Genomic DNA, 919,035 nt, shown 5'->3' with positions numbered 1-919,035 from the left:
GGTACGCGGAGCGGTGCACCGGCCGTCGGACGACGGGTACGAGACGATCGGATTCAACGTCGCCGTGTCACGCCGCCCCTGGGCGGTCGTCGACGCTGCCGACGCCGCGGACATCGCCGCGGTGATGACGTTCGCGGGAGACAACGGGATGACTGTCGCCGTCCACTCGACCGGGCATGGCGCGATTCCCATCGACGGGCGGTCGCTGCTTGTACGCACCGGCGGTCTCGACACCCTGGAGATCGATCCCGCAGGGCGTACCGCGCGCGTCGGCGCCGGGGTGCGGTGGCAGCGGGTCCTCGACGAGTCCGCACCGCACGGTCTGGCCCCGCTGTGCGGGTCGGCACCATCTGTCGGCGTGATCGGATTCCTGACGGGCGGCGGCATCGGTCCGCTGGTGCGAACTGTCGGATCCTCCAGCGACCACGTCCGTTCGTTCGAGGTCGTGACCGGTGCCGGACGGGTGGTCCGGGCCTCGCCCGATGAGAACGCCGAGTTGTTCTGGGGGCTGCGGGGCGGCAAAGCGACTCTCGGTCTGGTCACCGAGGCGGTGATCGATCTGCTGCCGATCCCGGAACTGTACGCCGGTGCGATGTACTTCGACGGCGCCGACGCACCCGCGGTTCTGCGCGAATGGCGGACATGGAGTGCCTCGCTGCCGGTCGAGGCGAACACTTCCGTGGCACTGCTGCGACTGCCAGAGCTGCCGACGGTGCCGCCGGTGCTCGCCGGCCGCATGACGGTCGCCGTCCGCTACGCCGCGTTGACTTCGCGCGATGAGGCGCAGCGGCTTTTCGCGCCCATACGTGCGGTCGCGCCCCCGCTGCTCGATGCGGTCGGCACGATGCCCTACGCGGCGATCGGCGCGATCCACGCCGATCCCGCAGACCCGATGCCGGTCGCTGAGGACGGCTGCCTGCTGCGAGAACTCCCCGAAGAAGCGGTCGACGCGATCCTGGCCTCCGCCGGACCGGACGTCGAATCGCCTCTCCTCATGGTGGAACTGCGACTGCTCGGCGGCCGGTTCGCGCGGACGCCGCAGGTCGACAGCGCACTCTGTCACCGATCGGCGCCCCTGCATCTGTACACGGTCGGGATTCTGGCGCCGCCGATCGCGGAACAGGTTCCGGTCGCGGTCGCGGGACTGGTGGAGACCATGTCGGCGTACTCCGACGGATACCGGCTGCCGAACTTCACGGCGACCTCCGACGCCGGCGTGACGGCGCGTTGTTATGACGAGCAGACACGCGCCTGGCTGCGTGCGCTCGCCGGCCAATACGATCCGCGCGGCGTGCTCCGAGTCGGACAACTGGCCCGGTGATTTCCGGGCAGTGCGACGTGCGACTATCGTGGAGCGCGTCATGTCGCTGCCCTACCCTCCCGTCTACCTCGACAACGCCGCGTCCACCGCGCTAGTACCCGAAGCCGCCGCGGCGATGGCGGCCGCGTGGGCACACCCGGGGAACGCCTCCTCACTGCACGGCTCCGGCCGGGCGGCCCGACGGATGCTGGAGGAATCGCGCGAGTCGATCGCCCGCGACCTGGGAGCCCGTCCGTCCGAGGTGATCTTCACCGGCGGCGGCACCGAATCCGACAATCTCGCGGTGAAGGGGATCTTCGAGGCGCGCCGCCGTGAAGACCCTCGGCGCCGCAAGATCGTCATCTCGGCGATCGAACACCACGCGGTTCTCGATCCGGCGCAGTGGCTCGCCGACGAGGCCGGCGCCGAACTCGTCGTGCTGCCGGTCGACGGTCACGGGTTCGTCAGTCCCGACTCGGTGCGTGCGGCACTCGAGGAGCACGCCGGCGAGGTGGCGCTGATCTCGGTGATGTGGGCCAACAACGAGGTCGGGACGGTGCAGCCGATCGCCGAGATCGCCCGGCTCGGCGCCGAGGCCGGGGTTCCGGTCCACTCGGACGCCGTAGCCGCCGTCGGCCACCTGCCGGTCGACTTCGCGGCGAGCGGGTTGTCGGCGATGACTTCCGCGGCACACAAGTTCGGCGGTCCGCAGGGGACCGGAGTGCTGGTGATCGGCCGTGACGTGGCCTGCGTGCCGCTGCTCCACGGCGGCGGTCACGAGCGTGACCTCCGGTCGGGGACCCCGGATGTCGCGTCGGCCGCGGGAATGGCGGCGGCCCTGCGGACGGCGGTCGCTGGATGCGACACCGATTCCCGGCGCGTCGCCGCCTTGCGCGACCGGCTCGCGGGAGTGCTGGGCGCCGTCGACGGTGTGCGGATCAACGGTGCGCTGCCCATCGAGCCCGACCTCGCGCTGCCGGGCGTGCTGCACGTGTCCATCGACGGGTGCGAGGGTGATTCGCTGCTCATGCTCCTCGACGCGAAGGGAGTGGAGTGCTCCACCGGATCGGCCTGCACCGCGGGTGTCGCGGCGGCCAGCCACGTGCTGCTGGCGATGGGTTTCGACACTGCGACCGCCCGCGGATCGCTCCGGTTCTCGCTGGGAACCGGCAATACGGAGGACGACGTCGACCTGGTCGGCGAGGTGATCGGCGAGGTGGTCGATCGTGCCCGGGCCGCCGGACTGCTGTCGGCGGTCGGAGCGCGGGCTGGAGGTGAGAGCTGATGCGGGTACTCGCAGCGATGAGCGGAGGGGTCGACTCGGCGGTCGCCGCTGCGCGTGCGGTGGACGCCGGTCATGAGGTGGTCGGAGTCCATCTGGCGTTGTCGACGGCGCCCGGTGCCCTGCGCACTGGTTCGCGCGGCTGCTGTTCGCGCGAGGACGCCGACGACGCCCGGCGCGCGGCCGACCTGCTCGGCATCCCGTTCTACGTGTGGGACTTCGCCGACCGTTTCAAAGAAGATGTGATCGACGAGTTCGTCGCCTCGTACGCGGCCGGTGAGACGCCGAACCCCTGCCTGTCGTGCAACGAGAAGATCAAGTTCGCGGCCTTGGCCGAACGCGCGGTCGCGCTGGGCTTCGACGCGCTCGCCACCGGGCACTACGCACGGTTGGCCGACGGCGAACTGCGCCGTGCCGTCGACGCCGACAAGGATCAGTCGTACGTGCTGGCCGTCCTGGACCACGAGCAGCTCTCGCGTGCCATGTTCCCGGTCGGTGACACCCCGAAGCCGCAGATCCGGGAGGAGGCCGAACGCCGCGGGCTCGCGGTCGCCGATAAGCCCGACTCCCACGACATCTGCTTCATTCCGAGTGGCGACACGCGAGCCTTCCTCGGCGCGCGGATCGGCGTGCGGCCCGGGGCCGTTGTCGACTCGGCGACGGGCGAGAGGCTGGCCGAGCACGACGGCGTCCACGGATTCACCATCGGTCAGCGCAAGGGCCTCGGGATCGAGACGCCCGCCGCCGACGGTCGTCCGCGCTACGTGACGGGGATCGATCCGGAGAGCGGGACGGTGACGGTGGGCGCCGCGGCCGATCTCGAGGTCACCGCGATCACCGCGGGTAAGACGGTGTGGACCTCCGGCCGCACCCCGGACGGCCCGGTGGAGTGCGTGGTGCAGGTGCGCGCGCACGGCGGACTCGCGCCCGCAGTCGCGACGCCGGTCGAGGGCCCCGACGGCCCCGGCATCCGGATCGATCTGCGCGAGCCGCTTCGCGGTGTGGCGCGTGGGCAGGCGGCCGTGCTCTACGCTCCGGACGAGGTCGAAGGCGACCTGGTGATCGGCTGCGGCCGGATCACCGGCTCGGAGTGACAGCGCAGGCGGCCGGGACGGGGCTGCCGGCCGGAGTCGGCACCGGCGTCGGCTCCATGCCCGGCACCGATCCGTCCGAGGCGGTGCGCATCGCGAGCGGCGAACTCGATCTGCCGTTCCTTCCCGAACTCCCCGCGCGAGGAGTGGGAGCCGACATGATCGGCCGGACCGGCGCGTTGCTCGTCGACCTGCCGCTCGACATGGTGCATCACGCCTACCGGCTCACCGATCACCCCAACACCACCACGCGGCGCGCGCGGGACTGGCTGCGCTGGGACCTCGATGCTCTCGAGGAGCATTGGGAAGCCTCCGGGCTCGTCGGCTCCGGACGAACCGTGAAGGTGCAGGCGTGCGGGCCGCTGACCTTCGCCGCGAACGCCGAGCTGCGCGGAGGCCACAAGATCGTCAAGGACCGCGGTGCGGTTCGTGACATCGCGGCGTCGCTGACCGAGGGACTGCGCGGGCACGTCGCCGAGGTGACGCGACGGCTCGGCGCGAAGGTGCTGGTGCAGCTCGACGAACCCGACGTGGGGCGGGTGATCGATGGCACCGTCACCCCGCTGACCCGCCTCGACCCGATTCGGCCGATCCCGGCGCCCGACGCCGCCGAGTTGATGCAGGGCGTCGTCGACGGCCTCGACGTGCCCGTTCTTCTGCATTCGTGTGGACGCCCGCGGTGGGACCTGACCGATCGACTCGAGCGGGTCGCGCTGTCGATCGATCTGACGAGACTGCGACCGGACGCCGACTACGACCGGCTCGGAGCCTTCGTCGACAGCGACGGAGTGCTCGCTGCGGGGCTGGTTCCGGCCACCGAGCCGGAGGCCCCGGTCGACGCCGAGACGCTCGCCGGTCGTCTCACCGAACTGATCGACCGGATCGGCCTGCCGCGTCGGGTCTTGCGCGACAACATCCTGGTCACACCCGTATGCGGCCTCGCGGGGGCCACGGGATCGTGGGCGACGCGGGCCCTGTCGCTGTCGTCGGAGATCGCCGCGGGACTGGCCGCGGATCCGGACTACCGCTCCTCGTAGCGTCGCCGCGGCCCCGGCCGATCGGCGCCCGTTCCGGACGTCTCAGACGTCGCTCTCCAACTGTGCGACCGCGCGCTTGGGCGCCACCTGCCGGAAGCTGGCGTCTAGCAGTTCGGCCACCTCGTCCCAGTCCGAGTCGGCGGTCAGGTCGATGCCGAGCCAACCGTAGGCGCCGACGTACGCGGGGACGAAGAAGCGGGCGTCCTGGATGAGAGCCTCTCGCTCGAGCGGGTCGGGGATGAACAGGAGCGCGGTGTCGCGGCGGATCTTGGAGCCCTTCTCACCGCCGCCGTACATGGCGAACATCTTGCCGCAGCGAAAGGTCGGACGGCCGTGCGCAACCTTCTCGGTGGCTTCCGGGAGTGCCAGCGCCACGGTCCGGAGGCGTCGCAGGATCGGATCGTCGTCGGAGAACATGATGGGGTGCGGCATGTCGGTAAGCGTAGTGTCGGCGTTCGTCGGGCGCGGGTATGTCGCAGGGCTCGGTTAACCTGAACGCGTGAGTGAGGGCGAGGGGACAGACACGGCGGGATCGGCCGCAGCGGAGGCGGGCGCCGATTGGGCGCGGGAGTGGGCGCTGCTCGCCGAGGAGGTTCGCGGGCATCAGTTCCGCTACTACGTCCAGGACGCGCCGGTGATCAGTGACGGAGAGTTCGATTCGCTGTTGCGCCGGCTGCAGGCACTCGAGGACGAGCATCCCGAACTGGCGGTGCCCGATTCGCCGACGAAGCTGGTCGGCGGCGGGTTCTCGACCGACTTCACCTCGGTCGACCATCTCGAACGGATGATGTCGCTCGACAACGTCTTCGATTACGACGAGATGCGCACCTGGGTCTCGCGTACCGAAGCCGAGATCGGCGCCGGGACCGAGTTCCTGTGCGAACTCAAGATCGACGGGGTCGCGCTCTCGCTGGTGTACGAGAAGGGCAGGCTCGTCCGGGGAGTGACCCGGGGCGACGGCCGCACCGGCGAGGACGTGACACTCAACGCGCGCACCATCACCGACGTTCCGCACGATCTCGACGATTCGGTGCGCCCGGTGCCCGAACTCCTGGAGGTCCGCGGTGAGGTGTTCTTCCGAGTCGAAGACTTCCAGAATCTGAACGCCTCCCTCGTCGAAGAGGGGAAGCCGCCGTTCGCGAATCCGCGCAACTCGGCCGCCGGCTCTCTGCGCCAGAAGAATCCGCAGGTCACCGCGCGGCGCCGACTCCGGATGATCTGTCACGGGATCGGGAAGGTGGAGGGCTGGAGGCCCGAGTCGCTGCACGAGGCCTACCTCGCGCTGGGCGAGTGGGGGCTGCCAGTCTCCGACCACACGAAGAAGGTGACCGGGGCCGACGAGATCATCGAGGCGATCGCGTACTGGGGCGAGAACCGGCACTCGGTGGAACACGAGATCGACGGCCTCGTCGTCAAGGTGGACGATGTGACGCGCCAGCGCCGGCTGGGTGCGACCTCACGCGCACCGCGCTGGGCGATCGCGTACAAGTACCCACCGGAAGAGGTCACGACCAAACTGCTCGACATCATGGTCGGCGTCGGACGGACGGGCCGCGTCACGCCGTGGGCGCTGATGGAACCGGTGCTGGTCGCGGGATCGACCGTCTCCCGCGCGACACTCCACAACGCCTTCGAGGTGAAGCGTAAAGGCGTCCTGATCGGCGACACCATCACCATTCGCAAGGCCGGCGACGTGATTCCCGAGGTGCTCGGTCCGGTCGTCGAACTGCGCGACGGTACCGAACGCGAGTTCGTGATGCCGACTCGATGCCCCGAGTGCGGAACCGAACTGGCCCCCGCGAAGGAGGGCGACAAGGACATCCGCTGTCCCAACCAGCGCTACTGCCCGGGACAACTGCGCGAACGCCTGTTCTATCTCGCGGGCCGCGGCGCGTTCGACATCGAAGCGCTCGGATACGAAGGGGCGCAAGCACTTCTGTCGAGCGGCGTGCTGACCGACGAAGGCGACCTGTTCTCGCTCACTGCCGACGATCTGGTCAAGACCGACCTGTACACCACGAAGTCGGGTGCGCTCTCGGCCAACGGTCGGCGATTCCTGGACAACCTCGACAAGGCCAAGCGGGTCCCGCTGTGGCGGGTGATCGTCGCGCTGTCGATCCGCCACGTCGGGCCCACCCCGGCGCGGGCTCTGGCCACCACTTTCGGCGACCTCGAGAGCATTCAGAACGCCTCCGTCGACGAGTTGGCGCAGGTGGACGGTCTCGGCCCCACGCGGGCGGCGAGCGTGCACGACTGGTTCGCCGTCGACTGGCACCGCGAGATCGTCGCCAAATGGCGGGCCGCGGGGGTGGCCATGGCCGACGAGCGGGACGAGTCGATCGAGCGGACGCTCGACGGCAAGACGATCGTGGTCACCGGTTCGCTCGTCGACTTCTCCCGCGACGGAGCCAAAGAGGCGATCATCGTGCGCGGCGGCAAGGCGTCGGGCTCGGTGTCGAAGAAGACCGACTACGTCGTGGTCGGCGACTCGCCCGGCAGCAAAGCCGCCAAGGCCGAAGAATTAGGCGTTCCGATCCTCGACGAGGACGGCTTCAAAGAATTGCTGGCGACCGGATCTGCGGGAGAGTCGGAGTCGGAGGACGAGTGATGCGTGCGCCGTTTCGACTCGCGGAAGACCCCAGGTCCGTCGAGTGAGCCGGTGAGCGTAGCGAGCAGGCGTATCGAGACTGCGCATGCTGTTTCGACTCGCTGCGCTCGCGGAAGTTTCTAGGTTCGTCGAGTGAGCGTGTGAGCGTAGCGAGCGCGCGTATCGAGACTGCGCGTGTTGTTTCGACTCGCTGCGCTCGCTCAACTGGCCTGGGGATTAGCCGAGGTCCGTCGAGTGAGCGTGTGAGCGTAGCGAGCAGGCGTATCGAGACTGCGCGTGCTGTTTCGACTCGCTGCGCTCGCTCAACTGGCCTGGGAGGTGCTCGCTCAACTGGCCTGAGGAGACCCAGGTTCGTCGAGTGAGCGTGTGAGCGTAGCGAGCGCGCGTATCGAGACTGCGCGTACTGTTTCGACTCGCTGCGCTCGCTCAACTGGCCTGGGAGGTGCTCGCTCAGCTGGCCGGGGAAGACCCAGGTTCGTCGAGTGAGCGTGTGAGCGTAGCGAGCGCGCGTATCGAGACTGCGCATGCTGTTTCGACTCGCTGCGCTCGCTCAACCAGCCTTGGAGCGCTCGCTCAACCGCCCTGAGTGTTCGGCTTTCTCTTCAGGACGGTGGCGATGATGCCGGTCAGGTAGCCCAGGCGCGCGACTTCCGCGGGGCGGAAGTCGGGACCGCCGATCCGGCCGAGGAGCAGGGCCTTGCCGTCGTCGCCCAAGGGGGCGGCGGCCAGCCTGGTCCCCATGTCACGCCATCCCTGAGGGATCCATTCGGCTTCGGAGTCGAACGCCACCGCACGGTCGAGGGGCAACCAGTCGGCCGTCTCCAGGGCCGTCTCGGGGGCTCCCGAACTGCCGTAGAGGCGCAGCACGTCCGGACCGGGGCGGGAGATCACCATCGCCCACGACACGCGGAGCACACGGGGCGCGTAGTCGGCCAGCACCTGCAGGCGGTCCTTGCCGCCCGCGGCGACGAGGTCGATCAACTCGAGTTCCTGATGCGTGTCGAGGACCCCGTCGTGCGGACGGAGAGAGTCGACGTGCACGCCCGCGACCTTCTCCGCGGCGGTGATGAGGGTGTCGGGCAGCGCACCCGAGGGCAGGTCGACCACCAGGTCGTCGACGGCGTAGCCCTCGCCTCGCTCGATCACCTCGAGCGAGCGGATGTCGGCACCGACGGCGCCGAGTTGAACGGCGAGCATGCCGAGACTGCCGGGACGGTCGTTCAGCAGAACGCGAAGCAGATACGACACCGGAGTCAGCGCGGCTGCTGCTCGAGCGGACGCACACCCACAGCCGTGCCGTACGCGCACACCTCGACGCCGCCGGATCCGGCGTACTCATTCGTCTCGAAGCGGAATGCGAGAACCGCGTTGGCCCCCTTGCTCTGAGCTTCGGCGGCCAAGCGACTCAACGCTTCATGACGCGCCTCGTGCAGCAACTGGGTGATGCCCTTGAGTTCGCCACCGGCGATCGACTTGAAGCTGGCGCCGATGTTGGAACCGATGTGTCGCGACCGCACCGTGAGGCCGAACACCTCGCCGAACACGTGCTCGATCCGGTAGCCCGGCAGTTCGTTGGTGGTGACGATGATCATGTGTCCAAGTTAACCGGTGCGGTGCACTCCGGCCACTCCGCGATCATTCACCCGGAGCACACCTCCCGCGCGGGCTCGGTCCGAAGCGGCCGCATATCCTGGTAGGCAAGTCCCACTGTCCTGAGCTCGTGCGGTGTTCCGTGACGAGTGCGTGTGTAGAGAGGTCGACGATGTCCACCGATTCCCAGCCGGCGATCAGCCGGGACGAGGTCGCGCATCTCGCGCGACTGTCCCGCTTGGCGCTCGACGACGACGAACTCGACCGATACGCGGCGCAGCTCGACTCGATCCTGAGCCACGTCGCGCAGATCTCCGAGGTGGCCGCCGACGACGTGCCGCCCACCGCACATCCCGCCGAGTTGCGCGACGTGCTGCGCGAGGACGTCGTCGTCCCGAGCCTGACCGCAGAACAGGCGTTGTCGGGGGCGCCCGCCGTCGAACAGGAGCGCTTCGCCGTTCCGCAGATTCTGGGAGAGGAATGAGCGTGAGCGACACCCGCAGCGCGAACGAGATCACAGGCCTGTCCGCAGCCGACCTCGCGGGCAAGATCGCCGCTCGCGAACTGTCGTCGGTCGAGGTAACCCGGGCACACCTCGACCGCATCGAGCAGATCGACGGACAGCTGGGCGCATTCCTGCACGTCGGCGGCGACGAAGCGCTCGCCGCGGCGGAGGCGGCCGACCAGGCGATCGCTTCGGGTGAGGCGCCGTCCGCTCTGGCCGGCGTCCCGATCGCGCTCAAGGACGTCTTCACCACCGTCGACGCCCCGACCACCTGTGGGTCCAAGATCCTCGAAGGATGGGTCTCGCCGTACGACGCGACCGTCACGGCCAAGCTCCGTGCCGCGGGCATCCCGATCCTCGGCAAGACGAACATGGACGAGTTCGCGATGGGCTCGTCGACCGAGAACTCGGCCTACCAGGTGACCCGGAATCCGTGGGACACCACGCGTATTCCGGGCGGTTCGGGCGGCGGCAGCGCCGCGGCACTCGCCTCGTACCAGGCGCCGCTGGCCATCGGCACCGACACCGGCGGCTCGATCCGACAGCCGGCCTCGGTCACCGCGACCGTCGGCGTCAAGCCGACCTACGGAACCGTGTCGCGCTACGGACTCGTGGCGTGCGCGTCGTCGCTCGATCAGGGCGGCCCCTGCGGACGCACCGTGCTCGACACGGCGCTGCTGCACGAGGTGATCGCCGGGCACGATCCGCGCGACTCCACCTCCATCGACGCGGCGATTCCCGATGTCGTCGGCGCCGCGCGCGCCGGCGCGTCCGGCGACCTGTCGGGTGTGCGCATAGGCGTGGTGAAGCAGTTGCAGGGCGAGGGCTACCAAGCCGGTGTGCTGGAGTCGTTCCAGGCGGCGTGCAAGCAGCTGACCGATCTCGGCGCGACGATCGTCGAGGTCGACTGCCCGCACTTCTCGTACGCGCTCGGCGCCTACTACCTGATCCTGCCGTCGGAGGTGTCGAGCAACCTGGCCCGCTTCGATGCGATGCGGTACGGGCTCCGGGTCGGCGACGACGGTTCGCACAGCGCCGACGAGGTCATGGCACTGACCCGCGAGGCCGGCTTCGGCCCGGAGGTCAAGCGCCGCATCATGATCGGGACGTACGCGCTGAGCTCCGGTTACTACGACGCGTTCTACGGTCAGGCGCAGAAGGTGCGCACGCTCATCGCTCGCGACTTCGCCGCAGCATACGAGGACGTCGACGTGCTGATCTCCCCGACCACCCCCACCACGCCGTTCAAGCTCGGAGAGAAGGTCAACGATCCGCTGTCGATGTATCTGTTCGACCTGTGCACGCTGCCGGTGAACCTGGCGGGCACCGCGGCGATGTCCGTTCCGTCGGGGGTCTCCTCCGACGACGGACTCCCGGTCGGCCTGCAGATCATGGCACCGGCACTGGCCGACGACCGGCTGTACCGGATCGGTGCGGCCTACGAGGCGGCCCGCGGGCCGGTCGGCTGACAGCCTGCCGGCATGATCCCGGCGGCGAGCCCCTGCTCGACGCCGTAACGGTGTCCGTGTCCCGCGGGAACCTTCAGTGAGCCCGCGAGGTCGAGGACGGTACCGACCATCGACACGACCGGCAGCCACGGCGGAGACTCGCTGTGGCGCCGGTCGTCGCCGTCTCCGGGAATGCGGTCGATCGGATGCCACAGCAGCGACGGAGCGAACCCGGGGACGGGATCGTCGGCGTTGGCCAGCACCACCCGCCGCTCGCACGATGCGACCCGGTCGACAGACCCCGCCGGCGGCCCGGCGAGCACTGTCCCGGCGAGTTCGACCCCGGAGTCGTTCGCCCAGCGGCGCGCGGCGTCGGCTCCCACCGCTCCCAGGCTCTGTCCGGCGAGGTACACGCGGGGCCGCCGCGCTTCGGGCAGGTTCGAGATTCGGGACCAGACGGCGTCGAGGACCGCGGACGCGGAGGTCCCCGCACGATCCGGGGAGGAGATGAACGCCCGCCACGACGCGACGTCGTCGTACTGCAGGGCGACGACCCGGACCGATCCGCCGAAGTACCCGGTGAAGCCGTCCACCGTTCCGGCGTCGATCCATCCCGAGCCGGTGGGCACGGCCACCACGACCGCGCGTGCCTCGCGACCGCCGTCGGCCACCCAGCGATCGGCCAGGCGCTCGGCGCGGTCCCGGACCGAGCCGGGTTCGCTCAGCGGGCTGTAGAGCATCACGGGGCGCTCGGGAACATCCGGTCCCGACGCCTGTGCGGGCGCGGGCAGCCCGATCGACGCCGCCGCGACCACCGCGACCATTCCGAAGCCGGCCCACACCCGTCCTGGGATCGCGACGACCGCGGCCGCGGCGGCGACCGGGATCGCGCACACGGCCAGCACCCACCCGGGGCCGATCGGCGGGGCACCCACCGCGGCCCGGACCGCCGACTCGTGACGAGCCGCGAGCCCGACGGCCGCACCGGCGACCACGAGCCCGGCGGCGAGGACGCCCCCGGAGACCGGGGCAGGTGGACGGTCACCGATCCGGTCTCGAAGCGCGCCGACGCCGGCACCGACGGCCATCCCGAGAAGAGTCAACGCGAGGCCGGCGACGGCGGCGACCAGCGCGGAGCGGGGGAGCATGCCGGGGGCGAGAGCCAGCAGGCGACCGGCGAGAGCGCCGGCGGCCACCGCGGGACGCACCCGCAGGCGGTTCACCGCAACCCCACTGTCTCTGCGGTTCGGGAGAGATAGCCGACGACGATCGTGCCGCCCGACTCGCGCACCGGCGGGCCCGAATGCTGCCGCCAGGTGTTCACTGCCAGGCCGGTCCGCGCGGTCTCGGCGGCGGCGTGGCACAGCGGATCGTCGCAGACGGCGTGCATGTCGTCGATCAGTCGGCCGTCGAGGGCGGTGCGAGCCCAGGCTCCCGCGGGCCGGCCGGTGGAATCGGAGTACCGGAGCAGGTCGTATCCGAGATCGTGCGCACGGCAGGCGTCGGTGAATCGGTCCGGCAACGGGACCGGCGAGGAACAGTCTCCGGCCGGGTTGAGGGGGCGGCCGTCGATCACCACCGGTCGATACCCGAGTCGTCGGGAGAAGTCGGCGGGCAGATCGCGCATGGCGTCGAGCGGACGGTCGCCGACCAGGTCCGCGATGGCGCGTTCGGCGGCTGTGGCCGGCCGGGCCGGGGGAGCGGCCCGATGCGAGTCCGCCAGCGCCGAGCTGATCGGCAGCAGCCCGAGGACTCCGACGGTCAACGCCGCGCCGGTCGAGAGCCGGACGACCCACCGGCGGATACCTTGTCGCCCAGGGGAATCGGCTGAGTCAGCGGAGGTGTTCGAGGTCATGTCCCGAACGCTATGGCCGGGTGGCACCACACCGGATCGCTCGCAACGGGGGTCTTGCACCCCGCGCGCGAGAGTGAGACCGCAGGGAACCCTGCGACTGGGGAACCGGTCGGATCTCACTCTCGCGGGGGAGGTGGCGACCCGGCTCGGGCTCCTATCGTCGAACTGTGAAGTCTCCCTCTGCCGTCCGTCGCCGGACCGCCGCCGCGGTCGGGCGGGTCCGTGACCGGATCGCGCTCGACCGCATCAGCGACCCGGCGCTGCACCGATACCTGTCGCACTGGCGCAACTGGCTCGCCGCCCTGGCCGCGGTCAGCATGATCTCGGTGTGCTGGCCGGTGCTCGGCGAGGTCACTCGCCTGCCCGCGTTCCTCCTGCCCGCCTTCGCGATCCTCGGCTGCGGCGGCATCGCGCTCGTGTTCGCCGGCGAGGAGGCGGTCAGGTACGGCTGGGCGTCAACGGTCATCACCTCGGCCGTCGCGTCGTTGGTTCCCAACGACGGACCGTGGCCGATGCCGATCCCGTTGTTCCTGGCGCTGCTGGCGATGACCGTCGCGGCGCTGTGGACCCAGCCGCTCAAGCGGCTGCCAGTGGTGCTGGCCGCCGTCGCGGGCGCCTTCGTCGTCGGCTTGCCCTTCGATGCGCTGGTGGGTTGGATCTTCGGGCTGGTCGTCGTCGGCATGGCCGTCGCGTTCCTGCGCTACCGTGCTCGCTCGCAGCGCGAGATCGCGGAGCAGACCGAGGAGACCGAGGTGCTGCGAGCCCGAGAGGCCGTACTCGCCGAACGCTCACGCATCGCGCGCGACCTGCACGATATCGTCGCGCACCGCATGTCGATGGTGGTGGTGATGGCGCAGACCGCACCCTACCGGCTGGCCGCGGCCGCCGATGCCGAGGAGGTGGGGCCCGGGGCCAAGGCGGAGTTCGACGCGATCGCCGACGCCGCCCGCGAATCGCTCGACGAGGTGCGCCAGCTGCTGGGCGTGCTTCGCCCGCACGGCGACGCCGCGGACACCGCGGCGCTCGCTCCGGTCCAGGGCCTCGGCGACGTCCCCGAACTCATCGAGGGCGTGCAGGCGGTGGGCGTGGATGTGGAACTGACCGACACCTCCGACCATTCGTCGGTGGCGCAGACGGTCGGCGCTGCCGTGTATCGGATCGTTCAGGAGGCGGTCACGAACGCCACCCGCCATGCGCCCGGGGCGGCGATCGCGGTCCGCATCGAGGAGGATCCCGTGCACGAGGGGAGACTCGACGTCGAGATCGTGAACGGGTTGGCGACGCAGCCGCTCGGCGCGACCGTCGGCGGCGGGCACGGCATCCTGGGAATGACCGAACGCGCCCACGCCGTCGGCGGGAGTCTCACCGCGGCGGCGCGGCCGGGCGGCGGTTTCGCCGTCCGCGCATCTCTGCCGATCGGTCCGTCGGTGAGGGCGGTCGCGTGAAGCGCCCGGGCGTGAGCGCCGCGCCGCGGCCCGGCGCACTAGGCTGACCCTCGTGCCGACCACTGTCCTCATCGCCGACGACCAAGCGATGGTCCGCGCCGGTTTCGCGGCACTGCTGGGCGCCGCCGACGACATCACCGTGCTCGGGGACGCCGAGGACGGGCAGGTCGCCGTCGACCAGGTGCGCCGCCTCAAACCCGATGTGGTCCTGATGGACGTCCGGATGCCGCGACGCGACGGCTTGTGGGCCGCGGAGCAGATCATCTCCAGCGGGTCGGCCACCAGAGTCCTGATGCTGACGACCTTCGACATCGACGATTACGTGTACGCCGCCCTGCGGATCGGTGCGTCGGGCTTCCTGCTCAAGGACGCGCCGGCAGACGAGCTCGTGCGCGCGGTCCGAGTGGTGGCCGCTGGCGACGCGCTGTTGGCGCCCTCGGTCACCAGACGCCTGATCGAGCAGGTCACCTCCCGGACCACGCGCAAGGCCACCGCGGCCGCCGACTCGCTCACCCCGCGGGAACTCGAGGTGCTCCTGACCGTCGCCGACGGCAAGTCGAACGGTGAGATCGCCGCCGAACTGTTCGTCTCCGAACAGACGGTGAAGACCCATGTGAGCAACATGCTGGCCAAGCTGGGTCTGCGCGACCGCGCGCAAGCGGTGGTCTTCGCCTACGAGAACGGCCTGAAGTAGGAGGTCGATGCCGCGCACCGGTCCGGAACTGGCCGACGTGCTGCCACCGGGCACGGATCGTGTTGTGATGGACGCGAACCCGGTTTCCTTTCAGAGAGGGGTCGCACCCGATGGCGCGCTTCGGCATTCTGACATCCGGCGGAGACTGCCCCGGTCTCAACGCGGTGATCCGCGGAACCGTCCTGCAGGGCAGCACGGTCCACGATCAGGAGTTCGTGGGATTCAGAGACGGGTTCTGGGGGCTGGTGTACGGCGAGGCGATCGACCTCGACCGATCCGTGGTGCGAGGCATCTCCCAGCAGGGCGGCACCATTCTGGGAACCAGCCGCTTCGGTCCGTACACCGAACCCGACGGCGGGCCGGAGAACATCAAGCGGGCACTCCAGCGGATCGGGGTGGACGGCGTCATCGCCGTCGGCGGCGACGGGACCATGGCGGCCGCCAACAGACTGCTCGGCGACGGCATTCCGATCGTCGGCGTGCCCAAGACGATCGACAACGACCTGCAGGCGACGGACTACACTTTCGGTTTCAACACCGCGGTCGAGATCGCGACCGAGGCCGTCGACCGGCTGCGCACCACCGGCAATTCGCACAAGCGGTGCATGGTTCTGGAGGTGATGGGCAGGCACGCCGGATGGATCGCGATGTACGCGGGTGTCGCGGCCGGCGCCCACGCGATCCTCATTCCGGAGCAGCAGGAGTCGCTCGAGCAGATCTGCGAGTGGGTGGTCAGCGTCCGCGACCGTGGTCGTTCGCCGATGGTCGTCGTCGCCGAGGGCTTCATGCTGCCGGAGATGGAGCAGGCGCACTCGTACAAGGGCATGGACGAGTTCAACCGGCCGCGGCTGGGCGGGATCGGCGAGATCCTCGCGCCGCTCATCGAGGAACGGACCGGGATCGCCACACGCGCCACGGTGCTCGGCTACATCCAGCGCGGCGGTGTGCCCAGCGCATGGGACCGGGTCCTCGGCACCCGCTTCGGCCAGGCGGTGAGCGACCTCGTCGCGGACGCGGGGTGGGGGTCCATGGTGGCACTGCGCGGCACCGACATCGTCCGGGTCCCCTTCGAGGAGGCCGTGGGCCACACCAAGACGGTGCCGCTCGAGTACTACCGCGGAGCGCGCGCGATCTTCGGCTGAGGGCTAGCGGTTCTTCGGGATGATCGCCCAGAGCAGCAGGTACAGAAGCACCTGCGGGCCCGGGAGGATGATCGACGCGACGAAGGCGACGCGGACCCAAGTGGAGTCGATTCCGAAGTACTCGGCGATGCCGCCCGCGACACCGCCGATCATCTTGTCGGTGGTCGAGCGGGTGAGTCGTTTGGCGGGGCGGACGGGCTCGGCGTCGTACGCGTCGCCGGCTCCCGGAAGGGCTGGATCGGTCATGGTGTTCTCCTCGGTTCGGATCGGTCTCGGTTCGGGCGTCCGCCCGATGACTCGAACGTAGGCCCCGGCGGCGCTATCGGGCATCGGGAAGCACCCTGACTTCGGCCCCCAGATACGATGGGACGCATGAGTGCCGCTATCGACGAACTGATGGACTTCGACGACGTCATCGAGACTTACGACCCGGTCATGGGCATGGAGGTCCACGTCGAGCTCGGCACGGCGACCAAGATGTTCTGCGGTTGCCCGACCACGTTCGGCGGCGAGCCGAACACCCAGGTGTGCCCCGCCTGCCTGGGTCTGCCGGGGGCGCTTCCGGTCGCCAACGCGAAGGCCGTCGAATCCGCCGCGCGCATCGGCTTGGCGCTGAACTGCTCGATCCGGGAGTCGAGCGTGTTCGCGCGGAAGAACTACTTCTACCCGGACCAGCCGAAGAACTATCAGATCAGTCAGTACGACGAGCCGATCGCCTACGACGGCTACCTCGACGTGCTGCTGAGCGACGGCACCACCTGGCGGGTGGAGATCGAGCGCGCCCACATGGAGGAGGACACCGGTAAGTCGCTGCACATCGGCGGCGCCACCGGGCGCATCCACGGTGCCAGTCACTCGTTGCTCGACTACAACCGCGCGGGCGTCCCGCTCGTCGAGATCGTGACCCGCCCCATCGAGGGTGCGGGCGAGCGCGCACCGGAGGTGGCCCGCGCGTACGTGACCGCCCTGCGCGATCTGCTCAAGTCGCTCGACGTGTCCGACGTCCGCATGGACCAGGGATCGATGCGCTGCGACGTGAACCTGTCGCTGATGCCCAAGGGCGCCGCCGAGTTCGGCACCCGCACCGAGACCAAGAACGTCAACTCGCTCAAGTCGGTCGAGGCCGCGGTCCGGTTCGAGATGAGCCGGCAGGCCGCGATCCTGTCGGCCGGCGGCGAGATCATCCAGGAGACCAGGCACTTCCACGAGTCGGACGGAACCACGTCGGCGGGCCGTCGCAAGGAGACCGCCGAGGACTACCGTTACTTCCCGGAGCCGGACCTGCCCCCGGTGCTCGCGAGCCCGGAGTGGGTGGATTCGCTGCGCGCCACTCTGCCGGAGTTGCCGTGGATCCGCCGCGCCCGCATCCAGGAGGAGTGGGGCGTGTCCGACGAGGTGATGCGCGATCTGGTGAACGTCGGCGCCGTCGACCTCATCATCGAGACGGCCGAAGCGGGTGCCTCACCCGACGCCGCCCGCAGCTGGTGGGTGTCGTTCCTGGCCCAGCAGGCCAACACCCGCGAGATGGAGCTGGCGGAACTCGCCATCACTCCCAAGCAGGTCGCCGAGGTGATCGGCATGGTCGACGAGGGCAAGCTGACCAACAAACTGGCCCAGCAGGTGGTCGTCGCCGTGCTCGACGGTGAGGGCGAGCCCGCGCAGATCGTCGCCGATCGCGGTCTCGAGGTGGTCCGGGACGATTCCGCGCTGCAGAAGGCGGTCGACGAGGCACTCGCCGCGAACCCCGATATCGCCGACAAGATTCGCAGCGGCAAGGTGCAGGCGGCAGGCAAGATCGTCGGCGATGTCATGAAGGCGACCCGCGGTCAGGCCGACCCGGCCCGCGTCAAGGAACTGGTCCTCGCCGCGTGCGAGTGATGATGCGCGCGCTCAGGTGAGGTCTTCGCCGGCCTTCGGGAGGTAGATCGCGACGCGATCGTCGTAGCTCTTCACGTCCGCACCTCGGGTGGCCTTGTTGACGGTGGCCATCTGCGCCGCCCCCGCGACACTGGTCATGCGGCCCACCGCTCCGTACGACTTGCGGAAGTCCTGCGGGCTCGGCTTGCCGACCGATGTGCTTCCGGCGGCCGGCCGCATGAACGTGTCGAGCCGCTGTGCCTTGGCGATCGACACCGCTATCCAGTCCTTGCCGACGGCGCAGCCGCTCACCCCCGGCCGATTGGGCCAGCTCCACAGCGTCTGCAGACCGCGAGGGCCGACCAGGGAGAGCCGATCGCCCGGCGCGCCGCTGTCGGCGACGTACAGCTGGCCGTCGGAGGCCGGTGACGGGCAGAGCGCGACGTTCGACCCGAGCCCCGACGCACGGATGTCGGGCTTCGGGTCCGCGACGTTCGGGTCGATCGAGAAGATCTTGCCCGCGAGCGAGGCCGGGTTCGACGCGGCGGCCGGATCGCCCGCATCGCCGGTCGCGACGATGAGCTCGGTCGGCGACGCGAACGAGATCGATCCCATGTTGCCGGTCGCGCCCTTCGGGATACCGGTGAGAATCGGCTTCACCGACCCGGTGGGGGCGATCCGGACCACGCGATTGTCGGACCCGGTGGTGATCAGCGCGTAGATCAGCTGATCCTCGGCGTACGTGGGCGACATCTCGAAGTCGACGAGCCCGCCGTCGCCGGAGGCGTCCACCTCCACGCCGGCGACCGCACGCTGCGGACCGTACCGCTTGGACAGAATGATCTTGCCGGTGGTCCGTTCGGCGACGTACGTACTGCGTCCCGACGAGTCCGCGGGCCGCACACCTCCGGTGGACGCCAGACACGTGGCGATCACCGCCGGATCCGGGTCGACGCAGGGCCCGGTCGGCGGGGGACCGCCGCCCTGATCGTCCGACGGAGGCGCCGGAGGCTGCTCGGGGGCCTGCTGCATGGTGGGCGGCGCAGTGAAGGAACCCTGGTCGGCGGCCTGGTCCTCTTCGCTGAAGTTCACACACGACGTCGACGCCAATACGACGGCCACCGCGGACGCCGCGGCGAGCAGCGCGCGGCCGGCAGTCCGGGAGTGTGATGGCATTCCACCACTCTAACGATCGTTACCAAATCGTCGGGTGCCGCTCGGCCCTCACGCGGGCGCACGGCCATAGAGTCGGTAACCGTGAGTAGTTCCGATGACAAGCCAGGGACCGGAGGGGATCCGTCGGCTGCGGGCAGTCCGTACGATGAACCGACCGACGCCATCGAGCGACCTCGGGTGCGTCGGCCGAAGCCCGACAACGACAGCTTCTTCGACAGGCACGGCCGCAGGCCGGAGCCCGCGGTTCAGGATGCGATCGACGAGAAGGCCGCACGCGAGGAGGCCGTCGAACTCGACGAGTCGCCCACTGAGACGCTGCCGGTCACCGAGCCGACCGAACCCGTAGCCACGCTGCCCGACGGTTCACCGCCGGACGATGACGCGAAGACCGCGGTGATCATCAGTTGGGGGGGTGCCGCAGCCACGGAGAGCCCGATCAAGAAGAGCTCGTCGGACGAGCCGGTGCACACCGAGCCCTTCGTCAACGACGAGGACGACGGTGAGGACCCCGGCGAGCGCAGGGGATACGCGGAGCATCTCACCGAACCGCCGCTGCCTTACATCGAGCCGCAGCCCACCGCACCGCTGCTCGAGCCCGAAGACGACTACGTGGGGGCACCGCAGCCGCGCGACGAAGAGGAGTACGTCGCCCAGGCTCCGGAGCCGGTGATCCGGCGCGGAACGCTCGATCTCGGCTTGCTCATTCTGCGCGTGGTGGTGGGCGTGACGTTCACCCTGCACGGTCTCCAGAAGCTCACCGGCTGGTTGAACGGACCCGGGCCGGACGGCTTCGCGCAGTTCCTCGCCAACAAGCCGAATCCCGGCATCGGGTTCCACGACAACGCCACGACGGCGCTCTCACTCGTCGCCGGAGTCAGTGAGACCGCGGGCGGCATCCTGCTGATCCTGGGGCTGCTGACGCCGATCGCCGGGGCGGCGGTGCTGAGCAGCATCCTGGTGGCAGGCACCTACAAGGCGACGCTCGCCGGCGGCCTCTGGTTCTTCTCGGCCGACGGCGGAGGCAACGGGCTCGAACTGGAGATCGTGCTGGCCGCCGCGGCGGCGGCGCTGATCCTCACCGGGCCCGGCACCTACTCCTTCGACCGTCGCTGGGGATGGTCGCGCAGGCCGGCCTGGGGTTCGGCCGCCTGGTTCATCGTCGGCGTCGGCGTCGCCGTGGCCGTCTGGATCGCTTTCAACGGCACCAATCCGCTCGATTCGCCGGGGAACCCGACGTCCTGACGCACTCCTGAACTCATATGCCGTATTCCGTGACCCGAATCGGGTCACGGAATACGGCATGAGTGCTTTCAGCCGACAGTGTTCAGTCGACGACGCGGACGGCGCCCTTGTCGGCGGAGGCCGCGAGCTTCGCGTACGCGCGAAGCGCCTTGGTGACCGGACGCTGGCGGTCGCGCGGCGTCCACGGGTGCTCGGAGGCTTCCATCTTGGCGCGACGCTCCGCCAGGGTCTCGTCGTCGACGAGGACCTTGAGGGTGCGGGATTTCACGTCGATGAGGATCTCGTCGCCGTTCTCCACCAGACCGATGTCGCCGCCGGCCGCGGCCTCCGGGGAGGCGTGGCCGATCACCAGGCCCGACGATCCGCCCGAGAAGCGGCCGTCGGTGACCAGACCGCACTTCTTCCCCATGCCGGTGCCCTTCATGAAGGCCGTCGGATGCAGCATCTCCTGCATGCCGGGCCCGCCGGCGGGCCCCTCGTAGCGGATCACCAGCACCTCGCCCGCCTGCAGTTCCTTCGACAGGATGGCGTGCACCGCGTCCTCCTGGCTCTCGACGACGCGCGCCGGGCCCTGGAAGTGCCACAGCGACTCGTCGACGCCGGCGGTCTTCAGGATGGCGCCGTCCCGGGCCAGGTTGCCGTGCAGCACGCACAGTCCGCCTTCGACGGTGTAGGCGTGCTCTTTGTCGCGGATGCAGCCGTCGGCGGCATCGGTGTCGAGCGACTCCCAGCGGTTGGAGGTGGAGAACGGTTCGGTGGTGCGGACGCCGCCCGGGGCCGCGTGGAACAGTTCGATCGCCTGATCGGTGGCCGTGCCGCCACGGATGTCCCAGTCGGCGAGGTAGCTCTCGAGCGACGGCGCGTGAACGGGATGGACGTCGGTGTTGAGCAGACCGGCGCGGTTCAGTTCACCGAGGATCGCGGGGATGCCGCCGGCGCGATGCACGTGCTCCATGTAGTACTTCGGTGAATTGGGCGCCACCTTGGCCAGGCACGGAACGTTACGTGAGATGCGGTCGATGTCCTTCAGATCGAAGTCCACCTCGCCCTCCTGGGCCGCGGCCAGGATGTGCAGAACGGTGTTGGTGGATCCGCCCATCGCCACGTCGAGCGCCATGGCGTTCTCGAAGGCCTGGCGGGTGGCGACGTTGCGCGGCAGCACCGACTCGTCGTCGTCCTGGTAGTAGCGCTTCGCGATGTCGACGATCAGCTCGCCGGCGCGCGTGAACAGGTCGCGGCGTGCGACCTGGGTGGCCAGCGTCGATCCGTTGCCGGGCAGCGACAGCCCGAGCGCTTCGGTGAGGCAGTTCATCGAGTTGGCGGTGAACATGCCGGAGCACGACCCGCACGTCGGACAGGCGGACCGCTCCACCTCCAGCAGTTCCTTGTCGTCGACGTTGCTGTCGGCGGACGCCGAGATCGCGTCGATCAGGTCGGTGCCCGGGCGCACGACGCCGTTGATGACGACCGATGTGCCCGCCTCCATCGGTCCGCCGGAGACGAACACGGTGGGGATGTTGAGACGCATCGCGGCGTTGAGCATGCCCGGCGTGATCTTGTCGCAGTTCGAGATGCAGACCAGGGCGTCGGCGGTGTGCGCGTTCACCATGTACTCGACGGAGTCGGCGATGATCTCGCGGCTCGGCAGCGAGTACAGCATGCCGCCGTGACCCATCGCGATGCCGTCGTCGACGGCGATGGTGTGGAACTCCTTGGCCACGCCGCCGGCCTCGCGCACGGCGTCGGCGACGATCTCGCCGACGTTCTTCAGATGCACGTGACCCGGGACGAACTGGGTGTACGAGTTGGCGATCGCGATGATCGGCTTCCCGAAATCGTCGTCGGTCATACCGGTGGCGCGCCAGAGGGCGCGGGCGCCGGCGGCTTCACGGCCGACGGTTGTGGTGCGAGACCGCAGGGCTGGCATGGAATTCCTCGCTAGAAATCGCTGAACTGGACCCGGACGGGCTGACGATCCGGGATGTCCTTCAACTTTACGCTCAGCTGTCCAGAGTTATTCCCGGCCTCGGTACCGGCGACGCCGACGGCGGAATCCGCCGGGGCGCGGGGGCTTCAGATCTGCAGGACCGCCTTGGCGATCGAGAAGTAGATGATCAGACCCGTCGCATCGCAGAAGGTGGAGATGAACGGGGTGGAGAACACCGCGGGATCGACGTGGATGGAGCGCGCCACCAGCGGCATGATGCCGCCGACGGTCGCCGCGACCGTGCAGACCGAGAGGATGGTCAGCCCGATGACGGTACCGATGCCGATGTCGTAGACCAGTCCTGCGACGAGGAATCCGACGACGCCGAGGGCGGCGCCCATGGTGACGCCGACGCTCATCTCCTTGCCCGCGACTCGGAGCACGTCGGAGGTGGTCACCTCGTCGGTGGCGAGCGCACGGGTCACCGTGGTCGCCGCCTGCGAGCCGGTGTTGCCGCCGATGCCGGTCAAGAGCGGAATGAACAGTGCGAGGGCCACCTTCTGCTCCAGTGTGCCCTCGAAGATCTCCAGGACGTTCACCGTGAGGATCGCCGAGATCGCCAGCACGAACAGCCACACCACTCGCGCGCGGGTGATCGCGAACGTCGAGGCCTGCAGGTACGGCGTCTTCAGCATCTCGCGGGCGCCGGCGCGCGCCTCGTCCTCGTCGCGGGCCGCTTCGACCACCTCGGCGGCGTCGTCGAGGGTCAGGACGCCGAGCAGTCGGTCCTCGTTGTCGACCACGGGCATCGCCATGATCGACCGGTCGATACAGCGCTGGGCGGCCGACTCGGCCGGTTCGGCGGCGTAGGCGAAGATCGGCGCCTTCGTGTGCTCGGCGACATCGGTGTCCGGATCCGAGAGCAGCAGATCGCGCAGGCTCGCCACGCCGATCAGGCGGCGCTGGTGGTCCACCACGGGCACCGTGTAGATGGTCTCGGCGTGCCGCCCGCGCGCCTTGATCCGCTCGATCGCCGTGCGGCAGTCGTCGTCGGGGAAGACGTGCACGAACTCCGGACTCATCCGGCGTCCCACCGACCCGCGCCGGAACCCCAGGACCACCGCCGTCGTCTCGCGCTCGGCGGGGGAGAGGGAGCGGATCAGCGCCTTGGCGACGTTCGCGGGGAGCTCGTCGAGCAGCTCCGCGCGGTCGTCGGGGTCCAGATGGTCGAAGGCGTCGGCCACCTCCGCGGTCCCGAGCGAACTGATCAACGCGGCTTGCGCGGTGGAGCTGAGGTCGTCGAAGACCTGCACGGCGTCGTCCTTGGCGAGCAGCCGGAAGGCGATGGTCCGGTCGCCCTCGTCCATCGCGTCGAGGATAGCGGCGGCGTCCTGCGGGGCCAGTTGCGAGAGTTCGCGGCCCACGAAGGCCAGCCGGCCGTCGTCGATGGCGCTCTGCAGGGCCTTGGCGGTGAGTGTCGTCATGGGCTCCGTGTCGGCGTCGTTGGCGGATGCGGGCGCGGCGAGCGCCCCGGTCAGCGAGCGGACAGTCGGGCGTCCCGCTCGGCGGCGAACGGATCGGGGATGCGGCCGCCGCTGGCGTTCGACAGCGCGGGCAGATCGGAGAAGCCGACCGCGGGCAGCCGCACGCTCGATCCGTCTCGGGCCACCAGGCGCACCGCGCCCCAGCGCGGGAACCGGATGCCGTCGACGTCGTGCCACGGGAGGCGGCTGGTGCCGAAGGTGCCGACGGCGGTGACGCCCTGCTCGTCGACGATGGTGCGGAGCCGGTGAATCCACCACGCCAGCGCGATCGGCACGATGACGGTCCAGGCGAAGCCGGCGACCGAGATCCCCATCAGCATGATGACGAGCAGAAACGCGACCGGCACCGCGAAGTAAGCGATGCGCGAGATGGAGAAGACCTTGGACGACTCACTCATATTCCCCATTGTCTCACGCACCGCGCCGGGCGCAGGTCACAGCTTCGGGCGAGAGGGAATGATTTGACGCGAGACCCGGAACTGGCCTACTTTGTCCACGTGATGAATCAGAAGCTTCTCGTAGTAATCGGTCGGCGCGTCGACGCCTGATCGGTCACTTCGTAGACCTTCAGATACCAATTACGACGCGCCCCTCGCACAGCCTCGCTGGCGGGGGTTTTTTCTTGTCGGGAGCCGGACGAGAAGTCCCTCCGGCCTGATCGGGAATCGCGTGGAAGAGCAGAACACAAGAGGATGAGGATCGTGCAGTGAGTACTCCAACAGCACGCGGGTCGTCGACCCGACCGCAGTCGCCGTCCACCGAGGGCATGCGCTCACCGGGCGCCGTCGTCGCACCCGAGCGGGTCACGGGCGCGCAGTCCGTGGTCCGGTCGCTCGAAGAGCTCGGCGTGGAGGTCGTGTTCGGCATTCCCGGCGGCGCCGTGCTCCCGGTCTACGACCCCCTGCTCGACTCGCAGCGGGTCCGGCACGTGCTCGTCCGTCACGAGCAGGGCGCCGGACACGCGGCCACCGGCTACGCACAGGTCGCCGGCCGTGCCGGCGTCATGATGGCGACGTCCGGCCCGGGCGCCACCAACCTGGTGACGCCGTTGGCCGACGCCCAGATGGACTCGGTCCCGGTGGTCGCGATCACCGGCCAGGTCGGGCGCTCGCTCATCGGCACCGACGGCTTCCAGGAAGCCGACATCTCCGGAATCACGATGCCGATCACCAAGCACAACTTCCTGGTCAGCAGCGCGGCGGAGATCCCCCGGATCATCGCCGAGGCCTTCTACATCGCGGAGTCGGGCCGGCCCGGCGCGGTGCTCGTCGACATCCCGAAGGACATCCTGCAGGCGCAGACCACGTTCTCGTGGCCGCCGCAGTTCGAACTGCCCGGCTACCGTCCGGTCACCAAGCCGCACGGTAAGCAGATCCGTGAGGCCGCGCGGATGATCGCGCAGTCGAAGCGTCCCGTGCTGTACGTCGGCGGCGGCGTCATCAAGGCCGAGGCCTCCGAGGAGCTGCGTGAACTCGCCGAACTGACCGGCATCCCCGTCGTCACGACGCTGATGGCGCGCGGCGCGTTCCCCGACAGCCACGATCTGCACATGGGCATGCCCGGCATGCACGGCGCGGTCGGCGCCGTCGCCGCCCTGCAGCGCAGCGATCTGCTGATCACCCTCGGCGCCCGCTTCGACGACCGGGTCACCGGACAGCTCTCGTCCTTCGCTCCGGAGGCCAAGGTGATCCACGCCGACGTCGATCCGGCGGAGATCGGCAAGAACCGCGAGGTCGACGTCCCGATCGTCGGTGACGCCAAGGCCGTCATCGCCGACTTGATCGAGGCCATCCGCGCCGACCTCGCCGCGGGCGGGGCCAAGCCGGACATGGTCGACTGGTGGGAGTACCTGCGGGACATCCGCAACACCTACCCGCTGAGCTACGACAAGCAGTCCGACGGCTCGTTGTCGCCGGAGTACGTCATCGAGCAGCTCGGCAAGGCCGCCGGCCCCGACGCCGTGTACGTCGCGGGCGTCGGCCAGCACCAGATGTGGGCCGCGCAGTTCGTCAAGTACGAGAAGCCGCGCACCTGGCTCAACTCGGGCGGCCTGGGAACGATGGGCTACTCGGTTCCGGCGGCGATGGGCGCCAAGGCCGCGGCTCCGGACAAGGAGGTCTGGGCGGTCGACGGCGACGGATGCTTCCAGATGACCAATCAGGAGCTGGCCACCTGCGCCATCGAGGGCTTCCCGATCAAGGTCGCACTGATCAACAACGGCAATCTCGGCATGGTCCGTCAGTGGCAGACGCTGTTCTACGACGAGCGGTACTCGAACACCGATCTGGCGACGCACTCGCGGATGATCCCGGACTTCCTCAAGCTCGCCGAGGCGCTGGGCTGTGTCGCCTTCCGCGTGGAGCGCGAAGAGGACGTCGCACCGACGATCGCGAAGGCCCAGGAGATCAACGACCGCCCGGTGGTCATCGACTTCATCGTCGGCAAGGATGCCCAGGTGTGGCCGATGGTCGCCGCAGGCACCGGCAACGACGAGATCATGGCCGCGCGCGACATCCGGCCGCTGTTCGACGACGAGGAGTCGGCCGCCGACCCGGCGGAGATCCACGACGCAATGATTCGTGAGCAGGCCACGAGCGAAGGGAACCAGCAGTGAGCACCCATACTCTGAGCGTTCTGGTCGAAGACCGTCCGGGCGTGCTCGCCCGCGTCTCGGGCCTGTTCTCCCGGCGCGGATTCAACATCGAGTCCCTCGCTGTCGGTCCCACCGAGCTGAAGGGCATCTCGCGGATGACCATCATGGTCTCGGTGGAGGACTTCCCGCTGGAGCAGGTCACCAAGCAGCTCAACAAGCTCGTCAACGTGATCAAGATCGTGGAGCAGGAGCCGGCGAACTCGGTCTCCCGCGAACTGATGCTGATCAAGGTCCGCGCCGACGCGTCCAACCGGAGCGAAGTGATCGACGTGGTGAATCTGTTCCGCGCCAAGGTCGTCGACGTCTCACCGGAGTCGGTGACCGTCGAGGCCACCGGAACCTCGGACAAGCTCGAGGCGCTCCTGCGGATGCTGGACCCGTACGGCATTCGGGAGATCGCGCAGTCGGGCGGTGTCACGCTCGGCCGCGGCCCCAAGAGCATGTCCGCCAACCGCTGACATCTCGAGCTCGGTTCGCCGAGTGAAGCGTCAGACCCCGGTCGCGGCCACCGTCACACCGACGGGTTGAATGGTCACGACACACAACACAAATATTTCGTATTGAAGGGATTCCACTGTGGCAGTCGAGATGTTCTACGACGATGACGCCGACCTGTCGATCATCCAGGGCCGCAAGGTGGCCGTGATCGGTTACGGCAGCCAGGGCCACGCACACTCGCTGTCGCTGCGCGACTCGGGTGTCGAGGTCGCCATCGGTCTGCGCGAGGGCTCCAAGTCCCGCGAGAAGGCGGCCGAGCAGGGGCTGAAGGTCATGACCGCGGCGGAGGCCGCCGCCTGGGCCGACGTCATCATGCTGCTGGCTCCGGACACCAGCCAGGCGCAGATCTTCACCGATGACATCGCACCGAACCTGAACGACGGCGACGCGCTGTTCTTCGGGCACGGCCTCAACATCCACTTCGACCTGATCAAGCCGCCGGCCAACGTGACCGTCGCGATGGTCGCGCCGAAGGGACCGGGCCACCTGGTCCGCCGTCAGTTCGTCGACGGCAAGGGCGTCCCGGCGCTCATCGCCGTCGATCAGGACCCGAAGGGCGAGGCCCAGGCGCTGGCGCTGAGCTACGCCAAGGGCATCGGCGGTACCCGCGCCGGCGTCATCAAGACCACCTTCAAGGAAGAGACCGAGACCGACCTCTTCGGTGAGCAGGCCGTGCTCTGCGGCGGCACCGAGGAGCTGGTCAAGACCGGTTTCGAGGTCATGGTGGAGGCCGGCTACGCACCGGAGATGGCCTACTTCGAGGTCCTGCACGAGCTCAAGCTGATCGTCGACCTCATGTACGAGGGCGGCATCGCCCGCATGAACTACTCGGTCTCGGACACCGCTGAGTTCGGCGGCTACCTGTCGGGCCCGCGCGTCATCGACGCCGACACCAAGGAGCGCATGCGCGCCATCCTGAAGGACATTCAGGACGGCACCTTCGTCAAGCGTCTCGTCGCCAACGTCGAGGGCGGCAACAAGGAACTCGAGGCGCTGCGCAAGCAGAACGCCGAGCACCCGATCGAGGTCACCGGCCAGAAGCTGCGCGACCTGATGAGCTGGGTCGACCGCCCCATCACCGAGACCGCCTGAGTCTCAGCGGCCACCGCCGGCGCACCTCTTCGACGACCCCGCACCCGATCCCGGGTGCGGGGTCGTCCGCGTTCGCCGGCGGGATGCCCTCGCTACCATGCTGCGCAGTGCTGCGGCGACCGCGCGCGGCGACGAGAAGGGGAGAACAGATGGGCGAAGTCCGGCATGAGGCAGTCATCGGGGCCCCACGCGAGGCGGTGTTCTCGTACGTGGACGACTACCGGAACGTGCCCGAGTACATGTTCGGGGTCGGTCGGTTCACGCCGACCACCGAGGTGACACACGGCCAGGACTCCGAGTTCGAGACGGCCATCCGGGTCGGCCCGAAGGAATTGACGTCGACGGTGCGCTGTACCGAATGGATCGACGGACAACTGATCAGGCTCGAGTCGGTGAAGGGCTTCGGCGCCGACACCGCGTGGACGTTCGCCGACGGTGACGAGCCGGGTACCACCGTCCTCCGGGTCGTGTTCGGGTACACGCTGCCCGGCGGGCTCGCGGGCAAGGTGCTCGGCGGACTGATCGGCCCCTTCGCCGAACAGGGCGTGAAGCATACGGAGGCGAAGATCAGGGCGGCCGTCGAGGACTGACCGGCGGCGATCCCGGGGGGCGGATCAACCTTGCCATCGGCGCATGGCATTGTGGTGTGCACAACATCGGGCACACCGCAATGCCCGTTCGACCGCAACCGATCGATCCCCAGGAGTCACCAATGCCGGGAGTTCGCCAGACCGTGACCACCGAGGCGTCGCGCGACCGCGTGTTCGCGTACGTCGACGATTACCGAAACGTTCCGAGCTGGATGTTCGGCGTCACCCGGTTCACACCCGTCACCGACCACACGTCCGGGCTCGGCGCCACGTACGAGGCCTGCATGAAGATCGGTCCGAAGAACCTCACATCCACCCTTCGGGTCACCGAGTGGGTGGAGAACGAGTGCGTCGTCCTCACCTCCATCGCCGGCTTCGACGTGCGGACCGGCTGGCGGTTCGCCGACGGCGCCGACGGGCAGACCGTGGTGGATGTGAACTTCGACTACGACCTGCCGGGCGGCCTGGCGGGCAGGGCGCTCGGTGCGATCATCGAGCCCGTCGTCGGCCAGGCGGTGAGGCAGACCGAGGCGGCGCTCCGGGCCGCGGTGGAGAGCAGCGACGCCGCCTGAGCGCGCGCACCGGCACAGACAGACGTCGGGCCCCGAGACGGAAGGTCTCGGGGCCCGGCGTCGTTTCGTCGGCCGCTTCGGCCTACACCGGCTTGAAGTTGTTGTAGCCGATCTTGTTGAGCCGGTTCAGGATCGTCTTGGCGTTGGTCCCGGTCTCCGGTCCCAGGCACGACAGGAAGTAGTAGGCGTTGACCATGCCGACCAGCTGATCTCCGACCACCACGGGGCTGCCCGAATCGCCCTCGATGACGCACATCTGGCTGAAGTGCGAGGTGCCGTCGGAGAACCAGGTGACGCCGCAGGTGTTGCCGGTGGTGCGACCTTCCTTGCACAGGATGGTCGGGAACTGGACCGGGGTGGTGTTGACCTTGCGGATCGTGACACCGCGCACGGTGCGCGTCGGAGCGACGTTCGAGTTGAGCGCGATCACCGCGACGTCGATGTCCGACGCCGAGTAGACGACCGTGCCGATCTGGCCGCGGCTCTGGAAGCTCTCCGAGATCACTCGCTGACCGGGCTTGCCGCAGTGGCCGGCGGTGACGGCGATGAGCTGTCCCTTTCGCGGCCCGGTGGTCGGACGGCCCACGGTGGTCACCGTGCACGCCGCCGCGCTGTTCCCTCCCTTGAGGACGAGGATCCCGGACCCGCCGCCGAGCGGAACCTTGGGTGCGGCATCGGCGGTACCGACTCCGACCAGTGACAACAGGCCGGCGGCGAGAACCGCGAGCAGCACCGTCAACTTCTTCATTGCATCTCCGCTCAGTACTTGTCGAGGCCGCGTATGTCTTCACGGGCGACGTGCCTACCTTAAGTGCCCTCCGGGGCAACGCCCAATGCCCGCCTCAGATACCGCTGCAGTTGTGACGGAAATGAGACGACGTCAGCAATGTACACGCGCCCAGGTGTCGGGCACCACATTCGCATCGGGGCGGATGTGCCCGCGCGGCGCCGGGGAATTACGATGGCGGGGCAAGTCTTGGGTGCCGGACCTGGCACTCTTCACCGGAAGAAACCTGGAGAATGCAGTGACCGAAAGCGGCCGTCCAGTTGTCCTCATCGCTGACAAGCTCGCCCCCTCGACGGTGGAAGCCCTCGGCTCCGACGTCGAGGTGCGCTGGGTAGACGGCCCTGATCGCCCGAAGCTGCTCGAAGCAGTGGTCGACGCCGACGCCATTCTGGTGCGTTCGGCGACCACCGTGGACGCCGAAGTCCTCGATGCGGGTAAGAATCTGAAGATCATCGCTCGCGCAGGCGTCGGCCTGGACAACGTCGACGTGCCGTCGGCCACTGAGCGCGGCGTCATGGTCGTCAACGCTCCCACGTCCAACATCCATTCGGCGGCCGAGCATGCGATCGCCCTGCTGATGTCGACTGCTCGTCAGGTCCCGGCCGCCGACGCCACGCTCAAGGAACACACCTGGAAGCGCTCGTCGTTCTCCGGCGTGGAGGTCTTCGACAAGACCGTCGGCGTCATCGGGCTCGGCCGCATCGGTCAGCTGGTCGCCCAGCGACTGGCCGCCTTCGAGGCCAAGATCATCGCGTACGACCCCTACGCCTCGGCGGCCCGTGCGGCACAGCTGGGCATCGAGCTGGTCGGCCTCGACGAACTCCTCGAACGCGCCGACTTCATCACCATCCACCTGCCCAAGACCAAGGAGACCGCCGGCCTCATCGGCGCCGAGCAGCTCGCCAAGGTCAAGGACGGCGTCATCATCGTCAATGCCGCTCGCGGCGGGCTGATCGACGAGCAGGCCCTGGCCGACGCCATCAAGGCCGGCAGGGTCCGCGGCGCGGGCCTGGACGTCTTCGACTCCGAGCCCTGCACCGACTCCCCGCTGTTCGACCTCGACCAGGTCGTCGTGACGCCGCATCTCGGCGCCTCCACCGCCGAGGCCCAGGACCGCGCGGGCACCGACGTCGCCGCCAGTGTGAAGCTGGCGCTGGCCGGACACTTCGTGCCGGACGCGGTGAACATCACGGGCGGTCCGGTCGACGACGAGGTGGCGCCGTGGCTGGAGCTGTCGCGCAAGCTCGGCGTCCTGGCCGGCGTCGTCGCGGGCGGCATGCCGACCAACCTGACTGTCGAGGTGCGCGGCGAACTCGCCGCCAGCCCGGTCGACGTGCTCGGCCTCTCGGCCCTGCGCGGACTGTTCTCGGCCGTCGTCGACGAGCCGGTCACCTTCGTGAACGCCCCGGCAGTCGCCGGTGAGCGCGGCGTGAGCCACGACGTCGTCACCGAGACCGAGAGCCCCAACCACCGCAGCCAGGTGGACGTGCGCGCGGTCTTCGCCGACGGCAGCATCGTCAACGTCGCCGGAACGCTGACCGGACCGCAGCAGGTTCAGAAGATCGTGAACATCAACGGCCGTAACTTCGACCTCCGTGCCGAGGGCCGCAACCTGCTCGTGAGCTACGCCGACCAGCCCGGTTCGCTCGGCAAGATCGGCACCGTGCTCGGTGACGCCGGTGTCGACATCATCGCCGCCGCCCTGGCCCAGGACGTGGAGGGCAACGGCGCGACCATGATCCTGCGGCTCGACCGCGAACTCGACGACGCGCTGGTCGCGGCGGTCGGCGACGCCGTCTCGGCCACCCTCATCAAGCAGGTGGACCTGTCGTGAGCCAGGGCAAGCCGATGAAACTCGCTGTCATCCCCGGTGACGGGATCGGACCCGAGGTGGTCGACCAGGCGCTTCGCGTGCTGCGCAAGCTGCACCCCGACGTCGAGACCACCGAATACGACTTCGGTGCGCGCCGCTACCACGCGACCGGTGAACTGCTCACCGACGAGGACATCGCCTCGCTGCGTGAGCACGATGCGATCCTGCTGGGCGCCATCGGTGACCCGTCGGTCCCGTCGGGCACGCTGGAACGCGGCTTCCTACTGAAGATGCGGTTCATTCTCGATCATCACGTCAACCTGCGGCCGTCGGTGCTCTACGAGGGCGTCGCCTCGCCGCTCGCAGGCGATCCGAAGATCGATTTCGTCGTGGTCCGCGAAGGCACCGAGGGGCCGTACACGGGCAACGGCGGCGCGATCCGGGTGGGCACACCGCAGGAGGTGGCGACCGAGGTGAGTGTCAACACCCGGTTCGGCATCGAGCGCGTGATCCGCGACGCCTTCGCTCGCGCGCAGTCCCGGCGCAAGAAGCTGACGCTGGTGCACAAGAACAACGTGCTCACCTTCGCCGGCGGCATGTGGACCCGTGCGGTCGAGGAGATCGGCAAGGAGTTCCCCGAGGTCGCGACGGACTACATTCACGTCGACGCGGCGACCATCTACATGGTCACCGACCCGGGTCGCTTCGACGTGATCGTCACCGACAACCTCTTCGGCGACATCATCACCGACCTGGCGGCGGCGGTGTCCGGCGGCATCGGCCTGGCGGCGTCGGGCAACATCGACGCCACTCGCGCCAACCCGTCGATGTTCGAGCCGGTGCACGGCAGCGCGCCCGACATCGCCGGACAGAACATCGCGGACCCCACCGCGGCCATTCTGTCCGTGGCACTGCTGCTCCGCCACCTGGGCGACGATGAGGGCGCGGCACGCGTGGAGAAGGCCGTCGCGGCCGATGTGGCGACCCGCGGATCCTCCCGCGGTTCCACCTCGGAGGTCGGCGACCGCATCCTCGCCGGCGTCTGACGACGATCCGTCTGCGAACGGCCTCGGCGCTTGCGCGTCGGGGCCGTTCCTCTCTCGCGGGCCAGGTACCGGGTTCCGGCGATCGCTCGGCTACCGTGACGAGTATGAGTGAATCTGCCCGGCGGACGATCGGACCGCTGGTTGTGCTGCTGGTGGGTGTCGTCGGGTGCGCACTGCTCGCGATCTGGTCCTCGGATCTGCCGGATCGGGTGGCCTCGCACTTCGGCGCCGACGGCGCCGACGGATTCTCGTCGATCACCGAGTTGATCGTGCTCACGGCGGCGACCGCCGTGGTCGGCGCCGTGATCGCGGGGGTCGGCGCCTTCGTGGTGAAGGAGCCGGTCACCTCGCGGATCGTGACCGGGATCGGAACCGGAACCGCGACCTTCGTGATCGCGGTGACGATCTGGATCACCGGCCGCCAGCGAGGGCTCGACGACGCATCGTCGGCGACGGCACCGGTCTGGCTGACGGCGGTCTGCGGCGTCGGTGCCTTGGTTCTCGCGGTCGCCGTCGCCTTCGCCACGCCGGTCCGGCCGGTCGGATACGGTCGCACGGCCCCCGTGGGCGAGGTGCCGGTCGCCCACGACGGGCAGCGCAGCTGGACGGGAACGGCGTCCGTGGGCGCGGGTGGCCTGGTGACCGTCGGAGCGGCCGTCGCCGTGCTGTGCGGGCTGGGTGTGGTGATGGCGAACTGGTATCTGCTCGGTGTGGCGGTGCTGGTCGCCGCCGTCGGGCTGGCATTGACCGGTTCGATACAGGTGAGCGTGTCCGAGGACGGCTTCAGGGCGGCGAGTCGGATCGGCTGGCCGGTGATCGCCATGCCGCTCTCGGAGATCCGGCGCGCCGAGGTCGTGGAGGTCAACGCGCTCCGTGACTTCGGCGGCTGGGGTTACCGGGTCTCGGGTCGGCGGAATCTGCGCGGCGCCAAGGGGTTCGTGCTGCGGTCAGGTCAGGCGCTGCTGGTGGTCGGTGACGACCGTCGCGAGGTGGTCGTGGTCGACGGCGCCGCCGACGCCGCGGGCGTCCTCAACGCACTGGTGTCTCGCTGATCCGGGGAGTGCGGTCGCGGGGCACGAGGGGGATCGCGATGACGGGTGCGATCGCTGCGACGGCGAAGGCGGCCGAGTAGCCCGCTGCCTCGATCAGCGCGCCGAGCACGGGCGTGCTCGCCGCGGTCGTGACGTACTGGGCGGTGTTCTGCACACCGAGGGCGCGGCCGCTCCACGACGGCCCGGCGAACTCGGCGATCGCCGTGAACGCCAGTCCGTTGTCGGCCACCGAACTCACCGTCGCGACCACCATCACCGCCGCGGCCAGCGGAGAACCGATCCAGTCGGTCAGCGCCAGCAGCGCGGTTCCGGCTCCCGCGGCCACGGCGATCACCCGGATCGGTCGCATCCTCGATCCCCAGACGTCGGATATCCGGCCGGCTGCGATGCGTCCCAGCGCGCCGACCACCTGTGTGGCGGTGACCAGGACACCGGCCCTCAGGGGCGACCACCCGTGCCCGACGATCAACCATGCCGGAACGAAGGTCCACAGCATCGACTGCGGGATCACCAGCAGGACGCTCACCGCGTGGACCCGCTGCAGAAATGTCGCCCCGCGATACGGATTCGCCGACGAGGCCGAGCCGGCGCCGCGTCCGATCGGGGGGTCGATGATCCCGAAGACCACGGCGATCAGCCCGAGCGCGGTGACGGCGACCGGCACCGCGAAGGCCGCCGTCAGTCCGGCCCGTGCGGCGAGCACCGGCATGGTGAGCGCGCAGACGGCGATGCCCAGTGGCTGCGCCATCTGCCGGATGCCCATCGCGGTGCCGCGCGAGGAGGCCGGGAACCATCCGACCACGATCCGTCCACTCGCACCGTTCGCCGCGCCCGCGCCCAGCCCGCCCACCAGCAGGGCCGCGGCCAGCGCGGTGAAGCCCGCGCCCGCCGCCGCGGCGGCCAGTGCGCCGATCGTTCCGGCCAGAGTGATCAGCAGGGAGACCGTCAGGACTCGGCGCTCGCCGAAGCGGTCCAGCGCCGCACCCCAGACGATGATCGTGAGGGTCAGGCCGATCGTCGGGATCGCCGCGAGCGTGGCCGCCGACGAGAGCGACATCCCCTGCGACCGATGCAGTTCCGGAATCACATAGGCCACTCCTGATGTGGCGCACGTCGTAGTCATCGCCGCCAGGAGCGAGCAGGCGAGCATCGTCCACGCTCTGACATCGGAGATGGATTCGGGGCGTCCCGGCATCATCGGCCTCCCGGTCGATCGGGTGAGACGCTGCGCCTTTGCGCTAGCGTCTCACATAGTGATATATCCGTTTCACATTCTAGAACCGTCCGACTCGTGCGTTAGCCTTGGGGCTATGAAATTGGGTCGTGTAGCCAGTCCTGACGGCGTCGCTTTCGTCGCCGTCGAAGGTGAGCCCGGGCAGGAGACGGCCCGGGAGATCGCTGAACATCCCTTCGGAACGCCCACGTTCACGGGGCGCTCATGGCAGTTGTCGCAGACGCGCATCCTCGCGCCGATCCTCGCGACCAAGATCATCGCCATCGGCAAGAACTACGCTGCGCACGCAGCCGAGATGGGCGGCGAGGCGCCGGCGGATCCGGTCATCTTCATGAAGCCGAACACCTCGATCATCGGTCCGGAGGCGCCCATCGTCCGCCCGCCGTCGTCCGAGCGCGTCGATTACGAGGGCGAACTCGCGATCGTGATCGGGCGCCCGTGCAAAGACGTCCCGGCGGCCAAGGCGGGCGAGGTGATCCTCGGTTACACGGTGGCGAACGATGTGACCGCCCGCGACCAGCAGCAGCACGACGGCCAGTGGACGAGGGGCAAGGGCTACGACACCTTCTGTCCGCTGGGGCCGTGGATCGTCACCGACTTCGACCCCTCCGACGTCCAGATCAAGACCGAGCTCGACGGTGAGGTGAAGCAGTCGAGCCGGACCTCGCTGATGCTGCACAGTGTCGGAGAGATCGTCGAATGGGTGTCGCGTGTGATGACGCTGCTGCCGGGCGACGTCATTCTCACGGGCACCCCGGAGGGGATCGGGCCGATGACCGCCGGTCAGCGCGTCTCGGTCTCCGTGGAGGGTATCGGGACGCTGAGCAACCCGGTGGTCGACAAGTGACCCGGCCCGCGCCGGCACGGCCTCAGACAGTGCGCGTCAACGGGATCAATGTGTCGTACACCGATGCCGGGTCGGGGCCTCTGGTGGTCATGGTGATGGGTACTGGGAGTCCCGGACGCGTGTGGCATGCGCACCAGCAGCCGGCACTCCTCAAGGCGGGCTACCGCGTCGTCACCTTCGACAACCGGGGTATCGCGCCCTCCAGCGAATGTGCCGAGGGCTTCTCGCTCGCCGACATGGTCGCCGACACCGCCGCCCTGATCGAGCATCTGGGCGGTCCCGCGCGGGTGGTCGGGACGTCGCTGGGCGCTCGGATCGCCCAGGAACTGGCGCTCGCCCGGCCGGATCTGGTGACTGCGGCGGTGATGCTCGCCACCTACGGGCGTCCGACCCCGATGCTCGAGGCCTTCTCGGCGGGGGAGCGGGAACTGTTCGACAAGAACATCACACTGCCCGATTCGTACCACGCCGCGCTCACGGCACATATGAATCTCTCGCCGCACACGCTCGCCGACGACCGCTCGGCGCGCGACTGGCTCGACATCATCGGCTTCAGCGGCCAGACGCGCGCGCCCGGCGTCCGCGCCCAGCTCGCGTTGCACGACCGCGAGCAGAACCGCCTTTCCGCGTACCGCGACATCGCGGCGCCGTGCCTCGTCGTGGGGTTCGCCGACGACCGGACGCTTCCGGCCTACCTGGCCAAAGAGGTATCCGAGGCGATTCCGGACGCCGAGTACCGTGAGGTGGCGCGAGCCGGTCACTACGGATACATCGAGCAGCCCGACGAGGTGAATTCGCTTATCCTCGAGTTCCTCAGCCGCCACAGATGATGGCGGGATCGGTGCGTGCACAGGGAGTCGCTCATGCCCCACAGTCAGCCGGGTGGGACCGGCCACCTTCTCCAGCGGACCTTCTTCGCGAGTGACACCGCTCGCGTCGACCCCGCCCTGTACGCCGATGCAGGCGGAACACCGGTCCGGGTGGAGCGTGACTGTGCGGTCCTGTCCGACGGTTCTCGGCTGAGCACCGACACCTACTTCGGTCGGTTCGCCGCCGCGTACTGGCAGCGGTACACCGACGTCGGGACGGTCGCCGTCGAGTTCGACTACTCATGCGACGACGGCGCCGAACTCACCGTCGCCACCCGTGCCTCCGACATCAGCGGGCGGATACGGCCGCTGACCGTGGTCGGTCTCACCGGTGCGGGCCGCGCCGTGGTGGAGGTACAGATCGATCGCTACCTCGACGGCGGTGCCGCGTGGTTCGACCTCGCGGTCGTCGGTGGCCGAGCGCGCGTGTGGAACGCCCGGTGGACTACGGCGGTCGAGCCGGTCCGCGACCGCCGGGTCAGTGTGGTGATCTGCACGTTCAACCGTCCCGACGACGCTGTCGCCACGGTCGGCGCCGTCGCTCGTGACGCCGATCTCGCCGAGCGCGTCGAGACGGTTCACCTCGTCGACCAGGGCACACGCCGGGTCGCCGACGCCGCGGGCTTCGACGATCTGAGGGCCGGACTCGGCAGCCGGCTCGACTATCTCAACCAGGCCAATCTCGGTGGCAGCGGCGGTTTCTCGCGGGGAATCTACGAGGCGACCGCGGCCGGCCGACCGCTGACCGACGTGCTGGTGATGGACGACGACATCCTCTGCGAGTCGGAGTCGATCCTGCGGATGACCTCGTTCGCGCGATTCGCGCGGGAACCGATGCTGGTCGGTGCGCAGATGCTGCTGCTGTCGGAGACGACGCGCATCCACATGACGGCGGAGACCGACGATCTCGATCACCTGACGTGTGCCGACCCGCCGCCCAACGCCCGCCGCGGTGTCGACGCGCTCGAGTTCCGGCAGGACGTGCGTGTGATCGCCGGGTACAACGCCTGGTGGTCGTGCCTGATCCCGCGGGAGGCGATCGACGCGGTGGGTCTGCCGATGCCGTACTTCATCAAGTGGGACGACATCGAGTACGGCGTACGGTGCCGTCGAGCGGGCTTTCCCACGGTCACGCTGCCCAACGCCGGCGTCTGGCACGCCGACTTCCATCTCAAAGACGTCGACGACTGGTCGTCGTACTTCGGTCAGCGCAATGTACTGATCTCGGCGGCCATCCATTCGCGGTTCGACGGCAAGACGATCTCCGCGACCGTCGCGGAGCACATCGGCGAGTTGATCGTCGGCCTCAAGTACGGGCAGGCGGCGATCGAACTGCGGGCGGTCCGTGACTTTCTCGCCGGGCCGTACGTGCTCGCCGACGGCGGCCGAGCCAAGCTCGCCGAGATCAACGCGCTGCGTAGCGAGTACGACGACACCAGGCTGCGGCCCGCGTCTGAGATCGCGGACCTGCCGGTGATCCCGCGGCCGCCGGCGCCCGCGAAGAAGTGGGAACGGCGGGTGCTGGTGAAGCGCGCCGCGCAGCAGTTGCTCGGTCGGCGGGCGCCCGGGCGGGTGGCGATAGGCGCCGACGACGGAGCCTGGTGGCACGTCGGACGGTTCACCTCAGCGGTGGTCACCGACGCCTCGCAGACCGGCGTGCGGGTTCGCACATACGATCGCGCGACCAGTGTGGCGCAGGGCAGGGAGCTCGCCACGCTGTGCTGGCGACTGCGGCGGCAGGCCCCGGAACTGCAGCGCGCCTGGCGCGAAGCAGTGCCGCAGCTCACGAGCAGGGAGAACTGGGAACGACTGTTCGCAACGGACTGACTACCATTACGGCCATGACCAGTGCCGAGAACGTCCGCGTCCGCTTCTGTCCCTCCCCAACCGGAACTCCGCACGTCGGACTCGCCCGGACCGCGCTGTTCAACTTCGCTCAGGCGCGTCACGGCGGCGGCACCTTCGTCTTCCGGATCGAGGACACCGACGCGGCGCGTGACAGCCAGGAGTCGTACGACGCCATCCTCGACGCCCTGCGCTGGCTCGGATTGGAGTGGGACGAGGGACCCGAGGTCGGCGGCCCCTACGGACCGTACCGGCAGTCGGAGCGTAAGCAGATTCACCGCGATGTGGTCGCCCGGCTGCTCGAGGCGGGGGAGGCGTACGAGGCCTACTCCACCAACGAGGAGGTGGAGGCGCGGCACAAGGCGGCCGGACGCGACCCCAAGCTCGGCTACGACAACTTCGACCGTGATCTCACCGACGCGCAGCGCGCGGAGTTCCGTGCGCAGGGCCGCAAGCCGGTGATCCGGCTGCGGATGCCCGACGAGGACCTGACGTGGGACGACCTGGTTCGCGGCACCACCACGATCAAGGCGGGGACGGTGCCCGACTTCGCGCTCACTCGCGCCGCCCGCGGGGACGACGAGATCGGCGATCCGCTGTACACGCTGGTGAACCCGGTGGACGACGCGATGATGAAGATCACGCACGTCCTGCGCGGCGAAGACCTCCTTCCGTCGACGCCCCGGCAGATCGCGCTGTACCGCGCACTGATGAGGCTCGGCGTGGCCGACCGCGTTCCCGAGTTCGGCCACCTGCCCTTCGTCATGGGTGAGGGCAACAAGAAGCTCTCCAAGCGCGACCCCGAGTCGAGTCTGTTCCACCACCGTGATCGGGGATTCATCCCCGAGGGTCTGCTCAACTACCTGGCCCTGCTGGGGTGGGGAATCTCCGCCGACCACGACATCTTCACGCTCGACGAGATGGTCGAGGCATTCGACGTCCGCAACGTGAATTCGAATCCCGCTCGCTTCGACCAGAAGAAGGCCGACTCCATCAATGCCGAGCACATCCGCCGGCTCGACTCCGCCGACTTCGCCGACCGACTGCAGAAGTTCCTGATCGACGGGGGCCGGTTGTCCGGGCCGGTCGACGCCGGCCGGTGGGCGGTGATCGCCGACCTCGTCCAGACGCGCATTCAAGTGCTCGGCGACGCGTGGGATCTCATCAAATTCCTGTTCGTGTCCGACGACGACTTCACCTACGACGAGAAATCTGTGAAGAAGAACCTCGGCGGGGAGGCCACCGGCGTGCTCGACGCGGCGATCGCGGCGTGCGAGGCGGTAGATCTCTGGGAGACCGCGGCCCTCGAGTCGGCTCTCAAGGAGGCTCTCGTCGACGGTCTGGAGCTCAAGCCGCGCAAGGCCTTCGGGCCCGTGCGCGTCGGTGTCACCGGTGCCGCGGTGAGCCCGCCGCTGTACGAATCGATGGAGTTGCTGGGGCGAGAGAAGTCGCTGGCTCGACTCCGCCAGGCGCGCGAACTGTCGGCTTCGCTCTGATCACCTCGGCTGGTCGGGCGCCCTGAACGGGCCCCTGACCAGCCGATTTGTGTTTAGGGTGGGTGGTGTTGGTATTGTTCTTCCCGGCCCGGAAAGCGGAACGGCAGCGCCAAGCCCAACGGATTCCGGTTCAAACCCTTGGGGTATGGTGTAATTGGCAACACAGCTGATTCTGGTTCAGCCATTCTAGGTTCGAGTCCTGGTACCCCAGCGAAGTACACGGATGTTATTCTGTGTGCCTCACAATTCAACAGAGTTGTTCTAGGGCCCCGTCGTCTAGCGGCCTAGGACGCCGCCCTCTCAAGGCGGTAGCGCGGGTTCGAATCCCGTCGGGGCTACAGAAGAAGACCCCCGGTCATGAAGTGGAATTCATGACCGGGGGTCTTCTCTTTCGGCGTCCTCGATACACCATCCTTCACTGTGCCATTGACAACTGGCGCAGTGGGTGATGTTGTTCAGAGATGGGAAGTTGCGCGAATCACTCAGGTCTGGATCCGGTGTCTGGAATCACCGCTCGGCGCTCGGGGAGCCTCGACAGCGCGACGGGGGCGCACTGATGTACGGCGTCGACCGGCTTCTTCATCGTCTGGTCCGCGACCCGCGCTCAGTCGGTGCCGACGCGGTCGTCACCGGTGCGGGCAGCGGGATCGGGAGGGCCTTCGCACTCGAACTCGCCCGCCGGGGCGGTGATGTGGTCTGTGCCGACATCGACGCCGAGCGCGCCGCCGAGACCGTCGCGCTCATCGCCGCCGAGACCGGCCGCAGCGCCCACGCGGTCCGATGCGATGTGGCCGATCGGGCCGATGTCGAGGCGCTGGTGACCATCGTCTGCGATGTCTTCTCCGGGGCGCCGACACTCGTCGTCAACAACGCCGGAGTCGGAATCGGCGGCGAACCGGTGGGGCAGGTGGGCCTCGACGACTGGGACTGGGCGCTGGGAATCAATCTCTGGGGCGTGATCCACGGATGCGAACTCTTCGCCCCCATACTCCGCGCGGCCGGCCGCGGCGGAATCATCAACGTCGCGTCCGCGGCGGGGTTCGCCGCGGCACCGTCGATGGGGCCGTACAACGTCTCCAAAGCCGGCGTCATGTCGCTGTCGGAGACCCTCGCAGCCGAGCTCGCGGGGTCGGGCGTCGGAGTCACGGTGCTCTGCCCGACGTTCGTCAAGACCAATGTCGCGCGGGACGGCCGGATCACCGAGGCCGGACAGAATCTGGCCGGCCGGCTGATGGAACTGACCGGAACCTCGCCGCAGTCCGTCGCCGCCATGACCCTGGACGCCCACGATCTCGGACGGCTGTACGTGCTCCCGCAACTCGACGCCAACGTGATCTGGCGTCTCAAGCGTTTTCTCCCCGTCCCGTACGCCCGCGGTCTCGGCGTGCTGGGCCGCTTCCTGCCGGCCGCCTGACCGACAGTCTCATCGCATCCAACGAAAGGACCGGCCATGGCCATGGACTTCGACAGCATGCTCCAGAAGATCAAAGACCGGCAGTGGGCGCTCGCCGACATCGACTGGGACGCACCGGGCGCCGAACTGATCGAGCCGGAACTGCATGCGAAGCTCAAGCCGTTCATCTCCGATCTGATGTGGATCGAGAACGTCGGTGCGCGCGGATTCGCGGCGATGGCGAAGAAGGCTCCCGACGCCACCCTCAAGAGCATCTACGAGCACTTCCACGCGGAGGAACAGAAGCACGCGAACGCCGAGCTGGCGCTGATGCGGCGCTGGGGGATGCTCGACGACGATGAGATCCCGTCGCCCAACGTGAACGTTCAGCTGGTGATCAACTGGCTCGATCGTTACTCCGACGGACTGTCGCTGTCGTTCCTGGGCACGGTGATTCCGATGCTGGAGGTGGCGCTCGACGGTGCGCTCATCAAGTTCATCACCGACGAGGTGAAGGACCCGGTGGCGCAGGAGGTGTTCAAGCGGATCAACTCCGACGAATCACGCCACCTGGCAGTGGATTTCGAGGTGATGGACATGTTGGGCCACGCCAGTCTGCGTCGGCGCACGATCGACTTCGTCGGCGGATGGGCGCAGCCCTCTCTGCTCATCGGACTGCTGACATACCTTCCGCTGCTGAACAAGATGCGCGACAACATCGTCGCGATGGGCGTCGACGAGCAACGTCTCTACAGCGCGATGAAGCGCTACCGCTCGGTCGGGCGGCGCAGCGATTACACCCGCAGACTGCCGATGTTCCGTTTCGTCGCCACACACGGCGCTCTGGTGACCAATCGTGACAACGTCGCCTATCACGCGGTCGCCGATTCGCTGGTGACGGTGACGAACTGGATTCCCGTGTCGCTGGTGAGGCGAACACCGACGTGGTCGCGGGAGTTGACCTACGAGCCCACGGCCTGACGGGAGACCACCATGACACTCTCAGTGGCCGTCATCGGAGCCGGATTCGCCGGTATCGGCGCCGCGATCAGACTCAAAGACAAGGGCATCGACGACTTCGTCGTGTTCGAACGGGACACCGCGATCGGCGGGACGTGGCGCGACAACACCTATCCCGGTGCCGCGTGCGATATTCCGTCCCAGCTGTACTCGTACAGCTTCGCTCCCAATCCGGAGTGGTCGCACACCTATTCCGGCAGCCGCGAGATCCTCGACTACATCGAAGAGATGGCCGACGCCGCCCGAGTGCGCGAACACATCCGGTTCGAGCACACCGTCTGCGGCCTGGACTATGACGCGGCCTCGGGTGAATGGACGATCTCCTTCGAGCACCGCGCACCTGTTCGGGCGCGGTCGGTGATCCTGGCGTCCGGCCCGCTCGCCAATCCCTCGTTCCCGGACATCCGCGGAATAGACGACTACGAAGGTCATCGGATCCACAGTGCCCGATGGGACCACGACTACGACTTCACCGGCAAACGGGTGGCGGTGGTGGGCACCGGGGCCAGCGCCGTCCAGATCGTGCCCGAGTTGGTGAAACAGGCGGCTTCGGTGAAGGTCTTCCAGCGGACCCCCGGCTGGGTTCTGCCGCGCGTCGACGTCAAGACCGGCAGGCTGACCAAGACCGCATACCGATCGATTCCCGGAGCCCAGAAGCTGGTCCGTTCGGCATGGTTCTGGGGACACGAATCCATCGCGCTCGGCGTGGTCTGGAACACTCCGCTCACCCGCGCGGTGGAAGCGGCGAGCAAGCTGTACCTGCGGTCGCAGGTGTCCGACCCGTGGCTCCGGCGCCAACTCACCCCGGACTTCGCAGCCGGCTGCAAGCGGCTGTTGATGACCACCGACTACTATTCGGCGCTTCAGCAGGACAATTGCAAGCTGGTCACCTGGCCGATCGCCCGGATCGCACCCCAGGGGATCCGGACGGTCGAGGGTATCGAGCACCAGGCCGACTGCATCGTCTTCGCGACCGGGTTCGACGTGGCGAAGGCGGGCACGCCGATACCGGTGACGGGTCTGGACGGACGGGTCCTCGCCGACGAATGGCGAGGCGGTGCGTACGCGTACCGGAGCGTCGCGGTGTCGGGGTACCCCAATCTGTTCTTCACGTTCGGACCCAACTCCGGCCCGGGCCACAACTCCGCGTTGGTGTACATGGAGGCCCAGATCGAATACATCACCGACGCCATCGGGCGACTGCTGGCGGCCGACTGGAAGGCACTCGACGTCCGGGCCGACGTCCAGCGGGCCTACAACGACGACATTCAGCGGCGGCTGGGCGCCACCACGTGGAACTCCGGTTGTCGGAGCTGGTATCTCACCGATGACGGCTTCAACGCGACGATGTATCCGGGATTCGCGACCCAGTACGTCCGTCAGCTCCGCAGGGTGGATCTACGCGACTACCGAATCCTGGTGCACGCGTCGGGGCGGGGCGCCGATGCCGAGATGGCGGGCGGCCGCGGGGGAGGCTCCGATGCCGCCCGTGCGGTCGATCCCGGTCTGCGGGGTCGGAGGCGACCCGTGGGTGCCGGATAACATCTGCGCATGACCGAGTACCGGATCGACGACCTCGCTCGCATATCCGGGGTCACCACCCGCAACATCCGCGGCTATCAAGAGCACGGCCTCCTGCCGCGCCCGGTGCGTCGAGGAAGGGTGGCGATCTACACGGAGAAGCACCTGAGCAGACTCCGCGCGATCGACAAACTGCTGCGCAACGGGTTCACGCTCAAGCACATCGCGACCTTCCTGACGAATCCGCGGGCACTCGTCGGCGAGGCTCTGGAGCTGACCGAGATCCTCGACGAGCCGTGGGCGAGTACGGAACGGACCGTGTTCGACCGCCCGGCGCTCGAGCGTCTGTTCGGAACCGTCGACGACGCAGACGTGCAGGCGTTGCTCGGCGCGGGCCTGCTGGAGGAGACCGCCGACGGCGCGGCGTATGAGACCGGCGATCCTCGGAGCCTCCGCAATCTCGCGCGGCTCGTCGAACAGGGAATGCGACTGACGGTGCTGGCCGACGTGCACCGTCGGTTCGCCGAGAAGGTCGCCGAGGCCGCCGAGATCCTGATGGTCTCCGCACGGGAAGAGGTGGACCGCAGGCGCGGCCCGGGATGGGTGCCTGCCGACCAGGACGAGGCGTCCTGGGCGGCCTCACTGCTGGGGACGATGCGTGCGGTCGGTACGCAGAATGCACACGCCACCCTCGACCGGTGCCTCGACGGAGCGCTCGACCACGAACTCAGAGTCCATCAGCACGCGGCCGGCGAACGCGAGTCTCAGTCGTCGAGCCACTGAGCCGTCGACCCCGCCACGGGCATCGACGGGAGGTTCAGCTTCCGGTGATCCCACGAGCGGATCCTTGATGGCACCAGGCGCACCGCGACCCTCTTGTTCATCATCGCTTCGACGGCGGGCTGGAGATCGTCGCTGTACGGCCCGGTGTACCGCTCCCACACGCTGATGCCGACCTTGAGGCAGCTCTCGGCGTCGTCGTAGACCTCGACGGTGCCTTCGATGCTGACGCCGCGCAGAGTGTCGTAGGTGTCGCCGTCCTCGATCAGGACCGTCGCGTGCGGGTCGCGGCGGAGATTGACCACCTTCTGCGACTTCGCCTTGGTCTCGAACCAGATCTCGCCGTCGATCACGCCGTACCACATGGCGGTGAGGTGGATCGCGTCCTTGCCGTGCGTTCCGAGAGTGGCGACCCGGTGGCGGTTGATGAATTCCTCGATCTCGTCGTCGCTCATGACGATCGCCGCGCGTTGGTTGATTCCCATGATCCGACGTTATCGTCTCGCCCGTCGGGCTGCCGCGGTCGACTCAGATCTGTGCCGGTGTCTTGAGTTTCGCGCTGATGGCGTCGGCGGCCGCCACCAGGTCGGTGGCCAGCCGGTCGCCGGGACGGCGGCCCATCCGGTCGACGGGTCCGGACACCGACACCGCGGCCACGACGGCGCCGGAGGCGTCCCGCACGGGTGCGGAGATGCTCGCCACGCCCGCAGCGCGTTCGGCGACGCTCTGCGCCCATCCTCGCCTGCGGATCTCGGCGAGCGTCCGCTCGGAGTAGACGGCGTCGGCGAGGAGACTGCGGAGAGTGTCGGGATCGGACCAGGCGGCGAGCACCTTGGCCGCCGAGCCCGCGGACATCGGCAGCCGCGTGCCCTCCGGAACGGTGTCGCGCAGACCGGTCGGCGGCTCCACGGCCGCGATGCAGACGCGATCGGCGCCCTCGCGGCGATAGAGCTGCACCGACTCGCCGGTGGACTCCTGCAGGCGGGGGAGCACCATCAGGGCGGCTTCGCGGACGGTATCGCGGGCGGTCGCGGCGAGCCTGCCGAGAGTGGGACCGGGAATCCACCGGCCGCTGTCGTCGCGCGCGACCAACTGGTGCACTTCGAGCCCGACGGCCAGCCGGTGGGCGGTGGCCCGGGGCAGCCCGGTCGCGTCGCACAGCTCGCCCAAGTTGCACGGCTGCTCCGACACCGTGTGCAGAATCATCACGGATTTGTCCAGCACGCCGATTCCGCTATCCTTTCCCATAGGACGATATTAACCGTCCAAATACTGAGATTGAAAGTCGAGGGGCGCAGGCCCGGCCGAGGTGGTCCACAGCCCGGACCTCTCGGTCGCGTCTCCCAACTCGAAGCGGAACTACTAGAAGATGCGAGTGAGCTCATGACGCAGAGCGCCGGAAATCCGCGCACGCTGGCCGAGAAGGTCTGGGACGACCACGTCGTCGTTCCGGGAGAGGCCGATGCGAGCGGCAACACCAACCCCGACCTGATCTACATCGACCTGCACCTCGTGCACGAGGTGACCAGTCCGCAGGCCTTCGACGGCCTCCGGATGGCCGGCCGGAAGCTGCGTCGACCGGACCTCACCATCGCCACCGAGGACCACAACGTCCCGACCGTCGACATCTTCAGCCCGATCGCCGATCAGGTCTCGGCCCTGCAGGTGGAGACGCTGCGTAAGAATTGCGAGGAGTTCGGCGTCCGCCTCTACCCGATGGGCGACGCGGAACAGGGCATCGTGCACGTCGTCGGTCCCCAGCTGGGACTGACCCAGCCCGGCATGACCGTCGTCTGCGGCGACAGCCACACCTCCACTCACGGCGCCTTCGGCGCGCTGGCGATGGGGATCGGCACCTCCGAGGTGGAGCATGTGATGGCCACCCAGACGCTGTCGCTGCGGCCGTTCAAGACGATGGCGATCACCGTCGACGGCGAACTGCCGCCCGGCGTCACGAGCAAGGATCTGATCCTGGCCGTGATCGCGGAGATCGGCACCGGCGGGGGACAGGGACACGTGCTGGAGTACCGCGGTCCGGCGATCGAGAAGCTCTCGATGGAGGCCCGGATGACGATCTGCAACATGTCGATCGAGGCGGGTGCCCGGGCCGGCATGATCGCGCCGGACGAGGTGACCTACGAGTTCCTCAAGGGCCGTCCGCATGCACCGACCGGCGACGACTGGGATGCGGCCGTGGAGTACTGGAACTCGCTGCGGACCGACGAGGGTGCGGTCTTCGACCGCGAGGTCCACATCGACGCCTCCGCCTTGACGCCCTTCGTCACCTGGGGTACCAACCCCGGCCAGGGTCTGCCGTTGGGTGCGAACGTGCCGGATCCGGCCGACATCACCGACGAGACCGAGGCGCAGGCGGCCGCTCGGGCGCTCGAGTACATGGACTTGACGCCCGGCATGCCGCTGCGCGAAGTCAAGGTCGACACCGTCTTCGTCGGCTCATGCACCAACGGACGCATCGAAGATCTGCGGGCGGTCGCGGAGGTTCTCAAGGGCCGCAAGGTGGCCGACGGAATGCGGATGCTGGTGGTGCCCGGTTCCATGAAGGTCCGTGCGCAGGCCGACGCGGAGGGACTCGGCGAGATCTTCGAGGCAGCCGGCGCCGAATGGCGGATGGCGGGTTGCTCGATGTGCCTGGGAATGAACCCGGACCAGCTCTCGCCGGGCGAACGCTGCGCGTCGACGTCGAACCGCAACTTCGAGGGTCGCCAGGGCAAGGGCGGCCGCACGCATCTGGTGTCGCCGGCCGTCGCCGCCGCGACCGCCGTGCGCGGCACGCTCGCCGCCCCCGCCGATCTGGACTGACCGAGCCTCTCCAAGGCCTGACTAGGAGTCAAACACGATGGAACCGTTCATCACCCACACCGGTGTCGGAGTTCCGTTGCAGCGCAGCAACGTCGACACCGATCAGATCATCCCCGCCGTCTACCTCAAGCGCGTCACACGCACCGGATTCGAGGACGGCCTGTTCGCCGGATGGCGCGGCGACCCCGACTTCATTCTCAACAACGAGCCCTGGAGCAAGGGGTCGGTGCTCGTCGCCGGACCGGATTTCGGCACCGGCTCCTCGCGTGAGCACGCCGTCTGGGCACTCATGGACTTCGGCTTCCGCGTCGTCATCTCGTCGCGCTTCGCCGATATCTTCCGCGGCAATTCCGGCAAGGCCGGGCTGGTGGCCGCACAGGTGGCCCAGTCCGACGTCGAGCTGCTGTGGAAGCGGCTCGAGGCCGAGCCGGGACTGGAGCTGACGGTCAGTCTGGAGGACAAGACCGTCACCGCGGGCGATCTCGTGGTGCCGCTGCAGATCGACGATTACACGCGCTGGCGCCTGATGGAGGGACTCGACGACATCGGGCTGACCCTCCGCCAGACGGATGCGATCGCTGAGTACGAGTCGCGGCGTCCGTCGTTCAAGCCGACCACCCTGCCCTGACCTGCGATCGCGGGCGCTGAAGCCTCACGGCGAGAATCGATTTCGACGCTCGCCGTGAGGCTTGCGTTCTGCGGCCGAACTTCTCATGTGAATTTGCGCTGGTTGGCTTATTTTGCGCCACGATCCGTTTACCGTGTGGATTAGCTGGCACGCCCGGCCAGTGTGAATCCTGCGGAGGTACGGATGAACAAGGCAGAACTCATCGAGGAACTCACCAAAAGACTCGATGCGGACAGGAAGACAGCCACCAACTTCGTCGAGCAGGCGATCGACACCATCGTTCGCGCCGTGAACAAGGGTGAGAGCGTCACGATCACCGGTTTCGGCGTCTTCGAGAAGCGCCGTCGTGCAGCACGCGTGGCACGCAATCCCCGCACCGGAGAAACGGTGAAGGTGAAGGCCACGTCGATCCCGGCCTTCCGGCCGGGTGCACAGTTCAAGGCGATCGTCTCCGGCAAGCAGAAGCTCAAGTCGGGGCAGCCCGCGGTGAAGCGCGCGTCGGCGACACCGGCCGCCGGTTCCGGAACCGCCAAGAAGGCCGCACCGGCTAAGTCCACCGCTGCGGCGAAGAAGACCACCGCGGCGAAGAAGACGACGGCCAAGAAGACGACGGCCACGAAGACCACGGCCGCGAAGAAGACGGCCGCCACGAAGGCGGCCGCGAAGAAGACGACGCCGGCGAAGAAGACCGCCGCCGCGAAGAAGGCGCCCGCGAAGAAGACCGCGGCCAAGAAGACGGCTCCGGCGAAGACCGCCGGCGCGGGTACGACGGCCACGAGCACCGCGGCCGAGAAGACGGCACCGGCGAAGAAGGCGACGGCCAAGAAGACCGCTGCTGCCAAGAAGACGACGGCGGCCAAGAAGTCCGCTCCGGCGAAGAAGGCCGCCGCCAAGAAGTCCGCACCGACGAAGGGCGCCGACGACTGACCGAATCCACCTGCCGCCAAAGGGTATTGCGCACTTCGGCCCCTGTCCGCACGATGTGGACGGGGGCCGAAGTGCGTCCGGTGTGTCAGTCGGCGAGCGGACTCGGGATGTGATCGGCGGCGACGAGATCGCCGTCGCGCGTGGTCAGCACCCATACGCTGCCCTTGCGGTTGTCCGCTTCGGGCAACTCAACACCGTCGGCCTCGGCCCACCGGTGCAGCAACGGTGCGATGACTCCGCCCTGACTGCACACCGCGTGCACCGACCCGGTCTTGCTCGCCAGTCGTCGAATCCTGCGGTAGGCCTCGTCCGGAGCCGCCTCGAAGGACTCCTCCGACAGTGCGGGTTCCAGCTTCACCTCGGTGCGCAGCGATTCGGCCAGCGGCGCGAGAGTGTCGACGCACCGTGTCCGGTCGGCGGCGTGCAGGCGGTGCGCGCCGAAGAGGGGGAGCAGCTCACGGATCGCCGCGGCCTGGGCCACCCCGCACGTGTCGAGCGGCCGCAGGCGATCGTCGCCGGTAAAGTCCCTGCGGCTCCCCGCCGACGCATGCCGGAGAACGATCAGTGTATGCAGCTCTCGCACCGGCCGGGAGGCGAAGGTGTGCAGCACATCGCGATCGGCGTCGTAGCTGACCGCGTCGATCGCGTCGGCCACCGGAAGCCACTTCAGATCGTCGCATTCGCGGTTGGCGTGGAACCCTCCGCCGACGGCCTCCACCGCCCAATAGGAGACCCGTTTCGGCACCCCCGAGGCCAGACGGTAGCCGACAGTGCGCAGCCGGTGTCCCAACCGCACCTCGTAGCCGGTCTCTTCGACGAGTTCCCGCGCGGCCGTCACCGGCAGGATCTCGCCGCGTTCGGCCTTTCCCTTGGGCAGCGACCAGTCGTCGTAGCGCCGCCGGTGAACCAGCGCCACCTTCACGCCGGCCGACTTGCTCGGCTTCCAGAGGACGCCGCCTCCGGCCCACACGGTACGGGTCGGCCGGCTCATCAGGATCCAGTCGGGTCGGCGTGGTGGCGTTGACGGGTCATCATCTGTCGCTGGTGGTCGCGGACCTGCTCACCGGCCGCCGGCTGGGCCCGCCAGGTGCCGTCCGGCTGCAGTTCCCAGCAGCGGGTCCGGGGATCGAGCGCCGACTCGAAGATGTCCTCCAGATCGGCGGCCAGCCTGCGGTCACGGACCTGCACCATCACCTCGACACGTCGATCGAGGTTGCGGTGCATCATGTCGGCGCTGCCGATCCAGTACTCGTTCTGGGCACCGAACTGCAGGATCCGTGAATGCTCCAGGAACTCGCCGAGAATCGACCGGACGACGATGTTCTCGCTGAGTCCCTCCACACCCGGTCGCAGCGCGCAGATGCCCCGCACCACCACGTCGACGCGAACGCCCGCCTGTGAGGCCCGGTACAGCGCGTCGATCACCTGCTCGTCGACCAGCGCGTTGGCCTTGAGCCGGATGAGTGCCCCCGGATCTCCGGACCGGTGGGCCGCGATCTCGCCCTCGATCCGCTCGATGATGCCGGTGCGGATGCCGTGGGGCGCCACCAGCAGATTCCGGTACTCCTGCTTGCGCGAGTAGCCGGTGAGCGTGTTGAACAGGTCGGTGAGGTCCGAGCCGATCTCCGGTGCGGCGGTGAACAGACCGACGTCTTCGTACAGCCGTGCCGTCTTCGGGTTGTAGTTGCCCGTGCCGATGTGGCAGTAGCGGCGAAGGGTCGAGCCCTCGCGACGGATCACCAGGCAGGTCTTGCAATGCGTCTTGAGACCGACGAGCCCGTAGACGACGTGCACCCCGGCCTGTTCCAGAGTGCGCGCCCAGCGGATGTTGGCCTGTTCGTCGAACCGTGCCTTGAGTTCCACCAGCGCCACCACCTGTTTGCCCGCGGCCGCGGCGTCGATCAGCGCGTTGACGATGGGCGAGTCGCCCGAGGTGCGGTAGAGGGTCTGCTTGATGGCCAGCACGTGCGGATCGGCGGCCGCCTGCTCGATGAATCGCTGGACGCTGGTGGAGAACGAGTCGTAGGGGTGATGCACCAGCACGTCGCCGTCGCGCAGGGTCGAGAAGATGCTCTTCGGCGTCTCCCGCTCACCGAACGCCGGGTGGGTGGCCGGCACGAACGGACGCTCCTTCAGCTGCGGCCGGTCGATCCCGTAGATCTGCCAGAGACAGGTCAGATCGAGCAGTCCAGGCACTTGGATGACGTCGCCCGGGTCGACGTCCAACTCGCGGAGCAGGAGTTCGAGCATGTGCTCGGTCATGTCGTCGCCGACCTCGAGCCGGACCGGTGAACCGAACCGCCTGCGCGCCAGTTCGCGTTCGAGCGCCTGGAGCAGGTCCTCGTCACGGTCCTCGTCGACCTCGAAGTCGGCGTTGCGCGTGACCCGGAAGACGTGGTGCTCCACGATCTCCATGCCGGGGAACAGTTCCGGCAGATTGGCCGCGATCAGATTCTCCACGGGCAGGAAGAGCGCGGTGCGCGGCCCGTCGTCGGGGCCCTGCGGCTGGACGAGACGGTCGACCCGGACGAACCGGTTGACGTTGTCGGGCACCTTCACACGCGCGAAGTGCTCGCCGCCCTCGGCGCGGTCCTTCACCGTCACCGCGAGGTTCAGGCTCAGACCCGAGATGTAGGGGAACGGATGCGCCGGATCGACGGCCAGCGGGGTCAGGATCGGGAACAGTTCGTTGTGGAAGTGCGTCTGCATCCGCACCCGCTCGGCGGCCGTGAGATCGTCCCAGCCGATGATCTTGATGTTCTCGCCGGAGAGTGCCGGGAGCACCGAGTCACGGAAGACGCGCGCATGCCGGTCGGCGATCTTCTGGGTGCGGACAGCGATCATATGCAGTTGCTCGCGCGGGGAACGGCCGTCCGCCGAGCGCACCGAGAGGCCGGTCTCGTCGCGGCGCTTGAGGCCCGCGACGCGCACCATGAAGAACTCGTCGAGATTCGACGCGAAGATGGCCAGGAACTTGGCGCGCTCCAGCAGCGGGCGGGAGACGTCCTCGGCCAGTGCGAGGACGCGAGAGTTGAAGTCGAGCCAGCTCAGCTCACGGTTGAAGTACCGGTCGGCGGGCAGGTCCGCCGCTTCGTCGGGATCCACGGTCTCGGCCGGCAGTGCGGCGGGCAGGGCGGTCTGGGACTCGTTCTCGATCTCTTCCGTGGCACTCACGCGTCAATTGTGGACTATCGGTCCGATGCTGTCCTGTCAGCCGGACGGTTTGGTTCACCGGAGTGTCGGGACGCCCGGAGTGCCGCGCCCGTGCGTCTCCCGACGCCGAGTTCGACCGCGGCGGCCAGATCCGCGGGCGTGTCGACGTCGGTGCGCAGCCGGGCCCACCGCAGCCGCCCGGGATCGAGCTCTACCGCTCCGGCCGCTCGGTGCGCCGACGCCGACCGGGCACCGAATCGCGGTTCGACGGGGTGCTGGGCGCGCACCACCAGCAGCGCCGTGCCCTCTCCGGAGCGGTCGGCGACGAAGGCGGCGGGGGCGCCTCCGGCGATGGCTGCGGCCGCCTCGTCCAGTACCTCGGCGAGCGTGAGCGCGTCGAGCGCGGCGAGGTCGGCCTGCAACGCGGCGATCAGCGCGGCGGTCGGGGAGACTGCCGCGATCGCATGCGCCAGCGCTGCGTTCAACGGTGATCGGTGCGGCGCGTCGCCGGCCTCCTCGGGCTCGTCGAGTACCCGGACACCGTGCTCGCGGACGGCGACGTGCACGGCGGGGTCGGGAGTGACGACAGCCGCCTGCGCGACGCCCGCCTCCCGGACCGCCTCGAGCGTGTCGCCGAGCATCGCGGTCACCAGGCTCCGGCGCTGCTCGTCGGAGGGCAGGGCCCCGGCCAGCCGTGACTTCGCGTGGTCCAGCCGTTTCACGGCCAGGACGACGGCTATCGGGAGCGGGTCGCGCATGTTCACCATGGTGCAGCACCGACGGGCCGGGCCGCCTGCCGGGCCGTCGAGCCGACCCCGGCGATCGGCGCTGAGCCGTGGCGAGGTGGCGCTAGGGTGGACCGCAGTTACCGGTCGTGGGTGGAGGAGTCGCGAGTGCGTGCAGTAGTGATGGGTGCTGGATCGTGGGGCACCGCGGTGGCGAAGGTGCTCGCCGATGCGGGCAACGAGGTGAAGATCTGGGCTCGCCGTCCGGAGCTGGTGGAGCAGATCAACACCGCCCACGAGAATCGCGATTACCTCTCGGGTATCGCGCTGCCCGAGAGTCTGCGGGCCGTCGGCTCCGTGGAGGAGGCGCTGGCCGGCGCCGAACTGGTGGTGTGTGCGGTGCCCTCGCAGTCGTTGCGTGCCAACCTCGAGATCTGGCGACCGCATCTGCCCGCCGATGCGATCCTGCTGTCCCTCGCCAAGGGCGTCGAGACGAGTTCCGGTAAGCGGATGAGCGAAGTGATCGCCGAGGTCACCGGGTTCCCGGCTCGGCAGATCGCGGTGCTGACCGGACCCAACCTCGCGAAAGAGGTGGCGCAGGGACAGCCCGCCGCCACCGTGATCGCATGCGTCGACGAGGCCCAGGCGGTTCGTGTGCAGGAGGCGTTCGCCACCGGATACTTCCGTCCGTACACCAACGTCGACGTCGTCGGCTGCGAGATCGGCGGAGCAGCGAAGAACGTGATCGCGCTCGCGTGCGGCATGGCGTCCGGGATGGGCTTCGGCGAGAACACGCTGGCGACGATCATCACGCGCGGTCTCGCCGAGACCATTCGGCTGGGAGTGGCACTGGGCGCCGACATCACCACCCTCGCCGGTCTCGCGGGCATCGGCGACCTCGTGGCGACGTGCTCCTCGCCGCTGTCGCGCAACCGAACCTTCGGTGCCCGCCTAGGCGAGGGCGCGAGCCTGGCCGAGGCTCAGGCGGCGACCAACGGGCAGGTGGCCGAGGGCGTCAAATCGTGCTCGTCGGTGCTGGCGCTGGCGAAGGCGCACGGGGTGGAGATGCCGCTGACCGAGGCCGTCCACCAGGTGTGCCACGAGGGCATGTCGGTGTCGGACATGGTCAGTTCCCTGCTCGGGCGCAGCACCAAACCGGAGGTGTACGGGCGGGCCTGAACCGCGTCAGCGGCCGAAGTCGAGCGGGGCTCGCTGCAGATTCTTCTCGATCAACGCCGAGACGTCGGTGATCGGCGCGTTGCCGGCACCCGCGGGCACCCACACGGCCACGTAGGGGCGGTGGTCGACGCTCACGTACGCCTGACCGCGGCCCTCGATCGTGTCGGTGATGAACCACTGGACCGGGTTGATCACCTGCAGTGAACTCGTCGGCGCGAGTTCGTCGGGCCGCTCGACACCGCAGCGCACCACAACCGGGTCGGAGTCGGCTTTGGTCCATCGGACGGTGGTCCCGTCGACCGACTTGCCCTCGAAGTCGCCGAGCTCATCGGGCAGTTTCTTGATGAACTCGGCGCAGCCGGCGGCGTCGGCGGCGGTGGTCGTGTACGACTCGACCGGTGACGGCGGGGTGTCGTCGGCGGAGAAGTGCAGCGCCGCGTACGTGATGAAGCCGGCGATCACCATGACCGGGACTGCCACCAGGGTGGCGATCATCGCCGGACTGAATCGCGGTCCCTCATCGGCCGCGGTCTGGCCGTCCTGAGCCTTCTCCGTTGGAGTGTTCCCGGTGCCGTCGCTCATGCTGCCAGTGTGATCGATGGACTGCGTCCGTGGAAATCGGTGCGACCGTTCGCGGTGCGCCGGCGGTAGCATCGGCCCGATGAAGACAGTGGGTGAAGTCGGAGAACGCGCGCTGGTCGCGATGTTCACCACTGCCGCGGCGTCGGGCGGTGACACCGACGATCTGGTGATCGGGTCGGGCGACGATGCAGCGGTGTTCGCGCCCACCGGACCGGTGGTGGTCAGCACCGACACAGCGGTCGCGGGCAGGCACTTCCGGTTCGACTGGTCGACTCCGCGGCAGATCGGGGCACGGGCGGTGGTCCAGAGCGCCGCCGACATCGCGGCGATGGGCGGGGTTCTCACCGGCGTCGTCGTGTCGATCGGCTGCCCGCCGCAGACGCCGGTGGAGCGCGTGCTCGAGCTCAACGCCGGCATCGTCGACCAGACCCACAGGTACCGGGCGCGGGTGCTCGGCGGCGACCTCGTGTCCTCGTCGGAGGTGGTGCTGACCGTTACCTCCCTCGGTGTTCTCGACGGCACGCAGGCGGTGGCGCTGTCGGGTGCGCGCGGCGGCGAGGTGCTCGCGCTCAGCGGTCCGCTCGGCGGTCCGGCAGGCGGTCTGGCGGCTCTGTCCGCCGTCGAGCACGGGGCGGATCCCCTTCTGCTGGAGCAGTTCTCCGATCTGGTCGAGGCCTACCGCCTCCCGCGGCCGGATCTGGGTCAGGGGCGCGTGGCGGCGCTGGCGGGCGCCCGGGCGATGACCGACGTCTCCGACGGCCTCGTGGAGGAGATCATCACGATGGCGGAGGCTTCGCAGGTACGGATCGACATCGATTCGGCGTCGGTTCCCCAGGTCCGCGGGCTCGCCGAACTCGGGGCTGCGCTCGGCGTCGACCCCGCGCGATGGGCCCTCGCGGGCGGCGAGGAACACGAACTGCTCGCGGCCTTCGAGCCCTCGGCTGTCCCCGCGGGCTGGACGGTGATCGGGACGGTGTCCGACGGCGAGCCCGATGCCCGCATCGACGGCGCGGCCGTCGGAGAGATCCGCGGGTGGCAATCGTTCACCGAGACCTGACCTGATTAGATCGACGTATGGCTGTCTACGCACTCGGCGATCGTGAGCCGGTTCTCGGCACAGACGTTTTCATTCATCCCGACGCGACCGTCATCGGTGCGGTGACGCTCGGCGACGGGGTCTCGATCTGGCCGGGAGCGGTGCTCCGCGGCGACTACGGGACCATCACCGTCGGCGACCGCACCAACATCCAGGACGGCACGGTGGTGCACTGCACCTTCACCGAGCCCACCGTGATCGGCGCCGGTTGCGTCGTCGGGCACAACGCGCATATCGAGGGATCGACGATCGGCGACGAATGCCTGATCGCGTCGGGTTCGGTGGTCCTGAACCGTTCGGTGATCGGCGCGGGCTCGGTGGTCGGCGCCGGTGCGGTGGTGTCGTACGGCTTCACGGTTCCCGAGCGGTCGATGGTGCTCGGCGTCCCGGCCCGCCTCCGCGAGGGCTATCAGGTTCCGGAGGGCCATCTGCAGCAGAACACCGAGCTCTACTACCAGAACGCCCAGTACTACCGGAAGAGCCTCCGGAGGCTCGACGCGTGAGCGCCAAGCCGTTGGCCGAGCTGATCGATCCCGGCTGGGCTCAGGCACTGGCGCCGGTCGAGGAGACGGTCGCACGGATGGGCCGATTCCTGCGCGAGGAGATCGCGGCCGGCCGTCGCTACCTGCCCGCCGGAGAGAACGTGCTGCGCGCGTTCGCGCAGCCCTTCGATGACGTCCGGGTTCTCATCGTCGGACAGGATCCCTATCCCACGCCGGGGCACGCTGTGGGACTGAGCTTCTCCGTGGCGCCGGACGTCCGACCGATTCCGCGATCGCTGCAGAACATCTACCAGGAATACTGCGAAGACCTCGGTTATCCCCGTCCGGCCAACGGCGATCTGACGCCGTGGGCGCGGCAGGGCGTTCTCCTTCTCAACAGAGTTCTGACGGTGCGCCCGGGCGAACCGGCGTCCCACCGCAACAAGGGGTGGGAAGAGGTGACCGAGTGCGCGATCAAGGCGCTGGCCGCGCGCGACGAGCCCATGGTGGCGATCCTGTGGGGCAACGACGCCCGGCAGCTGGTGAAGTGGTTGCCCGACGTCCCGGTCATCGAATCGCCCCACCCGTCGCCGCTCTCGGCGTCGCGCGGGTTCTTCGGTTCGCGACCCTTCTCCCGCGCCAACGAGGAACTGCTCGATCTCGGCGGCGATCCGGTGGACTGGCGTCTGCCCTGATCCGGTCGGACTACCGGCGGGCGGCGGCGTAGTCCGGCGCGCGCTTGGCGACGAAGGCGTCGACTCCCTCGACGCCCTCGGGCGTGGATCCGAGGGCTGCGATCGAGGCCGACTCCGCGGTGAGCTGATCGCCGAGGGTGCTGGTGGCGCTGTGGTGCAGCAGACGGCGGATCGCGCGGTAGGAGCCGCGCGGTCCGGAGGCGAGCCCGGCCGCGACGTCGTGGGCGGTCTGCTCGACGGAAGCGTCGTCGACGATCTCCGACAGGATGCCGAGGTCCAGCGCGCGGTCGGCGTCCAGGATCTGGTCGGTCATGATGATGTGCCGTGCGCGGGCCGCGCCCACGACGCGGGGGAGCAGCCATGACATGCCGCCGTCGGGCGACAGTCCGATTCCGGGATAGGCGGGACGCATCTTGGTGGCGCGACCGCCGATCGCGATGTCCGCGTGCAGAACGAGGCTCATACCTGCGCCGGCGGCCCAGCCCTTCACCGCGGCGACCACCGGAAGCTCCGTCTCGTAGAGGAACTCGATCGTCGAATGCAGATCGTCGGCCAGGCCCCGCAGGTAGTCGCTGCGGTCGTCGGCCGCCGCGAACGCCGCGACATTGCCACCCGCGCAGAAGTTCTTGCCCGCGCCGCGGAGCAGCACCGCACCCGCCTCGAGCTTTCCCCGGGTGACAGCGCGCAGCGCCTCGCGCGACTCCAGGACCAGAGCGTGATCGAGAGCGGTTCCCGCATCGCCGGTCGAGATGGTGAGGTTCAGAACGCCGTCGTCGTCGACGCGGATCAGATCAGAGGCCATGGCGAGTACTCTACGGAACGCTCGTCGCCGGCCGGTCCGGGTGGTTGCAGTCCGCGCCGGACAGGTGCACTCGGCGATTCCGGAGACGACGAAATCGCCGCCCGGCACTGCCGGGCGGCGATCTCCTCACGCGTGGTGCGCTCAGGCCTTGACGGTCTTGCCCGCCTTGAGGCACGAAGTGCACACGTTCTTGCGCTTCTTGTTGCCCGGGGCGACCTCGACGCGCACAGACTGGATGTTCGGGTTCCAGCGGCGGTTGGTGCGCCGATGCGAGTGCGAGACCGACTTGCCGAAGCCGGGGCCCTTGCCACAAACGTCACAAACGGCAGCCATGATCGAACTCCCTTGGTAGAAAACTTGGGTCAGTGGTCAGCCGATAGCGGGCGCTGCGGTGCGCGCCGCGACGATCGGCAACCCGAATAGAATAACCGCGCAGACCTCGGGTGTCCAAATCGGCGCCGGAACGCGAGAGTCCCGGCGACCTCGGCGAGGGGCCCGGATCAGACGCCGCGACAGTACCTGTCCGAGTGTCGGGGGCGGGCGGTAACCTCGGGGCACATTCGAGGTTCACCGGCGGTTCGGCGACCGCGCACGAGGATCGCGACGGGCCGGCGGAGAGCGACGGGAAGGCGGGGTGGTCGTGCGGTTGATGACCGGAGACAGCAGTACCGCGGTCAATCCTCAGCTCATCAGGGACTGGGCACGTGCCTGCGCCGACGGCCTCGAGGCGCTGCGTCCGGAGATCAACGACCTCAACGTCTTCCCGATCCCCGATTCGGACACCGGAAGCAACATGGCGCAGACGATGGCCGGCGCGCTCGCGGTCCTCGACGAACTCGACGGCGCGGCCGATCTGCCCGCGGTGACCCGCACTCTCGCGGAGGCGGCCGTCGGATGCGCTCGCGGCAACTCCGGCGTCATTCTCTCGCAGGTCCTGGTCGGGATCGCCGACGCGGTCGATCTCGCGATGGCCGAGAACGACCACAGTTTCAATCGACTGTGCAAGAACGGGCTGCGCCTCGGCGCCCTCGCGGCCCGGCGTGCCGTCAGCGAGCCGAGGGAGGGAACTGTTCTCACTCTGCTGCAGGTCGCGGCGGATTCGGCTGCGGCCAATGTCGCCGGATCACCGGCGGATCTGGCGCGCGCGGTGGCCGACGACTGCGCCGAAGCACTCGAGCACACGCCCGAGCAGATGCCCGAACTCGCGAGCGCGGGCGTGGTGGACGCCGGTGCACGAGGCTTCCTGGTGATGGCCGACGCGCTCGTGCTGGTCGTCACCGGCGTCGCCAACAAGCGCCGCGCCTACCGCGGCATCCTCACCTCGAGTGTGCACGGTACGGGCCACGAGACCGGAGAGTGCGGAGGTGCCGGCGACACCGACTTCGAGGTGATGTATCTGCTCGACGGCGCCGAAGGAGCGCAGATCGGCGCGCTCCGCGACCGGCTCGGACAACTCGGCGACTCGGTCGTGATCGTCGGCGACAGCTCCGCCGACGGCGAGCGGTTCTCCGTGCATGTGCACACCGACGACCCCGGGGCCGCGGTCGAAGCCGGGATCGAACTGGGTCGGCTCACCGAGATCCGGATCAGCTGCTTCGCGCTCGACGCCATCCGTGCCGCGCCGGGGGCCAACGAGCCGCCGCCGCGGTTCAAACGGGCCGTCGTCGTCCTGGTCACCGGCGACGGCGCCGAACAACTCTTCGCCGAGGCGGGAGCGGCAGTGGTCCGGGCCGATCACGGCGTCCATCCGGCGACGCTCTCGAAGGCGATCCGCGCGACCGACAGCGCCCACGTCATCGTGATGGGGAACGGGATGATGTCCTCGCAGGATCTGGTACAGGTGGGCGCGCAGGCGCGTTCGCCCCAACGGTCGGTGGTCTTCCTGCCGACGCTGTCGATGGTGCAGTGCCTGTCCGCCCTGGCCGTGCACGATCCGATCGAAGAGCCCGACGTGGACGCCTTCGCCATGGCCGAGGCGGCCGCGAACACGCGCTGGGGCTCATTGATGCACTCCAACACCAAGATGATGACTCTGGCAGGCACCTGCGAGATCGGCGACACCCTCGGACTCATCGGCTCCGATGTGCTGGTCATCGCACCCGAGCAGCGGCAGGCGGCCACCGCGCTGCTCGATCTGATGCTCGCGACCGGCGGCGAGCTGGTGACCGTGCTCGCGGGCCGGGACCTCGACGAACGGACGCGGGAGGCGATTGCCGAGCATCTGCACGCGCACTACCCGGGCATCGAACTGGCGCTGTACGAGACCGGACAGTCGTCGCACCTGTTGCAGGTCGGTGTCGAATGATGCTGACCGCCGCCTCGCCGCTGACCGACTCGTCGGTGGACCCGGCGCTGCTGAAGAAACTGGCCGGACTGGAACTGACCACGGTCGGTGAACTGCTCCGCTACGTGCCGCGCCGGTACCTGCGGCGCGGTCATCTGTCGGAGTCCGAGCGCCCGGAGGCGGGCGAGTGGATCACTGTGATCGGGCGCATCAAGAAGGCGCAGATGATCCAGATGAAGCGCAGGTACGGACAGTTTCTCAAGATCGTGGTCAACGACGGCCGCGCCGACTACGAGGCCAGCTTCTTCAACGCCCGATGGATCCAGAAGGTGCTGCGACCGGGTACCCGTGTCGCGCTCGCCGGCACCGTGAAGCTCTTCCGCGACCAGATCCAGCTGTCGCATCCGGACTGGATGGTGCTGCCCGAGGACGACGGCATCGACGTCGTGGGAAACGCCGCCATGATCGGCGAGTTGGCCGCCGAGGAAGCCGAGTCGGAGGGCAAGGGCTCGCATGGATCCACCGCGTCGCCCGACGACGTCGCGAACTTCTCGCGCGACATCATCCCGATGTATCCGGCCACCAAAGACGTTCAGACCTGGGAGATCTGGCGTGCGGTGAGGCAGGTGCTGGCGGACACGGTGCCCGCCGAGGACCCGCTCACGGAGGCGCAGCGCGCCGAACGCGGTCTGATCACGGCCGACGAGGCGATCAGCCGCATCCACCTGCCCGACAGCCTCGACGACATCGAGGCCGCACGCGCTCGGCTGAAGTTCGACGAAGCGCTGGCCGTGCAGACCGAGCTCGCCCGCAGGCGTTTGAGCGCGGTCTCGGAGTCGGCGCGCTCGTGCCCGCACGTTCCCGGCGGCCTGGAGGATCGGCTCCTGGAACGGTTGCCGTTCGAACTCACCGGCGGCCAGCGCGACGTTCTCGCGGAGATCGGCGAGGACCTCGCCGGCGAGCACCCGATGAGCAGGCTGCTGCAGGGCGAGGTCGGTTCCGGCAAGACCCTCGTCTCTCTGCTCGCGATGCTCCGAGTGGTCGACAACGGCCACCAGTGCGCGATCCTCGCACCCACCGAGGTCCTCGCCGCCCAGCACTACCGCACCGTGATGACGATGCTCGGAGACCTCGCGCGAGCGGGTGAACTGGGCGCCGCCGACGGTGCGACCCGCGTCGGACTGCTGACCGGATCGCTCGGGACCGCGGCCAAACGCCAGACGCTGCTCGACGCGGTCACCGGGGAGGCGGGCATCGTCATCGGCACGCACGCACTGCTGGAAGAACATGTGGAGTTCTTCGATCTCGGGATGGTCGTGGTCGACGAACAGCACCGCTTCGGTGTCGAACAGCGCGACGTCCTGCGGTCCAAGGGTCGCGACGAGACCCGGCCGCACTTCCTGGTGATGACGGCGACTCCGATTCCCCGCACCGTCGCGATGATCACCTTCGGTGATCTCGAGACGTCGGTGATGACCGAACTGCCGCGAGGCCGGCAGCCCATCGCCACCAGCGTGGTGCCGATGCGCAACCAGAAGTGGGTGGACCGGGTCTGGGCACGGGCCAATGAGGAGATCGACGCCGGCCGACAGGTGTATGTGGTGTGCACCAAGATCGGCGACGAACAGACCAACGTGAAGAAGTCGAAGAAGGCCGCCAAGGATCAGGAGCCCGACGACGACACCGTCTCCGTGCTGGACCTCGCCGAACAGTTGGAGGCGGGACCGCTCGCGGGCCGCCGCATCGGCATCCTGCACGGTCGGCTGCCCGCCGACGAGAAGAACGACGTCATGGACGGCTTCACCCGCGGAGACGTGGACGTGCTGGTCGCGACCACCGTGATCGAGGTCGGCGTCGACGTCCCGAACGCCACCATGATGGCGATCGTCAATGCCGAACGGTTCGGCGTGAGCCAGTTGCACCAGCTCCGCGGTCGCGTGGGACGCGGTCGTCATGCCGGGCTGTGCCTGCTGATGACGACGGCGAGCGACGTGGGGCCGTCGATGGAGCGTCTCCGTGCTGTCGAGGCCAGCAACGACGGCTTCGAGCTCGCCCGCGTCGACCTCGCACAGCGACGCGAGGGAGACATCCTCGGATCGTTGCAGTCGGGCGGCAAGAGTTCGTTGAGCTTCCTCTCGCTGCTCGACGACACCGAGGTCATCGCGGATGCCCGCGACCTCGCGGAGCAGATCGTGCTCGACGATCCGGATCTGGTGGCGCACCAACCACTCGCCGATCTCGTGCATTCAATCCTGCTGCCCTCCCGCGCCGAGTACCTCGACAAGTCGTGACCGTCTCGCCCGCTGGTCGAGCGGCTCCCGCCCGCGCTGGTTGAGCGGCTCCCGCCCGCGCTGGTCGAGCGGCTCCCCTCCCGCTGGTTGAGCGGCTCCCCTCCCGCGCTGGTTGAGCGGCTCCCCTCCCGCTGGTTGAGCGAGCGCAGCGAGTCGAAACCACCGCATCCCCGGGCTGGGAACCCCGTCGCGCCCGTACCCGCTCGTCAACCGGCGCGGGAGCGGTGCGACAGGGTCTGGTCTTTCGGCGAGTTTTGGCGGACCCTGGAGATGTCGAATTCAGCTCACCGAACGGGTGGAGGACGGCGAAATGCGGATTTCCCAGATCCTGAGCAAGAAGGGCAGCGGAGTGATCACCGTGGGCGCCGCATCCACGGTGCGCAGTCTGCTGGCGACGCTCGACGAGTGGAACATCGGGGCGGTGGTGGTGATCGACGAGGGCGGTGCACTCGCCGGCATCGTCTCCGAACGCGACGTGGTTCGCAGGCTGCATTCGGGCGGCGCGGACATCCTCGACGGTCCGGTGGGCCGGATCATGACTCCCATCGTGCACACCTGCTCTCCCGGCGACGAGATCGAGGGCCTGCGGGAGACGATGACCGAACACCGCGTCCGTCACCTCCCGGTCCTCGACGACGGGGCGCTGGTCGGGATCATCAGTATCGGGGACGTGGTCAAGAGCGCGATCGATGAGCTGGAGACCGAGCGTGAACATCTGGTGCGCTATATCCAGCACTGAGCGCGTGCGCTACATCCAGCGCTGAGCGCGTGTCGCGGAACCGCGACCGTCGCGGCTGCGTCTAAGGAGCATGGGGCGTCTTCTCGGCCTGCCGCGTGCGGCCGCTCAGCGATGGCGGTGGAGTCGGTCGCGGCGCAGACCCGGGCGGATTCGGCTCACCGTCCGGCAGTGGACGATCGTCGTGGTCTTCGCGGTCACGTCCGCAGTGGTCGCGGTCGGGGCAGGTCTTCCGCACACGCCTTCGAAGGTGCCGGCGGCTGCCGTTGTACGGGCGCGCGCCGCGTTGTCTGCGCTTCCCGTCCTCGGCCGACGGCCGCCTCACGACTCGTCGTACGACCGGGACGCCTTCGGTCCGGCGTGGACAGACGATGCGGCGGTGCGGGGCGGCGGCAATGCCTGCGACACCCGCAACGACATCCTCGCCCGCGACCTCGTGGTTTCGGCGCGAACCGGTACGTCGTCGTGCCCGAGTGCTGTCGCCTCAGGCACGCTGACCAGCCCGTACACCGGCCGGACGATCGGATTCCAGCGCGGTCGCGGTTCGGCGGCAGTGCAGATCGATCACATCGTTCCGCTCTCTTACGCCTGGGACCTGGGGGCGTCGAGGTGGCCGGCGCCGCGCCGATGGTCGTTCGCCAACGACCCGGCGAACCTCGTCGCGGTGGACGGTGCCAGCAACCAGGCGAAGTCGGATGCTGAACCGGCTCGCTGGATGCCGCCGCTGCGTGCCTTTCACTGCCAGTACGCGGTCCAGTTCGTGGCCGTCCTCACCGCGTACGGACTCCCGATCGACGTTCCGTCGAGAGATATCCTCGGTGCGGTCCTGAGGTCGTGCTGAGCGGGTGGGAGAACAGTGGATCGTCGAATCGTGGTGAGCGCCGTGGTGATGCGCGACCGGGTGGGCCGCGTGCTCGTAGTGCGCAAACGCGGGTCGTCGCTGTTCATGTTCCCCGGCGGAAAGCTCGATCCGGGGGAGAGTTTCGCGTCAGCCGCGGTACGCGAGGCGCGGGAGGAACTCGGAGTGCACCTGGATGAGAGTTCACTGCGTGCTCTCGGCACGTTCGAAGCCGACGCCGCGAACGAACCCGGTCACGTCGTCGTCGCGGAGGTCTTCGAGCACCCTGTGGTCGGCGTTCCCGCGGCGAGTGCGGAGATCGCCGAGATCGCGTGGGTCGAGCCCACCGACCGGAGCCGAGCCGACATCGCACCGCTGTTGCGCGACGCGGTGTTCCCCGTCTTGTCGCCCGTCGATTGAAGGGTCGAGCGACTCCTCTCGGCTTGGCTGTCGGTGTGGTGATTTCGACTCGCTGCGCTCGCTCAATAAGCCTGGGGAGGGCGCTCTGCGGTGGGCTGAACTCTCGTCCTCGCTCAATAAGCCTGGGGAGGGTGCGCTCGGCGGCGGGCTGAACTCTGGTGCTCGGTGGTTGAGCGAGCGGATGTTGTGCTCGCCTCATTAGGCCTGGGGGAGGGTGCGCTCTGCGGCGGGTCGAACTCTCGTGCTCGGTGGTTGAGCGAGCGCAGCGAGTCGAAACCGGGGGTGGGGGATTTCGACTCGCTGCGCTCGCTCGATGAGCCTGGGGGTGCTGCGCTCACTCAATGACCCTGGGGGTGACTCACAAGCCCTTCAGCATCGCCTTCATCTCATCGATCTCGGACTGCTGGGAGTCGGCGATGTCGCGGGCCATCTCGACCGCGTCGGTGTTCTTGCCGTCGGCGATCTCCTCCTTGGCCATGTCGACCGCGCCCTCGTGATGCTCGATCATCTGCGTGAGGAAGAGCCGGGCGGCGTCGGTGCCCTGTGCGGCGCGCAGCTGAGCGATCTGGTCCTCGGACAGCATGCCGTCCATCTCGTGGTCCATCGACGAATGCGTCGGCTCGTTCCATGCCGTGAGCCAGGACTTGAGCTTGTCGATCTCCGGCCCCTGCGCGTCCTTGATCCGCTTGGCCAGGGCCGTGACATTGCCCGGGACACCCGGCTTGGCGAGAATGATGTCGCTCATCACCAGTGCCTGTTCGTGGTGCGGGAGCATCATCTGAGCGAACATCACGTCGGCTTCGTTGTGTTCGGTGCCGGCGGACGCCTGCGACGAATGCGGAGCCTCGTGCGAGGCCGACATGCTCGACATGTCGTGGGTGGCGTCCGAGGCCTCCTCGTTCGGGCTGCACGCGGCGGCGCCGACGATGACAGCTGCGGCGGCGATCGTGGTGGCGGCGAGTCGGGTTCTCACGATGAGCGTTCCTTCCGTGGTGGTCTCGAGCCAGTCTGCCGCACGGACTCGCCTCGTTCGATGACCCTTCTGTGAAGGTTTGCTCAAGCTCCGGACCGTCGGCACCCGGGTAGATGAGATCCCGGCCGGATTCCGGTCAAGATGGAGGCCATGTCGGCACGGGCGATGGTGGTGGAGGACGAGGCGGCGATCGCGGCGCTGGTGGCGTCGTACCTGGAGCGGGATGGGTTCGAGGTCACAGTGACCGGCGACGGGGGCGAGGCGGTGGCCCGCGCGCGAAGTGTGGACCCCGACGTGGTGGTCCTCGATCTGGGGTTGCCCGGACTCGACGGTGTGGAGGTGTGCCGCCGGCTGCGCACCTTCTCCGACGCCTACGTGGTGATGCTGACCGCACGCGCCGACGAGGTCGACACGCTGGTGGGGCTGTCGATCGGGGCGGACGACTACGTGACCAAACCGTTCAGTCCGCGCGAGCTGTCGGCACGGATCCAGGCGCGGATGAGGCGTCCTCGCAACGGTTTCGCCGGAGCGGCGGCGGGCCGGTCGGGCACGGTCCGCGTGGTCGGTGACCTGTCCATCGACGTTCCCGGCCGAGAGGTGCGGGTGGCAGGCGCGCCGGTCCATCTGACCCGCACCGAGTTCGATGTTCTCGAGGTGCTCTCGTCGGCCCCCGGAACGGTGTTCTCGCGCAGTCGTCTCATCGACGCCGTATGGGGCCCGGAATGGGTCGGCGACGACCACCTCGTCGACGTCCACATCGGCCACGTGCGACGCAAGCTCGGCGACGACGCGGCCCACGGACGATATGTGCGCACCGTTCGCGGCGTCGGCTATCGAATGGGCACCGGGCGATGACCGCGACCGGTCGGCCGAGCCGGTTCGCGGTCGGCACCGGACTGATGCTCGTGATGGCGGCGGTGGTGGTCGCCACCACCGCGTGCGCACTGATGATCGCGTGGCTCGTCGCTCCGGGGATCTTCCGTGAGCATCTGCGTCAAGCGGGAATCGACCGCGATTCGAGCGAGGCGATGCACGTCGAACGCGCCTTCGCCGCTGCCGTGGGTGTGTCGTGGGGACTGGCCGCCGTGATCGCCACGGTGTCCGCGCTCGCGGTGAGCTGGTACCTCGCCGGACGCGCGCAACGGACCGTCACGGCGGTGGCGGCGTCGACCGCCCGGATCGCGGACGGCGGATACGACGTGCGGGTGCACGGCGGCGGAATGGGACGGGAGTTCGACGCGCTCGCCGCAGCGGTGAACCGGCTCGCCGCACGGCTGGCGGAGACCGAGGCGACGCGCCGCCGGATGCTCTCGGACCTCGCCCACGAGATGCGCACCCCGCTCGCCACCATCGACTCGTATCTCGAAGCCGTCGAGGACGGTGTCCGGCGGCCGGACGCCGACACGATGGACATCCTGCATGCGGCGACCGGCCGGCTGCGCCGTCTCGCCGAGGACGTGACCGCGGTGTCGCAGGCGCAGGAGGGCGTGCTGTCGGTGATGCCGGTGCGGACCACCGATCGTGAACTCGCGGAGTCGGCGGCCGCCGCGGCGGGGGAGGCGTATGCGGCGAAGGGAGTGACGCTGCGGGTGGAGGCGCATGCGGCGACAGCCGTCCGCGCCGACCCCGCACGGATCGGCCAAGTCCTGGGAAATCTGCTGGCCAACGCGTTGCGGCACACTCCTGACGGTGGCGCGGTGACGCTGCGGACGCGCTGTGCCGATCCGGACGCCGTCATCGAGGTCGCCGACACCGGCGACGGTATCGCCTCCGACCATCTCTCCCACGTCTTCGACCGGTTCTATCGTGCTGACACCGCCCGCGATCGGGACCACGGTGGCAGCGGGATCGGGCTCACCATCGCGCGGGCTCTGGTCGAACAGCACGGCGGCAGCCTGTCGGCGGCGAGCGACGGGCCCGGCAGGGGAGCGACGTTCACCGTGCGGCTGCCGCGGGTGTGACCGGCCGTCGCGGCTACCCTGGAGTCATGAGTGCACCCACCGCCGATTCGGTCGACGCGACCGCCGGCGTGACGGCAGACGTCACGGCCGCGGTCACCGAACTCGCCACCGCCGCCAAGAAGGCCGCCCGCACGCTCGGGCCATTGACGACCGCGCAGAAGAACGCCGTGCTGCTGGCGGCCGCCGATGCAATCGACTCGGCAGCCGAGGACGTTCTCGCAGCCAATGCCGACGATGTGCGTCGCGCCGAGGAAGCGGGCACCGAGGCGTCGCTGGTCGACCGACTGCGTCTGACCCCGGAGCGCGTGGCGGGCATCACCGGCGGCCTGCGCCAGGTGGCGGCGCTGCCCGATCCGATCGGCGAGGTGCTGGCCGGGAAGACCCTGCCCAACGGTCTCGAACTGCGTCAGGTGCGGGTGCCGCTGGGCGTGGTCGGATTCGTGTACGAGGCCCGGCCCAACGTCACGGTCGACGGCTTCGGCATCTCCTTCAAATCCGGAAACGCGGTCCTGCTGCGCGGGTCGTCGTCGGCCGCGGCGTCCAACGCGGCGCTGGTGGAGGTGCTGCGCGGAGTGCTGCGCGACCACCAGATCGACCCGAACGCGGTGTCGTTGCTGCCGAGCGAGAGCCGCGAGAGCGTCACCGCGCTGATCCAGGCGCGCGGATTGGTGGACGTGGTGATCCCGCGCGGCGGTGCCGGACTGATCAACGCGATCGTCGAGAACGCCAAGGTCCCGACCATCGAGACCGGAACCGGCAACTGCCACATCTTCGTCCACCGGGATGCCGATGTCGACGTCGCGACCCGGATCGTGCTCAACGCCAAGACCCGTCGGCCCAGCGTCTGCAACACGGTCGAGACCGTGTTGATCGACCGCGAGATCGCCGACCGAGCATTGGTTCCGATCACCTCTGCGCTGCAGGCTCAGGGAGTGGTGATCCACGGTGAGGAACCCGGAATGGAACCCGCCACGGAGGACGACTGGCACCGCGAATACCTCTCGCTCGACATCGCGCTCAAGGTGGTCGACGGCATCGACGCCGCGATCGAGCACATCGCGACGTACGGCACCGGTCACACCGAAGCGATCATCACCGGAAGTCTCTCGGCGGCCAACGAGTTCACCTCGCGTGTCGACGCGGCCGCTGTCATGGTCAACGCGTCCACGGCGTTCACCGACGGCGAGCAGTTCGGCTTCGGCGCCGAGATCGGCATCTCGACGCAGAAGCTCCATGCGCGTGGGCCGATGGGGCTTCCGGAACTCACCTCGACCAAATGGCTGGTGTGGGGCGACGGACAGATCCGTCCCGCATGAGCGCGGCGGAGAACCTCGGCGGTCCCGTCGTGCGTGACGATGTGCGGCCCGCGTTCACCGGGGTCGACGACGTCCGGTCACGGCTCAAGCAGACCGGCTATCTGGCCGACGACGCGACGTCCACCACGGCCTTCCTCGCCGACCGGCTCGGAAAGCCGCTGTTGGTGGAGGGCCCCGCGGGTGTCGGCAAGACGGAGCTGGCCCGTGCGCTGGCGCAGGCGACCGGCTCGGAGCTGGTCAGGCTGCAGTGCTATGAGGGCATCGACGAGGCCAGGGCGCTGTACGAGTGGAATCACGCCAAGCAGATCCTCGCGATCCAGGCGGCGGGCCATCGGGACTGGGATGCGACGAAGGGTGACATCTTCTCCGAGGAGTTCCTCCTCGCACGGCCGCTGCTGACGGCGATCTCGCGGACCGAGCCCACGGTGCTGCTGATCGATGAGATCGACAAGGCCGACGTGGACATCGAGGGTCTGCTGCTCGAGGTGCTCAGCGACTTCGCGATCACGATTCCGGAGATGGGGACGGTGACCGCGGTCCGCCGTCCGATCGTGCTCCTGACGTCGAATGCGAACCGCGAACTGTCGGAGGCGCTCAAGCGCCGCTGCCTGTACCTGTACATCGACTTCCCGGACGCACAACTCGAACGGGAGATCCTCGCCTCCCGCGTGCCGGAGCTGCCTGCCCGGTTGGCGGAGGAGATCGTGCGGATCGTCGGGGTGCTGCGGACCCTCGACATCAAGAAGAAGCCGTCGGTGGCGGAGACCATCGACTGGGGCAACACCCTCCTGGCGATGACCGCAGGCGCCGACGTCGCGTCGGGCCGGATCGACGACTCACTGGTGGCGCGGACCCTGGGAGTGGTGCTCAAACACCGCCCGGATGTGAAGACCGCACTGCGCGAACTCAAACTCGGTGACAGATGAGCGGTGGGATGTCACTGATGGGATCACGCAGTCGATGACGGAGCCGCTCGTCGACACCCTGACCGGTTTCGTGGACGACCTGCGCAGCCGCGGCATCACGGTGGGGCCGTCGAGTCTGATCGACGCGGGGCAGGCGATGAGCGTGCTCGATCTGCTCGACCGCGACTCGCTGCGGGAAGGGCTCGCTGCGACGCTGCTGGGCGACCACACTCACCGCGACACCTTCGATCTGTGTTTCGAGCTGTGGTTCCCGCTCGGCTCGGCGGCGCGGCGGTCGGCCATGGAGGTTCCGCGCGACGCGGACGGCAACGTCGACGTGCAGGCCCTGCGGGAGCTGACCGCGGATGTGCTCGCCGATGCCGAGGCGATGAGCGACGGCCGGTTCGACCAGCTGGTCGCGATGATCGTCGGCGAGGTGGGACAGTACGAGTCCGCGCGCGGTGAGGCGTACTCGACCTATCAGGCGATGACGGCGATCTCGCCGCAGACGTTGATCGCCCGTATCGCGGCGGCGATGGCCGGCGGGGAGCCGACGGAGTCGGGCGGGCGGCCTGGCACGGATCCGATGAGCCGTCGCGCGGCTCGGGACGCGACCGAACGGCTGCGGGACGCGGTGACGACTGAGACGCAGCGCCGCATGGCCGAGGTGCGCGGGCGCGACGCCGTCGGCCAGTACGCGGTGCCGAAGCTGCCGGAGATGATCGACTTCTTCTCGGCCAATCCGCAGGATCTGGCCAAGATGCGGCGCACGATCGCACCGATCGCGCGCTTGCTGGCGGCGAAGCTCGAGTTCCGGCGCAGGCGCAACCATCACGGCCAGGTGGACGTGCGGGCCACGCTGCGAGCCTCGATGTCGACCGGCGGCGTGCCGATCGAGCTGCGCCGCCGCAAGCCGCGGCCCGGCAAACCCGAACTGGTGGTGATCTGCGACGTCTCCGGTTCGGTCGCGGGGTTCAGTCAGTTCACGCTGCAACTGGTGTACGCCCTTCGCCAGCAGTTCTCCCATGTGCGGGTGTTCGCCTTCGTCGACACGGTCGACGAGGTCACCGAGTTCTTCGACCGCGGCAGCGGTGACGAGCAGTTCGGCGAGCGGATGCACCGCATGCTGACCGAGGCCTCGATCAGCACGCGCGACGGCCACTCCGACTACGGTCACATGCTCAAGGGGTTCAACGCCCGCTACGGTGATTCGCTCACGCACAAGAGCGCGCTGCTGATTCTGGGCGATGCGCGCAACAACTTCCGCCCGACGCACGCCGACGCCCTCGCCGCGATGCGCGACCGTGTCCGCAACGCCTACTGGCTCAACCCGGAACGCCGGTCGTCGTGGGACTCCGGCGACTCGGACGCCGGCAAGTATGCAGAGGTGATCGAGATGTTCGAGTGCCGCAACGCCGACCAACTGTCGAGAGTGATCGCCGACCTGCTCCCGGTCTGACACTCCCGCACGTCCTTCCCCAGGCCTGCTGAGCGCCCCTTCTCCACGCTAATTGAGCGACCGTTCCCCAGGCTTGTTTGAGCGACTCTTCCCAGGCCTGTTGAGCGAGCGGAGCGAGTCGAAACCCTCCCGACCCCGCACCCCGGCCCGCGACCGCCGCCCGAACCGCTCCCGGTAGACTCAACCGGCATGTCACAGGCCGCACGCGCGCCCCGCCGGATCGGCGTGATGGGCGGGACGTTCGATCCGATCCACAACGGGCACCTCGTCGCGGGCAGCGAAGTGGCCCACCGCTTCGGACTCGACGAGGTGGTCTTCGTCCCGACGGGCCGACCGTGGCAGAAGGAGGGCGACCACGCGCCCGACCCGTCGCGGCTGGTCTCGCCCGCCGAGCACCGGTACCTGATGACTGTCATCGCCACCGCCTCCAACCCGCGGTTCACGGTGAGTCGGGTGGACGTGGATCGCGAAGGCGTGACGTATACCGTCGACACCCTCCGCGACCTCCGGAAGACCTATCCGGACGACGAACTGTACTTCATCACCGGTGCGGACGCCTTGGAGACGATTCTCTCCTGGCATGATTGGGAAGACCTCTTCGAGCTCGCGAACTTCATCGGAGTCTCGCGACCCGGATACGAACTGAATGCCACACATCTGATGGAGCATCTGGCGGCCAAACCGGCCGATGCCCTGCAGATGCTGGAGATCCCCGCGCTGGCGATCTCCTCGACCGATTGCCGTGCACGCGCCGCCGCGGGACGCCCGGTCTGGTACCTGGTACCGGACGGAGTGGTCCAGTACATCGCCAAGCACGGTTTGTACCGAAAGGACCTCGCGTGACCGCTTCTCCCGAAGCCCGCCAGATGGTGACGATCGCGGCTCTGGCCGCCGCCGACAAGGTGGCGACCGACATCGTCGCCCTCGACGTCTCCGACACGCTCGTCATCACCGACGCCTTCTTCATCGCGTCTGCGGACAACGAACGGCAGGTTAACTCGATCGTCGAAGAGATCGAGGACAAGCTGCGCGAAGCCGGATACAAGGCGTTGCGCCGGGAGGGGACGCGTGAGGGCCGTTGGGCGCTGCTCGACTACGGCGATCTCGTCGTGCACGTCCAGCACGACGACGAGCGCGACTTCTACGGGCTCGAACGGCTCTGGAAGGACTGCCCGGCGATCGAGATCGACGGCATCGAGCCGCCGTCGCGCGATCGCGCCGCCGAGGACGACGGCGAACCCTCCGGCGCAGAATCCGCGACGGGCGAATGAGAAGTGAACCCGACGCCGGCGACACCAGTGTCGAACGGCTGACTCCGATCGTCCGCAGGCTGATCCTGCTGCGCCACGGACAGACCGAGTACAACGCGGGACGGCGGATGCAGGGTCAACTCGACACCGAGCTGTCGCCGGTCGGGGTGGCGCAGGCGGCTGTCGCCGGCCGGGCCCTCGCCACTCGTGGACCCCGGCTGATCCGCTCCTCCGACCTGCGCCGCGCCTACGACACGGCGCTCGCGCTGGCCGCGGTGACCGGCCAGGAGGTGGAGACCGACGTCCGGTTGCGGGAGACGCATCTGGGCGACTGGCAGGGTATGACCCACACCGAGGTGGACACCGTCGCGCCCGGTGCGCGCAGGCACTGGCGCGACGACGCCCACTGGGCGCCGCCGAACGGTGAGTCACGCGTCGAGGTGGCGGGCAGGTCGGTCCCGGTGGTCACCGAACTCGTCGACCGTCTCGACGACTGGGGGCAGGGCGAGAACGCCGAGGCGCCGGTGGTTCTGGTGGCGCACGGCGGGGTGATCGCCGCGCTGACCGCGGGTCTGCTCGGGCTGCCGGTGGAGAACTGGCCCATTTTCGGAGGCCTCGCCAACACCAGCTGGGTGCAGTTGTCCGGCCACGCCCTGCCGGGTGAGGAACCGGTGTGGCGTCTGGACGTCTGGAACGCCTCCGCGGAGTCGGCCGAGAGCACGGTGCAGTAGACCGCTATGGGTTCGATCATGGTGCTGGGCGACTCCCTGTCCTTCTACGGAGCCACTGGAGGGCTCGCCGCCGACGATCCGCGGATCTGGCCCAACCTGGTGGGTGCGGACACCGGCCGCGACGTCGAACTCTTCGCGCGTATCGGCTGGACCAGCCGCGACATCTGGTGGGCGATCACGCAGGACCCGCGGGTGTGGGCCGCGGTGCCGGAAGCCGAGGTCCTCGTGCTGGCGTTCGGCGGGATGGACTCGCTGCCGTCGCCGCTGCCGACCGCGCTGCGCGAGCAGATCCGATACGTGCGGCCGGCGAAGCTACGCCAGGCGGTGCGCGGCGCCTACGGCTGGCTGCAGCCCCGGTTGTCGCCGATCGGCTGGCCCATGGCCATTCCGCCGGCGGAGACCGCACGCTACTTCGAAAAGATCCGGGGTGCGCTCGCGCACCTGCGTCCGGATCTGCCGGTCGTCGTCGCGCTGCCTCCGACCCACGACAGCCCGTACTACGGAAACGTCCACCCGGGCCGGATCCCGACCACGGCCGCGATCAGCGAGTGGGCGCGACGCCACCGACTGCCGACCGTGGACTTCTATCCGGTGACGGCGGAGGCGTTCGCCGACCCGGCGGTCGAGATGAACCCGGACGGCATCCACTGGGGATTCGAGGCCCACCGACGGATCGCCGCGCTCATGACGCCCGCGGTCCGCGCCGTTCTCGGCTGACTCACCGTCGAATCACCCAAACCGACCGGCTACCGTGTAGGGGTGCCAGTCGTCGTCGTCACCGATTCGTCCTCGCGGTTGCCCGCGACACTCCTCGACGAGCACAGGATCGGCCAGGTGCCGCTGTACTTGCACACCGAGGACGGTGCCCAGTACGCCGAAGGCGTCGACGAGATCCCGCCCGACGTCATCGGCTCCCAGAAGGTCACCACGTCCGGTGCCAACCTCGGCGATCTCAAGCGCGCGTACGCGCAGGCGTGGGAGGCCAGCGAGGGCGACGGGGTGGTGGCCGTGCACATCTCGCGCAGGCTGTCGGGCACGTGGGGCGCCGCGCGTCTGGCGGCGGACCAGACCGACGGTGAGGTCCGCGTCGTCGACTCGCGCTCGGTCGGGATCTCGCTCGGCCTGACGACGATGGCCGCGGTTCAGGCGGCCGAGAACGGCGCGTCTCGGGACGAGGTGTACGAGGCCGCGGTCCGGGCGGCCGCGACGGCCGAATCACTGCTCTGCGTGCAGGGGCTGGACAATCTGCGGCGCAGCGGCCGGATCAGCGCCGCCGGACACCTGCTCGGTTCGGCGTTGGCGATCAAGCCGATCCTGCACATGTCCGACGGGCTCCTGACGCTGCGCGAACGGCATCGCACGTCCACCAAGGCGGTCGCGAAGATGCTCGACGCCGCAGTGGAACTCGCGGGCGACGACGCCGTGACAGTCGGGATCCAGCATTGTCAGAACCCCGACCTGGCGACCGAGGTGCTCGCGCAGATCAGCAGGCGGCTGGAGAACATCACCTCCACCATCGTCGTCGATCTCGGCGCCGTGCTCGGCAGCCACGTGGGGCCGGGGGCGGTCGGCATCAGCCTCGGACACGGACTGGGGCCCCTGCGCTGATCACGCGCCGTAGTCGGGCAGATCGATGCCGTCGGCCTTGGCGAACTGGCCGGCGAGCAACGACCGCATCGGCCACTTGTTCATCGACCAGTAGGAGAAGCGGCTCAGGGCGACGGCCGCACGGCTCGACGGCGCGTATCCTGATGCGCCGCCGGGCGGCAGCTGCTGAGTACGCGCGATGAACGGCCGCATCACCGCCTGGTACTCGGTGAGCGCGGGCGCGACCTCGCCGCCGGAACGCCCGAGCTCACCGGCCAGGACGTATGCCCCGACCAGAGCCAGGGTGGTGCCCAGACCCGTCAGCGGTGTCGGGCAGTAACCGGCGTCGCCGACCAGCGCCACCCGCCCGGAGGCGAAACGCTCCATCCGCACCTGAGCGAGATCGGCGTACGCCCAGTCGGTCGCCGAGCGCATCTGCTCGAGCAATCGGGGCGCCACCCATCCGACGCCGTCGAACGCTTCCTCGAGCATGCGCCACTGGCTCTCGCGGTCGTGCAGCGGCTCCGGGTCGCTTCCGCGGACGGCGAGCGAGGCCTTGACCGTCCCGTCGACGCGTGACGGGCGGGCCGACACCACTCGGCCGCCGCGGCTGTTGTGCATCAGATACCAGCCGTCGAGCGGCTGATCGATGGTCGCCGTGAACCAGGCGTACCGCAGCCCGATCGGCCGCAGATGGCGGTCGTCGGGGCCGAAGGCGGCGCGGCGCACCGCGGACCTCAGCCCGTCGGCACCGACGACCAGGTCGAACGAGCGGTCTGGGGCGCGCTCGAAGGAGACGGTCACCGAGCCGGTGTGCTGTTCGATGGCGCGTACCGAGTCGTCCCACAGGTACTCGACGGACTCCGGCACGGCCCCGACGAGCACCTCGGCGAGATCGCCGCGCAGGATCTCGTGAGTCGAGACGATGCCGTTGCCGCCGAAGGCTTCCACGGGCAGTTCGCTGCGTCGTCGGCCGCGGGCGTCGACCGTCGCGATCCCGCGCTGGTCGAGCAGGCGTGCGTCGGTGGCCGGCGTCAGTCCCATTCGGTCGATCACGGTCCGTCCGGCCCCGCGCAGATCGACGGTCTGGCCGCCGGGGCGGAGCCGGGGAGCCCGTTCGACCACGGTGACCCGGTGCCCCTGCCGGGCCAGGAGCAGAGCGGATGCGGGGCCGGCGATCGATGCGCCGCTGATGAGGATCTCCAACTTCTTCATGTTGCGACCGTACGCCGTATCGAGTGCACTGCGATACGGTGTTCACGTGTACTTTTCGTAAAAGTGCACTAGAGCACTGGGGGAGGGCGGTCAGATGAGCCGAGCGGAGCAGATCGCGGACGAGTTGCGAATGCGGATCGTCACCGGGCGATTGCGCCCGGGCGACGCCGTCCCATCCACCCGGGCGATCATGCGCGACCACAACGTGGCGATGGCGACGGCGAGCCGCGTGCTCTCGCTGCTGCAGGCGGACGGTCTGATCGAGTCGGTGCCCGGACGGGGCAGCGTGGTGCTCGCACCGGACGGCGGCGACCCCGCCGTGCTGACCGCGGACGGCGTGGTGAGCGCGGCCGTCGCGATCGCCGACGCCGAGTCGCTCGCCGCGGTGTCGATGCGACGGCTGGCCTCGGCGCTCGAGATTCCGACGATGGCCGTCTACCGGTACGTGCCGAGCCGGGAACAACTCGAGTTCGCGATGGTGGACCGGGTCCTCGGCGAAGTGCGGGCACCGAACGCGTCGGGACAGTGGCGCGCCGATCTGGAGGCGGCCGCGACGTCGATGTGGGCGACGATGGTCCGTCACCCGTGGCTGGCGGGCGCGCTCTCGATGACCCGGCCCGCGGCCATGCCCCAGGCGATGCCGCTCGCCGAATCGATGCTGTCCGCGCTTCACGCCACCGGACTCGATCCGGTGCAGGCGTTCACCGACTATCTCGGCCTGCTGAATCTGATCCGGGCGGTGGGTCTGACTCTCGAGCCGGAGCTGGCCGACGCCGCGGAGACGGGGATGAGCAACGACGAGTGGATGGACACCCAGGTGGCGGAGCTGCGCAGACTGACGCCACCGGATCGGTTCCCGAACATGCGCCGGATCATGGAGGTGGGGTACCCGTACGATCCCGAGGTGCTGTTGACGTCGGCGCTGCGGAGATTCCTCGACGGCATCGAGTCGTCCGTGAGCTGAGCGGGCTCGACGCGTGCGCCGCGTCTGTGGAGTTCGGCGAAGCGGTCCACAGATGACCGGGATCGCCGGATCGGCACCGCCGCGCGGCGGGCGCGCTGCCTACTCTTCCCGGCATGGGGAGGAACAAGCGGGTGGCCCGCGACCGCGCAACCGGGGCCGATCCACTGGCACGCCTGGCGGGGCCGGCCCCGCGGGCCGACACGCCGTGGGGTGTCACTGGCATGCCGAACTGGCTCGATACGCCCCAGGGCCGACGGGCGTGGTCGCAGCGGGCTGAATTCGACTGCCTCTCGGATGAACCGGAGGACGAGGACGGCGCCGACCGCCCCGACGACTACGAGCAGGAAGGCTATGAGCAGGAAGGTTATGAGCCGGAGCGCTACGAGCCGGCGGGCATCGAGTCGCTCGGTGACGGCGACCGATCCCGGCACGGTGACGATGAGGAGCCGTGGGACGACGAATGGGATGCGCCGCGTCGCCGGTTCACGATGCTGCCGCCGGCCGCGATCGGCCTGATCGTCGTCGGTCTGGTGGCGTGTGCGATCGCCGGGTACTCACTGCTGAAACAGAACGAGCCGACGGCGCCGCTGGTGGCCTTCGAGTCGAGCGCCGGCCCGCGCGCGCCGGCGGCCGCATCCGGCGGCGATTCCGCGTCGGTACCGCCGCCGTCGTCTCCGCGGATCGTGGTGAGCGTCGTGGGTCTGGTCAATCGGCCGGGTCTGGTGGAACTGACCGGTGCGGCGCGAGTGGCGGACGCGCTGAAGCGAGCAGGCGGGGCCCGGCCCGGCGCCGATCTGCTGAGCCTGAACATGGCACAGCCGCTGCACGACGGAGACCAGATCCTCATCGGCAGGGGCGGGGAGGAGGCGACGGTCCGCAGCGCGGTGGTGGCGGCGGGTTCGGCGCCGGCGGGGGAGTCGCCATCGGTTCCCGGCGGCAGTGCGCCGGCGGCGGGCACCGGCCTCGTCGATCTGAATACGGCCACCGCCGAGCAGTTGGACGCGCTGCCCGGAGTGGGCCCGGTGACGGCAGCCTCGATTCTGGCCTGGCGGCAGGCTCACGGCCGGTTCGACTCGGTTGACCGGCTCGCGGAGGTGGACGGCATCGGACCGGGCAGGCTGGCCAAGCTCAAGCCGCTGGTGACGGTCGGTTAGCGAGGTGCGCACGTCCGACCTGCGGCTCGCGGCACCGGCCGCGGGATGCTGGGCGGCCGCGGCGACGGCGCTCGCGGCGCCGGTCGCGGTGAGCGTGTCGATAAGCGCCGGATTCGGGGCTGCCGGAATCGCCACAGCGGTGTGGAGCAGGCGGAACGCGGGCCTGCGTCGCGCGATCGGCGTCTCGGCCGCAGCGGCGTGCGGATTGATCGCGGCGTCCGCGCTGGCCGTCGTCCTGCGAGTGATCGCCGTCGACTCCGCACCGATCCGAACCGCTGAGGGCAAGCCGACCGTCGAGGTGGAGACCACCGGCGACCCGGTGTTCCTCACCGGCGGACGCATGCGCGTTCCGGTCACCGTCCGTGCGCTGAGCGGCCTCCGCCAGCGACCGGTCGCGGCACAGCTGACCGCGCCGGTGGACGGCCCGGATGTGCTGCCCGGCGAGCGGTACCGCGTACGAGTCCGCGTCCGGCCACCGCGTGACCGTGCGGCCGACCGGTTGCAGGCCGCGCAGTTGACCGCGACCGGTCCGATGACCGGGCTGCGGGGACCGCCGTGGTGGCAGCGCGCTGCCGGTACCGTCCGGGAGCGGTTGCGAGATGTGTCGCTGCGGGCCTTGCCCGAGCGGTCGGCGGGATTGCTGCCGGGACTCGTCCTCGGCGATGTGAGCGGACTCGACGAACGCACGGCCGCCGACTTCCGGGCCGCCGGTCTGGCACATCTCATTGCTGTCTCCGGCAGCAATTTCGCGCTCGTGTGCGGCGCCGTGATTCTCGGCGTCCGGTCGTGCGGAGCGTCCGAGCGCACGGTGGCGATACTGGGCGGCCTCGCGATCATCGGTTTCGTGATCCTGGTCCGCCCCACCGACAGTGTGCTGCGAGCGGCGGTGATGGGGTCGGTGGGCCTGGCTGCGGGTCTGGGCTCGCGACGGGCTCAGGCGCTCCCCGCTCTCGGGACGGCGGTGATCGTGGTGACCCTGCTGTGGCCTCAGATGGCGCTCGCTCCCGGGTTCGCGCTGTCGGTGGTCGCGACGCTCGGGCTGGTGCTGTGGTCGGTGCCGATCCGCTCGGCGCTCGTGCGTCGCGGGGTCCCCGAAGCGCCGGCGACGCTGTTGTCGATGACCCTCGCCGCACAGGTGCTCACCACGCCGTTGCTGATCGCCGTCACCGACACGGTGAACCTCCTGTCGGTTCCGGCGAATCTGCTGGCGGTGCCGGTCGTGGGCATCGCCGGACTGCTGGGCACGGCGGCGGCGGTGATCGGCGGGCTCGGACCGCGCTACGGACCGACCACCGTTCTCGCCGAACTGCTGGTGCGCGCCGCGGGTCCGCCGACGAGGTGGTTGATCGCGGTCGCCGACTGGCTGGGAGGGCCGCGGTGGTCCACGCTGACCGTGCCGGGACCGACCGCGGTCACGGTGCTGGTCCTCGGCGCGGCCGGCGTGCTGGGGTGGCGCAGCCGCGGTCGTGTCCGGGGTGTCTGGCACCATGTTCGATGTGAGCGATCGGCTGTACTTGCTACTCGGAGACGACGACTTCCTGACCGGGCGCGTCATCTCGAAGGTCTCGGCCGAGCGCAGTCGCGAGGCGGGGGTCGACGTACCGGTCACCCGCGTCCGCGCCGGTGAAGTCACCGCGCCGGAGTTGGCTGAACTGTTGAGTCCGTCGCTGTTCGCCGAGGAACGCATCGTCGTGGTGCAGTCCGCCGCGGATGCGGGCAAGGAGCCCGCGGCGCTCATCACCGCGTCCGCCAAGGCGCTGCCCGAGGGCATCACGCTGATGGTGGTGCACACCGGCGGCGGCAGGCAGAAGTCGATGGTGGGTGAACTGAAGAAGGCCGGGGCCCAGGAGTTCGCGTGCGCGGCGCCCAAGTGGCCGTCGGAGCGGATGGACTTCGTGCGCGCGGAGTTCCGCGCGCTCGGCGCCCGGGTCAGCGCCGAGGTGGTGGAACTGGTCACCGAAATGGTGGGGTCGGATCTGCGGGAGCTCTCGGCCGCCTGCCACCAGTTGGTCGCCGACACCGGCAACAAGGTCGACGCCGCCGCCGTTCGGCTCTACTACACCGGGCGTCCCGAGGTGACGGGCTTCGAGGTCGCGGACAAGGCCGTGACCGGTGACCTCGCCGGCGCGCTCGAATCGCTCGCCTGGGCCGAACACCACGGCACCGCGCGTGTTCTGCTCGCGGACGCGCTCGCGGAGGCGGTGCACGCCATCGCGCGGGTCCGGTCGATGGGCGGCGGCGACAAGTACTCCCTCGCCTCGGAGCTCGGGATGTCGCCCGGCCGGGTCGGGAAGATCCAGACCCAGGCTCGAGCCTGGGATTCGGCGTCGATCGGCGAGGCGGTGCTCGTGGTCGCCGACCTCAACGGTGCCGTCAAGGGACAGGCCGCCGATCCCGATTACGCATTGGAGCACGCGGTCGCCACTGTGGCGCGTCTGCGTCCGCGCCGGCGATAGGCGGTGTGTCTCCGCGTCGGCCACCGTCGCGCGAGATCGGGACCCGGAAGCGTGCGACGACAAACACCTCGATGACTCCGTGGCCCGTCATCGAGGTGTTTGCGAAAGTGTGATTCTGTTGTGGCCTCGCTCAGCAGAACGAAGCGGAGCGGCCCGAAGGCCGCCCGGCGTCAGAGCTTGTTGACCGCGAGAGCCATGGCCGACTTCTTGTTGGCGGCCTGGTTCTTGTGGATGACGCCCTTCGACGCAGCCTTGTCCAGCTGACGGCTGGTCGTGACGAGCAGCTCGGCGGCCTTGTCCTTGTCGCCCGAGGCGACCGTCTCGCGGAAGTTGCGGATGGCGGTACGCAGGGCCGACTTGATCGACTGGTTGCGCTGACGTGCCTTCTCGTTGGTCTTGTTCCGCTTGATCTGAGACTTGATATTAGCCACGCGATGTCCTCTTCTGGCGTCCTGTGCGGCCCTCGGCCGACTGTCGTTTGTACCCATCGGCGACAGAGCGGTCCGGTCATCGGCCAGCGTCCATCGCAACAGCGGTCAACGATACCAGCGTCGCAGGAAGCGCCAAAATCGCCCGCACCCGAGGTGCGAGCGTCATCCGGCGGTCCGCACCGCTGCCTACAGTGGAAGCACTATGTCAGTCGTCTATGTCCACGTAGGTCTGCCGAAGACCGGAACCACGCACGTTCAGGATCGGCTGTGGCGCAACCGCGACCACGCCCTCGCCCGGGCCGGGCTGCTCTATCCGGGCAACCGGATCGACGACCACTTCCACGCCGCGGCCCACCTGCAGCCCGAGCGCTACCTCGACTGGGCCGATCCCGCACACGCCGGCGTGTGGCCGTCGATGGTCGCACAGATGCGGGCCTGGCGCGGCTCGTCCCTCGTCTCGCACGAGCTGTTCGCCAACGCCGGTCCGGAGCACATCCGGCGCCTGGTGGCCGACCTGAGCTTCGCAGACGAGGTGCACGCCGTGCTCACGGTGCGCGATCTGGCCAGACAGGTCCCATCGGTCTGGCAGGAGAACGTCAAGAATCAGCGACAGGCGACGCTCGACGAGTTCGTCGAGTCGATCTCCGACGACCACGCCGGCCCCGATCAGGAACCGTTCTGGGAGTTCCAGGACTACCGGCGGATCACTGCGGACTGGTCGGAGGTGGTCGGTCCCGAACGCGTTCACATCGTCACCGTTCCGGCGCCCGGAACCGCGAGCGACGGCGACGGTCTGTGGGAGCGCTTCGTCCGCGCGCTCGGCATGGATCCGGCCGACCTGCCCGCGGAGGTGCCCAGCAGCAACAAGTCACTGTCGGCGACGCAGACCGAACTGCTGCGCAGGCTCAACGGCCGGCTGCAGCCCGAGGACATCGAATGGCGCCGGTACGAGCGTCTCGTCAAAGGCGTTCTGATCGGCGACTACCTGTTCGCGACGCGCGACGGCCGGCCTGAGGGGCTGACCGGGCCGCAGGCGGCCTGGGCCGCGAGGAAGTCGGAGGAGATGGTCGCCGAACTCGTCCGGCGCGGACATCCGGTCGCCGGAACAGTTCAGGACCTTCGAGTGACCGCCACCGCGGGGGACGAGTCCGCCGCTGTCACCGACGGCGACATCGTCGAGGCCGCGCTCGATGTGATCGCACTGTGGGCGAAGACCGGTCCGGTGCCCGACCGCAGTCCCGCGTTGACCACGCGCGCGGCTGATCTCGTGCGGCGGGTGCGGCGCCGGCTGATGCGCTGACGGGTCAGGAAGCGGACTTCGCCGGCGCATTGGGAACGTCCGGTCGACGGCAGCGGGCCGGGTGCCGCGGTGCGCTGCTCATCGTCGTTCCGCGCGCTCGGCGGCCGCGGGCAGGAGCCATGCGTCGACCGCATCGGCCGTCAGGTCGGCGACGCCGCTCCGGTCGGGTTTGAGGCTGTGATCGGCCCGCTCCACTTCGAGCACTCGCACCGGACCGCCGAACAGGTCTATCGCCTCGGCGAACTCCTGCGACGTTCCGAAGGCGTCGCTGCGGCCGTGCACGATCAGCGTCGGCGCGGTGATCGCGGGGAGATGGTCGGTCCGCATGCGGTCGGGTTTCCCGGGCGGATGCAGTGGGTACGAAGTGAGCAACAGCCCGTCGAACAGATCCGGGTCCTCGGCCGCCACCATCGACGCCTGACGTCCGCCGTACGAGTGTCCGCCGACGATCAGCGGGCCGGGAGCCGCGGATCGCAGCTCGGCCACCGCCTCGCGGATGCCGTCGCGGTCTCGGGCCGCCTTCGACGGTGACGGCGGACCCTTGGGCCGGTCCTGCCGGTACGGCAGATCGATGCGCGCGACCGCCAGTCCTCGGGCGGCCAGGGCGCCGCCGACCGCCCGCAGGATCGCGGCCCGGCGGTCGGCGCCCGCTCCGTGCGCGAGGATCACCAGTCCGCGGGGTTCGTCCGGGCACGTCACGTCCGCCGCGACCGTCGCCGTCTCCACCGTGAACTCGTTGTCAGTCATCGCCTGTCCGTACCCATGATGCGTCGAGCCTAATCGGTGGTGCGGCCGCGCTGCGGGCCGTCGGGCCTGCGGCGGCCCGCCTCGCGCGGGGCGGCGGGGTGAACTGCCGGCCGGTGTCGTGCGAAACTGGAGGGTGATCTGCACCGGGCTTCACCCGGGCCCGCCGCGCAAGGAGTGAGTGAGATTCCCAGCTTCGCCGACAAGACGTTCACCGATCCCGCAAAGATCCGCAACTTCTGCATCATCGCGCACATCGACCACGGCAAGTCCACCCTCGCCGATCGGATGCTGCAGCTGACGGGCGTCGTCGAGGAACGGCAGATGCGCGCGCAGTACCTCGACCGCATGGACATCGAGCGCGAGCGCGGCATCACCATCAAGGCGCAGAACGTCCGGCTGCCGTGGAAGGTGGGCGACGAGGAGTACGTGCTGCACCTCATCGACACCCCCGGTCACGTCGACTTCACCTACGAGGTCTCCCGCGCGCTCGAAGCGTGCGAGGGTGCGATCCTGCTGGTGGACGCCGCCCAGGGGATCGAGGCGCAGACGCTGGCGAACCTGTACCTGGCGATGGAGAACGACCTCACCATCATCCCGGTGCTCAACAAGATCGACCTGCCCGCGGCCGACCCCGACCGCTACGCGGCGGAGATCGCACACATCGTCGGCTGCGAACCCGAGGAGGTGCTCCGCGTCTCCGGCAAGACCGGCGTGGGCGTGCCGGAACTGCTCGACGAGGCGGTCCGTCTGATCCCCGCCCCGGTCGGCGACCCCGATGCGCCGGCCCGGGCGATGATCTTCGACTCGGTGTACGACACCTACCGCGGTGTGGTCACGTACGTCCGCGTGGTGGACGGACGCATCGTCCCGCGCGAGAAGATCGCGATGATGTCGACCGGCGCGACGCACGAGCTGCTCGAAGTCGGCATCGTCTCGCCGGAGCCGAAGGCCAGCGCGGGTCTCGGCGTCGGCGAGGTGGGTTATCTGATCACCGGCGTCAAGGACGTCCGGCAGTCGAAGGTCGGTGACACCGTCACCACCGCTCGCAACGGCGCCGACGAGCCGCTCACCGGTTACCGCGAGCCGCGTCCGATGGTCTACTCGGGTCTGTATCCCGTCGACGGGTCCGACTACCCGGTCCTGCGCGAGGCACTCGAGAAGCTCCAGCTCAACGATGCGGCCCTGACGTACGAGCCCGAGACGTCGGTGGCGCTCGGCTTCGGTTTCCGCTGCGGCTTCCTCGGCCTGCTGCATATGGAGATCACCCGCGAGCGGCTGGAGCGGGAGTTCGACCTCAACCTGATCTCCACCGCGCCCAATGTGGTGTACCGCGTGGTGATGGACGACGGCACCGAGCACATCGTGACCAATCCGTCCGACTGGCCCACCGGCAAGACCAGCCAGATCTTCGAGCCGATGGTCAAGACCACGGTGATCGCGCCCAGTGAGTTCATCGGCGCGATCATGGAGCTGTGCCAGTCGCGCCGCGGCGAGCTCGGCGGCATGGACTACCTGTCGGAGACCCGCGTCGAACTGCGCTACACGATGCCGATGGCGGAGATCATCTTCGACTTCTTCGACTCGCTCAAGTCGCGCACCCGCGGTTACGCCAGCCTCGACTACGAGGAGTCGGGAGAGGCGCAGGCCGATCTGGTGAAGGTCGACATCCTGCTGCAGGGCGAAGCCGTCGACGCGTTCAGCGCGATCGTCCACAAGGACTCGGCGTACTCCTACGGCAACCGGATGGCGCTCAAGCTCAAGGACCTGATCCCGCGCCAGCAGTTCGAGGTGCCGATTCAGGCCGCCATCGGGTCGAAGGTCATCGCCCGCGAGAACATCCGCGCGATCCGCAAGGACGTGCTGGCCAAGTGCTACGGCGGCGACATCAGCCGCAAGCGCAAACTGCTCGAGAAGCAGAAGGAGGGCAAGAAGCGGATGAAGACGATCGGGCGGGTCGAGGTTCCGCAGGAGGCCTTCGTCGCCGCGCTGTCCACCGACGAACTCGGCGATAAGCCGAAGGGTAAGTAGTGGCGGCCACGACGTCGCCGGTTCTCGCCGACTCGCCGCTGCCGTATGGGCTTCCGGATTTCGCGTCGATCTCCGACGACGACTTCCTGCCCGCGTACGACATCGCGCTCGCCGAGCATCGCGCCGAGGTGGAGGCGATCGCGGACTCGACGCAGGCCCCGACCTTCGACAACACGGTGGCCGCGCTGGAGGCGTCGGGACGGTCGCTGGCCCGGGTGAACGGGATCTTCTTCAATCTCGAGGGGCCCGACAGCAATCCGCAGCGCGCGAAGATCGCGCAGGTCCTCGCGGTGCGCCTCACTGAGCACGCCAACGCGATCGCGCTGAACCCCGCGCTCTTCGCGCGCATCGCCGAGCTGTACGAGCGTCGCGCCGAACTCGACCTCGACGAGGCGCAGACGCGCCTGCTGGAGCAGCGGTATCGCGACGCGATCCGGTCCGGCGCGGCCCTCGACGAGGCGGGGCAGGAACAGATGCGGGAGATCTCCGCCCGACTGGCGACGCTGACCACCGACTTCGGCCAGCACCTGCTCGACGACACCAACGATTCGGCCGTGCACTTCGAGGACGCCGCGGACCTCGACGGGCTGTCGCCCTCGGAGATCGCCGCGGCTGCACGCGCTGCGGCCGACGCCGGTCGAGACGGCTACCTGGTGGCCCTCGAACTCCCGACCAGTCAGGCGACGGTCGCCAAGCTCACCGACCCCGCCGCGCGTCGCCGCGTCTTCGACGCCTCCGCGGTCCGGTGTGCCCGCGGCAACGCCCACGACACCCGGGAGTCGATCCTCGAGATCGTCTGGCTGCGCGCTCGGCGCGCGGCCCTGCTCGGCTACGCGAACCACGCCGAGTACGTGATCGCCGAAGAGACGGCACCGTCGCCGCAGTCTGTCGCCGATCTCCTGGCTCGGCTCGGCGCCGCGGCGATGAAGGCCGCCGACGATGAGCTCGCGCGCCTGGCCGCACTCGCCGGCGGTCCGCTCGGTGCGGCCGATGTGACCTACTGGCTCGCCGCCGATCAGCGGGCCCGTGCCGCCGGCTCTGCCGAGTCGATCGACATCGACGGCTTCGCGGACTACTGCGAGCTGGACACCGTCATCACCGACGGGGTCTTCGCCGCGGCCGGACGCCTCTACGGGTTGAGCTTCGCCGAGCGCGACGACCTCGCCGGCTACCATCCCGACGTCCGGGTGTGGGAGGTGAGCCGCAACGGCACCGGGATCGGGCTGTTCCTCGGCGACTACTTCGCCCGGCCGTCCAAGCGGGGCGGCGCCTGGATGAACAACATCGTCGACCAGTCCCGGCAACTCGGCACGGCGCCGATCGTGGTCAACGTCCTGAACCTCACCCGTCCCGAGCCGGGCCGTCCGTGTCTGCTCTCCCTCGACCAACTCACGACGCTGTTCCACGAGTTCGGACATGCGATCCACGGGTTGCTGTCGGCGGTCGACTACGTCTCGCAGTCCGGAACCAGCGTGCCGCGGGACTTCGTTGAATTCCCGTCGCAGGTCAATGAGATGTGGGCGCTGCACCCGGAGGTGGTGGCAGGCTACGCGCGGCACCACCTCACCGGTGAACCCGCGCCGGCCGAGCTCATCGACGCCGTCCGCGGCGCGACCGGAACCGAATCGGCGCACTCCACCGTCGAGTACCTCGCCGCCGCCGCGCTCGACCTCGCATGGCACCGGCTCGCCGAGGACGCGATCCCCGACGACGTGCTGGAGTTCGAACGCCGCGCACTCTCCGATGCCGGGCTGGCCGCCGACCTGATTCCGCCCCGGTACCGCAGCACGTACTTCAACCACGTCTTCGGCGGCGGTTACTCGTCGGCGTACTACTCGTACATCTGGTCGGAGATCCTCGACGCCGAGACCGAGCAGTGGTTCCTGGCGGGCGGCGGTCTCAGACCGGAACTGGGAGCGGCGTTCGCCGAGGCGGTGCTGTCGCGCGGCGACAGCGTCGATCCGGTCGCCGCGCATGCCGCCATGATCGGCCACAGCGCCCGGATCGAACCGCTGCTGCTCCGCCGTGGGCTCGCGTAGCGCGGCGGTGCCGGGGCAGTGGCGTGACCCCCGTCGCAGGCACCCGGCGAGTAGGGTTTCAAATCAGTGTGGGCGAAACCGCGCGAGTGCGAGTGCAGATGAGGTGATCGAGCGGTGAACGGCGTTCTGTCCTGGTGGGACGGGGTCGAGGAGTGGCTCACCGGTCTGCCCTTCGTCCCGCAGCTCATCGTCACCGCCGTGGTGCTGGTGCCGTTGGCCACGCTCGTCGCGTCCGGGGTGAACTACCTGGTCGGACGACTCTTCTCGAAGCTCGGCCGCGCGGAGGCCGACGACGATCACGGATTGGGTATCTGACGCGATGTTTCGTTCCAAGGTCACGATTGCTCTGGTGGCACTGCTCGTTCTCGTGTTGCTCGCCTGGCTGATCCTCCGCTAGCACAACCTCGACGCCGCGTCACCACCCTCGCGGAGACACGAATCGCGGCGTTGAGAGCGGCCCGGCGCGGTGGTTAGGTTCTTCGGGTGAGCACGGGAACTCTTCAGCGCGCAGCACTCAAGGCGGCATGCGTGACGGTCGCGCTGGCACTCGTCGCCGCGCTGGCCGGGTGCGGCGGCGGATCCACCGACCGTCCCGATGGCATCGACATCTCCTCGGGAAGCAGGCATCTCAACCTGGTGGCCTACGCGACCCCCAAGGTCGGCTTCGACATGGTGATTCCCGGTTTCCGCGCGACGCCGGAAGGTCACGACGTCGGCTTCTCCCAGTCGTACGGCGCGTCCGGCGATCAGTCGCGGAAGGTGGCCCGCGGTCTGCCGGCCGACGTGGTCAACTTCTCCGTGGAGCCCGACATCACCCGGCTGGTCGACGCCGGTGTCGTCGATGAGGACTGGCAGCAGCAGGCGCCGAACGATTCGATTCCCTTCGGGTCGGTGGTCGCGCTCGTCGTCCGCCAGGGCAACCCCAAGAACATCCATACGTGGGACGATCTCCTGCGGCCAGGCATCGAAGTGGTGACGCCGAACCCGGGCAGTTCCGGGTCCGCGAAGTGGAACCTGCTCGCTCCGTACGCGGCCAAGAGCGACGGCGGCCGGAACCCCCAGGCCGGGCTGGACTACGTCAGCGCCTTGGTCCGCGATCACGTGAAGGTGCTGCCGAAGTCCGGACGCGAGGCCACCTCGGCCTTCCAGCAGGGGCAGGGCGACGTCCTCATCAGCTATGAGAACGAGGCGATCATGCTGTCCCGCAAGAATGCGAGTTCGCCGCCGGCCGACCGCATCGACTACATCGTGCCCTCGGTCACCTTCAAGATCGAGAATCCGGTCGCGGTGGTCAACACGAGCACCGATCCGGCCGCCGCGCGGGCCTTCGTCAGGTACCTGTTCTCGACCCCGGGCCAGAAGCTGTGGGCCGAGGCGGGGTTCCGGCCGGTGGATCCGGACGTCGCGCGGCAGACCGCCCACCTGTTCCCCGGAGACATCCGCAAGGAGTGGACCGTCGCCGATCTCGGCGGCTGGAAGAAGGTCGACAAGCAGTTGTTCGGCAACGGCGGCGAGATCAGTGAGATCTACGCGCGGGAGGCCGGACGGTGACCACCGAGCGCGTCTCTCACGAGACCCAGGACTTCGCGCCGCGCCGCGGATGGCGGCCCGACGGACCGCTCTCGCTCGGGATAACCGGGCTGTGGCTCAGCATCATCGTGCTGCTTCCGCTCGCCGCGATCGCCGCTCAGGCCTTCGACGACGGCGCGGGCGGATTCTGGGACGGCATCACCGATCCGGCGGCGCTGCAGGCGCTGGGCATCACCGTTGTGGTGTCGCTGATCGTCGGCGTCGTCAACGTGCTGTTCGGCACCGTGATCGCCTGGGTGCTGGTGCGTGACGAGTTCCCGGGCAAGGGTGTCGTCAACGCCATCATCGACCTGCCCTTCGCGCTGCCCACCATCGTCGCCAGCCTGGTGCTGCTCGCCCTCTACGGGCCCAACAGTCCCTTCGACATCCACCTGGCGGCCACCCAGCCGGGCGTCGTCCTCGCGCTGACCTTCGTGACGCTGCCCTTCGTCGTCCGGCAGGTGCAGCCGGTCCTGATGGAACTCGACACCTCGGTGGAGGAGGCGGCCGCGGTCCTGGGCGCCGGCAATCGGGTGATCTGGTCGCGAATCGTGCTGCCCGCGCTGCTGCCCGCGATCCTCAGCGGTGCCGGACTGGCGTTCACCCGCGCGATCGGCGAGTTCGGTTCGGTGGTTCTGATCGGCGGCAACATCCCGGGCAAGACGCAGGTCGCTTCGCAGTACATCCAGCAGCAGATCGAGGTCGACGAGCCGGTGAACGCGGCCGCAGTGTCCGTGGCGTTGCTGGTCATCGCCTTCGTCGTCCTGTTCCTGCTGCGTGTCGTGGCCAAGATCCAGACCCGCCGGGAGGGCTCGGAATGATCGTCTCTCGTCTCACCAGATTGACGCTGCGATCCATCGCACTGCTGTACCTGACGGTGCTGCTCGTCGTACCCGTCGGACTGATCTTCTGGCGATCGTTCGAGCACGGGCTGGGGCAGTTCTGGGAGTGGATCACCACGCCGGCGGCCATCTCGGCGCTCCAGCTCACATTGCTCATCGTGGCGATCGTGGTGCCGCTCAACGTGATCTTCGGAGTCCTGACCGCTCTCGCCCTCGCGCGCGGCCGGTTCCGGGGCAAGGGAGTGCTGCAGGCGGTGGTCGATCTGCCGTTCGCGGTGTCGCCGGTGGTGGTCGGCGTGGCGCTGATCGCCCTGTGGGGCGCCGAGGGCTGGTTCGGCGGCATCGAGTCGCTCGGATTCCGCGTCATCTTCGGGATCCCGGGCATGGTGCTCGCCACGATCTTCGTCACCCTGCCCTTCGTCGTCCGCGAGGTGGAGCCGGTGCTGCGCGAGATCGGCACCGAGCAGGAGGAGGCCGCCGCGACGCTCGGCGCCACCGGCTGGCAGACGTTCAGCCGGATCACACTGCCCGCCGTCCGATGGGGTCTCACCTACGGTGTGGTCCTGACGATCGCCCGCGCGCTCGGCGAGTTCGGCGCGGTCACGATGGTGTCGTCGAACTTCCCGGGAGTCTCGCAGACGCTGACGCTGCTGGTGAACTCGAGGTACACCGACGACTACAACGAGTACGGGGCGTACGCCGCGGCGACCCTGCTCATGATGGTCGCCATTCTCGTCCTGGTCGTGATGACGCTCATCGAGCGCCGGGCCAAGGGCAAGCTCGCGGATGCGAGCGCGGAGACGATGAAGGCCGTGTCCGCGGACCGGAACGAACACGAGGCTGCCCACGCGCCGACGGCCGTCGGCGCGGGCGAGGAGAACAACTGACATGTCCATCTCGGTGATCGGCGCCAACAAGCGCTACGGCGACTTCGCGGCCCTCGACGACGTCTCCATCGACATCCCGGAGGGATCCCTGACCTCCCTGCTCGGCCCGTCGGGATCGGGCAAGTCGACGCTCCTGCGCGCCATCGCGGGTCTGGATCGGCTCGATTCGGGAACGGTACGGATCAACGGCGTCGACGTCTCGGGTGCGTCGCCGCAGCAGCGCGACATCGGGTTCGTCTTCCAGCACTACGCCGCGTTCAAGCACCTCACCGTCCGCGACAACATCGCCTTCGGCCTGAAGATCCGCAAGCGGCCCAAGCACGAGATCAAGGCGAAGGTCGACGAGCTGCTCGACATCGTCGGACTCACCGTCTTTCAGAAGCGCTATCCGGCTCAGCTCTCGGGCGGTCAGCGTCAGCGGATGGCGTTGGCCCGCGCTCTGGCCGTTGATCCGCAGGTGCTCCTGCTCGACGAGCCCTTCGGCGCCCTCGACGCCAAAGTGCGTGAGGACCTGCGCAAATGGCTGCGTCAGCTGCACGATGAAGTGCACGTGACGACGGTCCTCGTGACACACGACCAGCAGGAGGCGCTCGACGTCTCCGACCGGATCGCGGTGCTGAACAAGGGGCGCATCGAGCAGGTCGGCAAGCCCGACGATCTGTACGACCGGCCGGACAACGTCTTCGTCGCGTCGTTCCTCGGATCGATTTCGCGGTTGAACGGCGAACTGGTGCGTCCTCACGACATCCGGCTCGGCCGCTCGGCCGAGATGGTCTATCCGCCCGCCGAGACCGCGCTGGACACCGGCGTGATCAAGGCGCGGGTGAAGCGCGTGGTGAATCTCGGCTTCGAGACCCGCGTGGAACTGGTCTCGGCAGCGTCGGGCGAGGAGTTCGTCGCGCAGATCACGCGCGGTGACCAGAACGCCCTGCGTCTGGTGGCCGGCGAGGACATCTTCGCGCGCGCCACGAAAGTTCCGCAACTCTCGGCCGACTAGGGATTCGGTACGGCACGAAGTGCCGTAGATCGCAGGGGTTCGACCGTTCGGCGCAAAGACTTCGGACCTATGGTGGCACTGAGTGTCATTGGACTATGGTGGTCGGGTCACACTGCACCACCACTCCCCGAAGGGGTCACACCATGACGCTTCCCGCCCGATCCGGACTCGACAGCCCGCTGACGCCCCTGCGATTCCTCGACCGTGCCGTCGAGGTGCATCCGGACAAGGAGGCGGCCGTCGACGGCGGTCGGCGACGCACGTACCGCGAGCTGGCGGCTGAGGTGACCCGTCTGGCCCAAGCCCTGCGTGCCTCCGGGATCGGAGAGGGCGACCGAGTGGCGTATCTGGCGACCAATTCGCTGGAGATGCTGGTCGCGCACTTCGCAGTGCCGCTCGCCGGCGGCGTGCTGGTGGCGGTCAACACCCGTCTCGCGCCCGCCGAGGTCCGCTACATCTGCAATCACTCGGGAGCACGTCTGCTGGTCGGCGACGCGCCGTTCCTCGAGGCGCTCGCGGGCGTGGAATTCGAGACCGTGCGCGAGGTGGTCGAGACCCCGAGCGTCGACGGCGAGTACACCGGTGCGGGCGATCTGCGGTACGACGAGCTGACGGCACGCGGCTCCGACAGCCCGATCCCGTGGGAGGTCGACGACGAGAACTCGCTGATCAGCATCAACTACACCTCGGGCACCACCGGCGAGCCCAAGGGCGTGATGTACACCCATCGCGGTGCGTACCTGGCCTCGCTGGGCAACGTGCTCACCCAGGGATTCGGCATCGACACCCGCTACCTGTGGACCCTGCCGATGTTCCACTGCAACGGCTGGTGCGGCCCCTGGTCGGTGACGGCGGTCGCGGGCACGCACGTGTGCCTGCGTGCGGTTCGCGGCGACGACATGTGGCGTCTCATCGACACCGAACTGGTGACCCAGATGAGTGGCGCGCCGACGGTGCTGACCACGCTCGCCACCGCGGGCGAGGCCCACCGGATGGACCGGCCCCTGACCATTGCGACCGCGGGGGCGCCGCCGAGCCCCACGATCATTCGCGCGATCCGCAATCTGGGGATCGAGCTCGTGCACGTCTACGGTCTCACCGAGACCTACGGCCCGTACTCGGTGTGCGAGCCCAGCGCGAGCTGGTCGTCGCTGTCGGGCGAGGAACTGGCCGTGCGCATGGCACGGCAGGGCGTCGGGATGATCACCGCCGATCGGCTCCGCGTCGTTCTCTCGGAGCCCGCCGAGGACGGGACCCTGGTGGACGTGGAGCCCGACGGTGTGATGATGGGCGAGATCGTGATGCGCGGCAATGTGGTGATGAAGGGGTACTTCGAGGATCCGGAGCGTACCGCCGAGGCCTTCGCCGGAGGCTGGTTCCACTCGGGCGATCTCGGCGTGATGCATCCCGACGGCTACGTGCAGCTCCTCGACCGGGCCAAGGACGTCATCATCTCCGGCGGTGAGAACATCTCGACCATCGAGGTGGAGCAGGCGGTGGTGAGCCATCCCGCGATCGTCGACGTCGCGGTGGTCGGCGTGCCGGACGACAAGTGGGGCGAGCGACCGAAGGCCTACGCGGTGCGCAAGCCGGGCGAACAGCTCACCGAGGCCGAGGTGATCGCACACGTGAAGAGCCGGATCGCGGGCTACAAGGCTCCGCGCGAGGTGGAGTTCGTCGACGATCTGCCGAAGACGTCGACCGGCAAGATCCGCAAGAACGAACTCCGCGACGCCGCCTGGGGCGACTCGACCATGCGCATCCAAGGCTGACCGTTTGAGGGTTGTCTCGGGCTGGGTCTGCAGGTTTGTCGAGCAGCGCGCGAACGCAGTGAGTGTGCGTGTCGAGACGCGCGTATGTCTCGATTCGCTTCGTCACTTCGTTCCTCGCGACTCGACGGGCCTCGGGCTGGGTCTCGCAGGGTGGCCTCGGGCCTCGCAGGGTTGTCGAGCAGCGCGCGAACGTAGTGAGTGTGCGTGTCGAGATTCGTGCGTATGTCTCGATTCGCTTCGTCACTTCGTTCCTCGCGACTCGACGGGCCTCGGGCTGGGTCTGGCAGGGTTGTCTCGGGCTGGGTCTGCAGGGTTGTCGAGCAGCGCGCGAACGTAGTGAGTGTGCGTGTCGAGACGTGTGCGTATGTCTCGATACGCTCGTCACTTCGTTCCTCGCGACTCGACGGGCCTCGGGCTGGGCTTCGCAGGGTTGTCGAGCAGCGCGCGAACGTAGTGAGTGTGCGTGTCGAGACGTGCATATGTCTCGATTCGCTTCGTCACTTCGTTCCTCGCGACTCGACGGGCCTCGGGCTTCGCAGGGTTGTCGAGCAGCGCGCGAACGCAGTGAGTGTGCGTGTCGAGACTCCCGGGGCCCGGAGGAAGCGAACTCGGGAGTCAGCTCGCGACGACGACCGCGGCGGCTGTGTACAGGCGAGCGACTGCGTCCACCAGACACGGGTGGTCGGCGACAGGACCGGCCACGACCATCGGTACGTCCATCGCGTCGAGATACCGCTCCACCCGATCGGTCAACAGGCCCGCCGATAGGAACAACGGACTGACCGCGACGCGGTCGGCGCCGTCGGCCAGGAGTGCGTCGACCGTCTCCCGAACGGCGGCGCCGTCACGGCCCAGACGGGTGGCGAAGAGCGTGCGTACCGGCCGGCCGAGCGCTGCGGAGAGCTCGCGGCCGCGTCCGATCACCGAAGCGTCGCTGCCGGCGTCCGACGATCCGACGGCGAGCATCAGCACGCCGTCGCGAGGGCCGGCACCGGCCTCCGACAGCCGCTCGACCAGCGCCGGAACCGGGGAGTGCCGGCCCACGACCGGAGTCTGGACGATGGTCGCGGCGGGATTCGCGGCGTGGGCCGCGTCGATCAGCGCGGGCAGATCCACCTTGCTGTGGTAGCCGTCGCCGAACAGCAACGGAACGACCACCACTTCGCCGGACACGGACCCGAGAACATCGGTGAGCAGCGGAGCGGTCAGGTCGAGGTATGCCAGCTCCACCGTCACGCCGGGCAGCGCGATGCGCACCGCATCGGCCACCCGGCGCGCGGTGACGCTGAAGCGCGGATCACGACTGCCGTGCGCGGCGAGAACGAGCGTGGTCATCCGGACCGGGCGGTCACGCCAAGGCCGGCGACGGCAGCTCGAGCGCCGCCAGCGCGTCGCCGACCAGGCCGGCACCGAGGGTGTTGCCGCCCTGCGGATCGATCAACAGGAAGCTGCCCGACTCGCGGCTGCGCGAGTAGTCGTCGGCCGGGATCGGCTCGGCGGTCATCAGCGAGACCCGTCCGATCTGGTTCAACTCGATCGACTCCGGTGCCTCGACCAGGGCGAGGTTCTGCTCGTCGAAGAGCGCGTCGAGGCCGCCGACGATCACCTGCGTGGTCTTGGCGCCGTGCTTCAACAGCAGGCGGGCACCGGCACGCAGCGGCTTCTCCGACAGCCAGCACACCGTGGTGGTGAACTGCTGCGCGGGCTCCGGCGCATCGGCCGCCGAGGCGATCAGATCGCCGCGCGAGATGTCGATGTCGTCGGTCAACAGCAGCGTGACGCTCCGGCCGGCGTGCGCCGTGTCCAGCTCGCCGTCGGGGGTGTCGATCTTCGCGATCGTCGAGCGCAGACCGGACGGCTGGACGACGATCTCGTCGCCGACCGACACGCTTCCCGCGGCCACCAGACCGGCGTAGCCGCGGTAATCCGGGTACTCGGGGGTGCGCGGCCGGATCACGTACTGCACGGGGAACCGGAGTCCGACCTGCCCGCGGTCGAGCTCGTTCGGCACCGTCTCCAGATGCTCGATCAGAGTCGGACCGTCGTAGTACGGCGTGTTCTCCGAGCGGATCGCGACATTGTCGCCGTGGAGCGCCGAGACCGGGATCTCCTGGACCTGCTCGGGCGAGTAGCCGAGCGAAGCGGTGATCTGGTTGAACTCGGCCGAGATCTCGGCGAACACCTCGGCGGCGTTCTCCACGAGGTCGATCTTGTTGACTGCGAGCACCAGCCGCGGAACGCCGAGCAGGGCCATCACGGCGGCGTGCCGACGCGTCTGGGCGACGACGCCGCTGCGGGCGTCGACCAGCAGGATCACCAGCTGCGCGGTAGACGCTCCGGAGACGGTGTTGCGCGTGTACTGCACGTGGCCGGGGGTGTCGGCGAGGACGAACGACCGGGCGGGGGTCGCGAAGTAGCGGTACGCGACGTCGATGGTGATGCCCTGCTCGCGCTCGGCGCGCAGGCCGTCGACCAGGAGCGACAGGTCCGGGGTGTCCATGCCGCGGTCCACCGAGGCCTTGGTGACGGCGTCGATCTGGTCGGCGAGCACCGACTTGGTGTCGTACAGCAGGCGGCCGACGAGGGTCGACTTGCCGTCGTCCACGGAACCGGCCGTGGCGATGCGCAGAAGGTCGGGGGAGTGCTTCATCAGAAATATCCTTCGCGCTTGCGGTCTTCCATGGCGGCCGCGGAGACGCGGTCGTCGCCGCGGGTGGCTCCGCGTTCGGTCAGCCGCGATGCGGCGACCTCGGCCAGAACGGCTTCGTTGTCGGTGGCCTCGGACAGCACCGCACCGGTGGTGGAGCCGTCGCCGACGGTGCGGTAGCGCACCATCCGGGTCTCGACGGTCTCGTCCTCGCGCGGTCCTCCCCACGGCCCGGCGGTCATCCACATGCCGTCGCGCTGGTACACCTCGCGCTCATGCGCGTAGTACAGCGGCGCCAGCAGCACCTGCTCGCGGGCGATGTAACGCCACACGTCCAGCTCGGTCCAGTTGCTCAGCGGGAACACGCGCACGTGCTCGCCCGGAGCGTGCCTGCCGTTGTAGAGGTTCCACAGTTCGGGACGCTGACGCTTCGGGTCCCACTGGCCGAAGGCGTTGCGCAGCGAGAAGATGCGTTCCTTCGCGCGGGCCCGCTCTTCGTCGCGCCGGGCGCCGCCGAACACGGCGTCGAAGCGGTTCTCGCTGATGCCGTCCAGCAGCGGGATGGTCTGCAGCGGGTTGCGGATGCCGTCCGGCCGCTCGGTGAGACGGCCGTCGGCCAGATACTCCTCGACGCTCGCGACGTGCAGGCGCAGGCCGTGACGTTCGACGATCTCGTCGCGGAACTCGATGATCTCCGGCAGGTTGTGGCCGGTGTCCACGTGCAGCAGCGAGAACGGCAGCGGCGCGGGCCAGAAGGCCTTGAGCGCCAGGTGCAGCAGCAACGTCGAGTCCTTGCCGCCGGAGAACAGGATCACCGGCCGCTCGAACTCGCCCGCCACCTCGCGGAAGATGTGGATGGCCTCGGACTCGAGGGCGTCGAGCGTGGTGAATCCCTCGTCTCGCTGCGCTCGCTCAGGACGGTGTTCGTCACGGTCCGCGACGGCGGACTGGACGTCTGTCGATTCGATGATGCTCATGCGTGCAACCCGCATTCTGTCTTGGCGCTGCCGGCCCAACGGCCGCTGCGCGGATCGGCTCCGGCGGCTGGTTTGACGGTGCACGGTTCGCACCCGATCGAGGGATAGCCCTCGTCGACCAGCGGATTCACCAGGACGCCGTGGCTGTCGATGTAGTCCTGGAACTGCTCGTCGCTCCATGCGGCGAGCGGATTGATCTTGACCAGGCCGAAGCCCTCGTCGAAGGAGATCAACGGTGCGTTCGCGCGGGTGGGCGCCTCCACTCGGCGGATACCGGTGACCCATGCGCGGAAGGGTGCCAGGGCACCGCGCAGCGGGACCACCTTGCGCAGCCGGCAGCATTCGACCGCGTCGGTGGCGAACAGATTTCTGCCGACCAGCTCGTCCTGCTCCTGCACCGTCTGCTCGGGCGTAATGTTGAGCAGTTCGAGGTCGTAGACCTGCTCGACGGCGTCCCGGGTGCCGAGGGTCTCGGCGAAGTGGTAGCCGGTGTCGAGGAACAGCGCCTTGAGCCTGCCGCCGACGGCCTCCTTGTCCTCGATCGCCTTGTCGGCGACGTCGATCAGTACGGCGTCCTGCATGTTCGCCGCGATGACGAAGTGCGGGCCGAAGGTCTCGGCGGTCCAGCGCAGCAGTTCCTCGGCGGTGGCGTCGGGTCCGAGCTGCTCGGCACCGGCCTCCGCGATCGCCTTCAGTTCGTCCAGATCATCTGTGGTGACGGTCATCGTCTTTCCCTCACTGCAGTTCGGCGTCGTCGGCGCGGACCGCCCATTCGGCGAAGCGTTCGCCGGGGTTGCGGCCTGCGATGAAATTGCGGACGAGACGTTCGATGTACTCGGTGGCCTCACTGGCGTAGATCTTGTGCTGGCGCAGCTTTCGGCCGAAGCCGCTGTCGAAGCCCAGGCTTCCGCCGAGATGCACCTGGAAGCCCTCCACCGGGGTGCCGTCGGCGTCGATCAGCTGACCCTTGAGGCCGATGTCGGCGACCTGCACGCGGGCGCAGGAGTTGGGGCAGCCGTTGAAGTTGATGGTGATCGGCACGTCGAGCTGCTCGTTGAGTTCGGCCAGACGCTTCTCCAACTCCGGAACCAGAGCCTGCGACCGGCTGCGGGTCTCGGTGAACGAGAGCTTGCAGTACTCCAGACCGGTGCACGCGATCAGGTTCCGGCGCCACACCGACGGCTTCGACTGCAGGCCGACGGCGGTCAGGTCCGCGTCGAGTTGGGCGATCCGGTCCTCGGGGACGTTCACCACGACCAGCTTCTGGTACGGCGTGAAGCGGACGCTGTCGCTGCCTGCCTTCTCCGCGGCATCGGCGATCGCGTACAGCACGTCGTCCGACAGTCGGCCGGAGACGGCGGAGAACCCGACCGCGTACAGGCCGTTCTTCTGCTTGGTGACGCCGACGTGGTCGATCGGCTGCTTCGGCGGAGTCGGCGCCGGGCCGTCGATGAGCTTGCGGTGCAGGTACTCGTCTTCGAGGACCTGGCGGAACTTCTCCGGCCCCCAGTCCTTCATCAGGAACTTCAGCCGGGCCTTGGAACGCAGGCGCCGGTAGCCGTAGTCGCGGAAGATCGCGACCACGCCCTCCCAGACGTCGGGGACCTCGTCGAGCGGCACCCAGACACCGAGCCGCTTGGCCAGCATCGGGTTGGTCGAGAGCCCGCCGCCGACCCAGAGGTCCAGTCCGGGGCCGTGTTCGGGGTGCTCGACGCCGACGAACGAGACGTCGTTGATCTCGTGCACCACGTCCTGCAGACCCGAGACGGCGGTCTTGAACTTGCGCGGCAGGTTCGAGTACTCGGGGTTGCCGATGTAGCGGCGCTTGATCTCGGCGAGGGCCGGACTGGCGTCGAGGACCTCGTCGGTGGAGAGCCCTGCCAGGGGAGAGCCGAGCATGCCGCGCGGGCAGTCGCCGCAGGCCTCGGTGGTCTCCAGGCCGACCTCTTCGAGCCGGCGCCAGATCTCCGGGACGTTCTCGATCTCGATCCAGTGGTATTGCAGGTTCTGGCGGTCGGTGACGTCGGCGGTACCGCGGGCGAAGTCGCGGGAGATCGACGCCAGCGTGCGCACCTGCGCCAGGTTCAGCTGTCCGCCGTCGGTGCGGACCCGCATCATGAAGTACGGCGCCTCGATCTCGTCGATGTGGGCTTCGCCCGAGTACGTTCCGTCGAATCCTTCGGCCCGCTGGGTGTAGAGGCCCATCCAGCGGAAACGGCCCCGCAGGTCGGCCTTGTCGATGCCGTCGAAGCCGACGTACTGGTAGCTGTCGATGATGCGACGCCGCACATTGAGCGGGTTGTCGTCGCGCTTGCTCTGCTCGTTCGCGTTGAGCGGGGTGCGATAGCCGAGGGCCCACTGGCCTTCGGATCGGCGCTTGGTGGGACGCGCGCGCTTGCGGGGCGCCTCGGTGGGCGTCTCCGTCGGCTCCGCGGTGGTGGGGGACGTGAGCGTCATCAGTTCTCCTGAGCGTGCAGCGCACAGCACGGCACGACGATTGGGCTGAAATCAGAATGTGACGAAGATCGGCATCCTCAGAGACCCGCGATGGGCTGGCGGGTCGGGACTTCTCGAAAGGCCGAGACGTCGGCTAGTGCCGACAGAAAGCGCTGCAGACGCGCTTGAGATCGATGTGCCGCCGTTCGGCGAGCCACACTCCTGAGGAAGTCACGACTGCCATAGTGCCACGTCCGACGAGGTCAGTCTACTTGGGGTTATTTTTCCTCAGCGTGAGATTAATATCCTTGACACGGCGTGAGTCATGATGGATGGGTGATTGACCGACGTGCTCCGGAGGCACTCTCCGCACAGGCACGCACCAGAGTGGCGACCGCCGACCCCAGTCGGCCGCTGAGCCTCTACCTCCATGTGCCGTTCTGCGCCACGCGCTGCGGATACTGCGATTTCAACACGTATACGGCCGGTGAACTCGGTTCGTCGTCGTCCCCGCAGAGCTGGATGGAGGGGGTGCGCGCCGAACTCGATCAGGCTGCCGCGCTCCTGGCCCCGGGCCGGCGCGTCGGCACCGTGTTCGTCGGCGGCGGCACCCCGTCGCTGCTCGGCGCCGACGGGCTCGCCGACCTGCTGGGGGCCGTGCGCGACTCGTTCGTCCTCGCGCCCGGCGCCGAGGTGACGACGGAGTCGAATCCGGAGTCGACGTCGCCGGAGTTCTTCGAAGGGCTGCGGGCCGCGGGGTTCACCCGCGTCTCGCTCGGGATGCAGTCGGCCGCGCGGCACGTACTCGCGGTACTCGAACGCACGCACACGCCCGGCCGTGCCCTCGACGCCGCGCGCGAGGCCGCGGCGGCGGGCTTCGAGCACCTCAATCTGGATCTGATCTACGGGACACCGGGTGAGCGCGACGAGGATCTCGACGCCTCGCTCGACGCCGTCCTGTCAGTCCCCGTCGACCACGTCTCGGCCTACGCGCTGATCGTGGAGGACGGAACGCGGTTCGCCCGCAAGGTGCGCCGCGGGGAGATCCCCATGCCCGACGACGATGTGCTCGCGGCGCGCTACGAGATGATCGACTCGCGTCTGCGCGCCGCGGGAATGGCCTGGTACGAGGTGTCGAACTGGGCTCGCGCTCGCCCGGATGCGTCGCCCGACCCGGATTCGGTGTGCCGCCACAACGAGGCGTATTGGCGCAGCGACGACTGGTGGGGGATCGGCCCGGGTGCGCACTCGCATGTGGACGGGGTGCGCTGGTGGAACCAGAAGCATCCGGCCACCTATTCGGCGTCGCTGGCCTCCGGCTCGCTCCCGATCGGCGGCCACGAGATCCTCACCGCGGACGACCGGCACACCGAGGCGGTGATGCTGCGTCTGCGCATGCACCAGGGGCTCGACGTGAACGTGCTCTCGGGCGCGGAACGGATTCGAGCCGACGCCGCGGTGGCCGAGGGGCTGCTGCGGACGGTCGCGGGCGCCTATGTGCTGACCGATCGCGGACGCCTGCTCGCCGACGGCGTGGTCCGCGACATCCTCGTCGCGCAGTAGCGGACCTCGGCCGTGCGGTCGCGGCTGAGAAGGGCGGTCATCCCGTCTGGTAGACCCCGCTGCCCGTCGCGACGAGCCCGTCGTCGGCCCGGGTCCGGATCTCGACCGCGCAATGGTTGAGTCTCCGGCCCTTGCGAAGCCGGGTCGCGACGATCTCGATGTCGTCGTTCATGGCGGGTGCGATGAAGTTGACGGACATGCTGACGGTGACCCCGCGCAGCTTCTCGGGTACCGGGTCGTCACCCGCCCATGCGGCCGCCATGATGCCCAGATCCACGCATGCTCCGATGGCTCCGCCGTGGACCATCGGCCCGACTGTGGTGTTGGACTCGGCGAACGGGAGGCGCAGGTGTGCGGTGCCCTCGCCGATGTCGATCAACTCGACGCCGAGTGTGTCGATGAACGGTGATGTGGGGAAGAACGCGCGCATGGCGTCCGAGCCGGTGGCCGGCTGTCGGTCGGCGGTGGTCGTCATCTGAATGCTCCTTTTCGTAGTAATACTATGAAACCATAATTTGACTACGAAATCGTAGTGTTACTACGTTATTGATATGACAGTTCCCTTGACCCCGCCGTCCGACAAGCGACGCCGCCGCACACATGACGCGGTGCTCGACGCAGCCGCAGAACTCTTCGCCGACCAGGGGTTCCGCCGCACGTCCGTCGACCAGCTCGCCCACGCGGCCGACGTGGCGCTGAGTTCTATCTACTCGAACTTCCCGGGCGGCAAAGCCGACGTGTACGTGGCGCTGGCATGCCGAATCGCCCGCGACCACGTCGAGCGGATGGAGGCGGCGATCGCTTCCGCGGAAGAGGCCGTGGAACTCGCCGTCTTCGACGAGTACCTGCTCTTCCACGCCGACAACCCGCTGGCCTTCCGGGCGCTGGGACTGGTCGACGTCGGTCCGGACGATTCCGAGCTCGTCGACCAGGCGCGGGCGATGATCCGCGGGCTGCTCGGCGGGCTCGTCGAGCAGGTGGTCGGAGCGTCGGCCCTGCCGCCCCGCGCGGCGAGACTCGAGGCGCTGCGGCTGTGGGGTACGGCGAACGGCATGATCTCCCTGCGTGCACAGGGGTTCACCGACTCGGCCGAGTTCGACGACTTGCTCGCGTCGATCCGCGGTGAGCTGGCCGACCGCGTCGACGGCGCGCACCGGATCGGCGCGCGATGAGGGCGGGCGAACTCGACCGCCGATCCCGCCGGGCCGCGGCCGCCGCGGCGTTGGTGGCCGCATTCCGGGCGGTGCCCGCTCAGCTGCGCGACCGGCCCACCGGGGCGGTGGTGGCACTGACCCCGCCGCCTGACTCCCGGTTCGCTCGCGAGGTGGCTGAGCGTGCAGCCGACGAACTCTCCGGCCCGGTGCATCAGCACAGCCTCCGATGCTGGCAGTGGGCGAACGCGTTCGCCGAGGTCGACGGCCTGGACGTCGATGCCGAGCAGTTGTGGGCGGCGACGATGCTGCACGATCTGGCGCTCGGTGCGCCCGATCACCCCGACTACGGCTGTTTCGCCGCGCTCGGCGCCGATCATGCGGCCCGACTCGTCGCGGCACACCGAGGCCAGGCGCAGGCCGAGGTGGTGCGCGCGGCGATCGCCGGACACTTCCACCCGGCCGTTCCGGCGGAGCCGGTCGCGCGATGCCTGCACTCGGCGGTCGAACTCGACGTCGTCGGATACCGGCTGAGGGAGGTCGACGGAGGGCTCGTCACGGCCACCGAGAGCGCGCATCCGCGCGCCGGGTTCGGCGAGGTGTTCACGACTGCGATGAGAACCGAGGCGAGACTGCGACCGCACTCGAGCGCGGCAGTGCTGTGGCGCGCCGGCGCGCGCGTTCCGATGGCATTGAACCCGCTCGCGCGTTGATCGATCCGGTCGCCGGTGCGTCGGCCGGATCAGTCGGGCAGCCGATGCGCGCCGACCGAGCGGCGGCGCCTGCCGGTGACCGGGGCGATCGGCGCAGTGATCTCCAGCTCGCCGGACTCGGGTGCGACGCGGCCCGCGGCGATGCGCTCGTCCAGATCGAGCATCCGGGCGTGGATGATCGTGCGGTTCCGCAACGCCGAGCGCACGGCCCGGTGCAGCCCGTCCTCGAGATACAGGTTTCCTTCGAACAGCACCACGTGGGCGAACAGGTCGCCGTAGAAAGTCGAATCCTCCGACAGCAGCTTGTCGAGTGCGAGGACGGTGGTGACGGTGGTGAGCTGATCGAGCCGGAACTGGCGCGGCGGGATCTGCGCCCACTCGCGCGCGGTGAGACCGTGATCGACGTAGGGTCTGCCCTCGCGCACGCCCTTGAAGATCATCGGGTCCTGGTCTTTCCGTCGGTTACGTAGAATGGTCGTATCCACTGTAGGCAAAGTCGTGGCATCGGGAGGTACGGACTTGTCGTCGTCGACGGATGACCGGCGTTTCGAGATCTTGCGTGCGATCGTCACCGACTACGTCTCCACGCAGGAGCCGATCGGGTCGAAAGCGCTCGTGGAGCGCCACCACCTGGGAGTCTCCAGCGCGACCGTCCGCAACGACATGGCGGCGCTCGAAGCCGAGGGGTACATCGCCCAGCCGCACACCAGCTCGGGTCGGATCCCGACCGACAAGGGCTACCGGATGTTCGTCGACCGCATCAGCGAGATCAAACCGCTGTCGGCCGCCGAACGCCGCGCGATCCTGTCGGTGCTCGACAACGGGGTCGACCTCGACGACGTACTGCGCCGCTCGGTCCGCCTGCTCGCGCAACTCACTCGCCAGGTCGCCGTGATCCAGTATCCGGTGCTCTCCACCGCCCGCGTGCGGCACCTCGAAGTCGTCTCACTCTCGCCCACCCGATTGCTGCTGGTGGTCATCACCGACACCGGCCGGGTGGAGCAGCGGATGGTGACCCTCTCCGAGGAGATCGACGAGGACAACCTGGTGCGGGTGCGCGACATGTTCTCCACGGCCCTGGACGGCAAGCGGCTCGAAGACGCCTCGGTGGCGGTCGCCGAACTGGCGACCACCGCGCCCGCGGACCTGCGCGAGGCGGTCATCACCATCGCCACCGTGTTGGTCGAGACCCTCGTGGAACGCGGAGACGACCGGCTCGTCCTCGGCGGCACGTCGAACCTCGCGCGGTCGGCGGCCGACTTCTCCTCGAACATGGGCGGCATGGACATCGTGCTCGACGCGCTCGAAGAGCAGGTGGTGGTCCTCAAGCTGCTCGCGCACACGCAGCGGACCGGAAAGGTCACCGTCCAGATCGGCGAGGAGACCAACACCGAGAACCTCCGGAGCACCTCGGTGGTCTCGACCGGGTACGGTGCTTCGGGCACCGTCTTCGGCAGTGTCGGTGTGGTTGGACCCACCCGAATGGACTATCCGGGAACAATCGCATCGGTGGCGGCGGTTGCGAAATACGTCGGCGAAGTCCTCGCCGACCGTTAGTTGATGTCTTGATTGCGAAGGACCTAATTCACCGTGGCTCGTGACTACTACGGAATTCTGGGCGTGTCTGCAGGCGCGTCGGACCAGGAGATCAAGCGTGCGTACCGCACGCTGGCTCGCGAACTGCACCCCGACGTCAACCCCGACGCCGAGGACAAGTTCAAAGAGGTCACGACCGCCTACGAGGTGCTCTCCGATCCCGAGCGCCGGCGCATCGTCGACGCGGGCGGCGACCCCCTGGCGGGCCCGAGCGGCGGCTTCGGAGGCGATCCGTTCGGTGCGGGCGGGCTCGGCGACATCTTCCAGACTTTCTTCGGTGGGGCCACTGGCGGCTTCGGGGGCGGCCGCGGTCCCCGGGGACGGGTGCGCCCCGGTGAACCCGCACTGGTGGGCGTCAGTCTGACCCTGGAGGAGATCGCGGCGGGCGCACGCAAGGAGATCACGGTCGACACCGCGGTCCTGTGCGATACGTGCAAGGGATCGGGCACCCGCGACGATTCGAAGCCGGTGACCTGCGCGACGTGCAAGGGCGCCGGTGAGATCCAGGCCGTGCAGCGGTCCTTCCTCGGCCAGGTGATGACGGTGCGCGAATGCCCGGAGTGCCACGGCGTCGGAGAGACCATCCCCGATCCGTGCCTCAAGTGCGGCGGCGACGGCCGCGTCCGTTCGCGCCGCACGATGACCGTGAAGATCCCGGCCGGCGTCCAGGACGGGATGCGCGTGCGACTGGCCGGGCAGGGCGAGGTGGGACCCGGCGGAGGCCCGGCGGGCGATCTCTACGTGGAGGTCTCCGAGCAGGCCGACGACGTCTTCGTCCGTGACGGCGACGATCTGCACTGCACCGTCCGGGTGCCGATGGTCGACGCGGCGCTGGGCACCGAACTCACCGTCGACACCGTGCTCGGCGGCTCCGCGACCCTCACCGTCGAACCCGGCACCCAGCCCGGCACCGTCGTCCGGGTGCGCGGCCAGGGTCTGCCGCATCTGAACTCAGGTGTGCGCGGCGACCTGCACGCACATCTGGACGTGGTGGTGCCGAAGCGGATCGACGGACGCCAGAGCGACCTGCTCCGCGAACTCCGCGAGGTCTCCGGCGAGGAAGTGGAACTTGTGACCGCCACCTCCAAGGCCGCCGCCAACGGCGGACTCTTCTCCAAGCTGCGTAACGCCTTCGCCGGCCGATGACGCCGCCGCTCTTCTGGGTCGACGAGGTGCCGCGCGCCGGCGACACCACGGTGCTGTCCGGCCCGGAGGGCAGACATGCGGTGACCGTCACGCGGATCGGTGCCGGTGAGACGGTGACCCTCGGCGACGGACGCGGAACCACCGCCGAGTGCGAGGTGATCGAGGTCGGCGGAAAGGACCGGCTCACCGTCCGCGTCGGCCGGGTACAGGTCCACCCCCGTCCCAAGCCGCTGGTGACGGTCGTGCAGGCGCTGCCGAAGGCTGAACGCAGCGATCTCGCCGTCGACCTGATGACTGAGGCCGGGGTCGACGCGATCGTGCCGTGGCAGTCGGCGCGCACCATCGCCCGCTGGAGCGGCGTGAAGGCCGTCAAGGGTGTGGAGAAGTGGCGTGCCACCGCGGCCACCGCGGCCAAGCAAGCGCGCCGGACGTGGATCCCCGAGGTCGCCGATCTGGCCGGCACCACCGACGTGCGCGAGCTGGCGGCACGGGTGGCCGCCGACGGCGGGATCGTCGCGCTGCTTCATGAGGCCGGCGCGGTCGCGTTCCGTTCGCTGGATTTCGCCGAGGTGCCCGAGGTGCTTCTCGTGGTGGGGCCCGAAGGCGGACTGGCGGAGGCGGAGATTGCCGACCTCACCGCCCTGGGTGCGGTGCCGGTGGTGCTGGGTCCGGAGGTGCTGCGTACCGTCGCCGCCGGAGCGGTGGCGCTCGGCGCCCTCGGCGCGGTCACCGACCGCTGGACTCGATAAAAGGACGTCTGTTGCGTCGCAAGAAGATTCACTATGGCGATCAGCCAAGCCAGTTCGGCCACCTGTATCTTCCGGAACGGGGGCCGGCCGAGTGCGCGCCGCTCGTCGTCCTGGTGCACGGCGGATACTGGTCCACCGAGTACTCGCTGGTGATCAACACACCGGTCGCCCGCGACCTGGCGCAGCGCGGGGCGGCGGTCTGGAACATCGAGTACCGCAGGGTGGAAGAGACCGGCGGCGGCTGGCCGGGTACCGGGCGCGATGTGGTCGCGGCGATCCGTGCCCTCGAGGGTCCGGTCGCCGAACAACTGGCGATCGACGGCGTCAAGGTCGATCGCAAGAACGTCGCCGTCGTCGGACACTCGGCGGGCGGACAACTCGCGGTCTGGGCGGTCGCGCAGACCGACGCGAGAGCGGGCGGCTTCCGCATCGCGACGGTGGTGCCGCAGTCCGCGGTCCTCGACTTCACCGGCGGCGCCTCCGACCGCCCGTCGGTCCGTCGGTTGATGGGCGTCTCGTTCGAGGAGGCGCCGGACCGCTACGCGGCGGCGTCGCCCGCCTGCCAGCCGCCCTTCGACGCGCTGGTGGCCGCCGTGCACACGGCCGACGACGCCTCGGTGCCGATCGAGCTGAGCCGCCGCTACGTGGAGGGGGCCGCCGCGCGCGGTCAGCGGGCGGTGCTCTACGAGGTGCCGGGGGAGGGGCACGACGCCTTCGTCGATCCGCGCAGCGCGGCGCACCGGCAGACCCTGCGGGTGCTCGGCATCTGACCGGCGACGGCGGCCGCGGGCGTACTCGCTCGCACCCGGCGATCACCGGCGATAGACTTGAGCGAATCCACACAAGCGTGCGACCGCCCGCCGACCGACCTCGGGGAGACGAAACTCAGTGACTGACGACAACCGCGACGCCCCGACGGCCGCGGCGGTGACCAGTTCGAATATCGAGGTTCCCCAGGACCTGGCGGTGGGGCTGCTCGGCGCGGCCGACGTCAACCTCCGCACCCTGGAGGTGCAGCTGCCCGCCGACATCCACGTCCGCGGCAATCTGATCACGCTCACCGGCGTACCCGCCGACGTGGCCGCGTCCGAACGGGTGATCGCCGAACTGGTCCGCGTGGTGCGCGGAGGGACCACACTCACCCCCGACCTGGTGCGTCAGAGCCTGTCGATCCTGGCCACGAGCGATTCGGAGACCCCCGCCGATGTGCTGAGCCTCGACATCATCTCGCGGCGCGGCAAGGTGATCCGCCCCAAGACGCTGAACCAGAAGCGGTACGTCGACGCGATCGACGAGAACACGATCGTCTTCGGAATCGGACCCGCGGGCACGGGCAAGACCTACCTCGCGATGGCCAAGGCGGTGCAGGCACTGCAGACCAAGCAGGTCAGTCGCATCATCCTGACCCGTCCCGCGGTGGAGGCGGGAGAACGGCTCGGCTTCCTGCCCGGCACGCTCCATCAGAAGATCGACCCGTACCTGCGCCCGCTCTACGACGCGCTCCACGACATGATGGATCCGGAGGCCATCCCCAAGCTGATGGAGGCCGGTGTCATCGAGGTGGCGCCGCTGGCCTACATGCGCGGCCGGACGATCAACGACGCCTTCATCATTCTCGACGAGGCTCAGAACACCACGGGCGAGCAGATGAAGATGTTCCTCACCCGCCTGGGCTTCGGCGCCAAGATCGTCGTCACCGGCGATACGACGCAGATCGACCTCCCGGGCGGGGCCCAGTCGGGCCTGCGCGCTGCGGCCCGCATCCTCGACGGCATCGACGACATCCATTTCGCGAACCTGACCAGCGCGGACGTGGTGCGGCACCGGTTGGTGGCCGACATCGTCGACGCGTACGGCAGGGCCGAGGCTCACGAGGGCAATCGCGCGGCCCGACGCGAAGGGCTGCGCCACACGAGCGGAGGGCGTCGCCGGTGAGCGTCGAACTGTTCAACGAGTCGGGCGTCGACGTACCCGAGCAGCTGATCATCGAGGCGGCACGGTTCGCGATGCGCCGGATGGAGGTGCATCCGGGTGCTGAACTGTCGATTCAGCTGATCGACTCCGATTCGATGGCCGAACTGCACATGCAGTGGATGGATCTGCCGGGGCCTACCGACGTGATGAGCTTCCCGATGGATGAGCTGACGCCCGGCGGGCGACCCGACGCGGACGAGCCCGGCCCGGCGATGCTCGGCGACATCGTGCTGTGTCCGGAGTTCGCCGCCGAGCAGGCCAAGTCGCAGCACCACAGCTTCGAGCACGAACTCGCCGTACTCACCGTTCACGGCGTGCTGCACCTGCTCGGATTCGACCACGCCGAGCCGGACGAGGAGCGCGAGATGTTCGGGCTGCAGGGCCAGATCATCACCGATTGGTACTCGGCCCGCGACGACCGCGCGCGGCTGCTTCAGCAGGCGCAGCGCGACGCCCGGCTTCTCAACGACATCGGATTCGCCGGCCCGGAAGGGCGCTGACGGGTGTCTCCTCTGCTCAGCGACATCGTCTTTCTGTGCGTTGCCGCGCTCCTGACCGTGCTCGCGGGCGGCTTCGCCGCCACCGACGCCGCGCTGGCGACCGTCTCGGTCGCACGCGTAGACGACCTGGTGAAAGAGGGTCGGGCGGGGGCCCGGCGCCTGCACACCGTGGTGGAACAGCGCGGCACCTACGTGGGACTCGCGGTTCTGCTGCGCGTTCTCTGCGAGGTGGCCGCGACGACGATGGTCGCGGTGGTCGCGGTCGACGCGCTCGGCACCGGATGGGGCATCGCCGTCACCGTCGCCGCGATGACGGTCGTCTCGTACGTGGCCGTCGGCGTGGGCCCCCGCACCCTGGGCCGTCAGAACGCGTACTCCATCTCGCTCGTCGCCGGACCGATCCTGACGGCGGTCGGAGTCCTGCTGCGTCCGGTGACCCGGCTGCTGATCCTCATGGGCAACGCGCTGACCCCCGGCAAGGGCTACCGGAACGGGCCGTTCGCGACGGAGGTCGAGGTGCGCGAGGTGGTCGACATGGCTCAGCAGCGGGGCGTGGTCGACGCCGACGAGCGACGCATGATCCAGTCCGTGTTCGAGTTCGGCGACACCGACGCCCGCGAGGTGATGGTCCCCCGGCCCGAGATGGTGTGGATCGAGCACGACAAGTCGGCGGCTCAGGCGATGAGTCTCGCGGTCCGGTCGGGCCACTCGCGGATCCCGGTGATCGGTGAGAACCCCGACGACGTCCTCGGCGTGGTGTATCTCAAGGACGTCGTAGAACGCCTGCTGCCGCAGCTGTCGAGCGCGGCGCGCGGAGTCTCCGTCGAGGAGGTGATGCGCGACGCCGAGTTCGTGCCGGACTCCAAACCGCTCGACGACGTCCTCTCGGACATGCAGGCCAACCGGAATCACATGGCGCTGCTGGTGGACGAGTACGGCGGCATCGCCGGGCTCGTCACGATCGAGGACGTCCTGGAGGAGATCGTCGGCGAGATCACCGACGAGTACGACACGGACGAGGTCGCCCCCATCGAGAAGCTGGGCGACGACGTGTACCGAGTGTCCTCGCGGCTGCCGGTGGAGGATCTCGAAGAACTGTTCGGCACCGAGATCGACCTCGATCTCGACGACGTCGACACCGTGGGCGGGCTGCTGGCCCTGCGCCTGGGCCGGGTGCCGCTGCCCGGCGCCAAGGTGAAGGTCGACGGACTGCGGATGATCGCCGAAGGCGGTCCCAACCGGCTCGGCCGCCAGCGCATCACCTCCGTCGTCGTACGGCGGTCCAAGAAGTCAGCTCCCGCCGTCCCGGCGAGCGAGGGGTCCGGCGAGACGAACGACCTGAAGGAGAACTGACAGTGACCGAATTCCGATCCGGCTTCGTGTGTTTCGTCGGAAGGCCGAACACCGGCAAGTCGACGCTCACCAACGCGCTCGTCGGTGACAAGGTGGCGATCACCTCCAATCGTCCGCAGACCACGCGGCACACCATCCGCGGCATCGTGAACCGGCCCGATGCGCAGCTGATCCTGGTCGACACCCCCGGCCTGCACCGTCCTCGCACCCTGCTCGGCCAGCGGCTCAACGACCTCGTCCGGGAGACCTACGCCGACGTCGACATCATCTGCGTGTGCATCCCCGCCGACGAGGCGATCGGACCCGGCGACCGGCGCATCATCGACGAGATCAAGGCGACCTCGCCGCGTACGCGCAAGGTCGGCATCGTGACCAAGATCGACCGCGTGGGGCCCGAGAAGGTGGCCATGCAGTTGATGGAGCTGTCGAAGCTGATGGGCCCCGACGCCGAGGTGGTGCCGTGCTCGGCGAAGTCGGGCAAGCAACTCGACGTGCTGGGCGACGTCCTCGTCTCGCTCTGCGAGGAGGGCCCGGCGTTCTACCCGGACGGCGAGCTCACCGACGAACCGGAGCAGGTGCTGATGGCGGAGTTCATCCGCGAGGCCGCGCTGGAAGGAGTCCGGGACGAGCTTCCGCATTCGCTGGCGGTGGTCATCGAAGAGGTGATTCCCCGCGAGGACTCCGAGGTCGTCGACGTGCACGCCATCCTCTACGTCGAACGCGATTCCCAGAAGGGGATCGTGATCGGCCACAAGGGGTCCCGACTGAAGGAGGTCGGCATCACCGCGCGCGCCCAGATCGAGCGGCTCCTCGGCACCCGCATCTATCTCGACCTGCACGTCAAGGTCGCGAAGGACTGGCAGCGCGACCCGAAGCAGCTCGGACGCCTCGGCTTCTGAGCAGCGCACGGGCGGTTGATCGCGAGTCGGCCCGGCTCACCGCACCAGTGCCAGACCCGTGATCATCTGCCCCATGTCGGCCACGACGCGATCGCCCGTGCCGTCCAGGGCGACGGCCAGGATGGTGCCGCCCAGATCGGACACGTACGCCAGGCCGGCCCGCGTGTCGACGGCGATGCCGACCGCCTCGTGCAGTCCGCGGGCCAGGATCTCCGGAGGCGTTCCGGGCTCGCCGGGACCGGGCAGCGGCGCCCGGTTGAGCGTGTTGCCGTCGGGTTCGGCGCCGCGGTCGGTCCAGTACAGGACACCGTCGACCACCTCGAGATCGATGGGCTCGGGGAGTCCGCTCCACAGCGTCTCGACATCGGAGCGACGGTCGGCGGACTCGCCCTCGGGAACGGACAGTCCGGCCCGGAAGATCCGGCCGAGACCGCCTTTCGACGGCCCCTTCTGGGTCCAGTACAGGTGATCGCGGTCGACGGCGACGCCGACGCATTCGGCGGTGCCGTCCCCGGTCTGCGCGTTGACCACCAGGTCGATCCGGTCGGAGCCGTCGAGTCTGCACGAGGACACGCGCAGCCCCTCCCGATCACCCCAGTACAGCCGCTCGCGGCCGTCGGTCGCGAGTTGTTTCCCGGTGGTCAGCGCTCCGGGTGGCAGCAGATCGCGTCGGTCGGTCCCGTCGAGGCGCATGGCGTGCAGGCCGCCGGTCGGTGCCGTGTAGTCGAACGCCGCCTCGCCGTCGACGCCGGGGATCCGTTCGGGACGGCCCATCGTCGTCCAGTAGACGGTGTCGCCGACGACGACCACGCCGTCCGGTGAGTACGCGGTGTCCTTGTGGACGACGCTCGTCCGGCCGTCGGCGACGTCGACGCGGAAGATGGTGCGGGTGGCGAGTCCGAGTGCCAGCAGTGCGGTCATGAGTCTCCTTCTCGCCGGGTCGGTTCCGAGAGTAGACGCCGAATCCCGGCGCCGCTGGCGGCTGAGCCGTTGACATCCCGCGCGGGCTGCGGGACCGTCGAGGAATGGGGAGCATCGATCTGCCTGCCGGACCCATCGACTACCTCGACACCGGAGGTGACGGGCCGGTGCTGCTCTTCGGCCACGGGCTCCTGATGAACCGGACTCAGTGGCGCCGGGTGATCCCCCTTCTCGACGACTTCCGGTGCATCGCGCCGACGTGGCCGCTCGGCGCCCAGCGGCAGCCGATGAACGCTTCCGCCGATCTGACGCAGTCGGGGCAGGCGAACATCATCGCCGATTTCCTCGAAGCACTCGATCTGCGCGCGGTCACCCTCGTGCTGAACGACTGGGGCGGTGGGCAGTTCATCATCTCGGAGGGCCGCGACGAACGGCTGGCGCGGCTGGTCCTGGCCTCGTGCGAGGCGTACGACAACTTTCCGCCGCGGCCGGCCCGGCCGGCCGCCCAGCTGTGCCGCGTGCCCGGCGGGACGTGGCTGCTGACCCGGCTGACTCAGTTGTCGGTGTTCCGGCACGGGCGGGCGGGCTACGGCGGGCTGGCCAAGAACCGGATACCCGACGCGGTGATGGACGACTGGTTCGGCCATGCGCTGGCCGATCCCGGCGTCCGCCGTGACCTGCGCAAGTTCGTCACGGGTACACCGCCCAAGCAAGTACTGCTCGACTGGCACCGCAAGGTGGTGTCCTTCGATCGACCCGTGCTGCTGCTCTGGGCCACCGAAGATCGGATGATGCCGGTGGAGCACGCCCGCCGGATGGTCGACGAGTTCCCCGATGCGCGGCTGGTGGAAATCGCCGACTCCTGGACTCTGCTGCCCGAGGACCAGCCGGAGCAGGTCGCCGCGGCGCTGCGCGAATTCGTCGGTGCCCGGTGACACAATGGTCGGGTGAGGTTCTACCAGGATGAGGCCGTCGTGCTGCGCCAACACAAGCTGGGCGAAGCCGATCGCATCATCACCTTTCTCACCGCCGAGCATGGTCTGGTGCGCGCGGTCGCGAAGGGCGTGCGGCGCACGCGCTCGAAATTCGGTGCGCGGCTTGAGCCGTTCGCGCACGTCGACGTCCATTTCTATCCCGGTCGCAATCTCGACGTCATCACCCAGGTGCACAGCCTGAACGCTTTCAGCGATCTCATCGTCGCCGATTACGGCCGGTACACCACCGCGTGCGCGGTACTGGAGACCGCCGAGCGTCTGGCCGGTGAGGAGCGGGCGCCGGCACAGCATCTGCACCGGCTCACCGTCGGCGCCCTCGAAGCGCTCGCCGAGGACCGCCGAGACCGTCAGCTCATTCTGGACGCCTTCCTCCTGCGTGCGATGTCGTCGGCCGGCTGGATGCCCGCGCTGTCGGTGTGTGCACGGTGCGCTTCACCGGGACCGCACCGCGCGTTCCACGTCGCGGCCGGTGGCGCGGTGTGCGTGCATTGCCGCCCGGCCGGTGCGGCCACCCCGTCGGTCGGGGTGCTCGATCTGATGGAGGCGCTGGCGCGCGGAGAGTGGGATCACGTCCTGCTCGCGACGCCGTCGCAACGCCGTCAGGCGACCGGTCTCACCGCCGCGCATCTGCAGTGGCATCTGGAACGGCAACTGCGCACCTTGCCGCTCATCGAACGGCAGGCGCCGCATAGTCTGATCGAGCGACCCGCGAGCGAAGGCGCCGCCCGGACCGACGTCCCGGGCGCCGGCGTCGCAGTCACCGAAACCGCATGAAAGGCCGGAGCTGATGGCTCGTCTCACCCGCCGCGCCCAGGCGTCCGCACCCGTCGAGGTGCGCCCGCCCGATCCGCATCCGTCCGGAGCCACACCGCCGGAGATCCCCGCCGAGCTGATACCGAAACACATCGCGCTGGTGATGGACGGCAACGGCCGGTGGGCCAAGGAACGCGGCCTGCCGCGCACCGAGGGACACAAGCGCGGTGAGGCCGTGTTGATGGACAGTGTCTGCGGCTGCATCGAGCTGGGCGTCACGCATCTGTCCGCCTACGCGTTCTCCACAGAGAACTGGTCGCGCAGCCCGGAAGAGGTCAAGTTCCTCATGGGTTTCAACCGCGACGTGATCCGGCGCCGCCGCGACGAGATGAACGAGATGGGCGTCCGCGTGCGGTGGGCCGGGCGACGGCCGAAGCTGTGGCGCAGCGTGATCAAAGAACTCGAGGTCGCCGAGGAACTCACCCGGAACAACACCGTCATGACCTTGACCATGTGCGTCAATTACGGCGGCCGGGCCGAGATCGCCGATGCGGCGAGGGAGATCGCCCGCCGGGCGGCGCGGGGGGAGATCGATCCCGAACGGATCACCGAGGCGAGTTTCGCCAAGTACCTCGACGAGCCCGACATGCCCGACGTGGACCTGTTCCTCCGTCCGTCGGGGGAGCAGCGGCTGTCGAACTTCCTGCTGTGGCAGAGCGCGTACGCCGAGATGGTCTATCAGGAGAAGCTGTTTCCCGACTTCGACCGCCGGGACCTCTGGGCCGCCTGCCTGGAGTATGCCAAGCGCGACCGACGATTCGGGAGCGCCTGAGGCCGGGACGTCAGTCCGGCGTCGCCGATGTGAACTGCGCGAGCGCCTCCGTCAGCCGCTCTTCAAAGGCTTCGGGCGTCACACCGGCGTCGCTGAGCGGACCGCGACCGTCCTCCACCTCCAGCAGAGCGAGCACGATGTGCTCGGTGCCGATGTAGTTGTGCCCCAGACGCAGCGCATGGCGGAAAGTCAGTTCCAGCACCTTGCGTGCGGCGGCGTCGTACGGAATCACCTCCGGTGCCTCACCCGGTTCGGGCAGGGCCTCGGACGCCCCGGCGGCCAGCGCGTCGACGTCGACGCGCAGCGCGGCCAGCAGCGTCACCGCCAGCGACTCGCGGTCGTCGAGCAGCCCGAGCAGCAGATGCGCGGGGGATACCTCGCTGTTGCCCGCCGCTTCGGCGGCGTTGTGTGCGGCGGCCGCGACATTGCGCGCACGAGGGGTGAACTGATTGAACCCCTGAGCCGGGTTCAGATCGGCCGCCGTACCCGGGTCCTTCGGTGTGAACCGCTTCTGCACGGCCTGTTTGCTGACGCCCATGCTGGTCCCGATCTGGGTCCAGGACGCACCGCTGCGGCGTGCCTGATCGACGAAGTGGCCGATCAGGTGGTCGGCCACCTCGCCGAGGTGGTCGGCGGCCAGCACCGCGTCGGACAGTTGATCGAGCGGATCGTCGTGCACCTTCTTGATCGTGTCGATCAGGTCGTCGAGTCGGACGGTGGGAGTCAGGGAGGTCTTCTCAGCCATGAGTCAACCTTAAGTTGACGCAGGAGCTCTCGTCAACGGTTGGTTGACGCTGCTGTGCAGTCTCTGCACGTCCCGAAGATCTCGACGGTGTGCGAGATGTCGGCGAAGCCGTTCTCCGAGGCCACCGAGTCGGCCCATCGCTCCACCTTGTCGGCTTTGATCTCCACGGTGGTTCCGCACTCGCGGCATACCAGGTGATGGTGGTGTCCGGTGGAGCAGTGCCGATAGCGGGTCTCGCCTGATCCGTCCCAGATCGCGTCGATCTGCCTGGCCGCGGTGAGCGCCTGGAGGTTGCGGTACACCGTGGTCAGTCCGATCGACTCGCCCCGCTCACGCAGTTTGTCGTGGAGCTGTTGGGCCGACAGGAAGTCGTCGGTGTCCGACAGCACATCGGCGATCGCCGCCCGCTGCTTGGTGGACCGCTGGCCGGTGACCGGCTTGTTCGCCGTGTCGCTCATGCCTGCGCCTCCGTCCGATGCTCAGTGGCGTGCAGGACTGCGTCGACCACGATGTGTGCGACGTGATCGTCTGCCAGCGAGTACTCGACCTCCCGGCCGCGCCGGCTCCCGACCACCACTCCCGACTGCTTCAGGACGCGGAGGTGCTGGCTCACCTGCGGCTGGTTCAGTGCGAGGGCGTCGACCAGTTCGTGGACGCACATCGGCCGGTCGCGCAGTGTCATGACGATCGACACCCGGGCGGGCGAGGCCAGCGCCCGCAGCAACTCGCTGGCGGCGCCGTGCGCCCGGCGGTCGGCGGTCAGCGCCGGCGACATCACCGACTGACTCATGACTGCTCCTTCGAAAGGGATTCAACACCTCCATCCTAAAGGAACTGATTTTCATTTGCCTGTGGCCTCGGCCGGCGCAGCGTAGCGTGCCTGGGTATGACCAGCATCGGTGCGCGGGCGCTGCGGACCCGGTGGTTCGTGCGTTCACCGATACCGCTCTTCCGCGCGGGACTCGGGTTCCTCTTCGGCGGTCGGCTGCTGCTGTTGCAGCACACGGGCCGCAAGTCCGGTAAGCCCCGGTACGTCGCCCTGGAAAGGGTGGAACGGCCGGACCGGAACCGAGTGATCATCGCGTCGGGCTTCGGTCGTAGCTCCCAGTGGTTCCGCAACCTTCAGGCCGATCCGCGGTGCCGCGTCTGGATCGGTTTCGACCGCGATCGACCGGCGACCGCGCGAGTTCTCACCCCGCAGGAGTCGGCCGCGGTCCTGGACCGCTACCGCCGCGAGCACCCGAAGGCGTACGCGGAACTGGCGGGAGTGATAGAGGAGTCGACCGGTCTGCCGATCGACCAGATCCCCTATCTCGAACTGACCCTGGATCGCTGACGATCAGCAGAAGGCCACCGCGTATCGGCCGGTGCTGCTGTCCTCGGAGACGAGGACCCCGTTCACATAGGTGCGGCAGGCGGCGTAGTGGCCGCTGGTCTGGAAAGAACTGCCGGTGAACTGATACGTCGACCGCGACGTGACGGTGATGCTTCCGGACCACGTCTTCCGATCCTTGGAGCGGGTCGGGAGCGACGGGCGCGACATGGTCTGCATGTCGTCGTAGGCGTCGTACCAGGCCAGCGACTCATTCACCTGCGTGTCGCTGAAGAAGACGTACCTCACGGTGTCGCCGACGGTCGGATCCGCCGAATCGGCGGCGGCCGGGCCGGCAGCGATCGCACAGGCTGTGGCCGCGGCGGCCACGACGGCTCCGGCGACGGCGCTTCGCTTGGTGAGTTTCATGGTTGCTCCTCGTAGTCGGCGATGAGGCGCTGCGCCTCATCGGGTGCTGCGAACGTACGCGGCACCTACGACAATTCCGGCCAGTGCGACTGACCCGGCGATACCGCGGTGGTTCCGGCGCAGTCCCGCGCGGAGCCTCCCCGTGCGGGTGACCGGCGCACTCGTCCCGCCACCGACTACGCTGTACTGCGACGTGCACGACCACCGTCGAGCACCGTGACAGAAGTCCGAACCCCTACGTCGTGGAGATCAGAAAACCGTGGCTGTGCAGTCCAAAGTCGATGCCGTCGTCAACCTCGCCAAGCGGCGGGGTCTGGTGTATCCCTGCGGTGAGATCTACGGCGGAACACGCTCCGCATGGGACTACGGTCCGCTCGGCGTGGAGCTGAAGGACAACATCAAGCGGCAGTGGTGGCGGACGATGGTGACCTCGCGCGAGGACGTCGTCGGACTGGACTCGTCGGTGATCCTGCCGCGGCGGGTGTGGGAGGCCTCCGGGCACGTCGAGGTCTTCACCGATCCGCTGGTGGAGTGCACCAACTGCCACAAGCGTCAGCGCCAGGATCACCTGCAGGAGGCGTACGCGCTCAAGAAGGGGATCGACGATCCCGACTCGGTCCCGATGTCGGAGATCGCGTGCCCCGAGTGCGGCGCGAAGGGGCAGTGGACCGAGCCCAAGGCCTTCTCCGGGCTGCTCAAGACCTTCCTCGGGCCGGTCGACGACCAGGAGGGGCTGCACTACCTCCGTCCCGAGACCGCGCAGGGCATCTTCATCAACTTCAAGAACGTGATGACCACGGCGCGCCGCAAGCCCCCGTTCGGCATCGCGCAGATCGGCAAGAGCTTCCGCAACGAGATCACGCCCGGCAACTTCATCTTCCGCACCCGCGAGTTCGAGCAGATGGAGATGGAGTTCTTCGTCAAGCCCGGCGAGGACGAGCAGTGGCACAAGTACTGGATCGACGCGCGGCACAACTGGTACATCGACCTCGGGATCGATCCCGAGAACCTGCGGCTGTACGAGCACCCCAAGGAGAAGCTCTCGCACTACTCCAAGAGCACGGTGGACGTCGAGTACAAGTTCGGCTTCGGCGGCAACCCGTGGGGTGAGCTCGAGGGCGTCGCGAACCGCACGGACTACGATCTGTCGACCCACAGCAAGGCCTCGGGCGAGGACCTGTCGTTCTTCGACCAGGCCTCGGGTGAGCGATACACCCCGTACGTCATCGAGCCCGCGGCGGGACTGGGCCGGTCGATGATGGCCTTCCTGTGCGATGCCTACACCGAGGAGGAGGTGCCCAACGCGAAGGGCGGCACCGACACCCGAACCATGCTCAAGCTCGACCGTCGGCTCGCGCCGGTGAAGGCGGCGGTGCTCCCGCTGTCCCGCAACGAGAAGCTGTCCCCGAAGGCGCGCGACCTCGCCGCGGAGCTGCGCAAGCACTGGAACATCGAGTTCGACGACGCGCAGGGTATCGGCAAGCGCTACCGCCGACAGGACGAGATCGGCACGCCGTTCTGTGTCACGGTCGATTTCGACACCCTCGACGATCAGGCGGTCACCATCCGCGAGCGCGACAGCATGAGCCAGGAGCGGGTCGCGCTCGACAAGGTCGTGGAGTACCTCGGCGGCAAACTGATCGGCGTCTGACGGGCGCTGGCGGCGCTACCGCAGTGCCGCCACGACGCCGGCGCCCCCGTCCCATTCGGCGACGAGCCACGCCGCGCCCGACACCGGGGAGGCGAGGTCGTCGCTGAGGGCGAGCGCCGTCGCGTCGGCCGGTGCGCCTTCGAGGCGGATTCGCACCGGCGGTTCCTGGATCGTCACGGACCCGTCGCTGCTCTGGATCTCGAGACGTGCCTGTTCCTGTCGCCCGCGCAATGCCCGCACGAAGCAGTCGACGGCGACGGGATCGGCGGCGGCCTCGTAGATCCAGCGATCGCCGAGCACCGAGTGAGTCATCGTGGAGACGAGGAACTCGTCGGCCTCCGGCAGCGGAGCGCCACGGTAGGTCAGCGGGATGTGCAGGCTGCGGTCGTCGCGCGAGACCAGCAGAGCTTCGACACCGACCTCGCCCGCAGGATCGTCGAAGCGGTAGCCGCCGATCATCTCCACCTCTCCGGTCCCGCCCCACGGGACGCTGTCGAGGTAGGCGGTGACCAGTTCGAGCTTGGTGGGCGAGAGGGTCGCCTGGTGAACGAGTGCCATGTGACGACCCTAGTGCGCGATGTGGGGACTGTCTCGCGCCGTCGGCGATCGACGTGGGCGGGAAGTCCTGTTCCGGTGGGTCGCGTGATGGATGTCCGCGCCATCGGGTATCTGTAGTGCAACGCCGACGAGAGGACCGCAGTGAACCCGAGGCTCATCATGTTGTTCAGCGGTGTCCTGATGATCATCGCGTTGGGGTTGATGGTGGGTCAGAAGCAGTGGGTGATGCTTGCCGTGGTCCTGCCGATCTGGCTGATCATCCTCGGCGTGTGGTGGTATCGCCAGCGGAGTCGGTAGTGCCTCGATCCTCGTACCCCACACCGGGCTTCCGGCTCAGCGGTCTGTGAACTGATCCAGAACCGAACGCACGCGGGCGTCGGTGAGCTGTGCGAAATCGTCGTACGCGCCGCCGACTCCGATGAAGTCCTCCGGCGTGTACGGACAGACGACGGAGTCGGCCTCGGGAAACATGTCCGCGGTGCCGACCGGGCCGGCGGGCACTGCCACCACGATCCGTCCGGCCCCGCGGCTTCGGAGCGCGCGGACGGCCACGTTCATCGTCGCGCCGGTGGCGACACCGTCGTCGACGAGCACCACGGTGCGGCCGGCCACGACGGGTTGCGGGCGTCGGTCCCGATAGGCGGCGTCACGTCGCCGGAGTTCGGTGCGAGCCGCGTCGACGGCCTCGGCCAACCTCGCCGGGGTCAGGCCGGTGGCGCGCAGGACGTCGTCGTTCATCACCACCGCATCGTCGGCGCCGATGGCTCCGGCCGCCACTTCCGGCTCCCACGGCACGCCGATCTTGTGCACCAGGTAGACGTCCAACGGCGCCCGCAGGTCCTCGGCGATCGGTGCGGCCACGTCCACTCCGCCGCGGGGGAGTGCGAGCACGATCGTGTCGTCGCGCCCGCGGAGATCGGACGACAGCCTCTCGGCCAGGACCCGCCCGGCGTGCGCGCGGTCGCGGTACCGGCGAGTCGAGAACCTCCGCGATATCACCACAGTCGCCGTTCCAGTTCGTCGACCCGGTCCTGCAACTGGTGGATCTGATCGATATACGGCTGCACCCGTTCACGGACCTGTTCGGAGGTGTACAAGGGCACCATCGACCGCGCACAGTTCCAGTCGAAGGCCTCGACGTCGATGACGATGCTGCGCTCGCATCGTGCGGCGATCCGGCCGTCCGCGACCTGGGACAGGCGTTCGAGCAGTTCGGGATCGGCGTCGCCGTCGATCACAGTGGCACGCCCGAAGACCTTGAGCCGCATCTTCTTCGGATGATCGGCGACGAAGAGCGCGACACGACCGTCTGTCTCCAGGTTGCCGACCGACACGAACTGCTGATTGCCGCGGAAATCGGCGAATCCGAAGCGATTGCCGCCGAGGTGGTGGACGAATCCGGTCGGCCCGCTGCGGTACTGGACGTACGGCCACCCCGAGGGGGTCACCGTCGCCATGTGGAAGGCGAACACCCCGGTGAGATCCGAACCTCCCGCGGCGTCACCTGCTGCGGGCCCGAATCGGGTGTGTCGAGACCCGCGCCGTAGGCCACCACGCTGCCGGTGATGCGTTGCCGCGCAACGGCTGCGTCGCCGAACGCGATGTGCTGATACCGATCTCCCACGGTCTCCAGGCTAGGCGGGGCCACCGGAACCGCGTCATCCGATACTCGTCAGTAATTAGAACAGGTTCTAATTCTCCGCTATTCTCCATGGTCATGGAACGATTGAGCGGCCTGGATGCCAGCTTCCTCTACCTCGAGACACCCGAGCAGTTGATGCACGTCTGCTCGGTGATGGTCATGGACAAGTCCACGGTTCCCGGCGGGTATTCGTTCGCGACCTTCCGAGCCACACTCGACGAGCGTGTGCGCCGAGTTCCCCAGTTCACTCGGCGGGTGCGACGCGTTCCGCTCGATCTCGGCCACCCCGTGTGGGTCAAGGACGAGCACTTCGCTATCGACCACCACCTGCACCGGATGGCACTGCCGGCACCCGCCGGCCACGCCGAACTCATGGAGATGTGCGGTCATCTGGCCGGGCTCCCGATGGACCGCGGCCGCCCGCTGTGGGAGATGAACGTCATCGAGGGATACCGCGGCGAGGACGGCGAGGAGAAACTGGTCGTCTTCACGAAGATGCATCACGCCACGGTCGACGGCGCGTCGGGCGCCAATCTGATCTCATACCTGTGCAGTCTCGAACCGGACGCGCCACCGCTGGCCACCGATGAGATCCCCATGGACGGACGGTCGCCGGGGTCGCTCGAACTCTTCGGCCGCGGCATCGTGAGCACGCTGTCGCGACCGCTGTCGATCCCGAAGATGCTGAGTCCGACCCTGGGGCTGATCACCGAGACGGTGAGCCGCGCCCAGCACGGCACCGCGATGGCGCCTCCGCTCACCGCGCCGCGGACCTCGTTCAACGGCACCATCACCGGTCACCGCACCATCGCGGTGGGCGATATGGACCTCGAGGACGTCAAGGCGGTCCGGCGCGCGACCGGTGCGACGGTCAACGACATCGTGCTGAGCATCGCCGGCGGCGCTCTGCGCGACTATCTCCTGGAACGCGACGAGTTGCCCGACTCGTCGCTGCTGGCCACCGTGCCGGTCTCGGTGCGCGGAGAGTCCAAGCGTGACGACGGGGCGAACAAGGTCTCGGCGCTGTTCACCCGGCTCGGGACCGACATCGCCGACCCGCTCGAGCGGCTGACCGCGATGACCGAGGCGAACAAGCACGCGAAAGACCATCACAACGCGATCTCCGCGGACACCCTGCAGGACTGGGCCGAGTTCGCCGCGCCGCGCACGTTCGGGCTCGCCGTGCGCGCATATGCGGGACTGCGCCTGGCCGACCGGCATCCGGTGGTGCACAACCTGGTCATCTCGAACGTCCCCGGTCCGCCGATCCCGCTGTACTTCATGGGGGCACGGATGGACGGGATGTACCCGCTGGGCCCGGTCTTCCACGGAGCGGGCGTCAACATCACGGTGCTGTCGAACAACGGCGTCGTCCACGTGGGCGTCATCGCGTGTGAGGACAGCATGCGCAGCCCGGAGAAGCTCGTCGCCCACTTCCCGGAGGAACTCGGGCGGCTCAAAGAACAGGTCGCGCCCGCGGGGTAGGCGCGAAGTGGGCGAATGGCGCGGCGGGCATCACGACTCGGCGCGCTCGCGCCACCGCGCCCGCACCACGCTGCAGGCGTGCGCGAATACCGGCACGAATTTGTCGGCATCGATCACGCAGCACGAGTGACCGCCGTCCACCTCGTGCACCGTGGCGCCCGGGATGCGGCGGGCCATCGCGATCTGCCGGGCCGGCGGTATCGCGCGGTCGCGCAGGGGCACCACGACGGCGGTCGGCACATCGATCTGGCTGATCCACGGTCGCGTATGGTGCCTGCCGATGGCGCCGACCGCCTTGCCGACGGCGATCGGCGACGTGGAGCGGAACTCGTTGAGCGCCCACCGGTTGATGTCGACGGCCGGGTCGACCTGCGACGCCTGAACTCGGCCGGCGCGGCGCGGGGAACCGGATCCGGGAACGCGTGAGGTGATGCCCGCCATCCCGTTGTGGAAGACCCGTTCGGTCGCGGTCATCTGAAAGGCGTCGGTGGAGGCGCAGAGCACCAGCCCGCCCGCCCGGTCGGGATGCTGCCGCCAGACACGCTGAGCGACCAGCGATCCCATCGAGAAGCCGGCGAACATCGCTTCATCGATTCCGAGGACGTCCAGCAGTGCCACGGCGTCGTCGGCGCAGTCGCGGAGGCTGAACTCGGGTGATTTGATGCCCTGACCGTGCCAGCGCAGGTCGAGAGTGATCACCCGGAACCGCTTCGACAGTTCCGGGATGCTCGGAAACCAGGTCAGCAGGCCGGTGGTCGTCAGCGCGTGCAGAAGAACGATCGCCGGTGCGTCGGCGGTGGGACCGGCGGTGTCGGTGACGTAGGTGGAGCCCCGGCCGGGCAGTTCGATCAGACGGCCCGCGGGGATGTCGACTCTCGGCAGCCGGACTCGCGGTGCGCGCGCGGCGGTCAGGTCTCGTCGAGCAGGATTCATAGGTCGCCCCTTCGTTCCCGGAGCCCCAGGAACTAGAACATGTTGCATTTGCGATCACTATGCCATGAGGTGTCGGTGGCCGGTCATCCGAGCGCCGTCACTTCTCGGAAGTGGTGCGCAGATGACATCCAGATAACGCTTCATGTCATCGGAGCGACCGTTATCCCTTGTCTCGTAGCGTGGAGGCACAGCAGTCGAGACAAAGGATGGGCAAATGGACGCAATTGCAGTGAGTGAGATCCTGGCGCGCTCGAGTACGACCACCAATGTCGGATGGATCGGCTATCTGGTCATCGGCGCGATCGCGGGCTGGATCGCCGGAAAGATCGTCAAGGGCGGCGGTGCCGGGATCCTGATGAACATCGTCATCGGCGTCATCGGCGCGCTGATCGGCGGTTTTCTCTTGAGTTTCTTCCTGGACACCGCGTCCGGCGGCTGGTGGTTCACCCTCCTGACGGCAGTGCTCGGTTCGGTGATCCTGCTGTGGATCGTGGAGAAGGTGCGCGGCAGTTCGGGCAGTTGAACGCCAGTTCGCAACGGCGGCGGGTCCTCGGCTTCGGTCGGGGACCCGCCGCCGTTCTCGTGCGCTGATCTGCGGGTCTCAACTCGGTCTCAGGGCGCTGTTTCGGAGCGAAGTGGCCCCATACTCAGTCGAAACACCAGTCACTTCAGCCCCGGAGGTCACATTGTCCAGGTCATTTCGTTTCACGATCGCGTCGGTCGCCGCGTCGGCCGCACTCGTCGGAGGCGCGGTCGCCGCACCCGCCGCACACGCCGACACCTCCCGCGACGCGGCTGCCGCCCGTGCCGCACTCCACGAGGTCGCCGCTCAGCCGAACGACGCCGCATCGGTGATCGACTCGATCGACGAGGCCAACGCGGTCCTCAAGAAGCTCGGCATCACTCCGTTCACGCCGACCAAGGGACTGTGCACCGATCTGTCGATGCCGTCGGCGGTCGGCGGCGCGATGCCCGGATCGATCACTCCGCTCCTCGGTGACCTGAACAAGTCGCTTCGCGTCAAGGACAAGGACATCAACGCGATTCAGAAGGGCGAGGTGCTCTACGGCTTCGTGCCGGTCGACAAGTTCTCCGACACCAAGGACAAGAGCGGCATGCGTGTCGCGTGGTTCAACGTCAACACCCTCGACGGCGGGTTCGGCGAGCCCATGAAGGGGCTCGGCGACTCGATCGTCGACGCCGTGGACGCACGCCTGAAGGAAGCGGATGCCAGCGCCTTGGTGCGGACCCTCGCCCGGAAGACGCTCGGCTCGGTCGTCGCGGCGATTCCGGCCAACGGCGCTCGAGGCGGCATCGTCAAGACCGGCTCGGGCACGGTTCTCTCGGCGATCTACGGCACGATGCAGAAGGCCGGCGGCAGCGAGGACGCGCCGGTCACGTGCTACTTCTTCCCGTCGCTGGGAATCGCGACCGTGAAGTAGCCGGTCGGGAAAAGGTCTCCCGATCGCGTGCACACCCCTCCGCCGAAGCGAGACAATGGAGTCGACGATTCGAGGAGGCGGGCAATGACTGATCTCACCGGAAAAGTGGCCTGGGTGACCGGTGCGGCGCGCGGGCAGGGACGATCGCACGCACTGGCCCTGGCGGCGGCGGGCGCGCACGTCGTCGTCACCGACATCGCGGCGCCGGTCGACACGATCGCCTACCCGATGAGCGATCCGAACGACCTCGCGGAGACGGCGAGAGAGATCAAGTCGACCGGCGGCTCGGTGACATCGGCGCAGGTGGACGTTCGCGACCGGGCCGCGGTGAACGGGCTCGTCTCGCGGATCCGCGACGAACGCAGACGCCTCGACATCCTCGTGTGCAATGCCGGCGTCTGCTCGTTCGAACCGGTCGAGTCGCTGACCCACCAACAATGGGCCGACGTCATCGACACCAATCTCACCGGTACGTTCAACTGCGCGCAGGCCGTTCTCACGCTGATGAAGGAGAACCGGTTCGGTCGCATCGTCGGGATCTCCTCGGGAGCCGGCCGCGGCGGCATGCTGCATCTGAGTCATTACGCCGCGAGCAAGTGGGGGATCATCGGATTCATCAAGTCGTTGGCCCTGGAAGTGGGTGCGTACGGCATCACCGCGAACGTGGTGTGCCCGGCGTCGGTGGCGACGCCGATGGTGCTGAACACCGCGACGATGAAGAGATTCTGTCCGACGATCGAACATCCGACGCAGGACGATCTCGCTCAGGTCTTCGCCGGTTGGAGTCCGCTGGGCGTGCCGTGGCTGGCACCGGCCGACGTCACCCGCGCGGTGATGTATCTGGTCGACGACCCCGGCGTCATCACCGGCACGGTGGTCGAGGTGAGCCTCGGGACGAATGCGACGCGTCAGTAGGAGCCGCGGTGGTCGTCGACCGGTTGACATTCCGATCACTACCAGGCACTTCAGCTCGGTCGGCTGACGGTTTTGAGGCATAGTAGTAGGGGAGTGCGTCGCGCGGGCAAGGGGTTCGCGGTGTGGGCGTGCTTTGGAGAGAGAGTTTGTGGTGGCTGTCAACGGCAAGGTCGTGCATTTCGACACCAATCGTGGTTTTGGATTCCTGGCGCCCGCGGAGGGCGGAGACGACGTCTTCCTGCACATCAACGACGTGGGCATCGATGAGACCCTGCTGCGCCCCGGCGCCGAGGTCGAGTTCGACGTCGAGAGCACCGATCGTGGCGCGAAGGCACTGAACGTGAAGGTGACCAAGGAGGCTCCGGAGGGCGAGTCGCCCGCCGCCGAGCGCGCCCAGCGCCGTGACGAGGGCCGCGGCCGCTTCGGCGACCGGCACGATCGCGGCGACCGCCGTGACGACCGGCGCGGCGGCCGTGATGACCGCGGACCGCGACGCTTCGGCAATCGGGGCGGCGGCCGTCTGTTCAACGAGATCACCGAGCTGCTGCTCGACGCATCGCCGGACCTGACCGCTCGTCAGATCGTCGCGATCCGATCCGGTCTCCTGGACATGGCATCCCAGCGCGGCTGGTCGGAGTAGTTTGACCGACGCCGATCGGTCCGCGGGCGGCCCGCCCGTGGCGATGTACGACGCTCACGACCTGGAACGGATGGTCGTCGAGGCGCCCAAGATCGCCGCGGGCGCGAATCCCGCGACCGACCATCGCAGCGACTTCGCCCGCGACCGCGCCCGGGTGCTGCACAGCGCGGCCCTGCGGCGACTCGCGGACAAGACACAGGTGGTGGGTCCGCGGGAGGGCGACAACCCGCGGACTCGTCTGACCCATTCGCTGGAGGTCGGCCAGATCGGCCGCGGTATCGCGGTCGGTCTGGGCTGCGACCCGGATCTGGTCGAACTCGCCGGACTCGCCCACGACATCGGCCACCCGCCCTACGGGCACAACGGCGAGCGGGCTCTTGAAGAAGTGGCCCGCGACCGTGGCGGATTCGAAGGCAACGCGCAGAATCTACGCATCCTGACCGCGCTGGAACCGAAGATCGTCGGCCCGGACGGGGTCAGCGCCGGTCTCAACCTCACCCGGGCGGCGCTCGACGCAACGCTCAAGTACCCGTGGTCGCGCACGGCGCCCGGCACCAAGTACGGCGCATACGTCGAAGACCGCCTCGCGCTCGACTGGGTGCGAGACGGCGCGCCCGACGGCCGGCGCTGTCTGGAGGCCCAGGTGATGGACTGGTCCGACGACGTCGCGTACTCGGTGCACGACCTCGAAGACGGAGTGATCGGCGGGCGGATCGATCTGCGCCAGTTGAGTTCGCCCACCGATCAGCACGATCTGGCGCAGCTCGGCATGCAGTACTTCGACGGGCTCACCGCCGATCCGCTGGTCGGGGCGGCGCAGCGGTTGTCGGAGATGGAGATCTTCGCCTCGCTCGGCGAGTTCGACGGTTCGTTGGAGGCGTACACGCGGCTCAAGCGACTCACGAGCGAGCTCATCGGGCGTTTCGCTTCGGCCGCGATCACCCGGACGCGCAGGGTGGAGGGCGCACGTCCGCTGCGCCGGTACGACGCGGATCTCTCGGTGCCGGCCGATGTGGCGGCCGAGGTCGCCGTACTGAAGACGCTCGCCCTGCGGTTCATCTTCTCCGACCCGAGTCACCGCGCCAAGCAGGACCGTCAGCGCGAGCGCATCCACCGCGTCGCCGAGATGCTCCTGGTGACCGCCCCGGGCGGCCTCGACCCGATCTTCGCCGCCGCGTGGAATGCCGCGGCCGACGACGACGCCCGGATGCGCGTGGTGATCGACCAGATCGCCTCCATGACCGAGGGCCGCCTCGAGCGCCTCGACAAGTCCAGCGCCGAAGTCCAGGCACACCTGGGCTAGCCCGTCGAACTCCCGCCACGCTTCTCCTGTCAGGCTCGTCGAGTAAGCGGGGGAGCGCAGCGACCCCGCGCATCGAGACCGCAGTCTCGCACGTCTTCCCTGTCAGGCTCGTCGAGTGATCTCCACCCGGGCAGGCTCGTCGAGTAAGCGGGGGAGCGTAGCGACTCCGCGCATCGAGACCAAGCAAACCCCCACCCACCCCCGCATCACCGGCCGGCCAGCACCCCACTCCGCAACTGCATCCCGCGAATCCCCGCACAGCCGGCGGCCATCACCGCCAGCACGACGATCGGTGCGACGATCCCCACCGTGGGTGCGATCACCCGCAGCAAGACCGGCAACCCGAACCCGAGGTACGTGCCGACGTAGAAGATCCCGGTGGCCAGCCCGATCCGGTCGGCGGGAGCGAAGGTCTCGACGTCGAGCAGGCCTTCGCGGAGGCAGAGCCCGTAGCCGCTGCCGAGAACGATGGATGCGGCGACGAAGGCGACCGGCGCCGGGTCGGACCCGGACGCCGCGACGATCACGAATCCGACGGCCGACAGCAAGGCGCCGCACACTCCGGCGCGCGCACCCCAGTAGTTTCGGCGCGCGATCACCTGCACGGCCACGCCGGATCCCAGCGCGAGCACGGCGGCGACGCCCGGCACCCACGGACCGCTGAAGCTCGACATCCGCCCGGCCATCGTCACCACACTGATGGTGACCGATGCGAACACCCACAGCGACATCGGAAGGCTCGTGACCAGCGCGCGGGACAGGCTCCGCGGTCCGCGCACGGTGGAGTCGGTGACGTCGGTGCTCTCCATGACGGGGCTCTCCGAGACGGTGCGCCGCGAGTTCGGCACGGCGAGGCCCGCGACGACCGCCAGGAGCGAGCCGGTCACGGTGACCGCGAAGGGGGCGATCAGCGCGGCGCCGTCGGTGAACTGAGCGATGAGTCCCGACGCGAGTGGACCGACGGCGAAGCCGCTTGTGAGGACTGCGCCTGCGAACACCGTGCCGCGAGAACCGCCGACGTCGGCGCTCCACGCGGTCCCTGCGCTGACAGCCAGCCCGACGCCGAGTCCCACCGCGAACCGTCCGACGAAGACGCCGGGCTCGGTGTGCCACAGGAGCATCAGCAGATTGCCGAGTGCGGCTCCGGTCGCGCCGACGAGGACCACGGGTTTGCGTCCGACGCGGTCGGAGATCCCGCCGCCGGTCAGCAGCCCGGGGAGCAGGCCGATCGCGTAGACACCGAACGCCCCTTCGAGCGCCGCATCGCCGATTCCGTTGCGGTCGCGAAGGACCGGCATCATCGCGACGAAATGGTTGGTGGCCCAGCCGGTGGTGAACAGGAGCGCGAGCACGGTCCAGAGGTTTCGGCGGTCGGCTGTCGTCGTCATCGGCGATGCGGTTCCTCGTGGTCGGTGAGCGGTCGCTCACCAGTGTGGCATCGTGCCTATCCGAGCAGACCGCGGACGTCCTCGGCGGTGATCGCGCCGGAGAACGCGGCGCCGTCGTCGAGCAGCGCGTCGAACAGTTCGCGTTTGCGGTTCTGCAGGTCGATCACCTTCTCCTCGATAGTGCCGGTGGACACCATTCGGTAGACGGTCACCGCGCGGTGCTGGCCGATGCGGTGCGCGCGGTCGACGGCCTGATTCTCGGCGGCGGGATTCCACCAGGGATCGGTCATGAAGCAGTAGTCGGCAGCGGTGAGGTTCAGTCCGAAGCCGCCGGCCTTCAAGCTGATGAGGAACACTCGGGTGCGGCCGTGGGTGAACTGCTCGATCTGCTCGCCGCGCCGGGTGATCGCGGTGGAGCCGTCCAGATAGCTGTAGGCGATCCCGGCCGCGTCGAGCCGGGCGGCGATCAGTTTCAGGAAGCCGGTGAAGCTGCTGAAGACCAACGCACTGTGGCCCTCGTCGATGAGGATGGGCAGCTGCTCGGACAGGTACTCGATCTTCGCCGAGTTCACCGCGGCGTGCTCGTCGTCCACCAGCGCCGGATGCAGACTCAACTGCCGTAGCCGCGTGAGCGCACGCAGCACCTGGATGCGGTTGCCGTCGAAGTCCTCCAAGAGCCCGAGGAGTTGCTGGCGGTCGCGGGCCAGATAGGTGTCGTACACCTTTCGATGCTTGGGCTCGAGCTCGATCGGCAGCAACTGTTCCTGCTTCTCGGGCAGGTCGACGAGCACTTGATCCTTGGTGCGGCGCAACATGATCGGCCGCAGCCGGCGTCGGAGAATCGCCAGCCGCTCGGGAGCCTGCCCGCTTTCGATGGCGTCGGCGAAGTGCTCCTTGAACAGTTTCGGTGAACTGTAGAGTCCCGGCGCCACCACCGACACCAGCGACCACAGTTCCATCACGCGGTTCTCCATCGGGGTTCCGGTGATCGCGAGCTTGAACGGGGCCTGCAGCCGCCGTGCGGCCTGGTAGGTCTTGGAGTTGTGGTTCTTGAGGAACTGCGCCTCATCGAAGATCGCACCCGTCCACGGCACCCGGGCGAAGGCGTCGTAGTCGATCCGCAGCAACGCGTAGGAGGTGACGACGATCCGGGCGTCGGCGATCCGATCGGCCAGCGGCGTCCCGACCCGCTTCTCGGTGGCGGGAACGGTCAGCATCTCGAGGCCGGGTACGAACCGGTGGATCTCGGCGGCCCAGTTGGCGATCACGCTGGTGGGCGCGACCACCAGGAACCGGGCGTCGGGTCGCTCGTCCACTACGCGCTGGATCAGCGCGAGAGTCTGCACCGTCTTGCCGAGCCCCATGTCGTCGGCGAGCACGCCGCCGAGCTCGTTGTCCCAGAGGAACGTGAGCCAATCCAGGCCCTCCTGCTGGTACGGCCGCAGCCGGGCGTCGAGACCCGCGGGCGGCGGTACCGAGTGCGGCGGCCTGGCCGCGGCCAGACGGGCGATGCGTTCACGCCATCGGCGGAGCTGCTCGTCGACCACGCCGAGTTCGAGCAGTTCGTCCCACAGTGATGCGTTGAGGGTGTGCGTGCTGACGCGGTCGCCGTCGAGCTCGCCCATCTCCCGGGCCTCGTCGAGCCGGTCGCGCAGGGTCTGCAGCGCGGGGATGTCGAGGGCGAAGTACGTACCGTCGTCGAGCACCATGTGCGTCTCGCCGGACGCGAGGGCGGAGATGATCGTGGTGATCGGAATCTTGTGGCCGTCCACGTCGAGTGCCACGCGGAGGTCGAACCAGTCGCTGCGCGCGTCGCCGTCGCCGGAGAAGCTCAGGACCGGCGGCGCCTCGGCAGGACGGTAGTCGGGCGGTGCGCCGACCACGTCGACGCGCACCCGGCCGAGCTCGGTGATCTTCGGGACCGTCTCCGCGCACAGGATCGCCACTTCGAGCTGTGACAGCGGCACCGGAACGGTGCGGAAGTCGGGAAGAGAATCGAACGCCGCCGCGACCGTGCAGCCGCCGCGGAGCTGACGCAGGACGGCGTACATCCGATTGAAGCGACGATAGTCGGAGCGGTACTTCGGCAGCCGACGTTCGAGGAGATCGGCGGCGGCTGCCACCCAGTGGGCGCTGCTGCGGGCGACCATCTCCAGCTCGGGACGCACCTCGTCCCACATCGCGCGCTCGGCCGCCGCGTTGCGGAACCGGCCGGTCTCGGTGCCCTGCGTCGGGAACTCGTGGACCTCGCCGTCGGTCTCGTACGCCGTCGACCAGGTGGCGCACGGGTGCTCACCGGTCTCGATGCGCAGTACCGGGAACGGACCGGCGAGGTCGGCGGCCGGGAACGCTCCGGGTTCCACCACCACGGCGCGGTCGGCCTGCAGGGTCGGCAGCGCCTCGCGGAAGTCGCCGAGTTCGTCGTCGCTCACCTCCAGTGGGACCCGGCTCACCAGCAGCATCGATTCGGTGGTGGTCAGCCGGGGCAGCGGGCCGATGTACAGGACGTCGCCGACCTCCTGCGCGATGCCGTGCGCGCGGGGCCTGCCGATCGGGAACTGGAAGGCGTCCGGCGGAACGGGCCGACCGTCCACCAGCACCTCGAGCGCCACATGGACGCCGGCACGCTGAGCGGTGACGTGCAGTCGGGTGCTGAGGTGATCGCCGTACTCGACGGTCGTGCTCTTCGACGACCGCGCGTTGACGAACTCCACGCCCGCGTCGCGGGCCTCGTCGAGCAGGACCCAGATGCTCGGCGGAGCCATCAGCAGCGACATCTCGTCACCGATGGAGGCGCTCTGTCCGCTGATCGCCAGCGCCGAGGCCAATCGGGTCAGGACGTCGAGGGACTTCTCCGGATGGCGGTCGGCGGTCTTTCCGGACAGGATCGTCTTCCAGGTGACGCGCGTCTTGACCCACCGCCCCTGCTCGCTCATGGTGAGCGGCCGGAGACGGACGGAGTCGGCGCCGCGATAGCTGCGGTGTACGGAGAACTGAAGTGCCAGTGGCAGTTCCGGACCGTCCGGGGTGTGCTCGACGGACTGCGACGACTTCGAGATCTCGTCGATCAGAGTGCGCCATCGTGAAAGCGGGAGGGCCGAGTGCGCCGACGACGACCGCCGGGCGACGGCCGTGCCTTCGGCGGTCGCGGCCATGACCAGCGCCGCGCAGTGCTTGCAGCGGATCGCGACCGGGCAGGTGCAGCTCGCGGACACCCGCGGCTTCGGGCCATCCCAGGCGGCTGTGACCTTGCACCGGTAGCGCTGCTCACCGGAGCCGAGTGAGACGCCGGTGAGGACGCCGTCGGACCAGTCGATACCGGTGATCATGCCGTTGGTGGCGTACGACCGCGCACGCTGCAGCGTCCGAGTGTCGAAGGCGCCGAGGACGGCGTCGACCTGCTCGTCGGTCCAGTCGGGGGAGGTCATCGGATCCAGCGTAGTCGGGATCGGCGGCGTGCCGCGGCGACGGTGCTTCGACGTGTGTGACCAGCACATCCGCGAAAAACAGTCACGAACGATTGTTTTTGCGCTACGGTCGCCTCACGCCGACCGCGTGTCCCCGCGATCCACTGCAAGGAGTTCTTGATGTCCGGAATGCGCCCCGACCTGTCCGGTGTCGACCCGCTGACCGTCAACCTGACGCATCGCGTCTGCGTCGGCGACCTGTTGACTCGCAGCGCCGCCCACTACGGCACGCGCACAGCCCTGGTGGACGGCGACCTCGAACTCTCGTACGCCGAACTCGAGGCACGTGCCAACGCGCTGGCGCGGGGGCTGCTCGAACGCGGTTACGAGCGGGGTGACGCCATCGCGCTGCAGTTGCAGAACAGCTGGCAGTTCGTCACGTCGTTCTTCGCACTCGCCAAGATCGGCGTGGTGGCGATGCCGCTCAATCTGCTGCTCTCGCCGTCCGACATCGCCTACCAACTCGCCGACAGCGGCGTCCGCGCCATCGTCACCGAGGATGTGTTCCTCGGAGTGCTCGAGCCGGCGGTCGCGGAGGCCTCATCGGATCGCCTCGGTGAGGTGATCGTGGCCGGCACGGCACCCGACACGGTGGCCGGGTTGCGGTCGGTGGCCTTCGACGAGGTCTTCGCCGTCGACCGGTCCGTCGTCGAGACGATCGTCGACGACCGCGACATCCTGCACTGCCTCTACACCTCCGGCACCACGTCGCGGCCCAAGGGCGTGGTGACTTCGCATGTGGCCGTGCAGATCTCGGTGCTGAGTTCGGCACTGGGCCTCGGTCTGCGGCCGGACACCCGCCCCGCGGTGCAACCGATTGTGCTGCCGCTGTTCCACGTCACGGCCCTGGATGCGCTGCTGCTGCCGTCGTTGACCGTCGGCGCGACGGTGGTGCTGCTGCGCGGCTTCGACCCCGCCGCGCTCGCCGAGGTGTTCACCCGGCGTGCGGTGACGCACCTGACGATGCTCCCGATGATGTGGGCCGCTCTCCTGCAGCAGCCCGCGCTGGCGGAGGGGGACACCGACAGCCTCGTCACCGGGCTGTACGCGATGGCGCCGATGCCCGCCGAACTGCTCGCGGCGCTGCGGTCGAGGTTCCCCAACGCCGCGATCATCCTCGGCTCGGGGCAGACCGAGACCACGCCGGCCTCGGAGTTGCAGTGGTCGGGCCACCAGGGTGTCAAGGACGCCTCGTGGGGGCCGGCGACGGTCAGCACCGACATCGCCATCATGGGCGGCGACGGCGCCCTCCTGCCGACCGGTCAGGAGGGCGAGATCGTCTATCGCGCACCGCAACTCATGGAGGGTTACTGGAACAACCGCGACGCGAACACCGAAGCCTTCGCGCATGGCTGGTTCCACGGCGGCGACATCGGCTATCTCGACGACGAGGCCGTCGTGTGGTTCACCGACCGCGCCAAGGACATCATCAAATCGGGCGGCGAGAACGTCTCGTCGGTGGAAGTGGAACGGGTGCTGCTCGGACACGAGTCGGTCGCCGAAGTCGCGGTGGTCGGCGTGCCCGACGAACACTGGGGTGAGGCGGTGACCGCGTTCGTCGTGCTCAGTGAGCCTGCCGACTCCGGTGAGACGCGGTCGGAGGAGATTCAGTCGTGGGCGCGCGAGCGCCTCGCCGGATTCAAGGCGCCCAAGAGCGTGGTCGTGGTGGACGCTCTCCCGAAGACGGCGACCGGCAAGATTCAGAAGCACCTCATGCGCTCACGGTGAGCTGCCGGAATGTGGGTCAGCCGGCGTCGTACTCGTCCCAGAATCGTTGACGGAGGCGGAAGCGGACGGGCTCGTCGACGGTGTAGCGCTCCATCGCCTCCGAGGCGTCGAGCAGGAGGGCGCGATCGATGTCGCGCGGGATGGAGGGTCGTGCGCGCTCGAGCTCCGCGGTCTCCTGCGGGGTGGCGCTCTTGCGGAAGGCCGCCAGCACGCGGCCGACGACGTCGCCGATGATCTGCTCCTGCTCGGCGTCGTCGAACTCCGGCATCACGTGTGCCACCGATCCGGTGGTGGAGCTGTAGGCCAGCACGCCGGTCGGTGCGGGCGGGGGAGTAGCGCGTGCGGCCACCGACGCGGCGGCGGCGTCGAGCGGTGTGCGCGCGGCGGGTTTGGGTGCGACCGGCCCGGGTTTGGCGGTGACCGGCGCCGACGGCTTCGGGGCGGGCTGGCGATCCACGCTGAGAACGGAACGGTCGATCGCGGGTCCGTCGATCCGGTGCAGGTCGTCCGCGGCGCGGATCAGGTGCCTGCTGACGCCGTGCGACTTGCCGTCGGCGTTCGGCACCGCCAGCAGGATCACCTGCACGCCGTGTACCTGTGCTTCTTCGACGGCCTCGGTCAGGTCGTCGTCGCCGGACACGAGGAAGAAGACGTCGGAGGTGCTGTTGCGGGCGTGCGCGACGAGATCGAGGCCGATGCGGAGGTCGACGCCCTTCTGCTCGCCGTTGACGCCGAAGCGGCCGAGTCGGAGCTTCACCTTGGCCAGTTCGCCGATGCGTTGCTGTGTGGCATTGGGAACGCCGTTGTCGGCGGAGTCGTACCAGTGCACCCGCAGCGTCGGGAGGCCGGAGAGGTGTTCGGCGGTGTCGACCAGTGTGTCGATCAGACGCGAGTACTCGACGTTGATGCTGCCGCGCAACGATGTTCCGGCGACGCGGGTGGCGGCCGACGCGAGGAGGTATCCGGTGTCTATGTACAAGCTGCATGTCGGGCGCATGGTTCGACTATCGCAGGGCCGGAGACGGTCCACCGGCCGAAACGCCGCCCTTGTTACCTCGGAGTAATCACGGGGCCCTGCTGAAATCAGTCCGCTCAGTGCCGCGCGGGGTGAATCTTCCCTCGGCATCGGTTGTGCGAACTGATTTCAGCAGGGCTCCGCGGCGACTAGCGTCCCAGTCAGAGCGAAAGGACCAGCCATGCTCACCTCGGACCTCCGGCGCGTCCTCGACGGCGCCCCGATCGCCCACGTCGCCACCGTCTCTCCCGACGGCTCACCGCACGTCGTCCCGGTCTTCGTCGGGACCGACGGCGATCGCATCGTCGTCTTCACCGGTCCTGGCTCGGTGAAGGCGCGCAACTTGCGGCGCGATCCGCGCGTCGCGCTCTCGATCGCCACCGCCGACGATCCGTTCACGCCGGTGACGGTCCGCGGTCGAGTGGTGGACTGGATCGACGGCGACGCCGGCTGGGAGATCGTCGACCGCGTCGCGGCCAAGTACATCCCGGTACCCTACCCGCGCGAGGACCCGAGGGTGGTCGCGGTGATCGAACCGACGGTGCAGAAGGTCGGAATGGGTTGAGCGTTGTCGTCACAGCTCACGTTCGTCGAGTAGGCCGACGCCACCTCTAGGCCCGCCGAGCATCCCCGCTCCACTTTCTAGGCCCGCCGAGCAGGCCGACGTCACCCCCAAGGCCGGTCGAGTAGCCCAGCGAACGCAGTGAGCCGGGCGTATCGAGACGATCACCAACCCGCCACGCCCCTTCACTCCGACTCCGACTGCCCCTCCAGTGCCGCCAACGCTCGCCGAGCCGCTTCCAGCTCCCGGCTCAGCTCCTCGACCCGCCGCTGAGCCTCCTCCCGCGCCGCGTTCAGCACCGACGACGCCGCTCCCAACGCGGCGTCGTCACCGAGTTCGCGCATCGCAGACTCGACGGAGTCAGCAGCGACACTGCGCGACCGCGTGGGCTTGCGTCCGCCCCGGGTCACCGATACCGACCATTCGTTGTCGGCCGAACCGAAGACCGTCACCGTCACCGACGACGGTGCCTTCTTGCCCGCCGCGCGCTTCGCCGGCCTGGCCGCAGTCTTCAGCGCCGCCGCGGTAGCTCGTGTCTGAGCCGCCGCTGCGTCGGTCTTCGGTGCTGCGGCCGGTCTCGGCTGAGCGGCCTTCTTCGCTGCCGCGGGCTTCGCGACCTTCGCCGCCTTCGCCGGTTGAGGTGGTGCGTCCTTGGTCATCCGCAGTTCATCGGCTTCGTAGGGGAGTTCGTCGTCGACGCCGCGCGGTTTGATGGTCAGCGTCGTCCCGGCGATCGCGATCACGCGCGCCGAGGCGCCGGGCGCGAGGCCGAGGCTGGGTGTGCCCTCGCGCAGATACACCGTGGCGCGTCGCCCCTCGGCCAATGCCGAGTTCAGGGAGGCGAGGTCGTCAGCGGTCAGAGACTCCGATGCCAAGCGGCGGCGCGGGGGCATGGCGGGCCTTTCTCCTCGTTCAGATGCGGCTGTGAACACTGTGCCACAGCCGGACGACATGTTCGCACAGATGTGCGATCCGGTGCGTCGGTGGGCCCGCTGCTCAGTGACATGGACGGGGGATGCGGCGAGGTGTCGGCGATGCCACTGCGGATGGTGTCACCTCGTGTCCTGCAGGGTCGAAGGGGAGTGGGTACCGTCGGAAGTGTCGTCCAAACGAGTGGCGACGAAGTGTGGAAGATGCAGATCCATCCGCTATTCAAGGAGGACAGATGAGCTTTTCCGACGATGCACAGAACAAGGCTGAAGACCTGAAGGGCCGGGCGAAGGAAGCCGTCGGCGCTGCGACCGACGATGACCAGTTGCGTACCGAGGGGCAGACCGACCAGGGGAAGTCTGCCGCCAAGGAGAAGGTCACCGAGGTTGCGGACAAGGTCAAGGAAGGCGTCGACGCCGTGAAAGACAAGTTGACCGGCCGCTGACCGTACCGACCGGAGCGGCCCGCCACCCGAGAGTTCGGGTGGCGGGCCGCCGTCGTTCAGCAGGGAGATCAGTCCGTGTTCACCATTGCTGGTGCAGGTCCTGGTCGCGTCCGATGACGCGCGCCTGAGCCACCACGCCCGCGATGACGAGCACGATGTAGGCGGCGTACCACCACCAGTGATGGCCGATGGTGAATGTGACGCTCGCCCGCGAGAAGTCGTCGAGCGCGATCGTCGACGTCAGAAGCATGAGCCCGCCGACGATCGCCGTGGCGCCGCCGAGTGCGCTGAGCACCACGAGCAGTAGCGCCGGCAGATTCAGCGCGATGGCAGCGACCGCCAGGAGGATGCCGACGAGCACGCCGACCACGATGATGACCCAGTTCCAGGTCACTCCGATCGCGGCCATCAGTGCGGTGCCCAGGACGAAACCGATGGAGGCCATCGCCAGCGTCACCGCCACCGCGTAGTACAGGTACGCCAGGAGTGCGAAGAGGATCGCGACCGCGATGCCGACGATCCATCCGACCGCAGTTGAGAAGAAGCCGTCCCCGGTGACGGCGGAGACGAGCCCCGCACCGAGATTGAGGCCGACGAAGGCGCCCCACACTGCGATGACGACACGCATCGCCACCACGCCTCGGAAGCAGAACAGAATGCCGATGATGATGGCGATGAAGCCGATCAGGATGCTGGACATGGCGTAAGCGTAGTGCGCGCTTCATGTCCGAATGGGCGGCTTCGCCTGGCGAGGACGAAGTGCGTACGTTCGCAGCGCGCCGCGGCCGCCGGTTCTGGTCAGCCCTCGTCCGTTGTCTCCACGACCTGCGTCACCCTGGCAGTGACCTCGGTGTCGCTCGACGGTGTTTCGACCGATGTGCTCTGGTCGATGGTCACCTGTGTGCCCACCATCGTGAACTTGTCGAGGATCGGATCCTCGCCGCCGTCGATCTCGTAGAGGACTTTGAAACTACGGTCCGTGAGGACGCTGGAAGCACCTTTGAAGGTCGGCTCGAGAGAGACCGTGACGAGGCAGCCGGCGGAACCGAAACACTTCTTCTCCTCTGTCAGGACGGAGAGACTGAAGTCGGCTGCCGTGACCGGGACGGTCGAGACCCCAGTCGTCGGCGGGTAGCTGTATTCGGGCGATGCCGCGGTCTCGGTCCCGGAGGTCGCGGACTCGTCCGACCCGATCGCGTATCCCACTGCACCCGAGCCGACTGCGATGAACACCGCTGCGACGATCGCGAACAGAATCCGGCCACGCTTACGCGGGCGCTTCGGCGCGGCAGCGCTTTCGGGTGGTGCAAGGGTTCCCGGCGGTGTCGCGAATGGACTCGTGGGCGGGGGATACCCGGCGGCGGCGAAATGATGTTCGCCGGTCGGCGGGACTGGTCTGCCCGTGGGACCGTCGTTGCCCGCGTCGTGTTCGTTCATTTCCTCGTCCTTCGTTCTGTCTGTTTTGCGATGGTTCCGAGAACGTACGACTGAGCTACGACAAGAATCTGATCGCTGCACGTCCCGCGCGCCGACGTCTGCGGCGGTCGTATGACGATCAGCGCTGGTGACAGGCGGTCGGTGTGGTCCGTTCGGGTGGATCTCGATTGCGCGCTCTCGCGCCCCGATCGACTCAGGAGCGGGAACTCTGCGGCGTACCTGCGGCCGTACGCTGGACGAGTGCACGGCGAATACAAAGTTCCTGGTGGCAAGCTGGTGGTGATTGACGTCCACGTCGAGGATGGGAGGCTCTCGCGGGTATCGCTGTCGGGCGACTTCTTCCTCGAACCGGACGACGCTCTCGACGTCATCACCGAGGCCGTCACCGGTGCGCCCGTGACGGCCGATGCGTCCGATTTGGGCGCGCTCATTCAAGCGGCACTGACCGCTGACGTCTCGATGGTCGGCTTCACGCCCGACTCGGTCGGTATTGCGATCCGTCGTGCGCTCGGTCATGCCACGAGTTGGCACGACCACACCTTCGACGTCGTCGAACCGGTCGTCATGGCGCCCGCGATGAACGTCGCGCTCGACGAGGTGCTCCTGCGGGAGGTGGCGGCGGGGACTCGCCCGCCGACCTTGCGCTTCTGGGACTGGGACTCGCCGCTCGTCGTGATCGGCTCGTTCCAGTCGGTCCGCAACGAGGTCGACGAGGAGGCCGCCGCCCGCCACGGCATCGGGATCGTCCGTCGCATATCCGGTGGCGGCGCGATGTTCATGGAGCCGGGCAACTGCATCACGTACTCGCTCGTCGTGCCGACATCGCTGGTGGACGGACTCAGCTTCGAGCGGTCGTACGAGTTCCTCGACCAGTGGGTGATGGGCGCCCTCGCCGACGTCGGCGTCAACGCCCGCTACGTCCCGATCAACGACATCGTCTCCGACCACGGCAAGATCGGCGGCGCCGCGCAGAAGCGCATCGTCGCCGGCGCCGTGCTGCACCACGTCACGATGTCGTACGACATCGACGCCGACAAGATGACCGAGGTCCTGCGGATCGGGCGAGAGAAGATCTCCGACAAGGGGATCACCAGCTCCGGCAAGCGCGTGGATCCGATGCGGTCGCAGACGGGGATGACGCGTGCAGCGATCATCGAGGCGTTCTTAGATCACTTCCGCGGGCGGTACCGGACGCGGGAGGCCGGGTACACGGATACGGAACTGGCGGCCGCGCAGGAGTTGGTCGACGAGAAGTTCAGCAGTCAGGAGTGGACGTACCGGGTGCCGTAGTGGCTACGCCGCGCGGCGGTGCGGGCTCGTGCCGCCCAGTCGCAAACTCGGCCAATGGGACGACCCCGTGAATCGCCCCGGGTTTCGTGGAGGCTCGGTTAGTTGGATCCGACCTCGGTGAGGACCGGATTCTGACGGTAGTGCTTCGTGGGTTGTGATGCCCAGTGGTTGGCCTCGAATTCAGCTGGCGGGACGAGCCCGATCTCGCCGTGAAGCCGTCGGTGGTTGAACCAGTCGACGTATTCAGCGACCGCGATCTCGATGTCACCGACGTTCTTCCAGCCGCCCTTGGGCCGCATGACGGGGTTGCGGATGCACTCAGCCTTGAACAGCGAGTTGAGCGCCTCGGCCATGGCGTTGTCGTAGCTGTCGCCCTTCGACCCGACGGATGCGACGGCGTTGGCCTCGGCGAGCCGCTCGGTGTAGCGAATCGCTCGATACTGGACTCCTCTGTCGCTGTGGTGGATAAGGCCAGTGAGGTCCTGGTCGGCGCGCTGCCGGGCCCACAGCCCCATGTCGAGGGCGTCCAAAGCGAGGTCAGTGCGAAGCGAGGTCGACACCTGCCAGCCGACGATCATCCGGCTGAACACATCTAGGACGAACCCGACGTAGGCCCACCCGGCGTGTGTTCTGACGTAGGTCAGATCGGCCACCCACAGCTGGTTCGGTGCAGTGGCGACGAACTTCCTGTCGACGAGGTCTTCCGGACGTTCGGTCTCGGCGTCGGCGCCGATGGTGGTCTTGCGGGTCTTCTCCCGACCGATGCCACGTAGGCCCTCATCCTTCATCAGTCGCTCGACGGTGCACCTGGCGACCTTGAGGCCCTCGCGGTTGAGCTCGGCGTGAATCTTGCGGGCGCCATAGACGCCGAGGTTGGCCTTGTGAGCATGCCGGATATCGATGACCAGCTCAGCGTCTCGTACCGCACGTGCCGAGGGTGGCCGCTTCTTAGCGGCGTAGTAGGTGCTCGGGGCGATCTGCACGCCGGCGTCCTTCACCACAGCGCAGATCGGCTCGACCCCGAACCGGTCGCGGTGCTGATCGATATAGTCGACCAGCACCGCGGTGGGTACCTCTACTTGATCTTGCGGTCGAGCTCCGCTGCCGCGAAAAACGCCGCAGATGTCTTCAATATCTCGTTCGCCCGACGCAGTTCGCGGACCTCGCGCTCGAGCTCGGCCAGCCGCTGCGCGTCGTCGGTCGTGGTACCCGGCCGAACACCGCCGTCGATCTCGGCCTGACGGACCCAATTCCGAAGCGCTTCGGGATGAACCCCGAGCTGATCGGCGACCCGCTTGATCGCCCCACGAGCGGACTCGGGGTCCTTCCTGGCGTCCATCGCCATCCGCGTCGCCCGCTGCTGGAGCTCAACGCTGTACTTCCTCGGTGCTGCCATGACTCTCATCATCCTTCCCAGGATTGAGAGCCTCCATCAGACCCGGGGCGATTCAGTACGTCCTTCTCAGTTGTGCCAGGTCGCGGAGTCGGGGCCGGGCCAGATATCGGTGAGCCTGTCGACCAGCCACTGTCCGCGGTCGTCGATCGCTGCGGTGTCCCAGCTTTCCTGCTCGGCCAGCCAGGCGTTGAGCAGCAGCCGGCTGTGCCGGTTCAGGGCAGCACGCTTGGTGGCCCAGGGAGCGTTCGACATGGCCGAGTTCAGTGATCCGGCGACGATCGTGAGGTTCCCGAGCCGGTGGACGCGGGCGTCTCGGGCCGTGGTGATCGCCTCGTGGTCCGCGCTGCTCGTATCCGCGTCGACCGGCCAATGCTGGTCCCACTGCTGGGGCATCAGGTGTTCGAGGGAGAGGTCCGAAACCTGTGCCACGACATCGGTCTTGCGCGAGTCCAGGCTCGATTCGACTGCGGAGAACGCCATGATCAGACGCTTGCGGCTGATGTAGTCGTAGACGTCGCGGGTTCGCAGAAAGGTGGAGAACTCGCCGTCACCGGGCCAGCGGGTCGCGTATCCCTCGCCTGCTGCGAGGACGGCGAGGAGTGCGGTGTCGGCGTGGGCCGGGTCCGCCTTGATGGCCGCGATCATCCGGGGCACGATGCGGTTGTAGTTCTGGGTGGTCAACCGCATGAGTGCCCGCCGCGCGAGGAAGGACTCCAGGATGCGGAGCGCACGTCGACGAACATTCAGGGTGATCTCGGGGGTGCGAAACAGGAGCAGGACCACGGGTAACGCAGTTCCTGCTCCCAGCGGTTCGAGTCGCGCGATGAAGTCGCCTTCGACGGTTCCTGTTTGGAAGTCGTCGAAGGACCGCATGACGGCGGCGTCTTTGCAGAGCTCACGGAGCAGTGCCTCGGCGTCGATGCCGGGTTGCAAGATGCTCTGCCGGAACGTTGCGAAGAGTTCGGTGGCGGGGATGACGCGTTCGAGCTTCATCGCGAGCCAGTGCATCAGGAAGTGTTCTCCGACAGGGCGGTTCAAACGCCCCTGCCGGCGAACGGCACGCCAGTAGTCGTCCTCCAGGGCGGGCTTCCACAGGTTGTCGTACAGGTCGTCGGTGTCGCGGTGTTGACGCGACGCCTCCCGGAAGACGGCGTTCTTCACCAGGTCGAGGGCGAGGAGCGGCGTGCCGCGAGCATTGAGTGTCTCGAAGATGACCTGGGCGTTGTCGTTGGGCTCCAACGTGATCGAGACGACCTTGAGGAGGTCGCTCAAGGTGATCCGAAGACGTTCTGCGCGGTCGAACAGCGCGCCGTCCTCGGCCGGAGTGTCGTCGTCCGCGCCGGACAGATACTCGGCAACGCGGTCGACGAAGTAGTCGTACGCCTCGTCGATCCGATTGTTCGGATCGTCCTCGCGGTCGTCGGTGGGGCCCGCTGGCGCCATGACCGCGGCGAACGAGTCGCGATTGGCGTTGGTCGGCCAGACCTTGAAGCGTTCGATCCCCTTGGACTTGCGCTCGTTGTTGGAGATCAGGTCACGCAGGAGGGCGGCGTCGTCGTCGGCGCCGGCCATGCTCATCGCATTGGCCGCGGCAGCGATGAGCAGCTGCATGGTGGTCAGTCGCTGCTGTCCGTCGATCACTGTGTACTGCGGGATCTTTCCCGGTGCCGTCGGTTCCTGGTCGAGGACGATCGCACCGAGGAAGTGGGTGGGGAAAGACGCGTCGCCGGACTCCTGGTGCCCGAGGAGCGCGCTCACGTCATCCCACAGCGGTGCCAGTTGCTCGTCTTCAGTCCACACGTACGGGCGCTGGTAGAGCGGGACGATGTAGCGGACGTCGCGCTCGAACAACTGTTGAACGGTGTGGGTTTCGGGCTTCACTGGCTCAGGCCTCCGTATCGTGTGGTGCTTCAGGTGAGTTTGCAGGATGCGACACAGCGAACTCTCGGTTCGGACACGTTGGTCGCGGGCTTCCGGGACGATTGCCGGAGCCGGTGCCGGTGGTGACGAGCTCCGGCTGTGGACGCTGGTGGAACCTGCTGGAGAGGCGTTCGAACGCGGCGGCCTGGTGGCCGTAGGGGGTGAATCCCGTTGGCCACCAGTCCAGCTGCATCCTCCAGTTCCCACCCGCCGGGGCGAACGGCAGGCGCAGGCGCACGTAGGTGCCCTTGAGCATGCCAGTGTCGGGCTGGCCAACGAAGTCCGACAGGGCGCCCTGGGCGTCGGGGTCGGTGAGGGCGAACGTGGTCGCGAGGTAGTCGGTCAGGCCTTCTCGGATGTGGTTGGCCTGGATTGTTGGAAGTAGGACCCCCACAGCTGTTGCCGCCCTTCTCTACGATGTCCCGCAAGTCGAGCATGCCCTATAGGAAGTGTCCGTCCGGCATTGGGATCAGCCACAGTTCCGGGACAGGTGCCAACTCAGACATTATTATTGACGACGAACGCTGCTCCACTTGTTGGCCCTCTGAACGAGCGCGTTCCGCATGACGGTCTCGTCAACGGCTAGATAGCGCTGGGTAGTTGCCAGCGAAGCGTGTCCGAGGATTACCTGTACGAGCCGCACGTCGTGAGTCTCGTTGTGGAGCTCAGTTGCGCACAGGTGGCGGAGCTGATGCATGGTTGTTCCGTCTCCGAGTGCGCGTGAGACAAGAGTCCCGACCCAGTGCGCTGAAAGGTGGCTGCCTGACGGGCCCGGAAAGAGGAACCCTTTATCCGCGCTCCGGAGTGCGGACGCCAGATCATCGGGCACAGGCAGGACCCGTTGCCTCATGCCTTTGCCGTGGACGATGAGCGACCACCCGTTCGCGCCGTCAGTTACGACAAGGACTCCGAATCACATTGGCTGTCGGTTCTGTATGCCTTGCTCGAGGGGGCATCGGAAGCTCTTGAGATCAGTAGGGATGACATCGACGGCACTCTCTCGTGGAGCAAAGACGGCAAACGCAGCATCGTTTTGTTCGATACGGTGCCCGGGGGAGCGGGCGCGTCGAAGAAGATCGCCGAGAACCTGCAGCGGGTCGTCAGGTTCGCGGTGGATCGCGTGAGTCGGTGCGACTGTGGTGAGGAGACATCGTGTTACGGCTGTCTGCGGTCGTACCGCAACGACCGGCATCACGATCGTCTTTCGCGCGCCGGAGCTCTGGCGATATTCAACGAGCTGAGGATTGAAGGCGTCCGAGACGCGGTTGACGGACCGTGGGGACAGACTCTCACGCACACGTCGAGTTCCGTGATTGAGCTGTTTGCTGAGCTTGCCACGCTTGGCGTCGCCAAGCCTCAGATCGGAATCGACATCGGTGAGTACTACTGGCCTGCCGAGGCCTTGTGGACGGAGTCGCGGGTCGTCCTCGTCGAGGGTGAAGATGATGATCGTGACGCGGCGTTGGCCGCCGACGGATACAAGGTGTATCGCGTGGCGGATACCGTCGCCGACCAATTAGCCGAAGCGGTTGGAAACACGGTCTGATCGCACGGCATCGGCCGGGCACGATGAGTGACAACGGGCGAGCCACGTGATGCCTTTGCTGTACTTGGACTTCGTGGCCAGACATTCGTGGCCTTCTTCCGGAAGATGGTATCGCTTCCGGAAGAAGGCCACGAGGGGACGAGTACTACCCCTTCAACCGATCCAGCGCCGCACTCAACCGCTCGACCGTCCCGTCCACGTCTGTCAGCTTGTCGACGCCGAACAGTCCGATGCGAAGCGACGAGTAGTTCTCGCCCTCGCCGCACTGCAGCGGGACGCCGGCGGCGATCTGCAGACCGACCTCCTTGAACGCGGCGCCGGTCTTGCGGGTGGCGTCGTCGGTGAAGGCGACGACGACGGTCGCGGCGTCGAAGCCTTCGGCGGCGACAGACGGCATGCCGTTCGCGGCGAGCAGCTTGCGAACCCGGCTGCCCAGGTCGAGCTGACGGCTGCGCAGTTCCTCAGCGCCGAGGTCGACGGTCTCGCGCATGAGCTCGACGTTGTGCGCGAGCGAATCGGTCGGCATCGTCGCGTGGTACGGGGCCTGGCCGTCGACGTACGAGTCACTGATCGAGAGCCACTTGCGCAAGTCCATCGCGAAGCTGGTGGACGTCGAATTGAGGACGGCGTCGCGGCCGCGTTCGCGCAGCATGACGTAGCCGGCACACGGGGTGCCGCTCCAGCCCTTCTGCGGCGCGGTGAGGAGGACGTCGACGTCGATGGTGGCCATGTCGACCCACAGCGCACCGGAGGCGACGCAGTCGAGGACGAACAGTCCGCCCACCTCGTGAACCGCCGCGGCGAGAGTCGTCAGGTAGTCGTCGGGCAGCAGAATGCCGGACGCGGTCTCCACGTGGGGAGCGAAGACCACCTCGGGGCGCTGTTCGCGCACCGCGGCCACCACTTCGTCGATCGGCGCCGGAGCCCACGCGGCTTGGTGGGCGTCGCTGACCGGACGCGCCTGGCACACCGTGACCTGATCGGTGATGCCACCGGTCTCAAGGATCTGCGACCACCGGTACGAGAACAGGCCGTTGCGCACGACGAGCACGCGGCGCCCGGTCGCGAGCTGACGCGCCACCGCCTCCATGCCATAGGTGCCGCCGCCGGGAACGACAGCGACGCTGCCAGCGTGGTAGGTGGTGCGCAGGATGCCGAGGAGATCCTGCATGACGCCGATGAACCGCTTGGACATGTGGTTCAGGGAACGGTCGGTGAACACGACCGAGTACTCGAGCAGGCCGTCTGGATCGATGTCGTCATGAGGAAGAGTCACCTGACCAGGTTCTCATGACGTGGTCGGTTCGGTGTGCCGGGCCTGCGGATACAGTGACGCGGCCGACACCGACAGTCGTGCGGCCCGCAGAGAAGTGGGCGAGTACGCTATCCGCAGGCTCTGACACCTCTCGGCAATCCGAGGGCGGCTGCGGCGGAACCGAACCGGAGGTTCCGTCCGGGAAGTCGGTGCCACGATCCTCCAGTTCGAGTGAGATGCCTTACTTGCCTTACTTAAGGGCTTAACTATAGGACTGGGGTCTGACATTCGTCCGTTCGATCGACAGGTCTGGGGAGCTGTCGTCCTGGTGTACCGCGGGTGGTGACACCCGTGCCCCGATCACTTCGCCGATCGCTCGGCCCAGTCGCTCGACCGACTCCGGGTTGACCGCGAAGTGTCTGTCGAGCAGGACGTCGTTGCGGATCGCCACCGTGATCGCCTGGACACGCTGGTCGTTTCCGTACTGTGTCTGGGGCACGTACCGCCGCGGCTGCGGTATGTCGGGTCCGGCGGAGACCAACTCACCGAACGCGATGACCGCCGCATCGAGAAGCGCCGCCGGAGTGTGTGAAAAGTCGATGCCGCGACAGGCCTCGGGGTGTGGCTGCTGCTGGTCGTCGACCGGAGTCGACTCGTTCGGGTACGAACAGATGTCGACGATCACCGCGCAGCCGGTCGCGGTCAACCGCTCTTCGATCAGATCGGTCACCAGCCAGGCGTAGGGCTGGATGTGGTCGATCGGGTCCGCATCACCGGGCGGACGTGGTGCTTCTGGTAGCGGCGAGAGGTCGTTCACGATCAGGTGCGGACGAACCGCCGCGTGCGTCCGCGCGCACTTGGCCACCGATTCGGTTGCGGCGTCCAGGGACTCGAGTGGGATCGACGGTGCGATGGAGTGCGGCCGTGCGAGCTGAGCACGGCGGGCGACATGAAGCAGGACCGGCGAGTCGGGGTCGCCGTTGAGAATCGTTGCGCGAGGGGGCATGTTGGTCCTTCACACGTAGTGGCGCCGACGAACGGCACGTCCCCGCCCATGCGGCAACGTGACAGACAAGCACGGGCCTACGACAATCCGGATCCTCGATCTACACATGGCGGTCGGCTCAGGGTTGGCGGAAGTTCTCGCGATCATTCATGTCAGACCCTCCGGATAACATCGAATGCAAGTTCGATTCGAACGGAGGGGGATCAATGAACATCAAGGTCAGAGGTGATTCGGGATCCGCGTCGGCGGGCTCGTCGGTGGTGGTCGACGAGGGTGCGATCGTGATTCGGATCGGTCGTCCGGGAGCTACGGGAGAGTCGGCGGACTGCACCTCGCGGGCCGATCGTGCTGCTCTGCTCGGGTTCGCGGCGCGGGCGGACTGCTACCAGGGGCTGGTGTTGTGGCATCGCTACGAAGCGGTGCATGCACTGCTGCTAGCCAAGCAGGCTGAGTCCGATGGCCCGGCCGGCGGTGTCGAGTCGGGTGCCGACGCGTACACGCGGCTCTACGATCCGCTGTGCCAGGTCGCGGCGTCGTATGCGACGGTGGCGGGGGTGAGGCAGTGCACGGCCGAGCACTTCGTGGAGGCCGCAGTGGCGTGCATGGAGCGGATTCCGGCGGTGGGCCGGTTGATGCGTGACGGCCTGATCTGCCCGGCGTGGTTTCGTCGGGTGGTCGAGCAGACGGCGCTCGTCGACGATTCGGATCTGCTGGCGTTCATCGACGCCGAGATCGCGCACACGCTGTCCGTGGTGGGCAAGCTGTCGGCTGGCCGGGTGGAGGCTCTGGTGAGTTCGATTGTGGCTGAACATGATCCGGATGCGGTGACGCTGACCCGCGAGCAGGTGAAGCTCGCCAAGCAGGTGCGGGTGAACCCGCTCGGCGAGGGCGTGTCCGAGGTGATCGTGACGGCGTCGACCGAGGACGCGATGGTCGTGAAAGACGTGCTGGACGCGGTGATCGCCGGAGTGTGCTCGCACGATCCGCGGACTCGCGGTGAGCGTCGGTCGGCGGCAGCCGTCGCGCGTCTGGCGGGGACCGACTTCGTGTGCGAGTGCGGTCGGGACGATTGCACCGCCGAATTGTCGACGGAGGCGATTGCGTCGCGGTGCGCACGGGTGGTGCTGCACGTTGTGGTTCGCAAGGAGACTCTCGGAGGGGAGTCCGACACCCCGGCCTATCTTGACGGGTACGGTCCGATCTCCGCCGAGCACGCGCGGGAGCTGGCGGCTCGTCCGGACGCGGTTCGGCGAGAGGTGGATCTCGATGAGCTCGTCGGTCATCAGGCGCAGCCCGGCAACGCCTATCGGCCGACTGCGGCAGTGGATGCGGCGATGCGGGGTCTGTTCGGTACCTGCTCGTGGCCGGGATGTGAGCGGGCGGCGTGGAAGTCGGACCTGGACCACGTGTGCGAGTTCAACCACGCCGATCCGACTGCCGGCGGCCCGACGTGCGTGTGCAACCTGAATCCGAAGTGCCGCTTCCATCATGGTCTGAAGACGTTCGTCGGCGGATGGGTCGACGATCAGGTCGTGGACGCGAACGGTGTGATCTGGACTGAGGTCACCACGCCGGAGGGGTTCACGGTACGTCAGCGGGCGTTGAACATGTGGCTCCTGCCGGAGCTCGGCCACCTCACTTGCAGACACCCGGCGCCGACACGCCCAGGATCCGGACACGCCGGTGTTGCACCGGAACGACCGCGTACGCGAGTGGAGGCCAAGCATCAGTACCGGATGCGGCGGCGGGCGGCGAATCGTCGAGCTCGTGAGGTCGTGGAGGCTGTGGTGCCGACTGGGGCTTCGGTGACGGAGTGCGGGACTGCGTGGGGGACGGAGTGGGGTGAGCCCCAGTTCTGAGGGTGCGAGAACGCCGGCCGCGCCACCGAGCGGGCGGATGAACCGGTGTGTCATCGCGTTCGAGCTGATTGAGAATGCCGATCGTGGCGCCGGTCAGATCTGGGTGAGGGCACCGAGATGGCGGTCGACAGCCTCGATCGCGCCGGCCGCCGACAGCCCCCGCGGGTCGCTCAACAGATTCAGCAGGAGTCCGTCGATCAGGGCGACGGTGGTCCAGGCGGCTTGATCGGCGTCGAAGACCGTCACGTCCTGGCCGCGTTGCTGCGCGAGCCGGAAGGCGTCAGCGCAGAGCCGATGCTGTTCGGTGATGAGGTCGTGGCGGATGGCAGCGAGGGTCGGCTCCACCACCGCTCGCGTGCTGAACGCGAGGTACACCGAGGCCTCGCGGCGGCGCACGTCGTCGATAGGGAGGAACTCGAGGAGGGCGCGTCGCAACACGGCACCGACCGGCCCGTCGTACTCGATCGCGTCGACCCGGGCGGCGATCCGCCGGTTCACTTCGTCGAAGGCCATCGTCAGCATCTGTTCTTTGGAGTGGCAGTAGTACTGCACGGTGCCGATCGACACCGCGGCGGCGGAGGCGACTTCCCGCACGGTGACGCCCTCGGCGCCGCGTTCGGCGGCCAGCCGCAGCAGGGTGTCGAGGATGCGGTCGCGGACGGAGGCGTCGGACATGAGAACAGTGTAGCCGAGTATCTATACACTCGTATGATACGAGCGTATGATTCTAGTATGGCTGGCACGCGAGACCTGGTCCTCGACCGCCGCTCCGCATCACGGCGGAGGCGACGGCCCGGTCGCGCCGTCTGGCTCGCGGCTGCCGGATGGTTGGTGATCAACGCGGTGCTGATCGCGGTGGCCGGACGGCATCTGCCGCTGCACGCGAGCGAACTCGCCGAACCGCCCACCGCCCAGAAGGTGATCGGCACCGACCTGATGTATCTCGAGGTCTTCGCGCTGATGGTCGTCGTGCATCTGCTCACGCGCCATCGGAGGGTGCCCGACATCGCGACGCGGGCACCCGAGCGGACCAGGGCGCGCGCCGAGGTGGCCGCGACGCTCGGCTACGGCGTCGCGGGCATGGTCGGCGGCTTCCTGCTCGGGCGCGCCTTCGGCTGGCACGCCTTCAGCTTCCACCTCGACGGCATGGTGATCCGCACCGACCAGCCCGTGACGATTCCGGAGACGCTGAGCTGGGCGTTGTACAACCTCATCGTGTTCGCCGTGGTGCCGCTGATCGTCTTCCGGCGGCGGTACACCTCCGAGCAACTGAGTCTGACGTCGTCCGACCGCCGTGCCGACCTCCTGCTGATCGTCGTGGTCCTGCTCATCGAGTCGGCCGTGCAGTTGGCGGTGGCGGGATCGTCGTCGATCCTCGGACTGCCCGCGCATCAGGCACTGCTGGGCGCCCCGCTGACCCTCGTGCTGGGGTTGGCGGGCACAGCTCTGCCGACGATGGTCTTCATCTACTGCATCCTGACGCCGCGGTACCTGAAGCTGACCGGGTCGGTGCCCGCGACGGTGGTGCTCGGCGGTCTGACGTATGCGACCCTGCACTTCTTCGACGGATGGACCAACTTCGCCTCGCCGTCGGACGCACTCGTCTCAGTGCTGTACCTGTTCCTCTTCTACACCGGTCCGGGGATGTTCAAGACCTTCATCACCATCCGCAGCGCCAACGCGTGGACGCATCTGTGGGCCTACCACGCCATTGCACCGCACACCCTGCTCGATACGCCGATGTTCGTGAAGATCTTCGGGATCAGATGAGTTCGCGCTCGCGGCGATCGTTGCCGGTGGTACGGCAAGATGAACCCATGGACACTCGGCCGCCCCGGACAGCACCCGACGCCGGCCCGACCGGTCATCTCACGCTCGCCGGCGGGCCGGACGCCGTCGCGACGCTCGATGTGAAGCGCTCGAAGTTCCTCGCCGTGGTGCGCCGCGTGGACTCCGAAGCCGCGGCCCGCGAACTGATCGCCGAGCAGAGGCGCGCTCACCGCGACGCGCGGCACCACTGCTCGGCATTCGTGCTGGGAGCCAGAGGCGAGACGACCCGCACCAACGACGACGGCGAGCCGTCGGGCACCGCCGGCGGCCCGATGCTCGACGTGCTGGTGGGAGCCGGACTCAGCGATGTCTGCGCGGTGGTGGTGCGCTGGTTCGGCGGAACCCTCCTCGGCGCCGGCGGGCTCGTCCGCGCGTACGGCGACGCGGTGTCGCTGGCATTGCAGACGGCACCGCTGGTGCGCCGGGAGCCGCGCTCGCTGTGGCGGATCCGGCTGGCACACGCGGACGCGGGACGTGTCGAGGGGCTGCTCCGCTCGAAGGGCGCGCAGGTGATCGACACCGAGTACGGCGCCGACGTGACCCTGGTGGTCGCGGCCGAGGCCGACGACGTCGAGGCGGTGGTCGCGGCGGCGACCTCGGGTGCGGGGACGGCCGAGCCGGCGGGCCGGACATGGGTGGACGTGCCAGTTCCAGACGCCCAAACCCGCTGACGACCGAGCCGGAACTGATAGACAGGGGAGAGGCACCCCAATCGATAGGAGCGAGTCATGGGCGACAATGTCTACCGCGTGATCGAGGTCGTGGGTTCGTCGACCACCGGCACCGACGACGCCATCCGCAATGCGATCAGCCGGGCGGGTGAGACCGTCAAGAACCTCGACTGGTTCGAGGTGGTGTCGACCCGCGGCCACATCGAGGACGGCGCCATCGCGCACTTCCAGGTCACCGTCAAGATCGGGTTCGCACTGGAACCGCGCGATACCTGAGCAGGCTCCCGACTCAGGCCTCGTGCACCAACTCCCGCACCGCACGCTTCTCGCGGTACTGCTCGATGGTGAGGCACTGGAGCTGTGAGTAGCTGCCGCCGCGGTTCTCCACGTATCCGACCGCGGAGACGAAGGGTTCGATCGTGTAGATCTTCGTCAGCGGCGTGACGATCAGCAACTGCAGGCCGAGGCGCGCGAACAGCGACAGCGCGTAACGGGCCGAATCGTCCGAGCCCCGGCCGAAGGCCTCGTCGATCACCACGAAACGGAAATCGCGCGAGCGGGTGGCTCCCCACTTGAGGTCGAACTGATAGGCGAGCGATGCGGCCAGGATCGTGTACGCGAGCTTCTCCTTCTGGCCGCCGGACTTGCCGTCGGAGTCGGTGTAGTTCTCGTACTCCCCGTCGCCGTCGAGGTATCGCTCCGACGCCGCGAAGGTGACCCAGTTGCGCACGTCCGTGACCTGCTCGGTCCACTTGCGATCGAGGTCGGTGAAACCCTCGCGGCCGCGGAAGCGCTCCACCAGAGCCTTGACGAGGAGGAACTTCTCCTCGGCGTACTGATCGTCGCCGCCGGAATCGAAGGAACCGTCACTGCACTTGCGCAGATCGGCGCGGAACTCCCGAATGTCTTGCGCGGCCGTCGGATTCACGTCGAGCCGGATGCAGCGTCCCGGGTTGTACTCGATCCCGGCCAGCGACTCGTTGATCGTGTCGATCTTCGAGTGGATCTGGTGGACTTCTTTGTTGAGCTTGGCGGCGAAGATCGCGATGTCGCGGATCGCATTGGTGTTCAGATAGTTCTTGAACTCCGATTCGAAGCGGGGGAGATCGTCCTCCGCCAGCCGACGATGCAACTCGCGGTACTCGTCGGCCGATGCGATGTCCGCGTCGAACTCCGTGGTGAGAACCGGATGGTTGCGGTTGAACTCCGACATCCGGTTCACCACACGCGTCTCGTACGTTCCCGCACGGCTCGTGTGCTGCTCGGATTCGTCCGTGAGCTTCTCGGTCAGCGACGCCTCCAACTCTGCGCATTCGGCGACGGTGAGCACTTGGTCGGCACCGCCGTCGACCTTGGCTCGGTAGGCCTGGACCGCCTCGGCGATCGCTTCGAAGTAGGCTTCGGCCTCGGCGAACTCCGGTTCGGCGAGCACCGCCTGCGCCGCATTGCGCGCCTTCTCTCCTTGATCGCGCGCCATCTCCAGGCGGGAGACCTTGTCGCGCAATCCGTCTCGAGTCGCGTCGGCGGCCGACAGCTGTTCGCGCGTGGCGGCGACGGCGTCGGTGACTTCCGCGAGTTCGGTCGAGGAATGCTCGAGCTCGGTCTTGCGCTCGGTGATTTCGGCGATCCGGGCCGCCGAACTCATCCAGTCGATGACATCGAAGCTCGGGTAGGCGTCCAAACCGGTGAGCGCATTGCGGCGGTCCATCAGGGCTCGCCGCCGATCCTCGAGATCGGCGATCTCCTGATCGACCCGGTTGAGGTCGTCCTGCACCCGCTGGCCGGCGGTGAAGAGCGCGGTGATCTTCTGCTCGTTGCTCCAGCCGAGGACGAAGTTCCGACGGTCGTCGACCCGCTGGGAATCGTCCTTCTCGTGCCGCCCGCCGCCGGAGCGGACCTGCCCGTTGACCGTCACCGCGTAGTCCGCGGCGCGGAACTCCTCGAGCGTCTCGGCGCACACATGCCGGGCCCGCTCGAACAGCCGGCGTTCCAGCCAGGTCTCGAAGCGTCCCTCCTTGATGTCGATCTTGTGTGCGAGCGCGGTCGGCGGCGGCGTCGGCGCACCCTTCGACGAGACGTGATCGGACACCTTGAAGTAGACGACGCGCCCGCCCAGATGATTCGCGTCGATCCATGCCGAGACCTCGTCGTACAGGTCGGCGGCGACCAGCAGGGACAGGCCGAAGCCGCGCAGCACCCGTTCGGCGGCGCCCTCCCAGCGGCTCTCGTCCGCGCGGACGCCGATGAGTTCGCCGACGAACGGCAGCTCGTCGTGCGGAAGGCCGACGCCCTGGCAGATCAGCTCGCGGATCCGCAGATTGCGTTCGGGGATATTGCTGGTCCGCCCGCGCAGGCTGGCGATCTCGCCGGCGACGCGCCGCCCCTCGCCGTCCAACTGCCTGCGGCTGTACCGGACCTCGTTGAGCGCGTTGTCGACCTCCGCGGCCTCGGCGTCCAGCGCCTCGACGGCGTCCGCGACCTCGGTGCGGCGCTGTTCGAACTGTCCGCGGTCGGAGACCGGCGCCAGCCCGGCGTCCTCGATCATCCGGGTGTACCGCTCGTGTGCCGCGGCGCGTTCCTCGCGTTGGCGCGCAGCGTCGACGATCTGCTGTTCGAGCGCCGCGATGTCGGTGCCGCCGAGACCCGCCTGGCGCAGCTCCAGCTCCCGCAGGCCGATCCGCAGGTCGGCCAGATCACGGTCGACCGCTTCGAGCGCCGCGCGGGTGGCCGCGAGGTCACGGTTGTGGTTCTCCAGTTCACCGGCGAGAAGGTCGTGGCGCTGCTGGGCGAAGTAGTGGCGCAGGGCGCCGCGCCGGGCCTTGAGCTCGGCGGCCATCTCGACGTGACGGCGGTAGCGGTCGTCGTCGGCGAGCAGCGGTCCGAGTTCCTCGAGCTGAGTGCGTGCCAGGACCACCGCGTCGTGGGCGGCGGTCAGGTCCTCGAAATGCGAGACCATCGTGTCGACCCATCCGCTGGAGTCGAACGGCTCGAGCATGTGGTCGCGGACGAAGTCGTTGAGGTTGCCGACCGCCTTCATCGACACGGTCTGATGGAACAGTTCCATGGCCTGCTCGGAGCGGATGGCGAGCGCCCGCCGGTAATCGCGCCCGTACTCCGGGAAGTGCTCGTGGATGCGGGTGTCGCCGTCTTTGAGGCGCTTGCGGAGGGCGCGCAGGTCGGAGCCGAAGTCGGCGAAGTCGGTGGCGATGTCCAGGGCGCGGTCGGTGACGGTGAAGAACCGCTCGGGCTGGCCGCTGTCGTGCCGCATCGAGAACACCTGCGCCAGCGTGACCGTTTCGTCGTGGCCTTCGTTGTGGAAGACGCCGAGGATCACCGAATAGTTCGACATCCCGCGCAGTGCCACCGGACGCGACGCGCCGGTCACCTCGTTGCGCTCGGACTTGTAGTAGCCCAGAACGTATGAGCGCAGGTCGCGCTCGCGCGACTCGCCGCCCGCGGCCTTGTTGTAGGCCACCCGGTGGGCCGGCAGGAGCAGCGTGGTCAGGGCGTCGACCAGCGTCGACTTGCCGGACCCGATGTCGCCGGTGAGCAATCCGTTCTGGCCGTCGAGCACCAGCGTCCACACACGCTGGTCGAAGGTGCCCCAGTTGAGCACCTGGAAGCGCTGGAGCCGGAATCCCGACCGTGCCGAATCGGCGTTCTCGAGTTCGGTGGGCGCGAACAGTCCGGTCATCGTCGCTCCTCGGTGGCGATCTCGGCGTACTCGGCCAGGTGGGCGTCCAGATCCGACAGCCACTGGGCGTCGACGTAGGCCTTGATGACCCGCCGGACCTCGTACTCGCCGTCCTGGCCGGGCATGCGGCGCAGGAAGCCGAGTTCGACGACGCGCCGGATCGCGGTGTCCGCCTGGTCGGCGATCCGAGCTTCGTTGGTGGTGGCGGGGAAGAAGGGGCTGACCATTTCACGCAGCTGCGCACCGGTCACGATCAGACGGTTGCCCGCATCGGACGTGTCGTGCTCGGCGAGCTTCTTGCGCAACAGGGCCAGCAGCAACGACGGATGCAGCGGCAGTTGGTGGCGGGCGACCAGACGCCCGATCCCGAGGTCGGCCAGCTCGTCGTCGCTCTTGGACCGCAGGAAGGCATATCCCTCGGCCTCGTCGATCACGACGGTGAGACCGAGCGTGGCGACGTAATCGCTCACCTGCGCGGCCAGGCCGAGGACGTGGCGCCAGGCGGTCTCGGCGGTGTCGCGGTAGACGACGCCCTTCATCAGCGAGGTGACCGCGAGCGAGAGGTTCAGCTCGTCGCGGGGGACGGGGCGGCTCATCGAGTCTCCTGGTCGGGGGCGGTGGGGTCGGCGGTCGGATTCACGGTGGGGCCCGCGGTGGGGCTCGCGGTAGGGGACGGCCGGGTGTAGATCACGCGCGGGACGCGAGCGACACGGCGGCCACCGCTCTCGTCAGTCCACGAGACCGTCTCGTCGGCGCTTTCGTCGAAGACCTTCCCGAAGCCGTCGTCGGTGAGAGACAGATAGGTGACCAGTTCGGCGAGCCCCTGTTCGAGGGGACGTTCGGCGAGGACTTCGGCGAGCGTGACCTGGCCGGAGCGGCGCAGCGCCCGTCGGACGCCGTCGATCAGCGGCGCGGGGTCGACGTGGATCTGCTCGAACAGCGCTTCCGAGGCCCCCTGAGCCTCGCCCTCCTCGATGCCCTCGCTGGCGACCTCGACCGCCGCGGCGGGACGGTACAGCGGACGCTCGAGGGGCAGATTCACGCTCGGTGCCGGGGAGTCGATCTCCTGGGCGAAGTCGTCGACGCGGCGGTCGCGGATGGCGTAGGCCGACGACTCGATGCTCCGCAGCAGGTCCATGACGCGGCGGTTCTCGAGCCACGCCTGGTCGTCGAGGAAGCGGCGCAGCTGCTCCGACAGCCGGCGGACCGTGTCCTGCGCGCGGGTTCCGGCGTCGAGCCAGTCGTGGTGGATGTTGGTGAGCCGGATGTCGGAGTCGGCGACCTCGTCGAGGCCCTGCGCATGCCGGACCAGTTCGTCGAGCTCGTCGAGTCGGTCGGCGGAGAGCAGGAGGTCGTAGAAGGCCTGGAAGCTGCGGCCCTGGTCGGAGTCGCTGATGACGTTTCGGCTGCCGACGATCTCGTCGAGCAGTTCGCCCTTGGTGCCGCGCCAGGTGGCGATGCGCTCCCGCATCTGGCGGTCGAGGGTGCGGAAGTTGGTCTCCACCTCACGGAAGTCGGAGAGCAGCGCGCGGGCGATGTCGGCGAACTGCTGGTAGCGCTCCCGTCGGCTGGTGGCGTCGAGGACCTGGAACTCGCCCCGCTCGGCGGCCTCGATCTCCGCGTCGAGTTCGGCGCGACGGCGGCGCAGTTCGGCGAGCCGGACCTCGGCGTCGGTGGTGGTGCCGTAGACGATCTGCCGCAGTAGTTCCAGCACGGTCTTGAGACGTGACTCGGTGCCCACGAAGTCGCGGTCGCGCAGCGACCGGACCCAGGCCACGGCGCGCTCGACCGCCGGGGTCGCGTCGTAGTGCGGCTCGTCGCTCTCGATCACGTAGTACTTGCGCAGCCACGCAGTATCGGCGGCCGACCACTCGTCGAGGTAGGCCTTCGGCGATCGCGGATAGGTTCCCTCGCCGAGCCGCTCGTTCAACGAGTACAACTCCTCGTCGAGCAGGCTGACCAGTGCCGACTCCGAGATCTCGCGGACGTTGTCGTCGACGAAGACCCGTCCCAGGAACGACAGCAGCAGCGGCGCGTTGTCGGCCCTCAGCAGTCGCCAGGCCGCATTGCTCCTCCGGACGGCGACGATCTCGTCGAATTGCACTGGGCCAGGGTAGCGGGGTCCGGAGCGTGGGCGGGCTCACGGTGGCGGCGCCGCCGGACCGATGATCGCCGAGCCCTGTCCGGAGCGCGGTGCTCGGACTACCCTCGGCGACATGGCACGCACCATCGCAACCAATACCTCTGTGACCCTGCCCGAAGTCCTCGACTTCGCCCGATCGCGGCATCACATGATCCTCTCGACGACGCGGCGGGACGGCACCGCGCAGATGTCACCGGTCACCGCGGGAGTGGACGATCAGGGCCGGATCGTCATCGCGACGTATCCGGGCCGGGCGAAGACCGCCAACGCGCGCAGGAACCCGACCGTCAGCGTTCTGGTGCTCTCGGAGAGCTTCAACGATGCGTGGGTGCAGATCGACGGGACGGCCGAGGTCCTGGACATGCCCGAGGCCGAGGACGCCCTCGTGGACTACTTCCGCAGCATCGCCGGTGAGCACTCGGACTGGGACGAGTACCGGGCGGCGATGCGGCTGCAGAACAAGTCCCTGATCCGGATCACGCCGCAGCGGTGGGGGCCCATCGCGACCGGTGGCTTCCCCCAGGAGGTCGCGGACCGGCTGGACGCCGCGGAGAACTGAGGACACGGGAACTGAGGACACTGAGGAGACGGAGGAGACGATGGCGAGCATCGACGTGGTGCGCGCGGACATCACCACCCTCGACGTGGACGCGATCGTCAACGCGGCCAACAACGCGATGCGGGGCGGCGGGGGTGTGGACGGCGCGATACATCGCGCCGGCGGTCCGGCGATCCTGCGTGACTGCATCGCACGGTTTCCGGACGGCCTCGCGACCGGCGATGCCGGACACACCACCGCGGGCGATCTCCCGGCGCGATGGGTGATCCACACCGTGGGGCCGAATTACGCAGCGGGACAGAGGGATCGGTCGCTGCTGGAGTCGTGCTACCGCAGGTCGCTGGAAGTGGCCGACACGCTGGGGGCGGCGACCGTCGCATTTCCGCTGATCAGTGCCGGTGTGTACGGGTGGCCCAAGGACGACGCCGCCGCGGCGGCGGTGCAGACGGTCCGTGCGACGCCGACCGGCGTGTCGTCGGTGCTGCTCGTGGCGTTCGACGGCGCGCTCGAACAACTGCTGCGCGAGGCCGTCGCTCACTGAGCATCCGCGGTTGCGGCGCTTCCGGGGTCCCGGTTCAGTCACGGTGCTGAACTATGTTCAGCACGGTTCCGTCGGGTGCACGGACGAAGAACCGGCGGACACCCCATTCCTCGGTGGTCAGCGGGTAGACGATCTCGTATCCGGCCGCCTGTGCCTCGGCGTAGGCGGCGTCGACGTCGTCGGCGTGCACAGACAGTGCCGAATCGACCGGGGCGGTCTTGTCGCGTGAGACGAGTTGGACGTGCGCGCCGGAATCGGGGTCGGTGCAGCGGGCGACCCAGCCCATGTTGAACTCTTCCTCGCGCAAGCCGAGGAAGTCGGTGTAGAACGACTTGGCGCGGTCGACGTCATCGACCGGGATGTTGGTGCTGATCTTCATGGTGCGCACAGTCGGCTCCCTCGGTTCGGCGTCACCCTCGGCTTCGACGTTAGTACTCGCGCCCGCCGAGAAGGCGAGAGCGGACCGATCCGTGAGAATCGGTCCGCTCCGGCGGTGGGCTCCGGCGTCAGACTGTACGGAATCCCGCGCCGACGAGACCGCTGGCGTTGAGCGACCGCAGAATGTCGGTCATCTTCGTGGCCGCCATCGGCGTGTAGACCGGCAGTGCCGGATCGACGCACGCGATCGACGTGCCGGGGCCGGCCAGACGCAGCGAGCCGTTCAGCATCCCGACGACGCGTCCGCGTTCGATGATCGGCCCGCCCGAGTCGCCGGGTGCCGAACACACGTAGCTGTAGCTTCGCGAGCCGTTCACCAGCAGAGTGGGACCGCAGGTGAATCCGGTGGTGCGACCGGCCTTGCAGACATTGCTGAACGGCTGCGGATAGACGCCGACGCCGGTGATCCGGGCGTGCCCGACGGTGCGGACCGCGCGGACGCGTGCCGGATCGAGGCGGATGACGGCGACGTCCCAGCCCTTGCTCTTGGTGACGATCCGGCCGATGGTGCCGGCCCGGCGGTTGCGCTCGAGGCTGACCGCGTCGCCGACATCGCCGCAGTGGCCGGCGGTGAGGCCGACCAGCCTGCCGCCGCGGTCGTGACCGACCGCGGTCACCGTGCACAGCGACCGATTGTCGATGACGATGCCGCTCCCGCCTCCGACGGCGGCGGCCGGCGCGGCGTGCGCGACCGCGGCCGGGCTCAGCGCGACGGCAGCAGCGCCGATCGCGATCACCGCTGTACGAAGTCTCTTCATTCATCCTCCCCAGAATGTGCCGATCGGGTAGTCGACCGACGCCGCGACACGGCGCAGTGCCGGTACCGAAGGCCGACAGCCTTCCCCCGCAATGGAATTGCGACGATATGCCGAATCCGGAGTCAGTCCAGCACAGCAGCGGGCCGAACTCAAAACGCGGATCTGCCGGATTCGCCGAGAACAACGCCTCCGGCGCGCCGCTCGAGTTGCGGTGTCACGTGTAGCGACGCACAATGGTCGGGCAAGCACTTCGTTAGGCGAAGCTCCTGCACGAACACAGGCCACTGATCTCACGACGTCGAGAGACGCCCAAGGTTAGGACAGGTCCTCCCGGATTAAGGGTTGACCCGAAGTGGCTTCCGTCCGCTCCCGCGGACGGACACGTCGTGCAGTGCCGAAGCTCTTACGTGGAAGTCGTTCGTCGATCCATCTCCGTGGTTCCGGCCTCCTCGTGCGCGTCGTGCATGCCGAGCGTGAGGAGGTGATCGGCCGTGAGCGACGACGGAAGTAGTCGATTGCCGTACCCGCGCAGGCCGACCGGCCTCGGCTCTCGTAGCGACGGCCGCTGAGAACGGTCCTGCCCGGGTCACCGTCCCATTCCTTTCACCGCGCACTGGCGTGGAGAACCGCGCTGCCCCAGGCAGCGCGGGGCTCCGTCGTGCCCGAATCACCGGGGATTCCTCATGCAGAATTTCAGCACTCCATTGGACGTGCTCGGCCGACGCGCCGAGCACTCGCACGACAGCCGGCCATCCGGCGCCGACGTGCGCCGGCAGGCCACGACCAGCACCATCGACTCCACGCGCGTGCAAGCGTTGCTCGACGCCGCCACCGGCACCGCAGACGCGGTGCTTTCCGCGCAGTCGACCTCGCTCGACGGCCTCGTCGACGAGGCGGTCGGTGCACGCCGACTCCGCTACGGCGCCAATGAACTCGATCATGACAGGCCCGCGCCGGTGGTCGTGCAATTCGCTCGCGCCTTCGTCAACCCCTTCATTGCGATCCTCGTATTCCTGGCCGTCGTGATGGTGTTCACCGATGTAGTCTTCGCCGATCCGGCCGGCGGCCGTGACTACACCGGCGTCGTCACTGTCGGTGCGATGGTCCTGGTCAGCGCGATCTTGCGGTTCTGGCAGGAGTACCGGTCGGGGAGGGCGGCCGAGAACCTCAAGGCGATGGTCCGGACGACGGCGGCGGTCACCCGGAACCGGCGGGGAGTCGCGGTGACCGAGGAACTCCCGGTCGAGCACCTGGTGCCGGGAGACATCGTCCGGCTCGCGGCGGGCGACATGATCCCGGCCGACGTGCGGCTGATCGCGGTCAACGACCTCCAGATCAACCAGGCCATGCTCACCGGCGAGGCATTGCCCGCCGAGAAGACCGCCGAACAGGTCGTCGAGGTGACGGCAGCAGACCTGCTCGATGCCCCCAACCTGGCCTTCATGGGCACTTCCGTGGTGTCGGGATCGGGCACCGCCGTCGTCCTCGGAACGGGAAGGAACAGCTATTTCGGCTCGATGTCGAAGGCTATCGTCGGTGAGCGACCGGAGACCGCTTTCGACGTCGGGATCAAGAAGGTCAGCTACACGCTGATCCGGTTCATGTTGGTGATGGTGCCGGTGGTGTTCGTGATCAACGGACTGACCAAGGATTGGACCACCGCATTCCTGTTCGGCGTCACGACCGCCGTCGGACTCACGCCGGAGATGCTTCCGCTGATCGTGACCGCGAACCTCGCCAAGGGCGCGAACTTCATGGCGCGGAGGAAGGTGATCGTCAAGCGGCTCGGCAGCATCCAGAACGTCGGCGCGATGGATGTGCTGGCCACCGACAAGACCGGAACGCTCACTGAAGACCGCATCGTTCTGGAGCGGCACATCGACGTCACGGCGAACGACAGTGACGATCCGCTGTGGTACGCGGCGGTCAACGCACACTTTCAGACGGGGCTGCGGAATCTGCTGGACGATGCGGTGCTCGATTCGGCCGGCTCGCGGATCGTGCGCCGCATCGAACGCGAGTACACCCTCGTCGATGAGATTCCGTTCGATTTCGAGCGCCGGCGGCTGTCGGTGGTGGTGGACGACGGACTGTCGCACCTGATCGTCACCAAGGGGGCCGTGGAAGAACTGCTCGACAGGTGCGTCGCCGAACGTCGCGACGGGACCGAACTGCCGCTGACCGTCCAGCGCCGCACCGAACTCGACGATCTGGTAGCGGAACAGAATGCGCTCGGAATGCGCGTGCTCGCCGTCGCCGTCCGGTCGGTCGTCGCAGAACGCGGTGACCACCCCGAGGGCGGTCTCACCGAGAACGAGTACACCAAGGACGACGAGGCGAGCATGACGCTCGTCGGGTTCCTGCTGTTCCTCGACCCGCCGAAGGATTCGGCCGCGGCGGCGATCACCAGTCTGCGGCTACGCGGCGTGGCGGTGAAGGTGATCACCGGCGACAACCCGATGGTGGCCGCCACCGTCTGCCGGAAGGTCGGCGTCGACGCCCGGCGGGTGGTGAGCGGCGCCGAAATCGACGACCTGTCCCTGAAGGAGCTCGCCGAACTCGCCGAGCGCACCAGTGTGTTCGCGAAGGTGAACCCCACGCAGAAGGCGCGGATCGTCGAGGCGATGCGGACGCGGGGACACACCGTCGGGTTCCTGGGCGACGGCATCAACGATGCGCCCGCTCTGCGGACCGCGGATGTCGGAATCTCGGTGGACACGGCGGTCGACATCGCCAAGGAATCGGCCGACATCATTCTCTTGGAGAAGGACCTGACTGTTCTCGAATCGGGAGTGATCGAGGGCCGGCGGACCTTCGTGAACACCATGAAGTACATCAAGATGACGGCGTCGTCGAATTTCGGCAACATGTTCTCGGTGCTGGTCGCCAGCGCATTGCTCCCGTTCATCCCGATGATTCCGATCGTGGTGCTCGTGCAGAACCTGGCCTACGACCTCGCGATGCTCACTCTGCCGTGGGATCGCGCGGACTCGGAGGACCTGGCGCGTCCGCGCAAGTGGGAGAGCCGCGGACTGGGGAGGTTCATGGTGCGGATCGGTCCGTTGTCGTCGATCTTCGACATCACGACCTACGCGCTGATGTGGTTCGTCTTCGCGGCGAACTCACCGGTTCACGCGGCGCTGTTTCAGTCCGGCTGGTTCGTGGAGTCGATCATCTCGCAGACGCTCATCGTGCATCTGCTGCGGACCGGCCGGGTTCCGTTCGTCCAGTCCCGGGCCGGACTCCCGGTGGTGCTCGCCACTGCCGCAGTCTGCGTGTTCGGACTGGTCCTGCCTTTCACCGGCTTCGGTCAGGGCCTGGGTCTGGTGCCGCTGCCGTGGTCGTACTTCCCGTGGCTGATCGTCACGTTGGTCGGGTACTGCGTCGTGACGCAAGTGGCGAAGCGGATGTTCGTGCGCCGATACGGTGCGTGGATCTGACCGCGGCAGAAACTTTGGCTCCCGGAACGGTCTCTCACACCGTTCCGGGAGCCAAAGTTTTCACAGTTCTCAGTTCTCGATCCGGTCGAGGATGATCTCGGTCAGTTCGGCGGCGTTCTGTTCGGGGATCCAGTGGTTGGCGTGTTCGAGGATCCGGAGCCGGAAGTCGGCGTCGACGTAGTCTCCGGCCAGCTCGGCGCCGCGGCGCGCCAACGCGGTGTCGCCTGCGCCCCACACGTGAGTGGTCGGCACGGTGATGCGGCGCGCCAGAGCGCCGGGGCGGCCGAACGGAAGCGCGCGATACCAGTTCAGGCCGCCGGTCAGTGCCCCCGAGTCGATGATCTGCCGGTGGGTGTCGGCGATCATCTGATCGTCCATGCCGGTCGAGGCGAGCATGCGGTCGAAGAACTCGGGTTTCCGGGCGATCAGCAGCTCCGGCAGGCGGGGCGGTTGGAAGGCGGCCATGTACCAGGAGCGGCGGAGCTGGTCGCTCTGCAGCATCGATTTCAGGAAGGCCGCGGGATGCGGCACCGAGACGGTGGTGAGCGTGGCGACCAGGTCCGGTCGCGTGGCGGTCAGCATCCACGCCACCTGCGCTCCCCAGTCGTGGCCGACCAGATGCACCTGCCGCGCATCGGACTGGATGATGAGGGACTCGATGTCGGAGACGAGTTCGCCGATGCGGTACTCGACTCGCCTGCGCGGACGGGCGCGGGGAGAGTAGCCGCGCTGGTCCGGCGCGATGGTGCGGTAGCCCCGCTGATTCAATCGCTCCGATACTCCGGTCCACGACTGCGAGGTCTGCGGAAAGCCGTGCAGCAGAACGACTGTGCCGTTGTCGGCGGTGCCCGCGTCGGCGACGTCGAAGGTGAAGCCGGCTCGCGAAAAGGTCTCCATGACTGCTCCCGAGGCAAGCCGCGGAAATTTACGTAACCGCGGGTAACGGAAAAACTCTCTCTGCCGAACGCTATGTGGTGCCCGAGGCCCGGTCAAGGGTTCGTTCACCGGTCCGCACACTCCGGTGCTGCCTATCGTGGACCCATGACTGCACCGGACCTGACGTCGTTGATCGAGTCGCTGCCCCGCGGGATGGTGATCACCGACCCCGACGTGCTGAGCGCCTATCGATACGACCGCGCCAACGACCCGGACGCGGGGACACCGGCAGCGTTGGTGCGGCCGATGACGACCGAGCACGTGCAGACGGCGGTCAGATGGGCGGCGGCCCACGACGTGCCGATCATCACCCGGGGCGCTGGAACGAGCCTGTCGGGCGGATCGACCGCGGTCGACGGCGCGTTGACGATCTCGACCGAGAAGATGCGGCAGCTCACCGTCGACACCGCGACCCGCACCGCCGTCACCCAGCCGGGAATGCTGAATGCCGAGGTGAAGGCGGCCGCGGCCGAGAAGGGACTCTGGTATCCGCCGGATCCGTCGTCGTTCGAGATCTGCAGCATCGGCGGCAACGTCGCGACCAACGCCGGTGGGCTGTGCTGCGTGAAGTACGGGGTCACCACCGATTATGTGCTGGGCCTGGAAGTGGTCCTGGCCGACGGCCGGGCGCTCCGGCTCGGCGGCAAGCAGTTGAAGGACTCCGCGGGCCTGCCACTGACCAAGCTGTTCGTCGGCAGCGAGGGCCTGCTCGGCATCGTCACCGAGGTGACACTGCGACTGCTGCCGCCACAGGCTCCGGCCTGCACGGTCGTGGGCTCGTTCGGGTCGGTCCGGGCGGCCGTCGAGGCGGTGCTGGCGGTGACGTCCCAGATCCGGCCGGCGATGCTCGAGTTCATGGACGGCGTCTCGATCAACGCCGTCGAAGACATGCTGAAGATGGGCCTCGATCGTGACGCGGGCGCCCTGCTGGTGGCGCAGTCGGACGCGCCGGGACCCGCCGGTGCGGCGGAGGTGGCGCTGATCGAGGAGGCCTTCGGCGCCTGCGGGGCCGCCGAGGTCTTCGCCACGTCGGATCCGGTCGAGTCGGAGGCGTTCACGGCCGCGCGGCGTGCGGCGATCCCCGCGGTGGAGCGGATCGGCGCGCTGCTGCTCGAGGACGTCGGCGTGCCGCTGCCCGCCCTGCCGGATCTGATCGACGGCGTCGGCGCCATCGCAGCCGAGAACGACGTGCTGATCTCGGTGATCGCCCACGCGGGTGACGGGAACACCCATCCGCTGATCGTTCACGACCCCGCCGACGCCGAGGAGACCGCCCGCGCCAACCGCGCCTTCGGCCAGATCATGGACCTCGCCATCTCGCTCGGCGGCACCATCACCGGCGAACACGGTGTGGGCCGGCTCAAGAAGGGATGGCTTCGCGACCAGGTGGGCGACGACGTCATGGACCTGATGGAGATGATCAAGTCGGCCGTCGATCCGAAGGGGCTCTTGAACCCCGGCGTGATGCTCTCGTAGCGCCATCAGTCGACTTACGGTGAGCGTGTCCGGGAGGCGTTCGTCAAGCCCGCGTGAACATGGACACAGACCTCGAAGCGGGTTCGGGGAAAGCTCTCGGCACCGGGTAATGTCCGTCTGTCTCGGTGGCCTCCCCAATTGATCGCCACCCATTGGTGCGGCCCTGCCCCGGGGTCGGTAGACGTTGCGAAAAGGTGTGGTGAGAACGCTCGAATGACCACTTCGGTGACTGATCGTGCGACCGGATTCGAAGCCGAGCTGCGGAACGCTTTCACCGCCGACGGGCTGGTACTGGACGCGGACCTCGACGCGCGACAGTATCGATGCGCCCGCGGCCAGATCGGTGCCCTGATGGGGGAGATCCCGCCGGGGGCGTACATCGCCCTGCTGATGCGGTTCCCCGCTCTGACCCTCGCCGGGCTGGTGGGTCACGCGGCGCTGCGGACCGACCCGAAGAGCGACTACTGGCCGGACTTCTGGGACGCCATCGGCCGCGATCGGGATCCGGCGTTCGAGACAGTGGTCGGACAGCTGATCGGCGACCTGCTGCGCGAATGCGGGCTCCGCGACGTGCCGTCGCTGCGCGAGAGCTCGGTGGTGCCGCTGCTGAAGCTCCACGCGGGTCCGACCGTGCCGACGGTGGACGCGCTCGTGGGGGTGATCGAGGATCATGTGGCAGCCGGGCACGAGCCCACCGGCGTCGCCGTTCTCGAACGCCTCACCGAGCAGGGCTTCGAGCACCGGCGCCGCGCCCTGCCCGCCGACTATCGCGTGCTGCTGCAGCATGCCCCCGAGGTGGCCGTCGGTCTTCTCAATCGCCTGTGCGAACTTCTGCTCGCGACGGTCGTGCATCCGGACACCTGGACGCCGGACGCGATCACTCCGGGCACCGCGGATCTCCCGCGGGCGATGCTCGAATCGGTGCTCGACCGAGTGCGGCGCACTCCCTTCCTGAACGACGATGCCGCCGCGCGCGACCTGTGCCGCCACCGCGCGCCCGACCTCCGCTTCGACGCGATCGACGGCGAGGTGCGGATCGTGGTTCCCGCGCGGGACGACGCCGCGGTGTGGCGGGTGTGGACCGGCGACGCCCCGGAGGAACTCGCGGTTCCGGCCGGTGAGGCGATCGCACTTCCGATCGGCGTCGCGGTGCGCGAGAGCGTCCTGATCCGGCTCGACACCGGCGTGCGACGCTCGGTACCTCTGTTCGATCCCGCCGACCCGATCATCGTGTTCGCCGACGACGGCCGTCGCATCTCGCGGTTCGAGTCGCTGCCGGCGGGAGAGGTGCTCGTCCTGATGCCGCGCGACGCCGACCTGGTCTCGGGCACACGGAGGAAGATCGCCGTGACCGATACCGTGCCCGCCCCGTGGGAGGGCTGGGAACTGCGGACCGTCGACCTTGCCGGGCACACCGAACTGACCCTGAAACGCGATGGAAGAGCCGGGCGCACGCGCCGGATCCTGCCGGTGGAGTCGCCGGCCTACGCGCTCCCGGAGCCGATCGCGGGCGTCACCACGGCAGACGGCGATCCCGTCTACGGCGAACGCCCGCTGGTGGATCTGCCCGCGCACGACGGAGACGACACCAAGGAGTGGCGGGTGCGCGTGCGGCGAGCGGGCGACCTGGACTGGCTGATCGACTATCCGTGGGCCGCTGCCGATTACGTGACCTCGGCCGACCCGTTCGACGGTCTCGAGGAACCCCTGGTGGGACGGTTCGAGATCGCCGCCGGCGACTCGTACGGACTCGATCGGCGACTGACGGTGGTGCTCGCCGAAGGGCTCGAGGTGACCCACGATCCCGTCGTCCGACTGCCGCAGGCCGACGGACTCGCGGAATCGGTGAGCGAACTCGTCGCCGAGACCGGACTCAAGATCGACGAGGGCGAACTGGCGTTCGGTCCCGGTGACACCGAACGCGTCGCGACCGTCCATGCGGGCGACGACGATCTGCCGCTGCTGATCCGTCCGCCGCACGCCGAGATCCGCTTCGAGCATCCGGGCCACCCATCGGCCTGGCAGACCTCACTGCCGACGATCGGCGTCGACGACGCCGGTGCCGGTCGTCTCACCGTCCGGGTGCCCGGCGCCGTGGACGTGTCGTTCGCGCTGCTGGACGGGGACGGCGACATCGTCCGCGAATGGGCGGCCGACTCCCGCGCGGGCACTGAGTTCACCCTCGCGGCGAGGTCGGTCGTCGACGCCGCCAAACGGCTTCTGCGGGGCAGCCTCGTCACGTTGATCGAGGATGAGCACGGCGATTCCGAGGAGGCGGAGGTGGCCCGCGTGGCGCGCTCGGCGTCCACCTCTCAGGCGCCGGTGGCGGACTCCGCAGCCGGCGCCGACGCCCTCACCGCCGAATGGCTGCGTCTGGACACCGTCCGGGCCGCGGAGGTGGAGGCACCCGCCCCCGACGCGGCACCGATCGAGGCGGTCGGGGCTCCGGCCGATGAGTTGTTGACCGCGGACCCCACCGCCTCGCTCATCGCCCTCGGCGACAGCCCGGTGGCGCCCTCGCGCATCCCGGCGCTGCTGATCCGGTCGGGACTGGCCGAGCGCGTGTTCACCGCACCCGAGCCGTACGACGGCGCCCACCCGAACCCGTACGTCAGCTGCCTCCTCGCGACCTCGGCCATCGTCGACCCGGCCAGTCCGCAGCGCGACGAGTTGCAGTCCTACCTGGCCACACGCGGCGGCGACGATCTGCTCCGGGTGATCGCGACCGGCCGCATGGAGGACCCGCGGACCGGTGTCTTCGACCGGAACGTGCTGGCCGTCGACGCGATGGCACGGGCGCAGGTGGAGTCGCTGTTCGAACGTTTCCGCATCGTTCCCGGCCCGCTGGTCGATCTCGACATGCGGACCGCGGCGACCATCGAGGCCTTCCATCGCCGCGCCGAGTGGATGACCGATCCGGTCAGCCTGGAGGCGCCGCGGTACGTGAACAAGACGCTGCGCGATGTACGCCGCGCCTCGCCCGAACTGTACGACCTGATCGCCGCGCGCAACGAGGCGCTCGACGGCGTCGACACGATCAGCAATCCCTGGATGCTGCTCTCGATGCAATCGCTGGCGTTCGCGGCCATCGGGCGCCTGCAGGCGTACGGCCGGCTCAAGCAGCCGGTGCTGACCGACGAGGGTCGCGCGATGTGGGCCACGCTGGCCGACTACTGTCCGGCTATGGTGGCCGCCGACCTGCTGATCGCGAATGCGGTGGCGGTGCGTTCGGACGCGCTCGACCGGGTGCGCGCTAAGAATTGAGTCGTGTGCGGCGAACGGATCGAATCGATTCGGCGTCCACGCCGGCCTCACGCCGCAGCGCCTTCTGCAGGCCCGACGCGGTCTCGTAGCCGGCCGCGAGCGCTGCGCGGCGGACGGAGGAGCCCGCGCGCAGGCGGTCGATCGCCACGTTGAGCCGGGCGCGGACTCGCCACTGCCGGAACGGGATCCCGGTCTCTGACACGAACAGGCGTTGGACGTGCCGGACGCTCGTTCCGTGCCGGTCGGCGAGTTCGTCGAGCGGCCGTGCCGACAGCGGTGCCTCCACCGCGATCGCGGCCGCCACCGGATGTCGCGGCATCGGCAGGGCGAAGTACGGGCCGCTCAATCCGGCCAGGACCTCCTCGATCGCCTCGCGGAACACCGCGACCTGTTCTGCGGTCGAGGGCGCTGCCCCGAGCACACCGGTCATCACGGCGGTGAGAGCGGGCACCGAGCCGAGCCGATGCACCGGCTCGGGTGGGGTGGTCGTCGGCGACAGCAGCGGGCCCAGGACCAGACTGCCGGGGGAGTAGCGCGCCGAATGCGGAAGGTCGGCCGCCAGCCACACGGCCTCCTGGTCCGCGAGCAATACCTGCTCACCGGCGACGTCGAGTGTCGCCGAACCAGCCGCGACGTAGATGAGGTGCGGGAGGTGGTGGCTGTGCGTTCCGTGCCCCAGGAACTTCGGAGCGGCGTCGGGGACCAGGGTCGCGAGGCGGCTCGGTACGCGTTCGGCCATCGTTCACACCTCTCATCGTGTCGGCGACCGGCATGTCAGGTTGGTCGGCAGATCGTGTCACGTCCGGACCGAATCCGGTCGTTCGGTCCATTAGCTTAGTCTTGCCTAATAAGATGTGCGCGCTGGGCCGTCTGCCGTGCGCCGAACCGAGATGGTGGAAGTGATGCTCAGATCTCGTGCACTGCCTGCGACGATGCTGGCCGTGGTCGCCGTGCTGACCCTGGCGCTCGGGGGCTGTTCGACGTCCGGGGGCGATGCGTCTGGACAGACTCGTGCGGTCAAGACGTCCCAGGGGCGAGGTGGACGTCCCGGTGGCACCGAAGCGGGTGGTGCTGCTCAACTACGCCCTGGCCGGCTATCTCTTCGATATGGACGTCCCGGTGGTTGCGACGACCCCCGAGGTGACCGACGGCAAGCACGAGTTCAACGCCGCGTGGGCCGAGAAGGCGCAGAAGGCGGGCACGACCTTCCTCCCCTGGAGCAACGACGGATTCGACATGGAGTCGATCCTGGAGGCCGAACCCGATCTCATCGTCGCAGGTGGTCTCGGATTTCCGCTCAAGCACGCCACCGCGGCGTACCCGGAACTCAGCAAGATCGCGCCGACCGTCGTGGTGAGCGGAGATCTGACCGAGTGGCGCGACCAATACGAGTTCCTCGCCGACGACGTCTTCAACCGGCCGGAGAAGTTCGCCGAGGCCTCGGCGGCCTACGACAAGCGAGTCGCCGAAGTCCGCGACGAGATCACCGTCCCCGAGGGTGAGATCACCTTCCTGTCGCTCACCGCGGCGGGAGACGTGTACGTGCCCATCGAGACGCGCGGGCTGCCCGCCGAGTTCGCGAAGCTCGGCTTCCGTCCCGCACCGCTGTTCGCGACGGGCCGGTTCCAGCCGTACACCCCGGGCGGCGACAGCTTCGCGCTCTCGACCGAACAGGTGGGCCAGTGGATCAATCAGGACACGGTGTTCGTCCTGGGCTTCAACGCCGACGTCACCTCCGTCGCCGAACTCGCCAAGCAGCCGATCTACGCGGCACTGCCGGCCTTCCAGAAGAAGCAGGCACACGACCTTCCGTACTGGGTGCAACGCAGCGACTACCACGAGGCGATGGCGATGCTCGACATCGTCGAGGGCATGTTCGGCGGAGCGGGTCCGGGACAGGAGCACTGATGACTCAGTCGCGGCTCACACCGCTGCCGATCATCCTGCGACGGCTGGTCGTGGAGTCCAACGAGCTCGTCAACCCGCGGCTGCGGCGCGTGCGGCTCGGCGGCGAGGAACTGGGGGCCTTCGAGCGTGACGGTGTCCTCTTTCCGGCCTTCGCCAGCCCCGGGTTCGACGACCATGTGAAGCTGATCTTCGCACCGGGCGGCGACATCGCCGACGCGCTGCCGGTGCAGCGCGCGCACGGTATCGAGTGGACGGCGTCGCCGGTGCGCGAGTCGCGCGACTACACGCCGGTCGAGGTGGACGCGGACGCGGGCACCATCGCATTCGATTTCGTCGTTCACAGCGATTCGGGGGACCGATCGGCGGCGGGGCCCGCCGAGGCCTGGGCGGCCGCCGCGCGACCCGGTGACGACCTTGGATCGTGGGGCCCAAGTCGTCCACGGTGGTGCCGCCGAATGCGACATGGACGCTGATGGTCGCAGACGAGACCGGTTTGCCCGCAGTACGCCGATTCCTCACGGAACGACCGGTGCCGGGGCCGGTCCGAGCCGTCCTCGCCGTCGCCGACCCCGTCGCACAGCAGGTCCTTCCCGTCGGCCCGGACGACGAGATCACCTGGGTGTGCGCTGAACCGGGCGATGGCGCCGCCCTGGCCGATGCCGTCGCGGGGATCGTGCCGCTCGACGGTGCCCCCTACATCTGGGGTGCCGGGGAGAGCCGCAGCCTGCTGCCGATCCGCAAGTACGTCAAGCGAGAGCTCGCGGTGCCCAAACGGGACGTCGACATCACCGGATACTGGCATCTGCGCGAGCTCGTCCCGGAGCAGGCCGCCGCGGACGACGGCGCGCCGACCGCCGGACCGGCGGTTGTGGAATCGCCGGTGACCTGGTTCGCGATCCGAGCGGCCCTGCGACTGGGACTCATCGAGGCGGTGGACGCCGGTCGTATCGGTCGCGCAGGGCTCGCGCGACGTCTCGGCATTCCGGATGAGCGGCTCGCCCCGCTCGTCGACCTGCTCATCGCGTGCCGGGTGCTGAGCGCCGACGGGACGGCGCTGACAGTCGGGGAGAGAGGCGACGTTCTCCTCACCGACGATCATGCGCGTGAGCAGTTCGACGGCGTACGCGCCGAGCAGATCCTGGCGCTGACCGAGCTGGCTGAGTGTCTCCCGGCGGCTGAGCCGGCGTGGCGCCGCCGGACCGGCACGAGTTTCGCTCGGTTCGCCGCGTCGGACGCGGCTGTGTACGCCGAACTCATCGAGGACGCCGAGCGCCTGCAGTTCCTGATCCCCGCGCTTGCGGCGCTGTCCGCGCTGTGGACCGGATCGCCGGTCTTCTTCGGGCCCGGCGCCGTCACCCTCGCGCAGGGATTGCGGACGGCGGGCGCGATCGGACCCGGTGCGGTGCCCACCGTCGTCGCTCAGGGCGCGCCACGCGCCGTCCTCGAGGAGGCCGCGGGTGCCGGGGACATCCTGTTCGCCGACGACTGGCCGAGGGCTCAGACGGCGATTGCGGCGTGCGCGCTGGCGCACTGCGAGGACGAGGAGGCGGTGGCGCTGCTAGCGGCTCCGCGGCCCGCGGTGCGCAGGCTGGTGATCGTCGAATCCACTTCTCCGGACGCGCTGAGTCCGCGCGTCGCCGAGGACGCAGTTCTCTCGCTGGCTCTCGTCGGACGAGCACCGCGCGACCGCGAGCAACTCGGTCGTCTCGCGCGCGATGCGGGCTGGCGGGTCGTCGACGAGGCCGCGCTGGGGTGGGGAGTCTCGGCGCTCGTGTGTGAGCCCGCGGAGTGAACAGCGGCACCGAGACGGCCGTGCGGCCGGATCAGGGCCGGCGGCAACCCGCGGAGCGCCGGATCGGCGGACGCATGGCGGCGCTGATCGCAGTGGCCGCCGTGCTGGTCTTCATCTGCGGTCTCAGTCTCGCCGTCGGTTCAGCGGCACTGCCGCTCTCGACCGTGTGGGCAGCGCTGACCGACCGCGATCAGTCCATCGACCACATCACCGTCATGGACGTGCGCCTGCCGCGCACATTGCTCGGACTGCTCGTCGGAGCGGCGCTGGGAGTGGCGGGCGCATTGATGCAGGCAGTCGGCCGTAACCCGCTCGCCGATCCCGGGATTCTCGGCGTCAACGCCGGCGCGGGCCTCGCGGTCGCCGTCGGCGTGGCGTACCTCGGATTGACGACCATCTCCGAGTTCGTGTGGCTCGGCATGGTCGGCGCCGTGGTGGCGGCGGTTCTGGTGGTCGCGATCGCCGCGCGCGGTCCCGGCGGAGCCACGCCACTGCGGCTGACGCTCGTCGGGGTCGCGTTGACCGCGGTCCTCAACGGACTGAGTCTGAGCCTCTCGCTGGTGAATCCCAGCCGCTTCGAGCGCATGCGGTTCTGGGGTGTCGGCAGTATCACCGACCGGCCGCCGGGCACGGTGGAGTTCGTCGCGCCGTTCATCGTCGCCGGACTCGTCCTTGCCCTCGCTGCGTCGCGTTCGCTGAACGTGCTGGCTCTCGGCGATGACGTGGCGCGGTCGGTCGGCGCCCAGCTCGGGCTCACGCGGGCCGCGGCGGTGGTTTCGCTGGTCCTCCTGTGCGGCGCGGCCACGGCGGCGGCCGGACCGATCGCGTTCGTCGGACTCATGGTGCCGCATGCGGTCCGGATGCTGGTCGGTGCCGACCAACGGTGGGTGATCGCATTCTCTGCGCTGGCGGGCCCGGTGCTCGTGCTGGCGGCAGACCTGTTCGGCCGAGTGGTGGTGCGGCCTGAAGAGCTGGAGGTCGGGATCGTCACGCCCCTGTTCGGCGCACCGGTTCTGATCTGGCTAGTCCGACGGACGCGACGTCTATGAGCGCGCACCGGACGGTGGAGGTGCTCGCCGGGCCGATCGGTCTGCGCGTGACCCGGCGCGCCGTCGTGGTCAACTCGGCACTTCTGATCCTCATCGGGGCCCTGCTGGTCGGCGCCCTGGTTCTCGGGCGCAGCGGCCTCGGCTTCGACGACCTGCTCGCGCTCATGCGCGGCGAGGGGTCGAGGAAGCAGGAACTCGTGTTCTCCTGGCGGGCGCCGAGAGCTCTGGCGTCGGTTCTCTTCGGCGCCTGTCTGGGGATCAGCGGCGCGATGTTCCAGGCCATCACCCGCAACGCGCTCGGCAGTCCGGATGTGATCGGCATCAACTCAGGTGCCTACACCGGAGTGATCGTGGTGTTGATGGCCGGCGGCTCCGGATATGCGGCCACCGCGGCCGGGGCGGTCGTCGGATGCACACTGGCCGCACTGACAGTCTTCGTCCTCGCGTACAGGCAGGGAATGGCCGGATTCCGGTTGATCGTGGTCGGCATCGCCGTCAGTGCGGTGCTCACCTCGGTCAATCACTGGTTCAGCGTGCGCGCCGACCTCGACGAGGCGCTGCAGGCGGCGATCTGGGGTGCGGGAAGTCTGGGCGGGATCACGTGGACTCCGCTCGTCGCGACACTGTGCGCGGTCGCGCTCATGCTTCCGGTTCTGCCGGTGATCGCGCACCGCATGCGGGAACTGGAACTGGGTGACGACGTGGCCGCCGCGCAGGGAGTGGATGTCGAACGCACCAAGCTCCTGATGGTTCTGGTCGGGGTGTTCAGCACCGCGATCGTCACTGCGGTCGCCGGGCCGATCGCCTTCATCGCACTCGCCGCTCCGCAGATCGCGCGCCGGCTGTGCCGCGCACCGTCGCTCAGTCTGACCGGATCGGCGCTGGTCGGCGCCGTGGTGCTCGCGGCATCCGATCTGATCGCGCAGTATCTGCTCGCCGGCGCGCGTCCGCCGGTCGGCGTGGTCACCGTCACCGTCGGCGGCTTGTACCTCATCTGGCTGCTGCTGCGCGAGTCGGCGCGCTGAGACGGTGACTGCGCTGAGACGGTGAGTGCGATGATCGTGTCGAGGTCTTCTCGGTACGCTGACCGAGTGCCTGACGACGACCGCGCCGGGAGCGCGCCGACCGTGATCGGTGTGCTCGGACCGGTGACGATCGACGGCCGTGAGGTGCCCGGCCAACGTGCCCGGCGGTTGCTCGTGGCCCTGACGCTGGCCGAGGGCCGAGCGGTCCCGGCCTCCCGCCTGATCGACGAGGTGTGGGGCGATCAGCCGCCCAAATCGCCGGGTCCGGCTCTGCACACGCAGGGCTCCCGCCTGCGCGGGCTGCTCGGCGGCGCGAGTCTGGACGGCACCGGAAGCCGGTATCGGCTGACCGGCGTGGTCACCGATCTGGAGCGGGCCCGGCGACTGGCCGCGGCCGGTCGGCCGGATGCCGCGCTCGCTCTCTGGCGCGGCACGCCCGGCGACGACCTCGGCGGGGGCGACCTCGCGCGCGAACTCGCCGACCTGGCCGACGGGGTGCGCCGGCGGATCGACGAGGCGGCGGCGGAGGCCGCACTCGCGACCGGTGACTACGCCGTCGCCGAAGAACTCGCCAGAGAACGGGTGAACGCCGATCAGCTCGACGAACCCGGCTATCTGCTGCTGATGCGCGCGCTGGCCGGCCGCGGCCGCCGGAACGAGGCGCTCGCGGTGTTCGCCCGGCTCCGGCGCACCCTGGCCGAAGAACTGGGCGTCGACCCCGGACCGGAGGCGACGGCACTGAACGCGGACCTGCTGGCCGCGCAGCCGCCGACCGTGGCCGTGCCGCGGCGCAGGCCGACCGGCGCGCGGGTGGGACTGCGCGAGGACGGCAACGTGCTGATCGGGCGGGCCGACGACCTCGCCGCGCTGGAGAGCCTGCTGTCCGATCGGAGAGTGGTGACCGTGCAGGGGCCGGGCGGCGTCGGGAAGACGAGGATCGCCAATGCGGTCGGCCGTCGCCTGAGCGAGCGCGGGACCGCCGTGTACTTCGTCCCGCTCGCCGCCGTCCGCAACGGTGACGACGTGGTCGCGGCGGTGGCCGCGACCCTCGGCGTCGGTGAGTCGGAGCTCGGCAGCAATGCCCGGCCGCGCGTCGTGTCCGGCAGCTTGTCGGACCGGTTGACCGACGCGCTGCGCGGTGGTGAGTCGGTCCTGATCCTGGACAACTGTGAGCAGGTGATCGACGCGTGCGCGGCACTGGTCGACTCGCTGATCGCCGCGGAGCCGGGTGTGCGTGTGCTCATCACGAGCCGGTCTCCGCTGCTGATTCCGGCCGAGCAGGTGTATCAGCTCCCCGTGCTCGGCGTCGCCGGCGATCGTTCTCCGGCCGCCGAACTGTTCGCCCTGCGCGCTCGTGCGGTACGCCCCGACGTGGAGCTCGAACCGTCGACCGTCGCGGCCCTCTGCGAACATCTCGACGGGCTGCCGCTCGCGATCGAGCTCGCCGCGGCGCGTGTGCGGACCATGAGCGTGGAGGACATCGCCGAGCGCATCGCTGAACGGTTCGAGCTGCTCCGCTCCACCGACCGGACGGCACCGGACCGCCACCGCACGCTGTATGCCGTCATCGACTGGAGCTGGGAACTGCTGGACCCGAGCGCCCGTGCGGCTCTGGCGCGGCTGTGCCTGTTCCCCGGCGGATTCTCACGCGAGGCCGCGGCAGTGGTCACCGGGACCAGCGGCATCGCGCTCGACGACGCATTGGCCTCGCTCGCCGACCAGTCACTTCTGCAGGTGGACGACGCCGGCGGTCGTGCCCGGTTCCGGATGCTCGAGATGGTCCGTGAGTTCGGTGAGCAGCGACTCACCGAGACGGGAGCGACGGGCGAGGTGGTCGACGCGATGCAGCGGTGGGCCCGCGAGCTCTGCCGCGACATCCGCGCCCGATACGACGTCGAGGCCGATCGCGACCTGGCGGCCGAAGTGGACCGCGAGGCCGACAATCTCGTCTGGGTGCTGCGGCGGGCCGTGGAACTCGGCGCGCCCGCGTGGCCGACGATCGTCACGGTGTTCCCGGTGCTGAGCGCATTCTGGTCGAGCCGCGGGCTGCATCAGGAGGTGCAGTCGTGGGGTGAGCGGATCGTCGACGCATTGCCCGTGCCGCCGTCCGATCTCGACGACGCCGAGCGCGAAGCGTGGCAGGTGACGCTGATCGCCGCGGCCCTGCACTTCATTCCGCGCCGGCGTCAGCGGTCGACGGCCCGAGTCCGCACTCGGCTGCGTCGGCTGCATCGCCCGGAGCACACATTCGACGATCCCGCGGAGTTCCTCTCGGCGCTGCTGATGAGCCGCACCATGATCGAGGTGTACCGGACGATCGTGCGCGGCTCTGCTTCCGGCCACGCGGCGGTGGTGCGCGCCATCGCCCTGACCCTGCTGCTCAATATGAAGGAGAACGGCGGAGACCTGGTCGGTGCGCTGCGGATCAGCGCTCAGCTCACGGAGTTCCCCGCTCGGCCGGACTCGTTCGCCGCGGCGATGGTGGACATGAGCACTGCGAGTCTCTACAGCCAGCAGGGTCTGTGGCGCGAGGGTCTGCGCCTGTACGAAGGCAGTCTCAGACGCTTCCGCGAACTCGGAGCCCAGGACGACGCCCAGCAGGTGGGCGCGTACGTCGTCGCGGCGTTACTGCAGCTCGGGGAGTTCGATCGGGCGCGCGGGCAACTCGACGCCATCGCGCACGGCTGGGCGCCGGGCGCCCCGACGCCGCAGGGCGACCCCGAGGCCGTCGCGGTGATGATGCTCGCGACTGCCGAGTACCGGCGGATGACGGGCGACCGATCGCGGTCGGCATATGAGGAGGCGGGTGATGTGCTGCTCGCGGGGCACCCGCTGGCCACCCGCGATCCCGGTGCGGTGATGACGCTCAGCGCGGTGGCCGCGGGATTGATAGAGATCGGAGCCTGCGAGGCCGCAGAACGCTACGTCGCGCCCCTCGCGGACTCGCTCGGCGCCACCATCGCCGAACTCGGATGGTACGACCTTCCGCAGACAGGAAACGTGGCGCTGGTGAGCGGCGCACTGCGGTGCGCACTGCGGCCCGGCGACGAACGCGGGGTGGCACTGCTGGTGCTCGCCGAGCGGCTGCACGCGCGACGCGACTATCCCGCGATGCAGGAGTTGATGGAACGCCGGCGCGAGGTGTCGGGCGCCGCCGACGAGGTGTGGGATCGTGCCCGGGCGCGATTAGGCGGTCTGGGACGCCAAGCGGCCCTCGCCGAGACCGTGAAGATCCTCGGCGAGGGCCGCGACTGACGGCTGTTCGATCGGCTCAGCGCGCGTTGCGGATGTATGCCCGCACGGCCAGCGGGGCGAACACCGCGGTGATGACCGCGGCACCGATCAGGCTCCACAGCACATGCGAACCGACGTGCCCGTCGTTGCACATCTCGCGGACCGCCGTCACCAGGTGGCTCACTGGATTGACATTGACGAATCCCTGCAGCCAGCCCGGCATGGTCTCCACCGGCACGAACGCGTTCGACATGAAGGTCAGCGGGAACATGATCAGCATCGACACGCCCTGCACGGCCGACGCCTTCTTCACCAGGCAGCCCATCAAGGCGAAGATCCACGACACCGCGAAGCTGCACACCAGAACCAGCAGGGTGGAGCCGAGGACGCCGAGGGCGTCGGGTCGCCAGCCCATCGCGATGCCTACCGCGAACGTGATGACGGTGGCGATGAGATACCGGACGACGTCGGCGAGCAGTGCGCCGGCGAGGGGACTGATCCGCGCGATCGGCAGCGATCGGAAGCGGTCGAAGACGCCCTTGTTCATGTCTTCGCGGAGCTGCGTGCCGGTGACGATCGACGTCACGATCACAGTCTGCACCAGGATTCCCGGAATGATGACCGGGAGGTAGCTCTTGGTGTCGCCGCTGATCGCGCCGCCGAATATGTAGGTGAACATCAACGTGAAGATGATCGGTTGCAGCACCACGTCGAAGAACTGCTCCGGATTGCGGAGCATCTTGATGATGCTGCGGCGGGCCAGGGAGAACGACTGGCTCACGGTCTCGCCGAAGCCGATGGAGCGCTTCGCCTGCGTCCGGACCTGTTCGATGCTGATCGCGGTCCGGGGAGAGGGAGGGGTCAGGGTGGTGGTGGTCATCGGAGTGCCTCCTCGGCGTCGGTTTCGGTGCGCGGGTCGGACTCATCGGATTCGGAGTGCCCGGTGATCGTGAGGAAGACCTCGTCGAGGGTGGGCTTGGAGACGGTGATCTCGTCGATCTCGATCTGCTCGTCGCGCAGGGCGAGCAGGACATCGGGCACGCGGTCGGGATGGTGCAGTGCCACGGTGATGCGACCGGCCTCGGGGCTGAGGGTCGCGGACTCGCCGAGGACCCGCTCGGCGAGTCGGGCCACGTGCGCGGCGTCGTCACGATCGGCCGGCGTGAGCATCAGGGTGCTCGAGCCGATGGACTGCTTGAGTTCGTCCGCGGTTCCGTCGGCGATCACCAGACCGCGGTCGATGACGGCGATCCGATCGGCGAGCTGATCGGCCTCGTCGAGGTACTGCGTGGTGAGCAGGACCGTGGAACCCTGTGCGACGAGCTTGCGGATGGTCTCCCACATCTGCGCGCGCGTGCGCGGATCCAGTCCGGTGGTCGGCTCGTCCAGGAACAGCAGCGGTGGAGTGTCGATCAGGGACGCCGCGAGGTCCAGACGCCGGCGCATGCCGCCGGAGAAGTCGCTCAGCGGACGGTTCGCGGCCTCCTCCAGTGAGAAGTCGGCGAGCAGTTCCTCGGCACGGCTGCGCGCCTGAGCCTTCGACTTGCCGAGAAGCCGGGCGAACAGCGTGAGGTTCTGCGCTGCGGTCAGGTCTTCGTCGACCGACGCGTATTGACCGGTGACGCCGATCAGCGATCGCACCGCGACCGGATCCTCGACCACGTCGTAGCCGAAGATCCGGCCGTATCCGGCGTCGGGCTTCAGGAGGGTCGCCAGCATGCTGACGGTGGTGGTCTTGCCCGCACCGTTGGGACCGAGGACCCCGTAGACCGTGCCTGCGGGCACCGCGAGGTCGACGCCGTTGACGGCTTTCGTCGACCCGAAGTGCTTGACCAGACCTCGGGCGTCGATGGCGAGATCGGAGTCACGCCCGGTTGAAGCGCTCGACCGGGGGAGCGTTGAGGAGTATGTGTTCATGCCGGAAACCATGCGCCCGTGCGCTTTCACGGCGCTGTCGTCGGCTTACACCGATCGCGCGCCGCTTACGCGGCCTCCGATTCGGGCACGCCGAGCAGCGGTTGCACCCGTGCCGGGATGGAGTACCCGGACTGCCACGGGTACCGGCCGTCGTCGTCGGGCCAGACGAGTTGTATCGCATCGAACCGGGCGCCGTAGACGACCCGCGTGAGCCGCAGAGCTCCGGCGTCGATGACGTCGATCGCACGGAACCGGACCGGGCGGCGCAACCGCGCGGGTACGTCGGACCCCGGGCCGAAGCCAGGGTCGGCGACCACCGCCCGTGCCGCGTGGTCGAGCAGGATCCCGGCGAGATCCGGCGGGAGCCCGGTCATCACCAATTCCGGGCGTCCGTGCTCGGTCAGCCCGGTGGTGTAGGTCAGGGGCGGGTTGGCGGCGTCACCGAGCACGCCGGTCACCGACCAGCGTCCCTCCGCGATGAGCGCGAGGGCGTCGCCGACCAGATCGTCCGCGCCGTCGCACCGTGGGTCGAACTCACACATGACATCCTCCTGACCGATTCGATCATTTGTTCGATTGGTGGTGTCACTGTACGACGCGGGTCCGACAGAAGTCGGCTTCAAGAGAAAGCGGCGAGGTGCGCCGGGCGAGTCGCGCCCGGCCGACCCCGTTCGGGCGCGGCGCCTAGACTGGGTGCGTGCCAGGCCGAATCCCCGATCGCGACATCGCCGCGATCCGTGAGCAGACGCGCATCGAAGACGTGGTCGGAGACTATGTCACGCTGCGCAGGGCCGGCGCGGACCGCATGACCGGGTTGTGCCCGTTCCACGATGAGAAGACACCGTCGTTCCACGTCCGGCCTCATCACGGGCACTTCCACTGCTTCGGGTGCGGCGAGGGCGGCGACGTCTACACGTTCCTGCAGAAGCAGGAGCACGTCAGTTTCGTCGAAGCCGTCGAACAGCTGGCGGACCGGATCGGTTACACCATCAACTACGAGGGCGGCGGCACCGCGATCAAGCGCGACCGCGGCACGCGCGCCCGGCTCGTGGCCGCCAACGCGGCGGCGCAGCAGTTCTACGCCGAACAGCTCGCCACGCCCGAGGCGCAGGTGGCGCGCGACTTCCTCACCGAACGCGGCTTCGACGGCACTGCGGCGGCGCATTTCGGCTGCGGGTACGCCCCCGCCGGGTGGGACACGATGACGAAGGCCCTGCTGAAGCTCGGCTTCCAGTTCTCCGAGCTGGAAGCCGCCGGGCTGTCGAAGCAGGGCCGCAAGGGGCCCATCGACCGGTTCCATCGGCGTCTGCTGTGGCCCATCCGCAATCTCGGCGGCGATGTCATCGGGTTCGGCGCGCGCAAGCTCTTCGACGACGACAACCTCGGCAAGTACATGAACACGCCCGAGACCATGCTGTACAAGAAGTCGCAGGTGCTGTTCGGACTCGACCTGGCCAAGCGTGACATCGCCAAGGGCCACCAGGTCGTGATCGTCGAGGGCTACACCGACGTCATGGCGATGCACATGGCCGGTGTCACCACGGCCGTGGCCTCTTGCGGCACGGCGTTCGGAGAGGACCATCTGGCACTGATCCGCCGGCTGATGATGGACGACTCGTACTTCCGCGGCGAGGTGATCTACACCTTCGACGGCGACGACGCCGGTCAGGCCGCGGCGCTGAAGGCCTTCGAGGGGGAGCAGTCCATCGCCGGTCAGACCTTCGTGGCCGTCGCGCCCGACGGTATGGATCCGTGCGAGCTCCGACAATCTGCCGGCGATCCGGCGTTGCGTGATCTCATCGCCCGGCGCATCCCGATGTTCCAGTTCGCGATCAAGTCGTTGATCGCCCAGCAGAACCTCGACACCGCGGAGGGCCGCGTGGCGGCCCTGCGGGAGACGGTGCCGGTGGTGGCGAGGATCCGCGACGTCGCGCTGCGGGACGAATACGCGCGCCAGCTCGCCGGGTGGGTCGGCTGGGACGATGTGGCCCAGGTTCTCTCGCGCGTGCGCGCCGAGGCCAAGCGACACGGTGGCCGGCGCGGCGCGAACGCGCGGCAGCGGAACTCGCGCACCCGGCCCGAGGCGATGTCGCCGCCGCCGACCGCGCGACCGCTGCCGAACGACCCGCGGCTCTGGCACCAGCGCGAAGCGCTCAAGGCGGCGCTTCAGTATCCCGCCATCGCGGGCACGGTCTTCGATTCCCTGCCCGGCGAGTGCTTCACCGATCCCTCGTACCTGGCTGTCCGCGAGGCGATAGCGGCGGCCGGGGGAGCGGCGAGCGGTCTCGGCGGCGCCGCCTGGGTGGACGCCGTCCATCACGGCGTGATCGACGACCCCGCGGTGGCTCCGCTCGTCACCGAGCTGGCGGTGGAGCCGCTTCCGGTCGAGGACGACCGTGTGCCGCAGTACATCTCGAGCGTCCTGGCGCGGTCGCAGGAGATCTGGGTCGGCTCTCAGATCGCCGACATCAAATCGAAGCTGCGCCGGATGTCGCCCGCCGGGGACCCCGACGGCTACAACGCGCTCTTCGGCGACCTCGTGGCGCTCGAAGCGTATCGGCGCAGTCTGCTCGAGCAGGCCTTCGACGCCGGAGCGGACGCGGTCTGAGCGGTTCGGCCGCGGCGTCCATCGGCGGGTTCTCCCCAGCATCGTCTGCGGTGCGTCGTAAGGTGATTCTCTGCTGACGGACGCCCTCGTCCCGGCGGAAAGGGTAAGCGCATGACGCAGGTGATGAGGAGCTCGGTGCGCGAGCTGACGACTCGCGGCGTGATCCTCGGTGGTCTCATCACCCTGGTCTTCACCGCGGCCAACGTCTACCTCGGACTCAAGGTCGGTCTCACGTTCGCCACTGCGATTCCGGCGGCGGTCATCTCGATGTCGGTACTGCGCTATTTCCGCGATCACACGATCGTGGAGAACAACATCGTGCAGACCATCGCGTCGGCGGCGGGCACGCTCTCGGCCATCATCTTCGTCCTGCCCGGTCTCATCATGATCGGCTGGTGGACCGGCTTTCCGTACTGGATGACCGTCGCGGTCTGCGCGATCGGCGGCATCCTCGGCGTCATGTACTCGATCCCGCTGCGGCGCGCGCTCGTCACCGGCTCTGATCTGCCGTATCCCGAGGGAGTGGCGGCCGCGGAGGTCCTGAAGGTCGGCGACTCGTCCGGGCGCGACCCCGACGCCGTCGACCCCAACCGCGGCGGTATGCGAGCGATCGTTCTCGGTGCGGTGGGCGCCGCGTTCTTCTCCCTGCTCGGTTCGCTGAAGCTGATCGCCTCGGAGGTCGCGGTCGCGTTCCGTGTCGGCTCGGGCGCGACGATGGTGGGTGCCAGCCTGTCGATGGCGCTGATCGGCGTCGGCCACCTGGTCGGCATCGGGGTCGGTATCGCGATGCTCGTCGGCCTGGTGATCTCTTTCTTCGTCATCCTTCCGACGCGGACATGGGACGCCATTCCCTCCGGCGATCTGCTCGACGGTGTGAACAGCGTCTTCAGCGCCGATGTGCGGATGGTGGGCGCCGGCGCGATCGCGGTCGCGGCCGTGTGGACGCTGCTGACCGTCATCGGCCCGATCCTGCGCGGCATCGTGGCGGCCGCGGCCAGCGCACGCAAGCGCAGGTCGGGCGAGAGCGTCGACGTGACCGAACGCGACATCCCGATCCAGTACGTCGGCCTGACGATCATCGTCGCGCTCATCCCGATCGGATGGCTTCTCTGGGACTTCATGAAGGGGACCGCGCTGGTCGGGAGCGCCACCGGCATCCTGATCGTCACGATCATCTTCGTCTTCGTGATCGGCCTCGTCGTGGCCGCCGTGTGCGGATACATGGCGGGCCTGATCGGATCGTCGAACAGCCCGATCTCCGGTGTCGGCGTGCTGGTGGTCCTGTGCGCGGCACTGCTGATCAAGGTGACGCACGGCCCCGCCGACAGCACGAGTCAGACCGAGGCGCTCATCGCGTACACGCTGTTCACCTCGTCGGTGGTGTTCGGTGTCGCGACCATCTCCAACGACAACCTGCAGGATCTCAAGACCGGTCAACTCGTCGGCGCCACGCCGTGGAAGCAGCAGGTCGCGCTCATCATCGGCGTGCTCTTCGGATCCGCCGTGATCCCGCCGATCCTGGGACTGATGAACAACGCCTTCGGTTTCCAGGGCGCCCCGAACGCCACGGAGAACGCCCTGGCCGCCCCGCAGGCCGCACTGCTCTCGACACTGGCGAAGGGCGTCTTCGGCGGCGACCTCAACTGGGCCCTGATCGGCCTCGGCGCGGCGATCGGCGCCGGCGTCATCGTGGTCGACGAGGTGCTCAAGCGGACCACCTCGAACCTCAAGCTGCCACCGCTGGCCGTCGGTATGGGCATGTACCTGCCGATGTCGCTCACGCTCATCATTCCGATCGGTGCCTTCATCGGTCTGGCGTACGACAAGTGGGCGCTGCGCGACCCGATCGGCGGCGAACGGAAGAAGCGGCTCGGCGTGCTCCTCGCGACCGGCCTGATCGTCGGCGAGAGCCTCTACGGCGTCGTCTTCGCCGGCATCGTCGCCGGCACCGGAGACGACTCGCCGCTGGCGATCGTCGGCGACGGACTCGGCAACTGGATGCAGGTGATCGGCGTCGTGGTATTCGCCGTGATGCTCACGGCGATGTACAGCTACGTGAAGCGGATCGGTTCCGACGACGGGCCCGCCGCCACTGCGGTGCAGAGCAAGAAGTAGGCGGAGGGTAATCTCTGTCCTCGGGCCGATTCGGCTCAGGGGCGATAGCTCAGTCGGTTAGAGCCGCTGACTCATAATCAGCTGGTCGCGGGTTCGAGCCCCGCTCGCCCCACTGAATAAGTGCAGATAGAGGTATGTTTTTGGTTGGAATCTGTGTCCGTCGGTGTTCGAGCGAGTCACAGAAGGTCACATCTGCTCCGAAACTCGTGCAGTGAGCGTCACCCCGGCGGCCGCGAGCGCGTCGTCTTGAGAATGCGTGTAGGTCGCCATCGTGAACGCCGCCGACGAGTGCCCGAGCCACGCCGCGATGACCGTGATCGGCACGCCCCTCAGGTGCATCAGGGTCCCGCAGGTGTGCCGCGCATCGTGCAGGCGCACGCGGTCGACGCCGAGAGCTTTGATCATTTCTCGCCAGTCGCGCGAGAGCTTGTCAGGGTGGTACGGCTTCCCGAATTCGTCGCAGGCGAGATGCTCGCCACCTTGGTACATCGAGCCCGCCTTCAGTCGTTCGGCCCGCTGTGCGCGTCGTGCGGCCTTCAGCACATCGACGACGTCCTGAGGGAGCGGCAGCGTGCGACGGGACTGTTTCGATTTGGGCGTACTGGTGAGAACTTCCTTGCCGACGGCGACACGCGTCTCGGCGATGGTGATGGTCCTTGCATCGAGGTCGACGTTCTCCCAGCGGAGTCCGGCGATCTCGCCCCGCCGGAGGCCGTGCAGTGCCAAGGTCCATAGGTGCCGGTCGCGACACTCGTGGTCGAGCACCGTGAGCATTTGCTCGTGCGTGAGTGTCTTCGCAGTCCTCGCGTCACGCTCCATCGGCCGAATATCGGCTGCGACGTTCCGGACGACGCGTCCCTGCCGCTTCTCCGATTCGAGCACTGCCTTGGTGAGCGTCAGCAGCAAGTTGCAGCTCCGTGCGGTCCACTTCTTCCGCCCCGGCGACTTTCCGGACCGGAGCCGTCGGAGCATGCGCACCACGTCCGCCTCGCTGAGCTTCTGGACCTGAGTGTCGCCGTTTTCATCAACGAGCGCTTGGAGGACCACGGTGTACGACTGAAGTGTCGTCGGCTTGAGTTGTCTCGTGTCGAGCCAGTCCTGCACTGCTTGACGGACCGTTGTCGACGACGCAGCGACGTACGTGCCGCGCGCGACCTCCGCCTGCGTCGTCGCGAGGAAGGACCGGGCCTCCCTCTCAGTAGTGAACCGCTTCTTGACCTGCTTACGCGGCTCACCCGGTGGAGCGACGTCGACCGTCACGACGTATCGCCGGACGGGCTTGCCGGTACGCCTGTCAACGACGTCGCGAGTCTTGATCTGTGGAGGGAGCTGTTGTCGTGCCATGCGCCGATCATGACACCAAACGCGGACACAGCCCGTGTAGCGCAGACATGATGGGGTACGACCGAGTGAGCGATCGGAACAGTTTGGTAACGATTGGATAACGGATTCTGCGGCGATCTGGCCGCGCAGCCGACGCCTTTGGCGGTACAGCCGACGCGTCAGAGTTGCCAAAACCCTAGACCCAGAAACAACTATTGAGTGCTGGCGCATCGCGAAACACACTGTGTGTTAGGAGTTTTCGAGCGCTTGGCCTCCTCCGAACCGCTGCTTGACCAGGGGCGCGACCGCGCGCACAGTTGCGGCATGGCCGATTCACCCGAACCCGCCGCCCCGATCCTGCTCGGGGCCGCGACCGCTGCCGCAGCGCTCGGCGTCCACCATCAGACGCTCCGCGCGCTAGCGCGCAGCGGCGAGATCCCCGTCGTGCGCGTCGGTCGGCGTGTGTTGTTCCGTCGCGATGACCTGGAGCGATGGGCCGCAGCGGCCGCGACCGCCCTCTGAACAACAAGATGCCCCGGCGCGCCAACGCCGGGGCTGACGAAAATCGTTCCCACCACAGGAAGAAATTTCGATGAGCACCATCGTAGCCGCGACGCGGCCCGCAGACCACCCTGACCCGTAAGCCGGGGCCGGTCGTTCTGGCGGGCTGCCCGACCGTAACCAGCGGCCCCACCACGCACCCCCGCGATGCCCGTACAGCGTCGCGCGGTGGTTCCCACGATGCGCCCACGCGGACCGGTCCGGTGCCCGCGGCGATGACGCATGGGTCCGGACGGGCGAAATCCGGGGCGAATTCGCCGGGCCTTTGGGGGGATGGCCGACGGCCCCCAAACACATCACCACGACTGGTTAGGGCACTTCCCTATTATGAATTCTGATTTGAGCGTCCTCGCGCGATCGCGGGGACTCCACGACGACACGATCCGGTTCGTACAGCGCGTGCACCCGCGCACGCTCCGTGCGTGGGTGACTGGTCAGGTGATCGTTCCGGATGCCGAGCGGCGGGGCCGTCGCCATGTCGACGCCGCCCCGCCCGGTGGGTTTCGTGCGAAATTTTGGACCGACGGCCGGTGTGCGCTGTGCGGCGGGCCGACCGCGCCCCGGCAACGACTGGTTGTGGTCGCCGACCGTGGCCCGTCGTCGGACCGCTACGCCCACACCCTTTGCGCGCGGGCGCAGCGCGCCGCTGACGCCGAGCACCGTGACGCTGATGCTGAGGCGGCCCGCCGACGCCGAGCACGCCGCAAGGCCGGGCGGAGGCGGTCGTGACCGCCGTGCGGGTCCGACCTTCGGTCGGATGGTCGGCGCGGCGGCGCTCCCCATTCGGTCGGCCGCTGCGCGGCCTCCCTCACCCGACCGGGGTTATGCCGTGCGAGCGTCGGCGGCCGGCCACTCCGCTAGCGCTCCGTGGACAGGCCCCCGCCGCCGCACGGCATAACCGACCGGTCGGAAAACTCCCGCCCCGCAGCGGCACCACCCAGACCATCGTCAGGACTTCGTCAGACGCTCGGGCTGGGTCGGGACGGGAGAGCGAGCAATGCCCTACAGGCGCCTCTCACCACCCCGCTCCGCTCGTGGCTCGACGCGCCTTCCGGGCTGCTCGCCCTCCGGTCGCCTCCACTCGCTGCGCTCGCTTCGACTCCCTCCGGGTGGTGCGACGTGGACGCTAAGCGCGCCCACGCCAGGGCCGACGCTGCCGCGTCGGCGCGTCGGACGCGTCGCTTCCAGCTCCGCGTAACCGACGCAGAGCACGCAGCACTTCGTGCCGCGATGGCGGGCGCGGGCCGTGCTGAACTCGCGACGTGGGCGCGACTTGTACTGCTCCGCGAAGCACGATCGCCGCGTAATGCGCGCACCGAAGCCGCCACGCCCGCACACGCTACTGACTCAGTTGAGGTCTCCGAACTGCGTCGCGCGGTGCGTGAACTGGTCCGGATCGGCGTCAACTTGAACCAATGCGCGCGCGCACTGAACACGCCGGGCGGTGACGCTAACGGCGAGTGGGTGCGATGGCTTGAACGTCATGCTGACACGATTGACGCGCACGCGGACGCCGTTCGAAACGCCGTCGAGGCACTGACGAACGCGGAGCGAGAGTGATCGCTAAGGCCATCCGTGGCAGCAGTGCGCGAGGTCTCGCACGTTACCTTCACGGGCCCGGACGGCGAAACGAACACACCTACAAGCGGAGGGGTAAGACGCTCGCGGGTGGTGTCGTCATCGGGGGCTCAGTGTCCGTGGAGCGCAGTGAATCCGGCGAGTGGGGACGAGCGCTCGACCGCGTCATCAGGCAGCGAGACAAGGTGGGGAAGGGTGTCTACCATCTGCCGATTCGCGCCGACGCCAGTGACCGGACGCTCTCCGATGGAGAGTGGAGAGTCATCGCCGAACGCGTCATGGGTGCGCTCGGCATCGGCGACGAGTACCCGTGGGTCGCTGTTAGGCACGCCGACGACCACATCCACATCGCGCTGTCGCGGGTGAGTTTCGACGGCGCGCACGTCGCGAAACTGTCGTGGGACTACGCCAAGATCATGAAGGAGCTGCGGTCGATCGAGGTCGATCACGGACTCGCGGGCGTTGCGATGCCCGGCCACAACCCCGACCGGCCGTCGATGCACGAGCGCGTCACGACGGCGGATTCGGCGCGCGCAATGCGCACGGGGGACACCCCTCCGCGTACGAAGGTTGCCGCGCTCGTGCGGGCCGCGCGCGACGCGTCAGCAGGTCTCGGCCGCGCAGCATTCGAGGCCGAACTAGACAGTCTCGGCGTCCAATACCGAGCCAACGAAGCCAAGACCGGCCGGATGAACGGGTACAGCATCGCGGCTGGAGTCGACGCAGATGGCGAACCGATCTGGCACGCCGCATCCAAACTTGCGCGCGACCTGTCGTGGTCGAATCTCGGCAAGACCGTGGAGCAGGGCACAGCTATACCGGCTGAGCAAGCCCGTGCAGCAGCCTATGCCCACGTAGATGCGACCGCTGCGGCCTGGCGGGAAGCCGCCGCACACGCCACTGAAACCAAACGCCAACAAGCACTGCACGTCCACCCATCACCATCGACAACGGAGAAGGACACGACCATGACCGCACCCGACTCACACGACTTCCTCCAGGGCGTCCTCAATGAAATGACCAAGACCAAGGGTGAATCCCTCATGGGTGCCGTCACGGACGCATTCGCGCCGGACATCGAGGCGATCGACCAGACAGTCTCCGACGTACTCGGAGTCGAGTCGGCGAGAGAAGCGCGCGACCGCGAAGCCGCCGACCGCGTCGCCGACGCCGCAGCTGAAGGCCGCCATGTCGACGGACAGACCGTCGAAGCACTCGACACACCAGGCGAGTCCAATGAGCACAGCTGGTTGAACGACCTGCGACGCGAGCAGCACGCCGCCCGTGAGGACATCGTCGGACTCGAGTTGGACCAACCCGACGACGGTCTCAGCCTGTAGCCGTTAACACCTTCACTCTGGGGCTGCGCCCCAGACCCGCACCTCAAGGAAGTCCGCTGGGATCGGTCCACCGGTGCGGACCCAGCGTGGTCGGTGCGGTGGTGTGGTGGTCGCCTCCCATCGACAAACCCACGGCTACCACCTGCACGCGGGCGTCTACAAGGACGGCCAAGGCCGCCGCTACGCGGTCGCTCCGCGATCCCCTCCGGCACCCACGCCCAGGCGGTCGAGACGCCGCCGCCGACGGGAAGCGACCACCACACCACCACCCCTCATGAAGGCCAAGCATCCGACCCAGCCTGGCACCAAGCCAGCAACCAAGCCAGCAACCAAGCATCCAAACAAGGCGCGATGCCAGGAACGATCGGCGAGGAGGAACCGCAGATAAGGCCTCTGACCTGCAGTTATCCCTTGACGCAGTGAAGTTGAATAGTTACAATGAGTAACAAGAAAGAAACGCAAAACGTTACTTTAAGAACTGAGAGGTTGACGCCATGCCGAAGCCGCCTACCAACACCGCGTCGATCGCCTCGGCGTTCGCAGAGTTGTCCGCGGAGGGTGTCGCCATCAGCGTCCGCGCCCTCCGCGAGCGCGCCCACGTCAGCACCAAAGCAGCCAGCGACTGGCTCGCCGCCAACCGGCCGAGCCGCGAAACGCCCCCAGCCCCGACCGAGGTGTTCAGTGGCATGGTCGACACCCTATGGAGCGCCGCCCTCATCGCCGCTCGCGACGAAGACGCCGACGCCCGCAACACCGAGCGCACCGAACTCCTCGCCGCCGAACGTGTCGCCCTCGACGACGCCGACACGGCGACCACCGAACGCGACGCCGCCGTCGCCCGCGCCGACCACGCAGAAGCTGAAGTCGCGACCCTCCGCGCCCAAGTCGACGACCTCCGCCGCCAGCTCGACGCCGAGGCCGGCCGCGCGCGTGCTGCCCTCGACGAAGCCGCTGCCGCCCGCCAGGCCGCGCACGCCTCCGAGGTCGCCCTCGCCGAAGCCCAGGCCACCGCGAGAGCTTTCCGCGAGGTCATCGCCGACCGCGACAAGGCCACCGCTCAAGCCAAGGCAGATGCCGAGCCCGCCGACAAGTAGGAGAAACGCGTGTTTATCCACCCGACGCACCCGAATCTCGGCGATCGTCGCAAAGCTGGGGTGCAATTCCGTCGAGAGGCCAAGGCGCGCGGTGAAACTAAGAACACCCGCCTGCACGATTCGGCGACTGTCCGGTTCGGCCAGAAGCTGGGCGTTCTTCGGCAGCACCCAGCACGCTGGTGGGACAATAGTGATGTCCGCGGCCTGTCCCGTTTCGTTGACGTGCAGTTGCACGCGGAGACTGTTCACCGTGCTCTCGCCTCATGGGCCTTCGAATTCGCCGCCTACGCAATTGCCGATGACCACGACCACCCGGTCCCCGAATTCGTCCCCTTCGTTCTGGACCCGGCCGTTCTGCGGGTGACGTGGGAGATCGACGCAGTGACCGACAATGTGGTCCTGGTCGCTGCGACCGCCGGAGCGGGGGAGATCGCCCGCGTCCCGATCATCGGCACTCTTGCCGCCACCGAGGCACTGATGGCCGAGCAGATTGACCAGCCGTTCACCATCGACGAGCACGGAGGCAGCGAGTACGAACCTCAACGAAAACTGCGCAGCTCGACTGGGCCCTCGAACCTAACCAGGCACGGAGTTGCCGAAGCATGAAGGGCTGGAACCTGCGAGCAGTTTCAGCCCTTCTGTCTGGGCCCACATAGAAGGCAGGACCGAAGTATGTCGCACCGTGCCATTGGTGGTGCCGCCTGATCGCTTGAGTGTGGAATCGACCGATCAGGCGGCACGGTGCGTAGGGGAGCGGGTGTGTGTTGGGTGCCGTTCCGCGCCTACGCGATCCGGGTGTCAGCGATGCGGTCGACGACTGCTTCGCTCAGTGCAGGATCGGTTAGGAGCTGGGTATAGAGCGCCGTCGTGAGGTCTTGCGTCGATACTCGCGAGACACCGAGCGTTTCGGCGGCCTCGGCCGCCCAACGTTTCAGCGCGGCGTTCAGATGCTGATCGACGCGCACGGTGTACGCAGCGGGTCTGGTGGTCATGCGGCGATGATGTCACGGCGTCAGATCGCGGCCTGCGTCTCGGCAAGCCACGCAGCCGTGCGGCCCCATCCGTTCGGTCGGTCCGCCTCGCCTCCCACGAACCCGAAGAGATCGAAAGCCCACCGTGCACACACCGACTCAGCATCTTCACCGAGGTCATCCATGACGTGCGTGTCGCGAAGCAGATAGGCGACCACAACGACGTAGCCCGTCGACCAGGCGGCGATGAACGATCCCCATCCCCGTTCGCGGACGAGGTGGCACCGTGCGATCAAATCCTCCCGCAATTCGACGAGATCCCCTGGCGATTTCGCGGGGATTCGCTGAGCCATGAATTCATCGAAAGTCACACATCGATGGTGAATGATGTGACGTCATGACGTCAATGGAAGAAATTGGAAATAGTGTGAGTTGGGCCACAGTTGACACGTTAACTGCAAATTGCTTTCGATCGAAAGGGTGGAGTGGCGGCGAATTACGGCTGGCGGTGTCAACTCGTGGAAGCAACGTTGTCCTTCAGTAGGCGTTCGAAGACTTCCCGTGGAGTGTAGAAGCCCAGGCACTGCCGTGGCCGCTCGTTGAGCTCGCGGGCGATCGCTTCGAGGTACAGCTGATCGGATGGGATTTCGGTGCCCTTGGGCAGGTACTCGCGGATCAGGCCGTTGGTGTTCTCATTCGTCGGGCGTTCCCATGGCGAGCGGGGATGAGCGAAGTAGATCGGCAACTCGGCGGCCACGGTGACGCTGGCGTGCTCGGCCATCTCGGTGCCTTGATCCCACGTCAGGCCCTGTCGCATGAACTCCGGCAGTCCTCGCAGGTGATCGATCAGCACATCAGCAACGCCGGGTGCTTTCTTCCCGTCCGGCAGACCCAGGATCAGCGTGTACCGGCTGGTGCGCTCGACCAAGGTCACCGCCGCGGACTGGCCGGCCTTCCCGACGATCAGATCTCCTTCCCACCAGCCCGGCACCCGCCGATCGGCCGCGGTCTCGGGGCGGTCGTCGATGCTGACCATGCCCACGATCCGCGCCGACCGCTCACCGACTGACTTGCGGGGTTTACGCGCGGTGCGCTTGGACTGCAACAGGATGCCCTGAGCAGCCAACTCTCCCTTCGGAAGAGCATAAATCCACCGATAGATCGACTCGTGTGACACGCGGCGGCCCTGCGCGTTCGGTGAACCCGTCATGGGATCCACTGTGGGGTCTTGGGCCTCGAGCTTCAACCTCCCCGCGATCTGGCGCGGCGTCCGCGACCTGCGCAGGTCGGACCGTACCCGGTCGGCGAGCACCGAGTCAGCATCGATCGCCCTCGTCTGCGGACGGGCCCGCCGTGCGCGGGCGTGCTTGTCGGCGTGCACCACCTGATACGCGCCCGTCTTGGTGGCATTGCGTTTGATCTCGCGAGACACCACCGACTTGTCGCGCCCGATCTGCTCGGCGATCGCCGTGACCGTCATCCCCGCACGCCGTCCGACCGCGATCTCCGTCCGGTCCGCCACCGTCAACATCATCCGTCCCAGCCCCACCCAGGGTCTCCTACCGCGCTACCCGCAACCCCTCGTGGCCTGCAGTGTTGCTACGACGGTATGACACCGCCGCTGGTTCGATGACGACAAGGTTCACCTCACTCTTCGGATGTCGGCGGCGCTGCCTGCGTCTTCGCATTAGTTGATGCACGAAATTCGAGTGCTGTATTCATACCCACATATTAAATAGTGGATGATTGATCGATCGATGGAGCCGATTCACTGCTCCTTTACATGTGCCACCGTGGAACTTCTAATCGACCTTATGAAGGCGAATCACTTTGAACGCGAGCGTGCGGCAGCGCTCCGCGACACCACCAGCCGACACGACACGCTGCGCGGCCGATGGTCGGCGTGGGTGCGGTGGGCGCTCGAAGACCGTGTGCGTCGAGCGGACCTGGCTGCAGGCTTCGGCGGCTCGTCAGCGACACCGTCCAAGCCGCCGCCACGCCCGTGGCGGTCCAAGCCGCTCCGTGACGACCCCAAGCATCAGGACCGTCAAGCCGACCCGGACGGCATCGGCTGGGCTGCCGCTGCTGTGGCGCGGGGCGTCGGAAGAACTGTATTGACAGTGCTGCTGGTGCCAGGCCTGCTGATCGTCGGTTCCTGGTGGATTGTGGTGCCGCGTGTCGGTCCCGTGCGGCCCCGAATTCTCGCACTGGCAGGCATCGGACTCGCGATGGTTGCCGCTACCGCAGTAGCGCTCCTGAAGCCACTAGACGCGGTCGAGGCGGCCGCCACGCTGCCGTGGCTGTGGCTAGGCGTGTCGATGATCTCAGCGGCCTCGATCGCGCATGACGTCCTCGGTTGGCGGCCGCCGATCACCGGCAACACCGCGACGACGACGCCCGATAGCGCAGACGGCCCGCTGATCACCCTCGACGACCCTGACACTGACCACCCCGAGGCCGCATGAACAGCAGTGTGGGCGTGCGTCTCGACGACGCAGCTGCTGACCAGATCGACGCCCTGGCAACACGATTCGACCTCACGGCGGCGGCAACGGTCCGCGCCATCGTCGTCGGCGCACTCGCCGACCACACGCCGCCCGAATGGTTCACCAGCGAACGCGACCGCATCCGCCACACGCTCGCCGACCGTGGTCGCCGCGTCGCCGCGCACCGATGGAAGGACCGCACATGACCGCTGTCACAGACGCGCCGTACTGCGGGTTCCGGGCCGGCAAATACGCCGAAGCCGGGCCCCACGTGATCGTCAGCGGACCGACCGGCGTCGGCAAAACCTTTCGAGTGCTCGGACCGGCCGCCGGGCTCTGGCCCGGTCCCGCGATCGTCGTCAGTTCGAAGACCGATATAGCCGAGCTGACGATCCCGGCACGCCGGAAACGCGGTGCGCAACGCGTCCTCGACCTCGGCGGTCACGCTCGCCTGCCGGGTGACGTGCAGCGCGTCCGCTACGACCCGACGACTGCCCTGGAGACCGCCGACGACGCCCTCGACCTCGCCGCGCTCCTGCTCAAGGTAGGGGGCATCGGCGCAGGCAGTGGCGGTGCTGACGCGTTCTGGTCGACACTCGCGACCCCGCCTCTGGCGGGCCTGCTGTGGGCGTCCAACGGCGCGGGTGGCATCGCACGCGTCGCCGACGTCGTCGGCGACATCGCGGCCTGGGAACCCCTGGTGATGTCGCTTAAAGCCGATCCGGAGCCCGGCGCGAGCCGCCTCGGCGGGCAGCTCGTCGCGGTCGCCACGATGGAAGGCCGTATGCAATCGTCGGTGATCGCGACGATGACACCGGCGGTTGCGGCGTGGATGCGAACGAGCATCGCCCCCGACGACTGTGAGCCGACGATCGACCTTGATGCACTGACGACGGGGACGCTGCACGTCATCGCGCCCGGTGAAGGCGTCGCGGCACCCGCCGCGTGCGCCCTGCTGGCGCAGGTCGTGTGGAAGCACCGTCGCGCCGTCGAGAAGGGTAGCCCGCGCCCGGTCGTGCTCATCGTCGCCGACGAACTCGCCAACACGGCGCCACTCCCGCATCTTCCGACCTGGGTGACCGAGGCGCGGGGCCTCGGCGTCCGGATCATCGCCGCTGTGCAGGCGTTCTCACAGCTGACGGCCCGATGGGGTGACGCCGACGGCCGCGTCCTCCGCGACGTTTTCCCGACGGTCCTGGTTCTCACGGGGTCGCCCGACACCGATCTGCTGGAGCGGGCCGCAACGTACGCAGGCACGGTCGAGCGCGGTGAAGTCACGATCCACGACGGGGGCCGCCAGCGCTCGCACTCGGTGACCGAAGCTCAGGCGATCCGACCCGAAGCGCTCGCCGCCCCAGACGACACGAAAGGCCGCCTGCTCAACGGCGGTCGCGACGCCGGACTCGTGGACCTACCCACATGGACCCATCTCACTCAGAAAGGTACGTAGACCAACGATGAGTTGCCAGCGCTGCATCCAGTACCACATGGGAACGCCCTGCGGATTCTGCGGAAGCCGCCACGACGGCCCAGAACCACGATTCGACCGGGACTGCCAGCGCTCAGATGCCGTCGCAGCCTGGACCGACTGGCGTGGACCGGGCGAAACAATCGGTCGCCAGGACACCCCCATCCCGCGCGTAGCGCAAGTCCTACGTGACCGACACTTCGCGCAGGCGATTGATGCCGTGGACGAAGTCGAGGACGATGAAGCCCATCGCGTGCTGTGCGACCTGATCCGTGCAGCAGCACGGCCCCGCTGGTGGCAGTTCTACCGACGCACAATCCGCCCTCGCGGGGGCACGGACGCCAACGAGTGACCCCAAGCTAGCGACCCAGCATCGGACCCAGCCAGCGGCCAAGCATCGGACCCAGCCAGCGACACGGCATTCACCCCACCCAGCGGCCAGGCACTTGTGCGGAAGAGTTTCCGCCAGACCGGTGCAACATTCGCCGCTGCTGCCCAGTCGTCGCCGCTACTCGACTGCGCTCAATCGGTCTACGATCCGCATGGTTTCAACGGCGACCGTGGTGACGCGCTTGATGAGGTTGACGATGTACCGGGGGGCGTCGTGTTCGTCGCACCAGTCGTTGGGGTCGTTGACGATGCCCGAGGCTTTGTCGGTCTTGACCTGGTAGCGGTCGATGATCCAGGCGAGCGCAGACCGCGACCCGAGCATATAGCGCTCTGCGTCCTCTGGGATGCCAGTGATAGTGACGTTCTTGTTGTAGACGATGGTGGTGCGATCGTCGACGCGCTTGCCTGTATCGGGGTCCTTCTCCTTTCCCCAACTGAGTTTGGTGACTCGCCACGTCTCCCTGCCGTCGAGCGACGTACCCGCCTTCACTTGTACGTCGAGCGGGTACGGGTCGACAGTCTCGTATCCCGTGTGTAGATCGGCGAGCTGTCGCCCCGCAGTGGCGAGTTGGTCAAAGCGTTCGCGGCTGTCCGGCGTGGGGATGTGCGGCAGCATCTTGCGGAGATCTGCGGCGTACGTCTGTCGGTATGACGGGTCGTGGAGGATCCCGTAGACGTAGTAGAAGATGTCGTCCTTGGTCACAGTGCCGCCGAGTGCGTCGGCGTAGATAGCTTGTATGTCATCGGTGATGTTGTCGACGCGCCGGTAGCCCCACTCGTCAACTTCGTCAGCGTCCGCACCGAAGTCAAGTTCCCCGTCGCGTGCCGCGACCGTTTCGTAGGTCCACCGCGAGAAGAACTGAGCCGTGTACATGAAGAATGAAAGGTCCGGGAGGAAGTCCACTGCTAGTGCTGCGAACGCTGTGCCCTCCCGTGGTGCCATGACCAAGATTCCGGTGTTGGTGTGGTTCGGTGTTGGGAACATTGAGGCGAGTTGGGAGATTCTGTCGTTGACGCGGTCGTCAAAGTAAGCCCATTGTGGTGCAAACGGACGATACATGCTCTGGTAGACGTATTCGTCGCCCCAGGCGATCTCGGTGCTGCGTGCTACGTGCTGTTTGATCGATGTATTCCAGCTGATCTTCCCGACGCCGGTGTGTTCTGGGTGTTCGGCAAGGTACCGGGTGACATCCGGTTCCTTTGGCGTCGCAATGCCCTCTGTGGCGACGTAATCGGAAAATTCGCTCTGCAATGATTCGTATTGATCAAGCATTGCCTTGACATTGGTTGCGATACTTCCGCGGTCCCACGCGTAGCACCAAGCATCGCGGCCAGTTTTCAGTCCTGACGAGAATGTGCGGAACACGGTGGTCTGACCTGGTTGGGGTCGTTTGGCGCCGATGGTGGGCCAGGTGGAGAATTCTTCGTTGCGTTGGTTGGTCCAGTCGCCGTGTGTGTTGGGGGTGATGGGGGTCCAGTCGATAGTGTCGAGGTGGCCGTCGTTGATGATGGCGAGTTTCTCGTCGCGGTTGAGGTAGTCGCCGATGTCCCGGTACAGGAGCTCGAAGTCACCTGTGTGAGCGGGATCCTTGACGCCAATCCAGACTGAGATACCCACACGTACGTTGAAGACATTGCCGCCTTCTCGCTTGGCGGTTTCACCGGCGGTCCGAGAGTTGCCGCGGAGGTTGTATACGTAGATTTGTGAGTATTCGTCGGCGAGGCTGAGTCGGACTCCTGCTGCGGTGTTGCTGTCGATCCAGCCGGCGTTGGAGACGAACGCGACGATGCCGGTGTCGCCGATGCGGTCGGTGGCCCAGCGGAAGGCTCTCAGGTAGGAGTCGTAGAGACTGTTCTTGAGTTGCGCAGTGGACCGTTCGGCGTAGGTGTCTTTGATGCGCTGGTCGAGGGTCGGGTAGGCGATGTTGGCGTTGAGGTCGTTGGCACTGTTTTGGCCGACGGAGTAGGGCGGGTTGCCGATGATGACGTTGATGGGGACGGCGAGTTGTCGGGTAATGCGTTCGTTGTTTTGGGGGAAGATCACCTCGTCGAAGCTGTCGCCGTCTTCGGTGATTTGGAAGGTGTCGGCCAGGACGATGCCCTCGAACGGGTGGTAGTCGTCGGCTTCGGTGATCGCGTGGTAGGTGGTTTCGATGTTGACTGCGGCGATGTAGTAGGCCAGGAGCATGATCTCGTTGGCGTGCAGTTCGTTGGCGTACTTGCGGGCCAGGTCGGCGGGGTTGATGATCCCTGATTGCAGGAGTCGGGTCATGAAGGTGCCGGTGCCGGTGAAGGGGTCGAGGATGTGGACGCCTTCGTCGGTCAGGCCTCGTCCGAAGGCGGCGCGGGAGGCGTGGTCGGCGGCGCGGAGGATGAAGTCGACGATTTCGGTGGGGGTGTAGACGATGCCGAGGGCGTCGGCTTGTTTGGCGAAGCCGAGTTTGAAGAACTTCTCGTAGAGTTCGGCGATCACTTGCTGGGTGCCGGCGGCGGTGGTGACTTCGGAGGCGCGGGTGCGGACCGAGGCGTAGAAGCCTTCGAGTGTGGTGGTTTCGGCTTCCAGTCCGGCATCGCCGAGGGTCTCGATCATTTTTTGCATGGTGATCGAGACGGGGTTGGATTCGGCGAAGGCGTGTCCGGCGAACAGGGCGTCGAAGATGGGTTTGGTGATCAGGTGCTGGGCGAGCATGCTGATCGCGTCGTCGTTGGTGATGGAGTCGTTGAGGTTGTCGCGCAGGCCGGTGACGAACTGCTCGAACCCGTTGGTGATGGTGGGGTCGGCGTCGTCGACGATGGCGCGGATGCGGCTGATGAGGGCTGAGGCGATGTCGGCGACGTCTTTGGCCCAGTCCTCCCAGTAGGTGCGGGTGCCGACCTTGTCGACGATCCGCGCATAGATGGCTTCCTGCCACTCCGACAGGGAGAACAGGGCCATCTGTTTCGCTAGCTCACGGTCGGATTGTGCCGGGTCGGTGGCGTAGGGGTCGCCGGTGCTGTCGAGGCTTTCGGCCTCACCGGACTCGGGTTTGGGTGGGCTGACGGGGCCGACGTGACCGGCGAACAGGGTGTCCGAGCCCTTTCCGGCCTTCTCGGCGGTGGTGTTGAGGTTGATGGAGTTGACGAAGGCGTTGAAGCGGTCGTCGTGGGCGCGTAGGGCGTTGAGGACCTGCCAGACGGTCTTGAACCGTTGGTTGTCGTTGAGGGCCTTCGACGGTTCGACACCGGCAGGGACCGCGACCGGGAGGATGATGTAGCCGTAGTCCTTGCCGTCGGCCTTGCGCATCACGCGTCCGACAGACTGGACGACGTCGACGACACTGTTGCGGGGGTGTAGGAACAACACGGCATCGAGTGCGGGCACGTCGACGCCCTCGGACAAGCAGCGGGCGTTGGTGAGGATGCGGCACTCGTCCTCGGCGGCGGGCGCTTTGAGCCAGGCCAGTTCGCGGCCGCGTTCGAGGGCATTGAAGGTGCCGTCGACATGATGGACTTCGCACGCCAAGTCCAGGTTCGTCTCGTCGATACTGCGCCCGTCATCGCGTGCATCCTGCAACAGGGTGCGGTAGCCGTCGACGACGGCCGGGAACACGTCGGCGACCTGCTTGGAGGCTTTGATGTCCTTGGCGAAGGCCACCGCTCGGCGCATCGGCGTCTCTCCGGGCGCGAACCCGGTACCTGTCGGTGTGGTTCCGGCGCGCTTGGCGAGTCCGTTCCAGCAGCCGACGATCCGGGACGCATCATCAAGACGCAGCTCGCCGAAACCTTCCGACATGCCCTGCTGAACGGTGTCGGCGATCATCTCCTGATCAACAGTCAGCACGAGGACCTTGTAATCGGACAGCAAACCGCGCTCGACAGCGTGACCGAATGAGAGACGATGGAATTCGGGGCCGTAGACGTCCTCGTCGTCCATCGAGGTCACCTCAGCAGAGGCCTCGTCGGCCTTGGCTTTGACCTTGTCGTCATAGATGCGCGGTGTCGCTGTCATGTACAGGCGACGCGACGCGTGCAGGTAGTCGCCGTCATGGATGCGGACGAAGTTCGACTCACCAGCATCGAGCAAGGTCACGCCGGTGGTGCGGTGAGCCTCGTCCGCAATCACCAGATCAAACGAATCGACCCCCAGCTTCTGCGCCTCGGCGACCGTCGGCAACGACTGGTAGGTGGTGAACACGACCGTCAAACCGGCCGCACGCTTACGATGACCCATCTCAGTCATCAGCTGCGTCGCATCGGTCGTCACTGGGATCGCGACGTCGACGGTGGTGATGTCCTCGGCGGCGCGGGAGACCTTCTTGTCCGAGCACACCGCGAACGCACGCAGATCGAGCCGGGTCTGCCCCGACCACTCGCGCAGGGTCTGCGACAGCAGGGAGATCGACGGGACCGCGAACAAGATCGTGGCCTTACCGCCATTCTCGGCAGCGGTGCGTTCGGCGATCTTCAACGCGGTGAACGTCTTTCCCGTTCCGCACGCCATGATCAACTTGCCCCGGTCATGACCTGCAGCGAACCCACGGAACACCGCCTCGATCGCCTCACGCTGATGCTTGCGCGGCTCGTGCTTGACTGCCGGAGCCAAGCTGATCGACGGCGTCTCACCCGGCCAGGCGATATCCCACGCAATCGGAGACTCAGCGATCTCGGCCATCCCGATCCGCTGCACTGGAATCATCTGCCCCTCCAGCGCCTCCTCGGCGTGCTTGCCCCACCGGTCGGTCGTGGAGATGATGACTCGGTTGGTGAACGGCTGCTTACCTGACGCGGTGAAGAACGAGTCGATGTCCTCCTTGCGCAGGGTGTGGGTCGGCTCGTAGAACTTGCACTGGATCGCCGTGTACTCGCCCGTGTCGCGCTCACGAGCCACGAGGTCGATCCCCGTGTCAGGCTTACCTTGACGGCCGGGCCAATCCATCCACTGCCACACCGCGTCATACTGCTGCGACAGCACCGGATCGAGCTCGAAGTACCGCACCATCAGCTGTTCGAACTTGGTTCCCCGTTCGGCGTTCGAGGGTGCCTGGCGGAACGCTTCGATGACTTCGTGGATCGACCCCATGGAACTATGACTCCTGCCGTCGGTAGTGGACGCGATCAGCGTATCGAGCCCGGGCTACGGCCCGTCACGCAACCGAGAACTGCAGGTGAACGACCACGTTGCTTCCGCTACCCGGCGAGTCCTTGGGGCGCAGTTACCTATGATGAGGTGATGAGCGAGGACGATCATTCTCTAGATGCTGCGATTCGCGAGATCCTCATGCTTGATCGGGATCTGCTCGACCGGCTTGGGAACGACGCGGACGCTGACCAGGAGAATCGTCAACTTCTGGCAGAGCTTGCGGTCGCTCACAGGCGCTCGGAGCTGGACCTCACCCTGTCGCTCGACGAAGCTGCCCACATCGCAGGGATGACATCGGTGGACATCCAGAATCTCCTCGCGGAGGGCGCTCTCATCGCGTATTCGGTCGACGGTATCGATCGAATACCGCGCTGGCAGCTCACCGAGAGTGGCGTCCTACCTGGCGTGAGCATTATCGCCGCCGCAATACCCGTCGGCTGCCCGATCGAGTCGCTGGTCGCATTCCTAAACATCGGCAATGAAGACTGCGACGACCTGACCCCGCTTACCTTCATAGAGTCCGGAGGCGATCCCGCTGCTGTTGCTGACCTCGTCAGGGAACTCGATCAATGCTAGTGCCGCCGTCGACACGTCGATAACAGACTATTATCAGAAGCGACGGCGGTGTCAACTCGTGGAAGCAACGTTGTCCTTCAGTAGGCGTTCGAAGACTTCCCGTGGAGTGTAGAAGCCCAGGCACTGCCGTGGCCGCTCGTTGAGCTCGCGGGCGATCGCTTCGAGGTACAGCTGATCGGATGGGATTTCGGTGCCCTTGGGCAGGTACTCGCGGATCAGGCCGTTGGTGTTCTCATTCGTCGGGCGTTCCCATGGCGAGCGGGGATGAGCGAAGTAGATCGGCAACTCGGCGGCCACGGTGACGCTGGCGTGCTCGGCCATCTCGGTGCCTTGATCCCACGTCAGGCCCTGTCGCATGAACTCCGGCAGTCCTCGCAGGTGATCGATCAGCACATCAGCAACGCCGGGTGCTTTCTTCCCGTCCGGCAGACCCAGGATCAGCGTGTACCGGCTGGTGCGCTCGACCAAGGTCACCGCCGCGGACTGGCCGGCCTTCCCGACGATCAGATCTCCTTCCCACCAGCCCGGCACCCGCCGATCGGCCGCGGTCTCGGGGCGGTCGTCGATGCTGACCATGCCCACGATCCGCGCCGACCGCTCACCGACTGACTTGCGGGGTTTACGCGCGGTGCGCTTGGACTGCAACAGGATGCCCTGAGCAGCCAACTCTCCCTTCGGAAGAGCATAAATCCACCGATAGATCGACTCGTGTGACACGCGGCGGCCCTGCGCGTTCGGTGAACCCGTCATGGGATCCACTGTGGGGTCTTGGGCCTCGAGCTTCAACCTCCCCGCGATCTGGCGCGGCGTCCGCGACCTGCGCAGGTCGGACCGTACCCGGTCGGCGAGCACCGAGTCAGCATCGATCGCCCTCGTCTGCGGACGGGCCCGCCGTGCGCGGGCGTGCTTGTCGGCGTGCACCACCTGATACGCGCCCGTCTTGGTGGCATTGCGTTTGATCTCGCGAGACACCACCGACTTGTCGCGCCCGATCTGCTCGGCGATCGCCGTGACCGTCATCCCCGCACGCCGTCCGACCGCGATCTCCGTCCGGTCCGCCACCGTCAACATCATCCGTCCCAGCCCCACCCAGGGTCTCCTACCGCGCTACCCGCAACCCCTCGTGGCCTGCAGTGTTGCTACGACGGTATGACACCGCCGACCCCACAAGAATGAACAGGGGCTGTCGGCAGTGTTCTTGGGGTGGTCTCAGTATCGCGCTAATCGGGAGGAAAACCATGGATGACCAGCAGTTCAATCGTCTGCACCAGCTGCTGACGAAGATTTCGAATCAGCTTGACGACCTGATTGCGATCGAGAAGAAGAGCGAGGACGCGCTCGACACGATCAAGTGGAAGTAGCGAAATCTGCTTCGCTGCTGAAAAAGCTGTGGACTCTACCGATTCGGTAGAGGCCACAGTCATGTGCGGTCAGAACGGCACGTACGTGTAGAACTGGACGGCCGACAGGCTCGCACGGTGTCCAGCGGCGATGACCATCACGCCGGGGCCGGTGCGGTAGGTCCGGGTGACGGACTTGCCGCCGCGCGGGCCCGAGGTGACCGGGATTCGAATCTGATCGACGCCCATCATGCCCCAGCCGAACCACGGCCGGACAGTGCACTGCCGAGTGAAGCGATTCGGCGTGAACTTGACGGTGACACGGCCGGGACGACGGGCGTCGGTGTAGAGGTTCACGCGGATGTTGCCTCGGCACTTACCTGCCTTGACCCAGAAGTGATTGCCGCTGACGGCGATCGCCTGGGCGGGTGCGTTGCGGGCCTCCGCCGGAGCGGCGGGAGTCAGCGTGACCCCGGCGATGGCAGCGATGCCGACGGCGAGCGTAGCGATGAGCTTTCTCATGTGAAGCCCTTACTGTTTCGTCGCGGTGATCGGGAACTGATTACCGTTACCGTCGACGCCCATCAGAGTGAGTGTGCTGCTGCTGGAGTCCCACTTGGCAGGGACCTCGAACGACGTGCTGTCCCATTGCCAACTCAGGGAGGCGTCCCCCATCTTCTCAGGCACGTTGCTGGCCATGCCGGTGCCATCACCGGTGATCTGAACGAATCCGTTGCCGACCATCCAAGTTCCGGACTGGGGTAGGTCGGGGTCCCCGGAGATCGTGAACGTTGAGTCTTTGTTCACAGTGAGGTCGAACTCGACCGGAGGCTTCGGGTCGGCCGTGGCAGAACTTCCGGAGGTGAGCTGGTACTGGACTTTCCAGGTGCCGACCGCGAACTCCTCGACCACGGCGTCGGTCGGGCTCTTGTCGCCGCCGCACGCGGTCGCGATCGCGGCACCTGCGGCGAGCATGCCGAACTTCAGTACTTCGCGGCGCGTGAAGCCGATGCCGCGTGCACGGCGCGCGATGTCGCGTGTTTCGGAGATAGCCATCATTCCCCCTCTGCCGGTCTATGCAGGGCCAAGCCGATCAGCTCGACGACTACCTACAAATCCGACACATGACTTGTAGCACATCCGACCCCGCTACTGGACTAGCGGCCAATCCCGGTCCCGTGCCCACAGCATCGAGGTGGCAAGCGGCCCAGCGAAGCGGTCGCGCGGCAGCGCTTCGCAAGCCAGGTCGTGCGCGACCGCACGCGCTCGGAGTCACGGGAGAGTCACAAGTGTGGACTCACTCCAGCGCACACCAACTCACGTATGTCCTGATCAGACCGCATCAGACTCAGCGCAACGCATCTCAACTCACCAGGATCGCGAGACTCATAATCAGCTGGTCGCGGGTTCGAGCCCCGCTCGCCCCACTGAAACACCCCTGCGTCCGTCAACATCCCTGCTCCCGCCGACCGCCCCGCTCAGGCCCGGGTCACCCCGATCGACGGCAGGAAGAAGTACGAGGTCCGGCCGCGTCGCACGGTGCCGTAGACGGCGCACACCACGACGCCCTGGCCGGTGTCGACCAGACCTCCGCGAACGCCGTTCGACGGGATCACGCGCAGCGCTCGTTTGAGGCGAGAGACCGTGCCGGCGTACATCACCGGCGGAATCGGTGCGGACTTCACACGCTTGGAGACCGCGTCGATCACCGTGTCCGTGAGTCCGCCGAGCGGCGCGCCGAGCCCACCGCGCAGCGTGGTGACGTTGAACCAAGCGACGTGGACGCCGGACTTGTCGCCGAAGTCGGCGAACACGCCCACGGGCAGGAAACCGTAGAGGATCTCGCCGCCGCGCACCGCGTTCACGCTGACGTTCGCAATGGTGAGGTTGCCGATTCCCGGGGTGTACGGACCGGCCACGGCGCCGCCGACCGCGACCGGAAAGGTGAGGTCGGTGCTGAGCCCGACGGTCGGCGTGAACGTGGTGATGCCGAGTTGGCGCAGCAGCCGGTTGGCGGCTTCCACACCGTCCACCGGAACCGGGGCGGACTGTGCCTGAATCGGGCTGGTGAAGGTGCGCGCGGTCGCCAGCGCTCGGGCTCCCGGCACTGCGAGGGCGTCGGTGGCGGAGGCCGCGGCCCGGCCGACCAGTGCGGTCGACTGCTGTGCGATGCCCGTGACGCTCCGTCTCCCACGGTCTGCTAACGAAGTCACACGTGAACGGTACAACGCTCATTGGCACAATCGGCGGATCGAGCGTCGAATGCATCGCCGGTCACAGGGGATCGAGTCGGCCATGCGCTCCGGGCATGGCACGGTAGTGGCATGGTCATGATCGGCAGGTACCGCGTCGCCGACCCCCTCGCGTTCCCGAACCTCTCACGACGGTCGACGATCGCCGACGCCGTCATCGGTCTGATTCTGCTGGTGCTGATGCTGGCCTTCTCGTCAGGTCTCACCACGACGGTGCAGGTGGTCAGCCTGCTGATCGGGCTGGCACTGATGTGCCGCCGGTCCGCGCCGTCGGTGATGATGCTGCTGGCGGTCACGTCGGCGGTGATCCAGGTGGCGACCTACGACGTCGCGGTGGGACCGTGCCTGCTCTACTCGGTGCTCTACTACACGGCGGGCAATCATCCGGATCGTCGGGTCCGGGGCGCGTCGCTGGCCGTGGCAGTCGTGGGTTCGGCGATCGCGGCGTGGGTGTATCCGAGGTCGACGGCGTTCGGCACCGATGCCGAGGCGTCGACGATCGTCTCGCACACGATGACCTTCGTCGGCATCGCGGTGCTGCTGGTGGGCAGCTGGACCTTCGGATTCATCCGGTATCAGCGCCACAGCGTGGAACAGGCGAGGATCGCCGAGCAGATCTCCGAACTCGAACGACGGCGACTGCTCGACCTGTACGACGAGCAGGCCCAGCGGTCGAGTCTGGCCCGCGACATGCACGACGTGGTGGCGCACTCGCTCGCGGTGGTGGTGGCGCAGGCCGAAGGAGCACGCTTCGCCCTGGACGCCAGTCCTGAGGCGGCGAAGGAGGCGCTCGGCGTCATCGCCGACACGGCGCGGCAGGCGCTCGCCGACGTCCGGGGCGTGCTGGAGGAACTGCGCAGCACCGAGTCGACGGCCGAGCACGCGCGAACCGACCGCGACCAGCTCTACGCACGGATGCGCGCAGCCGGAATGACGTTGCAGTCCACCGAGATCGGTGACGAGGACGCGGCGTCGCCGCTGAGTGTGCGGGTCGCCTTCGCGGTCCTCACCGAGGCATTGACGAATGCGCTCAAGTACGGCGACCTGGGTGCGCCGGTGTACGTCCGGCAGGACTGGTCGGACGGATGCCGGCTCACGGTGGCGAACTCGCTGTCGGAGAAGCCGCTGGCTCCCGGTGGCGCGGGCCACGGCATCAGGGGCATGGCAGAGCGGGCCGAACTCGCCGGCGGTACGCTGACCAGCGCCGCCGTCGAAGGCGGCTGGCTCGTCGAACTCGTCATCCCTGCTCGTCCGGAAGGACCGTCATGATCCGCGTCGCCCTCATCGACGATCAGCCGCTGTTCCGTGGCGGGATCGCGATGATTCTCGACAGCCAACCCGATGTGGAGGTGGTGGCGCAGGAGTCGTCGGCGCTGAACCTCTCGTCGACGGTGCGCGCGTCCGCGCCCGATGTGATCCTCATGGATGTGCGCATGCCGGGCATCGACGGGATCACCGCGACCCGTCAACTCGTGGCCGACCTCGGCGACGAGGCGCCGAAGATCCTCGTGCTCACCACATTCGACGTCGACGAGGCCGCCGCACGGGCGATCGAAGCCGGTGCGAGCGGATTCGTCCTGAAAGACGCGCAACCGGAGTTCCTGCTGGCCTCGGTGCGCGCGGTGGCCGACGGCAGCCAGGTGGTCGCGGCATCGGCCACCCGAAGGCTCTTCGAGCGGCACGGAACCCGTACCGCCCGTCCCGGACCGGAGTACGACGCGCTCACGGTCCGCGAACGCGAAATCCTGGTGCGTGCCGCGTCCGGGCTGTCGAATGCCGAGATCGCGCAAGCCGAGTTCCTGTCGGAGGCGACGGTCAAGACGCACATCTCCCGGATTCTCGCGAAGCTGTCGCTGCGCGACCGCGTACAACTCGTGGTGTACGCGTACGAGCACGGCCTCGTCTGACGAGCCGGAGGACGCAGCGGCGTACATCTGCGGGATGACCCCGCACCCGCCCGTCGGAGGACGCGATTTGCGCCGGTAGGCGGACGCGAAGAGCCAGGTCAGAGCCATAACTTTGACGTATGAACGCCAACGAGATCAGTACCGGACCCGCCGTCGTCATGCGCCACGTGTCGCGCACCTACGGTGATCCGGCGAACCCAGTCCACGCGCTGCGCGACGTCTCGGTCGACATCCGCCGCAGCGAGTTCACCGCCGTCATGGGCCCGTCGGGGTCGGGCAAATCGACCCTGATGAACGTGATGGCCGGACTCGACGAGGCGACCTCCGGTCAGATCTGGCTCGGCCAGACGCCCATCGTCGGGCTCGACGACACCGCGCGGACGCTCCTGCGCCGCACCAACATCGGCTTCGTCTTCCAGTCGTTCAATCTGATCCCGACGCTGACCGCGGACGAGAACATCCGGCTGCCCTTCGTCCTGGCGGGACACAAGCCGGACGCCGTGCAGCAGGCGTGGATCGCTCACCTGGTCGGTTCGCTCGGACTCCGCGATCGCCTGGACCATCTGCCGTCCCAGCTGTCGGGCGGACAGCAGCAGAGGGTGGCGATCGTTCGGGCCCTGGCCGGCCGCCCGACCATCATTCTCGCCGATGAGCCGACCGGCGCCCTGGACACGCGCACCAGCCGCGAGGTGCTGACCTTGCTGACCACGGCCGCTCGCGAGTACGGGCAGGGGATCGCGATGGTCACGCACGACCCGGTGGCCGCGTCGTACGCCGATCGCATCCTGGTACTGGCAGACGGCCGGATCGTCGGAGAGTACCGGGGCCTCGACCCGCACCAGATCTCCGACCTCCTGATCAATCTCCAGGGGGCGGCGGCATGAGGGCCACGGACTACCGCCTGACGGCGGGTTCGCTGCGGGAACTGTCGACCGTGGGCGTGGTCTGCGGCCTGTCGGCGGCGTACGCCGGAATGGTGCTCACGGCCTCCGACTTCCTCGGCCGGGCCGGTGAGCACAACGGCGGCAACGTGGGAGTGGTGCTCGGCATCGTGTCGTCCGTGTTCATTCTCATCGCGCTGTTCGTGGCCGCGCTGGTGATCGGCAACGGTGTCGACACGGTGATCGCCGGCCGACGCAAGCAACTCGAGCTGCTGCGGTTGATCGGCGCCTCGTCGAGACAGCTGCGGTCGAGTCTGGTGCGCGGGGTCGCGAAGGTCGCGGCGATCGGTGCCGGGATCGGGCTGGTCGCCGGAGTGACGCTGGCCGACGCCGCACGGACCGTGATGGTGTCGCGGGACATCCTTCCGTCCATCCGGTACAGCTACCTTCCCCCGACCACCGTGCTCGCGGCGATCGTGGTGGTGGGTGTCGCGGTGGGCGCGACAATGGTGGGTTCGCGGAAGACGCTCTCCGGAGCCGCCGTCGTCGCGCCGAAGGGCTCGATGCGGTGGCTTCGCGGCACCGCGGCCGTCATCGCGACCGGTGTCGGCGCGCTCCTGCTCGGAGCCGCGTGTCTGTTGGGGGAGGAGGGGAGCATGAGCGGATTCGTCGTGGCCTTCCTCGGCACCGCGACGGCCGCGGTGGGACTGCTGGTCGGTGCGCCGATCCTCGTGCCCGCGATGGTCGCCGGTGTGGGACGGCTCCTGGGCGCGAGCCCGGCGGCGATCCTCGCGCGCAAGAACTCGGTCGCCGACCCGGGCCGCACCACACGCTCCACCGTCGGACTGTTCATCGGCGTCACCCTGATCACCACGATCGTCGCGGGTATGAGGTCGTTGCAGCAGTCCATCGACCGCTGGGATCTCACGCCCGAACAGGTGGAGGAGAACCGGCACGTGATGTCGATGATGACGTGGGTGCTGGTGGGACTGATTCTCATCTCGGTGCTCATCGCAGCGGTGGGCTTCGTGTCGACGATGTCGTTGACAGTGATCGGGAGGACTCGTGAGATCGGCATGCTGCGCGCGATGGGCTTCACCGCCAGGCAGGTCCGCGCCACGATCACTCTCGAATCGATCGCCTTGTCCGGGACGGCGATGGTGGCGGGTCTGGCGCTGGGCGTGATCTTCGGGGCGGTCGGCAGCCAGTCGCTCATCGGTGCGATCACGCCGGGATTCCCGATCGGACTGCCGCTGGGCGCGTTCGTGGGAATCGTCGCGGGAACGGTCGTGCTGGTGGCGATCGCCGCCCTGCCGCCCAGTCGTCGTGCGGTGTCGGTGACGCCGGTGGACGCGCTCGCCGTCGCCTGAGACGAAGGGTAGAGAAAGGGGTGGAGCGGGTGACGGGCTCGCGCCGACGACTACTCGCGGGAGCGGGTCGCCGCGGCCTTGTCGTTGCCGGCCTCCTCTGCGGCTTCGATGGTGATCATCTCGGCCTCGGTCAGCAATTCCTCCTCGGTGAGCAGTTCGGCTGCCTCTCGTTGGACGGTCGTCGCGAGCGGCTTCTCCTTCACGAACAGCAGGACCACGAGTGCGATCCCGGCCAGCGGAACGAAGAACAGGAAGATCGGCAGCAACGCCTCGTTGTACGACTCGATGATCGGGATGCGCACGGCGTCGGGCAGGGCGTTCACCGCTGCCGGCGTGAGACCGTTGCGACCCGCGTCGCCGCCGGCTCCCGCGCCGCTGCCCGCGAGCTTCTCGGTGAGCAGGGTGGCCAGGCGGGAGGCAAAGATCGATCCGACGACCGCCGATCCCAGGGTGGCGCCGACCTGACGGAAGTAGTTGTTCGCGGCGGTCGCGGTGCCGACCATGGTGACCGGGAACGAGTTCTGCACGATGAGGGTCAGGATCTGCATCGACAGGCCGATGCCGATGCCGAAGACGGCCAGATACACGCACATGAGCCAGGTGGGAGTGGTGATGTGCATCGACGCGATCAGCACCAGGCCGACGCCCATGACGATGGAGCCGATGATCGGGAAGATCTTGTAGCGGCCCGTGCGTGCCACGGCCTGACCGGAGGCGATCGAGGTGATGAGCAGTCCGCCCATCATCGGGATCATCAACAGGCCTGCGACGGTTGCGTCGACTCCGGTGACCATCTGGATGTAGGTCGGCATGTAGCCCAGAGCGCCGAACATGGCGACGCCGATCATCAGGTTCGCGACGGTCGTCAACGTGAAGTTGCGATCCGCGAACAGCTTCATCGGCATGACCGGGTTGTCGGCGCGCAGCTCGGCGACGACGAATCCCACAGCCAGGACGACGGTCGCGACCGCGAGGCCGAGGATCTGCGGGCTCAGCCAGTCGTAGGTGTGCCCGCCCCAGGTGCAGATCAGCACGAGGCTGGTGGTGGCGCCGGCGATCAGAGCCATACCCAGGTAGTCCAGTCGCGGTCGCACCTCGTGCTGCACCTTCGGCAGCTTCATGAAGGCCAGGGTGGCGGCGATCGCGAGAGCACCCAGCGGGAGGTTCAGCCAGAACGCCCAGCGCCAGCCCGGGCCCTCGGTGAGCCAGCCGCCGAGCAGCGGGCCGGCGACCGAGGAGACGGCGAAGACCGCGCCGAGGAAGCCCATGTAGCGGCCGCGTTCCCGGGCGGGAACCACGTCGGCGATGGCCGCCTGCGACAGGATCATCAATCCGCCGCCGCCGATGCCCTGGAGGATGCGGCCGAAGATCAGCCAGGTGATGTTCCCGGAGAGTGCGCCGACCACCGAACCGCTGAGGAAGATCAGGATCGCGGCGATCAGTACGGGCTTGCGGCCCAGCAAGTCGCTGATCTTGCCGTATACGGGCATCACGATGGTGGACGCGAGGATGTAGGCGGTGATGACCCAGGTCATCTGGTCGACGCCCTGGAGCTCACCGACGATGGTCGGCAGAGCTGTCGAGAGCACGGTCTGGTTCAGCGATGCCAGCAGCATCGTGATCATCAGTCCGATGAACAGCAGCATCACGCTGCGGCGCTCGGTATTCCCGGTAGTGCCGTCCGTTGGTTCGGCGAGGGAAGTGGTCATAGCAGGTCCTTGATGGTTCGGCGGAAGACTGCGCCGGCGTCGGCGAGGGCGGGCGAGTCGGGGTTGTCGAGGACTTCGGGGTCCTTCTTGTAGGCGAAGCGCAGGACGGCGCCGGCGAGCATGATGAGCGCGCGGGCGTCGTCCACCGATTCCGGGCCGGCTCGCTCACCGATCTGTTCGGTGATCACCGAACTCAGCAGTTCCTGCGCGGCGGTGCCGTGCTGCTGCATCCGTTCGACGAGCTCGGGAAACCGACGGATCAGCTCGCGGTGGTCGGAATGGGGGCCGCCGCCCTGTCGGATGCTCTTGGCGACCGCCATCACCAGATCGACGGCACGGTCGAGGCGGTCCGGGCCGGGACCGGCTTCGACGAAATCCTTGAGCGCCTGGTCGGGCACTGTCGGCGGCACGGCTCCGAGGACGGCGTCCTCTTTGCACGCGTAGTAGTTGAAGAACGTCCGTCGTGACACTCCGGCGCGGTCGGCGATCTCGGCGACCGTGGTGTCGTGGAGTCCGTTCTCACCCACCAGTTCGACGGCGGCCGTTCGCAGTGCACGCAGCGTCTCAAGACGCTGGCGTTCCCGAAGGCCTAGTTCAGAAACATTTTGCACTAGTGCAGTATTGCACGAGTGAAAAGTTTTGTGCACGCAACTGTGACTGACGCAACTGTCTCGGAACACCGAGGAGGTACGTGCGGTTGCCTCAGTCATGAGCCGAGACCCAGAAGTGCCGACGACGCTGACTGCGGCCGCAGTCGACCGCCGGATCGTGGTGATCGGCGCCGGCCAGGCCGGACTCTCGGCCGCCTACTTCCTCCAGCGCGGCGGATTGCGTGCGGGCAGCGACTTCGAGGTGCTCGACGCAAACCCGACTCCGGGCGGAGCGTGGAGCCATCGCTGGGACGCCCTGACCTTCAGCCTGGTGAACGGCGTCCACGACCTGCCCGGCACACGGCTCACCGGTGCCGATCCTGACGAGCCCGCGCGCGAGGTGATCAAGCGCTACTACGGGCGTTACGAGGCCGAGCACGGTCTCCGGGTGGCGCGACCGTGGCGAGTGGTCGCGGTCGAACCGACGGGCGAACCGGTGTGGCGCTTCCTCGTCCGTGCCGAGGGCCCCGGCGGAGCGACGCGGACCTACCGTGCGTCGGCGGTGATCAGTGGTACCGGCACGTGGGATCACCCGTATGTGCCGTGGTACCCGGGTCGTTTCGCGGGCCGTCAACTGACCACCCGGGACTTTCCGGAACCGGAGGACTTCGCCGGACAGCGGGTCCTGGTGGTCGGCGGAGGCATATCCGCTGTCGAGTTCGTCGTACTCCTGGACGAGGCCGGTGCCGTCCCGATCTGGTCGACGCGCACGCCGCCGCGCTGGCGCGACACCCCGTTCGACGCTCGATGGGGGCTCGCCGTCGAGAACGGTGTCGCGGCCCGGACCCGTGCGGGTCTGCGACCGCTGAGCGTGGTCGCGGCCACGGGGCTGCCGCGAACCCCGCGGTTCGCGCCGGCGATCGACAGCGGTGTCCTGTCCTCGCGCGGTCCGCTCGCGCGTCTGGTGCGCAACGGTGTCGAGTTCGCCGACGGCACGAGCGAACCGGTGGACGTGATCATCTGGGCCACTGGCTTTCGGCCGTCGCTCGCACACCTGGCCCCGCTCGGGATCCGGGAGCCCTCCGGCGGCGTGCTGATGGCCGACGACGACGTCAGCGTGGTCCGGGTCCCCGGTCTGTTCCTGGTGGGCTACGGCCGCAGTGCCTCGACGCTCGGCGCGACCCGCGCGGGCCGCCGTGCGGCCCGCGCCGCGCGTCAGTCCTCGGTCGAGAGCACCTCGGCGACGAACGATCCGACGCGGTTGCGCAGTCCGGCCACCTGCTCGGCCCGAATGGCGTCGAGGTCGGTGGCCTTGTGATAGGCGGGCGGCAGCTTACGGGCGTGCTTCGAGCAGTGGAACCCCGAGCACACCAGCGTGCCGATGGTGTCGCCACGCCTGCCCTGCGCACCGGTGCGCCTGGTGGTGTACAGCACCACCTCTTCGCTGAGGTCGACGTCCCGGCACCAGGTGCACATCGTGCGGCGCGACGGCGTCGCCTCGGCGCGGTTGAGGATCAACGACACGAGCCGGCCGTCGTGCTCCACCGCGATGTAGGCGCGGCGGGGCATCTTGCGGTCGCGCCAGCCGTAGTACTCGAGGCGCGAGAAGTCGACGTCGTCGAAGTCGAGGGGAAAGGTGACCTTCTTGATCTCGCTGCGGGTGGCGCCGCGGAACGAGTCGAGGATCTGCTGTTGGGTGTACTGCTTCATATCGATGACCGATCAGTCGAATGCGCGTGGTCGCGCGGGAGAGATGAGGTGAGGTCGGCCCGCGGGCGCGGGTGCGACGGCAGGATCCACTGGCCGATCCATTGGAATCGGCTGCGGAGCGCGGTCATCTGTTCGCGGCGCGGAACGCGCCGGACATCTCCTGAATGTGAGTGATCATGTCGACTCCACGCTAGCGCATCGCGCGGCGGGTGTGCGGACTCGGTGACGATGCCGTATCACCTGGGCCGATGTACCGGGACGGGGAAGGCCGTCCGCGCTAGTATCGTCCTGCTCCGATGAATCCGGACAGAGTTCGCCTCTCGCCCGGTTCCCGGAGACGGTCCACACCGATCGTCACCCATCGAAAGAGAAAGGCCGACGAGCACTTTGGCAATCAATGATCCGCTCAGCGCTGCGGCGCGCGACGCCGTCAAGGACATCGCGACCCGCACATGGCAGAGCCTCCTCGGAATCGGCATCGCCTCGCTGATCCTCGGCGTCATCGTCCTGATCTGGCCGGCGGCGACACTTCTGGTGGTCGCCATTCTTTTCGGCATCTATCTGCTGATCTCGGGCATCTTCCAGGTCGCCGCGACCTTCGGAGTGCAGCACACCCACGGTTGGTGGCGCGTTCTCTCGTTCCTCTCCGGCGCCATCTCGATTCTGCTGGCCTTCGTGGCCTTCCGGAACATCGAGACCGCGGTGATTCTCCTGGCACTGTGGGTCGGTATCGGCTGGATCTTCCGCGGAGTCACCGAACTGTCGGTCTTCATGGACTCGGCGAGCGGCCTGCCCGGCCGTGGCTGGGGCATCTTCCTGGGAATCGTGACCGTGATCGCCGGCGGAATCCTGATCATCTGGCCCATCTCGTCGGTCGCCACCCTCACCGTCGTCTCGGGCATCATGCTCGTGGTGGTCGGCGCAGTCGAGATCGTGCACGCGTTCATGCTGCGGTCGAAGGTCAAGTCCGTCTGACACCGAACTGCGCAGGCACTGCCGGAAAACCTATCGCCCCCGACCCGCAGGTCGGGGGCGATATGCGTCGGTGGGGCCGATTGCCTTCCGCGGGACGCTCGCAGCGGGTAGCGTCGAATCCACTCGGTTGAAACGGCAGCCGAACTCCTGCCCGGAAGGCGCACCGCGCCCGGGCGTTCACATCATCACCGCACAGCGGGCTCCGGTCACGTGTGGCCACGCCTGGGTGCGGTCGGCGTTGAAGGAGCTCTGCCATGACCGACGACGGGTACGACCACGTGCGGGACCTGCTCGCGCAGCGCGAAGCGCTTCCCGCGGGGGATCCCCGCAGAAAGTGCCTTCGAGACGAGGCGGTGGTGGCGAGCCTCCCGCTCGCTCAGCACATCGCGCAGAGGTTCGGCGGCCGAGGGGAGTTCCACGACGACCTCGTGCAAGTGGCACGACTGGGACTGGTCCAGGCCGTCGACAGGTACGCGCCGTCTCGCGGGTCCGATTTTCTGTCATTCGCCGTCCCGACAGTGATGGGCGAGGTGCGCAGGCACTTCCGGGACCGGACCGCGGTCCTTCGCACTCCTCGCAGCATCAAGGAACTGTCATCGAGGATCGGGACGGCTGAAGGACGCCTGACGCACCGACTCCATCGGCTACCGACGCGTGCCGAGCTGGCGGCCGAACTGGATGCCGACCTCGCCGACATCGACGAAGCGCGGATGGCGGCCGCCGCATCGGCTCCGGCCTCGCTCGATCAGCCGGCGGGCGCAGCCGACGACCGATCCGCGATCGACCGGATCGGCCGTCCCGACCCGGCTTACGATCTGGTCGACGTCGCGCAGTCTCTCCGGCCGGCGCTCGCGCGACTGCGGCCGCGGGAGCGCCGCATCCTCGGTCTCCGATTCTTCGAAGACCTCTCGCAGAGCGCGATCGCCCAACGCACGGGGATGTCGCAGATGCATGTCTCTCGGCTGTTGCGTCAGTCGATCGCCACCTTGCGGCAGGAGTTGACGGCGACGTGATCGGCCCCGTGGTGCGCCGCGGTCAGTCGTCCGAGCCCACCGTCGCGGTGATCTCCACGGTGTTGCCGTCGGGATCGATGACCACAGCGTGCCCGGGAGTCGACGGATAGGGGGTCCGGGGCGACGAGGCGCCGAACGCGATCAGCCGCTCGACAGCGGCGGCGACGTCCTGAGTATCGAAGGCCGACAATCGGATCCGAGACTGCGGCCGCGGCGGCATCACGCGTCGCACGATGAGCTGGACGCGCCGGCCGTCATCGACCAGTTCGGCGCGATCGGAGTCCGCGTCCCCGACGGCGAGGTGCAGCGCTTTCGACCAGAAGTCCGCCAGAGTGTCGACGTGATCGGTCAGCAGTACGCATGGTTCGTCCGAGTCCAGCGCCAGCATGAGCTTCTCCTCTCGTTGTCAAACCCGCGACGGGCGGCGCGGCGTCAGGGTTCGAGGACGACCTTGACGTATCCGTCCGACTTCTCCTGGAACTTCCGGTACGCGTCTGCGGCGTCGTCTAGTGGCAGCCGATGCGAGGCGAAGCGGTCCACCCCGAGGGGATCGTCGTCGGTCAGCAGCGGCATGATGGCGTCGGTCCAGCGCTTCACATTGGCCTGTCCCATCCGGAGTTGCACCTGTTTGTCGAAGAGCTTGAACATCGGCATCGGGTCGATCGCACCGCCGTACACACCGGAGACGGAGACCGTTCCGCCTCGCCGGACCACGTCGCACGCGGTGTGCAACGCCGACATCCGGTCGACGCCGAAGGCGGTGTCGATCCGCCGACCGACCGCGTCGGGGAGCAGGCCCACGGCGTGCTGCAGAGCCTTCGCGACCGGTGATCCGTGCGCTTCCATGCCCACCGCGTCGATCACGGAGTCGGTGCCCCGGCCCGACGTCAGGTCGCGCACCGCGATGGCGACGTCGTCGTCGGCGGAGACCGTCTCGACTCCGTTCGCGTCGGCTCGGGCGAGCCGCTCAGGCACTCTGTCGACGCCGATCACGCGGATCCCGCGGTGCGCGGCGATGCGTGCGGCCATATCGCCGATCGGCCCCAGGCCGATCACGGCGAGCGACCCGCCGTCGGGAACGTCCGCGTACTCCACCGCCTGCCACGCTGTCGGCAGCACGTCGGAGAGGTAGCCGAACCGGCTGTCGGGAGGTCCGTCCGGCACCTTGATATGGGTGAAGTGGGCTTGGGGCACGCGGAGATACTCCGCTTGACCGCCGGCGACCGAGCCGTACAGCTCCGAGTACCCGAACAACGCCGCGCCCGTCCCCTTTTCGCGGACCTGGGTGGTCTCGCATTGGGTGTAGAGCGATCTGTCGCACATGTAGCAACGACCGCAAGAGATCTGGAACGGGATGACGACGCGGTCACCGACTCGGAGGTCGCCGGTGTCGGCCCCCACCTCTTCCACGGTTCCCATCGCCTCGTGGCCGAGGACGTCCCCGGCCTTCATGAACGGCGCGAGGACCTCGTACAGGTGCAGGTCCGACCCGCAGATGTTGGTCGAACTGACGCGGATCACGGCGTCGGTCGGTTCTTCGATCCGCGGGTCGGGGACGGTCTCCACCCGGACGTCGCGTCGGCCCTGCCATGTGACGGCACGCATCGGGACTCCTCACTCGATAGACATGGTGTCCACGGTGTGGTTGCCCGGGTGCGCCCGGATCTAAACGTGCGCGCGGCGGTTCAGTCGTGCTCCGACCGGTCGCGACGGACGTGCTCGTGCGCGCTGAGCACGACTCGATCCAAGCTGGTTCGGGCGCGCGAGGGCATGTCGACGTCGACGAATCTCGACTCGATGGCGGCTGCGAGGGAGTACAGCTTCGTGTTCGACTCCTGCGAGCGCCAGACGAGTAAGTCGAAGGCCTGCTGGGCGTCGAGCCGGTAGACCAGCATCAGTGCGCCCTTGACCCGTTCGATCGTCGACCGCCGGCGGACCATTTCGTCGATGTCCATGTGGGCCCGCCCGGACGGCACCACCGCGCTGCCGCCTGCCGCAGTCCCGCTGTGCGATGCCGCGACGTAGAAGCCGAACGTGCCTTGTCGCCGACCGTCCGGATGTTGCAGTACGTCGGCGATGACGATAACCGGAATCACCGCGCCGCGGGTGTCGATGATGTGATGTTGACTGCTGAACGGCTCGCCGGCCCGCCGGACACGATCGATGAGGTCGGCCACTCGGTCTTTGTCGTCCGGGTGCTTGTGTCTGAGCAGCAGGTCGCTGGTCGGGACCACCGACTCGGCCGACTCGTAGCCGTGCAGGCGGGCCAACTGATCCGACCACTCCCAGCGGTCGTCATCGCGGTAATACCAGAACCGTCCGAACTGGAAGGTTTGGTCGACCGCGAGCCTGGGGTCGACGGGATCGGCGACGCCGTCGTGTCCTTGCACAGGAGTGTCCTCTTCGGAGTCGGTGCGGGCCGGGCCTGCACCTGTCGTCGGGCGGAGGGATTCGATCCGCCGTCGCGTCGACCGTAAGCGACTCGAGGGGTTAAAAGGCTCACCCCTAGGGGTGTACCGGAAATGGGTACGGTTGGGTATGGATCCGATTCGAGTAGCCCTCATCGACGACTACGACGTGGTGGTGCGGGGGCTGGCGACGATGCTCCGGCGGTACTCCGACCGCGTGCGCGTACAGGCGCTCTCGACCTCGGGCGAGGTCGCCGAGGACGTCGACATCGCGCTGTACGACTCCTTCGCCAATCCGCCGGCCGACCGTTCGATGATCTCCGACCTGGTCGCGAACCATCGGGTGCGCAAGGTGGTCGTGTACGCATGGGAGGTCTCGGAGCCGGCTGTCACTGCGGCCCTCGACAACGGTGCGGCCGCGCTCGTATCCAAGAAACTCCCCGCAGGGGAACTCGTGGACGCCTTGGAGCAGATCCACGCGGCGAAACCGTCCTCGACCGTCTTCGCGAGCCGGCAGGAGACCGCGGTGAGCAGTGCGGGCGACTGGCCTGGCCGGGAGGAGGGTCTCACCCAGCGGGAGGCCGAGGTACTGGCCCTCATCACGCAGGGGCTGAGCAATGCCGACATCGCCGACAGCACCGGGTTGTCGATCAATTCGGTGAAGACCTATATCCGCACGTGCTATCGCCGCATCGGTGTCACCACGCGTGCGCAGGCCGTTCTCTGGGGTGTGCACCACGGTTTCGTGCCCGACCGGCCGCGCCGAGGTCGAGGTGCTTAGTCTCCGTTTGCGGCCTCGGCGGTGCCGGTCGGCTTCCGCGGTCGCCGCCGACGATGGGAGGCGTCGCACAGCGGCGGCGTCGCGCTGAAGCCGCACGCGCAGACAGCCACCTGGAAACGGTCGCAGTGGAGCACCGATCCGTCCGGCCGCTGCACGTCGACCGGCCCCTCCACCAGAATCGGGCCTTTCGGCACCACTCGTACTCGGCGGCGTCCGTCGGTCATGCCGGCTCCGCTCGTCCCGGGCGGTCCCCGGTCCGCTGCGCCCGGATGACGACGATCGCTTCGTCGTCCGACTCAGGGTCGAGGAATCCCGACTCCACGAGGGCGTCGTGACGCGCCCTGACGACGGGCCCGAACGGAATCCGTCGTTCGGACGTGACTTCGGTCCGCAGACCCGCGGCGCGCAGTGCGGCCACCGTGGCGTCGACGCCGGACAGTTCGGATTGCACGATTAACACCGTTCCACCGTCGGCGAGCAGCCCGGGCACGATGGCACACACCACGTCGAGCACGGCGCGGCCATCAGGGCCACCGTTCCACGCGTGCCGGGGCCCGACCGCCGACATCTCCGTGCCGGGCGGGGTCGGCACATAGGGCGGGTTGCACGTGATGACGTCGAAGCCGGTCTCGCTCACGTCCGCGAGATCGGCACAGACGGTCCGTACCTCGACCCCGGCGTCCGCGGCTGACCGGCGCGTTCGGGCCACCGCATGGCGGCAGGAATCGACGGCGGTGACCTGGGCGCCGGCCAGAGCGGCGGCAACGGCGACCGCGCCTGAACCCGTGCACAGATCCAACACGCGGAGTCCTGAGAGGTCTGCCGAGGTCAGTTCGTCGACCAGCAGAGCGGTGTCCTCCTGAGGTCGATAGACGTCCTGGACACGGTGCAGCGCGGACACGTCCGACGTGATCAGGAGCGAGTCGGTGACGGCGCTTCGCACTCCGAGGGGTCGCTGCCTCGATACGGACTCAGCTCTCGACGCGGTCGTGCTCATGGACAAACCTCCGGCCATCTGGGTACGAGCACACGGGCTCGTCGGTCGAGTGAGGAGTACCCCGCCGTGCGGCCGATCAACCGTCGGATGCGTCGGCCCGGGAATCGCGGCCCGCCTCGAACATCTCCTCGTAGACCTCAGCCGCCTCCGACAGCACCTGCGGAGCGAGGCGGGCGATGACGTCGACCCGGCGGACCAGCGGCTCGTGGTCGGGCCCGCGGCCCACCACCTCGCCGGCCAGAAGCCAGGCGTAGCGGTCGGGGGCGTCGAGTTCGGCATACTTGCGAATGCGTCGCGCGATCCACGGCTTCGGGCTCCGTGTCCACCACGGTTCGGGAGTCAGCGATGCGACCGACAACCCGGGCAACGTGAATGCCGCCTCGTAGTCGAGGCTCGGTCCGGCCTCCGCGTCCGTCGCCGGACCGTGTGAGTATCTGATGTACACCGGCTCGCGGTCGGCGATCTCGTCGACGACGTCGTCCAATGTCTCGAGCGTGCGCAGCCGGGGTGTCGGCGGCGGTTGACGGGTGAAAAGGGGAGCGGTGCTCCGTTGCGGGGTGTTCTCGTCGGCCATCGATCTCGCTCCGTCTCGCGTGTTTCGTTCAGTGCCTGATGAAGCATCGGGTACCCGACCGGGCGTCGGTCACGTCCTGCGATGGTTTGCTTTCGTTCAGGGAGGGTACTTCTGCCGTGGCGATGAAAGGCAGGTGATGCCCGATGTCCCGACCGGGATCGATTCGGGAACGCGTGATTCCGCGAATGCCGGAACCGCGCGGACCGATGTCCGAAGTCCTCATCGATGCGATACGCGCGAAGGCCGACAGTCGTCCGTCCCGGATCGACGTGCCGGACGGGCTCGATCCGTGGGGCGACGATCTGCAGCTGTCGTTGACCGTGTGCCACGAGTTGCACTATCGCGGGTGGGCCGACGCCGGGAGGGATTGCGAGTGGGACCCGGCAGTCATCGACGCGCGCGTCCGTCTCGAGGACCGGTTTCTCGACGCCGTGGCGGATCGGCTGTCGCCGCTGAGCGACGAAGGCACCGCCGATGCCGAACTCGGCGCGCTTGCACGGGCCGTTCCCGAGGGAGCGACGGCGCATCTGCGCCGTCACGGCACCGAAGACGAGTTCGCCGACTATTTCAAGGCGCGCTCCATCTACCACTTGAAGGAGGCCGATCCCCACGCGTGGGCGATTCCCCGGCTGCGTCGAGATGTCAAGGCGGCCTTCGTGGCGGTGGAGTTCGACGAGTACGGCGGCGGACGCGGTGAGCGTGTTCACCAGGAGCTGTACGCCGATCTGCTGTCGGCCACAGGGCTCGACCACAGTTATCTCGGCTATCTCAACGACGCTCCCGCCGTGGTGCTGGCGACCGTGAACCTCATGTCGTGTCTCGCGCTGCGAGGCTCACGCCGCGGAGCGACGGTCGGACACTTCGCCGCCACGGAGATGACCTCGCCGGTGGGCTCGGCGTGGCTTCTCAAAGGACTCGAGCGGATCGACGCTCCGGAGGCGGCCCGGCATTTCTACCGTGAACACGTCGAGGCCGACGCCGTGCACGAGCTCGTGATGCGTGATCAAGTCGTCGCGCCGCTCATCGCCGACGAGCCGGATCTCGCCGACGACGTCGTGTTCGGGATCCGGGCCCTCCAGGCAGTGGAGAGCAGGCTGGACGATGCCTTCGTCGATGCATGGAACGCCGGGCGTTCGCTGATGCGGTGTTGACCGGCTTCGCCGTGTCGCCAGACCGGTGGGAAAACGAAGAGACCGCCTCGGTGAAGAGGCGGTCTCTCGTCGCTCCCCCAATTGGATTCGAACCAATAACCGCTCGATTAACAGTCGAGTGCTCTGCCGTTGAGCTATGGGGGATTGCTCTCGTTGCGAACGAGAACAGACTCTATCCCATGTCTCCGGGAGAGTGCAAAACAGCAGTTCAGGGGGCGTTCTGCCAAATCTGAGTCTGCGACAGATGGGCGATCAGCCGCGCGGCGCCGTCGGTGAACTCCCGGCGGATGCACTCGGCCGCAGCGTCCGGGTCACCGGATCGGTAGGCGACGATCAGCTCGTCGTGCAGATCCGCGGTCAGCTCTCCCCACTCAGGGTCCGACGCGTACAGCGCGTGGGGTGTGTAGCGGGTCGTGTTGAGCAGCACCCAGGCCAGCTTCGTATTGCCGCTGATCTGATTGTGCGTGCGGTGGAACTCGAATTCCGCATCGGTGAGGTCCTCGTGATCGCCTGACCTCACGGCGCTGCGGAACCGGGCGTTGGCCCAGGCGAGCTCGTCGATCTGCGCACTGGTCACCACCCGCGCCGTGCGTCGGGCGATCCGTGCCGCGGCCTCGCCCTGGAGCCAGAACAGATCGTCGACGTCGGTCCGAGTGAGCGGAGCGACCTCGTAGCCGCGGTGCGGGGCGAGGAGGACCATGCCCTCGCCCCGCAGGGTCAGCAGTGCCTCGCGGACCGGGGTGACGCTCACGCCCAGTTCCACGGCGGTCTCGTCGATGCGAATCCGCGCTCCCGGCAGCACCTCGGCGGTCATGATCTTGTGCCGGAGGATCGACGCGACCTCTTCGGACAGTTGCGGGCGTCGCCGCTGACGGACCGGGGTGGCGTCAGAGGCCATAGGTCTTTCCGATGATGTCGCGCTGGATCTCGTTGGTGCCGCCGAACACGGTCGAGATGATCGCCGACCGCATGAGACGCTCGGCGTCGAATTCGGTGGCGTAGCCGTACCCGCCCATCATCTGCATCCCGTCGATGGTCATCTTCTTGCTCGTCTCGGTTGCCTTCAGCTTCACCATCGACGCCTCGCGCGGCATCAGCCGGTCCGGATGAGCATCCGCGGCCCGGGCGACGCTGTAGACGAGCTCCCGGGTGCACGCGATCTCCGTAGCGTGGTCGGCCATCCGATGGCGCAGCGCTTGGAAGGAGCCGACCGGGCGACCGAACTGCTTGCGTTCGGTGATGAAGGCGAGAGTGTCGTCGAATGAGCGTCGCGCGAGTCCCAACTGCATCGCCGCCAGGATGAGGCGCTCGGAATTGAGCCCGGACATCAATTGGCGCCATCCGTTGCCGACCTCGCCGACGACTGCGGAATCGGGAACGAAGCAGTCGGTGAAGTAGAGGTCGTTCACCTCGCGGCCGCCGAGCGTGTCGATACCGCTGATCTTGAGTCCGGGGGTGTCGGCCGGGACGTGGAACTGGGTGAGACCCTCGTGCTTTCCGCCGGAGCGGTCGGTGCGGGCGATGAGAAGGATGCTCTTCGAGAAGTGTGCGTTGGAGCACCAGGTCTTCTGCCCGTTGATCTTCCAGCCGCCCTCGACCTTCTCCGCGCGACAGGTCAGGGCGCCGACGTCCGACCCCGCCTCGGGTTCGGACATCGAGATCGATAGTGAGTCGCCCGCGACCACGCCCGCGAGCACCTCGCGCCGCAGGTCGTCGTGCGCGAACTTGGCGTACGCGGCAGCGGTGATGAGGGTCGGGCCCACCGCGCCGATCGGAGCCTGGCCGCGGACGGCCTCCTCCAGGAAGATGCACATCTCGACGTTGCCCGCGCCGGCGCCGCCGAATTCCTCTGCCACGTTGATTCCGGCCCAGCCGAGGCCGGCCATCTTCCGATACAGCTCGTCGGAGTGGGCCTCGGTCCCGTTGTTGGTGAGTGCGTCTCGCCGCTGCCGGGTGCCGACCTCGCGCTCACAGAAGTCGGCGACCGCCTGTGCGAAAGCTGCCTGTTCGGGGGTGAATTCGACCACGGGGTGACTCCTTGACATCGGCTGAATGAAACAGATCTCTACAAGTCGTATCACATATATCTAGCGATCGGGGAAGTGGCATGTGTCACATACGACCATCCTTCGCGCATCATTACAGTGGGTGATCATGGCCGACAGCAGCTACGACGAACGAGCGACGAAGCCGGAAGCAACGGACCCGGACCGAGCGGAGTTGTTGGCGCAGAACCGCGAACGCCAGGCCCGGATCCGTGACGAAGAGCGCGTCGAGAAGGCCGACGGCGATCAGGATCTCATCGAGATCGGTGTCGGCGGACCGGCCGATTCGCCGCGCAAGCTCGCCATCGCGTTCGCCGCGACGACGGCGCTTCTGGTGGTGGTCGTCGGGATCCTCGCCTACTTGCTCGTCTCGGAGGACTCGGCGGGTTCGGGGCGCTCAGACGAGCAGGGGGCGATCGTCGCAGCGAAGCAGTACGCGACCACCGTGCTGACGTACTCGGCGGGCGACTACGCCGATCTCGACAAGCGGATCCGATCGATCTCGACGCCTGATTTCGCCGACCGGTACATCCGATCCTCACAGCAGGCGCGGGAGGGCAACGACGCCGCGCAGGCCACCGGAACGGCCGTGGCCAGGGAAGCCGGAGTCGTGTCGATCTCCGACGACGAGGCGGTGGTCCTGGTCGCGATCGACCAGAACGTCAAGACGCCGCTGGCGCCCGATGCGTCGAAGGAGGGCATCGACTACCAGTCGCGCATCAAGATCACGATGTCGCGCGACGGTGATTCGTGGAAGCTGTCGGATCTGTCGGTGGTGTGAGCGCCCCGACGGTCTGTGCCGAAGCGGTCTCGCCGGTGAGCACCGCCGTGACGACGACCGCGATGGTCGGTGCATCGAGGTCGCGGTCGGCGATCGTCAGGTCCGTGGCGACGTTCAGTGCCGCGTGCACCAGGAATCGGGCGACGCCGGGGGCCACCCCGGGCCGGGCGCGCTGCAGCCACGTCGCCCATTCGTCGACGTTGACGCGCTGCTGACGCCGCAGCGCGCGCTGGTCGGCAGGATCGAGCACTCCCGTGTCGCGCAGGTAGACCGTCATGATCCCGGGGTCGCCGACGCACAGTGCGCTGTACTCGGCGGCGAGCGCGACGAGTGCCTCGCGGGGAGTGTTCGCGTGTGCCAGACCTTCGGCGATCGCGGCGGTGGTGCGTTCCGAGCCGCGCCACAGGGCCGCGGCGAGAATCGCGTTCTTCGACGGGAAATGGCGGTACACACCGGACGGCGGAAGACCGGCGGCGGCGCCGATCTGCTCGAGGGTCACGTCATGGAACCCGCGGTCGGCGAACAGTCGGATCGATTCGGTGAGGATCGTCTCGCGCCGACCGGCCGGGGCGAGACCCCGAGTGCCGGCCGCGGGCTGCGGCTCTGGCAGGTCCAGATCGATGAGAGTCTCCACTGCCGCGCACAGGACGTCGAGGACGGTACGACGGGCGAGACCGATCCGGTGCGTCACCGGGCTGGCGACGACGGACAGGGTGGCGGTCACCAGAATCCGCGCGGTCCGGTCGTCGACTTCGGGGCGCATTCCGCGCAGGAGTGCGGTGAGCCGGTTCCGGGTCGTCGCCGACAGTTCCGCAAGGCGTCGGCGATCGTCTCCCCGCAACAGCCGGGGTTCGCGCCGGTAGACGTTCCCGGATTCGCGGTTGTCGAGCGCGTTGGCGGCAATCGACCGGACGACGGCGAGCAGTTCGCTGCGCGGGTCGTCCTCGGAGGGCACCGCGGCGACCGCGGCGGCCAGTTGTCCGGCCAGATGGATCAGCGAGGCAGCGAAGAGTTCGTACTTGCCCGAGAAGTGCTTGTACAGCGCGGGCGCTGAGATTCCGGCCTCGTCGGCGATCGCCCCGAGGCGGGTGGCGTGGAATCCGGACGAAGCGAAACTGCGCGCGGCGGCAGCAAGGATCACCTCCCGCCTGTCGGCCGGGCGTCTGCGTGTGCGTTCGGCGGTGCCGCAGTCGTCTCCGGTTTCCATGAGAAACGATGCTAGCGAACCTCCGTTGCGATGAATCTGGAAACCTAGAAGAGAGAACAAGCTGGTAGAGGACAATTATTAGGGTGGTAAGTTAATTTACATTCGCATGATGTAGATCACTTCCGGTGCTACGGTGGGGGCGATTGCCAGGGTTCACCGAGTCGAGGAGCGCGATGATCAGCGAGGCCGAGTGCCGTGACGGGGTCTGGGCGAGCATCGATGCGAACGGGATCGCGCGTCTGGAGATCGACCGGCCCCGGCAGATGAACGCACTCGACGGGCCCGCGTCCGCGCGCGTGATCGCCCTGTGTGACGAGTGGGCGGCGAGTCCCGACGTCCGCGTGGTGATCCTGTCCGGTCGAGGCGGATCGTTCAGCGCGGGAGCCGATGTGGCGGGGATGGCGCAGGACGCGCGGGGCTCGGGAGGCTTCGACGAGGCCGCCTCCCGGGCGATCATCGAGAACGGGTCGAATCTGGTCCGCGCGGTTCGGGGGCTGCCGATGCCGGTGATCGCCGCGCTCGACGGTGCCGCAGTCGGCATCGGCGCGTCGCTGGCTGTCGCGGCCGATCTCGTCTACGCCACCAGCCGCACCTACTTCATGCTCGCATTCGTCAATATCGGCCTGATGCCGGACGGAGGGGCGTCGGCCCTGTTCACCGCGGCGGTCGGCCGTGCTCGGGCCAACGCGATGGCGTTGCTCGGGGAGAAGCTGTCGGCCGCCGATGCGTACGACGCCGGGCTCATCACGGCGTTCTTCGATGACCCGGCCGGGCTCGCGGCGGCCGTCGACCGGGTTGCCGGACGACTGGCCCGCCGTTCCCCGCGCGCGCTCGCGCTGACCAAGTCGGCTCTCGACCGCCATTCGCTGAGCGGATTCGACGAGGCGCTCGAGCGTGAGATCTCCGGTCAGACCGAGCTCCTCCAGTCGCCGGAGTTCCAGTCCGCCTTGACGTCGTTCGTCGCCGGCCGCTGACCGACCGGCGTCACCCGTGCTTCTCGCCGCGCCCGCTATTTCCGCACCTCGACAGGAGATGACATGACCGAGACCCTGGGCTTCACGCTCACCGACGAACCGCTCCGTTCGCGCCGCAACCATTGGAACAACCAGGTCCGCCGACACGCCGAGACCCGCCCGGACGGGGTGGCCTTGCGTTTCCTGGGCAAGAGCACCACATGGCGGGAGCTCGACCACCGGACGCATTCGCTGGCGGCGGCGCTGCTGCGCCGCGGTGTGCGATTCGGCGATCGAATCATGGTCCTGATGCTCAACCGGACCGAGTACGTGGAACTCACGCTCGCCGCGAATCTGATCGGGGCGATCCCGGTCCCGGTCAACATCCGGATGGCACCCGCCGAGGTGGCCTTCCTCGTCTCCGACTCGGGTGCCCGGGTGATCGCGACCGAGACGATGCTGGCCCCGCTGGCCGACGCCGTCTCGCAGATCACCGGCTCCGTCGAGGAGATCATCACGGTCGGCGACGTCGCGAACCCCGCGCACCTGGCGTACGAGGATCTCGTGTCCGAGCAGGGTGAGCCGCTGCCCGATATCGACGTGCCGGAGGACACCGTCGCCCTGATCATGTACACGTCCGGCACCACCGGCAAGCCGAAGGGGTCGATGCTGACGCACCAGAATCTGCAGGCGCAGGCGGTCACGTGCATTCAGGCGCTGAACACCGCATCCGACGACATCGCGTCCTGCGTCGCCCCGATGTTCCACATCGCGGCGCTCGGTGCGATGACGCCGACCTTCTACATGGGTGCGACCACCGTGATTCATCCGCTCGGCAATTTCGATCCCGAGCAGATGCTCGACGTCCTGGAGGCGGAGGGCACGACCTCCATCTTCCTGGTGCCCGCGCAGTGGCAGGCGGTGTGCGCCGCGCAGCAGGCACGTCCCCGCGAGCTCAAGCTGCGCGTGGTCAGCTGGGGCGCTGCGCCGGCCTCGGACACGGTGCTGCGAGCCATGAACGAGACCTTCCCGGACGCGATGAACGTGGCCGTGTTCGGACAGACCGAGATGTCGCCGATCACGTGCGTGCTCGAGGGCAAGGACGCCTTGCGCAAACTCGGCTCCATCGGGAAGGTCGTCCCGTGCGTCACCGCGCGCGTGGTGGACGCCGCGATGAACGACGTGCCGCAGGGCGAGGTCGGCGAGATCGTGTACCGCGGCCCCAACCTGATGGCCGGCTACTGGCAGAACCCGCAGGGCACCGCGGACGCCTTCGCCGGAGGCTGGTTCCACTCCGGCGACCTGGTGCGTCAGGACGAGGAGGGTTTCCTCTACGTGGTCGACCGAGCGAAGGACATGATCATATCCGGGGGAGAGAACATCTACTGCGCCGAGGTGGAGAACGTGCTCTTCGGCCACCCGAAGGTCGCCGAGGCCGCGATCATCGGCCGCGCGCACGAGAAGTGGGGAGAGGTGCCGGTCGCGGTGGTCGTCCTCGCCGACGGGGTCGACTACCTGACGCTGGAGGAGATGGAACCGTTCCTGAACGAGAATCTGGCGCGGTTCAAGCACCCGAAGGATCTCGTCATCGTCGACGAACTGCCGCGCAATGCCGGCGGAAAGGTCGTCAAGCCGCAGTTGCGAGAGGCGTACGGCAGCAAAGACGCCGGACTCAAGAATTGAGAACTGTAACGTGTTTCATTTTTGTCGAGAAGTGACTACCCTCACTAGCAGATGCGGCTGAGGCCGTACGTCATCTGTGGGATGCGGCCTCGCCGCAACGGGATTCGAAATCGAGGTAAATGACTGTGAAGACCAAGGGCGCCATCCTCCGGGAGCTGAACACGCCGTGGAAGATCGAAGAGATCGAGATCGGTGATCCCAAGGCGCACGAGATCAAGATCCGCATGGAAGCAGCGGGCATGTGCCACTCGGACCATCACCTGATGACCGGCGGCATTCCGATGGGCGGGTTCCCGATCCTCGGCGGTCACGAGGGAGCGGGTGTGGTCGAGGAGATCGGTGAGGGCGTCACCGACTTCGAGGTCGGCGACCACGTGGTGCTGTCGTTCATCCCGTCGTGCGGCAAGTGCCGCTCCTGCAAGGCGGGCGTGGCCAACCTGTGCGACTTCGGTGCCATGCTGCTGCAGGGCGAAGCCGTCTCCGACCACACCTTCCGCATCCACACGGCCGCCGGTGAGCCGGTGTACCCGATGACCCTCCTCGGCACGTTCAGCCCGTACATGGTGGTGCACGAGGCGTCGGCGGTGAAGATCGACAAGGAGATCCCGTTCGAGGTCGCGGCACTGTGCGGCTGCGGCATCCCGACCGGCTACGGATCGTCCACCCGCAGCGGCGACGTCCGCCCGGGTGAGGATGTGGCGATCATCGGCGTCGGTGGCGTCGGAACAGCTGCCCTGCAGGGTGCGGTCATCGCCGGCGCGCGCAACGTCTTCGCCATCGATCCGGTGGAGTGGAAGCGTGAGCAGGCCCTGAAGTTCGGTGCGACTCATGCCTTCGCGTCCGTCGAGGAGGCCATGAACGAGATCGGTAACGCCACCGAGTGGGGGATGTGCCAGAAGGTGATCGTCACCGTCGGCGAGGTGCACGGCGAGGACGTCGACACCTGGCTGAGCATCACCGCCAAGAACGGCACGTGCGTGCTGACCGGCATGGGCAACATGATGGAGAACCAGGTCACGCTCAACCTGTCGATGCTGACGCTGCTGCAGAAGAACTTGCAGGGCAGCATCTTCGGCGGCGCCAACCCGAAGCTCGACATCCCGAATCTGCTGTCGATGTACAAGATCGGCAAGCTCAAGATCGAGGAGATGATCACCCGCCAGTACAGTCTGGACCAGATCAACGAGGGCTACCAGGACATGCTCGACGGCAAGAACATCCGCGGCGTCATCCGTTACACCGACGCCGATCGCTAGGCCCCGCTCGCGAGAGTCTGACATCCTGAAGATCCGCCGGCTCATCGGGCCGGCGGATCTTCATATGCAGTGGGCCCGGGCAGCGGCCGGAGGTCCGACTGCCGGCGGCGAAGGGGAGAGATGACCGAGAAGAGGAGCTCGCGTTCACGTGCCGAGCGGGGAGCGGAGATCGCCGAGCGCGAGACCGTCGAGGGCGGAGCCTGGGCGGCCTCGCCGGAGGCGAAGTCGACGGCTCTGACTCTGCGCATCGTCGCCGCAGTGCTGTGGACAGTTGCGATCGCGGGTGAACTCGTCACCATCTTCTGGGTGCTGCGTCAGGATCCGCTCCGGATGTGGCTGCTGATCGTGATGATCGTCGTCATCGGCGCGTTCGCGCTGGCCGGATCGCTGCTGTGGAAGAAGGCCAATCGCTACGATCCGGCGTCCGAGAAGGACCGGGTCCGATTCTTCGTTCAGAACCAGCTCGGCGTGATCGTCACGGTGATCGCCTTCCTCCCGCTGATCGTCCTGATCTTCCTGAACAAGGACATGGACGGGAAGCAGAAGGGGATCGCGGGCGCAGTGGCGATCGTCGTCGCGGCTCTGGTCGGATTGGCCGGCGCCGACTGGGATCCGCCCTCGGTGGAGCAGTACGGCGTCGAGACCAATGTGGTCGAGCAGCTGACGGGCGAGAACCGCGTGTACTACACCAAGGGCGGTTCGGTCTTCCACGTCTGCGCCGACGTACCCGATCTCCGGCGGTCGGCGACGATCCTCGACGGCACGGTGGACCAGGCGCATGCTGACGGCAAGGACCGGCTGACGAAGAAGTGGGTCTCCGAGGCGATCAACAACTGCGGGATCCCGGTGGAGCGGGTCGACGCCGTGCTCGGCGACGTCGACGACGTCACCTCCACGCTCGACGACGACCAGTTCACGACGGGCTCCGACGGAAAGCCCTCGGTCAACACCGATGTCGAGACGCCCGCTCCCGCAGGCACGCCGACGCCGGGCCGCTGACCGCACCGATCGGAGACGGGGAGTGTCGTGCGTGAGCTGACGAGTGACGATCTCGGGCTGCTGCTGTCATTGTTCGCGGTCCTGCTGTTGGCGTTCGCGGCCAACTTCCACTTCTCGCGTACGTCGGTGCGGCGTCACCGGCGGGCCGCGTTGCTGTTCGTGGTGGTGAGCTTTCTCGGCGAACTCTCGACGGTGGTGGCGTTGATGCTGACGTGGGTCGCGCTGTGGAGTCCGGCCGCATGGGACAGGATCGACGATCTGCTGGTCTTCGTACCGGGCACGATCGCGATCCTGTGCGCGGTGGTGCTGACAGTGGAGTCGGTCTACGCGCGGTCGGTCAACATCGTCAGGGTGGAGCGGGATCCCGCCACGCCGGGACACCGAACGCGCGATCGTGCCGGTGAGTAGGGTCGGTAGGCGTGAGATCACTCGAGACGCTTTCGGACTGGCCTGTCGACAACGTCTCCGCGGCCGTGCTCACCGCGGAGGGAACCGCCGGAACGTTCGGCGACCTCGCCCGCGTGTACGAGCTCGCGTCGGTCACCAAGCTCCTCGTCGCGCAGGCCGTGCTCGTCGCGGTGGAAGAGGGCGCGATCGATCTGCGGACTCCCGCCGGCCCGCCCGGAGCCACCGTCGCGCACCTGCTGGCGCATGCATCGGGCCTGGCCTTCGACAGCCGGCAGGTGGTCGCAGGCGTGGCCGAACAGCGGATCTACTCGAGCGCGGGATTCGAGGTGCTAGCCGAAGCGGTGGAAGCGGAGACCGGCATCGCCTTCGCCCACTATCTGCGCGAGGCCGTCTGCGATCCGCTCGGACTGACGGCGACGGAACTATACGGTCCGGCCGGGCACGGTGCACGGTCGACCGTCGCGGACCTCTCCCGGTTCGCCGCCGAGCGGCTCGCACCCCGGCTGATCTCCATTGGTCTCTCAGCGGAATCGGCGTCGGTGCAGTTTCCCGGGCTCGACGGATTCGTCCCCGGCTACGGTAAGCACCGGCCGAACGATTGGGGCCTCGGCTTCGAGATCCGGGGAACCAAGAGCCCGCACTGGACGGCTCCCGCTCATTCCCCGCGGACTCACGGGCACTTCGGCCAGGCCGGGACCTTCCTGTGGGTGGACCCCGACCGGCGGGCCGCCGCGGTGGTCCTCACCGACCGGCCTTTCGGGCCGTGGGCCAAGCCCCTCTGGAGTGAGTTCAACCAGGAAATACTCGACGAACTCGACGGCTCCGGCGGGTAGCCTCGGAACCAGGACGCGGTCTCGCCTCACATCCGGGTGGAGTCAGTCGGGTGCGGGGGCGCGTCGTCGCCGCGTTCGCACCCGAGAACCCGAAGGAGGCGTTTCGTGGCACGTTATGAACTCCCGACCACGACGGAGCTGCTCGAACTCGGGTCGCCGCGCGATCACGCGGTGACCGTCTATGCGCAGGCCAGTGCCGCGCAGTACGATCTCGCCCGAACCACGGTCAAGAGCGCGATGGACCGCGCCATCCGGTCGCTCCGCAACGGCGGCGGGAACCACGCGCTGGAGTCGGCCCTGCGCGAGAGGACCACGGCGATTCTCGCCGACGAGGGGTGGCGCAAGCTGTCGCACTCGCTGGCGGTGTTCATCACTCCGGAAGAGGCGGAGATGTTCGTCCTCCCGAACCAGTTGGAGAACCAGCTTCAGGTCGGCAGCTACTTCGACGTCGGACAGCTGGTGCGCGCGGCGGCGGCCCCGCAGGACGCCTACGCGCTGACGCTGTCGGCCGACGGGTGGAACCTGTGGCAGGCGTCCGGAACGGAGCTGGCGTCGGAGATGGAGGTGGAGGCAGACGGCATCGGCGATGTCGCGGAGGCCACCAATCGCGCGACGGTGCGCGGACGGATCCATGCCCGTCGGCTGCACGGCGACGAGGGCACCAAGCTGCTCCTCGAGACGTACGCCAAACGCGTGCACGAGGTGGTGGTGAAGGCGATCGACGCCGATGACCCGTCCGCCGAGCGCCCGCTGTTCGTGTTCGCCGCCGATCCGCTGCTGGACATGTACCGGAACCTCGACCGCGGCTTCCGCGAACTCGTCGCGGTGCCCGGAAGCCCCGACGAACTGACGGCGGTGCAGATCGATGCCAGGATCCGCCAGGAACTCGCGGACATCAACTCCCGCCGCGCCAACGCGACGGTTGAGAAGATCGCCGACGGCGTGGCCAAGGGCCTCGTCGCGACCGACCTCGTGGATGTGGCACGGGCGGCGGTCGCGGGCAACGTCGACACCCTGGTGTACGACTTCACCGTCGACGTCCTCGGGCGCCTGGACAACGAGACGGGCGACGTCACGTACGCCGACGACGGCTACGACCTGCTGTCACGCATCGCGGTGTGGGTGCTGCAGACGGGCGGCCGGGTGATTCCGGTTCGCGCGTCCGAGATCGTCTCCGACATCTGGAACGGCACCGTGACGGCTCGGCTGCGTTACCCGCTGAGTACCTAGGACAGAGCTCGCGACAGACGACGGCCGCTCGGAGCAGAACGCTCCGAGCGGCCGTCGTCTGTCGAAGAACCGGGGTGCGGCGGCTGTTCAGCCCACCCGCTGGCGCAGCCACGTGACCTCTGCGCCGACACCGCCCATGCGGTAGTTCTCCAGGCCCTCGTCCCACGCGGTGCCGAGGATGGCATCGAGCTCTCCGGCCAGGCCGGCACTGTCGGGCTGTGCGTCCATCAGCGCGCGCAACTGCATCTCTCCGACGATCACGTCACCGTTGGCTCCGGTGGACCCACGCCACAGACCCAGCCCCGGCAGATAGCAGAAGCGTTCGCCGTCGACACCCTCGCTGGGGTTCTCGGTCACCTCGAAGACCAGGCCGGACCATTCGCGCAGCGCATTGGTCAGCCGTGCGCCGGTACCGACCGGCCCCGTCCAGTCGACGGTCGCACGCATGCGGCCGGGCTCGGCGTCCTGTTCGGACCACTTCAGGTCGGCCCGCGCATTCAGAGTCGACGACAGCGCCCACTCCACGTGCGGGCACAGCGCGACGGGAGAGGCGTGGATGTAGACCACGCCGCTCGTCATGTCCGCAAACTGATTCAGATTGCGCACCTTTTCACCTCCGGTTCGACGAGGAACGTCTTCCCCAAGCGCACCTACGCCGGAACTCGGATATCACACTGCTGATACAAAGTATGCCTTGTGATGTGCGTGTTGCGCTAGTTCTTTTTGGTGCGGATGTGTTCCTCGACGGACGACGGACGACGGGCCGGCGCAGTCCGCCGGGAACGACGATGTCCCCGGCGCCGTACAGGCGTCCGGGGACATCGTCGAACTCATGCGCTCCAAGTGCGCGTCACAGCGGAATGTTCTTGTGCCGTCCGCGTCGGGCAGGCGCCGAAGCGAGGGCCTCGGCGATGATGCTGCGAGTCTTGGCCGGATCGATGATCTCGTCGACGACGCCGATCGACTGGGCACGGCCGACGCCGCCTGCGATCTGCTCGTGCTCCTGGGCGAGGCGCTCGTGAAGCTCCTCGCGCTCCTCCTCCGGGGCCGCGGCGAGGGTCTTCTTGTGCAGAATGCCGACGGCCGCCTTGGCGCCCATGACGGCGACCTCGGAGCCCGGCCAGGCGAAGACCGCGGTGGCGCCGAGGGCGCGCGAGTTCATGGCGATGTAGGCGCCGCCGTAGATCTTGCGTGTCACGAGCGTGACACGCGGCACCGAGCACTCGGCGAACGCGTGCAGCAGCTTGGCGCCGCGGCGCACGACGCCGTTCCACTCCTGGCCGACGCCCGGGAGGTAGCCGGGGACGTCGGTGATGACGATGATCGGCACACCGAAGGCATCGCACAGGCGCACGAAGCGGGAGGCCTTCTCGGCGGCCTCCGAGTTCAGGCAACCGCCCATCCGGAGCGGGTTGTTCGCGACGATGCCCACGCTGCGGCCCGACAAGCGGCCGAAGCCGACGGTGATGTTCGGGGCCCACTTGGCCTGGAACTCCTCGAAGGTGGTGACCTCCGACTCGCCGTCCGCCGCGAGCTGGGTGTCGAGGAGGGCCTCGACGATCGGGTGGACGTCGTAGGCGCGCCGATTCGACTCGGGCAGCAGTGCGCGCAGGTCGGTGTCGCCGGCCTCCGCCTTCTCCCGGTTGAAGTGACCCTGCTGCGAGAACGTGCCGACCAGACGGCGGGCGCGCCAGTACGCGTCGGCCTCCGAGTCGGCGGTGATGTGGCTGACGCCGGAGCGCTTGCCGTGGGTGTGCGGTCCGCCGAGCGATTCCATGTCGACCTGCTCGCCGGTGACGCTCTTGACCACGTCGGGCCCGGTCACGAAGACCCGGCCCTCCGGAGCCATGATCACGACGTCGGTCAGGGCCGGTCCGTACGCGGCACCGCCCGCGGCGAACCCGACCACCACGGAGATCTGCGGCACGTAACCCGATGCGCGCACCATGGCCTCGAACACGCCCCCCACAGCGTGCAGGGCCTCGACGCCCTCGGCCAGTCGAGCGCCGCCCGAGTGCCAGATGCCCACGACGGGCGCCTGCTCGGCGATCGCGGTGTCGATCGCGTTCACGATGTGAGCGCAGCCGACGATCCCCATGGCACCGCCCATCACGGTGCCATCGGTGCAATAGGAGACGGTGCGAACACCGTTGACGTCGCCGATCGCCGCCAGCACACCCGATTTGTCTCGGGGATGCAGCAGCTCGACGGTTCCGTCGTCGAAGAAGCTAGTCAACCGCAGCAACGGATCGCGCGGATCCGTCGCCTCCTCACGGCCGGGGATGGGTGCCAGTGTGGTCATCGGGTTCTCCTATGCGGGGGTTGGGGATCAGTATCGGCCGAATGCCAAGGCCACGTTGTGCCCACCGAATCCGAAGGAGTTGCTCAGCGCGAAGTCGATCTGTCCGCGGCGAGCCTCACCGTGTACGACGTCGATGTCGCCGCACTCCGGATCCAGGTTGTCCAGATTCAGCGTCGGGGGAATGACGGAGTCCTCCACCGACTTGATGGTCAGGACCGCTTCGAGAGCGCCGACGGCGCCGATCGAATGGCCCAGGGCTGACTTGGGCGCGTAGATGGCTGCGTGGTTGCCCACGGCGGCCTGGATGCCCAGCGATTCTGCGGTGTCTCCGATGGGGGTGGACGTCGCATGCGCGTTGACGTGCGTGATGTCCGATTTCTGCAGACCGGCGGTCTGCAGGGCTCGGGCCATCGCGCGGGTGTTGCCCTGCCCCGAGGGGTCGGGGGCGACGATGTGGAACCCGTCCGAGGTGATGCCGGTGCCCATCAGCCGAGCGTGGATGTGAGCACCGCGCGCCTTGGCGTGGTCCTCCCGCTCGAGGACGAGCATGGCCGCGGCCTCGCCGAAGACGAATCCGTCGCGGTCGGAGTCGAACGGGCGCGACGCGGACGCCGGATCGTCGTTCCGGGTGCTCATCGCGCGCATCATGCTGAAGGCTGCGATCGGCACCGCGTCGATGTGTCCTTCGACGCCGCCGCACACGATCATGTCGGCGTCGCCCATGACGATGTGACGCCATGCGTGTGCGATCGCCTCCGCACCCGACGAGCATGCCGAGACCGGGGTGATGACGCCGGCGCGTGCGCCGATGTTGAGACCTGCGACGGCCGCGGGCCCGTTGGGCATCGCCATCGAGACGGCCAGCGGCGACACCTTGCGGTAGTTGCCGGTGTCCTTCAGAGCTCGGTCGGCGTCGATCAGCGAGTCCGCGCCGCCGATGCCGGTGCCGAGAACCACGCCGAGCCGGTCGGGGTCGACCTCCGGCTCGCCGGCCTGCGCCCACAGGCGCTTGCTCATCACATGCGACATCCGCTCGACGTACGACATGCGTCGCGCCTCGATGCGAGTCACTTCGTTGGTCGGGTCGTCGACGAGACGACCACCGATGCTGACCGGCAATTTGTACTGCTCGACGAAATCGTCGGTCAGCTCCCGAATGCCGGTCTTACCGGCGACGAGATTTTCCCAGGTCGTGTCGAGATCAGCTCCCAGGGACGTGGTGGCGACCATGGAGGTCACCACCACGCTGGGGAACTCTCCACCGCGAGTGGAAAAGTCACGCAGCTCGGTCATGCTACGCCTGGCCGCCCTCGATCTGGGCGGCGATGGCTGCAGCGGTCTCGGGGTTCTCGGCCTCGAGCTTCTGGACGTAGGCGACGGTGTCGCCGACGGTGCGCAGGCTGGCGAGATCCTCGTCCGGAACCTTCACGCCGTACTTGTCCTCGACCTGGACGGCGATCTCCACCATCGACAGCGAGTCGATGTCCAGATCGTCGACGAACGACTTCTCCAGCGTCACCTCCGACGGCTCGATGCCGGTGACTTCCTCGATGATCTCGGCGATGCCTGCGACGAGCTGTTCCTGAGTGGCGGCCACGGTGTGGCTCCCTTCTTCGTTTCTGTACTGCTATGTGGTTTTCCGGAGTCAGCGTGTGCTGAGTGGACGGGCCGTGAGGCCTTCCGGGGGTCGGGTGCTGCCGACCGCTATCCAAGTCCTGGGAGGTCCTCCAGATCGGCGGGGACCTTGACGGCCCGCGAGGGCACGCCCTTCAGTTCACGTTTGGCGATGCCCACGAGCGTCCCGCCCGGCGCGAGTTCGACGATCGCGTCGGTGCCCGCCTCGCGGAGGTAGTCCGAACAGAGGTCCCAGCGTACGGGGCTGGTGACCTGGGTGACGAGTCGGCGCAGGGCTTCGGCGCCGGTGGGAACGGGGCGGCCGTCTGCGTTCGAGAGCAGGGTCCGGGTGGGGTCGGCGGGCGTGATCTGCGCTGCTGCCTCGGCGAACGCGTCCTGCGCCGGTGCCATGAACCGAGTGTGGAACGCTCCGGCGACCGCCAGTTTGCGCGTGCGCGCCTTGGCGGGCGGCGCCGAGATCAGCTTGTCGATGGCGACGACCGAACCCGCGGCGACGATCTGTCCCTTCGCATTGCGGTTGGCGGGCACGAGGTCGAGATCGTCGAGGAAGGCGAGCACCTCGGTCTCATCGCCGCCGAGGATCGCGGCCATGGTGGTCTCCTCCAGCGCGCAGGCCTTGGCCATCTCGGCGCCACGCACGCCGGCCAGGATCATCGCCTCATCGGCCGTCAGGACGCCCGCGACGGCGGCGGCGGCGACCTCGCCGATCGAGTGTCCGGCGATCACGACGTCCGCGGGCAACTCGCCGTGGCGGCGGCGGAACTCGTCGAACGAGAGCAGTGCGGCGGCGACCACGAGCGGCTGGGTGACCGCGGTATCGGTGATCTCCTCCGCCGTCGCTGTGGTTCCGAGGCGTTCGAGGTCGAGTCCGATGGCCTCGGACCACGCGGAGACGCGGTCACGAGCCCCGGGCAGCTCCAACCATTCGGTGAGCATGCCGGGTGTCTGGGAGCCCTGGCCGGGCGCAAGCAACGAAAGCACGTGACTAGGGAACACCTTTCAGCTGTGTCGTAGTGGTGTTGCTGGGTACGAACCTTGGCGGCGATATTTGTAGGGTTCCTACAAAAGTGACTCTGTCGGTGTTCCCATCGTCATCGGGTTGAGATCCGTTACGCGATCGAGTCTGACAAACACCGAACAGGGTCTATACGGCTACTTTGCCGTGACGAGTGTTACTCAGGGGGCTGAATGGGGCGTTCCTTGATGGTTTCGTGCCAATCTCCCGATGGTCAGTGCGACACGCAGAACGAAAGCGTCTCGGGGGTTAGATGCGTCACGTCCGGTGATGTCGGCCACCTTCTTTAGGCGATACCGCACAGTATTTGGATGGATATACAGTTCCCTGGCACAAGTTTCCACCTGGCCGCCGCTGTCGAGGTAGGCCTCGACGGTGTTGACGAGGGTCTCCGAACCGCTCAGGGGTTCCACGATCGTCTCGTCCATCGTCTCGATCGCTGAGCGGTCGCCGTTGAGCGCCCGCTCGGGAAGCAGATCCCAGCTGTAAGCCGGTCGCGGCGCGTTGGGCCATCCGACCACCGCCCGGAGTCCGGCCATGGCCTCGACAGCGCTCGCGTGGGCCGATCCCAGGTTGGGCGTGGTCGGGCCGATCACCACGGGACCCTCGGCGAAGTGCTCGAGGAGGTCGGTGAGAAAGCGGTCGGACGGCCGCAGCGGCCCCTCGACGATCGCGACGAGGGTGCTGCCCTGCACCACCGAGAGTGCGGCGCGGTCGTACTGTTTGGCGGTGTTGTGGAGCGTCAACGCGACCGACACGTTCTGTTCCGGGGGCGGAGATCCGACGATCACCGTCGCCGCGGCGTCGGTGGACCAGTTCAGTGCCGCCGCGCGCGAGAGCAACTGCGGGCCCTCGTCACCGCGCACCACGGCGTCGACCACGAGTGCCTCCATGCGCGAGTCCCACGCGCCGCGCGACTCGGCGGCCGAGGCGTAGATCGCGGCGGCGGCGAATCCGATCTCCCGGCCGTACCGCAGCACCGATTCGGTGAGTGCGCGAAGCTGGGCGTCGTTCCGGGCCAGGAGCGGAAGCCACTTCTCGAAGAACTCCATCGCCACGCGCACCATCTCGACCGTCTGCAGCAGTGAGATGCGCCGGGCCAGGTCCTGGGGGACCACTTGGAATGCCTGGACGGTGAACTTGACGTTCCCCTCCGGGTCCTGGATCCACTCCACGAAGTTGACGACCGCCGTCTGGACCACCAACTGCACGCTGGCCCGCTGCGCCGCGTCGAGGTCGCTGAAATAGGGTAGTTGCTCGGACATCGAGTGGATCGCTTCGGTGGCCAGTCGGCCGCTGTACTGCTTCACGCGGCGCAACAGGGTGTCGGGCAGCGCGTCGTGCACGGTGGCCGGCGCGGGCACGTGGGCGCCGCGCGCGCCGAAGACGTCGGTGGCGCGCGTCGTCTTCAGACGGGGGTCGGGTTCGGCATCAGGCACGGATTCAATGTAGACCGCTCGCGACCCGCTGTGGCCGGGTCGTATCGGCCGGCCGGACTGGGCCGATGGTCGCGGGCGCTGTCCGTCGAACGTCCCCCGCGCCGAGACGACCGAACGCCGGCGACGCGAGGTCGCCGGCGTTCGGGTGGTCGGACCGGTCAGGCGACGCCGGGGTCGCTGGTCTGCTCGGGAGCAGCCGAGACGTCGTCGATCTGGTACTTCCGGGCGGCGTCGGCCGCGACGGTGCGGTCGATCTTGCCGTCGCGGGCCAGCGCCACCAGCACTCCGACGACGATGGATTCGGCGTCGATGTTGAAGTAGCGGCGTGCGGCGGGGCGGGTGTCGGAGAATCCGAAGCCGTCGGCGCCGAGGGTGAGATACGTCCCCGGAACGTACGCGCGGATCTGTTCCTGGACGCCGCGCATGTAGTCCGAGACGCCGACGAACGGGCCCTTGGCGTACTGCAGCACCTCGGTGAGGTACGGCCGCGTCGAGGACCCCGGGCTGCGCAGTTCGGCCCGATCGGCGGCGATGCCGTCGCGGGCGAGTTCCGACCACGAGGTCACCGAGTACACGTCGGCGGCCACGTCCCACTCCTGCGCCAGCAGGTCCTGGGCGCGCAGGGCATCGCCCATCGTGACGCCCGAGACGAGGATGTTCGCGAAGTGCGCCGCGGGCTGCGGTGCCCTCCGGTACCGGTAGATGCCCTTGAGCAGCCCCGCGACGTCCAGATCCTCCGGCTCGGCCGGCTGGGTGATGGGCTCGTTGTAGACGGTCACGTAGTAGAAGACGTTCTCCGCATCCGGACCGTACATGCGCTCGAGACCGTCGACGACGATGTGCGAGAGCTCGTACGCGAACGCCGGGTCGTAGGAGACGGCGCCCGGGTTGGTCGCGGCGAGCAGCGGAGAGTGTCCGTCGGCGTGCTGCAGACCCTCACCGGTCAGCGTGGTGCGGCCCGCGGTGGCTCCGATGACGAATCCCCGGGCCATCTGGTCGGCCGCGGCCCAGAGACCGTCGCCGGACCGCTGGAAGCCGAACATCGAATAGAAGATGTACAGCGGGATCATCGGCTCGCCGTGCGTGGCGTACGACGTGCCGACCGCGGTGAAGCTGGCTGTGGAACCGGCCTCGTTGATGCCCTCGTGCAGGATCCGGCCGTTCTCCGCCTCCTTGTAGGCGAGCATCAGTTCGGCGTCGACGGACGTGTAGTTCTGGCCGTGCGGGTTGTAGATCTTCAAGGTGGGGAACCAGGAGTCCATGCCGAAGGTCCGGGCCTCGTCCGGGATGATCGGAACGATGCGCTTGCCGACCTCCTTGTCGCGCAGCAGCTCCTTGAAGATGCGGACCAGCGCCATGGTGGTCGCCACCTGCTGGTTGCCCGAGCCCGATGCCACGGCCTTGAGGGCGGGTGCCGGATCGGCCTGCAGCGGCTTGGCCGCCACCTTGCGGCTCGGGACGAATCCGCCGAGCTGCTTGCGCCGTTCCAGCATGTACTGGATCTCCGGAGAGTCCATACCCGGGTGGTAGTACGGCGGCAGGTACGGGTCGGCCTCGAGCTGCGCATCGGTGATCGGCACATGCGCGGTGTCGCGGAAGGCCTTCAGATCGTCGAGCGTCATCTTCTTCATCTGGTGGGTCGCGTTGCGGCCCTCGAAGTGCTTGCCGAGCGTGTAGCCCTTGATCGTCTTCGCCAGGATCACCGTGGGCTGTCCCTTGTGGGCCATGGCGGCGGCGTATGCGGCGTAGATCTTGCGGTAGTCGTGACCGCCGCGCTTGAGGTTCCAGATGTCCTCGTCCGAGAGATCGTTGACGAGTTCCTTGGTGCGCGGATCACGGCCGAAGAAGTGGTCGCGGATGAACGCGCCGTCGTTGGCCCGGTAGGTCTGGTAGTCGCCGTCGGTGGTGCGGTTCATCAGGTTGACCAGCGCACCCTCCTTGTCGGCGTGCAGCAGATCGTCCCACTCGCGGCCCCACACCACCTTGATGACGTTCCAGCCCGCGCCGCGGAAGAACGACTCCAGTTCCTGGATGATCTTTCCGTTGCCGCGGACCGGGCCGTCGAGCCGCTGCAGATTGCAGTTGATGACGAAGGTCAGGTTGTCGAGCCCGTCGATGGCGGCGACCTGCGCCAGACCGCGCGACTCGGGCTCGTCCATCTCACCGTCGCCGAGGAACGCCCAGACGTGCTGGTCGGAGGTGTCCTTGATGCCGTTCGCGTGCAGGTATTTGTTGAACCGGGCCTGGTAGATCGCGTTCATCGGGCCCAGGCCCATCGAGACGGTGGGGAACTGCCAGAACTCCGGCATCAACCGGGGATGCGGGTACGACGGCAGCCCGCCGCCTTCGCCGGCGTGGCTCTGCTCCTGACGGAAGCCGTCGAGCCGCGCCTGGTCGATGCGTCCTTCCAGGAAGGCGCGCGCGTAGATGCCGGGTGAGGCGTGGCCCTGGATGAAGACCTGGTCGCCGCCGCCGGGATGATCCTGGCCGCGGAAGAAGTAGTTGAAGCCGACTTCGTAGAGCGAGGCCGACGACGCGTACGTCGAGATGTGGCCGCCCACGCCGATGCCGGGCCGCTGCGCTCGGTGGACCATGATCGCGGCGTTCCACCGGATGAAGGCGCGGTAGCGGCGCTCCAGATCCTCGTCCCCGGGGAACTCGGGTTCCAGTTCGGTCGGGATCGTGTTGACGTAGTCGGTGTTCGTCAACGCGGGGATGCCCACACGCTTGTCCTCCGCGCGTTCCAGAATGCGCAGCATGAGGTACCGCGCGCGCTCGGGGCCCGCGTCGGCGAGCATGGCGTCGAAGGACTCGAGCCACTCGTCGGTCTCCGTGGGGTCGTTGTCGACCAGGTAGGACGCGACGCCGTCCCGAATGACCTGAACGCGGCTCCCGCTCGACGCCGGCGCGCCGGCCTTGTCGGTGCCGGCGATCTGATCAGTCACTGTCTGCCACCTATCTCGCAGTCCACCGAAGCGATTGCCGCCGCGAACTGCATGTCGGGGCCGCCGGGGTGGGGCGGCCGGATACGTGCCGCGGAACGATGGTGCGGCCTTGCCTATATCGTGCCGCAAATCACCGGCTCTGGCGCAAGATGTGTCCAGTCACATGCCGCTCGGGTGCGGTAGCGTCGGCGTATCCGCTGCTTCTCTCCCGAAAGGGGGACCTCGTGGGCCGGACGGCTCGGTCGATCGTGGTCGCGGCGACGGCGCTGACCGCTGTCGCCGCCGTCCCGGCGTGCTCATCGGACGACGATTCGCCGAGTCCGACGGTCTCCGTCGGCACGGTCACCAGGACCGTCGCCCGCGCGGGATCCTCCGAAGCGGAGAAGGTCGCCGTCGTCCGATTGTGCCAGCAGGTGATCACTTCGGCCGGTGTGATGGCACGCGATTACAACGCCTTCGTCAAACGCCTCAACGAGGTCCAGGATTACGCGAAGGTCGGATCCGAGGACCGCTGGGCGGTCGACACTCTCGACACGGGTGCCGAGGAGGTCCGCAAGGCCGTCTCGCCCGAGGTGCCGGAGAAGGTCGACGCGCAGGTGGAGGCGTTCGTCGCCAGTGCCGAACGCCTGGCCGAGCAGATTCAGGCGAAGCGGCGCCAAGCGCTCAACGGCGCCTCCGACAGATGGGACGCGGACCGTACCGCACTACTCGACACGTGCGCGGGGTATCTCCCCGCGGGATCGGCGTGAACCGTCCCGAATCCGTTGCAGAGAAGCACCAATCCCGTACTTCGGGCGGTTAGACACTGTGCTCGGGGGTAGTTTGCCTTTACGCTGTCACATAAGTTGCGCCGTCGTGGCGTGGCTCGGCACGTGCGGAATGCACGGCCCGCTACATCGAATGGAGGTCGTACGCGGTGGTAACCGCCCCAGAAGGCAGGGCTGTCAAGCTCGGTTTCACCAACGGCATGGTGGTGCAGGAGATCGGGTGGGACGAGGACACCGACGATGATCTCCGAATCGAGATCGAGGACGCGATCGATGCCGAGATGCTCGACGACGATGCGGACGACGTCATGGACGCCGTGGTGCTGTGGTGGCGCGACGACGACGGAGACCTCGTCGATGCGCTGATGGACGCGATCGGTCCGCTCGCCGAGGGCGGGTTCATCTGGGTGCTGTCGCCGAAGACCGGCCGCGACGGTTACGTCGATCCCAGCGAGATCGCGGAGGCCGCGCCGACCGCCGGACTCACGCAGACCTCCGTCGTCAATCTCGGAGACTGGTCCGGCGCCCGTCTGGTCACGCCGAAGGCGCGCGCGGGTAAGCGCTGATGGCCGCTCAGTCGGTGGCCGCACCCCTCGCGACGGGGACTCTCGCCCCGGATTTCGAGTTGCGGGACCAGAACAATCAGGTCGTCAAGCTCTCCGCGCTGCGCGACCGCAATGTGCTGATCGTCTTCTTCCCGCTGGCCTTCACCGGCACGTGCGAAGGCGAACTCGGCTTTCTGCGCGACAATCTGCCGCGTTTCGACAACGACGACGTCACCGTGGTCACGGTGTCGGTGGGCCCGCCCCCGACTCACAAGGTGTGGTCGTCGGCGCAGGGTTTCCTGTTCCCGATCCTCTCGGACTTCTGGCCGCACGGTGCGGTGGCGGAGGCGTACGGCGTCTTCGACGCCGAGCGCGGCTTCGCCAATCGCGGGACGTTCGTTGTCGGGCGCGACGGTGTCGTGGCGTACTCGGCGATGGTCGGTCCGGGCGAACAGCGCGGCGACGAGACCTGGGACGCGGCGTTGGCGGCTGTCGCGCAGTAGCGCCGTTCCACCGGTCGGGCCGCGTGACGGTGTGACCGAGGCGCCGGGCTCAGCGCCGGGGGAACGAGGTGGCCAGCGCGGTCGCGAGCAGGCGGTTGCGCTGAATCATCGCGTCCGGGGTGTAGTGCACCCCGTCGACGTACCAGGACCGGTCCGTATGCGCGGCGAAGTCGTAGACCCGCAGGTTCGGGTAGCGGTGCGCAGCACGGCGGAGCGCCGCGTTGAATGCGCGCATGTGTGCGTCGGCGTACTGGGGTAGGGCTCCGTCGCCCGTGCGCACCGTGGGCCAGAGAACCGGTCGGCCGGCCAGACGGTGCATCACCAGGTCGATGCGGCGGTCGGCGCTGATATGACTGCCCTCCGCGATGCGTGCCGCGTCGTTGGCTCCGAGTGCGATGACCCAGCAGCCGTCGTGGCCGCGGCGGCGTTGATCGTCGATCGCTTCGAGTCCGCTGGGGCGGCCGCCGGCCGGTTCGACGACCGCACGGCCGTTGGCCGCGTCGAGATAGACCTTCTTCGCGCCCACGCGCCGGTACTGGGGGGTCATGCGGTCGGTGGGGCTGGGCACGCGAAGCGAGTTGTCCAGACCCACCGACGTCGAATCGCCGATCTGAATCACGGTGTTGCACATCGTCTTCTGATTCGGGCGCGGCAGGTTCTGAGTGCCGGATCCGAGCGGATGAGTCAGCACCCAGAGGTACGACGGAACGTCGAACGGTGTGTCGGAGACTCCGCGCTGCGTGCTCAGATTCTGAGTGATGATCCGGGAGACGGCGTCGAGCGTTCCGGCGACGTCGGTCTTGGCCGACGCCGCGGGCGCGACGATCGTCGTTACGGCGGCCGCCGCGATGACAGCAGCAGTGAGTCGCCGCCCGCGGCGGAAGCGCGTGCGGCGGCGGTCGTCGGTAACAGGAGTCTCAGTAGTCACAACAATTACATTGCACCGGACGTGCGACACTCGCCGCAACGCCCGAGCGTGTCGGTTGAGTCACAGTTCCCGGTCGAGTCGAACGTGGTCCCGGCGTCGGCGGGCGGGGGACCGGGAGAGCTCAGATGAGGTAATGCAGGCTGCGGATGATCGCCGCGCCGAGTTCCGTATCGCCGGTGACCTCCACCTCCGCGTCGCCGGCGCTGGGCCGTCCGCCGACCGAACGGGCGAGGTCGAGCCCGTCGAGGCGGAGCGTGACGTCGGGCTCTCCGTCGACGGCCGGCACCACCGCGGCGCGGTCCTCGGTGACGACGAAGAAGGTGAACGGATACAGGCCGGTGATGTCGAAACGGACAGTGCTGCCGACCTCGGCGCGAGCCTTCTTGCCGACGACGTACGGCATCGAGCTCTCGATCTCGCGGAGCGCCCAGTGCGCCGGCTCCACGTTCTCGGGGACGCCGAGGCCGAGCGCGTCGCGGATGTCGATCTCGTGCACCCAGCAGTCGAAGTCGCGGACCCGCATGAATCGCCCGTAGGTGTCCGGACCGGCGGGCGTGGCCGTCTCGGCGTCCCACTGGCCTTCGGTCATGCCGCGCAGCGCCTTGCTGCGCTCAGCGGTCACCGTGCGGAGGTCGGTCATCAGCTCGTCGCGGGACCGCGATCGGTAGTGGTCGATCCACCGCTCGTTGAGTTCGCCGATCGGGTTCTTCACGTGGGCGATCTGCGAGGTGTCGATGGACGACGCGGGCTGCCTGCCGGCCAGCATCGACTCGGTGCCCGCGATGTGTGCGACGATGTCGCGGATCTGCCACCCGGGCAGGGGCGACGCGGCGGTCCATTGCGCGTCGGATAGTGGGGAGACGAGGTCGTCGATGGCCTTCCACTGCGTCTCGAGGGCGCTGATCAGCGGTTCCTGCGGCACGATGGTCGTCACTGGGCATCCTTCCGTGGAATGGGGGCTCCGCTTCACGCTAGCCGTAGCGGCCGCGCGTATCCCGGTTTGGGCCCGACGCCGCCGAGCCGATATCTTGGTGTGGGCCGCAGCACGTCTCGGCCGGGCGCGTATAGCTCAGCGGTAGAGCTCTGGTCTTACACACCAGCGGTCAGGGGTTCGAATCCCTTTGCGCGCACCACCCACCTGATGCTCGGTGACGGCTCGGCATCGCACCCCGGCATCACGCCACCGGACGCCGACCGTAGCTCTGCACGCGGCAGATCTCCGAGAATCCCAGCCGTCGGTACAGGCCTTCTCCTTCGGGCGAGGCGGTGAGCACGCACGTCTTCGCGCCGCCGAGCACGGCGCGGTCGAGCGCGGCTTCGGTGAGACGCGTTCCGATCCGACGGGAGCGCCACTCCGCAGCGACGATCACGTGTTCCACAGCCGCGGACACTCCGGCGACCACCGCCGCTGAACACCCGACGACTCTTCCACGGTGGAGCGCCAGAAAATGCGTCACGATCGGTGCGGCCGAACCGCTTTCGGGCAGGCCGAATCCGGTGAACGGTGCCAGCGCCGCAGTGATACCGGGAAGGTGCTCGGAAGCGGCATCCTCGGCAGCCCAGAAGCGCGCCCAGCGATCGAGATCCCTGAGCGACCTGCAGGCTTGGATCGTCACTTCGGAAGCGTCGCGGTCGGTCGTCACGTCGTCCGTCGGCAACGCCCACCGCGCGAGTGGCAGCGTCATGAGCGGCTCTTCCTCCACCGCAGCGAGGCCTGATTCGCGCATCGCTGCCTCCACGTCGGCGAGACCCTCGGTCCCCGGCCACAGCGACCAGAGCGCTGGCACGTCGTCCATCAGTTCGAGGCAGGCGGGGACATCGTCCGCGGTGAACCACAGCACCCGATTGAGCTCGGCGTGCCGGGCGCCTGTCCGTGCCCAGACGAGCGAGGGCGTCTCGCCCCACCGCTCCGCGCGGGCCAGATGTGTCCGCAGGTAGTGACCTCGTGCCGCCGCTGCCGTGGCTTCGGTTTCGTTGCACACAGTCTGTGACGCTAGCCCACCGCCGGTCCGGAATCATGACGAGGAACCGGGCCGCGGATCGGGGACGTCCGCTCGCGTTTGGCGACGATCGAGTCGGGTACCCGCGTCGGCGTGGGTGAATACGTCTCGAACGCAGCAGATGCACATGGAACCCGCGCCGACGCGGCCGAGCCGGACGATCTCCGGCTCTGGCCGCCGCCGACGGTCGGTCTGCTGGCGGACCCCGGCGCACCCCGGCAACTCGCGGAGGCGATCGGCGGCGGCCTCGCTGAAGATCTCGGTGACGACCTCGGCGGGCAGTGGTCGGTGGAAGTCAGCGAGGAGTCGTTGCCGATCGCTCCGAGCGGCGCGATTCCCCTCGCCGAACGCACGCCGGACCTCTTGCGGCGCCACCGATGGCGATACGTCGTCTATCTCACGGACCTGACTCACTATCGAGGGCGGTCGGCCCTCCGCTATCTGCTCGCCGCGGGTGAACCGGCGGTCGTCGTGTTCGTCCCGACTCTCGGCTGTACGCGACGGCGCACCAAGGTGCGCACGCTCGTTCGCGAGATACTCCGAGCGGACGCAGAGACCGACACCGGCGTGGACTACCGCCCGGGCGGCCACAGCCACGTCTGGCCACCCGCATCTCAGCTACCCGACGATGGTGTACGAGGTCCGCTCGGACATGCGCGAATGCTGACCGGGATGGTGCACAGCAATCGGCCGGCCGCCATGGGGCGGGCGCTGCGCGGCTGCACGGCCGTCGGTATGGCCTCGGGGGCCTTCGGCATCTTCTTCGGGAGCGTGTGGCCGATCGCCGACTCGATGTCGTTCGCACGTCTGGCGGCGGTCAGCGTCTGCGTGATCGCTGCGCTCAGCTCGTGGCTGATCCTGCGCAACGGGCTCTGGACCCGTCGACGTCGGAACCTGGCACCGCAGAGCGGCTCGCTGGACAATGCCTCCACCGTCGTGACCGTCTCGTCGGCGGTGACACTCATGCACGTGATTCTCTTCGTCGGACTGACCGTACTGGCCACGGCGGTCGTGGAGCCGGCGTATCTGGCGAGCCGACTGGGCCACGCCGTCTCGGTTGTCGATTACCTCGTCATCGGCTGGTTCGCGGCGTCGATGGGGACCATGGCCGGTGCACTCGGCTCCAACTTCGACAACGAAGAGGTGGTCCGAAAGGCCACCTACAGCCAGCGATGGCACCAGCGCCGTCTCATGTTCGAGGACTACGGCGGCTGAACGCGGATGAATGGAGCGGATGGCAGGATTCGAACCCGCGTCGCACGGTTTTGCAGACCGCTGCCTCGCCACTCAGCCACACCCGCAGGTCTTCGACGATGCCGGGCGAGGACGCCGTCGTCGACCGTTGTGCCCGCAGTGAATCAAACAATGCCGGGCCGGGTGGCGGGGCCGTCGCGCAGGACGGCGCCGGAACCGAACGCCCGCGCGGCGTCGCCGGTCATCAACCGGGCCGGTTCGGGATCGGAGCGCAGCCGCCGTTCCAGTTCGGGAGAGTCGGGGACCGGGCCGTCGGACGCCACGACGACCACGTTGCCGCTGCGCCGCCCTTTGAACATCGACGGGTCGGCGATCAGGGTGATGTTCGCGAACACCTCGGCGACGGTGGCGACCTCGCTCCGGACGGACTTGAGGTCGCGACGGTCGCCGCAGTTGGCGATGTAGAGGCCTCCGGGGGCGAGCACGCGACGCACCGCCTGGGTGAACTCAGCCGTCTTCAGATGGTCGGGTGTGAGGCTCTCGGCGAAGGCGTCGCGGATCACCACGTCGCGCGTCTGTTCGCGCAGACCGGTCACCACCTCCCGCGCATCGCCCACCCGGATTCGCAGACGGGGTGCGCGCGGGAGGTCGAACCATTCGCGGGCGAGCCGGGCGAGTTCGGCGTCGATCTCGACGGCGACATGGCGTGAGGCGGGATAGGTGTGCGCCAGAGCGCGGGGCAGCGCGCATGCCGCGGCGCCGAGGTGTAAGAATCGCAGTCCCGCGGACCGGTCGGGATAGCGGTCCTCGACGGCGGCGACCGCCTGCCGCATGTACTCGAACTCGAGCAGGTCCGGACGAGCGGGCGCGATGTGACTGCTCTGCACACCGTTGACGGTCAGCAGCCAGCCACCCTCGCGGTCGGAGGCGAGCTCGGCGACGCCGGTGGAGATCTCGAATGAGCCCGGCTCGGGCTCGGAACGTGCGGTGGCCATCGGGGACCGATTCTAGTCGCCGATACGATCACCGGATGCGCAGGAATCGGGCGGAGGCGGCGGGACTGGCGATCGGAGCGGTCGCGGATGCGGTCTTCGGCGACCCGCGGCGAGGACACCCGGTGGCGCTGTTCGGCAGCGCCGTGGCCTGGCTGGAGCGACGGGCGTACGCCGACGCCAGACCGGCCGGCGCGGTCTTCGCCGGAGGATGGATCGCAGTCGCGGTCGCGGTCGGTGCCCTGGCGCGGCGGACGGGCCCGGCGGGCACCGCGGCGGCGACCTTCACCGCGCTCGGCGGCACGTCGTTGTGCCGGATCGGCGACGATATCGCCGGAGCCCTCGAATCCGGTGACGTCGACCGGGCGCGCCGGCTGGTATCGGGACTGGTGGGACGGGACCCCGATCTGCTCGACGAGTCCGGGATCTGCCGCGCCGCCGTCGAATCCATCGCGGAGAACACGTCCGACGCCGCGGTCGCACCGCTGCTGTGGGGCGCGGTCGCCGGCGCGCCCGGCCTGCTCGGCTATCGGGCGGTCAACACCCTGGACGCGATGATCGGCTACCGCTCGGACCGGTACCGGAACTTCGGGTGGGCGGCGGCGCGGATCGACGACGCCGCGAATCTCGCGCCGGCTCGGATGACGGCGGTGGCCGCGGCGCTGGTGAGCGGCCGGCCCGTGACCGTGTGGCGTGCGGTGCGCAGAGACGCCGGAGCACACCCCAGCCCGAACGCCGGGGTGGTGGAAACCGCGTTCGCGGCGGCCCTCGGCATCGAACTCGGCGGTCGCACGGTGTACCCGCACGGGGTGGAGGACCGACCGCGGCTGGGCGACGGCCGGGCGCCGCTCGCATCCGATCTGCGCGCGGCGGTTGTGCTGTCGCGCCGGATTCAACGGCTCTCGGCCGTCGTCGCCGTGGCGGTGGCGGTGCGTCTGGCAGGCAGGCGCGGACGGTCAGGAACGACGCGCGGTGACTCGCATCGGTGGTGAACGAACAGGTGAACGGCGTCCGAGCGCGCGGTGGTGATTCGTCTGAATTGATATCGTTCGCGAACCATCCTCGAAGGGAGACCCGATGAAGCACGGTGCCAAACTCGCAGTACTCGGCGCAGCAGCAGGAACACTGACGGTGCTGGCTCCACCGGCGAATGCGGTGCCGGCCCCCGGTACGCCCGAAGGGGCCGTCACATTCTCGGCGAAGAACCTCGGCGGCTGCAAGGCCGAGTTCTCCATTGTGAACAAGACGAACGTGACGACATACACGATCGACTGGCGTATCGACGAAGAAGCCGGACGAATGGTCGAGGATATTCCGTTCGAGATCTACCGGACCGGTGGCATGTCATCGAAGGCTGCTTCGCCGACCTGGCCGGACGAGGTACCCGATAACACCGTCGACAACCGCACCATGGTCTCGGACCGGGCACCGGTGACGGCGACCTACGTGCAGGATCTGAAGAACCCGACCGGGACGTTCAACCCGGCGCTTCCGAACCCCGGTGCCTCCACCCATCGCGTCGACTACCGAATCGTGCTCGGCCCTCCCGGAAACAACGGCCAGACGCCGAACGAACAGCCGGAGTGGCTGGGCGACCGCCAATGGCGCAGCGTCACGGTCACCGGATGCGGGTCCGGCCCCGACATGGGCAGCAGCGGATCAGTCGGCAGCAGCGGGTCCGTAGCCGGCTCGCTCGGCGACCTGCTGAGCGGATTGTTCAGCTGACCGTGCGCATTCTCCGTCAGCTGCGGTAGCGCTGCGCGAGCTTGGCCTTCACCTCGTCGTCGGTGTCGGCGGGCGCCGCGCCGCCACCGATCTCGGCGGTCTTCTTGGCCGTCATGTCGTTGCCGGTGAAAGTTCCCGCTTCGCGCAGCTGGCTGCGGATGCGCTCGCGGTCTTTGCGCGGCGGGGGCGGCGGAGCGGCGGTGTCGTCGCCGGTCTTCTTCGCGGCGCGACGCGCCTTCACCTCGGAGTAGATGAAGTACGCGGCGCCCAACGGGGCCATGACACCGAAGGCCAGCCACTGCAGTCCGTACGAGAGGTACGGGCCCGACTCGAGTTGCGGCAGAGCGATCTCGCCGAGTGAGCCGGGCTGGTTCGGAGACAGCTGAAGATAGAGATTCTCGCTGGTCAGGCCGGTGGACTGCCCCAAGAGGCGGGTGTCGATGGTGTATGCGGTGCGCTGCCCGTTCTCGACGCGGGGTTCTTTGCCCGGGCTCGTCGACTCGGTCTTGCGCAGGCGCGCGGTGACGGTCACCTCGCCGGTCGGTGCGGGCGCGACGTCGACGCGGTTGTTGTCGCCGGGCCGCACGTAGCCGCGGTCGATGAACAGAACGCGATCACCGCCGGCCACCTGGAAGGGGGTCACGACCTCCACGGAGGGACGCTCGTCGGCACTGCGGAGGCGGATGAGGGTCTGTTCGTCGTCCAGGTACCGGCCGGTGACCTCGACCTCGCGCCACTCGGAATCCGGATTCAGCGGCCGGCCGGCCGGGGCGAGTTCGTCGATCGGGACCGGAGCGGTGGACTCGGCCGTACGGATCAGGTCGTTGCGGTGCTCGGTGTCGGAGTTCTTGCCCAGCTGCCACGGCGCGAGAACCGTGAAACAGGCGGCCGCGAATGTGACCACGAAGACGGCCAGGAGCAGCCAGCCCGGTCGCAGGAAGGTCTTGAGCACACGCACGACTCCAGGTTACTGGCTGCTGGAATCGGCTCGGTCAGTCGTCGTCGGCCAGGGTCGCGTGCACCCACGCCAGCAGCCCGGGAACGGCGGCCTCGACCTGCTCGCGAACCAAGGTGAAATCCGCCGGACTGCCATAGAACGGATCGGGGACATCAGCGCCGTCGGCGTCGGGATCGAAACTGCGCAGGAGCCGGACCCGATCCCCGAGTCGCTTGCGTTCCAACTCGGCGACGTGACCGCTGTCGGCGGCGACCAGCAGGTCGGCCGACAGGTGATCGGGCGTCAGCTGGGCGGCGACGTGCTGATCGGAGTAGCCGTGGGCGAGCAGTTCGGTCCGCGCGCGGTTGTCGGCGGGCTCGCCGATGTGCCAGCCGCCGGTTCCGGCGCTGCTCACCCGGACGCGGTCGGCCAGGCCGGCCTCCTCGATCGCCGAGGTGAAGATCGACTCCGCCATGGGCGAGCGGCAGATGTTGCCGGAACAGACGAAGCACACGTGCAGTGTGCGGGGCGAGTTGTCAGACACCGAGTTCCTCACACGATTTGGTGAACCGCGTCGCAGTCCAGTCGTTTGTTGTTCTTCCCATCACGGCTGCGTGCCCGGCGGCAGCCATCGCGGCCGTGACCTGTCCGGGGAACCGATCCTCACGCCGACCGTCCCGACTCGGGGCGTTGTCACATTCGACTGTAGTACGTCGCACACGTGACCGACGCCCTCGGACGAGGCCGGGCGTGTGGCCGCGGCAGTCCTTCGACGTGCCGGGCGCGGGGCCCGGGCCCGTGCCGTCGACCGTGCACGTAGTGTCAGAGGTCATGAAACCGGGCAACTCGCAGACGACGTCCGTCGTTGAGCAGACGCCGTCCGGATCGGCCGAGTTCTTCGATCCCGATCGGCACGGCGACGAGGACACCGCTCCGGGTGTGATCGACTTCGCCGTGAACGTGCGGCCGGGCCCGCCGGAATTCCTCGTCTCGGCGTTGCGCGATCGGATCGCCGATCTGGGCCGATATCCGAGTGCGGCGGACCTGACCGCGGCCACCAGCGCGGTGGCGCGCCTGCACGGCCGCGATCGGTCGGAGGTGCTGTTGCTGGGTGGTGCGGCCGAAGGGTTCGAACTGCTCGCCAAGCTCGCACCGAAACACGTCGCGCTGGTCCAGCCGTCGTTCACCGAGCCCGAGCGCGTGCTGCGTGCCGCCGGTGCGCGCATCAGTCAGGTGATCCTGACCGACCCCTGGTCGCTGGCGGACGTCCACGTTCCCGACGACGCAGACATGGTGGTGGTCGGCAACCCGACCAATCCGACGTCCGTGCTGCACACGCGCGCGCACATCGACTCGCTCCGGCGGCCGGGCCGGACCGTGGTGATCGACGAGGCCTTCGCCGATCTCACCCTCGACCCGGTCACCGGCGCCCACGAACCGCAGTCGCTGGCAGGAGAGCGCTCCGACGATCTGATCGTCGTCCGGTCGATCACGAAGACGTTCGCGCTCGCGGGGCTGCGCGCCGGCTACCTGCTGGCCTCGCCTGCGATCATCGCGCGGCTCTCGACGGGCCGCAGGCACTGGCCGCTGGGCACGCTCGCGCTCGTCGCGCTCGCGGTGTGCGCCGGCGACGAAGGGCAGGCGTACGCGCGGGCCCAGAGCGAGGCGGTGGCAGCGCATCGCGCGTATCTGAGCACCCGGCTCGCCGAGTGCGGGTGGCCGCCCGCGGCGGACGCGGCGGCATCCTATGTGCTGATCCGGGTGCCGAACGCGCTGCAGGTGAAGGAACGCCTGCGTCACCGCGGGATCGGCGTTCGCAGCTGCGCCAACTTCGTCGGGCTCGGACCGGACCATCTGCGCATCGCGGTCCGGAGCCCGGAACTCACCGACGTGCTCGTCGGCGCGTTGCAAGATGTGATGGCGGAGAACGCACCGCCCTTCACCCGACAGAGCCGAGAGAGTGAGGCCACATGAGTCCCCGTCTGCCGAGCCCGCGACTGGACGAGGTGATCGCGGAGCTGGAGCGCGTGTACCCGCCCCGGCTCGCCGAGAGCTGGGACGCCGTCGGCTTGGTCTGCGGCGACCCGGCCGAACCCGCGGACAGCGTGCTGGTCTGCGTCGACGTCACCGACGCCGTGGTCGACGCCGCGCTCGAAGCCGGTGCGACGCTCATCGTGGCCCACCACCCACTGCTGATGCGGGGCGTCACGTCGGTGGCCGCCGACACTCCCAAGGGCCGCATCGTGCATCGCCTCATCCGGGGCGGATGCGCGCTGTACGCCGCGCACACCAACGCGGACAAGGCACGCCGGGGCGTGTCGGATGCGCTCGCGGAGACGCTCGGTCTCCTCGACACCGTGCCGCTGGCTCCCGAGCCCGCGCCGGCATTGGACAAATGGGTGGTGATGGTCCCCGAGGGCAGCGCGGATCAGGTGAGTGAGGCGATGTTCAACGCCGGGGCGGGCGCTCTGGGCGAGTACCGCAATTGCCAATGGAGTGTGGTCGGTACCGGACAATTCCTGCCGGTGGACGGTGCCTCGCCCGCTGTGGGGGCCGTCGGAGCCCTGACCCGGGTGGATGAGGAACGGCTCGAGATGGTCGCGCCGCGGCATCTGCGCCGGTTGGTCCTCGGTGCGCTGCGCGAGGCGCACCCGTACGAGGAACCGGCCTTCGACGTGTTCGAGCAGGCCGTCACGGACGGTGACGTGGGTCTGGGCCGGGTGGGACGACTGCCCGAGCCGATGACCTTCGGCCAGTTCGTCGCCCACGCCGGACGCGTCCTGCCCGCCGCGGCGTGGCCGGTCCGCGGGGCGGGTGATCCGGCTGCGACGGTGGAGACCGTCGCGGTGTGCGGTGGTGCCGGTGACTCGCTCATCGGTGCGGCGAGCGCGGCCGGCGCCGACGTCTACCTGACCGGCGATCTGCGCCACCACGTGGTCGACGAATCGCTACGCGACCGATCGCCGGCCCTGGTCGACGCCGGCCATTGGGCCACCGAGTTCCCGTGGTGCGAGAGCGTCGCCGATATCCTGACCGAGATCGGTTGCCGGACGACCGTATTCCAAGACCCGACCGATCCCTTCACGGTGATCGCCGGCCCCAAGGAGCAGCAGTGAAGGTCCCGAACGCTCAGCAGCGCCGACTGCTCGACCTGGCCGAGATCGATGCCGATCTCGCGAAGGCTCGCCACGAACGCCGCAGCCTCCCGGAGGTCGCGGAGCTGGCCCGACTCACCGAGGAGATGGAGAAGATCCGTGAGGACCGCGCCCGTGCTCAGGTGGCGGTCGACGATCTGCAGAGCGAGTACGAGCGCATCGACGCGGAACTGTCGGGCACGACGGAGCACCTGCGGCGCGACCAGGCGCAGATCGAGTCGGGTGCGCTCAACCACAAGGCACTTGCCGAACTCCAGCACGAGGTGACCGGTCTGCAGCGCAGGTCGGAGAACCTGGAGACCGAACTCCTCGAGATCATGGAGCAGCAGGAGGCGACGACGGCGGAAGCCGAGCGCACCGAGGCCGCGCTGTTGCACGCCACCGAACGCGAACTCGACCTGATCGCACGGCGCGACGCCGCGGGCGTCGCGGTCGACGAACGCATCGACGACCTCGCCGTCAAACGGACGGCCGTGGTGGAGGGCGTCGACGAGTCGCTGCTGGCGGTCTATGAGAGGCTGCGGTCGCAGGGCAAGGTCGGCGCCGGACTGCTGCGCCAGCGTCGATGCGGCGCGTGCCGGATGGAACTCGATCCGCGGACGCTGTCGAGAATCGCCGCCGCCGACGAGGACGAGGTGGTGCGCTGCGAGGAGTGCGGGGCGATCATGGTGCGGACCGAGCAGTCGGGTCTGCCGCGACCCGGATCGGCTCAGTGACCGCCGACCGCCGGACCGGACCGCGGAAGTCGCCGAACTGGCAGGGACAGATGGAGGAGCCGACCCGGATCGTCCTGCTCCGGCACGGCCAGACGGCGCTCTCGGTGGACCGTCGGTACTCCGGCCGCGGCAATCCCGAACTGACCGCCCTCGGCCGCGCACAGGCCTCCGCGGCAGGCGAGCGGATCGGCGGGGGAGGCCTCGGTCGAATCGACGCGGTGCTGTCCTCTCCGCTGGTGCGGGCGATGGATACCGCGACCGCCGCCGCGGAACGGCTGGGCGCCGAGGTGGAAGTGTGCGACGGGCTGATCGAGACGGATTTCGGTGCGTGGGAGGGACTCACCTTCGGCGAAGCCGCCCGCCGCGACCCCGAGGTGCACGGCCGGTGGCTCGCCGACGCCGACGTCGCCCCGCCCGGCGGAGAGAGCTTCGCCCAGGTGCAGGAGCGGATCGCCGCGACCCGCGAGGACATCGTCGCCCGATTCCCCGGCCGGACCGTGCTCGCCGTCTCACACGTGACGCCGATCAAATCGATGCTGCGACAGGCGCTGACGGTGGGACCGGAACTGCTCTTCCGGCTGCATCTGGACCTCGCGTCGATCTCCGTGGTCGAGTTCTTCCCCGATGGCGGATCGGTGGTCCGGCTCGTGAACGACACCGCACACCTGCAGTAGCCCGCGGCATTCGGTGTCCGACCGCCCGCCGGGCTATCCTGAATCTCGCGAACGAGTCGGCCGGGCGGCCGCGGCGAGGGAACCGCACGAGCGATCGTGCAGGCCCGAGTCGAGGAAAGTCCGGACTCCACAGAAGCAGGGTGGTTGCTAACGGCAACCCGGGGTGACCCGCGGGACAGTGCCACAGAGAACAGACCGCCCGCACGCATGGCGTGCGGGTAAGGGTGAAACGGTGCGGTAAGAGCGCACCAGCGATGCGGGTGACCGTGTCGGCTCGGTAAACCCCACCCGGAGCAAGGCCGAAGCTCGCACCGCCGGCCGGCGTGTGCGAGTGCGCGAGTGACCGAGGACTGCTCGTCCGAGCTCGCGGGTTGGCCGCTCGAGGCACCCGGCGACGGTGTGTCCAGATGGATGGTCGCCACCGGCTCTCGGGCCGGTACAGGATCCGGCTTACACGCCGGCTCGTTCGCTCTCTCCTTCGCCCGCCTGCGCGGTGCGGGCACCGCACTTTTCTCACGGTTCGGTCGAGCGCACATCACGATTCCGGCTCGCGTATCACTCATACGCGGTGATCCGGCCATCGAACACCGCGCAAGCGGACGGCGCGACATAGCATCTCGCCCACGCACCGCCGCGGAGGACGGCGGGCGGCAACACGCACCGAACGAGGCAGGGGACTGTTCATGAATGTCGATTCCAGGAAAGTGGCCGCCGTCGTCGTGGCCGTCGGGGCCATCGGGCTGCTGGGTACCGCGTGCTCGTCCGACGACGACTCGGCGTCGAACACGTCGGCGGCGATGTCGAGCCCGATGTCGAACGCGAGCGGTGCGACCGCGTCGTCCGATGCGATGGAGCCGAACGGGATGGATTCGGGGGCGTCCAAACCCACGACGATCACCACCGACACCGAGCTGACCACCGTCGGCGGTCAGCAGATCACCATCGGCGACGAGGCGATCGCGAAGTCGTACGGCGAACGCGGCGGACCCGACGGCTACCTGGGCAAGCCGCTCGGTCCCGTCGTGAAGCTCAAGTCCGGCGGTTCGTTCATCACCTTCGAACACGGCTCGCTGTACCAGAATCCGGCCACCGGCGCGGTCTACGCCGTGCACGGCGAGATCGGCGACGAGTGGGGCCGGCTGAACCACGAGAACGGCCGCTTGGGCTACCCGACCAGCGATGAGACGAAGATCGAGGGCGGTCTCGAACAGACTTACGACAACGGCACGATCAAGTTCGTCGGCGGCAAGGTGACCGTGACACCGGCCGGCTGACCCGAGGCGGGCCCGGCGTCCGCCCGCCACGGCTCCTATGCTGTTCAGATATGCAGCGGAGAATGCGGGCGCCGGCAATCGATTTCGCTCAGTTGCGCCGTGACATGGGGATCGCAGGCGAGTTCTCCGCGGAGGCTCAGCAGCAGGCGGCCGCGGCCGTGGACCGCTTCGCGGACGCGCGCGTCGATCGCACCGACCTCGAGCTGGTGACGATCGACCCACCGGGATCGATGGACCTCGATCAGGCGCTGCGGGTGATCCGGGCCGACGACGGAGGCTTCCTGGTCCACTATGCGATCGCCGACGTCGCGGCACTGGTGGAGCCCGGCAGCGCCCTCGATCTGGAGACCCGGCGGCGGGGACAGACCGTCTACTTCCCCGACGGGAGCGTTCCGCTGCATCCGCGGGCGCTCTCGGAGGGGGCCGGCTCGCTCTTGCCGGATCAACGACGACCGGCCGTTCTGTGGACGGCCGATGTGGCGGTCGACGGCCAGTGCCGGGGCGTCGAGGTCTCGCGGGCACTCGTCCGGTCCCGGGCTCGCCTCGATTACGCCGGGGTGATGGCCGACCTGTCCGCAGACCGGCTCCATCCGGCGATCGCGGCGCTGCCGGACTTCGGCCGCACGCGCCTGGCATGGTCGCTCGCCCGCGGTGCGGTGCAACTCGACCTCCCCGACCAGGAGATCGTGCCCCACACCGAACCCGGACGAGCATGGACGCTGCGGATGGCGCCGCGCACGCCGGCCGACCAATGGAATGCGCAGGTGTCGCTGTTGATCGGGATGTGTGCGGGCCGGATCCAGAATGACGCGGGGATCGGTCTGCTCAGAACCCTGCCGCCGGCCTCGACGGAGGCGGTGGAGGATCTGCGCCGGGCTGCCGCACACCTCGGGATCGAGTGGCGCGACGGACTCTCTCCGGGAGAGTTCCTCGCGACGCTCGAACCCGATGCGCCGACCACCCTCGCGCTGATGACGGTCGGGGCGCGACTGATGCGCGGCGCCGGCTACCTGTCCCTCGCCGGTGAGTCCTCGGCACTGCCCGCGGAGCGCCGCGAGCACGCCGGGGTCGGCGGACTCTACGCACACGTGACCGCACCCCTGCGTCGTCTGGGCGACCGATACGCCACCGAGGTCGCGCTGGCCGTCACGGCGGGGGCGGAGGTGCCGACGTGGGTGCGCGAAGTGCTGCCGGAACTGCCGAAGACCATGAGCGGCTCGGACTCGGTGGCCGCGACCGCCGAGCGCAAGAGTATCGACCTCACCGAGGCAGTCGTGCTGTCCGACCAGGTCGGCCGTCGGTTCGACGCCGTCGTGATGCGCGGAGCCGACGGCCGGCGGCCGCCGGAGATCTTCATCGAATCCCCGGCGATCGTCGCCCGCTGCGAGAACGCACCCGCGGCGGGGACTCCCTGCACGGTGGAGGTGGTCACGGCCGATCCGGCGGTGCCGGAGGTGTCCTTCCGCGCGGTGTGAGTCCGCGCGATCACCTCGTGCGGCGGTACTTCTTCACCGCGCGACGTCCCCGGGCTTCCTCGTGCGCGTCGAGCCGGCCCAGGACGAACAGGGCTTCGCGGCTCAGATCCGGATTCGCCGCGACCCCGGCCAGGTGCCGCCGATTGACCACCGTGTCGTGAAAGACGCCGAGGTGGTTCTGCACGCGCTTGGCCTCCTTGCCGGCCCGGTGGAAGGCGCGCTTGCCGAGCGGATCGGCCGACTCGGCGGTGTACCGGACCGCCTTGGCGCGCTTGCGGATCGTGTGCAACTGCTCCACCCACTCCGCGGACCAGGGGCTGTACTTCTTGAGCCGCTTCTCGGCCGAGACCATCCGTGAGTAGGCGCGGCCGATGGCGTCGGCGGCCACGTCGCGGGCGTCCCGGGCGGCCGCGGGGCCCGGGATGGGCGCCTCGATCAACGCGTCGAGATCGTCGAGCAGTCGGAGATAGCGGGGCGTCGTGAGTGCGAAACGCATCGACTTGAGTGCGCGCTCGTGGTGGAGCCGCTCGTCGTCGATCAGTGCCCGGACCAGATCGTCGGGCGCCTGCTCGCGGTGCAGCAACTGGGCGTTGGCGGCGAGACGGACCTCGCGATCGCGTGCGTCGCCGAGAACTTCGCCGAGCAGGCGCAATTCCTCGGCCACCGGTGCCGCGGCCTCGGGTGCGATGACGCCCGGGTACGACGCGAGAATCGACCGGATCTTTCGTGCCGCCACTCGCATCTGATGGACCGCGTCTTCGCCGTTCTCCCGCGCGATAGGGTCCCAGGCGACGAGGGCGTCGCGGTGTGCCGCGAGGTCGTACTGCACCAGGCCGAGCGCAGTCGCTTTCTTCGGGAGTGCCCGGACGAGGTCGTCGTGCGGCCGGCTGCCGATGGCCCGCGCCAGTTTGGAGACGCTCGACGCCTCACGCGCGCCCGCTGAGCGGAGGACGCCCTTGGCCCGCTTGAGCAGTTTCGCATCGCCGCCGGTGAGCTCGAACTCCCACTCGGCCCAGCGGTGTACGGAGCCGCCGGGCAGCAGGGACTCGGCCGAGACCAGATCCTCGCAGAACTCGGCGAGCGAGCGGCCGTCGGCGTCGAGGACGCGTGTGACGGTCCGGTCGGTGGTGATCGTCGCGACCGGCACCAGCGGCGCCGACCGGACGATGGTCAGCACCTGCTCGCGCAGGTGCGCTGGCACCTGGGCGTCGCCGGCCTCGTCGAAGCCGACCGCGGTCTCCTTGCGTCCGCCGGGCACGGACGACGGTCGCTTCAGATGCCAGCCCGCATCGGTGCCGCCGGTCCGGCGACGCAGGGTGATCCGGTTCCTGGCGAGCGCGGTGTCGGCGGTGTCGAAGTAGGTCGCCTCGAGCAGGTAGGTGGTGGGCTCGCCGACGGTGCCGCCGTCGACGAGACCGGTGAGGTCGGGGGCGGGGAGTCCGGCGTCGACGTCGAACTTCAGCTCGATCTCGATCGAATCGGAGGGGCTCATGTCATACGCTCCTGCTGCGGGAGAAACTGTCGGTTGCCTCGACGAGATGGTGGACGATGCCCGGCTCGAACGATGCGTGACCGGCGTCGTCGACGATCTCCAACTGCGCGGCGGGCCAGGCGCGGTGCAGATCCCAGGCGCTGCGCATCGGGCAGACCACATCGTAACGGCCCTGGACGATGACCGCCGGGATGTGCGCGATGCGGTCGATGTTCGCCAGCAGTTGTCCATCCGCGAGGAATCCGCGGTTCATGAAGTAGTGGTTCTCGATGGTGGCGAAGGCCAGGTCGAATCGATCAGTCTGATCCGAGTTATCTTGTGGCAGAAGATAACTCGTCTTGTTCTCCCACGTGCTCCATGCAGTCGCGGCCCGCTGTGCCCGTTCGCGGTCGGCGCCGGTGAGAATCCGGTGGTACGCCTCCACCAGATCGCCGCCGCGCTGATCCTCCGGGATCGGATCGAGGTAGGTCTCCCAGAGATCGGGGAAGATGTTCGCCGCGCCGCCGTTGTAGTACCAGTCGATCTCGCTGCGGCGCAGCAGGAAGATCCCGCGCAGCACCAGTTCGGTGACGCGCTCGGGATGGGCCTGGGCGTAGGCCAGGCCGAGGGTCGATCCCCACGAGCCTCCGAAGACCTGCCAGGCGTCGATACCCAGATGGACGCGCAGCGCCTCCATGTCGGCGATCAGATGGTCGGTGGTGTTGACCGAGAGGTCGCCGCCGTCGGCGATGTGCGGCCGCGACTGTCCGCAGCCGCGCTGATCGAACAGGACGATCCGGTAGCGGGCCGGATCGAAGAACCGGCGCTGTCTGGGCGCCGTTCCTCCGCCCGGCCCGCCGTGGACGAAGACGACGGGCTTGCCTTCGGGGTCACCCGAAGTCTCCCAATAGATCTCTTGTCCGTCACCGACGTTCAGATGTCCGGATTCGTAGGCCTCGATCGGTGGGTACAGGGTGCGCATACCCTCAGCCTAAGTCACGCGCCGACGGCGCTCATGCCCGTGCGAGACCGGTGATCGGCGCTGGCTGATGTGACCGCGGCTCGGATCAGTACGAGTGCTCCGGGCCGGGGAAGGCGGCGGTGGCGACCTCGGCGGCGTAGGTGCGGGCGGCCTCGCGGAGCTGGTCGCCGACCGCGGCGTAGCGCTTCACGAACTTGGCGGTCTTGCCGTGCGTGTATCCGGCCATGTCCTGCCAGACCAGCACCTGGGCGTCGGTCTCATTGCCCGCGCCGATACCGACGGTCGGGATGGTCAGCTTGCGGGTGATCTGCCCGGCGACGTCGGCCGGGACCATCTCCATGACGACCGAGAACGCGCCCGCCTCCTGCACCGCGATGGCGTCGGCGACCAACTGATCGGCGGCGTCGCCGCGCCCCTGAACGCGGAATCCGCCGAGTCCGTTGACGCTCTGCGGGGTGAACCCGACATGGCCCATGACCGGGATGCCCGCAGCCGTGAGCGCCGCGATCTGCGGTGCGACGCGCTCGCCTCCCTCGAGCTTGACCGCGTGCGCGCCGCCCTCCTTGAAGAAGCGCACGGCGGTCTCGAGCGCCTGCTGGGGACCGGCCTCGTAGGTGCCGAACGGCAGGTCTGCGACGACGAGGGCGTGCGGTGCTCCGCGGACGACCGCGCGGACCAGCGGAATCAACTCGTCGATCGAGATCGGGATGGTGGTGTCGTAGCCGTAGACGACGTTGGCGGCCGAGTCGCCGACGAGCAGGACCGGGATCTCGGCCTCGTCGAAGATGCGGGCGGTGGAGTAGTCGTACACGGTCAGCATGGGCCACTTGTGACCCTCGGCCTTCCACTGCGCGAGATGGTGGACGCGGGTCGCGCGGCGAGGTGCCTGCGTGCCGGTGTCCGGAGTGGAGCCGTAGACGGGTGCATCCGACATGATCTGCCTCATTTCTGCCTCGAGTCCCGCTCGTGCGGGTACCCGGGTTGGTGTGGACGCCCTCGATTGTTCCACCGGGCCGAGGAGGGGAGAACCCGCGGTTCGGTGGGATTGGTCACACGGCGGGCCCGTCGTGACAAGCCCTGGCGCGCGGGCGCGGTTACGCGCGTGTGTAACACGCGCGTAACCGCGGCCCTCTAAGGTTCGGGTATGGACCGCCAACAGGAATTCGTGCTGCGCACCCTCGAAGAGCGGGACATCCGCTTCGTCCGACTGTGGTTCACCGACATCCTCGGCTATCTGAAATCGGTGGCGATCGCGCCGGCCGAACTGGAAGGCGCGTTCGCCGAGGGCATCGGTTTCGACGGGTCGGCGATCGAAGGCTTCTCTCGCGTGTCCGAAGCCGACATGGTGGCCAAGCCCGACCCGTCGACCTTCCAGATCCTGCCGTGGCGCGACGAGGGCGACCTGTACTCGGCGCGCATCTTCTGCGACATCACGATGCCCGACGGTTCGCCGTCCTGGGCCGACCCTCGCAACGTGCTGCGCAGGCAGCTCAACCGTGCGGCCGATCAGGGGTTCACCTGCTACGTCCATCCGGAGATCGAGTTCTTCCTGTTGAAGGACAAGCCGATCGACGGCACGCCGCCGATTCCGGCCGACCGCGGCGGCTACTTCGATCAGGCGTTCCATGCCCTGGCACCGAACTTCCGCCGCCACGCGATCGACGCGCTGGAGGCGATGGGCATCTCGGTGGAGTTCTCGCATCACGAGGGCGCGCCGGGGCAGCAGGAGATCGACCTGCGTTACGCCGATGCACTGTCAATGGCCGACAACGTCATGACCTTCCGCTACCTGGTGAAGCAGGTGGCCTTCAGCGACGGGGTCCGCGCCACTTTCATGCCCAAGCCCTTCAGCGAGTACCCGGGCTCGGCGATGCACACGCATATGAGTCTGTTCGAGGGCGACACCAACGCCTTCCACAATCCCGACGACCCGATGCAGCTGTCGACGGTCGGCAAGCAGTTCATCGCGGGGATTCTGAAGCATTCCGGTGAGATCAGCGCCGTCACCAACCAGTGGGTGAACAGCTACAAGCGCCTCATCTACGGCGACGAGGCCCCCACCGCCGCCACATGGGGCGGCGCCAACCGCTCGGCGATGATCCGGCTGCCGCTCTACACACCGAACAAGGCGTCGTCGCGCCGCGTGGAGATCCGGACACCCGACTCCGCGTGCAATCCCTACCTGACGTTCGCGGTGCTCCTGGCCGCGGGCATGAAGGGGATCGAGAACGAGTACGAGCTGCCGGACGAGGCCGAGGACAACGTCTGGGCGCTCACCGAGGCCGAACGTCGCGCGATGGGCTACCGCGAGCTCCCGGGCTCACTCGCCGATGCGCTCGTCGAGATGGAGAAGTCGGAACTGGTGGCCGAGACGCTGGGTGAGCATGTCTTCGACTACTTCCTGCGCAACAAGCGCGCGGAGTGGAACGCGTACCGCGGCCGGGTGACGCCGTACGAGCTCGAGAACTACCTGCCGCTGTAAGGGAGGCACGTGTGACTGTTTCCCGTGGCCGTTCCACCGTCCCCAGCCCCGGCCGCCTCGGTCTGCTGCAGCCCGAGGCGCGCGCGCGTCTGGCCTCACTCGGCTGGACCGAACCGGAGCACATCGACCTGTTGTGGTCGCTCTCGCGGGCGGCCGACGCCGATCTAGCCCTCGCCGCGCTGATCCGGCTCCGCGACGCCGACCCCGACGCCTGGCCGGAGATCAGCCGGCTGATGGCCCGGAACAAGCATTTCCGGGGGCGTCTGCTCTCCGTGCTCGGCGGGTCGGACGCGCTGGGCGACCACGTGGTCGCCGAGCCCGGCACGTGGCGGCTGCTTCTCGACGAGCTGCCGGACGAGATCGCGGTCCGCGAGTCGCTGCTGAGCGCGGTGGCCGCGACCCCCGAGCCGGGCGCGGACGAACGCGGAGATCTCCTGTACCGCGCCGGGGTCACCGGTCCGGACGCGGTGGCCGCGCTGCGCTGCGCCTACCGGGACCAGTTACTCGTCCTGGCGGCACACGATCTGGCGGCGACGGTCGAAGACGAGCCCGTCCTGTATCTGCCCGAGGTGGGGGCACGCCTCTCCGATCTCGCCGACGCCGCACTGACCGCGGCCCTGGCGGTGGCGATCGCGACGGTGCTCGACGAGGATCCCCTCGAGATCGATCTCGCGGTGATCGCGATGGGCAAATGCGGGGCGCGCGAACTGAACTACGTCAGCGATGTCGACGTGGTCTTCGTCGCCGAGCCGGCGGACTCGGTGTCGGCGCGCATCGCGGGGGAGATGATGCGCATCGGCTCGTCGGCGTTCTTCGACGTCGATGCGGGACTGCGGCCGGAGGGAAAGCGCGGCGCCCTCACGCGGACGCTGGAATCGCATGTGGCGTACTACCGTCGGTGGGCCAAGACCTGGGAGTTCCAGGCGTTGCTGAAGGCCCGCCCGATGACGGGATCGATGAAGCTCGGCGCCGCCTACATCGATGCCACTTCGCCGATGGTCTGGGACGCGTCCGAACGAGACGACTTCGTACCGGAGGTGCAGGCGATGCGCCGCCGGGTCGAGGCACTGGTGCCACCGGAGGAGAAGGCTCGCAATCTCAAGCTCGGGCGCGGCGGACTGCGCGATGTGGAGTTCGCGGTGCAGCTGCTCCAGATGGTTCACGGCCGCGTGGATCCGGAATTGCACGTCCAGTCGACCGTCGACGCTCTCGCCGCGCTCACCGACGGCGGGTACATCGGGCGTGACGACGGCGCGAACTTCTCGGCGTCGTACCAGTTCCTGCGGATGCTGGAGCATCGCCTGCAACTGCAGCGCCTGCAGCGCACTCATCTGCTGCCCGATCCCGACGACACCGCGGCCATGCGGTGGTTGGCGCGGGCGGCGCACGTGCGGCCCGAGGGCGACAAGGACGCGACCCAGGTCCTCGGCCGCGAGCTGCGCAAACAGCGGACCCGGGTCCGGCAGCTGCATGAGAAGCTCTTCTACCGTCCGCTGCTGGAGTCGGTCGCCCGACTCGACAAGGGGGCGCTGCGGCTGTCGGACGAGTCGGCCAAGCGTCAGCTCGCCGTGCTGGGCTGGGCGTTCCCCGATCGCGCGCTCGCGCATATCCGGGTGCTCGGATCGGAGCCGGGGCGCAGCGGCCAGATCCAGATGCTGATCCTGCCGAGTCTGCTCGAGCACATCAGCGACACCCCCGATCCCGACGCCGGCCTGCTGAACTACCGCAGGCTGTGCGACGAGGTGGTGGGCGTCGACTGGTTCCTGCGCCTGCTGCGCGACGACGCGGTGGTCGCCGAACGGCTGATGCACGTTCTCGGCACCAGCGAGTACATCGCCGACCTGCTGATGCGCTCGCCCGACGTGATCCAGCTGTATTCGACGGGGGCGACCGGACCCAAGCTCACCGAGGTCGATTCGGCCGACGTGGTGAAAGGTCTGGTCGCCTCCACCATGCGGGCCACCGACCTCGACCGGGCGATCGCCGTGGCGCGGTCGCATCGACGCGCCGAACTCGCGCGGATCGCCTCGGCCGATCTGCTCGGGCTGATGTCGGTGCAGGAGGTGTGCCGGGCGCTGTCGACCGTCTGGGCGGCGGTGCTCGGCGCGGCGCTCGACAAGGTGATCGCGTCGACGCTGGACCGCGGGGCGCGGGCGCCGGCCCGGATCGCCGTCATCGGGATGGGCAGGCTCGGCGGTGGCGAACTCGGCTACGGGTCGGACGCCGACGTGCTGTTCGTGTGCGAGCCGGCCGACGGCGTCGACGAATCGGAGGCGCTGCGCTGGGCGCAGACGGTGGCCGACCAGGTCCGCAGTCTGCTGGGGACGCCGAGCGCCGATCCGCCGCTCGAGGTGGACGTCGGTCTGCGGCCCGAGGGGAAGAACGGGCCAATCGTCCGGACCCTCGGATCGTACGAGGCCTACTACCGCCAATGGGCCCAGCCGTGGGAGGTGCAGGCGCTGTTGCGCGCCCACTCGGTGGCCGGCGATTCCGACCTGGGGCTGCGCTTCCTCCACATGATCGACGTGACGCGGTACCCCGAGGGCGGGGTGTCCGCGGAGGCTGTTCGGGAGATCCGGCGCATCAAGGCCCGCGTCGACTCCGAACGACTGCCGCGCGGCGCCGATCCGGCCACTCACACCAAACTCGGCCGCGGCGGGCTCGCCGACGTCGAGTGGACGGTGCAGTTGATGCAGTTGCGCTACGCGCACAAGTACCCGCAACTGCACAACACGTCCACGCTCGAGACACTCGAGGCGATCCGGGAGCTGGAGCTGCTCACCGAGGACCAGGTGGACATGCTGGCGGACGCCTGGCTGACCGCGACCAAGGCGCGCAACGCGCTCGTGCTGGTGCGCGGCAAGCCGGTCGATCAACTGCCGGGGCCGGGGCGCGCTCTGCGATCGGTCGCGTACGCTGCGGGATGGCCGCAGGACGAGGCGCAGGAGTTCCTGGAGCACTACATGCGGGTGACGCGGCGAGCGAAGGCCGTCGTGGTGGAGGTATTCGAGAGCTGATCGACCCGGCCCACGGAGTCGCGGCCGGACGAGAGGCGTGCTGCGAGACGTGAGCATTCTGCACCGAGCGTGGGGCCGACCGGTCGCCGATGCGATCACCGCGGGTATCCGCGCCGGCCAGAAGGCGGCCGCGCCGGCGTTGCGTGCGGCGCAGACGCTCGCGCAGGCTCTGCCTCTCGACCTGCTCGTGGAGGTCGGCAGCGAACGGCAGCGCGCGTCCAACCGGGTGGTCTACGACTTCTTCTCCGGAATCGGTCCCGAACTGGCGCATCCCGGCGGATCGCTGCCGGGCGCGAATCGGTGGGACGTTCCGTGTGATCCGGAGCATCCGGTTCCGGTGATCCTCGTGCACGGCACGGCGGGCGGTGCGCAGACCAACTGGGGCACGTACGTTCCGCTCCTGGTGGGTGCGGGATTCTCGGTGTTCACGCTCACCTACGGAGCCACGGAGGGCGCCAGGTGGCCCATCTCCGCGCTCGGCGGCATGCGCCGGATCGAGGACAGCGCCGCCGAGTTCGGCCGATTCGCCGAGAAGGTGATGGCATCGACGGGAACCGACCGCATCGACGTGGTGGGGCATTCGCAGGGCACGCTCGTCCCGGCGTACTGGGCCAAGTTCCTGGGCGGGGAGGACCGGATCCGACGATACGTCTCCCTCGCCCCCTTGTGGCAGGGGACCTCGACTTTCGCCCGCGCACGCCCCGTGGCCGCGCAACTCGAGCGCCGGCTGGGGATCGATCCGAGCGCGGTGATCCCATGTCATGCCTTGCCGCAGATGATGCAGGGGTCGACGTTCCTGCGCCGCCTGAACTCCGGCGGCAGTCCGTACGTGCGCGGGACCGCGTACACCAACATCTCCACGGTTCACGACGAACTGGTGCGCCCGTACACCTCGGGGCAGGTGGAGGGCGGACCCGGTCACGACGTCACCAACATCGTCCTGCAGGACGGGTGCGGCAAGGACTTCTCCGACCACCTGGGCATCTGCGGCTCGCCGCGCGCCGCGGCGATGGTCGTCAACGCTCTCGAGGGCCGCGACGTGCGCGTGGTGCCCTGCCGGCTGGTGGCGCCGTTCTTCGGCTCGCCGCTGCTGCGCCGAACCGGTGGGGCCCCGGAGTTCATCACACCGTTCGCTCCGTCGCGACGGGATCGCTGACGTCGGCTTTCACGCGATTCCGCGGCGAAGCCTTGACATCTGGAAGAAGAGGGGTGAGTGTAGTCACACCTGAACAAACCGAACGCTCGGTAGTGAGTGTTCAATTCTGGAAGGTGTGACTCCCATGACCGATGCTCCCGACCTTACCGATCTGCTGGCCGACGCACCGTCCAACTGGGGCAAGTGGGGCCCCGACGACGAGGTCGGATCGTTGAACTACCTGACCCCGGACCAGGTTCTCGCGGGGGCGTCGGAGATCCGGAAGGGCGAACTGTTCACGCTGCAGCGGCTCATCGGAGACCCCGCCGGCGATCCGGTGTGGCCGGGCCGCAGTCCGGCCACCCGCGAGATGATCTTGGACGAGTCGCACTGGGACGAGGGCGGCGACGGGCCGGCGTTCCCGGGCGGATTGCACTACGCCGACGACAAGCTGAACGCATTCCTGCAGGGGTCCACGCAATACGACGCGCTCGGCCACGTCTGGTACGACGGCAAGATCTGGAACGGCTTCGACGCCCGCACCACCATCGGTGGCCTCGACAAGGCGAGCGTGGAGCCGATCGCCCAGCGCGGTGTCGCGGGGCGGGCGAATCTGCTAGACATGGCCCGATTCCGCGGGAAGGACTATCTCGACCCGGGGGAGACGTTCACGCACGAGGATCTGATCGCCTGCGCCGAAGCGCAGGGCACGCCGATCGCCGAGCGCGACATCCTCATGATCCGGACCAACCACCTGCAGTTGTTCTTCGAGAAGGGAGACGCCTTCTACGAGGACTTCTGCGAGTCGGGACTGGTGTACTCGCCGGAGCTCGTCGAGTGGTTCCAGGAGATGGAGATCCCGAACCTGGTCACCGACACCATCGCCAACGAGGTGACCTTCGACCCCGACAGCGGAGTCGCGCTGGTGCTGCACAACGCGCTGATGCGCAATCTCGGTATCGCGTTCACCGAGATCTGCGACTTGGAGCGACTCGCCGAGGACTCCGCGGCGGACGGTCGTTACACGTCGTTCTACGTCGCGGCCCCGCTCAAGATCCACCGCGCCACCGGTGCCCCGGTGAACCCGGTGGCGATCAAGTGAGCGCGTACACCGACCGTCCCTGGCTCGCGCGGTATCGGGCCGGTACGCCGACGGACATCACCGCGGAGAACGCGTCCGCACTCCAGATCTTCATGAGCGCCGCCGCCCACGCTCCTGACGCTCCGGCGATCAAGTACTTCGACGGAGTGCTGACCTACGGCGAACTCGACGCGGCCGCGGACGCGCTCGCCGGTGCACTGCGCGCCGACGGCTTCACGGCCGGGGATCGCTTGGCGGTCTACGTGCAGAACAACCCGGCGTTCGTGATCGGACTCCTCGCGGCGTGGAAGGCCGGCGGATCCGCCGTGGCCGTCAACCCGATGAATCGACAGCGAGAACTCGCCTACCTCCTCGAGGATTCGGGGGCGACGGCGCTGCTGACGCTGAACACTCTGTACGACGAGGTGGCCGCGGAGGTCATCGCGGGCGGCACGACCGCCGTCCGCACGGTGATCTCGGTGTCGGCGCTCGACGGTCAGTCGCGCGACGACGACCGGGTGCTCGGCGACCAGAGCGCCGACGTGCCGGTCGGCACCCGTGCCCTGTCGGCGATCATCGCCGAGCACGACGGCACTCCCGTGACGCCGACGGCGCCGTCTGCGGACGATCTGGCGGTCTTGACCTACACGTCCGGTACCACTGGAAAACCCAAGGGTGCGTTGAATACTCACGGCAACCTGGCGTTCAATGCGCAGACCTACCGGGACTGGATCGGGCTCACCGGTGAGGACGTGGTGCTCGGCGTCGCGCCGCTGTTCCACATCACCGGTCTCGTGGGCCACGTGATGCTCGCTCCGCTGCTCCGGATTCCGCTGGTCCTCACGCACCGGTTCGCGCCCGCGGTGATGGTGGACGCCGTGCGCGAACACCGTCCGACGTTCACCGTCGGTGCGATCACCGCCTACATCGCCCTCGCCGACTCCGGCGGCGCGCGGCCGGGTGACTTCGACTCGCTGCGGGCCCTGTACTCGGGCGGCGCGCCGATCGCGCCCGCGGTGGCCGATCGTCTCGAATCGGTGTTCGGTGCGTACATCCACAACATCTACGGCCTCACGGAGACCAACTCACCGTCGCATGCGGTGCCCTTCGGAGTGCGGGCGCCGGTGGACGGCGAGTCCGGGGCCCTGTCGGTCGGGGTGCCGGTGTTCAACACCGTGGTCCGGGTCGTCGACGACGACGGTGAAGACCTGCCGGTGGGTGCGATCGGCGAGTTCGCGACCTCGGGGCCCCAGGTGGTGCCGGGATACTGGAACCGTCCGGACGCCACCGCCGAGTCGATTCCCGGCGGTGAACTGCGCACCGGCGACGTCGGCTTCATGGACTCCGACGGCTGGTTCTACCTGGTCGATCGCAAGAAGGACATGATCAACGCATCCGGTTACAAGGTGTGGCCCCGTGAAGTGGAAGACGTCTTGTACGGTCATCCGGCCGTCGCCGAGGCAGCGGTGGTCGGCGTGCCCGACGAGTACCGGGGGGAGACGGTGAAGGCCTTCGTCTCCCTGCAACCGGGCAAGGCCGCCACCGGCGAGGAGATCGTCGAGTTCTGCAAGTCGCAGATGGCGGCCTACAAGTACCCGAGATCGGTGGAGATCCTCGACGAACTGCCGAAGACCGCGACCGGCAAGGTGTTGCGCCGCACGCTGCGCGACCAGGCGGCCGCGCGCGCCTGAACGGCGTCGCCCCGCGCCTGTCGGCGGTCGGGTCCCGACCGGCTCAGCCCGGCCGGGACCCGACGCCGTCTAGTCCCGCGAGACGGAGACCGAAACGGCGGTAGCGGACCGCGATGTCGGCGGGATCGTCGATGCGCTCCAGCCGGCAGACGCCGGTGCAGAGGTCGAGGACGGCGCGCGCGGTCGCCGTGGAGTCCTCGTCGTCGCCGTCGGGCAACTGCGCGCGGACCACCTCGAGCAGCCGCCCCGACACCGCCTCTATTCGCGGCCGGTCCGCGGGGTCGAGGTTGGCACGGTCGGTCACGACGATCCGCATCACGTCGCGCCGAACCGCGGCGAACAGCGCGACCGCCTCGCAGACGTTGCCGAGTGCGAGCACCCGGTCGTCGACGTCCGCGGCGGCCTCGACGTGTGCCGCGAGCTCGGTGTACGCGAGGTCGAAGACGGCGGTGAGCAACGACTGCTTGCTCGGATAGTGGTGATACACGCCGGCTGCGCTGAGTCCGGCCGCGGCCGCGACGGTCCTCATGGTCGCGCCGTGATATCCGGTCTCCACGAAGCAACCGATGGCCGCGGCGAGGGCGGGGTCGATCTCGCGGTCGGGATAGTCGCGCCAGTCGAACTCCTTGGCCGCGTCGGCCGGCTGTGGTGACTGGAGCTCGGTGAGCGCGGTGATCGTCGTGTCGAGTTCGGCGGCGATGGCCGCGAGCCGTTCCGGTGAGGCCGCGGTCTTGCCGGTCTCGATCCCGCTCATCGTCCCGACGCTGACTCCCACGCGACGGGCGAGCTCTCGCATCGAGATCCCGGCGAGCTCGCGAGCCGGCCGGATCATCAGCTGCGCGCGGGCGCATGGATCGGGCATGGGGTCAACGGTAATAGGCCGCAACGGTTCCGGGGCGCGACCGGGCCGCGAAAGCGACCTTGTCCCGGTTGCCGCCGCTTACAATCGCGGGTGCGGGCAACCAGCGACGAATGAGGGCGCGAACTGATGATCGACGACGGATCCGACCTGCCGAGGCCGACATCCGGGCTCACGATGTTCCACGAGGCGGTCGCCGCCGGCTCCGGCCGTCCGCTGATCCGCTACTTCGACGGCGTGCTCACGATGCGCGACGTCGACAGGCATTCGGATGCGCTCGCGCACCACTTGATCGGACAGGGATTCTCCTCGGGCGACCGGCTGGCGATCCTCACGCAGAACAGCCCCGCATTCGTCATCGCCCTCGTCGCCGCGTGGAAGGCCGGCGGGATCGCGGTACCGCTCAACCCGATGAACACCCGGCGGGAGACGGCGTTCGCGTTGGTCGACACCGGTGCGCGGGCGCTCGTGTGTCTCGACGAGTTGTACGCCGCGGGTGCGCAAGCGGTGATCGCCGACGGCGACACCGATGTGCGGACGGTGGTGCTGACCTCGATCGGCGACTGGGCGGCGAAGACCGACCCGGCGCCGGGATCGCTGCCCGCGCTGCCGTGGTCCGGCCCGGTACGCGGCGCCGATCCGGGCCGCGACGACCCCGCTCTGCTGCTGTACACGTCGGGCACCACCGGAGTGCCGAAGGCCGCCGTGGTGACCCACGGCAACCTCACCGCGGGCGCAGAGCTGTTCCGCCGGTGGACGACGATCGGCTCCGATGACGAGATCCTCGGGATCACTCCGCTGTTCCACGTCACCGGAATCGTCGGCCACGTGGCGCTCGCGCTGCGTGTGGGGGCGCCGCTGATCCTCGCGCACCGGTTCGATCCGCCGGTGCTGGTGCGCGCGCTGCGCGAGCATCGGCCGGCATTCGTGATCGGCGTCATCAGTGCGATCGTCGCGCTCGCCGAGGAAGCCGACGGTCCCGACGACTTCCGGTCCGTGAAATGGCTCGCGACCGGCGGTGCGCCGGTGTCGGCGGACACCGCCGCACGGGTGGCCGAACGCACGGGCACCGAGCTCAGCATCGTCTACGGGCTCACCGAGACCACCTCGCCCGCGATAGCGACGCCCGTGGGGCGGCTCGGGCCGATCGACCGCGAGTCCGGCGCACTGTCGATCGGGATGCCGGTCGCGGCCACGCGCTGCCGAATCCTCGATGACTCCGGCGAGCCGGTCGCCCCAGGTGTCATCGGCGAGGTGGAGATCGCCGGACCGCAGGTGAGCCCCGGGTACTGGCAGGACGGTTCGATCGTCGGCGGCCCGGGCGACGGCGCGCTGCGGACCGGCGACATCGGCTTCCGCGATACGGACGGGTGGGTGTTCCTGATCGACCGGCGTAAGGACATGATCACCACCGCCGGCTACAAGGTCTGGCCGCGCGAGGTGGAGGAGGTGCTCTACCGCCATCCGGCGATCGCCGAGGCCGCCGTCGTCGGAGTGCCCGACGACACACGAGGCGAAGTGGTCAGCGCCTTCATCGCCTTCGAATCCGGGGCCACCGCCACCGTCACCGACATCGAGGAGTTCGCGGCGGCTCAGCTCGCGGCGTACAAACGTCCCCGCAGCATCACCGTGCTCCCTGCCCTGCCGAAGACGGCCACCGGCAAGGTGCTGCGCAGACGCCTGCGCGGATGAGCCGACCGAGGCCGGTTCAGCCCTGTGCCTCCAGGATCTTGAGCCCGAAGACGATGGTGTCGCCCTTGTTGATGGAAGCGCCCGGATTGCCGTCGGGATAGCCGTCGGCGGAGGGGATCACCACGCCGACGGTGGAGCCGACCTTCTGGCCGACGAGGGCCTGACGGAAGCCGGGAACCACGCCGGAGGCCGGGAACTGGGCCGGCTCGCCTCGCTGGTAAGCGCTGTCGAAGACCTGACCCGTGGTGCCGTTGACCCCCTCGTAGCAGACGGAGACGGTGGTCGCGTCGGTCACCTCGGAGCCATTTCCCGCGATGAGCGTCTTCACCTGAGTCTTGTCGACCTTGAACGGTGTGGTCAGGGTGATCGCCGGCGCAGCGTTCTTCGCGTCGTCGGTGACGGTGAAAGCGGCCTTGCCCTGCACGCCGTCGACGGTCCACGAGGGCGCTCCGGAGACGTTCTGCGGCGTCGGCGCGCAGCTCGTGGTGTCGGCGGCCGAGCTGTCGCCGTCGTCGGACGAGCACGCGGTCAGGGCGAGCGCGGAGGCGGCGAGGGGAAGGAGGACCAGTGCCTTGAGCTTCATGGTCGATCAGCCTATCCGTCGGTCGCCGAGGCCGGTTCCGCAGCCATGATCTTGAGGACGAACACGATGCTGTCTCCGGGCTTGATGGTTCCGTCGGGACTGCCGTCGGGGTATCCGTCGGCGGAGGTCATCACCACTGCCACCGAGGCGCCGACGCGCTGTCCGACGAGCGCTTTGCGGAAACCCGGAACCACGCCGTCGGCGTGCAGGCGGGTGGGCGTGCCCTTCTGGTAGGAGCTGTCGAAGGTCTGGCCGTCGCGGCCGTCGACGCCCTCGTAGCAGACGTTGACGATGGAGGCGTCCGTGATCTCGTCGCCGGTTCCCGGTGCCAGTGTCTTGACCTGGGTCTCATCGACGCTGAACGGCGGGGTGATCTTGATGAGCGGCCCGGCGGTATCGGTGGAGGCGGCGATCTCCGCGCTGCCCGTCGCACCCATCACCTGCCACTGCGGTCTGGTGTCGGCCGGCGGATCGGCCTCCGGGCACATCCCGCCGTCCATTGTCGGACTGGGCGTGGTCACGTCGAGGCTGGTCTGCGCGCTGCCCGCGGTGTCGTCGGAGGAGCATCCGGCCACGGCCAGCAGGGCCGCCGCCGCGGGGACCAGGAGGAGAGACTTGCGCTTCATGGGCGACGACACTAGCAGCCCGGACTGATAGGTTCCTGGGCCCGGACGTGGCACGAAAACGTCGGTGGCACACCTCACGCAGAGCGGCGGCTCGGAGTCCCCCGACAGGACTCCGAGCCGCCGCCCGCACGTGTGGTGCCCGGTTCCGGTCAGGCTCCGATGGCCTTGGCGATCATCGGCCAGGACGAGTGCAGTTCGCGCTCCCAGTAGCCCCACGAGTGGGTGCCCTGCGGATGCAGTTCCACGCGGGCGGGGATCTTCAGCTGCGCCAGGCGTTGCGCCATCTGTTGGGTGCAGACGTTGGTGGCGGCTTCGATGGCGCCGCCGAGAACCACCCGGTCGGCCAGCGAGACGCCCTGCGCCGCGGTGCTTCCGGGCTCGATCGACTCGTCCTGCCCGGGGAGCCCGGAGTTGGAGGAGAGATAGATCTGGGTGCCGCGGAGCTTCTCGGCGTTGAGGTACGGATCGTTCTTGCGCCAGCCGGGGCCGTCGTACGGTCCCCACATATTGCGGGTGTCGGCCTTGCCTCGGCTCTCCACCACCGTGCGGATGTACTGCTGGCCGACCTTGTCGCTGGTGCGAGCGCAGCCGCTGTACGAGGCAGTGATCTTGTACAGCGCCGACGCGGCGATGGCGAGGTTCAGTACCGATGTGCCCGCCATCGAGATGCCCGCGATGCCGTTCTTTCCGCTGGTCTTGAACCTCTTGTCGAGCAGGGGAGGAAGCTCCTTCGTCAGGAAGGTCTGCCACTTCTGCTTGCCGAGGACCTCGTCGTCGCGCTCCCAGTCGGTGTAGTAGGAGAACATGCCCTTGAGCGGGGTCACCACGTTGACGTGCTTGGTGCGGAAGAACTCGACGTAGTTGGTGCGCAGGGCCCAGCTCGCGGAGTCCTCGCCGCCGCCGGCGCCGTTGAGCAGGTACAGCACCGGAGCCGGCTTGCGGGTGTCGGCGGGCCGCAGGACGTCGAGCGGGATGTCGCGCTGCATCGACTGCGAGTAGACGGTGACCACTTTGTGCTGCGGGGTGGCACCGTCGGCCACCGACACGATGTGGGAGGGAGCCGTGGCGGACGCGGACGCGGCCATGACCGTCGTACCGGTCGCAGCGGCCGTCAGGGTGAGCAGGCCGGCGAACAGACCTGCCAGGGAACGGATCTTCATACGAGTTCTTTTCACTTCCGTGAGCGACGCGAGCCGCTGCGGTGTCGGGGGGCCGGGAGGGCGCCGGAAGGAGACGCCGATCGGGACCGGCGGACTCGCAGTAAGTTGTAGCACCGCGGACGGCGGTGGTTGCGCGCAGAGCGCGCCGGAAGGCACAGAAACAGCGCTGGTGTCGCGGGACCGGTCACGACCCGTTCAGTCGGGCACACGCGCGAACAATCGGACGCGACAAGGCTGGGGAACCGACTTGCCGGTGGCCTCGGATCAGGTGGTGCGGTCGGACTGTTCGGCGGCGGCCTTGATCGCCTCGAGCGTCTGACGCATTCCGGCGCGCAAGACCTGAGTGAAGGCTTGCTGTCCGCCGAGGTACTTCTCGGTGAGTTCCCGTGAGTAGTCGGAGATGCCGGCCGGTGTCTCGCGCCGCTGGCTCAGGCGCGTCTGGCCCTTGGGCAGGGGAGTGGTCTGGAACGACCAGACGACCCAGTTCTCCTCGATCCGGAAGGCGATCTCCTGCTCAGGCTCGAACCGCACGATCGTGCTGTGGGTTGTCCACTTGAGGTCGCCTTCATGGTTGAGATGTGTGAACTCGGCACCGAGCTCGATCCGGTCGAAGCCTTCGCGCAGCCGCACGGAGTCGACCTGGGGACTCCACTGCGGCATGCGGCGCAGGTCGCTGATCAGTTCCCAGACCTGTTCCGGGGTGGCGTCGATGTCGATGGTGTCGTGCAGGAGCTCTGCGGAGGGGACGGGCACGGAGGGTCTCCAAACTATACGTTCGATCGGACGTGTTGTTGTGGAGCGTAGGTAGCGCCGATGGTTCGCGTCAAGTCGGTCGCATATTCTCGGACCATGACGTCGGACTCGAAGGTCGACGGGCGCCGTGCGCGTGGAGATCTCACGCGTCGCACCGTCGCGCGGAAGGCGGCGGAGATCGCCACCACCCATGGGCTCGACTCGATCAGCGTCGGGTCGCTCGCGGCGGCGACCGGGTTGAGTAAGAGCGGGATCCTGACGGTGTTCGGTACCAGGGAGGCGATCCAGGTGGCTGCTGTCGCCGAGGCGCGCGCGATCTATCTGGAGGCGGTTGTGGCTCCGGCATGGGGACATGAGCCGGGCAGGCCGCGGTTGCGGGCATTGTTGGACTGCTGGGTCGCCTACCTGCGGGCAGCGGTCTTCCCCGGCGGCTGCTTCATCGTCGCGAGTACGGCCGAGTACGGGCGCCGTGAGGGTGACGTAGCGGACGCGGTGCGTGCGTTGAAGCGTGAGTGGCTCGATCTGCTGGAGTCCGAGTTGCGAGAGGCGGGGGTCGCTGACCCGGCCGGGGACGCGTTCCGCATCGACGCCTACCTGTGTGCGGCGAACGTCCACCGCGAACTCTTCGGAAGCGAGGAGCAACTCGACCGAGCGCGAGACCTGGCGCTCGATCTCATCGGGTAGGCCGGCGCGGGCACCTGCGCACGTCTGTCTCGGCACTGTTCATGCGCGGCGACATCGAGCCCGGTCGACGGTTCGTCGAGCAGAGGGAACGGGGCTCGTCACGGATGGACGTGAGCCCGAGCGGCTGGATCGGCTCTGTCATCGCCGGACTCAGACGAGCCGACCCGCTCGGCGATCGGGAAGGTGATCGCGGAGCGGGTCGACTCTACTGCGGACGCACTGCGGACGGGAGACCCGTCTTAGCAGGTCAGACGTCAGCAGTCGTAGTACAGGTTGAACTCGTACGGGTGCGGGCGGATCTGGATCGGCTCGATCTCGTTCTCGCGCTTGAGTGCGATCCAGGTCTCGATGAGGTCCTCGGTGAAGACGCCGCCGTTGGTCAGGTAGTCGTGGTCCTGCTCGAGGCGATCGATCACGGCAGACAGCGAGGTCGGTGCCTGCGGGATGCCCTTGGCCTCCTCCGGCGGGAGCTCGTAGAGGTCCTTGTCGACCGGCTCGTGCGGCTCGATGCGGTTCTTGATGCCGTCCAGGCCGGCCATCATCATCGCCGCGAATGCCAGGTACGGGTTGCCCGAGCTGTCGGGGCAGCGGAACTCGATGCGCTTGGCCTTCGGGTTGTTGCCGGTGATCGGGATGCGCACACAGGCGCTGCGGTTGCGCTGGCTGTAGACGAGGTTGATCGGAGCCTCGTAGCCCGGAACCAGGCGCTTGTAGGAGTTGATGGTCGGGTTGGTGAAGGCCAGCAGCGACGGAGCGTGGTGCAGGATGCCGCCGATGTAGTAGCGCGCGATGTCCGACAGTCCGGCGTAGCCCGACTCGTCGTGGAACAGCGGCTTGCCGTCCTTCCAGAGCGACTGGTGAGCGTGCATGCCCGAACCGTTGTCGCCGAAGAGCGGCTTCGGCATGAAGGTGACCGACTTGTTGTTCTGCCACGCGGTGTTCTTGATGATGTACTTGAACAGCTGAACGTCGTCCGCGGCGTGCAGCAGCGTGTTGAAGCGGTAGTTGATCTCCGCCTGGCCGCCGGTGCCGACCTCGTGGTGGCCGCGCTCGAGGGTGAAGCCCGAGTTGGTCAGGTTGGTCGACATCTCGTCGCGCAGGTCGACGTAGTGGTCGTACGGGGCGACGGGGAAGTAGCCGCCCTTCTGGCGGACCTTGTAGCCCTTGTTCGGGGTGCCGTCGGGGTTGGTCGGCGACGCGGCGTTCCACCAACCTGACTCCGACTCGACCTCGTAGTGGGTCGAGTTCATCTCGGAGCTGAACGAGACCGAGTCGAAGATGTAGAACTCGGCCTCCGCGCCGAAGAAGCAGGCGTCGGCGATGCCGGTGGAGGCGAGGTACTCCTCGGCCTTGCGCGCGACGTTGCGGGGATCGCGGCTGTAGGCCTCGCGGGTGAACGGGTCGTGAACGAAGAAGCTGATGTTCATCGTCTTCGCCTTGCGGAACGGGTCGATCCGCGCGGTGGCCGGGTCGGGGAGGAGCATCATGTCCGACTCGTCGATCGACTGGAAGCCGCGAACCGACGAACCGTCGAATGCCAGGCCCTCTTCGAAGACGTCCTCGGTGAATGCTGCTGCGGGGATGGAGAAGTGCTGCATCGTTCCCGGCAGGTCACAGAAGCGGATGTCGACGTACTCGACACCTTCGGCCTTGATCCCCTCGAGCAGTTCCTCGTTCGTGTTGTACACGGTTCGCCTGACTCCTTCTTGGTGAAGATCCGGTCAGAAACTCTCTGACACAGAACCCGTGCCACCCTCGCGAGGGCAGCACGAATCTCGGCAACCAGAGTACGGAGATGACGTTGCTCGTGCGCTAAACCAATGTTTCCCCCGTGTTACACCGATGGCCGGCGCGTTACGAAAGACCGCGTCGCGCGCGCGGCGGTGTGGTCGGAGTCACGTTATTGGGGTGCACGGGGAAGCTGGCTACCATGGCATTCATGACCGTGGTATTCATGACCGTTTCCCGAGGGGCCCAGTAGTGGCGCGCGCGACGAGTACGTGGCTGTCGGGGCCGCAGTTCCCGGGTGCCACGGAGAACGAGTACCGCGGGCAGGATCTCGGGTTGCCGCAGGACGGACCGGGCGCTCTCGCCGGCGGGTGGCTGCGCGTGGTGGGGTTGCTGTTCGACTGGCTGATCGCCGGCGGCCTCGCGATCGTGATCGTCGGCGTGCGGCCGGCTCAGGAGATGGCGTCGAGTCTGGAGATGACCATGCGTGCGGCGGCGACGCCGCAGTTGATCATCTGGTTCGTGATCGGTGTGCTGGCGGTGGCCTTCTTCGGCTTCACCCCGGGGCAGTTCATCGCGGGCACGCGGGTGGTAAGGGTGGATCTGGGCAGTGATCGCGGCGCCGCGGAGGCTCGCGGGGAGACGCCGAGGGCCGCGGTCGGGCCGATTCGGGCCCTCGGCCGCCAAGCGATTCTGATCTTCGTGGTGCCGGCACTCATCAACGACTACAACGGTCGCGCGATGCACGACCGCGCGACCGGAACGGCCATCGTCCGCACGCGCTGAGTCGACTCACCGGCCGAACGCCGACCGGATCAACGCGATGCCGGGTTCGACGGACACGGCCGGGTCGATGGCTCGTTGGATCCCGAGCCCGATTCCGGTGCTGAGAATCAGGTCGGCGATCTCGTCCCGCGTGGGCACCGGATTCGAGGTGTCCGCCGCCGCCTGGTCGATGAGCGGCGAGAAGTCTCCGAGAACGGTTTCGAGAAGCCCGGCCAGGGCGTCGCGCGCATCCTCACGCAGGGAGACGATCATCGCCTTCTGTTCCGGATGATGCCGTGAGAGCACCGCGAACTCCATTTCGAGCATCGTCCACTCCACGTCGCCGATGGTGCGGCGCACCCACGCTGCGAAAGCGTCGAGCATCCCGTGCAGGTCGGTGCTCTGTTCGACGATGCCGCGCAGCTCGTTCAGCTTCTCCCCGTGGATGTCCTCGAGCACGGCCCGGCAGAGCGTCGGCTTGTCCTTGAAGTTGGAGTACACCGCGCCCTTCGAGAAGCCCGCCGCCTCGGCGATCGCATCGAGGCTGGTCGCCGCGTAGCCGGCGTCGAGGAACTGGGTGCGTGCGGTGGCGAGAAGAGCCGCTCGGTTCCGCTCCTTCTGGTCGGCGCGGCTGATCCTGGCCATATCGGACCTCCTCATTTCAGATACCGAAGGTATTGACATACCGATGGTATCTGAACGATCATCGGTGCCATCATCCAATGGCAAGATCCGAGAGAAGGTGGGCCGTGAGGCTGTCCGAGATGCTGAGCGAGTTGGTTCCGGGGTCGTACGCGCGGTCGAATCCGCGGATCGAGCCGCCCGGCGCCGTCGTCGTAGTCACCGGTGGGGCGCGGGGGATCGGCGCCGAGATCGCCCGACAGTTCGCGGAGGCGGAGGCGACGGTCTGGATCGGGGACGTGGACGCCGACGTCGCCGCTGACACGGCTGGCGTCATCGACGGTGCGCGGTCGGCGGTGCTGGACGTGACCGACGCCGTCTCCTGGCGTGAGTTCGTCTCGAAGGTCCTCGACGAGTGCGGGCGCATCGACATCCTGGTCAACAACGCGGGTGTGATGCCGGTGGGCGCGTTCCTCGAGGAGTCGGAGGCCACCGCCGATCTGATCCTCGACGTCAACGTCCGGGGCATGCTGAACGGGATGCGCGCCGTCCTGCCTTCGATGCTCGGCGAGGGGAGAGGCCACATCGTCAACATTGCGTCGATGGCCGGAATGCTGCCACTGCCGGGAATGGTCTCGTACAACGCCAGCAAGTTCGCCGCCTACGGCGCCTCGCTGGCCGCCCGCCGCGAATACGACGGCACGGGCGTCACCGTGTCCGCGATTCTGCCCGCAGCGGTCCGCACCGAGCTGGCTTCCGGAGCGGACCTCGGAGGCGTGCTTCCCACCGTCGACCCGCAGGATGTCGCCCGTGCCGTGGTCCGCACGGTTCGCACGCGAGCGGCCCGCACGTCGGTCCCCGGATGGGTGCTGCCCGGATGGTCGATCGCCGACCTGTTCGTCCCGGAGTCGGTGGAACGCGTCGCGCGCACTCTGGCCGGACACGGTCAGGCGCTGGCCCTGGACGCCGCGGAGCGATCGGCGTACCTCGCACGGATCGCGAGGCAGGCGAGCGATCACGCGGCGGGCGGCCACTCCGGCGGCACGGTGGTCGACGGCGCGGTAGTGGACTCTGCGGGCACGAGCGAGGTGCGGGCGCGATGACGAAGACGGCCCTGGTGATCGGATGCGGCGGGACCATCGGCGGAGCGTGGGCGATCGCCGCCCTCGACGAGCTGACTCGGCAGACCGGTTGGGACCCGGCGGAGGCGACGGTGCTGCAGGGCACCTCCGCCGGTGCGGAGATGGTGACGATGCTCGCCGGCGGATTCACTGCCGCCGACCTCGCAGACATGCAGGCCGGTCGGGCCACCAGCCCGATTCTCCGGGCGCACTCGGCTGCCACGCCCCCGAGCCTGCCTCCGCTGCCGCGTCCGGCGCGACCTCGACCCTCGACGCTGTGGACCAGGCGCGGCGGTCACGCCGCGCTGACCGGCATCGCTCCCCGCGGGCGCGGTGATGCCTCCTGGCTTCAGCGACTCGCGGACGCGGTGACCGCGGACTACGGCCGACTGCCGCATCCCGGCGCGCGCATGGTCGCGTACCGCGTGGACGACGGCGCGCGCGTCGCGTTCGGTGCTCCGGGTGCACCGAAGGCCGGCGCAGGCGAGGCGCTGCGCGCCTCGTGGGCGATTCCCGGATGGATGCCCCCGGTGGCGATCGAGGGCCGCGAGTACGTCGACGGCGGGGCCGCGTCCACCGCCTCGGTGGATCTGGTCGCGCGAGACGAAGCGGATCTGATCTACCTGATCACCCCGATGGCGTCGGCGCCGTCCGTGCGGGCCCCCGGAATCGGCGGACTCGCCGAACGAGCTCTTCTCCGGCGGCCGATGTCGGCCGTGCTCGACGCCGAGATCGCAACCGTCCGTCGACGCGGGACCGAGGTGGTCCACATCGCCCCCGGTGCGGCAGACATGGCCGGTCTCGGATGGAACTTCATGAACCGGGATCACCGGGAGCGCGCATTCGACGCCGCGCGATCGACCGTGGCCGAGGCCGTCGCCCGGGCTCTTGAGACTCGGGCCGCGCTGTGACGGCCCGCCGATCGCCGCGGATCGTCGTCATCGGTGCGGGGATAGCCGGCATCACCACGGCACATGTCCTGCAGGAGGCCGGGTTCACCGACTTCACCGTCTACGAGAAGGGCGACGACGTCGGCGGGGTATGGCATTGGAACCACTACCCGGGTCTCACGTGCGACGTGCCCTCGCAGCTCTACCAGTTCGGATTCGCACCCAAACCCGATTGGCCCAAGATCTGGGCCAGTGGTCCGGAGATCCAGCGGTATCACCGGGACGTCGTCGAACGCCTGGGCTTGAGCGACCGGATCCGGCTGAACGCCGAGGTCGTCAGCAGCGTCTTCGACGACGCCACCGGTCGGTGGACGGTCACTCTCGCTGACGGGGAGACGGTGGACGCCGACTTCGTCGTCTGCGCCACCGGGGTGCTGCACAACCCGTCGATCCCCGACATCCCCGGGCTCCACAGCTTCGCGGGACCGGTGGTGCACACCGCGCGTTGGGACGACGACGTGCGCACCTCAGGACAGCGGATCGCGGTGATCGGCACCGGCTCCACCGGCGTGCAGGTGGTCTCCGCGCTACAGCCGGAAGCCCGGGAACTGCTCCACTTCACCCGGACCCCGCAGTGGATCCTCTGGGCGCCGATGTCGTTGCCGCAGTTGCCCTTCGCGGACACCGTCCTGGCCGCGTCGCCGCGCCTGCATCACGCGCTGTACCGAGGCCTGCTGTGGGGGTCGGGAATTCTGGCCGACATCGTCCGCAAAGACACGTGGCGCCGCCGAGCCGTTCAGGCCTACGCGCGGCTGTCGCTGCGCGCGCAAGTCCGCGACAGCGACTTGCGGGCCGACCTGACGCCCGACTACCAGCCGCTGTGCAAGCGGCAGGTGGTGTCGGGCACCTACTACCGTGCGATCACCGCCGGCAACGCCGACCTCGTGACCGAGTCCATCACCGAGGTCCGGCCGGAGGGGATCGTGACCGCCGACGGGCGGCTCCACGAGGTGGACGTGATCATTCTGGCGACCGGCTTCCGCGCGCACGACTACATGCGCCCGATGACGGTGGTCGGCCGCGGCGGACTCACGATCGACGAGGCGTGGCGGGACGGTCCGCGGGCGTACCGGATGACGGCGATCCCGGGCTTCCCCAACCTGTTCACCGTCCTCGGACCCAACTCACCGACCGGCTCGATCTCCCTGCAGTACACGGCCGAGAAGACCGCACGGTACCTGGCGCAGTGGTTCGACCTGTTCCGGAACGGAGAGGTGGACCGGATAGAGGTCACCGAGGAGGCGACGGCCGAGTTCAACGCCCAGGTGGCGGCGGCGTCGGAGACCACGGTGTGGAAGACAGGCGGATGCGATTCCTGGTACCTCACCGAGTCCGGTGCGGTGGACCTGTGGCCGTTCGACCGCGCGACGCTGTCGAGGATGCTCGCCCGGCCCGACCGGTCGCACTTCCGGCTCGGTGCGGATGAGCCGCTCGGCGACTCAGCTGCTCTCTGACGTCCGGTCGAGGCCGTGGGAGGCGAGCAGCGCGCGCACCTCGTCGGATCCGTCGACCTTGCGTGCGGTGCGCTGGGCCACCCGCCACCCGTCGGGGGTGCGGGTGAGCGCCCAGTGATTGACCGTCGCACGCAGCACGGTGAAGGTGTCCCTGGCGGGGTCGCGCAGGAGCAGCTGCGAGTAGCTGACGACGCTCGCACGGTCGCCGTCGATCCGGATCTGCGGCGCGCTCATCACGTGACTGCAGCCGCGGTGGATGAGCCCCTGGTGCGGATCGCCGGTCACCATGTCCGCGATCTCCTGCGCACCGGAGAGCCTGCCGGTGTCGACGTCGTACACGCCGTCCTCGGTGAAGAGAGCGAGCACGTCGTCGACCGACCCGGTGTCGATCGCGGGACCGTAGCGGTAGACGAGATCGGTGATCGCGAGCCTGTCCTCCACGAGGCGCAGCCGGGTCTCGAGAGCCTCGAGCCGCTCGTCGACATTCATCGGGGGCCCTCCGCCGCGGGGCTGAACACGGCGCCCTGCGCACGGGCGAGGGAGTGGAGTGCGTCGAGCTGGTCGGTGTAGTGATCCAGACCGGTGGCGGCGATGGATGCTGTCACGATCGTCGCGCCGGCCGCCTGCAGTGAGTCGAGACGGCTCCGGACCCCGTCCGGATCGCCGAGCGGGTCCACCGGACCGCTGGGCAGCACCACGTCGAATCCCTCCGGGGTCTCGACGCGCGACAGCATGGTGGCGACCTCGTCGGGCGACAGGGCGAACGGGCTGAACCCGTCGCCGAGTTCCACGGCGCGGCGCAGGGCGCGACCGCTCCGGCCGCCGACCCACACGGGCACCCGGTCCTGCACTGCGTGCGGCTCCACCGTCACGCCGCCGTAGGAGTAGTACGGGCCGGTGTGCGACGGCGTGCCGGTCGGGAACGCCGACCGGATCGCGGCCAGCGCGTCGTCGGCGCGGGCGCCGCGGCCGTCGAACTCGGCGCCCAGCAGCTCGAACTCCTCCTGCAGACTCCCGACGCCGACGCCGAGGACGAGTCGTCCGCCGGAGACCTGGTCGAGGGTGCCGTAGCGCTTGGCGACTTCGAGCGGATGGTGATAGCCGAGAACCAGCACGCTGGTCGCGAAGCGGATCTGGCGGGTGATGGCCGCGAGGTACCCGAAGGTCGCGAGCGGATCCCAGTACACGCCGCCCCGGACCGCGGCCACCTCGTCCGGCACCGCGACGTGTTCGCTGCAGGTGAGGTGGTGGAAGCCGAGGGCGTCGGCCACACGGGCGGCCGTCGCGATCTCAGCGATGCCCGCACCCTTCTCCCAGTCCTGAGTGGTCGGCGGGTAGGCGGTGACGACGGGCAGACCGAGTCCGATGCGCATCACCGCTGACCGACCACCTTCGCGATCACGTCGGCGGACGCCTGAACGATCGCGGCGCGATCGGGCCCCGACTGCCGCTGAACCGACCTCACATTGTTTTCGGTGATCCAGACCGGGCCGTCGGCCAGATGGGCCAGACCCTCGGCGGCGACATCGTCGGGCTCGGACACCGGGATGCCGGGGTTGTCGAAGTTCAGGCCGCGGCGCTCCATCGCGGGGGTCCGGGTGAGTCCGAGCACCAGGTGCACCACGTCCACGTTCTTCGGCTTGCACTCCACCCAGAGACCTTCGGTGAAGACCCGGAGGAAGGCCTTCGACGCGGCGTAGGCGCCTTCGCGCGGTGAGCCCGTGTAGCCGGCGACCGATCCGGTGGTGATGACTCCGCCCCGGCCGCGCTCCACCATCGCCCGCGTGTAGTGGTGCAGGAGCGGCAGCTGGCGCAGGACGTTGAGCGTGACCACCTCGTTGTGGCGCGCGAGGTCGCCGTCGACGAACGAGTGCCCGTACGTGTTGGCGCCGGCGTTCATCACCAGGAGCCCGATCTCGAGGTCGGCGGTCGCGTCGATCAGCCGTTCGGCGGCGTCCTCGTCGAGGATGTCCAGAGCGACCGTGCGCGAAGGTGCGCCGAGCGCCTGCACCTCGCCGGCCACCGCCTCCAGACGCTCGGCGTTGCGGGCGGCGAGCACGACTCCGAACCCGTCGGCGGCCAGGCGCCGGGCGAACGCGGAACCGACTCCCTCGGAGGCTCCGACGATCAATGCCCAGGGGCCGTAACGGTTCAGATCGGTCATGTCAAAGCTCCTCGTTCGAGTCGGAATCGCCCGACATTCGCACGAGCGCGATGCGGGCGGTGGGGCGGTGTTCCACCGGCCGGGAGGTTCAGGCCCCGCGGCGACGGGTGGTGCGGCTGACGCTGCGCATCTTGGCGCCCTGCGGCATCGGGCCCTTGGGCATGGCGGCGCCGGCGCCGCCCTTCGCCTTGAGCGCGGACAGTCGGCCCTCGAGCGCGTCCATCCGCTTGCGGTCGATGTTGCTCGGGAGTTTGCGGATGTGGCGTTCCAGCTTCGACAGCGGCACCTGGCCGTCGCCGTCGCCGACGAGGATCTCGTAGATCGGGGTGTCGCCGACCACGCGGGCGGCCTTCTTCTTCTCCTGCGCCAGCAGCGGCTTGACGCGAGTGGGGGAGCCCTCACCGACCAGGATGACGCCGGGCTTGCCGATGACGCGGTGCACCGCGTCGAGATGCGAGGTGCCGGTGACGGCCTGCTGTACCCGCCACTGCCCACGGATGTTGCTCAGAGCCCAGCCCGCGGCGCCCGGCTGGCCCTCGGCCTTCTTGTAGACGCTCCGCTGAACGCGCCGGCCGAACAGAACGAAGGCGAGCAGCGCGCCGAGGATGACGCCGAGCGGCAGGGTGATCCAGAGATTGTGGAAGACGAACTGGCCGAGCAGGCCGAAGACCAGCGTGGTGCCCAGGACGGTGGCGACCATCAGCGGGATGAGGGCCTTGTCCTCTTTCCGCTGCATCTGGAACGCCTGCCAGATCTGCTGCCGCCGTTCCCTGCTCGCCGCTTTGCGAGCTGCCTTAGCAGCCTGCTTCGCCTCTTTGCTCGACTTGTCTTGCGCCTTAGCCATGAGTGCCAGTCTACGGTGCACACCGAGCGCGCCGACGCAGTGTCGACGGCGCTCGGGTAGCGCGGCCCGCACAACGGAATCGACCGGCCGGAACACATGTTCCGGCCGGTCGATTCGGCAGTGGGCGGGCCTCAGCGCACGGTGCGGGCGAGGACCGAAGAGGCCTCCTGAGCGGCGCTGCCCTCCTTGGCCAGATGGGCCAGTTCCGGCGGCAGCTCACGGCCGTGACGGGCCATCGCCTGGGCGTACAGCCGGCCTGCGCGATACGACGACCGCACCAGCGGACCGGCCATCACCCCGGCGAATCCGATCTCCTCGGCGTACTGCGAGTGCTCCACGAACTCCTCGGGCTTGACCCACCGTTCGACGGGATGATGCCGCACCGACGGTCGCAGGTACTGGGTGATGGTGACGATGTCGCAGCCGGCGTCGTGGAGGTCGCGCAGAGCCTCTCGCACCTCGTCCGGTGTCTCTCCCATGCCGAGGATGAGGTTCGACTTGGTCACGAGGCCGTAGTCGCGGGCACGGGTCAGCACCTCCAGGGAGCGTTCGTACCGGAAGGCGGGCCTGATGCTCTTGAAGATGCGGGGAACGGTCTCGAGATTGTGAGCCAGCACCTCGGGACGGGAGGCGAAGACCTCGTCGAGCAGGTCGGGCTTCGCGTGGAAGTCGGGGATCAGATTCTCGACGCCGGTGCCGGGATTGAGTTCGTGGATCTTGCGAACGGTCTCGGCGTACAGCCACGCTCCCTCGTCGGGGAGATCGTCGCGGGCCACACCGGTGATGGTGGAGTAGCGCAGCCCCATCGACCGGACGGACTCGGCCACGCGGCGCGGTTCGTCGCGGTCGAGTGCGGCGGGCTTGCCGGTGTCGATCTGGCAGAAGTCGCAGCGACGGGTGCACTGCTCTCCGCCGATCAGGAAGGTGGCCTCGCGGTCCTCCCAGCACTCGTAGATGTTCGGGCAGCCGGCCTCCTCACACACCGTGTGGAGCCCCTCGCTGCGCACCAGTCCCTTGAGCTCGGTGTACTCCGGTCCCATCGTGGCACGCGTCTTGATCCACTTCGGCTTGCGCTCGATGGGAGTCTGCGCGTTGCGCACCTCCAGACGCAGGAGCTTGCGCCCGGCGGGAGCGTCGGCGGGACTCGGTGAGGCGGGTTGGGCGGGGGTGGTGGTCACTGTGCCGATCCTACGCTCGTGGGTGCGGTGGGCCGACCGGCCTCAGCCGGGGCGCCTGCCGTATCCGAGCCGGGTCCGGCCGGGTCGTCCAGGCACTTCTGGACCAGTTCGACGACGTCGTCGAGCACGTCGTCGACGGTCACGGCGGTGCCGGTCTCCTGGCTCAGCGAGGTCACCCCCGCGTCCGCGATGCCGCACGGGACGATCGCGTCGAACACGGACATGTCGGGGTTCACGTTGAGGGCGAACCCGTGAAGGGTGACGCCCTTGGCGACGCGGATGCCGATCTGGGCGAGCTTGCGCTCCCCGGCGGCGTCGCGCAGCCACACGCCGGAGCGCCCGTCCACGCGGCCGGTGGCCAGACCCTGCCGTGCCGCCACGCCGATCAGCGCCTCTTCGAGACGGCGGACGTAGTCGACCACATCGAGGGGTTCGGCGAGCTTGACGATGGGATACCCGACGAGCTGGCCGGGACCGTGCCAGGTGATGCGGCCGCCGCGGTCGACGTCGATCACCCGGGCGCCGTTGACCGGACGGTCGGAGTCCTCGGTCCGTTTGCCCGCCGTGTAGACCGACGGATGTTCGAGCAACAGCAGCAGGTCGTGGTCGAGCTCGCCGGTGGCGCGTTGCTCGGCCAGGCGGTGTTGCAGCTCGTAGGCCTCGGTGTAGTCGACGACGCCGAGGCGGCGGACTTCGATCGGTGCTCCGTCGGCTCGCGACGATGCGTTACGCACAGCAGTACTCCAGTGCAGATGTCAGATGAGGGTGGGTGAAGGTGAAGCCGCGGTCGGTGAGCAGCGCGGGAACCACGCGCGAGGACGTCAGGACCATCTCCTCGACCATCTCTCCGCCCGCCTTGCGCGCGAGCGCGGCGGGCACGCGCAGCACCGCGGGGCGGTGGACGGCTCGTGCGAGCTCGGCGGAGAAATCGGCGAAGCGTACCGGTCCGGGCGCGGTCAGATTGACCGGACCGACGATCGAATCGTCGCCGAGCACGTGCGTGATCGCGGCGATCTCGTCGGGCAGGCTGATCCACGAGAACCACTGCCTGCCGTCGCCGATACGGGCGCCGAGGCCGAAACGGTAGAGCGGTCGGAGCCGCGCGAGGATGCCGCCGCGCCGGGAGAGCACGGGCGCCGTGCGGAGCGTGACCACGCGCGCCGAGGCCTGTGCGGGCTCGGTGGCCTTCTCCCAGTCGACCACCAGGTCGGCCAGGAAGCCGGAGCCGTGCGGCGACGTCTCGTCCGCCGCGGTCTCACCGGTGTCTCCGTAGAAACCGGAGGCACTGGCGTTGAGGAACACTCCGACGCCGGACTCGGCGACGGCGTCGGCCAGGACGGTGGTCGGGATGATCCGCGAATTGCGGAGCCGCTGCTTCACCTGGCCGCTCCACCGGTGGGCTCCGATGTTCTCGCCGCCGAGGGCGATGACCGCGTCGAAGCCGCGCAGGGCGTCGGCCGGAAGCTCGGACCGCTCGGGCTCCCAACCGATCTCCCGCGGACCGGTCGGGGCACGACGCACCAGAGTGTGGACGTCGTGCCCCGCCTGCGTCAGCGCGGGAACGAGGGCCGAACCGATCAGCCCGTGACTTCCCGCGACCGCGATTCGCATACCGGGTGCTTACAGCCCCAGGTCGGCGGCGAACTCCGCGGCCTCGAGACGGTGACGGACCGTGGTGAGGAACCGGCCGGCGTCCGCACCGTCGATGAGCCGGTGGTCGTAGGTCAGCGGCAGGTAGGCCATCGACCGTGCGGCGATCGACTCGGTGCCGTCGTCGCCGGTGAGAACCACGGGGCGCTTGACGATCGCGCCGGTGCCGAGCATGGCCGCCTGCGGCGGGACCAGGATCGGGGTGTCGAACAGAGCGCCCTGGCTGCCGATGTTCGTGATCGTGAACGTGCCGCCGGCCAGCTCGTCGGGCTTGAGCCCGCCGGAACGGGCCCGTGCGGCGATGTCGGCGATCGCGCGAGCGAGGCCGGCCAGCGAGAGGTCGTCGGCGTTGTGGATCACCGGCGACAGGAGGCCCTGCTCGGTGTCGACGGCGATGCCCAGATGCACGTCGGCGTGGTACGTGATCTCCTTGGCCTCTTCGTTGATCGAGGCGTTGACGTTCGGGTGCACCTTCAGTGCCTCGACGACGGCCTTGGCGAAGAACGGCAGGAAGGTCAGGTTGACGCCCTCGGCTGCCTTGAACGAGGACTTCGCCGCGGTGCGCAGTGCCGCGATGCGGGTCATGTCGACCTCGTGGACCTGCGTGAGCTGCGCGCTGGTCTGCAGCGACTCGCGCGTCTTGGCCGCGGTGATCTGCCGGATGCGGTTGATCTTCTGCGTCGTTCCGCGCAGTGCAGCCAGTTCGGGGCTCGCCGCGGCGGGTGCGGCGGCCGGTGTCGGCGCCGACGGTGTTGCGGCCGGAGCCGCGGCGGGGGCGGCAGGCGCCTTCTTGGCCTCGGCCGCGGCCAGCACGTCCTGCTTGCGGATGCGTCCGCCGACGCCGGTGCCCTTGACGGTCGCCAGGTCGATTCCGTTCTCCGCGGCCAGCTTCCGCACGAGCGGCGTCACGTACGGAGTGGACTGCAGATCTCCGTCGGCGGCAGCGGGAGTCGGAGCGGGTGCGGTGGCCGCGGGTGCGGGTTCAGGTGCCGGAGCGGCGGGCTCGGGCGTCGGGGGAGCGGCCGGCGCGGGAGCCGCAGCCGCGGGAGCGGGAGCCGGAGCCGCGGGGGCCGCCGATGCGGCACTCGGGTCGCCGATGACGGCCAGCTTGCCGCCGACCTCGACGATCTCGTCGGTGTCGGCGACGATCTCGAGAAGCACACCAGCCGTCGGCGACGGGATCTCGGTGTCGACCTTGTCGGTGGACACCTCGACCAGCGGTTCGTCGACCGCGACCGTGTCGCCGACCTGCTTGAGCCAGTTGGTCACCGTGCCCTCGGTGACGCTCTCGCCCAGTTCGGGCATGAGGACGTCGACGCCGGATGCCGAGGCCGCGGGAGTCGACGCGGCCGGCGCCTCGGTCGCGGGGCTCTCGGCGGCCGGAGCGGAGGCAGCGGGTGCGGCGGGCTCGGGTTCGGGTTCCGGCTCGGGAGCGGCGGCGGGTTCGGGCGCGGCCGCGTCATCGGACGCCGACTCGCCGGCCTCTCCGATCAGCGCCAGCTGTCCGCCCACCTCGACGACGTCGTCCTCAGCGGCGACGATCTTGACCAGCACACCCGCGACGGGCGACGGGATCTCGGTGTCGACCTTGTCGGTGGAGACTTCGAGCAGGGGCTCGTCGACCGCTACGGTGTCGCCTTCCTGCTTCAGCCATTGGGTGACGGTTCCCTCGGTGACGCTCTCGCCCAGTGCGGGCATCTCGACAGAGAAGGCCATTTGCGTGTGACTCCCTAACAATTTCGTGAACTGTGCTGTTCGGTCGATCGGTCGATGCGGGTCGGCGCGCTCCAGCGGCGTGTGCAGGTTCGCGTGATGTCGGCCGGATGGGTCGACGCCCGTGACTCAGCCTACTCCCAAACGATCTCGGCTCCGCGTGAGTCCGCTGAACGCCGGAGTGCGGTGCGCGTCACTGTCCGCCGGCGATGTCCTCGATGACCGCGATGATGGTCCGGACGGGTACGCCGGTGCCGCCCTTACCGGTGTAGCCCCACGGGCCACCGGTGTTGAACGCCGGGCCGGCGACGTCGATATGCGCCCAGTCGAGCCCCTCGGCGACGAACTCCCGCAGGAACATCGCGGCCGACAGCATGCCTCCCCAGCGGTGGTTGGTGACGTTGGCGAGATCGGCGATCCGTGAATTCAGGTCGCTGCGGAGTTCCGCAGGCATCGGCATCGGCCAGCCGTGCTCGCCGACCGACTGGGAGATGGCGGCGACGCGGTCCCGGAAGTCGTCCGTGCCGAGCACACCGGGAGTCCGGGTGCCCAGCGCCACCATCTGTGCGCCGGTCAGGGTGGCCGTGTCGATGAGGAAGTCCGGCTCGTCCTCGCAGGCGCGGACGATGGCGTCCGCCAGGATCAGCCGGCCCTCCGCGTCGGTGTTGAGGACCTCGACCGTGGTGCCGCCGTACTGGGTGAGGACGTCGCCGGGACGCTGCGCGGTCGACGAGGGCATGTTCTCGGCCATCGGCACCGTCGCGATGACCGTGACCGGCACGTCCAGGCGTGCAGCGGCGATCGTGGAGGCGATGACCGCCGCCGCACCGCCCATGTCCGAGGTCATGTGGTCCATCCCGGCGGCGGGTTTGATGGAGATGCCGCCGGTGTCGAAGGTGATGCCCTTGCCGACGAGCGCGACGGTGCGCTCGGCGCCCTTGGCCTCGTGGGTCAGGCGCACCAGGCGGGGCTTGCGCGAGGATCCCTGTCCCACGCCGACGATGCCGCCGTAGCCGGCCTTGGCCAGTTCCACGTCGTCGAGGATCTCCACCCGGAGGCCGGCCTTGCTGCCGAGGATGCGCGCGCGCTCGGCGAACTCGGCGGGGTAGAGGACGTTCGGCGGGGTGTTGACGAAGTCGCGGGCGATCGCGACGGAATCGGCGACGATCAGCGCGTGGTCGAGTTCGACCTTGGCCTGCTTGCTCTTCGCGGGTACCGCGAGTGACACGGCGGAGGGCGGCTGCTCGGAGGGGCGTGACTTCTCGCTGCGCAGTTCGTCGAAGCGATACGCGCCCAGGTACGAACCCTCCGCCGCCGCACCGAGGTCGGCGGCCGAGAGGGTGCTCACGACGCGGTCGAATCCGTCCAGTGCGCGTACGGCGTTCCCTGCGGCCTGTCGGATGGTCTCCGGATCGTCCACCTCTGTTCCCAGCCCGACCGCGACCACCACGCCGACCGGCAGCGATTGCGGTGCCGGGATCCGCGTGATCTCGCCGACCGACCCCTTGGCGCCCAGAGCCGACAGCGCCGCGCTGATCTGGTCGGCGGGCTCGTCGTCGAGGAAGTCCTCGACGAGCAGCAGTGTCGGCTCCTCGGTGCCGCCGTCGCCGGAACCGGCGACGAGGCCGACGACGAGCACGTCGTCGTCGGAGGAAAGGGCAGTGGTCAGGTCGATGCGGGGACCGCGGACACGGTCGGAGAAGTGGTTGGCGCTCACGCCTTTCAACTCTGCCACACCGGCACCGCCGAGCGGCTGAACCTCGGGTGGGAACCGCCCGGGTCGGGGCGATACCGTTAGCGCCATGACTGAACTGCTCGCAGGCCCGATCGCCGATCGTCACACCGCCCTGGGCGCCTCCTTCGCCGAGTTCGGCGGATGGAACATGCCCGTCTCGTATGCAGGCACCGTCGCCGAGCACAACGCCGTCCGCAGCACCGTCGGCATCTTCGACGTCAGTCACCTCGGCAAGGCGCTCGTGGCGGGCCCGGGAGCCGCCGGATTCGTGAACACGACCCTGACCAACGATCTCGGCAAGATCGAGCCCGGGAAGGCCCAGTACACACTGTGCTGCAACGAGCGCGGCGGCGTGATCGACGATCTGATCGCCTACCTGGCCGGCGACGACGAGGTGTTCCTGGTGCCGAATGCAGCCAATACGGCAGCCGTCGTGGAGGCACTGCGAGCGGTCGCCCCCGAAGGGATCGAGATCACCGATCAGCATCGCGACTACGCGGTCTTCGCAGTCCAGGGCCCGCAGTCGGCCGACGTGCTCGCCGCGCTCGACCTGCCGACCGACATGGAGTACATGGCCTACCGAGACGCTCGGATCGTGCTGGGCGGAGCCGAACTGGAGATCCGGGTGTGCCGGTCGGGCTACACCGGCGAGCACGGGTACGAGGTGCTGCCCCGGTGGGACGACGCGGGTGCGGTCTTCGACGCTCTGCTCGCCGAGGTGACTGCGCGCGGCGGTCAGCCCGCGGGGCTCGGTGCGCGTGACACGCTCCGCACCGAGATGGGGTACGCGCTGCACGGACACGAACTGACCGTCGACATCACCCCGGTGCAGGCGCGGTCGTCGTGGGCCGTCGGCTGGGACAAGCCGTCGTTCTTCGGCCGCGAGGCGCTGGTGGCCGAACGCGCCGCGGGCCCGGCCCGACGCCTGTACGGGCTGAAGGCCACCGGCCGCGGGGTGCCGCGCGCGGACTGCACGGTGCATGTCGAGGCCGGCGGTGAGCAGATCGGTGTGTGCACGTCGGGCACGTTCTCTCCGACCCTCAAGCAGGGCATCGCCCTGGCGTTCATCGACACCGCCTCCGGCGTCAAGAAGGGCGATGAAGTGGTGGTCGATGTCCGCGGGCGGGCCCTGACCTGCGAGGTCGTTCTGCCGCCGTTCGTGGAGAGTCACGTCTGACCGGCGCATCCCGCCGGTGCCGGGAAACTCCCTTGCGGGTCGGCGGTACCATGACCGCATGACCTTGGAGTTCACCCGCACCGAGCATCCGCATCCGGTGTCGGAGAATCGACGCGCCGAGATCCTCGCCGCGCCGGGCTTCGGCAACTACTTCACCGACAACATGGTGACCGTAGACTTCGACCGCGATCGTGGATGGCACGGCGCACGGGTGACCCCGTACGGGCCGCTCGCTCTGGACCCGGCTGCGATGGTCCTGCACTACGCGCAGGAGATCTTCGAGGGGCTGAAGGCGTACCGCCAGCCCGACGGCTCCATCGCCGCCTTCCGGCCGGAGGCCAATGCCGAACGGTTCAACCGGTCGGCACGGCGCCTCGCGATGCCGGAGCTGCCGGTGGAGGACTTCGTCGGATCGCTGCGGGCGTTGCTGGCCGCCGACCACGCGTGGGTTCCCGGCGCGGGCGGCGAGGAGTCCCTCTATCTGCGCCCGTTCATGATCGCGACCGAGGCGAGCCTCGGCGTCCGGCCGGCCGACAAGTACAGCTACTCGCTGATCGCATCGCCCGCCGGCGCTTACTTCAAGGGCGGCGTGAAGCCGGTCAGCGTCTATCTGTGCACCGAGTACGTGCGGGCCTCCCCGGGAGGTACCGGTGATGCGAAGTTCGGCGGCAACTACGCCGCGTCGCTGCTGGCGCAGGCGCAGGCCGCCGACAAGGGCTGCGACCAGGTGGTGTGGCTCGACGCCATCGAGCACCGCTTCATCGAGGAGATGGGCGGCATGAACCTGTTCTTCGTCTTCGGCTCGGGGTCGGACGCACAGCTGGTGACGCCGGAGCTCAGCGGCTCGCTGCTTCCGGGCATCACCCGCGACTCACTGCTCACCCTCGCCGCCGACGCGGGTTACAAGGTGGACGAGCGCCGCATCTCGACCGAGGAACTGCGCGAGGGGGTCAAGAACGGCGACATCACCGAGGTCTTCGCCTGCGGTACCGCTGCCGTGATCACTCCCGTCGGTCGGGTTCAGAGCGACACCGACGACTACCTGATCGGCGACGGCACCACGGGAGAGGTGACGCAGGCTCTCCGTGACACCCTCACCGGTCTGCAGCGCGGCACCTTCGCCGACACACACGGCTGGATGACCACGCTCTACCCGGCTCCGTGAACCGGCCGCTCCGGCCCTGAATGAGCGCTCATGCCGCAGCCGCACCCGTCCGGGGTCCGGCTGCGGCATGATCCGTTTTCGGCGACCTCTACAGGAGCAGGCCGACGGCTGTCAGCACGGTCGCCACTTCGATCGTCGCGCCGATGACATCGCCAGTCAGCCCGCCGGCGCGACGGGCGCAATGCCCGGTGAAGGCCCAGGCGAACGCCCAGACGACGGCCACGGTCGCCGCCGCACGGACCGCATCCGCCGCGTGGAAGGTACCCGCGTTCCAGCCTCCCGCGGCCACCGCGACCGCGAGCAGGAGCACCGCCCACACCGCGATGGACGCGCGTTGAGTTCCGGCGACCAGCGCCCCGAACCCGTCGGTGTTCGCGGCGCTCAGACCGGCCCGGCACGCGACGGTCGCGGTGGTCCTTCCGGCGACCACCGCCAGCGCCAACGACCACCATCGTGAGTCGGCGGTCAGGGCGCCGAACGCCAGGGACTGGCCCAACAGCACCAGAACGAGCGTGGCCGCACCGAACGGCCCCACGTCGCCGCTGCGCATCACCGCCCGCACGCGATCCGGATCTCCGTAGCAGCCGAGACCGTCGGCCGTGTCGGCGAGACCGTCCAAGTGCATGCCGCGGGTAGTCGCCGCCAGCACCGCCACCACGGTGACGCCGGCCAGCGCGCTGGGGAGATCGGTGTGCGATAGCCCGAAGGCGACGGCGGCGGCGAGCAGTCCGACCACCGCTCCGACGACGGGTACCGCGGCGATCACGGTCGCGCCCCGGGCGCGGTCGAATTCGCCGCGGGGCTGCGGGAGCGGGAGTACCGTCAGCCAGCTGAAGGCGTCGTGCACGCCGCGGAGGCCACGGGCGATCATCCCGGTGTGCCTATTCTCCGCCGCTGACGCCGGCCTCGTCGAAGGTCGCCATGTCGGTCAGAATGTCGATCGACGACGCGACCAGCGGCAGCGCCGACACGGCACCGGTGCCCTCGCCCAACCGCATCGACAGGTCGAGGATCGCGGTCAGGCCGAGTGAATCGAGTGCGAACGCGTGCGCCGGTTCGGTGGACCGGTGACCGGCCTGCCACCAGGAGGCGGCACCCGGCGCCAACTGCTGCGCGACCAGGGCGGCCGAGGTCGTGATCAGCCCGTCCAGGAGTGCCGGAGTCTTCCGGACGGCCGCCTGGGCGAGGAATCCCGCCATCGCCGCGATGTCGGCGCCCGCCACCGCGGCGAGCAGCGCGAGCGGCTCGTTGCGGTGCCGCCGTGCATGACGCATGCCGTCGCGGATGGCCGCTGTCTTGCGGATCCAGGTGGCGTCGTCGATCCCGGTGCCCCGTCCCACCACGACCACCGGCTCGCGATCGGTGAGAGTCCCGACCAGCACGGCCGCCGGGGTGGTGTTGCCGATGCCCATGTCGCCGGCGATGAGCAGGTCGGCGCCGGCGTCGACGAGCTGGTCGGCCACGGCCCGTCCGGCGGCGACCGCCCGTCGGGCTTCGGCGATGGTCAGCGAACTGCCGGTTCGCAGATCGCCGCTTCCCGCGCGCACCTTGTACCGGGAGACGTGCGGGTCGGTATCGGCTCGCACCGCCATATCGAGGACCTGCACCGTGGCTCCGGCGCGGCGCGCCAGCACGTTGATCGCGGCGCCGCCGGTCGCGATGTTCGCGACCATCTGCGCTGTCACCTCGGGCGGATAGGCGGAGACGCCGTCGGCGGCCACAGCGTGATCGCCCGCGAACACCACCACTGCGGGCGACTGCAGGGTCCGCGGCGGGCAGACGCCCTGGCACGACGACATCCAGACGCCGAGCTCTTCGAGTCTGCCGAGGGATCGCGCCGGTTTGGTCAGCCGCAACTGTCGTGCCCGGGCCTGCTCGGCGACGTCGTGATCGGGGAGTTCGACGATCGGGAAGATCTCGGCGTCGGTGCCGTCGATCTGGGCCGGTTCGGAGACGGTCGCCCGCCGGGGCGCCGGCGCGTCGGCGGGCCGGGCGGGCTCTTCCGCGGGGACGGGTGAGGACGGTGCCGTGGACGCGGAAACCGGTACCGGGGCCGCGGGCACGGCGCCGGTACCGGCGGGCAGGTCCAGTGCACGTCCGGCGACGACGAGAGTGACCGTCTCGCAGACAGCCGCCACCGCCGCATTCAGGCGGCCCAGTTCGTCCGCGAAGCGCCGTCCAGACGGTGTCGGCGAGACGAGCGAGAGCCCCACTTCGGGGCTCACCAGCACTAGATCGCCGGAGTAGCCGGCGATGGCGGCGCACAGGTCCTCGATCTGCGCGGATACGTCGGCGGCCTCGTCCTCCCAGGCTCCGGCCTCGTCGAGCAGTGCGGTGAGCCAGTTGCCGAGGTCGTCGACGAGTGTCGGCTCATCGGGAAAGTCGCGCAGGAGCGACGCGAGATCGCACGATTCGACGGTGCGATAGCGGTCGCCGCGACGTTCGCGGTGGGCATCGATCCGCGCGCGCCAGGCCCGGTCGCCGTCGGCGGAACCGGTCGCGACGTAGCGGACCGCGGGTGCGTCGGCGAGGAGATGCTCGGCGTGCGCCGATTTGCCCGAGCGGATGCCGCCGAGGATCAGCGTGCGCACGCGATCAGACCTTGTCGCCCGGCTTGACCTGCGGGCGCGGCGCGCGCATCATCCGCAGCTGCATGGCACGGGTGAAGCAGTACCACCCGAGCCGGAATCCGGTGTCGGTGGTGTCCGGGTAGCGCTCACGCACCCGCTTGTTGACCATCCGGCCCAGGTACAGCGAATCGATGATCACCAGCAGGACGAAGGCCAGCAGCACCAGGTTCCCGATGACCGCGAGGTTCGGCAGCATCAGAACCACCAGCAGGAAGATCGCGAAGGGCAGGAACAGTCCGGCGAAGTTGCGTCGCGAGTCGACGATGTCACGCGCCATCTTCCGGACCGGCCCCTGATCGCGGGCCATCATGAACTTCTCGTCGCCGGACATCATCTTCTCGCGCTGCTCGAGGCGGACGCGGCGGCGTTCGGCGGCCACCTCCTTGCGCTCCACCTTGGTCATCGACGCCCGCAGTGCCTTCTTCCGGGCCCGCGCTTCAGCGCGGGTGGTCGGGGGCGGCGCGACGGGACCGCGGCGGCGTTCGGCTTCGCGGCGCTTCGGCGTGGGGCGGCCCTTGCCGGGCGTCGTCGAACCAGAGGTCGGCCTCGCGTCGTCGGCCGGCACGTCGGTGGTCTCCTCCGACTCGGCGGCTGAGCTCTTGGCGGCGTCGGATTTCCAGGGCAACTTCACGACTACGAGACTATTCGATGCGGCGGCGACGGCGGGCATCGGGCAAGCGCCTCCCGGCTACTCTGACCGGTGATGGACACGACGGCGATGCGGGTGGTGATCGCCCCCGACGAGTTCGGCGGGACGCTGACGGCGGCGCAGGCCGCGTCCGCGATCGCCGAGGGCTGGGCCCGCGCGCGGCCGGGTGATGTGCTCGAGCAGCTGCCGCAGTCCGACGGCGGTCCCGGATTCGTCGACGTGCTCGCGGCTGCCGGCGTCGGGCGGCGTCTCGGCGTCTCGGCGTCCGGACCGCTCGGAGGTGCGGTGGCCGCCGAGGTGCTGCTCGACGGCCGCACGGCGTTCGTGGAGTCGGCTCAGGCATGCGGACTGCATCTGATCGGCTCGCCCGGTCCGGAGACGGCCTGGTGTGCGGGGACGGCCGGGGTCGGTGACCTGCTGCGGGCTGCGGTGGAGGCCGGTGCGACCCGGATCGTGGTCGGACTCGGCGGAAGTGGAACCACCGACGGAGGCCGCGGCGCCTGTACGGCACTCGGCGGACTGACCGCCGCGCACCACCTCCTGCGGGGGACCGAACTCGTGGCGGCCACCGACGTGACCAACCCGCTGCTCGGTCCGTCCGGGGCGGCCGCTGTCTTCGCTCCGCAGAAGGGCGCCGACCCCGAGACGGTCGCGCGGTTGGAGTCGCGACTGCAGCGGTGGGCGGACGAGTTGGAGGACCACCGCGTCGGCACCGACAACGGTCAGCGGCTCCGTGACGCTGCCGGTGCGGGTGCTGCGGGCGGGCTCGGTGCCTTTCTCCTGGCACTCGGTGCGACCCGAGAGGCGGGCGCCGACGTGGTGGCGGGTGTCACCGGTCGTCCGCGGCGCATCGCCGGCGCCGATCTCGTGCTGACCGGGGAGGGCCGCTTCGACGAGCAGACTCCCTTCGGCAAGGTGGTGGCCTCCGTCGCAGCCGACGCACGGCGTGCCGGAGTGCCTGCGGTGGTTCTGGCCGGGCAGGTGCGCGGCAGGCCCCGCGTCGACGGCGTCACCGTCGCGTATTCGATGGCCGACTGGGCCGGCTCGTCCGCGCGCGCACTCGCCGACCCGGCGCCGATCCTGGCCGGACTCGCGCAGACGGTCGCGGCCGGATTCGCCGGGACGGTCGAGCGGACCGGAATCTGACTCGGCCGAAACCCGGGCGCGGGATGCGGGAATAGCGGGTCGGCGAGTACCGTTGATGCTGTTGGCCGTGTCTGCCGGGCCGCTGTACCGGTAACTGAGCCACCGACAACGTATCCGGCCGTCGAGATTCTTCGCGGTCGGCGACATGAGGAGCGCCCATGACCGTTCAGAACGAAACCGCAACCGGTGTCCTGCTGACCGACGCCGCCGCCTCCAAGGCGAAGGCACTGCTGGACCAGGAAGGACGCGACGACCTGGCCCTGCGCATCGCGGTGCAGCCCGGTGGCTGCGCCGGTCTGCGCTACCAGCTGTTCTTCGACGACCGCAGCCTGGACGGCGACGTGGTCTCGGACTTCGGCGGCGTGAAGCTGGCCGTCGACCGGATGAGCGCACCCTACGTGCAGGGTGCCACCATCGACTTCGTCGACAGCATCGAGAAGCAGGGCTTCACCATCGACAACCCGAATGCGACCGGCAGCTGCGCCTGCGGCGATTCGTTCAACTGAGTCCATTCGGCAGCTGACACGGAGCTGTCGACGGCCGTGACCTCAACTGACGCTCGCGTCGGGGGTGGGGTCACGGCCGTCGTCGTTTCCGGACGAAGTACCGTTGGACAGATGTTCATTGCCGTCTGCGGGTCGCTTGCGACCGACCATCTGATGAAGTTCCCCGGAAAGTTCTCCGATCAGCTCGTAGCCGATCAGCTCGAGCACATCTCGCTCAGCTTTCTCGTCGAAGACCTCGTCGTCCATCGGGGCGGCGTCGGCGGCAACATCGCGTACGCGATCGGTTCGCTAGGGGAGAAGCCCCTGCTCGTCGCGGCGGCCGGTCCCGACTTCGACGACTACGAGAACTGGCTGTCCGGACACGGCGTCGACTGCCGCGGCGTCACGAGGTCCCAGTCCAAGCACACCGCGCGATTCATGTGCACCACCGACGAGACCATGGCTCAGCTCGCCACGTTCTACGCCGGAGCCATGAGCGAGGCCCGCGACATCGACCTCACCGCGCTGTTCGCCACCACCGGCCGCCCCGACCTCGTGCTCGTCGGAGCCGATGACCCCGACGCGATGGTCAGCCACACGCGGACGTGCCGTGAGCAGGGGATCCCGTTCGCCGCGGACCCGTCGCAGCAGTTGGCGCGGCTCGACGGCACCGCCGCCCGCGACCTGATCGACGGCGCGGCGTACCTGTTCACCAACGAGTACGAGTGGGGCCTGCTGCAGCAGAAGACCGGACTCGACGCCGCGCAGGTGGCAGATCTCGTCGGGACCCGTATCACCACGCTCGGTGCCGGTGGTGTCGACATCGTGGAGCGAGACGGCACCACGACCCACGTCGGCGTGGTGCCGGTCCGCGAGCAGGTGGACCCGACCGGTGTCGGCGACGGCTTCCGCGCAGGCTTCCTGACCGGCATCGCCCGCGGCCTCGGCTACGAACGGGCCGCACAGCTCGGTGCGATGGTCGCCACTCTGGTGCTCGAATCGGAATCGACCCAGGGCTGGACCTGGAACGTCGACGTGGCCGTCGAGCGACTCACCGAGGCCTACGGCGCCGACGCCGCTGCGGAGATCAAGACCGTTCTGTAGGCGGCTGGCGCGCCACTCAGGCTGGTTGAGCGAGCGAAGCGAGTCGAAACCAACGCGACATCCGACGGCAGCAGATGGTTCTGCTACCGGCCGATTGTCACCGGGGTTTCGACTCGCTTCGCTCGCTCAACCAGCGGGAACAGGGACGGGCCGCTCGCTCAACCAGCGGGAACAGGGACGGGCCGCTCGCTCAACCAGCGGAGGCGGGACGGGCCGCTCGCTCAACCAGCGGAGGCGGGACGGGCCGCCTGCTCGACCACCGGGCGGTCAGCTACAGGCGGACCGGGTAATCGTGATCTTCGATCGCCGGGACGATGGTTCCGTCGACGAAGATGCCGTACCAGAGCATGAAGCAGAGGACGGTCCAGATCCGCCGGCTGTTGTCGACCTCGCCGCGCCGGTGCTCTTCGAGCATCTGCATCACGAAACGCTTGTCGAAGACGTGGTCGGTGTCGGACGTGGAGATGAGCTCGCGCGCCCAGTCGTACATCTCGGTGCCGGCGAGCCAGTGGCGCAGCGGGACCGGGAAACCGAGCTTACGACGATGCAGCACGTGCGGCGGAACGATCTGTTCGAGCGCCTTGCGCAGCGCGTACTTGGTGGTGCCGTGGCTGATCTTCTCCTCGAACGGGAGGCGTTCGGCGACGGCGAACACCTCCTTGTCGAGGAACGGAACGCGCAGTTCCAGCGAGTGCGCCATGTTGATCTTGTCGGCCTTGACGAGGATGTCGCCGCGCAGCCAGGTGAACAGGTCGAGGTGCTGCATGCGCGTCACCGGGTCCATTCCCTCGCTCATCCGGTAAATGGGTGCGGTGACGTCCTGATGTGTCCACTCGGGCCGGAAGTTCCGCAGCACCGCACGCAGCCGGGCGTCGTCGAAGCTGCGTGCATTGCCGTAGTACCGCTCCTCGAGGGTCAGCGAGCCGCGGTGCAGGAGGCTCTTGCCCCGGGTGCCCTCGGGGATTCTGTCCGACACCTTGCCCGCCAGCCGCCGCAGTCCGCCGGGCAGCTTGTCGAACGACTTGAGCGACAGCGGCTCCTTGTAGATGGTGTAGCCGCCGAACAACTCGTCGGCGCCCTCACCGGAGAGCACCACCTTCACGTGCTTTCGGGCCTCGGCCGCGACGAAGTACAGCGGTACCAGCGCGGGGTCGGCGACCGGGTCGTCGAGGTACCAGATGATCTGGGGGAGCGCCTCGATGAACTCCCGCGGCGAGACCACCTTCACGATGTGGCGGGCGCCGATCGCCTCCGCCGACTCCGCGGCGACGTCGACCTCGGAGTAGCCCTCCCGTTCGAATCCGGTGGTGAAGGTGATGAGGTCGGGATTGTGCTGGATCGCCAGCGCCGCGATCGCCGTCGAGTCGATGCCGCCGGACAGGAACGACCCGACGGTGACATCCGCGCGCATGTGCTTGGCCACCGAGTCGCGCAGCACGTCGGCGATCTCGTCGTAGCGCTTCTGCTCGCCACCCGGAGCGAAGGGGCGCACCGGGAATCGAGGTGCGAAATAGCGAGTCGTCTGCGGGGCGGCACCCGGCTTGAGTGTCGCGTAACAGCCGGACTCCAGCCGGGTGATGTTGCGGTGCAGAGTCTCCGGCTCGGGGACGTACTGGAGAACGGTGTAGTGCTCGATCGCGCGATCGTCGAGTTCGCGGTCGAGGTCGAGCCGGTCGAGCAGTTCCAGGAGGCTCTTCTTCTCCGATCCGAAGGCGGTACCCCGCGGGCTGGTCGCCAGGAACAGCGGCTTGATGCCGAACGAGTCACGGGCGATGAACAACTCGCGGTTCTGGGTGTCCCAGATCGCGAAGGCGAACATGCCGCGCAGTTTGCGGACCACCTCCGGTCCCCAGTAATGGAAGCCCGCGACGATCGACTCGCCGTCCCCTTCGGTGCGGAACGGCGCGTCGTGGTCGCGCGCCAGCTCGTCACGGATCTCCAGGTAGTTGTAGATCTCTCCGTTGAACACCAGTGCATAGCGTTCGGGGTTCTCCGCCGGCCCCCATCGCAGCGGCTGGTGCGAGTGTTCGATGTCGATGATCGAGAGCCTGTTGAAACCGAAGACGAGGTCGCCGTCGTTCCACGTGCCCATGTCGTCGGGCCCGCGATGCCGCATGCACCTCGCTGCCGAGGCGACGAGGTCGATGGTGGACGACGCCGAACCGTCGCTGGTGAGCATTCCGAGCAAGCCACACACGGTGTCAGGGCCTCTTTCGCAGATACTGTCAGGTCAGACGGGCGGCGATCCGCGCCCGTGAGCGCGTTCCACTATGCCGCAGATGCGCTGGCCGCCGCGACTCCGGCGCACCGTGGCGAGGGCGGAATCACCCCCGGTCGAAGCCGTATCCGCAGGTCGCGAAAAATGATCGGCGAAACGGCGAACCCCAATCACGACGACTTCGTCGGGTTGGTCTACGCTGCGTAGTACTAGGTGCAAGAATTGCGTCGAGGAGTGTCTGCTCGTCGCCGCAGGCCTTGGAAGAACAGCTCCCTGCCAGCAGGAAGGCGTGAAATTGACGAACGGTGTACGGCCGTCGACGCGACGGAAGGGATCTCCGTCGCGCACGATCAAGAGACTGAGTGGCCTCGCAGTACTCGGCGTCGGTGTGCTGATGACATCGGGCTGCAGTGCTGAAGAGGCCCTGCGTTTCGGTTGGCCGGAGGGAGTCACTCCCGAGGCACATGATATGCGCACCTTCTGGACCTGGTCGGTCATCGCCGCCCTGGCCATGGGTGTGCTGGTGTGGGGTCTGATCTTCTGGACCATCACCTTCCACCGCCGCAAGAAGAACGGCACCGCCGAGGACGAGATTCCGCGTCAGACCGGATACAACGTTCCGCTGGAACTCGCGTACACCGCGATCCCGTTCGTGCTGATCGCCGTGATGTTCTACTTCACCGTCGTCGTTCAGAACTCGGTGGAGAAGAAGGAAGAGAACCCGGCTGTCGCCGTGGACGTCACCGCCTTCCAGTGGAACTGGAAGTTCGGCTACAAGTCGGTCACCATCGACGGCAAGCAGCTGGTGAACCCAAAGACGGACTCCAAGCAGGGCGTTCCCTTCCAGGACCAGATCGCCAAGTACCGCGAAGAGGACGGCAAGCAGGAGGAGATCCTCGGTGCCGCCGGCGGCCGTTCGGCCGAGATCCGGGACTACCTGAGCTACGACAAGATCGAGACCCTCGGTAGCTCGTCGGAGATTCCGATCCTGGTGCTGCCGACCAATACGCGCATCCAGTTCGATCTCGCAGCAGCGGATGTCGTGCACTCCTTCTGGGTTCCCGAGTTCCTCTTCAAGCGCGACGTGATGCCCTTCCCGAAGCAGAACCACCAGGACTCGAGCTTCCAGATCTCCGAGATCGACCGCGAGGGCGCCTTCGTCGGACGCTGTGCGGAGATGTGCGGAACGTTCCACGCGATGATGAACTTCGAGGTCCGCGCCGTGAGCCCGACGACCTTCGCGAACTACATCAAGTACCGCCAGGCCCACCCGGAGGCGACCAACGCTCAGGCGCTCAAGGCCGTGTGCCAGGTTCCCGAGTCGGTCACCACGGTTCCGTTCGACACCCGCCGTGTCTCCAACGGAACCACTCCGAAGAACCTCGGCGATGCCAACAACACCACGATCGCCCAGTGCACCCCGGAGGTTTAAGGAACTATGAAGGTCGAAGCACGGGTCTTTGAGGCCCTCGCCCTCTTCTTCATCCTGATGGGCGTGATCTACGCCGTCGCGACGTTCTACTACCGGACCGGTGTGGAATGGGCGGGTGCGACCGCCATGTTCTTCTCCGGCGGTCTGGCGCTCATCGCGGGCACCTACTTCCGGTTCGTGGCCCGTCGCGTGGAGATCCGTCCGGAGGATTACGAAGAGGCGGAGATCGAGGACGGCGCCGGTGAGCTCGGCTTCTTCTCGCCGCACAGCTACTGGCCGATCATGATCGCCGGCGGCGCAGCGCTCTTCGCCATCGGTTTCGCGAGTTCCAACTGGTGGTTCGCCATCGGTCTGGTGCCGATCATCGTCGGCACGGTCGCCGGACTGGTCTTCGAGTACCACGTCGGACCCGAGAAGCACTGATCGTCTCCACTCAGACGCACGAAGCCGCACCCGAGAACCGGGTGCGGCTTCGTCATTCTCACGAGCTGTCCGCGGCGTTCCGCGGGCAGCTGTTCGCATTCCTGGCCGATGCCTTCGACGGGGACTTCGGCGCCGACGACTTCGACCATGCGCTCGGCGGCGTCCACGTGATCGCGTTCGGTACCGAGGACGCGGTGGTGGGACACGCGTCCGTCGTTCAACGGCAGCTGATCGTCCAAGGGGAGAATGTGCCCGGCGGCAGGGTTCTGCGGACGGGCTATGTGGAGGCGGTGGCGGTCGATGCCGCATACCGCCGCCGCGGCATCGGCGATGCGCTGATGCACCAGGTGGACGGAATCGTCGCCCGTGCGTACGACTTCGGCGCACTCGGTGCCTCCGACGACGGTCGCCGGCTGTATCTTCGACACTGCTGGGAACGGTGGTCCGGCCCGCTCGGCGTCCTCACACAGTCGGGGGTACAGTCCACCCCGGACGATGAGGGCGCAGTCCTGGTCCTCCGGACACCTGAGACCGCGGAGATCGACACGGACGGTCGGCTGATCTGCGAATTCCGCCGCGGGGACGTGTGGTGAACTCGACGTCCACGGCCTCGTAGGCCCGTTCCGGGGCGCCCGGGGCTGACGATCGAGGACGTTCTTCCGGAGCAGGCCCTCTGCCGGGGTTCTCCAGCCCAGGCTCTTGCGGGCCGGTTGTTGAGCGCGAGAGCTTGCCGTCGTCGGCCGCTTCGCCGCCTGCGGCGCTTTCCACTGCGCCACCAATGCCCGATACTCCTGCTTCCCTGCGCGCGTGGCCGCGTTGCGGCGTAACTCACGCGAGATCGTCCCCGGAGTCCCGGCCAATCCTGCGTACGATCTCACGAACCCCGACCTGTCTAGCGCGCAAGAGCGCGATCTCCTCACGTCCGGCGAAAGACAGGTAGCGGCCGGTAGGTGCGGCCAATGAGATCGGTGGCATACCGCCAGCGTGACGGAACCAATGAGCGCCAACCGGCACGGACACGCCAACCGTCAACGACGCCTCGGCCTAGTTGATGCCCTTCGCGATCAGAGGCAGAACTGCCGCTGCACCGCCCGAGAGGGCTCGGGCCGCCCGGGCGAGCGTATCGGCGGGCGCAACGCACGATCTGGACGCCACTGCCGCCGAGCCCTTTCAGGAACGTCGCTCGTCTTAGCAGACCAGTCCTTCGTCGCCACTGCGGAAACACCTCCACAGTCAAGGTGTTGCGGCGACCAGTTGAATCCGCCCTGCGATCCGCGGTCGTTGTGAACCACGCAGCCGGCCACCAGATCTCCGGGCGCGGCCGGGCGGGCGACGGTAGAGCCGAGGGCGTCGACTCCGAGTCGTGCCTTCATTCTCGGCCGGCGTCGGCGACCTCGTCGAGTTCGGCGGCGGTCACCGGGACCGCGAGCGACGCTTGCGCAGTTCCCGTTCGGCTGCCGCCAGCTCGGCCGTGGTCCGTCGCTTGGCGACCGATCGAGGGCGCGCACCGTCGCCGGTGGGGGAGGGGAGCGCAGATACGACGAAGGCCGTCTCGCTGGTGCGAGACGGCCTTCGTCGTGGTGACTGCGCGGATCAGTCGAGGGCCTTGCCGCCCTTCTCCTGCAGGGCGATGAGCGCCTGCTTCTCCGCTTCGTGCTGCTCGTGAGCGATGCGCTCGTTGAGCGCCTGCTCCTCGGCGCTGTCCGGAACCAGCACGGTGCCGGAACCCGGCGACCCCGCTGCGCCGAGCTTGTTCATCCGCTTCGGCAGCGGTGCACCCTCGTAGGGGAGCGGGATCGGGTGACCGTGGTCGTCGACCGGTCCGAGCGGCTGGTGGATCTCGATGTACTCGCCCTTGGGCTCGCGGCGGATGATGCCCGTCTCGATGCCGTGTGCGAGGACGTCGCGGTCGCTGCGCTGCAACGACAATGCCCAGCGGTACGCGATGAAGTACACCAGCGGCGGGATCACCAGCAGACCGATGCGGCCCATCCAGGTGGTCGCGTTGAGCGAGATGTGGAACTTCAGCGCGATGATGTCGTTCATACAGCTCACCGTGAGGATGATGTAGAACGCCAGGGCCATCGCTCCGACCGCCGTGCGCACCGGGGTGTCACGCGGACGCTGCAGCAGGTTGTGGTGCGCGGTGTCGCCGGTCAGCTTCTTCTCGATCCAGGGGTACGTGAAGAGCAGGCCGAAGATCACGCCGATGACCACAACGACCCAGAAGATCGCGGGGATCGTGTAGTTGCCGAGGTAGAGCTCCCACGGCGGCATCAGTCGGGCGAAGCCGTCGGTCCACATCATGTAGATGTCGGGCTGCGAGCCCGCCGAGACCTGCGCCGGGTTGTACGGACCGATGTTCCACACCGCATTGATCTGGAAGACGCCGGCCATCAGGGCGAGAACGCCGGTGATGATGGCGAAGAAGGCACCGCCCTTGGCGGCGAACACCGGGAGGATGCGAACGCCGACGACGTTCTTCTCGGTGCGGCCGGGGCCGGGGAACTGCGTGTGCTTCTGGTACCAGACCAGAGCCAGGTGAGCACCGATCAGACCCAGGATGATGGCCGGGAAGATCAGGATGTGCAGGACGTACAGGCGCGGGATGATGATGTCGCCCGGGAAGTCGCCGCTGAACAGGGCCCACTGGACCCAGGTACCGATCAGCGGAATGCCCAGGACGATGCCCGACATCGCGGCGCGAACGCCGGTGCCCGAGAGCAGGTCGTCCGGCAGCGAGTACCCGAAGAATCCCTCGAACATCGCCAGCAGCAGCAGGAAGCAGCCGATGACCCAGTTCGCCTCACGCGGGCGGCGGAACGCGCCGGTGAAGAAGATTCGCATCATGTGGATGATGATCGACGCGGCGAACAGCAGGGCCGCCCAGTGGTGGATCTGGCGAACGAAGAGTCCGCCGCGGACCTCGAAGGAGAGGTTCAGCGTGGTCTCGTACGCGCGACTCATGGTGACGCCGTTGAGCGGCTGGTAGGCGCCGTCGTAGATGACGTGAGCCATCGACGGGTCGAAGAACAGAGTCAGGTACGTACCGGACAGCAACAGGATGATGAAGCTGTACAGCGCGATCTCGCCCAGCAGGAACGACCAGTGGGTGGGGAAGACCTTGTTGATCTGTCGACGCATACCGGCCGCGAGGTGGTACCGCGAGTCGACCTCTTCTGCCTGCGTGGCGAGGCGGTCAGCGATCGTCATGACTTACGCTCCCAGAATGCCGGTCCGACGGGCTCGATGAAGTCGCCGTTGGCGACCATGTAGCCCTGGTTGTTAACACTGATGGGCAGCTGCGCCAGCGCACGTGCGGCCGGTCCGAAGACCGCCTTGCCGTACTCGAGGGCGTTGAACTGCGACTGGTGGCACGGGCAGAGGATCCGGTTGGTCTGCTGCTCGTACAGCGAGGTCGGGCAACCCAGGTGACTGCAGACCTTCGTGTAGGCGTAGTAGTCGCCGTAGTTGAAGCTCTCCTGGCCCTTGCGCTTGATGACGCGCTCGGCGTCGGCCGGACGCAGGCGGATCAGCATGACGGGGTTGCGGACCGCGCGAAGACCCTCGAGCAGCTTGTGGCGGGACTCCTCGGTCTCGCCGTAGCCGTCGGAGACGCGCCACGGGAAGACGGTCTCCATGGCGCCGGCGTCGAGGTCCTCCGGTCGGACCAGGGCCACCTGGTAGGGGTTGCCGGTGTCGCGGCGCAGGAAGACGGTCTCGCCCTTGGTCTCGTTGTAGATCGGCGACCAACCGGTGTGCCACAGGGGAGCGTCGTCGCCCTTGGCCCACGGGTTCTTGATGAAGCCGCCGATCGCGGCGACGCCGCCGGCCACCGACAATGCGCCGAGGCCGAAGACCGCCGAACCGATGATCATCTTGCGGCGGGGGAGGGTGGAGGTCTCCAGCGTGTCGTCGAGTTCAGCGACGATGGTCTGCTTGTCGACGTCCGCCGAACCTCCGTCGTGACGATCCTGCACCGAGATCTCGGCCGGGATGAACCGCTTGGTCAGCTGAACGACGCCGAATCCGAACGACAGGATCGAGAGACCGAAGGTAACGCCGAGCAGAGGCGTGTACAGGGTGTAAGCCCAGTAGCCCGACTCGTCCGGCATGCGGAACTGCCATTCATTCCAGATGAACAGCGCGAAGCCGGCGATGGCGAAGAGGCCTGCCAGCACGAACCAGATCGCGACAGCGAACTCGGCGCGCTTCTCGGCCTTCGTGCCCGGCTCGGGGAAACGCTCGGCGCGGTGGATGATCTCCACTCCGTCGAGGTTGGTACCGAGACGGACCTTCTCGTCGCGAGACATTGCGGCGAGTTCGTCGTCGGACGGGACGTCCTTACTCGTGTCGCTCAATTTCGTGATCCAATCCACATTGCGCCGGCGACGACCGCCGTCACGCCGACAACCCACATGACGATGCCCTCAGAGACCGGACCGAAACCGCCCAGTCCGTAACCGCCGCTGGGGTTGGCGGTGTCCACGTAACGGACGTAGCCGATGATGTTCTTCTTCTCGTCCACCGACAGCTGACGGTTCGAGAACTTGGGCATGTTCTGCGGTCCGGTGAGCATCGCGGTGTAGAGCTGCTGCGGGTTGACGTCCGTCAGCGGGGGAGCGAACTTACCGCCCGAGAGAGCGCCGCCACGACCGGTGAAGTTGTGGCAGGAGGCGCAGTTGAGACGGAACAGCTCCGAACCGCGGCCGATGTCGGTGCCGCGCAGCGAGTCCATCGCGAGGACGGGGAAGCCGTCCTTGTACTTGATGTTGCCGTCGGCGTCCTTCTCGTACATGACCGACGGACCGCCGCCCATCGCCTGGATGTAGGCGCCGAGCTGGTCGATCTGAGCCTCAGTGAACTTGGCGGGCTTGCGCTGCGCCTGAGCCTCGTTGCGCGAGGCCGGCATGCGGCCGCTGGAGACCTGGAAGTACACCGCGGCGTCACCGACGCCGATGAGCGACGGACCGCGGTCCCGGACGCCCTCGAGGTTGGCGCCGTGGCAGGTGATGCAGGAGGTGTCGTACAGCTGCTTGCCTGCGGCGACGGAGCTCGCGCTCTTGTCGTCGGCGGTCGCGACCTGCGGCTTGGGCGAGATCAATGCGGCGATGATGCCGGTGGCGATCAGGCCAAGCAGAAGGAAGATGGTGCCGCTGGCTCGGCGACGGAGCTTGCGACGCCGCTTAGCGCGCGCGGCGTCGTTGTTTTCATCGGACGGGTCGCGGTCTTCCGGCGAACTCGGTGGAGATGATCTCATCTGTGACTCTCTACTAAGCGGTTTGGACTGAATGTATGTGAACCGGTCCGGCGGGCCGGCCGGTTCTTCGGCCGCCGGGGGCTACCGGATGAAGTAAATGACGACGAACAGCGCGATCCACACCACGTCGACGAAGTGCCAGTAGTACGAGACGACGATCGCAGCTGTCGCCTGCGCCGGAGTGAACTTCGACAGGCGTGTGCGGATGAGGAGGAAGACGAAAGCGAGGAGACCGCCGATGACGTGCATGCCGTGGAAACCGGTCGCCATGTAGAAGACCGACCCGTATGCGCTCGACGAGAGCGTGGTGCCCTCGTTGATGAGCGAGTAGTACTCGTAGGCCTGGCCGCACACGAAGAAGGTGCCCATCAGCAGGGTCAGCGTGTACCAGCGACGAAGGCCGTACACGTCGCCGCGCTCGGCGGCGAAGACACCTGCCTGGCAGGTGAACGAACTGAGAATCAGAACCGTGGTCACCGGCACGGCGAGCCAGAGGTTCAGATGTGTCGGGGGCTGCGGCCAGCCGTCCGATGCATTGGCCCGAGCGACGAAATACATCGCGAAGAGGCCAGCGAAGAACATCAATTCGCTCGACAGCCACACGATGGTGCCGACGCTGACCATGTTCGGACGGTTCAGCGAGTGCACGCGTGAGGTGATGGCGGTTTCTGAGTTACCCACAGCGCTAGTCACAAGAGAAGTATGACGGTTCGTAGTAACCGTTGACCACCCGGGTCGGAAAATTGCTCGAAGTCGCCTGCTTTCCGCAGGTAGAGCCGATGACGACGAGTCTACCGGCGTGTCCTGAGACCAGGATGAGGGTTTACGGTGGACGCCATGACGATATGGCGTGAGGTGGCGTGATGGTCTCGTGGAAGCTGCCCTGGCGCAGTGACGCCGCGCGCGCACCCGAGCCCGTGGTGGGCGATCCGGATCTGCGGGTGGTCGTCTCCGGCACCGACGAGACGGTCGCGAGTTCGGTGGCATTGGCGCAGGCGGGGTTCGCCTCGACCGAGGCGGTGGTTCTGCGGCATGTGGTGCGACTGCCCGCCTCGGCGGTCGGCGGGGTCCTCGAGCGTGTCGGTGCGGACGGTTACGCGGTCGACGAGAGTCCGGTGGATGAGCGTGTGGTGGCTGCGGGGCCCGACGCAGCGGACGACGCGCTGACGACCCTCGCGCTTGCTCGGGTGATGCCGGTGGATGCGGTGGCGCTCTCTCGGGAGCGGGCCCGCATCGCGAGCATGGTCTCGCGCGCGGAGGGGGCCGTCGTCGGTTGGGCGGTGCTGCGGCCGGCGGGTGCCGGGGAAGCCGGTGCGCCCCGTCGCTGAACTGCGGCGGATACTCCGCTGACGCGTCCGGGAGGCTGCCGTTAGGGTGGTTCGCGTGACTGCTGACGACGTGACTGCCGCCGAGAACGCTTACACCTGGCCGTATGTACTCGGCAAAGTGACCGATCGGGTCGATCTGACGGTGGACGAGGCGGCGTGGGCGATGCGCGAGATCATGTCCGACGCGGCGACCGGCGCACAGATCGCCGCGTTCGGTGTCGGCGTCAAAATGAAGGGCGCCTCGTCGTCGGAGTTGCGAGGGCTGTCGGAGGCGATGCTCGCACTCGCGAACCGCATCGAGGTGTCGGGGTCGGCGGTCGACATCGTCGGGACCGGGGGCGACCGCTCCCACACCGTCAACATCTCCACGATGACATCGGTGGTCGTGGCCGCTCTCGGTGTTCCAGTGGTGAAGCACGGGAACCGTGCGGCCTCGTCGAAGAGCGGCGGAGCCGACGTGCTCGAGGCGCTCGGCGTCGCGATCACGCTGCCGCCCGCCGCGGTCCAGCAGTGCGTCGAGGAACTCGGTATCGGCTTCTGCTTCGCGCCGGTCTTTCATCCGGCCTTCCGCTTCACAGGACCGCCGCGCAGCCAGATCGGCATTCCGACGGTCTTCAACGTGCTCGGGCCGCTGACGAATCCGGCGTCGCCGGAAGCCGGACTCATCGGCTGCGCCTTCTCCGACCTCGCGCCGGTGCTGGCGCAGGCCTTCGCAGAGCGCGGCAACCGGGTGCTTCTGGTTCGAGGCGACGACGGTCTCGACGAGTTGACGACCACCACCACCTCCACCGTGTGGCAGATCATCGGCGGCCGTTCCCGCGAACTGACCCTCGATCCCCGAGATCTCGGAATCGATCTCGTCGAGCTGTCAGCCCTGCAGGGCGGAGACGCTTCGGTCAACGCGCAGATCGCCCGTGAGATGTTCGCCGGTGCCCGCGGTGCGGTGCGTGACGCGGTGGTCCTCAACGCCGCGGCCGCTGTGGTCGCCTTCGAACAGGACGAGATGTTCACTCAGGAGGAGTTCATCGCGGCGATGCGCGATGCTCTCGCGAGGGTCGAGGCGGTGATCGACTCGGGCGGGGCGGCGGACCTGCTGTCGCGCTGGGCGCAGGTCAGCAACCGCCTCGCCGCCGAGCACGGCTGATCTCACCCTCCCGCGCGGTAGCGGCTCGGGGTGAACCCGAGCACCGAGGCGAAGTCGCGTGTCATATGGGCGTGATCGGTGTAGCCGAGCTCGGCGGCGATCTCGGCGAGGGATTCGTCCGGCCGTGTCCGGACGCGGTGCGCCGCCTCCTGCAGTCGACGGCGGCGGATCAACGCCGCCGGTGACAGGCCGACGTACTTGGCGGTGAGGCGCTGCAGGGTCCGTTCGCTGATCCCGAAGAGTTCGGCCGATTGATCGACCCGGATCAGAGCGGGGTCGGACTCGAGCGCGGTCACCGCGCGGTTCGCGAGCAGCGCCTCGTCGGTGAGCGACGCGCGAGCCCGCAGCCACCGTCCCACCGTCTCGGCAGCGGCCGCGGGGTCGGGCGGGGAGCCCATTCCAGTGGTCATCTCGGTGCTCACCGCGGCGTGCAGGTCCGGTGCGGACACCACGGTGACGGTGTCGAGATGTTCGGCGGGACGGATGGGGAGTGCTCCTGCGGCCGCGGGCCGCAGGAGTGCTCCCACGGCCCATCCTGTTCCTGCCAGGTCCCGATGACTGATCCGGGTGGTCGCACCGGCCACCACGACGTGATCGTGCTGAACCACCAGATTCAGGGCGCCGAAGCCGATGACCTCCTGGCGGCTGACACGGCCGGTCGGCAGCTGCCAGCGGCAGATCCAGAACCACCGGACCAGGTCGGCCGTCGCGCCGATGGCGGGAAGTCGATGGAACTCGGGAAGCGACTCGGGGCGCAGGACGCCTCGGTCGGACGGGATATCGGGGCGCGTCACGCCTCGCCGATCGAGAACCCGCCCTCCACCTCGGCGCTGGCGTAACTGCGGAACGCGATGTGCGTGGCACTCGTGCGGACACCGGGAAGACGGTTGATGGCGCCGGTCACCACCGAGGCGATCTCCTCGTGATTGCGCACCCGGACCTTGGCGATCAGGTCCACGTCGCCGGCGCACGAGTACACCTCGGTGACGCCCGGGATCTCGGCGACGGCCTGGGCCGTCTCGGGGATCTGATGGATGTCGGCTCCGATGAGAACGATGGCGGTGATCATGGGCTCGACTCTAGTGGCTTGCCGCCAGGCCGTTAGCGACTCGTCGCCTCGCGCGCCGATCGCGCGATGCGTGCGAAGTCGCGCCAGCGCTCGGCTGCGCCGATCGGCAGTGAGAGCTGGTCGCTCACGTCGACCAACCGCGTACCGGACTCGTACAGCCATCGCTCGATCAGCGCCGTCTCCTCGGCAGGCGCACCGGCGAGCGGTCCGCTGTCGTCGGCAGGGGGCAACACGGTCGTGGACGCGGCTCTGAGTCGTTCGACGACCGCCATCGGGGCCACGCCGCGAGCCGCGTGCGCGGAGCCGGCCAGGCGCCCGTATCTGACGACGCTCAGCTCCCAGCCGCCGGCACCGTCGGGCCGTGCGCCCACGACCTCCGGCCGCTGCGCCACCGCCGCGAGCCGCTGCGTCCGGGCGAGGGTCTCGATGGTCGCCGACAGTCGGTCGCGCGCCCGGGCCGCCGACTCGAACCGGCGCTGCTGGGCCAGGTACTCGACGCGTTCGCGCAGAACCGCGAGAAGCGAGTCGGACCGTCCCGAGATCAGGTCGCGTACGGCCTCGACTCGGCAGAGGTAGTCCGGCAGCGTCTGCGGGCGGTCACTGGCGGCGCGGCACGTTCCCGGCAGCGTCGCGACGAGCGGATCCGGCAGTCGTCCCGCCTCCGTCGGCCCCTCACACCAGTGGTGGCTCGCCTTCTTCAGGTCGGCGCCGCACGTCCGCAGCCCCGCCGCCCCGGAGAGGACGTCCGCCACCTCCAGCGCGACCGCCCGGCTCGTCACCGGCCCGAGCGATTCGGTCCCCGGCGTGCGCGACACCTTGAGGCGCGGGAAGCGCTCGGCGGTCAGGGTGATCCACCAGCCCCGCTGCGGATTGCGGGAGCGGCGATTGTAGGACGGCTTGTGGACCCCGAGAAGTCGCAGTTCGGCGACCCCGGCCTCCAGCGCGTGAGCGCACTCGACGTGATCGACGCGGGTCGCGAGTGAGACCATCTCGGCGATCCGGGTGCGGGTGTCGCTTCCGTTGAAGTACCCGGAGACGCGACGGTGGAGGTCGACGGCGGCACCTATATATAGGACCTCCTCCGACGGACCGCGGAAGAGGTAGACGCCCGGCCGATGGGGGAGCCCGGACGCCATCGTGCGTTTGGCGCGCATCGCCGGCGTCGCCCGGGGCAGATACGTGGTCAGATCGCCCACCGTTCGCACCCCCTGGTCGCCGACGCGCTCCAGAAGTCGATGGAAGACGTCGACCGTGGCACGGGCGTCGTCCAGCGCACGGTGGGTCGGCCGGACCGAGACGTCGAACAGATCGGCCAGCGCGGAGAGTTTGACGCTCGGCGCCTCCTGCCTGCTCAGAATCCGTCGGGCCATCACCACAGTGCACAGGGACGCGGAGAACGGCCACGGCAGGCCCGCTCGGGCAGCGCTCCTCCGCAGGAACCCCATGTCGAAGCGGGCGTTGTGCGCCACCAGGACGCACCCGCGGGCGAACTCGACGAAGGACGGCAGCACCGCCTCGACGGCTGGCGCGTCGTAGAGCATGGCGGTGGTGATTCCGGTGAGGGCGACGATCTGCGGCGGGATCGCGCGCCCGGGGTCGACCAGCGTCGCGAACTCGCCGAGCACTTCGCCTCCACGGATCTTGACCGCACCGATCTCCGTGATGCGGTCGTTCTCCGGACTCCCGCCCGTGGTCTCGAGGTCGACCACCACGAAGGTGGTCTCCCGCAACGGAGCGGAGGTGAACTCGTCGGCCTCGGGAAGGTCGGCGAACGACAGCTGTTCGACGGTCATGGCCGAACCGTACGGCGGGGCTCTGACAGCCCCGGCCCGACGCGCTTCGGCGGACGGAGATGTCGTAGGGGCGTCGTAGTCTCCACCCGAGGTCGACGGCGACGAGACGTCTTCGGGTCGCGGACAACGTGATTGCCCGGTTTCGCCGTCTCCACCGAGATGATGAGAGGCAGATCACATGAAAATTGACTGTGCGCGGTGTCCGATGCGAGCGCGAGCCTGCGGCGACTGCATGATGCAGGTCTTCTTCGGTCCGCCCACCAGCGGTTATGGGGTCATGGAGAACACTGACCCCGCCGGTGCCGAACTCGCCGACGCGATCGATGTGTTCGCTGACACAGAATTGATCTCCCCTGAGGTCGCGGGTGCGGCCAAACGGGGTGTCGTCGCAGGTGATGACACTTTCCGGGAGTCGTGGCCGGGTGGCCTCCGCGCCGTGTGAGCCGGTAGCGGACGGCGCGCCTACGGCGGGCCGGTGGACATCGCTGTCAGGGTTTCGTAATCTTTCCGAGACCTTCCAGTCAGGGATGTCCCGGAGCAGTCCGGGTGCCCGGTGGGTCATCGCCTAATCGCCCTCACCAACGGGGGCGAACCGGGGAACCACTTCCTCCGTGCGACCGATGCGAATCGTGCGTGCGGATTGGGGTGAATCGCACAAGGATTGAAGCTTCGGGCTTCTTTCTGCCTGCGTAGGGTCCATCTCTTCCGGCCCGAACCCGACAGCTAACCCGGTCGGCGATAAGGGAGAACAACAAGGAGTACGTGTTTTCGTGGGCAAACATAGTTTGGAGCAGACCAGTGCCGGCCGTAAGGCCGCCAAGTCCGCAGTGCTCGCCGGCTCGATCGCCATCGGCGGATCGCTGGCGTTCGCCGCAGCTCCCGCACATGCCACTCCGGTGACCGTTCCGAACGTCGGCACCTTCGACGTTCCGGGACTGCCGCAGAACCTGGTGCCGAAGGCCCCGCAGGCCCCGAGCCTGGACATCGGCACCCCGCAGCAGGTGCGCGCCAAGAAGGCGCTGCGCTACGCGGAGTCCAAGATCGGCGCGCCGTACGTCTACGGTGCGGCCGGCCCCAACGCCTTCGACTGCTCGGGTCTGACCTCGTGGGCCTACAAGCAGGCCGGGAAGATCATCCCGCGCGACAGCTACGGTCAGCTCGGCGGCGGCACCCCCGTCGCATCGCTGGCACAGGCCCAGCCCGGCGACATCCTGATCTTCAACGGCGGCGGCCACGCAGGCATCTACGCCGGCAATGGAATCTTCGTCCACTCGTCCACCGAGGGCGTTCCGGTGAAGCGCGACAAGGTGAACGCGTGGAACCTGACGGGTATTCGCCGCTACTGAGCAGCGACTGCCGTTTGAACTTCGGTGAAGGGCGGGACGGCGTGATGTGCGCCGGCCCGCCCTCACGGGTATGAAGGATCGAGTGCGAGTGGTGTTGAAGAGTCGAACGTCCCGGACGCTCAGACGGGCGGCCGCCTTCGGGCTGGCAGCCGTGTCCGCGTCGACGATCATGGTCGGGGCCCCCGTGTCAGCCGACCCGGCGCGCACCCCCGACCAACTGCTCTCGAAGTACCGCTCGCTCTCGGTGAACGCCGAGAAGACCTCCGAGGCGATGAACGCCGCGCAGGTCGAGTACGACAAGCAGCGCCGCATCGTCGCCGTCGAACGACGCAAGGCCGACAAGGCGGCCCATCAGCTCACCGCGATGCAGGGCCAGATGGACGCGGCCCAGAAGAAGGTGGACGCCCTCGCGCGCGTCAGCTACCGCGGAGCTCGCATCAACCGCCTCTACGCGATGCTGGTGAGCGATTCGCCCCAGAATCTCCTCGACAACATGTCGGGTCTGGAAGTGATGTCCCGCCAGTCGGCTGCCGACCTGCGGTCGGTGGTGAAGACCGCACGCGAGGCCAAGGCCGCCAAATCGGAGGCCGAGAAGACCGCCGCAGCCGCGACCCAGGCCATTGCCGCCTCGGAGAAGCAGCGCGGTGAACTGCAGGCCAAGCAGGCGAATCTGCAGATCGAAGCCGTTCAGATCCGCGCCATCTACCAGTCGATGACCGGCAAGCAGCTCGCCGCGCTGCGCGGGCCGAAGTACAACTTCGACCCCCGGGCCGTGCCGAAGGGGACCTCTCCGGAACTCGTGGCCGTCCAGGCCGCGATCTCGCGTATCGGTGATCCGTACGTCTGGGGCGCCACCGGGCCGAACCAGTTCGATTGCTCCGGCCTGATGCTGTGGGCCTATAAGCAGGCCGGACGTTCGATTCCGCGGACCAGTGAGGCTCAGCTCGCAGGCGGCACCCCGGTCGATCGCAACGACCTCGAGCCGGGAGATCTGATCATCTACTACCCGGATGCCACGCACGTCGGGATGTATGTGGGCGACGGTTACGTGGTGCACGCATCGACCTTCGGTGTGCCGGTCGCGGTGGTGCCGATCGACAAGGCCGGCCCGTACAACTCCGCGCGACGGTACTGAGTGCGCCCCCAGCGTGCCGCGATCGCGGCCACTGTCTTGGCGGCCGTGACTGCCGCGTCGCTCACCGCCTGTGGCTCCGTTGCCGATCACCCATCGGCCTCTTCGTCTCCGACGGTCGCGACGACGCCGCTGAACCCGTTCGAACAGCAGCGCTACGACGGCGTCACCGCCCTGCTCGACCAACTGTCGTCGACGCTGCGCAACGGCGACCGCAGAGGTCTGTCCGAACTCATCGATCCGGCCGCCACCGTCGAGTTCCGGCATCGGCTCGACGCCGTGGCTGCCGATTTCGCATCGGCGCCGGTGGGAAAGCCGCTCAAACTCAAGGAATTCCGCTATCGAGTGGCGCCTCAGACCGGTCCGGAGCACCTTCTCGAACCGGATTTCGAGGCGAAGCTCGAGGCGGCCGGCGCCTCCGACAGTTGGGTGACGCCCGTCGATCTCGACTACGCGCTGGGCGGCGCGTCGTCGCCTGGACTCGACGAACCGACGGTGACCCTCCACCAGAGCCTGACCTTCGCGCGATACGGCGACGACTGGAAAGTCGTCGGCGACGGTGGCCTGGCGCCCGACCCGTCGCAGGCTTCACGCGAGAATCCGAAGGCACCCGAGGTGGGACCGTGGGCGTTTCCGGGGCTGTCGGCGAACGACGTGCGCACCTCCGGGGGGACCTCGACGGTTCTGTGCTACCGGGGCGCGGAGAAGACCGCGGCTCAGGTCGCCGAAATCCTGCCCGCTGCGGTGGATGAGGTATCGAAGTTCTGGGGCGACGACTGGGTTCGGCGGATCGCGGTGATCTCCACCGCCGACGGCGCTCAGTTCTCCGGACTCACGAGGACCGTTCCGGTCGACACCTCAGCTGCCGCGGCCGCCACCGTGTACACCATGATCGATCGTCAGAATCAGCAGGTGGTGGGACAGCGGATCGTGCTCACGCCCGCCGCCCGTGCCCTGTCGAAGCCGGCGCTCGCCGTCGTGATCCGCCATGAGCTCACGCACGTCGCCTCGCGGCTCAACACCGCCGAGAACGCGCCGCTGTGGCTCACCGAGGGCGTTCCGGAGTACGTGGGCCGCAAGGGCACTTACCGGGACTTCGTCGACGCCGCACCGGAATTGGCCGCTGCCGTGGCCGCCGGCGACGTTCCGAAGGCGCTGCCCTCGGACGGGTCGTTCTCCGTCGACTCGGACGCGGCCCGGATCGCCTATCAGGAGGCGTGGTCGTTCGCGGCCTTCGTCGGCCAGAAGTTCGGCGAGGAGAAGCTCAAGAAGATGTACATCGGTGTCGGCAAGGGCGGAGACACCTCCACCACCGACGACGCGATGAAGGACGCGCTGGGTGCCGACAAGTCGACGGTGGTCGCCGACTGGCGGGCGTGGCTGCGCACCCAGGTGCGCCGGTGAGACGAACGCTGCTTGTCACCAACGACTTCCCGCCTCGGCCGGGCGGCATCCAGTCGTACCTGGAGAACCTGATCGCCTTCCTCCCGCCGGAGGACGTCATCGTCTACGCGCCGACGTGGCGGGGCTGCGAGGAGTACGACTGCGCGGCTCCGTACCGGATCGTCCGCCATCCCACGAGCCTGATGCTGCCGACTCCCGGAGTGCTGCGAAGGGCCGCGAATCTCGTGCGCGACAACGATGTTCACACAGTCTGGTTTGGCGCGGCGGCTCCGCTCGCGGTCCTCGGGCCCAAGCTCCGGAAGGCCGGGGCTCGGCGGATCGTCGCGAGCACACACGGTCACGAGGTCGGGTGGTCGATGCTGCCCGGCGCCCGCCAGGTACTCCGGTACATCGGCGACCACACCGACGCGATCACCTACGTCAGCCGCTACACCCGCGGCCGGTTCGCGGCGGCCTTCGGCCCGCGGGCATCGCTCGAGTACGTCTCCTGCGGAGTGGACGTCGACCGGTTCGCGCCGGACTCCACGGCGCGGCGCGTGCTGCGGGAGCGCTACGGACTGGGCGACGCACCCACAGTGCTCTGCCTGTCGCGGCTCGTGCCGCGCAAGGGCCAGGACATGCTGATCAGGGCGTGGCCCGCGATCCGTGACGCAATTCCCGACGCGCGGCTGATGATCGTCGGCGGCGGTCCCTACGCCGATGCGCTGCACCGGCTCGCCGAGGAGAACGGCGTGATGGATTCGGTGACCTTCACCGGCGGCGTCCCCGCCGCGGAACTGCCGATGCACCACGCGATGGCCGACGTATTCGCCATGCCGACCCGCACCCGGGGCGGCGGCCTCGACGTGGAAGGCCTCGGCATCGTCTTTCTCGAGGCCTCGGCCAGCGGTGTGCCGGTGGTGGCGGGCGACTCGGGCGGGGCGCCCGAGACGGTGCGCGAGAGCCTGACGGGCACCGTCGTCGACGGCCGTGACCGGGCCGCCGTCGCCGGGGCGATCGTCGAGATCCTCTCCTCACCGCGGCTCGCTGCGGCGATGGGGGAGGCCGGACGCGAATGGGCAGTGGAGAACTGGCAGTGGAAGATGCAGGCCGCGCGCCTCATGCGGCTGCTGTGACGAGCGCCGTCCGGTCCGGCCGACCACGCCGCCCCACGCGCTTGAACTGACGATCCCCGCGAACCCCGTCGGAAGGGGTTCGCGGGGATCGTCATACCGCGTCTCGGTGCCCGCAGGCACGCACCGGCGGCTACTTGCGGTAGATCGCCGCGATCTCCTCGGCCCACTTGTCGGCCACCACGTTGCGCTTCACCTTCAGCGTGGGGGTCAGTTCGCCCGAGTCCTCGCTGAAGTCGGTCGGGAGGATGCGGAACTTCTTGATGGTCTCGGCGTGGGAGACGGTCTCGTTGGCGGCGTCGACGGCCTCCTGGACCTCGGCCAGCAGGTCGGGGTCCTGCGCCAGATCGGCGACGCTGAGGTCGGCGGACTTGCCGTGGCGCTCCTTCCACGCCGGGAAGGCCTCGAGATCGATCGTGATGAGTGCGCCGATGAACGGTTTCTGATCGCCGACCACCACGGCCTGCGACACCAGTGCGCTCGCGCGGATGATGTCCTCCATCGGCGCGGGCGAGACGTTCTTGCCGCCGGCGGTGACGATGATCTCCTTCTTGCGGCCGGTGATGCTCAGGTAGCCGTCCTGGTCGAGCGCTCCGATGTCGCCGGTGTGGAACCAGCCGTCGGTGATCGCGGTAGCGGTGGCCTCGTCGTTGCGCCAATAGCCGGTGAAGACCACCTCGCCGGAGAGCAGGATCTCGCCGTCGTCGGCGATCCGGACGGCGTTGCCCGGGATGGGCCGGCCGACGGTGCCGACCTTCACCTGGCCGGGGGTGTTCACCGTGATCGCGGCGGTGGTCTCGGTGAGGCCGTAGCCCTCGTAGACGGGGATGCCGACGCCGCTGAAGAAGTGTCCGAGGCGCGAACCGAGGGGTGCGCCGCCGGAGATCGCGAGTTCGCAGACCCCGCCGAGCGCGGCGCGCAGCTTGGCGTACACCAGCTTGTCGAACACCGCGTGCTTCGCGCGCAGCAGCAGGCCCACGTCACCGTTCTGGGCGGCCGTCGAATACTGCACGGCGACGTCGGCCGCGAGATCGAAGATCTTGCCCTTCCCGCCGTCGTGCGCACTCTGGCGTGCCGAGTTGAACACCTTCTCGAAGACGCGGGGGACCGACAGGATCAGCGACGGCTTGAAGACGGAGAAAGTCGGCAGCAGATTGGGGATGTCGCTGGTGTACCCGACCTCCATGCCCGCCTCGAGCGCGACCAGGTTGATCGCGCGGGCGAGTACGTGTGCCATCGGCAGGAACAGCAGCAGGCGCTTGCCGTCGCCGAGCAGAGCATTCAGCGGGGTCTCCATCACGCCGGCGATCTCGCCGAGCAGGTTGGAGTGGGTCAGCATGCAGCCCTTGGGGCGGCCCGTGGTCCCCGAGGTGTAGATGAGGGTGGCCGGACTGGAGGCCTTGAGCGTCCGACGACGCGCGTGGACCTCCTCGTCTGCCACATCCTTGCCGCGCTCGGTGAGGAGTTCGACGACTCCCGGGCCGTCGGCGACGTCGATCTGGAACACCTGGACCGAGTCGTCCACCGATTCCACCGTGTCGATGACGGCGCGGTGCCCGGCGGTCTCGGCGATGATCGCCGTAGCGCCGGAATCGCGCATGATCCAATCGATCTGGGGACCGGAGGAGGAGTCGTAGACCGGGACGGTGATCGCGCCGGCCGACCAGATGGCGAAGTCCAGGAGAGTCCATTCCAGGCGCGTGGCCGAGACCAACGCGACGCGGTCGCCCGGTTCGATGCCCGAGGCGATCAATCCTTTGGCGATCGCCGTGACCTGCGCTCCGGCCTCGGCCGCGGTGACCGGGAGCCACTGCGAGCCGGACTGACGACGGAACACGGTCTTGCCGCTCTGCTTCTCGACGATGTCGAAGAGCACGTCGGACGCGTTCCGCTCCTCGGGGATCTGAAACTTCGCGGGCACGCGGCACTCGGCCATGAAATACACCTTCCGGAACGGAAATTTCTCAGAACGACCTGAATCTCTGAGTGATCTTAGACCCACTCGGAGTGCCGGTTACGCACGAGTCGGGTTTCACCCACGGGGCCGGGTGTGTGAAGCTAGGACGGTGACGAGCATTCAGGTTGCCGACGAGGTCTTCGTCGCTGCGGCGCCGTCGCTCGCCGGTGCGGTGGTGGGCGATCGGGCGCGCTGGCGGCAGTGGTGGCCGGACCTACGGCTGACCGTGGTCGAGGACCGCGGAGACCAGGGCGTGCGGTGGACGGTGGCCGGACCGGTCGAGGGCACCATGGAGATCTGGTGCGAGCCGTGCATGGACGGTTTCATCCTGCACTACTACCTGCACGCCGAGCCGTCGCGCCCACTGCCGGACGGGGCGCGCGAGCGGATGGACGCGGTCGCGGAGCTGAACCGCCGCAGGCGCATCGCGGGCAAGGAGATGTCCTTCCATGTCAAGGCGCTGCTCGAGGGTGACCGCGAGGCCGGGGCGCCCGCGGCGTCTGCCGTCGCGGGGGCGTAGCGATGGCCGACCACACCGAGCAGTCGATCGTCATCAACGCCGACGTGGCGGACGTGATGGCAGTGATCGCCGACTTCGACAACTATCCGCAGTGGGTCACCGCGGCCCGCGAGGTGACCGTTCTGGAACGGGACGAGGAGGGACGGGGCGTTCGGGTGCGATTCGTCCTCGACGCGGGAGTCCTCGCCGACACCTACGAACTCCGATACACGTGGGACGAGGACGGCGACGGTGTCTGCTGGACGCTCGTCTCGAGTGAGCTGCAGCGCGCTCAGGAGGGCAGTTACCGTCTGGCGCAGCAGGTTCCGGGTTCGACCAAGGTGACCTACGCTCTCATGGTGGACCTTCACATCCCGATGATCAGCCAGTTGAAGCGACGCGCGGAGAAGGCGATCACCGAGGCCGCGCTCGGCGACCTGAAGAAGAGGGTCGAAGGCTGATCGATCTAGCGCCCATCGATCTGGTGCTCGGGCCGGGTGGCTCGGGCGTCTCCGTCGTCGCCGCGGCCGCGGCACTGCGGCACACCACGCACCCGCCCGCGGGCGTGCGGCTGGGCGCCGAGCGGGGCACACTGCTCGTCTCTCTCGACTCGCGGTCGTATCTGCCGGAACGTCTCGGCGTTCTTCGGCTCCCCGGGGAACCCGTCGCGGTGACCGCCGACGTCGACCTTCTGCAACTCGACCCGTTGTCCGTGCTGGAGCAGGCGTGGAGCGAGTTCACCGGCGCGCTCACGGCGGTGAGCTCGGGCAAGGCGCTCCTGCCGATAGTCGGTTCGGTGGCGTCGATGGCGCCGGGCGAGCTGTCGGCGCTGCCCGGCGTACAGGAGTTCCTGCTGCTCAGGCGGATTCGCGAAGCCGCGACCGCTGGACGGTGGCGACGCATCGTCGTAGACCTGTCCGGCTGCGGTGATCCGTTCGCCCTGTTGCGGTCGCCGACGGTGCTGTCCGCGGCACTCGAACGGCTGTGGCCGCGGCACGCGCGGCTCGCCGAGGCGGCGGAGAAGCCCGCGGTGGCGCAGTTGTCCGCGGCGGTGGAGGGCATCGACCGCGACTGCCAGGATCTGGCGGATCTGTTCACCGATCCGCACGGGGTGGCGGTCCACGTGGTGGTCGACGCGGGGGACCGCGGAGCGCGTGCGCTCGCAGACCAGATCGCGATCAGCGACCTGATGGCGCTGCCGTTGCGATCGGTGCTGGTCAATGAGGGCGCGGGCGGCGCGGCACAGGTCTGCGCGATCGATACCGCGCGGGCGGTGCTCGGCGGCGACGACACGGTGCAGGTGACGGCCGTGGCCGCCGCGCCGGAGGCGGTCGACCGGCTGTCCCGGATCCGCCGGGTGGTGGTCGATCTGCCGACACCGGGCGGGCGGCCGCGCGGGTCGGGCGCGCTGACCGTCGCGCACGTCTCCGGGGAGGGCCTGGACAGCGTCTTCGAACTGGCGTGGGACCAAGGGCTACCCGACCCCGACCGGCTGGCGCTGGGCAGGTCGGGCGACGATCTGCTGGTGACGGTGTCGGGTTTCCGTTTCCCGGTCCGGCTGCCCTCGGTGCTGCGGCGGTGCCTGGTGACGGGGGCCGACTGGCATGCGGGACGGCTGGTTCTGCGCTTCCGCCCGGACCCGGCCGTCTGGCCGCAGCGACGCACCCGAACCACTCCGGACGGGGACGGATGACCGGACGAACGATCCCGGCGACGGGCACGACGAGAAGCCGGTGAACGTACACTCGTCGTTGTGAGCGAGGGCATCGACCGGGTGGGATGTGCGGTCTGTCACCACTCCGGTGCCCGGCGCTGGGGATCGGCCGCCGCGCCCGGTAGCGTCAGGTGTCCGCGATGCGCACCCACGTGCCGTCCGACCCCCGCTTGCTGCCCGACCCCCGCTTGCTGCCCGACCCCCGTTTGCCCGACCACCGATGTCGGCCCGACCACCGAGGACTCCACCCACGATGACCGACGACCACGACGCCACCGGTTCCGGAGCCGCCGACGCCGGCGACTCCGTGCAGGCGTTGCTGCTCGGTTTCGCGAATCAGATCGAGCAGCTCGCCGGTCTGATCGCCGGCACATCCGGGTCGCGAGTCCCGGGTTCCGGGGTTGCGGGATCGGGCATTCCGGAGCTGCTCGGAGACGTCGGCACGATGGTCCGGGAACTCGGCGACCTGCTCGCCCGCATCCTCGCCGCACTGATCGCGGTGCTCGAGGCCGTCGCCGACATGCTGCGCTCGGATCGGTCCGAGCGCGCAGGCACGTCGTCGCGGTTCGAGACGATCTCGGTCAACGTCACGCCGATGGGCAGGTGACGTGACCGCGCGCGCAGGCGACGGGGCGTCGCCCGGTTCGGAACTGACCATCGGCATCGACATCGGCGGCACCAGCGTGAGAGCTTCGGTGGTGGACGCGCGCGGTCGCCAACTCGACACGCTTCGCACGGCCACCCCGCCGACCGCCGAGTCACTCGAGCACTGCCTGCACCGGCTCGTCACCGAACTGCGGGACCGGTGGGCGGTGGCAGCGGTGGGACTGGCGATCGCGGGTTTCCTGACACCCGATCGCCGGACGGTGCGCTTCTCCCCGCATCTGGCCTGGCGCGAGGCTCCGGTACCGGAGACGATGACGCGCAGGCTGGGGTTGCCGGTATTCGCCGAGCACGACGCCAATTCGGCCGCACTCGCCGAGCTGCACTTCGGTGCGGCGGCAGGTGGACACAACACGCTCGTCCTGTCCATCGGCACCGGGATCGGCGCGGGGATGATCATGGACGGGCGGCTCTATCGCGGCAGCTTCGGCGTGGCGCCGGAGTTCGGGCACCTCACCGTGGTTCCGGACGGCCGCTCGTGCAGTTGCGGCAAACGCGGTTGCTGGGAGCGCTACTGCAGCGGGACGGCACTGGTCGACACCGTGCTGGAACTGCTCGCCTCGCACGACTATCCGCGCAGCGTGCTGGCCGCCGAGTCGGAGGCGGACCCGGGCTCGCTCACGGGCAGGCGAGTGGCGGCGGCCGCGGCGGACGGCGACCCCGCGGCACTGGCCGCGTACGAGGACATGGCGCGCTGGCTCGGCTACGGTCTCGGCATGATCGCCGACGTCTTCGATCCGGATCTCATCGTCCTCGCCGGCGGCGTCGGTGCCGCGTCGAGTCTGTTCCTCGACGACGCGCGCGAGCACTATGCGGCGGCGGTCACCGGTAGCGGGCACCGCCGGCTGGCCCGGATCCGCGGTACCCAGCTCGGCGAGGCGGCGGGAACGATCGGTGCGGCCGAGGTGGCACGGCAGGGACTGGCGATGCAGGTGGCGGGCAGTCAGTAGAGTTTCTTCCGATGCGTTCGGGCGCCGGTGCGCCGGTGCAGGTCGGGAATCGAGCAGGAGGGGCAGCAACGTCCATGTGGTACTACCTTTTCAAATACATCTTCATGGGTCCGGCGCTCCGCTTGATGGGACGTCCGCGGATCGAGGGGCTGGAGAACATCCCCAAGGACGGTGCCGCGTTGATCGCGTCCAACCACATGGCGGTGGTCGACAGCTTCTACCTGCCGCTCATGGTGCCGCGGAGGATCTTCTTCCTCGCCAAGAGTGAGTACTTCACGGAGAAGGGCCTCAAGGGGCGCTTCAAGAAGTGGTTCTTCAGCACTTCGGGACAGATCCCGATCGACCGGTCCGGCGCCAGCGCGGCCGCGGACGCGCTTCTGGCGGGCAAGAAGGTGCTCGAGGACGGACGGCTGCTGTGCCTGTACCCGGAGGGCACCCGGTCGCCGGACGGCCGGCTGTACAAGGGAAAGACCGGGCTCGCACGGATCGCTCTGGAGACGGGCACACCGGTGATCCCGATCGCGATGGTCGGGACCGATCGGATCAACCCGCCCGGCACGGTGCTGCCGCGGCCGACCCGCATCGTCGTCCGAGTGGGCGAACCGCTCGACTTCTCGCGGTACGAGGGCATGGCAGGCAACCGCTTCATCGAGCGCGCGGTCACCGACGAGATCATGTACGCGCTGATGCGTCTCGGCGGCCAGCAGTACGTCGACGTGTACGCCGCCAGCCTCAAGAACGCCGACGGCGGCGCCAAGACGGCGGCACCGACGGCGCCGGCCGCGAAACCGGGCGACGCGGCCTGATCCGATTCCGGACCCCATGACGGTGTCCGCGCCGGCCGTCAAGCGGCCGTGGCGGACACCGTCGTCGTCTCGGGGGCACGGTACGGCAGCCGCCACAGTGCCACCAGGAGCGCCACGCCCCAGAGCGTGAAGGCGTTGCCGACCAGGTGCTGCCATGCAGCCCAGCCGTGCTCGATGGGCGGCAGGAGCTGGAAAGGCCCCACCGCGAAGATCACGACCCCGGTTCCGGCGAGGCCGAAGTACGTGGCACGGTAGCGGCGCTCATCGACGCGCCAGCCGATCGTCAGGCACAGGAGCAGCGCCGGGACGCACCAGACCCAGTGGTGGGCCCAGGTGGTCGGCGAGACGAGCAGTCCCCACACGGCCACGGCGCACGTGATCGCGAGGGCGTCGACGCGGCCGGTCATCGGTCCGCGCGCGAACGCCTCGGCGGGTCGTGCCGCCAGCACCGCCGCCAGCGCGAGGACCGTGGCCGCGACGCTGGTCAGGATCCAGGCGACCTCCGCGGCACTGCCCGCGTCACCGAACACGCGGAGCCACGCGGCGTTCAGATTCTGGTTGATCCGCCCCTCGGGTTGGCCGATCCGGGCGGTGTGGAACAGCGTGTCGGTCCAATACGTGCGGGAGTCGGCCGGCATCCAGATCCAGCCGATCGCCGCCGCGCCGACGAACGCGGCCAGTCCGGTGGCGACGGCGCGGAACCGGCGGGCCACCAGGAACACGCCGAGGAAGACCAGCGGGGTGAGTTTGACCGCCGACGCGATGCCGATCAGGACACCCTGTGCGCGGCGGCCCCCGGCGCGGTGCAGGACGAAGACGTCGATCATGATCATCGCCATCAGCACCACGTTGATCTGACCGAATCCGAGGGTCATCCAGAACGGGTTGAACCAGATGGTCGCGACCGATGCAGCGATCGCGAGCCACCACCGGTTGCCGGGCGAGCCGATGTCGAGCACGGCGAGCGAGAGCTTGGTGACGTAGACCAGCAGCGCGGCGGTGACCAGTGAGATCCCGATGCTCGCGACGGCGAGCGGGATCGCACCCAACGGGGTGAACAGCAGCGCCGCGAACGGCGGGTACGTGAACGGCAGCCAGATGCCGTCGGCGGTGAAGGGCATCGAACCGTCGGCGTACAGACTCAGGCCCTGATGCCAGATCTGGCCGCCGATGCGGTACACGTCCATGTCGAACCGGGTTCGGGTGCCGAAACTGGATGTGAAGGGCACGCCCAGGATCTGCAGGGCGGCCGAGAGTGCGAATGCGGCGACGATCGCCGCCCTCGCGGCTGGTCCGGGCGACCGCCGGGTGAGCCGCTCGGCGAGCCGTTGACCCCGGAGCGCTCCGCCCTCGTCGCGGGGCTGCGTCTGACCGCTTGCAGTGGGCATGAAAGCCAGTATTCCTGTCCGGCATGGATAATCAGAAGTCGTGCGCTACTTCTACGACACCGAGTTCATCGAAGACGGAACCACCATCGAGCTGGTGTCGATCGGGGTGGTCGGCGAGGACGGCCGCGAGTTCTACGCCGTCTCGACCGAATTCGATCCGGCGCGGGCGGGTGACTGGGTACGCACCAACGTCCTCGACAAGCTGCCGTCCCCGGCCGACAAGGCGTGGCGGAGTCGCCGAGCGATCCGCGAGAGCCTCTACGAGTTCCTCACCGCCCCTGGCGACGGCGTCGAACTGTGGGCGTGGGTCGGCGCGTACGACCACGTGGTGGTGTGTCAGCTGTGGGGGTCGATGACCGAGCTGCCGCGGGAGATGCCGCGCTTCACCCGGGAACTCCGACAGCACTGGGAGGCCGCGGGCCGTCCGGAACTGCCTCCGGCTCCGCGCAACGCACACGATGCGCTCGCCGACGCGCGGCACAACCTCGTCAAGTGGCGCGCCATCGAAGCGGCCGTCGGCGGCGGCGCCGGCGTGCACTGACGGCCGAGAACCGACGGCACTGTCGGAGGTGACCGACGCGACGTCCGGTTCGTCACGATAGGCTGGAGCGGTGGTGAACTGGACCGTAGACGTGCCCATCGACGAGCTTCCCGAACTGCCGCCCCTGCCGGGACGTCTCGCCGAGCAATTCGACGACATGCTGGCGCGCCCGGCTCTGCAGCAGCCGAGCTGGCCCGAAGAGGAGGCGCACAAGATGCGCACCGTCCTCGAGAGCGTCCCGCCGATCTGCATGCCGTCCGAGGTGGAGGTGCTCGCCGACCAACTCGCCGAGGTGGCCCACGGTCGCGCGTTCATGCTCCAGGGCGGAGACTGCGCCGAGACCTTCGCGGCCAACACCGAGCCGCACATCAAGGGCAACATCCGCACCCTGCTTCAGATGGCCGTGGTGCTCACCTACGGCGCGAGCATGCCGGTGGTGAAGGTCGCCCGCATCGCGGGGCAGTACGCGAAGCCGCGTTCGTCCGACACCGATGCGCTCGGGCTGCTCTCGTACCGAGGCGACATGGTCAACGCGCTGGAGGCCGACGAGGCCGCGCGCGTGCACGATCCCTCGCGTCTGGTGCGCGCGTACGCGAACGCCGCCGCGGCGATGAACCTGGTGCGGTCGCTGACCGGGTCGGAGGCCCGCCTGGCGCACGTTCACAACTGGAACCGCGAGTTCGTCCGCACATCGCCGGCCGGTGCGCGGTACGAGGCGCTCGCCGCGGAGATCGATCGCGGGCTGCGATTCATGGACGCCTGCGGCGTCACCGACTCGAGCCTCGAGTCGGCGTCGATCTTCGCCTCGCACGAAGCTCTGGTGATGGACTACGAGCGCGCCATGCTGCGGCTCGCCGACAACCCGCGCGGCGGCGACGAGCAGACTCTGTACGACCTGTCGGCGCACTTCCTGTGGATCGGCGAACGCACCCGGCAGCTCGACGGCGCTCACATCGCGCTGGCCAAGCTGATCAGCAATCCGATAGGCGTCAAGATCGGCCCCACCACGACGCCCGAGCTGGCGGTCGAATACGTGGAGGCACTCGACCCCGACAACCGTCCCGGCCGGCTGACGCTGGTGTCGCGGATGGGTAACGGCAAGGTCCGCGAGGTCCTGCCCGCGATCGTGCAGGCCGTCGAGGCGACCGGACACAAGGTGATCTGGCAGTGCGATCCGATGCACGGCAACACCCACACCGCGTCCACCGGTTTCAAGACCCGCCACTTCGACCGCGTGGTCGACGAGGTGCAGGGCTTCTTCGAGGTGCATCGTGCGCTGGGCAGTCACCCCGGGGGCATTCACATCGAGCTGACCGGTGAGGATGTGACCGAGTGCCTCGGTGGCGCACAGGACATCTCCGACCTCGATCTCGAAGGCCGTTACGAGACGGCGTGCGATCCGCGCCTCAACACCCAGCAGTCGCTGGAACTGGCTTTCCTCGTGGCGGAGATGCTGCGCGGCTGAGGGGAGCCTGCGCGGCTGAGGAGACCGACGGCGCCCGGTTCAGGCGAGCGAGGCGCCCACGGCCCACCCCGCAGCTGCGAGCACGACGGCGACGATCGTGATGATCGTCAACCACACGGCCGCCAGTGCGCGTCCGCGCGAGGTGGCCGCGGGATCGGCTTCGTCGATCACGTCGACCTCGTCGGAGTCCGGCTCCCAGTCGGCCCGGTCGGCCCACTCCGGCTCGTCGTCCGCCCAGCGTCGCTCGTCGGGTCCGTCCCAGGCGTCGTCGTCCCACCGATCAGACGGGGGGAGCGGCTCGGGATCGTATGCGGTGACCGGTCGCGGATCGGGCGCCTGCGCCGACACGGCCCGCACCGGGCGGGCGATGGCGGAGGTGACCCGCGCCGAGGCCCGGCTCGGAGCCGGGACGGTGAAGGCGGGCAGGTCGAGTTCATCGGCGGCGTCGAGCAACGCGTGCTGCATGGCGAATCCGTTGCGGAAGCGATCGGCGCGGTCACGCTCGGTGGCTCGCAGGACGATCTCGTCGATCTGCGGCGGGACGCCTTCGATCAGGTCGCCGGGGGCGGGGACGTCGTAGGTGAGCCGCTGATAGGCCAGCGCGAGCGGAGTGCTGCCGCTGAAGGGCTGCCGTCCGGTCAGTAGTTCGAACAGCATCACTCCGGCCGAGTACACGTCGCTGCGCGCGTCGACGTCGGTGGAGTTGACCTGCTCGGGGGACAGGTACGCGGCGGTCCCCAGAATCACGCTCGCCGACGTGACGCCGGCTTCGGCGACCGCGCGGACCAGACCGAAGTCGGCCACTTTGATGTCGCCGTTGTCGGAGACGAGGACGTTCTCGGGCTTCACGTCCCGGTGCACCAGCCCCGCGCGGTGCGCGGTGCCCAGGCCGCCGAGCATCGGGATCGCGACGGACGCCACCGCGTGCGGCGGCATCGGCCCGCGTTCGCGGAGCAGTTCGCGGACGCTGCCCCCGCGCACGAGCTCCATGACGAGGAACGCGACCTCACCGTCGATGCTCTGGTCGTAGACCGCGACGAGGCCGGGGTGGCTCAGACCGGCGACGGCGCGGGCCTCGAACTCGAACCGGCGCAGGAACTGGGGGTCGCCCACGTAACGCGCATCCATCACCTTCACTGCGACGCGCCGACCCAGACGCAGGTCGGTTCCCACATACACCGAGGACATCCCGCCGCGAGCGATCGGCGCGTCGATCCGGTATCTGCGCTCCAGCACTCGGCCGATGAGCGGGTCGCCAGGGGTGGTCACGGTGTTCGAATCTACCCGCCGCGCCGACGACCTCGTATGTGCCGCGCAGGACACCGGTAGGCTTTGCCCCGTGGGTTCTCTTCCGCTTTCGATCGACATCCTTCCCGACGACGTTCCAGTTCTCGACCTGGACCAGGCCGCCAAGCGGCTGGGGGTCTCGTCCAACCGGCTCCGCACACTCATCCGCGACCACAACCTGCTCGCGGCCTCGCGCGGAGGGGTACCCGTGATTCCGGAGGCCTTCTTCGGGTCCGACGGCCTCGCGAAGCACTTCGAGGGGCTGGTCCGGATCCTGCTCGACGGCGGTTACACGCGCGACGAGGCGATGCGCTGGCTGTTCACCGAGCAGGACGACCTGGGGCTGCGCCCGGCCGATGCGCTGCACACTCATTCGGCGCGCGAGGTGATCCGGCGCGCACAGGCTCAGGCCTTCTGACGGCGCAGCCGGTCAGCCGAGAGCCGGGCGGCCGGCCACGGCGGTGACGGCATGGCCGAGCCTGCGGTGGACCGGTACGACGGCCCGCGCGGCGAACACGTCGTGACCGCGGTCTTCGATGGCGGTGAGAATCGCGCTGTACGACCGCGCGGCCGCGCAGATCGCGGGGCGCGACCGTCGGGGCAGTGAGGCGATGGCGGGCAGCGTCCGCCGGTACTGGTCGCGATTGACGGCGATCAGATGCGCCGTCGCCCGCCGCATCCGGGGGCCGGCCGTGCCCGCGGTGGCGTCGTGACGCAGCTCCTGCTCGTCGACCCCGAAGGCGCCGAGGTGGTCGAGGGGCAGGTAGATCCGATTCCGGTTCAGATCTTCGCCGACGTCACGGAGGAAGTTCGTGAGCTGGAACGCTTCGCCCAGCAGGGCTGCACCCCGGGCGGTGTCCGGATCGGGAGCCGCGCCCAGGATCGGCAGCAGTTGCAGGCCGATCACCGCGGCCGAGCCGTAGGTGTACTCGGCCAGGGCGTCGAGCGTCGCGTAGCGGTTCCGGAACAGGGGGTCGCCGGGCAGGTCCATTCGCATCGATCGGCCGAACGCCTCGAAGGTTTCGGCAGGGATCGCGAACCGGTCGACCGACTCGGCGAGCGCAGCGAGCATGTCGGCCTCGTCCCGGCTCAGACCAGCCGGCACCGGCGCCCCCGCGAGTGCGGCGGCCAGGCCGTTCTCGAGGGCGTCGAGCCGCGCCGATCGCGGCTGCGACCCACCGGCACCGTCGACGACGTCGTCGACGGTGCGTGCATAGCCGTACAACGCGAACACCGCGCGCCGGCCGTCCACCGGCAGCAGACGCGAGGCCAGGAAGTAGGTGCGGCCGGCCGCGCGCGTGAGCGACTCGGCGAGGCGGTACCCGCGGTCGGCGTCAGCCATGGATCAGCAGGGACCCGAGCCCCCGCAGTCTGAGCGGGTCGCGGCGGCGCAGCGAGACGGCCGCGAGAACGGCGAAGGCCAGCGCCATCAAAGTTTCGAGCGGCTTGTAGAACAGGATCGAGTCGTCCGGCTGGAAGACGATGAGATAGAAGGTGCTGACTCCGACGACCACCTGCCGCACCCACATCGGGAGGGTGAATGCGACGGCCAGGCAGGCGACCCACGTGTAGTACCAGGGCAGGGTCGACGGTTCGAGCAGTAGCAGAGCGAGCATCGCCCATGCCATGCCGGCCATCGCGGACCGCTCGTCGCGACGCGACCGCCACCAGAGGTACACGAGGATCAGCGCGAGTGCGACGCTGCCGATGGCCCGCGTCACCACCAGGACCGCCTGGAGGTTGAGCGTCGCGAAGGGAGCCGCGGCGTAGGTGACGATGTGCCCGACGAAGATCGGGACGGTGAACGGGTTGATGATCCGAGAGGCGTACGACAGGCCGTTCATCCATCCGAGGCCGAGGCCGAGGATCACCGTGAAGGCACCGAACACCGCGGCGGGGATCGCGCCCGTCGCGACGAAGATCGCGACACGGTCGCGCCAGGCGATGAGCGGAGTCGGTGCCGCGGGATCGGCCGCGCGCCGCTTGCGCAGGTGGTCGAGCCAGATCCACATGACGAACGGAATCGCGATTCCCGCGGTGACCTTCACCGAGATCGCCAGGCCCAGGACCGCGAGACCCGCGACGTGCCTGCCCTCCAGCGCCAGGGCCACGCCTGCGGCCAGGAAGCCCATCATCAGCAGTTCGAGGTGTGGGCCCCCGACCAGATGGATCAGCAGCATCGGGTTCACCAGGACCAGCCAGAGCCCGAGTCGCCGGCTCGCACCGAAGTGCGCGGCGATCCGGGGCACCGCCCACATCGTCAGGAGCAGTCCGGGCAGCAGGGCGACGCGGATGGCGAACACGCCGGCGAAGACGTTGTCGCCGGTGATCCCGACGATGCCGCGCAGCAGGAGCATGAACCCGGGACTGTAGGGCGAGGTCGTGGGAGCCCAGATCTGCGCCATCGAATCGACGATCGGTCCGGGACGGTGTGCGGGTCCGTCGGTGTAGGGATCGAATCCGTGCATCAGCACCGACGCCTGACCGAGGTAGGCGTACACGTCGCGGCTGAAGGTGGGTACCGCGAACATCAGCGGCGCGGTCCAGGCGCCGACGGTGGCCATCGTGGCGCGCAGGCTCATCCGCTCGGGGCTCCGGCCGATTCGCACCCAGGCGATGACCATCAGCGCGATCCCCGTCCAGAACGCGAAGCCGGACAGCGTCTTCCCGTGGCCGTACGTCATCGGCGCCAGGCCGAGATCGGCGAGCGTCGCGTCGTTGCGAGGAACGTCGGAGAGACCGTAGCTTCCCGCGACCACCAGCAGCACACCGAGGAACCCGAGACAGGCGTCGGGATAGCGCTTCAGGAGATTCACGACCGCCCCCCGTGTCCGTTCCGGCCACGCAGGTAGTCGTCGATCCGCGCCGCGGCGAGCCCGCCGGACACGAGCACGGGCGGGATGCCGACTCCGGGCACGGTCGCGCTGCCGCCCAGAGCCAGGTTCGGCACACCCCGCCAGCGGTTGGGCGTGCGCAGCGGGCCGGTCTGCGCGACGGTGTGAGCCGCGGAGAACGGCGTCCCCGCGGGCAGACCCGATCGCAGCCAGGTCAGCGGGTGGTCGATCCGGAGCACGGTCATCGAGGACAGACCCGGGTAGCCGCGGGACTCCAGGACGCCGAGGAACTCGGCGGTGTACGGCTCGGCGAGCACATCCCACGGCAGATCGGCCGAGACCAGATTCGGTGTCGGCGCGAGAACCGACACCGACTCGGATCCGTCGGCCACGAATGTCTCCGGATCGGTGGCCGCAGACCGGGTGATCAGGAACGATCCGTCGCCCATCAGTCGGCCCGGGCGAGCGGTGAGGTCGGCGAAGGTGTCGGTCCACGCGGCGCCGAAGTCGAGAGTGTGATGGCCGGACCGCCAGCCCGCGGTGGTCCCGGCCGGCAGCACGCCGTGCACCACCACGGCGCTCGGCGAGTAGCGCAGAGTCCGCAGGCGGCGCTCGTCGTGCAACAGTTCGGCGACCGCGTCGCGTTCGAGTGTCGCGACCACCGCGTCGGCGGCGAGCCGCTGGTCGCCGACGAGCACACCCGAGGCGGAGCCGTCGGTCCGGCGCAGAATCCGGTCGACGCGTGCTCCGTACTCGATCCGCACGCCGGCGTCGGCCAGTGCGCGCTCGAGGACCCGGCCGATGCGGCCCATGCCGCCCGCGGGAGCACAGAGGCCGCGGCCGATGTCCATATCCGCAATGATGGCGTAGATCGCCCGCGCGCGGTGGGGCGGAACGCCGGCGTAGAGCGCCTGGAAGGTGAACGCCCGCTGAACCCTGGGGTCGGAGACGAAGCGACCCACGGCGGCGGTGAGGCCGCCGAGCGCGCCGAGCCGGACCAGGTTCGCGGCGGCGGCGCGCGTGCGCGGTCCGGTCAGGTCGGCCAGGCCGTCGTAGTTGCGGTCGATGAAGACGTCGAACTCGGCATCGTAGACGCGGCGCAGCCAGGTCAGCAGGTCGCGAGTACCGTCGGCGGCCTCGGTCCCGAACACCTGCTCGACGGCGGCGGGGATGGCCGCGGGCTCGCGCGGTATCGCCAGCGACGAGCCGTCGGCGTAGTTCATGACGTAACTCGGGTCCACCGGGCGCAGGGCCAGCCGCTCCAGGGCCTGCTCGCGGTCGACGCCGACGGCGGTGAGTGCGTCGACGATCAACTCGGGCATGGTGAGAACCGTTGCACCCGTGTCGAATCGGTGACCCGAGATGGTCTCGGTGCGCACCAGGCCGCCGGGGGAGTCGGTGGCCTCCAAGACTGTCACCTCGTGTCCGCGGGCGCGCAGGTGGGCCGCGGCGGTCAATCCTGACAGCCCCGCTCCGATGACGACGACGTGCGAATCAGCGGTCATGGCCGTCACCGCCGTCGATGGGTGATTCGGCGGGCCATCCAGGTCAGGTCGGCGCGCGCGGACTCTCCGGCATCCAGTCCGTCGATGCCGGCCAGGGCCGCGTCGAGGCGTTCGTCGATCTGTCTCTCGATCTCGGTGAGTGCGCCGGATTCGGTCAGGACGTCGCGCGCCGCGGTCAGCTCCGCCTCCGACAGCGAACGGCCGAGGCTGTCGCGCAGCAGATCTCGGCCGGCCGCCGACGCGCGCTGCAGACCCTCGGCCAGGAGTGCGGTGCGCTTGCCTTCGACGAGGTCGTCACCGGACGGCTTCCCGGTCTCCGCGGGGTCTCCGAAGACACCGAGGACGTCGTCGCGCAGTTGGAAGGCGACGCCGAGATCGAGCCCGATGCGATGCAGTGAGCGTGACAACTCGTCCTCGGCCCCGGACAGCGCCGCACCGAGCTGGAGCGGCCGGGCCACCGTGTACGCGGCCGTCTTGTACTCCATCACCCGGTACGCGGCGGTCACGGACTCGTCGCCGGACGACTCGTTGGTGATGTCGAGGAGCTGACCGCCGAGCACCTCGGTCCGCATCTGAGACCACAGAACGGCCACCGGCCGCGGCAGCGGATGCGGATCGGCGGGACCGCCGTCGGCGGGAGTGATGCCGTGCACGAGGTCGTCGGCCCAGGCCAGTGCCAGATCGCCCAGCAGGATGGCCGCCGAGACGCCGTAGTGCGCGGGGTCGCCGGCGAACCCCCGGTCGCCGTGCAGGGCCTCGAACCGGCGGTGGACGGTCGGGCGGCCGCGCCGCGTGTCGGAGCGGTCGAGGATGTCGTCGTGGATGAGGGCGCAGGCCTGGATCAACTCGATCGCGGCGCCGACCCGCAATGCCGTCGACTCCCCGGGGCCGGTGTCGGCGGCCGCTTCGGGGCCGCATCGCCAGCCGGCGTAGACGAACAGCGGCCGCACCCGTTTGCCGCCCGACAGCACGAAGTCGGCGAGCACGTCGCCGGCCTCCGCGACCGCGGGGTAGATGTCGTCGAGCGCAGGCCGGCCGGAGTCGAAGAACGCCGTCAGGATCTCGTCGACCGCGGCGGGCACGTGCGCAATGTTGACCACGACTGGCAAGGTTACCGGTCCTCGTCGACAGCCCGGCCACGCGCCGCAGCGGCGGTGATCGCGGGCACAGCCGCGGCATCGGCGGCCGCGGGCCGCTCGCCGGGTGTCCGTATGATGACTGGGGTGACCGATCCGATCAGTACCGACTCCGACGTCCGCGCCCGCCCGGGGCAGTCGGTCGTGGAGCGTCTGGCCGACCCGCACTCCGGGCCGGTGCCGTTCTCCGTCGAGTTCTTCCCACCGCGCGACGCCGCCGAGGAGGCGCGACTGTGGCGTGCGGTCCGGATCTTCGAACGAATGAACCCGGCCTTCGTGTCGATGACCTACGGTGCGGGCGGATCGACACGCGACCGGACCGTGCGCATCGCGGGCGAACTCGCGACCGAGACCACGCTGCTGACCGTCGCGCATCTGACCGCGGTCAACCACAGCGTCGACGAACTCCGCGGCCTGGTGGGCGCGTACGCCGACAAGGGCATCGTCAACCTGCTCGCCCTGCGCGGTGATCCGCCCGGTGATCCGCTCGGTGAGTGGGTCAAGCACCCGGAAGGCGTGGCGTACGCCGAAGAACTGGTGCGCCTGATCGGAGAACTCGGCGACTTCCACGTGGGCGTCGCGTCGTTCCCCGAAGGCCACCACCGCGCGCCCAACCTCGCCGCCGACACCGGAAATCTGGTGCGGAAACTGCGGGCGGGCGCGGAGTACTCGGTGACGCAGATGTTCTTCGACGTCGACGACTTCCTCCGCCTGCGCGACCGTATCGTCGCCGCCGATCCCGAGCAGGGCGCCAAACCGCTGATCCCGGGGATGATGCCGATCACCTCGCTGGCCTCGGCGCGCAGGATGACCGAACTGTCCGGCAGCAAGATCCCCCCGGCGGTCGAGGAACGGCTCGCGAAGGCGGCGGGCGACGGACCGGAGGAGAATCGGGCCGACGTGCGTGCGGTCGGCATCGACCTGTGCACGGAGGCCTCGTTGCGGCTCATCTCCGAAGGGGTGCCGTGCCTGCACTTCTGCAGCCTCAACTTCGCGAAGGCGACCAGCGAGGTGCTCGAGCGCATCGGCATCGACACGCGCGGGGCGCTGGCCGGCGTCTGAGACGTGCGGTCCGCCGGAGAGGGCGACCGCACGCGGACGGCGTCAGTCGGCGCCGCGCCCGGATGTCTCGCGCTCGGGCTTCGGGGACTCCTCGTCGGACTGCGGCGCCTCGGGCTTGCGCTTCGGGCGTCCCGGACGGGGTGAGCGGTCCCGATTCTGGTAGGCCGCGTAGACGACCATCGCGACGATGATCGCGCACAGCAGGAACATGAACCAGGTCCAGCTGGGCACGGCGGCGGTCGCCGGATCCGCGTACTCCGAATCGGCCTGCAGGTCGACGTTCTGTCCCGGGCTGGGCGTCCAGACCACCGTGTCGTCGCCCGCCTGATGACCGTTGGTCGCGACCACCTCACCGCCGAACGTGATCGACAGGGAGAAGTACACGCTGCCGGGATCGGCGTCCGTCAGCGACGCCGAGCCGCGGAAACGGACGATGTCGCCGCTGCGGGACGATTTGAGATGGACCGTCGCAGACGGGTCGGGGAGGGCGGCGGCGATGATGTCGCCGAGCTGGCTGAACTGACCCGCCGAGAGTCTGTCGAAGGTGAGCTCGGACCCGACCTTGCCGTCGGGCGACGGCGCGGCCTGTCCGCCGGGGCGCGAACTCTGCGTCGACGGGGCGGGTACGGCACTGCTCTCATCCGACTTCTCCGGGAAGTCGGTGGTCCAGACCTGGCCGCTGAGCGAGGCCGGGATGTCGAAGGACGGCTTCTGCGGATGCTGATCCGGTGACGTGGCGATGATGACCGTGCCGGAGAACTGGTCTCCGACCGTGGTCGACTTGGTGAGACAACCGGTGAGCACGGGGATCAGTGCCAACAGTCCGGCTAGGGCGAGCGCGGTGCGGCGGAACGAGGTCACCGACTCATCGTGCCAGAAGAGATGCGCCAACCTGCGCAGTGTCGTCATCGGTGCGTCGGACGGACCGCGGGCGGCCGGTCATCGCGGCGGGGGACCGGCGTCCGGAAGAGGGAGCGGGCGTCCGAGGAAGGCGAACGGCCGGGCGTCTCCGGCGAAGGTGAAGTGCCGCAGGACATCCTCGAAGCCGAGGCGGCGGTAGAGGCCCCAGGCGCGATTGGCCTCACCCTGGACTTCGGGCGTCGAGAGGAGGACCTTGCTCTCCGGTCTGCCCGAGAGCAGCGATGTCAGGAGCCGTTGGCCGACGCCGCGGCCCTGACCGGCCGGATGCACATGCAGTTCGGTGAGTTCGAAGTAGTCGCGCATGAACTCGCGCGCGTCGGCGGGCCGGGTTCCGGCCTGTAGCAGTCCCGAATACAGCTGGCGGTTCCACCACTGGTCCGGTGCACCGCGGTAGCCGTACGCCACCCCGACGAGGATCTCGCGATCCGAGAGCGCCAGCGGTGCGCGCACGCGCAGCCGGGAGTACGTGGGCCGGAGCGAGTCGAGCGCGGACAGCGTCGCGAACGCGCCGAAAGCCGACCACCCGGGGCGCGCGATGTGATCGCGCCACAGCGGCAACCGGTGGGCTTCGCTTCCGCGGGGGTAGTGCATGGCGGTGATGTAGGTGTGCACCGCGGGATCGAGCCACAGGTGTGCCAGATCGGCCGGGAGGCGCGCGACGCGGATCGGGGAGGCGTCCAGTGACATGCCCGTTCCCTTCGTCGTCGGCTCGATTCGTCTGCGGCTGCCAGACTCTGGGAGCGTAGCGGCACTTGCCCATCGGCGTTCACACCGGCTACGGTTGACGCCTGTCGAACTGATGTTCGTATCGGTTGGGCGGTCCAGTGGCCCGGCGATGGGGAAGACATCGCCGGGCCACCGATCATCGGTGACGGGGTCCGCTGTCGAAGTCTTCGCGGGAGTGCCGGCGCCGTGCGACGGCCGGCCGTCGGGCCCGTCGTCGCAACGCCCTCTTTGTCGTACCCCTCTGTCATGGTTTCGTCACGAGCCCGACAGAGCCGGGCGCCGACACGGAGGAGTTGGGATGGAGCGGTCAGCAGAACGGTCCGGGCGGCAGTTCGCCGGGTTGCATCTCGCACCCGCCCCGTCGGTGTCCGGTGCACAAGCCGATCACGGAGTCGACCCGCACGTGGTGCACCGCAGCCGCGATCTCCTGGATCGGGCAGAGGACCTGTTCGAGCAGGCGGCGTCGGTGGACGACGACGGGGCCGAGCGATTCCGGCTGTTCTATCTCGCGGCGATCCGAGCCGCCGGCGCGGTGCTGGAGATCTATGAGCCCTCGGGCCGCGTCCGCCGACGCCGCGGTGCGGCGGACGCGTGGAGTCGGATCAAGGAGCGTGCTCCCCAGTGCCGGGAACTCGCCGACTATTTCGGCGAACTCTCGACCATGCGCTCGCACGTCGAGGCGGGGCTGGTGCGCACCGTCGATTCCACGTTCTGCGCGCGCGTGGAGCGCCGTGCGGTCGAGTTCCTGGACGTGGCCGACGCGACGCTGCTGGCGTACGAGCAGGGGAAGCTCACCTCGAAGCGTCCGGCGGCGCGCGGAACCGTCGCTTGAGTGCGCGGGATGATCGGCGTGATTGTGAACGCATCGTCGGCCAATGGTGGTCGAAGGGCGCTCGGGCTCGTACTATTGACATAGAGAGGCGAGAAGACGAAATCCTCGCCACGATCCAGTAAGGGAGGAGCGGTGCCGCTTTCAGAGCACGAGCAGCGCATGCTCGATGAGATAGAGAGCGCTCTCTACGCCGAAGACCCGAAGTTCGCGTCGAGCGTCACCCGCCACAAGGTGCGCTTGCCGAACGCACGTCGTCGGATCGTGGTCGCTCTCGGGTTCCTCGCTGGACTCGCATTGCTGGTCGGCGGAATGATGGTCGACGTCGAGGTCGGCGGACTGAAGATCCTCAGCTTCGTCGGATTCCTGCTGATGTTCGGGGCCGCGGTCTTCGGCCTGATGGCTGGCCGCGGGCGGATCTCGGGTCCCGACGGCGCCTCCTCGTCGAAGAAGTCCGGAAAGGCCGCGAGCGGTCACGGCTCGTTGAGCCGACGGATGGAGGATCGCTTCAACCGTCGCTTCGAGCGGGACGACCGCGATCTGTAGAACCGGCCGTCGGCACCGGCGGCTGACGGCCTGACGTGCCCTGCGTCGACAACGATCTCCCTGGCGGGGTCGCAACTTCCGAAAGGAAGATGCGGCCCCGTTTTTCGTATCTCGGGAACGTCTGTCTCCGAGGTGTCCCCACAGCGTCCCACCCCGTCTCCCCACAGTGCCCCACCCCCTCTCCCCACAATGCCCCACCTACCGCTCTTGGTTGGTCTCACCAGTCACTTCGTTACCTTTTGACCCCTTTCGTAACGACACTAGTGAGCTGCGACACGTCGATGATTGCTGAGAATCCAGTGAAGCTCAGGCACTCTGACCTGCTCATATAGTTGATGGTGGGGAAACGGTGGGGCCTGCGGGGTGGAATGTGGTGGGAAGTGGGGTAGTGTGGGCATCACTGGGCGAGGGGGAACCGGAACCGCCGAACCCGGGAGGGTGAGGAGGTGTCGACGTGGCTCGTTTCGTCGGCACCTACACGCCCAAGCTCGATGACAAGGGGCGACTGACGTTGCCCGCGAAGTTCCGCGACGCGCTGGCAGGAGGAGTCATGGTCACACGCAGCCAGGACCGCAGCCTGTCGGTGTACCGGGCAGAGGAGTTCGACGCGATCGCCGAGAAGGCGGTCACCGCGTCGCGCAACGACCCGGAGGCCCGCGCTTTTCTGCGGTACTTCTTCGCCGGCGCCGACGAGCAGCGGCTCGACGGGCAGGGCCGCGTCAACCTCTCGGCCGAGCACCGCGACTACGCGGGGCTCACCAAGGAGTGCGTCGTCATCGGCTCGTACGACCACCTGGAGATCTGGGACGCGCAGAGCTGGCGCGACTACCAGGCCCAGCACGAGGAGGCGTTCTCCAACGCGGGATCGTCCGCCCTCGACTCGATCCTGTAACGGGATCGCGTCGACACACGTGAATTGAACATTCGGAGATCACGACTGCTGCGGTGAGTCGAGGCCTCGGCCCGATCGACCCTGACGTACTTCCCCAACGCCAGGTGCGCTCGGGCGGGGACCCCGTCTCATCGCAGGCCCACACCGCCGCAGTTCCACGGCATCGATGCCGGTGGTCTCCGGAGCGTCGCAGGGGGCGACGCCCAGAAATTATCGGCACGGTTCTCACGGCAGCAGGGAGGGAGCGGGGTGAACGCACCGCGGCAAGGCGAACACGGACACGTTCCGGTGATGGCTGATCGCATGTTCGCGCTGCTGGAACCGGCTCTCACCCGTCGGTCGCCCGACGGCGGCGGCGCGGTCCTGGTGGACGGCACGCTGGGCGCCGGCGGCCACACAGAGTACTTCCTCGAACGCCTGGCGGGTCTGCACGTCGTCGGCATCGACCGCGACACATCGGCGATCGGCATCGCCTCCGAGCGTCTGCAACGCTTCGGAGACCGCGTGGAGTTCCACCACAATCGTTACGACGAGATCGAGTCGGTGGTCGCCGCCACCGGACGCGACGAGGTCGACGGGGTGCTCCTCGACCTCGGGGTCTCGTCGATGCAGCTGGACCGGGCCGAACGCGGGTTCGCGTACGCCGTCGACGCACCGCTGGACATGCGGATGAATCCCGACGACGAGCTGACGGCGGCTGACGTCCTCAACACCTACGACCACGGCTCTCTCGCCCGAGTGCTCAGCGAGTACGGCGAGGAGCGGTTCGCGGGGAAGATCGCCTCGGCAGTGATCCGGGAACGCGCCAAGGAGCCGTTCACCACCAGCGGACGTCTCGTGGAGCTCCTGTACGCCACCATCCCGGCGGCGACCCGGCGGACCGGTGGCCATCCGGCCAAGCGGACCTTTCAAGCGCTCCGGATCGAGGTGAACCACGAACTCGACTCATTGCGCGGGGTGATCCCGGCGGCGCTCGAAGTACTCGCGGTCGGCGGCCGGCTCGCCGTGATGAGCTACCAGTCGCTCGAGGACCGAATCGTCAAGCGCGACTTCGCCCGTGCGGTGGAGAACACCACCCCGGCCGGTCTGCCGGTCGATCTGCCGGGGACCGCCCCGCGGTTCTCGCTCGTCACTCGCGGAGCCGAACAGGCAGACGCGGCCGAACGTGCGGCCAACCCGCGTTCGGCCCCTGTCCGGATCCGGGCCATCGAACGTATCGCACCGAACCACCCCGCGGGTCGCGGCGGCGGGACCGCAGACGGAAGGGGAGCACAGTGACGCTTGTGGACACTCGCACCGCCACCGGACCACGCGAGGGTTCCGACCGTCAGCGTCGACGGCGCACCGGCGCCGCGGCGAGCGAGCGTCCGTCGCGATCCAAGGCGGCCCAGCGGGCTCTCGATCGGCGCACTCGCCGTGAGCGCACCGGAGCCCGGCTGCCGATGACCGGGCGCCGCATCGCCGGAGTCCCGCTCGTGGTGCCGATCCTGGTCCTGGTGATGGGCGCCCTCGCGCTGACTCTGTTCCTGACCACCAAATCGGCGCAGGACTCGTACTCGATCGACGCGCTCCGCAAGGAGAACCAGGAGCTGCAGGCCCGTGCCGCCGAGTTGAAGGCGGCAGCCGACGCAGGCGACCAGGCGCCCGCGATCGCGCGGGCGGCCGCTCGCCAGGGGATGGTTCCGGCGTCGAACGCCGCCGAGATCATCGTCGGAGCAGACGGCAAGCCACGGCTCCGCGGCACTCCCACACCGGCGACCGGCAGCCCGCTTCCGGACCTGAACCCGGCGCCGGACCCCGTCGAGAAGATCGACAAGAACAAGGTCGACGATTCCGAGGGACTCGGTGGCGAACAATCGCAGAGTGCACCGCCGCGTACGGCGACCACTCCCGCTCCGGCGCCGTCGACGCCTGCGCCGAACCCGCGGCCGGCGCCGAACCCCCGCCCGTCCTCGGTCCCGACATCGCAGTCTCGGACGAATCCGGCACCCCAGACCTCGGTGCGCCCGGATGTCCGGAATCGGGTGAGTCGGCCCACCGATGTGGCGTCTCCGACGACCGCCACGCCGCCCGCCAATACCGCGCCCGCGCGTTGATGCGCGCGACAATCGGAAGATCATGACCCGCACCCGTACACCGCGCGCAGCCGAGGCGAGGGCGGGAGGCCGCCCGTCCGGCGCGTCGTCGAACGGCACCGGAACGCCTCCGCCCAGGCCTCCCCGTCCCCCCGAACGTTCCGGTTCGGGGCCGTCGGGGTTCGTCGTCCGCCAGCGGATCCTGACCGTGCTCGTCGCGGTGGTCGCTCTCGTGATCGCGGGCCGGATGCTGTACGTGCACGTGATCGCGGCCGACTCCATCTCGGCGCAGGCCTCGCAGCAACGATCGATCACCCAGGAACTGCCTGCGGTGCGGGGGAGCATCGTCGACCGCAACGGACGCCTGCTGGCACACACCGACGACGCACGGGCACTGACCTTTCAACCGAAGGCCGTACGCAAGCAGATCGCCGAGGAACACAAGAAGGATTCGACCGTCCCGGACGTTGACGTGCGCCTCAAGCAGATCGCCGACGGCGTCTCGTCGGCCCTCGGCGGCAGCATCGCGTCCGACGATCTGCTGGCACAGATGAAGTCGGACAAGGACTTCGTCTACCTCGCCCGCCTGGTGTCGCTGGACGTCACGAAGAAGATCCAGGACGAGTTCCCCGAGGTCGGCGCCGAGCGGCAGAGCAACCGCCTGTACCCGGGCGGTTCACTCGCCGCCAACCTGGTCGGCGATGTGAACTTCGACGGCAACGGTCTGATCGGCCTCGAATCGTCGCTCGACTCCGTGCTCGCAGGCACCAACGGCACCGAGACCTTCGACCGCGGTCGCGACGGCGCGGTGATCCCGGGCAGCAAGCGCAACGTCCATCCGGCCGTCGACGGAGAGACCGTGCACCTCACGATCGACTCCGACCTCCAGTGGTTCGTGCAGAGCCAGGTGAACCTGGCGAAGGACAAGTCGGGCGCGCACAACGTCTCCGCCGTGGTGCTCGACTCGCACACCGGCGAAGTGCTGGCGATGGCCAACGACAGCACCTTCGACGCCTCGCGGCCGCTCTCGGAGCAGCAGAAGGCCGATCTCGGCAACCGGTCGGTGACCTCGCCCTTCGAGCCCGGGTCGGTGAACAAGATCGTGACCGCTTCCGCGGCCATCGAATACGGGGTCACCACCCCGGACGAGGTGCACCAGGTGCCGGGGTCGATTCGGATGTCGGGTATCACCGTCAACGACGCGTGGGTGCACGGCACCGCGCCCTACACCACCACCGGCATCTTCGGGAAGTCGTCCAACGTCGGCACACTGATGCTGGCGCAGAAGGTCGGTGAGCGGCGGTTCGCCGACATGCTCGACCGCTTCGGGCTCGGTCAGCGCACCGGAGTCGGCCTCCCCGGCGAGAGCCCCGGCGCGGTGCCCGCGCTGAGTCAGTGGTCGGGCGGCTCGTTCGCCAACCTGCCGATCGGTCAGGGTCTGTCGACCACGCTGCTGCAGATGACGTCGATGTACCAGGCGATCGCCAACGACGGGGTTCGGATCCAGCCGCGGATCATCGCTCCCGAGGACGAGGACGAGGCCGGCGTGAGCAAGCCGGAGTCGGTGCGGGTGGTCAGTCCGCAGACGGCCAAGACCGTTCGCGACATGTTCCGTGCCGTCATGCAGAAGGACCCGGAGGGTGTGCAGAACGGCACCGGCTACACCGGCGCCATCCCGGGCTACCAGACCTCGGGCAAGACCGGTACCGCACAGCAGGTCGACCCGTCCTGCAACTGCTACTCGCGGTCGAGCTACAACATCACCTTCGCGGGTATCGCGCCCGCCGACGCGCCGCGGTTCGTCATCGGCATCATGATGGACAATCCGGTGCGCAGCTCGGACGGCAGCGGCGGTCAGTCCGCGGCGCCGTTGTTCGGAACCATCGGTTCGTGGCTTCTGCGTCACGACCAGGTGCCGTTCTCCGCGCAGCCGGCTCCGCGCCTGCGCTTGGAGGCGTGAGGGCGCGCCGCATCGCACGGTAGATTCATTGCGTCATCACCGCGTGCGCTCCGGCGGACGAGGGGGAGACGTCGGCGAGACGAGTACGTCTCAACGGGACGAGAAGGTCAAGGCGGAGGTCTGAGGTAGTGGTGGAGCCGGGAGCCGGTGCGACGAACAGCAGTGGGCCGATCCGCCCGGAGCACCTCCGGCCGGTGGCCCTGAGCGCACTGGCGGACGAGTTCGGTCTGGTTCTCGACGGCGCCGACGCCGAGGTCACGGGCGCGACCTTGCGTGCGCAGGACGCGGGTGCCGGATACCTGTTCGCCGCGCTGCCCGGCGACCGCACCCACGGTGCTCGATACGCCGGCCAGGCGTCGACCGCCGGTGCCGTCGCGGTGCTCACCGATGCGGCGGGACTGGACCTGATTCGCGCCGCGCCCGGCCTGGAGTCGGTGCCGGTGCTGGTGCACGACCGCCCGCGGTCGGTGCTGGGGGAGGTCTCGGCGCGCATCTACGGCGACCCGTCGTCGAAGTTCACCCTCATCGGTATCACCGGGACGTCGGGCAAGACCACGACCGCCTACCTGACCGAGGCCGCGCTGCGGGCCGCGGGACGGGTGGTCGGACTGCTGGGGACCGTCGAGATCCGCGTGGACGGAACCGTGGTCCCGAGCTCGCTGACCACCCCGGAGGCCCCCGACCTCCAGCGGATGTTCGCCGTGATGCTCGAGCGCGGAGTCGACACCGTCGTCATGGAGGTCTCCAGCCACGCCCTCGAACTCGGCCGCGTGGACGGCTGCCGGTTCGCCGTCGGGGGCTTCACGAATCTCTCGCAGGACCACCTCGACTACCACCACACGATGGACGCCTACTTCGCGGCCAAGGCCCGGCTGTTCCGGGCGGATTCGTCGACCCGGGCGCAACGCGCCGTGGTCTGCGTCGACGATGCGTGGGGCGTGAAGATGGCCGCGGTCGCCGGTACGTCCGTGACCACCGTGTCGACCACCGGTGCGGCTGATTGGTCGGTGGTCGGAACGGTACGGACCGAGCCGGGGTCGCAGACGGTTCTGGCGGCCACGCCGGAGGGCTCGGAGGTGGAGCTGACGGTTCCCCTGCCGGGTGCGTACAACGTCGCGAACGCTCTCCTCGCGGTAGCGCTGAGTGCGGCGGCCGGAGTGAACGTGGGGACGGCGGTCACCGGTCTGGCCCGCGTGGCGGTGCCGGGCCGGCTCGAGAAGGTCGAGCGCGGACAGGATTTCCTGGCCGTGGTCGACTACGCGCACAAGCCGGCCGCGGTCGAGGCGGTTCTCGCGACCCTTGCGGCCCAGACGCCGGGACGGATCGCCGTCGTCCTCGGGGCGGGTGGCGATCGCGACACCGAGAAGCGGCCCCTGATGGGCGCGGCCGCGGCACGCGGCGCCGACCTGGTGATCGTCACCGACGACAATCCGCGGTCCGAGCGGCCCGAGGACATCCGGACGGCGGTGCTCGCGGGAGCGCGGGCGGTGGCGGACGCGCGCGGGGAGATCCGGGAGATCGGCGACCGGCGCGAGGCGATCGCCGCGGCGGTCGACTGGGCGCAGGCGGGCGACGTGGTGCTGGTCGCGGGTAAGGGCCATGAGAAGGGGCAGGAGATCGACGGCGTGAAATATCCGTTCGACGATCGGTCTGTGCTGGGCGAGCTGCTCGACGCCCGCGTGGTCGATGACGCCGTCGACGCGCGGCCGGCGCTGCGGGTGCTGCTGGTGGACCCGCAGGCGGGCATCGACGAGGCACGCCGGGCGGTCCGCGAACTCGTGGCGCTGGCCGCCGACACCGGAGTCGGCAGTGCCCACCGAGGAGGGGAGTCGGCCCGCCGGACCTGGGTGATCGCCGGTGAGTTCGCCGATGCGGACGGACGCGACGAGAACGCGCGGTGCGTCGACCACGACGGCCTGGGCCGGCAGATCGTCCGGCTGGCCGTCGATCAGGTGATCGCCGTCGGCGAAGATCTCCGTACCGTACGGGCGCTGCATCAGGGCGCGGTGATGGAGGGGTCGTGGGGTGACGAGGCCGTGCTGGTGGCCTCGCCCGCCGCAGCCGTCGACCATCTGCGTACACGGCCCGCCGAGTCTCCGAAGCCCGGAGACCTGGTGCTGCTGGCCGGGGGAGAACTCGGCGAGACGCTGCTCGCGTACTGGCGTGAGGACGCCGGACTCCCGGTCGAGGTGCTCACCCGCTGACCTGCCGGAGCGGCGGCTCGCGCTAGATTCTTAGTTCACAGATTCCGACAAGTAAGGACATGCAGTGACCCAGATACTGATCGCGGGCGCGATCTCGCTGGCAGTGTCGATTCTGCTGACGCCCGTCCTGATCAAGGTCTTCTCCCGGCAGGGCTTCGGCCAGGAGATCCGGGTCGAGGGGCCGCAGAGCCACCAGTCCAAGCGGGGGACGCCGTCGATGGGCGGTGTCGCGATCGTCGCGGCGCTGTGGCTGGGCTACCTGGGCGCGCATCTGTTCGGGCTGCTCGACGACGGTGGCGGCCCCACCGCCTCGGGTCTGCTGGTGCTCGGCCTGGCGACCGCGCTGGCCGCCGTCGGATTCCTGGACGACTTCATCAAGATCTACAAATCGCGCAACCTCGGTTTGAACAAGACCGCCAAGTCGGTCGGGCAGATGATCGCGGCGGTCATCTTCGGCGTCCTGCTGCTGCAGTTCCCGAACGCCGAGGGCCAGACACCGGCCAGCGAGTACCTCTCGTACACGCGCGACATCAACGTGATCTCGCTGACCGCGGTGGGCTTCGTGCTGTTCTGCTGGCTGGTGGTCGCGGCATGGTCGAACGCCGTGAACTTCACCGACGGTCTCGACGGTCTGGCCGCGGGTTCGGCGGCGATGGTGATGGGTGCATACGTTCTGATCACGTTCTGGCAGTACCGCAATCCCTGCGCGCCGCTCCCGGCCAACGCCGAGAACGCCAGCGCCTGCTACGACGTGCGCGATCCGCTCGACCTCGCGATCGTCGCGGTGGCGGCGGGCGGCGCCTGCCTCGGCTTCCTCTGGTGGAACGCCGCGCCGGCGAAGATCTTCATGGGCGACACCGGTTCGCTCGCGCTCGGCGGTCTGGTGGCGGGTCTGTCGCTGACGACGCGCACCGAACTGCTCATGGTCGTCATCGGCGCGCTGTTCGTCGCCGAGATGGTCTCGGTGGTGGTGCAGATCGCCTTCTTCCGCACCACCGGCAAGCGGGTCTTCCGCATGGCGCCCTTCCATCACCATTTCGAGCTCGGCGGCTGGGCCGAGACCACGGTGATCATCCGGTTCTGGCTGCTCACGGCCATCTCCTGTGCGCTGGGACTGACCCTGTTCTACGGCGAGTTCATCTCGCATGCGGGCTGACATGGGGCTTTCGCTGGAACAGGCCCGCGTTCTGGTGGCCGGCGGTCGTGCCACCGGAGTGGCCGTCGTCGACCTGCTGCTGGAACTCGGTGCGAAGCCCGAGGTGATGGATCAGACGTTCGCGGACCCGCAGGCGGGCGCCGATTTCGTACGCCGGGGCGTGCCGGTGCACACGCCGGAGGAGTTCGTCGCCGATGACGGCACCGCGGAGTTGCCCGAGGGCATCGAGCTGATCGTCGTCTCACCCGGCTTCCGCCCGGACACGCCGCTGCTGGTGGCGGCCGCGGCAGCGGGTACGCCGGTGTGGGGTGATGTGGAACTCGCGTGGCGCGCCGATCGCGCCGGGTTGTTCGGACCCGCGCGCACCTGGCTGGTGATCACCGGAACCAACGGCAAGACCACCACGACGGGAATGATCGAGTCGATCGTCACGGCCGCCGGACAGAGCGGTCTGGCCTGCGGGAACATCGGTCTCACGGTGGCCGATGCGCTCCGCGCCGAGCCGCGCGCCGACGTCCTGTGCGTCGAGATGTCGTCGTTCCAACTGCACTGGGCGCCGTCGGTCCGGCCGGACGCCGGCGTGGTGCTGAACGTGGCGGACGATCACCTCGACTGGCACGGCTCACGCGAGGCGTACGCCGAGGCCAAGGCCGGAGCGCTGACCGGCCGGGTGGCCGTGGTCGGTGAGGACGATGCGGGCGCGGCGGCGCTGCCGGTCGGGCCCGACTCCCGGCGGGTCGGATTCACCCTCGGCGTACCGCGACCGGGAATGCTGGGCATCGTCGACGGCACGCTGGTCGACTGCGCCTTCGGGGACGGCACCCTCGCGATGATCCCCGCCGCCGATGTGCGGCCGGCGGGACCGTCGGGACTGTCGGACGCCCTCGCCGCGGCTGCGCTCGCTCGCGCCGTGGGAATCGATCCCGAGGCGGTGGCGCGCGGACTGCGGGCCTACCGGCCGGCCGCGCATCGCGGTCAGGTGGTCGCGCGCATCGACGGCGTCGCCTTCGTGGACGACTCGAAGGCCACGAATCCGCACGCTGCCCACGCTGCGGTGGTCGCACACGAGCGTGTCGTGCTGATCGCGGGCGGATTGCTCAAGGGCGCACCCGTCGACGACCTGATCGCCGGAACAGTGTCGCGGTTGGCCGGAGTCGTCGCGATCGGCCGGGATCGGCAGATCATTCTCGACGCGATTGCGCGACACGCCCCAGAAGTCCCAGCCGTCACAGTATTCACAGGGGACGATGGCTCTGTGATGACTCAGCGGACTGGTGAACGGGCACGTGCCGTCTCCGCGACCGGATCGTCGGACGCGGTGATGAGCCAGGCGGTCGGTGCCGCCTGGGAGTTGGCGCAGGCGGACTCGCCAGGGGTGGACGCGGTGCTCCTCGCACCGGCGGCCGCCTCCCTGGACATGTTCGCCGGGTATCCGCAGCGCGGCGAGTCGTTCGCCGCCGCCGCGACCGCCCTCGCCGACTCCCGCGCGAACCGATGAGTTCCGGCGACGAGAACACCGGCGTCGCGGAGGACGTCGAGGATTCGGCGCCGCGCTCCGCCGCCGAGGGCGAGGACGCCGCCGAGGCGCCCGGCGACACCTCCGACCGTCCTGACGCCCCCGAAAGCGCTGATGGAGAGTCGGAGGCGAGAGTCGCAGACCGGTCGGCTCGGCGCCGGAATCGCCGGACCGCGTCCACTCGGAGCGCCCGGCGTGGCGGCACCGCGGACGCGGACCCGCTTCGCAGGCTTCGCCTGATGCGCGGATCGGATCTCAAAGCGGGTGCGGTGTTCCTCGCCGGGGGAGTCCGGAATCTGCTCGCGCGGCCCCTGACCTCGTTCCACCTGATCGTCTCGATCACCGTCATCCTCATCGCGCTCGGCCTGATGATGGTGCTCTCGGCGTCCGCTGTGGAGGGCTACGCGAAGGACGGCTCGGCCTACGGGATGTTCACCACGCAGGTGATGTTCGTGGCCCTGGGTCTGGTGCTGTTCTACATCGCGCTGCGGATGCCCGTGCGGACGCTGCAGAAGGCCTCCCTGCCCATTCTGCTGATCTCGATCGTCCTGCTGATCCTGGTGATGATCCCGGGCTTCGGCGTCGCCGGCGGCGGTGCGCGCCGCTGGCTCTCGTTCGGCGGGCTCACGCTGCAGCCGTCGGAACTGGCGAAGGCGGCGCTGTGCATGTGGGGAGCCGCGGTCCTCTCGACTCGCGATCCGCGCACGTCCACGGCCCGCGATCTGATCTTCCCGCTGATCCCGGTCGCCTTCGGCGTCGCCTTCCTGGTCATCATCGAGCCGAATCAGTCCACGACGATGATCCTGGGGATGATCGTCGCGACGCTGTTGTGGTTCGGCGGGCTGCCGGGGCGGTTCTTCGCCGCCTTCGGCGTGGTCTTCGCGGTGGCCGGCGTCGCGCTGGCCTTCGCCGAGTCTTACCGTGCCGCGCGCATCTTCAGCTTCCTCGGCCGTGACTCCGATCCGCTCGGCGCCGATTATCAGCCGAACCAGGCGAAGTTCGCGCTGGCCGACGGTGGACTGTTCGGCAAGGGGCTCGGCCAGAGCACCGCCAAATGGAACTATCTGCCCAATGCGCACAACGACTTCATCTTCGCGATCATCGGCGAGGAACTCGGACTGGTCGGCGGGATCATCGTCCTGGGGCTGTACCTGCTGCTCGGGTACGTCGGGATGCGGATCGCCCGCCGTTCGGTGGACCCATTCCTGCGTCTGATGTCGGCGACGATCACCGTGCTCTTCCTGGTGCAGGCCTTCATCAACATCGGATACGTCGTCGGCATCCTGCCGGTCACCGGCATCCAGTTGCCGATCCTGTCGTACGGCGGTACCTCGGCACTGACGATGCTGGCGATGCTCGGTTTGCTGGCGAACGCCGCACGGCACGAACCGCAGGCGGTCGCGGCGCTGGCCGGGCCGGCGCCGAAGGGGTTGTCGCGGTTGCTCCGTCTCCCGCGGCCCGAAACGTACCGGGCTGCGGGCTCGTCGCCGCGGCGCCGGCCGACCGCCGCGCCCATCCGGCGACCGGCACCCGTCCGCGGTTCGTCCGGGACCGGCCGTCGCGAGGCGCCCCGCACATGGGCGGGCCGCCCGCGGACGCCCGAGGCATCCGGGCCGCGAATGCGACGCCGGTCGGGCGAATCGAGCTCGGGGGAGATCCACTATCCTCCTAGGGGTGCGCGACCGTCCCGGTCGTGGCAGGAGTCCAGGTCGCCGGCTCCGCGCGATCGTGCGCGGCGGACCGGCAGAGGCGGATGGGAGAACGGTCGCCGGTGAGCAAGCGGAAGCGGTCGCACGAGGGGGGATCGGCACTTTCGGTGGTGGTCGCAGGCGGTGGAACCGCAGGCCACATCGAGCCCGCGCTCGCGGTGGCCGACGCCGTGCGGGAACTGGAGCCGGACGCGCGGATCACGGCCCTCGGGACGAGTCGCGGCCTGGAGACCACGATCGTGCCCGCGCGCGGATACGACCTGCGTCTGATCCCGCCGGTTCCCCTGCCTCGGAAGGTGGGTGTGGAACTGGCCAAGACTCCGTGGCGAGTGGCACATTCGGTGGCCGCCACGCGCAAGGTCTTCGCCGAGGTCGACGCCGATGTGGTGGTGGGCTTCGGCGGTTACGTCGCACTGCCCGCGTATCTCGCGGCGCGCAGTCGACTCCGCGGTGCCCGGCGGATCCCCGTGGTGCTCCACGAGGCGAACGCCAGCGCAGGTGTCGCGAACAAGGTGGGCGCCCGGCTCGCCGACCGCGTCCTCGCGGCAGTCCCCGACTGCGGGCTGGCCGGCGCCACGGTCGTCGGAATCCCGGTGCGCGGAGCGATCACCCGACTCGACCGTGCTTCGGCCCGTGCCGAGGCGCGCCGATTCTTCGGTCTGGACCCGGATGCGCCGACCCTGCTCGTCTTCGGCGGCTCGCAGGGGGCGCAGCGGCTCAACGAGGCGGTCGCGCCGGCCGCTACGGCGCTGGGCGCGGCCGGTATCGGTGTTCTCCACGCCTACGGCCCCAAGAACACGATCGACCCGGTCTCGCCGCCGGGCGCCCCGCCCTACGTCGGGGTCAGCTACCTCGACCGGATGGACCTCGCGTACGCGGCCGCCGACCTGGTGATGTGCCGGTCCGGAGCGATGACCGTCGCCGAGATCTCCGCCACCGGACTCCCGGCGGTGTACGTCCCGCTGCCGCACGGCAACGGCGAACAGCGACTCAACGCACTGCCCGCGGAACGGGCCGGGGGCGCCGTCATCGTCGACGACGCGGACGTGACGCCCGAGTGGGTCGAGCGAGAGATCCCCGCACTGCTGGGCGACACCGAACGCCTGCGCGCGATGAGTGCCGCCACCGCGGGGCTCGGCCACCGCGACGCCGCCGTCGAAGTGGCGACGGCGGCACTGGAACTGGCTGCCGCTCGACGCGGCGACCGTGCGACGACGCAGGACGGACCCCGATGAGCGACCCGGCGATCGAGAACACGCTTCCGGCGCAGCTGCAGCGGGTGCACATGGTCGGCATCGGCGGCGCGGGCATGTCGGGCCTGGCCCGGATCCTGCTCGCTCGCGGCGGTCAGGTGTCCGGTTCGGACGCCAAGGATTCGCGCGGGGTGCTGGCGCTGCGGACCCGCGGCGCGCAGGTCCGGATCGGCCACGCACCCGACGCCCTCGATCTGCTCGACGGCGGTCCGACCGTCGTCGTCACCACCCGGGCCGCCGTGCCCGACGACAATCCGGAACTCGTCGAGGCACGCCGCCGCGGTATCCCGGTGCTCTACCGGCCCGAGGTGCTCGCCCTGCTGATGCGCGGACACCGGACCGTGTTGATCTCGGGCACCCATGGCAAGACCTCCACCACGTCGATGTCGGTGGTGGCACTGCAGCACTGCGGTGTCGACCCGTCGTTCGCCGTCGGCGGTGAGTTGAACGAGTCGGGCACCAACGCGCATCACGGCAGCGGCGAGGTCTTCGTCGCCGAGGCCGACGAGAGCGACGGCTCCCTGCTTCAATACGTGCCGGACATCGTCGTGGTCACCAACATCGAGGCCGACCATCTGGACTTCTTCGGTACCGAGGCGGCCTACGTGCAGGTCTTCGACGAATTCGTCGCACTGATCCGCCCCGGCGGAACGCTGGTGGTCTGTCTCGACGATCCGGGAGCCGCGGCGCTGGCGCAGCGATGCGTTGCGAGCTGCGCCGAGCGCGGGGTCGCGGTCCTGGGATACGGCAGTGCCGCGCGGATCACGGTGGAGGGTGTGCCGGTGGTCGCCGAACTCGTCGAGCTCGCGGCGCACGGGACCGGGGGGCTGGCCACGGTCCGACTCTCCGAGCCGCTGGTCGACACTCCGCGCGTACGGGAACTGGCCGTCACTCTGCCCGGCAGGCATATGGCGCTCAATGCGCTGGGAGCCCTGATCGCATGCGCACGGACGGGGCAGGACGTCGACACCGTGGCGGAGGGCATCGAGAGCTTCGGCGGGGTGCACCGGCGGTTCGAATCGCGGGGCCGTGCCGCCGACGTCGACGTGTACGACGACTACGCGCACCATCCGACCGAGGTCCGCGCCGTGCTCACCGCCGCCCGGGACGTCGTCGGCGCGCGGTCGGGGCGTGTGCTGGCCGTGTTCCAGCCGCATCTGTATTCGCGGACGGCGGAGTTCGCCGCCGAGTTCGCCGCGGCGCTGAGCTTGGCCGACGAGGTGATCGTGGCCGACGTCTACGGTGCCCGTGAACAGCCGCAGCCCGGGGTCACCGGCAGGCTGATCTCCGATGCGGTGACCGCTCCCGCGGTGTTCGTCCCGGATCTGTCGGAGATCGCGAACGCCGTGGCTCACCGTGCCCGGCGCGGTGATCTGGTGCTCACCATCGGCGCCGGCGACATCACCATGCAGGCTCCGGCCATTCTGGAAGCGCTGGAGAGGGCCGCGGCCGAATGAGCCGGCGGCGTACGGCGGAACCGGACCGGGCGCGGCGCACGCGTCCGAGCGCCGCCTCGTCGCCGCGGCGGTGGCCGCTCATCGGCTCGGTGATCGCCCTCGTCGTCGTGGTCGGCGGGCTGGTGGCGATCGCCTATTTCACGCCGCTGATGTCGGTGCGGTCGGTGGAAGTGACCGGAGCGACCGCGATCGATGCGGGGGAGGTGCTGCGCACCGCGCAGGTACCTGAGGGCTCACCGCTGCTGCAGGTCGACACGGCGGAGATCGCGAATCGGGTGTCCGCGCTGCCGGAGATCGAGTCGGTGAACGTCAGCCGGAAGTACCCCTCGACCCTGACGATCGCGGTCACCGAACGGACGCCGGTGGTGACCGTCGAGCAGTCCGGACGGATCGGCGTGATGGATCGCCTGGGCATGGTCTATCTCACCTTCGGGTCGGCCAAGGATCTGCCCAAGGCCCTGCAGGGGCTGCCCGCACTGCAGATGACCGACCCGTCCGCGGCCAATCCGACGACGCGGGCGGCGCTGACCGTGGTGCAGGATCTCCCGGACTGGCTGGCCTCTCGGGTCGTGGCAGTCGCGGCCGACTCGCCGTCGGACATCACGCTCCGTCTCAAGAGCGGCAAGAAGGCCGTGTGGGGAGACGCGGGGCGGACGGCCGACAAAGCCGAAGCCCTGCGGAGTCTGCTGATCGTCGACGGACAGCAGTACAACGTCTCGAGTCCCGAGTACGCGTCGGTCAGCTGAGTCGGCGTGTCCGCGGACGGGGACTCGGGAGGAAATCCGACACTGATTTCGCGACACGCCGCGAGCCTCCTGGCACCACGGCGCCGCGATCAATACCGTCGTCCTCAACACCAGTACTTGACATAACTATAACCCTATGGTTGAGCTTTAGGGTTTGTTCGAAGTAGGAAGGCATCATGACGCCACCGCACAATTATCTGGCCGTCATCAAAGTCGTCGGCATCGGCGGCGGTGGCGTCAACGCTGTCAACCGCATGATCGAGCAGGGGCTCAAGGGCGTCGAGTTCATCGCCATCAACACCGACGCGCAGGCCCTGCTCATCTCTGATGCCGACGTGAAGCTGGACATCGGCCGCGAGTCGACCCGAGGCCTCGGCGCCGGCGCCAATCCGGATGTCGGCCGCATGGCCGCGGAGGACGCCAAGGACGAGATCGAGGAACTCCTCAAGGGCGCCGACATGGTCTTCGTGACCGCGGGTGAGGGCGGCGGCACCGGCACCGGCGGTGCGCCGGTGGTCGCATCGATCGCCCGCAAGCTCGGCGCGCTGACCGTCGGTGTCGTGACCCGCCCGTTCTCGTTCGAGGGCAAGCGACGTGGCAACCAGGCCGAGGCGGGCATCGCGGCGCTGCGCGAGTCGTGCGACACGCTCATCGTGATCCCCAACGACCGCCTGCTGCACCTGGGCGACGCGCAGGTGAGTCTGATGGACGCCTTCCGCAGTGCCGATGAGGTCCTCCTCAACGGCGTGCAGGGCATCACCGATCTCATCACCACGCCGGGCCTGATCAACGTCGACTTCGCGGATGTGAAGGGCGTGATGAGCGACGCGGGAAGTGCGCTGATGGGCATCGGGGCCTCGCGCGGCGAGGACCGGGCGCGCAAGGCGGCCGAGTCGGCGATCAACTCGCCGCTGCTCGAAGCGTCGATGGAGGGTGCACGCGGTGTGCTGATCTCGATCGCCGGCGGGAGCGACCTCGGTCTGTTCGAGATCAACGATGCGGCTTCGCAGGTGCAGGAAGCGGCACACGAGGACGCCAACATCATCTTCGGCACGGTCATCGACGACAACCTCGGCGACGAGGTTCGAGTGACGGTGATCGCCGCGGGCTTCGACGCCGGCGCACCGTCCAAGCGCCAGCAGGGCGCCCACGCCGCCACGGCGAGCAATGCCGGCGTCGCGCAGGCGCAGGCGGGGGAGACCGCCAAGCCCGATGCGAAGGACCCGCTGTTCGGCACCTCCCGGGAGCGCTCGGGCAACCCGTTCGGCGAGCCGACGCCCCGCCGCAACTCGGTGCGGCTCGACGACGATGACGTCGACGTCCCCGATTTCATGAAGTGATGGCGGCTGACGATTCCTTCGTCGTCCGGCGCGCGGTCACCACGCGCGCCGGCGGCGTCTCCGCGGCACCGTACGACTCTTTCAATCTCGGCGATCACGTGGGCGACGACCCCGCCGCGGTGGCGGCCAACCGGGAGCGGCTGGCCCGGGATCTCGGCGTGGAGCCCGCCCGGGTGGTGTGGATGGAACAACTGCACACGAGGAACGTGACCGTCGTCGACGGACCGGTCGCCGAACCGGTGCGCGCTACCGACGGACTGGTCACCGACCAGCGCGACCTGGTGCTCGCGGTGCTGACCGCGGACTGCGTTCCGGTGCTGCTGAGCGACGACGAGGCGGGGGTGATCGCCGCCGTGCACGCCGGTCGCGTCGGTGCCCGGATCGGTATCGTGCCGGAGGCATTGCGCGCGATGATCCGGCTGGGAGCGCGGCCGGAACGGATCGGGGCCTTCCTCGGCCCGGCCGCGAGCGGCGAACGGTATGAGGTGCCCGCGGCGATGCAGGCCGATGTGGAACGGCATCTGCCGGGCAGTTCGTGCCGAACCTCCACTGGGACGCCCGGGCTCGACCTGCGTGCGGGCATCCGGCGTCAACTGCTCGAGGCCGGTGTGTCGGCGGTGGCCGTCGACCCGCGCTGCACGATCAGCGACACGTCGCTGTTCAGCCATCGGCGCGGCGCGCCGACCGGCCGCCTGGCTTCAGTGATCTGGATGGACAGCGCCGGAGCGCGGCGGTGACCGACGAGCGGGATCCCCGCTCATCCGAGCTCGCCGACGGACTGGCCGCCACCGCGCGTCGCATCGCGGCCGCCGCGACCGCGGCCGGACGCGATCCGGCCGAGATCGGCCTGCTCGTCGTCACGAAGTACTTCCCGGCCGACGACGTGGTGCGGCTTCTGCGCCTGGGTGTGCGGGAGTTCGGCGAGTCCCGTGAGCCGGAGGCCGGGCGCAAGACGGCGGCGGTCCGTGCGCGGGTGGACGTCGATTTCGCCGTCGACATGATCGGACGGGTGCAGCGCAAGAAGGCAGGCGGTATCGCCCGCTGGGCGCGCCGCGTGCATTCGGTGGACTCCCTCCCACTGATCGAGGCCTTCGACGGCGCATCGGCGCGCGCTCTGGAGGCGGGTGACCGGGACCGGACGCTGGGCCTGTTGCTGCAGGTGAGCCTCGACGGCGATCCGGAGCGCGGCGGTCTGGCCCCGGCGGAACTGGCTCCGGCCGCCGAACGGGTGCTCGCCTCGCCGGACACGCTCAGCCTGGACGGACTGATGGCCATGGCCCCGCTCGGAGCGGACCCCGACGAGGCCATGGAGCGGCTGGCCCGGATCCGCGCGGACTTCCTGCGACGGTTCCCACACGCAGTCGAGCTGTCGGCGGGGATGTCCGGAGATCTCGAAGCGGCGATCGCGCACGGATCGACGTGTGTGCGTGTCGGAACCGCAATTATGGGGACGCGGCCGATAGTCTCGCTTTAGTCACACTGGTCACAACAGAACCACTAGCGATCAGGTGTAGCGCCCATCCACCCGCAATGACTTCACCGTTCAGGAAGGCTCGTAATGACGACGATGCAGAAGTTCAAGGCATATTTCGGCATGGTGCCCCCGAGCGAGTTCGAGGACGACTACCTGGCCGACCCCGAGGAGCAGCCGGCCATGTCGGCACGTGAGCGTGCGTACATGGAGAAGTACCGCAGCAACGGGACCCGCGAGGACGCCTTCTACGGCGACGAGCAGTTCCGCGAGCGGGACTACCGGGGCGAATCCCGCTACCGCGAGGCCGACTACCGGGAGCCGGAGTACCGCGAACCGTTCGGAGAGGCCGAGCCGCGCTACCGCGAACCGGCCTACCGCGAGGCGGAGTTCGCCCGTTCGGCCGACGACCGCGCTTTCGCGGTACGCGCCGAGTCGGATCGCCCGTTTGTGGGCGCCCGCCGCTCGCCCGACGTGGAGTCGGTCCGCAGGCTCGAGCCGCTGAATCGTTCGTCCAACGTCACGGTGCGCGGCGCCAACGCCGTCGCGCTCGACCCCCAGGTCGACAACGATCCGCTGTCGGAGAGTGCCATGAAGAAGATCTCGACGCTGCGGCCGGCCGACTACTCGGAGGCCCGCACGATCGGCGAACGGTTCCGCGACGGCAGCCCGGTCATCATGGATCTGGCGGATATGAGCAACGACGAGGCCAAGCGTCTGGTCGACTTCGCCGCCGGCCTCGTCTTCGCGCTTCGCGGTTCGTTCGACAAGGTCGCCACCAAGGTCTTCCTGCTCTCGCCCAACGGTGTGGACGTCAGCCCGGAGGAGCGTCGCCGCATCGCCGAGAGCGGCTTCTACAGTCAGTCCTGAGCCGCAGCTCGTCGTCGTCCGCCGCGCCGCCCCGGTCGTTTCCGGGGCGGCGCGGCGTTCTGCACGGTTATCAGGCACCCTTGAGGGGTGAGCACCTTCCTCTGGATCCTGTACTTCGTACTGTTCTGTTACGTTCTGCTGCTCCTCGGCCGCTTCGTCGTCGAGCTGGTGCAGTCCTTCGCGCGCCGGTGGCGTCCGTCCGGGCCCGGCGTGGTCGTCATCGAATTCGTCTTCACACTGACCGATCCGCCGGTGAAGTTGCTGCGGAGACTGATCCCGCCGCTGTCTCTGGGTCCGGTGCGGCTCGACCTCTCGCTGATGATCGTGCTGATCGTGTTGTCGATCCTGATGCGGGTGGTTCTGGGCTTCGCGATCCACACCACGTGACTTCCACGAATGTGATTAATCGAATAGTCGCTGGTGGTCGGTGTGCAACGCCAATTCTGCTGCCTCAGCGTGTCATTTACGAAGTCCACGGTGACCCGATGATTCGGCCTAGATTCGATTGCGAACGGGTCGCGGGCAGACAACACGCCTTGGTCCTGGTGTGACGAGATGACACGCTAGTTGCGTAGTGGTACTGGTATTAATAGAAACGCGATCAAGATTGGGGCAGTTCGTGTTCGCCTGTGCGGACCTACGTTCCGGCTGACCGTGCCAGAAGACGGCGTGTACGAAATCAACACGCGAAATGACCTAAGGGGAGAGGCAGAAATGCGGCTCACACCAGCTGATGTGCACAACGTCGCGTTCAGCAAACCGCCGATCGGCAAGCGCGGTTACAACGAGGACGAGGTCGATCAATTCCTCGACTTCGTGGAGGCTGAACTCGCACGGCTGATCGACGAGAACAACGACCTGAAGCAGCGCGTCGGCGAACTCGAGACCGAACTCGACGAGGCGCGTTCCGGTGCCCCGGATCGCACTCAGGCGTTCGCGGCCGTCGCGGAGCCTGCTCCCGCGCCCGCACCGGAGCCCGCCGCGGCGCCGGCTCCCGCCGCTGACGAAGAGGCCAGCATGCGTGCGGCACGTGTGCTGGCGCTGGCCCAGGACACCGCAGACCGAGTCACGGGCAGCGCCCGGAGCGAGGCCGAGAGCCTGATGGCCGACGCTCGCCAGCGCTCGGACGCGATGGTGGCCGAGGCGAAGTCGAACGCCGACGCCACGCTCGCCGACGCTCGCCAGCGCAGCGAGGCACTCCTCGCCGATGCACAGACCCGGGCTGAGACCCAGGTGCGCCAGGCGCAGGAACGCGCGGACTTCCTGCAGCGCGACGCGGAGCAGAAGCACACCGAGATCATGACGACCATCAACCAGCAGCGCACGGTGCTGGAAGGCCGCATCGAGCAGCTCAAGACGTTCGAGCGCGAGTACCGCACTCGACTCAAGACGTACTTGGAGTCGCAGCTCGAGGAACTCCAGCAGCGCGGCAGTGCCGCCCCGGTGGAGAACGGACAGGCGAGTTATGCCGCTGAGGGCGGATACTCGCAGAGCTGATCTGGGGCTGACACCGACGTGTACACGCACATCTTCCCCGAACCGACGAGGGTGACATGCTGAGCCTTGCGCTGGCCGCCACCCTCGTCGGTTTCGGCCTTCTGGTGGTCGCACTGGTGACCAGTAATCTCCCGCTCGCGATCGCCTGCGTGGCGGTCTGCGTCGTCGGCCTGATCCTTCTGGTCATCGACACACTGCGGGCCACCCGGCGCGGTGGCGCCGGCGCCGAGGACGAGCCCTTGTTCACGATCCGCGGGCGTGAATCCGCGGCGCGCGAGGAGCCCCTCGACGCCGAGGACGAGGGTCCGGCTCGTGAGCACGTGCCCGTCGACTCGGGCGATGTCGGCGGCGGCGAGTCGGCGGGTCTCGGTTCGATCGTCTCGGCCACACCCGAACCCGTCTCGGAAGTGCCCACCGATCCGGGCAACGGCGAACTGTCCGCTCTGTCGGGCGGATTCTCCGCTCCGCAGCCGGGTGCGGAGCGCGCTCCCGAGGGCGCCGGAGACGTCAACGACTACCTCCGCTCGACGGGGTCGTTCCCCGTGCAGTCGGCGAGCGGGCCGCGCACGGGACCGCAGCCGGTTCCGCAGGGGCCTGCGCAGACTCCGCAGCAGCCGGCGCCGTCGGCAGCAGCGGAGAGCGGCGCACCGGAGACGAGTGCACCGCAGGCGGACGCGCTGCCGGAGACATATGTCGGGCGGCGGCGTCTGGCCGGCGATCCGACGGACGACATCGTGGTGCGGTCGTCGGACCCCGAGTTGCCGGCCATGCAGTTCGTCTGGGACGACACCGAGGACGATGGCGGGCGGTCACCGAAGAGCGACCCTTCCGACGACTGAGCCACCGCCCGAGCAGACCTCCCGGCCCGGTGCGGTCGGGCCCCGTGCAGTAGACTGATTGTTCGCAGCGACGACCCGGCAATCACCGGTGAGCTCCCGGAAGAACGGACCCGCTGGGTCTCAGTAGAACCGGGCGGGTGCGGCCCGACACAGCCGTCACGATGAGAGGCACGCCCCTCGGGCGTGCAAGCGGGGTGGTACCGCGCGCAGACCGTGAACTCAGGCGAGTCCACACAGTCGCGTCCCCGTGCCCACAGGGCCGACGAGAGCGTCGGCGAAGACCAGGCACGAGGAGCAGCGCGTGAGCGACACGACCCCCGAATCACAGCAGAGCACCACGGCGCGCGCCTACCCGATCGTCGATCTGACCGACGGAACCGGGCGGGGAGCGCCGTCGTTTCCCCAGGTCGAGGAGACCGTCCTGCAGTACTGGGCGGAGGACGACACCTTCAAGGCGTCGATCGCCAATCGCGAGGACGCACCGGAGTTCGTGTTCTACGACGGTCCGCCCTTCGCCAACGGACTTCCGCACTACGGCCACCTGCTCACCGGTTACGTCAAAGACGTGATCCCGCGGTACCAGACGATGCGCGGTAAGAAGGTCGACCGCCGATTCGGCTGGGACACCCACGGTCTGCCCGCCGAACTCGAGGCCGAGCGGCAACTCGGGATCACCGATAAATCGGAGATCGAGACGATGGGCGTCGACAAGTTCAACGAATACTGCCGCGACTCGGTTCTCCGCTACACGGGCGAGTGGCGCGACTACGTCACCCGGCAGGCCCGCTGGGTCGACTTCGAGAACGACTACAAGACGCTCGATCTGGACTTCATGGAGTCGGTCATGTGGGCCTTCAAGCGCCTGCACGACAAGGGCCTGGTGTACCAGGGATACCGCGTGCTCCCGTACTCCTGGTACGAGCAGACGCCGCTGAGCAACCAGGAGTCCAAGCTCGACGACGCCTACCGCATGCGCCAGGATCCGGCGGTCACCGTGACGATGCCGCTCTCCGCGCCGGGATCACCGCTCGACGGCGTCAACGCGCTGATCTGGACGACGACGCCGTGGACCCTTCCGTCGAACCTGGCGATCGCGGTACATCCCGAGACCGAGTACTCGCATGTGCGGACCGCCGACGGCGACGAGTACCTGCTGGCCTCGGCTCTTGTCGGTGCGTACGCGAAGGAACTCGGCGAACCGGAGACGGTCGGGGTGTACCTCGGCAAGGAACTGGCGGGGCTGAGTTACCGACCGCCGTTCGACTTCTTCCTCGGCCACCCCGCCTCGCACGTGGTGCTGCTGGCCGACTACGTCACCACCGACAGCGGCACCGGCGTCGTCCATCTCGCGCCGGCCTTCGGTGAGGAGGACATGGACGTCGCGACCGCCAACGGCATCGAGGTGGTGCAGCCGCTCGATCCGGGCGGCCGTTTCACCGATCTGGTGCCGCCGTACCAGGGCCAGATGGTCTTCGACGCCAACCCGAACATCATCAGAGATCTCAAGGCGGCGGGCCGCATCCTTCGGCACGAGACCATCGAGCACTCCTACCCGCACTCGTGGCGGTCGGGCCAGCCGCTGATCTACATGGCCGTGCCGTCGTGGTTCGTCGCCGTCACCGAGATCAAGGACCGGATGCTGGAGTTGAACCAGCAGATCACCTGGTCGCCGGCCCACATCCGGGACGGGCAGTTCGGCAAGTGGCTCGCCGGAGCCAAGGACTGGAACATCAGCCGCAACCGCTTCTGGGGAGCGCCGATCCCGGTATGGGTCTCCGACGATCCGGCGTACCCGCGGGTTGACGTCTACGGCAGTCTCGACGAGCTCGAGCGCGACTTCGGGGTGCGGCCGGAGAACCTGCACCGGCCCCACATCGACGAACTGACCCGGCCGAATCCCGACGATCCGACCGGGCGTTCGACGATGCGACGCGTGCCGGAGGTCCTGGACTGCTGGTTCGAGTCCGGGTCGATGCCGTACGCGCAGGTGCATTACCCGTTCGAGAACACCGAGTGGTTCGACGGCGGCGGCGATCAGCTGGCGCACAATCCGGGCGACTTCATCGTCGAGTACAACGGACAGACCCGCGGCTGGTTCTACAACCTGCACGTGCTGGCCACCGCCCTCTTCGACCGCCCCGCGTTCAAAACGGTGGCCGCACACGGCATCGTGCTCGGCGATGACGGTCAGAAGATGAGCAAGTCCAAGCGCAACTACCCCGACGTCAACGAGGTATTCGACCGCGACGGCTCCGATGCGATGCGCTGGTTCCTGATGGCCTCGCCGATCCTGCGCGGCGGCAACCTGGTGGTCACCGAGCGCGGCATCCGCGAGGGAGTGCGCCAGGCTCTGCTGCCGATGTGGAACGCATACAGCTTCCTGCAGCTGTACGCGGAGCGCCCGGCCACGTGGCGCACCGATTCGCAGCACGTCCTCGACCGCTACATCCTCGCCAAACTGGCCCAGACGCGCGACGAGATGACCGCGGCGCTCGACGTCTACGACATCGCCGGCGCCTGCGAGAGTTTCCGCGAGTTCTGCCAGTCGCTGACCAACTGGTACGTGCGGCGGTCGCGGGCCCGGTTCTGGGCGGGCCAGGACACCGACCCCGACGCCTTCGACACGCTGTACACGGTGCTGGAGGTGGCGGGCCGGCTCGCCGCACCGCTGCTTCCGCTGGCCACCGAGGCGATGTGGCGGGGATTGACCGGTGAACGGTCGGTGCACCTGACCGACTGGCCGGCCGAGGACGAGCTGCCCTCCGATACGGAACTGGTGGCGGCCATGGATCAGGTGCAGACCGTGTGCTCGGTCGCGTCGAGTGTCCGCAAGGCCAACAAGCTGCGCGTCCGTCTCCCGCTTCCGGCGCTGACCGTCGCCGCGCCCGCGGCCGAACGGATGGCGCCGTACACCGATCTGATCGCCGACGAGATGAACGTCAAGCAGGTCGTGCTCTCGACCGACGTCGACGCCGTCGGCCGCGTGGAGGTGGCCGTGAACGCACGAGCGGCCGGGCCGCGGATCGGCAAGGACGTCCAGCGCGCGATCAAGGCGGTGAAGTCGGGCGACTGGGAGTTCGGCACCGATCCGGAGACCGGCGAACAGACCGTCGTCGCCGACGGGATCGTCCTGAAGGGCGAGGAGTTCTCACGGAAGCTGGTCGCCGTCGCACCCGATTCGACCGCCGAGATGCCGGGCGGGGCGGGTCTGGTGGTCCTCGACACGGCGGTGACGCCCGCACTCGAAGCCGAGGGCTGGGCGAAGGACCGGGTCCGCGAACTGCAGGACGCGCGCCGCAACCTCGGGCTGGAGATCTCCGACCGCATCTCGGTGCGCCTGGCGGTGCCCGAGGAGCGGGTGGAGACCGCGAGGCGTCATTCGGACATGATCGCCGGCGAGGTGTTGGCGACCGCGTTCGACGTGACCTCGGACCGACCGGGGGCGATCGAACTCGGAGACGGCGTCACCGCCGACATCGAGAAGGCGTAGTCGCCGCTCGGCTCACGCGCCGAGCGCGGTCATCTCCGGGAACCTGGGCGAGAGGTCGTCGCCGCTGGAGGTGCCGCGCAGGCGTCTGCCGATCCACGGCACGGCGAACTCCCTGATCCAACGCCGGTTCTCGGCGCGCCGGCGGGCGGGCGACAGGTCGGGGAGCGGGGCCTGCTCCAGCGGCCGGAGGCCGTGCTCGACGCCGAGCGCGTCGAGCACGGCGATCGCCATGCGCTGATGGCCCGCGGCCGACATGTGCAGCCGATCGAAGTCCCAGAGGCGGACGTCGCGGTAGTCGTCGATCCGCCAGAAGTCGACGATGGTGGCGCCGTGGCGGTCGGCGATCTCGCGGACGCCCTCGTTGTAGATCGCGAAGCGCCCGCGAAGGGCGCTGAAGAGGGGCCAGCCGCCCGGATCGTGCGCGGTGAACAGCACGAGTCGCGCACCGGACTCGGTCAGTCGCGCCACGGCGGCGTCGTACGTCGAGAGCAGGGCGTCGATGTCGACCTTGGGCCGGAGGATGTCGTTGCCGCCGGCGTAGAGGGTGATCAGATCCGGGTCGAGTGCGAGCGCCGGCTCCACCTGTTCGGCCACGATCGGCTCGAGCTTGCGACCGCGGATGGCGAGGTTGGCGTACTCGGCGCCGGGCTCGAGCCGCGCCAACTCGGCCGCCACCCGGTCCGCCCAGCCGCGGACTCCGTTCGGCCGCTGCGGGTCGTGGTCCCCGACTCCTTCGGTGAAGGAGTCGCCCAATGCTGCATATCGAAGGAAAGGCACGTCTGCCGAGAGTACGCCCGCGGGGCCGGCGATAGAATCGGGCCATGAGCGGCGACGATCTCGAGCGACTCCAGCGCTGGGAGGACAACGGCGCGCAGTGGGAGGTCGTGTCGCTGCGGCCGGACTCGGCGACCATCGCGCTGCTGCGCTGCGACGCGGGTGAAGAGGTCGACCGCTTCGTCACCACCGATCCCCGAGTGCTGGCCCTGTGCCGCCGTCCCCGTGACTGACTCCGCACCCGGCACCGCCGGCGGGGAGCGCAGCGCGCGCTGGGTGCTGCACATCGACATGGATGCCTTCTTCGCGTCGGTGGAGCAGCTCACGCGGCCGACCCTGGCCGGGCGTCCGGTGCTCGTCGGCGGCACCGGTGGCCGCGGCGTGGTGGCCGGAGCCAGCTACGAGTCGCGGACGTTTGGTGCCCGTTCGGCGATGCCGATGCATCAGGCGCGGCGGCTGGTCGGCGGCTCCGCGGTGGTGGTTCCGCCGCGCGGATCGGTGTACTCGGTGGTGAGCCGCCGCGTCTTCGGACTCGTGAGAACCTTCGTCCCGGTCATCGAGACGCTCTCGTTCGACGAGGCGTTCGGCGAACCGCAGGAGCTCGCGGGCGCCACCGCCGCCGACGCGCTCGACTTCGCCCACCGGCTGCGCGCCGCGATCCGGGAGGAGACGGGGCTGCCCGCTTCGGTGGGCTTCGGCTCGGGCAAACAGATCGCCAAGATCGCCTCCGGAATGGCCAAACCCGATGGGGCCAAGGTGATTCCGCCGTCCACGGAATTGGACTTCCTGCAAGCGCTGCCGGTGCGCAAGCTGTGGGGGATCGGCCCGGTGACCGGAGACCGACTGGCTCGGCTGGGAGTGGAGACCATCGGCGACCTGGCAGCGCTCTCGGATGTCGAGGTCGCCTCGGTCCTCGGCGCCACCGCGGGACCGTCGCTGCACCGGCTCGCGCGCGGGATCGACGATCGCCCGGTGACCGAGCGGGCGGAGGCGAAGCAGATCAGCGCCGAATCGACCTTCGCGGTCGACATCGTGCGCGCGGCCGAACTCCGGGCGGCCGTCTCGGGCGCGGCGTCGCATGCGCATCGACGGCTGCTGGCGGACGGCCGCGGCGCGCGGACCGTGGTGGTGAAGTTGCGCCGCTCCGACATGTCGATCCTGACCCGCTCGACCACTCTGCCCGCGCCGACGACCGACCTCGATGCGCTGACCGCGGCGGCGCACCGGGTGATGCTCGATCCCTTGGAGGTGGGGCCGATCCGCCTGGTCGGCGTCGGATACTCCGGGTTGTCGGACACTCACCAGGAGACGCTGTTTCCCGATCTCGGTGACCTCGGTGACTCCGCGTCGCCCTCCGGCACGGGGGCTGCGGCCACTGGTGCGCCCGGCGTCCCGGACGAGGACACCGCCGCCGAACCCGTCGTCGACTGGCCCACCGGTACCGACGTCTCGCATCCCGATCACGGCCACGGATGGGTGCAGGGCGGGGGTCACGGCTTCGTGACCGTCCGGTTCGAGACGCGCGCGACCGGTCCGGGCCGCGCGCAGACCTTCCGACTGCCCGAGCCGAGACTGACGCGGGCGGACCCGCTCGACAGCCTCGCCTGGGACGAGGTCGCCGAATCGGGGGATCCGGACTAGACAGTACAGCTGGGGCTGTGCGGTCAGGGGGACGACGCCGCGAAGAAGGCGGCGATCGCGTCGGCGTCGGCGCCGCGGGAGAGCAGGGCGATGAGGGCCATCCGCGCCTGCGGCGCCCGCAGCCACGGGGAGAAGATCGCGCCGGCCCGGACGAGATCGACGCCGCCGCCACCACCACCGTAGGTCGGCTCCACCGGGCCGTACGGGACCCGGGTCGACACGACCACCGCCACGTCGCGCTGCACCGCGAGATTCACCTCGGCGGTGATGTCGGGATGGGTGTTGCCAGAGCCGGTCGCCGACAGCACGATGCCCGCCGCCCGCTGGGCGACCGCCGACGCGATGGTGCCGGGTGAGACGCCGGGGTAGAGCGCGAGCAGGTCGACACGGGCCGGCCTGCCCTCGGGAAGAGTGTCCGAGACCAGCGGTCGCGGCAGGTCGGGATGGACGGTGTCGAATGCGGTGACCTCGGTGGTCGAGGTCTTGAACACGCCGCGCGCGCCGAGAACCCGGCCGCCGATCGCCACCAGCACACCGCGTCCGCGCGAGTCCGCGTCGGCCGCCAGCGCCACCGCGGCGGCGATGTTGGCCGGACCGTCGGAGAGCGGGTGATCGGCCGGGAACTGCGCGCCGGTGAACACCACCGGGCGGGGGTCGGCGGCGAAGACGTCCGCCAAGTAGGCGGTCTCCTCGAGAGTGTCGGTTCCATGCGTCACCACCACTCCGGCGACCGCGGGATCGGCGAAGGCCTCGGCGATCGCTGCGACGATTGCGAACTGGTCGCGGACGGTCATCGCCGACGAGTCCTTGGCCATCAGCTCGACGGGTGCGACCCGGACGTCGTCGGCGGTCGCCGGGACGAGGTCGGCCGCGTGCAGGACCGGCACGGCCCCGTCGTCGGTGGTCTGCGAGGCGGCGGTGCCGCCAGTGGTGATCATCACGACCTGACGTGTGCTCATGGTCTCGATTCTTGCATCCCGCGTCGATCGTGTCTGCAGCTCGCGGTGGGGCTGGCGAGACAGATGAGACCAAGCTGAGAAGTCACCCGATACCGGCCTGAGCGAGTGTGCGGATCGCGGGCTCTTTGGCATAGTGGTCTGAGTTCGGGTCTGGGAGGGCCCGCTGGAATCCGACCCCAATGTGAGGACTACTTCGGTGAACATTCGCAGAATCGTGACCGGTGCCGTGCTTGCCGGCGCCATCGCCGCGACCGCGGCGTGCGGCGGCAACGACAACTCCGACGCTCCGCCCGTGCCCAGTGCCACCACGTCCAGCGCCGCGGCCACGAGCAGTGCGGCCACCGGCACCGAGGCCGAGATGACGAACCCGAACAAGGTTCCCGGCGTCGCCGCACTCAACGACATGCTTCAGAAGGCGCTCGATCCGAATATCAAGCCGGCGGCCAAGACCGACCTGGTCGAGGGCTCCGAGGTGGACCCGAACCTCTTCACGCAGCTGGTGAAGGCCAAGAAGGAGAACCCGGACGTCACCTACGAGATCAAGAAGCCGATCCTGAAGGCCGGGCCCAACCGAGCCAAGGTGAAGGTCGAGGTGAAGCTGCCGAACAACCCGCCGACCAAGATCGACGCGTCGATCGTCTTCGACAACGGCCGCTGGAAGCTCTCCAAGGAGACCGTCTGCCCGCTGCTGAGCCAGACCGACGTGCAGTCGCCGCTGTGCGTTTCGCCGTCGAGCAAGGCCAAGAGCGCGACCTCGAGCAAGAAGGCCGCGGGCTGATTCCGGTCAGCCGCTGACCGGAGCACATCCATTCGCCCTCGCCAGGCGCGGAGTCATTCCGACTTCCGCCAGGTGAGGGTGAATTCGTTCTGCTGCAGGATGGGCCGGTTGGGGTCGTCGCCGGTCAGTTCGCGGCCGCCCTTCATCGTGAGGTCGCCCGAGACCGGCAGCAGCGAGCGGAGATCGACCGTCAACGAGCCCGAGCCGCTCATCGAGAACTTCGCGATGTGCAGCTTCGCGTCGGACCCCGGGATAGAGAAGACCGAGTCGACCGGTGTCTCGTCGACCCGCACGTCGAGTTTGAGGATGTCGCCTTCGCGAGCGGTCAGTGTCACGGTCATGGTCTGGGTGACCGTCGCGGCCGCGGACACCGTCCGCAGCGACTGCCATCGGGCACCCGGGGCCACCGGGGTGGTCGGCACCGGCACCGCGTAGTCGAACGCCCCGACGAGCGACTGCTCCAGCGCGCTGCGTGCGGGTGACTCGGACGATTCGTCGGGCTTGAGGCGCAGCCGGGTGGGCACCAGGCCCGGGGCGTACGAGATGCCGCCCGTGGATCCGTCGAGCGCGCCGAGCAGGCCGTCGAGAGCGGTGTCCTTGCTGGTGGGCGTTCCGATGGAGAACTCGAGACTGCTCGGATCGTCGCACACGGCGCGCGCGGTGATCGGAGTGACGAGTTGCTGCTCGGTCTTCTGCACCTGATTGGTGTTCTCCGTGCGCGAGGTCGGTGCCACGCTCGCCTCGAGCGACGAGGTCTCCAGCGTGACCCGCTGGGCGGCATCGGTCCTCGGCGAGACGGTGAGCGGCTGCGCCGGACCCTCGCCGGGGGAGAGGACGGTCACCTCGGCGTCGGGCACGGTGATCGACCGCGCGCCGTCGGACTTGCTGGCCGGCGTCGTGGCACACGGACCGTCGCCGGAGGCGTCGTTCGAAGACGAACACGCCGCGGCGCCGGACGCCAGAACGACCGCCGCGGCGGCCATGCCGACGGCGCGGCGGGCAGTGGTGGAACGCGGGGAAACCGGAGACGAGACAGTCACCCGAGCCAGAGTAGTGCGGGCCGCGGGCCGTCCCGACGAGGCGGGGTGCGACGCCGACGCGGCCGATGTGGAGAATTGAGGTCATGAACCAACCTGCGGCGCAGCGCGCCGGAGACCCGGCGCGCCGCCGCGGAGTCGGGCTGATCCCCGTTCTCATCGCGGTGGCGGTCGCCGCCTACCTGATCGACGTCCTCAGCAAGGTGCTGGTGGTTGCGAAGATGGAACCCGGTGAGACGGTGTCGGTGATCGGCGACTTCCTCACCTTTCACCTGGTCCGTAACAGCGGCGCGGCGTTCTCCATGGCCACCGGCTACACGTGGGTGCTGACCTTCGTCGCGCTGGCCGTCGTCGTGGTGATCGCGCGCTACGCCAAGCGGCTCGGTTCGCTGGGCTGGGTGATCGGCCTGGGCCTGGTGCTGGGCGGGGCGCTGGGCAATCTGACCGACCGGATGTTCCGCGATCCGGCGCCGCTGCGCGGCCATGTGGTCGACTTCATTCAGGTGGGGAGTTGGTGGCCCACCTTCAACATGGCCGATTCGGCGGTCGTCTGCGGTGCGGTTCTGTTGGTCGTGCTGACCCTGCTCGGTTACGACTACGACGGATCCCGCACCGGATGGGCGGCTCGGCACGGCAGTGAGAAGCACCCGGCGGAGTCGGGCGAGGACGAGGAGGACCACGATGCGTGACTCGCGGGCGATGCCGGTCCCCGACGGTCTCCACGGGATGCGCGTGGACGCGGGCGTGGCGCGCGTGCTCGGTCTCTCGCGCACGGTGGTCGCGACGCTCGCCGACGCCGGTGACATCACCGTCGACGGCGTCCCGGTGGGCAAGTCCCACAAGCTGGCGGCCGGATCGTGGCTCGACGTGCTTCTTCCCGAGCCGGAGCAGCCGCTCACGGTGGAGCCGACACCGGTCGAAGACCTCGAGGTGCTCTACCACGACTCCGACATCATCGTCGTCGACAAGCCCGCCGGCGTCGCGGCGCATCCGTCGCTCGGCTGGTCGGGGCCGACCGTCATCGGAGCGCTGGCGGCGGCCGGCTTCCGCATCTCCACCTCGGGTGCGCACGAGCGCCAGGGCATCGTGCACCGCCTCGACGCGGGTACCTCGGGGGTGATGGTGGTGGCCGCGTCCGAACGCGCGTACACGCTGATGAAGCGGGCGTTCAAGGAACGCACCGTCGAGAAGCGGTACCACGCGCTGGTGCAGGGGCACCTCGATCCGCCGTCCGGGACGATCGACGCGCCGATCGGTCGACATCCCGGGTCCGATTGGCGTTTCGCCGTCACCGCGGGCGGTCGTGAATCCGTGACGCATTACGACACCCTGGAGATGTTCGCGGCGGCGTCGTTGCTCGACGTTCATCTGGAGACCGGACGCACGCACCAGATCCGTGTGCACTTCTCGGCGATGCACCATCCGTGCTGCGGCGACCCGACCTACGGCGCCGATCCCCGGCTCGCGGGCCGGCTGGGGCTCGAACGGCAGTGGCTGCACGCCCGGATGCTGGCCTTCGCGCACCCCGCCGACGGTCGTCGCGTGGAGTTCACCTCGGAGTACCCGGCCGATCTGCAGCACGCCCTGGACGTTCTCCGGGAGCCGTGAGACGAGGAGGTGATCGGCCCTCGCGCGGGCCGCTCGTCTCATCCGTCACAGGTCCGCGTGCCACGGCGGAAGTGTCCGAGGTCTTCTCTACAGTGGAGTGGTCTCAAGTTGGTTCGATCGCCTCAAGGAGTCGCCGCGTGTCCGGGTCGTTCGTTCATCTTCACAATCACACCGAGTACTCGATGCTCGACGGTGCCGCGAAGATGTCCCCGTTGTTCGCCGAGGCCGAGCGCCTGGGCATGACGGCGATCGGGATGACCGACCACGGCAACATGTTCGGTGCGAGCGAGTTCTACAACACCGCGCGCAAGCACGGCATCAAGCCGATCATCGGCATCGAGGCGTACATCGCACCGGAGTCCCGTTTCAACACTAAGCGGATCCAGTGGGGCACGCGCGACCAGAAGTCCGACGACGTCTCCGGTTCGGGTGCGTACACGCATATGACGATGGTCGCCGAGAACGCCACCGGGCTGCGGAACCTCTTCAAACTGTCGTCGCTGGCGTCGATCGAGGGACAGCTCGGCAAGTGGGCGCGTATGGACGCCGAGATCATCGCCGAGCACGCCGAAGGGATCATCGCGACCACCGGCTGCCCGTCCGGTGAGGTGCAGACGCGGCTGCGGCTGGGCCACGAGGCCGAGGCTCTCGAGGCGGCGGGCAAGTGGCAGGAGATCTTCGGCAAGGAGAACTTCTACCTCGAGCTGATGGAGCACGGCCTCGAGATCGAGCAGCGGGTGCGGTCGGGGCTCCTCGACATCGGCCGCAAGCTCGGCATCAAGCCGCTGGTCACCAACGACTGTCACTACGTCACCCGCGATCACGCCAAGGCGCACGAGGCGCTGCTGTGCCTCCAGACGGGCAAGACGCTGTCGGACCCGACACGGTTCAAGTTCGACGGCGACGGCTACTACCTCAAGTCGGCGGAGGAGATGCGAGCGCTGTGGGACGACGTCGTCCCCGGCGGCTGCGATTCGACGCTCGAGATCGGCGAACGCGTGCAGTCGTACGAGGAGGTCTACGCGCACCACGACCGGATGCCGATCTTCCCGGTGCCGGACGGCTACACGCAGGAGACGTGGCTGGCGCGCGAAGTGATGGCCGGTCTGGACCGCCGGTTCGACGGCAATCCGCCCGCGGACTACATCTCGCGCGCCGAGTACGAACTGTCGGTCATCAACCAGATGGGTTTCCCGGCCTACTTCCTCGTCGTCGGCGACCTCATCCGGCACGCCCTGGAGGTCGGGATCCGCGTCGGGCCGGGACGAGGCAGCGCCGCGGGGTCGCTGGTGGCCTACGCGCTCGGCATCACGAACATCGATCCCATTCCGCACGGTCTGCTGTTCGAGCGGTTCCTCAACCCCGAGCGCGTGTCGATGCCCGACATCGACATCGACTTCGACGACCGTCGCCGCGGTGAGATGATCACCTACGCCTCCCAGAAGTGGGGCCACGACAAAGTGGCTCAGGTCATCACCTTCGGCACGATCAAGACCAAGGCCGCGATCAAGGACTCGGCCCGCGTCCAATTCGGTCAGCCGGGCTTCGCGATCGCAGACCGGATCACCAAGGCGCTCCCGCCGCCGATCATGGCCAAGGACATCCCGGTCTGGGGCATCACCGATCCCGAGCACGAGCGGTACTCGGAGGCCACCGAGGTCCGCACGCTGATCGAGACCGATCCGGACGTCAAGCGGATCTACGACACCGCCCTCGGCCTGGAGGGGCTGGTCCGCAACGCGGGCGTGCACGCCTGCGCGGTGATCATGTCGAGCGAACCGCTCACCGACGCGATCCCGGTCTGGAAGCGTGCGCAGGACGGCGCCATCATCACCGGTTGGGACTATCCCTCGTGCGAGGCCATCGGTCTGCTCAAGATGGACTTCCTCGGGCTGCGCAACCTGACCGTCATCGGTGACGCGATCGAGAACATCAAGACCAACCGCGGCATCGACCTCGATCTCGACAAGCTGCCGCTCGAGGATCCGAAGACCTACGAGCTGCTGGCGCGGGGCGACACGCTCGGCGTCTTCCAGCTCGACGGCGCGGCCATGCGCGAGCTGCTGAAGATGATGCAGCCCACCGGCTTCGAAGACATCGTCGCCGTGTTGGCGCTGTACCGCCCGGGGCCGATGGGTGTGAACGCGCACACCGACTACGCCAAGCGGAAGAACGGTCTGCAGGACGTCAAGCCGATCCATCCCGAGTTGGAGGAGCCGCTCAAGGAGATCCTGGCGGAGACCTACGGCCTGATCGTCTACCAGGAGCAGATCATGCAGATCGCTCAGAAGGTGGCGGGCTACTCGCTCGGACAGGCCGACCTGCTCCGTCGTGCGATGGGAAAGAAGAAGAAGGAGATCCTCGACGAGGCCTACGACGGTTTCGCGGAGGGGATGAAGAACAACGGCTTCTCACAGGGGGCGATCACCGCCCTGTGGGACACGGTTCTGCCGTTCGCCGGCTACGCCTTCAACAAATCGCACGCCGCCGGCTACGGGCTGGTCTCGTTCTGGACCGCCTATCTCAAGGCCAACTACCCGGCCGAGTACATGGCGGGGCTGCTGACGTCGGTCGGCGACGACAAGGACAAAGCGGCGATCTACCTCGCGGACTGTCGCAAGATGGGCATCACGGTGCTGCCACCCGACGTCAACGAGTCGCGTGCCGACTTCGCCGCGGTGGGGGAGGACATCCGATTCGGTCTGGCCGCGATCCGCAACGTCGGGTCCGGAGTGGTCTCCTCGATCATCTCGGCGCGCGAGGAGAAGGGCACCTACACGAGCTTCTCGGACTACTTGGGCAAGATCGACGTGCAGGCGTGCAGCAAGAAGGTCACCGAGTCGCTGATCAAAGCCGGCGGTTTCGATTCGCTCGGTCACGACCGCAAGGGCCTGTTCCTCGTTCACTCCGAAGCGATCGACGCCGTGCTGTCGACCAAGAAGGCCGAAGCGGTCGGCCAGTTCGACCTCTTCGGCGGTGTCGGAGACGACGACGGCGGTGCCTCGGACGTGTTCGCGGTCAAGGTGCCGGAGGACGAGTGGGAGACCAAGCACAAGCTCGCTCTCGAACGAGACATGCTGGGCCTGTACGTGTCCGGCCACCCACTGGCAGGACTGGAGCACGCGATCGCGGCGCAGACCGACACCTCGATCACCGCGCTCCTCGAAGGGTCGGTGGCCGACGGCGCGCAGATCACCATCGGCGGCATCATCTCCTCGGTGACCCGACGGGTGAACAAGAAGGGCGAGCCGTGGGCGGCGGTCCAGCTCGAGGACATGGTGGGCGGCGTCGAGGTGTACTTCTTCCCGCGCGCGTACGTCGCGTACGGGATGGACCTGGTGCCCGACAACATCGTCCTGGTCAAGGCCCGTGTCAACAAGCGTGACGATTCGACGATGATCAGCGCCAACGACCTCGCGGTTCCGGACCTGTCAGCGGTCGGCACCACCAAGCCGCTGAATCTCACGCTGTCGGCCCGCGTCTGCACGCCCGACCGGGTCAGCGCGCTCAAACAGATCCTCGTGCGTCATCCGGGGACCTCCGACGTTCATGTGACGCTGGTCAGCGACCGGAAGCAGACGCAGTTGCGGTTGATGGACTCACTGCGCGTGGCGCCGTCGTCGGCCCTGATGGGGGATTTGAAGGCACTCCTGGGCCCGAGCTGTCTGACCTGAGAAGGGCAGGCACGAGGCCGAGATTCGGTTCACCGAATCTCAACTCGTCGACTGAGCTACACTGTGGATATGACCACGCTGATCCGACAGGCACCTCAGCCCGCAACTGTGCATCGCGCCGTGCAGGTTCCGGTGTTCGGGGTGCCGTGGCCGCTGTACAAGCTGGCCGCTGTGGTCGCCGGCGTGGTCGTCGCCGCGCTCGTGTTCACCTTCACCGGCTCCGGGACGGCGTCAATGTGGGCCAGTGCAGTCGCGGTGATCACGGTGTGGTGGGGCGGCTATGTGCTGCTTCGTGAACGGTGGGACGATGGAGAGCGTGACTTCATCGCCGAACACCACTCCCGCCGCTGATTCGACCCTCACCCCGGCGAGCATTGAGGCTGCGGCACGTCGTCTGGACGGCGTCGTACGCCGGACACCGCTGGAGGACTGCCCCCGCCTGAGTGACGCCACCGGTGCGCGAGTGCATCTCAAGCGCGAGGATCTGCAGACCGTCCGCTCCTACAAGATCCGCGGCGCCTACAACGTCATGGCGCAGCTGAGCGCAGATGAACTGGCCGCAGGCGTCGTCGCGGCGAGCGCGGGCAATCACGCACAGGGCGTCGCGTTCGCGTGCGCCACCATGCAGGTCAAGGGTCGGATCTACGTACCGACGACCACTCCCAAGCAGAAGTGCGACCGGATTCTGTGGCATGGCCGAGGGTTCGTCGAGCTCATTCCGGTCGGTGAGACCTACGACGCCGCGGCGGCCGCGGCCCAGAGCGACGTGATCCGCACGGGCGCCACGTGGATCCATGCCTTCGACGACCCGCGCACGGCGGCCGGGCAGGGCACGATCGGCAAGGAGATCCTCGAGCAGCTCGGAGCCGATCCCGACGTCGTCGTGTTGCCGGTCGGCGGTGCGGGCTGCATGGCCGGAATCGTCACCTACCTGCGTGCGGCGTGCCCCGGCGTCGCGATCGTCGGCGTGGAGCCGCACGGTGCCGTGTCGCTCGCGGCCGCGCTGGTCAACGGTGCACCGTACACGCTGCCGACCGTCGACTCCTTCGTCGACGGTGCGGCAGTGCAGCGCATCGGCGGCCTGGGGCACGGCGTGATGGCGGCCGCCGGGGCCCGGGTGGTGAACCACCCCGTGCTCGCCGACGTCACCTCGCACCCGCGGGTGCCGGTGATCGAGGCCTCGGAGATCGACCTCGCGCCGGGCAGCGTCACCATCACGAATGTGAGCGAGGGGGCGATCTGCTCGACCATGCTCGAGCTGTACCAGAACGAGGGGATCATCGCCGAGCCCGCGGGCGCGCTCGCGGCGACCGCGGTGCGCGAACTCGATCTTCCCGCCGGTGCCACCGTGGTCGCACTCGTCTCGGGCGGCAACAACGACGTCTCCCGCTACGGCGAGATCATCGAGCGGTCGTTGGTGCACCGCGGTCTCAAGCACTACTTCCTGGTGAACTTCCCGCAGGAGCCGGGCGCGCTGCGCCGCTTCCTCGACGACGTCCTCGGTCCCGACGACGACATCACTCTGTTCGAGTACGTCAAGCGGAACAACCGCGAGACCGGGGCCGCGTTGGTCGGCGTGGAACTCGGCGACCCGTCGGATCTGTCCGGGTTGCAGGACCGGATGAAGCGCTCCCGTCTGGACGTCGAACAACTCGAGCCGGACACTCCGGCGTACCGCTACCTGACGTAGGCGGACCCAGCGCGACGGCGGTCGCTCCCGGTAACGACGGGGGCGGCCGCCGTCCTCGTCTCGACCACCCGATCACCTGGTTACCGGCGTCGTGGGAGGGTCACCTGCCTATTTCCTACATAGGTGAAGTTATGTGTGGCGCCTGGCACACTTTCCCGAAATCGCTGTGTATATTACGACCGAACACCCCCTCGGGGGTGGGGCCGGCGGGGGGCGCGGCGACTGTCGACTCCCCACCGCACCCGCGGAGGCGAAGAGGGCGAAGGCAGGGGATTGAGCACAGACACGGTGGACGCGCACCCACGTGCTGCTGCGCGTCGTTGGTCCGACAGCGGCGCCCGCAAATGGTTCGACGAGCACATCAAGAAGTCCTTCGAGACCTTCGGCCGTCAGCTCGCGATGTTCGTCGAAGTGTTCAAGGTCCTCATCGAAGACATCGTCAAGAAGCGCTTCCCCTTCGGCGAGTTCATCCGGCAGTGCGCGTTCATGGCCTCCACGTCGGTCTTCCCGACGCTGCTCGTGGCGATCCCGATCGGCGTCATCGTCTCGATCCAGGTCTCGAACATCGCCGGCCAGATCGGCGCCACGTCGTTCTCCGGCGCCGCGACCGGCCTCGGCGTCATCCGGCAGGGCGCGCCGCTGGTGACTTCGCTGCTGCTGGCGGGTGCGGTCGGCTCGGCCATCGCCGCCGACCTCGGCTCGCGCACGATCCGCGAGGAGATCGACGCCATGCGGGTGATGGGAGTCAACCCGATCCAGCGTCTGATCTCGCCCCGGCTGCTCGCCACGATGGTGGTCTCGTTCCTGCTCTGCGGCTTCGTCTGCTTCGTCGGCTTCATCACCGGCTACCTGTTCAACGTCTACTTCCAGGGCGGGACGCCCGGCAGCTACACGGGGACGTTCGCTTCCTTCGCCGGCGTGCCCGATCTGTTGTTCGCCCTGGTGAAAGCCGTGATCTTCGGCGCCATCGTGGCGATCGTCGCCTGCGACCGCGGCCTCACCACCAGCGGCGGCCCGGCCGGTGTCGCGAACTCGGTGAATGCGGCGGTCGTCAACTCGGTGATCCTGCTGTTCACCGTCAACGTGGTGCTCACCCAGGTGTTCGCACTCGTCGTGCCGGCGAAGGTGGTGTGAGATGGCCGCGTCACGCTACGTACCGCCGCTGCTCAAACCGCTCGGCTGGCTGCGGAAGCTGTGGGAGGCGCCGCGCGACGGCATCGTCGCGATGGGGCACCTGATCACCTTCCTCGTGAAGTCGATCGGACTGGCGCCCATCACCTTCACGCACTACCGGAAAGAGGTCTGGCGACTGCTCTCCGACGTGGCGTGGGGCAACGGCGCGATCGTCGTCGGCGGCGGAACCGTCGGCGTCATGGTGATCCTCGGTGTGATGGGCGGCGCGACCGTCGGCATCGAGGGCTACACGGCGCTCAACCTGCTCGGCATGTCGCCGATCACCGGCGGACTCTCGGCGTTCGCGACCACCCGTGAGATCGCTCCGCTGCTGGCCGCGACGGCGTTCACCGCACAGTCGGGCTGCCGGTTCACGGCGCAGCTCGGGTCGATGCGGATCAGCGAGGAGATCGACGCGCTCGAATCGATCGCGATCCGGCCGCTGCCTTATCTGGTGACGACCCGGATGGCCGCGGCGGTCCTGTCGATCATCCCGCTGTACGCGATCTCGCTGGCCGCCAACTACATCGCCTGCCAGTTCATGTTCCAGATCCAGTCGGGACAGGGATCGGGCACCTACCTGCACTACTTCGACGAATTCATCCTGTCGCGCGATGTGGTCTTCTCGTTCCTCAAAGTCATAGTCTTCGTCCTGCTCACGACCTTCATCCAGTGCTACTACGGATACTTCGCGTCGGGCGGTCCGGAAGGCGTGGGCGTCGCGGCCGGGCATGCGATCCGGCTGTCGATCATCACGATCGTCTTCGCGAACCTGATCCTCACGCTGGTGTTCTGGGGCACCTCGGCCGGCATCAAGATATCGGGGTGACGGATGCGAATCGATACTGGTGGGCGCGATCCGTCGCTCAAGACGTACTTCCTGCGGGGGCTGGCGTTCCTCGCCGTGGCGGTGGTCGTGTTCGCACTGCTGCTGGCCCGGTACGAGGGCAAGTTCGACGACCGCACCGAGGTCACCGCGGAGCTGACCGACGTCGGCGACGGACTGGTTCCCGGCGCCGACGTCCGCTACAACGGCTTCATCGTGGGGTCGGTCGATTCGATCACCCTGGTCGGCAGCGGTGACAACCCGACGAAGGACGTCGCGTTGATCCTGAACCCGGACCAGGCGTCCGGCATCCCGGCGAACACCACCGCGCGCACCGTTCCGTCGAACCTCTTCGGCGTGAACTCGGTGGAGCTGATCGCGCCGGCGAATCCCGCCTCGGAGTCGATCAGCGGCGGCGACGTGGTGAAGGCCGACACCTCCGAGCCGACCATCCGGCTGCAGGACGCGCAGAACGAGCTCCGCTCGCTGCTGCGGAGTGTCCCGCCCGAAGATCTCGGCATGGTGCTCGGCACCATCGCCGACGCGCTGCAGGGCGGCGGCGCAACCTTCTCCACCTTCGTCGGTGTTCTCGACACCTACTGGAAGACCATCAACGCGCAGTTCCCGCCGGGCGCACCGTCCGGTTTCGAGAACTTCGACCGGGCGATCCGCGGTCTGGCGCAGTCGACCCCGCAACTGCTCGACGCGCTCGGCAAGTCGGTGGTTCCGGCGATGACGATCGCGCAGAACGCCGACCAGCTGACCGCACTGCTGTCGGCCGGCCAGGGGATGCTCGACCAAGTGCACACCCTCTTCGCCAAGAACGGCGACGGCGGCAAGCGGATCGTGCGTGATCTGAACACGATGCTCGGAGCGATCACGCTGGAACCGAACTCACTGCCCGAGGCGCTGCAGCAGCTCTACGTCCTGGCGGGCAGGGTGCTCGGAGTCTTCACCGGCGTGAACGGCCACGTTCAGCTGAACCTCGGCGTCAGCTTCAGTGCGTTCGCGCAGTACACGCGCCAGAACTGCCCGGTTTACGACGGCGGCCCCTACGGGACGGCCCGTGGGCCGGGATGCGTCGGCCCCGGGACCGGCACGGGCCCGACCATGTCGGGACCGTTGACGGTGTACCCGCCGGGAATGAAGCGGGCCGCCGCCCAGAAGCCGGTCAGTGCTGTGACGACCGGAAAGGACGAGAAGACGCTCAAGGGCGCGCTCGGACGGAAGCCGACCTCGGCCGACAGCCTCATGCTCGGCCCGCTGGTCTCGGCCGTGACACCGCAGGAGGGAGGCCGGTGAGCGCCGCTAAATCGACCATCCGCAAGCCGCTGATCGGATTCACCCTGTTCGCGATCGTCGCGCTGGCGATGACGTATCTGATCTGGTCCACGCTCGAGCGCTCGGTGAGCGGGCCGACCAGCGGGTACACGACCACGTTCAACGACGCGTCCGGGCTCGCGGAGGGCGACGACGTCAGAATGGCGGGCGTGCGCGTCGGGCGCGTGGAGAGCATCGACCTCGACGACGGCAGGGCCCTCGTCAGGTTCGAGGTCCAGCACGATCAGAAGGTGTACGCGAACACCCGGGCCGCGATCCGTTACCAGAACCTGATCGGTCAGCGGTACCTGGCGCTTTCGCTGGACGGTCCGACACCGCAGGCTCAGCTGAGCGAGGGCTCGGCGCTGCGTCTGCCGGGCGAGGACTCGTTCGACGTCACCAAACTCCTCGCCGGATTCCAGCCGGTCTTCGACACGCTGACACCCGAACAGGTCAACACGCTGTCGGAGAGCCTGATCCAGGCCTTCCAGGGCGACGAGGTGTCTCTCTCTCGCACGATCGCCGAGATCGGGCAGGTGGCGAGCGACATGGCCGACCGCGACCAGGTGCTCGGCGCGATCATCACGAACATGGGGGTGGTGATGCGCGAACTGGCCTCACAGGGCGACCAGGTGCAGACCCTCCTCGACAGCACCGGAAAGCTGATCGAGGGTCTCAACGGCAACTCTCAGCAGTTCGGCAAGGCGATCGATCAGCTCGGCCAGACCACCACCGGTTTCGCCCAGGTGTTCGCGCAGAACCGCGCGACCCTCAAGTCGGCCGGCACCGCCGCCGACGACGCCACCGGCAAACTGATCGCCAACGGCGCCAAGATGGACCGGCTCGCGGTCGAGCTGCCGATCTTCCTCGGACACTTCCCGAATGTGATGATGCAGGGCAACTACTTGAACATCTACGCGTGTGACCTCGACATCTCCATCGGCGACGTCCTGTTCCCGCCCGGCCTGATCAACAAGATCGGTGGCACCAACCACTCGGTGGTGTGCCGATGAAGAAGCGTCTCGCCCGGTCGTTCCACGGCAACCGCCGGCTGTGGTACGGGATCCTCGGTGTCGTCGTCATCGCGATCGTCCTGGTCGCCGTGGTCGGGCTGAGTTCGGCCGGACTCGGTAAGCGGACGTACACCGCAGACTTCGAACAGGCGGGCGGAATCCGTCCCGGTGACAAAGTCCGCGTGGCGGGCATCGACGTCGGCGAAGTGTCGAAGACCGAACTGGCCGGAGACCACGTCGAGGTCGCCATGAAGGTCGACAAGGACGTCGAGGTCAAGGACGACGGCTCCGCCGAGATCAAGATGTCGACGCTGTTGGGGCAGCGGTACGTCGACATCGTGCTCGGGCAAAGCGACAAGGCGACGCCGAACGACCGGATCCAGCACACGTACGTGCCCTACGACCTCCAGCAGACCCTGGCCAAGGGCACCCCGGTGCTTGCGGGCATCGAACCGAATGACCTCACCAACAGCATCCGCACGCTGAGCACGCAGCTGGCGGGTGCGCCCGCGATCATGGGACCCACACTCGATGCGCTGACCCGGATGTCGAACGTGCTCAACAATCGGCACGATCAGATCAACCAGCTGCTCAAAGACACCGATGCGATCACCAAGCAGGTCGTCGACAGTCAGTTCGCGCTGTCGATCATCGTCGGCCAGGGCGCCCAACTGGCGAACAAGATCGTGGCTCGCGAACAACTCGTGACCCGGATGCTCGACGGCGTGGCCGCCCTCACCGATCAGGCGTCGGCGGTGGCCGCGGAGAACGGCGACCAGTTCGCACCGGTGATGGCGAACCTCAACACGATTGCGAACGGACTCGAGAAGAACCGCGACAACCTGCGCAAGCTGCTTGACGTCCTGCCGGTCACCGCCCGGTTGACCACGAATCTCACCGGTGACGGGCCCTATGCGAACGGCTACCTGCCGTGGGGCCTGTTCCCCGACAACTGGCTCTGCGCGGCGCGGGTGGTGGACGGATGCTGAGGATGTCCCGGATCAAGAGCGCGATGGCCGCGGTGGCGCTGGTCGCGGTGACGGCGACGACCGTCAGCGGCTGCTCGCTGATGCCCGCCACCTGGACCGCGGCGCTGGGCCAGGCCAACACCGTCACAGCCTATTTCGACGACGTGTCGGGAATCTTCACCGGCAACGACGTCGCGGTTCTCGGAATGCCGGTCGGTCGCATCACCTCCGTGGAGCCCCAGGGCACTCGGGTGAAGGTCACGATGACCGTCGACAACAGCGTCGACGTGCCCGCCGATGTGACGGCGGCGATCGTCAACACCTCGATCGTGACCACGCGGCACATCGAGCTGTCGCCCACCTACACCAAGGGACCCAAGCTCGGCGACGGCGACGTGATCCGCCACACCGAGGCGCCGGTGGAGATCGGCACGCTGTTCGATTCGATCGACAAGATCGTCAAGGCCATGTCGGGAGACCGGCCCGGCGAGGGGCCGATCGCCGACTTCGTCGACGTGACTTCGGGAATCGCCTCCGGCAACGGCGAGAAGCTGCGGCAGGCGCTCGATGCGCTCTCGAAGGCGGGCAAGCTCGGCGCGGACAACGGTGACGCATTGATGTCGATCATCAAGTCGCTGAGCACGCTCACCACGGCGCTCACCGACAACTATCCGAAGATGCAGCAGTTCTCGTCGTCGATGACGCAGGTCTCGGACATGCTGGGCGACCAGTCGGTCGGCCTCGTCGCGTCGCTGCACGACCTGAACAAGACCCTGCAGAACACCTCCGAGTTCCTCGCCGCCAACTCGGGTGCGATCAGCGGTGCGACCGGCAGGATGGCGTCGCTGGCGGCCAATCTGTCGGACTTCTCCCGCGAGGTGGTGGAGACGATCGATGTGGCGCCCCTGCTGTTCCAGAACCTCTCGAACTCGATCTCGGCCGAACAGGGTGCGTGGCGGACCTCGGTCTTCCTTGACAAGTCGCTGCTCGACAACCAGATGCTCAACAAGTTCTGCAATGCGATCAACCTGAACCAGAAGGGCTGCGACACCGGTCAGCTGAAGGACTTCGGCCCCGACCTGGGCATCTATTCCGGACTGTTGGAGCTGAGCAAGAAATGACCAGGATTCGCAAGGCCGGTCTCGCGGCGGTCTCACTCGTCACCACGGTCAGCCTCACCGCATGCGGCGCCGTCCCCGGCGTCACGGTGGAGCAGATCCCGCTGCCCGCCCCGGGCGGGATCAGCGACTCGATCACCGTCCACACCTCGTTCGAGAACGCACTCAACCTGCCGAACAAGGCCAAGGTCCGTCTCGGCGGCCTGGATGTGGGCGAGGTGGAGTCCATCGTCGCGAAGAACTACCGCGCCGAGGTCACGATGAAGGTGGCGAAGGACACCGAACTGCCGATCGGCACCGGAGCCGAACTGCGTCAGGCGACACCGCTCGGCGACGTCTTCGTCGCGCTGCAGCCGCCGGCGGACACCTCGAAGGGGATGGTGCGCGACGGCGGCACCCTGGCCGGCCCCACCTCGGCGGCGGCGACGGTGGAGGACCTGCTCGTGAGTCTGACGGGTCTGGTCGACTCGGGTTCGGTGAGCTCCCTGCAGCGGATCTTCACCGAGCTCAGCACCGCCATCGGCGGCAATGCTCCCGAACTGCACGGCGCCATCGAGGGATTCACGACCGCGATCGACAAGTTCAACAAGAACTCGGCGGCGGTCGACCAATCGATGGCCGTCACAGCGCGGTGGTCGAAGGAACTGGCGAACGGCCGCAACCAGATCGCCGCCGCGATCAACAAGCTCCCCGCGGCGATCAACACGGTCAACGACCAACTCGGCATGATCCTGACGACCCTCGACAAGACGAACAAGGTGACCGCCGCGACCAACGATTTCCTGAACACCGAGCAGGCCGACTTCGGCGAGATGCTCGGCCACCTCAACACCACGCTGGTGGCGCTGGAGAATGCGGCGCCGATCTTCGGGCCGCTCGCCGACCGCATGGCCGAGCTGAACCCGAAGTGGGTCAAGTCGACGTCCGGAAGTGCGGCGGCGGTCTCGGCCAAGGTGTACTGGCTGACGCCGGGCGCCGGATTCGATTCGGCGTCGCGGTTGCCCGAAGGCGCGGACGTCACCAACGGCATGCACAGTCTGGAACAGACACTCGCCCGCATCATCGCTCGTCTCACCGGAACGAAGGGATGCTGCTCATGATGCGATGGCTGCGCAAACGCAAGATCATGATCGGCAACCTGGGGCTGGTCGTGGTGATGCTGGTGGGTCTGGCGTTCCTCGCCTTCAACAGTCTCAGTTGGCGTCCGTGGCAGAGCACGTATCAGGTCATGGTGCATTTCCCGGTCTCCGGCGGCCTGCAGGACACCAGCAAGGTGATGCTGCGCGGCGCCCAGATCGGCGAGGTCCGTTCCATTCAGGTCACGCCCAAGAGCGTCGACGTGACTCTCGATCTGCGCGACGACTACAAGATCAACAAGGGAGCGACGTTCTCCGCACTCGGCCTGTCGGCAGCGGGCGAGCAGTACGTGAACATCACCCCGACCACCGATGACGGCCCGTACCTGCAGGACGGAGATGTGATCCAGGTGGGCCAGACGCACGTGACGGCGGCCTTCCCGGGGATGCTGCAGTCGACGCTCGACGTCATCAGCCAGATCGATGCGCCGAAACTCACCGCGACGCTCAAGGAACTCGAGATCGCACTCAACGACCGCGGGCCCAACCAGCTCAAGTCGGTCTTCAACTCCGGAGGCGTGATCTTCGCCGATCTGGCGAAGGTGCTGCCGGAGACCACCACCCTGATCAAGAACTCCGGAACGATCCTCAAGACCACGGCGCAGGTCCAACCGGATCTCGGACGCCTCGCCGGCGGGCTCGACTCGCTCTTCGACGCGACGGTCGCGGCCGACAAGGAACTGCGGACGCTCCTGGGGAACGGACCGGAACAGTTCACGAGCCTCGCCGGATCGCTGGCGACGATCACCGATCCGCTCAGCGACGTTCTGACCCAGTTCCTCGACGTCGCGCGACAGGGTGCACTGCGCGCGCCGGCGCTGGCGACCCTGTTCCCCGCGATCCGGGACGGGTCCATTCAGGCACAGAAGATGTTCCACGACGGCGCCTGGTGGGCGCTGGCATCGGTGTATCCGCGGCCGTCGTGCAACTACCAGATCGCTCCGGTGCGTCCGACCAAGATCCTCGAACTCACCGTGCCGAAGAATCTGTACTGTGTCACCGAGGATCCGACCATGCAGGTCCGCGGGGCGGCGAACGCACCGCGACCGAAGGGCGACGACACGGCGGGTCCGCCTCCGGACTACGATCCGAACGCCCGCACGGTACCGCTCGACAAGTGATGAAGGATTTATGAGTTCAGACGACTCGAAAGACATCTCGGACGCCCGGCCCGACGACGCAGATGCCGACGACACCGCCGTTGCCATGGACGCCTCGGAGTCCGGCAATGCGGCCAAGCGCGCCGAGCGGAAGGCGGGCAGGGAGAAGGCCGACAGCGTCTCGGTGACGATCTCGATGCGCCGGGTGAAGCAGGCGATCGTCGGACTGCTCGTCGTCGCCGTGATCGCCGTGATCGCGGTCGGCGGATGGCAGTTGTACGAGAAGGACCAGAAACTCGCGGCGTTCGACGACAGCAAGGCCGCCGCGTCGAACTTCGTCGGCACGTACTTCCAGGCGATGAGCGGTCCCAATGCGGACGCCAAGTCGCTGCGCGACGCGGTCGGCCCGCTCAGCACCGGTGAGTTCAAGAAGCGACTGGACTCGGACGCGGTCGTCAGCACCGAGTTCATGAAGGAGAACAAGGTCGAGAACATCAAGACCACGGTGACCTCCTCGATGGTCGAGTCCTTCAGTGCCGATCAGGCGACGGTGGTCCTCGGTGTGGACGTGACGGGCACCAGCGCCATCAGCACCACCGGAGGCAAGAATGCGATCCTGCTCCAGCTGAACATGAAGAAGGTCGACGGCGACTGGCTCGTGAGCGCGATCGAGGCAGGTCCCGGAGTCACCGTCGGCTCTCAGCAGGCGCAGCAGCAGATCCCGACACCCGCCCCGACGCAGACGCCCGCGCCGGTCCCCGGCGGATAGCCACCCGGATAGCCGTCCCGCGGCGGCTCAATCCGCCGGTTCGAGGACGGCCAGCGGACCGTCGCCCAGGAGGACGTCCGCACCGACGGTTCCGGTGAACACCGCGCCGGTGACGGCATCGCGCCAGGTTCCGGCGGGCAGTTCCACCTGGGCGGCAGCTCTGGTCTCGGCGCCGGTGAACATCAGGGCCAGCCGAACCGCGACGAGGACCACCTGCGGTTCGCCGTCGCGGCCGCGCGCGAAGCTGACGATGTGCGAGGCGCAGACCCCGCGCGCGGGGACGTCGATGAAGTCGCTGCCCGGGGCGAAGGCACCCGGATGCCTGCGCCGGACCGCCAGAGCGGTCCGCACGGCCTGGAGCTTCGGATGGTCGAGGCGCTGACCGTAATCGACAGGCCGCCGGTTGTCGGGGTCGGTCAGCGAATGGTCCCACCACTCGGTGCCCTGGTACACGTCGCCGACACCGGGCAGCAGGAGCGACAGGGCCTTGCGCGAGATCGACTCGGCGCGGCCGGCGTCGGCGATGAGTGCGACGAACGCGGCGATCAGCTCCGCCGCGAAACCGTGCTGCAGACTCGTCAGCCACTGCTGAACGGCCGACTCGGCAGCGTCGTCCACGTCGGTCCACGACGACACGATGCCGTTCTCCCGCATGGACTTGCGCGCGAACTCCGCGAGTCGACGGGCCAGGTCGGCGTCCGGCCGGCCCTCGTCGGGCCACACGCCGACCACGTTCTGTAGGAGGAAGTAGCACATCACCGGGTCCGGCGGCGGTGCGATCCGCTGCAGCTCGTCGACCAGGATCCGCCACCGTTGGGGCGTCTGTGCGATCACCGCGATCCGGGCGCGGACGTCCTCGCTGCGTTTGGTGTCGTGCGTCGACAGTGCAGTCAGCGCCCGCGGCCAGTGGGCCGCACGCTCGGTCATCCGCGCATGGAAGTCGTTGCGGTTCACGGCCGGGACCCGCGGATTGCATCCGAGTTCCTGCGTGGAGACCAGCCGTGCGGTGCGGTGGAACCCGATGTCCTCGGTGGCCTTGCCGTAGACCGCGACCGCGGCTTCGCCGAGTCGGGCGACCGCTTCCGGAGCGTAGTCCGGGTCGTGGAAGGCGTCACGGAGGACGTCGAACCCCGGTGACAGGATCGGACTGGCGTCCCGCAGCCGTTCGATGTCGGCCAACACCGTGCTTCGCAGCGAGGGGTAGTCGGGACGGGCGACCGACGCGGAGCAGATCATCAGGGCGGCGGCCTGCTGCACGAGGTGGGCGCGAACGTGCGGCGCACGCCGGCAGAGCAGATCGCCGACGCGCTGGAGTCGGTCGGGGAACAGGTCCACGAGCACGGTCTGGCGAAGTGCGCGCGCCAGAGCGCCGAGTTCGCCGCCGCCCGGGACGCCGGAGACGGATTTGAAGGTCTCGTCGAGTTCCACCATCCCCGTCGGTGCGGTGAAGCGGGCTTCGATCAGCCGGAGCTGGTCGTATCCGGTGGTGCCGTCGACGGGGAGGGCGGGGTCGAGCCGCTCGCCGATCGCGAGCCCCTTCTCTATGTAGAGGAGCCGATGGTCGCCGAGATCGGCGCGCAGCCGCCGGAGGTAACCGGCGGGATCGCGCAGCCCGTCCACGTGGTCGACGCGGACGCCGTCCACCAAGTCGTCGGCGATCAGTTCCCGGAGCCACGAGTGCGTCGCGTCGTAGACTTCCGGAACCTCCTGCCGCAGTGCGGCGAGCCCGTTGACGGCCAGGAACCGGCGGTAGCCGATGCGGCGGCTGTCGTGCCGGACGAGGCGGTACCGCTGGCGGGCGTGCACCGCGTGCGGGTCGTCGCCGGGTGACGCGGTCCCCGGGGCGGTGGGTACGGCGAGCGTGCCGAGGACCAGCCGTCCGCGCTCGTCGAGTCGCAGATCGGCGAGGTCCTCGTCGCGGCCGAGGTAGGGCAGGTTGACGATCCCGCCTGCGGCCTCGGTGTCGAGATCGAAGTACTCGGCGTACCGGGAGTCCAGGCCGTTCACCAGCACGTCCGACCACCAGGGATTGTGATCGGGGTCCGCGATTCCGACGTGGTTGGGGACGATGTCGAGGATGACGCCGAGTCCGAGGGCCCGGGCGTGCTCGCGAAGCAGCCGGTAGCCGTCGGGCCCGCCGAGAACACCGGAGATCCGCCCTGGCGGGCACCAGTCGTAGCCGTGCCGCGATCCGGGCATCGCCTCCAGGACGGGGGAGAGGTAGAGGTGACTGACACCGAGTTCGCACAGATGAGGCAGGATCCCGGCCACCTCGGCGAACGTGAAGTCAGGCGTGAGCTGGATGCGATAGGTGGCCACCGGGTCGGCGGGGGTGCCGGCCATACCTGTCCTCCGATCGCCTGCACTGGCCCCGGAGGTGAGGCGTCAGTGGATCTCCGGGCCGGTCCACGGCAGTGCCGCGGAGAGCTGACGCGACAGTTCCCGGGTGAGGCTCCGGACGTAGGTCGCGCTCAAGTGGTGATAGTCCTTGTACACGATGATGTTACCGACCACGGCGGGGCAGAAGTCGGCGGTGCAGAGCCCGTCGGAGAGGTCGAGCCGATGGAACAGCGGGTTGCGCGCGGCGTAGTCGGTCGCCGGATCGACCGGATGCAGTGCGCTGGTCCGCACCGTGCCGCACGAGCGCGCGGTGCCGCCTGCGGCGAGGCACTCGGGTGTGTTGATCGGCCCGCGGTCGTTGTGCGGCCACGGATCGTCGCGGATTCCGACGACGGGGATCCCGGCGCCGGTCAGTTCGTCGAAGATCCCGATGTACCCCTGCGGGACGTGATCGGCGGCGCCCGACGGGTCCGGCCGCGTCGAGTTCGTGAACACCGCGTCGGGGCGAGTCCGTTCGAGGTCGGCCATCACGTTGAGAATCCAGGTGCGGCACTCGGGATACGGCGTGCCCTCCAGCTTCGTCGGGTTCTCGTCGGACGTCAGCGGGCAGCCCATTTTGAGATAGGTGAGGACCTTGAATCCGTTGGCCTTGCCGATCGCGTCGAGGGCACCGATCCACATCTCGGCGTGCGAGCCGCCGGCGAGGGCGAGGGTCCTGGTGCCGTGCGGGTCGCCGTAGACGCCGATCGCGGGCTCGGTCGCGGCGAAGTCGCTCATGAATCCGTCCGGGCCGGTCTGCGGAAGGTCGTCGGCCACCGCGAGCGGCGTCGGCTGCGGGTCGAGTGCTGGAACGGGCGCGTTCTCGAGCAGGGCGCGGGCACCCGGATACAGGGCGGGGTCGAGGTTCGCGGTGTCGACGGTGACCGTCGCCATGTGACGGTCCCACGCCCGAATGGCTCCGGCAGTCCCGGCGGACATCGCGACCAGCATGACGGTCAGGATCGCGGCGTAGGTGATCCGCGGGTGCGCCGGCCACCGGATGTGCGCCATCGACGAGCGGCCGCCGCCGCGCAGCGGATCCTCCACGTACCGTTTCATCAGCCACGCTAGTCCCAGGGAGACGGCGAGGATGCCCGCGCCTTCGAGGACGTTCGCGTGCTGCGTTCCGCGCCAGGTGAGATAGAAGATCAGCAGCGGCCAGTGGATCAGATACAGCGAGTACGACAGTCCGCCGAGCCACACGGCGGGCCGGCTCGCGAGCATCCGGTTCGCGGCCGGCGCCGGGCGGTCGGAGGCCTGACCGGCCCAGATGACGAGGAGCGTGGCCCCCACCGGAACCCAGGCGAGCGCTCCCGGGTATTCGGCGACACCGTCGATCCACCAACCGCAGGTGGCGATCAACACCAGCGCTGCGACGGTGACCGCGCTGCGGATGCGGTCGGCGATGGGCCACCGCGGCATCCAGATCGCCAGGAGCCCGCCCACCAGCGGCTCCCACAGGCGCGAGCGCGTGTCGTAGTAGTTGAAGGGCTGATCGACGTGCAGCCGGTGCTGCGCCCAGACGAACGAGGCGACGGCGACGGCGGCGACGACGACCGCGAAGACACCGCGGATGACGCCTGCGCGGGTCAGCATCTCGTAGCGGCGGCCCGCCACCTTGATCAGTCCGGCGATGGCGAGCAGGACGATCAGGGCGCCGACGAAGAACTGGCCCTGCATGGACATGGACCAGAGGTGCTGCAGCGGGCTGTTCGCTGAGCTCGCGGCGAGGTAGTCCTGAGAGTTCTTCGCGAGGTAGTAGTTCTGGTAGTAGAGCGCGCTCGCGAAGGTCTCACGGCCGATGTTGAGCCAGCGGGTCTGTGCGATCACCAGGACTGTCAGGATCACGACCCCGATGAGCACCGTGTACAGCGCGGGCAGGAGTCGTTTGAGCAGACGCTGGAACCGCGGCCAGGGGTTGATCGTCTCCGCGAGCCCGAAGCTGACCGACTGGCTGTGAATGGTGTGCCGCAGGAGCGAGCCGATGAAGAAGTAGCCCGAGAGAGTGAGGAACACGTCGACGCCGCCGGAGACCCGGCCGAACCAGACGTGGAAGCATGCGACCAGGGCGATGGCGATGCCGCGGAGACCGTCGAGGTCTGAACGATAGGCGGGCACCGTCGGGGCCGTTGCCGTGGCAGGGCGATCGGTGGACGCGGGCACTGTCGTTGGTTTCTCTCTCCGGGCACGGGCCTCCCGGGCGGGTGGCCGCCTCAGTAATCTACGTGCCCGCCTGCGCCGGACGAAATCTCGGCCTGCGGCGGGTGCGGTGCGCGGGTCAGTGCGTCTGTGCGGCGCTGCGGGCCCGGGCGCCGTCGAGGATCACCTCGAGCGCGTCGTCGAACTCCGCGTCGAAGACCCGGCCGGACGGTCCGGTGACGCCGAGCCGCTCCATCTGTGTCCGGGTCTGCTCCTCGATCGTCAGACCGATGGTCAGCTGGCAGATGGCCGTCGCCAGACCCGACTGGGCCTGGCGGTCGAGGCCGCCGCGGGCGGCGATGTCGGCGATCACCGTCTCGATGCCGCGGTCGGCCAGTCCCGACGCCCAAGCCGAGGAGACCACCTCGGCGCTGTCCGGGACGGCGAGCAGCGCCTGGCGCATGTCCGTCGCCAACCGGTGCAGATCGGCGAGCCAGTCGATGTCCTCGGACGCCCCGGGAACGGTCGAGAGGATGTCTTCGGCGAGCGCGGCGAGCATCGACTGCTTGTTCGGGAAGTGCCAGTACAGCGCGTTCGGCCGGACGCCGAGATCTGATGCCAGCCGCCGCATCGTGAGATCGGCGAGGCTGTGCTCGGCGAGGATGGCCCGCGCCGCAGCGAGAATGTCCGATCTCGTGTTGCTCACACCGCCACCCTATCCTGACCTGCCCTGTACGTCGTACAGGCGTCTCCTGTACATCGTTCAGGACGTCCTGTACGGTGTCCAGGAATCGAGGAATCCGTGTGGGATGTGCAACGAACAGGAGGCCGGTATGGACCAGACCACCATCGCGCAGATCGATGCGAAGCACGTCTGGCACCCGTACGGCGGCTTCCCGTCCAGTACGCGGCCGCTGGTGGTGCGGGACTGCGCGGGCGTGCACATCCGGCTCGCCGACGGCACCGAACTGATCGACGGGATGAGCTCGTGGTGGTCGGCCGTTCACGGCTACCGTCACCCGCGACTCGACGCGGCGCTCGCCGAACAGGCCCGTCGTATGTCGCACGTGATGTTCGGCGGGCTCACACATGAGCCCGCGGCGAGACTGGCCCAGACGCTGGTGAGCCTGACTCCCGATCCGCTCCAGAAGGTCTTCTTCGCCGACTCCGGTTCGGTGTCGGTGGAGGTCGCGGTGAAGATGGCGGTGCAGTACTGGCGCAGTCGCGGGCGCAGCGAGAAGCACCGCCTGCTGACCTGGCGGGGCGGCTACCACGGCGACACCTTCGCGCCCATGAGCGTCTGCGATCCCGAGGGCGGCATGCACTCGATGTGGCGCGGAGTGATCGCCGAGCAGGTCTTCGTCCCCGCGCCTCCGGACGCGCGTGCGGGTGCGTCCGCCGACGAGGCCTACCTGACCATGTTCGACGCGCAACTCGAACTGCATCGCGATCGACTGGCCGCAGTGATCGTCGAACCGGTGGTCCAGGGTGCCGGCGGGATGCGGTTCCACTCGCCGTCGCTGATCGCGGGGCTGCGGCGACTGTGCGATCGCCACGACGTGCTGCTGATCTGCGACGAGATCGCCACCGGCTTCGGCCGGACCGGCACCCTTTTCGCGGTCGACGCCGCGGCCGTCAGCCCCGACATCGTGTGCGTGGGGAAGGCGCTGACCGGCGGCTACCTGACGCTGGCCGCCACCCTCACCACCGATGAGATCGCCGCGACCATCAGCCGCGGCGAGGCGGGAGGTCTGGCACACGGACCGACCTTCATGGCCAACCCACTGGCCTGCGCGGTCGCCTGTGCGTCCCTGGAGGTACTCGCCGAATCGGACTGGCGGACGCGCGTGCCGCAGATCGGCCGCCGGCTCAGCGCGGGGCTGGCGTCGTTGACCGAGGTGGCAGGCGTCGCCGACGTACGCACACTGGGGGCGATCGCGGTGATCGAGCTCGATCGCGAGGTCGACGTCGCTGCGGCCACCGACGCGGCGATCGCGCGCGGAGTGTGGGTGCGGCCGTTCCGAAACCTGATCTACGCCATGCCGCCGTACATCATCACCGATGCACAGATCGACGTGCTGACAGCAGGCATGACCGCGGCGGCGAGGGCGTCGGTGGAGGCGTCGGTGGAAGCAGACACCCGCGAGGACGAGGAGTTGGCATCATGAGCGCACCGTGGCTGGCGGACATCGCCGCGCGGACCCTGAACGCAGGACTGCACCGGGAACCCGTGGTGCGCCAGGCCGGAGCGACCGAGATCAACCTCGCGTCCAACGACTACCTCGGGCTGTCGAGCCATCCGGACGTGATCGCCGGGGCACACGCCGCACTCGACCGGTGGGGTGCGGGCTCCACCGCCTCCCGTCTGGTCGCGGGAACCACGCAGGCGCACATCGACTTCGAGAACGACCTCGCTGAGTTCCTGGGTTTCGAAGCCGCTCTGGCCTTCTCGTCCGGGTATCTGGCCAACGTCGGCGCGATCACCGCGCTCGTGGGCCGGGGTGATCTCATCGTGAGCGACACCGGAGCGCACGCCTCGCTGATCGACGGATGCCGGCTGTCGCGGGCGCGCGTGGAAGTGGTGCCGCGCGGCGACGCCGATGCCGTGGAGCGAGTGCTCGCCGCACGGTCGGAGGAACGCGCGCTGGTCGTGACGGATTCGATCTACAGCATCGACGGCCGGATCGCTCCGCTCCGCGAGTACTACGACACGGCCACTCGGCACGGCGCGATCATGCTCGCCGACGAGGCGCATGCGCTGGGCGTGCGCGGCCCCGGCGGGCGGGGAGTCGCGGCCGAACAGGGACTGTCCGGCGCTCCCGGTCTGGTGATCACGACGGTCGGGTCTAAGTCGCTCGGTGCACAGGGCGGCATCGTTCTCGGCACGCATCTGCTCCGCGAGCATCTCATCGACCATGCCCGGACCTTCATCTTCGACACCGGTCTCAACCCGGCCGCCGTCGGGGCGGCGCATGCGGCGCTGCGCATTCTGCGCGGCGATCCGCAGATGCCCGACCGGCTCCGCGCCGGAGTGCGCCGGCTCGCCGCCGCCTGCGGTGGCGGGATCCCCGACGCCGCAGTGGTGTCGCTGATCGTGGGCGACCCGGTGGCCGCGGTCGACGCCGCCGCGCTGTGCCGGGAGCAGGGCGTCTTCGTCGGATGCTTCCGACCGCCGTCGGTGCCCGAGGGCACTTCACGGTTGCGCCTGACCGTCCGCGCCGACCTCGATGACGCCGACCTCGACTTCGTGGCCTCAGTCGTGACCGGCGCGCTGCGCCGGGTGGAGGCCGCATGACCGCGCGGATCATGGTCGTCACCGGCACGTCGACGGATGTCGGCAAGACGGTCGCGGTCGCTGCGCTGGCGGCCGCCGCCCAGGCCGCCGGACTCCGCGTCGGCGTGTGCAAGGCCGCGCAGACGGGGGTCGCGCCCGGCGAACCGGGCGACCTCGACGAGGTGCGCCGCCTGGCCGGACCGATCCCGGTGCGCGAGCCGGCACGGTATCCCGAGCCGCTGGCCCCCGAGACCGCCGCCGCGCGGGCCGGAATGGAGCCGGTGACACTCGATGCGATCGCCTCGGCGACCGAGGGACTCGCCGCCGTCACCGATCTGGTGCTGGTGGAAGGTGCGGGCGGCGTGCTGGTGCGACTCGGTCCGGACTTGACCGTGCTCGGCGTCGCCCGCCGACTCAGCGCGGAGATGCTGGTGGTCGCGGACCCGGGGCTCGGAACTCTCAACCACACCGAACTCACCGCGCGGGCGATCGCCGCAGCCGGGGTGAGGCTGCGCGGTCTGGTGATCGGTTCCTGGCCCGGCGAACCGGATCTCGCGATGCGGTGCAACCTCGCCGACCTTCCACGGCTGACGGGAGCGCCGATCGTCGCGACCGTCCCCGCAGGGGTCGGGCGGTCACCGGCCGACGACTTCCGCGCCGCCGCACCGAAGTGGGTCGACGCCTCGCTGTTCCACGTGGACGCGACCTGTTCATGACGCCGAGAACGCGCCGCACAGCGCCGGCCGAGGGGGATACGCCCTCACCCGGGGCGTCACCGGCACGTTCCTAGAAACCTCACACCCATTCACGAAGGAGATCTCCCCATGACCACGACCGCCGACACCTCGGCTCCGGCAGCCGCGGACACCGCCGACATCCTCGCCGTCGCGCGCGAGCAGGTCCTGGAGCGCGGTGAGGGACTGAGTCAGGACCAGGTCCTGCGCGTCCTGCAGCTCGACGACGACCGCCTGACCGAACTGTTGCAGCTCGCGCACGATGTGCGGCTGCGGTGGTGCGGTCCCGAGGTGGAAGTGGAGGGCATCATCTCGCTCAAGACCGGCGGCTGCCCCGAGGACTGCCACTTCTGCAGTCAGTCGGGACTGTTCGCCTCTCCGGTCCGCAGCGCCTGGATCGACATCCCGTCGCTCGTGGAGGCGGCCAAGCAGACGGCCAAGACCGGAGCGACGGAGTTCTGCATCGTCGCCGCCGTGCGTGGACCGGACAAGCGACTGATGACTCAGGTCGCCGCGGGCATCGAGGCCATCCGCAACGAGGTCGACATCCAGATCGCCTGCAGCCTGGGCATGCTCACGCAGGAGCAGGTCGACGAGCTCGCAGCGATGGGTGTCCACCGCTACAACCACAATCTGGAGACCGCGCGCAGTCACTTCCCGAAGGTCGTCACCACGCACACGTGGGAGGAGCGCTGGGGCACCCTGAGGATGGTGCGTGAGGCGGGCATGGAGGTCTGCTGCGGCGGCATCCTCGGCATGGGGGAGACCCTCGAGCAGCGCGCGGAGTTCGCCGCCGATCTCGCGGCGCTCGAGCCCGACGAGGTGCCGCTGAACTTCCTGAACCCGCGTCCGGGCACGCCCTTCGGCGACCTGGACGTACTGCCGGCCTCGGAGGCGCTGAAGTCGGTGGCCGCGTTCCGGCTCGCGCTGCCCCGCACCATCCTGCGGTTCGCGGGCGGCCGCGAGATCACCCTCGGCGATCTCGGAGCCAAGCAGGGCATCCTCGGCGGCATCAACGCCGTCATCGTGGGCAACTACCTGACCACTCTCGGCCGGCCCGCGGAGGACGATCTCGATCTGCTCGACGACCTGAGCATGCCCATCAAAGCCCTCAATGACACGCTGTGACCCGCGCCGGTAGCCTCGAAGGTCGTGGCCCGTCCGCCGCGGCTATCAGATTCCAGGAGGCGTCGACCATGACGAGCGTGATCCCCGGTCCGCTGCAGCAGCCGCTGCGCTTCGGCGTGTACACCGGCATCGAGCTCGAACTCCAGGCTGCGGACGAGGTTCCCACTGCGGCGCGACTCGGCCTGGAGCCGCCGCGCTTCTGCGGCCAGTGCGGCCGCCGGATGGTGGTGCAGGTGCGGCCGGACGGTTGGGATGCACGGTGCTCCAGGCACGGAACGGTCGACTCGTCGGAGCTGGGACAGCGATGAACGCGCGCCGGGTGGTCGCGGTCGTACTCGCGCTGTTCGCCGCGGCGGTGGCGGTCGGAGGACTGTGGGTGCTGTTGGCTCCCGCACCCGATGTCGTCGTCGAACACGGCGGGCAGATGCGTTTCGCGACCGAGGCCGACCCGGCGAAGCTCTTCGACGGGGTGGCGATCTTCTCCTTCCTCTGCCTCGGACTGGGCGTGCTGATCGGACTCGCCACCTGGTTCGGGCTGCGCACGTCGAGGGGTGTCGGCGGATTCGCGTTCGTGGTGCTGATGTCCATCGCCACGTCGGCGCTCGCGCTGAACCTGGCCGACCGCTTCGGCCGGATGTCGCACGGCGAGATCGAGCGGTCCGTACCGGGCTCCTACTCCGGGACGGTGAACCTCTGGCTCGACGGCGACGTCGGTCCGGCCTGGGTGCTGCTGCTGTGTGCGCCGACGGCCGGCGCGCTGGTCTATCTCGTGTGCGTTCTCTCGAGCGCGCACGCAGATCTCGGCGTGGGCGATCTGCCTGCGGACGAGTTCGGTGAGATGCGCGAGCCGTTGCCGGTCGGTGCGGTCGGAGCATCCGACGGCGGCGAGGTCGTGCCGCCCTCGCAACCGGGAGACCCGAGCGGACGCTGAGGCGGGACGTGGGGAAGTGCGGGCCGTCACATGGGTGGGCGCAGCGCGGCGAATTCGTCGGTCACCCTGATCCGAGCGTCCGCGAACTCATACAGCGCGGGCGGACGGCCACCCGTCCGGCCGGTGCGGCCGACGGTTCCCGTCGCCACGACCACTCCGCGGCGTGAGAGGACCCGCAGCAGATTCGTCGAGTCGACCGGGTAGCCCAGCGCCGCTCCATAGATCTCGGAGAGTTCGGACATCGGGAACTGGCTCGGCGCCAGAGCGAACGCGATGTTGGTGTACGAGAGCTTGCCCGCCAGACGATGCCGTGCGAGGTCGATGACGTCGCGGTGGTCGTAGGCCAGTTCCGGCAACTCGTCGACGGCGAACCATGCGGCATCGGCGACGGTCTCGGCGGGGATATCGCTCGGCACCAGCGCCAGGAAAGTCGATGCGACGGTTCGCTGTTCGGGCACGCGGTCCGGGTCGGAGAACACCGACAGCTGTTCGAGGTGGGCCACCCGAGTGAGCCCGGCGCGGGCACCGAGCCATCTCAGCGCGGCCGCCCCCAGCGTCTCGCGCTCAACGATCGGTCCGCCGGGCAACGCCCATCCGGCCTGCTCGCACCGATGCAGCAGCACATGCAGCGCCGGGACGTCGACGTCGGTTTCGCGCACCTGGAAGACAGCGGTGAGCACCTCGACGCGCACGGTGGTTTCGGCCATGCGATCCAGATTAGGAGACGGTCGTTCCGCTGCGCATTCGGTCCCGGTGGACGGTCACGGGTGAGTGACCCAGGTGCTCCCGCCGCACATGATGAACAGTCCCGACGGATCCCGCGACACCCGATCGACGCTGCTGTCGCAGGGATCGCCGACATTGTGGACGCTTCCGTCGTCGTCTCCGTGCTGGAGCCAGTGCGGCGTCGGCCTACCGGAGTAGCCGCAGACCAGACTGCGGCCGGAGGCGTCTGTCTGGAAAGTGCGTACTTCCGAGTCCGAACACTCCGAACCCTCGACGACCGGCGGTGCCTCCTCCGTGACCGGCTCCTCGACAGCCGGCGGGTCGGGTCTCTCGGTCTGGGACGGCGGGGATTGCGTGACCGACACGGTGACGGTCGCCGGCGGAGCTGCGGCGTCGTTCGATCGCTGAGGGTCCATCAGGACGATCGTGACCGCGACCGCGACAGCCACCGCCAATAGAACCGCAACGGCCACGAGTATCCGCGTCACATGTCGTGTCGCCATCGATGCAGTCACCTCTTCGGCCTCGTCCCACGTGAATGGAAGCACCGTAGCCCACTGCACCGGCAGGCCTTGGCGTTCCCGCTGACAGCGCGCCCGAACGCTGTCACGACCGGGCGGGAATGCGTCGTCGATCACAGGTGTTACGATGACGAGGTGTTTTCGATCTATGGTCGAAAACCTCTGGCGCACAGCCCGCGCTCGAGACCACGCGATGGGAGAGCAGTCGTCATGACTACTGGAACCGTGATCACCCGGACCGAGACCGAACTCGGCATGCCCGACCCCCGCCACGGTATTCCGCCCGCCTACGGCGGCGTGGAGCCGACGGCCGAGTGGGCCGAGGAGATCAAGCGGCTGGCGAAGGCGCGCAACGCCTCGATCCTGGCTCACAATTACCAGCTGCCCGCGATTCAGGACATCGCCGACCATGTCGGCGATTCGCTCGCACTGTCGAGGATCGCCGCGGAGACCGATGCGGACGAGATCATCTTCTGCGGTGTGCACTTCATGGCCGAGACCGCCAAGATCCTGAGTCCAGAGAAGCGGGTACTGATCCCGGACGAGCGAGCGGGCTGCTCGCTCGCCGATTCGATCACCGCGGACGACCTGCGTGCTTGGAAGGCTGAGTTCCCGGACGCGGTCGTCGTCTCGTACGTCAACACCACCGCTGAGGTGAAGGGACTGACGGACATCTGCTGCACCTCGTCGAACGCGGTGGACGTGGTCGCGTCGATCGATCCGGACAAGGACGTGCTGTTCCTGCCGGACCAGTTCCTCGGTGCCCACGTGAAGCGTGAGACGGGGCGCGACAACATTCACATCTGGGCGGGCGAGTGCCACGTGCACGCCGGCATCAACGGCGATGAACTCACCGAACAGACCGAGAGTCACCCCGGCGCCGACCTGTTCATTCATCCCGAGTGCGGGTGCGCCACGTCGGCGCTCTATCTGTCGGGCGAGGGCGTCGTGCCGCAGGAGCGCGTCAAGATCCTCTCCACCGGCGGCATGATCGACGCCGCGCGAGCCACTCACGCCAAGCAGGTGCTGGTGGCGACCGAGGTCGGCATGCTGCACCAGCTGCGTCGTGCGGCGCCGGAGATCGACTTCCAGCCGGTCAACGATCGTGCAGCCTGCCCGTACATGAAGATGATCACCCCGGCGGCGCTGCTGCGATGCCTCACCGAGGGCAAGGACGAAGTCCACGTCGCTCCGGATGTGGCCGCCCGTGCACGGCGCTCGGTGGAGAGGATGATCGCGATCGGCAATCCCGGTAGCGGAGAATAGGCGGAGTGAACTCCTTCATCGGTCAGCAACAGGCAACCGGCGATCTGGATCTCGTCGTCGACGAGGAACTCATCGCTCTGATCCGCACGGCACTCCTGGAGGATCTTCGATACGGTCCCGACATCACCACGCTGGCGACCGTGCCACCGGAGACGGTCGCGGACGCGAAGATCGTCTCCCGCCAGCCCGGCGTGCTCGCCGGCCTGCCGGTGGTCCGGGCCGTGTTCGACGAGGTGATCGGGAGCGATAACTACGTAGTCACCGAGCAACTCGACGATGGCTCGCGCGTCGAACCCGGGTCGGTCGCTCTCGCGCTGCGTGCCCCGGCGACCTCGTTGTTGACCGCGGAGCGTACCGCCCTCAACCTGCTGTGCCATCTGTCCGGTATCGCCACGGCGACGGCTGCGTGGGTCGACGCCGTGGACGGCACGCGTGCACAGATCCGGGATTCGCGGAAGACGCTGCCCGGTATGCGCGCGCTGCAGAAGTATGCGGTCCGGGCGGGCGGCGGAGTGAACCATCGGATGGGTCTCGGTGATGCCGCGCTCATCAAAGACAATCACGTGGTCGCCGCGGGCGGTGTCGCGCAGGCGCTCGAAGCGGTCCGCGCTGCGGCGCCGGATGTTCCGGTGGAGGTGGAGGTCGATTCGCTGGAGCAGCTCGACGAGGTCCTCGAGCTCGCGCCCCAGCTGGTTCTGCTCGACAACTTCGAGCCGTGGCAGACGCAGATGGCGGTGCAGCGCCGAGACACGCGGTCGCCCGAGACGAAGCTCGAATCATCAGGCGGACTGGCACTGGACTCGGCGATGGACTACGCGAGGACCGGTGTGGACTACCTCGCCGTCGGGGCATTGACCCACTCGGTCACGGTCCTCGACTTCGGCTTGGACATGTGACCGACGGTGTTCGCGCACTCCTGTGCCCGGCCGGGTGTGTCCGGTCAGGCGGCCAGGAGTGTGTCGAGGTAGTTCTCGATCCGGGATTCGCTGGGTTCGGGCGGCGGTTGGGGTTGGTGGTCCGGTAGGAGTTCGGCGTGGTGGATCTGGTTGATCCGCCATCCGGGCGGTCTTGTCCCGCCGCGGCTGGTGTTGTCGCTGGGTCGCCAGACGACGCGGCCGGCGTGGGGTCCGTCGATCAGGATCATCGTCTGCCATTGCCCGGGGCGGGGTCCGACGGAGCGATTGTGGCGTCCGCATGCGGCGCCGAGGTGGTCGATGTCGGTGGGGCCGCCGTCGGCCCAGTCGGGGAAGTGATGGGCTTGGGTGCGGGTGAACGGGGCGTCGCAGCCGGGGGCGGTGCAGCCGCGGTCGCGGGCGAAGAGCATCAACCGCTGTGCCCGCGACGCGAGCCGGCGTCCTCGTCCGAGGTAGAGGGCTTGTCCGGTGTGGGCGGAGAAGACGGCCAGGTGCGGGGTTGCGGTGGCGGCGACTTCGATCAACTCCGCGACCGGCAGCCGGGTCCCGGTCGCGGTCAACGCGATCCCGGCGCGCTCGGCCAACTCGTGGTCGGTGATGGTGATGACCAGATCACCCGACCGCCGACCACCCCCAGCACCAGTGCGGGAGGCGCGCAGCAGCGCTTGCAGACCGTCATGGGTGCGCTGCCCCGGCGTGCGAGTATCACGCTCCACCGCCGCCGCCAGGGCGGCCGGGTCGGCCGATTCGACGGTCCCGGATGGGGAGTCGGGGTCGTCGGGGTTGTTCATCCCCGGTGCCGCCCACGACGGCAGTGCCGCCTCCATTTCCGCGCGCAACGCCGGGGTGAGGTAGCCGCGGACTTTGCTCATCAGCCGCAGATCCTGGGGCAGGATCGTGAAGCCGCGCAGGCGTTTGCGGTCGCGTTCGTCGGTGACGGTTCCGTCCGGATCCAGGTGCGCGAGCAGTCGGATGCCGGCGGTGCGGACACCGGCCGGACTCAACTCACGGGCGACCCACGCCAACTGCGCCTCAGCCCGTGCCCGGGTCTGCGCGTCGATCGCGGTGGGAATCTTGTCCATGACGGCGTCGATCTCGCGGACGTGGTCGGCACCGATCGCACCCTCGCCCACCGCGACCGCAGTCGCCGGCAGTATCGGTTCGCGGGTCTGTCCTTGCAGTTCGGTGAATCGTCCGATGCCGGCGGCACTGACGCGTCGGCGTCGGGCGGCACCGTCACCGAGCCGCAACCCCTGCGCCAAATACTGATGCACCGACAGGTATCCGGCTTTGCGGTAGGCGCTGCGGTCGGAGACCTCCACCAGCACTGCGGCGTCGACACCGTCGAGACGACGATGCGTGCGCTCGAGGGTCTCGACGGTTTCCAACAGGGCGTCTTCGGTCACCGCGGACAGCGGTAGGGACGCGAACTTGGTCGCCGCAGCCTCCAACAGGCGGGCGAGGGCGGCCGGGTCGTCCGGCAGCAGCACCTCCGACGTGACCATCGAACCCACCCCCTCCACCTGAACAGTGTCCGAGAACACTCCTGCTGTGCTTCTATGTTCGAATCATACCGCCGACCTCCGACAAGAACTGTGAGAGAAGCCGCAGACCTGTCGGGCAGCCCATGGACGAGCGCTATCGGGGCGAACAGTGGCGCCTGTCGCCGGGCCGCGAGACCGACCGCGAAAGTCTCGTGCGACCGTCCGTCCGCGGTCTGATAGCGGTGGCGGCCGAAACCGACCATCGACCCCCACATCACCGGCTCGGTACCGGTCACCTCCCGAAACAGTCGGACCACGAGCCGGGCGTCGTCCCGCCGCCGCTGGTCCGTGACAGCAGCGAGATACGCATCCACCGAGTCGTCACCGGGGGCCGTCTTCGTCATGGGTCGAGCCTAGATGTCCGTACGTTCGGGCATCATCGGTGGAATGACGCCGACCGTGTACGCCTCGACCGCCTCCGAACTGGACCCGATCACGTTCTACGGTCTGCTGCGACTGCGCGAGGAGGTCTTCGTCGTCGAACAGGACTGCGCCTACCACGAGTTGGACGGCCGGGATGTGGAGCCCACCACTCTCCACCTCTGGTGCGCGGACCCCGTGGACGGAAGTCCGGTCGCCACTGTGCGCGTGCTGCTGGACCCACTTCCCGACGGCGAGACCCGGCACCGGATCGGCCGGGCCTGCGTGCGGCCCGAACTCCGAGGCACCGGGTTGATGCGGGCCCTCCTGGATCGGGCCGTCGCCTACATCGCCGACCGCCCGAGTGTTCTCGACGCTCAGGCCCACCTCGCGGGCCTGTATTCACGGTGGGGATACGTCCCCGACGGACCGGAGTTCGTCGAGGACGGGATTCCGCACGTGCCGATGCGGCGCGACCCCGCGCGGCGGCCGGGCCCGACGAGAAGGTCGACCGCCGAACGGGCCTGAATCGCATGCGGAGTGTTCAGTCGCCTTCGGCTCCGAGGCCGGTGCGCAAACGGTTTGCATCGACCGCATATCCTGGACAGTGCCCTCAAGTCCTCGAAAGCGGAGCGGAGAACACATGCTCACCCGAACCGACCTGCGAGGCAGCACCCCGACGCTGAGCCAACTGCGTCGTGCGCTGCCGCGCGGCGGAACCGACGTCAACGCCGTGCTGCCCACGGTCACTCCCGTCGTCGAAGCGGTCGCTGAGCATGGTGCCACCGCGGCCCTCGACTACACCGAGAAGTTCGACAGGGTCCGCCCGGCGTCAGTCCGCGTCCCGGCGGAGGTGATCGCCAAGGCGCGGGCCGACCTCGACGGCGCGGTCGCCGATGCCCTGGAGGAGTCGATCCGTCGCGCTCGCCTGGTGCACGCAGACCAGCGACGCCAGACCTCGGTCACCCAGGTGGTGCCCGGCGGAACCGTCGCCGAGAAGTGGATCCCGGTGCGTCGCGTGGGTCTGTACGTTCCCGGAGGCAACGCCGTCTACCCGTCCAGCGTGATCATGAACGTGGTCCCGGCTCAGGAGGCGGGTGTCGGCTCACTCGTCGTCGCGTCTCCCGCCCAGGCCGACTTCGGCGGATGGCCGCACCCGACCATCCTCGCCGCGTGCGCCCTGCTCGGGGTCGACGAGGTGTGGGCCGTCGGCGGTGCGCAGGGCATCGCGCTTCTGGCCTACGGCGGTGACGACACCGACGGCCGCGTCCTGGACCCGGTCGATCTCATCACCGGTCCCGGCAACATCTACGTCACCGCGGCCAAGCGCCTCGTGCGCGGCGTGGTCGGCATCGACTCCGAGGCCGGTCCCACCGAGATCGCGATTCTGGCCGACGACTCCGCCGATCCCGCGGTCGTCGCCTCCGATCTCATCAGCCAGGCCGAGCACGACGTCCTCGCGGCGGCGGTGCTCGTCACCGACAGCGAGGCGCTCGCCGATGCGGTCGACGAGGCCGTGGAACTCGCGGCGTCGGCCACGAAGCACTCCGAGCGCGTCAAGACCGCGCTGGCCGGTCCGCAATCCGGGGTGGTCCTGGTGGACGACATCGACGCCGGGCTGGCTGTCGTCGACGCGTACGCGGCCGAGCACCTGGAGATCCAGACGCGTGACGCGCAGGCCGTGGCCGACAGAGTGACCAGCGCCGGCGCGATCTTCGTCGGTACTTATTCGCCGGTGAGCCTCGGTGATTACAGCGCGGGCTCCAACCACGTTCTGCCGACGTCCGGCTCGGCCAAGTACGCCTCCGGCCTGTCGGTGCAGACGTTCCTGCGCGGAGTGCATGTGATCGACTACGACCGCGACGCGCTCGCGGAGATCGCCGACCGCGTCGTGACGCTGGCGAACGCCGAAGACCTTCCCGCGCACGGCGAGGCGGTCCAGGCCAGGTTCGGGGGAGCACGGTGACCGGTCCGGGCCGGTCCGTGGGTCTCGCCGACCTCCCGTTGCGCGACTCGCTGCGCGGGAAGTCGCCGTACGGAGCACCGCAGCTTCAGGTTCCGGTGGTGCTGAACACCAACGAGAACCCGCACCCGCCGAGTCGTGCGCTGATCGACGACGTCGCGAAGGCGGTCGCCGCCGCGGCCGAGGATCTGCACCGATACCCGGATCGGGATGCGGTGGGCCTGCGTTCGGACCTCGCCGCGTACCTCAGCGCGGCCACGGGCGTGGAACTGTCGGTCGACAACGTGTGGGCGGCCAACGGCTCCAACGAGATCCTCCAGCAGATCCTGCAGGCCTTCGGTGGGCCCGGGCGCACGGCGATGGGCTTCGTGCCGTCGTACTCGATGCACCCGATCATCGCCGACGGCACGCAGACGCAGTGGGTCCCCGCTCATCGCGCGGACGACTTCTCTCTGGACGTGGAGCAGGCCGTCGCAGCGATCGCCGAGCACCGGCCCGACATCGTCTTCGTGACCTCGCCGAACAATCCGACCGGCGGGAGCGTCGCGATCGCCGATCTGCGGCGTCTCCTCGACGCGGCCCCCGGCATCGTGATCGTCGACGAGGCCTACGGCGAGTTCTCGTCGCAGCCGAGCGCGGTCTCGCTGATCGACGAGTTCGGCAGCAAGCTGATCGTGTCGCGGACCATGAGCAAGGCGTTCGCCTTCGCGGGCGGCCGGCTCGGCTATCTGGCCGCGGCGCCGGCCATGATCGAGGCGCTGCTTCTGGTGCGCTTGCCGTACCACCTGTCGGTGCTGACGCAGGCCGCCGCGCGGGCGGCCCTGCAGCACTCGTCGGAAACGCTCGGTGCGGTCGCCGCGATCGCCGCCGAACGCGACCGCGTGGCCGCCGCGCTCACGGGTATGGGATACGCGGTGACGCCGTCGGATGCGAACTTCATCCTCTTCGGCGAGTTCGCGGACGCTCCCGCCACCTGGCAGCGCTACCTCGACCGCGGTGTCCTGATCAGGGATGTCGGCATCCCCGGGCACCTGCGTGCGACCATTGGACTACCAGCCGAGAACGACGCCTTCCTGGCCGTCAGCGCGGAACTGGCCGATACCGACCGAAAGCAGCAGTAGCAGCAGTGACAACAGCGCAGCACGAACCCCGGATCGCCCGCGTCGAGCGCACCACGCGCGAGTCGTCGATCACCGTCGAGATCAACCTCGACGGCACCGGCAGGACCGACATCGACACCTCGGTGCCGTTCTTCGACCACATGCTCACCGCGTTCGGTGCGCATGGCAGCTTCGACCTCACCGTGCACGCGAAGGGCGACATCGAGATCGAGGCGCACCACACGGTGGAGGACACCTGCATCGTGCTGGGACAGGCCATCGGGCAGGCTCTCGGCGACAAGAGGGGCATCCGCCGGTTCGGCGACGCCTGGATCCCGATGGATGAGACGCTCGCCCAGGCCATCGTGGACGTCTCGGGCCGACCGTACTGCGTGCACACCGGCGAACCCGATCACATGCTGACCGCCGTGATCGGCGGCTATTCCGGCGGCGACAAGCCGGTCGTGTCGTACGCGACCGTCCTCAACCGTCATGCGTTCGAATCGATCGCGCTCAACGCCCGCATTGCCCTGCACGTCCGCGTGCTGTACGGCCGCGACCAGCACCACATCACCGAGGCCGAGTTCAAGGCCGTCGCGCGAGCACTGCGCGAGGCCGTCGAACCGGATCCGCGGACCTCGGGCATCCCGTCGACGAAGGGCGCCCTGTGAGTTCACCGCGCGTCGCGCTCCTCGACTACGGTTCGGGCAACCTGCGCTCGGCGCAGCGAGCGCTGGAGCGAGCCGGAGCGCAGGTCGAGATCACGTCCGACTTCGAGACCGCGATCGGTGCCGACGGACTGGTGGTGCCCGGCGTCGGTGCGTTCGCGGCCTGCATGGCCGGGTTGAAGGCGGTCCGGGGCGATCGGATCATCGGACGCCGGCTGGCGGGCGGGCGGCCGGTGCTCGGAATCTGCGTGGGGATGCAGATCCTGTTCAGTCACGGCGTCGAGTTCGGCGTCGACACGCAGGGCTGCGGCGAGTGGCCGGGTTCGGTGACCAGACTGCCGGCGGAGGTGCTCCCGCACATGGGCTGGAACACCGTCGACGCACCGGACGACTCGGTGCTCTTCGACGGTATCGACGACGACGCACGCTTCTACTTCGTTCACTCCTACGCCGCGCAGACGTGGGAGATGGATTCGGCGGGTTCGCCGATACAGACGCCGAAACTCACCTGGTCCGAGCACGGTGGACGGTTCCTGTCCGCGGTCGAGAACGGTCCGCTCTCGGCCACGCAGTTCCATCCCGAGAAGTCCGGTGACGTCGGCGCCGAGCTGCTGCGGAACTGGATCGGGGGGATCGCGTAAGTGAAAGAGACAAGCGAAGCGGCACAGCAGTTCTCGTTCGCGAGACTGGTGTTCTATTCGCTCGGTGCGGGCGTGCTGGTGCTCGCGGTGATGCTGCCGATCGTGCTGTCGCTGGCGCGACCGTACCCGACCGCCGCGCTGTGCGTCGCCCTCGCCGCCATCGTGCTGATGGTGGTCGCGATCGCCCTCGTCTCGCGCCGGATGCTGGCCGGCGTGCAGCGGGAGATCGATGCCCGCCGGGCGGAATTGGAACGCAGGCGAACACAGGAGAAGTGACCGGCTCCGGCGGCACCGGACGGTGGACGCTCGCGCCCGGACACCCGCGACACGGCGCCTCCACAGCACCCCCACAAACATGTCGACCCCGCGACACGACAACGTGCGGCCGGCACCGTACACACCGAAAGCGAAACTGAACTGATGGGCATCCTCGAACTCCTCCCGGCCGTCGACGTGGTCGACGGTCAGGCGGTTCGCCTGGTCAAGGGCGAGGCCGGATCGGAGACCTCCTACGGCTCACCGCGCGACGCTGCGCTGGCCTGGCAGCGGGACGGCGCCCAGTGGCTGCATCTCGTAGATCTCGACGCGGCGTTCGGCCGCGGCGACAACCGTGAGCTGCTCGCCCAGGTGGCCGCCGCAGTGGACGTGAAGGTGGAGCTGTCCGGCGGCATCCGCGACGACGCCTCGCTCGCCGCCGCGCTGGCGACCGGGTGCACGCGGGTCAATCTCGGCACCGCCGCCATCGAGAACCCCGCCTGGTGCGCACGCGCGATCGCCGAGTACGGAGACAAGATCGCCGTGGGACTCGACGTGACGCGCAACGGCTCCTCGTACACGGTGCGCGGCCGCGGCTGGGTCACCGAGGGCGGCGACCTGTGGGAGACCCTGGAGCGCCTGAACAACGACGGTTGTGCGCGGTACGTCGTCACCGACGTCAGCAAGGACGGCACGCTGAGCGGACCCAATCTGGAACTGCTGGAACAGGTGGCCCGCGCCACCGACTCGCCCGTCGTGGCCTCGGGCGGCATCTCGCAGATCGACGACCTGCTCGCGATCGCCGAGCTGACCGCGCTGGGCGTGGAGGGCGCCATCGTTGGCAAGGCCCTGTACGCGGGCCGCTTCACACTGCGCGAGGCGCTCGACGCCGTCGCGGGCGCCGGGAGCCGGTGAACCGGCCGTGACCGATGCCGTCGACGCACGCGACTACCCGCAGCTGCTGGCTGCCGGGGAATCGGTGCTCGACGAGGTCACCGGGCTGTTCGTCGACGGGCTGGGCTCGCCGGGCACGCACGCGAAGGGCCGTGGCGACTTCGCCACCGACGTCGATCTCGCGCTGGAGCGCAGCATCGCCGAGAAGCTCGAGCGACGGACGGGCATCGAGGTCCACGGCGAGGAGTTCGGCGGCCCGGCCCCCGACGACGGCGCGATGTGGATTCTCGATCCGATCGACGGGACCTTCAACTATTCGGTGGGGATGCCGATCGCCGCGATGCTGCTGGCGCTCGCCGTCGACGGTGTGCCGGTGCTCGGGCTCACCCGACTCCCGCTGGTCGGCCAGCGCTTCGCCGGTCATATCGGCGGTCCGCTGATCATCGACGGGGAGGCGGCCGAGCCCGTGCCCGACAGCCCGCTGGAATCGGCCGTCATCGGCTTCGGGTCGTTCAACGCGCGAGCGCGCGGCGAGGTCCCGGGCGCCGGGCGCGCTGAGTTGCAGCGCCGCCTCAGCTACCGTGCCGGCCGGCTGCGGATGACCGGCTCCACCGGCACCGACATCGCGTATGCGGCGGCCGGCGTGTTCGGCGGCGCGGTGTCGTTCAGCGCGAAGGCGTGGGACAACGCGGCCGGCGCGGCGCTGATGCGCGCCGCGGGAGGCGTCGTGACCGACCTCGCGGGCGACCCGTGGACCGTCCAGTCCACGTCGCTCGTCGCGGGCAATCGCCTGCTTCATGGACAATTGCTCGAGGTGATCGGCGAGGCGATGCCGGATCAGTTCGCCGACCGGGACCTCGGCAGTCGAGAACGAACCAACAGCAAGGAGACTCACCCGTGAGCGTGGCAGTCCGCGTCATCCCGTGTCTGGACGTCGACGACGGGCGAGTGGTGAAGGGCGTCAATTTCGAGAATCTGCGTGATGCCGGGGACCCGGTGGAACTCGCGGAGCGCTACGACGCCGAGGGCGCCGACGAGTTGACCTTCCTCGACGTCACGGCGTCCAGTGCGGGCCGCGGCACCATGCTCGACGTGGTGCGGCGCACCGCCGACGCGATCTTCATCCCGCTGACCGTCGGCGGCGGCATCCGCACCGTCGACGACGTCGACACCATGCTGCGCGCGGGCGCCGACAAGGTGAGCGTCAACACGGCCGCCATCGCACGGCCCGACGTGCTGAGCGAGATGAGCCGGAGGTTCGGTTCTCAGTGCATCGTGCTGTCGGTGGACGCGCGGACGGTGCCCGAGGGCGGCGAGGCGACGCCGTCTGGTTGGGAGGTCACCACTCACGGCGGTCGCCGGGGCACCGGCATCGACGCCGTCGAATGGGCTCGCCGCGGGCAGGAACTCGGCGTCGGTGAGATCCTGCTGAACTCGATGGACGCCGACGGCACCAAGGCCGGATTCGACATCGCGATGATCCGGGCCGTGCGCGACGCGGTCACCATCCCCATCATCGCCAGCGGCGGTGCGGGCGAGGTCGCCGACTTCGCACCGGCTGTCGAAGCCGGCGCGGACGCCGTTCTGGCCGCTTCGGTGTTCCATTTCGGCGACATGACGATCGGCGAAGTCAAGGACGCGATGCGCGCCGAGCACATCGTGGTGCGCTGAGACCGTCACCGGCCGCACACGTTCGAGAAGAGGGAGAATCATGGCGCTGCCCGCAGAGCTCGCAGCCACGTTGAAGCGAAACGACGACGGTCTGTTCGCCGCGATCGCGCAGGAACGGTCCACCGGCATCGTCTTGATGATGGCCTGGATGGACGACGAAGCCCTGGAGCGGACGCTCGCGACCCGCAAGGCCACCTACTACTCGCGGTCCCGCGGGGAGTACTGGGTCAAGGGCGAGACCAGCGGGCACACCCAGTACGTCCACGACATCCGGATCGACTGCGACGGCGACACCCTGCTGCTGACCGTCGACCAGACGGGTGCGGCCTGCCATACCGGCAATCACAGTTGCTTCGACACCGAGCCGCTGGAGTTCGGGGTGCCTGCCGAACCCGCGCGAACCGACGACCAGGAACGGTGACGCGATGCCGCTGATTCAGATATCCCAGACGCCGGGTCTCTCCGACCGCGTGAAGCGCGAGACGATCGCCGCGGTCACCGAGGCGTACGCCAAAGCGACGGGCAAGAATCCCGACTCGGTGTGGGTGACGATCACCGAAGTGCCGCGCCAGCACTGGGGCGTCGGCGGAGAGCCGCTGGGGTGACGGGCACGATGAGCACCGCAGACAACTCCGCGAGCACGACCCCGCTCGCCACCTTCCTCGATCTGGCGCGCGACCACCGAGTGGTCCCGGTGACCCGCAAGGTCCTCGCCGACTCCGAGACACCGCTGTCGGCGTTCCGGAAGCTGGCAGCCGAGCCGGGGGCCGGCGGCGGTCTCCGCGAAGGCACCTTCCTGCTCGAATCCGCGCCGAACGGCGCCTCGTGGTCGCGCTGGTCGTTCATCGGCGCGGGCACCCGTTCGGCCCTGACCGTCGCCGACGGGCAGGCGCACTGGTGGGGCGACGTCCCCGCGGGAGCTCCGGTGGGCGGCGATCCGGTTGCGGCGCTCGACGAGTCGTTGCGGCTGCTGCAGACCGATCCGCTCGACGGGATGCCGCCGCTGACCGGCGGCTTCGTCGGCTTCATGGCCTACGACTTCGTGCGCCGCCTGGAGCGGCTTCCGGAACAGACGGTCGACGACCTGCGGCTCCCCGACATGTTCTGGCTGCTGGTGGCCGATCTCGCCGCCTTCGACCACCACGAGGGCACGATCACCCTGATCGCGAACGCCGTGAACTGGGACGGCAGCGACGAGCGCGCCGAAGAGGCCTACCACGACGCCGTCGCGCGGCTGGATGCGATGACCCGGGCGCTGGCCGCCCCGGCTCCCTCCACCGTCTCGACCTTCGACAGGCCCGCGCCCGACTACCGCTCGCAGCGCACGCTGGACGACTACCGCGAGATCGTCGAGGGTCTGGTCGGACAGATCGAGGCGGGTGAGGCGTTCCAGGTGGTGCCGTCGATGCGCTTCGAGATCGACACCGACGCCGATCCGCTCGACGTGTACCGCGTCCTGCGCGCGTCGAATCCGAGCCCGTACATGTACCTGCTTCGGATGCCGGGCGTCGACCGGGAGCCGTTCACGATCGTCGGATCCTCGCCCGAGGCACTGGTCACCGTCACCGATCGGGTGGCCACCACACACCCGATCGCGGGCACGCGCTGGCGCGGTGCCACCGAGGCGGAGGACCAGTTGCTCGCGAAGGGCCTGCTCGAGGACGAGAAGGAGAACTCCGAGCATCTGATGCTGGTCGACCTGGGCCGCAACGATCTGGGCCGGGTATGCGAGCCGGGCACTGTCCGCGTCACGGACTACCGCCGAGTGGAGCGCTACAGCCACGTGATGCACCTGGTGTCCACGGTCTCCGGAACTCTTCGCGACGACAAGCAGGCGCTCGATGCGGTGACCGCCTGCTTCCCGGCGGGAACCCTCACCGGGGCACCGAAGGTCCGGGCGATGGAATTGATCGAGGCCAACGAGATCACCCGCCGCGGACTGTACGGGGGCGTCGTCGGATATCTCGATTTCGCAGGCAACGCCGACACCGCGATCGCGATCCGGACGGCACTGATGTCCGGCCGCACTGCCTACGTCCAGGCCGGCGGCGGAGTCGTCGCCGACAGCGACGCCAAGTACGAGTTCAACGAGGCGCGCAACAAGGCGTCGGCGGTGCTCGCCGCAGTAGCCGCCGCCGGCACCATGCGCCCGGTGGCGGGGGAGGAGACCCCATGAGCAATCCGCAGACCCCCGAGCAGCAGACCCCCGAGGAGCCGGCCACGGCTGCGCGGCCCGTCAACCGGCGGTGGCAGGCGATCGCCTCGGTGCTGATCCTGCTGGCCGCACTCGGCCTCTGGGCTGCGTCCCGGATGCAGTGGGCCACGATCCTCGTGGCACCGGATCTGGGACCGGCCCGCGAGTTCACGGTGCACGGCTCGGACTGGAGTCCGTGGCTCACACCGGTGGCGATCGCGATGGCCGCCGCCGTCATCGCGCAGTTCGCGTTGCGCGGCTGGGCCCTGCGCATCGTCGCGATCCTGGTGGCGATCGGCGGCGGCGTCGCCGTCATTCCGGCCATCTCCCTGCTCACCGAGGGCGAGGACAATCTCTACATCGTGCAGATGGTCGACGTCCCGGCGCGAGCCGTGGTGGACGGCATTCCCACCGAGTCCACCCCCGGGTACCTGGTGATCGCCTCGGCGATCTGTGCGGTGCTCGGCGCGGTTGCGATGGCCCGAACGGCCAACCAGGGCGGCATGTCGTCGAAGTACTCGGCGCCCGCCGCCCGCCGCGACGAACTCGAACGGCAGATCTTCACCGAGCGCGAGCGGGCCGCGGCAGCGGGCGAACCAGCCGCTCCCGCGCCCAACGAGCGATTGCTGTGGGACTCGCTCGACGAGGGGATCGACCCCACCGACGACCCGGCGGATCACTCCGCCGACGACGCCGGTCCCACCCGCTGAGGACCGGCGGTCGCGGGCCTGTTCGCGACGTGGATCACGGGTGAAGCGACCCCAGCCTCCCGGTCTCCCGCGGTGGTGCTTACTCTTGATGCACGCAGTGAAAGGGGCCGATAGTCGTGAGCAACCAGTCAGTGCTCGATTCGATCATCGAGGGAGTCAAGGCTGACGTCGCCGCGCGCGAATCGGTCCTCGATCTCGCCGCAGTCAAGAAGGCCGCGGCAGCGGCGCCGGCGCCGCGAGATGCGATGGCGGCGCTGAGTCAGACCGATATCGCGGTCATCGCCGAAGTGAAGCGGTCGAGTCCCTCCAAGGGCCGGCTCGCGAACATCCCCGACCCGGCCGATCTGGCGAAGGCGTACGAGGACGGCGGCGCTCGCATCGTCAGCGTCCTCACCGAGGAACGCCGCTTCGGCGGGTCGCTCGCCGACCTCGACGCGGTGCGTGCGGCGATCGACATCCCGATCCTCCGCAAGGACTTCATCGTCGGGCCGTATCAGATCCACGAGGCGCGCGCACACGGAGCGGACGTCATCCTGCTGATCGTCGCCGCCTTGGAGCAGCAGGTCCTCGCCTCGCTCCTCGACCGCACGGAGTCGCTGGGCATGACGGCCCTCGTCGAGGTGCACACCGAGGAGGAGGCCGACCGCGCGCTGGAGGCCGGGGCCAAGGTCGTCGGCGTCAACGCCCGCAACCTGAAGACTCTGGAAGTGGACCGCGACTGCTTCGCGCGCATCGCCCCCGGGCTCCCGTCGAGCACCATCAAGGTGGCCGAGTCCGGCGTGCGCGGGCCCGCGGACCTGCTGGCTTACGCAGGGGCCGGCGCTGACGCGATCCTGGTCGGCGAAGGCGTCGTGACCAGTGGCGATCCGCGGCTCGCGGTGGCCGACCTGGTGACGGCGGGCTCGCACCCGTCGTGCCCCAAACCGTCGCGCTGACGGCCGGCGAACAGCACTGACGACCCCGCCCCCGCTGTTCTCGGCGGGGCTCGGGGCGAGCGGTAAATCCAGTTGCCGCCGGGATCGAACGATGAGGATACTGAAGACGTGACAGACAATCCCGAAGCCGCCCAGCGCATGTCGACTGGCACGGCGTTCCCCAAGGCCAGCGACGGCGTCTCCGACGTCCACCCGATCGGCCCCGACGATCGAGGCCACTGGGGCGACTTCGGCGGACGCCACGTCCCCGAGGCGCTGATGGCGGTGATCGAGGAGGTCACCGCGACCTACGAGAAGCTGCGCGTCGACACCGACTTCCTCAACGAACTCGACCGGCTGCAACGCGACTACACCGGTCGTCCGTCACCGCTGTACGAGGCCGAGCGGCTGCGTGAGGACGCGGGCGGCGCACGTCTGTTCCTCAAGCGGGAGGATCTGAACCACACCGGCTCGCACAAGATCAACAACGTCCTCGGCCAGGCGCTCCTGGCGAAGAAGATGGGCAAGACCCGCGTCATCGCCGAGACCGGCGCCGGCCAGCACGGAGTGGCGACAGCGACGGCCTGCGCCCTGCTCGGCCTGGAATGCCTGGTCTACATGGGACGCGTCGACACCGAGCGGCAGGGACTCAACGTCGCCCGCATGCGTCTTCTCGGCGCCACCGTGGTCGCCGTCGAGACCGGTTCGGCGACGCTGAAGGACGCGATCAACGAGGCCTTGCGCGACTGGGTGACCAATGCCGACACCACGTACTACTGCTTCGGCACGGCCGCCGGCCCGCATCCGTTCCCGATGATCGTCCGCGACCTCCAGCGGATCATCGGCCTGGAGTCGCGGGTGCAGATCCTTGAGAAGATCGGGCGCCTGCCCGACGCGGTCACCGCCTGCGTCGGCGGTGGATCGAACGCGATCGGCATGTTCCATCCGTTCATCGACGACGAGGGCGTCCGCATGGTCGGATTCGAGGCCGGCGGCGACGGCGTCGAGACCGGACGGCACGCCGCGACCTTCGCGGGCGGATCTCCCGGCGCCTTCCAGGGCGCCTACTCGTACCTCCTGCAGGACGAGGACGGGCAGACCATCGAGTCCCACTCCATCTCGGCGGGACTCGACTACCCCGGCGTCGGTCCGGAGCACGCGCATCTGCAGCAGATCGGACGGGCCGAGTACCGGCCGATCAACGACGATGAGGCCATGGAGGCGCTCGCACTGCTCTCGCGCAAAGAGGGCATCATCCCGGCCATCGAGTCTGCCCACGCCGTCGCCGGTGCTCTCCGCCTCGGCCGGGAACTCGGTGAAGGCGCGGTCATCATCGTGAGCCTCTCGGGCCGCGGCGACAAGGACGTGGAGACAGCGGCCCGCTGGTTCGATCTCTTCGAGAAGCCGCCGTCGGAGACCGAGTACGCCGCCCGCCTCGCCGCAGCCGCAAAGGAGAACGCTCGATGAGCAAGCCCGCCCCCGACTCCCGGCTGGGAGCCACGTTCGCGGCGTGCAAGGCGGACAACCGTCCGGCGCTGATCGGCTACACGCCGGTCGGCTACCCGACCGTGGCCGACTCGTTGACGACGTTGCGGACCATGGTCGAGGCCGGATGCGACATCGTGGAGATCGGCATCCCGTACTCCGACCCGGTCATGGACGGCCCGACCGTCGCGCAGGCGGCACAGAAGGCACTGGAGAACGGCTGCCGTGTCCGCGACGTCTTCGCCGCCGCCGAGACCGTCGCCTCGGCCGGCGCACAGCCCGTGGTCATGACCTACTGGAACCTGGTCCTCAAGTACGGCGTCGACGCCTTCGCCCGCGATCTCGCCGCTGCGGGCGGCGTCGGACTGATCACGCCGAACCTCATCCCCGACGAGGGGGCCGAATGGCACGCGGCGTCGGACGCACACGATCTCGACCGGATCTACCTGGTGGCGCCGTCGTCCACTCCCGAGCGTCTGGCGATGACGCTCGACAACTGCCGCGGCTTCGTCTACGCGGCCTCGACCATGGGCGTCACCGGCGCACGCGACACGGTCTCCAATGCGGCGCCCGAACTGTGCGCGCGGGTCCGCGAGTACTCCGACATCCCGATCGGTGTCGGACTCGGCGTCCGCGACGGCGATCAGGCAGCGGAGATCGGGGCCTACGCCGACGGCGTGATCGTCGGCTCGGCCATCGTCGCGGCCGTGGAGAAGGGCCAGGACGCCGTCGCCGCAGTGGTGTCGGATCTGGCCGCGGGCGTCCGCCGCGCCCGAAGCTGACCGACTCGGAGCGCGTCCACGGGCGTCGAGCCCAGGCGGTCACAGACGGTGAGACGGTTGCACGATACTGTGGCACCCGTGACTGACGGAACCGTCCTCGCTTACATTCCGAGCCCGCCGCAGGGGGTGTGGTACCTCGGCCCCGTGCCGATCCGCGCTTACGCCCTGTTCATCATCGTCGGCATCGTCGTCGCGGTCTGGTGGGGCAGTCGCCGCTGGCGGGCCCGCGGCGGTCAGCCCGGTGAGGTGGTCGACGTCGCACTGTGGGCGGTGCCCTTCGGGCTGATCGGCGGCCGGCTGTATCACGTGCTCACCGACTGGAGCACGTATTTCGGCGCCGGAGGAAAAGGCCTCGGTGCGGTCTTCCGCATCTGGGACGGCGGCCTCGGCATCTGGGGCGCGGTCGCGCTCGGCGCTGTCGGTGCATGGCTCGGAGCCCGGACCATGGGTATCAGGCTTCCGCCGTTCGGGGACGCGATCGCGCCGGCGATCCTGCTCGCGCAGGCCATCGGCCGGCTCGGCAACTACTTCAACCAGGAACTGTTCGGTCGGCCCACCACCGTGCCGTGGGGCCTGGAGATCTACGACCGCTCCGACTCCAGCGGAGTGATCTCGTACAAGCTGATCGACGGCGTCTCCACCGGGAACGTGTACGCGGTGGTGCACCCGACCTTCCTGTACGAACTCCTGTGGAATGTCTTCTTCGTGGTCGTGCTGGTGCTCGTCGACCGGCGGTTCCGCATCGGGCACGGCCGGCTCTTCGCGCTGTACGTCGCGGGCTACTGCGTCGGCCGGTTCGTCGTCGAGCTGATGCGCGACGACTACGCCACGCACATCTTCGGCGTCCGCGTGAACGTCTTCACCGCGGCGATCGTGTTCCTGTGCGCGGCCCTCTACTTCGTCATGGCGCCCAAGGGCCGCGAGCAGGGTCTGTCGATGTACTGGCCGCGCAAGGCGGAGGAACTCGCGGCCGAGGGCGCCGTCGGATACGTGCCGCCCGAGATGGACGACGAGGCGGCCGACGAGGATCGGGCGGTCTACGACGACGAGACGCTCCATGACGAGGCCGTCGACGACGAGACGCTCTATGACGATCAGGCGGTCTACGAGGACGAGGTGGTCGACGAGGGCCCGGCGGACTATGACGCCGAGGCCGGGACTCACGACGAGGCCGCATCGGAGGTTCCGGAGGCCGCTGAACCGGAGTTCGAGGTGGCGGCCACCTCCGACGCTCTCTTCGCTCCGGAGGCGGACTCCGCGGAGGCTGCTGTCGGCGCGGACGAGACCGATGAGACCGAGACCGATGCCGCCGAGACCGGTGCCGCCGAGACCGATGAGACCGATGCCGCCGGGTCCCAGCCGGAGGGCACGGTGGTCCCGGGCGTCGAACCGTCGATCGCCGAATCGACTGTGGAGCAGGGGTACACGATCGTTCCCGCGGACGACGAGGAGCTCTCGCGCATCACGATCATCGAGCAGAATCCGGGCGGTTCGGCGGGGTCCATCGAGATCCGCCGCAGTGACGACGCACCCGAGCCCGACGCACCCGAGGCCCGCGGGGTCACTGAGGCCCCCGAGGCGCCCGAAGAGGTCGATCAGACCGCCGATGACACAGCCGACGAGACCGTCGAGACCGACGGGGAACGACCGGCCGAAGGCGACGAACGGAGCGGTCCCGACACCTCGAAGGACAAGTGAGTCGGTCGTCACCGGTGTCCGGCTGAGACCGAGGCGACACGCTGTGGCGCGACCGCTAGCCTTAAGGGGTGACTCGTCGAACAAAAATCGTCTGTACCCTCGGCCCCGCCACCAATACCCTCGAACGCATCACCGAACTCCTCGAGTGCGGCATGGATGTCGCCCGACTGAACTTCAGCCACGGCGCGCACGCCGACCACCGCAGCGTCTACGACAACGTTCGCGGAGCGAGCCTCGCCACCGGTAAGCCCGTCGGCATCCTGGCGGATCTGCAGGGCCCCAAGATCCGGCTCGGCAAGTTCGCCGACAACGGCCGGCCCAACGGCGCCGTGGACTGGAACGACGGCGAGCAGGTGCGGATCACCGTCGACGACGTGATCGGCGACCACGATCGGGTGTCGACCACGTACTCCCAGCTCGCCCAGGACGCCGAGCCGGGAGACCGTCTGCTGGTGGACGACGGGAAGGTCGGCCTGGTGGTCGACCGGGTCGACGGGAACGACGTCGTGTGCACCGTCACCGAGGGCGGCACCGTCAGTAACAACAAGGGCCTGTCGATGCCGGGCATGAAGATCTCGGTGCCCGCCCTGTCGGAGAAGGACATCGCCGATCTGGAGTTCGCCCTGGAACTCGGCGTCGACCTGATCGCCCTGTCCTTCGTGCGCAGCCCCGCTGACATCGAGTTGGTGCGCGAGGTCATGGACCGCGTCGGCCGTCGCGTTCCAGTGGTCGCCAAGCTGGAGAAGCCCGAAGCCATCGAGAACCTCGAGGCCGTGGTGCTGGCGTTCGACGCGATCATGGTCGCCCGCGGCGACCTGGGCGTCGAGATGCCGCTGGAGGAGGTGCCTCTGGTGCAGAAGCGGGCCATCCAGATGGCGCGTGAGAACGCGAAGCCGGTGATCGTCGCGACGCAGATGCTCGACTCGATGATCGAGAACTCCCGGCCCACGCGTGCCGAGGCCTCGGATGTGGCCAATGCCGTGCTGGACGGCGCGGACGCCGTGATGCTTTCCGGCGAGACCTCGGTCGGCAAGTACCCCTTCGAGACGGTGCGCACCATGAGCCGCATCGTGTCGGCGGTCGAGGGCGGCACGCGCGACGTCCCGCCGCTCAAGCACGTCCCGCGCACCCGCCGCGGCATCGTCACCTACGCGGCTCGCGACATCGCGGAGCGACTCAACGCCACCGCCATCATCGCTTTCACCGAGTCGGGTGACACCGTTCGCCGGGTGGCGCGACTGCACTCGCGAGTTCCGCTGATCGCGTTCACCGCGACCGAGGCCACGCACAATCAGATGGCGGTCAGCTGGGGCGTCGACTCGTACCTCGTGCCGCGGATGCAGCACACCGACGACATGATCGACCAGGTCGACGACGTCCTCACCGAGAACGGGCGGCTCAAGAAGGGCGACACGGTCGTCATCATCGCCGGAGCTCCGGCTTCGGTGATCGGGTCGACCAACTTCGTCCACGTTCATCGCATCGGCGAGCAGGACCACTGATCCGCGACCAGCGGTGCGGCGCCGCCCGTCGAGTCGACGGGGCGGCGGGCGGCCCGCATCGCTGGCATAGGGTTGTGGCATGACCAACCCGAACACCGACGCTGCGGCGACGACGTCCGCCGATCTGGCCGAGCTGCTCGAACTCCTCGATCTGGAGCGCGTCGACGACGACCTGTTCATCGGGCAGCACGGCGATCAAGTGATGGCCCGCACCTTCGGCGGGCAGTTGCTCGGGCAGGGCGTGGTGGCGGCCGGCCGGACCCTGGTGAAGGGTGCGCCGCCGGTCCACGCACTGCATGCGCACTTCATCCGCGGTGGCGACGTCACCGAGCCGATCGAGTATCACGTCGACCGTTACCGCGACGGACGGGCCTTCGCGAACCGGCAGGTGACTGCCAAGCAGGGTGACGAGGTGGTCTTCACGATGCTGGTGGCCTTCCAGGACAACTCCGCGGGCCTCGCGCACGCCGTGGAGATCCCCGAAGTGCCGTATCCGGAGGAGTTGCCGCCGCTCGACGAGCATTTCAAGGGGTACGAAGAGACCATCGAGGCGTTCGTGAACGCACTGCACCCGGTGGACATCCGGTTCGCCAACGATCCGGCCTGGGTGATGAAGGGGACCGGCGAGAAGCTGACCCACAACCGCGCCTGGATGAAGGCCGACGGTGTGCTGCCGGACGATCCGCTCATGCATGTCGCGACGATGGCGTACTCGTCGGACACCACGGTCCTCGACTCGATCATCACCACCCACGGACTGTCGTGGGGACACGACCGGCTGTTCGCGGCGACCGTCAACCATTCGATGTGGTTCCATCACGACTTCCGGTTCGACGAGTGGATGCTGTACGCGACGGAGTCCCCGGTCGCGGCCGGCTCGCGCGGGCTGGGCTCGGGCCGATTCTTCAAGCGCGACGGCACGCTCGCGACCTCTGTGGTGCAGGAGGCGCTCATCAAGTACTTCCCGCCGCGCGACTGAGGCCCGAGAATGACTGAGAGCATCCCGAATCCGGAGCCCGCCCTTCCGTCCGGCGGGCAGGCTCCGTCCGAATTGCGCTTCTTCCTGCCTCCGGGCCCGCCGCTGTCGCCCAAACGGTGGCAGCGCCGATGGAAGATCGGCATCCGCGTGGGCAGCGCCGTCGCCGCAGTGGTGCTGATCGCTTTCGCCGCACTCGCCATCGGCTCGGGCGTGGTGTCGAGTTCGCGCTACACCGCCACCGGTGGCGTCGAGGTGGACTGCACCACGCGGAACATGCCGCGGCTCCCCGCCGTGGGCTTCGGCTCCCTCGTGCAGATCTTCGATGCTCAGTCGGGCGAACGCTACGGCCAGTCGACGCTTGACCGATTCCGCGCCCTCCCGAGCGGTATCTGCCTTGCCGGATTCGAGATCCGCGACGTCCGGGTCGCCTCGCTCTACACGGTCGAGATCGGGAGGCTGTACCGCACTCTCGTGTCGGAGGAGGCACTCAAGGACGGTGCGCTGCTCTCGTAGCCGCTCGCACCAGACCGGCGTCGGTCATCTCCAGATCCGACGCGGCACCTCCACCCGGGCCGGCGACGCCCCGATCCCGCACCGAGCGTTTCGCGGACAGGTGCACCGCGTGCACGCCGGTGCCCCGGATGGCAGGGATGGCCTCCGCCGTGACGCCCCCGCCCGCCATCACTTCGACACCGGTGTCGGCGGCCACGAGCGCACGCAGCACATCGAGTCCGTCGCCGGCGCGAGCAGCACCTCCCGAGGTGAGGACGCGATCGACGCCGAGACCGGCGAGCACGGTGAGGGCCGCGATCGGATCGGCGGCGGCGTCGATGGCGCGGTGGAAAGTCACGTCGATGCGCCGGCCGGCCCGCTGCTCGGCGTCACGCGCCGCCGCGAGGAGTCGTCCGGTCGCGCCGGCGTCGACCGTCCCGTCGGCGTGCAGCGCGCCGATCACGACGCCTCGCGCACCGAGCCGGACGGCTGCGGCCACGTCGGCCGCGAGGACATCGACTTCGGCGTCCGAGTAGACGAATCCTCCCGGCCGGGTGCGGATCAGGGCGTGCACGTCGATCCCGACCGCACACACCGCGTCGAGAAGTCCCGCGGACGGCGTCAGTCCGCCGGTGACTCCAAGCGCCGCGCACAGTTCGACGCGATCGGCGCCGTTCGCCCGTGCCGTCGCGGCGCCCTCGGCATCCTGCACCGCGATCTCCACTGCCGGCCGCACGGCGAGCTCAGCCGAGGGGACGCGAGAGCGGGACGTTGACCCAGCTGGGCTTCGCCGGATCGATCTCGATGTACTGCGGCCGCAGCTGCGACGACCACAGACCCGGACCGAGCGGCAGCGACTTCGGGAAGTTGAGCGAGTAGAGGTCCACCCGCAGTCGATCTCCGGGCTTCAGCGCGGCCTGCGTCGCCGACATCGGGATGTCGACGTCGAGGATCTGGCCCGGCCGGACCTTGGCGTAGTGGTCGAGCGAGAGGTACAGGACCGGGTCGGTGAGGTCTCCGTTCGGTGCGTATCCGCTTCGGCTCGGGTCCACCGCGCGCAACGACACCATCAGCTGTCCCATGGACACCACGCGTGACCGGCCGTCGGGGGAGACGACGTTGAGCGTCGCGTGCCAGTAGCCGTCGGGCGCGTTCAGCCGTTGCCGCAGATGGACGACGGGGGTGCCGCTGATCCGGGTCAGAGCGGTCGCGGGCCGGCCGGTGAAGGTCTGCGCCGCCGTCTCCGAGAGCCGGGTGTCGTTGCCGCAGAAGTCGAACAGTGCGGTCACGCCGGCGGTCGACTGAGCGGAGTCGCGGTCGCAGAGTGTCGAGAGTCCGGGCTTGACCTCGCGCGTGGCGCGCTTCGCGGGCCTGCTCGCACTGAGTGACCCGTCGCCTGCGACCGGTGTGTTCACCGAATGCGACGGTGTGCCGCGCAGGTATTGGCGCTGGTACGTGTGTCCGGGCAGCGGGAACGACGGGCCCTGCAGGAACCCGCCGTTCGGTTCCGACGCCAAGGTGGCCTGGGGGTACCGGTCGATGCCGTTGTCGATGCCCTTGAGCCACTTGTCGTACCAGGCTCGCGCGAGGACGTCGAGGCGCGGTGGGTATCCGGGCCGGCCGAAGTTCGAACTCGACGTCACGTGGTAGCCGTCGTCCATGATGAGCTTCTTCTTCGCATCCGGCAGTTGCGAGAGGCCCCGGAGCATCCGGGATTCGGAGTTGGTGAACAGGTCGTTCCACCCGCCGATCGTGAAGGAGGGCGTCGTGATCGCGCCGACATCCGTGTACAGCGAGTCGCGCCGAGCTGTACCGGCCGTCATCATGCTGCGCGTCTGGGGGCTGAAGCCGTTGACGTCACGCGTCACGAGCGCGTCGATCAGCAGGTCGAAGTACGTCAGCGGGTCCTTGACGCGGTCGGCGAGCCACTTCCAGTCGAAGGTTCCGTTCAGCATCGAGGCGATGTTGGGAATCATCTTGGTCCCGTTCACGATCGCCAGCCAGAAGCTCAGGAATCCGACGCCCAGACCGCCGCCGGGCGCGATGATGTCACGCACCAGATCCGCACCGGGGACGACGGGGAAGATCGCGCCCAGCTTGCCCGGCGCGTCGGCGGCGGCCTGCAACTGGTTGATCCCCGAGTACGAGACCCCGGCCATGCCGGTCTTCCCGTTCGACCATCGCTGCTTGGACGCCCAGTCCAGCACCTCGACGGTGTCGCGGCGCTCGCGATCGCCGAAGACCTGCCAGGTGCCCTGCGAGAAGCCGGTGCCGCGCACGTCTACGACGAGCATGTTGTAGCCGCTCTTGATGAGCTTGGGATCGTACGAGAAGGTCTGGATCAGGCCGCCGCGCAGCGCGCCGACCAGTTCGTTGTATCCCGACAGCACCGTGCCCTGGAGATTGATCCCGTTCAGCAGGTCGATCAGCTGCGGGGCCAGGACCGGATAGTTCGTCACCTCGCTCGCGAGCGCCGACACCATCTTGGTGTAGGGCGTCATGTTGACGATGGTCGGCAGCTTCTCTCGCACCGGCGCGCCGGACCGGTCCGTGGGACGGATCAGGTTGCCCCGCAGCACCGTCCCGTCCGACATGCGGATCGGCACGTCCGGGGTCACCCGGTACCCCGAGTACTTCTGGGGGCCGTCCTGCGTGCGTGTCCATCGGGCGCCGAGCGTCCCGAAGACCGCGGCGTCCGACGGGCCGGTGCCTGTCGGCAGCGCCACCAGCGGCAGGGCGATGAGCAGTGCGAGGGCAGCGGTCACGATCCGGCCGCGTAGCGATGACTTCACCTGGTGTTTCCTCCCCGAGCAAGCAGAGTCGAACCGGACACGCCTTCATCGTTCTGTGACCTGACTCTCAGGTAACAATAAGTCGGAGGTGAAGGAAAGGGAAGAGTCGTGTGGGGCGCGTCGCCCGCCACCGCGCCGCGGCATGGGGCGGATGCGCGATCCGGACCAGAGCATGAGTACACTTGCATCTCGCACCACCACCGGCCCCGGTGGCGAAATTGGCAGACGCGCCGCACTCAAAATGCGGTCTCTAACGAGGTGCCGGTTCGAGTCCGGCCCGGGGCACGTATGGATTCTGCGTTCGGCGCAGATGCGTGACCGCCGTCAGCGATCGGAGCGAAGCGATGAACGACCCCGACAAGCCGGCGAGCAGAGTCGTTGTCGCCGAGGATGATTCGCTGATCCGCATGGATCTGATCGAGATGCTGCGCGACGAGGGATACGACGTCGTCGGGGAGGCCCCGAACGGTCAGGTCGCCGTCGATCTGGCCGAGCAGCTCCGTCCCGACGTCGTCATCATGGATGTGAAGATGCCGGTCCGCGACGGCATCGACGCGGCCAGCGAGATCGCGCGCAAGAGGATCGCACCCGTCGTCATGCTGACGGCGTTCAGCCAGCGTGAGTTCGTCGAACGTGCCCGCGACGCCGGCGCGATGGCGTACCTGGTCAAGCCGTTCAACCAGGCCGACCTCGTCCCCGCGATCGAGGTGGCGCTCAGCCGGTATCGTGAGCTCAAGGTGCTCGAGGCTGAGATCGCCGACATGTCAGGCCGTTTCGAGGCCCGGAAACTCATCGAGCGGGCGAAGGGTCTGCTCATGGACAAGCAGGGAATGACCGAGCCGGAGGCCTTCCGCTGGATTCAGCGGAACGCGATGGACAAGCGCGCCACGATGAAGGCGGTCGCCGAGATCGTGGTCGACACGCTCGGCGACGGGACCGACCAGCCGCGGTCGTAGCGGGCTGCCGCGACTGTCCGACCCACGCCCTAGACTCGTCTGCGTGAGTGCAGCGCAGACAACGAACAAGTCGGGTGCGGGGACCAGAGCCGCGGGCAAGGCGGGCGGCAGGCCGACGCTGATGCTTCTGGACGGTCACTCGCTGGCCTACCGGGCGTTCTTCGCGTTGCCCGCCGAGAACTTCAAGACGAACACCGGCCAGAGCACCAACGCGGTCTACGGCTTCACGTCGATGCTGATCAATCTGCTGCGCGACGAGGAGCCGAGCCACATCGCCGCCGCGTTCGACGTCTCCCGGCAGACCTTCCGGTCGGAGATGTTCCCCGAGTACAAGGCGCAGCGGAGTTCGTCGCCCGACGAATTCCGGGGCCAGGTCGACCTCACCAAGGACGTCCTCGACGCGATGGGCATCCCGGTGATGGCGATCGAGGGGTACGAGGCCGACGACATCATCGCCACGCTCGCGACGGCCGCCGACCGCCAGGGGTACCGGGTCCTCGTCGTCACCGGCGACCGCGACTCACTGCAGCTGGTCAACGAGAACATCACCGTGCTGTATCCGAAGCGCGGGGTGTCGGAGCTCACCCGTTTCACCCCCGAAGAGGTGGAGAAGAAGTACGGCCTCACGCCGTCGCAGTATCCGGACTTCGCCGCGCTCCGAGGCGACCCCAGCGACAACCTCCCGGGCATCCCGGGGGTCGGGGAGAAGACGGCGGCCAAATGGATCCGCGAATACGGCTCGTTCGAGGAACTGGTGAACCGGGCCGATGAGGTGCGGGGCAAGGTGGGTGATTCACTGCGCGCCAATCTGGCCGGCGTCATCATGAACCGCAGGCTGACCGAACTGGTCCGCGACATGGAGTTGCCCGCCGGCCCCGACGACCTGGCCCTGCACGGTTGGGACAGGGACCGGATCCACCGGCTCTTCGACGATCTCGAGTTCAAGGTCTTGCGCGACCGGCTGTTCTCCACCCTGACCTCGGTGGAGCCCGAGGCGGAGTCGGGCTTCGACCTGCGCGGGAAGCGACTGGGCTCGGGTGAGGTGGCCGGGTGGCTGGTCGAGCACACCGCGTCGGGGCGCAGCGGACTCGCGGTGACCGGTCGGCGCGCGGTGGTCGGCAGCGACGTCGAGTCGCTCGCTATCGCCGGGTCCGACGGAGAGGCCGCGTTCATCGATCCCACCTCGCTGAGTGTGGACGACGATGCGGCGCTGGCGGATTGGCTGGCCGACGAGACCCGGCCCAAGGCCGTGCACGAGGTGAAGTGGGCCCTGCACGCGCTCCGCGGACGCGGGTGGACGCTGGCCGGAGTCACCTCCGACACCGCTCTCGCCGCGTATCTGGTGCGGCCGGGACAGCGGACCTTCAACCTCGACGACCTCGTGCTCCGGTACCTGCGACGGGAGCTCAAGGCGGACGACGCCCAGACCGACGACGGTCAGCTCTCGCTGCTCGACGACGACGCCGACGCGCAGCGCGCGGCAGATCAACTGATGCTGTCGGCCCAGGCTGTCGCCGAACTCGCCGACACGCTGGACACGGAACTGGAGCGGATCGAGGGCTCGGCGCTGCTGCGAGAGATGGAACTTCCGCTCGCGTTCGTTCTCGCCGAACTGGAGTGCGCGGGCATCGCCGTCGACGTCGAACACCTGGACGCGCTCGAGCGCGGGTTCGCGCAGCGGGTGCGCGACGCGGCCGAGGCGGCGTACGAGGTGATCGGCGAGCAGGTGAACCTCGGGTCGCCCAAACAGCTGCAGGCGATCCTCTTCGACAAGCTCGACATGCCGAAGACGAAGAAGACCAAGACCGGCTACACCACCGACGCGGACGCTCTCACGTCGTTGTACGAGAAGACCGAGCATCCGTTCCTGAAGCATCTGCTCGAGCATCGCGACGCCACCCGGCTGCGGGTGACGGTGGAGGGCCTCCAGAAGACCGTCGCGGACGATCAGCGCATCCACACCACGTTCAATCAGACCGTGGCGGCGACGGGTCGGCTGTCCTCGACGGACCCGAACCTGCAGAACATCCCGGTGCGCACCGATGCGGGCCGCCAGATCCGGCATGCCTTCGTGGTGGCGCCGGGCCCGGTGCCGATCGGGGCCGCGCCCGTGGAGTTCGAGAGCCTGATGACGGCCGATTACTCGCAGATCGAGATGCGGATCATGGCGCACCTCTCGGAGGACGAGGGACTGATCGAGGCCTTCAACACCGGTGAGGACCTGCACAACTTCGTCGGTTCGCGTGCCTTCGGGGTTCCGGTGGACCAGGTGGACCCGCAGATGCGTTCACGGGTCAAGGCGATGTCGTACGGCCTGGCCTACGGGTTGTCGGCATACGGTCTGGCCGCTCAGCTCGGGATCAGCCGCGAAGAGGCGAAGCAGCAGATGGAGCAGTACTTCGATCGCTTCGGCGGCGTCCGCGACTATCTTCACCGCGTCGTCGAGGAGGCGCGCCGGAACGAGTACACGGCCACCCTGTTCGGCCGGCGCCGGTATCTGCCCGACCTCAACTCCGACAACTTCCAGCGTCGTCAGGCCGCCGAGCGGATGGCGCTCAACGCCCCCATTCAGGGCACCGCCGCCGACATCATCAAGGTGGCGATGATCAACGTGCAGAACCGGTTGCGGGCCGAGAAGCTGTCGTCGCGGATGCTGCTGCAGGTGCACGACGAACTGGTGATCGAGGTAGCCCGGGGCGAGCGGGAGACGGTGGAGGCGGTGGTCCGCGCCGAGATGGGCGGAGCGATCAAGCTCTCGGTTCCACTGGAGGTCTCGGTCGGCTACGGCCGGAGTTGGGACGACGCCGCGCACTGACCCGAACAGGGTTGTCGAGTAAGCGCAGGAGCGAAGCGACGGAGCGCATCGAGACGAACACCAGCCGCGGTGACTCCGCGACAACGTGGCGACGGTCAGCCGAAGTATGGGACCTTCTCTTACAGAGACAGTCCCGATGAACAGGAACCCGCGAATGACAGACACGCTCCGCCTCGCAGTCCTCGAGGGCGACGGAATCGGACCCGAGGTGGTCCCGGTGGCCGTGGACGTCGCGACCCGGGCCCTCGCGGCACAGGGGCTGACGGTGGAGACCACCGCGCTGCCGTTCGGTGCCGCCGCCGTCGAGTCCGACGGCGCGCCCGTGCCCGCGAGCACGCTCGACGCGCTGGAGAAGTTCGATCTCTGGGTGGTCGGACCGCATGACAGCGCCTCGTACCCGGCCGAAGTGCGGTATCCGCCGCCGGGCGCGGTGTTGCGCAAGCAGTTCGGTCTGTACGCGAACCTGCGGCCCGCCCGGGCTGTCTCCGGTGTGACGGCGACCGCGCCCGACATCGATGTCCTGGTGGTCCGGGAGAACAGCGAGGGACTGTACGCGGACCGGAACATGACGATCGGCAGCGGCGAGTTCATGCCGACGCCGGACGTCGCGCTCGCGGTGGGCGTGGTCACCCGCGCGGCGTCCGAACGCATCGCGGTCGAGGCTTTCGAAGCGGCACGGCGGCGGCGCGGGCACGTCACCGTGGTGCACAAGGCCAACGTGCTGCGACTGACGACGGGACTGTTCCGGGACGAATGCCTCGCGGTCGCCGAGCGTTACCCGGACGTCCGGGTGGACGAGCAGCACGTCGACGCGATGGCGGCGCTGCTGGTGCGTCGCCCGGCTGACTTCGATGTGATCGTCACCGAGAACCTGTTCGGCGACATCCTGTCGGACCTGGCGGCTGAACTATCCGGTTCCCTCGGCCTGGCCCCGTCGATCAACGCCTCGGACACGCGCGCCATGGCGCAGGCGGTGCACGGCGCCGCACCGGACATCGCCGGCCGCGGCATCGCCGATCCGGTCGCCATGATCGGTTCGGGCGCCATGCTGCTGCGCTGGCATGCTGCGCGTTCGGGCGACAGCCGACTGTCGGCAGCGGCCGATGCGATCGACGGCGCGGTGGCCCATGTGCTCGGTGAGGGGATCGCCACGGCCGACCTGGGCGGCGGTGCGTCGACCTCGGAGTTCGGGGCGGCGGTCGCGGCGCAGGTCGGCTGAATCTCGCCCCGGTCGGCCGCGGCGGCCGGCGAACCCGTCATACTCATAGACTCCGGGGGATCACACCGATCCCCGGTCACGACGGAGAGGTGCCGATGCGAGTGCGATCGCTGCGCGTGCGGGTGCTGGCCGGTGTGGCGGCCGCGGCGCTCGCAGTTCCCGTGCTGTCGGGCTGCGTGGTCGACGAGTCGGCGCTCGACACCAAGCCGATAACGGTGAAGGTGGAGAAGCAGCCCGAGATCGCCGCGATGCTGCCCGCGAGCATTCGAGAATCCGGAGTGCTGCGTGTGGGTACCAACCCGCCGTACCAGCCGAACGAGTTCAAGGACCGAGAAGGTCACATCATCGGATTCGACGTCGACCTGATGAACGCCGTGGCCGGCGTCCTCGGGCTGCGGGCCGAGTACAGCGAGTCCGACTTCGACAAGATCATCCCCGCGATGCAGGGCGGCACGTTCGATCTGGGGATGTCGTCGTTCACCGACTCGCTGGAGAGGCAGAAGGAGGTCGACTTCGTCGACTACTTCAGCGCCGGAATCAAATGGGCGCAGAAGGTGGGCAGGGGGATCGACCCGGACAACGCCTGCGGCCTCCGCGTCGGAGTGCAGAGCACCACGGTCGAAGACACCGATGAGGTCCCCGCCAAGAGCGCCGCATGCGAGAAGGCGGGCAAGGACCCGATCATCAAAGTCAAGTTCGAAACCCAGGATCAGGTGGTGAACGCCTTGCTCCTGGGCCAGATCGACGCGTTCTCGGCCGATTCTCCGGTGACCGCGTACGCGATCAAGAAGACCGACGGTCAGCTCGAGGAAGTGGGGCCGCTGTACGACGCGGCGCCGTACGGGTGGCCGATCGTCAAGGGCTCTGCGCTCGGACCCGCTCTGCAGGCAGCCCTGCAGTACCTCATCGACAACGGTCAGTACGAGAAGATCGCCACACATTGGGGAGTGGAAGCAGGAATGATTCAGCGATCCGAGATCAACGGAGCGAAGGGCTGAACCGATGACGGCAAGTGACATCCGGGCCGGCGACACGGCGGAGACCCCCGCACCGATCAAGGCCGTCCCCCTCCGGCATCCCGGACAGTGGATCGCCGCTGTGATCATTCTCGGGCTGGTCGGGCTCTTCGTGTACGGCGCGGCCACCAATCCCGCGTACCACTGGTCCACCTACGGCAAGTACCTGTTCGAAGAACGCATCCTGTCGGGTGTCGGATACACGCTGGCGCTGACCGTCCTCGCGATGATCATCGGGGTGATCCTCGGCGTGATCCTGGCGGTGATGCGGATGTCACAGAACAAGGTGCTCAGTTCCGCGGCCTGGGTGTACCTGTGGGTATTCCGTGGCACTCCGATCTTCGTTCAGCTGGTCCTGTGGGGGCTCGTCGGTTCGCTCTACAAGACCGTCCGGGTCGGCATACCCTTCGGCCCGACCGCGTTCGAAATCGACATCCAGGCCTTCAGCCTCAAGTACGTCTTCCTGATCGCCGTGATCGGGCTCGCCCTCAATGAGGCCGCGTATATGGCGGAGATCGTCCGCGCCGGCATCTCCTCCGTGGGCGAAGGACAGATGGAGGCGTCGGTGGCGCTGGGCATGTCGTGGTGGCAGACGATGCGGCGAATCGTGCTGCCACAGGCGATGCGGGTGATCATCCCGCCCACCGGCAACGAGGTCATCAGCATGCTCAAGACCACCAGCCTCGTGGCCGCGGTGCCTTTCAGCCTCGAACTGTACGGCCGCCAACGGGATATCTCGGGCGTCAACTTCCAGCCGATCCCGATGCTGCTCGTGGCGTCGACGTGGTATCTGGTCGTCACCTCGGTGCTGATGATCGGGCAGCACTTCGTCGAGAAGCACTACGAGAAGGGTGCCTCGCGCGAGCTGTCGGAGGGCCAGCTGCAGGCGCTCGCCGCCGCCAACAAGACGGTCGTGGAGGAGGGCAAGTGACGGACACCGGTGTTTCGTCCGACGGCGGCCGGCCGATGGTGCTGGCCGACCGCGTATGCAAGAACTTCGGCGCCCTTCAGGTGCTGAAGGGTGTGTCCATCGAGGTGCAACCCGGCGAGGTCGCATGTCTGATCGGCCCCTCGGGCTCGGGGAAGTCCACCTTTCTGCGGTGCGTCAATCACCTCGAGAAGGTCAACGCCGGACGTCTGGAGGTGGACGGCGAGCTGATCGGTTATCGAGAGCGCGGCGGCCGACTCTACGAGCTCAGCCCGCGCGAGGCGGCCAGGCAGCGCCGCGACATCGGGATGGTGTTTCAGCATTTCAACTTGTTTCCGCACCGGACCGCGCTGGAGAACATCATCGAGGCTCCGGTCCTGGTCGGCGGGAAGTCCAAGAGCGAGGCCACCGAGCGCGCTCTGGACCTGCTGAGCCAGGTGGGCCTGCGGGCCAAAGCCGACGCCTACCCGGCCCAGCTCTCGGGCGGACAGCAGCAGCGCGTCGCCATCGCCCGCGCGCTCGCCATGGATCCGAAGCTGATGCTCTTCGACGAGCCGACTTCGGCTCTCGACCCGGAACTCGTCGGCGACGTGCTGGCGGTCATGCGGACCCTCGCCGCGGAGGGGATGACGATGGTGGTGGTCACCCACGAAATGGGCTTCGCCCGCGAGGTGGCCGACCAGTTGGTCTTCATGGACGGTGGAGTGGTGGTCGAACGCGGGGATCCCCGTGAGCTGCTGTCGAACCCGCAGCAGGCGCGAACCCAGGAGTTCCTCTCCAAGCTGCTGTAGCGGGCCCGCTCACACGGTGGCGATCGGCGTGAGGATCCCGGGCGGATCGGTCCGGGCCGCCTCGGTGAAGCGGTGGCCCCAGAAGCTCGGCTTGCGGTAGGTGCGGGCGATCCAGCTCAGGTCGTCGACCACCAGACCCCCGTAGCCGAGCTCCAGCTGAAACCCCGACGGCGTCCCGACATAGGTCGACGTCATGAGGTCGTTCGAGTGCCGGCCGAGCGTCTGCATCACCGGGACGCGATGCTTCTCGACCAGGTCGATCGCGCGGCCGAGATCGTCCATGTGCTGGTATTCCAGCATCAGGTGGTTCACGCCGATGTGGCCGGGCGCCTCCGCGAGCGCCAGCGAGTGGTGGCGGCCGTTGACGTGGTAGAACCGCACGTCGAAGTGATCCGACACGATTCGGTCGGAGAGCCGGAATCCGAGTACCCCGGAATAGAACTCGTCGGCTTCCGCGAGGTCCGGTACCTGGTAGACGATGTGTCCCAGCCCCTGATCGCCCGTCACGAACCCGCCGCGCATGGTCCGTCCCGCGCGGAACGAGTTGGGGGTGGCGCCCTTGCCCCAGGACAGTTCGTGGCGAAGTCCCCACGGGTCGGTGAACCAGGCCAGTTCGGCGACGCCGCGGTCGCGCAGGACCGGTGCGTCGGCCCACTCCAGGCTCAATCCGCGGCGCGCGAGATGCTCGGCGAACGCGTGCAGATCGGTCTCGTTGGCCAAGCCCCAGCCGGTGTATCGGAGTTCGTCGGTAGCGCCGGGGTGGATGCAGATGCGGAAGTCGACGTCGTCGACAGCGAGCCGGACCGTACCGTCGGGCGTTCGGCTGTGAATCATCGCGCCGACGATCTCGGGTCCGTAGGTCGACCAGTCCGACGAGCGCGGTGAGCCGAAGCCGACGTACGAGAGTTCTTGAATCATTCGAGAGTCCTTCGCTTGGGGAACGTGTTCTCGCGTCTGAAGGTAGACCGCAATAATGAATGGGTCAACCAACAATTATGGTCCATAACGAAATCGGTGAGAGTTGCCGCACTCGATAGGCTGACGGGATGACAGGTAAGGCGCCGCCAGAAGACCTTCTCGGCGATTCGCTGAGCGCACGGCTCGGCTTCCAGTTGGTGAAGGCGGCGATCGGGGTGCGCCGGGCGTATGCGGCGGAGCTGAGACGGCACGGGCTCCTGCCGCATCAACACGCGATCCTCGCGGTGCTCGTCGACGGCGAGGGGCTCTATCAGCGGCAGCTCGCCGAGGCGGTGCGCGTCGATCCGCCCGATCTCGTTCCGTACATCGACGGCTTGGTGAAGGAGGGGCTGGCCGCGCGTTCCCCGGACCCGAAGGATCGGCGTCGGCAGATCGTCACGATCACCCCTGCCGGCACCGAGCGGCTCGGTGAGGCCGACAGGGGCCTGGACGTGGTCGAGTCGGCGTTGTTCCGTCGGCTCTCGTCCTCCGATCGGAGTCGATTGCGCAAGGTATTGGCGGAGATCGATCAGGAGGACTGAATCGGTCGGCGCGCCTCGCGCGCCGCGATTCGTGCTCGTACTTCGGGACGCCGCAGCGGCGGGACGGTTCGCGGAGGCTGCCTGCGGGCCGGAAGTGCGTCGAGGAGTTCAACGGTCGCCGCGGTCACGGCGTCTACCGCCGTCTCGATCGCGTCGTGGTTGGCGTCGGTGACCTTGCGGATTCCGGAGACCTTCCGCACGTACTGCAGCGCGGCTGCCCGGATCTCTTCGTCAGTCGCTGCCGGCTCAAGGCCGCGCAGTTCGGTGATGTTGCGGCACATGAGCCCAGGCTACGCCGCGCCGCCACGTCTCGTGCCCGGAGCGGAGTCGGTCGCGATCTCAGCGTGCGTGCGAGCCTGCTCGGCTCGAGCCGCCCGGCGGGCGGCCCACGCGCCGAGGGTCGCCTCGACGTCGCGCGGCATCGTGATCAGTGGCGGCCCTTCCGGGGTCTGATACCGGGCGTTGACCGCCCGGGTGTTGAAATCCTCCACCTCGCGGCGCGCGGCCCGCTCGCTGGACATCGCATCGAGTTCGGCGTCGAGTTCGGCGTCGTCCTTCCGCAATTGGAGGGACGGCGGCAGTGAGACGAGCCGCTCTCGCTTCAAGTAGCGCTTGATCCACCAATCCGGGTCGTCGTGGTCTGACAGATCGAGAGGTTCGCCGGCTCCGGGCAGATCGTCGAAGTCGCCGCGTCGAGCTTGACGCTGGGTGACCGTCAGCGGGTTGCGTGCGCGCAGTGAGTCGAAATCCATTGGTGCACGCGGGAGGGTGGTCTGGGTGGTTTCGACTCGCTCCGCTCGCTCAACCAGCGGGAGGGCCGGGTTCGCTCGTCGGCGGGAGGGTTGGGTTCGCTCGGTCGGCGGGAGACCCGAGACGGCGGACGGTCGCGCCGTCGAGACTCGACGGCTCTGCGCGCCTCATTCGGGCTTGCGGCAGACGAAGATGGCGGTGCCCGGGAAGTAGGAGCCCCGCAGCGGCGACCACTGGCCCCACTCGTCCTCGAGGTCGTCGGGCCACTCCGGCTCGACGATGTCCTCCAGCAGTAAACCCGCGGCGACGATCTCGCGAACGCGATCACCGATCGTCCGGTGGTGTTCGACGTACGTGACTTCGCCGTCGTCGCCGGTCTCCGAGTATGGGGTTCGCGAGAAGTACGACATACGAACCACGAGACCTTCGGGTCCGGGGTCGTCGAGGAACATCCAGCGAATCGGATGGTTGGTGGCGAACACCCATCGGCCGCCGGGGCGCAGCACCCGCGCGACCTCGCGCATCATGCGGGCCGAGTCGGCGACGAACGGGACGGCGCCGAACGACGAGCAGGCTTTGTCGAACGACTCGTCGGCGAAGGGGAGGTGCTCGGCGCCGGCCTGGACGAGGGGAACCGGTGCGTCGTCGCGCTGCATCGACTCCAGGCCGTGCCGCAGCATGCCGATCGACACGTCGAGACCGATCACGTTGGCGCCCTGGGTTTTCAGCCATCTCGCGCACGGCGCCGAGCCGCATCCGACCTCGAGCACGTCGCGGCCGGCGACGTCGCCGAGAAGCCGGGCCTCCGACTCCCGGTAGCGCTCGGGGCCCCAGACGAACTCGCCTCCCGGTGTGTCGCCGCCGATGAAGTGGCCGTGCTCCTCGTGGTACTCGTCGGCTTCGCCGTCCCACCATGTCCGGTTCGCTCGTTCGCTGACGGCCGAGTCGATCTCACCGAGGACGCGAGGCGGTCGGGAAGTCATGGAGATGGTCCTCTCGTGGCATGGCGTTGGCTCCGAGCCTAGTGACCGCATGCCGGTCACTGAACGCGGAGCACACGTCGACCTCAGCAGCCTCGGCCGGGAATCACCACGTCGACCTTCGCGTCGCCGTCCCACCTGCGGATGGCCGACGCCCGTCCTACGACGGTCGGCCACGACAGCAGTTGCAGCGCGGCCGCGAGCTCGTCGGCAGTCAGTCGCAGCCCGAGCGTCACGTGCGGCGTCCACTGTCCGGGCAGGCTGTGCTGCGCGAGCTCGGTGACCCGTTCGCGGGTGAGCCGGACGATCGTCGCATGGACGGTGAGCAGTTCCGACGACGGCACCACCGCGCGGGCCAGTGTGTACTTGCGGCCGGCGGCGAACACGACCGCGCCGCCGACTCGGAACTCGAAGGGCAGTCGCTGGGCCGTGGAGGCCAGGGCGGAATCGGCGGCGGGCGAGATCGCAGTGCCGGCGAGCAGGGTGCAGTGCGGCCGATTGGTCCGGGCCCGCACCCGGCCCGCGCTCGGCAATCCGGCGGCTTCGAGCGCGTCCCACTGCGCACGAACGGCGGCCTCGGTCTCGGGATCGGGCAGGATCTCGATCGAATGTGCCATCCTCGGCTCCTTCTGTGCGCGCGTCCCGGAGACAGTATTTGTGCAGGTAGGCCCGCAGTAGTACGCTTGCACACGTGTATGCGCGAAGCATGCACTCTGCGCCGACCGGAACGTCACGTCGAGGCGGTGCGCACAATCGAAGGAAACCGGGCGCAGCCTGCGAAGACTGTCCCGTTTACCGTACCTACTAGATACCTGTCCGGAGCAACTCAACATATGTCGTCCCCCACGATTTCCTCGCCGCAAGTAGCCGTCAACGACATCGGCTCGGCCGAGGACTTCCTCGCCGCTGTCGACTCGACGATCAAGTACTTCAATGACGGCGACATCGTCGAAGGCACCATTGTCAAGGTCGATCGCGACGAGGTCCTGCTCGACATCGGCTACAAGACCGAGGGCGTCATTCCCTCGCGCGAGCTGTCGATCAAGCACGACGTCGACCCCAACGAAGTCGTCACCGTCGGCGACGAGGTCGAGGCCCTCGTTCTCACCAAGGAGGACAAGGAAGGCCGCCTGATCCTGTCGAAGAAGCGTGCGCAGTACGAGCGCGCTTGGGGCACGATCGAGGAGCTCAAGGAGAAGGACGAGGCCGTCAAGGGCACCGTCATCGAGGTCGTCAAGGGCGGCCTGATCCTCGACATCGGCCTGCGCGGCTTCCTCCCGGCTTCGCTGGTGGAGATGCGTCGCGTCCGCGACCTGCAGCCGTACATCGGCAAGGAGGTCGAGGCCAAGATCATCGAGCTCGACAAGAACCGCAACAACGTCGTTCTGTCGCGCCGCGCTTGGCTGGAGCAGACCCAGTCGGAGGTCCGCAGCGAGTTCCTCAACCAGCTGCAGAAGGGCCAGGTCCGCAAGGGCGTCGTGTCCTCGATCGTCAACTTCGGTGCGTTCGTCGACCTCGGCGGCGTCGACGGTCTGGTTCACGTCTCCGAACTGTCGTGGAAGCACATCGATCACCCGTCCGAGGTCGTCACCGTCGGCGACGAGGTCACCGTCGAGGTCCTCGACGTCGACATGGACCGCGAGCGCGTGTCGCTGTCGCTGAAGGCCACCCAGGAAGACCCGTGGCGCCAGTTCGCCCGCACCCACGCGATCGGTCAGATCGTTCCGGGCAAGGTCACCAAGCTCGTGCCGTTCGGCGCCTTCGTGCGCGTCGAAGAGGGCATCGAGGGTCTGGTCCACATCTCCGAGCTGGCCGAGCGCCACGTCGAGGTTCCGGACCAGGTCGTCTCCGTCGGCGACGACGCGATGGTCAAGGTCATCGACATCGACCTGGATCGCCGCCGCATCTCGCTGTCGCTGAAGCAGGCCAACGAGGACTACACCGAGGAGTTCGACCCCTCGAAGTACGGTATGGCCGACAGCTACGACGACCAGGGGAACTACATCTTCCCCGAGGGCTTCGACGCCGAGACCAACGAGTGGCTCGAGGGCTACGACAAGCAGCGTGAGGAGTGGGAGGCCCGCTACGCGGAGGCCGAGCGCCGTCACAAGCTGCACACCGCTCAGATCGAGAAGTTCGCCGCGGCTGCCGCCGAGGCGGAGAACGCTCCGAGCGACTACTCGTCGTCGAGTTCGGCTTCGCAGTCGACCTCGTCGAGCAGCGGCCCGGCCCAGACCGGCGGATCGCTCGCCAGCGACGAGCAGCTCGCCGCACTGCGCGAGAAGCTGTCGGGCAACGCCTGATTCACGCGCGGTCGGTCGGAGTGACTGACTGAACAACACCCCGGAACCTCGGTTCCGGGGTGTTGTCGTCTGTCCGGACGAGTCGGGGCGAGCTGGGGCTCGGCCGCTCGCGTACCGTGTGGCCATGCGAGAAGAGCCGACTTCGGACACGATGTCTTTCACCTGGCGCCGGCTCGCCCTGATCGGCGCCCTGGCCGCGACGACGGCGCTGACGATCGTCGTCGGTGTGACCGATCCCCATGCGCCGCTGGTGTATCCGACCCGTTTCCTGATCTGGAATCTATTCCTCGCCTGGCTTCCGCTGCTGATCGCGTGCGCCTTCGTCATCGTGCGAAACAAGCTTGCGCTGATTCCGCTCGGACTCGCGTGGCTGGCCTTCCTGCCCAACGCGCCCTACCTGATCACCGACCTCGTGCATCTGGGCGAAGGCTACGAACTCTGGCGGCACATTCTCCAGTACGGATTCGCGGCATGGACCGGCGTGATGCTCGGCGTCGTCTCGATGCGGCTGGTGCACCGACGCATCGAAGCGGACTGGGGACGGGCCGCGGGCTGGGCCGCCGTCGCCGCATCGGTGATCCTCTGCGCCGTAGGAGTGGTCATCGGTCGGTTCCAGCGCTGGAACTCCTGGGATCTCGTGACCCGGCCGGACGCCGTCGTCGCCCAGACGATGGGATGGGTGAGGTCACCCTTCGCGCACGTGCATTCGTCCGGCGTCGCCGTCGCGGTTGCTGTCTTCCTGGCCGCCGCATACCTGACGATGTGGACCTACGAGTCGATCGGCGACGCCGACCACTGACGGCGGCGCCGCCGACCTGTCCGTCTCCTGCAGTCTCACCCGAGCCGTACTTCGGCGACCGTCCGCAGGTGCGCGACGAGAGCCTGGCCCGACGGGCTGAGCGGACGGTCGGCGGCGACGGTGAGTCCGACGCTGTGCCCGATGGATCCGAGGTCCACGTCGAGCGGGGTGAGGCGGGCGTCGCCGCGTCCGATGAGGCTGGGCAGCACAGCGAGCGTCTCCGTATGGTGCAGCAGCTCCCGTACCGTGAGGAAGCTCGTCGCTTCCACACGGTTCTCCGGCAACGCGGTTCCGCTGCGGGCGAACACCGCTTCGAGTTCCCCGCGCAGGGCGGTCTCGACGCCGGGGAGCACCCACGGGTAACCGCGGGTGTCGGCGAGAGAGAACGGTCCGGCCCCCGCGAGGGGATGGGTGGCGCCGGCGAAGACCTCCACCGACTCCTCGTACAGCGGGATACGCGTGATAGTCGATGTGCTCGGCGATGTCAGACGACCGACGATCATGTCGATCCGACCCGCCTCGAGTTCAGCGAGCAGCGCTTCCGGCGAGCCCTCTCGCACCACGACGGTGAGTCGCGGATGCTTCGCTTTCAACTGCACAATCGCCTGCGGCAGAAGCACATTCGATCCCGCGAGATGCGTCCCGACGATCACGGTGCCGCGATCGGCGTCCGCCAGCTCCACCACATGGCGACCCGCCTGGTTCAGCTGTGCGAGGATCGCCCGCGCGTGCTCGGTGAACGCCGCCCCGAAGATCGTGGGCGTGATTCCCCGCGGGCCGCGCTCATACAGTTCCACTCCCACGATCGCCTCGATGTCGCGCAGGCTTCGCGTGGCGACCGGCTGAGTGACGTGGAGTTCCGCGGCTGCGCCGATCACGCTGCCCTGCCGCGACAGCGCGTCGATCAAGACCAGGTGCCGGATCTTCAGCCGGCCGTCGAGCAGTTTCGGCAGATCGATCGACGGCCGGTCCGCCGCACTCATACCCCGGAGGTGATCGTGATCAGCAGGTCGCCGTTCTCCACCTGCGCCACCCCCGGCACCGCGATCCTGCCGACCACGCCGCCCACCGGCGTGGTGATCGCCGCCTCCATCTTCATCGCCTCGATATGGGCGATCGTGTCGCCCGCGGCCACCTCGTCGCCTTCGGACACCTCCAGGGTGACCACGCCGGCGAACGGGGCGGGCACCTGACCGGGAACCGACGGATCGGCCTTCTCGGCCCGCGGCCGTGCGTCTTCGATCGAGCGGTCGCGCACCTGGACCGGCCGCAGCTGGCCGTTGATCCAGCACATCACCGTACGCATCCCGCGTTCGTCGGCTTCGGAGATCGACTCGAGGCCGAGAAGGAGCGTGACACCGGGTCCGAGTTCCACGACGTGTTCGGTGCCGGGAACCAGACCGTAGAAGAACTCGCGGGTGCCGATCACCGAGGTGTCGCCGAAGGTCTCGCGGTGCTCGATGAATTCCCTGGACGGACCGGGGAACAGCAGCCGTGACAGTGTGGTCCGGCGCGTCTGCGAGTCGGCTGCGAGCCCGGCGCGGTCGTCGTCGGTCAGTTCGGCGAGCGGCGGTGCCACGGCCGGCGTGTCGCCGAGCGCCCGGGTGCGGAGCGGTTCGGGCCAACCCGCGGCCGGAGTGCCCAGCTCGCCGCGGAAGAATCCGGTGACCGACTCGGGGAGGTCGACCACCGTCGGATCGGCGGCGAACTGTTCGGCACTGACGCCCGAACCGACGAGAGCGAGGGCGAGGTCGCCGACGACCTTCGACGACGGCGTCACCTTGATGAGGCGGCCGAAGGCCCGGTCGACACCGGAGTAGGCGCGTTCGATCTCCTCGAACCGGTCCGCGAGCCCCAGAGCGGTGGCCTGCGCACGCAGATTCGACAGCTGACCGCCCGGGATCTCATGGGTGTACACGCGGCCGGTCGGAGCGGGGATGCCGGCCTCGAACGGGTGATAGAGCCCGCGCATCGACTCCCAGTAGGGCTCGAGCTCGCAGACCGCGTCGAGGTCGATGCCGGTGTCGCGGTCGGTGTGGGCGGTCGCCGCGACCACCGCCGACATCGACGGTTGACTGGTACCGCCCGACATCGGGGCCGCGGCCACATCGACCGCGTCCGCGCCGGCGTTCCACGCCGCGAGGTACGTCGCCAGCTGGCCGCCCGCGGTGTCGTGCGTGTGGACGTGAACGGGAAGGTCGAAACGCGACCGGAGGGCCGTCACGAGCGTGGTGGCGGCCGGGGCGCGCAGCAGCCCGGCCATGTCTTTGACGGCGATGATGTGCGCGCCGGCGTCGACGACGCGCTCGGCCAGCCGGAGATAGTAGTCGAGGGTGTAGAGATCCTCCGCCGGGTCCGTCAGGTCACCGGTGTAACAGAGGGCGACCTCCGCGACCGCAGTGCCGGTCGCGCGCACGGCGTCGATCGCCGGACGCATCTGGTCGACGTCGTTCAGCGCGTCGAAGATGCGGAAGATGTCGACGCCGGTGGCGGCGGCCTCGGCCACGAAGGCATCGGTCACCTCGGTGGGATAAGGGGTGTAGCCGACGGTGTTGCGTCCCCGCAACAGCATCTGCAGGCAGATGTTCGGCACCGCCTCGCGCAGTCGTGCCAGGCGGTCCCACGGATCCTCGTGCAGAAAACGCAGGGCGACGTCGTAGGTCGCACCGCCCCAGGCCTCGATCGACAGCAGTTCCGGGATGCTCGAGGAGACGTGGCCGGCGACAGCGGTCAGGTCCTTGGTGCGGACGCGTGTGGCGAGCAGCGACTGGTGCGCGTCGCGGAAGGTGGTGTCGGTGATCGCCAGCGCCTTCTGCGCACGGAGATCGGCGGCGAAGCGTTCGGGGCCGAGGGCGGCGAGCCGCTGGCGGGAGCCCTCCGGCACGGATCGCTCGGATGCCGGCCGCGGCAGCTTGGAGGCCGGGTCCACGCCCGCCGGAGCCTTGCCGTTGGGGGAGTTGACCGTGATGTCGGCCAGGTAGTTCAGCATGCGTGTGCCGCGGTCGGCCGGAGCGTTGCCGTGCAGCAGCTCCGGATGCGCGGCGATGAAGCCGGTGTCGACGGCGCCGGACTGGAACGTCGGATCGTCGAGCACTGCGCGGAGGAATGGGATGTTCGTCGTCACCCCTCGGATGCGGAACTCCATCAGCGCGCGGCGGGCGCGGGCGAGCGCGATGTCGCGAGTGGACCCGCGGCAGGTGAGCTTGACCAGCATGGAGTCGAAGTAGGCGCCGACCTCCGCGCCGACCGTGGTCCCGCCGTCCAGGCGGACGCCGGCGCCGCCGGGCGACCGGTACGCCGTGATGCGTCCGGTGTCGGGCCGGAATTCGTTCGCGGGGTCCTCGGTGGTGATCCGGTACTGCATGGCGGCACCGTGCAGCGCGATCGTGTCCTGCGACAGTCCGAGACCGGCCAGAGTGGCTCCGGCGGCGAGCTGCAACTGGGTCTGGACGAGATCGACGTCGGTCACCTCTTCGGTGACGGTGTGTTCCACCTGGATGCGGGGATTCATCTCGATGAACACGTAGTCGCCGCTGCGGTCCAGGAGGAACTCGACCGTCCCGGCACAGGTGTAGCCGATGTGGCGTGCGTAGCGCACGGCGTCGGCGCACATGCGCTCGCGCAGGTCCGCGGGCAGGTCCGGCGCGGGTGCCTGCTCGATGACCTTCTGATGGCGACGCTGGACGGAGCAGTCGCGCTCATAGAGATGGACGACGTCGCCGGTGGCGTCGCCGAGGACCTGGACCTCGATGTGCCGCGGCCCGCTCACCGCCTGCTCGATGTACACCGCACCGTCGCCGAACGCCGACTCCGCTTCGCGGGAGGCCTCTTCGAGCGCCGCGCGCAGGAGTGCGGGATCGTCGACGAGGCGCATGCCGCGACCACCGCCGCCCGAGACGGCCTTGACGAAGACCGGGAAGGTCATCGACTCGCCGGCGTCCAGCAGCGTCTGCACGTCGGTGGAGGGTTCGGTCGACGCCAGGACCGGGAGCCCGGCGGCGCGGGCTTCGGCGATCGCTCGAGACTTGTTGCCCGTCAGCTGAAGGACTTCGGCAGTCGGACCCACGAAGGTGATCCCGGCCGCGGCGCACGCCCGTGCGAGTTCGGGGTTCTCGGAGAGGAATCCGTATCCGGGGTAGACGGCGTCGGCACCGGATTCCTTCGCGACACGGATGATCTCGTCCACATCGAGGTAGGCCCGAACGGGATGCCCGGGCTCGCCGATCCGGTACGCCTCGTCTGCCTTGAACCGGTGGGGAGAGTTCCGGTCCTCGTGCGGGTACACCGCGACGGTGGTGATGCCCAGCTCGACGGCCGCGCGGAGGGCGCGGATCGCGATCTCGCCTCGGTTGGCGACAAGGATCTTGCGGAACATGACGGGGGTCCTCATTTCGGGGTGTGGGTCGGTGCGGTCAGGGCGAAGAGACGATGCACGGCCGACGACAGTTCGGTGTCGCGATCGGCCAGGTCGACGAAGACGTCGAAGTGGTTCCGTCCGGGAACGGTCAGGAGCGGGCCGGCACTTCCGCGGGCCCAGTGCCGGTGGAAGTCCCGACTCTGCCGGCGGAAGCCGTCGGCCTCGTGCTCGGCCATGGCGATCACCGCCGGAGCGGGATCGTCGGGCAGCGGTGCGAGGGCCGGGCTGAGGTCGGCAGCGGACTGCTCGGTCAGGAAGAGCCACTCGTTCGCCTCGGCGTGGATCAGCGGCCGCAGATCATAGAGTCCGCTGATCAGCAGGCCGGCGTGCACTGCGCGATCGGGCAGCCCGAGGTCGGCCTGCCAACCGCCGATCATGGTGGTCGCGGCGAGGTGAGCACCCGCCGAACTGCCGCAGACCACGATCCTGTTGCGATCGAGGCCGTGCGCGGGTCCGTCGCGATGCACCCATGCGACGGCCGCCCTGACTTGACGGACCATTTCGGGCAGGGAGGTCGCCGGAGCCAGTCCGTAGTCGACAGCGACAGTGGCGATACCGTGGTCGGCCAGCGTGCGCGCCATGAACGCGGTGTCCAGGCGTGACAGCGAGCGCCAGTATCCGCCGTGGATCACCAGGAATACCGGACGGGGAGCGTCGGCGATCCCCCACACGTCGAGCACCTCGTCGCTGTGCTCGTCGTAGGCGACGCCGCGGGCGCCCGGCAGATCCCGGACTGCGCGCTCGGACCGCGTTCGGTAATCGTCCATCACCCTGGCGAAGGTTTCCGGGGACACGGTTCCGCGGGCGCTGTATGCGGCGGCGATCTCGGGGTCGAACAACGGGGCTCCTTCGAACGGCAACGAATCGTCTTCAGGGTCTGGCACGCAACTCATACCCGTCTAATGCCGAACACGTACCCGACTATGCCATTTTTGCTATGACGACCGGCACTCCGGTCGGCGGTTGTGACCATCTCCGTTATGACTATTTCGGTATGTGAGTGATTCCGCTAGGTATTTGAACCACATGGCGATGCGGATCACAGTGGATTCATGACCGCACCCCACCCCGAATGGATTCGCAACTACGTCGACGGCGCATTCCTCGACCCCGATCCGGCGTCGGCGTTCGACGCGGTCGACCCCGCCACCGGCACCGCGTACGCCAGGGTTCACGAGGCCGGAGCCGAGATCGTCGACCGTGCCGTCGGTTCGGCGCGACGTGCGCTGGCCGCCGGCTGGGCCGACCGGCCGGTCGCAGATCGGGCCCGGATCCTCCGTCGTGCCGCCGACCTGATCGAACAGCGCTTCGACGACTTCGTCGCCGCAGAGCTCGCCGACACCGGCAAGCCGGTGACACAGGCGCGTGCCCTCGACGTCGCCCGCGCTCCGATGAACTTCCGCGCGTACGCCGACCTGGTGTCGAGCGCCGGCGAGCAGTCGTACCTGACCGACACCGCCGACGGTCGCCGAGCCCTGAACTACACGGTCCGCAAACCGCTCGGCGTGATCGCGATCATCGTCCCCTGGAACCTCCCGCTCCTGCTCCTCACCTGGAAAGTCGCACCGGCGCTCGCCTGCGGGAACGCGGTGGTGGTGAAGCCGAGCGAGGACACTCCCGCCACCGCCTCGCTGCTGGCCGAAGTGCTCGCGGAAGCCGGTCTGCCGCGCGGTGTGTACAACGTGGTCCACGGTTTCGGCGCCGATTCGGCCGGGGCGTTCCTGACCGAGCATCCCGGAATCGACGGTGTCACCTTCACCGGATCGTCGGCCACCGGCAGTCACGTCATGCGGACGGTGGCGCCGCGGGTGCGGCCGGTCTCGCTGGAGCTCGGCGGCAAGAACGCGGCGATCGTCTTCGATGACGCGGACGTCGACGAGGCGGTCAAGGGACTGAGCCGGTCGATCTTCACCAACACCGGCCAGGTGTGTCTGTGCACCGAGCGCGTATACGTTCAGCGGCGGATCTTCGACGAGGTGGTGGCCGGCCTGGCGACCGAGGCCGCCTCGCTGCGGCTGGGAGATCCGTTCGACGAGGCGACGACGACCGGCCCGCTCATCTCAGAGAAGCACCGGAGGAAGGTCCTGAGCTACTTCGACCTCGCCCGCGCGGAAGGCGCCGATGTGGTGTGCGGGGGCCGGGTCCCGGACGTGGGAGAGCACCTCGACGGGGGTTCGTGGATCGCGCCGACGCTGTGGACGGGCGTCGACAACAGCAGTCGCGTGATGCGCGAGGAGATCTTCGGCCCGGTGGCCGGTCTGGTCCCGTTCGACACCGAGGAGGAGGCGATCGCACTCGCCAACGACACCGAGTACGGGCTCGCGTCGGTTGTCTGGACCGACGATCTGCGTCGCGGTCACCGCGTCGCCGCGCGGATGAACGTCGGGCTCTCGTGGGTCAACACCTGGTACCTGCGTGATCTGCGAGCCCCGTTCGGCGGCGTCGGGCTCTCCGGCATCGGCCGCGAGGGCGGAGAATCCTCGCTGCACTTCTACACCGAACCGACCAACGTCTGCCTGCAACTGTGACCACCACACCTCCGTCCGAAGCGAAAGGACCGCATATGCACACCACCGACGACGAGGCGGCCGCGCTGGCCGGCCGTCTCGACCACGCCCAGACCGGATGTCGAGAGACCCCGAGCATCGAACGTGATCCCGCGGTCGGTACCGCCTTCGACGTCGACCTCGCATATCGGGTGCAGGAAGAACTGATCGGGCTGCGAACGGCGCGCGGCGAGAGCGTGGTCGGAGTGAAACTCGGGTTCACCAGCAAGGCCAAGATGGCGCAGATGGGCGTCTCCGACGTCATCGTGGGCCGGCTCACCGACGCGATGACCGTCGCGAACGGCGGCACGGTGGACCTCGGGAAGTTCATCCACCCGAAGGCGGAGCCGGAGGTGGCGTATCTGCTCTCGCGCGATGTGCGCCTCGACGACCCGAACGAGGACATCCTCGACGCGGTCTCGGCGATCGCTCCGGCGGTGGAGGTCATCGACTCGCGTTATCTGGACTTCGCCTTCACCTACGCCGACGTGGTGGCCGACAACACCTCGGCGGCCGGATATGCGATCGGGGAGTGGTCGCCGCTGTGCGACGCGGCGGACCTCGACGTGACCCTGCGCGTCGGCGCCGACTCGGTGCACGGTTCCACCGCCGCGATCCTCGGCGATCCGGCTCGGGCCCTGCTCGCGCTCCTCGACATGTGCCGGCGGCGGCGCATTCCGCTCGAGGCCGGCCACGTGATACTCGCCGGCGCAGCGACCGCCGCGCTGCCGCTCACCGCCTCCACGCCCGACGGCACGGACGTGCAGTGCACCGTCGAAGGACTCGGAACGGTGTCCTTCACGGCAGTCGGAGAGGCGGCCCGCCGATGAGCGCCGCCGGCGCCGAGGCGCTCGTCGTCAGCGGAAAAGCCACCCCTCGAGGACGATTCCCGCACGTGAAGACGGTCGGCGATCTGATCTTCGTCTCCGGCACCAGCTCGCGCCGTCCGGACAACACGTTCGTCGGCGTCGAGGTTGACGAGATGGGCACCGCCTCCCTCGACATCGAGGCGCAGACGCGAGCGGTGATCGAGAACATCCGCGACATCCTCGCCGAGGTCGGCGCCGGACTCGACGACCTCTGTCAGGTCACGGCCTACCTCGTGTCGATGAACGATTTCGGCGCCTACAACCGCGTCTACGGCGAGTACTTCGACGAGAACGGTCCCACGCGGACCACCGTCGCGGTGCACCAGCTCCCGCATCCGCACCTGCTCATCGAGATCCAGGCGATCGCACATCGCCGGCGGCCGTGACTCGGCCACCCACTCACAACCCCAGGAGTTCCCATGACGACCATTCCGCCCGTCATCGATTTCCAGCGCTGGATCGACGACAACCGCCATCTGCTCAAGCCGCCGGTGAACAACCAGATGATGGCGCTCGGAGACGACTTCATCATTCAGGTGGTCGGCGGCCCCAACGAGCGCTACGACTACCACTACGAGCCGTACGAGGAGTGGTTCTACCAACTCCGCGGCGACATCCACGTCAACCTGATGACCGAGGACGGGCCGCGACGGGTCGATGTCCGGGAAGGGGAGACGTGGCTGATGCCTGCGAACATTCCGCATTCGCCGCAGCGGCCAGACCCCGATTCGATCGGTCTGGTGATCGAGCGGGTCCGCAAGGAGGGCACGCTGGAGAAATTCCAGTGGTATTGCCTGGAATGCCACACCAAGCTGCACGAGGTGGAGTTGCAGGTGCGCGACCTCGTCGAGGACATGCCTCCGGTCTTCGACTCCTTCGGTTCCGATGAGCAGGCCAGGACCTGCCGTGAATGCGGCGCCCTCCATCCGGGGAAGGGCTGAAGTGAGCGACATCATCGACGTCCACACCCACTATGTGCCGAAGGGATGGCCCGACCTGCGCGACGTCGCCGGTCCCGAAGCGCCGTGGCTGCGTGTGGAGTCCGAACGCGAGGCGATGATGATGACCGGCGACGTCGAGTTCCGCCGGATCCAGTCCGACGCGTGGGATCCGGAGGTGCGCCTGCGCGATATGGACGCGGACGGGGTGGCGACCCAGGTGGTCTCGCCGACGCCGGTGTTCTTCAATTACGCGAGGACCGGTGAACAGGCCGCGCGGATCTCCGCGGTGTTCAACGATCTGGCACTCGAGATCGTCGACGCGGCCGGCGAACGGATGATCCCGTTCTGTCAGGTGCCGCTGCAGGATCCCGATCTCGCATGCGAGGAACTCGACCGGTGCCTCGCCAACGGGCACCGCGGCGTCGAGATCGGCAACCACGTCGGCGATCGTGATCTGGACGACGAAGGCGTCGTCACCTTTCTGCAGCACTGCGCCGACCGCGACGTCCCCGTCTTCGTTCACCCGTGGGACATGGCGGGATCGCCGCGACTGGACCGCTGGATGGCGCAATGGCTGGTGGGGATGCCCGCCGAGTCGCATCTGTCGATTCTGGCGATGATCCTCGGCGGCACCTTCGACCGAGTGGACGAGCGACTCAAGATCGCCTTCGCGCACGGCGGCGGCTCGTTCGCCTTCTGGCTCGGTCGGATGGAGAACGCCTGGCATCGGCGCCACGATGTCATCGGCACCTCCGAATATCCGCCGTCGCACTATCTCGGACGGTTCTACGTCGATTCGGTGGTCTTCGACGAACGCGCGTTGCGGCTGCTGGTCGACACGATCGGGCGCGACCGGGTGCTGGTGGGCAGCGACTACCCCTATCCGCTCGGAGAGCGGCCGGTCGGCGAAGTGGTGCGAAAGAGCGAATTCCTGGATTCGACCACCCGATCGCTGATCACACACGGGAACGCCGAGCGTTTCCTGGGACTCTGAGTCTCCCCGCACCGGAGCCGGGCGGTGTCCGGCCGCCAGGTGGTGCGCCGACGGCCCGCTCCATCCCTATGCCCGCCGGGGCATCGGTACCGCGGGGAAAGGCATTTCTCACGCGCCGCCGTATGCCGTCTTCTGAATGTGACCCCGATTACTGATCGTTCGTCGGCGTCGTCACCTCACACCCATGAAAGGCCGATATCGATGTTCACCCGATCCTCCGACAAGGCACTGAGCGATCAGCAGGCGCGACGCCGGGTCGCCTCGGCGATGCTCGTCGGCACCACTCTCGAGTGGTACGACTTCTTCCTCTACGGCACAGCTGCCGCATTGATCTTCAACAAACAGTTCTTCCCGTCGTTGAGTCCCGCCGCAGGCACGCTCGCGGCCTTCAGCACGTTCGCCGTCGGCTTCGTCGCGCGTCCGCTCGGTGGCCTCGTCTTCGGTCACTTCGGCGACCGGGTCGGACGGCGGAACACGCTCATCGTCTCGCTCCTGATGATGGGTGCGGCCTCGACGCTGATCGGCGTGGTGCCCAACTACGGGTCCATCGGAGTGTGGGCGCCGGTACTGCTGGTGCTGCTTCGCGTGGTCCAGGGACTCGGTCTCGGCGGCGAGGGTGCCGGCGCCACGCTGATGTCGATGGAGCACGCGCCCGCAGGCAAGCGGAACCTCTACGCGGGTTTCCCGCAGATGGGCACTCCCGCCGGACTGGTCCTGGCGAACGTCGTCTTCCTGACCACCAATGCGGTGATGCCGTCCGGAGCCTTCGACGCGTGGGGCTGGCGGATCCCGTTCCTGCTCAGCGCGGTGCTTGTGGTGATCGGTCTGGTGATCCGCCTGCACGTCGAGGAGTCGCCCTCGTTCAGCCGGGTCGTCAGTCACCGGGCCGTCGAGCGGTTCCCGCTGCGAGAGGCGATGCGCGTGGGTGTCGGGCGGATGGCACTGACGCTCGGCGTGATGATCGCGAACTCGGCGGTGGCCTACGTGTTCATGGTCTTCACCCTCTCGTACGGCACCGAGCACCTCGATTACAGCCGTTCCTTCCTCATCGTCTGCGTCTCGGTCGCGGCCGTGATCTGGTTCGCGACCATCCCGTTCTGGACTCGGATCGCCGACCGCAGCGGCCGGCGCTCCATGTTCGTCGGAGGGTCGGTCGCGCTGCTGATCTGGTGTCTGGTCTTCCTGCCGATGCTCGGCACGGGCAGTGCGGTGATCACCGCCGCGGCGTTCCTCGGGATGGGCGTCATCGTGCCGATCACGCACAGCGTCCAGGGCGCGATCATCGCCGACACCTTCCCGGCCGCCGTCCGCTACTCGGGAACTTCGCTGATCCTGCAGGTCGGCGCGATTCTGGGCGGGGGACTGGCACCGATCATCTCTTCGGCGCTGGTCGGGGAGTCCGGTGGCGCCGCCGGCGTCACCGCGTATCTCGCCGTTGTCTGCCTGCTCAGCCTGGTGTGCGCGGTGGTTCTGTTCGCTCGGGTGCCGGAGCCGGAACCCGCTGCGGCGGCCGCCGCCGAAGGTGCGACCGTGTGACGACTCGCGACACTCCGGCGACGAGGCGGGGCGGCCGATTCGATCGGCCGCCCCGCCTCGTCAACGCAGCGTGCGTCGACGGTCGAGGGTGGACGCGATCCCGGTCGCTGCGGCGCGGACCGCGTCGGTGTGCGCCTCGGGCCGGTACCGCGTGAGCGGGCCGGTCACGCTGACCGCGGCCACCACGGTGTTGTTCGCGACGTCCAGGATCGGCGCCGCAACGCACGCAATTCCGGGAGCCGACTCCTCGTACTCGAAGGCCGCTCCGGATTCGCGGATGGCATCGAGTTGGCGCGCCAGGATGCCCGGCGCGACGATCGTTCGCGGGGTGCGGCGGGGGAGCGGTCCGGCGAGGACGCTCTGCTGCAGAGCGGGATCCGAGTGCGCCAAGAGTGCCTTGCCGATCCCCGTGCAGTGCAACGGCATCCGGCCGCCTGTGCGCGAGGGCGCGCTGGCCTGACGGTGACCGCCGATCTTCGCCACGTAGACCACCTCGTGGCCGTCGAGGACACCCAGGTGCACGGTCTCCCGGGTTCGCCCGTAGAGGTCCTGGAGGAAGGGCATCGCGATCTCCAGCAGACTGCGTTCCACCGACGCGAGCATCCCGAGTTCGAACAGGCCGCCGGACAGTCGGTACCCGTCGTCGGTCCGGTCGAGGAGCCGGACCCCGACGAGTTCACCGGCCAGCCGATGCACCGTCGCCTTGTGCAGACCGGTGCGGCGCACCAGTTCGGCGAGGCTCAGTTCGTTGTCGTCGACAGTGAAGGCCCGGAGGATGGTCACCACTTTGCCGACGACGGTGGCGCGGTCCACGGCGTGCTCGCCGTCGCCCGGATCCGACGGTTTCGAGGGCGTCGTTCTGGCCATGCGGACGACACTACCGCCTCCGTCTCGCTCAGCGAGACGACGCTCTTCTCTTCGGGCGGCACAGCGGTGAGCATGGTCACCATGACCGAGACCACCGAACGCGAGCCGGCGCAGAATCCGGTCGCCGAAGACCAGGCCGCGCAGCGGCTGCTCACCGCCCTCCAGACCAGACAGGCGTGCACTCCGGTGCGCGACCTGATCGGACCCACGGATCTGGCCGCGGCCTACCGCGTCCAGGAACGGCTGACCGCGGGCCGGGTGTCCGGCGGTGCGACGATCGTCGGCCGCAAGATCGGCCTCACCTCTGCGGCCGTTCAAGACCAGATGGGCGTCGACCAGCCCGACTTCGGCGTCCTCTTCGACGACATGGCGTACGGCGACGGCGAGGTGGTTCCGATCGACCGGCTGCTGCAGCCCAAGGCCGAGGCGGAGGTCGCTTTCGTCTTGAAGAAGGATCTCGCCGACGGTCCGCTCGACATCGAACAGATCCGCGATGCGATCGACTACGGCGTCGCCGCACTGGAGGTCTGCGACAGCCGCATCGACGGCTGGGACATCGCATTCGCCGACACGGTCGCCGACAACGCCTCCTCGGGGGTCTACGTCCTCGGCACCGACCGCAGGACGCTCGACGAGTTCCGTCCCGTCGACGTCGGCATGTCGATGCTCGTCAACGGCGAGGAGGTCTCGACCGGTGAGGGCGCGGCCTGCCTCGGAGACCCGCTCAACGCCGTCGCCTGGTTGGCCCGGGCCGCCCGCGACTTCGGCGAACCCCTGCGCGCGGGTCAGGTGATCCTGTCCGGAGCGCTCGGCCCCATGCGCCCGATTCAACCCGGAGACGAGGTGACCGTCGTGATCGACGGCCTCGGATCGGTGAAAGCCCGTTTCAGTGAAGGGAACTCCCATGAGTAAGACGTCAGGCGGCAAGACGAAGGTCGCCATCATCGGCTCCGGCAACATCGGGACCGATCTGATGATCAAGGTGCTGCGGACCGCCAAGCACCTCGAGATGGGTGCGATGGTCGGCATCGATCCCGACTCCGACGGCCTGGCCCGCGCCCAGCGCCTCGGCGTGCCCACCACGCACGAAGGCGTCGAGGGTCTCGTCGCGATGCCGAACTTCGACGAGATCGAGATCGTCTTCGACGCCACCTCGGCCAAAGCCCACGAGCACAATGCGTCGATCCTGCAGCCGCTGGGCAAGCGGTTGATCGACCTGACGCCGGCGGCCATCGGACCGTACGTGGTGCCGGCGGTGAACATCGGCGACCATCTCGATGCGCAGAACGTCAACATGGTGACCTGCGGCGGGCAGGCGACCATCCCGATCGTCGCCGCGGTGTCCCGCGTGGCGCCGGTCGCCTACGCCGAGATCGTCGCGTCCATCGCGTCCAAGTCGGCCGGACCCGGCACCCGCGCCAACATCGACGAGTTCACCGAGACCACGTCGGCGGCCATCGAGCAGGTCGGCGGGGCCCGCAACGGCAAGGCCATCATCATCCTGAACCCGGCCGAGCCGCCGCTGATCATGCGCGACACCGTGTATGCGCTGGTCGATGCGCCGGACCTGGACACTCAGGAGCGGATCCGCAATTCTGTCGAGAAGATGGTCGCGGACGTCTCCGCATACGTCCCGGGGTACCGACTGAAGCAGAAGGTGCAGATCAACCCGATCGCCGAGGGGTCGCCGGTTCAGACGCTGATGACCCAGGAGCCGGAGTCGGCTCCCACCCACCAGGTGTCGGTCTTCCTCGAAGTCGAGGGTGCCGCGCACTATCTGCCGGCCTATGCCGGGAACCTCGACATCATGACGTCCGCGGGCCTGCAGTACGCGGAGCGGATCGCAGCGCTGAAGGAGTCCAACGCATGAGCACCCCCATCTTCGTCCAGGACGTCACGCTGCGTGACGGCATGCATGCCATCCGCCATCAGATCAGCACCGACGACGTCAAGCGCATCGTCTCTGCGCTCGACGAGGCCGGCGTCGACGCCATCGAGGTGGCGCACGGCGACGGTCTGGCGGGCGGCTCGGTGAACTACGGGCCCGGTTCCAACACCGACTGGGAGTGGATCGAGGCCGCGGCGAGTGTTCTGAAGAACGCACGGCTCACCACTCTGCTGCTGCCGGGCGTGGGCACTGTCGAGGAACTGAAGCACGCATGGGATCTCGGCGTCCGGTCGGTCCGCATCGCGACGCACTGCACCGAGGCCGACGTCTCCGCACAGCACATCGCCGCGGCGCGGGAGATCGGCATGGACGTCTCGGGCTTCCTGATGCTCTCGCACATGTCGACCCCCGAGAAGCTGGCGGAGCAGGCCAAGCTGATGGAGAGCTACGGCGCGCACTGCGTGTACATCACCGATTCGGGCGGACGCCTGACGATGAACGACGTGGTCGCGCGAGTGAAGGCCTACCGGGCCGTGCTGAATCCGGAGACCGAGATCGGCATCCACGCTCACGAGAACCTCTCGCTGTCGGTCGCCAACTCGGTGGTCGCGGTCGAGAACGGCGTCTACCGCGTCGACGCCTCGCTGGCCGGCCACGGTGCCGGAGCGGGCAACTGCCCGATCGAGCCCTTCGTCGCCGTCGCGAATCTGTCGGGCTTCGAGCACCGCTGCGACCTGAACAAGCTGGAGGACGCGGCCGACGACATCGTCCGGCCACTGCAGGACCGCCCGGTCCGCGTCGACCGCGAGACGCTGACGCTCGGTTACGCCGGCGTGTACTCGTCGTTCCTGCGTCACGCCGAGGCCGCGGCCAAACGGTACGACCTCGACGTGCGCGACATCCTCACCGTGTGCGGTGAACGGCGTCTGGTCGGTGGCCAGGAGGACATGATCGTCGACATCGCCCTCACTCTGGTGGCGGAGCGCGACGGCGAGGTCGCCTAGCATCTCGCTCAATTCGACGAAGCCCGCGCGGTCACCGACTGCGCGGGCTTCGTCGTGCCGAGCGGATACCGGCCCCTGTCTGGCGTCGTCGGCGCTGATTCGACGGGCGATCGGAGTCTGACGTCCGCCACGCGAACCGCTACGCCGACGGCGCTACCGGACACACGTGCACGCGGACCGGACGCGCCGGATCGGCGCTGGCGTGCAGGCGTTCGTCCTCGGACGACGACAGCCGCGGGAACCCGCCGTCGGCGAGTGCGTCCGCGAGCGAATCCGCGGATCCGAGGTCGGCGACCGTCACCCGGATATCGATCACCGGTGGCGCCGACTGCCCGACGACGGCGGTCGGGCCGACGTGCTCGACCGCCGTCGCTCCGGCCCCGACCAGCGCCCATACGCGGTTCACGACGCGGCGTCCCAATACGGCCCACCAAGGGTCGTACTCCTGTGGCCGTGTCGGCAGCTCGGCACAGACGCGGCCGGCAACGTTGTCGCGCAACGGAATCAATCGCTCGTTCCAGACGCGCAGAGCCTGAGCCGCGAGCTCGTCCGGGGTCCCCGAGTTATCGAGCCAGATGTCGGCGACGTCTCGACGCTGGTCGTCCGTCGCCTGCGCCGCGATTCGGGACCGCGCGTCTTCGGGATCCATGCCGCGCAGGTTCACCAGGCGGTCCAGCCGGACGTCCGCATCCGCGTGCACCACGGCGACCACGTGATAGAACGGCGCCATGTTCCCTTCGACGAGGAGCGGGACGTCGTGAAGGATGATCGCGTCGGCGGGCGCCGCGTCGGTGAGCTCCTGGGTCCGCGCGCCGATCAATGGATGCGTGATCGAGTTCAGGAGCTTGCGACTGTCGTCGTCGACGAATGCACGCGCCGCGAGGGCCGGACGGTCGAGAGCGCCGTCGGCGTCGAGGATCTCCGGTCCGAAGGCGTCGACGAGCTGAGCCAGACCCGGCGTGCCGGGCTCCACCACCTCGCGGGCGATGCGGTCGGCGTCGACGTGATACGCGCCGTGTTCGATGAAGGTCTTGGCAACCGTCGATTTGCCGGCGCCGATGCCGCCGGTGAGTCCCACTCTGATCACGAGTCCCAGTGTGTCAGACCATCGGTCACCGCAACGTACGGCGTGATGGTTGAATCGGCGATATGCCGCCACTGTCGCATCGGAGTGTTCTGCCCGTCGTCGTAGTTCTCCTGATGATCGTCGAGGTGGTCGTGGTCGGCGTCGTGTTGTGGCCGCGCGGAGACGACGATCTCGAGTACGGGCCGGGACCGATTGCGCTGCAGTCCATGCCGTCGGCGCCGGGTGAACGGTGGAAGCTGACTGCGGAAGACGTCCTGGGAGCTGACGAACCCGCCGATGAACGTGCGTCGATCTCGATCAAGGCGCAGTCGGATGATGTGGTGGTGGTCGTCGGCGCTGCCGAGCCGCACGCGCGTACGACGACGTTGGCGGCGGTCGACGTGCAGTCGGGGAAGGTGCTGTGGAGTCGACGCGAGGCGGGTCACTGGGCCGACTGCGCCGTCGGAGACGGCCCGACGCTGGCATGTACGAAGAACGTCCGATTGAGCGGCGACGTCGTGGCTCGCGTCTCCTTCTTCGACCTGGCCTCGGGTGCCGAGCGCGTCGTGCAGACCGTCCGCGTCCACGGGACGCCCAGCATCGTGTCGGTCGATGACGGATTCGTCGTTGCGGTGCCCAGGGATTCAGGCGTCGGACTCCGCGAGGAGGGCCCGGTCCCCGACAGGGGTGCTGCCACCGTGGACCGGAGACCGTTGATCACGCGATTCGAGCCGACGGGGCAGCGTTCGTGGTCGGTCAACGGGTCGACCGGAGAGCGCACCGTGCGGTCGGTGATCGGCTCCAGGGTGATCGTGATGGAGTCCGACGACGGTGCCGTCTCCTTCTACCGGGCCGACACCGGCACCCTGGTCCACCGTGAACCGACGTCGATGGCCCCGAGCTGTGGCGCGCCGGACGAGGTCACCGGAATGATGGTGTGCACGTCGATCGTCGGGCAGCCGTCGAGACCGAACTACTTGCTCTATGAAGGTGGATTCGCGGTCGACCCGGCGGGCGGGAGTCCGGTGACCGTGACGTACGACGAGACCGGGCGGCGGACCGGTCGATTAATCGGGTGGCGGCTGGCCGAGGGCGCAGATTTTCCGCGCGAGCGACCGCTCGTCGACCCCGAGTCGATCCCCGTCGTCTCCGGGCGCAAGGTCGGCGTCGTCACCGCTGACACTGGCGCGCTGCGCTGGACCCGAGCGGTCACAGGCGACGGCATCGCAAAGGTCCGCGCCCTCGACGAACGACACGTGGCGGTCGGAACGAGCGAGTTCGGGCCCGGCGATGCGTACTCGGAGACCTGGCGGCTCATCGATGCCGCCACCGGCGAGTCCGGTGGAACCGTCACGTCGAACTTCGGGGCATGGCTGTTCGGGTTCGACGGTCGGCGACTGCTGTTCGCCGGCGACCCGGCTGAGCACCAGCGGCCCAATGCTCCACGACTGACGGCGTTCGACGGCGAGAACGGAAGCAGGCGGTGGACCATCGACCCGGCAGACCGGGATGCCGGTTGGCAGCAAGTCGGGCGCGTTCTCTACTCGGTCGGCTCGACCGGCTACGGACCCGGCTGGATCGCCCGCTACGCCTCCTGACCGGTGTCGCGCAATCGTGAACCGATCCGCCACGCGACCGGCGGGGCCGCGCCTCACCCGTAGAACGTCGCCGGATCCAGTGCGGACAGCGGCGTCCACGGGCCGATGCGGTCGTCCGCAGGCACCTCGCCGTCGAGAGCGTCGCCGAAGCCTCGCAGCGACAACGCCAGCCGGGGATCCTCGTCGACCAGGCGAATCGTCTCGTAGAGCAGCGCGAGGACGTGCACGCAGCGCGGTGACCGCGCGCGACACGAGCAGTCGACCACTGCGAGTTCCGGCGGTCGCGGGCCGAGTGCGGCGTGGACCTCGTCGGTCAACGCGGATGGGCCGGGTGTGGCACCGACCAGGTCAGCGACCGCACGCGCCGCGTCCCGTCCCATCGGAGCGAACTCGAGATACGCGACGGACGCCGCATCGCCTGCGACGACGGTGCCGCGGATCAGACGTCCCTCCACGTGCACGTCGTTCATCGCATTGCGCGCCATGCGCCTCGCTCTCGGCAGGGCGGGCTCCGGCCTGGTGACGTGGGTCGGCTCCGCGATCCGGAGGAAGTCCCGGCCCCAGACGGTGAATCCGAACTCTGTGCTACTGGTACTCATGCGGTCTCCTCTCGGTTCCGGCGCAGGACTTCGATCAGCCGTTCGTCGGAGAGCTCGGTGAGAACCGCGAGCGCGCCGGCGTCGGCGTCGAGGTCCAGCGCGGCCTTCTTCCGGTGCATCGTGGCAATGTGCTCCTCCAGCGTTCCGGCCGTGGTCAGCGTGGTGACGGTGACGATGCGATCCTGGCCGATCCGGTGCACCCGGTCGGTCGCCTGAGCTTCGACCGCGGGGTTCCACCATCGATCGAAGTGAACGACGTCGGCCGCGCGGGTGAGGGTGAGACCGGTGCCGGCGGCCTTGAGGCTCGCGACGAGAACGCCGCAACCCGCGCCCGACTGATACTCGTCGACGATCCGGTCGCGTTCAGTCCGCGTGAGCCCGCCGTGCAGGAAGGGAACCCGCGTTCCGAGGAGGTCGCCGAAATGAGCGGCGAGCAGTTCACCGGTCTGGCGGTACTGCGTGAACACGACGGTTGGCGAACCGTTCTCGACGTTGGTACCGACGATCTCCGCGGCGACGTCGAGCTTTCCCGAACGACCCTCCACACGACCGGTGACCGGTCCGGAAGCGATCAGACCCGGATGATTGCAGACCTGCTTGAGCCGGGTCAGGGCCGCCAGGATCGCGCCGCGTCGCGCCATCCCGGCTCCGAATCCCTCTGCCTCGGCGCGGTCGAGGATCGCGTCGTAGATCCTGCCCTGTTCCTCGGTGAGGTCGCACTGCACGTCCGTCTCGATCTTGGGTCCGAGGTTAGCGGCGACCTCGCTCTTGGTGCGTCGCAGAATGTGTCCCGAGATCGCATCGTGCAGACGGTGCTTGGCCGTGGCCGAGCCGTTCTGGATCGGCAGCGTGTAGCGGCGGCGGAAGAGCGCGCGGTTGCCGAAGGCGCTGGGCGCGACCAGGTTCAGCACCGACCAGAGTTCGTCGAGATTGTTCTCGATCGGCGTCCCGGTGAGCGCGATCCGTGCGTCGGCGGTGATCGCCCGCGCGGCGCGCGAGACCTGGGTCCGGCTGTTCTTGAGCGCCTGCGCTTCGTCGAATACGGCGGTGGCCCATCTCACTGCGGCGAGTGCGCCGGTGTGACGGCGAAGGGTGGGATACCCGGTCACGACAACGGTGCGGTCGCCGGGCGGTGGCAGTTCGCCACCGCGGAAGTCGGTGGCCTCCAGACCGGGAGTCCAGCGGCGTATCTCGCGAATCCAGTTCGTCACGAGGCCGGTGGGACACACCACCAGCGCCGGCCCGTGGCCGGCGCGGGCCAGGTGAGCGATGGTCTGCAACGTCTTGCCCAGCCCCATCTCGTCGGCGAGGATGCCGCCGCCCTCCGCGCATACCTCGGCGAGCCAGGTGACGCCGCGCAGCTGGTAGGCGCGCAGGTCCGCGGTGAGCAGGGGCCGGAGCGACTCGGCCGCGGCGAGGGTGTCGACGAAGACCGCACGAGCGTAGGCGGCCGAGGTCGCGGCGTCACCGGTCGCGTTCAGGACCGCGTGCGCGGCGGGAGGCAACTCGACGTCCGCGTCCGGGTCGGCAGCGATGCGCGACCAGGCCTGCGCCGACGGGGTCTGGCAGGCGGGCAGGCGGTCGGCGTCGACGATCCGGCAGGCGACGTTCGAGGGGACGAGGCCTGCCGTGGGCCCGTGCCCGGAGGGCAGCGGAATGCGAAGGGTATGCGTTCGCCCTGCGGACACCGAAGGCGCCCACAGTGCGAACGCATGCCGGTCGGTCAGATAGGTGGCGTGCAGGGGTACGTTCTGCCTGGTCAGAATGTCTCCTCCGAGAACCTGTGGGGATGGCGTACGATGTACGGAAGTGATACCGTACGCCTTACGGAGAGGATTGTCGAGGATGGCGGACGAGACCGAGAACGTGCGGCGCACCGTCGAACTGCTGTGGCGGGCACCGAGTGATGTTCAGGTCCGGCCGGGACCGCGGCAGCGCACCACCGTTGAGGCGGTGGTGCGGGCGGCGGTGGCGATCGCCGATGCGAACGGGCTGGCGCAGCTGTCGATGCGGGTGCTCGCCGCGGACGTCGGACTCAAGCCGATGGGGCTCTACACGTATGTGCCGAACCGGGAGATTCTGCTGGCTCTGATGGTCGACGCGGTGGCGGTCGAAGACACCGCGATCGACACGAGCGCGACTATCGACGCAGTGCTGCGGGCGGTTGCCGATCAGTACCGTGACGAGATCCTCCGGCATCCGTGGCTGCTCGACGTCCCTGCGTGGCGCCCGGTCCCGGGACCGGGCTCCTCGCATAGATACGAGGTCCAGCTCTCCGCCGTCGCGGCGGCCGGGGCCAGGTCGGGGAAGCACTTCGGCGATGTGGAGCTGGACGCGGTGATCGCTTCGCTGCGAGCCTTCGCCATCGGCAATGCCCGCTCGCGGATCGACCAGATGGTGACGTACGCGAACTCGGGAATGACCGACGAACAGTGGTGGGAGACGGCCGGGCCATTGCTCGCCGATGCGATGCCCGAGGGGCGGTATCCGATCTCGTCCCGGGTCGGCACCGCCGTGGGCGAGGAGTTCGCCGGCCCGGGAAACGCCGACCACGCATACGAGTTCGGCCTCACCCGACTGATCGCCGGCATCATCCGCGGATGAGTGCGGGTGCGCGATCGGTCGGATGAGGCCGGTGCCGGGACGGGCTACTTCCAGCCGTACCCGTCGCCCTGAATCTCGGCGCAGAAGCCGATCCGGCGCGCCGGATCGGTCTGCACCTCGTAGGTGAACGCCTTCTGCTTCTCGGAATCGGTGCAGTTCGGCACGTTCGCGGACTCGGCCCGCTCGGTGATCTTGTATCGGGCGGTCAGGCTCGACGAGGGCGTCGAACAGGCGACGGTCTTGAGGTCGGCGCCGATCGAGATGGTCGATTCCTCGTAGCACGTGCCCACCCGGTAGTTCGGGATCAGGCACATCACCTTGTCTGCTGCGCCGGTGCCGTATTCGTACACGTAGTAGTTGTAGTGGCCGGCTTCGCATGCCGCCTGGGAGTCCAGTTTGGCGCCGACGATGTACGAGACCGAGCTCGTGTCGGCGCAGTCGATGGCGGCGGTCGTCACATCGGTGGTCGATCCGTCCACCGTGATGCACGAACCGATGGGGCTCGAGTCGACGCTCGTCCCGCTGTCCTTGTCCTTCAGGATCGTCGCAGCTACGGCTCCGGCGATCACCACTGCGAGGAGGATGACGGCGACGATGACGACGCGTCGGATCCCGTTCTTCTTCGGCGGCGGCGGCGGATAGCCCGGCGTGCCGGGGACGGGAGCGAACCCGCCGACGGGCGCTTGCGGCTGCGGGTAAGGCTGTCCGTACTGAGGATACGGTTGAGGCTGAGGTTCGGGCTGCGGATACGGCGCAGGTTGTCGGCCGGCCGGCTCGGGCTGGTGGGGCGGGGTGGGAGGCGTCATCGACGGCGGACTTCCTGTGAGGCAGATGAGAACCGTAGGGGAGTCTGTCACACGTTCGCCCGATACCGGCGATCAGGCTCGATCGAGCCATTCGAGTGGTGTACCCGCCTGCGCGTCGAGCCACGACTGCACATCTCCCGAGGTCGTCGCGCCGATCAGCGCCGTCGTCGCGATCCGCACGGCGTCTTCGGCCTGTGCGGTGGTCAGGAACCCGGCGGCATGCGCGTCGAACAATTCGTCCACGTCGATCAGCGCGAGCGGTTCGCCCGGAACGTCTACGAGATCCAGATACCAGTCGACCGCGTGCCAGCGGCTCGCCTCGTCGGGACCGGAGAACTCGCCGATATCGAGATACAGGCGTTGCCCCGGGCGGTGGCCGGCCACGAAGTGGAAGATGTTGGCGCGCAGTCCGAGAGACGGCAGCAGCCAGCTCTCCAGATGAGTGAAGCGCGGATGGTCGGCGGTGCGCGACATGTACAGCCCGAAGTCGGTGACGCGGTAGTCGAGCACCTCGCGCACGACGCCCTTGTTATCGGTGTTCGTCATCGCGGGGACGTCGAAGACCTCGCGCTTGGGCGGATGCAGATCGGCCATGCGCCCAGCTTGTCACAGCGACGGACGGCCGGCGGTGCGGAACGGCGTCATCGTGCGATGAGCACCATCGGGCCGAGGAACTCGCACGCGGTCAGCGCCAACCCCACGTCTAGCCGGTCGTGGTCCGGCCCGACGGTCGCCAGCGCCTTGTCGATGCGGTACTTGACGCTGTTCCGGTGGAGGCTGAGCCGTTCGGCGGTCCGCACGTGACTGTCGCCCGTCGCGAGAAAGACGGCCAGGGTTTCCCGCAGCGACGCGGCCGACGGGCTGTCTTCCGCTAGGTCGCCGAGGACTTCGCGGACCCACGGCCGCGTGTGCTCGATGTCGCGTTCCAGCATCGCCGCCAGCGCGATCCCGCGATCCCCGAAGCCGGTCACCTGGCCGGTCGGGCTGTCCGGCAGATGCGCGACGGTGAATGCGGCGCGCGACTGCTCGTGACTCCGGCAGAATCCGGCGGTCCCCGGCGCAGCGTCGCCGAACGCCATCCGCACACCCTCCGGCAGTGAGGCGGTCCGCAGGGCGGCGACGGCGTCCACGCCGCGCGCACGGTCCGCCAGGGGCACCCACGCCCAGAGGGTGGAGGCGTCGACCGGAGCGATGAGCGCCGGTGCCGCCGACCCGATTCCGGCGAAGACTCGGCGCGCCACCCGATCGAGGTCCGCCAGTTCCAGGGACGCGCGTTCGGTGAGCCACAGGATGATCGCGCGATGCACCCGATCGAGGCGGTAACCGGTCTCGCGTTCGAATGTGGCCGCGCCGGCTTCGGGAGCCGCGAGGAGATTGTGCACCGTCGAGGACAGAACGGTGCCCTGCGTCCCGATCCACCTGCGCCGTTCGTCCTCGTACACTTCGAACACCGCGGCGGTGATCCAGTCGATGTAGCGATACAGCACGGTCGAGACGTACTCGGTCAGCTCGACGGTCTCGGCCGCACCCAGGTGCTGGTCGGCGATGAGTCGGTAGCAGCGCTGCTGAACCAGGTTCTGGCCCATGTGGTAGGCCCGGACCAGCGCGTTCGACGGAATGTCGCGCTGAGCCAGACGCAGCGCGTATTCGACGGCCGCGGTCGGCGGCTGCAGATGAGCCAGCGGAATGTCGTTGGTCAGGATGTGGACGATGTTGGTCACGTTGGCGTGGACACTGGCCTCGAGCATCTCGACCAGCACCGGATCGGTGTCGAGCGGTGCGATCCCGCGCGCCAGTGCCTCGGCGACGACGTCCGAGAGTGCCAGGTGTCCGGCGCCGAGCGCTCGGCCGACCTCCGCGGCCCGGGCACGGACGATCTCGGTCACCGTCGTCGCCCGTCGCCCGCCCGTCGCAGATGCCGCAACGCCGACCCGGCCGCGTGATAGCCGCACAGACCGTGGACGCCGGGGCCGGGCGGTGTGGACTGCGAGCACAGGAACACCCCGTCCACACCGGTCGAGTACGGATCCAACGCTGCCCTGGGACGAAACAGGAGCTGCAGGCCGTCATTGGCCCCGCCCATGATGTCGCCTTCGGCGTAATTACGGTTGTACGCGGCCATCTGGGGGACCGTCGTGGTCTTCATGTCCACAATGGTGTCGCGGAATCCGGGCGCGAACCGCTCGATCTGCGAGATCACTTGCTGCGTCGCGTCGCCGGAGTAACCGGCCGGAACGTGCGCGTACGACCAGATCGGATTGATCCCCGCCGAACTGCGCGTCGGATCGGCGATGTATTGCTGTCCGACCAGGACGAACGGCCGGTCGGGCAGGACTCCCCGGTCACGGAGCTTCTCGGCGCGCCTGATCTCCTCGAAGGTCCCGCCCAGATGGACCGTGCCCGCACGTCCGCAGTCCTTATCGCGCCACGGGATGTCGCCGCGAATCGCGAAATCGACCTTGAACGCGGCGGCACCGACCCGGTACCTGCGGTAAGCGCGCCGGATACGCGGCGGCATCCGGTCTCCGTAGAGCCGTTCGGCCTGTGCGGGAGAGAGGTCTAGCAGCACGACATCGGCGGCGGGGATCTGATCGCGGGACGTGATGGTGACACCGGTCTCGATCGTGCCGCCGTGATCGGCCAGGGCGGCCGCGACCGCGGCGATGATGGAGCCGGAGCCGCCTTCGGCCACCGGCCAGCCGTATCGGTGCCCGCTCGCAGCGATCATCAAGCCCAGCGAGGCGGTCAGCGGTCGGTCGAAGTCGGTGTACACGTGGGCGGCGATGCCGCCGTAGAGTGCACGCCCGGCGGGGGTGCGAAACAGCCTGGCCATCACTGACACCGGGAGCAGCGCCCGCGGGCCGAAGGCCGCGAGTTCGAACGGGTGGACGGGTGCATGGGCGATCGGCCGCAGCAGATCGTGTCCGAGATCGTCGAAGTTCCTGGCGAGATCCCCGAGGGCGGCGCGCCAACGGCGCCCGTCGGCGCCCAGCCCGTCCGCGGTCTCGGTGATCGACCGGAACAGCAGCGCGGTCTCACCGGAGTCGAGGGGATGGGCGCAGTCGATCTCGGGCCGGCGCCATCGTAAGCCGTAGCGGCCGAGATCGATCTCCCTCCAGAACGGCGAACCCACCCCCATCGGATGAAACGCCGAGCACAGGTCGTGGATCACACCCGGCACCAGCGACTCCGCCGAGCGAGCACCCCCGCCGACGGTGTCCGCGGCTTCGAGAACCTGGACCTTCACGCCGTTGCGTGCGAGCTGCAGCCCGGCGGCGAGCCCGTTGGGCCCGCCGCCGACGATGACCGCGGTGGACATCAGACGGTCTCCGCCGCAGGCGTATCCGTCTCCGCCGGCGTGTCCGTCTTCGCGACTGTCTCCGTCTCCGTCGAAGTGCGGGGTCCGGCTTGATGATTCACGGTCTCAGCCTGGTCGACGCTGGTATAGGCGTCAATGCCCGGATGCGGGCTCGCGAACTCGCGACGCCAGGTCACCTCCACCGGGATCGGGCCGTGCGGCAGCCACGGCTGTTCGTTCACCGCGTCGCGGACCCGCCACCGGCCGCGCTCCACGACACCGAGTGCGGCGTCGATGATCAGATAGTCCTGGGTTCCACGGTGGATGGGCTGGGACTCGGCCCACACCACGGTGAACTCGCCCGGTGCGAATCCACAGCGACGTTGCAGGGCGGCGATCATCTTGGTGTCGTGGAGATGGCCGTCACCGAAGTTGAACGCGACCAGCGAGTTGCAGGAGAACTCGGCTTCGCGCAGGTCGTAGGTGTTCATCCGGTCGTCGCCGAGATGCCGCTGCATCAGCGACAGCAGGCCGCGGCCCTGGCTGTGCATCGATCGCCAGGCGAGCATCTGGTGCATCACCACGTCGGCGACCTCGTCCGGGAACGTCGCCGTGAGCTGCGTCTTCGTGTTGAGCGAGGAGCGCACCACGTGGCGGTTGAGCTTCTCCTCGGCGCCGGGCGCGAAGGCCCAGGTGGCCGCCGCCCAGTTGCCTGCGTACTGCCGCATCGACGGGAGGAAGGAGACGAGGTCGGGGCGCAGATTGCCGAGGACCGGGAATACCAGCAGCGCCACCGCGATCAGCACGATCAGCCAGGGTGAGCCGGTGTCGGACAGGGCGTAGCCGTCCCATGCCGGAAAGCCGAGGAACAGGAAGACCGCGCTGTAGGCGAAGAGGATGTTCCACTCGAGCGGGACCGCCAGCGGGAACGTCGAGAAGATGAACAGATGGAAGCAGACCATCAGGACCACGGCCGCCGCGGTGAGTGTCCGATCGGCTGAGAACAGCAGGACCAGGGGAGTGGCGATCTCGACGACGGTGCCGAGTACGTGGCCGAGCAACCCGGCGATCTTCGACGGACGCAGGTCGTCGGGGAACGAGCGATAGTTGAGGCGTTTGACCGACTTCAGGGCGAGCCACGGCGTGTTCGACATCATCGGCCCGATCACCATGGAGAAGTGCTTGCCCATCTTCGAGACGCCGGCACCGACCCACACCACCACGATGAGCAGTTTGAGCGCGAGGATCATGTCGACGAAGGGCAGGAAGGCGAAGAAGGCCACCGCAGGCAGATACTGCTCTGATCGCGCCGCGATGAACGGCGCCTTGTCCCGCAGCCCCAGGATCACCATCATCGCGAGGTAGGGATAGAGCACGGCCGGATCCACGAGACCGTGATTGCCCGGCACCAGAGCGTCGAGCCGGCTCCCGTGCACGGTGGGCAGGAACAGTGCCACGACGAGGTTCACGACGATCGCCGCGTAGAGCGCGACGTCGAAGAGGGTTCGGGAGTCACCCTTGGTGAAGGGAACTCTGTCCGGCCACGGTGGCAGCCGGATGGTCCGGGGCCGGAGCCAGAACAGCGCGCCGCCGGTCATCGGCTTGAAGTGCCCGGCCAGCGGTCCCCACGAGCCGCCGACGCCCAGCGTCTCGACGAGGAGTGTCCAGAGGACCAGCTTCTGATACACCACCGGCTGGTTCCACCACTCCGAGACGGCCAGCGGCGAGTGGCCCGAGCTCAGCGTGGCGATCGTGACGCCGACACCGATGTAGAGGATGAGGACTTTGGCGAGGTAGATGAGGTGAACCGCCTTCTGCGTACCGAAGCCGTACTCGGCCCAGTGCGTGCTGAGCACGCGCAGGCGGTCCAGCAGCGGTCGCCGGCGGAAGGTCGCCGGATCGACCGGCGGGAAGTCGGGTTGCGTGAGACCCATGGTTGGTCACTCCAATCGTGTAGGGAGAGAGCGGAGAGCAGGTGTTCGCCGGACAGGGGGTATCGCGCCGCGGCGTGCGCGGCGTGCGGGAAGTCGGGGTGCGAGAGCGTCAGCTGGAGACGAGCCCGCGACGGAGGGCGGGCTTGTCGATCTTGCCGACCGGGTTGCGGGGGAGTTCGGTGACGATGTGGACGGCGTCGGGGAGTTTGACCCGCGCCAGCCGCCCGGCGAGGTGCGCGGTGATCTCATGGGAGTCCACGGTGGCGCCGGGATGGCGGACGACGTAGGCGACGGGCACTTCTCCGTACAGGCTGTCCGGTGCGCCGACGACGGCGCACTCGAGGACGTCCGGGTGCGTCGCGAGCGCCGCCTCGATCTCCTTCGGATACAGGTTCTCGCCGCCGCGGATGATCATGTCCTTGATGCGGTCGACCACGGTGAGGTAGCCGTCGGCGTCGAGGCGTCCGACGTCACCGGTGTGCAGCCGCCCGTCGACGAGGACGTCAGCGGTCGCGCCGGGCCGGCCGAGGTAGCCGAGCATCACCGCCGGACCGCTGATCACGATCTCGCCCGTCTCGCCTGCGGGCAGCGCGCGGCCCTCGGCGTCCACGACGGCGATCGTCTGGCCGGGCAGGGCGGGTCCCACCGTGCCGAGCCGGCGTTCGCCGCGCAGCGGATTGCAGGCGCTGGCGCATGTGGCTTCGGTGAGTCCGTAGCCCTCGAGGATCGGGAACGCGAACCGCGACTGGACCAGCGTGAGGAGCTCTCGCGAGATCGGAGCCGCACCGCAGATCGCGACTCGGATCGAGGACATGTCGGCGTCGGCGGAGTCGGAGGAGGACGCGAGGAGCGCGTAGACGGTGGGGACACCGGAGAAGTACGTGGGCCGCAGGCGACGCACGTCGTCGAAGAACCTGCTCACGGAGAACCGTCCGGTGATGCTGACCTGAGCGCCTGCGAGGAACGGTGAGAGGACGGACACGCAGATCGCGTTCACGTGGAAGAGCGGCAGAATGAGGAGGGCGTGATCGGCGGCCGTCAGTTCCAGCAACCGCACCATCGACGTCGCCATGAAGTGCAGGTTGGCGTGGGTCAGCTGCACGCCCTTGGGGCGCCCGGTGGACCCGGATGTGTAGATCAGCAGGGCCACCGCATCACGCGGCGGGGCCGCAGGCGCGATCCACCCGGAACTCGGTTCGAGGGCGAGGTCCTCCACGTCGAGGACGGGCCGGTCGCCGACGGCACGGTCGGCGACCACGACTCTCGCGCCGGCATCGTCGAGCTGATGGGTGGACTCCTCGTCGGTGAACGCCGGATTGACCGGCGTCGCGGTCGCGCCGAGCCGCCACGCGGCGGCCATCACCACGATCAGTTCCGCACGATTCGGCAGCATCGCGGCCACGACGTCGCCCGCGACGACGCCGCGTGCGGCGAGTTGTTCTGCGCAAGCGTCGACCCGAGTCGCGAACGCCGCATACGAGTGTTCGTGGCGGTCGTCTCGAATGCACGGTGCCTCGCCTCGAACGGCATTGTCCCAGGGGAAGTACGACGCGGTCGGAGTCACGTGGGTCACCTTTCATTGATGTTGTGAGAGACAACACTAGAAAGGTGTTCGTGGGCGGGCTACGGCCTGCGAAGCCAGAATTCGCGGCGGTGATTGTGCACTGAGCACAAGGCCCGCGGCGTCACTGCCGGATGATGTTGGAACCGTCGACTCGCACCGAGACCTTGCTGAGCGGCCGGTCGGCGGGGCCGTTCGCGACGGTGCCGTCGAGGTGGAACTTACTGCCGTGGCACGGGCAGTCGATGGTGCCGTCGCTGACTCCGGAGAGGGTGCAGCCCGCATGCGTGCACGTAGCGTTGAACGCTTGGTAATCGCCCGCTCTCGGCTGGGTGATCACCACGTCACCGGCGATCACCCCACCGCCGACGGGGACGTCGGAGACGGTGGCCAGCGTGCCGGCCGGGGCTCCGGACGGCGGGGTCACGCCCGCCGGAGCGGACTCGCGCGAACCGCACGCGCTCAGCGCGACGCCGAGAGTCAGGGCTCCGGCGGTGGCACCCGCGCCCGCGACAAAGGTCCGGCGCGAGACGCCCGCGGGGCTGGTTGAGGTCGGGGTGTCAGAAGACATGGCTGGTCGGTCCCTTCGGTAGCGAGTCGATGCGGATTCATCATCGCGCAGCCCGAGTGCCGGTGCGGTCAGACGCCGCGGATGGTTCCGTCGTCGTCGACGGAGAAGGCCGGGTTCCATACGAAGTCCCACCGGAAGCCGTCCGGGTCGGCGACGCATGCGCTGGTGCCGCCCCACTCCCGAGCCGTCGGCGGGTTGATCGCTGACGCGCCGGCGGCGACGGCCGCGTCGAACATGCGCCGCACGGTGGCGGCGTCGCCGACGTTGTGTCCGAGCGACATCGGCGGGGCGAGCTCGCCGTGACCCACAGCGCCGTACTCGCCGGGCATGGAGGAGACGTTCCACAGTGCGAGCATCAAGCCGGGGCCGATCTGCAGGAACGTGATCTCGCCGGGGATCGAGTTCAGGACGCGGAAGCCGAGTCCATCGGCATAGAACGTCGTCGACCGCTCGACGTCGCGGACGCCGAGAGTGATCGCGCTGACGGGAGGTGGAACGGCGGGAACTGTCATGGCGACCTCCGAGGACCGATTGGCTGTACGGCGATTCTGCACCAGGGGTCGGACATCGACTACCCCTCCAGGGCGCCCTCGTTTCGATCCGGCCCATGTCAGACCACGCGTCTACCCTGGTGTCATGGCATTCCCAGCGGAGAAACCGGTGATCGCGCACTCGGAGTTCCGGCCGATCGGAGAGATCGAGCGTACCGACGCGAAGTTCGAGGTCGTCAGCGAATACGAGCCGGCGGGCGACCAGCCGACCGCGATCGCAGACCTGGAGCGACGGCTCAAGGCCGGTGAACGCGACATCGTCCTGCTCGGTGCCACCGGCACGGGCAAGTCGGCGACCACCGCGTGGCTCATCGAGCGCGTGCAGCGGCCCACCCTGGTAATGGCGCCCAACAAGACGCTTGCCGCTCAGCTCGCGAACGAGTTGCGAGAGATGTTGCCGCACAACGCCGTCGAGTACTTCGTCTCGTACTACGACTACTACCAGCCCGAGGCGTACATCGCGCAGACGGACACCTACATCGAGAAGGACAGCTCGATCAACGACGACGTGGAGCGGCTCCGGCACGCGGCCACGTCGAGTCTGCTGTCGCGCCGAGACGTGGTGGTGGTCGCGTCCGTGTCCTGCATCTACGGCCTGGGGACGCCGCAGTCGTACCTCGACCGCTCGGTGGAACTGTCCGTCGGCGACTCGATCGACCGCGACGCGCTGCTGCGGCTGCTGGTCGACGTCCAGTACACGCGGAACGACGTCGCGTTCACCCGTGGCGGGTTCCGCGTACGGGGCGATACCGTCGAGATCATCCCCTCGTATGAGGAGCTCGCGGTCCGGATCGAGTTCTTCGGCGACGAGGTCGACGCGCTCTATTATCTGCATCCGCTGACCGGTGAGGTGGTGCGCAAGGTCGACTCGCTGAGAATCTTTCCCGCGACCCACTACGTCGCCGGTCCGGAACGGATGGCGGTCGCGATGGCGAGCATCGAGAAGGAACTCGAGGAGCGGCTCGCCGACCTCGAGGCCAAGGGCAAGCTGCTCGAAGCGCAACGACTGCGGATGCGGACCACGTACGACCTCGAGATGATGCGTCAGGTCGGCTTCTGCTCGGGTATCGAGAACTACTCGCGCCATATCGACGGCCGCGGACCGGGGACCGCCCCGGCGACCCTGCTCGACTACTTCCCGGACGACTTCCTCCTGGTGATCGACGAGTCTCATGTGACTGTCCCGCAGATCGGCGCGATGTATGAGGGCGACATGTCCCGCAAGCGCAATCTGGTCGAATACGGGTTCCGTCTGCCGTCCGCCGTCGACAACCGTCCGCTCACGTGGGACGAGTTCGTCGACCGAGTCGGACAGACCGTGTATCTGTCCGCCACGCCGGGACCCTACGAGCTCGGCCAGTCCGGAGGCGAGTTCGTCGAGCAGGTCATCCGACCGACCGGCCTGCTCGATCCGCAGATCGTGGTGAAGCCGACCAAGGGACAGATCGACGATCTGGTGCACGAGATCCGCGAACGCACCGACCGCCAGGAACGGGTGCTGGTCACCACCCTCACCAAGAAGATGGCCGAAGACCTCACCGACTACCTGCTCGAACTCGGCATCCGGGTGCGCTACCTGCATTCGGAGGTCGACACCCTCAGGCGCGTGGAGTTGCTCAGACAGCTGCGCACCGGTGAATACGACGTGCTCGTCGGCATCAACCTGCTCCGTGAGGGCCTCGACCTTCCGGAGGTCTCGTTGGTCGCGATTCTCGACGCGGACAAGGAGGGCTTCCTACGCAGCACCACATCGCTGATCCAGACCATCGGTCGCGCCGCCCGAAACGTCTCGGGCGAGGTCCACATGTACGCCGACAAGATCACCGATTCGATGGCGAATGCGATCGAGGAGACCGACCGGCGTCGTGCCAAGCAGATCGCCTACAACGAGGAGAAGGGGGTCGACCCGCAGCCGCTGCGGAAGAAGATCGCCGACATCCTCGACCAGGTGTACGCGGAGGCCGAGGACGCGGTGGAGATCGGCGGCTCAGGACGCAACGCCAGTCGAGGGCGACGCGCGCAGGGCGAAGTGTCGAAGGTCGCAACCTCGGGGGTCATCGAGAATCGGGACACATCGGCCATGCCCCGCGCGGAACTGGCCGATCTGGTGCAACAACTCACCGAGCAGATGATGAATGCGGCCCGTGATCTGCAGTTCGAGTTGGCGGCACGCCTGCGTGACGAGATCGCAGATCTCAAGAAGGAACTGCGCGGAATGGACGCCGCAGGGATCAAGTGACGCAGATCCGCGGTGAGTCAAGGTATGTTCATGACCGGTAAGGCATTCCGAGGCCGGATGCGGAGATCGTTCACATATCGGCCCCACGTCGCTTCTGGAGGGAAAGACAGGCATGAGCGGTTACACCACAGTCGTGGTCGGCACGGACGGCTCGGAGTCGTCGATGAAGGCAGTCGAGCGTGCTGGAGCGATCGCCGGGGACGCAACCGTCGTCATCGCGTGCGCGTACTTCCCGAACGACGGGAAGGCGGCCGCCGCCGCGTCGGACACGCTGCGTGACGAGGCGTACCAGGTGATGGGATCGTCGCCGACCGAGGAGATCCTCCGCACCGCGAAGGAGCGGGCCGTCAAGGCCGGTGCCACCAAGGTGGTCCAGCGTGCGGTGCAGGGCGCCCCGGTCGACGCGCTTCTGCAGCTCGTCGTCGACGTGCAGGCGGATCTGCTGGTGGTCGGCAACAAGGGCCTGAACTCGATCGCCGGCCGCCTGCTGGGTTCGGTCCCGGCCGACGTCGCGCGCAAGGCCGCCTGCGATGTCCTGATCGTCCACACCACGTAGACCGGCACGACGCGGGGCGATTCGTATCGACCGCCACGGTCAACCGGAGCCCGGCCGAACCGCCTCACGCGGCTCGGCCGGGCTCCGTTCTCGTCATTCGTGCGGGAGGTCGTCCGGGAGGTCGGCGAGGTCGGGCGGCAGGGCGCGCGCGTGTACCACCACCAGACGCTGGGTGGCTCGGGTGAGCGCCACGTACAGGTCGTTGTATCCGCGCGGCGACTCCGCGATCAGGTCGGCGGGCTCGAGCAGGATCACGTTGTCGAACTCCAGACCCTTCGCCGCGGTGATCGCGTGCACCGTGGCCCGATCGCCGGGCGACGCGAGTGCGCGGACGTCCTCGGCGGTGCCGTCCGAGGCGATGATCGTGGTGAGGCCGGGCCAGCGGGAGCCCTCCGCGAGCGCGACTGCCGCGGCGGCGGCATCGTCGGATCGGATCGCGTATGGCTCGATCCCGTTGGAGCGCAACGACTCCGGCGGTGCTTGATCCGGATTGATCCAGTTCAGAACACGGTTGGCGTACCGGGTGATCTCCGACGGAGTGCGATAGTTGACGGTCAGTTCGTGAAGTCGCCAGCGGTCGGCGACGTAGGGTTCGAAGACCTCGCGCCAGGAATCGGCGCCCGCGGCATCGCCCGTCTGGGCGGTGTCGCCGATGACGGTCATCCAGCGATTGGGAATCCGCCGCATCACCATTCGCCACGCCATCGAGGAGAGTTCCTGCGCCTCGTCGACGATGACGTGCCCGAAGGTCCAGGTCCGGTCGTCGTGGGCCCGCTCGGCGGTGGTCCGGCTCGTGGTGTGCACCTGCCGTTCGGCCAGTTGCTCGGCGTCGATCAGGTCGTACGCCATCAGGATCTCGGGGTCGAGGTCGTCCTCCAGATCCTGCGGTGCCGAACCGGTCAGGATGTCGAGGGCGTCCTGGGCTTCGGCGAGCCGTTGCCGCCACTGCGCGCGTTGGACCTGTTCGGCCTCGTCGGTACGGTATCCGATCAGTTCCGCGAGTTCGTCGAGCAGCGGGACGTCGGCGGGAGAGAAGTCGGCGCCGTCGCGCAGGGGATGCGCATCGCGACGGAGTGCGTCGCGTTCCTCGTCGGTCCAACCGCGCGTCGACTTCCGCAGGAGTGCGGGGTCGTCGTAGAGCTCGCGGAGAACCCCTTGCGGTGTCAAGGCAGGCCAGAATTCGCCGAGCGCCTGGACGACGTGGGGATCGGACTCCAGTTCCCGGCGGATGTCCTCCAGATCGGCGCTGGTGAGCAGTTGGCTGCCGTCTAGCGGGTCTGCTCCCACCTGGCGGGCGTGCACCTCTGCGAGTTCGTCGAGCGCCGCCCGCAGGAAGGCGCGCTGCGCGAGATTGTGGGCCCGTCGCGTGGACCGCGCGTGCGCCCGCGCAGCCTTGACCACCTCGGCGTCGATCGGCAGCTCATAGCCGTCGAACGGGACGGTGACACCGCGGCCGGGGAGCGCCTGTTTGGCGCGGACCGCGGCGCGGAGCACGTTCAGCATCCGCTGGTCGCCTTTCAGCGCGGTTGCGGTGCGGGAGTCTCTGGCCCGCGCGCGCACATCGGGGAACAGGTCTCCGACGGTGGAGAGCAGGACTCCCGTCTCGCCGAGCGAGGGAAGAACCTGGCCGATGTACTGAAGGAAATCGGCGTTCGGCCCGATGATGAGCACACCGCTGCGCGAGAGCATGTCGCGGTAGGTGTACAGCAGGTATGCGGCGCGGTGCAGCGCTACCGCGGTCTTACCGGTGCCCGGCCCGCCCTGGACCACCGTGACGCCGCGATGCGTGGAGCGGATGATCTCGTCCTGCTCGCGTTGGATCGTCTCGACGATGTCGGTCATCTCGCCCGTGCGAGCGGCGTTGAGAGCGTCCACCAGGGCGGCCTCGTTGACGACGTTGCCGCCGAGCTCGGCGCCGTCGGAGCTCGTCTCGATGCGGCCGGATGCGAGGTACTCGTCGGACACGGATCGGACCGCACGCGACCGCGTCCGGATGTGCCTGCGGCGTTCCACGTCTTCCGGTGACGCGGGGGTCGCGAGGTAGAAGGGCCGGGCCAGCGGGGCGCGCCAGTCGAGGAGCAGCGTCGTGTCCTGCTCGTCGTCGTCGAGGATTCCGATCCGGCCGATGCGCCGGACGGTGTCGGTGTCGGTGCCGTCGGTCATGTCGAGCCGACCGAAGTACAGGTTGTGTTCGGCGGCGTCGATCTTGACCAGGTCCTCCTGGTACATCCGTTCGTACGACTCGCGTTCGGAGAGCGCTTGCGGTGTGCCGGCCGACTCGCGGAGAGTCTCGCTCAGCCTGCGCTTGGCGTTGGCACGCATGCGGTCGAGCCGGCCGTACACCGCATCCAGATGGACTTGCTCCTGCGCGAGGCGCGGATCGGATGCGGTGTCGGCCGGCGTGGGGTCGGAGGGCACGGAACGGGGGTGTGGCGCTGTCACAGTCGTTCCATGTTACCGGGATCTGCCCAGAAGGGGCCGGGAGTCAGCTCGCGAGCTGGCGGCGCCACCGGCGGGCGCGGACAGCGGTCTCCTCGCCGACCCTCGTGGCGACGTCGCGTGCGTGTTCGGCGAACTCGGGTGCGCGATCGACGATCTCCTGGGTGGTGTCGGCGAGCTGCGCGCGGGCGGTGCCCGCGAGCTGTGAGGCGCGGTCCCGGATCTCGTCCACGGGCACGCGGTCTACCACTTCCTGCGCGCGTTCGGCCGCATCGTGCGCGAGCGCACTCGCGCGGTCGGTGAACCGTTCCGGTTCCACCTCGGCCGCGGCGTGCAGCGGCTTCGCAGCCCGGTCCGCCAGCTGGTGTGCCTGCACCTGCGCCTGCTCGAGCGTCCGCCGGGCGCGCCAGCCCAGGGACGGGCGTCCTTCGGTGTCGGCGGCGGCGATCAGGACTCCGCCGAGCAGTCCCACATCCTTCACGAACAACGACTGCTTCAGCGCACGCCGGGACGGGTCCGTCTCGTTCCAGAAGTCGCTGGCCAGGACCATGGTCGGAACGATGGTTCCGGCGAGGACGGACGACGCCAGCCGCGGTGCGCGGCCGGTGGCGAGGGCGACTCCCGCGGCGATCTGTACGGCTCCGGCGACCTGAACGACGGTCTCGGCGCGAACCGTGGAATCGACCAGCGGCTCGGATGCCTGGGCGCGGCGCGACGGTGAGGTGAGCGCGTCGGCGCCGGAGGCGATGAACGCGGTGCCGAGCAGAGGTCGTGCGATCTTGCGTAACAGCATGGTCGTCCTTTCATCGGGGGACTGTGATCCGGACGCCCGGCCGGCCCGATCCTCGATGCGGTCGGCAGTGGCCGAGCGACGTCCCTCCTCCGAGGCTACCGATCCGGGCCCGGCTCACCAGCCGCGTTCGCGCCACTCGCTCAGATGCGGACGCTCGGCGCCGAGAGTGGTGTCCTTGCCGTGCCCGGGGTAGACGACGGTGTCGTCCCCGAATCGGTCGAAGAGTTTCTCGGTGACGCCGTCGAGCAGGATCTCGAAGTCGCCAGGCTGCCAGGTCTTGCCCACGCCGCCCGGGAACAGGGTGTCGCCGGTGAACAGGTGCACGCGTCCGGAGCGTTCGGTGAGGACCAGCGTGACGGATCCGGCGGTGTGGCCGCTGATGGCGATCACCTCGAGCGACAGGTCTCCGACCTCGATGGTCTCGCCTCCGGTCAGCGTGCGGTCGGGGTCGAGCGGGAGCTCGTCGGCGTCGGCCTCCCCGACGACGATCGGCACCTGAAGCACCCGATGGACCTCCTCGAGGCCCTGCCAGTGGTCGAAGTGTCCGTGCGTGGTGAGGATCTGCGTCACCTCACCGGGGAGCGCGTCGAGCAGCGCGAGGATGGTCTCCGGATCGTTCGCCGCATCGATCAGCAGGCTCTTCCCGGTCGCGGAGTCGGTGACGATGTAGACGTTGTTGTCCATCGGTCCCACCGACATCTTGACGATCGTCGCGTTGTCGAGCGCCCGCCGCTGCGCATGCGCGCCGTGGTGATCGGGATCGGGGGACACGTTGCCCGTGTAGTCGTCGGTCAGTTCTACCTCGATGCTCATATTCCCAGGTTAACGTCCTCGGCCGTGATGCCCAGCCGGAATTGTCGGAGGGTCCGCGTACGCTTGCAGCCGGATAATTCTGCGACGTGAACGTAAGGAACTTTCTGTGGTTGATCGCCTGATCGTCCGGGGTGCACGGGAGCACAATCTGCGCGGGATCGATGTCGACCTGCCGCGCGATTCGCTGATCGTGTTCACCGGCCTGTCCGGTTCCGGGAAGTCGTCGCTCGCGTTCGACACGATCTTCGCCGAGGGGCAGCGACGCTATGTCGAGTCCCTGTCGGCGTATGCGCGGCAGTTCCTCGGGCAGATGGACAAGCCCGACGTCGACTTCATCGAGGGGCTCTCGCCCGCGGTGTCGATCGATCAGAAGTCGACCAACCGGAACCCGCGCTCGACGGTCGGCACCATCACCGAGGTCTACGACTACCTGCGGTTGCTCTACGCGCGCGCCGGTACCGCGCACTGTCCGGTGTGCGGCGAGAAGATCGCCCGCCAGACGCCGCAGCAGATCGTCGATCAGGTGCTGGCGATGGCCGAGGGCGTGCGCTTTCAGGTCCTCGCCCCCGTGGTGCGCAGCCGCAAGGGCGAGTTCGTGGATCTGTTCGCCGAACTGCAGGTCCAGGGTTTCGCGCGCGCGATGGTCGACGGAGCCGTTCACCAGCTGTCGGATCCGCCGAAGCTCAAGAAGCAGGAGAAGCACGACATCGACGTGGTGGTCGACCGCCTGGTCGTGAAGCCGTCGGCCCGCCAGCGTCTGACCGACTCGGTGGAGACGGCGCTGCGGCTGGCGGACGGCATCGTGGTGCTGGACTTCGTGGACGTCGATGAATCCGACCCGAACCGGCAGCGGCGCTTCTCGGAGCGGATGGCCTGCCCGAACTCCCACCCGATCGCGATCGACGATCTCGAGCCGCGCGCGTTCTCGTTCAACTCGCCGTTCGGCGCCTGTCCCGAGTGCGACGGTCTGGGTGTCCGCAAGGAGGTCGACGAATCGCTCGTGGTGCCGGATCCCGACCTCACCCTGCGGGAGGGTGCGATCGCCCCCTGGTCGACCGGTCACAACGCCGACTACTTCCTCCGGCTGATCGAGGGTCTGGGCGACCAGATGGGGTTCGACGTCGACACCCCGTGGGAGTCGTTGCCGCGTACCGCGCGCAAAGCACTGCTGAACGGCTCCGATCATCAGGTCCATGTGAAGTTCCGCAACCGGTATGGACGGACGCGGTCGTACTACACCGAGTTCGAGGGCGTCATGGCGTTCCTGTCGCGGCGTGCGGAGACCACCGAGTCCGAGCAGATGAAGGACCGCTACGAGGGCTATATGCGCGACGTGCCGTGCCCGGCCTGCAACGGCGCCCGGCTGCGGCCGGAGATCCTGGCGGTCACGCTCGACCACCCGGTGTACGGTCCCAAGTCGATCGCCGACGTCACGTCGCTGTCGGTCGCCGAGTGCGCCGACTACCTGAACGGTCTGGAACTCGGCGAGCGCGAGGCCGCCATCGCCGGACGGGTCCTCAAGGAAGTGCAGGCGCGCATCACGTTCCTGCTCGATGTCGGCCTCGAGTACCTCTCGCTCTCGCGGGCGGCGGGTTCGCTCTCCGGCGGCGAGGCTCAGCGCATCCGCCTCGCGACGCAGATCGGAGCCGGGCTCGCGGGAGTGCTGTACGTGCTCGACGAACCGTCAATCGGTCTGCACCAGCGGGACAACCGGCGGCTGATCGACACTCTCGTCCGGCTGCGCGACCTGGGCAACACGCTGATCGTCGTCGAGCACGACGAGGACACCATCCGGGCCGCCGACTGGATCGTCGACATCGGCCCGCGTGCGGGCGAGCACGGTGGGCGAGTGGTGCACAGCGGCAGCTACCCGGACCTGCTGGCGAATCCGGAGTCGATCACCGGCGCGTATCTGTCCGGCCGCGAGGTGCTGCCGGTTCCGTCGATCCGGCGTCCGATCGACAAGAAGCGCATGCTGACCGTCGTGGGTGCCAGCGAGAACAACCTCAAGAACATCGACGTGTCGTTCCCGCTGGGGGTCCTGACCGCGGTCACCGGCGTCTCGGGGTCGGGCAAGTCGACCCTCGTGAACGACATCCTCGCCACGGTGCTCGCGAACAAGCTGAACGGCGCGCGGCAGGTGCCCGGCCATCACAAGCGGATCAAGGGACTCGACCACCTCGACAAGCTGGTCCAGGTGGACCAGTCGCCGATCGGCCGCACACCGCGGTCGAATCCGGCCACGTACACGGGCGTCTTCGACAAGATCCGGACGCTGTTCGCGGCGACCACCGAGGCGAAGGTGCGCGGCTACCAGCCCGGTCGGTTCTCGTTCAACGTGAAGGGCGGCCGGTGCGAGGCGTGCATGGGCGAGGGCACCATCAAGATCGAGATGAACTTCCTGCCCGACGTCTATGTGCCCTGCGAGGTGTGCCACGGCGCGCGGTACAACCGCGAGACGCTCGAGGTGCACTACAAGGGCAAGACGATCGCCGAGGTCCTCGACATGCCGATCGAGGAGGCCGCGGACTTCTTCGAGCCGGTCACCTCGATCCACCGGTATCTCAAGACGCTGGTCGACGTGGGTCTCGGGTACGTGAGGCTCGGTCAGCCCGCACCCACCCTGTCCGGAGGCGAGGCGCAGCGGGTGAAGCTGGCGGCCGAACTCCAGAAGCGGTCGACCGGCCGCACGGTGTACATCCTCGACGAGCCGACCACCGGCCTGCACTTCGAGGACATCCGCAAGCTGCTGCTGGTGATCAACGGGCTCGTCGACAAGGGCAACACGGTCATTGTCATCGAGCACAACCTCGACGTGATCAAGACCGCCGACTGGATCATCGACATGGGACCCGAGGGCGGCAGCGGCGGCGGCACCGTGGTCGCCGAGGGCACACCCGAGCAGGTGGCAGAGGTTGCCCGGAGCCACACCGGCGCCTTCATCAGGGAGTTGCTCGCGCCGTGACCTCGGCCGGCGGAGACGACTGGCTGACCACGCGATTGCGTGCGGCGGGCTGCGTGTTCGCCGAAGAGGAGGCCGCGATTCTCCGCCGCTGGGCGGACGGCGAGGCAGAACTCGAGCAGTGGGCGCGGCGGCGGGCCGCAGGTGAGCCGCTGGAGCACGTCGTCGGACACGTCGAGTTCGCCGGTCTGGAACTGGCCGTCGGGCCGGGAGCCTTCGTGCCACGACAGCGGTCGCGGCTGCTGGCGCGGGTAGCCGTCGACCTGCTCGGAGCCCGGCCCGCGCCGGTGTTCGTCGAGGCGTTCTGCGGAGTCGCGCCGATCGCGTCGTACGTCGCGGCCCGGTGCCGGTCCGCGCAGGTGGCCGCGACCGACGCGGATCCGGTTGCGGTCGGGTTCGCTTCCCGCAATCTCCTCTCGGGCGCGGTGTACCGGGGCGCGGGGCTGTCGGGACTGCCTGCGGAGCTGCGCCGGGAGATCGACGTGATCGCGGCGGTCCCGCCGTACGTGCCGGCCCAGGCGCTGGAGCTGCTTCCGCATGAGGCCACCGATCACGAGCCGCGCTCGGCGCTGATCGGCGGGGGCGACGACGGTCTGGGGCACGCGTCGGATCTGCTGCGCGAGGCGACCGAGTGGTTGGCGCCGGGGGGCGCTGTCGCGATCGAGATGAACGCCCGACAGGCGCCCGCGGCCGATGAGACCGCTCGCGCTGTCGGCCTGCGCCCGCGGGTGGTGTCCGGCGAGGACGGGCAGACGGTGGTCGTGGTGGCGGCCGGGCCGCGGCGTTAGAGCCCCATCGACCGCCGGAGCTCCTCGAGCTTCTTCTTGGCGGCTTCTTCACGTTTCGCCATCGCGTCGTCGAGCGCTTCGGCCTCCGCCGACATCTCCGACAGCTCTTGGCTCCCGATGGCCGTCGCAGTGCGTTGCTCGATCTTGTCGCGGACGTGATCGAAGGTCGGCACACCCGCCGGCGTGTATCCGGTGACGTCTTCGTACGAGGGTGCTTGTACCGGCGGCGCGGAGTCGGGCGGCACGATTTCGGCGTCGAGGGGTTCGTCGTCGCCGGAGTGAGTCATCGCTCCAGCCTACGCCGGACGTCTGCGACCCGGACGCCTCCGACTCGGACGTCTACGACCCGGGCGCCGTGATCAGCCCTTGACCGGTCCGGTGTACTTCTCGCCGGGCCCCTCGCCGGGAGCGTCGGGGTACGACGACGCCTCGCGGAATGCGAGTTGCAGCGCCTTGAGCCCGTCCTGGATCGGCTTGCGATGCAGGCCGAGATCAGGGGCGGCGGCGGTGACGAGGCCGGCCAGTGCGTTGATCAGCGCGCGGGCGTCGGGCAGATCCTTGAACTCCTCGTCTCCGCCCGCATCGGGGCCGATCTTCTCGGCCGCGGCGCTCATCAGCATGATCGCCGCGCGGGTGGTGACCTCGACTGCGGGAATAGTGGCGAGCTCGCGAACGTTGTCCTGGTTCGCGTCGTCTCCGCCGACACCTCCCGGGGCGACGTGGACGTTCGCGTCGTCGGAGGAGGTGTCGCCGGTCGAATAGGAGTTATCGTTCACGCCTGTTAGACTGTCACAGCATGACCGCCTCGGTTCGCGCCGGGGTAGCAAGAGGATTCTTCGAGTCCCACCGTGCGACGCTGTCCCAGACGCGCAGTTTCACGGTTCCGGTCACACCATCGCCAGTCGATGAACCGAGGTCACTCGGCTCTCGGCGGGCATTATGGTGTTCTCGGCCTCGAATCTCCTCACGCTTGCCAGTCGTATTGGCCGGCCACATGGAAAACATTGATCGAGGAGGCCACATCAGCACTGAAACCCGCATCAACGAGCGCATCCGCGTCCCCGAGGTCCGTCTCGTCGGACCCGGCGGTGAGCAGGTGGGCATTGTGCGTGTTGAAGATGCGCTTCGCCTGGCTTACGAAGCCGACTTGGACCTGGTGGAGGTTGCGCCCGACGCGCGCCCGCCGGTGTGCAAGATCATGGACTACGGCAAGTTCAAGTACGAGGCGGCGCAGAAGAAGCGCGAGTCCCGCCGTAACCAGCAGATGACCGTCATCAAGGAGCAGAAGCTCCGCCCGAAGATCGACGACCACGATTACGAGACCAAGAAGGGTCACGTCATCCGGTTCCTCGAAGCGGGTTCGAAGGTGAAGGTGACGATCATGTTCCGCGGTCGCGAGCAGTCCCGCCCCGAGTTGGGCTACCGCTTGCTGCAGCGCTTGGGAGACGACGTCGCGGAGTACGGCTTCGTCGAGACCTCGGCCAAGCAGGACGGACGCAATATGACCATGGTCCTCGCCCCGCATAAGGGCGCGAAGACCAGGGCCAAGGCCCAGCAGGGATCCTGAACCCACCACACTGAAGTAGCAGTGGACCCGAACCGCCCGGATCGCTCCGGGCGGGACTCGGGTCCGCCCGAATGAAGGAAACCAATGCCGAAGAGCAAGACGCACAAGGGCACCGCGAAGCGATTCAAGGTGACCGGCAGCGGCAAGATCGTCCGTCAGAAGGCAGGCAAGCGCCACCTCCTGGAGCACAAGTCCTCGCGCGTCACGCGTCGCCTGGACGGCATCACCGTGGTGAGCGAGAACGATGCCCCGCGCATCAAGCGCCTGCTGAACCGCTGACTTTCCGCTTAAGACTTTAGAAGGACACTGACTAATGGCACGTGTGAAAAGGGCTGTCAACGCCCAGAAGAAGCGCCGCTCCGTTCTCGAGGCGTCGAAGGGCTACCGCGGACAGCGGTCGCGCCTGTACCGCAAGGCCAAGGAGCAGCAGCTCCACTCGCTGACCTACGCGTACCGGGACCGCAAGGCGCGCAAGGGTGATTTCCGCAAGCTCTGGATCACCCGCATCAACGCGGCGGCTCGTGCGAACGACATCACCTACAACCGCTTCATCCAGGGCCTCAAGCTCGCCGGCGTCGAGGTGGACCGCAAGGTGCTCGCCGACATCGCCGTCACCGACCCGGCCGCGTTCACCGGTCTGGTCGAGGTGGCTCGTGCCGCGCTGCCCGCGGACGTCAACGCTCCCGCTGCCTGATCTCCGCTGAGATCGCAGTGACGCGTTCTGGACCCGCGACGGATGTTCTCACCGAACGTTCGTCGCGGGTCGTTTCGTTGGCGAAGCTGCATCGCGCGTCGGTGCGCCGGAGCGAGGGCCGATTCCTCGTCGAGGGATTCAATGCCGTCGATGCGGCGCTGAGCACCGGCCGTGCGTTGCAGGTACTGGTGCGCGACGACGACGCCGATCGGCACGCCGATCTGGTCCACCGTGCGCTCGACGCGGGCGTTCGTGTGCAGCGCCTCTCACACCGCGCGGCGGACAAACTGTCCGAGACGTCGACGGCGCCCGGGATCTTCGCGGTGTGCGAGTTGCTGACGGCGGCGCTCGGCGACGTCCTCGCGCGCTCACCGAAGCTTCTGGTGATCGCGGTCGAGCCGCGCGAGCCGGGAAACCTCGGCACCCTGACTCGGTGTGCGGACGCCATGGGGGCCGACGCGGTGGTCCTGCTGGGGGAGTCCGTCGACCCGCACAACGGCAAGAGCGTCCGGGCGGGTGCGGGGAGTCTCTTCCACATCCCGACCGTCCGCGAACCGGATGTCGCGAGCGCACTGGCAGCCGTCGCCGCGGCGGGCATCACGACGCTGGCGACGGAGATGGACGGCGAGCTGAGCCTCGACGACGCCGACGAGGTCCTCGCCCGGCCGCACGCGTGGCTGTTCGGGAACGAGGCCCACGGACTGCCCGGGCAGGTGCTCGACGGCGCCGACCACCGCGTCCGGATTCCGCTGCGCGGGCGCGCGGAGAGCCTCAACCTCGCCGCCGCGAGCGCGATCTGCCTGTACGCCAGCTCCCGCGTGCAGAACCGCGGACGCTGATCTGTTGGCCTTCCCAGGGGTCCTGGCCGGGTGAGGTTCTCCGGAAATCCTTGCGGCAGTACGATTCCGGAATGCACGTCCTCTTCAGCTACGGCACCTTGACGGATCCCGCGGTGCAGGAGGGCGTCTTCGGCGCCCGGATGCCGACGGAGCCCGACACCCTGCCGGGCTTCGAGATCGGCACGGTGACGATCACCGATCCCGAGGTCGTCGCATTGAGCGGTACCGCGACTCACCTGATTCTGCGGCCGGGGGCACCCGAGGCGGAAGTGCCCGGCGCCCGGCTGGAACTCGACGACGCCGGTCTGCGTGCGGCGGACGAGTACGAGGTCGACGACTATCGTCGCGTCGAGGTGACGCTGAGCTCCGGCATCCGTGCGTGGGTGTATCTGGCACACGAGGACGCGGCAGTCTTGGAGGGATAGGCTTCACTCACCTAAGTTAGGTGAGGCTACTATCGGAGTCGATGGTGCGGAAACCTAATCGAAGGGATGTGAGGTGTCAGTTTCTCCGGAGGTCGCCGACCGAACCGACGCCGTGATCGCAGGCTCCGCCGAACCGCGGCTGTCGGCCGAGCGGCTGTCGGTCGGATACGACGGCACGACGATCATCGACGGCCTCGACGTGACGATCCCGACCGGCCGGGTCACCACCATCGTCGGTCCCAACGGCTGTGGCAAATCGACTCTGCTGCGCACGCTCTCGCGGCTGCTGTCGCCGTCGGCGGGAGTGGTGATCCTCGACGGAAAGGACATCGCGACGCAGAAGCCGAAGCAGGTGGCGCGCACCCTCGGTCTGCTCCCGCAGAACCCGATCGCGCCCGACGGCCTCACCGTCGCCGATCTCGTCTCCCGCGGCAGGCACCCGCATCAGTCCTGGTATCGGCAGTGGTCGCGGGAGGACGAGGTCGCCGTCGCCGAGGCGATGGAGCTGACCTCGACCACCGAACTGGCCGACCGCGCGGTCGACTCCCTGTCCGGCGGCCAGCGCCAGCGCGTGTGGATCGCTATGACGCTGGCGCAGCAGACCGATCTGGTGCTGCTGGACGAGCCGACCACCTACCTGGATCTGGCGCACGCCGTCGATGTCCTCGACCTGGTCGACGAACTGCGCACCGAGCACGGCAAGACGGTGGTCATGGTGCTGCACGATCTGAACCTCGCGGCCCGCTACAGCGATTCGCTCGTGGTCATGCGCTCGGGCGAGATCGTCGCCGAGGGATCGCCGAACGACGTGCTGACCCCGGAACTACTCGCGGCGGCCTTCGGTCTCGAATCACAGATCGTCACCGATCCGATCGGCGGCACACCGATGGTGGTGCCGATCGGCCGGCGCGGCAGGCACGCCGGCTGATCACGCAGCGAGCTTCACCTCGTGCGGCGTGGTGATCTGATCCTCCGTACGCGTCGCGTCGCCCTGCTGTCCGGTCTTGTTGAGACCCCAGCAGTACTGACTCGAACCGGTGACCGCACACGTCACGCTGTACGAGGTGACGACCTGGCGGACGTCGCTCACGCCTGACACGTGCTGGGGGCTGTACTGCTGCGAGGTGGACCCATCACCGACTTGACCGTAGAGGTTGTTGCCCCAGCAGCTGACATCGCCGTCCGCCACCGCGCAGAATGTGCCGATGTCGACGGAGATCCCGCTGACGCCCGTGAGACCCTCCACCTTCGCCGGTGAGCTCTTCTTGGCCTCGGAGTCCTTGCCGAGCTGCTGATTCTTGTTGCTTCCCCAGCAGTACGGAGCGCCCTCGGCGATAGCGCAGGTGTTCCAGAACGGGGTGTTGTCGACGGTGCCGCCACCGACGGACACCGCGGACACGTCTTTGAGAGAGGTGACTTTGGTGGGGGTGCTGTGATCGTCGGTGCTTCCGTCGCCCAGTTGGCCGTCCCAGTTGCGCCCCCAGCAGTACAGCTCATCGGATGCGACGGCGCAGACCGACCCGGCCCGCGAGGACACCGACGTGACGTTCGAGAGTCCGGCCACCTTCGTGGGCGTCTTCAGACTGTCGGTGGTCGATCCGCTGCCCAGCTGCCCTCCCGAGTAGAAGCCCCAGCAGTACAGATCACCGTCGGAGACCGCGCACGTCGAGGAGTTGGACGTCGAGACCGTGGTCACCTTGCCCAGCCCGGGCACCTTGAAGGGGGTGGTCTTCTTGCTCATCGTTCCGGCGTCGCCGGCCTGCCAGAAGAGGTTGTCTCCCCAGCAGTACAGCGATTCGTCCGCTACCGCGCAGGTGGTGACCGCGGAGTTCGATCCCGTGGAGTCGAAGGCGCCCATCGAGACCGCGGTGACGTTCGAGAGCCCGGCCACCTTGGTCGGCGTCTTGCGTTCGGATGTGGTGCTGTCTCCCAGCTGGCCGCTGGAGTTGTCGCCCCAGCAGTAGAGGCTGCCGGAGCCGATCATGCACTCGCTGCCGTACGCCCCGGCGATCTGCGGGGTCGCGTATACCTCGGCGGCGGGCTCGTCGGACGACGGCCACCACAGAGGCGAGGTCGCGGCCACCGCGACGACGGCGACCGCGGCGACGGCGGCCACGATCCAGCCGATACGCCGCCGCTTCTTCGGCGGCTGCGGCGGTGGTCCCGCGAATCCGTAGGGGCCGGGTCCCGCCTGCTGTCCGCCGGGGAAGGGGCCGGGTCCCGAGAACTGCTGTCCCGGGTAGGGCTGGCCCGGGTAGTGCGGTGCCGCCTGGTAGGGCGCCTGTCCGGAGTACTGTGGGGCTGGCTGGGGGCCGCTGTCGCCGTACGGCACCGGCGCCTGGCCGTGATGCTGCGGTCCCGGCCACGGGGTCGGCGCGGGCGTGGGAGCCGGTGTCGGTGCGGGTGCCGGGGTGGGTCCGCTCGGACCGGGCGGCGCCACCGGCGCCACCATCGTGTGCTGTCCGGCTGCGGTCTGGCGCAGAGCCGCGTCGAGCGCGGCGGCGAAGCCGCGGCAGTCGGGGAATCGCGCTGCGGGATCCTTCGCCATCGCGCGGATCAGGACGGGGGTGAGCGCGTCGAGGTCGGGACGCACCGCGCCGAGCGGAGGAGGCGGCTGCTGCACGTGGGCCATCATCAGCGCGGTCGGGTTCTCGGCGGCGAAGGGCGGCCGCCCGGCCAGGAGCTCATACGCGGTGCACGCGAGTGAGTACTGGTCCGACGCAGGTCCGGCGTGGGCGCCGCCGATCACCTCGGGAGCCGTGTAGGCGACAGTGCCGATGATCGAGTTCACCGCCGTCAGCTGCGGCGAATCGGCGAGCTTGGCGATGCCGAAGTCGAGAAGGACCACCCGGTGCAGGGAGCCGTCCGACGACCGGGTGACCACGATGTTCGCGGGCTTGATGTCCCGGTGCACCACTGACCGCGAATGGGCGTAGTCGAGTCCGTCTGCCACCTGCACGATCGCCTGGACCACCTCGGCGGGAGTCAGCCGCGCCGAGGCGAGATTGGGTCCGTCGATGAAACTCATCGTGAACCACGGCTGGTCGTCGGCGATCCCGTAATTGTGAATCGTGACGATCGACGGATGATCGAGTGCCGCCATCGTCCGCGCCTCATTGCTGAAACGTTGCTGGAAATCGGGGTTCGACGCCCCTCCGACGGAGATCACCTTCATCGCCTCGCGGCGGCTGAGTTGTTCGTTCTCGACGACGTAGACGTCGCCCATGCCACCCGAACCCAGCAGTTCGACCACGCGATAACCGGCGATGGTCGTTCCCGGCGCTTTCGACAACTGGCTGCCTTCCTCTGCTCGGCCCCCAACAGTGCGACCTGCTGAAATCGATGTTTTGATGACGGTAGACCATAAGCGGGCCGATACGCGCGACACCGTCTCCCGAGCGAACGACGACGTCGACGCCGGGGCGGGCCCGCGACGGCGGCCGACGGCGGCCTGAGGGGAGGGGCGCGGGTCGTTTCGACTACCCTTGACCCGAGTTCTTTCAGGCCTCTACGCAATAGGAGATGCGAGCCCGGTGGCTGACGATTCTGCTGTCAACGAATTCCCCACCAGCGCCGAGCTGGACGCGGCCGTCGCGGACGCCGTCGCCGCGTTCGACGCCGCCGGCGATCTGGAGGCGTTGGCCAAGGCCAAAGCCGCGTACTTCGGTGACCGGTCGCCCATCGCTCTCGCGCGACGGGCACTGGCCACGCTGCCGAAGGATCAGCGGTCGACGGCGGGCAAGCTCGTCAACGAGGTCCGCGGCAGGGTTCAGGCGGCACTCGACGCCCGCACCGAGACGTTGACCGCCGAACGCGACGCCGCGGTACTGGTCGCCGAGACCATCGACGTCACGCTTCCATCGGGCCGCCGCAGCCGCGGTGCCCGTCATCCGATCACGGTGATCGGCGACCAGATCGCCGACGTCTTCGTCGGCATGGGCTGGGAGATCGCCGAGGGCCCCGAGGTGGAGACCGAGCACCACAACTTCGACGCTCTCAACTTCCTGCCCGACCACCCGGCGCGCTCGATGCAGGACACGTTCTACATCGCGCCCGAGGGATCGCGGCAGGTGCTGCGCACCCACACCTCGCCGGTGCAGGTCCGCTCGATGCTCAGCCGCGAAGTGCCGATCTACGTCGCCTGCCCCGGCCGCACCTTCCGGACCGACGAACTCGATGCGACCCACACCCCGGTCTTCCACCAGATCGAAGGGCTGGCCGTCGACAAGGGCCTGACGATGGCCAACCTGCGCGGCACGCTCGAGGTGCTGGCGAAGGCGCTCTTCGGTCCCGAGACCACCACTCGGATGCGCGCCAGCTACTTCCCCTTCACCGAACCCTCCGCCGAGGTCGACGTGTGGTTCCCGGGAAAGAAGGGCGGCGCCGGATGGGTGGAGTGGGGCGGTTGCGGCATGGTGAACCCGAACGTCCTCCGGTCCAGCGGCATCGACCCGGACGTGTACACCGGTTTCGCCTTCGGAATGGGACTCGAGCGGACCCTCCAGTTCCGAAACGACCTGCCCGACATGCGCGACATGGTCGAAGGCGACGTGCGCTTCACCCTCCCGTTCGGTCCGGCCCTCTAGCAGAATCTTCGCAGCGATCACACGAAAGTAGTTGGTGAACAAGTGCGTCTCCCAAAGTCCTGGCTGACCGAGGTCCTCCGCGAAGGCTCCCCGGATTGGACCGCCTCGACCGAGGAGATCGACGCGGGTTTCGTACGCGTCGGTTTCGAGATCGAGGACATCGAGCCCTTCCCGGAGATCACCGGTCCGCTCGTCATCGGCCGTGTCGAGGCCATCGAGGAGCTCACCGAGTTCAAGAAGCCGATCCGCTTCTGCCAGGTGGCGGTCGGGGAGGAGGCGCCTCGCGACATCGTCTGCGGTGCACGCAATTTCACTGTCGGCGACCTGGTGGTCGTGGCGTTGCCCGGCGTAGTGCTGCCGGGCGACTTCGCGATCGCCACGCGCAAGACGTACGGCAAGACCTCCGACGGGATGATCTGTTCGGTCACCGAACTCGGGATCGGGAACGACCACTCCGGCATCCTGGTGCTCGCACCGGGGACCGCGGAGCCCGGTGCCGACGCCCGCGAGGTCCTCGGCCTGGCCGACACGGCGATCGAGGTCAACGTCACGCCCGACCGCGGCTACGCCTTCTCCATGCGCGGACTCGGCCGCGAGTTGGCCAGTGCTTTCGAAGTGCCCTACGTCGATCACGGTCTGGCCGGGGAGCCGCTGGCGGCCGATGTCGATCGGGAGTCATGGCCGGTCGCGATCGACGCCGACAGTGACGCCACCCGCTACACCGCCCGCGTCGTCACCGGTGTCGACGCTACGGCGTCGTCGCCGTGGTGGATCGCCAAACGACTGATGGTGGCGGGTATCCGGCCGATCTCCGCGATCGTCGATGTCACGAACTACGTGATGATCGAACTGGGTCAGCCACTGCACGCCTTCGACGCGGACAAGATCCGCGGCACGGTCAGCGTCCGCTCCGCACGAGCGGGGGAGACCCTCGAGACTCTCGACGGCGTCACGCGCAAGCTGGACCCTGAGGATGTGGTGATCGCCGACGACTCCGGCCCGATCGCCCTCGCGGGGGTGATGGGTGGAGCCGCGACCGAGGTCTCCGACGAGACCACGAACATCCTTCTGGAGTCGGCCAACTTCGACCAGGTGCGGGTGTTCCGTACGGGCAAGCGCCACAAGCTGTCGTCGGAGGCGGCGAAGCGCTACGAACGGCTCGTGGATCCGGAGATCACCGCGGTGGCCTCCGACCGGGCCGCCGCGCTGATCGCCGAACTGGCGGGCGGCCGCGTCGCCGGTCCGCTGTCGGACGTCCGTACCGCGACCGTTCCCTCCGCCGCCATCCAGATCGACCCGGGACTTCCCGATGCGACCGCCGGTGTCGAGTACCCGGCTGGGACCACCGCCGCGCGTCTGCGCGAGGTGGGATGCGTCGTCGACGGTGACTCGCCGTTGCTGGTGACCCCGCCGTCGTGGCGACCCGACCTGCGCCAGCGTGCCGACCTCGTCGAGGAGGTGCTGCGACTCGAGGGTCTCGAGGACATCCCGGCCGTGGTGCCGCGAGCCACCGGTGGTCGCGGGCTGAGCCCCGCTCAGCGCCGTCGCCGTGCCATCGGCGTCGGCCTGGCCACCGATGGGTACGTCGAAGTCCTGCCTTACCCGTTCCTTCCCGCAGACGTCTTCGATACATGGGATCTGCCCGCCGACGACGTCCGCCGCCGGACCGTCTCCGTGCTCAATCCGCTCGAGTCCGACCGGCCGGAGCTGAACACCACTCTGCTGCCCGGACTGATGGAGATGGCGGCGCGCAACATCGCCCGCGGCCGCCGTGATCTCGCGCTGTACACGATCGGTCAGGTCGTCATCGGCGGTCAGCAGGGTCCGACCGTGCCCCCGCTGGATGTGACGCGCCGGCCTACCGAGGCCGAGCAGACGGCGCTCGACGCATCCCTGCCCGACCAGCCCTTGCACGTGGCCGTCCTGCTCACCGGATTGCGCGAGCCGGCGGGTCCGCTCGGGCCGGGCCGCACCGCGGACGCCTACGACGCGTTCGAGGCGGCTCGGCAGATCGGCCGGGCCGCGGGGGTGGAGCTCGAACTCGTGGCCGACGACCATCGGCCTTGGCACCCCGGCCGCTGCGCTCGGCTCGAGGTCGACGGCGTCGTCGTCGGTCATGCCGGGGAACTGCATCCGGCGGTGCTGGAACGCACCGGTCTGCCCGCGCGGCTGTGCGCGGTGGAGATCGACGTGGACGCGCTGCCGCTGCGCCAGAACCTGCCGTCGCCGAAGGTGTCGCCGTTCCCCGCCGTGCTGCAGGATGTGAACGTCGTGGTGGCCGCGGACGTGGCCGCCCAGGACGTGCAGGATGCGCTGGTCGCCGGCGCGGGAGAACTGCTCGAATCCATCTCGCTCTTCGACGTCTACGTCGGTGCTCAAGTCGGCGAAGGCAACAAGTCCCTGACCTTCGCGCTCACCTTCCGCGCCGCCGACCGCACGCTCACCGAGGATGAGGGGACCGAGGCCAAGATGGCTGCGGTAGCGCATGCGGGCGAGGTCGTGGGCGCCCGCTTGCGCTGACGCGGAGCACGACTAGGTGAATTATTTTGCGCTGTAGTGCATAATGATTTCATGACTATCAAGGTTGCTGTCGCCGGTGCGAGCGGCTATGCGGGCGGTGAGATCCTCCGACTGCTGTGCGGGCATCCGCGCCTGGGTTCGGGTGAACTGGAGATCGGCGCACTGACGGCGGGCGGAAACGCCGGCACGCGGCTGGGTGAGCATCACCGCCACCTGTTCCCGCTCGCCGACCGCGTGCTCGAGGAGACGACGCCGGAGGTTCTGGCGGGTCACGACGTGGTCTTCCTCGGGCTGCCGCACGGACAGTCGGCTGCGATCGCCGATGCCCTGCCTCCCAGCACCCTGATCGTCGACTGCGGCGCCGACTTCCGGCTCGAGGACCCCTCGGAGTGGACGGCCTATTACGGCGGTGACCACGCGGGCACCTGGCCGTACGGCATGCCGGAACTGCCGGGCAACCGGGACGTGATCGCCGGAGCGAGCCGGATCGCGGTGCCCGGGTGCTATCCGACGGTGTCGATTCTGACTCTGCTGCCCGCGTTGGCCGCGGGCCTGGTGGAACCGGCGGTCACCATCGTCGCGATGTCGGGCACCTCGGGTGCCGGCCGGGCGCCGAAGGTGAATCTGCTGGCGTCCGAGGTGATCGGATCGGTCCGCGCTTACGGTGTCGGCGGTGTGCACCGGCACACTCCGGAGATCACGCAGGCTCTTTCGCGGGCAGCATCGCTCCCGGTGTCGGTCTCCTTCACTCCGGTGCTGGTGCCCACGTCGCGAGGCATCCTCGCGACGTGCACCGCGCGCACCGACGCGTCGATCGATGATTTCCGGTCGGCCTATGAGAAGGCATACGAGAACGAGGCCTTCGTGCATCTCCTGCCGCAGGGAGAGTTCCCCGAGACCGGGTCCGTGGTCGGAACCAACATGGTCTCGATCGGTCTGTCCGTCGACGAGCGGTCCGGCACCTTCGTCGCCGTCGGCGCCGTCGACAACCTGACCAAGGGCACCGGCGGTGCGGCCGTCCAGTCGATGAACCTGGCCCTGGGTTGGGGCGAAGGCGAGGGCCTGGCGACCGTGGGAGTGGCACCGTGACCGAAGCAGAGACAGGCTCGAACAGCGTGAAGGACCCGACCGTGACAGACACCCAGACCGTTCCCGTGCCGGACATCGATCTCCTGGTCGGCTCGCGGATGACCCGCCGCCAGGGCGTCACGGCGCCGCTGGGCTTCCGGGCGGCGGGAATCGCGGCGGGGATCAAGGCCAACGGGAAGCCCGACCTCGCGCTGGTGTTCAACGAGGGCCCCGACCTGGCGGCGTCGGCGGTGTTCACTCGCAATCAGGTCAAGGCCGCACCGGTGCTGTGGTCGCAGAAGGTGATCGAGAACCGGTCTCTGCGCGCCGTGATCCTCAATTCCGGTGGAGCGAACGCATGTACCGGGCCCGAGGGCTTTCAGGACACGCACGCCACCGCGGAAGCGGTCGCGTCGACGCTGTCGAGCTGGGGTACCGAGACCGGGCCCGTCGAGGTGGCCGTCTGCTCGACCGGCCTGATCGGCGAGCGGCTGCCGATGGACAAGGTGCTCGCCGGAGTCACCGAGATCGTGCACGAGATGGGCGGCGGACTCGAAGGCGGGACCGACGCCGCCTACGCGATCATGACCACCGACACCGTCCCGAAGCAGGTGGCCTTGCACCACACCGGCGGCTGGAACGTCGGCGGCATGGCGAAGGGTGCGGGCATGCTCGCCCCGTCGCTCGCGACCATGCTGGTGGTGCTGACCACCGACGCCAAGGTGAGCGCGGAGTCGGTCGACCTCGCGCTGCGCCGCGCCACCGCGCGCACCTTCGACCGTCTCGACGTCGACGGCTCCATCTCCACCAACGACACAGTGCTGCTGCTCTCGTCCGGCGCCAGCCAGATCGAGGTCTCCCAGGCCGAGCTCGACGCCGCGGTCTTCGCCGTGTGCGACGATCTGGCCGGTCAGCTGCAGAACGACGCCGAGGGCGTCACCAAGCGGATCGCGATCACCGTGACCGGCGCGGCGACCGAGGACGACGCGCTGGTGATCGCGCGGTCGGTGGCGCGCGACTCGCTCGTCAAGACCGCGCTCTTCGGCTCCGATCCGAACTGGGGCCGCGTCCTCGCCGCCATCGGCGCCGCGCCCGTGACCATCGATCCCGATCGGATCACGGTGTCGTTCAACGGTTCTCCGATCTGCCGCAACGGCACCGGAGTACCCGGGGCCCGCGATGTCGACCTCTCCGGCGATCGCATCGAGGTCGTCGCCGACCTCGGCCTCGGGAACGCCGAGGCGACCATTCGCACCACCGACCTGTCGCACGCTTACGTGGAAGAGAATTCGGCCTACTCGTCATGACGAACACTGACACCTCACCGCTGAGCACCGCCACACCGCTGCAGAAGGCCGGCGTCATCGCCGAATCGCTGCCCGCACTGCAGGCGCTCCACGGCAAGCGCGTCGTCGTCAAGTACGGCGGAAACGCGATGGTCGACGCTGACCTGAAGACGGCGTTCGCCGCCGACATGGTCCTCCTGCGCGCGTGCGGCATCCATCCGGTGGTGGTGCACGGCGGCGGTCCGCAGATCTCCGCGATGCTCGCACGCCTCGGTCTCGAAGGCGAGTTCCGCGGCGGCTTCCGCGTCACCACGCCCGAGGTCATGGACGTCGTCCGGATGGTCCTGTTCGGCCAGGTGGGCCGTGAACTCGTCGGCCTGATCAACGCGCACGGACCGTACGCCGTCGGCATCACCGGCGAGGACGCCCACCTGTTCACGGCGACGCGCCGGACGGTGATGGTCGACGGAGAGCCCACCGATATCGGGCTGGTCGGCGACATCGCGGCGGTCAACACCTCCGCGGTCGACGACCTGATCGCGGCCGGCCGGATCCCGGTGATCTCGACCATCGCGCCGGATGCCGACGGCCAGGTGCACAACATCAACGCCGACACCGCCGCGGGCGCCGTCGCTGCAGCGCTCGGTGCCGAGCATCTGGTGATGTTGACCGATGTGGAGGGTCTCTACACCGACTGGCCGGACCGCTCGTCGCTGGTCTCGACGATCACCGCGGGTGAGGTCGCGACACTTCTGCCCTCCCTCGACTCCGGCATGGTGCCGAAGATGGAGGCCTGCATGCGCGCCGTTCAGGAGGGGATCGGTGCCGCACACGTCATCGACGGCCGTGAAGCGCATTCCGTGCTGGCCGCCCTGCTCACCGCGTCGACGTCGGGAACCACCGTCGTCGCCGACGATCCCGATGGAGGACGGCAGTGACCGCACCCCTGCAGCAGCGGTGGTCCGCTGCGCTGATGAACAACTACGGCACCCCGCCGGTCGCGCTGGTGCGCGGCGACGGCGCGGTCGTGTACGACGCCGACGGCCGGGAGTACCTCGACCTGCTCGGCGGCATCGCGGTGAACGCGCTCGGCCATGCGAACCCGGCCATCGTCGAGGCGGTGACCGCTCAACTCTCGACTCTCGGCCACGTGTCGAATCTGTACATCTCGCGGCCGGTCGTGGAACTGGGCGAGCGGCTCTGCGCGGCCGTCGGCCACGGGGCCCGCGCCTTCCTGTGCAATTCCGGCACGGAGGCCAACGAGGCGGCCTTCAAGCTCGCCCGCAGGACCGGCAGACCGCAGATCATCGCGGCCGAGGGGGGATTTCACGGCCGCACCATGGGTGCGCTCGCGATGACCGGGCAGCCGGCCAAGCGCGCCCCCTTCGAACCGATGCCCGCCGGCGTCGACTTCGTTCCCTACGGCGATGCGCAGGCGCTCCGCGCCGCCGTGTCCGAGCGGACCGCAGCGGTGATCCTGGAGCCGATCCAAGGCGAGAACGGCGTGGTGGTCCCGCCCCCGGACTACCTCGCTCAGGCACGGGCGATCACCGCCGAGCACGGTGCGCTGCTGATGCTCGACGAGGTACAGACCGGTATCGGCCGCACGGGCTGGATGTTCGCGCACCAGCGCGCGGGAATCGTGCCCGACGTCATGACCCTCGCCAAGGGCCTGGGCGGCGGCATGCCGATCGGTGCCGTGGTGGCGACGGGGCCGGCGGCGGCGCTGTTCGAGCCCGGCCAGCACGGCACCACCTTCGGAGGCAATCCCGCGTGCGCCGCCGCCTCGCTCGCCGTCCTGCGTTACATCGACGACCACGACCTCCTCTCGCACGTCGAGCGCGTCGGGAAATCGCTCGCCGACGGCATCGAGGAGCTCGGCCATCCGCAAATCGCGGGTGTGCGCGGCGACGGTCTGCTTCTCGGCGTCGTGCTGAACTCCGGCATCTCGGCGAGCGTCGAGAAGTCCGCGCGGGCGGCCGGGTACCTGATCAACGCACCCGCGCCCGACGTGCTGCGGCTGGCGCCTCCGCTCATCCTCACCGACGAGCAGGCGGCCGGATTCGTCGCCGACCTGCCGGACATCCTCGACGCTGCGATCGACGCACAGAATGGGAATGCGTGACATGACAGAGAACACTCGGCACTTCTTGCGCGACGACGATCTGACACCCGCCGAACAGGCGGAGGTGCTCGAGCTGGCGGCGCGGATGAAGCGCGACCGCTTCGGGTTCCGCCCGCTGGATGGCCCTCGCGCTGTCGGAGTCATCTTCGACAAGAACTCCACGCGGACCCGGTTCTCCTTCGAAGTCGGCATCAGCCAGCTCGGCGGGCACGCCGTCGTGGTCGACGGCGCGAACACGCAGATGGGCCGTGACGAGTCGTTCGCAGACACCGGCCGGGTGCTGTCGCGGTTCGTCGACGCGATCGTGTGGCGCACCTTCGGTCAGGACCGCCTCGAGGCGGTGGCGGAGTACGCGACCGTTCCCGTCGTCAACGCTCTGTCCGACAGCTTCCACCCGTGCCAGGTGCTCGCCGATCTGCAGACGATCATCGAGCGGAAGGGTCGGGCCGCGGGCCTGACGCTGACCTACTTCGGAGACGCCGCCAACAACATGGCCCATTCCCTGATGCTCGGCGGCGTCACCGCGGGCATGCATGTCCGGGTCAGCGGACCGACGGCCTTCCAACCGGATCCGGCCGTGGTCGAAGCGGCGCGGCGGCGCGCGGCCGAGACCGGCGGCAGCGTCGAACTGATCGGCGACCCGATCGCTGCGGCGACCGGCGCCGACGTCCTCGTCACCGACACGTGGGTCTCGATGGGGCATGAGGGCGACGGGCTCGACCGGGTCGGTCCCTTCCGTCCATACCAGATCAACTCGGAGCTGCTCGGGTACGCCGCGGACGAGGCGATCGTGCTGCACTGCCTGCCCGCGCACCGGGGCGAGGAGATCACCGACGAGGTGATCGACGGTCCGGCGAGCGTCGTCTTCGACGAGGCGGAGAATCGCCTGCACGCCCAGAAGGCGTTGCTGGCCTGGTTGATGGACCGCTAGTGGACCGCGCGGACCCCGACCGAACCGCTGCCCGCCGGGCCGAGTCGGCGAGGCTCGCCGCCACGCGGGCCGGCCGGCACGCCCGGATCGTCGAGATCCTGGCGACCGAACAGATCCGGAGCCAGGGCGAACTGCAGCAGAAGCTGGCCGAGCTGGGGATCGAGGCCACCCAGGCGACGCTGTCGCGCGATCTCGACGAACTCGGCGCGGTGAAGCTGCGCGCCGCCGACGGCGGCGCGGGGGTCTATACCGTCCCCGAGGACGGCAGTCCGGTCCGCGGCGTGTCCGGCGGAACCGACCGGGTCTCGCGACTGGTGTCCGAACTGCTGGTGTCGACCGACTCGTCCGGCGACGTCGCGGTGCTCCGCACACCGCCCGGCGCCGCCGGTTATCTCGCCAGCGCGCTCGACCGCGCGCGACTGCCCGGAGTCGTCGGCACCATCGCCGGCGACGACACCATCTTCGTCCTGGCCCGACGGCCGCTCACGGGCGCCGATCTGGCCGCGCGGATCGAGGGACTGGTCTCCAGATCGTAGGCTGAGCGAACGCGCTCACCGACCACCGAACCGAAACACACCCACGCGAGGAGTACTGCCCTCATGTCGACATCCGACACCACATCGTCCGAGAACAGCCACGAGGGCACCAACGAGGGGGCTCTGTGGGGCGGCCGGTTCGCCGACGGCCCGGCCGCGGCGATGGCCGCGCTGAGCAAGTCGACGCATTTCGACTGGGCGTTGGCCCCGTACGACATCCAGGCGTCGAAGGCGCACGCCCGCGTCCTCGCGACGGCGGGTCTACTGACGGACTCGGACGCCGAGGCCATGCAGGCCGGACTCGATCGTCTGGCCGCGGACGTCGCCGCGGGCGTGTTCGTGCCCGCGGAGTCGGACGAAGACGTACACGGCGCGCTCGAACGCGGGCTGATCGAACGGGTCGGCCCCGAACTCGGTGGCAGGCTGCGCGCGGGCCGGTCCCGCAACGACCAAGTCGCGACCCTGTTCCGGATGTGGCTGCGGGCAGCGATGCGGCGGGTGGGCGCGGGCGTGCTCGACCTCGCGCAGGCGCTCGTCGACCAGGCCGCCGCCAACCCGGGTGTGGTGATGCCGGGTAAGACGCACCTGCAGGCGGCCCAGCCGGTGCTCCTCGGCCATACTCTCCTCGCGCACGCCCAGCCCCTGCTGCGCGACGTCGCGCGTCTGGTGGACGCCGATCGGCGCGTCGCCGTCTCGCCCTACGGGTCGGGTGCGCTCGCCGGCTCGTCGCTCGGGCTGAACCCGGAGGCTATCGCCGCCGACCTCGGCTTCGCCAGTGCGGCCGAGAACTCCATCGACGCGACCAGCTCCCGCGACTTCGCCGCCGAGGCGGCCTTCGTCTTCGCGATGGTCGCGGTCGACATGTCCCGCCTGGGGGAGGACGTGATCCTCTGGAGCACCCCGGAGTTCGGCTATGTGACGTTGGCCGACGCGTGGTCGACGGGCAGCTCGATCATGCCGCAGAAGAAGAATCCCGACGTCGCCGAGTTGGCACGCGGCAAGGCCGGTCGAGTGATCGGCAACCTCACCGGTCTGCTCTCCACGCTGAAGGCCCAGCCGTTGGCGTACAACCGCGACTTGCAGGAGGACAAGGAACCGGTCTTCGACTCCGTCGCGCAGCTGGAACTGCTGCTGCCGGCGATGGCGGGACTCGTCGGCACCCTGACCTTCCATCCGGACCGGATGGCCGAACTCGCGCCGGCCGGTTTCACCCTCGCGACCGATATCGCGGAATGGCTTGTCCGCCAAGGTGTTCCCTTCCGGGTCGCGCATGAGGTGGCGGGCGCCTGCGTCCGTGAGGCCGAGAGCCGCGGGGTCGGACTCGACGAACTCGACGATGAGACGATGGCCCGCATCAATCCGGCGCTGACGCCGCAGGTGCGCGAGGTGCTGACGGTCTCGGGCTCGATCGAGTCACGCAATGCCTTCGGCGGTACCGCCTCGTCGCAGGTGGAGCGCCAGATCTCGGTGGCCAACGCCACGATCGCCGACCTCCGGACGGCGCTCGCCTGACTCCGGCGCGGCGTGTCCGGGCAGGTAACCGGCATCACCGTACGCGCCGACTCGCGGGTACTTCACAGTCGGTGACGGCCGTGACGGATTCGGCGACTAGTACACTGCACGTGCTCGCACACGCCGAATCAGTCGGCGGCCGCGGCATCGGAAGTGGTGAGGGGAGTTACCGCGGTGAAGGGTCTGCCAAATGTCGCCGGCACGGTCGGACGGATCGTCGCGACCGCACAGAACGGTCTCGAAGTCATTCGGATGGGGGGCCTGGATACCGGCACCGAGCCGACACCCTACAAGGTGGTCGAGACCGAGAAGATGTACCGCCTCCGCCGGTACTTTCCAGACGACGCCGGCGACGGCTTCGCCCACATCATCCTGATCCCGCCGATGATGGTGTCGGCCAACGTCTACGACGTGACGCAGGAGAACGGCGCAGTCTCGGTTCTGTACCGGCACAAGGTGATTCCCTGGGTGGTCGACTTCGGTTCGCCCGACCACGAAGAGGGCGGGATGGAGCGCACGCTCACCGACCACGTGGTGGCGATCAGCCGGGTGATCGATCTGGTCCGGCGGGTCGTCGGCCAGGACGTTCACCTCGGCGGATACTCGCAGGGCGGCATGTTCGCCTATCAGACGGCGGCCTACCGGCGCTCAGAGGGACTTGCCAGCGTGGTCACCTTCGGTAGTCCGGTCGACGTACTGGCGGCCCTTCCGCTGGGCCTGCCCGCACAGCTCGTGGTTCCCGGTGCGGAGTTCGTCGCCGACAATGTCTTCAACCGACTGTGGATCCCGAGTTGGTTGGCACGCACCGGGTTCCAGCTGGCCGATCCGGTCAAGACGGCCCGCAGCCGGATCGACTTCCTGCGCAAACTCCACGATCGCGACGCCCTGCTGCCGCGCGAGGACCAGCGACGATTCATCGAGCAGGAGGGCTGGGTCGCGTGGTCGGGTCCGGCCGTGGCCGAACTGCTCCGCCAGTTCGTGGTTCACAACCGCATGATGTCGGGTGGCTTCGTCATCGACGGCGAAGTGGTGTCGATGACCGAGATCACCTGCCCGGTCCTCGCCTTCGTCGGTGAGACCGACGACATCGGTCAGCCACTGGCCGTGCGCGGCATCGTCCGCGCCGCGCCCGACGCCGAGGTGTACGAGACCGCCGCGCCGGTCGGGCACTTCGGTCTCGTCGTCGGATCGAACGCCGGACGTCTCACCTGGCCGACGGTCGGCGAGTGGATCCAATGGCGCGAGGGCAACGGAGAGCAGCCGGCGGCGGTGACGCCGATGAGCAGGACTCGCAGCGAGTCCGGAAGCGGGATCAGTTGGAGCAACCGGCTGACCTACGGTGTCGGACAGGTCGCCGGTGCGGGCACCGCGGTCTCCAAGGAGCTTCTCGAGGCGGTCAATTCGCTCCAGCGCACCACCCGGGCCGTGGCGACCGAGTCGGTGCGCACCGTTCCGCGGCTGTTCCGGCTCGGCCAGATCCAGCCGTCGACCCGCGTCTCGCTCGGCAAGCTGATGAGCGAGAACGCGAAGCGCACGCCCCACGACGAGGTCTTTCTGTTCGAGGACCGGGTGCTGACGCACACTCAGGTCAACGCGCGGATCGACAACGTGGTCGCCGGCCTCATCGAGTGCGGCATCCGGCCGGGGGTGCACGTCGGCCTCATGATGGACCCGCGCCCGTCCGCCCTGGTGACGATCGCCGCGCTGTCGCGACTGGGCGCCGTGGCGGTGCTGCTCTCGTCGAGCGACGCGCTGCCGGAGATGCTCACCCTGGCGGAGACGCGGATCATCGTCTCCGATCCGGTTCACCTCGACCGTGCGGCCGCCGTGTGCGACCGGGTGCTGGTGCTGGGTGGAGGCAGCAGCGACGCCCGTGCCATCGAGCGCGCTGACGGTGAGCACATCGTCGACATGGAGAAGATCGACCCGGAACGCGTCCGTATGCCGGTCTGGTACCGCCCGGACCCCGGACTGGCGGGCGACCTCGCGTTCATCCTGTTCACCGAGACGCAGGGCCGGCTCAATCGGTGGTCGGTCACCAACCATCGCTTCGCCATGTCCGCATTCGGTGCTGCCGCCGCGGCCGGACTGTCGAACCGGGACACGGTCTACTGCCTGCCGCCACTTCACCATGCCTCGGGTCTGCTGACCACGCTGGGAGCCACCGCCGCCGGGCGGTCGCGCATCGCGCTGTCCACGGGGATCGATCCCGAGCGATTCACCCGTGAAGTGCGCCGTTACGGCGTCACCGTGGTCTCGTACACCTGGAACATGCTGGCCGACATCGTCGACGCGCCGGAGTTCGATCCCGGTCAGCTCGGCAGCGTCCGCCTGTTCATGGGTTCCGGACTGTCGGCGGGGGTCTGGACTCGGTTGCGCGAGACGTTGCCGAATGCGCGGGTGCTCGAGTTCTTCGCCACCGCGGACGGATCCGCGATCCTGGCGAATGTCGACGACAGCAAGATCGGAGCGATGGGCCGTGCCCTGCCCGAGACCAACCCGGTGCGCGTCGCCGCCTACGACCCGGTGGCCGAGCGAATGGAGATCGACCGCGACACCGGCTTCGTCCGGGAAGCGGGACCGGGCGAGGTCGGCATGCTGGTCGCGCACGCCGGCCAGCGCTTCGAGGCGGCAGGTCTGGTCCTGCGCGACGTGTTCCGCCCGCACGATCGCTGGGAGGTCGGGGGGAGTCTGTTCCAATCCGACGCCGACGGCGACCTCTGGTACATGGGATCGGCGCAGGCGGTGATCCGGAGCCGGTCGGGCCCGATCTATCCGGTGCCCATCCAACATGCGCTCTCGTTGATCCCGGACATCAAACTCGCTGCGGTGTACGCGGTCGGCGAGCCGGGCGAGCAGCTCGCCGTCGCCGCCGTCACGCTGCGCGGCGGCGCCACGTCGCTCACTCCGACCCAGATCCGCGTCGGCCTGGGCGAGCTTCCCGCGGCCGAGCGCCCGCACCTGGTGTGGGTCGCCGACTCCATCCCGCTGTCGGAGTCGTTCCGGGCCATGACCAGCCGGATCGCGGCGCGCGGTCTGCCGAAGCCCGGACCGCGGGTCTGGTATCGGGACCAGGACGGTCGCTATCGCCGCTACACGGCGTCCGCGGCCGCGACCATCGACTGGACGGCGCTCCCCGCCGGAGACGATGGTGGCGCCGAGTAGCCTGAAGGCGGTAGGCGCCGCTCGCGACAGGCGATGAGCGGCGCGATCGACGAGACGAAGTGGGAGCTGATGGCAACACGTGCCGAGGGCATCGATCCGGTGGTTCGCGACCGACTGGTGTGCCCCCAGGATCTGGGTGAATTGATCGATGCGGGCGACGAACTCTACAACCCGCGTCTGCGCGTCGCCTATGCCATCGACGCCCACGGGATCCCCGACATGCTGATCGACGACGCGCGTGCGGTCTCAGATGAGGAGCACGCCCGCTTCACCGGAAAGGAAGCGTGAACCGCCGGTGGCCGAGAACATCCTCGACGACCTGATCTGGCGCGGACTCATCGGGCAGAGTACCGACGAGGGAGCGTTGCGCGAGACCTTGGAGAAGCCGATCTCGCTGTACGCCGGCTTCGATCCGACCGCGTCCAGCCTGCACGCCGGACACCTGGTCCCGCTGCTGACTCTGCGCCGGTTCCAGCTCGCCGGTCACCGTCCCGTGGTGCTGGCGGGCGGCGCCACCGGTCTCATCGGTGATCCGCGCGACGTCGGCGAGCGGACGATGAACTCCGTGGACACGGTCGCGGGGTGGGCGGACAAGATCGTCGGCCAGCTCCAGCGGTTCGTGACCATCGACGACTCCGACACAGGTGCCGTTCTGGTCAACAACAACGACTGGACCGCCCCGATGTCGACCATCGAGTTCCTGCGCGACATCGGCAAGCACTTCTCCGTCAACGTCATGCTCGCGCGTGACACGGTGAAGCGGCGCCTCGAATCCGACGGAATCAGCTACACCGAATTCAGCTACCTGCTCCTGCAGTCCAACGACTACCTTCAGCTGTACCGCAAGTACGGCTGCGTGCTCCAGATCGGCGGATCCGACCAGTGGGGCAACATCATCGGCGGCGTCGACCTGATCCGGAAGGTCGACGGTGGTACGGCCCATGCGCTGACGGTGCCGCTGGTGACCTCGGCCGACGGGAAGAAGTTCGGCAAGTCGACCGGGGGCGGCAGCGTGTGGCTCGATCCTGAGCTCACCAGTCCGTACGCCTGGTACCAGTACTTCGTGAACACGGCTGACGCCGATGTCGTGAAGTTCCTCAAGTGGTTCACCTTCCTGAGCCGGGAGGAGATCGAGGAGCTCGAGAAGCTCACGGCCGAGAAGCCATTCCTCCGCGAGGCGCAGAAGCGCCTCGCTCGAGAGCTGACGACCCTCATCCACGGTGCAGACCAGACGGCCGCCGCGGAGCTGGCGAGTCGCGCACTGTTCGGGCGCGCCGAACTCAACGAGCTCGATGAGCCCACCCTCGCCGCCGCGCTGGGGGAGACGGGCCTCGCCGAGTTCGACGCCGGTGCCACGCCCTCTATCGTCGAGCTCCTCGTCGCGTCCGGACTCGCCGACAGCAACAAGGCCGCTCGCCGGGCCGTCGACGAGGGCGGTGCCTACGTGAACAACGTCAAGGTCACCGACGCGGACTGGACGCCGGGTTCGAATGACCTGTTGTTCGGCAAGTGGCTCGTCCTGCGCCGCGGTAAGAAGACCTTCGCCGGCGCCAAGATCGGCGCTTGACCGCACAGTCGGACCGCTGACCTGGCGATTTGGGACTCAGCCTCAACGGTGTGTAACTTATTGCAGGTCAGCGCGTCGGTGCTGGCGAGCGAAATGCCCTTCCGGTCGGTGAGTTGATCTTGCCGGGGCGGTGGGGGTAGAGTAGCGGTCCTGCGCCTGGCAGACTTCCCGTTCTTCTTCGGAGAGCGAGAATGTCGCGGTTGCAGGGAAGATTCCAGTCTGGTAGGCTGGGAAGGTCGCCTCGGAGACGGGGTGGCGGATAATTGCAGATGTCTGCTGGTGTTCGGCCCTTGTTTGTGGGGGTTGGTTCTGGTGGGTGTGTGTTCTTTGAGAACTCGATAGTGTGTTTTGGATTTCTTGTGCCACTATTTTTTTGTTTTGTGGCGTGGGAGATTTTTGGACAGATTGTGCTTGCCGGCCCTTTTGGGGGGTTGGTGAGTGTTTTGGATGAATTTTTTACCATGTCAGTTTTTTGGATTTGGTCAGGTTCTGTTTTCTGGCTTTGTGTTGAAATCTTGTGGTTTCTGCATTTTTTGTTGGAGAGTTTGATCCTGGCTCAGGACGAACGCTGGCGGCGTGCTTAACACATGCAAGTCGAACGGAAAGGCCCAGCTTGCTGGGTACTCGAGTGGCGAACGGGTGAGTAACACGTGGGTGATCTGCCCTGGACTCTGGGATAAGCCTGGGAAACTGGGTCTAATACCGGATAGGACCACTGATTGCATGGTTGGTGGTGGAAAGCTTTTGCGGTTCAGGATGGGCCCGCGGCCTATCAGCTTGTTGGTGGGGTAATGGCCTACCAAGGCGACGACGGGTAGCCGACCTGAGAGGGTGATCGGCCACACTGGGACTGAGACACGGCCCAGACTCCTACGGGAGGCAGCAGTGGGGAATATTGCACAATGGGCGCAAGCCTGATGCAGCGACGCCGCGTGAGGGATGACGGCCTTCGGGTTGTAAACCTCTTTCGCTAGGGACGAAGCGTAAGTGACGGTACCTGGAGAAGAAGCACCGGCCAACTACGTGCCAGCAGCCGCGGTAATACGTAGGGTGCGAGCGTTGTCCGGAATTACTGGGCGTAAAGAGCTCGTAGGCGGTTTGTCGCGTCGTCTGTGAAATTCTGCAACTCAATTGCAGGCGTGCAGGCGATACGGGCAGACTTGAGTACTACAGGGGAGACTGGAATTCCTGGTGTAGCGGTGAAATGCGCAGATATCAGGAGGAACACCGGTGGCGAAGGCGGGTCTCTGGGTAGTAACTGACGCTGAGGAGCGAAAGCGTGGGGAGCGAACAGGATTAGATACCCTGGTAGTCCACGCCGTAAACGGTGGGTACTAGGTGTGGGGCTCATTTCACGAGTTCCGTGCCGTAGCTAACGCATTAAGTACCCCGCCTGGGGAGTACGGCCGCAAGGCTAAAACTCAAAGGAATTGACGGGGGCCCGCACAAGCGGCGGAGCATGTGGATTAATTCGATGCAACGCGAAGAACCTTACCTGGGTTTGACATACACCAGAAAGCCGTAGAGATACGGCCCCCCTTTGTGGTTGGTGTACAGGTGGTGCATGGCTGTCGTCAGCTCGTGTCGTGAGATGTTGGGTTAAGTCCCGCAACGAGCGCAACCCTTGTCCTGTATTGCCAGCGGGTTATGCCGGGGACTTGCAGGAGACTGCCGGGGTCAACTCGGAGGAAGGTGGGGATGACGTCAAGTCATCATGCCCCTTATGTCCAGGGCTTCACACATGCTACAATGGCGCGTACAGAGGGCTGCGAGACCGTGAGGTGGAGCGAATCCCTTAAAGCGCGTCTCAGTTCGGATTGGGGTCTGCAACTCGACCCCATGAAGTCGGAGTCGCTAGTAATCGCAGATCAGCAACGCTGCGGTGAATACGTTCCCGGGCCTTGTACACACCGCCCGTCACGTCATGAAAGTCGGTAACACCCGAAGCCGGTGGCCTAACCCTTGTGGAGGGAGCTGTCGAAGGTGGGATCGGCGATTGGGACGAAGTCGTAACAAGGTAGCCGTACCGGAAGGTGCGGCTGGATCACCTCCTTTCTAAGGAGCAAACAACACGTCGATGCTGGTGCCGAATGTGTATCGGGTCGGTGTTTGTTCATGGGTGAAACACAAGAAACCATCATTTGTTTGTCGGTGGCCTGCGAGATGCGGGCGGGCCGGCGGGTGGTCGACCGTGAGTGATTGCGGTTGTGGACGAAGCACACTATCGGGGTTCTGAGGGAACACGCGTTCTGCGCGGGTTGTCTTGGTGCTCACTGTTTTCCGCCTCGAGTGTGGGGTGTTGGGGGTGGTGGGTGTGTGTTGTTTGAGAAGTGCATAGTGGATGCGAGCATCTAGCCCGGCAGCATTTGTTGTTGTTGGGTTTGTGTGTTCTGCAATTTCGATTCTGGTTTGTGCGATCGCGTGTTGTGATCGTTGTTTTTGTTTGTTGTCCGCATTCGCGCCTCGGGCACTGTTTGGTGTGTGGGGTGTGTTTGTGGGTGTTGTTGTAAGTGTTTGAGGGCGTTCGGTGGATGCCTTGGTACCAGGAGCCGATGAAGGACGTGGTAGGCCGCGATAGTCCTCGGGGAGTTGTCAAACGAGCTGTGATCCGAGGGTGTCCGAATGGGGAAACCCAGCACCAGTGATGTGGTGTTACCCACTCGTGAATGTATAGCGGGTGTGGAGGGAACGTGGGGAAGTGAAACATCTCAGTACCCACAGGAAGAGAAAACAAGTGTGATTCCGTGAGTAGTGGCGAGCGAAAGCGGAGGAGGCTAAACCATGCGTATGTGATACTCGGCAGGGGTTGTGCGTGTGGGGTTGTGGGGTGATCGTTCATCGTGCTGCCGTGCGGTGGGTCAGTGATAAATCGACATGTTAGGTGAAGTGGCCTGGAATGGTCTGCCGTAGTGGGTGAGAGTCCCGTAGCTGAAAGCGTGTTGACTGGCTTCGATTGTTCCCAAGTAGCAGCGGGCTCGTGGAATCTGCTGTGAATCTGCCGGGACCACCCGGTAAGCCTAAATACTTTCTGGTGACCGATAGCGGACTAGTACCGTGAGGGAAAGGTGAAAAGTACCCCGGGAGGGGAGTGAAATAGTACCTGAAACCGGACGCTTACAATCCGTCAGAGCTTGCGCACCTTTGGGTGGTGGGTGATGGCGTGCCTTTTGAAGAATGAGCCTGCGAGTTAGTGCTCAGTGGCGAGGTTAACCCGTGTGGGGTAGCCGTAGCGAAAGCGAGTCTGAATAGGGCGTGTGAGTCGCTGGGTCTAGACCCGAAGCGGAGTGATCTACCCATGGCCAGGGTGAAGCAGCTGTAAGAGGTTGTGGAGGCCCGAACCCACTTCAGTTGAAAATGGAGGGGATGAGTTGTGGGTAGGGGTGAAAGGCCAATCAAACTCCGTGATAGCTGGTTCTCCCCGAAATGCATTTAGGTGCAGCGTTGCGTGTTTCTTACTGGAGGTAGAGCTACTGGATGGCCGATGGGCCCTATCAGGTTACTGACGTCAGCCAAACTCCGAATGCCGGTAAGTGAGAGCGTGGCAGTGAGACTGCGGGGGATAAGCTTCGTAGTCGAGAGGGAAACAGCCCAGATCGCCGGCTAAGGCCCCTAAGCGTGTACTAAGTGGAAAAGGATGTGGGGTCGCTGAGACAACCAGGAGGTTGGCTTAGAAGCAGCCACCCTTGAAAGAGTGCGTAATAGCTCACTGGTCAAGTGATTCTGCGCCGACAATTTAGCGGGGCTCAAGTACACCGCCGAAGCCGCGGCACTCACACATTTCATCCATGCCTGCCTGCGGGTGGGTGTGTAGTGGTGTGGGTGGGTAGGGGAGCGTCCTGCATCCGTGGAAGCAGCGGAGTGATCCAGTTGTGGAGGGTGTGGGAGTGAGAATGCAGGCATGAGTAGCGAAAGACAAGTGAGAAACTTGTCCGCCGGATGACCAAGGGTTCCTGGGCCAGGTTAATCCGCCCAGGGTGAGTCGGGACCTAAGGCGAGGCCGACAGGCGTAGTCGATGGACAACGGGTTGATATTCCCGTACCCGTGTATCCGCGCCCAGTGATGAATCATCTGTACTAACCATCCAAAAGCTGTCGTTGATTTCTTCGGATTTCTCTGATGGTGGCTGCGTGGGACCTTGGGTGTAGTAGTCAAGCGATGGGGTGACGCAGGAAGGTAGCCGGGCCAACTGGTGGAATAGTTGGTGTAAGCCTGTAGGGTGAGACATAGGCAAATCCGTGTCTTTTTGAGCCTGAGAGGTGATGCGTAGCCGTTGTGGTGAATTCGGTGATCCTATGCTGTCGAGAAAAGCCTCTAGTGAGTTGGTACACGGCCCGTACCCCAAACCGACACAGGTGGTCAGGTAGAGAATACTAAGGCGATCGAGTGAACTGTGGTTAAGGAACTCGGCAAATTGCCCCCGTAACTTCGGGAGAAGGGGGACCACGACCGGTGATCACTTTTTCGGTGTGAGCTGGTGGTGGTCGCAGAGACCAGAGAGAAGCGACTGTTTACTAAAAACACAGGTCCGTGCGAAGTCGTAAGACGATGTATACGGACTGACGCCTGCCCGGTGCTGGAAGGTTAAGAGGACCGGTTAATCATCTTTCGGGGTGGTGAAGCTGAGAATTTAAGCCCCAGTAAACGGCGGTGGTAACTATAACCATCCTAAGGTAGCGAAATTCCTTGTCGGGTAAGTTCCGACCTGCACGAATGGCGTAACGACTTCTCTGCTGTCTCAACCACAGGCTCGGCGAAATTGCAGTACGAGTAAAGATGCTCGTTACGCGCGGCAGGACGAAAAGACCCCGGGACCTTCACTATAGCTTGGTATTGGTGTTCGGTGCGGTTTGTGTAGGATAGGTGGGAGACTGTGAAGCCGGCACGCTAGTGTGGGTGGAGTCGTTGTTGAAATACCACTCTGATCGTATTGGGCTTCTAACCTCGGACCCTGATCGGGTTCAGGGACAGTGCCTGGTGGGTAGTTTAACTGGGGCGGTTGCCTCCTAAAGTGTAACGGAGGCGCCCAAAGGTTCCCTCAGCCTGGATGGCAATCAGGTGTTGAGTGTAAGTGCACAAGGGAGCTTGACTGTGAGACGTACATGTCGAGCAGGGACGAAAGTCGGGACTAGTGATCCGGCACCGGCGTGTGGAAGCGGTGTCGCTCAACGGATAAAAGGTACCCCGGGGATAACAGGCTGATCTTCCCCAAGAGTCCATATCGACGGGATGGTTTGGCACCTCGATGTCGGCTCGTCGCATCCTGGGGCTGGAGTAGGTCCCAAGGGTTGGGCTGTTCGCCCATTAAAGCGGCACGCGAGCTGGGTTTAGAACGTCGTGAGACAGTTCGGTCTCTATCCGCCGCGCGCGTGTAGAAACTTGAGGAAACCTGTCCCTAGTACGAGAGGACCGGGACGGACGAACCTCTGGTGTGCCAGTTGTTCCGCCAGGAGCACTGCTGGTTAGCTACGTTCGGAAGGGATAACCGCTGAAAGCATCTAAGCGGGAAGCCTGTTCCAAGATGAGGTTTCTCACCCACCTTCGGGTGGGGTAAGGCCCCCTACAGATGATGGGGTTGATAGGCCGGAACTGTACGCACAGTAATGTGTTCAGGTGACCGGTACTAATCGGCCGAGGACTTACCAACAACACTCACCAACAATTCTTTTCGGATTCAACGAATCACGACGGATGGGTTGTGTGAGTCGGTTTCGGTGATTGCGTACACGCACACAGAATGTTTGCTCGTTCATCCACTATGTACTTCTGAAACAACACACAGACCACAACTCTGGTGAGGGGTTGTGGTGTGGATGGTTTCATATTGTTACGGCGGCTATAGCGGTGGGGAAACGCCCGGTCCCATTCCGAACCCGGAAGCTAAGCCCACCTGCGCCGATGGTACTGCACTGTAATGGGTGTGGGAGAGTAGGACACCGCCGAACACAACTTGTTGAGCCCCGATCAGACACCGTCTGATCGGGGCTCAACCCATTTCCCGGGACGTGCCCCCCGGCGAGTGTTGTCTGGGGTACGGCGCGCCTGACGGACCGCGAACGCGCACTCTTCAGGCTGGCTTCAGGCTGGTTGAGCGAGCGAAGCGAGTCGAAACCACCACACGACGGGCAGGCTGGTCTCGATACGGCGTGCTCGCTACGCTCGCTCGCCTACTCGACAAACCTCGAGGGGCCGTCTTTTCCAGTCCGGTCGAGCGCGCACCCCTCTTAGGCTGGTTGAGCGAGCGAAGCGAGTCGAAACCACGACACGGGAGGAGAGTGGTCTCGATACGGCGTGCTCGCTACGCTCGCTCGCCTACTCGACAAACCTCGGGCGACGTTCTTTCCAGGTTGGTTGAGCGCGCACCCTCTTAGGCTTGTTGAGCGAGCGAAGCGAGTCGAAACCAAGCGAGAATGCAGCGGATCGTGCCCCGTCCTCGGGGCCGCACCACCGTCATGGCCATTCATCACGCTTGCTGAGCCAACGAAACTCAGCACAAACAGTGGCGCGGTGTCTCGGTACGGACCAGCGGCTGGCCATCCACTCGTTCTCAGTTAGCTTGTTCGCAGGTCGGCGAATAGATTAGACGGTTATGAGTACTACTGGTGGCGGACGGAATCCGGGCGGCCGGCGAAACGGGCGGCAGCGACGGACGGACGACCATGCGTCATCCGGACCCGGGATTCCCGACGACGTCTCGGCATCGGATCTCGATCCGGAAGTCAGGCGGGATCTGTCGGCTTTGGACAAGCCGACGGCCGACCGGGTCGCACGTCATCTGGTGATGGCGTCGTCGTTGCTGGAGGACGATCCGCAGGAGGCGCTGGCGCACGCCCGTGCCGCTCGGGCTCGGGCCGCACGGATCGCCGTCGTCCGCGAGACCGCGGGCATTGTGGCGTACTCTGCCGGGGAATGGCAGGAAGCGATCTCCGAACTGCGTGCCGCGCGAAGGATGAGCGGGAGCGATGCGCTGCTGCCGCTGATCGCCGACAGCGAACGCGGGCTGGGACAGCCCCGACGTGCGGTCGAGATCGCCGACAGCGACGAGGCACGCGATCTCAGCGCTGAGGCTGCGCTCGAGATGGCCATGGTCAAGGCCGGTGCTCTCATCGACCTGAAAGATCCCGAGTCGGCGGTGCGTGCGCTGAGTGATCAGGACCTGCGTCCAGGTCGGACCGGAACCCAGGCCGCGCGGCTGTTCTTCGCCTACGCTTCGGCCCTCGAGGCTGCTGGCCGTCGAGCCGACGCGGTGACCTGGTTCCAGAATGCGGCAGCCGCCGATATCGATGACCAGACCGACGCCGAGTTCCGGCTGATGGACCTGCTCGAGAGCACACCGGGCGTAGATACGTCGACCTCCGGCCATAGTGAACCGTCGTCGGCCTCCGTGGCTCTGGGCGATGCGTACGACGTGCTTCTGCTCGATCTCGACGGAACTCTGTACACCGGTTCCACAGCACTGCCCGGCGCGATCGAGGCCGTGGCGCAAACACACGGCACCGCGCTGTTCGTCACGAACAATGCCAGCCGTAGTCCCGAGCAGGTGCGCGATCATCTCCTCTCACTGGGGTTCGACGCGAAGTCCGAGCAAGTGGTCACCAGCGCTCAGGCCGGAGCGGACCTGGTTGCGGAGACGGTCGAGACGGGTTCGAAGGTCCTCGTCGTCGGTGCTGATGCTCTTCGCGATGAGATCAGGGCGCGCGGGCTGACTGTGGTCGACTCCGCCGACGATGAGCCGGCGGCTGTCGTCCAGGGCCACTCCCCGGAGACCGGTTGGGCGCAGCTGTCTGAGGGCGCCCTGGCGGTGCGACGTGGCGCTGCCTGGGTGGCGACCAACGTCGACTCGACCCTGCCGACCGAGCGCGGACTGATGGTCGGAAACGGATCGATGGTAGCGGCGATCGCCTCGGCGACCGGCCAGGAGCCCACCGTGGCAGGGAAGCCCGCGGCACCGATCATGCGAGGCGCACTGTCGCGCACCGACGGCAAGCGGCCCCTGATGGTCGGGGACCGGCTCGATACGGACATCGAGGGCGCGCACACCGTGGGGATCGACAGTCTGCTCGTCCTGGGCGGCGTCACGAGCGGACCCGAACTGCTCGCCGCCGAACCGCGGCAGCGGCCGACGTACATCGCGTCCGGGCTGGACGCGCTCAAGGAGCCGGCGGCGGAGTCCGCGATCGGTCCCCGTCCCGAGTGGAGCATCGAGATCAACGGCCAGCACGTCGCGGTCGCCGCGCGTTCGACGGGAACCGAGGCGAGTCTCGCCGCGGCGCTCGCGCACGCGGTGTGGACTGCCGACGTCGGTTCGTTCGATCTGCGGATCGCCGCCCAGGACGACGTGGCGGCGGAGACTCTCACCGCCCTCGGACTGACACCGCTGCGTTAGCCTGGTCTCGTCATGAGTGAGCCGAATACACCCCGCCCCGGTCCGTCACCGGCGTCGGTCGCCGCGGATCTGGCCGCACGCAATGCGCCGCCCGCAGACCCGGCAGAGCATCCGGCGCTGGCCGCTGCCGCGCAGTTGCTGGAGGAGGCGGAGATGGTTCGATCGGCCGCCGGTGACGAACTCGACCTCGGTGCGCTCGCCCGGCAGGCGGAATTGCTCACCAGCGCACACGACAGACTCGCCGCGGCGCTGGAAGACGCCGGCCGTGGCTGAACGCAACCGCATCTGCTGCCGTAGAAGGATCCGTTGCCCTAGACAGAAAGGCCGATGATGGCTGCTCGTGCACGGCTCGACGCCGAACTCGTGCGGCGCGGACTCGCCAGGTCCCGCGAGCAGGCCCGCGAGCTGATCGACGCCGGGAATGTCAAAGTCAACGGAACACCGGCCAGCAAGCCTGCGACCAATGTCGCCAGGGACACGCCGATCGTGGTGACTGAAGGGCAGACCGACGACTGGGCCTCCCGCGGGGCGCACAAGCTGCTCGGCGCCCTCGCCGCATTCGAACCGCTCGGGGTGTCCGTCGACGGTAAACGGTGTCTGGACGCAGGCGCGTCCACAGGCGGTTTCACCGACGTGCTGCTGCGACGCGGTGCTCGTGAAGTGGAAGCGGTCGACGTCGGCTACGGGCAGCTGGTGTGGAAGCTGCAGACCGACGAGCGGGTGCACGTCCACGATCGGACCAACGTCCGTCATCTCACGCCGGAAGTGATCGGCGGCCCGGTCGATCTCATCGTCGGAGACCTCTCCTTCATCTCGCTCAAGCTGGTGCTGCCTGCGCTCGCCGGCTGTCTCCGCCCCGGGGGCGACGCATTGCCGATGGTGAAGCCGCAGTTCGAGGTCGGAAAGAACCGTGTCGGAGCGGGTGGGGTGGTCCGTGACCCGCGACTGCGGGCAGAGGCGGTCGAGGACGTCGCGGCGATGGCGGCATCTCTCGGGCTCACCACTCGAGCGGTCGTGGCGAGCCCGCTTCCCGGACCGTCCGGCAATGTGGAATTCTTCCTCTGGTTGCACAAGGACGACGGCGTCGTTTCGGAGCCGAAGGTCCTGAGTGAGCAGATGTCGCACCCCGGCGATACCGTTGACTCGAAGATCGGCTCGGACGGTACCGATCACGATTGGGTGGATCAGGGTGAGGCCACGCGTGTCCGCGCTCTGATCGATCAGGCCGTCGCCGACGGTCCGCAATAGGGAGGGGGAGGGTGATGACATCATCGAGCGGGTCGCCGGACGGTACCCGGACCTTCCTGGTCGTGGCGCACACCGGCCGTGACGAGGTCACCGATACGCTCCTGACCATCGCGAAGCGCTGCGGTGACGCCGGTATCGCGGTCCGTGTCGTCGACCACGACACCCGCAGGCCGCCGCCTCCGAACGTCGAGACCCACCCGGTCGATCCGGAGATGCTGCGCGACGCCGGAGCGGATGTGGAGGTCGCTCACGCCGACTCGGTGTCGGCGCAGGGGTGTGAATTGGTGCTTGTGCTCGGCGGAGACGGCACTTTCCTGCGTGCCGCCGAACTGGCGTATCCCGCGGGCGTCCCATTGATGGGGATCAATCTCGGCCACATCGGATTCCTCGCGGAGGCGGAGGCGCACCGGATCGATGAAGTGCTCGACCTGCTGATCGCCGGCGACTACCGGGTCGTCGACCGGATGGTGCTGGACGTATCGGTGATCGACCCGGGGAGCGATGAGCCCCGTGCGCGCGACTGGGTGCTCAACGAGGTCGTCATTCAGAACACGTCGCACAACGGTGTTCTCGAACTCGTCACCGAGGTCGACGGGCGGCCGGTTGCGGCCTACGGCGCCGACGGACTGCTCGTCGCCACGCCCACCGGTTCCACTGCGTACGCGTTCTCCGCCGGCGGTCCGGTGATGTGGCCGGATCTGGAGGCGATCCTCGTGGTGCCGAGCAACGCCCACGCGCTGTTCGCCCGCCCGATGGTCACCAGTCCGCGATCGCGCGTGGCGGTGGAAGTCCACCGCGAGGGGCGCGACGGCGTCGCCTTGTGCGACGGCCGCCGGATCTTCGACGTACCCGCGGGGTCCAGGGTGGAGGTGGTGCGGGCGCAGCGTTCGCTTCGCTGGGTCCGCATCGATTCGGAGCCCTTCGCCGACCGACTCGTCACCAAGTTCTCGCTGCCGGTCACCGGCTGGCGGGGAAGGAGCTGAGACCCGTTGCTGGAAGAACTGTCGATCCGCAGTCTCGGTGTGCTCGAATCCGCGAGCGCGCAGTTCCATCCCGGATTCACCGTTCTGACCGGTGAGACGGGTGCGGGCAAGACGATGATCGTCACCAGCCTGCGGCTGCTGTCCGGAGCACGAGCGGACGCGGGACGTGTCCGGACCGGAGACGCGAAGGCGATCGTTGAAGGCCGGTTCCGCCTTCCCGAGGATCGGTCATCGGTGGCCGCAGTCCTCGACGAGACCGGTGCCGACGTCGATGACGACGACACCCTGATCGCGGCGCGGACGGTCAATGCCGATGGTCGCTCGCGCGCACATCTGGGCGGCCGCGCCGTACCCGTGGGCACGCTCGCGCAGCTGACGGGCGAACTGCTCGCGATCCACGGGCAGAACGATCAGTTGCGGTTGATCCGGCCGGAGCAGCAGCGCTCCGCGTTGGACCGGTACGCCGGTCCGGCGGCGGCCTCGACGCTCAAGAAGTACCGCGCGGCGCGCGCGGACTGGGTGGAACTGCTCGACGAACTCGACCGGCGTCGTGACAGCGCCCGAGAACTGGCCCAGGAGGCCGACCGGTTGCGGTTCGGAATCGACGAGATCGACGCCGTCGGACCCGAGCCCGGTGAGGACACCGATCTGATCGCGACCATCCGGAGGATGACCGATCTCGAGGAGATCAGGTCCACTGCGTATCAAGCACAGGAGATCGTGGCGGGTGCCGAAGGCGCGTCGGTGGTCGACGGTCTCGGCACCGTCCGCTCGCTGTTGGAGTCGGCGTCGGATGACGCATTGCGCGATCTGCAGCCGCGCGTTGCCGAAGCACTGACGGTCGTCACCGACCTCGGCGCAGAGCTGACTTCGTTTCTCGGAGGCCTGCCGGACGACGCGGGTGACCTCGACGGCCTGCTGAACCGTCAAGCGGAACTCAAGTCGTTGACGCGCAAGTACGCCGCGGACATCGACGGCGTCCTGGCCTGGCGTGACGACGCACGTGAACGCCTGAGCGAGATCGAGGACCCCGAGGGTGCGATCGAACAACTCGAGGCTCGGGCCGCGGCCGCGCGGGACAAGGTGGCAGAACTGGCCGGCAAGCTGCACACCGTGCGGACGAAGTCGGCCAAGAGCCTCGCGAGCAAGGTCTCGGCCGAACTGGCGGGCTTGGCGATGGGCGGCAGCGCACTGGCCGTCTCGGTCTCGCTGCTGCCCGCAGACGACGACCGGCTCGCGATCGACGTCGGCGGACGGCGTGCGCACGCGGGCGGAGACGGTGCCGACCGCGTCGAATTCGGACTCGTGGCGCATAAGGGCGCGGCGCCTCTGCCGATCGCCAAATCGGCGTCGGGAGGCGAACTGTCGCGGGTGATGCTCGCGTTGGAAGTGGTTCTGGCCGAGCCGGATTCTGGCGGGGTGATGGTGTTCGACGAAGTCGACGCAGGCGTCGGCGGCGCGGCCGCCGTGCAGATCGGTGCGCGCCTCGCACGGTTGGCTCGACGCCATCAGGTGATCGTGGTGACGCACCTTCCGCAAGTGGCCGCCTTTGCCGACAACCACCTCGTGATCGGCAAGTCCGGTGGTGGAAGCAAGGGCAGGCAGACCTCGACGCTGACCATGCTCGACCGCGACGAACGCATCGCGGAGCTCGCCCGAATGCTCGCCGGTCTCGGGGACTCGGAGACCGGCAGGGCTCATGCGGAGGAACTCCTCGACACCGCGGAGCGGGCGCGCGCGGATTCCTGACGGGGAGCCGCCATTGTTTCGCCGACGGAGGCGAGTGTTTCCAGTGTGACGAAAGTTGATATTGATACGGCGCGCCTCCGTGTGACTGATGTGCCTGAAGGTCACTATGGGACCCATGAGGATGCCAGCCCTGCTCTCGCGGAACACCGAAGCACTCCCCGGACTCACCGGCATCGCCCGGATCGACAAGGACGTCAAACGCCTCGTCAACCGAGTCGACCACGGTGCGGTCGTGATCCTGGACCAGGTCGACCTGGACCGGGTCACCGCTGACGCGCTGGTGGAGGCCGAGGTCGCGGCGGTGGTGAACGTCTCGCAGTCGATCACCGGCCGATACCCGAACCTCGGTCCCGAAGTGCTCGCGGCTTCCGGCATCCCGCTGATCGACAACGTCGGCAGCGAAGTGTTCTCGCGAGTCAAGGACGGCACCAAGGTACGCCTCAACGAGGGCAAGCTGTACATCGGCGAACGCGTCATCGCTCGAGGTCAGGAACTCGGCGAACGCGAGATCGCCGACCTGATGCTCGACGCGAAGACCGGCCTCGTCGATCATCTCGAAGCCTTCTCCGGCAACACGATCGAGTTCATCCGCAGCGAGTCGCCGCTGCTGATCGACGGCGTCGGCGTGCCGAAGGTGAACGTCAAATTCGACCGCAGGCATGTCGTGATCGTGGCCGACGGCTCCGACCGCGCCGCAGACCTCAAATCGCTCAAACCCTTCATCAAGGAATACCAACCGGTGCTCGTCGGCGTCGGCGCCGGTGCGGACACCTTGATCAAGGCCGGTTACCGCCCGGCCCTCATCGTCGGGGACCCGGACGACATCCGCACTGAGACGCTCAAGTCCGGCGCCGAGGTGGTTCTGCCGGCCGACCCCGATGGCCACGCACCGGGCCTGGAGAGGATCCAGGATCTCGGCATCGGCGCCACCACCTTCCCGGCCGCCGGGTCGGCGCCGGACCTCGCGCTCCTGCTGGCCGACTACCACGGTGCCGACCTGATCGTGACTGCCGGACTCAGCGGCTCGATGAACGACTTCTTCGACCGCACGATGCGTGACCAGATCCCTTCGCGCTTCCTCACGCGACTGAAGGTCGGAGCGAAGTTGGTGGATGCGAAGGCTGTCGCCACGCTGTACCGCAGTCGGATCAGCGGAACGTTGATCGCCATGCTGATGGTCGCGGCACTGATCGCGATCATCGTGGCGGTTGTGATCACCCAGGGCGGCGGGGCAGCCGCCAGCGACTGGATGGTCGACCAGTGGCACTCGCTGACCGATTGGGTCAGCAGTGTGTGGAATACCAAATGATCTCTTTGCGCCAGCACGCCGTTTCGCTGATCGCAGTCTTCTTGGCTCTGACTCTGGGCCTGTTCCTCGGTTCCGGGTTCATCGGTGACCGAGTGAATGCCCTGACCGGCACCGATCGCGACAGAATCGGGAAGCTGCAAGACGAGCGCGATGCCCTCGACGAAGAGGTCGGGAACGACACCGCCTTCATCAAGGCAATCGGTCCCGAACTGACGAAGGGTGTTCTGAACAAGCGCGGCGTGCTCATCGTCACCGCGCCCGACGCCGCCGACGGCGATGTGGAAGCGCTGAAGGGGCTGGTCAACGGTGCGGGAGGCACGGTGACCGGCCAGATCGCGTTGACCACCGCGCTGGTCCGCGACGAGCAGGCGTCCAAGCTGCGCACCGTCGTCGACCAATCGATCCCTGCCGGCGCTCAGCTGCGCGTGGAGTACACCGATTCGGGCTCGCGGCTCGGTGATCTGCTGGGCACCGCACTTCTGACCCGGCCCGGACAGGCGCCCGCGTCGGACAGTGATCGGTCCACCGCACTTCAGACGCTTCGGCAGGCCGGGTTCCTCGAGTATCCGGACGGTGCGGTGCGGCCGGCCGACTTGGTGCTGGTCGTGACGGGCGGGGAGATGTCGTCGGACTCCGGTGCGCAGGGGCAGTTCGTCGGCAGGTTCTCCGCAGCGATGGCGGCACGCGGTTCCGGTGGCGTACTCGCCGGGCGGTCCGGTTCCGCCGAGGGCGGTTCACCGATCGGTGTGGTCCGGTCCGACCCGTCGCTGAACAATGCCGTCAGCACCGTCGACAACGTCGACCAACAGACCGGTCAGCTGACCACGGTGCTCGCTCTCGGCGATGAGACCGACGGCCGCACCGGCGCGTACGGCACCGGACCGGGTGCGACGGCGATCACGGTGGGAGCTGCTCCCTCGAAGTGACCGGAGCCGCGACACTCCCGGCGACGGTGGAGTCGGCTGCTCGTAGCGGCATTCCGCGCCGATGCTGTTAGGCTGAAGTCCCGTAGGTATTCAAGATTTCGCAGAGGCTTGAACCGCCCGACGGGAGAAAAATTGCGATCATTGCGTGACCAGCGCGCCGGAGCAAAGCACATCTTCGTGACCGGCGGTGTCGCCTCGTCACTCGGCAAAGGTCTGACGGCCTCGAGCCTCGGCCAGCTCCTGACCGCCCGCGGTATGCGGGTGACGATGCAGAAGGTCGATCCGTACCTGAACGTCGATCCGGGCACGATGAATCCGTTCCAGCACGGCGAGGTCTTCGTCACCGAGGACGGCGCCGAGACCGACCTGGACATCGGTCATTACGAGCGCTTCCTCGACCGCAATCTGTCCGGATCGGCGAATGTGACCACCGGGCAGGTGTACTCGACCGTCATCGCGAAGGAACGCCGCGGTGAGTACCTCGGCGACACCGTGCAGGTGATTCCGCATATCACGGACGAGCTGAAATCGCGGATGATGGCGATGCACGACCCCGACGCCGACGGCGAGGAGCCGGATGTCGTCATCACGGAGATCGGCGGAACCGTCGGCGACATCGAGTCGCAGCCGTTCATCGAAGCGGCTCGGCAGATCCGCCACGACCTCGGGCGCGACAACGTCTTCTTCCTGCACGTCTCCCTGGTTCCGTACCTGGCGCCCTCCGGCGAGCTGAAGACCAAGCCGACCCAGCATTCCGTGGCGGCGCTGCGGAGCATCGGCATCCAGCCCGACGCACTGATCCTGCGGTGCGATCGGCCCGTGCCGGAGGCGCTCAAGAAGAAGATCGCCCTGATGTGCGACGTCGACATCGACGGATGCATCTCGACGCCGGACGCACCGTCGATCTACGACATCCCCAAGGTGCTGCACTCGGAGCAACTCGACGCCTACGTGGTCCGTCAGCTGGGACTGCCCTTCCGCGACGTCGACTGGACCGTGTGGGGCGATCTCCTCGACCGGGTCCATTCGCCGCGCGAGACGGTGCGGATCGCGTTGGTCGGCAAGTACATCGACCTGCCGGACGCGTATCTGTCGGTCACCGAGGCGATCCGTGCCGGCGGCTTCGCCCACCACACGCGCACCGAGATCTCCTGGGTTCCGTCGGACGACTGCGAGACCTACGAGGGTGCGCACGCGGCCCTGCGGGACGTCGACGCGGTTCTGGTGCCCGGCGGGTTCGGGATCCGCGGGATCGAGGGCAAGCTGGGTGCCATCAAGTACGCGCGGGAGAACGGGATCCCGCTGCTGGGACTGTGCCTCGGTCTGCAGTGCGTCGTGATCGAGGCCGCGCGGCAGGCGGGACTGGCCGATGCCAGTTCCACCGAGTTCGATCCCGATACCCCTTCGCCGGTCATCGCGACGATGGCGGATCAGGAAGCGGCCGTGGCGGGCGATGCGGACCTCGGCGGGACGATGCGGCTGGGCGCGTACCCGGCCACGCTGATCCCGGGATCTCAGGTGGCGCGGGCGTACGGCGCCACCGAGGTGAGCGAGCGGCACCGCCACCGCTTCGAGGTCAACAATGCCTATCGGGACAAGATCGCCGAGTCCGGTCTGGTGTTCTCGGGCACGTCGCCGGACGGCAAGCTCGTCGAGTTCGTCGAATATCCGAAGGACGTCCATCCGTTCCTGGTCGCCACCCAGGCGCATCCGGAGCTCAAGAGCCGTCCCACTCGCCCGCACCCGTTGTTCAAGGCGTTCATCGAGGCCGCGTTGAAGTACAAGACCGCAGTGCGGCTGCCGGTGGAACTGGAAGGTTACGACGCGAGCGGAGTCGAGATCCTCGAGACCGTCGCAGACGGGGAATGAGGTGCTGAGCCGATGAGCGAGCCGGGATCGCACGAGTTCGTCACGCGGTCGTCGCGGACCGAGTACACCGGAGCGATCCTGGCTCTGCGCATCGACGAGGTGGAGATGCCAGGGGGCCGGACGGCCCGCCGCGAGGTGGTCGAGCACCACGGTGCCGTCGCCGTGGTGGCACGCGACGACGAAGGTCGGATCGCGATGGTGCGGCAGTATCGTCACCCGATCGGACGCCGGTTGCTGGAACTGCCCGCGGGTCTGCTCGACGGCGGACCGCAGGAATCGCCGTTGTCGGCCGCACAGCGGGAACTCGCCGAGGAGGCGGATCTGGCTGCGGACCGGTGGCGAGTGCTCGTCGACCTGGTCGTGTCTCCGGGGTTCACCGACGAGGCGTTGCGCGTCTATCTGGCGGAGAGTCTCCATCAGTTGCACGCCGCTGATCGTGAGGACGAGGAGGCGGATCTCGTCCTGGAATGGGTGCCGTTGGCCGACGCGGTGCGGATGTGCCTGTCGGGCGAGATCGTCAACGCGACGGCCGTGTCCGGAGTGCTCGCCGCGGCGGCGGCCGACGCGAGCGGTACGGAACTCCGCGCCACGGACGCACCGTGGCGAGATGAGCCGACGGCCTTCGCGGCACGCCGATAGGGCGGCGACAGATGTCCACCGCGACCGTCGACGACGCGATCGCCCGCTACCTCGACCATCTCACGGTGGAACGCGGGTCGGCGGTCAACACCGTCGCCTCCTACCGTCGCGACCTCGAACGGTATCGGTCGTTTCTCGACGGGCGCGGAATCTCCGAGATCGCCGCCATCACCGAGGAGGATGTGCGCGACTTCCTCGTCGCTCTGCGGCGCGGGGACCCTGGCAGCGGTGTTCCGGGACTGGCCGACTCGTCGGTCGCGCGGACGCTGGTGGCGGCGCGTGGCTTTCACAAATTCTGTACGGCCGAAGGGTTGGCCGGATCCGACGTCGCGCATGCGGTACGTCCGCCTAAGCCGCCGCGGCGCCTCCCGAAATCGTTGCCGGTAGACGATGTTCTCGCGATCCTCGACGCCGCGGGCTCCGGCGACGGGCCGCGCAGCCTGCGCGATCGAGCGCTCGTCGAACTGCTCTACAGCTGTGGTGCCCGGATTTCGGAGGTCACCTCGCTCGACCTCGACGACCTCGATCTGGAGCACCGCGCGGTCGTCTTGCGCGGCAAGGGCGGGAAGGAGCGGATCGTGCCGGTCGGCGGACCGGCGATCGACGCCGTGGACGCGTACCTCGTGCGCGGCCGGCCGGCGTTGGTGAAACGGGCGACGCCGGCGCTGTTCCTGAACGTCCGGGGCGGAAGACTGTCCCGGCAGAGTGCCTGGCAGGTGCTCGTCGACGCCGCGGAACGTGCCGGTGTCGACAAGGAGGTCTCGCCGCACACTCTGCGGCACAGTTTCGCCACGCATCTGCTCGACGGCGGCGCTGACGTTCGCGTGGTGCAGGAATTGCTCGGTCACTCGTCGGTGACGACGACTCAGGTGTACACGCTGGTCACGGTCAACACGATGCGCGAGGTGTATGCGACCGCGCACCCGCGGGCGCGCTGAGTACCGCCCCTCGCCACCCTCACGCCGACCGGTGCTCGGCGACCAGTTCCCGCACAGCGGGTGCCACCTGGGTGCCGATGGTCTCGATCTCGGCCGCGTCGTCCGTCGCGAAGATGAACCCGGTGATGCCGTAGTCGCGGGTGAGACCGGCGAGCTCGTCCACCCAGGATGCCGGCGGACCGCTGAGCAGATCTCCGCGAGCGTCGTTGAAGTGACCGCCGACGTTCAGGTATCGCCGGATAGCCGAGGGGTCACGGCCGGCGTCGATCGCGGCTGCGTCGATCACGGCATTCATCGAGGTCAGATCGCTGACCCCGTTCGGCAGATAGCTGAGCGACGGCAGGCAGCCGTCGCATTTGCGGCCGACGAGTCGGAGCATGCGCGGTTTGTACGCGCCGACGGTGATGCCGATCGGGTGGGCGGGCGCCGGGCCGCGTTTGGCGCCGTCCACCTGGTAGAAGTCACCGCTGAGATGAACGCCGCCGCGGGCCGAGGTGTCCCAGATCGCGCGCATCACGTCGATCGCCTCGTCCAGTGCACGACGGCTTTCTCCGGGGGTGCGACGCGGACCTCCCATCGCCGCGATCGCGTCGACGAAGCCGCCTGCACCCAGTGCGATCTCGCATCGACCGGCGGAGAGCAGATCGAGGCTCGCAGCGGCGCGGGCGAGAACAGCGGGAGGCCGCAGCGGGAGGTTGAGGACGTTTCCGGACAGAATCACGCGCTCGGTCCGCGCGGCGATGAAGCTCAGCAGGGTCCAGGTGTCGAGGAACGCCGGTTGGTACGGGTGGTCCTGGATCGTCACCATGTCGATGCCGGCGTCTTCGGCGGTCAGAGCCAGGTCGACGGCCTGCTGAGGTGCCTTTGACGTACCTGTGACGAAGACGCCGAAACGAAGGTCGAGACCGTAGTCGCTCATGGTTCGCAGACTACGACGACGAGTGCGCGAGCGCAGGCGAGCGCCGACTGTTTTGTCAGAGGTCGGCCGTATGATTCGAACATAGAAGCACAGCAGAAGTGTTCTCGGACACTGTGCAGGTCGCGGGGGGTGGGTTCGATGGTCGCGTCAGAAGTGCTGCTCCCGGACGATCCGGCCGCCCTCGCCCGCCTGTTGGAGGCTGCGGCGACCAAGTTCGCGTCGCTGCCGCTGTCCGCGGTGACCGAAGACACCCTGCTGGAGACGGTCGAGACGTTGGAACGTACTCATCGTCGTCTCGACGGTGTGGACGCCGCGGTGCTGGTGGAGGTCTCCGACCGCGGCGCCTACCGCAAGGTCGGGTATTTGTCGGTGCATCAGTATTTGGCGCAGGGGTTGCGGCTCGGTGACGGTGCCGCCCGACGCCGACGCGTCAGCGCCGCCGGCATCGGACGATTCACCGACCTGCAAGGCCAGACCCGCGAACCGGTACTGCCGGCGACTGCGGTCGCGGTGGGCGAGGGTGCGATCGGTGCCGACCACGTCCGGGAGATCGACGCCGTCATGGACAAGATTCCCACCGCGATCGACGCGCAGACCCGGGCACGGGCCGAGGTGCAGTTGGCGTGGGTCGCGCGTGAGTTGAGTCCGGCCGGTGTCCGCACCGCCGGCATCCGACTGCTGGCGCACCTGGATCCGGACGGAACCGTCACCGACGAACGCGACCGCAAACGCCTGCGCGGCTTCACGATCCTGCCCCAGGATCTGCGGCTGATGAGCAAAGTCCGCGGCTACCTCACCCCGGCGTTGCGCGCGGAGATGGAGGCGGCACTGCCGTCGTGGGCGGCACCGGGGATGAACAATCCCGACGACCCGGACTCCCCGTCGGGGACCGTGGAGTCGGCCGACCCGGCCGCTCTGGCGGCCGCGGTGGAGCGTGATACTCGCACGCCCGGGCAGCGCACCCACGATGGTCTGCAGGCGCTGCTGCGCGCCTCCCGCACTGGTGTTGGGGGTGGTCGGCGGTCGGGTGATCTGGTCATCACTGTCACCGACCGGGAGTTGGCCGAGCGGGCGGGGGTGGCGTTGACCGCGACCGGGACTCGGGTGCCGGTGGCGGAGTTGATCGAGGTCGCCGCCGCCGCGACCCCGCACCTGGCCGTCTTCTCCGCCCACACCGGACAAGCCCTCTACCTCGGACGGGGACGCCGGCTGGCGTCGCGGGCGCAGCGGTTGATGCTCTTCGCCCGCGACCGCGGCTGCACCGCCCCCGGCTGCGCAGCCCCGTTCACCCGGACGCAGGCCCATCATTTCCCGGACTGGGCCGACGGCGGACCCACCGACATCGACCACCTCGGCGCCGCATGCGGGCGTCACAACCGCTCCGTCGGCCCCCGCCCCGGGCAATGGCAGACCACCATCCTGATCGACGGACCCCACGCCGGCCGCGTCGTCTGGCGACCCAGCGGCACAACCAGCGGCAGGAGAACGCGGCCCGGGTGGCGGGTCAACCAGATCCACCACGCCGAACTCCTCCCGGGCCACCGACCCCAGCCGCCGCCGTTGCCGCACCCGAGGCTGTGAATCGCGCTGTCGCGACGGCTATCCCGTTCAGCCGCCGACGGGCGGTCGGCTTCAGTCTCAAGGCGAGGTTGAGGACTCGGCCGACACTCCGACGCCGCCGATTGCGGCTGCGACGTCGGGCGATCATGGACGGACCGGCCGGGTGCAGCAGGTCTGCGGAGTGCCTGCCGTGGACGTCCGTCTCGACACATTAGGATCGAGACGACCAGTTTCGCAGCGTGCACAACCGGGGAGGAGCATCGAACAGGTGAGTGCATCCAACCCCCGCGGCAAAGCACAGCAGGGTCAACTCGACGTGCCGGCGGACAAGCTCGGGCCGACGGGACGCCCCTACCGCGACATTCCAGACCCCGCGCCCCGCGAGAAGCACGGCCCGGCGGTCATCGTCGCGATGTGCAACCAGAAGGGCGGCGTCGGCAAAACCACCTCGACGATCAATCTCGGTGCCGCACTTGCCGAATGCGGTCGACGCGTACTGCTCGTCGACCTCGACCCGCAGGGGGCGCTGTCCGCCGGTCTCGGGGTGGCGCACCATGAACTCGAAGAGACGGTCCACAACCTCCTGGTCCCGCCGTACGCGGCGACCGACGACGTCCTCATGCGCACCCGCGTCGACGGACTCGATCTGCTCCCGTCGAACATCGATCTGTCGGCGGCCGAGATCCAGCTCGTCACCGAGGTCGGGCGCGAACAGGCGCTCGCCCGTGCGCTGCACCCGGTGGCCGACCGCTACGACTACATCCTCATCGACTGTCAGCCGTCGCTCGGCCTGCTCACCGTGAATGCGCTGGCGTGCGCCGACAACGTCGTGATTCCCATGGAGTGCGAGTACTTCAGCCTTCGCGGGCTCGCACTTCTCACCGACACCATCGAGAAGGTTCACGATCGACTCAACCCCAAGCTGGAACTCGGGGGCATTTTGGTCACCATGTTCGACCAGCGCACTCTGCACTCGCGGGAAGTGATGGCCCGCGTGGTCGAGGTGTTCGGCGACGCCGTGTACGACACCGTCATCAACCGAACCGTGCGGTTCCCGGAGACGTCGGTCGCCGGTGAGCCGATCACGTCATGGGCGCCGAAGTCGTCGGGGGCGAAAGCGTATCGCGACCTCGCACGTGAGGTGATCGCCCGCAACGAGACTCAGGCGTGACCGGGACCGAGGAGACTCTGACCCCCGTCGGCGACGGGCCCGCGACCTCCGGCCCGGAGACGGCAGACGCCGAGGCGGGCGGGCGGAGCGACGGCTTCCAGGTCCGCCTCGCCAACTTCTCCGGGCCGTTCGACCTACTGCTCAACCTGATCAGCCAGCACCGCCTCGACGTCACAGAGGTGGCGCTCCACGTGGTGACCGACGATTTCATCGCATACACCAAGGCGCTGGGCGCCGAGGCCGACCTCGAACAGACCACTGAGTTCCTGGTGATCGCCGCAACCCTGCTCGATCTCAAAGCCGCGCGGTTGCTGCCCTCCGGCGAGGTGGAGGACCCCGAAGACCTGGCGCTGCTCGAAGCCCGCGACCTCCTGTTCGCGAGGCTTCTGCAGTACCGTGCCTACAAGCAGGTCGCCGTCCTGTTCGGCGAACTGGAGGCGGCAGCGCTGCAACGGTATCCGCGCGCTGTTTCGCTGGAGGCGAGGTTCGAAGATCTCCTGCCCGAGGTGGATCTGGGAGTGAATCCGCAGCGATTCGCGGAGATCGCTGCGGCGGCCGTCGTACCGAAGCCGAAGCCGACCGTCGGGCTCGACCACCTGCACGGATCCACGGTGTCGGTGCCCGAACAGGCCAAACGGCTCACCGAACTGCTCACCGCGGCGGATGGTCAGTGGTTGACGTTCGGGGCATTGGTGGCAGAGTGCGCGAACGGGCTCGAGGTGGTGGCCCGGTTCCTGGGATTGCTCGAGCTGTATCGGGAGCGCGCGGTGCAGTTCGAGCAGCCGGAGCCGCTCGGTGAGCTCAAAGTCTGTTGGACCGGCGACCGCGAAGCACAGGAGATCGACATCGAGAAGTCGGAGGACTACGGATGACGACAGAACCGGGGATGACGAGCGATCATGGGCGGACGGACGAACCCGACATGGACGCCGGCATCGACGAGGGCGATCACCTGGAAGACGACGAGTTGCGGGCCGCTCTGGAAGCGGTGCTCCTCGTCGTCGACACGCCGGCCACGGTGGACGAACTCGCGTCCGCTGTCGGTCAGGACCGCACACGCGTCCGGCAGATGCTTCGGCGGATGAGCGCCGACCTCACCGCGGCATGCAGTGGGATCGACCTTCGCTTCGCCGGCGACGGATGGCGCTTCTACACCCGTTCCGACTACGCGCCCTACGTCGAGAAGCTGCTGCTCGACGGCACGCGGAGCAAGCTGACGCGAGCGGCGCTCGAAACGCTCGCCGTGGTCGCCTACCGGCAACCCGTCACCCGTGCTCGCGTGAGCGCGATCCGCGGAGTCAACGTCGACGGAGTGGTGCGGACACTGCTCGCACGCGGGCTCATCAGCGAGGCCGGGACCGACGAGACGACGAACGGCACGCTGTATGTCACCACCGAGCTCTTTCTCGAGCGGCTCGGTCTCGCGTCCTTGAGTGATCTGCCCGACATCGCACCCCTGCTTCCGGGCGTCGACGTGATCGACGACCTCGGCGAGGAACTCCTCGACGATCCGCGATTCGCCAAACTGGGCGGTGGCCAGGCACAATCGAATGTTGATGTCTCGGCGCAGGCATTGGCGGAGGCCGATGAGGGCTGAGCCGCCTCGGGCCGTGACACCACCTGAAAATCAATACAGTCGAAGGACACTTCATGGCATCCGCTAGCCGAGACGGCACACCGGGAAAGCGACGAGGGAGCGGGACCAACCGCTCGTCGTCGGACAAACAGAATGCACGCGGCAAGAACGCGGCAGGCAAGAAGGGCGCTCCCTCGGGCAAGCGCGGCGCGCCGGCCAAACGGGGTGGTCCGGGACAGCAGCCGTCGAGCCGCAAGCCGCATCGCAAAGGCAGCTCCCGCGTCGACGTCGAGTCGGGCAAGATCCGCCTCAACAACTCCAAACCCGCCCGCCACCAGGTGGCTGAGGTGGAGGGCGACGGCGTCACCTACGTCTCCGACGGGATGCGACTGCAGAAGGTCCTCGCGGCGGCGGGCGTCGCCTCCCGTCGAGGCGCCGAGGAACTGATCGCCGCCGGACGTGTCGAGGTCGACGGCGAAGTGGTCGTCGAGCAGGGACTGCGGATCGACCCGAACACCGCGATCATCAAGGTCGACGGCGCCCGCGTCGTCATCGACGAGTCCAAGCAGTACCTGGCGCTGAACAAGCCCAAGGGCTGGCACTCCACGATGAGCGACGAGCACGGCCGACCCTGCATCGGTGACATCGTCGCCGAGCGTGTGATGGCCGGTCAGCGCCTCTTCCACGTCGGGCGGCTCGACGCCGACACCGAAGGACTGCTCCTGCTCACCAACGACGGCGAGCTCGCGCATCGCCTGATGCACCCGTCGTACGAGGTGCCGAAGACGTACCTGGCGACGGTGCGCGGCGAGGTCAACCGCGGGCTCGGTCGAGAGCTGCGTCGGGGAGTGGAGCTCGAGGACGGCCCGGTGAGCGTCGACTCGTTCGCACTCCTGGAGGTGAATCAGGGCAAGTCGTTGATCCGGTTGACCCTGCACGAAGGCCGCAAGCGAGTCGTGCGTCGCCTGCTCGCCGAGGTCGGTTTCCCCGTGACACGACTGGTCCGTACCGACATCGGTCCGGTGGCGCTCGGCAAGCAGCGTCCCGGCAGCCTGCGCGTCCTCGACAACAAGGAGATCGGCGCGCTGTACAAGGCGGTGGGAATGTGACCGGCGTCAGCGAACCGAGTGCTGCTGAGTCGATGAGGGTCGTCGCGATCGACGGCCCCGCGGGAACCGGCAAATCGACGGTCTCGGGCAAGCTGGCGTCCCGCATCGGGGCCCACATGCTCGACACCGGCGCGATGTACCGTGCCGCGACGCTCGCCGTCCTGCGGGCGGGAGTTCGGCCCGACGGTGACGAGGTCGGCGACATCGTCGACGCCGCCGACATCCGGCTGACGGTCGGCGGCGACGACGCGGGGGACACCCAGGTGTTCCTCGACGGTGAAGACGTCTCCCGAGAGATCCGCACCGACGAGGTCACCGCGGCGGTGTCCGCGGTGTCGGCGAACCCGCGGGTGCGCGAGAAGCTCGTCGAACTGCAGCGCGCGCACGCCGACGACGCGTACCTGGTCGTCGAAGGACGTGACATCGGCACCGTGGTGTTCCCGGACGCCGCACTCAAAGTGTTCCTGACCGCGACGCCCGAGGCCCGGGCCGAGCGGCGTCACCGGCAGAATCTCGCTGCCGGCCGCGAGAGCATTCTCTCCGAGGTCCTCGACAGCGTGAACCGTCGCGACCATCTGGATTCGACCCGAGCGGTGTCGCCGCTGCGCGCGGCCGACGACGCGGTGCTGGTCGACACCAGCGACATGACCCTTGAGCAAGTGATCGACCGGCTCGCCGAGCTGGTCGCCGAGCGGATCGGAGTCCGCCCATGAGTGACGATTTCTCCACCGAGTTCGCCGACCCCAACCTGGCCGGCGACGGCACATGGTCGGACGAGGGCGATTGGGACCTGTCCGATTTCGTGACCGACGACGCCGCGGGAGAGAGCGCCGCACTGCCGGTGGTCGCGATCGTGGGACGGCCCAACGTCGGCAAGTCGACCTTGGTGAACCGCATTCTCGGTCGTCGTGAGGCGGTCGTCGAAGACGTCCCGGGTGTCACGCGCGACCGTGTGTCGTACAAGGCCGACTGGATCGGCCGCCAGTTCATGGTCACCGACACCGGTGGCTGGGAGCCGGATGCCAAGGGGATGGGCCTGGCGATCGCCGCCCAGGCCGAGTACGCGATGCGCACGGCTGATGCGATCGTCCTCGTCGTGGACGCCACCGTCGGCGCCACTGCCACCGATGAGGCCGTCGCCCGTGTGCTGAGGCGGTCGAAGACCCCGGTGCTGCTGGCGGCGAACAAGGTCGACTCTGAGCGGATGGAAGCCGAGGCTGCATCGCTGTGGTCGCTCGGGCTGGGGGAGCCGCACACCATTTCGGCTGCTCACGGCCGCGGTACCGGAGATCTCCTGGACAAGATCCTCGAGGTTCTGCCGGAGTCGCCGCGCGAACGATTCGCCGTCGGCGGTCCGCGGCGTGTCGCGCTCGTCGGAAAGCCGAACGTCGGTAAGAGCTCGCTGCTGAACAAGTTGGCCGGTGAGGAACGCGCTGTGGTCGACAACGTCGCGGGCACCACCGTCGACCCCGTCGACGAGTTGATCGAACTGGGCGGCAAGCCCTGGCAGTTCGTCGACACCGCCGGATTGCGCCGCAAGGTGCGGAACGCCACCGGGCACGAGTACTACGCGTCGCTGCGGACCCGTGCGGCACTGGACTCGGCCGAGGTGGCTCTGCTGCTGATCGATGCCAGTCAGACGATCACCGAGCAGGACCTGCGCGTGCTGTCGATGATCGTCGACAGCGGTCGTGCGCTCGTCGTCGTGTTCAACAAGTGGGACCTCGTCGACGAGGACCGCCGCTACGAACTCGACAACGAGATCGACCGTGAGTTGGCGCGCGTTCCATGGGCACGGCGGGTGAACATCTCGGCGATGACCGGGCGGAGCGTCCAGAAGCTGGTTCCCGCGCTCGAGGGCGCGCTGGAGTCGTGGGACAAGCGCATCTCCACCGGTCAGCTCAACTCGTGGCTCAAGGAGATCATCGCCGCCACGCCGCCGCCGGTGCGCGGAGGGCGACAGCCGCGTGTCATGTTCGCCACGCAGGCCGCGACCAGACCTCCGACCTTCGTGTTGTTCACCACCGGCTTCCTGGAGGCGGGGTACCGCCGCTTCCTGGAGCGGAAACTGCGCGAGCGGTTCGGCTTCGACGGTTCGCCCGTGCGGATCAACGTCCGTGTGCGCGACAAGCGCGACCGAAAGAAGTAACTACGTGCCCACAGCGCCTGAGTACGAGTAGTGCTCGGGCGCTGTGGCACAATTCCGGCATGTTGATCATCGGAATCGTCCTCTGGGGCATGCTCATCGGTGCTGCCGCCCAACTGATCCTCGGAACCGGCCGCAAGGGGCTCAACTGGGGCATGGCTCTGGCCTCGGGCCTCATCGGCTCATTCGTGGGCGGACTCTTGATCAGCCTGATCGCCGGTGACGGTATCGAGTTCCGTCCCAGCGGCATCATCGGCTCCATCATCGGGGCTCTGATCGTCTCCGCGATCTGGATCGCGGTCGACCGTCAGCGCGCCGAAAAGTAGCCGTACGCAGGCGATTAGCAGTCTGGCCGTCGGGTGAGCTAAGGTGAATTCGCTTCGCCAGGCGGAGCAGACGGGCTGTGGCGCAGTTTGGTAGCGCACTTGACTGGGGGTCAAGTGGTCGCAGGTTCAAATCCTGTCAGCCCGACGTCGTGACCAGCACTTATGTGCTGGTCACAGTCGTGTGTGCCCTCTACGTGCCCACTCTTGCGCGTCAATCCGCAATCTTCGTCCGTGCTTTGATTACGCGGTGGACAAGAAGGTAGATGAGACTCTCGGTGGAACTATGGGTCATTTTTGGGTAGACCTGGCGACCTACAACCGAGCCGACACCTCCTGGCAAGGGCATGCCGAGCAACAGGACGACTACCTCGCCATTCGGACTATCAAACGACCCGACGAGGGACTCCCACAGCCGGGGAGTACTCCCATGCCAGACGCCGTTTATGGCGCTACTGAGGTCGGCGGGACGGTTGCCTACGACATTCGAAGTGTCCCCGAGAACAGCGTAATGGGGGGTAACAAGATCTCTGTACGCTCCTACCTCGCGCGCGGATTCGTTGTCGGTGTTGACCCGAGCGAGCTAGCCAGTGCGAAGGTTGTCTCGATCACCGCGAACTTCTATGGACTTGTCATGTGGAGCGGAGCGAAGGGCGCTCACATCGACTACGACCGGCAGCCAGACGGCCGGGTCAACACAATGACCTACACGGTTCGCCGGGTGACTCCGATCACTGCGGAGATCAGCGACCGGCGGACCCTGGAGATTGGTGTCAGTTGGGAAGCTAGCGAGCGCCAGTTCGATCAGTTCGCGGCGTCGACACCACTGACATTCACCATCACCAGATCTAGGCCCGGTACATGGTATGAACTCATTCGCCCGGTGATTGCCTTCCAGGATCTAATCAACTTGGCCTACGACGCTTTCGTCCCGTGCGTCGGCGGTTCGCTAGTCCCTCACTACCGGAAGGACGTTGAGCCGAGCAAGGGTGCGCTGTGGAGCAATTCGCTCATGGACGTTCCCGAGGGGGTAAAGCGTGCCTCGGAGAAGTCCGAGCGGCCGGCCTTCTCACTCGGGGCAATTGGTGGTGCGCCAGGCGTGCGGCGATGGCTGTTGTTGGCTGAGACGCATCCCCGCGCGGTGGGGCCGTTGACCAGCGCTCGCCGATTCGGCATGACGACGGTCGAGGTCGAGCTAATGAACATCGCCGTCGCTATCGAGTACTGGGTCGGAGCGTGCAAGAAGGAGTCGACTACGAGGCCGAAGTGGACCAAGGTCAAGAACAAGGGGTACGCCGAATTGCTGGCTATGCACGTTGGTTCAGCGTTCCGGAAGTTCGTCGGTGGTGATGAGTGCAAGTGGGCGCGTCTGTTCTGGGACCGATACACAGCTCTGAAACACGACCCATTGGTTTCGTATGACTCGTACGAGGTTTCGACCCTGATGAGGAGCGGACGGATACTCCTGATGTGTGCTCTACTCAACCGGGTAGCAGGTTCTAAAGCGCCCACGAGGTGGATCTGTCAGTCCACCCAGTTCTATCACTTGGGCGAGCGCACGCGGGACCTCATGGCGAGTAATCCGAAGCTCTTTCGGCGGTAGCGCGTTACCTCACAGGCGTGGTGATCCCGGCCGCGCATGACGGTCAGGCCACGCCGGGACAGAACTCGTGTTTCTGGCGCCGCGCGCCGGTGACGGCGTGGAGTCCGACGGGTCCGCCTCCGCTGAGTCCGGCCGATGCCGGAGTGAGGGCGGCCATGTCGGCGCCGATGCCGGTGTGCTGGCCGGCGGAGTGCCGTGGAGCTCGTGGTGGGTTCGGCCGGCGTCGGGTCGGTGCCGACGCCCCGCCCTGGCGCCGGCGGGCGGCCATGTTGGCCTCCGTGGCCTGGGCGCGGTTGGTCGGGAGTGCTCCGCCGGCTCGCTGCGCAGACGTCGCGCGCTCTCCGCTGGTGCCGTGTTGGCGGTGGAGACGGGCTAGTGAGACTTGGGGCCGGGCGGCTCGGTCGTCGGGGATCTGGCCCCCGTTGCGGAAGTTCGGAATCTGGCCGCCATCGCGGAACGGGGAGATGCCAGCGGAACTGAGATCGACGTCCCCAACGAACGGTAGGTTCTTCGCCAGCCAGGTGACTCGTGATCCGCTCCACTCCATGCCGAAGTGCGGGATATGGTCCATGATGCCCACGGCGTGAATCTCCTTGTGTTGAAACGGAACCGAGGCCCAGGCGCCGCGCGGCGGAGTGCGGAACCTGGGCCTCGGAGTCAGAGGGTCATTGTCAGGCGGCGGTGCCGACCTTGACGATGGCCTCGGGGCGGTAGACGCTCACGCCGAACCGGCCCTCGACACGGACGCGGGTCTGGTTGCGCTCGAACAGTTCGCCCGAGGTGTCCCACTCGATATCGACGGCCGCGCCCACGACGTCCACGCTCACTGCCGACGGGTCCAGGACCACGGCTGTCTTTGCCGGGAGCGCGGTGGTCAGGACCGCGCGGAGTCCCCACAGCTCACGTTCCATGAGGTCAATCGGGACGACTCGGAATGCGATGGCGTCGTCCGAGGTGGCCAGGAGTTCCACGGCCTCCCAATCGGCCGGGGAGATGAACAGGACGCTCGGCTCGTAGCCGAGGGTTTCCTGGGCCGTGATGGCCTTACGGATGGACGTCAGGGCGTTGGTGGCGAACGCCTGGATCTGCACGCCGCTGGTGTTGAGGAGTCCGGTCAGGTGGGCGCCGGTGCCGTCTCCGCCGATCACCTCGACCTCCAGGGCCTTGTCCAGGCCGTAGACGAGAACTGTACAAGACCGGCGGCGAGCTCGTGGCGCCGGCCGAGTGTTCACCGTCGTTCTCGGCGGTACCGCCGTGCACGTCGACCGATGGGACCCGGACTGGGGCGTGCAGGTGATCCGGGAGGAAGGGGTGACCACCTTCTTCGGCGCACCCACGTTCCTGCAGGACATGATGCGCACCGATCTCGCAGGCGATGCGGACAACCCGCTCTCGTGCCTGGTGATCGCGGGATCGTCGGTACCGCGGAATCTGCCGGTCCAAGCCGCGGAGGCTCTCGGCGCCTACGAGGCTCCCGCCTGGGGGATGACCGAGTGCAGCATCCTCGTCTCGTGTACGCCGAAGGAGTCGGACGCCATTCTGCGCACCGACGGGTCGGTCTTCGAGGGCTCGGAGATGCGCGTGGTCGATGTCGACGGCAACGAGTGCCCGACCGGAGTGGTCGGCGACCTCCTGATGCGGAGCCCAGGTGTGGTCTACGGTTACTTCGACAGACCCGATGCCACATCGCGAGACTATCGCCCGGGACTGTGGTTCTCGACCGGCGACCGAGCCGGCATCGACGAACACGGCTGGATCTCCCTGTCGGGACGGAGCAAGGACATCGTCATCCGGGGCGGCGAGAACGTCCCGGTGACCGACATCGAGTCGTTGATCTTCGACCACCCCGACGTGTTGAACACGGCCGTCGTCGGCATTCCCGACGAACGGCTCGGCGAACGTGTCTGCGCGGTGCTCGTGATGAAGGACGGCCGGCCCGCGCTCACGCTCGCAGGGCTGTCGGAATACCTTCTCGCGCAAGGGCTCTCCAAGCATTACCTCCCCGAACGTATTGTCACGCGCGGTGAATTGCCGATCACGCCCAGCGGCAAGATTCAGAAGTTCCGACTGCGGGAATCGCTGACTGACGGAGTCGGTGGCGCGGGCTGAATCGACGCGCCATGTCATGTATCGACGACTACATCGAGGTGCTGCGGAATTCCCGCAGGCCGGACCAGACCATGCAAGAGACGGAGACGAAGATGAGCTTGCCCACCAGGGTCGGGGTGTACGGAGGCGGACGGATGGGAGCCGGGATCGCGCACGCCTTCCTGCGTTCCGGCACCGCGGTCACGGTGATCGAAGCGGACGACTCCGCCGCCGACCGCGCTCGCGATCGGATCGCTTCGAGTCTGACCAAAGCGGCGGAGAGGGGTGTGCTCGCCAATTCTGTCGACGACGCACTTCGCCGAGCCGACGTCACGACCGGCGCTGAGAACCTCGCCGAATGCGGACTGGTCATCGAGGCGGTGCCGGAGATCGTCGAGGTCAAAGCGGAGGTCCTGGCGCGCATAGAGAAGACCGCTCCGCTCGCCGTCGTGGCGACCAACACCAGTTCGCTGTCGATCGACGGTCTGGCCGATTCACTCACCTCACCGGAGAAGTTCATCGGTCTGCACTTCTTCAACCCGGTGCCGGCCAGCGACCTCGTCGAGATCGTCGTCGGCACGAAGACGTCCGAGACACTGGTCGCCGATGCTCAGCAGTGGGTGCGCGACATCGGGAAGACCGGTATCACCGTCACGGACTCGCCGGGGTTCGCTTCGTCGCGGCTTGGAGTGGCGATCGCACTCGAGGCGATGCGGATGGTGGAGGAAGGTGTCGCCTCCGCGGCGGACATCGACACGGCGATGACCCTCGGCTACAAGCATCCCACCGGACCCTTGCGCACCACGGACATCGTCGGACTCGACGTCCGTCTCGCCATCGCCGAGCATCTCGCCAAGGAGATCGGACCGAGGTTCGAGCCGCCCGCGATACTCCGTGACAAGGTGGCAGCCGGGCATCTCGGCCGCAAGACGGGGCAGGGATTCTACGAATGGTGACCTGTTCGGTCGGTTGAGCGGTCATCCATGACTGCCGAGGGCGCTGCCCGCGCCGTTCCGGCACAATGGGCCGCATGAAGCTCTCTGACACGACCGCGTCCGCCGGTGCCTGGGTTCTGGAGAACGGTCATCGCGCGCTCCTGGCGATCACCGGCGGATGCTTCCCGAAACGGATGCTGGGGATGCAGACTCTTGAGCTTCACACGATCGGAAGGAAGTCGGGGCAGCGCCGGTCGACGATGCTCACGGCACCGATCTATTCGGCCGATCAGATCGTGGTCGTCGCCTCGAAGGGCGGACACTCCGACCACCCCGACTGGTACAAGAACCTCGCAGCGAACCCCGACGTGGAGGTGACTGTCGACGGTACGACGACGTCATGGACCGCGCGACGGGCGAGCGCCGAGGAGAAGTCGCGGCTGTGGCCGTCGATCGTGAAGATCAACCCCGGCTACGAGGGCTACCAGCGCAAGACCGATCGGGACATCCCCGTGGTCATTCTCACGCCGCGCGGCAGGTAAGACCGACGCGAGGGTGTCAGGTGGTGCCGTGGCGAAGGAATCCGTAGAGGCCGGCGCGGTAACCGCGCTGATAGCTCAGGTCGTCGTCGGGGTCGGTGCCGTTCTCGAGAACTGACGCCGCGTGGTGCCGCGCCCACGTCTGCGGAAGGCTCGACAGGTAGGCGAGCGACTCGTCGAACCCCTGCTGGAAGAGGTCCGGATCGAGGCATGCGTCGAGTTCCGGATCGACGAGCGGATACGACGTCGGCAGACGCGTCACGGTGGCGTGACCGCTGAGCGGCGCGGTCGTCTGAGGGTCGGCGGAGTGAGCGGTCATCGGCGGGTTCGTCTTTCAGCGAGGGTTCGGTACAGGGTGGCTCGGCTGACTCCGAGTTCGGCGGCTATCGCGGGTACGGGATGGCCGGCGGCACGCATGCGCTCGGCGGCGGCGGCTTGGGTCTCGTCCAGCGCGCGGGGCCGGCCGACGCCGGAAGCGGCGTGGGAGCGCCGATGCGGAGACCGACGGTGTTCCGATGTCGCCTCCTCGTCGTCGAGCTCGGCGAGGGACGCCAGGACGCCGACGATCATCGCTCCGGCGGGGTCCGCGGTATCGACTCCCTCGCGCAGCGACTGCAGTCCGATCCGCCGCCGAGTGAGTTCGCGCGCACTCGAGAGCACTTCGCGTGCGGTGCGGCCCAGTCGGTCGACGCCGACGACGACGGCGGTGTCTCCGGGCCTCGCGTAGTCGAGCAGCGCTGCCCAGCCGGGGCGCTCGGGGGAGGGGGTGCCGGCGCCGGACCTGTCGCTGTAGATCCGCGACGGTTCTACGCCGGCATCGGTGAGCGTATCGATCTGTGCCTCGAGTCGCTGAGACCCTCCGGGCGCTCGTGCATAGCCGAGTCGGTACCCGGCGCCGACGGCCTCATCGTCTCTCATGTCTCATAATGTATCGCAAAAGTAGCGGGTCTTGGTTTTGCGACACTCCCGAATTCGAGTGGTCCGCTCAGGCTGGTCGAGCGAGCGCAGTGGGGGCGGGGTCGTTCCTGCGGTGGTGGTGGTTCATTTCGACTCGCTGCGCTCGCTCAATAAGCTTGAAGATGAGGCCTGACTGGGTCGCGCTCGCTCAGTGAGCGCGAAGATTGGGCCTCGCGGGGTCGCTCGCAGTAAGCCTGAAGATCAGCCCGGCCGGGATCGCTCGCTCACCAGACCTCGTCGCAATAATAATTTTGCGACTGTCGCATAATGGTGAGATGCGAAAACGCTGCTCGCCTCGCCCGGGTGGGGGCGAGACGAGCAGCGCGGGAGTTCTTGGAGGGGCTGGGGCGGGGTCAGCCGACCGGGGTGGGGAGGACCGACTCGAACGCGCGGCCCGACCGGGGGCGCGCGGAACCCATCTGCTTCGAGTCGCACAGGAAGGAGACGAGGTCGGCGAGAGTGTCCGCGGACGGCCGCGGCTCGTAGCCGAGCTGTGTCCGTGCCTTGCTGATGTCGACGACGGGTTGGGCGACCAGCGCCGCGATGGACGCACGCGAGACGAGGTCGGAGCCGAACAGATGGCTGATCGGTTCGGCGATGGGGACCACCAAGTTCAGCAGACGCAGCGGTACGGCGAACAGCGGGCGGAATCGCCCGCAGAGCTCTGCGACGGCGCGCATGGCCTCGAAGAGGCAGACCTGTTCACCGCCGAGCAGGTAGTTCTCGCCGGTGGCGCCGTGCGCGGCGGCGAGGGTGAGGCCCTTGGCCACGTCACGGACGTCGACGAGATCGAAGTTGCCCTCGACGAACAGGGGGACTCTGCCCTGCGCCGCGTCGCGCAACATGCCGTTGATGCGTGAGAGTCCGTGGTCGACGGGACCGTACACACCGGTCGGGTTGCAGATCACGGCGTCGAGCCCGTCCGCGATCACCTTGCGCAGTTCCTGCTCGCCCGCCCATTTCGATCGGTCGTACACCGGGAGCGCGGGATTCTCCGAGCGCGCGGAGTTCTCATCGACGATCCCGTTGTCGGTGTACTGGTCGAAGGAGTGAATCGAGCTGCAGTGGACGAAGCGTCGCACACCGGCGGCGAGCGCGGCTCGAGCGGTGGATGCAACGCCCTGTGTATTCACTCGCCAGGCGAGTTCGTCCTGCTGTTTGAGGGTGATCATCGCGACGAGGTGATACACGGTGTCGACGCCGTCGAACGCGGCGACGAGTGCGTCGTGGTCGAAGATGTCGGCGGCAGTCCAGGTCACCTGCGGGTGATCGAGGCCGTGCGCCGGCGACACCCGGTCGATGGCGACGACGTCGTGCCCGTCGGCGACGAGCTGGTTGACCAGGTTGGTTCCGACGAATCCAGCAGCTCCGGTGACGGCGACCTTCATGTGCATCCTCATTCCCGACGTGACAGACCACAGTGCCCGGTGATCTGGCGTGCCCCGTCCCAGCAGACTAGAACACGTTCTAATTCGCACGAGGCTATCTGGCCCGCTCACCGCCGCGCAAGGGTGTCGCGGATTTGTCGTCCGCGCCGGGGGTTCGCACGTGCCGTTACCGGCCCCGTCTGCGCGCGGTCCGGGGTACTGTCCGAGGAATGTCTGAACAGGCAGTGCACGCGGTGCGACCGCTGCGAGCGGCGATGGTCGTCGGTGCACTCGGCGTGGTGTTCGGAGACCTGGGGACGAGTCCGATCTACACCGTTCAGACGGTCTTCGACCCGAGGGACCCGCACCCGATCGCGCCGACGTCCGACAACGTCTACGGCGTGGTCTCGCTGATCTTCTGGTCGGTGATGATCATCGTGACCCTCACGTATGTGCTGCTCGCCATGCGCGCGGACAACGACGGCGAAGGCGGGATTCTCGCTTTGATGACCCTCCTGAAACGGTGGGTGGAACAGATCGATCCGCGGACGTTCATCGTGCTCTCCGCACTCGGCATCCTCGGAGCCGCACTCTTCCTCGGGGACAGCATCATCACCCCCGCGATCTCGGTGCTGTCGGCCGTCGAGGGCCTCAAAGTGGTCGATCCGGAGCTGCATTCCTGGGTGGTCCCGCTGACCGCATTGATCGTCTTCGTGCTGTTCCTCGCCCAGCGGTTCGGCAGCGGCGGCGTGGGTCGCTACTTCGGGCCGGTGATGGCGGCGTGGTTCGTCGTCATCTCGGTGCTCGGAATACACGGAATCACAGCCGAACCCGGCATCCTGCGCGCACTGTCGCCGACCTACGCGGTCGGTTTCGTCGCCGGTCATTTCCACGTCGCGTTCTTCGCGCTGGCCGCGATCGTGCTCGCCGTGACCGGGGCCGAGGCGCTCTACGCCGACATGGGCCATTTCGGGCGCAGACCCATCTCCACCGCATGGATCCTGATCGTCGCGCCGGCCCTGACACTCTGCTACCTCGGTCAGGGCGCCCTGGTGCTTCACGACGTCCGCAATCTGAGCGCGCCGTTCTTCCTGCTGAGCCCGCAGTGGGGGCAGATCCCGCTCGTGATGCTGACGACGATGGCGACGGTGATCGCGGCGCAAGCGGTGATCTCCGGTGCGTTCTCCGTCGCCTCGCAGGCGGCTCGTCTCGGCTACATGCCTCGTCTACGCCTGGTGCACACCTCCGACCGCGAGTACGGGCAGGTGTACGTTCCGTGGCTCAATTGGTTCCTGATGGTCTCGGTGATCACCCTGGTGTTCGCATTCCGCAGTTCCGACGCCCTCGCCTACGCGTACGGCATGGCGGTCACCGGGACCATCGCGATCACCACGATCCTGTTCTTCGTCGTCGCACGGCACCGTTGGCGGATCCCGTGGTGGCTGCTGGCGCCCGCCGCGGCCGCACTGTTGACCGTCGACTTGCTGTTCTTCGCGGCGAACATCACCAAGTTCGTCCACGGGGCGTGGCTGCCGTTGGTCATCGCTCTCGCGGCTTTCGCGATCATGACGACGTGGCGGCGCGGTCGCCTGCTGGTAGCGGCTCGTCGATCGCTGCTCGAGGGCCCCGTCGACGAGTTCCTCCAATCGCTGCGGTCGGGGGAGCGCGAGGTCGACGTGGTGGACGGCACGGCGGTCTTCCTCAATCGCGACCCGGCCAGCGCACCGCTCGCGTTCCGGGCGAACGTCGATCACAACCGTGTCCGGCACCGGCAGGTCCTCTTCGTGTCGGTGGAGGTCGCTACCGCGCCCCGCGTCGATCCTGCGGCGCGGGTCCGCAGAATCGACCTCGGTGCCGACGACGAGGGGATCAGCGCCGTCGTCGTCCGCTTCGGGTATGCCGAGCCGCCGGACATCCCGGCGACTCTCGGTGCGATACGTGACCTTCCGGTGGGTGTGGACCCCGCGGCAGTGACGTACTTCCTGTCGACTGTGGAGTTGCGTCTGAGTGACGAACCGGGCCTGGCGGGCTGGCGCAAGCGAGTGTTTCTGGCGAGTTCGCACGTGTCGTCGGACGCGAGTGACTACTTCCGGCTTCCGCGCGAGCAACTCGTCGTGATGGGGGCACGGATCCCGGTGTGACGCAGGCGGCCTCGGCCGGTCAGCTCAGCGCGATGACCCCGCCCGTCGGCGTCGAGGTGGGGCCGCTGCCGCCGCCGATGTCGCGGGCGATCCACACACCCGGCGTGAGCTGACGGTACTCATGGAGGCTGACCGGCTCACCGAGGAAATCAGCCGAGAAGTCCGCGGCGTAGACCGGCCGACCGTCGACGCGCGAGACGGCGGGAACCACCTCGGCTCCGGCGTCGGTGCCCCAGACGTAGTTCTTGTACACCCAGGGGCGCCCGCCCCGTTCGGTGAAGGTCAATGCGTCCCCGAGGACGCTCTGGGTGCGAGTGAGGGTCTTCCCCGCCTCATGGGGCAGTGTCCGGCCCCGAAGCTGGAACACCGGGAGCAGGGAGAGCTTCTTCTTCCCGAGGGGACGAACGCCCAGCGGCGCATCGGCGAACAACCCGAGGATCTCCTCGGCGGTGCAGTGTTCCATCAGGGAGGTGACCGTTCGCGTGGCGTTCCCCGGATCGACGACGCACGTGCGCGCCGGCGCGGCCGACGCGGTGGCGGGCGAACCGAGGAGTGATCCGACGGCTGCGATGATCGCGACGATTCTGATTCTTGTCGTACGTTCAAATGACACGAGGACATTGAACAGTGCGCAAAGCGGTCGAGCAATCCGAATGTCCCGACATTTCCTCGCCGGCTGATTACTTTGGTCCCTAGATTTCTGCCGCTCTCATGCACTTACCTTGTCCTGGGGTGAAGTCTCCAGTGCGGTCGAGGGATCGGCATCACTGCAGGGAGTGAAGGTGGGTTCTTGTGGCGGTGCGGACGCGGACAGCGAAGTCGGCGCAGGTGGATCGGCGCATCGCGAGGCGCGACGACGTGCTCGTCCTGGCATTCGTCGCCGTCGCGCTGGCGGGGGTGCTCATTCACGACCGCGTCGACATGCCGGCCACGCCTCTGCTCAGCGTCACCAACATGTTTCCGACCGCGGTCTACCTCGGTCTCGGACTGCTGGGCTTCGTTCCACGAGCTCGTGCCGCGTCGAGCTGGCTGCTCTTGATCTGGGCGTGGATCCTGGTGGTCGCATCACTGATCGGCCTCATACCGCAGAGCAACGCAGTCTCAGCGCCGCAGAATCCCAACGTGCACTACGTCTTCCACATCATCTACGCAGCGTGTCAGCTGCCGCTGATCGTCGCGCTGGTGCTGCGGCTCAATCGTGACGCTTCGGCCGTCACCACATCCCGCTGAGACACTCACCGCGCGGCTGTGAGGACAACGCCCGCGCTCGCCGTGACGACGAGTGCGATGGCGACGAGCTGACGTGAGTCCAGCGACTGGTCCAGAACCACGAAGCCGGCGAGAGCGGCCACCGCGGGGCCCAGACTCGACAGCACGCCGAACACACGCGTCGACATCCGTTTGAGTGCGGTGAACTCCAGGGCGTAGGGGATCACTGAGGTCAGCACGGCCACGCCGCCGAACGCCGCGAGCAGGCCCGGGTCGTCGGCGACCGCGGGCGCCGCTTGGAACAGTCCGATCGGGACGATCACCCCAGCCGCGACCAGCATGGCCGCCGACAGGCCGTCGACGCCGTGCACCCGGGTTCCCAGTCGGGCCGAGGCCACGATGTAGACGGCCCAGCAGAGGGCGGCCATCGCCGCGAATCCTGCTCCCCGAACATCGAAGGCAGCGCCGCCGTGCACGCCGAGCATCGCTATCCCGAGCGCGGCGAGTGCGACCCACAGGGCGTCGATCAGGCGCCGGCTGCCCGCGGCGGCGACGGCCAACGGTCCCATCAGCTCGACGGTGACCGCGACGCCGAGCGGAACGCGATCGATCGCCAGATAGATGAACAGGTTCATTCCGCCCAGGCCCAGACCCAGCAGCAGCACGCCGAGCCACGTGCGCCGCGGCCAGCTCAGCACCCGTGGCCGGACGAGAAGGGCCAGGATCAGCGCGCCGCACCCGAGTCGCAGGGCGGCGGCGCCGAACGGTCCCACCCGGTCGAACAGCGAACCGACGATCGCGTTGCCGAACTGGACGCTGAACACCGCAGCGACCACCAGCGCGCTCGGCGGCACACGAGGCAGGGGATCGGGACGGGTCTGCACGGTGGGGACTCTATCGGCCGGCCCAGCGGATACCCTGGCGGAGGTGGGAAGGATTACCGCCCGATGGCCGGTGACGAAGGTGCGGATCGGACACGAGCCGCGGCGTCGTCCCGACCGACTCGCGGTGGAGGAACCACTCGAGATCCGGATCGGCGGACTGCCGCTGGCGGTGACGATGCGGACACCGGGCACCGACGTCGAACTCGCGGCGGGATTCCTCGTCTCCGAAGGGGTCATCACCCGTGCCGAGCAGTTCCGGGCCGCGATCCACTGCGGCGGGCCGGGCACCGGCGGCACGGAGAACACGTACAACGTGCTCGACATCGCACTCTCCGCGGACACCCCGCCGCCCGGACCGGCCACCGCGCGCGACTTCCTGACCACCAGCGCATGCGGAATCTGCGGCAAGACGAGCATCGACGCGGTGGAGACCTCGTCGGCGTTCGACCTGCGCGGAGACGAGACGACGGTGCGACCGTCGCTGCTCGTCGAACTGCCGGAACGTCTGCGCGCCGGACAGCGAGCCTTCGACAGCACCGGCGGACTGCACGCGGCGGCGCTGTTCGACGCCGAGTCGGGTGAGTTGCTGACCCTGCGAGAGGACGTCGGCAGGCACAACGCCGTCGACAAGGTGATCGGGTGGGCGCTGACACGCGACCGGCTGCCGCTGCGCGGAACCATTCTGCAGGTGTCGGGCCGGGCGAGCTTCGAACTGGTGCAGAAGGCGGTGATGGCCGGCATCCCGATGCTCACGGCGGTGTCGGCGCCGTCCTCGCTGGCCGCCGAACTCGCCGAGCGGTCGGGACTCACGCTCATCGGCTTTCTCCGCGGCGATTCGATGAACGTGTACACCGGCGCCGCTCGGGTGGCGCCGGCCTGACCGCTGCCGGATCTAGATCGGGTCGGTGAGACGACGCAGAAAGGCAGCTGTCCGCTCGTGCTCGGGAGCGCCGATGACCTGCTCCGGTGCGCCGCGTTCCACGATCACGCCGCCGTCGACGAACAACACTTGGTCGGACACCTGGCGGGCGAACGAGATCTCATGCGTGACCACGACCATGGTCCAGTTCTGTGCCGCGAGGTCGCGGATCACCCGCAGGACCTCGCCGACCAGTTCCGGGTCGAGTGCCGACGTCGGCTCGTCGAGCAGCAGCACCTTCGGATTCATCGCGACGGCGCGCACGATCCCCACCCGCTGCTGCTGACCGCCGGACAGTTGAGCCGGGTAGTCGTCGGCGCGGTCGCCCAGGCCGACGCTGTCGAGCAACCGCTGCGCATCCGCGGTCGCGTCAGCCACCGGCCGTCGCTGCACCACCACCGGTCCCTCGATGACGTTCTCCAAGACCGTCTTGTGGGGGAACAGGTTGTGGTTCTGAAAGACGAATCCGCTCTGGCTCCGATAGCGGGCGATGTCGGACTTGGCGTAGTCGCCGGCGAAATCGATCGTCACGTCGGCCACCCGGATCACACCGGTGTCCGGTACGTCGAGCGCATTGAGCGACCGCAGAAGGGTGGTCTTGCCCGATCCGGAGGGGCCGATCACCGCGGTGACCGACCCGGAGTCGACGCTGAACTCGATGCCGCGCAGCACTTCGTTGTCACCGAAGGCCTTCGTCAGACCATCGACCTGGATGAGTGCGGTCATGTCGGGATGAACCTTCCGAGACGGGTCTCGAGGACGCCCTGCAGCATCGACAGCACGAGGCACACGATCCAGTAGTAGACCGCGGCGGTCATGTACAGGGCGAAGAACTCGAAGGTGGGCGCGGCGGCTATCTGCGCGACGCGCAGGAGCTCCGTCACCAGGATCGTGGAGGCGAGTGAGGTGTCCTTCACCAGTGAGATGAGCGTGTTCGACAGACCGGGAACCGCGATCCGCGCCGCTTGCGGGAGCACGATGCGGCGCATCGTGGTCGCGTAGTTCATGCCGATGGTCGCGGCGGCCTCGCGCTGGCCCTTGGGAACCGACATGATCGCGCTGCGGATGATCTCGGCGGCGTACCCGCCGACGTTGAGCGAGAAAGCGATCGCGGCGGCAGGCAGCGGCGGCACTTTGAATCCGAGCTCGGGCAGCGCGTAGAAGATGATGAACAGCTGGACCAACAGCGGGGTGCCCCGGATGATCGAGACGTAGATCCGCGCGAGTCGCGAGAGAATCGGGTTCTCCGCGAGCCGGGCGAGTGCCACGACGAGCGCGATCGCCAGGCCGATCACGAAGCTCACCGCCGCGAGCGGGATGGTGGTGGTGAGCGTGGCTTCCGCCATCGGCCAGAGGTTTCTCCCGATCAACTCCCAGGTGCTCTCCGGCGGCTGTGCCCGCGGGCCGCTGCCGCTGGCATCGGCTTTGAGGTACTTCTCTGAGATCGCCGTGAGCGTGCCGTCGGCCCGCAGACGGTCGAGCGCGTGGTCGATCTTCGGTATCAGCGGACTGCCCTTGGCGGCGGCGAAGGCCTGGTCGCTCGTCTGCCCGGTCTTGGCCGAGATCGTGACCGACGAGTCGCCGGTCTCGGCGAAATACGCGTACACGGCGATGCTGTCGTTGACCGTCGCGTCGACCCGGCCCTGCCGAAGCAGTGTGATCGCCTGGGTGAAACCCTCGACGGTCTGCACCTGTGCACCCGCGTCGCGAGCGACTTGAGTCCAGTTGCTCGTCGCCGTCTGGGCGACGGTGCGGCCCCTCAGATCGTTCAACGACCGGATCGACGAGTCGTCCGCCCGTGTCACGACCACCCCTTCGCCGACGGCGTACGGGCTGGACAACGCGTACTCGGCTCGCCGCTCCGGAGTGATCGTGACCTGATTGGCGACCACGTCGAATCGATCCGCGCCGAGTGCTGCGAACAGCGAGTCCCAGGGAGCCTCCACGAACTCGGCCCGCATGCCCATCTGATGCGCGACGGTCTCGGCCACGTCGACGTCGTAGCCGGAGAGTCGACCGGTCGCGGGGTCGTGGAAGCTGAACGGCGCATAGGTGCCCTCGGTTCCCACTCGGAGCACGCCTTCGCCGCTACGCCCACCGTCGGGACCGCCGCATCCGCCCACCACTGCCACTGCCGCGATCAGCACTGCCAGTAGCAGCGCCGGGGCTCGCGGTCGGAGGCTCATAGGGGGAGTAAACCCCGCCGGCCGATCAGATGGGACCCTTTGGCGCCACCTGGTCCGAGGGTGGGATTCCGGCGGCACGCAGATGCGCGCGGAGCCGGCCGACGAGCGGTGCACGTTCGAGTTCGTCAGCGGTCATCCATCGTGCGTCCTCGGCGTCGTCGCCCGCGCGCAGCTCGCCGCCGATCACCGTCGCGGCGAAGTCGTGGATCTCGAAGGTCTCCGCGTCGCTGTAATCGATGATCGCGCACCAGAGTTCCCTGCCGATCACCGCCTCGAGGCCGGTCTCCTCCCGGACCTCACGTGCGGCAGCCTCGGCGAGGGTCTCGCCGGCCTCGACATGTCCGCCCGGTACCGACCAACGTCCCTTCTCCGGTGCGTGACCGCGTTTGACCATCAGTATTCGTCCGCCGTCGTCGACGATGACCGCGCCCGCGGCCAGCACTGGATCCATCCTCACACCGTAGATCTCCGCGTGGTCGTGCGGATGTCTCCGCGTCACAGCGGGTTGCTCGTCGCAACGCCGGTCCGTTGTTCTGACGGTGCGCGACACCTCCGCGGGCGGGCGCGCCCCACTATCCTCGGTGGAGTGACCGCACGGCGACAGCAACGCACAGGACTCGACGCCGTCGTGCAGACGGCCGTGGACGTGACCGCCACGAGGTCTCGCAACGCCAAGACACAGCGGATCGCCGATCTTCTCCGAGCGCTGTCGGCCGATGAGATTCCAGCGTCCGTCGGACTGTTGCTGGGCCGCCCGCGTCAAGGCCGGCTCGGAGTCGGCCGGCGTGCCGCTCATGCCGCTCGCACCGAACCGGCGGCGACCCCGTCGCTCACCGTGAGCGATGTGGACGCGGCGTTCACGACGCTGGCGAACACACGCGGTCCCGGTGCGGTGCGCACCCGGGCGGAGGCACTGCACGCCCTGATGTCGCGTGCGACCGCCGACGAACAGGACTATCTGATCCGGGTGCTCACCGCCGAGATGCGGACGGGTGCGCTCGAGAGCGTGGTCACCGATGCGGCCGCGATCGCGTCCGGTCTGCCGACCGCAGTGGTGCGCCGGGCGGCGATGCTCTCCGGGGACCTCGGTACCACTGTCCGTCAGGCGTGTGCGGGATCCGACCTCACCGCAGTCGGCCTCACGCCGGGAGTCCCGGTCTCGCCGATGCTCGCCTCCACGGCCGAGTCCGCGTCGGCCGCGGTCGCCGAAACGGGGGAGGCCTCCGTAGAGGCGAAACTCGACGGCGCCCGGATCCAGGTGCATCGCGTCGGCGGCGCGGTCACCGTCTACACGCGCAGTCTGGCCGACGTCACCTCCCGGGTCCCCGAACTCGCCGAACTGGTGTCCGGGTTCCCCGGCGGCGACCTCGTCCTGGACGGCGAGACACTCGCTCTCGATCCCTCGGGTGCGGCGCGGCCGTTTCAGGAGACGATGAGTCGCTTCGGCTCCGGCGGCGGCACCGCATTGTCGGCGTGGTTCTTCGATGTGCTCTACGCCGGCGGCGAGAGCCTGATCGACTCACCGCTGCGGCGTCGGCGGCGGGTGCTGGCCGAGATCGTCGGGGAGCGGATGATCCGCGGGATCGAGGTGACCGGTCCCTCCGCCTGCCACCTCGCCGAAGACTTCTTCGCCGCGGCGGTCGGCACCGGCGACGAGGGGGTCGTGGTCAAGTCGCTCGACTCGACGTACGCGGCCGGGCGCCGTGGCAGTCACTGGATCAAAGTGAAGCCCGTGCACACCTTCGATCTGGTCGTGCTCGCCGTCGAACAGGGATCGGGACGGCGGCGGGGGATGCTGTCGAACCTGCATCTGGGCGCGCGGGATCCGGCGGGGCGATTCGGTCCGCCCGGTGGATTCGTCATGGTGGGTAAGACCTTCAAGGGACTCACGGACGAGCTGCTGCGATGGCAGACCGCGCACTTTCCGACGATCGCCGTCGACACTGCGGGCCATGTCACCGCGCTGCGGCCGGAGACGGTGGTGGAGATCGCGATCGACGGCGTGCAGCGGTCATCGCGCTATCCGGGCGGGGTCGCCTTGCGGTTCGCGCGGGTGAAACGCTATCGCGTCGGGGCCGACGCCAAGCCCGCCGCCGAGGCGGACACGATCGACGCGCTGCGCGATCTGCTCGATTCGAGGGCGTCCGACGCGATGCGGTGACCGTCAGTGCGGCGTCACGACTCGGACCGGGAACAGCACGGTGCGCTCGACGACACGATCGCGCTCGGCGCTCCGGCTCGTCCGGCGCGGATCTGCGAGGTAGGCCTCCAGGGCCGCCTGATCGGGCAGACCGATCAACTGCGTCTCGTCGGGAACGTCGGCGGTGCCGGAACCGAGCGCGCGAGCGAGAAGCACCCCGCCGTGATCGGGTAGCAGGGCGAGGACCTCGTCTTCATAAGCCGACAGATCGGCGGCGAGGCCGGGCCGGGCCCAGAGTTGACAGCACAGTTCGACGGGTTCGGGATCGGTGGTCATGTCCTCGACGTTATCGGTGCCGTCGAGCCCGGCGGCGTGGCTGCGGCCTTCGCGTCCAGCAACACGGTTTCGAGCATCTCCGGCGTCAGCCGCCCGGTGAAGGTGTTCTGCTGGCTGACGTGGAAGCATCCGAGAACGGTGAGACGCCGGCCGTCCGGATGGTCGATCACCACGCGGACGCCGTGCCCGAACCGCGGCCGTGGACGCGGCACGATCCAACCGCCCTCGGAGAGGGACGACAGCAGCGCCTGCCAGCCGAATCCGCCGAGAGCGATCGCCACCCGGACGGTCGGTGCCAGCAGTTCCAGTTCCCGCGACAGGAATGGCGCACACCGGCGACGTTCATCGGGCGTCGGCTTGTTGGCCGGCGGAGCGCAGTGCACGGGCGACGTGATCCGGGTGTCGATGAGCCGCAGGCCGTCGTCGGCGGATACCGCATGCGGCGCCGACGCGAGTCCGACGGCGTGCAGTGCGGCGAACAGGAAATCGCCGCTGCGGTCGCCGGTGAACATCCGGCCGGTGCGATTGGCGCCGTGCGCGGCCGGAGCCAGCCCGACGACGAGGATCCGTGCGTCGTCCGGTCCGAAACCGGGAACGGCGCGACCCCAGTACGTCTGGTCGCGAAAGGCCGCGCGTTTGACGGTGGCGACCTCTTCGCGCCAGGCGACGAGCCGCGGACAGGCCCGGCACTGTGCGATCAGATCGTCCAACGCGGTCAACGTGCGGGCACTGGCCGCCCGATCGGGCGCGGATTCGGGGCGCGGCGCCATGGACTCCACCGTAGTCGGGAACCGCGCCCGGCATAGTGGGAGCCATGCGTCATACCCTCGCCGACATCCTGCCCGCGGTGTCCGCCGCATTCGACGGCGCCGAGACCGAGGGGCTCGAGGTGGCCCCGGCTCGTGACATCGCCGTCCTCCTGATCGACGGACTGGGAGCCGAACTCCTGCGGCGGCACGGCGACGTGGCACCGACTCTGACGGCGCACCTGCGGACCACGTTGGCAGCCGGGTTCCCCGCGACGACGGCCTCGAGCATCTCGAGTCTGGCGATCGGAGCACCCTGTGCCACACACGGGATCATCGGATACAGTTTCGCGCTGCCCTCCGCCGCCGGACCGGAGAACTTCAACGCGCTGCGCTGGCGGACCGGCAGCGCCGAAGGGCCGGATGCGAGAACCACACATGTGCCGGAAGACGTTCAGCCCGTGGAGAGTTCGGTGCAGCGGCTGGCTCGGAGCGGTGTCGAGGTCCACTACGTGGTGCCGGGCTATCAGATGCGTTCGGGGTTGACGCGGGCGGCGTTCCGAACGGCCGGACGACTCCACCCGGCGTCAGATCTCGACTCCGTGCGCGACGGACTCCTCGATTTCGCCCGGCACACCGATCGCGGGCGCCGATTCGCCTACGCCTACTTCCCGGACCTCGACATGCACGGGCACGTCGCCGGGCCGGAGTCGGCGCAGTGGCGCGCCGTGCTCGGCGCGGTCGACGCAATGGTCGCACAGCTGATCGACGACCTGCCCCCGACGTGCACCCTGCTGATCACCGGCGATCACGGCATGATTCGCGCGGGGGCGGCCGTCGACCTCGAGGCGGATCCCGAACTGCGCCGCGATGTCCGCCTGGTCTCCGGCGAAGCCCGAGTGCGGCACGTCTACTCCGACCATCCGGACGCCGTGCATGACGTGGCCGATCGATGGACCGGGGCGCTCGGCGAGCACGCCCGCATCGTCACCCGCGAGCAGGCGCTCGACGAACACTGGTTCGGTCCCACGCCTCCGGTGCCGACGATCGAGTCCCGGATCGGTGACGTTCTGGCGGTGGCGCGAGGAACGAGCGTCCTCGTCTGTCCCACCGCCGAGCCCATGGAGTCGACGATGGCCGGTCATCACGGTGCCTGGACCGACGATGAACAACTGGTGCCGCTGATCTCGAATCGGTGAGATCAGTCGGAGTAGCGGTGCGACCAGCCGATCGCGCGGAGCTCGCCGACCGGTCCGGTGACGGTGGTGATCGACTGATACTTCGGGGTGGGCGGTCGTCCGCGCGACTTGCGGGTCATCGGGACCACCAAGCCCTGAGGCGTTCCGTTTCGACTCCAGTCCTCGCTCACCAGGAATGATTCGGGAAGCCGGTCGCCGAGGAAGGCGTAGCGGGCGCTGCCGCGCTTGCCTTCGGTGGGACGATGCAACCGCTGCATGATCATCGTCCGGCTGTGCGCCCCCGGCTCGCGGATGAACCTCACGCGCTCGTACACCGGGACACCCATCGAGAACAGCGCGCCGTACGGAGCACTGGCGACGCTGTGCGGTGTGAGGGCCGAGGCGGCGGCGGGCGCCGCCGACGCCTCGGCCGGATGGACGGCTGCCGCCGCGCCGACCGCCAGGACGGCGGTGACCGCGGCGACACGGCGGCGTCCGCTGACGGGGCGGCGAGTGAAGGAACGACGATCACGGGCCTGGCGCGGCGAACCTGTCATCGGTCAACCGTCGCAGCTGCCGGGTTCGAGGGCAAGTACCCCGATACGCACGCTGATCGGCGTGTCGGCCGGTCCGTCGGAGGTCGACGTCTCGCATGCCGACCGGGTCCGTAGTAGGTTCGACCCCGTGATCCGAGTGCGAGTGACCGCTGCTGCGGCGGCCCTGGCGATCGCCGCATCCGCGGCGGTCGCGCCGGCCGCCCATGCCGATCCGGCGACGGCCCGGGCGAACTTCCTCGGCGTGTCGTTGGCCCCCGGCACCGCCGGACTCACGCCGCAGTTGGCGATCGCCTACACGCTCGCGCACCGTGAGGCGCGTGCCTCCGGGGTGGCGCTGTCGGTGACGTCCGGAAAGCGCTCGCGCGCGGAGCAGGCGGCACTGTGGCGGCAGGGCATCGCCGACTACGGCAGTCCCGCCGCCGCCCGCCGCTGGGTACTGCCGCCCGATGAGTCGACCCACGTCACGGGCGAGGCCGTCGATGTGGGACCGCGGTCGGGCGCGCGTTGGCTGCAGGCCAACGGCATCCGCTGGGGCCTGTGCCGGGTGTACGACAACGAGTGGTGGCACTTCGAACTGGCGGCGCTGCCCGGAACGGCGTGCCCGCCCAGGCTCCCCGACGCAGCGAGCCGCTGACCTGGTCTCGTCGGCCGCCGTGCCATGTGCGTGCACACGTGGACGGTTGCGGCTACGAACCTCTGGCCCAATAGGGAAGGATGAATGCCGTGTCGGAGAACCCAGACCACGAGAACGCCGTCCCTGAACCGTCCGAGGCGGGCGAACTGGACGATCGCGTCGTCGATGCCGACGCGGCCGATGTCGTCGAAGCCGTCGAGTCGATGGAGGCCGCGCTCGGCGCCGGCGGGACCGACGATGGGTCCGCGGCGGACGTCGAGCCCGCATACCTGTCGTACGAGGAGTTCGGTCGACGGTTCTTCGAGCTCGCCGTCACCGAGGAACGGATCGGCAGCGCGTTCACCTCGATCGCGGGCGAGGAGTTCGAGGTCGGCCCGATCGGGTCGGGACCGGCAGGAGTGGTGAAAGTGCGGGCGATGGTGCGCGTCGCCGAACCGGAGATCGTCCGTGATCTCGGGCAGCTGATCACCTTCACGGTCAAGCTGCCGCTGCACATCGCGTTGACGGTGGATCTCAAGGTCGACCGCATCCGGTACGACGTCGACGGTCTGGTGACACTGCCGCTGACGGTCCGGTGCGCGGCGCCGCTGCAGGTGCGGATAGAGGTGGACCCACCGCGACCGCGCGACGTGTTCGTCGACGTCAGCTCGCGGAACGTCCGGGGCGAGATCATTCGCAATCTGGCTCAGGTGGACGACGAGATCCGCAGGGTCATCGCGAAGTTCGTGGAGACCGAGATCGACAAGCCGGCTATCCGCAAGGCCCGGTTCATCGACGTCGACGCCGAACTCGGTCGCGCGTTCGAAAGCATGTGACGCCTGTTCGGTGCCATGCTGGATAGATGACTGAGAACCGCCCGGGAGATCACGAGAAGTACGTCAAGGCAGATCAGCCGTACGAACGAGACACCAGGTACATCGAGACCCGGATCACGCGCGACGGCGCCGACGGCTACCCGGTGGAGGCCGGGCGCTACCGGCTCGTCGTCTCATACGCCTGTCCGTGGGCGAACCGGTCGATCATCGTGCGCCGGCTGCTCGGTCTCGAAGACGCGATTTCAATGGGTGTGTGCGGTCCGACGCACGACTGGCGGTCGTGGACCTTCGACCTCGATCCGGGCGGGGTGGATCCGGTGCTGGGCATACCGCGGCTGCAGGACGCGTACTTCCGGCGGATCCCCGGCTATGAGAAGGGCATCACCGTCCCGGCAGTCGTCGATGTCCCGAGCGGAGCGGTGGTCACCAACGACTTCCCGCAGATCACTCTCGACTTCGAGACCGAGTGGGTCGACTTCCACCGGGACGGGGCGCCCCGGCTGTACCCCGAGGACCTTCGCCGCGAGATCGACGAGGTGAACGCGGTGGTCTACCGTGACGTGAACAACGGCGTGTACCGGTGCGGCTTCGCCGGCTCACAGGAAGCCTACGACGACGCCTACGACCAACTCTTCTCCCGGCTCGACTGGCTCACCGAACGGCTGCGCACCCAGCGATACCTGGTCGGAGACACCATCACCGAGGCGGATGTGCGACTGTTCACGACGCTCGCGCGGTTCGACCCGGTGTATCACGGCCACTTCAAGTGCAATCGCGAGAAGCTCTCCGAGATGCCGGTGCTCTGGGCATACGCGCGCGATCTCTATCAGACTCCCGGCTTCGGTGACTGCACGAACTTCGACCACATCAAACGGCACTACTACCAGGTGCATCGCGACATCAACCCCTCCGGGATCGTGCCGAAGGGTCCGGATCTGTCGAACTGGGCCGAACCGCACGGCAGGGAGGCGCTCGGTGGCCGACCCTTCGGAGACGGAACACCGCCCGCCCCGCTCGGTTGAACGGGACGGGCGGTGTCGTCGAGGGGTGAACGCCAATCCCTCAGGCCACCGCCAGCTCCGCTGAGCGCGCCCGGGCGCGCGGAATCGCCAGCGTGATGAGCACACCGACGAAGGCCGCGGCCGCCCCGATGAGGAAGCACCAGCGGAAGGCGGAGTGCGTCGGAACCTGGTGACCGCCACCGAGATCGATGGTCGACGCAGCCAGAACCACCGCCATCACCGCCGACGACAGGGTGGTGCCGACCGACCTCATCAGGCCGTTGAGTCCCACCGCCGCCCCGGCCTCGGTGATCGGCACCGCGCCCATGATGAGCGTGGGCATCGCCGCGTAGCCGATGCCCACGCCGGCCGAGCCGATCACCGAAGCCACGGCGAGCTGCCAGGGAGCGTTCATCAGGAAGTACGCGGTGAGGTAGCCGACACAGAGGACCGCGCCGCCGATCGCGAGCGTGAGCTTCGGGCCGAGACGGTTGATGAGCATGCCGGAGATCGGGGCGAAGAGCATCATCATGATGCCGCCCGGAGCCATCCACAGACCGGTCTGCAAGATGGTCTGCCCGAAGCCGCCGACCGAATCCGGCACCTCGAGCATCGTCGGAACCACGATCGCCTGCGCCATCATGCCGAATCCGATGGCGATCGCCGCCAGATTCGTCAGCAGCACCGTCGGCTTGGCGGTCGTGCGCAGATCGACCAACGGATCACTGTGCCGCAACTCGAACATCGCCCACGCCAGGAGCACGACCACGCCGGCGGCGAGGAAGCCGAGGGTGGCGCCGGACGCCCAGCCCCAGTCCTTACCCTTCGAGACGGCGATGAGGACGCTGCACAGACCGGCCGCCATTCCGACTGCGCCGACTACGTCCAGTCGTCCACCGGCACTGTCGGCGACGTTCGGCACGATGACTACGACCAGGACGGTGATCAGCAATGCCAGTCCCGCCGAAGCCCAGAACAGCGCCCGCCAGTCCCAGGTCTGCGCGACCCAGGCCGACACCGGAAGTCCGATGGCGCCGCCGACGCCGAGCGTGGCGCTCATCGCGGCCACCGCCATCGAGGTCAGACGCGGCGGCGTCACCTCCCGCATCAGGCTGATGCCGACCGGGATGAAGCCCATCGACATGCCTTGGACGGCGCGTCCGATCAGCATCGGAACGAGTGTGCCGCCGATGGCGCAGATCAGCGAGCCGACGACGAGTAGCAGCGCGCTGGCGAGAATCACGCGCTGCTTGCCGTACATGTCGCCGAGGCGCCCCGCGATCGGCATAGCCACGGCGCCGCCGAGCAGCGTGGCGGTGATCACCCACGACGCGTTCGAGATGGACGTGTGCAGCAGTTGCGGTAGTTCGGGCTGAACCGGGATGATCAGCGTCTGCATCAGGGATGCGACCAGACCGCCCAGACAGAGGGTGATGACGATACCGAGTGCACCGCGGTCGCCTGCGGTTTCGTCCGACGCTGCGGCGGCAGGGGCGTCGGCCGGCGCGGGCGCGGGGTTCACATCGTCGGCGGTCGGATCCGCCGTACCGGAGGGGGAGGACATTCAGAGGCCTTCGTTTCAGTGCGGAGCATGCGAGAACAACCTATGTAAGGTACATATGCGTCGTGCACACCCCAAACTCGGGGCTGTGTGCGGTCCAGTCGAGAACGAGGTGAGAACGGTAGACGGAGGCGAGCCCACCTGGCCGTCCCAGGTGCATCGGGACGTGGTCGAAGAACTCCTGCGGTTGCGTCGCAGACGTGACGAGGTCGACCCGAAGGCGATTCTGGACGCATCCGCGTTTCATATCCTCTGGCTGCTGTCGGACGGCCGCGCGCGGACTCTGCGTGAACTGAGCCACGATCTCGCGCTGGAGCAGTCGACGGTGAACCGGCAGGTCAACGCGGCGATCAAGCGCGGATACGTCGAGCGCTTCCCCGTCGACGGGCAGGTCAGTCGGATGCACCGGCCCACCGCGGCGGGGATGGAGGCGCTCGAACACGACGGTAGACGACGTGCCGATCGGCTCAATCGCGTCTTCGCCGATCTCGCTCCCGGCGATCCCGCGATTCTGCTCGCTCAGCTGCGGGCGTTCAACGACGCGTTCGAGCGCCAGGGTGTCGACGCGGACTGACGCAGGGCCGCTCAGTGCCTGCGGGCGGCGGCCGACGCCGCCCGATCGGCCTCGTCCTCCGACGCCCCGATGCCTGCCGACCAGCCGCAGTCGTCCCCGCGCCGCCACTCCAGAACGGTCAGGAAGCGTCCGCGTTCCGGCGCCGTGATCGCGCTCCGGTGACGGCTCAGAGGTTCGATGGCGTCCGCGCGCGCTGAGGTGCTGTCCGCGGCGCCGTCTGCGGGCATGTACTCCGCGCAGAACAGCGTCCAGAGCGTCTCCGCGTCGACTTCGCGGCCCTCGGTGTCCGTGTGCCGTTGCACGACGCGTGCGAAGTCGATCTGAAGGCGGCGTGGCAACTCGACGCCGAACTCGGCTGCCAGCAGATACGCGATACCGCCCTTGCCGGATTGCGAGTTGACCCGGATCACCTCATCGTACGTGCGGCCCAGGTCGGCCGGGTCGACCGGCAGATAGGGCACGTCCCACGGCATCTCCGATTCGGCGTGACCGGCATGGGCGGACCGGCGTCGGTGGTCGGCGAATCCCTTGGCGATGGCGTCTTGATGAGTGCCGCTGAATGCCGTGTACACCAGGTCGCCGACGTACGGGTGGCGTGCATGGATCTCGATCTGGTTGGCCTCCTCGACGACTCGGCGGATCTCGTCGATGTCCGAGAAGTCGATCATCGGGTCGACGCCCTGTGCGTGGAGATTGAGGGCCAAGGTGGCGATGTCGACGTTGCCGGTCCGTTCGCCGTTGCCGAACAGGCATCCCTCGACGCGTTCGGCGCCGGCCAGCACCGCCAGTTCCGCGCACGCGATTCCGGTGCCGCGGTCGTTGTGCGGGTGCACCGACAGGATCACCGATTCCCGACGCTCGAGGTTCAGGTGCATGTACTCGATCTGGTCGGCGTAGACGTTCGGCGTCGCGATCTCCACGGTCGCAGGCAGATTCAGGATCACCGGACGATCAGGAGCGGCGTCCCACAGCCGCGTCATCGCGTTGCAGACGTCGAGCGCGAAATCCGGCTCGGTGAGGTTGAAGACCTCGGGGGAGAACTCGAAACGGACGTTCGGCAGGTCGCCGGCGAATTCCAACACGTCCCGGCCGCCGCCCAGAACGGTCTCGAGCAGCTCCGACCGCGACTGTCTCAACACGATGTCGCGCCAGACGGGTGCCGTGGCGGTGTACATGTGCACCACCACGGGATTGTCGATCCCGCGGATGGACTCCACGGTCCGCTCGATCAGATCCCGTCGCGCCGGAGTGAAGACGACCACCGTCACGTCGTCGGGGGCCAGATCGGTCTCCGCGATCTGCCGGACGAAATCGAAGTCGGTGGCCGACGCCGAGGGATAGCCGACTTCGATCTCCTTGTAGCCCATGGCGACGAGCAATTCGAACAGCTGGCGCTTGCGTGCCGGGTTCATGGGTTCCGGCAGTGCCTGGTTGCCGTCGCGCAGGTCTACCGGAACCCACAGCGGCGCGGACGTGAGGCGAGCCTCGGGCCACCGGCGCGTCGTCAGCGGAACCTCGACGCGACGGTACACGTCGCGGTACCGGTGCGAGGGCATCTGGGATCGCCGCTGGCGGTTCCATGAGGGTGACTGGTCGGGTATCGGCCCGGCAGGGGTGCTGATGGAGCCGAAGGCGTCGGGCCGGGACGCGGGGGATTCGGATTCGGTGAACATGGGATCTCGCTTTCGCAGAAGTCGGGTGCAGACCGGCGTCGGGGCCCACGGGGAGTCGCCGGTCTGCGGATCAGGACTCTCCGTGGCTGATGAGTCGGAGGGAAGCGAGGTTCTGCATGGCGCTAGAATCTAACACAACTCATCAGACAAGTAGAGGAGTGAGTGGTCATGCCCGCACAGGTGCGGCGAACGCCGCTGGCCGATCAGGCCGCCGAGGTACTGCTCGAGCGCATTCGCGCCGGGGAGTGGACACTGGGCCAGAAGCTTCCCGGCGAGAGCACGCTGGCGGTCCAGCTGGGGGTCGGCCGATCCACCGTGCGGGAGGCGGTGCGCCAGCTGGCAGGGCGCGGCGTCCTCTCGTCACGCCAGGGCGCCGGCGTCTTCGTCGCCGCAGTCGACGTGCCGGAGAACTGGGACGACGTCCTTCGCAGGGCGGACGTCGTCGCAGTGCTGGAGGCGCGCACCGCGATCGAGACCGAAGCCGCCGCGCTGGCGGCACGGCGCCGCACTCCGGCGCAGCTGCGCGCCATGCGTGCGGCGCTCGAGAAGCGCGAACAGAGCCGGAGCGGAATCGAGGACCGCGTCGCGGCCGATATCGACTTCCATCGGGCGGTGGTCTCCGCCGCCGGGAACCCGGTGTTGACCGAACTGTTCGACGCGATGACCCCGCGGGTGCGCGTCGCGATGGTCGACTTGCTGCGGATCCGTCGAGAGTTCGACACCGACATCGACCATCGCGCCCACGCCGACATCGTCGACGCCGTGGCGGCGAGGCGACCTGCCGACGCCGCAACCGCGGCACGCACCCATCTGGACGGACTCAAGGAGGCACTCGCGTGACACGCGCACAACAGGTTCTGCGGCTCGACGCCGTCACCTTCCGCCGCAACGGCCGGCAGATCCTGCACGGCATCGACTTCACCGTGCATGCGGGAGAGCACTGGGCGCTGCTCGGCCCGAACGGAGCGGGCAAGACCACCATCGTCGGGTTCTGCGCTGCTCAGACGCACCCGACGACGGGCACCGTCGACGTCTTGGGTAAGCGCCTCGGTCGCGTCGACACCGCCGAACTGCGCCGCCACATCGGCCACGTGAACCCGCGTCATCGGCTGCAGACCGGACTCACCGTGACCGAGGTCGTCCTCACCGGCGTCACCGGAACCATCGATCTGCCGATGCGATGGGTGCCCTCCGCGCAGGACCGGGCCAGGGCCGCAGCCCTCATCGACGACGTCGGAATGAGCGCGCGTGCCGACTCCGATTGGCTCACCCTGTCGCAGGGCGAACGGGGACGGGCGCTGATCGCGCGCGCACTGATCAGCGATCCCGAACTCCTGCTGCTCGACGAGCCGACCACCGGCCTCGACGTCGCCGCCAGGGAACAACTCCTCGAAACCGTCGACGCACTCGCGGTGTCCGAGCCCGAGGTGGCCTCCGTGCTGGTCACCCACCACCTGGAGGAGCTGCCCGAGACCACCAGCCACGCACTCGTGATCCGCGACGGCGCGGTGGTGGCCTCCGGAACGGCGGCTCAGACGGTCACGTCGGAGGTCATCAGCCGGGCCTTCGACCATCGGATCGCCGTCGACCACGCCCAGGGTCGGTGGAGCGCCCGGGCCGTGAGGGAACGCTGAACGAGCAGCTCACACGGTGAGCATCACCTTGATCGCTTCGCGCCGGTCCATCGCGCGGTAGCCCTGGGCCGCGTCCTCGAGGGGCAGTGAGAGATCGAAGACGCGGCCGGGGTCGATCTCTCGGGCCGCGATGCGGCGCACCAGATCGGGCAGATACCGGCGGACCGGTGCGGGCCCGCCGTGCAGATGCACCGCCGAGTAGAAGAGCCTGTCGCCGGGCAGTTCCACGCCGTGCGAGACGCCGACGAAGCCGACGTGGCCGCCCGGGCGGGTCGATCGGATCGCCTGCATCATCGACTCCTGGGTTCCGACGGCCTCGATCACCGAGTGCGCGCCGAGTCCACCGGTCAGTTCCTTGACCGCCGCGACGCCGTCCTTGCCGCGCTCGGCGACGATGTCGGTGGCACCGAACTGCCTGGCGAGTTCCTGGCGGTCGGCGTGTCTGCTCATCGCGATGATGCGCTCAGCTCCCATCTGGCGCGCCGATAGAACGCCGAGCAGGCCCACCGCACCGTCGCCGACGACGGCGACGGTCTTGCCCGGCCGGACCTGGGCGGCGTCCGCCGCGAACCAGCCCGTGCCCAGGACATCGGACGCCGCGAGATACGAGGGGATCAGGTCGTCGTCGGGCGGCGCCGGCGTCGCGACCAGCGTTCCGTCCGCCCACGGGATGCGGGCGTACTGCGCCTGGGTTCCGATCCCGCCCATCGGGTGGACGTTGACGCATCGGGACTGATAGCCGGCCTCGCAGATCTCACAGGTGTTGTCCGAGGCCATGAACGAACCCACCACGAAGTCACCGACCTTCACGGTGCGTACCTCGGGCCCGACCTCTTCGACGTAGCCGACGTACTCGTGGCCCATCGGCGCCTCGTCGACGTCATTGGCACCGCGATAGGGCCACAGATCGGAGCCGCAGATGCACGTGGCGGCGAGACGGATGACCGCATCGGTGGGCTGTTCGATTCGGGGATCGGGTCGATCGACGACGCTGACGTCTCCGGGCGAATGCATGATGACTGCGCGCATGCCGTCCACGGTAATGCGAACCGATCGCCCGCGCAGACGCGCGGGGACAGGGCGTACGTTGGACTGCGGAAGTCTGGAGTCCAGGAGGGTTCGTGCAGCTGAGGCAGTCGTCGACATTCGCCTCCCTCGCCGTACCGAACTTCCGGACCTATGTGACCGGCGCACTGGTCTCCAACGTCGGCACGTGGGTGCAGCGGGTGGCCCAGGACTGGCTGGTGCTGCAGCTCTCCGGCGGATCGGCGATGGCGGTCGGCATCACGACGGCGCTCCAATTCGTTCCGGCGCTCGTCCTCTCACCCTTCGGCGGTGTCCTCGCCGACCGCTTCGACAAGCGCAGACTCCTGATGTTCACGCAGAGCTGGATGGCGCTGAGCGCGCTGGTGCTCGGCGCCCTCGCGGTCTCCGGCGTGGCCCAGACCTGGCACGTGTACGTGTTCGCCGTCGTCTTCGGGATGGGTACGGCGCTGGACGCACCCGCCCGCCAGGCCTTCGTCTCGGAGATGGTCGGAACCGAACGGCTCACCAACGCGATCGGGCTCAACAGTTCGGCCTTCAACGCCGCGCGGCTCATCGGCCCGGGAGTCGCAGGGCTCATCATCGCGGCCTTCGGCAGCGGGTGGGCGATCCTCAGCAACGGCGTCAGCTATCTCGCCTTCCTGATCGCCTTGATGCTGCTGAACAGGGACGAACTGGTCCCGGCCGAACCGCTGCGCCGGGCGAAGGGCCAGGTGCGCGAGGGGGTTCGGTATGTGGCCGCGCGCGCCGATCTGCTGATCGCCCTCGGCGTGGGTTTCGCCGTCGGCACCTTCGGTCTGAACTTCCAGATGACGAACGCGCTGATGGTGCGCAACGAGTTCCACCTGGACGCCGAGATGTACGGTCTGCTCGGCACCGTCTCGGGCGCGGGGTCGCTGCTCGGCGCGCTGCTGGCCGCGCGGCGGAAGTCGTCTCCCGGACTGCGGTTCGTCGTCAGCGCCGCGCTGGTCTTCGCGGTCGTCAACGTGCTGTCGGGTGCGTTGCCGACCCCGCTGCTCTACGGCCTGGTGCTGCCTCTCGTGGGACTCTCCGCGCTGCTGTCGCTCACCGCGACCAACATGTACGTGCAGATGCATGTCGACCCGCAGGTCCGCGGGCGGGTGATGGCGCTCTACATGACGGTGCTGATGGGCGGCACACCCATCGGCGCGCCGCTCCTCGGTCTGCTCGCCGAATGGTTCGGACCGCGGGCGCCGCTCATCGGCGGCGGCGTGATCCAGGTGGCGGTGATCGCCGGAGTGCTGGCGCTGGTAGCCGTGCGCGTGCAGCGCGGACGGTCGAACGGGATCTCCGGGCTGGCGCGCGACAGCCGGCTCGGAATGTTCGCCGAGGTCCCGGTCGCCGCCCCGGACCCGGAACGTGAGTGCTGAGCGGCGCTCAGTCGTCCGGAGCCTCGAGTGTGTGCGATTGCGCGCGCAGCCGCTCGAACTCGGCGAGTTTGTCGGCGCCCTCGCGGGTGGTCCGATAGCGCGACAGCACCTGCATCGCCGTCTGCGTATTGGCCATCACCCACATCATGGTGTCGAAGTCGGCTTCCAGGTCCTCGCCCGCGTCGTTGCGCCGCCGCAGATTCTCCAGTTGCGGACGCATGGTCTCCATCCATGCGATGTCGCCGGGTTCGGCTCCGCGCGGCGACGCCTCGGCTGCGTCGACTGCGGTGAAGGCCGCCTCCCACGTGAACGCGAGCTTGTCGAACGGGGTCGGTTCGGTCATGCCAGCCAGGTTATGACACGGGCGGCCAGCGGCCCGGGCACCGCCCTTCGGTAGCCTGCATGCGGTGACCAACAGTGCGCCTCTCGAGTCAGTGAATGCCCGCATCGCCAAGGAGCTCTCCGTCGGCGAAGGCCAGGTCAGCGCGGCGGTGAAGCTGCTGGACGAAGGATCGACCGTCCCGTTCATCGCCCGGTACCGCAAGGAGGTCACCGGCAGTCTCGACGATGCTCAGCTGCGTCTGCTGGACGAACGACTGCGCTATCTGCGCGAGCTCGACGAGCGCCGGGCCGCCGTCATCGCGTCCATCGACGAGCAGGGGAAGCTGACCGACGAACTGCGTGCATCGCTGCTGGCCGCCGACACGAAGGCGCGCGTCGAGGACATCTACCTGCCGTATAAGCCCAAGCGTCGAACCAAGGCGCAGATCGCGCGTGAGGCCGGTCTCGAGCCGCTGGCCGAGGCGTTGCTCGCCGATCCGTCGCTGGTTCCCGCCGACGCCGCTGCCGCCTACATCGGCGAGCAGGTCGCCGATGCCGCCGCCGCTCTCGACGGCGCACGCCACATCCTGATCGAGCGCGCTTCGGAGGACGCCGAGCTCGTCGGTGCGGTCCGCGAGAAGTTCTGGGCCGACGGCTCGCTCCGGACTCAGGTCCGGCCCGGTGCCGAGACCGATGCCGCCGCGCAGAAGTTCCGCGACTACTTCGACTTCGCCGAACCGCTCGACGCGATGCCGTCCCACCGCGTGCTCGCCGTATTGCGCGGCGAGAAGGAGGAGGTCCTGAGCCTGACCTTCGACGGTGGCGACGACGAGCCGTACCAGGCGATGGTCGCAGCGACCCTGGGCGTCGACCAGTCGCATCCGGGTGCGGCCACCGACTGGCTCACCGCTACGGTTCGCTGGGCGTGGCGGACCAAGCTCATGATCACCGCGACGATCGACGCGCGGATGAAGCTCCGGAGCCGGGCCGAGGACGACGCGGTCGCCGTCTTCGCGACCAACCTCAAGGATCTGCTCCTGGCGGCTCCCGCCGGGACGCGCACCACTCTCGGCCTCGATCCCGGGTACCGGACCGGCGTGAAGGTGGCGGTGGTCGACGCGACCGGCAAGGTGGTGGACCACTGCGCGATCTTCCCGCACAAGCCGCAGCAGCAATGGGATCAGGCCAAAGCCACGCTGGCCGCGCTGATCGCGCGCCACGGGGTGGAACTGATCGCGATCGGCAACGGAACGGCCTCGCGCGAGACCGATCAGCTCGCGGGCGAGCTGCTCTCGGACATCAAGAAGTCCGGCGCCCGGCCGCCGGTCAAGGCCGTCGTGTCGGAGGCGGGCGCATCGGTGTACTCTGCGTCCGAGTACGCCTCCCAGGAGCTCCCGCAGCTCGACGTCTCGATCCGCGGCGCGGTCTCCATCGCGCGTCGCCTCCAGGATCCGCTGGCCGAGCTGGTCAAGATCGATCCCAAGTCGATCGGCGTGGGTCAGTACCAACACGACGTCTCGGCGACCAACCTCGCGCGCAGCCTCGACGCGGTCGTGGAGGATGCGGTGAACGCCGTCGGCGTCGATCTCAACACCGCGTCGGTTCCGTTGCTCTCGCGCGTCTCGGGGATCACCCCCACACTCGCCGCCGGAATCGTGGCTCACCGAGACCGGACGGGTGCGTTCCGAAGCCGGACCGGTCTGCTCGACGTCCCCCGTCTGGGTCCGAAGGCGTTCGAGCAGTGCGCCGGCTTCCTGCGCATCCGCGGCGGCGACGATCCGCTGGACGCCTCCGGCGTGCATCCGGAGGCGTACCCGGTGGTGCGCAAGATCCTCGACCGCAGCGGTCGCGAACTCACCGAGCTCATCGGTGACAGCACGACGCTGCGCACCCTCAAGCCCGCGGAGTTCGCCGACGACACGTTCGGTGTCCCCACCGTCACCGACATCCTCGCCGAACTGGAGAAGCCCGGCCGCGACCCGCGGCCGGCGTTCACCACCGCGACCTTCGCGAGCGGAGTCGAGAAGGTGTCCGATCTGCGGCCCGGCATGGTGCTCGAAGGCGTCGTCACGAATGTCGCGGCATTCGGTGCCTTCGTGGACGTGGGCGTGCACCAGGACGGACTCGTCCACGTCTCGGCGATGGCCGACCGGTACGTCTCCGACCCGCACGAGGTGGTTCGCTCGGGCCAGATCGTGAAGGTGAAAGTGCTCGAGGTGGACGTCGACCGGCAGCGGATCGGTTTGTCGCTGCGACTGAACGACGAGGCCGACGCCGGTCCGCGCGGCGGTGGTCGCAGACGCGGGGGCGGCGACAACCGGGGCAACGACAATCGGGGCAGCGACAACAACCGGGGCGGAAAGGGCCGCGGAGGCGGCCCGCGCGGCGCTGCCGGTCAGGGCCGGGGCGGTTCCCGGCGGGACGACCGGCCGGCCGGCGGATCGATGGCGCAGGCGCTGCGCGATGCGGGATTCGGCCGCTGACCAGCGGCGGAGGCGCTCGGCGGCGAGATCGCGGAGGAGAACGAGGGCTGGTTCGTGACGGTTGCGCTGGGGGCGGGCCGACCGATGATCGCCTTCCAGAAGGTCGCCGACCCCACCCCCGGCAAGAACCGGATCCACCTCGATCTGCGTGCCGACGACAGGACCGCGGAGGTGGAGCGTCTCATCGCCGCCGGTGCGACCCTGGTGGCGGAGCGCAGCATGGGCGACGGGTTCGCCTGGACCACGCTGGCCGATCCGGACGGCAATCAATTCTGCGTCGCATCGGACTGAACGCGACCGGGTCACCGGCCCACAGCGTCACCGGACGGACGGTTCACAGGTCGTCGGTCGAGACCATCCGGCGACGGACCGACAGGAGTTCCACCTCGGGCCGGGCGGCGCCGAACCGTTCGACGGCGTCGAGCACCTCGGTGACGTGCGCGGCGTCGCCGCTGACCGCCGCGACCCCGATGAGGGTCCGCCGGTGGACGTCTCGATGATCCACCTCGGCCACCGAGACGTCGTACCGCCGGCGGATCTCGGCGATCAACGGCCGGATGACGGAGCGTTTGCCCTTCAACGAGTGAACGTCGCCGAGCAGGAAATCGAATTCGAGAGAACCTATCCACATAGGGTTGCCGACTCTACGGCATCTTCCGATCAGCGCAAGCCGGTTCCCGGCGGGTACAGCCGGTGCGCCAGCGCGGCCTTGCGAGACCGATTCGTGGCCACGGCGGCGGGGGAGAAGCCGCCGGCGCAGGGCCGCGGGGGAACGTCGCAGTCCGGACCGACGACGGTCCACGCCGAACCGGCCTCCGACAGCGAGGCGTGCTTGGTGCCGTAGTAGTCGGGCTTGGCGATCACCGCGACGCCCGAATCTCCGGCCGAAGCCGCGATCAGGTGCGGGTGGAAACGAGTCGACACCCACGTTCGTCCCCGGCCCGTGGGCAGCCCCGACGCCCAGACCTGCTGGAACGACAGCCGCTCGGCGCCATCGAGCCGGGCGCCCAGGCGGTTCGCGACCACCGCGTCGATGCCGGGATTGCACTCGGCGATCACCACCTCGGGGCCGGCGACAGCCCATTCGTCGAGCGTCGCCTCGATGAATCGCGCTACAGCGGTCACGCCGCGGTCACCGCGCCACGAGAAGTCGTCGGTCAGATCGCCCTGTGCGCACACCACCACGCCCGCCTCTTCCGGCGGGCCGGGTTCGGGGCGGGCCACCGCGGCCGACAGCCACGCGTCGTCGCCGGTGAACGATGCACCGCGGACCGGCCCGAGGTACTCCGCGCTGGGCGCGTCGCGAACGTCGAAGACGTCGAAGCCGTCGATGGCAGCGCGGAAATCCTCGGCGTCGGGACCTGCGAAACCCGGTGTCAGACCGGCACCGCTGGCCACCGCCCGTCCGCCGGTGGACCGCGTCACCGCGGCGACGGCGGAGACCAGCGCGAGGTGATGCGACCACAGGCCGTTGAGGAAGCCGCCGCCGACGATGTGGACGGTCCCCGCCCGCAGCAGCAGTCGGGCCCCGGGATCGGAGCCGGCGGACCGATGCAGGTCGTCGACCGGATCGGAGCGGTGGCCGTCGCCCGGTGCGAAGACCCGGCGCCACAGCGTGTCGACGAACACGGCGGCGGGATTGGCGTGCTGGAGCAGCAGCGCCGCCTGCCCGGGCCGAGGCGAATCGACCACGACCACCGCGGCCGGTCGCCGCGCCGCCAGATGCCGGAGCCAGGCCTCGGCGATGAGTTCGTCGCCGAGATTGGGAAAGCCGGCGACGCTCACCAGGTACACCACCTCGCGCGCTCCGACCGGCAGCCGGGACGCGAGGAGGTTCAGGACGGACACGGCGGAATCAGGACTCCCGGTCGCCGATGAGAGCGGCCACGTGATCGGGCACGAACTTCGACAACGACCGCGGCGGCCGATGATAGTTGCCCGACTCGATCGGCTTCTTGGGCAGCTTCACCTCCGCCCGCTGGACGGGTTCGTAGTCGATGGTGGAGAGCAGGTGGGAGATCATATTGAGCCGGGCGTTGCGCTTCTGGTCGGACTCGACCACATACCACGGACTGCTCGAGGTGTCGGTGTGCACCATCATCTCGTCCTTGGCCCGGGAGTACTCCTCCCAGCGGTACACCGACTCGAGATCCATCGGACTCAGCTTCCACTGGCGCACCGGATCGTCGCGGCGGGCGCGGAATCGGCGGAGCTGTTCCTCATTCGACACCGAGAACCAGTACTTGCGGAGGATGATCCCGTCGTCGATGAGCATCTGCTCGAAGATCGGTGTCTGCCGGAGGAACCGGGTGTGCTCTTCGGGCGTGCAGAAGCCCATCACCTTCTCGACACCGGCCCGGTTGTACCAGGAGCGGTCGAAGAGGACGATCTCACCGGGTGCGGGCAGATGTGCGACGTATCGCTGGTAGTACCACTGTCCCCGTTCCCGATCGGTGGGTGCGGGCAGCGCCGCCACCCGGCAGATCCGCGGGCTCAGGTACTCGCTGATGCGTTTGATCGCTCCGCCCTTGCCTGCGGCGTCCCGGCCCTCGAAGACCACCACCACGCGGGCTCCGGTGGCCCGCACCCACTCCTGCAGGGTCACGAGTTCGGTCTGCAGGCGGAACAGCTCGGCCTCGTAGATGTCCTTCGGCAGCTTGGGCGGCCGCCCGCTCTTCTTCGGCATAGACGCAGTGTAGGGGCCGCGGCCGCGGACCGCCGACAGGACGCGCTACGCGATGCCCGACGCCGTCAGCCGCAGCCCGACGGCACGGTTCGCCGCGTTGGTCAGCCGCATCTCGTCGCCGTCGACCTCCACGATCACCTCGTCCCGGAGCGCTGCGAGCACCGTGCGCTCGACGTCCGCGGTCTCCGGATCGCACGCCCGGCGGGTGGTCGCGATCGGCGACAGGTGGATCCGGTCTCCGTCGACGCGCGCCCGCCCGGTCATCCTGTTGCAGCCCGTGCTGCCCGCGAACGCGCCGTCGCCCGCGATCTCGAAGTACGGCTTGCTGTTCTCGAGTGCGGCAGAGGTCGAGACCGCGGCGTCGGTGACGAGCGCGCTGACCCGCCATCGGGTGCCGACGACGGGACGCTCGCGCCGTTCGGCGAGCATCACCTTCCGATCGCCGCGTTGCAGAGTGAGCGTCGTACCGTCCAGATGCCACGACAGGGGTGAGCCGAACAGGTCCGTGACCCATCGGTCGGCGCCGTCGCGTGGCGGCGGACACGCCATCATCGTGCCGACCAGATTCCCGGTCGTGAGCACGCCGCCGGTGAACGCGACGGCGCCGCCGTGCCCGTTGCATCCGGCGTTCGCACTGATGGTGCCCTTGCCGAAGGCGAGCAGCAGCGGTCCTCCGCCCGGAATCTGCGGGCCCTGGACCTCCGTGGACAGATACGTCTTCCCGACCAGCTCTGCGGGGTCGGCGTCGGGCGTGGACGAACGGTCCCCGCAGCCCGCCAGACTCGACGTACCGGCGACGATCGCGCCCATAGCTGCCAGCACCCGCCAACGCGTCCGGCGTCCGATGATCATGTGCGCCACGGTAGCGCAGCGCCGCGTACGGTAGATCACGATCGACCCCGGCGTCGCGACGCGCACCGAGGTCTCTGCAGTCCGGAGTTCGAGGAACAGGAAGCACGTGGGAAGACTCACCAACGCGATGTGGCGCATGCTGGGTGCGCAGACCTCTCGCAACCAGTCGCAGTCGCTGACGATGATCGAGGAGTCCGCTGAACACGACGAGTGGGCCGCGGGGCTCGGGGACGGTGAGTTCGCGGGCGCCGCAGCCGAACTCGACATGTCGGTGGTCGGCGACCGCGCGAAGTTCCTGGCGCTGGTGCGCGAAGCCGGCGACCGCAAGCTCGACATGAAGCCCTTCGACGTGCAGTTGCAGGGTGCGCTGCGCATGCTCGAGGGCGACGTCGTCGAGATGGCGACCGGCGAGGGCAAGACCCTCGCGGGCGCCATCGCGGCGATCGGCTACGCGCTCGACGGTCATCAGGTGCACGTGGTCTCGGTCAACGACTATCTCGCCGATCGTGACGCGAAGTGGATGAAGCCGCTGTACGACGTCTTCGGGATCTCGGTCGCCTCGATCAACGAGCACTCCACCCGCGAGGAGCGGCAGGCGGCGTACGACGCCGACGTCACCTACGCCTCGGTCAACGAGATCGGGTTCGACGTCCTGCGCGACCACCTCGCGCTGCACGCGGACGAACTCGTCGCACCCGAACCAGACGTGGTGATCGTCGACGAGGCCGATTCGGTGCTGGTCGACGAGGCACTGGTTCCGCTCATCCTCGCCGGCTCGACCGACGCGGAGATCCCGAACAAGGCGATCCACGAGGTGGTGTCCCACCTCAAGTCGAAGCACTACGAACTCGACCAGGACGGTAAGAACGTCTCGCTGACCGAGGAGGGCGCCCAGTTCGTCGAGTCCACGCTTGGCGGCATCAACCTCTACGACGAGGAACATGTCTCGAGCACGTTGGTGCACGTGAACGTCGCGCTCTACGCCTACTACCTGCTCGAACGCGACGTCGATTACATCGTGCGCGACGGCGGCGTGCATCTGATCAACGCCTCCCGCGGCCGAGTGGCGCGGCTGCAGCGCTGGCCGGACGGTGTCCAGGCCGCGGTTGAGTACAAGGAGGGCCTCAACCCCACCCAGGCGGGCGAGGTGATCGACACGATCACCGTTCAGGCGCTGATCGGCCGGTACCCGCGCGTCGCGGGCATGACCGGCACGGCGATCGCGGCGGGTGAGCAGTTCCGGCAGTTCTACGATCTGCATGTATCGCAGATTCCGCCGAACGCCCCCAACATCCGCGTCGACGAGCCCGATCGCGTCTACGACACCAAGGCGCACAAGGTGGAGGCGGTCGTCGAGTTCGTCTCCGAGATCCACGCGACCGGACAGCCGATCCTGATCGGCACGCACGACGTGGCGCAGTCGGAGGAGCTCGCGTACTTCCTGGAGCGGGCGGGAGTTCCGTCGGTGGTGCTCAATGCGAAGAACGACGCCGAAGAGGCGGCGATCATCGCCGAGGCGGGCCGTAGATCAGCCGTCACGGTCTCCACGCAGATGGCCGGCCGCGGCACCGACATCCGGCTCGGCGGCTCCAGCGGTGACGAGGCCGCCCGCGAGGAGGTGATCGAGCTCGGCGGACTCTGCGTGGTCGGCACCGGACGCTACGACACCGAGCGGCTCGACAACCAGCTGCGCGGCCGTGCGGGGCGGCAGGGCGATCCCGGCCGATCGGTCTTCTTCTCGAGCCTGGAGGATCCGCTCGTCACCAAGAACCTCACGCACCAGCGTGAGCAGCAGCCGATCTCCTCGGACGGGTCGATGGGAGCCAAGGGAGTCGAGAGCGTCGAGAACGCCCAGAAGATCGCCGAAGGCGCGATGCTGCAACTCCACAGCAACACGTGGGAGTACAACAAGCAGGTCAACGAGCAGCGCAACGCGATCGTCCGGCGGCGGATGGCGGTACTGACCACCGATCAAGCCCTGACCGACCTCAAGGAGTCCGAGCCCGAGCGGTACGAGAGCCTGTCGGCGGACGTCGACGACGAGGTCCTGGCGGAGGCCGCGCGGCAGATCGTGCTGTACCACCTCGACCGCGCCTGGGCCGATCACCTCGCGTACATCGCTGACGTGCAGGCCAGCATCCACCTGCGGGCATTGGGCGCGCAGAGCCCGCTCGAGGAGTTCCACAAGCTGATCTTCGCCGAGTTCGCCAAGCTCGCCGACGAGGCGATGGAGGCGGCGCGCAAGACCTTCGTGGACGCCCGCATCACCGCCGACGGCGTCGACCTCGGCTTGGAAGGACTGCATCGCTCGACGATGACGTGGACCTACCTGGTTCACGAGAATCACTTCGCATCCGCCGGTGCGCAGGCGATTCAGGGCATCGTCGGCATCTTCCGATGACTCGGCCGCGGCCGCAGGACTCGCGCGAGGCACCGCGAGCCGAACGGAGTGACGCCGTGTGGACGGTGCCCAATGCGCTCAGCGTGCTGCGTCTGCTCCTGATCCCGGTCTTCATCTGGCTGCTGCTCGTGGAGGAGTCGGCCGCCTGGGCTTTCGCGGTGCTCTTCGTCTCGGGCCTCACCGACTGGCTCGACGGGAAGCTCGCGCGCTGGCTCGGACAGTCGTCTAAGCTCGGCGCGCTGCTCGATCCGGCGGCCGATCGCCTGTACGTGATCGTGATCCCGATCTGCTTCGGTATCCGCGACTTCGTTCCCTGGTGGCTCATCGGACTGATCGTCGGCCGCGATCTGCTGCTCTTCGCCACGGCGCCGCTGCTCAAATCGAGGGGCGTGACGGCCCTGCCGACCCTCTACGTCGGCAAGGCCGCCACCTTCGCGCTGATGAGCGCCTTCCCGTGGCTTCTCGCCGGTCAGATCGACGGTGTGGTGGGCACGGTGTGCCATCCGATCGGCTGGGCCTTCCTGATCTGGGGCGTCGGCCTGTATCTGTGGTCGCTGGTCCTGTACTGGATTCAGACCGTCGCCGTGGTGCGGACGATGCCGCCCAGGTCGGTCACAGGCTGATCACGCATCGCTCGCTCGGTCGGGCTGATGCGCGATCCGGCGGCTCGTCACGATAAAGTCATGGAGCGCCTCGCGGCCGCAACGGAGCGGCGGGCGAGGGTGAGTCCAAGTCTTCCGACAGTTCCTGAGAGAGGCCGCAACGTGAGCGACACCAAGATCCCCGCAGAGCTGCGTTACACCGACGAGCACGAGTGGATCCGCAAGGTCGGTGACAAGACCGTCCGAGTGGGGATCACCGATTTCGCGCAGGACGCGCTCGGCGACGTGGTCTTCGTTCAGCTTCCGGAGGTGGACTCGGACGTCGAGACGGGCGAGTCGTTCGCCGAGGTCGAATCGACCAAGAGCGTCTCGGACATCTTCGGTCCGCTCGACGGTACCGTCGCCGCTGCCAACGAGGCTCTCGACGGTGCTCCCGAGCTGGTCAATTCGTCCCCGTACGAGGACGGCTGGCTGGTCGAGATCACGGTCGGCGACGACGCCGACCTGGACCAGATTCTCGCCGGTCTGCTCGACGCGGAAGGCTACCGGGCGGTTATCAGCGGCTGACCGCCAGCTGACGACCGGGCTTTCCGGAGGCGACTCGTGCCCGCACCGCGGACCGGGTCGATATGATTTCCAGTACGCCAAACGTCCCCGACCCCGGGCGGCGTTCGGACAAAGACGGTAGGTTCACTTAAGAAGGTTCCTGCCTCGCAGACGCACATCTCAACGACGAGATGGTCCGATGCATGTGTAACAGCGAGTGAGCCCAAAGGTGCGGTACCCCCGGACAATTGGAGTTCGCGCAGGTACCTCGGCTGACCTGCGGCATGCCCCACCAGGGGGCGTCGCGAGTCTTGAGTCACGGCGGGGTGCGTTGACGATGAAGGAGATGTGGTGAGCGGTAACGACAACGGCTTTGAAGCGCCCGTGGAGACGACTTCGGTCTTCCGCGAGGACTTCATCAAGGAAGTAGACGCCCCCGCGGCGTCGAACGAGCCGGCCGATACCGGTGTCGAGCGGCTGTCGCCGGGAACGGCGCTGCTGGTCGTGAAGCGGGGACCGAACGCAGGGTCGCGGTTCCTGCTCGACCAGCCGACCACGTCGGCCGGCCGTCACCCCGACAGCGACATCTTCCTCGATGACGTGACGGTGAGCCGCAGGCACGCCGAGTTCCGGAGCAACGGCGACGACTTCCAGGTGGTCGATGTGGGCAGCCTGAACGGCACCTACGTCAACCGCGAGCCGGTCGACACCGCGACCCTCACGAGCGGGGACGAAGTGCAGATCGGCAAGTTCCGTCTGGTGTTCCTGTCCGGCCCGCGCGCCGGTGAGGCAGGTGCCACGCAGTCGTGACCTCGTCTGCTGCGCGCGCGTCCGCCGCGAGCGACCGCACGATGTCGATCGGTGCTGTGCTCGCGGTGCTGCGAGAAGAGTTCCCCGACGTCACGATCTCGAAGATTCGGTTCCTCGAAACCGAGGGTCTGGTGACTCCCGATCGTGCGCCGTCCGGTTATCGCCGATTCAGCGATCAGGACTGCGAGCGGCTGCGGTTCGTGCTCACCGCTCAGCGTGATCGGTATCTGCCGTTGAAGGTGATCCGCGAGCAGCTCGACGAGATCGACGCGGCCGCCGGCGGCGCGGGCCCGCGACTGCTGTCGTCGGCGCGCAGTGCGGTGGCCCCGGCGACTGATTTCAGCTCGCGCGGCGGCCGGGTGGATCGGGAGACGCTCATCGAACGGACCGGCGTCGACTCGGCGTTCATCTCCGAGCTCGTGCGCAATGGACTCCTCTCTGCGGGCCCCGGCGGCTTCTTCGACGAAGACGCCGTGCGCCTGGTGGAGGCTGCTGCGGCGCTGGCCAACTTCGGGCTCGAGACGCGCCACCTGCGTGCGTTCAAGGTCAGTGCCGACCGCGAGGCCGGGTTGGTCGCACAGATCGCCGGCCCCATCGCGAAGGGCAAGGGCACCGGTGCGCGCGACCGTGCCGAGGAACTGGTCCGTGAGATGGCGGCACTGTCGGTGACGCTGCATACGCAGTTGGTCAAGGCCGCCGTTCGCGGCGCCCTCGACTGACCGGTAGCCGCGTAACCTGTATTTCAAGAGATCAGGAGGCGAGACCATGGGTGAGATGCGTGTCGTGGGTATCCGAGTGGAGCCTCCACAGAACCAACCGGTCCTGCTGCTGCGCGAGGTGAGCGGCGCCAGGTATCTGCCGATCTGGATCGGCCAGAGCGAGGCCGCCTCCATCGCGCTGCAGCAGCGGGGCGTGGAGCCGCCCCGCCCGCTCACTCACGATCTCGTGGTCAATCTCTGTGAGGCCTTCGGCCGTTCCCTTCAGCAGGTTCGGATCGTCGACATGCAGGAGGGCACCTTCTACGCAGAGATGGTCTTCGACGGCGAGGTGGTCGTCGAGGCCCGTCCGTCGGATGCGATCGCGGTCGCCATGCGTTGCGGTGCGCCGATCATCGCCGCCGACGACGTCCTCGACGACGCCGGGATGCTGATGCCCGACGAGGACGGCGAGCCCTCCGCGGAGGCCGCGGATGGTGCGAGCGAGGACGAGGTGGAGGCGTTTCGCGAGTTCCTCGACCAGGTCTCGCCCGAGGACTTCCTCGGTCCCGAGTCGGGGTCCTGACCCTACGGGCTCGTCGCCGAACCCGATGCGACGTCGGATTCCGGGGCGGCGCGCCGCCCGACACGGTAACGAATCCGTCTCTTCGTCATCACCGTTTGTCTACACCTGAAGTTTAGGTTGAGGTTTACCGCGAGTCGCGTTGATTGCGTGCCGCGGAGTCCATAGTTTTATCCCAGCATCGTCACCGTGAGCGTTGACGAACACTTTGTCAGCGGTCGGGAGTACGCTCGATACGAGAGTTCCGCCGGCCCGAGTCTTGTGTAAGGGAGCTACCGTGGGCGATCATCCGTCAGATCTGCAGTCCGGCGACCACCCGTCCGCCGATGCGGAATCGGTGAGTGCGATGCCGGTACAAGGCGGCCTGGATGACATCGCTCCGGGATTGTTCCCCAACGACACGGTGCCCGACGAGTTGGTCGGTTACCGCGTGCCGAGCGCCTGCCAGATCGCGGGGATCACCTACCGACAGCTCGACTACTGGGCTCGCACCTCGCTCGTGGTGCCGTCGATCCGGGGCGCGGCCGGCTCGGGAAGCCAGCGTCTCTACTCCTTCAAAGACATCCTCGTTCTCAAGATCGTGAAGCGGCTGCTCGACACCGGCATCTCGCTGCAGAACATCCGAGTGGCGGTCGACCACCTTCGTAAGCGCGGCGTCGAGGACCTCGCCCGGATCACCCTGTTCTCGGACGGCACCACGGTCTACGAGTGCACCTCCGCCGAAGAGGTCGTCGACCTCCTCCAGGGCGGACAGGGCGTGTTCGGCATCGCCGTGTCGGGCGCCATGCGCGAACTCACCGGAACCATCGCGGACTTCCCGGGGGAGCGTGCCGACGACGGTGTCAGCGAATCGTCGCCCGAAGACGAGTTGGCGGCCCGTCGCAAGAACCGCACCCGGCGCACCGGATAGGCCACGTCGGCAGTCCCGCGTGACGGTCCACACGCCGGACCGTGATTCGCGCCCGACTCTTGGTACCCTGTCGGTGCGTCGCTACGCTGCGGGAGAGCGTCGTCCGGGACATCCGGGCAACCGCCGAAGGAGCAACACCTCTCCGTCAAACTCTCAGGCACCCGGGACCGTGGCTGCTGACGACGTCTCTGGAAAGTGGCGGGTGCGCGCACCCGCCCGCCCACGGTGAAAGGCATCGGTCCGCCGCTGCCGAATCTCTCAGGCGCTGCGTTCGTGCGGCATGACAGAGGGGGAGGGACCAGTCCGGCGCGGCCGGACCGAGAAGATCAAGGTGCCCTCTTGTCGACCCCCGCTTCTGAGTTCTCCCAGCGTCACCTCGGCCCCGACGCCGACGAACTGGCTGTCATCCTCGACGTCCTCGGCGTCGGATCCCTGGACGAGATCGCCGCGAAGGTGGTTCCCGCGTCGATCGCCGACGGCGCGGACACGAACGGATTCGCTCCGGGACTGGACGCCCTGCCCGCTCCGCTGCCGGAGGCGCAGGCGACCGCGGCGATGCGCGAACTCGCGAATCGCAATGTGGTCGCCCGATCGATGATCGGTCTCGGTTACTACGACACACACACGCCCGGAGTCATCAAGCGCAACATCCTGGAGAACCCGGCGTGGTACACCGCCTACACCCCGTACCAGCCGGAGATCAGCCAGGGTCGGCTCGAAGCGCTGCTCAACTTCCAGACCATGGTGTGCGATCTGACCGGCATGGAGGTGGCGAACGCCTCAATGCTGGATGAGGCGACCGCGGCCGCCGAGGCGATGACGCTGCTGCGCCGCGCCGGTAAGTCGAAGTCGAACCGCGTGGTCGTCGACTCCGACCTCTTCCCGCAGACGCGTGCGGTGATCGAGACCCGTGCGACGCCGCTAGGCATCGAGGTGGTCGAAGCCGAGCTCGATGGGTCGGCGCCGGACGCGGGGCTTCCCGAGGGCGAGTTCTTCGGAGTCATCGTGCAGACGCCCGGTGCGAGCGGCCGGATCACCGATCTCGGCCCGGTCATCGAGGCGGCGCATGCGCGAGGTGCGCTGATCGCCGCAGGCGTCGACCTGCTGGCCGCCACTCTCATCACCCCTCCGGGAGAGCTCGGCGCGGATGCGTGCTTCGGCACCACACAGCGCTTCGGTGTCCCGATGGGCTTCGGTGGACCGCACGCCGGCTACCTGGCGGTGCACACCAAACGCACTCGTCAGCTTCCGGGGCGCCTCGTCGGCGTCTCCAAGGACGCGGACGGCAACCTCGCGTACCGCCTGGCACTTCAGACCCGCGAGCAGCACATCCGACGCGAGAAGGCGACCAGCAACATCTGCACGGCGCAGGTGCTGCTCGCCATCATCGCCGCGATGTACGCCTCCTACCACGGCCCGTCCGGGCTCAAGGCGATCGCCGAGCGGGTGCACGGGCACGCCGCAGACCTCGCCGATCGCCTCGCGGGCGGTGGATTCGGTGTGGAGCACGCCTCGTTCTTCGACACCCTCACCGTGCGGGCCGACGGCAGGGCCGCGGAGATCGTCGACGCGGCCAAGTCGCGCCACGGCATCAACCTGCGGTTGATCGACGCCGACCGCGTGGGCGTCGCGTGCGATGAGACCACCACCGCCGCCGACATCGATGCCGTCCTGGACGCCTTCGGCGCCGCGGGTGCCGCGGCGACGCAGTTCAGTGCCCCGATCGCGAACCGCAGCAGCGAATATCTGACGCATCCGGCCTTCCACCTGCACCGGACCGAGACCGCGATGCTGCGCTACCTGCGGATGCTCTCCGACAAGGACATCGCTCTCGACCGCAGCATGATCCCCCTGGGCTCGTGCACGATGAAGCTGAACGCGACCACCGAGATGGAGCCGATCACCTGGCCGGAGATCGGCGGCCTGCACCCGTTCGCCCCGCTCTCCGACAGCGAGGGCATCCGCGAGCTGATCGCTCGGCTGGAGAACTGGCTGGTGGCCGTCACCGGTTACGACCGCGTGAGCCTGCAGCCCAATGCCGGCTCGCAGGGCGAGTACGCGGGTCTGCTCGCGATTCGCCGTTACCATCTCTCGCGCGGCGACGACGCACGCGACGTCTGCCTCATCCCCTCCAGTGCTCACGGAACCAATGCGGCGTCGGCCGTCATGGCCGGGCTGCGCGTGGTGGTGGTGGCCAGCCGTGACACCGGGGACGTCGACATCGACGATCTGCGCGCGAAGATCGAGAAGCACCGCGACGAGTTGGCGGGCATCATGATCACCTACCCGTCCACCCACGGCGTGTTCGAGCACGAGGTCACCGACATTTGCGACGCGGTGCACGAGGCCGGCGGCCAGGTGTACGTGGACGGCGCCAATCTCAACGCGCTCGTCGGCCTGGCCCGGCCGGGCCGGTTCGGGGGCGACGTCTCGCATCTGAATCTGCACAAGACGTTCTGCATTCCGCACGGCGGCGGCGGCCCGGGCGTCGGACCGGTCGCGGTGCGCGAGCATCTGGCGCCGTTCCTGCCGAGCAGCCCGCTGGCCTCCGAACTTCCGCAGACCGGCGTCGCGATCTCGGCGGCGCCGTACGGTTCGGCGTCGATCCTGCCGATCACCTACGCGTACATCGCCATGATGGGTGCCCAGGGACTGCGGACCGCCACGCTGACCGCGATCGCCTCCGCCAACTACATCGCGCGTCGCCTGCGCGACCACTACCCGGTGCTCTACACCGGAGAGGGCGGCTGGGTGGCTCACGAGTGCATCCTGGACCTGCGTGAACTGACCAAGGACAGTGGAGTCTCGGTCGACGACGTCGCCAAGCGACTCGCCGACTACGGCTTCCACGCGCCCACGATGAGCTTCCCCGTCGCCGGAACCCTGATGGTGGAGCCTACTGAGAGCGAGAATCTCGCCGAACTCGACGCCTTCATCGACGCGATGATCGCCATCCGCGGCGAGATCGACAAGGTCGCCGACGGCACCTGGTCGGTCGAGGACAATCCGCTCGCCGGCGCGCCGCACACCGCCGAATGCCTGGTGGGCGAGTGGAATCACGGATACGACCGGCTCACCGCCGTGTACCCGAACGGTCTCCCGTCGTCCGGAGCGCGCGCCAAGGTGTGGCCGGCCGTCCGCCGGATCGACGGAGCCTTCGGCGACCGGAACCTCGTCTGCAGCTGCCCTCCGATCGAGGCCTTCAGCGAGTAGGCTCGCGGGCACCGACAGGAGGCTCGCGATGTCCAAAGTCCGTGTCCACAACCTCAACGTCTCGCTCGACGGTTTCAGTGCGGGCGGAACCGTCACGTACGATGCGCCGATCGGCGAGGCGGCCCGGTTGTTCGACCACTTCGACGGCCGGGTGATCTGGGGTGTGGACGCGATCGCCGAGCCGGTTCGCGCCGATCACGTGTTCACCAGTGCGTGGAGTCAGGGGATCGGCGTCGAGATAATGGGACGCCGCAAGTTCGGTCCGCAGACCGGACCGTGGGCCGACGACGGCTGGCGCGGGTGGTGGGGCGACGAGCCTCCGTTCCGCACACCCGTGGTGGTGTTGACGCATCACGAGCGCCCGCCGATCGAGTTCGCGAACGGCACCGTCTTCCACTTCGTGGACGCCCCGGCGCCGCAGGCGCTCGAGTACGCGCGCGGACTCGCCGGCGGCGATGTCCGCCTCGGTGGCGGACCCACGTCCGTCCGCGAGTTCCTGCACGCCGACCTGGTCGATTTCATACATCTGGTCGTCGTCCCGGTGGTGATCGGTTCGGGCGTCTCGATCTGGGACAGCTGTGCCGAACTCCAGGACCGCTTCGACGTCGAGTCGGTGACCACCGGCAGCGGCCTCATACACCAGTTCTGGAATCGGAAGCGGTAGGCCCTTCGCGCCGGTCCCGCTGTTACGGCGCCGCCGCCAGGTAGACCACCTTGCTGATCGCGACCGCGGCCGCGGGCTCGGGGAGCGGCATCGGGTCGGCGATCGGGCCGAAGGTCACGGTCGGCGTCGGTGCAGGCAGCGGCCCGGCACCGCGGAAACCCGCCTTGGTCAGGATCTGCATCTGGGCCGGTTTGCGCGCGAAGGTGAAGAACTGAGAGACGGCGTCGCTGACGTGCGCCGGAACCGACTGGCCCGACAGTTTCACCACCGGATAGTCGGCCGACGGAGTCGGGCCCTTCGGCGCGACCACCGCGACCCGGGCGGTCTTGTCGTCCTTGGTGAGCATGTAGAGGTGCTGCTCGGTCACCGACACGGCGCGGACCGGCGCATCGGAGGGATCGCCGGTCCCGGCGATCGAGTCGACGGCGGCGTCGATGGAGCCGTCCCCGACTTTCGGCGGAGCCGACATGAGCTGATCGAGCGCAGCGACCACCTCGGGTGACTGCGCCTGTCGGAGAGTGAGCGGCTTCTGGGTCGGGACGGTCGCGGCCGCGACTGCTTGGGCTCCCAGTGCGGTCGCGGCCGACTGCGGGCCGGTGGGCATCGCGATGCGCATCGAGCCCCACGACGATCTGCCGTACGCGGAGAGGGAATTGGCGCGGGTCTGCGCGGGCAGGTCGGACCACCCGATGCGGCCGTCGGCGGCCTTCGCGATCTCGGGCTCCATCGCCAGCCGGACCGGCGACGACACGAGCGATTCCGGGTTGCCCTGGAGCACGTCGGGCTTCGCGGTCTGCAGGGCCGCGGACCAGATGGACGACTCGGGCACCCAGGCGGCGGGGAAATCACCGTAGGTCTGCGCGTCCCACTTCTGGGCGGTCAGACCCTCGAGAGTCGCGCGGGCGTCGGCGGGTCGCACGTCCACGGTGATGCAGTGGTCGCGGACCACCGGCTCGGTGTTGTTGTAGTCCTGCGCGATCCTCTGCAGACCCGGTGCGATCGCGGGATCGGCCAGAACGGAGATCTTCGCCGGTCCCTCGAGGCACTCACCGGCCGCCACCGGCTGTTCGTCGTCGATTCGATCGCCGAGTTGACGCCACGCCGTGACGATGCCCGCGATCAGAATGATCGCGAGGACGAATGCCAGCAGCGGTCGGCTGATGTAAGTCCGACTGCGTCCACCCGAATTGTGCTTCGCCACTGATCGTCCTTCCTCCGGCGATTCGTGTCATGCCAGGCCGATGCGCGTCCAGCGGGCCGATGCACCGAGCCCGGACCGAGAATCCGGTCCGGGCTCGGTGGTCTGCACCTTCCGTGTATATCAGGCGTTGGCTGCCTTGTACTCGCGGCGCGCGGCGTGCAGCAGCGGTTCGGTGTACCCGCTCGGCTGCGTCGCGCCCTTGAGGATCAGGTCCTTGGCGGCCTGGAAGGCGATGTTGCCGTCGAAGTTCGGTGCCATCGGACGGTAGGCGGGATCGCCGGCGTTCTGCCGGTCGACCACCGGTGCCATCCGCTCGAGCGCGGCGACGACCTCGTCCTCGGTGACGATGCCGTGACGGAGCCAGTTGGCGAGCAGCTGGCTGGAGATGCGCAGCGTTGCGCGGTCCTCCATCAGCGCGACGTCGTGGATGTCCGGCACCTTCGAGCAGCCGACGCCCTGGTCGATCCACCGGACCACGTAGCCGAGGATCGACTGCGCGTTGTTGTCGAGTTCCTCGCGCTTCTCCTCCTCGCTCCAGTCGGTGCTCTTCGCCAGCGGGATGGTCAGGATGTCGTCCACAGACGCCGGTTCGCGCTTGGCGATGTCGTCCTGACGCTCGAAGACGTCGACCTCGTGGTAGTGGAGCGCGTGCAGGGTGGCGGCGGTCGGCGACGGCACCCACGCGGTGTTGGCACCGGCGTTGGGGTGACCGATCTTCTGCTCCAGCATGTCGGCCATCAGATCCGGCATCGCCCACATGCCCTTGCCGATCTGCGCCTTGTGCTGCAGACCCGCGTGCAGACCGGTGTCGACGTTCGAGTCCTCGTACGCGTTGAACCAGGTCTGGCCCTTGATCTCGGCCTTGCGGACGAACGGGCCGGCCTCCATCGAGGTGTGGATCTCGTCGCCGGTGCGGTCGAGGAAACCGGTGTTGATGAACACCACGCGCTCGGAGGCCGCCTTGATCGACGCCTTGAGGTTCACCGACGTGCGGCGTTCCTCGTCCATGATGCCGACCTTGAGGGTGTTGCGCGGCAGGCCGAGGACGTCCTCGACGCGGCCGAACAGTTCACTGGTGAAGGCGACCTCGTCGGGACCGTGCATCTTCGGCTTCACGATGTAGATCGAGCCGGTGCGGGAGTTCTGCAGACCTTCGGCGCTCATACCGTGGATGCCGATCGCCGAGGTGATCAGCGCATCCATGATGCCCTCGGGGACCTCGTTGCCGTCGGCGTCGAGGATGGCGGGGTTGGTCATCAGATGGCCCACGTTGCGGACGAAGAGCAGCGAACGACCGTGCAGTTCCACCTCGCCGGTGCCGTCGGGCGCGGTGTAGACCCGGTTCGGGTTCAGCGTGCGGGTGAAGGTCTTACCGCCCTTGTTGACTTCTTCGGCCAGGTCGCCCTTGTTGAGGCCGAGCCAGTTGTGGTAGCCGAGCACCTTGTCGTCGGCGTCGACCGCGGCGACCGAGTCCTCGAAGTCCATGATCGTCGTGACGGCGGATTCGACGGCGACGTCCTTGACGCCGGCGGCGTCGGTGGCGCCGATCGGCGACTCCGGATCGATCTGGATCTCGACGTGCAGACCGTGGTGGCGCAGGAGGATGCCCGACGGCGCTGCGGCGTCGCCGGTGTAGCCGGCGAACGCGTTCGGGTCGGCGAAGGTGGTGGTGGCGTCTCCGATCGCGGCGACGACCTTGCCGTCGACGACGGTGTACGAGGTCACGTCGGCGTGGCTGCCCTGCTCCAGCGGCACGGCCTTGTCGAGGAAGGCCTTGGCGAACGCGATGACCTTGTCACCGCGGACCTTGTTGTAGGACGAACCCTTCTCGGCACCGCCGGTCTCCGGGATCGCGTCGGTGCCGTAGAGAGCGTCGTACAGCGAGCCCCAGCGCGCGTTGGACGCGTTGAGGGCGAAACGGGCGTTGAGAATCGGCACCACCAGCTGCGGTCCGGGGATGTTCGCGATCTCCTCGTCGACGTTCTCCGTGGTGATCTGGAAGTCCTCGGGCACCGGGACGAGGTAGCCGATCTCGGTCAGGAAGGCCTTGTACTCGTCGAAGTCGAAGTCCTGGTGGTCGCGGTGCCAGGCGTCGATCTTGGCCTGCAGGTCGTCGCGGACGGCGAGCAGCTCGCGGTTGCGGGGAGCGAGGTCGTTGATCACGGCCGCAGCGCCCGCCCAGAACTTCTCGGCGTCTACACCCGTGCCGGGAAGCGCTTCGTTGTTGACGAAGTCGTAGAGGACTTCGGCGACCTGCAATCCGTTGACGGTGACGCGTTCGGTCATGGCAACCTTTCCTTTGCGAGTGCGTACTGCGGGAACGTCGGCTGCGTGCCGGATGACTCCGGAAGCGGCCCGCCCACAATCATTCATGTTACAAGGGGTTACCAGCGAGTATTTATCCGAGGCCGACCGATTCGAGAAGGCTGTCGCAGGTTGTGATGAGGGCCTCACGGAGTTCCTGCCCGCGCCGCGCGATAGCCGCCTGCTCGCGGACGTACCGGGCCCGCCCCTCGGGCGTCTCGATGGCCACCGGTGCGTAGCCGTACGAGGTGAGGTCGTACGGACTGGCTCGCATGTCGAGTTCCCGCGCGTCCAGGGCCAGCTCGAAGCAGTCGGCCAGCAGGTCCGCCGGGAGCAGTGGCGTGAGGCGCAGACAGTAGCGGTACAGGTCCATCGTCGCGTGCAGGCAGCCCGGCTGCTCGTTGTCGACGGCTCCGGCTCGACTCAGGGCGGTGGCGTTGCGCCCGACCGCGTCCGCGGTGAAGAACCGGAAGGCGTCGAAGTGCGTGCACGCGAGTGTGCTCTCCTCGACCACGGCGTCGGTGCCGCGCGCGCCGAGCCGGAGCGGCAGTTCGTGACGGGTCTCGTCGGCGCGATACACCATCGCCCACTCGTGCAGGCCGAGACAACCGAGGCGCGGTGCGCGGTTCGCCGTCGCCCGCGTGATGCGGACGGTGTCGGTGAGCAGCCGGACCCGGGACTCGAGATGTTCGCGCGTCACCTCTGCGGTGCCGTCGACATCGACGCGGTAGCCACGCAGACCGGAGTAGCGGTGGGCCTGGGCCAGCCGCACACCGTAGCCGGGATGCCAGCGCAGCACCTGACCGGGGCGGGCCGAGTAGTAGGTGAACAGGAAGTCGATGACCGGGTGCTTGCGTCCTTCGTTCCGCATCCGCAGATACGGACCGATGAGGGTCTCGACGCGCTCCCGGTGGGCGTCGGCCCGGGACTGCCACTCCGGGCGCGACAGCGTCTCCTGCCGCTGCATCAGATGCGGTGCGTGGAGTCGCGGAGGTCGCCGACGAAGGCCTCCGCGAGGTCGGCGAGTGCGATGACCCCGATGATCGTGCCCGCCGTGTCGACGACCGCCCCGAGGTGGGCGCTGGTGCGGCGGAGCACGACGGTGGCTTCGTCCAGCGGTGTCGCCGAACCGATCTTCGGCAGCGGCCGGATCTGGTCCACACCGATGATCGACTCCGGGCCGACGGCCGGATCGAGGATGTCGTCGAGCACGTCCTTGATGTGCAGGTAGCCGATGAACGAGCCGTCCAACCCGCGGACGGGGAAGCGGGAGTAACCCGTCTCGCGCACCGCACGCTCGACTGAACCGAGTGTGGGACCGAGTCCGCCCGTCGATGCGTCGAGCTGAACGCGCACGCTGCGCACCGTGCTCAGCGGGATCATCAGTTCGGCCACCGTCCGTTCGACGGTCGTCAGTGCGCGGGTGAGCCGCTCGTGCTCGTCGGCGTCGAGCAGACCGAGCTCCCGGGACTCGCCGATCATGTCGGCCAGCTCGGCCTCGTTGACCGTGGTCGCCAACTCGTCCTTGGGCTCGACGCGCATCGCCCTGAGCGAGATGTTCGCCAACGCGTTGTAGAACCAGATCAGCGGCCGTGCGACGCGCATGAAGACCAGGTGCACCGGAACCACCAGCATCGCCACGGTCTCGGGGCCGGCGAGCGCGATGTTCTTCGGCACCATCTCACCCAGCAGGATGTGCAGGATCACCACGATCGCCAGACCGATCGCGAAGGCGATCGGGTGCAGCAGCTGACTCGGCACGCGCATCAGATCCAGCGGTGCGCTGATCAGATGGGCGATGGCCGGTTCGGCGACCCGACCGAGCAGGATCGAACAGATCGTGATTCCGAGCTGCGAGCCCGCGAGCATCAGCGACAGATGCTCGGAGGCCTCGATCACCGTGCGGGCACGCTTCTTTCCCGATTCCTCGAGGGCGACGAGCCGGTCCCGCCGCGCCGCGATGAGCGAGAACTCGCCGGCGACGAAGAAGGCGTTGGCGGCCAGGAGCACCACCGTCAGCAGGATTCCCCACCAGTCACCCACGGGACGCCTCCGTCCCGCCGGGCTCGGCACTGCCGTCGATGATCGTCATCCACACCTTGTCGACGCGGCGCTGATCCATCTGCACCACGGTCGCGCGCCATCGGGGTTCGGGTTCGTCGAGGAAGTTCTCGCCGGCCGACTCGCGCTGCGGAAGGTCGACGATGTCGCCGGTGCGCGGAATGCGGCCGAGGCAGAACATCACCAGTCCGCCGAGCGTCTCGTACGACCCCTCGGGTGCGCGGTAGCCGGTGCCGCTCTGCAGTTCGTCGAGCCGCAGCAGCCCGGAGCAGCGGAAGCCGTTGCCGACCGGAGTCACGTCCGACTCCTCGACGTCGTGCTCGTCGGTGACGTCGCCGAGGATCTCCTCGACGATGTCCTCCGACGTCACCAGGCCCGCGGTGCCGCCGTACTCGTCGATGACCACGCAGACCTCGAGGCCGTTCGACGAGATGCGATCCATCAGCGAGTCGCCGTCGAGGCTGTCCGGGACCCGGGTGATCGGGCGTGCCAGCGACCGCAGCGACGTGGTCGCGAGGCTCTGCGGCGGCAGGGTGAAGGCCTGCTTGATGTGGACGACGCCGACGAGGTTGTCGAGGTCGCCGCCTTCGGCGATCAGGAACCGGGAGTGGCCGGTCCGGGAAGCGGCGGCGATCAGATCGCGCACCGAGTCGTTGGGTTCGAGCGATTCGATCCGCACGCGGGGAGTCATCAGGTCCGCGGCCGTGAGATCGCCGAAACGCAGCGACCGGTCGACGAGAGTCGCGGTGTCGGGGTCGAGGGCCCCGCGCAGCGCGGAGTTGCGCACCAGCGCGGCGAGTTCGGCAGCCGACCGCGCCGACCCGAGTTCTTCGGTGGGCTCGATGCCCAGGCGCCGCACCAGTGCGTTCGCCGAGCCGTTGAGGCCGTTGATCGCCGGCCGGAAGAACGAGGAGAACATCGCGAGGGGAGTGGCGGTGGCGCGCGCGACCGCCAGCGGCTTGGTGATCGCGAGGTTCTTCGGTATCAGCTCACCGAGGACCATCGAGAGCGAGGTGGCGATGATCAGGGCCAGCGCCAGGGAGATGCCGTCGGCGACTCCGTCCGGAATCCTCATCGCCTCCAGCACGGGCGCGAACAGGGTCGCCAGCACCGGTTCGGCGATGTAACCGGTGATCAGCGTTGTGATCGTGATGCCCAGCTGGGCGCCCGACAACTGGAAGGAGAGGGATCGGTGCGCTCGGTCGACGGCTCGCGCACGGCGATCGCCGCGACGCGCGACGTCGCCCGCGATGGTGGACCGTTCGAGCGCGGTCAGCGAGAACTCTCCGGCGACGAACAGCGCCGTGCCCAGCGTCAGCGCGATGAATCCGGCCAGACTCGCGATGATGACGAATACGTTCACCGGCGCGGGTCACCAACCACCCGGGAGCGGGCGTCCCTCGGCGAAACCGGCGGCGGACTGGACGCCCAGTACCACCTTGTCGTGCAATTCCTGCAGAGTCGAGGCACCGGCGTAGGTCGCGGTGCTGCGGACTCCTGAACAGATGTGGTCGATCAAGTCCTCTACTCCGGGGCGGTCGGGGTCGATACGGATGCGCGAGGAGGAGATGCCCTCCTCGAACAGCGCTTTCCGGGCACGATCGTATGCGGCGTCGGCGGACGAACGCGCGGCGACGGCGCGTTTCGACGCCATGCCGAAGCTCACCTTGTATTCGCCTGCGGAGTCGGCGTGCAGGTCGCCCGGCGACTCGTACGTTCCGGCGAACCAGGAACCGACCATCGCATTCGATGCGCCGGCCGCCACCGCCAGCGCCACGTCCCGCGGGTGCCGGATGCCGCCGTCCGCCCACACCGCCGCACCGTGCTCGCGTGCGACGGCGGCGCATTCGGCGACCGCCGAGAACTGTGGCCGGCCGACGCCGGTCATCATCCGCGTGGTGCACATCGCGCCCGGGCCGACACCGACCTTGACGATGTCGGCGCCCGCCTCGATCAGATCGAGCGTGCCCTGTGCGGACACCACATTCCCCGCGGCCAGCCGGACGCCGAGATCGGCGCCCGCGATTGCGGCGAGCGCACTGATCATCTTCTCCTGATGTCCGTGAGCGGTATCGACGACGAGCAGGTCGGCCCCGGCCTCGACCAGTGCGCGGGCCTTGCCGACCACGTCCCCGTTGATGCCGACCGCGGCACCGATCCGGAGCCTGCCCGAGGCGTCCACGTTGGGGCGGTAGATACCGGACCGGAGCGCGCCGAGGCGGGTCAGCACGCCGGCGAGCTCGCCGGCTCCGTCGGTGAGTACGGCCAGGTCGGCGTTCGCCTCGACCAGCGCGTCGAAGACAAGCCGGGGGTCGGTCTCGGCGGGCAGGGTCACCGGCACGGGCTCGGCGACCGAGGCGACATCGGTGAAGAGGTCGATCTCGTGTCCGGGCGCCGCGCGTGGGATCAGTCCGATCGGCCGACGTCCGTCGAGGACCACCGCGTAGCCGTGCGAACGCTTCGGGATCAGTGCCTGCGCATGCGCCATCACGTCGGTCGCGCAGAGGGTGACCGGCGTCTCGGCCACCAGGTGCGCATTCTTGACGTAGGCGATGGTCCGGGCCGCGACATCGAGCGGCACGTCCTGCGGAAGCACCACCAGGCCGCCGCGTCGCGCCACGGTCTCGGCCATCCGCTTTCCGGCGATCGCCGTCATATTGGCGACCACCAGCGGGATGGTGGTGCCGGTGCCGTCGGAGGTCGACATGTCGACGTCGAACCGCGAGGCCACCGACGACCGGTTCGGAACGATGAAGACGTCGTCGTAAGTCAGGTCGTAGTGCGGTGCGTGGCCGTCCAGGAAGCGCACGGGGAACCTTTCATGTCACAGCGTCTCGGCGGTCGTCAGTGGTGGGCGATGAGGCGGCTGAGCTCGGTGAGCCAGGGGATGGCCACCGCGAGGGTCGGAACGACCAGGATGGCCGCGGCGAGCAGGTAGGCCGTCGCCGAGATGCGGCGTGCGGAGTGCATGTATGAGAGCCGCCGGACGCGGACGAGGGTGGTCGGGCCGCCGACCGCCATGGCGCCGCGAGGTGCGGTCGCGTCCGCGCAGGCCACCAGTGCGCGGCCGAGAGTGGTGGGAGTGGTGGCACGCGCGGCCTGATCGTCGGCCAGGGCCTCGGCCAGCAGTTCCACCGACCCGAGCGCGGACTTGGACCGGACGAATCGGGGGAAGGCCTCGTGCAGCGCGATGAATGCCTCAAGCACCAGATCGTGCCGGGCCCGCAGGTGTGCGCGTTCGTGTTCGATGACGGCGGTCAGCTCGCGCTCGTCGAGTCGAGCCAGCACCCCTTCGCTGAGGACTACTCGCCTGCGCAGTCCGGGCAGGCAGTAGGCGAGCGGCGCGGGGACGTCGAGGATCCGGATGTCGCGCCCGGCCGCGAGCCTGCGGTCGGCGTTGTCGACCAGGTCGATGAGCGTGCGGTGCGCATTGCGTCGCGCCCGCGTGCGGATGCCGACGCGGATCACGGTGTACATCAGGCGCGCGCCGATGAGGAGGGTCAGCGCGAAGACCGCGACGTAGACCGTCCAGAGAAACCAGCCGAGCCGGTGGATCTCTTCGATGGGATTGCTGGTCGGCGCACCGTTGGGCCCGGGCGAGAGCAGGTTGGCGGCGATCGCGAGCCCGGTGCTGAATGCCGACAGCACGGCTGCGAGGGCGATCGACTGCCACAGGGCCATCGCCGCACGCGGAGCGTAGAGCGGCCAGGTGGCGCGGGAGAGGGAAGCGGGGATCGGTCCGACCAAGGCGATCGTGAGGATGCCGAACAGCAGCGCCGTCATGGCCCTCCCCAGGTCGTCGGAGTCGGTGATCTCATGTCAGGGTAGTCAACTGTGGCTGCCGCGCGTGGTTTCCAGCTCATCGAGAGCTTCGCGCAGTGCCGCGGCTTCGTCCGCGCCGACTCGTCCGACGAACGAGACGAGGGCCGCGTGACGCGAGTCCGGGGCGTCGGCGGAACTGAGTGCGTCGACCATCAGCTTGGCCACGAGGTCCTCGCGCGGCGAGGTGGCCGTGTACTGGTGTGCGCGGTCGTCACGGATCTGGGTAACCAGACCCTTCTTGGTGAGACGCTGCAGCACGGTCATGACGGTCGTGTACGCGAGAGGGCGGCTCTTGGCCAGTTCGGCATGCACCTGACGCACGGTCTGTGGCGTCGCGGACGCCCACAGGGTGTCCATGACGGCACGCTCGAGATCGCCCAATCCATTCATCTTCTTCATCTTACGTCGACTCCCTGATTTCTCCGCTTCGTGCCGGTCATGGATCGTGTCGGTCGAGGCCGCCATCGCTCACGATTGTGTAACGCGTGAGGCGGGGAAGGAGTTCCCGTCGGCTCTGCGGCGGACCGTGTTGACACGAAACTAAGGTTAGCCTGCATTCATCACCAAGGATCGCGTGAGAGTCCTGAGGGCTGCAGAGACCCCCGATCCGCGACGGTGACCCCCGTGTTCGATGAGGAGCGCGGGGGTCACTGGCGTCTGGCCTGCCGGCAGTGGCAGGGTTCACGTATGGAAGAGACGTCAATTGCGATCGACCCGACCGAGGCCCGAGGCCTCGACCGACTCCTCGGCTTCACCGTGACCCACGCAGACGGCGAGGGACTGCGCGGCACGCTGGAACTCTCCGAGATCCACCATCAGCCCTTCGGCATCACTCACGGCGGTGTGTACTGCGCACTGGCCGAGAGCGCCGCGAGCATCAGCGCCTTCTGCTGGCTGCAGGAGAGCGGACTCGGCGGGACCGCCGTCGGTGCGAACAACTCGACCGATTTCCTCCGCTCGGTGTCGAGCGGGACGCTGTCGGTGTCGACCAGCCCGATTCACCGGGGCCGCCGCCAGCAGCTCTGGCAGGTCGACATCACCGATCAGACGGGCAGGCTCGTCGCGCAGTCGCGGGTCCGCCTGCAGAACATCGAGACACCCGCGGGCTGAGAATGCCGATCGGGCCCTCTCGCCGCGGCGAGAGGGCCCGGATCACGGGAACGATCGGTCAGCCGGCAGTGTCGGTCCGTTCGGGGCCGTCGCCGTCGGCGCGGGCGGCCTCGGCCAGCCGGAGCCGTTCGAGATAGGACAGTTCGGTGAGGGCGGTCCGCGCGTACACCTGCTGCTCGGTGACCGCCAGCTGAGTGCGCCCGCGGGTGTTGAAGGCGAAGAACCAGTTGATGATGGTGTTCAACCGGTTGCGGAAGCCCACCAGGTACACCAAGTGGAGTGCGAGCCAGCCGAGCCAGGCGATGTAACCCTCGCTCTCGAACTTCCACTTGGTTCCGGGGATCGGCACCTGCATCACGGCGCTGAAGCGTGAGACGGTGGCCATCGAGCCCTTGTCGAAGTAGCTGAAGGGCTTGCGCTGGTCGGGCGTCTGCCCCTTGCGGATCTCCGCGAGAATCGCGTCGGCGGCGTACCGGCCGCCCTGGATCGCGCCCTGCGCGACTCCGGGGACGCCGTCGACCGCCATCATGTCGCCCACGACGAAGACGTTGGGATGACCGGGGATCGTGAGGTCCGGTCCCACCTTCACCCGGCCCGCGCGGTCGAGTTCGGTGTCGGACTGATCGGCCAGCACCTTGCCGAGCGAACTGGCCTGCACACCGGCCGACCACACCTTGCACTGGCTCTCGATGCGCCGGGTGGTGCCGTCCTTCTCCTTGACGGTGAGACCGTCGTAATCGAGATCGGTCACCATCGCACCGAGTTGCACGTCCACGCCGAGGCGTTCGAGCCTGCGTCGCGCCTTCTCGCCGAGTTTGGGGCCGAAGGGCGGAAGAACGGCGGGCGAGGCGTCGAGAAGGATGACGTTCGCGTCGGTCGGATCGATGTTGCGGAACGCGCCGCGGAGCGTCTTGTCGCTCATCTCGGCGATCTGACCCGCCAGTTCCACACCGGTCGGGCCCGCACCGATCACGACGAAGGTCAGCAGCTTCTTCTGCTCGGCCGGATCGTTGGAGAGCTCGGCCTGCTCGAAGGCGCCGAGGATGCGGCCGCGCAGTTCCAGTGCGTGGTCGATGGTCTTCATGCCGGGTGCGTACTCGGCGAAATGATCGTTGCCGAAGTACGACTGGTCGGCCCCGGCGGCGATGATCAGGTCGTCGTAGGCGGTCTCGGTGACGCGCTCGAGCAACTGCGAGCGGACCACCTGGTTCTCGAGATCGATGTCGAACACCTCGCCCAGGAGGACCCGGGTGTTCTTCTGCTTCCGCAGCACCACCCGGGTGGCCGGGGCGATCTCGCCCTCGGCGATGATGCCGGTCGCGACCTGGTACAGCATCGGCTGGAACAGGTGATGGGTGGTCTTCGCGATCAGGGTCACGTCCACGTCGGCCTTCTTGAGGCGCTGTGCCGCGAACAGACCGCCGAAACCGGAGCCGATGATCACCACCTGTCGGCGGCGCCGCAGGCTGGTGGCTGGGCTGCTGGTCATTGAATGTCTCCTGGGTGGTGGGTTCACATGACGAGGTGAAGCGGATGCTCGGTGATGCCGGGCCCCTGACCGATCACGGTAGTCCGCGACGATCAGGCGGTCATCTCGACGGTGCCGGGGCCGCGCGCACGGTGCCGGGGTCCGGACGGTGCGACGGCTGCGGGCCGGCGGGTCCGGAGCCAATCGGCGCGGCAGATCTCGTACTCCACATCGTGACCGGTGAATCCGTCGTCGAACTGCTCGCGACGCAGGTGTTCGGCCGCCAGACGCATTCCGAGTTTCTGCATCACCCGCTGCGATCGCATGTTGTCCGGGTGAGTGCTGGCGAAGATCCGCTCGGTCCCGGTCTCGGTGAAGGCGACCGAGATCAGTGCGGACGCCGCCTCGGTCGCCAGTCCTCGGTGCCACGATTCGCGCCGCAGCCGGTAGCTGAGCTCCAGCTCCGGCACCGCCGAATGCCGGGGTGCCCGCAGCCAGACCCAACCGGTGAACAGCCGGGTTCGGCGGTCGAACGCGACCCAGAGGCCGGTTCCGCATTCGCGGAACTGCGCCTGGGATCGGGGGATGACCCAATCGGTGATCATCGCCGGCGCAGTGGCTTCGCCTCCGGTGACGAACTCCATCACCACCGGGTCGGCGTCCAGGCCGTGCAGCAGCGGTGCGTCGTGAGGTGCCACGGGGCGCAGCCGAAGTCGTCGAGTCCCGATGTCCACGTGGGGAGTGTATCGGCGACGACCGACATCGCGGCGCGACTTCGGGTCCGTCGGCGAGGCGCACCGACCGACCCGTCCCGGCGGGCCGGACTGTCGGAGGCGGGCGATAGGGTGCACGCATGCCCGACACACCGTTCGTCGTCGAGATTCAATTGCGCTGGGGCGACATGGACCCGCTCAGCCACATCAACAACGTGCAGTTCGCGCGGATCCTCGAGGAGGCTCGGGTCCGGGCCATGCACCTGTGGTTCCAGAAGGACGATCGGCGGTTCGGCTTCCTGATCGCGCGGCAGGAGATCGAGTTCGTCACTCCGCTCCTCTATCACCACGAATCGGCCAAGGTCGAGATCTGGATCTCGCGGATCGGCGAGAAGTCGTTCGACTACGGCTACCGCGTCCGCGCCTGGGACGGCGAACTCGCTGCGCTCGCCGAGACCACCTGTGCCGTGGTGGATCTCGCGACCGGCCGACCCGCGCCGCTCCCGGAGGCGGTGCGTGCGGGGCTCGCCGAACACACCGGCGGGGAAGTGGAGTTCCGGCGGCGCCGCTGACACCGTCCCAGACGGCCGAGCAGTCCGGTAGCGCCAGTTGAGCAGAGGGGAGAGTCGCCAGTGCTGACCGTGCACCGCGCCGAGCAGGCGGGATGCCTCGTGGAGGCGCTCGCCGACACCCTGTCCCGGCCGCTGGCCGATCCCATGCGGACCGAGATCGTCGCGGTCCCCGAGCGCGGAGTGGAACGCTGGCTCCGGCAGCAGCTGTCGCTGCGGCTCGGCACCTCGTGCGGCGGCGACGGCATCGCCGCGAACATCGCCTTCGACTCGCCGTCGTTCCTGCTGCGTCAGGTGCTCGACGGCGTGTCGGACGATCCCGAGGCCGCCGAGAGCTGGTTCGCCGATCGTCTGCGATGGCCGGTGCTGCGGGTGGTGGACGGCCACATCGACGATCCCGTGCTCCGCGTTCTCGCCACACATCTCGGGACCGGAGACGCCCGCGCCGATCGCGGACGTCGGCTCTCGACCGCGTCGACCATCGCCGCACTGTTCACCTCGTACGGATGGCAGCGGCCGACGATGATCGCCGAGTGGGCCTCCGGCTCCGACACGGACGGTGCGGGAGGAGAACTCGCCGAGCATCTGCGGTGGCAGCCGTGGCTGTGGCGGCTGGTCCGCGAGGAGGTGGGGCATCCGCATCTGGCGGAGCAACTGCCGGTCGTGGTGGACCGTCTGCGCGCCGACGCGGACGCCGTCGACCTTCCCGAACGGCTCTCGTTGTTCGGGGCCACGCGGATCCCGCAGACGCTGCGAAACGTGCTCGCGGCGCTGTCGGAGCGGCGCGAGGTGGGCTTGTATCTTCCGCATCCCTCGCCCGAACTGTGGTCGGCGGTCCAGACCGCGGGGCCGCAGCGGAGTGGACGGCTGCGCGCCGAACGCCGACCGGTGCGCGTGCGGCACCCATTGCTGGCGAGCCTGTCCCGGGACGTGCAGGAGCTCCAGGAGGTGCTGGCGCCCGCGGTCGGCGCCACCTGCCACCATTCCGCGGAACACCGTCGTCCCGCGACACTGCTGGGTGCGCTTCAGGACGGCATCAGGCGCGACGATCCCGGGCGCCCGGCCGAGGGCGAGGGACTCGACCCCGGTGCCGACGGCAGCGTCGAGGTGCACGCCTGCCACGGTCCGCAGCGCCAGGTGGAGGTGCTTCGCGACCGGCTTCTGCACCTGTTCGACGCCGACCCGACTCTGGAACCGCGCGATGTGCTCATCATGTGTCCCGACGTGGAGGCGTACGCACCGCTGATCGGCGGGGTCTTCGGGCAGTCGAGCCGCGTCGGCGACCATCCGGCCTTCTCGCTGCGCGTGCGGCTCGCCGATCGGGGCATCCGTGCGCAGAACGCGGTGCTCGACGTGCTCGCCCGCGTCCTCGACCTCGTGGCGGGCCGGGTCCGGGCCGGCGATCTGCTCGATCTGGCCGCGACGGAGCCGGTGCGCCGCCGGTTCGGCTTCACCGACGACGATGTCGACACGATCACCGGCTGGGTCCAGCGCTCAGGTATCCGGTGGGGCGTCGACGAGACCCAGCGGCGCCGATTCGGGCTCGGCGGTTTCCCCCAGGGCACCGTGCGGACCGGGCTCGACCGCATCCTGCTGGGCGTGGTCGCCGAGGAAGCGGAGAACGAGTGGCTCGCCACCGCTCTGCCACTGTCGGGAATCGATTCGACGGACACCGATCTCGCCGGAAGATTCGCCGAGTTCGCCGAGCGCCTGACCACACTGCTCGAGACCGTGTCCGAACCCCATTCCTCCGGTCAATGGCTGCGAACGATGATCCACGCCGCCGATCTGCTGACCCACACCGACTCGGAGACCGAGTGGCAGCGGGCGCAAGCCGTCGGCATGCTCACCGATGCGCTCTCGGTTCCCGAGGGAACCCCGGAGTCCGAACTCGAGCTCGCCGACATGCGCGATCTGATGGCGCAGCTGCTCATCGCGCGTCCGACGCGATCGAACTTCTGCACCGGCGAACTGACCGTGTGCTCGATGGTGCCGATGCGCTCGGTGCCGCATCGGGTGATCGTGGTGCTCGGCATGGACAGCGGTCAATACCCGCGGGCCGGGGCCGTCGACGGCGACGACATCCTCCAGGTGGCGCCGATGGTGGGGGAACGGAATGTGCGCGACGAAGACCGCCAGGTGTTCCTCGACGCGATCTGTGCGGCGACCGAGCACCTGCTGGTGTTCTACACCGGCGCCGATGCGCTGACCGGTGCCCGGACGCCGCCGGCGGTGGTGGTCTCCGAGCTGCTCGACGCCCTGCGCGGGGTGCTCGGGGTCAGCGTCGGCGATCCGGTTCCGGTGCTGTACCGGCACACCCTGCACGCGTTCGACGAACGGAACTTCGTCGACGACGGTTCCGGGCCCTTCAGCTACGACGCGGCCCTGCTTCCGGGCGCCCGTGCTCTGAGCGCACTCACCCGATGCCGCGAGCGGGGACCCGCGCTGCCGGTGATCGCCGATGAGAGACTCCCGCGGGCGCCGGGCGATGCCGACGTCGACCTCGACCTCGACGAGCTCATCAGCTTTCTGGCCGCACCGGTGGAGGGTCATGCACGGCAGCGTCTCGGCGTGGGTCTGCCCGAACAGGCCGACGAACATCGGGACGAACTCGCCGTGGAGTTGGACGGTCTCGAACGGTGGGGCGTGGGCAACCGCTACCTCGACGCGCTGCTCAGCGGTGCGGATCCGCACGCCGCGCAGGGAGCCGAACTGCGGCGCGGCAGTCTGCCGCCCTTCGCGTTCGGAACCAGAGAGTTCGGTCCCATCCGAGACAAGGCGCAGGCGGTGGCGACTGCCGCACACGGCTATCGTGACGATTCCGCCGACGCCGTCGACGTCCGCGTGGTGCTGCCCGACGGCCGCCGGGTGTACGGGACGGTCGGAGACGTCTTCGCCGGCAGGCTGGTGCCTGTCAGCTATTCGCGGCTCGGGCCCAAGCATCGCCTCGCGGCCTGGATCCGGTTGCTGGCGATCCGGGCCGGTTCCGACCGCGACGTCGCCGAAGCCGTCGTCGTCGGCAGTGCCTCCGGTCGGTACCCGTCGGCCAAGGTGAGTCGAATCCGCACCCCTGACGACGCAGGGGACCTGCTGGCGGTGCTCGTCGCCATCCGTGACGCGGGACTGACCGCGCCGATCGGCCTGACCCTCGATGCCGCGGTGGCCGCGGCGTCGGAGTTCGGCAGGTCGGGCGACCCGGCGAAGGCCCGGCGTCGAGCCGAGTGGGCGTACAAGAAGTCGTACGGCGATCAGAACCGGTACGCCGGGCTCGTCTTCCACGGGGATCCCGACGCGGCGGTCGGATTCGAGACGATGGCCGCGGCGGTGCCGCAGCCGGAGGCGCTGTCGTCCGTGGCGGGTCTGCTGCCCGGCGACGACGCGACCGACATGTACATCCGACTCGCCGCGGCCCTGTTCGGGTCGCTCCTGGCGCACGAGGAGGACCGATGACGGCACTCGGAAGCGACACCGCCTTCGATCTCACCGGACCGCTGCCCACCGGGACGCTGGTCCTCGAGGCCAGCGCGGGCACCGGCAAGACATACGCGATCGTCGCGCTGGCCGTGCGCTACATTGCCGGCGGCGTCCCGGTGTCGGAGTTGCTCATGGCGACGTTCTCGAACGCGGCCTCCGCCGAATTGCGGGACCGGACGCATTCTCGTCTCACCGAGTGCGTCGCCGCGCTGCACGATCGGGCCACCGCACGCACGTCCGGCGACGATCTGATCGCCTTCCTGGCCGACGCGGACGCCGACGAGGTCGCACGGCGGCGTCAACGGCTCGCGGACGCCCTGTCGGACTTCGACGCCGCCACGATGGCGACCACCCACACCTTCTGCAATCGAATGCTCTCGGTCCTCGGCTTCCTCGGCGGCCGTCAGCAGCAGTTCCCGATCCTCGAGAACGTCGACGACATGGTCGCCGAGCTCGCGCGAGACGCTTACCTCGCGCGTTTCGCCGGCGACCCGGATTCGGCGCCCGGGTACGCCGAAGCCGAGCAGATCGCCGTCGCCGCGGTCCGCGATCCCGCTGCGGCACTGGCTCCGGACCGGGAGGACGAGCGGACCGAGGAGTCGGACCTACGAGTGTGGATCGCTCAGCAGGCGCGCGCACACACGGCGCTGCGCAAGCGGCTGGCCAGGGTCCGCACTTACGACGATCTGCAGCAGGCGCTGTTCGAGATCGTCACCGACGCCGAGATCGGCGATGAGGCGTGCCGCCGGATCCGCGCACAGTTCTCGGCCGTGCTCATCGACGAGTTCCAGGACACCGATCCTCAGCAGTGGGAGATCGTCAGGCGATGCTTCCACGATCACCTGCCGCTGGTGCTGGTGGGCGATCCGAAGCAGTCGATCTACGCCTTCCGCGGCGCCGAGGTGCTGAGCTACCTGAACGCGGTCGAGGCGGCAGACGAGCGGCAGCGGCTGACCGTGAACTGGCGTTCGGACGCCGCGGTGGTGGACGGGCTCGGCGCGCTCTTCGAGGGCGCGACGCTCGGTCACCGACAGATCGCCTATCAGCCGGTTCGGGCGCACCGTTCCGGATCGCGGATCCACGGCGCGCCCGCGGTCCGTATCCGCGGATTCCTGCGCGGCGACTTCACCACCACGACGCAGGACGGCACCACTCCCTTGGTCGCCGAAGTCCGCGAGCGCGTCACCGACGACGTCGCCGACGACATCGCGGGTGTGCTGGGCGGCGACGTGACCATCGACGACGGCTACGGCGCCCGGTCGGTCGAACCCGGCGACATCGCTGTTCTGCTCCGCGCCAACCGCACGATCGCACCGCTGCAGCGTGCCCTCGCCGAACGGGGCATCGCCTCCGTCGTCACCTCGGGCACCTCCATCTTCGCCACACCCGCGGCCCGATACTGGTGGTACGTCCTGTCCGCCATCGATACGCCGTCGCGACAGCCACGCGTGCGTCTGGCCGCGCTGACGCCGATCCTCGGACTGTCGGCCCAGACGCTGGAACGGCAGGGCGACACGGGTGTCGGAGCGCTGTCGGGACGGCTGGCCGAACTCGGTCGCGTCTTCGCCGACGGCGGGTTCGCGGCGATGGCCGCACGGCTCTTCGGCGAGTTCGGCACCGCGGAGCGATTGCTCGGCGTCGACGGAGGCGAGCGTCTGCTCACCGACGTGCTGCAGATCTCCGAACTGTGCAATCGGCATGTCACCGAGTCGTCGACCGGGATCGCCACGCTGGTCGACTGGCTCGGACGACAGATCGACGAGGGTTCGCAGTGGGGACAACAGCGTGACGCGACGCGACGGCTCGACCGCGACACCGAGGCCGTCCAGATCATGACGGTCCACGCGAGCAAGGGACTCGAGTTCCCGATCGTCTACGTGCCGTTCGGCTGGGACGGCGCCAGCCACCCGAATCCGGCCACCTTCCTGTTCCACGAAGGCGATCGCCGCTATCTCGACGTCGGAGGGAAACAGGCGCGCGGCTATGCGCGCCGCGATCGGCAGTCCCGCTCCGAAGGCGCCGGTGAGGATCTTCGACTGCTCTACGTGGCCGCGACCCGAGCCCGCAGCCAGGTGGTCCTGTGGTGGGCGCCGAGCACGACGACTGCGCGCGGGGCCCTGCACCGGCTGCTCTTCACCGCCGACGAGCGTCGACTGGCCGCACGGTCGGGCGACCTGTCGCCGATTCCGGACACCGTGCCGATCCCGGCCGGGGACACCGAGTGCGTCGGCGCTCTGCGCGGCGTCGCAGCCGGGAACCCCTCGGTCGTCGTGGAACCGGCGGGTCGCCGCGGCCGCACCGAGTGGCGCCCTCCGTCCGACGCGGGCACGCCTCCGGAACTGAGCGTGGCACGGTTCACGAGAAGCATCGATCAACGGTGGCGCCGAACGTCGTATTCGGCCATCGTGGCCGCGGCGCACGCGGCATTCCACGCCGAGACGCCCGGACCAGCCTCGCCGGTTCAGGCGGGGAGCGAACCCGAGGACGTGCTGCGGCCCGACGAGCCCGATGACGCGCGGGCGGAGGCCGGTGCGGTGTCCGGAGAAGTCGTGGGCACACCGTCGCTGATGAACGGGCTGCCCTTCGGCGCCGGATTCGGAACCCTCGTCCACGAAGTACTCGAGCATGTGGACACCGCGGAGCCGGATATGGCGGCGCACGTGCGTCAGATGTGCGTGCAGGGCGCCGCGGCACGGGGAGTCGAGATCGACGTCGATGTTCTCGCCCGCGCGCTGATCGGGGTGCTCACCACACCTCTGGGATTCGGCGATCTGTGGAGCATCGAACCCGGCGCGCGACTGGCCGAGATGGACTTCGAACTGCCGTTGTCCGATACCGCCGGCGGGTTCGGCCTCGAGGAGGTCGGAGATCTGCTCGCGCGGCATCTGCCGGGCGACGATCCGCTGGCACCGTATGCGGAAATGGTCCGGACGGTCTCCGACGAGACCTTCACCGGCTATCTCACCGGCAGCATCGACTCGGTGCTGCGGACCGCCGAGAACCGATTCGTGGTCGTCGACTACAAGACCAACCGCCTGCGTCCGGGGGATCTGGCGGTCGAGGACTTCGGTCGCGAGGCGATGGCCGAGGAGATGATGTCCGCGCACTATCCGCTGCAGGCACTGCTGTATTCGGTGGCACTCCACCGCTATCTGCGCTGGCGGCTCGCCGGCTACGACCCCGCACGGCATCTGGGTCCGGTGCAGTATCACTTCGTGCGCGGGATGGCCGGTCCGCAGACTCCGCCCGGCTGCGGCGTCTTTCAATGGGACCTGCCGCCCGCCCTGATCGTCGAGATGTCGGAGCTCCTCGCCGGCCGAACGGAAGGAGTGGGGCGATGACCGACCCGTCCGCGACCGCCGGAGCACTGTCGGACCGCTGCGCGCCGCAGCGTGTGGCCTCGGGATCGGATCTGCTCACGACGTTCAACGCGGCGGGTGTGCTGAACGCCGCCGATGTGCACGTCGCCAGGCGCGTCGCAGCGCTGTGCGGCGGACCCGTCGACGAGCAGGTGCTCCTTGCCGCAGCGCTGGCGGTCCGTGCCGTCCGGACCGGTTCCACCTGCGTCGAGCTGGACAGGATCGCCGATCTCGCGGCGGCCGGTGACGACCAGACGCCGCTGCCGTGGCCCGCACCCGACGCGCTGCGTGCGGCGCTGGCCGCGTCGCCGCTGGTGATCGGCGGCGGCACCGGCCCACTGCGACCGCTCGCCCTTGCCGAATCGGCCGACGGCCCGCTGCTGTATCTGCGCAAATTCTTCCGGCAGGAACAGAGCATCCGGCAGATCCTCGACGCACGCGCCGCGAGCCGGCCCGCGGTCGACGCAGCCGTGCTGACGGCGGCGCTCGATGCGGCGTTCGGGGCCGGCGACACGAGCGGCTACGACCGCCAGCGTGCCGCCGCGGCGCTGGCGGCCACCTCGTGGACCACCGTCCTCGCAGGCGGTCCCGGTACCGGCAAGACGTACACGGTCGCTCGCATCCTGGCCGTGATGGAGACGCTGTTCGGCGGCGACCTCCGGATCGGGCTGTGCGCGCCCACCGGACGCGCCGCGGCCCAGTTGCAGACGGCGATCGGGGAGTACCGCCGCGAACACCAGACCCTGCGGAGTGACCCCGCCGCGGTGACCGTGCATCGCCTGCTCGGATCTCGGCCGGACGGAACGTTCGTCCGCGGGGCGGGCAACCGTCTGCCTTTCGACGTCGTGGTGGTCGACGAGACCTCGATGCTCCCGGTCACGATGATGTGCCGTCTGCTCGAATCGCTGCGCGCCGACACCCGGCTCATCCTCGTCGGCGATCCGCACCAGCTGGTGTCGGTGGAGGCGGGCGCGGTTCTCGCTGACCTCGTCGACCGGGATGTGACCGCCGGGGCCGGCGCCGTGCTTCCGGACGCGTTCACGGCTGTGTGCGATCTCGCGGCGGCCGACTTCGATTCGGCGGAGACCTCCGCACTGGCGCGCGGCGTCATCACGCTGCGCCGCGGACACCGCTACGGAGACCGCATCGGCGAGGTCGCCGAAGCGGTCAACGCCGGCGACGCGGACCGGGTGATCGAGCTCATCGGCCACGGCGCGCGGTCGGAGCATCCGGTCCGGCTGATCGATCCGGATGACGCCGACGTGGTGCGGACCGAAGCCGTGGGCTGGGCACGGAGCCTGCGCGAGGCGGCGCGGAGCGGCGACGCCCGCGGCGCCGTGGTGGCACTCCGGGGGCACCGCGTGCTGTGCGCGCACCGGGACGGTCCCTACGGGGTCGCGGGCTGGTCCAGACGGGTGATCGGCTGGATCAGCGACGACCTCGGCGGTGCGGCCGGAACGGGCCGCTGGTATCCGGGCGAACCGCTGCTGGTGACCGCGAACGACCGGACGCAGGACGTCTACAACGGCGATTCCGGAGTGGTGATCGACGATGCAGGCGGGCTCGCCGCGGTCTTCGAACGCGGTCATGAGATCAAGCGGCTTCACCCGAGTCAGCTCGCCGACGCGATTCCGGTCTACGCCATGACCATTCACCGGAGTCAGGGCAGCCAGTTCGGCACGGTCACCGTGATCCTCCCGCCCCCGGACGCGGAACTGCTGACGCGGGAGTTGCTCTACACGGCGATCACCCGCGCCGAGCGCGAGGTGAACATCGTCGGCACACCGGAATCCCTGCGCGCCGCCGTCGGCCGCCGGGTGGCGCGGGCGTCAGGGCTGCGCACCGATCTCGTCGAGGTCGTGTCGCCGGCCTGAGCCGGGAGTCAGGCGAGCTCGGCTCCGCCCGGAACGAGATCGCGCCGCAGATACGACTCCCACTGCAGAAACAGTCGCTGCGGATCGCGGGGGAGTGCTCCGAAGGCCTTCATCGACGCGCTGCGCGCGATCTCCGTCTTGTGCGAGACGATCGCGCGGATCTTGCTGCCGAGGCAGTCGTCGACGTCGACGGCGAGGTCGATCCGGTCGCTGGGCGTCCCGGACACGGGAAGATGCGAGTCCTCGGTGAGGTGCGGTTTCAACGTGGTCACGGTGGTCTCGGGAATGGTGATGAAGTAGAGCGAACGGACCTGCCAGGGCTCGCCCGCGTCGGGGCGGTAGGCGCCGATCGCCGCGGCGTCGGCCGCGGCGCACGTGAGCCGGTTGGCGTGGATGTGATCGGGGTGGCCGTACATGCCGTAGGCGTCATAGGTGACGAGGATGTGCGGCTTGATCTCCCGGATGTGTGCCACCAGAGCCGCGACCTGCTCGTCGAAGGGCGCTGAGACGAACGGAGTCGCGCCGGGCGCGGACTCGGGGACGAAACTGTCGGCGTAGCCGAGCATGATGGGCTCGCGAGACAGTCCCAGTTCGCGGGCGGCGTCGAGCAACTCGCCGTGGCGCGCGGTCCCGGGCACCCACGTGCATGTCACCAGCGAGACCTCGCCGCCGCGCCGGGCGTGTCGTGCCATGGTGCCGCCGGTCCACAACGACTCGTCGTCGGGATGAGCGTGGACGAACAGAGCACGTGGAACCCCAGACACGCCCTTCACAGTACGCGCAGCCGCCCCGGTACACTCAGCGGCGCGAAATCAGCTCAACGATGAGGAGTTACGCGGTGACCTCGCAGGTGTACGAGTTCCAAGCCCAGGCACGCCAACTGCTGGATCTGATGGTTCATTCGATCTATTCGAACAAGGACAGCTTTCTTCGCGAACTGATCTCCAACGCGTCGGACGCGGTCGACAAGCTCCGCTTGGAAGGCTTGCGCGACAAGGACCTCGACGTCGACATCTCCGATCTGCACATCCGGCTGACCCCGGACGCCTCCGCTCGGACGCTGACCGTGTCCGACAACGGCATCGGCATGTCGCGCGAGGAGGTCGTCGACCTGATCGGAACCGTGGCGAAGTCGGGCACCGATGAACTGCGCCGGAAGCTCGCCGAGACCGACGCCAAGGACGCCGGGGAACTGATCGGCCAGTTCGGCATCGGCTTCTACTCGGTGTTCATGGTCGCCGATCGCGTCGAACTGGTCACGCGCAAGGCCGGCGAGACCGTCGGAACGCGCTGGGAGTCGACCGGCGACGGGACCTACACCCTCGACGAGGCCCCCGACGCTCCGCAGGGCACGTCGATCACCCTCACCCTCAAGGCCGTCGACGAGGAGAACGCGGTCCACGACTACGCCGACCAGAACGTGCTGCGCGCTCTGGTCAAGAAGTACTCCGACTTCATCTCCTGGCCGATCCGCATGCGGGTGACCAAGCAGGTGCCTGCCGCCGAGGAAGGCGGCGAGCCCACGACCGAAGAGGTCGACGAGACCCTGAACTCGCAGAAGGCGCTGTGGGCGAAGTCGCCCGGCGAGGTGTCCGAGGAGGAGTACGCCGAGTTCTACCGTCACATCTCGCACGCCTGGGACGAGCCCCTCGAGACCATCTCGCTGCACGCCGAGGGCACGTTCGAGTACCAGGCCCTGCTCTTCATCCCGTCGCAGGCGCCGTTCGATCTGTTCATGCGCGAGCGCACCAGCGGCATCCACCTGTATGTCAAGCGCGTGTTCATCATGGACGACGCCGCCGAGTTGATGCCCGAGTATCTGCGGTTCGTCCAGGGCGTGGTCGACGCCGCGGATCTGTCGCTGAACGTCTCGCGCGAGATTCTGCAGCAGGACCGTCAGATCCGCGCCATCCGGCGACGTCTGGTGAAGAAGGTCATCTCGTCGGTCCAGGAACTGCAGGACCGTCGTCCGGAGGACTACCAGACCTTCTGGAGCAATTTCGGCCGCGTCTTCAAGGAAGGTCTGATCAACGACCACGACAACGCGAAGGCGATCCTCAAGGCGTCGGTGTTCGGGTCCACCCACAGTGAGACCGAGCCGACCACACTGGTCGACTACCTCTCGCGGTGCAAGCCCGATCAGGACGTGATCTACTACATGACCGGCGAGTCGCGGACGCAGATCGAGCGGTCGCCGCACCTGGAGGCCTTCCGCGCGAAGGGCATCGAGGTGCTGCTGCTGTCCGATCCGGTGGACGAGGTCTGGGTCTCCTCCGGTCTCGACTTCGAAGGCAAGCAACTGGTGTCGGTGGCCAAGGGCGTCGTCGACCTGGATGACGCCGACGCGGACGCCGACGGCGAGGAGAAGTCGAAGCGCGACGAGGAGTTCGCACCGCTGCTGTCCTGGCTCGCCGAGACGCTCGCGGACGACGTCTCGGAGGCGCGGCTGAGTTCGCGGCTGACCGAGTCGGCGGCGTGCCTGGTCGGGGACACTTTCTCGATGACCCCGCAGTTGGAGAAGCTGTATCGGGCGTCGGGCCAGCCGGTGCCCAAGTCGAAGCGGATCCTGGAGCTGAATCCGGACAACGCCCTCGTCACGGCCCTGCGGAGCAAGTTCGACGCGGACGGCGACGATCACACGGCTCTCGAACCGACCGCCAAGCTGCTGTACGCGACGGCGGTGCTCGCCGAGGGCGGAGATCTCGACGATCCGGCGGAGGTCGCGAGGCTGTTGGCCGACACGCTCACCAGAGACCTCGGCTGACCCGGTGGGGATCCTCACGCGGCTGGCGATCCTGATCGGGTCGATCTCCTGGCTGCCGCGGTACCTCCCGTGGATCGTGAAGGCGGACACCGTGCTTCAGAAGGTCTCGCGCGGGCGAGTGGATCTGCTGCGGATCGCCGGACTGCCCGGGATCACCATCACGGTGCGCGGCCGCAAGAGCGGAGTGCTGCACTCGACGCCGGTGCTCGCGGCGCCCGACGGCGAGGACTGGATCGTCGCCGGCTCGTACTTCGGGGGACCGCGGACGCCTGCGTGGGTCTACAACATCCGGGCCGCCGATTCGTTCGACGTCGAGGTTCACGGGGCGGCGACGCGGATGTCAGCGACCGAGCTCTCCGGCGTCGAGCGCGCCGCCGCGTGGGACCGGCTGCTCGGCGTGTGGCCGAACTTCACGTTGTACGAGAAGCGCACGACCCGGGTGATTCCGCTGTTCCGCCTGCACCGCGTGAGCTGACCGTCGTCGCCGGGCCGTCCGCCGGCCGTTCCTGAACGACGACTTGTTCACAACCCTCCGAAACAGCAGTGGTCCCCGACGGATTCGTTCCGTCGGGGACCACTGCTGTTTCGTGTTGTTCGGGCCGTCAGCCGACGCCGAGCACCGCGACCGGAGAGTTTCCGAGTTGCAGGCTCAGGCGCTCGTTGGCGCTCTGGTTCATCCGCGCGGCGATCCGGCGAATGTACGCGTGAAAGGTGGACGCAAAGGTCGAACCTGTGCTGTTTCGCATGGTGGAGACCTCCTTCGTTCTTTGCAGTCCATACCTTTGTAACCTCCGCGCAAGGTGAAGTCAAGCGTTATTCGGGTCGCGTTAACCTTTCGTTCACCTAATCAAGGTTGCGGTCAACGGCTCAGTCGAGCAGTGCGGCGAGGCGTTCCACCTCGGCCACGGTGCCGGGGGAGACGAGCATCGTGGTGACCCCGGCGCGCTCCCAGACAGCTATCTGTTCGCGTACGTGGGCCTCGTCGCCGACGATCGCCGAATCGTCCACGACCGCGTCCGGGATGATCGCCGCGGCCTCGTCCTTGCGGCCGGACCGGAACAGCGCGGTGACCTCGTCGACTACCTCGGCGTAGCCCATTCGGCGGTAGACCTCCGCATGGAAGTTGGTGTCCTCGCTGCCCATGCCGCCCATGTACAGCGCGAGGAAGGGCTTGATCGCGGAGTAGGCGGCGGCGACGTCGTCGGTGAGGACGATCTGCGCCACCGCGGCGATCTCGAACGTCTCGCGGGTGTGGCGGGCGCCGGGTCGGGCGAACCCCTCGTCGAGCCAGGCGTTGTACTGGTCGGCCATCCGGGGTGTGAAGAACAGCGGAAGCCAGCCGTCGGCGATCTCGGCGGCCAGGGCGATGTTCTTGGGGCCCTCCGCGCCGAGGTGGACCGGGATGTCCCGGCGCAGCGGATGCACGATCGACTTCAGGGGTTTTCCGAGGCCGGTCGCCGACTCGTCGGACAGCGGGAGCGGATAATGCGGTCCGGGACTGGTCACCGGTGCCTCCCGCGCCCACACCTGGCGCATGATGTCGACGTACTCCCTGGTGCGTGCCAGCGGCTTCGCGAATCGCTGGCCGTACCAGCCCTCGACCACCTGCGGGCCGGAGACGCCGAGACCGACGATGTGCCTGCCGCCCGAGAGGTGGTCGAGGGTCAGGGCCGCCATCGCACACGCGGTGGGCGTGCGGGCCGACAGCTGAAGCACGGACGTGCCGAGTCTGAGGCGTTCGGTGTCGCTCCCGTACCAGGCGAGGGGAGTGTAGGCGTCCGAACCCCAGGCCTCCGCCGTATAGACGGAGTCGAAGCCCGCCCGTTCGGCGGCCTGAACGAGTTCGCGGTGGTTCGTGGGCGGCTGGGCGCCCCAGTATCCGAGTTGCAGACCGAGTTTCATCCCTCGAGGCTAACGGGGCAGTCGCGGGCGAGGCCCGCCATCGGGGGGCTGAACTGAGATCCGTCGGGGCAGCGGTGCCGGAGGGCGGATCGCCCTCGGACGCCGCTGACCCGACGGATCTCGGCCCGGTCAGTCGGTCAGCGGTGCAGGTCGAACCGGTCCGCGTCCATCACCTGCGTCCACGCGGCGACGAAGTCGTCGACGAACTTGGCTTCGGCGTCGTCGGCCCCATACACCTCGGCCAGCGCCCGGAGCTGGGCGTTGGCTCCGAAGACGAGGTCGGCGCGCGTGGCCGTCCACCGCTTCTCTCCGGTGGCGAGATCGGCGCCGACGAAAGTGCCGTCGCCGGCGTCGGTCCACTCTGTCTCCATATCGAGGATGTTGACGAAGAAGTCGTTCGTCAACGTCTCGGGACGGTCGGTCAGCACCCCGTGCTGCGATCGTCCGTGATTGGCGCCGAGCACACGCAGACCGCCGACCAGCACCGCCATCTGCGGGGCGCTGAGCTGAAGCAGCTGCGCGCGGTCGACCAGCAGGTACTCCGCCGGGATCGGCGCGTCGGCGGCGAGGTAGTTGCGGAAACCGTCCCAGCGGGGCTCCATCACCTTGAACGACTCGACGTCGGTGTTCTCCTGCGTGGCGTCGGTGCGGCCGAGTGAGACCGGCACCTGAACCGTGTGGCCGGCCGCACCCGCGGCCTTCTCGATCGCCGCTGCCCCGCCGAGGACGATCACGTCCGCCACCGAGACCTGCTTGACGCCGGACCCGGCGTTGAACTCCTGGGCGATCCCCTCAAGGACGGGGAGCACTACGTCGAGCTCAGCGGGCTCATTGACGGTCCAGTGGCGCTGCGGCTCGAGACGGAGACGACCGCCGTTGGCGCCGCCGCGCTTGTCGCTGCCGCGGAACGACGCCGCAGCCGCCCACGCCGTCTTGACCAGCTGAGACACGGTCAGGCCCGAATCGAGGATCCGCTCCTTGAGCGCCTGGGCGTCGGCGTCGTCGATCTGCTCGTAGTCCGCTACGGGGACCGGGTCCTGCCAGACCAGGGTCTCCGACGGGACCTCGTCGCCGAGGTAACGGGGAAGCGGGCCCATGTCCCGGTGCGTCAACTTGAACCACGCGCGTGCGAAGGCGTCGGCGAACTCGTTCGGGTTCTCCAGGAAGCGGCGCGAGATCTTGCCGTACACCGGGTCCTCGCGCAGGGCGATGTCGGTGGTCAGCATCATGGGCTGATGCCGCTTGTCGGGATCCTGCGGGTCGGGGACGCTGGTGGAACCGGCGTTGTCCTTGGGCCGCCACTGGATGGCTCCGCCCGGACCGATGTACGTCTCCCACTCGTAGCCGAAGAGGGTCCAGAAGAAGTTGTTGTCCCAGGTGATCGGCGTGCTGTTCCACGCTCCCTCGAGCCCGGAGCTGATGGCGTCGGCACCCGAGCCGGTGCCGTAGGTGCTCTTCCAGCCCAGCCCCATGTTCTCCATCGGAGCGTCCTCGGGCAGCGGTCCGACATGGTCGGCCGGACCCGCGCCGTGCGTCTTCCCGAAAGTGTGACCGCCGGCGATCAGGGCGACCGTCTCCTCGTCGTTCATCGCCATCCGGCCGAAGGTCTCGCGGATGTCGACGGCGGCCTTGAGCGGATCCGGATTCCCGTTGGGGCCTTCGGGATTGACGTAGATGAGGCCCATCTGGACGGCGGCGAGCGGATTCTCGAGGTCGCGGTCGCCGGTGTAGCGTTCGTCGTCGAGCCAGGTGGTCTCCGGCCCCCAGTAGATCTCCTCCGGTTCCCACTTCTCGGTGCGGCCGCCGGCGAACCCGAAGGTCTTGAAGCCCATCGATTCGAGGGCCACGTTGCCGGCGAAGATGATGAGGTCGCCCCACGAGAGCGCGGAGCCGTACTTCTTCTTGATCGGCCACAGCAGTCGGCGTGCTTTGTCGAGGCCCGCGTTGTCGGGCCAACTGTTGAGGGGCGCGAACCGCTGCATGCCGTGGCCGGCGCCGCCGCGACCGTCGGCGACGCGGTATGTGCCGGCCGAATGCCAGGCCATCCGGATGAACAGCGGGCCGTAGTGGCCGTAGTCGGCCGGCCACCATGCCTTCGAATCACGCATGAGCGCCTCGATGTCGCGGCGGACCGCGGTGAGGTCGAGGGATTCGAAGGCCGAGGCGTAGTCGAAGTCGGCGCCCATCGGGTCGCCCTCGGCCGGGTTCTCGGCGAGGAGCTTGAGATTCAACTGCTTCGGCCACCAGTCACGGTTGCCGCCGCCTTCGGCAGGGGCTGCCATCGCGGCCGCGTGGACCGGACATCCTGATGCGTTCTGAACGGGCTGTGGGTCGGACACTGCGGTTCCTTTCGGTGGGTGAAACTCCGGGGTGGCGATCAGTGAGCTGAACTGTCAGGACGACCGGAGTCGCCCGGAACGTCCTCGGCGGCGAGACAGTCGGGGCAGACGCCCCAGTAGATGACCTCGGCCTCGTCGATCTGGAAGCCGTGGTCGGTGGCCGCCTGCAGACACGGGGCCTCACCGACCGCGCAGTCGACGTCGCGGACGTCTCCGCATACCCGGCAGACCAGGTGGTGATGGTTGTCCGCGATCCGCGTCTCGTAGAGCCAGACGTGTCCCGACGGCTGGATCCGCCGGATCAGGCCGGCGTCGGTCAACGCGTGGAGGACGTCGTACACCGCTTGCCGCGAGACGCCGGGCAGTTCTTCGCGAACCGTCGTCAGAACGGTCTCGGTCTCGGCATGCGGATGCGCGTCCACGGCCGCCAACACGGCCAGTCTGGGCCGGGTGACTCTCAGCCCGGATCGCCGGATGACGGTGGAGTAGTCGGTGGCCATGCCCCCACTCTACGGCTTTTCTGGACTAAATCCAGTTTTCTCGAAATCTGCCACGGTGATGACGGCGTCACTCGACACGGACGAGCCCGCCGACCTGGTCAGAAAGGCCCGAGGGACGGCGCGCATCATCGTGTCGATGACCTCGCGGCTCACGCCGGCGGCGAGAAGATCAGGAATCACGCGGCCGGTCACCTGGAAGTAGTCCCAGTCCGGCGCGGCCTCGGCCAGGCTCGCAGGTTCGAACCAGTCGCTGAAGCAGAAGGCGTCCTGCGACAGCATGATCCGGTCGGAGTACCCGCGCTCGATCAGAGCGAGAAGCGTGCGCATACGGTCGGCGTACGGCAGGAGGACGTCGACGCCGAATCGATCGAGTCCGAGCAGCGAGCCGGCATCGGCCAGCCTCATGAGGTAGTCCAGATCCGTGGTGTCGCCGCAATGCGACATCCGGACCCGGCTCAGATCGACGCCCTCTTCGGCCAGGACCCGCTGGGCCACCAGTCCGGATGCGGTGTGCGGGTTCGTGTGGACCACCACCGGCGCGCCTGTCTCGACAGCCGCCCGTCCCACGGCCCGCATCACGCGCTCGACGCCCGTGCTCAATCCCTCGGATTCGATCGCGCAGTAAAGGAACCCGGCCCTGATCGCGCTGCGGCCGATGCCGACTGTCAGGTCACGGACGAACCGGCGCTCGAGCGGGTCCGGCGCGTCGAAACCGAGTCCGGGTCCGGTGTAATGAAACTGAAAAGGCAGATCGTGATAGGTGTACAGGCCGGTGGCCAGCACGATGTTGAGGTCCACGCGGTCGGCTACGGCGGCGATCCGTTCCACGTTGCGGCCGAGCCCGGGCACCGAGACATCCATCAGTGTGTCGATGCCCGAGGCCTTGAGTCGGGTCAGCGTGGCGACCGCCGCATCGATCTGGGCCTGCTCGTCCCAATCCGGCAGGAAGTTGACGCGATAGTCGTCGTTCACGACGAAGATGTGTTCGTGGGAGAGCACGTTGCCCAGGCGGTCCGCGTCGATCGGACCGGCCGCGGTTTCGATGCTCTCCATGGCGCCTCTCACAGAAATGGGCACCGTAGCGGCGCCCGCGATCATTGCCAACCTAGCCGCAGGAGACGCGCCTTGGCGCCGATACCGCAGAAGCCGTCCCACCGCACTGCTCATGGTTCGCAGATCGGGCCCCGACCTGCGGACTTCTCAGCGTCTGCTCAGTGAGCGGAGCCGAAGATGGACGGTATGCCGAAGCCCTCGATGACCGTCGGAGTCCTACTGCTGCTCACGACCGCCGCTCTCGGTGCGGTCGTCTACGACGTCCACGGCCCGCTCGCCGCCGACCGGAGCGTGTGGGAGTGGACGCTCGGACAGCGTTCCGGAACCGCGACCGGCGTCGCCGTGTTTCTCTCCACCGCTCTCAGCCCTGTCGGAACCATCGTCCTCGGCGCGGTGGCCGCGATGGTCCTGTGGCGCCGAGACGGCGGCGTCGAGCGAGCCGCGGCCCTGCTCTCGACGGTCGTCGCCGCGGCCGCCGTCGCGGAGGTGTTCAAGATCGCGGTGCATCGGACCCGGCCTCCGGTCGCCTGGCAACTCGAGGCCCATGAGACCGCTGGGTCGTTCCCGTCCGGACACACCACCGGCACCGCGGCGCTCGCGTTCGGGCTGGTCGCGGTCACCGCGGCGTCGGCGTCCGCCGCAACCAGAGTCGTCGCGGCGTGCGGAGCGCTGGCCGTGGTGCTCGCGGCCGCCGCATCCCGGCTCTACCTCGGAATGCATTGGATCACCGATGTGACCGCAGGCATTCTGGTCGGGGCAGCCGCCGCGCTGATCGTTCCGCCGCTGGTGCACGCGGTGCTGCGGCATGCGCCGCTGCATGCGAGGTCATGACCTAGGCTGTTCCCATGTTGAGCCCGGGCCAGTACTTCGCCAACTACTTGATCGAGCGAAGACTCGGGGTCGGCGGCATGGGGGAGGTGTACCTGGTCGCACATCCGCGGCTCCCCCGGGAAGATGCGCTCAAGGTGCTGCCCGCCGAGCTGACCGGTGACCCCACCTATCGGGCCCGATTCATCCGTGAGGCCGATCTGGCGTCCCAACTCGATCACCCGGGCATCGTGAGCGTGTACGACCGCGGTGAGTTCGAGGGGCAGCTCTGGATCGCGATGAAGTACGTCCCCGGGGCGGACGGCGACGCCCTGCTCCAGCAGTCGGGACCGCTCGACCGGGCGACGGTCTGCGAGATGATCGGCGCCGTCGCGGACGCTCTCGACTACGCGCACTCGCGGGGAATGCTGCACCGCGACGTCAAGCCCGCGAACATTCTGGTGGACGACTCGACCGCGGCGCACCGCAAGGTGTATCTCACCGACTTCGGAATCGCTCGCACCACCACCAGCGACACCGCGCTGACAGCGGCGAACCTGACGGTGGGGTCGATCCAGTACTGCTCACCGGAGCAGTTGCGCGGGGCCGCACTCGACGGACGCACCGACCAATACGCGCTTGCCTGTACCGCGTTCCGGCTCCTGACCGGCCGAGCGCCGTTCCCGCTCGCGAAACCGACCGACATCATCAACGCTCATCTCCACGCTCCGGCCCCGAGCGCCACCGCGGTTCTGCCCACTCTGGCACCCGCCGTCGACCTGGTCCTCGCACGGGCGATGGACAAGGACCCCGCCCGCAGGTACCGGACGTGCCGAGAGTTCGCGGACGAATTGGACGGGGCGCTGCGCAGACCGGGCTTCACACCGCAGGCGGCGACGCCGCAGGCTCCGGCGGCGTACGCGCCGACGATGATCAATCCGGCTCCGACCCCACCGCACAGCGGGGCACAGCCCACCGCGCCCCTCGCGCCGCAGTCGCCGCCGGCGCAGCAGGGCCCGTCGCCGGCGCAGCCCTACCCGCAGCGTCCCCGAATCGGCGCCTTCGGCCCGCCCCCGGTACCGCAATCTCCGGTACCGCAGCCCCCGATACAGCAGCCCCCGGCACAGCAGCCACCTCATTTCGGGCCGCCGCCCGGAGACTTCGGCCGGCAGCAGCCCTACGGTGCGCCCGGGTATCCGCCCGAGCCGACGGACACCGGCAGGCGGAAAGCCGTGATCGTGGCGGCGATAGTGCTGGTCGTCCTCGCGGCGATCGCGGTCGCCGGATTCTTCGTCTTCCGCGGCGACGACGGTCCCGACACCGCGGCCGGGACGTCCACCGTGCCGTCCACTCCCGAGTCGACGTCGTCGCCGGTGAGTACGTCGGCTCCCTCGACCACTGCCGGCGGGCCCGCGGTGGTCGCCGGCGTTCCGACGCTGTGTGCGGGCGGGGTCACGACGCAGTCGTCGTCCGCGTCCAGAGTCGGGACCGGACCGATCTCCATTCCGTCGAACGACCTTCCGGTCAGCGGCTGGGATCCCGACAACATCTCGCAGATCCCGTTCGCGGTGACGGCCAACGGCATCAAAGCCTCACGCCCGGCCGGCACGTCGGGGTGGATGGCGCAGATCGCCGTCGGCACGCTGCCCGCATCCTTCCGCGATCGCACGGAGCCCATCGCCAGGAAACTGGTGGAGTGTCTGTCGTCGAGTTCGGGGTACTCGGGAGTCGACGCCTCACCGGCCCGGATCGAGGACGTGCGCAACGACCGGCTCGACAACAAGATCACCGAGTACACGCTGATCCGGGCTCGCATCGACGTCCGCAATCAGCGCTCCGGTGTGCTCGGTGACGATGTCACGGTGGTCGTCGTGAACAGTTCTCCGATGACCTTCGCCTTCGGAGTGAGTCCGATCAACGATGCGACCACCAGGGCCGAAGTCGACAAGGCGATCGTGAATCTCCGCGTGCAGACCGGGAATTGATCGGCGCGAGTCAGAGCAGCTGCCAGGCCAGGGCGGCGCCGAGCGCACCCGAGGCGTTGAGAGTCCAGTGCAGGACGATCGGGGCGAGCAGATTGGCCGTTCGGAAGCGCAGCCAGCCGAGGATCCATCCGGCCGCGGAGGTCGCGACCACCGCGCCGACCACGCCGGCGACGGCGGCTCCGACGCCGGCGCCGATCGCATCGGTGACACCGGCGTTCCCCGCCGAGAGTCCGAGCGACGAGGCGATGTGCCACAAACCGAACAGGGCCGCACCGGCGATCAGAGTGAGCCGCCGGCTCATCACTCGCCGCAACGATCCCTGCAGCACACCGCGGAACAACAGTTCCTCGGGAAGCACGGTCTGCACGGGAATCCACACAAGAGCGGCGAGCAGCGCGTCACGCGCGGACGAGTAGCGGTCGTTCAGGAAGAACGTCCGGGTCCAGGGGATGGCGACGCCGGCACCGACCACCACGACGACCGCGACCACGACGATCGCCGACCACCGGAACCCGTACTTCAGCTCCGAGGAGCTGATGCCCATCTCCGACCACGCCAGGCCCCGCATCCGCGCGAGGAGCACCACCGCGACCGCGCCCACCGGAACCGCGAGGAGCCCCGGCCAATGCCCGGCGAAATGCGCCAGGGCGTTGACCGTGATCAATGCCGCGACCACGACGCCGACGATCGCCCAGTCTCGATGGTTGCGCGCCTGGCTCACTCGGCCTCCGGTCTGACGATTCTTCGAGCATCCCCCGCCACCTGAGCTATCTGACATGCGGCAGTGTCGGAACCACCGAACAATACCCGGACCGGGCCCCTCCCGGAGCGTCCACGCGATCCGGTCCGGGTAGGGGACAATGTGCTCCATGTCTGCCGACCGCCCCACTACCGCGCCCGCCGACAGTCACGACGTCATCAGAGTCGGTGGCGCGCGGGTCAACAACCTCAAAGACGTCAGCGTCGAACTGCCGAAGCGCAGGCTCACCGCCTTCACCGGAGTCTCCGGGTCCGGAAAGAGCTCGCTCGTCTTCGGCACCATCGCAGCCGAGTCGCAACGGCTGATCAACGAGACCTACAGCGCGTTCGTCCAGGGATTCATGCCGACGCTGGCCCGCCCGGACGTCGATGTGCTCGACGGCATCACCACTGCCATCATCGTCGACCAGGAGCGGATCGGTGCGAATCCGCGGTCGACGGTCGGCACCGTCACCGACGCCAACGCGATGCTGCGGATCCTGTTCAGCAAGCTCGGCGATCCCCACGTGGGCAGCCCCAACGCGTACTCGTTCAACGTCCCGACCGTGTCGGGCGGCGGTGCGATCAAAGTCCAGCGAGGCAAGCAGACCAAGGCGGTCAGACGGTCCTTCGAGCAACTCGGAGGGATGTGCCCGCGATGCGAGGGGATGGGAACGGTCTCCGACATCGACCTGAGCGAGATCTACGACGCGGACAAGTCGCTGTCCGGCGGAGCGCTCAAGGTGCCCGGCTACAGCATGGACGGCTGGTACGGCCGCATCTTCGCGGGCAGCGGCTACTTCGACATGGACAAGCCCGTCGGCCGGTTCTCCGATCGCGAACGCGATGATCTGCTCTATCGCGAGGCCACCAAGATCAAGGTCGAGGGCATCAACCTCACCTACGAGGGCATCATCCCGAAGATCACCAAATCGATGCTGTCCAAGGACATCGACTCTGTGCAGCCGCATGTGCGGGCCTTCATCGAACGCGCGGTCACGTCCACGACCTGCCCGGAGTGCGACGGCACCCGACTGGCCGAGCACGCCCGGAACTCCCGGATCGGCGGAGTCAGCATCGCCGACGCATGCCGGATGCAGATCTCCGACCTCGCGGACTGGGTGGCGGGGCTCGACGAGCCGACGGTGGCACCGCTGGTCGAGAAGCTCCATGCGGCACTCGAGTCGTTCGTCGAGATCGGCCTGGGCTACCTGTCCCTGGAACGGCCCACCGGAACACTGTCGGGCGGGGAGGCTCAGCGCACCAAGATGGTCCGCCACCTCGGATCATCGCTCACCGACATCACCTACGTCTTCGACGAACCCACCGTGGGACTGCATCCGCACGACATCGCCAGGATGAACGCCCTGCTGCTGCGACTGCGCGACAAGGGGAACACGGTCCTGGTGGTGGAGCACAAACCCGAGGCCATCGTGATCGCCGACCACGTGGTCGACCTCGGGCCGGGCGCCGGATCGCTGGGCGGAGAGATCTGCTTCGAGGGCACCGTCGAGCAATTGGCGGCCTCGGACACCTTGACCGGGCGTCATCTCCACGACCGCGCGCGGCTCAAGGACAGTGTGCGGACCCCGTCGGGATTCTTGGAGATCCGAGACGCCACCACCAACAATCTGCGCCACGTGGACGTCGACATCCCGCTCGGCGTACTCGCCGTCATCACCGGTGTCGCGGGGTCGGGCAAGAGCTCCCTGATCCACGGCTCGCTGCCCGCCGACGCCGACGCGGTGTCGATCGACCAGACGGCGATCCGCGGCTCCCGGCGGAGCAACCCGGCGACCTACACCGGTCTGCTCGACGCCATCCGGAAGACCTTCGCGAAGGTCAACGGAGTCAAACCCGCTCTGTTCAGCCCCAACTCCGACGGCGCGTGCCCGAACTGCAAAGGCGCGGGCGTGATCTACACCGATCTCGCCACGATGGCCGGCGTGGCGACGCCGTGCGAAGTCTGCGAGGGGAAGCGGTTCGACGCCGCGGTGCTCGACTACCGGGTCGACGGCCGGGACATCAGCGAGGTGCTGGCGATGTCGGTGGACACGGCGTTGGAGTTCTTCGACGACGGTGACGCACGCACGCCGGCAGCCCACAAGATCCTCAAGCGTCTCTCCGACGTCGGACTGGGCTATCTGACCCTCGGCCAGCCGCTCACCACGCTCTCGGGAGGCGAGCGCCAGCGCATCAAGCTCGCGATCGCGATGACTGAGAAGGCCGGCGTATACATCCTCGACGAACCGACGACCGGACTGCATCTGGCCGACGTCGAACAACTGCTCGGGTTACTCGACGCCCTGGTGGAGGCGGGGCGCTCGGTGATCGTGATCGAGCATCACCAGGCGGTCATGGCGCACGCCGACTGGATCGTCGACATCGGTCCGGGCGCGGGTGACGACGGCGGCCGCGTGGTCTTCGAGGGAACGCCGCGCGACCTCGTCGCATCGGCTTCCACCCTCACCGGCCGGCACCTGGCCGAGTACGTGGGCGCGGGTACCGGCGCCGACTGAACCCGGTGTCGGAGGCTCCCGCGCTACGTCGCGGGCCGGTGGACGGCCGGTCCCTGCTCCACGTGCATCCGGGCCGCCGACAGACTGCCTCGCGCCTCGAAGGTGCGCTCGTATCCGGTGGAACTGATGCGCCAGCCGTCGGGTGTCCGCCGGTAGGCGTCGCGGTAGAACGCGGCTCCGATGATGATGACGTCGTACTCCGGAACGATGACGCGGTCCTGCAGGTACCAGCTGCCGGTGGCGGTGTCGCCGTCGGTTTCGATGATCGGATGGTCGACGCGATGCTCGGTCACCATGGTCGGAGCCATGATCGTGCTCAGATGTGCGACCAGAGAGGCTCGGTCGTCGAAGGTCAGCGGCCGGCCGTTCACCTGCGATCCGTATTCGGCGTGCACGTCGTCGGTGAGCGTGTCGGCCAGCGCCGACCAGTCCTTCGTGTCGACGGCTCGCAGGTAGCGGTACTTCACGGTCTCGATGGCGCGCAGATCGTCGGCGGTGGTGATCGTCATGGGGGAGTCCTAGGGGCTGTCGGCGGGAGGTCGTCGGCCGGTGATGGGGCGGGCGGTCAGAGATCGGGGAGCGGCATCACCATGTTGGGGGCGATGAGACCGCCGTCCACCTCGATGGTCTTGCCGGTCATGTACGCCGAGCCGTCGCCTGCCAGGAACACCGCGGCGGCGGCGATGTCGTCCGGCACACCCAGTCGGCGCAGCGGGGTGCGGCTGACGATCTCCTCGCGGATCGCGTCGTCCTCGGCGACGTAACCGAGCGCGGGTGTGTTGATGGTGCCGGGTGCGATGGCGTTCATCCGAATGCGCGGCGACAGGTCCTGCGCGGCCATCCGGGTGTAGTGCGCGAGGGCCGCTTTAGCCGTTCCGTAGGCCAGCAGCCCGCGTCCCGGCTGAGTCGTGATCGACGAGGTGATGTTGATGATCGAACCGCCGCGGTCGTTGGACAGCATGCTCGGTACGGCCGCCAGATTGAGCGCGTGCGCCGTCCCGACGTTGAACGCGAAGGCACCGACGAGTGCTTTGACGCTGGTCTGCAGAAAGGGCTTCGGGAGGGCGCCGCCGACGTTGTTGACGACGATGTCGAGCGCACCGAACTCCCGCGTGGCGGCGTCGACCAGATCGGCGGGGTCGTCTTCGGCGACATTCGCGGGCACGGTGATCGCGCGTCGGCCCAGTCTCCGGATCCGGTCGGCGACCTGCTCGAGTTGGTCGGCACTGCGGGCAGCGATCACCAGGTCGGCGCCGGCTTCCGCGAGACCGAGCGCGATGCCGGCTCCGATGCCGCGGCCGGCACCCGTCACGATCGCTGTTCTGCCCTCGAGGGACTGGGTCTGGCTCATGGGACCGCCTTCATGAATCGAATATTCGAATAGGTGTGATTGAATATCCGTCACAAGGTAGCGGGGTATGAGCCGCGACACAAGATCGGCCCGCATGCGGGGGAGGACACACATGGCCGGATCGCCACCGACGCGCCGGGTGATCGACACCCTCGAACTTCTCGCCCGCGTCGAGCGCCCGCAGACCATCGCGGAGATCGCCGACGAGCTGGGAGTGGCCCGCGCCACGATGTCGGCGATCCTGGCCGAGCTCGACGACGCGGGGTGGGCTGAGCGCGACGCCTCTCGTGCCTATCGGCTGGGCCCGGCGGCGATGGCACTCGGCGGAGTCTCGCCTCCGGCGCTTCACCTGCCGAATCCGGACGTGGCGCAGGTTCTCGACGAACTCGTCGCGGCCACCGACTGCGGAGTGACGCTCGCGCGGATGGCGCCCGGCGCGATGACCGTCGTCGCCAAACGGCACAGCGAGGTGCGGCCGGTTCCCGGACTGGGGCTCGGCCAGTCGTTGGCGATCGTCTTTCCCGTCGGGGCCGCGGCGATGGCCTGGCGGGAGGCCGACCAGGAGGCCTGGCTGGGCGAGCGAGACCGTCCGAGACGGAGGCTCCTGCTCGAATCGGTACGTCGGCGCGGTTTCGCGGCGTACCGCCCGGAGTCGTCGGACGCGATGCTCGTCGAGGTGCTCGCCGAGTTGCTCGGCGCGGTGGGTCCGCTTCTCATCGACCCCGCGCTCCGCCACACGGCGACCCGTCGGCTCGCGCAATTGTCGTCGCGTGCGTATTCCGACGACGAACTCGACGGCGCTGACGCGCAGCCGATCAGCTATCTCGCAGCACCGGTCTTCGTCGGCGACCAGGCCGAGTTCGAGTTGCAGCTGGGGGTGCTCAAATCGGCGGTGGACGGTCGCGAGCGTCGCAGGCTCGTGACCGCGCTCGTCGAGGCGGCGGACCGGATCTCGGCACTCATTTGATCCGGCGGCGGCTCAGACTTCACTCGCCGCCAAGGCGTCGCTGAGGAGTTCGAAGGCGCGCTCGACGAGTTGCCGGTCGGCCGGTTCGAGCGTCTCGAGAGCCTCGGCGATCCGCCGCACCCGGGCGTTCCGCGTCGTCGAGACCACTTCGCACCCCGATTCGGTGGGATAGAGCAGTCGGGCCCGCGCATCGAGTGGATCGGGTCGCCGCTCCACGTAGCCCATATCCTCCAGGCCGGTGACGATCCGCGAGATGGCGGGGGTGGAGACCGATTCGATCTCGGCCAGCCGGGACAGCCGAAGGGGTGCGTGCTGGGTGATCGACCACAGGGCCGCGGCGGTTCCAGCGCTGAGACCGGAACCGGAACCGGCCACCCGCAGCACTCGATTGATCCGCACGAGCCGGTGGTGCAGCGAACGCACGTCGACGAGCTGCTCCTCGTTGTCCGACACCTGCTGCCTCCTCCGATGAACCGTTCCCACGCATGGTAGTCGGAGGCTCCCGGAGGGCTCGGGTCGCGTATGCGGCCACCGGCGGGGTCTCCACGCCCGCAGCCGCCGCCGAAGTGTGAACGTCGCTCCTTTGCGCTCTGTCGGAATCGGTGCGCGACGCTAGGTTCTGACCTGCGATTACACCGTGACCGCGCGAACCGTCCGCCGATATGCGCTACGGTGAAAACGCTAATAGAGGGGAATTGTTCTGAACGGGATCTGGGATTTCATATCGAGCCGCAAGTCGCAACTTGTGGTCGATTCCTACTTGCACGTCAGCGCAGTGATTCAGTGTCTACTCCTGGCGACGATCATCGGAGTGGGCGTCGGAATCGCGGTATATCGCAGCCCCGGAGGCTCGGCTATCGCAACGGCGCTCTCGAGCACCATTCTGACCATTCCGTCGTTCGCACTTCTCGGTCTGCTCATTCCGATAGTGGGCCTCGGTGTTCCGCCGACCGTCATTGCGCTGACGATGTACTCGCTTCTGCCGATCGTGCGTAACACCATCGTCGGTCTCGGCGCGGTCGACCCCGCGGTCACCGATGCCGCACGCGGCATCGGAATGAGTCGTCTCCGCGTGCTGACGCGGGTCGAGTTGCCGCTGGCATGGCCGTCGATCCTCACCGGCATGCGTGTCGCGACGCAGATGGCGATGGGAATCCTGGCGATCGCGGCCTACGCGAAGGGCCCCGGCCTGGGCAATCTCATCTTCTCCGGTCTGTCGCGCGTCGGTAGCCCCACGGCTATTCCGCAGGCGCTGACGGGCACCGTGTTGATCGTCATCCTGGCTTTGATCCTCGACGGGATCTATGTCCTGATCGGCCGATTGACAACGTCGAAAGGGATCCGTTGACCCACAGCAAAGATGACGCAGAGAATGAGATCTCCGGAGTCGAGATCGTTCTCGAGCATGTCTCGAAGATCTATCCCGGCCAGCGCGAACCTGCTGTCGAAGACGTTTCTCTGACCATTCCGGCAGGCGAGGTCGTGGTCTTCGTCGGGCCGTCCGGCAGCGGTAAGACCACGACGATGCGCATGATCAATCGGTTGATCGAGCCGACGAGCGGCCGAATCACCATCGGCGGCCGGGACGCACTCTCGATCGACGCGAACAAACTGCGACAGAGCATCGGGTACGCCATTCAGCAAGGTGGCCTCTTCCCGCACATGACGGTCGCACAGAACATCGCCGTGGTGCCCAAGCTGCTGAGATGGGATAAGAAGCGGATCGCCGACCGAGTCGACGAACTGCTCGACATGGTCGGCCTCGACGCCGACGAATTCGGCGGTCGGTATCCGCGCCAGCTCTCGGGTGGACAGCAGCAGCGCGTCGGCGTCGCGCGAGCCCTGGCCGCCGATCCTCCGGTCCTGCTCATGGACGAGCCCTTCGGCGCGGTGGACCCGATCACCCGAGGCGTCCTGCAGGACCAGTTGATGCAGTTGCAGGCGGAACTCCGCAAGACCATCGTCTTCGTGACCCACGACTTCAGTGAGGCCGTCAAACTCGGCGACAAGATCGCGGTGCTCGGCGCGCGCTCGAAGGTGCTGCAGTACGACTCGCCGGAGGCGATTCTGGCCAACCCCGCCAACGAGACCGTCGAGGGCTTCGTGGGCTCCGGTGCGTCGCTGCAGCAGCTCAACCTGCTGCGCGTGCGAGACGTGGACATCGAGCAGCGGCCGACGGCCCACGAAGGAGATTCGGCCGCCGACTTCGCTGCACGGATCGGCAGTGACTGGGGAATCATCCTCGACAGCCGTGACCGGCCGATCCGGTGGACTGACGGGCGGCACCTGGTCGGCGCATCGTCGATTCGCGGCGTCGGTATCCCGCTCGGTGAGACGGTCGCCACGAGCTCGACCCTCCAGGACGCGCTCGAAGCGATCCTCGCCGAACGTAACGCGTCCGCCGTGGTCACCGGTGCCCGCGGCCGCTACGTCGGTGTGGTCACCATCGAGACGCTGATCGACTCGATTCGCGCGCTGCGCGAGGAGCACGAGGGCAGTCCCGCGATCGTCGACCCGCACGCCGATGACCCAGCTGCGGACCTGACCGCGGACGCCTCGCCGGAAGGCACCAGCTGATGACCAGCGCGGAGGCGGTGTCCAAGGAGACCGGTGCCGGGAGGGCCAGCAATCTTCAGCTGTGGATTCAGCCGACGATCGCGGTGCTGCTCGCGGCGGGCGTGCTCGGTTGGGCCTTCTCCCGGGACCTGACCGCCACCCAGAAGGCGACCATCAATCCGTCGTACATCGGGCAGCTCGTCGGTGAGCATCTGGCCTTGACCGTCGCGATCGCCGCGATCGTCGTCGTGGTGGCGGTACCGCTCGCCGTGCTGGTCACACGACGTCGATTCCGCTGGCTGGCACCGTTCTTCATCGGCGTGGCCAACATCGGGCAGGCGGCGCCGGCGATCGGTCTGCTGGTGCTCTTCTTCCTCTGGACCGCCACGACGGGCTTCTGGATCGGCGTGCTGCCGATCGCGTTCTATTCGCTGCTCCCGGTGCTGCGCAACAGCATGCTCGGCCTGCAGGAGGTCGATGCGGCGACAATCGACGCCGCCAAGGGACAGGGGATGTCGGAGCCGCGAGTGCTGGCCCAGGTGGAGCTGCCGCTGGCGGTGCCCTTCATCCTCGCCGGCCTGCGGACATCGCTGGTGCTCGCGGTCGGCACGGCGACCCTGTGCTTCCTGGTCGACGCCGGGGGACTGGGCATCCTGATCGACACCGGTTACAAGTTGCGCGACAACGTGACACTGGTCGTCGGAGCCGTGCTGGCCGTCGCGCTGGCGCTCGTCGTCGACTGGTTCGGCGCGCTCGCCGAACGGTACCTCGGACCCAAGGGGCTGCGATGACACCGCACCTGCCCGCGGCCGCACGCCGCCCACTGCGCTCGCTCGTCGCGCTGATCGCGGTGGCCGCCCTCGTCTTCGGTGCCGCGGCCTGCGGTCTGCAGTCGGGCGGTGCGCTTCCGCTGCCGGTGAAGCCGGGTTCGATCACCGTGCAGCCCGATCTCGAGGGACAGACCATCACGGTCGGCTCCAAGGACTTCACCGAGCAGGTGATCCTGGGGTACATCCTCGGCTTCTCCCTCGCCGCCGCAGGCGCCAACGTCCGCGATCTGACCAACATTCAGGGATCCAACAGCGCACGCGACGCGATGGCCGCGGGACAGGTGGACGTGACGATCGAATACACCGGTACCGGCTGGATCAACTATCTCGGCAACGAACAGCCGATCCCGGACTCCACCAAGCAGTTCGAGGCCGTCCGTGACGCGGATCTGGCGAAGAACGGCATCGTCTGGATCGACCCGGCGCCGATGGACAACACCTATGCCCTCGCGGTGAATCAAGAGAACGCCGCGAAGACCGGTGTCAAGACGATCTCCGACTACGCCGCGCTGGTGAAGAAGGATCCCGCGGCGGCGACCACCTGCGTCGAGACCGAGTTCCGCAGCCGGCAGGACGGCTTCCCGGGTATGGCCGCCAAGTACGGGTTCGATCCGGCGCAGGTGCAGATGCAGATCCTGCAGACCGGCATCATCTACCAGGCGGTCGCCAACGGGAATTGCGTGTTCGGAGAGGTCTTCACCACCGACGGCCGGATCAAGGCACTGAACCTCAACGTGCTGGAGGACGACAAGCAGTTCTTCCCGCACTACAACGCGGCGGTCACCATGCGTTCCGATGTCAACGAACAGTTCCCGTCTATCGCGAAGGTGATGGCGCCGGTGATGGCGAAGCTGACGTCGGAGCAGATCAGCGAGCTGAATCGTCAGGTGGACGTGGACGGACGCGAGCCGGCCGACGTCGCGCGCGACTGGCTGGTCGAGAACGGCTTCGTCAAAGTCTGACTCGACGCTGTTCCCCGTGGTTACGGAACCGTAAGTTACGGTACCGTAGCTCGCATGGACGTAACGCTCGAGAACGCCGACGAGGTGTACCGGTATTACAGCGACCACCGTCAGAGCCGGATGAAGGCGCTCGCCATGTACGGCGTACTGGCGGCTCGACACCGTCCGCGTGTTCGCTTCGAAGACGACGCGCACGACCGTCTGCGCGCTGTTGTCCGGCGAAGCGAGGTGCCGCTGGTGATCGCCGCCAATCACGTGCGCCAGACCGATCCGTTCATCCTTGCCGCATCCGGCTTCTTGTCGCCGCTGCGCCCGCGGATCGGGCGGATGCGTGTGTTGGCCAAAGACGAACTCTTCGACGATCCGGACCGTCGCCGCAAGATCGACGACCTCGGCGGCATTCCGGTCTTCCGTCAGAAGGACCACGGTCTCCGCGCCGCGGCCACCGCGGGCAAGCAGATGATGGACGTCTGCATCGAGCGGATGGGTCGGGGAGACTCGATCGCGATCTTCCCCGAGGGCACGTGCAACGAGGAGGATCCCCGGCTGCTTCAGAAGGTCAGCAGCGGAGTCGGCCACATCGCGAGCGGGGCACTGAAGAAGGGGAGTCGGCCGTGGTTGGTGTGCGCGGGCATCGCCTATCCGGACCAGGACCGCCCGGTGGTGGTCTTCAGCGACCCGATCGCACTCGATGCGGTCGCTGCGGCCACTCCGGCGCAGACGACCCGGCTGGTCGCCGCCGAACTGCAGCGCGCCGTCACGGCCGCCCATGCGTCGCTGCAGATCGGGTGATGCCGGGACGTCATCGCGCTTGAGCCGAGTACTCCGGGTTGGGACGCATGTCGATGCCGCTCGCCACCCGGTTCGTCATGTTGAAGAACGCCGCGGTCGACGAGATGTCGAAGATGTCGCGATCGGTGAAGCCCACCGCGCGCAACGCCTCTCGATCGGCGGCGTCGAGTTTCGAGGGCTGCTCGGTCATCTTCTCGGCGAAGAGCAGCATCGCACGGTGACGATCGGACAGATCGGCGGCCCGGAAATTCATGACGAGCAGTTCGCCCAGTTCGGGATCGCCCGACAGTTGGCGCACGGCGGCTCCGTGCGCCGTGAGGCAGTAATAGCACTTGTTGATCGACGAGACGACGACGGCGATCATCTCGCGTTCCAGCTTCGACAGTCCCGAGTCGGCCAGCATCAGGTCGTTGTACATCGCGGTGAAGGCGCGAAGCTTGGTCTCGTCGAAGGTGTACGCCTGCAGGACGTTCGGGACCATCCCGAGCTTCTCGCGGCAGACGTCGAAGTACTTGAGCGTGTCGGCGCTCAGTTCTCCGGCGGGCAGATCGAGCGCGGTGATTCGGTCGGTCATGGGGAATTCCTCTCGCAGCACGTCGTCCGGCCGCCGAAATGCGCGGCCCTGGCGATCGTATGACGACCGAACGAGTGATCGGTACCGATTAGGCGAGTCAGCGGATGAAGTAGCGCGTCTCCGGGTCGGTCCGGGCCTGCCAGCCCGCGCGTTCGAGTTCGGGCACCGAGTTCACCTCTTCCGGATAGCCGATGCAGAGGTAGGCGACGAATCGCCACCCGGGCGGAACGCCGAGGGCCCGATGCACCTCGTCGGGTTCGACGATCGAGATCCAGCCGACGCCGATGCCGCGGGCGCGGGCGGCGAGCCAGAGACTGCTGATCGCCGTGACCACGGAGTAGGCGAGGGTCTCGGGCATGGTTCGACGACCGAGGCCGTGTCCCTGCTGCGGGTGGTCCTCACTGAAGACCGCGAGATGGACAGGTGCCTGATCGAGCCCGGCGAGTTTGAGCGAGGCGTACTGCTGGGCACGCTCGCCGCGGTATCCCTCCAGTGCTTCCGCATTGCACCGGGCGAAGGTGGATTTCACCACTGCCCGCAGCTCCGGCGACCGGACCTCGACCCATCGCCAGGGCTGGCTGTTGCCCACGGACGGCGCCAGTTCGGCGGCGGCCACGATCTCCTGAATCAGTCGCGGCTCGACCGGGTCGGTCCGGAAGCGTCGCACGTCGCGGCGCCAGCGGAGGAGTCGGTCGAACTCTTCGATGAACTGCTCGCCGAAACTGCCCTCGGCTTCGGGCGCGGTGGTCATCGTCTGCCTCTCGTCGGATCTCCGGGCCAATGGTATCGGCTGCACGCCGGCCGGTGATCGTCCGGAGACTCCGATCGTGGTCAGAGGCCGAAGGCCGCCGGATAGGCGATGACTCCGGAGGGGACGCGCGCCGCTGCGGTCAGCGGCAGTGCGAGGAAGCTGTCGTCGGGTACCGTGACCGGCGCCGAGATACCGAATCGGGACGCGGGAACGAAGCCGAACCGCGGGTAGTAGTCGGCATGGCCGAGGACGACGACGGTCTCGTCGCCGATCCGGCGGGCAGCGTCGAGCAGTGCTGAGATCACCGCCGTTCCGACGCCGGTGCCTTGCTGTGCCGGAACCACCGCACACGGTGCGAGGGCCAATACCGGCGTTCCTCCGACGGTCGCCCGGGTGAGCAGGGCGTGCCCGATGATCTCGCCGTCCTGTTCCGCGACATACGACAGCCCGTCGATCCACGCCGCCGGGTCGCGACGCAGTTCGTCGACCAGATCCGCCTCGGCCGGCGTCGGGAACGCGGCTGCGTTGACCGCATGAACCGCCTGCGCGTCGCCGTCGCCCTCCGGGCGCACCGACCACGCCCCGGTCATCGCGACGCTCCCCGCGGCACGGCCGACGTCGACCGCACGGCTCGTATCACCACCACGCGCTCGGTGCGTTCGCCCGGTTCGATGAAGCCCTGCGATTCCAGCCAGAGCGCGCGCTCGTGCATCACCGGACCGAAGTCGACAACGACTTCGTCGGTGACTGCCGCGTCGAAGCCCCGGTCCGCCAGTCCGGAGAGGGTGGGGGTCACACCGCAGACGTCCGACTGGACCAGCAGTGCCGCACCCGCGGGCCGAACGAGCTCGGGCAGCACGCCGATGATCGAGTCGACCACGCTCCTGCCGTTCGGTCCGGCGTTCCAGGCGTGTCCGTCGGGCATGTGCGCGGGCGCCGGGACATACGGCGGGTTGGCGACCACCAGGTCGGCGGGATCGAGCCGAGGGAGTGCGCGGACATCGGAGCGGACGACGTCGACGGTCACATCGTTCGACGCCGCGTTGACCGCGACCGCCTCGACCGATTCCCGGGTGTCGTCGACCGCCGTCACGCGGGCGCCGGCCAGAGCGGCGTAGACCGACGCGATTCCACTCCCAGCGCACAGCTCGATCACCGAGGTCACGCCCTTCGGGTGGGTCTGCATGTGGTTCACCATTCGACGGCACAGCATCGCCGAGTCGACCGACGGCCGGTACACGCCCGTCGGCGCGGTCACGGTGGGCTGGGGCAGGGGCAGGGTCCCGAGGATCCGGCCGGCGGTGGCCTCGCCGACCGCCCATCGGCCGATCACCGGGCGGACCCCACGCGCAGCGACGACCGGCCCGCCTCCCACGCGGCCCAGATGTGCTGTGCGGCCAGCCGTTCCACCGCCAGACAGGTCAGTGCGCCGCGCAGGAGGCCGATGCGGCCGTCGGGTGTGTCGCCGAGCGCTCCGGCGACCTCGCGGACGACGAGCTGTTCGTGCACCGCATCCGCCTCGACGTGTTCGTCGAAGAACAGCCGAACCGGGCGCCCGAATCCGAGGCGGCGCAGGCCACGGCTGTACTGCCGGCTCGGCAGTGACGACGTGGTCTCCACCATGCACAGATGTCCGACGAGTTCGCGGACCCTTCCGCGGTGGAGGCCGAAATAGGAGAGTGTGTTGACGGCCGCCAGGGTGGGAGCCGGAATGCTGTCGATATATGCGGCGTATCCGGAATCCAGATCCATTCCCCGCATCAGATCGGCCCACAGAGTGGCATGCATGTAATCGAGTCGGCCGCCGCCGTATTCATCGCACTGCACTTCGATCAGCGCAGCCTTGGGTGCGCCGCCCAGGCGCGGAATGCCCAGCGTGTGAACATCGGCTTCCCGCAGCTGGTTCAGCGATCGGTGAATCACGAGTTCCCGGAATTGATCGACGGTTCCCGACCGCGCGAGAAATGCCGCCAGCGGCGGACCGTCGTCGTCCGCGCTCGCCTGGAACAACGCTTCCACGACGTCGTCGGGGTCCTCGATCGGGCCGACCAACGCGTTCAGTTCCGATTCCAGACGTTGTTCGAGTTCGCCGCGCACCTCGAGCAGTCGCAGGTCCCACTCCGCCCGATCGTCGACGCCGCGGATGCCGCGCAGGTGCAGTTCATACAGCATCGTCAGGGTGAGCTGGGCGTCTTCGTCGTCCAGCACGGGACTGCGATGTGCGGCGACCGCGGCCGAGAGGGGCTCGGCCGGACCGTCGAGATCGAGCAGCAGTTCGGCCAGTGCCGCGCTCACCGGGCCGCGGGGCGCGGGCATCGGCATGCGCGGCTGCGAACCGTTGGCGCCGTCGTCCGAGGTGAGTAGGCTCGCGCTGAGCGATGAATTCCGCACGTTCCCAGGAATTGAGGACAAATGACCTCCAACGATCAGGGCGGCGACCATCGGGACGATGACGTCACCGTCATTCCATGTCCTTCAGGGCCGCTATTGGTACGCGGGCCGATTTCGGTGATCAAGCCCGATGGTACCGCCTATTCGCCCCGCCGGCGCACGGTCGCATTCTGCCGATGCGGCCGGTCTACCATCGCCCCGATGTGCGACGGCTCGCACAAAGTGCGGACCCGCCCCGGACGGTGACCGAGGCGACGGACGGACCGATTCAGAACCAGTTCGGTTCCATGACCGCGGTGGTGTCGTCGAGAGACGCGAGCAGGGCCGTCCACGGTCCGGTCTGCGGGAGTTCGTGGGCGAAGAAGTAGCGCGTGGCCATCCTCTTGCCGTCGTAGAAGTCGCCGGACCGGTCTTCGCACGCGAGATACTGGTCGAGCCAGAGCCAGGCGACCACCACGTGACCGAAGGCCTCCAGGTACACCGAGGAGTTCGCCAGTGCCGTAGCGGGATCACCGTCCGCCCACAGGGTCCCCGTCACTTCGACCACCCGCCGCCAGGCGTCGTCGAGACCGTCGGCGAACGCCGACGCGGTGCCGCCGCGACCGCGGGCGGCGTCGATGGTCGCGGAGATACGCGCGCCGAGCAGGCTCAGCCCCCTGCCGTCCCGCATGATCACTTTGCGGCCGAGCAGGTCGAGCCCCTGAACGCCGTGCGTGCCTTCGTGGATCGGATTGAGGCGGTTGTCGCGGTAGTGCTGTTCGACGTCGTAGTCGCGGGTGTAGCCGTAACCGCCGTGCACCTGGATCGCCAGATCGTTGGCCTTCAGACACCACTGCGACGGCCAGCTCTTGGCTATCGGTGTCAGGACGTCGAGCAGCAACTCCAGGTCGGCTGCGGTCTCCGCGTCGGCGGCGGTGTCCAAGTCGTCGACGAGTTTCGCGCAGTACAGGCCCAGTGCCAGACCGCCTTCGACGTAGGCCTTCTGTGCCAGCAGCATGCGGCGGACGTCCGGGTGCTCGATGATCGGGACCGGCGGCGCGGCCGGATCTTTGGCGCCGATCGGGCGGCCCTGAGTGCGCCCGGCCGCGTAGTCGACGGCCTTGAGATATCCCACGTACCCGAGTGCGGTCGCCAGGAAGCCGACGCCGATCCGCGCCTCGTTCATCATGTGGAACATGTACGAGAGCCCGCGGTGCTCCTCACCGACGAGATAGCCGACCGCGCCGGCCTCGCCGCCCGGTCGATGGGTGCCGTCACCGAGGGCCAACGCCGTGTTGACGGTGCCGCGATTGCCCATCTTGTGGTTCAGCCCGGTGAGCGTGACATCGTTGCGCTCGCCGCGGCCGCCGTCGTCGCCGGGCAGGTACTTCGGCACGATGAACAGCGAGATGCTGTGCACACCGGGCTTGCCGCCCGGCATCTTGGCCAACACCAGGTGGACGATGTTCTCCGACAGTTCGTGATCGCCTCCAGAGATCCACATCTTCGATCCGACGACCCGGTAGGTGCCGTCCGGCCTGCGTTCGGCGCGGGTGGTGATGTCGGCCAGCGAGGATCCGGCCTGGGGTTCGGACAGGCACATGGTGCCGAACCATCGTCCTTCGAGCATGGGCCGGACGAAGGTGTCGATCTGTTGAGGCGTGCCGTACTCGGCCAGAAGTGCCGCGTTGGCCGCGGTGAGCAGCGCGTACGACGAGGTTCCGGCGTTGGCGGCCTGCAGCCAGGCCATCGAGGCCCGCGCGAGGGTGGTCGGCAACTGCATGCCGCCGACCTCGTGGTCGAACGGTCCGGCGATCAGCCCGGATTCGGCGTACGCCGCCAGTGCGCGCTGGACGTCCGGGATCATCTCGACCGTGCCGTCCGGACGCATCGTCGGCTCGGAGGCGTCGGCGAGCCGGTTGTGGGGGATGAAGTACTTGTCGGCGAGGTCGGCCGTGAGGTCGAGGACGCCGTCGAAAGTCTCTCGGGAATGATCGGCGAACCGTTCGCGGGAGGTCAGGGATTCGACGTCGAGCCACTCGTAGAGTAGGAAGTCGAGGTCGCGGCGAGAGAGAGCGTGCGTCATGGGAGGGTTCCGATCGGTCGGGGGCCGGGCGACGTACGACTCGGGGCCCTGTCACTCCGGCCGGCGTCATGTACTATGCAAACGCATAGAAACTATGCATATGCATATTTCAGGACTGTGTGCGCCGTGTCAATCCCGACCGGAGACAGGAGAGTTCGATGACCGCCACCGCACCCGGTCCGGCCGACGGCGTACCGGGTTCGAAAGCCGCCGCACGGATCCGGCGGGCGGCCTGCGAGGTGTTCGCGGCGAAGGGCTACGGCCTGGCCACCACCCGTGAGATCGCTGCGAGTCTCGGCATGAGTCCCGGCGCGGTGTATCCCCACTACAAGACCAAGGAGTCGCTGCTCTTCGCGATAGCGATGGAAGGCCATCGGGCGGTTCTGGACGCGCTGCTCGCCGCGGACGATCCGGCGCGGTCGCCGACCGAACGGCTCCGGGCCGCCATCGCGTCGTTCGTGAGGTGGCATGCGGAGAACCGGGCGATCGCTCGCGTCATCCAGTACGAACTGCGGGCGCTGACCGACGATCACTTCGAACTGATCGCCGGTCTGCGACGCGCGACCACGAGAGTGTTCACCGAGATCGCCGAAGCCGGCGCCGCCTCGGGCGAGTTCTCCTTCGGTGACGTCTCGACCGTGACACTCGCCCTGACGTCCCTCGGGATCGACGTGAGCCGATGGTTTCCCGTCAGGAATCACGCCGACGCGGACGATCTCGCCGACGACTACGCGGAGGTCGCGCTACGGATCGTGGGTGCCCGGGCGGCACGGTAGTCGCGGGTGAGGCTCAGCTCAATCGGTCGCGAATCTTCTGGAAACTCGTCGCCAGGACGTTCAACTCGGCGGGACTGAGCACGTCGATCATCGTCTCGCGGACTTCGTCGACGTGCGCCGGTGCGGCGTCGACCAGCTTGGCCAGACCCGCGGGGGTCAGATGCGCCCAGGCTCCGCGGCGGTCGTCGACGCACGGGATTCGCTCCACCCACCCCTTGTCGACCAGGCGGTTCATCGCTCGGGTGACGGTGCTTCGCGACGTGGCGACAGCGTCTGCGACACCGCTCATCCGCAGTTGGCGGCCGGGCGCTTCGGAGAGGGCGACGAGCAGTGAGAAGTCGGTCAGCGACAGCTGTGCGTCCCGGACGAGCTGATGGTCGAGCGTATTCATCAACAGCCGGGTCGCGTCGAGGTAGGCGCGCCATGCCGCCTGTTCCTCGTCGGAGAGCCATCGTGGAGAGTTCATACGTCGACCTTACCGAATTAGTTGATTATGCAATTACTGGCCCTGTCGGCATCAGGCGGTCAGTGCCAGGTAGGGCGCGAGGGCGAGGAGGGCCGCCGTCAGGGCCATCTTCAGCACGCGCGTCGGCAGGGCCTGCGCGACGCGCCATCCCACCAGCACTCCCGCGAGTTCGGGAACGCCGATCAGGGCCGCGAGCGGCCAATCGATCGCCCCTTGCGCCGCGTATCCGACCGACCCGACGACCGCGATGACGATCGACTGGACCTGGGCGGCCGCGAGTGACTCCAGCACTCGGACGCCGCAGGCGATCAGCAGCGGCACGGTGAGCATCGGACCGCCGATCCCGACGATGCCGCTGAACACCGCGACGGTGAATCCGAGCAGTGCCACCACGGCGACGTGCGGATGGCGGTCGCTCGCGGCGTCGGCCCCGAGATACTCGCGCACCCAGATCGACACCGCGGCCACAGCCACCAGGACGGCTAGAACGATACCGAATACCCGTTGGGACACAAGGGAATTGACCCACACTCCGATCGGCGTGCCGATCAACGCGGTACCGCCGAGCGCGAGTGCGGTGCGACGCGTCGCGGGTCTGCGGAGCTCGCCCGAACGCCGGTAGGCCGCCGTGCCCGCCACACCCGTCGCCACGTGTGTGACGATGGCGGTCCCCGCGACGGTCGGTGCCGCCAGACCGGTGAGCGCGAAGAGCCCGATGGTCGGGAGTACTCCGCCCGGTCCGAGCGCCGTGATCCCCACTCCGCCGACGAATCCGATGACTGCGAGCGCGATCAGGACGGGGACAGCCATTCCGGACAGAGTCAACACCTCGAGGAAGAGATCGGGCTTCGGACCACCGACAGGGTAGTGCCCGTCGAGTGGACCCGAGCGCCGGGGTCACGCGCCGCGTGCGGCCATCACGGCGAGCAGTTCGTACACGATGTGCGCGGCGGCGATTCCGGTGATCTCGGCGTGGTCGTAGGCCGGCGCGACCTCCACGACGTCGGCACCGAGCACGTCCAGACCGGCGAGCGAACGCAGGGTGGACAGCAGTTCCCGCGAGGTGAGTCCACCCGCTTCGGGCGTTCCGGTGCCCGGCGCGTGCGCGGGATCGAGGACGTCGATGTCCACGGAGACGTACACCGGACCCGCGCCGATGCGGTCGAGCAGGAGACCGGACACTGCGGCGACGCCGCCGGCTTCGTACTCGTCGGCGGCGATCACCCGAAATCCGAGCCGTGCGTCCTCGTCGAGATCTCGTGGCGAGTACAGCGGGCCGCGGGTCCCGATGTGCACGGAGCGGTCCACATCGATCAGGCCCTCCTCGCTCGCGCGGCGGAACGGTGTGCCGTGCGTGTAGGCCTCGCCGAAGTAGGTGTCCCACGTGTCCAGATGAGCGTCGAAGTGCACCACCGCCACGGGGCCGACGTCGCGCGCCACCGCCCGCAGAATCGGGAGCGCGACGGTGTGGTCGCCGCCGAGAGTGATCACCCGCAGGTCTTGCGCGCGCAGTTCCGACACCGCGGCGTCGAGCTCGGTGAGCGCTGAGGCGATGTCGAACGGATTCAGCGTGGCGTCGCCGGCGTCCACCACCTGCAGGGTGTCGAAGGGCGATACGCCCAGTCCCGGGTGGAATGGCCGGAGCAGCTTCGAGGAGGCACGGATGTGCGCCGGCCCGAACCGCGCGCCCGGCCGGTACGACGTCCCCGCGTCGAAGGGCGCTCCGAGAATCGCGATGCCGTCGCGTCTGGCCTCCGGCGGCACCTGATCGAGTCGGGGGAGTCTGGCGAAGGTCGTCGGTCCGGCGAATCTCGGAATCACCGTCGAATCCACCGGACCGATCGGCTCTCCGGCCTCCGAGTGCTTCGGACGCGAACTCGCTGAATCCGACATCGCGTCCACCTCCCGTCGCGACTGTCCAGTCCTGATCGTCCAGCCCTGATTGTCCTCTGTGTGCTCGGCATCGCGACCCGATCACCGGAAGCGCCGCGTCCCGCCTCCCGATTCTGGTGAGATGGAAGGTGGCCTCGTCCACAGAGAGACCGCCGTCGAACAGCAGCGAGGAGCCACCAGTGAACGACACGTCCAGCACCGCACCCACCGTCACCGACCGACTGCGCCGACTGCCGTTGCGGCTCGCGACCGGCGCCTTCATCCTCAACTCGGGAATCGGGAAGCTCTCCCTCGACGACGAAGCAGCCGCCGGTCTCCAAGGCATGGCGGCCAACGCGTTCCCGGCGGTCCGGCAGGTGCGGCCGGGACTGTTCGGCAAAGCGCTCGCCGTCGCCGAGATCGGCGTCGGATCGGCGCTGCTGGCGCCGTGGGTGCCGACCGCGGTGGCGGGCGCGGCGCTCACCGCGTTCAGTTCCGGCTTGCTGACGATGTACGTGCGGACGCCCGCGATGCACGAGGACGGGTCGCTGCGACCGACACAGCAGGGGATACCGGTCGCGAAGGATTCGTGGATGCTGGGGATCGGCACCAGTCTGCTCATCGACGCGGCGCTGTCGGGCGGGATGCGCACTCGCCGTACGTGCTGCCGGACCGCGGAGCCCGCGGACTCCGCCGAGTAGCCCCGCCACGGCGGCGGCCGGTTCACCACCTGTCCTCATTCACGCGGCGGCGGGGGAGGCGCACGATGCGAGCGGCACTGTTTCAGGGTCCGGCGTCGACCGGCTTGCCGGCCGCGTCGTCGGAGGTCGCCGCGGTGGCCGTCGCCGCGCAGGAGGCCGGCGCGAGCATCCTCGTCTGTTCCGAGCTGACGCTCACCGCATACCGGAGTCCCCTGGCGCCCGAGCCGCGGCCCGAGGGAACCGGGCGCGGACCGATCGGCCGGCTGATGACCGAAACCGCTCACGCATGCGACCTGGCGATCGCCTACGGGTACGCCGAGCGCGGACGCGGCGGCGAGGTGTTCGACTCGGCGGCGGTGGTGGGTCGCGACGGCACCCTGCGCGCGCACTACCGAAAGACGCACCTGTACCGGCCCGCTGTCGGGACGCCGGTCGGCTCCGCGCCCGACGACACTCCGTTCACCGCAGGCGATCGGCTGGTGGAGCAGTTCGCCTTCGGCGGGCTGACCTGCGGAATCCTCGTCTGCTACGACGTCGAGTTCCCGGAGGCCGCGCGTGCGCACGCCCTCGCGGGTACCGACTGGCTTCTGGTGCCGACAGCGCTCGCGCAGCCCGACGATCACGTGGCCACCACGCTCGTTCCGGCACGGGCGATCGAGAATCAGATGTTCCTCACCTACGTGAACCGGGTGGGCCCGGTCTCGGACGCCGAGGGTGCCGGTGCGGCCGTCCGGTACTGCGGTCGGTCGTGCGCGATCGCACCGGACGGCGTCGAGCTGGCCCGTGCCGGCGAGGGCGCCGAACTGCTGCTGGTGGATCTGGAGCCGGAGCGTCTGGAGCGTTCGCGCCGCCATAATCGCTACCTGCGCGATCGTCGCGCCGACCTGTACGGGGCGAGCGATCCGCGTCGGCGTCCCGATCCGCACGACGCCGGGAGGCGATCGCGGTGAGCATCCCGGTCGCACCGGAGGGCGGAACCCCGCTGTCGATGATCGGACCCGACTTCCCCTTCCCGTACGACCTCTTCCGTGCGCACCCCGCCGGGATCGGTGCGGTTCCCGCAGAAGCCCTCGGGACGCAGGTCGCCGTGATCGGAGGCGGGCTGTCGGGCGTCATCGTGGCGCGTGAGCTCACTCGGATGGGCCTGCGGCCGGTGCTGTACGAGCCCGACCGGATCGGCGGCCGTATGCGGTCGGCGTCGTTCGACGGTCATCCCGGAGCGATCGCTGAGCTGGGCGCCATGCGGTTTCCACCGTCCTCCACCACGCTGTTCGGCTATTTCGACGAAGCAGGCGTGGGCACTGTGCCGTTCCCGAATCCGTTGGCGCCGTGTACACCGGACACGGTCATCGACCTCAAGGGCGTCACCGTTCACGGGCGGTCGCTGGACGATCTGCCGCCGGTGTTCGGCCGTGTCGCCCGCGGCTGGGAGGCCGCACTCGAGGCGGGCGCCGGGCTCGGTGCGCTGCGGTCGGCGATCCGGGCACGGGACGCCGCGGCCGTGGCGGCGCTGTGGCACCCGCTCGTGGAGCGCTACGACGACACCACCTTCTACCGTTTCCTCGTCGACTCCGCACAACTGCGGTCGTTCGCGGACCGAGAGTTGTTCGGTCAAGTGGGTTTCGGAACCGGCGGGTGGGACACCGACTTCTCCAATTCGATCCTCGAGGTGCTGTGGGTGGTCGCGACGGCGGCCGACGAGGACCATCGGGGCGTGGTCGGCGGGGCGCAGCAGTTGCCCGTCCGGTTGTGGTCGGCGGCGGTTCCCGGTGCCGCGCACTGGCCGGCGGGCACGTCGCCGGCGTCGTTGAACGGCGGTCGCCCGCGTCCGGCCGCGGTCGAGATGCGGCGCACGCATCCCCACCGGATCACGGTCACCGATGCCGGCGGCGGCATCGCCGACTATCCGGCGGTGGTGTACACGGCGCCACTGTGGCTGCTGCTGAGCACCGTCAAATGCGACGAGTCACTGTTCGCCGCCGAGCATTGGAGTGCCATCGAGCGGACTCACTACATGGGTTCCAGCAAAGTGTTCGTTCTGGTGGACCGGCCCTTCTGGCGTGAGCTGGATCCGTCGACCGGCTATCCGCGGATGAGCATGACGCTCACCGATCGCATGCCCCGAGGCGTGTACCTGTTCGACGGTCCGCTCGCCGGGAGCGGGGAGCCGGAGTCCTCCGACGGTCCCGCGGTGATCTGCCTGTCGTACACGTGGGCCGACGACTCGCTGAAGCTGATCCCGCTCGACGCCTCCGAGCGGATGGATCTCATGCTCGACTCGTTGTCGTCGATCTATCCCGATCTCGACATCCGCAGTCATGTGATCGCGCCACCGCTCACGATCTCCTGGGAGGTGGAGCGGAACTTCATGGGTGCGTTCCGCGCGAATCTGCCCGGTCACTACCGTTATCAGGAACGGCTGTTCACGCACTTCGTCCAGGAGGGGTTCGCGCCCGGTCATCGCGGTGTCTTCCTCGCCGGCGACGACGTCGCGTGGACGGCGGGATGGGCGGAGGGCGCGGTGCAGACCGCGCTCAACGCCGTGTGGGGCGTGATGCACCACCTCGGTGGGCGGTGTGATCGTCGCAATCCCGGGCCGGGGGACAGGTTCGCCGAGTTGGCACCGATCCGCCTGCCCGATGTCACGTGACCGCGTGGCCACGCGATCGGCAGACCGGAGGAACATGATGAAGGAACCGAGTAGAACCGCACTCGCGACCGCATACGCCCGCGCCTATCACCAGGTGGCCGACAGCCCGCGGATCCTCGACGATCCCTTCGCCGTGCGTCTGATCGGAAGCTCCGGCGAGGCACTGAGCCGCGCGGCTGAGGACGGGCGACTGCCCGTCGCGGCCACCGATCGGCGGCGACGATTGTTCTTCGCGGCCCGCGCCCGGTTCGCGGAGGACCGGGTCGCGGCCGCGGCAGCCCGGGGTGTCGGTCAAGTCGTCGTGCTGGGGGCGGGACTGGACACCTTCGGTTATCGCAGCACCGATCCCGGCCTGCGCGTCTTCGAGGTCGATCACCCGGCCACACAGGAATGGAAGCGGGAACGGCTCGCTGAAGCGGCGATCGACGTGCCGGCGACGACGACGCTCGTTCCGGTCGACTTCGAAACCGACGATCTCGCGGAGTCGCTGGCGTCGGCCGGGTTCCGGCGAGACGCGGCGGCGGTGTTCGTCTGGCTCGGAGTGGTCTACTACCTGACACCGGAGGCCGCGCGATCGACGCTGGAGTACGTCGCCGGCCAGACATCGTCGGCGGAAGTCATTCTCGACTATCTCGAGCCGGCGACCGACGACGCACAACGCGCACGGATGCAGGCACGGGCGGAGCGGGTGGCCGCCGTGGGCGAGCCGTGGTTCAACTTCTACGACCGTGACGACCTCGGCGCGCTGCTGCGCGATCTGCGTTTCCACGACGTGGAGGATCTGTCCGCCGCCGAGCTGATCGGGACCTACACGGGCCGGACGACCGAGGCGACGAGCCCGAGTCGGATCCTCTGGGCTCGCGGGTGACAGGTACGGCGGCGCACTACGCCGTCAGTGGTTTCGTACGATCGCCGGCGCGTCGACGGGTTCCCTCCATGCGCCGTGTCGCTTCGCTCCCTTGGCTTACTCGAAGTGCCTGGGTTCAGGGCGATCCGTTCCCTTCGTAGAAAATCGAGGTTGTCGCGGTCGTCCGACGAGCGGAGACGTCCAGGACCCGCTGGATCCAGATCAGCGGGGTAGAATGGTGGTAGCGGCAATGGATCCTGCCGAGGCGACGCCCAGAGCGTCCGCCTGAACCGCCGACCCGGCTGATGGACCCTGGGACTCCACCGAGGAGGGGAGCGACAGGTGAACATTGTCATTGGCTACGACGCCCACGCGAACAGCAAGGCGGCGGTCGTGTTCGGGGCGCGGCTGGCACGTGCTCTGCATTCGCAGATCCGCGTCGTCCATGTAGTGGATTTCGGCGACCTGCCGTTCGATCCCGACGAGCCCGACTACGAGGTCGAAACCGATCAGCACCTCGAGGAGCACCGGCGGGTGGTCGCCGAACTCCTGGGTCGTGACGCCGACGACTGGACTTACACAACCGCACGCGGAGAGACCGCCCAGGTTCTCACCAATGAGGCGCAGTCGTGCGGGGCGACGATGATCGTCGTCGGACGACCTCATCATGGACTGGGAGCGATGCTCGACCACAGTCTGAGCGGGGCGGTGTTCAAGGGACTGACGAATCGCGGCAACTGCCCGGTCCTCATCGTTCCCGAGGGATGGAGTCTCAGCCCGTGCCGGGCGAGGGACTGGCGGCTTGAGGGACGCGATCGTGCCGGTCGATGACGGCCAGCAGGGCCAGTTTGTCGTAGCTTTCGCTGCCCGGCGATGCGGTGTAGACGAGAAGTGAGTGTGTCTGCACGGGATCGTGGAGAATCTGGCAATTGAGTTCGAGCAATCCGACTTCCGGATGCAGGAGGCGTTTCACCTCGTGCGGTGCGACGCCGATTTCGTGACGCTCCCAGAGCCTTCGGAACTCCTCGTAGCGGGCCTGGAGTTCGTCGGAGACCTGTGCGGCTCGTGACTCCGGTCCCCGAACCGCCACCACGCCGCGCAGGTTGGAGACGTACATCCGCGAGTAGAAGTCGTGGTCGTCGGGAGGATAGAGCTCCCGGGACACCGGCTCGGTGAACCATCGGTATGCTGCGCTGCGTGAGAGACCGGTACGTCCACTGAGGTCTCCGACGAGTGCCGCGCTCAGCGGAGTCTGCCGCAGCGTCTCACCGAGTTCTCCGACGATCTCCGCCGGCGTGTCGGCCAGGCGATCGAAGATTCGCAGCATCCCGGGACTGATGTGATCGGTGGAAGAGCCCCGCGGCGGCGGTTGATGTCCGGCGAGCCGGAACAGGTGATCGTGCTCCGCCCGGGTGAGATGCAGGCCCAGCGCGATCGACGCGGTCACCTGCTCCGACGGCTGCGGGCCCTGCGCGCGCTCGAGCCGTGAGTAGTAGTCGGCCGACATGTGGCACAGAACGGCAACTTCCTCGCGCCGGAGGCCCGCGGTGCGCCGGCGACGTCCGCGCGGCAGGCCGACGTCCTCGGGCGCGAGGGCTTCCCGGCGCGTGCGCAGGAACTCGCCGAGTGCGTCGCGATCGGTCATGTGTTTCATTGTGGCGCGGACGTGCCGTGGTTATCCACGGATCGTCATGCCGTGGATAACGGGCTTCCCGCCGGCCAGACTCGAATCAGAGGGTGTTGGCCTCACTCGGCGGTTGAATAGGAGTCATCGGCATGGATCGCGAACGTTACGACATCGCTATCGGTGATCTCTCGGGGCGACGAGCCGTCGTCACCGGGGCGAGTGACGGAATGGGCCTCGGAATCGCCACTGAATTGGCGGGCGCGGGCGCCGAAGTGATCATGCCGGTCCGCAACCCGCGAAAAGGTGCGGCCGCCTTAGCGACGATTCGATCCCGTGTACCGGCGGCGGCTGTGTCTCTGCGGGAGCTCGAACTGTCATCGCTCGACTCCGTCGCGGCGCTCGGCGCGGCCTTGATGGAGGAGGGCGAGCCGATTCATGTGCTGATCAACAATGCGGGAGTCATGACGCCGCCGTCTCGGCAAGTGACCGCCGACGGCAACGAACTGCAATTCGGAACTAATCATCTGGGCCACTTCGCACTCGTCGGACGTCTGTTGCCGCTGCTGCGCGCGGGGTCCGCCCGCGTGACGACGCAGTCGAGCGTCGCAGCTCGCAGGGGCACCATCAACTGGGCCGATCTGAACTGGGAGCGTGGGTACGACGGAATGCGTGCCTACCGTCAGTCGAAGATCGCGTGTGCGCTGTTCGGCCTCGAACTCGATAGACGTAGTTCCGCGGCGTCATGGGGTATCACGAGCAACGTGTCCCATCCCGGTGTCGCTCCCACTGCCTTGCTCGCGGCCAGACCGGAACTCGGACGCCGGCGGGATACGCGTGCGGTGCGCATGATTCGCTGGCTCTCGGCACATAGCCTGATCGTCGGCACTGTGGAGAGCGCCAAGCTTCCGGCGCTTATGGCGGCGACCGCACCCGACGCGGTCGGCGGCCGCTTGTACGGTCCTCAGTGGCCCGGCCGACTCGGCGGTCCGCCGGGCTGACAGAATCTGTGGAAGACGTTGCGCACCGACGACGCGGCACGACTCTGGACCGTGTCCGAAGAGATGACGGGCGTCAGGTTCGAATGACGCGGCGTTGGCACCGAGACCGTTCCGGCCGTCGCCGCAGACGAGCCCGACAGAACCGAGGGTCGGAGTTAAGGTGCTGTGATGACACCATCGTGGCCCGAACTCGTCGGACGGAACATCGGGGCTGCGATGGTGCCAGTCGCCGGGCGCATGACGAGTACGACACCGAACGACACCGACGTCCTCGATTTCTGGTCCGGTGGAGCCGGACGTTGGCGTGTGGAGCGAGACGGCGAGGTCCAGTACATCAGCGATGGCCGCCGCACGTTCTACCGTGACAGCAACGGCGCGGCAGTGGAACTCAGCGGCCGCGGTATCCGAATGCCGTGGCTGACGACTCACATAAGCCCGATCGACCTCGTGGGGCAATCCGGAGTCCTCCACCAGATGACGCGAGACGTCGTCGCACTCACCACGCCGGTGCCCGTCCGCTGCGATGGGCGGCCGGCGTGGTCGACCCTGCTAGGCCGACCCGGTGCCACGGAGCGAGAGCGGCTCACGATCACGATCGACGACCGGTCGGGTTTGATTGTCGGACTGTCCTCGGGGCGAGGCTTCGCGCTCACCGTGACGAGCCTGTCGAGCGGTCCGGTGGACGATGGCGCATTCGCCTGGCCGTGGCCGGGCAATCCGCCCGTGGAGGAAGTGATCTCCGATAGACAGCGGACGATCGATCGTTCGGCGATTCTGGAAGCGATCACGTTGGCTCTCGACCGCCGTACGGAGGTACTCGCCGCCATCGCATCGTCAAAAGTGGTCGACGATGCACGGATGGCCGTCGCGGGGCTGCTGGGAACCGACGAGGTCGGAACTGACGCGGTACTGGCGATGCAGTTGCGTAGATTTACCCGGTTCGAGCGAGAAAAGATCAGAGACGAGGCGGAAAACCTCCGCGCTCTCCTCGACAACGCGAATGATGCAACCAATGGCCAGATGCCCGGATAACGTGAAGCCCTACGACGCCCAGATCGGGCTCACGCCCTACAGAGATGAGAACATTGCCGTCTGGATGGACTCGGTGTACGTCTACCTCGACTCGTTCGAGTTCTCGGTCTCAGTGCGCAAGCGAAGGTGGCATCCGCCAACGTCGACTCCCCAGTTCGGGCGATATCCGCGTGTGGTTCGCCTGACCGTTCTATGGGAATACAAGAGCGATCATTCGTTCTCGACGGAAATCTAATTGTAGAAGATTCGAAGCACGCCATCGAGTTGTGGCCTTCCGAAGGTGCGTCTCCCGGCCTCAAGTCGCAAGCTGTGAATTACCCGGTAGAGATCGAACCTGCGAGTTGGTTCGGGACCCGAGTACCAGCGGGGCCAACTATCGCCGCAACCACCATCGGCGACTTCCTGGTCGGCGAGGATGGAGGCTGGGTTCGAGCTGAACTGCACGCGGCGAGCACTTTACGGAGTCGATCGTGGCGACGACACCCGTCCGACTGGCATAGACCGCAAGTGCGAGAGGGATGATCCACCAAGCGGCCCCAGGCGGCGAGCACTTGCTGATGCATGACCGGGGGCGAGGTCAGGCGGCGTCGATGCTGACGGTGAGGCGGGCGCCGCAGGCGCGGGCGAGGCGCTCGAGAAAGTTGACGGTGGGAGTGCGGGAACCGTTCTCGACGGCGGCGACGGAGCTTTGAGTGGTGCCCATCCGTTCTGCGAGCTGGGCTTGGGTGAGTCCGGCGTCGATTCGAGCCTGGTAGGCGATTCCTGCTAGCTCCATCACGACTCCGGCGGTTTCGTATGCCTGGTCGTAGACCTCACGCTCGGCGGCGGTGAGGTCGGCGAGCGCCGCCTGCTTGTACTCGGTGTAGTTGGTCATGATTTCCCTTCCTTCTCCTGATCCCGGCGGCGCAGCACATTGCGGGCTCGCTGGACTTCTTTGCGCTCGTTGTTGCGCTGCTTGCGGAACGTCGTCAACGTGATCACGCGGCGCTCAGGCTGGATGGTGTAGGCGATTCGCTGGTTGACTTGATCACAGCGAAACCGGAGTTCCCAGAGATTCTCGTTGAGCTTGCGGCTGTGCGGCATTCGGAGCATGGCACCTTCGACGGCCAGGAGGTCGAGTGCCCGGAACGCCTGTGCCCGTCCCTTCACTGTGAGCCCGTCGAGCCAACTGCGCACCTCTTCACTCAGCTCAATCTGCCACGTCGATCCCCGCTCGATTCCCACCCTCCGAGTATACCGGGAGAGCTATATAGCATCAACGGAATAATCAGCAACTGGCGTGCAAGCGTTCGGGGCGAGTTCGGTGTGTATCGGGTAGCCTGAGACCTACGAGCGGTCGGGTCACGAGGACGGCGCAGCGGCCCAGGTGCGGCGGCCGCGCGTCTGGTCATCGTCACAGTGACGATAAACTATGGGATCCGCGAACCATGCTTTGACCAACCGCTTTGATCGAACTGGCCAGCCAGGATTGCCGAAAGCTGAGGTTTCCAACAAGCAGACCCAGCTCAATCGGTTAAGTACTTCTCAACAATTGCCAGTTGTGTGCAAAACGCGCTGAACTGTCGTCGACTGGCGAGTTTCATATATGGACATGGAACCCGAGCCGATAAGATACATTATGTCAAGTTGAACCCTGCGTATTGCAACAGATGAATCACTGCGGCTCCCCCATGCCCGGGCGCTTCGTTCATTCTATGGCGTCGGGACCAGCGGATACGTACCGGTTAGGCCAGCCGCCTTCCGGCGAGACCCCATGAGTCGCGTGGGCAGTTGCCCGGTCTTGATCGATTTCGTTGTCATTTTGACCTGCGGGTATTGACCTGCCGTCTCATTGGATGCATCATTGAATCATCAGATGAAACCGTTTCTGGTGGAGGTTCCGATGCGAATCGATGAGGTTGGCCGAGTACATCTGGTTGAATCTGTGCCGCTTCTGCGGCCGGAGGAGCGTGTCGTCGAGCTGATGCTCGACGGGTGGCGGAACCAGCAGCTGTCCAGGAACTTGCAGTTCTCGACAATCGATCGGCGAGTGCGCTGCGTGCAGAGGTTCATCGAGCATTCGAACGAGGAGCCGTGGAACTGGACACCGGCGATGGTTGAGGAGTTTTCCGCCGATCTTCGGTCGGTTCGTCATGTGATGCACTCGACGTTGCGCGGCTACCACGGCACACTGCGGGCATTCTGTTCCTACATCAGCAACCCTGACTACGGGTGGGACCGCGTCTGTGAGCAGCTGTTCGACGCGTACCCGGCCCAGGTTTTTTCCGCCTGGAACACCGCGAGCCACGTCCAGGAGTACGACGGGCGGGCGAGCAAGCGCCCGTACACCAAGGACGAGCTTCAAGCCTTGTTCGAGTACGCCGACGATGAGGTAGCTCGGATCGGTACGACCAGCAGGAAGGGCTGGCAGGCGGCCTACCGGGACGCCGCGATGATGAAGGTCGCCTACGCCTACGGCTTGCGGTTTAACGAGCTCACGCACCTGCAATTGGTGGACTTCGCCCGCAATCCCCACGCTCGCGAGTTCGGGAAGTTCGGCGTGTGCAAGGTCCGGTACGGGAAGGCGTTCCGCGGGTCACCTCCGAAACCCCGTTCGGTGTTGACGGTGTGGCGGTGGACGCCTCCGATCATCGAGGACTGGATCGCCAACGGCCGAGGTGATCCCGACAGTCTTGATCTGTTCTCCAGCGAACGAGGTGGGCTGGTGGTGGGGTCGACTCTTCTTCGTCGTGTACGCCGCTACTGTGTTGATCTGGGTATCCCCGACGGCGTCGATCTGCATTCGTTTCGGCGGTCGTACGCCACGCATTTACTCGAGGATGGCTGGGATCCCAGGTTCGTGCAGGACCAGATGGGGCACGAACACGCCTCGACGACGGGAATCTATCAGTTCACATCTGACGAATTTCGTCGGTCGACATTGAGATCGGTGTTGGACCGGACCGTGAGAGAAGCGTTGGACAGCACGACGAAGGGAACTGCCGAATGAAACGCAAGGTCGATTACACGTGGCGGCTGGCGGAGTTGATGGCTGCGCGCGGAATGAACACGACCACGGACTTGATCCCCTTGCTCGCAGAACGGGACATCTCGTTGTCCCGTCCCCAGGTGTATCGGCTGGTCAACCAGCGACCTGAGCGGGTGTCGCTGCAGTTGATGTCGGCGTTGTGTGACATCTTCGGGTGCGGCCCCGACGCGCTTCTCACAGTCACCGCCGTCAATGCTCGCGAGCACCACCGAGCAGCCAATGCCGGCCCGAACGTCATGCGGCTGGACCGCGCTGTGCGTCCGCGGCGCGCGAACATCCTCGACGAGTAGCACCACGCAATGAGGTGAAGACAGGATGGAACCTGACGGCCTAGTCCCCTATCGGCCAGTACGCGGCCGACCGCGACAGGCGAGTGGAGCGTGGGTCTGCGACCGGTGCGGCAGATCGACCACCCGGACGCAGGCACACTGGCCCGAAGGCCGAATCTGCTTCACCTGCTGGTTCACCGCGATCCACACTCACGGAACATGCCCGGTATGCGGCGTCGAACGACTTCTACCTGGACCACCCCTGCCCGACGGCACCCCGGTGTGCGGGCCGTGCGCAGGTATCGTCGACGACTTTCGATGCAGCCGCTGCGGCGAGGAGTCCGGTCACCACCGCGGGACGATATGCGCTCGCTGCGCCGTCCGGGACGACCTACACGAGATCATGGGCGGGCCGCCGTCCGACCCAATCCTCAGCGGCCTCGTCGACGCGCTATGCGTCGCTAAGCGACCCGAGTCGACGATGATCTGGAAGCGGTCACCGAAAGTCCAGGAACTGCTCAAGGGGCTAGGAACCGGCGCCATCGCCGCCACGCACGAAGGCTTAGACACCCTACCCAGTCGGGCAGCAGAACATCTGCGGACATTGATGGAATACCACGGCCTACTGCCTCCCCGAGACCGGTGGCTGCCACGCTTCGAACAATGGATCGATGACAAGCTGATCGACCTGCCGACCGAGGTCGCCCGGCCCGCTCGCCACTTCGCGACGTGGCACCATCTGCGGCGGATTCGCGCAATCGCCGATGCCGGCGGCGATACCCAGCCATCGGTGCGATCGGCCAAACAAGAGATCACCGAGACCGTCAAGTTCCTGAGCTGGCTGAGGTCCACCTACGGACGCACGATCGAGACCTGCACGCAACACGACGTTGAAGCGCCCTGGGTTCCGTTCCGAGTCTCAGCAAGGAGAATCGGAGTATGCCCAAGAAGTTCAGTCCAGAGCTGCGTGAGCGTGCCGTGCGCATGGTCTACGACCGCCAAGCCCGCGAGGGCGGCCCTCGCGCAGCATCGATCCGTGCCGTCGCGCCGCAGCTCGGTGTCGGCACAGAGACGCTGCGGATCTGGTGCAATCGCTACGGCGCCACCGAGCCGGTCGGACCGGGAGAGCCGCTCGAGGAGGAGAATCGCCGTCTCCGGCGGGAGCTCGCCGAGGCGCGACGTGCGAACGAGATCCTGAAGGCCGCCTCAGCGTTTTTCGCAGCGGAACTCGACCGCCCCACGACGAAATGATCGCGTTCGTCGACATGCATCGCGAGAAGTTCGGGGTCGAGGCCATCTGCCGCATCCTCAGTGCGACAGAATGTGGGTTCATCACCTCCCGCGGATACCGCGCTGCCAAGAACAGGCCGGCCTCCGCTCGCAGCGTTCGGGACGAGATGCTGGCGGAGGAGGTGCAGCGGATTCATCAGGCGAACTACAGCGTCTATGGGGTCCGGAAGATGTGGCACGCAATGCGCCACGCAGGATGGAACGTCGGTCGCGACCAGGTCGCGAGGCTGATGAAGATCGCCGGCCTGCAGGGCGTTCGCCGAGGTCGAAAGCCCGTCACCACCTGCTCCGCAGACGGAGATGACCAGCGCCCGGACCTCGTTGAACGGCGGTTCGTCGCGGATCGACCGCAGCAGCTTTGGGTCGCCGACATCACCTACGTCCGGATGCTCTCCGGGTTCTGCTACGTCGCATTCGTTACCGATGTCTTCAGTCGCAGAATTGTCGGCTGGGCGGTCGCGCCCACGCTCCACACGGAGTCTCTGCCATTGCTCGCACTGGAGCATGCACTGCAGTCCACCGGGGTGAGCAGGAACGAAAGCGGATTGATCCACCATTCCGACAGGGGTAGTCAATACGTTTCGCTCGCCTATTCGGACGCTCTGCTCGCCGCGGGAGTTACGGCTTCAGTAGGTACCGTCGGCGATAGCTACGATAACGCGCTGGCCGAGACAGTGAACGGCCTATACAAGGCGGAGTTGATCTACTCCAAGCGGATCTGGGAGTCAGTCAGCGAGGTTGAGCTCGCCACGATGGGCTGGGTCCACTGGTGGAACACCTCCCGGCTCCACGAAGCTCTCGGCTACCGCACCCCGGCGAACGTCGGAGCGACCTACACTCACACCACGACGACCGCGCCCGCGACCGTGTAACCACGGAACGAAACCCAGGGCGCTTCACGTCGACCAGTGGATCGCAACAGGTCCGACAACGCGATACACGATCCGAACGTTCCTGGTCATCTGCAAACAAGACAGACTCAATACCGCCGTGCAGCTCGGCCACCGGGCTCCGAAGACGACACCATCCTTGACTCAAGCCCAGCGGATCGCCTGGATCAGCGAACTGCTCACTGGTGACAGTGAGACTCTCCCTTACAGAGTCGCTGGGGTCCTGATTCTGCTGTATGCGCAGCCGCTGAAAAGCATTGTCCGACTGCAGACATCATCGATCATCGACGGCAATCCGATGGCGATCACTTTCGGCAAGCACCCCGTCGACGTGCCCAAACCGTTCGCTCAACTCGTCCGCGACGTGCTCGCCCATCGCACGAATCTACGCACCAGTGGACACGGCAATCCCTGGTTGTTTCCCGGCACGCATGCCGGAGATCATCTCCATCCCGACACGATCATGCATCGCCTGCGCCTGATCGGCATGAGCAACCTCGGTGCCCGCAACAGCGCACTCGACGACCTCGTGCTCGAGTGCCCTCCGTCCGTCGTCGCCGACGCATTGGGCTACAGCCATCAGGTTGCGTTCCTTCACGCTGAACGCTCCGGCGAAACGTGGGCTCGGTATGCCGGTCGACGACTGCGGTGACGTCGGCCGGACCATCACGGTCCGGAGACAGCACAACATCGCACCAGCTCACTGGTCCTCAGCCGGTACCTGCCCCTCGTTCTGCGATGGTGATTCGTGTGGGTCGACAATGATGCACACGACGAGGGTGAGGGCGCCTAGGACGATGAACGTGTCGGCGAGATTGAACGTGGGCCACCAGCCGGTGTGTAGGTAGTCTGTGACTTTTCCGTCCGGTATGCGGTCGATGATGTTAGCGATCGCTCCGCCCAGGACGGCGGCAATCGCGACGCGCCAGAGCAGTCCGTGGGAGTCTGCGGTACGCCAACCGAGGACCGCGACTCCACACGTGACCGCGGCGGGAATGACCAGCAGTACCCACCCCGGAGCGGTGGCGGCAAAGGAGAAGGCCGCGCCCGAATTGAACGCTAACTGCAGGTCCACCGGCCCGGCCTCTATTCGGGTGCCGTCAAGTGCATCGACTGCCCATGCCTTGACGGCCACGTCAACGATGACGAAGGTCAGGGCCAGCAGCAGCATCCCCAGGCGGCGGGCATATCCCGACCTACCGCCTGACACCGCCGGACCAGACGGGGTCATCGGTTCGCCCCGACTGCTACCGATGCTCCAGCGGTATCGGCCATCGTCAGGCGGTTCTTGACCCGCCCAGCACGGACGCCGTTGGCGATGACGACGATCTCACCGAGTTCGTGGACAGCGACCACCGCGGCCAACCCGAGCAACCCGAACAGTGCGAGCGGGATGAGAACGGCGATCAGACCAAGGGACAGCCCCACATTTTGCAGCATGATGGTCCGCGCCCGACGAGCATGATCGAGCGCTTGAGGCAGCACCCGCAGGTCCTCGCCCATCAGTGCCACGTCCGCGGTTTCAATCGCGACATCAGAACCCATCGCGCCCATGGCGATTCCCAAGTCAGCTGTGGCCAGTGCGGGAGCATCGTTGACCCCGTCACCGACCATTGCGATGAATCCGTCGCCGCGCAGCGTGGACACGATTCGTGCCTTGTCTTCTGGACGCAGATCCGCATGGACATCGTCGATCCCGGCGATCTGTGCAAGAGCAGTCGCCGTCGCGGCATTGTCACCGGTGAGCATCACCACGGCATTTCCAGAATCGTGCATGTGCGTGATGACCTCCCGTGCTTCGGGGCGAAGCTCATCACGTACCGCGACGACTCCGAGGAGACGTTGGTCTTCCTCGACGAGAACCGCGGTTGCACCATCAGCTTGAAAGGCCGCGACCCGGTCGGCCAGAGCACCCGCATCGATCCAACCCGGCCGCCCAAGCCGAGCGGGGCGACCCTCGACCAGACCGGTCAGACCCGCTCCTGGCACCGCCTGTACATCAGTCGCAGCCCTACTCACCCCACCGTCAGCTGCAAGGATCGCACGAGCCAGAGGATGTTCACTGTGAGCTTCCAGCGCCGCGGCAACCGCGAGCACTCGCGCCTGCTCAATCGAATGCCCAACGTCGCCGGTCACACCGGGTTCTCCCGCGACCTCGTTCGCCTGACCGCCAACAGCAACACCGACAACAACCGGCTTGTTCGCGGTGAGCGTTCCCGTCTTGTCAACAGCCACGATCCGGACCCGGCCGAGAGACTCCAACGCCGCACCACCTTTGACCAGCACACCAATCTTGCTGGCGGCGCCGATAGCAGCAACCACTGTCACCGGAACCGAGATTGCCAGCGCACAGGGTGAGGCTGCCACCAGCACCACAAGAGCTCGTTCCACCCACGTCGCCGGGTCGCCAAACACTGCGCCGATACCCGCGATCACAGCGGCCATGAGCATGATTGCCGGAACCAGCGGCTTAGCAATCCGGTCAGCTAACCGCTGCGCATCGCCTTTTCGAGACTGCTCCGCCTCGACAATCTGCACAATCTTCGCCAGCGAATTGTTCTCCGCAGTAGCGCTGACATCAACGGCCAACACACCAGTGCCGTTGATCGATCCCGCGAACACGACGTCCCCAGGATTCGCTTCAATCGGCACCGATTCGCCAGTAATCGCCGATACATCCAGCGACGATCGCCCCTCGCTTATGCGCCCATCAGTGGCGATACGCTCACCCGGCTTGATCAGGATCTGATCCCCGACACGAAGAACTGACGGCGACACCGCTGTCGGGACGCCCGCCCTCAACACCATCGCCGAATCTGGGACCAGATCCAACAACGCCCGCAGGCCCCGACGAGTACGACCAACGGCGTACTCCTCAAGGCCCTCGCTAATCGAGAACAACACCGCGAGCATCGCCGCTTCCCCGACCTCACCGAGAATCACCGCACCCACCGCAGCGATCGTCATCAGCGTTCCAACGCCGATCTTCCCCGATGCCAGCCGCCGCAGTGTCGACGGGACAAACGTCGCCGCGCCTACTAGCAGAGCACCCCACTCCAGGGTCGTACTGATCGTCCTCGGACCATCTGCCCAGCCAGTGAGATAGGCGGCCACCAACAACAATCCGGCAACCGCAGCTGCCTGAAGTTCTCGGACGTTCCACCAATGTCCAGGCGCCTGCTCATCCTCCCCGATCTCGTCGTGCCCACATCCACATGCATCACTCATCGTCGATCACCCCCCACACCGCGGATCTCCTCAACGACCGCGCCGGCAGTGGCCTCACCATCGCAGGCACTGTCCAACCCATAGTTGGGACACAGCACTACGGCACTGCCCGTCGCAGCAAGCACCGTCTCAGCCGCCGCCAGCAGGTCGAGAAGCTCCGGCCGCGCCAGACGGTAGAACACCTGCCTGCCCTCTGGCCGACCCACCACCAATCCGCAGTCCCGCAGGCACGCAACATGCGCGGACACTGTCGACTGAGCAAGACCCAACTCAGCCATCAGATCAGCCACTCGAGCCTCACCACTGCGGGCCAATCGAGCCGCGATCGCTAGCCGGGTCCCGTCAGACAAACTCCGAAACAACGCGACCGCAGGATCGAGCTCCGTCCCCACCATCACCGAACATCTATTCATCGTCATACGACGATGATAGCGTCCAGGCACGGTGGAATCGAAGCTCCCACCTCACCCGCACCCCGAAGGAGCAATCCGCGATGCCGTCGATGTCACAAGTCGAAGCACTGTTCTGCCGAAGCGCACCATGGGAGACCGCGACCAGTCGGTGGGTGCTCCCTTGGGCTCTACAAGGAGTCCAGCCCAACGGCGCCCTCCTCGAGATTGGCGGCGGCGGTGGCGCTATGGCGGCCCACATTCTGGCGGCAAGCCCAGAACCGCAGACGACAACCATTACCGTCACCGACTTCGACCCCCGAATGGTCACAGCCGCTCAAGACCGCCTCCGCGCCTTCGGTGACCGCGCGCACACCCGGGTTGCAGACGCAACTGCTTTACCATTCGCCGACGGCCAGTTCGACATGGTCGTCTCGTTCATCATGCTCCACCACGTCGTCGACTGGGAGCAAGCACTAGCCGAAGCAGTCCGAGTGCTTTATCTGTAACTTGGCCACAGCGTATCCGACTGTGAATCACATAACGGTTTAGATCGTGGGTGACACCCCTCCAGTCGGGTGTACCCGTCGATAGGGCTTACGGGGCGTCGAGGACTGGCGTGGAGTCGTTTGAGATTGGCAGTCGGGGCCGGCGGAGGATAGGTACCGTGATTCATCCGGTGAGTCGCTTCCGATGTCACACCCGGGCGAACTCTCCGGGAGTCCCCTGATGCGGTTGCCGGGTCTAGGATGCTGCAATCGAGGTATGGATGTCGGCGAGCAGGTCGTGGCGAGTATTTCTCGGCAACTTGGGCGACCTGCCGGGATTCGCGGTCGAATCGTCGGCCGGGTACTGAATCGACGCAATCGTGAACCTATTGCTGCCGCGGTGGAGGCTGCCGGAATCCGGACGGGTCGAGTAGTCGCCGATGTCGGGTTCGACGGTGGTGTCTGTCGGATTAGGGTTGTTGCTTGATCGTGTAGGGCAATCGGGCATGGTGCACGGATTCGAGATCTCCACAACGATGATCGACGGCGCACAGAGACGCTTTCGTCGCGAGATCCAAACGCGGAGACTGTCACTGACTGCCGCGCCGATGGAGTCCCTACCTGTTCCGGACGCTTCGATTGACGCGTTGATCAGCACGAATACGATTTACTTCATCGATTCGCCGCATTCAGTGAGCTCCATCGGATTCTCGCCGGCAACGGCTGCGCCGTTCTCGGCATCGCAGATCCGGATGCTTTGTGAGCGATGCCGTTCACCCAGTACGGGTTTCAGGTCCGGGAATTCGATGCGATTGTCGACGAACTCCAGCGAGCCGGCCTGCATGTCGAGGAACGGATCCGCGCCGGCGGTGTCGACTTTCCCTATTGGTTGCTCGTCGCACGCAAGTCCGGTGTCCGGTAGCGGCTTTTCGATGGCGCCGTTGCCTGAGTGCGCCTGACCGCGTCTCTGTGCGGTCCGGCTCGCCCGCAGCTTCAGGTAGGCGACGTCGCTGAAGGAAACTCGTCGCGGACAACAGCATCAATGCTGGGGTGAGTCCCCTGGAGTGGTGGGGTTTGGTGGCTCGGTGACGGTGGTGGACACGCCGCACGGGGTCGGTGTCGCCGGTTGGGCGGGCCATCGCGTGATGATCAGTGAGTTACCGGCAAGTGACTCAACTGAAAGGCATTCACGCGATGACCCACGACCATTCTGCCCTGCTCGACCAACTGACCGAAATCGCCTCACTGCGCTCTGATGAACTCGCCCTGGTCGGGGTGCTCCCGGAGATCCTGCGGGCCGGCCTGCAGGCCCTGATCGAGGCCGAGGCGACCACCAAGATCGGCGCCGGCCGCTACGAGCGCTCCGCAGACCGCACCACCGTCCGCAACGGCCACCGACCCAAGACGATCTCGACCCCCGCCGGTGATGTGCAGGTGAAGATCCCCAAACTGCGCGCCGGGTCGTTCTTCCCGGTCCTGTTGGAGCGACGACGCCGGATCGACAAAGCCTTGTACGCGGTGATCATGGAGGCCTACGTTCAGGGCATCTCCACCCGCAGCGTCGACGATCTGGTGCGCGCCATGGGCGTGGACTCCGGCGTCTGGAAAAGCGAGGTGTCCGGCGATCTGTGCAGGTCTAGACGCCGAGATCGCCGAATTCCGCGGCCGTTCGCTGACTCATGCCGAGTTTCCGTATGTGTTCTGTGATGCCACGTTCTGCAAGGTCCGCGTCGGCGCCCACGTGGTCTCCCAAGCGTTGGTGGTGGCGACCGGGGTGTCGGCGACCGGGACTCGCGAGGTGCTCGGTACCGCGGTCGGCGAGAGTGAGTCCTTCGAGTTCTGGAAGGACTTCCTCACGAGTCTGAAAGCCCGTGGTCTGCACGGGGTGCACCTGGTGATCTCTGACGCCCATTCAGGTTTGAAAGCTGCTGTGGCACAACAGTTCGTGGGCGCGGCGTGGCAGCGGTGCCGGGTGCATTTCATGCGGAATCTGCATGGGGTGGTGCCGGCCAAGCAGCAGCCGGTCGTGACTGCCGGGGTACGGACGATCTTCGCGCACACTGACCGCGAAGACGTTGCGGCGCAATGGGATCAGGTCGCTGACAGTTTCCAGGCACCGATGCCGAAGGTGGCGGCGATGATGCGAGAAGCCAAACCGACGTGCTCGCGTTCTTGCCGTTCCCGAAATCCCATTGGCAGAAGATTTGGTCGAACAATCCGATCGAGCGGCTGAACAAGGAGATCAAACGCCGCGCCGACGTCGTGGAGATCTTTCCTAACCCGGACGCGTTCCTCCGGCTGGCGACAGCGGTGGTGATCGACGCCCACGACGAATGGCAAGTCACCCGCCGCTACATGTCCGAGGTGTCCATGGACGAGCTCCGCGCGGTCCTCGCCGAGAAGGCGAAAGCCGCCGCACTACTGGACGAGCAAGCCCAGCTCGCATAGCGTTCACAACGACTCGTTGATCAGAACGCGTGGGCCCCACGCCCGATCCGAAGTCCACCACCCCACGGGGCTCTATCCAATGCTGTTCAGTCCAGGGCGGTGTGACATGGGGAAGGCATCGTTGGGCCGTGATGGCCGAATGCCTGAAGTTGTCGGCCTGTGCCCCGGTCGGTGCAGGCGAGACTCGGTCTGCCACGGTCGGCGGCGTACTGTTGGATCGACGGTGAGTGAGGTGTAGCGATGATGTTCTCTAACGGCGGCCACATGGGCAGTTTCGGACACGGTTGGATGCTGCTCGTACTGATCGCAGTCTGGGCGTTGATCGCCGTCGGAATCACTCTGGCGATCCGTTCGTCGATACGTGCCTCTTCGGTGCTGGACCCCGAGTCTGTCCTCGGCCAGCGTTTGGCGTGCGGGGAGATCTCTGACGTGGACTACACGCGGATGGTTCGGCTGATTCGCGACGACCCCCAGGGGCCTCCAAACTGGTGAGAGCCGACGAGTCGGCGCAGTGGTCAGGCCTGTGGGGTTGGTGATACTTCTCGTTGAACGGTGAGCCAGGACATGCCGTTGTGCGTGCTCCAATGTCGGTGACGGTGATCGGCCACATTCGTATCGTCAGCATCGATTCAAGGTTTCCTCAAGATCGTCCGCGAGAGTCGCTACCCGGCGCGTCGGAGACGACTATGGGAGTGGACGTCCGCGATACATGCTCGCGGATTCAGCGCGGACCAGAAAGGCTGATCAGGATGGTTGAGGTTTCGAGGCGATCGGTGCTCATCGGAGGGTTGGCGGCGCTGGGGGTCGGCGTACTCGGCGCGTGCAGCCCGGACCGCCCTCAACGCCCTGAGTCGTCGCCGTTGCCGGGACCGCCGTTGCAGGCGTCGCCGAAGCCGGGGCAGAAGGTGGTGGAGGCGTCTTTGACGGCCCGACCGGTGGCTGTCGATCTCGGTGCGGGCATTATCGCGAACACCTGGGCCTACGGCGACGAGGTTCCCGGGCGAGTGGTTCGCGCCACGGCGGGCGACTTCCTGCGAGTCAACGTCGACAATCAACTTCCTGCGCCGACGACCGTTCACTGGCACGGCATCCGACTTCGCAACGAAGCCGACGGAGTCCCAGACGTCACGCAGCAGGCGATCGCACCCGGAAACCGGTTCGTGTACGCCTTCACGGCCCCCGATGCTGGGACGCACTTCTTCCACCCCCACGTCGGGGCACAGCTCGATCGGGGTCTGTACGCGCCGATCATCATCGATGATCCGGCCGATGCGGGCGACTACGACGCGGAATGGATCGTCGTCCTCGACGACTGGACGGACGGGGTCGGGAAGAGCCCCGATCAGATTCTGGCCGACTTTCAGGCCGATTCCGGACCGTTGAAGTCGGGCATGGGCGGGATGGATCACTCGTCGATGCCGGGAATGAACCACGGCAACTCGTCGCTGGGTGACGCCGGAGACGTCGCCTACCCGCACTATCTCATCAACGGCAGGGTTCCGGAGGCGCCGACCGAGTTCCGCTGCCGACCGGGTCAACGAGTCCGGGTGCGACTGATCAACGCGGCATCGGACACGGTCTTCAAGGTCGCACTCGCCGACCACACGATGACGGTGACGCACAGTGACGGCCATCGGGTCAACGACAAGCAGACCGGAGCCCTGTACGTCGCGATGGGCGAGCGCTACGACGTGACCATCACCGCCGGAGATGGTGTGTTCCCGCTTGTCGCGGCAGCCGAAGGCAAGAGTGGCCAAGCCTTGGCGCTCCTGCGGACAGCTTCGGGACAGGCCCCGCCGAGCACCATCCGCCCGCGCGAACTCGAGGGCCCAGTACTTCTTGGCGCCGATGACCTGGCCGCGGCGGAATCGGCACGATTGCCCGACCGCGATCCCGACACCACACTCAAAGTCACTTTGAACGGGCAGATGTCGCCGTATGCCTGGGGGATCAACGGCAAGAAGTACGGCCAGGACACACCGCTGACTGTCCGGCCCGGCCAGCGGCTGCGAATGCAGATCACGAACTCGACGATGATGGTCCATCCGATGCACATCCACGGCCACACCTGGTCGCTGCCCGACCGATCGGGTTTGCGCAAGGATACGGTGCTGATCCGTCCGATGGGCGGCGTCAACGTCGACCTCGACGCCGACAACCCCGGCGCCTGGGCTCTGCACTGCCACAACATCTATCACATGGAGACCGGCATGATGACCACGCTCCGATACGCGTAGACCGACCAGCCCTGCGGCGCCTAGACCGGTACACCGCGGGCCGACTGCGACACCTCGACCACCCCATCTACTAAGCTGCTTAGTAGATGGGGTGGTTTCGCCCCTCGCGGTCGCGTTCTGTGCACACGAGAGGTCGTATCCCATGGTCAAATTCCCTAGAGGCGGTACTGCCGCCTTCCTTCTTGCTGCCGTCCTGATCATCGCAGGGTGTTCGCAGCCATCCCGGGATCTGGTGGCCGATCCGTCGGTTGCGTCGGCCGCGCCGTCGATCGAGCTCACCCCCGACGACGGGGCGAGCGGAGTCGATCCCCTTGCCCCGGTCGTGGCCACTGTGCGCGGCGGCACCCTGGAGAACGTGACGCTCGTCAACGATGGGGGGCGGCCTGTCGTCGGCATCATGACACCGGACCGCTCCTCCTGGAAGGTCGGTGAACCGCTCGGTTATGGCCGGACGTACACCGTGACCGCCACGGCTCGCGGCGGCGGACAGCGCGCCTCGCGCACCGGGTCGTTCACCACGCTCACCCCCGACAATCAGGCCGGCGTCACCCTGCAGACGACCGGCGGCACGCCACTGTCGACCGGAGGGACCTACGGCGTCGGAATCGTCATCGTTGCTCACTTCGACGAGCCGATTGGTGACCGCGCCGCAGCCGAGCGGCGACTGTCGGTCCGCACCACGCCCGGAGTCGAGGGCTCCTGGTACTGGCTCGACGACCAGAACGCTCACTGGCGGCCGCGCGAGTACTACCGTCCTGGCACCGAGGTCACCGTTGAGGCGCGGATCTACGGCGCCGACCTCGGCGGCGGCCTCTACGGTCAAGAAGATGCCGAGGCGACTTTCACGATCGGTGACTCGCACGTAGCGATCGCCGACGATCGCACCAAGCAGGTCAAGGTGTACGAGAACGGCAACCTCGTCCGCACGATGCCGACCTCGATGGGGATGGGTGGCACTGAGGTCATCGGGGGCACCGAGATCAGCTTCTGGACTCAGCGTGGCATCTATACGGTGCTGGATAAGGCGAATCCGGTCGTCATGGACTCGTCCACCTACGGTCTGCCGATCAACTCCAGGCTCGGCTACAAGCAAACCATCGCCTACGCCACGAGGATCAGCACCGACGGTGTCTATCTGCATCAACTGGACGAGACCGTCTGGGCGCAAGGAAACACGAATCTCTCGCATGGCTGCCTCAACCTCAACGGCGCCAACGCCCGCTGGTTCTACCAGTTCTCGATCCCGGGCGACGTCGTCGAGGTCCGCAACACCGGCGGGGCGCCGCTGGAGCTCTGGCAGAACGGCGACTGGGGCGTGCCCTGGGAGCAATGGCGAGCAGGCAGTGCGCTGGCCTGATCAGAACTCCTGCGAGACGATCACGAATAGATCTCACTCCCGCAACGATCTACTAAGGCGCTTAGTAGATCATTGGGTCGACATCGACGGCGTTGCAGCCCGCGCTGACATCGACCTGTCGACCGCGCTGACCTCCATGTTCTGCGATTGAAGGCGGCCCGCACACGCATTGCCCATTCCGTCGAATGTCCGGTTTGGTGCTGGTGGTGCCAGTGGTGCGCAAGTGTCATAGTGGCGTCCATGACTAGAGATCCCCTCGTCGGACTCACCTCCTCGCCATCATCGGCAACGCTCGCACCTCGGGTGCGGCACTGGGTGGGCACCGCCCCTGTCGCTCTTGGTCTGGCCGCGGCGGTTGCGGCGGGGACGCTGAGTCCAGCGCCCGCCGTGGCTGAGACCGCCAACGGTGTTGACGGTCACGTCGTGGTCGAGCTGGCGGCCATCGTTAAAGACAGCGTGCGGGCCGTGGCCGGACCTGACGGACTGGTGAAGCTGCTGGCCCCGATGGCCACCGTGACCTCATGTCTGACCGTCTCTGCCGAGACCGACCCCGCCGCAGGCGATCGGGTCGGAGCTCTGGGGTGCTTCGCGGCCGCCGGGACTGCCTTCGGTGGGCAGGCGCCATTGATCCTCGACGCGGTCCCTGTGGGGCGCCTACTGGCGACACTCGCTGCCGCGGTCGCGCCGCACGACCCGTCGATTTCGCACGGGGGATCCTCCGATCACCTCGCCCCGGACGGCGCCCGCCCCGCTCCCGGGCAGACTGCGGCCACCCCCACCCCCGGCGGTGTCCTGACCTCCACGTTCGGTGACGGTCGCGGTCATCAGGGCATCGACATCGGCAACCGCCTGGGAGCGCCCATCCTGGCGGTCGAGGACGGCGAGGTCATCAACTCAGGGCCTGCGGAGGGGTTCGGCCTGTGGATCCGTATCCGTCACGCGGACGGTGCTGTCACGACCTACGGTCACAACGATCAGAATTCGGTCAACGTCGGCGACCGTGTGCGTATGAGTCAGCAGATCGGCACTGTCGGCAGCCGCGGGGTGTCGAGCGGGCCGCACGTGCACTTCGAGGTCGCCGACCCCGCCGGGACGGCGATCGATCCGCTGCCGTGGCTGCAGGCCCGCGGCGTCACCATCGCCACCGAGGCATCGCCGCCGCCGACTGCGACGCCTCCGGACGTGTCGGTGCTGGCTCGGGGGCAGGTGCGCGACCGCCGACACTGACCTACTATGTTGCTTAGTAGATGGAGGGGTTGGCAGTGACGCGAACAAGGGTCAGTCATCGACTCGCCGTGGCGGTCGGCGTTCTCGCAGCAGTCCTCAGCGGTGCAATGATCTTGGTCTATGCCGAGACCGTTGACTTGCGAGGGCGCCCGCATGCGCACCGCCTCGGCTGGCCGCCGACCTGGCATTGGGTGTGGGCGGCAATAGTAGCGGCGATCGTGGCGCTCGCCGCGCGAGCGCTGCTGCGGCGACTGGTATTCACCGCGCACGTTCGCCGTGATTCGACGACTGCCGACCCGGCGGACGAGACCGACTCGACTCGACGGGCCGAGACACAGATGCTGACCAAGACAAGAAGGAGTGGCCATGCTGCGTGAGTGGTCCCTGGTGCGCTGGGTGGTGGCAGCAGTCACGGCCATCGCGATCGGATTGGCCGTCGGTATTCCGTCCGGACTGATCGACACGCCGTGGTATTCACGCATGACGCCGACCCTGTGGTGGAACTACCCGATTTGGCTGGCGACCGCGGTGTTGGGCGGCCTGATCGCGGCCACCTACATTCAAGCCCGGACGGCGCCGCGGATGGAGAAGAAACTCTGGGCGACGGTCGGTTCGGCGTTGGCTGTCGGATGCCCGGTGTGCAACAAGGTGGTGGTCGCGGTCGTCGGTGTCAGTGGAGCATTGACCGTCTGGGCGCCGTTGCAGCCGATCCTGGCTGTGGTGTCCGTGGCATTGTTGGGTTGGGCCCTGCAGCGACGGCTGCAGGGCGAACGGCGATGCGCGGTCGCGGCCTGACTGCGCGGTTTGCCGCAGTCAGTGCAGTGGCGTGAGGGAAAGGTGTGCGATGCACGGTCTGGGCGAGCTGGAGGCACGCATCATGGAGGTCTTCTGGCGCGATGACGCGGACAAACGTGTCCGCGACGTGCTCGAAGGGCTGGACGCGGAGCGCGAACCCGCGTACACGACGGTGATGACGGTGATGGACAACCTGTACCAGAAGGGGTGGCTGGGACGCGACCGGCGCGGCCGGGCGTACTGGTATCACTCGCTCAAGTCGCGTGAGCAGACCGTCAGCGATGCCTTGCGTGCGGTGCTGGCCGACGCCGGCGACCCGTCTGGGGCGCTGCTGCATTTCGTGCGGCACGCCTCCGACCAGGAAAGCGCAGCAATCGCTCAGGGCCTGCGGGAACGGGACTGACGCGGTGGTCACGGCAGCACTGTTGGGCGTGAGTGCGCTGGCTGCGGCTCTGATCGGTGACCGGGTCCTCGACGTCCTGATCGCGCGTGATCGACTCACGGCCAGGACCCTGCTGCGGGTGTGGGCGGCGCTGACCGCTGGCGTGTTCGTCGCCGCTGCGAGCTCGGTGGCCATCGTCGCCATTCCCGGCCATGCGAGCGTCGTGGGTGGGGTGTTGCAGACCTGCCTGAACGGACTCGACAGTGCGGTCAGCCGCACCCTCGAGTTGGTCGCCGGGCCAGGCGTGTTCGCCCTCGTCCTGGCCGTGTCCGGGTGGCGGGCTGCGGCGTTCTGGCGGACCGCCCGTCGCCGTGACCTCGAGATCGGGGCGCACCACGCACTGTTGGCGCGGTTGCTGAACCCGACGGGCGCCCGGTCCCCGCTGTGGCTGCCGACGAGCACACCCATGGCGTACAGCACGCCCGGACGGACCGAGGGCCTGATCGTGGCCAGCGAAGGGCTGCGGCAGCGACTGGACCCGGCGGCGTTGTCGGCGGTGATGGCTCACGAACAGGCGCACGTCCATGGTCACCATCATCTGTTCGTCCGCGTCGCCGACTGTCTCTCGCACGCGGTGCCCTGGCTACCACTGACTCGGCAGGCGAGTCCCATCGTGCGCGCCCTGGTCGAGTTCGACGCCGACGCACACGCCGCGCATGAGCACGGCGACGCTGCCGTCGTCCGCGCGATCACGCACGTTCACCCGACCGCGCCGGCGGGCGCTCTGGGGATCGCTCGTGACTGCGTCGATCTGCGGTTGCATCGATTGGGCCGTTCCGCCGCTCCCGGCACGCGACCGTCGCGTAGTTCGTCCTACGCTGCCCCGACAGCGGCCGCGATGTTCCCCATTCTGCTATTCCTCGCCGGTCTGGCCACCGTCTTCCTGGCTGCCTGCCCCGCCTGACCCTCCTGGGAACCGGCCGGTGCTCGCCCGGCCCGTCGCATCGATCGTGATCGAGAGTCCGCACGCCGACGCGCACCGTCAGGCCGGGGCCAGGCTCGTTGGGCGCCCGGTCACACGGGCAGGACGACGTCGTTGATCAGCGCCTTTCGGACCCAGTCCACGAACACATTCCACAAGCCCGTCACCAACATCACGCCGACACCGACCAGCAGGACGCCCCCGACGATCTGAATGGTGCGGGCGTGGCGGCGGAGGAAGCCAAGGCTGCGGACGGCCCATGCCGATGAGAACGCCAGGACCACGAACGGGACACCGAGGCCGAAGCAGTACGCGACGACCATCAGCGCGCCGCGGAACGGCGCGTCGCCGTTCGTGCTGATCGCTAGCCCGATGACGGCACCGAGGGTGGCACTGCTGCACGGTATCCACCCGATGGCGAACACGGCCCCCAGCAGCGGCGCGCCGACCATACCGGTGCGGCGGTGAGGCGTCATGCGGCGTTCTCGCCGGAAGAACGGAACCACGCCGACGAATACCAAGCCCATCACGATGGTCACGACCCCGCCGACGCGTTGCATCACTGCCAGGCGGGCCTGATCGAGGAAGACCGAGGTCACACCGAACAGCGCCACCGTGGCCAGGACGTAGACGAGCGTGAAGCCCAGGACGAACAGCCCTGCCGCGGCAACCACCCGCCACCGGCCGGACTTGGGGCCCTCACCGACCTGGACGGCGGGAGCTTCGGCACCGACCAGCCCCGCCAGATACGACAGGTAGCCCGGCACCAGAGGCACCACGCACGGCGAGGCGAAAGAGATGATCCCGACCAGCGCCGCGACACCCAGGCCCAGCAGCAGCGGACCACTGGTGACCGTGGCCGCGAACGTCGTTCCCAGATCCGCCAGAAACCACTGATTCACTGCGGCGCCGCCTTCTCCTCGGCCACCGTCACAACGGCAGCACGCAATTCGGCCTCGGTGATCGCTCGAAGGAACAGCTTCGCTGGGCGGTGCTGGCGGTCGAGGATCAGAGTGGTCGGGACAACACCCACGGGGACTCCGAGTGCGGCAAGGGTGGCGCCGCCGTAGTCGAAGATCGACCGATAGGGCACCTTGCGGTCGGTGGTGAAATCCTGTGCGGTCGAGCGCGAATCACGAAAGTTGATCCCCACGAACTGCACCCCACGGGCGCGGGTGTCGCGGTAGACGTTCTCCAGTGCCTGAAACTCGGTACGGCACGGTGGGCACCACGAAGCCCACACGTTCACCACAACAACGTCACCGCGGTAATCGGCGAGCCGGACAGCTCCCCGGTCGAACAAGTCCTCACCCTCGACCGCGCCGATCGCACGCCGCATGGCGGGCGCGTAGTCGATGACCGTCTGACCGTCAGGGGAGACGAACTGATTGGCGCGCACCGCAGACACGGCATCAGTGCCGGTACCGCACGCGGTCAGCACCGTGGCACCGATGAGCATCGCGCCGACGAGCGCCTGCGCGCGTCGCCGACGGCCACGCGCGCAGTCCGGCATCCTCTCGTCGATCCGGTACCTGTCCTCGGAAATGTGTCCGGGTGCCACACAACCACCTCCATCTACTAAGGAGAGTAGTACTAACTTGCTTAGTAAATGGTGAGAGTGATCGATGCCCGGGTGCTGACGGTGGCCGGCGGCGGACTAACCCGGCTAGCGGTCCAAGACTGCGCGCGTCGTTGATCCTGGATGCAGGTCGAGTCTGCGCAGCAGTTGTGCGTTCAGGGCCACGACGATGGTCGACAACGACATGAGGATCGCGCCCACCGACATCGGCATGACAAATCCGATGGGTGCAAGCACTCCGGCCGCGAGCGGGACGGAGATCAGATTGTAACCGGCCGCCCACCACAGGTTCTGTTTCATCTTGCGGTACGCCGCTCGCGACAGTTCGATCACCGAGAGCACGGAGCGGGGATCGTCGCTGGCCAGGATGACACCGGCCGAGGCGATAGCGACATCAGTGCCTGCGCCGATCGCCAGACCGATGTCGGCCTGGGCGAGCGCGGGAGCATCGTTCACCCCGTCTCCGACCATCGCCACCCTGCGACCTTCGGTCTGCAGTTCCTGCACCTTGGCGGCCTTGTCTTCGGGACGGACACCGGCGAAGACACGGTCGATGCCGAGTTCATGAGCAACGGCATTCGCGACAGCTTCAGCGTCACCGGTGATCATCACGACCTCGACGCCCTGCGCATGGAGCGCATCGACAGCCTCGCGTGACTCGCGGCGGATCTCGTCGGCGAGTTTCAATGCGCCGATCAGCCGCCGGTCTTGAATGACATGCAAGATGATCGCCCCGTCCGCACGCCAGCGATCAGCGACAGGCAGTTCGTTGAGGTGTTCTTCGGCGAGCAGGTGCGGGCCCCCGACCCGCACTGTCGTTCCCTCGATCGTCGCGGTGACCCCCACTGCGGGCGATGAGGAGAAATCGCTGCTGGTCGGGACTCTGAGGCTGTGGCGATCGGCGGCGCCGACGATCGCGCGTGCGAGGGGATGCTCGCTGTCGGACTCAGCGGCCGCCGCCAACGCCAGCAACTGATCCTCGTCGACGTCGTCGACGGCAAAGACATCCGTGACAGTGGGTTCGCCCCGGGTGAGCGTGCCGGTCTTGTCGAATAGGACGCTGTCGACCGTCCGCATGCTCTCCAACGCAAGTCGGTCTTTGACGAGTACGCCGCCCCGGGCCGCACGCTCGGTCGCAATCGAGACGACGAGCGGAATCGCTAGGCCCAGAGCGTGCGGGCACGCGATCACCAAGACGGTGATCGTGCGAACCACCGCATCATCGGGCAAGCCGATCGCCGTCCACACAATCGCGGTGATCGCCGCGGCTCCGAGGGCAAACCAGAACAGCCATCCGGCCGCGGTGTCGGCGAGTCGTTGAGCACGAGACGACGAGTTCTGAGCATCGGTGACAAGCCGTTGGATCCCGGCGAGAGTCGTCTCGTCGCCGGTGGCCGTGATCACGATTCGTAGTCCTGAATCGGAAGCGACCGTCCCCGCGGTCACGGTGTCGCCAACACTGCGGGTGACCGTCTGGGACTCACCGGTGACCATCGATTCGTCCATCGCCGCACGCCCCTCGACGATCCGGCCGTCGGCTGGGATGCCCCCGCCGGGGCGAATGACGACGGTGTCGCCGACCTCCAGATCGGCGGGGGCCACGGCCTCGATTTGCCCGTCTCGGACACGTTCTGCTTGGTCGGGCAGAAGCGCGGCCAGGGAGTCCAGGGCCGAGGTGGTCTGGGCCAGCGACCGCATCTCGATCCAGTGGCCCAGCAGCATGATGACGATCAGCAGCGCCAATTCCCACCAGAACTCCAGTTGATGACTGACAAGTCCCAGCGTCGCCGCCCAGGACGCGAAGAACGCCACCGTGATCGCCAGTGCGATCAGAAGCATCATCCCGGGTTTCCGCGTCCGCAGCTCGCTCAGAGCGCCGGCCAGGAACGGCCAGCCGCCCCAGAGGTACATCACGGTGCCGAGCGCGGGCGCGATCCATTCGGCCCACCCAGGGACCGAGTAGCCGACCAACATCGCGAACATCGGTGAGAAGGCGACCACCGGAACCGCGATGATGAGGTTGATCCAGAACAGTCGGCGAAACTCCCCGACGTGGTCACCGTGACCGCTGTGGTTCCCATGCTGCCCGCCGGGGTGCCCGTGCCCACTGTGGTCCCCGTGCTCACCGTCGTGGTCCAGGTGCCCGCTATGCCCGCCGGGGGCGCCATGCTCACCATGATGGTCGGCGTGGTCGTTGTGACCTCGGCCGTGCTCGCTGTGCCCGCCGTGCGTGGGGTCAGCGACAGCATTGTGGCTCTCAGGCACTGCCGCGTCATGGCGGTCGATGCCGTGTATGGGGGCGCCGCCGACATCTCGGTGGTGGTGGTGCGCGTGGGGGTTAGTCATCCTGCTGCCTTCCTCATCGTCATTCCCCAGCTGGGTTGGTGACTGCTGAAGTCGTCACCAACACCCCGCTCAGGGCATCGGTTGAATTTCGCTCTCGACGACCCACTTATGGTTGGTCATCGTCATGCCGTCCGCCTCGTAATCGACCATGTAGACGGTCTGGTCGGTGGAGCTGGCGATTGTTGCCTTCGCCCCCTTCATGCCCGTCATGTGATCGGCCTCGAGGGTGACTTCGGTGCCATCGGCCAGACGTCGATCTCCTGCGTTCTTGATCTCCTGTTGGACTACCCACTTGTGATCCTTGACCGGCTGGCCGCCGGTGGTCGGGGTGAAGTTCACCGAGTAGGCGCACGTGTCGAAGGCGCCGACGATTGTGGCCCGCGCACCGTACATGCCTGCCATGTGGTCTGCGGTCAGCATGACCTGGCTGCCGACCGGAAACTTGGGTGCCGAGGCCGCCTTGATGCCGGCAGGTGCCGGCCCGCCGTCCATCGGGTGGTCCATCGGCGAATCGCTCATTGCGCCGACACTGCTGGCCGTGCTGCCACCGTCATAGCCTTGGTGGTCCTGGCTTTCGCCGGCACTGCAACCGGCCAGAACCAGTGCTCCGACGAGTATTCCCGCCGAGACGGCCGTCATGAGAGGCTTGCGCATGTGGTCTCCTATCCACTCTGATCTCACCGAACGCGACGCACCGGTGTGGTGCATCGCCGTTCTCTCCGTTGTCGGCCGATAGCGATTTGCTCGGCGGCCGCACAGAGCTGAAGGTGTAAAAGTTCGCTAAACCGCGAACGTCACGCCGACAGCAGGAAGCGAGCTGGCGTCCATCAAATCCGCACTGCCGAATAGCCGGCCGCTGTGACTGCGTCGACCACCGCGGCCTCGTCGACGAGGCCGACGGAGGTGACCACGAGCCTGCCGGTCTGCGCGCTCACCTGAGCGTCCTGAACACCCTCTACGGCTGCGACTTCCTTGCGCACCGAGGCCTCGCAATGCCCGCACGTCATGCCTGCTACCTGATACTCGCTCGACGACATGTCTTTCCACCTCTCCAGTTGATACCCCATGGGGGTATGATGTTCTGATGAACATATACCTGCCATCGGCTGTGATGCAAGGGGTGCCGCCACGCATCGCAGTCTGGGGGTCTGGTGGGAGCTGCCAGGTGGGCGGCTTGGTCAGTTTGCGTTTGACTAGATCGGGCACTGACCAGCGGAGCCTCCGAAAACGGCGGCGAATCAGGCGGCTTGTGTGTGGCGACGATGGCATCCATGGAATCGGTCCGACTCTCGGTTGCCGCCGTCCACGATCGTGTGACAGCGCATCTGGACGCCTTCGACGACGCGACACTGGTCGACCAACTGCGCACGCTGCTCGGTGCGCGTTTGGTTGCGTATCTGGCCGGCGCCCAGCACCGCTGCGGTCAGCGACTACATCACACGCGCGGCCGCAGTCCCGGACCACGTCCGAGCCCGTTTGAAGGTGGCCTACACGGTGGCGGCCCTGCAACACCAGCTCGGCGCTACCCCATCGTTGATCCAAGCCTGGTTTCAGGGACGCAATCCGCGCCTGGATGATCGAGCACCGGCGCAGGTCATCGCCGACGATCCCTGCCGCTTCCGAGGCACGCTCATCGCGGCCGCCGTTACTCTGGTGGGTGGCTAGGTGGACACTGACGCCGCGTTTGCGGCCACCTGGCGGATCGGCAGTCGAATCTATGCCGTTGCTCAAGCCGAGATCCTCGTCGACTCCGTGGTGGGACCGCCCCAGCACATTCGGCGACGACTGGATGCCGTCATCGACGACCTCCTCGATCCTGCTGACTAGGCTGGCGAACAGACGGATCAGCCGATGGCCCTACGGTTGGGCGCGATGTGCGCAATGACGTTCTCGAACCGTGGGACGGGACGTGCGCCGGTTACCCGAGAATCGTCGGCGGTCTGTCGTCACTCGTCCGCCGTGTCTAGCTGGCCGTAGAGTGTGGCGATCAGCACATCCTTGGCGCGAAGTTCTGCGCGGAGACGATGGAGTTCGGCATCGTTGGCCGTCAACTGAGCCCGAAGCGCCGACACGATGGAGCTGTCGGTGGCTGCAGCCTCGGGTGGCGGGGCGATGGTGGTGTGGGCGCGGATCTTCTCCCGTAGGTCCGGATGGTTGTAAATCGTCTTGCGGGTGACGCCGGCACGTACAGCGACGGCGTTGATGTTGATTGTGGCCCCCGATCTCCGCATCGCGGTGAGGGCCTTCTCAATCCGAGTCCGGACGTCGGCGGAGCGCTGCCGTGCGTGGGCGTTGAGCGCGGCGATCGCCTGATCAGTCGGTGGCGTCATGCCCCATCACCTGGGTTCTCGGCTTTCCCGAGTGCGATCTCGTGCAGCCCTCGAGTCTGGATCTGCAGCAGCGGTCGCCGATCAGAGGTGCCGGCCCCGGCCACCGCCGACTCGCGATCGGCCGATGCCTGGTCACCTTCGGCAGCGAGTCGGGCGATGATGGCATCGAGCGAGGCGATCTCGCGGAGTCGTTCGTGGACCCAGACGTTCTCGTCGGAGAGTTCACGTCCGGTGCGCTCGTAGTACTGACGGCGACGGACTTGCATCCATCGACATACAGGACCTCAACTTGCATAGCTCGAGTTTCCCCGACTCGCCCAGAAAAGAGAGATCCGAACTGCTGACACCCGCGAACTTCGGGTTTCCCGACTCCGTCGTCGTCCGGCTGCGTACGTGGCTCGACGCGTGGACGGCGAACTTCGCCGACGCACCGAGCGACGACCAGCACACGTGGCGTCGCGGATTCGACGTCGCCGGCTGGCTTCACGAAGGCGATACACTGGCCGACCTCATCGCCGAGTCGCTCCCCGACTACACCGTCGAACGCCAGTATCGGACTTACGCAGCTAACGCCGTGCGGCGCGATGCCGATCACCCCGGCTAACAGCAGGTGTCGAGCACTCCTCTGAGTGCTTCCAGCGAGTCCGGTTCGGCGCGATGCAGGACGTTCACGCCTCGACGCTCGGAGCTGACTAGGCCCGCCTTTTTGAGTTGACCGAGGTGGTGGCTCACCGTACCCGCCGAGAGTGCGAGCGCCTCGGCGAGATCACTGGTGCTGATCGCACCTGGTCGGGCGCCCATGAGGATGGAGACCAGCTGAATTCGCGCCGGATCGGCCAGCGCCTTGAGCCGGAGAGCCAGCTCTAGGGCCGCATCCGCTTCCATTGGACCTGCGGAGATCGGTGCACAGCAGATCGGAGCACTGATGTCGACCACAGGGAGCGTCTTGGGCATGACCCCAACCTACCCATCCGTTGACATATGTCAAACTCTGGTCTAGAACTTGAGTCGCAACACTTTTGATGTATGTCGAATCCTTGGAGGATCTCATGTCACGCGTGCAACTCGCCCTCAACGTCGACGATCTCGACCAGTCGATCGCCTTCTACACCAAGCTGTTCGGCGTCGGCCCGGCGAAGGTCAAGCCGGGCTACGCCAACTTCGCCGTCACTGAGCCCGCACTGAAGTTGGTGCTGCTGGAGAATCCCGGCCAGGGCGGCAGCATCAATCACCTCGGCGTTGAGGTCGATTCCAGTGAGAAGGTGCACGCCGAGATCGCCCGATTCACCGAAGAGAAGCTGTTCACCGAAGAGGAGATCGGAGCAACCTGCTGCTTTGCCACTCAGGACAAGGTGTGGGTCACCGCTCCCGACGCCGAGCGGTGGGAGGTCTACACCGTGTTGGCCGACGCTGAGACCTTCAACGGCGAACCGGTCGCCGCCGCGGCCCCCGCCGGCGAATCTACGCCCGCGGCATGCTGCACTCCCGCGGCGAACTGCTGCTGAACGCGACCTTCTCTTAGGGCTGCCAGGCTGGTCGCCACCCGATGCCGGGGTGGCGACCAGTCCCGTTTCGAACGTGGACTGCATGCACCCTTGCAACCAGTATCGATATCTGTCAATATCGATACATGTCGAACTCGATTCCGTTGACCGATGTCACTGTGCGGTGCTCACCGTTGGTGCGTGAGCCCCTCTCGGAGCGGCAGTCGGTTGATCTTGCTGTGGTGTTCAAAGCACTCGCCGACCCGATCCGGTTGCGACTGTTCAGCTTGATCGCCAGCCACGAGGGCGGTGAGGCGTGCGTGTGTGACATCTCCCCGGCCGTCGACGTTTCGCAACCGACGATCTCCCATCACCTGAAGGTCCTCAAGAACGCCGGTTTGCTCGAGTCTGAGCGCCGCGCGTCGTGGGTGTACTACCGCGTTATCCCCGATGTTCTGTCCTCGCTCGCCGGGATCCTGCAGTCCGGCGAGCTCGCCAGCCCGATGGAGGTTCACTCGTGACCAGCCCCACCCCGACGGCCGGGCATCAGCCGGTCGTCGGCAAGCTCTCGACTCTGGACCGGTTCCTGCCGGTGTGGATCGGCGTCGCCATGGTCGCCGGTCTGCTGCTGGGCCGGATGATCCCCGGACTGAACACCGCGTTGGAGAAGATCCAGGTCGACGGCGTTTCACTGCCTATCGCCTTGGGCCTGTTGATAATGATGTACCCGGTCCTGGCCAAGGTGCGCTACGACCGCCTCGACACCGTCACCGGCGATCGCAAACTACTGCTGGGATCGCTGCTACTGAACTGGGTGCTCGGCCCAGCGCTCATGTTCGCCCTCGCCTGGATCTTCCTGCCCGACCTACCCGAGTACCGGACCGGCCTGATCATCGTCGGCCTCGCACGGTGCATCGCCATGGTCATCATCTGGAACGACCTCGCCTGCGGCGATCGTGAGGCAGCAGCCGTCCTCGTGGCGCTCAACTCGGTGTTCCAGGTGGTGATGTTCGCCGTCCTGGGCTGGTTCTACCTCTCAATCCTGCCGGGCTGGCTGGGCCTGGAACAGACGACCATCAGCACCTCTCCGTGGCAGATCGCCAAGTCGGTGCTGATCTTCCTCGGCATCCCGCTGCTCGCCGGATACCTGTCACGCCGGATCGGCGAGAAGACCAAGGGCCGCGACTGGTACGAAGCGAAGTTCCTGCCCAAGGTCGGGCCGTGGGCACTCTACGGACTGCTGTTCACGATCGTCATCCTCTTCGCCCTGCAGGGCGAACAGATCACCTCCCGTCCCTGGGACGTCGTCCGCATCGCCGTGCCACTGTTGGTCTACTTCGCAGTGATGTGGGGCGGCGGCTACCTCCTGGGTGCGGTTATGGGCCTGGGCTACGAACGCACCACCACGCTTGCGTTCACCGCGGCAGGCAACAACTTCGAACTCGCCATCGCCGTCGCGATCGCCACCTACGGCGCGACCTCCGGCCAAGCCCTCGCCGGCGTGGTCGGTCCGTTGATCGAGGTCGCTGTGCTGGTCGGCCTGGTCTATGTCTCCCTTGCCCTACGCAAACGCTTCCCCCTCACCCCGTCCTCTACCTCCGCTTCCGCGGACTCTTCTAGGAGCATGAACTGATGCCCGACGACCTGACGATCACCGAGAACGCGGCCACGCCGAGTGTGCTGTTCGTGTGTGTGAAGAACGGCGGCAAGTCTCAGATGGCCGCCGGCCTGATGGGCAAGGCGGTCGGCGAGGCCGTCGAGGTGCACTCGGCCGGAACCAAACCCGGCACCGCGGTCAACGGGCTGTCTGCCGAGAGCCTGGCCGAGGTCGGCATCGACATCACCGGCGAGACTCCCAAGCCCATCGATCCCGAGTTGCTCGCCCGCGTCGACCTGGTGGTCACTCTCGGCCGAGAAGCCGTGGTCGATGCCCCCGCCGGGGTCAGGTTGATCAACTGGGACACTGACGAACCGTCCGAGCGCGGAATCGACGGGATCGAACGGATGCGCCTGGTCCGCGACGACATCGCTGCCCGCGTCACCGCGCTGGCAGCCGAACTCACCGCGCGCTAACGCCGGAGCTGGGTCGGTATCTACGAACCGGGGTGAAGCCTGATGAACGCCGACGCCACGACCGAATCAGCCGGGACACCAGATCTGCTGATGCCCCAAGCCCTGCTATCGCGAACCGCGGAGAGGCTCGCCGCCCAGTACCGAGGGATCGTGTCCGAACAGACCGTCGAACGGGTCGTATTCGAGTCCTACACCGCGCTGCGGCGCACCTCCCGCATCCACACTCACCTGGTGACCCTGACAGGCAGGTTCGCCGCAGAACGCCTCGCCGCCCTAGCGCAGTCCACCGGCGCAACCACCACGACCGTGCCCGAAGTGCTGTTCATCTGCGTCCACAACGCTGGCCGCTCACAGATGGCCGCCGCGCTCCTGACCCACCACGCGGCAGGACGAGTGCACGTACGTTCAGCCGGGTCTCTACCCGCGGCGGACATCAACCCGATCGTCGAGCTAGCCATGACAGAGATCGGCCTTGATCTCGCCGCCAAGTTCCCCAAGCCGCTCACCGACGATGTGGTCGCGGCCGCGGACGTCGTGATCTCCATGGGCTGCGGCGACGCCTGCCCGATCTACCCGGGCAAGCGGTACCTGGACTGGCAAGTCGCCGACCCCGACAACCACCCCATCGAGACCGTTCGTCTGATCCGCGACGACCTCAACTACCGCGTCCGCAACCTCCTCGCCGAGCTCCTACCTGCCACTACCTGACCGCCGCTGATCGGCCTGCCCGCACGCTCCCGCGACTTCTCCCAACAGCGCGGCGCCCTGCTCTACCTCACATACCCGTGTCCCTTCGGAAGGAACCGACACCCATGCCTGCACGCAAGATCATCGCAATCGGCGGATCAGACGCCGGAATCTCCGCCGCACTGCGGGCTCGCGAGCTCGACCCAACCAGCGAGGTCACCGTCGTCGTCGCCGACGCCTACCCGAACTTCTCCATCTGCGGCATCCCGTACTACGTCTCCGGCGAAGTCACGCACTGGAGCAACCTCGCCCACCGCACCGCCGCCGACCTCGCCGCCACCGGCATGACCGTTCATACCGACACCCGGGCCACCGCGATCGACACCGCCGGGCACCGCCTCACCGTCACCGGGCCCGACGGCGTCTCACGAGACCTCGACTATGACGCTCTCATCGTCGGGACCGGCGCGGTCTCAGTGCGGCCACCGATCACCGGCCTCGACCAACTAGGCCCTGACGACGGCGTTCACCTCCTGCACTCGATGGGCGACACCTTCGCCGTCATGAACACCCTGACCACCACCGACCCGAAGACCGCGATCATCATCGGCGCCGGCTACATAGGCCTGGAGATGGCCGAAGGGCTCACCACCCGAGGCCTAGCCGTCACCCAGATCGAAGCCCTCCCCGAAGTCCTCCCCACCGTCGAACCAGAACTCGGCACCCTCGTCCACAACGAACTGGTCCGCAACCGAGTCGACGTACGCACCAACACCCTGGTCACCGCCATCGACCGCGCCGACAACGGCGACCTGACCGTCACCACCGCGAATGACGGCCACACCGACCACCTCACCGCCGACCTCGTGCTCGTCGTGGTCGGCGTGCGCCCCGACACCGACCTCGCCGCCGCCGCCGGCGCCAACCTCGGAATCAAGAACACCATCGCAGTCGACGAACAGATGCGCACCAACCTGCCGGACGTCTTCGCCGCCGGCGACGCCGTCCACACCCACCACCGCCAACTCGGCATCACCTGGCTCCCACTCGGAACAACCGCACACAAGCAGGGCCGCGTCGCGGGCGAAAACGCCCTCGGCGGCACCGCCCGCTACACCGGCTCCCTCGGAACCCAAGTCGTCAAAATCTTCGACCTCGTCGCCGCCCGCACCGGCCTCAAAGAAGCCGAAGCCCTCACAGCCGACCGCGGCTGGACACCAGTATCGACCACCTCGACACCCGACGACCACAAGGCCTACTACCCAGGCGCCACCCCCATCAACATCCGCATCACCGCAGACCACAAGACCGGCACACTGCTCGGAGCCCAACTCATCGGCCACCGCACCGCCGAAATCGCCAAACGGATCGACACCTACGCCACAGCCCTGCACCACGGCATGACCGTCGAAGCGCTCAGCGAACTCGACCTGTCCTACACCCCACCCCTGGGATCACCATGGGACGCCGTCCAAATCGCCGCCCACAACTGGGTACACGAACACCGCCTGCACGCCCAGCGCAGCGAACTGAACCCAAACCAGTGACCACCAGCAGCAACCCCTCCGAGCCCCACACAACACGCGCGGTCATCGCACCAATGTGAAGCGCCCTGGGTTTCGTTCCGTGGTTACACGGTCGCGGGCGCGGTCGTCGTGGTGTGAGTGTAGGTCGCTTCGACGTTCGCCGGGGTGCGGTAGCCGAGAGCTTCGTGGAGCCGGGAGGTGTTCCACCAGTGGACCCAGCCCATCGTGGCGAGCTCAACCTCGCTGACTGACTCCCAGATCCGCTTGGAGTAGATCAACTCCGCCTTGTATAGGCCGTTCACTGTCTCGGCCAGCGCGTTATCGTAGCTATCGCCGACGGTACCTACTGAAGCCGTAACTCCCGCGGCGAGCAGAGCGTCCGAATAGGCGAGCGAAACGTATTGACTACCCCTGTCGGAATGGTGGATCAATCCGCTTTCGTTCCTGCTCACCCCGGTGGACTGCAGTGCATGCTCCAGTGCGAGCAATGGCAGAGACTCCGTGTGGAGCGTGGGCGCGACCGCCCAGCCGACAATTCTGCGACTGAAGACATCGGTAACGAATGCGACGTAGCAGAACCCGGAGAGCATCCGGACGTAGGTGATGTCGGCGACCCAAAGCTGCTGCGGTCGATCCGCGACGAACCGCCGTTCAACGAGGTCCGGGCGCTGGTCATCTCCGTCTGCGGAGCAGGTGGTGACGGGCTTTCGACCTCGGCGAACGCCCTGCAGGCCGGCGATCTTCATCAGCCTCGCGACCTGGTCGCGACCGACGTTCCATCCTGCGTGGCGCATTGCGTGCCACATCTTCCGGACCCCATAGACGCTGTAGTTCGCCTGATGAATCCGCTGCACCTCCTCCGCCAGCATCTCGTCCCGAACGCTGCGAGCGGAGGCCGGCCTGTTCTTGGCAGCGCGGTATCCGCGGGAGGTGATGAACCCACATTCTGTCGCACTGAGGATGCGGCAGATGGCCTCGACCCCGAACTTCTCGCGATGCATGTCGACGAACGCGATCATTTCGTCGTGGGGCGGTCGAGTTCCGCTGCGAAAAACGCTGAGGCGGCCTTCAGGATCTCGTTCGCACGTCGCGCCTCGGCGAGCTCCCGCCGGAGACGGCGATTCTCCTCCTCGAGCGGCTCTCCCGGTCCGACCGGCTCGGTGGCGCCGTAGCGATTGCACCAGATCCGCAGCGTCTCTGTGCCGACACCGAGCTGCGGCGCGACGGCACGGATCGATGCTGCGCGAGGGCCGCCCTCGCGGGCTTGGCGGTCGTAGACCATGCGCACGGCACGCTCACGCAGCTCTGGACTGAACTTCTTGGGCATACTCCGATTCTCCTTGCTGAGACTCGGAACGGAACCCAGGGCGCTTCAATGGCGCCCGAACACGGACCCCAAGTCCTCGCGATCTACCAAGCCGGCATCGACACCGGCAACGCAACCTTCGCGACCGCCGCCCCAACCTGGCCCGACTTCGACCGCGATCACCTACCCGACCACCGATTCGTTGCCCTCGACCCCAACGGCAACGTCACCGGATGGATCGCCGCATCACCGGCATCGAGCCTGTGCGTCTACACCGGCGTCATCGAACACAGTGTGTACGTCGACCCCAACCACTCCGGCAAGGGCGTCGGCACCGCACTCCTACAAGCGCTCATCGACTCCACCGAAACCGCAGGAGTGTGGACCATCGAAACAGGAATCTTCCCCGAGAACCACGCCAGCCTCGCACTGCACCACGCCCACGGATTCCGCACCGTCGGAACACGAGAACGCATCGGCCAACACAACGGCCACTGGCGAGACGTCGTCCTCATCGAACGCCGCAGCAACGCCTAACATCGCCGGATACGCGCAATTTCGAGCGCACCAACCACAGCAATACGCATCGAAGTGATACGCAGGGTATCCAGTAGAATCCGGCAGCCCATACGACACGAGTCAACATCCGGCTTGGCACTTACGGGTCGGACTTCGAAGCCGAGTGGACCTCTAATACCCTCCTGCCCATCTTCTTTCGGGAGGTCGTACGACGGCTGGTCCATCAAGCCACGCGATGCCCGCTTGCACAACGCCCATGGCGGCTACGCTGGCCGCATGCGGGTGTCCCGATTGAACGACCTCGGGCTGGTTATCGGGCCGGCACTGTTCGCACTGTCGCCGGCATTCTGGAAGGACGGACACTACGGCGCGGTGGGCGGCATGCTGATCGCAGTGTCGACGGTGCCGTGGGTGTTCGGACTCATCGGCCAGTACGACCGGGTACGCTCGCGACTTCCTCTGGCGGCCGGACTGTGGCTCCTGCTGGTGCTGATCGGCATGTTCGGGACAGTCGCGTTCGGGTTGCAGGGGTTCTTCGAGGACGTGTTCGGAGTCGACGACGCATCCGCTCTCGCGGCATTCGACGGCTACCCGGCGGCTGGTACGGTGATGTTCCTACTGGCGGGACCGACGTTCCCGCTCGCACTCCTGCTACTCGGAATGATGTTGTGGCACACGAGACTGTCGCCCCGAGCGTGTTCAGGACTGCTCGTGATCGCCGCGATCGCGTTCCCGATTGCACGGGTGTCTCTCGATGACCGAGCATCGTGCGACTTAGACGAACGTCTCATGACGGACAGCGACCGGGTCAGCGTCCGTGCGGAACCAGCCCCATGACTTCAGCGAGTCTGTCGACAATCGCACCCAGACCGTCGCCTGTACGCAGATTCTGCTGATCGACAGCACTGGCGCGGGGGTCGCTCCCCTGTTCTGGGATCCGCCCGGCGGCTCGGACGGCGTCGGCGACATCGCGTGCACCGTCGGGATTCGCCGGCGCACGGTTGGAGAGCCTGTCGGCGGCGTACCGGGCGACCTCGTCGGCCAACTGCTGCGCCGCATCGACGGCCGGCAACCAGGCCGCGGCCACGGCGTCGCTCGGCGGTGGCTCAGCCAGCGCTCGGTGGAGCCGAGCGCTCAGCTCGGTGAGCGAGGCGGCGGCCGCACGTCGAGCACGGACAACGCCGTCGTGCCGTCGTCCGACAGGACCCGCATCGTCACGCGGAATCGGAGTTCCGGCATAGGTCAGTTCGGTCGCGATGGATCCCATCGCTTCGGCGAAGACCTGGTGCACCCACACTCTCCTGGAGTGCGGCCAGAGAAGGTAGCCGAAGACGATGACAACAGCTCCGCCGATGGCGGTCGCCGCGATGCGTTGTGCAGAGTAGTTGTCCTGTTCTGCGGGAGTGATCGCGGCGACGAGAAGAATCACCACCGGCGTGATGGCGACTGCCTGTAGAGAGTACGAGCGCATCATCAGCCACGGAATGAACACGGAGATCAGCAGGATGGCGATGCCGAAGCCGACGCCCTTCGGTACCAGCACGATGATCACGGTGGCAACGCCGGCACCGATGAGAGTCCCGATGATACGCAGGATCGCGCGCGAGAACACCGAACCGAAGTCCGGTTTCATCACGAGACAGACCGTCAGCGGCACCCAGAACCAGTGACTGAACGGGAAGTACCACTTGGCCCCGACGGCGATACCGAAGCACAGTGCCAGCCTGACCGCAGCGCGGATCACCTCGGAATCGATCGTCGCCGAGACCGGCGTGACCGGGCGACGCGCCTCTGTGCGCTGCGGTGCGGTCAGCGCGTCCTGCAACCGGTCGATGCGCAGCGTGAGCGCCGACGCGCCGTCGGTGCGCACCGGCACCGGTGTCGAGATCGACTCGTGGCGGGTGATGCCGTCGGCAAACGCTTCGAGGCGTCGCGCAGCGGCCTCCGCGACGTCCGGGTCCTCTTCGCCGACCAGAAGAGCCTGAACCCCCTCCGCTGCGTCGAGGACGTCGTCAGTGAGCGACCACCACCTCGTGCGCCGGCGCAGCGGGAGTTCCGCAAGTCGGTCACGCGCGGCATAGTAGGCGGCGTCGGTGCGGATACGTGCATCCGTGGTCTGCGCGCCCCCGACCAGCAGATCGCCGTGCCGAGCCCGGGCGAGTTCCGCCAGAGCTTCCAAGAGCGGTTGTAGCCCTTTGCGCTGCGGTCGGTCTGGGACGATCAGCGCCTCCAGCCCGAGCAGTACGGCATAGAGCGCTGCGCCGGCGCAGTACAGCCCCAGCGGCACCCACCAATTGTGAATCCCGTCGACACCGATCGCGATCGAAGAGGTGAGCAAGAACTGCATTCCGCCCACCGAGAAAGCAGGCCCGAGTCCTGCCAGCAGACCCATCAGGAGTGCGAGCATCGCCATGAGGACGGCGAGCGCGACGAGTGGCATGTCCTGCGAGTATCCGAGGATGTATCCGGCCGCCGCGATCGGTGTCGATACCGCGATGATCGTGAAGTTCAGCCGGTAGGTTCCTTCGCGCTCGCCCGCTGCGAGAAGCAGACAGGCCAGACCGATCCACATCCCGGTGACGATGTGGTCGGTGAGCGCTCCGACGATGAACGGCACGCCGACCGCCGCTCCGGACCGGATCGCATGTCCCACGGGGAATTCCGCCGGACGAACGCGTACGGTTTCGCGCATCCAGGACCATCGAGGATCGTCGGCGAGCGAACGCATCGGGGACAGCACCGGGACTCCTTGTGCCGAGCAGCACGGGGTGTGAACTGACTCTATCGGTGGTGTCAGACCCTTCAGTGCCATGGCGGACTCCGTTCCGTGCCGAGACGAAGTCCAAGCGAATTCAGAGCAGAGGAGAAGACATGTACGGCCGTCAATCGCGCGCAGTGGTTCTGTCGGGGTGCTCGGGTGGAGGCAAATCCACCGTGCTCGAGCATCTGGCGGCTCACGGATACCGCACAGTCGACGAGCCCGGTCGCCGAATCGTCCGGCAAGAACTCCGCACCGGCGGGCACGCCTTGCCGTGGGAGGACGCAGACCGGTTCGCGCGAGCGTGCATCGACCTCGCGCGCTGGGATCGCGAGGACGTCGTCGCCGACCGGTGGACCTTCTTCGATCGCGGGCTGGTCGACGCCGACACCGCGTTGCGTCACTACGCGGGCCGATCAGCGTGTTCGATCGAGGAGTTGCAGAGCTATCACGCGCGGGTGTTCATGACACCGCCATGGCCAGAGCTGTACGCAGCGGACGACGAACGGCAGTTGGGGCTCGACGAGGCAGTCAGTGAATACGGCCGTCTACTGCGCAGGTACGACGAACTCGGTTACAGCGTCACCGTCCTGCCGAAAGTGGGCGTCGCCGAGCGCGCCGAGTTGATTCTCGCTGAGCTCGGTCTGCGTGGTTGATCGGTCGGCCCGGCCGGAGCTTCCGGGGAGCGCTCACCCGACTTGCCCACAGTATCGATGGACGTCAATATCGAAGTATGTCGAATCAGTCAACGGCCGCCGTCGGGACCGGAACGATGCAGCGGTGCTCCCCTCTCGTCCGCGAGCCGCTTTGCGTCGAGGACGCCGGCGAGGTGTCGTCGGTGTTCAAGGCGCTCGCCGACCCGATACGGTTGCGCCTCTTCAGCTTGATCGCCAGCCACGCCGGCGGCGAAGCGTGCGTCTGTGACATCTCCCCCGCCGTCGATGTCGCGCAGCCGACGATCTCGCATCACCTCAAGGTGCTCAAGGCGGCCGGCCTCGTGGCATCCGAGCGCCGCGCCTCCTGGGTGTACTACCGCGTCGTCCCCGAAGCGCTGGCGACGCTTACCGCGGTCCTCTCTCCGGTGGACCAGCCCACCGGCACCCCGTGCGCGTCATGACCGGCACCTCTACGGAACCGGTGGCCGCACGGCTCTCCGGACTCGATCGCTTTCTGCCGATCTGGATCGGGGCGGCCATGGCCGCGGGGTTGTTGCTCGGCCGCGCGGTCCCGGGGCTCGGCACGGTTATCGAGAAGATACAGATCGACGGCGTGTCCCTGCCGATCGCTGTCGGACTGCTGATCATGATGTATCCGGTGCTGGCCAAGGTCCGCTACGACCGGCTCGACACCGTGACCGGCGATCGCAAGCTCCTCGTCGCCTCGCTGCTCCTCAACTGGGTGGCCGGGCCGGCGTTGATGTTCGCCCTCGCGTGGCTGATGCTGCCCGACCTCCCCGAATACCGCACCGGCCTGATCATCGTCGGCCTGGCGCGCTGCATCGCCATGGTGATCATCTGGAACGACCTCGCGTGCGGCGACCGCGAAGCCGCCGCGGTCCTGGTCGCGATCAACTCGGTGTTCCAAGTGGTCATGTTCGCTGTGCTCGGTTGGTTCTATCTGTCGGTCCTACCCGGCTGGCTCGGACTGCCGCAGACGCGAATCGACAGCTCGCCGTGGCAGATCGCTCAATCGGTTCTGGTATTCCTCGGCATCCCGCTGGTGGCCGGCTACCTCTCTCGCCGGATCGGCGAACGCCGACGAGGTCGTCAGTGGTACGAGGAGTCCTTTCTCCCGAAGGCCGGACCGTGGGCTCTCTACGGTCTGCTGTTCACGATCGTGATCCTCTTCGCCCTCCAAGGCGACCAGATCACCTCCAAGCCGTGGGACGTCGCTCGGATCGCCCTGCCGCTGCTGGCCTACTTCGCGATCATGTGGGGCGGCGGCTACCTTCTCGGCGCGGCCATGCGACTGGGGTACGCGCGGACCACCACTCTGGCCTTCACCGCGGCAGGCAACAATTTCGAGCTCGCCATCGCGGTGGCCATCGGCACGTACGGCGCCACATCGGGCCAAGCTCTTGCGGGCGTCGTCGGCCCGCTGATCGAGGTCCCGGTCCTCGTCGCGCTCGTGTACGTGTCTCTCGCACTGCGCAGACGGTTCGCCGCCGACGCTCCCGGGGACGGAGACGAAGCCGAAAACGCTTGAGGCCCCGGCTGTTCCGAGACCGGAACAGCCGGGGCGCCGAGCCTCACACCACGGTCAGTGCTTGTGGAGGGTTCCGCTGATCTCGTTCGGTGTCACGTCGAGCGACGCCTCGGCACTCACCGTGCCGGTGGACAACGACACCCGCTTGATCGTCTTCGTCGCGGGATCGGTCACATAGGCGGTGTCGTCACGGACGAACAGGGACGGCCGCGGCTCCTGCCAGTCCATCGGTTCCTGCCACTTGCCGACGACCGGAATCGACTTGACGTTCGCGCCGGAGACGACGTCGAAGACATGCAGATGTCCGTCGGTGCCCAGGATCAGAGCTTCGCCGCCGGGTCCACGGCCGAGCGAGCGGAAGCTGTAACTGGCGCCGCCCGGCATCTGGACCAACCGCTGCTTCTGGGCAGCGGTATCGATCAGAGCGAACTGCGTGGGGAATTCGCGCTCGGCATCCGGGTCGGTCTTGTAGTCGCCGACGAGCACCGGCGACGCGTCGCTGCCGACCTGAGTGGACGTGGCGCCGTACTCCGGATCGACGGAGGGCACCTTCACGAACGCGGCGTTCTTGAACAGGAGGACCCCGTCCTTGCAGCCGAGCCCGACCACCTCCCCGGACGCCACCGCCTCGCCGTGGACTCCCGGGCACTGATCACTGTGAGCGATCTGTCTGCCCTGCGCGTCGACGGCCCGCGCTCCGCGCCGGTTCTCCTCGTCGCCCACCGAGGCGACGATAGTCCCGTCGGTGAGTTCCACGGCGACGCCGTGATGCGGACTCGCACTCGTGTATTCGCGTGTGGTCGGTGCGCCGTCCGACAGTTCGTGCGGATCGAACGAGAGCGCCGACCCCGTGGAGTCGGTGAACAGCACGGTCTTACCGCCGTGCAGCACGACGTGACCCGGCTTCTCCCCGGGATAGACGAGATCGGTCAATTCGGCATGGGAGGCGTCCATCACCGTGAACCCCTTCTCGTCGGAGACGATGAGATGGTCGTCGTCTCCCGCCGGATTGACGCGAGTGAATCCGTCCATCGGAACCTTGCTCACCACGTCGAGGCTGGTGCCGTCGAGGAGCGCGATGCCTCCGTCGTAGGTGACGGCGATCGGTTCGGCGACTTCGGTTCCGTCGGGAGGCGTGCTCGACGACGCCGACTCGTCATCGGCCGACGAGCACGCGGTCATCGTGAGGGCGGCCGCGGCCGCCAGCGTGAGCACTACCCTGCTGTGCCGCACCCACTCTCGGTTGCTGAGCATCATTCACTGTCACCTTTCATTCACATGGGTGTCCGTCGAGGCCCGGGACGGGTCAACGCGACAGACCTGAACTGATACGAGAAGCGTTGGTTCGCATCATGGCGATGTAGCTGTCTGCCTCGGTGCCCCGCTCGTCGAGAGACTCCGAGTACAGCGGAACGATGGCGACCGCCGTCCGGGTCTCGGCTGCGAGGGCCTTCGCGAGGCGGTCGGGCTGGGACGTGTCGACGAAGATCGCCGACACCGCGGTGGTCCGGATGGCCGTCGCGAGCGATGCCAGGTCGGAGCTGCTCGGCGACGCGAGGGTGGTACCGCTCGGCACGACGGCGCCGATCACCTCGAAGCCGTAGCGATCAGCGAGATAGCCGAATACGTGGTGATTCGTCACCAGCTTGCGGCGATCCTGGGGAATCGCCGCGAAGAGCCCGCGCATCCACTCGTCCAGATCGTTCAGCTCCGAGAGATACGCCTCGGTGTTCGCGCTCAGCCGGGCCCGGTCGACGCCATCGATCTCCGCGAGCCGGTGCGAGACGGCACGGACCGCGTCGCGCATCCGGGTCGGGTCGGTCCAGAAGTGCGGGTCCGCGGCTCCGGAGGTCTCACCGGTGCGGAACGTGATCGGTCGGGCGGCCCCGCCGGCTTCGACGATCGGGACCCCGTCGCCGTGCGCGGCGCGCACATGATGCTCGATGCCTTCTTCCAGGCCCAGCCCGTTGTAGACGATCAGGTCCGCATTGCGCATGGCGCCCGCCTCGCGGGCCGAGACGGCGAACGAATGCGGGTCCGCGTTCGGCTTCATCAGGGTCATCACCGTCGCCTGATCACCCACCAGCCGACCGACGACGTCACCCAGAATGTTGGTGGTCGCCACCACCTGCGGCTGGTCGTCGTGCGCGATGCCGCAGCCGGTGAGCGCCACTGTCCCGAGCAGGGTCCCGATCACCGCTGCGAGCAGTGTCGCCACGAGGCGACGCGGCGGCGTCATCGACCGACCTCGACCATGAGCTCGGGCTCGACGTCGACCGGGAGGGTGCGTGTCCTGCGCAGGGAGTCGCCGTAGTCGAACTCGTGAACGGCTCGGGCCGTGGGCTCGGAGAGGTACGCCCGGCCGGTGTCGGCGGTCAGCACCTTCCCGGCCATGCCCGCAGACGCACCGGCCGTCGCGACCGGCCGCCCGGCGCCGGTTGCGGGGTCGACGGCCAGGGTGCGCAGTTCACCGTCGTCGGTGAGCACGATCAGCGTCTCGTCGCGCCCCGGGGCCAGAGCGGCGGACAGCCGGTCGGCCGAGGGCACCCACCGAAGCGACCCTGCCGAGGAGTCGAGCAGCCACGAGCCGGCCGCGGTGGCCGCGACGGCCCGGTTGCTGCGTGGCCGAACGCCGAACGCACCCGCCCGCGGTCCCCTGCGTCCGTAGTCGAGTACCTGTGCGGCGACCTCGCCGCCCCTGTCGGTGAAGAGGATGATCGCCTCGGCGCAGGACACCGCGACCGCGTTGCGCAGCAGCGCCGGGCCCTGCGGGTCGACGCAGGGCTGGGCCGGTCGGCGGGGATTTCCGTCCCGATCGGTGAAGACGACTCTTGAGGCGGGGCGGTCCGGACCGTCGCCCAAGCCCAGCACCAGGCCATCTGCGTAGGGCACGGCGAAACCCGCACTGCTGCGGGTGTCGATGGTCGAGATCGGGCGCGGGGCCGAACCGTTCTCCAGACCCCGCCGGTCCAGCACGGTCACCGAGCCTCCGCGCGCGCCCACCGCGGTGATCTCGTCCGCTCCCGACACGGTCGTGACGGCCGCGGGCACGGTCAGCGTGCCGAGCGGCTCGGTCGTCGCCCGGTAGTAGTGAACGTGATCGCCGTGATCGACGGTCCAGCCGCCGCTGTCCACCACTTCCAGGGTGTCGCCGTCGATCACGTAGACGAAACGGCCGTCCTCGTCCAGGCGCTGCGCCTCCGTGGTCAGGTCCACCGTCACGGTGCTCTCCTCCGCCGGGTCGAGGAAGCTCAGCTTCTTCCCGTTCCGGGCGGCGACGGCGAGCGCGATCTGGGGTTCGGACTTCTCTTTGGCTCCTTCGACGTAGCCGTGCGGGCGGTCGCTGCCGGCTGACCCGTTCTGCGGAGCCGGTTCGTCGGCGCCGCAGCCGGCGGCCAGGATGACAGTCGACGTCGCGAGCGCCGTCATCGCTGTTCGGACTGTTCGCGTTCGATTGGGCAAAAGTGTTCGCCTTTCATGTCGTCGGGTCGGCGATGCCACGGGCACGCCGCAGCACCGCGCGTCCGATGGTGCGGAGTGCGAGGGTGAGGAAGAACAGGACGACCGCGGTCGCGGCGATGGTGGCACCGGCCGCCGTGGCCCGATGCCAGGAGACGAGCAGCCCGACGAAAGTGGCGAGGGCGCCGAATCCGAACGCCACGAGCATGGCCGCGGGAACCCGGCGCACGATCAGCAGTGCGGACGCCGACGGCGCCACCAGCATGCCGAAGGCCAGCAGGGTGCCGACCACGCTGAAGGCGCCCGCCATCGCGACGGCGAGTGTCAGGACCATCAGCAGATTGGTCGCGGTCGGCCGCAGACCGAGCGTGCGCGCCTTGCGGACATCGAAGGTCACCGCGAGGAATCCCCGGTAGGACAGCGTTGTCACCGCCAGGACCGCCGCGACGAGTACGCACAGCCGCACGAGGTCGCCGTCGTCGACGGCCAGCACGTCACCGAATAGGAAGCCGGTCAGGTCGGTCGCGAACGACGAGGAGTGCGAGACGATGATGACCCCGACCGCCAGCAGTCCGACGAACAGCAAGCCGATGCTCGTGTCCCGGCCGAAGTCGCGGTGGGTGCGCATGGACTCGACCCCGAGCACCATCACCACCGCGCTCGCCGCCGCGCCGACGATCAGGTCGACCCCCGTCAGCGCCGCGACCGCGACCCCGGGAAGCATGGCGTGTCCCATCGCCTCGCCGAGGAAGGTCATGCCGCGGGCGATCACCCACACCCCGACGAGTGCGCACAGCGCCGACAGCACCACGCCGGCCCACAGCGCGCGCGCCATGAACGCGACCGAGAACGGCTCCAGTATCGTTGGGATCACGCGTTAACAGTAACGGTTATCAATGTCATTAACTCGAAGGGGTCCCGATTGACTGCCACCGGCTACACCGTGCGTGGGCTGAGCTTCAGATATGGCGCGACGACGGTCCTCGAGAATCTGACGACGACTCTGCAGCCGGGGGCGGTCACCGCCCTCGTCGGCGCCAACGGCACGGGCAAGAGCACGCTGCTGGAGCTGATCGCCGGAGTGCGCACACCGGACGCCGGCGAGATCACGCCCCGACCGCGACGCCCCGCTCTGCTGACACAGCGCAGCGAGCACATCGACGGCCTGCCGTTGACCGTCCGGGACTGCGTGCGAATCGGGACCTTCGGACAGGTTCCGTGCTGGCGCCCGACGGCACGGCGTGAGCGGCGCGCGGCAGAGGAGATGATCGAACGAGTCGGCATGACGCCGTTGCGGGAGTCCCGGATGCGCGACCTCTCGGGTGGGCAGCGCCAGCGGGTGTTGATCGCGCAGACGCTGGTTCAGCCGGCTGATCTCTATCTCCTCGACGAGCCCTCGACGGCGCTGGACGCCGGGACGCGAGAGCTCCTCTGCACCCTGCTGCGGGAACACGCGGACGCCGGTAAGACGGTGGTCGTGGCGTCGCATGATCGCGACGAGATTCGATTCGCCGACACGGTCATCGAGCTCGCGAGCCCGTCGATGTCGCGATGACCGTCGGGGCCGGCGCGGTCGGCTCCCGCACCGGTCCGGGGCGCGCCACGGGCATCCAGACTAGACTTATCGGCTATGCCCGTCACAGTGCCGCACGATCTCCCCGCCCGGGCCGTCCTGGAGGCGGAGAAGGTCTTCGTCATGTCCGACGAGCGCGCGGGGCATCAGGACATCCGCCCGATGCGGATCGCGATCTTGAATCTGATGCCGATGAAGGTCGCGACCGAGACACAGTTGCTGAGACTGCTGAGCAACAGCCCGCTGCAGGTCGAGATCACCTTGCTGCACATGTCCAGCCACGTCTCGCGGAACACGCCGCCCGGTCATCTCGAGTCGTTCTATTCGACCTTCGACGATGTGGCAGACAAGCACTTCGACGGATTGATCGTCACCGGGGCCCCGATCGAGAGGCTCGACTTCGAGGACGTCGACTACTGGCCCGAGATGACCAGAATCCTGGATTGGACACGCAGCAACGTGCAGTCGACGCTGCACATCTGCTGGGGCGCGCAGGCTGCGCTCTACCGGCACTACGGGGTCGGCAAGTACGAAGTGCGCCAGAAGATCTCCGGCGTGTTCACCCATCGCCTCACCGGCGCGAAGTCGCCGCTCGTCACAGGTTTCGACGAGGAGTTCCTGGCCCCGCATTCCCGGCACACCGATGTCCACGCCCGTGACATCGAGGCGACCGGTGCGGTCGAGGTGCTGGCCGTGAGCGACGAGGCAGGCGTCTTCCTGGCGGCCACTCCCGACGGCCGCGAGGTCTTCGTCACCGGGCATCCCGAGTACGACGCGGACACGCTGGCCCGCGAGTATCGGCGCGACAGTGACCAGCAGAGCGACGTCGCGGTGCCCGCACATTACTTCCCGGGCGACGACCCGACCGCGCTCCCGCTCAACCGCTGGCGCGGACACGGTCACCTCCTGTACACCAACTGGCTCAACTACTGCGTCTACCAGGAGACGCCGTTCGATCCGAACGGCGTCTGAGACCCGATCGATCGCCGACTTCGGCGCAGGGGCTCCGCTCCGTGCAGAAACCGGACTGATCCGTGCCGCCACGGCCTTGCGCGACGCGGACCCCGCGGGGGCACCTTAGGCTGACAGTGACGCCTGAGCCCACTGCTCACCGCGCCTGAACTGCGACGAAAGCGATTGACGTATGTGTACACGTGTTATGTGGCCGGACGCGGGTGGTTCGGTGGTCGTCGGACGCAACATGGACTTCGCGCGCGATCTGCACACCAACCTCTGGAAGCTCCCCCGCGGTGTGAAGCGCGACGACCGGGTCGGCGGAGGCCTCTCGTGGACCGCGAAGTACGGCAGCGTGGTCGCCGGAGTGTACGACATCATCTCCGCCGACGGGGTCAACGAGAAGGGTCTGGCCGGACACGTCCTGTGGCTGGCGGAGTCGGATTACGGCACGCCCGATCCGGCGCGCCCGCAGCTCGCCATGTCCGTGTGGATGCAGTACTACCTGGACAACTTCGCCACCGTGGCCGAGGCCGTCGAGTGGACCCGGGCCAACGACCCCCAGGTGGTTCCGATGGCCGACCCGACCGGAGGCAGCAAGCCCGCGATCCACCTCGCGCTCGACGACGCCGACGGCGACTCGGTGATCTTCGAGTACATCGACGGGAAGCTGAACGTCTTCCACAGCAGGGATTACTGGGTGATGACGAACTCGCCGTCGTACGACCGGCAACTCGAGCTCGTCGAGAAGTACGAGGGACTCGGCGGTGAGGATCCGATCCCCGGTACCTGCCGCGCCGAGGACCGCTTCGCACGTGCCCTGTACTACGTGCGGAATCAGCCGCGGCCGTCCTCGCGGCTGGAAGCCGTCGCCGCGATGGGCAGCATCATCCGGAACTGTGCGCAACCCTTCCGGAACCCCGAGCCGGGGAAGCCGGACGCCTCCACCACCCTCTGGCAGGTGGTGATCGATCTGACCAATCTCCGCTATGTCTTCGAATCGACCACGCGGCCGAACACCGTCTGGGTCGATCTGGCGGAGCTCGACTTCAGTGAGGGTTCGGGTGAGTGGAAGCTGAACCTGGTCGACCACCTCGAAGTGGAACACGGCCTCTCCGGCAACGTCACCAAGAAGTTCAAGAAGCACCGCAAGTTTCACCTCGTCTCGGTGAAGCAGAGTGAGCTGATCGGCGAACTCGTAGCGGAGGCTACGAAGACCATCGATCCGCTCAAGTCGGCGGAGACGCGGGCGGAGCGGATCCAGGAGAAGGTGGAGGCGAAGATCGCCGAGTTCATCGCCTCAGAGTAGGAATCTCGACGAACCCCCTGGTTGTGTCCGGTCAGCGGTGGGGCGTGAGAGTGATCGCGCCGATGACGGTGCCGCCGAAATAGGCCGGGCCCCGGTAGCCGCCGTGACCGTCGCTGTTGAGAATGACGCGATGTCCCGGGAAGAGGTCGACATAGCCGCCGGTGGCAGTCCGATGAATCGGGTACCGCCCGATGAGTACCAGTTGATCGCCCTCGACGCGGGCATCACGTTGCAGAAGGACGATCCCGGACGACGAGGTCGTTGACGTGTAGGAGCCCGGAGCGACGTCCGCGGCCGCCTGGCCGGCGGAGCCGAAGAGCGCCATGGCTCCGATCCCCGCCGCGATCGCGGCGGTCCGAACGACAGCGGTCCGAACGACAGTGGGGCTGGGGCGCATCGACATCGTCGTCTCCTGGCTGCTCGGGCCTATCAGCGTACGCCGCGCCGGTCGCTCAGCGCGAGCGAAGCCCGTCGGCGACGGTGGCGATGTACGTCGCGAGCAATCGGTCGAGCCGATCGTGGTCGGCACGCAGCGCCCCGGGGCGCCAGGCCAGTGCCAGCAGTCCGTTGAGGGTGGCCCAGAAGGCTGTCGCCAGATCGTCCGGATCGAGATCGGAGCGGGCGCTGCCGTCGGCCATGCCCGCGCGGATGGTCGCCGCGAGCTTGGCGTTCTGCTCCCCCGTCAGCTCCGCGATGTGGGCGACGGCGTCCGGCTCGTCGGGCGGCTCCACAAGGATGCGAAACTCGTGCGGCCGTTCCCTGGCGAACTTGGCGTAGGCGGCGGCCGCCAGCAGGAGGCGTTCCTCTGCGGTCCCCTCCGCGTCGTAGGCGGCGTCCATGTAGACCCGGCTCTCCCTCATCGCCTGCTCAGCCACCGCCGTGAGCAACGCCGACCGCCCGCCGACCCTGTTGTAGATGGTCTGGACTGCGACGTCCGCGCTTTCGGAGACCGCATCGAGCGTCAGCGCATCGGTGCCGCGGGTGGCGACGAGTTCGCGCGCGGCGTCGACGATCGCCTGACGCGTCGCCGCGGCGCGCCGCTGGGTACGCGTCATCGGCGCCTGCCCGTCCCCCGGCTTCGACGCCGACTGCTTCCGTACGCCACTGGGAGTCACGGACCCACCCTATCGACTTCCAACGGTGGAATCGATTCCAAGTCGGCTGCGGCCCTGCGGCCCGCTCAGACCGGTGCGGCGGCCGGTTCCGGACTCGCGGTGTTCAGCCCGAGCGGGTGTCGGACGTTGATCAGCAATCCCGCCACGACTGCCACGAACGCGAGGATGGCGGCCGCGACATAGAAACCGACACTGTCGCCGTGCACCATGGCGAGAGCCTGGAAATGAGGAATGTCCGCGGGGCCGCGGACCGAGTCCCGGTGATCGGTGATGTAGCGCGCGGCCGCGTTCGCGGCGATCGTGTTCAGCAACGCAGTCCCGACGGCGCCGCCGACCTGCTGCGAGGTGTTCACCATCGCCGAAGCGACACCCGCGTCGTACGGTGCGACTCCGAAGGTCGCCAGGTTCATCGACGTCATGAACACCGTTCCCATGCCGAAGCCGAGAATGATCAGACCGGGGAAGATCACGCTCCAGTATCGGGTGGCGTCGGCCGAGACCTGCGCGAGGATCAGCATGGCGCACGACCCGAGCAAGGCGCCGGGCACCAGCAGATACCGCGGCGGGACGCGGGTGATCAAGCGGGCCGCCACCTGCGTGGACCCGATGAGCATGCCGATCACCATGGGCAGGAACGCGAACCCGGCACTCAGCGGAGTGTAGTGATGCACAGTCTGCATGTAGAGGGTCAGGAACAGGAACGATCCGAACATCGCGATCACGGACAGCGCGACGGTCAGGTACGCGCCGCCGCGCGAACGGTCTGCGACCACGCGCAGCGGAAGCAGCGGATACGAGTACCTCCACTGCCAGCCTACGAACAGAGCGAGCAGCACCACCGCCGCCACCAGACAGGTCAGCGTCCCGCCGTCGGCCCAGCCCTTCTCCGCGGCCCGGCTGAAGCCGTACACCACCAGCGCCAGCCCGGAGCCGCCCAGCACCACGCCGAGCACGTCGAGCTTGACGACGTGGTCGGTGCTCCTCGGCGGCTCCTTGATTTCGAAGACCGCGCCGAGCAGCGCGACGGCCGCGATCGCGACGTTGATGTACATCGTCCAGCGCCAGTCGAGCACCTGCGTCAGCAGGCCGCCGAGGAGCAGGCCGACGGCGGCGCCGCCGCCGGCGATCGCGCCGAAGACGCCGAACGCGCGTGCACGTTCCTTCGGTTGCGTGAACATCACGGTCAGGAGGGAGAGCGCCGCGGGCGCCAGCAGGGCTCCGAAGGCCCCCTGCACGGCTCGCGCGGCGAAGAGCATCGCCTCATTGACCGCCGCGCCGCCGACCGCGGATGCGCAGGCGAATCCGACCAGGCCGATCATCAGCGCCCGGCGGCGGCCCCACATGTCCGCCACGCGGCCGCCGAACAACAGCAGTCCGCCGAAGGCGAGGGCGTACGCGGTGATCACCCACTGCTGGTTCGCGGTGCTGATTCCGAGATCCCGCTTGGCATCGGGCAGGGCGATGTTGACCACCGTGCCGTCGAGAACCACCATCAACTGTGCGAGACAGATGAAGACCAGGGCCTTCCAGCGGCGGGGATCGGGTTCGGTGACGGGTTCGGCTGCGGGCACTGACATCGGGTCGCTCGATTCGTCGTCGCTATCGTGCAATCTCAGGCAAGGTCAGCCAGAATCCTACGCACCGCGGGCACCACCTTCTCGCCGTACAGCCGGATGGACTCCTGCTGGTCGTCGTGGGTGACCGGTTGGTCGTATTTGAGGTCGAAGCGGTCGACCTTCAACGTGTGAACAGTCGCCGCGATCTTCTCTGCGACCGTCTCGGGGGAGCCGACGTACAGCGATCCGGTCTCGATCTCGCGCTCGAAGTCGCCCGCGGCCGGCGGCGGCCATCCCCGCTCACGCCCCATCCGTTCCCGCATCTCGAACCAGCCGTCGCGCACCAGATTCCGGGCCGCTTCGTCCGTATCGGCGATCAGCCCCGGCGAGTGGACCGCCACCGGCCTGCGCGGAACGCCGAACTGATCCTGCGCGCGCTCGAACAGGTCGACGTAACCGGCGAAGCGGTCGGCGGGTCCGCCGATGATCGCCAGGAACAGCCCGAAGCCGTATCGTGCGGTCCGGACCACCGATTCGGGACTGCCGCCGACGCCCACCCACGCGGTGATGCCGTGGGCGGTGGCCGGGTAAACGCGCTGGTCCGACAGCGAGGCGCGGGTGCTGCCCGACCAGGTCACCGGCTCCTCGGTCAAGAGCGCCGAGAGCAGGGCGAGCTTCTCCTCGAACAGCACCTCGTAATCGCGGAGGTCGTACCCGAAGAGCGGGAACGACTCGGTGAAGGACCCGCGGCCGGCGACGATCTCGGCTCGGCCGTTCGAGACCGCGTCGAGCGTCGCGAACCGCTCGAAGACGCGGACCGGATCGTCGGAGCTCAGCACCGTCACGGCCGAACCCAGCCGGATCCGTTCGGTCCGCGAAGCGATGGCGGCCAGGACCATCTCCGGACTCGACACCGCGAAGTCGGGCCGGTGATGTTCACCGACGCCGAAGAAGTCCAGGCCCGCTGCATCGGCGACCACCGCATCGTCCACCAGATCACGGATCACCTGCGGGTGGGGCACCGGCTGTCCGTGTGCGTCGCGGGTCACTCCGCCGAAGGTGTCCAGGCCGAATTCGATGTGGTTCACGGTTGGGTCAACGATCACCGTGGACCGAATGATTCCCGCACGTCAGCTCGAGACCCGGGCGGCGGCGCCCGCGTCGACGGGAAGCACGGTGCCGGTGATGTGGGCGCTGGCCTCCGCGGCGAAGAACAGGACCGCGCGAGTGACCTCCTCGGGTTCGAGGAAGGCGATCGGCTGCGCGTGCAGCATCGCCATCACCGGCTCCACATCCGCGCGCGTGGGTGCGTCCAGGTCTGGCCGCACCACCGAGTACAGCGCGTCGTTGTGCACCATCGGCGTCGAGATATTGCCCGGCGCAATGGCGTTCACCGTGATCCCGTGAGCGGCGAGATCGAGCGCCACGCTCTTGGTCATGCCGATGACGCCCCATTTGGACGCGCCGTACGCGGCCTGACCCTGTGCCGCGCTCCGACCGAGCATCGAGGAGATGGTGATGATGCGCCCGTAGCCGCGCGCGATCATTCCGGGCGCTACCGCGGCGAGCGTGTTGTACACACCGGTCAGGTTGCTGCCGATGACCTCCTCCCAGACGGCCGCGGACGCCTCGGTGATCGGCGACGTGCCGGAGACGCCTGCGTTGGCGACTGCGACGTCGACGCGGCCCAGCTCGTTCTCGGCGCGTGCGACCAGCGCCTCCATCGCCGCGCGATCGGCGGTGTCCGCCTTCACCGCGATGCATCGCCGCCCGGTGGCCTCCACCAGTCGGACCGTCTCGGCGAGATCCTCCTCGGTGCCCATCGGGTAGGCGATCGCGGGGCTGTCCGCACACCGATCGCAGACGACGACGTCCGCGCCCCGTTCGGCGAACGCGATCGCGTGCGCACGTCCCTGACCGCGTGCGGCTCCGGTCACCAATGCCACGCGATTGCTGAAGTCGTCCATGCCGTCTCCTTGCCGCCGGACGTGCGTCCGGATCGTCGATCGAAACTCGTCTGTCCAGAGGACACACCACATCTATCAGTCGCGGCGAGTCCGTGCGCCCACTGAGCGGGATCGCGTCCCGCGACAGTGCCTTCGGCCGCACCGCCGGTGCGGCTTGCCCCGCGCGGCTCTTGGTGAAGGTTAAGAGACAGCGCCTATCCTCACTCCCGATGAGTACTTCACACAGGGTGACCGCGCGCGGGTACGCGGTCATCGCCGCCGTCGCGGGTCTGGTCGCCCTCGTAGCTGCCATCGCCACACCGTTCCTGCCGGTCACCGAGCGGACATCGTCGTTCGACTGGCCGCGGGGCCAGAGCATCTCCGCCGACAATGCGTCGGTCACGGCGCCCCTGGCGACGCAGACCGCCCGGCGGCTCGACGTCACGGTGAATTGCCGGGTGCTCCGGGAGGCGGGGGCGGAGGGCTCCACCGCGGTCGTCGTGTCGACGGTTCCCGCCTCGGCGCCGCGCGACATCCGCGACACCGCCCTCGTGGTCACGTCCGGTCCTTCCGGTGCGACGGTCAACGTGCGCGGATCGGCGTTGACGAGCATCGACCGCGCGGGCCTGAACAACTGTTCGCAGCTGCGCTTCTGGGCGTCGGAGGACTCCTTGGGAGCTCAGTTCGTCGGCGCCGGCGCACCGGTGCACGGTGATCCCGCCACCCGGCCGGCGGTCGCCGGAGTCTTCACCGATCTGTCCGGGGACGCCGTGCGACGGGCACAGCAGGGCCTGACCGTGCACGTCGACGTCGACAACGCCTTCGACGTCGCCCGAACCGCGCTCAAGACCGCGGTCATCGTCATCGGTGTTCTGGCCGCCCTGGTGGCGCTGTTCGCGTTGAGCCGCCTCGACGCCGTGTCGCGCTTCCGGGCGCCGACCGCCGGGCGCCGACCGCTCCGCAGGCTCGTCGCACCGAGCGTCACCGATCTCACCGTCACCGCCGCCCTGCTGATCTGGCACGTCCTCGGAGCGGGCACCGCCGACGACGGCTACGTGATGGTGATGGGCCGCAACGCGACCGACGCCGGGTATCTGTCCGACTACTATCGCTACTTCGGTGTCCCCGAGGCGCCGTTCGACTGGTACTACTCCTTCCTCTCCCACTGGGCCACGGTGAGTTCCGCGGGCGTCTGGATGCGTCTGCCGGGCCTGGTGGCCGGGCTGGTGTCGTGGTTCATCCTCAGCCGCGTCCTGCTACCCCGTCTGGGCGCCGCCATCCGATCCTCACGGTGGGCGGTGTTCAGCGCCGCCGCGGTGTTCGTCGCGTTCTGGATCGCCTTCTGCAGCGGCCTGCGGCCGGAGCCGATCATCGTCGCAGGATCGCTCGCGACCTGGTGGCTGGTCGAGACGTCGATCGCGACACGCAGGCTGCTGCCCGCGGCGCTCGCGACGTTCGTCGCGTTGCTGACACTCGCCACCGGACCGCAGGGCGTCATCGCCGTCGCCGTTCTGATCGTCGGCTCCCGGCCGATGCTGCGAGTGGTCCGGACACTGCGCGGGCAGTACGGTCTGCTGCCGCTGTTCGCGCCCGTCGCCGCGGCCGTCTCCCTCATCTGCTTCCTGGTCTTCCGCACCCAGACCTTGGGCGCGGTCGTCGAGGCGATCCGGGTCCGGTACGTCGTCGGCCCGACGCTGTCCTGGTACCAGGAGTTGATGCGGTACTACTTCCTCACGCTGGGGACCCCGGACGGTGCCCTCGCCCGTCGTGTACCGGTGCTGCTCCTGCTCGCCACACTGGGGTTGACGACCGCGGTCATGATGCGGCGCGGCCGCCTGCCGGGCTTCGCACGCGGCCCGGTGTGGCGACTGATCGGCAGCGTCCTCCTCACGATGGGTCTGCTCTCGTTCGTGCCCATGAAGTGGACCGTCCAGTTCGGGATCTTCGCCGGGTTGGCCGCCGCCTGTGCCGCCGTCGCCACCGCGGCGATGATCCGGGTGTCGGCGCATGCGCCGCGCACCCTCTGGACGTACGTCACCGTGCTGGTCGGCGCGTGTGCCGTCGCGACGGCCGGCGACAACGCCTGGGGATGGTCGTACGACTACGGCATCCCGTGGTTCGACAAGGCTCCCGTCCTCGCCGGACGACCGGTGTCGACGCTGTTCCTCGTGCTGACCGCGCTCTCGTTCCTCATGCTGGTCTGGGTCAGCGTGCGGCCGCACACCGCACGTCCCCCGTCGGCCGCAGCGGTCCGCCGGCGCCGCATCGTATCGGCGGTGCCGGTCCTGCTGATCGCCGCAGCGCTGGTGCTCGCCGAGTTCGCACTCTTCGGCAAGGCTGCGCTGAGCCGCTCGGACACCTATACGGCGTTCAGCGCCAACGCGCGCGCCCTGACCGGGAGCGCCTGCGGGATGGCCGACCGCGTGCTCGTCGAGAAGGATCCGAACGTCGGGATGCTGCAGCCGGTCGGGGCCGTCGACGCGTCGCGGGCGCTCGCCGGGGAGTCGACGGGGTTCTCCCCCGACGGCGTCGCCGACGATCTGACACCCGATCCGGTCCGGCTCGGCGCCGGCACCCTCCGCACCGCGACGCCCGGCCACTCGTACTCCGGCGACGGCGCTCCAGCGGGTACCACCGGGGGTACCGGTCCGGAGACCGCGAACGGCGGCACCGTGGCACTGCCCTTCGGTCTCGATCCGGCCACCACTCCGGTGCTCGGCAGCTACGGCTTCGACAACGGCCGGGCGGAACTGACCACCGACTGGTACCGGCTCCCCGACCGGACTACGTCTCCGCTGATCGTCATCACCACGGCGGGTTCGGTCTTCTCCGTGGGACAGGACGGGGCCGTGACCGCCGGCCGCGATCTGCATGTCGAGTTCGGCGTCGACACCGACGGGGAGTTCACCCCGGTGGGTGCGCCGTTCGTTCCCATCGATCCGGGTCCCGACCACCCCAACCGGCCGTGGCGCAACCTGCGGATCCCGATGGCCGCGATCCCGCCGTCGGCGACCGCGATGCGGATCGTCGCCGTCGACTCGAACCTGAGTCCCGACGAGTGGCTGGCGATCACCCCGCCGCGTGCCCCGCGGCTGCAGACCCTGCAGAACGTCGTCGGCAGCCGGGAACCGGTGCTGTTGGACCTGTCGGTCGGCAGTCAGTTCCCCTGCCAGCAGCCGGTGACCGCGCGCGACGGGGTGTACGACGTTCCCCGATGGCGCATCACACCCGACCGGACCACGACCTATTCGACGTCGAAGAGCTGGCAGGCCGCGTCCTCCGGCGGAATCCTGTCGGTGTCGGAGTCGCTGACCAGGCCGTCGACGATGGCCACCTACCTGGAGAACGACTGGTACCGAGACTGGGGCAACCTCGTGAGACTCGAACCGCTCGTGCCGGATGCACCGGCCGCTGCGTTGACCACCGCGACAGTCCGGCAGGCCGGCTGGCGCAATCCGAGCACAATCGTGGCTGGAGGTACCGATGAGTGATCGGACACCGAGCCCCCGGACGGTCCGCATCGCACGGATCGTCGCCGTCGTGGCCGGCGCCATCGGCATCCTGCTCGCCCTCGCGTCGCCGTTCCTGCCGGTCACGTACGCCAAGACCGAGATCACCTGGCCGCAAGCCACGTCGTCGACGTCGGCGCCGACCGTGGCGAACATCGCGGCGCCCAACGTCTCGTACAACCCCGTGTCGATGGATGCGACCGTGCCCTGCTCGCTGGCATCGCTGTTGCCGGCCGACGGCGGCGTGCTGCTCTCGACCGTGCCGAAATCCGGTGTCGACGCGCGCAAGGTGGGCCTGTTCATCAGCGCCACCCACGACAACCTCCTGGTCACCCAGCGCAACGCCGTGCTGATGACGATCCCGCGCGAGCAGGCGCAGCGCACTCCTGAATGCCGCATCGTCGTGCACGCCGACACCGCCGGCACCCGCGGCGACGTCGAGGGACTGACGGTCCCCGACTCGGCCTTCGACATCCGCGATCCGAACGCGCGGCCGCAGATCATCGGCGTGTACACCGACCTGCCGGCCACCGCCCCCACCGCCGGGCTGAGCTTCCGCTCCACCGTCGACACCCGGTTCAGCACCAGCCCCACCCCGCTCAAACGCACCCTGCTGATCGTCGGCGTGGTCGCGACGATCCTGTCTCTCATCGCACTCGCCGTGCTCGATGCCCGGGACGGGCGACGCCTGCGCCGACTGCTGCCTCGGCGCTGGTGGCGACCGACCGTGCTCGACGGATTCGTCACCGCGGTGCTGCTGATCTGGCTGATGATCGGCGGCAACACCGCCGACGACGGCTATCAGGTGACGGTCGGGCGCGTGGCGCCCGGCGCGGGTTACCTCGACAACTATTACCGGTACTTCGGTGTCCCCCAGGACCCGTTCGGCTGGCATTACCAGTACCTGGCCAAATGGATGGAGGTCAGCACCGCGATCCCGTGGCTGCGCCTGCTGCCGTTCCTGTTCGCGATCGTCGGATGGTTCCTGATCAGCCGCGTGGCGATCCCGCGACTGGGTCGGACGATCGCCGGTTCCGGTGTCGCACGCTGGGCCGCGGCCCTGGCCTTCCTCGCCGTGTGGCTGCCGTTCAACAACGGCCTGCGCGTGGAACCGGTGATCACCGTCGGCATCCTGCTGACCTGGGTGCTCGTCGAACGCGCGATCGCCACCGGCCGACTGCTCCCCTTCGGTCTCGCGATCGTTTCGGCCGCCTTCACCCTGACCATCCACCCGGTGGGCGCGGTCGCGGCGGTCGCGCTGCTGGCCGGGCTCCGGCCGATGCTCAAGCGGGTGCTGTACCGGCGGCGTCGCGACGGGCTGGCGCCGATGCTGGTGCCCCTTGTGGCGGCGGGTCTGGCCGTCCTGTACGAGATCTTCGCCGACCAGCCGCTCGCCACGATCGTCGAGGGCGTGCAGGCTCAGGGCATCGTGGGTCCGACCAATCACTGGTGGACCGAGGCGATGCGGTACTACATCCTGCTCAATCCGACACCCGACGGCTCCATCGCGCGCCGGGTCGGGATCTTCGTGACGATCCTGTCGGTGCTGCTCGTCGTCCTCGTCCTCGTCCGCAAGCACAGCGTGCCGGGTGTGGCGACCGCGGCCCTGTGGCGGCTCGTGGCCGTCACCGGCGGCGCCGTGGCGGTGCTGGCCTTCGTCCCGACCAAGGCGACCCACCAGATGGGCATCTTCGCCTGCCTGGCCGGGCCGCTGGCCGCGGCCGCGACCGCCTTCCTGAAACCGAGTGTGCTTCGGCGCCCATGCAACCGGACGTTCTTCGCCGCGGCGTCGGCGTACGCGCTCGCGGTGGCCTTCGCCGGCCGCAACCAGTGGTGGTATGTGGGCAGCTACGGCATCCCGTGGTCGGACGACACGCCGCATATCGCCGGCATCGGTTTCTTCTGGCCGATCTTCGCCGTCGCCGTACTGCTGACGGCCGTCGGACTGTGGCAGTACTACCGGGACGACGGCCGAGCACAGTTCGCCGACGCCGCGGAACCCTTCCGGCGCCCGGAGCCGAGCCGTATGGCCGACCTGCCGATGTACTCCCTCGTGATCGTCTCCGCGGTGATCCTGGCCTTCAACATGATCTCGTTCGGCAAAGCGGCCAGGACGCAATCGGATTCGTGGACCTGGGCGAGTTCCAACATCGCGTCCCTGCAGGGGCGCCCGTGCGCACTCGCCGACGCCGTGCTGGTGGAGGCCGATCCGAACACGGGTCTTCTCGCGCCGGCGCAGTTGGCCGGCCAGCGGCCCGCGAGCGCCGGCCAGGCCCTCGCGGGCGGAGCGACGCCCCCGGCCGGGTTCTCATCCGACGGCGTGCCGACGCACTTGGAGACCGACGACAGCGACACGTCCAGCAGTGACACCGACGCTCATCCCGCCCAAGCGGTCGACCAGGATCAGACCGGGCAGTCGACCACCGGTGATTCGACGACCGCCGACACCACCTCCGACACCAGTGGCGGCACCACGGTCAGCCGTGGTGTCAACGGTTCGTCGGTGAAGCTGCCCTTCGGTCTCGACCCGCAGCGGGTGCCGGTGCTCGGGAGCTTCGGTGCGCCCGCCGGGACCGGCCGCCTGACCTCGGACTGGTACCAGCTGCCCGAACGCTCCGACGATCGGCCTCTGATCACCCTGTCGGCCGCGGGTGCGGTGGAGTCGATCGACGAACTGGCGGTCCGGCATCCGGGCCAGCAACTGCGGCTCGAAGCCGGACGGGTGCAGCCGGACGGCACCGTTGCAACCGTCGCGTCCCTGACACCGTACGACGCAGGCGGCGCACCGCAGTGGCGCAACCTGCGGTTCCCGATGGCCGAGATTCCTCCCGGCGCGTCCGTCGTCCGGATCGTCGCCGAGGACACCTCGCCGGGCTACGATGCCTGGCTGGCCGTCACGCCACCGCGTGCCACACGACTGCAGACGCTCAATTCGCTCGTCGGCAGCGATGATCCGGTACTGCTCGACTGGGAAGTCGCGTTCGCGTTCCCCTGCCAGCGCCCGGCCGGCGTGGTGCACGGCATCCTCGAGACGCCGAAGTGGCGCATCACCCCCGATGCGGTCGGTGAACGGGTGAACTCGGCGCAGTGGATGGCCGGCGACTACGGCGGCTCGCTGGGCATCACCGAGAACGAGCTGCGACAGACGGAGGTCCCGGCCTACCTCGAGAACGACTGGGGCCGTGACTGGGGTTCACTGCAGCGGTTCACCCCGCTCCTGCCGCAGCACGACGCCGAACTCACCGTCACCCACGAGGACCACACCGGTCTCTGGACTCCCGGGCCGATGCGGGTGATCCGCAACTGAATCGGGACAGTCGAAGGCACCCCGGTAGCCTGGGACGGTGATCACACCTGCCTCTCCCTTGGATTTCGCACGCGGCCCCGCCTGGGCCAACCGCATCGCCCTGGCTCCGCTGACGAATCTGCAGAGCAATGCCGACGGCACTCTCTCGGACGACGAGTACCACTGGCTCGTGAGGAGAGCCGAGGGCGGCTTCGGCATGGTGATGACATGCGCGGCATGGGTGTCCGGCCGGGGGCACTCGTTCTCCGGACAGCTCGGCGTCGCCGGCCCCGAGCACCTCGACGGACTGACCCGGCTGGCGCACGGGCTGCGCGCGGCGGGAGCGGTCTCATCGATCCAGTTGCAGCACGGAGGGCGACGCGGCGACGGACAGTTCGACCCCGTCCGGGTGGCGCCGTGGAACGATGCCGCCAAGCAGGCGGTGGAACTGAGCACCGCCGAGGTGGAGGCGATCGTGGAGGAGTTCGCCGAAGCCGCAGTCCTCGCCTCCGAGGCCGGTTTCGACGGGGCCGAGATCCACGGGGCCCACGGCTACCTGCTCTGCCAGTTCCTCGACGCGCGCAGTAATCACCGCGCCGACAAGTACGGCGGCAGCGCCGACAACCGATTCCGCATCATCCACGAGGTGGTCGATGCGGTCCGTCGCGCCACCGGACCGGATTTTCAGCTGGGCCTGCGACTCTCGCCCGAGCGTTACGGCGTTCCGCTCGCCGAGTCGCGCGAGCTGGCGGCTCAGGTTCTCGCCTCGGGACGGCTCGACTACCTCGACATGTCGATGTGGGACGCGTTCAAACACCCGGCCGAGGAGGAGCACCGCGACCGCACTCTGCTCGAACACTTCACCGATCTGCCGCGCGGGGGCACCCGTCTCGGCGTCGCCGGGAAGATCCTGACCGGTGCTCAAGTGCGCGAGAGCCTCGACGCCGGCGCCGACTTCGTCTTGATCGGGACCGCCGGGATCCTGCACCACGATTTCGCAGCCAGAGTGGTCGCCGACCCCGCGTTCACGTCGACGCCGCAGCCCGTGTCTGCCGATCACATGCGCGCCGAGTCCGTCGGTCCGGCGTTTCTCGAGTACCTGTCGACGAACTGGGACGACTTCGTGCTCTCCTCCTGAGGCCGGCGTCCCGCGGTTCCGGCCACACGCGCCGGTCGCCCGTCCGAATGGTCGGCTCTGAACGGTGTGTCACACTGGGGGCACAGGTGACTGCAGACGGGGGTATGCGTGCTGGGAATCGTGCTGTTGATCGTCGGCGGCGTCGGTCTGGTGTTGACGTTGCTGTCCGTCCTCGGTGTGGATGCCGGCGGCGTGGACGTTCACCTCGGCGACTCCGGCGCCGGACTGCTGTCCATTGTCACCCCGTTCGCCACTGGGTTCGGCCTGCTCGCGGGCGGGCTCCTGACGTTCACCGAGACGGCGACCTGGCCGGCACTGCTGGTCGGTGCGCTCGCCGGCGTGGTGCTCTCGGTCGCGGCCGTCGTCGTTCTGGGGTACCTCGTCGGCGCCGAAGCCGAACTGCCGAACGTCGACCTCATCGGTTCGGCGGTACGCATCGTGGAACCCGTCACTCCCGGCCGCTTCGGGATCGGTGAGGTACGGACGCCGCTCGGCACCCGCCAGGTGACGGTCACCTCCGACGCCCCGCTCGAACACAACGATGAGGCCGTGATCGTGGACCGCATCGACGGCGGCGACAACTACGTCGTCGCCCGCATCTCCCTCACCGACTGATCCCCACCCGGTTCCCTGCAGAACCGGGGCAACGAAAGGAACCCGCAAGATGGGAGCCGTCATCGGCGCCGTAGTGGCCATCGTGGTGCTACTCGTCCTCATCGTCCTGCTCGTGCTGTCGCGCTACCGCGTGCCGGGAGCGGAAGAGGCGTTCATCGTCACCGGCACCGGCAAGGGGCACGAGGGCAAGGTGTACCGCGGAACCGGAACCTTCGTGCTTCCGGTGGTGCAGCGCGCGACCCGGGTGCAGTTGTCATCGGTCAAGGCCGATCTGGACACCTCGACCCCGGCCAACGACGGCATCGAGCTGAAGGTCCGAGGCGTCGCGGTCGTCAAGGTCGGCGACACGCCGGAAGCCATCCTCAAGGCGGGTCCGCGTTTCGGCGACGACCTCAACCGGGTCAAGGCCCTCGTCACCGAGCAGCTCTCCGGTGAGCTGCGGTCGATCGTCGGCACAATGACCGCCAAGAGCATCCTCGTCGATCGGCAGCAACTCGTCGACCAGGTCGCGCGCTCGATCAAGGAGATCCTCGGCAACCAGGGATTGATCCTCGACAGCTTCTCGATCAACGACGTCCAGGACTCGGACGGCCAGTACTTCTCCGACCTCGCCGCCAAGGAGCGATCGGATCAGGCCGCGATCGCAGCACGGTCGCGCGCCGTGGCCCACCGCGTGGCCGAACAGAGCCGCATCGAGAACGAGCAGGCGATCATCGAGCAGCAGCGCGAGCTCGACATCGAGCGGGAAGCCGCCCGCCAGGCCACCGACCGTGCGGCGGCCGAGGCCGACGCGGTCCGCCCGCTGGTCGAGGCCGAACGCCGGCGCATTCAGGTGGAGAAGGACAACGAGGTCGCCGAGCAGACCGCACGACTGCGCGACACACAGCTCGACGCCGAGGTGCGCCGCCCCGCCGAAGCCGAGCTGTATGCGGCGCAACAGCGGGCCGAGGCCCGTAAAGCCGAGATCATCGCCGAGGCGGCGGCCAAGGCCGAGGGTATCCGGATCACCGGCGAGGCCGAGGCCGACGCCCTGGAGAAGCGCGCCGAGGCGCTCGGCAAGCTCGACGAGGTCGGCCAGCTGGAACTGGTGCTGAGCAAGCTCCCCGACATCGTCCGCGCGGCCTCGGCACCGCTGGCCGATGCGAACATCACACTGGTCGGCGACTCGGTGAGCCCGGTCGCCAAGGGCGCGGGATCGAGCCTGGTGAGCACCATGGAGCTGATCCGCGGCGCCACCGGTATCGACGTCGCGCAGATGCTGTCCGACCTCGGGACCAGTGATACCGACGGAAGCGGGCGCGCCGCGCCGGCGGAGCCTCACCAGGATCACTGACGGGGATCACTGACGGTGGATCACTGACGGGCCACCGGGCCGGGGCAGCGCTGCCCCGGCCCGGTGGGCTATTCACCCCGCAGGAACTGCAGGATGTCCGGGGTCACCGGATCGACGAGATCGGCCACCTCCTCATGCTTGCTCACATACTTGGCCACGAGCGGACAGACGGCCACCACCCGCCGGCCCGCGGCCCGGGTGTCGTCGAGCGCCTCACGGACCAGGACGGAGCTGAGACCGCGACCGGAGAACCGGTCGTCGAGTTCGGTGTGTGGAAAGATCCGCTGGTCTCCACGGTCGATGAATCGGGTGAATCCGGCGGTCTCACCGTTCACCAGGATCTCGTAACGGCCCAGCGCGTCGTTCCGGACCACCTCCGTGCGTTCTGCGTCGGTCATCGCCCGTCCCCTCTTGTCATGGTCGAGTCCGCCTGCGCGGCTTCAGCCGAGTGTTCGGCAGCGGCGGCGCGGGGATCCATTCGTCGGCTCCCCAGCCGCCCACTGTTCCGAAACGTTCCGACCGCCGCTGCCATTCCTCGCGGTACTCGGCGATCTCGTCGTGGTCGCGGCCGACGAAGTTCCACCACATGACGATGTCCTCGGCGAAGGGCTCGCCGCCGAGCAGCACCGCGCGTGCCGGTCGGTCCGTGGGATTGTGCACTTCGAGCCGGCTGGACCCCGGGCCCACATAGGCGAGCGAAGCGCGCCCGATCCGGACTCCGCCGACCTCCGCGGCGGCCGTGTCGAGCAGAACACCGTGCTCGAAGGACTCGTCGACCTCCAAGACCGCACACGCGCCCGGGTCGATCGACAGTTCCGCGCCGAGCAGCGGTGTTGCCGTGACGATCTCCGCCGACGATCCGCCCGAGTCGCCCACGAATACCTTCATGCTGCCGACCACGGCTCCCGACGCATCGGTCAGGTCCACCGAGGGTGCACGATAGTGCTGAAAGCCGTTCTCCCCGTGGCGGGCGCCGTCGGGCAGCGCGACCCACAGTTGCACCCCGTGCAGCGTCTCCACCCGGCGTGTGGAGACCTCGGAGTGACTGATCCCGCGGCCGGCGGACATCAGGTTCATCTCTCCCGGCAGCACCATCGCGTGCACCCCCGCGCTGTCGCGGTGCTCGATCTCTCCTTCGAACAGCCAGCTCACGGTCTGCAGTCCGGTGTGCGGATGCGGCAGCACCCGCATCCCGCCCGACTGCGAGACCGGCTCGGGACCGTAATGGTCGGCGAAGCACCAGGCGCCGATCATCGATCGATCACGTGTCGGCAACGTCCGGTTCACCTTCATCGCCCGGATGCCGCCGAGCGGCACCAGGCGAGGTTCGATCACTTCCACACCGGCCGCGGGCGTCGCACCGCACTCCACCTCGGCGGGCTGTGCCTCCATGTTGCTCATCGATCAACCCCTCAATCTGAATCTGAGCGCTGCGATCAGGTCGTCGAGCGCGGCGTCGATCACATCGATCCGCGATCCCGGATCGGGGCTCTCCAGCACGCTCTGCCGGTCGGCCGGTCCGAGTGGAAGATCCGAGGCGGCGCGAAACGTCTCCGTGACCGGGTCGCCGTCGCCGTAGTCGACCGGCGCGGCGAGTTGCGAGGCGATCCACCGCAACTGCGGATCCTTCCGGCCGCCCTGCCCGCAGAGCAGTTGCAGCTGAGCCCGCTTCTCCAGGACGTCCGACCACTCGACGGGGCCGGTGTCCGGCTCGGGGAGATCCTCGACCAGAGCACGCGGATACGGATCGTCGGGCAGCCACTCGGTCACCCGGATGCGCGAGGTTCCGCTGCAGAGCAAGGAGTAGCGGCCAGGTCCCGCGTCGGTGAGGCGGTCGATCCTCGCCACGGTGCCCACCATCGAACGCACGTCGCCGCCGCCGACTTCCGAGCCGCGCTCGATCAACACGACACCGAACTCGCCGCCGTTCTTCTCCACCACGGGAAGCATTGCCGCATAACGGGGTTCGAAGATCCGGAGAGGCAGCTGCTCCCCTGGCAGGAGCACAGCGCCCAGCGGAAACATCGGCATCTCCCTCACGCCGATCACCCTACCCGCGGTCGGTCAGACCCACCCTGATTCGAATGGTTGTCGGCCTTCCCGTGCGAACAGCACACTGTCAACGTGCTCGCGCCGATGTACTCACCCCGCCGATGTCGCTGATCGGTCCCGCCTGATCCGCTCCGCCCGATCCGGCCCCGTCCTGCTTCACCGAACTCTCGTCACCAACCTCACCGGAGGTCTATTCGTCATGTCCACCAACAGTTCCGACCGTCGTCTCGAGACCGCGTATCAGCCGCTCCAGTTCGCGTACTGGGTGCCGAACGTCAGCGGCGGTCTGGTCGTCTCCCGTATCGAACAGCGCACCGACTGGGGGTACGACTACAACCGGACTCTCGCCCGGCTCGCCGAGAACAACGGCTTCGACTACGCACTGAGCCAGGTCCGCTACACGGCCTCGTACGGTGCCGCGTACCAGCACGAGTCGACCAGTTTCTCGCTCGCTCTGCTGCTCGCCACCGAGCGGCTCAAAGTCATCGCCGCGGTCCATCCCGGGCTCTGGCACCCGGGCGTCCTCGCCAAGTTCCTCGCCACCGCCGACCATCTGTCCGGGGGCCGCGCCGCGGTCAACGTCGTGAGCGGCTGGTTCAAGGATGAGTTCACCAAGCTCGGCGAGCCGTGGCTCGAGCACGACGAACGCTACCGCCGCGCCGAGGAGTTCATCACCTACCTACGGCGGATCTGGACCGACGACCACGCCGACCTCGCGGGCGACTTCTATCGTCTCCATGATTTCGATCTGAAGCCGAAGCCGCTCGACCTGCCCGGACGCCCGCATCCGGAGATCTTCCAAGGCGGCAACTCGACCGCGGCTCGAGCGATGGCCGGTCGGGTCTCGGACTGGTACTTCAGCAACGGTAGAGACTTCGACGGTATCAGCGAGCAGGTCAGCGACGTGCTCACCGAAGCGGCACTGCACGACCGCACGGTCAAGTTCGGCCTCAACGGCTTCCTCATCGGACGCGACACGGAGAGCGAGGCCCGCGACGTGCTCCGAGAGATCGTCGACAAGGCGGACCGCGAGGCGGTAGAGGGATTCGGATCCGCGGTCAAGCAGGCCGGCTCGTCCACCTCGGACGGCAAGGGCATGTGGCAGGACTCGGAGTTCGCCGACCTCGTCCAGTACAACGACGGTTTCCGCACCGGACTGATCGGCACACCCGAACAGATCGCCGAGCGCATCGTCGCCTACAAGACCCGCGGCGTGAATCTGCTGCTCCTGGGCTTTCTGCACTACCACGAGGACGTCGTCTACTTCGGCGAGAAGATCCTGCCGATCGTTCGCGATCTCGAGAACGACCTCGCCGTCAGCGGCCGCCTCGAATCCGAACTCGCCCGTCACGGCGTCCTCGCCGCCCGGTGAGCTCCCACCTCCTCATTCCATCCGGATCGAAAGAAGGCAACCCATGACCGTCACCGACCACACCGCACCGCCCGCGTCCGCCGACCTGGCCCGGTTCGACGCCGCGCTGCGCCGCGCCGACCTCGTCGCGGCGCAATTGCGGGCCACCGCCGCCGAGCGTGACCGCGCGAACAAGCCGCCGCTGGCCGAGATCGAACTGCTTCGCGAAGCCGACCTGCTGCAGGTCGGTGAGCCGGTGGAGTACGGAGGCTCGGGACTGGACTATGCGCAGTCGCAGCAACTGACCCGACGCGTCGCCCGCGGCGACACCTCGATCGCGCACCTGCTCGGTTACCACTACGCACAGCAGCGCATACCGCACCTGTTCGGGACCGCCGATCAGGCCGACGAACTCTCGCGCCGCAACGCACAGTTCAAGCCCTTCTGGGGCGGCGTGCAGAATCCGCGCGGCGCATCCGGTCTGACGCTCACCCGTGACGGGTCCGGTTTCCGGCTCGACGGCCGGCGCACCTTCGCCTCGGGAGCCGGTGTCGCCGACCAGCTGTCGGTGACCGCCGAACTCGACGGCGACCTGGTGTTCCTGTCCATCCCGGCCCGGCGCGAAGGGTTCACACCGCTGAACGACTGGGACAACATCGGCCAGAGACTGACCGACTCCGGCGGAGTGGTCTTCGACGGTGTGCGCATCGAGCGCAGCGAGATCCTCGGCGAGGATCCGCTGACCGGACGCGTGCCGAGCGCATATCAGACTCTCGTGACCCCGCACTGGCAGCTGGCCTTCGTCAACTTCTACATCGGCACCGCCGAAGGTGCACTCGAGGAGGCACTGGACTGGACTCGCCTGCACGCCTCACCGTGGGAGACCTCCGGTCTGGAGAGCGCGACCGACGATCCGTACATCCTCGAGCTGGTCGGCGCGCTGCGCTCCGAGGTCACCGCCGCGGCGCTGCTCGCCGACCACGCGGGTGAGGCGCTGCAGAGCGCACTCGACATCGGCCCGGACCTCACGCCCGACCAGCGTGCCGAAGCCGCGATCGCGATCGCCGAGGCCAAGTACGTCACGACCAAGGTGTCCCTCGACGTGGCTTCGCGGCTGTTCGAGATCCAGGGAGCTCGCGCGACGACGACCTCCTACGGCTTCGATCGGCACTGGCGCAACCTGCGAACGCACACGGTGCACGATCCGGTCGCATACAAGGCCCGCGAGGTCGGCGATTGGACGCTGAACCGCCGCGCCCCGCAGTTCACGCTGTACAGCTGAACCGACCACCGTCCGCCGTCGAACCCAGAGGTCCTCTCCACCATGAGTCCCGTCTCGAGTCGAGCCGCAGAGACCACCGCCGTCACAGCCGATCCAATCGCCACCGTTCTGCCGGGCCTGCTGCCGGAGATCGCGCGCACCGCCTCGGACCGCGACCGCGACCGCGTACTTCCCCGCGCGGAGCTCGATCTCCTGGCGGGGGCGGGATTGCTGGCGGTCACCGTTCCGGTGGAGTACGGCGGACACGGTCTGGGCATCGGGTCGGCGGCGGGGCTCATCGCCGCACTGGCCGCCGTCGACCCGAGCCTGGCGCAGATCCCCCAGAGCCACTTCACCTTCCTCGACGCCCTCGCGCGGCTCGCGCCGCCCGGACTCGCCGAGGAGGTCTTCGGACGGGTCGCCGGCGGTGCGCGCCTGGCCAACGCCCAGAGCGAGCGCGGCGGCGCGACAGCCGTGGACGACGCTACGAGCGTGGTTCGGACAGCGCGCGGACTGCGCCTGTCGGGCAAGAAGTTCTACTGCACCGGTGCGGTCATCGCCGATCTGCTGGCGGTGCGCGCCCTCGGCCCCGACGGCGGTCGCGTTCTGGTCTATCTGCCGGCCGAGACCGAAGGCGTGTCGATCCTCGACGATTGGGACGCGGTCGGCCAGCGGACCACCGCATCGGGGACGGTCGAGTTCGACGATGTTCCTGTCGAGCCGGAGCAGGTGGTGGCTTTCGACGAGCTGTTCGAGAGACCGAGCACGTATGGCGCTCGCGCGCAGCTGCTGCACGCCGCCGTCGACGCCGGTCTGGCCTCCGGTGCGCTGGCGGCCGGAGCCGAGGCCGCGCAACGCGCTCGTCCCTGGTTCGAGGCCGGCGTGGAGCGCGCGGTCGACGATCCCCTCCTGCTGGCCTCGGCCGGCGAACTCGAACTCACGGTCCGCGCGGCGCGGGCTCTGCTCGACGCCGCGGTCCGGGCCATCGAGACGGCCGAAGTCGCAGGCGAGCCGCCCGAACTCGTCGCAGAGGCGTCGCTGGCCACGGCCGCGGCCAAGGTCGCCGCCGGGCGTGCGGCCCGGCATGCGGGCGAGGCGCTGTTCGACTTCGGCGGCACCAGGGCGGCCGCGGCGGCGTCGAACCTCTCGCGGTACTGGCGCGACGCGCGAACCCACACCCTTCACGATCCCGAGCGATGGAAGCTCGCTCATCTCGGCCGATGGGCGCTCGCGGGCACCCGGCCCCCCGCCCACGGCAACATCTGATCCTCCACAGGAAGAAGACATGGCACAGACCCCCTCCTCGACCACCGTGACGGCCAACCGGTCCGCGATCCCGACAGCTCCGGTCGCGAGTCCGTCAGAGCAGTCGAACACCGAGCGCCCCGCACTGAAGCTCCACTGGTTTCTGCCGACCTACGGCGATTCCCGGTTCATCGTCGGCGGCGGACACGGGCTTCAGGCCGGGGCCGCCCGCGGCGATCGGCCCGCCTCGATCGGCTACCTGAGTTCGATCGCCCGCGCGGCGGAGGACTTCGGATTCACCGCGGCACTCACGCCCACCGGTGCCTGGTGCGAGGACGCCTGGCTCACGACGGCGATGATCGCGCGGGAATCGGAGCGCCTGGGATTCCTGGTCGCCCTCCGTCCGGGGCTGGTGAGCCCGACTCTTGCCGCACAGATGGCTGCGACCTTCAGCAGGCACGCGCCCGGCAGGCTCCTGCTGAACGTGGTCACCGGCGGCGAGCCCCATGAACAGCGGGCGTTCGGCGACTTCCTCGACAAACCCTCGCGCTACGCCCGCACCGACGAGTTCCTGACCGTGGTCCGCGGACTGTGGCGCGGCGAACGGGTGACGCACCGCGGCAGGCACCTGCAGGTCGACGACGCAGCGCTGCATCGGCTGCCCGCAGAGGAGATCCCGATCTACTTCGGCGGATCCTCTCCCGAGGCCGGTCCCGTCGCCGCGCGGCACAGTGACGTCTACCTGACCTGGGGCGAGCCGCCAGCGGCGGTGGCGGCGAAGATCGACTGGATCCGCGGCCTCGCCGCGCAGCGGGGCCGAACGGTGCGATTCGGCATTCGGCTGCACGTCATCTCCCGGGACACCGCGGACGAGGCGTGGACCGCGGCAGCCGGCCTGCTCGCAGCGCTCGACGAGGACACCGTTCGCGCCGCCCAGGAGGGCCTGGCACGCAGCGAGTCGGCGGGACAGGCGGCGATGCGCGATCTGCACGCCGCCCACCGCGGTGACGGATCGTGGCGCGATCCGCGGGCTCTGGAAGTGGCCGAGAACCTATGGGCGGGTGTCGGTTTGGTGCGCGGAGGCGCGGGCACCGCGCTAGTGGGCAGTCATGCCGAGGTGGCCGACCGCATCGCCGAGTACGCCGCGCTGGGCATCGATGAGTTCGTCCTGTCGGGTTACCCGCACTTGGAAGAGCTGTACTGGTTCGGGGAAGGCGTGATACCGCAGTTGGTGCTGCGCGGTCTGTTCGCGGTGCCGGGAAACAGTCCCGGACGCGTCGCTGCCGCGCCTTTTCTGACGGCCGCACACTGACGCCGCGGGGAGGACTCTGGTGATGACCACCGCGTTCGAAACCGAGCCGACGTTGCGGGCAACCATGGCCCGCTACCCCACCGGGTTGGTCACCGTGGCCGCCGTCGATGCGGACGGACCGTTCGGCCTGATCGCGAGTTCGTTCACCTCGGTGTCACTGGACCCGCCGTTGGTGTCGGTCAACATCGCTGCGACGTCGACCACGCTCCCGCGGCTCTCGGCTGTGCCGCAGTGGGGAGTGAGCGTGCTCGCCGCGGACCAGCCGCCGGTGGCCGACGCCTTCCGTCGAGCGGCTCCGCGCAGATTCGACGGTCTTGGTTGGCGCCGTGAGGCCGGCGGCGCCGTTCTGCTCGACGGAGCCGCCGCAGTGTTCGTCACCCGGCCGCGGCAGATCGTCACCGCGGGCGACCATGTGATCGCGGTGCTCGCCGTCGATCGACATTCCGGTGACCCGACTGTCGATCCGCTGGTCTTCTACCGGAGCCGGTGGCACCGCGTGTCCGCGCTCGAAGCGGACTGAGCCTTCGGCGCGGAAGTCGCTGCTGCTGGCTGACTACTGCGCGATGCCTACTGCTCGATGAGCAGGGTGGCCGTGCCCAGTGCCGGTTCCCGGACGGTGCATACGCGAGTGCCTCCCTTGCGGCCGGTGCGGACATCGCTGACTTCGAGGCCGGCGCCCGCCAGGCGATGCCGTTCGGCGACGATGTCGTCGGTGCGCCAGGCCAGTCCCATGAGTCCGAGGCGGTCGCCGGCGTCCGGGGCTCCGGCGACGACCTCGATCACGACGGTGCGTGTCCGGAAGAAGAGCTGGCACATCCCGTCGCCGAGCTCGCGGACGAGGCGCAGGTTGATCCCGAGCCGGCCGCCGAGGAGCGCGACGGCCCGGTCGGCATCGGGCGCGGTGAGGCCGATGTGGTCGAGCATCCGGCCGGTGGGCCGGACCTGCGGGCCGGCGGTGATGCGCAGCGGCGAGGCGCCGACGATCGCCGCAGCGCCGTCCGTATCGTCCAGGGTCAGGCCCCGCCGACGCAGGAGCGCTGCGGCACCGTCGTAATCGGCGACAGTCAAGTCGACCGTCGGTTCGACGGCGTGCGCGTCGGCGTCGGTCCGCCCGTCCCGGAGTGCGACCGTCGCATTCGACGCCGCCCAGCGCAGCCCCTCGGATTCACCCAGGAGAAGGTCGTACATCCGCGACGCGGCGTCGAGATCGGCCACCGGCAGGCTCACGTGGACGTCGGCGATGGACAGCGGATCAGGGATCGAGTTCACGAAACCATCGTGGCACACGCGATCTCGGCACTCCTGCTTCTAAAGTGAGGGGTCACATCAGGCACATGGAAGGCAGGCTCATGGCCGCTGAAGAACCGACCGACGCGCCGCCTGCGACCGAAGCCGACGCCGTCGAAGAGACCCGCGCCGACGCCGCGCACGCCGGCGATGCGGAATCGGACGCCTCGTCTCCGAACGCCGTGGTGCGTCTGTGGTCGCGGTACTCCAGACGATTGTCGTATGGCGGTCTGGTCGTCGCGACGGTCCTGCTGTGGCTGTCGGTGACACCGTCGCTGCTGCGGCGCGGACCCCTGTTCCAAGGCCTCGTCAGCGCCGCTGCCGCCGCGATCGGCTACGCGATCGGAGCCTTCTTCACATGGCTGGCTCGATACCTGGTGTCCCGTCGAGAACCCTGGCCGCGTCCGCGCGGATGGTGGTGGGTGGGACTCACGATCGTCTTCCTCGCAGGCACCGTCTTCATGCTCTACTGGTATCACCGCTGGCAGGAGGAACTGCGTGACCTGATGGGCGTGGAACACCTCAACTGGACCGCGTACCCGATCATCGTGGTGGTGGCGGTGGTGGTCTTCGGGGTCCTGCTCGGCGTCGGGCAGGCGTGGGGTGCGCTGCTGCGGATGCTCGCGCGCCGCATGAGCCGGCGCATCCCACCCCGGATCGCCGGGATCACCGCGGCGACGGTGATGGTCGTCGTGAGCGTCCTGATCCTCAACGGCGCGGTCGCCGACTACGGCATGTCGGCGTTGAACAACTCCTTCGCGGCGCTGAACAATGAGACCAATCCCGATTCGGCTCCCCCGACCTCCACACTGCGTTCCGGCGGACCGGAGTCGGTGGTCAGCTGGGCGAGCCTGGGCCGCATGGGTCGCACCTTCGTCTCGACCGGCCCGACGGTCGCCGAACTCGAGGCGTTCAACAAGGCGCCGGCGAAAGAACCCATCCGGGTCTACGCCGGGCTCGATTCGGCGGACTCGATCCAAGACAGCGCTGAACTGGCGGCCCAGGAACTGGTCCGGACGGGCGGTCTGCAGCGCAAACTGATCGGCATCGCTGGGTCGACGGGCACCGGCTGGGTCAATCCGGCCAACCTCGACTCCCTGGAGTACATGTACAACGGCGACACCGCGATGGTGTCCATGCAGTATTCGATGCTGCCGAGCTGGCTCTCGTTCCTCGTCGACCAGGAGCGCGCGCGCCAGGCCGGACGCGCGCTGTTCGAGGCGGTCGACCGGCTGGTGCGGCGTATCCCCGAGGCGCAACGGCCCAAGGTCGTGGTCTTCGGCGAGAGCCTCGGATCGTTCGGCGCCGAGGCCCCGTTCGGCTCTGTCGCGACGATGAGCGCCCGGACCGACGGCGCCCTGCTGACCGGCCCCACGTTCAGCAACCAGACGTGGGTGGACACCACCGCCGACCGTGACGCCGGTACCCCGGAAGTGCTGCCGATCTTCAATGACGGTGAGCAGGTCCGATTCATCAACACGGCCAAGGACCTCGAGCGCCCGGCCGGTGTGGAATGGGACCGCGGTCGCATCGTCTACCTACAGCACGCGTCCGATCCCATCTCGTGGTGGAATCCGGATCTCGTGCTCAACAAGCCCGACTGGCTCAAGGAGCCCCGTGGCTCCGACGTGCTCTCAGCGGTGAACTGGATCCCGTTCGTCACCTTCCTGCAGGTCGCCGCCGATATGGCGGTGGCCGTCGACGTCCCCGACGGACACGGTCACAACTATCTGCGAGAGATTCCGACGGCGTGGGCAGCGATCCTCACCCCCGAAGGGTGGACCGATCAGAAGACGGCCGAACTGCTGCCGCGGCTGCATCGCGACTGACGACTGCCGGATCCACCCGGGGTTACTCATGAGTAACCCCGGGTGGGTAGCATCGGGTCCGTGACTCAGGACAAGACTCTCACGGACTCCCCCGCATACCGGACGCATCCCTACAAGGCGTTCGAGGTGACCGTCGCCGATCACGTCGCCGAGGTGACGCTCATCGGCCCCAGCAAGGGCAACGCTCAGGGCCCCGACTTCTGGGCCGAGTCCGCCCCGCTGTTCGAGGCGATCGACGCGGACCCGGATGTGCGCGCAGTGGTGCTCTCCGGATCGGGCAAGCACTTCTCGTTCGGCCTCGACCTGGCCGCGATGATGGGCGACTTCGGCAAGGTGCTGGCCCCGGATGCGAAGGCCGGTCCCCGCACTGAGTTCCATCACACCATCAAGCGCATGCAGCGGGCCATCGACGCCGTCGCCGACTGCCGCAAGCCGGTCGTCGCCGCGATCTCGGGCTGGTGCATCGGCGGTGCCGTCGACCTGATCAGCGCCGCCGACATCCGGGTGGCCAGCGCCGACGCGAAGTTCAGCGTGCGCGAAGTCAAGGTCGCCATCGTCGCGGACATGGGTTCGCTCGCCCGCCTGCCGCTGATCATCGGCGAAGGTCACACCCGTGAACTCGCGCTGACCGGCAAGGACATCGATGCCGCTCGCGCAGAGAAGATCGGCCTCGTCAGCGACGTGTACGACGACAAGGACGCCGCCCTTGCCGCCGCGCGGGGGATCGCGGCCGAGATCGCGGCCAACGCTCCCCTCGTAGTGCAGGGCGTCAAGGATGTCCTCGATCACAGCCGGAGCGCGCGCGTCGACGACAGCCTCCGCTACGTCGCGGCGTGGAACGCGGCCTTCCTGCCGAGCGACGATCTCACCGAGGCGGTCACCGCCGTCTTCGAGAAGCGTCCGCCGAACTTCCGCGGGCAGTGACGCCGTCGCCGGGCACCCGGATCACCGGCTGCCCGGCGGGCGGGGTATGGCACTCGTGAGATGCCATGCGCCGCACACACATTCGTATGACCGTAGGCTGGGGCGACCTCGAGAGTTGCGAGCCACCGCCAGGATCGCGCCGGTCACCGCCGCCTGCGACGGATAGGCGATCTTCTCCGGCGTCGGACAGGCGAACTGCACGCGGGGCACCTGGCGCCTGCGCTTGCGCGGACGCGCATTCGCCGCCGCGGTCCGCGACTCGATGCGCCGGTAGAACTCTTCCAGCTCGTCGTCGTCGAAGGGCATCGTCAGTACCGCGGAACGACGCGGAACACCTGGAGTTCGCGCGGTACGCCCTTGGCCTTGAACCGCTTGCGGCGGAGCATGTAGTCATCGGGATCGAGCTGGTCGAGGGCGGACTCGCTCGCATACACCTCGCCACCGCCCGCCGCATCGCAGACCCGCGCCGCGATGTTCACGTCCACACCGAGGAAATCCGAACCGACCGCTCGCGGGGTGCCGGTGTGCAGTCCGGCGCGCAGAGCCGGCCGGAAGCCGCCGACGACGATCGCGCTCACCGCACCCACCGCCTCGTGAGCTGCGGCGATGGCCTCCCCCGGATCGAGGAAGACCGCCATCGTGCCGTCGCCGAGCGTTTTCACCACCTGGCCGCCGTGCGCCCTGATCACCTCCTCGCACGCAGCGTTGACGGCGGTCAACAACTCCAGCACCTGGTCGTCTCCGGCGCGCAGCGCCCAGGACGAGAAGCCGACGAGGTCGGTGAAGAGAATCGTGGCCGGGATCGGACCGGCCGGGTCGGGGCGTCTGCGTTCGATGAGCGACTGCCAGACGGCCACCGAGGCCAGACCGAGTTCCCGGATCGCGCTGGGACGGTCGGGCCGCACGTCGTTGAGGAGGCGGGCGACCCGGTCGGAGGTGCGGTCGCCGGACGGGAGTCTGCCGTCCACCGGCGCGAGCCTGCGCGCGATCTGAGCGGCCCGAACAGCCGCCTGGCTCTCATCGGTGCGCGCGAGCAGTTCCCCCGCCCGGTGAAGCGGACGCACGGAGACGACGTCGGGAGCCGAGTCGTCGCGCCGTTCGTCGTTCACCCTGACGATCTTAACGGCGTTCGCGCGCGCCGCCGGCTCCGGAAGTCCGTGACCTGCCTCTCCCGGCTCGGCAGCCGGCGGTCAACGCAAGCGTTCGGCCTCACTCGCCAGCCGCAGGACCTCGGCGGCCAGGTCGGTCAGCGTCTGACGATCGGCCTTCTCCCCGAGTGCGGTCGACAAGTCCTCCGCAGCGCAGCGGAGCGCGAACATCCGGTCTCCGAGGTCTTCGGCCTCCGCGTGGCTGAGGATGATCGCATCCTCGGGAATAGAGGTGCCCTCGAGGAGCGTTCTCTGTTCGTAGGCGCGCTGCCGGCACGACCGCTTGCAGTACTTGCGTCTGCGCCCCCGCTCCGAATCCACCATCTGACGACCGCACCAGGCGCATGCGTACGGGCGGCGACGAGACTGCGGTTCGTTCGCAGGGCTTTCGGGAGCCGGGGATTCGGACACATCACGACGGTACCGTGGAACGCCGTCCACGTCGTGGACCGCGTAGAATGGACACCGTCACCCGACCGTTTGAGAGGAAGACTTCATGGCTGATCGAGTCCTGCGTGGTAGCCGGCTCGGGGCGGTGAGCTACGAGACCGACCGTGATCACGACCTCGCGCCGCGTCGGCTCGTCCAGTACCGCACCGACAACGGTGAGATCTTCGACATCCCGTTCGCCGACGATGCGGAGATCCCCGCGACGTGGCCGTGCAAGAACGGCATGGAGGGCAAGCTCCTCGAAGGCGGCGTGCCCGAGGAGAAGAAGGGCAAGCCGCCGCGCACGCACTGGGACATGCTCCTGGAGCGCCGCTCCGAAGAGGAACTCGAGGTGCTGCTGGCCGAGCGTCTGGACCTGCTCAAGCAGCGCCGGCGCGGCGGTTCGGCATAACCGCGACGCAATACGACGTCAGCCCCCGGAGAAATCGATTCTCTGGGGGCTGATTCGTTTCCGGGTGCGAGCCCGTGCCGGAGACTAGCGTCCGCGGAGCCTGTCGAGGCGGCCGCGGATTCCCCACCGGGCGACGTTGAGGAACGATTCCGCGATCACGCCGCCGTCCATCTTCGACTCGCCGATCTCGCGTTCGGTGAAGGTGATCGGCACCTCACGGATCGTGAAGCCGTTCTGCAGCGAGCGCCACGCGAGGTCGATCTGGAAGCAGTAGCCCGCCGACTCCACCTGATCGAGACCGATCTTCTCCAGCACCTCTCGGCGGAAAGCGCGGTAACCGGCGGTGATGTCTTTGACCTTGGCGCCGAGCGCCAGCCGCGCATACGTGTTGGCGCCCTTGGAGAGGAGCTCGCGGCGCTTGGGCCAGTTCACCAGCTCGCCGCCGGGAACGTATCGCGAACCGATCACCAGGTCGGCGCCCTCATTGATGCCCTCCAGCAGCCGGAACAACTGCTCGGGAGCGTGACTGCCGTCGGCGTCCATCTCGACGATGACCGCGTAGTCACGCTCCAGACCCCACGCGAATCCGGCCAGATAGGCCTTGCCCAGACCGTCCTTGACGGTGCGATGCATGACGTGAATGCGGGCCGCCGGGTCGTCCGCTGCGAGCCGGTCGGCGACCTCGCCCGTGCCGTCCGGGCTGGAGTCGTCGACCACCAGCACGTGAATGCCCTGCTGAGCGGTCAACAGGCGACCGACGATGTGTGGCAGGTTCTCGCGCTCGTTGAAGGTCGGGATCACCACGAGGGCGCCCTCGCCGTTCGCCCCGACGATGCGCGATTCAGGTTGCCTGCTGGCCATCGTGCTCCTTCTTCGTGGCCGGTCCCCTCCGACCGGCGAACACATCGAGGCTAATGCGTCCGCGCAGCGCGTACAAAAATGCCACCACCGTGGCGAGGATCGCGAGCCGCTGCGGCCAGGGGCCGAGCCTGACGGCGAGGGTCTGCCCGGACCGCAACTCCATGCGGGCCTGCAGGACGTCGGGTGTGAAGATCTCGCTCTCGGCGATCAGCGAACCGTCCGGCGCGATGAGCGCGCTGACTCCGCTGGTGGCCGCCACGACGACGCTGCGACCCGTCTCCACGGCACGGACCTGCGACATCGCCAGCTGCTGGTAGGTCATGTCGGTCTTGCCGAAGGTCGCATTGTTGGTCGGCACGAACAGGATCTGTGCGCCTTCGCGAACCGATTGCGCGGGTGCGCGGTCGAAAGCCACCTCCCAGCAGGTCGACACGCCCATCACCACGTCTCCGTGACGGGTGTGCGCGGTGAGGACCGCGGGTCCCGTGCCCGGCCGGAAGTCGCCGGCTCGATCGGCGTACGACGAGAAGATCCGGAAGAAGCTGCGCCACGGGAGGTATTCGCCGAAGGGCTGGACGATGTGCTTGTCGTACCGTCCCGAGGGCTGGTCGTCGGCGAATCCGCCGTGTTCGCCCCAGAGCAGCACGGTATTGGTGGTGCCGCCGCCGTCGAGGGGAATCCAGGTGCCGAAGGCCACCGGGGCGCCGACGGCCGTGACGGCCGCCCGGATGCTCTCGGCGGAGTCCCGGTACACCGTCGGAGGCGCGTCGGCCGCGTTCTCCGGCCACAGCACCAGGTCGGGCCTGCTGCGCCGGCCGGAGTCGATCTCGGCGGCGAGCCCGAGCGTCTCCCGGACGTGATTGTCGAGGACGGCGCGGCGCTGGGTGTCGAAATCGAGGCCCAGTCTCGGCACGTTTCCCTGCACGGCGGCGATGTCGCTGGTGCCGGCCGACGACGTCAGCGGGCTTCCGATGCGCGACAGCGCCGCACCGGCGGCTAGGGGCACGACCACCACCCCGATCGCCAGAGCGGCACCCGCCGATCGGGCGGTCCTGGTCGGTCGATGCAGGAGCCTGCCGATGACCTCCACCGCGGAGGCCCCGGTGAGCGCGATCACGAAGGCGACGCCGGGAACGCCGATCACCGACGTGAGCGGCAGGTACCAGCCGTCCACCTGGCTGAAGGCGGTACGCCCCCAGGGAAAGCCCCCGAAGGGGAAGGCGGAGCGGACGGCTTCGACGGTGACCCAGCTGAGTGCGAACCACAGCGGCCGCGCGCGCAGCCGCATGGTGACCGCCGCAAGAGCGCCGAAGAGCGCGAGATAGCCGGCCATCACGGCGGCGAGCGCGAGCCACGGCAGTGGTCCAACGTACTCCCCTATCCACGGCAGCAGCGGGACGAAGAAGGCGAGGCCGAAGACGAAGCCGGACCCGGCGCAGCTCTTCACCGACGGGCGGCCGATGGTCATGACGGCGTACAGCAGCCCCAGTGAGACGGGCGCCAGCCACCACACATGGTGCAGAGGCGGAAACGACGCGTACATCAGGCCGCCGGCCGCCGCGGCGACCGGGACCCGCTGCCACCAACGGACGGCGGTCACGCGCGACGGAAGATGGTCCGGCCTCCGGCGACGGTCTCGACGCACTCGGGCAGTCGAGCTCCCGGTGCCACATCCGGCAGGGCCGGCACCCGCGAGCGCGGATCGGTGGACCACCGCTGCACGTTCTCGGTGGCCGCTGCGACCACGAGTTCGTCCACCTCCCACACGGCGTAGTGCGCGGGCGCACCGGGGACCAGCGTTCCGGTGAGGCCGTCGTTGACCCCGCCGGCGCGCCAGCCGCCGCGGGTGCACGCCGCGAAGGCGGCGCGCGGCGAGATCGAACTCGAGGCCGTGCGATGGTGCGCCGCGGCCCGGACGGTGGACCACGGGTCGATGTCGCACACCGGGGAGTCGCTGGAGAAGGCGAGGGACACTCCGGCCTTCGCGAGCATCGCGAAATCGTTCAACCCGGTACCCCGATCGCCGAGGCGCGTGGCGTACAGATCCTCGGTGCCTCCCCATGCGGCGTCGAACAGCGGCTGCATGCTCGCGACGGCGCCGCACCGGGCGAAGATCTCGGCCTGGGCGCGGGTGACCATCTCCGCGTGTTCGAGACGGTGAACGCACCGCGCCAGGGCCGGCGTGCCGAGTTCGGCCGCCAACACCTCCATCGCATGAGCGACGGCGGCCGCGGCGGCGTCACCGATCATGTGGAAGCCGGCCTGCACGCGGGCCTCGGTGGTGGCGCGCAGGTGATCGAGGATCACCTGCTCGGAGAGGTAGCTGACACCGCTGGTGCTCGACCAGTCGCTGTAGGGCTCGCACAGCCAGGCGGTGTGGGAGCCGAGCGCGCCGTCGACGAACAGGTCGCCGCCGATGGCATCGGCCCCGGTGCGGTCGAGGATGTGCCGCACCTCGTCGACGGACGACGCCGCCTCGCCCCAGTACCGCCGCACGCCGACCCCGTGGTCGAGGTCGGCGAGCGACCGGAAGTCGTCGAGCCCGCTGATGTCGGGGCCGCCGTTCTCATGGACGGCGACCACACCGCGGGCGGCCGCGTGGTCGAGGGCCCGCAACTGGGCGCGCCTGCGCGCGGTGGCACCGATCAGATTGCGCGCTGTGGTGCGGACCCGGTGGTGCGCGTCCGCGACGAGCGGCTGTTCGGGCGAGTACCCGTGCTCGGACTCGAGTCCCGGAACCAGGCGGCGCAGCCCCGACGACGCCGCGGCCGAATGCTCATCGATCCGGGCGAGGTACACGGCGCGGCCGCCGGCGACGGCGTCGATGTCGGACGTGGTCGGCGGCGAGTCCTGGCCCGGCTCGTCACTCGACCACGCCGATGCGTCCCAGCCGAGCCCCCAGACGAGGTCCTCATCGTGCTCGGAGAGGTACTCGGCCAGCATCCGCAGGCATTCCGAGCGGCTGCCGGCTCCGGACAGGTTGAGGCCGCCGAGCGCGATGCCGGTGTCGGTGAGATGAACATGGCAGTCGACGAACGCGGGGCTGACGAACCGTCCCTGCAGATCGATCACGTGCGCGTCCGGGTGCAGGGCCCGGCCGACGTCGTCGGTCCCTACCCATACGACCGTCCCGTCGGTCACCGCCATCGCGGTGGCGTCGGGTACCGCCGGCGAGGAGTAGACCATGCCTCCGAGGAGCAGCTGCGTCGTCACGCCGTCATTCTCCCAGACGGGTCTTCTGCCGCGCCGGTCGCGGTTCGCCAAGGTGACGGACTACTCAGTCGCGGCGGGTCGGCGGCAGCGACGGTAGGTCGGCGTGAACCGAGCCGTCCGGGTTGCGCACCGTGGTGTCCACGACCACGCCTTCGACCGTCCCGTCGACGTAACCGTGCCCGCCGAACCCGAAGCCTCGGCCGCCGGCGGGCCGGCCCCCGAGGTCGATCACCGTCATCCGGCCGGCCATCGCCGTGGCTCTGCGGGCAGCGGTGGCGGCGACCACCGGTCGCAGCAGGCGGCGCGCCGGCGGAGTCATCAGCAACAGTCCGACGATCGTCGACACGATCCCGGGAAGGATCATGAGCGTGGCGGTGACCGCGAACAGAGCGGAGTCGGTGATCGGGCGGCCCGCGCCGATCTCGTTCCGCATCGCCTTGCGCATGTCGGTGCCCAAGGTGCGGGCTCGGCGCCCGAGCACCGCGAACCCCACGCCGGCGGCGAGCACGGTGATGAGGAATGCCCAGGCGAATCCGAGGAAGTGCGCCATCGCCCAGAAGGCCGCGATCTCGGCGATCACATAGCCGACGAACAGGTATCGCATGTCAGGTCCTCTCTGCGCCGGTGCAGTCACCGGCGCTCACACAGAGTTCAACGAACGAGGACCCGGTTTTGCTCCCCCGCTGCTCAGCGACCTCGGCGCAGGCGGCTCACTCCTGTTCCGAGCGCGCCTCGATGTCGCCCTCGGCTTCGAGGTACACGCGGCGGAGTTCGGTCAGCATGTCGGCGGGTGGCTCGTGCCACATCTTCCGCTCCACCGCCTCGAGAAGCCTTTCGGTGATGCCGTGCAGGGCCCAGGGGTTGGCCGCATCGAGGAACTCGCGGTTGGTCTCGTCGAGCACGTACTGCTCGGTGAGCTGCTGGTACATCCAGTCGGCCACCACATCGGTGGTGGCGTCGTATCCGAAGAGGTAGTCGACGGTGGCGGCCATCTCGAAGGCCCCCTTGTATCCGTGCCTGCGCATTGCCGCGAGCCAGCGCGGGTTGACCACCCGAGCGCGGAACACGCGGGAGGTCTCTTCGTGCAGGGTGCGGGTGCGTACCGAGTCCGGGCGCGTGGAATCGCCGATGTAGGCCTCCGGTGCGGTGCCGGTGAGCGCCCGCACGGTGGCGACCATCCCGCCGTGGTACTGGAAGTAGTCGTCCGAATCGGCGATGTCGTGTTCGCGGGTGTCGGTGTTCTTCGCCGCCACCGCGATGCGTCGGTACGCGGCCCGCATGTCCTCGACGGCGGCGACTCCGTCGAGACCGCGGCCGTAGGCATAGCCGCCCCACTCGGTGTAGACCGCGGCCAAGTCCTCGTCGGTGCGCCACTGCTTGGAGTCGATGAGCTGCAACAGGCCGGCGCCGTACGTGCCGGGCCGCGAGCCGAAGACGCGCGTGGTGGCGCGGCGGGCGTCCCCGTGTTCGGCGATCGCCGCCCGAGCGTGCGCGGCGACGTAATTCTGCTCGTCCGGCTCGTCGGCGTCGGCCGCGAGCTGCACGGCATCGTCCATCATCGCCACGACGTGGGAGAACGCGTCGCGGAAGAAGCCGGAGATCCGCACCGTCACGTCGATCCTCGGGCGGCCGAGTTCGGCGAGCGGCACGAGCTCCAGATCGACCACGCGGCGCGAGCCCTCGTCCCACACCGGCGTGACGCCCAGCAGCGCCAGGACCTCGCCGATGTCGTCGCCGGAGGTACGCATGGCGCTGGTCCCCCACACCGAGAGCCCGACGGACTCCGGGTACTCGCCGTGGTCGGCGAGATAGCGCTCGAGAAGCGAATCAGCCATCGCCCGACCGGTCTCGGCGGCCAGCTGCGACGGGACGGCCTTCGGGTCGACGGAGTAGAAGTTGCGACCCGTGGGGAGCACGTTGATCAGGCCGCGCAGCGGCGATCCGCTCGGGCCGGCCGGGATGAACCCGCCGGCGAGCGCATGCAGGACCCGGTCCGTCTCGCACGTGGTCTGGCGCAGTCGCGGGATCACCTCGTCCCCGGCGAAGGCCAGGATCCGGTGCACGTCGTCGGGTTGGCCGTCGGCCGCGGCCGCGACGGCCTCGGGGGTCCAGCCCCCCTCGGCGCAGATGCTGACCAATCGCCTGGCGATCGCCTCCACTCGGTCGACCTCCCCGCGCGCCGAGGCGTTCTCGGTGAGTCCGAGGGCCTCGCGCAGTCCGGGCAGCGTCTGCGAGCCGCCCCAGAGCTGGCGGGCGCGCAGCATCGCGAGCACGAGGTCGATCTCCATCTCGCCGTCGGGCGCCTGCCCGAGGACGTGCAGGCCGTCGCGGATCGCGGCGTCCTTGATCTCGCAGAGCCATCCGTCCACGTGCAGCAGCATGTCGTCGAAGACGTCCTCGTCGGGCCGCTCGGAGAGCCCGAGGTCCTGGTCCATCTTGGCCGCGGTCAGCAGTGTCCAGATCTGTTGCCGGATGGCGGGGAGTTTGGCCGGGTCGAGCGCCGAGATGTTGGCGTGCTCGTCGAGCAGTTGCTCGAGACGGTTGATGTCGCCGTACGTCTCGGCTCGCGCCATCGGCGGGATGAGGTGATCCACCAGGACCGCGTGCGCGCGCCGCTTGGCCTGCGTTCCCTCGCCGGGGTCGTTGACGAGGAACGGGTAGATCAGCGGCAGATCGCCCAGTGCCGCGTCGGTGCCGCAATCGGCCGAGAGCGCCACCATCTTGCCGGGCAGCCACTCCAGATTGCCGTGTTTTCCGATGTGCACCACGGCGTCGGCTCCGAAGCCCCAGCCGTCCCGATCGGGTCGCGACGCGAGCCACCGGTAGCTGGCGAGATAGTGGTGCGAGGGCGGAAGGTCCGGATCGTGGTAGATCGCGACCGGGTTCTCACCGAACCCGCGGGGCGGCTGCACCAGCAGCACAATGTTCCCGAAAACCATCGCAGCGATCACGATCTCGCCGTCGGGGTCGTGAGAGCGGTCCACGAACAGTTCGCCCGGAGGCGGACCCCAGTGCTCGACGACGTCGGAGCGCAACTGCTCCGGCAGCGTCTGGAACCACCGCGAGTAGTCGGCGGCGCCGACGCGGATCGGGTTCGCCGCGAGCGCCTCCTCGGTGAGCCAGTCGGCGTCCTGCCCGCCGGCGTCGATCAGCGCGTGCATCAGGGCGTCCGGATCGTCGTCGTCGGGCCGTGATCCCAAGCCCGGGACGGCCGCGTCGCCGCCGGCCGGACCGATGTCGTAGCCCGCATCCCGGAGGGCGCGCAGCACTCCGACCAGGCTGCGCGGTGTGTCGAGACCGACCGCGTTGCCGATGCGGGCGTGCTTGGTGGGGTACGCCGACAGCAGCAGGGCCACCTTCTTCTCCGCCGGTGTCACGTGCCGCAGCCGCGCATGGGCGACGGCGATGCCGGCGACGCGCGCGCATCGTTCGGGGTCGGGTGCGTAGAACGGGAGCCCGTTGTCGTCGAATTCCTTGAAGGAGAAGGGTGCGGTGATGATGCGGCCGTCGAACTCGGGCACGGCCACCTGGCTGGCGACGTCGAGTGGGGTCAGACCGTCGTCGTTGGCTGCCCAGTCGGACCGGGAACTGGTGGAGCAGAGCCCCTGCAGGATCGGGATGTCGAGCGCGGCGAGGCGCTCGACGTTCCAGGATTCGTCGTCGCCGCCGGCCGAGGCGAGCGCCGGCGTCGACCCGCCCGCGGCCAGCACCGTCACCACGAGCGCGTCGTATTCGGCGAAATGCTCGATCAGTTCATCGGGTGCGCTGCGCAGGGAGGCGCAGAAGACTCCGGTGGCGCGGGCCCCGTGGGCCTCGATCGCATCGCAGAGGGCGGCGACGTAGTCGGTGTTGCCCGCGAGATGCTGGGCGCGGTAGTACAGCACCGCCACCGCGGGCGCGTCGTCCGGGACGGCGGCCGCCGGCCGCTCGAGTACCCCCCAGTCCGGTGTCTGCGTCGGGCTGTCGAAGCCGAGCCCGGTGAGCAGCACGGTGTCGGAGAGGAAGTTGTGCACCGCGAGGAGGTTCTCGCGGCCGCCGGCCACGAAGTACGCGTGCGCCTGCGCGGCGACGCCGGCCGGCACCGTCGACAGTGCCATCAGATCCGGATCCGGATTGTGCTCCCCCGACAGCACGACCACCGGCGCCCGGCCGGCGAGGACCGCTGCCAGCCCGTCCTCCCACACCTGCTTTCCGCCGAGCAGCCGGACGACCACCAGGTCGGCGCCGTCGAGCAGGCCGGGCAGATCGTCGATCAGCGTGCGGGCCGGATTCGCGACCCGGAAGTCGGCACCGCAGGTGGCGGCCGTGCGCAGGTCGGTGTCGGAAGTGGAGAACAGGGTGATCACGGTGATACTCCTCGCCGGGAGTGCGCGCCCGGCGTCGTACGGTCACATCGGCCCGGTGGACCGAAGGTCGCCTGACGCTGCGGGTCTGACTCAGGACACACGCCGGCAGTGGCGGGCGGTGTCCCACACAGTGGCGCGACCGTGCCGGACTCGAACCGGCTTCCGCGCGGGCAGGCTGGGCTTCACTGTAGGCCATATCCTGGAGGGGTGAACAAACCCGCCGACCGCTGTCCCGGCGTCTTCCGCACCCATCCGGCCGACGACGGCCGGCTGGCCCGGATCCGGTTGTCGGGCGGGCAGGTGGAACCGGCCGCGCTGGAGGCGCTGGCCCTGGCCGCCGAGGAGTTCGGCGACGGCCACATCGAGATCACCGTCCGCGCGAACCTGCAGGTGCGCGGGATCGCCGACGACCGCGTGGACGCCTTCGCCGACCGCATCCTGGCGGCCGGACTCGCCACCGACCGGGCTCACGACCGCGTCCGGAACATCGTGGTGTCGCCTCTGAGCGGTCGGATCGGCGGTCTGGCCGATGTCCGGCCCGCTGCTCGCGAACTGGAGGCCGAACTGCATCGGCATCAGTGGACCCGCGACCTCTCGGGCCGGTTCTGGTTCGGCTTCGACGACGGCCGCGGTGACGTCACGGTCCGCGACGTCGACGTGCTCGGCGCGGCCGTGAGTCCCGACGAGGCGGCGATCCATCTCGGCGGCGTCCCGACCGGCCGGGTGGTGCCGCTGCCCGAACTGCCCGCCGCGATGGTCGCCGCCGCGGCGTCGTTCCACGAGCACCGTGCCGACGAGTGGCGGATCCGGGAACTCGACGATCGGGCCCGCGCTGCGGTGTCGGACGCCGTGGCGGGCTTCGGGCGTCTGGCACCGACCGAAGCCGCGGCCTCCGCGAATGGCGGCCGGCCGGACGTCCGAGAGCCCATCGTCGGATGGTTCGAGCAATCGGACGGACGGGTGCTGCTCGGTGCCGTCACCGAGTTCGGCCGGCTCTCGGCACGGCAGGCGCAGTTCGCCGCCGCCATCGGCACGCCGATCCTCATCACGCCCGAGCGCGAGATCCTGATTCCCGACCTCACCGAGGCCGTGGCCGAGACCGTGGTGCGCGTGCTCGCCCCGCTCGGGTTCATCTTCGATTCGGCCAGTCCGTGGACGAGATTCAGCGCATGCACCGGCTCGCCCGGATGCGGTCGGTCGCATGCCGACGTCCGCGGCGACCTGCTCGCGCACCTCGGTGCCCCGGATGCGGCGCCCGGTCGCGAACGCGAGCATTGGCTCGGCTGCGACCGCGGGTGCGGATCCCCGAACGGTCCGCACGTCCGGCGGATCGCCACGGGCGACGGCTACCGCACCGACCGTCGCGTCCCGGGCGGCTGATTCTCACCGGCACGGCGCGGGGCCGTACCGGGTCCACCGCCGCCGCCTCGGGTGCGTAATCTTGGGCACACCATGACCGAGTATGTCCGCGACGGAGCCGAGATCTACCGTCAGTCGTTTGCCATGATCCGCGCCGAATCCGATCTGACGGGCTTTCCCGCCGACCTCGAGCCGGTGGTGGTCCGGATGATCCACGCGTCCGGACAGACCGACCTCACCGACGACGTGGTGGCGACCCCGGGAGTGGTGACGGCCGCTCGCGCCGCCTTGGCAGCGGGCGGGCCGATCCTCTGCGACACCAACATGGTCGCGTCGGGTATCACGCGGCTGCGGCTTCCCGCCGACAATGCGGTCCGCTGTCACCTCAAGGAGCCGGGGATCGCCGATCTCGCCGAGCGGATCGGCAACACTCGGACCGCCGCGGCGCTGCAGTACTGGCGCGACGACCTGGACCGCGCCGTGGTCGCGATCGGCAACGCTCCCACCGCGTTGTTCGCGCTCCTCGACCTGATCGACCAGGGCTGGCCTCGTCCGGCCGCGATCGTCGGCGCACCGGTGGGCTTCGTCGGGGCCGCCGAATCATGTGCGGCGCTCGCCGAACGCACTGATCTGGAGTTCATCACCGTCACCGGCCGACGCGGCGGCTCGGCGATCACCGCGGCCGCGGTCAACGCTCTCGCGAGCACGGCGGAATGAGCGGTCCGGTGATGTCGACGACGGGAGCGGACTCCGCTGTGAACGGAAAACTGTGGGGTGTCGGCCTGGGGCCGGGCGACTCCGAACTGGTGACGGTGAAGGCTGCGCGGATCATCGGCGAGGCCGACGTGATCGCGTATCACTGTGCACGGCACGGTAATTCGATTGCCCGCTCGGTCGCGGAACCGTATCTGCGCGAAGGCCAGATCGAAGAACGGCTGATGTACCCGCTCACCGTGGAGACCACCGATCATCCCGGCGGCTACGCGGGCGCGATGGCCGACTTCTACGCCGAGAGTGCCGAACTCCTCGCCGGGCACCTGGCCGCCGGACGCGATGTGGCGCTGCTCGCCGAGGGCGACCCGCTGTTCTTCAGCTCGTACATGCACATGCACAAGCGGCTCGTCGACCGGTTCGAGGCGCAGATCATTCCCGGGGTGACGTCGGTGAATGCGGCGTCCGCGGCGCTCGGCATCCCGCTCGTCGAAGGCGAGGAGACGCTGACGGTCCTGCCCGGAACCGCCGAGGCCGGCGAGCTGATCGCGCATTTCCGGTCCGGCGAGGCCTTGGCGATCATGAAACTCGGCCGCACCTTCGTGAAGGTGCGCGACGCTCTGGCCGCCGCCGGGCGTCTCGACGAGGCCTGGTACGTCGAAAGGGCGTCCACCGACCGCCAGCGCGTGGAGCGCGTGGCCGACGTCGACCCGTCGTCGGTGCCCTATTTCTCCCTGATCGTGGTACCCGGGCGACGCAACAATCCGCTCGCCGCGGGAGGCGACCGTCCGCGCGGTGAAGTGGTGGTGGTCGGCCTCGGTCCCGGACCGGTGGACCAGACGACGCCGCAGGTGGCCGCGGAGTTGGCGGCGGCGACCGATTTCGTCGGATACAAGACCTACCTGAACCGGGTGGTGGCGCGCCCCGGACAGCGGGTCCACGCCAGTGACAATCGAGTCGAGGCCGAACGCGCGGAGTTCGCCCTCGACCTGGCCTCGCGCGGCGCCAGGGTGGCCGTCGTGTCGTCGGGCGATCCGGGGGTGTTCGCCATGGCGACTGCGGTGGCGGAGGCTGCTGCGGAGGAACGGTGGGCGCATGTGCCGGTGCGAGTGACGCCGGGGGTGAGCGCCGCGCACGCGGTGGCGGCCGCTGTCGGTGCGCCGATCGGCCACGACTTCGCCGTGATCTCCCTGTCGAACCTGCTCAAGCCCGGATCGGTCATCGAGGAGCGGCTCCGGCACGCGATCGCCGCCGACCTGGTGATCGCGATCTACAATCCGGCGTCGCCGAAACGCGTGGAGCAGATCAAACGTCTCAAGGAACTCCTGACCGAACTGGTTCCGGCCGACCGCGTGGTGATCGCGGGCCGTGACGTGGGCGGCCCGGGACAGCGCCTGACGGTGACCACGGCCGCGGACTTCGATCCGGCGACAGTCGACATGCGCACGCTGTTGATCATCGGCTCGTCGATGACCACCCTCGCCCGCAGGCCGGGCGGCGACCTCGTGTACACCCCGCGGCGCTACGCCTAGCGGATCTCTCCTCGGCCGGCCGGCCCGGACAGCCAGTCGAGGGCCTCGCTCGGGGTGTCGACGCGCGCGATCCCGTCGGGTTCCGCGGGACGGTCGACGACGATCACCTCGACACCGAGCCGCGCGGCGGCGCGGAGTTTGGCGACGGTCATCTCTCCCCCGCTGTTCTTCGTGACCAGCACGTCGATGCGGTGCTCGCGCAGCAGCGCCGTCTCATCGGCGAGACGGTACGGGCCGCGGGAGCGGAGAACCCGGTGATGCGGCGGCAGCGGCCCCTCGGGCGGATCCACCACCCGAATCAGGAACCACGCGTCGTCGATCTCCGCGAACTCGGACACGTCCTGTCTTCCGGTGGTGAGGAATACCCGGCTCCCGCCCCTCTCGGCGACCGCGGTCGCGGCGGCGGCGATGTCGGGCACGCGCGTCCAGCGCTCGCCGGCCCCGGGTGACCACGGAGGTCGGGCGAGACGCAGATATCCGACCCCGGTCAGTTCCGCCGCCGCGACGGCGTTCGGCGTGATTCTGGCGGCGAACGGGTGCGTCGCGTCGACGATCGCGGTTATTCCGGCCTCGCCGATCCACGCGGCGAGACCGTCGACGCCGCCGAAGCCGCCGACGCGCACCCGGCCGACCGGCAGACGCGGATCGGCGACTCTGCCCGCGAGGGAGGTGACGACCGGAACACCGGACTCATCGAGCAGGCGTGCGAGTTCGCGCGCCTCGCCGGTTCCGCCCAGGATCAGCACGGACGGCTCAGGCATGGCGGTCCTCACGCAGCTTCGTCATCCGGGCATGCGAGTAGAGATAGCTGTCGGTGACGTCGGGATGCGTCCGGGCGTCCAAGACGCGCCCGACGAAGATCACGGCGGTCTTGGTGATGCGCGCCGCCGACAGTTCCGCGGGCAGTTCGTCGAGCCGGCAGCGCACGATCCGCTGATCGGGGCGCGAGGCGTACGCGACCGTCGCCGTCGGGCAGTCGGCGCCGTAGTGCGGCGCCAGTTCGGCGACGATCTGCTCGGTGCGGTGTGCGGCGAGGTGGAGGGCTAGAGTGACGCCGCTGCGAGCCAGGGAACCGAGGTCCTCCCCCGGCGGCATATCGGTCGAGAGCGTCGAGACGCGCGTCACCATCAGACTCTGCCCCACTCCCGGGACGGTCAGCTCGGTGTCGAGGGCGGCCGCCGCCGCCGCGAACGCGGGCACCCCGGGAATCAGTTCGTAGGCGATGCCCAGTTCGCGCAGACCGCGCTGCTGCTCGGTCAACGCCGAGTACAGGGCGAGATCGCCGGAGTGGAGTCGGGCCACGTCGTGACCGGCGGCGTCGGCGCGTGCGAGTCTGCTCAGGATCTCCGTCAGCGGCATTCGCGCGGTGTTCACGATCTCGGCACCGTCGGGCAGACGACCGAGGAGTTCGTCTGGCACCAGCGATCCCGCGTACAGGCACACCGTGCATCGACTGAGGATCTCGGCGCCGCGAACCGTGATGAGGTCGGCGGCCCCCGGGCCGGCGCCGATGAAGTAGACGGTCATGTGTCCTCCCGCGCGGCGTCGTCTTTCACCGCGACCCATTGGACGATCGGCAGAGCGGGTCGCCACGCCGTGAGGCGGCCCAGTGGTGCGGCACGTTCCACGGACAGGCGGGTGAGGCTCCCCCCGTACCGCTCCTGCGCGTCGATGAACAAGTGCTGGGTCTCGATCGCGACCGCGTTTCCGACGATGCGTCCGCCAGGCATCAGCGCATCCCAGGCGGTGTCGAGGACGTCGCGGTCGACGCCGCCCCCGAGGAAGACCGCGTCGGGGTCGGCGGCTCCGGCCAGCGCCTCGGGCACCGCGCCGGCCAGCGTGAGCCGGTGACCGACGCCGAGCTTCTCGGCATTGCGTCGCAGGGCGGCGGCCCGGAGCCGGTCGGCCTCGAAGGCGACGGCCCGGCCGTCGCGCGTGCACCGCAGCCACTCGATACCGATGCTTCCGGCGCCCGCGCCGACGTCCCACAGCAGTTGTCCGGCGGCGGGAGCCAGGGCCGAGACAGAGAGTGCCCGCACGGTCTGTTTCGTCAGCTGGCCGTCGTGCTCGTACGCCTCGTCGGGCAGTCCCGGGCAGTGCGACGAACTCGGGCCCACACAGTCGAGCGCGGTGATGTTCAGTGGCGCGCACGGGCGGTCGTCCCATGAGCGAGCCAGTCCGGTCCGGACGGCCTGCGTCGCGGCTCCGAGATTCTCGAGCACACTCATCGTGGTCCAGCCGTACCCGTGCGCCCGGCACAGCTCCGCGATTTCGGCCGGTGTGGAGCCGTCTCTGGACAGGACCAGAAGGCGGATGCCGTCGCCGAGTTCGGGAACCACCGCCGAGGCGGGTGCGGTGACTGTGCTGACGATGGTGGTGGATGCCAGGTCCCAGCCCAGTTCGGCGGCCGCGAGCGAGACGCTCGACGGTGCCGGGACGATGGTGACGCGGTCGCGACCGACCTGTCGGACGATGGTGGAGCCGATGCCGTGGAACATCGGATCACCGCTGGCCAGCACGTGAATCGTGCCATGTGCCGAACTGTCGCGCAGCACTTCGCGCAGGTGCTCGGACATCGGCGAACGCCAGGGCACGGTGTCCGCGGTGAGGTGTTCGGCGACCAGGTCGAGTTGGCGCGCCGAACCGTACACCGTCGTCGCCTCGTCCAGCGCTGCTCGGGCGCGGGCGCTCAGTCCGCTCCATCCGTCGGCTCCGATTCCCACCACGACGAAGCGGGCGGGCTGCTTCGCCTCGGACTCTCCCGTCATCGCGGCAGCCTCCGCCAGACGGGGCGGGGAAGCAGGCGCATGCCGAAGAAGATGGGCCGGAGCACACCGGGGATCCACACCTCGCCTCTTCCCTTGCGATAGGCCTTGGCGACGGCGTCGGCGACCTGATCCGCGGTCCTGGCGAAGGGAGCGGGCTCGACTCCGGAGGCCATCAGCTCGCGTGTCATCGCACCGACCACGAATCCGGGCCGCGCGAGGAGGAGGCGGACGCCGGAACCGTGCAGCGCGTCGGCCAGCCCGCTCGCGAAGCCGTCGAGCCCGGCCTTGGTGGAGCCGTACACGTAGTTCGCGCGGCGCACGCGGACACCGGCGACCGACGAGAACACGATGATCGTGCCCGACCCCTGGCGTCGCAGGGCCACCGCGAGAGGAGTCATCACGCTTATCTGCGCGTAGTAGTCGGTGTGGGCGATCTGCAAGGCGTGGGCCACATCGGTCTCCGACCGGGCCGCGTCGCCGAGAATCCCGAACGCCACGATCGCGACGTCCACCCGGGCACCGTCGCGGAACAGCGATTCGACGAGTGCGGTATGCGAGGCGATGTCGTCGGCGTCGAACGCCACGGTGTCGACCGCGGTCGCGCCCGCCGACAGCAATGTCTGCGTCTCACCGGCCAGGTCGTCGGGTCGGCGCGCGGCGAGGACCACGCGATTTCCCTCGGCCAGGCGCGCCGCCGTCGCCACCCCTATCTCGCTGCGTCCACCGAAGACCACGATCGTTCCCACCGGACCAGTATCGCCGGTGCTGCCGGACCGCGACGCGGCCGGGTCGATGACGGCGCGACGTCGCCGATACCGTGGGGACCATGAGCCGAACCGTCGCCGAACTGTCCGCCGAAGCCGCCCAGATGCTGTCCGAGTACCACCTCGCGACGCTGGCGACCACCCGAGCCGACGGAACGCCGCATGTGGTGGCAGTCGGCTTCACCTTCGACGGCGGCGCGCAGAAGGCACGGGTGATCACCTTCGAGGGCTCGCAGAAGGTGCGCAACGCCGATCGGGGCGGATACGCGGCGCTGACGCACGTGGACGGCCCACGGTGGCTGACCCTCGAGGGTCCGGTGACCGTCCGCCGCGATCCGGTCTCCGTGGCCGACGCCGAGGCACGGTACGCGGCTCGCTACCGGACTCCGAAGCCGAATCCCCGCCGCGTCGTGATTGAGATGGACATCGCGCGCGTGCTCGGGTCGGCCGGAATGTTCGGCACTGCTGCTGCCGGATGAGTCGCGGGCCGAGGTCACGGAGACCTCGATGACGCGAGGTCTTCCCCGAAGATGCGGGGACCGGCGCCGCGCTGCGTCAGATGCAGGGCGCGGACCATGTTGGTGCGTTCGTCCTTCGGGATCGCGATACCGTCGTCGGCCAGGACCGCGCGGGCCGCGGCGACAGCATCAAGCGGGTCGGACTTGCCCCTTGATTCGTTTCTTGTCCTTGCCGCCGCCGTACACTTCGGCCACCGACAGCCCTGCCGCCTGGAGCACGCTGGTGATTCCCCGCCCGTAGCTGCTGGTGCATTCCACCCCGACGGCACTGACGTCGTGACCATCGAGGCACGAAGTCACCGCCCGGTACCCGGCCGAGGTCGCCGGGAACTCTCGCCTCGGCCGGCTCGCCGCCGACCGAGGTGATGACTGCGACGGCGCTCGGCGGGCGGCGGCGGTCAGACAAGACATCGGTTAGGCAACCGGCCAAGCTCCTGATCAGGTCATGGCCACCGCCGCTCGTGAGCATTCGACGCCCCACACCGACCGAACAGACCAATTCGTGGACAACCCAGCAGGGCGTCAGTCGTACCCGGAGTCACGACCGTCGTGGAACTACCAACCATCATCAATGTCATACCCCGTTGGTAGAGTTCTGGTAGGTCAAGAAAACATGCTGTGAACAGCTGAAACACTCGGGGGAGGTGGCAGCGATGACCGATCCGATCACCACCGGTGTCACCGCTCTCGCGCTGCCGAACCAGCCCTCAGAGTTGTTGGCACTGATCGATGCCGCGGCGGTCAAACTCGCCGAGACCTCCCTGTCGCCGGAGACCGAACCGGAACTGCTGGCCCACACACAGACCGCCGAACGCATCCGGCGACGCTGGGACGGCGTTTCGTCCAGATTGTTGGTGGAGGTCTCCGACCGCAACGCGCACCGCACCGCCGGCTACCTGAAGCCACACCAATACCTCTCACAAGGGCTGCGGCTGGGAACCCGCGAGGCCGGCCGGCGGCTCCGGATGGCTGAGGCGATCGGCGAGTTCTCCAACTTTCAAGGGCAGACTCTGCCTCCGCGCAAGCCGGCGACCGCCGCGTCGGTGGCGGCCGGGACTGTCGGCGCCGAACACGCGTTGGTGATCTCGGGCGTTTTGGCGAAAGTGCCCGGCTGTATCTCGCCGGAAGTCAAGGCCCGTGCGGAGGCCGAACTCGCTCAGGCAGCGGCCGGGTTGAACCCGGATGATCTGGGCAAGGTCGGTGACCGGCTGCTCGCTCACCTGGATCGGGATGGGCAGGAGAGCGATCACGTCGATCGGCAACGCCAACGCGGAATCACGATCCTCCCGCAGGATCGTCAGTTGATGAGCAAGGTCCGCGGCGCGATGACTCCGGAGTTGCGGGCGAAGTTCGAAGTGATCCTCACCGCCTGGGCCGCGCCCGGCATGAACAATCCCGCCGACCCGGGCTCACCGGCCGGAACCATTGACGCCGAGAGCATCGACGCCGAGGCACTCGCCGCCGCGCGGGGCCGGGATCTGCGCAGCGCCGCCCAACGCACACACGACGCGCTGCTGGCGTTGTGTGATTACGTTCTCGCCCACGGCGGACTCGGTGCACCGAACCGGATACCAGCCGAGTTGGTCATCACCGTCACCGACCAAGAACTCGCCGCCCACGCCGGAATCGCCCTGACCGCCACCGGCACCCGCATCCCGATCGGCGAACTCGTCCGGCTCGCCGCCGACGCCGTCCCGCACCTGGCCGTCTTCCGGAATCACACCAGCGAAGTCCTCTACCAAGGCCGCGCGGCACGGTTCGCCAGTAAAGCGCAGCGGTTGGCGTTGTTCGCCCGCGACCGCGGCTGCACCGCACCCGGCTGCGACCGCCCCTTCGCGCAGACTCAAGCCCATCACGCACCGGACTGGATCACCCCGGCCGGGCGCACCGACACCGACGCCCTCGGCGCCGCCTGCGGACGCCACAACCGCGCCGTCGGCACCAACCGCGGCCAATGGGAAACCACCACCCTCACCGACGGACCCCACACCGGACGCATGGCCTGGCGACCAGCCACCACCGACCACCCCTGGCGCCTGAACACCATCCACCACGCCGGACAAGCACAATCGCTTCACCCGCGCGAGCCGCGATCGCGGGGGCTGCCCCGCCCGATCAGTTCGGCAGGACCACCAGGCCGTGCGGCCGCGAGTTGACCGGTTCACAGCCGTCGGCTGTCACGATGACGATGTCTTCGATACGTGCGCCCCAGTCGCCGTCGAAGTACACGCCAGGCTCCAGGCTGAAGGCCATGCCCTCCCGCAGAACGTCCGCATTGCCCGCGACGATGTAAGGCTCCTCATGCACGGACAGCCCGATCCCGTGGCCGGTCCGATGAATGAACCGGTCGCCGAGTCCCGCGTCCACGAGGATGTCGCGGGCCGCGGCGTCGACGCTCTCCGCGGAGACGCCGGGCCGGACCGCAGCGACCGCGGCCGCCTGCGCCCGTTCCAGGACCGCATAGGCCTCGGCGACGTCGGCGCGCGGCGGGCCGAAGCAGTACGTGCGAGTGGAATCGGAGTTGTAGCCGGGCTCCACCGGTCCGCCGATGTCGATCACCACCACGTCGTCTTCGGCGATCACGCGATCGGAATGCTCGTGATGCGGATCGGCGCCGTTGGGCCCGGACCCCACGATGATGAACTCCGCATGAGTGTGGCCCTCGGCGCGAATCGCCGCATCGATATCAGCCGCCACCTCCGCCTCCGTACGGCCCGGCTTCAGAAACTCGGCCATACGCGCGTGAACGCGGTCGATGGCCTCTCCCGCCCTCCGCAGTGCTTCCAGTTCGGCGTCGTCCTTGATCATCCGCAACTCGCGCAGCACCGGCGTCGCCAGATCCGGGGCCACCGAGGTCCGGCTCGCGAACGGGATGAGATGCAGCGCGGGCAGACTGTCGGACACCGCCAGACGCGCCGACTCACCGAGTCCGTCGAGGGCCAGCGCGTACGGGTCATCACCGTCCACCCAGTCGGCTATGCGCAGGCCCAGTTCGCCGATCGCCGACTCGCGAAGAGCCGCCAGTTCGAGCCTCGCGGTCACCACCCGCGCCTGCCCGCTCGCCGGAATCACCAGAGCTGTCAGCCGCTCGAAGGTCTCGGCCGTCGATCCCGTCAGATACCGGAAGTCGGGTCCGGTCCCGACAATGATCGCGTCGTAGCCCGCATCGCGGGTGAGATCGGCTGCCCGTCGCAGACGGCGGGCGTACACCTCGGAGTCGAATCTGGTCGCCATGCGTTCAGGGTATTTCACCGGCGGTGTGACAAGGTGATGACCATGACCGGATCATTGATGCTCCTCGACGGAGCGAGCCTGTGGTTTCGTTCGTTCTACGCGCTGCCGGAGAAGATGACCGCACCCGACGGACGCCCGGTCAACGCGGTCCGGGGATTCGTCGACACGATCGCGGCGTTGGTCACCGCACATCGCCCCACACGGCTGGTGGTGTGCCTCGACCTCGAATGGCGACCATCGTTCCGAACCGATCTGATCCCGTCGTACAAGGCACACCGGGTCTCCGACGTCGGCGACGGGGCCGAAGAGGTTCCGGAGACCCTCACCCCGCAGGTCGACATGATCCTCGACGTGCTGCGGTGTGCGGGCATCGCGACTTCGGGCGCTGCCGGCTGCGAAGCCGACGATGTCATCGGCACGCTCGCCTTCCACGAGGCCGACGACGAGGTGCTGGTCGTCAGCGGCGACCGCGACCTGCTGCAGGTGGTCGCCGACGATCCGGTCCCGGTCCGCGTGCTGTACGTGGGCAGAGGACTGGCCAAGGCCGAACTGATGGGCCCGGAGGAGGTCGCCGCCAAGTACGGAGTTCCGCCAGAGCGCGCGGGCGTCGCCTACGCCGAGATGTCGATCCTCCGGGGCGACCCGTCGGACGGGCTTCCCGGCGTTCCCGGGATCGGCGAGAAGACCGCCGCGAAACTGCTCACCCAGTTCGGCAGCCTCGACGCGCTGGAGGCAGCGGCCTACGACGACCGGACCGCCGTACCGACACGGGCTCGGAACTCGATCCGCGATTCGAGGGACTACCTGGCTGCGGCCCGCACGGTGGTCGCCGTACGGACCGACGCCGACACCGTCGACAGCACCGAGACCGATGCGCTACCCGCGGCGCCCGCGAACCGGAACGGACTCGACGCCCTCGTCGCCGAGCTCGGCATCGACGCTTCGATCGCGCGGCTGGCGAAGGCGCTCGAATGGTGATCGGGAGCCCGCAGCACGGCCGGCGGGCGGTCGGTCCCGCGCGTCAGTTGGTCGGACGCGAGACCTCGTAGGTGCCCTTGTCGTCCTTGACCGTGACGGTGACGTGCTTGTTCTCGCCCTTCACCTTCACCGAGCAGGTGAACACGGTTCCCGCCTTCACTTCCTGACCACTCGGGCACTGGACGTCCTTCACGTCCGACAGACCGTATCCGTCGTCCTGGTTCTTCGCGGTCAGCACCTTCATGACGCCGTCCTGCACCGCGGACTGATTGAACGTCTTCGTGACCCATCCCGGCCAGACGAACGCAGTCAGCGCCACCACGGCCGCGATGAGGACCAGCACGCCGACGATGACGCCGATCAGCTTCCCGGTCGCCTTCTTCCGCGCGGGCTGCGCGGGAGCGTACGGATTGAGAGTGGGATCGCCGCCGAGCGGCGGAGCCGGCGGCTGCTGCTGACCGAACGGGGCCTGCGCATACGGCTGCGGCTGACCGTACTGGGACTGATCGAACTGGGACTGACCGTACTGGGGTTGCCCGTACTGCTGCTGATATCCCTGCCGCGCGTACGGCTGCTGGCCGTACGCCGGACCCCCCTGCGGAGCACCGGACGGAGCGCCGTACTGGCCCGGCTGCCAGCCGGTCTGCGTCTGCCCCGCCTGTTCCTGCCCCGGCTGCCCGTGCCCCGGCTGCGGCTGACCCGGCTGCGGCTGACCGATCTGCTCGGTGGGGCCCGCGAATGACTGCTGATCTCGCTGCCACGGGCTCTGCTGCTGTCCCGCCGCGTCCGGACGTCGCACCACCGTGGTCTCCTCGTCCCCCGGCTGCCCCGGAGCGGTGGGCTCGTTTCCGTTCGTCATGTCGCGCCTTCCTCCTCAGCAGATGCCACCTGCGGCCGTGGCTGGTGTCACGTTACCGCAGCGACTCAATCCAATTCGGAGGCGACGACCCCGCGTTTGACACCCTTGACCGCCCGTGCCGCAGCCACCGCGAGACCGGTGTCCGGATCCACGCTGCCTCGGATCTGCTCCAGCAGATCGATGACCTGGCGGTTCCACCGAACGAAGTCGCCAGGTGAGAGCAACTGTCCCCGTTCCGACGCGGCCAGCAAGGCTTCCCGCAGCGACCGGCCCGAGGCCCAGGCACCGATGGCGACACAGAATCCGGTGTCGGGTTCACGCGTCTGAACGACTCCGTGTCGCTCCTGCACGTCGTTGGTCGCCTGCCACACGTCGACCGTCGCGAGGAGGGACTCCCGCAGCGCCCGGTCGCCGGGCATCGAGTCGACACCGCCGCTGTAGGAGTCGCGCCGCGACTCGTACACCATCGACGACACCACGGCGGCCAGGTCCGGCGGTGAGAGCCGGTCCCAGATCCCCGCACGAATGCACTCGGCGACGAGCAGGTCGCTCTCGGAGTAGATCCGTCGCAGAACCGCGCCGGTCGGCGTCACGACCAGCTCCCCGGAGTCATCGGTCTCGAGATACGACAGTTCGGTCAGCACACCGGTGATCGCGTCGAACTCGGTCTCGAGTGCCGCGGTCCGTTCGTCCACCGCTCGTTCGAGACTGTCGATGTCGCGAAGCAGCCGGTGACGACGTTCGGACAGCCGGTGCAGATCGTCGATGCCGTTGAGCTTGTGGACCGGGTGCTTGCGGAGCCGGTTGCGCAGTTCGGTGAGCCGCAGATCGTGCTCCGACAGCTCCCGCTTCTTCTTGTTGCGTCCCCGTGGCCGCGCGATTCCGCTGGAGCGGATCAGCTTGACCAGTTCGCGTCGGCCCTGTGCGCTGCGCCGATTCGCCGACTTCGGTATCCGCAGGTGTCCCAGCACCTCGGGCGGATTGACGAAGTCGCGCACGCCGACCCTGCCGGTCCAGCCGTCCTCGCTCAGCACCAGCGGTTTCGGGTCCACATCCATGGCCGCGCGCTCGAGCACCAGTGCCAGTCCGCGGTGCCTGCCGTTGTTCAGGCCTATCACGTTGCCGGGCTTCAACGACAGCAGATCCTCGGACACCGCCTCGGACGCCTCCATCCGACGGACGAACTTGGCCGCGCGTTCGTGCCTGCGGATGTCCTCGCGAAGCGAGACGTATTCGAGGAACGACTCGGGGGCCAGCCCCTTCCGTTCGGCCGAGTGCTCGAGTTCGGCGTCCACCTTGCGGAGCGTCATGCGGGCGCGGTCGAGTTGCCGCGCCTGACCCACCACCGATCTGTCGGTCTGGAACTGCGCGAACGACCGTCGGAGCAGATCGCGCGATCCGTCCACCCCGAGCCGATCGATCAGGTTCATCGCCATGTTGTATTCGGGGGCGAACGAGCTGCGCAGGGGAAAGGTCCGTGCTCCCGCCAGGCCGGCCACCCGGTCGGGGGCCACTTCGGGAGTCCAGACGACCACAGCATGTCCTTCGACGTCGATCCCGCGTCGTCCGGCGCGGCCGGTGAGCTGGGTGTACTCCCCCGGCGTCAAGTCGACGTGCGCTTCGCCGTTGTACTTAACCAGGCGTTCGAGGACCACGCTGCGCGCGGGCATGTTGATGCCCAGCGCCAAGGTCTCGGTCGCGAACACCACCTGCACGAGTCCCTCGACGAACAGCTCTTCGACGGCCTGCCGAAAGGTCGGCAGGAGTCCTGCGTGATGGGCGGCGAAGCCGCGGCGCAGGCCGTCGCGCCACTCGTCGACCCCGAGAACGTCAGCATCACCGGGGGCCAGCGCCGAGAGATGGCGGTCGACGATCGCGTCGACGGCGGAGACCTGGTGCGGCTCGAGCAGATTCAGGTCCGAGCGCAGACACTGCGCGAGCGCGCCGTCGCAGCCCTTGCGGGAGAAGATGAAGGTGATCGCGGGCAGCAGCCCGTTCTCCTCGAGGAGCCGGATCAGTCTGGGCCGCGAGACTCCGGTCCCGCCGCGCCGGCGTTCGCGCGCCAGACGTTCGCGGTAACCGCCGACAGCGTCGTCGGACAGCAGGCGGTGCTTGATGAAGCGGTTGAGCTCGGGGTTCACCTGCTTCGGATGCTTGCGGTCGAAGAGCTCGAACATCCTGTTTCCGACCAGCATGTGCTGGTGCAGCGGTACCGGCCGGTGCTCGTCGACGATCACCGCGGTGTCGCCCCGGACCGTGGTGATCCAGTCGCCGAACTCCTCCGCGTTACTCACCGTCGCCGACAGGCTCGCCACGCGCACCGACGGATCGAGCCCCAGGATCACCTCCTCCCACACGGCGCCCCGGAAACGGTCGGCGAGGAAATGCACCTCGTCCATCACCACGTGCGAGAGGCCCTGCAACGACGACGACTCCGCGTACAGCATGTTGCGGAGCACCTCGGTCGTCATCACGACCACCGGTGCCCCCGAGTTGATCGAGTTGTCGCCGGTCAGCAGTCCCACATTCGCCGCACCGTGCACGTCGACGAGGTCGTGGTACTTCTGGTTGCTCAGCGCTTTGATCGGAGTGGTGTAGAAGCACTTCGTCCCCTGCGCCAGCGCGAGATGCACGGCGAACTCACCGACGATCGTCTTGCCCGCGCCCGTGGGGGCGCACACGAGCACGCCCTGCCCCGCCTCCAGAGCGGCGCACGCCTCCCTTTGGAAGGGGTCGAGTCGAAAGCCGAGTCGAGCGGTGAACGCCGCTAGTTGCGGGCCGGGGCCGGAGAAGTCGTCGGTGGTCATCACCTACAGGATGTCATCGAATGCGCCCGGAGTCCGAACGGATCGACGCTCGCTCGACGCGCCGATCGGTCCCGCGGGCTCGATGGGTGCCGGACGGCCGACGTCGTCGGTCACCGGGGCGGAGCCGTCGTGTTCGAGCGGCGAGGCCTGATCGTCGGGCACGCTCATCCAGTCGGGATCGCGGCGGGCCTTGCGGCGGTCGTGGAAACGGGCGATCTGAATGGCCATCTCGAGGAGCACAGTGAGCGCCGCCGCCAGCGCCAACATGGTGAACGGGTCCTGGCCGGGTGTCACGACCGCGGCGAAGACGAACATCGCGAAGATGAGCCCGCGGCGCCACCGCTTGAGTCGTTCGTAGGTGAGCACTCCGACCAGGTTCAGCGCGACGATCAGCAGCGGAAGCTCGAAGCTGATGCCGAAGAGGATCAGCAGGTGCAGCATGAAGCTGAAGTACTGGTCGCCCGCGAGCGCAGTGACCTGAACGTCGTTGCCCACCGTCAGCAGGAAGTGGAACGCCTTCGACACCACCAGGTAGGCCAGCACTGCGCCGGCGACGAAGAGGACGCTCGCAGCTGCGACGAAGCTGATGCCGTATCGACGCTCGTTCTTGTGCAGCCCCGGTGTGATGAAACGCCAGATCTGCAGCAGCCAGATCGGGCATGCGAGTACCACGCCCGCGGTCAGGGCGACCTGAAGGCGCAGCATGAACTGGTCGAACGGCCCGGTGGCCAGCAGCCGGCATTCGCCGTCGGGGGTCAGCGAGGCGCGGGTGGACGCCGGGAGGTCGCAGTACGGACCGCGGAGGAGCTCACCCAGTGACTCGATCCGCCACACGCCGTGGCTGTACCAGACGAAACCGATGACGGTGGTGACCGCGATCGCCACCATCGAGATGACGAGCCGGGTCCTCAGCTCGTAGAGGTGCTCGGCCAACGGCATCGAGCCGTCGGGGTTGACTCGGCTCCGTCGCTGCCGGGGGTCGAGACGGGCGAGTGAGAATCGCTTGCGCACTCCGGTGGTGCGCGGCTAGGCCGTCTTCTTGTCGGATCGCGTCGCCTGGTCGGCGGGATCCGGACTCGGCTGAGGTGCGGTCGGCAGTTCGCGCGCGGTCTCAGTGGTCTCGGCGGACGGCTTGCCGTCGCTCTGCATCTCCTGGATCTCCGATTTGAAGATGCGCAGCGACCGGCCGAGGCCGCGAGCCGCCCCGGGGAGCTTGGCCGAGCCGAACAGCAGCACGAGCACGAGCAGAACGACCGCCCAGTGCCACGGCGACATCGCACCCATAATTCAACCCTTCGAGAGTAAACAGTCTCAGACGTGTTCGAGTCTACCGAACAGCGGCGTCATCGGCGCGCCCAGATTCGTCGGCCGGTACTGCGGTCAGGGACCGTACCGGCTCCGCGCAGCCTTCGCGGTGCTCGCGATCAGCGACGTCACGCCGTCGACGTCGCTACGAACCCGCACGCGCCCGCCGAATCCGAGCACGAATCGCGCGAGCCACTGGGGCGAGCCGTAGCGGATGGTCGCGGTGATCGGCTCGGTCGGCTCCTCGGAGAGTTCGTCGTCGGGCTCCGCCGCGAAGTACTCGAGCAGCCAGACCGCCTCGGGATCGATCTCGATGTGCGCCGTGGGCAGTTCCCCGGTGAGCGCGCCCAGATCGGTCGGGTCCGTCCGGTGGAGGGCCTCGACCGGAGGCTGCGAGACCTCGCCGGTGCCGTGCGCCGACTCGATCCGGTCGAATCGGAACAGGCGCACGCCCTCCGACGACCGGCACCAGGCCTCCAGATAACTGTTGCCGTCCACCGCCCGGATGCGGATCGGATCGACGGTCCGCTCGGTCACCTCGTCGCGACTGGCCGTGTAGTACGTGATCCTCAGCGACTGGCCGTCCTCCAGGGCCTGGCGGATGACGCCGTCGACGGGCGGTGCCGGAGCGGCGGGCAGGTCGGCGCTCACCGCGCGCCGCGTGGTACCCATCGCCTCCTCGATCTTCGCGATCGCGCTGCGCACGGCATCGGCGTCGACCGCTCCCCGTGTCTCGGAGAGCATGTTGAGCGCCATCAGCAGCACGTTGGCCTCGGGGCCGGTCAGCCGCAGCGGCCGGTCCATTCCTGCGGTGAAGACCACGCTGACGTATCCGTCCCAGAACTGGATGTCGATGAGGTGTTCGGGACCGTAGCCCGGGAGACCGCACACGTACAGTTGCTCGAGATCGGTCTGCAATTGGTGTTCGCTGACGCCGAGGTCGTCGGCTGCGGTCGACACCTTGATTCCCGGACGGGCCAGGAAGTACGGCACCATCGCCAGCAGACGCGACAGCCGGCTCGGATTGGCGTCGCTCATGCGCTCACCTCCGCCGCGATCAGGCGGTCCAGGTCGGCGACCACCTCCGCGCGCAGATCGTCCGGTGCGAGCACCACCGCGTCGGGTCCGGCGGCCAGGATCACCCTGCGCAGCCCCGACCGCGAATGGATCTCCACGGTCAGCAGATCTCCGTCCTCGTCTCCGAACCGCTGCGGGACCGTCGACGTCGCCATCCGCCGCAGGCCGTGCGCCCGACCGGCGGCGACCCAGATCTCCGCGGTGGCGCCGCCGTCCGCGGTCGCCACGTCGACCGCCTCGTTCACGATCGCCTGGATGTCGACCGTCGCCGGCACCACCACCGATCCCGCATCGCCGAAGGCTTCGACATCGGAGATCCGGGAGATCCGGAAGGTCCGCACAGCTCCGCGGTCGCGGTCGTGTCCGGTGACGTACCAGCGTCCGCCGCCGCCGGCGATCCCCCACGGTTCGAGGGTCCGCGTCTTGCGGCCTTTCGACGAGCGGTGAGTGAAGGTGACCGGGCGGCCGGCGTCGATCGCCGAGAGCAGATCGGTGATCGTGCGTTCGTCGCCCAGTGATCTGGTGGCGCCGCCGAGGGTCACCACCGATTCGTCGTCGGGAACCACTTCGATCCCCGCCGCGCGGAGCTTGAGGACCGCGGTCTGGAAGACGGCCGCCACCGAGGGATCGCGCCAGAGCGCCGAGGCCGCGGCCACGGCGGCCGCCTCGGCACGATCGAGGGTGATGTCGGGCAGCGCGTACTGGTCCGGATCGATCCGGTAGCCCTCCTCGCCCTGCGGGTTGCGGCCGGTCTCGACGGGAATGCCCATCTCTCGCAGCAGCGCCTTGTCGCGCTCGAGCATCCGCTTGAACGAGTCGTCGCTCCGGTCCGACTCCATGTATCCCTGCACGTTCGCACGCACATAGGTTGCGGGGACGTACGTCCGCGCCGACATCAAGCAGACGACGAGGTTGACGAGTCTCTCGTTCTTCGCAGTCACGCGTCCACTTTAGGCGTCACATCGACGCGATCAGCCGATCGACGCGCTCATCGACGTTCCGGAACGGGTCCTTGCAGAGCACGTTCCGCTGCGCCTGATCGTTGATCTTCAGATGCACCCAGTCGACGGTGAAGTCTCGTCCCGACTTCTGGGCCGCGGTGATGAAGTCGCCGCGGAGCTTGGCCCGGGTGGTCTGCGGCGGTGTCGAGGTGGCCTCGTCGATCGCCTCGTCGGTGGTGACCCGTGCCGCGAGCCCCTTGCGGGACAGCAGGTCGAAGACGCCGCGGCCCCGGCGGATGTCGTGGTAGGCCAGGTCGAGTTGCGCGATCTTCGGATCGGTCAGTTCCATCGAGTACTTGTCCTGGTAGCGCTGCATCAGCTTGCGCTTGATCACCCAGTCGATCTCGGTGTCGACACCGCTGAAGTCGTCGCGCTCCACGGCGTCGAGGACACGGCCCCACAGGTCCACCACGCGATCGAGCGTCGGGTCGGGCGTGCGCGTCTGCAGGTGCTTGACGGCCCGCGCGTGGTACTCGCGCTGGATCGCCAGCGCCGTCGCCGTCCGTCCGCCCGCGAGCCGGATCTCGCGCCGGCCGGTCGGATCGTGGCTGATGTCCCGGATCGCGCGGATCGGGTTGTCGAGCGCGAAGTCGTGGAACGAGATCCCCGACTCGATCATCTCCAGCACCAGCAGTGCGGAACCGACCTTGAGCATGGTGGTGGTCTCGGACATGTTGGAGTCGCCGACGATCACGTGCAGCCGACGGTACTTCTCGGCATCGGCGTGGGGCTCGTCGCGTGTGTTGATGATCGGCCGCGACCGGGTGGTCGCGGACGAGACGCCCTCCCAGATGTGGTCGGCGCGCTGCGACAGGCAGTAGCGCGCCTCGTGGCCCACCGAGAGCACCTTGCCCGCCCCGCAGATCAGCTGGCGCGTCACGAGGAAGGGCAGCAGCACATCGGAGACCCTGCCGAACTCCCCCACCCGGCTGACCAGGTAGTTCTCGTGGCATCCGTAGGAGTTGCCCGCGGAGTCGGTGTTGTTCTTGAACAGGTAGATGTCGCCGCCGATGCCCTCGGCCACCAAACGTTCCTCGGCGTCGACGAGCAGTTCCTCCAGGATCCGCTCGCCCGCACGGTCGTGCGTGATCAGTTGCGCCACCGAGTCGCATTCGGCGGTGGCGTACTCGGGGTGAGAGCCGACGTCGAGGTACAGCCGCGCACCGTTGGTGAGGAAGACGTTCGACGACCGGCCCCACGCGACGACGCGCCGGAACAGGTAGCGCGCGACCTCGTCCGGGCTGAGGCGACGCTGTCCCTTGAACGTGCAGGTGACACCGAATTCGGTCTCGATGCCCATGATCCGTCGTTCCACGGCGCTCACTCCTCGAGGTAGCCGGCGATGTCGGTGCGGCGCAGCCGCTTGAACGCCCGCCGCGGTCGGTTGCGATCCAGGATCGCCACCTCGACGTCGGCGGCGGTGAGTGTCGGTGCGGCGGCGGTGTCGCCGTTGGCCGACTCGGCCGGTGTGGACAGTGCGCGCACGGCGATCTGCAGGGCGCGCGGCAGCGGAAGGTTCGGCTCGTATGCGTCTTTCATCGCCGCGTTGATGGGTTCGGTGCTGCCGCCCATCACGATGAACGAGGTCTCGTCGACGATCGATCCGTCGTAGCCGATCCGGTAGAGCTGCGACGGGGTGGTGCGTCCGGCCCGGGCCACCTCGCCGACGCAGAGTTCCACTTCGAAGGGCTTGGCCTGCTCGGTGAACACCGCGCCGAGGGTGTTCGCGTAAGCACTGGCCAGCGACAGTCCGGTCACGTCGGCGCGGTCGTAGCTGTAGCCGCGCAGGTCGGCCATCTGGATGCCGGCCTTCCGCAGGCCCTCGAACTCGTTGTACTTGCCGACGGCCGCGAAACCGATGCGGTCGTAGATCTCACTGACCTTGCGCAGCGTGTTCGACGGATTGTGCGCCACGAAAAGGACGCCGTCGGCGTAGGTGAGCGCCACCACGCTGCGGCCCCGGGCGATGCCCTTGCGCGCCAGCTCCGAGCGGTCTCGCATGATCTGCTCGGCGCTCGCATAGTACGGAAAAGTCATGCGCGCTCCCCTGTCTGGCCGGCCGGCTCGGACGGTGCCGTACCCGACGCCGCCGCGCTCCTGCGGCGGGCGACCACCGCCTCGGCCGCACTCTCGATCTCCGCTTCCGCCACCAGGTCGGCGCCCTCGGCGCTCACCCGGGCGGCGGTCGGGAAGATCCGCCGCACAAGGTCCGGGCCACCGGTCGCGGAGTCGTCGTCGGCCGCGTCGTAGAGCGCCTCGACCGCGACCGCCAGCGCCTCGTCGGCGGACAGGTCCGAACGGTACAGCTTCTTCAGCGACGATTTCGCGAAGACCGATCCCGAGCCGATCGCGTCGTAGCCGCCGGTCTCCTCGTGACGGGAGCCGGCGACGTCGAACGAGAAGATCCGGCCCCGTGCGCCCGCGTCGGCTTCGGCGTCGAAACCGACGAGCAGCGGGATCGCGGCGAGCCCCTGCAGCGCAGCGCCCAGGTTGCTGCGGACCATCGTCGCCAGGCGTGCCACCTTGCCGTCGAGGGTCAGCGGCACCCCTTCGATCTTCTCGTAGTGCTCCAATTCGACGGCGAACAGCCGGACCATCTCGATCGCGATGCCCGCGGTGCCCGCGATACCCGCCGCGGAGTATTCGTCGGTGACGTACACCTTCTGCACATCACGGGTGGCGATGAGGTTGCCCATCGTCGACCGGCGGTCGCCGGCCAGCACCACGCCACCGGGGTAGCTGACCGCGACGATCGTGGTGCCGTGCGGGATCTGCTCCACGCCGGCCCGGCCGCCACCGTCGATCATGTTGTGCGGCAATCGATCAGGCGCATGAACGCGCAGGTACTCGGTGAACGACGAGATCCCGCCGGCTCCAGCCTCGCCCGGTACCGAGATCACTGCCCGCCCTTCTGGACGTAGGCGCGGACGAAGTCCTCCGCATTCTCCTCCAGCACGTCGTCGATCTCGTCGAGCAGATCGTCGGTCTCGCCGGTGAGCTTCTCTCTCCGCTCCTGGCCGGCCGCACCACCACCGATCGCGTCGTCATCGTCGCTGCCGCCGCCTCGTTTGGTCTGCTCCTGCGCCATGTTCGCCTCCTGAGAAGAGAATGTTGTGACTTCAACCCTACCGGTGGGCGTGCCCCGTGCGTCGCCGACGCGTCGGTCCGGTCGGCGATCGTCTTGCGCCGGTGGGATTCCGGACGCTCAGGACGTGGTCAGGCGGTCGACCAGATCGGCGGCCGAATCGGCGGCGTCGAGCAGCTCGCCGACGTGAGCAGCCGTGCCGCGGAGCGGTTCGAGCATCGGAATCCGGACCAGCGAGTCGCGGCCCAGGTCGAAGATCACCGAGTCCCAGCTGGCGGCGGCGACATCGGCGCCGAACCGGCGAACCGCCTCCCCGCGGAAATAGGCGCGCGTGCTCTCCGGTGGCGTCTCGACCGCTCGCATCACCTCGTCCTCGGTGGTCATGCGCTTCATGGACCCGCGTGCCACCAGACGGTTGTAGAGGCCTTTGTCGAGCCGGACGTCGGAGTACTGCAGGTCGATGAGTTGCAGCCGGGACGCCGACCAGGTGAGCCCTTCGCGGTTGCGGAAGCCCTCCAGCAGTCGCAGCTTGGCCGGCCAGTCCAGCAGGTCGGCGCACTCCATGGGATCGCGTTCGAGCTTGTCGAGGACATCGGCCCACGTGGCCAGCACGTGCGCGGCGCGCTCGTCGTCGGAGTGGTGGGCGTCGTGGAACCTCTGCGCTCGGTCGAGGTACTCGCGTTGCAGGGCCAGCCCGGTCATCTCACGGCCGTTCTCGAGCGCCACGGCCGTGCGCAGCGTCGGGTCGTGGCTGATCGCGTGAACCGCCTCGACGGGCCAGGCCAGCGCGAGATCGGACAGGTCCACCCCGGCCTCGATCAGGTCCAGCACGAGTGCCGTGGTGCCCACCTTGAGGTAGGTCGCCGTCTCGGCGAGATTCGCGTCACCGATGATGACGTGCAGGCGGCGGTACTTCTCGGGATCGGCGTGCGGTTCGTCGCGGGTGTTGATGATCCCCCGCTTCAGTGTGGTCTCGAGACCGACCTCGACCTCGATGTAGTCGGCACGCTGCGACAGCTGGTAACCGGAGTCCTCGCCGCGCTGGCCGATGCCCACCCGGCCCGAACCGCAGATCACCTGACGCGACGCGAAGAAGGGCATCAATCCGGTGATGATCGAGTCGAACGGCGTGTCGCGGTGCATCAGGTAGTTCTCGTGAGTGCCGTACGAGGCGCCCTTGCCGTCGATGTTGTTCTTGTACAACTGCAGCCGAGGGGCACCGGGAACGCTCGCGACATGCCGAGCCGCCTGCTCCATCACCCGCTCCCCCGCCTTGTCCCAGATCACCGCGTCGAGCGGGTCGGTCACCTCGGGTGCCGAATACTCCGGATGCGCGTGATCGACGTACAGCCGAGCACCGTTGGTGAGGATCATGTTGGCGGCGCCGATCTCGTCGGCGTCGATGATGGGCGCCGGGCCGCCGCTTCGGCCGAGGTCGAATCCGCGCGCATCGCGCATCGGTGACTCGACCTCGTAGTCCCAGCGGGTCCGGCGGTCACGGCGCGGCACGTTCGCGGCGGCGGCGTACGCCAGGACGGCCTGGGTGGACGTCATGATCGGGTTCGCGGACGGATCGCCGGGCGCGGAGATGCCGTACTCGACTTCGGTTCCGATGATGCGCTGCATGGAACCCAGCCTAACCGTGGCGATCTGCGCCCGGCGCGGCGCCGGTCAGCGTCTGCGCAACCGCAGGCGGGAGAAGATGAACAGCGTGAGTACCAGCGCGATGGCCACCAGCGCCGCATAGCTGATGAGCGCGTGCGCGAGGGAGGGCTCCCAGAGCGGATACATCATCTCGCCACCGGGCTCGTCGATCTTCACCTGGGGAACCTGATCGGCGATCCACGGGATGTTCACCGACTGCGCCGCATTGGTGTACCCCCAGTAGGTCGGGAACAGCCAGGTGATCGGCTTGACGAAGGCCGACCCGATCGCGAACAACCCGCCCGAGAGGACCAACTGGACCATCACCACGATCACCAGCGGCGGCATCGTCTGTTCGGTCGATCTCACAGCCGCCGAGATCGCGAGGCCGACGAGCACGCTCACGCACGCCAGTGTGGCGACCGCGATGAACAGCGTCTCCGCGGGCGGGATCGCGGGTTCGGCGCCGCCGGTCTTGACGATGTCGGCGGCCTTCGGCATCGCCCGAAGCCCATAGGTGATGCCGATCATGATCGCCACCTGGACCACGCTCATCAGCGAGAACACCAGGATCTTGGCGGTCAGGTATGCGCCCGGACGCAGTCCCACCGCGCGCTCGCGCTCGAAGATCCCCCGCTCGCCGACCAGATCGCGGACGGCGAGCGCGGTGCCCATGAAGGCGGCGCCGATCACCAGCACGGTGAGGATCTGCAGAGCCTCCCCCGGATCCTTCGGCGGGACGTAGTCGTTCGTCGGCGGCAGCACCGCCCGGCTGAATCCCTTGTCGCCCGGGATCACGAGGGTGAGCAGTCCCAGGACGATCGGCATCACCAGCAGCACCACCAGGTACCCCTTGTCGGCCCACACCAGGCGGACCTGACGTCGGGCCACCGTGCTGGTCTGCCGCACCAGGCCCATCTTGACCGGTGTGACGGGTGCCCCGGGCGCGGGCGCCTGCGGTGGCGGCTGATGCGGATGGCGCCCGCGGTACTGGGCCCAGGCCTGGTCGGGTCGTTCGGCGACGTAGCTGAAGATCTCCGCCCAGTCGGCGGTGCCCATCTCGCCGGCCACATCCCCGGGGGCGCCGCAGAACGACGTCTTGCCGCCGGGCGCCAGCAGCAGCACTTGGTCGCACAGACTCAGGTAGGTGAGCGAGTGGGTCACCACCAGCACCACGCGACCCGCGTCGGCGAGCCGGCGCAGCGTCTTCATCACCTGCTGGTCGAGAGCCGGATCCAGACCCGAGGTCGGCTCGTCGAGGATGAGCAGCGACGGCCCGGTGAGCAGCTCCATCGCCACCGACGCGCGTTTGCGCTGGCCGCCGGAGAGTTTGTCGACGCGGGTGTCGACGTGCTCGGTGAGCTGGAGTTCGGAGAGCACGCCGTCGATCACGACGTCGCGGTCGGCGGTCGACAGATCGGCGGGCAGCCGCAGTTCGGCCGCATAGCGCAGCGCCTGTCGGAGGGTGAGCTTCTGGTGCAGCACGTCGTCCTGCGGCACCATCCCGATACGGGAGCGCAGCGCCTCGTACTCGCTGTGAACTCCGCGCCCCTCGAAGGTCACGACTCCGACTGTCGGGTTGTTCAGGCCCGCGACGATCTTCGAGACCGTCGACTTGCCCGCTCCGGACGGGCCGATGATCGCGGTGAGCGTGCCGGGGGCCGCGGAGAAGGAGACGTCGTTGAGCAGTGCCTTGCCGTCGATCGTCAAGCCGATCCCGGATACCTCGAGGCCACCGGCCACCTGCGCCTGTGGCCGCCCGCGCACCAGGCGGCCGTCGGTCAGCACGAAGTCGGAGTTGCCGATCGTGACGACGTCGTTCTCGCTGAGGCGATGCGCCATCACGCGACGGCCGTTGACGAAGGTGCCGTTCACGCTCCCGAGGTCTTCCAGGAGCAACCCCTGCGGGGTACTCGTCATCCGCGCATGGTGCCGGGAGGCCAGGACGTCGCTGACGACGATGTCGTTGTCGGGCGTGCGGCCGATGGTCTGCACGCCGGTGAGCGAGATGGTCTCGCGCCCGCGCAGGTCGCCGGGCACTTCGTAGACGGCCGACGCGTTCTGATGCAGTGCCGCCAGGTGCGGGGCGTCGGGAAGCGCGCCGAATCGCGGGGGCGCCTGCCGGTATCCGCCGGGCGGACGCTGAGCCGAGAGCGGTGCGGTGGCCGGACGGTTCGCCGGGCGCACGGGTGGCCGGTCCGGTCGCTGCGGCCCGGACGGGTACGGCGTCGGCGCCTGCGGTCCGGCTGCGGATCGCAGCGGGCGAGACTGCGGCGCCGGAGACTGCGGCACGGGCGGTTGCCGGCCCGGAACCGGACGCGAGGGCGGCACCACCGTCGGAGCCGCGGCTCCCTGCGGAGCCAACTCGACCACGGGTCCGGTCGCCGCATCACCGAGGCGGATCTGGACCGGCCGGTCGATCCGGGCCGCGGACTGCCGGACGCCTGCCACGAAGAAGCCGTTCGTGCTTCCGCGATCGACCACGCTCCAGCCGTCCGACCACTCGAACGCCAGGTGCACGCGGGACACGAGCGGGTGATTCACCACGACGTCGTTGTCGGGAGTGCGCCCGAGCGTCGCCGGTGAGGTCCGCACCACATGCGGGCGAGCCTGTGCGACCCGGACCTGCAGCGGGGTGATTGCTGTCGTGTTCATCGCCGGTAACTCTAGCGAGTCCCGGCGCCCGGCCTAGACCGACGGAATGACTAAGCCGGATCCGGGCTCCGGCGAACGCGGTCGGGCGGGCCGCGGACCAGAGCCCGGGATCAGAGATACTGGCCGGTGTTCGACTCGGTGTCGATGGCCCGGCTGGCACCGCCGGTCTTACCCGTGACCAGCGTCCGGATGTAGACGATGCGCTCGCCCTTCTTCCCCGAGATGCGCGCCCAGTCGTCCGGGTTGGTCGTGTTCGGCAGATCCTCGTTCTCCGAGAACTCATCCAGAATCGAGTCGAGGAGATGGCTGATCCGCAGTCCGCTCTGACCGGTGTCGAGATGCGCCTTGATCGCGTACTTCTTCGCTCGGTCGACGACGTTCTGAATCATCGCTCCCGAGTTGAAGTCCTTGAAGTACATGATCTCCTTGTCGCCGTTGGCGTAGGTGACCTCCAGGAACCGGTTGTCGTCGGACTCGGCGTACATCCGCTCCACCACGCGCTGGATCATCGCGTCGATGCACCGCCGGCGATCGCCGTCGAACTCCGCCAGATCCTCCGGGTGCACCGGTAGATCGGGCGTCAGGTACTTCGAGAAGATGTCGATCGCCGACTCCGCGTCCGGCCGCTCGATCTTGATCTTGACGTCCAGACGGCCCGGCCGGAGAATCGCCGGATCGATCATGTCCTCGCGGTTGGAGGCGCCGATCACGATCACGTTCTCCAGGCCCTCGACGCCGTCGATCTCGCTCAGCAGCTGGGGCACCACCGTCGTCTCGACATCCGAGGACACGCCGGAGCCGCGGGTACGGAAGATCGAGTCCATCTCGTCGAAGAAGACGATCACCGGAGTGCCCTCCGACGCCTTCTCACGGGCGCGCTGGAAGATCAGCCGGATGTGTCGCTCGGTCTCGCCGACGAACTTGTTCAGCAGCTCCGGGCCCTTGATGTTGAGGAAGTACGATTTGGCCTCGTGCGCGTTGTCTCCGCGCGCCTCGGCGATCTTCCTCGCCAGTGAATTGGCGACGGCCTTCGCGATGAGCGTCTTGCCGCATCCGGGAGGTCCGTACAGGAGCACGCCCTTCGGGGGGCGCAGCGAGTACTCGCGGAACAGGTCCTTGTGCAGGAACGGGAGTTCGACGGCGTCGCGGATCTGCTCGATCTGACGGCGAAGTCCGCCGATGTCCTCGTAATCGACGTCCGGAACCTCTTCGAGGACGAGATCCTCCACCTCGGCCTTCGGGATGCGCTCGAGGGCGAAGCCGGCCTTGCCGTCGATCATCAGCGAATCGCCGGGCCGGAGCTTGCGGGTCGACTCGCCGCCTTCGTCGGTGTGGATCAGCGAGCCCGCGAGTTGGACGATCCGCTCCTCGTCGCTGTGGCCGACGACGAGGGCTCGCCGTCCGTCCGCGAGGACCTCGCGCAGGGTGCTGATCTCGCCGACGGTGTCGTAGTCGAGCGACTCGACGACGGTCAATGCCTCATTGAGGCGGAGCGACTGGCCCCGCCGGAGAGCGGAGGCGTCGATGTTGGGTGACAGCGTCAGCCGCATCTTGCGACCGGAGGTGAACACGTCGACGGTGTCGTCGTCGAAGACCTGCAGGAGCACGCCGTATCCGCTGGGCGGCTGACCCAGGTTGTCGACTTCCTCGCGCAGGGCGATGAGCTGCTGTCTCGCCTCTTTGAGCATCTCGGTGAGCTTGCTGTTGCGCACGGTGAGACTCTCGACGCGCTGCTGCATGGTCGAGAATTCGACGCTGCTGCTGGGCGAACGGTCGGACTCGGTCATCGTCTCTCCTTTGCCGGTGGTACGTACTCCACGCTACCCGCGTGTGGGACGCCGTTGTACCCGAAGCGTTTCCGTACCGTCGGCGAGTCGGCGCGCGGTGATCAGGAAGGCGGTGTGGCCCTGCATCCGGTGCTCGGGGCGGACCGCGAGACCCACCGCACTCCACTCGCGGACCAGCGACTCCCATGCGCGCGGCTCGGTCCAGCACTGCTGTTCGCGCAGGCCCTCCATCACCTTCGACAGCTGCGTCACCGTGGCCACGTACACGGTCAGCACGCCGCCGGGGCGGATCGTCTTCGACACCACGTCCAGGCACTCCCACGGCGCGAGCATGTCGAGGATGATGCGGTCGAACTGCTCGGCGGGGTCGTGATCGACGAGATCTCCGACGCGCAGGGTCCAGTTGTCGGGGCGCCCGCCCAGGTAGGTCTCGACGTTGCGGACGGCGTGCTCGGCGTGATCCTCTCGCACCTCGTACGACAGCACCGAGCCCTCGGTGCCGACGGCGCGCAGCAGCGACAGCGTCAGCGCTCCCGATCCCGCGCCGGCCTCCAGGACTCGGGCACCGGGGAAGATGTCGCCCTCGGCGACGATCTGCGCGGAGTCCTTCGGGTAGATCACCTGCGCCCCGCGGGGCATGGAGACCACGTAGTCGGTCAGCAGCGGTCGCAGCGCCAGGTACTGGGTGCCCGAGGTCGCCTCGACGACGCAGCCCTCGGGGCTGCCGATCAGATCGTCGTGCAGGATGCCGCCGCGATGCGTGTGGAACTGCTTGCCCTCCTCCAGGACGACGGTGAACTTGCGTCCCTTCGCGTCGGTGAGCTGTACGCGATCGCCTACGGCGAACGGGCCGGTTGTCGCCATCGTGCTGGTGTCCTTCAAGTCGGTCGGCAGGGCCGATTCGGGGCCTTCGCGAGGAGTGGAGAGGCCCGGGAATCGCTCAGACAACCTTGTCATAGAGTGCCGGTATGGACATGAGCGAGGTGCCCTACAGCTGCTACTACGAGCCCATCCCCGTCCCCGGCGGTGACGATCCGGGCTACGAGTACTTCCAGCCGACACCGGCCACGGCGAGCGTGTGGTCGCAGGACATGCAGCACGGCGGTCCGCCCGCCGGCCTGCTGATGCGCGCGATGATGCGAGCCGTGCCGGACGACGGTCAGGAGTTCAGCCGCATCACCACCGAGATCATCGGACCCGTGGGGCTGGGCGTGAACCGGATCCGCACCAGCATCCCGCGGCCGGGCCGACGCATCTCGATGGTTCAGGCCGACCTCGAGGCGCAGGGGCCCGACGGCACCTACCGGACGGTGGCCCGGTCGGTGGCGTGGCGTCTGCTCGGGTCCGACTCGACGGCCGTCGCCGACGCTCCCCTCGATCCGCTGCCCGCCTCGCCGGACGAGCTTCCGCAGACGGTCGGATTCCCGACACAGGACACGGACGCGGTCGCATGGGGAAAGGTCGGGTTCATCGGCACCACCGTCACCGCCCGTCAGCCCGGCCGCAACGGCAAGACGCCGGCGATCTGGATCCGGCCCGCGATCCCGCTGGTGGCCGGCGAGGAGATGTCGCACCTCGAGTCGGTGTTCACCGTGCTCGACGTCGCGAACGGCGTCGGGACGCGTCTGGACCCGACGCAGTGGTCGTGGATGAACATGGACACGACGGTCCATCTGATCACCCAGCCGACCTCACCGTGGCTCGGTGTGGACTCCGATCTCGCCGTCGGCGCGCGCGGCTACGGCGCCAGCTTCGCCGACCTCTACGACGTCTCAGGCTTCCTCGGCCGCTCGGCGCAGACCGATCTGATCGCCGAGCAGGGATAGCGGCTGGAGCTACTTCTTGGCCGGTTGGACACCTCACCGGCTGGTTGGGCGCCTAACAGGCTGGTTGAGCGCCTAACAGGCTGGTTGAGCGAGCGTAGCGAGTCGAAACCGCCGCGAGTGAAGCTGGGAACCGAGCGATCGAGCTCCCAGCCCGAGTGGCAGCTGGCTTCGACTCGCTGCGCTCGCTCAACCAGCCTGAGGAAAGCGCTCACTCAACCAGACCGGGTGGCAGTTGGCTTCGACTCGCTGCGCTCGCTCAACCAGCCTGAGGAAAGCGCTCACTCAGCCAGACCGGGTGGCAGTTGGCTTCGACTCGCTACGCTCGCTCAACCAGCCTGAGGAAAGCGCTTGCTCAACCAGCCCGGGTGGCAGTTGGCTTCGACTCGCTACGCTCGCTCAACCAACCTGGGGAAAGCGCTCACTCAACCAGCCCGGGTGATAGTTGGCTTCGACTCGCTACGCTCGCTCAACCAACCTGGGGAAAGCGCTTGCTCAATCAGCCTGGGTGACAGTTGGCTTCGACTCGCTACGCTCGCTCAACCAGCCTGGGGAAAGCGCTCGCTCAACCAGCCTGAGGAAGGCGAGCGTGTCCTAGAAGCGGCAGGAGCGGATGTCCGAGGCGAGGATGGCGCGGACGCCCAGTTCCGACAGGTCGTCCATCAGCGGCTGATGCGTCTTACGCGGAACCATCGCGCGGACCGCGAGCCATTCCGGGTCGAGCATCGGCGACACGGTCGGCGATTCCAGGCCGGGCGTCATCGCGACCGCCTGATCGAGCAGTGCCTTGGGGCAGTCGTAGTCGATCATGACGTACTGCTGACCGAAGACCACGCCCTGTACGCGGGCGATGAACTGCTTCGCGGCCCGGGAGGCCTCCGCTGACTCCGGATTGCGGATCAGCACCGCCTCCGAATCGCAGAGGGAGTCGCCGAACGCCGCCAGACCGTGCAGCCGCAGCGTGCGTCCGGTTCCCACGACGTCGGCGATCGCGTCGGCCACGCCGAGCTGAATCGAGATCTCCACGGCACCGTCGAGGCGGATGATCTCCGCGTCGATCCCCCGGGCGGCGAGGTCGCGGCGGACCAGGTTGGGATACGACGTCGCGATCCGCTTGCCCGCGAGGTCGGCGACGGTCCATTCCTGGTCGGCCGGAGCGGCGTAGCGGAACACCGAGGAACCGAAACCGAGCGCCACCTCCTCGATCACCTCGGCGCCGGAGTCGGCGGCCAGGTCGCGCCCGGTGATGCCGAGATCGAGGGTGCCCGCACCCACGTAGATCGCGACGTCCTTGGGACGCAGGAAGTAGAACTCGACGTCGTTGTTGACGTCGATGACGTTGAGGTCCTTGGGGTCCGAGCGCTTGCGGTACCCGGCTTCGGAGAGGATTCCGGCGGCGGCTTCGGACAGGGCGCCCTTGTTGGGGACGGCGACGCGCAACATTGCGGTGACTCCTAGAGGATGTGGTCGGCGGGAGGTGTCGGTGACCGGAGGCCGGCGGTCAGAGGTAGCGGTAGATGTCCGCGGGGGTGAGCCCGCGCTTGACCATCATCACCTGCAACCAGTACACGAGCTGGGAGATCTCCTCCGAGAGCGACTCGTCCGACTCATGCTCGGCGGCCAGCCAGACCTCGCCCGCCTCCTCGATGATCTTCTTCCCGAGCGTATGGACGCCCGCGTCCAGAGCGGCGACGGTACCGCTGCCCTCGGGGCGGGTCTGGGCCTTGTCGGCCAGCTCAGAGAAGAGTTCGTCGAAGGTTTTCACACCGACTATTTTTGCACGTCGAGTCGATCGGTCCCTGGCCGGGGCGCGGTGCCCTCCCGGGGCGCGCGACGGGGTCCGGTCAGCGTGCGGCGAAGACCTCCGCGAGATCGTCGAGGGTGAGACCCTCGAGCGTCTCTCGGTAGGTGTACGTCGGCTTGGGCGGCACCGGGATCGCCGACGGGATCACGATCGCGGGCACGCCGGCGGCGTGCGTCGCGGCGGCGCCGACCGGCGAGTCCTCGAAGGCCAGACACTCGGACGCGCAGAATCCGACCAGTTCGGCGGCCCGGCGATAGATGTGCGGCTCGGGCTTGCCCGCCTCCACCTCGTCGCCGCAGACGGTGGCGACGAACCGGTCGCGCCCCAGCGTCTCGAGCATCACATCGGTGACCTCGCGGACCGTGTTGGTGACCAGCACCATCGGGATCTCCGCACCCGCCACGAGGTCGAGCGCGGAGAGTGCGCCGGGCCGCCACCGCAGATCGGTGGCGAACAGTTCGAGGACCCGAGCGACCATCGCGTCCTCGTCGGCCTCGAAGTCGCGCCCGGACTCCGGCACCCGTGCCGCGTCGTACACCTTGGTCAGCGCGTCCACCGAACTGTTGCCCATGGTGGCGTTGCGCAGCTCCGGAGTCATCTCGGCGCCGATGCCGCGGGCGAACTCCTCCATCGCCCGGCCCCACAGCGGCTCGGTGTCGAGGAGCGTTCCATCCATGTCCCAGAGCACGGCGCGCGGAAGCACACGGTCGTCTGTCACTGCCTCTTGCCTTTCGACGTCGGTTCCCGATCGGCCGGCGACGGGCCACGGCCATCGGGCACCAGCGTAGGCCAGCGGTCGTCGGCGCGGGCGGATCGCCGCACCCCTCAACTGACCAGGTTCATCACCAGGTTGATGGTCGTGGCGATGATGACCGTTCCGTAGACGTAGCTGAGCAGGCAGTGCTTGAGCACCTCGCGCCGGATGACAGTGGGTCCGACGGCGGTGTCCGAGACCTGATAGGTCATGCCGAGGTTGAAGGCGAAGTAGAAGAAGTCCGCGTAGCAGGGCGGATCGCTCGTGTTGAAGTCGATCCCGCCCGGCTCGCCGGCGTAGTAGATCCGGGCGTACCGCGACGCGAACAGCGTGTGCAGCATCCCCCACGCCGCGAGCACCGCCACCACCGCCAGCATCGCGTACCAACTGCCGTTGCGGTCCCGGGCGGCCAGCAGCAGCACACCGATCGCGGACAGACTCACCGCGAGCGTTGCGATCAGCGCCGCATCGCCGAGTTCGTCGCGGACGTCGGCGGCCTCCGCGTGGGCGCGGGTGGTCGGCGCGTCCATCGGCCACAGCATCGCCACCGACCACACCAGATACACCGCCGACGTGACCGTCACCATCAGCATCGGCGCGAGCTGCCACAGTCCGGTCGCCGGCCAGACCACCGCGGCGATCACCAGTCCCGCCGCGAGTCCGACGATGAAGCGCGTCATCCCGCGCACATCCCGTTTGGCCATGCTGTGACGTTATCGGAGCGCCGAGCCGGTCGCGGACCGCACGCCCGGGGCGGCCCCGCCGTCAGCGGGGACTCCCCTGGCGCGGCCCTCGGACTACGTGTTGAAGTACTTGGCCTCCGGGTGGTGCAGCACGAAGGCGTCGGTGGACTGCTCCGGATGCAGCTGCAGTTCCTCCGACAGCTCGACGCCGATGCGGCCCGGTTCCAGCAGATCGATCATCTTGGCGCGGTCTTCGAGGTTCGGGCAGGCACCGTAGCCGAAGCTGTAGCGCGCACCGCGGTACTCCAGGTCGAAGAAGCCCTGCGGGCGGTCGGGGTCCTCGTCGGCCATCACCCCGTCGGCGAAGGTCAGCTCGCTGCGCACCCGCTGATGCCAGTACTCGGCGAGCGCCTCGGTGAGCTGCACGCCGATGCCGTGCACCTCCAGATAGTCGCGGTATGCGTTCTCGGCGAACAGCTTGTTCGCGAAGTCGGCGATCGGGGTGCCCATCGTGACCAACTGGAAGGGCAGGACGTCGACCTTCCCGTCGGCGAGCGCCTGCTCCCTGGAACGGATGAAATCGGCGATGCACAGGAAGCGGGGGCGCTGCTGCCTCGGGAACTCGAAGCTGTGCCGGACGGGCGCGGAGGGGTCGGGCGACTCCAGCACGTGCACCGTGTCGCCCTCGCTGACGGCCGGGAAGAAGCCGTAGACGACGGCGGCGTGCTGCAGGATCCCCTCGGTCGCCAGACGGTCGATCCACTCGCGCAGGCGCGGCCGCCCCTCGGTCTCGACGAGTTCCTCGTAGTCGGGTCCCTCTTCGCCGCGGGTGCCGCGCAGTCCCCACTGTCCGAGGAACAGCGCGCGTTCGTCGAGCATCGCCAGGTAATCGGCGACCGGAATGCCCTTGACGATCCGCGTCCCCCAGAACGGCGGTGTCGGCACCTCGTTGTCGGCGGCCACATCCGACCGCGCCGGGACCTCGACCGGCGGTTCGGCGGCCTTGCGCTTCTCCGCGATCCGCTTGGACCGTTCGCGACGGGCCTTGCGCTCAGCGACCTTGGCCGCGGCGGCCTTGGCCTCCTCGCTGTCGGGATCGGGACCCTCTCCGCGTTTGATGGCCATGATCTCGTCCATCAGCGACAGCCCCTCGAAGGCGTCGCGCGCGTACCGGACATCACCCTCGTAGACGTCGGCGAGATCGCCCTCGACGTACGTGCGGGTCAGTGCCGCCCCGCCCAGCAGCACCGGGTAGTCGGCCTTGCCCTGGGAGTTCATCTCCTCCAGGTTCTCCTTCATCACCACCGTCGACTTGACCAGCAGTCCGGACATGCCGATGACGTCGGCCCGATTCTCCTCGGCCGCCGACAGGATGGTCGCGATGGGCTGCTTGATGCCGATGTTGACGACGTCGTACCCGTTGTTGCTCAAGATGATGTCGACGAGGTTCTTGCCGATGTCGTGGACGTCGCCCTTGACGGTGGCGAGCACGATCTTGCCCTTGCCGTCCTCGTCGGTCGCCTCCATGAACTGCTCGAGATGCGCCACCGACGACTTCATCACCTCGGCGGACTGGAGCACGAAGGGCAGCTGCATCTGGCCCGACCCGAACAGTTCGCCGACGGTCTTCATGCCCGACAGCAGAGTGTCGTTGATGATCGACAGCGGCGGAACGGTCTGTCGCGCTTCGTCGAGATCCTCGATCAGGCCGTTCTTGTCGCCGTCGACGATCCGCCGCTCCAACCGCTCGAACAGCGGCAGCGCCGCGAGTTCGGCGGCCCGCGACTCGCGCGCCGACGCCGCCGACACGCCCTCGAACAACTCCATCAGCTTCTGCAGCGGATCGTAATCGGTGCGGTTGTTGTAGACGAGGTCGAGGGCCGTCTGTCGCTGCTCGTCCGGGATCCGCGCCATCGGCAGGATCTTCGACGCGTGCACGATCGCCGTGTCCAATCCCGCCTTCACGCACTCGTGCAGGAACACCGAGTTCAGCACTTGACGCGCGGCGGGGTTGAGACCGAACGAGATGTTCGAGATGCCGAGCGTGAAGTGGACCTGCGGATGGGCCTCCTTGATGCGCCGGATGGCTTCGATGGTCTCGATGCCGTCGCGGCGCACCTCCTCCTGACCGGTCGAGATCGGGAAGGTGAGCGCATCGATGATGATGTCCTCCTCTTCGAGACCCCAGTTCTGGGTGAGGTCGGTGATCAGCCGCTCGGCGATGGCCACCTTGTGATCCGCGGTGCGTGCCTGCCCCTGCTCGTCGATCGTCAGCGCGACCACGGCGGCGCCGTGCTCCACGACGTGCGACATGATTCGGGTGAACCGCGAGTCGGGCCCGTCGCCGTCCTCGTAGTTCACCGAGTTGACCGCGCAACGGCCGCCGAGGTGCTCGAGGCCGGCGCGGATCACGTCGGGTTCGGTGGAGTCGATCATGATCGGCAGCGTCGACGCGGTCGCGAACCGGGAGGCGAGCTCGGTCATGTCGGCCGCCCCGTCGCGGCCGACGTAGTCGACGTTGAGGTCGAGCATGTGGGCGCCGTCGCGGGTCTGGTCCTTGGCGATCTCGAGACACTTCTCATAGTCGCCGCTGATCATCGCCTCGCGGAAGGCCTTCGAGCCGTTCGAGTTGGTCCGTTCGGCGATCACCAGGAAGCTCGCGTCCTGGTGGAACGGCACCGCGGTGTACAGCGACGAGGTCTCCGACTCGTGCTGGGGGTGGCGGGGGGCCGGGGTGACGTCCTTGACCGCCTCGGCCACCTGGCGGATGTGCTCGGGAGTGCTGCCGCAGCACCCACCGACGAACTGCAGACCGTAGTCGGCGACGAATCCCGACAGCGCGGACGCCATGTCCTCCGGGGTCAGCGGATACTCGGCGCCGTTCTTGCCGAGAACGGGCAGGCCGGCGTTCGGCATCACCGAGACCGGGATCCGCGCGTGCTTGGACAGGTACCGCAGATGTTCGCTCATCTCGGTCGGACCGGTGGCGCAGTTGAGTCCGACGACGTCGACGCCGAGCGGCTCGATCGCCGCCAGCGCTGCACCGATCTCCGAGCCGATCAGCATGGTGCCGGTGGTCTCGACGGTCACGTGGGTGATGATCGGCAGGTGGCGGCCGAACTGCTCCATCGCGCGGCGTGCCGCGACGACGGCGGCCTTGAGCTGCAGCAGATCCTGGCTGGTCTCGACGAGGATGGCGTCGGCACCGCCCTCCAACATGCCGAGCACGCATTCGACGTACGCGTCGCGGATGGCGCCGAAGGTGGTGTGCCCGAGGCTGGGAAGCTTGGTGCCCGGACCGATCGAGCCGAGCACGAACCGGTCGGTCCCGTCGGCCGACGGCCCGAACTCGTCGGCCACCCCGCGGGCGATCGACACCCCTTTGTAAGCGAGTTCCCGGATCCGGTCGGCGATGTCGTAGTCGCCCAGGTTCGACAGGTTGCAGCCGAAGGTGTTGGTCTCGACGGCGTCGGCGCCCGCCTCGAAGTAGGCGCGGTGGATACCTGCCAGCACGTCGGGACGAGTGTCGTTGAGGATCTCGTTGCAGCCCTCGAGCTGCCGGAAATCGTCGAGCGTCAGATCGGCGGCCTGGAGCATCGTTCCCATCGCCCCGTCACCGATCAGCACCCGACGCGACATCGCCTGGAGGAAAGTCGAGTCGTAGTTATCATGTGCGGTGGAGTGCGATGCCATACCTAGCAGGTTAGTTCGCGGCGAATCGACGGCCGTCGTAGGCTCGGTGGAATGAACTCCACACCGGACGGAAACGCAGCTGAGCAGGACGATTCGGCCGACCGCGCGGGACTGCCCATTTTACGCACGCCGATTTTAATTGCGGCGTTCTCCGGGTGGAACGACGGCGCCGACGCCGCCACCGCGGCGGTCGAACACCTGGCGCTGGAGTGGGACGCCACCTCCATCTGGGAGATCGAACCCGACGACTTCTACGACTACCAGTCCACACGTCCCACGATTCGGCAGCGCGGCGGCGTCACCCGGCACATCGAGTGGCCGGTGACGAGCATGTCGGTGTGCGTCCTGTCCGCGCACGACCGCGACGTGGTCCTCGTCCTCGGTCCCGAGCCGAACTACCGCTGGCGGTCGTTCTGCGCCCGCATCGTCGAACTCGCCGAGGCACTGGAGGTCGAGATGACCGTGATGCTCGGTGCCCTGCTGGCCGACACCCCGCACACTCGTCCGGTGCCGGTCTCGGGGACCGCCGAGACCAGCGACGCCGCCAAGCGGCTGGGTCTGGAGCTCAGCCGATACGAGGGACCCACCGGAATCACCGGCGTACTGTCGGACGCCTTCGTCCAAGCGGGCATCCCGTCGGTCTCCCTGTGGGCGGCCGTCCCCCACTACGTGGCGCACACCACCAACCCCAAGGCCACACTCGCGCTCCTGACGAACGTCGCGTCGGTGACCGGTCTCCCGATCCCGCTGGGCACGCTGCCGCACCGGGCCGAGGAATGGGAGCAGTCGATCAGCGAGATGACCTCGGACGACGAGGACATGGCCGCGTACGTCCATGAACTCGAGCAGGCCTCCGACGAGGATCTGGACGACACCATGCTCCGGATCGACGGTGAACAGCTGGCGGCGGAGTTCGAGAAGTACCTTCGTCGGCGGGACGACGAGGACTGACCGGCTCCCCCACGGCGAGAGTGATCAGCCGATGCGCTCGATCTCGACGACGGGCGTCGTCACCCGCCAGGTGCGCACCTCCGGGTCGTCGGCGGCGCGCACCCAGAACTGGGCGGGCTCCCCGACGCGGCAGATCTTGACGTCCAGCAGCGGGATGTCCTCCGAATCGCGCCGGAGTTCACTGACCTCCCACCGGTGATCGTCGGTGCGCCCGACGCCGGGTGCGCGCAGGAGGGTCATCTCCCCGAAATCGATGACGTAGGTGGAGGTACGCGTGACGACCGTCCACACACCCTCGGGACCGTCGATCGGGATCTGCTGAGCACGAGCCACGAGCGAACCTTAGCCGACCGGTGCGATGTCGACACCCAGCAGCGCATCGACGGCGTCGGCGACCAGCCGCGGCGCCGTGGTCGACGCACCGATTCCCAGGATCGCGTCGGCCGCCCACGCGTCCACGGCGGCCAGCGCCTTCGGGGTGTCGAGATCGTCGGCCAGATGCTGACGCAGTCGTGCGACGGTGTCGGCGGCGTCGGGCGCGGTCGCGAGCTTGGCCGCCCGGCGCCACGTCGCCAGTCGGCGCTCACCGTCGGCGAGGATGTCGTCGGTCCACATGCGGTCGGCACGGTAGTGCTGCGAGATCAGACCGAGTCGGACGGCTCCCGGATCGACGCCCGCCGCCCGCAGCTTCGACACGAGCACGAGGTTCCCCAGGCTCTTGGACATCTTCTCGCCGTCGAGTCCGATCATCCCGGTGTGGACGTAGTGACGGGCGAAGCGACGCTCACCGGTGAGCGCTTCGGCGTGGGCCGCCGAGAACTCGTGATGCGGGAAGATCAGATCGCTGCCGCCGCCCTGGATGTCGAAACCCATGCCCAGCCGTCGCAGCGCGATGGCCGAACACTCGATATGCCAGCCGGGACGGCCCGGGCCCATCGGCGACTCCCACGACGGCTCGCCGTCGCGCGCGGCGCGCCACAGCAGCGCATCGAGCCGATTGCGCTTGCCCGGACGGTCGGGGTCGCCGCCGCGCTCGGCGAAGAACGTCGCCATCGTCTGCGCGTCGTATCCGGACTCGTACCCGAACTGCGGTGTCGCGTCGACGCTGAAATAGACGTCCGGGAACTCCTCGTCGTCCACCACGTAGGCCGCGCCCCGCGCCAGCAGCTCGCCGACGGCGTCGACCACCTCGCCGATCGACTCCACGGCGCCGACGTAGTCGCGCGGCGCCAGGACTCGCAGCGCCTCCATGTCGGCGCGGAACAGATCGATCTCACGCGAGCCGAGGTCGCGCCAGTCCACACCGTCGCGTTCGGCGCGCTCGAACAGCGGGTCGTCGACGTCGGTGATGTTCTGCACGTAGTGCACGTCGTGCCCGCCGTCCCGGAGAATCCGGTTGATCAGGTCGAAGGTCACGTAGGTGGCGGCGTGGCCGAGATGAGTGGCGTCGTACGGGGTGATGCCGCAGACGTACATCGTCGCGACCTCACCCGGGCTGACCGGCTTCACCTGGGCGTCGGAGGTGTCGTAGAGACGCAGCGGGACAGCGGGCCCCGGCACGGACGGAATCTTGGGCGACGGCCACGAATGCATGCCGTCAACTGTATGTGCCCGCGGCCGGTGCCCGGCAGTCCGGGTACCCGGTCAGAAGGGCGGCCACGGGATCGCGCGGCTGTGGGGCGGCAGCGGCATCACGCCCACATCGGCGAGCGACTTCGCACGCCGCAGCAGCGCGGCGATCTCCTCCGGGGTGATCAGCGTCGACAGACGCACATGCAGCACGCTGTCCACGTCCTCGAGCACGCCGCTCAGACGCGCCAGGTCGGCACGCTCGCCGGGCGGCACCGGGGTGCCCGCCCATCCCCACAGGATGGTCCGAAGCTTGTTCTCGCTGTGCAGGCAGATCCCGTGATCGATGCCGTACAGCCGGCCGTCGCCGTCGGTCAGGATGTGCCCGCCCTTGCGATCGGCGTTGTTGAGGACGGCGTCGAGCACCGCGAGGCGGCGCAGCCTGTCCTCCACCGAATGAACGAGGATCACTTCATCGCCTCGGTGGTCGTAGGCGTTGAGGACCCCGCGATACCCCTCCGGCACCTCGCCGGCGGGCACCAGATCCACCGGGTCGAGACGGCCGTCGTCCGACGGCGGCTGCTCGATCCACCGCTGGACCATGCCCGCACCCAGATCGATGTCGGTCGGACCGTCCTCGCGCAGCACGGTCTCGGGTATCAGATCCCATCCGAGTGCGTCGCTGATGAGATAGGACGCCACTTCGCGGCCGGCGAGGGTCCCGTCCGGGAAGTCCCACAGCGGTTCCTCACCGCGTACGGGCTTGTACACGCAGCGCATGGCCGTCCGTCCGTCCGACACGGCGCAGGCCACCGTGAGGTTGCTGGCCGAGGCGATGCGGCCCAAAACGGTGAGCTCGCCGGTGGCCAGCAGCTCCAGGCAGTCGGCGTTCACCGGTGCGTGTCGTCCCCGCCCCAGTCGCCGTCGTCCGCGCCGTCACCACGCTCGTCGGTGCCGTCGTCGTCGCTGTCGTCATCAGTGTCGTCGTCCAGTACGGCGTCCTCGTCCTCGACGGTGAACGACGAGTCGAATCCGGGCACCAGCCGACTCAGACTCGCGAGCACCTCCGGGTCGACGAACTCGAGTGACCGGCTGAACTCGGCGTCGCGTTTGTAGCCGTTGCTGCGTGCGCAGATGTGCCCCGACGGATCCAGCGGCTGGTTGCACAGGGGACACAGCGGGCGGCCGGCCGCGATCACGCGCATAGAGCGGGCACTGAACTCGCGCGCCTCGTCGGCGGTCAGGAAGACGCGGACGGTGTCCGGTCCCTCCTCGGTGTCGTCGAGGATCACCGACTCGTCCAACGGCTGTTCGGTGACCGCGAGCAGTTCGATCACCACCGCGGCCGCATCGGCGTCCCAGCCCAGACCCATCGAACCGACCCGGAACTCGGAATCGATCGGGCTCTCGAGCGGCGAGACGTCGCCGACGTCCTCGGCCTCCGGTGGAATCGGCGTGCCGAAGCGCCGGCGCACCTCGTCGAGCAGATAGCTGAGGCGGTCGGCCAGGATCAGCACCTGCTGCTTCTCCAGTTCGACGCTCATCAACCGAGAGTCCTGCGACACCTGAATGTAGAAGGTGCGATCCCCCGGCTGACCGACGGTGCCCGCGACGAAACGCCGCGGACTCCGGAATTCGTGGATCGTACGAGCCATGACTCAACGGTACCCGGACGGCGAGCCGTGCTCCCGACTATGCTCCGGTGGACCCGCCCACCGTGGCGCCGGCGGCCATCGGCGGCCGCGGGAGCTCGAGCACCCCGTTGTTGTTGACGGTCTGCACGTAGGGCCGGGCAGCCGAGTAATGGATCACGCTGATCGAACCCGGATCCACCACGATCCGCTGGAACTGGTCCAGATGCATGCCGAGTGCATCGGCGAGCACCGCTTTGATCACGTCGCCGTGCGAGCAGGCCACCCACACGCCCTTCCCGTCGGGACCGCCGTGTACCCGGTCGAGTTCCCGGATCGCCCTGGTCGCGCGGCGCGACACGTCGAGCAGGCCCTCGCCGCCCGGGAACACCACCGCCGACGGCTGCTGCTGCACCACCTTCCACAGCGGCTCGCCGAGCAGTTCGGAGATCTTGCGATTGCTCCAGTCGCCGTAATCGACCTCTTCCAGATTCGGGTCGGTCAGGTGCGGCAGCTCCGGGCGCGCCGCCACGAGCGGTGCGACCGTCTCCGCGCATCGCTGCAACGGCGAGCGGACGACGGCGGTGAGGTCGCCGAGGACGCTGCCGAGCCTGACCGGGAGTTCACCGGCCTGCGTGCGTCCGTGACCGTCGAGCCCCACACCCGGCGTCCGACCCGCGAGAAGTCCCGACGTGTTGGCCGTGGAGCGTCCGTGCCGGACCAGGATCACCGTCATGTCACACAGGTTACTGCCGCACGTGAATCGGGCCCGTCGACGCGGTCACGCCGCGATCGCGCCCACCTGCAGCAGGACGATGACGAGCAGGCCGAGCGCCACGCGGTAGGTCGCGAACCACACCATCGAATGGTGCGAGACGAACTTGAGCAGCCATGCGATCGAGACGTAACCGAGCACGAAGGCGATGAGAGTGGCCACCGCGATCTGCGGGCCGCTCGCGGCCAGGCCCTCCCCCGCGGGTTCGAAGACGTCCTTGAGGCTGAACAGTCCGGAGGCGAGAACCGCCGGAATCGCGATCAGGAAGGAGAATCGGAACGCCGCCTCGCGTTCGAGGCCGACGAACAGACCCGCGCTCGCCGTCGCACCCGACCGCGAGACTCCTGGGATCAGCGCCAGACACTGCGCCGCGCCCATCACGAGGGCATCGCGCCGGGTGATCTTCTCCAGGGGCCGCTCGCGCGTTCCGACGTACTCGGCGGCGAGGAAGACGAAGGAGAACAGGATCAGCATGATCGCCACCAGCCAGAGGTTCCGGCCTGCGGTGCGGATCTGGTCCTTGAAGACGAATCCGAGCACGCCGATCGGGATGGTGGCGAGAATCACGTACCAGCCCAGCCGGTAGTCCAGACCGCGCCTCGTCCGGTCCCGCAGTCCCGCGAACCACGCACCGACGATCCGCCAGATGTCCTTGGCGAAGAAGATGAGAACCGCGAGTTCGGTGCCGAGCTGGGTGACCGCGGTGAACGAGGCACCGGCGTCGTCACCGAACCAGATCTCCGAGATGATGCGCAGATGGGCCGAGGACGAGATCGGCAGGAACTCCGTCAGGCCCTGGACCGCTCCGAGGACGATCGCCTGGAGCCATGTCATGGTCTCAGTCACGGGGGCTGATGCTACCCATCGAACGGGTCACACATCGGCATCGCGCAAGATGGTGTCATGCGCGCGCGAACCCGACTCACCGCCCTGCTCGTGGCCGTGGCCACGGCCTCCGCCCTCACCGCCTGCGGTCAGTCCGACGACGGCTCCGCACAGAATGTGCCGACTGTCACACCCGCGACACCTGCCGAATCCCCGGCCGACGCCGCCCGCCCGGCGGGCGCGGTCGTCGCCGCGGACGCCGCACGCGCCGTGGTGGCCGGGCACGGTCAGCAGTCGCGGGTCGCGCTGCTGTCGAACGACGGACGAACCGTGCAGATCTTCACCGATCCGGGCGCCCCGGGTGCGCCCGCGCCGACCTCGGTTCCGGTGCCCGGTCTCGCCGCGCTCACCGCCTCCGGCGACGGTTTCGTCGGTGCCGGAGAGAGCGGGATCGTCCGCATCGATCCCGCCGGCTCGGTGACTGTGACGAAGACGGATCTGCCCGGCGCACTGTCGGTGGCGACCACTGAGGACGGCCGGACGCTGGTCGGCACCGACCGCGGCCACGTGCTGGTGCTCGACCGCGACGGACAACAGCAGCGCGACATCGGCGGCTTCGTCCGCGTCGACGACATCACCGTGGCACCTGCGACCGCCGGCGATCGTGCCGGGCAGGTCGTGGTCCTCGATCGGGCGCAGTCGGCGGTCACCCCGGTCGACATCGACTCGGGGGAACTCAAGGCGGCGCTGCGCGCCGGCGACGGGGCGACCACCTCCATCGTCGATCGATACGGCCGGGTGCTGGTGGCCGGTACCCGCAACAACGAGGTGTACGCGTTCTACGGGCAGCCGATCGTGATGCGCATGCGGGCTCCGGTCGCCGACAGCCCGTACGCGCTGGCCTTCGACAACCGTCGCAACCTGCTGTGGGTCTCCAGCACTGCCACCAATGAGATCGCCGCCTATGACGTCTCCACCGGAGAGGTCATCGAGAAGCACCGGTTCGCGAGCGTCCCGCAGGTCACCTCGATGGACGTCGACCCGGTCAGTGGTTCACTTCTGGCGGCCTCGGGCCGCGACGGCTCACTCCAGGTGATCGCGGCCGATGCGGTCCGGTGACCGCCCCGTACCCGACCTCGCACTCACGACGAAGGCTCTCACGATGCTCAGCACACTGAACCGGATCCTCTACCCGCTGGTCTTGAAGGTCATGTTCCTGCTCGACCCCGAGCGGATCCACGCGATCACCGCTCAGGTGATCCGCCGCTGCGGCTACGCGCCGGGAGTGCGATCGCTGATGGCGAAGCTCTTCGCCACCGATGACCCGATTCTCCGCAACGAGGTCTTCGGGGTCTCGTTCCCCGCACCGATCGGACTGGCCGCCGGCTTCGACAAGAACGCGTCGAGCGTCAACGCGTGGGGGCAGATGGGCTTCGGATTCGCCGAGATCGGCACCATCACCGGTCAGGCGCAGCCGGGCAACCCCGCTCCCCGTCTGTTCCGGCTGCCCGCAGATCGGGCGCTGATCAACCGGATGGGCTTCAACAATCCCGGTGCGGACACCGCGGCCCGCGCGCTGGCTCAGCCCCGGCCCGGACCGGTCCGGGTCCCGATCGGCGCGAACATCGGCAAGACCAAGGTGGTTCCGGTCGAGGATGCCGTCGACGACTACCGGCACAGCGCCCGGACACTCGGGCCCCTGGCGGACTTCGTGGTCGTGAACGTCAGCTCGCCGAACACTCCTGGACTGCGCGACCTGCAGGCCGTCGACTCGCTGCGGCCGATCCTCGCGACGGTCCTGGACGTGGTCGACAAGCCGGTGCTGGTGAAGATCGCACCCGATCTGTCGGACGAGGACGTCGACGCCGTCGCCGACCTCGCCGTCGAGCTGGGCGTCGCCGGCATCGTCGCCACCAACACGACCATCCGGCGCGATTCCCTTGTGACTCCGCAGGCCGAGGTCGAGGCCTGCGGCGCGGGCGGACTCTCCGGACCGCCGGTCGCCGACCGGTCGCTGGAGGTGTTGCGCCGCCTGTACCGACGAGTGGGCGGCCGGGTGGCGCTGGTCAGCGTCGGCGGGATCGAGACCGTCGACCAGGCGTGGGAACGCATCTGCGCCGGCGCCGACCTGCTTCAGATGTACACCGGATTCATCTACGGCGGACCGGTCCGCCTCCGGGAACTGCACGAGGGCATCGCTGCGCGGCTGCGCGCGGGCGGCTACTCCTCGATCCGCGAAGCCGTCGGCTCCGCGGCGCAGTGAGCCGCCCGGCGGCGCGCCCTACTCGGCGGGCTGTTCGAAGACGCCGGTGAGGATCCCGCGCGCGATCGCGCGCGAGTAGAGGTTGAAGCCGAGGAAGGCCGGAGTCGCCTCGGCGGGCAGTTCCAACGATTCGGTGTCGACGGCGTGCACGGCGAACATGTAGCGGTGCGGACCGTGACCGGGAGGCGGACCGGCACCGATGAACTGCTTGAGGCTCGCATCGTTGTTGAGCGTCACGGCACCGGCGGGCAGATCCGCCGACCCCGGCGACCCGGCGCCCGTCGGCAGCGAGGTCACCGACGCCGGGATGTCGGCGACGGCCCAGTGCCAGAAGCCGGAAGCCGTGGGAGCGTCCGGATCGAAACACGTCACGACGAAGCTCTTGGTCTCGGCGGGGAAACCCGACCAGCTCAGCTGCGGGGAGACGTCGTCTCCGCCCGCGCCGAAGATCCCCGAGACCTGCGGCGTCGGGAGGGTCTGGCCCTCGGCGAAGTCGCTCGATGTCACCGTGATCGCCGGCAACTGGGGTAACGCGTCATACGGGTCGTATGTCGTCACTATCGCATCCTTTCGACTGTCCGCACCCGGCCGTTGTCGTCAGCAGTTGCGGAGAAAATGCTCGAAAACCTTGGTACCGAACACGATCGAGTCTACGGGCACGCGTTCGTCGACGCCGTGAAAGAGCGCGGCGAAATCGAGTTCGGGAGGCAGCCGAAGCGGAGCGAAGCCGAAGCACCGGATCCCGAGCTTCGCGAAGGCCTTCGCGTCGGTGCCGCCCGAGAGCATGTACGGCACCGTCCGGCCGTCCTCGTCGTGCGCGAGGATCGCATCGTTCATCGCGTCGACGAGATCGCCGTCGAACCGCGTCTCGTAGGGATCCAGGTGGGTGATCCACTCGCGCTTCACCTTGGGGCCGATCAACTCGTCGATCGTGCGCTCGAACTCGGCCTGCCTGCCGGGCAGCACGCGGCAGTCCACGACGGCCTCGGCGTGCTGGGGAATGACGTTCGCCTTGTAGCCGGCCGACAGCATCGTCGGGTTCGCGGTGTCCCGGAGGGTGGCGCCGATGATGCGGGCGATGTTCCCGATCTTGAACAGGGCGGACTCCAGATCCGGCGTCTCGGGACTGAAATCGAGGCCGGTCTCCTCCGACAGTGCCTCCAGGAACTCCCGGACCGACTCGGTCATCACCAGCGGGAAGCGGTGCGCGCCGATGCGGGCCACCGCGGTCGCGATCTCCGTGACCGCGTTCTCGGCGGCGAGGAACGAACCGTGGCCTGCCTGCGCGTCGCAGGTGAGCCGCATCCACGACAGTCCCTTCTCGGCCGTCTCCACGAGATACAGACGCCGCACACCTCCGTCCGGGCGGTCGACGGTGAGGGAGAACCCGCCGACCTCCCCGACGGCCTCGGTGATGCCCTCGAAGAGATCGGGGCGGTTCTGCACCAGCCAGTGCGATCCCCACGTGCCACCGGCCTCCTCGTCGGCCAGGAAGGCGAAGACGATGTCGCGCGGCGGAACGGTGCCCTCACGTTTGAACTGGCGCGCCAGTGCGAGCGCCATGCCGGCCATGTCCTTCATGTCGACCGCGCCTCGGCCCCAGACGTAGCCGTCGCGGACGGCGCCGGAGAACGGGTGGACGCTCCAGTCCTCCGCCTCCGCGGGCACCACGTCGAGATGCACGTGGATCAGCAGCGCACCGCGGTCCGGATCGGCGCCCGGCAACCGCGCGAACACGTTCCCGCGTCCGGGCATGCCCGACTCCACGTATTCGGTGGCGTAGCCGACCTCCTCGAGCCGCGCCGCCACCCATCTGGCGCACTCCGCCTCCCCCTTGGTGGTCTCCGGCTGTCCGGTATTCGACGTGTCGAATCGGATCAGCGCACTCACCAGATCGACAACTTCATCGGTCGCTCGCAAGCCTGTCACCTCTTCATTCGTAGGCGATTTGGGATACGGGGGCAACCGTGGTTATTGTTATCCCGCGCAAAGCGGTGCGGAGCGCACGAACAACAGAACAAGTCCGAGTGGCGGAATGGCAGACGCGCTAGCTTGAGGTGCTAGTGTCCTATTAACGGACGTGGGGGTTCAAGTCCCCCCTCGGACACACTTCTCCGGCGGCGGCGACATCGATCGAATCGATGTCGCCGTCGTCGTTTTCGACATCGACGGTGGTCGCGTCCGCTGCAGTTCGGCGCGACCGCGAGCGGCCGGACGACGATACAGTCATGTGCGTGGACACGGACCCGGCGAGCAAGACGGAAGACTCCGATTTTCCCGGCACCCGCGTTCTGGTGCTTCTCACGTGTGTCGCCCTCGTCGCCGGCGCGCTGACCGGGCTGGTCGGCGGAGCCTTCCGCTGGACTCTCTCGTGGGCCGAGGAGCGTCGCGCCGATCTGGTCGACTGGGCCGGTGATCACGGACTCGGCGGCGCGCTGATCGTCATCGCCGTGGCAGCGGCCTCCGCGGCCGCCGCGGTGGCGATCGTGCGACGGATCCCCCTCGCCGCGGGCAGCGGCATCCAGCAGGTGGAGGCCGTCGAGGACGATGAAGCGCCCGCCGCGCCGTGGTCGGTGATCCCCGCCCGGTTCGCCGGCGGCGTGCTCAGCATGGGCTTCGCGGGAATGGTGCTGGGCCGCGAGGGCCCCACCGTGCACATGGGCGCGGCGATCGGCGCGGCCGCCGCACGCCTGATCCGTGCGACGTCGGACGAGATCCGGGTGATGCAGACCGCCACCGCCGGCGCCGGACTCGCCGTGGCCTTCAACGCCCCGATCGGCGGTGCACTCTTCGCCTTCGAGGAGGTCGCCAAGAAGATCCGGCTGCGCTACGCGGTGTGGACGCTCACCGCGGTGGCGGCTGCCGTCGCCTGCAGCCGGCTGATCCTCGGCGACGCTCCCGACTTCCGGGCGGGCGGGATCGACAATCCGTCCCCGGACCGTCTTTGGGTCTTCCTCGTCTTCGGTGTCGTCGTCGGCGCCCTCGGAGTGGTCTACAGTCGGCTGCTGCTCTTGTTCGTGGATCTCGCCGCGCGCATCAGAGTGCCAGCGGTGGTTCTCGGCGCCCTCGTCGGCGCGGGCATCGGCATCCTGGCGATCACCGTGCCCTCGGCGGTCGGTGGCGGCGACGACCTCGCCCAACGTCTGCTCGACGCCCAGCGGACGGCATTCTGGATGATCCTCGCGATCATCGCCATGCGGTTCGTGACCGGACCGGTCTCCTACGGCACCGGAGCGCCCGGCGGTCTCTTCGCCCCGATGCTCGCACTGGGAGCGCTGACGGGAGCCGGCTTCGGCCGGATCCTCGAAGCGCTGTACGCGCCCTTCGGCGATCTGACGCCTGCGCTGGTGGTGGTCGGAATGAGCACCTTGTTCGCGGCGGTGGTCCGCGTACCCCTCACCGCGATCGTCCTGGTGATGGAGATGACCGCGGTGACGGCACTGACGGTGCCCATGGCGGTGGCGGTGACCGCCGGTGTCGCGACCGCCTCGCTGGCCGGGTCGAAGCCGGTCTACGACGCACTGCGCGAACGATACCTGCGCGACATCGGCGTCTCGGGCGTCGCCGTACGCCCGCACGACTGACAGCGGCGCGGACGCCACCGAAGATCGGTGACGCCCGCGCGCGTGCCGGGTCTGCCGCGGTCAGCCCTGTCTGCTGCCGACCCCGGTTCCGAGCGTGATGTCGAGCGTGTTGTCGCCGTCGGCGGTCACCGTGGTCTGCACCGCGCGCGGCTCGTACATGCTCGCGACGACGGTGAACCTGTCGTCGGTGAGACCCTCGATGCGGTAGCGCCCGTCGGCGTCGGTCCGGGCCGTGGCGACGATGGTCCGATCCGAGCCGATCGCCGACACGGTCGCTCCGGCAAGCGGGGTGCCGTCCGCGGCGCGCACGTACCCCTGGACGCCGCCGATGGCGTCGAGCACGATGTCGATCGCCACGGCGTCTCCGGCGGTCACCAACTCGCTGCTCGCCTGGTAGCCGGGCGCCGAGGCGGTCACCGCCACGGTGTCGCCGTCGGTGAGTCCGCCGATCGAGAACTCGCCGTCCGAGCCGGCCTGCGCGGTGGCCAGCACCGAACCGGTCTGATCGGTCACGACCAGCCGTGCGGGCAGCGGGCGCTGCGCGTCGCGGACGCGCCCGGTCAGCACGGCTGCGCCCGAGAGCGAGAAGTCCCGGCGCAGTCCCACGTCCCCGACAGTCGACACACCGACGGCCTTGGGGCCGCGTCCCGGCGCGGTGGCGATGACCGTGTACGCCCCGCTCTCCAGCCCGCCGACTCGGTACGAACCGTCCTCGGCGACGGTCGCGCCGCCGGCCTGCCGTCCTTCGCTGTCGGTGACCGTGATGGCCGCCCCGGCGAGCGGCGCACCGTCCGGACCGGTCACGGTTCCGGACAGCTGAGCGCCCGACGGGGAAGCGAAGCTCTCCGACGGCGTCTCGGCGACGAGGGCGACCGGCGATCCGACACCGGCGTCTCCGGCGACCGCGGCGATCTCGGCGCCGACCGTCTCATGGCTCGCCGTCAGCGGCTTCCGGGCGCCGGTGAACACCGACGCGATCGCACCGAGCACGCAGCAGATCAGGGCGAAGGTGAACGCGGCGGTGAGACCGTCCGCGAACGGATCGCTGATCAGGTGCGGGAAGAAGTCCAGTCCGGTCAGATGCTCGACGCTGGCCTGCGGCAGTCCGTTCAGCGCCTGGCCGCCGACCTGCTGGATCGGGTTGTAGCCGAGGAACGCGGCGAACAAGATGCCCACGGTCGGCAGACCGGCGATGGCCTGCGCGGGTTGCGCGGGCATGCCGTTGGCGGTGAGACCGTCGAACATCGCCGACGGCAGCGTGCTCGAGAGACCCGCGATCATCAGCGAGAAGAACAGACCGATCGACAGGACCATCGCCGCGTTCTGGAAGGTCGTCATCATCCCGGCACCGGAGCCACGCGAGGTGACCGGCAGGCTGTTCATCACTTCGGCACGGTTCGGGGAGGCGAACAGGCCCATGCCGATGCCGTTGACCACGAGGATCACGGCGAACACCCAGTAGTCGAAGTCGACGGGGATGGCGATGAGGGCCGCGAAGGTGCCCGCGGTGATCAGCAGACCGAGGGTGGTGAACCACTTGGTGCCCAGCTTGTCCGAGAGCGCGCCCGACACCGGCGCGGAGACCAGGAAGCCCACGGTCATCGGAACCATGTAGATGCCCGCCCACAGCGGCGTCTGCGAGTAGTCGTAGCCGTGCTGCGGCAGCCAGATGCCCTGCAGCCAGATGATGAGGATGAACTGCAGACCGCCGCGCCCGATGGACGCCATCAGGTTCGCGATGTTGCCGAAGGTGAACGACCGGTTGCGGAACAGCGACAGTTCGAACAGCGGGCTGTCGACGTGCATCTCGATGAACACGAAGACCGCGAGGACGAAGGCCCCGCCGACCAGTGCGGCGAGCACCCAGGGGTTGCTCCAGCCCATGTCCGATGAGCCGTACGGCTGGATGCCGTAGGTGATGCCGACGAGGATCGCGATCAAGCCGACGGCGAAGGTGAGGTTGCCCCACCAGTCCATCTTGGCCTTGCGGCGCTCGCCGGTGTCCCGCAGCTTCAGGTAGGCCCAAATGGTGCCCACGACGCCGAACGGAACGGAGACGAGGAAGATGTAGTGCCACTGGATCGGGGCCAGCACGCCGCCGATCAGGAGGCCGAGGAACGAGCCGGCGATCGCCGCGACACCGTTGATGCCCATCGCCAGACCGCGCTGGTTGGCCGGGAAGGCGTCGGTGAGGATGGCCGATGAGTTGGCCATCAGGAAGGCGCCGCCGACACCCTGGATGACGCGCCAGAAGATCAGCCAGATGGCGGCCTGCGACCCGTCGAACCAGGTGATCGCCAGGAAGATGGACGAGACGGTGAACACCGCGAAGCCCATATTGTACATGCGCGCTCGGCCGAACATGTCGCCGAGCCGGCCGAAGCTCACCACCAGGACCGCGGTGACGACGAGGAAACCCATCATCATCCACAGCAGGTAGCTGGTGTTCTGGGGTTCGAGGGGATTGAGGTTGATGCCCTTGAAGATGTCGGGCAGGGCGATCAGCACGATGGAACTGTTGATCGTGGCGATCAACATGCCCAGGGTGGTGTTGGAGAGCGCGATCCACTTGTAGTTGGGACCGAGTTCTTCGAGGGTCTGCTGGCGGGCACCGCCGGCCGGGCCTGTGCCGCCGGCGGTGTCTGCAACTGTTTTGGTCGACATGCGAACCTTTCAGGACTAATGCGGTGAATCAGTGCTTGCGTTGAATCAGTGCTTGCGACGGTTACGCCGAAGATCGGGTGGGCCGTGCGCCGCGGAGGCGTCGATCACGTCTCCGGCGAGCGGACGGCCTGGATGTCGAGCCGGACGCGAGCGGTGTTGCCGATCTGCGCGGCTCCGCTGACGAGTTTGTCGTCGAAGCTGATCCCGAAGTCACGGCGCCGAAGGGTCGCCGTGGCTTGGAAGCCGGCGCGGACGCCGCCCCACGGGTCCTCGGTCTGCCCGAGGAAGATCAGCTCGAGCGAGACCGGGACGGCGGTGTCACGCAGGGTCAGCGTTCCCTCGAGCGTCCAGGTCTCGTCGGACGCCGGGCGCACCCGCTCGGCGTGGAAGAGGGTCGTCGGGTAGCGCTCGGCGTCGAAGAACGCATTCGATCGCAGCACCTCGTCGCGCATCCGGTTGTCGGTGTCGATGCTGGCGGTCGAGATCTCCGCCGTCACCGACGACTGCTCCGGATCGTCGCCGACGACGATGGTGCCCGTGAACTCGGTGAAACGGCCGCGGACGGTCGCGATCCCGAGGTGACGGACGCTGATGTCGATGGTCGAATGCGAGCCGTCGATCTCCCAGCGGCCGGCCTCGGGGGTCGGCGATCCGCCGACCCGGGCGAGAGTGACCTCGCCCAGACCGACCGCGCCGGGACCGGACACGACGGCGGTGCGAGCGGCCGGCTGGAAGCCGTCCGCGGCGGCGACCACGGTGTACATCCCCGCGGCCAGGTCGTCGACGCGAATGTGTCCGTCGCCGTCGGACCTGACGATCGCCGCCTGCTGTCCCTCCTGCGACATGACGGTCACCACGGCGGTGTCGATGCCGCGGCCCGCCGGAGTCGCCACGCGTGCTGTGAGCTGTGCGGTCATGGTCACCGCCCCTGCACGCCGAGGACGAACTCGTGATTGACGAATCGTCCGGCCCGGACGTCGACGGTCGCGGCCACCGGCGCGTAACCGTTGGCCAGCACCGTGTAGTCGCCGGGGGTGAGATCGGTGAAGCTGTAGCGCCCGTCCTCGTCGCTGAACACACTGGCCGCCATGGAGCCGTCGGCGGCCAGCAGCGACACCTGGCTGTGGCCGATCACTCCCCCGTGCGCGTCGGTGACCAGACCGGACAGAGCGACGGCGGAGCGCATCTCGACGACCACCGGCTGCGAGGATCCCGCGGTGTGAGCGACGGTTCTGGCAGTCGCCTCGAACCCTGGCGCGTTCACCACCAGCGTGTATCCGCCCTCGGCCACGCCGCGCAGTTCCCATCGGCCGTCGGCGCCGGCGACCGCCGTCGCGACCACGTGCCCGGACGGGGCGGTCGCGGTCACCACCGCGCCGGCGATCGGTGCGCCGTCGGCGGCGCGGACGAGACCGCCGAGCGCGGAATGGGCGGACAGCACGATCTGCGTCTGGATCGGGGCACCGGCCATCATCGCCGTCACCGCCGCCGGTTCGTGCCCGGTCGCCGACGCGGCGAGCACGTACTGGCCGTCGGCCGCGACGTGGGCGGTGAACGACCCGTCGTGCCGCGCTGACGCGACAGCGACCTGACTCCCCTGCTGGTCGATCACCGTGACGGTGGCATCCGGGACGGATCCGCCGCGCTCGTCTCGGACGGCGCCGCGAATCAGCCGAGAATGTCCATCGACTGCATTCCGCACAGAGTTCCTCCCTCGTTTCTCAGGCAGTCAACGATCGGCCGGGTGCGCGGACGGCTGGGCCGCACCGGCTGTGACCAGCTCACACATCGTGTCGGCGAACAGTGCGATCGACCGGACCACCGATTCCCGTTCGCACTCCGGCAGCCGATTCAGGGCGGTCTCGTACAACGAGATCCGCTCCGAGTTGGCGTCCCGGACGTATGCCTGCCCGGCCGGCGTCAGATCGAGCATGCTGACTCGACCGTCGTGCGGGTCGGGTGTACGCGACACCAGGCCCGCGCTCTCCAGCGAGGCGATGCTCTTCGACATCGACGCCGTGGTCACCTTCTCCCGCTCCGCGAGATCGGTGGGCCGCACCGGGGCGAGCTCGGCGATGGCCCACAGGGTGGCCGCCTGCGACGATGTCAGCTGCTGCTGACCGACACCGCGCCGCACGGCGCGGGTCAAGCGGATCACCGAGAGCGACATCAGCGCACCGTCGGCGATCCGGTGCTCACCGGCCTCACGGTCCGCGCCGTTGTCCGTCACTGTTCGCACGCTCCGACATTTAGATAGTTGACTGCAGTTAAGTAATACTCAGCCAGACTAGACCCGGAAGAGGTCTGTTCAAAAAGTTCAGCGCATGTGAGATCCGCAACAAAGGCTTGCGTGATCGGGCGATTCGGACGCACGTGACATCTCGGCGCCCGCCGTCGTCTAAGCGCAAGCTCAGAGACTTAAGTTGCCAGAGATCAAGCATTCAGGCTTGAACAGCGATGAGGGCGGTCTAACAATGAGGGAGTCTCACCTGAGGATAGGGTGCGACCGACGCGCGGCGCGGGTCAGAAACCCGCGGCCCCCGCGATCCGCTCGGCTCCGAGAGTCGGAGTCAGCGTGCCCGAGAGCACTCCGGCCTCCACTTCGCGCCGTACCGCACGGACGGCCGGGTCCTCCTCGAGGCGATTGAGCATCGCCTCGCGCACCATGCTCCACATCCAGTCCACCTGCTGTTGCGCTCGGCGCCTCTCGAACTGTCCGGCGGCCGAAAGCGTCTCCCGGTGCCGCAGGATCGCCTCCCAGTACTCGTGAACGCCGGTGTTCTCCAGCGCGCTCATCGTCAGCACCGGCGGATGCCACAACACGTCGTGGGGATAGATCAGCCCCAGCGCATTGCGCAGTTCGCGGGCGGCGCCCCGCGCCTCGTTGATGTGTTTGCCGTCGGCCTTGTTGACGACCACGATCTCAGCGAGTTCGAGGACACCCTTCTTGATGCCCTGCAGCGAATCGCCCGTTCGCGCCAGAGTGAGGAAGGTGAACACGTCGACCATGTTCGCGACGCTCACCTCCGACTGCCCCACCCCGACCGTCTCGACGAGCACGACGTCATAGCCCGCCGCCTCGACGAGCACGATCGTCTCGCGCGTCGCCTTCGTCACGCCGCCGAGGGTCCCCGAACTCGGGGACGGGCGGATGTAGGCCTCCTCCGCCGCGGACAGCCGGCCCATCCGGGTCTTGTCACCGAGGATCGAACCGCCGGTGCGGGTGGACGAGGGGTCTACCGCCAGCACGGCGACCCGATGCCCCAACTCGATGAGATGCATGCCGAGGGCCTCGATGGTCGTCGACTTGCCGACACCGGGCACGCCCGTGATTCCCACGCGGAACGACTTGCCCGCGTGCGGCGTCAGGTTCAGCAGGAGTTGCTGTGCCGCCGCCCGGTGATCCGGCCGGGCCGATTCGACGAGCGTGATGGCGCGCGCCAATTGGGCTCGGTTTCCCGACAGGACGCCCTCGGTCAGCGCGTCGACGTCGATCCGGCGGCCCGCCGGGCGGTCGGCCCGGCGGGACTGCGCGTCGCTCATTCCGCTGCTGCAGCCAGTTCCAGGCCCAGCTGATCGGCCAGCTTCCGGATCAGATCCACCGCGCTGTCGGCGATGACCGTTCCCGGCGGGAAGATCGCCGCGGCCCCGGCCCGGTACAGCTCGTCGAAATCGCCCGGGGGAATGACGCCGCCGACGACGATCATGATGTCGTCACGGCCGACGTCGGCCAGTGCCTTCTTCAGCGCAGGCACCAGCGTGAGGTGGCCGGCCGCCAGGGACGAGACACCGACGACGTGCACGTCGTTGTCCGCGGCCTGGGCGGCGACCTCCTCCGGAGTGGCGAACAGCGGGCCCACGTCGACGTCGAAGCCGAGGTCGGCGAAGGCGGTGGCGATCACCTTCTGTCCGCGATCGTGGCCGTCCTGGCCCATCTTCGCGACCAGCACGCGGGGGCGTCGGCCCTCGGCCTCGGCGAAGGCGTCGACGACGGCCATCGCCTCATCGATGTTGCTCACGGATTCACCTGCCTCGTTGCGGTACACGCCGCTGATGGTCCGGATCTCCGCCTGGTGACGGCCGAAGACCTTCTCCATCGCATCGGAGATCTCGCCGCCGGTGGCCCCGTGGCGAGCGGCGTCGATGGCCAGCGCCATCAGGTTGTTGTCGAGGTCGCTGCCGCCGGGCTCGGCGGCCGCGCGCGTCAGGTTCGCCAGCGCCGCCTCCACGGCCGACGAGTCCCGCTCGGCGCGCAGCTTCTCGAGCTTGGCGAGCTGTTCGGCCCGTACCTTGGAGTTGTCGACCTTGAGGACCTCGATCTCCTCGTCCTCGTCGACGCGGTACTTGTTGACGCCGACGAGGGGCTGCTGCCCGGAGTCGATGCGCGCCTGCGTGCGTGCGGCGGCCTCCTCGATGCGCAGCTTCGGCAGACCCTCGTTGATGGCCTGCGTCATACCGCCGGCCTCTTCCACCTCGGCGATGTGTGCGCGCGCCTTCTCCGCCAGCTGGTGCGTGAGCCACTCGACGTAGTTGGAGCCGGCCCACGGGTCGATGGGCCGCGTGGTGCCCGACTCCTGCTGGAGCAGCAGCTGGGTGTTGCGGGCGATCCGTGCCGAGAAGTCGGTCGGCAACGCGATGGCCTCGTCGAGCGCGTTGGTGTGCAGCGACTGGGTGTGCCCCTGAGTCGCCGCCATCGCCTCGACACAGGTGCGTGCGACGTTGTTGAACACGTCCTGCGCGGTCAGCGACCAGCCGGAGGTCTGCGAGTGGGTACGCAGAGACAGGCTCTTGGCGTTGCGCGGCTCGAACTTCGCCACCAGCTCACTCCAGAGCAGGCGGGCGGCGCGGAGCTTGGCGACCTCCATGAAGAAGTTCATCCCGATGCCCCAGAAGAACGACAGCCGCGGAGCGAACTTGTCGATGTCCAGGCCCGCTTCCAGTCCCGCCCGGATGTACTCCACACCGTCGGCGAGGGTGTACGCGAGCTCCAGGTCGGCGGTCGCGCCGGCCTCCTGGATGTGATAGCCGGAGATGGAGATGGAGTTGAACTTCGGCATCTTGGCGCTGGTGTACGCGAAGATGTCCGAGATGATCCGCATCGAGGGCGTCGGCGGATAGATGTAGGTGTTGCGGACCATGAACTCTTTCAGAATGTCGTTCTGAATGGTTCCGGCCAGCTTCTCCGGCGGCACGCCTTGCTCTTCGGCGGCCACCACGTACAGCGCGAGGATCGGCAGCACGGCGCCGTTCATCGTCATCGACACCGACACATTGCCGAGGTCGATGCCGTCGAAGAGCTGGCGCATGTCGAGAATGGAGTCGATCGCCACGCCGGCCATGCCGACGTCACCGGCCACCCGGGGGTGGTCCGAATCGTATCCGCGGTGGGTCGCCAGGTCGAAGGCCACCGACAGACCCTTCTGGCCGGCGGCGAGATTGCGCCGGTAGAAGGCGTTCGACTCGGCGGCGGTCGAGAATCCCGCGTACTGGCGGATGGTCCACGGCTGGTTGACGTACATCGTCGGGTACGGGCCGCGGATGAAGGGCGCCGCACCCGGGATCGAATCGAGCGGGTAGCCGCCGTCCTCGGCGGCCGCGTCGCGGTCCGCGCGGGTGAACACCGGCTGCACGTCGATCTGCTCGGGCGTGCTCCAGGTGACCTGATCGGCCGTGTAGCCGTTGGCACGGGCGAGCGCCTCGGTCTGCGCCGCACCCGAACCCGCGGGCTCAACGGCGCGGTCGCCGGTCAGCGCGACATCGGCGAAGTTCGGAACTGTGTTGCTCATGCGGATACGCTCCCGCCGTCGGTCAGGTGGTCGAGAAGTTCGGTGAGGGTCGCGACCGCGTCGATGCCCACTCGCAGCGAGCCGTCACACCGGTCGGCGGCCTCCGGCCACTCACGATCGGGTCCGGCCAGCAACACGCGGTCGATTCCCGCCGCACGCGCCGCGGCCAGAGCCGCGGGACCGTCGCTCGCGTATCGCTTGGCCGTGCCGCACAGAACGGCGACCGTGGCGGCGTTCTCCGCAGCGAGGCCGGCGATCTGGTCGGGTTCGATCGGACCCGGATTGACTGCCGAGATCCCGCCGGCTGCAAGCAGATTCGCGACGAAAGTGGTGCGGCCGTTGTGCTCGGCGACACTTCCGAGCGGAAGCAGCAGGACGCTCGGGCGCGTCCGCTCCGCGTCGGCCCGGTCGCGGAGCGCCTCGAACTGTCGCGCCACGCGAGCGAGCTTCGGCGTCGCCGTCGCGAGGTCGACGGTCTGCGCCGTGCCCGCCGGGCGGGCGGCCTCGTCCAGGTTCGGAAACTCGCTGACACCGGTGAGCGGCGCTGCGCGGTGCGCGACTCGCAGGTCGCGTGCTGCGAGGGACTCGGCGATCTGCTCGCCGATCCACCCGTCCGACAGGGCAGTCTGGTACCCGCCCCGGCGTTCGACCTCCGTGAAGACGTCCCATGCCGACGCGGCGAGATCGGCGGTGAGCGACTCGACGTACCACGAGCCACCCGCCGGATCGAGAACACGGCCGAGGTTCGACTCCTCGAGCAGAAGCAGCTGGGTGTTGCGGGCGATCCGGTGGGAGAAGGACGCGCTGGAGGACCGTTCGCCCGCCGGAAGCGCGGCGTCGTAGCCGAGGACGGTCACCTGGTCGGCGCCGCCGACGCCGGCACCGAACGCCGCGACGGTGGATCGCAGCATGTTGACCCACGGGTCGCGCTGCGTCAGCATCGCCAGGTCGGTCACCGCGTGGGTCACGGCGGCACCGGCGTCCGGTTCGCCGAGCACGTCGGCCACCCGAGCCCACACGGTGCGCAGTGCCCGCAACTTGGCGATGCCGGCGAACTGGTCGTCGTCGACCGAGACCCCGAAGCTGATCTGTCCGAGCGCCTCGGCCCGGCTGCGGCCGGCCGCGACAAGGTCGCGGACATGTGCCACGGCCGCGGCCACCGAGAGCCCGAGTTCCTGCGGGTTGTTCGCTCCCGCCTGACTGAAGTCGGTGCCGTCGACCCGGAAGGCGCGTACTCCTTCCGGAGCGTCGGCGGCCAGCGCGGTCGCGGCGTCGACGTCGACGGTGGCCCGTTCGGAGAACTGCGCCGTGTACGGCGACAGCCCCAGGCTCTGCACGTTCGCGATCGTGGAGGGCGCGGCCTGCGGCGCCACGGGTGCCGCGACGCGAGCTTCCAGATACGCCCGAGCCGCCTCGATCCCCTCGGCGCCGGCGTCCAGGGTCACCGGCATCAGGTCGAGGTACACGCCGCGCAGTGCCGTGGCGATCCCGTCGGCGCCGATGCCGCCGTCCACCTTGAGCCACAGCCCGCTGGTCCCATTGCCCGCGGCGTCGAGAATCTGCTCGTTGACTTCCTCGGCGCTGCCGCCCTCGTCGCCGAAACGCTCGGTCACCCGCCAGCCGACGTTGACGTCTCGCACCGGATCGGCGCCGCGCACGAACGGGAACTGTCCGGGCAGTCCCGACTCGGCGACCTCGTCCTTCCGGGTGTAGAGCGGGCGGACCACGGTGCCGTCGCCCGTCGTGGTGGACAGCAGGGCCTCCGCGGTGTCGGGGAGTTCATCCGCCGAGACCTTGCGTGCCTTCGCCAGCACACCGGCGGCCGCTTCGGACCATTCGTCGTACGCCTGCCGCAGCGCGTCGGCGCCGCGCGGCGCCGCGGGGTCGTCACTTGCCGTCATCGGCTCGCCTACCTCCAAAGCTCGACCATCTGAAGTTTCGTCGTAGGGAACGATAACCGATCAAACGCTCGGGCGAACCTGGGGGATGTGATCTGACCCGTAAACTACTCCCTCGTGCGCATCAATTCACCGCGGTCCGCCGCTCCGGTCGAACAGCCGGTGTCCCTCGATGGCACGACCGCCGAGGCGCGCCGGGACCGGCCGGCCCGCAGGCGGACGGATGTCACCCGGACAGCGCTGATCCGCGGCGGGATCGTGATGGCCGCGGTGGTGGCGATACTGGTCGCCGCGTACTTCATCCCACTGCCGTCGATAGCGACCGCGCGCGCCTGGTCCGAATCGCTCGGGCCGTGGTTTCCGGCGCTGTTCTTCCTCGCCTACGCGGTGGTCCCGATCGGTCCGGTTCCCCGGACGGCGTTCACCGTCACGGCGGGTGTGCTGTTCGCGCCGGCTCTCGCCTTCGCCGGAGCGACGGTGTCGTCGACGATCGCCGCCGTCGCCGCCTTCCTGCTCGCGCGGCGGCTGGGACGGGAACGGATCCGCCCGTACCTGCGCCATCCGGTGATCGCCACCGTGGAGTATCGCCTCGAGCGCCGCGGCTGGCTGGCGGTCGGGTCTCTGCGCCTGATCGCGGTGTGTCCTTTCTCACTGATCAACTACCTCTCGGGGCTGTCGAGCATCCGACTCCTCCCCTACACGGCCGCGACCGTGATCGGGATGACTCCGGGCAACGCGGCCCTGATCTTCCTCGGCAATGCACTGACCGGCGAAGGCAGCCCGATCAGCCTGGTCTTCTCCGCGGTGCTGTTCTCCATCGGTGTCATCGGGTTGATCGTCGACACCCGCATGCCCGTCAACGGGTCACAATCAAGCAAAAACACTTGATTATCCCAGTTTCAAGCCTTTATGCTTGATGGATTCGTCGCGCGCCCATGCCAAGCGGACTCACTCGGGAGGTGACCGTGTTCGTTCTGACCGCAGATCAACGGGGCAGCCGTACCGGACGCGATCGGGTGCCCGAGGTGCTCGCCCGCTCCGGCCCGGGCATGATCCGACCGTTCGAGCGGACCGCGGGCGATGAAGTGCAAGCGGTGTTCGACTCCCCCGATCACTTGGCTGTGCTCGCCGTCGACCTCGCCGCCTCGGGCGACTGGAGCGTCGGCATCGGGGTGGGCACCCTGGAGGCTCCGCTGCCGCCGCAGACACGCGCGGGGCGCGGGCAGGCCTTCCTCGACGCCCGTGACGCCGTGGAGGCGGCGAAGAAGAACCGCTGGCATCTGTGCGTTCGCGGGGTCTCGCCGTGGTGCGATCATGCCCAGACCGCGGCGTGGCTCCTGCTCGACGTCCTGCTCGACCGCTCCGAGGCCGGTCGCGAGGCGGTGTCCCTGGTCGCGGCCGGGTCGAGCCAGTCCGCGGCTGCGGATGCCCTGGGCATTTCGCCGCAGGCCATGTCGCTGCGACTGCGGCATGCGCGCTGGGATGTGCAGCGTCCGGCGGAGGAGTTGTTCCGCCGACTGCTTCAGACCGCAGACGGCGTCAGACCGCTGCCGGAGGTGAGTGAATGATCGCGATCATCGTCCTGTTACTGCTCGCGATCGCGGTGTCCGCGGGCACCTCGCTGGTTCGGCGCCGCCTCGTCGACGACCCCGAACGGTCCGACTCCGCCGTGCTGGCGACCGATGTGATCGCGGCGGCGGCGAGCGCGGCGCTCATCGCCGCGGCTGCCGTCGTCGCCGCGGTCGGCGCGCCGTCGTCCGGCGCCGGGCTGGTCGCCGTCCACGTCGTGGCGGTGATCGCCGCGGCGACCACCGGATCGAGCGCGGTCCGCGTCGTGCTGGCGCTCGGCGGGATCCCGACCCGGGCCGACAACCACGACGACGAACCCGAGGCACCGCTGCGCGGCGGCCGGATCATCGGCATGCTCGAACGCACGGCGGTGGCGGCGTCGCTGCTTCTCGCGTGGCCCGCCGGCATCGGGATCATCCTCGCGGTGAAGAGCCTGGCCCGGTTCTCCGAACTTCGCGCTCCGCATGCCAGCGAACAGTTCATTCTCGGCACGTTCGCCTCTGTGCTGTGGGCGGCGGCGTTCGCGGGAGTCGGCTGGCTGGCGGGCGTCTGAGCGGTCAGCCGGCGCGGAACCGATAGTCGGCGATCAGTGTGTTCACCGCGGCCGACCGCGCTCGGCGTGCCAGCGCCGACAGACCGCGCAACCGCTCGTCGGCGGTCGCCAACTGCGATCCGGAGTCGCCCAGTTCCCCCGTTCCCGTCAACGACACGATCGCGTCGATCTGCGCGGCGCTCGCCAGCACCCGGTCGACACGGGGGTTGTCGTGCGGCGGCAGATCGATGGTCGACGCCGAGACTCGAGCGGCCAGCGCATCGCGCAGGTCGGCCGGCGAACCACGCCTGCCGCCGAGTGCGGCGATCGAGGTCGCGGCCTCGGCGACCGCGCTGCGCAGTTCGTACTCGACCTCCCCCAGCGGGCTGTCGGAGAGCAACGCCCCGACCGCCACGTCACGGTCGTAGCGCATCGACTGCCATCGGCAGCGCTCGGCCGTGCCGATCGGGACGAGCGCGAGCGCACGCATCGTTCCGGCGGCGGGCGTACTGGGACCTTCGGGTTCGCGGTCGTCGATCAGAATCACCTCACCCGCCGCCATCGCGGCATCGGTGGGGCGTCCCGGCGGCAGTCCCTGGGCGTCTCCGGGCGCGGGCAGTCGCACGCACATCGCGTTGGCGCCCGACACCGCGCCGAGCAGGTCGAGGATGTCGCCTCCGGGGTCGAGCTCGTGCACCTGCGCGTCGTGAAGGGTGTGCAGGACGTCGTCGGCCGAGCAGCGGCCGGCCTCACGCGCGGCCGCCCACACCGCCAACGCGCTCGCCGGCCACGACCGCAGCATCAGGGAGGAACTGGTCATCCAAGCCAGAATACTCGGCGACTCGGCGGTCACCGGAGCGTCGCGCCCGCCGATCCCGACGCCGGCCCCTACCCTTGGAATCCGTGTTCGATGATCGATACGGCCGCGACGTGCTGTCCTCGCCCCGCAAGACCAAGCCGAAGGCCCCCGAAGTGGCCGCCGAGCGCGATCTGGTGGTCGAAGACGCGGCGACCGGATTCTGCGGCGCCGTGGTGGGTCTGGAGAAGAGTCACGCCGGCGACATGGTCCGGCTCGAGGATCGCCGCGGGCGGACCCGCGTGTTTCACATGTATCCGGCCGCATTCCTCATCGACGGCAAGCCGGTGACTCTGGTCCGGCCTCGCGGGCGCGGCCCGGTCCAGCCCACGCGGACCGCCTCCGGCTCGCGCGCGGCGCCCAAGCAACGGGCCCGCACAGCGCGCTCCAGCCGCATCTTCGTGGAGGGGGTGCACGACGCCACGCTCCTGGAACGGGTCTGGGGCGACGACCTCCGGGGCGAGGGCGTCGTCGTGATCAGTCTCGACGGCCTCGACAACCTCGACGACGCGCTGGCCGACTTCGAGCCCGCACCGCATCGAAGGGCCGGTGTGCTGGTCGACCATCTGGTCGCCGGCACGAAGGAGGCCAAGCTGACCGCTGAGGTGGGTCCGCACGTCCTCGTCTGCGGCCACCCCTACGTGGATGTCTGGCAGGCCGTGAAGCCCGCGTCCGTCGGCATCGACGCCTGGCCGGTGATCCCGATGGGCACGGACTGGAAGACCGGCATCTGTTCCGAACTCGGCTGGGGCACACCGCAAGACGGTTGGCGGCGCGTTCTGGCGGGCGTGTCGAGTTTCCGGGATCTGGAAGTCCCGCTGCTGCGCAGCGTGGAAGAGCTGATCGACTTCGTGACGGTGGATCCGAGCTAGCCGGACATCACGGCCGGCTGCTCGGCCGCCGCGCGGGAACACAGCAGTCGGGCCGGCACAGCGCACCGTTGTCGCCACAGCCCATCGCGGTGACGTCTCCCCCGCCGTCCGCATACCGCTCGATCAGGTCGACGATCATCGAGAGGAAGACGGGGTCGGTGCCGACCGTCGGTACGCGCACGTATCCCATGCCGAGCTCGGCTGCCAGTTCCCTGGCCTCGGAGTCCAGATCCCAGATCACCTCGAGGTGATCGGAGACGAAGCCGATCGGCATCACCGCCACATCGGTGACGCCGCTCTCGCGCAGCTCTCGCAGGTGATCGCAGATGTCCGGCTCCAGCCACGGCACCTGCGGCGGACCGGATCGCGACTGCCACACGACGTCGTACTCCTGCAGGCCCACCGAGTGCGCCACCGCCGCGGCGGCGGCCTTCACCTGCAGCGAGTACAGGTGTCCGCCCTCGGCCGCGGGCCCGGCGTTCCGGTCGGCGGCCGCAGGAATCGAATGCGCGGTGAACACCACGCGTGGCGCCGTGCCGAAGGAACCCAGGGCCGTGCGCAGCGCATTCGCCGAGGCCTCGATGAACTTCGGCTCGGCGCTGAACTGCGGCAGCTTCCGCAGTACCAGCCCGGCGTCGTCCAGCCCCGTCGCCGACAGCGCTCCCGCGATGTCCTCGTGGTACTGCCGGCAGCCCGAATACCCGCCCCACGCCGAGGTGGGGAACACGAGTACCCGCCGGTGCCCGTCGTCGTACATCCGGCGGGTGGTGTCGGCGACGAGCGGATGCCAGTTGCGGTTGCCGAAGTAGATCGGCAGGTCCCGGCCACGTCGCCCCAGCTCGGCGCGCAGCGCCTCGATCATGTCGAGGTTGAGACGGTTGATCGGCGAGACCCCGCCGAAGTGCAGGTAGTGCTCCACCACCTCGTCGAGGCGTTCGCGCGGCACGCCGCGGCCGCGCGTGACGTTCTCGAGGAAGGGCCGCACATCCGCCGGCTTCTCCGGCCCGCCGAACGACAGGAACAGCAGCGCATCGAATGCGCCGCCGTCTTCCGATCCGTGCATCTCAGCCGAGGAAGTTCTCGGGGAACCAGGTGTTGTGGCTGGCTCCGCCGTCGACGTAGATGATCGATCCCGTGGTGCCCGGGAGGAAGTCCGACAGCACGGCGCACACACTGGTGCCCACCACGCCCGGGTCGTCGACGTTCCAGCCGATCGGCGAGGCTCCGTCCCAGTACTCGTTGAGCATGTTGAGCTTGCGCGCATCGTCGGTCGCGGTGCCGGAGATGGCCTTGGCCGCCAGCGTCTTGATCGGTCCGGCCGCCACGAGGTTGGAGCGGATGCGCTTGGCCTCCCCCACCTCGCGCGCCACGTAGCGGTTCACCGATTCGAGTGCGGCCTTCGCAACGCCCATCCAGTTGTAATCGGGCAGAGCCGTGCGCGGATCGAAGTCCATGCCGACGATCGAGCCGCCCTCGTTCATCACCGGAAGCGCGGCGCGGGCGAGCGAGGCATAGCTCCACGCGGAGATCTCGAACGACTTCGCGACGTCCGGGCCCGGCCCCTCGAGGAAGGGCAGCGCATCCGGGCCCATGAGCGTCTTGGGCGCGAACGCGATCGAGTGCACGAGACCGTCGATCCCCTGGGGCGCGAGCTCGCGCACCTTGTCGGCGAGGGCCCCGAGGCTCTCCTCGTCGGTGACGTCGAGCGGGATGGCCGGCGGCACCTCCTGCGGCAGCCGCTTGGCGATCCGGTCGATGAGGCGCAGCCGCTCGGGGATGCCCGTGATGATCACGGTGGCACCCTGCTCCTGGGCGACCTTGGCGGTGTGGAAGGCGATCGATGCATCGGTGATGATGCCGGTCACCAGAATGGTCTTGCCTGCGAGGATTCCGCTCACGAAAAGCTCCTGTGGGGGGTGAGTGAAGAAGTGTGGAAGGCGGCGCCGGTACCGGCTCGTCAGTGGCCCATGCCCATGCCGCCGTCGACCGGGATGACCGCACCGGTGATGTATCCGCCCTGATCGGACGCCAGGAAGCTGATGGCCGCCGCGACATCCTCGGGCTTACCGGTCCGGCCCAGCGGAATGGCCTGCTTGGCCATCTCGATGTACCGGTCCTCCATCGCGGCGGTCATGTCGGTCTCGATGAATCCGGGAGCGACGACGTTCGCGGTGATGTTCCGCGACCCGAGTTCGCGCGCGATGGAGCGAGCCAGGCCGATCAGGCCGGCCTTCGACGCCGCATAGTTGGCCTGTCCCGGGATGCCGGAGGTGGCCACCACCGAGCCGAGGAAGATCATGCGACCGAACCGCGCGCGCTGCATCCCCTTGGTCGCGACCTTCGCGCAGCGGAAGGCACCGGTCAGATTGGCGTCGATGACCTTCTCGAAGCTCTCTTCGCTGAGCCGCATGAGCAGCATGTTGTCGGTGATGCCCGCATTCGCGACCAGCACCTCCACCGGCCCCTGATGCTCAGCGACCTCGGCGAAGGCCCGCTCCACCGACTCGGTGTCGGTCACATCGCACTGCACGCCGAACAGGCCCTCGGGCGCCCCCGAGCCGCGGTGGGTCACCGCCACCTTGTGCCCGTCGGCGGCCAGACGCTGCGCGACGGCCAGGCCGATGCCGCGGTTGCCGCCGGTGACGAGCACCGAGCGCGGGGTCTGGGCGGGAATCGATGAATGCTCTGCCATGGTTGATCAACCTATCTCAGGGGAGGCGCCGGTTCAGGAGCAGGGCGGCGAATGTGCCTGCGACCGCCAGCAGCGTGCCCGCGATCAGCCAGGGCCTCGAATTGTCGCCGCGTTCACGCTCGTAACCGATCTGTTTCTGCAGCGTGGAGTACACCTTGTTCAGTTCGTCGAGGCTCGAGGCGGTGAAGAACTCGCCGCCGGAGAGGTTCGCGATCTTCCGCAGCGATTCGTCGTCGACCGGGACCGGCACCCGCTCCACGCCTCCGCCGGGAGTTTCGAGATCGACGGTGCCGGTCAGGGTTCCGAAGGAGATGGTCGACACCGGAATGCCCTCCTCCTTGGCCTTGCGCGCGGCGGTGAAGCCGCCCCGGGGGTCGTCCGGGCTCTCGGGGACGGTCTGCTTGCCGTCGGAGAGGAGGACGATCCGTGCCGGTGGAGCACCCTCGGGCCCGCCCAGCACCGCGTTCAGTGTCTGGATCTGCTGCAGCGCCGCGAAGATGCCTTCTCCGGTCGCCGTCTTGTCAGCGAGTTTGAGCCGGTCCAGCGCGTTCTTGGTCGCGGCGTGGTCGGGTGTCGGCGAGACGAGGGTCGACGCCGTGCCCGCGAACGAGATGAGCCCGAGATTGACTCCGTCGGTGAGTTCGTCGGCGAACCGTTTACCCGCGGCCTGAGCCGCTTTGAGCCGCGACGGCGCCACATCGGTGGATTTCATCGAATTCGACACGTCGACGACGAGCATGACCGTCGCACGGTTGCGCGGCACGTCGCGCTCGGCCATCGGTCCGGCCATCGCGATCGTCAGCAGCACCAGACCGGTCAGCAGCACCGCGACCGGCACATGGCGGAAGCGGTCCTGGTTCTTCGGAGTCACCGACCGCAGGAGGTCGAGGTTCGCGAAGGCGAGCGCCCGCGCCCGCCGCCGTCGCATCACGTAGACATAGGCGACGATCAACGCGACCACCAGCAGCGTAGAGAACAGCCACCAGGGGTGGGCGAACAGATCGCTCATCAACGCACCCCCGCCGCCATCGTCCGGCGGCGCATGCCGACGAAGCGGACGGTGTCGGCGATCCAGTCACGGTCGCTGCGCAGGGACAGCACCGGGCCGCCCGCGCTGCGGAAGGTCCGCAGCACCTCGGCCCGGTGTTCGGCGGCGGCCCGCGCGTAGTCGGCCCGCACCTGCGCGGTGACGTCGACGTCGACCACCTCACCGGATTCGGCGTCCCGGAGCGTCACCGGTCCCACCGGCGGCAACTCCACATCACGCGGGTCGAGCACCTCCACGCCCAGCAGGTCGTGATGCGCGCCGATCGCGCGCAGCGAGCGGGCCCAGTCGATCTCGCCGAGGAAGTCGCTCACGACCACCGCCAGTCCGCGCCTGCGCAACGGGCGGCGCAACGCCTCCAGTCCGGCGTTCAGATCGCCGCGCACTCCCGGAGCGCTCCGCCGAGTGGTCGCGATCGCCTTCAGCAGGGCCTGGTCGTGAGCGCGGCCGGCGCGAGCCGGTATCCGCACCACGTCGTCGCCCGTCACGATGATCGCGCCGTGCCGATTACCGCCACCCGCCGTCAGATGCACGATCGCGGCCGCCGCGGCGATCGCGATGTCGCGTTTGGCCCGCCCGACGGTCCCGAAGTCGAGGCTGGCCGAGGCGTCGACCACGAACCACGTCTCCAACTCCCGGTCGGCGATCATCTGCCGTACATGCGGCGTCCCGGTGCGGGCGGTCACCGACCACTCCATCCGCCGGATGTCGTCGCCGGGCTGATACTCGCGCGCCTCGCCCGGTTCGGAACCCGGTCCGGGGATCAGGCCCAGATGCTCGCCCTGCAGCACACCGTCGAGCTTGCGCCGGACGGTGAGCTCGAGAGACTTCAGCGAAGCCGTCAACTCGGGGTCGGTCAGTGTTCCCGCCGCGAACGACGGCAGCCCGTCAGTGGCCGGCATTGCCCGGCTGAACCGTCGGCGACTGCTGGGCGGCCGGGGCCTGCGCCGCGGGAGCCTGCGGACCCGACTGCTGCTGGCCCGACTGCTGCTGGACGTGCGGCTGCTGCACGGGCTGCTGCGCCGCATGCGGCTGCTGGACCGGCGGGCTCTGGACCGGCTGGGCCGGCGCCGCGGAGACCTGCGGGAGACCGATGGTCTGCAGCACCCGAGTGATGATGTGATCGGGCGACACCTCGTCCGCCAGCGCGTCGTACGACAGCACGAGGCGATGCCGCAGGACGTCGGGAATCACCTCGACGACATCCTGCGGGATCACGTAGTCGCGCCCGTGGATCAGCGCGAGGGCGCGAGCGGCGGCGACGATGCCGAGCGTCGCGCGCGGGGACGCACCGTAGGCCAGCCACTGGTCGACCTCGCCGAGCCCGACCTCCGCGGGCCGCCGGGTGGCGTTGATGACCCGGACCACGTAGTCGACGAGCGCATGATGAACGAAGACGTTGGCCGCGAGCTGCTGCAGTCGGATGGTCGCCGCCGGGTCGAGGATCTGCGACGCCGTCGGCGGGACGTTGCCCATCCGATAGACGATCTCGCGCTCCTCCTCCACCGACGGGTAGTCGACGAGGACCTTGAACAGGAAGCGGTCGCGCTGCGCCTCCGGCAGCGGATAGACGCCCTCGTTCTCGATGGGGTTCTGCGTCGCCATCACCAGGAACGGATCGGGCATGGGGTAGGTGGAGCCGCCGATCGACACGTGCCGCTCGGCCATCACCTCGAGCAGCGCCGACTGCACCTTGGCCGGGGCGCGGTTGATCTCGTCGGCCAAGACGAAGTTGGCGTCCACCGGGCCGAGCTCGGTGTCGAACTCCTCGCGTCCCTGCCGGTAGATGCGAGTACCGATCAGGTCGGAGGGCACCAGGTCGGGAGTGAACTGCACGCGGGAGAAGCTGCCGCCGATCACCGTGGCGAAGGTCTCGACCGCCAGCGTCTTCGCGACGCCGGGCACCCCCTCGAGCAGGATGTGGCCGCGGGCCAGCAGACCGGTGAGGATGCGCTCGACCAGCTTGTCCTGGCCGACGATCACCCGCTTGACCTCGAACAGAGCGCGTTCGATCAGTTTCGCGTCTTCCGGGGTGAAAGACAGTGTCCCGGCGGCGGATCCCTCCGTCGCCGCGCCGCTGCGGTCCTGTCCGCTGCTGCCTGTTGAAGTCAAGCCGATGCTCCTACCGGTCGAGGCCTGCGATGTACCGACACCCACACTAGCGGGCGGGGAGTATCGGGACCGCGCACGTGTCAGAGGAGCCGGACCACGTACGGCATGGCGCCCGCGGTCCGCACCGGCGAGATCTTCACGACGTCGCCGGACTGCGGCGCCTCGATCATGGTCCCGTCACCGAGGATGAGCGCCACGTGCTGGCTGGCGTTGGGCCCGTAGAAGATCATGTCGCCGCGCCGCATCTGCGACAGCGGCACCTGCGGTCCCGAGGTGTACTGGTAGCCGGTGTAGTGCGGAAGGTCGATGCCCACTCCCGCGAAGCCGTAGATCATCAGACCCGAGCAGTCGAAGCCGACCTTGCGGTAATCGCCGTAGCTGTCGGCGACGCCGCCGTCGCGGATGCCGAGGGTGGGGCCGTTCGCGTCGCCGCCGCCCCAGGCGTACGTGACGCCCAGCTGCGACTTCATCCGGTTGACCACGAGTTCGACGGCCGCCGGGCCGCGCAGACCGGGCTGCGAGGGCCCTCCGCCACCGCCGGGGACCCCGGACTCGGGATTGGTCAGCAGCGGACCGAGCGAGCCGTTCTGGAGTCGGCCGTAGGTGCTGTCCTGGCCCTCACCGAACGGATACGACCCGCCGATGCCGAGCAGGTCGAACAGTTCCGAATGCGGAATCTGGAGTTTGCCGATGGCGCCGGCCAACAGCGCCTGACCGGTCTCCATCGCGAGCTTCGCGGCCGCCTGGGCGGCCTGGGCCACCAGATCATCGCCCTCCACGGGCTTGGCCGGAATGCGGTCGAGCACCTTGCCCGCCACGTCGGCGACGGTGCCCGGCGAGGCCTGGGCGTCCACCTCGCTCTTGGGGGCCGACTTGCGCAGCTTCTCGAGCTTCGACGCCAGCGACGTGCGCTGGGAGACCAATTCGTTGCGTTTGGTCTGCTGAGTGCGGACCGCGTCCTGGGCGGCCTTGACCGCGGCGATCGCCTCATCGCGCCGGGCCGACGCGTCCTTGGCGGCCATCGCCGTCTGCTGGCGGGTGGCCTCGGTGGCCGCCACCCGGTTGGCCTGCTGGTTGCGTGCCACCTGGAGTTTGCGAATGGTCGCCTGCTGCTGTCGCGTGACCTGGTCGACGGCAGACATCTGGTCCAGGACCTTCTCCGGATCGTCGGACGCGACGTACTTGGTCATCGCCCCGCGATTGTTGCCCTGCCGGTACACCGACCGGACGAAGGCGTCGAAGTCCTTCTGCGCAGCCTCGACCTTCGCGCTCACCTCGCCGAGCGAATCCTTGGCGCTTCGGCTGGCCGCGGCTGCGACCTGCTGAGCCGCGAGCGCGTTCTGGAAGTCCACCAGCGTGCGGTTGACGTTCTCCTGCTTCGCCGCGACCGCGCTCGCGAGGTCGGACAGATTCTGATCGACGTCGGCGATCTGGTTGATCAGCGATGCCACGGGATTGGCGTTGTTGGGGTCACCGAGGGCCGGACCGGCTCCGAGAACGCTCACGAGCATCACGGCACCCACGGTGGTACCTCGCGCCGCCCAACGTGCGCCGTTCTTAGCTGGCTTCAAGTCGAGAACTCCCTCGCAACATCTATCCCCCGTGCACCATAAAGTGTCTTCTGCACCGTACGTCACATCAGTCTCTGTGAGAACCTGAAGCCCTGAATTACAAATAGGTGATTACCTGCGGAAACACGCGTCAGCAGCGCAAAGACGGAACCTTAGAGTCCTGTCACAGTTGGATAACGCACGAATCGTGACGCGTCAGAAGAAAGCGGCGTCCGCGACGAGCGCGGACGCCGGACGGCGGGACCCCGAGGGGTCAGTCAGTCCCGGCCGGACGGCGGCCGTCAGGATCCTCGTCGCCCTCCGCAGTCGCCGGGCCGGAGGCGTCGCCGTTCTGCCCGACCGCGGCCGGCTCGGCCGTCGTCCGCCGGCGCTTCATCCGCCAGCGGGCGATCACCGCGCCGATCACCACGAGGACGATGAGGCCGATGGTGACGCCGTTCCAGTTCACGTTGGGATCGACGGCCTTGTGGTACATCTGCGCGGCGGCCTGGGAGGCCGTGGCCCCCTTGGAGACGTCGTTCGAGGCGTCTTCGAGCTGAACTCGGCTGAACTCGTCGGACGCGGTGCCGCTGCCGGACGGGCCGAAGACCAGCACCGTCCCGCCGACCTCCGACTGCAGGTGGGTCGCGATGTCCCGGTAGGCGGTGAACTTCGGGTACGACTGGTCCAGTACCACCACGTGCAGGCTGTGCCCGTCGGCCGCCGCCTGCTTCACCAGCTGCTTGAGCGCGGGCTGCTGGTCGGCGGGGGCCCACACTCCGGAGCCGGTGAGCGCGTCGGTGATCGCAGCCATGTCGAGGTTCGACCACACGTCGGCCGGCGGCTGGGACGCGGGCTCGGCGAGAACGAACGCGGATGGGCCCGGATTCATCAGATGTGGCTCCCTGAACGGTTGCTGACTCGACATGGCGGGGTGCGCGCAGAAGCCGGCTGGCCGCTGGCGACGGGTGGCACTCGGCGCCCAGGATACGACAGCCGCACGCCGATACGGCCGAGCGACCCGTACCGCCCAACCAGTACGCGCGTACTGCTATGCTGGAGAGGTAGCACCGCGGCCGCAGCCCGCCGCATGCTGCGACGCTTCTGACGAACTCCCGTCGGCGCAGCCCGTCGGCGGAACTTGCACGAAACGAGTGGAGCACACGTGAGCATCAATTCCTTTGACTCCCGCGGCACCCTGCAGGTCGGTGAGAACTCCTACGAGATCTTCCGCCTGTCGGCAGTGCCCGGCACCGAGAAGCTGCCGTACGCGCTGAAGGTCCTCGCCGAGAACCTCCTGCGCACCGAAGACGGCGCCAACATCACCGAAGATCACATCAACGCCCTCGCGAACTGGGATCCGTCGGCCGACCCGAGCATCGAGATCCAGTTCACCCCGGCCCGCGTCCTGATGCAGGACTTCACCGGTGTGCCCTGCGTGGTCGACCTCGCCACCATGCGCGAGGCCATCACCGCCCTCGGCGGCGACCCCAACAAGGTGAACCCGCTCTCCCCCGCCGAGATGGTCATCGACCACTCGGTGATCCTCGACGTCTTCGGCCGCGCCGACGCCTTCGAGCGCAACGTGGAACTCGAGTACGAGCGCAACGGCGAGCGTTACCAGTTCCTCCGCTGGGGCCAGGGCGCCTTCGACGACTTCAAGGTGGTGCCCCCGGGCACCGGCATCGTGCACCAGGTCAACATCGAGTACCTCGCCCGCTCGATCATGGTCCGGAACGGCCAGGCGTACCCCGACACCTGCGTCGGCACCGACTCGCACACCACGATGGAGAACGGCCTGGGCGTCCTGGGCTGGGGCGTCGGCGGCATCGAGGCCGAGGCCGCGATGCTCGGCCAGCCGGTCTCCATGCTGATCCCGCGCGTCGTCGGCTTCAAGCTGACCGGCGAGATCAAGCCGGGTGTCACCGCCACCGACGTGGTGCTCACTGTGACCGACATGCTCCGTCAGCACGGTGTGGTCGGCAAGTTCGTCGAGTTCTACGGCAAGGGCGTCGCCGAGGTCCCCCTCGCCAACCGCGCCACCCTGGGCAACATGAGCCCCGAGTTCGGTTCCACCTGCGCGATCTTCCCGATCGACTCCGAGACCATCAACTACCTGCGCCTGACCGGCCGCGACGACGACCAGCTCGCGCTGGTCGAGGCCTACGCCAAGGAACAGGGCATGTGGCACGACCCGGACCACGAGCCGGCCTACTCCGAGTACCTGGAGTTGGACCTGGGCACCGTGGTCCCGTCGATCGCCGGCCCGAAGCGTCCGCAGGACCGCATCCTGCTGTCGGAGTCGAAGGTGGCCTTCCGCAAGGACATCCACAACTACGTCGAAGAGCAGCATCCCGCCGCGCACACGCAGCTCGACGAGGCCGTCGAGGAGTCGTTCCCGGCGTCCGATCCGGCCGCGCTGTCCTTCGCCGACGACGGAGCGGTGAAGGTCCAGTCGGCGGCCAACGGCGCCGAGGGACGCCCGAGCAAGCCGATCAAGATCGTCAGCGAGGAGCGCGGCGAGTTCGTCCTCGATCACGGCGCCGTCGCCGTCGCGGGCATCACCTCGTGCACCAACACCTCGAACCCGTCGGTCATGATCGGCGCCGGCCTCCTCGCCCGCAACGCGGTCGAGAAGGGTCTCACCAGCAAGCCGTGGGTCAAGACCAACATGGCCCCCGGTTCGCAGGTCGTCACCGACTACTACGAGAAGGCCGGCCTGTGGCCGTACCTCGAGAAGCTCGGCTTCTACCTCGGCGGTTACGGCTGCACCACGTGCATCGGCAACACCGGTCCGCTGCCGGAGGAGATCAGCAAGGCGGTCAACGACAACGATCTGACCGTCACCGCGGTCCTCTCGGGCAACCGCAACTTCGAGGGACGCATCTCCCCCGACGTGAAGATGAACTACCTGGCGTCGCCGCCGCTGGTCATCGCCTACGCGCTCGCGGGCACCATGGACTTCGACTTCGAGACCCAGCCGCTCGGCCAGGACACCGACGGCAACGACGTCTTCCTGAAGGACATCTGGCCGTCGGCCCAGGAGATCGACGACACCATCAAGACCGCCATCAGCCAGGACATGTTCCGCAAGTCCTACGCCGACGTCTTCGCGGGCGACGAGCGGTGGCGCGGACTGAGCACGCCGGAGGGCGACACCTTCGCGTGGGACGAGAAGTCCACCTACGTTCGCAAGGCACCGTACTTCGACGGCATGACCCCCGAGCCGGCGCCGGTCGAGGACATCAAGGGCGCCCGCGTCCTGGCGCTGCTGGGCGACTCGGTCACCACCGACCACATCAGCCCGGCCGGACCCATCAAGCCCGGCACCCCCGCCGCGCAGTACCTCGACGCCAACGGTGTGGCCCGCAAGGACTACAACTCGCTGGGCAGCCGTCGCGGCAACCACGAGGTGATGATCCGCGGCACCTTCGCGAACATCCGCCTGCAGAACCAGCTGCTGGACGGCGTCTCGGGCGGTTACACCCGTGACTTCACCCAGGAGGGCGGTCCGCAGTCGTTCATCTACGACGCCTCGGTCAACTACAAGAAGGCCGGCATCCCGCTGGTCGTCCTCGGCGGCAAGGAGTACGGCTCCGGCAGCTCGCGCGACTGGGCGGCGAAGGGCACGGTGCTGCTGGGTGTCAAGGCCGTCATCACCGAGTCGTTCGAGCGCATCCACCGCTCCAACCTCATCGGCATGGGCGTGGTCCCGCTGCAGTTCCCGGAGGGCGAGAGCGCCAAGACGCTGGGACTGGACGGCACCGAGGTCTTCGACATCGAGGGCATCACTGCGCTCAACGAGGGCGTGACCCCGAAGACGCTGAAGGTCACCGCGACCAAGGAGAACGGCGACAAGGTCGTCTTCGACGCCGTGGTGCGCATCGACACGCCCGGTGAGGCCGACTACTACCGCAACGGCGGCATCCTGCAGTACGTCCTGCGGAACATGATCAAGAGCTGATTCATGCCACGGGTCAGCGATGACCGTCTTGCCGCGCGTCGTCGAGAGATCCTCGACGGCGCGCGGCATTGTTTCGCCGAATACGGTTACGACGGAGCGACGGTCAAACGTCTCGAAGAGGCGACCGGCCTCTCCCGCGGTGCGATCTTCCACCACTTCAAGGACAAGGAAGCCCTGTTCTTGGCGCTGGCACGCGAAGACGCGGAGCGGATGGCCGAGGTCGCCTCGCACGAGGGTCTGGTCCAGGTGATGCGCGACATCCTCGCGCGGCCGAAGGACTTCGACTGGCTGAGCACGCGGCTGGAGATCGTGCGGAAGATCCGCACCGATCCCGGCTTCCGTGAGGCCTGGGAGGCGCAGAGCGCCGACCGCGAGGCCGCCACCCTCGCCCGCCTGGAGCGCAAGCGCCGTGCGGGCAGTCTCCGCAAGGACGTCCCCCCGGAGGTGCTCGTCACCTACCTGGACGTCATCCTCGACGGCCTGGTCACACGGTTGGCCTCGGGTCAGTCGACCGACGATCTGCATGCCGTCCTCGACCTCGTCGAGGCCTCGGTCCGCGTACCCGCGGGCGAGTGACCGGCGCAACGGGCCCGGACCTTCGACCGCCGAAGGTCCGGGCCCGTTGCTGTGCGCGGCCGTGGTGCTCATGACGTCCGTGCCCGTCGCGCCGACGGGCGTAATCGGCGGTACTCGGCACCCCCGACGTGTCCCATCTCACGCATGGGCTAGCCTTCTCTCGCACTCTCGAGGAATTCACAAGGAGGGGTCGACCCGACATGGGCCAACACCGAAACGCCGCGCGTCCCGCTTCCGATCCACCGCGGGAGTCCGCCGGGAGCCGCCGGCGACGGCGCCCCGGCACCCGCGCGCGGGTCGGGCTCTCCCTGGTGCTGGCCGCGCTGCTGGCGGGCGGAGTGTACGCGGTCTGGCGGGGCGGGCACGGCGGCTGTTCTCAGGTGCGACCGGTGTCGGTCATCGCCGACCAGGACGTCGCCGACTACGTCACCGCCCTGTCGAAGCAGACCGAGGCGGACAGCTGTTTCGACTTCACCGTGCAGGCCGTGCCGCCGAGCCACACCTCCGAACGCCTCACCGACCGGAACGCACCGCAGATCTGGATCGCTGAGTCGCAGGCGCGCGTCCGGCAGGTGCGCGCCGCACTCGGCCGGACGTGGGCCGACGTCGGACCGTCGCTCGGCGTCTCCCCGGTGGTGGTGGCCGGCCGTGAACTCCCGGCGATGCCCGCGTGGACCGACGTGCTCACCTCGCCCGGACTGCGAGTGGCTCCGCCGGCCCGCAGCGACGTCAGCAACGCCGCGGTGATCGGAGCGCTCTCCGAGGTGTCGTCGGGCTCGCTGACGCACCGGGAGCTGGTGGAGTTCCTGACCAAGCGGGCCCTGATGATGAACGACAACGACGCCTCCCCCGATCTCGCGCAGACCGCCGCCGCTCCCGCGCCGACGGCCACCCTCACCACCGAACGCGCCTACACCGAGTTCAAGCGCGCCCATCCCGCGTCCGATCTCGAGGTGGCCGTGCCGCGGTCCGGCACGGTGGCCCTGGACTATCGGGCCGCCAATGTCGCGCAACCCGACGATCAAGCGCTGGCCGGCGACGCGATCGACGCGCTGGTGGCCACCCTGCAGACCGACAGTGGTCGCCGGATCCGGGAGGAGATGGGCATCCGCTCTCCGGACGGCGAGCCGCCGGCCGACGGAACCGGCGTCCAGGACGTCACCGTGATCAAGCAGCCGGCCAGGGAACTCGTCGACAACATCCTGCGGAAGTGGACCGCACTCACCCAGCCGATCCGGGCGCTCGTGGTGCAGGACGTGTCCGGCTCGATGGCGCTCGACGCCGGAGGCCGTTCGCGCGCGGCCTTCCTCCGGGAGGCCTCGCTGTTCGGACTGGGCCGGTTCCCCAAGAACACCGCGCTGGGCTACTGGGAGTTCAGCATCGACCGCGGCGGCCCCGGCCAGGACTATCGGGAGGTGATGCCGATCGCGCCGATCTCCGAGATCGAGGGAGGCCGTACCAACCGCGACCGCCTCGCCGACTCCATCCGCGACACGCTGGGGCACGTCGGCGGCGGCACCGGTCTCTACGACACCGCGCTCGCGGCGTTCAAGACCGTGTACGACTCATACGACCCCGCGTACTCCAACAGCGTGATCATCATGACCGACGGCCGCAACGAGGATCGCGACAGCATCACGCTGGGGCATCTGGTGTCGGAGCTGAACATCATGAAGAACCCCGCGCGGCGCATCCCGATCATCGCGGTCGGCATCTCGGAGGACGCCGACGCCGGTGCGCTCAAGCAGATCGCCGAGGCCACCGGCGGCAGCTCGTTCATCGCACGCGACCCCAAGGATGTGGGCGCGATCCTGCTGCAGGCGGTCTCCTACCGCGTGGAAGCGGCGTGACGGCAAAGCACTCCTGAGCGAGCGATTACTCGGTACGGTCGTCGGTGAGACGTCCCTCACTTCAGGAGTGCCCGTGTACCCAGGAACCTTCGCCGCGACCACACCGGACAAGCCTGCGCTGATCCGCCCGTCGACGGGTGAGCGCGTCACCTATCGAGAGCTCACGGACAACTCCACCAGAATCGCCAATCACCTGCACGACCTGGGAATCGGTCGGGGCGACACCATAGCGATCGTCTCCGACAACGATCTGCGCGTCTTCGACGTGTACTGGGCCGCGGTCCGCTCCGGCATGTACGTCACCGCCGTGAACCACCACCTCACCCCGGCGGAGGTGAACTACATCCTCGACGACTGCGATGCGCGCGCGGTCTTCGCCTCGGCCGCGGTGGCGGGCGCCGTCTCCGAGGCCCACCGCATCGAGGCCCTGTCCGACGATTCCCGGCGGGTGGCCTGGGGCGGGCCGGTCGACGGTTTCCTCGACTACCCGGAGGTGCTGGCCGCTGCGTCGGACGCCCCGCTGACCGACCAGCCCCGCGGCGCCGACATGCTTTACTCCTCGGGAACCACCGGGCGGCCCAAGGGAATCAAGCCGTCGCTGCCCGGCGTCCAGGTCGACGAGGCCCCCGACCTCATATCGCAGGTGTTCGGCCCGGTGTACGGATTCGGCCCCGACACCGTCTACCTGTCGCCTGCGCCGCTGTACCACGCCGCTCCCCTTCGGTACTGCGCGATGACGAACGCTCTGGGCGGGACGGTGATCGTGATGGACCACTTCGAGCCGGAGACGGCCCTGCGGTACATCGACGAATACTCCGTGACGCACAGTCAGTGGGTGCCCACCATGTTCGTCCGGATGCTGAAGCTGCCGGACGGGGTCCGCGACCGGTACGACGTCTCGAGCATGAAGGTCGCCATTCACGCCGCCGCTCCGTGTCCGGCGGAGGTGAAGCGCAGAATGATCGACTGGTGGGGACCGGTGATCAACGAGTACTACGCGGCCACCGAAGCCGCGGGCGTCACGCTGATCGGATCGGCGGACTCGTCGACCCACCCCGGCTCGGTCGGCAGAGCCGTCCTCGGAGTGGTGCACATCTGTGGTCCCGACGGTGAACCGCTGCCCGCCGGAGAGGTCGGGACCGTCTATTTCGAGCGCGACGAGATGCCCTTCGTCTATCACAACGATCCGTCGAAGACGGCGCAGGCGCAGCACCCGGGGCATGCGAACTGGGCGACCACCGGCGACCTCGGTTACGTGGACGACGAGGGCTTCCTCTACCTCACCGACCGCCAGGCCTTCACGATCATCTCCGGCGGCGTCAACATCTACCCGCAGGAGTCGGAGAACGTCCTCATCAACCACCCGGCGGTATACGACGTCGGCGTGATCGGCCTGCCCGACGACGATCTCGGAGAGCGACCGGTGGGCTTCGTCCAACTGGTCGACGGCGCCGAGGCCTCCGATCGCCTCGCCGCCGAACTCGTCGACTTCGCGAAGGCCGAACTCGCGTCGTTCAAGGTCCCCAAGGAGATCCGCTTCGTGGACGACCTGCCGCGGACCCCGACCGGCAAGCTGGTCAAGGGCGAACTCCGGAAGCGGGTACTGGAGTCATTCAGCTGAACGACTGACGTCTGATCCTCGTTAACGCCGCGTGCGCGGACCCGATCTCACCAGTGTCGGGGCACGCACAGCGGCCGCACAGCAGGTGCGGCCACGCGCACAGCGAGGAGCCCACATGAAGATCCATCGGGCGGCGGCCGCAGTCGCGGTCGCCGCCGCGCTCGCCCTCTCGTCCGGATGCTCGGCGACCTCCGACCGGCAGGCGCCCACATCCGGCAGTGCTCAGGCCAATCTGCCCGCTCCGGTGTCCGCCCGCTCGGACGAACCGTCGTCGCCGATCCGGGTCACCGTCGACGGTGCGACGGTGCCGACCGACGCGGTGGCCACCGACACGGCAGGGGTTCTCCTGCCTCCCCAGGACGTCCACCGCCTCGGCTGGTGGGTCGACTCGTCGCTGCCCGGGTCCGGCTCCGGGACCGTGGTGATGACCGGGCACGTCGACGACGTGAAGCAGGGAAAGGGCTTCGCCGCACGGTTCTCCGGCCTCAAAACCGGTGACGCCGTCGACGTCACCACCGCGGACGGACACCGGCACGTCTACCACGTCACCCGGTCGGTGCTCGCCGACAAGGAGTCCACCGGCCGCGACGGACTGCCGGTGGACGAACTCAATCGACGGACCGGCCCGGAGACTCTCGCACTCATCACCTGCGGCGGCCCGTTCATCGGCCCGCCCCTCGGTTACCGCGACAACGTCGTCGTCTTCGCCGCACCCGCGTGACGCGGACCGCTACCGACCATTCACACACTCGTCAGGAGACCACCATGAAGATCAACCGCCGCGGAGTACCCGCGATCCTCGCCGCCGCCGTGATGTGCGCGGCTCTCACCCCGGCCGCCGCCTGGGCGGACGTTCCCGCCACGGAGTCCGCGCCCACCACGGCGCAGACCACTGCCGAGACGGCCGCTCCGACCGAGGTGACGTCGAGCCCCACGGAGACCGCGACCCCCACCGGCAGCCCGACCGAGAGTACGACGCCGCCCTCGTCCGACACCGGGACGCCGCCCAGTGAGACGAGCACCGCGCCCCCGACCACCCGGCCCGAGAAGAAGACCGGGGTGCTGGTGGTCTGGGCCGACGACGTGCAGGCCGGACTGATGGTCCCGGGCGCCGTCATCCGGTTCGACGCCCCGCCGCACCATCCCGGCACCGTCACCACACCCGCGCAGGTGACTCTGTCCGAGGGCTACTACCGGTTCACCGTCGTGGCGCCACCGGCCGGCTACCATCTGCTCGAGCCCGCCGACGACTTCGACGGCGTGATCGTCGCCGGTCGCAATCTGGAGCGCCGGATCCGCGTCGCCAAGGACCAGCAGGAACCGACCAACGGTGTCCTCGGGGTCACCAAGCGCGACCGCGTCACCGGGGAACCGTTGCAGGGAGCGAAGTTCCGGGTCGTCACGTGCAGCGGTAACTATGTCGCGGCACTCACCTCCGGCGATCAGGGAACAGCGTTCCGCGGTCTGGATCCCGGCTGCTACGACCTCCTCGAGGACGCGGCCCCCGCGGGATACCAGCTCGACCTGACACCGCACCGGGTGTGGATCAAGAAGGGCGAGGAGACCGACCTCACCGTGTACGACATCCCCGTCGACTATGTGGCACCGCGGAACCCCGCCGACCGGGTGCCCCTGCGGTCGGTCCCCTCGGGCCGCATCGACTGAACCCGGCGCACCGGGGGCGCGTCCGCTCAGGCGAGCTCGATGAGCTCCTGGTATTCGTCGGACCAGTGGTCCTCGGTGCCGTCGGGCAGGAGGATCACCCGCTGAGGCTCCAGAGCCTCCGCGGCACCGGGGTCGTGTGTCACCAGAACCACGGCCCCGGTGTAACTGCGCAGTGCCTCCAGCACCTGCTCTCGGGAGACCGGATCGAGGTTGTTCGTCGGCTCGTCGAGCAGCAGGACGTTGGCGGCCGAGGACACCAGCCCGGCGAGCGCCAGACGGGTCTTCTCACCGCCCGAGAGCGTCCCGGCCGGCTGGTCCAGCTGCGGACCGGTGAACATGAACGCTCCGAGCAGCCCCCGCAGATCCTGTTCACCGGCGTCGGGCGCCGCGTGCCGGATGTTCTCCCAGACCGTCGCGTCGTCGTCGAGGGTGTCGTGCTCCTGTGCGAAGTACCCGATCTTGAGGCCGCGACCCGGCTCCAGTTCACCGAGGTCGGGTTTCTCCACACCGGCGAGCAACTTGAGCAGCGTGGTCTTGCCCGCGCCGTTGAGGCCGAGGATCACCACCCGGCTCCCCTTGTCGATCGCGAGGTCGACGCCGGTGAAGATCTCCAGCGAGCCGTACACCTTGGTCAGATTCGACGCCATCAGCGGCGTCTTGCCGCACGCCGCCGGCTCCGGGAACCGGATGTGCGCGGTCTTGTCGGCCACCCGCACCTCGTCGAGCTCGTCCATCATGCGCTCGGCACGTTTGAGCATCTGCTGCGCCGCGGTGGCCTTGGTCGCCTTCGCCCCCAGCTTGGCCGCCTGCACGCGCAGCGCCCCGGCCTTCTTCTCGGCGTTGGCCCGCTCGCGCTTGCGGCGCTGCTCGTCGGTCGCGCGGGCGTCCAGGTACCGCTTCCAGCCCATGTTGTAGACGTCGGCCTCACCGCGGACCGCATCGAGGAACCACACACGGTTCACCACGTCGGCCAGCAGGTCGACGTCGTGGCTGATGACGACGAGGCCGCCCTCGTGGTTCTGCAGGAACGTCCGCAGCCAGGCGATCGAGTCGGCGTCGAGGTGGTTGGTCGGCTCGTCGAGGAGCAGCGTGGTATCCGACTTGCCCGAGCCGTCCGACGCCGCGAACAGGATGCGCGCCAACTCGATCCGGCGACGCTGACCGCCGGAGAGGGTACGCAGCGGTTGCCCGAGCACACGGTCGGGCAGACCGAGGCTGTTGCAGATGCGGGCGGCGTCGCTTTCGGCCTCGTAACCGCCGAGCGCCGAGAACCTCTCCTCGAGACGGGCGTACTTGGCGATCGCACGGTCGCGGACCCTGTCGTCCGCGGCCTCCTCCATCAGCGCCTGCTGCTTGCCCATCGAGGCGAGGATCTCGTCCAGTCCGCGCGCGGACAGCACGCGGTCCTTCGCGAGGACGTCGAGGTCGCCCTCCTTGGGATCCTGCGGCAGGTAACCGACCGGGCCGGAGGTGCGGACGGTTCCGGCGTACGGCTGCGTCTCGCCGGCGAGGATGCGCAGCGAGGTGGTCTTGCCCGCGCCGTTCCGGCCGACCAGCCCGATGCGGTCGCCCGGCTGAATGCGCAGGTGGTCTCCGGGCGCCGAAAGAAGAGTCCTCGCGCCCGCTCGTACTTCCAGGTCGGTCGCGGTGATCACGTCGATCCAGTCTACCGATGACGGGCCCGGTCCCCGAATCGGTTCTCGGCGCATGGACGGCCGCGGACTCGGACCCGCGCCCGGACTACCGTTGAGCCATGACTGATACAGCCTCCACCGATCTCACCGGCCGTTCCGCGCTCGTCACCGGCGGCAGCCGAGGCATCGGGTACGCCATCGCCCTCGAACTCGCGCGCCGAGGTGCCGCGGTGGTCGTCACCGGCCGCAAACCCGAGCCCCTCGACGAGGCTGCGGCAGCGCTGCGCGACGCGGTCCCCGGTTCGGTGGTCACCGCGGTCGCGGGCAACACCGGCGATCCCGAGCACCGCGCGGACGCGGTCGCGGCGGCCGTGGCGAACGGCGGTATCGACATCCTCGTCAACAACACGGGGATCAATCCGACCGCGGGTCCGCTCATGGACGCCGATCTCGGGGCGGTGCGCAAGACCTTCGACACCAACGTCGTCGCGGCTCTCGGCTATGTCCAGGAGGCGTACCGAGCGGGAATGAAGGACTCGGGCGGTGCCGTCGTCAACATCGCGTCGATCGCGGGCCTGCGGCCGACCGGGTTGATCGCGGCCTACGGCGCGTCCAAGGCCGCGCTGATCCACCTCACCGAGGAGCTCGCGTGGCAGCTCGGTCCGTCGATCCGGGTGAACGCCGTCGCCCCCGGCGTGGTGAAGACCAAGTTCGCCGACGTCCTTCTCGCGGCCGGTGAGGACGTCGTGGGGCAGACCTACCCGATGAACCGGGTGGGCACTCCCGAGGACATCGCGGCCACGGTGGCCTTCCTGGTGAGCGACGCGGCGTCGTGGATCACCGGTGAGACGATCCGCGTCGACGGCGGCAAGCTGGCCACCGGCGGGATGTGACCGCGCCCGTCGAGGGGCCCAGCGCCGACGTCATCGTCGTGGGCGCCGGGCCCGCGGGGCGCTCGCTCGCGTACCGCGCCGCCGCGGCGGGGCTGCGCGCGACGCTCGTCGACCCGGCGCCGCACCGGGTGTGGCGGCAGACCTTCGGCATGTACGCCGACGACGCACCGGCCTGGCTCGACCCCGGGACGGTGGCCGCCCGCAGCGCCGAGTTCTGCGTCTTCACCCCGCAGCGGCGGGTGGTGGACCGCGGGTACCTGGTGCTCCACTCGGAGCGGTTCCAGCAGTCCCTGTCGCTGTCGGAGGTGACGGTCGTGGCCTCGTCGGCGACCGCTCTCACCGCGACGTCGGTCACGCTCGCCGACGGCTCCGTACTCGCCGGCCGACATGTGGTCGACGCCCGCGGCACCGCCGGGCACCGCCGAGCCGACACGCCGCGCCAGACCGCCGTCGGAATCCTCGCGGGCCGGGTCGGGGCGACGGACGGCGGCGACGACCCCGACACCACCGTGCTGATGGACTGGCGGCCCGCCGATACCGGGCCGAACGCCGTCTCATCGAACCTCACCTCATCGGGCCCGGCCTCGTTCAGCTACCGGATCGACACCGCTCGCGGACGCCTCGTCGAGGAGACCTGCCTGGCCGCCCGCCCGCCCCTGGGCATCGCCGAACTGGCCCGTCGAGCGCGCCTGCGCCTGCGTCTGTCCGCGCCGACCGGCGACGAGGAGGTTCAGCACGGCGGGATGGACGAGATCGTCGATTTTCCGATGTACCCGAACGCACGACCGTGGCGTGGCGACGGCGCCCTGGCGATCGGCGCGGTCGGCGGTCTGATGAATCCGGCGACCGGATACAGCGTCGCGCAGTCTCTGCGCGCCGCTGATCTGGTCGTCGAGGCTGTCGCCGGCCGTCGGGATCCACGCGCCGCGTTGTGGCCTCGCGCCGCTCGTATCGCGTTCACGCTCCGACTGCTGGGACTGCTGGTCCTCATCCGGCTCAGACCGGCCGAACTCGTCGGCTTCTTCGACGCCTTCTTCGGCGTCCCGGTTCCGCTGCAGCGCGCCTATGTGTCGTCGCACGCCGACGCCCCCGGCGTGCTGCGCGCGATGGCGGCGGTGTTCCGGCGGTCCCCGCCGCGGCTGAAGGCCCGCGTCGCCGTCGCCTCGGCCCGCGCCGCCGTCGAAGTGGTCCGCCTCATGGTCGTCTGAGCGTCGGGGTCGGCTGAGGAGGGCTAGAGCTGTTTCAGCAGCAGGTACTGCGCCGAGATCTTCTGCTGCGCCTCATGCAGATCGGAGCCGTCCGCCTGGGCCGCGTAGCTGCCGTAGGCGACGAAGCAGGTCGCTTGATCGTCGCCGAACGAGGACTTGCTGGTCTGACACACCGCCGACGGCAGATCCTGCGGGCTGTCGGCCTTCTTGGCGGTCGGATCGTCGGAGTCGTCGGAGAGGGTTTTGAGCAGTTCTGCGGCCTGGTCGTCGCCGCCGGCGCGGAAGACCAGGGAGCCCCCGACCGCGGCCTCGGTGACGCCGGTCTTCTGCAAGTCGGCGAAGGTGGCGGTCGACTTGCTCGCCAGCTGCGAGATGGCCCGCGGTCCGGCGACCGAGCCGGAGAAGGCGGAACCGCCGTTCGACTCCGTCGGCAGCACGGCGCGCAACAGGCCGTTCGGGTCGATCCGCTTGTCGTCGCTGATCGGTTTCATCGCATCGAGCAGGGCTTTCTGCTTCGTGAAGGCAGACCGCACCGCGGCGAGAGTCCATCCGCCGTCGTCGGCGTCGGCCCAGGTGTAGACCACCTTCTCTGCCACCGGGGTGAACGCCACGGTGATCTGACCGCCGCCGCTCGACTTCCCCGTGAGCGCCACCGTCTCGGCGGGCATCCCCGGGACGTCGGTGCGCCGCATCGGTGAACCGTAGGTCTTCTTGAGCATCTGGCCGGACATCGCCGACACGGCCTCGCCGGCCGTCTCCGCATCGGGATACACCAGCACGGCATGATTGAGCCCCTGATGCAGGTTCTTACCGTCGCTGTCGTCCGGCGCCCCGCCGGCCATGGTGAAGCCGTAACGCAGCTTCTGCGAGACCGGCAGGTCGGCCGCATCGGAGAAGACGCCCCGCAGTCCGCTCGCGCCGGAGATCGGGTAGGTCGGCATGCTGAACTTGGTCAGCACCGGATCGACCTCGTCACGGAACGCGATGTCTTCGCCCAGCCGCATGGCCCGCAGCCGGTTCATCTCCGACTCCGTATCAGCGGTCCCCGCAGCAGGCTGCAGACTGGTCGCGTACTTCCCCGTATCGAGCTGGATCGGTCCGCGCGTCGCGGTGCCGTCCACGGTGCACGCGGTGACCGCCGAGAGGCTGACGACTGCTCCGGCGGCCGCGGCCGCTCGTTTCCACTGCATAGGCAGATCCTAAAGGGCCCGGCCCGGACCCACGAACAGCACTACGCCCGGCGAATGACACCGTCACTCGCCGGGCGTGGCACCCGTGTCAGTCCCGACCGGTCACTCCTGGCCGCTCTCCTTGAGGGCCTGCTCGACGTCGAGTGCCTTCACCTGGTCGATCAGGCTGTCGAGCGCCTGGGGAGGCAGCGCACCGGCCTCGTTGAAGACCAACCGACCCTGCTTGAACGCCATGATGGTCGGGATGGAGCGGATGCTCGCGGCCGCCGCCAACTGCTGCTCGGCCTCGGTGTCGACCTTGCCGAAGACGATGTCGTCGTGCTTTTCGGAGGCCGCTTTGTACGTGGGTGCGAACTGCCGGCACGGGCCGCACCAGCTCGCCCAGAAGTCCACGAGGACGATGTCGTTGTCGACGATCGTCTGCTCGAAGTCGTCACCGGTCAGATCAATTGTTGCCATGTCTGTATCTAACCGGATCCGCCGCCGTGCTATTCCTGCACGCGGCACTTCTCCACGCGGGGTTCCGCGCCGACGGCCCGCCGGACCGCCTCGTCCACGAGGTCGGCGTTGATCGCCGCACCCGCCGCCACCCCGGACGCGGCGGCCGCGCCCACCATCGCCATCGGGTCGCGCGCGTTGCCCGCCGCCCACACTCCGTCGACTGCCGTCCGGCCCGTCGCATCGGTCTCGATGTACGTTCCGAACGGGTGGTCCGACACGCGGCCGCCCAGGGTCTGGAACAGCTCTCCCCGCGCGTGTACGCGGGTCGCCACCGCGACGGCGTCCACCTCGTACGCCGCACCCGCGACACGGACGGACCGGACTCGGTCGCCGTCGGTCAGCACCCGGTCGACGCGGCCGTCGACGACCGGGACGTCCATCGCCGTCAAGCGTTCACGCGCTTGCGCACCGAGGACGGACTCGTGATCGAAGACCGTCACATGCTCGCTGAGTTGCCGGAACAGCAGCGCCTGGTGTTCAGCCATCGGGCTCGTCGCGACCACGCCGATACGCCGTCCGCGAACCTCCCAACCGTGGCAGTACGGACAGTGCAGCACTGTCCGCCCCCAACCAGCGGCCAGTCCCTCGATCGCGGGCAGTTCGTCCACCGCTCCGGTCGCCAGGAGCACCCGGCACGCACCGACCGTCTCCCCGGACGAGAGGCTCAGCGTGAACCCGCCGGAGATGCGCTCGGCACTGAGCACGGTTCCCTCGAATATCTCGGCGCCGTACCCGGCCGCCTCGGCTCGACCGGCCGCCAGCAGATCGGTGGGTGCCGTACCCTCGCGGCCCAGCACGTTGTGCGCAGCCTCGGCGGGCCGATTGCGCTGTTCACCCGCGTCCACCACGAGGACGGTCCGCAGTGAGCGGCCCAGGGTCACCGCGGCGCCGAGTCCCGCCGGTCCCCCGCCCGCGATGAGCACGTCGTACTGCCGGTTCGGGCCGGCCTCCCGTGAATTCGTCATGGATCGACCGTATGCGCGGTATTGCAGATAACGCATACACTCTTGCGCATGACGCAAGAACTCGATCGCCGTTCCGATCCCGACCTGGACGCCCTGGTGCGGAGCCGGATTCGGAGTCTTCGGCTCGCCCGCGGATGGACCCTCGACTCACTCGCCCGCCGATGCGACATGAGCGCGTCGACGCTCTCCCGGATCGAGACCGGCGGGCGCCGCGTAGCCCTCGACCAACTGGTGCCGATCGCCCGTGCGCTCGGGGTGTCTCTCGACCAGCTCGTCGAACCCGTCTCCGATGAAGACGTGGTCATCCGGCCGGAAGCCCACTCCGCCGGAGACGCGATCACGTGGCTCCTCTCGCGCGATCGCGCCGATGCCGGCGTCGTCGTCGCCAAGATGCGGCTCCAACCGCCGGCGGAGTGGCCCACACCTCGCGTGCATCCCGGTCATGAGTGGTTCACCGTGCTCTCCGGCAGCGTGCGGCTGGCTCTCGGTGAGCGGATCATCTACGTCCAGGCCGGCGAGGCGGCCGAGTTCTCGACGATGACGCCGCATGCCTTCGTCGCCCACGGGACCACCGCCGAGATTCTGACGATCTTCGACCGGGACGGCGAACGCGCTCACCTTCCCGAGTGACCGTCTCCTTCCGGCCGATCGAGCCCGACGGGATCGAGGGGGACGTCGAAGGCGGGCAGTCTGCTTCGTCGATCGGGCAGGCGGATCACCAGGGCGACGAGAACGCCGACGGCCACGCCGATCAACGTGTCCACGGCGCGGAAGGTGAGCATCCGCAGCGGCGGCGACGGAGCGGTGAGCTCGGTCATCAGCATGATGAGCGGCGTGAAGAACCCGATGGCGACCGCATAGTGGCGCGTCATGAACAACTCTGTCGGCCAGAGCAGAAGGACCGCGATCACCGCCACCGCACCGGCACCCAGATCCAGTGCCAGGAGCGCCGCCGCCAGCAGGAGTCCGGCCATCGTGCCGACTGTCCGATGCGCGGCGCGGGTGAGGACTCGGCGTACCTCCGCATCGCCCGGGCGGCCGGTGTCGATCACAGCGAGCGGAACGGCCGCGGCGGCCATCGCCCAATTCGCGTGCTCGAAGCCCATCGCCAATCCGATGGACCCGGCCGTCCCCACGGCCACGCCGTACCGGACCGCGTGCAGGCGCACCCCGGCAGGCGGACTGCGCACCACCGAGCGGACTCAAGCGAACCACCCGTGCCTGCCCCGCAACGGCGCCGGGGTACCGACCGCTCCGATCGCCACGGCGAGCAGTGCCGTGCCTGCGCAGATCGCCACGGCCGCCCCGGGAGCCACCAGCCCCGCCGGGACAGTCGCGGTGGCGCCCAGCGCGAAGATGAAGAAGAACGGGCCCGCCGGACGCAGCCGCACCGCGTCGGCGAGCAGCGAGCCCACGACCGCGAACGCCGTCTCGGCCACCACGAGTGCCCAGACGGGCGCGGAGACTGCGGAGAGACCGACGCCGATCGCGCTGCCCGCCGTCAGGAGACCGGCCGCCTGCAGCTGATGCGTGATCCGGCGCCGACCGCCCTCTCCCCGGCCGTACATGCCTGCGAAGGCACCGAAGACGGCGTAGACCAACAGCTCCGGACGCCCGGCGACGAGAAGTGCGACAGTGGGAACGACCAGACCCACCAGCACGCGGAGCGCGTGCCGGTGATCGTCGCCGTTCGGGAGCGCCGCGGTCACGGCGCTCGAGCGGCCTCCGGTCAGACGGTGAAGCCGAGCGCCCTCAGCTGCTCGCGTCCGTCGTCGGTGATCTTGTCGGGCCCCCACGCCGGGATCCACACCCAGTTGATGTCGACCTCGGTGCACAGACCGGAGGTCACCAGCACATTGCGCGTCTGGTCCTCGATGACGTCGGTGAGCGGGCACGCCGGCGAGGTGAGGGTCATATCGAGCTTCACCGCCGCGTCCTGGTCGATGGCGACGTCGTACACGAGCCCGAGGTCGACGACGTTGATGCCCAGCTCCGGGTCGACGACGTCGCGCATCGCCTCCTCGACGTCGTCGATCGACGGGAGCGAGGTGGCGACCGGCTCGGCCGGCGCAGTGGTTTCGGTGTTGGTCTCGGTCATTGGTCGCTCCTAGGCGGGATCGGGGACTTCGGTGGCGAGGCTCTGCGAGAGCGCGTCCTTGAACGCCATCCACCCGAGCAGAGCACACTTGACGCGCGCCGGATACTTGCTGACACCGGCGAGCGCGATGCCGTCGCCGATGACCTCCTCATCGCCGGGATCGGTCCCGCGCGAGGTCATCATGGCGTTGAACGAATCGACGGTGGCGAGCGCCTCGTCGACGGGCAGCCCGACCACCTGGTCGTAGAGCACCGAGGTCGAGGCCTGGGAGATCGAGCAGCCCTGGCCGTCGTATGAGATGTCGGCGACCGCGTCGTCGACCACCGACACCCGCAGCGTCACCTCGTCACCGCACGTCGGGTTCACGTGGTGCACCTCGGCGTCGTACGGATCCCGCAGACCACGGCCGTGCGGATGCTTGTAGTGGTCCAGGATCACCTCCTGGTACATCTGCTCCATCCGCATCAGCGACCCCCGAAGAACCGCTGGGCGACGCCGATCGCGTCGGCGAGCGCGTCCACCTCGTTGAGCGTGTTGTACACGGCGAACGATGCGCGCGCACTGCCCTGAACGCCGAAGGCCCGGTGCAGAGGCCAGGCGCAGTGGTGTCCGACGCGGATCGCGACCCCCTCGTCGTCGAGGATCTGGCCGAGGTCGTGGGCGTGGATGCCCTCGACGTCGAACGAGACCGCGCCGCCTCGCCGCTCGGCGGTGGTGGGACCGACGATGCGCAGACCGTCGATCGCCGTCAGCCGCTCCAGCGCGTGCGCGGTGAGCTCGTGCTCGTGCGCGGCGACGTTGTCCATGCCGATCTTCTCGAGGTATTCCACGGCCGCGCCCAGACCGACGACCTGAGAGGTCATCGGGACGCCCGCCTCGAAACGCTGCGGCGGCGCGGCATACGTGGACACCTCCATGGTGACCGTCTCGATCATCGAACCGCCGGTGAGGAAGGGCGGCAGCTGAGCCAGCAGCGAAGCGCGGCCGTACAGCACGCCGACACCCGACGGACCCAGCATCTTGTGCCCGGAGAAGGCCGCGAAGTCGACCCCGAGAGCCGCGAAGTCGACGGGCATGTGAGGCACCGACTGGCAGGCGTCGAGCACCGCCAGCGCATCCACCTCGTGAGCGCGGCGCACCAGTTCGGCGACGTCGGCGACGGCGCCGGTGACATTCGACTGATGAGTGAACGCGACCACCTTCACCGACTCGTCGAGTACCAGCGAGTCCATGTCGATGCGGCCCTCGGCCGTCACTCCGTACCAGCGCAGGGTGGCTCCGGTGCGGCGGCACAGCTCCTGCCACGGCACCAGATTCGCGTGATGCTCCAGTTCGGTCACCACGATCGTGTCACCGGGGCCGAGGGCCCTGCCGCCGAAGACCGGCGCCGAACGGTCATCGCCCAGGGTGTACGCCACCAGGTTGAGCGCCTCGGTGGCGTTCTTGGTGAAGACCACCTCGTCGACGGCGACGCCGACGAAGCCGGCGATCGCCGCGCGCGCGTGCTCGTACGCGTCGGTCGCCTCTTCGGCCAGCTGGTGCGCACCGCGATGAACCGCGGCGTTGTGGTTCAGCAGGAAGTCTCGCTCGGCGTCGAGCACCTGCAGCGGCCGCTGCGACGTGGCCCCGGAGTCGAGGTACACGAGCGGCCTGTCGTCGCGGACGGTGCGGGACAGGATCGGGAAGTCCGCCCGCAGTGCCGTGACGTCGAGTGCGGCTGCGGTGGTCATGTCACTCCCCCTTCGTCGCGTTGATCGAGATGGCGGCCGTCACTTCGCGGCGGCCGCGGTGAACCGCACGTAGCCGTTCTCTTCGAGCTCGTCGGCCAACTCGGGTCCGGCGGACTCCACCACGCGGCCGTCGACGAAGACGTGGACGTAATCGGGCTTGATGTACCGCAGAATCCGCGTGTAGTGCGTGATGAGCAGGATCCCGCCGTTCTCGCGTTCCTTGTAGGCGTTCACGCCTTCGGAGACGATGCGCAGCGCGTCCACGTCCAGACCCGAGTCGGTCTCGTCGAGAATCGCGATCTTCGGCTTGAGCAGCCCGAGCTGCAGGATCTCGTGACGCTTCTTCTCACCGCCGGAGAAGCCCTCGTTGACGCTGCGCTCGCCGAACGCGGGGTCGATCTCGAGTTCGGCCATCGCCTGCTTGGTCTCCTTGACCCAGTGCCGCAGCTTCGGGGCCTCGCCGCGCACGGCGGTTGCCGCGCTGCGCAGGAAGTTCGACATCGAGACGCCGGGCACCTCCACCGGATACTGCATCGCCAGGAACAGTCCGGCGCGGGCGCGCTCGTCGACGCTCATCTCCAGGACGTTCTCCCCGTCCAGGGTGATCGATCCCGAGGTGACCTCGTACTTGGGGTGACCGGCGATGGCGTACGAGAGGGTCGACTTGCCGGACCCGTTGGGGCCCATGATCGCGTGGGTCTCGCCCGAGCGCACCGTGAGGTTCACACCCTTGAGGATGTGGATCGGCTCGGCGTCGGCGTCGGACTGCGCGACGTCGACGTGCAGGTCGCGGATTTCCAGGGTCGTCATCTGTGGTGATTCCTTGTCGAAGTATGTGTGGATGGTCAGGCGCCGGCCGACTCGAGTTCGGCCTCGATCGCGGATTCGAGCCGCTCGCGCAGTTCCGGGACGGCGATCTTGGCGAGGACCTCGCCGAAGAAGCCCCGGACCACGAGGCGCCGCGCCTGATCTTCGGGGATGCCGCGCGCCTGGAGGTAGAACAACTGCTCGTCGTCGAACCGGCCGGTGGCGCTGGCGTGACCGGCGCCGACGATCTCACCGGTCTCGATCTCCAGGTTGGGGACCGAGTCGGCACGGGCGTTGTCGGTGAGCACCAGGTTCCGGTTGAGTTCGTAGGTGTCGGTGCCCTCGGCGGCCGGCCGGATCAGCACGTCGCCGATCCAGACGGTGTGGGCCTCCTTGCGCTTGTCGCCCGACGGGTCGCCCTGGAGAGCGCCCTTGTAGGTGACGTGCGAGCGGCAGTTGGGCTGCGAGTGGTCCACCAGGAGACGCTGCTCCAGGTGCTGCCCGCCGTCGGCGAAGTACAGTCCCCACAGCTCGACGTCGCCGCCGGGCGCGGTGTACTGCACGTGCGGCGAGAGCCGCACGGTGTGTCCACCGAGGCTGACCGCGAAGTGCTTGACGACCGCGTCACGTCCCAGCGACAGGTGGTGGGTGGCGACGTGGGTCGCGTCGTCCTCCCACTCGTGGACGTTCACGACGGTCAGATGCGCGCTGTCGGCGGCGAGGATCTCGACGTTCTCGCCGATCACGCCGCTGCCGCGCTGATCGAGAACCACGACCGCCTTCGAGAAGGCCTCGGCGCGGATCTGGATGTGCGAGTAGGCGACCTCGTCGGCTCCCGGACCGTCGACGGTGACGAACACCGGATCGGCGATCTGCGCCTCGCGGCCGATCGTGAGCACGGTGGCCTTCTCGAAGGACGAGTAAGCCTGGGCGGAGACCCTGTCGAAGGGCACCCCGGCCTCACCGAGACGGGGATCCTCGCGGCCGACGGTCTCGGCGGTGACGCCCTCGGCGTCGCCGCTGACCTGCACCGAGGTGGTGCCGGTGGCGAGCGCCGTGCCGTCGTGCAGACCGTGCAGCCGGCGGAACGGCGTGAAGCGCCACGCCTCTTCGCGCTGCGACGGCACCTCGAAGGCGTCGACGTCGTAGGAGGTGAAGAGTTCACCCTTGTTGACCACCACGGGCGAGGCGGTGGTCTGGGAAGCGTCCGCCATCAGCCGACCGATCCTTCCATCTGCAGTTCGATGAGCCGGTTGAGCTCGAGTGCGTATTCCATCGGGAGTTCCTTGGCGATCGGCTCCACGAATCCGCGGACCACCATCGCCATGGCCTCCTGCTCGGTCAGTCCGCGGCTCATCAGGTAGAAGAGCTGATCGTCGCTGACCTTCGAGACGGTGGCCTCGTGTCCCATCGTCACGTCGTCCTCGCGGATGTCGACGTACGGGTAGGTGTCGCTGCGGCTGATCTGATCGACGAGCAGGGCGTCACACTGCACGGTGGACCGGCTGCCGTGGGCGCCGGGGTTGATCTTGATCAGGCCGCGGTACGACGACCGTCCGCCGCCGCGAGCGACGGACTTGCTGACGATGTTGCTCGAGGTGTTGGGCGCCAGGTGGACCATCTTGGATCCGGTGTCCTGGTGCTGGCCCTCGCCGGCGAACGCCACCGACAGGACCTCGCCCTTGGCGTGCTCACCGGTCAGCCACACGGCCGGGTACTTCATGGTGACCTTGGAACCGATGTTGCCGTCGATCCACTCCATGGTCGCGCCCTCTTCGGCCTTCGCACGCTTGGTGACCAGGTTGTAGACGTTGTTCGACCAGTTCTGGATGGTCGTGTAGCGGCAGCGGCCGCCCTTCTTCACGACGATCTCGACCACGGCCGAATGAAGCGAGTCGGACTTGTAGATCGGGGCCGTGCAGCCCTCGACGTAATGGACGTAGGCGTCCTCGTCGACGATGATCAACGTCCGCTCGAACTGCCCCATGTTCTCGGTGTTGATGCGGAAGTAGGCCTGCAGCGGGATGTCCACGTGGACACCCGGCGGAACGTAGATGAACGAGCCGCCCGACCACACCGCGGTGTTCAGCGCGGAGAACTTGTTGTCGCCTGCGGGGATGACGCTGCCGAAGTACTCCTGGAAGATCTCGGGGTGCTCACGCAGGCCGGTGTCCGTGTCGAGGAAGATCACGCCCTTCTCCTCCAGGTCCTCGCGGATCTGGTGGTACACGACCTCCGACTCGTACTGCGCGGCGACGCCGGCGACCAGACGCTGCTTCTCGGCCTCCGGGATGCCGAGGCGGTCGTAAGTGTTCTTGATGTCCTCGGGCAGGTCCTCCCACGACTCGGCCTGCTTCTCGGTCGAGCGCACGAAGTACTTGATGTTGTCGAAGTCGATGCCGTCGAGGTCGCCGCCCCAGCTGGGCATCGGCTTGCGGTCGAAGATGCGGAGCGCCTTGAGCCGTTGGTCGAGCATCCACTCGGGCTCGTTCTTCTTGTCCGAGATGTCGCGGACGACGGCCTCGGACAGACCGCGCTTGGCGGACGCACCTGCCTCATCGCTGTCGGACCAGCCGTAACCGTAGCGATCGAAGGAAGCAATGGTCTCTTCCTGCGTCAACTGGGTGGCGGCGGGATCGGTGACCGTCATCGGAGAACCTTTCCATCGGGGGTGTCGGAGGCTGCGGGCTGAGCGGCCTCCGGAGTCGTGAGATGCACGGGAACGTGCGTGGTGCACACGCAGTCGCCGTTGGCGATGGTCGCCAACCGCTGCACGTGCGTACCGAGGAGCTCGGTGAACATGGCCGTCTCGGCCTCACACAGCTCCGGGAACTCGGACGCCACATGGGCGACCGGGCAGTGGTGCTGGCAGATCTGGACGCCCGCGCCGACTTCGCGCGTGTCGGCCGAGTAGCCGCCCGCGGTGAGAGCGTCGGCGATCTGCTGAACCGTCGCGATCACCGAACCGGACTCGCGCGCCGGCTCGACGCCGGAGACGAGATCCGAGATCCGCTCATGAGCGAACTCGTCGACCGCCTGCTGACCGGCGACGTCGCGCAGCTTCCGCAGCACTGCACCGGCCAGATCGTCGTAGGCGTGCCGGAGCTTGCCCCGGCCGGCCGGCGTGAGCTGGAACCACTTGGCCGGGCGGCCCCGCGTACCCTTGCCGGGACCAGCCCTGGAGAAGCCGGACGGCGCCACCTCGATGTCCCCGTCGGCCGACAGGATCTCGAGATGACGGCGGACGCCCGCGGGCGAGATCCCCAACCGCTCGGCGATGTCGCCGGCGGTCATCGGCCCCTCGTCCACCAGCAGCGACACGACGGCGGCGCGGGTCTGGCCGTCGTGGCCGCCCGCCTCCGCATGCTGCTCGCGCAGCTGCCGCTCGTCACCGCTCATGCTTTTCACAACAATATTGTTACCTAAATACTTCCACCGGGCTAGCAAGGGTCGCCTAAATCTCCGGCCCGACGGGGCGGCGGACCCCACCCGTTAGAGTCTTCGATGTGCCAGAACTCCCCCTCATGCGCCGGACGCTCGATTACGTGGGCCTCGGCAAGCCGGCGGTCGAGCACGACGCCGACCGCATCGGCGACTTCGGCACCACCGTCGCGCGGATGCACGACGACGAACGCGAGGTGGGCCCGCTCAACCGCCTGGAGACGCTGCGGATGCGTCGGATCAGGCTGTTCGGCACCACCGGATCGATTCTGATCCTGATCGGTTCGCTCGGCACCGGCATGCTTCCGGTGCTGCAGAATCCGATCGTCGGCACCCGAGTCCTGTCGCTGCCCTCCCGGATGTACTCCACCGCTCTGACCATCTCCATCGGCGGCGCGATCATGCTAGTCGTCGCGTGGGTGATGCTCGGCAGATACGCCGTCGGGCGCTACCGGGTGGAGGTCGCCGAGGGCCGCAGCCCGGCACGCCGCATGACGCGCGGCCAGACCGACCGCACCCTGCTCATGTGGGTGGCGCCGCTGATCATCGCGCCGCCGCTGCTCAGCAAGGACGTCTACTCCTATCTGGCACAGAGCGCGATCGCGTACAAGGGCATGGACCCGTACACCTACAGTCCGATGCGCGGTCTGGGCGTCGACCACGCGCTCACCCTGTCGGTGCCGAACCTGTGGAAGGACACGCCGGCACCGTACGGGCCGCTGTTCCTGTGGATCGGCGAGCAGATCACCGCCATCACCGGCGAGAACATCACCGTCGCCGTGCTGCTGCACCGGCTGGTGGCGATCGCGGGCGTCCTGATGATCGTCTGGGCGCTGCCCCGGCTGGCACGGCGGTGCGGCGTCTCGGCCGTGGCAGCGCTGTGGCTCGGCGCGCTCAACCCGCTGCTCATCCTCCACCTCGTCGGCGGCATCCACAACGAGTCCCTGATGATCGGCATGATGCTCGTCGGCCTCGAATGGTCGTTCCGCGCCGTCTACGGCACGCAGCGTCTCCGCAGACCCGACCGTCCGCTGCCGTCACGGGCGGGATGGGTCCTGCTCGCCGGTGTCGCCGTCATCGCGGCGTCGGCGATGATCAAGGTGACGTCGATGCTCGCCCTCGGCTTCGTCGGCGTGGCCCTGGCCCGGCGCTGGGGTGCCACGCTTCCGGCTCTGCGCCACGCGCCGGTGAGTCAATGGTGGCGACGGTCGCGGCGTTCGCTCGCCGCCCTGGCGGCGAGCGCGGGAGTGATGGGCGTGGTCGCCGGCGCGGTGGTCGTGGTGACGTGCCTCGGAACCGGCCTGGGCTTCGGATGGACCCACACTCTCAGCACCGGCGGCATCGTCCGGTCGTGGATGTCGATGCCGACCCTGCTCTCGGTGGTCGCCGGCCGCGTCGGACTGTGGCTCGGCCTCGGCGAGCAGACCCAAGCGATCCTGGACATCGCCCGGCCCATCGGGCAACTCGTGGCGGCGGTCCTCGTGGTCCGCTGGCTGCTGGCATGCCTCGCGGGCCGCATCCATCCGATCGGCGGCCTCGGAATCGCGATGGCGAGCGTGGTGATCTTCTTCCCCTTCGTGCAGGCGTGGTACCTGCTGTGGGCCGTGATCCCGCTGGCCGCATGGGCCACCACCCGCTGGTTCCGCGTCGGCACCGTCGTCATCTCCGGAATCATCGCGATCGTCGTGATGCCGACGAGTTCGGACACCAGCCCCCTCGTGGTGGCCCAGGGCCTGGCCACCGGTGTGATCATGGTCGCAATCACGGCGATGGTCTTCTTCATCGACAGCCCGATCCGCATGTGGGTCAGGCAGCGTCACGACCGGAATCGCCAGTAAGGACCGTGTGCGGCCGGATCAGTCGGCGCGATGCGCACCGTTCGGCCGGCACCGCCCCGCAGCCCGGTGACCTGCGTCGCTCGCCTAGGCTGTTGGGCGTGCATGAAGCTCTTTCGCCCGGTACCGGGCCGGATCACCGACCGGCTTCGGGCGACGCGGCGCTCCTGGTCCGGGGTCTGGTGAAGAAGTTCGGGGACAAGACCGCCGTCGACGGGCTCGATCTGAGGCTGCCACGCGGCGAACTGCTCGCGCTGCTCGGCCCGAACGGCGCCGGTAAGACCACCACCGTCGAGATCTGCGAGGGATTCACCCGGCCGGACGCGGGCGAGGTCCGAGTGCTCGGCCTCGATCCCATCGCCGACAACGACGCGCTGCGAACCCGGATCGGCGTGATGCTGCAGGGCGGCGGAGCGTATCCGGGGGCGAAGGCCAAGGAGATGCTTCGCCTCTGCGCCGCGTACAGCGCCGATCCCCTCGATCCCGAGTGGTTGATGGACGCCCTCGGCCTCACGGAGGTCGCGAACACGGGATTCCGCCGCCTCTCCGGCGGCCAGCAGCAGCGACTCTCGCTGGCGTGCGCGCTGGTCGGCCGGCCGGAACTGGTCTTCCTCGACGAGCCCACCGCCGGCCTCGACGCACACGCGCGAATCGTGGTGTGGGAGTTGATCTCCCGACTCCGCGCCGACGGGGTGTCGATTCTGCTGACCACGCATCTGCTCGATGAGGCCGAGGAACTCGCCGACCAGATCGTCATCATCGACCGCGGGCGCGCCGTCGCCGCGGGCACACCGTCCGACCTCGTCCGGCGCGATGCCGAGCGCCGGCTGCGGCTCAGCGTCTCGGGGGTCGACGCGGCCGAACTCCGGAACGGGCTCCAGGATGCACTCCCCGCCGGCTACCGCTGCACGCTCTCGCCGACCGGTGAGCATGTGGTGACCGGCGACATCACGCCCGCCGTGGTCTCGGCGATCGCACAGTTCTGCGCCGACCGCGGAATCCTGATCGACTCGCTCAACGTGGCCAGCAACAGCCTGCAGGACGTCTTCCTCAGCCTCACCGGACGGGAGGTGCGCGCATGAGCACCGAGGTACCCGCGACCAATCGCTTTCCGAGCGGAACGTTCACTCCGCGTCCGCGGCCCGCTCCGCTCACCCGGATGCTGGCGGCTCAGACTCGCATGGAGCTGGTTCTGCTGCTCCGCAACGGCGAACAGCTGCTGCTGACGATGTTCATCCCGATCACCATGCTGATCGGTCTGAGCCTGCTCCCCCTCGACACCGAGGCCGGCGACACGCCCGCCGCGCGCGCCGCCACTTTCGTGCCCGCGATCCTGGCGGTCGCGATCATGTCGACCGCCTTCACCGGGCAGGCGATCGCGGTCGGCTTCGACCGCCGCTACGGTGCGCTCAAGCGACTGGGCGCCACCCCGATACCGCGGTGGGGCATCATCGCCGGCAAGTCACTCGCGGTACTCATCGTGGTGGTCCTGCAGTCGATCATCATCGGTGGCATCGGCATGGCCTTCGGCTGGCGGCCGAGCATCGCGGGTCTGCTGCTCGGCGCGGTGGCGATCGCGGTCGGCACGGTCGCGTTCGCCAGCCTGGGACTGCTCCTCGGCGGCACGCTCAAAGCGGAGGTGGTACTCGCCCTCGGCAACCTGATCTGGTTCGTCCTGCTCGGTCTGGCCGGGCTCGTCGTCTTCGATCAGCATGTGCCCGACGCGGCGCGGACTGTCGCCCGCCTCTCCCCCTCCGGTGCTCTCACCGAGGCGCTCACCCGGGCCCTCGACTCGTCGTTCGACGTCTTCGGCTTCTGTGTCCTGATCGTGTGGGCCGCGATCGGCGGCGCGCTGGCAGTTAGGTGGTTCCGCTTCCAATGATCGACTCCTGGTTCGGCTTCAAGAGGCCGACCGCGACATACCTCTATTACTGGGCGATCGCCAACCTCGCCGCCAACGTGCTGCTGGTGGTGACCGGCGGCGCGGTGCGGGTCACCGACTCGGGCCTCGGCTGTCCCACGTGGCCCCAGTGCACCTCGGGCTCGGTGACACCGCACGCCGCGATGGGCATCCACGGGCTGATCGAGTTCGGCAACCGGATGCTCACCTGGGTGCTCGTGGTCATCGCGATCGCCACCTGGGTGGCCGCGATGCGGCGCGTCCCGGTCGACCGACTGTCGCGGCGGCTGGCCACCGGGGTCGCGATGGGTGTTCCGCTGCAGGCGATCATCGGCGGCATCACGGTGCTGACCAACCTGAACCCGTGGATCGTGGCCTTCCACTTCCTCGCGACGATGGTGATCATCTCGCTGGCCACCTGGATGGTGGTGCACACCGGGTCGGCCGCCCGTGGACCGGACGCCGGCGAGCCGGGGGCGACCGATGCCGAATCCGCGGTTCTCCGACGGTTCGGAGTCCTGCTCGCCTGGGCTCTGTACGCACTGACGTGGGTCACCATCTATCTCGGCACGGTGGTCACCGGTTCCGGACCGCACGCGGGCGACATCAAGGCGCACCGCAACGGTCTGGAGCCGACGCAGGCCACTCAGCTCCACGTGGACGCCGTCTGGACACTCGTGGGACTGACGGCCGCGCTCATCCTCCTGGCGGTGGCTGCGGTGCCGTCGCTGCGCCGCGCCGCACTGATCTTCGGCGGCGTGATCGTGGTACAGGGGATCATCGGCTACGTGCAGTACGCGGCCGGTCTTCCCGAGGTGCTCGTCATCCTCCACATGTTCGGCAGCGCTCTGCTCATGATCGGCGCGACGCAGCTCGTGCTCGCGACGACGCGCCGCTGATCCGCCGGATCTGACACGAGAACCCGGCGACCGCGTACGGTCGCCGGGTTCTGCGCTGTGCGCACGTGTCGCAGTGCGCGTACGTCGTCAGTCGAGGATCTTGCGGTTGCGCGCCTTGGGAAACCGCGACTGGTGGGCCACCCAACCGGCCATCTGGCGCCAGTGCGACGGCTTCACCTCGGTGACCGAGGTCAGATCCCGGTCCCACTCCGCGCGCTCGAGTCCGTCGACCGCTTCGATGACCGCGTCCGCGGTCCGCACGCTGTCGACCACCTGATCGCCCAGAATCCCGCCGGCCTCACCCACCAGGGTGATCCGCACTCCCGCGGCACCCGCAGGCTGGACCACGGCCTTGGCCGAACCGCCCTCGGCGGCGACGAACTTTCCGATCGCGGAGACTACGGCGCTCGGCGCGGCCGCGACGGATTCGGAAGCAGTGGCTGTGGACGCAGCGGTGTCATCGCTCATGACTGCCGAGTATAGCGGCGTGCGAAAATGGACCCATGCGTGCGATCCAAGTGTCCACTCACGGCGGTCCGGAAGTCCTTCGACTCGTCGATCTCCCCGATCCCGAACCGGCGCCCGGCGAGGTGGTGGTCGCCGTCTCCGCGGCCGGGGTGAACTTCATCGACACGTACCTGCGCACCGGAATGTACCCGTCGCCCACCCCGTTCGTGCCGGGCAGCGAAGGCGCGGGCCGGATCGTCGCCGTCGGCGACGGCGTCGAGCACCGTGCCGTCGGCGACCGGGTGGCCTGGTGCGACGCCTCGGCCGGCTACGCCGAGTACGTCCGTATCCGCGCCGATCGGGCACTTCCGGTACCCGACGGCGTCTCCCTCGCCGCCGCGGGATCGTCGATGCTGCGCGGCAACACCGTCCACTATCTGCTCGACGGCAGCGCACATCCCGAGGCGGGCGACACCGTGCTGTTGCATGCCGGGGCCGGCGGCATCGGGCTGCTGCTGACCCAGTGGGCGAGCGCGCGGGGCATCCGGGTGATCACCACGGTCTCCTCCGACGAGAAGGAACAGCTCTCGCGCGCGGCCGGTGCCGCCGAGGTCCTGCGCTACGGCGACGACGTGGCCGCACGGGTCCGCGATCTCACCGACGGGCGCGGGGCGCGGGTGGTGTACGACGGCGTCGGAGCGGCGACCTTCGAGCAATCCCTGGCCGCGACCGCCGTCCGCGGCACCATCGTGCTCTTCGGCGCCGCCAGCGGACCGGTGCCCCCGTTCGACCTGCAACGACTCAATCCGGCCGGATCACTGTCGGTGACCCGGCCCACGCTGACCCACTTCATCGCCGACCCCGCCGAGTTCGCGTGGCGTTCCGGTCAGTTCTTCGACGCCGTCGCTAGCGGTGAGCTGACCGTGACCGTCGGACAGTCGTTCCCGCTGGAGCAGGCCGCCGAGGCCCACCGCGCACTCGAATCCCGAAGCACGGTCGGGTCGACGATGCTCGCTGTCGCCGACGATGACTGAGCCGGCAGCGAAGAGCGCCGGCGGGCCGGCCGCCGGTCTGCGCTGGGCCGTGGTCGCCGTCGCCGCGATCGCTCTGCTGGCGGCGTCTCGGCCCTTCGGTCCGGTGGCACTGATGGTGGCCCTCGCCGTCGCACTGGCCGTGGGTCTGCTGGCGGTCTCGGTGCCGATGCCGTCCCGGATCGCCGCCACCGCGCGTCCGGCTGCACCCTCGCCGGTCTCGGTGGAGGAGCGCTGGCGGCGCAGCGCGGCCCACCACGACGAGGTTCTCAGCGCGTACGGTTCCTTCGAACTCGATCCGGCCATGCTCCTGCGGTATCCGGGGCTCTGGGACCTGTCGGCGCCCGCGATCATCGCATTCCACGACAGTCTGGCCACGGCCGGTGAGCTCCGCACCGACCGCTTCCCCGGGGACGCCGCCGGTGAGCGCTACATCGCCGCCGTGACCGACCTGCGCAGCACCTGGGCCGCGGCCGACCGCTTCGCGCGGAGTACCGGGACCGACGACCTCGACCCCGCCGACGCCCGCGACTGCCGACGCGCGCTGAAGCTGCTCGCCCACGCGGACGGGGCCCGGAGCCAGGAACGCGCGGCCTATCTGCAGCAGGTGCTGACCACCGTCGATCGTCTCACCGAACGGGGTGTGGTTCCCCAGACCGAGCGCGTCCGGGCCGGGCTGACCGCGCAGCTCCGGCGCGCGATCGAGGCGTGAGCCCGTGCGGGCCGGCCTCTGCGGCGGCGTCCCTCGCTAGCGGCGTCCCTCGCGCAGAAACTTCCCGTTCGGCGAGTAGACGCCCGTCGCCCCGACCGCGTCGGGACCGACCTGCATCTGCACCGTGACCGGCAGCCGATCCGCCGCCGGATCGTCGTCGCCGGGCGCGACGCCGATCTTGAGTCCGACGGCATCGCGGTCGTAGGCCGCCACCCGATGTCTGCGCACCAGGTCGTCGCGGATCCGCACCATCGTCGCTCCGGTCAGTCCGGTCAGCGAGAAACCATCGGGGTCGGACGCCGAGTCGGTCTCGGACAGTTCCGGGAACCGACCGGGCTGCACCCAGATCCGGTAGATGCCGCCGCCGTCCAGTTCCAGCTCGACACCGGGGTGCGCCACGCCGATCCACGGCGCGGCCTCATCGACGGCCTTGTACGCGATCGAACGGAGCACGGCCCCATCGGGATCGATGCCCTCGTCCTTCAGCACACGCTCGGCAACCGAGAGGAACTCACTAAGGGACGCGGCGCCGACGGTGTCGGCGACCCGCCCGTGCAGATCCGTCTCGATGCTCTCCCCGCCGGACTGGCCGAATCGGGCCACCACCTTGTCGTCGACCGAGCGCGGGCCGATCTCGATGCCGCCGCTGGAGGTCGGCTCCGGATAGCCGATCTTCTGGCGCGCGGCGCTCACCCGGGCGGCCGCGGCGTTCAGGTCCAAGTGGGCGACATCGGCGCGGGTGAACACGGTGCGCTCGCCGGTGCGCGCCGGATCCGAGTCGCTCCACGATGTTCCCGATCGATACGAGGCGATCTCCCGCCCGGTCCGCGGATCGAGCACGCGCACCGTCTCCCGATCGTCGTCGATGCTGATCTGCCTGATCGAGGACGAGCCGCCGGGAACGAGGCGGTCAGCGCGGTCCAGAGCGCGCGCCAGCGCTGCCGAGGGATCGCCGCCGCCCTCGAGCACCGCGTCACCGTCGGCGGCATGCGAATCGATCGCCGTCTCGGGATCGGCCAGCACCGCCACGGTGGGCAGACCGACGAGCAGAACCGTCGCCACGACCACCGCGGCACCGCGCAGGGCGGACTTCTGGCCGTATCGACGGAGCGAGCCGATCAGCCCGATGGCGACACCGGCGCCGGCGACCGCGAACAGAACCGAGGTGACGGGAAGATCGACGACGACCGCGACCACCAGGCACAGTGTCGCGACGACCGCCGCGAGCGCTGTCCTCGTGACGGCCGGGCCCGGCTGCTTCACGCCGCGTGCAGTCCTCACTCTTTCACCTGCGGGCGCCTTGAGACTGCGAGTGTCGGTCAGAAGTAGCCGGCGACGGTCGGCAGGTTGATGACCGCGTCGACAGCGAGGCCGCAGAACAGCAGCGCCAGGTACTCGTTGGACGTCAGGAAGATCTTGAGCGGCTTCACCTCGACGCCCTTGCGGGTCTCGACGTAGAGCTTGGTGACCATGTAGATGAACCACACGCCGGAGGCGACCGCGACGACGAGGTAGATCCACGACGCGGCCGGGATGAGCACGAAGGACGTGATGACGGTCAGCCAGGTGTACACCACCATGTGCGTGGTGACGCGCTCGTCACTGGCGATGACCGGGAACATCGGCACGCCCGCGGCGCGGTAGTCCTCGCGATAGCGCATGGCGAGCGCCCAGGTGTGCGGAGGGGTCCAGAAGAACACCACCAGGAACAGCACGAAGGGCTGCCAGCTGAGCGAATGCGTCACCGCCGCCCATCCGACGAGTGCGGGCATGCAGCCGGCGGCGCCGCCCCAGATCACGTTCTGCCACGTGCGGCGCTTGAGCACCAGCGTGTAGACGAAGACGTAGAAGCCGATGGTGATCAAAACCAGGATCGACGGCAGGAACGACCGCTCCCCCGCGTCGTTCGCGGTACCGAAGTAGAGCACGACGAACGACACGACCGCCAGGACGATGCCGAAGATCAGCGCATTGCGCACCGGCACCGCGTGACGGGCCAGCGGCCGGCGCTGCGTCCGCTTCATCTTCTGATCGATGTCGGCGTCGGCCACCATGTTCAGGCTGTTGGCGCTCGCGGCACCGAGCCACCCGCCGACCACGGTGATCAGGATCAGGCCGATGTCGACCGTTCCGCGCTCCGCCTGGAGCATCACCGGAATGGTCGAGACCAGAAGCAACTCGATGACACGCGGCTTGGTCAGCGCGATGTACGCCAGGACCATGCCCCACGCACGCGCACCGAGGCCGGCGTTCCCGGCCGGGTTCTCGGTAGACATCGAGGTCGAGGAGGCGTCGGTGTCCGCGCTTTCCCCAATACTCACAGATGCTCCTCACATAAGACCCGGCGTCATCGCGCCGCGCGATCCGTCCACGACGGATCCGGGCGACGGTCTGTACGCGACACTGGGCACACCGACGGGCTACTACAACCGATGGTAGACCCGGAGGTCTCTCATAACAGAATCCGCACTGCCCAGATCACACTTGCACTCAATCCTGGCGACCGCGCCCGCCGAAGGTGGTCCATCACACCGGAAAGTCCCCAGCCAGTCGCGCGCGAGCGTGCGGCGGACCGCTAGGCTGGAAATCACCATTGCGTCCGAGCACCCACGACAAGGCACAGGAGACTCCACCACCGTGGCGATTACCGACGAGATCCGCGAGCTCACCCAGCAGGTTCACCCCGCCGACTGGAGCGACCTGGACACCAAGGCCGTGGACACGGCTCGCATTCTGGCCGCGGACGCGGTACAGAAGTGCGGCAGCGGCCACCCCGGCACGGCGATGAGTCTGGCACCGCTGGCGTACACCCTGTATCAGCGCGTGATGCGCCACGATCCGTCCGATCCGGCCTGGGTGGGACGCGACCGGTTCGTCCTCTCGTGCGGCCACTCGAGCCTCACCCAGTACATCCAGCTGTATCTCGGTGGTTTCGGCCTCGAACTGGGCGATCTGGAGGCGCTGCGCACCTGGGGCTCGCTGACGCCCGGCCACCCCGAGTTCCGCCACACCAAGGGTGTGGAGATCACCACCGGCCCGCTCGGACAGGGGCTCGCGTCGGCGGTCGGCATGGCCATGGCGGCCCGGCGCGAGCGCGGCCTGTTCGATCCCGACGCACCGGCGGGCCAGAGCCCGTTCGATCATCACGTGTACGTGATCGCCTCGGACGGCGACATCGAAGAGGGCGTCACCTCCGAGGCCAGTTCCCTCGCGGGTACGCAGGAACTCGGGAACCTCGTCGTCTTCTACGACCAGAACCACATCTCGATCGAGGACGACACCAGCATCGCGCTCTCGGAGGACACCGCCAAGCGTTACGAGGCGTACGGCTGGCACGTCCAGATCGTCGAGGGCGGCGAGAACATCGTCGCGATCGAAGAGGCGATCGAGAACGCGAAGGCCGTCACCGACAAGCCGTCGATCATCTGCCTGCGCACCATCATCGCCTGGCCGGCCCCCAACAAGATGAACACCGGCGCCTCGCACGGCTCGGCCCTGGGCGCGGACGAGGTCGCCGCGACCAAGGAGATCCTCGGATTCGACCCGGCCAAGAGCTTCGACGTCGACCCGGCCGTGCTCGGGCACACCCGGTCGCTGCAGGCTCGGGCCGCCGCCGAGCGAGCCGCGTGGCAGGAGGGCTTCGACGTCTGGGCCGCCGAGAACCCCCAGCGCAAGGAGCTGTTCGACCGGCTGGCCGCGCATGCGCTGCCCGAGGGCTGGACCGACGTGCTGCCGTCCTGGGAGGTCGGCGACAAGGATGTGGCGACCCGCTCGGCCTCGGGCAAGGTCCTCTCGGCGCTCGCGCCCGTCCTGCCCGAGCTGTGGGGCGGATCGGCCGACCTCGCAGGCTCCAACAACACCACGATGGACGGTGCCGTCTCGTTCGGTCCCGAAACCATCAGCACCGGGACCTGGAAAGCCGATCCGTACGGCCGGACCCTGCACTTCGGCATCCGCGAGCACGCGATGGGATCGATCCTGTCAGGCATCGTCCTGCACGGCCCGACGCGCGCGTACGGCGGAACCTTCCTGCAGTTCTCCGACTACATGCGGCCCGCGGTGCGTCTGGCCGCGCTGATGGAGATCGACCCGATCTACGTGTGGACCCACGACTCGATCGGCCTCGGCGAGGACGGTCCCACCCACCAGCCGGTGGAACATCTCGCCGCGCTGCGCGCGATTCCCCACCTGGACGTGGTCCGTCCCGCCGACGCCAATGAGACCGCTCACGCGTGGCGGCATCTGCTGACGCGCCGTCACCGGCCGGTCGGGCTGGCCCTGACCCGCCAGAACGTGCCGGTCCTGGAAGGCACCAGCTTCGAAGGAGTCGCCCGCGGCGGCTACGTCCTGTCCGACGCCGACGGGACCTTCGAGGTGGTGCTGATCGGCACCGGCTCGGAGGTGTCGCTGGCGGTGCAGGCGGCGCAGACGCTCGCCGCCGAGGGCATCGGCGCACGCGTGGTCTCGATGCCGTCGCTGGAGTGGTTCGCCGAGCAGGACGACGATTACCGCGAGTCGGTGCTGCCGACCGGCATTCCGCGCGTCGCCGTGGAAGCCGGCATCGCCATGCCGTGGCATGCGATCGTCGCGGGCGGCGAGATCGTCTCGCTGGAGCACTTCGGCGCTTCGGCTCCGTACCAGAAGCTGTACGACGAGTTCGGCATCACCGCCGACGCCGTCGCGGCCGCCGCCCGCCGCGTGCTCAACCGCTGACCTCCTGCGGTCGAGCGAGCGCAGCGCGTCGAAACCACCGCAACACGACATCCGACCCGATCCGGAGAACAGGAGTCATCCCCATGTCTCAGAACAAGAACCTCGCCGCTCTCTCGGAGGCCGGCGTGTCCGTCTGGCTCGACGACCTGTCCCGCGACCTGATCGCCTCGGGCGCTCTTCAGGATGAGATCGACACTCACTCGATCGTCGGCGTCACCACCAATCCCGCGATCTTCCAGAACTCGATCTCCAAATCCGAGAGCTACGCGGCTCAGGTCAAGGATCTCGCGTCGGTGGGCGCCGACGTCGATGCGGCCGTCACCGCCATCACCACCGACGACGTCCGTGCGGCGTGTGACGTCCTGCAGCAGGTCTTCGTCGACACCGACGGCCACGACGGCCGCGTCTCCATCGAGGTGGATCCGCGACTGGCGAACAAGACCGACGAGACCGTGGCGCAGGCGATCGAGCTGTGGAAGATCGTCGACCGCCCGAATCTGTTCATCAAGATCCCGGCCACCGAGGCCGGGCTGCCGGCGATCACCCGGGTGATCGCCGAGGGCATCAGCGTCAACGTGACCCTGATCTTCTCGGTGGACCGCTACCGCGCAGTGATGGACGCGTACCTCGACGGGCTCGACGCCGCACTCCGCAACGGCCACGACGCCGCCAAGATCGAGTCGGTCGCCTCGTTCTTCGTCTCCCGCGTCGACTCGGAGATCGACAAGCGCCTCGACGCCATCGGAACGCCCGAAGCGCTCGAGTTGCGAGGCAAGGCCGGTCTCGCGAACGCCCGCCTTGCCTACGCCGCCTACCGCGAAGTGTTCGAGACCGGGATCCGCTTCCCCGATCTCCAAGCGCACGGGGCGCTGCCCCAGCGCCCGCTGTGGGCGTCCACCGGGACCAAGAACGCCCAGTACCCGGACACCCTGTACGTGAGCGAACTGGTGGCGCCGAACACGGTCAACACGGTTCCGGTGAAGACTCTGAACGCCTTCGCCGACCACGGGTGGGTCGACACCGACTCGATCCTCGGCCGGGCCGAGGCGTCCCAGGAGGTGTTCGACTCACTCACTCGCGTGGGAGTCGATCTGCCCGACGTCTTCGCAGTATTGGAGGCCGAGGGGGTCAGCAAGTTCGAGGACGCCTGGAACGACCTCCTCGAGGCCACCCGGACGCAGCTCGACGCCGCGCAGCGCTAGCCGACACGACGCCCGGACGATACGAGAGGCCAGAGCGATATGGGACGTGCGGTCGACAAGCCGTGGAAGAACCCGCTTCGCGATCCGCATGACACGCGGCTGCCGAGGATCGCCGGGCCGTCCGCCCTGGTGATCTTCGGCGTGACCGGCGACCTCGCGCGCCGCAAGCTCATGCCGGCGATCTACGATCTCGCCAATCGGGGTCTGCTTCCGCCGAGCTTCGCGCTCGTCGGCTTCGCGAGGCGCGACTGGGAGCACGAAGACTTCGCCGACGTGGTTCGGGAGGCGGTGGAGGCGGGCAGCCGCACCGGCTTCCGACAGGAGGTGTGGGATCGGCTCGCCGAGGGCATCCGTTTCGTCGCGGGCACCTTCGAGGACGACGACGCCTTCGCCGCTCTGCAGCAGACGCTCGCCGATCTGGACCGGGAACGCGGGACCGACGGCAACCACGCCTACTATCTGTCGATCCCGCCGAAGGCGTTCCCTGTGGTCCTGAGCCAACTGCGGCGCACGGGGATGGCCGACCAGGACGGCGACAGCTGGCGGAGAGTCGTCATCGAGAAGCCCTTCGGCCACGACCTCGACAGCGCCCGGGAACTGAACGCCCTCGTGGGCAGCGTCTTCCCCGAGGAGTCGGTGTTCCGCATCGACCACTACCTCGGCAAGGAGACCGTTCAGAACATCCTGGCCCTGCGATTCGCCAACCAGCTGTTCGACCCGCTGTGGAGCTCGCACTACGTGGACCACGTGCAGATCACGATGGCCGAGGACATCGGACTCGGCGGCCGGGCCGGCTACTACGACGGCATCGGCGCGGCCCGCGATGTGATCCAGAACCACCTCCTGCAACTGTTGGCGCTGGTCGCCATGGAGGAGCCGGTGTCGTTCTCGCCGCAGCATCTGCAGTCGGAGAAGATCAAGGTCCTCTCGGCGACGCGCAACATCACCCCGATCGACGAGAACTCGGCGCGGGGACAGTACGGTCCGGGATGGCAGGGCTCCGAACCCGTGGTCGGGCTGAAGGACGAGGAGGGTTTCTCCCCCGACTCCACCACCGAGACCTTCGCCGCGATCGCGTTGGAGGTCGACACGCGGCGCTGGGCCGGCGTGCCCTTCTACCTCCGCACCGGCAAGCGGCTGGGAAGGCGGGTCACCGAGATCGCGATCGTCTTCAAGAGAGCGCCGCACCTGCCCTTCGACGACACGATGACCGCCGAACTCGGCCAGAACGCCCTGGTGATCCGAGTGCAGCCCGACGAAGGCGTCACCCTGCGATTCGGGTCCAAGGTGCCGGGCACGAGCATGGAGGTCCGCGACGTCAACATGGACTTCTCGTACGGCGGCGCGTTCACCGTGTCGTCGCCGGAGGCCTACGAACGGCTCCTGCTCGACGTGCTGCTCGGCGAACCGTCCCTGTTCCCGGTGGCGCAAGAGGTGGAGCTCAGCTGGCAGATCCTCGACCCCGTACTCGAGGACTGGGCCCGGTCCGGTACACCCGACGAATACGAGTCGGGCACCTGGGGGCCGGCCTCGGCCGACGAGATGATGAACCGCACCGGACGAGCCTGGAGGCGCCCGTGATCGTCGATCTCCCCGACACCTCGACCCTCGAGACCAGCAAGAAGCTCGTCCAGATGCGGCGCACCGGGGGCGCTGTGACGCTCGGTCGCGTCCTGACGCTCGTCATCGACCTCGACGCCGACGACGATGCGGAGGACGCCGTCGAGGCGTCGAACCGCGCCAGCCGCGAGCATCCGTGCCGCGTCATCATGGTGGTGCGCCACGACCGCTCGGGACCGACGCGGCTGGATGCGCAGATCCGCGTCGGCGGCGACGCCGGAGCGTCGGAGGTGGTGGTGCTCCACCTCCACGGTTCGCTCGCCGATCATCCGCACGCCACCGTGACCCCCTTCCTGCTTCCCGACACCCCCGTCGTGACCTGGTGGCCGAGCCGGGCTCCCGCGCGGCCCGCCGACGACAAGCTGGGACGGCTCGCCTCGCGGCGGATCACCGACGGCCGCCTCACCGACGACCCCGGCGCATTTCTGGGCGCTCGCCGGATCGGCTACTCACCGGGCGACACCGATCTCGCGTGGTCGGCCATCACCCAGTGGCGGGCGATGCTCGTGTCCGCACTGGACCGTCCCCCGCACAACGAGATCCTCCGTGCCCGAGTGGTGGGACCGCACGATGTCACGGGACTCGATCTGTTCGCCGGGTGGCTCGCCGCCGAACTCGGCGTCCCGGTGGTGCGCGCCGTCGGCGACATGTCGGTGACCCTGGTCCACACCGGAGGAGAACTGTCGATGAGTCAGGGACCGGACGGAAGCATCATCCGCAGCTCCGGCCACCCGGACGGACGGTCGGCCTTCGCTCGCCGGACCACCGCCGAATGCCTGGCCGAGGAACTCCGCAGCCTGGACGCCGACGAGGTGTACGAGCTGGCGCTGCAGGGACTGTCCGGCGTCACCCATGAGGACCGGGCGACAGCGGGTGGCACGACGGCGGAGCCGGCCCGATGAGCGCCCCGGTGGAGCACCTGGTCTTCGATTCGTCGGCCGAACTCGTGGCGACGGCCGCCGCACGGTTCATCGCGACGGTGACCGCGGCGCAGGACGCCCGCGGGGTCGCGACGGTCGCGCTCACCGGCGGCAGCAACGGAATCGCACTGCTGCGCGAGCTCGCCCGCCACCCCCGCGCCCTCGACTGGTCCCGCATCGAACTGTACTGGGGTGACGAACGTTTCGTCCCCGCCGAGGATCCGGAGCGGAACTCGCTGCAGGCGCGTGAGGCACTGCTCGACCACGTGCCGGTCGAGGGCGCGCGGGTCCACGTGGCGGCGCCCTCCGACGGCGAGTTCGGCGACGACATCGACGCCGCGGCCGCCGACTACGCTCGCCGCCTGGGTTCCGGGACCGTCTTCGACATCCATCTGCTCGGCATGGGCGGTGAGGGGCACGTCAACTCCCTGTTCCCGCATAGCGCGGCGACCGCGGAGGACTCGCGTCCGGTCGTCGCGGTCACCGACTCCCCCAAGGCGCCGCCTCGCCGCATCACACTGACCTTCCCGGTCATCAACGCCTCCCGCGAGGTCTGGTTCCTCGTCTCGGGCGCCGAGAAGGCGGAGGCGGTCGCCGCGGCGGCGTCCGGCGCCGCGCGCGAGGACTGGCCGTGCGCCGGCGCTCACGGGGTCGAGAACACGGTGTGGTTCCTCGATCGCGCCGCGGCCTCGCAACTGTCCTGACCTCCGGTCCGCACTCCCGCGCCCGCCGACGATGATGCGATGGGCTTCTCAAAGCGCTCATCAGAAGTGATCCACCTTGCTACGGTCGATTCACCCGATAGTCAAGAGTGCGATCATACGAAACCAAGGGCCGCCGTACGTCACTCGCCGTTGAGAGCTCCTCCGCCATCGGCTCCGTCCGGACCGGGCCCGGCGGGAGAACACAGTGGCAAAGAAGATCAAGCAGACACACACGACCAAGCGACGGATCGCCGGCGACCGACGACATGTGTTCCGCACGGCGGCGGCCGTGGCGGCCACGATGATCGTGACCGCGACAGCGCTGACCGCGTGCACCAAGACCGACACCGGCAGCGAGACCACACTCGACGATCTGCGGAAGGCCGGAACCGTCACCGTGGCCTACGCCAATGAAGCGCCGTATTCGTTCGACGCCGACGGGCAGCTCACCGGCGGCACCATCGCACTCCACCGCGAAGTGTTCCGGCGGCTCGGCGTCAACGAACTCAAGGGCGTGAAGACCGACTGGGGCGGCCTCATCCCCGGACTCAACGCCAAACGATACGACCTGGTCAGCGCCGGAATGTCGATCACGCCGGAGCGGTGCGGCCAAGCCGCGTTCAGCGTTCCCGAGATCAACTACACCACCGCGCTGATGGTGCAGCCGGGCAATCCGAAGCACCTCACGGACATGGATTCGATCAAACGCTCCGGCGCGAAGATGGCGGCCATGACCGGTGCCATCGAGGCCGACTACGCCTCCGAACTGGACATCCCCGATCCGATGCTCGTCAAGGACCAGCAGTCCGGGATCGATGCCGTGAACTCCGGCCGGGTGGACGCCTTCGCTCTGACGGCGGTATCCCTGAACTACGCCAAGACGCACACGCCCGGCCTCAACGTCGAAGTCACGCAGCCGTTCATCGCGTTCATCGACGGCAAACCCCAGAATCCGGCGGGTGCGACGGTGTTCCGGAAGGAGGACACCTCCCTGCGCGACGCGTACAACGCCGAGGTGAAGAAGATCCTCGCCGACCGCACCGAGTACATGAAGATCCTCGGCCCGTTCGGCTTCACCGAGGAGAACATCCCCGATCCGTCACTCACCACCGACCGGTTGTGCCGCGGCGAGTGACCGGGTTCGGATCGAGATGAGCCACGATCTCGACGCGCTCGTCGACGCCCTGCCCGCCCTCGGGCGCGGCATCGTCGTCACGCTGGAACTGACGGCCGGCGGCGGTCTGCTCGCCTTCGCACTCGCACTCACTCTCGGCACGCTCGTACGGGTGAGGTCGCTTCCCATCCGGTTCGTGGCCCGCGTCCTCATCGAGTTCTTCCGCGGGACATCCCTCGTCGTGCAGCTGTTCTGGCTGTTCTACGTGCTCCCCCTGCTCGGCTATCAACTCGATCCGGTGTTCTGCGGCGTCCTCGCACTGGGACTCAACTACGGCGCCTACGGGGCCGAAGTGGTCCGCGGTGCCCTCAACGCGGTACCACCGGCCCAGGTGGAGGCCGCCGTCGCGTTGAACTTCACCGCCCGGCAGCGCCTCACCCGAGTGGTCTTCCCCCAGGCCTGGGCGATGATGATCCCGTCGCTGGGCAACCTGCTGATCCATCTGCTCAAAGGCACCGCGTTCGCGTCCTTCATCACCCTGCAGGACCTCACGGCCGGCATCGTCGACCTGCAGAAGACCACCGGCGACACGCTGTTCTCCTTCGGAGTCGGGCTGGTCATCTATCTCGTGCTCGCCTACGTGGTCACGTTGTTCATCAACCTGGCCGAGGCGCGGGCCAAGCACCGTCTCGGCCGCGGTCCCACGCTTCGGGAGATCCTCAGCCTCCGTCCGCAGTCCCAGGACGCTCCCGGGGGTGCGCTGTGATCGAGTGGAGTTGGCAACGCGCACAGGACGCGCTCCCGGTGCTGTGGGACGGATTCCAGATCACCCTGCTCGCCACGGTGATCGGCTTCTTCATCGCCGCTGCGCTGGGGCTCGTGATCGCCGTCATCAGACGGTCGGCGCCGCGTTGGCTGTCCGCGCCGGTGTACGCGGTGGCCGAGTTCATCCGTCTCACCCCGATCGTGGTGCAACTGCTCTTCGTATTCGCCCTGTTCCCGCAGTTCACGCCGCTGTCCATCGGTGTCACGGTCCTCGGAGTGCACTACTCGAGCTACATGGCGGAGGTGTACCGGGCCGGCATCGAGGAGGTTCCCATCGGACAGTGGGAGGCGGCCCGTGCGCTGTCGCTGCCGGCCGGCCGGACCTGGCGAGCGATGATCCTGCCCCAGGTACTGCGGAACTCGCTGCCCGCACTCGGCAACAACGCCGTGTCGATGTTCAAAGACACCCCCTACCTGTTCACGATCTCGGTGGTCGAACTGGTCACCGCCGCACAGACCTACGGCGCCGCCCACTTCGCCTACCTCGAGGCGTTCACCCTCGCCGGCGCCTTCTTCCTGGTGGCGAGCTACCCGACCTCGGTCCTGATCCGACGACTGGAGAAACGCCTTGCCCGCTGACGACCGGAACCCTCCGAACGCCCCCGACGCAGCCGAATCCGCGGATGCCATGATCCGCTTCGACGGCGTCGTGAAACGCTTCGGCGACCACCTGGTTCTCGACCATCTCGACTTCACCGTCGACCGCGGCGAGAAGGTCACCCTGATCGGCCCCAGCGGCTCGGGGAAGACGACGATTCTCCGGCTGCTCATGACCCTGGAGAAGGTCACCGACGGCGTCATCTGGGTGGGCGGCCGACCGCTGAGCCATCAGCTGCGCGGGGACCGGCTGGTCCCCGCGAAGGAGAAGTACCTTCGCGAGGTCCGCAAGAACATCGGGATGGTCTTCCAGCAATTCAACCTCTTCCCCAACATGACGGTGCTGCAGAACATCACCGAGGCTCCGATCCACGTCCTCGGCCGGAGTCGAGACGAGGCGGTCGAGCATGCGCGGAGCCTGCTCGACACCGTCGGACTCAGCGACAAGGAGTCGGCGCATCCCACGCAGTTGTCGGGCGGTCAGCAGCAGCGCGTCGCCATCGCCCGCTGCCTCGCGATGAGTCCGTCGGTGATGCTGCTGGACGAGGTGACCTCCGCACTCGACCCCGAACTCGTCGACGGCGTCCTGTCGGTGCTGCGCGACATCGCGGTCACCACCGACATCACGATGCTGATCGTGACGCACGAGATGCGTTTCGCCCGCGAGGTCTCCGACCGCGTGATGATGTTCGACGACGGCAGAATCGCCGAGGAGGGTCCGCCCGAGCAGATCTTCGGCGACCCGCGGGAGGAACGCACACGAGAGTTCCTCAAGGCGATCCGCTGACGTCCTACCCGCTGTTGCGCAACGCCGTCGCCAGACCGTTCATCGTCAGCTGAATACCGCGGCGAATGAGCGGCGAGTCCTCCCCCGACCGGAACCGCTGCAGCAACTCCACCTGCAGCAGGTTGAGCGGCTCCAGATACGGGAACCGGTTGTAGACCGACCGTTTCAGCGCGTCGTTGTCGGCCAGCAGATCCGTGGTGCCGGTGATCGCGGTGTACATCTCGAGAGTCCGCTCGTGCTCTTCGACGATCATCGAGAAGACGCGGCGGCGCAGTTCCTCATCCGGCACGAGTTCGGCGTACCGGGACGCCAGACCCATGTCCGACTTCGCCAGCACCTGCGCCATATTCGACATCACCGAGCGGAAGAACGGCCAGTTCTCGTAGTACCGCCGCAAGTCGGCGATCCGCGCGTCGTCCCCGCCGGTCCACTGCGCGAACGCGCTGCCGACTCCGTACCAGCCCGGGAGCATGACGCGGCACTGCGTCCACGAGAGCACCCACGGGATGGCGCGGAGGTCGGAGATGGCGGTGGTCTGCTTGCGTGAGGTCGGCCGGCTGCCGATGTTCAGCGCCCCGATCTCCGACAGCGGCGTCGACGCGGTGAAGTACTCCACGAAGCCGGGAGTCTCGTGCACCAGCGCGCTGTACGCCCGCCGCGCGGACTCGGCGAGTTCGTCGAAGTCGGCGTACGCTCGCTCGGGATCGTCGAGGCCTTCCACGTCGAGTAGCGACGACTCGATGGTGGCGGCGAGCAACGACTCCAGATTCCGCCGCGCGCTGACGGGCTCGGCGTACTTCGCCGCGATGATCTCGCCCTGTTCCGTGAGGCGCAGCGAGCCGGTGACGGCACCGGGCGGCTGAGCCAGGATCGCGTCGTAACTGGGTCCGCCGCCACGTCCGACGGTCCCTCCGCGGCCGTGGAACAGCCGCAGCCGCACCTCCGCCGCGCGGGACGCGGACACCAGGTCGAGTTCGGCGCGATACAGCGCCCAGTTGGCCGCCAGGTAGCCGCCGTCCTTGTTGGAGTCCGAGTAGCCCAGCATCACCTCCTGGACGTCGCCCTGCGCGCGGACCAATGCCCGGTAGAAGCCCAGGTTCAGCGCCGCGGTCAGTGTGGCCGCGCCGCCGCGCAGATCCTCGATCGTCTCGAACAGCGGCACCACGCGCACCGAGCACGACGGCCCGGCGTCGCCCGGTCCGGCGGCATGATAGATCCCCGCCTCCTTCAACAGGATCAGCACCTCCAGCAGATCCGATACGGACGAGCACATGCTGATGACGTAGTTCGGGACGGCGCGGGGGCCGAACCGCTCGATCGCACCCGCCGCGGCGTGCACCACCCCCAGCTCCTTCATCGCGAGCTCGCTCAGTTCGGCGTCGGGAGTCGTGAGCGGGCGGCGCGAGGCCAGCTCCGCCGTCAGCAGGCCGATCCGGTCCGCCTCCGGCAGCGCCGGGTAGTCGGCGCACACCCCGGCCCACGAGAGGAGTTCGGCTACCACCTGCTCATGTGTCTCGGAGTTCTGCCGCATGTCGAGTCCGGACAAGTGAAAACCGAAGGTGCGCACCGCTTCCCGGAGCGTCGCGAGGCGGTCGTCGGCGATCGAGTCGTCATGAGCGGCGCGCAGCGCCCGGTCGATCACGTCGAGGTCGGCGAGGAATTCGTCGGCGTCGCCGTAGGGTGCCGCCGCACGCGCGGTGTCCAGTTCCGCCGGGTCGACGGCATCCTCGCCGAGCGTGTGCAGCGCACGGGCGAGAACGCGCGAACGCACCGCTGAGACCGCCGAACGGAAGGGTTCGTCGTCGGTGTCCCCCGGTTCGTCGGGCGGGGCGAACCCGGAGCCGAGTGCCGACAGTGCGGGTGAGACCGGCGAGAACAGCCGTGCGGACAGGCTCAACTCCTGATGCAGCGCAGCGAGCTCGTCCAGGTGATGGCGCATCGCGGTGCGTGCGGCACTCGTGGCCGCCTCATCGACCACCTCTGCCGAGACGAACGGATTGCCGTCACGGTCGCCGCCGATCCACGAACCCATGCTGATCATCGACAGGCCGTCGAGACCGGCGTCGGGATAGGCCTCGACCAGGGCCGCGCGGACGTCCTTGTTCAGGGCGGGCACCACGTCGAAGAAGGACGCCCCGTAGTAGCGGAGCCCGGTGGTGATCTCGTCGGAGATGGTCAGCCTGCGCAACCGGATCAGGGCGGTCTGCCACAGCACCAGGATCTGCCTGCGGATGTCCTCCGTCAACCGGGCGTCCTCCTCCGGAGTCAGCTCGGTCCGCGCCCGCACGCGCATCAGTTCGGTGATCCGGTTCTGCGCGTCGAAGACGCTGCGCCGCCGAGTCTCCGTCGGGTGTGCGGTGATCACCGGGACCACCTCCGCCGACCGCAGCGCGGCGGCGACGTCGGCGTCCGTGCGACCTGCGTCGGCGAGCTTGCCGAATGTGGCCGCCAACGACGACGGCGGAGCCGGGTCGCCCGCGCGCTGGTGGATGCGCCGTCGGCGTTCGCGGTGAAGGTCCTCGGCGAGATTGGCGAGCAGGGCGAAATTGGTGAACGCCCGGATGACGGGCATCAGATCGGCGACCGCCCGTCCGTCGTACCGCCCAGCCAGCTGATCACGCGTCACCTCGGCGTAGCGGATGCCGAAGGCGTCGCGGCGGGAACTCTCGACGAGCTCGAAGGTCGCCTCTCCCGCGTGGGAGCGGATCACCTCGCCCAGCAGTCCACCGAGGAAGCGGATGTCTTCGCGCAGCGGTTCGGTGAGGGCGCGCCCGGTGTCGTCGACGCTGATGCGATCGACCATCGGAGTGGCGATGGCGCGGGCGAGGGTCTCGGGAGTCAGCGAATCGGAGGCCATGCGCACAAAACTACGCGCCGCGCCGCCTCACGGCTCACCGAGCGAGCGGACTACGAGAACTTGATGTCGAGGCCGACGCCGATGATCAGGATGACCCAGACGAGACCGACGAAGACGGTGAGCCGGTCGAGATTCTTCTCGACCACCGATGAGCCGGACAGACTGGACTGCACGCCGCCGCCGAACAGCGAGGACAGGCCACCACCCTTGGCGCGATGCAGCAGAACCAGAACGATCAGCAGCACGCTGGTGATGATCAAGCCGATGTCGAGCGCGATAGTCACGGGTCGGTGGTCCTGTTCGTCGAATCTTGCGAAAACGCCTGTGGCAGGTCGCGTCCTTCTCGGATGCAACCTGCCACAGTCTACGCGATGGTGGTCGTGACTAGTGAAACCACCTGCAGCGCGTCACAGCAATGGACCGCCCGCGGCGATGGCCGACAGCTGCGCGAACTCGTCGGCCTTGAGCGAGGCCCCGCCCACCAGAGCACCGTCGACGTCGGACTGCGCGACGATCTCTCCGACGTTCTTGGCGTTGACCGAACCGCCGTAGAGAACGCGGACCGAATCGGCGGTGGCCTGGTCGGCGATCTCGGCGAGCGCGCCGCGCACCGCACCGCAGACCTCCTGAGCGTCGGCCGCACTCGCGACCCGGCCGGTGCCGATGGCCCACACCGGCTCGTAGGCGACGACGACCTTCGCGATGTCGGCGGCCGACAGCCCGGCCAGCGACGCCTTGATCTGCGCCACGTTGTACGCGACGTGATCACCGGCCTCGCGAACCTCGAGTCCTTCGCCGATGCAGACGATCGGCGTGAGCCCGTGGCGCAGCGCGGCCTTGGTCTTGGCCAGCACCACCTCGTCGGTCTCCGAGTGCAGGGTGCGACGTTCCGAATGTCCGACGACGACGAACGTGCAGCCGAGCTTCGCCAGGAACGCGCCACTGATCTCACCGGTGTACGCACCCGAGTCGTGCTCGGACAGATCCTGCGCACCGTAGGTCAGCAGCAGCTTGTCGCCGTCGACGATGGTCTGCACGCTGCGGATGTCGGTGAACGGCGGGATCACCGTCACGTCGACCTTCTCGAAGTACTTCTCGGGAAGAGCGAAGGAGATCTTCTGGACGAGTGCGATGGCCTCGTAGTGGTTGAGGTTGCACTTCCAGTTTCCGGCGATGAGCGGCTTGCGCGCGCCCGCCCCGCTCACTGCTGCACTCCCAGCACGGCCAGGCCCGGCAGTTCCTTGCCCTCGAGGTACTCCAGGGAGGCGCCGCCGCCGGTCGAGATGTGCGAGAACGCCTCGTCCGGAATGCCGAGCGCGCGCACTGCCGCGGCGGAGTCGCCACCGCCGACGACGCTGTACGCGCCGTCGCGGGTGGCCTCGACGATCGCTTCGGCCACCCCGCGGGTGCCCTCGGCGAACTTCTCGAACTCGAACACGCCCGACGGGCCGTTCCAGAAGATCGTCTTGGCACCGCGCAGCACCGCGGCGAATCGCTCGACCGTCCCCGGACCGATGTCCAGGCCCATGCCCTGCTCGAAGCCGTCCGCCGTCATCGCGATGCTGGTGTCCGCGTCGGCGGCGAACTTGTCCGCGACGACGATGTCGTGCGGCAGGTGGATCACGTCGCCGTACTTCTCGAGCAGGTCCTTGCAGGTGTCGATCATGTCTTCCTGCATCAGCGAATCGCCGACCGGGCTGCCCTGCGCCTTGATGAACGTGAAGGCCATGCCGCCGCCGATCACCAGGGTGTCGACCTTGGGCGCGAGCGCCTCGATCACGCCCAGCTTGTCCGACACCTTCGAACCGCCGAGGACGACGGCGTAGGGACGCTCGACGTCGGAGGTGAGCTTGCGCAGCACCTCCACCTCGGTGGCCACGAGGTCGCCGGCGTACGCCGGGAGCAGCCGGGCGACGTCGTACACCGACGCCTGCTTGCGGTGGACCACGCCGAATCCGTCGGAGACGAACGCGCCGTCGTCGCCGACGAGCTCGACGAGCGCCTTCGCGAGCTTGTTGCGCTCGGCATCGTCCTTGCTGGTCTCGCGCGGATCGAAGCGGATGTTCTCCAGCAGGAGGACGTCACCGTCGGTGAGTCCTTCGGCGCGCGCGAGCGCATCCGAGCCCACCACGTCGCCGGCGAGCTGGACGTTGCGGCCCAGTTCCTCCGACAGCCGGGCGGCCACCGGCGCCAGCGACAGCGCGGGATCCGGCTCCCCCTTGGGGCGGCCCAGGTGCGCGGTCACGATGACCTTGGCACCCGCCTCGACGAGTTTGGCGATGGTCGGAGCCGACGCGACGATGCGCCCCGGATCGGTGATCGCGCCGCCGTCGAGCGGCACGTTCAGATCCGAGCGCACCAGCACGCCGCGGCCCTCGACTCCTTCGGCCAGCAGGTCTTCCAGAGTTCGGACTGCCATGGTGACTACAGCGACTTCCCGACGAGACCGATGAGGTCGACGAGGCGGTTGGAGTAGCCCCACTCGTTGTCGTACCAGGAGACGGTCTTGGCCTGGTTGCCGATGACCTTGGTCAGACCCGAGTCGAACAGCGACGAGTGCGGATCGGTGACGATGTCGCTCGAGACGATCGGCGCGTCGTAGTACTTGAGGATGCCCTTCAGCGGGCCCTCGGCGGCGGCCTTCATGGCGGCGTTGATGTCCTCGGCGCTGGCGGTCTTCTTCAGCTCCGCGGTGAGGTCGGTGACCGAGCCGGTCGGGATCGGCACGCGCAGCGCGTAACCGTCGAGCTTGCCCTGCAGTTCGGGCAGGACCAGGCCGATGGCCTTGGCCGCACCGGTGCCGGTCGGAACGATGTTGATCGCGGCGGCACGCGCACGGCGCAGATCCTTGTGCGGGCCGTCCTGCAGGTTCTGGTCCTGCGTGTAGGCGTGAATGGTGGTCATCAGACCCTGCTCGATGCCGAACTCGTCGTTCAGCACCTTGGCCATCGGGCCGAGGCAGTTGGTGGTGCACGAGGCGTTCGAGATGATGTTCTGGCTGCCGTCGTACTTGTCGTCGTTGACGCCCATCACGATGGTGATGTCCTCGTCCGAGGCCGGCGCGGAGATGATGACCTTCTTGGCGCCGGCGTCCAGGTGACCCTGGGCCTTCGCGCGCGCGGTGAAGATGCCCGTCGACTCGACGACGACGTCGACGCCCAGATCGCCCCACGGAAGGGCTGCGGGGCCCTCCTTGACCTCGAGGGCCTTGATCTTCATGTCGCCGACGACGATGGTGTCGTCGCCCTCCAGGCGGACGTCCTGGGGCAGACGGCCGAGGATGCTGTCGAACTTCAGCAGGTGAGCCAGTGTGGCGTTGTCCGTCAGGTCGTTGACGGCGACGATCTCGATGTCGGTGGTTCCGAGCGCCTTCTGCGCCTCGACGGCACGGAAGAAGTTGCGGCCGATGCGGCCGAAGCCGTTGACGCCTACCCGAACAGTCACAAGTTGCTCCTTAAGCGGTGGTGTTGAGCCGGCGGTTCGTTACCGGCCCGCTCCCACCAGCCTAATAGCCGCCGCTCGCGAGGTCACCGGAAGGTCACTTGTGAGCGATGGGGTGTTCGTCACCACGCCGGGCGGGCGCCCCTACGCCTCGTCGAGGAGTTCGGCGGTGACCGCCGACTCGGTGTCCGGGATGCCGTCGGTCCGGGCCCGCTTGTCGGCCATCGACAGCAGGCGACGGATGCGGCCGGCCACCGCGTCCTTGGTCATCGGCGGATCCGCCAGTTGGCCGAGTTCCTCCAGCGAGGCCTGCCGGTGTTCCACGCGGAGCCGGCCGGCGGCCAGCAGATGGTCGGGCACGTCGTCGCCCAGGATCTCGAGCGCACGTTCCACGCGGGCGGCCGCGGCCACGGCGGCCCGCGCCGAGCGGCGCAGGTTCGCGTCGTCGAAGTTGGCCAGACGGTTCGCGGTGGCGCGCACCTCGCGCCGCATCCGGCGTTCCTCCCACACCAGGCGGGTGTCGTGCGCGCCCATCCGGGTGAGCAGCGCGCCGATCGCCTCGCCGTCACGGATGACGACCCGATCGCTGCCGCGGACCTCGCGGGCCTTGGCCGAGATGCCGAGCCGCCGCGCCGCGCCGACGAGCGCCAGAGCGGCCTCCGGGCCGGGGCAACTGACCTCCAGGGACGACGACCGGCCCGGCTCGGTCAACGAGCCGTGCGCCAGAAACGCTCCGCGCCAGGCGGCTTCGGCGTCGCCGACACTCCCGCCGACCACCTGCGCGGGCAGGCCGCGCACCGGCCGACCGCGCATGTCGAGCAGTCCGGTCTGGCGCGCCAGGGCCTCGCCGTCCTTCGTGACGCGCACGATGTAGCGCGCGCCCTTCCGCATTCCGCCCGAGCGGAGCACGTGGACGTCGGCGTTGTAGCCGAACAGACCGTGGATCTCGTGCCGCAGCCGCCGCGCCACGTTGCCGAGGTCCACCTCGGCCTCCACCACGACGCGGCCGCCCACGATGTGAATCCCCCCGGCGAATCGCAGCAGCGCCGACACCTCTGCCTTGCGGCAGCTGATCTGCGTCACCGACAACCGGCTCAGCTCGTCCTTGACCGCCCCAGTCATAGCCACGGTTCAAAGCCTCCTGTCCTCTGATATCCCCCGTTGCCCGACAGCCGCGCCGAGCGTCTCGAGTCCGGAAGCATGCCAGATGTGCTGGTCCAACCTTACCGGCGATCATTTCAGTCGATCAGCCCGACCACCGTCGCGGCGGTTTTCGCCGGATCGTGCACCGCGGTTCCCGGAACCGCGAGATCCGCCACCCGCAGACGGGCCCCGAACCGGCCCGCCGCGCGTTCGAGATACTCGCGTTCGGCGCCCTCCGGCACCGACGCGGAATCGACGACGACGTCGTCCACCCGAAGGGTGGGAGCGTGCGCGTGCAGCACATGCAGGTGCCGCTCCACCGAGTATCCGGTGGTCTCCCCCGCCTCGGCTGCGAGATTGACGAACAGGATCTTGCGCGCCGACGTCTCGCTCAGCGCATCGAGCTGATCGGGCACCAGCACATGCGGAATCACGCTGGAGAACCACGATCCCGGACCGAGGGTCACCACGTCCGCCTCCCGGATCGCCGCCGCGGCCTGCGCACAACCGGCCGGAGCGTCGGGGATCAGCCGCACCCGCCGCGGCTTTCCCGGTGTGGTCGCGACCGCCACCTGGCCGCGGATCACGCGACTCACCCGGGGGTCCTTCTCCAGTCCGGACACGTCGGCCTCGATCACCAGGGGGACGTCGGCCATCGGCAGCACCCGGCCGTCGACGTCGAAGAGGTCGGTGAGGTCGTCCAACGCTTTCACCACGTCGCCGGTCACCTCGTTGAGCCCGCTGAGGAGCAGGTTGCCGATCGGGTGGCCGGCGAGCGCGCCGTAGCCGCCGAAGCGGTGCTGCAGCACGCGCGCCCAGCGCTGGTGCCGGTCCGCGGAGGCCGGGTCCACGCGCCGTCGCGCCTCGAGCGCGGCCGGGGCCGCCATCAGCGCCGCCAGCGCCATGCGCAGATCGCCCGGCGGAATCAGGCCGAGTTCGGCGCGCAGGCGGCCCGACGATCCTCCGTCGTCGGCGACCGTCACGACGGCCGTGACGTCGGCGGTGAGGTAGCGCAGCGCGGTGAGCGTGTTGAACAGACCGTGGCCGCCGCCGAGCGCCACCACCTTGAGCCCCTCGATCAGGTCGGGTACGGCGATCTCGGGTGCGCCTTCGCCGGCGCTCATTCGTTGCCCAGGTCTCGGTGGGTCACTTCGACGTCGTAGAGCCGGTGGCCGTCGGCGTCGACCACCTCCGACAGTCGTCGCGCCAGATCCTCGGACATCGCGACGCTGCGGTGCTTCCCGCCCGTGCAGCCGATGCCGAGGGTCATGTATCCCTTGCCCTCGCGCAGGTAGCCGCGGCCGACGATGCCCACGATGTCGACGTACCGGTCGAGGAACTCCGCGGCGTCCTCCTGTCCCAGCACATAGTCGCGGACCTGCGGTTCGCGGCCGTTGTGCTCGCGCAGTTCCGGGATCCAGAACGGGTTCGGCAGGAACCGCACGTCAGCGACGAGATCGCAGTCGATCGGCAGTCCGTACTTGAACCCGAACGACTGCACCGCGATGGCGAGCCGGCGGCCCGCGACGTTGGGGAAGACGTTCTCCACGATCGACCGCAGTCGGGTGGAACTCAGGTTGGAGGTGTCGATCACGGTGTCGGCTCCGGCCGCGAGCGGTGCCATGACCGCACGTTCGGCGGCGATCCCCTCTCCCAGAGTGCCGTTGCCCTGCAACGGGTGCCGCCTGCGGACCTGCTCGAACCGGCGGACCAGCACCTCGTCGGAGGCGTCGACGAAGATCATCGACGTGGTGGCGCCGCCGTCCTCCAGATCGCGGCGCAGCGCCGCCATCTCGGCCGCGAAGGAGGGATCGCCGCCCCGGACCACCATCGCGATCCGCTGCGCACCCACCTCGCTGCTCCGCACCATCTGCACGAGCTGCGAGATCAACGAGATCGGCACGTTGTCGCTGACATACCAGCCGTCGTCCTCGAGGACGTTGGCCACCGACGTGCGGCCGGCACCGGACATGCCGGTGACGAACAGCACCGTCGTACGGCTATCCGTTTCAGTCAACTCTGCGATTCCTCCATGTCGGGGACGGTCGTCTCGGGGCTTTCGCGGTCGGAGTCGTGGAGCGCGTCGTGGACGGCCTGCGCGGTGGCCGGGCCGATGCCCTTCACTTCGCCGATCTCCGCCACGGTCGCCTTCTTCAGATTGGCCACGGAACCGAAATGAGTCACCAGCGCCGTCCGCCGCCCCGCACCCAGGCCGGCGATCCCGTCGAGCGCCGAGGCGGTCATCCGTTTGCTGCGCTTGCTGCGGTGGAAGGTGATGGCGAACCGGTGCGCCTCGTCGCGCACGCGCTGCAACAGGAACAGGGCTTCGCTGTTGCGGGGCAGGATCACCGGCTCATCATCACCCGGAATCCACACCTCTTCCAGTCGTTTGGCCAGACCCACGACGGCCACGTCGGTGACGCCGAGCTCGTCGAGGACCGAGGCGGCGGCGTGCGCCTGGGGCGCGCCGCCGTCGACGACGAACAGATTCGGCGGATATGCGAATTTCCTCGGTCGGCGCGAAGTGGCCTCGTCGTCGGCCGCCGTCTGCCCCGATGCGCCCGCCTGATCCGAGGCGGACTCTTCCGGCGGCGGGGTGATGGCCCCGTCGCGGTGTCGGGCGAAGCGGCGCCGGGTGACCTCGGCGATCGACGCGACGTCGTCGGAGCGCCCGTCGCCGGCCGCCTCCTTGATCGAGTAATGCCGGTAGTCCGACTTCCGTGCCAGACCGTCCTCGAAGACGACGAGCGAGGCCACGACGTCCGTGCCCTGGACGTGCGAGATGTCGATGCACTCGATCCGCAGCGGCGCCGTGTCGAGCCCCAGTGCCTCCTGCAGCTCGGTCAGCGCCGCCGACCGAGTGGTCAGATCCCCCGCACGCTGCAGCTTGTGCCGCGCGAGGGCCTCGGTGGCGTTGCGTTCCACCGTCGTCATCAGCGTGCGCTTGTCGCCGCGCTGCGGAACGCGCAGACTCACGTGCGCCCCGCGTCGCTCGGCGAGCCACTTCTCGACATCCGCGGCGTCGTCGGGCAGTGCGGGAACCAGCACCTCGCGCGGGATGCCCGAACTCATGTCCGTCTCGGCGCCGTAGAACTGGGTCAGGAAGGTGCCGACCTGATCGGCGAGCGAGGCGTTCTCCTGGACCTCGACCACCCATCCGCGCTGACCGCGCACCCGTCCGTCCCGGACGTGGAAGACCTGCACGGACGACTCGAGTTCGTCGCCGACCAGAGCGATCACGTCGGCATCTGTCCCCGACCCCAGCACCACGGCCTGCTTCTCCATCGCGCGCCGCAGCGCGGAGACGTCGTCGCGCAGCCGGGCCGCCCGCTCGAAGTCGAGTTCCTCCGCCGCGCTGTTCATCTCGCGTTCGAGGTTTCGGATCAGACTGTCCGTGCGCCCGCCGAGGAAGTCGCAGAAGTCCTCGACGATCTCCCGGTGCTCGGCGGCCGACACACGGCCGACGCAGGGTGCCGAGCACTTGTCGATGTAGCCGAGCAGGCACGGCCGACCCATCTGCTCGCTGCGGCGGAATACTCCTTTGGAGCACGTCCGGACGCCGAAGACGCGGGTCAGCAGATCGACCGTCTCGCGAATGGCCCAGGCGTGCGAGTACGGGCCGAAGTACCGGACGCCGGGCCGGCGCGCCCCGCGGTAGACGAAGACGCGCGGATACTCCTCGTTGAGGGTGACCGCGAGCATCGGGTAGCTCTTGTCGTCGCGGTAGCGGACGTTGAACCGCGGGTCGAACTCCTTGATCCAGTTGTATTCGAGCTGCAGCGCCTCCACCTCGGTGGTGACGACGGTCCACTCCACTGAGGCGGCGGTGGTGACCATCTGCCGGGTGCGCGGATGCAGGCCGGTGATGTCGGCGAAGTACGACGTGAGCCGTTGCCGCAGATTCTTGGCCTTGCCGACATAGATGACCCGGCCGTGCTGATCGCGGAACTTGTAGACGCCGGGATCGGTCGGGATGGTGCCCGGCGCCGGTCGGTAAGTCGATGGATCAGCCACGCCCCCAGGTTAGTCGCCGCCGGTGACACGGGTTCGGCCCGGACGCGGTCACGACACCGCGCGGTGGTACCGCTGCGGCGAGACGCCCGCCGCGCCTAGCCTTGTCGCATGACCGGTCGGCACCGCAGACACCGGCGGCCGGCGGCGTTCGCGCTCGCCGGCGCGCTGATGAGCGCGGTGGCTCTCGGGGCCTGCGCCACCGACTCCGCCGACTCCTTCGCCGAGGACTACACCGCCTATCTGCGCGGCCGGTCCGACGTGACCTCGTTTCGCGTGCACCCCAACAATGCGGTCCTGAGCCGCGGTTCGGTGGACACCGTCGTCTCACTGCGCGCCGGACTGCCGGACGAGGACGTCGCGCGCGCGGCGCGTGAGCTCGCCGCCCACCGCGGCGGCGCCGTCATCGACGAGCACCGCATCCGCGTCGAGTTCTCGGCACGCGACTCCTCCGGCGGACCCGTCGCGGCCGAGATCTACCTGGTACCCGGTTCCGACAACCCGCGCCTCGGCGATCCGGCGAGGTATCTGGACTGGGTCCGGCGGACCCGGCAGTTCACCGCGTCGAACCCCGGGGTCACTGCGGTGCGCGCCTGGCGCACGGCGATCGCCGCCGAGTCGTCGCGGGACGCGTACCCGCTGGCGGAGAGCCTCGACCGGTTCATCGCCGACGATTCCGGGGGCATTCGCGAACTCTCGGTGACCGGTTCGGACTGCGTGTTGCAGTGGGACGCCGGAGACACGCCGGCCGATCTCGGGCGGTACCGGGACCTGCTCGCACTGCTGCCGGCCGGCACCTCCCCCGTGCACTGCCGGGCCACCTCGCAGCGGCCCGAACCCGCGGCGGCGGTCTATCTCACGGTGTCCCGGACCACGCCGGACACGGTCGTGGAATCGATACGGGCGCGAGCCGCCGAGATCGGTCTGCCCGCGCAGATCGCGGTCGCCGCATGAGGCGACGACGATGTCGGACGGCCGCGCGCTCCGGCTTCCGGCTCACTCGGCGTTCTGTGCCACCCCGTATCGAGTCTGGAACTCGCGATAGCGCTCCATCGCGTCCACCGCGAGGTCGCCGTCGCGCGCCTGCACGGCCATCACCGGGATGTGCTCGTCGCCGGGGAACAGCAACCGCGCACAGAACCCCTTCTCCGGGTACTCCAGGCCGAGCACCTGATCCCACGGGAATACCCGCTCGGAGACGAGGTTGAGAACTCCGACGCCCTCGGGCCCGAGCCGCAGTCGCGCGCGGGTCAGGAAGAGGATCGCGCCGCTGATCACGACGCCGACGCCGATCAACGCCACCTTGTCCGACCATCCGACGTTGACGCCCGTGTATGAGATGTCCAGGAGCAGCCCGAAGGTCAGGTGGATGATCATCACCACCGCGACCGCCACCCACGCGGCGATCCGCATCCACCGCGGCCGGTAGACGTACTCCCACGTGTCGTCGGTCGCGGCGTCGGTCATTCCAGTCCCCGGAGGATGAGCGCGGAGGCCAGGGCCGCGGTCATCGCCTGCGCGCCCTTGTCCTCGGCCGAATCCGGCAGGCCCGCGCGATTGAGGGCCTGCGCCTCGTTCAAAGTGGTCAGGACACCGTTGCCCACCGGTGTCGACTCGTCGAGCGAGACACGCGTGAGGCCCGCGGTGACCGCGTCGCAGACGTACTCGAAGTGCGGGGTCTCGCCCTTGATGACGACGCCGAGCGCGACGACCGCGTCGTGGGTGCGCGCGAGCGCCTGAACGATCACCGGCAGCTCGATGGCACCGGCGACCTGCACCACCGTCGGCTCGGTGACGCCGTTGGCCGCCGCGGCGCGCAGTGCGCCTTCCAGCAGCGCGGTGCAGATCGTCTCATGCCACTGCGAGGCGACGATCGCGACCTTCAGTCCGCTCGCGTCCGCGAGATCGAGGGTGGGTTCACCGACGCCGCTCATGCACCTTCTCCAGTTCCCTCTGCCGCCTCGGGCAGGATGTCGTCCAGACCGTCGAGCACATGGCCCATGCGGTCGCGCTTGGTACGCAGGTAGCGCAGGTTCTCGGCGTTCGCGCGCACCGGCATCGGCACGCGGTCCACGATCTCCAGCCCGTACCCGTCGAGGCCGACGCGCTTGGCCGGGTTGTTGGTCAGCAGGCGCATCGATCGCACGCCCAGGTCTACCAGAATCTGCGCGCCGAGACCGTAGTCGCGGGCGTCGGCGGGCAGACCGAGTTCCAGATTCGCATCGACGGTGTCGGCACCGCTGTCCTGCAGCTGGTACGCCTGCAGCTTGTGCATCAGACCGATGCCGCGGCCCTCGTGCCCGCGCATGTACAGCACCACGCCGCGGCCCTCGCGGCCCACCATCTCCATGGCCGCCTGCAGCTGCGGCCCGCAGTCGCACCGCAGTGAGCCGAAGACGTCGCCGGTGAGGCACTCGGAGTGCACGCGCACCAGGACGTCCTCGCCGTTCTCGGCGATGTCGCCCATCACCAGCGCGATGTGCTCGGCGTCGTCGTAGGGGCTCTGGTACCCGACGGCGCGGAAGGTCCCGTACTCGGTGGGAATGCGCGCGTCGGCGACCTTCTCGACGTGCTTCTCGTGATGCCTGCGCCACGAGATCAGGTCGGCGATCGAGATCAGGGCCAGTTCGTGCTCATCGGCGAAGACCCGGAGCTCGTCGGTGCGGGCCATGTGTCCCGGATCCTTCTGGCTGACGATCTCGCAGATCACGCCCGCGGGCGCCAGACCCGCGGCGGTGGCCAGATCGACGGCCGCCTCGGTGTGGCCCGGGCGGCGGAGCACGCCGCCCTCTTTGGCGCGCAACGGCACCACGTGCCCGGGACGGGTGAAGTCGTGGGCGTCCGACGTCGGGTCGGCCAGCTTGCGCATGGTGGTCGCCCGGTCGGCCGCGCTGATGCCGGTCCCGATGCCTTCGCGGGCGTCGACGGTGACGGTGTACGCGGTGCCGTGCTTGTCCTGGTTCACCGAGTACATCGGCGGCAGCCCGAGCCGGTCGCAGTCGTCGCCCGCGAGGGGCACGCACAGGTAGCCCGACGTATAACGCACCATGAACGCCACCAGCTCCGGAGTCGCCTTCTCGGCGGCGAAGATGAGGTCGCCCTCGTTCTCGCGGTCCTCGTCGTCCACGACCACGACGGCCTTGCCCGCGGCGATGTCGGCGATGGCGCGCTCCACGCTGTCGAGGACCACGCGTCCCGTCTCACCGCCGACTGTCGACCCGCTGCCCTCGGCGCTCTCGCGCACCCCGCCGGTCCCGATCTCACTCATTCGGCTCACTGCCTTCCACACCACTGGTCGCGAGCCGGCCGGCGCCGGTGAGACGCTCGACGTACTTCGCGATGACATCGACTTCCAAGTTCACGCGCACCCCGGCTCGGGCGCCGGAGAGGTTCGTCTCACTCAGAGTCGTCGGAATCAACGACACCTCGAACCAGTCCCCGTATTCCCGGTCGACACCGACGGACGAGACCGTCAACGAGATGCCGTCGACGGTGATCGACCCCTTCTCGACGATGTAGCGTGCGAGCTGCTCGGGAATGCCGATCCGTACCACGGTCCAGTTCTCGCTCGGCGACACCGAGACGATGACGCCGACCCCGTCGACGTGTCCCTGAACGATGTGCCCGCCGAAACGGCCGCCCGCGGCCATCGCGCGTTCGAGGTTGACGCTCGCGCCCGGACCCAGGCGGTCGAGTGAACTGCGCCGCAGCGTCTCGGCCATCACGTCGACGGTGAACTCGTCGTCGGTCAGCTCGGTGACTGTGAGACAGACGCCGTTGACGGCGATCGAATCTCCGAATGAGGCATCGCTGGTGACCAGCGGCCCACGAATACGAAAACGCGCGGCCTCAGTGAGGTCGTCGCGAGCGGTGATTTCGCCGCGTTCCTCCACGATTCCCGTGAACACCGTCTCTCCTTTGCCAGGTGTGCTCGGGAGAGACAGATCGCGGCACGGCGCCGCACTGCCATTCTCTCGTATCCGGACTCTGACCGTCGGCCCCGGAATCGCACCGGAGTCTGCTCGTCCCCTCGCTGTCGCGAGGGCGCTCGCGGGCTCATCCCTTGGAGGGCATCACCGCCGGTGGGGAATTTCACCCCGCCCCGAGAACTCAATATTGAAATTAGCACGCAGCCGGGCCCAGCCGCGTACCCGCTCTCCCGTACACCGGGTCCGGGCACGTCAGAGGGCCTCGCACCGTTAAGCGCGCAGTGCGCGAAACGCCGGCCTGTGCTCAGTCGCGGCGCTCGAGGGTGACCAGCAGGTCGTCGCCGAGTCCACGCGTGCCGGTCCGGATGAAGCGGTGCGCATCCGCGAGTGTTCCGACCGTGCCGTCGTCCACCGCTGCGCGGCCCGCTCCCAGCACAGTGGGTGCCAGGTAGCAGTGCAGTTCGTCGACGAGACCTGCTGCGAGGAACGCTCCGATGATCGCCGGGCCCCCCTCCACCAGGACGTGCAGTGCGTCCGGCAGCGCGGCCACCACCTCGCGCGGGTCACGGCTCGCGACGTGCAGCAGCGGGGACGGTCCACTGCGCACCCGTGCCGTCGGGGGCACGTCGCGCAGCCCGAGGACGACGCGGGTGGGCTGGTGGCTGTACAGCGTCCCGTCCGGCCGCCGGGCGGTGAGCGCCGGATCGTCGGCGATCACCGTTCCGGTCCCGACCACGATGGCGTCGATCCGCGCGCGCTGCGCATGCGCATGCTCGCGTGCGGCGGCGCCGGTGATCCACTGGCTGGTGCCGTCGGGTGCCGCGACGCGGCCGTCGAGAGTCGCCGCGATCTTCGCCGTGACGAACGGACGCCCCCGCTCACGCTGGAAGAGCCACTGCCGCAGCGGACCTCGGCGAGCCTCGTGCTCGAGCACCGACTCATGGACGTCGACGCCCGCGGCCCGTAGCGTGGCGGCGCCGCCGGCCGCCGCCGGATTGGGATCGCCTACGGCGAAGTGCACCGCCGAGACGCCGGCGGCGAGCAGCGCCTGCGAGCACGGGCCGGTGCGACCGGTGTGATCGCAGGGTTCGAGGGTCACGACGGCCGTGCCGCCCCGCGCCCGGTCCCCCGCCTCGCGCAGGGCCATCACTTCGGCGTGCGGCCCGCCCGGCGGCTGGGTCCGGCCCACTCCCACCACCTCGCCGAGCTCGTCGAGGATCACCGCGCCGACGGGCGGATTCGGTGAGCTGAGTCCCTGCGAGTCCGCGGACTCGGCGATCGCACGCCGCATCGCGGCGGCGACGGTGGCCGCACCGACCACCGCGCTACCGGCCGTCGCGGACGAGGGTGGCTTTGCGGCGCAACTGCGCCACGCGGGCGGCGGGATCGTCGCCGCCGTACACGGCCGACCCCGCGACGAAGCAGTCCACCCCGGCCTCGGCGGCCTGCTCGATGGTGGAATCGCTGATCCCGCCGTCGATCTCGATCAGCAGGCGCAGGTCGCCGCTGTCGACCCGGCTCCGGATGGTGCGGACTTTGTCGAGCACCTCGGGCATGAACTTCTGCCCACCGAAGCCCGGCTCCACGCTCATCACCAACAGCGTGTCGAAGTCCCGCAGGATCTCCAGGTACGGCTCCAGCGGCGTGCCGGGCTTGATGGCCAGGCCGGCCTTGCCTCCGGCCGCGCGGATGTCGCGGGCCACGGCCGACGGATCGTCGGCGGCCTCGGCGTGGAAGGTCACGTTGTAGGCGCCGGCCTCCGCGTACGGCGGCGCCCAGCGGCCCGGGTCCTCGATCATCAGGTGGCAGTCGAGCGGAATGTCGGTGGCCTTGAGCAGGCTCTCGACCACCGGCAGGCCGAGCGTCAGATTCGGCACGAAATGGTTGTCCATCACGTCGACGTGAACCCAGTCGACGCCGGGATCGACGTCGGACGGGCCGACCGCCGCGATCTCCGCGGCGAGATTGGCGAAGTCGGCGGACAGGATGGACGGGGCGATCATCGGTGCCGGGCGGCCGGGGTTGCACATGGCGCTGATTCTACGAGAACGCGGCCGGCGCTCTCGCGGCAGCGCGTCAGTCCTTCCGCAGTGCGGCCAGGAACATGGCGTCGGTGTCGTGGCGGTGCGGCCAGAGCTGAACGTACGGCCCGTCTCCCAGCGACTCCGGATCGAAGACATCGCCCGCGACCAGCGGGCGAGCGTCGAGGCGGCTCACCCCGGCCACCTCCGTGAGCACCGTGTCGACCACCTCGACGGTCTCGGCCGGATGCGGCGAGCACGTCGAGTACACGACCACACCGCCCGGCTTCACCAGATGCAGGGCTTCGGCGAGCAACTCCCTCTGCAGGGTCACCAGCTCCGGGAGGTCTTCGGGCCTCCGACGCCAGCGGGCCTCCGGGCGCCGTCGCAGCGACCCCAGTCCCGAACAGGGAGCGTCCACCAGAATCCGGTCGAAGCCCGGCTCCAGTCCTGATGACCGGCCGTCGGCGACGTGCACGGTCACCGGCAGCGAGTCGACCACCTTCTCGATCAGCTCGGCACGATGCGCGGAGATCTCGACGGCGTCCAGATGAGCGCCCGACACCTCGGCGAGCGACCCCAGCAGCGCGGCCTTGCCGCCCGGACCGGCGCAGAGGTCGAGCCACCGGCCGCCGTCGTCGCCGACGTCGGCACGTGCCAGCGCGACCGCGACCAGTTGGCTCCCCTCGTCCTGGACTCCGGCGAAGCCCTCCCGCACCGCGTCGAGCTCGCCCGGATCTCCGCCCTCGGGCAGGTACACGCAGTACGGCGAATAGCGTCCCTCGTCGCCGCCGCTGATCAACGCGAGTTCCTCGGCGGTGATCTGTCCCGGCCGTGCGACGAGATGCACGATCGGCCGCTCGTCGTCGGCGGCGAGCGCCGCCTGCAGCTCACCCGTCGACCCGCCGAGCGCCCGGTGGAATATCTCGCCGATCCACCGCGGATGCGCATACGTGAACGACAGGTTGCCGATGCGATCGTCCATCATCGACGGCGCGAGTTCGTCGATCCAGAGCTGCTCGTCGCGCTGACTCACCTTGCGCAGGACCGCGTTGACGAATCCGGACGGTCCCATCCCGTTCTCGCTGCGCGCGATGTCGACGGAGGTCGACACCGCCGCGTGCGACCCGATCCGCGTACGCAACAGCTGATAGGTCCCCAGCCGCAGTACGTCGAGCAGGCTTCCGTCGATCTCGTCGACGGGGCGGCCCGCCGCGGCGGCGATCACGGCGTCGAGCAGGCCGAGAGACCGAGCCGAACCATAGGTCAGCTCCGTGGCCAGCGCGGCGTCCCGGCCGGTGATCCTCCGCTCGCGAAGCAGTCTGGGCAGCAGTAGATTCGCGTACGCGTCGCGTTCGCGCACCGCCCGCAGCACATCGCGCGCCACGATGCGTGCCGGGTCGAGATCCTTCTCGCGATACTTGCGCTCCGGGCGCCGATCGCCGCTCCGATGCTCCGCAGGGCTCATCCGAAGTGCTCCGTTCCGTCGAGCCGGCTGCCACGTGCCCAGTCGGCGGCGTTCATCGATTTCTTTCCCGGCGCCTGCACCGTCGTCAGCCGCACCGCACCGGACGCCGTGCCGACGAAGACCGCCTTCTTGGTGACCGCGAGCGCTCCGCACTCCAGAGCTCCCGGGACATCGGCGTCGCCGTCGACCGGGATCACCGGGCCGAGTTTGATACGTGCGTCGCCGAGCATCGTCCACGCGCCCGGTGCCGGGGTGTGGGCGCGCACCGTGCGCCCGATGATGTGCGACGGCAGGTCCCAGCGCACGCGCGCATCGTCGGTCGTGATCTTCCCGGCGTGCGAGACGCCTTCGGCGTCCTGGGGCACCGGAGCCAGTTCGCCCGCCGCGATCCCGTCCACGACGGCGCGGAGCAGGCCCGAGCCCGACACCGAGAGCCGCTCGAGGAGATCGCCCGCGGTGTCGGTGTCGCGGATCCGCTCGGTGAGCGTGCCGTAGACGGGTCCGGTGTCGAGTCCGGCTTCGAGAGCGAAGACGCTCGCCCCGGTGAACTCGTCGCCCGCGGCGATGGCCGCCTGCACCGGAGCGGCTCCCCGCCACGCGGGCAGTACCGAGAAGTGCAGGTTCACCCAGCCGCGAGGCAGCATGTCCAGGACGCTCTGCGGGATCAGTCCGCCGTATGCGACGACGACCCCGAGGTCGGCGTTCCACCGGACCAGCGCCTGGGACACCTCCGGATCGGACATCCGGCGGGGCGTCAGGACCTCGATCCCGTAGCTGTCGGCGAGCGTCCCGACCTCCGACCGGATCATCCGGCGTCCGCGGCCGGCCGTGGTGTCCGGTCTGGTGATGACGCCGACCACCTCGTGGTCGGGCGAATCGAGCAGTTCCTGCAGGGTCGGCACCGCCACCTCGGGCGTGCCGGCGAACACCAGCCTCATGTCAACCAATCGTAGGGGGATCGACTTGGACCCTGATGCCCGCGGTGTCGTCGTGCCGGGCGTTCCGGAGCGCCTGGGCGTTACGCAGTGCCTCGGCCAGTGACCGCCCGGCGCTGCGCGGTGTGCGCAACAGCATGCGATCCACCGGCCCCGACTCGTCCAGGCCGGCGGGACGGCGCACCCCCGCGGGCAGCGGCACCGGCCCCAGCGTCTCGGCCTCCGGCGGCATGGTGAGCAGGTCGAGGAACGCCGACACGGCCGCGGGCGGTCCGTCCACCGACGCCATCGTCACCGCGGGCGGGAACTTCAACTCCAGCCGTTGCCGCAGCTCGGCGGTGGCGAATCCCACCGGATCCCACCGGATGAGCGCCTGTACCGGCGACGCGGCCGCGTCGGCAACCACCACCACGCGGCCGCCCTCGGCACGGGGCCGCACCAGCGTCGCCACCGCCATCCAGGCGCGGACCGCCTCCTCGGCGGCACGCAGATCCTCCCGGGCCAGCTGCGCCCAGGTGTCGAGCAGCACCGCGGCCCCGTAGCCGCCCGGCGCGCGCGGCGCCGCGCCCGGCGTGGCGATCACCACCCGCGGCCCGGCCGGCACCTCGTCGACGATCTTGTCGCCGGAGGAGGTGACGATCGGGACGCCGCGGAAGGCGCGTCCGAGTTCTTCGGCGGTGCGCCGATCCCCGATCATCAACGCGCGCACCGCGGTGCCCGCGCACACCGGACAGACGAAGCGGTTCTCCGGTCGTCCGCACCACCGGCAGGCGAGGTCGCCGCGTTCGCTCATCTGCAGCGGACCGTTGCAGGCTCGGCACCGGGCGTGCGCGCGGCACCGGGCGCACGCCACCGACGGCAGGTAACCGCGCCGAGGCACGCTGAACAGCACCGCCTGGTCGGCGGCGAGGGCTCGCCGGGCCGCGTCGAAGGCGATCGCCGGTATCCGCGCGGTCCGCGCCATCGGATCGCCCGCCACGCGGCGATCCTCGTCGGAGAGTCCGTCGACGCGCGGCATCGCCTCCCGGACCGCGGCCCGCGGGGCGACGACGTCGAACGCCCAGCCCGACTCCACCAATGCCTGCGCGTCGGTGGTGCGGGAGTGTCCGCCGATCAGCAGCGCCGCCCCGCTGCCGTGGGCGCGGAGAACGGCCACCTCGCGCGGGTGCGGATAGGGCGACCGCGGCTCGTCGAGACTGTCGTCCCCGTCGTCGAAGACCACCACCAGGCCGAGATCGACGACGGGTGCGAAGACGGCGCTGCGCGTGCCGATCACCACCCGTGCCCGTCCGCGCAGCGCCGACAGCCAGCGCCGGTACCTCGCGGTGGGACCGAGGCCCGCGGCGAGAGTCACGCAGGCGTCGCCGAGCAGCGGTTCGCACGCCGCTTCGAGACGATCGAGATCCCGCTGGTCGGGCACCACGATCACCACCCCGCGCCCGGATGCCGCGACCGACGCCGCGAGTTCGGCCAGCCGGGCGGCCACGTCCTCGCCGGGCAGCGCCTGCCAGCAGGCGTGCGGATGCCCTCCGGCGACCGCCTGTTCGATGAACGACCGCCCCGAGTCGTAGACGTCCCAGCCGGCTGCGGCCGGCTCGGCGATCGGCCGCGCCACGTCGTGACTGGCCGCCTCCTTCTCCACCCGTGCGTGCCGCGGCGGGATCGCCAGCCGCAGGACGTCGGCCATCGTGCCCGCGTACCGGTCGGCGACCGCACGGCACAGCGCGGCCAGTTCGGGGGTGAGGACGGGTTCGGGCGAGACGACGCGATCGAGCCACGACAGCGCGCCCTCGTGTTCGCTGCGGTCGAGCCGTTCCAAGAGGTAGCCGTCCACCAACCGGCCGGCGAAACGCACACGGACGCGGACGCCCGGCTGGGCGTCCGCGTCCGTCTTGGCGTCCACGAGGTAATCGAAGGGCCGGTCCAGGTGAGCCAGCCCGAGCATCGGCAGCACACGGGCCACCGGTCGCTGCGGTGCGGCGACCCGCTGATTGCGCGGAGGCTTCGCGGCCACGCGCTCGGTCTCGGCTGTCACACGTCGAGATTAGCGATCGCCTGAGACCGCGCCGCGGCGGACCGCTCCCCGACCTGCAGCCTCGCGCACTCTTACAGGCCTGCGGCCTCGCGGAGTGCGGCGACGCGGTCGGTGCGCTCCCACGGCAGATCCACATCGGTCCGGCCGAAGTGTCCGTACGCGGCGGTCGGTGCGTAGATCGGCCGCAGCAGGTCCAGATCGCGGATGATGGCCCCGGGACGAAGGTCGAAGACCTGCGAGATCGCCTTCTGAATGGTGCCGGGGTCCACCTTCTCGGTGTCGAAGGTCTCGACGAACAGACCGACGGGCGCGGCCTTGCCGATGGCGTAGGCCACCTGGACCTCGATGCGGCTGGCCAGGCCCGCCGCAACGGCGTTCTTCGCCACCCAGCGCATCGCGTAGGCGGCGCTGCGGTCGACCTTCGACGGGTCCTTGCCCGAGAACGCACCGCCGCCGTGACGCGCCATGCCGCCGTAGGTGTCGACGATGATCTTGCGGCCGGTGAGACCGGCGTCGCCCATCGGTCCGCCGAGCACGAAGCTGCCGGTGGGGTTCACCAGCAGACGCGGGTCGGAGGTGTCGAGCTTCACCGGGAGGTCGCGTTCGGCGAAGACCGGCTCGAGGACGTGCTTGCGGATGTCGGGGGCGAGCATGCCCTCGATGTCGATGTCGGCGGCGTGCTGCGTGGAGACCACCACGGTGTCGAGACGGACCGGGGTGTCGCCCGCGTACTCGATGGTGACCTGAGTCTTGCCGTCGGGACGCAGGTACGGCAGGACGCCGTCCTTGCGGACCTGGGTCAGCCGGCGCGAGAGCCGGTGGGCCAGCGCGATCGGCAGCGGCATCAGCTCGGGCGTCTCGTCGGTGGCGTAACCGAACATCAGGCCCTGGTCGCCTGCACCCTGCTGGTCGATGTCGTCGTCGTGGGTGCCGGTGCGCTTCTCGTGCGAGTGGGTCAGGCCCTGGGCGATCTCCGGCGACTGCGCGCCGATCGCGATGTTGACGCCGCACGACGTGCCGTCGAAGCCCTTGGTGGACGAGTCGTAGCCGATCTCGAGGATCTTCTCGCGCACGATGGTCGGGATGTCGACGTAGGCGGTGGTGCTGACCTCGCCCGCGACATGCACCTGACCGGTGGTGACCAGGGTCTCCACGGCCACCTTGGCCTTCGGATCCTTCGCGAGCATCGCGTCCAGGATCGAGTCGCTGATCGCGTCACAGATCTTGTCCGGATGACCCTCGGTGACGGATTCGCTCGTGAATAGACGGGACGCTGAGGCGCTCATCGGTTCCTCTCGGGGTTGTGTGTCAGTTCGTTGCCGTCTCGTTCGCCGGTGCCGGCGCGCGAGGGCACCTGTCCATCTGGCACGAGAGCGGCCACTTCGTCAAGGATTCTGCTCGCCATCAAAGTTTTTGAGCCGAATGGCAGTCCGGTCTCGCGGCCGTCCGCGGTCAGCAGCCAGCCGGTGTTGTCCTCGGTGCCGAACGCCTTGCCGCCGCCGACGGCGTTGACGACCAGCAGGTCGCAGCCCTTTCTGCGGAGCTTGGCGCGGCCGTGGTCGAGGACTCCGCCGTCGGCGTCACCGGTCTCTGCGGCGAATCCGACGATCACGGTACTCCGGGGAATCCGGCCCTGCGCACGGTCGGCGACCAGGCCGGCGAGAATATCGGGGTTGGTGTCCAAGTGGATGGGAGAGGGTCCGTCGTCGCCCTTCTTGATCTTGGCGCCGGCCACCGCCGTGGGCCGGAAGTCGGCGACGGCGGCCGCCATGATCACCACGTCGGCATCCGCGGCCCGCGTGGTCATCTCCGACTGCATCTCGCGTGCGGAGTCCACGTGAACGATCTCGACCGATGCCGGCTCACCCGGATCCGAGGTGGCGCCGGAGACCAGCGTCACCCGGGCTCCGCGCTGCGAGGCCGCCCGGGCCAGGGCGTACCCCTGTTTGCCGGAACTGTGGTTGCCCAGGTATCGCACCGGGTCGAGAGCCTCGCGGGTGCCGCCGGCGCTGATCACCATGCGCACACCCGACAGGTCGTAGGGCAGAGCGTCGGCGCGGGTCAGCAGGAGATCCCCCAGCGCCGCGATCTCGGCGGGCTCGGGCATGCGCCCGGCACCGCTGTCGGTGCCGGTGAGACGCCCCACGGCCGGAGTCATGACCGTCACGCCGCGACTCCGGAGGGTCGCGACATTGGCGACGGTAGCCGGATGCTCCCACATCTCGGTGTGCATCGCCGGAACGAACAGCACCGGACAGCTCACCGTGAGCAGCGATGCGGTCAGCAGGTCGTCGGCGCGACCCGCGACCGCGCGGGCCATCAGGTCCGCCGTCGCCGGCGCGACGATCACCAGGTCGGCGCGGCGTCCCAGCGCCACATGCGCCACCTCGTCGACGTCGTCGAAGACCTCGGTGCTGACCGGGTTGCCCGACAGCGCCTCGAAGGTGGCGGCCCCGACGAAGTTGAGGGCGGCCCTGGTCGGCATCACTCGGACGTCGTGCCCCGCCTCGGTGTAGTGCCGGATGACCGAACACACCTTGTATGCGGCGATACCGCCGCCCACACCGATCAGGATGTGCGCTTTGGACACCTGTGGGGCCTACTCGCCCTCGGTGTGCTCGAGCAGGTCCGAGTGGATCTCACGCATCGCGATCGAGAGCGGCTTCTCCTGGACGCCCGGCTCCACGAGGGGGCCGACGTACTCGAGGATGCCCTCGGCGAGCTGGTTGTAGTAGTCGTTGATCTGCCGGGCGCGCTTGGCCGCGTAGATCACCAGGGCGTACTTCGACGAGGTGCGCTCGAGCAGTTCGTCGATCGGCGGATTGGTGATACCCAGCGGGGCGTCGTAGACGGGCTCGTCCACAACCACGGTTGATTCGGTCTCGGTCTGAGTGCTCACTCAATTCTCCTGCGAAGTCTCTGCTTGGGCCTGCTCCTCTAACGGCGGCCCAACCAGCAAGTTTACCAATTGTTCGGCGGCCGCGTCGACATCGTCGTTCACCACGACGTGTTGGAACTCCTCGCGGGCGGCCATCTCCGACCGCGCCGTATCCAGTCGACGGTCGATCACCTCCTGGGATTCAGTGCCGCGGCCGGTCAGCCGCTCCACCAGAGTCTCCCAGCTCGGCGGCGCCAGGAACACCGTCGTCGCCTCCGGCATCGCCGTCACCACGTTGCGGCATCCCACCAGGTCGACCTCCAGCAGCACGGGCGAGCCGGATTCGAGGGCCTCGCGCACCGGAGCCGCGGGTGTTCCCGAACGTTGCAGTCCTCCGTGGATGTCGGCCCATTCGAGGAGTTCGCCGTTCTCGATCATCGAGTCGAACTTCTCTCGGCTCACGAAGTGGTAGTCGTGACCGTCCACCTCACCCGGCCGCGGATCGCGGGTCGTCGCCGACACGCTGAACCACAGATCGGGAACGAGCTCGCGCAGCCGTGCGACGACGGTCGACTTTCCGACAGCCGAGGGGCCGACCAGTACAACCAGTCGGCCCCTCCGTCGGGTGTGCTCCCGGGTCACGCTCAGGAGCTGAACTTCTCGAGAAGCGCCTTGCGCTGGCGGTCACCGAGACCGCGGACACGGCGAGTCGGAGCGATCTCCAGCTCGGTCATGATCTCCTGCGCCTTCACCTTGCCCACCTTCGGCAGGGCCTCGAGAAGGGCCGAGACCTTCATCTTGCCGAGGATCTCGTCGTTCTCTGCGTCGGCCAGCACCTGCTGCAGGTTGGTGCCGCCGCTCTTCAGGCGGTTCTTGAGCTCCGCGCGCACCCGGCGAGCGGCAGCCGCCTTCTCGAGCGCTGCAGCGCGCTGCTCATCGGTCAACTGGGGAAGAGCCACGGTTCCTCCGTCTTTCGTGTCTACAGTTCGGTTTGTCCACGCGACGCTATACGAACATCTCGTGTTTTTCCGCTTCGGGGCCGTGCGGCCCCTACGAGCGAATCGGATCCAGCCTAACGCTCGACGCCTTGTCCCATGCAATCGGAGTCCCATGCAATCGGACCAGCACAAACGGTACCCGCTCCGCCGCCGTTTCCGGTGAAGCGCACCGGGCGCGCCCGCACTCGGTGTCGCAGGAGAGCGCCGATCACCTCGGAACCACATCGATCGTCCGGGAACAACACGGCGTGCGACGGCGGATGCGGCACAAGGTACCGTGCCCTCCATGCTCAGTGACCTTCGAACCCTTGCTCGTGTCCTGACCGACGACCTCGCCCCGTCCAGCGCCAGCGAGTCGGTGGTGCTCTCGGAGCGCCCGCACGCGAGGCTCGTCCGCTACGGTTCCGCCGACCGGCTCCGGGCGGCGCGGGAGTCCGGGCAGGTCCCGGTGCTGCTGGTCCCGCCGCTGGCGGTGCCCGCCCATTGCTACGACCTGGCACCCGGCGCCCAGCCGGGCAACTCGGTGGTCGAGTTCCTGCTCGGCACCGGTACCGTTCCGTACGTCATCGACTTCGGCGACGTGGGCTACGCCGACCGCCGGCTCGGTTTCGAGGACTACTTCGGCACCTTCATCCCCCGCGCGATCGGCGAGGTGATCGACGATTTCCGGGCCGGGCCGGACGCGGTCGACCTCATGGGCTGGAGCCTCGGCGGCACCCTGTCGCTTATGACCGCGGCCGCACAGCGCGACCTGCCGATCCGGTCGGTCATCACCGTCGGCACACCGCTCAACTACCAGAAGATCGAGCCCTATCCCCTGCTCCGGAGGTTGCTCGGACCCACGCAGGGCAAGCCGGTCACCTATCTGCTCCGCGCGCTGGGCGGCATCCCGTCGATCGCCGTACAACTCGCCTACCGAGCGAGCTCGTGGGATCGCGAACTGCGCAAGCCTCAGTACATCCTGGCGAACCTCCGAGACACCGACGCGCTGGTCCGCATGCAGGTGATCGACCGCTTCCAGAACTCGCTGCCCGGCTACCCGGGAAAGGTCAGCGAGCAGATGCTGGTGAATCTCATCCTGCGCGATGAGATCGCACGCGGCGAACTGCACTTCGGATCGGTCACCGTCGATCTCACGTCCATCACGGCGCCGGTCTTCATGGCCGGCTCGCACCGTGACGCGATCGTCAGCCACGCGGCGGCCGAGCACGGACTGAGCCTGTTCACCGACTCCGTCCACGCCGAGTTCCACACCGTCGAGACCAGCCACCTCGGACTGCTGACCGGGGCCATCGCCGAACAGGAGACCTGGCCCGCGATCGCCGCTTTCCGCGAGGAGATCGGCCGCTACTGAACGGCCCCGAGGCTCCGCGCCATCCGCGAAACCCGCAGACCCCGCACAGCCGCGATGTTCGACGACGGAACCCCCGTCCGGGACGGGGGTTCCGTAGTCGAGTGTCGCGTCAGTGGTGAGCGGCTACCGCAGCGCCGCCTCGACCTCGTCTCGGGTCGCGGACGCCGCAGTCGCGAGGGCCGCCGGATCGGGTCCCGCGCGCAGGATGCTGCGGCTGGCCGCCGGCAGCAGCCACGACGGATCCGAACCGTCGAAGATCCGGGCCAGATCGGCCGCGGTGGCGCCCTGAGCGCCCAATCCCGGCGACAGCACGGGACCGGCCAGGCGGCTCAGATCCAATCCGTGTTCGCGTGTCGCGCCGACCACCACGCCGACCGTTCCGGAGCCATCGGCGTTCACCTCCGCGGCGGCGTCGACGATCGACTGTCCGACGGTCCGACCGCCGGCGTCGGCCGTCTGCACCGAGCCGCCCTCGGGATTGGAGGTGCGGGCGAGGGCGAAGACGCCGCGCGCGGTGGTCCGCGCCTTGTGAACAGCCGGTTCGAGCGATCCGAAACCCAGGTACGGCGAGAGGGTCACCGCATCGGAGCACAGGGGCGACGCGTCGTCGAGCCATGCCGCGGTGTACGCCGCCATGGTGGAGCCGATGTCGCCGCGCTTGGCGTCAGCGAGGACCACCGCCCCCGCCTCTCGGCAGCCGGCGATCACATCCTCCAGGACCGCGAAGCCCGCGGCGCCGAAGACCTCGAAGAAGGCGACCTGCGGTTTGATGACGGCGGCGGTGGGACCGAGGCCCTCGACGCAGGCGTCGGCGAAGGCGCGCAGCCCGTCGACGGTCACCGGCAGACCCCACTGCTCGAGCAGCGCCCCGTGCGGGTCGATTCCCGCGCACAGCCGTCCGCGCTCGGCGACGACCGCCCGGTATCGCGCCGCGAAACCGGACGATCGTGCCGTCGCCTCTATCACTTGACAGCTTCCATCACTTGCCCGCCTGCATCTCCGCGTGGCGGCGCTGCAGTGATCGCACGCTCATCGTGGCGTTCAGCGTCGCCTCAATGCCGAGCACCGCGGCGCCCGCACCCTGCACGGTGGTGATGAACGGCACCGTCGCGGCGATCGCGGCGGCACGGATCTCGTACCCGTCGACGCGCGGTCCGGCGGTGCCGAACGGCGTGTTGATGATGAGGTCCACCTTGCGCTCTCTGATGGCGTCGATGACGGTCCGCTCACCCTCCTTGGCCTCGAAGTACTTGCGCACGGTCTCCACCTGGATACCGTTGCGGCGCAGCACGTCCGCGGTACCGCCGGTGGCGAGAACGGTGAAGCCCAGGTCGGCGAGGCGCTTCATCGGGGAGATGATCGAGGCCTTGTCGCGATCGGCCACCGACACGAAGACCGTGCCCGAGCGAGGGAGCGCTCCCCCGGCCGCCTCCTGCGACTTGGCGAAGGCGCGGCCGAAATCGTCGTCGAGTCCCATGACCTCACCGGTCGACTTCATCTCGGGACTCAGCAGCGAGTCGACGCCGGTCCCGTCCTCCCGCCGGAAGCGGTTGAACGGCAGCACGGCCTCCTTGACCGCCACCGGGGCGTTCGCCGGGGTGACCGAACCGTCGCCCTCCGCGGGCAGGATGCCCTGGGTGCGCAGTTCGGCGATCGACATGCCCAGCATGACTCGCGCGCACGCCTTCGCCAGCGGCACCGCGGTGGCCTTCGAGACGAAGGGCACCGTGCGGCTCGCCCGCGGGTTGGCCTCGAGCACGTACAGCACGTCGCCGGCGAGCGCGTACTGAACGTTCATCAGGCCGCGCACGCCCAGACCCCTGGCCAGCGCCGCGGTCGAGGTCCGCACCCGCTCCACCACATCGGCGCCGAGCGTGATCGGGGGCAGCGCGCACGCCGAGTCGCCGGAGTGGATGCCCGCCTCCTCGATGTGCTCCATGATGCCGCCGATGTAGACCTCGTCGCCGTCGCACAGCGCGTCGACGTCGATCTCGACGGCGCCCTCCAGGAACCGGTCGACCAGCACCGGGCGGTCGTCGGAGATCTCGGTGGCGTTCGCGATGTAGTCGGCCAGCCCCTGCTCGTCGTAGACGATCTGCATGCCGCGGCCGCCGAGCACGTACGACGGGCGGACCAGCACCGGGTAGCCGATTCCGGCCGCGATGTCCTTGGCGCCCTCGAAGGTGGTGGCGGTCCCGAACTGCGGTGCGGGCAGGCCCGCCTCGACGAGTACCTTGCCGAACTCGCCGCGGTCCTCCGCCAGATCGATCGCGGCCGGGCTGGTGCCGACGATCGGCACGCCCGCGGCCTCGAGCCGTGCGGCGAGCCCCAGCGGAGTCTGCCCGCCGAGTTGGACGATGACGCCCGCGACGGTGCCCGACTGCGATTCGGCGTGGTACACCTCCAGGACGTCCTCGAAGGTCAGCGGCTCGAAGTACAGGCGGTCGGCGGTGTCGTAGTCGGTGGAGACCGTCTCCGGGTTGCAGTTCACCATGACCGTCTCGTAGCCGGCCTCCGACAGCGTGAGCGCGGCGTGGACGCAGGAGTAGTCGAACTCGATGCCCTGGCCGATTCGGTTGGGTCCCGAGCCCAGGATCAGCACCTTGGGCCGCTCGGTCTGCGCGGCGATCTCGGTGGTCGCCGCCGGATCGAGTTCGTAGGAGCTGTAGTGGTACGGGGTCTTCGCTTCGAACTCGGCGGCGCAGGTGTCGACCGTCTTGTAGACCGGGCGCACGCCCATGCCCGTCCGCAGTTCGCGGATCGCGTCCTCGTCGGTACCGCGGAGGACTGCGATCTGGCGGTCCGAGAGTCCGTTGCTCTTGGCGACCCGCAGGGTGAACTCGTCGAGGCTCTCGGCGTCGCGGACCTCGTGACCGATCTGTCGGATGCCGTCGATCTCGGCCAGGAACCACGGGTCGATCGAGGTCGCCTCGTAGATCCGGTCGATGCCGACGCCCGCCTCCAGCAGCAGCATGATCTTGTACATGCGGCCGTCCCTGCCGACCGACACCTCCGACAGCAGCGCCTCGGTGTCGATGGTCGCCGGGTCGGGCCGGTCGGCCTCGGTCCAGAAGCCCGCCGCCTTGGTCTCCAGTGATCGCATCACCTTGCCAAAAGCCTCGGCGAAACTGCGGCCCAGGCTCATCGCCTCGCCCACCGACTTCATCGTGGTGGTGAGTGTGTCGTCGGCGCCCGGGAACTTCTCGAACGCGAAACGCGGAGCCTTGACGACCACGTAGTCGAGCGCCGGCTCGAAGCACGCGGGCGTGACCCGGGTGATGTCGTTCATGATCTCGTCGAGCGAATAGCCGATGGCCAGCTTGGCCGCCATCTTGGCGATCGGGTAACCGGTCGCCTTCGACGCCAGCGCCGACGAGCGCGACACTCGCGGGTTCATCTCGATGACCACCAGGCGGCCGTCGCGCGGGTTCTGGGCGAACTGGATGTTGCAACCGCCGGTGTCGACGCCCACCTTGCGGAGGATGGCGATCGACTGATCGCGCATGATCTGGTACTCGCGGTCGGTCAGCGTCATCGCGGGTGCGACGGTGATCGAGTCGCCGGTGTGCACACCGACCGGATCGACGTTCTCGATCGAGCAGATCACGACGACGTTGTCCTTGTTGTCGCGCATCAGCTCGAGCTCGTACTCCTTCCAGCCGAGGATGGACTCCTCGATCAGGACATTCGCCGTGGGCGAGGCCGCCAGGCCGCCGCCGGCGATCCGGTCCAGATCGGCTTCGTCGTAGGCCATGCCGGAGCCGAGTCCGCCCATGGTGAACGACGGCCGCACCACCACCGGGTAGCCGAGCTCCTCGACGGTCGCGTGCACCTCCTCCATGGTGTGGCAGACCCGCGAGCGGGCGCTCTCGCCACCGATCTCGGTGACGATGTCCTTGAACATCTGGCGGTCCTCGCCGCGCTGGATGGCGTCGAAGTCGGCGCCGATCAGCTCGATGTCGTGCTTGGCGAGAATGCCCTTCTCATGCAGGCCGACCGCCGCGTTGAGCGCGGTCTGACCGCCCAGGGTCGCGAGCACGGCGTCGATCGGGTGGCCGCCGGCGGCCTCGGTCTCGATGACCTTCTCGATGTACTCCGGAGTGATCGGCTCCACGTACGTGGCGTCGGCGAACTCGGGATCGGTCATGATCGTGGCCGGATTGGAGTTGACCAGCGACACGCGCAGGCCCTCGGCCTTGAGCACCCGGCAGGCCTGGGTGCCCGAGTAGTCGAACTCGCAGGCCTGGCCGATGACGATCGGGCCGGACCCGATCACCAGAACGTGGGAGATGTCTGTACGGCGAGGCATTACGCGCGGGTTCCTTTCATGGCGGAGTTCTCCATCACGTTGACGAACTTGTCGAAGAGGTTGGCGGCGTCGTGCGGTCCGGACGCGGCCTCCGGGTGGTACTGCACGGAGAACGCCTGGCCGGACAGCAGCTCCACACCCTCCACGACGCCGTCGTTGGCGCAGACGTGGGAGACGCGGGCACGGCCGAGGTCGGTGTCGAACTCCTCGCCCGCTTCGCCCTCGAGGGCGAAGCCGTGGTTCTGCGAAGTGATGGCGACCCGGCCGGTGGTGGTGTCGAGGACCGGGATGTTGATGCCCCGGTGACCGAACTTGAGTTTGTAGGTACTGCGGCCGAAGGCCCGTCCCAGGATCTGGTTGCCGAAGCAGATGCCGAACGTCGGCAGTCCCGCGTCGATCACCTCGCTGGTCAGCGCGACGGCCGCGTCGGCGGTCGCCGGGTCGCCCGGCCCGTTCGACAGGAAGAAACCGTCCGGGTTCAGAGCGCGGATGTCGGCGTAGGTGGCGTCTGACGGGAGCACGTGCACCTCCACTCCGCGGGCGGCCAGCATGCGCGGGGTGTTGGCCTTGATGCCCATGTCGAGCGCGGCGACGGTGAACTTCGCCTCCCCGCCGGCCGCCTCGACGATGTACGGCTCGGACGTGCTGACCTGCGCCGCGAGATCGGCACCGGCCATCGACGGCTGGGCGCGGACCGCGTCGAGCATCTCCTCGGTGCTGCCGATCGCATCGCCGGAGAAGATCCCGGCGCGCATCGATCCGCTGTCCCGGAGCACGCGCACCAGTGCGCGGGTGTCGATGCCCGCGATGCCGACCACTCCCTGACCGATCAGCTCGTCTTCGAGCGACGAGCCGGCTCGCCAGTTGGAGACGCGTCGCGTGGGGTTGCGGACCGCGTATCCGGCAACCCAGATCTTCCCCGGATCCTGGTGGTCGATGAAGTCCGCCGACCACCGGACCGACGAACGCTTGCCGAGCAGGCTCTCACTGTCCTCGGTGTTCCAGCCGGTGTTACCGATCTGCGGCGCCGTCGCGACGACGATCTGCCGGTGGTAACTCGGGTCGGTCAACGTCTCCTGGTATCCGGTCATCGCGGTGCAGAAGACCGCTTCGCCCAGAGTGCGTCCCGTGGCGCCGAACGCCTGACCGGTGAAAACCTGGCCGTTCTCCAGCACCATCACCGCTTTGTTCATCACTTGTCTCTCTTCTTCGTCTTCTTGGTGCCAGATTCATGTTCGTCCGTGAGTTCGAGCTCGCGGAAAGCCTTCTCGGTGATCTCCTCGTAGGCCGCCACCCACTCCGGATAGACCGACTTGTCGTCGGCGCGCAGCCCGGAGTCCACCTGGATCCCCGTCGGCAGCGCCCAGCGGATCACCAGCACACCGTCGCGGCTCATCGCCTTGCCCGCGAGCCCGCGTTCGGTGCGGACCGCCACGATCGACTCCTCGGGGATCCAGATCTGCGAGGCGCCCGAGCGCTCGATGAGCAATCCGGCCGGGAACGCCGACAGCTGAGCGTTGGCGCGGTCTCCGAAGTCGCCGACCGCGATGCGGTTCTGCCAGCTCGGCGCCATCGTGCTGCCGAGGTACAGGCCGGTGTGCGGGCCGCGGATGAGCTCTCCCGGGTCGGCGGGCGCCACCGGCAGTTCTCCGACGCTCTCCGCCTGCCTGCGGCCCCGGTTGCGCCAGCCGCGCACCACCATCGCCACCAGCGTCAGCCACACCGCGAGGGCGACGACGGTGACCACCACGTAGTACAGGACCTCGTTCACCGCCACTCACCCGCCGTCTCGCCGAACGCCGGGTCAAAGACCGTGTCGTCGAGCGCCGCGGGTCCCCGCGCCGCCGTGACCCGACCGCGCAGGACCGTCGCCTGCACGACGCCCGGCAGCCGCATCGACTCGTAGGGGGTGTTGCCGGACTTGCTGGCCAGTGTCTGGCCGCGGACCTCCCACGAACCGTCCGGATCGATGATCGTCAGATTCGCCGGCTCACCGACGGCGATCGGCCGCCCCTGGTCGTCGAGGCCGACGATCTGCGCCGGCCGTTCGCTCATCACTCGCGCGACGCCGCGCCAGTCGAGCAGTCCGGGCCGGACCATCGTCTCCACCACGATCGACAGCGCCGTCTCCAGACCCAGCATCCCCGGTCGCGCCTGCGAGAACTCGCAGCACTTCTCCTGCGCCGCATGCGGTGCGTGGTCGGTGGCGACGCAGTCGATGATCCCGTCGGCGAGTGCCGCCCGCAACGCCGTCTTGTCGGTCTCCTCGCGCAGCGGCGGGTTGACGCGGTTGACGCCGTCGTAGGTCTCCAGCCGCGAGTCGTCCAGCAGCAGGTGGTGCGGAGTGACCTCCGCGGTGATCTCGATCCCCTGGCCGCGGGCCCAGCGGATCAGCTCGACCGTGCCCGCCGTGGACGCGTGCGCGATGTGCACCCGGGCCCCGGCATCGCGCGCCAGCAGCGCGTCGCGCGCGACGATCGACTCCTCGGCGGCACGCGGCCAGCCGGTCAGACCCAGCCGCGCGGCGGTCGGACCGTCGTGCGCGACGGCTCCCACAGTCAGCCGCGGATCCTCGGAGTGCTGCGAGATCAACACTCCGAGCCCCTTCGAGTACTCGAGCGCCCTCTTCATGATGACCGGATCGTGCACGCACTTCCCGTCGTCGCTGAACAGCTTCACCGCAGCGTCGCCGTCGGCCATCATGCCCATCTCGGCGAGTTGCTCGCCGGCGAGTCCGACGGTGACCGCACCCACCGGGTGCACGTCCACCAGACCGATCTCCCGGCCGAGGCGCCACACGTGATCGGTGATCGAGGCGTTGTCGGCCACCGGGTCCGTGTTCGCCATCGCGAAGACCGCCGTGTAGCCGCCGCGCGCCGCCGCTCGCGAGCCCGATTCGACGGTCTCGGTGTCCTCGCGGCCGGGCTGGCGCAGATGCGTGTGCAGATCGACGAAGCCGGGAAGCAGTACGCCGCCTCCGCCGTCGATCGTGTCCGCCCCCTCGGGAGCCGGCAGGCCGGCGCCGATCGCGGTGATCTCGCCGTCGACGACGGCGACATCCACCGGGTCGCCGTCACCGTAGGGCCGGACGTTGGTGATCAGGACCGAACCGGTGACGGACACTACTTCACTCCTCGGGAATCGTCGGGGGCGCTGCTGTCGGGTGTTCTGCTGTCGGGTCCGCCGATGGACTCCTCGGCTCCCGCGATGAGGCGGAACAGCACCGCCATGCGGACGTGGACGCCGTTGCGGACCTGTTCGAGGACGGTGGCCTGCGGGGTGTCGGCGACGTTGAAGCCGATCTCCATGCCGCGCAGCATCGGGCCTGGATGCAGCACCACGGCGTCGTCGCGCAGCATCGCCATGCGGGTGTCCGAGAGCCCGTAGCGCACCGCGTACTCGCGCGCGCTCGGGAAGAATCCGCCGTTCATGCGTTCGGCCTGGACCCGGAGCATCATCACCGCGTCCGCGGCCGGAAGCTCGGCGTCCAGATCTGTGGCGACCCGGACCGGCCACGTCTCGACGCCCGTCGGCAGCAGGGTCGGCGGTGCCACGAGGACCACCTCGGCACCGAGGGTCGCGAGCAGCCGGGCGTTCGACCGCGCCACGCGCGAGTGCAGGATGTCGCCGACGATCGCCACGCGGCGACCTTCGAAACCGCCCAGACGCTGGCGAATCGTGTAGGCGTCGAGGAGCGCCTGCGTGGGGTGTTCATGCGTGCCATCGCCGGCGTTGATGACCGACGGGCCGGTGGTCGGCAGGCCGGTGACATCGCTGCCGTCGTTGGTCCACCGCGCCACCTGGGCGGCCGCGCCGGATGCCGGGTGCCGCACCACCAGGGCGTCCGCGCCGAGGGCGCGCAGCGTCTTGGCGGTGTCGCGCAGCGACTCGCCCTTGTTGACCGACGAACTCGATGCGCTGACGTTGATCGCATCGGCGCTCATCCACTTGGCGGCGACCTCGAACGAGACGCGGGTGCGCGTCGAGTTCTCGTAGAAGACGGTCATCACCGTCCGGCCGCGGAGGGTGGGGAGTTTGCGGACCTCACGGCCGGCGAGCGCCTGCTCGAACCGCTGGGCCTCGTCGAGGATGTCGAGCGCGTCGCCGCGGGACAGGTCGGCGGCGGAGAGCAGGTGCTTCATCGGAGCACCACCTCGTCGATCCCGTCGTGCTCCACCAGGTGGACTTCGACGTCCTCGTCCCGGGAGGTCGGGACGTTCTTGCCGACGTAGTCGGCGCGCAGGGGCAACTCCCGGTGGCCGCGATCGACCAGCACCGCGAGTTGCACCGCGGACGGACGGCCGAGATCGCGCAGCGCGTCGAGCGCGGCGCGCACGGTGCGGCCGGAGAAGAGGACGTCGTCGACGAGGATCACCAGCGCGCCGTCGACGCCGCCCTCGGGGACGAGCGTCCGTTCGAGCGGGCGATGGGGCTTGTCGCGAAGGTCGTCGCGGTAGAGCGTGATGTCGAGGTAGCCGGTCGGCACCCGGACGCCGGAGAACTCGGCGATCCGCTCGGCCAGCCGCACTGCCAGCGAGGTGCCCCGCGTGGGGATACCGATGAGCAGGACCCGACGGGCGTCGGGAGCGTCCAGAGCGGTCTTCTCGATCACTTGATGTGCCATGCGTGCCACCGTGCGCCCGACGTCAGAAGCGTCGAGTAACACACGCTGAGGGCGCGCACGATCGACCGGCGGAGCCAAGTCGACCTCCTTCTCCGCCTCACTGGACGGGTCGTTAAAGGAAATTCTCTTGTCGAGCCAGAACTTGCTCTCGAGCAGCCAGTCTACTCCGCCGAGGCCGCCGCCCTGACCTGAGGGGCCAGTTCGGCGACCTTGCCGAGGACGCCGTTGACGAACGACGGGGAATCGTCCGTCGAGAGCTCCTTGGCGAGCTCGACGGCCTCGTCGAGCACGACGTCGATGTCGACGTCGGTCGCGTACAGCAGCTCCCAGACGGCCAGCCGCAGAATGGCGCGGTCGACCGCCGGGAGCCGGTGCAGCTTCCAGTTCTCCAGATGCGACTCGATCACGGCGTCCACCTGGGAGGCGTCCGTGGTGACACCCTCGACGACGCGCACGGTGTACTCGTACATCGTTCCGACGCTGTCGTCGGTGGGGTAGATCTCGCGCCGCTCAGCGATCAGCTGGGTGGCCTTCACGCCCTTGGCTTCCGCCTCGAACAGAAGGTCCACCGCGCGCTTGCGCGCCTTGTGGCGGGTACCGGGTTTCTTCACGTGAGTCGCAGTGCCTGTCTTGCTCGGGGAACGTCGGTGGTGCGGTGTGTCAGCTGTTGACGCGGCCGAGGTAGCTGCCGTCGCGGGAATCGATCTTCAGCTTGTCGCCGGTGTTGATGAACAGCGGCACCTGGACCTCGGCGCCGGTCTCCAGCGTGGCGGGCTTGGAGCCGCCGGTGGATCGATCGCCCTGCAGACCCGGGTCGGTGTGCTGGACCTCGAGTTCGACGGTGACCGGGAGCTCCACCGACAGCGGCGCGCCCTCGTGGGTCGAGACCTGGACGGTCATGTTCTCCAGCAGGAAGCGCGCACCGTCGCCGATGACCTCGGGGGCGATGGTGATCTGGTCGAAGGTCTCGCCGTCCATGAAGACGTAGTCGGTGCCGTCGTTGTACAGGTAGGTCATGTCGCGACGGTCGACGGTCGCCGTCTCCACCTTGACTCCGGCGTTGAAGGTCTTGTCGACGATCTTGCCCGACAGGACGTTCTTGATCTTGGTGCGCACGAACGCGGGGCCCTTGCCCGGCTTCACGTGCTGGAACTCCAGAATCTGCCAGAGCTGGTCGCCCTCCATCTTGAGGACGAGGCCGTTCTTGAAGTCGGCGGTCGACGCCATATGTGTTGTCTCCTCGGAAAGTCACAGGGCGCGGAGCGCCCTCGGGGTGGTCGTCAGCAATCGCGGTCCGGCATCGGTGACCACCAGGGTGTCTTCGATCCGCACGCCGCCGCGCCCGGGCAGGTAGATCCCGGGTTCAACGGTGACCGTTGCGCCGACAGGCAGTGTACCGCTCGCGGCGGCCCCGATTCCCGGACCTTCGTGGATCTCCAACCCCACCCCGTGCCCCAGACCGTGCACGTAGTACTCGCCGTACCCCGCGTCCGCGATCACCTCGCGGGCGACGGCGTCGACCCCCGCCAGGTCGGCGCCGGGAACGAGGGCCTCGCGGCCGGCGAGCTGCGCGGCCTCGACGATCTCGTAGATCTCGCGTTGCCACGCCGCCGCGGCCCCCAGCACATACGTGCGGGTCATGTCCGAGTGATAGCCGCCGGCGACCGCGCCGAAATCCATCTTGACCAGGTCGCCGTCGGCGAGCACCGCATCGGTGGGGCGATGGTGCGGGATCGCCGAGTTCGGCCCGGCGGCGACGATCGTCTCGAAGGCGATGGCGTCGGCGCCGCGCACGTACATCTCCCACTCGAGGTCGCGCGCCACGGCGCGCTCGGTGCGGCCCGGGACGATCGCGTCGCGTTCGATCAGAGCGGCGAGGGCCTCGTCGCCGATCCGGCACGCTGACGTGATCAATTCCACTTCACCGGCGTCCTTGACCGCGCGCAGCGCTTCCACAGTTCCGCGCAGCGGGACCAGTTCCGCGCCGGCGTGCTGCGACAGGTCGGTGAACGCCGCCACCGACATCGCGTCCGCCTCGATGCCGATCCGAACGCGCGGGCGCAGGCCGGCGGCGTGCTCGACGAGGGCGCGCGGGCAGTCGCGGGCGATCAGCGCCGGCAGGTCGGGTACCTGTGCGGCCACCTGCGACACATATCTGCCGTCCGTCGAGATCGTGTCCTCGGGCCGCTCCGGCCGCTCGGCCCAGACGAGGACCGCCGCGTTGCTGCCGGTGAAACCTGTGAGGTAACGCACGTTGACCAGGTTCGACACGACGATCGCGTCCACCTGGTCCCCCGCCGCGTCGTCTCCCAATGCCCGGGACAATCGAGCGCGCCTGGCCGCGATCGTCGCGCCGGCCTCGGCGTGCGCCGGTTCTTTCCGCATGTCAGCGTTGTTGAACATGTTCCTCCCCGGTATGGTGCATCCATGAGTTCGTGGCTACTGCGTGGCGCCGTGATGTCGATTGTGCACATCGCCGCCCGAATCATTCTCGGTGTCGTCGTCATCACGGCACCTCTGTCCTCGCCACTCGGACGCTGGCTCGCGGTGATCGCCGTGGTGCTGATCGCGGTGATCTGGGGCGGATACGACGGCATCAGGGACGCCCGCGCGCACAGCGACCCCGACGACTACGAGGATCTCACGATGCGCTGGCTCAAGGTCGGCCTCGTGGCCGCCGTCGTGTCGTGCCTCGTGTGCTGGATCCTCGGAACCTTCTGGCTGAACGGTATCGGCCAGGCCTCCTTCTGGATCGAGATGACCGCCGGCGTCTCGTTCATCACCCTCATCGTCTACCTGCCCGCGTTCTTCGGCGTCAGCCTCGGGCGCTTCTTCGTCCGCCGCGACCAGCGGAAGGCCGAGTTGAAGGCGCAGGAAGCAGCAGAAGCGCAGACCGCTCAGCTGGCCACCACTGCCTGAGCATCGTCTCCACGACGGCGGGCCGGGAACCTCCGAGGTTCCCGGCCCGCTGTTGTTTGTGCTGTGAGGGGGTTTCGACTCGCTTCGCTCGCTCAACAAGCCTAAGGAGCAGCCCGCTCAGCCAGCCTGCCGGGCAGCCCGCTCAGCCAGCCTGAGGGGCGGCCCGCTCAGCCGGCCTGCCGGTGGGCACTTCACATCCAGGGTGGTTGAGCGAGCGGAGCGAGTCGAAATCATCCCACCCTCGAACCGCTCACAGCATGATCGGGGCGGGGCCCGAGGCTCCGCCGGAGGCGACGGCCGAGTAGGCGGCCGCGATCAGCGACGGGTCCGGAGCCTCCAGACGGCCGGGCTTCGCCAGACCGTCGAGCACCACGAATCGGAGCATGCCCGACCGGTTCTTCTTGTCGCCGGCCATCGTCTTGAGGAGTTCGCCGAGCGCGTCCTCGTCGTAGGTCGTGGGCAGACCCACGAGTTCGAGGATCCGGCGATGGCGGTCGGCGGTCTCGTCGTCGAGCCGGCCCGCGAGCCGCCCGAGTTCGGCGGCGAAGACCATGCCGACGGAGATCGCGGCACCGTGGCGCCACTTGTAGCGTTCACGGCGTTCGATCGCGTGACCGAGCGTGTGACCGTAGTTGAGGATCTCCCGCAGTGAGGACTCCTTCAGATCCGCGGACACGACGTCTGCCTTCACCTGGACCGACCGGCGGATCAGCTCCGGCAGCACCGTCCCCTTCGGGTCGAGGGCGGCACCGGGGTCGGCCTCGATCATGTCGAGGATCACCGGATCGGCGATGAATCCGGTCTTGATGACCTCGGCGAGCCCGGCGACGACCTCGTTGTGCGGGACCGTCTCCAGCGTCGCGAGATCGATGAGCACGGCGTCGGGCTCGTGGAACGACCCGACGAGGTTCTTTCCGGCATCGGTGTTGATGCCGGTCTTGCCGCCCACCGCGGCGTCGACCATCGCCAGCAGCGTGGTCGGCACGTGGATGACGCCGATGCCCCGCATCCACGTCGCGGCCACGAAACCGGCGAGGTCGGTGGCGGCACCGCCGCCCAGGCTGATGACCTTGTCGTTGCGCATCATGCCGATGCGTCCGAAGACCTCCCAGCAGAAGGAGGCGACGGAGAGGTCCTTGCCCTCCTCGGCGTCCGGGATCTCGACGCGATGCGCATCGAAGCCCTGTTCGGCCAGATACTCGCGGATCTGCTCAGCGGTGGCCTTGAGGGTCGGCTGATAGACGATCGTCACGCGATCGGCGCCCTGCGCCGCTTCGGCGACGTCGGAGAGCAGACCCCGGCCGATCGTCACGTCGTAGGGACTCGCCGCGCGGACGGCGACCTTCACCGGTTCGGTCATGCCTGATCTCCCATGTTCATTGGTCGGCGTTCATTGGTCGGCCCGCACCGCCTGCAGTCGGGCCCGGATGTCGTCGACGACAGTCTGCGGGTTCCGGGCCGCGTCCACCTCGACGGCCGCGACGGCGCGATAGGTCGGTTCTCGGCGCGACAGCAGGTCCGCATAGCGCCGACGTGGGTCGGGGTCGGCGAGCAACGGTCGGTCGGACGCCGCGACGCGCGCGAACCCGGTGTCGGGGCCGACCCTGAGATACACCACGGCGTGGCCGGCGAGCGCCTCGCGGATCGTGTCGGTCATCACCGCTCCTCCGCCCAGCGAGACCACACCGTCGAACCGGCCCAGAACGTCGGTGACGACCTCGGACTCCAGCCGGCGGAAGGCCGGTTCGCCGTCGGCGGCGAAGATGTCCGGGATGCTTCTGCCGGAGCGGCGTTCGAGTTCGTCGTCGGTGTCGCAGAAGGCGACGCCGAGAGCGTGGGCCAGTGCGCGGCCGACGGTCGACTTGCCCGCTCCCATCGGGCCGACGAGAACCGCGGCCGGACGGCCGGTGGCCTGTGCCGTCACGACTGCGGGTGCGGCGGACGGCTCTCGATCACGTCGAGGTAGCTGCGCAGGTTGGCGGCGGTCTCGGAGACCGAGTCGCCGCCGAACTTCTCCAGCGCCGCCTGTGCCAGCACCAGCGCGACCATCGCCTCGGCGACCACACCCGCGGCGGGCACGGCGCACACGTCGCTGCGCTGGTGGATGGCGGTGGCGGGCTCGCCCGTGGTCATGTCGACGGTCGACAGCGCCCGAGGGACCGTCGAGATCGGCTTCATCGCGGCCCGGACACGGACCGACTCGCCGTTGGTCATCCCGCCTTCCAGCCCGCCCGCACGATTGGTGGAGCGAAGCACCCCATCGGCTCCGGGGACCATCTCGTCGTGGGCCTGGCTGCCGCGACGCCGCGCCGTCTCGAAGCCGTCACCGACCTCGACGCCCTTGATGGCCTGGATGCCCATCAGGGCCGCGGCCAGCCGAGCATCGAGCCTTGTCTCGCCGCTGACGTGCGAGCCGAGTCCGATCGGGACACCAGTGGCGATCACCTCGACGACGCCGCCGAGCGTGTCGCCGTCGCGCTTGGCGGCCTCGATCTCGTCGATCATCGACTGCTCGGCGTCCTTGCCGAAGGCGCGGACCGGGCTCTCGTCGATCGCCGACAGATCGGCGGCGGTCGGCGCGGGACCGTCGTACGGCGTACTCGCACCGATCGAGACGACGTGCGAGACGATCTCGATGCCGAAGACCTGCCGCAGGAAGTTCCGGGCCACCGTGCCCGCGGTGACGCGCGCCGCCGTCTCCCGTGCGCTCGCCCGCTCCAGCACCGGACGGGCGTCGTCGAAGCCGTATTTCAGCATGCCGGAGTAGTCGGCGTGCCCGGGTCGCGGGCGGGTCAGCGCCGCATTGCGCGCGCTGCCCTCGAGTTCCTCGGCGTCGACCGGATCGGCCGACATCACCTGTTCCCACTTGGGCCACTCGGTGTTGCCGATCTCGACGGCCACCGGGCCGCCCATCGTCAGCCCGTGGCGGACTCCGCCGATCATCGTGACCTTGTCGGCCTCGAACTTCATACGGGCGCCGCGGCCGTAGCCCAGCCGGCGGCGGGCCAGTTGTTCGGCGATGTCGGACGAGGTGATCTCCACTCCGGCGACCATCCCCTCGACGAGGGCCACCAGGGCCGGGCCATGGGATTCTCCGGCAGTTATCCAGCGCAACACAATGGTCAATTGTTCCAGAAGGGTCCACCGGCGGCACAGGCAGGCACTCCGGACGGTTCCGCCGTCGCGCACCGGTCATGTCAGCAGCAGGAACAGGATGGTCGACGCCGCGAGTGCGGGCCCGTGCGGCAGGCTGGTCTTTCTGGCGACACCGCAGGTCACGAGGGAGATCACCGCCGCCGCCACCACGACGAGGCCGCTCACGATCGGTTCACCGACCAACGCGCCGCACGGCACGGCGAGCTTGACGTCGCCGCCACCGCAGTGTCCGCGCGCGAAGCCCAGCACATACGGCACGACGGCGACCGCCGCCGACGCTCCGACGACGGGCAGACACACCGCCACGGCGGCGGTGCCCACCATCGCCGGAACGACCACGGAGTTCGGGATGCGCCCGGTCCGGCGGTCGATCGCGGCGACGAGCAGAAGCCAGGCGGCTGCCAGAAGTTCGGGGACCATCGCTCGAGCGTCCTCGTCCCCTGTGGACCGCGACAATCACCCGATCCACAGGCCCCGACACCCGACCGGGGTCGACTCAGAGCGCCAGACCGACCGCCGCAGCCATGGCGGCCTTCGGGGCAGGTCTGCCGGTGAACTGCTCCACCTGGCTGTAGGCCTGGTTCAACAACATCACCAGTCCCCCGACCACGGTGCCGCCGGCGGCGGCCGTCGCGGCGGCGAGCGGCGTCGGCCACGGGTCGTAGATCACGTCGATCAGGCGCGGCGTGGCGGTCACCGCCGGAATCAGCGCCTCGGCGGCCGGCGCCGGCACTGTCGACACGGTGACGTCGGCGGCCGCGCACGCCTGACGCACCGTCGCGCCGCCGTCGAAGGGCACCACCTCCACCGACAGGCCGAGTTGCTCGGCGAGGTCGCACGCGCCGCGCGCCCGCTGGGCACTGCGTGCGACGATCGACACCGCTGAGACGCCGGCGTCGGCCAGCGCCGCTAGCGTCGGCAGAGCGGTTCCGCCCGCGCCTATCACCACGGCTCGCGATGCCCCGGCCGGGAGTCCGGCCGCTGCCAGCGCGCCGGTCATCCCGTCCACGTCGGTGCAGTCGGCCCGCCACCCGGCGTCGGTGCGCACCAGGGTGTTGGCCGATCCGATCAATTCGGCTCGGCGCGTCCGCTCGTCGGCGAAGGCCAGCGCCGCGAGCTTGCCGGGCATGGTCACCGAGAAACCGATCCATTCGGCACCCGCGCGGGAGACACGGTCGGGAAGCTGCTCCGCCGTGGTGTCGATGGCCTCGTACGTCCAGCCTCGCAGACCCAGCGCCCGGTAGGCCGCACGGTGCAGCGCCGGGGACTTGGAGTGCGCCACCGGCGAGCCGAGCACCGCGGCCTTGCGTGGTACGGGGTCCACGGGATTCTCGCCCGTCATTCGCAGCCGGTGGTCAGGAGCTTGTTCTTGCACGCCACCTGACGGTTCTTCTTGTGCTGGTCGAAGGTCTTCGAGAACAGCGTGGTGCCCTGCTTGTCGACGGTGACGAAGTACAGCCAGTCGCCGCTGGCGGGATTCAGCGTGGCGTGGAGCGCACGCTCACCGACCGCACCGATCGGTGTGATCGGCAAGCCCTCGTGCTGGTAGGTGTTCCAGGCGTTCTCGTCCTTGTAGACGTCACCGCGCACATCGACGTCCGTGACGGCCGCGGTGTAGTTGATCGTCGAATCCATCTCCAGCCGCTGTCCGGCCTTGAGCCGGTTCAAGATCACGCGGGCGACCTTGGGGAAGTCCTCGTCCTTGTTCGCCTCGCGTTCGACGATCGACGCCGTCACCAGGTTCTGGTAGGGCGTGAGTCCGGTGTTGTTGTCGGACTGCAGGCCCCATGCCGTGAAGCGCTTGTCGGAGTTGGTGATCAGGGTGTGCAGTATCTCCACGGCGGACATCCGCGGGTCGAGATCCTCCCACGCACCCGAGGCGATGAGCCCCTCGATCCGGCGATGGTCGTTGCCGAGCCGGTTGAACGCCTCGAGCGCCCACGACGGGATGCCGAGTTCGGTGGCGCTGGCGGTCGCGGCGGCCTCCATCAGCTGATCGACGGTGACCCCGTAGGTCTGATCGTCGGTCTTCACCGTCGTCGCGTCGGCGATCCGCTGGAAGATGCCCGGCGTCGTCTTGCCGTCGACGCCCTTCTTGGTATCGAGCTGCAGACCTTCGGGCACCACCATGAAACCGACGCGATTGTCGCTGCCCTGCATCTTCTGCACCGCCGCCTCGGCCGAGATGCCCTTGGGCAGTTTGTAGAAGCCCGCGGCGACGGTGTCGTTGCCGGTGGCGTTGACGAAGGCCTTGCGGCTGCCGACAACGCCGGCGTCGGTGAGAGTGTCGCCGATGTCACGCACCGTCGCATCGCTCTGGATCTCCACCAGCGCCGAGCCGTGCCCGGTGCTGCTGTCGTAGTCGGTGCTGGAGTCGAAGACGCCGAGCGCCTTCAGCGCGATGCCCGCCAGGACCAGGATGACCACGAGGAGGATCGCCAGAACGGCGACGACCACCTTGCGGTTGCGCTTGCGGGCGGGCATCGGACGATCGACGAGATCGGCGTCCTCATCGGCGGCGCCGGCCGGCGCATAGCCCGCCGCCGCGACGTCCTGGCCCACGGTGCCCGCGGCTCGAGGGTCCGCGGACGCGTACTCGGCAGGTGCATGGTCGGCCGGCGCATACTCAGCCGATGAATAGTCGGTCGGCGCATAGTCGGTGGCGGCGTACTCCGCCGGCGGCGCGTCGTACCGGGCGTGCGATCCGGTGGTCTCGCCCGGGGTGACGTCGTCCTGCGTGACATCCAGGATGTCGAAGAGACCGGTCGGCTCGGGTTGTTGCACCGGCTGAGCCTGTGGGACCTGAGTCTGTGGGACCTCGGTCTGGGGCACCTGAGTCTGCGGGACCTGAGTCTGCTGCTCCTGCGCGTGACGTGCCGGCGGGTTCACGATCGTCGGCGGTTCCGTCGAGTGCGGCGAGGTCCGCGGTTCGGTGAAGCTCAGCCCCTCCACCTCGGTCGGGCGGTACTGGACCTGGAAGTACGGCGACGGCTCGCCGGCAGGCGGCTCCGGGGTCCGGTACTCGATCGTCGGATCCGGCAGTGAATCCCCCACCCGGACGATCGGAATGCTGCCCGTCGTCGTCGGATCACCGGGCGCACGCCGGCGGCGATGCCGGTTGCCCGACTGTCCGGCGCCCATCGACTCCGCGAAGTAGCGGCGCCGGTCTCCGTCAGACGGCAATCGTCCGCCGGATCCTTCGCTGCGCGGGTCGTCCTGGTCAGACACTTGAGAGATTCCTCCTCGTCGGCTGGCGGCTCATCGTTGCGCGTCGAGCCATCCCTGAAGGATAGCGACAGCCGCAGCCTGATCCACGACGGCACGCGCGTCTTTCGCTTTCACTCCCGACGCACGCAGCGCAGCAGTCGCAGTGACTGTGGTGAGCCTCTCGTCGTAGAACTCGATCGCGACTCCGTCGGCTTCGGCCGCCAGTTGACGTCCGAAATACCGCGCGGCACGGACCGCCGGTCCCTCTTCGCCGCGCAGTGTCCGCGGCAGGCCGATCACCACGCCGATCGCCTCGTACTCGGCGATGATCTCCACGATCCGCGCCACGTCGGAACCGTCCTTGGCGCGCCGGACCGTCTCGACCGGGGTCGCCAGGATTCCGTCGGGGTCGCACACCGCGACCCCGACGCGCACGCTTCCCACGTCGATGGCGATGCGGCGTCCGCGAGGTGAGATCACCGGCCGCCGACGACCTCGCGCAGCCGCGCCAGAGCGGCGTCGATGCCCGCGGCGTCGGTGCCCGAGCCCTGTGCCAGGTCCGGCTTGCCGCCGCCCCGGCCCGACACCAGCGGTGCCAGTTCCTTCACGAGGTCGCCCGCCTTGACACCGGCCGCGCGCGCGGCGTCGGTGGTGCCGATCGCGAACGGGACCTTGCCGTCGGCCGACGAGAAGAGTGCGACAACCGCATTGCGGTCGGCGACGCGGCCACGGAGGTCGGTCACCAGTCCGCGCAGGCCGTTCGCGTCCACACCGTCCGCGACGCGGGCCGCCACGAGCAGCGTGTCACCGACGGTGACGGCCTCGTCGATCAGGCCCGCGACCGCTGCCCGGGACTGCTCCGCCCGCAGTGCCGCGACGGTCTTCTCGGCCTCCTTGAGCTTCAGGACCAACTGCTCGACCCGATCGGGCACCTCCTCGGAGGGCACCTTGAGGGACGCGGCCAGGCCGGCCATCAGGGCACGCTCCCGCGAGAGGTAGCGGAAGGAGTCCATGCCGACGTATGCCTCGACGCGGCGGGTGCCCGACCCGACCGACGACTCGCCGATCACCGTGATCGGACCGATCTGCGCCGAGCTCGCCACATGGGTGCCGCCGCAGAGTTCCATCGAGAACGGTCCGCCGATCTCGACCACCCGGACGCGGTCACCGTAGTTCTCGCCGAACAGCGCCATGGCACCCATCGCCTTGGCCTTCGCCAGATCGGTCTCGAAGGTGTTCACCGCGTAGTTGGCTTCCACCGCTTGGTTGGCGATCCGCTCGATCTCCTCGCGCTGAGCGTCCGTGAGCCCACTGCCTGCATGGAAGTCGAAACGCAGGTAACCCGGACGGTTCAGCGAACCGGCCTGGGTGGCGGTGGGGCCGAGGACCTCCCGCAGCGCGGCGTGCACCATGTGCGTCCCCGAATGCCCCTGAGTGGCGCCGTGACGCCAGCCCGCGTCCACCGCGGCGAGCACCTCGTCGCCCTCGACGATCTCGCCCTCGTCGACCACCACCCGGTGCAGCCACACCTTCTTGCCGACCTTCTGGACGTCTCGGACGGCCAGCCGCACACCGTCTCCGGTGGTGATCGTTCCCCGGTCGGCCATCTGGCCGCCCGACTCGGCGTAGAGGGGGCTGCGGTCGAGGATCAGTTCCAGTTCGGTGCCGGGGGCGGCGGACCGGACACGCTGTCCGTCGGCCACCAGGCCCAGCACGCGAGCCTCCGACACCAGTTCGTCGAAACCGGTGAACTCGGTGGGTCCGCGGTCGAGGAACTCGCGGTACACCGACTGGTCGGCGTGCGACGACTTGCGCGCACTCGCATCGGCCTTCGCGCGGCGGCGCTGCTCGCCCATCAGCTCGGAGAAGCCCTCGCGGTCCACCTCCAGACCCGCTTCGGCCGCCATCTCCAGGGTCAGGTCGATCGGGAAGCCGTAGGTGTCGTGGAGGGTGAAGGCGTCGCTGCCGCTGATCGAGGTGCTTCCGGCCCTCTTGGTGGCGTCGGCCGCCTCCGAGAACAGCTTGGAGCCCGCTGCCAGCGTCCGGGCGAAGGTGGTCTCCTCGGCCACCGCGACCGACAGGATGTGGGCCCGCTGCTGCTCCAATTCGGGGTACGACGGGCTCATCACATCGATCACTTCGGCGATGATCCGCTCCATCGTGGCCTCGCCGGCGCCGGTGGTGCCCGACCCCAGCAGCCGCATGGACCGCACGATGCGGCGCAGCAGTCGGCGCAGCACGTACCCGCGACCGTCGTTCGCGGGAACCACACCGTCGCCGATCAGCATCGCCGCGGTGCGGGCGTGGTCGGCGACCACGCGGAAGCGGACGTCGTCCTCGTGCTTGCCCGCTCCGTACTCGCGGCCGGTGAGGCGGGACGCGAGGTCGATGATCGGCTTGAGCAGGTCGGTCTCGTAAACGTTGTCGACGCCCTGCAGCAGGCAGGCGACCCGCTCGATGCCCATGCCGGTGTCGATGTTCTTCTTCGGCAGCGGGCCGAGGATCTCGTAGTCGTCCTTGCTGGTGCCCTCACCGCGTTCGTTCTGCATGAAGACGAGATTCCAGATCTCGATGTACCGGTCCTCGTCGGCCTCGGGACCGCCTTCGACGCCGTACTCGGGGCCGCGGTCGTAGAAGATCTCCGAACACGGACCGCACGGTCCGGGCACGCCCATCGACCAGTAGTTGTCGGCCATGCCGCGCCGCTGGATCCGTTCGGACGGCACGCCGATCTCGTCGCGCCAGATGCTCTCGGCCTCGTCGTCGTCGAGGTACACCGTCGGCCACAGCCTCGTCGGGTCGATGCCGTATCCGCCGTCCTCGACCGAATTGGTCAGCAGTTCCCAAGCGAACCGGATCGCCTCGCGCTTGAAGTAGTCGCCGAAGGAGAAGTTGCCCGCCATCTGGAAGAAGGTGTTGTGGCGGGTGGTGATCCCGACCTCTTCGATGTCGAGGGTGCGCACGCACTTCTGCACGCTCGTCGCGCGGGTGTACGGCGGTGTCTGGTCGCCGAGGAAGAAGGGCTTGAAAGGCACCATGCCGGCGTTGACGAACAGAAGGTTCGGATCGTCCAGGATCAGCGAGGCGCTCGGCACCTCGGTGTGTCCGGCGCGGATGAAGTGATCCAGGAATCGCTTCCGGATTTCATGCGTCTGCACTGCGGCGGTGTCCTTCGTAGAAGTCGGGCAGAGAATCAACAGTCGAGTTTACGCCCCACCGGCGCGTCACCTGCGGGAGCGCCCCCGGGAAGTGAGCCCGCGCACGATGGAGCGCAGACGACCCACGCGCGGGGCGAGTTCCCGTTCGAATCCGTGGTCGGTCGGCTCGTAGTAGTCGACGCCGACGAGCGCGTCCGGTGCGTACTGCTGCGCCAGCACCCCGTCGGGGTCGTCGTGCGGGAACCGGTATCCGATCGCGTTGCCCAACTTCTTGGCTCCCGCGTAATGACCGTCGCGCAGATGCGGCGGGACGGCGCCGGCCTTGCCCGCCGCCACATCGGTCATCGCCTTCCCCAGCGCCGAAGTCACCGCACCGGACTTCGGCGCGGTCGCCAGATGGATGGTGGCCTGGGCCAACGCGAGCTGCGCCTCGGGCATCCCGACCATCTGAACGACCTGCGCGGCGGCGACGGCCGCCTGCAGCGCCGTCGGGTCGGCCATGCCGATGTCCTCACTGGCGTGGATCATCAATCGCCGCGCGATGAACCGGGGATCCTCCCCCGCGGTGATCATCCTCGCCAGATAGTGCAGCGCGGCGTCGACATCCGATCCGCGGATCGACTTGATGAAGGCACTCGTGACGTCGTAGTGCTGATCGCCGTCGCGGTCGTAGCGGACCGCGGCCCGGTCGATGGCGGCTTCCACGTCGGCGACCTCGATCACATCGCCGGCCTCGGCCGCGTCCGCGCTCGCCTCCAGTGCGGTCAGCGCGCGCCGCGCGTCACCGCCCGCCACCGCGACCAGGTGGTCGAGCGCCTCGTCAGACAGTTCCACCGAGCCGTCGAGGCCGCGCGGATCGGCGACGGCCCGGCGCAGCACGGTCTTGACGTCGTCGTCGGTCAGCGATCGCAACTGGAGCACCAGCGACCGCGACAGCAGCGGCGCGACCACCGAGAACGACGGATTCTCCGTGGTCGCCGCCACCAGCAGCACGATCCGGTTCTCCACGGCGTCCAGGAGCGCGTCCTGCTGAGTCTTCGAGAACCGGTGGACCTCGTCGATGAACAGCACCGTCTGCTGTCCGTGCGCCAGCCGTCGCCGGGCCATGTCGATGACGGCACGGACTTCCTTGACACCCGACGAGAGTGCCGAGAGCGCCTCGAAACGACCGCCGGTGGCCTGGCTGATGAGCGAGGCCATCGTGGTCTTGCCGGTGCCGGGCGGACCGTAGAGCAGTACCGACGCGGCACCCGAACCGGCGATCAGCCGCCGCAGCGGCGAACGCCCGCCGAGCAGATGTTCCTGGCCGACGATCTCATCGAGCGACGCCGGACGCATCCGGACGGCGAGCGGCGGCGCGGGCCGACCGGCCGCACCGGACTCGACCGCGTCACCGGAATCGTCCGGTGTCCCGAACAGACCCTCGTCCACAGCTCCCGATCACCCGAACCAGTAGATCCGCAGGGCCTCTTGCATCCGGTCCGCGGCGTCGATGAACTCGCCGCCGACATCGTACGAGTCCCCCGAATCGGCGAGGTCGGCCCACCGGGACAGCACCACGCGCGCGTCCGTGGTGTGCAGCGCCCAGTCGTGTCCGCTGGAGTCGCCGCGGATGAGCCAGTAGGTGGACAGCCACACCCACAGCGCACGCGCGTGGAAGATCCGTTCGGCGAGGCCGCGATCGCTGATCGACGGCCACAGCGGCTTCACCTCGCCGCGCCAGGCGTCCGCGAGGGACTTCTCCAACTCGAGCCGCTCGGGCACCACATCGACGGCGAGCCGGGCCGGGAAGGTCGCGAGCGCGTACGCCACATCGAGTGCCGCATCGCGGAACTCGCCCCACTCGTAATCCATGAACTGGACGCCGTCACCGTTGATGAGAATGTTCTCCGGGCCGACGTCGGCCGGGCTGAACGCCCGAAAGTCCCCTTCCTCGAACAGCCGCAGGCTGTTCTCGAGCGTCTCGCGGGCGCCTGCCGGCAACTCGACGTCGATGCGTTCGAGAATCTGCTCATGCGCGTCCACCGAGGCCGCGGCCTCGTCGACGATGCCGCCGTCGGAGGCGAAGATGCGCGAGGCGGTGCCGCCGCGGTCCTTGCCGCTGATGTGCATCAGGGTGCGGAAGTCCTCTTCGCCCCCGAGAGTGGCGGCGTGCATCCGGCCGAGCGCCTGCCCCCACGCGCTCACACCCCGTTCCACCTCGTCGGCGTCGTTGGAGCCGAGCAGTTCCACCATCGGCCGGCCGTGGCCGAGGTCGGTGAGCACCAGAATGCGCGCCTCCAGTTCGGAGGCGAGGAGCTGGGGCCCGGGCCGCGAACGGGTGGGCAGCGCCGTGGCATAACGGTAGGACGCGATCTCGCGGAGCACCTGCGACGCGGGAGTCTGCTGGTCGAAGGCCTTGACGACGACGGTTCGGTCCAGCGACACCGGGTTGTCGAGCACGCGCGCCCGGATGACGGTGGACCGCCCGGTCCCGCCGAGGTCCTCGGGCCCGTCGAGCCGCACCGCGGTGCCCGCGCGCTTGGCGAGGACGCCTTCGGCGGCCTCCAGAACTGACGTGATCCGTTCGTCAGCGATTACAGTCATGGCTTCCTCAGGCTTCGGACGCCTTCGTTCCGGCGGCCGCACCGGCCTCGTCCACCTTCTTCTTGTCCGAGTTGTTCTCCGGCTTCTGCGGCTTCGCGTCGATGCCGGTCTCCTTGCGCTGCTCGGGAGTGATCGGCGCCGGAGCGTCGGTCAGCGGGTCGATGCCGCCTCCCGACTTCGGGAAGGCGATCACCTCGCGGATCGACGGCTCGCCGGCGAGCAGTGCGGTGATCCGGTCCCAGCCGAAGGCGATGCCGCCGTGCGGCGGCGCACCGTACGAGAAGGCGTCGAGCAGGAAGCCGAACTTCTCCTGCGCGTCCTCCTCGCTGATGCCCATGATCTTGAAGACACGCTCCTGCACATCGCGACGATGGATGCGGATCGAACCGCCGCCGATCTCGTTGCCGTTGCAGACGATGTCGTAGGCGTAGGCCAGCGCCTCGCCGGGGTTCGATTCGAGCAGATCCATCGACTCGGGCTTCGGTGAGGTGAAGGCGTGGTGGACGGCCGTCCACGCGCCCGTCCCCACCGCGACGTCGCCGGCGGCCGTGGCGTCGTCGGCCGGCTCGAACAGCGGGGCGTCGACGACCCAGGTGAACGCCCAGTCGCCGTCCTTGATGAGTCCGAGCTTCTCGGCGATCTCACCGCGGGCCGCGCCCAGCAGCGCCCGCGAGCTCTTGACCGCACCGGCCGCGAAGAAGACGCAGTCGCCCGGCTGGGCTCCGACGTGAGCCGCCAGACCTTCGCGCTCGGCGTCGGAGATGTTCTTCGAGACCGGTCCCGTGAGGCTGCCGTCCTCCTGGACCAGCACGTACGCCAGGCCGCGGGCGCCGCGCTGCTTGGCCCACTCCTGCCAGGCGTCGAGCTGCCTGCGCGGCTGCGACGCGCCGCCGGGCATCACCACGGCGCCGACGTACGGCGCCTGGAAGACGCGGAACGGGGTGTCGGCGAAGAACTCGGTGCACTCGACGAGTTCGATGTCGAAACGCAGATCGGGCTTGTCGCTGCCGAAGCGCCGCATGGCGTCCGCGTACGTCATCCGCGGGATCGGCGTGGTGATCTCGACGCCGATCAGCTTCCACAGCGCCGCGAGGATCTCCTCGGCGAGGGCGATCACGTCGTCCTCGTCGACGAAGCTCATCTCGATGTCGAGCTGGGTGAACTCCGGCTGCCGGTCGGCGCGGAAGTCCTCGTCCCGGTAGCAGCGTGCGATCTGGTAGTACCGCTCCATGCCTGCGACCATCAGCAACTGCTTGAACAGCTGCGGGCTCTGCGGCAGTGCGTAGAACGATCCCGGCTGCAGTCGCGCGGGCACGAGGAAGTCGCGGGCGCCCTCGGGTGTCGACCGGGTCAGCGTCGGCGTCTCGATCTCGACGAAGTCGTGCGCACCCAGCACCGACCGCGCCGCCGCACTCACCTGCGAGCGCAGCCGGATGGCCTTCGCCGGTCCCTCGCGGCGCAGATCGAGGTAGCGGTGGCGCAGTCGCGCCTCCTCGCCGGGCTGCTCGTCGAGCTGGAACGGGAGCGGAGCCGACTCGTTGAGGACCACGAGTTCGCGGGCGTTGATCTCGATCGCACCGGAGGCGAGCGAGGCGTTCTCGCTGCCTTCCGGCCGGACCTCCACCTCGCCGGTGACCTGGACGCAGTACTCGGCGCGCAGCCGATGAGCCGCTTCGGCGACCTGTTCGTCGCGGAAGACCACCTGCACCAGACCGGACGAGTCACGCAGATCGATGAAGACGACTCCACCGTGGTCGCGCCGGCGCGCCACCCATCCGACGACGGTGACGGTCTGCGAGGCGTCCTCACGACGCAACGATCCGGCGAAATGAGTGCGGAGCACTGGGTTCCTTCCTTCTGCGCAGCACAGAGCTGCCAGGGTTCACGCTGTTCCAGCCGATTCTACGGACCCCCACCGACAAAGCGACAGTCGCATCGACGTCACGGCCGGCCGCCGATGTCGCGGCTACTGTAAGCCCATGACGTTTCGAGGGAGCGGCCCGCTCGAGGGCGGGAATGTCAGCGCCGGCGGCTCGGGAGGAGGCGGCGGGCGCATGGTCGTCGGGGGCGCGGCCGGCATCGTCGTGGCGATCGTGGCGCTGCTGTTCGGTATCAACCCCGGGGACATTCTCGGCGGAGGCTCGGACTCGTCGTCGAACCAGCAGGTCGCCGGTTCGGGCGCCGGTTCGAACAACGCCGAGATGCAGCGCCATCTCGACAGTTGCACCGTCGAGATGGCCAACACCGACGACGCGTGCCGCATCAAAGCCACGACGATCAGCCTCGACAAAGTGTGGTCGAACCTGATGCGGGGCTACACCCAGCCCAAGACGGTGGTCTTCAGCGGCAGCGTGAACACGGCGTGCGGCGCCGCGTCGTCGGCGATGGGGCCGTTCTACTGTCCGGGCGACGAGACCGCCTACTTCGATCCGTCGTTCTTCGCCGACCTCAAGAGGATGGGCGGGTCCGACGGTCCGCTGGCCCAGGAGTACGTCGTCGCGCACGAGTTCGGCCATCACGTCGAGAACCTGACCGGCGTGCTGGCGAAGGGGCAACGCATGGGCAACGCCGGCTCGGTGCGCATCGAACTCCAGGCCGACTGCCTCGCGGGCGTGTGGGCACATCATGCCGACAAGGGTCCCGACGCAATGCTGGAACCGCTGTCCGACGAGCAGATCCAGACCGTGATCCAGAGCGCCAAGGCCATCGGCGACGACACCATCCAGGGCTCGCGCTCCAACCCGGAGAGCTGGACGCACGGTTCGGCGGCGCAGCGCGTCCGCTGGTTCAAGATCGGCTACGACGGCGGCGACGCCCGCCGGTGCGACACCTTCGCGACCAACGACCTCTGATCGCGCCGGCTCAGGCCAGCGCGGCGACCACCGACGCGACCGCGTCGTCCAGGCCGATCCGGCGCTGTTCGCCGTTCGACAGATCCTTGAGCTCGATCGTGCGCTCCTCGAGTTCGCGATCACCGAGAACCAGGGCGAGGCGGGCACCCGAGCGGTCGGCCGCCTTCATCGCGCCCTTCAGTCCGCGATCACCGTAGGCGAGGTCGACGCTGACGCCCGCGGCACGCAACTGCGCTGCGAGCGAGACCAGCTCACTCTTGGCCGCGGTTCCGAGGGGAACGCCGAATACCTGAACCCGGCCTTCGCCGGCCACCGAGACGCCTTCGGCCTCCAGCGCCAGCACCGTCCGGTCCACGCCGATCCCGAAACCGATGCCCGAGAGATCCTGCTTGCCTCCCACCTGACGCATCAGACCGTCGTAGCGCCCACCGCCGCCGATCCCCGACTGCGCGCCGAGACCGTCGTGGACGAACTCGAAGGTGGTCTTGGTGTAGTAGTCCAGCCCGCGCACCAGGCGCGGATTGATCACGTACTCGACGCCCAGCCGGTCGAGGTGACCCCGGACCTGCTCGAAGTGATCGCGTGCCGAGTCGCTCAGGTGGTCGAGCATCAGCGGTGCGCTCGCGGTCGCCTCCTTGATCTCCGGCCGCTTGTCGTCGAGCACGCGCAACGGATTGATCTCCGCTCTCGCGCGCGTCGCCTCGTCGAGGTCGAGACCGAACAGGAACTGCTGCAACGCTTCCCGGTACTGCGGGCGGCAGGTGTCGTCGCCCAGCGAAGTGAGTTCGAGTCGGTAGCCGGACAGACCGAGACGCTTGTATCCCTCGTCGGCCACCGCGATCACCTCGGCGTCGAGCGCGGGGTCGTCGACGCCGATGGCCTCGATCCCGACCTGCTGGAGCTGGCGGTAGCGGCCGGCCTGCGGCCGCTCATACCGGAAGAAGGGGCCCGCGTAGCAGAGCTTGACCGGGAGCTGGCCGCGATCGAGACCGTGCTGGATCACCGCGCGCATGACGCCCGCCGTGCCCTCCGGACGCAGCGTCACCGAGCGGCCGCCGCGATCGGCGAAGGTGTACATCTCCTTGCTGACGACGTCGGTCGACTCGCCGACGCCGCGGGCGAAGAGCGCGGTGTCCTCGAAGATCGGCAGTTCGATGTGCCCGTAGCCCGCGCGGTGCGCCGCGCCGGTCAGTGCGTTCCGTACCGCGAGGAAGTCCGCCGAGGCCGGCGGGAAGTAGTCGGGGATGCCTTTCGGCGCCGCAAATTCTCCACTCACAGTCCGAAACGTCCTTTCTTGTTCGCATCGGGAAGATCGAGCAGGAACGGGTTGGAGGCCCGCTCGGCTCCGATCGTGGTCTGGGGTCCGTGACCCGGGAGGATCACGACGTCGTCGCCGCGCACCATCAGCTTGTCCGCGATCGACTCGAGCAGCGTGCGGTGGCTGCCGCCGGGCAGGTCGGTCCGGCCGATCGACCCATTGAACAGTACGTCGCCGGAGAAGCAGACCTCACCCGAGTCCGGCGTCAGCAGCACACTGCCCAGCGAGTGCCCGGGCGCGTGGTCCACCGACCATCGGATTCCCGCCGCGTCCACGTCCTCGCCGTCGACGAACTCGATGACCTTCTCCGGTTCGTCGAAGGTCATGTCGCCGATCATCGACGAGAGCGCGCTGCCCAGGCCCATGCCGGGATCGGTCAGCATCGGGCGGTCGTCGGCGTGGATGTACACCGGGATCGAATACTCGTCGGCGAGTTCGGCGGCATTCCAGGTGTGGTCGAGATGACCGTGGGTCAGGAAGACGGCCACCGGCGTCAGGTCGTATTCGGCGAGCGCCGCGCGAACCTGGGGCGCCGCGTCCTGGCCCGGATCGATGATGACCGCGTCGCTGCCCCGGTCCTCGGCGACCAGATAGCAGTTGGTCTGGAACATGCCCGCGGGGAATCCGGCGATCAGCACGGTGGCACACCTCCTCGTCAACGCCCGGCGATCTGCAGGGCGACACGTCGGAGTCCATTGTCTCATCGGCCCCGAAGACCGCTGCGATAGCATGGGGCGCGCTGCCGTGACAGTGCTCAGTCCCACATGCCGCACAGGAGGTTCCACCAGCGTGTCGTCCAACGAAGAGCGTCGCGACGCTGCCCGCCGCAAGCTGGAAGAGCGGCTCGAGAGCGAGCGCCGTGCCGCACGGCAGCGGCGGATCACGATCATCTCAGTGTGCAGCGTGGTGGTGCTGGCCGCGGTCGCCGTCGGCGGCTACTTCTACTACCGGCATTGGGACGACCAGCGGCACACCGAATGCACGTACACCAAGACGCCCAACGATCTGGACCAGCAGCTCAAGTCGCTCGAAGAGCAGCTCAAGACCGCGCCGGCCGATCAGAAGGCCAAGGGCGAGCAGTACATCGCATTCATGCGCGAGGGTGCAGGCAAGCTGCGCACCTCCCCGATGCCGGAGAGCCGGACACTCAACACCGGCACCGTCGGATGGACGCTGGACACCAACCTCGGACAGGTGCCGATCACCCTGGACCGCTCCGAGGCGCCGTGCAATGTGAACGCGATCGTCTCGCTCTCCGACAACCACTACTACGACGGCACCGACTGCCACCGGCTCGCGCAGAGCGATCAGCTCCACATCCTGCAGTGCGGCGACCCGACGCGCACCGGCGCCGGCGCCCCCGGCTGGAGCAGTCCCGACGAGAACCCCACGAACCTCAAAGAGGGCGAGATCAGCCCGCAGATGTTGCAGATGGGCATGACTCCCCCGGTGGTCTACCCGCGCGGCACCGTCGCGATCGCGAACCGGAACGACGAACAGAACGGCGTCGCCAACACCGGCAGCGCCCAGTTCTTCATCGTGACCAAGGACACCCAGCTCACCCCGACCCTCGCCGTGGTCGGCAAGGTCGACGACGCAGGCATGAAGATCATCGACAAGGTGGTCGCGGGCGGCATCGATCCGGGTCCAATCGGCACCGACACCAACGGTTTCCCGAAGACCCCGCTGCAGATCAAGTCGACCTCGATCACCGAGTAGCCCGAGCAGAGTGCCCCTGCTCCCCGGCTCGTCGAGCCAGGGAGCGAAGCGGCACGGCGCATCGAGACACACCCGCGCGATCTCGATACGCTCCGTCGCTGCGCTCCTCCGCTACTCGAAAACCCTGTTATCCAGGCCCGTCGAGAAAGCCGAGGGAAGCAAAGCGACACGGGCACATCGAGACACACCCGCAATCTCGACACGCTCCGTCGCTGCCCTGCTACCCAGGCCAGTCGAGAAAGCCAAGAGAGCGAAGCGACACGGCGCATCGAGACACACGCACAACCTCGATACGCTCCGTCGCTCCGCTGCTACCCAGGCCGGTCGAGAAAGCCAAGAGAGCGAAGCGACACGGCGCATCGAGACACACACGCAATCTCGATACGCTCCGTCGCTCCGCTGCTACCCAGGCCAGTCGAGAAAGCCAAGAGAGCGAAGCGACACGGCGCATCGAGACACACACGCAATCTCGACACGCTCCGTCGCTGCCCTGCTACCCAGGCCAGTCGAGAAAGCCAAGAGAGCGAAGCGACACGGCGCATCGAGACACACGCACGCAATCTCGACACGCTCCGTCGCTGCGCTCCTCCGCTACTCGATGACCCTGTTATCCAGGCCGGTCGAGAAAGCCAAGAGAGCGAAGCGACACGGCGCATCGAGACACACGCACGCAATCTCGACACGCTCCGTCGCTACGCTCCTCCGCTACTCGATAACCCTGTTATCCAGGCCCGTCGAGAAAGCCAAGAGAGCGAAGCGACACGGCGCATCGAGACACACGCACGCAATCTCGACACGCTCCGTCGCTGCGCTCCTCCGCTACTCGATAACCCTGTTATCCAGGCCCGTCGAGAAAGCCAAGAGAGCGAAGCGACACGGCGCATCGAGACACACGCACGCAATCTCGACACGCTCCGTCGCTACGCTCCTCCGCTACTCGATGACCCTGTTATCCAGGCCGGTCGAGAAAGCCAAGAGAGCGAAGCGACACGGCGCATCGAGACACACGCACGCAATCTCGATACGCTCCGTCGCTGCGCTCCTCCGCTACTCGATGACCCTGAAGAGGCAGATAGCCCTGAACCAGGCCCGTCGCGCCCTCCGAACCCTCAAGGGGCGCGGGTCAGGCGGCGGACGTAACGCGGTAGACGTCGTAGACTCCCTCGACGTTGCGGACCACGTTCAGCACGTGGCCGAGATGCTTGGGGTCGCCCATCTCGAATGTGAACTTGCTGACCGCGACACGATCACGGTTGGTGGTGAGCGAGGCGGAGAGGATGTTGACGCGCTCGTCGGCGAGGACGCGGGTCACGTCGGAGAGCAGCCGGTGCCGATCGAGAGCCTCCACCTGGATCGCGACCAGGAACACTGAGGACGGGTTGGGCGCCCAACTCACCGGGACCAGGCGTTCGGGCTGCGACCGCAGGTCGTCGGCATTGGTGCAGTCGGAGCGGTGCACGCTGACGCCGCCGCCCCGGGTCACGAAGCCCAGGATCTCGTCGCCCGGCACCGGGGTGCAGCATTTGGCGAGCTTGACCAGCACGTTGTCGACGCCCTCGACCACGACGCCGCTGTCACCGCTCTGTCTGCTGCGGGTCGGCGACGACGGAGTAGCCCGGTTGGCGATCTCCTCTTCGGCCGCGTCGACGCCGCCGAGCATCGCCACCAGCCGATGCACCACCCGTCCCGCAGGTACGTGTCCCTCTCCGACCGCCGTGTACAGCGCATCGACGTCGTTGAAGCCGAACTCCTTGGCCAGCGCGTTGATCGACTCGCCCGAGACCAGCCGGTGCACGGGCAGACCGCCGCGGCGGACCTCCTTGACGATTGCGTCCTTGCCGGCTTCGAGTGCCTCCTCGCGGCGCTCCTTGGCGAACCATTGGCGGATCTTGGCCTTGGCGCGGGGCGAGACGACGAAGTTCTGCCAGTCCTTGCTCGGTCCGGCGTTCTCGGCCTTGGACGTGAACACCTCCACCACTTCGCCGTTCTCCAGCGCCCGCTCCAGCGCCACCAGTCGCCCGTTCACGCGGGCTCCGATGCACCGGTGGCCGACCTCGGTGTGGACCGCGTAGGCGAAGTCGATGGGCGTCGACCCCGCGGGGAGCGTGATCACGTCGCCCTTCGGGGTGAAGACGAAGATCTCCTTCACCGCGAGGTCGTAGCGCAGGGACTCGAGGAACTCCCCCGGGTCGGCCGCCTCCCGCTGCCAGTCGAGCAACTGCCGCATCCACGCCATGTCGTCGACCTCGGCGATGTCGGTCGCCTTGCGCCCCTTGCCCTTCCGGCCCTCCTTGTAGCGCCAGTGCGCGGCGATGCCGAACTCCGCGGTCCGGTGCATCTCGAAGGTGCGGATCTGCACCTCGAGCGGCTTGCCCTCGGGGCCGATCACCGTGGTGTGCAGCGACTGATACACGCCGAAGCTGGGTTGCGCGATGTAGTCCTTGAAGCGACCGGCCATCGGCTGCCAGAGCGAGTGGACCACGCCGATCGCGGCGTAGCAGTCGCGGACCTCGTCGCACAGGATGCGCATGCCGACGAGATCGTGGATGTCGTCGAAGTCCTTGCCCTTGACGATCATCTTCTGATAGATCGACCAGTAGTGCTTCGGCCGGCCTTCGACGGTGGCGGTGATGCGCGAGGCGCCGAGCGCGGTGTTGAGGTCGGAGCGCACGCGCGCGAGATAGGTGTCCCGGCTGGGTGCGCGGTCGGCGACGAGCCGGACGATCTCCTCGTACTTCTTCGGATGCAGAATCGCGAAGGCGAGATCCTCCAGTTCCCACTTCACGGTCGCCATGCCCAGCCGGTGCGCGAGCGGTGCGATCACCTCGAGGGTCTCGCGCGCCTTGCGGGCCTGCTTCTCGGGCGGGAGGAACCGCATGGTGCGCATGTTGTGGAGACGGTCGGCGACTTTGATGACCAGCACCCGCGGATCACGCGCCATCGCGATGATCATCTTGCGAATGGTCTCGGCCTCCGCCGCACTGCCGAGCGCCACCTTGTCGAGTTTGGTGACGCCGTCGACCAGATGCGCCACTTCGGCGCCGAAGTCCGCCTCGAGCTTCTCCAAGGAGTAGCTGGTGTCCTCGACCGTGTCGTGCAGCAGCGCCGCCACCAGCGTGGTGGTGTCCATGCCGAGGTCGGCGAGGATGGTGGCGACCGCCAGTGGATGCGTGATGTACGGGTCACCGGACTTGCGGAACTGGCCCGAGTGGGCCTCCTCCGCCACCGCATAGGCCTGCTGCAGGACGGCGACGTCGGCTTTCGGATACACCTCGCGGTGCAGACTCACGAGCGGTTCCAGGACCGGCGCGACCCCGCTGCGCGGCGGCGCCGTCATCCGCCGTGCCAAACGCGCTCGCACGCGGCGCGAACTCAGCGGTGAACCGTCGTCCGGGCGCTTGGTGTCGGGATCGCTCATAACGCGATGGTACTCAGCCGCGGCAGAGGTTATGCACTCGAACAGCGGGTCCGAGGTCCGCGGCGATCGTGGCCCGGCCGGGCAGATCCGCGAGTTCCATGATCACCGCGATCGCCTCGACCCGCGCACCGGCGGATTCGAGCAGCCGGGTGGCGGCCACGACCGTCCCCCCGGTCGCCAGGACGTCGTCGACCACGGCGACACGGCGCCCCGTGAAGTCGATCCCCTCGGCCGGCACCTCGAGCCGCGACGTGCCGTATTCGAGCTGGTAGTCGACGCCGATGACCGGCGGCGGCAGCTTGCCCGCCTTACGGACCGCGACGAGACCTGTGCCCAGTTCGCGGGCCACGGCACCGCCGACGAGGAAGCCTCGCGCGTCGATGCCCGCGATGAGGTCGGCCCCCGCGCAGGCCTGGGCGAGTGCGCCGGTCACCGCGGCGAACGCCGCCGCATCGGCGAGCACGGGCGTCAGATCTTTGAATTCGACACCGGGCGAAGGGAAGTCGGCGACGAGCCGAGCATGCTGCTCGATCGCGGCCTGCGCGAGGCCCCGCAGGTCGGACGAGCGTTCGGTGAGGCTCACCCCGACACGCCCCAGCGGTCCATGTTCCAGCCGGTGCCCGACACGCCGAGCCCGGGGACCACATGCGTGACCGACGACGATTCCCGTGCGCGGACGGTGCCGAACAGCGGAACCGTCGGCAATTCGTCCCACGCCGCCGTCTCGATCGTCCGCAGCAGCGGTAGCCGGGCGCTGTCGCTGCGCGTCGCCGCCAGCTCGGTGATCGCGTCGCTGACCTGCTTGTTACGGAAACCCGACAGGTTCAGCGGGTCGCCGCCGAAGAGGGCGTACGCCTCGGGGAAGCCCGATGCGGTGCTCGACGCGGCGAAGCTCCCGTCCGAGAGCAGCAGCGCGTCGACGTCCTTGCCGAGCGCGGTCACCGACAGATCGGGCGAGGCGACGTCCTCCACGGTGAAACCCGCGGGAGTGCAGGCGTCGGCGATCATCCGGACCGCGTCGGCGTTCTCCTGCGACTTCGCGAGGTATCCGATCCGGATCCGGGGTTTCGCGCGCGCCCCGTTCTCTCCGATCACACGCTGGGCCAGCAGTTCCTTGGCTCGCGGCACGTCCGACCGCGGGTACCGGCGGCCGTACTGGACGTTCAGCGACGGTCCCAGAGGATCCGCGGGTGAGGCGGTGCGCAGATTCCACACCACGCCGTTGGTGCCGAAGCGGCGGGCGAGAGCGTCGCGCGGCATGCACGACGCCAGTGCCTTGCGTACCAGCGGATCGGCCGCGGCCCCCTTGCCGGCGAACACCAGCTGCGTCACCGACAGCGGAGCCGGTTCGCGCAACGTCGATCGGTCGACGGGGGTGGTGGGCGCGGCGCGTCCGGACACCCGATCGCCGAGCGCGAGGTCGGCGGTGTCGATGACGGTGGACCGGGAACCGTCGAGGGCGGCTTCGCCGTCGGTGCCCCGCGGCCAGACGGTGATGGTCTGCGCCGCCGGGCGCGCGCCCCACCACTTGTCGTTCGCGACCAGCTTGAGACCGCCGTCGACGGTGTACGAGTCGATGCGATACGGACCGGCGGACGGGAACCGGTCGGCCTCGACCGCGGCTCCCGGCCGAAGGTCGAAACCGGTGTTCCACGCCTTCGCGATCTTGGCGATCGCGGTCCGGTCGCCCGAACGGATCGGGTCGACCACGTTGGGCACGCCCGCCAGCCGCGCCACGACGTGCGCGGGCAGCAGCGTTCCGGAACCGAAGAGCTCGTTCCACTGGCCGTAGGCGCTGCCGCGTTTGAAGACCACGGTGGCGGTCCGGGCGCCCGGTGTGCATTCCACACGCGCGATGTCGCGGTAGCCCGCGTTGGTGGCGGCGTCGAAACCCGGTACCGAGCCGCCCATCGCGGTCGCCGCCAGGAACAGATCGTCGCAGCTGAGCGCGGTGCCGTCGGAGTAGACCGCGGCGGGTGTGAAGTCGTAGCGCAGAGTCAGGGCCTCGCCCTGTTCCTGCGAGACGGTGCCCACGTCCCGATCGGCGAGGATCTGGCCCTCCGGGCCGACGATGGAGAAGCCCGGGAGCACGCGGGTCAGCGCCATCAGGGCACCGTCGGCATGCGCGTCGACGGTGTTGACGTTGTACGACGACACCCGTGCGTCGATGAGGTAGTCCACGTCCGACCGCTTCTCGCCGCCGCACGCGACGAGTGCTCCACCCGCGGCCGCACCGACCGCGAGCAGAGCTGCGGCACGGCGCAGCCGCGGGTGAATCATGCTGAGACCTTCTCTCGGCGGGCGAGGACCTTGGCCGTGTGCCGCTTGATGTCGGTCGACCGTTCCTTCATCGTCACCAGCAGCGGCGAGGCGAGGAAGACCGAGGAGAAGGTGCCGACGACCACGCCGACGAGCTGGATCAGCGCCAGATCCTTCAGCGTGCCGACACCGAGCATCCACACGGCGACCACCATCAGCGCGATGATCGGCAGGATCGAGATCACCGTGGTGTTGATCGAGCGCATCAGCGTCTGGTTCACTGCGAGGTTGGTCTGCTCGGCGTATGTGCGGCGCGTGGTCGCGAGCACCGATCTGGTGTTCTCCTCGACCTTGTCGAAGACCACCACCGTGTCGTAGACGGAGAAGCCGAGGATCGTCAGCAGGCCGATCACCGTCGCGGGCGTCATCTCCCAACCGACGAGCGAATAGATGCCGGCGGTGACGACGAGGTCGAAGATGAGCGAGGCCATCGCCGCGATCGACATCTCCTTGTCGAATCTGATCGCGATGTAGATGAACGCCACTACCAGGAACACCGCGAGCGCGATCAGCATCTTTCGCGTGATCTCCTTGCCCCACGTCGAGCTGACGTCGGAGGAACTCACATCGGCCTGGGTCACCTCCGGCTCGAAGGCCGTGCCGAGCGCGTGCAGGAGCTTGCCGGTCTCCTCGGTCGTGAGCGTCTCGGTGCGCAGCTGGATGGTCGCGGAGTTGCCGCTGCCTGCCTGCTGAACCGACTGCGGGTCCTTGCCGAGGGTGTCGCTGAAGACCTTCGACACCTCGCTCGTGGTGACGCCGGCGCGTGCGGGCACCGACACCTGGGTTCCGCCCTCGAAGTCGATGCCGAAGGTGAACCCGCGTATCGCGATCGACAGGATGCAGATCAGCATCAGCACGCCGGAGATGACGTACCACATGCGGCGGCGCCGCCCGACGACGTCGAAGGCGCCGGTGCCGGAGTACAGGCGGGAGAGGAAGGACTGGTCCTTGGCCGCGACGTAGTCGGCGTCGGCCCAGTCCGCGGGCGCCGTGCCGGAGCGCGACGTGTCTGAGGTCGTCTTGTCGCTCACTGCGACTCCCCCTCTGATCGATCAGCGGCGGAGCCGGAGGTACGTGCCGCTGCGCTCGCCTTGCGACGAGCCCGCGCCACCTCCGATACCGCGCCGAGGCCGTTGACGGCCGGTCGGGAAAGGAACTCGTTCCGGCTCGCGAGCACGACCAGCGGGTGCGTCACGAGGAACACGATGACGATGTCGATCAGCGTGGTCAAGCCCAGGGTGAACGCGAATCCGCGCACCGCCCCCACGGCGAGCAGGTAGATGATCGCCGCGCAGATGAAGCTGACCGCGTTGCCGGTCCAGACCGTGCGCCGCGCGCTCTGCCAGCCGCGGGACACCGCCGACCGCACCGTCCGGCCCTCACGCATCTCATCCTTGATGCGCTCGAAGTAGACCACGAACGAGTCGGCGGTCATGCCGATGCCGATGATCAGACCGGCGATGCCCGCGAGGTCGAGCGTGAAGTCGATCCAGCGGCCCAGCAGCACGATGATGCCGTACACCATCGCACCGGCCAGGATCAGCGACAGCACCGACAGGAAGCCCATCGCGCGGTAGTAGATCAGCGAGTAGATCAGGACCAGGATCAGGCCGACCAGGCCGGCGATCAGGCCGGCCTGCAGCGAGTGCAGTCCGAGGGTCGCCGAGACCGTCTGTGCGTCCGACATCGCGAACGACAGCGGCAGCGAACCGTACTTCAGCGCGTTGGCCAGCTGGTTCGCCTCGTCCTGGGTGAAGGAGCCGCTGATCTCGGTGGTGCCGAGAATCTGCTGGTTGATCGACGGCGCACTCAGCACCCGGGTGTCGAGCGTGACCGCGGTCTGGGTTCCGACGTGCTTGCCCGTGTAGTCGGCCCACGTCTTCTTGCCGTCGCCCTTGAAATCGACGTTGACCGTCCACGCGCCCGTCTGGTTCTGCCCGGCCTTCGCGCTCGCGATATCGCGGCCGTCGATCAGCATCGGCTCGAGCAGGTACACCATCCCGTCCTTGTCACCGCAGGTGACGAGGTACTCGTCCGGCCGGTCGTGGCCCACCAGCGGGTCGTTGGCCGACGCCGAGCAGTCGAGCTTGCCCATCTCCTGTCGGAGCTTGTCGAGGGTGGCCTTGTCGGCGTTCGCCGGGGCCTGCCGCAGGCTGCGCTGCTCGTCGATGGCCGCGGTCTGCTCCTCCGGCGTCATATCGGCGACCTTCTTGGCCGTCGGATCCGGTTTCTGCTTGGTCGCCGGCTGCTGCTCGACGACCGGACGAATGTAGAGCCGCGCGGTCTGACCGAGCGCACGAGCCTGTTTGCCGTCGTCACCCGGCACGGTGATGACGATGGTGCTGCCGTTGACGACGACCTCCGAGCCGCCGACGCCGAGGCCGTTGACGCGCTGGTCGATGATCTGGCGCGCCTGGTCGAGCTGTTCGGCCGAGGGCGCCTTGCCGTCGTCGGTGCGAGCGGTCAGCACCACCCGGGTGCCGCCCTGCAGGTCGATGCCGAGTTTGGGCTTCGGGCTTCCGCCGCCTGTGAAGAACACCAGCGCATAGATGATGCCGAGGACGACGAAGAACACCGTGAGCGGCTTCCACGGTGCAACCTCGGGCCGCAGCTTGGTGCCGGCGGCGCGTCGATTGGGTTTAGTCACGTGGGTCGTCTACTTCTCTTCGGGCTTCGCTTCGTTCTTCTCGTCGCGCGATTCGTCGGCCGCCGGCGCGTCCGGAACGATCTCTGATGTCTCGATCGCGGTGGTCTCAAGCGCTGTGGTCTCCGCCTCGGGGGCCTCATCGGTGGCCTCGCTTTCCGGCGTCACGACCTCGCGGATGGCCAGCCGGTTCCACTCGGTCACCACACCGGGAGCGAGTTCGAGCTTCACGACGTCGCTGTCACCGTCGCCGGTGTCGACCACGGTGGCGAAGAGACCCGAATGCAGCTGCACGCGCGCACCGGCCTCGAGGGAGTTCTGCATCTCGTTCATAGCGGCCGCACGCTTCTTCTGGTTGCGGATGCTGAAGAACATGAAGCCGGCCATCAAGACCAGCATCAACGGGAGGATCAACGATTCCATGGGGACCAGTGTGCCAGGCCCGCCGGGCGCGAGACTCACAGGTGGCGCTCGCGTCGCGATTCTGATTCATGCTCCGACCGATCGCGTCGCGCGACCGCCCGTCCGACGGCGTGACGTGCGTCAGTCGAAGAGGGTTCCGGTGCCGTCCTCGCGCACGCGGACCCCGAGTACTCGGTCCATCGCACCCGCCGGCGGCTGAAGACCCAGGTGATGCCAGGCCGCCGCGGTGGCGACACGGCCCCGCGGAGTCCGCGCGATCATTCCGGCGCGCACCAGGAACGGCTCGCACACCTCTTCCACCGTGGCCGGTTCCTCGCCGACGGCCACGGCGAGCGTCGAGACGCCCACCGGCCCCCCGCCGAAGCCGCGCACGAGAGCGCCGAGTACCGCGCGATCGAGCCGATCCAGTCCCAGTTCGTCCACGTCGTACACCGCCAGCGCCGCGCGCGCGGCCGACAGGTCGACGCGGCCGTCGCCGCGGACCTCCGCGTAGTCCCGCACTCTCCGCAGGAGCCGATTCGCGATCCGGGGTGTTCCGCGCGAGCGTCCGGCGACCTCGGCCGCAGCCTCCGGTTCGATGGCGATCCCGAGGATCGCCGCCGACCGCTGCAGCACCCGGACCAGCTCGCCGGTCTCGTAGAACTCCATGTGCGCGGTGAATCCGAACCGGTCGCGCAGCGGGCCGGTCAGTGCGCCGGATCGCGTGGTGGCGCCCACCAGGGTGAACGGCGCCACCTCCAGCGGGATGGACGTGGCGCCCGGGCCCTTGCCCACGACGACGTCGACGCGGAAGTCCTCCATCGCCAGGTACAGCATCTCCTCGGCGGGCCGGGCGATGCGATGGATCTCGTCGATGAACAGCACATCGCCCTCGACGAGATTCGACAGCATCGCCGCCAGATCGCCCGCCCGCTCCAGCGCGGGGCCCGAGGTGATGCGGATCGCCGCCCCCATCTCGCCGGCGATGATCATCGCCAGCGACGTCTTGCCCAGCCCGGGAGGCCCCGACAGCAGGATGTGATCGGGCGTGCGGCCCCGCGCCCGCGCCGCGTGCAGCACCAGTTCGAGCTGTTCGCGGACGCGCGGCTGCCCGATGAAGTCGGTCAGGCTCGACGGCCGCAGACTCGCGTCGAGGTCACCGTCGCCCGCGATGGGACCGGCCGCCAGGAAGTCTTCCTCCGGATTCATCGACGCGGCCCGAGGGCGGTGAGCGCGGCGCGAAGGAGAGCCGACGAGTCGGCGTCGGCGTTGTCGGCGAGTACCGCGGCGACGGCCTTCTGCGCGGCGCCCTCGGTGAAGCCGAGGCCGACGAGAGCCTCGGTGACCTGGGCGCCGGCTCCGGCAGGCACCGAGACTCCCGCCTGCGACGACGCCGGTCCAGCGGTCACCTTGTCGCGCAACTCCACCACCAGCCGTTCGGCCACCCGCTTGCCGATCCCCGGAACCGCCGTGAGCGCCTTCGCATCCGAATCGGCCAGCGCACGCCGCAGGGTGTCCGGCTCGAGGACCGCCAGCGTCGCCATCGCCAGACGCGGACCGACGCCGGTCACCGTCTGCAGCAACCCGAACAGGTCGCGCGCCTCGGGATCGGTGAAGCCGTACAGCGTCATCGAGTCCTCGCGCACCATCATGGCGGTGAGGAGCCGCACCGTGGTCCCCCGCTTGAGCGACCCGAGAGTCGGCGGAGTCGCCAAGACGCGATAGCCGACTCCGGCGCATTCGATCACAGCGTGATCGAGCGCGATGTCGATGACCTCGCCGGACACGGACGCGATCACGACGCCGCCTCTCCGCCCAGCACAGCGCGGGCCTCCTCCTGTGCCGCCTTAAGCCGGGCGCGATGACGGTTCTGCGCCTCGCGCGCCCGCTTGGCGGCCTCTTCCATGCGATCGTTGACCGGACCGCGCCAGCAGTGACAGATGGCCAGCGCGAGCGCGTCGGCCGCGTCGGCCGGCTTCGGCGGCGTCTGCATTCCGAGAATCCGCGTGACCATCGCCGTCACCTGCGCCTTGTCCGCCCGGCCGGAGCCGGTGACAGCGGCCTTCACCTCGCTCGGCGTGTGGAACCGCACCGGGATCCCGCGTTGCGCGGCGGCCAGCGCGATCACGCCCGCCGCCTGTGCCGTACCCATCGCCGTGCTCACCTGGCGTTGCGCGAAGACCCGCTCGATCGCCACGACGTCGGGTCCGTGCGTGTCGATCCAGTGGACGGCGCCCACGTGGATCGCAAGCAGCCGTTCGGCCAGTTCCATGTCGGCCGGGGTGCGGACCACGTCGACGTCGAGCGCGGTGACTCTGCGGCCGGTTCCCGCCTCCACCAACGCGATTCCGCATCGGGTGAGGCCGGGGTCGACGCCCATGACTCGCACTCGCGCCTCACTTCCCGATCAAGGCCGTCGTCGCACCCGATCGGCACGACGACGGCATCCTCCGCTGCAGCGCAGCGGTAAGAACACTTGTTCGAGACTCTATCAGTCGTTCTCGAGCTCGGCGAGCACCTCGTCGCTGATGTCGACATTGCTGTAGACGTTCTGAACGTCGTCGGAGTCCTCCAGCGCATCGATCAGTTTCATCACCTTGCGCGCGCCCTCGGCGTCGACGGCCACCTCGACCGACGCGCGGAAGTCCGGCTCGGCCGAGTCGTAGTCGATTCCCGCCTCCTGGAGCGCCGTGCGCACGGCGACCAGATCACCGGGTTCGCTGACGATCTCGAAGGAATCACCCAGATCGGTGACCTCCTCGGCACCCGCGTCCAGCACGGCCATCAGCACGTCGTCCTCGGTCTGATCGCCCTTCTCCAACGTCACCACGCCCTTGCGGGTGAACAGGTACGACACCGAGCCCGGGTCGGCCATGTTGCCGCCGTTGCGGGTCATCGCCACCCGGACCTCGGTCGCGGCACGGTTGCGGTTGTCGGTCAGGCACTCGATCAGGATGGCGACGCCGTTGGGGCCGTAGCCCTCGTAGGTGATGTTCTGCCAGTCGGCGCCGCCGCCCTCTTCACCGCCGCCGCGCTTGCGTGCGCGCTCGATGTTGTCGTTCGGGACCGACGACTTCTTCGCCTTCTGAATCGCGTCGTACAGCGTCGGATTGCCTGCCGGATCACTACCACCCGTACGAGCCGCCACCTCGATGTTCTTGATCAGCTTGGCGAACATCTTGCCGCGCTTGGCGTCGATGACAGCCTTCTTGTGCTTGGTGGTGGCCCATTTGGAGTGGCCGCTCATTGTGGTGTTCCCTTCGTGAAAAGTCAGCGATGCCTGTCAGGGCACGGGCAGATTCTACGCTGTGGCAACCATATCGACGAAGAACTCGTGCACGCGCACGTCGCCGGTGACCTCCGGATGAAACGACGTGGCCAGCACGTTTCCCTGCCGTACGGCGACGACACGCCCCGCCGCGGGCCCGCGGTCCACCGTCGCCAGGACCTGCACTCCCGGCCCGGTCTCCTCCACCCACGGCGCCCGGATGAACACGGCGCGCACCGGACGCGCCCCCGGTCGGTCGGTGATGCCGGCGAAGCTCAGATCGGTCTCGAACGATTCCACCTGACGCCCGAACGCATTGCGCCGCACCGTCACATCCAGTGCGTCGAGATGCCGGGCGTCCGGCCGGGTGTCGAGGATCTTCGACGCCAGCATGATCATCCCCGCGCACGAGCCGTACGCGGGCAGCCCGTCACGCAACCGCTTCACCAGCGGGTCGTAGAGCTCGAACACACCGAGCAGCCGGCTCATCGCCGTCGATTCGCCGCCGGGGATCACCAGGCCGTCCACCGCGTCGAGCTCCGATTCCCGGCGCACCGGCACCGCCTCGGCACCGCACGCGGCCAGCGCCGCCACGTGCTCGCGGACATCGCCCTGCAGAGCGAGCACACCGATCCGCACGCTCACCGGTCCTGCCTCATGATCGACGCGGCCGAGTCGGTAGCGACCGACCTGGTCAGTCCCTCCTGGGTCACCGCGGCCACCATCCGGCCGGAGCGGTCGAAGATCCGGCCCTGGGTCAGGGCCCGCCCGCCGCCCGCCGACGGCGAGGTCTGGTCGTACAGCAGCCAGTCGTCGGCCCGGAACGGCCGGAGGAACCACATCGCGTGATCGAGCGAGGCCGTCTGCGCCTTCGCCCCCGGGTGCACCGTCATCGACGACCCCAGCAGCGTCATGTCACTCATGTACGCCAGAGTGCACACGTGCAGCAGATGGTCGTCCGGCAACGGGAGCCGGTACTTGAACCAGACCCGCTGTTGTGCGGCCAGCCCCGGATACCTGGAGGTCTCCGCCTGACCGACGATCCGGATGTCGAAGTTCGCCCACTCCTCCAGCAGCGCCCTCTGACTGTCGTCCGCCGACTCGCGGCCCGGCAGCGACTCCGGGTCCGGCACCTCGGGCATCCGATCCTGGTGCTCGATGCCCTCGTCGTGGGTCACATGGAACGACGCCGACATCGAGAAGATCGCCTCGCCGTCCTGCACGCCGGTCACCCGCCGGGTCACGAACGAACGCCCGTCGCGGATGCGGTCGACCATGAACACCGCGGGCTCGTCCGGCCTTCCCGGCCGGAGGAAATAGCCGTGCAGCGAGTGGACGGCGAACTCCCGGTCCACTGTCCGGGTCGCGGCCACCAGGGCCTGCCCGGCCACCTGACCGCCGAACGTCCTGCGCAGCTGGCTCGGGAAGGAACCGCCGCGATAGATGTCGTTGTCGATCCGCTCCACGGCCAGAATCTCTTCAATGCTCGCCACCCGGCGATTATCGCACCAGCTGCCGAGACCCGCGCACGCCGCTCCACGCACTCCGCTCCGCTCCCGGCGTCGGCAACCCCTCGGTAGGGTCAGGGCATGAGCCCCGAGACGAGTTCTGCAGACGCCGGCACCGACGACACCGGAGCGGATCTGGCCGCCCGGTTGCGCACCGTCCTCGACGGGCGGTGGGCCGCCACCCGCGACACCGTGCGCGACCACATCCAGACTCACGCACTGCTCCCCCAGTCCGGACTGTCCCTCGACGACTATCGCGCCCGCGTGCTCGGCCAGATGAAGGAGATGGTCGCCCTCGGTTTCCCCGCTGCCGGCTTCCGGGCCGAGCACGGCGGCACCGGTGACGTGGGCGCAGCCGTCACCGCCATCGAGACCCTCGGCTACGGCGACCTCTCGCTGATGGTCAAGGCCGGCGTCCAATGGGGCCTGTTCGGCGGAGCCATCGAGAACCTCGGCACCGCACGCCACCACGACGAATACGTCCGCGGCCTCATCGACCTCGACGTACTCGGCTGTTTCGCGATGACGGAGACCGGCCACGGATCCGACGTCCAGCACCTGGAGACCACCGCCACCTATCGACCCGACACCGAAGAGTTCGAAATCCATTCGCCGACGCCGAACTCGCGCAAGGACTACATCGGCGGGGCCGCCGCCCACGCCCGCTACGCCGCGGTCTTCGCACAGCTCGTCACCGGCGGGCCGGGCGAGGAACCGGTCGGCCGCGGCGTCCACTGCTTCGTCGTGCCGATCCGGGACGCCGACGGCGCCGACCTCCCCGGCGTCACCACCTCCGACTGCGGCTACAAGGGCGGTCTCCCCGGGGTCGACAACGGCCGGATCGCCTTCGACCACGTCCGTGTCCCGCGCGCCAACCTGCTCAACCGGTACGGCGACGTGGCCGCCGACGGCACGTACTCCAGCCCCATCGAGTCCGACAACCGCCGGTTCTTCACCATGCTCGGCACCCTGGTCCGCGGCCGCGTCACCGTAGGCGCCTCGGCCGGTGCCGCGGGACGCTTCGGCCTGGCCCTCGCGGTGAACTACGCCCTGGTCCGCCGACAGTTTCAGGCGCCCGGCGGCGACGGCGAACTGCTGCTGATGGACTACCGCACACACCAGCGACGGCTTCTCCCCCTGGTGGCGCGCGCATACGCCTTCGCACTCGCACAGAACGAGGTCACCGCCGAACTCCACGACTTGCAGACCGCGGACCCGGACACCGTCGACCCGGCCGACATGCGCCGCCTGGAGACCAAGGCCGCCGCCATCAAAGCCGGTCACACGGCGCTGGCCCAGCGCGCGATCTCCGAGGCGCGCGAAGCCTGCGGTGGCGCCGGGTACCTGTCGGAGAATCTGCTGCCCCTGCTCCGCGGCGACATCGACGTCTTCACCACCTTCGAGGGCGACAACCTGGTACTCACGCAACTCGTCGCCAAGCAGCAGCTCACCTCGTACGCGGACGACATCCGCGACCTCGACCCCGTGGGATGGGTGAGGTTCGTCGCCAACATGGCAGGCAGCGTCGCGCTGGAGAAGACCGCGGCGCGGCAGGTGGTGCAGACCCTGCTCGACGGCTCCGACGGAGACCCCGAGAACAGCGCCCTCACACACCCCGGAACTCAGCTCAGGCTGCTCCGCAACCGGGAGGATCACCTCACCCGGACGGTCGCGGGACGGCTGGGACGCGCCCGCGAGGACGACGCCGATCCGGTAGCGGTCTTCACCGACACCCAGGATCACCTGATCAAGGTCGGGCAGGCGCACATCGAGCGGATCGTTCTCGAGACCTTCGTCGAGGTGATCGGACGAGTCCAGGACCGCGAGACCCGCCGGTTGCTCAAGCGGGTCCGCGACCTGTTCGTCTACTCGGTCCTGGAAGAGGACCTGTCGTGGTTCCTCATGCACCGGCACGTCAGCGTGGAACGCGCCAAGGCCGTCCGTCGCGGCGTCAACGAACTCTGCGCCGACCTGCGGCCGCACGCTCAGACGCTCGTCGACGCCTTCGGCGTGCCGCCGGTCGGTCTCGACGTGCCGATGCTGCGGCACCGGTAGGACCGGCAGGTTCACCGGCGACTGGCCGGGCCTCAGAGCTCGTCGATGTCGACGATGTCGTCCTGAATCGCACGGGCGACGAGCGCGGCCTTGGTGGAGGCCGGACGGCCGAGTTCGGCGTACTTGGCCCGGATGCGGGTCAGATGGGTGTTGACCGTGCCGAGCGAGATGTACAGCGCCTCGGCGACCGCAGGCTTCGAATCGAGCATCAGCCAGGTGCGCAGCACCTCCACCTCCCGATCGGTGAGCGTCGGCTGCGGCAGCCGCGCCGCCGGAACCGCCGCGTCGGCCTGCCGGCCCGCAGTGGCGGGAGCGGGCGCGGCGTACAGCGGGCGGCCGGGCAACGGCATCACCCGGGCGCTGAGCCGGGCGAGCGCCTCCCGGCGACGACGGTCGACGGCCGACGCGGCGCCGCTGCTCGCCGAACCCGGTCCGCGTGAGTGGCGGGTGCGTGCGGCCTCGCGGGCGGCGGGGGCGGCGGCAGGAGCGGCGGCGATTGCGGTGACGGTCATCTCGAATTCCCTTTCTCGGCGCTGGAACTCACTGTTCCGCGGCTGTTGAAGAGAACGCTATGGGGCTCGGCCAGATCCGTCGATGGGGAGAACTCCCCATGCCATCACTGCTGTTCAGAGGCCTGATTGCGCGCGTACTCCGCGTCGAGGAGCGGGAGATCCTCACGACTGATGACCCGGGTCGAGAGAGCGTACTCGACGAGCCGCAACCTGCGGTTGGTCGCCAGCTTGCCCCCGCCCGCCCGCATGCCGCTCACACCGATCATGTCGAGCTTGTCGCACACATTGTCGAGCTTGCGGTTGAACTTCGTCAGCGGCCAACCCAAGCGTGCCGCGGCCTGCGCCGAACTCGGGATGGCGCTGGCACCGGTACCGTCGCGCTTCAGGATCGCCTCGGCCAGCACCAGGATCGCCAGCCGCTGGCTCTCGGTGAAATTCGGCACCCCGCGCGTGGTGTCACCGCCCACCAGGGTCTCCACGGTGGGTGCGGAGACGTCGGGCGAGCCCGCCTGCACCTGTACCTCGTAGGTGGTCGGGCCGGCGGTGAAGACGATGCTGGTGCGACCGAACACGAGCGGCATCCGCGCGCCCGGACCGAGCGTCGCGGTGAAGCCGAGGTCGGCGGCGGTCACCGTCGCGGACAGATGCGTCCCGAGATTCGTCAGCCACCACATGCCGTTCTCGTCGTGCAGCACGAGGAACCGGCGGTGCAGATAGGGGTTGTCGTCGACGGTCAGCGTGGCCTCACGGCCGATGTAGAACGGTGCTCCGGGAAGCACGGGCATCCGCTCGCCGCAGTACTCGACGAAGGTGGTGCTCGCTTCCGGTCGCACCGTCACTGGCTCGCAGTCGCGTTCGGGTCCGGTTCGGCGGCGGCGGACGGCAGTGTCGCCGACAGGACCACCACCGTGACATTGTCGTGCGCCCCCGACTCCAGGGCGGCCTCGACCAGAGCCGCGGCGGCGACCTCGTTGTCGGGCGAGGCCTCCAGGATCACGGCGATCTCGTCGTCGCTCAACTCGCCGTCGAGCCCGTCCGAGCACAGCAGCACCACGTCGCCGTCGGCTGCGGCGAAGGCGAAGTAATCGGCGACGGGAACGGTCATGCCCGCACCGAGCGCACGAGTGATGACATTCCGGCGCGGGTCGACACGGGCCTGTTCGGACGTCAGATATCCGGCGGCGACGAGTTCCTGCACTTGGGAGTGATCGACGCTCACCTGGCGCAGCTCGCCCGCCGAGTACAGATAGGTGCGCGAATCACCGATGTTGAACGCGACCCAGTTCGGAACACCGTCCTCGATCGCCAGAACGACGCCGGTGGCTGTGGTGCCCGCGCGCCGGCCGGTCTCAGTGCCGAACTCACCGATCCGCTCCTGCGCCTTCTCCAGCAACTCGGCGATGTCCCGCCGCGTGTCGGCGGAACTCTCCCCCACCGGTGCCTGTGCCAGAGTCAGCAGCGCCGCCTCGCTCGCCAGCTCGCCGCTGTCATGGCCGCCCATGCCGTCGGCGACGATGTACCGTCCGGGAACGGCCAGCGCGGCGTCTTCGTTGGCTTCGCGAACCCGACCGACATGGCAGACGACCGCCCAGTCGACGACCACGTCTCCGACCTCGTCCCGGCCGGTGAGCGCGTCGTCGCGCAGAATCCTCGGTTCGTCCATCGTCTCCCCTGCGATCTGTAGTCCTGCGATCGTGGCGCCGGCGACAGCTGCAGCAGGTTACGTCGCCCACGCGAGTGTACTTCTACCACAGCGTCAACGCCGCGATACCCCGGAGCGAGACCTTCGGCTCGCTCTCGAGACGCGAACGAGGTTCCCGGCGATACTCGCCGCGGAACCTCGTTCGATGCTGCGCCTTATCGGCGGATCACCAGCCGCGCTCGGCGAGCCGGTGCGGCTGCGGGATGTCGTCGACGTTGATGCCGACCATCGCCTCGCCGAGGCCTCGCGAGACCTTCGCCAGCTGATCCGGGTCGTCGTAGAAGGTGGTGGCCTTGACGATCGCGGCGGCACGCTGCTCCGGATTGCCCGACTTGAAGATGCCCGAGCCGACGAAGACGCCCTCGGCGCCCAATTGCATCATCATCGCCGCGTCCGCCGGGGTGGCGATGCCGCCCGCAGTGAACAGCGTGACGGGAAGCTTGCCGGCCTTGGCGACCTCGACCACCAGCTCGTACGGGGCCTGCAGTTCCTTGGCCGCCACGTACAGCTCGTCCTCGGGCAGCGAGGTGAGGCGGCGGATCTCCTGGCGGATCCGGCGCATGTGGGTGGTGGCGTTCGAGACGTCGCCGGTCCCGGCCTCGCCCTTCGACCGGATCATCGCGGCGCCCTCGTTGATGCGGCGCAGCGCCTCGCCGAGGTTGGTGGCACCGCAGACGAAGGGCACGGTGAAGGCGAACTTGTCGATGTGGTTCTCGTAGTCGGCCGGGGTCAGCACCTCGGACTCGTCGATGTAGTCGACGCCGAGGCTCTGCAGGATCTGCGCCTCGACGAAGTGACCGATGCGGGCCTTGGCCATCACCGGAATCGACACGGCCTCGATGATCCCGTCGATCATGTCCGGGTCGCTCATCCGCGACACGCCGCCCTGAGCGCGGATGTCGGCGGGAACGCGCTCGAGAGCCATGACCGCGACGGCACCCGCATCCTCGGCGATCTTGGCCTGCTCGGGGGTGACCACGTCCATGATGACGCCGCCCTTGAGCATTTCGGCCATACCGCGCTTGACGCGAGCCGTGCCGGTCGCCGGTGCGTTCTGAGCCTCAGTGGACACTGATTGATCTCCCTGTTCAGTGGTGTCGGATGTCCCTCCAAGTAAACCCGATCGGCTCGGTGCCGACCAACGCCGGGTCCGGCGGGAAGGGAGTCAGCGGGAACCGCTGACGCGTTCGGTGATCTCGAAGTACTCCGGGAGCCGGGAATGTCCGCCCAGCCGGAGCCAGCGCACCATTCGCCGACCGCCCAGGGCTCGCGCATCGCGGACCGCGTCGTTGTAGAAGCGCCGCGCCATCGTCACCCGCGTCTGGGCATCCGCGAGTTCGGCGACCAGAACCGGTGGCCGGTCGGTGTCGGCCACCCCGGCCAGTGCCACCGACAGCCGGTTCTCGGCGGCTTCCCGCTCCTGACGCGGTGCGGCTTCGGCGTCGGTCGCGGCGGCGGCGAGGTCACGGGCGCCCTCGCCGTCCGGGGCCGTGGACGCGATGGCCCGTGCGACGACGGCGCGGCGCTCCAGCGCCGCGACGAGCGCCTCGTAGGCGAGGTCGACGCGCACGTTGAGCCGGTCGAGCCGGGTCGCGCGCGTGGCCGCCAGGATCGCGAGCCAGAGCAGCGCCGCTCCCGCGATCGCGCCGACGACGATCCACACGATCGTCACATTCGTCACAGTCGTCTCCGATCGGCTTCCGGCACGGCCCTAGTCCGACACCACGACGGGACCGGCGCCCAGCGTGACGGTGTCGTACACCCGTTGGATCTCGTCGGCCACATGGCTCCAGTCGTACCGCTGCGCCCGCGCCCGCCCGCGGGCGATGAGTTCCTGCCGTGCCTGCTCGTCGCTGAGCAGGCCGACGACCGCCTCGGCGAGCGCGATCGGCGAGCCGGTCTCCACCACCCGGCCGGCGTCACCGCCGTCGAGCACTCGTTGGAATGCGACCAGATCGCTGGCCACCACCGCCGTCCCGGCCGCCATCGCCTCCACCAGGACGATGCCGAAGCTCTCGCCGCCGAGGTTGGGCGCCACGTATACGTCGGCGCTCGCCAGGGCCCGCGCCTTCGTCTCGTCGTCGACCATGCCGAGGAACTGCAGATGTCCGGACAGGTCCCGGGCGCGCCGTCGCAGCGCCTTCTCGTCTCCGCCCCCGACCACCAGCACGGTCACGTCCGGAAAGCGTTCGACGATGTGCGGCAGGGCGCGCATGAGGATGTCGATGCCCTTGCGTGGCTCGTCGTAGCGGCCGAGGAACATCACGGTCCGGCCCGGCGCCGGGAAGCCCTCGAGCGGTGTCGCCTCGGCGAACGACGCGACGTCGATGCCGTTGGGGATCTCCACCGCGTCGTTGCCCAGCGACTCCATCTGCCAGCGGCGCGCGAGTTCGGACACGGCGATCTTGCCCGAGATCCGCTCGCGGTACTGGCGAAGCATCGAGTCGAACGCCGTGAGCCACAGCGACTTCGTGGTCGCCGTGTGGAAGGTGGTGACGATCGGTCCGGTCGCGACCATCAGCGACAGCATCGACAGGCTGGGCGCGTTGGGTTCGTGGACGTGCAGGACGTCGAACTCGTTCACCTCGATCCACCGCCGCAGTCGGTGGTAGGCCTTCGGCGAGAAGGTCACACGCGAGACCGACCCGTTGTAGGGGATCCCGAGCGCCGGGCCGGCGGAGTCGAAGTAGTCCGGCACCTGGACGTCCGGCCCGGCCGGCGCGAGGACCCGCACGTCGTGCCCGCGCCCGATGAAGACCTCCGCCAGTTCGATCACGTGCGCCTGAACGCCGCCGGGCACGTCGAACGAGTAGGGGCAGATCATGCCGATCTTCACCGCGCTACTCCCCGTCCACCCCGAGCCGGTCGCGGCGCGCCTGCGACCAGTCGCTCTCCCACAGCGGCTGCAGCATGTGCCAGTCGGCGGGCGCACTCGCGATGCCTTCGGCGAATGCGTCGGCCAGGGCCTGGGTGGCGGCGGCCACGCCACCGGAGGTGTCGATGACGGTGCCGCAGCGGATCAGGGACGTGTCGGCGTCCGGGTAGCTGTGGTGCACGGCGAGAAGGGTCGCGCCGGTCTCGATGGCGAGTTTCGCCGGCCCCGCGGGCATCCGCGTCCGCTCCCCGAAGAGTTCGACGGGCACCCCGCTGTGCGACAGGTCGCGGTCGCTCATCAGGCAGACGATGCCGCCCGCGCGCAGCCGATCGGCGAGGAGCCGGAAGGGCGGCTGCTCGCCGCCGGTGAGCGGGAAGACCTCGAAGCCGAGCGACTCCCGGTAGGCGACGAACTGGTCGAACAGCGACTCCGGCTTGAGCCGTTCGGCGACGGTGGCGAACTGTCCGTAGTGCGCGACCAGCCACACCCCGCAGATGTCCCAGTTGCCCGAGTGCGGCAGCGCCATCACCACGCCCTTACCGGACGTGCAGACCTCGTCGACCACGCGGCGGTCGTGGTCGGACATCCGCACACTGGCCACGATGTCGGCGGGATCGGTGGTCGGCAGCCGGAAGGCCTCTCGCCAGTACCGCGCATACGAGCGCATCGCCTGTTCGACGAGTGCGTCGGGCACCTGCTCCGGCGTCGTGCCGACCACCCGCGCAAGATTTTTGCGCAACTGCTCCGGCCCCCCGCCGCGCCGGCCGGCGACGGTCCCGACGGCGTCGAAGACACTGCGGGCCACCGACTCCGGCGCCCAGCGGACGGCCGCCCACCCGGCGCGATAACCGAAGTCGGAAGCGTACTCGGCGAGCTTGTCGAGCACGATCACGCCTCCCCGTCGCCGGTGCGGCCGGACTCGTCCGGGCCGTCATCCGTGCCGGCCTCGTCCGGAACGGCGATGGGGATCAGATCGCGGGCGCCCGGCGAGCAGTAGATGGACCACATCCGCTGACCCACGGTGATCACCGACAGCACCGCGAGCGCCCACATCGCGACGTGGATCGCCCACCACCAGTGCAGGCCGGGGAAATCGGTGAAGCCGGCGCCGACCAGGACGATGATGAGCCGGTCGGGCCGCTCGATGAGGCCGCCGTCGCCGTACAGCCCGGCGGCCTCGGCACGCGCCTTGGCGTAGGAGATGACCTGCGAGGTCACCAGGCAGATCAGCGTCGCGATCAACAGCGGACGGTGCGGCGCGGTGAAGGCCGCCCACCAGGCGAGCGCTCCGAATATCGCGCCGTCGGCGATCCGGTCGCAGGTGGCGTCGAGCACCGAGCCGAATCTGGTGCCTCCGCCGCGGGCGCGGGCCATCGCGCCGTCGAGCATGTCGAACATCACGAACGCCCACGTGACGAGGGCGCCCGCGAAGAGGTAACCCTGCGAGAAGAGGGCGATCGAGGCCCCGACCGTGATGACGGTGCCGACGAGAGTCATCGCGTCCGGGGTCAGCCCGGTGCGGATGAGCGCACGGCCGATCGGCAAGGTGACCTTGGAGACCGAGGCCCGTCCGAGGATGCTGAGCATTTCCGTCCTTAAGAAAGTTCGTTCCACGCCTGTGCCAGCAGCGCGCGCGTCTGCTGGAGGAGTTGCGGAAGCACCTTCGTGTCCCCCACGACGGTGATGAAGTTCGAGTCGCCCGTCCATCGCGGGACGACGTGCTGGTGCAGGTGTTCCGACAGCGAGCCGCCGGCCGGCGCCCCCAGGTTGAGTCCGACGTTGAACGCATCCGGATTCGAGACCGACTTGATGACCCGGATCAGCCGCTGCGTGAACGCCATCAACTCGAGGCTCTCCTCGGGAGTGAGATCCTCGAGGTCGGCCACCTGACGGTACGGGACCACCATGGCGTGGCCGGGGTTGTACGGGTACAGGTTCAGCACCACGTACACCGACTCCCCGCGCGCGACGATCAGCCCGTCCTCGTCCGACATCCGCGGGATGTCGAGGAACGGGTGCCCGGTGAGTTCACCGCCGTCGACCGCCCGCCTGGGCGCGGCCGCGGTGATGTAGCTCATGCGGTGCGGCGTCCACAACCGCTGCAGGTGATCCGGATCGGTCATCGACGCTGCTCCCTCATCGACGCTTGCGTGCGGCATCGAGGAAGTCCTGCATGGTGGCGGCGGTCGGCGAATCGTTGCGGCGCGACTCCTCCCACTCGTCGATCGCCACGATCGCGTCGTCGACGGGCACCCCGTTGAGCTGGGTTCCGTCGCGGAACCGGAAGCTCACGGCGTTCGCCTCCACGTCCCGCTCGCCGGCGAGCAGCATGAACGGCACCTTGGCGGTGGTGTGGTTGCGGATCTTCTTCTGCATCCGGTCGTCGGAGAAGTCCACTTCGGCGCGCACCCGTCGGCCCTTGAGGCGCCGGACGACGCCCTGCAGGTGGTCGGCGAAGGCGTCGGCGACCGGGATGCCGACCACCTGCACCGGCGACAGCCACACCGGGAACGCGCCCGCGTAGTGCTCGGTGAGGACGCCGAAGAACCGCTCGATGGAGCCGAACAGCGCGCGGTGGATCATCACCGGTCGCTTCTTGGTGCCGTCGGAGGCGGTGTACTCGAGTTCGAAGAGCTCCGGCTCGAAGAAGTCGAGCTGCAGGGTGGACATCTGCCATGTGCGGCCCAGCGCGTCCTTGACCTGCACGGAGATCTTGGGCCCGTAGAACGCGGCGCCGCCCGGATCGGGAACCAGCTCCAGACCGGAGGCCTCGCCGACCTGACGCAGCGTCTGTGTCGCCTCGTCCCAGACCTCGTCCGATCCGACGTACTTCTCCGGATCCTTGGTGGAGAGCTCCAGGTAGAAGTCGTCGAGACCGTAGTCCTTGAGCAGTTGCAGCACGAAGTTCAGCGTGGTGGTCAGCTCCTCGACCACCTGCTCCTGCGTGCAGTAGATGTGCGCGTCGTCCTGCGTGAAGCCGCGGGCCCGGGTGAGACCGTGCACCACGCCGGACTTCTCGTACCGGTACACCGAACCGAACTCGAACAGCCGCAGCGGGAGTTCACGGTACGACCGCCCGCGCGACCGGTAGATCAGGTTGTGCATCGGGCAGTTCATCGGCTTGACGTAATAGTCCTGGCCGGGCTTGCGGACGGTGCCGTCGTCGTTGTACTCGGCGTCGAGGTGCATCGGCGGGAACATGCCGTCGGCGTACCAGTCGAGGTGCTTCGACACCTCGAACAGATGCCCCTTGGTCAGATGCGGCGTGTTGACGAACTCGTAGTCGGCGGCAGCGTGCTGCTCGCGCGAGTAGTCCTCCATCTCCTTGCGGATGATGCCGCCCTTGGGGTGGAAGACGGGCAGACCCGAACCGAGTTCGTCGGGGAAGCTGAACAGGTCCAGTTCGGCGCCGAGCCGGCGATGGTCGCGCTTCTCGGCCTCGGCGAGACGGTCCAGGTAGGCGTCCATCGCCTCGGTGGACTCCCAGGCGGTGCCGTACACGCGCTGGAGGTCGGCGAGCGACTGATCGCCGCGCCAGTAGGCGGCCGAGCTGCGCGTCAGCTTGAAGGCGGCGATGTACTTGGTGGTCGGCACGTGCGGGCCGCGGCACAGGTCGCCCCAGATCTTCTCCCCGGTCCGCGGATTGAGGTTGTCGTAGGCGGTGAGCTCGCCGCCGCCGACCTCCATCACCTCGGCGTCGTCGGCCGCGCCCTTGTCGTCGATCAGTTCGAGCTTGAACGGCTCGTCCGCGAGCTCGGCCCGCGCCTGCTCCTTCGACTCGTAGACGCGGCGGGAGAACCGCTGACCGGACTTGATGATCTTCTTCATCTGCTTCTCGAGAGCCTTGAGGTCCTCGGGGGTGAAGGGATCGTCCACCTGGAAGTCGTAGTAGAAGCCGTCGGTGATCGGCGGCCCGATGCCCAGATGCGCCTTCGGGTTCAGCTCCTGGACGGCCTGCGCCAGCACGTGCGCGCACGAGTGGCGGATCACCGCGCGTCCGTCCTCCGAGTCCGCGGTGACGGGCTCGACCAGCGTGTCGGTCTCCGGCGCCCACGACAGGTCGCGCAGCGTGCCGTCGGCCTCGCGGACGACGACCACCGCCTGCGGTCCCTTGTTGGGCAGTTCGACACCGTCGGGCAGATCCGCGTCCCGCATGGCGGCGCCGGCGGTAGTGCCCGCCGGAACCCGGACGGTCTCGGGCAGGCGGGCTCTTTCGGCAGCGACGTTGTCGGGCACGGTCGTGATTCCTCTATTCGGTGTCGAGAGGGGCGGCTGCCGCATGTCGGTCACGGACACGCGGCACGGTCGCGTTGAATCGTATCGCGCGCATCCCGTCGCACATCCACAGAGTGACCGCGATCGTGATCAGGAGCAACAGGACATACGCCCCGCTGCCCGCCAAACGGAACGGCAGTTCCCACGCCGGGCCGATCGGGGCCCGGAGGAACCGGAACACACCGAACGAGAGTTTGATGTCCTCGTGCCCGTGGGGGCCGACGACGGTGACCCGATGCCACCAGGTGAACGTCAGCGCCACCACCGTGGCCGGTGCCAGCCACCACAGCCACGTGACCGGGCGGCGCCGGTCGGCCGCGTCGAAGCAGTGCACCACCGCCACCATCAGCAAGGGCACCACCCACACCCAGTGATGTCCCCAGGAGAAGGGCGAGACCGCGCACGAGGTCATGCCGGTGATGCTCAACGCGAGCAGTTCCTGGCCGTCGCGGTGGGCCGCGTACGCCGCCCACAGACCGAGCAGTCCGACGACCACACCCACCGGAATCCACAGCCAGCTCGGCGTGTGCCCGAGTCCCATGGGCACCAGTCGGGCGAAGAAGCCGTTGAGCGACTGATTGGCCGGGTGGTCCATCGGCCCGATCCGCCCGGTCTGCGAGAGGCTGTCGGTCCAGAACCCCCACGCCTCCGAACCGAGGATGGCCAGACCGATGGCGATGGTGACGCCGAAGGTGACGACCGCCGTCACCGCGGCGCGCCATTGCCTGGTGATCAGCAGGTACGCGGTGAAGAAGATCGGGGTCAGTTTGATACCGGCGGCGAGCCCGACGCCGATTCCGCGCATCCGCTCGCTTCGCCGCACCTGATCCGCGATCACGATCAGCGCCAGCACCAGGTTGATCTGACCGTTCCAGAACGTGGTGTGGACCGGTTCGAGACCGATCACCGACACCGCGAACAGAACGACGAAGGCGACGAATCGCCCGTCGATCCGGAACCGCAGCGAGCGCAGCGAGACCGCGACCAGACCCAGCAGGCACACGACGTTGCCGACGTTCCACAGGAACTGGGCGGAGTGCTCGGGGATCCAGGCCAGCGGCACCAGGATGATCGCGGCGAACGGGGTGTAGGTGAATTGCCACACCTTGTACACAGGGAGGTCGTAGAGCGGGCGTCCGTCCCACACCGCCGCGGCCCCTCCGCGGTAGACGCGCGTGTCGATGCCCATGTTGAAGAGTCCGAACACCGGGTGGTCGAACGGCGCCACCCAGATGTTCCAGGCGATGATCAACGCCGCACCGACAGCGGCCAGTGCCACCATCGACCATGTCACCGGACGTGTATCCGCCCCGCTGATTTTCACTCGGCGATAATACGTCCGGTCCGTCCGCCGAGGCGGTACGGCGCACAGGGGTGTCGGACCAGGGTTCTTTGTGGAGTTCGACCCGTCCGCCCCCTCCGCCCGGCGACGCTGGCCATACTGGCATCCGGTGCCGGCGTCCGGCACGCATGAGACACGAGCACGCGCCCGCACGGGGCCGTCGCTCGGGAAGGGAGCCGTTCCAGGTGAGTGGAGCACACGCGGCCCGGCCGGGCGCCGATCTCGTCCGGCTCGCCGCATCGTCGATGCGCAACCGCCGCGCGATCGTCGCCGGAGTGATCCTCGCCCAGATCCTGGCGATGGCCGCGAGCCTGGCCCAGCCCACCTTCAACGCGCTCATCATCGACAACGGAGTGGTGGCGGGCGATGTTCCGTACATCGAACGGATGGGCGCGATCATGCTGGCGGTCGCGATCGGCGGACTGGTCGCCTCGCTCGCCGCCATCGCGCTCGGCGCGGCGCTCTCGGCGGGCACGTCAGCCGACCTGCGTCGATCGGTGTACCGGCACGTCGCCGACTTCTCCACAGCCACCTATCACGAACTCGGAACGCCCACGCTCCTGACTCGGACCTCCCTCGACACCTCGGTGGTCGGACAGGCGGTGTTCCTGACCACCAGCGTCGCGGTGGCGGCACCGCTGGTGACCGTGGGTGCGATCGCCATGTCGCTGCGGGAGTCGGTGCGCCTGGCACCCGTCATCGTCGTCACCGCCATCGTGCTGAGCATCGGCATCGGGATCTTCGTCGTCTATGTCACGCCCCTGGCCACGCGCGTCCAGGGTGCGGTCGACCGCGTCAACCGGGTGCTGCGCGAACAACTCGGCGGTACCCGGATCATCCGCGCGTTCCGCCGCGAGCGGGCCGCCAGCACCCGGTTCTCCGAGGTCAATCGCGATCTGACGGCTCTGGTCCGCAGGGTCGCGGCACTGCAGTTGATGCTGCTGCCCGGGGTCCTGTTGATCGCGAATCTGGCGAGCGTCGCCACCAGCCTGTTCGGCGCCCGTCTGATCGAGGACTCGCATCTGACGATCGGTGGCCTCACGGCGTTCACCGGGTACCTGATGCAGATCGTCGCGGGTATCACGGTGTTCATCGCACTGGCCGGAATGCTCCCCCGCGCCCGCGCCAGCGCCACCCGCCTGGCGGCCGTGATCAACCGTCCCGCGGGCCTGGACGACGACGGGACCGCCGTCGTCGACGGTCCGTTGCCGCTGACCTTCCGGTCGGCGACCGTGCGGTATGAAGGTGCAGATCACCCGGCCGTCGACGCGGTCTCGCTGACGTGCCTGCCGGGGACGGTGACCGCCGTGATCGGCGGCACCTCCAGCGGCAAGTCGTCGCTGCTCGCGCTGGTGCCGAGACTGCTCGACCCCGCATCCGGGACCGTGGAGGCCGGCGGCGTCCGACTCGGGGCGTGGCACCTGCCCGACCTGCGCGCGGCCGTCGCCCACGTGGGCCAGGGTCAGTCACTGGTGGCGGGCACGGTCGAATCGAATCTCCGCCTCGGCGACGCCGAGGCCGACGACGACCGGCTCTGGCGCGCCCTCGAGGCGGCTCAGATGGCGACGACCGTCGTCGACCGCGGCGGACTCTCCACCGAGGTGGCGCAGGGCGGATCCAACTTCTCCGGCGGACAGCGGCAGCGGCTCGCGGTGGCACGCGCGCTGGTGAGGCGACCGCGGATCCTGTGCCTGGACTCGGCGTTCTCGGCGATGGACCGCAGTACCGCCGAATCGGTGCTCTCGGGAATCCGGGCCACTCTGCCCGAGGCGACGATTCTGCTGGCCGACCAGCAGGTGGACAACGTCCGCTCCGCAGACCTGATCGCCGTGCTCGACGCCGGCCGGATCGTCGCGACTGGACGCCACGAGGACCTGCTCACCCGATGCGCCGTGTACCGCGAGTTCGCCCAGGCACAGGCCGCTCCTGCTCCTGCTCCTGAGGGGCCGACTGTGGCGACGGGGGTCTCACGATGAGGATCGTCCGCGCGCTGCGCGAGTTCCGGCGTTTCCTCGGCTCCGACCGCAGGCTGAGCTTCGCGCTGGTCCTGTCGGTGGTCGCCGCCCTGTCGACGGTCACCGTGCCGGTGCTCCTGGCCCGCCTCACCAACATCATCTTCTCCGGCGCCGTGAGCACCAGGCTGCCCGCGGGCGACACTCGGGAGCAGGCCGTCGAGCAACTCCGCAGAAGCGGGCAGGGCGATCTCGCCAACGTGGTCGAGACCACCGGCGCGGTACCGGGCGCCGGGATCGACTGGGACCGGCTGTGGGCCGCCGCCGCAGTCGCGTTGATCGCCATCGCCCTGGTCACGATCACCCGCATCGGCAGCGGCCTGCTCGTGAACAGCGCGGTTCAGGACGCGATCCGCACCATCCGCGAACGGGTGGAGCGCAAGATCCACCGTCTGCCGGTCTCCCGACTCGAGGGCGGTCGGCGCGGCGAGGTGCTCAACGCGATGACCGTCGACGTCGACAACATGTCGACGGTGATCGGCCCGCTCTTCGTCCAACTGCCGGTGCTGATGCTCACCGTGGTGGCGGTGGCGGTCGCGCTGATCCTGCTCTCCCCCTTCTTCGCCCTCATCGCCTTCGCCACGATCCCGGTCACCGCGGCCCTGGCGTTCACGGTGGTCCGGTTCGCCCGCCCGCACATGCAGGCGCAGTGGCGGACCACCTCGTCGATCAGCGCACATATCGAAGACGTCTACGGTGCCCACGACATGATCGCCGCGTACGACGGACATCCGCAGACTTCGCGGGAGTTCGACGAGCTCAACCGCCGGCTGGAACGCGCGGCGCGCAGCGGGCAGGCGTGGAGCGGTTCCATCACCCCGGTCCTCACCTTCTGCAACGCCCTGGTGTTCGTGATCATCGCGGTCCTCGGTGCGCTCAAGATGCTCGACGGCGCCGTCACGCTCGGGACCCTGCAGGCCGTCGTGATGTACACCCAGCAGCTCTCGGCCCCGATGACGGAGTTGTCGAGCACGCTGCCGACCCTGCAGTCGGGCTTCATCTCATTCGGTCGCGTGCGCACGTTCCTGGGCGCCGACGAGGAGCCCGAGCCCGCGGTCGACGATGAGCCGGTCGCCGCTCACGGACGGCACACGCTTCCGCCGACGGTCGCCTTCGAGCGCGTGCACTACTCCTATGCCGACGGCAGCCCCGTACTGCGCGGAATCGACCTGACGCTGCCCGCCGGACGCACCACCGCGCTGGTCGGCGCCACCGGGTCGGGCAAGACCACACTCACCGGGCTACTGCAGCGGTTCGCCGACCCGACCGCCGGACGGATCCTGATCGACGGCGAGGACATCGCGGGGATGTCGCGCTCGAAGGTGCGGTCGATGATGGCGGTGGTGACGCAGGATCCGTGGTTGTTCAGCGGGACGGCGGGCGAGAACGTCGACTACGGACGCCCCACCGATGGCCGCGCGGTCGACGAAGCGATGGTCGACTCGCTGCTGGCAGGGCTGCCGAGTGGACCCGAGACGCCGGTCTCCGGCGACAGCACCCTGCTCAGCGCGGGCGAGAGACAGCTCATCACGGTCGCGCGCGCGCTCGCCGCCGACCCCGACATCCTCATCCTCGACGAGGCCACCAGCGCCGCGGACCCGCGCACCGAACTCATCATCGGCCGTGGTCTGGAGGCACTGCGGAACCGCACCACCACGCTCATCGTCACCCACCGGTACTCCACGCTCGCGACCGCCGACACGATCGCAGTGCTCGCCGACGGCAGGATCATCGAGCACGGTTCGGCCTCGGAGCTGCTGGCTGCGGGCGGTGAGTTCGCCCGAATCTACGGGCGCGGCCCGACCTGATGTTCGACAAGGGCCGATAGCGGACACGGAATGTGCAAGTATGTGACCAGCCTCATTGCCTGATTGGGCTCCGCTCGCCTGACAGGGCTCCGCGAAAGGCTCCGCTCCCCCGCCCCGACGACAGGAACTCCGAACCGTGATCCGCAGACCCTCCCGAATCGCCCTCGCCGCCACGGCGGCCGCCCTCATCGTCGGAGGCGCGAGCCTGCCGGCCGCGCCCGTCTCGGCCGCGCCGGCCTCCGCGCTGGTGTCGTCCAGCGCCACCGGTCCCACCAGCACCGACATCGTGGTGCACTCGGCGGCGATGAACCGCGACATACCGCTGACCGTCCTTCTGCCGAAGGACCGGTCTCGGCCCGCCGGCGTGCTCTATCTCCTCAACGGGGCCGGTGGCGGCGAGGACTCCGCGACCTGGCAGGGCAAGACCGACGTCGTGAACTTCTTCGCACAGAAGAACGCCTACGTGGTGATTCCGATGAAGGGCGCGTTCAGCTACTACACGGACTGGCTCAAGCCCGACGAGAAGCTCGGCGTCAACAAGTGGTCGACCTTCCTCGGCGAGGAACTGCCCGCAGTCATCGACAGCACCTACTCCACCAACGGCCGGAACGCCATCGCCGGCATCTCCTCGTCGGCCACCTCGGTGCTGAACCTGGCGATCGCCCACAAGGGTCTGTATCGCACCGTCGCCGCCTACAGCGGCTGCGCGGCCACCTCCACCCAGCCCGGCCAGACGTATGTGCGGCTGGTGGTCGAGACCCGCGGCGGCGGCGACGCCCGGAACATGTGGGGGCCGTACAACGGTCCCCTGTGGCGTCAGAACGATCCGGTCGTGAACGCTGCCGGGCTGCGCGGCGTCTCGCTGTACCTGAGCGCCGCGACCGGTCTGCCCGGCAAGTACGACACCCCGCAGTACGTCCCGGACTCGGCGACGCTCACCGACCAGATCGTCGTCGGCGGCGCGATCGAGGCGGCGACGCGTCAGTGCACCGAGGGCCTGGCCGCGAAACTGGGCCGTCTCCGCATTCCTGCGACGGTCGACCGTGTTCCGGCCGGTTCGCACTCCTGGAAGTACTGGCAGGACCAGCTGCACAAGTCCTGGCCGCAGATCGCCCGCGGTATCGGCGCCTGACGCCGGGCACGGCTCAGATCTCCGGCCAGTGGTGTTCCAGGCCGGCGAGGATGAAGTCGATCTTGGTGTCGACCGCCCCGCGGTCGATCCACGAGTCGTCCGGACGCAGAGCGGTGTCGCCCGCACCGAGCGCCCGGCGGATCCGGTCCAGTCCGGAGTCGCCGCGCTCGTCTACCGCGCGCATCGACTCCACCGACAGGTGCGAGGCGAATACCGAGTCGCCCAGGAAGTCCAGGGCGAACATCGCCTGGCCGCGGGTCTTCCCCTCCGCCGCCAGGGCCGCGACGTAGGCGGCGAAGACGTGCTCGATCCGTGACGGCGCCGGTGCGAAGGCGTATACGAGCAACGCGAGTCCGGGGAAGTCGTCGCAGACTCGCCAGCACTCGTCGGCCCACAACCGCAGTACGTCGCGCCATCGGCTGCCCGGCTCCGGCAGCGCGATGGTCGCCCCTGCCGCGTCGAGGCAGGCGATCACCAAGTCGTCGCGCGAGGGGAACAGCCGATAGATGGCAGCCGTCACGACGCCGAGCCGTTCGGCGACCGCCGAGAGCGTGAACCGGTCGATGCCCTCGGCGATCGCCGCGGCGACCACGTCGTCGGCGGTGAA

Annotated in this window: 843 protein-coding genes, 9 tRNA genes, 3 rRNA genes, 1 other RNA gene, 7 pseudogenes, 5 riboswitches and 3 other annotated features (2 of these 871 cut by a window edge); of the genes and pseudogenes, 464 read left to right on the top strand and 399 right to left on the bottom strand. The window is 68.3% G+C overall.

Annotation, left to right across the window (positions count from 1 at the left end; translation table 11 throughout):
- The 4 genes in view from ACK8HH_RS12850 to ACK8HH_RS12835 are tightly spaced (at most 40 nt apart) and all read left to right on the top strand, a layout consistent with a single transcriptional unit that may run on beyond the window.
- A protein-coding gene (locus tag ACK8HH_RS12850) for an FAD-binding oxidoreductase (RefSeq protein WP_006895911.1) crosses the window boundary here: on the top strand, positions 1-1,321 show its 3' portion. It extends 50 nt beyond the left edge of the window; 1,321 of the gene's 1,371 nt are visible here — the last part of the coding sequence; the start codon falls outside the window, past its left edge; the stop codon is at positions 1,319-1,321.
- A 40-nt stretch (positions 1,322-1,361) separates the two neighbouring features.
- The gene (locus ACK8HH_RS12845) at positions 1,362-2,585 is read left to right on the top strand and encodes a cysteine desulfurase family protein (RefSeq protein WP_045537073.1); all 1,224 of its coding nucleotides are present in this window, start codon (positions 1,362-1,364) and stop codon (positions 2,583-2,585) included.
- Complete coding sequence (gene mnmA, locus ACK8HH_RS12840) at positions 2,585-3,676, top strand: tRNA 2-thiouridine(34) synthase MnmA (protein WP_045537057.1); 1,092 nt, start codon at positions 2,585-2,587, stop codon at positions 3,674-3,676. The genes ACK8HH_RS12845 and mnmA overlap by 1 nt, the downstream gene beginning before the upstream one ends.
- On the top strand, positions 3,673-4,710 hold the full coding sequence (locus tag ACK8HH_RS12835; protein WP_412475235.1) for a vitamin-B12 independent methionine synthase: 1,038 nt from the start codon (positions 3,673-3,675) through the stop codon (positions 4,708-4,710). The genes mnmA and ACK8HH_RS12835 overlap by 4 nt, the downstream gene beginning before the upstream one ends.
- A 42-nt stretch (positions 4,711-4,752) precedes the next feature.
- On the opposite strand, the gene ACK8HH_RS12830 is transcribed toward ACK8HH_RS12835, so the two are convergent.
- The gene (locus ACK8HH_RS12830; protein ID WP_045537061.1) at positions 4,753-5,142 is read right to left on the bottom strand and encodes an MmcQ/YjbR family DNA-binding protein; all 390 of its coding nucleotides are present in this window, start codon (positions 5,140-5,142) and stop codon (positions 4,753-4,755) included.
- A 67-nt stretch (positions 5,143-5,209) separates the two neighbouring features.
- On the opposite strand from ACK8HH_RS12830, the gene ligA reads away from it, so the two are divergent.
- Positions 5,210-7,318, top strand: coding sequence for an NAD-dependent DNA ligase LigA (gene ligA, locus ACK8HH_RS12825; protein WP_412475234.1), 2,109 nt, complete (start codon positions 5,210-5,212; stop codon positions 7,316-7,318).
- A gap of 573 nt (positions 7,319-7,891) precedes the next feature.
- On the opposite strand, the gene ACK8HH_RS12820 is transcribed toward ligA, so the two are convergent.
- On the bottom strand, positions 7,892-8,566 hold the full coding sequence (locus ACK8HH_RS12820) for a hypothetical protein (protein WP_006895917.1): 675 nt from the start codon (positions 8,564-8,566) through the stop codon (positions 7,892-7,894).
- A 5-nt stretch (positions 8,567-8,571) separates the two neighbouring features.
- Positions 8,572-8,910 carry a YbjQ family protein gene (locus tag ACK8HH_RS12815; RefSeq protein ID WP_006895918.1) on the bottom strand — a complete coding sequence of 113 codons (339 nt, stop codon included), beginning with the start codon at positions 8,908-8,910 and terminating at the stop codon, positions 8,572-8,574.
- A gap of 170 nt (positions 8,911-9,080) precedes the next feature.
- Here ACK8HH_RS12815 and gatC point away from each other — a divergent pair, with 170 nt between their 5' ends.
- Both gatC and gatA read left to right on the top strand, forming a co-directional pair.
- Positions 9,081-9,392 (top strand): Asp-tRNA(Asn)/Glu-tRNA(Gln) amidotransferase subunit GatC, encoded by a 312-nt coding sequence (gatC, locus tag ACK8HH_RS12810; protein ID WP_006895919.1) that lies wholly within the window; start codon positions 9,081-9,083, stop codon positions 9,390-9,392.
- Positions 9,389-10,882 carry an Asp-tRNA(Asn)/Glu-tRNA(Gln) amidotransferase subunit GatA gene (gene gatA, locus ACK8HH_RS12805; protein WP_412475233.1) on the top strand — a complete coding sequence of 498 codons (1,494 nt, stop codon included), beginning with the start codon at positions 9,389-9,391 and terminating at the stop codon, positions 10,880-10,882. Before gatC ends, gatA begins: the two co-directional genes overlap by 4 nt.
- Here gatA and ACK8HH_RS12800 read toward each other — a convergent pair.
- Together ACK8HH_RS12800 and ACK8HH_RS12795 are read right to left on the bottom strand one after the other, a co-directional pair.
- A complete protein-coding gene (locus tag ACK8HH_RS12800; RefSeq protein WP_412475232.1) occupies positions 10,852-12,084 on the bottom strand; it encodes an alpha/beta-hydrolase family protein in 1,233 nt (410 codons plus the stop codon). The two genes, gatA and ACK8HH_RS12800, sit on opposite strands and share 31 nt — an antisense overlap.
- Positions 12,081-12,716: a hypothetical protein gene (locus tag ACK8HH_RS12795; RefSeq protein ID WP_412475231.1), complete on the bottom strand. Its 636-nt coding sequence runs from the start codon at positions 12,714-12,716 to the stop codon at positions 12,081-12,083. The genes ACK8HH_RS12800 and ACK8HH_RS12795 overlap by 4 nt, the downstream gene beginning before the upstream one ends.
- Before the next feature lie 167 nt (positions 12,717-12,883).
- Here ACK8HH_RS12795 and ACK8HH_RS12790 point away from each other — a divergent pair, with 167 nt between their 5' ends.
- The 3 genes from ACK8HH_RS12790 (at position 12,884) to ACK8HH_RS12780 (ending at position 15,997) form a co-directional block, all read left to right on the top strand.
- Positions 12,884-14,161, top strand: a complete 1,278-nt coding sequence (locus ACK8HH_RS12790) for a sensor histidine kinase (protein WP_006895923.1) — start codon at positions 12,884-12,886, stop codon at positions 14,159-14,161.
- Between the two features lie 52 nt (positions 14,162-14,213).
- Complete coding sequence (locus tag ACK8HH_RS12785; RefSeq protein WP_006895924.1) at positions 14,214-14,855, top strand: response regulator; 642 nt, start codon at positions 14,214-14,216, stop codon at positions 14,853-14,855.
- 110 nt (positions 14,856-14,965) lie between these two features.
- Complete coding sequence (locus tag ACK8HH_RS12780) at positions 14,966-15,997, top strand: ATP-dependent 6-phosphofructokinase (RefSeq protein ID WP_006895925.1); 1,032 nt, start codon at positions 14,966-14,968, stop codon at positions 15,995-15,997.
- 3 nt (positions 15,998-16,000) lie between these two features.
- On the opposite strand, the gene ACK8HH_RS12775 is transcribed toward ACK8HH_RS12780, so the two are convergent.
- Positions 16,001-16,243 carry a PspC domain-containing protein gene (locus tag ACK8HH_RS12775; RefSeq protein ID WP_006895926.1) on the bottom strand — a complete coding sequence of 81 codons (243 nt, stop codon included), beginning with the start codon at positions 16,241-16,243 and terminating at the stop codon, positions 16,001-16,003.
- Between the two features lie 126 nt (positions 16,244-16,369).
- Here ACK8HH_RS12775 and gatB point away from each other — a divergent pair, with 126 nt between their 5' ends.
- Positions 16,370-17,875 carry an Asp-tRNA(Asn)/Glu-tRNA(Gln) amidotransferase subunit GatB gene (gene gatB / locus ACK8HH_RS12770; protein ID WP_006895927.1) on the top strand — a complete coding sequence of 502 codons (1,506 nt, stop codon included), beginning with the start codon at positions 16,370-16,372 and terminating at the stop codon, positions 17,873-17,875.
- A 12-nt stretch (positions 17,876-17,887) separates the two neighbouring features.
- Here gatB and ACK8HH_RS12765 read toward each other — a convergent pair whose 3' ends face one another.
- Entirely contained in the window at positions 17,888-19,030 is a 1,143-nt protein-coding gene (locus ACK8HH_RS12765; protein ID WP_062366969.1) for a PQQ-dependent sugar dehydrogenase, read from the bottom strand.
- 81 nt (positions 19,031-19,111) lie between these two features.
- Between ACK8HH_RS12765 and ACK8HH_RS12760 the strand changes: the two genes are divergently transcribed.
- The gene (locus ACK8HH_RS12760) at positions 19,112-20,272 is read left to right on the top strand and encodes a DoxX family protein (protein ID WP_412475230.1); all 1,161 of its coding nucleotides are present in this window, start codon (positions 19,112-19,114) and stop codon (positions 20,270-20,272) included.
- 82 nt (positions 20,273-20,354) lie between these two features.
- Here the strand turns inward: ACK8HH_RS12760 and ilvD are convergent, their stop codons facing one another.
- The 3 genes from ilvD to ACK8HH_RS12745 form a co-directional block, all read right to left on the bottom strand.
- A complete protein-coding gene (ilvD, locus tag ACK8HH_RS12755; RefSeq protein ID WP_045538712.1) occupies positions 20,355-22,199 on the bottom strand; it encodes a dihydroxy-acid dehydratase in 1,845 nt (614 codons plus the stop codon).
- 146 nt (positions 22,200-22,345) lie between these two features.
- Entirely contained in the window at positions 22,346-23,683 is a 1,338-nt protein-coding gene (gene mgtE, locus ACK8HH_RS12750; RefSeq protein WP_278124394.1) for a magnesium transporter, read from the bottom strand.
- A 50-nt stretch (positions 23,684-23,733) separates the two neighbouring features.
- A complete protein-coding gene (locus ACK8HH_RS12745; RefSeq protein WP_006895932.1) occupies positions 23,734-24,141 on the bottom strand; it encodes a PH domain-containing protein in 408 nt (135 codons plus the stop codon).
- A 308-nt stretch (positions 24,142-24,449) separates the two neighbouring features.
- Here ACK8HH_RS12745 and ACK8HH_RS12740 point away from each other — a divergent pair, with 308 nt between their 5' ends.
- From ACK8HH_RS12740 to ACK8HH_RS12720, 5 genes are all read left to right on the top strand, one after another.
- Positions 24,450-26,357: an acetolactate synthase large subunit gene (locus ACK8HH_RS12740; protein WP_081598085.1), complete on the top strand. Its 1,908-nt coding sequence runs from the start codon at positions 24,450-24,452 to the stop codon at positions 26,355-26,357.
- Positions 26,354-26,854 (top strand): acetolactate synthase small subunit, encoded by a 501-nt coding sequence (gene ilvN / locus ACK8HH_RS12735; RefSeq protein ID WP_006895934.1) that lies wholly within the window; start codon positions 26,354-26,356, stop codon positions 26,852-26,854. The genes ACK8HH_RS12740 and ilvN overlap by 4 nt, the downstream gene beginning before the upstream one ends.
- 130 nt (positions 26,855-26,984) lie before the next feature.
- Complete coding sequence (gene ilvC, locus ACK8HH_RS12730; protein WP_174302284.1) at positions 26,985-27,986, top strand: ketol-acid reductoisomerase; 1,002 nt, start codon at positions 26,985-26,987, stop codon at positions 27,984-27,986.
- Positions 27,987-28,135: 149 nt separating this feature from the next.
- Positions 28,136-28,576: an SRPBCC family protein gene (locus tag ACK8HH_RS12725; protein ID WP_006895936.1), complete on the top strand. Its 441-nt coding sequence runs from the start codon at positions 28,136-28,138 to the stop codon at positions 28,574-28,576.
- 122 nt (positions 28,577-28,698) lie between these two features.
- Entirely contained in the window at positions 28,699-29,148 is a 450-nt protein-coding gene (locus tag ACK8HH_RS12720; RefSeq protein ID WP_006895937.1) for an SRPBCC family protein, read from the top strand.
- Between the two features lie 82 nt (positions 29,149-29,230).
- On the opposite strand, the gene ACK8HH_RS12715 is transcribed toward ACK8HH_RS12720, so the two are convergent.
- Positions 29,231-29,896, bottom strand: coding sequence for a trypsin-like serine protease (locus ACK8HH_RS12715; protein ID WP_006895938.1), 666 nt, complete (start codon positions 29,894-29,896; stop codon positions 29,231-29,233).
- 277 nt (positions 29,897-30,173) lie between these two features.
- Between ACK8HH_RS12715 and serA the strand changes: the two genes are divergently transcribed.
- The 3 genes from serA (at position 30,174) to ACK8HH_RS12700 (ending at position 33,846) form a co-directional block, all read left to right on the top strand.
- Positions 30,174-31,769, top strand: coding sequence for a phosphoglycerate dehydrogenase (gene serA / locus ACK8HH_RS12710; protein ID WP_006895939.1), 1,596 nt, complete (start codon positions 30,174-30,176; stop codon positions 31,767-31,769).
- A 14-nt stretch (positions 31,770-31,783) separates the two neighbouring features.
- Positions 31,784-32,794, top strand: coding sequence for a 3-isopropylmalate dehydrogenase (locus ACK8HH_RS12705; protein WP_045538717.1), 1,011 nt, complete (start codon positions 31,784-31,786; stop codon positions 32,792-32,794).
- 104 nt (positions 32,795-32,898) lie between these two features.
- Entirely contained in the window at positions 32,899-33,846 is a 948-nt protein-coding gene (locus ACK8HH_RS12700; RefSeq protein ID WP_278124387.1) for a DUF1648 domain-containing protein, read from the top strand.
- On the opposite strand, the gene ACK8HH_RS12695 is transcribed toward ACK8HH_RS12700, so the two are convergent.
- Positions 33,824-35,044 carry an MFS transporter gene (locus ACK8HH_RS12695; RefSeq protein WP_278124385.1) on the bottom strand — a complete coding sequence of 407 codons (1,221 nt, stop codon included), beginning with the start codon at positions 35,042-35,044 and terminating at the stop codon, positions 33,824-33,826. The two genes, ACK8HH_RS12700 and ACK8HH_RS12695, sit on opposite strands and share 23 nt — an antisense overlap.
- A gap of 112 nt (positions 35,045-35,156) precedes the next feature.
- Here ACK8HH_RS12695 and ACK8HH_RS12690 point away from each other — a divergent pair, with 112 nt between their 5' ends.
- From ACK8HH_RS12690 to ACK8HH_RS12645, 10 genes are all read left to right on the top strand, one after another.
- A complete protein-coding gene (locus tag ACK8HH_RS12690; RefSeq protein WP_062366961.1) occupies positions 35,157-35,927 on the top strand; it encodes a fumarylacetoacetate hydrolase family protein in 771 nt (256 codons plus the stop codon).
- Complete coding sequence (locus ACK8HH_RS12685; RefSeq protein WP_045539419.1) at positions 35,924-36,757, top strand: alpha/beta fold hydrolase; 834 nt, start codon at positions 35,924-35,926, stop codon at positions 36,755-36,757. Before ACK8HH_RS12690 ends, ACK8HH_RS12685 begins: the two co-directional genes overlap by 4 nt.
- Positions 36,758-36,790: 33 nt before the next feature.
- Positions 36,791-38,623, top strand: a complete 1,833-nt coding sequence (locus ACK8HH_RS12680) for a glycosyltransferase (RefSeq protein WP_278124381.1) — start codon at positions 36,791-36,793, stop codon at positions 38,621-38,623.
- A 14-nt stretch (positions 38,624-38,637) separates the two neighbouring features.
- Complete coding sequence (gene gltX, locus ACK8HH_RS12675) at positions 38,638-40,137, top strand: glutamate--tRNA ligase (protein WP_412475229.1); 1,500 nt, start codon at positions 38,638-38,640, stop codon at positions 40,135-40,137.
- Between the two features lie 139 nt (positions 40,138-40,276).
- Positions 40,277-40,348 (top strand) — tRNA-Gln (locus tag ACK8HH_RS12670).
- Positions 40,349-40,402: 54 nt separating this feature from the next.
- Positions 40,403-40,475 (top strand) — tRNA-Glu (locus ACK8HH_RS12665).
- Between the two features lie 218 nt (positions 40,476-40,693).
- Positions 40,694-41,551 (top strand): SDR family NAD(P)-dependent oxidoreductase, encoded by an 858-nt coding sequence (locus ACK8HH_RS12660; protein WP_278124379.1) that lies wholly within the window; start codon positions 40,694-40,696, stop codon positions 41,549-41,551.
- Positions 41,552-41,587: 36 nt separating this feature from the next.
- Positions 41,588-42,511 (top strand): ferritin-like domain-containing protein, encoded by a 924-nt coding sequence (locus ACK8HH_RS12655; RefSeq protein WP_278124378.1) that lies wholly within the window; start codon positions 41,588-41,590, stop codon positions 42,509-42,511.
- Between the two features lie 12 nt (positions 42,512-42,523).
- Positions 42,524-44,092, top strand: coding sequence for a flavin-containing monooxygenase (locus tag ACK8HH_RS12650; RefSeq protein ID WP_278124376.1), 1,569 nt, complete (start codon positions 42,524-42,526; stop codon positions 44,090-44,092).
- 9 nt (positions 44,093-44,101) lie between these two features.
- Positions 44,102-44,854: a MerR family transcriptional regulator gene (locus ACK8HH_RS12645; RefSeq protein ID WP_006895949.1), complete on the top strand. Its 753-nt coding sequence runs from the start codon at positions 44,102-44,104 to the stop codon at positions 44,852-44,854.
- On the opposite strand, the gene ACK8HH_RS12640 is transcribed toward ACK8HH_RS12645, so the two are convergent.
- Together ACK8HH_RS12640 and ACK8HH_RS12635 are read right to left on the bottom strand one after the other, a co-directional pair.
- On the bottom strand, positions 44,836-45,336 hold the full coding sequence (locus ACK8HH_RS12640) for a pyridoxamine 5'-phosphate oxidase family protein (RefSeq protein ID WP_006895950.1): 501 nt from the start codon (positions 45,334-45,336) through the stop codon (positions 44,836-44,838). The genes ACK8HH_RS12645 and ACK8HH_RS12640 overlap by 19 nt on opposite strands.
- Positions 45,337-45,379: 43 nt before the next feature.
- Positions 45,380-46,099: an IclR family transcriptional regulator gene (locus ACK8HH_RS12635; RefSeq protein ID WP_039867175.1), complete on the bottom strand. Its 720-nt coding sequence runs from the start codon at positions 46,097-46,099 to the stop codon at positions 45,380-45,382.
- Between the two features lie 135 nt (positions 46,100-46,234).
- On the opposite strand from ACK8HH_RS12635, the gene leuC reads away from it, so the two are divergent.
- From leuC to ACK8HH_RS12620, 3 genes are all read left to right on the top strand, one after another.
- Positions 46,235-47,671: a 3-isopropylmalate dehydratase large subunit gene (leuC, locus tag ACK8HH_RS12630; RefSeq protein WP_006895952.1), complete on the top strand. Its 1,437-nt coding sequence runs from the start codon at positions 46,235-46,237 to the stop codon at positions 47,669-47,671.
- Positions 47,672-47,708: 37 nt separating this feature from the next.
- Positions 47,709-48,299: a 3-isopropylmalate dehydratase small subunit gene (gene leuD, locus ACK8HH_RS12625; protein ID WP_006895953.1), complete on the top strand. Its 591-nt coding sequence runs from the start codon at positions 47,709-47,711 to the stop codon at positions 48,297-48,299.
- A gap of 183 nt (positions 48,300-48,482) precedes the next feature.
- Entirely contained in the window at positions 48,483-49,226 is a 744-nt protein-coding gene (locus ACK8HH_RS12620) for an HU family DNA-binding protein (protein WP_278124374.1), read from the top strand.
- Positions 49,227-49,311: 85 nt separating this feature from the next.
- Here the strand turns inward: ACK8HH_RS12620 and ACK8HH_RS12615 are convergent, their stop codons facing one another.
- From ACK8HH_RS12615 to cofC, 3 genes are read right to left on the bottom strand one after another with little or no spacing between them, the layout of a single operon-like run.
- Positions 49,312-50,217 (bottom strand): NUDIX hydrolase, encoded by a 906-nt coding sequence (locus ACK8HH_RS12615; RefSeq protein WP_006895955.1) that lies wholly within the window; start codon positions 50,215-50,217, stop codon positions 49,312-49,314.
- Positions 50,217-52,400 (bottom strand): RNA degradosome polyphosphate kinase, encoded by a 2,184-nt coding sequence (locus tag ACK8HH_RS12610; protein WP_006895956.1) that lies wholly within the window; start codon positions 52,398-52,400, stop codon positions 50,217-50,219. Before ACK8HH_RS12610 ends, ACK8HH_RS12615 begins: the two co-directional genes overlap by 1 nt.
- 14 nt (positions 52,401-52,414) lie before the next feature.
- Positions 52,415-53,146, bottom strand: coding sequence for a 2-phospho-L-lactate guanylyltransferase (gene cofC / locus ACK8HH_RS12605; protein WP_062366944.1), 732 nt, complete (start codon positions 53,144-53,146; stop codon positions 52,415-52,417).
- A gap of 126 nt (positions 53,147-53,272) precedes the next feature.
- Here cofC and ACK8HH_RS12600 point away from each other — a divergent pair, with 126 nt between their 5' ends.
- A complete protein-coding gene (locus ACK8HH_RS12600; RefSeq protein ID WP_062367028.1) occupies positions 53,273-54,283 on the top strand; it encodes an NAD(P)H-dependent glycerol-3-phosphate dehydrogenase in 1,011 nt (336 codons plus the stop codon).
- Between the two features lie 6 nt (positions 54,284-54,289).
- Here the strand turns inward: ACK8HH_RS12600 and ACK8HH_RS12595 are convergent, their stop codons facing one another.
- The gene (locus ACK8HH_RS12595; protein WP_278124369.1) at positions 54,290-54,865 is read right to left on the bottom strand and encodes a DUF3515 domain-containing protein; all 576 of its coding nucleotides are present in this window, start codon (positions 54,863-54,865) and stop codon (positions 54,290-54,292) included.
- A 79-nt stretch (positions 54,866-54,944) separates the two neighbouring features.
- On the opposite strand from ACK8HH_RS12595, the gene thiL reads away from it, so the two are divergent.
- From thiL to ACK8HH_RS12580, 3 genes are read left to right on the top strand one after another with little or no spacing between them, the layout of a single operon-like run.
- The gene (gene thiL / locus ACK8HH_RS12590; RefSeq protein ID WP_278124368.1) at positions 54,945-55,922 is read left to right on the top strand and encodes a thiamine-phosphate kinase; all 978 of its coding nucleotides are present in this window, start codon (positions 54,945-54,947) and stop codon (positions 55,920-55,922) included.
- 17 nt (positions 55,923-55,939) lie between these two features.
- Entirely contained in the window at positions 55,940-56,464 is a 525-nt protein-coding gene (locus tag ACK8HH_RS12585) for a gamma carbonic anhydrase family protein (protein WP_006895961.1), read from the top strand.
- On the top strand, positions 56,461-57,138 hold the full coding sequence (locus ACK8HH_RS12580; protein ID WP_278124365.1) for a uracil-DNA glycosylase: 678 nt from the start codon (positions 56,461-56,463) through the stop codon (positions 57,136-57,138). The genes ACK8HH_RS12585 and ACK8HH_RS12580 overlap by 4 nt, the downstream gene beginning before the upstream one ends.
- A 10-nt stretch (positions 57,139-57,148) precedes the next feature.
- Here ACK8HH_RS12580 and ACK8HH_RS12575 read toward each other — a convergent pair whose 3' ends face one another.
- Positions 57,149-57,940 (bottom strand): enoyl-CoA hydratase/isomerase family protein, encoded by a 792-nt coding sequence (locus ACK8HH_RS12575; protein WP_006895963.1) that lies wholly within the window; start codon positions 57,938-57,940, stop codon positions 57,149-57,151.
- A 141-nt stretch (positions 57,941-58,081) separates the two neighbouring features.
- Positions 58,082-58,273 carry a 50S ribosomal protein L28 gene (gene rpmB / locus ACK8HH_RS12570; protein ID WP_006895964.1) on the bottom strand — a complete coding sequence of 64 codons (192 nt, stop codon included), beginning with the start codon at positions 58,271-58,273 and terminating at the stop codon, positions 58,082-58,084.
- Between the two features lie 316 nt (positions 58,274-58,589).
- Here rpmB and ACK8HH_RS12565 point away from each other — a divergent pair, with 316 nt between their 5' ends.
- From ACK8HH_RS12565 to ACK8HH_RS12545, 5 genes are all read left to right on the top strand, one after another.
- A complete protein-coding gene (locus ACK8HH_RS12565) occupies positions 58,590-60,245 on the top strand; it encodes a DAK2 domain-containing protein (protein ID WP_278127446.1) in 1,656 nt (551 codons plus the stop codon).
- Positions 60,245-62,515, top strand: coding sequence for an ATP-dependent DNA helicase RecG (gene recG / locus ACK8HH_RS12560; protein ID WP_412475733.1), 2,271 nt, complete (start codon positions 60,245-60,247; stop codon positions 62,513-62,515). The genes ACK8HH_RS12565 and recG overlap by 1 nt, the downstream gene beginning before the upstream one ends.
- Positions 62,516-62,825: 310 nt before the next feature.
- Complete coding sequence (locus ACK8HH_RS12555; RefSeq protein ID WP_062367024.1) at positions 62,826-63,254, top strand: CBS domain-containing protein; 429 nt, start codon at positions 62,826-62,828, stop codon at positions 63,252-63,254.
- A 70-nt stretch (positions 63,255-63,324) separates the two neighbouring features.
- Positions 63,325-64,092: an HNH endonuclease family protein gene (locus ACK8HH_RS12550; RefSeq protein WP_006895968.1), complete on the top strand. Its 768-nt coding sequence runs from the start codon at positions 63,325-63,327 to the stop codon at positions 64,090-64,092.
- 15 nt (positions 64,093-64,107) lie between these two features.
- On the top strand, positions 64,108-64,509 hold the full coding sequence (locus tag ACK8HH_RS12545; RefSeq protein ID WP_280512903.1) for an NUDIX hydrolase: 402 nt from the start codon (positions 64,108-64,110) through the stop codon (positions 64,507-64,509).
- Between the two features lie 358 nt (positions 64,510-64,867).
- Here ACK8HH_RS12545 and ACK8HH_RS12540 read toward each other — a convergent pair whose 3' ends face one another.
- Positions 64,868-65,482: a DUF305 domain-containing protein gene (locus tag ACK8HH_RS12540; protein ID WP_006895970.1), complete on the bottom strand. Its 615-nt coding sequence runs from the start codon at positions 65,480-65,482 to the stop codon at positions 64,868-64,870.
- 165 nt (positions 65,483-65,647) lie between these two features.
- Between ACK8HH_RS12540 and ACK8HH_RS12535 the strand changes: the two genes are divergently transcribed.
- The 10 genes from ACK8HH_RS12535 to ACK8HH_RS12490 all read left to right on the top strand — a co-directional run bounded on the left by ACK8HH_RS12535 (position 65,648) and on the right by ACK8HH_RS12490 (position 74,712).
- Positions 65,648-66,337: a response regulator transcription factor gene (locus ACK8HH_RS12535; protein WP_039867249.1), complete on the top strand. Its 690-nt coding sequence runs from the start codon at positions 65,648-65,650 to the stop codon at positions 66,335-66,337.
- Positions 66,334-67,443 (top strand): sensor histidine kinase, encoded by a 1,110-nt coding sequence (locus ACK8HH_RS12530; RefSeq protein WP_375003913.1) that lies wholly within the window; start codon positions 66,334-66,336, stop codon positions 67,441-67,443. Before ACK8HH_RS12535 ends, ACK8HH_RS12530 begins: the two co-directional genes overlap by 4 nt.
- 26 nt (positions 67,444-67,469) lie before the next feature.
- Entirely contained in the window at positions 67,470-68,759 is a 1,290-nt protein-coding gene (locus ACK8HH_RS12525) for a glutamate-5-semialdehyde dehydrogenase (protein WP_006895973.1), read from the top strand.
- Complete coding sequence (locus tag ACK8HH_RS12520) at positions 68,756-69,685, top strand: AAA family ATPase (RefSeq protein WP_006895974.1); 930 nt, start codon at positions 68,756-68,758, stop codon at positions 69,683-69,685. The genes ACK8HH_RS12525 and ACK8HH_RS12520 overlap by 4 nt, the downstream gene beginning before the upstream one ends.
- Positions 69,686-69,719: 34 nt before the next feature.
- Positions 69,720-71,123: a vWA domain-containing protein gene (locus ACK8HH_RS12515; RefSeq protein ID WP_006895975.1), complete on the top strand. Its 1,404-nt coding sequence runs from the start codon at positions 69,720-69,722 to the stop codon at positions 71,121-71,123.
- 189 nt (positions 71,124-71,312) lie between these two features.
- Positions 71,313-71,966 carry a nicotinate-nucleotide adenylyltransferase gene (nadD, locus tag ACK8HH_RS12510; RefSeq protein WP_006895976.1) on the top strand — a complete coding sequence of 218 codons (654 nt, stop codon included), beginning with the start codon at positions 71,313-71,315 and terminating at the stop codon, positions 71,964-71,966.
- Positions 71,963-72,394, top strand: a complete 432-nt coding sequence (gene rsfS, locus ACK8HH_RS12505; protein WP_006895977.1) for a ribosome silencing factor — start codon at positions 71,963-71,965, stop codon at positions 72,392-72,394. The genes nadD and rsfS overlap by 4 nt, the downstream gene beginning before the upstream one ends.
- The gene (locus ACK8HH_RS12500) at positions 72,391-73,104 is read left to right on the top strand and encodes a histidine phosphatase family protein (RefSeq protein WP_006895978.1); all 714 of its coding nucleotides are present in this window, start codon (positions 72,391-72,393) and stop codon (positions 73,102-73,104) included. The genes rsfS and ACK8HH_RS12500 overlap by 4 nt, the downstream gene beginning before the upstream one ends.
- Positions 73,105-73,110: 6 nt before the next feature.
- Positions 73,111-73,821 carry a diglucosylglycerate octanoyltransferase gene (gene octT, locus ACK8HH_RS12495; RefSeq protein ID WP_006895979.1) on the top strand — a complete coding sequence of 237 codons (711 nt, stop codon included), beginning with the start codon at positions 73,111-73,113 and terminating at the stop codon, positions 73,819-73,821.
- Between the two features lie 42 nt (positions 73,822-73,863).
- Positions 73,864-74,712, top strand: coding sequence for a DegV family protein (locus ACK8HH_RS12490; RefSeq protein WP_045540214.1), 849 nt, complete (start codon positions 73,864-73,866; stop codon positions 74,710-74,712).
- Here the strand turns inward: ACK8HH_RS12490 and ACK8HH_RS12485 are convergent, their stop codons facing one another.
- Entirely contained in the window at positions 74,713-75,906 is a 1,194-nt protein-coding gene (locus tag ACK8HH_RS12485) for an FAD-dependent monooxygenase (RefSeq protein ID WP_045540213.1), read from the bottom strand. It abuts the gene before it with no gap.
- 94 nt (positions 75,907-76,000) lie between these two features.
- On the opposite strand from ACK8HH_RS12485, the gene ACK8HH_RS12480 reads away from it, so the two are divergent.
- The 4 genes from ACK8HH_RS12480 (at position 76,001) to holA (ending at position 80,480) form a co-directional block, all read left to right on the top strand.
- A complete protein-coding gene (locus tag ACK8HH_RS12480) occupies positions 76,001-76,870 on the top strand; it encodes a GntR family transcriptional regulator (protein ID WP_006895982.1) in 870 nt (289 codons plus the stop codon).
- A 113-nt stretch (positions 76,871-76,983) separates the two neighbouring features.
- The gene (locus tag ACK8HH_RS12475; protein WP_039867183.1) at positions 76,984-78,024 is read left to right on the top strand and encodes a helix-hairpin-helix domain-containing protein; all 1,041 of its coding nucleotides are present in this window, start codon (positions 76,984-76,986) and stop codon (positions 78,022-78,024) included.
- 4 nt (positions 78,025-78,028) lie between these two features.
- A complete protein-coding gene (locus ACK8HH_RS12470; RefSeq protein WP_278124346.1) occupies positions 78,029-79,651 on the top strand; it encodes a ComEC/Rec2 family competence protein in 1,623 nt (540 codons plus the stop codon).
- A complete protein-coding gene (holA, locus tag ACK8HH_RS12465; protein ID WP_082084083.1) occupies positions 79,539-80,480 on the top strand; it encodes a DNA polymerase III subunit delta in 942 nt (313 codons plus the stop codon). Before ACK8HH_RS12470 ends, holA begins: the two co-directional genes overlap by 113 nt.
- A 170-nt stretch (positions 80,481-80,650) precedes the next feature.
- On the opposite strand, the gene rpsT is transcribed toward holA, so the two are convergent.
- Complete coding sequence (gene rpsT, locus ACK8HH_RS12460) at positions 80,651-80,911, bottom strand: 30S ribosomal protein S20 (RefSeq protein WP_006897618.1); 261 nt, start codon at positions 80,909-80,911, stop codon at positions 80,651-80,653.
- 202 nt (positions 80,912-81,113) lie between these two features.
- Here rpsT and ACK8HH_RS12455 point away from each other — a divergent pair, with 202 nt between their 5' ends.
- Positions 81,114-82,211 (top strand): sulfotransferase family protein, encoded by a 1,098-nt coding sequence (locus ACK8HH_RS12455; RefSeq protein ID WP_278124344.1) that lies wholly within the window; start codon positions 81,114-81,116, stop codon positions 82,209-82,211.
- A 78-nt stretch (positions 82,212-82,289) separates the two neighbouring features.
- Here the strand turns inward: ACK8HH_RS12455 and ACK8HH_RS12450 are convergent, their stop codons facing one another.
- Positions 82,290-82,958 carry an alpha/beta fold hydrolase gene (locus ACK8HH_RS12450; protein ID WP_278124342.1) on the bottom strand — a complete coding sequence of 223 codons (669 nt, stop codon included), beginning with the start codon at positions 82,956-82,958 and terminating at the stop codon, positions 82,290-82,292.
- A 138-nt stretch (positions 82,959-83,096) separates the two neighbouring features.
- On the opposite strand from ACK8HH_RS12450, the gene lepA reads away from it, so the two are divergent.
- The 8 genes from lepA to ACK8HH_RS12410 all read left to right on the top strand — a co-directional run bounded on the left by lepA (position 83,097) and on the right by ACK8HH_RS12410 (position 93,092).
- On the top strand, positions 83,097-84,986 hold the full coding sequence (gene lepA / locus ACK8HH_RS12445) for a translation elongation factor 4 (RefSeq protein ID WP_039867867.1): 1,890 nt from the start codon (positions 83,097-83,099) through the stop codon (positions 84,984-84,986).
- On the top strand, positions 84,986-87,025 hold the full coding sequence (locus ACK8HH_RS12440) for a M3 family metallopeptidase (protein ID WP_278124340.1): 2,040 nt from the start codon (positions 84,986-84,988) through the stop codon (positions 87,023-87,025). The genes lepA and ACK8HH_RS12440 overlap by 1 nt, the downstream gene beginning before the upstream one ends.
- A gap of 114 nt (positions 87,026-87,139) precedes the next feature.
- A complete protein-coding gene (locus tag ACK8HH_RS12435) occupies positions 87,140-87,340 on the top strand; it encodes a hypothetical protein (RefSeq protein WP_006897623.1) in 201 nt (66 codons plus the stop codon).
- Between the two features lie 168 nt (positions 87,341-87,508).
- Positions 87,509-88,576 (top strand): sulfate ABC transporter substrate-binding protein, encoded by a 1,068-nt coding sequence (locus ACK8HH_RS12430; protein ID WP_045539110.1) that lies wholly within the window; start codon positions 87,509-87,511, stop codon positions 88,574-88,576.
- Positions 88,573-89,415: a sulfate ABC transporter permease subunit CysT gene (gene cysT, locus ACK8HH_RS12425; protein WP_006897625.1), complete on the top strand. Its 843-nt coding sequence runs from the start codon at positions 88,573-88,575 to the stop codon at positions 89,413-89,415. The genes ACK8HH_RS12430 and cysT overlap by 4 nt, the downstream gene beginning before the upstream one ends.
- Positions 89,412-90,323: a sulfate ABC transporter permease subunit CysW gene (gene cysW / locus ACK8HH_RS12420; protein WP_062367881.1), complete on the top strand. Its 912-nt coding sequence runs from the start codon at positions 89,412-89,414 to the stop codon at positions 90,321-90,323. The genes cysT and cysW overlap by 4 nt, the downstream gene beginning before the upstream one ends.
- Before the next feature lies 1 nt (position 90,324).
- Positions 90,325-91,320 carry a sulfate/molybdate ABC transporter ATP-binding protein gene (locus ACK8HH_RS12415; RefSeq protein WP_006897627.1) on the top strand — a complete coding sequence of 332 codons (996 nt, stop codon included), beginning with the start codon at positions 90,325-90,327 and terminating at the stop codon, positions 91,318-91,320.
- A 143-nt stretch (positions 91,321-91,463) separates the two neighbouring features.
- Positions 91,464-93,092 carry an AMP-binding protein gene (locus ACK8HH_RS12410; protein WP_278124336.1) on the top strand — a complete coding sequence of 543 codons (1,629 nt, stop codon included), beginning with the start codon at positions 91,464-91,466 and terminating at the stop codon, positions 93,090-93,092.
- A 615-nt stretch (positions 93,093-93,707) separates the two neighbouring features.
- Here the strand turns inward: ACK8HH_RS12410 and ACK8HH_RS12405 are convergent.
- Genes ACK8HH_RS12405 through ACK8HH_RS12385 form a run of 5 tightly spaced genes read right to left on the bottom strand, consistent with a single transcriptional unit; the run spans position 93,708 to position 99,173 of the window.
- Positions 93,708-94,427, bottom strand: coding sequence for a sirohydrochlorin chelatase (locus tag ACK8HH_RS12405; protein WP_006897629.1), 720 nt, complete (start codon positions 94,425-94,427; stop codon positions 93,708-93,710).
- A 13-nt stretch (positions 94,428-94,440) separates the two neighbouring features.
- Positions 94,441-95,742, bottom strand: coding sequence for a sulfate adenylyltransferase subunit 1 (locus tag ACK8HH_RS12400; RefSeq protein ID WP_006897630.1), 1,302 nt, complete (start codon positions 95,740-95,742; stop codon positions 94,441-94,443).
- Positions 95,742-96,716 carry a sulfate adenylyltransferase subunit CysD gene (cysD, locus tag ACK8HH_RS12395; protein ID WP_412475228.1) on the bottom strand — a complete coding sequence of 325 codons (975 nt, stop codon included), beginning with the start codon at positions 96,714-96,716 and terminating at the stop codon, positions 95,742-95,744. The genes ACK8HH_RS12400 and cysD overlap by 1 nt, the downstream gene beginning before the upstream one ends.
- Positions 96,713-97,441 carry a phosphoadenylyl-sulfate reductase gene (locus tag ACK8HH_RS12390; RefSeq protein ID WP_412475227.1) on the bottom strand — a complete coding sequence of 243 codons (729 nt, stop codon included), beginning with the start codon at positions 97,439-97,441 and terminating at the stop codon, positions 96,713-96,715. Before ACK8HH_RS12390 ends, cysD begins: the two co-directional genes overlap by 4 nt.
- Positions 97,442-97,451: 10 nt before the next feature.
- Positions 97,452-99,173, bottom strand: a complete 1,722-nt coding sequence (locus tag ACK8HH_RS12385; protein ID WP_222111542.1) for a nitrite/sulfite reductase — start codon at positions 99,171-99,173, stop codon at positions 97,452-97,454.
- A gap of 315 nt (positions 99,174-99,488) precedes the next feature.
- Here ACK8HH_RS12385 and hemW point away from each other — a divergent pair, with 315 nt between their 5' ends.
- Positions 99,489-100,715 (top strand): radical SAM family heme chaperone HemW, encoded by a 1,227-nt coding sequence (gene hemW / locus ACK8HH_RS12380; protein WP_222111543.1) that lies wholly within the window; start codon positions 99,489-99,491, stop codon positions 100,713-100,715.
- A 37-nt stretch (positions 100,716-100,752) separates the two neighbouring features.
- On the opposite strand, the gene ACK8HH_RS12375 is transcribed toward hemW, so the two are convergent.
- Positions 100,753-101,190 carry a PaaI family thioesterase gene (locus ACK8HH_RS12375; protein ID WP_222111544.1) on the bottom strand — a complete coding sequence of 146 codons (438 nt, stop codon included), beginning with the start codon at positions 101,188-101,190 and terminating at the stop codon, positions 100,753-100,755.
- A gap of 76 nt (positions 101,191-101,266) precedes the next feature.
- Here ACK8HH_RS12375 and ACK8HH_RS12370 point away from each other — a divergent pair, with 76 nt between their 5' ends.
- Positions 101,267-101,887: a TetR/AcrR family transcriptional regulator gene (locus ACK8HH_RS12370; protein ID WP_062367878.1), complete on the top strand. Its 621-nt coding sequence runs from the start codon at positions 101,267-101,269 to the stop codon at positions 101,885-101,887.
- Positions 101,884-102,579: an HD domain-containing protein gene (locus ACK8HH_RS12365; RefSeq protein WP_412475226.1), complete on the top strand. Its 696-nt coding sequence runs from the start codon at positions 101,884-101,886 to the stop codon at positions 102,577-102,579. Before ACK8HH_RS12370 ends, ACK8HH_RS12365 begins: the two co-directional genes overlap by 4 nt.
- A gap of 29 nt (positions 102,580-102,608) precedes the next feature.
- Here ACK8HH_RS12365 and ACK8HH_RS12360 read toward each other — a convergent pair whose 3' ends face one another.
- A complete protein-coding gene (locus tag ACK8HH_RS12360) occupies positions 102,609-103,019 on the bottom strand; it encodes a type II toxin-antitoxin system VapB family antitoxin (protein WP_006897638.1) in 411 nt (136 codons plus the stop codon).
- Between the two features lie 79 nt (positions 103,020-103,098).
- Between ACK8HH_RS12360 and hrcA the strand changes: the two genes are divergently transcribed.
- The 8 genes from hrcA (at position 103,099) to era (ending at position 110,796) form a co-directional block, all read left to right on the top strand.
- Positions 103,099-104,136, top strand: coding sequence for a heat-inducible transcriptional repressor HrcA (gene hrcA, locus ACK8HH_RS12355; protein ID WP_006897639.1), 1,038 nt, complete (start codon positions 103,099-103,101; stop codon positions 104,134-104,136).
- Positions 104,137-104,169: 33 nt separating this feature from the next.
- Positions 104,170-105,321: a molecular chaperone DnaJ gene (dnaJ, locus tag ACK8HH_RS12350; protein ID WP_278124322.1), complete on the top strand. Its 1,152-nt coding sequence runs from the start codon at positions 104,170-104,172 to the stop codon at positions 105,319-105,321.
- A complete protein-coding gene (locus tag ACK8HH_RS12345; RefSeq protein ID WP_412475225.1) occupies positions 105,318-106,070 on the top strand; it encodes a 16S rRNA (uracil(1498)-N(3))-methyltransferase in 753 nt (250 codons plus the stop codon). Before dnaJ ends, ACK8HH_RS12345 begins: the two co-directional genes overlap by 4 nt.
- A gap of 11 nt (positions 106,071-106,081) precedes the next feature.
- Positions 106,082-106,840 carry an alpha/beta hydrolase family protein gene (locus tag ACK8HH_RS12340; RefSeq protein WP_278124320.1) on the top strand — a complete coding sequence of 253 codons (759 nt, stop codon included), beginning with the start codon at positions 106,082-106,084 and terminating at the stop codon, positions 106,838-106,840.
- Between the two features lie 118 nt (positions 106,841-106,958).
- Positions 106,959-108,005, top strand: a complete 1,047-nt coding sequence (locus ACK8HH_RS12335) for a PhoH family protein (protein WP_278124319.1) — start codon at positions 106,959-106,961, stop codon at positions 108,003-108,005.
- Complete coding sequence (ybeY, locus tag ACK8HH_RS12330) at positions 108,002-108,544, top strand: rRNA maturation RNase YbeY (protein WP_006897644.1); 543 nt, start codon at positions 108,002-108,004, stop codon at positions 108,542-108,544. The genes ACK8HH_RS12335 and ybeY overlap by 4 nt, the downstream gene beginning before the upstream one ends.
- A gap of 12 nt (positions 108,545-108,556) precedes the next feature.
- Positions 108,557-109,897, top strand: coding sequence for a hemolysin family protein (locus ACK8HH_RS12325; RefSeq protein ID WP_039867904.1), 1,341 nt, complete (start codon positions 108,557-108,559; stop codon positions 109,895-109,897).
- Between the two features lie 2 nt (positions 109,898-109,899).
- Positions 109,900-110,796, top strand: coding sequence for a GTPase Era (gene era / locus ACK8HH_RS12320; RefSeq protein WP_062367875.1), 897 nt, complete (start codon positions 109,900-109,902; stop codon positions 110,794-110,796).
- A 36-nt stretch (positions 110,797-110,832) separates the two neighbouring features.
- Here the strand turns inward: era and ACK8HH_RS12315 are convergent, their stop codons facing one another.
- Positions 110,833-111,717: a hypothetical protein gene (locus ACK8HH_RS12315; protein WP_062367874.1), complete on the bottom strand. Its 885-nt coding sequence runs from the start codon at positions 111,715-111,717 to the stop codon at positions 110,833-110,835.
- Positions 111,718-111,821: 104 nt separating this feature from the next.
- Between ACK8HH_RS12315 and ACK8HH_RS12310 the strand changes: the two genes are divergently transcribed.
- From ACK8HH_RS12310 to ACK8HH_RS12300, 3 genes are read left to right on the top strand one after another with little or no spacing between them, the layout of a single operon-like run.
- Positions 111,822-112,652 (top strand): alpha/beta fold hydrolase, encoded by an 831-nt coding sequence (locus tag ACK8HH_RS12310; RefSeq protein WP_006897648.1) that lies wholly within the window; start codon positions 111,822-111,824, stop codon positions 112,650-112,652.
- A gap of 12 nt (positions 112,653-112,664) precedes the next feature.
- Positions 112,665-113,486, top strand: a complete 822-nt coding sequence (gene recO / locus ACK8HH_RS12305; RefSeq protein ID WP_006897649.1) for a DNA repair protein RecO — start codon at positions 112,665-112,667, stop codon at positions 113,484-113,486.
- Between the two features lie 13 nt (positions 113,487-113,499).
- Positions 113,500-114,297, top strand: a complete 798-nt coding sequence (locus tag ACK8HH_RS12300) for an isoprenyl transferase (protein ID WP_045538841.1) — start codon at positions 113,500-113,502, stop codon at positions 114,295-114,297.
- A gap of 10 nt (positions 114,298-114,307) precedes the next feature.
- Here ACK8HH_RS12300 and ACK8HH_RS12295 read toward each other — a convergent pair whose 3' ends face one another.
- The 3 genes from ACK8HH_RS12295 to ACK8HH_RS12285 are packed head-to-tail and all read right to left on the bottom strand — an operon-like array spanning position 114,308 to position 115,832.
- A complete protein-coding gene (locus ACK8HH_RS12295; protein WP_045538843.1) occupies positions 114,308-115,042 on the bottom strand; it encodes a Clp protease N-terminal domain-containing protein in 735 nt (244 codons plus the stop codon).
- A 32-nt stretch (positions 115,043-115,074) separates the two neighbouring features.
- The gene (locus ACK8HH_RS12290) at positions 115,075-115,500 is read right to left on the bottom strand and encodes a Fur family transcriptional regulator (protein WP_006897652.1); all 426 of its coding nucleotides are present in this window, start codon (positions 115,498-115,500) and stop codon (positions 115,075-115,077) included.
- On the bottom strand, positions 115,497-115,832 hold the full coding sequence (locus ACK8HH_RS12285) for an ArsR/SmtB family transcription factor (RefSeq protein ID WP_278124309.1): 336 nt from the start codon (positions 115,830-115,832) through the stop codon (positions 115,497-115,499). Before ACK8HH_RS12285 ends, ACK8HH_RS12290 begins: the two co-directional genes overlap by 4 nt.
- A gap of 96 nt (positions 115,833-115,928) precedes the next feature.
- On the opposite strand from ACK8HH_RS12285, the gene ACK8HH_RS12280 reads away from it, so the two are divergent.
- Complete coding sequence (locus tag ACK8HH_RS12280) at positions 115,929-116,378, top strand: nitroreductase family deazaflavin-dependent oxidoreductase (RefSeq protein ID WP_278124307.1); 450 nt, start codon at positions 115,929-115,931, stop codon at positions 116,376-116,378.
- A 3-nt stretch (positions 116,379-116,381) separates the two neighbouring features.
- Here the strand turns inward: ACK8HH_RS12280 and ACK8HH_RS12275 are convergent, their stop codons facing one another.
- On the bottom strand, positions 116,382-116,783 hold the full coding sequence (locus tag ACK8HH_RS12275; protein WP_278124305.1) for a hypothetical protein: 402 nt from the start codon (positions 116,781-116,783) through the stop codon (positions 116,382-116,384).
- Between the two features lie 259 nt (positions 116,784-117,042).
- Here ACK8HH_RS12275 and ACK8HH_RS12270 point away from each other — a divergent pair, with 259 nt between their 5' ends.
- Positions 117,043-118,434 (top strand): glycine--tRNA ligase, encoded by a 1,392-nt coding sequence (locus ACK8HH_RS12270; protein WP_278124304.1) that lies wholly within the window; start codon positions 117,043-117,045, stop codon positions 118,432-118,434.
- A gap of 15 nt (positions 118,435-118,449) precedes the next feature.
- Here the strand turns inward: ACK8HH_RS12270 and ACK8HH_RS12265 are convergent, their stop codons facing one another.
- A complete protein-coding gene (locus ACK8HH_RS12265) occupies positions 118,450-118,992 on the bottom strand; it encodes a CG0192-related protein (protein ID WP_006897657.1) in 543 nt (180 codons plus the stop codon).
- A gap of 159 nt (positions 118,993-119,151) precedes the next feature.
- On the opposite strand from ACK8HH_RS12265, the gene ACK8HH_RS12260 reads away from it, so the two are divergent.
- Positions 119,152-119,289 (top strand): hypothetical protein, encoded by a 138-nt coding sequence (locus tag ACK8HH_RS12260; RefSeq protein ID WP_278124303.1) that lies wholly within the window; start codon positions 119,152-119,154, stop codon positions 119,287-119,289.
- A gap of 36 nt (positions 119,290-119,325) precedes the next feature.
- Here the strand turns inward: ACK8HH_RS12260 and ACK8HH_RS12255 are convergent, their stop codons facing one another.
- Positions 119,326-119,994, bottom strand: coding sequence for a phosphoribosyltransferase (locus ACK8HH_RS12255; RefSeq protein ID WP_082083978.1), 669 nt, complete (start codon positions 119,992-119,994; stop codon positions 119,326-119,328).
- A pseudogene (locus ACK8HH_RS12250) lies at positions 119,988-120,616 on the bottom strand (pyridoxamine 5'-phosphate oxidase family protein). The gene ACK8HH_RS12255 and the pseudogene ACK8HH_RS12250 overlap by 7 nt, the downstream one beginning before the upstream one ends.
- A 93-nt stretch (positions 120,617-120,709) precedes the next feature.
- On the opposite strand from ACK8HH_RS12250, the gene ACK8HH_RS12245 reads away from it, so the two are divergent.
- Positions 120,710-122,119, top strand: coding sequence for a WS/DGAT/MGAT family O-acyltransferase (locus tag ACK8HH_RS12245; protein ID WP_045538854.1), 1,410 nt, complete (start codon positions 120,710-120,712; stop codon positions 122,117-122,119).
- Positions 122,120-122,149: 30 nt separating this feature from the next.
- Here ACK8HH_RS12245 and ACK8HH_RS12240 read toward each other — a convergent pair whose 3' ends face one another.
- Positions 122,150-123,052, bottom strand: a complete 903-nt coding sequence (locus ACK8HH_RS12240) for an alpha/beta fold hydrolase (RefSeq protein WP_006897663.1) — start codon at positions 123,050-123,052, stop codon at positions 122,150-122,152.
- A 214-nt stretch (positions 123,053-123,266) separates the two neighbouring features.
- Between ACK8HH_RS12240 and ACK8HH_RS12235 the strand changes: the two genes are divergently transcribed.
- The 5 genes from ACK8HH_RS12235 (at position 123,267) to ACK8HH_RS12215 (ending at position 127,352) form a co-directional block, all read left to right on the top strand.
- The gene (locus ACK8HH_RS12235; RefSeq protein ID WP_006897664.1) at positions 123,267-123,575 is read left to right on the top strand and encodes a GlsB/YeaQ/YmgE family stress response membrane protein; all 309 of its coding nucleotides are present in this window, start codon (positions 123,267-123,269) and stop codon (positions 123,573-123,575) included.
- A 163-nt stretch (positions 123,576-123,738) separates the two neighbouring features.
- Complete coding sequence (locus ACK8HH_RS12230) at positions 123,739-124,494, top strand: hypothetical protein (protein ID WP_006897665.1); 756 nt, start codon at positions 123,739-123,741, stop codon at positions 124,492-124,494.
- An 84-nt stretch (positions 124,495-124,578) separates the two neighbouring features.
- On the top strand, positions 124,579-125,409 hold the full coding sequence (locus ACK8HH_RS12225; protein WP_006897666.1) for a mycofactocin-coupled SDR family oxidoreductase: 831 nt from the start codon (positions 124,579-124,581) through the stop codon (positions 125,407-125,409).
- A 151-nt stretch (positions 125,410-125,560) separates the two neighbouring features.
- On the top strand, positions 125,561-126,049 hold the full coding sequence (locus tag ACK8HH_RS12220) for a cold-shock protein (protein ID WP_039867897.1): 489 nt from the start codon (positions 125,561-125,563) through the stop codon (positions 126,047-126,049).
- A gap of 43 nt (positions 126,050-126,092) precedes the next feature.
- On the top strand, positions 126,093-127,352 hold the full coding sequence (locus tag ACK8HH_RS12215; protein ID WP_222111707.1) for a deoxyguanosinetriphosphate triphosphohydrolase: 1,260 nt from the start codon (positions 126,093-126,095) through the stop codon (positions 127,350-127,352).
- 206 nt (positions 127,353-127,558) lie between these two features.
- Here the strand turns inward: ACK8HH_RS12215 and ACK8HH_RS12210 are convergent, their stop codons facing one another.
- Positions 127,559-128,740 (bottom strand): MFS transporter, encoded by a 1,182-nt coding sequence (locus ACK8HH_RS12210; protein WP_412475224.1) that lies wholly within the window; start codon positions 128,738-128,740, stop codon positions 127,559-127,561.
- 56 nt (positions 128,741-128,796) lie between these two features.
- Positions 128,797-132,168 (bottom strand): SNF2-related protein, encoded by a 3,372-nt coding sequence (locus ACK8HH_RS12205; protein WP_412475223.1) that lies wholly within the window; start codon positions 132,166-132,168, stop codon positions 128,797-128,799.
- 159 nt (positions 132,169-132,327) lie between these two features.
- Between ACK8HH_RS12205 and ACK8HH_RS12200 the strand changes: the two genes are divergently transcribed.
- Complete coding sequence (locus ACK8HH_RS12200) at positions 132,328-133,935, top strand: class I adenylate-forming enzyme family protein (protein ID WP_278124289.1); 1,608 nt, start codon at positions 132,328-132,330, stop codon at positions 133,933-133,935.
- A gap of 16 nt (positions 133,936-133,951) precedes the next feature.
- Here ACK8HH_RS12200 and ACK8HH_RS12195 read toward each other — a convergent pair whose 3' ends face one another.
- Positions 133,952-134,932 (bottom strand): NYN domain-containing protein, encoded by a 981-nt coding sequence (locus ACK8HH_RS12195; RefSeq protein ID WP_006897672.1) that lies wholly within the window; start codon positions 134,930-134,932, stop codon positions 133,952-133,954.
- A 199-nt stretch (positions 134,933-135,131) separates the two neighbouring features.
- Here ACK8HH_RS12195 and ACK8HH_RS12190 point away from each other — a divergent pair, with 199 nt between their 5' ends.
- Positions 135,132-135,515, top strand: coding sequence for a TIGR03618 family F420-dependent PPOX class oxidoreductase (locus ACK8HH_RS12190; RefSeq protein ID WP_006897673.1), 384 nt, complete (start codon positions 135,132-135,134; stop codon positions 135,513-135,515).
- A 182-nt stretch (positions 135,516-135,697) separates the two neighbouring features.
- Here the strand turns inward: ACK8HH_RS12190 and ACK8HH_RS12185 are convergent, their stop codons facing one another.
- The gene (locus tag ACK8HH_RS12185) at positions 135,698-136,405 is read right to left on the bottom strand and encodes a DUF6319 family protein (protein WP_062367867.1); all 708 of its coding nucleotides are present in this window, start codon (positions 136,403-136,405) and stop codon (positions 135,698-135,700) included.
- Positions 136,406-136,677: 272 nt separating this feature from the next.
- On the opposite strand from ACK8HH_RS12185, the gene ACK8HH_RS12180 reads away from it, so the two are divergent.
- On the top strand, positions 136,678-136,887 hold the full coding sequence (locus ACK8HH_RS12180; RefSeq protein ID WP_006897852.1) for a CsbD family protein: 210 nt from the start codon (positions 136,678-136,680) through the stop codon (positions 136,885-136,887).
- 79 nt (positions 136,888-136,966) lie between these two features.
- On the opposite strand, the gene ACK8HH_RS12175 is transcribed toward ACK8HH_RS12180, so the two are convergent.
- On the bottom strand, positions 136,967-137,587 hold the full coding sequence (locus ACK8HH_RS12175) for a DUF4203 domain-containing protein (RefSeq protein ID WP_062367866.1): 621 nt from the start codon (positions 137,585-137,587) through the stop codon (positions 136,967-136,969).
- A gap of 98 nt (positions 137,588-137,685) precedes the next feature.
- Positions 137,686-138,324: a hypothetical protein gene (locus ACK8HH_RS12170; RefSeq protein WP_045539162.1), complete on the bottom strand. Its 639-nt coding sequence runs from the start codon at positions 138,322-138,324 to the stop codon at positions 137,686-137,688.
- 240 nt (positions 138,325-138,564) lie between these two features.
- Here ACK8HH_RS12170 and ACK8HH_RS12165 point away from each other — a divergent pair, with 240 nt between their 5' ends.
- Complete coding sequence (locus tag ACK8HH_RS12165) at positions 138,565-139,614, top strand: biotin/lipoate A/B protein ligase family protein (RefSeq protein ID WP_062367865.1); 1,050 nt, start codon at positions 138,565-138,567, stop codon at positions 139,612-139,614.
- Positions 139,615-139,712: 98 nt separating this feature from the next.
- On the opposite strand, the gene ACK8HH_RS12160 is transcribed toward ACK8HH_RS12165, so the two are convergent.
- The 4 genes and pseudogenes from ACK8HH_RS12160 to ACK8HH_RS12145 form a co-directional block, all read right to left on the bottom strand.
- Positions 139,713-141,010, bottom strand: a protein-coding gene (locus ACK8HH_RS12160) for an IS3 family transposase (protein WP_156479495.1) whose coding sequence is annotated in 2 segments (ribosomal slippage) — positions 139,713-140,719 and positions 140,719-141,010 — 1,299 coding nt in all. Because the reading frame shifts where the segments join, the coding sequence is not laid out codon by codon here.
- Positions 140,583-140,732 (bottom strand) — a sequence feature (AL1L pseudoknot). It overlaps the preceding gene by 150 nt.
- A gap of 66 nt (positions 141,011-141,076) precedes the next feature.
- Positions 141,077-142,891: a DUF262 domain-containing protein gene (locus ACK8HH_RS12155; RefSeq protein WP_412475222.1), complete on the bottom strand. Its 1,815-nt coding sequence runs from the start codon at positions 142,889-142,891 to the stop codon at positions 141,077-141,079.
- Between the two features lie 103 nt (positions 142,892-142,994).
- Positions 142,995-143,324, bottom strand: a pseudogene (locus tag ACK8HH_RS12150) (hypothetical protein); the annotation flags it as partial.
- A 114-nt stretch (positions 143,325-143,438) separates the two neighbouring features.
- Positions 143,439-143,780: a tyrosine-type recombinase/integrase gene (locus tag ACK8HH_RS12145; protein ID WP_081598150.1), complete on the bottom strand. Its 342-nt coding sequence runs from the start codon at positions 143,778-143,780 to the stop codon at positions 143,439-143,441.
- Positions 143,781-143,789: 9 nt separating this feature from the next.
- Here ACK8HH_RS12145 and ACK8HH_RS12140 point away from each other — a divergent pair, with 9 nt between their 5' ends.
- On the top strand, positions 143,790-144,476 hold the full coding sequence (locus ACK8HH_RS12140; protein ID WP_006897841.1) for a DUF1998 domain-containing protein: 687 nt from the start codon (positions 143,790-143,792) through the stop codon (positions 144,474-144,476).
- Positions 144,477-144,621: 145 nt separating this feature from the next.
- Here the strand turns inward: ACK8HH_RS12140 and ACK8HH_RS12135 are convergent, their stop codons facing one another.
- Entirely contained in the window at positions 144,622-145,752 is a 1,131-nt protein-coding gene (locus ACK8HH_RS12135) for an alanine--glyoxylate aminotransferase family protein (protein ID WP_006897840.1), read from the bottom strand.
- A gap of 241 nt (positions 145,753-145,993) precedes the next feature.
- The gene (locus ACK8HH_RS12130; RefSeq protein WP_062366578.1) at positions 145,994-146,737 is read right to left on the bottom strand and encodes an N-formylglutamate amidohydrolase; all 744 of its coding nucleotides are present in this window, start codon (positions 146,735-146,737) and stop codon (positions 145,994-145,996) included.
- 206 nt (positions 146,738-146,943) lie between these two features.
- Between ACK8HH_RS12130 and ACK8HH_RS12125 the strand changes: the two genes are divergently transcribed.
- Entirely contained in the window at positions 146,944-148,596 is a 1,653-nt protein-coding gene (locus tag ACK8HH_RS12125; protein ID WP_062366579.1) for a DUF222 domain-containing protein, read from the top strand.
- 93 nt (positions 148,597-148,689) lie between these two features.
- Here ACK8HH_RS12125 and ACK8HH_RS12120 read toward each other — a convergent pair whose 3' ends face one another.
- Positions 148,690-149,271 (bottom strand): TetR/AcrR family transcriptional regulator, encoded by a 582-nt coding sequence (locus ACK8HH_RS12120; RefSeq protein ID WP_062366581.1) that lies wholly within the window; start codon positions 149,269-149,271, stop codon positions 148,690-148,692.
- A gap of 57 nt (positions 149,272-149,328) precedes the next feature.
- Between ACK8HH_RS12120 and ACK8HH_RS12115 the strand changes: the two genes are divergently transcribed.
- The 3 genes from ACK8HH_RS12115 to ACK8HH_RS12105 are packed head-to-tail and all read left to right on the top strand — an operon-like array spanning position 149,329 to position 151,373.
- The gene (locus ACK8HH_RS12115) at positions 149,329-150,366 is read left to right on the top strand and encodes a hypothetical protein (RefSeq protein ID WP_081598149.1); all 1,038 of its coding nucleotides are present in this window, start codon (positions 149,329-149,331) and stop codon (positions 150,364-150,366) included.
- A gap of 47 nt (positions 150,367-150,413) precedes the next feature.
- Positions 150,414-151,097 carry an IMPACT family protein gene (locus tag ACK8HH_RS12110; RefSeq protein ID WP_006897835.1) on the top strand — a complete coding sequence of 228 codons (684 nt, stop codon included), beginning with the start codon at positions 150,414-150,416 and terminating at the stop codon, positions 151,095-151,097.
- 57 nt (positions 151,098-151,154) lie between these two features.
- Positions 151,155-151,373 carry a dodecin gene (locus ACK8HH_RS12105; protein ID WP_006897834.1) on the top strand — a complete coding sequence of 73 codons (219 nt, stop codon included), beginning with the start codon at positions 151,155-151,157 and terminating at the stop codon, positions 151,371-151,373.
- 13 nt (positions 151,374-151,386) lie between these two features.
- Here the strand turns inward: ACK8HH_RS12105 and ACK8HH_RS12100 are convergent, their stop codons facing one another.
- The 3 genes from ACK8HH_RS12100 to ACK8HH_RS12090 are packed head-to-tail and all read right to left on the bottom strand — an operon-like array spanning position 151,387 to position 156,895.
- On the bottom strand, positions 151,387-154,791 hold the full coding sequence (locus ACK8HH_RS12100) for an ATP-binding protein (RefSeq protein ID WP_412475221.1): 3,405 nt from the start codon (positions 154,789-154,791) through the stop codon (positions 151,387-151,389).
- Positions 154,788-155,387, bottom strand: a complete 600-nt coding sequence (locus tag ACK8HH_RS12095) for a DUF4194 domain-containing protein (RefSeq protein WP_006897832.1) — start codon at positions 155,385-155,387, stop codon at positions 154,788-154,790. The genes ACK8HH_RS12100 and ACK8HH_RS12095 overlap by 4 nt, the downstream gene beginning before the upstream one ends.
- The gene (locus ACK8HH_RS12090) at positions 155,384-156,895 is read right to left on the bottom strand and encodes a DUF3375 domain-containing protein (protein ID WP_006897831.1); all 1,512 of its coding nucleotides are present in this window, start codon (positions 156,893-156,895) and stop codon (positions 155,384-155,386) included. Before ACK8HH_RS12090 ends, ACK8HH_RS12095 begins: the two co-directional genes overlap by 4 nt.
- A 112-nt stretch (positions 156,896-157,007) precedes the next feature.
- Between ACK8HH_RS12090 and ACK8HH_RS12085 the strand changes: the two genes are divergently transcribed.
- Both ACK8HH_RS12085 and ACK8HH_RS12080 read left to right on the top strand, forming a co-directional pair.
- Positions 157,008-157,493 (top strand): PPOX class F420-dependent oxidoreductase, encoded by a 486-nt coding sequence (locus ACK8HH_RS12085; RefSeq protein ID WP_039868008.1) that lies wholly within the window; start codon positions 157,008-157,010, stop codon positions 157,491-157,493.
- 40 nt (positions 157,494-157,533) lie between these two features.
- Positions 157,534-158,034, top strand: coding sequence for an O-acetyl-ADP-ribose deacetylase (locus tag ACK8HH_RS12080; protein WP_006897829.1), 501 nt, complete (start codon positions 157,534-157,536; stop codon positions 158,032-158,034).
- Between the two features lie 34 nt (positions 158,035-158,068).
- On the opposite strand, the gene ACK8HH_RS12075 is transcribed toward ACK8HH_RS12080, so the two are convergent.
- Entirely contained in the window at positions 158,069-158,413 is a 345-nt protein-coding gene (locus ACK8HH_RS12075) for a VOC family protein (RefSeq protein WP_039868005.1), read from the bottom strand.
- 127 nt (positions 158,414-158,540) lie between these two features.
- Positions 158,541-159,230, bottom strand: a complete 690-nt coding sequence (locus ACK8HH_RS12070) for a S1 family peptidase (RefSeq protein WP_039867996.1) — start codon at positions 159,228-159,230, stop codon at positions 158,541-158,543.
- Between the two features lie 242 nt (positions 159,231-159,472).
- A riboswitch (M-box (ykoK) riboswitch) is annotated at positions 159,473-159,650 on the top strand.
- 263 nt (positions 159,651-159,913) lie between these two features.
- Here ACK8HH_RS12070 and mgtA point away from each other — a divergent pair.
- Entirely contained in the window at positions 159,914-162,670 is a 2,757-nt protein-coding gene (gene mgtA / locus ACK8HH_RS12065; RefSeq protein ID WP_045540441.1) for a magnesium-translocating P-type ATPase, read from the top strand.
- Between the two features lie 69 nt (positions 162,671-162,739).
- On the opposite strand, the gene ACK8HH_RS12060 is transcribed toward mgtA, so the two are convergent.
- Complete coding sequence (locus tag ACK8HH_RS12060) at positions 162,740-163,567, bottom strand: alpha/beta fold hydrolase (RefSeq protein ID WP_062366589.1); 828 nt, start codon at positions 163,565-163,567, stop codon at positions 162,740-162,742.
- A gap of 144 nt (positions 163,568-163,711) precedes the next feature.
- On the opposite strand from ACK8HH_RS12060, the gene ACK8HH_RS12055 reads away from it, so the two are divergent.
- Together ACK8HH_RS12055 and ACK8HH_RS12050 are read left to right on the top strand one after the other, a co-directional pair.
- A complete protein-coding gene (locus ACK8HH_RS12055) occupies positions 163,712-165,082 on the top strand; it encodes an FAD-binding oxidoreductase (protein ID WP_222111580.1) in 1,371 nt (456 codons plus the stop codon).
- 225 nt (positions 165,083-165,307) lie between these two features.
- Positions 165,308-168,346 carry a hypothetical protein gene (locus ACK8HH_RS12050; protein ID WP_412475220.1) on the top strand — a complete coding sequence of 1,013 codons (3,039 nt, stop codon included), beginning with the start codon at positions 165,308-165,310 and terminating at the stop codon, positions 168,344-168,346.
- Here the strand turns inward: ACK8HH_RS12050 and ACK8HH_RS12045 are convergent.
- Positions 168,336-169,085, bottom strand: a complete 750-nt coding sequence (locus ACK8HH_RS12045) for a helix-turn-helix domain-containing protein (protein WP_412475219.1) — start codon at positions 169,083-169,085, stop codon at positions 168,336-168,338. The two genes, ACK8HH_RS12050 and ACK8HH_RS12045, sit on opposite strands and share 11 nt — an antisense overlap.
- Positions 169,086-169,396: 311 nt before the next feature.
- On the opposite strand from ACK8HH_RS12045, the gene ACK8HH_RS12040 reads away from it, so the two are divergent.
- The 6 genes from ACK8HH_RS12040 to ACK8HH_RS12015 all read left to right on the top strand — a co-directional run bounded on the left by ACK8HH_RS12040 (position 169,397) and on the right by ACK8HH_RS12015 (position 177,375).
- Entirely contained in the window at positions 169,397-170,254 is an 858-nt protein-coding gene (locus tag ACK8HH_RS12040; RefSeq protein ID WP_231650309.1) for an ABC transporter substrate-binding protein, read from the top strand.
- Positions 170,254-170,727 carry a siderophore-interacting protein gene (locus tag ACK8HH_RS12035; protein WP_052692453.1) on the top strand — a complete coding sequence of 158 codons (474 nt, stop codon included), beginning with the start codon at positions 170,254-170,256 and terminating at the stop codon, positions 170,725-170,727. Before ACK8HH_RS12040 ends, ACK8HH_RS12035 begins: the two co-directional genes overlap by 1 nt.
- Entirely contained in the window at positions 170,676-172,046 is a 1,371-nt protein-coding gene (locus tag ACK8HH_RS12030; RefSeq protein WP_412475218.1) for a siderophore-interacting protein, read from the top strand. The genes ACK8HH_RS12035 and ACK8HH_RS12030 overlap by 52 nt, the downstream gene beginning before the upstream one ends.
- Complete coding sequence (locus ACK8HH_RS12025) at positions 172,043-173,095, top strand: iron chelate uptake ABC transporter family permease subunit (RefSeq protein ID WP_045539855.1); 1,053 nt, start codon at positions 172,043-172,045, stop codon at positions 173,093-173,095. The genes ACK8HH_RS12030 and ACK8HH_RS12025 overlap by 4 nt, the downstream gene beginning before the upstream one ends.
- A complete protein-coding gene (locus ACK8HH_RS12020) occupies positions 173,092-174,120 on the top strand; it encodes a FecCD family ABC transporter permease (protein ID WP_006897818.1) in 1,029 nt (342 codons plus the stop codon). The genes ACK8HH_RS12025 and ACK8HH_RS12020 overlap by 4 nt, the downstream gene beginning before the upstream one ends.
- 66 nt (positions 174,121-174,186) lie before the next feature.
- On the top strand, positions 174,187-177,375 hold the full coding sequence (locus ACK8HH_RS12015) for a BTAD domain-containing putative transcriptional regulator (protein ID WP_412475217.1): 3,189 nt from the start codon (positions 174,187-174,189) through the stop codon (positions 177,373-177,375).
- Between the two features lie 16 nt (positions 177,376-177,391).
- On the opposite strand, the gene ACK8HH_RS12010 is transcribed toward ACK8HH_RS12015, so the two are convergent.
- The 3 genes from ACK8HH_RS12010 to ACK8HH_RS12000 all read right to left on the bottom strand — a co-directional run bounded on the left by ACK8HH_RS12010 (position 177,392) and on the right by ACK8HH_RS12000 (position 179,813).
- Positions 177,392-178,234, bottom strand: coding sequence for an ABC transporter permease (locus ACK8HH_RS12010; RefSeq protein WP_278124236.1), 843 nt, complete (start codon positions 178,232-178,234; stop codon positions 177,392-177,394).
- Positions 178,231-179,271 carry an ATP-binding cassette domain-containing protein gene (locus ACK8HH_RS12005; RefSeq protein ID WP_062366756.1) on the bottom strand — a complete coding sequence of 347 codons (1,041 nt, stop codon included), beginning with the start codon at positions 179,269-179,271 and terminating at the stop codon, positions 178,231-178,233. Before ACK8HH_RS12005 ends, ACK8HH_RS12010 begins: the two co-directional genes overlap by 4 nt.
- Positions 179,272-179,336: 65 nt before the next feature.
- Entirely contained in the window at positions 179,337-179,813 is a 477-nt protein-coding gene (locus ACK8HH_RS12000; protein WP_006897814.1) for a DUF4262 domain-containing protein, read from the bottom strand.
- Positions 179,814-179,968: 155 nt separating this feature from the next.
- Between ACK8HH_RS12000 and dnaG the strand changes: the two genes are divergently transcribed.
- From dnaG to ACK8HH_RS11985, 3 genes are all read left to right on the top strand, one after another.
- Positions 179,969-181,879 (top strand): DNA primase, encoded by a 1,911-nt coding sequence (dnaG, locus tag ACK8HH_RS11995; RefSeq protein ID WP_006897813.1) that lies wholly within the window; start codon positions 179,969-179,971, stop codon positions 181,877-181,879.
- Positions 181,880-181,990: 111 nt separating this feature from the next.
- On the top strand, positions 181,991-183,994 hold the full coding sequence (locus ACK8HH_RS11990) for an OPT family oligopeptide transporter (protein ID WP_045539753.1): 2,004 nt from the start codon (positions 181,991-181,993) through the stop codon (positions 183,992-183,994).
- A 38-nt stretch (positions 183,995-184,032) separates the two neighbouring features.
- A tRNA-Ile gene (locus ACK8HH_RS11985) sits at positions 184,033-184,106 on the top strand.
- A 74-nt stretch (positions 184,107-184,180) separates the two neighbouring features.
- On the opposite strand, the gene xerC is transcribed toward ACK8HH_RS11985, so the two are convergent.
- Positions 184,181-185,338, bottom strand: a complete 1,158-nt coding sequence (gene xerC / locus ACK8HH_RS11980) for a tyrosine recombinase XerC (RefSeq protein ID WP_412475216.1) — start codon at positions 185,336-185,338, stop codon at positions 184,181-184,183.
- Between the two features lie 303 nt (positions 185,339-185,641).
- Between xerC and ACK8HH_RS11975 the strand changes: the two genes are divergently transcribed.
- The 5 genes from ACK8HH_RS11975 (at position 185,642) to ACK8HH_RS11955 (ending at position 190,496) form a co-directional block, all read left to right on the top strand.
- The gene (locus ACK8HH_RS11975) at positions 185,642-185,839 is read left to right on the top strand and encodes a helix-turn-helix domain-containing protein (protein WP_412475215.1); all 198 of its coding nucleotides are present in this window, start codon (positions 185,642-185,644) and stop codon (positions 185,837-185,839) included.
- A gap of 906 nt (positions 185,840-186,745) precedes the next feature.
- Positions 186,746-187,438, top strand: coding sequence for a plasmid mobilization protein (locus ACK8HH_RS11970; protein ID WP_412475214.1), 693 nt, complete (start codon positions 186,746-186,748; stop codon positions 187,436-187,438).
- A 137-nt stretch (positions 187,439-187,575) separates the two neighbouring features.
- The gene (locus ACK8HH_RS11965) at positions 187,576-188,796 is read left to right on the top strand and encodes a relaxase/mobilization nuclease domain-containing protein (RefSeq protein WP_412475213.1); all 1,221 of its coding nucleotides are present in this window, start codon (positions 187,576-187,578) and stop codon (positions 188,794-188,796) included.
- 494 nt (positions 188,797-189,290) lie between these two features.
- Positions 189,291-189,890 carry a hypothetical protein gene (locus ACK8HH_RS11960; protein ID WP_412475212.1) on the top strand — a complete coding sequence of 200 codons (600 nt, stop codon included), beginning with the start codon at positions 189,291-189,293 and terminating at the stop codon, positions 189,888-189,890.
- Between the two features lie 9 nt (positions 189,891-189,899).
- Positions 189,900-190,496 carry a hypothetical protein gene (locus ACK8HH_RS11955; protein ID WP_412475211.1) on the top strand — a complete coding sequence of 199 codons (597 nt, stop codon included), beginning with the start codon at positions 189,900-189,902 and terminating at the stop codon, positions 190,494-190,496.
- Between the two features lie 176 nt (positions 190,497-190,672).
- On the opposite strand, the gene ACK8HH_RS11950 is transcribed toward ACK8HH_RS11955, so the two are convergent.
- The 3 genes from ACK8HH_RS11950 to ACK8HH_RS11940 form a co-directional block, all read right to left on the bottom strand.
- Positions 190,673-190,882: a hypothetical protein gene (locus ACK8HH_RS11950; protein WP_412475210.1), complete on the bottom strand. Its 210-nt coding sequence runs from the start codon at positions 190,880-190,882 to the stop codon at positions 190,673-190,675.
- 20 nt (positions 190,883-190,902) lie between these two features.
- Positions 190,903-191,214 carry a hypothetical protein gene (locus ACK8HH_RS11945; protein WP_006897805.1) on the bottom strand — a complete coding sequence of 104 codons (312 nt, stop codon included), beginning with the start codon at positions 191,212-191,214 and terminating at the stop codon, positions 190,903-190,905.
- Positions 191,215-191,372: 158 nt separating this feature from the next.
- Entirely contained in the window at positions 191,373-192,395 is a 1,023-nt protein-coding gene (locus tag ACK8HH_RS11940; RefSeq protein ID WP_412475205.1) for an IS30 family transposase, read from the bottom strand.
- Between the two features lie 208 nt (positions 192,396-192,603).
- Between ACK8HH_RS11940 and ACK8HH_RS11935 the strand changes: the two genes are divergently transcribed.
- Genes ACK8HH_RS11935 through ACK8HH_RS11925 form a run of 3 tightly spaced genes read left to right on the top strand, consistent with a single transcriptional unit; the run spans position 192,604 to position 194,797 of the window.
- Positions 192,604-193,326 carry a hypothetical protein gene (locus ACK8HH_RS11935; protein WP_412475209.1) on the top strand — a complete coding sequence of 241 codons (723 nt, stop codon included), beginning with the start codon at positions 192,604-192,606 and terminating at the stop codon, positions 193,324-193,326.
- A complete protein-coding gene (locus ACK8HH_RS11930) occupies positions 193,323-193,553 on the top strand; it encodes a hypothetical protein (protein WP_006897803.1) in 231 nt (76 codons plus the stop codon). The genes ACK8HH_RS11935 and ACK8HH_RS11930 overlap by 4 nt, the downstream gene beginning before the upstream one ends.
- Positions 193,550-194,797, top strand: coding sequence for a type IV secretory system conjugative DNA transfer family protein (locus tag ACK8HH_RS11925; protein WP_412475208.1), 1,248 nt, complete (start codon positions 193,550-193,552; stop codon positions 194,795-194,797). Before ACK8HH_RS11930 ends, ACK8HH_RS11925 begins: the two co-directional genes overlap by 4 nt.
- Positions 194,798-195,323: 526 nt before the next feature.
- Here the strand turns inward: ACK8HH_RS11925 and ACK8HH_RS11920 are convergent.
- A complete protein-coding gene (locus ACK8HH_RS11920; RefSeq protein ID WP_412475207.1) occupies positions 195,324-200,264 on the bottom strand; it encodes a DEAD/DEAH box helicase in 4,941 nt (1,646 codons plus the stop codon).
- Between the two features lie 150 nt (positions 200,265-200,414).
- Here ACK8HH_RS11920 and ACK8HH_RS11915 point away from each other — a divergent pair, with 150 nt between their 5' ends.
- Positions 200,415-200,900, top strand: a complete 486-nt coding sequence (locus tag ACK8HH_RS11915; RefSeq protein WP_412475206.1) for a hypothetical protein — start codon at positions 200,415-200,417, stop codon at positions 200,898-200,900.
- Between the two features lie 51 nt (positions 200,901-200,951).
- On the opposite strand, the gene ACK8HH_RS11910 is transcribed toward ACK8HH_RS11915, so the two are convergent.
- Complete coding sequence (locus tag ACK8HH_RS11910) at positions 200,952-201,974, bottom strand: IS30 family transposase (protein ID WP_412475205.1); 1,023 nt, start codon at positions 201,972-201,974, stop codon at positions 200,952-200,954.
- 164 nt (positions 201,975-202,138) lie between these two features.
- Between ACK8HH_RS11910 and ACK8HH_RS11905 the strand changes: the two genes are divergently transcribed.
- Positions 202,139-202,261, top strand: coding sequence for a hypothetical protein (locus ACK8HH_RS11905; protein WP_267892721.1), 123 nt, complete (start codon positions 202,139-202,141; stop codon positions 202,259-202,261).
- 69 nt (positions 202,262-202,330) lie between these two features.
- Here ACK8HH_RS11905 and ACK8HH_RS11900 read toward each other — a convergent pair whose 3' ends face one another.
- The 3 genes from ACK8HH_RS11900 to ACK8HH_RS11890 form a co-directional block, all read right to left on the bottom strand.
- Positions 202,331-202,762, bottom strand: coding sequence for a hypothetical protein (locus ACK8HH_RS11900; RefSeq protein ID WP_412475204.1), 432 nt, complete (start codon positions 202,760-202,762; stop codon positions 202,331-202,333).
- Between the two features lie 9 nt (positions 202,763-202,771).
- The gene (locus ACK8HH_RS11895) at positions 202,772-203,296 is read right to left on the bottom strand and encodes a hypothetical protein (protein WP_412475203.1); all 525 of its coding nucleotides are present in this window, start codon (positions 203,294-203,296) and stop codon (positions 202,772-202,774) included.
- A gap of 422 nt (positions 203,297-203,718) precedes the next feature.
- Positions 203,719-204,453 (bottom strand): hypothetical protein, encoded by a 735-nt coding sequence (locus tag ACK8HH_RS11890; RefSeq protein ID WP_039866923.1) that lies wholly within the window; start codon positions 204,451-204,453, stop codon positions 203,719-203,721.
- Positions 204,454-204,564: 111 nt separating this feature from the next.
- On the opposite strand from ACK8HH_RS11890, the gene ACK8HH_RS11885 reads away from it, so the two are divergent.
- The 4 genes from ACK8HH_RS11885 to ACK8HH_RS11870 all read left to right on the top strand — a co-directional run bounded on the left by ACK8HH_RS11885 (position 204,565) and on the right by ACK8HH_RS11870 (position 208,650).
- Positions 204,565-205,761 (top strand): sensor histidine kinase, encoded by a 1,197-nt coding sequence (locus tag ACK8HH_RS11885; protein WP_062366603.1) that lies wholly within the window; start codon positions 204,565-204,567, stop codon positions 205,759-205,761.
- Complete coding sequence (locus tag ACK8HH_RS11880; protein WP_006895159.1) at positions 205,758-206,399, top strand: response regulator transcription factor; 642 nt, start codon at positions 205,758-205,760, stop codon at positions 206,397-206,399. Before ACK8HH_RS11885 ends, ACK8HH_RS11880 begins: the two co-directional genes overlap by 4 nt.
- A 119-nt stretch (positions 206,400-206,518) precedes the next feature.
- Positions 206,519-207,283 carry an ABC transporter ATP-binding protein gene (locus ACK8HH_RS11875; RefSeq protein ID WP_006895161.1) on the top strand — a complete coding sequence of 255 codons (765 nt, stop codon included), beginning with the start codon at positions 206,519-206,521 and terminating at the stop codon, positions 207,281-207,283.
- Positions 207,280-208,650, top strand: a complete 1,371-nt coding sequence (locus ACK8HH_RS11870) for an FtsX-like permease family protein (RefSeq protein ID WP_062366605.1) — start codon at positions 207,280-207,282, stop codon at positions 208,648-208,650. Before ACK8HH_RS11875 ends, ACK8HH_RS11870 begins: the two co-directional genes overlap by 4 nt.
- 50 nt (positions 208,651-208,700) lie before the next feature.
- Here the strand turns inward: ACK8HH_RS11870 and ACK8HH_RS11865 are convergent, their stop codons facing one another.
- Positions 208,701-210,359, bottom strand: coding sequence for an MDR family MFS transporter (locus ACK8HH_RS11865; RefSeq protein ID WP_062366607.1), 1,659 nt, complete (start codon positions 210,357-210,359; stop codon positions 208,701-208,703).
- Positions 210,356-210,970: a TetR/AcrR family transcriptional regulator gene (locus tag ACK8HH_RS11860; RefSeq protein ID WP_412475202.1), complete on the bottom strand. Its 615-nt coding sequence runs from the start codon at positions 210,968-210,970 to the stop codon at positions 210,356-210,358. The genes ACK8HH_RS11865 and ACK8HH_RS11860 overlap by 4 nt, the downstream gene beginning before the upstream one ends.
- Before the next feature lie 97 nt (positions 210,971-211,067).
- On the opposite strand from ACK8HH_RS11860, the gene ACK8HH_RS11855 reads away from it, so the two are divergent.
- Positions 211,068-212,267, top strand: coding sequence for an NAD(P)-binding domain-containing protein (locus ACK8HH_RS11855; protein ID WP_062366609.1), 1,200 nt, complete (start codon positions 211,068-211,070; stop codon positions 212,265-212,267).
- Here ACK8HH_RS11855 and ACK8HH_RS11850 read toward each other — a convergent pair.
- Positions 212,165-212,659: an FBP domain-containing protein gene (locus tag ACK8HH_RS11850; RefSeq protein ID WP_045537654.1), complete on the bottom strand. Its 495-nt coding sequence runs from the start codon at positions 212,657-212,659 to the stop codon at positions 212,165-212,167. The two genes, ACK8HH_RS11855 and ACK8HH_RS11850, sit on opposite strands and share 103 nt — an antisense overlap.
- Positions 212,660-213,046: 387 nt before the next feature.
- Here ACK8HH_RS11850 and ACK8HH_RS11845 point away from each other — a divergent pair, with 387 nt between their 5' ends.
- Entirely contained in the window at positions 213,047-213,634 is a 588-nt protein-coding gene (locus ACK8HH_RS11845) for an HdeD family acid-resistance protein (protein WP_006895167.1), read from the top strand.
- Positions 213,635-213,888: 254 nt separating this feature from the next.
- Positions 213,889-214,647 carry a SigB/SigF/SigG family RNA polymerase sigma factor gene (locus tag ACK8HH_RS11840; protein WP_052692385.1) on the top strand — a complete coding sequence of 253 codons (759 nt, stop codon included), beginning with the start codon at positions 213,889-213,891 and terminating at the stop codon, positions 214,645-214,647.
- Positions 214,648-214,669: 22 nt separating this feature from the next.
- On the opposite strand, the gene ACK8HH_RS11835 is transcribed toward ACK8HH_RS11840, so the two are convergent.
- The 3 genes from ACK8HH_RS11835 to ACK8HH_RS11825 all read right to left on the bottom strand — a co-directional run bounded on the left by ACK8HH_RS11835 (position 214,670) and on the right by ACK8HH_RS11825 (position 217,037).
- A complete protein-coding gene (locus ACK8HH_RS11835; protein ID WP_039866925.1) occupies positions 214,670-215,035 on the bottom strand; it encodes a VOC family protein in 366 nt (121 codons plus the stop codon).
- A gap of 44 nt (positions 215,036-215,079) precedes the next feature.
- A complete protein-coding gene (locus ACK8HH_RS11830) occupies positions 215,080-216,252 on the bottom strand; it encodes a zinc-dependent alcohol dehydrogenase (RefSeq protein WP_412475201.1) in 1,173 nt (390 codons plus the stop codon).
- An 80-nt stretch (positions 216,253-216,332) separates the two neighbouring features.
- Positions 216,333-217,037, bottom strand: coding sequence for a PAS and ANTAR domain-containing protein (locus ACK8HH_RS11825; protein ID WP_412475200.1), 705 nt, complete (start codon positions 217,035-217,037; stop codon positions 216,333-216,335).
- A gap of 148 nt (positions 217,038-217,185) precedes the next feature.
- On the opposite strand from ACK8HH_RS11825, the gene ACK8HH_RS11820 reads away from it, so the two are divergent.
- Positions 217,186-217,836, top strand: a complete 651-nt coding sequence (locus ACK8HH_RS11820) for a response regulator transcription factor (RefSeq protein ID WP_006895172.1) — start codon at positions 217,186-217,188, stop codon at positions 217,834-217,836.
- Here the strand turns inward: ACK8HH_RS11820 and ACK8HH_RS11815 are convergent.
- From ACK8HH_RS11815 to ACK8HH_RS11805, 3 genes are all read right to left on the bottom strand, one after another.
- Positions 217,833-218,060 (bottom strand): CDGSH iron-sulfur domain-containing protein, encoded by a 228-nt coding sequence (locus ACK8HH_RS11815; RefSeq protein ID WP_006895173.1) that lies wholly within the window; start codon positions 218,058-218,060, stop codon positions 217,833-217,835. The genes ACK8HH_RS11820 and ACK8HH_RS11815 overlap by 4 nt on opposite strands.
- A complete protein-coding gene (locus ACK8HH_RS11810) occupies positions 218,057-218,833 on the bottom strand; it encodes a HemK2/MTQ2 family protein methyltransferase (protein ID WP_412475199.1) in 777 nt (258 codons plus the stop codon). The genes ACK8HH_RS11815 and ACK8HH_RS11810 overlap by 4 nt, the downstream gene beginning before the upstream one ends.
- Before the next feature lie 76 nt (positions 218,834-218,909).
- Entirely contained in the window at positions 218,910-219,407 is a 498-nt protein-coding gene (locus ACK8HH_RS11805) for a DUF6098 family protein (RefSeq protein WP_006895175.1), read from the bottom strand.
- 143 nt (positions 219,408-219,550) lie between these two features.
- Here ACK8HH_RS11805 and ACK8HH_RS11800 point away from each other — a divergent pair, with 143 nt between their 5' ends.
- Positions 219,551-220,558 carry an iron-containing redox enzyme family protein gene (locus tag ACK8HH_RS11800; RefSeq protein WP_412475198.1) on the top strand — a complete coding sequence of 336 codons (1,008 nt, stop codon included), beginning with the start codon at positions 219,551-219,553 and terminating at the stop codon, positions 220,556-220,558.
- A gap of 72 nt (positions 220,559-220,630) precedes the next feature.
- Here ACK8HH_RS11800 and ACK8HH_RS11795 read toward each other — a convergent pair.
- From ACK8HH_RS11795 to ACK8HH_RS11785, 3 genes are all read right to left on the bottom strand, one after another.
- Positions 220,631-220,702: transfer RNA gene (locus ACK8HH_RS11795), tRNA-Asn, on the bottom strand.
- A 64-nt stretch (positions 220,703-220,766) separates the two neighbouring features.
- A complete protein-coding gene (locus ACK8HH_RS11790; protein WP_062366620.1) occupies positions 220,767-221,456 on the bottom strand; it encodes a GntR family transcriptional regulator in 690 nt (229 codons plus the stop codon).
- Entirely contained in the window at positions 221,446-222,585 is a 1,140-nt protein-coding gene (locus ACK8HH_RS11785; RefSeq protein WP_006895186.1) for an acyl-CoA dehydrogenase family protein, read from the bottom strand. The genes ACK8HH_RS11790 and ACK8HH_RS11785 overlap by 11 nt, the downstream gene beginning before the upstream one ends.
- A 127-nt stretch (positions 222,586-222,712) precedes the next feature.
- Here ACK8HH_RS11785 and ACK8HH_RS11780 point away from each other — a divergent pair, with 127 nt between their 5' ends.
- Positions 222,713-223,384 carry a hypothetical protein gene (locus tag ACK8HH_RS11780; protein WP_412475197.1) on the top strand — a complete coding sequence of 224 codons (672 nt, stop codon included), beginning with the start codon at positions 222,713-222,715 and terminating at the stop codon, positions 223,382-223,384.
- Here the strand turns inward: ACK8HH_RS11780 and ACK8HH_RS11775 are convergent.
- Positions 223,329-224,591: a TetR/AcrR family transcriptional regulator gene (locus ACK8HH_RS11775; RefSeq protein WP_278124198.1), complete on the bottom strand. Its 1,263-nt coding sequence runs from the start codon at positions 224,589-224,591 to the stop codon at positions 223,329-223,331. The two genes, ACK8HH_RS11780 and ACK8HH_RS11775, sit on opposite strands and share 56 nt — an antisense overlap.
- 173 nt (positions 224,592-224,764) lie before the next feature.
- Here ACK8HH_RS11775 and ACK8HH_RS11770 point away from each other — a divergent pair, with 173 nt between their 5' ends.
- From ACK8HH_RS11770 to ACK8HH_RS11740, 7 genes are all read left to right on the top strand, one after another.
- Positions 224,765-225,565, top strand: a complete 801-nt coding sequence (locus ACK8HH_RS11770) for an enoyl-CoA hydratase-related protein (protein ID WP_006895190.1) — start codon at positions 224,765-224,767, stop codon at positions 225,563-225,565.
- Between the two features lie 63 nt (positions 225,566-225,628).
- Positions 225,629-227,227 (top strand): fatty-acid--CoA ligase FadD5, encoded by a 1,599-nt coding sequence (fadD5, locus tag ACK8HH_RS11765; RefSeq protein ID WP_412475196.1) that lies wholly within the window; start codon positions 225,629-225,631, stop codon positions 227,225-227,227.
- Between the two features lie 125 nt (positions 227,228-227,352).
- On the top strand, positions 227,353-228,483 hold the full coding sequence (locus ACK8HH_RS11760) for an NDMA-dependent alcohol dehydrogenase (RefSeq protein WP_039866974.1): 1,131 nt from the start codon (positions 227,353-227,355) through the stop codon (positions 228,481-228,483).
- Positions 228,484-228,603: 120 nt separating this feature from the next.
- Positions 228,604-229,482, top strand: a complete 879-nt coding sequence (locus tag ACK8HH_RS11755) for a hypothetical protein (protein ID WP_412475195.1) — start codon at positions 228,604-228,606, stop codon at positions 229,480-229,482.
- 27 nt (positions 229,483-229,509) lie between these two features.
- On the top strand, positions 229,510-229,890 hold the full coding sequence (locus tag ACK8HH_RS11750) for a hypothetical protein (protein WP_412475194.1): 381 nt from the start codon (positions 229,510-229,512) through the stop codon (positions 229,888-229,890).
- An 11-nt stretch (positions 229,891-229,901) separates the two neighbouring features.
- Complete coding sequence (locus tag ACK8HH_RS11745; RefSeq protein WP_006895199.1) at positions 229,902-230,723, top strand: serine hydrolase domain-containing protein; 822 nt, start codon at positions 229,902-229,904, stop codon at positions 230,721-230,723.
- Between the two features lie 105 nt (positions 230,724-230,828).
- Positions 230,829-231,953, top strand: a complete 1,125-nt coding sequence (locus ACK8HH_RS11740) for a hypothetical protein (RefSeq protein WP_006895200.1) — start codon at positions 230,829-230,831, stop codon at positions 231,951-231,953.
- Positions 231,954-232,040: 87 nt separating this feature from the next.
- On the opposite strand, the gene ACK8HH_RS11735 is transcribed toward ACK8HH_RS11740, so the two are convergent.
- The 7 genes from ACK8HH_RS11735 to aceE all read right to left on the bottom strand — a co-directional run bounded on the left by ACK8HH_RS11735 (position 232,041) and on the right by aceE (position 241,289).
- Positions 232,041-232,559, bottom strand: coding sequence for a DUF3145 domain-containing protein (locus ACK8HH_RS11735; protein ID WP_045537680.1), 519 nt, complete (start codon positions 232,557-232,559; stop codon positions 232,041-232,043).
- Between the two features lie 244 nt (positions 232,560-232,803).
- Positions 232,804-234,255 (bottom strand): acyl-CoA carboxylase subunit beta, encoded by a 1,452-nt coding sequence (locus ACK8HH_RS11730; protein WP_006895204.1) that lies wholly within the window; start codon positions 234,253-234,255, stop codon positions 232,804-232,806.
- Positions 234,256-234,282: 27 nt separating this feature from the next.
- Positions 234,283-235,548, bottom strand: coding sequence for a KasA/KasB family beta-ketoacyl-ACP synthase (locus tag ACK8HH_RS11725; protein WP_062366627.1), 1,266 nt, complete (start codon positions 235,546-235,548; stop codon positions 234,283-234,285).
- A 1-nt stretch (position 235,549) separates the two neighbouring features.
- Complete coding sequence (gene acpM / locus ACK8HH_RS11720; protein ID WP_006895207.1) at positions 235,550-235,852, bottom strand: meromycolate extension acyl carrier protein AcpM; 303 nt, start codon at positions 235,850-235,852, stop codon at positions 235,550-235,552.
- Between the two features lie 107 nt (positions 235,853-235,959).
- Complete coding sequence (locus tag ACK8HH_RS11715) at positions 235,960-236,871, bottom strand: ACP S-malonyltransferase (protein WP_412475193.1); 912 nt, start codon at positions 236,869-236,871, stop codon at positions 235,960-235,962.
- A gap of 195 nt (positions 236,872-237,066) precedes the next feature.
- Entirely contained in the window at positions 237,067-238,344 is a 1,278-nt protein-coding gene (locus tag ACK8HH_RS11710) for a PucR family transcriptional regulator (RefSeq protein ID WP_006895210.1), read from the bottom strand.
- Positions 238,345-238,502: 158 nt separating this feature from the next.
- Positions 238,503-241,289, bottom strand: coding sequence for a pyruvate dehydrogenase (acetyl-transferring), homodimeric type (gene aceE, locus ACK8HH_RS11705; RefSeq protein WP_045537684.1), 2,787 nt, complete (start codon positions 241,287-241,289; stop codon positions 238,503-238,505).
- A 224-nt stretch (positions 241,290-241,513) separates the two neighbouring features.
- Here aceE and ACK8HH_RS11700 point away from each other — a divergent pair, with 224 nt between their 5' ends.
- The 3 genes from ACK8HH_RS11700 (at position 241,514) to ACK8HH_RS11690 (ending at position 243,104) form a co-directional block, all read left to right on the top strand.
- Entirely contained in the window at positions 241,514-242,038 is a 525-nt protein-coding gene (locus ACK8HH_RS11700) for a hypothetical protein (protein WP_412475192.1), read from the top strand.
- Between the two features lie 167 nt (positions 242,039-242,205).
- Entirely contained in the window at positions 242,206-242,622 is a 417-nt protein-coding gene (locus ACK8HH_RS11695; RefSeq protein ID WP_006895215.1) for a DUF3052 domain-containing protein, read from the top strand.
- On the top strand, positions 242,622-243,104 hold the full coding sequence (locus tag ACK8HH_RS11690) for a redoxin domain-containing protein (protein ID WP_006895216.1): 483 nt from the start codon (positions 242,622-242,624) through the stop codon (positions 243,102-243,104). Before ACK8HH_RS11695 ends, ACK8HH_RS11690 begins: the two co-directional genes overlap by 1 nt.
- Before the next feature lie 49 nt (positions 243,105-243,153).
- Here the strand turns inward: ACK8HH_RS11690 and ACK8HH_RS11685 are convergent, their stop codons facing one another.
- Both ACK8HH_RS11685 and ACK8HH_RS11680 read right to left on the bottom strand, forming a co-directional pair.
- A complete protein-coding gene (locus tag ACK8HH_RS11685; RefSeq protein ID WP_006895219.1) occupies positions 243,154-244,032 on the bottom strand; it encodes an SGNH/GDSL hydrolase family protein in 879 nt (292 codons plus the stop codon).
- Between the two features lie 121 nt (positions 244,033-244,153).
- Positions 244,154-244,966: a maleylpyruvate isomerase family mycothiol-dependent enzyme gene (locus tag ACK8HH_RS11680; protein ID WP_062366632.1), complete on the bottom strand. Its 813-nt coding sequence runs from the start codon at positions 244,964-244,966 to the stop codon at positions 244,154-244,156.
- Between the two features lie 124 nt (positions 244,967-245,090).
- Here ACK8HH_RS11680 and ACK8HH_RS11675 point away from each other — a divergent pair.
- Positions 245,091-245,165, top strand: a tRNA-Val gene (locus tag ACK8HH_RS11675).
- A 42-nt stretch (positions 245,166-245,207) separates the two neighbouring features.
- On the opposite strand, the gene ACK8HH_RS11670 is transcribed toward ACK8HH_RS11675, so the two are convergent.
- On the bottom strand, positions 245,208-246,014 hold the full coding sequence (locus tag ACK8HH_RS11670; protein ID WP_412475191.1) for a GNAT family N-acetyltransferase: 807 nt from the start codon (positions 246,012-246,014) through the stop codon (positions 245,208-245,210).
- Between the two features lie 111 nt (positions 246,015-246,125).
- On the opposite strand from ACK8HH_RS11670, the gene ACK8HH_RS11665 reads away from it, so the two are divergent.
- A complete protein-coding gene (locus tag ACK8HH_RS11665) occupies positions 246,126-247,247 on the top strand; it encodes a hypothetical protein (RefSeq protein ID WP_412475190.1) in 1,122 nt (373 codons plus the stop codon).
- An 11-nt stretch (positions 247,248-247,258) separates the two neighbouring features.
- Here the strand turns inward: ACK8HH_RS11665 and ACK8HH_RS11660 are convergent.
- Together ACK8HH_RS11660 and ACK8HH_RS11655 are read right to left on the bottom strand one after the other, a co-directional pair.
- Positions 247,259-247,333 (bottom strand) — tRNA-Cys (locus ACK8HH_RS11660).
- A 57-nt stretch (positions 247,334-247,390) separates the two neighbouring features.
- Positions 247,391-248,221, bottom strand: a complete 831-nt coding sequence (locus ACK8HH_RS11655; protein ID WP_412475189.1) for a spermidine synthase — start codon at positions 248,219-248,221, stop codon at positions 247,391-247,393.
- 35 nt (positions 248,222-248,256) lie between these two features.
- On the opposite strand from ACK8HH_RS11655, the gene ACK8HH_RS11650 reads away from it, so the two are divergent.
- Positions 248,257-249,210, top strand: a complete 954-nt coding sequence (locus ACK8HH_RS11650) for a cobalamin biosynthesis protein (protein ID WP_062366639.1) — start codon at positions 248,257-248,259, stop codon at positions 249,208-249,210.
- 85 nt (positions 249,211-249,295) lie between these two features.
- Positions 249,296-249,943 (top strand): hypothetical protein, encoded by a 648-nt coding sequence (locus ACK8HH_RS11645; RefSeq protein WP_045538697.1) that lies wholly within the window; start codon positions 249,296-249,298, stop codon positions 249,941-249,943.
- A gap of 16 nt (positions 249,944-249,959) precedes the next feature.
- Here the strand turns inward: ACK8HH_RS11645 and ACK8HH_RS11640 are convergent, their stop codons facing one another.
- Together ACK8HH_RS11640 and ACK8HH_RS11635 are read right to left on the bottom strand one after the other, a co-directional pair.
- Entirely contained in the window at positions 249,960-250,901 is a 942-nt protein-coding gene (locus tag ACK8HH_RS11640) for an SURF1 family protein (RefSeq protein ID WP_045538695.1), read from the bottom strand.
- A gap of 34 nt (positions 250,902-250,935) precedes the next feature.
- Positions 250,936-251,424, bottom strand: a complete 489-nt coding sequence (locus tag ACK8HH_RS11635) for a low molecular weight protein-tyrosine-phosphatase (RefSeq protein ID WP_006895231.1) — start codon at positions 251,422-251,424, stop codon at positions 250,936-250,938.
- A 287-nt stretch (positions 251,425-251,711) separates the two neighbouring features.
- Here ACK8HH_RS11635 and cobC point away from each other — a divergent pair, with 287 nt between their 5' ends.
- From cobC to ACK8HH_RS11600, 7 genes are all read left to right on the top strand, one after another.
- On the top strand, positions 251,712-252,854 hold the full coding sequence (gene cobC, locus ACK8HH_RS11630; protein ID WP_081598072.1) for an Rv2231c family pyridoxal phosphate-dependent protein CobC: 1,143 nt from the start codon (positions 251,712-251,714) through the stop codon (positions 252,852-252,854).
- A complete protein-coding gene (locus ACK8HH_RS11625) occupies positions 252,851-253,996 on the top strand; it encodes a Nif3-like dinuclear metal center hexameric protein (RefSeq protein WP_006895234.1) in 1,146 nt (381 codons plus the stop codon). The genes cobC and ACK8HH_RS11625 overlap by 4 nt, the downstream gene beginning before the upstream one ends.
- The gene (locus tag ACK8HH_RS11620; RefSeq protein ID WP_006895235.1) at positions 253,993-254,751 is read left to right on the top strand and encodes a zinc ribbon domain-containing protein; all 759 of its coding nucleotides are present in this window, start codon (positions 253,993-253,995) and stop codon (positions 254,749-254,751) included. The genes ACK8HH_RS11625 and ACK8HH_RS11620 overlap by 4 nt, the downstream gene beginning before the upstream one ends.
- A gap of 50 nt (positions 254,752-254,801) precedes the next feature.
- Entirely contained in the window at positions 254,802-255,425 is a 624-nt protein-coding gene (locus ACK8HH_RS11615; RefSeq protein ID WP_045538702.1) for a histidine phosphatase family protein, read from the top strand.
- 52 nt (positions 255,426-255,477) lie between these two features.
- An RNA gene (gene rnpB / locus ACK8HH_RS11610) (RNase P RNA component class A) lies at positions 255,478-255,894 on the top strand.
- 214 nt (positions 255,895-256,108) lie between these two features.
- On the top strand, positions 256,109-256,699 hold the full coding sequence (locus ACK8HH_RS11605) for an LGFP repeat-containing protein (RefSeq protein ID WP_006895238.1): 591 nt from the start codon (positions 256,109-256,111) through the stop codon (positions 256,697-256,699).
- A gap of 50 nt (positions 256,700-256,749) precedes the next feature.
- Positions 256,750-258,174, top strand: a complete 1,425-nt coding sequence (locus ACK8HH_RS11600; protein ID WP_039866933.1) for an RNB domain-containing ribonuclease — start codon at positions 256,750-256,752, stop codon at positions 258,172-258,174.
- 10 nt (positions 258,175-258,184) lie between these two features.
- On the opposite strand, the gene ACK8HH_RS11595 is transcribed toward ACK8HH_RS11600, so the two are convergent.
- The 3 genes from ACK8HH_RS11595 to panB form a co-directional block, all read right to left on the bottom strand.
- On the bottom strand, positions 258,185-259,666 hold the full coding sequence (locus tag ACK8HH_RS11595) for a CYTH and CHAD domain-containing protein (RefSeq protein ID WP_222111670.1): 1,482 nt from the start codon (positions 259,664-259,666) through the stop codon (positions 258,185-258,187).
- 1 nt (position 259,667) lies between these two features.
- Positions 259,668-260,627 (bottom strand): prolyl aminopeptidase, encoded by a 960-nt coding sequence (gene pip, locus ACK8HH_RS11590; protein ID WP_006895241.1) that lies wholly within the window; start codon positions 260,625-260,627, stop codon positions 259,668-259,670.
- An 85-nt stretch (positions 260,628-260,712) separates the two neighbouring features.
- The gene (panB, locus tag ACK8HH_RS11585) at positions 260,713-261,561 is read right to left on the bottom strand and encodes a 3-methyl-2-oxobutanoate hydroxymethyltransferase (protein WP_006895242.1); all 849 of its coding nucleotides are present in this window, start codon (positions 261,559-261,561) and stop codon (positions 260,713-260,715) included.
- A 210-nt stretch (positions 261,562-261,771) separates the two neighbouring features.
- Here panB and glnA (ACK8HH_RS11580) point away from each other — a divergent pair, with 210 nt between their 5' ends.
- The 5 genes from glnA (ACK8HH_RS11580) to ACK8HH_RS11560 all read left to right on the top strand — a co-directional run bounded on the left by glnA (ACK8HH_RS11580) (position 261,772) and on the right by ACK8HH_RS11560 (position 270,033).
- Positions 261,772-263,109 (top strand): type I glutamate--ammonia ligase, encoded by a 1,338-nt coding sequence (gene glnA / locus ACK8HH_RS11580; protein ID WP_006895243.1) that lies wholly within the window; start codon positions 261,772-261,774, stop codon positions 263,107-263,109.
- Between the two features lie 11 nt (positions 263,110-263,120).
- Complete coding sequence (locus tag ACK8HH_RS11575) at positions 263,121-266,126, top strand: bifunctional [glutamine synthetase] adenylyltransferase/[glutamine synthetase]-adenylyl-L-tyrosine phosphorylase (RefSeq protein ID WP_412475188.1); 3,006 nt, start codon at positions 263,121-263,123, stop codon at positions 266,124-266,126.
- A gap of 49 nt (positions 266,127-266,175) precedes the next feature.
- Positions 266,176-267,282 (top strand): esterase/lipase family protein, encoded by a 1,107-nt coding sequence (locus tag ACK8HH_RS11570; protein WP_231875680.1) that lies wholly within the window; start codon positions 266,176-266,178, stop codon positions 267,280-267,282.
- 124 nt (positions 267,283-267,406) lie between these two features.
- The gene (locus ACK8HH_RS11565) at positions 267,407-268,363 is read left to right on the top strand and encodes a cyclase family protein (RefSeq protein WP_006895246.1); all 957 of its coding nucleotides are present in this window, start codon (positions 267,407-267,409) and stop codon (positions 268,361-268,363) included.
- Positions 268,360-270,033, top strand: a complete 1,674-nt coding sequence (locus ACK8HH_RS11560; RefSeq protein WP_006895247.1) for an AMP-binding protein — start codon at positions 268,360-268,362, stop codon at positions 270,031-270,033. Before ACK8HH_RS11565 ends, ACK8HH_RS11560 begins: the two co-directional genes overlap by 4 nt.
- A gap of 43 nt (positions 270,034-270,076) precedes the next feature.
- Here ACK8HH_RS11560 and ACK8HH_RS11555 read toward each other — a convergent pair whose 3' ends face one another.
- Positions 270,077-270,895 carry a TetR family transcriptional regulator gene (locus ACK8HH_RS11555; RefSeq protein ID WP_062366646.1) on the bottom strand — a complete coding sequence of 273 codons (819 nt, stop codon included), beginning with the start codon at positions 270,893-270,895 and terminating at the stop codon, positions 270,077-270,079.
- A 126-nt stretch (positions 270,896-271,021) separates the two neighbouring features.
- Here ACK8HH_RS11555 and ACK8HH_RS11550 point away from each other — a divergent pair, with 126 nt between their 5' ends.
- On the top strand, positions 271,022-272,584 hold the full coding sequence (locus ACK8HH_RS11550; protein WP_062366648.1) for an AMP-binding protein: 1,563 nt from the start codon (positions 271,022-271,024) through the stop codon (positions 272,582-272,584).
- A gap of 16 nt (positions 272,585-272,600) precedes the next feature.
- Here the strand turns inward: ACK8HH_RS11550 and ACK8HH_RS11545 are convergent, their stop codons facing one another.
- From ACK8HH_RS11545 to ACK8HH_RS11530, 4 genes are all read right to left on the bottom strand, one after another.
- Positions 272,601-273,167 (bottom strand): FKBP-type peptidyl-prolyl cis-trans isomerase, encoded by a 567-nt coding sequence (locus ACK8HH_RS11545; RefSeq protein WP_006895250.1) that lies wholly within the window; start codon positions 273,165-273,167, stop codon positions 272,601-272,603.
- Positions 273,168-273,178: 11 nt separating this feature from the next.
- Positions 273,179-273,793, bottom strand: coding sequence for an FKBP-type peptidyl-prolyl cis-trans isomerase (locus ACK8HH_RS11540; RefSeq protein WP_039866935.1), 615 nt, complete (start codon positions 273,791-273,793; stop codon positions 273,179-273,181).
- A gap of 149 nt (positions 273,794-273,942) precedes the next feature.
- A complete protein-coding gene (locus ACK8HH_RS11535) occupies positions 273,943-274,953 on the bottom strand; it encodes an alpha/beta hydrolase (RefSeq protein WP_412475187.1) in 1,011 nt (336 codons plus the stop codon).
- 264 nt (positions 274,954-275,217) lie between these two features.
- On the bottom strand, positions 275,218-275,706 hold the full coding sequence (locus ACK8HH_RS11530; RefSeq protein WP_006895253.1) for an SRPBCC family protein: 489 nt from the start codon (positions 275,704-275,706) through the stop codon (positions 275,218-275,220).
- A gap of 96 nt (positions 275,707-275,802) precedes the next feature.
- Here ACK8HH_RS11530 and ACK8HH_RS11525 point away from each other — a divergent pair, with 96 nt between their 5' ends.
- Positions 275,803-276,390: a TetR/AcrR family transcriptional regulator gene (locus ACK8HH_RS11525; RefSeq protein WP_039866984.1), complete on the top strand. Its 588-nt coding sequence runs from the start codon at positions 275,803-275,805 to the stop codon at positions 276,388-276,390.
- A gap of 254 nt (positions 276,391-276,644) precedes the next feature.
- Here the strand turns inward: ACK8HH_RS11525 and glnA (ACK8HH_RS11520) are convergent, their stop codons facing one another.
- Positions 276,645-278,078 carry a type I glutamate--ammonia ligase gene (glnA, locus tag ACK8HH_RS11520; protein ID WP_006895255.1) on the bottom strand — a complete coding sequence of 478 codons (1,434 nt, stop codon included), beginning with the start codon at positions 278,076-278,078 and terminating at the stop codon, positions 276,645-276,647.
- A gap of 292 nt (positions 278,079-278,370) precedes the next feature.
- On the opposite strand from glnA (ACK8HH_RS11520), the gene ACK8HH_RS11515 reads away from it, so the two are divergent.
- Positions 278,371-278,904, top strand: coding sequence for an RDD family protein (locus tag ACK8HH_RS11515; RefSeq protein ID WP_006895256.1), 534 nt, complete (start codon positions 278,371-278,373; stop codon positions 278,902-278,904).
- Between the two features lie 6 nt (positions 278,905-278,910).
- Here ACK8HH_RS11515 and ACK8HH_RS11510 read toward each other — a convergent pair whose 3' ends face one another.
- The gene (locus ACK8HH_RS11510) at positions 278,911-279,528 is read right to left on the bottom strand and encodes a TetR/AcrR family transcriptional regulator (RefSeq protein WP_006895258.1); all 618 of its coding nucleotides are present in this window, start codon (positions 279,526-279,528) and stop codon (positions 278,911-278,913) included.
- Between the two features lie 119 nt (positions 279,529-279,647).
- Here ACK8HH_RS11510 and ACK8HH_RS11505 point away from each other — a divergent pair, with 119 nt between their 5' ends.
- The 3 genes from ACK8HH_RS11505 to ACK8HH_RS11495 are packed head-to-tail and all read left to right on the top strand — an operon-like array spanning position 279,648 to position 283,029.
- On the top strand, positions 279,648-280,607 hold the full coding sequence (locus ACK8HH_RS11505; RefSeq protein ID WP_081598073.1) for an SDR family oxidoreductase: 960 nt from the start codon (positions 279,648-279,650) through the stop codon (positions 280,605-280,607).
- Entirely contained in the window at positions 280,604-281,536 is a 933-nt protein-coding gene (locus ACK8HH_RS11500) for a patatin-like phospholipase family protein (RefSeq protein ID WP_006895260.1), read from the top strand. The genes ACK8HH_RS11505 and ACK8HH_RS11500 overlap by 4 nt, the downstream gene beginning before the upstream one ends.
- Positions 281,533-283,029 (top strand): flavin-containing monooxygenase, encoded by a 1,497-nt coding sequence (locus ACK8HH_RS11495; RefSeq protein WP_006895261.1) that lies wholly within the window; start codon positions 281,533-281,535, stop codon positions 283,027-283,029. The genes ACK8HH_RS11500 and ACK8HH_RS11495 overlap by 4 nt, the downstream gene beginning before the upstream one ends.
- Here the strand turns inward: ACK8HH_RS11495 and ACK8HH_RS11490 are convergent.
- The 9 genes from ACK8HH_RS11490 to ACK8HH_RS11450 form a co-directional block, all read right to left on the bottom strand.
- Positions 283,015-283,518, bottom strand: coding sequence for a nuclear transport factor 2 family protein (locus ACK8HH_RS11490; protein WP_039866938.1), 504 nt, complete (start codon positions 283,516-283,518; stop codon positions 283,015-283,017). The genes ACK8HH_RS11495 and ACK8HH_RS11490 overlap by 15 nt on opposite strands.
- Positions 283,515-284,402, bottom strand: coding sequence for an LLM class F420-dependent oxidoreductase (locus tag ACK8HH_RS11485; RefSeq protein WP_006895263.1), 888 nt, complete (start codon positions 284,400-284,402; stop codon positions 283,515-283,517). Before ACK8HH_RS11485 ends, ACK8HH_RS11490 begins: the two co-directional genes overlap by 4 nt.
- Positions 284,402-285,193 carry an SDR family NAD(P)-dependent oxidoreductase gene (locus tag ACK8HH_RS11480; protein ID WP_006895265.1) on the bottom strand — a complete coding sequence of 264 codons (792 nt, stop codon included), beginning with the start codon at positions 285,191-285,193 and terminating at the stop codon, positions 284,402-284,404. Before ACK8HH_RS11480 ends, ACK8HH_RS11485 begins: the two co-directional genes overlap by 1 nt.
- Positions 285,194-285,281: 88 nt before the next feature.
- Complete coding sequence (locus ACK8HH_RS11475; RefSeq protein WP_006895267.1) at positions 285,282-286,037, bottom strand: DUF4191 domain-containing protein; 756 nt, start codon at positions 286,035-286,037, stop codon at positions 285,282-285,284.
- Positions 286,038-286,168: 131 nt separating this feature from the next.
- The gene (gene lipA / locus ACK8HH_RS11470) at positions 286,169-287,215 is read right to left on the bottom strand and encodes a lipoyl synthase (protein WP_006895269.1); all 1,047 of its coding nucleotides are present in this window, start codon (positions 287,213-287,215) and stop codon (positions 286,169-286,171) included.
- Entirely contained in the window at positions 287,212-287,949 is a 738-nt protein-coding gene (gene lipB / locus ACK8HH_RS11465) for a lipoyl(octanoyl) transferase LipB (protein ID WP_006895270.1), read from the bottom strand. Before lipB ends, lipA begins: the two co-directional genes overlap by 4 nt.
- Complete coding sequence (locus ACK8HH_RS11460) at positions 287,942-288,826, bottom strand: TIGR01777 family oxidoreductase (protein ID WP_006895271.1); 885 nt, start codon at positions 288,824-288,826, stop codon at positions 287,942-287,944. The genes lipB and ACK8HH_RS11460 overlap by 8 nt, the downstream gene beginning before the upstream one ends.
- A 9-nt stretch (positions 288,827-288,835) precedes the next feature.
- On the bottom strand, positions 288,836-290,581 hold the full coding sequence (gene sucB, locus ACK8HH_RS11455; protein ID WP_006895272.1) for a 2-oxoglutarate dehydrogenase, E2 component, dihydrolipoamide succinyltransferase: 1,746 nt from the start codon (positions 290,579-290,581) through the stop codon (positions 288,836-288,838).
- 190 nt (positions 290,582-290,771) lie between these two features.
- Positions 290,772-292,295: a leucyl aminopeptidase gene (locus ACK8HH_RS11450; RefSeq protein ID WP_039866939.1), complete on the bottom strand. Its 1,524-nt coding sequence runs from the start codon at positions 292,293-292,295 to the stop codon at positions 290,772-290,774.
- Between the two features lie 85 nt (positions 292,296-292,380).
- Between ACK8HH_RS11450 and gcvT the strand changes: the two genes are divergently transcribed.
- Entirely contained in the window at positions 292,381-293,490 is a 1,110-nt protein-coding gene (gene gcvT, locus ACK8HH_RS11445) for a glycine cleavage system aminomethyltransferase GcvT (RefSeq protein WP_006895274.1), read from the top strand.
- 58 nt (positions 293,491-293,548) lie between these two features.
- The gene (locus ACK8HH_RS11440) at positions 293,549-294,655 is read left to right on the top strand and encodes a branched-chain amino acid aminotransferase (protein WP_006895275.1); all 1,107 of its coding nucleotides are present in this window, start codon (positions 293,549-293,551) and stop codon (positions 294,653-294,655) included.
- An 88-nt stretch (positions 294,656-294,743) separates the two neighbouring features.
- Here ACK8HH_RS11440 and ACK8HH_RS11435 read toward each other — a convergent pair whose 3' ends face one another.
- Genes ACK8HH_RS11435 through ACK8HH_RS11425 form a run of 3 tightly spaced genes read right to left on the bottom strand, consistent with a single transcriptional unit; the run spans position 294,744 to position 297,916 of the window.
- The gene (locus tag ACK8HH_RS11435; RefSeq protein WP_062366664.1) at positions 294,744-295,526 is read right to left on the bottom strand and encodes an adenosylcobinamide-GDP ribazoletransferase; all 783 of its coding nucleotides are present in this window, start codon (positions 295,524-295,526) and stop codon (positions 294,744-294,746) included.
- Between the two features lie 10 nt (positions 295,527-295,536).
- The gene (gene cobT, locus ACK8HH_RS11430) at positions 295,537-297,246 is read right to left on the bottom strand and encodes a nicotinate-nucleotide--dimethylbenzimidazole phosphoribosyltransferase (RefSeq protein ID WP_006895277.1); all 1,710 of its coding nucleotides are present in this window, start codon (positions 297,244-297,246) and stop codon (positions 295,537-295,539) included.
- Positions 297,247-297,250: 4 nt separating this feature from the next.
- The gene (locus ACK8HH_RS11425; protein WP_006895278.1) at positions 297,251-297,916 is read right to left on the bottom strand and encodes a DUF3043 domain-containing protein; all 666 of its coding nucleotides are present in this window, start codon (positions 297,914-297,916) and stop codon (positions 297,251-297,253) included.
- Between the two features lie 72 nt (positions 297,917-297,988).
- On the opposite strand from ACK8HH_RS11425, the gene ACK8HH_RS11420 reads away from it, so the two are divergent.
- The 3 genes from ACK8HH_RS11420 to ACK8HH_RS11410 all read left to right on the top strand — a co-directional run bounded on the left by ACK8HH_RS11420 (position 297,989) and on the right by ACK8HH_RS11410 (position 300,669).
- Positions 297,989-299,080, top strand: coding sequence for a glycerate kinase (locus ACK8HH_RS11420; RefSeq protein WP_412475186.1), 1,092 nt, complete (start codon positions 297,989-297,991; stop codon positions 299,078-299,080).
- Positions 299,081-299,238: 158 nt separating this feature from the next.
- The gene (locus ACK8HH_RS11415) at positions 299,239-299,586 is read left to right on the top strand and encodes a HesB/IscA family protein (RefSeq protein WP_006895280.1); all 348 of its coding nucleotides are present in this window, start codon (positions 299,239-299,241) and stop codon (positions 299,584-299,586) included.
- A 111-nt stretch (positions 299,587-299,697) separates the two neighbouring features.
- The gene (locus ACK8HH_RS11410) at positions 299,698-300,669 is read left to right on the top strand and encodes a carbohydrate kinase family protein (protein WP_045539470.1); all 972 of its coding nucleotides are present in this window, start codon (positions 299,698-299,700) and stop codon (positions 300,667-300,669) included.
- Positions 300,670-300,940: 271 nt separating this feature from the next.
- On the opposite strand, the gene asnB is transcribed toward ACK8HH_RS11410, so the two are convergent.
- The gene (gene asnB, locus ACK8HH_RS11405; protein WP_375003966.1) at positions 300,941-302,866 is read right to left on the bottom strand and encodes an asparagine synthase (glutamine-hydrolyzing); all 1,926 of its coding nucleotides are present in this window, start codon (positions 302,864-302,866) and stop codon (positions 300,941-300,943) included.
- Positions 302,867-303,176: 310 nt separating this feature from the next.
- Between asnB and ACK8HH_RS11400 the strand changes: the two genes are divergently transcribed.
- The 3 genes from ACK8HH_RS11400 to ACK8HH_RS11390 are packed head-to-tail and all read left to right on the top strand — an operon-like array spanning position 303,177 to position 305,335.
- A complete protein-coding gene (locus tag ACK8HH_RS11400) occupies positions 303,177-304,319 on the top strand; it encodes a cytochrome c oxidase subunit II (RefSeq protein WP_006895283.1) in 1,143 nt (380 codons plus the stop codon).
- Positions 304,320-304,325: 6 nt separating this feature from the next.
- Entirely contained in the window at positions 304,326-304,742 is a 417-nt protein-coding gene (locus tag ACK8HH_RS11395) for a cytochrome c oxidase subunit 4 (RefSeq protein WP_006895284.1), read from the top strand.
- A gap of 41 nt (positions 304,743-304,783) precedes the next feature.
- A complete protein-coding gene (locus ACK8HH_RS11390; RefSeq protein WP_346076066.1) occupies positions 304,784-305,335 on the top strand; it encodes a GNAT family N-acetyltransferase in 552 nt (183 codons plus the stop codon).
- Positions 305,336-305,470: 135 nt separating this feature from the next.
- Here the strand turns inward: ACK8HH_RS11390 and ACK8HH_RS11385 are convergent.
- The 5 genes and pseudogenes from ACK8HH_RS11385 to ACK8HH_RS11365 all read right to left on the bottom strand — a co-directional run.
- Positions 305,471-305,717 (bottom strand): annotated as a pseudogene (locus ACK8HH_RS11385) (helix-turn-helix domain-containing protein); the annotation flags it as partial.
- Positions 305,718-306,335: 618 nt separating this feature from the next.
- Entirely contained in the window at positions 306,336-307,955 is a 1,620-nt protein-coding gene (locus ACK8HH_RS11380; RefSeq protein WP_006895286.1) for a cytochrome b, read from the bottom strand.
- Positions 307,952-309,103 carry a ubiquinol-cytochrome c reductase iron-sulfur subunit gene (locus ACK8HH_RS11375; protein ID WP_062366668.1) on the bottom strand — a complete coding sequence of 384 codons (1,152 nt, stop codon included), beginning with the start codon at positions 309,101-309,103 and terminating at the stop codon, positions 307,952-307,954. Before ACK8HH_RS11375 ends, ACK8HH_RS11380 begins: the two co-directional genes overlap by 4 nt.
- Complete coding sequence (locus ACK8HH_RS11370) at positions 309,100-310,002, bottom strand: cytochrome c (protein ID WP_062366670.1); 903 nt, start codon at positions 310,000-310,002, stop codon at positions 309,100-309,102. The genes ACK8HH_RS11375 and ACK8HH_RS11370 overlap by 4 nt, the downstream gene beginning before the upstream one ends.
- Before the next feature lie 81 nt (positions 310,003-310,083).
- Positions 310,084-310,695, bottom strand: a complete 612-nt coding sequence (locus ACK8HH_RS11365; protein WP_039866941.1) for a heme-copper oxidase subunit III — start codon at positions 310,693-310,695, stop codon at positions 310,084-310,086.
- A gap of 170 nt (positions 310,696-310,865) precedes the next feature.
- Here ACK8HH_RS11365 and ACK8HH_RS11360 point away from each other — a divergent pair, with 170 nt between their 5' ends.
- On the top strand, positions 310,866-311,330 hold the full coding sequence (locus ACK8HH_RS11360; RefSeq protein WP_006895290.1) for a hypothetical protein: 465 nt from the start codon (positions 310,866-310,868) through the stop codon (positions 311,328-311,330).
- A 55-nt stretch (positions 311,331-311,385) separates the two neighbouring features.
- Positions 311,386-312,474 (top strand): anthranilate phosphoribosyltransferase, encoded by a 1,089-nt coding sequence (gene trpD, locus ACK8HH_RS11355; protein WP_062366672.1) that lies wholly within the window; start codon positions 311,386-311,388, stop codon positions 312,472-312,474.
- A gap of 2 nt (positions 312,475-312,476) precedes the next feature.
- Here trpD and ACK8HH_RS11350 read toward each other — a convergent pair whose 3' ends face one another.
- The 3 genes from ACK8HH_RS11350 to ACK8HH_RS11340 are packed head-to-tail and all read right to left on the bottom strand — an operon-like array spanning position 312,477 to position 315,336.
- Entirely contained in the window at positions 312,477-313,268 is a 792-nt protein-coding gene (locus tag ACK8HH_RS11350; protein ID WP_412475185.1) for a helix-turn-helix domain-containing protein, read from the bottom strand.
- Positions 313,265-313,543, bottom strand: coding sequence for an Lrp/AsnC family transcriptional regulator (locus tag ACK8HH_RS11345; protein WP_006895293.1), 279 nt, complete (start codon positions 313,541-313,543; stop codon positions 313,265-313,267). The genes ACK8HH_RS11350 and ACK8HH_RS11345 overlap by 4 nt, the downstream gene beginning before the upstream one ends.
- 32 nt (positions 313,544-313,575) lie before the next feature.
- Complete coding sequence (locus ACK8HH_RS11340; protein ID WP_412475184.1) at positions 313,576-315,336, bottom strand: DEDD exonuclease domain-containing protein; 1,761 nt, start codon at positions 315,334-315,336, stop codon at positions 313,576-313,578.
- Positions 315,337-315,613: 277 nt separating this feature from the next.
- Between ACK8HH_RS11340 and ACK8HH_RS11335 the strand changes: the two genes are divergently transcribed.
- From ACK8HH_RS11335 to ACK8HH_RS11315, 5 genes are all read left to right on the top strand, one after another.
- Positions 315,614-315,778: a hypothetical protein gene (locus ACK8HH_RS11335; RefSeq protein ID WP_346076075.1), complete on the top strand. Its 165-nt coding sequence runs from the start codon at positions 315,614-315,616 to the stop codon at positions 315,776-315,778.
- Between the two features lie 110 nt (positions 315,779-315,888).
- A riboswitch (cyclic di-AMP (ydaO/yuaA leader) is annotated at positions 315,889-316,088 on the top strand.
- Between the two features lie 18 nt (positions 316,089-316,106).
- Positions 316,107-316,682, top strand: a complete 576-nt coding sequence (locus ACK8HH_RS11330; protein ID WP_006895296.1) for a C40 family peptidase — start codon at positions 316,107-316,109, stop codon at positions 316,680-316,682.
- An 88-nt stretch (positions 316,683-316,770) separates the two neighbouring features.
- A complete protein-coding gene (locus ACK8HH_RS11325) occupies positions 316,771-317,817 on the top strand; it encodes a C40 family peptidase (protein ID WP_006895297.1) in 1,047 nt (348 codons plus the stop codon).
- Between the two features lie 45 nt (positions 317,818-317,862).
- Positions 317,863-319,218 carry a peptidase MA family metallohydrolase gene (locus ACK8HH_RS11320; protein WP_231875682.1) on the top strand — a complete coding sequence of 452 codons (1,356 nt, stop codon included), beginning with the start codon at positions 317,863-317,865 and terminating at the stop codon, positions 319,216-319,218.
- Positions 319,215-320,333, top strand: coding sequence for a glycosyltransferase family 4 protein (locus ACK8HH_RS11315; protein WP_006895299.1), 1,119 nt, complete (start codon positions 319,215-319,217; stop codon positions 320,331-320,333). Before ACK8HH_RS11320 ends, ACK8HH_RS11315 begins: the two co-directional genes overlap by 4 nt.
- Before the next feature lie 130 nt (positions 320,334-320,463).
- Here the strand turns inward: ACK8HH_RS11315 and ACK8HH_RS11310 are convergent, their stop codons facing one another.
- Positions 320,464-322,266, bottom strand: a complete 1,803-nt coding sequence (locus ACK8HH_RS11310; RefSeq protein ID WP_062366681.1) for an AMP-dependent synthetase/ligase — start codon at positions 322,264-322,266, stop codon at positions 320,464-320,466.
- 130 nt (positions 322,267-322,396) lie between these two features.
- On the opposite strand from ACK8HH_RS11310, the gene ACK8HH_RS11305 reads away from it, so the two are divergent.
- The 6 genes from ACK8HH_RS11305 to ACK8HH_RS11280 all read left to right on the top strand — a co-directional run bounded on the left by ACK8HH_RS11305 (position 322,397) and on the right by ACK8HH_RS11280 (position 326,919).
- A complete protein-coding gene (locus ACK8HH_RS11305) occupies positions 322,397-322,807 on the top strand; it encodes a hypothetical protein (protein WP_062366683.1) in 411 nt (136 codons plus the stop codon).
- A gap of 2 nt (positions 322,808-322,809) precedes the next feature.
- Entirely contained in the window at positions 322,810-323,247 is a 438-nt protein-coding gene (locus tag ACK8HH_RS11300) for an SRPBCC family protein (RefSeq protein WP_346076082.1), read from the top strand.
- Between the two features lie 20 nt (positions 323,248-323,267).
- Complete coding sequence (locus ACK8HH_RS11295; RefSeq protein WP_062366688.1) at positions 323,268-324,479, top strand: ArsA-related P-loop ATPase; 1,212 nt, start codon at positions 323,268-323,270, stop codon at positions 324,477-324,479.
- 274 nt (positions 324,480-324,753) lie between these two features.
- Positions 324,754-325,107, top strand: coding sequence for a hypothetical protein (locus ACK8HH_RS11290; RefSeq protein ID WP_412475183.1), 354 nt, complete (start codon positions 324,754-324,756; stop codon positions 325,105-325,107).
- Between the two features lies 1 nt (position 325,108).
- The gene (locus ACK8HH_RS11285; protein WP_062366692.1) at positions 325,109-326,113 is read left to right on the top strand and encodes an ROK family protein; all 1,005 of its coding nucleotides are present in this window, start codon (positions 325,109-325,111) and stop codon (positions 326,111-326,113) included.
- 74 nt (positions 326,114-326,187) lie between these two features.
- Positions 326,188-326,919: a lysophospholipid acyltransferase family protein gene (locus ACK8HH_RS11280; RefSeq protein ID WP_062366694.1), complete on the top strand. Its 732-nt coding sequence runs from the start codon at positions 326,188-326,190 to the stop codon at positions 326,917-326,919.
- Between the two features lie 38 nt (positions 326,920-326,957).
- On the opposite strand, the gene ACK8HH_RS11275 is transcribed toward ACK8HH_RS11280, so the two are convergent.
- Positions 326,958-328,307 carry a glycosyltransferase 87 family protein gene (locus tag ACK8HH_RS11275; protein ID WP_062366696.1) on the bottom strand — a complete coding sequence of 450 codons (1,350 nt, stop codon included), beginning with the start codon at positions 328,305-328,307 and terminating at the stop codon, positions 326,958-326,960.
- A 40-nt stretch (positions 328,308-328,347) separates the two neighbouring features.
- On the opposite strand from ACK8HH_RS11275, the gene ACK8HH_RS11270 reads away from it, so the two are divergent.
- Together ACK8HH_RS11270 and ACK8HH_RS11265 are read left to right on the top strand one after the other, a co-directional pair.
- On the top strand, positions 328,348-328,848 hold the full coding sequence (locus ACK8HH_RS11270; protein ID WP_412475182.1) for a polyadenylate-specific 3'-exoribonuclease AS: 501 nt from the start codon (positions 328,348-328,350) through the stop codon (positions 328,846-328,848).
- Between the two features lie 70 nt (positions 328,849-328,918).
- The gene (locus ACK8HH_RS11265) at positions 328,919-330,313 is read left to right on the top strand and encodes a class II 3-deoxy-7-phosphoheptulonate synthase (RefSeq protein WP_006895309.1); all 1,395 of its coding nucleotides are present in this window, start codon (positions 328,919-328,921) and stop codon (positions 330,311-330,313) included.
- Positions 330,314-330,352: 39 nt separating this feature from the next.
- Here the strand turns inward: ACK8HH_RS11265 and ACK8HH_RS11260 are convergent, their stop codons facing one another.
- On the bottom strand, positions 330,353-331,582 hold the full coding sequence (locus ACK8HH_RS11260) for a protein kinase domain-containing protein (RefSeq protein ID WP_412475181.1): 1,230 nt from the start codon (positions 331,580-331,582) through the stop codon (positions 330,353-330,355).
- Between the two features lie 70 nt (positions 331,583-331,652).
- On the opposite strand from ACK8HH_RS11260, the gene ACK8HH_RS11255 reads away from it, so the two are divergent.
- Positions 331,653-332,018 carry an Rv2175c family DNA-binding protein gene (locus tag ACK8HH_RS11255; protein WP_006895311.1) on the top strand — a complete coding sequence of 122 codons (366 nt, stop codon included), beginning with the start codon at positions 331,653-331,655 and terminating at the stop codon, positions 332,016-332,018.
- A gap of 12 nt (positions 332,019-332,030) precedes the next feature.
- Here ACK8HH_RS11255 and ACK8HH_RS11250 read toward each other — a convergent pair whose 3' ends face one another.
- Genes ACK8HH_RS11250 through ACK8HH_RS11235 form a run of 4 tightly spaced genes read right to left on the bottom strand, consistent with a single transcriptional unit; the run spans position 332,031 to position 337,039 of the window.
- Positions 332,031-332,942, bottom strand: a complete 912-nt coding sequence (locus ACK8HH_RS11250) for a phytoene/squalene synthase family protein (RefSeq protein ID WP_006895312.1) — start codon at positions 332,940-332,942, stop codon at positions 332,031-332,033.
- On the bottom strand, positions 332,935-334,416 hold the full coding sequence (locus ACK8HH_RS11245; RefSeq protein ID WP_006895313.1) for an alpha-(1->6)-mannopyranosyltransferase A: 1,482 nt from the start codon (positions 334,414-334,416) through the stop codon (positions 332,935-332,937). The genes ACK8HH_RS11250 and ACK8HH_RS11245 overlap by 8 nt, the downstream gene beginning before the upstream one ends.
- Positions 334,413-335,939 carry a phytoene desaturase family protein gene (gene crtI, locus ACK8HH_RS11240; RefSeq protein ID WP_006895314.1) on the bottom strand — a complete coding sequence of 509 codons (1,527 nt, stop codon included), beginning with the start codon at positions 335,937-335,939 and terminating at the stop codon, positions 334,413-334,415. Before crtI ends, ACK8HH_RS11245 begins: the two co-directional genes overlap by 4 nt.
- A gap of 5 nt (positions 335,940-335,944) precedes the next feature.
- Positions 335,945-337,039, bottom strand: coding sequence for a polyprenyl synthetase family protein (locus ACK8HH_RS11235; protein WP_006895315.1), 1,095 nt, complete (start codon positions 337,037-337,039; stop codon positions 335,945-335,947).
- Positions 337,040-337,153: 114 nt separating this feature from the next.
- On the opposite strand from ACK8HH_RS11235, the gene ACK8HH_RS11230 reads away from it, so the two are divergent.
- Positions 337,154-338,137: a methylenetetrahydrofolate reductase gene (locus ACK8HH_RS11230; protein WP_062366767.1), complete on the top strand. Its 984-nt coding sequence runs from the start codon at positions 337,154-337,156 to the stop codon at positions 338,135-338,137.
- A 42-nt stretch (positions 338,138-338,179) separates the two neighbouring features.
- On the opposite strand, the gene ACK8HH_RS11225 is transcribed toward ACK8HH_RS11230, so the two are convergent.
- Positions 338,180-338,998, bottom strand: a complete 819-nt coding sequence (locus ACK8HH_RS11225; RefSeq protein ID WP_231875683.1) for an LppM family (lipo)protein — start codon at positions 338,996-338,998, stop codon at positions 338,180-338,182.
- A 78-nt stretch (positions 338,999-339,076) separates the two neighbouring features.
- Positions 339,077-339,745, bottom strand: coding sequence for a GNAT family N-acetyltransferase (locus ACK8HH_RS11220; protein ID WP_062366705.1), 669 nt, complete (start codon positions 339,743-339,745; stop codon positions 339,077-339,079).
- A gap of 337 nt (positions 339,746-340,082) precedes the next feature.
- Here ACK8HH_RS11220 and ACK8HH_RS11215 point away from each other — a divergent pair, with 337 nt between their 5' ends.
- The 21 genes from ACK8HH_RS11215 to ileS all read left to right on the top strand — a co-directional run bounded on the left by ACK8HH_RS11215 (position 340,083) and on the right by ileS (position 365,634).
- Positions 340,083-340,616: an SAV_6107 family HEPN domain-containing protein gene (locus tag ACK8HH_RS11215; RefSeq protein ID WP_062366707.1), complete on the top strand. Its 534-nt coding sequence runs from the start codon at positions 340,083-340,085 to the stop codon at positions 340,614-340,616.
- Between the two features lie 132 nt (positions 340,617-340,748).
- On the top strand, positions 340,749-341,159 hold the full coding sequence (locus ACK8HH_RS11210; protein WP_006895320.1) for a DUF3040 domain-containing protein: 411 nt from the start codon (positions 340,749-340,751) through the stop codon (positions 341,157-341,159).
- 454 nt (positions 341,160-341,613) lie between these two features.
- Positions 341,614-342,051 carry a division/cell wall cluster transcriptional repressor MraZ gene (gene mraZ, locus ACK8HH_RS11205; protein ID WP_006895321.1) on the top strand — a complete coding sequence of 146 codons (438 nt, stop codon included), beginning with the start codon at positions 341,614-341,616 and terminating at the stop codon, positions 342,049-342,051.
- 249 nt (positions 342,052-342,300) lie between these two features.
- Positions 342,301-343,329: a 16S rRNA (cytosine(1402)-N(4))-methyltransferase RsmH gene (rsmH, locus tag ACK8HH_RS11200; RefSeq protein ID WP_412475180.1), complete on the top strand. Its 1,029-nt coding sequence runs from the start codon at positions 342,301-342,303 to the stop codon at positions 343,327-343,329.
- Positions 343,330-343,334: 5 nt separating this feature from the next.
- Positions 343,335-344,147: a hypothetical protein gene (locus ACK8HH_RS11195; RefSeq protein WP_260868821.1), complete on the top strand. Its 813-nt coding sequence runs from the start codon at positions 343,335-343,337 to the stop codon at positions 344,145-344,147.
- A 22-nt stretch (positions 344,148-344,169) separates the two neighbouring features.
- On the top strand, positions 344,170-346,086 hold the full coding sequence (locus ACK8HH_RS11190; RefSeq protein WP_045539581.1) for a peptidoglycan D,D-transpeptidase FtsI family protein: 1,917 nt from the start codon (positions 344,170-344,172) through the stop codon (positions 346,084-346,086).
- 128 nt (positions 346,087-346,214) lie between these two features.
- Positions 346,215-348,290, top strand: a complete 2,076-nt coding sequence (locus ACK8HH_RS11185; RefSeq protein ID WP_412475179.1) for a UDP-N-acetylmuramoyl-L-alanyl-D-glutamate--2,6-diaminopimelate ligase — start codon at positions 346,215-346,217, stop codon at positions 348,288-348,290.
- A 64-nt stretch (positions 348,291-348,354) separates the two neighbouring features.
- Complete coding sequence (gene mraY / locus ACK8HH_RS11180) at positions 348,355-349,446, top strand: phospho-N-acetylmuramoyl-pentapeptide-transferase (RefSeq protein ID WP_006895326.1); 1,092 nt, start codon at positions 348,355-348,357, stop codon at positions 349,444-349,446.
- Position 349,447: 1 nt separating this feature from the next.
- Entirely contained in the window at positions 349,448-350,944 is a 1,497-nt protein-coding gene (gene murD, locus ACK8HH_RS11175) for a UDP-N-acetylmuramoyl-L-alanine--D-glutamate ligase (RefSeq protein ID WP_045540523.1), read from the top strand.
- The gene (gene ftsW, locus ACK8HH_RS11170) at positions 350,941-352,737 is read left to right on the top strand and encodes a putative lipid II flippase FtsW (RefSeq protein ID WP_412475178.1); all 1,797 of its coding nucleotides are present in this window, start codon (positions 350,941-350,943) and stop codon (positions 352,735-352,737) included. Before murD ends, ftsW begins: the two co-directional genes overlap by 4 nt.
- Positions 352,716-353,906 (top strand): undecaprenyldiphospho-muramoylpentapeptide beta-N-acetylglucosaminyltransferase, encoded by a 1,191-nt coding sequence (murG, locus tag ACK8HH_RS11165; protein ID WP_051999607.1) that lies wholly within the window; start codon positions 352,716-352,718, stop codon positions 353,904-353,906. Before ftsW ends, murG begins: the two co-directional genes overlap by 22 nt.
- The gene (murC, locus tag ACK8HH_RS11160; protein ID WP_222111692.1) at positions 353,903-355,381 is read left to right on the top strand and encodes a UDP-N-acetylmuramate--L-alanine ligase; all 1,479 of its coding nucleotides are present in this window, start codon (positions 353,903-353,905) and stop codon (positions 355,379-355,381) included. Before murG ends, murC begins: the two co-directional genes overlap by 4 nt.
- Entirely contained in the window at positions 355,378-356,127 is a 750-nt protein-coding gene (locus tag ACK8HH_RS11155) for a cell division protein FtsQ/DivIB (RefSeq protein WP_052692379.1), read from the top strand. Before murC ends, ACK8HH_RS11155 begins: the two co-directional genes overlap by 4 nt.
- 176 nt (positions 356,128-356,303) lie before the next feature.
- On the top strand, positions 356,304-357,467 hold the full coding sequence (gene ftsZ / locus ACK8HH_RS11150; RefSeq protein ID WP_006895332.1) for a cell division protein FtsZ: 1,164 nt from the start codon (positions 356,304-356,306) through the stop codon (positions 357,465-357,467).
- A complete protein-coding gene (gene pgeF, locus ACK8HH_RS11145; protein WP_062366721.1) occupies positions 357,467-358,204 on the top strand; it encodes a peptidoglycan editing factor PgeF in 738 nt (245 codons plus the stop codon). The genes ftsZ and pgeF overlap by 1 nt, the downstream gene beginning before the upstream one ends.
- Complete coding sequence (locus tag ACK8HH_RS11140; protein ID WP_006895334.1) at positions 358,201-358,941, top strand: YggS family pyridoxal phosphate-dependent enzyme; 741 nt, start codon at positions 358,201-358,203, stop codon at positions 358,939-358,941. The genes pgeF and ACK8HH_RS11140 overlap by 4 nt, the downstream gene beginning before the upstream one ends.
- 84 nt (positions 358,942-359,025) lie before the next feature.
- The gene (locus ACK8HH_RS11135; RefSeq protein ID WP_062366725.1) at positions 359,026-359,808 is read left to right on the top strand and encodes a cell division protein SepF; all 783 of its coding nucleotides are present in this window, start codon (positions 359,026-359,028) and stop codon (positions 359,806-359,808) included.
- An 87-nt stretch (positions 359,809-359,895) separates the two neighbouring features.
- Entirely contained in the window at positions 359,896-360,195 is a 300-nt protein-coding gene (locus ACK8HH_RS11130; protein WP_006895336.1) for a YggT family protein, read from the top strand.
- 327 nt (positions 360,196-360,522) lie between these two features.
- Positions 360,523-361,305 (top strand): DivIVA domain-containing protein, encoded by a 783-nt coding sequence (locus tag ACK8HH_RS11125; RefSeq protein WP_006895337.1) that lies wholly within the window; start codon positions 360,523-360,525, stop codon positions 361,303-361,305.
- 56 nt (positions 361,306-361,361) lie between these two features.
- Positions 361,362-362,144, top strand: coding sequence for a hypothetical protein (locus ACK8HH_RS11120; RefSeq protein WP_346076101.1), 783 nt, complete (start codon positions 361,362-361,364; stop codon positions 362,142-362,144).
- A gap of 301 nt (positions 362,145-362,445) precedes the next feature.
- Positions 362,446-365,634, top strand: a complete 3,189-nt coding sequence (ileS, locus tag ACK8HH_RS11115; protein ID WP_062366730.1) for an isoleucine--tRNA ligase — start codon at positions 362,446-362,448, stop codon at positions 365,632-365,634.
- Positions 365,635-365,646: 12 nt separating this feature from the next.
- Here the strand turns inward: ileS and ACK8HH_RS11110 are convergent, their stop codons facing one another.
- A complete protein-coding gene (locus ACK8HH_RS11110) occupies positions 365,647-366,411 on the bottom strand; it encodes an SGNH/GDSL hydrolase family protein (RefSeq protein WP_039866949.1) in 765 nt (254 codons plus the stop codon).
- A 44-nt stretch (positions 366,412-366,455) separates the two neighbouring features.
- Here ACK8HH_RS11110 and ACK8HH_RS11105 point away from each other — a divergent pair, with 44 nt between their 5' ends.
- Both ACK8HH_RS11105 and ACK8HH_RS11100 read left to right on the top strand, forming a co-directional pair.
- Positions 366,456-366,641, top strand: a complete 186-nt coding sequence (locus ACK8HH_RS11105) for a hypothetical protein (protein ID WP_006895341.1) — start codon at positions 366,456-366,458, stop codon at positions 366,639-366,641.
- Positions 366,642-366,699: 58 nt separating this feature from the next.
- On the top strand, positions 366,700-368,049 hold the full coding sequence (locus ACK8HH_RS11100) for a DNA polymerase IV (RefSeq protein WP_045537446.1): 1,350 nt from the start codon (positions 366,700-366,702) through the stop codon (positions 368,047-368,049).
- A gap of 23 nt (positions 368,050-368,072) precedes the next feature.
- On the opposite strand, the gene ACK8HH_RS11095 is transcribed toward ACK8HH_RS11100, so the two are convergent.
- Positions 368,073-369,008, bottom strand: coding sequence for an asparaginase (locus ACK8HH_RS11095; protein ID WP_006895343.1), 936 nt, complete (start codon positions 369,006-369,008; stop codon positions 368,073-368,075).
- Positions 369,009-369,204: 196 nt separating this feature from the next.
- Between ACK8HH_RS11095 and ACK8HH_RS11090 the strand changes: the two genes are divergently transcribed.
- Positions 369,205-369,786: a hypothetical protein gene (locus ACK8HH_RS11090; RefSeq protein ID WP_006895344.1), complete on the top strand. Its 582-nt coding sequence runs from the start codon at positions 369,205-369,207 to the stop codon at positions 369,784-369,786.
- Positions 369,787-369,839: 53 nt separating this feature from the next.
- Here the strand turns inward: ACK8HH_RS11090 and ACK8HH_RS11085 are convergent, their stop codons facing one another.
- The gene (locus tag ACK8HH_RS11085; RefSeq protein ID WP_412475177.1) at positions 369,840-370,826 is read right to left on the bottom strand and encodes a hypothetical protein; all 987 of its coding nucleotides are present in this window, start codon (positions 370,824-370,826) and stop codon (positions 369,840-369,842) included.
- Between the two features lie 83 nt (positions 370,827-370,909).
- On the opposite strand from ACK8HH_RS11085, the gene lspA (ACK8HH_RS11080) reads away from it, so the two are divergent.
- The 14 genes from lspA (ACK8HH_RS11080) to ACK8HH_RS11015 all read left to right on the top strand — a co-directional run bounded on the left by lspA (ACK8HH_RS11080) (position 370,910) and on the right by ACK8HH_RS11015 (position 387,218).
- Positions 370,910-371,512, top strand: a complete 603-nt coding sequence (gene lspA / locus ACK8HH_RS11080) for a signal peptidase II (RefSeq protein ID WP_006895346.1) — start codon at positions 370,910-370,912, stop codon at positions 371,510-371,512.
- Positions 371,505-372,431: an RluA family pseudouridine synthase gene (locus tag ACK8HH_RS11075; RefSeq protein WP_006895347.1), complete on the top strand. Its 927-nt coding sequence runs from the start codon at positions 371,505-371,507 to the stop codon at positions 372,429-372,431. Before lspA (ACK8HH_RS11080) ends, ACK8HH_RS11075 begins: the two co-directional genes overlap by 8 nt.
- Before the next feature lie 137 nt (positions 372,432-372,568).
- Positions 372,569-376,105 (top strand): DNA polymerase III subunit alpha, encoded by a 3,537-nt coding sequence (dnaE, locus tag ACK8HH_RS11070; protein ID WP_006895348.1) that lies wholly within the window; start codon positions 372,569-372,571, stop codon positions 376,103-376,105.
- 69 nt (positions 376,106-376,174) lie between these two features.
- The gene (locus ACK8HH_RS11065; protein ID WP_039866952.1) at positions 376,175-376,456 is read left to right on the top strand and encodes a hypothetical protein; all 282 of its coding nucleotides are present in this window, start codon (positions 376,175-376,177) and stop codon (positions 376,454-376,456) included.
- A complete protein-coding gene (ilvA, locus tag ACK8HH_RS11060; protein WP_006895349.1) occupies positions 376,413-377,795 on the top strand; it encodes a threonine ammonia-lyase IlvA in 1,383 nt (460 codons plus the stop codon). The genes ACK8HH_RS11065 and ilvA overlap by 44 nt, the downstream gene beginning before the upstream one ends.
- Positions 377,796-378,083: 288 nt before the next feature.
- A complete protein-coding gene (locus ACK8HH_RS11055; RefSeq protein WP_006895350.1) occupies positions 378,084-378,929 on the top strand; it encodes an MlaE family ABC transporter permease in 846 nt (281 codons plus the stop codon).
- A gap of 1 nt (position 378,930) precedes the next feature.
- Positions 378,931-379,797, top strand: coding sequence for an ABC transporter permease (locus ACK8HH_RS11050; protein WP_006895351.1), 867 nt, complete (start codon positions 378,931-378,933; stop codon positions 379,795-379,797).
- A 3-nt stretch (positions 379,798-379,800) separates the two neighbouring features.
- Entirely contained in the window at positions 379,801-381,096 is a 1,296-nt protein-coding gene (locus ACK8HH_RS11045; protein ID WP_006895352.1) for an MlaD family protein, read from the top strand.
- On the top strand, positions 381,093-382,127 hold the full coding sequence (locus ACK8HH_RS11040) for an MlaD family protein (RefSeq protein ID WP_006895353.1): 1,035 nt from the start codon (positions 381,093-381,095) through the stop codon (positions 382,125-382,127). Before ACK8HH_RS11045 ends, ACK8HH_RS11040 begins: the two co-directional genes overlap by 4 nt.
- Positions 382,124-383,116 (top strand): MCE family protein, encoded by a 993-nt coding sequence (locus ACK8HH_RS11035; RefSeq protein WP_412475176.1) that lies wholly within the window; start codon positions 382,124-382,126, stop codon positions 383,114-383,116. The genes ACK8HH_RS11040 and ACK8HH_RS11035 overlap by 4 nt, the downstream gene beginning before the upstream one ends.
- On the top strand, positions 383,110-384,216 hold the full coding sequence (locus ACK8HH_RS11030) for an MCE family protein (RefSeq protein ID WP_039866954.1): 1,107 nt from the start codon (positions 383,110-383,112) through the stop codon (positions 384,214-384,216). The genes ACK8HH_RS11035 and ACK8HH_RS11030 overlap by 7 nt, the downstream gene beginning before the upstream one ends.
- Positions 384,213-385,313, top strand: coding sequence for an MlaD family protein (locus ACK8HH_RS11025; RefSeq protein WP_006895356.1), 1,101 nt, complete (start codon positions 384,213-384,215; stop codon positions 385,311-385,313). The genes ACK8HH_RS11030 and ACK8HH_RS11025 overlap by 4 nt, the downstream gene beginning before the upstream one ends.
- The gene (locus ACK8HH_RS11020) at positions 385,301-386,470 is read left to right on the top strand and encodes an MlaD family protein (RefSeq protein ID WP_039866956.1); all 1,170 of its coding nucleotides are present in this window, start codon (positions 385,301-385,303) and stop codon (positions 386,468-386,470) included. Before ACK8HH_RS11025 ends, ACK8HH_RS11020 begins: the two co-directional genes overlap by 13 nt.
- A gap of 10 nt (positions 386,471-386,480) precedes the next feature.
- Positions 386,481-387,218, top strand: a complete 738-nt coding sequence (locus ACK8HH_RS11015) for a hypothetical protein (protein ID WP_039866959.1) — start codon at positions 386,481-386,483, stop codon at positions 387,216-387,218.
- Positions 387,219-387,245: 27 nt separating this feature from the next.
- Here ACK8HH_RS11015 and treY read toward each other — a convergent pair whose 3' ends face one another.
- The 3 genes from treY to ACK8HH_RS11000 form a co-directional block, all read right to left on the bottom strand.
- Positions 387,246-389,561, bottom strand: a complete 2,316-nt coding sequence (gene treY, locus ACK8HH_RS11010; RefSeq protein ID WP_062366740.1) for a malto-oligosyltrehalose synthase — start codon at positions 389,559-389,561, stop codon at positions 387,246-387,248.
- A gap of 42 nt (positions 389,562-389,603) precedes the next feature.
- Positions 389,604-391,760, bottom strand: a complete 2,157-nt coding sequence (locus tag ACK8HH_RS11005) for an acyltransferase family protein (RefSeq protein ID WP_006895360.1) — start codon at positions 391,758-391,760, stop codon at positions 389,604-389,606.
- A gap of 115 nt (positions 391,761-391,875) precedes the next feature.
- Positions 391,876-392,442, bottom strand: coding sequence for a TetR family transcriptional regulator (locus ACK8HH_RS11000; protein ID WP_006895361.1), 567 nt, complete (start codon positions 392,440-392,442; stop codon positions 391,876-391,878).
- Between the two features lie 127 nt (positions 392,443-392,569).
- On the opposite strand from ACK8HH_RS11000, the gene ACK8HH_RS10995 reads away from it, so the two are divergent.
- The 6 genes from ACK8HH_RS10995 (at position 392,570) to ACK8HH_RS10970 (ending at position 397,803) form a co-directional block, all read left to right on the top strand.
- On the top strand, positions 392,570-393,904 hold the full coding sequence (locus tag ACK8HH_RS10995; protein ID WP_006895362.1) for an adenosylmethionine--8-amino-7-oxononanoate transaminase: 1,335 nt from the start codon (positions 392,570-392,572) through the stop codon (positions 393,902-393,904).
- Complete coding sequence (locus tag ACK8HH_RS10990) at positions 393,901-395,031, top strand: 8-amino-7-oxononanoate synthase (protein WP_006895363.1); 1,131 nt, start codon at positions 393,901-393,903, stop codon at positions 395,029-395,031. Before ACK8HH_RS10995 ends, ACK8HH_RS10990 begins: the two co-directional genes overlap by 4 nt.
- Entirely contained in the window at positions 395,028-395,726 is a 699-nt protein-coding gene (gene bioD, locus ACK8HH_RS10985; protein ID WP_006895364.1) for a dethiobiotin synthase, read from the top strand. The genes ACK8HH_RS10990 and bioD overlap by 4 nt, the downstream gene beginning before the upstream one ends.
- A 108-nt stretch (positions 395,727-395,834) precedes the next feature.
- On the top strand, positions 395,835-396,872 hold the full coding sequence (bioB, locus tag ACK8HH_RS10980) for a biotin synthase BioB (protein WP_006895365.1): 1,038 nt from the start codon (positions 395,835-395,837) through the stop codon (positions 396,870-396,872).
- Positions 396,873-396,940: 68 nt separating this feature from the next.
- Positions 396,941-397,180: a hypothetical protein gene (locus tag ACK8HH_RS10975; protein ID WP_039866961.1), complete on the top strand. Its 240-nt coding sequence runs from the start codon at positions 396,941-396,943 to the stop codon at positions 397,178-397,180.
- The gene (locus tag ACK8HH_RS10970; protein WP_006895367.1) at positions 397,177-397,803 is read left to right on the top strand and encodes a DUF2567 domain-containing protein; all 627 of its coding nucleotides are present in this window, start codon (positions 397,177-397,179) and stop codon (positions 397,801-397,803) included. Before ACK8HH_RS10975 ends, ACK8HH_RS10970 begins: the two co-directional genes overlap by 4 nt.
- Positions 397,804-397,829: 26 nt before the next feature.
- On the opposite strand, the gene ACK8HH_RS10965 is transcribed toward ACK8HH_RS10970, so the two are convergent.
- Together ACK8HH_RS10965 and ACK8HH_RS10960 are read right to left on the bottom strand one after the other, a co-directional pair.
- A complete protein-coding gene (locus ACK8HH_RS10965; RefSeq protein ID WP_006895368.1) occupies positions 397,830-398,510 on the bottom strand; it encodes an NUDIX hydrolase in 681 nt (226 codons plus the stop codon).
- A gap of 54 nt (positions 398,511-398,564) precedes the next feature.
- On the bottom strand, positions 398,565-399,221 hold the full coding sequence (locus tag ACK8HH_RS10960; RefSeq protein ID WP_231650325.1) for a hypothetical protein: 657 nt from the start codon (positions 399,219-399,221) through the stop codon (positions 398,565-398,567).
- A gap of 84 nt (positions 399,222-399,305) precedes the next feature.
- Between ACK8HH_RS10960 and nadA the strand changes: the two genes are divergently transcribed.
- Together nadA and nadC are read left to right on the top strand one after the other, a co-directional pair.
- Positions 399,306-400,316: a quinolinate synthase NadA gene (gene nadA, locus ACK8HH_RS10955; RefSeq protein ID WP_051999609.1), complete on the top strand. Its 1,011-nt coding sequence runs from the start codon at positions 399,306-399,308 to the stop codon at positions 400,314-400,316.
- A 5-nt stretch (positions 400,317-400,321) separates the two neighbouring features.
- Positions 400,322-401,212, top strand: coding sequence for a carboxylating nicotinate-nucleotide diphosphorylase (gene nadC, locus ACK8HH_RS10950; RefSeq protein WP_006895371.1), 891 nt, complete (start codon positions 400,322-400,324; stop codon positions 401,210-401,212).
- A gap of 44 nt (positions 401,213-401,256) precedes the next feature.
- Here nadC and ACK8HH_RS10945 read toward each other — a convergent pair whose 3' ends face one another.
- Positions 401,257-402,735 carry an HNH endonuclease signature motif containing protein gene (locus ACK8HH_RS10945; RefSeq protein ID WP_101841680.1) on the bottom strand — a complete coding sequence of 493 codons (1,479 nt, stop codon included), beginning with the start codon at positions 402,733-402,735 and terminating at the stop codon, positions 401,257-401,259.
- A gap of 426 nt (positions 402,736-403,161) precedes the next feature.
- Between ACK8HH_RS10945 and ACK8HH_RS10940 the strand changes: the two genes are divergently transcribed.
- The 20 genes from ACK8HH_RS10940 (at position 403,162) to ACK8HH_RS10845 (ending at position 421,103) form a co-directional block, all read left to right on the top strand.
- Complete coding sequence (locus ACK8HH_RS10940; RefSeq protein ID WP_039867015.1) at positions 403,162-403,662, top strand: GNAT family N-acetyltransferase; 501 nt, start codon at positions 403,162-403,164, stop codon at positions 403,660-403,662.
- A 115-nt stretch (positions 403,663-403,777) separates the two neighbouring features.
- Positions 403,778-405,100, top strand: a complete 1,323-nt coding sequence (gene hisD / locus ACK8HH_RS10935; protein ID WP_006895374.1) for a histidinol dehydrogenase — start codon at positions 403,778-403,780, stop codon at positions 405,098-405,100.
- Positions 405,097-406,218: a histidinol-phosphate transaminase gene (locus ACK8HH_RS10930; RefSeq protein ID WP_006895375.1), complete on the top strand. Its 1,122-nt coding sequence runs from the start codon at positions 405,097-405,099 to the stop codon at positions 406,216-406,218. The genes hisD and ACK8HH_RS10930 overlap by 4 nt, the downstream gene beginning before the upstream one ends.
- Positions 406,219-406,223: 5 nt before the next feature.
- The gene (gene hisB, locus ACK8HH_RS10925; RefSeq protein ID WP_006895376.1) at positions 406,224-406,868 is read left to right on the top strand and encodes an imidazoleglycerol-phosphate dehydratase HisB; all 645 of its coding nucleotides are present in this window, start codon (positions 406,224-406,226) and stop codon (positions 406,866-406,868) included.
- Positions 406,865-407,506: an imidazole glycerol phosphate synthase subunit HisH gene (gene hisH / locus ACK8HH_RS10920; protein WP_006895377.1), complete on the top strand. Its 642-nt coding sequence runs from the start codon at positions 406,865-406,867 to the stop codon at positions 407,504-407,506. Before hisB ends, hisH begins: the two co-directional genes overlap by 4 nt.
- Complete coding sequence (locus ACK8HH_RS10915; protein WP_006895378.1) at positions 407,507-407,782, top strand: hypothetical protein; 276 nt, start codon at positions 407,507-407,509, stop codon at positions 407,780-407,782.
- Positions 407,783-407,926: 144 nt separating this feature from the next.
- The gene (gene priA / locus ACK8HH_RS10910) at positions 407,927-408,676 is read left to right on the top strand and encodes a bifunctional 1-(5-phosphoribosyl)-5-((5-phosphoribosylamino)methylideneamino)imidazole-4-carboxamide isomerase/phosphoribosylanthranilate isomerase PriA (protein ID WP_006895379.1); all 750 of its coding nucleotides are present in this window, start codon (positions 407,927-407,929) and stop codon (positions 408,674-408,676) included.
- Positions 408,677-408,683: 7 nt separating this feature from the next.
- A complete protein-coding gene (locus ACK8HH_RS10905; RefSeq protein ID WP_006895380.1) occupies positions 408,684-409,556 on the top strand; it encodes an inositol monophosphatase family protein in 873 nt (290 codons plus the stop codon).
- Entirely contained in the window at positions 409,553-410,326 is a 774-nt protein-coding gene (hisF, locus tag ACK8HH_RS10900) for an imidazole glycerol phosphate synthase subunit HisF (RefSeq protein ID WP_006895381.1), read from the top strand. Before ACK8HH_RS10905 ends, hisF begins: the two co-directional genes overlap by 4 nt.
- Before the next feature lie 40 nt (positions 410,327-410,366).
- A complete protein-coding gene (gene hisI, locus ACK8HH_RS10895; RefSeq protein ID WP_006895382.1) occupies positions 410,367-410,747 on the top strand; it encodes a phosphoribosyl-AMP cyclohydrolase in 381 nt (126 codons plus the stop codon).
- A gap of 4 nt (positions 410,748-410,751) precedes the next feature.
- A complete protein-coding gene (locus tag ACK8HH_RS10890; RefSeq protein WP_006895384.1) occupies positions 410,752-410,931 on the top strand; it encodes a tautomerase family protein in 180 nt (59 codons plus the stop codon).
- 8 nt (positions 410,932-410,939) lie between these two features.
- Positions 410,940-412,502, top strand: a complete 1,563-nt coding sequence (locus ACK8HH_RS10885; protein ID WP_085950740.1) for an anthranilate synthase component I — start codon at positions 410,940-410,942, stop codon at positions 412,500-412,502.
- Positions 412,499-413,230, top strand: a complete 732-nt coding sequence (locus ACK8HH_RS10880; protein WP_006895387.1) for a TIGR02234 family membrane protein — start codon at positions 412,499-412,501, stop codon at positions 413,228-413,230. Before ACK8HH_RS10885 ends, ACK8HH_RS10880 begins: the two co-directional genes overlap by 4 nt.
- 116 nt (positions 413,231-413,346) lie before the next feature.
- Positions 413,347-414,165: an indole-3-glycerol phosphate synthase TrpC gene (trpC, locus tag ACK8HH_RS10875; RefSeq protein ID WP_006895389.1), complete on the top strand. Its 819-nt coding sequence runs from the start codon at positions 413,347-413,349 to the stop codon at positions 414,163-414,165.
- 138 nt (positions 414,166-414,303) lie between these two features.
- Positions 414,304-415,611: a tryptophan synthase subunit beta gene (gene trpB, locus ACK8HH_RS10870; RefSeq protein WP_260868701.1), complete on the top strand. Its 1,308-nt coding sequence runs from the start codon at positions 414,304-414,306 to the stop codon at positions 415,609-415,611.
- Positions 415,608-416,411, top strand: coding sequence for a tryptophan synthase subunit alpha (gene trpA, locus ACK8HH_RS10865; RefSeq protein ID WP_006895391.1), 804 nt, complete (start codon positions 415,608-415,610; stop codon positions 416,409-416,411). Before trpB ends, trpA begins: the two co-directional genes overlap by 4 nt.
- A gap of 78 nt (positions 416,412-416,489) precedes the next feature.
- The gene (lgt, locus tag ACK8HH_RS10860; RefSeq protein ID WP_006895392.1) at positions 416,490-418,109 is read left to right on the top strand and encodes a prolipoprotein diacylglyceryl transferase; all 1,620 of its coding nucleotides are present in this window, start codon (positions 416,490-416,492) and stop codon (positions 418,107-418,109) included.
- A gap of 68 nt (positions 418,110-418,177) precedes the next feature.
- Positions 418,178-419,611: a pyruvate kinase gene (gene pyk, locus ACK8HH_RS10855; protein WP_006895393.1), complete on the top strand. Its 1,434-nt coding sequence runs from the start codon at positions 418,178-418,180 to the stop codon at positions 419,609-419,611.
- 79 nt (positions 419,612-419,690) lie between these two features.
- Complete coding sequence (locus ACK8HH_RS10850; protein ID WP_006895394.1) at positions 419,691-420,590, top strand: acyl-CoA thioesterase; 900 nt, start codon at positions 419,691-419,693, stop codon at positions 420,588-420,590.
- A gap of 9 nt (positions 420,591-420,599) precedes the next feature.
- On the top strand, positions 420,600-421,103 hold the full coding sequence (locus tag ACK8HH_RS10845; protein WP_006895397.1) for a hypothetical protein: 504 nt from the start codon (positions 420,600-420,602) through the stop codon (positions 421,101-421,103).
- Here the strand turns inward: ACK8HH_RS10845 and ACK8HH_RS10840 are convergent.
- Positions 421,078-421,818: a copper homeostasis protein CutC gene (locus tag ACK8HH_RS10840; protein WP_006895399.1), complete on the bottom strand. Its 741-nt coding sequence runs from the start codon at positions 421,816-421,818 to the stop codon at positions 421,078-421,080. The genes ACK8HH_RS10845 and ACK8HH_RS10840 overlap by 26 nt on opposite strands.
- Positions 421,819-421,825: 7 nt before the next feature.
- Entirely contained in the window at positions 421,826-423,874 is a 2,049-nt protein-coding gene (locus ACK8HH_RS10835; protein WP_006895401.1) for a CocE/NonD family hydrolase, read from the bottom strand.
- Between the two features lie 203 nt (positions 423,875-424,077).
- Here ACK8HH_RS10835 and ACK8HH_RS10830 point away from each other — a divergent pair.
- The 7 genes from ACK8HH_RS10830 (at position 424,078) to ACK8HH_RS10800 (ending at position 431,599) form a co-directional block, all read left to right on the top strand.
- A tRNA-Leu gene (locus ACK8HH_RS10830) sits at positions 424,078-424,159 on the top strand.
- A 59-nt stretch (positions 424,160-424,218) separates the two neighbouring features.
- Entirely contained in the window at positions 424,219-424,830 is a 612-nt protein-coding gene (locus ACK8HH_RS10825) for an ANTAR domain-containing response regulator (protein ID WP_006895403.1), read from the top strand.
- Between the two features lie 121 nt (positions 424,831-424,951).
- Complete coding sequence (polA, locus tag ACK8HH_RS10820) at positions 424,952-427,645, top strand: DNA polymerase I (protein ID WP_412475732.1); 2,694 nt, start codon at positions 424,952-424,954, stop codon at positions 427,643-427,645.
- A gap of 154 nt (positions 427,646-427,799) precedes the next feature.
- Complete coding sequence (locus ACK8HH_RS10815) at positions 427,800-428,864, top strand: isocitrate/isopropylmalate dehydrogenase family protein (RefSeq protein WP_062367738.1); 1,065 nt, start codon at positions 427,800-427,802, stop codon at positions 428,862-428,864.
- A gap of 95 nt (positions 428,865-428,959) precedes the next feature.
- Positions 428,960-429,862 (top strand): ABC transporter substrate-binding protein, encoded by a 903-nt coding sequence (locus tag ACK8HH_RS10810; protein WP_045536784.1) that lies wholly within the window; start codon positions 428,960-428,962, stop codon positions 429,860-429,862.
- A gap of 4 nt (positions 429,863-429,866) precedes the next feature.
- Positions 429,867-430,811, top strand: a complete 945-nt coding sequence (locus ACK8HH_RS10805) for an amino acid ABC transporter permease (RefSeq protein WP_006895408.1) — start codon at positions 429,867-429,869, stop codon at positions 430,809-430,811.
- 35 nt (positions 430,812-430,846) lie between these two features.
- Positions 430,847-431,599 carry an amino acid ABC transporter ATP-binding protein gene (locus ACK8HH_RS10800; RefSeq protein ID WP_006895409.1) on the top strand — a complete coding sequence of 251 codons (753 nt, stop codon included), beginning with the start codon at positions 430,847-430,849 and terminating at the stop codon, positions 431,597-431,599.
- 9 nt (positions 431,600-431,608) lie between these two features.
- Here the strand turns inward: ACK8HH_RS10800 and ACK8HH_RS10795 are convergent, their stop codons facing one another.
- The gene (locus tag ACK8HH_RS10795; RefSeq protein ID WP_006895410.1) at positions 431,609-432,517 is read right to left on the bottom strand and encodes a VOC family protein; all 909 of its coding nucleotides are present in this window, start codon (positions 432,515-432,517) and stop codon (positions 431,609-431,611) included.
- A gap of 128 nt (positions 432,518-432,645) precedes the next feature.
- On the opposite strand from ACK8HH_RS10795, the gene ACK8HH_RS10790 reads away from it, so the two are divergent.
- Positions 432,646-433,098, top strand: a complete 453-nt coding sequence (locus tag ACK8HH_RS10790; protein ID WP_006895411.1) for a MarR family winged helix-turn-helix transcriptional regulator — start codon at positions 432,646-432,648, stop codon at positions 433,096-433,098.
- Here the strand turns inward: ACK8HH_RS10790 and ACK8HH_RS10785 are convergent.
- The 4 genes from ACK8HH_RS10785 to ACK8HH_RS10770 all read right to left on the bottom strand — a co-directional run bounded on the left by ACK8HH_RS10785 (position 433,086) and on the right by ACK8HH_RS10770 (position 435,445).
- Entirely contained in the window at positions 433,086-433,379 is a 294-nt protein-coding gene (locus tag ACK8HH_RS10785; RefSeq protein ID WP_006895412.1) for a DUF2277 domain-containing protein, read from the bottom strand. The two genes, ACK8HH_RS10790 and ACK8HH_RS10785, sit on opposite strands and share 13 nt — an antisense overlap.
- Before the next feature lie 9 nt (positions 433,380-433,388).
- Positions 433,389-433,850 carry a DUF1992 domain-containing protein gene (locus tag ACK8HH_RS10780; protein ID WP_006895413.1) on the bottom strand — a complete coding sequence of 154 codons (462 nt, stop codon included), beginning with the start codon at positions 433,848-433,850 and terminating at the stop codon, positions 433,389-433,391.
- A gap of 165 nt (positions 433,851-434,015) precedes the next feature.
- A complete protein-coding gene (locus ACK8HH_RS10775; protein ID WP_006895414.1) occupies positions 434,016-434,831 on the bottom strand; it encodes a class I SAM-dependent methyltransferase in 816 nt (271 codons plus the stop codon).
- 83 nt (positions 434,832-434,914) lie between these two features.
- Positions 434,915-435,445, bottom strand: a complete 531-nt coding sequence (locus ACK8HH_RS10770) for a 2'-5' RNA ligase family protein (RefSeq protein ID WP_006895415.1) — start codon at positions 435,443-435,445, stop codon at positions 434,915-434,917.
- Positions 435,446-435,661: 216 nt separating this feature from the next.
- Between ACK8HH_RS10770 and rpsA the strand changes: the two genes are divergently transcribed.
- On the top strand, positions 435,662-437,131 hold the full coding sequence (rpsA, locus tag ACK8HH_RS10765) for a 30S ribosomal protein S1 (protein ID WP_006895416.1): 1,470 nt from the start codon (positions 435,662-435,664) through the stop codon (positions 437,129-437,131).
- A 124-nt stretch (positions 437,132-437,255) separates the two neighbouring features.
- Positions 437,256-437,930 (top strand): DUF1361 domain-containing protein, encoded by a 675-nt coding sequence (locus ACK8HH_RS10760; RefSeq protein WP_412475175.1) that lies wholly within the window; start codon positions 437,256-437,258, stop codon positions 437,928-437,930.
- A gap of 35 nt (positions 437,931-437,965) precedes the next feature.
- Here ACK8HH_RS10760 and ACK8HH_RS10755 read toward each other — a convergent pair whose 3' ends face one another.
- The 3 genes from ACK8HH_RS10755 to ACK8HH_RS10745 are packed head-to-tail and all read right to left on the bottom strand — an operon-like array spanning position 437,966 to position 443,231.
- Positions 437,966-438,913 carry a LysR substrate-binding domain-containing protein gene (locus ACK8HH_RS10755; protein WP_346076727.1) on the bottom strand — a complete coding sequence of 316 codons (948 nt, stop codon included), beginning with the start codon at positions 438,911-438,913 and terminating at the stop codon, positions 437,966-437,968.
- Positions 438,910-442,305, bottom strand: coding sequence for a pyruvate carboxylase (locus ACK8HH_RS10750; protein WP_346076725.1), 3,396 nt, complete (start codon positions 442,303-442,305; stop codon positions 438,910-438,912). Before ACK8HH_RS10750 ends, ACK8HH_RS10755 begins: the two co-directional genes overlap by 4 nt.
- Positions 442,306-442,316: 11 nt before the next feature.
- Positions 442,317-443,231: an alpha/beta hydrolase gene (locus tag ACK8HH_RS10745; RefSeq protein WP_231649987.1), complete on the bottom strand. Its 915-nt coding sequence runs from the start codon at positions 443,229-443,231 to the stop codon at positions 442,317-442,319.
- A 168-nt stretch (positions 443,232-443,399) separates the two neighbouring features.
- On the opposite strand from ACK8HH_RS10745, the gene ACK8HH_RS10740 reads away from it, so the two are divergent.
- The 6 genes from ACK8HH_RS10740 to ACK8HH_RS10715 all read left to right on the top strand — a co-directional run bounded on the left by ACK8HH_RS10740 (position 443,400) and on the right by ACK8HH_RS10715 (position 449,233).
- Positions 443,400-444,875, top strand: coding sequence for a 2-hydroxymuconic semialdehyde dehydrogenase (locus ACK8HH_RS10740; RefSeq protein ID WP_006895421.1), 1,476 nt, complete (start codon positions 443,400-443,402; stop codon positions 444,873-444,875).
- A 35-nt stretch (positions 444,876-444,910) separates the two neighbouring features.
- Positions 444,911-445,723, top strand: coding sequence for a 2-keto-4-pentenoate hydratase (locus ACK8HH_RS10735; protein ID WP_412475174.1), 813 nt, complete (start codon positions 444,911-444,913; stop codon positions 445,721-445,723).
- Entirely contained in the window at positions 445,720-446,148 is a 429-nt protein-coding gene (locus ACK8HH_RS10730; protein ID WP_006895424.1) for a RidA family protein, read from the top strand. Before ACK8HH_RS10735 ends, ACK8HH_RS10730 begins: the two co-directional genes overlap by 4 nt.
- A 33-nt stretch (positions 446,149-446,181) precedes the next feature.
- Positions 446,182-446,703 (top strand): 3-hydroxyanthranilate 3,4-dioxygenase, encoded by a 522-nt coding sequence (locus ACK8HH_RS10725; RefSeq protein WP_006895426.1) that lies wholly within the window; start codon positions 446,182-446,184, stop codon positions 446,701-446,703.
- Between the two features lies 1 nt (position 446,704).
- Positions 446,705-447,697, top strand: coding sequence for an amidohydrolase family protein (locus tag ACK8HH_RS10720; RefSeq protein ID WP_062367746.1), 993 nt, complete (start codon positions 446,705-446,707; stop codon positions 447,695-447,697).
- A gap of 201 nt (positions 447,698-447,898) precedes the next feature.
- Positions 447,899-449,233 carry an MFS transporter gene (locus ACK8HH_RS10715; RefSeq protein WP_006895429.1) on the top strand — a complete coding sequence of 445 codons (1,335 nt, stop codon included), beginning with the start codon at positions 447,899-447,901 and terminating at the stop codon, positions 449,231-449,233.
- A gap of 60 nt (positions 449,234-449,293) precedes the next feature.
- Here the strand turns inward: ACK8HH_RS10715 and ACK8HH_RS10710 are convergent, their stop codons facing one another.
- Entirely contained in the window at positions 449,294-450,100 is an 807-nt protein-coding gene (locus ACK8HH_RS10710) for an IclR family transcriptional regulator (RefSeq protein WP_045536798.1), read from the bottom strand.
- Between the two features lie 72 nt (positions 450,101-450,172).
- Between ACK8HH_RS10710 and ACK8HH_RS10705 the strand changes: the two genes are divergently transcribed.
- The 3 genes from ACK8HH_RS10705 to dmpG are packed head-to-tail and all read left to right on the top strand — an operon-like array spanning position 450,173 to position 452,992.
- On the top strand, positions 450,173-451,012 hold the full coding sequence (locus ACK8HH_RS10705) for a 2-keto-4-pentenoate hydratase (protein ID WP_375003992.1): 840 nt from the start codon (positions 450,173-450,175) through the stop codon (positions 451,010-451,012).
- Positions 451,005-451,970 carry an acetaldehyde dehydrogenase (acetylating) gene (locus tag ACK8HH_RS10700; protein ID WP_006895433.1) on the top strand — a complete coding sequence of 322 codons (966 nt, stop codon included), beginning with the start codon at positions 451,005-451,007 and terminating at the stop codon, positions 451,968-451,970. The genes ACK8HH_RS10705 and ACK8HH_RS10700 overlap by 8 nt, the downstream gene beginning before the upstream one ends.
- A complete protein-coding gene (dmpG, locus tag ACK8HH_RS10695) occupies positions 451,967-452,992 on the top strand; it encodes a 4-hydroxy-2-oxovalerate aldolase (RefSeq protein WP_006895434.1) in 1,026 nt (341 codons plus the stop codon). Before ACK8HH_RS10700 ends, dmpG begins: the two co-directional genes overlap by 4 nt.
- 139 nt (positions 452,993-453,131) lie before the next feature.
- On the opposite strand, the gene coaE is transcribed toward dmpG, so the two are convergent.
- A complete protein-coding gene (gene coaE, locus ACK8HH_RS10690) occupies positions 453,132-454,079 on the bottom strand; it encodes a dephospho-CoA kinase (RefSeq protein WP_197462943.1) in 948 nt (315 codons plus the stop codon).
- Positions 454,080-454,141: 62 nt separating this feature from the next.
- On the opposite strand from coaE, the gene ACK8HH_RS10685 reads away from it, so the two are divergent.
- A complete protein-coding gene (locus tag ACK8HH_RS10685; protein ID WP_062367748.1) occupies positions 454,142-455,656 on the top strand; it encodes a PQQ-binding-like beta-propeller repeat protein in 1,515 nt (504 codons plus the stop codon).
- A 53-nt stretch (positions 455,657-455,709) separates the two neighbouring features.
- Here the strand turns inward: ACK8HH_RS10685 and ACK8HH_RS10680 are convergent, their stop codons facing one another.
- Complete coding sequence (locus ACK8HH_RS10680; RefSeq protein WP_006895437.1) at positions 455,710-456,255, bottom strand: SWIM zinc finger family protein; 546 nt, start codon at positions 456,253-456,255, stop codon at positions 455,710-455,712.
- Positions 456,252-457,943, bottom strand: a complete 1,692-nt coding sequence (locus tag ACK8HH_RS10675; protein WP_412475173.1) for a DEAD/DEAH box helicase — start codon at positions 457,941-457,943, stop codon at positions 456,252-456,254. Before ACK8HH_RS10675 ends, ACK8HH_RS10680 begins: the two co-directional genes overlap by 4 nt.
- A 157-nt stretch (positions 457,944-458,100) precedes the next feature.
- Between ACK8HH_RS10675 and ACK8HH_RS10670 the strand changes: the two genes are divergently transcribed.
- On the top strand, positions 458,101-458,859 hold the full coding sequence (locus tag ACK8HH_RS10670; protein WP_062367750.1) for a TetR/AcrR family transcriptional regulator C-terminal domain-containing protein: 759 nt from the start codon (positions 458,101-458,103) through the stop codon (positions 458,857-458,859).
- A gap of 44 nt (positions 458,860-458,903) precedes the next feature.
- Here ACK8HH_RS10670 and ACK8HH_RS10665 read toward each other — a convergent pair whose 3' ends face one another.
- The 8 genes from ACK8HH_RS10665 to ACK8HH_RS10630 form a co-directional block, all read right to left on the bottom strand.
- A complete protein-coding gene (locus ACK8HH_RS10665) occupies positions 458,904-459,665 on the bottom strand; it encodes a hypothetical protein (RefSeq protein ID WP_062367751.1) in 762 nt (253 codons plus the stop codon).
- A 72-nt stretch (positions 459,666-459,737) separates the two neighbouring features.
- Positions 459,738-460,259, bottom strand: a complete 522-nt coding sequence (locus ACK8HH_RS10660) for a DUF402 domain-containing protein (RefSeq protein WP_062367752.1) — start codon at positions 460,257-460,259, stop codon at positions 459,738-459,740.
- A 47-nt stretch (positions 460,260-460,306) separates the two neighbouring features.
- The gene (locus tag ACK8HH_RS10655) at positions 460,307-461,551 is read right to left on the bottom strand and encodes a PucR family transcriptional regulator (protein ID WP_062367753.1); all 1,245 of its coding nucleotides are present in this window, start codon (positions 461,549-461,551) and stop codon (positions 460,307-460,309) included.
- Positions 461,548-462,984, bottom strand: a complete 1,437-nt coding sequence (locus ACK8HH_RS10650) for a phytoene desaturase family protein (RefSeq protein ID WP_062367754.1) — start codon at positions 462,982-462,984, stop codon at positions 461,548-461,550. The genes ACK8HH_RS10655 and ACK8HH_RS10650 overlap by 4 nt, the downstream gene beginning before the upstream one ends.
- Positions 462,984-464,897 carry a DUF3556 domain-containing protein gene (locus ACK8HH_RS10645; protein ID WP_412475172.1) on the bottom strand — a complete coding sequence of 638 codons (1,914 nt, stop codon included), beginning with the start codon at positions 464,895-464,897 and terminating at the stop codon, positions 462,984-462,986. The genes ACK8HH_RS10650 and ACK8HH_RS10645 overlap by 1 nt, the downstream gene beginning before the upstream one ends.
- A gap of 109 nt (positions 464,898-465,006) precedes the next feature.
- Entirely contained in the window at positions 465,007-466,461 is a 1,455-nt protein-coding gene (locus tag ACK8HH_RS10640) for a class I adenylate-forming enzyme family protein (RefSeq protein ID WP_278123912.1), read from the bottom strand.
- Positions 466,462-466,582: 121 nt separating this feature from the next.
- Positions 466,583-467,029 carry a ubiquinol-cytochrome c reductase iron-sulfur subunit gene (locus tag ACK8HH_RS10635; RefSeq protein WP_006895449.1) on the bottom strand — a complete coding sequence of 149 codons (447 nt, stop codon included), beginning with the start codon at positions 467,027-467,029 and terminating at the stop codon, positions 466,583-466,585.
- 68 nt (positions 467,030-467,097) lie between these two features.
- The gene (locus ACK8HH_RS10630; protein ID WP_278123910.1) at positions 467,098-467,541 is read right to left on the bottom strand and encodes a VOC family protein; all 444 of its coding nucleotides are present in this window, start codon (positions 467,539-467,541) and stop codon (positions 467,098-467,100) included.
- 124 nt (positions 467,542-467,665) lie between these two features.
- Here ACK8HH_RS10630 and uvrB point away from each other — a divergent pair, with 124 nt between their 5' ends.
- Both uvrB and ACK8HH_RS10620 read left to right on the top strand, forming a co-directional pair.
- A complete protein-coding gene (gene uvrB / locus ACK8HH_RS10625; RefSeq protein WP_039867008.1) occupies positions 467,666-469,819 on the top strand; it encodes an excinuclease ABC subunit UvrB in 2,154 nt (717 codons plus the stop codon).
- Positions 469,820-469,931: 112 nt separating this feature from the next.
- Positions 469,932-470,375, top strand: a complete 444-nt coding sequence (locus ACK8HH_RS10620) for a universal stress protein (protein ID WP_006895453.1) — start codon at positions 469,932-469,934, stop codon at positions 470,373-470,375.
- Between the two features lie 93 nt (positions 470,376-470,468).
- On the opposite strand, the gene ACK8HH_RS10615 is transcribed toward ACK8HH_RS10620, so the two are convergent.
- The 3 genes from ACK8HH_RS10615 to ACK8HH_RS10605 all read right to left on the bottom strand — a co-directional run bounded on the left by ACK8HH_RS10615 (position 470,469) and on the right by ACK8HH_RS10605 (position 474,420).
- The gene (locus tag ACK8HH_RS10615; protein ID WP_045536807.1) at positions 470,469-472,793 is read right to left on the bottom strand and encodes a HelD family protein; all 2,325 of its coding nucleotides are present in this window, start codon (positions 472,791-472,793) and stop codon (positions 470,469-470,471) included.
- 67 nt (positions 472,794-472,860) lie between these two features.
- A complete protein-coding gene (locus tag ACK8HH_RS10610) occupies positions 472,861-473,607 on the bottom strand; it encodes a DoxX family protein (protein WP_278123905.1) in 747 nt (248 codons plus the stop codon).
- Between the two features lie 114 nt (positions 473,608-473,721).
- Positions 473,722-474,420 carry an MBL fold metallo-hydrolase gene (locus ACK8HH_RS10605; RefSeq protein WP_006895456.1) on the bottom strand — a complete coding sequence of 233 codons (699 nt, stop codon included), beginning with the start codon at positions 474,418-474,420 and terminating at the stop codon, positions 473,722-473,724.
- Positions 474,421-474,526: 106 nt separating this feature from the next.
- Between ACK8HH_RS10605 and uvrA the strand changes: the two genes are divergently transcribed.
- Together uvrA and ACK8HH_RS10595 are read left to right on the top strand one after the other, a co-directional pair.
- Positions 474,527-477,385 (top strand): excinuclease ABC subunit UvrA, encoded by a 2,859-nt coding sequence (gene uvrA / locus ACK8HH_RS10600; RefSeq protein ID WP_278123902.1) that lies wholly within the window; start codon positions 474,527-474,529, stop codon positions 477,383-477,385.
- Positions 477,382-478,170 carry an SAM-dependent methyltransferase gene (locus tag ACK8HH_RS10595; protein ID WP_278123901.1) on the top strand — a complete coding sequence of 263 codons (789 nt, stop codon included), beginning with the start codon at positions 477,382-477,384 and terminating at the stop codon, positions 478,168-478,170. Before uvrA ends, ACK8HH_RS10595 begins: the two co-directional genes overlap by 4 nt.
- On the opposite strand, the gene ACK8HH_RS10590 is transcribed toward ACK8HH_RS10595, so the two are convergent.
- Together ACK8HH_RS10590 and ACK8HH_RS10585 are read right to left on the bottom strand one after the other, a co-directional pair.
- On the bottom strand, positions 478,167-478,457 hold the full coding sequence (locus ACK8HH_RS10590; protein ID WP_006895459.1) for a hypothetical protein: 291 nt from the start codon (positions 478,455-478,457) through the stop codon (positions 478,167-478,169). The genes ACK8HH_RS10595 and ACK8HH_RS10590 overlap by 4 nt on opposite strands.
- A gap of 72 nt (positions 478,458-478,529) precedes the next feature.
- Positions 478,530-478,946 (bottom strand): DUF1844 domain-containing protein, encoded by a 417-nt coding sequence (locus tag ACK8HH_RS10585; RefSeq protein ID WP_278123898.1) that lies wholly within the window; start codon positions 478,944-478,946, stop codon positions 478,530-478,532.
- A gap of 218 nt (positions 478,947-479,164) precedes the next feature.
- Between ACK8HH_RS10585 and infC the strand changes: the two genes are divergently transcribed.
- The 6 genes from infC (at position 479,165) to ACK8HH_RS10555 (ending at position 482,623) form a co-directional block, all read left to right on the top strand.
- Positions 479,165-479,737 carry a translation initiation factor IF-3 gene (infC, locus tag ACK8HH_RS10580; RefSeq protein ID WP_006895461.1) on the top strand — a complete coding sequence of 191 codons (573 nt, stop codon included), beginning with the start codon at positions 479,165-479,167 and terminating at the stop codon, positions 479,735-479,737.
- Between the two features lie 84 nt (positions 479,738-479,821).
- Complete coding sequence (gene rpmI / locus ACK8HH_RS10575) at positions 479,822-480,016, top strand: 50S ribosomal protein L35 (protein ID WP_006895462.1); 195 nt, start codon at positions 479,822-479,824, stop codon at positions 480,014-480,016.
- A gap of 34 nt (positions 480,017-480,050) precedes the next feature.
- Positions 480,051-480,431 (top strand): 50S ribosomal protein L20, encoded by a 381-nt coding sequence (gene rplT / locus ACK8HH_RS10570; RefSeq protein ID WP_006895463.1) that lies wholly within the window; start codon positions 480,051-480,053, stop codon positions 480,429-480,431.
- 11 nt (positions 480,432-480,442) lie between these two features.
- Entirely contained in the window at positions 480,443-481,270 is an 828-nt protein-coding gene (locus tag ACK8HH_RS10565; RefSeq protein WP_411815887.1) for a TrmH family RNA methyltransferase, read from the top strand.
- A 71-nt stretch (positions 481,271-481,341) separates the two neighbouring features.
- Entirely contained in the window at positions 481,342-481,695 is a 354-nt protein-coding gene (locus ACK8HH_RS10560) for a gamma-glutamylcyclotransferase family protein (protein WP_278123892.1), read from the top strand.
- Between the two features lie 73 nt (positions 481,696-481,768).
- Positions 481,769-482,623, top strand: coding sequence for an ABC transporter ATP-binding protein (locus ACK8HH_RS10555; protein ID WP_006895466.1), 855 nt, complete (start codon positions 481,769-481,771; stop codon positions 482,621-482,623).
- Here the strand turns inward: ACK8HH_RS10555 and ACK8HH_RS10550 are convergent, their stop codons facing one another.
- Positions 482,624-484,987, bottom strand: a complete 2,364-nt coding sequence (locus ACK8HH_RS10550; RefSeq protein ID WP_412475171.1) for a protein kinase domain-containing protein — start codon at positions 484,985-484,987, stop codon at positions 482,624-482,626. It abuts the gene before it with no gap.
- Between the two features lie 241 nt (positions 484,988-485,228).
- Here ACK8HH_RS10550 and pheS point away from each other — a divergent pair, with 241 nt between their 5' ends.
- The 25 genes from pheS to xerD all read left to right on the top strand — a co-directional run bounded on the left by pheS (position 485,229) and on the right by xerD (position 519,036).
- Positions 485,229-486,281: a phenylalanine--tRNA ligase subunit alpha gene (pheS, locus tag ACK8HH_RS10545; RefSeq protein WP_006895468.1), complete on the top strand. Its 1,053-nt coding sequence runs from the start codon at positions 485,229-485,231 to the stop codon at positions 486,279-486,281.
- A gap of 42 nt (positions 486,282-486,323) precedes the next feature.
- Positions 486,324-488,801 (top strand): phenylalanine--tRNA ligase subunit beta, encoded by a 2,478-nt coding sequence (gene pheT, locus ACK8HH_RS10540; protein ID WP_006895469.1) that lies wholly within the window; start codon positions 486,324-486,326, stop codon positions 488,799-488,801.
- Between the two features lie 51 nt (positions 488,802-488,852).
- On the top strand, positions 488,853-489,890 hold the full coding sequence (gene argC, locus ACK8HH_RS10535) for an N-acetyl-gamma-glutamyl-phosphate reductase (protein ID WP_006895470.1): 1,038 nt from the start codon (positions 488,853-488,855) through the stop codon (positions 489,888-489,890).
- A 98-nt stretch (positions 489,891-489,988) separates the two neighbouring features.
- Positions 489,989-491,176, top strand: a complete 1,188-nt coding sequence (gene argJ / locus ACK8HH_RS10530) for a bifunctional glutamate N-acetyltransferase/amino-acid acetyltransferase ArgJ (protein ID WP_231650268.1) — start codon at positions 489,989-489,991, stop codon at positions 491,174-491,176.
- A complete protein-coding gene (argB, locus tag ACK8HH_RS10525) occupies positions 491,173-492,093 on the top strand; it encodes an acetylglutamate kinase (RefSeq protein ID WP_006895472.1) in 921 nt (306 codons plus the stop codon). The genes argJ and argB overlap by 4 nt, the downstream gene beginning before the upstream one ends.
- A complete protein-coding gene (locus ACK8HH_RS10520; RefSeq protein ID WP_006895473.1) occupies positions 492,090-493,280 on the top strand; it encodes an acetylornithine transaminase in 1,191 nt (396 codons plus the stop codon). The genes argB and ACK8HH_RS10520 overlap by 4 nt, the downstream gene beginning before the upstream one ends.
- A gap of 1 nt (position 493,281) precedes the next feature.
- Positions 493,282-494,211, top strand: coding sequence for an ornithine carbamoyltransferase (gene argF / locus ACK8HH_RS10515; protein ID WP_006895474.1), 930 nt, complete (start codon positions 493,282-493,284; stop codon positions 494,209-494,211).
- Complete coding sequence (locus ACK8HH_RS10510) at positions 494,211-494,747, top strand: arginine repressor (protein ID WP_006895475.1); 537 nt, start codon at positions 494,211-494,213, stop codon at positions 494,745-494,747. The genes argF and ACK8HH_RS10510 overlap by 1 nt, the downstream gene beginning before the upstream one ends.
- A gap of 63 nt (positions 494,748-494,810) precedes the next feature.
- Positions 494,811-496,259, top strand: coding sequence for an argininosuccinate lyase (argH, locus tag ACK8HH_RS10505; RefSeq protein WP_006895476.1), 1,449 nt, complete (start codon positions 494,811-494,813; stop codon positions 496,257-496,259).
- Between the two features lie 174 nt (positions 496,260-496,433).
- Positions 496,434-499,424, top strand: a complete 2,991-nt coding sequence (locus tag ACK8HH_RS10500) for an AMP-binding protein (protein ID WP_006895477.1) — start codon at positions 496,434-496,436, stop codon at positions 499,422-499,424.
- A 69-nt stretch (positions 499,425-499,493) separates the two neighbouring features.
- Complete coding sequence (locus ACK8HH_RS10495; RefSeq protein ID WP_039867034.1) at positions 499,494-499,712, top strand: Trm112 family protein; 219 nt, start codon at positions 499,494-499,496, stop codon at positions 499,710-499,712.
- Positions 499,713-499,719: 7 nt separating this feature from the next.
- The gene (gene tyrS / locus ACK8HH_RS10490) at positions 499,720-500,991 is read left to right on the top strand and encodes a tyrosine--tRNA ligase (RefSeq protein ID WP_006895479.1); all 1,272 of its coding nucleotides are present in this window, start codon (positions 499,720-499,722) and stop codon (positions 500,989-500,991) included.
- A gap of 533 nt (positions 500,992-501,524) precedes the next feature.
- Positions 501,525-503,046 (top strand): 16S ribosomal RNA (locus ACK8HH_RS10485).
- A 449-nt stretch (positions 503,047-503,495) separates the two neighbouring features.
- Positions 503,496-506,636 (top strand): 23S ribosomal RNA (locus tag ACK8HH_RS10480).
- Positions 506,637-506,817: 181 nt separating this feature from the next.
- Positions 506,818-506,934: ribosomal RNA gene (gene rrf / locus ACK8HH_RS10475) — 5S ribosomal RNA — on the top strand.
- The 16S, 23S and 5S rRNA genes sit together here, the layout of an rRNA operon.
- A 644-nt stretch (positions 506,935-507,578) precedes the next feature.
- On the top strand, positions 507,579-509,375 hold the full coding sequence (locus ACK8HH_RS10470; RefSeq protein ID WP_412475170.1) for an HAD-IIA family hydrolase: 1,797 nt from the start codon (positions 507,579-507,581) through the stop codon (positions 509,373-509,375).
- 12 nt (positions 509,376-509,387) lie between these two features.
- Entirely contained in the window at positions 509,388-509,648 is a 261-nt protein-coding gene (locus tag ACK8HH_RS10465) for a hypothetical protein (protein ID WP_045537983.1), read from the top strand.
- A gap of 57 nt (positions 509,649-509,705) precedes the next feature.
- Entirely contained in the window at positions 509,706-510,623 is a 918-nt protein-coding gene (locus ACK8HH_RS10460) for a TlyA family RNA methyltransferase (protein WP_346077717.1), read from the top strand.
- A 14-nt stretch (positions 510,624-510,637) separates the two neighbouring features.
- Entirely contained in the window at positions 510,638-511,606 is a 969-nt protein-coding gene (locus ACK8HH_RS10455) for an NAD kinase (RefSeq protein WP_006898318.1), read from the top strand.
- A 6-nt stretch (positions 511,607-511,612) separates the two neighbouring features.
- On the top strand, positions 511,613-513,355 hold the full coding sequence (recN, locus tag ACK8HH_RS10450; protein ID WP_045537986.1) for a DNA repair protein RecN: 1,743 nt from the start codon (positions 511,613-511,615) through the stop codon (positions 513,353-513,355).
- 115 nt (positions 513,356-513,470) lie between these two features.
- Positions 513,471-514,664 carry a putative cytokinetic ring protein SteA gene (gene steA / locus ACK8HH_RS10445; RefSeq protein ID WP_039868216.1) on the top strand — a complete coding sequence of 398 codons (1,194 nt, stop codon included), beginning with the start codon at positions 513,471-513,473 and terminating at the stop codon, positions 514,662-514,664.
- A complete protein-coding gene (locus ACK8HH_RS10440; protein WP_412475169.1) occupies positions 514,661-515,590 on the top strand; it encodes a copper transporter in 930 nt (309 codons plus the stop codon). Before steA ends, ACK8HH_RS10440 begins: the two co-directional genes overlap by 4 nt.
- 132 nt (positions 515,591-515,722) lie before the next feature.
- Entirely contained in the window at positions 515,723-517,459 is a 1,737-nt protein-coding gene (locus tag ACK8HH_RS10435; RefSeq protein ID WP_006898314.1) for a CTP synthase, read from the top strand.
- A gap of 12 nt (positions 517,460-517,471) precedes the next feature.
- A complete protein-coding gene (locus tag ACK8HH_RS10430) occupies positions 517,472-518,098 on the top strand; it encodes an NUDIX domain-containing protein (RefSeq protein ID WP_006898313.1) in 627 nt (208 codons plus the stop codon).
- Positions 518,099-518,109: 11 nt separating this feature from the next.
- Complete coding sequence (gene xerD / locus ACK8HH_RS10425) at positions 518,110-519,036, top strand: site-specific tyrosine recombinase XerD (RefSeq protein ID WP_045537988.1); 927 nt, start codon at positions 518,110-518,112, stop codon at positions 519,034-519,036.
- A gap of 19 nt (positions 519,037-519,055) precedes the next feature.
- Here the strand turns inward: xerD and ACK8HH_RS10420 are convergent, their stop codons facing one another.
- Positions 519,056-519,955, bottom strand: a complete 900-nt coding sequence (locus ACK8HH_RS10420; protein WP_278123858.1) for an LLM class flavin-dependent oxidoreductase — start codon at positions 519,953-519,955, stop codon at positions 519,056-519,058.
- 138 nt (positions 519,956-520,093) lie between these two features.
- On the opposite strand from ACK8HH_RS10420, the gene ACK8HH_RS10415 reads away from it, so the two are divergent.
- The 10 genes from ACK8HH_RS10415 to ACK8HH_RS10370 all read left to right on the top strand — a co-directional run bounded on the left by ACK8HH_RS10415 (position 520,094) and on the right by ACK8HH_RS10370 (position 529,443).
- Positions 520,094-521,536, top strand: a complete 1,443-nt coding sequence (locus ACK8HH_RS10415; protein ID WP_412475168.1) for a DUF222 domain-containing protein — start codon at positions 520,094-520,096, stop codon at positions 521,534-521,536.
- 247 nt (positions 521,537-521,783) lie between these two features.
- Positions 521,784-522,686 (top strand): ParA family protein, encoded by a 903-nt coding sequence (locus ACK8HH_RS10410; protein WP_006898309.1) that lies wholly within the window; start codon positions 521,784-521,786, stop codon positions 522,684-522,686.
- The gene (locus ACK8HH_RS10405; RefSeq protein WP_045537992.1) at positions 522,683-523,558 is read left to right on the top strand and encodes a segregation and condensation protein A; all 876 of its coding nucleotides are present in this window, start codon (positions 522,683-522,685) and stop codon (positions 523,556-523,558) included. The genes ACK8HH_RS10410 and ACK8HH_RS10405 overlap by 4 nt, the downstream gene beginning before the upstream one ends.
- A 50-nt stretch (positions 523,559-523,608) precedes the next feature.
- A complete protein-coding gene (gene scpB, locus ACK8HH_RS10400) occupies positions 523,609-524,283 on the top strand; it encodes an SMC-Scp complex subunit ScpB (RefSeq protein ID WP_412475731.1) in 675 nt (224 codons plus the stop codon).
- Positions 524,284-524,336: 53 nt separating this feature from the next.
- Positions 524,337-525,371: a pseudouridine synthase gene (locus ACK8HH_RS10395; RefSeq protein ID WP_062367681.1), complete on the top strand. Its 1,035-nt coding sequence runs from the start codon at positions 524,337-524,339 to the stop codon at positions 525,369-525,371.
- Between the two features lie 32 nt (positions 525,372-525,403).
- Positions 525,404-526,084, top strand: coding sequence for a (d)CMP kinase (cmk, locus tag ACK8HH_RS10390; protein ID WP_039868219.1), 681 nt, complete (start codon positions 525,404-525,406; stop codon positions 526,082-526,084).
- Positions 526,081-527,520, top strand: coding sequence for a ribosome biogenesis GTPase Der (gene der / locus ACK8HH_RS10385; protein WP_006898304.1), 1,440 nt, complete (start codon positions 526,081-526,083; stop codon positions 527,518-527,520). The genes cmk and der overlap by 4 nt, the downstream gene beginning before the upstream one ends.
- A gap of 59 nt (positions 527,521-527,579) precedes the next feature.
- Complete coding sequence (locus tag ACK8HH_RS10380) at positions 527,580-527,843, top strand: hypothetical protein (RefSeq protein WP_045537997.1); 264 nt, start codon at positions 527,580-527,582, stop codon at positions 527,841-527,843.
- A 71-nt stretch (positions 527,844-527,914) separates the two neighbouring features.
- Positions 527,915-527,988, top strand: a tRNA-Pro gene (locus ACK8HH_RS10375).
- Positions 527,989-528,090: 102 nt separating this feature from the next.
- Positions 528,091-529,443 (top strand): HEPN domain-containing protein, encoded by a 1,353-nt coding sequence (locus ACK8HH_RS10370; protein ID WP_062367682.1) that lies wholly within the window; start codon positions 528,091-528,093, stop codon positions 529,441-529,443.
- A 43-nt stretch (positions 529,444-529,486) separates the two neighbouring features.
- On the opposite strand, the gene ACK8HH_RS10365 is transcribed toward ACK8HH_RS10370, so the two are convergent.
- Complete coding sequence (locus ACK8HH_RS10365; RefSeq protein ID WP_006895126.1) at positions 529,487-530,023, bottom strand: hypothetical protein; 537 nt, start codon at positions 530,021-530,023, stop codon at positions 529,487-529,489.
- A gap of 91 nt (positions 530,024-530,114) precedes the next feature.
- Complete coding sequence (locus ACK8HH_RS10360) at positions 530,115-530,675, bottom strand: phage major capsid protein (RefSeq protein ID WP_231875744.1); 561 nt, start codon at positions 530,673-530,675, stop codon at positions 530,115-530,117.
- Between ACK8HH_RS10360 and ACK8HH_RS10355 the strand changes: the two genes are divergently transcribed.
- From ACK8HH_RS10355 to ACK8HH_RS10345, 3 genes are all read left to right on the top strand, one after another.
- A complete protein-coding gene (locus ACK8HH_RS10355; RefSeq protein WP_082781320.1) occupies positions 530,668-531,552 on the top strand; it encodes an AMP-binding protein in 885 nt (294 codons plus the stop codon). The two genes, ACK8HH_RS10360 and ACK8HH_RS10355, sit on opposite strands and share 8 nt — an antisense overlap.
- A gap of 92 nt (positions 531,553-531,644) precedes the next feature.
- A complete protein-coding gene (locus ACK8HH_RS10350) occupies positions 531,645-532,487 on the top strand; it encodes a 3-hydroxyacyl-CoA dehydrogenase family protein (protein WP_062367720.1) in 843 nt (280 codons plus the stop codon).
- Positions 532,488-532,561: 74 nt separating this feature from the next.
- The gene (locus ACK8HH_RS10345) at positions 532,562-533,008 is read left to right on the top strand and encodes a nitroreductase/quinone reductase family protein (RefSeq protein WP_412475167.1); all 447 of its coding nucleotides are present in this window, start codon (positions 532,562-532,564) and stop codon (positions 533,006-533,008) included.
- Positions 533,009-533,024: 16 nt separating this feature from the next.
- Here the strand turns inward: ACK8HH_RS10345 and ACK8HH_RS10340 are convergent, their stop codons facing one another.
- The 3 genes from ACK8HH_RS10340 to ACK8HH_RS10330 all read right to left on the bottom strand — a co-directional run bounded on the left by ACK8HH_RS10340 (position 533,025) and on the right by ACK8HH_RS10330 (position 535,350).
- Positions 533,025-533,324: a hypothetical protein gene (locus tag ACK8HH_RS10340; protein ID WP_045538890.1), complete on the bottom strand. Its 300-nt coding sequence runs from the start codon at positions 533,322-533,324 to the stop codon at positions 533,025-533,027.
- A complete protein-coding gene (locus tag ACK8HH_RS10335; RefSeq protein WP_412475166.1) occupies positions 533,321-533,923 on the bottom strand; it encodes a recombinase family protein in 603 nt (200 codons plus the stop codon). Before ACK8HH_RS10335 ends, ACK8HH_RS10340 begins: the two co-directional genes overlap by 4 nt.
- 392 nt (positions 533,924-534,315) lie before the next feature.
- Positions 534,316-535,350 (bottom strand): NAD-dependent epimerase/dehydratase family protein, encoded by a 1,035-nt coding sequence (locus ACK8HH_RS10330; RefSeq protein ID WP_412475165.1) that lies wholly within the window; start codon positions 535,348-535,350, stop codon positions 534,316-534,318.
- Between the two features lie 209 nt (positions 535,351-535,559).
- Between ACK8HH_RS10330 and ACK8HH_RS10325 the strand changes: the two genes are divergently transcribed.
- Complete coding sequence (locus ACK8HH_RS10325; protein ID WP_412475164.1) at positions 535,560-537,470, top strand: potassium transporter Kup; 1,911 nt, start codon at positions 535,560-535,562, stop codon at positions 537,468-537,470.
- Positions 537,471-537,489: 19 nt separating this feature from the next.
- Here the strand turns inward: ACK8HH_RS10325 and ACK8HH_RS10320 are convergent, their stop codons facing one another.
- A complete protein-coding gene (locus ACK8HH_RS10320; RefSeq protein WP_039866858.1) occupies positions 537,490-538,083 on the bottom strand; it encodes a hypothetical protein in 594 nt (197 codons plus the stop codon).
- A 179-nt stretch (positions 538,084-538,262) separates the two neighbouring features.
- On the opposite strand from ACK8HH_RS10320, the gene ACK8HH_RS10315 reads away from it, so the two are divergent.
- Positions 538,263-538,700, top strand: a complete 438-nt coding sequence (locus tag ACK8HH_RS10315; RefSeq protein WP_412475163.1) for a hypothetical protein — start codon at positions 538,263-538,265, stop codon at positions 538,698-538,700.
- Positions 538,701-538,705: 5 nt separating this feature from the next.
- Here ACK8HH_RS10315 and ACK8HH_RS10310 read toward each other — a convergent pair whose 3' ends face one another.
- Positions 538,706-539,563 carry an EamA family transporter gene (locus ACK8HH_RS10310; protein ID WP_412475162.1) on the bottom strand — a complete coding sequence of 286 codons (858 nt, stop codon included), beginning with the start codon at positions 539,561-539,563 and terminating at the stop codon, positions 538,706-538,708.
- 43 nt (positions 539,564-539,606) lie between these two features.
- On the opposite strand from ACK8HH_RS10310, the gene fdhD reads away from it, so the two are divergent.
- Complete coding sequence (gene fdhD, locus ACK8HH_RS10305; RefSeq protein WP_278123836.1) at positions 539,607-540,443, top strand: formate dehydrogenase accessory sulfurtransferase FdhD; 837 nt, start codon at positions 539,607-539,609, stop codon at positions 540,441-540,443.
- Positions 540,444-540,455: 12 nt separating this feature from the next.
- On the opposite strand, the gene ACK8HH_RS10300 is transcribed toward fdhD, so the two are convergent.
- Genes ACK8HH_RS10300 through ACK8HH_RS10290 form a run of 3 tightly spaced genes read right to left on the bottom strand, consistent with a single transcriptional unit; the run spans position 540,456 to position 543,119 of the window.
- The gene (locus ACK8HH_RS10300) at positions 540,456-541,208 is read right to left on the bottom strand and encodes an amino acid ABC transporter ATP-binding protein (RefSeq protein ID WP_006895113.1); all 753 of its coding nucleotides are present in this window, start codon (positions 541,206-541,208) and stop codon (positions 540,456-540,458) included.
- Positions 541,205-542,668, bottom strand: a complete 1,464-nt coding sequence (locus ACK8HH_RS10295; protein ID WP_222111445.1) for an ABC transporter permease subunit — start codon at positions 542,666-542,668, stop codon at positions 541,205-541,207. The genes ACK8HH_RS10300 and ACK8HH_RS10295 overlap by 4 nt, the downstream gene beginning before the upstream one ends.
- Positions 542,669-542,693: 25 nt before the next feature.
- Positions 542,694-543,119 carry an NUDIX hydrolase gene (locus tag ACK8HH_RS10290; RefSeq protein ID WP_045538894.1) on the bottom strand — a complete coding sequence of 142 codons (426 nt, stop codon included), beginning with the start codon at positions 543,117-543,119 and terminating at the stop codon, positions 542,694-542,696.
- Positions 543,120-543,296: 177 nt separating this feature from the next.
- On the opposite strand from ACK8HH_RS10290, the gene ACK8HH_RS10285 reads away from it, so the two are divergent.
- Positions 543,297-544,829, top strand: a complete 1,533-nt coding sequence (locus ACK8HH_RS10285; protein ID WP_412475730.1) for an ATP-dependent DNA ligase — start codon at positions 543,297-543,299, stop codon at positions 544,827-544,829.
- Positions 544,830-544,832: 3 nt separating this feature from the next.
- On the opposite strand, the gene ACK8HH_RS10280 is transcribed toward ACK8HH_RS10285, so the two are convergent.
- The gene (locus ACK8HH_RS10280) at positions 544,833-545,144 is read right to left on the bottom strand and encodes a hypothetical protein (RefSeq protein WP_039866854.1); all 312 of its coding nucleotides are present in this window, start codon (positions 545,142-545,144) and stop codon (positions 544,833-544,835) included.
- Entirely contained in the window at positions 545,141-545,914 is a 774-nt protein-coding gene (locus tag ACK8HH_RS10275; protein WP_260868744.1) for a uracil-DNA glycosylase, read from the bottom strand. Before ACK8HH_RS10275 ends, ACK8HH_RS10280 begins: the two co-directional genes overlap by 4 nt.
- 44 nt (positions 545,915-545,958) lie before the next feature.
- On the opposite strand from ACK8HH_RS10275, the gene ACK8HH_RS10270 reads away from it, so the two are divergent.
- Positions 545,959-547,089 carry an alkaline phosphatase family protein gene (locus tag ACK8HH_RS10270; protein WP_412475161.1) on the top strand — a complete coding sequence of 377 codons (1,131 nt, stop codon included), beginning with the start codon at positions 545,959-545,961 and terminating at the stop codon, positions 547,087-547,089.
- A gap of 2 nt (positions 547,090-547,091) precedes the next feature.
- Here the strand turns inward: ACK8HH_RS10270 and ACK8HH_RS10265 are convergent, their stop codons facing one another.
- On the bottom strand, positions 547,092-547,625 hold the full coding sequence (locus ACK8HH_RS10265; protein ID WP_222111443.1) for a hypothetical protein: 534 nt from the start codon (positions 547,623-547,625) through the stop codon (positions 547,092-547,094).
- A gap of 127 nt (positions 547,626-547,752) precedes the next feature.
- Here ACK8HH_RS10265 and ACK8HH_RS10260 point away from each other — a divergent pair, with 127 nt between their 5' ends.
- From ACK8HH_RS10260 to ACK8HH_RS10250, 3 genes are all read left to right on the top strand, one after another.
- Positions 547,753-548,259: a M15 family metallopeptidase gene (locus ACK8HH_RS10260; RefSeq protein ID WP_006895105.1), complete on the top strand. Its 507-nt coding sequence runs from the start codon at positions 547,753-547,755 to the stop codon at positions 548,257-548,259.
- A gap of 80 nt (positions 548,260-548,339) precedes the next feature.
- Positions 548,340-549,074, top strand: a complete 735-nt coding sequence (locus tag ACK8HH_RS10255; protein WP_006895104.1) for a hypothetical protein — start codon at positions 548,340-548,342, stop codon at positions 549,072-549,074.
- A 26-nt stretch (positions 549,075-549,100) separates the two neighbouring features.
- Entirely contained in the window at positions 549,101-550,096 is a 996-nt protein-coding gene (locus ACK8HH_RS10250; protein ID WP_006895103.1) for a glutathione S-transferase family protein, read from the top strand.
- A 40-nt stretch (positions 550,097-550,136) separates the two neighbouring features.
- Here the strand turns inward: ACK8HH_RS10250 and ACK8HH_RS10245 are convergent, their stop codons facing one another.
- A complete protein-coding gene (locus ACK8HH_RS10245; protein WP_375004002.1) occupies positions 550,137-551,639 on the bottom strand; it encodes an MFS transporter in 1,503 nt (500 codons plus the stop codon).
- Positions 551,640-551,694: 55 nt separating this feature from the next.
- Here ACK8HH_RS10245 and ACK8HH_RS10240 point away from each other — a divergent pair, with 55 nt between their 5' ends.
- Complete coding sequence (locus ACK8HH_RS10240; protein WP_082084014.1) at positions 551,695-552,210, top strand: MarR family winged helix-turn-helix transcriptional regulator; 516 nt, start codon at positions 551,695-551,697, stop codon at positions 552,208-552,210.
- Positions 552,211-552,221: 11 nt separating this feature from the next.
- On the opposite strand, the gene ACK8HH_RS10235 is transcribed toward ACK8HH_RS10240, so the two are convergent.
- Positions 552,222-553,766 carry a 2-isopropylmalate synthase gene (locus ACK8HH_RS10235; protein ID WP_412475160.1) on the bottom strand — a complete coding sequence of 515 codons (1,545 nt, stop codon included), beginning with the start codon at positions 553,764-553,766 and terminating at the stop codon, positions 552,222-552,224.
- 285 nt (positions 553,767-554,051) lie between these two features.
- Between ACK8HH_RS10235 and ACK8HH_RS10230 the strand changes: the two genes are divergently transcribed.
- Positions 554,052-554,723: a FadR/GntR family transcriptional regulator gene (locus ACK8HH_RS10230; RefSeq protein WP_006895097.1), complete on the top strand. Its 672-nt coding sequence runs from the start codon at positions 554,052-554,054 to the stop codon at positions 554,721-554,723.
- A complete protein-coding gene (locus ACK8HH_RS10225) occupies positions 554,720-555,517 on the top strand; it encodes an ABC transporter ATP-binding protein (protein WP_045539443.1) in 798 nt (265 codons plus the stop codon). Before ACK8HH_RS10230 ends, ACK8HH_RS10225 begins: the two co-directional genes overlap by 4 nt.
- 9 nt (positions 555,518-555,526) lie before the next feature.
- Here ACK8HH_RS10225 and ACK8HH_RS10220 read toward each other — a convergent pair whose 3' ends face one another.
- The gene (locus ACK8HH_RS10220) at positions 555,527-556,546 is read right to left on the bottom strand and encodes a zinc-dependent alcohol dehydrogenase family protein (protein WP_346076507.1); all 1,020 of its coding nucleotides are present in this window, start codon (positions 556,544-556,546) and stop codon (positions 555,527-555,529) included.
- A 92-nt stretch (positions 556,547-556,638) separates the two neighbouring features.
- Between ACK8HH_RS10220 and ACK8HH_RS10215 the strand changes: the two genes are divergently transcribed.
- Positions 556,639-557,952 (top strand): MFS transporter, encoded by a 1,314-nt coding sequence (locus ACK8HH_RS10215; RefSeq protein ID WP_006895091.1) that lies wholly within the window; start codon positions 556,639-556,641, stop codon positions 557,950-557,952.
- Between the two features lie 7 nt (positions 557,953-557,959).
- Here the strand turns inward: ACK8HH_RS10215 and ACK8HH_RS10210 are convergent, their stop codons facing one another.
- Positions 557,960-558,295, bottom strand: a complete 336-nt coding sequence (locus tag ACK8HH_RS10210) for a hypothetical protein (RefSeq protein ID WP_006895089.1) — start codon at positions 558,293-558,295, stop codon at positions 557,960-557,962.
- A 55-nt stretch (positions 558,296-558,350) separates the two neighbouring features.
- On the opposite strand from ACK8HH_RS10210, the gene ACK8HH_RS10205 reads away from it, so the two are divergent.
- Positions 558,351-560,756, top strand: a complete 2,406-nt coding sequence (locus tag ACK8HH_RS10205; protein WP_062367697.1) for a Tex family protein — start codon at positions 558,351-558,353, stop codon at positions 560,754-560,756.
- 6 nt (positions 560,757-560,762) lie between these two features.
- Positions 560,763-561,047, top strand: a pseudogene (locus ACK8HH_RS10200) (VOC family protein); the annotation flags it as partial.
- 43 nt (positions 561,048-561,090) lie between these two features.
- Here ACK8HH_RS10200 and ACK8HH_RS10195 read toward each other — a convergent pair.
- The 4 genes from ACK8HH_RS10195 to ACK8HH_RS10180 are packed head-to-tail and all read right to left on the bottom strand — an operon-like array spanning position 561,091 to position 564,294.
- Positions 561,091-561,387 carry a DUF503 domain-containing protein gene (locus ACK8HH_RS10195; protein WP_045537865.1) on the bottom strand — a complete coding sequence of 99 codons (297 nt, stop codon included), beginning with the start codon at positions 561,385-561,387 and terminating at the stop codon, positions 561,091-561,093.
- 29 nt (positions 561,388-561,416) lie between these two features.
- The gene (locus ACK8HH_RS10190) at positions 561,417-562,604 is read right to left on the bottom strand and encodes a polysaccharide pyruvyl transferase family protein (protein ID WP_412475159.1); all 1,188 of its coding nucleotides are present in this window, start codon (positions 562,602-562,604) and stop codon (positions 561,417-561,419) included.
- 7 nt (positions 562,605-562,611) lie between these two features.
- Positions 562,612-563,442, bottom strand: a complete 831-nt coding sequence (gene ppk2 / locus ACK8HH_RS10185) for a polyphosphate kinase 2 (RefSeq protein WP_006895084.1) — start codon at positions 563,440-563,442, stop codon at positions 562,612-562,614.
- Positions 563,443-563,487: 45 nt separating this feature from the next.
- Positions 563,488-564,294: an META domain-containing protein gene (locus ACK8HH_RS10180; protein WP_412475158.1), complete on the bottom strand. Its 807-nt coding sequence runs from the start codon at positions 564,292-564,294 to the stop codon at positions 563,488-563,490.
- Positions 564,295-564,400: 106 nt separating this feature from the next.
- Here ACK8HH_RS10180 and secA2 point away from each other — a divergent pair, with 106 nt between their 5' ends.
- From secA2 to ACK8HH_RS10135, 9 genes are all read left to right on the top strand, one after another.
- On the top strand, positions 564,401-566,695 hold the full coding sequence (gene secA2 / locus ACK8HH_RS10175; RefSeq protein ID WP_062367699.1) for an accessory Sec system translocase SecA2: 2,295 nt from the start codon (positions 564,401-564,403) through the stop codon (positions 566,693-566,695).
- Positions 566,692-567,318, top strand: a complete 627-nt coding sequence (locus ACK8HH_RS10170; protein WP_039866852.1) for a CDP-alcohol phosphatidyltransferase family protein — start codon at positions 566,692-566,694, stop codon at positions 567,316-567,318. The genes secA2 and ACK8HH_RS10170 overlap by 4 nt, the downstream gene beginning before the upstream one ends.
- 141 nt (positions 567,319-567,459) lie before the next feature.
- Positions 567,460-567,864: a glycine cleavage system protein GcvH gene (gene gcvH, locus ACK8HH_RS10165; protein ID WP_006895080.1), complete on the top strand. Its 405-nt coding sequence runs from the start codon at positions 567,460-567,462 to the stop codon at positions 567,862-567,864.
- A 327-nt stretch (positions 567,865-568,191) separates the two neighbouring features.
- A complete protein-coding gene (gene garA, locus ACK8HH_RS10160; RefSeq protein ID WP_006895079.1) occupies positions 568,192-568,653 on the top strand; it encodes a glycogen accumulation regulator GarA in 462 nt (153 codons plus the stop codon).
- A 41-nt stretch (positions 568,654-568,694) separates the two neighbouring features.
- Complete coding sequence (locus tag ACK8HH_RS10155; protein WP_039866887.1) at positions 568,695-569,372, top strand: MerR family transcriptional regulator; 678 nt, start codon at positions 568,695-568,697, stop codon at positions 569,370-569,372.
- Positions 569,373-569,418: 46 nt separating this feature from the next.
- Positions 569,419-569,934, top strand: coding sequence for a bifunctional nuclease family protein (locus ACK8HH_RS10150; RefSeq protein WP_006895077.1), 516 nt, complete (start codon positions 569,419-569,421; stop codon positions 569,932-569,934).
- A 274-nt stretch (positions 569,935-570,208) separates the two neighbouring features.
- Positions 570,209-570,841, top strand: coding sequence for a MerR family transcriptional regulator (locus ACK8HH_RS10145; protein ID WP_156479450.1), 633 nt, complete (start codon positions 570,209-570,211; stop codon positions 570,839-570,841).
- Between the two features lie 79 nt (positions 570,842-570,920).
- Positions 570,921-571,021: riboswitch (glycine riboswitch) on the top strand.
- Between the two features lie 159 nt (positions 571,022-571,180).
- Positions 571,181-574,054 (top strand): aminomethyl-transferring glycine dehydrogenase, encoded by a 2,874-nt coding sequence (gene gcvP / locus ACK8HH_RS10140; protein ID WP_412475157.1) that lies wholly within the window; start codon positions 571,181-571,183, stop codon positions 574,052-574,054.
- Positions 574,055-574,082: 28 nt separating this feature from the next.
- Positions 574,083-574,718 (top strand): dihydrofolate reductase family protein, encoded by a 636-nt coding sequence (locus tag ACK8HH_RS10135; RefSeq protein ID WP_412475156.1) that lies wholly within the window; start codon positions 574,083-574,085, stop codon positions 574,716-574,718.
- Positions 574,719-574,740: 22 nt separating this feature from the next.
- Here the strand turns inward: ACK8HH_RS10135 and ACK8HH_RS10130 are convergent, their stop codons facing one another.
- The 8 genes from ACK8HH_RS10130 to ACK8HH_RS10095 all read right to left on the bottom strand — a co-directional run bounded on the left by ACK8HH_RS10130 (position 574,741) and on the right by ACK8HH_RS10095 (position 584,505).
- Positions 574,741-575,919, bottom strand: coding sequence for a hypothetical protein (locus ACK8HH_RS10130; RefSeq protein ID WP_412475155.1), 1,179 nt, complete (start codon positions 575,917-575,919; stop codon positions 574,741-574,743).
- Between the two features lie 120 nt (positions 575,920-576,039).
- A complete protein-coding gene (locus ACK8HH_RS10125; RefSeq protein ID WP_222111436.1) occupies positions 576,040-578,205 on the bottom strand; it encodes a malate synthase G in 2,166 nt (721 codons plus the stop codon).
- Positions 578,206-578,317: 112 nt separating this feature from the next.
- Positions 578,318-579,190, bottom strand: a complete 873-nt coding sequence (locus ACK8HH_RS10120; RefSeq protein ID WP_006895071.1) for a hypothetical protein — start codon at positions 579,188-579,190, stop codon at positions 578,318-578,320.
- Positions 579,190-580,266, bottom strand: coding sequence for a hemolysin family protein (locus ACK8HH_RS10115; RefSeq protein WP_006895070.1), 1,077 nt, complete (start codon positions 580,264-580,266; stop codon positions 579,190-579,192). The genes ACK8HH_RS10120 and ACK8HH_RS10115 overlap by 1 nt, the downstream gene beginning before the upstream one ends.
- Positions 580,259-581,647: a hemolysin family protein gene (locus ACK8HH_RS10110; protein WP_006895069.1), complete on the bottom strand. Its 1,389-nt coding sequence runs from the start codon at positions 581,645-581,647 to the stop codon at positions 580,259-580,261. The genes ACK8HH_RS10115 and ACK8HH_RS10110 overlap by 8 nt, the downstream gene beginning before the upstream one ends.
- A 9-nt stretch (positions 581,648-581,656) precedes the next feature.
- On the bottom strand, positions 581,657-583,093 hold the full coding sequence (locus tag ACK8HH_RS10105) for a GuaB1 family IMP dehydrogenase-related protein (protein WP_006895068.1): 1,437 nt from the start codon (positions 583,091-583,093) through the stop codon (positions 581,657-581,659).
- 35 nt (positions 583,094-583,128) lie between these two features.
- Entirely contained in the window at positions 583,129-584,067 is a 939-nt protein-coding gene (locus ACK8HH_RS10100) for a M56 family metallopeptidase (protein ID WP_062367702.1), read from the bottom strand.
- A gap of 45 nt (positions 584,068-584,112) precedes the next feature.
- On the bottom strand, positions 584,113-584,505 hold the full coding sequence (locus ACK8HH_RS10095) for a BlaI/MecI/CopY family transcriptional regulator (RefSeq protein WP_278127390.1): 393 nt from the start codon (positions 584,503-584,505) through the stop codon (positions 584,113-584,115).
- Between the two features lie 288 nt (positions 584,506-584,793).
- On the opposite strand from ACK8HH_RS10095, the gene ACK8HH_RS10090 reads away from it, so the two are divergent.
- On the top strand, positions 584,794-585,216 hold the full coding sequence (locus tag ACK8HH_RS10090; RefSeq protein WP_045537875.1) for a PaaI family thioesterase: 423 nt from the start codon (positions 584,794-584,796) through the stop codon (positions 585,214-585,216).
- A 58-nt stretch (positions 585,217-585,274) separates the two neighbouring features.
- Here ACK8HH_RS10090 and ACK8HH_RS10085 read toward each other — a convergent pair whose 3' ends face one another.
- Together ACK8HH_RS10085 and ACK8HH_RS10080 are read right to left on the bottom strand one after the other, a co-directional pair.
- Entirely contained in the window at positions 585,275-586,705 is a 1,431-nt protein-coding gene (locus tag ACK8HH_RS10085) for an NAD(P)/FAD-dependent oxidoreductase (protein WP_006895064.1), read from the bottom strand.
- Positions 586,706-586,797: 92 nt separating this feature from the next.
- Positions 586,798-587,418, bottom strand: a complete 621-nt coding sequence (locus tag ACK8HH_RS10080; RefSeq protein WP_006895062.1) for a GNAT family N-acetyltransferase — start codon at positions 587,416-587,418, stop codon at positions 586,798-586,800.
- Positions 587,419-587,537: 119 nt separating this feature from the next.
- On the opposite strand from ACK8HH_RS10080, the gene ACK8HH_RS10075 reads away from it, so the two are divergent.
- Genes ACK8HH_RS10075 through recD form a run of 4 tightly spaced genes read left to right on the top strand, consistent with a single transcriptional unit; the run spans position 587,538 to position 596,673 of the window.
- Positions 587,538-587,969, top strand: coding sequence for an acyl-CoA thioesterase (locus ACK8HH_RS10075; protein ID WP_062367703.1), 432 nt, complete (start codon positions 587,538-587,540; stop codon positions 587,967-587,969).
- 60 nt (positions 587,970-588,029) lie between these two features.
- Positions 588,030-591,416, top strand: coding sequence for an exodeoxyribonuclease V subunit gamma (gene recC, locus ACK8HH_RS10070; RefSeq protein WP_412475154.1), 3,387 nt, complete (start codon positions 588,030-588,032; stop codon positions 591,414-591,416).
- Entirely contained in the window at positions 591,413-594,781 is a 3,369-nt protein-coding gene (locus tag ACK8HH_RS10065; RefSeq protein WP_278127387.1) for a UvrD-helicase domain-containing protein, read from the top strand. Before recC ends, ACK8HH_RS10065 begins: the two co-directional genes overlap by 4 nt.
- Positions 594,778-596,673, top strand: a complete 1,896-nt coding sequence (gene recD, locus ACK8HH_RS10060) for an exodeoxyribonuclease V subunit alpha (RefSeq protein ID WP_278127386.1) — start codon at positions 594,778-594,780, stop codon at positions 596,671-596,673. Before ACK8HH_RS10065 ends, recD begins: the two co-directional genes overlap by 4 nt.
- An 8-nt stretch (positions 596,674-596,681) precedes the next feature.
- Here recD and ACK8HH_RS10055 read toward each other — a convergent pair whose 3' ends face one another.
- On the bottom strand, positions 596,682-597,446 hold the full coding sequence (locus ACK8HH_RS10055; protein WP_006895056.1) for a PIG-L family deacetylase: 765 nt from the start codon (positions 597,444-597,446) through the stop codon (positions 596,682-596,684).
- Between the two features lie 50 nt (positions 597,447-597,496).
- On the opposite strand from ACK8HH_RS10055, the gene htpG reads away from it, so the two are divergent.
- A complete protein-coding gene (htpG, locus tag ACK8HH_RS10050) occupies positions 597,497-599,437 on the top strand; it encodes a molecular chaperone HtpG (protein ID WP_039866851.1) in 1,941 nt (646 codons plus the stop codon).
- A gap of 4 nt (positions 599,438-599,441) precedes the next feature.
- Complete coding sequence (locus tag ACK8HH_RS10045; protein WP_006895053.1) at positions 599,442-599,912, top strand: nitroreductase family deazaflavin-dependent oxidoreductase; 471 nt, start codon at positions 599,442-599,444, stop codon at positions 599,910-599,912.
- A 127-nt stretch (positions 599,913-600,039) separates the two neighbouring features.
- Here ACK8HH_RS10045 and ACK8HH_RS10040 read toward each other — a convergent pair whose 3' ends face one another.
- The 5 genes from ACK8HH_RS10040 to ACK8HH_RS10020 all read right to left on the bottom strand — a co-directional run bounded on the left by ACK8HH_RS10040 (position 600,040) and on the right by ACK8HH_RS10020 (position 605,231).
- Entirely contained in the window at positions 600,040-600,183 is a 144-nt protein-coding gene (locus ACK8HH_RS10040; RefSeq protein ID WP_156150511.1) for a hypothetical protein, read from the bottom strand.
- Positions 600,184-600,304: 121 nt separating this feature from the next.
- On the bottom strand, positions 600,305-601,339 hold the full coding sequence (locus ACK8HH_RS10035) for an LLM class F420-dependent oxidoreductase (RefSeq protein ID WP_375004014.1): 1,035 nt from the start codon (positions 601,337-601,339) through the stop codon (positions 600,305-600,307).
- Positions 601,340-601,476: 137 nt separating this feature from the next.
- A complete protein-coding gene (katG, locus tag ACK8HH_RS10030) occupies positions 601,477-603,678 on the bottom strand; it encodes a catalase/peroxidase HPI (protein ID WP_375004015.1) in 2,202 nt (733 codons plus the stop codon).
- 38 nt (positions 603,679-603,716) lie between these two features.
- The gene (locus ACK8HH_RS10025) at positions 603,717-604,178 is read right to left on the bottom strand and encodes a Fur family transcriptional regulator (protein ID WP_006895049.1); all 462 of its coding nucleotides are present in this window, start codon (positions 604,176-604,178) and stop codon (positions 603,717-603,719) included.
- 9 nt (positions 604,179-604,187) lie between these two features.
- Positions 604,188-605,231 (bottom strand): phosphotriesterase, encoded by a 1,044-nt coding sequence (locus tag ACK8HH_RS10020; protein ID WP_006895048.1) that lies wholly within the window; start codon positions 605,229-605,231, stop codon positions 604,188-604,190.
- 177 nt (positions 605,232-605,408) lie between these two features.
- Between ACK8HH_RS10020 and ACK8HH_RS10015 the strand changes: the two genes are divergently transcribed.
- A complete protein-coding gene (locus ACK8HH_RS10015; protein WP_278127383.1) occupies positions 605,409-606,062 on the top strand; it encodes a phosphatase PAP2 family protein in 654 nt (217 codons plus the stop codon).
- Between the two features lie 14 nt (positions 606,063-606,076).
- Complete coding sequence (locus tag ACK8HH_RS10010; protein WP_278127382.1) at positions 606,077-608,023, top strand: serine/threonine-protein kinase; 1,947 nt, start codon at positions 606,077-606,079, stop codon at positions 608,021-608,023.
- Between the two features lie 10 nt (positions 608,024-608,033).
- Here ACK8HH_RS10010 and ACK8HH_RS10005 read toward each other — a convergent pair whose 3' ends face one another.
- Entirely contained in the window at positions 608,034-608,744 is a 711-nt protein-coding gene (locus tag ACK8HH_RS10005; protein WP_006895045.1) for a CPBP family intramembrane glutamic endopeptidase, read from the bottom strand.
- 148 nt (positions 608,745-608,892) lie between these two features.
- Here ACK8HH_RS10005 and ACK8HH_RS10000 point away from each other — a divergent pair, with 148 nt between their 5' ends.
- Positions 608,893-611,280 (top strand): ATP-binding cassette domain-containing protein, encoded by a 2,388-nt coding sequence (locus ACK8HH_RS10000; protein WP_062367711.1) that lies wholly within the window; start codon positions 608,893-608,895, stop codon positions 611,278-611,280.
- 23 nt (positions 611,281-611,303) lie between these two features.
- On the opposite strand, the gene ACK8HH_RS09995 is transcribed toward ACK8HH_RS10000, so the two are convergent.
- Together ACK8HH_RS09995 and ACK8HH_RS09990 are read right to left on the bottom strand one after the other, a co-directional pair.
- Positions 611,304-611,789 (bottom strand): nuclear transport factor 2 family protein, encoded by a 486-nt coding sequence (locus ACK8HH_RS09995; protein ID WP_062367712.1) that lies wholly within the window; start codon positions 611,787-611,789, stop codon positions 611,304-611,306.
- A 56-nt stretch (positions 611,790-611,845) separates the two neighbouring features.
- A complete protein-coding gene (locus ACK8HH_RS09990; RefSeq protein WP_045538464.1) occupies positions 611,846-612,631 on the bottom strand; it encodes an SDR family oxidoreductase in 786 nt (261 codons plus the stop codon).
- A gap of 112 nt (positions 612,632-612,743) precedes the next feature.
- On the opposite strand from ACK8HH_RS09990, the gene ACK8HH_RS09985 reads away from it, so the two are divergent.
- Entirely contained in the window at positions 612,744-613,598 is an 855-nt protein-coding gene (locus tag ACK8HH_RS09985; protein ID WP_278127381.1) for a MarR family transcriptional regulator, read from the top strand.
- A gap of 12 nt (positions 613,599-613,610) precedes the next feature.
- Here ACK8HH_RS09985 and ACK8HH_RS09980 read toward each other — a convergent pair whose 3' ends face one another.
- Positions 613,611-614,051, bottom strand: a complete 441-nt coding sequence (locus ACK8HH_RS09980; RefSeq protein ID WP_045538462.1) for a MarR family winged helix-turn-helix transcriptional regulator — start codon at positions 614,049-614,051, stop codon at positions 613,611-613,613.
- A 247-nt stretch (positions 614,052-614,298) separates the two neighbouring features.
- On the opposite strand from ACK8HH_RS09980, the gene ACK8HH_RS09975 reads away from it, so the two are divergent.
- The 5 genes from ACK8HH_RS09975 to ACK8HH_RS09955 are packed head-to-tail and all read left to right on the top strand — an operon-like array spanning position 614,299 to position 618,738.
- The gene (locus ACK8HH_RS09975) at positions 614,299-614,946 is read left to right on the top strand and encodes an ABC transporter permease (protein ID WP_174302276.1); all 648 of its coding nucleotides are present in this window, start codon (positions 614,299-614,301) and stop codon (positions 614,944-614,946) included.
- A complete protein-coding gene (locus ACK8HH_RS09970) occupies positions 614,943-616,175 on the top strand; it encodes an ABC transporter ATP-binding protein (RefSeq protein WP_278127380.1) in 1,233 nt (410 codons plus the stop codon). The genes ACK8HH_RS09975 and ACK8HH_RS09970 overlap by 4 nt, the downstream gene beginning before the upstream one ends.
- Positions 616,175-616,945 (top strand): ABC transporter permease, encoded by a 771-nt coding sequence (locus ACK8HH_RS09965; protein ID WP_006895037.1) that lies wholly within the window; start codon positions 616,175-616,177, stop codon positions 616,943-616,945. The genes ACK8HH_RS09970 and ACK8HH_RS09965 overlap by 1 nt, the downstream gene beginning before the upstream one ends.
- Positions 616,942-617,946 (top strand): glycine betaine ABC transporter substrate-binding protein, encoded by a 1,005-nt coding sequence (locus ACK8HH_RS09960; RefSeq protein ID WP_278127379.1) that lies wholly within the window; start codon positions 616,942-616,944, stop codon positions 617,944-617,946. Before ACK8HH_RS09965 ends, ACK8HH_RS09960 begins: the two co-directional genes overlap by 4 nt.
- A gap of 54 nt (positions 617,947-618,000) precedes the next feature.
- Complete coding sequence (locus ACK8HH_RS09955) at positions 618,001-618,738, top strand: 1-acyl-sn-glycerol-3-phosphate acyltransferase (RefSeq protein WP_278127378.1); 738 nt, start codon at positions 618,001-618,003, stop codon at positions 618,736-618,738.
- Positions 618,739-618,748: 10 nt separating this feature from the next.
- On the opposite strand, the gene ACK8HH_RS09950 is transcribed toward ACK8HH_RS09955, so the two are convergent.
- From ACK8HH_RS09950 to ACK8HH_RS09930, 5 genes are all read right to left on the bottom strand, one after another.
- On the bottom strand, positions 618,749-619,312 hold the full coding sequence (locus tag ACK8HH_RS09950) for a peroxidase-related enzyme (RefSeq protein WP_006895034.1): 564 nt from the start codon (positions 619,310-619,312) through the stop codon (positions 618,749-618,751).
- Between the two features lie 97 nt (positions 619,313-619,409).
- Positions 619,410-620,063: a 5,6-dimethylbenzimidazole synthase gene (gene bluB, locus ACK8HH_RS09945; RefSeq protein WP_006895033.1), complete on the bottom strand. Its 654-nt coding sequence runs from the start codon at positions 620,061-620,063 to the stop codon at positions 619,410-619,412.
- Positions 620,064-620,143: 80 nt separating this feature from the next.
- Positions 620,144-620,653 (bottom strand): GNAT family N-acetyltransferase, encoded by a 510-nt coding sequence (locus ACK8HH_RS09940; RefSeq protein ID WP_006895032.1) that lies wholly within the window; start codon positions 620,651-620,653, stop codon positions 620,144-620,146.
- Complete coding sequence (locus ACK8HH_RS09935; protein ID WP_006895031.1) at positions 620,650-621,396, bottom strand: methyltransferase; 747 nt, start codon at positions 621,394-621,396, stop codon at positions 620,650-620,652. The genes ACK8HH_RS09940 and ACK8HH_RS09935 overlap by 4 nt, the downstream gene beginning before the upstream one ends.
- Positions 621,393-622,385: an iron-containing redox enzyme family protein gene (locus tag ACK8HH_RS09930; protein ID WP_278127437.1), complete on the bottom strand. Its 993-nt coding sequence runs from the start codon at positions 622,383-622,385 to the stop codon at positions 621,393-621,395. The genes ACK8HH_RS09935 and ACK8HH_RS09930 overlap by 4 nt, the downstream gene beginning before the upstream one ends.
- Before the next feature lie 90 nt (positions 622,386-622,475).
- On the opposite strand from ACK8HH_RS09930, the gene ACK8HH_RS09925 reads away from it, so the two are divergent.
- Positions 622,476-622,700 (top strand): CDGSH iron-sulfur domain-containing protein, encoded by a 225-nt coding sequence (locus tag ACK8HH_RS09925; protein WP_081598062.1) that lies wholly within the window; start codon positions 622,476-622,478, stop codon positions 622,698-622,700.
- 22 nt (positions 622,701-622,722) lie between these two features.
- Here ACK8HH_RS09925 and ACK8HH_RS09920 read toward each other — a convergent pair whose 3' ends face one another.
- Complete coding sequence (locus tag ACK8HH_RS09920; RefSeq protein WP_278127377.1) at positions 622,723-624,519, bottom strand: acyl-CoA dehydrogenase; 1,797 nt, start codon at positions 624,517-624,519, stop codon at positions 622,723-622,725.
- A 158-nt stretch (positions 624,520-624,677) separates the two neighbouring features.
- Between ACK8HH_RS09920 and ACK8HH_RS09915 the strand changes: the two genes are divergently transcribed.
- Positions 624,678-625,295: a TetR/AcrR family transcriptional regulator gene (locus ACK8HH_RS09915; RefSeq protein ID WP_222111429.1), complete on the top strand. Its 618-nt coding sequence runs from the start codon at positions 624,678-624,680 to the stop codon at positions 625,293-625,295.
- 13 nt (positions 625,296-625,308) lie between these two features.
- Here ACK8HH_RS09915 and ACK8HH_RS09910 read toward each other — a convergent pair whose 3' ends face one another.
- The 3 genes from ACK8HH_RS09910 to speB form a co-directional block, all read right to left on the bottom strand.
- The gene (locus ACK8HH_RS09910) at positions 625,309-625,761 is read right to left on the bottom strand and encodes a MarR family winged helix-turn-helix transcriptional regulator (RefSeq protein ID WP_006895027.1); all 453 of its coding nucleotides are present in this window, start codon (positions 625,759-625,761) and stop codon (positions 625,309-625,311) included.
- Between the two features lie 51 nt (positions 625,762-625,812).
- Complete coding sequence (locus ACK8HH_RS09905) at positions 625,813-626,571, bottom strand: sulfite exporter TauE/SafE family protein (protein ID WP_199502569.1); 759 nt, start codon at positions 626,569-626,571, stop codon at positions 625,813-625,815.
- 87 nt (positions 626,572-626,658) lie between these two features.
- Positions 626,659-627,654, bottom strand: a complete 996-nt coding sequence (gene speB / locus ACK8HH_RS09900) for an agmatinase (RefSeq protein WP_278127376.1) — start codon at positions 627,652-627,654, stop codon at positions 626,659-626,661.
- Between the two features lie 179 nt (positions 627,655-627,833).
- Here speB and ACK8HH_RS09895 point away from each other — a divergent pair, with 179 nt between their 5' ends.
- The 5 genes from ACK8HH_RS09895 to ACK8HH_RS09875 all read left to right on the top strand — a co-directional run bounded on the left by ACK8HH_RS09895 (position 627,834) and on the right by ACK8HH_RS09875 (position 632,662).
- Positions 627,834-628,334: a hypothetical protein gene (locus ACK8HH_RS09895; protein ID WP_278127375.1), complete on the top strand. Its 501-nt coding sequence runs from the start codon at positions 627,834-627,836 to the stop codon at positions 628,332-628,334.
- A 65-nt stretch (positions 628,335-628,399) separates the two neighbouring features.
- Positions 628,400-629,284 carry a nitrilase-related carbon-nitrogen hydrolase gene (locus ACK8HH_RS09890; RefSeq protein ID WP_278127374.1) on the top strand — a complete coding sequence of 295 codons (885 nt, stop codon included), beginning with the start codon at positions 628,400-628,402 and terminating at the stop codon, positions 629,282-629,284.
- Positions 629,281-630,984, top strand: coding sequence for a flavin monoamine oxidase family protein (locus ACK8HH_RS09885; protein WP_411815465.1), 1,704 nt, complete (start codon positions 629,281-629,283; stop codon positions 630,982-630,984). The genes ACK8HH_RS09890 and ACK8HH_RS09885 overlap by 4 nt, the downstream gene beginning before the upstream one ends.
- A gap of 37 nt (positions 630,985-631,021) precedes the next feature.
- Entirely contained in the window at positions 631,022-631,852 is an 831-nt protein-coding gene (locus ACK8HH_RS09880) for a class I SAM-dependent methyltransferase (protein WP_341338599.1), read from the top strand.
- Positions 631,853-632,173: 321 nt separating this feature from the next.
- Positions 632,174-632,662: a universal stress protein gene (locus ACK8HH_RS09875; protein WP_278127372.1), complete on the top strand. Its 489-nt coding sequence runs from the start codon at positions 632,174-632,176 to the stop codon at positions 632,660-632,662.
- On the opposite strand, the gene ACK8HH_RS09870 is transcribed toward ACK8HH_RS09875, so the two are convergent.
- Positions 632,604-633,476, bottom strand: coding sequence for a helix-turn-helix transcriptional regulator (locus ACK8HH_RS09870; protein WP_278127371.1), 873 nt, complete (start codon positions 633,474-633,476; stop codon positions 632,604-632,606). The genes ACK8HH_RS09875 and ACK8HH_RS09870 overlap by 59 nt on opposite strands.
- Positions 633,477-633,607: 131 nt before the next feature.
- Here ACK8HH_RS09870 and ACK8HH_RS09865 point away from each other — a divergent pair.
- Together ACK8HH_RS09865 and ACK8HH_RS09860 are read left to right on the top strand one after the other, a co-directional pair.
- Positions 633,608-634,543: pseudogene (locus ACK8HH_RS09865) on the top strand (SDR family oxidoreductase).
- Positions 634,544-634,624: 81 nt separating this feature from the next.
- Positions 634,625-635,488: a hypothetical protein gene (locus tag ACK8HH_RS09860; protein ID WP_278127370.1), complete on the top strand. Its 864-nt coding sequence runs from the start codon at positions 634,625-634,627 to the stop codon at positions 635,486-635,488.
- 577 nt (positions 635,489-636,065) lie between these two features.
- On the opposite strand, the gene ACK8HH_RS09855 is transcribed toward ACK8HH_RS09860, so the two are convergent.
- Both ACK8HH_RS09855 and ACK8HH_RS09850 read right to left on the bottom strand, forming a co-directional pair.
- Positions 636,066-636,362: a helix-turn-helix domain-containing protein gene (locus tag ACK8HH_RS09855; protein WP_006895015.1), complete on the bottom strand. Its 297-nt coding sequence runs from the start codon at positions 636,360-636,362 to the stop codon at positions 636,066-636,068.
- On the bottom strand, positions 636,359-636,712 hold the full coding sequence (locus ACK8HH_RS09850; protein ID WP_278127369.1) for a type II toxin-antitoxin system RelE/ParE family toxin: 354 nt from the start codon (positions 636,710-636,712) through the stop codon (positions 636,359-636,361). The genes ACK8HH_RS09855 and ACK8HH_RS09850 overlap by 4 nt, the downstream gene beginning before the upstream one ends.
- A 658-nt stretch (positions 636,713-637,370) precedes the next feature.
- On the opposite strand from ACK8HH_RS09850, the gene ACK8HH_RS09845 reads away from it, so the two are divergent.
- The 4 genes from ACK8HH_RS09845 to ACK8HH_RS09830 all read left to right on the top strand — a co-directional run bounded on the left by ACK8HH_RS09845 (position 637,371) and on the right by ACK8HH_RS09830 (position 641,617).
- Entirely contained in the window at positions 637,371-638,477 is a 1,107-nt protein-coding gene (locus ACK8HH_RS09845) for a tyrosine-type recombinase/integrase (RefSeq protein ID WP_278127435.1), read from the top strand.
- Positions 638,474-638,806, top strand: a complete 333-nt coding sequence (locus ACK8HH_RS09840; protein ID WP_005203177.1) for a helix-turn-helix domain-containing protein — start codon at positions 638,474-638,476, stop codon at positions 638,804-638,806. Before ACK8HH_RS09845 ends, ACK8HH_RS09840 begins: the two co-directional genes overlap by 4 nt.
- Positions 638,807-639,724: 918 nt before the next feature.
- A protein-coding gene (locus ACK8HH_RS09835) for an IS3 family transposase (protein WP_233500136.1) occupies positions 639,725-640,947 on the top strand; the annotation gives its coding sequence in 2 pieces (ribosomal slippage) (positions 639,725-640,004 and positions 640,004-640,947; 1,224 coding nt in all).
- Positions 639,994-640,127: a sequence feature (AL1L pseudoknot), on the top strand. Its footprint overlaps the gene before it by 134 nt.
- 157 nt (positions 640,948-641,104) lie before the next feature.
- Positions 641,105-641,617 carry a hypothetical protein gene (locus ACK8HH_RS09830; protein WP_412475153.1) on the top strand — a complete coding sequence of 171 codons (513 nt, stop codon included), beginning with the start codon at positions 641,105-641,107 and terminating at the stop codon, positions 641,615-641,617.
- Between the two features lie 48 nt (positions 641,618-641,665).
- Here ACK8HH_RS09830 and lspA (ACK8HH_RS09825) read toward each other — a convergent pair whose 3' ends face one another.
- From lspA (ACK8HH_RS09825) to ACK8HH_RS09815, 3 genes are read right to left on the bottom strand one after another with little or no spacing between them, the layout of a single operon-like run.
- Positions 641,666-642,196 carry a signal peptidase II gene (gene lspA, locus ACK8HH_RS09825; protein WP_008376365.1) on the bottom strand — a complete coding sequence of 177 codons (531 nt, stop codon included), beginning with the start codon at positions 642,194-642,196 and terminating at the stop codon, positions 641,666-641,668.
- Positions 642,193-644,193 (bottom strand): heavy metal translocating P-type ATPase, encoded by a 2,001-nt coding sequence (locus ACK8HH_RS09820; RefSeq protein WP_008376366.1) that lies wholly within the window; start codon positions 644,191-644,193, stop codon positions 642,193-642,195. Before ACK8HH_RS09820 ends, lspA (ACK8HH_RS09825) begins: the two co-directional genes overlap by 4 nt.
- Entirely contained in the window at positions 644,190-644,612 is a 423-nt protein-coding gene (locus tag ACK8HH_RS09815; RefSeq protein ID WP_039855988.1) for an ArsR/SmtB family transcription factor, read from the bottom strand. Before ACK8HH_RS09815 ends, ACK8HH_RS09820 begins: the two co-directional genes overlap by 4 nt.
- 74 nt (positions 644,613-644,686) lie before the next feature.
- Between ACK8HH_RS09815 and ACK8HH_RS09810 the strand changes: the two genes are divergently transcribed.
- Positions 644,687-645,091, top strand: coding sequence for a class I SAM-dependent methyltransferase (locus tag ACK8HH_RS09810; protein WP_341338586.1), 405 nt, complete (start codon positions 644,687-644,689; stop codon positions 645,089-645,091).
- A 419-nt stretch (positions 645,092-645,510) separates the two neighbouring features.
- Positions 645,511-645,702, top strand: a pseudogene (locus tag ACK8HH_RS09805) (hypothetical protein); the annotation flags it as partial.
- Between the two features lie 35 nt (positions 645,703-645,737).
- Here the strand turns inward: ACK8HH_RS09805 and ACK8HH_RS09800 are convergent.
- Positions 645,738-645,914, bottom strand: coding sequence for a hypothetical protein (locus tag ACK8HH_RS09800; protein WP_228461558.1), 177 nt, complete (start codon positions 645,912-645,914; stop codon positions 645,738-645,740).
- A gap of 350 nt (positions 645,915-646,264) precedes the next feature.
- On the opposite strand from ACK8HH_RS09800, the pseudogene ACK8HH_RS09795 reads away from it, so the two are divergent.
- The 8 genes and pseudogenes from ACK8HH_RS09795 (at position 646,265) to ACK8HH_RS09760 (ending at position 654,480) form a co-directional block, all read left to right on the top strand.
- A pseudogene (locus ACK8HH_RS09795) lies at positions 646,265-647,518 on the top strand (IS256 family transposase).
- A 240-nt stretch (positions 647,519-647,758) separates the two neighbouring features.
- Positions 647,759-648,010, top strand: coding sequence for a hypothetical protein (locus tag ACK8HH_RS09790; RefSeq protein ID WP_008376372.1), 252 nt, complete (start codon positions 647,759-647,761; stop codon positions 648,008-648,010).
- Positions 648,011-648,267: 257 nt separating this feature from the next.
- Complete coding sequence (locus tag ACK8HH_RS09785; protein ID WP_412475152.1) at positions 648,268-649,755, top strand: multicopper oxidase family protein; 1,488 nt, start codon at positions 648,268-648,270, stop codon at positions 649,753-649,755.
- Positions 649,756-649,897: 142 nt separating this feature from the next.
- Positions 649,898-651,112: a L,D-transpeptidase gene (locus ACK8HH_RS09780; RefSeq protein WP_006898158.1), complete on the top strand. Its 1,215-nt coding sequence runs from the start codon at positions 649,898-649,900 to the stop codon at positions 651,110-651,112.
- Positions 651,113-651,415: 303 nt separating this feature from the next.
- Positions 651,416-652,339: a M23 family metallopeptidase gene (locus tag ACK8HH_RS09775; RefSeq protein ID WP_006898157.1), complete on the top strand. Its 924-nt coding sequence runs from the start codon at positions 651,416-651,418 to the stop codon at positions 652,337-652,339.
- A gap of 366 nt (positions 652,340-652,705) precedes the next feature.
- Positions 652,706-653,134, top strand: coding sequence for a hypothetical protein (locus ACK8HH_RS09770; RefSeq protein WP_006898155.1), 429 nt, complete (start codon positions 652,706-652,708; stop codon positions 653,132-653,134).
- A gap of 49 nt (positions 653,135-653,183) precedes the next feature.
- Positions 653,184-653,537: a BlaI/MecI/CopY family transcriptional regulator gene (locus ACK8HH_RS09765; RefSeq protein ID WP_006898154.1), complete on the top strand. Its 354-nt coding sequence runs from the start codon at positions 653,184-653,186 to the stop codon at positions 653,535-653,537.
- A gap of 4 nt (positions 653,538-653,541) precedes the next feature.
- Positions 653,542-654,480, top strand: coding sequence for a M56 family metallopeptidase (locus ACK8HH_RS09760; protein ID WP_006898153.1), 939 nt, complete (start codon positions 653,542-653,544; stop codon positions 654,478-654,480).
- Between the two features lie 110 nt (positions 654,481-654,590).
- On the opposite strand, the gene ACK8HH_RS09755 is transcribed toward ACK8HH_RS09760, so the two are convergent.
- From ACK8HH_RS09755 to ACK8HH_RS09745, 3 genes are all read right to left on the bottom strand, one after another.
- On the bottom strand, positions 654,591-655,400 hold the full coding sequence (locus ACK8HH_RS09755; protein ID WP_006898152.1) for a cytochrome c biogenesis CcdA family protein: 810 nt from the start codon (positions 655,398-655,400) through the stop codon (positions 654,591-654,593).
- Positions 655,397-656,011 (bottom strand): TlpA family protein disulfide reductase, encoded by a 615-nt coding sequence (locus ACK8HH_RS09750; RefSeq protein ID WP_039868132.1) that lies wholly within the window; start codon positions 656,009-656,011, stop codon positions 655,397-655,399. The genes ACK8HH_RS09755 and ACK8HH_RS09750 overlap by 4 nt, the downstream gene beginning before the upstream one ends.
- 153 nt (positions 656,012-656,164) lie before the next feature.
- Positions 656,165-658,060: a heavy metal translocating P-type ATPase gene (locus ACK8HH_RS09745; RefSeq protein WP_006898150.1), complete on the bottom strand. Its 1,896-nt coding sequence runs from the start codon at positions 658,058-658,060 to the stop codon at positions 656,165-656,167.
- Positions 658,061-658,129: 69 nt separating this feature from the next.
- Between ACK8HH_RS09745 and ACK8HH_RS09740 the strand changes: the two genes are divergently transcribed.
- On the top strand, positions 658,130-658,465 hold the full coding sequence (locus ACK8HH_RS09740) for a hypothetical protein (RefSeq protein WP_008376382.1): 336 nt from the start codon (positions 658,130-658,132) through the stop codon (positions 658,463-658,465).
- Positions 658,466-658,492: 27 nt separating this feature from the next.
- Here the strand turns inward: ACK8HH_RS09740 and ACK8HH_RS09735 are convergent, their stop codons facing one another.
- On the bottom strand, positions 658,493-659,077 hold the full coding sequence (locus ACK8HH_RS09735) for a YdhK family protein (RefSeq protein ID WP_411815868.1): 585 nt from the start codon (positions 659,075-659,077) through the stop codon (positions 658,493-658,495).
- Positions 659,078-659,250: 173 nt separating this feature from the next.
- On the bottom strand, positions 659,251-659,460 hold the full coding sequence (locus tag ACK8HH_RS09730) for a heavy-metal-associated domain-containing protein (protein ID WP_040519341.1): 210 nt from the start codon (positions 659,458-659,460) through the stop codon (positions 659,251-659,253).
- 628 nt (positions 659,461-660,088) lie between these two features.
- On the opposite strand from ACK8HH_RS09730, the gene ACK8HH_RS09725 reads away from it, so the two are divergent.
- Positions 660,089-660,250, top strand: coding sequence for a hypothetical protein (locus ACK8HH_RS09725; RefSeq protein WP_157435742.1), 162 nt, complete (start codon positions 660,089-660,091; stop codon positions 660,248-660,250).
- A gap of 119 nt (positions 660,251-660,369) precedes the next feature.
- Here ACK8HH_RS09725 and ACK8HH_RS09720 read toward each other — a convergent pair whose 3' ends face one another.
- Positions 660,370-660,753, bottom strand: coding sequence for a hypothetical protein (locus ACK8HH_RS09720; RefSeq protein ID WP_412475151.1), 384 nt, complete (start codon positions 660,751-660,753; stop codon positions 660,370-660,372).
- The gene (locus ACK8HH_RS09715) at positions 660,750-661,019 is read right to left on the bottom strand and encodes a hypothetical protein (RefSeq protein ID WP_186349799.1); all 270 of its coding nucleotides are present in this window, start codon (positions 661,017-661,019) and stop codon (positions 660,750-660,752) included. Before ACK8HH_RS09715 ends, ACK8HH_RS09720 begins: the two co-directional genes overlap by 4 nt.
- 23 nt (positions 661,020-661,042) lie before the next feature.
- Here ACK8HH_RS09715 and ACK8HH_RS09710 point away from each other — a divergent pair, with 23 nt between their 5' ends.
- Positions 661,043-661,357 (top strand): hypothetical protein, encoded by a 315-nt coding sequence (locus ACK8HH_RS09710; RefSeq protein WP_008376388.1) that lies wholly within the window; start codon positions 661,043-661,045, stop codon positions 661,355-661,357.
- Here the strand turns inward: ACK8HH_RS09710 and ACK8HH_RS09705 are convergent.
- Positions 661,354-661,707 (bottom strand): Rv2640c family ArsR-like transcriptional regulator, encoded by a 354-nt coding sequence (locus tag ACK8HH_RS09705; RefSeq protein WP_005206748.1) that lies wholly within the window; start codon positions 661,705-661,707, stop codon positions 661,354-661,356. The two genes, ACK8HH_RS09710 and ACK8HH_RS09705, sit on opposite strands and share 4 nt — an antisense overlap.
- Positions 661,708-661,802: 95 nt before the next feature.
- Between ACK8HH_RS09705 and ACK8HH_RS09700 the strand changes: the two genes are divergently transcribed.
- From ACK8HH_RS09700 to ACK8HH_RS09675, 6 genes are all read left to right on the top strand, one after another.
- Positions 661,803-662,258 (top strand): ArsI/CadI family heavy metal resistance metalloenzyme, encoded by a 456-nt coding sequence (locus ACK8HH_RS09700; RefSeq protein WP_161896580.1) that lies wholly within the window; start codon positions 661,803-661,805, stop codon positions 662,256-662,258.
- A gap of 125 nt (positions 662,259-662,383) precedes the next feature.
- Complete coding sequence (locus ACK8HH_RS09695; protein WP_278127363.1) at positions 662,384-662,758, top strand: ArsR/SmtB family transcription factor; 375 nt, start codon at positions 662,384-662,386, stop codon at positions 662,756-662,758.
- Positions 662,755-663,870, top strand: a complete 1,116-nt coding sequence (gene arsB, locus ACK8HH_RS09690; protein WP_278127362.1) for an ACR3 family arsenite efflux transporter — start codon at positions 662,755-662,757, stop codon at positions 663,868-663,870. The genes ACK8HH_RS09695 and arsB (ACK8HH_RS09690) overlap by 4 nt, the downstream gene beginning before the upstream one ends.
- Positions 663,870-664,310 (top strand): low molecular weight phosphatase family protein, encoded by a 441-nt coding sequence (locus tag ACK8HH_RS09685; protein ID WP_005206752.1) that lies wholly within the window; start codon positions 663,870-663,872, stop codon positions 664,308-664,310. The genes arsB (ACK8HH_RS09690) and ACK8HH_RS09685 overlap by 1 nt, the downstream gene beginning before the upstream one ends.
- Before the next feature lie 42 nt (positions 664,311-664,352).
- Positions 664,353-665,018 (top strand): phosphatase, encoded by a 666-nt coding sequence (locus ACK8HH_RS09680; RefSeq protein WP_005206753.1) that lies wholly within the window; start codon positions 664,353-664,355, stop codon positions 665,016-665,018.
- Positions 665,019-665,122: 104 nt separating this feature from the next.
- Complete coding sequence (locus tag ACK8HH_RS09675) at positions 665,123-666,544, top strand: FAD-dependent oxidoreductase (protein ID WP_278127361.1); 1,422 nt, start codon at positions 665,123-665,125, stop codon at positions 666,542-666,544.
- A gap of 83 nt (positions 666,545-666,627) precedes the next feature.
- Here ACK8HH_RS09675 and ACK8HH_RS09670 read toward each other — a convergent pair.
- A protein-coding gene (locus tag ACK8HH_RS09670; protein WP_085948520.1) for an IS3 family transposase occupies positions 666,628-667,850 on the bottom strand; the annotation gives its coding sequence in 2 pieces (ribosomal slippage) (positions 666,628-667,571 and positions 667,571-667,850; 1,224 coding nt in all).
- Positions 667,448-667,581, bottom strand: a sequence feature (AL1L pseudoknot). Its footprint overlaps the gene before it by 134 nt.
- Before the next feature lie 48 nt (positions 667,851-667,898).
- On the opposite strand from ACK8HH_RS09670, the gene ACK8HH_RS09665 reads away from it, so the two are divergent.
- Entirely contained in the window at positions 667,899-668,366 is a 468-nt protein-coding gene (locus ACK8HH_RS09665) for a GNAT family N-acetyltransferase (RefSeq protein ID WP_009681069.1), read from the top strand.
- A 258-nt stretch (positions 668,367-668,624) separates the two neighbouring features.
- Positions 668,625-669,185 (top strand): hypothetical protein, encoded by a 561-nt coding sequence (locus tag ACK8HH_RS09660; RefSeq protein ID WP_231875765.1) that lies wholly within the window; start codon positions 668,625-668,627, stop codon positions 669,183-669,185.
- On the opposite strand, the gene ACK8HH_RS09655 is transcribed toward ACK8HH_RS09660, so the two are convergent.
- Positions 669,157-671,088, bottom strand: a complete 1,932-nt coding sequence (locus ACK8HH_RS09655) for an FUSC family protein (RefSeq protein WP_278127360.1) — start codon at positions 671,086-671,088, stop codon at positions 669,157-669,159. The two genes, ACK8HH_RS09660 and ACK8HH_RS09655, sit on opposite strands and share 29 nt — an antisense overlap.
- 131 nt (positions 671,089-671,219) lie before the next feature.
- On the opposite strand from ACK8HH_RS09655, the gene ACK8HH_RS09650 reads away from it, so the two are divergent.
- From ACK8HH_RS09650 to arsB (ACK8HH_RS09640), 3 genes are all read left to right on the top strand, one after another.
- On the top strand, positions 671,220-671,762 hold the full coding sequence (locus tag ACK8HH_RS09650; protein WP_062367861.1) for an AAA family ATPase: 543 nt from the start codon (positions 671,220-671,222) through the stop codon (positions 671,760-671,762).
- 77 nt (positions 671,763-671,839) lie between these two features.
- Positions 671,840-672,223, top strand: a complete 384-nt coding sequence (locus tag ACK8HH_RS09645; RefSeq protein ID WP_045538211.1) for an ArsR/SmtB family transcription factor — start codon at positions 671,840-671,842, stop codon at positions 672,221-672,223.
- A complete protein-coding gene (arsB, locus tag ACK8HH_RS09640; protein WP_039866870.1) occupies positions 672,220-673,311 on the top strand; it encodes an ACR3 family arsenite efflux transporter in 1,092 nt (363 codons plus the stop codon). Before ACK8HH_RS09645 ends, arsB (ACK8HH_RS09640) begins: the two co-directional genes overlap by 4 nt.
- Before the next feature lie 54 nt (positions 673,312-673,365).
- Here arsB (ACK8HH_RS09640) and aztD read toward each other — a convergent pair whose 3' ends face one another.
- The 4 genes from aztD to aztB are packed head-to-tail and all read right to left on the bottom strand — an operon-like array spanning position 673,366 to position 677,644.
- Positions 673,366-674,568: a zinc metallochaperone AztD gene (aztD, locus tag ACK8HH_RS09635; RefSeq protein WP_412475150.1), complete on the bottom strand. Its 1,203-nt coding sequence runs from the start codon at positions 674,566-674,568 to the stop codon at positions 673,366-673,368.
- A gap of 49 nt (positions 674,569-674,617) precedes the next feature.
- Positions 674,618-675,550 carry a zinc ABC transporter substrate-binding protein AztC gene (gene aztC, locus ACK8HH_RS09630; protein WP_278127359.1) on the bottom strand — a complete coding sequence of 311 codons (933 nt, stop codon included), beginning with the start codon at positions 675,548-675,550 and terminating at the stop codon, positions 674,618-674,620.
- Entirely contained in the window at positions 675,547-676,740 is a 1,194-nt protein-coding gene (locus ACK8HH_RS09625) for a hypothetical protein (protein WP_045538210.1), read from the bottom strand. The genes aztC and ACK8HH_RS09625 overlap by 4 nt, the downstream gene beginning before the upstream one ends.
- A gap of 46 nt (positions 676,741-676,786) precedes the next feature.
- Positions 676,787-677,644, bottom strand: a complete 858-nt coding sequence (gene aztB, locus ACK8HH_RS09620) for a zinc ABC transporter permease AztB (protein WP_052692401.1) — start codon at positions 677,642-677,644, stop codon at positions 676,787-676,789.
- 48 nt (positions 677,645-677,692) lie between these two features.
- Here aztB and aztA point away from each other — a divergent pair, with 48 nt between their 5' ends.
- The 3 genes from aztA (at position 677,693) to ACK8HH_RS09605 (ending at position 680,606) form a co-directional block, all read left to right on the top strand.
- On the top strand, positions 677,693-678,325 hold the full coding sequence (aztA, locus tag ACK8HH_RS09615) for a zinc ABC transporter ATP-binding protein AztA (protein WP_278127358.1): 633 nt from the start codon (positions 677,693-677,695) through the stop codon (positions 678,323-678,325).
- Between the two features lie 75 nt (positions 678,326-678,400).
- Positions 678,401-679,315, top strand: a complete 915-nt coding sequence (gene metA, locus ACK8HH_RS09610; RefSeq protein WP_045538208.1) for a homoserine O-acetyltransferase MetA — start codon at positions 678,401-678,403, stop codon at positions 679,313-679,315.
- A 172-nt stretch (positions 679,316-679,487) separates the two neighbouring features.
- Complete coding sequence (locus tag ACK8HH_RS09605; RefSeq protein WP_278127357.1) at positions 679,488-680,606, top strand: linear amide C-N hydrolase; 1,119 nt, start codon at positions 679,488-679,490, stop codon at positions 680,604-680,606.
- A 31-nt stretch (positions 680,607-680,637) separates the two neighbouring features.
- Here ACK8HH_RS09605 and ACK8HH_RS09600 read toward each other — a convergent pair whose 3' ends face one another.
- The 5 genes from ACK8HH_RS09600 to ACK8HH_RS09580 form a co-directional block, all read right to left on the bottom strand.
- Positions 680,638-681,009 carry a hypothetical protein gene (locus ACK8HH_RS09600; RefSeq protein ID WP_101841569.1) on the bottom strand — a complete coding sequence of 124 codons (372 nt, stop codon included), beginning with the start codon at positions 681,007-681,009 and terminating at the stop codon, positions 680,638-680,640.
- 49 nt (positions 681,010-681,058) lie between these two features.
- A complete protein-coding gene (locus tag ACK8HH_RS09595; RefSeq protein WP_039866831.1) occupies positions 681,059-681,661 on the bottom strand; it encodes a TetR/AcrR family transcriptional regulator in 603 nt (200 codons plus the stop codon).
- A gap of 125 nt (positions 681,662-681,786) precedes the next feature.
- Positions 681,787-683,298, bottom strand: a complete 1,512-nt coding sequence (locus tag ACK8HH_RS09590; protein ID WP_412475149.1) for an MFS transporter — start codon at positions 683,296-683,298, stop codon at positions 681,787-681,789.
- Positions 683,299-683,333: 35 nt separating this feature from the next.
- Positions 683,334-684,365, bottom strand: a complete 1,032-nt coding sequence (locus ACK8HH_RS09585) for an Atu2307/SP_0267 family LLM class monooxygenase (protein ID WP_222111421.1) — start codon at positions 684,363-684,365, stop codon at positions 683,334-683,336.
- Between the two features lie 42 nt (positions 684,366-684,407).
- A complete protein-coding gene (locus ACK8HH_RS09580; RefSeq protein ID WP_045538204.1) occupies positions 684,408-685,244 on the bottom strand; it encodes a mycofactocin-coupled SDR family oxidoreductase in 837 nt (278 codons plus the stop codon).
- A gap of 209 nt (positions 685,245-685,453) precedes the next feature.
- On the opposite strand from ACK8HH_RS09580, the gene ACK8HH_RS09575 reads away from it, so the two are divergent.
- The 5 genes from ACK8HH_RS09575 (at position 685,454) to ACK8HH_RS09555 (ending at position 695,104) form a co-directional block, all read left to right on the top strand.
- A complete protein-coding gene (locus tag ACK8HH_RS09575; protein WP_278127356.1) occupies positions 685,454-688,714 on the top strand; it encodes an arabinosyltransferase domain-containing protein in 3,261 nt (1,086 codons plus the stop codon).
- Positions 688,707-692,039: an arabinosyltransferase domain-containing protein gene (locus tag ACK8HH_RS09570; RefSeq protein WP_278127355.1), complete on the top strand. Its 3,333-nt coding sequence runs from the start codon at positions 688,707-688,709 to the stop codon at positions 692,037-692,039. Before ACK8HH_RS09575 ends, ACK8HH_RS09570 begins: the two co-directional genes overlap by 8 nt.
- 37 nt (positions 692,040-692,076) lie before the next feature.
- Positions 692,077-693,156 carry an NADH:flavin oxidoreductase gene (locus ACK8HH_RS09565; RefSeq protein WP_006894991.1) on the top strand — a complete coding sequence of 360 codons (1,080 nt, stop codon included), beginning with the start codon at positions 692,077-692,079 and terminating at the stop codon, positions 693,154-693,156.
- A 108-nt stretch (positions 693,157-693,264) separates the two neighbouring features.
- Complete coding sequence (locus ACK8HH_RS09560) at positions 693,265-693,771, top strand: hypothetical protein (RefSeq protein ID WP_006894990.1); 507 nt, start codon at positions 693,265-693,267, stop codon at positions 693,769-693,771.
- 49 nt (positions 693,772-693,820) lie between these two features.
- Entirely contained in the window at positions 693,821-695,104 is a 1,284-nt protein-coding gene (locus ACK8HH_RS09555; RefSeq protein ID WP_375004048.1) for a flotillin family protein, read from the top strand.
- 68 nt (positions 695,105-695,172) lie between these two features.
- Here the strand turns inward: ACK8HH_RS09555 and ACK8HH_RS09550 are convergent, their stop codons facing one another.
- Genes ACK8HH_RS09550 through ACK8HH_RS09540 form a run of 3 tightly spaced genes read right to left on the bottom strand, consistent with a single transcriptional unit; the run spans position 695,173 to position 697,135 of the window.
- On the bottom strand, positions 695,173-695,502 hold the full coding sequence (locus tag ACK8HH_RS09550; RefSeq protein ID WP_346077449.1) for a GNAT family N-acetyltransferase: 330 nt from the start codon (positions 695,500-695,502) through the stop codon (positions 695,173-695,175).
- 16 nt (positions 695,503-695,518) lie between these two features.
- A complete protein-coding gene (locus ACK8HH_RS09545) occupies positions 695,519-696,505 on the bottom strand; it encodes a pirin family protein (protein ID WP_222111418.1) in 987 nt (328 codons plus the stop codon).
- A gap of 3 nt (positions 696,506-696,508) precedes the next feature.
- Positions 696,509-697,135: an LON peptidase substrate-binding domain-containing protein gene (locus tag ACK8HH_RS09540; RefSeq protein ID WP_039866865.1), complete on the bottom strand. Its 627-nt coding sequence runs from the start codon at positions 697,133-697,135 to the stop codon at positions 696,509-696,511.
- A 220-nt stretch (positions 697,136-697,355) separates the two neighbouring features.
- Here ACK8HH_RS09540 and sfnG point away from each other — a divergent pair, with 220 nt between their 5' ends.
- From sfnG to ACK8HH_RS09515, 5 genes are read left to right on the top strand one after another with little or no spacing between them, the layout of a single operon-like run.
- A complete protein-coding gene (sfnG, locus tag ACK8HH_RS09535; RefSeq protein WP_006894983.1) occupies positions 697,356-698,528 on the top strand; it encodes a dimethylsulfone monooxygenase SfnG in 1,173 nt (390 codons plus the stop codon).
- A 43-nt stretch (positions 698,529-698,571) separates the two neighbouring features.
- Positions 698,572-699,789, top strand: a complete 1,218-nt coding sequence (locus ACK8HH_RS09530) for an acyl-CoA dehydrogenase family protein (RefSeq protein ID WP_412475148.1) — start codon at positions 698,572-698,574, stop codon at positions 699,787-699,789.
- 42 nt (positions 699,790-699,831) lie between these two features.
- Complete coding sequence (locus ACK8HH_RS09525; protein ID WP_412475147.1) at positions 699,832-701,034, top strand: acyl-CoA dehydrogenase family protein; 1,203 nt, start codon at positions 699,832-699,834, stop codon at positions 701,032-701,034.
- Positions 701,035-701,053: 19 nt separating this feature from the next.
- The gene (locus tag ACK8HH_RS09520) at positions 701,054-702,325 is read left to right on the top strand and encodes an LLM class flavin-dependent oxidoreductase (RefSeq protein ID WP_412475146.1); all 1,272 of its coding nucleotides are present in this window, start codon (positions 701,054-701,056) and stop codon (positions 702,323-702,325) included.
- Positions 702,326-702,347: 22 nt separating this feature from the next.
- On the top strand, positions 702,348-702,845 hold the full coding sequence (locus ACK8HH_RS09515) for a flavin reductase family protein (RefSeq protein ID WP_062367848.1): 498 nt from the start codon (positions 702,348-702,350) through the stop codon (positions 702,843-702,845).
- A gap of 47 nt (positions 702,846-702,892) precedes the next feature.
- Here ACK8HH_RS09515 and ACK8HH_RS09510 read toward each other — a convergent pair whose 3' ends face one another.
- Positions 702,893-703,594, bottom strand: a complete 702-nt coding sequence (locus ACK8HH_RS09510; RefSeq protein ID WP_412475145.1) for a VOC family protein — start codon at positions 703,592-703,594, stop codon at positions 702,893-702,895.
- 80 nt (positions 703,595-703,674) lie between these two features.
- Between ACK8HH_RS09510 and ACK8HH_RS09505 the strand changes: the two genes are divergently transcribed.
- Positions 703,675-705,441, top strand: a complete 1,767-nt coding sequence (locus ACK8HH_RS09505; RefSeq protein ID WP_412475144.1) for an alpha/beta hydrolase — start codon at positions 703,675-703,677, stop codon at positions 705,439-705,441.
- Positions 705,442-705,501: 60 nt separating this feature from the next.
- Positions 705,502-706,365: a crotonase/enoyl-CoA hydratase family protein gene (locus tag ACK8HH_RS09500; RefSeq protein ID WP_412475143.1), complete on the top strand. Its 864-nt coding sequence runs from the start codon at positions 705,502-705,504 to the stop codon at positions 706,363-706,365.
- A gap of 21 nt (positions 706,366-706,386) precedes the next feature.
- On the opposite strand, the gene ACK8HH_RS09495 is transcribed toward ACK8HH_RS09500, so the two are convergent.
- The 3 genes from ACK8HH_RS09495 to ACK8HH_RS09485 form a co-directional block, all read right to left on the bottom strand.
- Positions 706,387-706,671, bottom strand: coding sequence for a hypothetical protein (locus ACK8HH_RS09495; RefSeq protein ID WP_006894968.1), 285 nt, complete (start codon positions 706,669-706,671; stop codon positions 706,387-706,389).
- Between the two features lie 2 nt (positions 706,672-706,673).
- Entirely contained in the window at positions 706,674-707,474 is an 801-nt protein-coding gene (locus tag ACK8HH_RS09490; RefSeq protein WP_346077439.1) for an adenylate/guanylate cyclase domain-containing protein, read from the bottom strand.
- An 81-nt stretch (positions 707,475-707,555) separates the two neighbouring features.
- Positions 707,556-707,837, bottom strand: coding sequence for a hypothetical protein (locus ACK8HH_RS09485; RefSeq protein WP_006894965.1), 282 nt, complete (start codon positions 707,835-707,837; stop codon positions 707,556-707,558).
- Between the two features lie 172 nt (positions 707,838-708,009).
- Here ACK8HH_RS09485 and ACK8HH_RS09480 point away from each other — a divergent pair, with 172 nt between their 5' ends.
- Positions 708,010-708,354: an RNA polymerase-binding protein RbpA gene (locus ACK8HH_RS09480; RefSeq protein ID WP_006894962.1), complete on the top strand. Its 345-nt coding sequence runs from the start codon at positions 708,010-708,012 to the stop codon at positions 708,352-708,354.
- A gap of 84 nt (positions 708,355-708,438) precedes the next feature.
- Here ACK8HH_RS09480 and ACK8HH_RS09475 read toward each other — a convergent pair whose 3' ends face one another.
- From ACK8HH_RS09475 to cobN, 5 genes are all read right to left on the bottom strand, one after another.
- On the bottom strand, positions 708,439-709,215 hold the full coding sequence (locus ACK8HH_RS09475; protein ID WP_045537362.1) for a polyprenol monophosphomannose synthase: 777 nt from the start codon (positions 709,213-709,215) through the stop codon (positions 708,439-708,441).
- Complete coding sequence (gene lnt, locus ACK8HH_RS09470; RefSeq protein WP_411815864.1) at positions 709,196-710,815, bottom strand: apolipoprotein N-acyltransferase; 1,620 nt, start codon at positions 710,813-710,815, stop codon at positions 709,196-709,198. The genes ACK8HH_RS09475 and lnt overlap by 20 nt, the downstream gene beginning before the upstream one ends.
- A complete protein-coding gene (locus ACK8HH_RS09465) occupies positions 710,812-712,428 on the bottom strand; it encodes an amidohydrolase (RefSeq protein WP_278127348.1) in 1,617 nt (538 codons plus the stop codon). Before ACK8HH_RS09465 ends, lnt begins: the two co-directional genes overlap by 4 nt.
- 64 nt (positions 712,429-712,492) lie before the next feature.
- A complete protein-coding gene (locus tag ACK8HH_RS09460; protein ID WP_045537368.1) occupies positions 712,493-713,032 on the bottom strand; it encodes an FxsA family protein in 540 nt (179 codons plus the stop codon).
- A gap of 106 nt (positions 713,033-713,138) precedes the next feature.
- On the bottom strand, positions 713,139-716,774 hold the full coding sequence (gene cobN, locus ACK8HH_RS09455) for a cobaltochelatase subunit CobN (RefSeq protein WP_412475142.1): 3,636 nt from the start codon (positions 716,772-716,774) through the stop codon (positions 713,139-713,141).
- Positions 716,775-716,857: 83 nt separating this feature from the next.
- Positions 716,858-716,938: riboswitch (cobalamin riboswitch) on the bottom strand.
- A 43-nt stretch (positions 716,939-716,981) separates the two neighbouring features.
- Here cobN and cobG point away from each other — a divergent pair.
- From cobG to ACK8HH_RS09440, 3 genes are all read left to right on the top strand, one after another.
- On the top strand, positions 716,982-718,154 hold the full coding sequence (gene cobG / locus ACK8HH_RS09450) for a precorrin-3B synthase (RefSeq protein ID WP_045537372.1): 1,173 nt from the start codon (positions 716,982-716,984) through the stop codon (positions 718,152-718,154).
- Positions 718,155-718,226: 72 nt separating this feature from the next.
- The gene (locus ACK8HH_RS09445) at positions 718,227-718,850 is read left to right on the top strand and encodes a precorrin-8X methylmutase (protein WP_006894954.1); all 624 of its coding nucleotides are present in this window, start codon (positions 718,227-718,229) and stop codon (positions 718,848-718,850) included.
- A gap of 11 nt (positions 718,851-718,861) precedes the next feature.
- A complete protein-coding gene (locus ACK8HH_RS09440) occupies positions 718,862-720,376 on the top strand; it encodes a precorrin-2 C(20)-methyltransferase (protein WP_062367863.1) in 1,515 nt (504 codons plus the stop codon).
- Here ACK8HH_RS09440 and ACK8HH_RS09435 read toward each other — a convergent pair.
- The 4 genes from ACK8HH_RS09435 to ACK8HH_RS09420 are packed head-to-tail and all read right to left on the bottom strand — an operon-like array spanning position 720,373 to position 723,878.
- The gene (locus tag ACK8HH_RS09435) at positions 720,373-721,137 is read right to left on the bottom strand and encodes a cobalt-precorrin-6A reductase (protein ID WP_045537374.1); all 765 of its coding nucleotides are present in this window, start codon (positions 721,135-721,137) and stop codon (positions 720,373-720,375) included. The genes ACK8HH_RS09440 and ACK8HH_RS09435 overlap by 4 nt on opposite strands.
- Positions 721,130-721,903, bottom strand: coding sequence for a precorrin-4 C(11)-methyltransferase (cobM, locus tag ACK8HH_RS09430; RefSeq protein WP_045537376.1), 774 nt, complete (start codon positions 721,901-721,903; stop codon positions 721,130-721,132). Before cobM ends, ACK8HH_RS09435 begins: the two co-directional genes overlap by 8 nt.
- Positions 721,900-723,144, bottom strand: coding sequence for a bifunctional cobalt-precorrin-7 (C(5))-methyltransferase/cobalt-precorrin-6B (C(15))-methyltransferase (locus ACK8HH_RS09425; protein WP_045537378.1), 1,245 nt, complete (start codon positions 723,142-723,144; stop codon positions 721,900-721,902). The genes cobM and ACK8HH_RS09425 overlap by 4 nt, the downstream gene beginning before the upstream one ends.
- Positions 723,141-723,878: an SDR family NAD(P)-dependent oxidoreductase gene (locus ACK8HH_RS09420; protein WP_006894948.1), complete on the bottom strand. Its 738-nt coding sequence runs from the start codon at positions 723,876-723,878 to the stop codon at positions 723,141-723,143. The genes ACK8HH_RS09425 and ACK8HH_RS09420 overlap by 4 nt, the downstream gene beginning before the upstream one ends.
- Before the next feature lie 92 nt (positions 723,879-723,970).
- On the opposite strand from ACK8HH_RS09420, the gene ACK8HH_RS09415 reads away from it, so the two are divergent.
- Both ACK8HH_RS09415 and ACK8HH_RS09410 read left to right on the top strand, forming a co-directional pair.
- The gene (locus ACK8HH_RS09415) at positions 723,971-724,387 is read left to right on the top strand and encodes a TIGR03618 family F420-dependent PPOX class oxidoreductase (RefSeq protein WP_412475141.1); all 417 of its coding nucleotides are present in this window, start codon (positions 723,971-723,973) and stop codon (positions 724,385-724,387) included.
- A 692-nt stretch (positions 724,388-725,079) separates the two neighbouring features.
- On the top strand, positions 725,080-726,582 hold the full coding sequence (locus ACK8HH_RS09410) for a DUF222 domain-containing protein (protein WP_412475140.1): 1,503 nt from the start codon (positions 725,080-725,082) through the stop codon (positions 726,580-726,582).
- Here the strand turns inward: ACK8HH_RS09410 and ACK8HH_RS09405 are convergent.
- Complete coding sequence (locus ACK8HH_RS09405; protein WP_412475139.1) at positions 726,542-727,660, bottom strand: M24 family metallopeptidase; 1,119 nt, start codon at positions 727,658-727,660, stop codon at positions 726,542-726,544. The two genes, ACK8HH_RS09410 and ACK8HH_RS09405, sit on opposite strands and share 41 nt — an antisense overlap.
- Before the next feature lie 42 nt (positions 727,661-727,702).
- On the opposite strand from ACK8HH_RS09405, the gene ACK8HH_RS09400 reads away from it, so the two are divergent.
- Positions 727,703-728,638 carry a 5'-3' exonuclease gene (locus ACK8HH_RS09400; RefSeq protein WP_412475138.1) on the top strand — a complete coding sequence of 312 codons (936 nt, stop codon included), beginning with the start codon at positions 727,703-727,705 and terminating at the stop codon, positions 728,636-728,638.
- A gap of 43 nt (positions 728,639-728,681) precedes the next feature.
- Here the strand turns inward: ACK8HH_RS09400 and ACK8HH_RS09395 are convergent, their stop codons facing one another.
- From ACK8HH_RS09395 to ACK8HH_RS09330, 14 genes are all read right to left on the bottom strand, one after another.
- Positions 728,682-729,497, bottom strand: a complete 816-nt coding sequence (locus ACK8HH_RS09395) for a DUF4333 domain-containing protein (protein ID WP_412475137.1) — start codon at positions 729,495-729,497, stop codon at positions 728,682-728,684.
- Positions 729,498-729,562: 65 nt separating this feature from the next.
- Positions 729,563-732,304, bottom strand: coding sequence for a DEAD/DEAH box helicase (locus tag ACK8HH_RS09390; RefSeq protein WP_346076984.1), 2,742 nt, complete (start codon positions 732,302-732,304; stop codon positions 729,563-729,565).
- 3 nt (positions 732,305-732,307) lie between these two features.
- Entirely contained in the window at positions 732,308-733,315 is a 1,008-nt protein-coding gene (gene tatC / locus ACK8HH_RS09385) for a twin-arginine translocase subunit TatC (protein WP_006894939.1), read from the bottom strand.
- Between the two features lie 15 nt (positions 733,316-733,330).
- A complete protein-coding gene (tatA, locus tag ACK8HH_RS09380; protein ID WP_006894938.1) occupies positions 733,331-733,588 on the bottom strand; it encodes a Sec-independent protein translocase subunit TatA in 258 nt (85 codons plus the stop codon).
- A gap of 96 nt (positions 733,589-733,684) precedes the next feature.
- The gene (locus tag ACK8HH_RS09375) at positions 733,685-734,647 is read right to left on the bottom strand and encodes a helix-turn-helix transcriptional regulator (protein ID WP_062367480.1); all 963 of its coding nucleotides are present in this window, start codon (positions 734,645-734,647) and stop codon (positions 733,685-733,687) included.
- On the bottom strand, positions 734,644-735,627 hold the full coding sequence (locus ACK8HH_RS09370) for a helix-turn-helix transcriptional regulator (RefSeq protein ID WP_006894936.1): 984 nt from the start codon (positions 735,625-735,627) through the stop codon (positions 734,644-734,646). Before ACK8HH_RS09370 ends, ACK8HH_RS09375 begins: the two co-directional genes overlap by 4 nt.
- A 16-nt stretch (positions 735,628-735,643) precedes the next feature.
- A complete protein-coding gene (gene pafA / locus ACK8HH_RS09365) occupies positions 735,644-737,002 on the bottom strand; it encodes a Pup--protein ligase (RefSeq protein ID WP_412475136.1) in 1,359 nt (452 codons plus the stop codon).
- Between the two features lie 5 nt (positions 737,003-737,007).
- Positions 737,008-737,724 carry a proteasome subunit alpha gene (prcA, locus tag ACK8HH_RS09360; protein ID WP_006894934.1) on the bottom strand — a complete coding sequence of 239 codons (717 nt, stop codon included), beginning with the start codon at positions 737,722-737,724 and terminating at the stop codon, positions 737,008-737,010.
- Positions 737,721-738,587 (bottom strand): proteasome subunit beta, encoded by an 867-nt coding sequence (gene prcB / locus ACK8HH_RS09355; protein ID WP_278127336.1) that lies wholly within the window; start codon positions 738,585-738,587, stop codon positions 737,721-737,723. The genes prcA and prcB overlap by 4 nt, the downstream gene beginning before the upstream one ends.
- Positions 738,584-738,775: a ubiquitin-like protein Pup gene (locus tag ACK8HH_RS09350; RefSeq protein ID WP_006894932.1), complete on the bottom strand. Its 192-nt coding sequence runs from the start codon at positions 738,773-738,775 to the stop codon at positions 738,584-738,586. Before ACK8HH_RS09350 ends, prcB begins: the two co-directional genes overlap by 4 nt.
- A 117-nt stretch (positions 738,776-738,892) precedes the next feature.
- Complete coding sequence (gene dop, locus ACK8HH_RS09345) at positions 738,893-740,398, bottom strand: depupylase/deamidase Dop (protein WP_045537398.1); 1,506 nt, start codon at positions 740,396-740,398, stop codon at positions 738,893-738,895.
- Positions 740,399-740,443: 45 nt separating this feature from the next.
- Entirely contained in the window at positions 740,444-743,071 is a 2,628-nt protein-coding gene (locus tag ACK8HH_RS09340; protein ID WP_412475135.1) for an FHA domain-containing protein, read from the bottom strand.
- Positions 743,072-743,181: 110 nt separating this feature from the next.
- Positions 743,182-744,858, bottom strand: a complete 1,677-nt coding sequence (gene arc / locus ACK8HH_RS09335; protein ID WP_006894929.1) for a proteasome ATPase — start codon at positions 744,856-744,858, stop codon at positions 743,182-743,184.
- A gap of 33 nt (positions 744,859-744,891) precedes the next feature.
- A complete protein-coding gene (locus tag ACK8HH_RS09330; protein ID WP_412475134.1) occupies positions 744,892-745,722 on the bottom strand; it encodes a tRNA (adenine-N1)-methyltransferase in 831 nt (276 codons plus the stop codon).
- Positions 745,723-745,826: 104 nt separating this feature from the next.
- On the opposite strand from ACK8HH_RS09330, the gene ACK8HH_RS09325 reads away from it, so the two are divergent.
- Positions 745,827-746,684, top strand: a complete 858-nt coding sequence (locus tag ACK8HH_RS09325) for a thioesterase family protein (protein ID WP_006894927.1) — start codon at positions 745,827-745,829, stop codon at positions 746,682-746,684.
- Positions 746,685-747,275: 591 nt separating this feature from the next.
- Here the strand turns inward: ACK8HH_RS09325 and hisG are convergent.
- From hisG to metH, 5 genes are all read right to left on the bottom strand, one after another.
- Positions 747,276-748,124: an ATP phosphoribosyltransferase gene (hisG, locus tag ACK8HH_RS09320; RefSeq protein WP_006894925.1), complete on the bottom strand. Its 849-nt coding sequence runs from the start codon at positions 748,122-748,124 to the stop codon at positions 747,276-747,278.
- A gap of 58 nt (positions 748,125-748,182) precedes the next feature.
- Positions 748,183-748,446: a phosphoribosyl-ATP diphosphatase gene (locus ACK8HH_RS09315; RefSeq protein ID WP_006894924.1), complete on the bottom strand. Its 264-nt coding sequence runs from the start codon at positions 748,444-748,446 to the stop codon at positions 748,183-748,185.
- Positions 748,447-748,525: 79 nt separating this feature from the next.
- Positions 748,526-749,161, bottom strand: coding sequence for an HAD family hydrolase (locus tag ACK8HH_RS09310; RefSeq protein ID WP_231875730.1), 636 nt, complete (start codon positions 749,159-749,161; stop codon positions 748,526-748,528).
- Positions 749,162-749,310: 149 nt separating this feature from the next.
- Entirely contained in the window at positions 749,311-749,928 is a 618-nt protein-coding gene (locus ACK8HH_RS09305) for a DUF1345 domain-containing protein (RefSeq protein ID WP_045539082.1), read from the bottom strand.
- Between the two features lie 108 nt (positions 749,929-750,036).
- Complete coding sequence (gene metH, locus ACK8HH_RS09300; RefSeq protein WP_062367485.1) at positions 750,037-753,615, bottom strand: methionine synthase; 3,579 nt, start codon at positions 753,613-753,615, stop codon at positions 750,037-750,039.
- Between the two features lie 51 nt (positions 753,616-753,666).
- On the opposite strand from metH, the gene ACK8HH_RS09295 reads away from it, so the two are divergent.
- A complete protein-coding gene (locus ACK8HH_RS09295) occupies positions 753,667-754,566 on the top strand; it encodes a PAC2 family protein (protein ID WP_045539073.1) in 900 nt (299 codons plus the stop codon).
- A 24-nt stretch (positions 754,567-754,590) separates the two neighbouring features.
- On the opposite strand, the gene ACK8HH_RS09290 is transcribed toward ACK8HH_RS09295, so the two are convergent.
- Genes ACK8HH_RS09290 through ACK8HH_RS09265 form a run of 6 tightly spaced genes read right to left on the bottom strand, consistent with a single transcriptional unit; the run spans position 754,591 to position 759,387 of the window.
- Positions 754,591-754,899 carry a hypothetical protein gene (locus ACK8HH_RS09290; RefSeq protein WP_006894919.1) on the bottom strand — a complete coding sequence of 103 codons (309 nt, stop codon included), beginning with the start codon at positions 754,897-754,899 and terminating at the stop codon, positions 754,591-754,593.
- Positions 754,900-754,908: 9 nt separating this feature from the next.
- On the bottom strand, positions 754,909-756,159 hold the full coding sequence (gene mshC / locus ACK8HH_RS09285; protein ID WP_278127331.1) for a cysteine--1-D-myo-inosityl 2-amino-2-deoxy-alpha-D-glucopyranoside ligase: 1,251 nt from the start codon (positions 756,157-756,159) through the stop codon (positions 754,909-754,911).
- A 51-nt stretch (positions 756,160-756,210) separates the two neighbouring features.
- On the bottom strand, positions 756,211-757,029 hold the full coding sequence (locus tag ACK8HH_RS09280; RefSeq protein ID WP_052692428.1) for an SCO1664 family protein: 819 nt from the start codon (positions 757,027-757,029) through the stop codon (positions 756,211-756,213).
- Positions 757,026-757,790 carry a DUF3090 domain-containing protein gene (locus tag ACK8HH_RS09275; protein ID WP_045539078.1) on the bottom strand — a complete coding sequence of 255 codons (765 nt, stop codon included), beginning with the start codon at positions 757,788-757,790 and terminating at the stop codon, positions 757,026-757,028. The genes ACK8HH_RS09280 and ACK8HH_RS09275 overlap by 4 nt, the downstream gene beginning before the upstream one ends.
- 37 nt (positions 757,791-757,827) lie before the next feature.
- Positions 757,828-758,502, bottom strand: a complete 675-nt coding sequence (locus ACK8HH_RS09270; protein ID WP_006894915.1) for an MSMEG_4193 family putative phosphomutase — start codon at positions 758,500-758,502, stop codon at positions 757,828-757,830.
- A 45-nt stretch (positions 758,503-758,547) separates the two neighbouring features.
- Positions 758,548-759,387, bottom strand: coding sequence for an undecaprenyl-diphosphate phosphatase (locus tag ACK8HH_RS09265; RefSeq protein ID WP_412475705.1), 840 nt, complete (start codon positions 759,385-759,387; stop codon positions 758,548-758,550).
- A 57-nt stretch (positions 759,388-759,444) separates the two neighbouring features.
- Here ACK8HH_RS09265 and ACK8HH_RS09260 point away from each other — a divergent pair, with 57 nt between their 5' ends.
- A complete protein-coding gene (locus tag ACK8HH_RS09260) occupies positions 759,445-760,485 on the top strand; it encodes a YncE family protein (RefSeq protein WP_412475704.1) in 1,041 nt (346 codons plus the stop codon).
- Between the two features lie 43 nt (positions 760,486-760,528).
- Positions 760,529-761,629 carry a quinone-dependent dihydroorotate dehydrogenase gene (locus tag ACK8HH_RS09255; protein ID WP_062367524.1) on the top strand — a complete coding sequence of 367 codons (1,101 nt, stop codon included), beginning with the start codon at positions 760,529-760,531 and terminating at the stop codon, positions 761,627-761,629.
- An 18-nt stretch (positions 761,630-761,647) separates the two neighbouring features.
- Here ACK8HH_RS09255 and ACK8HH_RS09250 read toward each other — a convergent pair whose 3' ends face one another.
- Positions 761,648-762,187 carry a YbhB/YbcL family Raf kinase inhibitor-like protein gene (locus ACK8HH_RS09250; protein WP_006894911.1) on the bottom strand — a complete coding sequence of 180 codons (540 nt, stop codon included), beginning with the start codon at positions 762,185-762,187 and terminating at the stop codon, positions 761,648-761,650.
- A gap of 39 nt (positions 762,188-762,226) precedes the next feature.
- The gene (locus ACK8HH_RS09245; protein ID WP_006894910.1) at positions 762,227-763,558 is read right to left on the bottom strand and encodes a M20/M25/M40 family metallo-hydrolase; all 1,332 of its coding nucleotides are present in this window, start codon (positions 763,556-763,558) and stop codon (positions 762,227-762,229) included.
- 92 nt (positions 763,559-763,650) lie between these two features.
- On the opposite strand from ACK8HH_RS09245, the gene ACK8HH_RS09240 reads away from it, so the two are divergent.
- Positions 763,651-763,736 (top strand) — tRNA-Leu (locus ACK8HH_RS09240).
- 121 nt (positions 763,737-763,857) lie between these two features.
- A complete protein-coding gene (locus ACK8HH_RS09235) occupies positions 763,858-765,213 on the top strand; it encodes a ClC family H(+)/Cl(-) exchange transporter (protein WP_412475703.1) in 1,356 nt (451 codons plus the stop codon).
- Positions 765,214-765,273: 60 nt separating this feature from the next.
- Here the strand turns inward: ACK8HH_RS09235 and ACK8HH_RS09230 are convergent, their stop codons facing one another.
- The 7 genes from ACK8HH_RS09230 to ACK8HH_RS09200 all read right to left on the bottom strand — a co-directional run bounded on the left by ACK8HH_RS09230 (position 765,274) and on the right by ACK8HH_RS09200 (position 775,564).
- Positions 765,274-767,877 (bottom strand): MFS transporter, encoded by a 2,604-nt coding sequence (locus ACK8HH_RS09230; RefSeq protein WP_082084073.1) that lies wholly within the window; start codon positions 767,875-767,877, stop codon positions 765,274-765,276.
- A gap of 104 nt (positions 767,878-767,981) precedes the next feature.
- Entirely contained in the window at positions 767,982-768,794 is an 813-nt protein-coding gene (locus ACK8HH_RS09225; protein ID WP_045540426.1) for a YceI family protein, read from the bottom strand.
- A gap of 2 nt (positions 768,795-768,796) precedes the next feature.
- Positions 768,797-769,579, bottom strand: a complete 783-nt coding sequence (locus ACK8HH_RS09220) for a collagen binding domain-containing protein (protein ID WP_062367488.1) — start codon at positions 769,577-769,579, stop codon at positions 768,797-768,799.
- A 27-nt stretch (positions 769,580-769,606) separates the two neighbouring features.
- Positions 769,607-770,116: a MarR family winged helix-turn-helix transcriptional regulator gene (locus ACK8HH_RS09215; protein ID WP_231650322.1), complete on the bottom strand. Its 510-nt coding sequence runs from the start codon at positions 770,114-770,116 to the stop codon at positions 769,607-769,609.
- Between the two features lie 284 nt (positions 770,117-770,400).
- On the bottom strand, positions 770,401-771,420 hold the full coding sequence (gene meaB / locus ACK8HH_RS09210; RefSeq protein ID WP_045540132.1) for a methylmalonyl Co-A mutase-associated GTPase MeaB: 1,020 nt from the start codon (positions 771,418-771,420) through the stop codon (positions 770,401-770,403).
- A complete protein-coding gene (gene scpA / locus ACK8HH_RS09205; protein WP_045540130.1) occupies positions 771,417-773,663 on the bottom strand; it encodes a methylmalonyl-CoA mutase in 2,247 nt (748 codons plus the stop codon). Before scpA ends, meaB begins: the two co-directional genes overlap by 4 nt.
- Positions 773,660-775,564: a methylmalonyl-CoA mutase family protein gene (locus ACK8HH_RS09200; protein ID WP_045540128.1), complete on the bottom strand. Its 1,905-nt coding sequence runs from the start codon at positions 775,562-775,564 to the stop codon at positions 773,660-773,662. The genes scpA and ACK8HH_RS09200 overlap by 4 nt, the downstream gene beginning before the upstream one ends.
- 114 nt (positions 775,565-775,678) lie before the next feature.
- Here ACK8HH_RS09200 and ACK8HH_RS09195 point away from each other — a divergent pair, with 114 nt between their 5' ends.
- The 3 genes from ACK8HH_RS09195 (at position 775,679) to ACK8HH_RS09185 (ending at position 777,683) form a co-directional block, all read left to right on the top strand.
- Positions 775,679-776,449 carry a TVP38/TMEM64 family protein gene (locus ACK8HH_RS09195; RefSeq protein WP_412475702.1) on the top strand — a complete coding sequence of 257 codons (771 nt, stop codon included), beginning with the start codon at positions 775,679-775,681 and terminating at the stop codon, positions 776,447-776,449.
- 77 nt (positions 776,450-776,526) lie between these two features.
- Positions 776,527-777,129, top strand: coding sequence for a hypothetical protein (locus ACK8HH_RS09190; RefSeq protein WP_412475701.1), 603 nt, complete (start codon positions 776,527-776,529; stop codon positions 777,127-777,129).
- Positions 777,126-777,683 (top strand): hypothetical protein, encoded by a 558-nt coding sequence (locus ACK8HH_RS09185; RefSeq protein WP_412475700.1) that lies wholly within the window; start codon positions 777,126-777,128, stop codon positions 777,681-777,683. Before ACK8HH_RS09190 ends, ACK8HH_RS09185 begins: the two co-directional genes overlap by 4 nt.
- 4 nt (positions 777,684-777,687) lie before the next feature.
- On the opposite strand, the gene ACK8HH_RS09180 is transcribed toward ACK8HH_RS09185, so the two are convergent.
- A complete protein-coding gene (locus ACK8HH_RS09180) occupies positions 777,688-778,482 on the bottom strand; it encodes a serine/threonine protein kinase (RefSeq protein WP_412475699.1) in 795 nt (264 codons plus the stop codon).
- A gap of 83 nt (positions 778,483-778,565) precedes the next feature.
- Between ACK8HH_RS09180 and ACK8HH_RS09175 the strand changes: the two genes are divergently transcribed.
- Entirely contained in the window at positions 778,566-779,390 is an 825-nt protein-coding gene (locus ACK8HH_RS09175; RefSeq protein WP_045539274.1) for a DUF3097 domain-containing protein, read from the top strand.
- 7 nt (positions 779,391-779,397) lie between these two features.
- Here the strand turns inward: ACK8HH_RS09175 and ACK8HH_RS09170 are convergent, their stop codons facing one another.
- The 8 genes from ACK8HH_RS09170 to ACK8HH_RS09135 all read right to left on the bottom strand — a co-directional run bounded on the left by ACK8HH_RS09170 (position 779,398) and on the right by ACK8HH_RS09135 (position 787,681).
- Positions 779,398-780,453: a ferrochelatase gene (locus ACK8HH_RS09170; protein WP_006894889.1), complete on the bottom strand. Its 1,056-nt coding sequence runs from the start codon at positions 780,451-780,453 to the stop codon at positions 779,398-779,400.
- A 1-nt stretch (position 780,454) separates the two neighbouring features.
- On the bottom strand, positions 780,455-781,288 hold the full coding sequence (gene inhA / locus ACK8HH_RS09165) for an NADH-dependent enoyl-ACP reductase InhA (RefSeq protein WP_006894888.1): 834 nt from the start codon (positions 781,286-781,288) through the stop codon (positions 780,455-780,457).
- Positions 781,289-781,347: 59 nt separating this feature from the next.
- Positions 781,348-782,082, bottom strand: a complete 735-nt coding sequence (gene fabG1, locus ACK8HH_RS09160; RefSeq protein WP_006894887.1) for a 3-oxoacyl-ACP reductase FabG1 — start codon at positions 782,080-782,082, stop codon at positions 781,348-781,350.
- A gap of 16 nt (positions 782,083-782,098) precedes the next feature.
- The gene (locus ACK8HH_RS09155; protein ID WP_006894886.1) at positions 782,099-783,091 is read right to left on the bottom strand and encodes a VWA domain-containing protein; all 993 of its coding nucleotides are present in this window, start codon (positions 783,089-783,091) and stop codon (positions 782,099-782,101) included.
- The gene (locus tag ACK8HH_RS09150; RefSeq protein ID WP_412475698.1) at positions 783,091-784,029 is read right to left on the bottom strand and encodes a DUF58 domain-containing protein; all 939 of its coding nucleotides are present in this window, start codon (positions 784,027-784,029) and stop codon (positions 783,091-783,093) included. Before ACK8HH_RS09150 ends, ACK8HH_RS09155 begins: the two co-directional genes overlap by 1 nt.
- On the bottom strand, positions 784,016-785,239 hold the full coding sequence (locus ACK8HH_RS09145; protein WP_412475697.1) for an AAA family ATPase: 1,224 nt from the start codon (positions 785,237-785,239) through the stop codon (positions 784,016-784,018). The genes ACK8HH_RS09150 and ACK8HH_RS09145 overlap by 14 nt, the downstream gene beginning before the upstream one ends.
- 80 nt (positions 785,240-785,319) lie before the next feature.
- A complete protein-coding gene (locus ACK8HH_RS09140) occupies positions 785,320-786,750 on the bottom strand; it encodes an NlpC/P60 family protein (RefSeq protein ID WP_081598057.1) in 1,431 nt (476 codons plus the stop codon).
- Positions 786,751-787,063: 313 nt separating this feature from the next.
- Positions 787,064-787,681 carry a DUF6676 family protein gene (locus tag ACK8HH_RS09135; protein WP_062367492.1) on the bottom strand — a complete coding sequence of 206 codons (618 nt, stop codon included), beginning with the start codon at positions 787,679-787,681 and terminating at the stop codon, positions 787,064-787,066.
- A 273-nt stretch (positions 787,682-787,954) separates the two neighbouring features.
- On the opposite strand from ACK8HH_RS09135, the gene acnA reads away from it, so the two are divergent.
- The 6 genes from acnA to ACK8HH_RS09105 all read left to right on the top strand — a co-directional run bounded on the left by acnA (position 787,955) and on the right by ACK8HH_RS09105 (position 796,465).
- Positions 787,955-790,753 carry an aconitate hydratase AcnA gene (gene acnA / locus ACK8HH_RS09130; protein WP_006894881.1) on the top strand — a complete coding sequence of 933 codons (2,799 nt, stop codon included), beginning with the start codon at positions 787,955-787,957 and terminating at the stop codon, positions 790,751-790,753.
- A gap of 3 nt (positions 790,754-790,756) precedes the next feature.
- On the top strand, positions 790,757-791,329 hold the full coding sequence (locus tag ACK8HH_RS09125) for a TetR/AcrR family transcriptional regulator (protein ID WP_006894880.1): 573 nt from the start codon (positions 790,757-790,759) through the stop codon (positions 791,327-791,329).
- Between the two features lie 200 nt (positions 791,330-791,529).
- Entirely contained in the window at positions 791,530-793,179 is a 1,650-nt protein-coding gene (locus tag ACK8HH_RS09120) for a substrate-binding domain-containing protein (RefSeq protein WP_006894879.1), read from the top strand.
- Positions 793,180-793,252: 73 nt separating this feature from the next.
- On the top strand, positions 793,253-794,800 hold the full coding sequence (locus ACK8HH_RS09115) for an acyl-CoA synthetase (RefSeq protein ID WP_006894878.1): 1,548 nt from the start codon (positions 793,253-793,255) through the stop codon (positions 794,798-794,800).
- 115 nt (positions 794,801-794,915) lie between these two features.
- Positions 794,916-795,521, top strand: coding sequence for a class F sortase (locus ACK8HH_RS09110; RefSeq protein WP_006894877.1), 606 nt, complete (start codon positions 794,916-794,918; stop codon positions 795,519-795,521).
- A 44-nt stretch (positions 795,522-795,565) separates the two neighbouring features.
- The gene (locus tag ACK8HH_RS09105) at positions 795,566-796,465 is read left to right on the top strand and encodes a collagen binding domain-containing protein (RefSeq protein ID WP_062367494.1); all 900 of its coding nucleotides are present in this window, start codon (positions 795,566-795,568) and stop codon (positions 796,463-796,465) included.
- A gap of 26 nt (positions 796,466-796,491) precedes the next feature.
- On the opposite strand, the gene ACK8HH_RS09100 is transcribed toward ACK8HH_RS09105, so the two are convergent.
- Positions 796,492-798,120 carry an ABC-F family ATP-binding cassette domain-containing protein gene (locus ACK8HH_RS09100; protein ID WP_045540187.1) on the bottom strand — a complete coding sequence of 543 codons (1,629 nt, stop codon included), beginning with the start codon at positions 798,118-798,120 and terminating at the stop codon, positions 796,492-796,494.
- A 98-nt stretch (positions 798,121-798,218) separates the two neighbouring features.
- Here ACK8HH_RS09100 and ACK8HH_RS09095 point away from each other — a divergent pair, with 98 nt between their 5' ends.
- Both ACK8HH_RS09095 and ACK8HH_RS09090 read left to right on the top strand, forming a co-directional pair.
- A complete protein-coding gene (locus tag ACK8HH_RS09095; RefSeq protein WP_062367495.1) occupies positions 798,219-798,992 on the top strand; it encodes an SDR family oxidoreductase in 774 nt (257 codons plus the stop codon).
- Positions 798,989-800,200, top strand: a complete 1,212-nt coding sequence (locus ACK8HH_RS09090; RefSeq protein ID WP_412475696.1) for a lycopene cyclase family protein — start codon at positions 798,989-798,991, stop codon at positions 800,198-800,200. The genes ACK8HH_RS09095 and ACK8HH_RS09090 overlap by 4 nt, the downstream gene beginning before the upstream one ends.
- 23 nt (positions 800,201-800,223) lie before the next feature.
- Here ACK8HH_RS09090 and ACK8HH_RS09085 read toward each other — a convergent pair whose 3' ends face one another.
- From ACK8HH_RS09085 to ACK8HH_RS09075, 3 genes are all read right to left on the bottom strand, one after another.
- A complete protein-coding gene (locus tag ACK8HH_RS09085; protein WP_006894872.1) occupies positions 800,224-801,390 on the bottom strand; it encodes a PTS sugar transporter subunit IIA in 1,167 nt (388 codons plus the stop codon).
- 102 nt (positions 801,391-801,492) lie between these two features.
- Positions 801,493-801,849 carry a thioredoxin gene (gene trxA / locus ACK8HH_RS09080; protein ID WP_062367498.1) on the bottom strand — a complete coding sequence of 119 codons (357 nt, stop codon included), beginning with the start codon at positions 801,847-801,849 and terminating at the stop codon, positions 801,493-801,495.
- Positions 801,850-801,878: 29 nt separating this feature from the next.
- On the bottom strand, positions 801,879-802,856 hold the full coding sequence (locus ACK8HH_RS09075) for an NAD(P)/FAD-dependent oxidoreductase (RefSeq protein WP_062367499.1): 978 nt from the start codon (positions 802,854-802,856) through the stop codon (positions 801,879-801,881).
- Between the two features lie 48 nt (positions 802,857-802,904).
- On the opposite strand from ACK8HH_RS09075, the gene ACK8HH_RS09070 reads away from it, so the two are divergent.
- Complete coding sequence (locus ACK8HH_RS09070) at positions 802,905-803,486, top strand: helix-turn-helix domain-containing protein (protein ID WP_006894869.1); 582 nt, start codon at positions 802,905-802,907, stop codon at positions 803,484-803,486.
- On the opposite strand, the gene ACK8HH_RS09065 is transcribed toward ACK8HH_RS09070, so the two are convergent.
- From ACK8HH_RS09065 to ACK8HH_RS09025, 9 genes are read right to left on the bottom strand one after another with little or no spacing between them, the layout of a single operon-like run.
- On the bottom strand, positions 803,471-804,049 hold the full coding sequence (locus tag ACK8HH_RS09065) for an FUSC family protein (RefSeq protein WP_412475695.1): 579 nt from the start codon (positions 804,047-804,049) through the stop codon (positions 803,471-803,473). The two genes, ACK8HH_RS09070 and ACK8HH_RS09065, sit on opposite strands and share 16 nt — an antisense overlap.
- A 9-nt stretch (positions 804,050-804,058) precedes the next feature.
- Complete coding sequence (locus tag ACK8HH_RS09060) at positions 804,059-804,565, bottom strand: hypothetical protein (RefSeq protein WP_412475694.1); 507 nt, start codon at positions 804,563-804,565, stop codon at positions 804,059-804,061.
- 20 nt (positions 804,566-804,585) lie between these two features.
- On the bottom strand, positions 804,586-804,954 hold the full coding sequence (locus ACK8HH_RS09055; protein ID WP_006894867.1) for a metal-sulfur cluster assembly factor: 369 nt from the start codon (positions 804,952-804,954) through the stop codon (positions 804,586-804,588).
- Positions 804,955-804,963: 9 nt separating this feature from the next.
- Positions 804,964-805,419, bottom strand: a complete 456-nt coding sequence (gene sufU, locus ACK8HH_RS09050) for a Fe-S cluster assembly sulfur transfer protein SufU (RefSeq protein ID WP_006894866.1) — start codon at positions 805,417-805,419, stop codon at positions 804,964-804,966.
- A complete protein-coding gene (locus tag ACK8HH_RS09045) occupies positions 805,419-806,684 on the bottom strand; it encodes a cysteine desulfurase (protein ID WP_346076256.1) in 1,266 nt (421 codons plus the stop codon). The genes sufU and ACK8HH_RS09045 overlap by 1 nt, the downstream gene beginning before the upstream one ends.
- Positions 806,685-806,723: 39 nt before the next feature.
- The gene (gene sufC, locus ACK8HH_RS09040; RefSeq protein WP_006894864.1) at positions 806,724-807,494 is read right to left on the bottom strand and encodes a Fe-S cluster assembly ATPase SufC; all 771 of its coding nucleotides are present in this window, start codon (positions 807,492-807,494) and stop codon (positions 806,724-806,726) included.
- A 35-nt stretch (positions 807,495-807,529) separates the two neighbouring features.
- Entirely contained in the window at positions 807,530-808,705 is a 1,176-nt protein-coding gene (gene sufD / locus ACK8HH_RS09035) for a Fe-S cluster assembly protein SufD (protein WP_045539145.1), read from the bottom strand.
- Positions 808,705-810,141, bottom strand: coding sequence for a Fe-S cluster assembly protein SufB (gene sufB / locus ACK8HH_RS09030; protein WP_006894862.1), 1,437 nt, complete (start codon positions 810,139-810,141; stop codon positions 808,705-808,707). The genes sufD and sufB overlap by 1 nt, the downstream gene beginning before the upstream one ends.
- A complete protein-coding gene (locus ACK8HH_RS09025; protein ID WP_006894861.1) occupies positions 810,138-810,890 on the bottom strand; it encodes a helix-turn-helix transcriptional regulator in 753 nt (250 codons plus the stop codon). Before ACK8HH_RS09025 ends, sufB begins: the two co-directional genes overlap by 4 nt.
- A gap of 125 nt (positions 810,891-811,015) precedes the next feature.
- On the opposite strand from ACK8HH_RS09025, the gene mptB reads away from it, so the two are divergent.
- From mptB to ACK8HH_RS09005, 4 genes are all read left to right on the top strand, one after another.
- Entirely contained in the window at positions 811,016-812,770 is a 1,755-nt protein-coding gene (gene mptB / locus ACK8HH_RS09020) for a polyprenol phosphomannose-dependent alpha 1,6 mannosyltransferase MptB (protein ID WP_039866775.1), read from the top strand.
- A 98-nt stretch (positions 812,771-812,868) separates the two neighbouring features.
- Positions 812,869-813,849, top strand: a complete 981-nt coding sequence (locus ACK8HH_RS09015; RefSeq protein WP_346076260.1) for an ABC transporter ATP-binding protein — start codon at positions 812,869-812,871, stop codon at positions 813,847-813,849.
- Positions 813,846-814,649 (top strand): ABC transporter permease, encoded by an 804-nt coding sequence (locus tag ACK8HH_RS09010; protein WP_006894858.1) that lies wholly within the window; start codon positions 813,846-813,848, stop codon positions 814,647-814,649. The genes ACK8HH_RS09015 and ACK8HH_RS09010 overlap by 4 nt, the downstream gene beginning before the upstream one ends.
- Entirely contained in the window at positions 814,646-815,566 is a 921-nt protein-coding gene (locus ACK8HH_RS09005; RefSeq protein ID WP_006894857.1) for a COX15/CtaA family protein, read from the top strand. Before ACK8HH_RS09010 ends, ACK8HH_RS09005 begins: the two co-directional genes overlap by 4 nt.
- 87 nt (positions 815,567-815,653) lie before the next feature.
- Here the strand turns inward: ACK8HH_RS09005 and ACK8HH_RS09000 are convergent, their stop codons facing one another.
- Positions 815,654-816,034, bottom strand: coding sequence for a hypothetical protein (locus ACK8HH_RS09000; protein ID WP_006894856.1), 381 nt, complete (start codon positions 816,032-816,034; stop codon positions 815,654-815,656).
- A gap of 35 nt (positions 816,035-816,069) precedes the next feature.
- Here ACK8HH_RS09000 and ACK8HH_RS08995 point away from each other — a divergent pair, with 35 nt between their 5' ends.
- Positions 816,070-817,047, top strand: a complete 978-nt coding sequence (locus tag ACK8HH_RS08995) for a quinone oxidoreductase (protein WP_346076262.1) — start codon at positions 816,070-816,072, stop codon at positions 817,045-817,047.
- On the top strand, positions 817,040-817,756 hold the full coding sequence (locus tag ACK8HH_RS08990; protein ID WP_006894854.1) for a hypothetical protein: 717 nt from the start codon (positions 817,040-817,042) through the stop codon (positions 817,754-817,756). Before ACK8HH_RS08995 ends, ACK8HH_RS08990 begins: the two co-directional genes overlap by 8 nt.
- A gap of 36 nt (positions 817,757-817,792) precedes the next feature.
- On the opposite strand, the gene ACK8HH_RS08985 is transcribed toward ACK8HH_RS08990, so the two are convergent.
- Both ACK8HH_RS08985 and ACK8HH_RS08980 read right to left on the bottom strand, forming a co-directional pair.
- Positions 817,793-819,037: a hypothetical protein gene (locus ACK8HH_RS08985; protein WP_346076264.1), complete on the bottom strand. Its 1,245-nt coding sequence runs from the start codon at positions 819,035-819,037 to the stop codon at positions 817,793-817,795.
- A 38-nt stretch (positions 819,038-819,075) separates the two neighbouring features.
- On the bottom strand, positions 819,076-820,032 hold the full coding sequence (locus ACK8HH_RS08980) for a heme o synthase (protein WP_006894852.1): 957 nt from the start codon (positions 820,030-820,032) through the stop codon (positions 819,076-819,078).
- A gap of 361 nt (positions 820,033-820,393) precedes the next feature.
- Here ACK8HH_RS08980 and tkt point away from each other — a divergent pair, with 361 nt between their 5' ends.
- From tkt to ehuA, 9 genes are all read left to right on the top strand, one after another.
- Positions 820,394-822,469 carry a transketolase gene (tkt, locus tag ACK8HH_RS08975; RefSeq protein WP_346076266.1) on the top strand — a complete coding sequence of 692 codons (2,076 nt, stop codon included), beginning with the start codon at positions 820,394-820,396 and terminating at the stop codon, positions 822,467-822,469.
- An 83-nt stretch (positions 822,470-822,552) separates the two neighbouring features.
- Positions 822,553-823,671 carry a transaldolase gene (tal, locus tag ACK8HH_RS08970; RefSeq protein ID WP_006894850.1) on the top strand — a complete coding sequence of 373 codons (1,119 nt, stop codon included), beginning with the start codon at positions 822,553-822,555 and terminating at the stop codon, positions 823,669-823,671.
- A gap of 39 nt (positions 823,672-823,710) precedes the next feature.
- The gene (gene zwf, locus ACK8HH_RS08965) at positions 823,711-825,252 is read left to right on the top strand and encodes a glucose-6-phosphate dehydrogenase (protein ID WP_006894849.1); all 1,542 of its coding nucleotides are present in this window, start codon (positions 823,711-823,713) and stop codon (positions 825,250-825,252) included.
- Positions 825,249-826,193, top strand: a complete 945-nt coding sequence (locus ACK8HH_RS08960; RefSeq protein ID WP_045539959.1) for a glucose-6-phosphate dehydrogenase assembly protein OpcA — start codon at positions 825,249-825,251, stop codon at positions 826,191-826,193. The genes zwf and ACK8HH_RS08960 overlap by 4 nt, the downstream gene beginning before the upstream one ends.
- Positions 826,190-826,915 (top strand): 6-phosphogluconolactonase, encoded by a 726-nt coding sequence (gene pgl, locus ACK8HH_RS08955; RefSeq protein WP_278127291.1) that lies wholly within the window; start codon positions 826,190-826,192, stop codon positions 826,913-826,915. The genes ACK8HH_RS08960 and pgl overlap by 4 nt, the downstream gene beginning before the upstream one ends.
- Before the next feature lie 301 nt (positions 826,916-827,216).
- Positions 827,217-828,050, top strand: coding sequence for an ectoine/hydroxyectoine ABC transporter substrate-binding protein EhuB (ehuB, locus tag ACK8HH_RS08950; RefSeq protein ID WP_278127427.1), 834 nt, complete (start codon positions 827,217-827,219; stop codon positions 828,048-828,050).
- Between the two features lie 16 nt (positions 828,051-828,066).
- Positions 828,067-828,795 (top strand): ectoine/hydroxyectoine ABC transporter permease subunit EhuC, encoded by a 729-nt coding sequence (ehuC, locus tag ACK8HH_RS08945; RefSeq protein ID WP_006894845.1) that lies wholly within the window; start codon positions 828,067-828,069, stop codon positions 828,793-828,795.
- Positions 828,792-829,433, top strand: coding sequence for an ectoine/hydroxyectoine ABC transporter permease subunit EhuD (gene ehuD, locus ACK8HH_RS08940; protein WP_346076269.1), 642 nt, complete (start codon positions 828,792-828,794; stop codon positions 829,431-829,433). The genes ehuC and ehuD overlap by 4 nt, the downstream gene beginning before the upstream one ends.
- 49 nt (positions 829,434-829,482) lie before the next feature.
- Positions 829,483-830,238, top strand: coding sequence for an ectoine/hydroxyectoine ABC transporter ATP-binding protein EhuA (gene ehuA, locus ACK8HH_RS08935; protein ID WP_039866791.1), 756 nt, complete (start codon positions 829,483-829,485; stop codon positions 830,236-830,238).
- Positions 830,239-830,242: 4 nt separating this feature from the next.
- On the opposite strand, the gene ppc is transcribed toward ehuA, so the two are convergent.
- The 9 genes from ppc to uvrC all read right to left on the bottom strand — a co-directional run bounded on the left by ppc (position 830,243) and on the right by uvrC (position 841,693).
- Positions 830,243-833,095, bottom strand: coding sequence for a phosphoenolpyruvate carboxylase (ppc, locus tag ACK8HH_RS08930; RefSeq protein WP_346076270.1), 2,853 nt, complete (start codon positions 833,093-833,095; stop codon positions 830,243-830,245).
- Between the two features lie 50 nt (positions 833,096-833,145).
- Complete coding sequence (gene secG, locus ACK8HH_RS08925) at positions 833,146-833,379, bottom strand: preprotein translocase subunit SecG (protein ID WP_006894841.1); 234 nt, start codon at positions 833,377-833,379, stop codon at positions 833,146-833,148.
- A 123-nt stretch (positions 833,380-833,502) separates the two neighbouring features.
- Entirely contained in the window at positions 833,503-834,300 is a 798-nt protein-coding gene (gene tpiA, locus ACK8HH_RS08920; protein WP_006894840.1) for a triose-phosphate isomerase, read from the bottom strand.
- Entirely contained in the window at positions 834,297-835,514 is a 1,218-nt protein-coding gene (locus ACK8HH_RS08915) for a phosphoglycerate kinase (protein ID WP_346076272.1), read from the bottom strand. The genes tpiA and ACK8HH_RS08915 overlap by 4 nt, the downstream gene beginning before the upstream one ends.
- Positions 835,515-835,519: 5 nt before the next feature.
- Positions 835,520-836,539, bottom strand: a complete 1,020-nt coding sequence (gap, locus tag ACK8HH_RS08910) for a type I glyceraldehyde-3-phosphate dehydrogenase (RefSeq protein WP_006894838.1) — start codon at positions 836,537-836,539, stop codon at positions 835,520-835,522.
- Between the two features lie 141 nt (positions 836,540-836,680).
- A complete protein-coding gene (gene whiA, locus ACK8HH_RS08905; RefSeq protein ID WP_039866771.1) occupies positions 836,681-837,664 on the bottom strand; it encodes a DNA-binding protein WhiA in 984 nt (327 codons plus the stop codon).
- 110 nt (positions 837,665-837,774) lie between these two features.
- The gene (locus tag ACK8HH_RS08900) at positions 837,775-838,803 is read right to left on the bottom strand and encodes a gluconeogenesis factor YvcK family protein (RefSeq protein ID WP_006894834.1); all 1,029 of its coding nucleotides are present in this window, start codon (positions 838,801-838,803) and stop codon (positions 837,775-837,777) included.
- Positions 838,800-839,696 carry an RNase adapter RapZ gene (rapZ, locus tag ACK8HH_RS08895; RefSeq protein ID WP_045540113.1) on the bottom strand — a complete coding sequence of 299 codons (897 nt, stop codon included), beginning with the start codon at positions 839,694-839,696 and terminating at the stop codon, positions 838,800-838,802. The genes ACK8HH_RS08900 and rapZ overlap by 4 nt, the downstream gene beginning before the upstream one ends.
- Positions 839,693-841,693 carry an excinuclease ABC subunit UvrC gene (uvrC, locus tag ACK8HH_RS08890; protein ID WP_045540110.1) on the bottom strand — a complete coding sequence of 667 codons (2,001 nt, stop codon included), beginning with the start codon at positions 841,691-841,693 and terminating at the stop codon, positions 839,693-839,695. Before uvrC ends, rapZ begins: the two co-directional genes overlap by 4 nt.
- A 108-nt stretch (positions 841,694-841,801) precedes the next feature.
- On the opposite strand from uvrC, the gene ACK8HH_RS08885 reads away from it, so the two are divergent.
- Positions 841,802-842,644, top strand: a complete 843-nt coding sequence (locus ACK8HH_RS08885) for a hypothetical protein (RefSeq protein ID WP_062367508.1) — start codon at positions 841,802-841,804, stop codon at positions 842,642-842,644.
- Between the two features lie 42 nt (positions 842,645-842,686).
- Here ACK8HH_RS08885 and ACK8HH_RS08880 read toward each other — a convergent pair whose 3' ends face one another.
- From ACK8HH_RS08880 to mihF, 14 genes are all read right to left on the bottom strand, one after another.
- A complete protein-coding gene (locus tag ACK8HH_RS08880) occupies positions 842,687-843,157 on the bottom strand; it encodes a PH domain-containing protein (RefSeq protein ID WP_006894825.1) in 471 nt (156 codons plus the stop codon).
- Positions 843,154-843,624, bottom strand: a complete 471-nt coding sequence (gene ribH, locus ACK8HH_RS08875; RefSeq protein ID WP_006894824.1) for a 6,7-dimethyl-8-ribityllumazine synthase — start codon at positions 843,622-843,624, stop codon at positions 843,154-843,156. Before ribH ends, ACK8HH_RS08880 begins: the two co-directional genes overlap by 4 nt.
- Positions 843,621-844,958: a bifunctional 3,4-dihydroxy-2-butanone-4-phosphate synthase/GTP cyclohydrolase II gene (locus tag ACK8HH_RS08870; RefSeq protein ID WP_006894823.1), complete on the bottom strand. Its 1,338-nt coding sequence runs from the start codon at positions 844,956-844,958 to the stop codon at positions 843,621-843,623. Before ACK8HH_RS08870 ends, ribH begins: the two co-directional genes overlap by 4 nt.
- Positions 844,951-845,598 carry a riboflavin synthase gene (locus ACK8HH_RS08865; RefSeq protein WP_006894822.1) on the bottom strand — a complete coding sequence of 216 codons (648 nt, stop codon included), beginning with the start codon at positions 845,596-845,598 and terminating at the stop codon, positions 844,951-844,953. Before ACK8HH_RS08865 ends, ACK8HH_RS08870 begins: the two co-directional genes overlap by 8 nt.
- 56 nt (positions 845,599-845,654) lie before the next feature.
- A riboswitch (FMN riboswitch) is annotated at positions 845,655-845,804 on the bottom strand.
- A 119-nt stretch (positions 845,805-845,923) separates the two neighbouring features.
- Positions 845,924-846,910: a bifunctional diaminohydroxyphosphoribosylaminopyrimidine deaminase/5-amino-6-(5-phosphoribosylamino)uracil reductase RibD gene (ribD, locus tag ACK8HH_RS08860; RefSeq protein ID WP_412475729.1), complete on the bottom strand. Its 987-nt coding sequence runs from the start codon at positions 846,908-846,910 to the stop codon at positions 845,924-845,926.
- Between the two features lie 34 nt (positions 846,911-846,944).
- On the bottom strand, positions 846,945-847,649 hold the full coding sequence (gene rpe, locus ACK8HH_RS08855) for a ribulose-phosphate 3-epimerase (protein ID WP_006894820.1): 705 nt from the start codon (positions 847,647-847,649) through the stop codon (positions 846,945-846,947).
- Positions 847,650-847,695: 46 nt separating this feature from the next.
- On the bottom strand, positions 847,696-849,108 hold the full coding sequence (locus tag ACK8HH_RS08850) for an RsmB/NOP family class I SAM-dependent RNA methyltransferase (protein WP_278127281.1): 1,413 nt from the start codon (positions 849,106-849,108) through the stop codon (positions 847,696-847,698).
- Positions 849,105-850,046 (bottom strand): methionyl-tRNA formyltransferase, encoded by a 942-nt coding sequence (gene fmt / locus ACK8HH_RS08845; RefSeq protein WP_278127280.1) that lies wholly within the window; start codon positions 850,044-850,046, stop codon positions 849,105-849,107. The genes ACK8HH_RS08850 and fmt overlap by 4 nt, the downstream gene beginning before the upstream one ends.
- Before the next feature lies 1 nt (position 850,047).
- Entirely contained in the window at positions 850,048-852,078 is a 2,031-nt protein-coding gene (locus tag ACK8HH_RS08840) for a primosomal protein N' (RefSeq protein WP_411815861.1), read from the bottom strand.
- A 71-nt stretch (positions 852,079-852,149) separates the two neighbouring features.
- Entirely contained in the window at positions 852,150-853,364 is a 1,215-nt protein-coding gene (metK, locus tag ACK8HH_RS08835) for a methionine adenosyltransferase (RefSeq protein ID WP_278127279.1), read from the bottom strand.
- Positions 853,361-854,668 carry a bifunctional phosphopantothenoylcysteine decarboxylase/phosphopantothenate--cysteine ligase CoaBC gene (gene coaBC / locus ACK8HH_RS08830; RefSeq protein ID WP_006894815.1) on the bottom strand — a complete coding sequence of 436 codons (1,308 nt, stop codon included), beginning with the start codon at positions 854,666-854,668 and terminating at the stop codon, positions 853,361-853,363. Before coaBC ends, metK begins: the two co-directional genes overlap by 4 nt.
- A gap of 9 nt (positions 854,669-854,677) precedes the next feature.
- Positions 854,678-854,977, bottom strand: coding sequence for a DNA-directed RNA polymerase subunit omega (gene rpoZ, locus ACK8HH_RS08825; RefSeq protein WP_006894814.1), 300 nt, complete (start codon positions 854,975-854,977; stop codon positions 854,678-854,680).
- Complete coding sequence (gene gmk, locus ACK8HH_RS08820; protein WP_278127278.1) at positions 854,978-855,598, bottom strand: guanylate kinase; 621 nt, start codon at positions 855,596-855,598, stop codon at positions 854,978-854,980.
- 2 nt (positions 855,599-855,600) lie between these two features.
- Positions 855,601-855,915: an integration host factor, actinobacterial type gene (gene mihF / locus ACK8HH_RS08815; protein ID WP_006894812.1), complete on the bottom strand. Its 315-nt coding sequence runs from the start codon at positions 855,913-855,915 to the stop codon at positions 855,601-855,603.
- 325 nt (positions 855,916-856,240) lie between these two features.
- On the opposite strand from mihF, the gene ACK8HH_RS08810 reads away from it, so the two are divergent.
- The gene (locus ACK8HH_RS08810) at positions 856,241-857,308 is read left to right on the top strand and encodes an alpha/beta hydrolase (protein WP_278127277.1); all 1,068 of its coding nucleotides are present in this window, start codon (positions 856,241-856,243) and stop codon (positions 857,306-857,308) included.
- Positions 857,309-857,431: 123 nt separating this feature from the next.
- On the opposite strand, the gene pyrF is transcribed toward ACK8HH_RS08810, so the two are convergent.
- The 10 genes from pyrF to ACK8HH_RS08760 form a co-directional block, all read right to left on the bottom strand.
- Positions 857,432-858,274, bottom strand: coding sequence for an orotidine-5'-phosphate decarboxylase (gene pyrF, locus ACK8HH_RS08805; protein WP_278127276.1), 843 nt, complete (start codon positions 858,272-858,274; stop codon positions 857,432-857,434).
- A 13-nt stretch (positions 858,275-858,287) separates the two neighbouring features.
- Positions 858,288-861,617: a carbamoyl-phosphate synthase large subunit gene (gene carB / locus ACK8HH_RS08800; protein WP_006894809.1), complete on the bottom strand. Its 3,330-nt coding sequence runs from the start codon at positions 861,615-861,617 to the stop codon at positions 858,288-858,290.
- On the bottom strand, positions 861,617-862,810 hold the full coding sequence (carA, locus tag ACK8HH_RS08795; RefSeq protein ID WP_006894808.1) for a glutamine-hydrolyzing carbamoyl-phosphate synthase small subunit: 1,194 nt from the start codon (positions 862,808-862,810) through the stop codon (positions 861,617-861,619). The genes carB and carA overlap by 1 nt, the downstream gene beginning before the upstream one ends.
- A complete protein-coding gene (locus ACK8HH_RS08790; protein ID WP_039866783.1) occupies positions 862,810-863,388 on the bottom strand; it encodes a hypothetical protein in 579 nt (192 codons plus the stop codon). The genes carA and ACK8HH_RS08790 overlap by 1 nt, the downstream gene beginning before the upstream one ends.
- A complete protein-coding gene (locus ACK8HH_RS08785) occupies positions 863,385-864,740 on the bottom strand; it encodes a dihydroorotase (RefSeq protein ID WP_006894806.1) in 1,356 nt (451 codons plus the stop codon). Before ACK8HH_RS08785 ends, ACK8HH_RS08790 begins: the two co-directional genes overlap by 4 nt.
- Positions 864,740-865,759, bottom strand: coding sequence for an aspartate carbamoyltransferase catalytic subunit (locus ACK8HH_RS08780; protein WP_278127274.1), 1,020 nt, complete (start codon positions 865,757-865,759; stop codon positions 864,740-864,742). The genes ACK8HH_RS08785 and ACK8HH_RS08780 overlap by 1 nt, the downstream gene beginning before the upstream one ends.
- On the bottom strand, positions 865,756-866,319 hold the full coding sequence (gene pyrR / locus ACK8HH_RS08775) for a bifunctional pyr operon transcriptional regulator/uracil phosphoribosyltransferase PyrR (RefSeq protein ID WP_006894804.1): 564 nt from the start codon (positions 866,317-866,319) through the stop codon (positions 865,756-865,758). Before pyrR ends, ACK8HH_RS08780 begins: the two co-directional genes overlap by 4 nt.
- 83 nt (positions 866,320-866,402) lie before the next feature.
- Positions 866,403-866,852, bottom strand: a complete 450-nt coding sequence (gene nusB / locus ACK8HH_RS08770) for a transcription antitermination factor NusB (protein WP_006894803.1) — start codon at positions 866,850-866,852, stop codon at positions 866,403-866,405.
- A gap of 49 nt (positions 866,853-866,901) precedes the next feature.
- Positions 866,902-867,468, bottom strand: a complete 567-nt coding sequence (efp, locus tag ACK8HH_RS08765) for an elongation factor P (RefSeq protein WP_006894802.1) — start codon at positions 867,466-867,468, stop codon at positions 866,902-866,904.
- 21 nt (positions 867,469-867,489) lie between these two features.
- Positions 867,490-868,644: an aminopeptidase P family protein gene (locus tag ACK8HH_RS08760; protein ID WP_231875729.1), complete on the bottom strand. Its 1,155-nt coding sequence runs from the start codon at positions 868,642-868,644 to the stop codon at positions 867,490-867,492.
- Between the two features lie 24 nt (positions 868,645-868,668).
- On the opposite strand from ACK8HH_RS08760, the gene ACK8HH_RS08755 reads away from it, so the two are divergent.
- Positions 868,669-869,160, top strand: a complete 492-nt coding sequence (locus ACK8HH_RS08755) for a B-4DMT family transporter (protein ID WP_006894800.1) — start codon at positions 868,669-868,671, stop codon at positions 869,158-869,160.
- Between the two features lie 250 nt (positions 869,161-869,410).
- On the opposite strand, the gene aroB is transcribed toward ACK8HH_RS08755, so the two are convergent.
- The 11 genes from aroB to aspS all read right to left on the bottom strand — a co-directional run bounded on the left by aroB (position 869,411) and on the right by aspS (position 883,110).
- Positions 869,411-870,520, bottom strand: coding sequence for a 3-dehydroquinate synthase (gene aroB, locus ACK8HH_RS08750; RefSeq protein WP_006894799.1), 1,110 nt, complete (start codon positions 870,518-870,520; stop codon positions 869,411-869,413).
- 30 nt (positions 870,521-870,550) lie between these two features.
- The gene (locus ACK8HH_RS08745; protein WP_278127273.1) at positions 870,551-871,084 is read right to left on the bottom strand and encodes a shikimate kinase; all 534 of its coding nucleotides are present in this window, start codon (positions 871,082-871,084) and stop codon (positions 870,551-870,553) included.
- Positions 871,081-872,295, bottom strand: coding sequence for a chorismate synthase (gene aroC / locus ACK8HH_RS08740; protein WP_039866780.1), 1,215 nt, complete (start codon positions 872,293-872,295; stop codon positions 871,081-871,083). The genes ACK8HH_RS08745 and aroC overlap by 4 nt, the downstream gene beginning before the upstream one ends.
- 57 nt (positions 872,296-872,352) lie before the next feature.
- Positions 872,353-872,736 (bottom strand): prepilin peptidase, encoded by a 384-nt coding sequence (locus ACK8HH_RS08735; protein ID WP_278127272.1) that lies wholly within the window; start codon positions 872,734-872,736, stop codon positions 872,353-872,355.
- Positions 872,737-872,812: 76 nt separating this feature from the next.
- On the bottom strand, positions 872,813-873,658 hold the full coding sequence (locus tag ACK8HH_RS08730; protein ID WP_006894793.1) for a shikimate dehydrogenase: 846 nt from the start codon (positions 873,656-873,658) through the stop codon (positions 872,813-872,815).
- The gene (gene mltG, locus ACK8HH_RS08725; protein ID WP_006894792.1) at positions 873,655-875,544 is read right to left on the bottom strand and encodes an endolytic transglycosylase MltG; all 1,890 of its coding nucleotides are present in this window, start codon (positions 875,542-875,544) and stop codon (positions 873,655-873,657) included. Before mltG ends, ACK8HH_RS08730 begins: the two co-directional genes overlap by 4 nt.
- A gap of 30 nt (positions 875,545-875,574) precedes the next feature.
- On the bottom strand, positions 875,575-876,003 hold the full coding sequence (ruvX, locus tag ACK8HH_RS08720; protein ID WP_006894791.1) for a Holliday junction resolvase RuvX: 429 nt from the start codon (positions 876,001-876,003) through the stop codon (positions 875,575-875,577).
- Positions 876,000-878,681, bottom strand: coding sequence for an alanine--tRNA ligase (gene alaS, locus ACK8HH_RS08715; RefSeq protein ID WP_045539257.1), 2,682 nt, complete (start codon positions 878,679-878,681; stop codon positions 876,000-876,002). The genes ruvX and alaS overlap by 4 nt, the downstream gene beginning before the upstream one ends.
- Positions 878,682-878,747: 66 nt before the next feature.
- Positions 878,748-880,112 (bottom strand): replication-associated recombination protein A, encoded by a 1,365-nt coding sequence (locus ACK8HH_RS08710; protein WP_062367520.1) that lies wholly within the window; start codon positions 880,110-880,112, stop codon positions 878,748-878,750.
- 9 nt (positions 880,113-880,121) lie between these two features.
- A complete protein-coding gene (locus ACK8HH_RS08705; RefSeq protein WP_412475693.1) occupies positions 880,122-881,267 on the bottom strand; it encodes a phosphotransferase in 1,146 nt (381 codons plus the stop codon).
- Between the two features lie 7 nt (positions 881,268-881,274).
- Positions 881,275-883,110, bottom strand: coding sequence for an aspartate--tRNA ligase (gene aspS, locus ACK8HH_RS08700; protein ID WP_006894786.1), 1,836 nt, complete (start codon positions 883,108-883,110; stop codon positions 881,275-881,277).
- A 136-nt stretch (positions 883,111-883,246) separates the two neighbouring features.
- Between aspS and ACK8HH_RS08695 the strand changes: the two genes are divergently transcribed.
- On the top strand, positions 883,247-884,119 hold the full coding sequence (locus tag ACK8HH_RS08695) for a neutral zinc metallopeptidase (RefSeq protein WP_045539259.1): 873 nt from the start codon (positions 883,247-883,249) through the stop codon (positions 884,117-884,119).
- A gap of 10 nt (positions 884,120-884,129) precedes the next feature.
- Here the strand turns inward: ACK8HH_RS08695 and hisS are convergent, their stop codons facing one another.
- Both hisS and ACK8HH_RS08685 read right to left on the bottom strand, forming a co-directional pair.
- Positions 884,130-885,395 carry a histidine--tRNA ligase gene (gene hisS / locus ACK8HH_RS08690; protein ID WP_006894784.1) on the bottom strand — a complete coding sequence of 422 codons (1,266 nt, stop codon included), beginning with the start codon at positions 885,393-885,395 and terminating at the stop codon, positions 884,130-884,132.
- Positions 885,392-886,075, bottom strand: a complete 684-nt coding sequence (locus tag ACK8HH_RS08685) for an MBL fold metallo-hydrolase (RefSeq protein ID WP_006894783.1) — start codon at positions 886,073-886,075, stop codon at positions 885,392-885,394. Before ACK8HH_RS08685 ends, hisS begins: the two co-directional genes overlap by 4 nt.
- 151 nt (positions 886,076-886,226) lie before the next feature.
- On the opposite strand from ACK8HH_RS08685, the gene ACK8HH_RS08680 reads away from it, so the two are divergent.
- Positions 886,227-887,156 (top strand): peptidylprolyl isomerase, encoded by a 930-nt coding sequence (locus ACK8HH_RS08680; protein WP_006894782.1) that lies wholly within the window; start codon positions 886,227-886,229, stop codon positions 887,154-887,156.
- Between the two features lie 1,123 nt (positions 887,157-888,279).
- Here ACK8HH_RS08680 and ACK8HH_RS08675 read toward each other — a convergent pair.
- The 12 genes from ACK8HH_RS08675 to tesB all read right to left on the bottom strand — a co-directional run bounded on the left by ACK8HH_RS08675 (position 888,280) and on the right by tesB (position 900,700).
- Positions 888,280-890,574, bottom strand: coding sequence for a RelA/SpoT family protein (locus tag ACK8HH_RS08675; protein ID WP_006898323.1), 2,295 nt, complete (start codon positions 890,572-890,574; stop codon positions 888,280-888,282).
- A 13-nt stretch (positions 890,575-890,587) separates the two neighbouring features.
- Entirely contained in the window at positions 890,588-891,157 is a 570-nt protein-coding gene (locus tag ACK8HH_RS08670; RefSeq protein ID WP_006898324.1) for an adenine phosphoribosyltransferase, read from the bottom strand.
- Positions 891,154-892,854: an ABC transporter substrate-binding protein gene (locus ACK8HH_RS08665; protein WP_278127268.1), complete on the bottom strand. Its 1,701-nt coding sequence runs from the start codon at positions 892,852-892,854 to the stop codon at positions 891,154-891,156. The genes ACK8HH_RS08670 and ACK8HH_RS08665 overlap by 4 nt, the downstream gene beginning before the upstream one ends.
- Positions 892,851-893,924: a protein translocase subunit SecF gene (gene secF / locus ACK8HH_RS08660; protein WP_006898326.1), complete on the bottom strand. Its 1,074-nt coding sequence runs from the start codon at positions 893,922-893,924 to the stop codon at positions 892,851-892,853. The genes ACK8HH_RS08665 and secF overlap by 4 nt, the downstream gene beginning before the upstream one ends.
- Positions 893,921-895,540 carry a protein translocase subunit SecD gene (gene secD, locus ACK8HH_RS08655; protein ID WP_045539197.1) on the bottom strand — a complete coding sequence of 540 codons (1,620 nt, stop codon included), beginning with the start codon at positions 895,538-895,540 and terminating at the stop codon, positions 893,921-893,923. Before secD ends, secF begins: the two co-directional genes overlap by 4 nt.
- A 9-nt stretch (positions 895,541-895,549) precedes the next feature.
- The gene (gene yajC, locus ACK8HH_RS08650; RefSeq protein ID WP_062367999.1) at positions 895,550-895,960 is read right to left on the bottom strand and encodes a preprotein translocase subunit YajC; all 411 of its coding nucleotides are present in this window, start codon (positions 895,958-895,960) and stop codon (positions 895,550-895,552) included.
- 120 nt (positions 895,961-896,080) lie between these two features.
- Positions 896,081-897,148, bottom strand: coding sequence for a Holliday junction branch migration DNA helicase RuvB (gene ruvB, locus ACK8HH_RS08645; RefSeq protein WP_006898329.1), 1,068 nt, complete (start codon positions 897,146-897,148; stop codon positions 896,081-896,083).
- A complete protein-coding gene (gene ruvA, locus ACK8HH_RS08640) occupies positions 897,145-897,738 on the bottom strand; it encodes a Holliday junction branch migration protein RuvA (protein ID WP_006898330.1) in 594 nt (197 codons plus the stop codon). Before ruvA ends, ruvB begins: the two co-directional genes overlap by 4 nt.
- Entirely contained in the window at positions 897,735-898,328 is a 594-nt protein-coding gene (gene ruvC / locus ACK8HH_RS08635; protein ID WP_006898331.1) for a crossover junction endodeoxyribonuclease RuvC, read from the bottom strand. Before ruvC ends, ruvA begins: the two co-directional genes overlap by 4 nt.
- A gap of 102 nt (positions 898,329-898,430) precedes the next feature.
- Positions 898,431-899,186 (bottom strand): YebC/PmpR family DNA-binding transcriptional regulator, encoded by a 756-nt coding sequence (locus tag ACK8HH_RS08630; RefSeq protein ID WP_006898332.1) that lies wholly within the window; start codon positions 899,184-899,186, stop codon positions 898,431-898,433.
- Between the two features lie 54 nt (positions 899,187-899,240).
- Positions 899,241-899,852 carry a pyridoxal 5'-phosphate synthase glutaminase subunit PdxT gene (gene pdxT / locus ACK8HH_RS08625; RefSeq protein ID WP_045539201.1) on the bottom strand — a complete coding sequence of 204 codons (612 nt, stop codon included), beginning with the start codon at positions 899,850-899,852 and terminating at the stop codon, positions 899,241-899,243.
- Positions 899,849-900,700 carry an acyl-CoA thioesterase II gene (gene tesB / locus ACK8HH_RS08620; protein ID WP_006898334.1) on the bottom strand — a complete coding sequence of 284 codons (852 nt, stop codon included), beginning with the start codon at positions 900,698-900,700 and terminating at the stop codon, positions 899,849-899,851. The genes pdxT and tesB overlap by 4 nt, the downstream gene beginning before the upstream one ends.
- A gap of 96 nt (positions 900,701-900,796) precedes the next feature.
- Here tesB and ACK8HH_RS08615 point away from each other — a divergent pair, with 96 nt between their 5' ends.
- Complete coding sequence (locus tag ACK8HH_RS08615) at positions 900,797-902,770, top strand: acyl-CoA dehydrogenase (RefSeq protein ID WP_412475692.1); 1,974 nt, start codon at positions 900,797-900,799, stop codon at positions 902,768-902,770.
- Positions 902,771-902,802: 32 nt separating this feature from the next.
- On the opposite strand, the gene ACK8HH_RS08610 is transcribed toward ACK8HH_RS08615, so the two are convergent.
- The 11 genes from ACK8HH_RS08610 to ACK8HH_RS08560 all read right to left on the bottom strand — a co-directional run bounded on the left by ACK8HH_RS08610 (position 902,803) and on the right by ACK8HH_RS08560 (position 913,458).
- Positions 902,803-903,282 (bottom strand): LuxR C-terminal-related transcriptional regulator, encoded by a 480-nt coding sequence (locus tag ACK8HH_RS08610; RefSeq protein ID WP_101841577.1) that lies wholly within the window; start codon positions 903,280-903,282, stop codon positions 902,803-902,805.
- Positions 903,283-903,386: 104 nt separating this feature from the next.
- Positions 903,387-904,121: a hypothetical protein gene (locus tag ACK8HH_RS08605; RefSeq protein WP_006896386.1), complete on the bottom strand. Its 735-nt coding sequence runs from the start codon at positions 904,119-904,121 to the stop codon at positions 903,387-903,389.
- Complete coding sequence (locus tag ACK8HH_RS08600) at positions 904,118-904,945, bottom strand: PP2C family protein-serine/threonine phosphatase (protein ID WP_006896385.1); 828 nt, start codon at positions 904,943-904,945, stop codon at positions 904,118-904,120. The genes ACK8HH_RS08605 and ACK8HH_RS08600 overlap by 4 nt, the downstream gene beginning before the upstream one ends.
- 205 nt (positions 904,946-905,150) lie before the next feature.
- Complete coding sequence (gene pdxS, locus ACK8HH_RS08595) at positions 905,151-906,056, bottom strand: pyridoxal 5'-phosphate synthase lyase subunit PdxS (protein ID WP_006896384.1); 906 nt, start codon at positions 906,054-906,056, stop codon at positions 905,151-905,153.
- 93 nt (positions 906,057-906,149) lie between these two features.
- Positions 906,150-906,665 carry a hypothetical protein gene (locus ACK8HH_RS08590; protein WP_006896383.1) on the bottom strand — a complete coding sequence of 172 codons (516 nt, stop codon included), beginning with the start codon at positions 906,663-906,665 and terminating at the stop codon, positions 906,150-906,152.
- Positions 906,666-906,695: 30 nt separating this feature from the next.
- Positions 906,696-907,820, bottom strand: coding sequence for a glycosyltransferase family 4 protein (locus ACK8HH_RS08585; protein WP_006896382.1), 1,125 nt, complete (start codon positions 907,818-907,820; stop codon positions 906,696-906,698).
- A gap of 4 nt (positions 907,821-907,824) precedes the next feature.
- A complete protein-coding gene (locus ACK8HH_RS08580) occupies positions 907,825-908,751 on the bottom strand; it encodes a phosphatidylinositol mannoside acyltransferase (RefSeq protein WP_006896381.1) in 927 nt (308 codons plus the stop codon).
- The gene (gene pgsA / locus ACK8HH_RS08575) at positions 908,748-909,446 is read right to left on the bottom strand and encodes a phosphatidylinositol phosphate synthase (RefSeq protein WP_006896380.1); all 699 of its coding nucleotides are present in this window, start codon (positions 909,444-909,446) and stop codon (positions 908,748-908,750) included. The genes ACK8HH_RS08580 and pgsA overlap by 4 nt, the downstream gene beginning before the upstream one ends.
- A gap of 8 nt (positions 909,447-909,454) precedes the next feature.
- Positions 909,455-909,982, bottom strand: coding sequence for an HIT family protein (locus ACK8HH_RS08570; protein WP_006896379.1), 528 nt, complete (start codon positions 909,980-909,982; stop codon positions 909,455-909,457).
- A gap of 13 nt (positions 909,983-909,995) precedes the next feature.
- The gene (gene thrS, locus ACK8HH_RS08565) at positions 909,996-912,014 is read right to left on the bottom strand and encodes a threonine--tRNA ligase (protein ID WP_375004126.1); all 2,019 of its coding nucleotides are present in this window, start codon (positions 912,012-912,014) and stop codon (positions 909,996-909,998) included.
- A 94-nt stretch (positions 912,015-912,108) separates the two neighbouring features.
- Positions 912,109-913,458: a glycosyltransferase 87 family protein gene (locus ACK8HH_RS08560; protein WP_412475691.1), complete on the bottom strand. Its 1,350-nt coding sequence runs from the start codon at positions 913,456-913,458 to the stop codon at positions 912,109-912,111.
- A 203-nt stretch (positions 913,459-913,661) separates the two neighbouring features.
- Between ACK8HH_RS08560 and ACK8HH_RS08555 the strand changes: the two genes are divergently transcribed.
- The 3 genes from ACK8HH_RS08555 to ACK8HH_RS08545 all read left to right on the top strand — a co-directional run bounded on the left by ACK8HH_RS08555 (position 913,662) and on the right by ACK8HH_RS08545 (position 918,428).
- Positions 913,662-915,452, top strand: coding sequence for an ABC transporter ATP-binding protein (locus ACK8HH_RS08555; protein WP_082781349.1), 1,791 nt, complete (start codon positions 913,662-913,664; stop codon positions 915,450-915,452).
- Positions 915,449-917,296, top strand: a complete 1,848-nt coding sequence (locus ACK8HH_RS08550) for an ABC transporter ATP-binding protein (protein ID WP_412475690.1) — start codon at positions 915,449-915,451, stop codon at positions 917,294-917,296. The genes ACK8HH_RS08555 and ACK8HH_RS08550 overlap by 4 nt, the downstream gene beginning before the upstream one ends.
- Positions 917,297-917,432: 136 nt before the next feature.
- Positions 917,433-918,428, top strand: coding sequence for an alpha/beta hydrolase (locus tag ACK8HH_RS08545; RefSeq protein ID WP_222111771.1), 996 nt, complete (start codon positions 917,433-917,435; stop codon positions 918,426-918,428).
- A gap of 13 nt (positions 918,429-918,441) precedes the next feature.
- Here ACK8HH_RS08545 and ACK8HH_RS08540 read toward each other — a convergent pair whose 3' ends face one another.
- Positions 918,442-919,035: the 3' portion of a TetR/AcrR family transcriptional regulator gene (locus ACK8HH_RS08540; protein ID WP_006896373.1), read on the bottom strand. Its footprint extends 69 nt past the window's final position; 594 of the gene's 663 nt are visible here — the last part of the coding sequence; the start codon falls outside the window, past its right edge — the gene reads right to left on this strand; its stop codon occupies positions 918,442-918,444.

The organism is Gordonia sp. LUNF6 (assembly GCF_047041125.1).
Classification (GTDB): Bacteria; Actinomycetota; Actinomycetes; order Mycobacteriales; family Mycobacteriaceae; genus Gordonia; species Gordonia sihwensis.
This window is presented reverse-complemented; position numbering and strand designations above follow the sequence as displayed.

Bases quoted from the DNA above. Each gene is read 5' to 3' on its own strand.
- ACK8HH_RS12310 (WP_006897648.1), top strand. From the start codon at position 111,822: ATGGGGAGCATCGATCTGCCTGCCGGACCCATCGACTACCTCGACACC.
- ACK8HH_RS09170 (WP_006894889.1), bottom strand. From the start codon at position 780,453: ATGCACGGATCGGAAGACGGCGGCGCATTCGATGCGCTGCTGTTCCTG.
- ACK8HH_RS11655 (WP_412475189.1), bottom strand. From the start codon at position 248,221: ATGGCCACCGCACGTTCCGAGCCCGAGCCGGGCTCATTCGAGATCTCC.
- ACK8HH_RS12485 (WP_045540213.1), bottom strand. From the start codon at position 75,906: ATGAAGAAGTTGGAGATCCTCATCAGCGGCGCATCGATCGCCGGCCCC.
- ACK8HH_RS10265 (WP_222111443.1), bottom strand. From the start codon at position 547,625: ATGACAGGTTCGCCGCGCCAGGCCCGTGATCGTCGTTCCTTCACTCGC.
- zwf (WP_006894849.1), top strand. From the start codon at position 823,711: ATGGGACGTGCGGTCGACAAGCCGTGGAAGAACCCGCTTCGCGATCCG.
- ACK8HH_RS09985 (WP_278127381.1), top strand. From the start codon at position 612,744: ATGGCCGGATCGCCACCGACGCGCCGGGTGATCGACACCCTCGAACTT.
- rpe (WP_006894820.1), bottom strand. From the start codon at position 847,649: ATGTGCAACCCCGGCCGCCCGGCACCGATGATCGCCCCGTCCATCCTG.
- ACK8HH_RS12515 (WP_006895975.1), top strand. From the start codon at position 69,720: ATGACGGAGCCGCTCGTCGACACCCTGACCGGTTTCGTGGACGACCTG.
- ACK8HH_RS09545 (WP_222111418.1), bottom strand. From the start codon at position 696,505: ATGAGCAACATGGAGGCACAGCCCGCCGAGGTGGAGTGCGGTGCGACG.
- aroB (WP_006894799.1), bottom strand. From the start codon at position 870,520: ATGACCGAACCGGTGAAGGTCGCCGTCCGCGCGGCGAGTCCCTACGAC.
- ilvC (WP_174302284.1), top strand. From the start codon at position 26,985: ATGTTCTACGACGATGACGCCGACCTGTCGATCATCCAGGGCCGCAAG.
- ACK8HH_RS11550 (WP_062366648.1), top strand. From the start codon at position 271,022: ATGATCGACGACGGATCCGACCTGCCGAGGCCGACATCCGGGCTCACG.
- ACK8HH_RS09150 (WP_412475698.1), bottom strand. From the start codon at position 784,029: ATGCCGGCCACTGACGGGCTGCCGTCGTTCGCGGCGGGAACACTGACC.
- ACK8HH_RS11940 (WP_412475205.1), bottom strand. From the start codon at position 192,395: ATGATGTTGACGGTGGCGGACCGGACGGAGATCGCGGTCGGACGGCGT.
- ACK8HH_RS09440 (WP_062367863.1), top strand. From the start codon at position 718,862: ATGTCGACGACGGGAGCGGACTCCGCTGTGAACGGAAAACTGTGGGGT.
- ACK8HH_RS09515 (WP_062367848.1), top strand. From the start codon at position 702,348: ATGACCACCGCGTTCGAAACCGAGCCGACGTTGCGGGCAACCATGGCC.
- ACK8HH_RS12100 (WP_412475221.1), bottom strand. From the start codon at position 154,791: ATGACCGGACTGTTCGCGCCCACCGAACTCGAGAACGCCGATTCGGCA.
- ACK8HH_RS09480 (WP_006894962.1), top strand. From the start codon at position 708,010: ATGGCTGATCGAGTCCTGCGTGGTAGCCGGCTCGGGGCGGTGAGCTAC.
- ACK8HH_RS09965 (WP_006895037.1), top strand. From the start codon at position 616,175: ATGACCAGCGCGGAGGCGGTGTCCAAGGAGACCGGTGCCGGGAGGGCC.
- ACK8HH_RS09955 (WP_278127378.1), top strand. From the start codon at position 618,001: ATGGACGTAACGCTCGAGAACGCCGACGAGGTGTACCGGTATTACAGC.
- ACK8HH_RS09990 (WP_045538464.1), bottom strand. From the start codon at position 612,631: ATGAGCCAGACCCAGTCCCTCGAGGGCAGAACAGCGATCGTGACGGGT.
- ACK8HH_RS12635 (WP_039867175.1), bottom strand. From the start codon at position 46,099: ATGGGAAAGGATAGCGGAATCGGCGTGCTGGACAAATCCGTGATGATT.
- ACK8HH_RS08665 (WP_278127268.1), bottom strand. From the start codon at position 892,854: ATGATTCACCCGCGGCTGCGCCGTGCCGCAGCTCTGCTCGCGGTCGGT.
- cobM (WP_045537376.1), bottom strand. From the start codon at position 721,903: ATGACCGTCTACTTCATCGGCGCCGGCCCGGGGGCCGCCGACCTCATC.
- ACK8HH_RS12795 (WP_412475231.1), bottom strand. From the start codon at position 12,716: ATGACCTCGAACACCTCCGCTGACTCAGCCGATTCCCCTGGGCGACAA.
- argC (WP_006895470.1), top strand. From the start codon at position 488,853: ATGACTATCAAGGTTGCTGTCGCCGGTGCGAGCGGCTATGCGGGCGGT.
- ACK8HH_RS09665 (WP_009681069.1), top strand. From the start codon at position 667,899: ATGGCGCCCGAACACGGACCCCAAGTCCTCGCGATCTACCAAGCCGGC.
- gatA (WP_412475233.1), top strand. From the start codon at position 9,389: ATGAGCGTGAGCGACACCCGCAGCGCGAACGAGATCACAGGCCTGTCC.
- ACK8HH_RS11095 (WP_006895343.1), bottom strand. From the start codon at position 369,008: ATGAGCACACGTCAGGTCGTGATGATCACCACTGGCGGCACCGCCGCC.
- ACK8HH_RS10465 (WP_045537983.1), top strand. From the start codon at position 509,388: ATGAGTGAGCCGAATACACCCCGCCCCGGTCCGTCACCGGCGTCGGTC.
- ACK8HH_RS11395 (WP_006895284.1), top strand. From the start codon at position 304,326: ATGAAGGTCGAAGCACGGGTCTTTGAGGCCCTCGCCCTCTTCTTCATC.
- ACK8HH_RS09910 (WP_006895027.1), bottom strand. From the start codon at position 625,761: ATGAACTCTCCACGATGGCTCTCCGACGAGGAACAGGCGGCATGGCGC.
- ACK8HH_RS12520 (WP_006895974.1), top strand. From the start codon at position 68,756: ATGAGCGCGGCGGAGAACCTCGGCGGTCCCGTCGTGCGTGACGATGTG.
- ACK8HH_RS11300 (WP_346076082.1), top strand. From the start codon at position 322,810: ATGGCCGACCACACCGAGCAGTCGATCGTCATCAACGCCGACGTGGCG.
- ACK8HH_RS10710 (WP_045536798.1), bottom strand. From the start codon at position 450,100: ATGGCCAGAACGACGCCCTCGAAACCGTCGGATCCGGGCGACGGCGAG.
- ACK8HH_RS10350 (WP_062367720.1), top strand. From the start codon at position 531,645: ATGAGCTTGCCCACCAGGGTCGGGGTGTACGGAGGCGGACGGATGGGA.
- ACK8HH_RS12080 (WP_006897829.1), top strand. From the start codon at position 157,534: ATGGCGAGCATCGACGTGGTGCGCGCGGACATCACCACCCTCGACGTG.
- steA (WP_039868216.1), top strand. From the start codon at position 513,471: ATGAGGATGCCAGCCCTGCTCTCGCGGAACACCGAAGCACTCCCCGGA.
- ACK8HH_RS09095 (WP_062367495.1), top strand. From the start codon at position 798,219: ATGACTGATACAGCCTCCACCGATCTCACCGGCCGTTCCGCGCTCGTC.
- ACK8HH_RS09445 (WP_006894954.1), top strand. From the start codon at position 718,227: ATGACCGAGTATGTCCGCGACGGAGCCGAGATCTACCGTCAGTCGTTT.
- ACK8HH_RS12005 (WP_062366756.1), bottom strand. From the start codon at position 179,271: ATGAACACATACTCCTCAACGCTCCCCCGGTCGAGCGCTTCAACCGGG.
- sufC (WP_006894864.1), bottom strand. From the start codon at position 807,494: ATGACGACCCTGGAAATCCGCGACCTGCACGTCGACGTCGCGCAGTCC.
- meaB (WP_045540132.1), bottom strand. From the start codon at position 771,420: ATGAGCGACGCGCAGTCCCGCCGGGCCGACCGCCCGGCGGGCCGCCGG.
- ACK8HH_RS12690 (WP_062366961.1), top strand. From the start codon at position 35,157: ATGAAATTGGGTCGTGTAGCCAGTCCTGACGGCGTCGCTTTCGTCGCC.
- ACK8HH_RS09685 (WP_005206752.1), top strand. From the start codon at position 663,870: ATGCCCGACGACCTGACGATCACCGAGAACGCGGCCACGCCGAGTGTG.
- ACK8HH_RS12190 (WP_006897673.1), top strand. From the start codon at position 135,132: ATGCTCACCTCGGACCTCCGGCGCGTCCTCGACGGCGCCCCGATCGCC.
- ACK8HH_RS11485 (WP_006895263.1), bottom strand. From the start codon at position 284,402: ATGCGCATCGGACTCGGTCTGCCCGTCGTCACCGCCTACCCGCCGACC.
- sufD (WP_045539145.1), bottom strand. From the start codon at position 808,705: ATGGCGGACGCTTCCCAGACCACCGCCTCGCCCGTGGTGGTCAACAAG.
- ACK8HH_RS10010 (WP_278127382.1), top strand. From the start codon at position 606,077: ATGTTGAGCCCGGGCCAGTACTTCGCCAACTACTTGATCGAGCGAAGA.
- ACK8HH_RS11545 (WP_006895250.1), bottom strand. From the start codon at position 273,167: ATGAAGCTCAAGGCACTGGTCCTCCTTCCCCTCGCCGCCTCCGCGCTC.
- ACK8HH_RS12535 (WP_039867249.1), top strand. From the start codon at position 65,648: ATGGTGGTGGAGGACGAGGCGGCGATCGCGGCGCTGGTGGCGTCGTAC.
- ACK8HH_RS09570 (WP_278127355.1), top strand. From the start codon at position 688,707: ATGAGTGATCGGACACCGAGCCCCCGGACGGTCCGCATCGCACGGATC.
- ACK8HH_RS12195 (WP_006897672.1), bottom strand. From the start codon at position 134,932: ATGCGCCCGACATGCAGCTTGTACATAGACACCGGATACCTCCTCGCG.
- fmt (WP_278127280.1), bottom strand. From the start codon at position 850,046: ATGAGGCTGGTGTTCGCCGGCACGCCCGAGGTGGCGGTGCCGACCCTG.
- ACK8HH_RS09645 (WP_045538211.1), top strand. From the start codon at position 671,840: ATGTCGAATCAGTCAACGGCCGCCGTCGGGACCGGAACGATGCAGCGG.
- tatA (WP_006894938.1), bottom strand. From the start codon at position 733,588: ATGGGTGCGATGTCGCCGTGGCACTGGGCGGTCGTTCTGCTCGTGCTC.
- ACK8HH_RS11615 (WP_045538702.1), top strand. From the start codon at position 254,802: ATGGAGGAGCCGACCCGGATCGTCCTGCTCCGGCACGGCCAGACGGCG.
- ACK8HH_RS10195 (WP_045537865.1), bottom strand. From the start codon at position 561,387: ATGTGGATAGGTTCTCTCGAATTCGATTTCCTGCTCGGCGACGTTCAC.
- ACK8HH_RS12105 (WP_006897834.1), top strand. From the start codon at position 151,155: ATGGGCGACAATGTCTACCGCGTGATCGAGGTCGTGGGTTCGTCGACC.
- prcA (WP_006894934.1), bottom strand. From the start codon at position 737,724: ATGACTTTTCCGTACTATGCGAGCGCCGAGCAGATCATGCGAGACCGC.
- ACK8HH_RS09520 (WP_412475146.1), top strand. From the start codon at position 701,054: ATGGCACAGACCCCCTCCTCGACCACCGTGACGGCCAACCGGTCCGCG.
- ACK8HH_RS12700 (WP_278124387.1), top strand. From the start codon at position 32,899: ATGAGTGAATCTGCCCGGCGGACGATCGGACCGCTGGTTGTGCTGCTG.
- ACK8HH_RS11605 (WP_006895238.1), top strand. From the start codon at position 256,109: ATGAATGTCGATTCCAGGAAAGTGGCCGCCGTCGTCGTGGCCGTCGGG.
- sufB (WP_006894862.1), bottom strand. From the start codon at position 810,141: ATGACGGTCACCGATCCCGCCGCCACCCAGTTGACGCAGGAAGAGACC.
- ACK8HH_RS12360 (WP_006897638.1), bottom strand. From the start codon at position 103,019: ATGATCTTCAAGGGCGTGCGCGAGGGCAGACCCTACGTCGATCACGGT.
- ACK8HH_RS12170 (WP_045539162.1), bottom strand. From the start codon at position 138,324: ATGAACGAACACGACGCGGGCAACGACGGTCCCACGGGCAGACCAGTC.
- fadD5 (WP_412475196.1), top strand. From the start codon at position 225,629: ATGACCGAGACCCTGGGCTTCACGCTCACCGACGAACCGCTCCGTTCG.
- ACK8HH_RS11920 (WP_412475207.1), bottom strand. From the start codon at position 200,264: ATGGGGTCGATCCACGAAGTCATCGAAGCGTTCCGCCAGGCACCCTCG.
- ACK8HH_RS11975 (WP_412475215.1), top strand. From the start codon at position 185,642: ATGGCCGATTCACCCGAACCCGCCGCCCCGATCCTGCTCGGGGCCGCG.
- ACK8HH_RS11250 (WP_006895312.1), bottom strand. From the start codon at position 332,942: ATGGCTGACGCCGACCGCGGGTACCGCCTCGCCGAGTCGCTCACGCGC.
- mgtA (WP_045540441.1), top strand. From the start codon at position 159,914: ATGCAGAATTTCAGCACTCCATTGGACGTGCTCGGCCGACGCGCCGAG.
- ACK8HH_RS09705 (WP_005206748.1), bottom strand. From the start codon at position 661,707: ATGCCCAAGACGCTCCCTGTGGTCGACATCAGTGCTCCGATCTGCTGT.
- ACK8HH_RS12405 (WP_006897629.1), bottom strand. From the start codon at position 94,427: ATGACCACGCTCGTTCTCGCCGCGCACGGCAGTCGTGATCCGCGCTTC.
- ACK8HH_RS12110 (WP_006897835.1), top strand. From the start codon at position 150,414: ATGGACACTCGGCCGCCCCGGACAGCACCCGACGCCGGCCCGACCGGT.
- ACK8HH_RS11290 (WP_412475183.1), top strand. From the start codon at position 324,754: ATGACCGACGACCACGACGCCACCGGTTCCGGAGCCGCCGACGCCGGC.
- ACK8HH_RS10120 (WP_006895071.1), bottom strand. From the start codon at position 579,190: ATGCAGCGGCAGGAGACGCTGTCGCGCCCGGAGTGGCAGTCCCGGGCC.
- ACK8HH_RS08570 (WP_006896379.1), bottom strand. From the start codon at position 909,982: ATGACCGATCCGGATCACCTGCAGCGGTTGTGGACGCCGCACCGCATG.
- ACK8HH_RS10330 (WP_412475165.1), bottom strand. From the start codon at position 535,350: ATGAAGGTCGCCGTCACCGGAGCTGCTGGATTCGTCGGAACCAACCTG.
- ACK8HH_RS10945 (WP_101841680.1), bottom strand. From the start codon at position 402,735: ATGGTCACGTCGGAGGTGCTGCTGCCGGACGACCCGGCCGCCCTCGCC.
- ACK8HH_RS10015 (WP_278127383.1), top strand. From the start codon at position 605,409: ATGGACGGTATGCCGAAGCCCTCGATGACCGTCGGAGTCCTACTGCTG.
- ACK8HH_RS12565 (WP_278127446.1), top strand. From the start codon at position 58,590: ATGACCGGAGACAGCAGTACCGCGGTCAATCCTCAGCTCATCAGGGAC.
- ACK8HH_RS11625 (WP_006895234.1), top strand. From the start codon at position 252,851: ATGAGTCCCCGTCTGCCGAGCCCGCGACTGGACGAGGTGATCGCGGAG.
- xerC (WP_412475216.1), bottom strand. From the start codon at position 185,338: ATGGCACGACAACAGCTCCCTCCACAGATCAAGACTCGCGACGTCGTT.
- ACK8HH_RS09575 (WP_278127356.1), top strand. From the start codon at position 685,454: ATGAGTACTTCACACAGGGTGACCGCGCGCGGGTACGCGGTCATCGCC.
- speB (WP_278127376.1), bottom strand. From the start codon at position 627,654: ATGTCGGATTCAGCGAGTTCGCGTCCGAAGCACTCGGAGGCCGGAGAG.
- cmk (WP_039868219.1), top strand. From the start codon at position 525,404: ATGAGGGTCGTCGCGATCGACGGCCCCGCGGGAACCGGCAAATCGACG.
- ehuC (WP_006894845.1), top strand. From the start codon at position 828,067: ATGAGCCACGATCTCGACGCGCTCGTCGACGCCCTGCCCGCCCTCGGG.
- ACK8HH_RS09085 (WP_006894872.1), bottom strand. From the start codon at position 801,390: ATGCAGTGGAAACGAGCGGCCGCGGCCGCCGGAGCAGTCGTCAGCCTC.
- ACK8HH_RS09495 (WP_006894968.1), bottom strand. From the start codon at position 706,671: ATGCCCTTCGACGACGACGAGCTGGAAGAGTTCTACCGGCGCATCGAG.
- ACK8HH_RS09340 (WP_412475135.1), bottom strand. From the start codon at position 743,071: ATGAACACGACAGCAATCACCCCGCTGCAGGTCCGGGTCGCACAGGCT.
- ACK8HH_RS12775 (WP_006895926.1), bottom strand. From the start codon at position 16,243: ATGACCGATCCAGCCCTTCCGGGAGCCGGCGACGCGTACGACGCCGAG.
- ACK8HH_RS08995 (WP_346076262.1), top strand. From the start codon at position 816,070: ATGCGTGCGATCCAAGTGTCCACTCACGGCGGTCCGGAAGTCCTTCGA.
- ACK8HH_RS09105 (WP_062367494.1), top strand. From the start codon at position 795,566: ATGAAGATCAACCGCCGCGGAGTACCCGCGATCCTCGCCGCCGCCGTG.
- ACK8HH_RS12555 (WP_062367024.1), top strand. From the start codon at position 62,826: ATGCGGATTTCCCAGATCCTGAGCAAGAAGGGCAGCGGAGTGATCACC.
- ACK8HH_RS12120 (WP_062366581.1), bottom strand. From the start codon at position 149,271: ATGTCCGACGCCTCCGTCCGCGACCGCATCCTCGACACCCTGCTGCGG.
- ACK8HH_RS09580 (WP_045538204.1), bottom strand. From the start codon at position 685,244: ATGGACGACTTCAGCAATCGCGTGGCATTGGTGACCGGAGCCGCACGC.
- ACK8HH_RS12060 (WP_062366589.1), bottom strand. From the start codon at position 163,567: ATGGAGACCTTTTCGCGAGCCGGCTTCACCTTCGACGTCGCCGACGCG.
- thrS (WP_375004126.1), bottom strand. From the start codon at position 912,014: ATGCGGGACGCGGATCTGCCCGACGGTGTCGAACTGCCCAACAAGGGA.
- ACK8HH_RS09625 (WP_045538210.1), bottom strand. From the start codon at position 676,740: ATGACGGCGCTCGCGACGTCGACTGTCATCCTGGCCGCCGGCTGCGGC.
- gatC (WP_006895919.1), top strand. From the start codon at position 9,081: ATGTCCACCGATTCCCAGCCGGCGATCAGCCGGGACGAGGTCGCGCAT.
- ACK8HH_RS08760 (WP_231875729.1), bottom strand. From the start codon at position 868,644: ATGTTCAACAACGCTGACATGCGGAAAGAACCGGCGCACGCCGAGGCC.
- treY (WP_062366740.1), bottom strand. From the start codon at position 389,561: ATGGCCGGCACCCCCGCCGACCCGGTGGCCACCTATCGCATCCAGCTC.
- ACK8HH_RS11310 (WP_062366681.1), bottom strand. From the start codon at position 322,266: ATGGCCGAGTGCCGCGTGCCCGCGAAGTTTCAGATCCCCGAGGAGCGG.
- ACK8HH_RS10755 (WP_346076727.1), bottom strand. From the start codon at position 438,913: ATGAGTGCGGCGGACCGGCCGTCGATCGATCTGCCGAAACTGCTCGAC.
- ACK8HH_RS09660 (WP_231875765.1), top strand. From the start codon at position 668,625: ATGCGGGTGTCCCGATTGAACGACCTCGGGCTGGTTATCGGGCCGGCA.
- cysW (WP_062367881.1), top strand. From the start codon at position 89,412: ATGATCGTCTCTCGTCTCACCAGATTGACGCTGCGATCCATCGCACTG.
- dmpG (WP_006895434.1), top strand. From the start codon at position 451,967: ATGAGCACCCCCATCTTCGTCCAGGACGTCACGCTGCGTGACGGCATG.
- scpA (WP_045540130.1), bottom strand. From the start codon at position 773,663: ATGAGCAACACAGTTCCGAACTTCGCCGATGTCGCGCTGACCGGCGAC.
- ACK8HH_RS09125 (WP_006894880.1), top strand. From the start codon at position 790,757: ATGCCACGGGTCAGCGATGACCGTCTTGCCGCGCGTCGTCGAGAGATC.
- metA (WP_045538208.1), top strand. From the start codon at position 678,401: ATGCCCGTCACAGTGCCGCACGATCTCCCCGCCCGGGCCGTCCTGGAG.
- ACK8HH_RS09230 (WP_082084073.1), bottom strand. From the start codon at position 767,877: ATGTCGACCAAAACAGTTGCAGACACCGCCGGCGGCACAGGCCCGGCC.
- ACK8HH_RS08610 (WP_101841577.1), bottom strand. From the start codon at position 903,282: ATGACCGTCACCGCAATCGCCGCCGCTCCTGCCGCCGCCCCCGCCGCC.
- ACK8HH_RS09995 (WP_062367712.1), bottom strand. From the start codon at position 611,789: ATGACGATCACCACCGCCGACGATCTGCGCGCCATCGAGACCGTGAAG.
- ACK8HH_RS09925 (WP_081598062.1), top strand. From the start codon at position 622,476: ATGACCTCCAACGATCAGGGCGGCGACCATCGGGACGATGACGTCACC.
- ACK8HH_RS11490 (WP_039866938.1), bottom strand. From the start codon at position 283,518: ATGAATGTCGACGAGCGGCTCGAGGCTCTCGAGACCCGGCTGCGCCTC.
- ftsZ (WP_006895332.1), top strand. From the start codon at position 356,304: ATGACGCCACCGCACAATTATCTGGCCGTCATCAAAGTCGTCGGCATC.
- ACK8HH_RS12280 (WP_278124307.1), top strand. From the start codon at position 115,929: ATGACCAGCATCGGTGCGCGGGCGCTGCGGACCCGGTGGTTCGTGCGT.
- ACK8HH_RS10230 (WP_006895097.1), top strand. From the start codon at position 554,052: ATGCCCGCACAGGTGCGGCGAACGCCGCTGGCCGATCAGGCCGCCGAG.
- ruvB (WP_006898329.1), bottom strand. From the start codon at position 897,148: ATGAATCCGGAGGAAGACTTCCTGGCGGCCGGTCCCATCGCGGGCGAC.
- ACK8HH_RS10340 (WP_045538890.1), bottom strand. From the start codon at position 533,324: ATGACCGCTCACTCCGCCGACCCTCAGACGACCGCGCCGCTCAGCGGT.
- ACK8HH_RS09870 (WP_278127371.1), bottom strand. From the start codon at position 633,476: ATGACCGATCGCGACGCACTCGGCGAGTTCCTGCGCACGCGCCGGGAA.
- ACK8HH_RS10730 (WP_006895424.1), top strand. From the start codon at position 445,720: ATGAGCGCCGCCGGCGCCGAGGCGCTCGTCGTCAGCGGAAAAGCCACC.
- ACK8HH_RS12215 (WP_222111707.1), top strand. From the start codon at position 126,093: ATGTACGACGCTCACGACCTGGAACGGATGGTCGTCGAGGCGCCCAAG.
- ACK8HH_RS11280 (WP_062366694.1), top strand. From the start codon at position 326,188: ATGTGGTACTACCTTTTCAAATACATCTTCATGGGTCCGGCGCTCCGC.
- ACK8HH_RS09400 (WP_412475138.1), top strand. From the start codon at position 727,703: ATGACCGGATCATTGATGCTCCTCGACGGAGCGAGCCTGTGGTTTCGT.
- aztD (WP_412475150.1), bottom strand. From the start codon at position 674,568: ATGATGCTCAGCAACCGAGAGTGGGTGCGGCACAGCAGGGTAGTGCTC.
- ACK8HH_RS10325 (WP_412475164.1), top strand. From the start codon at position 535,560: ATGTCTGAACAGGCAGTGCACGCGGTGCGACCGCTGCGAGCGGCGATG.
- ACK8HH_RS09180 (WP_412475699.1), bottom strand. From the start codon at position 778,482: ATGACCAGTTCCTCCCTGATGCTGCGGTCGTGGCCGGCGAGCGCGTTG.
- ppk2 (WP_006895084.1), bottom strand. From the start codon at position 563,442: ATGCCGAAGAAGAGCGGGCGGCCGCCCAAGCTGCCGAAGGACATCTAC.
- mnmA (WP_045537057.1), top strand. From the start codon at position 2,585: ATGCGGGTACTCGCAGCGATGAGCGGAGGGGTCGACTCGGCGGTCGCC.
- ACK8HH_RS11420 (WP_412475186.1), top strand. From the start codon at position 297,989: ATGGACACGACGGCGATGCGGGTGGTGATCGCCCCCGACGAGTTCGGC.
- ACK8HH_RS10420 (WP_278123858.1), bottom strand. From the start codon at position 519,955: ATGAGCGACTACGGTCTCGACCTTCGTTTCGGCGTCTTCGTCACAGGT.
- ACK8HH_RS09785 (WP_412475152.1), top strand. From the start codon at position 648,268: ATGGTTGAGGTTTCGAGGCGATCGGTGCTCATCGGAGGGTTGGCGGCG.
- ACK8HH_RS08900 (WP_006894834.1), bottom strand. From the start codon at position 838,803: ATGAGCGCCGGCGAAGGCGCACCCGAGATCGCCGTACCCGACCTGATC.
- ACK8HH_RS10560 (WP_278123892.1), top strand. From the start codon at position 481,342: ATGCACGTCCTCTTCAGCTACGGCACCTTGACGGATCCCGCGGTGCAG.
- ACK8HH_RS09820 (WP_008376366.1), bottom strand. From the start codon at position 644,193: ATGAGTGATGCATGTGGATGTGGGCACGACGAGATCGGGGAGGATGAG.
- ACK8HH_RS09770 (WP_006898155.1), top strand. From the start codon at position 652,706: ATGCTGCGTGAGTGGTCCCTGGTGCGCTGGGTGGTGGCAGCAGTCACG.
- ACK8HH_RS09330 (WP_412475134.1), bottom strand. From the start codon at position 745,722: ATGGCGACAACCGGCCCGTTCGCCGTAGGCGATCGCGTACAGCTCACC.
- ACK8HH_RS12410 (WP_278124336.1), top strand. From the start codon at position 91,464: ATGACGCTTCCCGCCCGATCCGGACTCGACAGCCCGCTGACGCCCCTG.
- ACK8HH_RS10495 (WP_039867034.1), top strand. From the start codon at position 499,494: ATGGCAACACGTGCCGAGGGCATCGATCCGGTGGTTCGCGACCGACTG.
- bioD (WP_006895364.1), top strand. From the start codon at position 395,028: ATGACCGCGCGGATCATGGTCGTCACCGGCACGTCGACGGATGTCGGC.
- ACK8HH_RS12265 (WP_006897657.1), bottom strand. From the start codon at position 118,992: ATGGCACTCGTTCACCAGGCGACCCTCTCGCCCACCAAGCTCGAACTG.
- ACK8HH_RS11835 (WP_039866925.1), bottom strand. From the start codon at position 215,035: ATGCTGGCGCTGGACTCGGACGAACCATGCGTACTGCTGACCGATCAC.
- ACK8HH_RS09845 (WP_278127435.1), top strand. From the start codon at position 637,371: ATGCGAATCGATGAGGTTGGCCGAGTACATCTGGTTGAATCTGTGCCG.
- ACK8HH_RS10850 (WP_006895394.1), top strand. From the start codon at position 419,691: ATGACCAACCCGAACACCGACGCTGCGGCGACGACGTCCGCCGATCTG.
- ACK8HH_RS10170 (WP_039866852.1), top strand. From the start codon at position 566,692: ATGACTCGGCCGCGGCCGCAGGACTCGCGCGAGGCACCGCGAGCCGAA.
- ACK8HH_RS11820 (WP_006895172.1), top strand. From the start codon at position 217,186: ATGGATCCGATTCGAGTAGCCCTCATCGACGACTACGACGTGGTGGTG.
- ACK8HH_RS12175 (WP_062367866.1), bottom strand. From the start codon at position 137,587: ATGTCCAGCATCCTGATCGGCTTCATCGCCATCATCATCGGCATTCTG.
- ACK8HH_RS09675 (WP_278127361.1), top strand. From the start codon at position 665,123: ATGCCTGCACGCAAGATCATCGCAATCGGCGGATCAGACGCCGGAATC.
- ACK8HH_RS09595 (WP_039866831.1), bottom strand. From the start codon at position 681,661: ATGACGCGTACCCAGCGGCGCGCCGCGGCGACGCGTCAGGCGATCGTC.
- ACK8HH_RS11905 (WP_267892721.1), top strand. From the start codon at position 202,139: ATGGATGACCAGCAGTTCAATCGTCTGCACCAGCTGCTGACGAAGATT.
- ehuA (WP_039866791.1), top strand. From the start codon at position 829,483: ATGATCCGCTTCGACGGCGTCGTGAAACGCTTCGGCGACCACCTGGTT.
- ACK8HH_RS12620 (WP_278124374.1), top strand. From the start codon at position 48,483: ATGAACAAGGCAGAACTCATCGAGGAACTCACCAAAAGACTCGATGCG.
- yajC (WP_062367999.1), bottom strand. From the start codon at position 895,960: ATGGAATCGTTGATCCTCCCGTTGATGCTGGTCTTGATGGCCGGCTTC.
- ACK8HH_RS10725 (WP_006895426.1), top strand. From the start codon at position 446,182: ATGACGACCATTCCGCCCGTCATCGATTTCCAGCGCTGGATCGACGAC.
- ACK8HH_RS11135 (WP_062366725.1), top strand. From the start codon at position 359,026: ATGACGACGATGCAGAAGTTCAAGGCATATTTCGGCATGGTGCCCCCG.
- ACK8HH_RS11915 (WP_412475206.1), top strand. From the start codon at position 200,415: ATGAGCGAGGACGATCATTCTCTAGATGCTGCGATTCGCGAGATCCTC.
- ACK8HH_RS11220 (WP_062366705.1), bottom strand. From the start codon at position 339,745: ATGTCACTGGACGCCTCCCCGATCCGCGTCGCGCGCCTCCCGGCCGAT.
- ACK8HH_RS10605 (WP_006895456.1), bottom strand. From the start codon at position 474,420: ATGAGCATCGAGGTAGAACTGACCGACGACTACACGGGCAACGTGTCC.
- ACK8HH_RS09530 (WP_412475148.1), top strand. From the start codon at position 698,572: ATGACCGTCACCGACCACACCGCACCGCCCGCGTCCGCCGACCTGGCC.
- ACK8HH_RS09110 (WP_006894877.1), top strand. From the start codon at position 794,916: ATGAAGATCCATCGGGCGGCGGCCGCAGTCGCGGTCGCCGCCGCGCTC.
- ACK8HH_RS11025 (WP_006895356.1), top strand. From the start codon at position 384,213: ATGACCAGGATTCGCAAGGCCGGTCTCGCGGCGGTCTCACTCGTCACC.
- ACK8HH_RS10150 (WP_006895077.1), top strand. From the start codon at position 569,419: ATGGGTGAGATGCGTGTCGTGGGTATCCGAGTGGAGCCTCCACAGAAC.
- ACK8HH_RS11075 (WP_006895347.1), top strand. From the start codon at position 371,505: ATGCGTGACTCGCGGGCGATGCCGGTCCCCGACGGTCTCCACGGGATG.
- ACK8HH_RS11990 (WP_045539753.1), top strand. From the start codon at position 181,991: ATGACGCAGGTGATGAGGAGCTCGGTGCGCGAGCTGACGACTCGCGGC.
- ACK8HH_RS08850 (WP_278127281.1), bottom strand. From the start codon at position 849,108: ATGAGCCCTGCGGAGCATCGGAGCGGCGATCGGCGCCCGGAGCGCAAG.
- ACK8HH_RS09025 (WP_006894861.1), bottom strand. From the start codon at position 810,890: ATGAGCGGTGACGAGCGGCAGCTGCGCGAGCAGCATGCGGAGGCGGGC.
- ehuB (WP_278127427.1), top strand. From the start codon at position 827,217: ATGATCGTGACCGCGACAGCGCTGACCGCGTGCACCAAGACCGACACC.
- murD (WP_045540523.1), top strand. From the start codon at position 349,448: ATGGGGCTTTCGCTGGAACAGGCCCGCGTTCTGGTGGCCGGCGGTCGT.
- ACK8HH_RS10650 (WP_062367754.1), bottom strand. From the start codon at position 462,984: ATGTCCACCGCGGTCATCGTCGGCGGCGGGCCCAACGGGCTCGCCGCC.
- ACK8HH_RS10810 (WP_045536784.1), top strand. From the start codon at position 428,960: ATGCGAGTGCGATCGCTGCGCGTGCGGGTGCTGGCCGGTGTGGCGGCC.
- ACK8HH_RS09325 (WP_006894927.1), top strand. From the start codon at position 745,827: ATGGACATGAGCGAGGTGCCCTACAGCTGCTACTACGAGCCCATCCCC.
- ACK8HH_RS12650 (WP_278124376.1), top strand. From the start codon at position 42,524: ATGACACTCTCAGTGGCCGTCATCGGAGCCGGATTCGCCGGTATCGGC.
- ACK8HH_RS10635 (WP_006895449.1), bottom strand. From the start codon at position 467,029: ATGTCTTCTGACACCCCGACCTCAACCAGCCCCGCGGGCGTCTCGCGC.
- ACK8HH_RS11540 (WP_039866935.1), bottom strand. From the start codon at position 273,793: ATGAAGCGCAAGTCTCTCCTCCTGGTCCCCGCGGCGGCGGCCCTGCTG.
- ACK8HH_RS10975 (WP_039866961.1), top strand. From the start codon at position 396,941: ATGACGAGCGTGATCCCCGGTCCGCTGCAGCAGCCGCTGCGCTTCGGC.
- ACK8HH_RS11645 (WP_045538697.1), top strand. From the start codon at position 249,296: ATGAAGCACGGTGCCAAACTCGCAGTACTCGGCGCAGCAGCAGGAACA.
- ACK8HH_RS09310 (WP_231875730.1), bottom strand. From the start codon at position 749,161: ATGGATGGAACGCTCCTCGACACCGAGCCGCTGTGGGGCCGGGCGATG.
- carB (WP_006894809.1), bottom strand. From the start codon at position 861,617: ATGCCTCGCCGTACAGACATCTCCCACGTTCTGGTGATCGGGTCCGGC.
- ACK8HH_RS11930 (WP_006897803.1), top strand. From the start codon at position 193,323: ATGAACAGCAGTGTGGGCGTGCGTCTCGACGACGCAGCTGCTGACCAG.
- rplT (WP_006895463.1), top strand. From the start codon at position 480,051: ATGGCACGTGTGAAAAGGGCTGTCAACGCCCAGAAGAAGCGCCGCTCC.
- ACK8HH_RS11030 (WP_039866954.1), top strand. From the start codon at position 383,110: ATGCTGAGGATGTCCCGGATCAAGAGCGCGATGGCCGCGGTGGCGCTG.
- ACK8HH_RS09475 (WP_045537362.1), bottom strand. From the start codon at position 709,215: ATGGCCAGCAGGCAACCTGAATCGCGCATCGTCGGGGCGAACGGCGAG.
- ACK8HH_RS09135 (WP_062367492.1), bottom strand. From the start codon at position 787,681: ATGAATCCGGGCCCATCCGCGTTCGTTCTCGCCGAGCCCGCGTCCCAG.
- ACK8HH_RS10380 (WP_045537997.1), top strand. From the start codon at position 527,580: ATGTTGATCATCGGAATCGTCCTCTGGGGCATGCTCATCGGTGCTGCC.
- ACK8HH_RS09505 (WP_412475144.1), top strand. From the start codon at position 703,675: ATGGCCGCTGAAGAACCGACCGACGCGCCGCCTGCGACCGAAGCCGAC.
- ACK8HH_RS10815 (WP_062367738.1), top strand. From the start codon at position 427,800: ATGACAGACACGCTCCGCCTCGCAGTCCTCGAGGGCGACGGAATCGGA.
- ACK8HH_RS10800 (WP_006895409.1), top strand. From the start codon at position 430,847: ATGGTGCTGGCCGACCGCGTATGCAAGAACTTCGGCGCCCTTCAGGTG.
- ACK8HH_RS09750 (WP_039868132.1), bottom strand. From the start codon at position 656,011: ATGCCGGACTGCGCGCGTGGCCGTCGGCGACGCGCGCAGGCGCTCGTC.
- ACK8HH_RS09010 (WP_006894858.1), top strand. From the start codon at position 813,846: ATGAGCACCGAGGTACCCGCGACCAATCGCTTTCCGAGCGGAACGTTC.
- ACK8HH_RS10590 (WP_006895459.1), bottom strand. From the start codon at position 478,457: ATGACTCACTCCGGCGACGACGAACCCCTCGACGCCGAAATCGTGCCG.
- murG (WP_051999607.1), top strand. From the start codon at position 352,716: ATGGGAGAACGGTCGCCGGTGAGCAAGCGGAAGCGGTCGCACGAGGGG.
- ACK8HH_RS11155 (WP_052692379.1), top strand. From the start codon at position 355,378: ATGAGCCGGCGGCGTACGGCGGAACCGGACCGGGCGCGGCGCACGCGT.
- ACK8HH_RS12370 (WP_062367878.1), top strand. From the start codon at position 101,267: ATGACAGTTCCCTTGACCCCGCCGTCCGACAAGCGACGCCGCCGCACA.
- ACK8HH_RS08550 (WP_412475690.1), top strand. From the start codon at position 915,449: ATGAGGATCGTCCGCGCGCTGCGCGAGTTCCGGCGTTTCCTCGGCTCC.
- ACK8HH_RS10040 (WP_156150511.1), bottom strand. From the start codon at position 600,183: ATGCGAAACAGCACAGGTTCGACCTTTGCGTCCACCTTTCACGCGTAC.
- ACK8HH_RS09600 (WP_101841569.1), bottom strand. From the start codon at position 681,009: ATGTCGATGCGCCCCAGCCCCACTGTCGTTCGGACCGCTGTCGTTCGG.
- ACK8HH_RS10210 (WP_006895089.1), bottom strand. From the start codon at position 558,295: ATGACCGAACCGACCCCGTTCGACAAGCTCGCGTTCACGTGGGAGGCG.
- ACK8HH_RS10795 (WP_006895410.1), bottom strand. From the start codon at position 432,517: ATGATTCAAGAACTCTCGTACGTCGGCTTCGGCTCACCGCGCTCGTCG.
- ACK8HH_RS09460 (WP_045537368.1), bottom strand. From the start codon at position 713,032: ATGCGATACCTGTTCGTCGGCTATGTGATCGCCGAGATCGCGGCCTTC.
- ACK8HH_RS11865 (WP_062366607.1), bottom strand. From the start codon at position 210,359: ATGACCACTTCCCTCGCCGAACCAACGGACGGCACTACCGGGAATACC.
- ACK8HH_RS11950 (WP_412475210.1), bottom strand. From the start codon at position 190,882: ATGACCACCAGACCCGCTGCGTACACCGTGCGCGTCGATCAGCATCTG.
- ACK8HH_RS12295 (WP_045538843.1), bottom strand. From the start codon at position 115,042: ATGGCTGAGAAGACCTCCCTGACTCCCACCGTCCGACTCGACGACCTG.
- ACK8HH_RS12845 (WP_045537073.1), top strand. From the start codon at position 1,362: ATGTCGCTGCCCTACCCTCCCGTCTACCTCGACAACGCCGCGTCCACC.
- ACK8HH_RS11475 (WP_006895267.1), bottom strand. From the start codon at position 286,037: ATGGCTAAGGCGCAAGACAAGTCGAGCAAAGAGGCGAAGCAGGCTGCT.
- bluB (WP_006895033.1), bottom strand. From the start codon at position 620,063: ATGACCACCGCGCCCGAAGCCGAGGGCAGTTTCGGCGAGCAGTTCATC.
- ACK8HH_RS12130 (WP_062366578.1), bottom strand. From the start codon at position 146,737: ATGCCCCCTCGCGCAACGATTCTCAACGGCGACCCCGACTCGCCGGTC.
- ACK8HH_RS09000 (WP_006894856.1), bottom strand. From the start codon at position 816,034: ATGAGCGATGACACCGCTGCGTCCACAGCCACTGCTTCCGAATCCGTC.
- ACK8HH_RS09405 (WP_412475139.1), bottom strand. From the start codon at position 727,660: ATGGCGACCAGATTCGACTCCGAGGTGTACGCCCGCCGTCTGCGACGG.
- ACK8HH_RS09185 (WP_412475700.1), top strand. From the start codon at position 777,126: ATGATCGCGATCATCGTCCTGTTACTGCTCGCGATCGCGGTGTCCGCG.
- ACK8HH_RS12550 (WP_006895968.1), top strand. From the start codon at position 63,325: ATGGGGCGTCTTCTCGGCCTGCCGCGTGCGGCCGCTCAGCGATGGCGG.
- ACK8HH_RS11725 (WP_062366627.1), bottom strand. From the start codon at position 235,548: ATGACCGAGCTGCGTGACTTTTCCACTCGCGGTGGAGAGTTCCCCAGC.
- ACK8HH_RS10270 (WP_412475161.1), top strand. From the start codon at position 545,959: ATGCGTCATACCCTCGCCGACATCCTGCCCGCGGTGTCCGCCGCATTC.
- mgtE (WP_278124394.1), bottom strand. From the start codon at position 23,683: ATGACGACACTCACCGCCAAGGCCCTGCAGAGCGCCATCGACGACGGC.
- ACK8HH_RS11780 (WP_412475197.1), top strand. From the start codon at position 222,713: ATGGCCGACAGCAGCTACGACGAACGAGCGACGAAGCCGGAAGCAACG.
- ACK8HH_RS08615 (WP_412475692.1), top strand. From the start codon at position 900,797: ATGAGCCCCGAGACGAGTTCTGCAGACGCCGGCACCGACGACACCGGA.
- ACK8HH_RS11535 (WP_412475187.1), bottom strand. From the start codon at position 274,953: ATGAAGATCCGTTCCCTGGCAGGTCTGTTCGCCGGCCTGCTCACCCTG.
- ACK8HH_RS09855 (WP_006895015.1), bottom strand. From the start codon at position 636,362: ATGACCAACTACACCGAGTACAAGCAGGCGGCGCTCGCCGACCTCACC.
- ACK8HH_RS12245 (WP_045538854.1), top strand. From the start codon at position 120,710: ATGGAACGATTGAGCGGCCTGGATGCCAGCTTCCTCTACCTCGAGACA.
- ACK8HH_RS09890 (WP_278127374.1), top strand. From the start codon at position 628,400: ATGCGAGCGGCACTGTTTCAGGGTCCGGCGTCGACCGGCTTGCCGGCC.
- ACK8HH_RS12095 (WP_006897832.1), bottom strand. From the start codon at position 155,387: ATGAGCCGCCCCGTCCCCCGCGACGAGCTGAACCTCTCGCTCGCGGTC.
- ACK8HH_RS10970 (WP_006895367.1), top strand. From the start codon at position 397,177: ATGAACGCGCGCCGGGTGGTCGCGGTCGTACTCGCGCTGTTCGCCGCG.
- panB (WP_006895242.1), bottom strand. From the start codon at position 261,561: ATGTCGGATGCACCCGTCTACGGCTCCACTCCGGACACCGGCACGCAG.
- pip (WP_006895241.1), bottom strand. From the start codon at position 260,627: ATGCGCACCCTGTACCCACCGATCGAGGCCTACGAATCCGGACATCTG.
- ACK8HH_RS11945 (WP_006897805.1), bottom strand. From the start codon at position 191,214: ATGGCTCAGCGAATCCCCGCGAAATCGCCAGGGGATCTCGTCGAATTG.
- ACK8HH_RS10085 (WP_006895064.1), bottom strand. From the start codon at position 586,705: ATGACCAGCAGCCCAGCCACCAGCCTGCGGCGCCGCCGACAGGTGGTG.
- ACK8HH_RS12695 (WP_278124385.1), bottom strand. From the start codon at position 35,044: ATGATGCCGGGACGCCCCGAATCCATCTCCGATGTCAGAGCGTGGACG.
- ACK8HH_RS08600 (WP_006896385.1), bottom strand. From the start codon at position 904,945: ATGGACGAACCGAGGATTCTGCGCGACGACGCGCTCACCGGCCGGGAC.
- ACK8HH_RS10775 (WP_006895414.1), bottom strand. From the start codon at position 434,831: ATGACTTCCCGACCGCCTCGCGTCCTCGGTGAGATCGACTCGGCCGTC.
- ACK8HH_RS09140 (WP_081598057.1), bottom strand. From the start codon at position 786,750: ATGCTCGTGAGCGTTCTCGGAGCCGGTCCGGCCCTCGGTGACCCCAAC.
- ACK8HH_RS09790 (WP_008376372.1), top strand. From the start codon at position 647,759: ATGATGTTCTCTAACGGCGGCCACATGGGCAGTTTCGGACACGGTTGG.
- ACK8HH_RS10395 (WP_062367681.1), top strand. From the start codon at position 524,337: ATGGCATCCGCTAGCCGAGACGGCACACCGGGAAAGCGACGAGGGAGC.
- ACK8HH_RS08880 (WP_006894825.1), bottom strand. From the start codon at position 843,157: ATGACCGACGCCGCGACCGACGACACGTGGGAGTACGTCTACCGGCCG.
- ACK8HH_RS10460 (WP_346077717.1), top strand. From the start codon at position 509,706: ATGGCTGCTCGTGCACGGCTCGACGCCGAACTCGTGCGGCGCGGACTC.
- ACK8HH_RS10290 (WP_045538894.1), bottom strand. From the start codon at position 543,119: ATGGATCCAGTGCTGGCCGCGGGCGCGGTCATCGTCGACGACGGCGGA.
- ACK8HH_RS08755 (WP_006894800.1), top strand. From the start codon at position 868,669: ATGAGTTCGTGGCTACTGCGTGGCGCCGTGATGTCGATTGTGCACATC.
- ACK8HH_RS10455 (WP_006898318.1), top strand. From the start codon at position 510,638: ATGACATCATCGAGCGGGTCGCCGGACGGTACCCGGACCTTCCTGGTC.
- ACK8HH_RS11925 (WP_412475208.1), top strand. From the start codon at position 193,550: ATGACCGCTGTCACAGACGCGCCGTACTGCGGGTTCCGGGCCGGCAAA.
- ACK8HH_RS11120 (WP_346076101.1), top strand. From the start codon at position 361,362: ATGCTGAGCCTTGCGCTGGCCGCCACCCTCGTCGGTTTCGGCCTTCTG.
- trpA (WP_006895391.1), top strand. From the start codon at position 415,608: ATGAGCAAGCCCGCCCCCGACTCCCGGCTGGGAGCCACGTTCGCGGCG.
- ACK8HH_RS09840 (WP_005203177.1), top strand. From the start codon at position 638,474: ATGAAACGCAAGGTCGATTACACGTGGCGGCTGGCGGAGTTGATGGCT.
- ACK8HH_RS12530 (WP_375003913.1), top strand. From the start codon at position 66,334: ATGACCGCGACCGGTCGGCCGAGCCGGTTCGCGGTCGGCACCGGACTG.
- ACK8HH_RS12235 (WP_006897664.1), top strand. From the start codon at position 123,267: ATGGACGCAATTGCAGTGAGTGAGATCCTGGCGCGCTCGAGTACGACC.
- ACK8HH_RS11065 (WP_039866952.1), top strand. From the start codon at position 376,175: ATGACCACGCTGATCCGACAGGCACCTCAGCCCGCAACTGTGCATCGC.
- ACK8HH_RS12145 (WP_081598150.1), bottom strand. From the start codon at position 143,780: ATGAGGCAACGGGTCCTGCCTGTGCCCGATGATCTGGCGTCCGCACTC.
- argJ (WP_231650268.1), top strand. From the start codon at position 489,989: ATGACCCGCCGCCAGGGCGTCACGGCGCCGCTGGGCTTCCGGGCGGCG.
- ACK8HH_RS12365 (WP_412475226.1), top strand. From the start codon at position 101,884: ATGAGGGCGGGCGAACTCGACCGCCGATCCCGCCGGGCCGCGGCCGCC.
- ACK8HH_RS11525 (WP_039866984.1), top strand. From the start codon at position 275,803: ATGACGTCGGACTCGAAGGTCGACGGGCGCCGTGCGCGTGGAGATCTC.
- ACK8HH_RS11790 (WP_062366620.1), bottom strand. From the start codon at position 221,456: ATGGCCTCTGACGCCACCCCGGTCCGTCAGCGGCGACGCCCGCAACTG.
- ACK8HH_RS09930 (WP_278127437.1), bottom strand. From the start codon at position 622,385: ATGCCGATGCCCGCGCCCCGCGGCCCGGTGAGCGCGGCACTGGCCGAA.
- ACK8HH_RS10940 (WP_039867015.1), top strand. From the start codon at position 403,162: ATGACGCCGACCGTGTACGCCTCGACCGCCTCCGAACTGGACCCGATC.
- ACK8HH_RS10095 (WP_278127390.1), bottom strand. From the start codon at position 584,505: ATGAAGAAGATGAATGGATTGGGCGATCTCGAGCGTGCCGTCATGGAC.
- ACK8HH_RS12720 (WP_006895937.1), top strand. From the start codon at position 28,699: ATGCCGGGAGTTCGCCAGACCGTGACCACCGAGGCGTCGCGCGACCGC.
- mshC (WP_278127331.1), bottom strand. From the start codon at position 756,159: ATGCATTCGTGGCCGTCGCCCAAGATTCCGTCCGTGCCGGGGCCCGCT.
- ACK8HH_RS10255 (WP_006895104.1), top strand. From the start codon at position 548,340: ATGAATGCCGTGTCGGAGAACCCAGACCACGAGAACGCCGTCCCTGAA.
- ACK8HH_RS12815 (WP_006895918.1), bottom strand. From the start codon at position 8,910: ATGATCATCGTCACCACCAACGAACTGCCGGGCTACCGGATCGAGCAC.
- ACK8HH_RS11440 (WP_006895275.1), top strand. From the start codon at position 293,549: ATGACCTTGGAGTTCACCCGCACCGAGCATCCGCATCCGGTGTCGGAG.
- ACK8HH_RS12525 (WP_006895973.1), top strand. From the start codon at position 67,470: ATGAGTGCACCCACCGCCGATTCGGTCGACGCGACCGCCGGCGTGACG.
- scpB (WP_412475731.1), top strand. From the start codon at position 523,609: ATGGACGCCGGCATCGACGAGGGCGATCACCTGGAAGACGACGAGTTG.
- ACK8HH_RS12070 (WP_039867996.1), bottom strand. From the start codon at position 159,230: ATGAAGAGACTTCGTACAGCGGTGATCGCGATCGGCGCTGCTGCCGTC.
- ACK8HH_RS10220 (WP_346076507.1), bottom strand. From the start codon at position 556,546: ATGCGCGCAGTCATCATGCATTCGCCCGGAGACGTCAGCGTCGTCGAT.
- ACK8HH_RS12115 (WP_081598149.1), top strand. From the start codon at position 149,329: ATGGCTGGCACGCGAGACCTGGTCCTCGACCGCCGCTCCGCATCACGG.
- ACK8HH_RS09650 (WP_062367861.1), top strand. From the start codon at position 671,220: ATGTACGGCCGTCAATCGCGCGCAGTGGTTCTGTCGGGGTGCTCGGGT.
- ACK8HH_RS10685 (WP_062367748.1), top strand. From the start codon at position 454,142: ATGCCGCCACTGTCGCATCGGAGTGTTCTGCCCGTCGTCGTAGTTCTC.
- ACK8HH_RS12655 (WP_278124378.1), top strand. From the start codon at position 41,588: ATGGCCATGGACTTCGACAGCATGCTCCAGAAGATCAAAGACCGGCAG.
- ACK8HH_RS08810 (WP_278127277.1), top strand. From the start codon at position 856,241: ATGCTCAGTGACCTTCGAACCCTTGCTCGTGTCCTGACCGACGACCTC.
- ACK8HH_RS10660 (WP_062367752.1), bottom strand. From the start codon at position 460,259: ATGGCCGATCTGCATCCGCCCAAGCGCGAGGTCTTCGACGTCCCCGCG.
- ACK8HH_RS10770 (WP_006895415.1), bottom strand. From the start codon at position 435,445: ATGGCACATTCGATCGAGATCCTGCCCGATCCCGAGACCGAGGCCGCC.
- ACK8HH_RS09270 (WP_006894915.1), bottom strand. From the start codon at position 758,502: ATGACGGTGATCCTGGTCCGGCACGGACGCTCCACGGCCAACACGTCG.
- ACK8HH_RS09715 (WP_186349799.1), bottom strand. From the start codon at position 661,019: ATGCAAGTCCGTCGCCGTCAGTACTACGAGCGCACCGGACGTGAACTC.
- ACK8HH_RS12345 (WP_412475225.1), top strand. From the start codon at position 105,318: ATGACGCCGCCGCTCTTCTGGGTCGACGAGGTGCCGCGCGCCGGCGAC.
- ACK8HH_RS10440 (WP_412475169.1), top strand. From the start codon at position 514,661: ATGATCTCTTTGCGCCAGCACGCCGTTTCGCTGATCGCAGTCTTCTTG.
- ACK8HH_RS09200 (WP_045540128.1), bottom strand. From the start codon at position 775,564: ATGACGGCAAGTGACGACCCCGCGGCGCCGCGCGGCGCCGACGCGCTG.
- ACK8HH_RS09860 (WP_278127370.1), top strand. From the start codon at position 634,625: ATGACACCATCGTGGCCCGAACTCGTCGGACGGAACATCGGGGCTGCG.
- ACK8HH_RS10125 (WP_222111436.1), bottom strand. From the start codon at position 578,205: ATGACCGAACGCGTCACCGTCAACGGATTGCAGGTCGCCGAAGTCCTC.
- ACK8HH_RS09540 (WP_039866865.1), bottom strand. From the start codon at position 697,135: ATGCCGATGTTTCCGCTGGGCGCTGTGCTCCTGCCAGGGGAGCAGCTG.
- ACK8HH_RS09275 (WP_045539078.1), bottom strand. From the start codon at position 757,790: ATGGCTCGTACGATCCACGAATTCCGGAGTCCGCGGCGTTTCGTCGCG.
- murC (WP_222111692.1), top strand. From the start codon at position 353,903: ATGAGCGACCCGGCGATCGAGAACACGCTTCCGGCGCAGCTGCAGCGG.
- gcvT (WP_006895274.1), top strand. From the start codon at position 292,381: ATGACTGAACTGCTCGCAGGCCCGATCGCCGATCGTCACACCGCCCTG.
- ACK8HH_RS09815 (WP_039855988.1), bottom strand. From the start codon at position 644,612: ATGACGATGAATAGATGTTCGGTGATGGTGGGGACGGAGCTCGATCCT.
- ACK8HH_RS10990 (WP_006895363.1), top strand. From the start codon at position 393,901: ATGAGCGCACCGTGGCTGGCGGACATCGCCGCGCGGACCCTGAACGCA.
- ACK8HH_RS09940 (WP_006895032.1), bottom strand. From the start codon at position 620,653: ATGACCGGGGCGTGGTCGGTGCGCCCGGAGGGCGACGGCGACGCGCAG.
- sucB (WP_006895272.1), bottom strand. From the start codon at position 290,581: ATGGCCTTCTCTGTCGAGATGCCCGCACTGGGCGAGAGCGTCACCGAG.
- ACK8HH_RS09605 (WP_278127357.1), top strand. From the start codon at position 679,488: ATGTGTACACGTGTTATGTGGCCGGACGCGGGTGGTTCGGTGGTCGTC.
- ACK8HH_RS11340 (WP_412475184.1), bottom strand. From the start codon at position 315,336: ATGACCGTCGAACAGCTGTCGTTCGCCGACCTTCCCGAGGCCGACGAG.
- ACK8HH_RS10300 (WP_006895113.1), bottom strand. From the start codon at position 541,208: ATGACCGCACTCATCCAGGTCGATGGTCTGACGAAGGCCTTCGGTGAC.
- htpG (WP_039866851.1), top strand. From the start codon at position 597,497: ATGAGGAGTTACGCGGTGACCTCGCAGGTGTACGAGTTCCAAGCCCAG.
- ACK8HH_RS12035 (WP_052692453.1), top strand. From the start codon at position 170,254: ATGACTCAGTCGCGGCTCACACCGCTGCCGATCATCCTGCGACGGCTG.
- ACK8HH_RS10760 (WP_412475175.1), top strand. From the start codon at position 437,256: ATGCGAGAAGAGCCGACTTCGGACACGATGTCTTTCACCTGGCGCCGG.
- ACK8HH_RS10470 (WP_412475170.1), top strand. From the start codon at position 507,579: ATGAGTACTACTGGTGGCGGACGGAATCCGGGCGGCCGGCGAAACGGG.
- ACK8HH_RS10845 (WP_006895397.1), top strand. From the start codon at position 420,600: ATGACTGAGAGCATCCCGAATCCGGAGCCCGCCCTTCCGTCCGGCGGG.
- ACK8HH_RS08735 (WP_278127272.1), bottom strand. From the start codon at position 872,736: ATGGTCCCCGAACTTCTGGCAGCCGCCTGGCTTCTGCTCGTCGCCGCG.
- ACK8HH_RS12300 (WP_045538841.1), top strand. From the start codon at position 113,500: ATGGCTCGTCTCACCCGCCGCGCCCAGGCGTCCGCACCCGTCGAGGTG.
- ACK8HH_RS11565 (WP_006895246.1), top strand. From the start codon at position 267,407: ATGACCGATGCTCCCGACCTTACCGATCTGCTGGCCGACGCACCGTCC.
- ACK8HH_RS11690 (WP_006895216.1), top strand. From the start codon at position 242,622: ATGGCCGCTCAGTCGGTGGCCGCACCCCTCGCGACGGGGACTCTCGCC.
- ACK8HH_RS12075 (WP_039868005.1), bottom strand. From the start codon at position 158,413: ATGAAGATCAGCACCAACATCCCGGTCGATGACGTCGACCGCGCCAAG.
- ACK8HH_RS11650 (WP_062366639.1), top strand. From the start codon at position 248,257: ATGCGCAGGAATCGGGCGGAGGCGGCGGGACTGGCGATCGGAGCGGTC.
- ACK8HH_RS11855 (WP_062366609.1), top strand. From the start codon at position 211,068: ATGAGCCGAGACCCAGAAGTGCCGACGACGCTGACTGCGGCCGCAGTC.
- ACK8HH_RS10665 (WP_062367751.1), bottom strand. From the start codon at position 459,665: ATGACGCCTCCCACCCCGCCCCACCAGCCCGAGCCGGCCGGCCGACAA.
- arsB (WP_039866870.1), top strand. From the start codon at position 672,220: ATGACCGGCACCTCTACGGAACCGGTGGCCGCACGGCTCTCCGGACTC.
- ACK8HH_RS12615 (WP_006895955.1), bottom strand. From the start codon at position 50,217: ATGAGCCGGCCGACCCGTACCGTGTGGGCCGGAGGCGGCGTCCTCTGG.
- ACK8HH_RS11505 (WP_081598073.1), top strand. From the start codon at position 279,648: ATGCTGAGCGAGTTGGTTCCGGGGTCGTACGCGCGGTCGAATCCGCGG.
- ACK8HH_RS11360 (WP_006895290.1), top strand. From the start codon at position 310,866: ATGGTCTCGTGGAAGCTGCCCTGGCGCAGTGACGCCGCGCGCGCACCC.
- ACK8HH_RS09525 (WP_412475147.1), top strand. From the start codon at position 699,832: ATGAGTCCCGTCTCGAGTCGAGCCGCAGAGACCACCGCCGTCACAGCC.
- ACK8HH_RS09745 (WP_006898150.1), bottom strand. From the start codon at position 658,060: ATGTTCGCGATGTTGGTCGGCTACTCGGTCCCTGGGTGGGCCGAATGG.
- tal (WP_006894850.1), top strand. From the start codon at position 822,553: ATGTCTCAGAACAAGAACCTCGCCGCTCTCTCGGAGGCCGGCGTGTCC.
- ACK8HH_RS10805 (WP_006895408.1), top strand. From the start codon at position 429,867: ATGACGGCAAGTGACATCCGGGCCGGCGACACGGCGGAGACCCCCGCA.
- ACK8HH_RS12680 (WP_278124381.1), top strand. From the start codon at position 36,791: ATGCCCCACAGTCAGCCGGGTGGGACCGGCCACCTTCTCCAGCGGACC.
- ribH (WP_006894824.1), bottom strand. From the start codon at position 843,624: ATGAGCGGCGTCGGTGAACCCACCCTCGATCTCGCGGACGCGAGCGGA.
- leuD (WP_006895953.1), top strand. From the start codon at position 47,709: ATGGAACCGTTCATCACCCACACCGGTGTCGGAGTTCCGTTGCAGCGC.
- ACK8HH_RS10065 (WP_278127387.1), top strand. From the start codon at position 591,413: ATGACGGCACTCGGAAGCGACACCGCCTTCGATCTCACCGGACCGCTG.
- ACK8HH_RS10275 (WP_260868744.1), bottom strand. From the start codon at position 545,914: ATGGCGCCGCGCCCCGAATCCGCGCCCGATCGGGCGGCCAGTGCCCGC.
- gltX (WP_412475229.1), top strand. From the start codon at position 38,638: ATGACCAGTGCCGAGAACGTCCGCGTCCGCTTCTGTCCCTCCCCAACC.
- ACK8HH_RS09425 (WP_045537378.1), bottom strand. From the start codon at position 723,144: ATGACGGGAGAGTCCGAGGCGAAGCAGCCCGCCCGCTTCGTCGTGGTG.
- ACK8HH_RS10035 (WP_375004014.1), bottom strand. From the start codon at position 601,339: ATGAAACTCGGTCTGCAACTCGGATACTGGGGCGCCCAGCCGCCCACG.
- ACK8HH_RS12660 (WP_278124379.1), top strand. From the start codon at position 40,694: ATGTACGGCGTCGACCGGCTTCTTCATCGTCTGGTCCGCGACCCGCGC.
- ACK8HH_RS11880 (WP_006895159.1), top strand. From the start codon at position 205,758: ATGATCCGCGTCGCCCTCATCGACGATCAGCCGCTGTTCCGTGGCGGG.
- ACK8HH_RS08915 (WP_346076272.1), bottom strand. From the start codon at position 835,514: ATGGCAGTCCGAACTCTGGAAGACCTGCTGGCCGAAGGAGTCGAGGGC.
- ACK8HH_RS11410 (WP_045539470.1), top strand. From the start codon at position 299,698: ATGTTCATTGCCGTCTGCGGGTCGCTTGCGACCGACCATCTGATGAAG.
- polA (WP_412475732.1), top strand. From the start codon at position 424,952: ATGCTTCTGGACGGTCACTCGCTGGCCTACCGGGCGTTCTTCGCGTTG.
- ACK8HH_RS12595 (WP_278124369.1), bottom strand. From the start codon at position 54,865: ATGAGCGACGGCACCGGGAACACTCCAACGGAGAAGGCTCAGGACGGC.
- lspA (WP_006895346.1), top strand. From the start codon at position 370,910: ATGAACCAACCTGCGGCGCAGCGCGCCGGAGACCCGGCGCGCCGCCGC.
- ACK8HH_RS10825 (WP_006895403.1), top strand. From the start codon at position 424,219: ATGAACGACCCCGACAAGCCGGCGAGCAGAGTCGTTGTCGCCGAGGAT.
- uvrB (WP_039867008.1), top strand. From the start codon at position 467,666: ATGGCATTCCCAGCGGAGAAACCGGTGATCGCGCACTCGGAGTTCCGG.
- ACK8HH_RS12225 (WP_006897666.1), top strand. From the start codon at position 124,579: ATGACTGATCTCACCGGAAAAGTGGCCTGGGTGACCGGTGCGGCGCGC.
- ACK8HH_RS11230 (WP_062366767.1), top strand. From the start codon at position 337,154: ATGACTGGGGTGACCGATCCGATCAGTACCGACTCCGACGTCCGCGCC.
- ACK8HH_RS12415 (WP_006897627.1), top strand. From the start codon at position 90,325: ATGTCCATCTCGGTGATCGGCGCCAACAAGCGCTACGGCGACTTCGCG.
- ftsW (WP_412475178.1), top strand. From the start codon at position 350,941: ATGAGTTCCGGCGACGAGAACACCGGCGTCGCGGAGGACGTCGAGGAT.
- rpsA (WP_006895416.1), top strand. From the start codon at position 435,662: ATGTCGTCCCCCACGATTTCCTCGCCGCAAGTAGCCGTCAACGACATC.
- crtI (WP_006895314.1), bottom strand. From the start codon at position 335,939: ATGACCGCTGATTCGCACGTCGTCGTCATCGGAGCGGGGCTGTCAGGA.
- argH (WP_006895476.1), top strand. From the start codon at position 494,811: ATGTCGACATCCGACACCACATCGTCCGAGAACAGCCACGAGGGCACC.
- ACK8HH_RS09950 (WP_006895034.1), bottom strand. From the start codon at position 619,312: ATGACCGACCGAATCACCGCGCTCGATCTGCCCGCCGGAGAACTGAGC.
- ACK8HH_RS08695 (WP_045539259.1), top strand. From the start codon at position 883,247: ATGACGTTTCGAGGGAGCGGCCCGCTCGAGGGCGGGAATGTCAGCGCC.
- ACK8HH_RS08780 (WP_278127274.1), bottom strand. From the start codon at position 865,759: ATGAAGCACCTGCTCTCCGCCGCCGACCTGTCCCGCGGCGACGCGCTC.
- ACK8HH_RS11850 (WP_045537654.1), bottom strand. From the start codon at position 212,659: ATGAAGCAGTACACCCAACAGCAGATCCTCGACTCGTTCCGCGGCGCC.
- ACK8HH_RS12645 (WP_006895949.1), top strand. From the start codon at position 44,102: ATGACCGAGTACCGGATCGACGACCTCGCTCGCATATCCGGGGTCACC.
- thiL (WP_278124368.1), top strand. From the start codon at position 54,945: ATGAAGACAGTGGGTGAAGTCGGAGAACGCGCGCTGGTCGCGATGTTC.
- ACK8HH_RS10885 (WP_085950740.1), top strand. From the start codon at position 410,940: ATGAGCACCGCAGACAACTCCGCGAGCACGACCCCGCTCGCCACCTTC.
- ACK8HH_RS11275 (WP_062366696.1), bottom strand. From the start codon at position 328,307: ATGCCCACTGCAAGCGGTCAGACGCAGCCCCGCGACGAGGGCGGAGCG.
- metK (WP_278127279.1), bottom strand. From the start codon at position 853,364: ATGAGCGCCTCAGCGTCCCGTCTATTCACGAGCGAATCCGTCACCGAG.
- carA (WP_006894808.1), bottom strand. From the start codon at position 862,810: ATGAACAAAGCGGTGATGGTGCTGGAGAACGGCCAGGTTTTCACCGGT.
- ACK8HH_RS12020 (WP_006897818.1), top strand. From the start codon at position 173,092: ATGAGCGCGCACCGGACGGTGGAGGTGCTCGCCGGGCCGATCGGTCTG.
- ACK8HH_RS09055 (WP_006894867.1), bottom strand. From the start codon at position 804,954: ATGACCGAGACCAACACCGAAACCACTGCGCCGGCCGAGCCGGTCGCC.
- ACK8HH_RS10740 (WP_006895421.1), top strand. From the start codon at position 443,400: ATGACCGCACCCCACCCCGAATGGATTCGCAACTACGTCGACGGCGCA.
- ACK8HH_RS11910 (WP_412475205.1), bottom strand. From the start codon at position 201,974: ATGATGTTGACGGTGGCGGACCGGACGGAGATCGCGGTCGGACGGCGT.
- ACK8HH_RS10430 (WP_006898313.1), top strand. From the start codon at position 517,472: ATGAGCGAGCCGGGATCGCACGAGTTCGTCACGCGGTCGTCGCGGACC.
- ACK8HH_RS09800 (WP_228461558.1), bottom strand. From the start codon at position 645,914: ATGCAGGCCGGCTCGCTGGAGTTCGTCGACAATCGCATCGAATTCCCG.
- ACK8HH_RS12715 (WP_006895938.1), bottom strand. From the start codon at position 29,896: ATGAAGAAGTTGACGGTGCTGCTCGCGGTTCTCGCCGCCGGCCTGTTG.
- ACK8HH_RS09555 (WP_375004048.1), top strand. From the start codon at position 693,821: ATGGGAGCCGTCATCGGCGCCGTAGTGGCCATCGTGGTGCTACTCGTC.
- cysD (WP_412475228.1), bottom strand. From the start codon at position 96,716: ATGAGCATCATCGAATCGACAGACGTCCAGTCCGCCGTCGCGGACCGT.
- ACK8HH_RS08885 (WP_062367508.1), top strand. From the start codon at position 841,802: ATGACCGGTCGGCACCGCAGACACCGGCGGCCGGCGGCGTTCGCGCTC.
- ACK8HH_RS11415 (WP_006895280.1), top strand. From the start codon at position 299,239: ATGACCGTTCAGAACGAAACCGCAACCGGTGTCCTGCTGACCGACGCC.
- ACK8HH_RS10245 (WP_375004002.1), bottom strand. From the start codon at position 551,639: ATGTCCTCCCCCTCCGGTACGGCGGATCCGACCGCCGACGATGTGAAC.
- ACK8HH_RS08705 (WP_412475693.1), bottom strand. From the start codon at position 881,267: ATGACTGTAATCGCTGACGAACGGATCACGTCAGTTCTGGAGGCCGCC.
- ACK8HH_RS10645 (WP_412475172.1), bottom strand. From the start codon at position 464,897: ATGGGTCTCACGCAACCCGACTTCCCGCCGGTCGATCCGGCGACCTTC.
- ACK8HH_RS10610 (WP_278123905.1), bottom strand. From the start codon at position 473,607: ATGCTGTTACGCAAGATCGCACGACCTCTGCTCGGCACCGCGTTCATC.
- ACK8HH_RS12315 (WP_062367874.1), bottom strand. From the start codon at position 111,717: ATGACCGCACTGCTGGCACTCGGACTCGCCACCCGCACCATCTTCCGC.
- ACK8HH_RS09070 (WP_006894869.1), top strand. From the start codon at position 802,905: ATGACGCAAGAACTCGATCGCCGTTCCGATCCCGACCTGGACGCCCTG.
- ACK8HH_RS11870 (WP_062366605.1), top strand. From the start codon at position 207,280: ATGAGGGCCACGGACTACCGCCTGACGGCGGGTTCGCTGCGGGAACTG.
- ACK8HH_RS10880 (WP_006895387.1), top strand. From the start codon at position 412,499: ATGAGCAATCCGCAGACCCCCGAGCAGCAGACCCCCGAGGAGCCGGCC.
- ACK8HH_RS10735 (WP_412475174.1), top strand. From the start codon at position 444,911: ATGCACACCACCGACGACGAGGCGGCCGCGCTGGCCGGCCGTCTCGAC.
- ACK8HH_RS12240 (WP_006897663.1), bottom strand. From the start codon at position 123,052: ATGAATCCTGCTCGACGAGACCTGACCGCCGCGCGCGCACCGCGAGTC.
- ACK8HH_RS11380 (WP_006895286.1), bottom strand. From the start codon at position 307,955: ATGACGATCGCTGACCGCCTCGCCACGCAGGCAGAAGAGGTCGACTCG.
- ACK8HH_RS12575 (WP_006895963.1), bottom strand. From the start codon at position 57,940: ATGGCCTCTGATCTGATCCGCGTCGACGACGACGGCGTTCTGAACCTC.
- ACK8HH_RS10890 (WP_006895384.1), top strand. From the start codon at position 410,752: ATGCCGCTGATTCAGATATCCCAGACGCCGGGTCTCTCCGACCGCGTG.
- cofC (WP_062366944.1), bottom strand. From the start codon at position 53,146: ATGGTGAACATGCGCGACCCGCTCCCGATAGCCGTCGTCCTGGCCGTG.
- ACK8HH_RS11510 (WP_006895258.1), bottom strand. From the start codon at position 279,528: ATGGCCAGGATCAGCCGCGCCGACCAGAAGGAGCGGAACCGAGCGGCT.
- ACK8HH_RS10750 (WP_346076725.1), bottom strand. From the start codon at position 442,305: ATGTTCCGCAAGATCCTTGTCGCCAACCGAGGCGAGATCGCGATCCGC.
- ACK8HH_RS10090 (WP_045537875.1), top strand. From the start codon at position 584,794: ATGGAAGAGACGTCAATTGCGATCGACCCGACCGAGGCCCGAGGCCTC.
- ACK8HH_RS09120 (WP_006894879.1), top strand. From the start codon at position 791,530: ATGGGCCAACACCGAAACGCCGCGCGTCCCGCTTCCGATCCACCGCGG.
- ACK8HH_RS11775 (WP_278124198.1), bottom strand. From the start codon at position 224,591: ATGGAAACCGGAGACGACTGCGGCACCGCCGAACGCACACGCAGACGC.
- ACK8HH_RS10965 (WP_006895368.1), bottom strand. From the start codon at position 398,510: ATGGCCGAAACCACCGTGCGCGTCGAGGTGCTCACCGCTGTCTTCCAG.
- ACK8HH_RS10630 (WP_278123910.1), bottom strand. From the start codon at position 467,541: ATGACAGTTCCCGCCGTTCCACCTCCCGTCAGCGCGATCACTCTCGGC.
- ACK8HH_RS12765 (WP_062366969.1), bottom strand. From the start codon at position 19,030: ATGCCATCACACTCCCGGACTGCCGGCCGCGCGCTGCTCGCCGCGGCG.
- ACK8HH_RS08870 (WP_006894823.1), bottom strand. From the start codon at position 844,958: ATGAGTGAGATCGGGACCGGCGGGGTGCGCGAGAGCGCCGAGGGCAGC.
- ACK8HH_RS11875 (WP_006895161.1), top strand. From the start codon at position 206,519: ATGAACGCCAACGAGATCAGTACCGGACCCGCCGTCGTCATGCGCCAC.
- ACK8HH_RS12285 (WP_278124309.1), bottom strand. From the start codon at position 115,832: ATGAGTCAGTCGGTGATGTCGCCGGCGCTGACCGCCGACCGCCGGGCG.
- ACK8HH_RS09960 (WP_278127379.1), top strand. From the start codon at position 616,942: ATGACACCGCACCTGCCCGCGGCCGCACGCCGCCCACTGCGCTCGCTC.
- sfnG (WP_006894983.1), top strand. From the start codon at position 697,356: ATGTCCACCAACAGTTCCGACCGTCGTCTCGAGACCGCGTATCAGCCG.
- ACK8HH_RS11105 (WP_006895341.1), top strand. From the start codon at position 366,456: ATGAGCGGCGACGATCTCGAGCGACTCCAGCGCTGGGAGGACAACGGC.
- ilvD (WP_045538712.1), bottom strand. From the start codon at position 22,199: ATGCCAGCCCTGCGGTCTCGCACCACAACCGTCGGCCGTGAAGCCGCC.
- ACK8HH_RS11755 (WP_412475195.1), top strand. From the start codon at position 228,604: ATGACCGAGAAGAGGAGCTCGCGTTCACGTGCCGAGCGGGGAGCGGAG.
- ACK8HH_RS10680 (WP_006895437.1), bottom strand. From the start codon at position 456,255: ATGAGTACCAGTAGCACAGAGTTCGGATTCACCGTCTGGGGCCGGGAC.
- ACK8HH_RS10075 (WP_062367703.1), top strand. From the start codon at position 587,538: ATGCCCGACACACCGTTCGTCGTCGAGATTCAATTGCGCTGGGGCGAC.
- ACK8HH_RS10995 (WP_006895362.1), top strand. From the start codon at position 392,570: ATGGACCAGACCACCATCGCGCAGATCGATGCGAAGCACGTCTGGCAC.
- ACK8HH_RS11885 (WP_062366603.1), top strand. From the start codon at position 204,565: ATGGTCATGATCGGCAGGTACCGCGTCGCCGACCCCCTCGCGTTCCCG.
- ACK8HH_RS10295 (WP_222111445.1), bottom strand. From the start codon at position 542,668: ATGAGCCTCCGACCGCGAGCCCCGGCGCTGCTACTGGCAGTGCTGATC.
- ACK8HH_RS12210 (WP_412475224.1), bottom strand. From the start codon at position 128,740: ATGACGACGACAGCCGACCGCCGAAACCTCTGGACCGTGCTCGCGCTC.
- ACK8HH_RS11900 (WP_412475204.1), bottom strand. From the start codon at position 202,762: ATGAGAAAGCTCATCGCTACGCTCGCCGTCGGCATCGCTGCCATCGCC.
- ACK8HH_RS11595 (WP_222111670.1), bottom strand. From the start codon at position 259,666: ATGAGCCCCTCCGATTCGATCGAGATCGAGCTGAAGTTCGACGTCGAC.
- ACK8HH_RS12200 (WP_278124289.1), top strand. From the start codon at position 132,328: ATGTCCGGAATGCGCCCCGACCTGTCCGGTGTCGACCCGCTGACCGTC.
- ACK8HH_RS10240 (WP_082084014.1), top strand. From the start codon at position 551,695: ATGCGTCGTGCACACCCCAAACTCGGGGCTGTGTGCGGTCCAGTCGAG.
- ACK8HH_RS10250 (WP_006895103.1), top strand. From the start codon at position 549,101: ATGACTGAGAACCGCCCGGGAGATCACGAGAAGTACGTCAAGGCAGAT.
- nadD (WP_006895976.1), top strand. From the start codon at position 71,313: ATGTCACAGGCCGCACGCGCGCCCCGCCGGATCGGCGTGATGGGCGGG.
- bioB (WP_006895365.1), top strand. From the start codon at position 395,835: ATGACCACGACCGCCGACACCTCGGCTCCGGCAGCCGCGGACACCGCC.
- lspA (WP_008376365.1), bottom strand. From the start codon at position 642,196: ATGACCCCGTCTGGTCCGGCGGTGTCAGGCGGTAGGTCGGGATATGCC.
- gatB (WP_006895927.1), top strand. From the start codon at position 16,370: ATGAGTGCCGCTATCGACGAACTGATGGACTTCGACGACGTCATCGAG.
- ACK8HH_RS09485 (WP_006894965.1), bottom strand. From the start codon at position 707,837: ATGGTGGATTCGGAGCGGGGGCGCAGACGCAAGTACTGCAAGCGGTCG.
- ACK8HH_RS12455 (WP_278124344.1), top strand. From the start codon at position 81,114: ATGTCAGTCGTCTATGTCCACGTAGGTCTGCCGAAGACCGGAACCACG.
- ACK8HH_RS09235 (WP_412475703.1), top strand. From the start codon at position 763,858: ATGTGCGTGGACACGGACCCGGCGAGCAAGACGGAAGACTCCGATTTT.
- ACK8HH_RS11815 (WP_006895173.1), bottom strand. From the start codon at position 218,060: ATGACCGACGGACGCCGCCGAGTACGAGTGGTGCCGAAAGGCCCGATT.
- ACK8HH_RS11805 (WP_006895175.1), bottom strand. From the start codon at position 219,407: ATGGCCGACGAGAACACCCCGCAACGGAGCACCGCTCCCCTTTTCACC.
- ACK8HH_RS12185 (WP_062367867.1), bottom strand. From the start codon at position 136,405: ATGCCCCCGCGCCGCCGCTTGGCATCGGAGTCTCTGACCGCTGACGAC.
- ACK8HH_RS12450 (WP_278124342.1), bottom strand. From the start codon at position 82,958: ATGACTGACAACGAGTTCACGGTGGAGACGGCGACGGTCGCGGCGGAC.
- ACK8HH_RS09415 (WP_412475141.1), top strand. From the start codon at position 723,971: ATGAGCCGAACCGTCGCCGAACTGTCCGCCGAAGCCGCCCAGATGCTG.
- ACK8HH_RS08990 (WP_006894854.1), top strand. From the start codon at position 817,040: ATGACTGAGCCGGCAGCGAAGAGCGCCGGCGGGCCGGCCGCCGGTCTG.
- pgsA (WP_006896380.1), bottom strand. From the start codon at position 909,446: ATGCTCAGCATCCTCGGACGGGCCTCGGTCTCCAAGGTCACCTTGCCG.
- ACK8HH_RS11100 (WP_045537446.1), top strand. From the start codon at position 366,700: ATGGATGCCTTCTTCGCGTCGGTGGAGCAGCTCACGCGGCCGACCCTG.
- ACK8HH_RS09295 (WP_045539073.1), top strand. From the start codon at position 753,667: ATGAACTCCACACCGGACGGAAACGCAGCTGAGCAGGACGATTCGGCC.
- ACK8HH_RS12375 (WP_222111544.1), bottom strand. From the start codon at position 101,190: ATGACGACCACCGCCGACCGACAGCCGGCCACCGGCTCGGACGCCATG.
- ACK8HH_RS11020 (WP_039866956.1), top strand. From the start codon at position 385,301: ATGCTGCTCATGATGCGATGGCTGCGCAAACGCAAGATCATGATCGGC.
- ACK8HH_RS09590 (WP_412475149.1), bottom strand. From the start codon at position 683,298: ATGTCAGTGCCCGCAGCCGAACCCGTCACCGAACCCGATCCCCGCCGC.
- leuC (WP_006895952.1), top strand. From the start codon at position 46,235: ATGACGCAGAGCGCCGGAAATCCGCGCACGCTGGCCGAGAAGGTCTGG.
- ACK8HH_RS08980 (WP_006894852.1), bottom strand. From the start codon at position 820,032: ATGTCTACCGAGAACCCGGCCGGGAACGCCGGCCTCGGTGCGCGTGCG.
- ACK8HH_RS09735 (WP_411815868.1), bottom strand. From the start codon at position 659,077: ATGCGCAAGCCTCTCATGACGGCCGTCTCGGCGGGAATACTCGTCGGA.
- ACK8HH_RS12085 (WP_039868008.1), top strand. From the start codon at position 157,008: ATGGCACGCACCATCGCAACCAATACCTCTGTGACCCTGCCCGAAGTC.
- ACK8HH_RS09390 (WP_346076984.1), bottom strand. From the start codon at position 732,304: ATGACCACCGACGACTTCTCCGGCCCCGGCCCGCAACTAGCGGCGTTC.
- ACK8HH_RS11895 (WP_412475203.1), bottom strand. From the start codon at position 203,296: ATGGCTATCTCCGAAACACGCGACATCGCGCGCCGTGCACGCGGCATC.
- nadA (WP_051999609.1), top strand. From the start codon at position 399,306: ATGCCCGACCCCCGCCACGGTATTCCGCCCGCCTACGGCGGCGTGGAG.
- ACK8HH_RS12290 (WP_006897652.1), bottom strand. From the start codon at position 115,500: ATGAGCGACACGGCGAACAAGCCGGTCACCGGCCAGCGGTCCACCAAG.
- ACK8HH_RS12475 (WP_039867183.1), top strand. From the start codon at position 76,984: ATGGGGAGGAACAAGCGGGTGGCCCGCGACCGCGCAACCGGGGCCGAT.
- glnA (WP_006895243.1), top strand. From the start codon at position 261,772: ATGGACCGCCAACAGGAATTCGTGCTGCGCACCCTCGAAGAGCGGGAC.
- ACK8HH_RS10280 (WP_039866854.1), bottom strand. From the start codon at position 545,144: ATGACCACCGATCCCGAACCCGTCGAACTGTGCTGTCAACTCTGGGCC.
- ACK8HH_RS12390 (WP_412475227.1), bottom strand. From the start codon at position 97,441: ATGACCGTCACCACAGATGATCTGGACGAACTGAAGGCGATCGCGGAG.
- ACK8HH_RS11190 (WP_045539581.1), top strand. From the start codon at position 344,170: ATGACCCGCACCCGTACACCGCGCGCAGCCGAGGCGAGGGCGGGAGGC.
- cobC (WP_081598072.1), top strand. From the start codon at position 251,712: ATGAAACCGGGCAACTCGCAGACGACGTCCGTCGTTGAGCAGACGCCG.
- ACK8HH_RS09680 (WP_005206753.1), top strand. From the start codon at position 664,353: ATGAACGCCGACGCCACGACCGAATCAGCCGGGACACCAGATCTGCTG.
- ACK8HH_RS12055 (WP_222111580.1), top strand. From the start codon at position 163,712: ATGACTGCACCGGACCTGACGTCGTTGATCGAGTCGCTGCCCCGCGGG.
- ACK8HH_RS09730 (WP_040519341.1), bottom strand. From the start codon at position 659,460: ATGTCGTCGAGCGAGTATCAGGTAGCAGGCATGACGTGCGGGCATTGC.
- ACK8HH_RS09700 (WP_161896580.1), top strand. From the start codon at position 661,803: ATGTCACGCGTGCAACTCGCCCTCAACGTCGACGATCTCGACCAGTCG.
- ACK8HH_RS11045 (WP_006895352.1), top strand. From the start codon at position 379,801: ATGCGAATCGATACTGGTGGGCGCGATCCGTCGCTCAAGACGTACTTC.
- infC (WP_006895461.1), top strand. From the start codon at position 479,165: ATGGAAAACATTGATCGAGGAGGCCACATCAGCACTGAAACCCGCATC.
- ACK8HH_RS12480 (WP_006895982.1), top strand. From the start codon at position 76,001: ATGAGCCGAGCGGAGCAGATCGCGGACGAGTTGCGAATGCGGATCGTC.
- ACK8HH_RS09260 (WP_412475704.1), top strand. From the start codon at position 759,445: ATGCGCGCGCGAACCCGACTCACCGCCCTGCTCGTGGCCGTGGCCACG.
- ACK8HH_RS09920 (WP_278127377.1), bottom strand. From the start codon at position 624,519: ATGACGCACGCTCTCTCTCGCCGCGACCTCGACTTCCTACTCTACGAG.
- rpmI (WP_006895462.1), top strand. From the start codon at position 479,822: ATGCCGAAGAGCAAGACGCACAAGGGCACCGCGAAGCGATTCAAGGTG.
- trxA (WP_062367498.1), bottom strand. From the start codon at position 801,849: ATGGCAACAATTGATCTGACCGGTGACGACTTCGAGCAGACGATCGTC.
- ACK8HH_RS09810 (WP_341338586.1), top strand. From the start codon at position 644,687: ATGCCGTCGATGTCACAAGTCGAAGCACTGTTCTGCCGAAGCGCACCA.
- ACK8HH_RS10715 (WP_006895429.1), top strand. From the start codon at position 447,899: ATGTTCACCCGATCCTCCGACAAGGCACTGAGCGATCAGCAGGCGCGA.
- pgeF (WP_062366721.1), top strand. From the start codon at position 357,467: ATGGCGGCTGACGATTCCTTCGTCGTCCGGCGCGCGGTCACCACGCGC.
- ACK8HH_RS11480 (WP_006895265.1), bottom strand. From the start codon at position 285,193: ATGACCGATCTGAACCGTTACGGCCCCTGGGCATTGATCGTCGGAGCC.
- ACK8HH_RS10700 (WP_006895433.1), top strand. From the start codon at position 451,005: ATGAGTAAGACGTCAGGCGGCAAGACGAAGGTCGCCATCATCGGCTCC.
- ACK8HH_RS09780 (WP_006898158.1), top strand. From the start codon at position 649,898: ATGGTCAAATTCCCTAGAGGCGGTACTGCCGCCTTCCTTCTTGCTGCC.
- ACK8HH_RS12260 (WP_278124303.1), top strand. From the start codon at position 119,152: ATGTTGTTCAGCGGTGTCCTGATGATCATCGCGTTGGGGTTGATGGTG.
- ACK8HH_RS09410 (WP_412475140.1), top strand. From the start codon at position 725,080: ATGACCGATCCGATCACCACCGGTGTCACCGCTCTCGCGCTGCCGAAC.
- hisD (WP_006895374.1), top strand. From the start codon at position 403,778: ATGCTCACCCGAACCGACCTGCGAGGCAGCACCCCGACGCTGAGCCAA.
- ACK8HH_RS09225 (WP_045540426.1), bottom strand. From the start codon at position 768,794: ATGACCGCACAGCTCACAGCACGCGTGGCGACTCCGGCGGGCCGCGGC.
- ACK8HH_RS12275 (WP_278124305.1), bottom strand. From the start codon at position 116,783: ATGAAACTCACCAAGCGAAGCGCCGTCGCCGGAGCCGTCGTGGCCGCC.
- ACK8HH_RS10155 (WP_039866887.1), top strand. From the start codon at position 568,695: ATGTCGATCGGTGCTGTGCTCGCGGTGCTGCGAGAAGAGTTCCCCGAC.
- ACK8HH_RS09350 (WP_006894932.1), bottom strand. From the start codon at position 738,775: ATGGCGCAGGAGCAGACCAAACGAGGCGGCGGCAGCGACGATGACGAC.
- ACK8HH_RS10020 (WP_006895048.1), bottom strand. From the start codon at position 605,231: ATGGAGAGCATCGAAACCGCGGCCGGTCCGATCGACGCGGACCGCCTG.
- argB (WP_006895472.1), top strand. From the start codon at position 491,173: ATGACGAACACTGACACCTCACCGCTGAGCACCGCCACACCGCTGCAG.
- ACK8HH_RS10670 (WP_062367750.1), top strand. From the start codon at position 458,101: ATGGCGGACGAGACCGAGAACGTGCGGCGCACCGTCGAACTGCTGTGG.
- ACK8HH_RS11370 (WP_062366670.1), bottom strand. From the start codon at position 310,002: ATGAGATCATCTCCACCGAGTTCGCCGGAAGACCGCGACCCGTCCGAT.
- sufU (WP_006894866.1), bottom strand. From the start codon at position 805,419: ATGCGGATGGAGCAGATGTACCAGGAGGTGATCCTGGACCACTACAAG.
- trpB (WP_260868701.1), top strand. From the start codon at position 414,304: ATGTCGACTGGCACGGCGTTCCCCAAGGCCAGCGACGGCGTCTCCGAC.
- arc (WP_006894929.1), bottom strand. From the start codon at position 744,858: ATGACCGAGTCCGACCGTTCGCCCAGCAGCAGCGTCGAATTCTCGACC.
- ACK8HH_RS12640 (WP_006895950.1), bottom strand. From the start codon at position 45,336: ATGGGAATCAACCAACGCGCGGCGATCGTCATGAGCGACGACGAGATC.
- ACK8HH_RS12500 (WP_006895978.1), top strand. From the start codon at position 72,391: ATGAGAAGTGAACCCGACGCCGGCGACACCAGTGTCGAACGGCTGACT.
- ACK8HH_RS09435 (WP_045537374.1), bottom strand. From the start codon at position 721,137: ATGCCTGAGCCGTCCGTGCTGATCCTGGGCGGAACCGGCGAGGCGCGC.
- ACK8HH_RS11960 (WP_412475212.1), top strand. From the start codon at position 189,291: ATGCCGAAGCCGCCTACCAACACCGCGTCGATCGCCTCGGCGTTCGCA.
- ACK8HH_RS10135 (WP_412475156.1), top strand. From the start codon at position 574,083: ATGTCCAAAGTCCGTGTCCACAACCTCAACGTCTCGCTCGACGGTTTC.
- ACK8HH_RS09695 (WP_278127363.1), top strand. From the start codon at position 662,384: ATGTCGAACTCGATTCCGTTGACCGATGTCACTGTGCGGTGCTCACCG.
- hisI (WP_006895382.1), top strand. From the start codon at position 410,367: ATGGCGCTGCCCGCAGAGCTCGCAGCCACGTTGAAGCGAAACGACGAC.
- recD (WP_278127386.1), top strand. From the start codon at position 594,778: ATGACCGACCCGTCCGCGACCGCCGGAGCACTGTCGGACCGCTGCGCG.
- ACK8HH_RS11015 (WP_039866959.1), top strand. From the start codon at position 386,481: ATGAGTTCAGACGACTCGAAAGACATCTCGGACGCCCGGCCCGACGAC.
- ACK8HH_RS12385 (WP_222111542.1), bottom strand. From the start codon at position 99,173: ATGACGCTCACGTCCCCCACCACCGCGGAGCCGACGGAGACGCCCACC.
- hisG (WP_006894925.1), bottom strand. From the start codon at position 748,124: ATGTTGCGCGTCGCCGTCCCCAACAAGGGCGCCCTGTCCGAAGCCGCC.
- ACK8HH_RS09255 (WP_062367524.1), top strand. From the start codon at position 760,529: ATGCTCAGCACACTGAACCGGATCCTCTACCCGCTGGTCTTGAAGGTC.
- ACK8HH_RS09550 (WP_346077449.1), bottom strand. From the start codon at position 695,502: ATGACCGACGCAGAACGCACGGAGGTGGTCCGGAACGACGCGCTGGGC.
- ACK8HH_RS10100 (WP_062367702.1), bottom strand. From the start codon at position 584,067: ATGACGGCGCTGCTGTTCGGCATCCTCACGATCGCCTTGGTCGGACCG.
- ACK8HH_RS09005 (WP_006894857.1), top strand. From the start codon at position 814,646: ATGATCGACTCCTGGTTCGGCTTCAAGAGGCCGACCGCGACATACCTC.
- ppc (WP_346076270.1), bottom strand. From the start codon at position 833,095: ATGGCCTCCGATTCGCTGACTCCCGAGACCCTCGCCCGCGCCATCGCC.
- ACK8HH_RS10000 (WP_062367711.1), top strand. From the start codon at position 608,893: ATGTCTGCCGACCGCCCCACTACCGCGCCCGCCGACAGTCACGACGTC.
- aztC (WP_278127359.1), bottom strand. From the start codon at position 675,550: ATGACGCCGCCGCGTCGCCTCGTGGCGACACTGCTCGCAGCGGTGATC.
- ACK8HH_RS11800 (WP_412475198.1), top strand. From the start codon at position 219,551: ATGTCCCGACCGGGATCGATTCGGGAACGCGTGATTCCGCGAATGCCG.
- ACK8HH_RS12045 (WP_412475219.1), bottom strand. From the start codon at position 169,085: ATGGCCGAACGCGTACCGAGCCGCCTCGCGACCCTGGTCCCCGACGCC.
- ACK8HH_RS11830 (WP_412475201.1), bottom strand. From the start codon at position 216,252: ATGCGTGCCGTCACATGGCAGGGCCGACGCGACGTCCGGGTGGAGACC.
- fabG1 (WP_006894887.1), bottom strand. From the start codon at position 782,082: ATGGCAGAGCATTCATCGATTCCCGCCCAGACCCCGCGCTCGGTGCTC.
- ACK8HH_RS09765 (WP_006898154.1), top strand. From the start codon at position 653,184: ATGCACGGTCTGGGCGAGCTGGAGGCACGCATCATGGAGGTCTTCTGG.
- ACK8HH_RS11435 (WP_062366664.1), bottom strand. From the start codon at position 295,526: ATGATCGCCCGTGGCCTCCGCGGCGTGCACGACGCCTTCAGCTGGCTG.
- ACK8HH_RS10345 (WP_412475167.1), top strand. From the start codon at position 532,562: ATGAAGCTCTCTGACACGACCGCGTCCGCCGGTGCCTGGGTTCTGGAG.
- ACK8HH_RS11600 (WP_039866933.1), top strand. From the start codon at position 256,750: ATGCAGCGGAGAATGCGGGCGCCGGCAATCGATTTCGCTCAGTTGCGC.
- ACK8HH_RS10790 (WP_006895411.1), top strand. From the start codon at position 432,646: ATGACAGGTAAGGCGCCGCCAGAAGACCTTCTCGGCGATTCGCTGAGC.
- argF (WP_006895474.1), top strand. From the start codon at position 493,282: ATGACAGAGAACACTCGGCACTTCTTGCGCGACGACGATCTGACACCC.
- ACK8HH_RS09075 (WP_062367499.1), bottom strand. From the start codon at position 802,856: ATGACGAATTCACGGGAGGCCGGCCCGAACCGGCAGTACGACGTGCTC.
- ACK8HH_RS09045 (WP_346076256.1), bottom strand. From the start codon at position 806,684: ATGACCACCGCAGCCGCACTCGACGTCACGGCACTGCGGGCGGACTTC.
- ACK8HH_RS12010 (WP_278124236.1), bottom strand. From the start codon at position 178,234: ATGACCACCACCACCCTGACCCCTCCCTCTCCCCGGACCGCGATCAGC.
- ACK8HH_RS10180 (WP_412475158.1), bottom strand. From the start codon at position 564,294: ATGATCATCGGACGCCGGACGCGTTGGCGGGTGCTGGCAGCTATGGGC.
- ACK8HH_RS12585 (WP_006895961.1), top strand. From the start codon at position 55,940: ATGGCTGTCTACGCACTCGGCGATCGTGAGCCGGTTCTCGGCACAGAC.
- ACK8HH_RS11345 (WP_006895293.1), bottom strand. From the start codon at position 313,543: ATGATCACCGCCATCGTTCTCATCGGAGCCGACATCCATCAGATCCCC.
- ACK8HH_RS12000 (WP_006897814.1), bottom strand. From the start codon at position 179,813: ATGTGTGAGTTCGACCCACGGTGCGACGGCGCGGACGATCTGGTCGGC.
- ACK8HH_RS12725 (WP_006895936.1), top strand. From the start codon at position 28,136: ATGGGCGAAGTCCGGCATGAGGCAGTCATCGGGGCCCCACGCGAGGCG.
- xerD (WP_045537988.1), top strand. From the start codon at position 518,110: ATGTCCACCGCGACCGTCGACGACGCGATCGCCCGCTACCTCGACCAT.
- ACK8HH_RS09395 (WP_412475137.1), bottom strand. From the start codon at position 729,497: ATGACGAACGGAAACGAGCCCACCGCTCCGGGGCAGCCGGGGGACGAG.
- ACK8HH_RS10415 (WP_412475168.1), top strand. From the start codon at position 520,094: ATGGTCGCGTCAGAAGTGCTGCTCCCGGACGATCCGGCCGCCCTCGCC.
- ACK8HH_RS09915 (WP_222111429.1), top strand. From the start codon at position 624,678: ATGACCGCCACCGCACCCGGTCCGGCCGACGGCGTACCGGGTTCGAAA.
- efp (WP_006894802.1), bottom strand. From the start codon at position 867,468: ATGGCGTCGACCGCCGACTTCAAGAACGGCCTCGTCCTCAAGATGGAG.
- metH (WP_062367485.1), bottom strand. From the start codon at position 753,615: ATGGCATCGCACTCCACCGCACATGATAACTACGACTCGACTTTCCTC.
- ACK8HH_RS11460 (WP_006895271.1), bottom strand. From the start codon at position 288,826: ATGCGAATCGCGGTCGCGGGAAGTCACGGGCTGATCGGTTCGGCCCTC.
- ACK8HH_RS11125 (WP_006895337.1), top strand. From the start codon at position 360,523: ATGCGGCTCACACCAGCTGATGTGCACAACGTCGCGTTCAGCAAACCG.
- ACK8HH_RS11555 (WP_062366646.1), bottom strand. From the start codon at position 270,895: ATGCCCGATCCATGCGCCCGCGCGCAGCTGATGATCCGGCCGGCTCGC.
- ACK8HH_RS12205 (WP_412475223.1), bottom strand. From the start codon at position 132,168: ATGACCTCCCCCGACTGGACCGACGAGCAGGTCGACGCCGTCCTCGGC.
- ACK8HH_RS09375 (WP_062367480.1), bottom strand. From the start codon at position 734,647: ATGAGCGACGCCAATCCGAGCCGGCTGTCGCGTCTGCTGGCGATGGTG.
- ACK8HH_RS12180 (WP_006897852.1), top strand. From the start codon at position 136,678: ATGAGCTTTTCCGACGATGCACAGAACAAGGCTGAAGACCTGAAGGGC.
- mptB (WP_039866775.1), top strand. From the start codon at position 811,016: ATGCGCCGGACGCTCGATTACGTGGGCCTCGGCAAGCCGGCGGTCGAG.
- ACK8HH_RS12125 (WP_062366579.1), top strand. From the start codon at position 146,944: ATGAACATCAAGGTCAGAGGTGATTCGGGATCCGCGTCGGCGGGCTCG.
- ACK8HH_RS10025 (WP_006895049.1), bottom strand. From the start codon at position 604,178: ATGGCCACCGACTACTCCACCGTCATCCGGCGATCCGGGCTGAGAGTC.
- der (WP_006898304.1), top strand. From the start codon at position 526,081: ATGAGTGACGATTTCTCCACCGAGTTCGCCGACCCCAACCTGGCCGGC.
- ACK8HH_RS12745 (WP_006895932.1), bottom strand. From the start codon at position 24,141: ATGAGTGAGTCGTCCAAGGTCTTCTCCATCTCGCGCATCGCTTACTTC.
- ACK8HH_RS08675 (WP_006898323.1), bottom strand. From the start codon at position 890,574: ATGAGCGATCCCGACACCAAGCGCCCGGACGACGGTTCACCGCTGAGT.
- ACK8HH_RS11810 (WP_412475199.1), bottom strand. From the start codon at position 218,833: ATGAGCACGACCGCGTCGAGAGCTGAGTCCGTATCGAGGCAGCGACCC.
- ACK8HH_RS10235 (WP_412475160.1), bottom strand. From the start codon at position 553,766: ATGCCCTCGCACCGGTACCGCGACGTGTACCGTCGCGTCGAGGTTCCG.
- ACK8HH_RS11840 (WP_052692385.1), top strand. From the start codon at position 213,889: ATGACCGACGACGGGTACGACCACGTGCGGGACCTGCTCGCGCAGCGC.
- priA (WP_006895379.1), top strand. From the start codon at position 407,927: ATGGGCATCCTCGAACTCCTCCCGGCCGTCGACGTGGTCGACGGTCAG.
- ACK8HH_RS08730 (WP_006894793.1), bottom strand. From the start codon at position 873,658: ATGACGGGCGAGAATCCCGTGGACCCCGTACCACGCAAGGCCGCGGTG.
- ACK8HH_RS09720 (WP_412475151.1), bottom strand. From the start codon at position 660,753: ATGACGCCACCGACTGATCAGGCGATCGCCGCGCTCAACGCCCACGCA.
- octT (WP_006895979.1), top strand. From the start codon at position 73,111: ATGGGTTCGATCATGGTGCTGGGCGACTCCCTGTCCTTCTACGGAGCC.
- ACK8HH_RS11050 (WP_006895351.1), top strand. From the start codon at position 378,931: ATGGCCGCGTCACGCTACGTACCGCCGCTGCTCAAACCGCTCGGCTGG.
- ACK8HH_RS09880 (WP_341338599.1), top strand. From the start codon at position 631,022: ATGAAGGAACCGAGTAGAACCGCACTCGCGACCGCATACGCCCGCGCC.
- ACK8HH_RS10705 (WP_375003992.1), top strand. From the start codon at position 450,173: ATGGTCACCATGACCGAGACCACCGAACGCGAGCCGGCGCAGAATCCG.
- ACK8HH_RS10335 (WP_412475166.1), bottom strand. From the start codon at position 533,923: ATGAGAGACGATGAGGCCGTCGGCGCCGGGTACCGACTCGGCTATGCA.
- ilvA (WP_006895349.1), top strand. From the start codon at position 376,413: ATGGAGAGCGTGACTTCATCGCCGAACACCACTCCCGCCGCTGATTCG.
- recG (WP_412475733.1), top strand. From the start codon at position 60,245: ATGCTGACCGCCGCCTCGCCGCTGACCGACTCGTCGGTGGACCCGGCG.
- ACK8HH_RS11500 (WP_006895260.1), top strand. From the start codon at position 280,604: ATGACGAAGACGGCCCTGGTGATCGGATGCGGCGGGACCATCGGCGGA.
- ACK8HH_RS12400 (WP_006897630.1), bottom strand. From the start codon at position 95,742: ATGAAGCACTCCCCCGACCTTCTGCGCATCGCCACGGCCGGTTCCGTG.
- ACK8HH_RS11035 (WP_412475176.1), top strand. From the start codon at position 382,124: ATGAAGAAGCGTCTCGCCCGGTCGTTCCACGGCAACCGCCGGCTGTGG.
- ACK8HH_RS11335 (WP_346076075.1), top strand. From the start codon at position 315,614: ATGGAGAACACTGACCCCGCCGGTGCCGAACTCGCCGACGCGATCGAT.
- dop (WP_045537398.1), bottom strand. From the start codon at position 740,398: ATGCAGCGCATCATCGGAACCGAAGTCGAGTACGGCATCTCCGCGCCC.
- ACK8HH_RS12780 (WP_006895925.1), top strand. From the start codon at position 14,966: ATGGCGCGCTTCGGCATTCTGACATCCGGCGGAGACTGCCCCGGTCTC.
- ACK8HH_RS11215 (WP_062366707.1), top strand. From the start codon at position 340,083: ATGGAGCGGTCAGCAGAACGGTCCGGGCGGCAGTTCGCCGGGTTGCAT.
- ACK8HH_RS09905 (WP_199502569.1), bottom strand. From the start codon at position 626,571: ATGGCTGTCCCCGTCCTGATCGCGCTCGCAGTCATCGGATTCGTCGGC.
- ACK8HH_RS08630 (WP_006898332.1), bottom strand. From the start codon at position 899,186: ATGAGCGGCCACTCCAAATGGGCCACCACCAAGCACAAGAAGGCTGTC.
- ACK8HH_RS12705 (WP_045538717.1), top strand. From the start codon at position 31,784: ATGAAACTCGCTGTCATCCCCGGTGACGGGATCGGACCCGAGGTGGTC.
- ACK8HH_RS10620 (WP_006895453.1), top strand. From the start codon at position 469,932: ATGAGCGGTTACACCACAGTCGTGGTCGGCACGGACGGCTCGGAGTCG.
- pgl (WP_278127291.1), top strand. From the start codon at position 826,190: ATGAGCGCCCCGGTGGAGCACCTGGTCTTCGATTCGTCGGCCGAACTC.
- ACK8HH_RS09155 (WP_006894886.1), bottom strand. From the start codon at position 783,091: ATGAGCGATCTGTTCGCCCACCCCTGGTGGCTGTTCTCTACGCTGCTG.
- ACK8HH_RS11935 (WP_412475209.1), top strand. From the start codon at position 192,604: ATGATTGATCGATCGATGGAGCCGATTCACTGCTCCTTTACATGTGCC.
- rpmB (WP_006895964.1), bottom strand. From the start codon at position 58,273: ATGGCTGCCGTTTGTGACGTTTGTGGCAAGGGCCCCGGCTTCGGCAAG.
- ACK8HH_RS11730 (WP_006895204.1), bottom strand. From the start codon at position 234,255: ATGACCACACTGGCACCCATCCCCGGCCGTGAGGAGGCGACGGATCCG.
- ACK8HH_RS11770 (WP_006895190.1), top strand. From the start codon at position 224,765: ATGATCAGCGAGGCCGAGTGCCGTGACGGGGTCTGGGCGAGCATCGAT.
- ribD (WP_412475729.1), bottom strand. From the start codon at position 846,910: ATGCGGCGTGCGATCGCCGAGTCCGCGGACTCGCAGGGACTCAGCTCA.
- ACK8HH_RS10780 (WP_006895413.1), bottom strand. From the start codon at position 433,850: ATGGATTTCGACTCACTGCGCGCACGCAACCCGCTGACGGTCACCCAG.
- ACK8HH_RS10785 (WP_006895412.1), bottom strand. From the start codon at position 433,379: ATGTGCCGCAACATCACCGAACTGCGCGGCCTTGAGCCGGCAGCGACT.
- ACK8HH_RS12830 (WP_045537061.1), bottom strand. From the start codon at position 5,142: ATGCCGCACCCCATCATGTTCTCCGACGACGATCCGATCCTGCGACGC.